The organism is Thalassotalea sp. PS06, from assembly GCF_007197775.1.
Classification (GTDB): Bacteria; Pseudomonadota; Gammaproteobacteria; order Enterobacterales; family Alteromonadaceae; genus Thalassotalea_A.
In genome coordinates this window covers 3,056,586-3,795,229 of the sequence record NZ_CP041638.1, presented here as the reverse complement: position 1 = coordinate 3,795,229, position 738,644 = coordinate 3,056,586, and the positions used below count along the sequence as shown (strand labels likewise).

Here is a 738,644-nt window from a genome sequence, read left to right as displayed (position 1 = left end):
TCAGTACTCCTGGAAATTAGGGGCTACTATCCGATGTATTAATGGGTAAAGAACAGAGAAGGTAGCAAGATTGTCCTGTGAATTTTTTTTGTTATCGAGCCATTATCACCTTGGTTATCCACAAGTGCAATACACCCGAAGGCTTTATCTTTAAAAAAAACGATCTTTTTTATTAAGCAAGCATTTTTAAAGGGTTTTGGTGATTTTAACAAGACAATATTCCACCTGAAATTCTGCAAAAATATGTTAAATTTTCCCGTTAAATTGCAATAACGGACAGAATTCCAGATTTTTTGTTATAAAACTGTGGATATAAATACTTTTTACTTATATAAAGCGGCAAAGATCCTCCAATACCGTTGGTTTGATCATCAAACCAATCTCAACGAATGATTTATCCAGGATTTTTACCTGAAATTAACGATTGAAACGACTTATTTAAAAGTTAAGGATCCCTCGACTATACTAATTCACGGACCTTGGGATTACCTGCCTATATAAAGGATCCACCTAAGGATCCTTTATAAACTCTTTTTATAAATATCGTTGACTTTATCGCCTAATCTATTTAGAATTCGGCCTCATTTTTTAACACAGTGCTCGAAAACGTTTGTTTTCGCATAGCAAACAAACTTAACGGGATAGCGTCATGAAAAGAACATTTCAACCTAGCGTATTAAAGCGTAAGCGTAACCACGGTTTCCGTGCTCGCATGGCAACTAAAAACGGTCGTGCTGTAATTGCACGTCGTCGTGCTAAAGGTCGTGCTAAGCTTAGCGCTTAATCCTTCTTAATAAGGATTATTACCCACATGGGTACCTACAGTTTTAATCGGGAGTCGCGTCTGCTGACTCCCGGTCAATTCCAACAAGTTTTTGACCACCCTTCTCGATACGGCTCAAGCCATTTCACCATATTAATAACTACCAATAAAAACGATGACAACCGTTTAGGCATGGCTATTGCCAAAAAACGGGTCAAACTTGCCGTACAAAGAAATCGAATAAAACGTCTGGTTCGAGAAAGTTTTCGCTTAAATCAGCATAAACTTCCTGCCGTTGATTTAGTTGTTATGGTAAAGTCAGGGATTGATCAGCTCGAGAATGAAGAGATTAATCAACAATTGGAAAAAATATGGCGAAAAATCAGACAGCGGCACAAACGTTAGTTATTGCCCCGATAAAAGCCTACCAGCGCTGGCTCAGTCCACTTCTGGGAAACAATTGTCGATTCAATCCAACCTGTTCCAGTTATGCAATCACGGCAATTAAACGCTTTGGAGCTGTAAAAGGTAGTTGGTTAGCAATTAAACGTATATTAAAATGCCATCCTTTAAACGAGGGTGGAGATGACCCCGTTCCTAAATCTAAACAAGAGAATTAACAAATTATGGAATCACAACGCGGTTTGCTATTTATAGCATTACTGGTAGTTAGTTTCTTACTGTTTCAACAGTGGCAAGTTGATAATGCGCCGCAACCTCCAGTAGAAACTCAAACTGCGAGCCAGTCCCCAGAGCAACAGTCTGGCGACGATGATTTTATTCCACAGGCCAATGAGCAAGCACCTACCGCTCAAAACGTTTCGGGCAAAGGTGGTATTATCACCATCGCTTCTGATGTTTTAGAGCTAAAAATCAATACCCGCGGCGGTGATATTGAAGGCGCTAAGCTTTTGCAATATGAGACGGAACAAGGTAGTGGCGAAGCCATGCCAATCCTGACCAATAGCGGTTTTACTTACGTTGCGCAATCTGGATTAGTTGGCGCTCAGGGAGATTCGAAAGGCAATAAGCGTGCGACTTATGTTGCTGAAAAAACCGAATACAAAATGTCAGGGGAATCTCTGGTTGTTGACTTAACCCATAGCAATAATGGCATCGACTACATCAAGCGCTTCACCTTAAAGCAAGGTAAATATGATGTCGACGTTGAATACATTGTTAAGAACAACAATGCCATCGATGCCAGTGTGACCTTATTCGGTCAGCTAAAACAGGACAGTTACATCGAAGATGATGGTTCTATGTTTATGCCAACCTACCGTGGTACGGCATACAACACCAGTGAAACACGCTACGAAAAGCTACCGTTTGATGATATCGAAGAAAGCAACCTAAATACTAAGACCAAAGCTGGTTGGGTTGCCATGCTTCAGCACTATTTTGTCAGTGCCTGGGTTCCAAATAAGACAACAACAAACGAAATTTACAGCAGTTACAATGCCAGTAAAGGCCAGGCGATTATTGGCTTTAAGCAACCAAGCGTAACCATTGCTCCAGGCAGCACAGAAACGGTATCAGCCGTATTCTATGTAGGCCCTAAAGATCAAAAAGCGTTGGAAGACATTGCTGAAGACCTGAACTTAACCGTTGATTACGGTCCGTTGTGGTTTATCAGTGAGGCGCTGTTTGCCCTATTGATTTTCATTCAATCTGGTTGGATTAACTTTCTTGGTTTAATTGAAATCGATTTAGGTTTTGGTGTTGGTAACTGGGGTATCGCCATTATCATCACGACCATCATCGTGAAGATGTTTTTATATCCACTGACGAAAGCGCAATACACCTCAATGGCAAAAATGCGTAAGGTCCAGCCGAAGATGCAGGCTCTGAAAGAGCGCTATGGCGATGACCGTCAGAAAATGTCTCAGGCGATGATGGAGCTATATAAGAAAGAGAAAGTAAACCCTGCTGGCGGTTGTCTACCGTTGTTGATTCAAATGCCGATATTCCTGGCATTGTACTGGGTATTTATGGAAAGTGTGGAACTACGTCACGCACCATTTGTTCTCTGGATCACCGACCTGTCTTCGATGGACCCATACTTTGTATTGCCATTATTGATGGGTGCATCTATGTGGTTAATGCAGAAGCTACAGCCAAATATGGCAACCGATCCAATGCAGCAAAAAATGATGCAATGGATGCCAGTATTCTTCACCTTCTTCTTCCTGTGGTTCCCATCAGGTCTGGTACTATACTGGTTAGCGTCTAACTTGATCACCATAGTTCAGATGCTGTGGATTTTCCGTGAAATTGAAAAATCCGAAGAGCAAGGAAAAGCGAAAGCTTCGAAGAAGTAATACGTTACTAAATTCCAAACAAAGGCCTGCAGTTGCAGGCCTTTTTATTTTTACGAAAACTCTGCCGCGATAAAGTCAATAAAGGTTGCAACTCTTTTGGATTGATAAACCAACTGTGGGTATAGCAAATACATATCATTTGGGCTCTGTTTAAATTGCTCCATTAAAGTAACCAAAGACCCCTTTTCGACTTCGTCACTAACAAAATAATCCGGTACTTTCACCACACCTTGCCCGGCCATAGCCTGATGCTTCAATAGCAAATTATCATTTACCTTTAGCCAGCCATTTATCTCAATATTAGTTCCAGCTAAATTCCAGTCGCCCTGCTCCAACCCTGTTAAACACTGATGACGTTGCAAATCCTCTATCGTTTTCGGCGTCCCTTTACGTTGCAAATAATCCGACGATGCCACTAGGCAGTGCTGGTAAGAAAACAGCTTCCGGGCAATCATATTTTCCGGCGGATTTTTGGTGGCGCGAAACGCCAAATCAAAATCTGAAGAGATTAAATCTCTGCGGTCATAACTGGAATCAATGGCGAATGAAACTTGTGGGTACTTTTGATTAAAAGCGGAGCAAAGGTTTACCAACACGCTTTGATTAAACTGCAACGGCGCGGTGATTTTAATGACACCGCTAATGTCCTGACTATCCTGCTCGGTGAGTCGTTCCATTTCTAACATAGTTTGTTGAATATGCTTTGCCGACTTCAGCACTTTCTCACCCGCCGCTGTCAAGCGCACACTGCGGGTGGAGCGAATTAACAGCTTATTGCCGAGCTGCTGCTCAAGGGCTCGCATTTGTGTAGATAAATACCCCCGGGACATTCCAAGCTTGTCGGCGGCACGGGTAAAACTTAACTGGCTAGCAACTTCAGCAAATAGCATCAGTCGCTCAAGCTTTTTATGTTCTTTCATTGAATAATCCAAGGTATCCAAAAAATCTAGCGTAAACTTCTCAATTGTATTTTATATCAATCAATGAATTCTTATTTATTTAATTTTAGTGAAACAAAATTTCTAGGATAATAAGCGTATTCATAAGTATTCCTTATCATGTCATGAATAAAACAATTCCCTTGAGTCGACACATCGACAATGTAAGTCCTTTGGTTATAGGTTGTATGGGCCTTGGCGGAGGTTGGAATCAAAACCCAATCAACGATGCTGATATTAAGCAGGCCCACCAATTAATTGATACCGGTCTGGAAGCCGGCATCAATGTGTTTGATCATGCTGATATCTATACCTTTGGCAAAGCCGAGCAAGTTTTTGGTAAAGTCCTACAGCAACGTCCTGAACTTCGCGAACAGCTGATTCTGCAATCAAAATGCGGGATTCGCTTTGAAGATGAAAATGGCCCTAAGCGTTTCGATTTTTCCAAAACCTGGATTCAGCAATCCGTTGATAACATCCTCAAACGGTTAAATACCGACAAGCTCGATATATTGATGCTGCATCGCCCGGATCCACTCATGGAAGTTGAAGAAGTTGCCGAGGCATTTTCCGAGTTACAACAAGCTGGAAAGGTAGCGAGCTTTGGTGTATCCAATATGCACTCGACTCAATTGGCGTTTTTGCAATCCGCGCTTGATGTTCCTTTGGTAAGTAACCAATTGGAGTTGAGTTTGAGTCGTCTTGACTGGCTTGAGCAAAATATTAATACCAATGTCTATGGACCACAAAATGGTAATTTTGATGCCTCAATGATGGCCTATTGCCAGCAACATAATATTCAGATTCAGGCCTGGGGAAGCTTGAGCCAAGGCTTATTCACCGGTCAGGATGTATCCCAACAACCTCAGCATATTCAGCAAACCGCAGATTTGGTTGCGCGCCTTGCTAATGATTATCAGGTTAGCCGCGAAGCTATTGTCATCGCATTTTTGTTGCGCCACCCTGCTAACATCCAACCGGTTCTTGGCACGACAAATCCTGCTCGTATTAGAGCTTGTGCCCAGGCCCTTAACATCCCCCTTAGTCGCGAACACTGGTACTCGCTCTATGTATCCGCTCGCGGCCAGGACTTACCTTAAGGTAATCAACATGACAAATCCATTAAACGAAAACTATTCATTACAAGATAAAGTCGCGATTGTGACTGGTGGCGGCAAAGGGTTAGGCAGAACCATAACCGAATACCTGCTAAACCAGGGCATGAAAGTCGCGATTTGTTCAAGAACGGAGTCAACAATTACGGCTACCGTTAACGAATTGAGTAAATCCTTTCCAGGAAAAATTATCGGCTCCGTTTGTGATGTTGCCGATAGTGCCCAGGTCAGTGAGTTTACCTCTATGGTTCAGCAGCAATTTGGTACCGTACATGTGCTTGTAAACAACAGTGGATTTGGTAAAGACACCTTAGTCTGGAAAACCAGCGAAGCGGACTGGGACAGTGTTATGGATACCAATGTGAAGGGCGCGTTCTTAATGTCAAAAGCGCTATTACCTGCCATGGTCGAAGGCAGGGAAGGCTATATCATTAACATTGCATCACAGGCGGCTTTAAATGGTTACGCTAATGCCGGTGTCTATTGTGCTTCTAAATTTGCCATGCTTGGCCTTGGTAAAGCCTTGCAAGAAGAAGTCCGGGAGTTTGATATCCATGTTCATACCCTTAACCCGGCATTAATCCAATCTCAGAAAACCGATCAGGAAGCAGTGAATAACAGCCTTATTCAAAATCAGGATCTCGCTTCTATGATTGTCTATCTGCTAAGCCAACCTAGGCGATTAAAAATCGATAATATTGGTATGTGGGGCTTTAAATAAGTTCAGACTCTGGATATATAATATTTCTAATTTCCCCTTCGGCAGCTATCAAGGCTGCCTTTTTTATCGTTTAAGCACTGAGCGTTAAGCTTTTTCGCTTACTCACCTTGGGTTATAATTCATCCCATATTTAAATGAGTTAACTTCTGTTTATGTCCGAAAAGAGTTTAAGCAATACCGAAACCATTGCCGCCCAGGCAACACCTCCAGGTCGAGGTGGCGTAGGTATTATTCGAGTATCCGGTCCACTAGCCGGCCAGGCTGCTAAAAAGCTGCTGGGTAAAGTACCGAAAACCCGTTACGCGGAATATCTGCCATTTTATGATCAAGACCAACAGGTGATTGACCAGGGAATCGCGTTATTTTTTAAGGGACCAAACTCTTTTACTGGTGAAGACGTGCTGGAACTGCAAGGTCATGGTGGTCCGGTTATTCTCGACATGTTGTTAAAGCACATTGTCAGCCTGGACAACATTCGCATGGCTAAGCCCGGTGAGTTTTCCGAGCAGGCTTTTTTAAACGACAAATTAGATCTGACCCAGGCTGAAGCCATTGCCGATTTGATCAACTCAAGTTCGGAGCAAGCGGCGCGAGCGGCTCTGCACTCCCTGCAAGGTGATTTTTCCAAGCTTGTGCATCAACTTGTTGATGATGTCATCCATCTGCGAATGTACGTTGAAGCGGCAATCGATTTTCCAGAAGAAGAAATTGATTTTCTCGCCGATGAAAAGGTCAGCTCTTCTCTTAAAGGATTAATTGAACAAGTTGCAGATGTCCTTGCCAAAGCCCAACAGGGGGCAATCATTCGTGAAGGTATGCGGGTTGTCATTGCTGGTCGCCCCAATGCCGGTAAATCGAGCCTGTTAAATGCATTAAGTGGCAAAGAGTCAGCCATTGTTACCGATATCGAAGGTACCACTCGCGATGTGTTATCCGAGCAGATACACATTGATGGTATGCCGCTACATATTATTGATACTGCAGGTCTTCGAGAAAGTCCGGATAAAGTTGAACAAATAGGTATCGAACGGGCCTGGAAAGAAATCAAGCAAGCCGACCGGGTATTGCTAATGATCGACTCGCAACAGGACGATAGCATTGATCCAACGAATTTTTGGCCGGAGTTTTTTAATCAGCTGCCAGAAAATATGGGACTGACTATTATTCGCAATAAAGCGGATATCAGCGGTCAAACTTGTGGTTTTCAAGTTTCCCATGACAAACCCACCATTACCCTGTCAGCAAAAACCGGTAATGGTATGGCGGCGTTAACGGATCACCTTAAACAATGTATGGGCTATGAAGGTAACGCCGAAGGCGGCTTTATGGCGCGTCGTCGCCATATACAAGCACTGGAAACCGCGCAGCAACACCTTATGACCGGCCAGGAGCAACTGCTTTCTTTTATGGCGGGCGAAATTCTTGCAGAAGAATTGCGTATCACCCAGCAAGCACTAAATGAGATCACCGGTGAATTCACCAGTGACGATTTGCTCGGGCAAATATTCTCCTCATTCTGTATAGGTAAGTGACGAGGCTCCCGCCGCGTCAGCTAGGGTGCCGAGTCATCCCGGCGTATGTCGGGATCTCCCTTCCCTCACAAGCCTTCACTAATATACCAAGCCAAAACCAAACCTCAGATTCCGTGTAGTATCACGGAATGACGTTTTGTATTGAGTCATCCTTGCGTTAGGAATCTGCGTCATCCCGGCGTCGGCCGGGATCTCCTTCGGTGTAGACCGGGATCTCCGACGGCGTGAGGAATCTGCGTCATCCCGGCGTATGCCGGGATCTCCCTCCCTTTACAGAGCCTCTATTTATATACCTAGCAAAACCCAAACCTGAGATTCCGTGTAGTATCACGGAATGACGCTTTTGTAAGTTTTCCGGGTATAAACCAGGAGCTCGCGCCATCACCGCTAGGAACTACGTGTGCCAGGAGTTGATGACATCAACGTGCCAGGAGCGATACTTTTATCGCATGCTCGTTGCTTTCAGTTCGAGCATATTCCTTTTATCGCGTGCTCTTTGCCCATACTGCATGCCACTTCCTTTACAGCATGCAGTTTGCTTTTATCCGTTTCTACTATTCCTGTTACAATAACCACCTTTATCCAAGCCAATCGAATATCAGGGAAAGGCTATGTCATCATTTCAAATCATTGTCGGCAGTATGTTGGGCGGAACCGAATACATTGCCGAAGCCGTAGAAGCGGTTTTAACCGAAGCAGATCATCAGTGTGAATTGCATTTCCAACCACAATTTTCAGAAATTGAGCAAAATCAGCAAACCTGGATTATCTGTACGTCTACACACGGTGCTGGCGATTACCCGGAAAACATTGAAAGTTTTGTGGAAGATCTCTGTGCATATGATCAATCGATGAGCGATCTTAAGTTTTTCGTGATCGCCGTCGGTGATAGCAACTACGACACTTTCTGTATGGCAGGAAAAAACATAAGAAACAATATGTTAGAGAAAAGTTCTAAAGAGTTAATAGAACTGTTTTGTATCGATATGGACGACGACATCGATCCAGAAGCGATCGCAGAACAGTGGATTCGCGATCATTTGGATCAGTTATAAATAACTTATTCACAGTTTACGATCTAAAAAAAGCCGATTGTGAATAAGTCAGTGATCAACCCCTTAATTATCCTTTATTATTCAGTGCACAATATTTTAAGAAAGATCCGCTGTGGATAAACAGGGCTTTTGATCAGAGGCAATACATGATCAGATCCAACCTTGATCACAGGATCTGATCTTATCCAATTCATTATAAACAAAGGCTTTTATTTAGTTATCAACAGAAAAGGCCTTCCTTAATAAAAGATAATAATAAGATCTATATATAGATCTTTATATATTATTAAGGATCCACCGTTCGATCTTTTAACATTTTGATCGTTTCCCTGCTTGGTAATTAAAGGTAGAATATACGACCTTATAAACTCACTTGATTTGACATATCAGCTTAAGGGTTTATTTCTTTATTCATTAACTGAGGTTTTTCTTTTATGTGGTATCAAGATTCCTTTGACGTCATTGTTGTTGGAGGTGGTCATGCTGGTACGGAAGCTAGTCTTGCGGCAGCTCGTATGGGTTGTAAAACATTATTGCTGACTCATAACATTGATACTCTGGGTGCTATGTCCTGTAACCCTGCCATTGGTGGTATTGGTAAAGGTCACCTGGTAAAAGAAATTGATGCCCTAGGGGGGTTGATGGCTGAGGCCATTGATCACGGCGGGATCCAGTTTCGTACGTTAAACTCTTCCAAAGGTCCTGCAGTACGTGCCACACGAGCTCAGGCTGATCGCCTTTTATATAAGGCTTATGTACGTAACTACTTGGAAAACCAAGAAAACCTAACGATATTCCAACAGCCATGTGATGATTTGATCCTTGAAAATGATCAAATCGTCGGTGTTTCCACACAAATGGGCCTGAAATTTAAAGGCAAAACCGTGGTTTTAACCGTTGGTACTTTCCTTGCCGGACAAATTCATATTGGCTTGAATAACTATCAAGGTGGCCGTGCAGGCGACCCGGCTTCAGTAAATCTGGCTAGCCGTTTACGTGATATGCCATTTCGTATCGAGCGTTTGAAAACCGGTACTCCACCGCGCCTGGACGCGCGGACGTTGGATTTCAGCGCTATGCAGGAGCAACCTGGCGATACCCCAGTACCGACCTTCTCGTTTATGGGGAAAGCGGAACATCATCCGCAGCAGATTCCGTGTTACATCACCCATACGAATGAGAAAACCCACGAAGTAATCCGTCAAGGTTTAGATCGATCACCGATGTATACCGGCGTGATCGAAGGTGTAGGTCCTCGTTATTGCCCATCGATTGAAGATAAAATTATGCGTTTTGCTGACAAAGCATCGCATCAGATTTTCGTTGAGCCTGAAGGCCTGACCACCCATGAGGTTTACCCGAACGGCATCTCAACCAGTTTGCCATTTGATGTGCAAATGGATTTAGTTCGCTCGATTAAAGGTTTTGAAAATGCGCATATTACCCGTCCAGGTTATGCGATTGAATACGATTACTTTGATCCTCGCGATCTAAAACAAACGCTGGAAAGCAAATTTATTCAGAATCTGTTCTTTGCCGGACAGATTAATGGTACTACAGGCTATGAAGAAGCCGGTGCCCAGGGCCTTGTTGCCGGTATGAATGCCGCTTGTCGTGTTCAGGACAAAGAAGGCTGGACACCAGGCCGTGAACAGGCATACATGGGCGTATTGATCGACGATCTTTCAACCTTAGGTACCAAAGAACCATATCGTATGTTTACTTCACGTGCGGAATACCGTTTGTTACTTCGTGAAGACAATGCCGATATTCGTTTAACGGAAAAAGGCCGTGAATTAGGCCTGGTAGGCGATGCGCGTTGGCAGCGTTTCTGCGAAAAAATGGAAAACATTGAAGTTGAGCGTCAACGTTTACGTGGTTTGTGGGTGCAAAAAGACCATGAAGCTACCGAAAAGCTTAACCCAATGTTAAAAAATCCAATTTCTCGTGAAGCTAATGTTGAAGATCTGCTACGTCGCCCGGAAACCCGCTATGAGGATCTGATGACGATCGAAGCCTTTGGCCCGGGACTTGAAGATAAGCAAGCGTCTGAGCAGGTAGAAATTCAGATTAAGTATGCCGGTTATATCGAACGTCAGTTAGATGAAATCGATAAAAAGAAACGTCATGAAGATACCTTGATTCCAGCAGATTTTGATTTCTCCCAAATTTCCGGATTATCGAACGAGGTAGTCGCAAAACTGACCGACGCACGCCCTGAAACCTTGGGAAAGGCATCGCGGATTTCTGGGATCACTCCGGCGGCAATATCGTTATTGCTGGTTTATCTGAAAAAACATGGTCTGTTGAGAAAAACTGCTTAACCTTAACAACGAGACCGGCGATAATAGCCGGTCTTTGTTTATCAGCCCCTGCCCTTTGGAACGCAACAACCGATGACGAACTTGAAATCTCGATTAACTGATTTAATTGCTCAGTCCGAATTATCCGTGACCGAGCATCAGATAGATTTGCTGGTGGCTTATGTTGAGCTTTTGCATAAATGGAACAAAGCCTACAATCTGACGTCGGTACGAGATCCCGAAGAAATGCTAGTTAAACACATTCTTGATAGTATCGCCAACGGACCTTTTCTACACGGCGAACGCTTTATCGATGTTGGTACCGGACCAGGTTTACCGGGTATTCCATTGGCTATTTTGTATCCGCAAAGAAATTTTGTATTATTGGATAGCTTAGGAAAACGCATTACGTTTTTACGTCAGGTTGTGTTCCAATTAAAACTTTCCAATGTAACACCAGTACTTAGCCGCGTTGAAGCATATCAGCCACAAGTCCCGTTTGACGGGGTGTTAAGTAGAGCCTTTGCTTCTCTGCTGGATATGATAAGCTTGTGTGAACATCTTATCGATGAAAACGGTCGTTTTTTTGCACTAAAAGGTGTTCTTCCTGAGCAAGAACTGCAACAATTGCCTGTTGGCATTGAGCTGGTGGAATCGCATCGGGTTCAGGTGCCGGAGCTTGAAGGGCAACGACATTTAATCGAACTAAAAAAATCTAACGCACTTTAATCGTCATATTCGAATTTTGCGGGGACGCTGTGGGAAAAATTATAGCAATCGCCAACCAGAAAGGTGGCGTCGGTAAAACTACAACATCGGTTAATTTAGCCGCTTCCCTGGCTGCGACTAAAAGAAAAGTATTGCTAATCGATTTGGATCCTCAAGGGAACGCTACTATGGGATCAGGCGTCGATAAATATGAAGTTCACGCTACCAGTTATGAATTATTGATTGATGAACAGCCTTTTGAACAGGTGATCGTCAAAGATACCATGGGGCAATATGATCTGATCGCTGCCAATACCGATGTAACTGCGGCCGAAATCAAATTGATGGAAGTGTTTGCCCGTGAGTTGCGTCTGCGCAATTCGTTAAAAGAAGCTCGCGAGTATTACGATTTTATCATCATCGATTGTCCACCTTCCCTGAACATGCTTACCGTCAACGCCATGGGCGCTGCCGATTCGGTATTGGTACCAATGCAATGTGAATACTATGCCCTGGAAGGTTTAACGGCATTGATGGACACCATTGCCAAGTTGTCGCAGGTGGTGAATAACAATCTGCATATCGAAGGCATTTTGCGTACCATGTACGATCCGCGTAATCGTTTAGCAAACGATGTATCGGAACAATTAAAGCGTCATTTTGGCGATAAAGTGTATCGCACTGTGATCCCACGTAATGTGCGTCTGGCAGAAGCGCCAAGCTTTGGTGCCCCGGCGATGTATTACGATAAGTCATCAACGGGTGCTAAAGCTTATTTGGCGTTAGCCGGTGAATTACTTAAAAAACAGCAAGTTGCTGTAAGCGAAGAATTAGTTTAGGCAGGAATATCAATGAGCCCTTCAAAACGCCGTGGTCTGGGTAGAGGCCTGGATGCATTATTAACTCAGGCACCGCGACCAGTAGCTACAAGCAATGACGCTGAACAAGCACCGGCTACTGAAAACGAATTGCGAACGCTTCCAGTTGATATCCTTCAGCCCGGTAAATACCAGCCTCGTAAAGACATGTCGGAAGAGGCGTTAGAAGAACTCAGCCATTCGATCAGAGCTCAGGGAATTATCCAACCAATCGTGGTTCGTCCTGTCGGTGCTGGTTGCTATGAAATTATTGCTGGTGAACGTCGCTGGCGCGCCGCACAGCTTGCTAAAGTCGATAACGTTCCGTGTATTGTCAAAGATGTGGCCGACGAATCGGCTGTCGCTATCGCCCTGATTGAAAATATTCAGCGCGAAGACTTAAATGCGATGGAAGAAGCTATCGCACTTGAACGCTTGCTAACCGAATTTGAATTAACCCACCAGGAAGTTGCAGAAGCGGTTGGTAAATCTCGCACTACTGTGACTAATTTACTACGTCTTAATAGTTTGAACACCGACGTTAAAACTTTCCTTGAAAACGGCGACATCGATATGGGCCACGCTCGCGCCCTACTTGCGTTAACTGGCGATGTACAAACCACAACAGCCAGAACTGTCGCTGCCAAAGAACTCACTGTTCGCGAAACCGAGGCTTTGGTGAAAAAAGTATTAGAACCAGTGGCACCGAAAGCGGCAAAAGAGAAGGATGCCAATACCCTGAAGCTCGAACAGGAATTGGCTGAACGCATCGGTTCATCGGTAGATATCCAGCATAACCGCAAGGGCAAAGGTAAAATGGTGATCAGCTATGCATCCCTTGATGAGCTTGACGGAATTTTATCGAAAATTCGCTAATTTTTTGTCGCTGAATCGCTAATTTTTCGGGTTTGTAAACCTGTGTTGAAAATTGCACACTTTTAGCGCTTGTTGTGCCTCATAAAGTTGCAAAAAAAACCTAATTCAGTATACTTGCGCTGGCTTTTGGCGAGAAAAAAATCAGAACCAATTTGAATTCATCTAGATTTAACGTGGAATCAAGGGTTTGGGGCGATTTCTTAGGAGTAACGGGTGCAAAATAAGCTAGCGAAACCCGGCAGAAAATATGCGTACAGACAAGTACTTCTGCAATTTATCATCACACTCTTAAGTTTTATAATTTGTTTTTTCGGTTGGGGATTAACTGCCGCAACATCAGCTTTGGTTGGTGGCATGGTCAGTGTAATCCCTAATTTTGTATTTGCACATAAGGCTTTTAAATTTGCCGGTGCACGCGCGGCCAGACAGGTGGTTGATTCTTTCTACGGTGGCGTGAAATTAAAATTGGTGTTGACTGCGATTCTTTTTGCCTTGTGTTTCAAGTATCTCGATTTAAACGTAGCCGCCTTTTTTATAACGTATTCAATAACAATGCTGGTTCCATGGTTGAATGCCATTGTTAACAAGTTTCATTTTAATCAACAAAAATTGGGATAAAAGATGGCTGCAGATACAGGCTCTTATATCAAACACCATTTGACTAACTGGACAATGTGTTCCGGGGACAGCGGCATCGCTTTTAACAAAGCATGCGCCGACGCTGGCTTCTGGACTCTCCACGTTGACACCTTAGGTTGGTCAATTGTTCTCGGTTTGATTTTTCTTCTTACCTTCCGCTCCGTTGCTAAAAAAGCATCGACGGGCGTTCCAGGGAAATTACAATGCGCGGTAGAAATGATTGTCGATTTTGTCGACAAGAGTGTGAAAGAAACCTTTCACGGTAAAAACCCGCTTATCGCTCCCCTTTCACTGACAATTTTTGTCTGGGTATTACTTATGAATGCCATGGACTGGGTACCAGTAGACTGGATCCCAACCGTTGCTGGTCTTATTGGTCAGTATGGCTTAGGTATGAACCCTGAAGATGTTTACATTAAATCCGTACCTACTACGGACATGAACATGACGTTCGCACTGAGTATTGGTGTGTTCTTCCTGATCATCTACTACTCAATCAAAGTAAAAGGACTTGGTGGTTTCATGAAGGAACTAACCCTTCAACCATTTAACCACTGGGCCTTTATTCCGGTTAACTTCATCCTTGAATCCGTTACCCTTATCGCCCGTCCAGTGTCATTGGCGCTGCGTCTGTTCGGTAACCTATATGCGGGTGAGTTGATCTTTATTTTGATCGCAACCATTGGTTTATTCCAGTTGCCTGTACATTTCTTATGGGCAGCTTTCCACTTACTAGTTATTCCGCTTCAGGCGTTTATCTTCATGATGTTGACCATCGTGTACTTAAGCCTGGCGCACGAAGATCACTAAGACTCAGGATGAGCACGGGTGAGTCAAACGATTTGCCCGTGAGTGACGGCAGGGATGTCGGGAATACAAATTTTACTTTTTAATTTTTAACTTTAACTAACTAAAAAATAACTGGAGATACACATGTTATATATTGCTGTTGCTCTACTAATCGGTTTAGGTGCATTAGGTACTGCGATTGGTTTCGGTCTACTAGGTGGCAAATTCCTTGAGTCTGCTGCTCGTCAACCAGAACTAGCTCCACAGCTTCAAGTAAAAATGTTCATCGTTGCTGGTCTTATCGATGCGATCGCGATGATCGGTGTTGGTATCGGTCTATATCTACTATTCGCTGTTGGTGCATAAGACATAACTTAACCCTTGCGAATTAATTAGATATAGGAGCTACGAATATGAACATGAATGCTACTTTAATCGGTGAATCGATAGCATTTATCGTATTTGTTATTTTCTGCATGAAGTTCGTATGGCCACCAATCATTGGTGCCATCGAAGAACGTCAAAAGACTATCGCTGATGGTCTTGCTGCCGGTGAGAAAGCTGAGAAAGACTTAGAGCTTGCTCGCGACAACATCAAAGCACAGCTTAAAGAAGCGAAAGCTCAAGCTGCTGAGATTGTTGATGCTGCGAAAAAGCGTGAAGCTCAGCTTATCGAAGAAGCCGCAGACAAAGCAAAAGCCGAGCGTGAGAAAATCATCGCTTCTGGCCATGCAGAAATCGAATCAGAGCGTAACCGCGCACGTGAAGAACTACGTCAACAAGTTGCCGTACTTGCCGTTGCCGGTGCCGAGAAAATTCTTGAGCGCTCTATCGATGCCGCTGAACACAGCGACATCTTAGACAAACTAGTTGCTGAACTTTAAGAGAGGATTGAGCTATGTCTGAATTGACAACCATTGCTCGTCCTTACGCGAAAGCAGCGTTCGAGTATGCCGTTGAGGCAAAATCTGTTGATGCCTGGTTAGAGATGCTTGTATTTGCATCTGAAGTTAGCCAGAACGAAACCGTTGCTGGCTACTTAGCCGGTGGTATGGGCGTTGAGCAGGTAACAGATTTGTTCCTTAAAGTATGTGGGGAACAGGTCAACGACAAAGGCCAGAATTTTATTAAGATTCTGGCAGAAAACGGACGCTTGTTGGTGCTACCACAGATCGTTTCTCAATTCGTTGAATTAAAAGCGGAATATGAGAAAGAAGTTTCTGTAGATGTAGCTTCTGCGGTTGAATTAAGCGCAGAACAAGTTACTTCATTGAGCGCCGCGCTTGAAAAGCGTCTGGCTCGTAAAGTTAAGCTAAATTGCACAGTAGATGCCAATGTGGTTTCTGGTCTTGTTATCAAGGCTGGTGATACAGTTATCGACGGTTCTGTCCGCGGTAAACTGGACCGTATGGCTAACTCATTGCAATCCTAATCGGGGAAAAGAGCATGCAATTGAATTCCACTGAAATCGCTGAGTTGATCAAATCTCGAATTGATCAATTCGACGTTGTTAGTGAAGCTCGTAACGAAGGTACTATCGTTTCTGTAACTGACGGTATCATTCGCATCCACGGTCTTGCAGATGTAATGCAAGGTGAGATGATTGAACTTCCTGGCAACCGTTACGCTATCGCGTTAAACCTTGACCGTGATTCGGTAGGTGCGGTAGTTATGGGTCCATACGCGGACCTTGCTGAAGGCGTAAAAGTTAAAGGTACTGGCCGTATTTTGGAAGTACCAGTAGGTCGCGGTCTTTTAGGCCGTGTTGTTAACACTCTAGGTGAGCCAATCGACGGTAAGGGTCCTATCGAAAGCGATGGTTTCTCTCCTGTTGAAGTTGTAGCACCAGGTGTTATCGATCGTAAATCAGTTGACCAGCCAGTTCAGACTGGTATCAAGTCAATTGACTCAATGATTCCAATCGGTCGTGGTCAGCGTGAGCTTATCATCGGTGACCGTCAGGTTGGTAAATCTGCGATCGCACTAGATGCAATCATCAACCAGAAAGACACTGGCATCAAGTCAATCTACGTAGCGGTAGGCCAGAAGGCTTCTACTGTTGCTAACGTAGTACGTTCTCTGGAAGAGCACGGTGCACTTGAAAACACTATCGTTGTTGTAGCGTCTGCTTCTGAAGCAGCGGCACTTCAATACTTAGCGCCATATTCTGGTTGTACTATGGGTGAATACTTCCGCGACCGCGGTGAAGATGCCCTAATCGTATACGATGATTTGTCTAAGCAAGCTGTTGCTTATCGTCAAATCTCACTACTACTTCGTCGTCCTCCTGGACGTGAAGCATTCCCAGGTGACGTTTTCTATCTTCACTCACGTCTACTAGAGCGTGCAGCTCGTGTAAACGAAGAGTATGTAGAGAAGTTCACTAACGGTGAAGTGAAAGGTAAGACTGGCTCATTAACAGCTCTACCTATCATTGAAACTCAAGCGGGTGACGTATCTGCGTTCGTTCCTACTAACGTAATTTCAATCACCGATGGTCAGATCTTCCTTGAGTCAAACCTATTCAACGCTGGTATCCGTCCTGCTGTTAACGCAGGTATCTCGGTATCTCGTGTTGGTGGTGCAGCTCAAACCAAGATCATCAAGAAGCTTGGTGGTGGTATCCGTCTAGCCCTTGCTCAATACGCTGAATTAGCAGCGTTCGCACAGTTCGCATCTGACCTTGATGATGCTACTCGTGCACAGCTTGAGCACGGTCAGCGTGTAACCGAACTTATGAAGCAGAAGCAATACAGCCCACTATCTGTGGCTGAAACTGCAATTTCTCTGTTCGCAGCTGAAAAAGGTTATTTAACCGACATCGAAATCAACAAAATTGGCGATTTCGAAGCTGCGTTATTAGCTTACGCTAGTAACGAACACGCTGAGCTTGTGGCTACCATCAACGAAACTGGTAACTACGATAAAGATATCGAATCGGGTCTAACTAAGTTGCTTGATACTTTCAAAGCAACTCAGACTTGGTAATTATTAGTTTCGGAGACAATAGTCATGGCCGGTGGTAAAGAAATTAAAGACAAGATCGGAAGTGTAAAAAATACACAGAAGATCACCAGCGCAATGGAAATGGTTGCAGCATCAAAAATGCGTCGTGCGCAAGATGCGATGGCTGCCACCCGTCCTTACGCTGAGAAAATCAGAAACGTGATCGGTCACATTGCATGCGGTCAACTTGAATATCGCCATCCTTATTTGGAAGAGCGTGAAGTTAAGCGTGTAGGCTATATCGTTATTTCTACCGACCGTGGTCTTTGTGGCGGCTTAAACGTCAATTTGTTCAAGTCTGTATTAAAAGACTCTGCCAAATGGCAGGAACAAGGCGCTGACGTGGAATTTGCATTAATCGGCTCGAAAGCAGCCGGTTTCTTTGCAAGTTTCGGTGCCAACGTAGTTGCCCAAAAATCCGGTTTAGGCGACCAACCTTCAGTAACTGATTTAATCGGTTCTGTTAAGGTGATGTTAGACGCCTATGACAAGGGTGATATCGACCGACTTTTCGTAGTGTACAACAAGTTTGAAAACACTATGAGTCAAAAGCCGACTATCGATCAATTGTTACCTTTGCCTAAGTCTGATGATGACGAAATTACCCATCGCTGGGATTACATCTACGAGCCTGATGCCCAAGCATTGCTTGACCAGTTAATGGTTCGTTTCGTTGAGTCCCAGGTATACCAAGGCGTGGTTGAAAACCTAGCCAGTGAGCAAGCTGCCCGTATGGTAGCGATGAAAGCAGCGACAGATAATGCTGGTAGCTTAATTGACGACTTACAATTGGTGTACAACAAGGCCCGTCAGGCAGCGATTACTCAAGAGCTGAGTGAAATCGTTGCAGGTGCGGCTGCGGTATAGGCAGAGATTAAATTAAAGTTTAGAGGAATAAACATGAGTGCAGGTAATATCGTGTCAGTTATTGGCGCAGTTGTGGACGTAGAGTTTCCACAAAATGCTGTACCTCAGGTATATGACGCATTAACTATCACCGAAGGTGATCTGGCTGGTCGCGTACTAGAAGTACAGCAACAGCTAGGTGGTGGCGTAGTTCGTACTATCGCCATGGGTTCATCTGACGGTTTGCGTCGTGGTCTGAATGTAGAGAACACAGGAAACCCTATCCAGGTACCAGTTGGTACTGCGACTCTAGGTCGTATCATGGATGTATTGGGCGACCCAATTGATGAAGCTGGTGACATCGCTACTGACGAGCGTTGGACAATTCACCGTGAAGCGCCTTCTTATGAAGAGCAAGCAGCATCTAACGAACTTTTAGAGACTGGTATCAAGGTTATCGACCTTGTATGTCCATTCGCTAAAGGTGGTAAAGTTGGTCTATTCGGTGGTGCCGGTGTTGGTAAAACCGTAAACATGATGGAACTTATCCGTAACATCGCAATCGAGCACAGCGGTTTCTCTGTATTCGCTGGTGTTGGTGAGCGTACTCGTGAGGGTAACGATTTCTATCACGAAATGAGCGAATCTAACGTACTTGATAAAGTAGCGCTAGTTTACGGTCAGATGAATGAGCCACCGGGTAACCGTCTTCGTGTTGCGATGACCGGTCTTACCATGGCTGAAAAATTCCGTGACGAAGGTCGTGACGTACTATTCTTCGTAGATAACATTTACCGTTATACCCTAGCGGGTACTGAGGTATCGGCACTTCTAGGTCGTATGCCATCTGCGGTAGGTTACCAGCCAACTCTTGCTGAAGAGATGGGTGTTCTACAGGAGCGTATTACGTCAACTAAGACTGGTTCAATCACTTCAATCCAAGCGGTATACGTACCTGCGGATGACTTGACTGACCCGTCTCCTGCGACAACCTTTGCTCACTTGGATGCAACGGTTGTACTTTCTCGTGACATCGCTGCACAGGGTATCTACCCGGCAATCGATCCACTAGATTCTACTTCTCGTCAGTTGGATCCACTAGTTGTTGGTAACGACCACTATGACGTGGCTCGTGGTGTTCAATCAACACTACAACGTTACAAAGAACTAAAAGATATCATTGCGATTCTGGGTATGGATGAGCTATCTGAAGAAGATAAGCAAACCGTTGCCCGTGCTCGTAAGATTGAGCGTTTCCTTTCTCAGCCGTTCTTCGTTGCAGAAGTATTCACCGGTTCTCCTGGTAAGTACGTTTCTCTGAAAGACACGATTGCTGGTTTTAAAGGAATCCTGGCTGGCGACTACGATGACCTTCCTGAACAAGCGTTCTACATGGTTGGTTCAATCGAAGAAGCCGTAGAAAAAGCTCAGAAAGCTTAATTGGCTTAGGAGAGAATATGGCTGCCATGACGGTTCATTTGGATGTAGTAAGCGCCGAAGAAAGCTTATTTTCAGGTCGCGTAGAATCATTGCAAATTACAGGTAGTGAAGGTGAGCTAGGTATTATGCCTGGTCACGCTCCTTTACTAACTGCGTTGAAACCAGGTATGGCGCGTATTGTTAAACAACATGGCGGCGAAGAGGTTATTTACCTTTCCGGTGGTATGTTGGAAGTTCAACCAGGTAACGTTACCGTATTGGCCGATGTGGCTGTACGCGGTGGCGAGCTGGATGAGCAAGCTGCTTTAGAAGCCAAGCAACGTGCTGAAGAGCACATTGCAAACGCATCTGCTGACGTTGATTACGCAGAAGTTGCTGCAGAGCTAGCCAGAGCGGTAGCGCAATTACGTGTTATCCAGGAAGCAAACAAATATAAGAAGTAATGTTTAATTACTTACTTAAATGAGAAAAGGCGCCATTTGGCGCCTTTTTTGTACATGGACGTACTTATCCTCCCGAACCATGGATGGTAGCAAGGGAGGGTTTATTACATGGATGTAAGTATGCCCTGATAGCAGGATGCGGTAAGTGTATGTACATGGATGTACTTAGTCGAGATATTGCCGTCCATGATATCTCGACATTCAATACGTCCATGTATCTTGTCAGGATATGACCTCCATGATATCCCGACATATCGTAAATCCCTTTACTAATCCTCCCGAACCATGGATGGTAGCAAGGGGGGGAATGTTTCTAAATTTTATGAAATTTTCAGGAATTATTCCCTGATTAGTTTTGCAACGGTACAAAAGCGATTAAACTAAAGGGAATAAAAATATATAGGGAATATTATGCCTCTTTCAGTCGTTATTCTTGCTGCGGGTAAAGGTACTCGTATGCGTTCTAAACTTCCCAAAGTTCTCCACCCTGTCGCACACAAGTCTATGGTAGAGCATGTTATCGATTCCGCTCGGGCGCTAGATGCCCAACAAATTAACCTTGTTTATGGTTTTGGCGGCGAATTACTAAAAGACGCTGTACAGGGCGATGATTTAACCTTTGTTGAACAAGCGGAACAATTGGGCACTGGCCATGCGGTAGATCAGGCTCGTGAGCACATCAAAGACGATGAAGATGTGCTGGTTCTATACGGTGATGTACCGTTAACACAGGTTTCTACCCTCGAGCGCCTGTTAGCGGCAAAACAAGAAGATTCAATGGCGTTGCTGACCGTAGAGCTTAATGACCCTACTGGTTACGGTAGAATCGTTCGTGATAACGGCACGGTTGTCGGTATTGTCGAGCAAAAAGATGCAAACCCCGAGCAGCTAAAAATTACTGAAGTAAATACCGGAATCCTGCTTGCCAATGGCGGCGACTTAAAGCGCTGGTTGGGTAACCTTTCTAACGATAATGCTCAAGGCGAATATTACCTTACCGATATAATTGCCATGGCCCATAGCGAAGGGAAAACCATTCATACCGCGCACCCAGAAACGGCGATTGAAGTAGAAGGTGCCAATAACCGTGTTCAGCTTGCTACTTTAGAGCGTGCGTACCAGGCTCGTCAGGCAGAACAATTGATGATTGCTGGTGCGAGTTTACGCGACCCTGCTCGTATTGATATCCGCGGTGAATTGAGCGTTGGTGAAGAAGTTGAAATTGATATTAACTGTATTTTTGAAGGCGATGTAACAGTTGGAAATAACGTTGAAATTGGCGCTAACTGTATCTTAACCAACTGTACGATCGGTGATGATGTGGTGGTAAAACCAAATACCATTATCGAAGATGCAGTATTGGAAAATAAATCCAGTGTTGGTCCATTTGCCCGTATTCGTCCGGGTTCGGTGTTAAAAGAAGATGCCCATGTCGGTAACTTCGTGGAAATGAAAAAGTCCACCTTAGGCCCTGGTTCCAAAGCCGGTCATTTAACTTATCTAGGTGATACTATTGTTGGTACAAAAGCCAATATTGGCGCCGGTACCATTACTTGTAATTATGATGGCGTAAATAAATCGCAGACTATTATCGGCGATAATGCGTTTATTGGCTCTAATGCTTCGCTAGTAGCGCCTGTTACGGTCGGTGATATGGCTACCACAGCTGCAGGTTCAGTTATTGTTAAAGACGTTGAAGATGATTCTTTAGCGGTAGCACGTGCTAAACAGCGCAATATTAGCGGCTGGAAGCGCCCCTCAAAAAAATAAGTGCAAAGTAAGAGCAAAATAAAAGCAAATTAATTAAAAAGCCATTAAAGAGAAAAGCCCATGTCAGAAGCGCGACTCATTTTATTACTGAAGATCGCTATCGGAATTGGGCTTTTTTTATTGGTGCTGGGTTACTCCCTACTCTACTGGTTTGATTTACCTGAAAAGCTAGGCGTTACCGGGATGATTATCAGCGCCGCCTGCATTGCCTTTGGCCTGATATTTTCCCTACCTACCAAAATGTATCTGACATTTTTACTGGTTAAGCGCGAGCAGGAACAGCGGCCCGATAACCATTCTAAAAAGTAAAAATCACTGTCAGCTCCCGAGTTTTCTGGGCTCTTGTTATTTGGTTTCTATAAAAACTAATAAACTCAGTATCTTATTTATCATCTTCGACTGCTCTGTTAGTATCTTTGTTACCTGAAAGTCAGGTATTTCTTATTCTACAAGGAGTAAATTATGATTAAGAAATTTGTAATATTGCTAGGGCTGGTGCTGACGGGATGTTCGACAGTAACCATGCAACCAGAGCAAACCTCTAAGTACGTAAACCCGCCGACCTATGAAGATTCAAAAAATTTCTTTTTTTGGGGACTTGTTGGTGAACATAGAGTCAATGTAACGGAAATTTGTGGTGACAAAGAAGTGATTCAAATGCAATCCCAACAAACCTTCCAGGAAGGTGTTTTTGCTTTGTTAACTCTCGGTATCTATTCGCCTCATTCTGTTAAAGTCTGGTGCTCAGAGGAAGGTTAATTATGAAAAAAACAATCACATTAATCTCGGCTCTAATGCTTTCCGCGTGCACTACCATCCACTTCGACAAAGAGCCAGCGGCAACTACCGCTGTGGTTAAGAAAGAAGAGTGGCATCATAATTTAGTGTTAGCACTTTATGAAGCATCAGATCCTGTGGCGCTTAACAACATTTGTGGTGAACAGGAATGGGTTACAGTGAAAACTGAAACATCGTTTCTTAATGGATTAGCATCCAGCGCAACCAGCGCTGTTGTAGGGCCGCTATGGACTCCTAAAACGGTAGAGATAAGCTGTAAATAATCAATTTTCAGCTAGTAAATCCTCCCTTGCTACCATCCATGGTTCGGGAGGATTAGTAAAAGGACTTCCGATATGTCGAGATATCATGGATGGCAATATCTCGACTAAGCACGTCCATGTACACACCCTAACCGCGTCCTGCTCAACGGGCATACATACATCCCTGTAATAATCCCCCCCTTGCTACCATCCATGGTTCGGGAGGGTAAGCACGTCCATGTGCAAAAAAAAACGCCCTTGCGGGCGTTTTTTCGGTTTAGTTAGCGGCTAGGGTTATTACATAACCTTAGTTACAGTCAGGGTTGAATTTAACGGATCCGGACCGGTTACCGTGAATAGGTAATCGCCAGCTTCGCTAATATCAATCTTGAAGTTGGATTGTGAATCCTGAACCAGTGCTTCAGCGGTATCAAGATAAACATCGGCATCGTCACCAGAGGTGGCACCTAAGTTTACCGTTGACCAGTCTTGAGAAGCCACTTTGAATTCATAACTTTGTGCTTCCAGAGACAAGGTAAGTGTGTAAGTGCTGTTGCCAATATAAGTCATGGCATCATTTTCAGACCAACCATTCATACTACCTTTTACATACACTGTAGTTTCACCAAACATTTTGGCACTGTATACAGTTAGAATCGGCTCTTGTTGGTTCGAAGCATCAAAGATAAAGGTGTATTCACCATCAGCGAAGACCATATGCAGGTTGTCATTTGAACCTGGAACAAGAAGCTGTTCTTCACGCTCTAGTACTTCAGTATCGTCAGCAGGTGCACCCATGTTAACGGTTGCCCAATCTGCTGAAGCCACTTTAAAGTACTTGTCGCCAGCTTCAATAGTAGTTGTCAACGAGTACTTGCCATCGCCGATATAAGTGAACGGGTTATCTTCAGACCAACCATTCATGTCACCACGCAAGAATACGGTGGTACCGTAGAACGGCTCTTCGTAAGTTACGTTCAGAATCGGTGCAGAGGTATTAGTCGCATCGATAGAGAAGGTGTAACGCGTTTCTTCTGTGATAGTGATCTTCAGGTTATCGTTGCTACCAGGTACTAATGCAAGATCTGTATTTAGCATAACAGGGTCGCCATTTGGCGCGCCAAGGTTAACCGTAGACCAATCACCTGAAGCCACTTTGAAGTAGTACTCACCAGCGGCTAAATCGATATCTACTGAGTAAACACCATTGCCCTGATACATCATTGCATCGGTTTCACCCCAGCCGTTCATGTCGCCACGAATCAATACTGTGGTATCACCGTATGGAACAACATCCGGAGCACCAGCAGTAGCAAATGCTGATAAACCTTCGCCCTGCATTTCGCCCTGCACTTTCACGAATACTGCAGTGCTTAGCGCTGGAACGGTAAAGGTACCTTCACCCTCGCCTTCACTGAAGCTTGCGCCGGCAACAACACCGTCAACAGAGTTTTGTTGAACAGTGTGTAAAGAGAAACCTGACGCCGTTGCAACGGTGTGTGAATGTTCCATGTTAGAGGTGTTAACAACAACTACTACCGCATCGTGCATTGGGTCTAGGTCAGCAAAACCTGTACCATCATCAATACTCATTACGATTAAGCCCTGAGTCTGACGCTTACCAATGTTGTGGAAACCTACGCGGTTGATGATGTCATCAGCTGTCGTTAAGCGGAATAGCTTACTAGACTGACGAATCTGTAGGAATTCATTGAACACATTGCTGGCGAAGCTGATCTCACTCATGCCTACTTGAGCCATTGGATTCGCCGCTAATGAAACCAAAGTATCATCATCGCGACCACCTTTATCTAAAGGCAGACCAACGTTGAAGTTGTTAGTGTAGAAATCGTAATCAACTTTGTTGAACCAATCGCCGGCATCATAAGTGTTACGGTCTAAAGATTTCGAACGTAAGAAATCGCCACCTAATTGCAGGAACGGAACACCCTGTGAAAGCATGATGATAGAGTGAGATACGTTTTGCGCACGTACACGCTCATCCATGCTCATTGAGAATGGCAATACAAACTGCAACTGATCCCATAGTGATTCATTATCGTGCTTAGAGATGTAGTTGATAACGTCGGCCGGGTCTTTCGCATACATACCTGGGTTGTAAGCACTACCAGTAGCGTCAACACCGTTGTAGCTCTTTAATACGTAGTCAGCCAGAGAACCAGCCATACCAAGCTTAACAATATCCTGCTTGATGAATGGACCATCTTCGTAATCAATGTTTGAGAAGATTTCACCAGTACGGATACCTTCGCGGATACGGTCGTTAAAGGTAGAGATTTCAGTACCAGCCATGTTGAACTGGTTAGCCTGTTCAAAACCACGATCGTCACGCGTCCAGCCTTCACCGTAGAAGTAGTTATCTTCGTCAACAGCACGAACAGCGTCGCGAGCGGCTAGCATTTGTTGCTTAGAACCATGGCTCATGATGTCGAAGCGGAAGCCGTCGTATTTATACTGTTCAGTCCATAGAAGTAGTGAATCCACCATGAACTTGTCCATCATACGATGCTCAAGAGCGGTATCGTTACAACAGGTAGACTGGATAACGGCACCAGAAACTACGTCACGGCTGTGGTAGTAACCCGGAACGATTTTATCGAATACTGAGTTATCCCAAAGGCCCGCTGAATTGGTGTGGTTATAAACAACATCAAGTACAACGCGAAGACCAACTTCATGCAATGACTGGATCATCGCACGCATTTCTTTGATACGCGCTACGCCGTCAGCGTCAGACGCATAAATACCATCTGGTACATTGAAGTGCTTAGGATCATAACCCCAGTTGAAGCTATCAAATTCACGAATTACGTTTACAAGATTTGCAGCATCATTGGTGTAAGGGCTGTAGCTTTCAAGTACAGATTGTAGCGTTGCGTTGTCGTCTTCAATTCCACATACTGGCGCGTCAGATTTCAATGCGCATAGATCAGCAACCGTATCGGTTAAATCAACAATACGCTCTGGATCTTCGTTGATAGAAGCAATGTCATTTGCCGGAAGAATATGGAAGTGCGTAAGACCACTTTCAGCAAGTTTCTTCAGGTGCATTACTGGTGCGCTGTCCATTTCTGAGAATGCCAGGTACTTACCACGGTTTTCTTCAGAAACTGACTGGTCCATCGCACTGAAGTCACGGATATGAGCTTCGTAGATTACTGCATCTTCAACATCCGAAACGGTAGGAATGGTTTGCTCCATCCAGCCATCAGGGTATAGATCAGAGTCTTCCAGATTTACAAACTGAGAGTATTCACCGTTAGTAGACAAGCTTACCGAGTAAGGATCAGTTACCAACAAGGTTTCAATCATCTGGCTTTGCGGGTGATAAACCGTAACTTCAAACTGGTAGAACGCACGATCCATGTCTAAATCAGCGCTGTAGCTCCAGATACCCGTCATGGTGTCTTCCATCATTGGGTAGCTGCCAGTCTCTGCTTTGTCGGCATCAAATACTTTCAATACTACGTTTTGAGCGGTTGGTGCCCAAAGTGCAACATCGATCATGCCGTTGTCATAGTTAAGACCTAACTGCGCTTCATCAGCATCCATATCACCCATGGTGTATAGGTAATCAAGAACTTTATCCGCCTGAACGTTACTTGCAGCAACCGTTTCACCATCGCTGTTGTAACCCACAACAACTAATTGGCTTTTTAATACAGATTTAGCATCTTCAGCGCTCCAGTTACCTTGATATGCAGGCCAGTCATTCACTTTCGGAGCAAACGCTTTTTGCTCTTCAGTTAAATCAACCATGCCTAGCTCAAGAGTAGAACCGTTGAACATGTCATTTTCGTCAGCTTCGATACCTGCACTCGCTGAGTAGTGAAGTTTAACGGTGGCGATATCGGCGTCAGAGTTCCAAACCAGGGTATTGGTATCAATCCAGTGAGCAGCAAAATCAGCGGCTTTAACTGGTTGCTTACCTAGAGAAACTACCGGGTATTCAAATACTGAAGGTTCACCGTTAAAGGTGAAGTTCATCCGTGCATAGGTAGGATCGTCCTGCTGTAATGGCATTTGGAAGTCGCCGCTACCCAGTGCTTTACCTGCATCGTCAGTACCGATATGAACGATAAAGTTACCACATTCTGTATAACCTTCTTTCAGGTTAAGAATGTAATAAGCACCATAAGTTGGATCAACACCAGCATATTCATGGCCATTTGCCCAGTCAGACGTATCGTGTGGTGGCGCGTACGCATCACACTGGTCAGTATTCCAGGTATGTAGACGATAACCTACATAGTCATCTGGATTATCTGTACCCAGATTAAAATAAAGTACCGCTTCATTTTCAGCTGGGAAATAAACTGGAATTGGCGCATTTGGATCAACACCAACTACACAGGTTTCGTTTAATGCATCCGGAACCGTAGGAGCCGGACACTGAATTGGCTCTGGAGCCACACAAGATGTACCGCTGGCATCAGGCACCATAGGTACATCACACGTTAACAGGGATTCTCCTGACTTAATATCACTGTCACCGCCACAGGCGGTAAGAAATAGTGATACTAAGGCGACAATCAGCAAATTTGCTAAGTTTTTTGTCGTTTTCATCATTATTATTCCTTATTCAGTCGTTACTTAGAGTTATCGATTTAGCCTGTGGCTAGAACGAGTAAGTAACACCTAAGTAAAATTGGCGACCGAAATACTGGGTCGTACCGGAAAACTGCTTACTACCGAAGTAACTTTGAGTAGGCTCGTCGGTCAGGTTATTAACCTGGAATAACGCTCCAAATTTCTCGGTAATGTTGTAAGAAGCTTGATAGTCAATAACCACTTCGTCATCGAAGTTAGCGATTTGCTGGTTAACACCCCATTGCTCAGATACGAACTCGTCACGATAACGAACACTCACACGTGTTTCGAAATCCTGGTATTCCCAGAATAACGTTGACGTTAATAAGTTCTCTGAAAGTCCAGGCAGTGATTGTTCTACAGAACCACCTGCGAGATCCGTAACTAGCTCAACATCACTCTTAGTGTGTGAGTAGCTCAGGCTAAGGCCTAAACCAGACCATAGTTCCGGCAGGAATGAGAATACCTGGGTGTAGGAAATCTCAAGACCTTTGATGTTACCGCCTTCTTCGTTATTGATAGCCGTGCTGTAGATACCTACCGGGTCTACTTCACTAACCACACCGGTGGTTTCGTTTTCGATAGTTTCCGGTACGTAGAAGCCTGCTTCTCTAAAGTCAAAGTTGCTGACCGTCAGGTTTTGAATGAAGGATTCAATGTCTTTGTAGAACAACGCAACCGCAACAGCACCATCGGTTTCGGTGAAGTAGTATTCGTATGAAAGGTCATACTGAGTAGCGTAAAACGGCTTCAGGAAAGGACTGTTGTTACTTGAACCTGATACTTTACCGTCATCGGCAACCGTAGCACTACGATCAGCAGCCAGGCGATTGATTGGTGGACGAGACATTACTTTCGCCGCAGCAAAACGCAATTGCGAATCGTCAGTCAAACGAGCGTTTAAGTTAATCGATGGCAGGTAGTCGGTATATTCAAGACCGATTACTTTTGGTGCGTAGTTAGAGTTAACCAGGCCAACTTCATCCATTACGTTCTGGGCACCAGCAGCTAATACGCCGCCTACATTATCCAGAGCCGTAGCACTTTGATCGGTATCGACCATACGAATACCGACATTACCGCTAATTGGAGTATCGAACAGCTCAAAGTCAAGGTTTGCCATGACATAAGCAGAGAAGATTTTTTCATAAACTTCACCACTTTGCAGTACTGACCAGGAGGTAGAATTGTTGATTACGCCATCTTCATCCGCCCCCCAGGTTTGTACTGGTTGTGGAATATCGTTACCGAACCAGGCATTTAGCGCTTTGTCTAAATCAATCGCCAGGTAGCTCGGGAAATAACCAAACTCACCCTCCCAATCAACCACTTCAACCATATCTTCGGTTAAACGTAGCGGTGGCTCGCTGCTTGAGAAGTTATTGTCAGCACCGTATTCGTATACTGAGCGATCACTGCTGTAATCACGATCTGAATAACGAACACCAAATTCAACAGACGAGATGAATTCGTTGTCTAAGGCGTAGTTAAAATCAAGGCGATAGGCTTTTAATTCATCGGTATTCTCATATGGGTAAATACCGTATTTACTGACCATAACGCGATCAATGTCAGTGAATGCATCTTCCTGACTAAAACCTACATCCGGTAGGTTAAGGCCGTTAAGCATATAAGAAATTGATACGTTCTGATCAAGAACCGGGTTGGCAACGGTGGCATCTTCAGCAACTAAAGACCAAAGCAGACCGTTACGGAATTCGCTTTCGGCACTTGAGTAGCTGATATCCATGCTGGCGTTTAACTGATCAGTAATTTGCCAGTCCAGGTTCAGACCATAACTTTGAACTTCATCGAAATCCTGGTTGTCATCATTGACTAGCTCAACACGAGTATTGTTACCTTTACTCTTACGGTTGATTGTACCGCCAATCATCGAGTTATCGACGATAACCGGGTTAGAAATAGCAGCGGTTTCTCCGTCGAACTTAACACGGAAGCCGCGGGCAAAGGATTCGCTGTCAAATTGCGAAACAAAGGCATCAGCGCGAACGATAAAGGTATCATTCGGTGCCCATTCGATAGCACCAACATAACCGTTACGGGTCTCTTCACCACCTAAGTGCTGAAGCTCAAAACCTTCACTGATGTATTCATTTTCAGGAGCGTCAGCCGGACCATCCATATCATTTGGCAGAAAATCCAGGTCTTTATCAGCGTTATAAGCAAAACCGATAAACTGAGTCGCAACACCTGGTTGGTAAAGACGCGCATAACCAAGAGAGACACCTAAGGTTTCTTCTAAAAATTGTCCTTGGTAAGAGAAGCTGAAGCGATGGCCAAATTCTTCGGCATCGGCAACTTCTGAAGCACGGTCGTTATACATACCACGAAGGTTAACATTGAACGTATGCTGTTCTTCGTTTGCTAGTGGACTTGCGGTTTTTAACTCAACGGTACCGGCAACACCACCTTCGATAAGCGAGGCTTTCGAAGATTTATAAACGGCAGCAGAAGAAATGAGTTCTGAAGGGTACTGATCGTATTCGATGGAACGACTACCAGAGGTAGATACCTGCTCGCGACCATTTAATGTGGATGATACGAATCCACCACCCAGACCACGAATGTTAATCTCTGCTGCCTGACCACCAGTACGCACGGCAGCAATACCCGGTAGTCGGGTTAAGGCATCGGCCATGGAAACATCAGGAAGACCGCCGAGGTCATCGGCTGAGATTTGCTCGGATACCGTATCGGCCCAGCGCTTTTGGTTAATGGATTTGATTAACGAGCTTTTAAAACCCGTAACCTCAATCACTTCAATGTCATCTTCATTTGACTCCTGGCTGGCGTTCTCAGCTTCCTGCGCATAGGTTTGCGCAGAAAAAGCCAGAGCACCACTTGCCATCAATGCAAGAGTGACTTTGCTTAAATTAAACATATTGTTTTCCCCAGATGTTCAATCCCTGAACCATCAATTTATTAATCAGCTGCCGTGCTAATGTTTTTTATTGTTTGTTTTATCCCAGGTTAGAGAATGGGACAGCTTTATCATAAAAATTGACAGCCTTAAGAACTATCCAATGCATACGTATTCATAAGTGCAGAGCAATCATCGTATTTTCTAGTAAGTGTTTCGTAACATTCTGAACTCATGGTGTTTTTTTTAGCTATCGTCGGAACAAGTCAATAAATTCAATGGGCTGCATCCAGTGTATAGCGATTATTCAATGCATTCGATTACAAGCTTGTGGTTATGACTTGATGTTATGAATACGTATGCATAAAAGAGCCTGAATACCATAGGTAGCATTGTTAACTTTGTCTCGCCTTGCTTGTTATCCGATAGAGCTGAACTATGATTGTAATGTTCGGCAACACCCTGTTTAATCAGGAAATGCCATTTCATCCTGGAGTAGTTATCATGTTCAAAAACGCCCCGTTAGTGACTCTTGGTGTAAGCGCCTCGCTTCTCGCATATTCCTCAGGTGCTCTGGCCAGCCCGGAAAATGAAGAATTGGCGAAGAAGTTATCGAATCCGGTAGCCTCATTAATAAGCGTTCCTTTTCAATTTAACTACGACCACAATATTGGCGGCCGCGATGACGGCGACCGTTACCTGGTTAATATTCAGCCGGTGATACCGATTAGTTTGAATGACGACTGGAATGTCATATCCAGAACTATTCTTCCGGTTATTTCTCAGGATGATATATTCCCCGGAGCTGGCAGTCAGTTTGGCATTGGCGATGTGGTACAAAGCTTTTTCTTCTCCCCGGTTCAACCAACCAAAAGCGGCTGGATATTAGGGGCAGGTCCGGTATTGCTATTACCGACAGGCTCCGATGATTTACTCACGGCTGATAAATGGGGCGCGGGACCAACTGCTGTCGCCCTACGTCAAGATGGACAATGGACGTATGGTGGTCTGTTCAATCATATCTGGAGCTTTGCTGGCGAAGATGACAGACCTGATGTGAACACAACATTTATGCAGCCATTCTTATCTTATACAACCAAAACTGCGATGTCTTATACGATCAATTCTGAGACCACTTACAACTGGGAAACAGAGGATTGGGCAGTGCCCGTAAACTTTATGGTAAGCCAAGTTGCTAAAATAGGTGACCAAACCGTTAGTATTGGTGGCGGACTCCGTTATCACATTGCCAGTTCTAATGGTGGTCCGGAAGGTTGGGGGGCGAGGTTAATCTTCACGCTGATTTTTCCTAAATAAAGCTAAAGCGAATTGTTCTAACGTATTTTTGCAACAGTTTAACGATAAGTGTCTATATATTTCTCGCTGAGTGGTTTACTCTGATGTTCTGTTAGTAATATTCACTTCGCTATGCAAGTTCTTGAAATCTTTGCGCGCTTTTTACTTTTGGGTTGTTATTCCTTTGGTGGGCCGGTGGCTCATATTGGTTACTTTCGTTATGCCTTCGTGGAAAAATTACAATGGGTTGATGATAAACATTATGCCCAACTGATTTCTCTGACCCAGTTTTTACCTGGTCCCGGCTCCAGTCAGATTGGATTTGCTATTGGCTTAGAACGTGCCGGATTGCTCGGTGGTCTGGCGGCATTTGTTGGTTTTACCCTACCCTCATTTATTCTCCTTTATGTGCTCTCTTCGGCTGCTTCTCAGTTTGAACAAAGCGCTTTATTTCAGGGCATTACCCATGGTCTTAAGCTTTTCGCCGTCGTTGTTGTCAGCGACGCGGTTTTGGGCATGTATAACAATTTTTGCAAACAGCGATTTCATGTGGGAATTGCCGTTGTTTGTGCGGCGGTTTTACTCACCATTCCGGGGCTGGGAATTCAGCTTCTGGTACTTATTGGCGCTGCGTTGATAGGTTGGCTTTATCGCGGCAAAATCAAAACAACCCATTCCACTGATGTTAAATCCGCAAACGGCAAAGGCGCGATTATCAAATGGCCATTGATTGGGTTTGTGGTATTGTTTATTGGCTTACCGTTAATGGCATCTTTTTCCGCCGCCTGGCAAACCTTCTCAGCTTTTTATCAATCCGGTGCGCTGGTGTTTGGTGGTGGACATGTGGTACTGCCATTATTGCAACAAACCCTCGAGGGTTTAATCAGTAACGATCAATTCTTAACCGGATATGCCGCTGCACAGGGCGTACCTGGGCCAATGTTCTCAGTGGCCGCCTACCTTGGCGTGCAAATTAACCCAGAACAGGGATTTTTATTTGCATTATTGGCAACGATAGCGATATTTTTACCGGGATTTTTATTAGTGATAGCGCTTAAAGATGCTTGGTTTGGCCTGGCAAGCAAGCCCGGCGTTAGCGCTTGTGTCGATGCCATCAATGCCGCTGTGGTTGGATTGCTGATCGCAGCACTTTACCAGCCTGTGTTTGTCAGTGCGGTACTAAATGGTCTGGATATGGCGATTGTCATTATCGGTCTGTTTTTACTGAAGAAAATGAAGTGGCCAGTTATTTATCTGGTCGCTCTGTTTATTGTTCTGGGCGCAGCGCTAAGCGTCCTACATTAAAACCTTAAAAAGAAGGGAAACATGAAAAACTTAAGTCTTATAGCAAGTGCACTGCTTTTGGTAGCTTGTGGTAGCGAACCGGAGAATACCGTGCAAAAGGAAACCGTTGAGGCGGCGACCGCCATTACTTATCCAGATACACGTAAAGATGACGTTGTTGATGAGTATTTTGGCACCAAAGTGGCAGACCCATATCGTTGGTTGGAAGATGATCGTAGCGAAGAAACCGCTGCCTGGGTTAAAGCGGAAAATGAGGTGACATTCGATTACCTGGATAATATCCCTTATCGCGATACCTTGAAAAAACGTCTGACCGAACTTTGGAATTATGAGAAGTATTCAGCACCGTTTAAAGAAGGTGAATATACCTATTTCTATAAAAATGACGGTTTGCAAAACCAATATGTGGTTTATCGACAAAAAGGCGATGGGGAAGCGGAAGTCTTCCTTGACCCGAATAAATTCAGCGAAGATGGCACCACCTCATTAGCGCAATTGAGCTTCTCGAAAGATGGCAGCATTGCCGCTTATGCCATTTCTGAAGGTGGTAGCGACTGGCGTAAGATTATTATTATCGACGCTGAAACCAAACAACAATTAGAGCCAGCTCTGGAAAACATCAAGTTCTCAGGCATTTCCTGGAAAGGTAAGGAAGGCTTCTTTTATTCCAGCTATGACAAACCTGAAGGTAGTGAGCTTAGTGCGAAAACGGATCAGCACAAGCTCTATTATCACCAAATCGGTACTGCTCAGGCTGACGACAAAGTCATTTTCGGTGCGACCGATGAGCAAAAACGTCGTTATGTTGGTGCTCAGGTTTCGGAAGATGATCGCTTCTTATTAATTTCTGGTGCGCAGTCAACATCGGGTAACGATTTGCATTTGCTAGACCTGACCAAAGACGATGCTCAGTTGCAAACCATTATGGCTGATCAGGGTGCTGATACTTATATGCTAGATAGTAAAGACGATACCTTGTATCTGGTCACTAACCTGGAAGCACCAAACCAGAAAGTTGTCGCCATGGATGTGAATAATCCAGAACCTGCAAACTGGAAACCCGTGATTGCTGAATCTGAAAACGTGCTTAAGGCTTCTGCTGGCGGTGGTTATCTGTATGCACACTACATGGTAGATGCAACCACTAAACTGATGCAGTTTGATCGTCAAGGTAAGAAACTTCGTGATATTCAGCTACCAGATGTCGGTACAGCTTCAGGCTTGAGCGGTAAGCCAGAAGATACGGTTTTATATTACAGCTTCACTAACTATAAAACCCCTGGCACGATTTACTCGTTTGATGTGAACAGCGGTGCATCTGACGTTTATTTTGCGTCAGGCGCTAAGTTCAACAGCGATGATTTTGTCTCTAAACAGGTTTTCTACACCTCAAAAGACGGTACTAAGGTACCTATGATCATCACCCACAAAAAAGGCGTTGAGTTAAACGGTAAAAACCCAACCATCCTATACGGTTATGGCGGTTTCAATATCAGCCTGACACCTTCTTTCAGCGTTGCTAACGGCGTTTGGATGGAGCAAGGCGGTGTTTATGCAGTAGCTAACTTACGTGGCGGTGGCGAATACGGTAAAGACTGGCACAAGGCCGGTACGCAGCAGCAAAAACAAAATGTTTTTGATGACTTTATTGCAGCTGCAGAGTACCTGATTGATAGCAAGTACACGTCGAGTGATCACTTGGCTATACGTGGTGGTTCCAACGGTGGTTTGCTGGTTGGTGCGGTTATGTTGCAACGTCCTGAGTTATTTAAAGTAGCCCTACCTGCGGTAGGTGTTCTCGACATGCTACGTTATCACAAGTTCACATCAGGTGCTGGTTGGGCGTACGATTACGGTACGTCAGATCAAAGCAAAGAAATGTTTGAATATCTGTATGGCTATTCGCCATTACATAACGTTAAAGAAGGCGTTGAGTACCCGGCTACCTTGATTACCACAGGTGATCATGATGACCGTGTAGTACCGGCTCACTCCTTTAAGTTTGCGGCGGAGCTTCAGGCTAAGCAGGCGGGTGACAACCCGGTATTGATTCGCATTGAAACCAATGCAGGCCATGGCGCGGGTACGCCAGTGTCGAAATCCATTGAACAATATGCCGATATTTTTGGTTTCACGCTTTATAACATGGACGTAAAAGCACTTTAATATCTTTCTGATAAGGGGAGGAGAGGAATTATTTTCCTTTCCTCCCTTTTTTTATTTTCCCTTTCTAAATCTTTCTCTAAGCTCTCTAGCCCTTGTTTAGTAAGGGTCTGAATCAAATAGATTTTTCATTAAAGCCTGGGTTTTTATGAAAAGTGTAAAAAAAACCAACATTTTTCTGTCGTTTTTCATTCTTTATCTATACTTAGGATTATAAAAAGTCTCTCAGGCTGTTTATGTTGTTGTCGTTGCCTTGAGGGAGCTCCGTGGAGCAAGGAAATAACAGGATAACAACTAATGACTTTTACCCCGGCAAATAACCTATCTAAAGGGCCCCCGTTTCAGACAATGGGTGTCTTGTTTTTCGTTGATTCAATGCAATTGCCCACACAAATATCGAGCTGCTGATTCCTGGCGCTACCAAATAAATAAATCTAAATACAGATTAAATGCACTGCAGTTCAGGTGTAGAGGATTTTTTGCGCAATTTTTTCGCGCGTAACAAGGACAGAAGTTATGGGAAAGTTTGCATCGCTGCTTTTGCTACTGTTTTCATCGACAGTAACTGCCATGGACTTTGAAGTAAAACTCGGGGGTTGGTCAGATCATCTTAAAAAGAATGACACGGAAGCTATCATCCAAGAGTTTATTGACCCGGATTTCGAGTACAACGAAAATCATAAGGGTTATGGGGTTAAATGGTACTTTTATGAGCCTGCACCAAAGTGGCAGGTTAATATCGAGCTTTGGAAAATGAAAGATTCCCACGAGATGGATTACAATTCTATCGGTATTGGCGTAACCCGGGACTTCCCATTGGAAGACTCTTTTTTGGACAAAATTTCGCTATCGATGCCAATCACCTATGTGGATCGCTCTGATATTCTTTATTCCGATACCAGCGCCGAATTCATCCGTAAAGATTTTATCCACTTTATGCCCTATTTAAGCTTTTACAAAAAAGGCTTTCACCTCGATTTCACTGTATTACCCCACGATACCAACACGGGTTTCTCTATTACTGCCTTTGCCAGGGTAGGATATCGCTTTTAAAGTGTCAGTTTATTTTACAAATACTGACAATCGCCATTTCCGTAAAACCATAAGCAAATTAAAAATCAACGGGTTACGACAATTGGAATATGCCTTGCATAGATATCCGTTTAGTTAATTCACATCAATAGCTGTAACACTGGGCTAGTTGAGCAGAGGTGCTCATCTGGCTGTCCTGTAGTTAATATTTGGCTGCGCGGTTAAAGCAATTTATTAAGGTATGTTGTATGAAAGTTAAGCAATGGCTATTACCTGCCCTGTTAATACTGTGTACTCCTTTTGCGAATGCAAATCTGTTGGTTAATGGCGACTTTGAAGACCCAGTTGTTGAAGAAGGTCGCTGGCAATGGTTTTCTGGTGAAGACGTTGATGGTTGGGATGGCGCCAGTATTGAGATCTGGCACATGGCTAACGGTACGATGGCATTTAGCGGTTTTCAGCATGCAGAGCTCAATGCTGCGGGCCCAGTAAACGGAGCCTGGACCATAGAGCAGACGTTTATGTCTGATGTCGGTTCATTCTATGAAGTTGGCTTTGCCTATAGCGCTCGTTTCGATGACGAAGCGTTTTTATTTGAAGTGCTTGCCGGCGACGACGTACTGTTTTCGCAGACGTTTGACGATCACGAATTCGGTACCTGGAGTGAGTTTTCCACGGTCTTTGAGGCTACCGGTACAGAGGCTACGGTTCGGTTTACCTCGGTGAATCCGGAAACGGGATTCTCTGGTAACTTCCTTGATGGCGTTTACGCTGTCGAAAGCGATGATCCATCACAGCAAATTCCGGAACCAAGCTCTATTTTAATATTTGCCATTTCATTGATTTTATTAGTTGGTGGAAGATCTTGGTTACGAAAATCTTAGGTGTCAAAAAGTCTTACAATCTGTTTGAAATATTTATTCTAAATTGAGTGAAGTCCTTTAAGAAGGTGCGTTTGGCGTTGATGGCAGGGTAATTGCTTGACCAACACCCGGTCGGTTAGCTGCTGGTAATATAACTAACCGACCTTTAGGAGCCGAAAGGCATTTAATAACAACTAAAAGGACATATTATGAAACACTTCACTCGGATTCTGGTAAGTATCTCTCTGTTAGTCTTTTCATTTGCCGCTAAAGCGGAACTTATTATCAATGGTGGGTTTGAAAAGCCAGAACTTGCGGAAAACTCATGGTCTTTCTTTCCTGAAGGAACGCCGGACTTAGGATGGCAGGGCAGTAATGTTGAAATTTGGCATAAATTAGGAGGTGTTCAGCCTAATAGTGGCAATCAACATGCAGAGCTTAATGCCCATCCCAATGCTGGCAGTTGGATGATTTATCAGACATTTAGCACTATTGCTGACGACAACTATGTATTGTCATTTGCCTACAGTGCGCGGGTTAATAACAATGAAGCTTTCAAGGTAGAAGTACTCGATGGCGATCATAACTCTGCTACGGTTTTAGCTTCTTTTGAAGTTAGTGGTACCGTTGGACAATGGGCAATCGACGGCGGTGTCTTTGCCGCTCTTGGGTCGACCACCACATTGAAAATATCGTCTATTAACCCTCTTGGCGGAACATTTGGCAACTTCATTGATGATGTTTCTGTAAAAAGCGAGAATGGCGGTCCATCAGAGGTGCCAGAGCCTTCTACGTTGGCTATTTTGGCGCTTTCATTGTTAGGGTTTAGCAGATTAAAACGTAATTAACTTGTCGAATTAAGGTTGCCATAGGGCAACCTTAACCTCTCTCATTAAACCTGAACATTCTGTAATAAGTCGCTGAATTTTTAATTCAACACAAAACCTTTACTTAAAAACGCTTAATGTTTGAATGTTGCTAACGAAGTACTGCCCGGCTGGCGCATATTCTCTACCATGCGTTGCGCCTGCTCGGGGGCTTTATCGCCCAGAGCTGTCACTAAAAATGCCACACCGAAGTTAACTAAAGCGCCAATGGCACCAAAGGCATTCGGTGATATGCCGAAGAACCAGTTTTCAGGCATAGCCCCCAGGAAGCTGGTGCCTGGAATAAACATTACGCCCTTGTGCTGAAATACGTATAACAGGGTGACACCGATACCGGCGCACATTCCGGCCACCGCCGCTTTGCCGGATATTGTCTTTGAAAATATTCCCATCATTAATGCCGGAAAAATAGATGAAGCCGCTAGGCCAAATGCCAGTGCTACCGTACCGGCGGCAAATCCAGGGGGATTTAGCCCCAGGTATCCTGCCAGTAATATCGACAGGGTCATGGTAATTCGCCCCGCCAGTAATTCCCGCTTTTCCGATAAGTTAGTGAAAAACAGGCCTTTCATTAGATCGTGGGAAACGGATGAGGATATGGCGAGCAGTAATCCTGCCGCTGTCGACAGTGCTGCCGCCAGCCCGCCTGCGGCTACCAAGGCAATTACCCAGTTTGGCAGGTTAGCGATTGCCGGGTTGGCAAGCACCATGATATCGCGATCCACTTTTACCAATTCGTTGATGTTCTCATCGGCATGGTACTGAATTTTGCCATCACCGTTCTTATCTTCAAATTGCAATAAACCGGTGGTTTCCCAGTCCTTAAACCATTGTGGGCGCTGTTCATATTCAATGTGCTGCCCTGGTTCTGGTTCAATAGTATTGGACAGATTTAATCGCGCCATGCCACCAACGGCTGGCGCTACGGTATAAAGTAAAGCGATAAAGACCAGAGCATAACCAGCACTGGAGCGCGCTGCTTTAACGCTTGGTACGGTGAAAAAGCGCATGATAACGTGTGGCAAACCAGCCGTACCTATCATTAGCGATAAGGTGTAGGCGAACATATCGAGGCGGTTTTCCATATTCGCCGTCGTATATTGATCAAATCCGAGATCGGTAACCACCTGATCCAACTTATCTAGCAAATAAGTACCGCTGCCATCGGCCAGTGTTGAACCCAGGCCTAGCTGCGGGATTGGATTACCGGTTAATTGCAGGGAAATAAAGATAGCAGGTACGGTGTAAGCGAATATCAATACGCAGTATTGGGCAATTTGCGTATAGGTAATGCCTTTCATACCGCCAAGTACCGCATAGAACCAAACCACCACCATGCCAATACCTAGCCCGAGACCGTAATCCACTTCCAGGAAACGGGAGAAGGCAACACCAACACCTTTCATCTGGCCAATGATATAGGTGAGTGACGCGATAATCAGGCAGATAACCGCAACAATACGCGCGGTACGTGACATAAACCGGTCGGCGATAAATTCAGGAACGGTAAACTTACCGTGTTTGCGCATGTATGGGGCGAGCAAGGTTGCCAGTAACACATAACCGCCGGTCCAGCCCATTAAAAACACCGAGCCACCATAGCCTAAAAAGGCAATTAATCCCGCCATCGAGATAAAAGAGGCGGCGCTCATCCAATCGGCGGCGATGGCCATACCGTTTTGCACCGGACCAATGTGACCGCTGGCAACATAAAAGTCGCTGGTGGATGCAGCGCGCGCCCACCAGGCGATCGCAAAATATAACGCAAAAGAGCCGAAAACGGCGATGTAGGTGTATAACTTCAACTCATCCATGGGCTCAGTCCTTAATGCCGAATTTCTTATCCAGCTTGTTCATCTGCCGGGTGTAATAAAAAATCAGAATCACAAAGGTATAAATAGAGCCTTGCTGGGCAAACCAGAAGCCGAGTTTGTAACCGCCGAGGCGAATTTCGTTCAGGGGTTCGACCAATAAGATGCCGCAGCCAAATGATACAAAAAACCAGATTGCCAGGCAGATTGCGATAAGTTTAAGATTTTCTCGCCAGTATTGTTCGCTGGTGAGAGTTTCAACAGGGTTTTCATCATGTTGTTGCTCAACAGACTGATTCATAGGTGCTTATTGTTGTTATTACATGCCTTCTTTTATGGCATGTTTTGGCGAAAAAATCACCTTTTTGTACTATCCACAGTAGATTTAATTAACGTTAGTCGAAACAAAAATATTAGGGTAGCGAAAACAGCTTGAGAGGGCTCGATGTATCAAAAAAAAACGGGCGTTAGCCCGTTTTGTTGGTGGTGTGGGTTTGAGCTATTCGCTGGCGCCGTTCAGATTCTGCTCAGCATTGTCTGCTGCTGGCGGAGTGGCGATTGGCCCTGGTTTAGTTACCGTAATCGCATCCTGAACCAGTGGGTGTTCGCCGGTAAGCAAGTCGCTTAAGCTACCATTTTCTTTATCTACGATACCTAACTCGCGCATCATGCTATCAACTAATGGCGCGTTTGCACGGTAGTTCAATGCGGCATTGGTGATTTGCTCGGAAAGACCGGCACTTTTTGCAGAACCTTCAGTGCCGGATGCAACTGTGTTGCCCTGGCCATAACCTTGTAAAATCTTAATGCCTTCGATGTTCTCAAGCGGCTTAACAGCGCTGGCAACAATAGAAGGAAGCGCTTGCAGGATCGCTAATGACTTTTGCAATTCAACCTGCTCGTCACGCAAGGTGTTTTCTGCTTCATAAAGCGCTTTCTTACCTTCCGCTTCTACCGCATACACTTTCTCATCCGCTTCCGCTTTAAGCTTCTTGGCATCCGCGTCGGCGCGAGCTTGGGTCAAAATTGCTTCGGCTTTATCTTCAGCGGCACGTTTATCGGCTTCTGCTTGAACCGTGATACCTACCGCTTCACGTTCGGCTTCTTTCTTAGCGTCGATAACTTCGATTTCTTTATGACGATTGGCGACGGCAATCTGCTTAGCTGTTATTACCGCTTCTTCTTTTTCTACTTTGGCTTTTTCAGCTTCTGCCGCTTTCGCTCGAGCTGCAGATTCTTCTTCCGATTTTTGCGCAACGGCAATCTGTTTTTCCTGCATCGAAACTTCTACGTCACGCTCTTGCTGAATGCGCGCCTGCTCAAGGGCTTTGCGCTTCTCGATTTCCTGGGCTTCGATATTCTTGGCTTTTTCAATCTCAGCAGCTTCAACGGCACGTTGTTTAGCAATTTCCGCTTCACGCTCTTCACGCTCTTTAACTTCGCGTTGCTTAACGATTTCCGCCTGTTGTTCAACACGCTTAAACTCAATCGCCTGCTGTTGAATTAACTGTGCTTCCTGTTGCTCTTTTTGAATATCAAGAGACTGCTTTTCCGCTTCCAGGTTACGCTGTTCGATAAGAATACGGTTTTCCTGTTCGATATCATTGGTTTCTTTACGTTTTTCTTCGATGATTTTCGCTAATCGTGCACGACCTTCGGCATCGAACGCGTTGTTTTCATTGAAGAACTGAAGGTCAGTCTGGTCAAAGCCGGTTAATGATACAGATTCCAGCTCAAGACCATTTTTTTCAAGGTCGGTCATTACGTTTTGCTGTACTTTTTGTACAAATTCACTGCGCTGCTCGTGCATTTCCGTCATAGTCATTTCCGCAGCAACGGCGCGTAAAACATCAACAAACTTTGATTCCATCAGCTTCTTTAGCTCTTCAACACGCATAGTACGGGTACCGAGGGTCTGGGCTGCCATGGAAATACCTTCAGTATTTGGCGCAACACGCAGATAGAAGTCAGCTTTTACATCTACACGCATACGATCTTTGGTGATCAGTGCGTCTTTTTGAGTCTTTTCAACTTCAATTCGAAGGGTGTTCATGTTTACTGGGATGGTTTCATGAACAACAGGCAGAACAATAGCCCCACCATCTTTAACGACACGTTCGCCGCCCATACCGGTGCGCACAAAAGCGATTTCTTTGGTAGCACGAATATAAAGCTTGGCAATGATTAAACCGATGGTCATCATCGAAATTAATGCTACACCAGCGATGATTAATATCATGGTGAAGTTATCACCTGTAGTAAACTGATCCATTTAGTTTCCTTTACTTTTTCTTTTAAGGGTTGAAAGGCGCAGCTATCCAGCTACTGTTGGTTTTCTCAATTAGCACAACCTTGGTGCCCTGGGGGAACTCTTCGTTGTCACTATCCGGCTCCACCATCACATAGTGTTTCTGATTATACTCATCAACCAGTGAGGCCTCGGCAGCATTGCCTTTACTGGCTTTACCCAAAGTTATGGTTGCTACTTTTCCTGAAAATTCATTGACAGAAACTGCCGATGTTTCGTTCTTAGGAACGATTTTAGCAATGGCACCGCCCATGGTGTGGGTGATGATTAACGCGGAAAACAGCGCTACAGGTTTGGCCAGCCAATAAAGAATTTCGATATTGAATGCGCTTAAAACAAAAGAGTTATAAAGCAGGCCTGTTATCCCAAAACTGGTTAACATTAAAATTAGCCAAACCAGTAAAGGCAGACGATCTAAGCATAACCAGCCAAGAACCGCGGTTAAGCCACCGGTACTGACATCAGCATCAACGTCGGCATCGATATCAAAGCCGGTAAGATCGTCGAGAAGAGTCATGACACTGGAACCAATAACCAGAGCAACCCCCTCTAATAGGGCCAACCCCAGAACTATGGTCAGGGCAACGGAGAACGCAAAATTGACGTCGTTGAGTAAAAAATCCAACAAACCAGATTCCTTTCTTTATTTTTGTTAATGCTCCAATCTACTGCATAAATAGCGTCCATGCCAAGAGCTTTCTGTTTAATTAACAAGCTGTTAACGCCTGTTTCTCTACATCCATGAACGTGGTTTGCACTCAACTTGATAAAGCACTGAATCGGCTATGGTTTTTGCTAAATCCTGGTTGATAAACGGTACCGTCAAGGAACCGCTGGCTAAAACAAATTGTATGGAAGCGAGCTGATGGCGCTTTTGCCAGATGCTTTGCTTTAACTGAATCTGTTGCAGTTTATAGGCTTCAAACACATGATAATCGACACCAAAACAGCCTTTGCGAATATAGACAAAGTGACCATCGAAATTGACCCCCCAACGACGATAGCGCATATAGAAAACCACAGATAAAAACCCGCTAAACGCCAAAGTTAAGGTAAATAACCCCCAATTGTTATTGAGTGCAAATAAAGCCATCAGCGGCGCAGCAATTATCCCAAGAACCAGGTAAAAGCGCAGCAGATAACGTTTACTGATGGAATGGAATTCTACCTGGTTCAATTGATTTTCAGGGTAGGCATCATCCAGTAAGGCCTGACGTTCTTCAATGGTCACCGAGGGTACGATAATTTTATTGGTGCCTTCACTTATCGATGGTTGTCCCTGCTGGGCATTATTGGCATTGGTTTGCTCAAACTTGATATTGATACGTTTGAATAATCTATCCAACCAGTCCTGCTGGCATGTCACCATTTGCAATCGTGAGTGGGGCATGGTGATTTCGTGGCGAGTAAATAATCCAGAACGGCGAATATACTTATTGTCGGCTTTGCTTAGGGTATAGCCGTAAAAGGTAATGATGGCACCGATAACGGAAATTAAAGACATTAATGCCATAACGACGAGAAATATTACCAGAACACCAAGACCCAATTGCCAAATCGGTGTCGAATCCGCATAAAAAATCTGCATCGCGTCGATGCCCTGGGCTTCAATATATTCCGGCAACCCTTCGGTCAGATTATCAATAAAAGGAGCCAGTGCACCGAGTACAATCCATACCCGATTATTGGCTATACCATGCAATACCAAATCCGACAAAGACCGAGTATTTAACAAGGTTTCCGAGTCAGAACTTGCTGGGCTTTGATGTCCGGTTGAAGCAAGGTCCGCATCTTCCCCTAAAGCTCCTGCGGATAGACCTTTCGAATTAGCTCCACTTTGCCGTTGGCTTAATATTTCCTGCTTAAGTTGTTGGGCAAAATCGGTTTCCAGGGCGGCAATATTTGCTTCCTGCTGCACAGAGCCTGCGCTATCAAGTTTTAACGTTGCATAACCAAATGGCCGATAATACCAGGGATGGCTTACTTCGACGTTTTGAATGCGATTAAACGGCAGGTTGACGTATTTCTTCGCAAATACACCGGAGCGAATCTCAAGATGATTTTCTGTGAGTCGATATTGGAAAAACCAGTAGCTTAGCACCGCGCTGACCAACACCAGGACACCTAAACCTAGTGCTAATGGTACCGCCGCCTCGGGATTATTCTGGATCTGGTTATAGCCGACTAAAAGCGCCGGCAACAAATAGGCAATATTACCGACAAAGCCACGGATAAACCTCAGAGCGTAAAAAATCACCGCAATCGGTGAGATCCGATGCCATTGTTTTGTCGACAACTCACCGCTGGAATCCGGCCCGCTCGGTGATGTGTTATCCGTCATTACTTCCGCCTTTATGGGAAAGAATAAACTGACGAATCGATTGCGCATTTTTCAATTCCAACCCGGGGATTTCAAACGTATGCATGGCACCACCGGCACTGAATACCTGTAACTTGGCTAATTCAAAGCGACGATCCAGCGGACCACGTTTTAACTCGACATGTTGAATGCGAGCAATGGGCTGGGTAATGACTTTGCGAAAAAACAATCCACTTTTATAGGATAAGTCTTGTTCTCTTAACGCGTAGGCTTTCATCGGTTCGGCAAACCACTGATAGACAAAGGACAGTAAAAACATCACCGACAAGATACTGAAAACAAACATTAAAATGTTATTAACCTTATAGGGAAGAAAATCCTCTGGCAGGAGGAAGACCACCAATAATAAGGTTGGAAAAAATAACGACCAAATGCCACTCAAAATTCGTGTCCATTTGATATGAATGGGAGAAATATCGGTAAACTCAATCGCATCGATACTGGGTAGCTGCGATTCTTGCAACTGCTGATTGGAAAAACCGGAAAAGTCGCTAGTCAATTTTTTGCTCCTGAAATCTGGAAAAGAGATAACCGATCATCAAATAACCCTCTGATCTTGTTTTAATTAACTCATGGGTTTAGGAAAAAATCAATCTGCCTAGGTAGTGATCCGCTTAAATGTGGATACCCAAAGCCGATTACTTTATACTCAGCCTTATGAGCACACATATCCGCACCTATATGGTATTGATTCTGGTTAGCTTGAGTATGGCACTTTCTATGGTAGCCAAAGCTCAGGTGCATGTGTGTGCGCCGATGGAAACCATGCAAATGGCGTCTGTGTCTGCCGACTCAAGCGGCCATCAAGGCCATAATGAGTATGATACGGATGACGAACATTCCAACCATCAGATGACAGCCGCGTCTGACATCAAACCGCATGATCATTCGAAAATGCCTTGTTGCGATGAAAATTCAGACACAGCGATGCAAGCTTCCATGCAAAATCATAGCCCATGTTCAGATTGCGACATGCAATCCTGTGGCTCCTCATCGGCAATGTTGACGGTGTCTGTGTTATCCATCGCGGCAATTGACGAAGTCTTCTATTTCGAACATTTATTCCAAAGCCCTTCTAAACCTGCCAAAGAGTGGCTAAAACCCCCCATCGCATAACTCTCAACTCTAGTTTATCCGGCAGCTTGTATGCATGTTGCCGCAGTTTTTATTGAATTCTTTCGAGGTTAGTTATGTTTTCGTTAAGGTCTTTATTGAGCCTTTTATTGCTTGGCTTAATGTTAGCCATTCCATCTTCTTTTGCTGCCCAAACTCCAGCACCTAGACCTGCACCTGACCCTGAATTAGGGCAGCAGAGTGTTTTCACCGAGGAACAGGTGCAATACATCTGCCCAATGCACTCTCATATTGTTAAAGACCACCCAGGTAAATGTCCGATTTGTGGGATGGATTTGGTCGCTAAAAGCGTTAAAGGTGCAGGTAATCAAGCCGAGGCAATAGAGGTGAATATCTCAGGTGCCATTCAACAGAATCTGGCATTAACCACACAAGTTGCCGACAAGAGCGTACTTTGGCGCTATATCGAAACCTTTGGCTCCATTGTCTATGACGAGCAAGGCCAACAACACCTGCACCCAAGAGCCAGTGGCTGGATTGAAAACCTGGCGGTAAATACGTTGGCACAGCCGGTGAAAAGAGGACAGTTGCTCTATGAAATATACTCTCCGGATTTACTGTTGGCGCAAGATGAATATTTAAGCCTGTATCGGGACAGAACCGTCTCTGATGCATTAAAACAACGTGGTCGTAATCGTCTGACTTTGCTTGGCATCGCCGATTCCCTAATCGATAAAATTGAAAAAGATAATCAGTCCCTTTATCGCGTGCCTTACTATTCTCCGGGCGATGGCATTGTTGCGAATCTCGATATTCGCCAGGGCATGTATGTAAACCCCGAAGATGAAATCATGATGCTGGCCGATCCCGGCAAACTTTGGGTGATCGCCGATGTGTTTGAACATCAGATAGACTGGGTGAAAACCGGAAAATGGGTGGAATTTGATTTGCCAGCGCTAGGTATCTTTGCGACTGAGGGCAAGATTGAATACATTTACCCGGAACTTGATGCTGCGACCCGTACCTTAAAAGTTCGCCTGTCATTAAACAATCCTGACGGTCTGTTTAAACCCAATATGATCGCCAATGTGCGCATCTATGGTGGTGCGACCGAGCCGGTATTAAATATCCCCTTACAAGCGTTAATCCAGACCGAAAAACAAAACCGGGTGGTGGTGCAACGGGATGACCTGACCTTTGCCATCATTAATGTCACCGTTGGCATCATTACTCAGGGACGCGCAGAAATTACCTCGGGCCTGAAACCCGGAGATCGTATTGTTACTTCGGGACAGTTTCTGATTGATTCGGAAGCGAATATTCAGGGCAGTATGTTGCGCCTGACCGGCGAGCAAGAGTCAGAAAAATCGCCGATGGCAAATCCGCATCAACATCATTAAGAGGCGCATATGAGTAAATTAATCGAACTCTCGCTGCGCTTTCGGGTGCTGGTGATAGTGCTGACAATTATTGCCGCGGTGTGGGGATTTCGGGCCATGCATACCCTGCCCCTGGACGCGCTACCGGATTTAAGTGATGTTCAGGTAATCGTGAAAACGCCATACCCTGGTCAGGCACCGGAATTGGTTGAACAGCAGGTGACCTATCCGTTATCGACGGTATTGTTATCGGTTCCTGGGGCCAAAGTGGTGCGCGGTTTTTCCTTTTTTGGTGACTCCTACCTGTACATTATTTTCGATGAAGGCACGGATCCCTATTGGGCGCGAAGCCGGGTGCTCGAATACCTGCAGCAAGCGAGCAGTATTCTCCCCCAGGGAGTCACACCTACCTTAGGGCCGGACGCTTCCGGGGTTGGTTGGATATATCAATATGTACTGACCGCAACGGGCAGTGATTATAACCTTGCCGATTTGAAGTCCCTACAGGATTGGTATCTAAAACTCGGGCTGCAGTCGATACCCGGTGTTAGTGAAGTTGCTACCGTCGGTGGCATGGAGCGTACCTATCAAATAATCGTCGAGCCTGCCCGTTTGCTTTATTACGGTTTAACCATTGAGCAGGTAAAAATGGCCATTCAGGCGGCAAACCTGGATACCGGTGGTTCAGTGCTAGAGCTTGGCGAAGCCGAATATATGATCCGCTCCAAAGGCTATCTACAGACCATCGAAGACATTGAAGAAACCTCCTTACCGATTCAATCTGAGCAATTCTCATCGTTACGTATCAAGCATATTGCCAGCGTCCGTGAAGGCCCGCAGATGCGTCGTGGTATTGCTGAATTAAATGGTGAAGGGGAAGTTGTCGGCGGTATTGTGGTGATGCGCCAGGGAGAAAATGCGCTGACGACCATAGATAAAGTCGAGGCAAGGCTTCAGGAATTAAAAGTCGGCCTGCCAGAAGGGGTTGAGCTAATCACCACCTACGATCGCTCGGCGCTTATTGAACGCTCGGTCGATAATCTTCAGGAAAAACTCCTGGAAGAAATCCTGATTGTGGTATTGGTTTGTTTTGCGTTTTTACTACACGCCCGCTCTACCCTGGTGGCGGTCATTTGTTTGCCACTATCGGTGCTGATTGGTTTTGTCGTGATGAATGCATTGCAAATCAACGCCAATATCATGAGCCTTGGCGGTATTGCTATTGCTATCGGAGCCTTAGTCGATGCCGCTATTGTGATGGTCGAAAACCAACACAAACATTTGCAGGCTTATCATCAACAACATCAGCAATATCCAAGCGGTCAGCAACACTGGAAACTCACTCTTGCTGCGGCCAGAGAAGTAGGCCCGGCTTTGGGTTTAACCTTATTGCTAATCACCATTAGTTTTTTGCCGGTATTTGCGTTGCAGGCCCAGGAAGGTCGCTTATTTACACCTCTGGCGATGACTAAAACCCTGGTGATGGCAGCAGCAGCCCTGTTGAGTGTTACTTTGGTACCGGTTTTGATGGGTTACTTTATTCGCGGCAAAGTACCGGATGAGAACCGTAACTGGCTAAATCGGGGGATCACCGCCTTGTATCGTCCCATGCTTAAAGCTGCTCTCAGCTTTCCAAAGATCACGATTGTATTGGCGGTGTTAACCGCCTTATCGAGTCTTTACCCGATCAGCAAGATGACCAGCGAGTTTATGCCGGAGCTGGAAGAGGGTGATTTGCTTTACATGCCGACCACCTTACCTGCGATTTCCATCAGCGAAGCCGGCGATATCCTGCAGCAAACCGATAGATTAATACGCACGGTTCCTGAAGTAGCTTCGGTGTTTGGTAAAGTTGGCCGGGCGGAAACCGCAACCGATCCAGCGCCGTTAACCATGCTGGAAACGACTATTGCCCTTAAACCTAAATCAGAATGGCGAAATGGTGTTGAACTGGATGACATCATCGCCGAACTTGAAGCGAAAGTGCAGTTTCCTGGGGTTAGTAATGCCTGGGTTCAACCGATTAAAACCCGCATTGATATGCTCACCACTGGGGTAAAAACGCCACTGGGTATCAAAATATCTGGTCCAGAGTTGGATACCCTGGAATCTTTAGGTCGGGAAATCGAAGGCATGCTGGCAGGTCTTGAGCAAACCGCTTCCGTATACGCCGAGCGCGCCGAGTCAGGACGCTATATCGATATAAAGCCGGATCGTCAGGCAGCCGCTAATTATGGGCTGACCATAGAAGATATTCAGCAGGTGATCACCTATGCCATTGGCGGCGCCAACATTAGCGAGATGGTATTAGGCCGCGAACGTTATCCGATTAACCTGCGCTATCCTCGTCGCTATCGTCAAAGTGTCGAGGACTTAAAGCAAATGCCTTTGGTAAGCCCGACGGGTGCCAGATTAACCCTTGGACAGGTAGCCTCTGTGGAGATCACCCAGGGGCCGGCATTGGTGAAGAGTGAAAATGGCCGGCCGATTGCCTGGGTATTTATCGATATCGATAGCCAAGTGTCTGTTGCCGAATATATAGAATTGGCGCGACCATTGCTGGCCGACTTGGGTCTGCCTGCAACCTATAGCTGGAGCTTTGCCGGAGAATATGAATATATGCAGCGGGTTAATCAGGATTTGATGTGGCTAGTGCCGCTGACGATATTGCTGATCTTTATGCTGTTGTATCTGATTTTCTCATCGATTCGCCAATCCTTATTAGTGTTGCTCACTTTACCAGTGGCTCTGGCAGGTTCAATATGGCTGGTGTTCTGGCTCGATTATGCGTTCTCGATAGCACTGGCCGTTGGCATGATAGCCCTTGCCGGCGTTGCCGCTGAGTTTGGGGTGATCATGCTGATTTATCTCAACCAGCAGTTTAACCGTATGCCAGAAGGTACCCATGCCAGTGCCAAAGATGCGGTGCAATCTGGAGCGTTGCTGCGCGTCCGGCCGAAAGCGATGACCGTACTTACCATTATCGCCGGCCTGCTACCCATAATGTTGGGCAGTGGCAGTGGTAATGAAGTCATGCAGCGTATTGCCGCACCCATGATAGGCGGCATGTTGCTTAGTCCGTTGGTGTCGATGTTCGTGATTCCGAGCTGCTATTTGCTGTTATATCGTCATCGATTCGGCAAGACTATGCAACAGGTTGTTGAAGCTCAGCCTGTGGTTGAGAATTAACGCGCTGAGTAACATTTAATTCGGCAAGGAATTAATTATTCTTAAAATTCTTTATTTTTAAGAATAATTGTTCCTTGTTTTTATGGCCGGTCCACGGTATAACCTAAGGCATCATATTTTTACCCGGGTTGGCCATTCAATGCCGCACAGCGCGCCGTCGAGCACTGAACACAGCAGTACCTACAAAACCTCAGAAATGGCGACTTTTATTGCCAAAGTCGCGGATGTCCTCGCGCCTACCCAAATCATTGATGATTACACTCGCCGCTACGCCTATGGCACCGATGCCTCATTTTATCGCCTGGTCCCACAATATATTTTGCAAATAGATTCGTTGTCGCAGATGCAGCAAGTGCTGGCGTTGGCCACGGAATATCAGGTTGCGGTCACTTTCAGGGCTGCAGGTACCAGCCTTTCTGGTCAGGCAATAACCGACTCGGTATTAATCATTCTCGGCGATAACTGGAGCGATTATCAGATCCTCGAACAAGGGGATAAAATTAAGCTCCAGCCCGGCCTAATCGGGAGTCAGGTGAATCAGATCTTAAAACCCTATGGCCGAAAAATTGGACCGGATCCCGCCTCTATCGATACCTGTAAAATCGGAGGAATCGCTGCCAATAACTCGTCGGGAATGTGCTGTGGTGTTAAACAAAACTCTTATCATACCCTAGCGGATGTCACCGCCGTTTTTGCCGATGGCACTTTACTGGATACCAGCGATAAACATAGCTGTGAAAACTTTGTCAGCCAAAAACCTGAGTTGTATCAGGGGCTGATTGATTTAGCCCAACAGGTGGCGAGTGACGATGAGCTGAGTGCGCATATTGCCCATAAATATCGGCTGAAAAACACCACCGGCTATGGCATCAATGCCTTGCTCGATTATCAGGACGGTATTGATATCATCAAGCATCTGTTAATTGGCTCTGAGGGAACCTTAGGTTTTATCGCCGACATTACCTATCACACGGTCGTCGACCATCAGTTAAAAAGTGCCGCCTTGTTAATCTTTAACGATATTCATAAGGCTTGTGAGCTGGTACCTAAACTTGCCGAATGCTCGGTAGAAGCGGTTGAACTCTTAGATAACAAAGCCTTATTGTCGGTGGACAAACACCCATTGCTGGCAGGAAAACTTGATGATTTACCGGATATCGGCGCGGCATTACTTATTGAAGTACAGGCAGACGATGATATAGGCCTGCAAGCTAAAGTTGATGAGATTACTCAGTTAGTTGCGGGTGCAGATTTAAATCTGTATCTGACGTTGGATTTTAGTACCGATAAAACCCGAAATGCCGAGTTGTGGAATATTCGCAAAGGCACATTCCCATCGGTTGGTGCTCACCGCGAGAATGGTACTACAGTCATTATTGAAGATGTCGCGTTTACCATTGCAGATCTCGCAGAAGCGGTGCTGGCGCTGCAAAAACTCTTCGTTGAGTTTGCTTATGATGAAGCGATTATTTTTGGTCATGCCTTAGATGGTAACCTTCACTTTGTCTTTACCCAGGCATTTGCAAGTGAGGAGCAGGTTAGTCGTTATCAGCAGTTTATGGATGCCGTTAGTAAGCTGGTAGTCGAACGATTTAATGGTTCATTAAAAGCGGAACATGGCACTGGCCGTAATATGGCCCCCTTTGTTCGCCAGGAATGGGGCGATAAAGCCTACGAGTTGATGCTGGGCATTAAAGGGTTATTCGATCCATTAAATATCTTAAACCCGGGAGTCATTATTAATGACGACCCGGCGGCTCATGTTAAGCATCTTAAATCCATGCCTCAGGCTGACGATATTATTGATAAATGTATTGAGTGTGGATTCTGCGAGCCAGTTTGCCCCTCCAATGGTCTTACCCTAACGCCGCGCCAGCGAATTACCGTCTGGCGTCGAATCGAAGAATTAAAAGCCCTGCTTGCCGATACTTCAGTGACAGGGCAATTACGCCAGCAATGGCAGCTGCAATTGCAAAAGCTGCAAAAAGACTATCAATACATGGCAATCGATACCTGTGCCGCCACCGGTCTTTGCGGTATGCGCTGTCCGGTGGATATCAACACCGGAGAGTTTGTTAAAGCTTATCGTCAGCAACGCCTTGAGAATTCATCGTTAAAGCGAAAGTTAAGCAAACATCTGGGCAATCAATTTGCCAGCACCCAAACCCTGGCTCGATGGTCGTTATCCGCTCTGGAGAAAACTCGTTCTCTGGTCGGTGATAAAGTGATATCAAGCGCTATGGCATTGGGAAATAGCCTTTCTAAGGGACTAATTCCTGAATTTCAGGGGGCGATGCCGGCGAGCGAAAAGGCCATAGATGCTGCCGAATTAAATAGCAGTGTTGTTAAACCGGGTTCAACCAAAGTAATTTATTTTCCGGCCTGTGCGGGTCGTGTTTTTGCAGCCGATAGTGATGCCGAAGACCAGCGGCCATTGCCTATCGTCTTTTCTGAGCTGTTAAAGAAAGCCGGCTTTGAGGTGTTGGTACCGGATTCGATGAATCAGTTGTGTTGCGGTATGCCATTTTCAAGCAAAGGCGATACCCTGCAAAGCCGCCAAAAAGCCGAACAAGTGATCGACACCTTGAACGAATTGGCACAAGGTGAAGACTACTACGTGGTTACCGATGCCAGCTCCTGCGCTCTGCACCTGACAGAACAGCAGCTATCAAACTCTGCAAAGGCATTGAAAGTGTTTGAAGCCGCGGAGTTTTTAAATCAATTTGTTGCCGACAAGCTGGAAATAAAACCGATTGCTGAGCCTGTGATGTTGCATATCACCTGCAGCAGCAGGCGACTGGGCCAGGAACAACATTTATTAGCGCTGGCGCAGCGCTGCGCTGACGAAGTCATCGTTCCTGCTGATATTCATTGCTGTGGGTTTGCTGGTGACAAGGGCTTTTTTACGCCAGAGTTAAATGCCAATGCCTTGAAGACCCTAAGCCGGCAAAAGCCTGAAAATTGTCATATTGGCGTATCGAATGCCCGTACCTGCGAAATCGGTTTATCGAAACACAGTCAAATACCCTATCAATCCATCGTTTACCTGCTGGACCGGGTCAGCGTTAACAAAAATAACTAAATCATTAAGAGAAGTTGCCATGAAGTATGTCGATTGTCGGAATATCCGCGCATTTATCACCGGATGCTTTGCCGTTCTGTTTTTGAGTGCCTGTCAGATGACCTGTGATTTGGATCAGCAGCCACAAGTTACTAACGTCGTAAATACGGGTGCTCATTACAACAGCGGTGACTTTAACAACTTAACCGAGATATTAAGCATACTCGATGATATCGATGTGCTTTTGGTGTCCGATCATACCTTGCCTGAGCATGTTAATATGGGTACCGGTGGCGCCCAGGGTAAAGAGCGGGTGTTTATCGACCCCTCTGCCGAGGTGCTTGCCAGTGAATTGAACAAGCTTGGTTTAAACAGCTTCACCTTAAATGTTGAAGATATGACCTTTGCTCAGGGGGGCTTAAACAATAAAGAAGCGGTCAATGCCGCTTATGCTGAATACGACAAGGTTTTGAAAAAAGCCGTCGCCAAAGACATTACCATTATCGCCCTGCATTTTGATGCTGATATTATGATTAGCGATGGTGAAACTGAAGCCAATTACATTGGTGGTACGCAGATAATCTTCGATCCTGAAAATTTTTCATCCGGCTCATACCGTCTTGGTTATTATCTGCTCCATGATTATCAGATTCTCGAATCACTGCTCGACGCCGGCTTTCGCCCGCGTCCTGGTTATCGCCATGAATTTCGGTTTCAGGCCAACCAGACGTTAAAGATTATTGGTGGCAGTGCCGGAGGTGGCTTGTTACTTGAATTAGCATCGCAGGAACAGGCGATGCGTTTGTACCGCAGTCCTGAGGCCGTCGTTGCAGCACTGCAACCGAGTTTGCAGTTGTTGGCGCAAGTGATCAGTGATTTTCGCTGGCAACTTTCCCAATCTGAAGAATAATTAATTTAATAACAATAAGTTAAATCATCATGAAATTGACCTTTTCCCATTCCCATCGTTCATTTGGGCAACGCCTTAGGCGCGGTGCCTGGTTATTAATGACAGCAGGCCTTGTAAGTGCCTGTTCGAGCACCGACAGTAACGTCAATACCGATTACCAATCAGAAAACTATTCATCACGGGTACGCTTTCTGGTGATGCATTACACCGTAAGCGATTGGCAAAGTTCGTTAACCACTTTAACCAAGCCTCCCGGTGGCGTTAGCTCCCATTACCTGATTCCCGAGCCGGATGATGAATCCTATGAGGAAGGAAAGCTTGAGGTTTATCAATTGGTTGATGAGACTCAGCGGGCGTGGCATGCCGGCAACAGCCAGTGGGAAGACCGCAATGCGATTAATGATCAGTCAATCGGTATTGAGCTGGTAAATCGCGCCGACTGCAACTATCAGTCGAATAATCCGCGCCTGGATTTTAGTAATGATTTTTTGTGTGACTACCGAGAATTTTCCGAAGAGCAATTACAACTATTGATTAAGCTTTCTAAAGATATTCTTGCCCGTCACCCGGAAATCACTCCAACCCGAGTCGTAGGGCATTCGGATATTCAGCCGGAATGGAAATCCGATCCGGGTCCAAAATTTCCATGGTATACCTTGTACTTGAACGGTATCGGCGCCTGGTACGAACAAGAGGATTTATTCCGCCATTGGCGACAATTAACCACCAAAGATTTACCGGACATAGGGCAAATTCAATGTGCCCTGAAACAATATGGCTATGGGGTCGAGCTAACCGGTGTTTATGACGAGCAAACCCATGACATTATCCGCGCCTTTCAATTACATTTTCGCCCACATCAAACCGATGGTGTTGCTGACTACAGAACCGTTGCCACCCTTTGGGCCTTGCTTGATAAGTATTTTCCCCAAGCGATAAATACCGATGGTGAATTTTTCTGTCATTTTCAGGATGAGTTTAAGGTGATAGAGGAATCCAATAATCCAGCCGATATATTTACACCGGGAACATCGGGTTAAATGATTTCAGATAAACGAGGTAGTGGGTTATGTATCGGTCAGACCTATACAAGCTCATTGTATTTATCGGTTTGTTCATAAGATTATTGCTGCAATTGAGTTTTTCTCCTGGGTATGCCCATGTCATTTGAATATTTTTCTGCAACTCAGTTGTTGTCTATGTTTCGCGATAAGACGTTATCTCCGGTTGAGGTTTTAACGTCCTATCAGCAGCAGATCGCAAAGGTCAACCACAAGGTTAACGCCTTTACGTCGACCGATTTTGACGACGCTGAAAAAAATGCGAAACAAGCTGAAGATACGTATGCAAATGGCTTATGGGCGCCTCTTTCTGGTCTGCAGTTAGCGATCAAAGACGAAACGTATATTCTCGGACAGCCAATGACTAATGGCTCTGTCCTTCTCAAAGATAATATATCGACGACCACAGATCCTGCGGCAGAACGTCTTCTTGCGGCAAATGCCAGCATTATTGGCCGCACCACTACACCTGAGTTTTCGGCTTCCAGCGTGACCTGGTCGCACCTATGGGGAGTGAGCCGCAACCCCTGGAATCTCGACATTACTTGTGGTGGTTCTTCCGGTGGCAGCGCAATAGCCGTCGCCAGTGGCATGTGTAGCTTTGCTAACGGCACCGATATTGGCGGCTCAATCCGCATTCCTGCGGCGATGTGCGGCGTATATGGTTACAAGCCTCCCCATGGCCGCATTGCCGAAATCAGTCCCTATAATATCGATCCCTACTGTCACCATGGCGTTTTAGCCCGAAGTGTCGATGATGTTTTGCTGGGGTATGGGCAAATGAAAGGTCCGCATATTCAGGATTCTCACTCCTATCTCCCGGATAACTTTTCGCAGATGACGGAGTTGCCCGATGTCAAAGGGTTGCGTATCGCGGTTTCGCTGAACCTCGGTTTTTATCAGGTTGAGCAGGACATTCTTGATAACTTGCTGGCGTCGGCAAAATTGCTGGAGCAAGCTGGCGCTATCGTCGATTTTATCGATATTGACTGGGATGAACAGGTGATTCAGACCGCGAAAGTTCATCAACGCTCTCTAATGGGCAAACTGATGCTGCGTGATTATGGCGCTGCCCACTTGCGTCAGCAATTAACGCCTTATGTGCAGCAATACCTCGACAAAGTCGAGCAAACCACGCTTGACGATGTCTTCGATGCCAATCAGCATTTGTGCGTAATGTGGGATAAAATTGCCCCAGTGTTTGCAACCTATGATGTACTCTTGTGCCCTACCGTTGCCACCACCAAAGTCCCTGCGGATTTTGATTATTCGAAAGATGACATTCGTATTAATTTGAAGCAAGTCGATGCCAATAAAGGCTGGTTTATGACTTACCCGTTTAACAGTCTTGGCCAGTGTCCGGTGTTAGCCATGCCCAATGGCATGTGTGACAACCAGGTGCCCAGCTCGTTGCAGATTGTTGGTGGCCCTTACCAGGAAGCTCCGGTTTTTGCGGTGGGTAAATATCTCGAATCTGCACAGCCGCTGCGTTGGTTTCAAGACCATTTTCCGGAATTTAACCGCCATAACCTATAGGGTTAAATCCATATACTAAAGATCAAGGGGTCAGAGTTGTTGAAAGTTCAACGACTCTGACCCCTTGATGGTTTACACCATGTTGGTGACCCTAGATTTAACTGCGATGCATTGATAATCTTAAATAAATTGAACAGGTTCAGATGCCGGCAACCCAGCTGAGTTTTGCTTTGCCCGGTGCAACTTTGTTTTCATCACAATAGTGCCAATAAGAAAACCGATACCATGAAAAAGTTATTAACCCAATTCAGCCTTATACTTTCCCTGATAATTTCCGGCGTTGCCTCATCCGAGACAACTGATAACCCTTGGCCTGAAATCCGAAAAAAACGCATTGAGCAGCTTCTTCCCAGTGCGTTAAAGGCTGCAAAAGTCGACGCCTGGCTGAGCATTTGCCGTGAAAATAATAATGATCCATTAGCCGATCATATTGGCTGTGAAAATGCCGGTTCAACCGCAGCCTTTATGTTTTACATCGACAACAAGGGTTTTCACTCCGTTGCTTTCTCGCCATCCAGCGAATCAACGGCTCTTGGCGAGCTGGGATTGCTTAACAAAGTGGTTTCCGTGCCTCGCGGTGAATCGGCGATTCAATATGCATCCGACTTTATCAAGCAAGCTAAATTTAAGCGCATCGCAATCAATTCTTCAGATAGCAATGCACAGGCAGATGGTTTGAGTTACAGCCAGAGAAAACTGATAGAAAAAGCCTTGGGCAAAGACTTTTCCGAACGTTTGGTATCCTCTGAAGAGGTTGTTTATGAATGGCTATCAATCAAACTGCCAGAAGAAGTTGAGATCATGACCAAAGCCGCCGAGTTAACCGCAAAATGGCAGATTGAAGCATACAACACCATTATTCCGGGTAAGACAACCGACGCTGATGTTGCCAGATTCCTAAAGGCAAAAATGGCAGAGCATGGGGTTGGTGATGCCTGGGCACCCGATCAAAACCCAAATGTAAACTCAGGCCCTGATCGTGGACATTCACATTCCACCGATAAAGTGATCATGCCTGGTGATGTTATTCAAACCGATTTTGGTATTAAGCTTCATGATCGTTGGGTCAGTGATATTCAACGGTTTGCCTATGTGCTCAAACCCGGAGAAACCGCAGCGCCTGAAAATATCCAATATTATTGGCAAAGTGGTCGGGATGCGGGCTTCGCAGCCTTTGCGGCGATGAAACCTGGAGTGCGTGGAATCGATGTTGATGCCGCGCAAAGCAAACTCATGAAAAAGCATGGCTCGGAACATGTGATGTGGAGCACCGGGCACCCGGTTGGCTATGTCGCCCACGATACTGGACCAAACCTGGGTGGTTCGCGAGGGGCAACGGCTCGCCCGGCGGCGTATAAAAAACTCAAGGAAGGTATGGTGTTCGCCTTTGATGGTTTCCATAGCTGGAAGCGTGACGATGGCACCTTTAAAACCATTTCCGTTGAAGAAATGGTGGTGATTGAAAAAGACGGTGCCCGTTACCTGATTCCGCCGCAGCAAGAATTAATTTTAGTGCCGGCAACTATCGAATAAACTGGAAGTTGAGATCAAGGGGGTCAGAGATGTTGAATTATCAACGACTCTGACCATGAAGGTTTAACTCTCATTCATCAACTCTTTACCAAGTTTGGTAAATTCATCAATCAACCAATTCAGAGCTATGCCCGTCGCCCCCTCGCTATGCAGGACCGAATGCCTCTGTCTGGCGTATTCATACGCCTGAGCTGGCGAAGGATATCGAGCAAATGGATTGGAACCAAAGCGAATATGTGGCCAATGACTGTAGTAATTGGGATCTTGAATAATCCAAGCTAGTCTAATCTAACAGATAGAATCTTAACTATTTGACTTTAAACAACATGGGTGGCATTTATGGTCACCCTTTTTGGTTAAAAACACTCGAAGAGATTGCCATGAAAAAGCTAATCACCTTATTCACACCCTTACTGTTTGTTATTGCTCCCATCCAGGCGGAAGAAAACTATCAACATTTTCCGGCTATAGCTGCACCGGGCACCCACGTGGCTTTATGTAACCTAAGGGCATTTAATGAAAAATTGAACGCAATCCTGAGTAAAGAAGATCTAACACCTGAAGATATGGTGAAGGTGCATGAGCTGACCTATACCTTAGAAAATGCGGTCATGCGGTTACAAAAAGATCTTGAGACGGTTGCTGCAGATCTTGAAGAAGTTCACCTGGCATCGGAGCGATTAGACTCAGAGACCATTAAAAATCGTGGTGATGCCTATTTATCGGCCACAGGTCTAATCCTTGATCCAAAAGGGTGCGAGTAATAGCGGTTATTAAACTTTAGATGGGGAGCTATTGTGGCTCCCTGAATTTCTATCCAGACTCATTTGCATAGCGCTTCATCAAGGCGTAATCCTGTCACAAACTTGTCTTTTGGAATATCCTGGTTCAGCATTAACGAGGTTCCATACTTCCTGGCCTTAGGTTTATAAAGCTACGGATACTCAGTTTCCCAGAGTTAAAGACAGGCTTCAATCTTTGCCTGAAAAATATTCATTTGTTGTTTAAATTCAATCATCTACCCTATTCCCTTGGCGGTACATATTAGTGTCCAGATAACCAATGCTTGTCGATTGACTCATCGTACCTGTTTGCCAACACGTAACCGCAAAAAATCTCCATGGAACCCGCAGGTTATGGGGTTTTTATGGGATAGTTTTGTTGAGATTTTGCATACGTATGCAACACTTAAATGCAATACATACGTATGCAGATGTTTGCTCCCAAAGCTTAAATTAACGACACTTACAGCCAGAATTATAAATTTGCCTAAAATTTAAGCAGTTGTTGCAATTGAATTTGTTATGACTGAATTATCGTCCTAACGCTGGACAGATTCGATTACCTAAAGAGAAAAGTTTTACTATGGCGACAGCAACGAAAAAACCGTTAACCGCAGCGCAATTCAAAACCAAGGTTCTTCATCACCTGAACTTCACCTCCAGTGAAGTTGATTTTCAGGACAATCCTACCGCCGTTCTACGCGCCGTTTGTCTGGCAGTGAACGAAGTGGTTTATGAGAAGCTAAAAGAAACCAATGCCGCTCATACTGATCAAAAAAGCCGCTCGGTAAACTATCTGTCCCTGGAATACCTGATGGGACGCATGCTTTCTAACAACCTGCACAACCTGAATCTTTTCGACGTAGCAAACAAAGCCGTTGCCGAGTTAGGTTTTGAGCTGGAAGATATTTTTGAAGAAGGTCACGACTTGGCACTAGGTAATGGCGGTCTTGGTCGTCTTGCAGCCTGTTTCTTAGATTCCTTAGCAACCATGGATTACAACGCCGTAGGTTACGGTATCCACTACCGTCACGGTTTGTTCGAGCAGCAATTCCACGAGTGTCGTCAAATCGAAACCCCGGATGAGTGGCGTGAATTCGGTAACCCATGGGAAGTTTGTCGCCCGGAAGCGGTGCAGGAAATTCCATTATTTGGTTCGGTAGAAACACAAACCCAGGTTGACGGCAGCGTTAAGAAAATCTGGCATCCTGGCCAGATCATCAAAGGGGTTCCATGGGATGTGCCAATCGTTGGTTACAACTCAAAAACCGTAAATGTTTTACGTTTGTGGGAATCTCGTGCATGTAGTCATTTTGACTGGGATCAGTTCAACGCAGGTTCTTATCAGGACGCGCACAGCGCTCAAAATCAGGCGGAGACTATCTCTAAAGTTCTATACCCGAACGATGAAACCGAAGCCGGTAAAGAGCTGCGTTTCATTCAGCAATACTTCTTTTGTGCCTGTTCTATTAAAGACATCATCAAGCGTTACCAGAAGCAGTACGGTGACGACTGGTCAGAATTTGCTAACCAAACCGTTATCCAATTAAACGATACGCACCCAACTATCGCCATTCTTGAGCTAATGCGCACCCTAATGGACGATTACGATTTTAGTTGGGACAACGCCTGGGCAATGTGCCGTCAGGTATTTGCCTACACCAACCACACCTTATTGCCAGAAGCATTAGAGAAGTGGGCGGTATCTATGTTCGAACGCGTATTGCCGCGTCACTTAGAAATCCTTTTCGCCATCAATGAGCAGTTCTTAAATAACGAAGTTGCTCGCATGTGGCCTGGCGACGTACAAATGCGAGCTCGCTTGTCATTGATTGAAGAAGGTCAGCAACAAATGGTTCGCATGGCGCACCTTTGTGTTGTTACTTCTTTCAAAGTTAACGGTGTTGCGCAGATTCACTCTGATCTTGTGCAATCGGACTTATTCCCAGAATTCAATGCACTTTACCCGGGCAAGCTAACTAACGTTACCAATGGTGTTACACCACGTCGTTGGTTGAAAGCCTGTAACCCTAAGCTTTCGAAGCTATTGGATACGGTTGTTAAGAATGACTGGGCCAAAGAGCTATCTAGCCTGGATGCGATTTCTGAGTATGCAGATGATGCTAAATTCCAGAAGAAATTCATGGATATCAAGCTAGAAAATAAAGTGAAGCTTGCAGAAGAAATCAAAAAGCTGACTGGCGTTGAAGTCAATCCAGAAGCAATCTTTGATGTCCAGATTAAGCGTCTGCACGAGTACAAGCGTCAGCACCTTAACTTCTTACATATTCTAGGTTTATACCGTCGTCTATTAGCAAACCCTGATTACGATATGCAGCCACGTGTATTCATCTTCGGCGCTAAAGCGGCTCCTGGTTACTACCTGGCGAAAGAAATCATTTATGCAATCAACAAGGTTGCTGAGCGCATCAATAACGACGCACGCATCAAAGACAAGCTTAAAGTTGTGTTTATGCCTAACTACCGCGTGACCTTAGCTGAGAAAATCATTCCAGCGGCTGACGTTTCAGAGCAGATTTCAACTGCCGGTAAAGAAGCATCAGGTACTGGTAACATGAAGCTTGCTCTTAACGGTGCTGTCACAATCGGTACATTAGATGGTGCTAACGTCGAGATTGCTGAAGAAGTTGGCGATGACAACATCTTTATCTTCGGTAACACCGTTGACCAAATCAAAGCGATGAAAGTAGAAGGTTATAACCCTTGGGACTTCTACCACGCTGATGCAGAGTTAAAAGAAGTAATCGACTGGTTACGTGGCGACTTTTTCACTCCTGGTAAGCCAGGCGAGCTAGCAGCAATTGCTCACAGCTTGCTAGAAGGTGGTGACCCGTACCGTGTAATGGCCGATTATGCCGATTACGCCCGAGCTCAGGAAGAGTTGGACGTTGCTTACAAAGACAGCAAACGTTGGGCGCGTATGGCTATCCTCAATACAGCGAAGATGGGTAAATTCACCTCAGATCGTTCGATTGAAGATTATGTAAACAATATTTGGAAATTAACGCCGATTAAATAATCGAAGTGTGTACCCGGCACTGAGTGTCGGGTAGCGATTGAATTTAAAGGTAATTTGCCAAAAGCCGTAGTATTTTTGTACTGGGGCTTTTGTCGTATCAGTCTGGTGCTAAAAGTCATCAATAAATATCGTCAAACTTAGTGACGGTCGCCATTAAGGTAACCGGGAATGAATGAAGGAACAGAGAATAATGCATGAACATATCCAGGCGCTGAACAATGCTCAGCACCCTAACCCGTTTGGTTTTCTTGGAATGCAAACCAATGAAAAAGGTTATCTTCAGTTCAATGTATATATTCCCTGGGCGAAGCGGGTTTCTGTGCTCGATAAAGCGTCCGGTAAAGTGATTGCCAAACTGGATAAAGTCGATGAACAGGGCTTGTTCAGTAAAACTACCCGTCGCAAAAAATCTGCTGCCTATCAGCTGCAGGTTACCAGTGGCGACAGCAAACGTCTGATTGACGATCCCTTTTCTTTTGGTTGTGTTTTGGGTGAGATCGACACCCACCTGTTTTTAGAAGGTAACCACAAGCATCTTTATAACAAACTGGGGGCTCATTGCATTGAGCACGAAGGCGTTGCTGGTGTGAACTTCGCGGTCTGGGCTCCAAATGCCAGCCATGTTGCGGTTGTCGGTGATTTCAACGACTGGGATGGTCGCTGCCATCCAATGCGCAAACTATTAAACTGCGGTATCTGGGAAATCTTCATCCCTCATCACAGTGCTCGTCACCCGCTGCAGGAAGGTTGTCATTACAAGTTTGAAGTCAAAGACGCCAACTCCAATCTATTGCCTTTAAAAGCTGACCCGATGGGCTCCCAGGCGCAGTATCGCCCGGACACTTCTTCGGTGGTTAATGCCGAGAACCCATTTGCCTGGGGCGATAAAAAATGGATGAGCAGCCGTGAGGCGATGAACAATCGCCATGCACCCATCAGTATTTATGAAGTGCACTTAGGTTCCTGGCAGCGCGATGAACATAACGAGTTTTTAAATTATCGCGACATTGCTGAGCGTTTGATCCCTTATGTTCAGGATCTCGGCTTTACCCATATTCAGTTGATGCCGGTAAGTGAATACCCGTTTGATGGTTCCTGGGGTTACCAGCCGGTAGGCTTGTTCGCGCCGACCGCGCGTTTTGGTAGTCCTAAAGACTTTAAATATTTCATCGACCAGTGCCACCAGGCCGGCCTTGGGGTATTGATCGACTGGGTACCGGGTCACTTCCCGGTAGACGACCACGGTCTGGTTCGTTTTGACGGCACTTGTCTTTACGAACATGAAGACCCGCGTAAAGGTTTCCACCCTGACTGGAATACCCTGATTTACAACTATGGCCGTACTGAAGTTGCAAACTTCCTGCGTGCCAGCGCTATGCATTGGCTCGAAAACTATCATGTTGATGGTGTCCGCGTTGATGCCGTAGCATCGATGCTTTACCTCGATTACTCCCGCAACGACGGCGAATGGGTTGCCAATAAATTTGGCGGTAACGAAAACCTTGAAGCGGTAGATTTCCTAAAAGGCTTTAACGAAGAATTATATGCCGATTATCCAGGCGCGTTCTCGGTCGCGGAAGAGTCGACTTCCTGGCCAGGGGTTTCCAAGCCAACCGATATGGGTGGCCTGGGCTTCGGTTTTAAATGGAACATGGGCTGGATGAATGACACCTTACAATACATGGGGCGTGATCCGGTTCATCGCAAATTCCATCACAATGAAATCAGCTTTGGCCTGGTTTATGCGTTTGACGAAAACTTTGTCTTGCCACTGAGCCATGATGAAGTGGTTCACGGTAAAGGTTCGATTCTTGCTCGTATGCCAGGTGATGACTGGCAACGTTTTGCCAACCTTCGCGCTTATTATGGTTTTATGTGGACTCACCCAGGCAAGAAATTGATGTTTATGGGGTGTGAATTCGCCCAGCAAAATGAGTGGAACTATCAACAGTCTTTAGATTGGCACTTATTGGAGCATCAGCCGCATCAAGGCGTACAGCGAATGATTCGCGATCTAAACAGCCTTTATAAAAATACCCCGGCTCTGCATCAGCAGGATTGTCAGAATGAAGGTTTTGACTGGATTGATTATCAAAATTCCGAACAGTCGGTATTCAGTTATGTGCGTTACGGCGAAGAAGGTACTAACCCGGTTTTAGTTGTCGTTAACTTTACCCCAAGTGTGCATCGTGATTTTCGCGTTGGTACGCCAATTGCCGGCGAGCACAGAGAAATCTTTAATTCCGATGCGGCCATTTATGGGGGCAGTGATGTTGGTAATTTTGGGTCTGTTAATGCAAGCGTAACTCCCTGGCAGGATCAGCCTAATTCGATCAGCATTACCGTCCCACCTCTAGCCACTGTTGTCTTTGAGATTGTTGGCTAATGCGTAAGTTTCGTTCCGGCAAGCCCTACCCTCTTGGTGCCACCTTCGACGGTAATGGCACCAACTTTGCCCTGTTTAGTGCTCATGCCACTAAGGTAGAGTTGTGCCTGTTTGATGAGAAAACCGAGCAGGAACTGGAGCGAATTGAGGTTGGCGAATACACCGATGAAATCTGGCATATTTATCTGCCGGGCATCAAACCAGGCTGTTTGTATGGTTATCGGGTACATGGCCCTTACGAGCCACATGCGGGACACAGATTTAACCCGGCAAAATTATTAATTGACCCTTATGCAAAACAGTTGAGCCGAGCCTTTACCTGGTCGCAGAAACATCATGGTTATGATCCCGAGAGCCGGCAACAGGATCTGATCATCGATTTGCGTGATAACAGCGATGTGATGCCAAAATGCGTGGTTAGTGAAGCATTAAAAGGCTTAGATAATCACGTTTACGTCGGCGAAAATGACACGATTGTTTACGAAGCGCACGTAAAAGGCTTTAGTAAAAACCATCCGCATATTGATGCTGAGATGCGCGGCACGTTCAAAGCTCTCGGTGAGCCTGAGTCGATTCAGTATTTCAAAGAGCTTGGTGTTACCAGCGTTGAGCTGTTACCGGTCCAGGGCTTTTTCGATGAAGCATTTTTACGGGAAAAAGGCCTGAAAAATTATTGGGGTTATAACTCCATTGCCTTTTTCGCCCCTGAGCCTCGCTATTGTTACCAAAACCAGCTGCAGGAATTTCAGCAGATGGTGGAAAACTTCCACCAGGCCGGATTACAGGTGATTCTCGATGTGGTTTATAACCACACCGCTGAGGGCAATCATCTTGGCCCAACCTATTGTTTTAAAGGCATTGATAACCTTAGTTACTACCGCTTAGAAGCCGAAGATAAACGTTTTTATGTTAACCATTCTGGCTGCGGTAATACCTTAAACCTGACGCATCCTAGGGTACTGCAACTGGTCATGGACAGTCTGCGTTACTGGGTGGATGTCATGGGTGTCGATGGTTTCCGTTTTGACTTAGCACCGATTCTTGGTCGCAAAGACTATCAGGGGAATGACAGCTTTTATCAACACGCGAGTTTCTTCGCGGCATTGCGCCAGGATCCGACCTTAGCGAAAGTAAAATTTATCGCCGAGCCTTGGGACATTGGCCATGGTGGCTATCAGCTTGGCCAGTTTCCTGGCGGCTGGTTGGAATGGAACGACAGATTCCGTGACTCCGTGCGTCGTTTCTGGCGCGGCGATGAGGGTATGATCCCGGAACTTGCCAGACGCCTTCACGGTAGTGCAGATATTTTCGAGCACCACGGTCGTCGACCTTATGCCAGTGTCAATATGATCACTAGCCATGATGGCTATACCCTGCATGATACGGTCACCTATGAAGAGCGTCACAACCATGCCAATGGTGAAGATAATCGTGACGGCCATGGCCATAACTACACCCGTAACTATGGCTTTGAAGGTGAAACCTCTGACATTGAAATCAATCAGCTGCGCCAGCAACAAAAGCGCAATATTCTCGCCACATTGTTTTTGAGCCAGGGTACGCCGATGCTACTTGGCGGTGATGAAGTCAACCACAGCCAGCACGGTAACAACAATGCATATTGTCAGGATAACGATATTACCTGGATGGACTGGCAGTATCTCGCCGATCCGGAATCGGATAAAGGCATTGCTGATAAAGAACAATTATTGTTTGTGCAAAAGCTGATTCAGTTGCGTAAACAACACCCGCTATTAAACCGATTAAATTACCAGCACGGACTAAAAATCTCGGCGAAGACCGGATTACAGGATTTGAGCTGGTTTAACTGCCATGGCGAAACCATGGCAGAGGACAACTGGCACAATAAAGCATTGAAATGCTTTGCCATGATGCTGGCGCAAACCCACAGGGTTGATGCCGATGAGGCTCAGGATCGAGTCCATGATGATGCGTTACTGATTATCTTTAACGCCCATAACCACATTAGCCGATTTCAGCTACCAAAATTACCTGGTCGCTGGACCCGCATAATTAATACCGCCGAGCCAGAGCACAGCCTTGCCTGCAAGCTCAACGTCGACAGTCAGCAGCCCATAGAGACCGCCTTGATCGACATCGCCGCATACAGTTGCTCGGTGCTAACTTACAGCCAATATGATACTCAGGAATTAAATTTATGACGCCTTTACAACAGTTAGCCGATGTTGTCGGTTTTCATCCTAGTTACAAGGATTGTTATGGCAACATGGTGCAAGCGAATCAGCAAGCGTTGCAATCGCTTCTGCAAGCCATGGGGTATGACTTAAACTCGGATGAGGCCATTTTGGCCAGCGCCCAGGAATTAAAAAACAAATCCTGGCTAACCTTGCTACCGGCCATGTCTATGGTGAAATCTGAAGCACCGCAACATACGGTAACCTTAAGTGTTGCCGCTCAGGATATCGCCCAGACGATTCAATGGCAGATCACCTTAGAAAGTGGTGAAGCGTTAACTGGCGAGCAGGCGTTAAGTGTGCTGAACAAAGTTGACGAACAGGATGTCGATGGTGTTTTGTATCAAAAACTTACTTTAGTATTGCCTCATATCGAAGAAGGTTACCATCAGCTTGCTATCGAATTAGATGGCTTGAACTCTACTGGTCACTTAATTGTCGCCCCGAAAACCTGTTATAGCCCGAACGAAGCTGCGGATTATCGCATGTGGGGCCTGGCGGCTCAGCTTTACTCTTTAAAATCTGATAACAGCTGGGGTATGGGTGATTTTGGCGATCTGAAATCTTTGGTTGAGCAGTCGGCTAAACGCGGCGTAACTGCAATCGGTCTTAACCCATTGCACCCGCTATATCCAAATAATCCGGGTCATATCAGCCCGTATTCTCCGACCAGCCGTTGTTTCCTAAACACTCTTTATATCGACGTAACGTCAGTGCCAAACTTTGCTAGCTGTCAGGCGGCACAGGATGTGGTAAGTAGTGACGACTTCAAACAGCAGGTTGAGCAGGCTAATAGCCAGGAATTTATCGACTACCCACATGCCGCGCACTTGAAGTATCAGGTTTTGGAATTACTGTATCAGGATTTTATCACTGAGCATCTGGACAAAAATACGGATGTTGCTAAGCAGTACCAGGCATTTTGTAATGAAATGGGTGATGACCTATTTGAACTGGCGACCTTTGATGCCTTATATGAGCATTTTAGAAAGATTGATTTTCACGCTTATGGCTGGAAAAAGTGGCCTGTTGAATATCAGGACCCGCACAGCCCGGAAGTTGAGCAGTTTAAACTAGAACACGCTGAGCGTATCGGTTACTTCCAGTTTCTACAATGGTTAGCGGATTCCCAAATCGCTGCGGCGGCAAGCTCTGCGAAAGCCAATGATATGCCAGTTGGCCTATACATGGACCTAGCGGTAGGTTGTGACGGCAGCGGTGCAGAAGTCTGGGCTGACAAGCACAGCTATGTTTCCGGTGCTGCGGTTGGCGCGCCACCTGATGCGATGAATACCTTAGGTCAGGATTGGGGCTTAACGCCGATCAATCCAGTGGCATTACAGGAGCAAGGCTACTTACCTCTGGTTAAAGCTCTTCGCTCTAACATGCGCCATGCAGGCGCTTTGCGTATTGACCACGTATTAGGTTTGATGCGTCAGTACTGGGTAGCACCGGGTATGGGTGCTGATGAAGGTATCTATATTACCTTCCCGCTCGATGAAATTTTCCGCATTATTGCCTTGGAATCACGTCGCAATAAGTGTGTGGTTATCGGAGAAGATTTAGGTAACGTACCAGACGGCTTTGGCGAGATCATGGCTGAAGCTGGTTTGTTGTCATACAAAGTATTGTTCTTTGAGCGTTGGGATTCAGGTTTGTTTTTCCGTCCTGAGATTTATCCTGAGCAATCTATGGTTACCGTATCGACTCACGATTTATCAACCATGGCCGGTTGGTGGACGGGCAACGATCTGAAATGGCGTCAGGAACTGAACCTTTACCCGAATGAGCAAATGGGTCAGGACGAACGCAACGGTCGTGTAACCGACCGAGAGCAGTTATTAGCCGCACTTGAGCACGAGGGAGTTTTACATAATGATGAATTCCCAAGTTTGTCACCAGCGACGATGAATAACGCGCTGTCTCGCGCTGTGCAGGCTTTCTTAGCGAAAGCACCAAGTCGTATTTTATTGGTACCGCTTGAAGATGCGCTAGGCTTACACGAGCAGGTGAATATTCCGGGTACGGTTGACGAGCATCCTAACTGGCGCCGTCGTATGCCGATTACCATTGAGGAATTCTGGCAACACATCGACATGAATAATCTGGTTGATGTGATGAATAAAGAACGTCCAAAAGGTTAATTGAAATTTGATTATGGGCCTGTGCATATGCACGGGCCTTTTAATACTTGGTGGTATTGCATTAAACTCGATGGGGAGAGTGAGAATGTTTAAAAGTAAATACAAAAACATGCGTAAAAACAAAAATCTATTAAGAAATTCAGTCAGTATTGCCCTGGCAACACTGGTAACCGCAGGCTTATCGGCCTGTTCTTCAGAAAAGAGCGAAACGGTTGATATTATCGAGTCGTCTCCGGCTGTTGAATGGCATAAAGTCTCGGCACAGAATTTAGCACCGTACCAACAACGTGATGTTCGTGATGAAGTGTTTTACTTCGTTATGCCAGATCGTTTTGAGAATGGCGATGTCAACAATGACAATGGTTCTGAAACTAAGCTCGAGTCACGTGGCGGTTTCGATCAAACGGATACCGGCTATTACCACGGCGGTGATTTAAAAGGTCTGCAAAACAAGCTACCTTACCTGCACGATATGGGTATTACTTCCATTTGGTTAACGCCAATTATGCGCAACCAGGCGGTGCAACACGACGGTAGTGGTTATCACGGCTACTGGGTTGTAGATTTCACCGAAATCGACCCGCATTTAGGTACCAATGAAGAATTGAAAACCTTTATCGACGAGGCTCATAAGCTGAATATTAAGGTATTCTTCGACATCATCGCTAACCACACTGCGGACGTTATCAAATACAAAGAATGTCATGGTGAAGATGGCAAGCAATGGTTGGGTGAAACTTACGGTCTTTGTGATTACAAAACCCTGGCGCAGGTTGCCGAAGGTGATAGTTACACACCATTCGTAATGAAAGGCAGCGAAGACATCAAGGTTCCGGCCTGGTTAAACGATACCAAGTATTATCACAATCAGGGCGATAGCACCTGGGAAGGTGAAAGTGCAGTTTATGGTGATTTTGCCGGTCTAGATGACATTGATACCGACAACCCATACGTGGTTCAGGGGATGATCGATATCTTCAAAGAAGTGATCACCGAATTTAAACCTGATGGTTTCCGTATCGATACGGTTAAGCACGTTAACATCGAATTCTGGCAGGAGTTTTCGCCCGCATTATTGGCCCATGCTAAGACAATTGGTATTCCGCAATTCTTTATGTTTGGTGAAGTGTATTCCGCCGATCCAGCTTACCTAAGTCAATTCACGACCACCGGCAAATTACAGTCGATTCTTGATTTTGGTTTCCAAAGTGCGGTTCAGGCGACCTTGGTTGATCAACAAGGTACCGATGTAATGGCGAAGTTATTTGAAGCCGATAAGCTGTACAAAGACGAAGATTCTGATGCCAGCATGCTGGTTAACTTCACCGGTAACCACGACATGGGCCGCTTTGCTTATCTTCTGAAGAATAAGCACCCTCAGATGAGTGAATCGGAAGCCTTAGCGCGCATTAAATTATCTAACGCTTTGATGTATTTCTCTCGTGGTATTCCAGTGGTTTACTACGGTGATGAGCAGGGTTTTGTTGGTGACGGTCATGACCGTGATTCACGCCAGGACATGATGCCTTCAAAAGTACCTTCGTATAACGATGATGACTTGTTAGGTACCACGGCGACTACGGCCGATGCAAACTTTGATCAGGAGCACATTCTTTACAAAGACCTGGCTTATTTAGCTAGCATTTATCAGCAGCACCCAGGCCTGCGTATCTCTGAGCAGGAAACCTTATATTCTCAGGATACTCCGGGTATTCTGGCATTTACCCGCACTACCGATACTGAGCAGTATCTGGTGGTATTTAACACGGCGATGGAAGATCAAAAACAAACGTTTGATATGCCGTTGGCAGGTTATGAGCCGGTAGTACTTGCTAAGGATAAAACGGAAGAAGACAGTAAGGTGATGATCAATCTTGCACCACTGAGCTTTGCTATCTACAAAGCAGAAGCTGGCGACAAGTAATTACGCCATTATCATGCACTTTCGCGAGTGGTTATCGCTTGCGAAAGTGCTGTTAAACATTCGCGCGTTTGCGTTGATGCCTCAGCACCCATCATCACCCTCTAACACCGTCGTCGGGATGCCTTCGGCACCTGCATAAAACACCACGATTTCTACCGGGCCTTCTATCGCCCGACCTCTATGGTAGGTATTCATTACTTCGATGGCAGATTCGCCCTCGCTCATTATGGTTTTATTGCCATCTTTGGTTTTTACTTCAATTTTGCCTGACAGCACATAACCGAAAGTGGGGATTGGGTGGCAATGGAAAGGGGTTTGTTGGCCGGGTTCTAAACGCAGTTTTATCGAGGTAATTTCCGCCTTGCCTTCCGGGTAGGAGATACTTTCACCATCCCGGAAGGGCAATTTTCAATGCGCTGGTATTCTTTTTACGTGCTGTAATTAGATAATACTCGAATTTAATTGGTGAAATTTTCTGTTTCGAAAATTGCTGAGTGACCATAAATTAAGGTTGATTGGTATAATTCCTCAGCCACCACAAATACGCTAAAAAGCGCACTGATAACTAATACAATCAATAGGATAGAAATTTGTTTTGTTATCTTCATTATTCCACCTGCTCGCATATTGAACTATGGAATAACTATTGCACAATTAGGCTTAGATTGTCGATATGGCGATCACTGCATGGCATAGCCAAACTTTAAAGCAACCGCTAAAGCCCTAGCTTTGCTAACCCTTTAACAATCAATTGATAACAGCTGTCAGGGCTTTCCAATGGCAACAAATGGCCATGCTCGGTATCTTCGAGGAATACCGCATTCGGTTGGCTTTTTTGCCAGCGCTGCCAGATCTCATCAGAAAAGAACAGGTTCGGCTTACCGCGGATGGCAACGGTTGGCACTGTTAATCGAGAGATTTCTTTGAGTAAATAGGGCGGACGCGAAAAATTATGAGCTTCCCATGCCTTAGGGAACCTTAGTGTTACACCGTCACCGTCTTCAACCACGGAATGCTCGACAAAGGCTTCAAAGCTTTTTGGGTGAAAGCGTTTGAAACTGCGACGTTGTTCACAGTACTCACGGTAACTTTGTCGACAGGCCCAACGGTCCTGTTTCTTCAGCGTCGTTTTAACCGGATCAATATGCTTTAAGATTGAATCTGGCATCCACTTAATTGCGGTGGCAATACTGCGTTTTAGCATCGCCGGCTCAATGAGCACTAACGCTGTAAATAAATCCGGACGCAGGATTGCCGCATAGGTGGTGCAGCTTGCTCCTAATGAATGGCCAACGGCGATAATCGGCTGATCATAGTGGGTTTCAATGAAAGCAATCAGGTCTTTGGCATACATCTGCCAATTACGATCTTTTGGCGGCTTACCTATGTTGGGCCACACCGCACGGGAGTCCAGTGCGGATACCGTGAATGATTGGGTTAGCGCGTCGATAAATGGTTGATAAGTGGCGCTGGAAAAGCCGTTAGCATGATAAAAATGTACATCCGGGCCATTGCCGCCATAAAACTTGAAGCTGGCATTCTCGGGTAAGGGATGAAATGTCGATTGCCCGGATTTGGAAGAAGTCATGACGCCGCCGATTCAAAAATTTTGCAAATGAGACGTCATGTTAACGGCAAACTGGTCGCGAATTCAACCTCTCATCCGACCTGTTAGGGCTCCTTGACTGGTGTTATTCTCGATAGTTAATACGGTCAATAAAACCAGCTTCCGATTATCGATAGGCCTGGGCATTGACAATAATGATTTGCTCGCTGTAACCAAAACTCCAGTCGGTTTTTTCGTCGATGGATATATCAGCGAGAAACCGGGTGCCTTTGATTTGCTGCTTAGCCTTGGTGATAGCTTCATGGGTTGAAGGTGGGTCGCCTATAGGAATTAAATACAATATCCAACGCTGTCTCGATTCACCTTGTACGTCGCCGAGATATTCTTCGTTAGAATCTACCGAGGGTTTGTAACTTGTATCGACAAATACCCCAGGATTTGATGTGGCACACCCTGCAATGCTGAAGATAAGGACGAAAGTAATGAGAAAGTGTCTGTTCACAATATAATACCAATCACATTAAATTATTACTCACCCGTAGGGAGTTTATCAGAGGCCCATTTACTGCCCTATATTTCATTCATATAGAATGACTATATCAATGAAATCTATGTTGTAACTGAACCTCGGCCCTAACTCTGAGTTGTGCACAAACTTATTGTGGTTGATATAACCACTATGCGTTATCCAGAATCGTGAGACGGCCCAGATGTGGTGATAATTATAGTTCGGTAGGTTTAGAGCGTGGGAATTTTTTAAAGCCAGCGGAATTGCAGCCGCTGGCTCATCTTTCCTAAGTCAGAGCTTTTGGTTTGATCTCTTCAACGCGCATCCAGGCGATGGCAGAGATTAACAGGCTCACGGCGCTAATCACGAAAATCAGGGCTTTGTCATCCGCTTGCGAAACCACAAGACCAACACCCAGGCTAACTACGAGCTGTGGAATCACAACCGAAAGGTTGAATAGTCCCATGTAGCTACCCATGCGAGACGGGTCGATTTTTTCCGACATAATTGCGAACGCCAGAGAGATCACTGCTGACCAACCTATGCCAAGAAATGCCATCAAGCCATAAAGCATGTACTCATTCTGGCCAAATAACACCACACCAAAGTAACCCAACGCCATGGTCGCGATACAGACAGTGTGAACGCGAACCAGGCCGTAAGACTTAGTAAGTGGCAATAGAATAAGCGCAGGCAACACGGCTGCAACGCCGTTTAAAACCAGAAAGCTTAGGTTGATGATCTTACCTAGCTCGTCATCACCAATGCCTGGCATCTTGTCTTTCAAGAAAAACAATATAAATACAAACATTGACTGAATGCCAATCCAGCTAAATGAGTGCGCTGCCAAAACTTTACGAAAGCCAATTAAGTTCGCTTGTTCTTCGTCTTTACCTTTTTCCGATGGGATCAGGGTTGTAATAACAAAATAGGCGGTGAGGATTAGACAGGCAATCTCCACCCAATAGTTGTCAACTTTAATGCCGGCTAATGTGAGAAATAAGGCATAGACATCGTAAATCAAAAAGCCCCAAAGCGGCTTAATATTGATAAGAATTTCTTTAAAGCTGATCGCGCCTTTATCCGAACCGTCTTCGTTTTCGGTTAGCTGTTTTGGCTCTTCAATGAAAAATGGTGGAATTATCGCTAGCAAAAATACCAGGGCCGCGCCCAGGTAAATCAGTACGTAGTTACCTAGTGTCGCACCAATGGCATAAGCCATCATCCCGAAAGTACCTGAGATTAACTGCATCCAGGTGTACCCTTTGGTGCGTTGTTCACCCTGCGGCGTTACATCAGCAATAATCGAACGAGTTGGATTCATACTGACATTAATCGATAAATCCAGAGTCAGAGCGATAACAATAGCGATACCCAAAAGGCCATCGATACCTAAGGAGGTGGAGATAATATCAATATTCGGCAATGCCAGTAGCATCATTCCGGCAAGCACACCGCCGACAATGATAAACGGACGACGACGCCCCCCCCAGAACCAGACATTATCACTGATAATACCGATAATTACCTGGCCAAGAATGCCGGCGATTGGACCTGCTGCCCAAACCAAACCGACTTCATGAATATCCAGTCCGTATTTGGTACTTAATAACCAGCTTAATGCCGCAATCTGAATCGACAGGGCAAATCCCATTGCCGTTGAGGGTAAGCTGAGCAGGACGTAAAACGACCGGCTTAGGTTTTTTTGCATGGCTAACATGGAGGGCTCACTTGTTGTTTTTATCTGTGCGATGTGGGCTTTTGTTAATTATTATTGGCGCGCCAACTCATATGATCACAGAAGGATGAATTTATACCAATTTCATTAAATGTTCACAGAGTAAAAAAAGCGCTTAGCGAGATTGGTATTTTTAATTTATAAGGGAGCAAAGTACGTGGTCAAGGCTGCGCTGACAAATTATTGCATACGTATTCATACTAAAGGGCTCGAAAGCTTGTCATATTTGCAGTTTGAAGCGGCCGTATCGCTATCAACGTCCGGAAAAAGTATCGCATTGAGTAATGTCACCACTTTCAAAGCCTCGCCTAAACCAGGCAACCCGCTGCTCGGAAGTACCATGGGTAAAACTATCCGGGGTTACCCTGCCGGTGGCCTCTTTTTGCAATCTGTCATCACCAATAGCAGAGGCGGCGACAAGCGCTTCTTCGAGATCGCCGGGATCCAGCATTTGCCGCTTAGTATTGGCATGATATCCCCAAACCCCAGCATAGCAATCAGCTTGTAATTCCAACTTAACCGACATCTTATTGCCTTCGACTTTTGATGACATTTGCTGGGCACGATGCACTTTATCGGATGTGCCTAATACATTTTGCACATGATGGCCGACTTCATGGGCTATCACGTATGCCTGGGCAAAGTCGCCAGGGGCGCCGTGACGATTTGCCAGATCCTGAAAAAAAGACAAATCGATATAAACCTGCTCATCGCCGGGACAGTAAAACGGACCAACCGCAGCACTGGCTAAACCGCAGGCTGAGTTTACCTGGCTGGTAAATAAGATAAGTTTGGGTTCACGGTAGGGAATGTCTCTAGGTTCAAGGATGCTGTGCCAGGTTTGTTCGGTATCGGCGAGGATAACCGAGACAAAATCGCCCATACGTTGCTGTTCTGGGGTTAATTGCGCCGGCTCTTGAGATCCACCACCTGATGATAACCCCGGTGCCATATCAATACCGAGAAAGCGGCTGCCAAAAAATACCACAACACCAAGGATCAATAAGGTTCTTCCGACCTTACTGCGAATCAAAAAGGGCAAAAAGCGAAATAGTAACGCACCGATACCAGCACCAGCCGCTACCTTCTGACCACGTCTGTCTTCAACATTACTGCTCTTACGTTTACCTTCCCAACGCATATGGATACCTCCAACACCTTTCCTAAAAATTTAGCAGTTGTAGCAGAGGGAGCAAGCAGGAGGGGCAAATTTGTCGCTATGTCGTAACCGGTATATAGACTGGAAATTTGGTTACTTGTCATCAGATTCTTTGTCTATACTCAACAAAGACGCCAAACAAATTATTTTCAGTTACTGTTTTATGCGGTACATATGAGATGTATTAAGAGGTCGTTGTACGTGGTTGTGTACCGCATCCCCTATTCGCCCTAATAACTCGGTTAACTCTAACCGGACTTTAACCAGGCCCAGGCCTCTTCCATTTCACTTTGATGAAAATGACTTTCTTCAATATTAACGATTTTAGCGAAGACGGCATCGACTTTGATCAACCATTCCCAGACTTTCGAGTCAGAAATGACCGCGACTTTTTCAATGTTTTTGATGTTGTGGAAAACCCATTTAATATCTTCCCAGCCTGCTTTAAAACCCCAGCCAGCACCATCATCCAGTTGCAATAACAGTCGAACCTTACCATGTTCTGCTACTCGGTTATCCAGCTCGGTCAGCCATTTTCGCTCTTCATCGAATTCAAGCTTGCCGGAAAGCTTTACCCCGAAATATTTACCTTCACTTTGTGGCAGTTCTTCAATCATAGCCATCTCCAAGTCCGAATTTTCACAGAAAAGTATAGCTACTCTCGAACGTTTCGGTATTGAGGTAATGAATCGTTAATTTCAAACCATTCTACCTTGGAAGATATATGCACATGGGCATCAGGTTGTGGGTGTTTATCTTCGAACGAATGCGATGAATCTAGTATTGCCAGAGCGATTTCCAGAGAATCATCACTGCTTGCCGATTGACAAGTAAGGCTTGAGCCGCAGGTTTTGCAAAATTGACGTTTGCTGCCATTTTCAGCGGTAAAGGTAGTACGTTGTGGCTCACCTTTTAACCAGCAAAGGTCGACCATGGCTGCCGGCACAAAGGTACTAATACCAATCACACTAAGTTTGTGCACAACTCAGAGTTAGGGCCTCTCACTAACTCCCTTCGGGTGAGTTTTAAAGGCGTTTATCCTGCGTTACTGATTTTGGCTAATTTTGAAAATGGAATAACCATTCTCTGCAATCAAAGCCTTGTCTAAAAGCCTTTAAATTCTCACTGAGTGAGCAATAATTTAATGTGATTGGTATAAAGGCGGCGCCATGGAATTTTCGACACGAATTTGTGACATATGGAACAGTGGCAATGGGCGATTTCGTTACCAAAATCAGAAAACTGATATTGAACAGCGCCGCAAATACCAAGTTGCGCAAAAATTTAATGGAATTGTTATTAACAACTTCCTGTGAATGCCATTTAGACATCTCCATTAATCAACTAACAGTATGATTTAATGGTAGCTGCTACCCGGTGCTAATGTCGTGCCCAGTAAGTTCCCTAGCCGCCGGGAGTTCTTAATGCCCACCAGGTTAATAGCAAACCAGCGGCAATACCCAGCATAAATAGACCCCATAGCGAGCCAACATTGGTTTCGTCGCCAAATTTATCAGAGATTTTCAAGGCCCGGATAAAGATAGCAATACCAGAAAACCCACCCAGCAGTAACAAACAGGCGCCAACGATTAGAACGATAATTTGAAAGCTAGTCATACCTCACCTCAATCCACATCAAATTCACGTACACCTTTGCGGGTTCGACATTCTTCCACATAGGTTCTGAGCATCTCGCGAATTTCTTCGCCATTATCAACGGCTCGAATGGTAACTTTAGGGTGAGTACGATCAGATGTTGCCATCTCGATATTGCTTTTTGAAAACATGCGCAGGAAAAATGGCTGATCAAGACGATAATCACGGATCCGATAAAGCTCCAACTCGTCGATTTCTTTATTGAATACGCCATGGTGGGTGCGAAGGCGTTGGGTGGTGAGTTCATATTTCATGTTTTTCACCTGCAGCCATTTCCACAGCATGATAAACAGTGGAATGACAAGCCAGAAAAACAGCCCTAATAGTATATAGGAGCCCATATTGATGACTTGCGAAGGTGTACCTCGCCAGACGTCTTTTTCATCAGCCATTATCTCTCTCCAACCCACGTTGACAAGTAGTCTGTCTGAGGTGGGTACTCAGACTCGATCTCCTGACCGGGTGTCAAAAACGTCTTGGATAGTGACTGCAACCATGCGGTGTGGCAAAGCTATGTTTTGCTACAAGTACTTAGTATTGTTGGCAATTAGTTATGACGCAAGGCAGATAAAATGAATTTTAAAAGAAAGATCTGCACTGTAGCGAGGATTGAGGTTTTGTAATTGTTGGTCGTGTAGTTTGCTTAGCAACAACAAGGCACAGATAGCGCCAATCAACCTTGATATCATTAAAGATGGTGTTTTTATTCGGAATTAAAGCTACTTCAAAACATACGTTAGAATAAATTATTCCCCATGGTTGGTTTTATCTGGAATATCCTCTTTGCTTATTGCATGATAGGTTAACCCTATTTATCTGGCTCTGAATAAGCATATAGTTATGAAGTTACTCTCCTCTGTTTTCCAACGTAATCCTTTCCTATCTTTACTCGCTGCCGCGACACTATTTTCTCTTGCTGGTTGTGCCTCAAAAATTGACAACCAAGCACCTTATCTGGCGATACCGAAAGCGGATCTCAATCTATTATCCGAACGTGCCTTAGCTCAGTTTTATGTACCAGGTGTGGCGGTGGGCATTGTCCATCGTGGTGAAGTCGTGCATCTGCAAGGCTATGGGGTGCGCGATTTTGAACAACCAGATACCGTTGATCAAGATACCTTATTTCGTTTGGCGTCCACGTCTAAAGCTTTTACCTCCGCGGCTCTGGCTATCTTAGTGGATGAAGGCAAAATCGATTGGGATGACAAGGTCACTGAGTATATTCCTGAGTTTCAGATGCAGCAGGATTGGGTGAGTGATGAATTTACCGTTAAGGATCTGTTGGTTCATCGCAGTGGTTTAGTGGGTGGTGCTGGCGACAGTTTGCTGTGGCCGGAGCCGAGTGGTTTTAGTCGTCAGGAAATTATCGATAGCCTTAAATACTTAACCCCTAAATATGGCTTTCGCAGCCAGTACGCCTACAGCAATGTGTTTTATATTACTGCTGGTGAGATTGTTGAGCGGGTGTCTGGTATGCCTTATGAAGACTTTGTTGACCTGCGCCTATTCGCGCCACTTGGGATGAATTGTTTTGCCGGCGATATGCCAGCTGACGCTATGAATAATATAGCCACGCCGCACGGCGATGTAGCCGGGGATTTGTTTGCCATCGACCGAAATGGCATACAGGGTAAGGCAACGGTTTCGGCCGCGGCGGGTGGATTGGTTTGCAATGTTTCGGGTATGGCTGAGTGGATGAAGCTACTGCTCAACGACGGTAAAACGGATTCAGGTGAGGCTTTATTCTCGAAAAAACAGTTAGCGCAGATGTGGCGCTCTGAGACCATTTTATCTATGTCTAAACGGGAAGCTGAGCGAACCCAGAGTCATTTCAAAACCTATGCTCTTGGCTGGCGCAAAAACGATATGTATGGCCATCAGGTTATCTCTCATACCGGTACCTTATCCGGTATGCAGGCGTATCTGGCGCTGGTGCCCGAGCAACAGCTGGGGGTTATTTTATTAAATAATGGCTCCAACGGCTCATTGCGCGGGGCGATGATGCAGGAAATTTTGAGTGCTTATTTGAAACCTGAGGATGAAACCGATTGGGTTGCTGATTACTACCAATATCAACAACAGGCAGAGCAGCGTTATCTGGCTAATTTATCGACACCGCAAGGCTCGAATACGGTTCTTTTCGAAGAAAACGCCTATGCTGGCGAGTATGCTGATGTCTGGTACGGTGGTGTGAATATCACTCAGGCGAAATCGGGTACCAAGGATTTAGAGCAGTCAGAGCTTAGAATTGAATTTGAAAAAATGGTGAATTTAAAGGGCAAGCTAACGCCGTTTGATCAGCATACCTTTGTGATTAATTTTGATGACCGGAATGCCGCCTCACCGGCATTTATCGAGTTTGTTGTCGATGCCGAACAACAGGTTACCGGCTTTACCCTGCGCCCGTTTAGTGACAAGGTTCGCGATAATCATGCTTATCGGGATATGGTGTTTAATCGCCTGTCGCTGGGCGGCGATTAGGAAGGACGGAAGTCGACAAAGAATCGCCTTTTGTTGGTCGTCGATTCAGTCAGACTGCCCTCAGCTGATCACCTTCACCCCCTAAACGTCATACCCACCTCAAACGTCATACCAGCACCAAACGTCATACCAACCCCAAACGTCATACCAACCCCAAACGTCATACCGGCGTAAGACTACATGGATGTGGGAGGTAGAGCAATGCATGGAGCAATTGCCGAGGCCGGTATCTCGTTTTTAGATTCCGGATCGGAGTCCGGAATGACGCTAGCTTGTCACTTGAATTGCAAAATACTAACCCCAACGTCATACCGGCGTACGACTACATGGATGTGGGAGGTAGAGCAATGCATGGAGCAATTGCCGAGGCCGGTATCTCGTTCTTAGATTCCGGATCGGAGTCCGGAATGACGCTAGTCTGTTGCTAGGGTTGCAGAATACCCCCCCACCTTCATACTACCCCAACGTCATACCGGCGGCGGCCGGTATCTGCTCTTGATTTTAGATTCCGGATCGGAGTCCGGAATGACGCTAGTCTGCTGCTAGGGTTGCAGAATACCACCCCCATCGTCATACGAATCCTTAACGTCATACCGGCGGCGGCCGGTATCTCGTTCTTAGATTCCGGATCGGAGTCCGGAATGACGCTAGTCTGCTGCTAGGGTTGCAGAATACCCCCCCACCTTCATACTACCCCAACGTCATACCGGCGGCGGCCGGTATCTGCTCTTGATTTTAGATTCCGGATCGGAGTCCGGAATGACGCTAGTTTGTTGCTAGAGTTGCAGAATACCACCCCCATCGTCATACCGGCGTATGCCGGTATCTAAAGTATCTCCGGATACAAATCTCGCCAATCGGGATTGTTTTTCTCGATAAGATTAACCTTCCATTGACGATGCCAGTCTTTCATTCTTTTCTCACGAGTTATCGCGTTTTCTAGATCGTCGAAGAGCTCAAAATAGACGAGCTTCGTTAGGTTGTATCTCTTACTGAAGCCCTCTACGAGTTTTTCTCTGTGCTGATAGATGCGTTGCGGTAAATTACTGGTTACTCCGATATACAACACGGAGTTTTTCTTATTTGTAAGTATGTATACGGCGGGCTGTTTCATGATGAAGTCCTTTTCAACATTGGTTCTATGAGTTTAGCTAGAGATTCCGGATCGGGGTCCGGAAAGACGCTGTTTTGTTGCTAGAGTTGCAAAGATTAGGTCGGATTTAACGTCTCGACACCATCTACCGAACCCAACGTCATGCCGGCGGCGGCCGGTATCTCGTTCTTAGATTCCGGATCGGGGTCCAGAAAGACGCTGTTTTGTTGCTAGAGTTGCAAAGATTAGGTCGGATTTAACGTCTCGACACCATCTACCAACCCCCAACGTCATACCGGCGGCGGCCGGTATCTCGTTCTTAGATTCCGGATCGGAGTCCGGAATGACGCTGTTTTGTTGCTAGAGTTGCAAATATTAGGTCGGATTTAACGTCTCGACACCATCTACCGACCCCCAACGTCATACCGGCGGCGGCCGGTATCTCGTTCTTAGATTCCGGTTCGGGGTCCGGAAAGACGCTATTTTGTTGCTAGAGTTGCAAAGATTAGGTCGGATTTAACGTCTAGACACCATCTACCGACCCCCAACGTCATACCGGGGGCGCCCGGTATCTCGTTCTTAGATTCCGGATCGGAGTCCGGAATGACGGTTGCGTTCACTTTAGTACAGGCATAAAAAAGGCGACTCATGTCGCCTTTCAATTCAAGTGTAGCGGGGAAAGTTATGGAGAATACTTCCACCGAAAATATGCTCCTCGATAATTGCTCCCCGATAACTGTTCCTGAGTTATTCTAACAACATACATCCATGTATTAGTGCGTTATTCTAACTACATACTTCCATGTATTAGTGCATTTTCGGCATACCGATCGTCCATGATCATAACCTCCCACCTTCTACTTCCACCTTAACGGCATTCCACCTTAGTAGTAACTATGCTCACCGCGCTGATGTTCAGTCATGTCGCGCACGCCTTTCAGCTCGTCGCCCATTTCTTCAAGAAGTTGCTTCTCGATACCTTCTTTCAAGGTGTAATCAACTTGCGCACAACCATTACAGCCGCCACCGAATTGTAGGATGGCATAACCATCGTCAGTGATTTCCATTAATGAACATTCACCGCCGTGGCCAGCAAGCTGTGGATTAACTTCGGCTTGCAGGAAGTAGTTTACGCGCTCGAATAACGGTGCATCATCGGCAACTTTACGCAATTTCGCGTTCGGAGCTTTCAGAGTTAATTGCGAGCCCATTTGGTCAGAAACGAAATCAATTTCCGCATCAACCAGGAATTTTTCGCTGTCTTTATCAACCAAGACTGCAAAGCCTTTGTATTCGATACGAATGTCATCAGGCTCAATGGCCTCAACCGGACAATATGAAACACCACATTCAGCCTGTGCAGTACCGGGGTTTACAACAAATACACGGATACAGGTGCCTTCTGCCTGTTGTGACAGTAACTTTACAAAATGCTCTTGTGCCGTATCGGAAATTTGGATCATAGTTAGCTTCTCTCGCGCCTGATTCGGTATATAGGTCAATAGACCCCCTAAAAATGGGATTATTTGCCCTATACCTGACTAATTAACTCAAGTATGGGGGTTATCATACTATTCTCAAGGGGTAAGAGCCAGTTTGGATACAAATTCGTGATGATTTTTGTGTTTAAAACCTCGTCTTCACTGATCCATCGCAAATTCCAGTCAGTTAATCTTCAGGGCTATACGAATTGGCCGAAGTTTTGTGTTAATCTTTGAACTACGGTATTTGCATGCTTATGGCTATACTACAGGCATAACGACGAGCATCTCGCTGTCCCCCGTAACATCTTGTTTTGCCGAAATTTACCGGCATTACAAAGGAAAAAATAATAAAGGCTGAATAGCCACAAGGAGACTTCAATTGGTTCAATTTTTTAAAGCGGTAGCATTAACTGGCCTGTTTGCATTGGCGCCAGCGTTTGCCGAGCCATTGTCCTACTATTTTGAACAACCTACTCAATATCGTAGCAAGGTGCCAACACCAAAAGCGGTATTAGGTTTTGATGTTGGCGACCGTCATGTGCGCCACGATCAACTGGTTCATTACTTCAAAGAGCTGGCGGATGCCAGTAATCATGTTCGCTTGTTATCTATGGGGTACAGCACCGAACGCCGTCAACAGGTACTGGCCACTATCTCCAGCCCGAAAAACCTTAATAACCTTGAGCAAATTCTGGAAAACCGTCAGGCGGGTAAAAACCAAAATGCTGACGATCCAGTGGTTGTCTGGTTAGGTTATTCCATCCATGGTAACGAAATTTCCGGCTCCCACGCCTCTATGCTTACCGCTTATTATCTGGCGGCGGCAGAAACCGAAGAGATGAAGCAGCTGCTTGATGACGTGATTGTCCTGATTGAGCCAAGCATGAACCCGGATGGCATGGATCGCTTTGTCACTTGGGTTAACACTAACCGTGGCACTAGCTTAAACACCGACCCTGAGCATCGTGAGCATCAGCTGCAATGGCCTTCTGGTCGTACTAACCACTTTATGTTCGACCTAAACCGCGACTGGTTACCGTTAACTCAGGTAGAAAGCCGCAACCGGGTCAAGTATTTCCACCAGTTTAAACCAAATGTTTTGGGTGACTTCCATGAGATGGGTAAAGACAGCACTTACTTTTTCCAGCCGGGTATTCCAAGCCGTACTAACCCGTTGACGCCGAAAGAGAATGTCGAACTAACGATGAACTTCGCCGAATATCACGCGGCGGCGTTAAATGCCGATCATCGCTTGTACTTTACCCGCGAAAGTTTTGATGATTTTTATTACGGTAAAGGTTCAACCTATCCAGACATCAATGGCGCGGTAGGTATCTTGTTTGAACAGGCAAGCTCCCGTGGAATGGCGACAACCTCGGAAAATGGGGTTCTGACTTTTGGTTTTGGTATCAAGAATCAGATGTTAACCTCGTTCTCAACCTTGCGCGCCGCACAGCAAAACAAAAAGAAATTGCATCAGTTCCGCACTAACTTTTATGCACAAAGCCTTGAAATGGCATCGGATGTTGGCTTTGCCGGCTATCTGATTCATGAGCCAGCGGATCGTCAGCGCCTGAAAGACTTTTTACACCTGTTAGAGCAGCATCAGATTGAAAGCTATGCGCTAACTGACACTTATGAATCTAACGATGTTAAGTACCGCCCGGGTAGCAGTTATTACGTACCTTTGGAGCAGCCGCAATATCGATTGATCAAAACCATCTTCGATAAAGTCACCGAATTTAAAGACAACAGTTTCTATGACGTATCCGGCTGGACTTTGCCATTGGCGTACAACCTGGAAGTGAAAAAGGTGAACCGCTCTCGTGATGTCGATATCGACTCCCAGCCATTTACCGCTGATCTTCTCACCGTGCCTGAGCAAAACATGCCATTAAAAGAAGGCGCTTATGCCTACGCATTTGCCTGGGATGATTACCTTGCGCCGAAACTACTTAACGAGCTGTTAAATCAGGGCATCAAAGCTAAAGTTGCGACCAAGGCATTTACATTAGCTGGTGAAAACAAAGATGAAGAGCAGGACTTTGCCGCGGGTACAATCCTGATCCTTTCTGGTTTACAGAACCGCACCGACTGGTTCGATAAACTGATGGATACGTATCAGAAATACCATATCGATATGGCGTCGTTAACCACAGGTTTAAGCATCAAAGGCATCGATTTAGGTAGTCGTTCTATGGTTACCTTAAACCCGGTACGGGTAATGATGATTGGTGGCCATTCGGTATCACAATATGAAGCCGGCCATATGCTGTATTACCTTGATGACACCATTGGCGTTCCGGTTTCAGTCATTGATGATTATCGTCTGAACAAAATCGACTTTAACCATTACACCCATGTGATCATGGTAGATGGTAGCTACAAAGGCATTAGTGAAGCGACGTTAGGCAAGTTAAAAGCCTGGGTTGAAAATGGCGGGGTGATTTACGCGCAAAAACGTGCCAGCAAATGGCTAGCAAGCAAGAATATTCTGCAAAGCAGTTTTGTTAGTGACAATGAGTTAGCGCGCCTGTTTAATACCGACGATTTAACCTATGCCGATAGACAGCAATTAGCGGCGAAAAAACGCATTGCCGGTACTATCTTCGCAACGAATATCGATGTCACCCACCCGTTGGCCTTTGGTTATCAGCAGGAAAGTTTACCTATCTTCAAAAACTCAACGGTTATCATTGAGAAAGCCTCTCGCCCGTTTGTCACTTTGGCTGAATTTACCGAAAAACCATTGTTGAGCGGATATAGCGATGATGCCTTAGTTGGTAAGGTTGCAGAGAACACGGCAATTACTGCCCATAATGTTGGTAAAGGCCGGGTTATTGCCAGTTCTGAGAACCTGGTATTTCGTGGCTATTGGCACGGTACCGCGAAGATTGTTGCTAACTCAATTTTCTTCTCAAAAGCCTTTAGCGTTCCGGCTAAACCTTAAGCAATAAAATACCAATCTCACTAAGTTTGTGCACAACTCAGAGTTAGGGCCGAGGTTCATTTGCAACATAGATTTTATTGATATAGTCATTCTATATTAATGAAATATAGGGCAGTAAATGGGCCTCTCACTAACTCCCTCCGGGTGAGTTTTAAAGGCGTTTGGACTGCATTACTGATTTTGGCTAATTTTGAGGGCGGAATAACCATTATCTGCAATCAAAGCCTTGCCTAAAAGCCTTTAAATTCTCACTGAGTGAGCAATAATTTAATGGGATTGGTATAGTGCTCAGCGGTGTACGCTGAGCGCTACACAATACACACTCACCTTTTTAACGCCCTGGCGCTTTAGCACCCTGGCGATTTCATTGACCGTCGAACCGGTAGTTATCACATCATCAATAATGCCTACATGCTCTGGCAATGACGCGCCTTTATTAATTGCAAATGCGCCACGCAGATTGCCACGACGTTTTTTGCCGCCTAAGCCTACCTGGGTTGCCGTCGCTTTTTTTCGCAGCAATGAAACGTAATCGATAGGTAGTTGGCATTGTTTGCTAACTTGCTTTGCTAGTAAATATGCCTGGTTATACTGGCGTATTTTCAATCGTCGCCAATGCAAAGGCACTGGCATTAATATCTCAGGTTTTTCATCATATTTCTGGAATAACTGCTGCAGGTGTTTTGCCAGTAACATTCCTAACAACCGAGCCAAGTCGGCGCGGCGCTGAAACTTTAGCGCCGTTATCCATTGATCCAATGGATGCTGATAGGGCGAAACAACGACCAAGTTATCGATATGCTGATGAGAGATATGATTGGCAATGGCGGGGTTAGCGAGTAAATTCCATATTTGCCCGGGTACATCAATTCGCGGCAGTGCGCATTCACAATCCATGCACAACATTTCGGTTTCCGTCTTTTTCTGCAAACACCAAAGACAAGGTCCCAGTGCTAAGCACTTGTTCTTTAACCTAATAACGAATTTGTTGATCCGTGGCAATTTTGTTCTTGCTGGTATGCTTTCCACTTTACGCATCCTTTCGTAAAATAAGATTATTTTCTACGGTTTCGATTTAAGCATGGCAGAGTTGTTAAAGATTCACAGGCAAGGTGAGGACACTCAACGTCCACCCATAGTATTTATTCATGGGTGGGGATTAAACAGCGCTATTTTTGCGCCGGTAAGCGAGCGCCTGGCAACGGATTTTCAGGTCATTGGCGTTGATTTGCCGGGCTTTGGATTAAATCATCAAAATAGCTTTTCAGATTATGCTCTGGAGACCGTTTCCGATAAAGTTGCTGACGTTTTGCAGCAAACCTTAACGAAACCGGCGATCATCATTGGCTGGTCGTTGGGTGGTTTAGTAGCTACACAACTTAGCCTGCACTATCCGCAACTCGTTGCCGGCTTGGTGAGCCTATGCTCAACACCAAAGTTTAGCGCTGAAGATAACTGGCCGGGTATCGAACCCGGGCTGTTAACCTCCTTTCATGCAGCCCTTGCCGATGACGCGCAAAAGACCATCAATAATTTTTTAAAACTGCAGGCCATGGGCTCAGAGCACGTGCGTCAGGATATTAAGACCATCCAGTCGCTTATCAATGAGTACCCCCATGCCAGCATTGAAACCTTAGATCATTCCTTAAACCTGCTTGAACGGGTCGATCTTCGCGCCAAGCTAACCCATATCGATATTCCTGTGCTGCGGATGTATGGCAGGCTTGATGCTTTAGTGCCAAAAAATGTGATTAATCAGATAGATAAGTTAATGCCTAAGAGCGATGTCTACACCTTTGAGCGCGCGTCCCATGCACCTTTTATTTCCCACGCAGATGAATTTTACACTGTGTTAATGGATTGGATTACTGGTAAGATAAGTACAGATAATAAGTAAAATAGAAAGTTATGAGTTCTCCTTTAGCACAATCTCTTACGCTTCCTTGTGGTGCCGAATTACCAAATCGGCTTGGTAAAAGTGCCATGACCGAGGGTCTGGCTGACCCTTGGGATCGTCCGACTCCGGCATTAAACAAGCTTTATGAAACCTGGTCCGAAGGCGGCACCGGTTTACATATTTCCGGCAATGTGATGATCGATCGACGTTATCTTGAGCGCGCTGGTAATGTGGTTTTAGAAGACAGTCGTGCGCTACCGAAATTCAAAGCCTGGGCCGCTGCTGGCACCAAAGGCGGTAACCATTTCTGGATGCAAATTTCCCATCCAGGTCGTCAGTGTCAGAACTTGGTAAATACCCAGCCAATTTCGCCATCGGAAGTGCAGCTAAAAATTCTTTCCTTCTTCTCTAAGCCGCGAGCAATGACGCAATTGGAAATTGAAGATGCGATTTATCGCTATGCCAATACCGCTCGTTTAGCCAAACAAGCGGGCTTTACCGGGGTACAGATTCACTGTGCTCACGGTTATCTGATTAGCCAGTTCCTATCACCGAAAACCAATTTACGTGAAGATCAGTGGGGCGGTAGTCTTGAGAATCGTGCCCGTTTTGCTCGTCGGGTGGTACAAGCGGTTCGTAAAGCCGTAGGTGATAGTTTCCCGGTTGCGGTTAAGCTAAATTCCGCCGATTTCCAAAAAGGCGGGTTTACCCAGGAAGACTGTATTCAGGTTGCCGGTTGGTTAGCCGAAGATGGTATCGATTTACTGGAGATTTCTGGCGGTACCTATGAACAATTATCGTTAATGGGCGTTGAAGCTACTGAGGTTCGAGAAAGTACCCGCCGTCGTGAAGCCTATTTTATTGAATACGCCGAATCGATTAAGGCTAATGCCAAGGTGCCATTGATGATCACTGGCGGCTTTCGCTCCCGTGAAGTGATGGAACGTGCGGTAGAAAGTGGTGAAGTGGATGTGGTTGGTTTGGCCAGGCCTTTGTGTTCACAACCTGACGTGAGTCGTTTATTGACGGAGCAGAAAGTTGATTCCATTGATGATTTCGAACACCAGTTAAAAATCGGTACGGGTTTTTGGGGTAATAATAGCCCGCTGGCGTTGATCAAAATGATGAATACCGTTGGCCAGGTAAGCTATTATTACAAACAAATCATACGCTTATCCCAGGGTTTGGTGCCTGATAGAGACTTTAATGTTTCGAAAGGCTTTTTCCGTCATCTATACACAGATTTCAAAAACAATCTGGCTCGAAACAAAGCTCAGGGCAAAAAGCTGTTTAGTAGTAATTAACAACCCATAGAGAACGCAATAAATTAGAAAGTAGTAGGTATTCGGACGCTCACTTTCCGGGCAATCAGCAGATCAGAATGTATGTGGTATCTTTCTGAGCCGGTTTCTTCGGTGAGTCAGAAGTGACTCTCAGTAACAAGGAAATTGATATGCAGCAACAATGGATAGAAACACTTAAACATTATCTGAGTGTAGTAACCGATTATCCGTTACTACATGCCTCTTTGATGGTATTGAGCTTTTGGATAGCAGCCTGGATAATCAATAAATTTTTTCTGGCCTGGGTTAAAAGGTTTACCGACAGCACTGAAGCTAAAATTGATGACCGACTGGTTGAGCTACTACATACCCCGGTTTTCTACAGTATCGTTATTGTCGGCCTTATTGTTGCGACCGGTGTGATCGACATTCCCGAAAGCGTCACCAATATACTCTTTCCTGCTTACTATACCCTGTTGTTAATGTTGTGGACGGTATTTCTTATTCGCTTTACCCGCATAGGGTTGCGACAAATTGCGAAGAATGATCGCTATTTCCACATTCTCCATCCGCAGACATTGCCTCTGTTTGAAAATCTGGCATTGCTGGTAATCCTAGGCGTTTCCATCTACTACATCTTATCTTCCTGGCACATTGATATGACCGCTTGGCTGGCCAGTGCGGGTATTATCGGTATTGCCGTCGGTTTTGCTGCTAAAGATACCCTGGCAAACCTCTTTTCCGGGGTATTTATTATGGCCGATGCCCCTTATAAAATTCATGATTACGTGGTGCTTGAAACCGGAGAACGTGGCGAAGTTACCAATATCGGCTTACGCAGTACCCGGTTATTAACCCGAGATAATATTGAAGTGACGATCCCTAACTCGGTAATGGGAAATACCAAAGTTATTAATGAATCTGGTGGCCCGAGTACTAACTATCGAATTCGCGCCCAGGTGAGTGTGGCTTATGGCAGTGATGTTGATCAGGTGCGTGAAGTGTTAACCGAAGTGGCTCAAGACGAGCCTGAAATTAATACCTTCCCGGAGCCTATAGTTCGCTTTCGTACCTTTGGCCCGTCCGGCCTTGAGTTTGAAGTCATGGGTTGGATTGAAGAACCGGCATTTCGTGGCCGAATTCTGGATCAGATCAATACCGCGATTTACAAGAAGTTTAACGAACTGGGTATCGAAATCCCATACTCCAAGCATGATGTTTATATTAAGTCGTTTCCAAACGCCGCTCTGCAGCGTCCGGAAACAGATGACGGACAACAGGCGGCAGACGACAGATAGCGGAGCGCAACGAAAATTATCACAAGACGGCAGACAGCAGGACGCAACGAAAATTAGTACAAGACGGCAGACAGCAGGACGCAACGAAAAACGTTGCTCGAAGAATGTAGTAACAGCGACTCTGTAACTAGTACGGTCATTCCGGACTCCGATCCGGAATCTCAAAATCAAGAGAAGATACCGGGCGACCCCGGTATGACGAGGTGAATTCAGCCTAAATACCGCCCCCTTATCACCGTCATTCCCTGCCACGACAGGGAATCAAAGCCAAATACATAGAAAAATAACCATTTTTCCTAACACTGATTATAATGTAGTATTGTAACTACAAACTAATCGCTTGGAGGCATTATGGCGATTCAAACAGTAACTAGCCGGGAGTTCAATCAGGATCCCACTGCAGCTAAAAGAGCTGCTCTCAGTTCGCCAGTTCAAATTACTGAGCGAGGTAAAGTTTCTCATGTATTAATTTCAATTGAGCAATACGAGGAAATGACAAAAACTGCGGAATCCATTGTTGATCTTCTATCGATGCCGAAGGGACAAGATATCGATTTTGAAGTTCCGAAACTTGATGCGTCATCGGTAAAAGCGGCGGATCTGGACTGATGTATTTGTTGGATACTAATGTGATCTCAGAATTACGTAAGGCCTCGGCCAATAAGGCTGACGTAAATTTAGTGAACTGGGCGACGAAACAATCTGTTGGTACATTATTTGTTTCGGCCGTTTCAATTTTAGAAATTGAAATGGGAGTTTTATTGAAAGAACGAAAAGATCCAGCGCAAGGAACAATGCTTCGCACTTGGCTAAATTCACATGTTCTTACTGCATTTTCAGATAGAATTTTACCACTAGATACCAGCGTTGCATTGCAGTGTGCGAAATTTCACGTACCAAATCCAAAATCAGAACGTGACGCTATGATTGGTGCAACAGCACAGGTACATGGAATGACATTAGTGACAAGAAATACAAAGGACTTCCAGCACATGGGAATAGAGTTATTAAACCCATGGCAGGCTCAATAATTGACTAACCTAGCCCGTCATTCCTGACTCCAATCCAGAACCTCAAATTCAACAGCAGATACCGGGCGTCCCCGGTATGACGAGGTGGTGATTTTAGCCTAAGCACCGAAACCAGCTTATCCCCGTCATTCCGGACTCCGATCCGGAATCTCAAAATTGAGAGCAGATACCGGGCGACCCCGGTATGACGAGGTGAAGAAAGACCAAAGCACCGAATTAGCGTCCTCTCCGTCATTCCGGACTCCGATCCGGAATCTCAAGCCAGAGATCCCCATTTTCATGAGGATGACGAGTGTGGATACCGGGCGTCCCCGGTATGACGAGGTGAAGAAAGGCCAAAACAAAAAAAGCTCCTGATAGGAGCTTTTTTTCAGAAACCTAAATTTAAGGCTTTTCGTTGTCACCGAAAATTGCTCCTTGCATTTTCGGCATACTGACCATCCATGGTCAAAACCTTGAACCTGACAGCGAGAAGGTTCTGTCAGCTGACGATATTCTCGACGAGTAACTCAGGTCAGACTATCGTCCCACCTTAGTTAGTATCAGCGCCTTATGCGATACCGTATTGCGCTCGATACGCTTTAACCCCTTCTAAATGCTCTTTCATTTCCGGCTTCTCAGCAAGGAAGCTGATAACATCCGTCAAGCTTACGATAGCCACTACAGCCGTGCCGAAATCACGCTCAACTTCCTGAATCGCACTTAGCTCACCTTTACCTTTTTCCTGACGATCCAATGCAATCAATACACCGCTTAGATCAGCGCCATTAGCCTTGATGATTTCCATCGATTCACGAATTGCAGTACCTGCAGTGATCACATCATCAACCAGCATAACTTTGCCTTTTAGCTCGCTACCTACCAGATTGCCGCCTTCGCCGTGGGTTTTTGCTTCCTTACGGTTAAAGCAATATGGCACGTCGATATCGTGATGGTCCGCTAAGGCTACCGCCGTAGTAGTGGCGATTGGGATACCTTTATAAGCCGGGCCAAAAAGTAAGTCGTAATCGATACCGCTATCTGCAAGTGCTGCTGCGTAAAAACGACCTAATCGCGCCAAATCACGACCGGTATTGAATAAACCAGCGTTAAAGAAATATGGGCTGGTGCGGCCTGATTTCAGAGTGAATTCGCCAAAGCGTAACACGTTTTTTTCCAGGGCAAATTCGATAAATTCGCGTTGATAATCTTTCATTGTCTATTCCAGTTTTTCGGAAATGGAGCAGGTTTCAGCGAGAAGGAACCTGCTCGGTAATACATATAGTCAGGTCTCGATTTTCGAGGCCAGATAACCCTAAATAATTTAGATAAGCGCGGTTTTCTGCGCTTCAAACAATTCCATAATGCTGGCTTTGGCCAATTGCATCATGTCGTTCATTTCATCAAAGCTGAACGGCTCTTCTTCGGCTGTGCCCTGCACTTCAATCAGCTTGCCCGTGTCAGTCATTACCACGTTCATATCGGTTTCCGCTTCCGAATCTTCTGGGTAATCCAAATCCGATACCGGTGTACCTTTGTAGATACCAACCGATACGGCGGCAATCATATGCTTAAGTGGATTGGTTTTGATTAAACCTTTGCTACGCAGATGGTTCAAAGCATCGACTAGTGCCACACAAGCACCGGTAATTGATGCGGTGCGGGTGCCACCATCGGCCTGGATAACATCACAATCAACGGTGATAGTGTTCTCACCCAGAGCGTTCAAATCAACCGCGGCACGTAATGCGCGAGCGATTAAGCGAGAGATTTCCAGGGTACGACCGCTTTGTTTGCCGCTAGCGGCTTCACGGCGCATTCTTGAATGGGTTGAACGTGGCAACATACCGTATTCAGCAGTAACCCAGCCTTTACCCTGACCTTTAAGGAAACGAGGCACACCCTCTTCAACCGTGGCCGTACAAATCACTTTGGTATCACCAAATTCAATCAACACTGAGCCTTCCGCATGACAGGTAAATTGACGGGTGATGGTCACAGGCCGGATTTGTCCGGCAGTTCTTCCGCTAGGGCGCATAATTCATTCCTAAATAGTGTGGGCAAAATTTGATGTGCATTATAGTCTCTTGAAGACAAAGATAATAGATTTTCAATGGCTTAATTGCCTTTTATGGCCATTCAAATGCGCTGAAGAAATGTTATAAATTCATTCTGTTAGCGGATTGTTACAGGCTTGTTAGTGAGATACCGTGAGGAAGTGGTATGGCATCCTATAATGAAATATAGTTAGAGTTAATGTGGTCTTCTACATAACCCTTTAATAACTAAACAGTTAGTAAATTCACTGCTCGCAATGGATAAGGCTGTTCAGTAACCGACGTTAAGAGAAAGTCTGCCAAGTGATGAATGTAAAAGCCGTGCCGGGATGGCAATTAGTAACCGCAACCTTGCTGCTGGCAAGCAGCACCCTGTTCAATGTCAGCATTGCCGAAGAAGCCGACTCTCAGGATTTAGAGAGCCAGAACACTCCTGGTATCGCTAATCCAGAAAAGAAAAGTGGCGGCACTGTCACCACGGTTGAACCCAAAGATCCGCAAACCGCACAGATTGCCGAAACCTTGCCTCTGTATTCAAAAATCTATGATGATCAACGCGACCCTTTCGCCGATGCGGTCGCGGCGATTGCACTGGCCGGACACACCCAACGCAATGTGTTAATTGAGATTGGCGGTAACTGGTGTACCTGGTGTCATAAACTGGACGCGTTTTTAGAAAACAACCCTGGCATCTACAAAGAGCTGCATGAAAACTTTGTACTGTTAAAAGTCAATGTCAGCGACAGTAATGAGAATGCGGACTTTATGGCGGGGTTACCTCCGGTGCTTGGTTATCCACATATGTATGTATCCACTGGCCAGGGCAAAGTGATTTTGTCTAAAGATACCGCGGAGTTTCTTGATGATGGCAACTATTCCCAAAAAGCATGGATGACGTTTATCGAGCGTTGGCAGTCGGCAAATAACGACGCCAATATCAGTCTGCAGGCAAACCAAGACACTGAAGCCGGCTCTTCTGGTCAAGGAAAGTAGGTCAACTATCTAAAAGGATACGAATTCATGGCGAACCAACACTTTTTGAATACGGACATTAAGGTGCCGCAAGCCATTCAGGCGCGCCTTTCCAGACGACAGTTTTTAAAGTCAGCGGCGCTGGCATCAGCCGCGGCATCCGCACCGGTATCATTGGCCATGGCTGCCGACGGCGAATCTGATCCCGACGCTTCTCCAAATTTAAACCAAGAACCCTGGCAAACCCTTAACAGCGTGCTTGAACATTTGTTGCCAAATTCGGAAAAAGGCCCTGGCGCCAAAGAGCTGAAGATTCTGGAATATTTGGTGAATGTGGTTGAACACCAACCAATTGATAAAGATGAGAAAACCTTTATCAATAACGGTGTTGGCTGGCTTAACGGTTATACCCAACAAACCTATCAACAGGATTTTGTCGCCTTAGGTTTTGACGACAAAGAAAAATCCCTGCGTACTATTGCCAAATCCCGAGCCGGTGAAAACTGGATCAATACCCTGTTAACTTACTTGATCGAAGGCATGCTGGCGCCAGCGGCCTATGGTGGTAATCCAGAAGGTTTAGGCTGGAAATGGCTGAGTCATCAGGCAGGATTCCCAATGCCTGATAAGGGCAAGCGTTACTACGAGCTTCCGGCTTATGCCCGCATTAATGTTAGCGAGACTAGCGCTGATACGGATACCAGTAAATCCGACAAAGCGGGCAGTACTAAAACCGCCAAGGTAGCGGATTCTAAATTGCAGAAAAAAGGAATGGCATAATGAAATATGATGCATGCATAGTTGGCTCCGGAGCGGGCGCTTCACCTGTGGCATATACATTGGCCAAAGCTGGTTACAAAGTGGTAGTGCTGGAAAAAGGCCCGTGGCTGGACGAGAAAGATTTCTACAAAGACGAACTTGCCTGCTGTCGTCGCACCACTTACTCGCCAAAACTTGAAGACGAACCCCATGTTATCGAAGAAGAATATGAGAACGATGCTGGGATAACCTATTGGCAGGGTGAATCGACCGCCGAATCCGGTTGGGATTTTTGGAATGGCTCTATGGTTGGCGGTTCATCCAATTTAATGAGCGGCTATTTTCATCGCTTAAAGCCAGTAGATTTCCGCCTCAAATCGGAATTCGGTGCCATCAAAGGCGCTAACGTAGAAGACTGGCCAATCAGTTATGAAGAGATGGAGCCCTTTTATGATCAGGTAGACCGGGAAGTTGGTGTATCTGGCAAAGTGGTAGAACATCCGCATTTGGAACCCCATAAATCCGATTATCCGTTTCCGCCAACGGCGGAGCACCCTATTTCCGCCTGGATAGATAAAGCAGCCACTGAGATTGGCTATCACCCGATTCCAGTACCAAGAGCAGTATTATCAAAACCTGCTATGGGTCGCAGAAGCTGTGAATATTCAGGCTTTTGCTCCAGCTATGGCTGTTCATCCGGTGCGAAAGGTTCAGGCCGCGCCGCCTTGCTTAACCATGCGGTAGCAACCGGTAATTGCAAAATCATTCCTAATGCCAAAGTGTTTAAGTTGGATTCCCAAATCCCAAAATCAGAATCGGGTTCAAGCACAGAACCCACTGTAACCGGCGTGCATTACTACGATCGTAATGGTCGCAAGAAAACCATCAATGCCCGTAAATACATCGTCGCCTGTCAGGCGATTGAAACTTCGCGCTTATTATTGGCCTCGAAATCCGAAGCCTTCCCTAACGGCCTTGCCAATAACCATGGCCAGGTCGGGAAAAACATCATCTTTTCTGCCGGCGGCACCGGCCGTGGCGATTTCATGTTTGATGAGGTTAGTAAAGAGCAAGAGCAGTTATTGCGGGTTCGTGGTCCGTTTATTAACCGCGCGGTGCAGGATTTTTACGAAATCGACGATAAGGATTTTGGTGACCGATCCAAAGGCGGAACCATAGATTTTCTGTTCCATCAAAATGCCATTGCCAAAGCCAGTGGCGAACAATGGGATGAAGATGACAATCTGGTTTGGGGCGATGCCCTAAAAGAACGGTTATTAAATGCCTTTAATTACGGCCAGACATTGCGCTTTGAAGTATTCAACGATTGGCTGCCAACCGATGATTGTTTTGTTGAGCTGGATAATGAGGTAACCGACAAATGGGGCGACCCGGTAGCTAAGGTTCGAATTGGTGCCCATCAACACGATCTCAAAGTGGGTGAATATCTGGCGGCAAAAGCCGAAAATGTATTAAAAGCTATGGGCGCTACCAATGTATATTCCTCGGTAAGCAGTTATCCACCGCCGAATTTGCAGGCCGGTGGTTGCCGCTTTGGTAACGATCCAAATACCTCAGTTTTAGATAAAAATTGTTGCGCCCACGAAGTGAAAAACCTTTATGTAACCGACGGTTCGTTCATGCCAACCGGAGGTAGCGTGCCATATACCTACACGATTTACGCTAATGCATTCCGTGTAGCAAAGCATATTGAAGAGGAATTAAGTAACGCCTGATGCTTTTTTACTTAATTCTTTCTTTTGAAAAAGTTAAGTAAAAATCCATCTTGTTAATTGGTAATTACGCCAGTGGCGGTGAGTTGTTACGGGTTTGATCAGGAAAGAGAAAATGCAGACCAGTGAAGTTGAAAATATCAGAAAAGAGCTTATTAAAGCGGAGCAAGGCGGTTTTAGTTCTCGCTCTCCCGAAGACATTATCAGTGCAGTAATCACTCGAAAACGAGCTAATGGCGAAGTTTAGGTAAAGCACTGCTGCCTCCCCGTCATTTCCAGCCACGACTGGAAATCAAAGCCAAGACCTCATGAATTAAGATCTTTATTAACCCGAATATGACGTGACGGTAGCTTTTGCTTTTAACTCGGAGCGACGTTGTTTGTCGCGTTCCCGGAATAATCTTTGATTATGTACTCGCAGTGACGTTTTGTGTCACATACCCGGAGTATCGTTTACGATACGTACCAATGCTTTTCGCTTTTTCTTCCACCTTAGCCCATCCTCCCCTTCTCCCACCTTTATACTTTCATCTTCGCCTTTCCTGTTGCATACTTTGCTCAGCAATTGGCACCACAATAGATAACAGTGCCGATTGTCCGAAACATAAACTAGCTAAATTTATTAAAGGACAGTCCATGATCCATAGTATGACCGCCTTTGCCCGTAATGAAATTAAGGGCGATTGGGGCAATGCCGTTTGGGAAATCCGCTCGGTAAACCAACGTTTTCTTGAAACCTTTTTCCGCATGCCTGAGCAGTTCCGCTCACTAGAACCGATTTTACGTGAGCGTTTTCGCAAACAGCTAAATCGCGGCAAAGTAGAATGTAGCCTGCGTTTTACCGCTAATCCGGCAGCAAAAAGCAATCTAACTTTAAATACCAAAATGGCCGAACAGCTCGTGGCGCACGCCAAAGCCCTAATGGATATGGCCGATGTAAAGCAGTTAAATCCCGTCGATATTATGAAATGGCCAGGGGTGATGGAAGCCGAAGAAACCGATATGGATACCATCTCGTCTGAGCTTTTAGCTGGTTTTGATAAAGCCCTGGAAGATTTTAAAGCCGCTCGGGCCAGCGAAGGTAAAAACATGGCAGCGCTTATCATCGAACGCCTGGAAGGTATTACCGCTCAGGCCGAATCTGTGAAAAAGCAAATGCCGGAAATCATCCAATGGCAACGCGATCGCATTATTGAAAAGTTTAACGACGCCAATATCGAACCCGATTCCGGCCGCGTAGAGCAAGAGCTGGTATTACTCGCTCAGAAAATGGATGTGGACGAAGAAATCGATCGCCTGTATTCCCACGTTAAAGAAACCAGCAAAATCCTCAAAAAAGGCGGCCCACAAGGCCGACGCCTGGATTTCATGATGCAGGAATTCAATCGCGAAGCGAACACCCTGGGCTCCAAATCCATCAACACCGATATCACCGCCGCCGCGGTTGAGCTTAAGGTTTTGATTGAGCAGATGAGAGAGCAGATCCAGAATATTGAATAGCTATATTTCCGCATGATGTTTAGCGATACCCGTCTTTGGGTGGCGGGTATCGTTGTCGGCTTTACAAGTGGCGGTAAATTCAACTTTTCATGCATTCCACAAGGAACGTATAGATTTTTAATTAATTTATACATTTAAGCCTGATATGTATAAATTATCCTGTTTTCTATACATATCAGCTTCATAACCGATTTAAGCAGAAGCTTAAATCCCTGCCTTACATTGATTGTCCAGAGATTATCTAAGAAAACCCAACTGCGGCGCGGTTACTTTTTATAGTCACTAAACCTTATTACGTTATCCGGTAGAGTAATTTTTTCATTAACTTTAATTGCTTGATTATCAATCGAGTTAGTGATTTTCTGACAATAATTGAAAAGCCTTTCTAAAGGGATAAACTTTTCTTTTCTCTGTTTAATACGCTTTTGTTGACTATTGAGATACATAGCTAAATCTTCAGCTAGCTCTGGTGGCATAGTATCAAGTTTTCGATCTGCCAGCGTTTGCGTTACCCACAGCGCGGCATCGGTAATATGGCCATTAATACTCAAGTCGGTATTTTTAGCCCAACGAATATCAAATGGCAGGTTATCCAATTTGCTCAGTAGCAAGATAGCATCACTACTAGGAAGTAAATGATTGGTTCTTATCATTTCTATTAGCAGCGGTTGCCATTGCAAAGATAGTTGTTGGTGAAGCTCAGATAAGCTAACTGGTTCGTAAACCGGAAGAAAACACGTAAAACGGCTATAGGCCTCTGTCGCTATAATGGTTTTCTGCGTTGATCTGTAGTGGTTCTCGATAATATGCAGTTGCCAACTCAACGTATTGGTATCCGATGTAATCGTATTCCTACCTTTTTGAGTACCCTCTAATGTTGGCAGATCCGCCTTAAGCCATTTATCCAGGGCTTTGCTTGTGGAATAGAATAATCGCATGAATTCAACGTTAGTGGTTTTTTGAATATGATGAACATTCTACCGAAAAAGTGCTGAACGTCGACAAAACATTGTGTGGTGGTTTTGTAGAGAAAATCTATATTTTCTTCTCTTATACAAGAGCAATATGTTAATTGAGCACATAACGGTTCAAGATTGTCTCTTTATTTTAATTGACCTGTTCAGATCTTGATTCGCTCAGCCGCTAGCTCTTAGCGATTTACCACTTAAGTTCAAATGAAAAGAAACTATAGTTTCATAAATCATATAAAAAGGTAATTTTAGTTTCATATTATTTTCGTGAATAACATTGATTTGCCACTTTACTTAACATCAAAAATGAAACTATAATTTCATCCAATAGAGATTAGAGAAAATATAATTTCACTATGAGTGTTATCGAATCAAAAACAAAGCGCACCGCTGTCGTTTTTCCAAAACACAGAAAGGTGTTAAGCATTCTGGGCGAAAACTTAACGCTAGCGATGAAGCGACGCAGCATTACCCAAGAAATGATGCATAGTAGAACAGGGCTGTCTAAACCTACGCTACGGAAAATATTAAAAGGTGATCCTTCTGTTTCACTCGGTCACTACGTTAATGTATTAGCAGTCCTCGGCTTGTTGGACGACCTAGCCAAAGTTGCCCTTGATGATGAGCTGGGAAGAAAGCTGCAAGACATCCAATTGCTGAATAAAAAATAAGAGCGTCGCATTATGGAAATCTACGTTTATGCTGATTGGACTGAATCAACGGATCCTTTATTGGTTGGCACATTGCGTTCATCTGAAGTTAGAAGCAAAGAGCATTTCAGCTTCAGTTATGACAAGGCATGGCTCGCCTCAGACTATGTTCGACAGATTGACCCATCTTTAAAGTTATTTGTTGGCGAGCAACATGCGCAGGGCGATAAGAATTTCAAAACATTTCTCGACTCGTGCCCTGATCGCTGGGGACGATTGTTGATGCAACGCAGAGAAGCGGTGATTGCCAGGCAGGAAAAGCGACGAGCAAGGAGCCTATACGAGACGGATTACTTACTGGGTGTTCATGATTCATTTCGTATGGGTGCACTGCGCTTTCGCACATCGCCAGCAGGTCCGTTTTTAGACGATAACCACGAGCTGTCAGCACCTGCAATAACCAGCCTACCCGAGCTACAACAAGCCGCCAACAAAATCGAAGAAGCCCCGGATTTTGATAATCCAGATTATCTGAAATGGCTCAATATGCTGATCTCACCGGGTTCATCATTAGGCGGAGCCAGACCAAAGGCATCAATAAGAAATCACGACAACAGTTTGTGGTTAGCTAAGTTCCCTAGCCGTCACGATGACTACGATATTGGCTTATGGGAGTTCATTGTTTATCAAATGGCAATTGAATCTGGCATCGAAATGGCTGAGTCCAAAGTTGAAGCCATTGGCAGGCATCATATTTTTTTAACAAAAAGGTTTGACCGTGTTGAACTAGGGAAGCGACTTCATTTTAGTTCTGCGATGACTCAACTAGAGTACTTTGACGGTCAGGATGATGGGGCAAGTTATTTAGAGTTAGCAGAGTTTTTAATACAGCACGGTTCCAATACCCAGTCAGATCTTGAACAACTTTGGACCAGAATGTTGTTTAACATAATGGTCTCAAATTGTGATGATCATCTTAGAAATCACGGATTCATTTTGGAGCCATCGGGCTGGCGGCTATCGCCCGCCTACGATATCAACCCAATGTTATACGCCACTGGCTTACACCTTAATATTGATGACGTGAGCAACGCACTTTCGCCTGACTTAGCGTTTGAGGTTGCGGAGTATTTTCACGTGAACGAGAGCAAAGCCAAGGCCATCCACCAAAGATTGTTAAAGGCCGTCTCAAAATGGGAAAGCCTTGCTCAACAAGCTGGTATCCGCAAAGAAGAAAGAGAGTTGTTGAGGGACTGTTTTATAGTCGACTAGAACGTTACAACATTTTTCTGTGCGTAAAAGTATGAGATTTAAATTGAGCCTCGACCATGCGCTTATTTATGCTAACGCTTGACACTTTTATGCGCATAAAAGTGTTTTTTGGCTTAACTTAGTGGCTGTTATCGAAAAAAGGGTTTTTAGAAAAAGATGGGCGAGTAGTGTAACGCAGAACTTCTTTTACGTATCACTAGGAAATGGATAAATTATCCTGTTTTCTATACATATCAGTTTCATAATCGATTTAAGCAGAAGCTTGAATCCCTGGCTTACATTGATTGCCCAGAAATTTTTCGTTAAGAATTAACTAACTGTGAACAGGGTATAGACAAAGCAAGATGCTCCATTCGTAAACGCATGGTTCAAGACTTGTCCCTTTATTTGCCCTTTATTTTAAGCTGATGATATCGACACACAGAAACAATATGTCGATAAAAGGTGAAAAAGTCGACATATTTGATTGATGTGTCGATTGAATCGACATACACTGACTCAATACAACGCTTATGTCGATATTATCTGGGAATTTAAACATGATTTGGAAAGCCGAGCAGCCCTACAACCAATTACCCACTTTGCCGCCAAATCTGGATGTCATAGAAACCCGAGCTGTGCTAAAAGCCTGCATTTCTGCGCGTGCCGCCTTAGCAGAGTTAAAAAAGGCTGGGGAACTCATCCCGAATCAAAGCATGTTAATTAACTTGCTGCCTTTGCTTGAAGCGAAAGATAGCTCGGAGATAGAAAATATTGTCACGACCACTGATAAGATTTTTCAGTATGCGCAGGGAGACAAAGGCGCCGATCATGCAACCAAGGAAGCATTACGTTACCGAACGGCGTTATATCAGGGCTTTATCCAACTTGAAAAAAAGCCGCTTTGCACAGCTACTGCCATTGAGGTGTGCAGTACGTTAAAGCATGCTGAAATGGAAATTCGTAAAGTAACAGGTACTTTTATCGGCAACCAAACGACAGGTGAAATTATCTATACTCCACCAGTTGGAGAGGATGTTATCCGTGACTTGTTAACCAACTGGGAGCGATTTCTGCATGATGAAGATGACCTGGATCCACTTTTAAAAATGGCTGTTAGTCATTATCAATTTGAAGCCATCCATCCTTTTTATGACGGCAATGGCCGTACAGGTCGTATCCTTAATGTTTTATATCTTATTGAGAGCGGTCTTTTAACGCTACCGATTCTATATTTGAGTCGTTTCATTGTTCATAACAAACAGGACTATTATCGTTTTTTGAATCAAGTAACCAAAGATCAGGATTGGGAAGCGTGGTTGGTATTCATATTAAAAGGTGTGGAGCAAACAGCAATATGGACCTGTGAAAAAATAACCGCGATTAGAATACTCATGGAAAGGACAATCGATCACATAAAGGCCCAGCTACCTAAAATTTATAGCTTTGAACTTGTTCAGCTTATTTTTGAACAACCCTATTGCCGAATCAGTAACCTGGTTGAGCGTGATATTGCAAAAAGACAAACCGCTTCCATTTATTTAAAACAATTGGCGGATATTGGTGTTCTTCAAGAAATTCATTCCGGGAAGGAAAAGCTATTTGTGCAGCCGCGTTTGATGACTCTAATGACAAAAGATAGCAATAGTATTATTGATTTTTAAGTTGGAAGCCCGTAGGCACTGGTCTGCATGAAACTCGCTTAATGCTAAGGAATTGCAGACTCGTCGACTGTGTTGAAGTTTCTGCCTCCGCCTTTATGATAGGATTACCATCGCTAATATTCATTTGAAGTCCAAGGAAGTAAACGTGAGATCTAAAGGGAAATTAATTAGCTGGGATGCTGGTAAGGGATTTGGCTTTATTGCGCCCACGACTACTGTGAGCGGCAAAAACGTATTTATCCACAAATCAGATTTCCAATCCGCAAATGCATGCCGCAAACGTACACCGCAAATTAACGATGTCATCACCTATACACTTTCTAGTGATAACAAAGGCAGAGCTTGCGCTATCGATGCTACGTTTTCCGGTGAAAAGCTCATCAAGAAACAGCCACAGCAGACGAGTAAGTTTAGTATTTACCTAGCCCTATTATTTCTAGCTTGTTTGTTCTTTTATTCCGTCTATGCTGGCATTTCTCTAACGCTGGTTTTTATCTACATTGGCCTAAGCATATTCACATTTTTGATGTACGGCTGGGATAAGCACAAAGCTCAACATGGTGGCTGGCGCACATCAGAGAGCACCTTGCACTTATTTGCATTATTTGGCGGCTGGCCCGGTGCTGCTATCGCTCAACAACTCATCAGGCACAAATCAAAAAAGAAAGAATTTAGGTTAGTTTTCTGGATGACGGTTATTTTAAATATCTTTGCTGTGTGTTGGTTGTTGAGTTCGGGGAGATTTGTAGCTATCGGGCTATCGCACTAAGGAATGATATTTTTCGTTAAGTTGCCCCCAGTCCGTTGTACGTGATAGTTCTTCTAGAGTGACTAGCTTTAATTTAAAGCTTGTGTCTGGATAGACGCTAACTATCTGTTTAATTTTTAGGGCTTTTCCTAATGTGAATAGCCAGTATATTTCATTAGGATTAGCGTAATTTTTGCAGCCAGATTGTTCTGTACTTATGTCTCTTCTTTTTACTTTTGTTGAGTTTAAAATCGGATAGATATACTCGATCTCTCTTGTTTCATTTTGGCTGTCTACAGCTACCGCCAAATAGCGTGCCTCTTGAATTATATGATGTTCAATACTTTGTCTTCGAAAGGCGAATTGCTTTGTATGATAAAATTCGGCGTTACCTGCTTTAAAATTGCTTTTATATTTCAGATCACGGTTCGGGCCCAGCTGGTTGGCAACTATAACTAGATCACTAAATCGCGAAACACCCGTTCCTAGGTAAGGGATTCTGGGGGCTTCCTCTACATAATATTTGTCCGTTATGGAGTTAATATATTCGGCAGGCTTTCTATTCAGCTTTTCTTTCAGAAAGTTTGTCAACCAAATGCTGCCACTATTATCTGGGGTTGGCAGTAGACTGAACGCACCAATACCAATTTCTTCAATCTCCGTGTCATAAGGGTTTAGTTCGAGTGATTGATCGTAGAACCCTGGGTACAATGCATAGCCACCAAAAATAGGCCTGGATTTTCGCACTATATCGTTATCTTTTTGTTTTTCAATGTGTATCAATGCATCCCGGTATCTGTGCATCTGGTTAATGGCATCATCCGGCACATAATCAGCACTGTTATCGGAATCATCAGGATTGTTGATGCGATACTTGGCATCGAATAGCCAGACAATTTTCTCCATGTTGGGAAATGTAGCTTCAAGATAGATATCTGGTTTTTGGGTTGTGGTCCAAGATTTAATCGTAGCCCCTGTTTTTCCGAAACGTGGTTCATGCGCAAGACGTATTTTTATGCCGTCATCTCGTTTCAGCAGGAGAGTACCTTGCAAACCATCTTTGAGTGAGACTTCAACTCCCGTGTTTATTAACGGGATATGTTTACGATCAACTTCAATAAATTCAAGATCCAATAGGATTCTGCGAATTTCAAGAAAACACCAGACCTCGTATAGCTCAGCAACACTTCTTAATGATAGGTTGTTATCCCCTTCGAGTAGTTCCAGATACCATTTTAATTGTTGCCAAACCTTATAAACTTTCGCATAGCCAGACTTCTGCTGCAAAACCAGAGATTCTCTTCTCAAGCCTCTAAAGCTCCCCACTTCCTTGAATAGAGGCTGTTGTAGGTATTCATGTATAGTATTTTGCCAATTATCTAACTTGCCAATAAAGCTGTCGGAAAGCCTTTGCTTTTCCGGCTCACTCTGGCTTTTAAAAGCCGCGGCTTTAATTTTTGTAAGTCTAGATACAGTAGTGGTAACAACTGACTTGATAAAACGGTTTTCAGGTGTATCAACACTTAAAATTTTCTTGTTTAGTGAAAAACGCTTGTCGGTTCGTTTATCCGCAATCGCTACCGCAATGTTTTCTTCCAACTTAGCTGACAGCTTGCCTTTAAGCCTATCTATTCGTACGCTTTTTTCAGTAGGTATTAGGCGGCTATGTGGCGCATTTATTATATGCTTAAGACCATAAGTCAGTTCACTAAACAGCTTTTCAAATTGCGCCAGCCAAAGTAATAGAAAATCAGGGTGGGGCTTTTTAGCAGCTTGCATTTTTTGTTCAGTTTTTTCGGCGAGAGAAAATCGCCATAACGGAAAAACTTCATCTATTGCAGTATTCATTACCCGCATATCAGAAGTCATATCCATTTTTGTTGGATGAATTTCAAAAGAGATTGATTGGCGTTTGTCCTTTCCGTCAAGTTGATAGACAAGATCAAATCTGAACCAACCAATGTCATTGCCGGTATTGATTGTAGCCCTGAGAGAATTGGTTCTCTCGCTGTAATGAAAAGAGTCTTCAACAGACCGCAATCGGTGTTCAACTCTCGGGGCGTTTATAGAGAAACCGTCCTTGAGTTTGTCATTGAAAACGAATTCGATATCATACTGTTTGTTTTCAAAAAATATGGGCTTTCCATCTTGGCATTTGAACTCTGTTTTCGCTTTTCCTGAACCCTTGCTAATAGCAGGAGAAACAATAACATCGGAGGCTGGTAATGGTTTTCCCCTGGCTAGCAATGTTTTGGCTAATCGTTTTCTACTACCGTCAATATTCTTTGACCAGACTATGAGATCAAAGTTGTCAGACTGAATAGAGATGAGCTCAGGCATGGATAAACTCTATCTTAGTTGAGTCAAAACTAAGGCCAATAACTGGTGAATGTATTAACATCGAGCCTGTTTCGCATCCAACTTATTTTCTTTCTCGAACGACAAAGAATATCATCAATCTCCAAGCCATTTTCATCAATTTGTAACAGGTCGATACGTTTTTTGTCTTCGCTCCAAATAAGGTTTAGTTTATCGGATAAAACCGTTTCAAGTTGATCGAGCAAATTCACAGGTTTATCGTTTAGAACGATCCGCAATTTGTCATCATCGCCATCGATGCGTGGCAGTACCTTAGTCATTAGAAAGTCATCCCAGACAGCTTGAAGTTTTTCTTCTGTGTCAGGTTTAAAAATATCAACGTGTAACAAGGCTTCGTTAAGAGCTCTGTAGGCAAGTTCAAATGGAGTATTGCGAAGTATATTATTTACTTCATCAAGAAACGTTGCTGTTTTGCTTCCATCAATATCAGCGCTGCACTCAAAAGTCGTTCTGGAAAAATGAGTTTTCGTGCTGTAGGTCATAGTTTTCGGTTTATTCTGTGTCCGCTCCATGTATTTTTTGTAATCATTTGGAAAGAATTCACCAAAATCTATGGATAAGGCGCGATCAATCACCTTGCGTGAAAAACCATGCGTTGTTTCATCCATATTGACCGTACCAGCAACAATCATATTGGGTGGTAAACTGATACCGTTATTATAAAAGTATTCCCACAGGTTTTGATCATCAACTAAGTTGAGATCTTTCTGTATATTCGCACCTTCTGTTTTTAGTACTGACTTGTCGAGTAGAGGATCGCAGCTATATTTGCCATCAATAAATTCTCTACTTTCAAGTACTGAAAGATAATCAGCAAAATACTGTTCGACTGGGGCGAGATTCATCTCATCCAAGCACAACCAGTATGGTGCACTATTTAAATTTAGTTCACCCATGCCATCATTGTTTGAATTTGGAGCAACAGCTTTCCACGCCTCGATAATAAACTGTAAAACCTTAGTTGATACATATTCCGGTTTGCCACCAACTCTCGATATATAGCCCAGAAGATCTGATGGCTCATGCCAGTCTGGTCTCACGGGAACAAGGCAGAAATTTTTACTATTAAGATTGTGCGAATTTGCTTGCTGTCTTACAAAACGGGTTTTGCCTGTACCTGAAATGCCCGCTAACAATAAAAAAGGTTTAGGAATGAATATGTGAGAGAGATTGTCATTTAGTTGCGATGTTATTCTTGGTTCTTGAGCTTCTTTGTCCTTTACAACAACTCTGGTAACCAGATTGTTATCACGACCTCTTGAGGGGAAATTTTTTAACAATTGATCGTATACTGTATCAGTCTGAGCTACAGAAAAATGCAAAACGTCATCTTTTCGATAAAAACAGCCAATAGCACCAGGGGTTATGTTTTTGTTCGAAGTTTCATCTCCAATATATTCACTAAAACCCGACAAGGATAATCTATGTTCGGTTTTTGAAGGAGGTTTAGAATATGTAGCGTTGCATGTTGTATTCACATCATGAAATAAAACTGTTACTTCTTCATTTATGTATGGGTTACTTTCAAAGTTAAATTCAGGAAAGAATATATTTCGAGCTTCCACTGGGACCAAGCAAAATGGGCCTCGATTTCCCAAGCCTAATTCATTTGCGTTAAAGCGGTGGATCCATACTAATTGAGACATAATGACCTCTATAAATTAACAGAGTTGGTTTTTAATCGTTTAAAACTATCTGTTGAATGAAATACAAGGAAGCCTCTAACAAGTTTTTCTGAAACTGAATTTGGAAAATAAACTTTTGAGCACATATAATTCCTTTTAACATTCATACGAGCATCTGGGTGAATTTGGCACTCCCCAGAATTTTTCTATTCTGAAATAATTACGATCACATAACCAATGAATATTTTTACTGATAGCGATGCCATTCATTGCACAACAAGATCTAACGGAAGAGAAAGCCTTTATCTGGACAGCGTCATGACAATAACGGTTCTTGTAAGAAAGATTATTATCTGTTAGTTCACATTTAGCCCCTCAGCGAGTGCCAAATAAATCATTGTTTTTATTAATATCATTATCAATGGAGTTAGTGTAAATTTTATATTAACTCGCATTTTTTAATTTGTAGCTATCCAAATCTGTCCGTTTTCTATTGTGCATTCTATCTCTAGCGTATTTTTCAGTATTTGCTCACTTACTCCATAACGTGGAACGAGATATTTATATTATCTTTTTGTTAGTTATTTTAAAAGTACGCGCTATTCCTGGAGAGATTTTGCTAAGGCCAGACTGATTTTTTTTGCGAAATTAGGTGGCACAGCATTGCCTATCATTTTGTACTTAGAGCCGTTTGAGCCGAGAAATTCGAAATCGTCTGGAAAGGACTGCAATCTTGCAGCTTCCCTAACGGTAATGCTTCTTGCTTGGCGTGAATCTGGATGTATATGCCGCAATCCATCCTTGTATAAGTGTGCAGGTATTGTATTGCTAGGAGAATCAGTTCTTAAAACGTGATACTTGTGAACTGAAGATGATTTTCCGGTTCTTTCCGTGTATAGCTGCTGAAGTGCTGTGGATGACGTATATTTATACTTTTTTGTTTCAATATCTTCTGCTAATAATCTAAATATTTCAATATCCCTTTGGTTGTGAAATCGAGGGTTGTGATCACTGACTATATTGTTAGTTGGTTTTACTTGTTGATGTGACTTACGCGTATCTGGCGAAGACAAAGGATATAACTTAGGTAGCCCTTTAAATGCTGATTCGACAGTCATGACTTTGTCAGATTTCTGTTCGTTTAAATATCTATAGAATAGATCAACCTTCTTCAGTGCATCAGAAAAAGACTTCTTTCTAAAAGCTGCGATTATTACTCTTTTTCTCTTTTGTGGAACTCCAAACTCTGATGTATCGAACAAAGCCTGCTCTTTAAGTTTGCCAGATATAATATAACCACTATTATTGAAGGTCTCTGTAATTCTATCTGTTATGGATATGCCTCCTGGCGCTGCGCTTAACATTCCAGGGACATTTTCAAATATAAAAGCGTCAGGTTGATAGTGATCTACGACTTTCATATATGATTCAAAAAGAAAATTTCTGTAATCATCATGCATCCCATTTGCATCACGAATGCGTCCTGCCACTGAATATGCCTGACATGGAGGGCCGCCAATTATTACGTCAACTTTTTGCTTTTTAATTATTCCATCAAGCCCAGGATGTACAGGGTAGCATTTAGACTTGATTCCATTGATTAGTTGCTGAGTTTCTCGTATGTCAAAAAGAATGCAACAATCTTCTGGGTTTTCATAACCATAAGCCGTTGCTAAACGGTTTTGCAGAGTACTGTGAGCATCTTTATCCCACTCCACAGCAGCTAGCATTTTATATCCGCCAGATTGTTTAAACCCTTCTGTCAAACCGCCACATCCGGCGAACAGGTCAATTGTATTAAGCATATTATTCTTCCAACAAATCTAAAATAACCTTTCCTAAATGAAACCCTAATAAAGGAGGAACAGCGTTTCCGACCTGCTTATATTGTTGTGTTTTCGAACCTAAAAATTGAAATTTATCAGGAAATGATTGCAGTCGAGCATTTTCCCGTACCGTTGGAACTCTGTCATATTTATAGTGGAAATGGTTACGATGGCCCGTATCAATCGTTCTTGACGGCTTTTTGCTATGATAGCGAGTCCAGGCCTCATTAAACTTTCTTGATTCCCCTACTCCTGGCGGAAGATCCTTGTGGTTTCCTCCTTCAGGAACTTGTTGGATAACTGATACTACATGATCCGTATGTTTAGTACCGACATGATTGAACAGTTCATTTGAACCGTCCCTCATTTGTTTCTGATAATCAGTTGTAGGCTTAGTTGTGTATTCTGCTATTTCGCTTCCTAAGTCTGATTTGAAGCATGGAAGGTCACCGATAGCTTGCTCACAAGAAACATAGCTCTTAGAATCGTGAGTTGGTTCAGGAAAACTGAAACTATAAGATCTCTTCACGCCAACATAGAACATCCGTTTTCTAATTTGAGGTATGCCATAATCCGGAGCATAGAGTAGCTTTTCGTGAGTTACATAATTTAGTTTTTCAAACTCTTCAATAATGGCGTTGCGTGCGCGACCACCGTAGAGATTGGCTATTCCCGGGACATTTTCAATTACTAAAAATTCAGGACTTAAACGTTTTGCCAGTTTGAATATCGAATAAAAAAGCTTGTTGCGTGAATCATCCTCATTGCGTGGTCCTGTCAAAGAAAAACCCTGGCAAGGGGGGCCGCCTACAATTAAGTTTATTTTTGTATTTCCTAAGGCCTTAACAATTTCTTTTATGCTGTCGTCTTCTGAAAGGTCGAGCTTCATTGGTATAGCGTGAGGATGATTGTGGCCAAAGGTTTCAAGAGCAGCTTCATCATGGTCAACACCAATTACGCAGTCAAATCCTGCCTGTTCAAAGCCATAAGATAATCCACCACATCCTGAAAAAAGGTCTATCATTAGGTGCTTCTTTCTCAATTTATACTCCTTCAATTGAATAACCATGTGAGACACGCAGTATATATTCATGCCCCGATAATTCTGGTATTAAATATCTAAACCCAGGCGACTGTGATTTTATACAGTTGTTGGTGTGGTGGTCAATTAAAATTACAAAACATGCCCATTAGGATTTCCGCGAGGTAGACATATTGTGTATCTTTCGGACCAGGGAGGAAAAACTATATTTAGTTCGTAAGCGTCTAGCGAACGGCGCCTAAGAGCGCTGGAAATTCCAGGGTAGAATGGCGTCGAGGTTGTCGGGACTTTGTGCCATGTGCTGCAGACAAGTTGAGATGTACTCATGCACGACTAAGTCGTTGGCCTTGGCGGTTTCCACCAGACTATAGAGGATAGCACTGGCTTCAGCGCCGCTTTTGGTGTTGGAGAACAGCCAAGCCTTACGACCAATCACAAACGGTTTTATCGCTCTTTCGGCGCGGTTGTTATCGATGTTTAATCTACCATCGTCCAGATATCGCTGGAACTTTTCAAACTGATTCAGGCTGTAGAGAATGGCTTTACCGAGTGCGGTTTTGGGCGGGATTTTATCTTTGTGGTCAAGTAGCCATTGATGGAGCTTATCTACAATCGGCTTGGCCAGTTGTTGCCGGCCTTGATATTTCTCTTCCGCGGTTTTGCCGGGTAGGCCTTGCTCAATACCATAGAGTTTACCGATTAGGCTTAATGCCACATCGGCTTTCCCGGCCTTTTTGTTATTGCCTTTCGCTTCGATGAATTTGCGACGCATGTGAGCAAGACAAGCCACTAAGGTGGCATCGGTTTGCGCATACGCTTGATAACCATCAACCTGCAGGTAACCGGCCAAGCCCTGTAAGAAGTCGACCGCACACTGACCCGCACGACTGTTTTGATAATCAAACAATACGATGTTGGGAAGGTCGGTGATACCCGGTTTATCTTCTCCAGTACAATACAGCCACATGTAGTTGGTCGCTTTCTCAGCGTTAATGACTTTCATCGGCGTTTCATCGGCATGTATTACTGGCTGTGATAGCAGGGTTTGCTGTAAGCGCTGATACAAGGGTTTAAGCAGCTGGGCACAACGTAACATCCAACTCGACATGGTTTGTCGACTTAACTCAATCTCAATATCCGCAAATAAGGTTTCCTGACGATACAACGGCAGACCAAACTGATATTTGCAGGTAATGATTTGGCTGAGTAAGCCTGGGGTTGCCATGCTTTTCGGGATTGGTGTGGCTGGCAATGGTGCGGTTTTAATGGTGCTTTGAATGCCTTGTTTGTCACAGACGCGACAGGCGTATTTTGGACGAACAGTGCGAATGACTTTGATATGGGCTAGCACAAACTCCAGCGCTTCACTGCTGCTTTCACCCATCTGATGCAGAGGGCCCTTGCAGCAATCACAGACTTTTTCTTTTTCGTCCAAGTCTATGGTTACCTCAACCCGAGGTAAGCTTTCTGGTAAGGGTCTTCGCTTCGGTGTTCTTTTGGCTTTTTCAGGAAGCTTCTCGGTCTTTAATAGCGCCTTGTCTTGCGCATCTAATTCCGCTTCCGCTTCATTGAACACTTCACCCGCGCCCGGCATTTTCTCCGATTTCTTACCATACTCTTTGGCAAGCTTGGCATTGTATCGGGCTAACAGCTCGTGAATTTGCGCGCTCTGCTCGGCAATGACATCATCTTTTTCAGCCAATTCATTATCTTTTTTGGCAACAACGTCTTGCAACTCAAGCAACATTTGCTTGAGTTGGTCTGGGTCATTGGGTAAGGAATGGGCATCAAATTTCATGCCCACAGAATAGCAAGGTTTGAACCGTAAATCTGCTCGCAAGGGCAGATGATACCTGGTGTTTCGTCAACGATCGTTGACTGGCGTAAAGGCGCAATTGCGATCGTGTTAAAGCATCGATTGATAACGCAATTCCTGATGCCCGAGCACATCGTATCCAGACAATAGCCAATGCAGTTCTTGCTCCGATAATACAAACTCGTTTTCGCTAATATTCGCCGGCCATTTAAAGCGCTGCTTTTCCAATCGCTTTTACCACAGGGCGAAGCCGGTTTTATCCCAGTACAATAGCTTGAGCTTATTCTTAGATTTGTTGCAAAACACAAACAGCGCCCCGGTATATGCATCACGGCCAAGTGATTGCTCGACAATCCCAACCAAACCATCGATGGATTTTCGAAAGTCCACCGCATCACGATGCAAGAATACCTGCTCAGGCTCAACAAACATCTTCATCACACAAGCGCTCGCAGTACTTGTCCCAGATAATCGGGAGGTGTCGCCGCTGGCAACTCGACCGTTGCACTGCCCACCTGGATTCGTATCGAACAGGCGTGCTCTATCACTTCCACTTGTTTGGTGATTTTTGCCTGCACAAAACCGCTCGGTTTAAGGCCAAACTTTTTCCGAACGGTATAAAAGGTCGTACTGGAAAGCTGATGTTCACGACAATACTGAGCTATCGTTAGTCCGCTGTCTTGCTGCTCTTTGATGATGTGTTGCCATTGCTCCTGGCTTCGAAATATTCTCATAGTTATCTCCAAAAATGTCTGGAGATAAGGTACAAAATGAAAATCAGGTTGGGGATGTGTGGTTTGCTAGACGCTTACTTTAGTTCGATGATACACTTCCTTCTAATAAAGGGATGGTTGGGGAATAGCATAAAAGCGGCTTTCACGAATTCCTATTATATGGATGATGTTTTCCCTAGATGGGGATGAACTAGAAACATGCGAGCCAAATAAAAAAGTACCATCCTCGTCTTGCTAGTTGGAAAAGACCTGTTAAATGGGGATTTCGTTCTTGTTTGTACAATCGAAAGATCTCAGTGAGGCCTGCTAGGGCATCGTTTGGGAAGTCGTAAATTTTTATATATGGTGTTTTTTGGCATAAGCCTAACGATGATTGTATTACGTTGTTGGCCACTAGAAAATCTTTGGGATATCGAGGCAGGCAACGTAACATTTTAGCTGCAACAATGATTGCTGATCAAAGTTGCAGAGTGAGTGCAATTGTGGATGGATGTTTAGGGATATTTCGCGACTATGCATTACATAACTTCAATCAAACAAAGAGGCACGTACATCCAATACTACACATGCCATGTTTAGTTTAAGAAGAGAAGTTAAAATGGTAGACTCCATGAACCTGAGTCACGCCGATAAATGTTCTACCATAATTGTTCAAGTCTTGTGTTGTTATCGGTTCACCCAGAGGTACACCTATGCGGGTACGAATATATTTCCCAAGAACGCTTTTATCTCCGACTACACTCATTTGTTTTGGATATGTAAGGTCGCCAATTGTTTGGGTACCTTCCAATAACATAGTCATCTCCGCTCCATCATCCCAAATTACACTGACTTCCTTGATGTGGTTGACTGGCGGAAACAGGTGAGGGTTAGCCCTGATTTCCGGAGCTCGGATGACTAAGCATGCATCATCAGGATTGGTATGGTTGTTCGGGTTTTGCCCCCAATTCAAGCCATGACAATCTTGAACACTTCCATCACGACCTAACAAGCTTAAATTATACATAATACAGAGGCCTAAAGTTATTTTATTGTTTATAAAGGGTTATTTTCCTATTAGTTGAAGGTGCGGTCAACTCTTTTTATCGACTTTTGGATTTGAGACTTACTCACGTAAAAAATAGATTTAATATCAAGGTAACGCGCAGCTAAACAGTTTTTTAAGTTTTACGGATAAATAAGAAATTTGTGATTTTAGAGAAACACCTTTTATTCTCACCTAAAGCATATTAGCCATCTCATGAAGGAGAAGTGCTCAGGCTACTAAGCGGCCAAATCGATTTTAGCGAGAGTGTATTCAAAGCAATTAGAGCTTGATTTTGATCATATAAAATATGAGCTAAAAAAACTGTCAGATGTATTTGCTCGTTTCCCCGGTCGCTACCAGACCAAAAGCAATAAAAACTCTGGATTGATGTTCAAGCTTACAACTAAGGCCAATCTCAATAAAGTTTAATGTTGTTTAGGAAGCAATAAGTTTTTTCACGATTCTTATTAGCTTCGATATTCTTTGGCAGATTGTTTTGGAAACCCACTCATAAGTTTTGTTTAAAATCCTTTCGTACAGAGGGATATGAGATCTGGAGGGCAAGGTGTAGCAGATAAAAATTCTGTCCGACAGCTCAGGAAACCCGACAGGGTTTTTATCTCGTTCTTCTGGAACAGTTTTTTGCGGTTTTAATGTTGTCATCTTTTATTCCCTTAAATCGTAAATCCTGAGGTTAGACTCTAACCGATTATATTTCTTTATTCAGCCAATTCTTCCCATAACTGGCTAAGTCAATTTCAATTTCTTTCAATAAAAGCACAAATCTGGACCCACACACAACCCCAATCCCATCACTATCATTCCCTCGAGTCTAATTGGCATAGCCACTGGTGCCATAAAGATTCAACAACTGGTTCTATGTGTAAAAAATGAGCAGGTTAGTATCAAAGTAGCCTTTATTTATTGCCCTTATATGGACATGTGGGGCATGCCGTTAAACGGCGTGTTTCTGGATGAGCGTTAGACATATTGGCGAGCGTAACTATCAAGTTGTTATGAGCATAGTTATTGATTTCATAGCAAAAATAATAAGTAAGGATCAAATATGGATTACTTAAATATAAGGTCAGTCGCGTTAGCGTTGGCTTTATCAACGGTTTCGATAGGTGCAGTCGCCGATGTTATTGAAGATTTTGAGGATGGTGACTTTGCCGGCTGGACTACATCTGGCACGGTTGCCATTAATACCACGAAAACCATTGGTAATTACTCGATGCGCCTTAAAGGTGGAGCAACTGCGGAGCGCAGTTTTGCCGCCGATGGCGATGTTACCGTGGCTCTGGCCGCTACCAGTTTAGAAACCGGTAACTTTTGTGATGTGTATGTATCAGAAGACGGGGTTAATTGGGGAAGCTCATTAATTACCTTAAACAAAGTTCAGGATGATGGCACATTCACTACCGCAACCACCTCAACCAATGGTGGCACCACCTATATTCGTTACGTGCAAACCGGCTCTGCCGCCGATTATTGTTATGCTGACGGTATTAGCATTGTTGGTGCCGGCGTGCCGACACCAAGTGTGGGTGCTTCTGGAAGTGGCAGTTTTGGCGATGTGTTAGTTGGCGATAGCGCCAACAATACGATTACCGTTAGCAATACCGGTAATGCCAATTTAGATGTCACTTCTATCAGCGGTGCAAGCGCGCCATTTAGTCTTGCCAACGATAGCTGTAGCAACAGTTCAGTTGCGCCGGATAGCAACTGTTCATTTGATGTGGTATTTACGCCAACAGCGGAAGCGTCATCTGCTGCAACTTTGACGATTGCCAACAACGATAGTAATCAAACGCTTGCATTGAGTGGCACCGGTACGGGCACGCCGCCTGAACCGCCTGAGCCTTCAGGTGATTTACATGTGTTTACCGGTAACGGTAATGTTGCGCGTACTGCCCTGACGATAAGTGAGCTTAACGGTTCAAGCTTAAGCGTGCTGGATTTTTCCCATTACAGCCATGGTGTTGCGGAAATTGATGCCGATAATTCCAATGCCCAGGAGCCAACCAATACCTTTGAGGGCCGACTGGTTCTTAATAGTGGCAACGCCACAGCATTGAATTTTGTTGAGAGAACGTCAGGCCGGGGGCAAGCAGGCAATTACAATAGCCCAGGTACCTTACCGGCATTTGATTTTGAGTTCGTACAAATTGGCTCGCACATTATTCCGAAAACTCGTGGTTTAATTGTCAGTGGTAATATTGGCTCGCCAGATTTTCAGGACTGGAACTATATTCTCGAACCAGGCCGGGTATGGAATGAAACCAATGATGGCGGTTATAGCCGGGTAGCTATCCCATTTGCCCTGCAGGAAAATCAGGCTAACTGTACGCACAACGGCATGATCACCTTCGCCTTTAAAGATGATGGTTCTATTACTAATGCCGCGGTGCAAATTGGTGGCGAGACCTGCTTATATTTTCAATATGATTTAACCGGCTTAGTACCTGCCAGTTATGTACAAGGCAATGTTTCTGGTGCGGCGACCATCATTGCTGATTATGAGGCAGAAGTGGCGAATCGTATTCCGATTAAACCGATTGCTGAACTAGCGAATGACTACCCTGCTGCCAACATCAATGTGGCAAATATTGGTTCCGAGCAATCGTCTGCACCTACCACCCATGGTGTCTTGTATAACGGCGTGCATTATGCGGCAGCCTGTAGCACCCGCCATGGTGATTATCCGTTCTGTGAAGTTATGAGCTTACCGTCTTATTCAACGGCGAAAACGGCAACCGCTAACTTTGCTTTCGCGTTACTTGTTAAGCAAAATAGCGCTGCCCGCAATATGATGGTTTCGCCAAATGTAAGCGAGTGTCAGGATGGCATTAATGGAACCAGTTCTATCTGGAGCGATGTTTCCGTAGAAAATGCGCTGGATATGGCAACGGGTAACTATCGTTTATCGTCTTATCAAGGAGATGAAGGCAGTACTGCCGTGGTTAATGAGTTTTTCCTAACCTTTACCCATGATGAAAAAATCGCCCACTCCTGTGAGCGTTATATTCGCAAGTCGTTACCAAAAACCCACTTCTCCTATCATTCATCTGACACCTACATAGCGGGTGTGGCGATGGATAATTACAGCAGCGGTGATTTGTTCGATAAGCTGGTTGATGAAGTATACAAACCATTAAACCTTAGTCCGGTAACCTACACCACAGTGCGAACGGAAGGCGCAGTAGCCGACCCATATTGGAGCCATGGTTTGACCTGGCATTCCGATGACATGATTAAGCTAGGTCAGTTTATTAATGACCGCGGTGTGATCAATGGTCAGCAAGTATTAGACCCGAGCATTATGGATGACATGTTGGTGAAAGGCGGCGATCTTGGTTTAGAAACTTATGGTACGGAATCTAATTACCTGAATGGGGTTTGGACATATGATATGGGGCAGCGCTCTACTCCGCTGTGTCCGGTAGGTTCCTGGGTGAGCTATATGTCAGGTTATGGTGGTATTGGTGTGGTGATGTTCCCGAATGGCGCGGTTTATTATTACGTAAGTGATAGTGACGCCTACGCGTTCGGTGGTGCCGAAGCGGAGCTGCATAAAATTAGCAATATCTGTGGTAATTAATTGCTAAACCTTTATAGCCCAAAGCCCCGTTGATGTTTAGTCAGCGGGGCTTTTTTAATAGTAGCTTCAAGCACGCATATGCTCCTAGCACACGATTGTAAATCGTACTTAAAACCGTTTTGGGCATGCAATCAAGTATTGTCCTAGCTTTTAGCAATTGTTTTTTCATTTGGCTTTGATTTCCAGTCGTGGCTGGAAATGACGGTTGGTGGCCATGTGCCATTACTCATCATAAAGCCGATTTTTCTCGTTATTGGCGAAGGCGGTTTCGATATCCACAAGTGGGGTTTCCAAGGCGGCGTGATCTTTAACCGCCTGGGCGTAAGTGGAAAGGCCGTCTACGGGTAAGGCTTTTTCTGGTTCCCATAACTTTGAACGGATCACCGATTTGCCGCAGTGGAAGAAGGCTTCTTCAACGGTAACGACGACAGCAAAATCCGGAACCTTGCCATTAACGGCCATACTTTCCCGTAATTCTTGGTCACGAACCACAACGGCGCTACCAGCAACGCGAACCACTTCGCGGCGGTTAGGTACCAGAAACATCAGGCTGATGCGGCCGGTTTCCAGGATATTTAAAAAACTGTCAAATCTGTGGTTGCCAGGTCTATCCGGCACTGCCAACGTCTTTTCATCCAGCACTTTCACGAAGCCCGCGGGATCACCTTTTGGAGAAACATCTACCCTGCCTTCTTTCGACACGGTCGCCATGGTAATAAACGGGGTGCGTTCAATCCAGGTTCTCAGGTGATCATCGATATGGTCGATTACTTTGCCGATTTGGCTGGCAAATTGATTCGGCACAATTTCACGAATTTCCGCCTCTGTGGTGACGATGTCGGTTGGTTTGTACATGAGTCTTCCCCGGATTTGTTCTTATGTTTAAAACCATACTAGCAGAAAAAAAAGCGCACAAAATCGTAGATTTAGCTTCAAGCACGCATAGGCTCCTGGCACACGATTGGGAATCGTTCCTAGCAAGCAATCAGAGATTGCGCCTAGCTAAGAGCTATGGCTTTGATTTCCAGTCGTGGCTGGAAATGACGTTTGGTAGCCTAGTCACTAGGAGCGTAAGCGCGCTAGGAACGAAGTGTGCTGCGATTAAAATGGGGTCACCCATTAGAAAGCTCCGGTCAAGAACGCAGCCGTGTTTTCTTACTCTTTTTAATGGCAAGTACAGGGTTAAAGCTTCAACTCATTGATATTAGTGAATATGCACCTAATTTATGACAATTATTTGGTGTAAATATGCACCAGTCACCCATCTGAATTTAGGCGATTTAGGCAAGCATCAATGATGTTTGCCTAAGGCCCTTAACTTGCGTTTCAGTCATCGTTTAGTACCAACCCCTGGTCCAGTTCCTGGCAAAGCCTTAAGCTCTGCTCAATAACAAATCTTTGGTTATGTAATGGCATCCAACCCTAAATGGCTCCCGGCGTTGGGCATATTTAACAAATCAATATTGAGCGGTTGATGCGAAGGCCTAATCAGATCTTATGGTTTTTCCAACCCCAGTATTAACTCAACGCATCAACCTAAATCATCATAATGTCATTAACTGAATGCTTTGTTATCCTCGAATGCTACGTTACTTTTAAGTACGTGGTAACAAGCTCTCGCGAGCTTATGAGCAACCGTTTTAAGGGCGATGTTGCGATTCGTTCTAGCCAGTTTTCGCTGATAGTACTTTTTTATTGCCGGGTTGTATCGCATAGCAAAATTGGCCGCTTCTATAAACGCCCACGCTAGATAACGGTTACCATTTTTTATATTCGTGGAGCCTTTTTTCTTACCGTTACTTGTCCTGCTGCCATTTACGCAGCGACAATACGAGGCGAAGTTACCCGCACTTGCAAACCGTTCTATCGTTCCTGTTTCTAACATGATGGTCAGCGCAAGCACCTTGCCGATACCATCAATGCTGGTCAGTAAACGAAATTCAGGAGACAGCGATACTTGCTTTAAAACCTGTGATTCTATGTGCTTAATCTGTTGCTGTGCACAGCGCAATAACGCTAGGTTTGAATAGACGGCAGTACTGGTATGTGCCGAAGAGAATGTTTGGTTGATATCATCGATATTCGTCTCTTCAAAGCACTGGGCCATTTGCTTAATTTTATTGCTGCTTGGTTTATAACCCAGGTGGCGCATATAGCAACTTTGGATGGATAACAAATTCTTTGTCGATTGCTGTACGATATCCATTCGCTTGCGCATCAGGTCTCGCACGCTTCGCATTTCTTTTGGGTATATATAGCCTTCAGGCAACACATCAAGCCGTAGCATTTCAGCAAGCCATCGGGCATCCGTTTTATCGTCAGCGTGCTTGAGTCCTGAATATTGTTGAATCGCACTGGGATTAGCTAAGTGCATTTGGAAACCATCTTCCATCAAAGCATCGACAAGCCAGTACCAGTTAAAGGTCGACTCCACAACGAGTCCGGTCAAATCATTTTTGTAGGGTTTTAAGAATGATTGAATAACCGTTAAATCGTTATCTAGCCTTTTGGTCAACAACTTTTCACCGTTACCATTTACAATAGCAATAACACAATTGTTTGAATGCAAATCAATTCCACCATATAGTTTCATCATAAGCTCCTCTCGATACTGTTTATGTTTTGGTCAACACAACTGTATCGATTACAAGAGGAGCTTTCTATATGATTATCAGATCTTGAATCGAAAATGTATATGTATCCGATTCATGCTCTGACCACATTTTCTAAAGCAGCACACTCCGTTCCTAGCACATTACATTCCTAGCACGCTGGCGCTCCTAGCTGCAAGCGTCATCTCCCACCTTCCTCTTCCACCAGCGCAGCTTACCCCTTCACCATTTTTCCTCAACCGCCATTTCCAGCCACGCCCCACGTATCCCCGTCATTTCCAGCTACGACTGGAAATCAAAGCCTATAACTTTTGCGAGAGATCTTCAGTTACCCGAATATGGTCACGGACGACCGGTATGCAGAAAATGCACGAGCAATTTTCTGTGATGACATCAGGTTGTGCTCTTAGCTAGGCGCAATCTCTGATTGCATGCTAGGAACGATTTCCAATCGTGTGCCAGGAGCCGTAGTTCGGCGTGCTAGTAGCTTACACTAGCTTGAATAACACACCCCTATGCATTATATTTTAAGCATTAAACACTAACCCTTAATATTTTATGCAGAAATCACAAACCCTTCTCAAAACCATTGGAAAGTTAGTGGTTGCGTCTCGCGCAGCAACGATGGATCAAACCGAACTTGGTCAACGTGTAGGTGTTGGCAGAAATACCATATCCTCAATTGAGAATGGCAAACCGGTAAATGCAGAAACCTTGTTTAAAGTACTTGAGCACTTAGAATTAATCGATGATCTGCAAATCGCGATAGAAAAAAAACTCGATGAGCAAAGTAATCCCCTTTCGCGAAAATCTCGAAAAGATACTCAGGAGTTAGACAATGACTTCTAAAGCCTATGTCTATCTCGACGGTCTCGAAGACAAACCTGTTATTTGCGGTGTGACAGAAGTCGATGAGCCAGGAAAGTTCGGTCGTTTTCGGTATGGTAAAAGCTACTTAGCACGAACCGACGCATTCCCCCTCGATCCGATACATTTGCCACTTAGCGAAAACCAATATCGAACAACATTCAACAAAGGACTATTTGGCGCGCTCTCAGACGCCGGTGCAGACTCGTGGGGTGAAAAAGTCATATTATCACTGCACAAAACCAAACCTAAAAACCGGCTGGAGTTTTTATTAGCCGGTTCCGGTATGGGCGTTGGCGCATTAGTATTTAGCTTATCTAGCTCTTCATCTAAGCCCAAATACAATAAAAACACCTTGGGCGATCTGCCCATGTTACTGAAGGCGAAAGATGCGATATTGGCAGATAAAGAGATACCCAGTGAAGCAAAAAGAGCGTTTGAATTTGGTTCATCAATGGGCGGTGCTCGGCCAAAAACTATCATTCAAGATGATCAGCTGTCATACCTGGCTAAATTCAATCGACCCGATGATCTATACAATGTCGTCAAAGTTGAAAATGCAGCTATGCATATGCTCGCTGAATTACCTTGTAATGTTGCCAACACCAAGGTTAAGAACACGCCCTCAGGAGATGTGTTATTAATTGAACGCTTCGACCTTAAAAATGGCAAACCAACTTGTCATTATTTAAGTGCAAACTCTATTTTTAGCGTTAATAAAGTCAGTAACTCAACAATGCGAGAGCAATACACCTACGGTTATTTGGCCGAATTCATAATGAAATATGTCTCCGATCCCACCGATGCACATGACCTGTATTATCGAATGGTTTTCAATGTCCTAATTGGTAATACCGACGATCATTCCCGCAATCATGCCATGGTTTATAACTTTGCGAGTCAAGATTGGCGCTTAAGTCCGGCGTATGATGTGCTCCCGATTAATTCATCCAAACAACATGGCATTGGCCTGGGAGCATATGGCAGAGAAGGCACGATAGCAAACCTACTGAGCCAATCTGACCGATTTGGCTTAAAACAGTTTAAAGCCAAAAAAATCATCGATCAGGTGATGGAGTTAGCCAGTGAGTGGGAGCACTATTTTAAGGCTCATAACGTTGGTGCCGGCGATATTGAACGCTTACGTGCGGTAATACCGACGTTTTAGCGAAGTGTAGCTCGGGGTCAGATCTTGAATCAACAACGTTTTTCGGGGTCGCCTCTTGAATCGAAAATAGCTATTTACCCGATTCATGCTCTGACCCCATTTTGCATCGCAGCACACTTCGTTCCTAGCACGCTGGCGCTCCTAGCTGCAAGCGTCATCTCCCACCTTCCTCTTCCACCAGCGCAGCTTACCCCTTCACCATTTTTCCTCACCCGTCATTTCCAGCCACGACTGGAAATCAAAGCCATAGCTCTTAGCTAGGCGCAATCTCTGATTGCTTGCTAGGAACGATTTCAAATCGTGTGCTAGGAGCCTATGCATGCTTTATAATGACTCGGCGTGCTAGGAGCGTAAGCGTGTTTAAAGCTAAATCTTCGATTTAGCTTCAACCAAAAACTGCTGCAATTTCAATCAGGTAAGCTATGATGGGTTTTGAACTAGAGCAATCGTTGCTCCTTTTTCAATCTACGTAACGGAGATACCATGAAATTGAAATGTTTATTTGTATCACTCGCGTTCTCAGCCACCTTAATCGGCTGTGGTAGCGCCAACGATACCCAAAACTCACAAACCGCTGACAAACAAGCACAACAAACAGCGGATTCTAGTACTAACGACGTTCAACTCGAATTAATCCCTCGCGAATTAATATTTGGCAACCCTACCTACAGCAGTGTGCAAATCAGCCCTAACGGCTCGATGATCAGCTACCTTGCTCCGGTTGATGGGGTAATGAATATTTGGGTCGCGCCAGCCGATGATTTTGCCAGCGCTAAACCAATCACCACCGACAAGGGCCGAGGCATTCGTGGCTACGGCTGGGTTGCTGGTATGGAGAAGCTTTTGTACGTTCAGGACAAAGGCGGAGATGAGAACTTTTTGCTCTACGGTGTTGATCCGAAAACTGGCGAAGAAACCCTATACACCCCATTTGAAAACACCCGCGTGCTGTTCTTAGCAAGTAGCTCAGACATCCCGGGCAAACAGATGATCGGTATTAACAATCGTGACCCGCGCTGGCACGATGTTTATGAGCTGGATGTAAATACCGGTGAACTTACCCTGGTATTTGAAAACACGGAAAACTTTGGTGGTTTCAGTTTCGACAACGATTTAACCATGCGCTTCGGACAAAAATCTACCAGCGCTGGTGGTTCTGAATACTACAAAAAGAATGATGATGCCTGGGAGCTATTTTTAGAAATCCCACCTGAAGATTTATACACTACAGGTCTTGCAGGTTTCAGCAAAGATAACAAAACCTTGTATCTGCAAGAGAGTAAAGGCAGAGATACCAGTGCACTTCTGGCTATGGATCTGGAAACCGGAGAGAAGACTCTGGTTGCAGAAGATGACCGCGCAGATATTGGCGGCACCTGGCGCGATAAAGACACCGGTGTACCGTATGTTTATTCCGTCAACTATGACAAAAACAGTTATGTTGCCTTAGACGATCGCGGTAAGGAGATTCTCGCTAAGCTGGAAGCTCAGTTTGACGGAGAATTTGCCAGAGTATCTGCAACTCAAGACGAAGAAACCTGGATTGTTTTAAATTCACAATCAAACAAGGTCGCCTCGTATTACAGCTGGGATTTGAAAACAAATACCTTCAGTCGACTATTTGCAACACGACCTGAGCTGGAAGACAAAACTCTGGCGTTGATGACACCAGAAATGATCAAGTCGCGTGATGGTTTAACCTTGGTTTCTTACTTAACCTTACCTCCTGGTGCAGACGCTGATGGCGACGGTCGCCCTGAACAAGCACTACCGCTGGTTCTAAACGTTCATGGTGGTCCATGGGCGCGCGATTCTTATGGTTATCGCTCAACCCCACAATGGTTAGCAAATCGCGGCTATGCGGTGTTACAAGTAAACTTCCGTGGTTCTACTGGTTTCGGTAAGAGCTTTGTTAATGCTGGCGACCTGGAATGGGGCCTGAAAATGCATGATGATCTAATCGATGCGATTGATTGGGCGGTAGCAGAGAAGATCACGACCAACGACAAGATTGCTATCATGGGTGGCTCATATGGTGGTTATGCAACACTTGCAGGCCTGACCATCACCCCTGATCGCTTTGCCTGTGGTGTAGATATCGTCGGTCCTTCGAATCTGGAAACCCTATTAGCGTCTATTCCTCCGTACTGGGAAAGCTTCCGCAAAGTACTAGAGAAACGCGTTGGCGATCCAAATACCGAAGAAGGTCTGGCAATACTGAAGAAAGCATCACCGCTAAACAGTGTGGACAATATCGTTAAGCCGCTATTAATCGGCCAGGGCGCAAATGACCCAAGAGTGAAACAGGCTGAGTCCGATCAAATCGTTGATGCCATGAAGGCCAAAAATATTCCAGTTACCTACGCATTATTCCCTGATGAAGGTCATGGATTTGCACGACCTGAGAATAGACTGGCGTTCTACGGTGTTGCTGAAGGCTTCCTGGCAAACTGCTTAGGCGGTAACGCTGAGCCTATCGGTGATGACTTAACCGGTTCCAGCTTAACCGTTCCAGCTGGCGCTGAAGACATCGAAGGTTTATCTGAAGCATTAAAAGGATTTACCTCTGAAAATCGCGGATAAGTCGCGATAAGGTTTTGGGGTCAGATCTTGAATTTCGCAGCAAGTGCGTAATTCAAGATCTGATAATCATATAGAAAGCTCCTCTTGTAATCGATACAGTTGTGTTGACCAAAACATAAACAGTATCGAGAGGAGCTTATGATGAAACTATATGGTGGAATTGATTTGCATTCAAACAATTGTGTTATTGCTATTGTAAATGGTAACGGTGAAAAGTTGTTGACCAAAAGGCTAGATAACGATTTAACGGTTATTCAATCATTCTTAAAACCCTACAAAAATGATTTGACCGGACTCGTTGTGGAGTCGACCTTTAACTGGTACTGGCTTGTCGATGCTTTGATGGAAGATGGTTTCCAAATGCACTTAGCTAATCCCAGTGCGATTCAACAATATTCAGGACTCAAGCACGCTGACGATAAAACGGATGCCCGATGGCTTGCTGAAATGCTACGGCTTGATGTGTTGCCTGAAGGCTATATATACCCAAAAGAAATGCGAAGCGTGCGAGACCTGATGCGCAAGCGAATGGATATCGTACAGCAATCGACAAAGAATTTGTTATCCATCCAAAGTTGCTATATGCGCCACCTGGGTTATAAACCAAGCAGCAATAAAATTAAGCAAATGGCCCAGTGCTTTGAAGAGACGAATATCGATGATATCAACCAAACATTCTCTTCGGCACATACCAGTACTGCCGTCTATTCAAACCTAGCGTTATTGCGCTGTGCACAGCAACAGATTAAGCACATAGAATCACAGGTTTTAAAGCAAGTATCGCTGTCTCCTGAATTTCGTTTACTGACCAGCATTGATGGTATCGGCAAGGTGCTTGCGCTGACCATCATGTTAGAAACAGGAACGATAGAACGGTTTGCAAGTGCGGGTAACTTCGCCTCGTATTGTCGCTGCGTAAATGGCAGCAGGACAAGTAACGGTAAGAAAAAAGGCTCCACGAATATAAAAAATGGTAACCGTTATCTAGCGTGGGCGTTTATAGAAGCGGCCAATTTTGCTATGCGATACAACCCGGCAATAAAAAAGTACTATCAGCGAAAACTGGCTAGAACGAATCGCAACATCGCCCTTAAAACGGTTGCTCATAAGCTCGCGAGAGCTTGTTACCACGTACTTAAAAGTAACGTAGCATTCGAGGATAACAAAGCATTCAGTTAATGACATTATGATGATTTAGGTTGATGCGTTGAGTTAATACTGGGGTTGGAAAAACCATAAGATCTGATTAGGCCTTCGCATCAACCGCTCAATATTGATTTGTTAAATATGCCCAACGCCGGGAGCCATTTAGGGTTGGATGCCATTACATAACCAAAGATTTGTTATTGAGCAGAGCTTAAGGCTTTGCCAGGAACTGGACCAGGGGTTGGTACTAAACGATGACTGAAACGCAAGTTAAGGGCCTTAGGCAAACATCATTGATGCTTGCCTAAATCGCCTAAATTCAGATGGGTGACTGGTGCATATTTACACCAAATAATTGTCATAAATTAGGTGCATATTCACTAATATCAATGAGTTGAAGCTTTAACCCTGTACTTGCCATTAAAAAGAGTAAGAAAACACGGCTGCGTTCTTGACCGGAGCTTTCTAATGGGTGACCCTAGTTAATCTGACCCCGGTTAGGCTTTACGCTAACATTGCCAGGAATTCATCATGGCTTGGCAAGCTGTCGACGATGCGGGAATAGGCATTTTCGATTTGCTGTAGCTCAGACATGATTTCCTGATTGCTGAATTGTTGGGTTAGCGGGTGTGTGGTTTTCGGTAACATGCCCTGCCCGTTCAATACGGATAACCAGTTTAGCTCGCTAAACAGCTCGTTGTTTTCGCGGAACAGGTTGCCGTTTTGCTGGTACATTTCCATCTTATTTTTCAATGAGTCCGGCACATCCATATTGCGACAATAGTTCCAAAACGGACTGTGATCGTTATCGGTTTGCTTGTAATGGAGGATCACAAAATCGCGGATTGATTTGATTTCGGCATTGGCAAAACGGTTGTAAGTATCGATATTCGACTGATTAAAGTTTTTATCCGGGAACAAGCTCAATAATCGGAATATCGCCGATTGAATCAGCTGCAGGCCGGTGGATTCCAGCGGTTCGATAAAGCCTGCGGAAAGGCCAATGGCCAGACAATTCTTTCTCCACGGCTCAGGGCGACAACCATTAACCCAACGCAAATGATTTGGCTCGGTAATCAGTTCTTCTTTCACCAAAGATTGCAGCTTTTCTACCGCCTCGTCTGCCGACATAAAACGGCTTGAATAAACCAGACCATTACCCATTCTGTTTTGCAATGGGATTTGCCAGCGCCAGCCATTTTCATGGGTGATGGCTTTGGTATAGGAGTTAATCTGTGGCTGGCTTTTCGACTGAATTGCAACGGCGCTATCGCATGGTAGCCAGTGACGCCAGTCTTCATAACAGGCATGTAAGGTTTTCTCGATAAGCAGGGCTTTAAAGCCGGAGCAATCGATAAAGAAGTCACCTGGAATTTCCCGGCCATCGGTAAGGGTTAAGGATTGAATAAAGCCATCGCTGTTTAAGCGCGCCTGCTCAAATTTTCCTTCAATGCGCTCAACGCCGCGTTGCTCGGCGTATTGACGCAGGTATTTGGCATAGGCCACTGCATCGAGGTGAAAGGCGTAGTTCAGGTGCTCGATAGGAAAGTTCGGGATATTCAGTTTAGGGCTAAACTTATTCTTCTGCGCTGCCATCCCTTCCATATTGTATTTCACTAACTCAGCAACATCTTCACCGGCAAGCTTGGCTTTTAACCACATTTGATGAAACGGAACGCCATTTTTATTCAGGCCATAAGGGCCGAATGGATGCACATATTTGCTACCTTTAGTCCAGCCTTCAAACTCAATGCCTAGTTTAAACGTGGCATTAGTGGCCTTGATCAACTCCTGCTCGTTAATGTTTAAAAAACGGTTGAAGTCGTGAATGCCGGGAATGGTTGCTTCGCCAACCGATACAGTACCAATCTGCTCGGATTCCACCAGACGGATGTTGAAATGATTGCTCGGCAGGGTATTGGCAAGCGCCGCTGCGGTCATCCAACCGGCGGAGCCGCCGCCTAAAATAACGATATTAAAGGGAGATGCTGATGGATTAGCTTGAGTCTGTGCTGTGGAATTTGTCTGCATGGTTATTGTTTTATTCTTGATATATGGCGATGAAAAAAGGGTCATGGGGTCAGAGCATGAATCGGATACATATACATTTTCGATTCAAGTTCTGACCCCCTTCCTGATATTAAAGCGCTTCAGAAAGTCCGGCAACCATATTCATCACATGCTGCATTTGTGCGCCATCGCGGGACTGGTATTCAGCACCGGTGTAACCCCACCAATCCCAACAAGCATTGGGGTTTAAAGGTGCAAAGCTGGATTTGGTTTGCGGGTAAAGCACGACGATATTATTGGTATCGGCCCAGGCGTTGTAGCCGGTATCCTTGATAAAGGCTTTATCAATAGCTTCTTCATTTTGCTTACATCCATGCAAGGCGATATGGATACGACACTCTTCTCCAGTAGCGCAACTAGTTGGTACATAGGCATAACCGGTCTCTGCCAGGGTATTACCCGCATCTCCGGTGACAAAATCGGCCTGATTGATTGCCACCAGTTCACCCGTTGCCGCCTCAGACTTGCTATTTAATTCGCCATATAAATGGGTTAACAAAGTGCCGGCGGCGTCATAACCACATTGGTTAATAAATGGTGCTTCGGTGCTGTCACATTGAACGCCATTAGTTTCGGTTGGAAAGCCATGCCCGGCCTTGATGTTAAATTCGGTTACTGGTGTTGCACCAAGTCGCGTATAAAGGTCCGCACTTGCCTGGGTAACCTTATCGTTCACCCGGTTATCGGTAGTACCATGAAATATCCATACAGGCTGCTCAGCTAAATTTTCCAGAGGTGCGATATCGCCCTTCTCCTGTGCTTGTTTAGCAAGCTCAACCAATGGCGCCACATCCATCGCATTTTCAATGGCCATGCACTCACCTAAAGCGGTATTGAGATCGCCTTTGGCACAGCCGTAGGGACCGCCGGCTAATAGCGCCGCACCTTTGATTTTATCGGAATAGGCAATGTGCAGTTGATGAGCCATATAAGCACCGGAAGATAACCCGGATACCGTAGTTTGCTCGAGTGTGAGATTAATTTTAGATTCTACCTGCTGCTGGCTACTGGCGGCAGTCGCTTGTTTTGTTGATTGTGCAGCTTGTTCGCTATCACTGCAGGCGCTGGTGGAAAGCACTAGTGTCAGTGCCATTATGCTGTTGGTAATGGTTTTTTCTTTTGCCATGGTTTTGTTTATTAATATCATTGGTTTTGTCTCGCGCTTTTGTTGTTTTATTTCGCAGATTATTGAATTTAGTGTACCGGGCGCCGGAGCATTTTGTATTGAATTTGCATTGAACAGGTCTAGTACTTTAGTACTGCAAAACCAAGGTCCATGGTTACTTTTCAAACTTAATAATTCAACATTTTTATGTTTTTAAACATGAGGTTAGGGTTTGTTAAGTATATGTTTCGTAGAATAAAAACTCCAATTCCGGTTACTGGATATTCGCCAAATTTGCTGTCCATAATGATTTCACTTAAATAGGGCAAAGGGGTCAGATCATGAATTGTGCAGATGACTGCAAAATTCATGATCTGACCCCAGCCCACCCTTAAGTCACAAACCAAATGAAACTTTAAAAAATAGAACACAACTAGGTAAGCATAATGATAAAAACAATAAAATCAGGTGCTTTGCTACTGGCAAGCACCAGCCTGTTGTTCGCAGCGGAATCGTCCGCGGGGAGTTGGCAACAAAACGTCAATATTGGCGGTTTTAGCAGCGTCAATATTTATACCCCGGATACTACGTCTGCGATTGGCGACGGAAAATCCTTACTGATTGTTCTACATGGATGTGTGCAGCCTATTAGTAACTACTTAACGGCAAATCTGGAAGATGCCGCTGAGCAACATGGTATGGTTGTCGCCGTACCCGATGCCGCCAATAAGGCCGGTTATAACTGCTGGTCTTACTGGCAGGGGGCGATTAACCGAACATCTGGCGATTATAAAAACTTAATCGACCTTGCTAATACCATGAGTGGCGATGCTAGTCGCAACATTGACCCGAACCAGGTATATCTGGCCGGTCTTTCTTCCGGTGGTGCTTTTGCCCAGCAAGCCGCCTGTGTGGCACCGGATATCTTTGCCGGGGTTGCCCCAAGTGCAGGACCTACCCTAGGGACCAGCTCGAATGGCGCGTTAAACAGCTGTGAAGTGGTTAGCACTAATACCTTTAAATCCCGCTGTGAATCCTATGCAGGTTCTTATTCGAGCCATCTTGATGATCAGATTGCGGTAGTTGGACATGGTACCGCCGATACCACGGTAGATACTTGCTACAACCAGCAAAACGCCAACGGCTTTGCCGCAGTTTATGGGGTTACTCAGTTATCGGGCACCAACACCATTGCTGATGACGCAACTCGCACGGCCTCGGAAACCCTATGGACCGATAACCGCGTTGCCATGTTGTGGTTTGATGGCTTAGATCATTCCTGGTCTGGTGGTGCAGGCGCTTCCGGTCAGTATGTTGCCGGAAACAGCATTAACTTTGCCACATATCTTGGCCAACATTTTGCCGACAATAACCTGCGTGTTGATCGCAATGCTGGCCCGATAATTTCCAATCATACGGCCGTTGATAACACCGGTAGCTTATTGGTTTCCGGTACTGCCGTGGATAGCGATGGTAGTGTGAGCAATGTTGCCGTTCGTATCTATGCCTTAGATACGGGCTCGCCGGTATTGATGGAAACCATTAATACCAGTGCGGCAGCGTCAGATGGCTATTACTCAGTAAGTTCAGCCAGCCTCGCGGATGGTTTGTATTTAGTGGAAGCCCAGGGCACGGATAACGAAGGCAAAACCGGCGATATTGCCTCAGTAACGGTGCGTGTTGGTCCAGAGCCAGCAGCAGAAGCGCCAGTGCTTAGTGGTATTAGTGTCGCGGTTGTTGGCCAGTGTGCCACGGTAACCGGCACTGTGGTTGATGCTAACCAAAATCTACAATCGGTAACGGCGGATTTTGCTAACGGTTCGAATACCGCAACGGTAAGTAATAACAGCTTTACCGTTGAGCAGTGTAATCTGCCAGGTGGCAATAACACAGTAACCATTACCGCCACAGATACCACCGCGTTGTCATCATCAGAAAGCGCTAGCTTTACCATTGATGCCGGTAAAACCGGTGATTACAACTATCACATCAACGAAGGCCACATTACCTGGGGCGATGGTTACTCGGCTTGTTACTTAGCCTTTGGTACCAGTGATTTCACCATGCGTGAATATCCGGCTGGCACCAATCAATGTAACTGGATTGCCGATGGTGAGCCAAGCTGTAAAGGTCCGAATCAGGCCTGTTCTGCGCCTTCCACGCCTGTGGATAGTGATGGCGATGGCGTCGCTGATACCCTGGATAATTGTCCGAATGCGGCGAACGCTGATCAAGCCGATAATGACAATGACGGTATTGGTAATGTTTGTGATTCAACCCCAGACGGCAATGTCCTTGATGCTGACAATGATGGCGTGAATGACTCTATCGATAATTGCCCAAATACGGCGAATGCCGATCAGGCGGACAATGATAACGATGGTATAGGAAATGTTTGTGATGCGACTCCGGACGGTGATGTTCAGGATGCCGACTCTGACGGTATTGAAGATGCGGTAGATAACTGCCCACTAATTGCTAATGCCGATCAAGCCGATGCGGATGCCGATGGTACCGGTGATGTGTGTGATTCAACACCAAATGGTGATTTCACTTGTGCTGAATACACAGATAACAACTATAACCATGTGGCGGCTGGCCGAGCGACCAATACTCTGGGAACTGCTTATGCGGTAGGTTCTGGCGACAACATGGGGCTATGGAACCTGTTTGTTACCACGACACTTGCTGAAACCAGTGACGGTTATTTTGAATTAGGTAGCTGTCCGGCTAACTAATCTTAAACTTTCATGTTTCTAGGAGAAAAATCCGATGTCGAAACTGGCATCGGATTTTTTGTTTTTAAGCCCCAAATCCTCCCACCAACCAGCAGGTGCTATAGTTAACGAGTCAAAATATTAAATCTAGTAACTTCAGCCCAAAAGCGGGCAAATAAGGGCGTAATGATGAAATTTGCCTGCTTTTATGTGGTGTTGATGAGTGTGCTTATCAATGTCTGTTTGGCCGAAGAACAGCAGCAAGTTAAGCACAATGACCACAAGCTTGCCGACGATCCCACCAAGGTTATTACCAAGTTTGGCATTTCCTATGCCGATAATTTCGATTTTGACGACAACAACGTTTCTTTTTCTGGCTCTTTTGCTTTTGATCCGGTTCGTAAAATTAACGGCCGGATCAATAGCGATGGCAGCGAATGGCGTATTGGCGGCTCCTGGCTTTTCCCCTTCAGTATCATCAATTTTAATTTTGGTAAAAATGAGTATGCCAATGGTGCGACGCAAACCAACTACAGCGTAGGTACCTTTGTTCCTTTGAGCCATTTTGATATTGAGCCGGCGGGCTTTCAGATTTTTCCAATGGCAGGTTATACCTACAATGATGGCGAAGCGCCGGTTTGTGTGGAGGGCCGCTGCGAAAGTGGCGATATCACCATCGAAGCAACGCCGGAAAATGGTTTTAAAATGGTGCAGTCAAAAGGTGGTAGCGGCTATCTCGGCGCTTTCGCCTTAAAGCCTTTGACGCCGACCTGGACCTTTATGACCGTAGTTAATTTCAGCTACGGCTCGGAGAATGCGCAAGGGGAGAATTACCAAGGTTGGTTTGGCGGCGCCGGATTGAGCTTTGCGCCAAATAAAACCCATTCGTTCAGCGTTCTCACTTTTGTGATGGATAACAATACTTATCTCGATGATGCCGATAAGCGTTTTGTTTTGTCTTACAAATACCAGTTTGGCCAGCGCAGCAAATCCGAGGAACCCTCCGGAAATTAGAGGATGGTTTTGATCAGACCACCCTCAGCGCGAATGCTGGCGCCGTTAATCGCTGCGCTCAATGGTGAAGCGACAAAAGTGACAACATCGGCAATCTCCTGTGGTTTGATAAAGCGTTGTAATAGTGAATCGGGTTCCGTCTCTTTGAAAAATTCAGCGACAAATTCCGTTTCAGTTTTGTTCTGTACCTGAGCACTTTCTTGCAGCCAGGCTTCAACCCCTTCGGTCAAAGTTGGCCCGGGCAATACCGTATTAATGGTCAGGTTTTTGCCGCTGCCTTTGGTGATATTGGCAAGGCCACGACCAATCACCATCTGCGCGCCCTTGGTAACTGAATAATGAATCATACTTTCTAAACCGCGAGCACCAGCCTCACTGGCAATATTGATAATTCGGCCAAATTCCCGCTGCTGCAGTTTCGGGAAAAAGTGACGACACAAACGCACCGTACTCATAATGTTGCAGTCAAAAAATTGCTGCCAGTCATTATCATCGATTTCCGCAAAGGGCTTGGGGCTGAATATGCCCATGTTATTAACTAACACGTCCAGTTCGCCAATCTCATCGATTTCCTGACATATACGATCACTATCTTCCACTTTCGATAAATCGCCTGTCACTCCATATACTTCGCCTTTGGCGGATAGCTCAGAGACTAACGCCGACAGGTCGCTGCGGCCATTGACGATCACTCGGGCACCTTCATTAAGCATGGTCTCGGCAATCGCCCGGCCAATACCCTGACTTGAGCCACTAATAAAAACGAGTTTGTTGGTGAGTTGAAGGTTCATGATGAAGCCTTGGTTCGCGACGATAAAAGTCAAAAGTATAGACGAATGCAAAATCAAGGGAGGTTGATTTTGCAAGGTGACAAGTCGAGCTAAAGCTCTCCTAGGGTGACAGAGCCGAATTTGAAAAACAAAATTCGCCTCGCTGACAGCATGAAATTAGGATTTCACGCTGGTGACAATGCCGCAAACAGCGCGGCATAGGTTAGAGCGAAGGGTGACAAGTCGAGCTAAAGCCCTCCTAGGGTGACAGAGCCGAATTTGAAAAACAAAATTCGCCTCGCTGACAGCATGAAATTAGGATTTCACGCTGGTGACAATGCTGCAAAAAAGCGCGGCATAGGTTAGAGCGAAGGGTGACAAGTCGAGCTAAAGCTCTCCTAGGGTGACAGAGCCGAATTTGAAAAACAAAATTCGACTCGCTGACAGCATGAAATTAGGATTTCACGCTGGTGACAATGCCGCAAACAGCGCGGGATAGGTTGCTCTTAACTGGCGTGAGCCTGTCACCTAAAATGCGACGCAGGGAGCATTTATCCAGCGACGTTAGTCTGTCGTCTAAAATGCGAATGCAATCGCATTTATCCACCCATTAAACCTAGCTTCAGCTAGGTTTAATGGTTAGGAGGTTTTGCTCATGACAAATATTTTTCATCGGGTTGGTATTGCTGTGAATATTTCCGATGTGTATCAAATGCTGGCCACCGAAGCCGGGATTCAGCAATGGTGGACAAGGTATACAGAATCCACCAATGGCGCCGGTAATCTCGGTTCGGTTATTCATTTTAAGTTTCCTGATGGTGGACCAAAATTTCGCGTGGCAGAACTTAAGGAAAACCAGAAAGTCGTTTGGGAACATGTTGAAGATATGCCCGAGCAGTGGCAAGGCACTAAAGTGATATTCGAGCTTATCCAGGAAGATGATCAGGTGATGGTTAACTTTACCCACGCTAACTGGCGACAGGTTGGCAACTTTATGGGGCACTGTTCTTTGAAGTGGGCAATATTTTTGATGAGCTTAAAAGCGGCTTTGGAAACGGGGAAAGGCAAGCCGTTTCCGGATGATGAGCACATAGATCACTTTTAGTCGCGCTCATTCTCGTTGTTAAAGGTGACAAGTCGAGCTAAAGCCATTTCTTTGATGGATTACAAGCCAATCGTCATTTCCTGCTGCGACAGGAAATCTAAGCCATTAATTTGAGATCCCCATTTTCATGGGGATGACGGTTAATTTTACGGTAGTCTACCGCTCAGGTTTTAGAAACATGGATATATCGATGTATTTTCTAGCGTTAGCGACTATTCCAAAATGCGATTGGTATAGCATTTTCTCCACTTAAAAATGAACACTTGAAGGGGGTATTCATTTTTATCCCTCCGCGCAGCTTACCTCTGCAACAGTAGCGAAACGTCCAGTTTCGCTACTTAACTCCTTTTATTCCCTAACTTTTCCTGTTAGTATCGCTGCCGAACCAAGGGGTGCGATGTGTTTACGCATTGCTGAGAATATAACCCTTATTACCTGAAACGGATAATGCCGGCGTAGGGATGGTTGAAGATTAAGCATATGGCTCGTACCGAAGAGGCCTGTCTTGATCTGCCGCTTTCATGCTCCGGTGATGATGTAGAGAAAAACATGAATTTCACTCAATCACCTATTACAGTTGCGATTTTATCGACCGCAATATCTTTTTCTTCTTTTGCCCAAGACCAAAATACCGAACAAGCCGCCAATGCCGATGAACAAGGCATTGAAGTGATTACTGTGCAGTCGGATTTTCGCGAAGAAACCTTACAAACCATTCCTTCATCGTTGACCATTTTGTCAGCGAGTGACATGGAAACCCGCAATGCAGAAAACCTGGAGGATGTACTTGGCGCAGTCGCTAATGTCAATTTCTCTTCCGGCTCACAACGCGCCCGTTATTACCAGGTGCGCGGTATTGGCGAGCGCAGCCAGTTTCAAGAAGCGATTAATCCATCGGTTGGTGTGGTTATGGATGAAATCGATCTTGCCGGTATCGGCGGTATTGCATCCACCTTCGATATTGGCCAGGTGGAATTCTTTAAAGGCCCGCAGGGAACGCGCTTTGGTGCCAATGCGTTAGCCGGCTTAGTTTATCTGCAATCGAATGCGCCAACCGAAAACTTCGAAGGCCGAGTTCGTTTATCAGCGGCAAACTACGATAGCTATAGCTCAGGTGTCGTATTATCCGGTCCGGCAACCGATGGCATTAACTATCGATTTGTTGCCGAGAAAAATGTCAGCGATGGCTTTATTGAAAACACCTATCTGAATCGCGAAGATACCAATAACCGTGATGAGCTAACTCTGCGGGGTAAGTTGGCGATTGCAGCCAGCGACAACCTTGATGTCGATATCACTCTCATTCATGCCGATTTTGACAATGGTTATGATGCGTTTTCTTTAGATAACACTCGCGAGACATTCTCGGATCAGCCGGGTTTTGATAAGCAAAAAACTACCGCAGCTAGCGTTAAATTTACCTATACCGGTCAGGACGCATTCGATGTTATCTCTATCCTTACCCATGCCGATTCTGATTTAGCTTATGGTTATGATGAAGACTGGAGTTTTGTTGGCCTGCATCCGTGGGAGTATTCGTCAACGGATCATTACCTTCGTGATCGTCAAAACACGACGTTAGAGCTTCGCTTGGTTTCCAACCCAGAGCATCGTATTTTTGCCGACACAACCGATTGGGTTGTTGGCGTTTATGGTAAAAATGATCAGGAAGATTTAACCCGCCAGTACACTTATTTAGAGTCAGATTTTACTTCCTCATTCGAAGCGCAAAACCTGGCGGTATTTGCTGAGTTGCAAACTCACCTATCTGAACAACTAACATTGACGTCCGGTCTTCGTTTAGAACAACGGGGCACGGATTATTCCAATTCTGACTCAGTTAAATTTAAGCCAGACGATTTCATGGTTGGCGGTAAGTTAGTTCTCGCCTATCAGTTAACTGATGCTGCAATGACCTATGCATCAATTAATCGCGGTTACAAAGCCGGTAGTGTAAATAGCGACGGCACTTTGTCGGATGAGCTACGCGTTTTCGACCCAGAATATACCTGGAACTATGAATTAGGTTTTAAGACCTCTCTTTTGGATAATAATGCTGTATTCCGTGCCGCCGTTTTCTACATGACCCGTGATGATATTCAGATTAGCAGTTATCATTTACTTGAACGTGAAGATGGTAGCAGCGAGTTTATCAGTTACTGGGATAATGCCGCTAAGGGCAGCAATACTGGTGTCGAAGTCGAATTTTTATGGGACATCACAGATTCGTTAAATGTATACAGCAGCCTGGGCCTTTTGGATACTGAATTTAAAGGCTTTACTTATGCCGATGGCACGTTGGAAACTGGTCGCGATCAGGCCCACGCGCCAAACTATCAATTCAATGCTGGTGCGAATTATTATCTGACCGATCGCTGGTTAGTGAACGTCAATGTCGAAGGCAAAGACGAGTTTTATTTCTCTGACAGCCATGACCAGAGATCTGACAGCGTTACTTTGTGGGCGGCATCCGTAAGTTATCTGGCTGATGAATGGAGTGTTAAACTTTGGGGGCGTAATGTCTTTGACGAGCAATATGCAACCCGAGGCTTCTACTTTGGTAATGACCCGCGTGATGGCTATGAGGCCAAACCTTATTATCAGTATGGTGAGCCAGCGCGCATCGGTCTTACTTTCGACTACAACTTTTAAGTAGCCGTCACAACATTGGGGCTCGGGATTTTAGGGCTCCAAATCATAATTCGGATAAGGAGTTACCATGCAAATTTCGATTGAAATTAGTTTGTATCCGCTGGCGGAGCAAACCTACAAATCACAAATCTGGGATTTTATCGATAATCTGAATGCCGTTGATGGTTTAAATGTTGTCACTAATGGCATGAGTACCCAGGTATTTGGTGATTATGACCTGGCGACAACAACGGTGATGGCTGAGATCAAAAAAGTCCATGAAAACCTTGGCGCGGCGGTATTTGTCGTCAAGTTTATCGGCGGCGACCGTTCGCATGTGGAAGCAAAAAGTTAATGTCAGGCATTGTTGAATATTTCACTGCCCTGCCATTTTGGGAGTTGATCGCGGTTTTCACCGCTTTGTTGTATGTCATTTTCGCAGCGCGAGTAAACATTTGGTGTTGGCCCGCAGCCTTGGTCAGCACGGCAATTTATACCGTCATATTTTATGACGTGTATCTGTGGATGGATGGCCTGTTGCAGGTCTATTACTTCGTCATGGCAATTTACGGCTGGTACTTGTGGCGCAATAAAATGCCGGATGCACAACCGGGTGACAGCATTATTCGCTGGCAGTTATCGACCCATGTATATGCCATTGCAGCACTTAGTTTATTATCCCTCGGGCTTGGCTGGTTTATGGATAATTACACCCCAACACATTTTCCTTATGTGGATTCGGCAACTACCGTATTCGCTGTGTTCGCAACGTATCTGGTTGCCCGAAAGGTCCTGGAAAACTGGCTTTACTGGGTGGTGATTGATTTGGTATCCATCTATATCTATATCGAAAAGTCACTGCAACCTACCGCATTTCTATTTGCGGTTTATGTGGTTATCGCGGTCTACGGATATCTGAACTGGCGTGCACAATATCAGTCGGCACACGTCGGTGCTGCAGACAATAAGCTTTCGGTGGAATAACCATGATGCACGCCGAACTGATTCAGCAAGTATTGGAACTGCCTTGTTTTGATGCGCTGGATTGTTCGGCCTTTCCCGTTACTGCCAATGATGGAACGGATAACAACCCTTGCTTTCAAGTGGTAGATAACGATACCCAGCGTATTTTCTTTGTCAAACAACATAATGCTTCAGACCTGTTCAAAGCCAAGCAATATGCCGAGATAAACCGAGCGTTGCGTAAGCTTTCCCCGGAAATTGTGTTTCAGAACGACAACTGGCAAGTTCAGGAATTTATCGAGGGCGTTACCCTGTTAAATTCAACTTTGGATATTGCTGAAAAACTCGATATCAGCGCTAAGTTGATGGCGGATTTACATCGAGCGAGTATTGTCGATTTGCTCGAACCGCTGCAGCTGAAAAAACAGTTTAAAAGATTGATTGCAGAACTCGCGATTGGTGCAAAGCCACTATCGGAATTGGTATCGAGAGTGGCAACTGATTTTGATATCGAGGTTGGATTTACTGATTTGGTGCCAATCCATGGTGATGTAAATTTTGCCAATATTTTGATTGATACAGATGATAAGGCCTGGTTGCTGGATCTTGAGTTTTTGTCTTTGGCACCCCGCGAATATGATATTGCCATGTGCTTCGCAATTAATCAGCTTGGTGATTCAGAGCAAGGCCGATTAATCGCTTCATATCAGGCTGATAATAATATTGAATTAAATCAACAACGTATGAAGGGATACCTTCCCGTCTGTTTATTGTTAAATGGCTTGTGGTTTTATCAGCGCAGCGCAAAAACCCCGGTGTTTTTGCAAAAAGCGCGCTGGCAGCTTAGCCAATTTGAGGCTTTAACGGGCCATCCCGTCCTGTCTTCATTGGACAATTGTTAACCGCTTCACTGATCTTTATCTACTTGCATGGCGTAAGCTTAAGCAGGTTTTTCACCATTCCTTGCAGGGGCACTGGGCTCCTTTTGAGGGTTTTTCGGATTCAGAGAGGTACGTTATGGACTTATTTATTGAATCGTTGGAAGGAAACTCGTATTTAGTTGAAATTAGCGATGGCAACAAACGCACATTGTTGAAAGATTCAAAGCAGCAGCCATTAAAATTTAATTGTCTCAGCGGTGTTAAAGACTATTTTAACCAACAACATTTTGATGAAGTCTGGTTGGAACAATCGACGCCTTATGAAGAAATGTGTGGCCTGCCTCCTACGAGCGATAAGTTGAGAATTCGTTTGAATTGGTAGTGTAATCCCTTCGCTCGTTATCAACTATGAGAAAAGCGGCCTAAGGTCGCTTTTCTGCTATTCGGCGGTGCCTTTGTTGTTACCTTGATGCCATAAATACCAGCTGTAAATGATCGGAATAAAGGCTGCTGGCAGGATAAGACCGAGCATTAACCAAACCAGCATGTGATGCGGCAAAGCAAAGGAAATTAGTGAACCGAAGATACCGGCAAGCATAAACAGACGGCCACCTAAATGGTGAGTTTTGCGCCAGTTTTCGTCACTGGACAAGGTCCATGGCGTGCGAATGCCAATAAAGAAATTGCTACGGGTTTTTGACAAAAAGTTACCAACTACAATAAACAGGACAAAGATTGCCACCATGATCAGGCGTAACATTGGCACGTCATAGCCCAAGCCCAGACCAAGGTTGGCGCCGGCAATCAGCGCCAGCATCAAACTTACCGCAAGACCAATCCAGCCTTTAGCTTTTTCCGACTCTGCGAGATTTTCCTTACGAGGCTCAAAGTGCTTTAAAAAAGAAAGCAGCAATAGAATACCGGCCATGACAACTGGCGGGTAAATTAAGGCAAATTTCAAAGAACCGAATCGGTCAGGCTCGCCATGAATATTCCAATGGTGAGGGATTTGCATGTCAGTTGGCAATAACCACAGTCCCGCCAGACATGCTAAAAATGTCAACAAAAACACACCCCAGGCACAACGCATCGCAGTCATAATTACTCCTTGGTATCCTTGGCAAATAATGAGTAGAGTTGATTGAGGACATCTTCAACCACGCTGGTTTTCAGGCTGTACATTATGGTGGTGCCCTGACGTTGGGTTGCCACTAGATCTGCAGACTTCAACACATTCAGGTGGCCAGATAGCGTTGAGCGTCCGACATCAAGCTGCTCAGCAATATCGCCTGCACTTAGGTCCTGCATTTTTAGTAACGCCAATATATCGCGGCGAACAGAACTGGATAATGCCTGATAAACGTCAGCCAACTTAAACCTCTTAACCCTGGTTATTTTTCAACTATTTCATAATTTAGTGAAATAACGAAATAAAAGCAAATTTACTATGAATATCGGGAGTTAGTTGCTGGTTAATTGAGTTTGCGAAGCGCCTCATTGAGTTCGTAATTTCGGTCGCACACTATGGTCTCCAGATGTTCGATACGTTGTTTTAACGCCGAAATCTCCTGATTTAATTCTTGCTCCTTGGCTGACGCGGCGGTTTGAGTGTTTGCTTGCGTTGGTGATGTGGCATTGGCTTTACTTTTGGTCTGCTCGAAACCAAATCCATCCATGGAGTTAAGAGATGCACTAATGTGCGCCAGTACCGGGTGTTTATCGGCATTTGCCTGCCAGTAACTGCATAGGCCAATGAACATAAACAGGCCAGTAAATAGCAAAATAAACTCAATCATAGTCTTTCCTCGTGTTGGTTCATTATCCCAATAGTATGTGGTTTTGAGAATTCATTACAAATTTTTCTTGAGACGTTATCTGAGCCGATAATGCACAAAAGAATCCTTGCAGTATTGAACTATTCTATAGTTAACTGGATGAAACTCTGGAGAAAATTATGCAAAAACAAGATGGAGCAAATGTTGCCGAGAAGGCAGCGGAAAAAGTAGATGTATCAAAGTTGACTGGGTTCATCGACAAATACTCTGAGATGCTTATCGATTTTGCCATTAGCTTTGTGATTGCGCTGATCGTCCTGCGCATCACCCTGTGGGTGGCAAATGCGATTGTGCGTTTTCTGGGGCGTGCCATGGAACGTCGCAATGTCGAAGTTACCCTGAAAAAATTCTTGTTGGATATTATCTCGGCAATATTGAAGCTTATCTGCGTCATTATTTTCGCGTCGATGATTGGTATCGAAACCACATCCTTAATCGCACTGCTCGGTGCAGCCGGTTTAGCAGTAGGTCTGGCATTGCAGGGCAGTCTGGCAAATTTTGCCGGTGGCATCCTGATCCTCTTTTACCGACCCTTTCGAGCGGGCGATTACATTGAAGCGCAGGGGCAAAGCGGCACGGTTGAGGAAATTCAGATTTTTAATACCGTGCTGAAAACCCCAGACAATAAACGTATATTTATTCCCAATGGCCTGTTATCCAATGGCAGTCTGGTGAATTATTCCGCGAAAGATACTCGCCGGGTCGACTTCGTAGTTGGCATTAGCTATGACGACTCGATAGCCAAGGCGAAACAGGTTATCAATGATGTTCTTGATAAAGATCAGCGCTTACTTTCGGATCCTGCCCGAACCGTGGTTGTCGGCCGGCATGGAGCAAGTAGTGTCGATATTTTTGTCCGTGTCTGGGTTAAAAGTGAAGATTACTGGGACGTGCATTTTGAATTCCTGGAAAATATCAAACTGGCATTTGACGATAACGACTTGTCTATTCCATACCCGCAACAGGATGTTCATATTCATCAGGTTGCCAGTTCGGATTAAATTCAGCACAGAGTAGTAATCGGTTAATCGCTCTCCTTAATTAGGTGGACAGGTAAGCTTTAGGTTAGACTGAGCGAAATTTGATATCTCGAAGTAAGTTATGGAAAATTTTTCGCCCTCCTGTGAACGCAACAAACAGGTAATTTGGCAGCAACTTGATGCGCTTTTAAAGCAGCAGGCAACAATTTTTGAAATTGGTAGCCTGTCCGGACAACACGCTTTGCACTTTACCCGCCAGCGGGATGACATTGTCTGGCATTGCAGTGATATTGAAGAGAATCTGCAACCGTTAATCCATAACATCAGCACCTATGGAATAAACAATGTTGCTCTTCCCAAGGTGTTGGATTTAACCAATACCGATAGTTGGCAGCACGGTGAGTTTGATTATCTGTTTAGTGCTAATACCTTACATATTGTTTCTAAGCCTCTGGTTGAAAACTTTTTCAAGGCCGCAGAGGTGTTAGTGAAGCAAGACGGTCAGCTGCTAATTTACGGGCCGTTTAAATATCAGGGCAACTACACCAGTGACAGTAACGCCGAGTTTCAACAATGGTTACTTGAGCGTGATCCAAAAAGTGGTATTCGTGATTTTGAATGGATTGAAGGTCTCGCTCACTCCGCCGGATTTGCTCTGAGTCAGGACATTGCTATGCCGGCTAACAACCAATTATTGGTGTTTCGTCGCGATTCATGTAAGTGATATCCTGTAACATTAGCGAGTTATTTTTTATAGAGGTTCTAACTTAATGCCCATTTCTCGAATCATCCTATCTCTGGTTTTTATCTCGGCGCCATTTTTGGTCGCCGCCGAAGAGGTGAATCCCAAAAGCCAGGAAGAGCTGGTGAAAAACTTTGCTGAAATTCACCAAAACCTGATGGCGAAAGTTGCCGTAGCCGATATGTATTACGGTTGTCATCTTGCTAAGCATGGCGATGATAAAGGCCTTGATGATATTGAAACCCTGATATTGAAAACCGATAAGGATACTCTCGGCCAAAAGTTAATTAACTGTCTGGGCGATGATAAGATTGGTTCAGAAAAGGCGCTGAATTTCGGGATTACCGGCTGTTTCACCGATCAAACCAAGCATATGGATGTAAAAGTGCAAAGCGAAAAAATGGCTCAGGTTGCAAAAGCCATTGATGCCCTTGGCAAAGAAGAAAAACAAAAAAGCTTTACCCAGTGCGTCAACAACCAGGCGCTGATTTACCTGCAATCTCAGGAATAAATAAGTTATTGAGTTCGCAAAATTAAATTTAAAAAGCCCAACTGAAACGTTGGGCTTTTTAGTAGTGTATGTAAGTGTTCACTACCGATATGTGCACTGAAAAAACTAATGTGAATGTGAATTGTTATCATTACTATCTATATGATTTTATTGTAAAAATACCGGTAATTCATGGCAGATAAACTATCCTTAGATAAGGTGTATCAAAGTGATAGAGGGATGTGATGAAAGGCAGCAAAAAGGTGATTGACGGCATGAATGCCCTGTTGGCAAACGAATTGGCGGCAATCGATCAGTATTTTATTCATTCGCGCATGTATGACGATTGGGGATTGAATCGTTTGTACCACCGTTTAGACCATGAACGTGAGGAAGAAACCGAGCATGCCGATTTTTTAATTAAACGTATTCTGTTTCTCGAAGGCACGCCAAATATGGTCAAGCGCCGTGACTTACTTATCGGCAATGACGTTAAAGAAATGATGGAAAATGATCTGGTACTGGAAATGGAAGTGGTGCAGTCGCTCAAAGACGTTATTGGTATTTGCGAGGAAGAACAGGATTATCAATCCCGGGAAATTCTTGAGAAGCTCCTGTATGACACCGAAGAAGATCATGTCTATTGGCTGGAAAAACAGTTGGGATTGATCGACAAGATAGGCATGAAAAACTACATTCAATCGCAAATAGGCGATCAGGATAATGAGCAGTAGGAGACCTAGATGAAGTCATCGAAAGAGTTAATTCAACAGCTCAACAATGTCCTGGCTAACGAGCTCATTGCCATTAACCAATATTTTCTGCATGCTCGCATGCATAAAAACTGGGGATTCAAACGATTAAACAAAGCTGACTATGATCGCTCGATCCGAGTGATGAAAAACGCAGACGATATCATTGAACGTATACTGTTTCTCGAGGGCTTGCCTAACCTGCAGCATCTTGGCCGGTTGCGAATTGGCGAGCACTGTGAAGAGATGATTGCCGCGAACCTGCGTTTTGAGATGGACTCACTGGCCACCCTGAAAGCCACCATTCAGTTTTGTGAACAGCACCAGGACTACGTCAGTCGCGATATGCTCGAAGAGATTCTTGAATATCAGGAAGAGCAGATTGATTGGCTGGAAGCTCAGCAGTATCTCATTGACAAAGCGGGCCTGAAAAATTATCTGCAACAAATGATGGGTGATGATTAGACAGCAGTTAATTGAGATCCAGTTTCACGCAAGCTATTTAATCAATAACATGTGAACCCAACCCGTCCGTCATTTCCTGCTACGACAGGAAATCTCAGTTTGTCGGTGAAAGAATTAGTTCTCCTCTTTAGTCCAGATGACCTGAAATAGAGGTATCAAGGCTCGGGTATCGTATTTGCAAGAGCGAGATCCCGGTCGACACTGGGATGATACCAATCACATTAAATATTTGCTGCGTGACCAGTAATTAATACGGATTGGTATTACATGAGGAGATATATCCCGCTTAGGCGACAGCTTGCGCTTCTTCTGCCAGATCATACAGGCTTTCATCCAACACCATTTTCGCAACTTGTGAGCATTTACCGCAGGTAGAAGCAACAGCAAGTTGAGTTTTCAGGCATTTCATTGAGCTCGCACCTTCGAGGGTGGACTCTTTTATTTGTTGTTCGGTAATACCGTGGCAAATACAAACGTACATTGGATAATCGGGAAATCAGTTAATCTGAGGGTAAGGTTAATCTAAATGATAATGATTATCAACTCTGTTTGTGTTGTAAAATTGTTAATTTTTTATACAAATCCAGCCTGTTTTATCCTTATTTACTCTTAATCAGATGTTCTACAATGATATCAATATCTTTATTGAACCTTGAGACGTTATGGAACTCATTGATAAAATGTTGGTTTTTGTACGTCTTTGGAGTAGTTGTGAACAAAAGTTATATCACCAACACCATCGCCCTGGGCCTGGCATTGGCCGGATATTTTTTATCGCAGGATATTCTGTTCTCGGTTGGCGTTTTCGCCCTGTCTGGTGCCATTACCAATGTTCTGGCCGTGCATATGCTGTTTGAAAAAGTACCACTGCTGTATGGTTCCGGTGTTATTCCGTTGCAATTTGATGCCTTTAAACGGGCGATTGCCAACATGATGATGACCCAATTCTTCACCGATCAGAATATCGATAAATTCTTATCGCAAAAATCCGGTGAGCCCGTGCATTTTGATTTTTCTAATGTCATTCACCAAGTCGACTTAGAACCCGCGTTTGATTCTTTGGTACAAACCATTGAAGAGTCATCTTTTGGTGGCATGCTGGCAATGTTTGGTGGCAATGAAGCGCTGCAGCCATTAAAGCAGCCCTTTATCGACAAGATGAAAGCATCCTTGGTTAACATCAGTGAGCAGGACGCATTTAATGAACTGGTTCGTGAACAGCTTGAGCAGCCGAACGTCATGGAAGGCATGCGCCAGAAGGTTGAGGCCATTATTGAACAGCGCCTTGATGAACTCACGCCAGAAATGGTCAAAGACATCATTCAGCAAATGATCCGCAAACATCTGGGTTGGTTAGTTGTCTGGGGTGGTGTGTTTGGCGGTGTTATCGGCCTGATTGTCGCCTTAATTGCCAACTTCGCTTGATAAAATCTCGGTCAAAAATTAAACGGGGGAAAAAATTGGCAAAATTTAACCAATTTCCCCATTTTTAACCTTAATTTTCAATGGCAACTGATGTATGCTTGCCGCGTAACCCATCTTACTTTTTTCACTCAACTACTAAAGAGAAGGTAGCATTAACCATGTTTGGTAATTTATCAGCGTTGCCAGCCGATCCTATTCTTGGGCTATTGGCAAAATATCGTCTTGACGAAAATCCTAATAAAATCGACCTTGGCGTCGGTGTGTACAAGAATGAGCATGGTGATACCACCATTCTGGATTGTGTAAAGACCGCTGAGAAATATCGTTATGATAACGAGCAAACCAAGGTTTATATCGGCCCTGCCGGTAGTGCACTTTTTAATGAGAAGATGACTGACCTGATTTTCGCTGATCATCAAGTGATTGCGCAAAATCGTGTTCGTACCGTATCTACTCCAGGTGGTACTGGTGCATTGCGTGTAGCGGCGGAATTTATTCGTTCCTGTAAGCCAGGCGCGACAATTTGGGTGAGCGATCCTACCTGGGCGAACCACACAGGTTTATTCCAGGCATCTGGTCTTACGGTTAAAACCTACCCGTATTACGACTACGAAAACAAGTCGTTGAAGTTTGAAGAAATGAAAGCGGCTCTTGCTCAAGTAAGCGCCGATGATGTTGTACTTCTGCATGCTTGTTGTCACAACCCAAGTGGTATGGACTTAAACCAACAGCAGTGGCAGGAAATTGTTGAGCTAACCAAAGAAGTAGGTTTTACCCCACTTATCGATATGGCTTATCAAGGTTTTGGCGATGGCCTGGACGAAGATGCTTACGGCGTTCGCTTAATGGCTGACAATGTTGAAGAAATGATCCTTTGTAGCTCTTGTTCGAAGAACTTTGGTTTATACCGTGAGCGTATTGGTGCCTGCAGTATTATCGGTAAAGACGCAGCGACAACTGACATTGCTCAGTCTGTATTGCTATCGGTCGTTCGTTGTATCTACTCTATGCCACCAGCACATGGTGCGGCTTTGGTTGAAACCATTTTATCTTCAACTGAGTTAACACAGCAGTGGCACGGTGAATTGGCAGAAATGCGTAATCGCATTAACGAAAACCGCCAGTTATTGGTGGACAACTTGAAAGCTCAGGGTGTTGACCGTGATTTCTCATTCATCACTCGTCAAAAAGGCATGTTCTCGTTCTTAGGTATTACTCCAGAGCAGGTTCAGCGTCTTCAGGATGAGTTCAGCATCTACATGGTTGGCTCTTCGCGTATGAGCATTGCCGGTATTTCCCGTAACAACGTTGAATATCTGGCACAATCTATCGCTAAGGTTTTATAACCAAAGAGCGACTTTCTATCAGCCGGCTCCATAGCCGGCTGAATTCTATACCAACTCCATCAAGTGTTTCCCCACTCAGTGAGAATGTCATGGCGTTGGTATCAACAACGAACAAAAATTCTCCAAAATAACTATTGCCTGCTCAACATTAACTCGCTAATTTAGTTACTAAATAAAAATAATAAACAGAGTTGTGTCATGAGTACTGGTAGTCATCATTCCAATGATGATGCTCGCAACGAGCATATTCAAATCAATATCAACGGCGAACTTTTCCTCCGCCACGAAGCTAAAATTTCTGTGTTTGATTCCGGATTTATCTTAGGCGATGGCGTATGGGAAGGACTGCGTTTGCATCATGGTAAATTGCCGTTTATCGACCAGCATTTAAAACGCCTGTATGAAGGTGCCAAAGCACTGGACTTGGATATTGGCCTGACACCTGAAGAACTTAAAACAAGGGTAATGGATACCTGCCGTGCCAACGGTATGGAAGATGATGTGCATATTCGCCTGATGGTTAGCCGTGGGGTGAAATCAACCCCTTATCAGGATCCAAGGGTTACCATTACGCCGGCAACTATCGTTATTATTCCAGAATACAAGATTCCTTCTCCGGATACCGCCAATCGCGGCTTAAATCTTTATACGGTTTATGTGCGCCGTGGTTATCCGGATGTTCAGGACCCAAAACTCAACAGTCATTCAAAACTTAACTGTATCTTTGGTTGTATTCAGGCCACCAAAGCCGGTGCCGATGAAGCTTTGATGTTAGATCCGCACGGTTTTGTTTCTACCTGCAATTCAACCCATTTCTTTATTGTTCGCGACGGTGAAGTTTGGACATCAACCGGTGATTATTGTCTTGCCGGTATTACCCGTTCCAACATCATCAAGCTATGTAAGCTCGCCCATATTCCTGTGTATGAGAAAAACTTCTCGTTAGCAGAAGTTTATGGCGCCGATGAGGCTTTCGTTACAGGTACTTTTGCCGGTGTGACACCAGTTAAAACCGTGGATGGCCGTGATATTGGTGATTACCCAACGCGAGAGAGTAAAGGCCCTATGGTGCATCGACTGCAGCAGCTATATACACAAATGATCGCCAACGAATGTCACTCCAGCCTGTTTGAAGCCTGACGTTTATTAGTAATGAGGTAAACCATGACAACACGATTTGCTATGTGGTCGGGGCCACGCAATATCTCAACGGCGATGATGCGAAGTTGGGAAAATCGCAGTGATACTCAGGTTGTTGATGAGCCTTTTTATGCCTATTACCTGCGTCAAAGCGGCAAGGTGCATCCGATGCAGGAGCAGATTCTTGCCAGTCAACCACAGCAGTGGCAACAAGTGGTTGATCAATTACTGGCTCCTAAAAGCTGTGATTTGTTTTATCAGAAAATGATGACACATCACATGCTAGAAGAAATCGATTTAAGCTTCTGCACTGAGCTCAAACATTGCTTTTTAATTCGCAATCCCGCCAATGTGGTTAATTCCTACGTGAAGAAAATCAGCCAGGTTAGGGATGAAGATATCGGTATTAAACGCCAATGGCAGTTATATCAGCAGATTGCTGATATCAGCGGTCAGGACATTCCGGTTATTGATAGTCAGGATGTCCTTAGAGACCCCGAGGGCATGTTAAGCGCTGTATGCGAACAATTTGATTTGGATTTTGATAAAGCCATGTTGTCATGGCCAGCCGGTAAAAGAGATTCAGACGGTGTCTGGGCCCCACACTGGTATCAGCGAGTAGAAGCCTCTACGGGTTTTGAACCCTATCGACCCGAGGCCATAGATCTTAGTGCAGCACTGCAAGCCGTTGCTGATGACAATATGGATGCGTATCAGCAGATGTATGCAAAGCGATTGCTACGCTAAATTTGATTATATAAGCCGTCATCCCGGCCTCTGAGCCGGGACCTCCTGATTGTTTACAGTGGTTTCGATATTTACCTGTTCTGAAAATAACTAAAGTAAAGATCAAGCCACTCAGGGTTAAATTTTTGAATGAGTTCTATCTTCCACTTTCTTCGCCATTTCTTAAGTTGCTTCTCTCGAGCTATTGCCGTCAGCATATCGTCAAACCATTCCACATAGACTAGTTTGGTTAAATTATAATTTTTACTGAAACCGTGTATTTGACGGTTTTTGTGTTGTGATATTCGACTAAGTAAGTTGCTTGTAACACCCACGTAGAATACCGTGTGATGTTGATTTGTGATGATGTAGATCACTGGTTGTTTCATTATTGAATTCCTTTTCAATGACAAACTTAAGAATAGCTAAAACGTTTCCGTATAAGTGTTATAGCTTGTGGTCAATATAATAGAATCTCAGCGCGCGAACGGAGGTCCCGTGTCGGAGCACGGGATGACGGAGTATTTTTTCGAGGTCTTCGGAGGAAGTTTCTTAGAGAAAACCCCAGTTTTGGTTTAGAATAGCCATTTTTGAAACTAGTCTAATTTGGAGTTCCAGTGTCGGTCCCCGGTAATTTGTTTATTTTGTCTGCCCCAAGTGGTGCGGGTAAATCCAGTCTTATTAAAGCTCTGCTGGCGCAGCAATCGGATCGTGCCATGCAAGTATCGGTTTCCCACACAACCCGCGATCCTCGTCCAGGCGAAAATAATGGTGAGCATTACCATTTTGTCAGCGTTGACGAATTCAAAGCGTTAATTGATGACAACGCTTTTTATGAGTGGGCGGAAGTGTTCGGCAACTACTACGGTACTTCAGAAGCGGCCATCGATGCGCAATTACAACAAGGTATCGATGTGTTCCTTGATATCGACTGGCAGGGCGCACAACAGGTTCGCCTGCGTCACCCGCAGGTAACCACCATCTTTATCTCGCCGCCAAGCAAAGAAGAGTTATTAAGTCGTTTGCAATCTCGTGGCCAGGACAGCGACGAAGTGATTGCTGAGCGTATGGCGCAGGCAAAATCAGAATGCTCGCACTTTGAAGAGTTTGACTACATTGTCGTTAATGATGATTTTGAGACGGCGCTTGCCGATTTAACCACGATTGTGAACAACCAGCGCCTGAAGCGCTCACAACAGGCAATTAAACATCAACAAATGTTTAACAAGCTGCTAGAAGATTAATGCCAATCCACATTAAATACTGATCACTCAGCAAATATTTGCCAGGGATATTTGATAACTCATTAATTGATTATTTTTAATAAGGAATAGGGGCATTTGAGTGGGGCGTCTATTCATATTTGCCCATACGGGAATGCCCGAGAGGCCATTCTACTGCGTACTCGCTATTTGAAATGGAATGGCCATTCCTAAATATCGACGCCTTGTAGAATTCCCTCGGCTGACAGTCTGACTTGAACACATATTTAAGGGGATTGGCATAGGAGTTAAACACGATAAGGATCGAAAAAGATCCTTTTCTTAGCTAGCATAAACTTTAAGCATTTAGTAAACTACACAATCTTGTATAAAAACCCTTTGCACTTGGAGTAAATAAATGGCTCGCGTTACTGTTGAAGATGCAGTTGATAAAGTTGGTAATCGTTTTGATTTGGTTTTGATCGCGTCTCGTCGTGCTCGTCAAATCGCAACTGGTGGTAAAGATGCCCTGGTTGAGATTGAAAATGATAAACCAACGGTACTGGCGCTTCGTGAAATCGAAGCAGAATTGATCAACACCGAAATTATGGACAATGCTGATCGCCAGGAACAAGTACAACAAGACTCTGCAGAGTTAGCAGCTGTTGCTGCCATCGTTGGCAACCAGATTTAGCGGATCCTCAGCCAGTGGTTAAGCCCTTAACCATTGGCTTTCTTATATTTTCCACGTATTCTTAGATCAGCCCCTTCTAATTTTCATCCAACTGTATTCCCTGGGAGATATGGGTGTACTTATTTGAACCATTAAAAAAACAAGCCGAGAGCTATTTGTCCGCTGAGCATGTTGAAATGCTTAAGCGTGCCTATGTCGTAGCCCATGAGGCTCACGATGGCCAAATGCGCTCAAGCGGAGATCCCTATATTACCCACCCTGTGGCGGTAGCTCGTAATCTTGCGGAAATGCATCTCGATCACGAAACCCTGATGGCTGCCCTGCTCCACGATGTAATCGAAGATACCGAAGTTACCAAAGATGAGTTGGCCGAGTTATTTGGTTCTACCGTTGCCGAATTGGTAGAAGGCGTTAGTAAGCTCGATAAATTAAGCTTTAGCTCAAAGCAGGAAGCGCAAGCGGAAAACTTCCGAAAAATGATCCTGGCGATGGTTCAGGACATTCGCGTTATCCTGATAAAGCTCGCTGATCGTACTCATAATATGCGCACTCTTGGCTCTTTACGTCCGGAAAAACGCCGTCGTATTGCCCGCGAAACCCTGGAAATCTACGCACCGATTGCTAACCGTCTTGGTATTCATGGCATTAAGAACGAACTGGAAGTACTGGGTTTCGAAGCCCTGTATCCGATGCGCTCACGTGCGCTGAAACAAGCGGTAAAACAAGCCCGTGGTAATCGTAAAGAGATTATCGCCAATATTCAGAGTGAAATTGAATCACGTCTGGAAGAATCTGGAATTGAAGCTCAGGTTATTGGCCGTGAAAAGCACTTGTATTCCATTTATCGCAAGATGCTTAATAAAGAGCTGATGTTCAATGAAGTCATGGACATCTATGCGTTTCGGATCATTGTCGATAACAAAATTGATACCTGCTATCGCGCCCTTGGCGCCGTTCATAACCTATTCAAACCGATTGAAACCCGCTTCAAGGATTACATCGCTATCCCGAAAAGTAATGGTTATCAATCATTACACACCTCGCTAATTGGGCCTCACGGTATTCCGGTCGAGATTCAAATTCGTACCACGGATATGGATCAGATGGCGGACCGTGGTGTTGCCGCCCACTGGCTATACAAACAAGATGGCGACGACGATAGTGGTACCACCGCTCAGGTTCGTGCCCGTAAGTGGATGCAAAGCCTGATGGAGCTTCAGCAAAGCGCTGGTAGCTCGTTCGAATTTATCGAAAACGTAAAAACCGATTTATTCCCGGAAGAAATCTATGTATTTACCCCGGAAGGTAAAATTATCGAATTACCGATGGGCGCAACTGCGGTTGATTTCGCCTATGCGGTGCACAGCGATGTGGGTAATAGCTGTGTTGGCGCTAAGGTCGAGCGCAAACCGTATCCGTTGAGACAGCCATTGTTGTCCGGACAAACCATTGAAATTATCACCGCCAGCGGTGCGCATCCGAATGCCACCTGGCTAAACTTTGTGGTTACCGCCAAAGCCCGTTTGCAAATTCGTCATTATCTGCGCTCGCAGGAGAAGAACCAATCACTGGCATTAGGTAAACGTTTGCTTACCCACGCCTTAGGACAAACCGATCTTGATGATATTCCCCAAGAGAAGATTGAACAGGTAGTTAACGATACCGGTTATCACTCGATGGAAGAATTACTGATCAATATTGGTTTAGGTAATGCATTGAGTATTGGTATTGCCCGTCGTCTAACTGGCGATTTCACCTCAGACAATGACGAACCGGTTTACGGTAAAGCTAAGATGCCTATCAAAGGTTCTGAAGGCATGCTGGTTACCTATGGTAAATGTTGTCACCCAATTCCTGGCGATGACATCGTTGCCTATATTTCTTCCGGTAAAGGTCTGATGGTGCATCAGCATGGCTGTCGTAATATCAGTGGTCGAGAAAAAGAATTAGGTAAATTCTTCCCGGTGAAATGGGATCCGGATGTCGATAATGAGTTTATCGCCCTATTGCGGGTTGAAATCATTAACCATCAGGGGGTTTTGGCAAAACTGACCTCGGTTATCTCTCAGTGTGAATCCAATATTCGCACCCTGAATACCGAAGAAAAAGACTCGAATCTGTATTTGATTTCGATTGAGCTTACCTGTCGTAATCGCGTACATATCGCCAATATTATTCGTAGAATCAAGATTATGCCGGATGTGCAAAAAGTCATCCGTCCAAGAAAATAACAAAGACAAGAACCTAGGAAACATCATGAAAACCATCATATCGACAGATGACGCACCAAGTGCAATCGGTACTTATTCACAAGCCGTGAAAGTAGGTAATACGGTATATTTATCCGGCCAAATTCCACTGGTTCCAGCAACCATGGAAGTCATTTCCGATGACTTTGCCGAGCAGACTGAACAGGTATTTAAAAACCTGAGTGCAGTGTGTGAAGCCGCTGGTGGTGAGATCAACGATATGGTGAAAGTGAACATTTTCTTAACCGATTTAAGTAACTTTGCCACGGTTAACGAAATCATGGCCCGTTATTTTAAACAACCTTATCCGGCACGCGCGGCTATTGGTGTCAATGAGCTGCCAAAAGGTGTAGCCATTGAAATCGATGGCATTATGAAAGTGCCAAGCGTAAATTAGTAAAGATTGAAAATATGACCCCGCAAAGACATCAGCGCATTCTTGACATGCTTAACAAACGTCAAGTGGATTTAACCGTTTGTATGGAAGGGGTTCATAAGCCTCATAACCTCGCCGCCGTGGTTCGTACCTGTGATGCCATTGGTATTCATGACGTTCACGCGGTCTGGAAAAATGAGCGTATGCGTGTTGGTGGTGGCAGTGCCGTTGGCTCCCAGAACTGGGTTAACGTGCATCATTATGACAGTACCAAAGATGCAATCATGGGTCTGAAGAATCAGGGCATGCAGGTATTGGTAACGAATCTTTCAGAAACCTCTGTAGATTATCGTGAAATCGACTATACCAAGCCGACTGCTATCATTCTCGGTCAGGAAAAATTTGGTGCCAGTGAAGAAGCATTAGCGTTAGCGGATCAGGATATCATCATTCCTATGGTTGGCATGGTGCAATCACTGAACGTTTCCGTTGCCTGTGCGGTTACCTTGTATGAAGCGCAGCGTCAGCGTCAGTTGGCAGGCATGTATGACACACCAAGTGAAATCTCCGAACAGGAACGCAACCGGGTGTTGTTTGAAGGTGGTCATCCAATATTTGCTAAAGCCTGCCAGCGTAAAGGTTTGCCGTATCCGCAAATCGATGAAGAAGGTCATATTGTTGCCAGCGATGACTGGTGGAAAAAAATGCAGATGAATCAGGAAGCCTGGGAAGATTTAGATTCCTGATTTAATGAATGACCACGTGTAGCGACTGAATTATTACAGAATGATTGAAGAGTTAATAAAGAGTTAGCAATGAGTAAGCGCCAGGGACAGGTACAGGTACAGGAAGGTCTGACAAAACTTGCTCAAACGCCGGTTACGGTATTAAAAGGTGTTGGTCCTGGTGTTGCTACCAAACTCGAAAAACTTGGTCTGTATACCCTTCAGGACGTTTTATTTCACCTTCCCCTTCGCTATGAAGACAGAACCCGGGTTTACGCCATTCGCGATCTTCTTCCCGGACTACATACCTCAATTGTCGGTGAAGTGGTTGATTGTCAAATCAGCTTTGGCCGCAAACGTATGCTGTTGTGCCGGGTTAATGATGGCACTGGGGAGATCACCTTACGATTCTTCCATTTCAGTGCAGCCCAGAAAAATAACTTAAGTGTTGGCACTAGCCTGCGTTGCTTTGGGGAAATTCATCGTGGCGCCCGGGGCTTTGAAATTATTCATCCAGAGTACAAAAAACTCGATCAGGATGAGCCCCATATTGCGGTTGAAGAAAACCTGACCCCGGTTTATCCAACCACAGATGGTTTGCGTCAGGTGAGTCTCAGAAACATCTGCGATCAGGCCTTAGAGCGCTTAAAGCGCGGCAGTGTCGAAGACCTTTTGCCTGCCGGCACTTTCAGTGAGTCCATATCTTTAGCACAAGCGATTCAAATTATTCATCGTCCACCTGCTGATGTGGCGATTACCGCTATTGAAGAAGGGCGACACCCGGCGCAGTTACGTCTGATCAAAGAAGAGTTACTTGCCCATAACCTGAGTATGCTGAAACTCAGACAGTCCAGTGACAAGCATGCAGCAATCCCTTTGCATATCGATACCAGCCTTGAAAAACAATTTCTCGATTCCCTGCCTTTCTCACCAACCAATGCGCAGCAGCGGGTAGTAAATGAATTAAGGGAAGATTTAGGCAAGAGTGTGCCGATGATGCGCTTGGTACAAGGTGATGTAGGCTCTGGAAAAACCCTTGTTGCCGCCCTAGCGGCGCTTACCGCCATTGGTCAGGGCTATCAGGTCGCGTTGATGGCACCTACGGAAATCCTTGCTGAACAACATGCGATAAACTTTGCGAACTGGTTTTCGCCGCTGGGTATTAATGTCGGTTGGCTTGCTTCCAAGAGTAAGGCGAAAGTCAAACAACATGCATTGCAGGCGATTGCCGATGGTAGCATGCAAATGGTGGTGGGTACCCATGCCCTGTTTCAGGAACAGGTACAGTTCGCGAAAATGTCACTGATCATTATCGATGAGCAGCACAGATTTGGTGTGCATCAGCGCCTTGAACTAAGAGAGAAAGGCAAAATTGATGATTGCTACCCACATCAGTTGATAATGACCGCAACCCCAATCCCAAGAACACTCGCCATGACCGCTTATGCGGATCTCGACACTTCCGTAATCGACGAATTACCGCCTGGTAGAACCCCGATTAAAACCGTCGCCATTGCCGATGTTCGCCGCGATGAAGTTATCGAGAGGGTACGTTTATCCTGCACCGAACAAAATCGTCAGGCCTATTGGGTATGTACTTTGATTGAAGAATCAGAGGTGCTGGAGTGTCAGGCCGCAGAAGATACGGCCGAATACCTGCAGCAACAGTTACCGGGTTTAAAAGTTGGCCTGGTCCATGGCCGCATGAAAGCGACCGAAAAGCAAGAGATTATGGACGCGTTTAAAGCTGGCGATATTCATCTTTTGGTCGCTACTACGGTTATTGAAGTTGGTGTTGATGTTCCTAACGCCAGTTTAATGATCATTGAAAACCCTGAGCGTCTGGGTCTTGCGCAATTGCATCAGCTACGTGGCCGGGTTGGCCGAGGCGGCGTCGCCTCTCATTGTGTATTGATGTATAAAAGCCCGTTATCGAAAACCGCGACCAAGCGATTATCGGTATTACGTGAGTCCAATGATGGCTTTTTAATTGCTCAGCGCGATCTGGAGATCCGTGGACCGGGGGAATTGCTTGGTACCCGCCAAACCGGTTTAGCCGAGCTAAAAATTGCCGATCTGGTTCGTGATGGTGACCTTATTCCCGATATCCTGCCTACCGCCAGTCAGTTATGGCAGCAAAACCCTGACGTTGCCCAGGCATTAATCCAACGCTGGCTTGGTAACAAAGAAAAATACTCGAACGCTTAACCATTCTTATTGGTTTTATCGGCTTACGGGTTTGCTCCTGCCGCAGCCTTTGCAGTAAACTACATATAATTACTTATTCGGAAATAGATTGATGACTATCGACAAAAATTCCACCACGGATTTTGGCTATAAACAGGTTAAAACCGAAGAGAAAGAACAGCTTGTTGCGGGTGTTTTTCATTCCGTTGCCCAGCAATACGACATCATGAATGATTTAATGTCGTTCGGTATTCACCGCCTGTGGAAGCGTTTCACTATCGATGCCAGTGGTGCTCGTCCGGGTAACAAAATTCTTGATCTTGCCGGTGGTACTGGTGATTTAACCGCTAAGTTTTCAAAAATCGTTGGCAAAGATGGGCAGGTGGTTCTCGCCGATATCAACAGCTCAATGTTAAACGTTGGCCGCGACAAGCTTCGTGACCTGGGCGTGGTTGGCAATGTCGATTACGTCCAGGCGAATGCCCAGGCCCTGCCTTTTGAAGATAATACGTTCGATGTGGTTACCATTGCATTTGGTCTTCGCAATGTTACGGACAAAGACGAAGCATTACGTTCGATTTATCGGGTATTAAAGCCAGGTGGCCGTTTGTTGGTGCTGGAATTTTCCAAACCTGAACACGAATTGTTGAATAAGGTCTATGATTTCTATTCATTCAATATCTTGCCGAAAATGGGCGATATCGTTGCTAAAGATGGCGACAGCTATGAATACCTGGCGGAGTCAATTCGTATGCACCCGGATCAGGAAACCTTAAAAGCGATGATGGAAAATGCCGGTTTCGATCAAACCAGTTATCACAACCTGACCGGTGGTATTGTCGCGCTGCACAAAGGATTTAAATTTTAATATGGTGTTCGCTGGCCTGATGCCGCAATTACTCTGTTCAACCTTAGAACAGGTTATTAATTCCACCTTGTCCCTCGATCCTAAGCAGGCTCAGGCATTACAACAAATGGAACAGCAGGCTTTAACCCTGCAGTTACAGGAATTACCCTTTGAGCTGGCATTTTTGGTGAGCCAGGGGCAAGTAACGGTGATGGCGGCGCGTATCGATCACAGCTGCTATCTGGCGACGGACCTTTCTACTTTGCCGAAATTAACCAAGCCGCAATTGCTGCCGGATTTGATTAAGCAGGGTGAAATAGAAATTGAAGGCGATATTCAGCAGGCGCAGCGATTTGCGCAGTTAGGGCAATCTCTGGATATCGACTGGCAACAGCAGTTAGCCAGGCATCTTGGCGATGTTCCAACCCATTATTTCACCCGTTTGATGCGCAGTGTTAAGCGCAAGGCCAGCTTCGCCAAGCAGCAGATTGAGCAGGATGCCAGTGAGTATTTGCTGTATGAGCAACCCGTGGTGGCCAATGCGGCTGTTGTTGCTGATTTTAATCACAAGGTGAATCAGCTTGCCAGTGATACCCAGGCACTTGAGCAACGTATAAAGACATTAACAACAATTTTCAACAGCAAGGATTAACGTGCGTAGCCAACGACTCTATCAAATCATTAAAACCTTTTTGCAGTATGGTTTAGATGAACTGTTACCTAAGGATAAGATCCCCTGGTACGGTAAGTTGTTGCGGATGAGTTTTTTCTGGTTGCGCAATCAGCACAAAGACAAATCCCTGGAACAGCGCTTTCGTCTGGCGATTGAATCCCTTGGTCCGGTCTATATCAAATTCGGACAGATGTTATCGACCCGTCGCGATTTATTATCCCCAGCGTTTGCCAATGAACTGGCGAGATTACAGGATGATGTTGTCGCCTTTGATGGCGCTTTGGCAAAGCAACGTATCATTGAAGCCATTGGCGAAGAGAAATTCTCCGAAGTGTTTCTGGATTTTGATCAACAACCTCTGGCTTCTGCATCCATTGCTCAGGTTCATGCCGCGAAAATGCAACGTCCTGAAGACAATGAACCGATGGAAGTGGTGATTAAGGTCATTCGACCGGGTATCGAGCCGGTGATTTTAGCGGACATTGAAGTAATGCAGGGCTTTGCCAAACTGGTGAGCCAGTATTATCACGAAGGCAAACGCCTGCGTCCGGTAGAAGTGGTTAATGAGTACCGTAAAACCATTATCGATGAATTGGATTTACTGCGTGAAGCGGCAAATTCGATTCAGCTTAAGCGTAACTTCAGTGCAGACAAAGTGCTGTATGTGCCGGAAGTTTATAGTGACTATTGCACCAAAGAAGTCATGGTCCTGGAGCGTATTTACGGCATTGGTGTTGGTGAAGTTGAAAAGTTAAAAGCGGCTAATGTTAACATGAAGTTGTTGGCTGAACGTGGCGTTGAAGTATTTTTCACTCAGGTATTTCGTGACAGCTTTTTCCATGCGGATATGCATCCGGGTAATGTTTTTGTTGATGTTACTAATCCGGATGATCCTACCTGGATAGCCATTGATTGTGGCATCGTCGGCACCTTGAACAAAGAAGATAAGCGTTATTTAGCCGAAAACTTCGTCGCCTTTTTCAATCGTGATTATCATCAGGTCGCACAACTTCACGTTGATTCCGGTTGGGTACCCGCAGATACCAATGTCGAAGAGTTTGAATTTGCGATTCGCACGGTTTGTGAACCAATCTTTGAAAAGCCGCTGGCGGAAATCTCTTTCGGCCAGGTATTAATCAACCTGTTTAATACGGCTCGCCGCTTCGACATGGAAGTACAGCCGCAGTTGGTATTGTTGCAAAAGACATTATTGTATATCGAAGGCTTAGGTCGCCAACTTTATCCGGAACTCGATTTATGGAAAACCGCAAAGCCTTACCTTGAGTCTTGGGTAAGAGAACAAATGGGGCCGAAAGCCCTGTTTAACCAGGTGAAAGAAAACCTGCCATTTTGGGGCGAGAAATTGCCAGAAATTCCAGATTTAGTTTATGACTATCTGAAAACCAGTCAGCAAAGTAAGATTAACCAGCTGACCCTGGTAAAACAGATGCATCAGCAACATCAGCAAAGCAAACGACTGCAACTTACGGTGGTTTCGGTGGGATTATTAATCGCATCAAGTGTGGTGGCAACTCAGGAATTCTTTCAATTAGCGGCTTTTGGTGGCGTCATTGCTGTGATCCTGATGCTGCGATCTTTGCGAGATTAGTATCTTTAAAGCTACTTGCCTTGCTTAGTAAAGTAGCCTTCTACCCGCAAAGCAAGACCCGGCGTGGTGTCATAATTGCGTACCTCTTCCCACAATAAAAACGGTTCTATTTCGAAAAAAAGCCAATCGCGAATCGCGTTTACCCGATAACGATAACCCAATCGATATTCTTCAATAATAAAACCACGCTCACCATTACGCTCCCCTTCGACAGTTAAGCTGGCTACGGTGGCACTGCGATGATCCAGTTGTTTGAAGTAGTATGCACCGTGGCGCCAGCGCGCACCTTTATATGACTCGGAACCACTAATTGAATAATTGATTTGCAGTTGTCTATCGAATTCTGGTGTGTAGGCGTATTGCAGATACAGGCGAGAGCCGAAACCATCGCCAAGGAAATAGTGAATCGAGGGTTCCATCTTAAAGGCATGGACTTTGGTATAGTCAGTTTGCAGCTTCAACCGTGCCCGGGTAAATAAGTCGCCACCGGAAATACCAATTCGGGTATCGACAAAACTGCTGTCGCTTTCCTTGTTGATGACTCTTAATGCCGCAGTAAATCTGTCATCTTCCAGATCCCGGGTAATAGGGATCTCGTTTTTGTAGTCTTCAATGCCCGTAGTTTGGCCATCATCTTCAGAAAAGATCAGATCCACTTTGTTTTCAAAGTGCGGCAGTCGTAATCGCACGCGAAAACGCTGGGTAAACTCTCCCCAGTCGGCAGCTCTCGGTTCCCAACCCAAACGAATGCGGGCCAGGGATTGGGGATTAGTCTGTTCTTCGTTATCATTAGCGAAAAAACTATCGAACCACAAAGCTGTATTGAAAAAGGTATCGCTCACCGCGCCATGAAACCCTCCTAGCCAATCCTCGTCTTCGCTGGTACTTTCGCGCTCTTTTTGTTGTTCAATGGCGGTGATTTCAATGATTTCCATTTCAATATCTGATGGCTCGTTTTGAGCATAAACAGCATCAGATAAAAGCATCAGCGGGATCAGAAGGCACCAACACCTTTTATTATTTTTGTTCACTATGACCGTTGTTATATGAGAATAGAATGTGTCCTTTTTGCACCACTGAGTATCATTTAAAGTTCCTTCGGATGATCAAACTTCAATGGCTATAGGTATAACTATAGCAACAATCGCTAATTTTTGAGGGGCTGTTCGAGGTTGTAGCAATCCCAATCTGCTGTCGCCAATTCGCGACTTATAAGAATTGGGATTAAAGGTATAATTAAACAATTAATGAACTTATAATAAGAACAATTTTTATAAAAGGAAACTGATTATGGCTGGAATAAGTCTTTGGCAATTGTTAATTGTCCTGGTAATCGTAATTTTATTATTTGGCACTAAGCGTTTACGTAACCTTGGTGGTGATTTAGGCTCTGCTTTTAAAGGCTTTAAAAAAGCCGTAAGTGAAGACGAAACCAACAAAGACGAGCCGGAAAAAGAGCAGATTGCGCAGAAGTCGAAAGCGGAATCTACGGAAGAAAAGGTCAAGGAAAAAGATCAGGCTTAAGGCTGAATTTTTTATGTTTGATATTGGTTTTTGGGAACTCATGGTGATAGCGGTAATGGGCCTGGTGATACTGGGACCCGATCGTTTACCTACAGCTATCCGCACAGTTCGCAACTGGATGCGTAATATTCAACGATTCAGTCAAACGGTTCAGACTGAAATCAAAGAAGAACTGCGTATCCATGAACTTCACAATAATCTTAAAGAAGCGGAAAAGCAGGGCTTTGAAAATCTCACCGCGGATGTCAAAGATTCCGTTGATAGCCTGAAAAAAGCCGCAGAAGAAGCAACCCGCCCTTACGAAGATTCGTTAAAAGACGAGAGTAAAAACAAAAATGACGGATGAACAAAGCCAAGGCTCATCCTTATTTGACCACCTGTTGGAATTGCGCAATCGCCTGTTGGCAATGGTCGGTTCTATCCTGGTCATCTTCGCCAGCCTGGCGTATTTTGCCAAAGATATATACCGAGCACTGGCGCAACCGTTAGTTGCGGTTATGCCGGAAGGCACGAATATGATTGCAACCCATGTTGCATCTCCCTTTATCGCACCCTTTAAACTTACCTTAGTGGTATCCATTTTCCTGGCGATGCCATACATGTTGTATCAACTATGGAAGTTTATTGCCCCGGGTCTGTATCAGAATGAAAAGCGATTAGTGGCGCCACTTTTATTCGGAAGTAGTTTTCTGTTCTACGCTGGTATTGCATTTGCGTACTTTATTGTCTTTCCGCTGGCCTTTGCATTTTTTAATTCGGTAACCCCAGACGGCGTTGTTATTGCCACGGATATCAGCAGCTACTTGGATTTCGTATTAAAAATCTTCTTTGCCTTTGGCCTTGCCTTTGAAATCCCCATCGCCATAATCCTGATGTGCTGGACCGGGTTCACTACACCTGCAAAGTTGCGCGAAAAACGCCCTTATGTCATTGTGTCTGTCTTTATTATTGGCATGTTGTTAACGCCGCCAGATGTAATTTCTCAAACACTGCTCGCGATCCCTATGTGGTTATTGTTTGAGTTGGGTATTATTTTGTCGTCGTTTTACCGTAAACGCGAGTCCGACGAGGAAGGGTTAGAAGAATGAAAAACTGGATAATGTTAATGTCTTTAGCCGTGTTGCCAGCTTCTGCTTTGGCAGCGGATGAGATCGATCCATTGTTATGGGGCTGTAGCGAAATCAAAGATAACGACAAACGTCTGGCTTGTTTTGACGCTTACGTACGCCAAAAAACACAGCAGCAATCAAAGTCGGTAAAACAACCGGGACCTTTGGTGCTGAACTCTAATGGCGATCAAGCGCAACAGACCAATGCGGTCGTTCCGAAAAAGCCTGTAGAACCGCAACAACCGGAGGTTACCGCAGCGCCTAATCCGGAAGTTCAGCAGCAATTTGGTCTTGAACATAAAAAGACCGAAGAAGAAAAGCAGGTTTCTGAAATTCTCTCTTCTATCACTAAGGCGTCGAAACAGGCCCATAACAAATGGGTATTCACGCTGGCCAATGGTCAGAAATGGCGCACCGTAGAGGCAACGTCTACTAGTTATAAATCCGGACAGGATGTTGTGATAAGCCGCGGTATGTTCAATTCATTTTCGTTGAAGAAAACCGACTCTAATCGCACGGTAAAAGTGAAACGCGTCAAATAACATGAACCATACTCTGGTCGATATTGGTGTTAACCTTACCAGTAATCGATTTGATAAAGACCGACAAGCGGTTATCGATAGAGCGCGGACAGCTAATGTTCGGGAAATGTTGATAACCGGTACCAATGTTCGAGAGAGTCAGCAGGCTCTGCAATTAGCGCAACAAGACCCGTATCTATACAGCACAGCAGGTGTCCATCCTCATGATGCCGATGGTGTGAGTGATGATTACCTGCAGCAATTACAGCTGTTATGCCAACAACAAAAAGTTAAAGCGGTTGGCGAGTGTGGCCTGGATTTTAATCGTAATTTTTCGACACCTGAGAACCAGCAAAGGGTATTTCAGGAACAGCTTGAGCTGGCGGTGGCGGTGCAAAAGCCGGTGTTTTTGCATCAACGTGATGCGTTTCCAACCTGGAAAGGCATTATCGATGAGCAGTTAAGCCAGTTATCGGGCGGCGTGTCCCATTGCTTCACCGGTAATCTTGAAGAGTTAAAGCAGGTGTTGGATATGGGCCTTTATGTTGGTGTCACTGGCTGGGTTTGTGATCCTAAGCGCGGCCAGGAACTGTACGATATTGTTCGCTATATTCCCCGGGATCGTTTATTAGTTGAAACCGATGCGCCTTATCTGACACCGAAAAATATCCGTCCTCGGCCGAAAAGCAGCCGTAATGAACCAGCATATTTACCTTTTGTTGTGCAAACATTATCAGCAGCCATGGGTATTGATGAACAAGAATTAATGACTTGCACCACTGCAAATGCGAAACGATTATTTCAGTGGGATCAGGAGAATTTATGAGTATTGAAAATTTTGGACAGTTTCCGGCTCGTCGCATGCGCCGGATGCGCAAAGATGACTTTTCACGTCGTTTAATGGCTGAGAATCAACTAACGGTAAACGATCTGATTTATCCGGTATTTGTCCTTGAAGGCGAAAATCAGCGTGAAGCCATTCCGTCAATGCCAGGCATTGAACGTAAGAGCATTGATTTATTGCTGGAAGAAGCTCAGGAGTTAGTCGACCTGGGTATTCCTGCCATCGCCATCTTTCCGGTGACACCGGCGGATAAAACATCTTTACTAGCTGAAGAAGCCTATAACCCTGAGGGGTTGGCACAGCGCACCGTTCGTGCGTTAAAAGCAAAGTTTCCTGAGCTTGGGGTGATAACCGACGTTGCCTTAGACCCATTCACCACTCATGGCCAGGATGGCATTATCGATGATGATGCCTATGTATTAAATGATGTGACTACTGAAATCCTGGTTAAACAAGCCTTGTCTCATGCTGATGCTGGTGCTGATGTTGTCGCTCCTTCAGATATGATGGATGGTCGCGTCGGTGCTATTCGTGAAGCATTAGAGCAGGCAGGACACAGTAATACTCGTATTCTCGCGTATTCGGCTAAATATGCCTCCAATTATTACGGACCTTTCCGTGATGCGGTCGGTTCTGCTGGCAATATTAAAGGTGGCAATAAATACTCTTATCAAATGGATCCCGCTAATTCTGATGAAGCCTTGCAGGAAATCGCACAGGATCTGGCAGAAGGTGCGGATATGGTGATGGTAAAACCCGGAATGCCATATTTAGACATTGTCCGTCGCGTCAAAGATGAGTTTAAAGTGCCAACCTATGCCTATCAGGTAAGCGGCGAATATGCGATGCATATGGCGGCGATTCAAAACGGCTGGCTTGCTGAACAACCTTGTATTATGGAAGGCCTGTTAGCGTTCAAACGTGCTGGTGCAGACGGCATTTTGACTTACTTTGCCAAGCAAGTGGGTTATTGGTTGCAGGAAGGTAAGTAGGCAGAATTTACTCTGTGCAATTCTGCCGGGTGTCAGGCGCAGTTGTGAAGTGCTGCGTCTGGTGTCTATGGGAAAATTGAAATTTCCCATGGTGGAAGGTGGGAGGTGGAAGTAAAGATCTCCCCCCGCGTTAGCTGTCACCGAAAATTGCTCCTCGATAACTGCTCCTGCGTTATCCTAACTACATACTTCCCTGTATTAGTGCATTTTCGGCATACCGACCATCCATGGTCATAACCCAAAATGCGCCGAGATAGCATTTATCCACCGACGTCAGTCTGTCTCCTGAGGCGCCTTGGCATTACAACTTAGCTCTCTTCTCCAAAGTAATACTGATATTCATCAATCATCTCTTTGAGCTTCTCATCACGGCGAACATCACGTAAAAACATCGGAACCGTGGACTTCACCCAGGCCTTAACTTCCGTACTAAGTTCCTGATCCGGACCTGCCCATAAAAAGCCAGCATCGGTAAAGTTCTTGCTGTAGGTAAATTCGCTGATGGTCGTTTGTTGTAAACGAATACGATAGTGGATTGTCAGATCATTGTTCGTCACAACCGGCACCAGGCCGAGCGTTGTCGCCGATAATAAACCTGTGGTGAATTGTGAAACCTGACCACCTTCGGTCGAACTATTCTGAATAAAGCTGGCAAACAAAAACGGACTGCCATGTAAGTCTTTTTCCAGGTTTTCCAACAACGGATCCTTAATCAATAAATCAAAGTTAATGTCATCATCGACGCCACTGATGTATTTCATTGCAGGAAAAGCTTCGGTAACCACGATACTTTTGCTTTCAAAGTCTTGTGTAGAATCAGCGTAAACATTTGCACTTAATGCCAGGGCTGAAGTCAACGCGAGAACTAATTTTTTCATCATCATTTCCTTATTGATAACAGGCAACCTGCGCTGTTGATGCTAATGTTTCTTCATTTACCGCAGCTACCATTTGCTCGGTTGGCTTAGTTTCATAACTGATGTTATGACGGTCTAAAAAGCGAGTGACATATTGACCATTAAGCGCAAAGTTAATGTTCTGCGGTACAATGCCTTCTTTGATAAGTTCTGCAACATTTAAGGTACTGGTAACAACACCAATGGTTTCACCCGTTTCAGACACGATGGCACCGCCGCTCGAACCTGGCTGAATTGGTGCGCTGAATTGAAACAGACCAAGGGAGCCCTTCAGAGCTTTATGGGATGTAACATTACCTAAGGTTAGGTTTGGAGAGCTGGCTAATAAACCTTTTAGTGGATAGCTTACAGAAACCACTTTTTCGCCGAGCTTGATACCGCCCTCGCCACGAATTGCCAGGAAGTCTTCGGATACGATATCGGTAGATAGGTGTGCTAAATCGAGTAATTGACTGGTGTTTAATACTTTGGCATCGTATACCTGATCGGCAAACTTAATCTTGGTCACCAGACAGTCACGAATCACATGCTCTGCCGTCAACAAATCGCCAGTACCATTAATGAGGAAAGCTGTACCGCTGCTACGTGGTTTTTCTTCGTCAATTAGCAAGTCGGTATCGACCTGATTCATCGCTAAAGTAGCTGGGAACAATTCAGCGGTTGGCTTATGTTTGTTTAGAATACGAGCAACCAATTGTTGCATCGCCTTGTAACTGGAGTTAAAAAATGCCGCATCGGTTTGTTGATAATTTAAGCCGGCTTTGTTTGCAACTTTGCCCTGACTCAATATTTGCCCTTGGGCGTCAAATAGCTTGTATTCAAACTTGGCCAATACATTGCCATACTCAAAATCCCATTCCGGTTTAACATCCAGTAACCAACCAATGGTTTTCTCATTGTTAATATCGAGGAAAGACACATCAGTGAAATATGGGGAGAATGCGGCTACCACGCCTTCTTTTAACGCTTTTCCTGGCTTATGCAAGCCATTGGCATAGAACTCGCTATCGAGCTCTGATTTGGCGATATAAATGCTCAAAACTGTATCGTTGGGGATAGTCACAGACTTGGCGATTTTAAACTTGTTTCTGGTGGGATCGGTGCTGACTCGGGAGGTATTGGCACAGCCAAAAACCAGTACTGCACAGCACACAGACAATATCAGATTCTGAACCTTCATAACTCTTCCTGTGTTGTTATTTTTCGGTGCCTGGATGTTTCTTTATGAATTGGCAACTGTTACTTTCTAAATATGCCAGTCCATTTTGTATAAATTTCATTCGCAGGTAAACAGTTAATTGATGCAGGTCGGTAAATCTGATTATTTTCAGCTGCATATCGCAGTCTTATTATTTTCTCTGTGTGCGTTATTTGCCTACTGGGTAAATACCGGCCCGATACATATCGTCTTTGGCCGAACCTTTTTTGCATCTCTTGGCCTGGCGGTCTTGCTAGCGGTGAACCCTTCCCTTACGTTTTCTTCGGGCACCATTAAGCGGCGCTTATTGATATTGTCATCGATATTACTGGTGTTGCACTGGCTGACATTTTTTTATGCAGTGCAACAGGCCAGCGTATCAGTCGCATTGATAACTTTTGCCAGTTATCCTCTTTGGGTGCTGTTTATTAGCTTGCTTCGGGGGGGCGTGGTGTCGCCTTGGACCATGTTAGGTCAGGCGTTACTGATTATACTGGGGGTGGCTCTGGTAACCTGGAATCAATCGATGACGGATTTAACTCTGACTACCAGCGGCGTGATAGCCGGTATTGTCTCGGCGATGCTCTTCGCCTGGTTAACGTTTTTGAATCAGACTCTATTGGTGCATAGCTCACCCCTGAGCCTGACCTTTTGGCAAAACGCCCTGGCATCCTTCTGGTTACTGCCCTTCGTTGTTTTTCTGCCATTTACTGGTGATGGATTAGATGTGGCAAAATTGCTGTTACTTGGCGTGGTATTTACTGCCCTTTCACACACTCTGCTACTCAACGCGATGCGCACGGTCCCGGCATTTTTGGTGAGTGTCAGTGTCTGCTTAGAACCTGCTTATGGGATATTGGCCGCCGCTATGTTGTTTTCGGAACCACTTACCTTGTTAGTGATCATTGGCATGGTGTTGGTTTTGATCAGTAATGTCTGGGCCCTGAAAGAACAGCAACAGCAGCCAAAGAGGCTGGTTAAATCCGAATAATACTAAGTTCGATATCGAGTTTGGCGATATCGATGATTTCCTGCTTCAGTTCTGCCGAAACCAGCGGATGTTGTTTTAACCAGGCGTCAGGTAAGGTGAGTTTCAAGGTTTTATCAACACCAGTGATGGAGAATTCGGGCATCACATCGTCTTTCCGGCGTTTCGATAAAATTACCGACAAGCGTAATATCGCCAGCAGTTGGCAAGCTGACCACAGCGGTGCAAAGGTTTGCCGATTAAGCAGCGTAACATCAACATCGGTTTTGTAATTACCAACTAACGCACAAAGTAACAGACGTTCGGGTGTTGAAAAACCGGCTAAATCCGCATGCTGAAGGATATAGACCGCGTGCTGTTTATTGCCCTTGTATTCGAGCTGTAAACCGATTTCATGCAACACACAGGCGGATTGCAAAATACTGCGATAATGCTGTGCAAACTGCCAGGTAGAAAGCAATTGCTGACAAGCCTGATCAGCGATGTCGGCAACGCGATAGGCTTGTCGCTCATCAATATTGAATCGAGCCATCAGGCCGTTTAATGTTCGCATGCGAATATTGACATTGCGCATATTCGGCAACAATTCGTACAACAAGCCTTCGCGAATCGCGCCACCAGCAAGTTGTAACTCGTCGATTTTCAGATTTTCAAATAAAGCGATTAGAATCGCTAAACCACTGGCGAATACCGGTTTTCGCTCGTTTACCAGACCGGTGATATCGAGTGAATTGAGGTTGCCACAAGCTAACACTTGTTGCTTTAACTCCTGCAGCTTTACGAGATTTATTATTGGTAAGCGACCCTGTGCGGTTAGCACTTCCATAATCGCTTGCAAGGTTCCAGAAACTCCCAGAGCACTTTCCCAGTTGGCATCACGGTAAGCGTGTTCAAAAGGCGTGAGAACCTTTTTGGCTTGGGCATTTGCAGCCTTAAACGCGGCTTCGCTGTATATGTTTTCGGGGAAGAACTGCTGATTAAAGGTTACACAACCCATATCCAGAGACTGCATTAGTTGTGGATCAAAACCCTGCCCGACAATCAGCTCTGTGCTGGCACCGCCAATATCAATAACCAGGCGATTATTCTGAGAAATGGTGGTGTGGGCAACGCCCAGGTAAATCAGCTTGGCTTCCTCATCACCACTGATAACAGTGATTTTATGGCCAAGGATTTGCTCTGCACGTTCCAGGAATGTTTTGGCATTTTTAGCAATGCGTAAGGTTGCTGTGGCGACTATTTGAATATTCTCTGCGGGAATATCCTGAAGGCGCTCGGCAAAAAAGCTTAAACATTCCCAGCCTCGGGCCATGGATTTGCTGTCTAGTTCACCCTGTTCATTTAACCCGGAAGCAAGGCGAACTTTGCGCTTCACTTTATCTACCACCTGGACGCTATCAGCGACCAGGCGGGAGATCATCATGTGGAAACTATTAGAACCTAGATCGATGACGGCATAAAGCGGTTGATTATGAGACGGTTTTTCTGCCATCAGCCATTGATCCTGATTCTCTAGTGTTTTGGACGACGCTGTGGAGGTCGGCTATTGCCTTGTTTACCACTCTTGCCACCGCGACCGCCGCGAGGTTGATGACGACGTTGCTTAGGTTTTGGTTTAGGTAAATCGGTTAACAGCGCGTCTGGGTCGTATTTACTGACCGGCAAACTGTGCTCAATATATTCTTCAATGGCCGGCAGGTTAAATACATAGTCCTCACAGGCAAAACTGATAGCATGACCGGTTGCACCAGCGCGGCCTGTACGACCTATTCGGTGCACATAATCTTCACAGTCGTCCGGTAAATCGTAATTGAATACATGGGTAACACTAGGAATATGCAGGCCTCGTGCAGCAACATCAGTAGCAACCAAGATATCAACATGTCCCTGAGTGAATTGTTCGAGGATCTTCAGACGCTTTTTCTGAACCACGTCGCCAGTCAGTAACCCCACTCGAAGATTGTCCGCGTGCAGATGAGCGTAGATGTTTTCGCAACCGTGCTTGGTATTAGCAAAGATGATGGCTTTATCTGGCCACTCTTCTTCAATCAGGGTTTGCAATAACGCCATTTTATCTTTATTTGAGGGGTAGAATAGCTCTTCAGAGATGCGCACATTGGTTTTTTGCTCAGGTTCAACCTCAACGCTTACCGGGTCGTTCATATGCTCGAATGCCAGTTCCTTCACTCTGAATGACAAGGTTGCTGAATAAAGCATATTCATACGTTCAGTTGCCGGTGGCATTTTACGGAACAAATAGCGAATGTCTTTGATAAAGCCCAAATCGAACATACGATCCGCTTCATCCAACACGACAGCTTCGATATGGTTAAGTTTGTATACACCTTGCTTGTAGTAATCAATCAGTCGGCCACAGGTGCCGATTAAAATATCCACACCATTTTGCAGTTCCTGGCGTTGACTTTCGTAACCCTCACCCCCATATACCACTCCAAGGCGCAATCCTGTTGATTTGGCCATGGCCAAAGCATCTCTATGGATTTGAATTGCCAATTCCCGGGTCGGGGCCATTAAGATGGCGCGAGGCTGATTATGGTCGGACTTTGGCTTTTGTAGCAAGTGATGAAAAGTCGCAGCCAGAAAGGCAATGGTTTTACCTTCACCAGTTTGTGCTTGTCCGGCAATATCCTTGCCCGACAAAAGAATAGGTAACGATTTAGCCTGAATCGTCGTGCAGTATTGAAAGCCCATCGACTCAAGGCCTGTCACTACTTGTGGTGCCAGTTCGAAGTCGGAAAACTTACTTTCGGTTAAATGTGTTTTTTTCATACGCAAAAGAATAACACTATCTAACTGATCAATTAAGTAATATCTGGTTAATAAATGCCTAATTGCACTTATCGTAGAGCGCAAAATCGGGATTGAGTAACTTATAACGCAATTTTCTATAAGAAAAGGCATGAAATTCGTTACTCTATTGTTACAAACATTGGTTAACTCTTGCATTAACGAGTTAGATCGATAAGATTATGCAACATTGTTGGCAGACAAAACCCTGCCTTTCTAACGGAGATAAAAATGAGCGAGAAAATTGTTCAGCTTACAGATGACAGCTTTGATGCTGATGTTATAAATGCTTCTGGTCCGGTTCTTGTGGACTTTTGGGCAGAGTGGTGTGGTCCTTGTAAAATGATCGCTCCAATCCTGTCAGAAGTTGCTGAAGAATACGAAGGTAAGGTAACGGTAGCAAAACTGAATATCGATCAGAATTCAGGTACGCCACCTAAGTACGGTATCCGTGGTATCCCTACCCTGTTATTGTTCAAAGACGGTGCAGTAGCAGATACAAAAGTAGGTGCACTATCTAAAAACCAACTAAAAGAGTTTTTAGACGCCAATCTATAATTGCTTGATGAAAAGGCCGGTTTCCCGGCCTTTTTGTATATGGATGCATGTCGTCGAGAAAAAGTCTCCATGGTATCTCGACATACCGTAAATCCGTTTACGTACCCTGTACGGGCTATGAATGGCGATTGTACCTGGCAGGTTTTGTTTCCTTTTCCACAAATTTTTTGTGGAATTGGCCGATAGCTTTACCTAAGCGTTTTTTAATGCTAACTTAAACAACATACATATCTTTTTAATCCATAAACCTTTTCGTTCTGACCGCTTCCCGGCGCGTTAAAACATTGCAAACACATACATAACAAGACCCATCCTATGAATCTAATTGAACTCAAAGATAAACCTATTGGCGATCTGATTAAGCTTGCTGAATCTATGAAGCTTGAACATTTAGCCAGAACCCGCAAACAAGATGTCATTTTCGCGATTCTTAAAGCCCACGCAAAAAGTGGTGAAGACATTTTTGGCGGCGGTGTTTTAGAAATTCTTCAAGACGGTTTTGGATTCTTACGATCGGCAGATTCATCTTACTTAGCAGGCCCGGATGATATCTATGTATCACCAAGCCAGATTCGACGCTTCAGTCTACGTACCGGTGATACCATTTTCGGTAAAATCCGACCACCAAAAGACGGCGAACGCTATTTTGCCCTGCTAAAAGTCAATGAAGTTAACTTCGACAAACCTGAAAACTCCCGCAACAAAATCCTTTTCGAAAACTTAACACCAATTCACGCTAATCATCGTTTAACCATGGAACGTGGTAACGGTTCTACGGAAGATATTACCGCCCGTGTACTGGATTTAGCATCGCCAATTGGTAAAGGTCAGCGTGGTTTGATTGTTGCACCACCGAAAGCGGGTAAAACCTTATTACTACAGAACATTGCCCAAAGTATTGCCCACAACCACCCAGAGTGTGAGTTGATGGTATTGCTGATTGACGAACGTCCGGAAGAAGTTACCGAGATGCAGCGCCTGGTAAAAGGTGAAGTGGTTGCATCAACCTTTGATGAGCCAGCGTCTCGTCACGTTCAGGTTGCAGAAATGGTTATCGAAAAAGCCAAGCGCTTAACAGAGCACAAAAAGGACGTGGTTATCCTGCTTGATTCCATTACTCGTCTGGCTCGCGCATACAACACCGTCATCCCTTCATCAGGTAAAATCCTAACCGGTGGTGTTGATGCCAATGCTTTACATCGTCCGAAGCGTTTCTTCGGTGCCGCCCGTAACATTGAAGAAGGTGGTAGCTTAACAATCATCGCAACCGCACTGGTAGAAACCGGTTCGAAGATGGATGAAGTTATCTACGAAGAATTTAAAGGTACCGGTAACATGGAATTACACTTGTCTCGCAAGATTGCCGAGAAGCGTGTATTCCCTGCGATTCACTTTAACCGCAGTGGTACTCGTCGTGAAGAGCTTCTTACGAAGCCAGATGAGCTACAGAAGATGTGGATTTTGCGTAAGATCGTTCACGAGATGGGCGAAATTGACGCCATGGAATTCATGATTGATAAACTGGCAATGACCAAGACCAATGATGAGTTCTTCAATTCCATGAAACGAAACTAATCGTTTCATCGCTTATTTTTTAAAGGGAAGCTTCGGCTTCCCTTTTTTAATTGTGTCGATATAGTGCAAACGCTTAGGCTATGAGCGATAATTGCCGCCATCAACCTTTATCTTGTAGAGCAAGTATTTGACGGAAGTAACGGGCAAGCGCCTGAATAAATTTATCAGCGAATCGGGATTTTGTTCTCGCCGTGAAGCGGATAAATTGATTGAAGAGCAGCGGGTAACCATTAATGGCAAGCTACCTGAGCTTGGCACTAAAGTGATGCCTGAAGATAAGGTTCAGGTTGATGGTAAAACCATAGCCGCCACTCCGGAAAATAAATCTGATCGTATCTATATCGCTTACAACAAGCCGATTGGCATCACCTGCACCACCGAACGACAGGTGAAAGGTAATATCATTGATGCCATTGGTCACCGCGAGCGGATTTTTCCAATTGGACGACTGGATAAACCATCGGAAGGTCTGATTTTTCTGACCAGCGATGGCGATATCGTCAATAAAATCCTGCGCGCTGAAAATGCTCATGATAAAGAGTACATCGTCACTGTCGATAAACCGTTATCGCCACGCTTTGCCGAACGTATGTCTCGCGGTGTGCCGATATTAGGTACGGTTACTAAGCCTTGCGAAGTGAACATTCTCAGCAAGTATGTGTTTAAAATTATTCTTACCCAGGGGCTTAATCGACAAATTCGTCGTATGTGCGAATACCTTGGCTATGAAGTGACAAAGCTTAAACGCACTCGGATTATGTCGGTTAGTTTGGATAAGTTAAAACCGGGGCAGTGGCGTAACCTGACCCATCGCGAGATGCGAGATATCAATGCGGCCGTAGCGACATCGAGTAAGACCGCGCCTGAGAGCGTGCAATCACAAACTGCACCGCAAAGATCTGTCACAGATAAAAAATTCGAAAACCGACCTGCAAACCGAACACAAACCCGACCATCAACCAGAACAGGGGATTCATCCGCATCGAATCGAAGACGTCGCTCAGACAATCGCGATAATCGAAATGACAAGGGCAGAGCTGGTAGAAAGCCTCAAAGCGATGGTGTCAGCCGTCGAGTAGAAAAGGATTCAAGAAATCAGGATAAGGCCAATGCTAAACGACCGGCAAAACCGCAATCCAATGAGCCCCAAAAACCGGCACCACATAACAAGCCCAATTCTAAAACACTAGCTCGGACTGACCGTGCTAAGTCCCGAAAAGGCACGCTAAGCCTGAAAAAATAACGACTAGATTCCGTGCAGTATCACGGAATGACGATTATCTTGCGTCATCCCGGCAACGGCCGGGATCTCTCTCACGCTGAGTTCTTATCGGCATTAAGTTAAAACTTTAACTTTAGATTCCGTGCAGTGTCACGGAATGACGCAAGGTTTTTTCTTACACTCCCACCTCCCACCAGCGAAGCTTACCTCACTCGAAGTGGCGTTTTTTTGCCACGTACCCGAAGCGATGCTGTCTATCGCGTACTCGAAGTGGCGTTTTTTTGCCACGTACCCGAAGCGATGCTGTCTATCGCGTACTCGAAGTGGCGTTTTCTGCCACGTACCCGAAGCGATGTTGTCTATCGCGTTCCCGGAGTATCGCCCCGCGATACGCCCTTAATGATCGCTTTAGCGCTCAATTTCATCTACAGTTAGAAAACACCTGCAAACACTAATTGTGGAGAATAACTCAATGAAATTAGGTGCTTTTTCGGTTTCTCTGGCGGTAAAGGATATTCAGGCTTCGAAGCAGTTTTATGAAAAGCTGGGGTTCAGTCAGATAGGTGGCGAGCTAGAGCAAAACTGGTGTATTTTGCAAAATGGTGACCACATCATTGGTTTATTTCAGGGCATGTTTGAGAAAAATATGCTGACCTTTAATCCCGGCTGGGACCAAAAAGCCACGAATCTCGATGAATTTGATGATGTCCGTGATATTCAGGCCTATTGCAAGCAACAGGGGTTAACCTTGTTATCTGAGGTCAATGGTGAACCTTCGGGCCCAGGCAGCTTTATGCTCGAAGATCCGGATGGTAATCCGATATTGATTGACCAACACCGCTGAGCACAGAATAAACAAATTTTGGGTATCAGTATCCAGTTTTCAGAAATGCACAAAGTATCGCCAGACGCTATTTTTTATTGTATGCCAGAAATGCAATGTACTCATAGAAATAAGCTAATTGCTAAGGCGCTCATTGATGGATTGCTTTTCCACCGCTCGATAACTGCTCACTTCCTGGTGTCTGTGCGTTATTCTGCCTGCCGATAATCGAAGACTGTAAGTGCTGTCTTCCACCTACCACCTCCTTCTTCCACCTCCGCCAATTCCCCAACCTTTTCAAAACCATTTCTTTAATAATATTCAATTTGTTATCGTATTTTCTTTAACTGTTGCCATACTCTGTATAAGGCTCGAAATCTTTTGTTTTTTCCCAATGATAATCGCCCCCTGAAAATGAGGTTTGTGTTGCATTTTTTGCCATGGATGATGCGAGAAAATCTTCCCCTAGTGATAATGACTACGAAATTTTGGTCAGGTTTTTGTGTATTTCTCATATTATGCTTGTTTAGTGGGAAGCTTGTTGCCGCCAACTTGCAGGTAAAACTCCCCGACGACTTACCACAAAAATTTAAACGCAATATTCGCGCTCACTTAGGTGAACTCCCCGACACTGAGACAAAAAGAGAAGGTTTTGTGTTTACTGCAGAAGATAAAACCACCACAGCTCTACAGGCGATGGGGTATTACCGCAGTGAAATCGATGTGCGCATTGACAAAGATGTGGTGAAAGATGATGAGAAAATCTGGCGATTACATATCGATGTGGTACTTAATGAGCCAACCCGTTATTCAGACATACTCATTGATATTCAGGGAGAAGCTGAGCTCGACAGTCAATTTGTAGAGTTAGTCACGGAAATCCAGACAAAGTTACTCAAATCCAACGATATTGTCGATCACAGTGTATATGAATCGGTAAAATCAAAAATTTCAAATTTGGCCTTGGATCGCGGTTATTTCGAAGGGCGATATTTGCGCTCTCGCCTGGCAATCCAGGAGGATTATACCAGTGCCGATGTTGAGCTGGTTTACTTAAGTGGCCGGCGCTACTATCTTGGCGAGGTGATATTTTCTGAATTCGATCTGGATCCTGAGCTGCTCGAAGTGCTCATCCCTTTCGATGTCGGCGAACCTTATACAAGCCAGAAATTATTACAGTTTCAAAGCTTGCTGCAACAAACTCAGTATTTCGGAAACTTACTTGTAGTCCCGGATTTAAAAAATCCGGTAAATCAGCTAATACCGGTTAACGTAACTCTTGGCGAGACGAAATCCCATTATGTCGATGTCGGTTTTGGCTTTGCAACTGACACTCTGTTTCGCGTCTCTACCAGTTGGCGCACGCCAAAGATAAATAGCAAGGGCCACAGTCAGGAAACCAGGTTTGAATATTCGCAAATCAATCCCACTGGGCGGTTCACTTACCGTATTCCTCTTTCTGATCCGCTCAAAGACCTGCTGCAGCTGCAGTTGACGTTTGAGGATGATGAGTACGGAGGACTGGTCGGAAAATACTTAGAAGGACGAATTGCAAATGTACGCATCTACGAGCGTTGGAGTGCCCAATATTACACTCGTTTTCTGGCAGAGCGCTGGCGCATCGAAGATCTACCTAAAGAGATAGCCGAGGATGAGGTGGAGAGTGGTAGCTATCTGATGCCCGGAGTGATTTTTTCCCGCACGTCCCGAAAAGGCCCTCAGCTTGATCCATCTTGGGGGTTCAGTCAGTACTACATGTTCGAGGGTGGTGCCGAAGGCGCAGGGTCGGATATCAGCATACTTCGCGCGATTGCTCGATGGCGTTTCATCACCACGCCGACGCGCCGTCATCGCCTGGTATTTCGGGCAGAGGTCGGAATTTCCGATATCTTCGATGCACCGAAATCGGAACTGGCGCCTTCGTTACGTTTTTTTGCTGGCGGCGATCTGAGTATTCGTGGCTTCGATTATCAGTCCCAGGGACCCACACAGATTATCAATGAAGGCGAGTTTGCCGGAGAAGAGGTGGTCGTTGGCGGTAAACGTATTGCCCTGGCCAGTGCTGAATATCAATACTATTTTACCGATAAAATACGGGGCGTAGTGTTTACCGATGCTGGTAATGCCACCGACGATATTCGCATTGATCCGGTTTATTCCGTCGGGTTTGGAGCGCACTATATTTCTCCGGTTGGCGCTATCCGGGTTGATTTTGGTTATGGTATTAGTGAGGACGATCCCAGCTGGAAGATACATATAAATCTGGGAGCGGAATTGTAATGTTAAAGCGATTGCTAAAGTGGGTTATCGCGCCGATCACATTATTGTTACTTTTGCTAACGTTACTGTTGTTTACCCAATGGGGTAATCGCCTATTACTGGCAGGTGTAAATACCTTATCTGTTGTCGATATTCAGTTCCGGCAAGGCCATCTGTTAGGACAGGCTGAATTTGATCAGATTCGAATCAATCTTGATGGTATCGACATCGAGCTTAACGACGTTGGTTATCAGTTAGAAGGTCGGTGTTTAGCGATGAAGCGACTTTGTATGCCCTGGCTGAAGGCAAAATCGATACTGGTCAACATGACGGTTACAGATACTGACAGTGAACCAGAGCCGGAGCCGCCTTCACATGCATTGATTAACCTGCCTATCGGTATCGATATCGGCTTAATTGCAGTGGATAAAATCCATTTTGTTAACCCAGGCGTCGACGTTCAGGTAACCGCGCTTAAAACGGCGATAACTGGTCAAAACAGCCGGATTAATATTGCCAACACCTCCCTGAGTCAAGTTGAGGTGGCAACCCTTTCATCGGCTGGTGAGGCTAACGACGTAGCAGCGAACAATCCATCTCAGTCATCGCCGGCAACGCCCGAACAGTGGCCGTTGGCAACGCTTCCAGATATTTTCATTCCTATTGATTTACGGGTTGCACAAATCGCAATCGCCGATATCGATCTTACCCTCGCGACTACCGACGAACCAAAACCCGTGGTTAATCTGAGAGATTTTTTATTGGCCCTCGATTGGTCAGGGTATCAATTGAATATTACCGAATTGGCTCTCGAGGCCAAGGACTATGGTAATGCTGAATTAACTGGCAATATCGATTGGCAAACGCCCTGGGCGATGAATCTTCAGGCGAATACGCAAATTTCTCATTTCCCATGGTATACGGAACTGGAACAAAGTGAACAGACCCTAAAGGTTGCCGGTAATTTGTCGGAATTGGAGCTGCAATTGGTGAACGCTGGCAAGGTGCCGGTATCGGTTGATGTACGTGGCGATCTTATTGACTCGACGTTGCCGTTTGTTGCCAATGTTCAGAGTCGTCGTATCGACCTGACAGCACTCGTTGGTGAGAAATTCATTGTTGAAAATAGTCAGTCACAGTTATTTGGTAACCTTGGCCAGCAACAAATCAATAGTGATATTCAGTTAACCGGCTTTGGTTACGAGCAGGCAAGCATTAATCTTACGGGAACTCACAGTGAGCAAGTTTTAGATATTTCGAAATTACGCTTTGCTGACAAGAGCAGCAATAGCGCATTGAACGGTCAGCTCAATCTTGATTACAGTGAAAATTTTCGCATTAAAACCGACCTCAATATTCCATCATTATCACTGCCGCGACTGCAATTTAACGGTCAGCCCCTTACCGGCAGGGTGAATGGGCAGCTGCACTTATTGGCAATGCTGGATCAAAACGATTTACCCGAAAGTCTGGAAAAACCGGGTAGTTGGCAGGTTTCTTCCTACAATTCAAGTTTACAGGGAGTTATCAATGAACATCCCTTGTCTTTGCTGGCAAATTTCTCAATCGATAACAATTTACGCCTCGACGATGGCAAATTCGAGGTTACCCTGGCGGATTCACAGCTTAATATCCAAGGTTACAGTGATGAAAACTGGCATCTACAGGGGCAATGGCAAGGAGCCAGGTTCCAACGTTGGTTTGAGGACATTAAGGGGCAACTAGCGGGGGATATCAGTGTCACCGGCGCAATTGATGATCCCAACATCGAATTACTGGCCAGATTACAGGCATTTTCGATGCAGACGATTCAGGTTCCAGAGGCGGTGCTTGCGCTCAATTATTTTCCAGTCAGGGAGCACAAAGCCAATATTGAAGTTACCTCCAGTACGCTAAAAATTCAGGATAAAAAAGTCACCGACATCAAGTTACAACTCGATGGTGACATTAATGCGCAAACACTACAGTTAAGCAGCAGCGGCGATATTTTTCTGGCGTTATCTTTAGAGAATAAGCTCGATTTGCAGGCACAACGCAGTCAGTTGCAAATCAGTGATGCCAGTATCGGCTTTGAGGGAATCGAATGGCAATTACAGCAAGCATTGCAGGCGAAGATTAATCTGAAAACTTCCGAGGCGCAGATTATGCCCCATTGCTGGAACCACGCCGATAATAACATCTGTGTGAGCAGGCAAAGTCAACTGGGTGCCGATGGTGATCTGCATCTGAACTGGTCACTGACTCTCGATGATTACGATGAGCTGATGTTGGGTAAAGTGCTTGAGCTAGAGACGGCGATTGATGGTGAAGCCCAGGCTTCATGGACAGCGGGGCAATTGGACGCGCTGGCATTGGTAAATCATTTGCAAAGTGGGCAATTAACCTTGATCAGTGAAAATAAAAGCGCCGAGCTGATTCGTTGGCAGCAAGGCAAGATTGAGGTAACTGCCAATGAACAACAAGCAAAGGTTAATCTGTTTATAGATAAAGATGAAAACAGCCAGTTTTTAGCCGGAGACATGACTGTTGATTTACAGCAATCACCGTATCCTATTTCCGGAAAACTCAATATCGAGCGATTTCGCATTCAGCTACTGGAAGAATTAGTACCGGGGATCAGCAAAGCCCGCGGAGACATTTCTTCTAAATTGGCTATTTCTGGTACCGTTGCAAAGCCTGCCATGAACGGGCGTCTGTCGCTGCATGATGGCGAGTTTCAGACCTATCAGAGTCCCAACAGCATCGATGACATCAATGTTGACGTAGAGTTTTCCGGACAACAGGCGGATGTAAATGGTGGTTTTAAAATTCGTAATTTTCCGGCTGAGCTAACTGCGACTGCCGAATGGCAACAGGGGGTGGAGGCAAATGCCAGGCTATTTTCCGAGAAATTGCCGCTGTTATTTCCCCCCAACCTGGATGCAGTGATCGCCACGGATATACGTTTTGCGTATGCCAAGCAAAAAGGGCTGGTGAGCGGTGAAGTTGAGGTTTTAGACGGGTTAATGGTACTGGAGAATCTTCCTGAAGGCAGCATAGATGTCAGTGACGATGCGGTTATCGTCGATGCATCCGGGAAACAGGTGAAGCAAGTCACTCAATTTGGTCTGGCCACGGATGTTGATTTACTCATTAAACCTGAATTTCGATTAAAGGGACAAGGATTTACTGGCAACCTTGGTGGCAAGCTAAAAATACGCCAAGAAGCCCGCCAACCATTGCAGTTATTTGGCTTATTGAAGATACTCAATGGCGAATATAAAGCTTATGGTCAGGATTTACAGGTTGAGAGTGGCGAGATTTCCTTTGCTGGCTCTCCGTCAAATCCGAATATTAATGTAAAAGCCATACGCGAGATCAAAGACGAAAATGTAGTGGTTGGGTTGTCAATTGTCGGGCCTACCGAGGCATTAAATCTTAGCTTTTTCTCCAATCCTGGCATGCCTCAGCCAGAGATCATGTCTTATCTTATCCGTGGTCGCGGCCTCGACGCGGATTCCGGGGGAGGCAGTGCAGTTGGTGTGGCACTAGCCAATGCATTGACCAAGACCACGCCCATTCAAAATGTGGTACAAAATTTACCATTATTAACCGATGTCACTATCGATGCCGAAGTTGAAGATGATGTAACGCAGGCTACCATTAGCGGCTATCTCGGCGAGCGGATATTTTTAAAATATGGTATCGGCGTCTATGAACCTGTTAATGAGCTGACGGTTCGTTTATATCTGATGTCTCGATTATGGCTGGAAACCGTTTCCGGGATCGAAAACTCGGCTGATATCTATTACTCCTTTGAAATAGATTAGGCAGAACCAGACCTGGCTGCCTGCAAGTCTGATTATGTCTAATTGCAAAAGCGTGTTGTCTTTTTTAGGGCACATCTCAAACAATTCGCTACAAAATTGACCTCGAAAAATAAACACCCTCTAATTCTTGAGCCTTGGATGATTTTCAATCGCGATAGGTTTAGCAAAGCTTGCCTGTGACGAAATGGTTGTCAGTTCTTCTAAGTGATTAAGGCGCTGCTGATCGGCTGACCACTGCTGTTTATCCTGCTCTTCCCCCTGGGCATTATATTGCCCAATCGACAGGGCTTGCGCAGATAATTCAACAAGCATAATGTTTTGAGTATCGATATCAATCGTCACTGGTTTAAAGCCTGGTAAATCCAGGATAAGCTGGCCATCGATGTCGTTAAAAGCAAGCTGATAATGTTCGATAGATTCGGATTTTTTGTAGCTCACCGTCATCGTTCCACTGCCAATACGTGACTGCCACTGTAAATCTTCAAGGGAGGAAGGCAAGCGCGGTGCAAACGTTACTTGCTTTTGAATTAGATCCGGGCGCACGCCAAGGAAATCTTGATACCAGGCACGAAGCTGCTCAGCATTCGACCATGCCTGTAGGTAAGTCCCGGTAATTTTCGCCACTGACTTACCCGGATGAGGGTAGGCATCGGCATTCTCCGCCAGACCACCAACCACACCGCGTGTCAGTGCCTGCTCATTCATATTGGTGAATAATTGGAACGCTAAATCTGTATTACCCGCCTCAATCATACGTTGCATGGCAATACCATTATTCCACAGCCAAACAGTACCATTGTGGTAAGCAGCGTCCTTGTGATACGCCTCTGTCAGATGGTAAGGATAGAAATCACTATCTCGATTATCCAGTGATGCCACGCCCCAGGGATATACCAGTTGCTGCCAGGCCAACGTCGTAGCTTTGGCAATCAGGGCCTTATCTTCGATCATATCAAAGGCGTAAAACTGATTAGGGCGCAATTGCGTATCGGCGCTATCGTCCTGATTTAGATGATCGGCGAGATAGCCTTTATCCGCCAGCACAAAGTCCTTGGAGAAGTTTTGTTGTAATTTGTCCAGAGCTTGTTGCCATTGGCTTTCCGATTCTATGTCGTTGACGACTTTGGCAAAATAAATCCCGGCTTTTAACTGCTCAAACCAAAGCGCCTGAATATCATTAGCACGGGTGCCTCTTGGTGAATAAGGGACTTTGTCAGGCTCGCGGCGGGCGTCCATCCAAGTCTCATTATCGGCGTGTAATAAATATCCTTTTTTATCTACCCAGTTTTTCAATGAGCCATTGATTGAGTCTTTTACATTCGGATAAAGCTGTTCGATTAGGCTATTATCACCGCTGTACTGCACATAATGACGCATCTCGATAACGAAACGCGGAGTGCCATCGGTGGTGTGGTAATCAATATCTTCGATACGAACCCGATTTGGTACCCGTCCGAAGAATTTTGAATCCGGATCTCTATCCTGGAACTTGGCAAAAGCTGTGATCATATCCCGGGCGAAATCAAACTGCCCGGTCACCAGAGTGGCTCCAGGCAATGAAATAAAGCTATCCCGGCCCCAATATTCGTTGAACCAGGGTAAGCCAGCATAAATACCTTTACCGTGCTGATTGGTCATCAATGAATCGAGATTGAGGATTTGCCATTGCAGGGCTTTAACCAGTTCGCTATCGCTGCTATGCATCCAGGTATTGTCGTTTAACAGACTTAACATTCGTTGCTGGCGCTGTTGTTGCCATTCGCTATCATGCTGACGAACCTGATTGAGCATATCAGTGGCTTTGGCAATGCTGTCAGCGATCAGAATGTAAAAGCCTTTCTCGGAATCAGCATCGTCAGTGGACGATTGAATTGACGCAACCGCGATGACTTTATCGGTATCTTCGCTTGAACGATAAGTGCTAAGTTCGCCAACCATCAGACTTTCTTTGACCTGCTCACCGAGGATTTTGATGGTGACATCATCGGATTCGGATGTAACAGAGATACGGACAATATCCTGATTATCAAATAGGGATAACTGTACTGTCGTACCTTCAGGGTAAACACGTTCTAACTTGTGTGGGTAAACATTGACCTTGGCTTGCTGGCGTTTTAACGGCGAGCCATCGATGGCAATCTCATAATCTTGAAACAAGCGTTTTTGTGCCAGATTAAAACCGCTAAACCAGCTGTGCTCTGGATGATCATTAACATGGGTTTGAGTGTAGTAATAGCCTGAACGTTTGTTGGTGAAGGATACCGGGCGGTTTTCTTCAGCAGTGACGCTCATGCCTAACGGCTCTAAGTTGGATACGGCAGTGGACTGAGTGTCCGGGGCGAGTTCGATATTCACTTGCTTTACATTTGATGTCGGCTGACAACCTGTGGCCACTAGAAAAATTAAGTATAGGGGGAAGAAACGGTAAGACACCAAGGGGGCTCCTGATTGTAAATTAGGGGTTACTACGATCTACTGTGACTCAAACGTAGTGGCTGAGACTGTACATGGGCGACTAGCATAACATGATAGCGCAGTAGCGATTGAATTCTTCGTTGGCTGTCTTTGGCATTATTTGCCGCTGCAAACGCTTTTAAAACCTTAACTCTCTGATAAGCTCGGTAAATTAGCTCTTCCGTTGATTGCTGCAAATATTGGTTGAATTCAGGAATGGCAGCTGTTGTGGTTTTATTAAGACTCTGCGGGTTTAATTGCTCAAATTCATAGCCTTGCTGGCAGTAATGGCGAAACGCCGTGTCTTCGAGGTTTGCTAACAAGGCAGCGCAAGATTCTGGATGCTGCAGCGCTTCTGCCATCAGCGAAAGATTGATTCGTATTTCCTGTATTAATGATCGACCGGCGCCTTTAGCAAGACGTTTTGATTGCAATTGCTGCTGGTATACATCGAAAAGCTCTTTCCAAAAACTCATCCTTGATTGTTCCTTTTTACGTAACTACTGGTTGTGGCTAAGGTACTGGATGGCCATTTCTGGCTTCTAGCAGGCGATACCAGTCTTCATGACGATAGTCTAAATCTAAGGCCTGTTTTGCCATGGTAATTCGTTCAGGGTTGGTAGAACCGATGATAGGGCAAATTTGCGCTGGATTTATTAACAACCAGGCCAGCGCGATAACCCATTGCTCGCAGCCATAAAAGTCAGCCTGACGCTGATATTCCTGTTGAATGCGCGCAACATCTTCATCGCTAAAGGTATTGCCCCAGGCTTCATAAGCGACGGTAGCAATCGGACACCAGGCCATGGGAGTGATGCCATATTGTTGGCACTGATCTAAGGTGCCATTGGAAAATGCGTCGATATTATGGATATTGATTTCAATTTGATTCACCAACAATGAATCGGTCATTTTTGACTGTAGTAATTCCAGCTGGCTGGCACTGAAGTTACTCACCCCAAAGTGTTTTACTTTGCCGGACTGGCGCAGTTCATTGAGGGTGTGGGCAACGTCTTCAGCATTAAACAAATAATCTGGACGGTGCAACAGAAACATATCTAAAGCATCAACATTAAGACGCTTTAATGAACCTTCGACCTGCTTAATCAGATAATTATGGGAAAAATCGTAACGACCGACCTCACCAGCCACCGGTGTGTTTGCAAAGCGAATTCCGGCTTTTGAGGTAATTAATACCTTATTGCGCAGGTGCGGCTGAGCTTTAAGAACTTCACCAAATATTGACTCACATTCACCACCGCCATAAATATCGGCATGATCAAAGTGGTTGTAACCTTCATCAATCGCAGCTTCGATGGCACGCTTACCTTTTTCCCGATCCTGTTGTGAATTGTCACCACTGATGCGCATACATCCATAGATTAGACGGGATGATGGCATTGGCAGTTGCGGTATGGTCAGTGTCTTCATAGTTGCTCTCAATGCTTAGCTATCTCAGGTGTTTTAGTTAACTTCACTTGCGTAAATTACTCTGGTGATCACTAAAGTTTAAACTACAGCCATGTAAAAATTGCTGAATCTTCTTTTCCTGATAAAGGTCGCCCTGACCAGGTTGATTCGGTGCCAACGGTGGAAACGTACCATAACCGGCGAGTAAACAATTCCAGGAAACCGCATCGAAATGGGTATCCAGATTCTGACGCTCAATTTCTTCGTTTAAATCGCCACGTTGATACCAACAGTCGAGAATACTTAACAGCGATTGCGACAGCTTGTTGTTGTCGCGATTTGCACGCCAGTATTCGCTGTCATCACGAGTATTCAGTTTGTAATGGGCAACGATGTAATCACGAACCCGCTCGAAGCGCTCGCTAATTTTCTTATTGTATTCCGGCGCATAATGGCTGGAAAAGTTACCCTTTTCCAATAGGCTGGCAAACAGTTCAATACTGACCTGAACCAGGTGCAGAGCCGTTGCTTCCAAAGGCTCAATAAACCCTTGCGATAATCCCAGGCCAAGGCAGTTATAGGACCAATGTTCGGTTAGCTGGCCGACCTGCATTTTTAGAAAACGACATTCCTGTTCCGAATCCAATGCGCCGATATGGCGGCGAAATTCGGTTTCCGCCTGATCATTGTCGATAAAGTCGCTACTGAAAACATAACCATTGCCATAGCGACTGGTAAGCGGAATTTTCCAGCACCAGCCAGCGCTCAATGCCGTTGCTTCGGTTTCAACGGGAATTATCGAGTCCATCGAGCTTGGCATCACCACGGCAGAATCATTGAAAAGGTTCGATTTAAAGCTTTTATAAGGCACGCGTAATGCTTTTTGCATTAACAGCGAGGAAAAACCGGTGCAATCGATAAAAAAGTCAGCGCTATAGGCTTCGCCCTGATCATCGATAATGGCTTCCAGTTCGCCCTGAGGTGAGCGTTTTGCCTGGGTGATATGTGCCTGCTTGTGCTCGACGCCGGCGGCAATAGCCTTGTCCTTTAAAAACTGGCCAAGCTTGCCAGAATCAAAGTGATAGCCATACTCCATGACAAAGGGAAAATTGTCAGGGGTTAGCGGGCCTTTACCTTGATTGGCCAGCACGCCATTTAATAAAAAATCATCAGGACGGGTATGGGTGTCTAAGCCCATTCTCCGGGTTCGGCCATTAACTAAAAACGCGCGCTTGGTGAAGGTATCCACTTGCGTGGTGAACGGATGAGAATAATCAGCGATACCCGATTGCGGGCTCCAGTCCTTGAATCGAATATTCACCTTATAGGTAGCATCACACGCTGGCATCCATTGTGATTCAGGAATATTTAAGTCTTCAAAGAAGCGCTTTAGGGTTGGCGTAGAGCCCTCCCCTACGCCTATGATGCCAACGTCTTTAGATTCAATCAGGGTAATTTTTACCGATTTCTGATTGTCACAATTGCGCCAGCGGTTGGCAAACAGGTTTGCTGCCATCCAGCCGGCGGTGCCGCCACCAAGGATGAGAATGTGAAAAGGTTTTTGCTCTGCCATGTTATTGTCCACAGTAGCGCTTTAGAAATTCATCATGGCTAGGGATAGCCGAAACCGGTTCCCGTTTGATGGCTTTGATTTTTTCAAGCATAGCTTTCAATTTCGATTCCGGCATGGCGTTAGCCATCGGATGATAACTGTTTGGCACCAGGCCTTGTCCCAGCATTACCTGTAGCCATGAGCTTTCCAGGAATAAATCATTTTGATCCCGGAATAAGCGACCATCTTGTTTAAACAACTCTATTTTGTGGGCTAGCGTCTCTGGAATCTTCATATCCCGCATCTCTTGCCAGAACAGGCTATCGGTGCGCTGGTTAACGTGATAGTGAAGAATGATAAAATCACGAATTTGTTCAAATTCCAATTTTGATTGCTTGTTATATTCATCAACCATGGCGTCGTTAATACCATGATGCGGGAATAAGTGAATTAAGCGAACGACCGCTGATTGAATCAAATGAATCGATGTTGATTCCAATGGTTCCAGGAAACCACTGGAAAGTCCGACGGCGATCACATTCTTATTCCATTGCTGATAACGGCGTCCGGTTTGGAACTTAATCACTTTTGGATCGGTGATTGCTTTGCTATCAAGGTTACCTAGCAGCAACTCAGTGGCTTCATCGTCAGAATAATAGCCGCTGTTGTAAACAAGGCCGTTACCATTGCGATGTTGTAAAGGTATACGCCACTGCCAACCGCCTTTATGGGCGATAGAACGCGTATATGGCAGGGTATGCTCAAATCGTTTTGAAGCCACCGCAACGGCTCGGTCACAACGCAGCCAATGGCTCCAGTCTTCATAGCCCGTTTGCAGAGTCTGCTGAATCAATAAGCCGCGAAAGCCGGAACAATCGAGGAATAGATCACCGCTAATCAGGCTACCGTCTTTTAACTGCAGAGATTCGATGTAACCATTTTGCGAGTTTTGATGGACTTTGGCCACCGTGCCTTCGGTGCGTTGAACGCCGATCTTTTCACAGAATTTACGCAAATACTGAGCATATAATCCAGCATCAAAGTGATAGGCGTAGGGCATTTCCAGAATCGGATCCTGGTGACGGATATGAGCATATTTGCCCTCTTCGGCACAAAGGGCATTTAAGTCGTAATCCCATAACTTACTGTCATCATCTAATTCACCCGCACGTTTTAAAAAATGGTGGAAATGACAGAACGCCATGCTTTTTCCGGCGGAACCAAACGTGTGGTAATAGCTATGATTCTCGTTCTTCCAATTTTCAAACTTAATAGCCAGTTTGATCGTGCCTTGAGTTTCTCGTAAAAACTCAGCCTCATTTAAGCCAAGTACATCATTTAATAATTTGATCGGTGGTATGGTGGCTTCACCAACACCGACGGTACCAATTTCACTGGATTCTACTAATTCAACTTCGATGGCATTGCCAAGAAGCTTTTTTGATAATGCAGCGGAAATCCAACCAGATGTACCACCGCCAAGAATAACTAATTTTTTTATAGGTTGTTGCATTGTCACGAGACCTTCAACAAAACGCTTTCAAGAAAAAGGTTAGATAAAAAAAAACCTGCTAGGAATTATCCTAACAGGTTTTTCGAACAGTTCAGAGTGTCTTAGAACTCGTAGTTGATACCAAGTAAGTAGTTAGCACCGTAGTACTGATACAAGGTAACGAAACGAGAGTCCGCAGCATCTGCCTGAACGTCGTCTTCTTTGGTAAGGTTTTGAACCTTGAAGGTAACACGCAGACCGTCTAGAGAGTCAATACCTGATTCGCTGAAGTCATAGCCGATTTGTGCATCCCAAAGTTCACCACCTAAGCTTTCGAATTCTTGTAGTGATAAGCTCAGACCGCGAGCTTCAGTTAAGAATTCATCACGCTTGGTGCCTGATAAACGGATTTCAAAACCACTGTTTTCATAGTAAGCCGTGAAAGAGTAGCTCTCTTCAGACAAACCAGGAATACGGCCACCGTCATCTAACTCACCGTCAAGGAACGTAGCACTACCTACTAAACCAAAGCCGTCAAGAGCATCGGCGAATAGATTGAACGGTACGCTTGCCTGGAATTCGTAACCACGTACAAAACCTTCAAAACCATCAGTCGTTGTGCCTACAAAACCTTCGAAGGTTTGCGGCGTAAGAATAGTTTCTTCTCCAGTAACTTCGTCAACAACTGTGACTTGGTGGTAACCCGGAATGTACTCGTCAGAGAAATCAGTTAGCACGCTACCAGAACGGTGCCAGTTAGTTAAGTCTTTGTAGAAGAAGGCTGCAGCGAAGTAACCTTCATCAGCAAAGTAGTTCTCGTAAGAGATATCAAACTGGTTTGCTTCAAGAGGTTTTAGCGTTGGGTTACCAGCGCTACCACTCCAAGGGCCATTTTCAGGATCTTCACTTCCTACCTGATTTGCGTTAAATGAGAAACCGAACTGATTGTTAGGCTTCATCTGGTCCATACGTGGACGAGATTGAACTTTACCAATCGCAGTACGGATAAACTGGTTCTCAGCAATCTCAAAGCTTAAGTTTAAGGTAGGAAGAACGTCAGTGTAGCTGTCGCCACCAGAAACTGCAGTTGCCAGGGTATTACCAGTGCCTTCTTCAGTCGTTGTTGAGAAACCTGTAGAGCTCTGGTCAACGTCAATAACCTGAACGCCGAAGTTACCGCTTACGTAGATACCAGCAAATTCAGTATCGATATCCAACTTACCGTAAAGGGTAGTGATTTCTTCATCAACCTCGTAAGTATCACCAAGACGATCGTTCTGAACCAATGAAGCTTCAGTTGCTGTGTAGTAACCGGATTTAAACAGACCTAGTGAATCGTACGCAAGAACGCCGTTGATACCAATGAAGCTAAGATCCGCTACGCCCAATACTTCAGGAATAGGAGCATCTCCAGGATAAGAAGGCGCTGTTAGGTAGTCACCTTCATTAAGTTTTGATTTGCTGCGGTCAGAGTACATGATTCCTGCTTCTACAGCAGAAATGAAGCCCCATTCAACAACACCGTTTACAGATAAACGGAAGCTGTCCAGGCTTTCTTCAAACTCAGGACGGTTAACGAACCCGTCTTGTGCGTCACCACCGATAATTGGCGCACCCCAAGCTTGAGGACCAGCAAGACGAATTAAACTTTCATCAGTGTAATCAACACCTGGTAAGGTTGGATGATCTGAGTACATAACACCAGTAGATGTCATTTCCCAGGAACGCGCAGCAGTAGGACGGTCAGCCATACCTGCACGGCCAACACCTGAGTAGCTCTCTACGTCAAATAGTAATTTATCAACTTTACCCGTCGAAAGATCGGCTTCTAAAGTCCAGTCATCAGTTAGAGAGTACTCAACGTTTAAGCCGAAAGTGGTAAGTTCCGCTTCCTGGCTTCGCGCATCGTTACGAATTACTGAGTGGAAACCATCCCAATAACCTGAAGTTACAAGGCCATTTTCAACTTCAGTAACAGTGTAGTTTACGCCACCCCATACTGGACCACCTTCTTCAAGACCACGACGTACGTCGTTTTCATTGAAGTCGATGTATAAAGCGTCTAGCTGAAGTTTTAAATTATCAGTTGGCGCCCATTCAACGATACCAGCGATTGAATCACGCTCTAGCATTGCAGAACGAACGAAAGAATCGTGACCGCCTAAGATTTTACCGTCGTCAGAGTCAGCATAACCCCATGCACGGAATTGCTCTTCCTGACGAGGAGTTTCCTGAGTCGCTACAGTAAGTGCCAGACCTAAAGTGTCGTCAGCAAATTGGTCAACCCAGTTGAATGAAAAACGATGACCGTTATTATCGTAGTCTGGGTTTGCTGCATCTTCGCCATTTTGCTCATAGTCAGCATTGATGGTGAAAGTAGAATCAGCATTTAATGGACTAACAGTTTGTAGATCGATTGTACCACCGATACCCTGAGACACTAGGCCAGCTTCAGGTGTTTTATATACAACGATAGTAGATACGATTTCGGTAGGGTATAAATCATATTCAACACCACGGTTGTCACCCATACCTAGTAATTCACGACCGTTTAGTGAAGTACCGACGTAGTTTTCGTTAAAACCACGAACAGATAGACCGCTAGTACGACCGTTACGACGCTCACCAGAAAGGCCTGGTAAACGAGAAAGAGATTCAGCGACTGAAGTATCAGGTAATTTACCGATATCTTCAGCAGATAGCACTTCAACGATTGAGTTGGTGCTCATTTTGATAGCTTGTGCTTTTTGAAGACTGCCACGGATACCCGTAACTTCAATGACTTCAACTTCTTGCTCTGCCGCTGTTTCTTCAGCAGCAAAAGACACAGAACTCATGGAAATCAGGCCAGTCGAAACCAGCGCCAACGCCACCTTGTTCGGCTTAAAATTTAACATATTGTTTCTCCCCGTATACATCCATGCATCATTATTGTCTTAATCATCCTGATTAAGTTATATGTGTTTTTTGTACAAAAATCACCCACTTTTTGCGGATTCTGACTATGTTAATGGCACTGGTCCGATAAAAGAATTCCCTGCATACGTATTCATAAAAGACGTGTGCGGGTGTAACAACTTTAACCAGTGATTAACAAGGGCGGATTAAAAAGCACTTAAAACAATAGGTTATTGGGTGAATATTGCAATATTGTGACACCCTCATTAATGCTTGAATACGTATGCATTTGCTAATTGCCAGAGGTTCGAGCATCCTAGCGAAAGTCAAAACCAAGTCCAGGACTCTGGTTTTAAACACTATTTTCTCAGGCTGCGCGCTAGCCTGTTAATGGTACGGAAAAGTATATGATTAAAGCCCCTTCCCTCAGGTTTGCTCAGATTTTGAAGACGTCTGCTTCCTTATTTCTTCCTATATCAATGATTGCCCTTTCAGGGTGTCAGGCTGACGAACAAGGTCAGCAGCCAGAGATTTCAGCAAAGCAAATACTCGCAGCTACCAAGTCGGCTCAGGCTCACTGGTTACAACAAAATCATATTGTTTTGGTTGACGGTCAAACCGATCCTTTGGCGGAAAAAGCCTACCTGACTTCAATCGACATGATTGGCCAGGTCAGCGAACTGCATCCATTGCAAGTCAATGAGATGTCTGAACAACTGGCAACAAAATATCCACATCTGGCGAGTTTTTCCGCTCGTCAGTCTTATCAGTTAACTTTGCCAGACGCAGATATCCGCAGTTTAGTAAAGGGACCTTTATATTTGATAAATGTTGATGAAAGTCAGCAGGTTACTTTTGCAACTGCTGTGCAGTTCGGGAATCTTTTAGATGCCTTATATACATCCGGTAGCAATGATGCCGATGAATATACTAGGTTCGGTAGCGCCACCTCAAAACAAGCTGGTGAATCCAATACTCAGTTCTCGCTTTGGGCACCAACGGCGAAATCCGTATCGGTAACTTTGTTTGAAAAACCTGGTGTGCCGGCAGAACCGGCCAAAGTTCAGCTTAGTGAAGATACTAGCACCGGAATTTGGTCCGGAGATCTTTCCGGGGACTATCAGGGTTATTACTATCAGTATATTCTCGAAATTTACCATCCTGATGCAGGTAAAGTCGTTAATATCACCACTACCGATCCTTATTCTTTATCATTGTCAACAAATAGTGAGTACTCACAACTAGTTAACCTTGATGGTGCCGAAACAATGCCTGCAGGCTGGCAACAGCATCAGGTTCCAGAAGTGCAGGATTTTGAGGACAATGTGTTTTACGAAACTCATATCCGTGATTTTTCCGCCCATGATAACGCTCTGAGCAACTCAGATTTTGTCGGCAAATATAAGGCTTTTAGTGAAAAAGCCAGCGACGGTATTCGTCACCTTAAACAGTTAAAACAAGCGGGCCTGAATAATATCCACCTATTACCTGCCTTTGATATCGGTACCGTAAACGAAGATCCGAAGCTGCGCGTTTCTTTGGATGATACGGTTGCTAAGCTATGTTCACTGAAAGCTGAACATGTCTGGTGTCAGGGCGAAAATAAGCTTGATGAAGAGCAATCGCAACAGACACTGCGCGCGGTATTAGAAACCTTCGACCCAATGAGTGACAAAGCCCAGCAAGCAGTAAGCCAATGGCGTGATATTGACGATTACAACTGGGGCTATGATCCTTTCCACTATACGGTTCCAGAAGGCAGTTATGCGACTGACGCGATGGGCATGGCGCGTATCGTCGAGTTTCGGGAAATGGTGCAAAGCCTGCACAATATGGGCTTTCGGGTGATTATGGATGTGGTTTATAACCACACCCACAAAGCAGGCCTGGAAACTACGTCTGTCCTCGATAAAATCGTGCCTGATTACTATCAGCGCCTTAACCCAATAACTGGTGATATCGAACAATCAACCTGCTGTGATAATACCGCAACAGAACGTTCGATGATGGCGAAATTGATGGTTGATTCTCTGGTTGTCTGGGCTCGTGATTACAAGATTGACGGCTTTCGTTTCGATTTAATGGGGCACCAGCCTAAAGATTTGATGCTTGAAGCAAGAAAAGCGGTTCACGCCGTTGATCCGGATAACTACTTCTACGGCGAAGGTTGGAACTTTGGCGAAGTGGCCAATAACCAACGATTTGTTCAAGCCAGCCAACTTGAGCTAGCTGGAACGGAAATTGGTACTTTTAGCGACCGCTTGCGAGATGCGGTTCGTGGCGGTGCGCTTAACGCAGCTGGCGATGATATCCGTAAAGCTCAGGGCATTGGTAATGGCCTGGGTACCTATGGAAATGAATTAACGACGTATGGCAACGAGCTGGTAGCAAATAAGCAATCTCAGTCTCTCAATGCTATGGATCAAATCCGTGTTGGTCTTGCCGGAAACCTGGCTACCTTCCCGCTTGAGAATAGTCAGGGGGAACAGGTGTTGGGTAAAGATATTCCTTACGGTGCTCAGCCGACCGGCTACGCTTTAGATCCTGCCGATACCGTTAACTATGTGTCCAAACACGATAATCAGACGTTATGGGATAACAACCAGTATCGTTTGCCTTATGACATGAGCACTGAAGACAGGGCCCGCGTACAAGTGTTGTCTTTGGCTTACCCATTGATGGCACAAGGTATTCCGTTTATTCACATGGGATCTGAATTACTGCGTTCTAAGGCGTATCTAAGGGATAGTTACGATTACGGCGACTGGTTCAATCAGGTCGATTTTGCGATGCAAACCAACAATTACAATGTTGGTCTGCCACCAGCGGAAAAAGATCAGCAAAACTGGCAATTGATTACCGATGTAATCAACAACAATGAAGGTCGTGATTTGGTTAAGCCTGAGCATATTGCCTGGACCAAACAGCGTTTTATCGAGTATCTGTCGATTCGCATGTCGTCGAAGTTGTTCCGTTTGCCAACCGCTGAAGACATTCAACAGCGAGTGACTTTCGAAAACACCGGTAAAGAACAGCAACCTGGCATTATCGCCATGAAGCTAGCAGACAACATCGACGGCAAGGCTGACCTAGATCCAAAATTTGCTGAGATTCTGGTGATATTTAACAACCAGGCTAAGACCAGTCGTTTTGCTTATAACGATATTGAAGGTTGGAAATTACATCCAACTCAACAGCAAAGTGATGATGCAATCATTAGTGCAAGTCGAGTTACAGACTCAGGCTTTGAAGTTGGCAAATTAACGGTAGCGGTATTCGTTCGTTAGCCAACAGGCCTGGCTGAGCGTAAACAAAAGGAAAGTTTATGGGTAAGTTAACACAAGTAAACAAGAGCTTTTGCTATCTCGTAGTCATCGCCAGTGCATTTAGTGCATCGGTTTTGGCCAAAGAAGTATCGGTATCGTCCCCTGATGGGAAAATTACCTTTACCGTCAGTGATGACGATAAAACGCCAAAATATCGCATTGATTTTAACGGTCAGGAAGTGATTGAACCTTCAGCGCTTGGCCTGGTATTTCGTGACAGCGATTATTTTGAATCTGGCTTTGAAATTAACTCGAGTAAGCGTAATCAGGTAAAACAAACCTGGCAGCAGCCCTGGGGTGAAAGCAAAGAAATCTTAGATCACCATAATGAATTAAGTGTCACATTCAAAGCGGATCGCGATAACGTCAACACTTATGGCTTAAGAGTTCGCGTATTTAACGATGGCGTTGGTTTTCGTTATGAGGTTCCAGAACAGGCAGGGTTAGACGAAATTAACATCACCAACGAGCTGACCGAATTCGTGATGGAGAAAAACGCCGATGCTGCTGCCTGGTGGATCCCAACGCGAGGCTGGAATCGTTATGAATACGTTTATAACACCACCTCGCTTCGCGATGTCGATCGTGCTCACACACCATTTACGATGAAATTAACCAATGGCGTACATGTCAGTATTCACGAGGCGGCGTTAGTTGATTATTCCGCGATGAGCTTAGATCAACGCCGTCATGGATTCCTGAAAGCAGATCTGGCCCCTTGGTCTGATGGTGTACTGGTGAAAAAGCAAGGCGCGTTTAATACCCCTTGGCGCACCGTGCAAATCAGTGAAGATGCCACGGGTCTGTTAAATTCTCACCTGATTCTAAATCTTAATGAGCCAAATAAACTCGGTGATGTGTCCTGGGTTGAACCGGGCAAATACATTGGTATTTGGTGGGGCATGCATATTAACGAAAACACCTGGGGCAGTGGTGATAAACACGGTGCAACAACCAGTGAAGTTAAGCGTTATATGGATTTTGCTGCCAAATATGGTTTTGATGGTGTTTTAGTTGAAGGCTGGAATATTGGCTGGGATGGCAACTGGTTCTTCAATGGTGATGTATTTAGCTTCACCGAAAGTTATCCCGATTTCGACATGGAAGCTATCCACAAATATGGTCAAGACAAAGGTGTGCGTCTGATTGGTCACCATGAAACCTCAGGTAATGTCACTAACTATCGCAACCAGATGGAAGATGCTTTTACGTTGTATGAAAAGCATGACGTGGCTCAGGTGAAGACCGGTTATGTTGCCGATGGCGGTAATATCAAACGCATCGATGAAAATGGTGTTGCCCGCAAAGAGTGGCACGATGGCCAGTTTATGGTGAATGAGTATTTGTACAATGTAAAGCTTGCTGCGAAACACAAGATTTCTATCAATACCCATGAACCAGTGAAAGATACGGGTTTGCGTCGTACTTATCCTAACTGGATTTCCCGTGAAGGCGCCCGTGGTCAGGAATTCAATGCCTGGGGTAATCCACCAAATCCTCCTGAGCATGCTGCGATTTTACCTTATACGCGTATGTTATCTGGACCTATGGATTTTACACCGGGTATTTTTGACATGACCTTTAATGGCCTGGGTGCGGATACCAACCGCCCGCAAACCACATTAGCGAAGCAATTAGCCTTGTATGTGGTCTTATATAGCCCAATCCAGATGGCTGCTGATTTGCCACGAAATTACGAAGCTAATTTACCGGCGTTCCAGTTTATTCGCGATGTACCGACCGATTGGGAGCAGAGTATTGCCCTTGATGGCGAAGTTGGCGATTTTGTTATCTTTGCCCGTCAGCAGCGCGATAGTCAGGATTGGTTCCTTGGTGGATTAACCGATGAAGATGCTCGTGATGTAAGTGTCGCGTTGACCTTCTTGAAGCCTGGCGTACAATACCGGGCACAGATTTACCGTGATTCAGAAAAAACCAACTGGGTCGATAATCCTGCAGAGATCACCATCGAAGAAAAAATGGTGACTGCTAAAGATACATTAAAACTAACTATGGCCAACAGCGGCGGATTCGCAATTCGTTTGCAGGCTCAATAGAGTCTGCTAGCCAGGGTATGAAAATTTGGGGATGGCGCTTGCGCCGATTAAAAGAAGTATGACAATGAAACAAAAGCCACAATTATCGTTTTGGCAGATCTGGAACGTTAGTTTCGGATTTTTAGGGGTGCAATTTGGTTTTGCCCTGCAAAATGCCAACGTTAGTCGCATTCTCTCCGATCTCGGAGCGGATTTGCATTCACTTTCACTGTTCTGGTTAGTTGCGCCGATCATGGGGTTGATCGTGCAGCCTATCGTCGGCTCTGCATCCGATAGAACCTGGAATCGCTTTGGGCGTCGCAAACCCTATATTCTCGCCGGTGCCATTCTGGCCGCTTTGGGTATGATTTTGATGCCTAACGCACCGCTATTTGTGGCGATTATGGCGCCGATGATATTTGGTGCCATCATTCTGGCATTTATGGACGCGTCATTTAACGTTAGTTTTCAGCCATTCCGTTCGCTCGTATCGGATATGGTACCAGCTTCACAACGCAACATCGGCTACTCGGTTCAATCCTTGTTGATAAACATCGGTGCCGTGGTAGGTTCAATTCTTCCGTTTGTGCTTACCAATGTGATTGGTCTGGAAAATACCGCAAAAGCGGGAGAAGTTGCGCCGTCGGTTACCTGGGCATTTTATATCGGTGCAACCGTATTATTAGGTTCGGTACTTTGGACGGTATTTCGTACTAAAGAGTATCCACCTGAAGAGTACTACGCATATCGTGGTGAAGATGCTGCGGCAATTGCCGCCGAGCATCAAAAGAAAACCTCTATTGGCCAGAGCTTACGTAACTTTTTTGGTTTGATGAAAACCATGCCAGATACCATGCGTCAGCTTGCGGTTGTGCAGTTTTTCTCATGGTTTGCGTTGTTCATTATGTGGGTTTACTCAATGCCAGCGATTTCCCAGCATATCTGGGGCGTTGAAGTGCAGTGGTTTGATCCAGCCTTTATTGAATCTGTTGGCGAAGTACCTCAATCCGTTCTGGACGCCAAAGGTGCTGCCGGTGACTGGGTAGGTATTATCTTTGCCGCTTACTCACTATTTGCGGCTATCTTCTCTGTATTTCTGGCGAAACTTGCTGATAAATTTGGTCGTAAGCTGGTTTACTCTCTATCTTTACTGGCCGGTGCATTAGGTTATTTCTCCTTCATGTTACTTGGTCCTTCGCAAGTGGTTGAAGTGAATTTGTTAATCACCTCAGTAGAAATCCCACAGGATGCGGTTTATCTATTGCTACCTATGATCGGTATTGGTATTTCCTGGGCGGCGATTCTGGCAATGCCTTATGCAATACTTGCCGGCTCATTACCGGTTAGTAAAACCGGGGTTTACATGGGCATCTTTAACTTTACAATTGCTGCGCCGCAAATCGTGTCGGGTATATTCTCTGGTTGGATCCTGAGTGCCGTGTTTGATAATCATGCAATATACATTGTTATGCTAGCAGGTGTATCAATGCTATTTGCGGCATTATCGGTAGGTCTGGTTAAAGACAGTGAATAGTTACAATCCTCGGTTAACTTATCTATATAACCGAGACTAAAGTTTAGTGCGCAGACGCCAGATTTCAGAGTTGGATTCTGCCTTCTGCAAGTGATTTAGATATTCACGTTCTGCGCACTGACTACTTCTCTTCTATACAAGCCGCTGAAGTTGGGGTAACATTTTCCTCATCGATTTGTAGCCAGACGTATTATTGTGAAAGCAACCTCATTTGATATTGCCTATCGTGCCGGTGTTTCTCAGTCCACGGTTTCCCGGGCATTGCGTAACAGTCCCTTGGTTAATGAAGAAACCAGAAAGAAGATTCAGGCGATCGCCAAAGAGCTGAATTACAAAGTCGATAAAAACGCCCGAAACCTGCGCTCACAACAAAGTAATACCCTTGCCTTACTGTTGTTTGAAGACAAAGGTGCCGATGAATCAAAAATCAATCCTTTTTTCCTGACCATGTTAGGTTCAATTACTCGAGCCTGTTCTAATTCGGGTTATGATTTGCTGGTTTCATTTCAGGAAATGGAAAATGACTGGCACGCTGAATACGCAGATAGTAATAAAGCCGACGGCATCATCCTGCTTGGCTATGGTGATTACACCGATTACCGGGACAAGCTTTTGCACTTGCATCAACAGGGTACGCACTTTGTTCGATTCGGAGCGGAAGTAACGGATATGCCGGTTACCAGTATCGGTGGTGATAATATTGGCGGCGGCAAGCGATTGACCGAACATCTGATATCTAAGGGCAGTAACAATATCGCTTTTATCGGTACAATTTCTGAAGCTGCACCTGAGTTCCTGGGTCGTTATAAAGGACATCAACAGGCTCTGGAAGCTGCCGGGTTAGCGGTAAATCCTGACCTTCAGGCAAATGCGATATCTTCAGAAGAAGCGGGATATCGGGCGACAAAATCTTTGCTGGATAAAGGCATTCCATTTGATGGTTTATTTGGTGCCAGTGATTTGATTGCCATAGGTGCTATGCGCGCGCTTCAGGAATCTGGTTTACAGGTTCCAGACGATGTCGCAGTTGTAGGCTTCGATGACATTCCAATGGCAAGCTTTACCAAGCCAACCTTAACGACGGCGAAACAGGATACCCTATTAGCAGGGCAACTTTTGGTGGATAATCTGTTGAGCATGATCGCCGGTTCGAAGCCAAAAACCGTATTAATGCCAACCCAGTTGATTACTCGAGAGTCATCAAACCGCACCAAATAACTATTGCCTGTGCAAGCCTTTCACTGGTAAGTTAACTCCATGTTAATTGCTAGCTTTGTGGTTGTACCGTGCAAAATCCTCTAATTTTTCTTCTCGCCTTCTCTGGTGGCTTTTCCATTATGGGTATTCAGTTACTGGGAGGTCGAATTCTCGCGCCCTACTTTGGTTCCAGCGTTCACGTCTGGGGCAGCATTATTACTGTGTTCATGTTGGCATTATCAATAGGCTACTTATATGGTGGTCGCTTATCAATGAAAAACCCATCACTGAAAAGATTTGGCATGATCTTTATGCTTGCAGGTGCCACCCTGTTACCCCTGATTTATTTCACCACCAATATTCTCGATTGGGTGTTTATCAATATTGAAGACAGTCGTTATGGCTCTCTGGTGGCATCAACCATCTTATTTCTGGTGCCGACGGTTATTTTGGGAATGATTTCGCCCTACTCGATTCGCTTGCTTGTAACGCACCAGGACGAGAGTGGACAAATTGCCGGGCTGCTTTATTTCGTTTCAACCATGGGGAGTGCGTTAGGAACCTTACTGACATCTTTTTACCTCGTACTGTGGTTTGAAGTGAATCAGATTTTGTTTTCATTTTGCGGTTTGCTTGTAGTTCTTGGCATGCTGGCCTGGGGATATCAGCACCTTGCCCAGAAAAAGGCGGCGGAGGTTATGGTTCATGGCTAATCTCAAGACATTTCATCAACCTTTTGTCTCTGCGACATTGGCCTGTTTGTTGTTACTTATTCCAAGTGTAGCTTCCGCGAAAGTCATCAAAGAACAGCGTTCCATGTATCGAAACATCTTTGTCGAAGACAAAAAGAATATTCGCTGCCTGAAGTTCTCCGTTAAACGTAAAGTATCCAGCCAATCCTGTATTGATAAAGAAGAGCCAAACCGATTGGTGTTTGACTACACCAAGTTTGTATTTGCTGGTCTTCTGGTTAACCCAAATCCAGAAAGTGTTTTGATCATTGGTCTTGGTGGCGGCACTTTGTCAAATAGTCTGCAATTGTTGTTTCCTGACATTAAGGTCGACAATGTGGAAATTGATCCGGCTGTTGTGTCAGTCGCCAAAGAGTATTTTGATTTCAAAGAATCGGACAATATTAGAACCTTTAATCAGGATGGCCGTATTTTTATCAAGCGGGCGGGCATTAAAAAGCAACAATACGACTTAATTATTCTTGATGCCTTTAATGGCGAGTATATTCCTGAGCATTTATTAACGCGCGAATTCCTTCAGGAAACGAAAGCATTGTTGAGTGAGGATGGCGTCGTGGTAGCTAATACCTTCTCAAGTTCATTGTTATATCATCATGAAACTGCAACCTACCATGATGTTTTTGGCGATTTCTATACTGTAACCAAAGCCAATAATTCCGGTAATCGTATTATCCTTGCTGCAACTAACTTGCCTGATGAAGGAACCTTGTTTAATCGAGTCAAAGATTGGCAACAGCCGTTAGAGCAATTAGATGTGGATATGAAATATACCGCATCCTTGATTGAACGTCAGGCACAAGAGGAATCCGACTACCGGGTGTTAACCGACCAATACTCGCCAGCGAACTTACTTCAATAACATTTGTAAGCTTCATAAATACTAAAAAGGGCAGATTTATCTGCCCTTTTCATTTGCTGATTAACGATAAGCCATTTTATTTAGCTAACTCCGCTGCCATCAGTAACAGTTGCGGATCTAATCGAACTCTGAAGTTTGGATTTACGTATTGAAAGTGAACCAAACCTTCGTCATCAATTACATATACAGCCGGAGCTGGCAGAACTAATCTTTCTTCACCCGCAGCATTTTTCTGTAACGGATTTTGCAGATCCATTTTATCTAAGTAACGATCGGTCACTTTTTGTGATGTGAAAAATGCTAAACCAAATGCCTGACTCATTTTTGAATCGAAATCTGAAACAAGCTGATAGCTTAATGCTTCCTTTGTGATACTTTTTTGCATATCCGCTGGTGAATCTGTGGAAACGCCTATTAATTGATAGCCAAGTTTGACCAAGTCTTGTTCAATGGCCTGTAGTTGTCCCATCTGTACGTTACAGAATGGACACCAGCCTCCACGGTAAAAGAAAAGAATCGTTGGCTTTCCATCAATTACAGATTGCAAAGAAACTTGTTTACCTTCTAATGTTGTTGTCTGAACTTCAGGTACTTCCTGACCGACTAATAACGGCGTGACTAAATCTGCGGATTCTGCGATTGGTTTGCTGAAACTTGAGGCGCTAAAGATTACGAGTGCACTAGCGATAATGGCGTTAACTAATTTCAAAATGGTTTCCTTTGTTATATTCATCGATTGTCATTGTAATTGGTATCATTACCCTGATGACTTTCTTTGACCGTATATAAGTTAAATTAATTACAATTTGATTTAGATAATTTGATTGAATTAGCAATCTTACTTCACCTAATCTAAACTCTATTTTCTGGGGTATGTTTAGGGAATCGCTCGACGATTAAACGGATCGTATCATTTTTAACCGAACGATCGTTTTTTTGCATTTTTTCTTTGATCAGGTGTTGACGCCGACGGGAAAATCCCTAAAATGCGCATCCACTTCCACGGGACATCCCAACGAAGTGTTTTGATACGATAACCTCAAGGGTTTAACCCGGTTATCACGACCGAAACTGAGAAATATTCGAAAACAACTTTTTCGAAATAATTATCAAAAAGCGGTTGACATCAAAACTGGATGGCGTAGAATGCGCATCCTGCTTCGGGCAAGGCCTGCAGCGAAACAACGAGATTAACGAATGCGATTAATTCTCGGCTTTTTTAAAAGCGCATCTTTAACAATTAGTTATCAAGCAATTTGTGTGGGCACTCAAGTTAAGACAGTTTTACCATATAGCTCGAAAGAGCAATATAAAAGTCTTAATGATTTGTGACACATGAGTCTTTATTAATTTATTTAATATACGTTTATATGTCAGTTACCTTAATTGGTAACAAGTGATTCATTGAGCATGGTCCGCAAGGACAACAACTTTTTAATTGAAGAGTTTGATCATGGCTCAGATTGAACGCTGGCGGCAGGCTTAACACATGCAAGTCGAGCGGAAACGAAGAAGAACTTGTTCTTCTGGCGTCGAGCGGCGGACGGGTGAGTAATGCTTGGGAATATGCCTTAAGGTGGGGGACAACAGTTGGAAACGACTGCTAATACCGCATAATGTCTACGGACCAAAGGAGGGGATCTTCGGACCTTTCGCCTTTTGATTAGCCCAAGTGAGATTAGCTAGTTGGTGGGGTAATGGCCTACCAAGGCGACGATCTCTAGCTGGTTTGAGAGGATGATCAGCCACACTGGGACTGAGACACGGCCCAGACTCCTACGGGAGGCAGCAGTGGGGAATATTGCACAATGGGGGAAACCCTGATGCAGCCATGCCGCGTGTGTGAAGAAGGCCTTCGGGTTGTAAAGCACTTTCAGCGAGGAGGAAAGGTTAGTAGTTAATACCTGCTAGCTGTGACGTTACTCGCAGAAGAAGCACCGGCTAACTCCGTGCCAGCAGCCGCGGTAATACGGAGGGTGCGAGCGTTAATCGGAATTACTGGGCGTAAAGCGTGCGTAGGCGGTTGTATAAGCGAGATGTGAAAGCCCCGGGCTTAACCTGGGAACTGCATTTCGAACTGTATGACTAGAGTTTTGTAGAGGGTGGTGGAATTTCCAGTGTAGCGGTGAAATGCGTAGAGATTGGAAGGAACATCAGTGGCGAAGGCGGCCACCTGGACAAAAACTGACGCTGAGGCACGAAAGCGTGGGGAGCAAACAGGATTAGATACCCTGGTAGTCCACGCCGTAAACGATGTCAACTAGCTGTCTGTGGACTTGATCCGTGGGTAGCGCAGCTAACGCACTAAGTTGACCGCCTGGGGAGTACGGCCGCAAGGTTAAAACTCAAATGAATTGACGGGGGCCCGCACAAGCGGTGGAGCATGTGGTTTAATTCGATGCAACGCGAAGAACCTTACCATCCCTTGACATCCAGAGAACTTTCTAGAGATAGATTGGTGCCTTCGGGAACTCTGAGACAGGTGCTGCATGGCTGTCGTCAGCTCGTGTTGTGAAATGTTGGGTTAAGTCCCGCAACGAGCGCAACCCCTATCCTTATTTGCCAGCGCGTTATGGCGGGAACTTTAAGGAGACTGCCGGTGATAAACCGGAGGAAGGTGGGGACGACGTCAAGTCATCATGGCCCTTACGGGATGGGCTACACACGTGCTACAATGGCAGATACAGAGGGCAGCAAGACCGCGAGGTGGAGCGAATCCCACAAAGTCTGTCGTAGTCCGGATTGGAGTCTGCAACTCGACTCCATGAAGTCGGAATCGCTAGTAATCGTGGATCAGAATGCCACGGTGAATACGTTCCCGGGCCTTGTACACACCGCCCGTCACACCATGGGAGTGGGTTGCAAAAGAAGTAGCTAGTTTAACCTTCGGGGGGACGGTTACCACTTTGTGATTCATGACTGGGGTGAAGTCGTAACAAGGTAACCCTAGGGGAACCTGGGGTTGGATCACCTCCTTACCTTAAGTAAAACAACTTTCTTGAGTGTTCACACAAATTGCTTTGATAACGAATAAAGACGATGACCCTGTACGTCAGAATTATGGGGCTATAGCTCAGCTGGGAGAGCGCCTGCCTTGCACGCAGGAGGTCAGCAGTTCGATCCTGCTTAGCTCCACCATTTCACGACTTGCAGTAGATAGTAGGTCTGTAGCTCAGCTGGTTAGCATCCCACGCTCTTATATGAGTGGTGAGGTCGGTCCGACCATCCTGATTTATTTACTTACGCATATAGTAGGTCTGTAGCTCAGCTGGTTAGAGCGCACCCCTGATAAGGGTGAGGTCGGTAGTTCAAGTCTACTCAGACCTACCAATTTCACGTTTATTCTGCGTTGTTTGTTGATTCGTTTATTGAAAAATAAACGTCATCACCAAACGCCTTGACTAAACGCGAAATGATAATGAGTCATCGAAAGAAAGGCCAAACCTAAGTTATGGATGAACTATGATTTACGTTTGGTTTTTTTAACCATGAATTTGCCGAATGTGTGCATCTTCAATGTTCTTTAACAATTTGGAAAGCTGATATTAAACCCGGTGTTTATATTCAACAACTCGTGTCGCGCGAGGTGTTGGTCAAATATAAATACCAAATCGGATAACGTAAGTTATCCGGCTAATAATCTTTATGATTATTAATTCTTACTCAAGTAATCTATTAGATTGCGTTACTTGTCAGACATACAAAACAAAGTTTTCTTTGGGTTGTATGGTTAAGTGACTAAGCGTATGTGGTGGATGCCTTGGCAGTTAGAGGCGATGAAGGACGTGTTAATCTGCGAAAAGCTGAGTTAAGCCGATAAAAGGCGTTATAGGCTCAGATGTCCGAATGGGGAAACCCACCCGTCATCAGGCGGGTATCGTTAAGTGAATTCATAGCTTAACGAGGCGAACCGGGAGAACTGAAACATCTAAGTACCCCGAGGAAAAGAAATCAACCGAGATTTCCTTAGTAGCGGCGAGCGAACGGGAATTAGCCCTTAAGCGGTTTGTAAGTTAGTGGAATGAGCTGGAAAGCTCAGCGATACAGGGTGATAGCCCCGTACACGAAAATGAACTTACCGTGAAATCGAGTAGGTCGGGACACGAGAAATCTTGACTGAATATGGGGGGACCATCCTCCAAGGCTAAATACTCCTAACTGACCGATAGTGAACCAGTACCGTGAGGGAAAGGCGAAAAGAACCCCTGTGAGGGGAGTGAAATAGAACCTGAAACCGCATACGTACAAGCAGTGGAAGCCCCATCATCAAATGGCTTTTATGGGTTCTTTCTGTGAGAAGCTTTGCTTGCTCACTCAAAGACACACCGAAGAAATAGAACCAATTCTGCAACCTAGCAGAGTTAAAGGTTTATTTCGAATAACTCTTTATGGGTTCTTTCTGTGAGAAGCTTTGCTTGCTCACTCAAAGACACACCGAAGAAATAGAACCGATGATGGTTCAAATGACAAGAGTCATTTGAGATGGGGTGACTGCGTACCTTTTGTATAATGGGTCAGCGACTTATGTTCTGTAGCTAGGTTAACCGAATAGGGGAGCCGTAGCGAAAGCGAGTGTTAACTGCGCGTTCAGTTGCAGGGCATAGACCCGAAACCCGGCGATCTACCCATGGGCAGGTTGAAGGTTGAGTAACATCAACTGGAGGACCGAACACACGTATGTTGAAAAATGCGGTGATGACCTGTGGGTCGGAGTGAAAGGCTAATCAAGCCGGGAGATAGCTGGTTCTCCCCGAAATCTATTTAGGTAGAGCCTCGGACGAACACCATTGGGGGTAGAGCACTGTTAAGGCTAGGGGGTCATCCCGACTTACCAACCCTTTGCAAACTCCGAATACCAATGAGTGCTATCCGGGAGACACACTATGGGTGCTAACGTCCATAGTGGAAAGGGAAACAACCCAGACCGCCAGCTAAGGTCCCAAAGTCATAGTTAAGTGGGAAACGATGTGGAAAGGCATAGACAGCTAGGAGGTTGGCTTAGAAGCAGCCACCCTTTAAAGAAAGCGTAATAGCTCACTAGTCGAGTCGGTCTGCGCGGAAGATGTAACGGGGCTAAACTATGCACCGAAGCTGCGGATTGGAGCATATCACTAAAGTTATTTAAGACTTCTGTGTTTTCTTCTTTTTGATAAATGAAGAGAAAACACTCAAGCGTCCCCAAACAGTCGATGGGCTGTGCGGATAGAGATGATTTTAGGATATGCTCCAGTGGTAGGGGAGCGTTCTGTAAGCCGTTGAAGGTGAACTGAGAAGTTTGCTGGAGGTATCAGAAGTGCGAATGCTGACATGAGTAACGATAATGGGGGTGAAAAACCCCCACGCCGAAAGACCAAGGTTTCCTGTCCCATGTTAATCAGGGCAGGGTAAGTCGGCCCCTAAGGCGAGGCGGAAACGCGTAGTCGATGGGAAACAGATTAATATTTCTGTACTTCTTATAATTGCGAAGGAGGGACGGAGCAGGCTAGGCAAGCATGGCGTTGGTTGTCCATGTGAAAGTATGTAGGCTGAAGAATTAGGTAAATCCGGTTCTTCTTAAGGCTGAGATACGAGACGAGGCTCTACGGAGCTGAAGTTGTTGATGCCCTACTTCCAGGAAAAGCTTCTAAGCATCAGATTATAAGGAACCGTACCCCAAACCGACACAGGTGGTTAGGTAGAGAATACTAAGGCGCTTGAGAGAACTCGGGTGAAGGAACTAGGCAAAATAGTACCGTAACTTCGGGAGAAGGTACGCCGGCTAGGGTGATGAGACTTGCTCTCTAAGCCTCGGTCGGTCGAAGTAACCAGGTGGCTGGAACTGTTTATTAAAAACACAGCACTGTGCAAAATCGAAAGATGACGTATACGGTGTGACGCCTGCCCGGTGCCGGAAGGTTAATTGATTGGGTTAGCGTAAGCGAAGCTCATGATCGAAGCCCCGGTAAACGGCGGCCGTAACTATAACGGTCCTAAGGTAGCGAAATTCCTTGTCGGGTAAGTTCCGACCTGCACGAATGGCGTAATCATGGCCACACTGTCTCCACCCGAGACTCAGTGAAATTGAATTTGCGGTTAAGATGCCGTATACCCGCGGCTAGACGGAAAGACCCCGTGAACCTTTACTATAGCTTGACAGTGAACATTGCTCCTACATGTGTAGGATAGGTGGGAGGCTTTGAAACTTTGTCGCCAGATAGAGTGGAGCCAATCTTGAAATACCACCCTTGTATGCGTGATGTTCTAACCTAGGCCCCTAATCGGGGCTGGGGACACTGTCTGGTGGGTAGTTTGACTGGGGCGGTCTCCTCCCAAAGCGTAACGGAGGAGCACGAAGGTTGGCTAAGTATGGTCGGACATCATACGGTTAGTGCAATGGCATAAGCCAGCTTAACTGCGAGACAGACACGTCGAGCAGGTACGAAAGTAGGTCATAGTGATCCGGTGGTTCTGTATGGAAGGGCCATCGCTCAACGGATAAAAGGTACTCCGGGGATAACAGGCTGATACCGCCCAAGAGTTCATATCGACGGCGGTGTTTGGCACCTCGATGTCGGCTCATCACATCCTGGGGCTGAAGTCGGTCCCAAGGGTATGGCTGTTCGCCATTTAAAGTGGTACGCGAGCTGGGTTTAGAACGTCGTGAGACAGTTCGGTCCCTATCTGCCGTGGGCGTTTGAGAATTGAAGAGGGCTGCTCCTAGTACGAGAGGACCGGAGTGGACGAACCTCTGGTGTTCCGGTTGTCACGCCAGTGGCATTGCCGGGTAGCTATGTTCGGAACTGATAACCGCTGAAAGCATCTAAGCGGGAAGCAGGCTTTGAGATGAGTTCTCACTGGAGCTTTAAGCTCCCTAAAGGGTCGTTGGAGACTACAACGTTGATAGGTCAGGTGTGTAAGTGCTGCGAGGCATTGAGCTAACTGATACTAATTGCCCGTGAGGCTTAACCATACAACACCAAAGAAAATTGTGTTGTTTGACATGCTACGCAGTCAAATAGATAGAGTAAGAATTGAAATTAATACAGCTTTTCGAATTAAAGTTAGAAGCGTCTTGATAGCGGAGTAAACAACACTCAGAACGCATCAGGAGGCCCCGTTCGCCAACGGGGCAAAAATCTTCTAGCGTACGATTTTTGTCTAGCGACAATAGCGTTGTGGAACCACCTGATCCCATGCCGAACTCAGAAGTGAAACGCAATAGCGCCGATGGTAGTGTGGGAGTTCCCATGTGAGAGTAGGTCATCGCTAGGCTTCTAATTAACGACAAAAGCCCGCTCAACTGAGCGGGCTTTTTGCGTTTGAGGGACGCTAGCGCAGGTGGATAAAATACTCCCTGCGTCGCATTTTGGGTGGAGTCTAACGAAGGTGGAGCAAAACAATCGACTTCCTCGTGTTTTGGGAAATCGGAAAGTTTTTCTCATTGCAGCTAGGCTGCAACTCCACCTTTAAAACGCTTTACGTTGTAACTCCACCCTCAAAATCTATTCGATTTTGAATCCCTCCCCTTTACCCCCATTTTCCTTTACACTTAGTTAACACTTTTTTATCTACCCTGAATATGAGTAATCTTGGCTTAGCGATAATCTTTCTTACCGCTGCGGTAATTGCCGTACCTTTTTTCACCCGCTTAAAACTCGGTTCCATCCTTGGCTATCTGGCCGCGGGTATTATTATCGGCCCATCGGTACTGGGTTTGATCAGTGAACCGGATCAAATACTCCATTTTGCTGAATATGGAGTGGTGTTTTTATTATTCATCATTGGCCTGGAGCTCGATCCGCAAAAACTCTGGCGGATGCGTAACGACATTTTATTCATTGGTGGCGGGCAATTACTCATCAGCACAGTGGTTATTTTCGCTGCGGTTTTCTGGCTACTTAACGACGGCTTTAAAGTACCACTTATTGTTGGTATGGCATTAGCCCTTTCGTCAACCGCTTTTGCCATTCAATTGATGACCGAAAAACGGATTCTAAATACCGAACTCGGCCAAAAAGGGTTTTCCATTTTACTTATGCAAGATATTGCGGTGATACCGATCCTACTGTTGGTTGAAGCTCTGGCCGGGCGTTCAAACCCAGATGCCCCCGCCTGGTGGGTATCGATTGCCGCTATAGTGTTGGTGTTATTGTCTGGCAAGTATTTTGTAAACCCATTTCTGCGTACTATGTCCAGATATGGTAGCAGTGAAGTGATTACCGCCTCGGCATTGCTGATTGTAATGGCAACCGCATTGCTGATGCACAATGTTGGTTTATCCATGGGCATGGGCGCATTTACCGCCGGTATTTTGTTGGCAAACTCCAGTTTTCGTCATCAAATGGAAGTAGAGATATCGCCATTTAAAGGCTTGTTGCTTGGCCTGTTTTTTATTGCGGTAGGAATGAAACTAGACTTAGCTTTACTGGTTTCTGATCCTTTTGTTATCGTCTCTGGGGCGCTTGCCCTGATGGCGGCAAAAATGGCGATTATTTATCTGTTGATCCGCAAAACTGCTGGCCTCAGGCGGAAGAAATTTAAACTCGCCCTGATGTTATCCCAGGGTGGTGAATTCGCCTTTGTGATCATGAGTTTTGCCCTCAGCCAGGGAGTGATAGAACGCGACATCAATAATATGGTTACCATCATCGTCAGTTTGTCGATGGCACTGACTTCGCCACTGATCCTCCTAGTCGATAAAGTGTTGCAACGAAGTGGCGTGGCACAAAACTATGATCAGGAGAACGTCAGCCATGAACCGGAAGTAATCATTGCCGGATTTGGACGCTTTGGCCAGATCACCGGCCGTATCCTTACCGCTAACCATATTCGCTTTACTGCCCTCGATTACAACGCCGAGCATATCGAGTTTGTTCGCCAGTTTGGTAACAAAGTCTTTTTTGGCGATGCTACCAATTTAAAACTACTCAGAGCCGCGGGGCTCGAACATGCCAAGGTTATGTTTATCGCCGCTGATAGTGATAAGCATGGCTTTGCTATCGCGAAAACGGTGCGCGAGCACTATCCAAATTTAAAAATTGTCGCCCGTGCCAAGAGCCGTCTCAGTGTTCTTAAATATCGGGAAATGGGGGTTGAAACCACCATTCGGGAAATGTTTGATGGCAGCTTAAAGGCAGCACAGATTGTACTTGAAGAATATGGCATTGATGAGGGGCGTGCGGAATTTTTGGTTAAAGTGTTCCGCCGTCACGACGAAGAAATGCTTGAACAGGCATATCGCGCCAATGACAGATATGACTTTGAAGAGGTTCTTAAGGTCAATAAGAAAGGTCGAGAAGAGCTAGAGTCTTTATTTAATAGCGATAAGCTGGACTGATTGGTATAAGCATGGAAAAAATTCTGATTAGCAGCTGCTTTCTTGGTAACAAGGTTCGCTACGATGGCGAAAGCAAAAGCTTGATGCATCCGCAATTGCAGACATGGAAAGACGAGGGTCGATTAGTAGTGATATGCCCTGAAGTTGCCGGTGGCTTATCCGTGCCACGGGCTCGTGCTGAGCAATCAAAGGATTTAGTCTTTGATGAATTCGGAAATAATGTAACTGAGCAATTTAAACGCGGTGCCAATGAGGCTCTGCGATTATGCCAGCAACATAATATCCGCTATGCATTGCTAAAAGAATTCTCACCATCCTGCGGCGGACGGATGATTTATGATGGCACCTTTTCGGGCACTAAAGTACGCGGAATGGGGGTAACAGCCAAGTTGCTGAGCCAGCATGGTATAGATGTATTTAGCGAAGAATCGGTTGAGCAACTGATCCTTCGGGTTAATCAATAAAAAGGTAAGCCTGTGAAGATAGCAAATTCTTTAATGATATTGGCGCTGACTATCAGTTTGACAGCGTGTAGCGTTAATCAAAATAAACATGATAATGAGCAGGAACATAGTGAAGCAGATAAACAGTTACAGCAACTCATTGATGATGAGCAGGAATATCAGGATAGCTTGAATCCGTTCAAAAAGGACAGTGAGAAACTTTACTATGATGTCTCACCACAGGCACTGAAATCACAGTATCAGGAGAATATTGCTTTAAGAGATCGACTCGCTGCGATTGATAGCGACGCATTGTCGTTAGATAACCGCATTAATCAGACTATTTTGCTGTACAAATTAAACAATGATATCGATAACTATCGATTCAAAGAGCACTACATTCCGCTAACTGCAGAGGCCGGTTTTCATGCCTATTTACCATACATGGTCGATCGTTCCGCATTCAAAACGGTCGAAGATTATCAGCTTTATCTGCAACGATTAAACTACATGCCGACCTATTTTGATCAGCAGATGTATTGGATGAAGCTTGGATTAGAAACTGGTCGAACCCAGCCACAGGTAGTGTTAAAAGGATTCGAAGACAGTATCAGTGCGTTTATCGTTGATGATGCAGCTCACAGCCCTTTTTATCGTCCGTTTAAACAATTCCCAGATCATTTCGATAAATCAACACGTGAGCGTCTTCAGGCAGATGCCGAAAAAACTATCACTGAAGTAATGAATCCTACCTATCAAGAATTTTATGACTTTATGGTCGGCGAATATATTCCCAATGCACGAAAGAATATTGCCGCTACATCATTGCCTGATGGTGACGCGTTCTATCAGAATCGCATTGAATACTACACCACGCTAAATTTAACCGCGGAGCAGATTCATCAGATTGGGCTGGAGGAAGTAGCCCGTATTCGAGCTGAAATGGAAGCGATTATTGAATCGGTAAAATTTGATGGAGACTTTGCCCAGTTCGTTGATTTTCTACGAACGGATCCGCAGTTCTACGCTACGTCTGCTGAAGAGCTTCTCAAAGAAGCATCTTATATAGCAAAAAAAATGGATGCTCAACTTCCGGCGTTATTTAAAACCCTACCCCGCACACCTTATGGTGTCGTGCCAGTACCGGCCAGCATTGCGCCCAAATATACGACCGGCAGATACTCCGGCCCAAGCCGTGATGATCAACCAGGCGAATATTGGGTCAATACTTATGCTTTAGACAGGCGCCCTTTATATGTATTAGAAGCTTTGACATTGCATGAGGCAGTACCTGGCCATCACTTGCAGGGTTCAATTGCCAGAGAAATGGAAAATGTTCCAAGCTTTCGTCAACAAACCTATATTTCCGCCTTTGGCGAGGGTTGGGGACTATATAGTGAATACCTGGGAATTGAAGCCGGGTTTTATCAAGACCCTTATTCAGATTTTGGTCGTCTGACTTATGAAATGTGGCGAGCGGCTAGATTGGTTGTCGATACCGGAATGCACAGCATGGGATGGTCGCGAGATAAAGCAATGGATTTCCTGGCGAGTAATACCGCATTGTCGTTACACAATGTCAGAACCGAAATTGACCGTTATATTTCATGGCCCGCACAGGCACTGTCTTATAAGCTGGGTGAAATCAAAATAAAAGAGCTTCGGACAAAAGCCGAGAATGAGTTAGGTGCTGATTTTGATATTCGTGAATTCCACGACGAAGTTCTAAAAAATGGTTCGGTGCCATTATCGTTATTAGAAGAGCTTATCGATGAGTACATCGTTTCTAAGAAAATTAACTAGTTTACCTACCATTGTATGCCCGGCGAGAAATCGTCGGGCATTTAGCTGCAAACAATAATACCAATCCCACTAAGTTTGTGCACAACTCAGAGTTAGGGCCGAGGTTCAGTTACAACATAGATTTCATTGATATAGTCATTCTATATTAATGTGATTGGTATAAACCTTCGTTCGACATAACCCAGCCCCTTGTTTGTGTGGGCAATGCACTTGTGCGTGTACTTTGTTTATAACGTCGGAACTTAGTCATCAATAGATCTGGAATAAATTACCACGCAAGATCGCTCAAAAAACGAACAAGTTTACAGAGAGTAAAAATATTTTATGAATTGGTTTGGAATAAAGAATTTTTTTAGAAGAGACAATGTTGAATTAAGATAAGACAAGGCGCGCAAAGTTACACAATCGATAGACAGGTTACGCTTTATAGGAAAAGCCCCCACTATTTCTTACTCGGCGGTCCCGCTGTCATAAATAACTAATTTATACCATGAACTTATATAAATTAATTACCCTTAGACCGGTAACTTTGCGTCCCTAGCTTTCACTAGGTTTGCCTTGGACGAGCTTGTCAGCTCTTGATTGTTATTATATGGATCGAATCTCTTGTGTAAACCCCTTTATGCAATTATTTTTTAACAAAGCTAATAAATAATTCTCAAGTACTTGAAATAACACGTGAAAAAATTTTAAAAAAATGTGTTTTTTTTGATCCAAAGCGCTCGTTTGTTGATAGGTTGTTAAAATTTGTAACCCAGATGTACACCTTTGTATCGCTATATCATGCAATTGATTGGGGGGACGTGTAGAATTTAACTGTTAAGAGCTGACCACATTAGGAAAGGTGAATGAGCAAAGTATTAACTGAGTTATTGGGATTACTAAGTTTAGAAAAACTGGATACCAATTTGTTTTTGGGTCAAAGCCAGGATTTAGGTTTCAAAGCAGTTTTTGGCGGTCAGGTGATTGGTCAGGCTCTATCTGCAGCTAAACAAACCATTAATGATGAAAGAAACCTGCATTCATTTCACTGCTATTTCCTCAGACCCGGGGATGCCAGCAAACCCATATCTTACATGGTTGATATTACCCGCGATGGTAAAAGCTTTAGCACCCGCAGAGTCCAAGCTATGCAAAACGGAAAAATCATTTATAACATGATGGCCTCGTTCCAAATTGAAGAAGAGGGCTTCGAACATCAGGATGAGATGCCTGATGTTGTGCAACCAGAAGAGTTGCAAGGTCTGCATGAGCTGCAGCTTAAATATAAGCCTTACATTCCAGAGCATCTGCATGCTACGGTTTTTGCTGAGCGACCAATAGAATTTAGGCCAGTAAAAGAGTATGACTGGCTAAATCCGGAAATTTCAGAAGGTCGCAATCAGGTCTGGATGCGAGCTAAGGGAGATTTAGGTGATGACCCAAGAATTCACCGATATGTGCTCGGTTATGCTTCCGATTACAATTTCCTGCCAACCTCGGTTCATCCCCATGGTAAGAACATCTGGTCGAAAGATTTTCAGATTGCCACCATTGACCATGCGATGTGGTTTCATCGCCCGTTTCGTTTTGACGACTGGTTACTATATGATATTGATAGCCCGTCAGCGAGTGGCGGCAGAGGCTTAGTGCGAGGAAAGATTTTTGATCGCCAAGGCCGATTAGTAGCCTCGACGATCCAAGAAGGGGTTATTCGCCAATATTAGAGCTGGTAATCGTTATGACTGGCGTAAAGCATGGTGCCAGTCATAACCGGTTGGGTTCTGGAAGATCCGTAATTCAAATAATGGCGCGATGGCAAACAAGTGATCAAACACATCGGCCTGAATCCCTTCATAGTTCACCCAGTTGGTGTCATTACTAAAGAAATAAAGTTCTAATGAAACGCCAGTCTCACTAGGTTTCAACTGCCTGACCATGCAGGTCATATCGGAATGTACTTTCGGATGATTTTGCAAATATGCGGTGATATAGGCTCTAAATGTTCCGATATTGGTCAACTTTCTTAAATTTGGATTGCTTTCACTTTGCTCGCCTTTTTGCTGATTATACGCCGAAACTTCATCATGTTTTTGTTTCAGATACGGTTGTAGTAGCTCCAGCTTTGATAGGTTGTCCAGTAAATCTGCCGAGCAAAAATGAATACTGTTTAAATCAATCTGGATACAACGTTTGATACGGCGGCCGCCAGATGCTGTCATTCCTCGCCAGTTTTTAAAGGATTCACTGATCAGCGCATAGGTTGGAATGGTAGTTACCGTATTGTCCCAGTTTTTTACCTTTACCGTATTTAAGGCAATTTCCTGTACGTCGCCATCTGCTCCATATTGAGGCATTTCAATCCAGTCTCCAGGCGCCACCATTTTATTGGCCGAGATCTGCACGCTGGCCACCAGGCCTTTGATAGTATCCTGAAACACCAATAGCAGTACGGCGGTTAATGCACCTAAACCGCTGAGAAGATAAATCGGTGATTTGTCAACGACCGTAGCAATCGCCAGAATAATGGCTACCAGATAAACCGCTAATTTAAGGACCTGAATGGTTGCATTCAACGGCAGATATTTTTGGTTACTGGATTTCTGAAACGCCGTATTAGTTACGTTGAGTAAGGAACTCACACTTCTTGCGATCTGCAGAGCCAAGGCTACTTTGGCAAAAACCTGTAAAAAATTCAGCAAGATAGGGTTTTGGCGAATAAATATAGGGCTTAGGATAAGTAAGATGGTAATTGGAACCAACCAGGCAATGCGACTGAATACCGCGTGCTGTATTAATAAATCGTCCCACTTATTGGCACTTTTACTGACCAGTTTATGGACAAAATTTAACACCTGATGGCGCGCGATATAAAAACCTATCCAACATAATGCTGCAAGAATGACAATGCCAACACCAAGGGATACAGGTTCTACATAAGTGGCCGGTAAGCCCTGCTCAACCAGCCAGGTTTGTACTTCATTAATCAAGAGTATCGTCCTTAAAATTATCCAGATGGGGTCATCATATTTAAATTCAACGACTTAAGCAAAAATAGGCGGAGTGTTTAAATCTCAATACCAGCTTGCTGTAATTGTTCCAATAACGGTGCCAGCTGTTTCTCATAGTTTCGCCACTTTGCCAGTGAATCTTTGTACAGCCCCTGTCGAACCTGACTGGCGCTGGCGGTTGTGCTGGCCTGATGGTTTTTTTCAAACGCCATACATTGTGGCTGAAAATCTAATCCGCAATAGGCTAACATGTTTTTGGTTTGCACTTGTGACGCCGCAAGTAAATCTTCATAGCGTACCTGGTATATTGCCTCCCCCATTTCCTGTATCCAGTGCTGCATTAATTTATGATGGGCAATGTAGTATTGGCCGAGCTCATTTAGACAATAAGAGAATGGATAGCCCTGGGTGAATAAATGTTTATAGATGGCGTAACAGGTATCCATAGGATGGCGCTGTACGAGAATCATTTTTGCTTGTGGTAATGCGCCTCTGATAAGGCCGGCATTGAGAGAGTTTAATGGCAATTTATCAATGAAATATCGTTGGTTCTTCCAAAATGGCCGCGTCGATTCTAAATAACCGTTTGCCAGTCCGGATAAATCAAGGCGTTTTGAGTATCCAATTGTGGCGGTTTTATTCTCTGGCTTGGTATTAAATTGCTTCGTTATCTGCTGCATAAATTGCCAGGAAAAATGGTTTAGCTCCCCGGCACTGGTCACCTCAGAGTGACCACTGAGGATCCGCTCTATTAACGTAGAACCGGTTCGGGGAAGTCCAAAAATGAATATAGGGGTGCAATCTGCAGGTTGTTCTAACTGAGCATTTTCCTTAGACTTTTGCTGAAAGTATTGACTATCAAATGTGTCTCTAATTGCTGCCAGGGCTTCGATATCGCCTTCTACCTGATAACGAAGTGTAGATCTTCTGCTGTCCGCACCCTTTGCCAGATAATCAAAGCTAGCATCATATTGCTGCAAGTCCTCTAACTCTTTCGCCAGGCTGTAGCAAAGTTGTGAAGTTTGCAATGGATTGAGTTTGTTGGTCGTCAATAAGCCCTGTAACGACGCCACATGATTACTATCGAGGGTTTGTTTTTTTAAACTTGAGCGAAGCAGAATCGCTTCAGTATCTAAAGTATTGAGTTCAATTGCCTGGTTCAGATTTTGTTCTGATTCGGAAAGTTTGCCAAGATACCTTTGCACCGAGGCCAGGTTGAAAAACAGTTGGGCTCTGGCTTGTGGTTGATTTTCGATGTTCAGAAGCGCCAGATAGGTTTTTTCTGCCATCGAATAGTCGCTGAGCTTATTACTGACGCTGGCAAGTTCTACTAATAGTTGTTTCGAGTCGGGGAGAGAAACTAGTTTCGCCAGCTCTTCTTGGCCTTCTTTAAGACGATTTTGCAACCACAATACATGGGCTCGATGGATACGCCAATCGCTGCATGTCGGTGACAAGGCGATGGCTTTATCAATACATTCTAACGACGACTCTGCTCTTTTTAACTGAAATAACAGAAAGCTGAATGCAAACCAACCGTGATCATAATCGGGATATTTGCTGGTATAGGTATTCAGGGATTGAAGGGCTGCATCTGCGGCTCTTTGATTGATCAAATGCCAGATATCGTCGAGCTGGTATTCTCGCTTAGCTTGGTCATTGCTGCAATTGGAATTGGCGTTAGCAGAAGTTGAAGTCATTTCGAAATCGCTGTTTTTTTAACTACTTTAACTAAGTAGCTTTAGCATGGGAATAGTTGCTTTCTTTGGATGATAAAAAAAGAGCCAGTAAAACTGGCTCTTTGATACCTTTCTACCGAATTTAGAAACGGTAGGTTGCTGACACACCGATAGTGCGCGGTAAGCTAATGTAGTCTTTCGAAGAATTCCCATAGAAGTTTTCACTCGGGTCGGTGCCCATATGGCCCTGGGTAATAACCCCGGTTACCCCTTCTTCATTGGTAATGTTCTTCACATACAAACTGATATCCCAGTTTTCTGTGCTTAGGCGCGTGCTGGCATTGAACAGGCTAAAGCTATCGATTTCTGTCTGGCGAGAGTTGGCGTTTGGACCACTTACATCGCCGTACCAGTTCAAAGAGTCCGACTGATAATACATATTCGCGTTGGTTATCCAGTACCAACCGTTATCCAGACTATAGGTGTAATCCAGACTAAAACTGAAGGTATGCTCCGGTGATAAAGGTAACCGTTCGCCGTCTTTTGCTGTTATCGATAATGGGTCTTCTACCCATACCGGCGATGGCGTTAAGAAATCTCCAGTGAGTTCGGCGTTGACGTAGGCATAACCAAACACATAACGCAGGTCATCACCTAGATAGCCCTGTAGTTCTAATTCCAGACCAGAAGTTTCGGCGGAATCGCCGTTGGCCACGGTGAAGAATCCCCAGGAAGACGCGGTATTGAGCTGTGGATCTTGCCAATCCATCAGGAATAACGAGGCGGTATAGCCATGGTTATTATCCCCTAAGAATCCTTTTAAACCCAATTCATAGTTGGTTGTTGAATCAGAGAAGTATTGCTGCCATTCCGGTCGTTCTTCAAGGCTACCATCAAGTGGCACAGCATTAGCACCACCACGGCGATAACCTTCGGCGATAGTGGCATAGACCATAGTGTCTTCGCCGAGATCCCAGGAAACGTTGGCTTTAAACAAGGTATCACTGTCGTCTTCACCAAAGCTTGGTTCATCGCCTAAAAATGGCCAGATTGGCAACGATAACACGGTGTCATTATCCGATTCATTTTTAAAGGTTCGCAGTCCAAATGTGGCACGAAAATCATCACTGAAATGATAAGTAAGCTCACCAAATAAAGCTGTGTCTTTAAAGCTTTCATCGCGGATATAATGGAAATCATTGTCGGTATAGACCATACCGAAATCTCCCATAATGCCCCACCAGTCAAATGCGGCGTTTGCCCACTGCTGATAGCCTGGCATAAAACTGTCTTGATAAACTTTACGATCCTGGTCCATGTAGTAGAGACCCACTACCCAGTCCATATTGGCGACACGTTCGTTAGAAACCAGGCGCAATTCCTGTACAAAGGCTTCTTCTTCATAACCGCGTGTTGCAATGGCAATGGGGCGAGGTGCACCATAATACAAGCCTGTGAACCATTTTTGCTGGGCATAAAAGCCCGAGTTATCGCTTAACGCTTCGCCGTCATGCTCGTACCCGGATGATGAAGAGGTAAGCGTTGCGAAACCAAGATCCCATTCAATTTCTAATGAGGTCAAGGATACATCCCTCTCGGATGGCTCCAACACTACCGCACCGTTTTCATATTCACCATATTCTGTGGCGACGCGTTCGCCATCAACTTCTTCGGTCCAGTGCACGCCACGTGTTACTTGTCGACGGCCGCCGATTTCGTCATTTTGATATTGATAGGAAAGTAAAAAGTTAAGGTTGTCTGTTGCTTCAAATGCTAAAGCCACCCGGCCATAATCGATATCAACCGTATCGGCGTCTTCTTTGCTGGTGAATACCGGATCGCCGGTTGCAATGTCGCCATTAGCAGGTACCGGTGTCATCTGGCCTTCGTCGCGGAAATACGGACTACCGCTGCCATAATCTACCGGTTGTAGTTCATAAAGAGTGGTGTAATCGATGATGCCATCATTATCGATTTTTCCGAAATTTGCGCGAAATGCGAGACTATCTCCAAGCGGTATATTCACGACAACATCACCACTTAAATTATCGCCTTCGGAACCATCGGTTTGGCTATAGGTAAAGTTGACGCTGCCACTAAACTCGTCGGTATCGGGGCGATTCATCCGGTATTTTACCGTACCTGCAAGGGATCCCGAACCGTATAACGTGCCCTGCGGGCCTCGTAAAACCTCAACCTGCTCAACATCTTTAAGAATGAAGTTGGCATAAATTGGCGTGTCATTAATATAGGTAGATACAGTTGGCACGGCAGATAATGGCACATCACCGTTGGCACCACTATCGACGTTAACACCGCGAATAACGATGGAATTTACCGTACCAGAATTGCGATAGCCGCGATCAACCACGGTAATACCTGCAACATTACGCATCAGTTCGCTGGCATCGATGATTTGGTTGTTCTCGAGCTCTTCCCCGGAAACTGCAGAGATATTGTAAGGTACCTCTTTGATGTTCTGGGTTCGGCGGTTAGCCGTAACTTCGATGACTTCCATGCCCGACTGCTGCGCACTTTCTTCGGCCATAGCTAACGGGGCACTACCAATAAATCCGGCGGAACTCACCGCAATGGCAATTTGCGAAAGTTTGAAACTGAGTTTTTTGTCGTTGTATTTCATGGGTTTTTCTCGCTCGTTTTTATAATACCAATGTATGTGCTTATCTTGTCCAGAGTTAGTACCAGAATTAATTTTCCGATGAGTCCAGAATTGAACTCCCTGGTTTTTGCAGTGGCCCGAGCTTACTCAGGGCGCTGGTTGATAAATTCTGATGGTACTGGGGAAACTGAATGTTTTTATCCCGAAAGCTTTTAAGTGGCTGTCCGAGTCCTTGCCAACCTTGTTCACGGACCCTACGGATATAATCAAAATCAATTTCAACCAGAATTAGTTCCTGATTGGTTCCTGCTTGATGAATGACCTCGCCTCCAGGCCCAACGACGATAGATTTACCAACGGCTAAATCACCGGTGGCGTTGATATCTATCATGTAACATTGATTCATCGCTGCATTTGCCCGACAGATAGACAATTCAACGTCGCGATCTATGGTGTTCGTTAATGTCGGGTGGATCACCACTTCGGCACCCTGATAAGAAAGAGCTCGTACTGTTTCTGGGAACCACATGTCGTAACAGATGGAAAGGCCGAAGCAACCAACACCCGGAATATTAAAAGTGGTAAAGTCGTTGCCACTGGTAATGCCGGTTTCATAGGGAAGAAATGGATAAATTTTCTGATAGCGGCATATGACTTCGCCATCCGGGGATATCACCGACGTGGTATTGTAAATCTGGTCATCAATGCGCTGATACAGGGAACCGGTCACCAGATAAATATTGTTTTCCAGCGCCAGCTGGCAAAAGCGATTTTCTGCATCACCCGGTAATGTCTGGGCGAAACGCGGAGCGCTACCAAATGTGGCTAATTCTGATAACACCACCATATCTAATTGTGCGAATCGCTTTTTTGCGAGCACAACCTGTTCGCGAATCCGGTAAAAATTATCTTCATTGTTGACCAGATTAAGTTGCAGCCCGGCAATCATAAAAGTCGACATATTGAAGCAGCTCCTTGTCGTTTGGGAGAAAAAGAGAAATCATCATGTCTGGCCAGAATCATTTCCGACCAGCAAATGCTTTAGATAACGTTATGAAATCGTGTGAAAAAGGGGTAGAACCAGTTATTGGTTTTTGATGAGGCCAGGCATATTTTCTGATGGTGCCACAGGTGGCTTTTGGGTATAGAACGCTGAATCTACCAGCTTGCCATCACGTAGCCAGAATATTTGCTTCCCTAAAACCGCAATGTTAAAGCCAAGTACTTCGCCATAAGACCAGTGTTGCCATTGTCGAAACCAGGTATCGCCTTCGAGCCACCACTGCCCCTGATCGGTTTTTTCATTATGGTGACCTTCCCAACCCTGCATTGAGCCATCGCTTTCAAGCTTGATGCGATAGGGCTCACCGAAAACGGTGCGGCCAATGAACTCACAATTGGCGATGAAATCAGCGAGTTGTTCGGTATTTAGTTTTTGCGCATTAGCCGGCAGTTGTTCTAATTCCGTTTCCTGATTTTGCCAGAAAATCTGCGCCAGTAATTCCACACCGGCACGAATTTTATCCACCTCGATACTGCTTACGCCTAAGCGAAAGTAATACTCAGGTTTGCGATCGTCACCATAATAACGGCTGACGGACTCAATCAGGATACCGTTTTTGGCAGCCTGAGCGGCAAATTGCTGGCTATTCAGATGTTTAGGCCCTTTTATCCAACAGGCACTGCCGCCGACACTATGGGACGTTACGATAGCGGTTGGTAGATAATGATTGAGCGCTTCACGCAGCTCCTGCCAACGTAATTGCAAGGTTTGGTTTAGTTTACGCATCACTGTGTCGTAGTAGCCAAGCGAGATAAACAGTGCCATGGTGCGCTGGTTATTGGCTGGTGGATGCCTGACCGAAAGCGAGCGCAATGAGCGCGCCGCTTTAATAAATTCTGCTGGCGCCACCATAAAGCCAATGCGTAAACCTGGTGCCAGTACTTTAGAGAAACTCGATAGATAGATAACCCGCCCCTGAGTATCAAGGCTCTTTATCGCCGGATGTGGGTTGGTAACAAAGTTCGCTTCACATTCGTAATCATCTTCGATGATGATGAAATCATGTTCGTTGGCTTTTTCTATCAGCTGTTCACGCCGGCTTTGGGAAAGAGTAACGGCGGTAGGTACCTGATGGCTGGGGGTGGTAAATACCGCATCAACATGATTGTTGATTTCATCCACCTGTATACCTTTATTATCCACTTTCACCAAATCTATCGCCGCACCACGATGTTCGGCTAATTGGCGCATACCTGGATAACCCGGCTCTTCCATCGCCAGTATGGTTTGCGGATTTAGTACCAGTTCGCTCAGCAGATACAGCCCTTGTTGCGAACCCACGGTGATCAATATTTCTTCGGGTTTGGCAAAAATGCCTCTTCGCGGTAACACCTTAGTGCGAATTTCCTCGATTAAAAACAAATCATCCTGAGAACCACTATCGCTGGCCCATGTAGAGATTTCGTTAATGTTCATGGTAAGCCTGGAGCACTCACGCCAGGGGTTTACCGGAAATAAGCTTAAGTCGAACTGGCCGGCAATAAATGGGTATGGGTATTCTTGCCAGTTATCGGGATATGGTGGCGGTAATTTCGATCTTGTTGGTGTTTTCAGTCGATTTTTCCAGTGGCATTTGTCTTCACTGGATTCGGCTGGCGGGTTTTGTTCGAAGTGAGATTGCAGGTTATCACTGACATAGATGCCGCTTCGCTCTTTCGATATCAGATAGCCTTCATCGGTTAGTTGTTGGTAGGCAAAAACGACGGTGTTACGGGCAACATCCAATTGTTCAGCGAGCTTTCTGGATGAGGGCATCTTACTACCCGCGGGAAAATAACCGTGGATAATTGCCTCAATAAGTTTTTGCTTTATTTGTTGCTGGAGGCTGATATTGGTATTCGCTTCCAACACTAACAGATGCTGCAGCATGATGTTTGTTCTAATTGTTGTTTATAAATTAGACTACTGAACTTCTTTGGTTGGTGCAACTTAGGAAAATTCAATCACTTGCACAAAGTGGGATAATCGCATCGATGGCAACAAGTGCCTGAGCCCATTGATGATTATGATTGTCAGCGAATACATAGTAGGTGATTTGTTTAGGTAGAAAGGCAACGGTTATACCGCCATAGCCGGACATAAATGGCACCCAGGTTGGTTTAGCGCAGTTGAGAACTTCAGCGATATCCTGAAACCAGAAGCCTTGTGCATAAGCGAAGTTAGGTGCAAAAATCGCGGGATGCGTTTCGTTGGTTAATTGCGCTTTGGTTGCCAGAATATGTTGCCAGGCTTTATGGGCGGATAAGGTATTTGCAGGCTTAGCGTAAGCGGCATCGGCTAAAGCCGCGATGTCCGCGGGTAATAAATTCAGGCCGTAGCCGGTAAATGGTTGTCCAATATCCCCCAGACTGCGCCTTGTTGTCCAGGTCGTCGGGCTCAGCGCCAACGGTTTGAAAAGTTGCTCAACCACAAAATCATAAAATAGATCCTGTGACGGTTCATGATGCCGTTTGTAAAATTTATTCAGGACTGTGCCTAAGATGTAAGTGTCTGATGTATGGTAAATAAATCGCTCGCCAGGTGATTGTTTTTTATTAAAAAAACTACAGGCTTGAGTGATTTTCTGCTGATGACTGCTGGCGTCAAAAAAGCCCTCCATTTTTTCTGAAAATTCATCGTCTGAATAACTTTCGGAATCATATAAACCGGTATTCATGTTGAGAAGGTTTGATGTCGATACCCCATGCCATTCCTTGCTGTTGCACTGCTCAACCCAGTCGGTTACCTGCAGGCTATCAATATCGGGGAATCTTTGCCTTAATGCATGCAGGGTGAGTGATGCAAACATGGATTTTGCCAGAGAATAAGAAGGAAGGGTCAGGCTTTGGCACAGGGGATGACGACCATGGCGTGTCATACACGGCGCCTGAAAATGGTTACCAGCAATGATAATGCCGGCGACAGATATAGCATTGGAATTGTTATCGGATTTACCGGCTAATGCTTCGAGATCAGCATTAGCAAATTGCTCTTTGAGGGCTTGAAGCTCGGTAACAGAATTAACGCTTTTTTGGTAAACGTCTGCTTGTTGTGAAATAGTATTCCCTGCTAATGAGGTATCAGCTATAAGGTTAGTTGCCAAATAGCCGGATGCATCAAATTGCAGGTAGGTGCAGGTTTCGCTGCTGATCTGATAAAAACCGTTACTGATCTTGCCTTTGTCATCAAACAGAAACGTTATCAGGCCATTATGCAGGCAATTAGCATTTTTTTCCTGAAGGGCAAAGGGGAGCAACGCTCGGTTAATTGATTTATCGCTGCCTTCGCGCCAAACCTTTCCCGGCTCAATTACATAATCCCAGTGCGGATGCGGCGTAGTTACGGTACCTCGAATTTTAGGGAATAAAGTGCCGTTGATAGAGATAAGCTCGATGTCGAAAACTGGTAATTCAGATAGTTGTAATTGTGAGTTTTGTTGGTAATTAAATTCGTCGGTCAGTATCTGAAAATAAGCATTCTCGAAAACCGGGGTGAAACTTATCTTGCCTTTAAGCTCGAGGCTAGCCGGCATTGCCTTGCTTGATGGTGACATTTTCGCCAATAATATTGGCTTAATGATGCTTTTGTCATTAAGTTGCTGGCTGCTGATTTTCCCTGCTGAATATGAGGTTAAATCTGACGTTGATTGGGCGCTGGCTGAAGCTGTGAGAATCAGCAAAAGCAGCATGGAGAGCTGCCATTTGCTGTTCAACATATGCAAACCCTTAGGATTCCTGGTCGAGTAAATTTGCCGGCCACCAAGCAGCAATCATTGAAAATATCAAAGCCACGACGGCGATATTGATAAGAAACCCATAGCTAAAGCCACTTACCATTAACGCTGCTGCTAATGGCCCCGATGCCAGTCCCATTTTTGAGGCAAATCCGCCAAGCGCTGCCATTTGCCCCTGGCGATCGAATTCGGAGCATAAACCCAGAATATAAGGAATGACAAAGGCCCAGGCAATGGCGATATTGATATTGGCCAGCCAGAATGCCCATTCTTGCGCGGCGTAATGAAGAATAAGAGTATTGATACCGGTGAAAATAATACCAATGGTTAATGGAATGCTGCGTCCAAATCGGGTTGATAACCAGACCACTAACATTGAACCCAGGATCCCAAACCAGGCTGAAACGCCGATGATGGTTGATATCATTTCAGTCTTTAACCCGGCAACCTGACCTAAATCAATGATGTATGCGTACAAGCCCATGTTGGCGGCCTGAAATAAAAACAATGCAAATAGCGCTGATAGCAAAGGCCATTTTTGTATCGATTGTTGCACGTCTTTTTGTGGATTCGCATTTTCTTGATACTGGGGGATAAACGGCAGCATTAATAAAGTGCAAACCGAGAATGCAATTAACGACGAGAATAAAATGGCGGTGCCATATTCCGGGACCAATGGCGGAATATATATAACGCCAACACCACCGAGTCCAAACTGCACTAATAACAATATACCAAAGGTTTTATCCGCTTCTTTGGTGCGGGCGATAATGGAAAAACCAACGCCAACAAGCAATCCGCCAATCGCACCATGTAAAAAGCGCATTGCCATTAACGCGTATGGATCATGGATAACGATAGAAATTAAGTCGGTCACTATCAGGGCCAGTAGCAATGCAACGGAGGTGGTTCGCCACGACCATATTTTGACTACAAAAACCGCAGCAAAGGCGCCGAGTGCAGCACCATAAACATTAAACGATGCTACCAATCCAGCATCTTTTTTACTAAACCCTAAAGCTTCTATCAGCCCGGAAACTAACGCTGGCATAATATTGACGTAAAACAGGCCGGCCGTTGCCAGAAAAGCCAACATGGTGCGGGCGACTAAACCATTGGGATCGATGTCGCGATACCAGACGTAGGCCGAATCAGTTGCGGGTTTATTTTCCACGGGAACTGGCTGTGATGGCTGCATATTACATCCCTATATAAGTTAGAGTCAGACAGGCTTTAGATATTGAATATATTGAGAATATCATTATCAGACGGACTTGTTAGTTCCAGATTTCAATCCTGAATGAGTCCAGTTTTCACTAAGGTAGTGAAAAGCCAGTAAAAACAAGGGATTTAAGCGATTTTACACTTGCTTAACATCTGTGTTTTTTTTATCCTGAATCGGTTGGATTTTTCTACTCGCGCCATTAGCTCTGGCAACTGAAATGTTGTCTGATTCAATCTTTTCAGCGAGAACTCTCAAACAAGGCATATTATTTCTGGGTGGCAAGGTAATGCAGTACAAACGAATTGTAGTAAAAGTAGGAAGCGCACTGGTTTCACCAGACGGGCAAGGTTGCTCCGGCAAGCATGTTCTGGCGATTGCTGGGTTCATCAGTGACTGTCACCAAAAAGATATCGAAGTCATCCTGGTTTCTTCCGGGAGTGTTGCTGCTGGCCGCGCTCTTATTACCCATGGTTCTAATAATCCCTCGATTGCTGCCAAGCAGGCGATGGCCGCCGTTGGCCAGATGCAGATGATGGCAAACTGGCAACGATTTTTTGATTTTTCTTGTTCGCAGTTATTGATAACCCATGGCGATCTTAAAGATAGAAAGCGCTATCTGAATATTAAAAACACGGTAAGGGTGTTATTAGAAAACCGAGCGTTGCCTATCATCAATGAAAATGACACGGTTGCCACCCAAGAGTTAAAAGTCGGCGACAATGACAATCTTGCCGCTTTAGTGGCCATGGTTGTTGAAGCCGATGCGTTGCTAATATTGAGTGATGTCGATGGCGTTTTTGATAAGGACCCGCGCAAATTTGCCGATGCTATTTTGCTTCCTAATATCGAAAAAATTACTCAGGACATTTATGACCTTGCTGGCGGTACCAGTAATCATTTGGCAACTGGCGGTATGGCTACCAAAATTCAGGCGGCGGACAAGGCCTGCGAACAGGGTATTGAAACCTTTATCGTCAATGGCACTAAACCTCGGGTATTTGAGCAATTGTTAAATGGCGAAAATCCGGGTACTCACTTTAGTGCCCAGGGTAATACCCTAACCGCGAAAAAACAGTGGCTAAAAAATACCCTGAAAAGTTCAGGCGCGGTGCATGTTGATCAAGGTGCGGTGCGCGCTTTGCAGGAAACTGGCGCGTCTTTATTGGCCATTGGAGTGAAAGGATTGACCGGAGATTTTGCCAAAGGCGCAGCTGTCGACATTATCTATTTTGACGAACAAGCACCGAAAATTATCGGCAAAGGCATCTCACAATATTCCAGTAGCGATCTTGCCCGGATTCAGGGGCAAGGCAGTCACAATATCGAAGCCATTCTTGGCTACTGCCCAAGCCAGGAAGTCATCCATCGCGATGATTTAGTATTAAGTAGTAAATAGTCACAAACCAGTGAGCACGATTATGAATGACGTTTCCCAATTTGATATCGCCAGTTTAGCCAAAAAAGCTCGTCAGGCGTGCCCGGTGGTTGCTCAGTTAACCACAACCCAGAAGAATAACATTTTAATGGCGATGGCCGCTAAAGTTCGTCATGAAAAAACCAAATTGATGGCTGAAAACCAGATAGATATCGACGCAGGTCGAGCCAAAGGTTTAACGGATGCCATGTTAGATCGCTTGTTATTGACCGATGCGCGTATTGAAGGTATCGCCAGTGCGATTGAAGAAATCGTCGCTTTAGCGGATCCGGTTGGTAGTGTTAGTGGCTTGAACAAGCGCCCAAATGGCATTGAAGTTGGCAAGATGCGTATCCCATTGGGGGTTATTGCGATGATCTATGAAGCGCGTCCAAACGTTACCGCCGAGGCTGCGGCGCTTTGTTTAAAATCTGGTAATGCGGTGATTTTACGTGGTGGCTCAGAAGCGGTGCACAGTAATCGGGCAATTTCCGACTTATGGCATCAGGTATTACAGGATTTTGCCATTCCGACGGAAATTATCACCATAGTGCCAAATACCGATCGCAGTGTTATCACTGAACTACTGACCCTCAATGAATATATTGATTTGGTGATTCCTCGCGGCGGCGAAGCGCTGATCCGTTATGTCAGTGACAATTCACGAATCCCTGTCATTCAACATTATAAAGGCGTCTGTCATCTGTACATCGATAATGAAGCGGATTTAGGACAAGCCGTTGAAATACTGGTGAACGGTAAAACCCAGCGTCCGAGTGCCTGTAATGCCATTGAAACCCTATTAGTGCACAGTGATATTGCCGATACGTTTTTACCGAATGCGGCACAGGCATTGGCACCATTTGCAGTAAAGATCCATAGTTGTGAGGCCAGCGCTAAGTATTTTGATAATAGCGAACTGGCAACAGAAGATGATTACCACGCTGAGTATCTGGCACAGGAAGTGGCGGTTCGGGTAGTTTCTGATTTTGATAGTGCCATCGCCCATATTCAGGAATATAGCTCAGATCATACGGAAGTTATTGTCACTCAAAATTATCAGCGTTCCCGGGAATTTATTCGTCGAATCAACTCGTCGGTGGTGATGGTGAATGCATCTTCGCGTTTCTCTGATGGTGGTGAGCTGGGCCTTGGCTCTGAAATTGGTATTTCCACATCAAAGCTTCATGCATTTGGCCCTATGGGTTTGCAAGCGCTAACTACGGAAAAGTTCATCGTCTATGGTGATGGTCAGGTACGCAGCTAACAAAGTCACAATTTTCTTATTTTGTTACCGGGCATGAAGCCAGCTTGGTAGATAATCGTAGGGATCTTTTTTGCCATCACCAGTCATGGTCTGGTTGTAAGAGATCCCGGCGCTATCTAACATCGGCTGCAATGAATCGTTTTTCACCTTATCGAAGATATCGGTACAGCCACCAACAAACTCGCCATTGACGAATATCTGTGGAAAGGTATTCCAGCCTGTTTTATGGCGGAGGGCGATTCGCAGTTTGCCACCATGATTTTGCTCAGCGAAGGCGACACTGTCGAGATCGACACTTTTAAACTCTATGTCATAGTGCTTCAGGGCATTGCGAACTGAATCGCAAAATTCACACCATTGCAGAGCGAACATCACCACCTTTTGCTCGGAATTGTTGATGTAGTCATCAATCTCTTTGACCATTTCTGGCTCGGCCTCAGGTAGTGGTGCTTCAGCAGCAGAACCACCACCGCTGCTATCAAAGCGATAATTGTCCGTTGACCTTGATATGGTTAATTCCGCTTCGTTCATATCGGCATTTACGTCGGCGAACAGCTGGGTCGAGAGATAGCGTTCGCCGGTATCTGGTAACATGCAAAGAATATTACTGCCTTTGGCGACTAACTTGGCCAGATTTAAGGCGCCGGACAAGGTTGCGCCTCCGGAAATACCAACAAAAATGCCTTCTTTTTGAGCCAGCTCTTTGGCACAGCGCAGCGAATCTTCACCATCAATGGGCATGAAATTATCGATGTGATCAGCCTGTAAGGCCTGATTGGCAAGATCGGGAATAAAATCCGGTGACCAGCCCTGCATCATATGGGGACGAAATTTGGGATGACTTTCATCTGCAGGTTGGCTGATACCGCTGGCGAGAATTTGTGAGTTGTCCGGCTCGCATACAATAATGCGGGTATTGGGACTGGCTTCTTTAAGTTTACGGGATACACCATTGAGAGTGCCGCCGGTACCAAAGCCGCTAACCCAGTAATCAAGATTGATTTCAGAAAAATCTTTGAGGATCTCTTCGGCAGTGGTTCGATAATGCATCTCTGCGTTAGCAGGGTTTTCAAATTGCCTGGCTAAAAACCATCCATGTTGTTCGGCAAGTTCCGCGGCTTTATTGACCATGCCGGTACCTTTTGCATGCGCTGGGGTAAGAACTACTTTGGCGCCAAGAAAGCGCATCATTTTTCGCCGCTCAACACTAAAGTTTTCCGCCATGGTAACCACAAGGGGATAGCCCTTTTGCGCACAAACCATAGCAAGGCCAATTCCGGTATTACCACTGGTGGCTTCAACGACCGTCTGCCCGGGCTTGAGCAGACCACGTCGTTCCGCATCTTCAATAACCCCCAGAGCCAATCGGTCTTTCACTGAGCCCATGGGATTAAAGGATTCCACTTTGACAAATACATTGACGCCAGGCGGGGCCATTTTATTGAGCTTTACAATGGGGGTATTGCCAACGGTTTGCAGAATATTATCGTAGATGCCAGACATGGTTTTTCCATAATTGATTGGTATGAGGAGCTTATGGAATTAATTGTAGACGTAAAAAAAGGATTAAATCCTGGTTGGATTTAACCCCTTTTTGAGTCAACAGACAGCGGATGGCAGATAGCAGCAAACCGCTGTTACTGAGCTCTGATTTCTGTAGCGACTTTTAGGTCGCGTTCTAAATCGATTAAAGCGCGATCTTCTTCATATCTGTCATGTAGCCACGAAGGGTTTTACCTACCTGCTCAACGCTGTGGTTGCGGATAGCTTCGTTTACTTCAATCAAACGAACATTGTCAACTTGATTACTGGAATCGCTTAAGCCCTCACCCAAATCTTCTAACGATAATTTGCTGGCGTAGTCTTGCAGTAACGGTACCGCAGCGTGAGAGAACAAGTAGTTACCGTATTCAGCGGTGTCTGAGATAACCACATTCATTTCGTAAAGTTTCTTACGGGCGATACAGTTGGCGATTAGTGGCGTTTCATGCAGCGACTCATAGTAAGCCGATTCTTCAATGATGCCTGCAGCAACCATGGTTTCAAAGGCAAGTTCAACACCGGCTTTTACCATAGCTACCAGGAAGATACCTTTGTCGTAGTATTCCTGTTCGCTGATTTCTACATCACATTCTGCCGCTTGTTCAAACGAGGTTTGTGATGTCTGTTCACGCCAGGTTAGCAGATTGTCATCACCATTTGCCCAGTCCTGCATCATGGTTTTTGAAAACTCACCTTCGATGATGTCATCCATGTGCTTTTCAAATAATGGACGCAGAATATCTTTTAATTCTTCCGCCATTTCAAAAGCGCGGACTTTTGCCGGATTCGACAATCTGTCCATCATGTTGGTGATACCACCATGTTTTAAGCCTTCGGTTACGGTTTCCCAACCGTACTGAATCAATTTCGCCGCGTAGGCACTGTTCATACCGTTGGCAACCATTTGCTGGTGACCCAAAATTGCCCCGGTCTGTAACATGCCGCAAAGGATAGTTTGCTCACCCATCAAGTCGGATTTAACTTCGGCTATAAACGATGACTCAAGTACACCGGCACGGTCACCACCAGTGGCGCTTGCATAAGCTTTGGCAACGGCAAGGCCCTGACCCTTAGGATCGTTTTCAGGGTGCACAGCAATAAGCGTTGGTACACCGAAACCGCGCTTGTATTCTTCGCGAACTTCAGTACCCGGGCACTTAGGTGCAACCATTACCACCGTGATGTCTTCACGAACCTGCATACCTTCTTCAACGATATTAAAACCATGAGAATAGGAGAGAGTTGCGCCCTGCTTCATCAATGGCATTACCGATTCAACAACATTGGTGTGCTGCTTATCTGGGGTCAGGTTTAATACCATATCCGCTTGTGGGATCAATTCTTCGTAGGTACCAACGGTAAAACCATTTTCCGTAGCCCACTGCCAGGACTGACGCTTTTCACTGATAGCCGACTCACGCAATGCGTAAGAGATATCAAGACCAGAATCACGCATGTTCAGGCCCTGGTTCAGACCTTGAGCACCACAGCCGACGATTACGATTTTCCAGCCTTTAATGGCGTTACAACCATCGCTGAATTCATCGCGTTTCATAAAACGACATTTGCCTAACTGCGCTAACTTATCGCGCAAACTCAAGGTATTAAAATAATTGGCCACCTGAAACTACTCCTGTATCGGTATCTGTATGAAATTTCTATCGAGTGAATCATAGTGGATAATCTTTGTTGCTTAAAATGATATATTTGCAATAATGTATTGCATTATTTGCAACAAAGAGAGCCTGTCTGATTTTCCAAATGATTATCAGCACGCTCATGATGACACTGAATGGATATTAAATCGTTACAGGTATTTGCTCATTTGGCAGAGCATCTGCATTTTTCTCAGACCGCCAGTATCTTTCATATGAGTCCTTCAACTCTGAGTCGCTTAGTGCAACGTCTGGAGTCGGAAGTCGACAGTCAGTTATTGTTTCGCGACAACCGCAGTGTTTCGCTAACGCCAGCGGGCGATGTGTTTCATCAATATTGCAAGGAGCAAATCCTTGAATGGCAGAATCTGCAGGCGCGTATTCAGCAACAGCAAGGACAGCTAAGAGGGAAGCTATCGCTTTACTGCTCGGTGACCGCCGCTTATTCCCATCTTCCCGCGATGTTGGATAAATTTCGGGAGAAATATCCCCAGGTAGAGATCAGCCTGGAAACCGGTAATGCCGCCGATGCTTTTCAAAAGGTGCAGAACAAAGACGTGGATCTAGCCATCGCTGCCCATGAAGACAGTTTGCCAGGCAGTTGTTTTTTTCATTCAGTTGCCAGTATTCCAGTAGCCATTATCGGCCCGACCATTAACTGTCATGTTTCCAGCCTGCTCGATCAGTATCAAAGCAATAATCAAATTGATTGGCAGACTTTACCTGTGATCCTGGCCGATCATGGACCGGTTCGTAGCCGATTCGATACCTGGTTCAGACAACAGACGGCAGGTGATTTAACGATTAAACCAAATATCTATGCCCGGGTGTCTGGTCACGAAGCTTTAGTATCTATGGTCGCCCTTGGTTGTGGTATCGGCATAGCACCTCAGGTAGTGATTGATAATAGTCCGGTGAAGGACAGGATCCGCACCATAAATACCGAACACCCCATATCGGAATTTTCCCTTGGGGTATGTGGCTTGAATAATCGTGCCAAGCAACCTTTGATACAGGCATTTATTCAGTGTCTTGAATAATCGCGAATTCATTATCAACACTGAACACAATCTTATTAAGACACCCATCATATTGGTTAGATATTAAAGGGCAAACTTGATCATAGAGTCTTATTAAGACACCCATCACACTGCTTAGATATTAAAGAGTGTGCTAGATCATAGTGGAGAATGAATATCTCGGTCCTCCTCCGAATTACTTGGTGGGATTTCTGTTTAAGGTTGTTATGAGTGCCTAAATAATAAGTTTGGTTGATTGTCGCGCTGAATTGTAAAGCATTTTAAATCAATAGCTTGTTACGTTTCATGACGCATCAGGAATGCTCTTGTTAAGACACCCACATTAAAACTAAACAAAACCAAAGAAGACACCCATATGAAATGCTCTTCCAGTTAGCTTTAAAAGAAGGCATCGAGGAGAAATTAAATCGCTTTCCTCCTCCTGAGTTTCATCAAGTTGCTGTCTATTTGTTATGGGTGTCTCAATAACTTCGTGTTAATAAATGCGCAAAGAATTTGTATCTATGGGTGTCTTAATAGGGAAGATAAGGGAGAACTTTAACATACTGTTCGGCGCAAGATTCAGGGTTGTGCAATGGTTAATTTTGGAAAGTTAAAACAAGTGGCAGAATTTAAGCAGGACGTGCTTCCGCGAGAGGGTAGCTGAAATAACAAGAAAGGATAGAGTAGGTGTCTGCGTGAAAATTAACGCTGTAAATTACTGGCCAGATAGCTGAGGATCCGATCCATGGCGCGATAGGACAAGGCTTCGGTGAGATGCAATTTATCGATTTGCTCAGCGCCTGACATATCGGCGATGGTACGGGCAATCTTTAACAGGTTGTGATGAACTCGGGTAGAAAGACCAAGTTTTTCGATGGCGAGCTCAAAGAATTCAAGATTGTCTTCCGATAAATGGCAATATTGATGTAACTCTGCGGCACTTAAGCGATGATTAGCTTTGCCCTGCCGACGAATCTGTCGTTGTCGGCATTCGATTACCCGCTCTCGAACCGTTTCACTGCTCTCACCCTGTTGCTGATACCCGTCCTTTCGCCAATAGCCTTTTGGCAATAAGGGCACTTCCAATTGCATATCGATACGTTCAAGTAAAGGACCTGACAAACGATTCAGGTAACGCATTACCTGCTCTGGTGTCGCTCGTTTGTCATTATAAAATCCCGTCGGCGAAGGGTTCATCGCGGCGATTAACTGGAACTTTGCTGGATACGTGGTCTTTTGTTTAACTCTGGATATGGTGACTTCGCCGCTCTCTATCGGTTCGCGTAATACTTCTAAAACCTTTCTGTCGAATTCAACTAACTCATCCAAAAATAAGACACCGTTGTGGGCAAGGGTAATTTCTCCAGGCTGTGGATGACTGCCACCGCCGACTAATGCCGCAGAAGAGGCATTATGATGTGGCGCTCGAAACGGACGCATTAGCCAGTTATCACAGGTAATTTCCTGTCCGCATATCGAGCGTATGGCGGCGGTTTGCAAAGCTTCATGTTGTTCCATATCCGGAAGCAAGGTGGCAAGTCTTGAGGCCAACATGGTTTTGCCGGTTCCTGGCGGGCCTATCAGTAGTAGGTTATGGCCACCACTAGCGGCAATTTCCAAGCCTCGTTTGGCACTGTCCTGGCCAATAATATCGCTCAGGCAAATCGCATGTTGGGCGCCGCTAATTTGTGGTTTGCTGGATTTTAGTGGTTCAATCGGCTGGATACGTTGTAAGTGCGGAAATAATTGCGCCAGATGCGTTAACGGATAGATAGTCACATCATCCACCCAGGATGCCTGAGCACTATTACCCTGGGGCAAAAACAGATCCCGTCCTTGCGCGGCACATGCCATGGCCATGGATATCTCGCCAAGAATTGGTCTTAGCTCACCGGATAGAGAAAGCTCTCCGGCAAATTCTAGAGTGTCAGTATTAAACTGTGGTAATTGCTCCGATGCTAATAAAATGCCAATAGCAATCGGTAAATCAAAGCGGCCACCTTCTTTGGGTAAATCTGCCGGCGCGAGGTTGACGGTAATACGGCGGCCCGGAAATTCATAGCCGCAGTTAATAATGGCAGAGCGCACCCGGTCTTTCGATTCTTTAACCGTGGTCTCTGGTAAACCAACGATATTGAACGCCGGAAGACCGTTGGCAATATGCACTTCGACAATAACCGTAGGTGCATCTAACCCGATTCTGGCCCGGGAGAAAATTTTTGCAATCGCCATGAAAATCCCTTTCAGGCTAAAAAAATAAACTTTTTCAGCTCGTTATAATGAAAAATTTACGCTTAGAACAAAAAATAGAGTAATTATTTTAGATTTCTGCAAGAAAACGGTTGTGAGCAGTGAATCCCTGTGTTAAAAATACGTTACAAATTTCAAAGTCGCCTATAATTAAGTCTTAGTTATGGGCTTGACAGATAAGTTTACTATAAGAATCAACAAGTAGATTTTAGTAATGAACAAATTATTTCTAATTCAAATTAACGTCCTCGTCGTGGTGATTATTAAATCATTGCGGGATTGTTGTTGAGTTAGAAAAACACTAACACCACCAACCCCCCGCTTCGAAAGAACCGGGGGGTTTATTTTTTTAGGGTGTAAACAATTAAACGGCTGTTTGAGTCTGGATCCGGAGTCATCAGCGCTAAAAATTGAACCGAGTCGGTAACGACTCTCAATCTGCAGACAAAATTTTGCAGAATTTCACAAAGGTGTCCCATGACAGGTGCAGAGTTACTGTTAAAAGCATTGCAACAACACGGCGTTGATAGTCTGTTCGGCTATCCGGGCGGTGCGATCATGCCTGTCTACGATGCCTTGTATGACAGCCCAATCAAGCATTTTCTCTGTCGTCATGAGCAAGGCGCTGGTTTTTCAGCCCTTGGTTACTCAAGAGCTAGTAACAAACTTGGTGTTTGTCTGGCTACATCAGGCCCTGGGGCGACAAACCTGATAACGGCCATTGCCGATGCCTTTTCCGATTCAATTCCTATGCTGGCAATCACTGGCCAGGTAGCGAAAAAAGCCATGGGTTCAGATGCATTCCAGGAAGTTGATATTCTTGGATTGAGCCTTGCCTGCACTAAGTATTGCGAGCAAGTGCAATGTGCCAGTGAAATCCCAGTCGCCGTTTCTAAAGCGGTTGAAATTGCCTATGAAGGGCGCCCAGGACCGGTGTTAATCGATATCCCAAAAGACGTACAAATTCAAAAGCTTGATTCAGAACGTGCAGAACGATTATTAGCGGAATTGGCTTCAAAACCACAAACTGTCGCGCCTTTAAATCCGGTAATCTCTCTGCCTAATCAGCAAAAGCTGCAGACGCTGATAGAAGAGTCACGCTCACCGATTTTTTATGTTGGTGGTGGTGTTGGTATGGCCGATGCGGTCGAGCACCTGCGTGACTTAATGGCAGCGGTAAATATCCCGAGTGTTACCACCTTAAAAGGTATTGGTGCCATCGACCCTGAGGCAGAATATTTTTTAGGTATGCTTGGCATGCATGGCAGCAAGCCGGCGAATCTGGCGGTCCAGGAATGCGATCTACTTATCGCATTGGGCGCGCGTTTTGATGACCGGGTTACTGGCAAGCTCGCCGAATTTGCACCCAAAGCCAAAGTTATTCAACTAGATATCGATAATTGTGAAGTCAATAAACGTCGCGGTGTGGATTTACCGATCGTTGCCGATTTAAAGCAATCTTTGCCGGTATTTAAACAGTTATTAATCGGTTTGCGACCGCATTTGCAAATTGACGCCTGGCAACAGCGTTGTCAGCAGCTATCAACGGATTTTCCCTGGCGTTATGACCATCCGGGCGAAGGTATCTATGCGCCGTCGGTATTATCTGAATTGGGTAAGATGTTATCCAAGGACGCAGTGACAACCACGGACGTTGGTCAACATCAGATGTGGGCGGCACAGCATATGATGATGCACGACCCGAAAAACTTTTTATCCAGTGGTGGTCTTGGCACCATGGGATTTGGTCTGCCTGCGGCAATCGGTGCTCAGGTGGCAAGGCCAAATGATACTGTCGTTGCGGTTTGTGGTGACGGTTCATTGATGATGAATATCCAGGAACTGTCGACATTAAAGCGTTACCAAATCCCGGTGAAAATTCTGCTGATTGATAATGCCAAACTTGGCATGGTGCGTCAGTGGCAGGAATTGTTCTTCCAGGAACGCTATAGCGAAACCGATTTAAGTGATAACCCGGATTTTGTATCGCTGGCAACAGCCTTTGATATCAAAGCAAAACTCATTACTACCAAGCAGCAGGTTAGCGCTGCACTTACTGAAATGCTCGCGCATCAAGGCCCTTATCTATTACAGGTACGCATAGATGAGATGGACAATGTCTGGCCTCTAGTACCACCTGAAACGGCCAATCATGGGATGTTGGAGGCTGGCAATGGCAATTAATTATCGATTATTCGTCAGCGCAATTACGCAATCAAACCCAGATTGGCGTGTTCAGGACCTATTTATTCCGTTAACCCAGGAGTACTCTTTATGACCTTACATCATTTGAAAATTACCGCATCCGATCACGTGATGGTTGTAGAACGATTACTTCAGGTAACCCGATACCGTGGATTTCGATTATGTGGATTATCCATGCTCCCCGGTGAGCAAAACGATCTTTTGGATATTCAACTGTCAGTAGAAAGTGACAGATCGATAGAAAATTTAACAAAGCAATTGCTGAAAATAATCGACATCGAGCAAATAAAAGTCGAAGATCAGGGCTTGCAGACATATCAAGTCAGTGAAGCATTAAACTGACTTCTCAATGAATACTTAGGAATAAAGAAATGGCAAAAGTAAACGCTGATCAAATTTGGTTTAATGGTGAGTTAATGCCTTGGGCAAATGCTACGGTTCATGTAATGAGCCACGGCTTGCACTACGGTACCAGTGTATTTGAAGGTATCCGTGCGTACAAAACTCATCGCGGTACCTGTATCTTCCGTTTGGAAGAGCACGTCGATCGTTTATTTGACTCTGCGAAAATCTATCGCTTGAATATTCCATTTACCCGCGAAGAAGTGATGCAGGCCTGTAAGGACTCTGTTGCACAAAATAATCTTGAATCTGCTTACTTACGCCCATTAGCTTTCTTAGGCGATGTAGGTATGGGTTTACGTCCACCGGTTGATGCCAATGCAGAACTGATGATTGCAGCATTTTCATGGGACGCGTACTTAGGTGCCGACGCTATGGAAAAAGGCGTAGATGTAGGGGTTTCTTCATGGAACCGTTTAGCACCAAACACTATGCCTACCGGCGCAAAAGCTGGTGGTAACTATCTGTCTTCACAGCTAATTTCTAACGAAGCGGCTCGTCACGGTTATACCGAAGGTATTGCCTTAGACGTAAACAACTATGTGAGTGAAGGCGCAGGTCAAAACCTGTTTTTAGTTCGTAACGGCGTGCTTTACACTCCACCTTCAACCTGTTCAATCTTACCTGGCTTAACGCGTGACACTATCATCACTCTAGCCAAGCAAATGGGTCTGGAAGTTCGTGAAGAGTTGATTGCTCGTGAAGCGCTTTACTTAGCGGATGAATTCTTTATGTGTGGTACCGCAACGGAAATCGTTCCGGTAAGCACCGTAGATGGTATTAAAGTTGGAACCGGAAGTCGCGGGGAAATCACCCGTAAGATCCAGGATGCGTTCTTTGGCATCTTCACCGGTGAAACTGAAGATAAATGGGGCTGGTTAGCTCCGGTAAAATAACTGGCGATAATATATCGAAGCTTCGCCTGTCTGATTGAGACAGGCAGGCTTTGGCATTAATAAATTCGATATAAGCCATCGGTTTTTAGCCGCTAGTTTAATTGGTATAAGCTGCTGACTTTTCTGCATCGTTGCAGAGGTTGGCGGTTATTTACTATTAGAAATTTTATGGTTTATTAAGGATGTATTATGCCTAAATTAAGGTCTGCAACTTCTACCCAAGGTCGTAACATGGCTGGTGCGCGTGCATTGTGGCGCGCCACCGGTATGACAGATAGCGACTTTGGCAAGCCTATCATTGCAGTCGTCAATTCATTTACCCAATTCGTACCAGGCCATGTCCATCTTAAGGACATGGGGCAACTGGTTGCCGGCGCTATCGAAGAAGCCGGTGGTGTTGCAAAAGAATTCAATTCCATTGCCGTTGATGATGGTATCGCCATGGGTCACTCGGGCATGCTCTATTCGCTTCCTTCCCGCGAGCTAATTGCCGATTCCGTGGAGTATATGATTAACGCTCACTGTGTCGATGCCATGGTCTGTATTTCCAACTGTGACAAGATCACCCCGGGTATGTTAATGGCGGCATTGCGCCTGAATATTCCTGTGGTTTTCGTTTCCGGTGGCCCGATGGAAGCGGGAAAAACCAAACTGTCTGATCAAATCATCAAACTGGACCTGGTCGATGCAATGATCCAGGGCGCTGATCCAAATGTTTCCGATGAGCAGGCGGCGCAAGTAGAACGTTCTGCATGTCCAACCTGTGGTAGTTGTTCGGGGATGTTTACCGCCAACTCGATGAACTGTCTGGCAGAAGCTCTTGGTCTGGCGCAACCTGGCAATGGCTCGATGCTGGCGACACATGCCGATCGTGAACAATTATTCTTGTCTGCGGGTAAGCGTGTGGTTGAGCTGGCCCGACGTTACTATCAGGAAGATGACGTAAACGCACTGCCGCGTTCCATTGCTACTAAAGCTGCGTTTGAAAATGCCATGTGTCTGGATATTGCTATGGGTGGTTCTACTAACACCGTATTGCATTTATTGGCCGCCGCTCAGGAAGGGGAAGTGGACTTTACCATGGCTGATATCGACCGCTTGTCTCGTCACGTGCCACACCTTTGTAAAGTGGCCCCATCGACTCAGAAATATCATATGGAAGATGTACATCGTGCAGGTGGAGTGATGGCGATTTTAGGGGAGTTGGCCCGAGCCGAGCTACTTGATACCAGGGTTACCAATGTCTTAGGTATGTCTTTGCAAGAATTGCTGGCGCAATACGATATTAAACAAACCGATGATCAAGCGGTAAAAGAGTTTTTCCGCGCCGGTCCTGCCGGTATTCGCACTACCAAAGCCTTTAGTCAGGATTGTCGATACCCAACCCTGGATGATGATCGTGAGAACGGCTGTATTCGCTCTAAAGAAAACGCTTTTTCCCAGGACGGCGGTCTCGCGGTATTGTTCGGAAATATTGCTGAGAACGGCTGTATTGTAAAGACCGCCGGTGTTGCTGAAGAAAACCTGGTGTTTAAAGGCAAGGCGCGAATTTTTGAATCTCAGGATGCGGCAGTAGAAGGCATTTTAGGTGGCAGTGTAGTTGAAGGCGATGTTGTGGTTATTCGCTATGAAGGCCCGAAAGGCGGTCCAGGAATGCAGGAAATGCTATACCCGACAACGTATCTGAAATCCATGGGGCTTGGCACTAAGTGTGCACTTATCACCGATGGTCGATTCTCTGGCGGTACCTCTGGTTTGTCGATTGGTCACGTTTCACCTGAGGCGGCTTCTGGTGGCGTAATTGCTCTTATTGAAGATGGTGATGGTATCGATATCGATATTCCTAACCGTAAGATTGAGCTGACGATTAGCGATGAAGAATTAGCGCATCGACGTGAGGCAATGCAGGGGCGTGGCGACAAAGCCTGGAAACCTGTGGATCGCGTGCGTCCAATCAGCTATGCGTTAAAAACCTATGCAATGTTGGCAACAAGTGCTGATAAAGGCGCAATCCGAAATACCGAATTACTCGACAAATTTCAGTCATAGAGGACGCTATGGTAACTCAGCAAACAAAGTCATCTGCAGAAAATAGGGAACAGGATTTAGCGCTAACTTACTTGCGCCGAATTATGATGGCGCCTGTCTATGACATCGCCAAGGAAACGGATTTAACGTATCTGCCGAAGATTTCTGCGCAGCTGAATAATCAAGTGTTTTTAAAGCGCGAAGACCAGCAGCCGGTGCATTCGTTTAAATTACGCGGTGCCTATAACAAGTTACAGCAATTGTCGTCTGAGCAACGCAGTAATGGTGTGATTGCCGCTTCTGCCGGTAATCATGCGCAAGGGCTGGCGCTTGCGGCTAAAAGCTTAGGGGTAAAGGCAACCATTGTGATGCCAATTACCACGCCTGAAATCAAAGTGAACAATGTGCGTCATTTTGGCGCCGAGGTACGCTTGATTGGTAAGAGCTTTAACGAAGCACAACAGGCGGCTATTGAGTTTGCTAAGAGCGAGCAAAAAACCTTTATTCCACCGTTTGATGATCCGGATGTTATCGTCGGTCAAGGTACCGTAGGTAAAGAAATCCTGCAGCAACTTGCGGATGTCGATGCTATTTTTGTTCCCTGCGGTGGCGGCGGATTACTTGCCGGTATTGCTGTTTATGTGAAACAAATTGCGCCACATGTGAAAGTCATTGGTGTTGAGGCAGAAGACTCAGCCTGCTTAAAAGCCGCGTTCGATGCAGGTAAGCCGGTAGATTTAGACAATGTTGGTTTATTTGCTGATGGCGTTGCGGTGAAACGTATCGGTGAGCACACCTTTGATTTAATTTACAAATATTGTGATCAGGTGATCACTGTCAGTTCCGATGAAATTTGTGCAGCGATCAAAGAAACCTTTGAGCAAACCCGGGTGATTGCCGAACCTGCTGGTGCTCTGTCATTAGCTGGTATCAACAAATATGTGAAAACCTCAAAAGGAAATGAAAAGCTGGTTGCCATCTTGTCCGGTGCCAACATGAATTTTCATAGCCTGCGTTATGTTTCGGAACGTTGTGAGTTGGGGGAGCAAAAAGAAGCGGTGTTCTCTGTGACTATCCCGGAACAAAAAGGCAGCTTTCGTCAGTTCTGCCAGACCTTAGGTGGCCGGGCGATTACTGAATTCAATTACCGGTATTCAGATGCTAACAAGGCCAATATCTTTGTCGGTATTCGCTTGTCTCATGGTGCAGAGGAACGTGAAGAGCTGGTCAATATCTTGGAATCCAGCGGCTATCAGGTGCAAGATCTAACCGATAATGAACTGGCTAAACTGCATGTTCGCTACATGATAGGTGGTGCCAGTAAACCTATGGTCAAAGAGAGGCTATTTCGATTTGAGTTCCCAGAATACCCGGGCGCTTTAGAAAAGTTTCTCAATACCTTAGGTGAGCTTTGGAATATTACCTTATTTCATTATCGTAATCATGGCGCCGCATTTGGTCAGGTATTGGCGGGGTTTGAAGTTGCTGATAGCGAACAACAGGATTTCTTTGCGCACCTACAGGATTTGGGTTACGAGTGGTTTGAAGAAACCGATAACCCGGCCTATCAGGCGTTTTTGAGTCAAAAAGGCGAGTAGAGTAACATCAGAAATGCCGGATAACGCCGGCATTCAAACTTCCATAAGCAACATGGAAAAGGTTCTTGAAGGTTATGAAAACCGACCGATGCTATTTGGGTTCAGGTTTATCGGCGAGCGCCGATTCTAATTCGGCAAGCTTCGCTTCCATCGCTTCGAGCTTGGCTCTGGTTTTTGCCAGAACCTGAGTTTGAACGTCGAATTCTTCCCTGGTCACCACATCTAGTTGCGCTAACTTACGCTGCAATACTTCTTTGGTTTTCGATTCTAAATCCGTGGCGACATTTTTTACGCCCGGTGGAATGGAATCGGTGATTTGCTTAGCAATTTCTTCGATTTTCTTCGGGTTAATCATAGAGCTCTTATTAATTGCGTTAATGTGTTCATATCCTAGCAGTTATGGACCGATTAACGTAGTGGTTAGGCTTTATTTCTTCATTTGATCCTTTCGACACAGATGTTAATTGGGTAAAATTGCCTGCATTCAACTTACCTTATCAAATAAGACATTAATGAAGCTCAACCCTGGTCAAAATGAAGCAAAAAACTATGTCAGTGGTCCGTGCCTGGTACTCGCCGGAGCGGGTTCTGGAAAGACGGGAGTGATCTGTCAGAAAATTTCCTATTTGATCCAGGAATGCGGATACAAAGCTCGCAATATCGCCGCCGTTACCTTTACCAATAAAGCGGCTCGGGAAATGAAAGAGCGAGTAGGCAAGATGCTAGGACGTGATCTTACTCGTGGCTTAATGGTTTCTACGTTTCACTCCCTTGGCTTGGATATTGTAAGACGCGAGCTTAAAACCTTAGGTTTCAAACCAGGGTTTACTCTATTTGATGATCAGGACACCTTAGCGCTGTTAAAAGAGCTTACGGAAAAACAGCTGGACGGTGATAAAGAGTTACTTTCCCGATTACAGAACCGTATTTCCAACTGGAAAAATGAATTGATGTTACCTGACGCTGCGATTAAGCATGCTAAAGGTGAAGAAGCCTCATTATTTGCGCATTTTTATAAAGAATATCATCAGCACATGCGGGCCTTTAACGCCCTGGATTTTGATGATCTGATTCTTATTCCAACCTTATTGCTGCGCAACTATGAAGAAGTGCGGCAGCGCTGGCAGAAGAAGATTCAATACCTATTGGTGGATGAGTATCAGGATACCAATGCCAGTCAGTATGAGATGGTGAAATTACTCGCTGGCGAGCGCGCCCGATTTACTGTGGTTGGGGATGACGATCAGTCGATATATTCCTGGCGCGGGGCAAAACCACAAAACCTGGTGCTTTTGGGTAAAGACTTCCCACAGTTAAAACTGATTAAGCTTGAACAAAATTATCGTTCATCCGGACGAATTCTAAAATGCGCGAATATTCTTATTGCCAATAATCCGCACGTATACGACAAACAACTTTTCTCTGAGCTGCAATATGGGCCTGAACTTCGAATTATTCGCACCAAGAGTGAAGATCATGAAGCCGAACGTGTGGCCGGTGAATTATTGGGGCATCGCTTTTTGAACAAAAGCCAGTTTAAAGACTATGCCATTTTGTATCGCGGTAATCATCAATCCAGGGTGATTGAAAAAGTATTAATGCAAAACCGCATTCCTTACAAAATCAGTGGCGGCACATCATTCTTTTCTCGTTCTGAAATCAAAGACATCATGGCATACCTGCGATTGTTGGTAAATCCGGATGATGACAATGCGTTTTTACGGGTGGTAAATGTACCACGTCGGGAAATTGGCCCGGCAACCCTGGAAAAGCTGGGCACTTACGCCAATATGCGCCAAATCAGTATGTTTGCCGCAAGTTTTGAGCTGGGCCTGGAACAGCATTTAACCGGTCGTGGTCTTGCCAATGTGCAACGATTTACCCGGATGATGGTGGAAACTGAAGACAATGCGATGCGTGGCGATACGCCAGCGGTGCTGAGAAAATTTATCCAAACCATCAATTATGAAGATTGGTTGTATGATACCTCCCCGAGTGCAAAAGCCGCAGAAATGCGGATGAAAAATGTGACTCAGTTATTCTCATGGGTGACTGATATGCTTGAAGGCACGGATATGGACGAGCCGATGACTTTACCTCAGGTGGTTACCCGCCTGACACTGCGTGACATGATGGAACGTAATGAGGAGGAAGAAGAATCGGATCAGGTGCAGTTGATGACTTTACATGCTTCCAAAGGCCTGGAATTCCCTTACGTCTATTTGATTGGCATGGAAGAAGGCATGTTGCCGCACCAGACCAGTATTGATGAAGATAATGTTGAGGAAGAGCGCCGTCTTGCCTATGTAGGCGTAACCCGAGCGCAACGTGAGCTTATCTTTACTTACGCCAAAGAACGTCGCCAGTTTGGTGAGCTGATTCAGACCGAGCCATCGAGATTTTTGTATGAAATGCCGCAGGATGATCTAATCTGGGAACAGGGCGGTGAAAAGCGGCAATCGGCAGAAGAAAAACAGCGTAAAGGTCAGGCAGGTGTCGCTGGGTTAAGGGCGATGCTGGCGGCAAAGAAAACGGATAAATAGAGACTCGAATTATTGATCGAGTCTCAAAGTGCACAGAATTCAGAGTGCAGAATGCAGAAGCTAAAGTAAACCTTGAACCAACGTTTAAGTTAGTATGATTCGTCTGCCGTCTGCCGTCTGCCTTTAGGCGCAATCAATGACATCGTCATCATTGTCGTCACTAACTTCCTTTTTGGAATCAGCCGCCTGCGGACGTGAAATGAAATAGCCTTGAGCATAATCACAGCCTGCTTTCTTAACCAGATCCAATTGTGCCTGGGTTTCTACCCCTTCTGCGACCAAACGGAAACCAAAACTATCTCCCAGCTCATGCAGGCTTTTTGCCAGTGTTAAATTCTTCTCATTGTTATTAAGAGATTTTACAAAGGACTGGTGTAGTTTGATAAAGGCAAATGGGTAGTTGCTCAGATAATTAAGTGATGACATACCATAACCGTAATCATCAAGTGCAAGTTTTACCCCAGCGGCTTTGAGCATTTTCAAAGCCTGCAGAGATTGTTCTGGATTTTGCACAAATGCCCGCTCGTTAAACTCTAAAATTAACCGTTCCGGCTCTGGGAAATGGCTGCTTATCACATCAATTAGTTGTTTAACCTGAGTCTTATGTTGAAGCTGTTTTGGAGACAAGTTGACACTAACAAAGGTGTTGATGTGACTGCCTTCACTGTCCCAGTGCTTGAGCTGTTCAGCGACGCTTGCCAACACCCAGCATTCAATATCAATAATTAATCCGGATTCTTCAGCTACCTCTAGGAAATCACCTGGATTTAGCAGGCCGCGTTTGGGATGTTGCCAACGCAATAAAGATTCAAACCCTAAAGTTTGTCCTTGCTCAGTATCCGCCTGACCCAAATTGGTAATTTTCTGGAAATGCAGGGTAAATTGCTTTTCCCGTAACGCTTTGCGTAATTCATGCTCGAGGTTCAAATTTGCCATTAATTGCTGGCGCATGGAATCATCAAAGAAGATAAAACGGCCTTTACCCAGCGCTTTCGCCTGATACATGGCAGCATCGGCATCACGAAGCACTTCTGCGGCATTTTGATAACGGCGATCACATACCGTAATCCCGATACTGGCGCTGGAATATAGCTCCTGGTTATCGATATAGAAGGGCTGTTCAATGGTTTCAATAATACGTTGGGCAATATCTTCAGCATCTTCGTGCTGAACCAGGGTATCGAGTAGGATAACAAACTCGTCACCACCGAGACGGGCAAGAATATCGTTACCACGAATGCAATCAGCAATACGCTCTGATATCTCCACCAACAGTAAATCACCGATATGGTGTCCTAAAGTATCGTTAATCACTTTGAAGCGATCTAAATCGATAAACAGCACCGCGAAGCGATGGTTAGGATGACGCTTAACATGTTTTAAAGAGTGTTCTAATCGGTCAGAAAACATCGCCCGATTCGGTAATTTAGTTAAAGTGTCGTGGTGCGCTGCGAAATATAACTGTTGTTCAATGGCACGGCGCTCTTCCACTTGCTTGCGCAAACGCAGGTTTTTTTGCTGTAAATCAGCGGTGCGTTCTCCAACTAACTGGTTAATGTCCTGCGAGTAGGTTTGCAGCTCGTTAATCGCTTGATGGCGTTGAATACAGGCAGATATCTGCGCCGCGATATATCGAATTAGCTGTAAATCTTCGAGGGTGTTGTCGGCTTCAGAGATAAACCCTTTGATTGCTACCAATCCATAGGCACTGTTATTCATGGTCAATGGTGCAATTAACCAGACATCCACCAGTTTGGTTTGATCATTGCGCAGTGGAAACGGGCGACTAACCAGATTTTGCTCGGCTTCTAGTATGACTACCTTGTCATGATTTAAGTAAACCGGTTTGGCAATAGAAGAGACGAAATCGACAATATCGCTATGGAGTTGTGGGCGTATAGGTGCGCAAAATAATTCGTCGATATAAAACGGACCATCGCTTTTGCTGTCGAAGCGTTCAATATAGAGATTTTCAGCGGGAAAGTATTTGCGAATGACTTTCTGAAGGTTGTTGTAAAGACAGACTATATCCGTCTCGGTACTGCACAGTTCCGATAATTTTAACAAGCCGGTTTGAATGTTTTTCGTCTGTTTATACTTTTTCAAAAGCGACCGCAGCTTTGGTACTGTTCGGGCCGGATCCTTTGTTGATCCTGCCTTGCCCTGATGTCTTCCCCTCGAATCCATGAAAGGTACCTTAAAAAAAACCATGTTAGATCAATTAGTTTAACAGAGTTTTTCGGCGTTGGCATAGAATAATGTCGGTTTTTTATACACTTAATCAGTCTGTTAAATATACTAATGGTGTCGTAGTTTTGTACGAATATCCTCGTGTGGATCGCTGATCGAATTGGCGGCTAAATTTCAAGGTGTAGAGGGTAGGAAAAGAAGGGTTATTGTTGCTATTAACTTTTCGGTTGCCAGAAACAAAAAAGCCAGAGTAAACTCTGGCTTTTTCAAGATAATTTCAGGTGCTTGCTTTAGATGTCGGCAATGCCAAGCTTAAGTTTGTTCAGTGCATTCTTCTCAAGCTGACGTACACGTTCTGCTGAGATTTGATAGGTCTGAGCCAAATCTTGCAGTGTTGCTTTGTCTTCATCTAACCAGCGAGCTTTGATGATGTGCTGGCTACGGTCATCCAATGCTGATAGTGCCTCAGTAAGCTGACCGTTAACGTGGTCGTCCCAGTTATCAGACTCGACTTGGGTTGAAAGATCTGAAGACTTGTCTTCCAGATACTGAGCCGGTGCAAAGCTAGCGCTGCTGCTGTCATCGTCTGCATCAGTTAAATCAAACGCCTGGTCGCTATTGGCCATGCGTGATTCCATTTCAACAACGTCTTTACTGCTTACGCCAAGCGTCTCTGCGACGGTATCAATCTCTTCCTGATTGAACCAGCCAAGACGCTTTTTGTTCTTGCGCAGGTTAAAGAACAGCTTGCGTTGTGCTTTGGTGGTGGCGATTTTAACAATACGCCAGTTCTTCAGCACAAACTCATGAATTTCTGCTTTGATCCAATGCACGGCAAAAGAAACCAGACGCACACCCACTTCCGGGTTGAAACGCTTAACCGCTTTCATCAGACCAACGTTACCTTCCTGAATCAGGTCAGCCTGATTCAAACCATATCCGGAGTAACCCTTAGCGATGTGAATTACGAAACGTAAATGAGACATGATCAATTCCTGAGCCGCATTCAAATCATCTTGATGATAAAGGCGCGACGCCAGTTCTTGCTCACGTTCGGCACTGAGCATAGGAATACTGTAAGCGGACTGGACGTACGCTTCTATGCTACCGCTTTGGGGAACTGTCAATGCCATTGATTGCATAGTATTACTCATTCAATACCTCGTTATTACATGGATCTGGGATACTATCACAGCTTTTTCCAGATCGCTAACCTAAAAAAGTGTGGATAATGTTTCAAAAAATCGAACGTTAAAGCGGGAAAAGTAACTATTTGATTAGTATAGCTTAATTAATAATTTTTCAAGGGTAGTTTATTTCATAGCCTGCCTTTGACCACTTAATCGGCGTTTGGTTCAATACTTCTGATATGTTTGCGAACGGAAATATAACTGCCCAATAATCCCAAAAACACCGCAATCCCCAACAGGATCCCAAGTTCCTGAAGATTAAGCCCCTGCATATTAAATTGGTTTTCATAAAGTTCAGCCAGGGAACTGATGGCAACGCCCAAATACGAGGCCAGCAGGCTTACTGTAAAGCTGGCAAGCAGGCCACCAAGTACGCCGTACCAAAAACCAGTATATAGATAAGGACGCTGGATAAAGCCGTCTGTGGCACCAACTAGCTTCATCACTGCAATGGCATCTTTTTGATTAAGGATAGCCAGACGAATGGTGTTACCTATGATAAGTACGACGGAAAAGCTTAATAACGCCGCCAGCGCAAAAACGATATCTTTAATCAATACCATTATCGCCTCTAAGCGAGTTAGCCACTCAACATCCAGCTTACCCTGCTGTACTTCTCTTTCTGCCTGAATTTTTTCCAGTAAAGCTTTCGCCGCCATTGGCTGTGAATGGCGCTGAGTCGGAGTCACCAATAAAGTGATAGGTAAGGGATTAGCATCCAAATAAGCCAGAGCATTGCCAAAACCAGAGAGTTGTTTAAATTGCTCCATGGCGTCATCGGCGGAAATATAGCGAACCTGTTGTACCTCCGGATACAGTTTTATCCGTTGCACCAGGTTTTGAGCACTGGCCTCATTCACTGACATTTTCAAAAATACCGATATCTCGGCGGCGGTCTGCCATTGCGCACTGACACGCTCAGCGTTCTTACTAAACAAATGCAATGTAGCGGGTAAGGCAAGGCTGATACCTAGCACTAAGATGGTCATCAATGAAGCCATTGGCGTGCGCCATAAATCATGGAACGAGGCAATTAATTGCTGTCCTTGCTGCACCGGTGCCAGTAAACGGGTGATCAGAGATGGAGAGGCTTTTTCGATATTGTTTTTCATTAGATAGCCTCGGCAATCGCTAATCCGTCAGTGATCATTTTACCCTGCTTGAGAGTAAGGTTGCGGTACTTCATACGAGCAATCAAGCCAAGGTCATGGGTGGCTATCAATACACATACGCCGACCGCGTTAAAATCTTCGAACAGGCGAATGATATCTAATGATAATTTTGGATCTAAGTTACCGGTTGGTTCATCGGCAAGGATAATCGGCGGTTTGTTAACGATGGCCCGGGCAATACCGACTCGTTGTTGTTCACCCCCGGATAACATGTAGGGATAACATTTAACTTTTGAACTGAGTCCGACTTTTTCTAGCGCAGCGTCTACCCGTTTACGGATCTCACGGGAACCTAAACCCTCAATAACCAGTGGCAGAGCCACATTATCAAACACAGTTCTGTCCATTAACAGGTTATGATTCTGAAAAATCATACCTATGTTGCGGCGAACATAAGGAACCTGAGAGTAAGTGACTTTATTTAGATCATTGTTGTCGATGATAACTTGCCCTGAGGTTGGTTTTTCCATCAGAGTGATTAATTTTAACAGGGTACTTTTACCGGCACCTGAATGACCGGTAAGAAAGGCCATCTCGCCAGCTTCCAAAGAAAAATTGATATTTTTCAGCGCCTGAAAGCCGCCGGGATATGTTTTGTTAACGTTCTTAAAATGTATCATCGACGATTATTGTTTTTGTTGTCGGACTGCAAGAATTATCACTAGCCTATCATCTAAGCTATTTCTCGAACAGTGCCTCGATAAAGTCTTTGGCATTAAATTGACGAAGGTCATCGATACCTTCACCAACACCAAGGTATTTGATTGGGATCTTAAATTTGTCGGCAACAGCAAAGATAACGCCGCCTTTGGCGGTACCATCAAGTTTGGTAACGGCCAGCGATGTCAGGCCAACAGCATCATTGAATAACTGCGTCTGACTTAAGGCATTCTGACCGGTGCCAGCATCGATGGTAAGCATGATTTCATGGGGGGCATCGGCATCGATTTTTTTCATTACCCGCACTACTTTTTTCAGCTCTTCCATCAGGTGTGCTTTGTTTTGCAATCGACCCGCGGTGTCTGCAATCAATACATCGACATTTCTACTCTTCGCCGAATTTAACGCATCGAAAATAACCGAAGCACTGTCAGCGCCAGTGTGTTGGGCAACTACAGGAATATCGTTACGCTCGCCCCAAACCTGAAGTTGTTCAACAGCAGCGGCACGGAATGTATCACCAGCGGCTAACATCACAGATTTGCCCTCAGCCTGAAACTGTTTAGCCAGCTTACCGATAGTTGTGGTTTTACCTACACCATTGACGCCAACCATCAGGATAACCTTTGGACCATCAATTGCTGGCGCTTCTACATCCTCGACACCATCGAGAATTTGTTGCAGTTCCTGTTTTAACAATTCATAAAGGGCTTCGGCGTCTTTTAACTGACTGCGACTTGCCGCCTGGGTCAGGGAATCAATGATTTTCGTGGTAGTTTCGACACCAACATCGGCCATCAATAACTGGGTTTCCAACTCTTCAAACAGCTCATCATCAATTTTCTTGTCGCGGAATAAATCGAATAATCCACTACCAATGTTCTGACGGGTTTTGCTCAAGCCTGATTTTAAACGCTGGAAAAATCCTGGTTTGTTGCTTGTATCCGCTTGCTCTGCAATGGCCTGTTCAACAACGACCTGTTCTTCGTCTTTCGACTCGTCTGCAGACTCCGATTCAGCAACGTCTTCGACTGTCTCAACGTCGGTAATTTCCTCTGCGGCTTCAGTTTCTAGCGCTGCATCGGTTTGTTTTTCTTCAACCTCTAGGTCGGCAACAGCGTTTTCTTCACTTTCGGTTGCGTCACTACTAGCTTCTGCAGAAACCGGTTCGGATGGGGATTCAGAATGTTCGGCAGTATCATTGCCCTGTGCGTCATCAACAACAGCCTCAGTTACCTCTTCCGTAACTTCAGTTTGTTGTTCAATTTGTGATTCTGTCGTCTCTTCAGACTTTTTAAACCAGGAAAATAACCCTTTCTTCTTAGCCATAATATGTAAGTTACGCTTGATGATATTCAATTAGATGGATGCAGGCATTGGTATTCACTTCAATCGAGGATAAAATTAGTGGCCGAAGACATGTACTGTTTTCGACGCTCCCCGCAAAAGCTGAGCCTGAAATTAAGCTCAGTATAGTAACATCTTAACGTTTGTATAAAAACCACAAGGGTGTAAAACGTACAGAGATAGAGCTATGGAGCGATGCAGACAGGCTGAATTTAAACTGAGAGTAGATTGAATATGGCACCGAGAAAGCCAGGCCGAAAAAATACTAACCGAGCAAATAAAACATCAGCAAAAAACGCTGCTTCTCAAGGAGCCGGACAGGTTCGTATTATTGCCGGTAAATATCGGGGTCGAAAATTACCGGTCCTTAACGCTGAAGGCTTGCGGCCAACGACTGACCGAGTGAAAGAAACGGTGTTTAACTGGTTGATGCCTTATGTCGCACAATCGGTATGCCTGGATAGTTGTGCAGGCTCTGGAAGTTTGGGGTTTGAGGCATTATCCCGAGGGGCTGAGCACGTTACTTTTGTTGAATTGGAAGGCGGTGCTGCAAAAAATATTGGTGATAACATTGCTCGCTTGAACGACAGCCACAGTGAAGTGCGCAATCAAAATATGTTGACGCTGACAAGTGATAAGCGCTTTGATCTGGTATTTATCGATCCGCCGTTCAACAAAGGCCTGGCGTCGCAAATTGCCGATTATCTCGAACAACAGCAACTACTAGCCGATGATGCCATTATTTATGTGGAAACGGAGCAGAACTTTGATGCCGCGCATCTACCTGAAAACTGGCAGCTGTTGAAAGAAAAAACTGCCGGCCAGGTGGTATCACGTCTGTATCAGCGTTAAGGCTTTGTATGTGTTAACGTGTATCAGCTGTACTGAATTCGAAAGCCTACTTTCAAGGTAACCTGATAGTGGGCAACCTTGCCATCAACAATATGCCCACGGGTTTCAACCACCTCAAACCAATTCATATTGCGAATCGTTTTTGATGCTTCTTCCAGGGCATTTTCGATAGCTTCTTCAATGCTGTTGGGCGAAGAGCCAACCAGTTCAACTTTCTTGTAGGTGTGATGAGAGGTCATGAGTCACCTTTTAAATTTTCGACCAGAGCTTTTTTGCAAGTATAGTCGTTCGTTTAAAAGGTGAGCACAGGAAGTGATAAAGGGTTAAATCTCAATCCCTAAATTGGACATACCTTCGCTCAGTGCCATGGATTTAAAGCGTTGGCATGATTCTTTATTTTCTTTAGCGTTAAGGGCGAAATCCAACAGTTCCTGCTGGGTTTCCATTTCCCATTGCATTAACGGGTGAGCTTCAACATCCGCTTGTTGAATCACAATCTGATCATCAGCATTTGGATTTTCCATGGCCTGCTCTTCAGCCAACATCAATTCCAGATAATAACTGACGCTGCCTTTTGATAGCAGAGCTACATTGTTGAGCGTTGCGAAATCTTTATCCTGCATCCCTTGTAATAGAGAACCAATTGCCATGCAGGTATCCAGTGCCGGATAGACGCCGAAAAAATCGAAGTCTTCGACGTTAGGTATGACTTCTTCAAGCTTTTCCAGCTGCACCGTAAAATTCAATTTGAACTGTGGCTGTGCCAGGCGTTGCCAAACCAAATCTAACTGATTGCGAAGTAATTTAGCATCGCCAAATTCAGAAGCTTCACTAAACATTTGATAATTAGGAAGCATACGTTCAATCAGGGCAGCACTATAGGCGGTTAATTGCCATAGTGTTAATTGCTTTGTTTTTTCAGGGTTTGGCACAACAGGAGTCCGTGAATTTATCTAGCCCAATTATAACTTAGTCCCAAGTGGAAGCCTACATGTGTTTTAGAATCAGATTTCAGTAATAAACGTATTGATTTCTAAGTTTCTGTGAGTTAATTTCATTTTGCGCTTTTCATGCGCTTTTCATGCGCTTTTCATGCGCTTTTCATGCGCTTTTCATTAAAATAAAAATCTTAATAATGGAGTAGTTTGTGAAGATTTTATCCTTTGGTTCATTAGTAGTTGGAGCCTTTTTCTCGTTGAGTGTTCAGGCTCAGACTATATTTACCCAATGTAATACATGTAACTATGATTACGAGTTCCAAGCTGTAGCGGAATATGAAGCTGATATTGATGGCGCTCCGACCGTTGAGGTGCTAATTTCCAATTTTGAAGATTCAGTTCTAAAAAAATATAGAGTTGTTACTATCAAATCGTTTGAACCTGGTGTTCCCGATATCAGAAATGTTTATCTTTTAACCCCTACATCGGAAGAATATGAAAAGTACGACAATATTATTGTTGCACGGGTTGCATTTACAAGTTCGTTGGAAAATTTTGAAGTTGACGAAAAAGTTTTGACGAGCGCCTACCACATGGTTGGCTCGAGCAGCAATAGAAATAAAGTTTCTGAACACATCACAGATAGTGCTAATTACGCTCAACGTATGGAAGTATTTGGGGCATCTCTAGGTCAAATTGCAGATAAAATATCATCTGTGCCGATTGTAATTAAAGTAACTTTTGATGATGGTTCCGCAGCTTATTTTCAAGCTATTCCATCTTTAGGAGCTGCATTACCTCTAAAATTAATAAAGGCTGTTGATAAAGACAAAAATGATATTCCTTTAACTGAAGAAGAGTTTTCTACTCCTGGTTCTCGTAATTGGACAGAACAAGGTAATGAGGGGTTGCAAAATTGGATTGATGCTGGTGCTCGATTGGGTATAACTATCAGTATTGATGGTTCCGTAGCTGATGCAATTGAAACTACATGCACTGTAACTCCTGAAGGTTTAGAGTGCAAACCTATCCCAAGTTCAGAACAATAACTACCTTAATTTAGGCCAAAAATTAGCTAAGTGTATCGGTCGCGGTCGAAATCGCTTAGCTACATTTTTAAAATCAAGCAATTGCCTTGCGCTTCACTCTCTTGAATATTGAATTTTTCCAGCATTTTTTCATGCATTCGATCTTGCTGTTAACTCTTGGCGCGGTGCCAGATGTTGAGGAAGTTTTATATCCCAGACCCATCCGGCCTTTTGCATCAGCATTAGCATCCACGAGCCGGGATCCAGTTGACCTTTTTCCAAGCCCAATTTAGCGGAACCAGGAAATGCATGGTGATTGTTATGCCAACTCTCACCCATGGTGATAAGGGCGGCAAATGGTACATTGTAACCCTGCACAAATGCCCCATTAATATGCCAACTTCGACCACCTTGATTGTGTGCAAAATAGCCGATCAGCCAGTGGCCGGTAATGGATATGGCAACGCGAGCGCAAATTCCCCAAATTACCCAGGCAACGCCTCCGAGCGCAAATAAAATCATTGCCCAGGGTAATTGCTGCCACTTCCAATAGCGCTCCATAAAGCTAAGTACCGGATCGTTTTTATAATTTTCTTCGATGATGATTTGCGGTGGTTGTTTTAGATGAATATCGCACAATAGTTGCCAATAACCGTCTTTGAAGAAGGATTGTCTATGGCCAAAATAATCATGGCAATGACGCTGGCGCTGCGCCCAGTCACGCATATCATGGGTTTTTATCATCGCAAAGGGGCCGCCTAAACCGGTAATAACACCCAGGTGAACAAGAAAATAGCCAAGCCATTTCGAACATTGAAAGCTTTGATGGATAAGGTATCGGTGCATACCTAAGGAGTGTCCAAAACAAAGTGTGAAACCGGTAAACGTAAGGAATAGCAATACAGTCTCAAGGGATGCGGTCATTGCGCCACCAATGGTTGCAACGAGACACATGGTGATAAACCATATCGTTTTGGTTAACGATAATTTGACCTCGCCTGTAGAAGCGTTGCCATTTCCTTTTTCCTTAATTCGGGCATTTTCATAGTGTGGATGTCTATTCATGTCCCTCTCCTTGTAATTACGGCGTGATGATTTCTTCGATCAAAAATTCACTGCTTCTGGCAATGGCGAATTCCTGTACCGGACCAAAGTACCAGGCGGGATCGAGTGTCCGTTGATAGTGAATTCGCAACGTTACCTTGGTTTGCGAGGCCGATATTGGCTCCAGGAAGATTTCAGTGCCATGTAAGTTTAGGTAGTTGGCAATATAGCTGTCGTTTTCAATAATCCTGGTACGAATGTAATTGTCGGTAACCTGAGTCAGCTGTAACTGCATAGCCCCCTCATGAGTGTTGGTGACAAACCAACGGTGGTACCGGTAGTAAATGGTATGTATATCGCCTTGCTCAAGGCTTTGTGCGTCGATTTGATAGGGCATTGGAAACAGAGATAATAACCAATGACGAGGTTTATTCAGATCGATAGGTTTTTGCAGTTGTTGATGAATTTCAGCAATAGAAGCTGCCACGATTTTAGATTCTTCGACAGCGTGTTCACGTTCAAAGCTCAATGAAGGGGCGACGCCTTCAAAGGCGCTGATCAGTATCAAAGCCGGGAGGATATGCATGTAGTGCGTGGATTGGTTTTTGCTTATTCGATATCGGCGAATGGCGTCGATGATAAATACCAACAGGATCACGGAAAAATAAATCGGCATGAACATGACAACACAAACAAAGCCCTCAAATAAGATGATAGAGCTACCAAGCATGACGATAAGCGAGGTTATGGTGAGCCGCAGATAAGTGGATTTCCAGTTCTCGGTTGCCGGTCGTATAAGAAAGGTTAAGGCAACGGCAATCGCAAAAGGAATGCCAACATACAATAAAGCACTCTCGTCAAAGTCATATTCCATCATCAATCGGATTGACAGAGAACAAACGCCAATGATGAGTATGATTAGCAGTGTTCGGTTTTCCCTGAATCGCTCAAAATTTTTTGTCATGGCACAAATCCCTTAAATTGATTACTATGACGATAAGAGTAATTTAGTTAATTAACTATTTAGTTAAATATATAATTCAATGAGTAATGTATTTCAAGCTTTATCATCATCGGTGAGACGAAAAATTTTGGCATATTTGTCAGAAGCCAGCCTAACGGCAGGAGAAATTGCTGAGCGATTTGAGATCAGTAAGCCGGCATTGTCTAAGCATTTGACGATTCTGCTAAACGCCGGACTAATTGCATCTGAAAAGAAGGGACAATATGTTCACTATTCTTTAGTGAAGGAAAATTTGTTTGCATCTATGAATGACTTTTTAGTGGATTTTTGTCCGGAAGGAAAACCTTTGAAGGTTGAGAGTGCGGCTATAGCCTCGAAGAAAAAGCAAAAGTCAGAGCAAGAATAGGAAATCTTATGAACTATTGGTTATTTAAAACTGAGCCTGATGAATTTAGCATCGATGATTTGGCCAAGGTTGGGCCTGAAGGCGAATGCTGGGAAGGTATTCGCAACTATCAGGCGCGAAACTTTATGCGAGATAAGGTTCGTGTTGGCGACAAAGTTTTTATTTACCATTCCAGTTGTAAAGATGTGGGGATTGCTGGCATTGGTGAAATCGTTAAAGAAGCGTTTCCGGACCCGTTTCAGTTTAATCCTACCAGTAAATATTTTGATGAAAAATCTACCGAGGAAATACCACGCTGGGTTGCGGTTCAGGTAGGCTTCATCGAAAAGTTCGACAAGCTTGTGCCATTATCGTTATTGAAACAGCAGCCGCAACTCGAAGATATGGTTTTAGTTAACCGAGGCCGGTTATCGATTCAACCGGTTGAAGAAAAGCATTGGCAATTTATTATCAACTTGAAAGAGCAATTGTAATTGATGAAAAGTGAGCCTTGTTCTCATTAAGGCTCACTTTTTCGATTCTCAGCTAAATTGCCGGTAAATCAAACCATAAAGCTTCGACATCACTGCTGGCGACAATTTCAGTAACCTCATCAGCAGTTACCATAAACGCGTCTCCAGCGCTAAAATCCGTGCCGTTAGCTGCTAACGAACCGCTGACAATATGCAGATAACCGACCCGGTTTGTGGTGTGGGTACTCACGTAAAGGGTGATTTGTTGCTGCTTTTCCAGCATCAATCGATACAGGTTGGCGTCTTGATTCATCGACAGTGAACCATCGGTACCGTTACTCGTGACTAATGGCGTCAATGGACCGTTCTGTTCAATGCGTTTTTGCTCGTAACTCGGTTCAATACCAAATACATTAGGCTGAATCCAAATCTGCAAAAAGTTAACCGCTTCTTTGTCTGAGGCATTATATTCCGAATGCATAACACCGCGGCCCGCACTCATCCGCTGGACTTCACCGGCGGGAACCGTGTAGATATTTCCGGTACTGTCTTTGTGCTCAAGCGCGCCGTCGATGACATAGGAGATAATTTCCATATCGCGGTGACCATGGGTATCAAAACCACGACCAGGTTGCACCACATCATCATTTATCACTCGCAGCACTGATACGCCCATGTGCTTTGGATCGTAATAGTGGCCAAAAGAAAAACTGTGTTTGCTGTTGAGCCAACCAAAATTGGCGCCACCGCGATCGTGACTTTTACGAATATATTTCATTAGTTATTCCCTATCTTTGAATTTGATGAATCCAGTGTAGGGTTCATTTAAATAGAATGATATTTGTTAATATTGATGAAATTATTCTATTTATTAGAACTTATTTCGGTTTGTTGCCGTCGCAAGTTGGCATTTGCATGGTTTGGTATCTGAGCTCGCCGATAAATTGCCGCGCCGCCGGGCCCAGACGATCGCCATCATTAAAGATCAGATACAACAAAGCGTTGCGTCGACCGCCCTGCTCTAATGGTAACTGCTGTAATTCGCCGCTATTCAAGTCATTGACGATAGCCGGGAATGGCAACCAGGCGAAACCCAGGCCAGAACGTATCATATCAATAGAGGTACGGATGTGGCTGACCGTCCATCGTTGATTCGCCCCTAACCAACCGGCGTCTTTTTGCGCGGAAATTGCCGAATCTCGAACCACGATTTGGCGGTGGTTTTTTAAATCTTCTAAAGTCAGCGCATCGGATTGTTGGAAAAGAGGATGCGAAGGAGCAGCTACGGCAACAAACTCTATCTGACACAACTCTTCACTAAATCCTTCCTTGATTGGATAGGGCGAAATTGCAATATCGACATCGGAGTTTGCTAATAATTCGCTGGCACCGGTAAGAACCGATTCCTGGAGCTCGATGCGCAGCAGAGGGTATTGCTGTGAGGTTTCATCGAGTACTCGATAAAGCAGCTTTTGTGGAAAGATTTCATCAACGGCAATCCGCAAGCGGGTTTCTATGCCATCACTAAGGCTTTGTGCCACGGCCTCGACTTTACCCGCTTCTTCAAGCAGGTAGTTGGCGCGACGCAACATCAATTCACCTGCATCGGTGAGCAAAGTTTTGCGCCCTTCTGTTTTTAGCAGTTTTACACCTAGCGATTGCTCAAGTTTATGCACTGCGTGGTGGATACTGGACTGACTTTTATGGATGGCACTGGCGGCCTGATTAAACCCACCATATTCGGCGACAGCAGATAACATTCGCCATTGTTCGAGAGTGACTTTTAACATGCAGAGATGCCCTTAGAGTTCAGCAATTTGCTATTTATTCTTGTATTTAGAACGAATGGTTCAGTTATTACTAATTTTATATCAAATTTTTAGAATTAATATAGAGGTAATCGTCAACTATTTAAAAGGTAAGGCAAATGACTAAGAAAGTTTTACTCCTGAATACCTCATTAAATGCCGAAAATGGCAATTCCAACTTACTGGCGCAGCAATTCGTGAAGGAACTACGAGATAGTTTTGCAATTGAGGTGACTGAAAGAGATTTGAATCAACAGGCCCTGGCGCACTTGTCTGCAGATGAAATGGCCGCCTGGATGACTCCTGAAGCCGATAGAAACGCGGAACAAACGGCACTTGCCAGGATATCAGACAATTTAATCGAGGAATTACAAAATAACGAGATGATCGTGATTGGCATGCCAATGTATAACTTTGGTGTTCCTTCCGTGTTCAAAGCCTGGATAGATAGAATTGCCCGGGCAGGAATCACCTTTAAATACTCGGAGCAAGGTCCTGTGGGCTTATTGGAAAATAAGAAAGTGGTGATCATTGCCGCTCGTGGAGGTGCCTATGCTGGCACACCGAAAGACACGCAGTCGGCTTATCTAAAGGATGTGTTTGCCTTTCTTGGGATTGAAGACGTTGAATTTATTTATGCTGAAGGGTTGGCTATGCCAGATAAAGATTTGCGATTGCAGGAGGCAAATATTGAGATAGCGAGGTTGGCGAAAAAGGTCGCCTGACTTAAATGCAGGCTGGACGATACCCGGTGCAAGTTACTTGCACCGTATGGGTACGAATAATCTAAAACTTAGAACAGTGTGTTGTATGGGGATAAATACCAGATAAAAATTCCTACATTACCGATAACGGTAAACCAGTACACGACTCTGAACGATAACTTTTGAGTTTTATGTCGCAATAATTGCTGCGCAAATGCAGCACCTGGCCAACCGCCTATGGTCGATAACAAGTGTAAAGAGCTTTCCTGAGTGCGTTTACCTCCGCGCTCGGATGATGTCTTATCCGTCGCATAGGCTAAGTAGGTAAAAAGGCTGATGCCCAAATAACCTAAAAAGAGTTCCCGCGGAATGAATCCCGGGACGTAGGCCAGCGTCAAAATCATCATAAAGATGCTGGCTGGAATCAGTCGAATTAACGTTCCTTGGCGCATACGATTACCTCTCCTGGAGTTCGAATGAGTAAGGGGGCTGTTTATTTTTTGAAATTTATTAATTGATGTCAGAGTCAATGAAACGTAATGTCATGCCTTCACTCTATTTGAATCAGGTACTGAAGATCAGTTTGTCGTGGCTTCTTGTTCTGACTCTGTATCTTCAAGAAATACCTGCCGATGTGCTCGGTTCATGATTTTATCGGCTTGCTGTTTAGTAAATATTCCCAATTCAATGCCCGCTTGCATATAACCTTCAAGGCGAAACTTCTGGCGGTCGGTATCCTTACTGTGTTTGGCTAATTCAAACATTTCCAACAGTTGTTGATTGCAGGAAATAAGGTATCGATCTTTTTCCATGAGTCACAATTCCTTGGGATATTTATTGATTTCAATTACAAGATAACCAAAAAAATTGGCCTTGGGTAGTGTTAATGTTATGTTATTTTTAAATTAATTGATTGAAAAGATATTGACTTTTGGTGATCGCTGAAAAAACCAAAAGGCTAGCAAATCAGCGAAATCTGCATTATTGACTACACTTGTGAACACGCTTGTTGAAGAGGTAGGGACGAGTGAAGTTTTATTATTTTCCCATTTCAACGTACTCTCAGAAAGTGCTGTTGGCACTGTATGAAAAACGCTGCATATTTGAACCTCGATTGGTGAATATTCTTGACCAACAGGAAGTTGATGAGTTTCGTTCGATTTACCCTCTCGGCAAAATTCCTTTACTGGTCGTATCCGACAATCAGCTGATTCCAGAATCGAGTATCATTATAGAGTACCTGGATGGTCACTATGACACCGGTACCCGTTTGATACCCGCAGGTAACGTCGATGAAATGCGGCAATTAAGATTCTTAGACCGCATGGCTGACTTGTATCTTAATAACTCGGTTGTGACCCTGATGTTTGCTCAAAATCGCAGGCAAGCAGAGTTAGCAGACGCCAGACGCTATCTTCTGTATTGTTACGATCAGCTAAACCATATCCTCGAGGGGAATCAGTGGGTAATGGGAGAGGGGTTTACTATGGTCGATTGTGCGGTGATCCCACCACTATTGTATGCTGAGCGATTTATGCCGTTCACCGAATATGCAAACTTGCTGAATTATTTTCAGCGCGCCCAGGAGCGTCCCTCCTATCAAAAAGTTTTGGCTGATGCTCTGCCTCTGCTCACATCTATGGGAGTTTGAGGTTGGAGATACCGTCAGGATTTGGTTTTCTTTCTTGGTTTTATCACGTCTAACAAAAGGGTTACTAAGGTAATCAAACCGTCGCCTGAAGAAAAGCCGGTGGGTGAAAATAGTTCCTTTACCTGTTGCCCATCAGCCTGAATTTCTGCAACCGCAAGGTCTCGGGCTTGCTCCAGTATCTTTTGTTCATTTGTTGGCGGTTTCTTTCTACCCAGCCATAACATGAACAAAGTCAGTATCAGGTTTACACCACCAAGGATAAAGGCTGCTAACCATGGGCCAAACTTTACTGCAAGTAATTGGTAACAGCCGATATTGAGAAAGATGAAGGTCAGTAGTAACAGAAATAACGCGATGACAATGAATATCAGTCGGCTGATAAGCTGCTGTAATGACAATTCCAGCAAGCCAGCTTGTGCTTTGTAGAGTAATTTAAACTTTAAGCGTTGCGAACTTAACATGGAATATTCACCTTATAATCCGCCCCAACAAAAAGCCAAGGGCAAAGGCGCCAAGGATGCTCGTTCCCTGATGATCACTAAGTTCATGCTTTAACTCATCCAATAAGTGCTCTAATTGCTCTCGCTCTGTCGCGGTTGGTGACGCCTTGGGAGGAACAGCTTTGGACTCGGTATCTGAATCTTTGTTGCAGTTTTCAGTGCTATCCTGCAGGTTTTCGGGGTTATCTTTGGCTTGCGCCTGTAACTGTTCGAGCTGCTGTTTGAGCAGCTCGATTTCCTCAAGAGCCAGATTCAGTTTGTCGGAATTAGTCATTGCCGAACTATCGGATTAATTGACCGGCTTTTCAATAGATTGGCTAAGCTGCTTGGTTGCCATTGACGTAAAAATGATCGAAAATCCCGAAAATAGCAGTCTGACGCCAACCAGAATACCAACCGCCCAGGCGCCAGAAACCGGCCAGCTTTTCCAGATCATCCAGGCAAGTAACAGGGTGATGAGTCCGCTGAAAAGCATCCATCCCCAGCCTTTTTGAGGTTTGTATTGAAACGCAACTATGATGGTAAAAATGCCTTCAACAATAAAGTAGGCAAGTAATACGATAGTGAGGGTCATCAATCCCATAGCGGGCATTACCATCATAAACAGGCCACCGAGTACGGAAATCCCACCAAACAGGAACTTCAATGCTCCACTGCCAAAACTCTGGGCTTTGAAGGCAAAAATAATCTGCACAATACCGGCAAATAACAGGATAAGTCCCACCATCACCGAAATGCTCATACCGGCGATCATTGGCGCTATCATCGCGAGGATACCGAGAATTACAATTAATATGCCAAAGGCCATGCCAACGCGGGAGGTGTCTTGAATTGCTTCAGATTCGATACTCATATCCTCTCTCCTATGTCGAGATTGAAAGTATGTAGATATCAGATAAATATGGGTAATAAGTGTAGTCGAGAGATTGGTAAATCTAAGGGTATATTGTTGTTGGATGAGAAAATCGCGGTTGGAAACCATAATAAAAGGCAGAAAGCGGTTACTTTCTGCCAGATAGTGGAGTTTACTAATGTTATTAGCCTAACGGAATTGGCATACCGTTAATGAGTGCCTGGCCATTAGCGAAAGAGAAGTTAAATAACAAGGTTTCCTCTTCCTGAACTAACATCCCCTGTTCTTTCAACATATCAACATTCTCTTGCATGCCAAGGTTGGTGAAGAATGCTGAAGGGGCAGAACCTTTGGCATCGGCCTGCAAAGCAAACATCATGCTCATTGGGTTGTTAGCATCGAATTTTTGCGGGTCTATGGTTACCAGTAAATCCGATACGATGTCGCCTTCATTGGTGGTAATACCTAGTTTATCGATTGCAATGCTAGGGTTATCTGCCAATAACTTGGGTAATTGCTGCTGCATTGCAACCATTAAAGTTTGTTGTTGCTGCGGATCTTCTGGATCCAGGTTTACCAGAAGGTTTTGAATTTCACTCAAAGCATCAACATTGAAATTATCCATGGTCATTGAATAATTGAAATCGGTGAACTGTTGAAAAGCTAATGCTACCTGGTCAGCGCTCACGGTTAAATTGCCGGCTAGCAGTCCAGCATTAACCTTGGAGTCACTGGCCATATGTAAATTGCGAATTGACATGCTGGCGTCTGGCGTTTCGCCATTGACGATAAATTCCGTCACCGAAAGTTTCGATGTACCAATGCCCAGTGACATCGGAGCAAACATATTTCCATTGATATAGGTTTGGTTTAATTCGATGTCCATTTTACCAACGACCAACGCAACTGTTTCGCCTTTAACAATCTTCATTCCCTGCCACTCTCCGCCCCCGGTAATATGACCCTGGGTGTCGGTAGTTGTATGAAACAGGCCAGGTAAAATTTCTAAATTCGCCTCATCAAGCTTGATTGTTGTCGGTTTAATTCTGGTGCTGGAATAGGTAGTGCCATTGAAGGATGTACGGGCAATTGTGCTCATACCGTCATCCTGCAATTGTTCAATGTTGATGATTTCTTCCTTGAATTCAGCCGGGAGTTTGGCGTTAAACTGGGAATCTAGCAGACCCAGACCAACACCATCGGTGGACCACAAAACCGGACCGTGTTGGATTATCTGTTCAATTTCAAAATTGAACATCTCAACGTTCCCCTCATCGTCAGTAACCGGCATGGTAAATTTGACGGTTGCATCTGAGTTAATCCAGCCGCGATTGTATTCCAGTAACTCTACTTCAAATGCTGGATTTGCAGATATTTGCTGATAAAGGGTTTGGGTATGTTCTTCGGCTTTAATACCTATGATGTATGGACTTGCCAGTGAAGCGCCAACGGCAACTGCGGCTAGTATCTTTTTCATTGTTCTTCCTTGGGGCATTCCCGTTTTATCGTTTTTAGGGGCAAGCCAGTCTAGCACAGGTGTAATCATTTATTGACCACAAAAAGGAAGCTGGCAGGGTAGTATGATGCTTGCAGATTATTCGGTTTGAGTTAAATACTGCTTATATTCTTTAACACCAAAGTAGCGAATGCTTTTCTTATGGGTGACCTTTTTGGCGATTAACTTGTCCTGGCAATATATTCTAACCACCTGTTTGTCACCATTTCGATCAGTATCATAGGCATGCTCAGGATTGAGTCGTAAATCATCGAATTCACTGCGCATTATTAATTTCATCAATTGTCCTTGGCCATTATGTTTTCGATAGAGTATCGAAAAACCGGGGTAGTTAGCAACGCTCGGCGATCTAGACCATTTACACTGTTATTGCCTTTCGCTAAAGTAACTTACTGATATTTAATACCAAACTTTTTAAGCGATGTTCGCACTGCTGATATTGAGCAACACCGCCAATGCTTGTTTGGGTAACCAATGAATATTGCTCGAATAAATTCCTTAGGAGACTCCCCCATCTCTTGAATAAGAATTTGTTCGTCTCATTCCACCAGAAGGATTTACCCCCATGAGGTATATTAACCGTGTAAAAACCTGGGCTTTTCAAGGTTTGGCGATAATGTCGCTAAGTGCTTTTGCCCTTAATACTGCCAGCGCATTTGAACAGGATGAAAATACCAATCACCTGACCCTTGAAGACGTATTTGATATTGAATATGTTGGCGGACTGGATGTTCACCCATCTAAAAACTACGTAATTTACGAGCGCCGGGCGATGGATATCATGGCCGACAGCACCCGCATTAATTTGTGGCAAATTAATAGTGATGGTAGTGACCATCGTCCGGTATTGTCCGGAAAAGCCAGCTATCGGATGCCTGTATTTTCTCCAGATGGGAGTCGTCTCGCTTATGTTTCGAGTTTCGAAGGTAACAATCAGCTATACATGCGTTGGTTAGATACCGGCCAAACTGCTCGAGTGACTAATCTGCAGCATTCCCCGTCAAGCATTAGTTTTTCACCGGATGGTAAGTGGATAGCATTTGTGATGTTTACACCGGGCAAACCTTCTTCGCTGCCAGTAAAAATGCCTAAACAGCCTAAAGGTGCTAAATGGGCTGGCAATGCGACCTATATTGACAGTTTTTCCTATCGCAGCGATGGCGCAGGGTTTGTGCCAGCAGGTTTTAATCAAATCTATGTTGTCCCGAGTGAGGGCGGAAGTGCCAGACAGATCACAGAGGGAGATTTTAACCACTCTGGTCAGCTATCCTGGAGTAAAGACAGCAAGCACATCATCTTTAGTGCAAATCGAACGGAAGATTGGCAACGCCAGCCGTTAGCCTCAGATATCTTTCAGGTAGACGTAATGTCTGGAGAAATCGCTAAATTACTTGAGCGCGAAGGTCCTGAGTTTTCGCCAATTATAAGCCCGGACGGCAAGAAAATTGCGTATCTACAAGTTAATGATAGAAAGCTTGCCAGTCAGAACGCCCTGGTTTATGTGATGAATCGTGATGGCAGCAATAGTAAAGGTTTGGTCAGCAAATTGGATCGCCCGATTGCCAATATTCAATGGGGACCGAAAAGTGATTCAGTGTATTTTAGTTACGATGACCACGGTAAGAAGAAACTGGCCTCGGTAAACCTGAGTGGAAAAATCACCCGCCACAAAGCGCAATTAGGGGGGCAGTCATTAGGGCGTCCTTATACCTCTGGTAGCTATGTGGTTGCCAATAGCTCTGATGTTTTTTATACCCAGGCAAACAGCCAGCGCCCCGCTGATTTAGGTGTCGAGACCAAAGATGGTGAGTTATTGCGTTTAACGCGATTGAACGAAGATGTTTTAGCGCCAAAAGAGCTGGCTAAAGTTCGTTCGTTAACGGTGAAGTCCTCGGTTGATGAGCGCCCAATTGAAGCTTGGTTAGCGCTACCGCCAAACTTTGATCCAGAGAAAAAATATCCATTAATCATGGAAATTCACGGTGGTCCACATACCGCCTATGGACCACAGTTTAGCCTGGAAATCCAGTTAATGGCGGCGCAGGGCTATGTCGTTGTATGGGCAAACCCGCGTGGTAGCACATCTTATGGTGAAGAGTTTGCCAACCTGATTCATCACAATTATCCGTCTGAAGATTACAATGATTTAATGGATGTGGTTGACGGTGTTATCGAAGAAGGATTCGTTGATGAAGAGCAGCTTTTCGTAACTGGTGGCAGTGGCGGCGGTACGCTAACGGCCTGGATAATCGGTAAAACCGATCGCTTTAAAGCCGCGGTGGTTGCTAAGCCAGTGATTAACTGGTTGAGCTTTAGTTTGACGGCCGATGCATACGCTTACTTTACCCAATATTGGATGCCAGGTATGCCGTGGGAGCAAGTTGACCATTTATGGAAACATTCACCGCTTAGTCTGGTGGGTAATGTTTCTACGCCAACCATGCTGTTAACTGGTGAGGTAGATTATCGGACACCGATGAGTGAAACCGAACAGTATTATCAGGCATTGCAATTACGTAATATTGACTCAGCCATGGTACGTATTCCTAAAGCCAGTCATGGCATTGCAGCCCGACCCAGTAATCTGGCTCAGAAAGTGGCTTATATCCTTGCATGGTTCGAAAAATATAATAAACAACAGGATTAATTAGCGGTTTGCGAAGGTGTTTCTGCAGCAGTTAAATTACGCAGAAATAAAATCAAATCATTGATATCCTGATCTGAAAGTTTGGTGTATAAGCCCGCCGGCATTGGCGGCAATACCATACTTCCATCTGGTCTTTGCCCTGTTCGGATTAATTTTGCTAATTCATTGTCGGTGTAATTGGGCAAATTGCCGGACGGTGTAAGATTGCTGCTATAGATGACCGCACCATCTTCCTGTTTAAAAGGGGTGCCACCAGCCCCAACTAAATGACTCATTTTTCCTCTCGGGTTATGGCAATGGGTACAATAAGTTAAATTGTAAATATATTGTCCTCGAGAGATTGGATCATCGAAATCAGGACCTATGACATGCTCAACCTTTTGGTCGTGCGCCTTGCGTGTTTTAATGGTCGTTTGGGTTGCTTTTACTGTCCGTTGAACTTGAGGAATGGAGCGTAAATACGCAACGATGGCGCGTAAATCACTGTCAGCCAAATTCCGGTAAATGTCAATTGGCATAGGCGCACCGATATTAGTGCCATCGGGTCTGATGCCATTGCGAATGGAAGATATGATTTCGTTATCACTCCAACTACCTAGCCCGGAATCTGCATCATTGGTTATGTTAGGGGCATTACTGATAAAGCCGCCTATTGTAATACCTTCCGCGCCACCAAGATCTTCGCCATGGCAATGGGTACAGGACAACATTTTTTGAACTAGGTAACTACCTCGTTCAAGGGAAGTTTGCTGGTCATTGGCGAATGTAAAAGGTATAGGTCCCAAACCAATTAAGCAAAAGAAGCATGCAAACTTTATCATATCTTACTCGTAATCTATTAAAAAATTGGCAATTATATCAACAGTATAGTTCAATAAATTAGGCTGGCAAGCAAAGTGTTTGGGAGGATATACATCAGAGATTATGAGCAGTGACAACGAAATTTCAGAGTTTCCAGCACTATAATACCTTGTGTAAAAAAGCCGAGAATATTCCAACTTCTCGGCTTGTTAGGATTGCGAGATTAATGTTATATCAATATTGAAGGAGCCCACCAGATACCAAGAATAGAAATTAGTATCAAACCGATAATATTCAGCATCACACCTGCTCGCACCATCTGTGGAATTGTCAGCTTTCCTGAGGCAAAAACAATGGCATTTGGTGGTGTTGCAACGGGAAGCATAAAGGCACAGCTTGCCGCGAGGGTTATAGGAACACATAACAATAGCGGGTTAATGTCACCCTGAATCGCAATAGCCCCCATTACCGGTAAAAAGGTTGCTGTTGTTGCCAGATTACTGGTTATTTCCGTCAGGAATATTACCAGAGCAGTTGCTGCTAGTATCAGGAACAAAATACCGAATGCGCTGATCGGTGTCAGGCTTTCTCCGAGCCATTGTGCTAACCCCGACGACGAGAATGCACTTGCTAAACTCAGACCACCACCAAATAGCACCAGTACACCCCAAGGTAGCTTATTAACATCGTGCCAGGTCATTAGTTGAGCCTGAGATTTACTGCCACTTGGTAGTATAAATAACAGCATTGCTGCTGCCATGACGATGCCAGTATCAGACAGCCCCTCGACGCCCAAATAGCTAGTTAAAGGACGACGAACCATCCACAGCAATATGACGATAGCAAATACGATCGCGACTCGCTTTTCCGGTTTAGTGATAGGGCCCAGCTCGTCCCGTAAATGCTGCAAATGTTGGCGAACTTTATCGCTTTCCGGGATATTAACTTTATACAGGAGTCGGGTCAGGGCAATCCATGCCAAAGGTAGCATAATGATCATCACAGGCACGCCCACTGCCATCCAGCTGGCAAAAGAAATTTCGATACCATAGTTTTCTTGCACAAACGCAGCCAAAAGAGCGTTAGGTGGTGTACCTACCAGGGTTGCGAGTCCACCAATAGTCGCCGCATACGCCAGACCCAATAGCATAGATATCTGGAATGAGGCTTTTTCTTTATCGGTCAGATTGGTGGCGTTTTCGGTAATAACAGACGCCACCGACAGGGCTATCGGCATCAACATCATGGTTGTTGATGTATTGGTCATCCACATTGATAACAGAGCTGCAACTACCATAAAACCAAGAATCAGTTTTCGTCCATCGGTACCGGTATGAGTGAGAATAAGCAACGCCAATCGTTTATGCAGGTTCCATCGCTCTACCGCAAGAGCAAGAACAAAAGCTCCTAAAAATAAATAGATGATCGGGTTTGAGTACGGCATCGCCGCTTCTTTTGCGGTGGAAATTCCCAGCAAATGAAAGGTTACTAATGGTAAGAATGCGGTGACAGGAACGGGGACGGCTTCGGTAGACCACCAAACCGCCATCCAAATTGCTACCGCAGCCGTTTTCCAAGCCACCGGATCCATCGTGGTTTGGTACTGGCTGAAAATCATCATTAGCGCAAACAGCGCAGGGCCGAGTATTAGGCCAATATCCTGGTAACTCGCTCGAGTAGCGGAATAAGAAGTATGTTCAGACATGAAAATTTATCATTATTATTTAGGAAGATACCCCCTTCAATTTAATTGAAGGGGGATAAGGTTACAACGACGCTTTCAGTTCAAGATAGAAGGATCTACCATAATCTGAGTGGGCATCGGCAAAGTAACCAAAGAAGCGATCCGCTAACGGTGCTCTCTCATCGGTTAAGTTTTTGACACCTAAGCGCACCTGAGAATTGCTACCCAAAACGTCAAACTTATAATCAAAACTCGCATTATAAGTTGTCATTGACGGGATTTCATAGCGAGTGCCATCTTCTAAGGTTAACGAGCTCTGGTAGAAACTACCCACTTTAAAGGCGCTAAGCGATGCACCGAAGGAGTCAGTATACCAACGGAATTTCGCCGAGTGACGCTCATCCTGGTTGCCATCCATATTTATCAGATCAGCAAATCCCGCAACCGGATAATTGGCAGGAATAGCACCGCTGTTCTGAGCTTCAACAAGAATAGCGGCATCACCGCCAGCATCTTGCTCATAGGTTTCCAGGAAAGAACCGTTGTACTTTATGTCAAAAGTACCAACAGATGTGTCAATGTTGTAGTAAATACCCACGTCAAATCCTTCAACAGTACGATCATCAAGGTTTGCGTACTGGTCATTGATAAATTTGATTGGGCCTGCCGGACAAATACCTGCATTTTGATAAACCGCCAACTCGTCAGCGTCTAAATCGGCATTTTCACGTTGTACGGCACCGTTAAACGTCATATCACAATTTGCAGTACCGGCATCAAGGCGATAAACCAGATCTAGCAAGGTATGGTTCTCTTCACCAAACAGACCAATGGTGTCTTCTTTTTTGATGGACCAGAAATCAACCGTTAGAGACAGGCTATCGGTCGGTGTCCAGGCCAAACCAATAGAAGTATTGGTGGATTTCTCTGGTTTTAGCTGATCGCTACCCTGAGCAATACGCTGCGTTGAATTGGTACAGTCAAGGATATCCTGATCCGGATCGCCGCCATTATCTGCAGCATACTCACAAGCCCAGTCGGTACGGGTATTGTTACGGGCAACAATATCTTCGTTAACCGTAATCAGGTTTGGCGCACGGAACGCCTCAGACCACGAACCACGAAGTAATAACTGTTCGAGCGGGCGCCAGCCAAAGGCCACTTTACCAACCGTGGTACTGTCGTCGATATCGTCAAAATCTTCATATCGCAACGCCAGCTGCACATCTAAATTTTCAAGAACCGGAATTTGAACTTCCGAAAATAGTGAGGTTACCTGACGTTCACCCTCGTTATCAGGCGTCGGACTGGAGTTAACTACATCAGAAACGAAAGGATAGGTATCACCTTCTTTGTCGGTAAACACTATCGTGCCATCCAAGCGATCATCGCGGTCGTCAACAAAACTTTCTTTGCGCCACTCAAATCCCGCCAAAAATGCTACCGGACCTGCCGGTAATTCAAATAAGTCGGCATTAGAAAACTTAATATCAAAAGTAGTGAGCTTGGTTTCACTGTTGCGGGTTACATCAATCAAAGCGCGTTCGATATTGGAATTTACACCGCCAGAGAATGGATTGTATGCCGCCGGCGTTGGATCATTAAGTGCTTCCTGCATCAGGGAATTTGATACACGATTTCTGGTAATGTCTTCTTTGTTCGCCTCGGAATGTGAGACTGCGGTTTCCCAATCCCAATCACCGACAACACCACGGAATCCTTGTAAAAAGCGATAGGTATCGCCATCGTTATCAACAATTCTTGGTAATTCCGCAAAGCGGTAATTATCAAGAACAATATCAAAACCCTCATCAGGGAAAGTACCAGTAATCGATTCATCAAGACGATTTGGTGAACCCAAGGCACCGAACGGGTTGTAGTAGTTATTGGCTGACAACACTAACTCTGAGGTAGAGAAGGATGCGGATGCATGACGCACCGTATTGGTTTCAGATTTGTAGAACGACAGTTCGGTAAAAGATTCTAAGCCACTGTCAAATTCGTGATTAACGAACACAAACACGTTATTGCGCTGCAATTCAGAGCGCAGGTCACGTCCTATGGCGTTAAAGTTATGGCGATAAAATCCAGCAATGTCATCGGAAATGCCGCAGGTGTATTGGTTTAGCTGATAGCCCTGGGCACATAGTGGGTCATTGATTGGATAAGCATGAAACTCACCACCTGAATCTACTAGGCCATTATTGTCCAGATCCCCCTCGTTACCGGGAACAATATCAAATTTACCAAAAAGCGAATTGGCGCTGTCATTTCGAAAATCGGTGCTATCGGCCCACAGAGAGCCTTCTGGAAGGCGGCTGCGAAAATCAGAATCTGACCAACGTTCATCGTCTAGCGAGCTGATGCGATCTCGATCGTAGAAGCTATAAAATACGCTGACATTGGTAGCGCCATCATTGAAATCTTTACCGGCTTCGATAGAGAAAGAGCGACTGCCGCGATCGAAATTATCAAATTCAGAAACCTTGCCGCGGAAGGTGAAACCTTCGTAATTACTCTTCAGCACATGGTTAACAACACCAGCTACCGCATCAGCACCATAAATCGCCGATGCGCCATCGCGTAATACTTCGACACGCTGTAAACCGACAACAGGGATGGTATTGGAGTTCACCGAATTTACCGGAACAAAGCTTCCGCCAACTTCTTCGGTCTGATAGGTCGCTGAGTTGACCATGCGACGACCGTTTAATAGAACCAGAGTATTACCGGTGCCCAGGTTGCGAAGGTTAAAAGCACCGACGTCGCCTCGAGCTGCATTTACGCCACCGCTGATGTTTTCGGCTTCATTAAAAAAGTTTTGGCCATTTTCCGGGATCAGGCTCATTAGCTCATCACCAGAATCAACCCCAAGCGTTTCGATGTCTTCGGCATTTACTACGGATACTGCTAGCGCTTCACTAATTGCACCACCGCGGATTTGCGTACCTACCACCGTAATGGTTTCAACCTCAGATTCATTCGCCTCAGTATTGTTGGCCTCTTCAGCGGCCATGGTTGGCATCGCAAATAATAGCGAACCAAGACATAGTGCTTTACGCACCGATAGATTTAAGAAAGAACGGTTAAACCCCGTTGTTTGTGTAGACTTCATTACACTCCCCTGATTTTTATGTGTTTTTATAGTTATCTATAATAAAACGCACCAGAGAAATGATTCCCCTATTGAAGTAGTAATTTATTTTTGCAAGCAATGAATTTAGAAAGCTGAAGCAATGAAGCCAATAGCGATAAAGGCGATTGCCCAACAGGAGTATTGTCCATATCGACTTTGCTCCGGATGTTGTGGGGCTGAAAGGGTATTGGTGACGAGATCCAGGGCCAAAGGTTGTTCCCCAGGTTGTGTGTCGAGAAAGTTGCTTTTCGCCCAGAATTCAGAGAGTTCTTCAAACGCCCACAAATGGGTTAGATCAGCACTCAACCAGGCCTGAAAAGCTTCCTGCTCGTGTTGATCCATTTCGCCGCTATCCAGCTTAGCTATCCATTGCATTGCTTCATCAGCGACTTTGTCAGGAACGCCAATGGCTAACCATTCTTCCAGAGACATTAAGCAACCTCTGAGGCAGAATTCTTTACTGACTTTTGAGGTTTAGCGCGCTGCTTGAACTCCTGCATTACGTATTCCCGACAAAGTTTCATCGCTTTGGTAATATGATTTTCAACAGTTTTTGTTGAGATATTTAGCTGCGAAGCAATCTCTTTATGGGATTGATGTTCGACTTTTCTCAGTAAGAATACCTGTCGACAGGTTTTCGGTAAATTTTCTACAGCGGCTGCTAACAGGCGTTTGTCATCTTCCTGCCTAATTCGCTCTTCGTTACTGATCTGTTTGAGTCGGTCATGATCGAGATCATATACGCTGCGTATCGATGAACGCACTACGTTATTGTGGCGCAGCTTACTAATGGTAAGATTTCTGGCGATTCGAAAAAGTAACGCCTGAGGGTTTTCAATCACTTTTTCCTGGCGAATTTCGAATAAACGCAAATAAGCTTCCTGAACTATGTCTTCAGCGTCATCCTGACTTACCAGCTTTAACAAAGACGCAGTTAATTTTGCTTTTGTCTGCCTGGAGAAATCAGAAAACCATTGGTTATTATCGTCCATAGATTTAATTAACTTATTGTTTTTATTTGATGTTAATGTGCCTTTGCTGACAAGGTATGGTTACCTGACAATCATGTCCATTTTTACAGCGCATACCCAATATAATGAATTTTCAACAGAATGTATAACCTAGGTTCAAGAGGTTGTGTTTGGATCTGTTTTCCGCATTTTCAGACAGTAATCTATAACTGCCAGGGTTTGCTCACGCGCCAGGCCCGTGTAGGTTGTGGGATCAAAAATTTCATCGATTTTCCTGTCGCTTAGAACCTTGCTTATTTCAGGCCTGGCGATAACGAATTCTTTGAGATCGCGATTTTCCTGCAAAGCCTGATTGGCGAGGGTATGAATTAAATCATTGGCGGTTGTTTTCCCCAGATGCGGGGCAAGTGCAAATACCAGACGTTGCGACATTACCAGGCCATTGGTTTTCATAACATTATTTTTCATGGTCTGGTCATTAATTTTTAACGCCGACAACAAGGCTTTCGCCGTGTGCAACATCTGCTCTGAGTTTATCGATATATCTTCAAGAACTCGATTTGGTCTTGAGGTATTGTCGCGTTCATAAAAATTGATCATATCGTCACTGATAACTTCCGCCAGTCGGGGAATGGAACGTGAATACTGGATAAGTGCTTCGGATTTACTCGGATTTTTCTTATGGGGCATGGTGCTGCTGCCTACGGCGGATTTTCTTCGAATTTCTTCAACTTCTCCAACATCGGTACTTTGTAAGAGAAAAATTTCCTGACCGATGCGGCCGTATGAACGACTGATCATTGCCAGTAGATATCCGTAGTGGGCAAAGATATCGCGACTACCGTGCCAGTCACTGATATAGGGTTGTGGTGATAACCCCAATTCGCGACTAAATATTTGCTCCAGTTCCATTCCCTGATCACTCAGTCCTAAATAACTGCCTACGGCTCCTTTTAAAATAGCTGCTCGGGATAAGTCTTGATGCATTCGTTTTAGACGTTCAATGTTTCTGCGATTCTCACCTAGCCAGGTGCTGACTTTTTTACCAAAAGTAATCGGCAGGGCATGTTGACCTAAGGTGCGACCTATCATCAGAGTATCGGCATGCTCTTTGGCAAGCTCAATTAGCACTTGTTCGTTGTCACGCATAGCAGTAATTAAATGTTCAGTGCTGGCTCTTAATTGCAACACCAGCAAGGTGTCATAGATGTCAACGGTAGTTGCGCCAAAATGCATGTATTGGTCTGCACCATGGTCGAGTTGTCGCTGCCAGACATTTAACAAAGCAACCATACGATGGCGCACGACTTGATATTCTTTTTTAAGGTCGTCGGCGGCAACATACTTGCTATCGGCTTTATTGGTGAGTTCTTCGGCTGCCCAGTCGGGAATGATACCCAATTCAGCCTGAGCTCTCGCCAGTGCGGCTTCAATGGATAAAATTTGTTGAGTTGCATAACGTTCGGTAAACACGCTTTCTACCGGTTTCTTGGCATAAGCTCCAGAGCATAAAAACAGCAGCAAAGCCAACCCAAGAAAGGATTTAGATATCATTATTAATTGCCAGATTTTTTCAGTAACGTCGTTAGGGTTATAAACGATTTACCGACCAAAAACCCCTATTTTTAAATTGCTTTACCAGATAGATTTGAATCTGCTAAGTTGAAAAACAAACGGTTTTTCTTCAGGTGAATGTTGGAATGAACAAATGAAACTGAAATCAAATGTTGCGATAGCGATGCTGATGTTGCTGATCTCCACCAGTACCTTGGCGACCGATTCTAAACAGCCGCAAAATCGAGATAGCACTGCTCAAGTTGTCGAACGGGCTTTGTTTGTCGGCAATAGTTTTAGTTATTTCAACAATGGTATTCATAATCATTATTCGAGCTTAATCAAGGCTGCAGGCGACTGGCAAAAAGGCGAGCATGGAAATCGATTGCTTACACTTTCTGGCGGTCGGTTGGTAGAACAGATGGATGCGGTTTCGGCCGTATTGGCGAGTCAGGGGGAAGAAACATTTGACGTCGTGGTATTGCAGGAACACTCCACAGGGGCAATTCGTCAATCAACGCAATTGAGCTTTTTCCAGTCGGTAGAAACGCTGTCAAAACAAGCCCGTGCAAGTGGCGCTGAGCCAATACTTTTTATGACCTGGGCATATCGCAATAAGCCCAATATGCTTAGTGGTATCGTCAAAGGCTATGAGCAGGCGGCAGGTGTTAATGGTTTGCGTATTGCACCGGTTGGATTGGCTTTTGATAAAGTTCGCGCAACTTACCCGAATATCAATCTCTACGTCGCTGATATCATTGGTTTTGATAAGCAAGGCAAAATTCGTTATTCAGAAAACCTTAAACATCCTAGCCTGGCGGGAACTTATTTAGCAGCGTGCGTGTTTTACGCGGTGTTGCAGGGCAAATCCCCTCAGGGTTTGAATTATAACCCTGGATTACCTCGAGCTGATGTGGAAAAACTGCAGGCTATCGCCTGGCAGGTAGTCAGTGAATTTAAACAAGTGGCAATGGAATAAAAGCAGGCAATATTAATGCAGATAAAATCATCTAACAAACATGCGAATCCATATATGGTATTGACTTCCCTGATATTTATCTTGTCGGGTTGTGGTGCCTCGATGGATGGCCAGACAGACACTAGTCTGCTCGAAAATGCTCAGTGCTCAGATGGTTCAACGGTAATAAGTAAGAACTTTGCAACCGGTCAGTTTCAGTATTGTCAGCTAAACAGCAATGGTACTTTCCTCGTTAAACTATCTCCAGAGTCAGAACCTATCAATCCTAGTCCCTGGTATGCGTTTAACGTTGCTGGAACCGATAAACAAGCAGTGGTCGTTGAACTGGATTTTGGCACATACGATTATCGCTACTGGCCGAAAATCAGTAGTGACAGAATTCACTGGAAGTCGCTGTCCCCAAAAAATGTAGAAGTGCAATCTGAGGGCAGACGTTTGCAACTGACGATTTCACAACCGGGTGATGTTTATATCGCAGCGCAGCCGGTTGTTGATAATCAAGATTATCAACGGTGGATTGGGCAATTGCAAAGTCAGTTTTCCGGGCTGATGGCTCCTTCGATTGGAAAATCAACATCTGGCAGACCATTACCTTCGATAACGCTTGTTAACCCGCAAGCAGAACACTCGATTGTTATTCTTGGACGACAGCATCCACCAGAAGTTACCGGGGCATTGGCGTTACAAAGCTTTATTGAAACCTTGTTGTCTGATCAAGTCGTTGCTAAAAACTTTCGGGAAAAATTTAACATACTTGTTCTGCCGAACTTAAATCCTGATGGGGTGGATAACGGATTTTGGCGATTAAATGAAAACTTTGTGGATTTAAACCGAGATTGGGGACCATTTAAACAACCAGAAACCAGTCAGGCGATAGCAGCGATTGAAGCGTTTATCGGTGATAACGACATGGTATCTATGCTTGATTTTCATTCCACCAAAAAAAATATTCTTTACACGCAAAAAGATGGTCAGAGTCGGTACCCGCTATTTGCTGATGGTTTCCATAAGGCGATAAATAGCCTGTTACAGAGTACTTCAGCTCCTGAATTAATGGCTAGAAAGGGGTCGCACAACCCGAATCTGAATACGGCGAAAAGATACTTTTATGAACGCTATGATATACCGTCGATAACCGTAGAATTGAATGATTATAATACTCAGGTGACGGCAAATAATCTGGGTGAAAGCATTGCCCTTGCTTATATGCAGCAGTTGTTAAGCACTGTGCAATAGTGTTAACAAAAAGCCGGGTCACCCCGGCTTTGCTAAAGTCTGCAATTAGTTAAAATCGAAAATTCTGTATTCATAGCTATCGCATTGTTCCGAAGAATAATCGATCGCAAAGTTTACTGGGTAACCTAATGTGCTATCAAACACCGGTGGACTATCATCATTGCTAGAGGCGGTCAGAGTAATTTCGTCATCGAGTAAAATCGCATAGAAGGCGAAAAACCAATCGCTAATCGTTAACGCATCTTCGAAATCGATATCCACACCTGTCTCGGTCATAAATGCATCGACGATCTCATTATCTTCCACTCGATAGGTTATTGCCGGTATCTCGTCGGTTACTGGGCAATCGGTGAATCTAACCTGCATGGTAAATTGATAGTCCATCAGCTCCTGGGATTGCCAAAGCTGCTGGTTCTCTGAGATAAGTTTTTGCAAATTGATTTCTGACTCTTCATCCTTGCTATCTCCGCCACACGCAGAGAGAAAAATTACAGCGGAAAATAATAGCGCTCGTTTCATAAACACAGATGTCCTTGTTGTTATTAATATTTATCCATTCTTGTATGGTGAGGGCACGAATGATTGTTGACCCTGATTTGCAGGGCAGAACCATACTAGCACACCTTTGGTTATTGTCATCCGCTGAATTCACCATGGTTTTATCCACTCATACAAAAAATTAGTCAGTTAACAAGCATGTAAGGCGGATGGATATTGGCGTAAAGCGGAAAGATAACGGTATTTTTGCAAAGATTAAGTGTTGAAAAATGCTACAAATTGCTACAAATCTCAGCTTTTCTCGTATTAAGTCCTGAACAAGAATTCAGTATGATTTTTCGTACTATAACGAATAATAATTACATCTTATGTCTGTGAAATCTTTTTGTGCCGCTGCGGTGTTGTCGGCCCTTTCCGTGGGAACGATGGCAAGCTCAAATCCACACACCTTGTCGACGTTTCAGAAAAATCGAATCGAGTACCTGCAAACTCAACAATTTTACCTGGTTAGCAGCAACAACCAAGCCTTGTTGAATCGGGTAAAAATCTCCTATCACAATCAGTTGGAAGGCTCGACAGAAGCGGGATTAATTTTGCAATTAAACGCAAAACAGATAGCTGACTTAACTGGCGCTGGTGTGCAGGTTAGTCCTGCCAGTCAATGGCAGGGGGAACAGATAAATCAGGTTAAGGGTTGGAGTTCACTGATCCCGGCCGGGCAGGCGATATTATATCAGGGTGATATCAATGCCGATGCAGATTCAGGTAGTGACACCATTGAGCATTTCCCTTGCTACAAGACGGTTGAAGCAACCTATCGTGCGGCGCAACAAATGGCCGAAGCTCATCCAAATCTGGTGCAATGGCAGGATATCGGCGATTCCTGGGAAAAAGTGAATGGTTTTGGCGGTTATGACCTGATGGTCTTAACACTGGGAGAAACCAGTGACGAAGATAAACCCATATTGTTTATTCATGCATCCATGCATGCCCGTGAATACGCGCCGGCCAAGCTCGCTTTGGACTTTGCTGAAGAGTTAGTGGATCAGTATGTAAATGATGGCGATCACGCCTGGGTGCTCAAGCGACATCAGGTGCAGTTGTTATTGATGATGAATCCAGACGCTCGTAAAAAAGCGGAAACTGGCTTGAGTTGGCGAAAGAATACCAATCAAAATTTTTGTGCCAGCGACGATGAATTGATAGGCGTAGATTTAAATCGAAACTTTACCCACACCTGGGGCAAAGGCGAAGGTTCAAGTGATGACGAGTGTAATCTCACTTATCATGGACCAATGCAGGCCTCTGAGCCAGAGACTCAGGCAGTTGAAGCCTATCTGCGTAACTTATTTTCTGACAATCGTGGACCGCTTGAAACTGATGCCGCACCAATCACTACCCAGGGTATGCATATCGACCTGCATAGCTATGGAGAATTAGTCCTTTATCCTTGGGGGCATACTTACAACAAAGCGCCAAATGCGGTTGAACTTGCAACATTAGCAAGAAAATTTGCCTTCAAGAATGACCATAGCCCAATGCAATCCATCGGTTTATATGCCACCGATGGCACCAGTGAAAGCATTAGTTACGGTGAATTGGGTGTTCCCCATTTTACCTTTGAACTTGGTGGCAGGTTCTTTGAAACTTGCGACCAATACGAGAACCAGATCCGCGATAAAAACATCGATGCGCTGCTTTATGCGAGTAAGGTGGTTCATGCACCTTATATTCTTCCTAAAGGTCCAGAAATAACTGACATTATCATCAATGGTGTCACTGATGCTCTGGTAACCAAGGGTACAGAATTAGAGATTTCAGTGGTGGCCGATGACAACATGTTCAAGGTTGAACAGGCCATGCAGCAAACCAGTTATGAGTCTTTTCAAAATATTGCCAAGGTGCAATATAGTTTGAATCAGCACCCAGATGATGAACATGCCGAAGTTCACGAGTTGACGGCAGTTGATGGTGGCTTTGATGCATCGCAGGAGTTCGCCAGCACCGTATTGGCGACCGACCAACTGGAAGCGGGTAAGCATGTTCTGTATTTTCGAAGTCAGGATGCCGATGGCAACTGGGGAACGGTCAGTGCCCGAGCTTTTGAAATCGGTGACAATGCGTCACCTGTGGCTGATTTTAGCGTGCAATGTCGGGACTTAGTCTGCGAATTTGATGCCGCGCCAAGTTACGACCCCGATGGCAATATTCAACGCTATTTTTGGGAAGTTTCCGGTGATGAGCCGGTAACGACAGCAAAAGTAGCAAAGACATTCTCTTTACCGGGAAGTTATGAGGTTAGGTTAACCGTATTAGACAATCAGGGAATGTCTGGCCAAAGCCGTGAAACGGTGACGGTCAATATTTCTAACCAGATGCCAATGGCAGTTGCAGACATTAGCTGTGAAGGCCTGAAATGTTCGTTTGATGCCAGTAATAGTGCCGATCCTGATGGCGAAATCGTCTCCTACTATTGGCAGCTTGGTGATGGCGCAACAGCGACTGGAGCCATAGTCGAACATGACTATCAACAACCGGGTGAATTTGCTGTCTCGCTTATGGTCGAAGATGATAAGGGCTTGACCCAGGTCGCTCAGCAAAATGTTTTGGTGGAAAAAAACAATGAAGTGCCAGTGGCGATATTTTCCGCCCAGTGTGAAAATCTCAGTTGTACCCTCGATGCTAGCGCAAGTCAGGATGTCGATGGAGAGATTACTGCATATACCTGGTATTTAAATGGTGAAGTGATTGGTCAGGCGCAAGTACTTAACTATACCTTCTCGGCCGCTGGAGGCTATGAGGTTACCCTTATGATTGCCGATAATGACGGCGCCGAAGCGCAATTTGCCAATCAGGTCATTGCCGAAACTAGCTCTCAAACGGGCGCTGAAAATAACCTTGATGATAACGGCGGTAAATCTTCGGGAAGTCTGAGTTGGTTATCACTATTGGCTTTGATGCTGTTACGTACAATGCGAACCCGACAATAGTTTGTTCCTTCAATATCATTAAAAAATCCCGGCACTGCCGGGATTTTTCTTAAAGCGGTTTAAGTGTTATTGCTGCAGAAAAATGGTCCCGCCGATTTCCATGGTTACAAAGGGGGCATCCAGCACACCTTGTTTCTTCTCTAACCACTGTTTTGGCTCCATTACCGGTTCTGCGGTTAGCGGAAACGTGCCCCAATGCATACCGACAGAAAAATCCGATTGAATATCCTTATGGATTTCCACCGCTTCATCGACATTAACGTGATAGAGTTTCATAAATGAACGGGGTGCGTAGGCACCAATTGGAATTAATGCCAAATCAAATCCACCAAAGCGTTTACCAATATCTTTAAAGTCATGGGGATTGTAGCCGGTATCTCCGGCAAACCAGACTTTCCTGTCACCTATGGTTATCGCCCAACTTGCCCAGTGCACGGTGTTGCGATCGAATAGGCTTCTTGCTGACCAGTGTTGGCTGGGTGTCGCGGTAAATGTCACGCCTTGATAGTTGGCCTGTTGCCACCACGGAAGTTCGCTTATTTTTTCACTGGCTACACCCAGATCCTCGAACAAAGCTTGCATCGCTTCGGGTACTAAAAACTTAACGTTTTTGTTAAGTGCCTTGATACTCTCTGTATCCAGATGATCATAGTGATTGTGGGAAATCACCACATAATCAATGTCCGGCAGGGCGTCGATGTTCAATGCGACTTCAGTGTAGCGCTTTGGTCCCGCAAAAGAGACTGGCGAGGCGCGATCCGAGAAAACCGGATCGGTGAGGATATTAATGCCCTGATATTGAATCAAGAAAGTCGAATGGCCAAGCCAAGAGACCTGCAGTTTATCTCCCGGGTTATTGATTTGTTCGATATCAATGTTGGTGACCGGAACCAAATCCGCCTGCTCGCTTGGATCTGCCCACTCTTCTTCACCAAAAAAACGCATCTTGGCAAACTCAAAAAAATTTTTATCCATGTGGGTCACATGGTTATTTTCAAAAATACGCTGTTCATCATCTGTCGTTTTACAGCCGCCAATTAATACACCGATAAGTAATATTATCGAGGTCATTGCAGGTAGTTTTAAGGCTGGGTGTTTGCAGTGTTTGATAATTGGTATCTCAGGTTTCGATAATGGCGGTAATGTTAAATACCAGCAGCTAAAGTTGGTGGATCAGTTTTTCGATACGTTATCCCGGTTTGTCGATAAATGTCAAATGAACATAACATCATGTAAAAAATGTTTGACATCTAATGCATGTCAAACTAACCTAACACCATGTCTAATATTTTTTACATCTATTTTGCACTCACAGGGCTCTAAAGCCTGGGGAATTGAACATGTCTTATAAAGAAAAAAGTGTCTGGGCGTCACTTCTACTGAATTTGGCCATTGCTAGTTATTATATTTTTCACTTGCAGGGCTTGCACGCAAACAGTCTTTTGACCGAGGAAACGTTGACAGATTTATTTGTTCGGATCGTACTGATGTTAGTCGTTTGGGAAATCATATTGCAGGCCACCCTGGCGTTGATTGATCACAAAGAGAGTGACAAAGGCGAAGATGAACGGGAGTCGATGTTTAAGCTAAGAGGCAATCGTAATGGCTATCACGTGCTTACCGCGGTAGTGTTTATGGCAATCTTCATTCTTTGGAAAGTAGACTTTAACGAGCATCGTCTGGCATTTAATGAGCTTTCAGCGGCGATGAATACCCTTAACATTCTGGTGGTAGGTGTGTTGGCAGCGGAAATCGTCAACTATGCCAGCCAGGTTTTTTATTACCGCCGAGGTTATTAATATGGCGAAAGTGATCAGCAATCATATTCGTCGTTTACGATTTGAGCATGATGAAATGACGCAACAGGCACTGGCAGATGCCATCAAAGTATCGAGACAAACGGTGGTTGCTATAGAGAAGGGTAAGTATTCGCCATCACTGGAAGTGGCGTTTAAGATCGCCGATGTATTCTCTACGCCGATTAATGAAGTATTTGAGTATCGACAGCAAGATTAATGGGTTGAACCTTGAGCGGGTTCAACCCAAAAGCGGTTAGCGACAGGTTGCAACCACTAAACGTTGATCGCCAATTCGAGTACGTTCATGTGGCTTATTGGTGACATTCCAGTCTGCTTCCCGGCGAATATTCTCGCGAATCGCTTTACCTTCACAGCGCTCTTCACTGGTATGGACGCTGTCGATGGTATTATCTGAATTGTACACCACATGCATTTGTGAGTTATTTTGTTGATTAACTGCGCTACAGGCGCTTAGAAAAACCGCCATTAGGCAGACAATAACTTTGTTCATGTGCATTCCCCCGTTTCGTCGTTCATTTTTAAAGTTAATATAAAAATCCTTTAAAATCAATAGATAAAGTAAAAGATACACGGTCTTTCGTAGTTTATCCTTAGTAATCAATGCTAACGAATACACAATTACCCGGCGTGAGTTAATTCCGCCGGTTTGTGATGAATAGTGAGACCATAAGGTTTTGGGGAAGGAGCGAATGGGAATGATAACGCTTTGCTGGCACGCCCATTCCCAGATTTCTGTATTTGGTTTTTGCTAGTGTTCTATTTTCGTGCTTTGCTATCGGAAAATGAACTTGGCAGGATATCAACCCCGACCCATTGACCGACTTTAATAACCACGGGAATGGTGATGGGTGCAAAAGGCAGGACCGCAAATACGCCAAGACCAATGCCTTTAAGCACATCAAGAAATTGCTCGTTAGCCTGAGCCAGCTGTTCCTTCGATGCCTGCCCTTTGGTGTATTGCCGATAAATGATCAGCATTTCCCGGGTTTCATCCTTTTCCTGATTTAACGCTGCCTTTAATAGTAGCATCTGCCTTTTCAGACTGATGCTACTGCGTTTGCGTTTAATTTTTATGGTACGAGCTGGCGCTTTTAGAATGAAATATCTGGCTTTAAACATTAACGCCAGATATTACTTTTTAGCAGTGCGTCGAAAACGTGCAAAGATACCTAATGCCAATAAGCCCCATAATGAGAAACTACCGCCACCGGATGAACTGTTGCTTTCACGCTCAGAGCGTGTAGGGTCTAGCGGGTAGGCGTCATTAACGTCAGCAACGCCGTCATTGTCATCATCGGTGTCTGCGTTGTTACCAATACCATCGTTGTCAGAATCTAACCATTCAGTTTCATCTTCTGGAAACGCATCTTCATCGTTTGGATAACCGTCGTGGTCAGTATCAGTGGTTGCAGGCGGTAATAACTCCAGATTGGTGTCGGTATTACTGTTCGTTACCGTAATCGAATCAATGATAACCAGATGCTCATTGGTAATATCTTCGCCTTCGGCCGGCAGACTGATCAAAGGCGCACTATCAAATGCACCGCCAAGGTTATAGCGTTCCAATGCATTGATAGCATCAACCACTTCCATGCCTTCAGCCATCACTACACCAAATACGGTAAAACCACCATTTTGAATATCGAGATTGGCGCTGTTGTCTTCGATATTAAAAAACCACTGGCTGGTGGCGCTATCTGGGTCGCCGCCTAACTTAGCCATGGCAATTGTGCCGCGGACATTAGAAAATACCGGTTCGTTGATGACAGGATCAAAGGCCGGTGTTACATCAACAGTGTTGTCTTCAACAAAGTAAGTAAATCCACCACCCTGGGTAACGAAATCAGGCACTGAACGGTGCACAATACTATTGTTGTAGCTACCAGCTTCTACGTAACTAAGGAAATTTGCTACGGTTTCAGGCGTTGAAGAATCAAACAGGTTTACATCGAAGTCACCCATGTTGGTTTTAAAGTGGACAACGGTTGCCTGGGCATTGGTGACAAATGCGGCTGCGGTTAATGCAAGTGCATTACACAAGAGTTTAGTTTTTGAAAATTTCATTAGCTTTTCCCAAAAATGGTTATTCTTTTAGGGCTGATGAGCCACCTTGTTTTGGTCGTTAATTACCCATCAGCGAGTACGAAGTTTTTATTATTTTGGCAAGAGTAATCGAAAAAGATGAAAAATTCATCAAGAATTCTCTGTAGCCCTTGATTTGTTTGTTTGCCCGGAGGGTTCAGGTGCTGGCAATCTTCCCAGATAAGCGATGTAAAATGCTAATACAAAAGGAATTATCCGCTCCGGATAATCTCCTGGTGGCGAATCAAATAAACTCAACAGAACAGCACCAAAAAATCCGACAAACATCGAAGTAAACGCCGCTTTGCCTGATATGGGTTTTCCCAGCAAGCGTACAATTAAAACCGGACCGAATGCTGCTCCGAGGGCGTTCCAGGCAAAGAGCACCCGGGAAAAAATATCTTCTGGAGCGAACAATGCGATTCCAACTGACAGGACACACATAATAGCCACAGTCAATCGTGAACCAAATAATGAGTGAGCCGCTTGTTCTTCACTGTGGCGGTTTTTCATATCATAGGAAATGGCGGATGCACTCACTAATAGCTGGCTATCTGCAGTGGACATGATTGCCGACAATATCGCCGCTATCATGATGCCAGCCACGACTGGTGGAAACAGTTGGTTGGTGAAATCTAGTAACGCCTGTTCACCGTTACTCACCGGTTCAATAATGACTTTTGCACACCAGCCAAGAGTCAACATGCCGGTAATGACCACCATTGACCAGCCAATGGCGATGACTTTTGCCTGTTGTACGGCGCGTTTGTCCCGCAGAGCCATCATCCGATTAACCACATGCGGCTGACCCGGATTACCCAGACCTATCCCCAATAAACCAATAACAAATGCCAGGCCGACCAAGCCAGAATGTGGACCGGTAAGGCGCATCTGCTCACTGCTAAAGGCTAGTGACATTTGTTGCCATAACTCACCCGGACCGCCAAGCGTTATTAAACCCGCCACTGGCAGGATCACTGCCGCACATGCCATTAATAATCCTTGCAAGGTGTCGGTAATACTCACCGCCCAGAAGCCGCCTAACAAGGTATAAATCAGAATGATAATGGCACCGGTAATGATGCTACCTTGCATGGACACATCGAAAGTGCTGGCGAAGGTGTTTCCCGCTGCTTGAAATTGCGCAGCGATATAAAAGGTGAATGAAAAGACGATACAGAATGTGGCCAGATACAGAATCGGTTTGCGCCATTGTCCGGTCTGATGAGCAATGAGCTCGGACAGAGTTATTGCCTGTTGTTCAGCCGCCAGTTTCTGCAGTCGCGGTGCTAGCCATATCCAGTTAAAGCAATAACCAAGCACCACAGCAGGGACTATCCAAATTGCTGAGACACCCATAGTATAAGCTGCACCGCTCATCCCCAATAATGTCCAGGCAGAAGACGCACTAGCCGCAGAACTCACTGCCGCTACCCAAGGTCCAAGAGTGCGACCACCAATAAAGTAATCCTCACTGCTTTTGGTGCGTTTCTGACTCCAAAAACCAATGGCGATAAGAATGAGTTTATAACCGATTAGGGTAATTAAGACGGTGGTCGAGTAGTCCATGCTGCTGCATTATTGTTATTTTTTAATCATCTAACCACAGTATCAGGGAAAACTCGAGCGAATAACTCTCAGGTGATGACATATGGCAGTATTGCGGAATAAAAACTCATTAAGCCACCCATACTTGATTCATTTTCATAAATCTAATTGTGACACCCATACTTGATTCATTTTCATAAATCCAATTGTGACACCCATACAAAATTCATTTTTTTTGATTAAATTGAGGGTTAATATTTTTGCAAAGCATTTTACGAGTGGCGCTGCTAGTCAGTCAGAGCACCCCAAGTTTACTTCAGGAAGAAGAACGCTTTCGACCGTTTCCAGGCGGAGGGAACTGAAAGCGCTTTGCTAGCTATTTAGAAGAAATAAAAAACTGAAACGATATTCGCTATCCAAGTAGCCTTTTACTTATTCCGATGTTCAATCTTCGCATCCTTTTTTGAATTTCAGAATGTTTGGTGAGTGAATCGATTGTCCCGACAGCACCTTTGAAGTAGGTATTAAATTTAGTGCTTAAAAGAAACCAGTTGAGTGGTGTCAGGTTCAAACTTTTAAGAGCATTTGGTGGCTTATATGAAATGACTTGATGATTTTCATTTACAATCGCAGATGCTGAAATTTCTAGTAAATCGATGTAATCATCCATCCGTAATGGAAGATAGGTTTCCGAATTTGACCCTAATTGCCCTTTAAAAGGTAGCAATGGTTTAATGCTCGAACGATTCAATGCTGCCTTGACGCGGCGTTTTATACTTGTATATTCGGAGTTGCTTGGCTTGTCAGATATGCCAGCACGTACAGGATTTAAATCCACATAGGCCATACAGGCTATCAACGCAGATTCATCCAGAAGAGCCTGACTGATAAATCGGCCCTCCCAAAAGCGACCAGTACATTCGTCTTCAGCATTTGCCATTCTTGCTATAGGTTCGTTTAATAGCCGCATGAACCAACTAATATCAGATAATCGCTTTCGATATGTGGCAATAGTTTTCTCCAAAGAATCACGTGCATATTCAGCAACAGGTTCGTTCTTTACGTATGATTGAGTGATCAAAGTTCCTTTACAAAGTTTATGCCATCGCTCAACCACTTCTAAATCAGATAACTTGGCTGATTTATCTTCATCGACATGAAGAACCACGTGACAATGATTACTCATGACGGCATAAGCGCAAACATCTATACAAAATACCTTTGCAAGAAAAAGCAATCTTTTCTCAATCCAGCCACGTCGGTGTTCATAGGACCGGTCCGATGCAATATCTTGACCGCATAAGTATGCGCGACGAACACATCGACTGATGCAGTGATAATACGGAGTGGCTTTCAGACATATTTGCTTATTGCGTGGTGTTGGCAAATCGAATCTCCTTGTTGTAACTATTTTCAGCGTAGCCAATCAGCGGAGATTGCTTTCTTGCGTACATATTTTTTACCGTATAGGTTCAAAGTATAATTTGCTATTAACAAAACTTCATTGCAAAGTTTCAGAGCGACTTGATATGGGTGTCTCAAGAAAAAAGATTACTAAATGATGAGAGAGAATTAAGCGATCACTAGTCATAAATGGGGATATAGAGGGATTGATATTGGGAGTGACTTTAATTCAATTGGATTTAATAACTGAATATTGGATGGCTTAGCAACCTTAAGTACAGCGTTGATTTCCTGTCCTAATGTGGGTGTCTTAGTTTGGGAAATATTAGTGATAAGGGTTGGTCACCGGATACTCATTTGGCGGTTTAAAGAAAAAGGGCCTGATAGAAAACACATTGTCAGGCCCTGGAATATCACCTTTAAAAGTGTATCGATTTATTCAATTGCGGTCCGAGGAAGTAGACAGAAATTGATTAAGTAAGTATTCCGTTTTTATGGCTGTCTTACTTAGAGGTTTATAAACTGCAAACACGACTTATAAAGATGGCTTTCCTAAAACAAAAAAGACAAATTAGCGACGCATTAGCACGCTGTAATCAATATCCAGCACCACATCCGGGTGATAGCGGGTGCGGCCATTATCTTGTTTGCTTAAATACTCCATGTTATCCGGCGTATTATTTTTAATACCAAGACTCTGAATGCGTACCAGTGCCATATCATCGCGGCGATTAAATTGCTTGACCTCAAGTATCTTCGACTGACAGTAAATGGTGTCTCCGGCATAGCTTGGATTGGCATGGGTGCCACCGTGAATCGCGCTTAACCAGATACCATTGCCCAGGCCGTTGTATGACAGAGCCCGGCATAAAGAAATAATGTGGCCACCATAAACTAAACGTTTACCCGCTGGGGTGTTGTCCATCATGTGCTGATCAAAATGTACCCGAGCGTTATTTTGGTAAAGACGCGTCGCCATCGAGTGCTCGCTGTCATTTAAAGTAATACCGTCGCGATGAAACAGGGTATCGCCTGGTTTAAAATCATCGGCCTTCAGCTGATGGTCACTGTAATGATCTTTCCAAAGCTTTAAGTCGAGATTTTTTGGAACCACCTGCTCTTCGCTATCGACCGCGGCTAGCAATTTTGGGATCACTGGGTTGTCGATATGCGAGTTAAAATTGCGTTTATGTACCATTACCCAGCGTTTAAAAGACAGCACCACCTGATGGTGTTGATTGGTCGCCACGGAATGTACGTAAACGATGCCGGTTTTACCGTTAGAGTTTTCCTTCAAACCGATAACCGTACTGGTTACCTCTAAGGTGTCGCCAGTAAATACCGGGGTATTAAACAATACTTCGGCATAGCCAAGGTTGGCGACAGCATTCAAGGAAATATCATTTACGGTTTTACCAAAGGCGATATGAAACACCAGAAGGTTGTCCACCGGCGTCCGGTAAAAACCGGCGCTGCGGGCCACGGTTTCGGCACAGTTTAAAGCGAAACGAGAACCGGTAAGGGCGATATATAAACTGACATCACCTTCACTGATGGTGCGCGGCACGCCATGAACCAGATTTTGATGCAGACTAAAATCTTCAAAGAATAAACCGCTGGGGGTGGCCAGATAGTTATCCTGATTGCTTTGGGTGTCTTGAATCATCGCTTTTTCTCCGGACCTAACAATTCACTTTGGCCAATTTTATTTACCATATCGCAAAGACACAGAACTCGATTTGCCCAGTGTTCCAAACAAGGTTCGATGATTCTATCTTCAATTACGGCTACCGACTGGCCTTGTTCATTGGCCTGATTAATGGCTGCAATAATGGCTTTGGCTTTAGCGACATCTTCGCGCTTTGGTGTCATCGCATCATTGGTATAGGTAAGCTGTACCGGGTGAATTACCGCTTTACCATCAAAGCCTAAGTCACGGGCCTGACGACAGCTGTATTCACAGGCAACCACGTCTTTAAGATTAAAATGCGGTCCGTCAATAATGCTTTTATGATGAGCACGGGCGGCAAGTAAACACATCGACAGGTAAGTAATAAGCCCTTGTCTGTCTAGCGTCAGGTTAACGCGCAGGGAATTGGCTAAGTCACTGGTTCCCATGACAATCGTGGTTAAGCGTTCGCTACAACCGGCGATTTCTTCGGCGCGTAAAACCCCCATAGGGGATTCGATATTGGCCATCACTGATTTGCCACTACCACCGGCTTGATCCAGAGCATCGATAGCTCGCAGCAACTCATCTTTTGATTCAATATTCGGAAACAATACGGCATCGATATCCAAAGAAGCGATGGCTTTTAAATCATCCATGCCCCAGGGAGAATCGAGTTTATTGACACGAACGATACGCTCCGAGTACCCGAAGTTGCTGTCGGTAAGCTCTTGTGCCAATAATGCACGGGCATCATCTTTCCCCGCTGGTGGTACCGATTCCTGTAAATCGAAGATGATACAATCGGCATTCAGTCGACGGGCTTTTTCGATAAATCGACGTTGATGTCCTGGTACATACAAAGCACTGCGACGTGGGCGATAATCGTTTAATAGGTTACTGTTCATGCTTGGGCCTCCGTCTGCTCGCGACTTTGTTGTTCTCGTTTATTGGATAAATCTGCCAGTAGTTGTTTGCGTAGGACTTTGCCGTTCTTAGTGCGCGGGAAATCCTGATAAAAATGCACTTGCTTTGGAGCCTTGTAACGAGCCAGATGCTCATTACCAAAATCCAATAATGACGCTTCATCAATATTGTCGGACCCGGCGGGAATCACGCAGATGCTGACAATCGTTTTGTCTTTGGCAATGGTGTCGCCAAGCGCCACACAATCGGCAACCTGAGGATGAGTTTTGATCACCCGTTCTATTTCATGGGGTGATACTCGATAACCAAAGGTGTTGATAATGTCGTCTTTTCGACCAATGAACCAAATGTAGCCATCCTCATCTTGGCGAGCGTAGTCGCCGGTAAGAAAATATCCATCACGTCGGCTTTCCTGGGTTTCCTCCGGCAGCTGCCAGTATTGTAAGAACAATCCAGGATCATCGGTACGAATGGCAATCATTCCTTCTTGACCCGGCGGCACCGGATTCAACGCTTCATCGACCAGCTGTACCTGATGCCCAGGCTGAATAAAACCAGCGGCTCCCGGACGAATATCTGCACCAGTATGTTGGGAAATATAATAAGAAAATTCCGACATGCCGATGGCTTCATAGACGTCCATGGCAAAACGTTCACGCCAGGCTAACAGCATCTCATCGCTCAGGTGCTCACCAGCGCTCATACAGTGACGTAAGGTCGGTACATCTTTCGCTGAGAAATCAGTTTTTTGAATGATCTGCCGATAAATAGTCGGTACTCCGATAAAAATGGTGCAGCCATGTTTGGCGATCAACTGTGGCCAGGTGTTGGCGTCATTTTTACCTTCATGAACAATTACCGTATGGCCATGGAATAACGGGTCCATCAGTGCAGAACCCAATACATAAGTCCAGTTGAATTTACCAGAATGTAGGATGCGATCGCCCGATTGAAAGTTAAACCAGTAACGGCTTGCTGGAATGCGTCCTATTAAAGAGCGATGTCCGTGCAGCACGCCTTTCGGAAAACCAGTGGTACCCGAGGTGTAAACCAGGTAAGCCGGATCATCGGGGCGAGTCGCGACGATGCTATCGTCAACAGGACTATCTGCAAGCGCTTTGGCCAGATCGATTACTTTTATGCCTTCTGGATTTTCCGCATCAGGAATTTCTCCAGGACCTGCCAGTAAAACCGTTTCCAGGTCATCGTGCTTGCCAAGCGTACTGCTCAGCTCTGGCCACATGCTTTTATCGGTAACCAGTACCTTGGCACCGGAGTCCTTAGCCAGATAAGCCACTTCGTGTGCCGATAATAAGGTCGACGTTGGCACGGCTACAGCACCATGTTTCAGACAACCGAAGAAGCTAATTGGGTAGCTAGTGGCGTTTGGCAGGCGAATCAAAACCCGCTCGCCTTCACCGACATTCAATGACTTTAACAGGTAATTAAACTGGCCACTGGCTTTATCCAACTGGCTGTAAGACAGTTCAGTTGTACCGAGAAACTGGTCTTCGACAATCATTGCCAGTTTATTACCATTGCCTTGCTCGACATGCTGGCGCACACAGGCATAAGCGATATTAAAGTGACGAGGTAGCTGCCATTGCCAGCCCGATTCATTCTGTGTTAGTAGGTTTTCAAAATTCAACATTAGATACGTCCGTACGGCCAGTTTTCGCGAATAACAGTAATAGGAAGCTTCTTCAAAACGTCCATGGCAAACTGTTTGTCTTTGTCATCCAGAGACTTCAGTGCATAGGCGCGCAGCAAACACTGCAGCGCTTTACCGAACATCGGAGGATCAAGCATTTCACCTTCAAACTTAATTGCACCGCCAAGAAGAGCATCGGCGTCGATCGCAGCCTGTAATATCTCGACATTCCGCTTGATTTCCTTTGGAGATGGGGTGAAGGCAACCTTACACAGATGAATGTGATAAGGATGAATCAATTGCTTACCGGTTAAACCCATTTGTGCTTCGATTACAGCGTGACTATGCACCACGTGCGATTCATGATCGCCATGCAAATCCAACCAGCGGCGAACATCATCGGGCTCGATATTTTTCTCTGGCATTGGCGTGTCATTAATAAGTACTTCGACACCACCAATTACTCCTTTACCGGCGATGCGTGCTTCCAATAACAAGGTGCGAAGATAGGTTAGTAACTCATCAATCCAACCTTCTGGCGTTAAGTGGATAGCCATTGCTTTCGAGAAATCGTGAATACCGAACACCACATGCTTAACCGCGGGAAATGCCATCAGCTCAGCAGCAATTTTCAATGAACGTGGATGCTCGATAATCGGCTGAATTTCGATGTCAGGATTTACCCCGACCAACCAGGCACTTAAGTCACGGATCTCCGCAGCGCCATACAATTCGCCGGCTTTTGCTAGCACGATGACATCGATGTGTTCAGCAACCTGCATGATCATTTGCAGATCTTTTTCGTATTCATCGGTACGGAATGGATTTATCCGAACCGCGATCTGAAAGTTTCTTTCAGGAAACTTAGGTAGCTCGTTAATTAACAGTTCGCGAGACAGGGCTTTTTGACGACACCCATCTTCCAAATCAAACAACAAGGTGTGCGCCTGGCAATGGTGCGCATGTTTACGCATCCGCTCGGTCGCCTGCTCGATGTTTTCGTATTCTCCATCTTTTGGTGAGTACTTGACTGGTGGGTAATACAGCTGGATACCGGGCCAAAATCCGCCCAGGACATCTTGTTCATTAACCTGGTCCAAAAATTCGTTGTGATAATTCAAAGTATCCTCCAGCTTTTTCTATTGACGACGTTGTAATTGTTATGACCCAACGCAATTTGCCTCTGAGGCGTTTATGCGTTGATGAAATGTCGCTATTTATGTAAGTGAAATGAAAGTTTTCATTTTGGCTTTTATTTATACTTACAGCATTAGAGTATTTATTTCAAACTTTTGTTTAAAAAAGTGTTTGAATGTTGTCTACAATCTAAGGTAGTTTAGTAAACAACTAGTTTATAAACCTTATTAAAATGGCTGTATCTAGTGCTTTAGTGGTATTGATAACTTTCTGATGTTGCGTAAGATTATTGTTAATGTTTGGCAACTGCCACGGATTGTGAATGTTGAATTAGCGCAACGCGTCACGGCCATATTAGTAATTTTAGGCAAGATATTGCTATTGGTTACAAAAATTAGAGTAATTTTGAAATATTACCTGTCGGCTTTCATCGCTGCGGCAGGCTAAAATGATCCGATTAATAATTAAAATCCGGCGCAGAAATCCATTTTTGATATTTGTGTAGCTCGGACTAAGAAATCGATACCAGGAGGAATAATGTCGTTACCTGTACACCCGAATAAAGCCCTATTTGAGGGCGAAAAGCCGTTTCCGGTTTTACCAAGTTGTGAGCACTTTGCTGGTAGCGAAAAGCTGATCGGTAAAGCAATGCAAATGCAACAAAAGCTTGGTCCAGTCTTTGATATTACCTGTGATTGTGAAGACGGTGCTGCTGCTGGTACTGAAGCTGAACATGCGCAAATGGTTGCGGATATGATTGGCAGCGATGAAAACAAATTTAATATGCTCGGAGTGCGCATCCACGATTATACCCATTCGCACTGGCGCAAAGACGTCGATATTCTGGTACCGCAAATCGGTGAAAAAGTCGCGTATATCACTTTGCCAAAATGCACAGCTGCGACACAAATCAAAGAAATGGTGGATTACATCAAGTCTGTTGCTAAGGCTAATAACATCAGTCGTGAAATTCCAGTGCATGTGCTGATCGAAACCCATGGTGCATTGCGGGATGTCTGGGATCTGGCAGCAATCGATTGGGTGCAGGTATTGGATTTTGGGATGATGGACTTTGTCTCTGGCCACAATGGTGCAATTCCAGCATCCTGCATGCGTTCACCAGGGCAGTTTGACCATGCACTCTTGTATCGCGCCAAAAGCGAGATGGTTGCCGCGGCCCTTGCCAATGGTGTGGTGCCAGCCCATAACGTGACGTTGGATTTGAAAAATGTGCAGCAGACGCTTGATGATGCCAGTCGTGCACGTAAAGAATTTGGCTTTTTGCGAATGTGGAGTATTTATCCAACTCAAATCCAGGCAATTGTTGATGCGATGAAGCCGGATTATCAAGAAGTGGAAGATGCGGAAGCGATTTTGTTGGCGGCACAAGCTAATGATTGGGGTCCAATTCAGCACAAAGGTGAGTTACACGATCGCGCTACCTATCGCTATTACTGGCAATTACTGCAACGGGCTCATGTTAGCGGTATCGTTATTGGCGAGCAGGCGAAAACGGCATTCTTTTAACGAAAAGCCAAATTGGTGGTAGCTCTACATACTGATTTTCGTAACAAAATTTGGAAAAGCACAGCAACGCCCGCTATTATTGCGGGTGTTGTTTTTTCCACAAAATAAGGTTTTTTTGTGACTCAATCTACTACTGCATCGGTTTCTGGAAACAATATCCCAAAAACCAACAAAGGCATTGCCCTGAAGTTTAATCCCAGCGCAGATATCCCCTTCAATGAACGTATTGAATTAACCGAAAAACCGATTCCGGAATTAGAAACGGGGCAGGTGTTAATTAAGATGCTGGCTTCACCGATTAACCCTTCAGATCTGGTCTATCTCATGGGTAAATATGGTTTACCGCCGCAAGACGGTGCTTATGCTGGCTTTGAGGGAGCGGGTATCGTAGTGGCAGCAAATGCGGGTATGTATGGTCGCTGGCTCATTGGTAAGCGAGTAGCGATTTCTGCAGAGCCGGGTCGTGATGGCGCTTGGGCGCAATACGCCATTACCCGGGCGAATTTGTGTTTGCCGGTTCGTAAGGAACTAACCGATGCCCAGGCGGCGACTTTGATTGTTAACCCTTGTACTTCGGTTTGCCTGGTAGACAGGGCTAAGCAGTTAGGCGCAAAAGCGATCGTTCTTAACGCGGCAGCTTCGCAGGTGGGTAAAGGCGTTATCCGTTATGCAAAAATGCATAACATCAAAACTATCGCCACCGTGCGTTCACAAAAAAATGTTGAAGCACTGGAAAAACTTGGTGCCGATGCAGTATTGCTTACCTCAGATGATGATTATCTGAAAAAACTCAAAGATACATGCCATCAGTTAAAAGCCAGAGTGTTGTTAGATGCGGTGGCGGATATCGATACGCCAACCGTGATGAGCTGTATGCCGAAACACTCAACGGCGATTGTTTATGGACGTTTGACGGAAACTCAGCATCCAATTGGTGGGCAATTCTCGGTAGCCGATGTCATCTTCAGAAACCATAAAGTGGAAGGCTTTTGGTTAGCCACGTATTTTGGTAGTGCCAAACCCTGGCAGGTTTTGAGTTTAAGCAGAAAAGTGCAGCAGTTATTTGCCGAGGGCATCTTTGATACCGACATTTTTGGCGAGTATGATTTTCATAATTTCACCGAAGGTCTGGAACACTATGCCATCAATAAAAGCGACGGCAAGGTGATTTTGCATCCTAATGCAGTAAGTCTTTAGATCCCTTTAAACGCTCAATTGCTTGAAGAGCTCGGCAATGCCGGGCTCACTAAACTCATCTTCTGCTTCAATCCAGCAGGCATTACTGTAGGTCTCAAACTGCAGCAAAAAATGATGATTATTACAACGAAATCTCAGGTATTCGCGGTCGGCGCCGGTTACGTGTTCTGCAACATTGGCGTTAGCAATGCGTTCGAATATCCTGGTTATCATTTCACTGATGTCTTCCTGATCCCAGTCGTTGCCAAAGCGCAATAAAATAATATTATCTGCCGATAACGAAATGGGTGTGTCTGCTGCAAACTCGATCATGATAAATAAATCCTACACTCACGTTCCACAAAAGGTTCGATAACCTTGATCTTTATCTTGTGCAGCATCCTGATATTTCGTTGTGTGTTCGGTGATAGCGTACGGCGAGCGCAACACCTGTAAAAACTGCGATAATTCATCGGCCGCTTCTTCCTGTTTTTCACCGGTGAGCATAGCCTCTTGATAAAGCGCCAGAATTCTTTCCACGTGATGATTCCGAGGGATGACTAATGGGTTGGCATTTTGCATGTTCGCCAATGCATCGGTTAGCGGCTTATGCTTTTTAATCAAAGCTGAAATGTCGCTATCTGTCGTCGTTTCCTCTATTCCTAAACGTTGCAACCAGGTTGGTAACCAAGCTTTCAAGGAAGTAGCAAGTTGACTGGATATCTCGCCTGTTTCGATAAATTGAGTCAATTCGGCAAAGGTTAAGGTGTAATCAAGCTCTTGTGCCTGCATTTGGTTTAATAAGGTTTCAATGAGTAGCCAGTCATTATCATCTTTGAAATCAAAGCCAAGTTTATTACCAAGCATGGATTTATAGGCGAGGGTAATATCTGCCACCAATTGTTTGATAACGGATTCGGCCTTAGCTATCGCTGTCTGTTGTTCATCGTCAAGAAATGGCAGCAGACTCTCTGCAAGGCGTGCCATATTCCAGATGGCAATATTAATTTGATTGCCAAACGCATAGCGTCCCTGACTATCAATTGAGCTGTAGACAGTACCAGGATGATAATCGCCCATCATCGCACAGGGACCAAAATCAATGGTTTCACCACTGATAGCGGTATTATCGGTATTCATTACACCGTGAATAAATCCGACTCGCAGCCAATGACAAATTAAGGTTATTTGTCTTTCTCCGACCGCCTCGATAAAGGCTGACGCTTTGCCAGCTCGATCGGTTTGAAGGGTTGCTATGTCTGGGTAATGACGTTCAATGGCAAAATCTAGTAGGGCTTCTAACGCATCGAAGTCTTTGCGGCTGGCAAAATGCTGGAAGGTACCAACGCGCAAATGGCTGCTGGCGACGCGGGTAACAATGGCCCCAGGTTGTGGCGTTTCCCGATACACGGTTTCGCCAGTGGCGACCACAGCCAGGCAACGGCTGGTAGGCACGTTCAATGCGTGCATCGCTTCACTCATGATAAATTCTCTGAGTGCTGGCTTTAACGCACAACGACCATCGCCCTGACGGGAGAAGCGGGTTGGTCCTGAGCCTTTTAACTGAACATCTACTCTCTGGCTATTTTGATCAATGAGTTCACCCAATAAATGCGCCCTGCCATCACCAAGTTGCGGATTAAAATGGCCAAATTGATGTCCCGAGTATGCAAGAGCAATAGGTGTCGAACTCTCTTCCACTTGGTTGCCGCTAAATATCTGAGCTTTTTGATGCTCGTCAATAACGCTATCTTCAAGTTGTAATAGGCTAGCTAACGAGGCGTTCCATAACAGTAGATGTGGAGCCGCGACCGGTATTGGCAGTGTTTGCTGATAAAAACTGCTTCCAAGTGATAAATAGGAGTTTTGAAAATTCACTAAGTCTCTCGCAAAGAAATTGAGGCTAGGCCAGTATTCATGGGAATTGGTTTTATTGTAACGCTGTTTGGTTACTGTCGTCGATTATATGTAATAAATGCTACTAAGATCATATCGACATTGGTTTTTGCGAAGATTGTTTGCTGAATACATCATTAAGCTTTACCTATTCGTTGTATGTTAGGTCTTTATTGGCATTGCTATCAATACAAGCTTTTGAAATATATTTGGAATCGAATAAGATTAGAAAGATGGATAGTTTTTGTTGGATTAATCAACAATCGGTGTTGGGTTTTTATCCGTATAATCGCTAGTAAACAAGACATTATTGAAAAAAACCGCAGACACTTAGAGGATTTTTTCATATAATCGTTTTCAGTTAAATTAATAATTATTAGGCATATTAAGAGAAGTCATTATGAAAAAACTAACTTTAGCTCTTGCAGCATCAGTAGTTTTCGCAGCTCCTACTATGGCAGCTGATATTGAAGCTGGTAAAGCAAAATCTGCCGTATGTGCAGCCTGTCACGGTGCTAAAGGTATTTCTGCAGTACCTATGTATCCTAACCTAGCTGGCCAGAAAGAAGCATACATCGCCAAGCAGTTGAAAGATTTCAAATCCGGTACTCGTAAAGATCCGGTAATGGCGCCGATGGCAATGCCATTAACTGACGAAGATATTGCGAATCTTTCTGCTTACTACGCTAGCTTGAAGTAATTCAGTATCGAATAAAAAGCGCATTTATTGCGCTTTTTTTGTACATGGACGTACTTATCCTTACGAGCCATGGATGGTGTTAGTAAGGGTTTTTGCTTACAGGGATGTAAGTATCCTGCATCACAGGAAGGATTGATGCATGGGGTAATGGACGTATTTCGTCGAGATATTGTCATCCATGATATCTCGACATTCCGTAAATCCCTTTACATCTCCTAACGAGCCATGGATGGTGTTAGTAAGGGTTGTTTTCAGGAAACTTATCCTCAAAAAAATAATCAAAAAGGGTTCTTAACCCATCTCAAAGGATATCCAATGATTGCCCCCACCATTGGCATGAAGCAATGCGCGATTTTCGCCTTGCTTGTGTTCTTGTTAAGTGGTTTTACTACCTCTTCAGCCTTCGCCAACAGCGACAGTGGAGACATTAATACCAGTTCGGTAGTTGATGTTGAAAGTGCGTTAGATTTGACTGATGGTGATAATGACACTGACAACCAAGAAGCGATTGCAGACATTATTGAACCGCTTCCGAAATTGACCGCCGCTGAGCAATTGCGAATGCAACGACGCCTCGACTCACAAGTACAATTTTGTTCTCCCTGCCACGGTGTTAATGGTGTCGCAAGACAAGCACTTTATCCCGATTTAGCCGGAAAATCTCAGCAATATTTAATGGATAAACTTATCTCTTATAAGCAAAAAAATTCAGCGAATAAAATAATGCAGGGCATGGTAGCGCCATTGAATGAAGAAGATTTGCTGGCGTTATCGCAATATTATGCTGAGCAAATGCCTGTTCATAATCAGTTACTAGCCGCCGAGTCTCCAGCAAAACAGGATGATTCAGCGTTGCAAAGTGAAACCTACATTGGCAACGATAATGAAGAGGAGATAAATCCATGATCATCAGTCAGCTTAAACCGGCTGTCGGCACCTTCGTGATGCTTTTCGTGTTATTTATTTTTGGTTGTGGTGAACAACCTCAAGTGGCGGAGCAACCGGTGCAGCAGGAGAACACTATGAATGACTTGGCGGAGCGTTACGTAAAGCTGACCTTAGCTGTTGGTCACCATCACGATTATTACATCGATGCTTATTATGGCCCACAAGCGTGGAAATCAGAAAAGCAGCCATTAGCCAATTTATTGCTTGAAGGGCAGCAACTGCTAGCCAATATTGAAGCGCTTGATGTTAGCAATACAGAAAAATTACGACATGACTTTTTATCCATGCAAACGGAGTCCGTGCTGTTTTTTATCAAACAGCTTCAGGGCGAACAGTTCAGCTTTGATGAAGAATCACAAGCCCTCTATGACGCCGTATCGCCTAATGTCAGTGAAGCAGAGTTTGATCAGGCACTGGCCGAATTAGAACAGTTGTTACCGGGTGACGGACCATTGCATCAGCGTATGGCCGAGTTCACAAAGCAGTTTGAAATCCCCAAAGACAAGTTGGACGCGGTATTTCGTGCCGCTATTGATGAATCACGTGAGCGCACCAAACAGTTTATAGAATTGCCCGAACAGGAAAGTTTTACCCTGGAGTATGTCACCGATAAAGTATGGTCAGGATATAACTGGTATAAAGGCAACAGCTTCAGCCTGATTCAAATGAACACCGATTTTCCTATCACGATTGATCGAGCGATAGACCTTGCCAGTCATGAAGGTTATCCCGGTCACCATGTCTTTAATTCGCTGATGGAAAAGCACCTTGTAAATGCCAATGGCTGGATGGAATATTCGGTTTACCCGCTGTTTTCACCCATGTCTTTATTAGCTGAGGGAAGTGCCAATTATGGTATCGATGTGGCATTTCCTGAAAAGGAACGCATCGCCTTTGAGAAACAGGTATTGTTCCCGTTAGCTGGGCTGGATAGCAGTAAAGTGGATTTGTATTATGCGGTACAAGCAGTGCGTAGCAAATTGTCATACATCGATAATGTTGTTGCCAAACGCTATCTTGATGGCCAGATTGATAAAGCGACTGCTCAGCAGATGCTGATGAAATATGCGCTAAGCTCTGAGAAAAAAGCATTGCAGCGCATTGGCTTTATCGAACAAAATCGTGCTTATGTGATTAACTACAACTTAGGTCAGGACATTGTCCGCGCTTATGTAGAAAAGTTAAGTGAAGGTAATAGTCAAAAGCGCTGGCAGGTATTCTCGCAGCTATTGGCAAATCCGATGACAGCGTCAATGATGAAATAATTTGTGCACAATTGTTACTGTTAACCACGAGACTTTTAATTCAGGCGTTCCCTTAAACTATTAAAAGTTTCGTATATTTTCTCGAACCGTTTGATTTTGATATTAAAACAAGACATATTAAATCTGCCTTTATTATAAAAAATGGACAAGAAGAGAAGGAACACAAATGGTCATGAACGCCAAAATATCATTAGTCATTTCTGCAGCTCTGGCTTTAACCGCCTGTACTTCAGCGACTCAGGAAGTCGTAAATCAACCTATTGAAACCACTCCTCAAGTAAGCAAAACGATTGCTGAACCCATGGAGATGTCATTAAAACGCGTCGTCGCGATTTCACGTTTCAGCGATGAAACCAAGCGCGGTAATAGTTTTTTAGTCGATCAAAACAATGATCGCATTGGTAAACAAGCCGCCGATATTCTGTCAGCCAGATTAACCGATAGTGGCAAATTCATTATGCTGGAACGTTCGGATATTGCCGCCGTTGCCCGTGAAAATGAAATCGAAAATACCGTGGCGAATGTCGCAGCCGCAGACTTTCTGATTATCGGCTCGGTATCAGAATATGGCCGCTCAAATGTCAGTGATGTGGGAATATTTTCTCGCAATAAAAAACAAAAAGCATTTGTGACCGTTAATGTACGCTTAGTAAATACTAAAACCTCACAAGTTGTTTTTTCCGAAGAAGCAACGGGTGAAGCGACTGCCGAAGCCAATAAGGTTTTTGGTGTCGGTAATACCGCCAGTTACGACAGTTCTTTGGATGATAAAGCGTTAAGCGCAGCTGTATCCAAATTAGTTTCCGATATCATGGAAAACCTTTTAGATTCTCCTTGGCAGGCCTATCTGTTGAGCAAAGAGAATGATGGATTTTATATGTCCGGTGGTGAAAACCAGGGCATTAAGAAACAAGATAAATTTGCTGTGATTAGCAAAGGTAAATTGATCAAAAATCCGCAGACTGGAATGATGGTTGAAATGCCGGGTAAAGAAGTTGCGCAGATTGAAGTGATAGAATTTATCGGTGAAGGAAATAACTCATTGTCATTTGCTAAGGTTGTTAGCGGCGATATTGATGAGGCAAGACTCGATGACTATGTCGTTCGTGAATTATAAGGATATATCAGATGAAACATATTTTATTAGTATGCTTTGTAGCGCTGTTAGCCGGTTGTGCGGCAACTTTTGATACCGTTCAACAAGTTGACGAATCCGCATATTTGCAATTACAGGGAAATTTTTCCAATACTCAGCTAACCGTAGATAATGCGACTCCGGTTAATTTGAGCACAGTAGAAACCTTTGAGTTCGAAGGTAAAACGGTAGCTAAATTTCCAATTTCAACCGGTTCTCACACCATCAAAATCACCCGCGGTGAAGACGTGTTGGTGATGCGAAAAATCTATGTCACCAACGGCAATGCTTTTGAGGTGACAGTACCATGATCAAAAAATTACTGATTGTTGTGTTAGTCGCAGCCGTAACCGGTTGTGCGGCTCCGTCTATTTATTACTGGGGCGACTATTCCGATACTTTGTATCAGTACACGAAAGAACCGAGTGAACAAACGCTGGCAGCACATCGTGCTGAATTAATGGATATTATCGAGACCGCTGAGAAAAAGCGCAAAAAGGTTCCACCAGGAATTTATTTTGAGCTGGGCATGATTGAAGCGAAAAGTGGTAATCACAGAATGGCTACCGAATATCTGTTGAAAGAGCAGTCATTATTTCCAGAATCGGAAACTTATGTAGCGTTGGCTCTAAAGGAAATAGAGGTTATTTAATATGTTTAAGAAGGGTTTAATGCTTTTAGCTGCTGTTGTTTTGGCGGGTTGTCAACATACCACGGTTACCAAGGAACAGGCGTTTCCTAACATGTACAAGGAAAAACCAGCGGCGATCTTAGTTGTGCCAGCCATTAATGAAACAACGGCCGCTGATGCTGCGGATTTGTATTCTACAACCATTGCTAAACCCCTTGCTGAAGCGGGTTACTATGTATTATCGATTCCCTACACCAAACAATTTTTGTTCCGGGAAGGTGTCGTCGATGGTAAGCAATTAGAAGGCGTACCAATGAACAAGTATCAACAGATGTTTGGTGCTGATGCGGTTCTGTTTGTCACCATTAAAAGCTGGGATACTAATTATTATATCACCGGCGGCAATGTCACTGTGGCGGCAAATTTTGAACTTAAATCGACGGTAACATCAGATACTATCTGGCAATATGACGGCATTGTTGTTCACAACACCAGTGGTAATTCCGGTAATCTGGTAGCCGATCTCATTGCTACTGCCATTACCACTGCCATGGTCGATTATGTGCCAGTTGCTGATCAGGTAAACACCAGGATTGTGAATACGCTGCCGGTTGGTAAGTATCATCAGCGTCATAACACCGATGGCAATGATAAGAGTGTACTATTGCCAACAGGTTCGGGCTCCTGATCCTGACGCAATATTTGACAAGCCACTGGATTTACAGTGGCTTTTTTATGAACGGTGGTACAAATCAGTCAGAATAACAAGGGGTTGGCGTGAGAATCTACTCGGACATCTCCGTTGGCGGACGCAGGAATCGCTCGGTAACCATTAGCTGAATTTAATCAGCACTTTGCCTGCTTTTCCTGATTTAATACTGCTTTGCAAAGCTTGATGGATCTCATCGATTGCATAAATGGAATCAATGGTCGTTTCAAAACAGCCCGCGAGAGCCATTTTTTTCATGCCGCGAAGCAGATATATTTTTTGTAGCAAGGTCTTTTGTGCCAGCCAGTTACCAGCAAAAAAGCCGTGAATACTGGCGCATGGCATCATTAAATCCCGCGAAAATACCTGCGCATCGGCTTTCGCGAGTGTGCCGTATACCAGCATTTTCCCGTTTAACGTTAAACATGGGAGCATGGCTTCGAGCATTGCTCCACCAATACAATCCAGACCATAATCGACGCCTTTGCCTGCGGTGATTTGATGTACCTGTTGTTGGACATGTGAATACAGGTTGTTGTCTTCACATCCTTGCAACGAAATCACTTCGTTGGCGCCGATCTCTCGAAGCTCAGCAATCTGATCATCTCTCCTGACGATACTGATGGTGTTGACCCCGAATTGCAGACACATCTTTATAATCATTTTGCCAAGTGCTGATGCTCCGCCGCTTTGTAACAGCCAGCGGCCTTTCTTAACCTTTAAAACATCGGTCAACATGCCATAAGAAGACAGTGGATTGATAAGTAACATTGCCGCCTGTTCATCACTGATCGCAGTGGGAACGGCGACCGCCTTTTTAGCATCAACGACCGTGTATTCCTGCCAGGTTCCCATAGGCGGACCTGCAGATATGGCGACACGTTTGCCTTGCAATTGTCTGGCAAGCAGACCACCGCCATTTGCTACCACTATTCCAACACCTTCCCCCCCTGGAGTGTATGGCAACTGTGGATGTGGATGTTGATTCCCAGGCTGGAAGAACGGCATGGCTAAATCATTGTCGCGATTCCAAATCAGGCGATTCAGCGCACTTTGGTAATCACCGCGAATGTAATTTAGATCACTGGGATTAATGGCGCTAAACAGCATTTTAACCAGCACCTGACCTTTTCCGGGGGTGGGAATATCAGTATCAATCACCGCTAACTCATCGAGGTTTGTTGTGAATTGATTAAGTTGAATCGCTTTCATCAAAATATTTTTCCGCCATCACTATGAAAAATGTTTTCTAATATTATCAATTAGTTTCAATTTCATCTTGTCCTAAAGATACGGTAATAGCAAAAATCCAGAGAGATTTTTATTGCCTGCAGCCTTGATTGAGGCTGGAAAAATTGGCGTTCTCTTCTAGCTTTAAAAGTCTGGTCACTCTGATTTTTCTGGGGTGGCACTTGTTAAGTGAAAGTGAGACGTACTTATGATGCAATATAAAAATGGACTTGTTTTTCTGCTTTTCTTCTCTTCCCTTTTAATCTTTTCCGCCAATTCTCTTGCCGCTAAACGCTCGATTTTATATCAGGTTCTCTATCAGGATTCAGACTTTTATGATGATAATGCGTTTGCTAATAAATCTATTAAAGTGATTCGCGATTGGAATAGCTATGCGGACGAAGTTATCAAACACACCCAGGATGCCATTATCGATGTCGATTTTTCTCAATCCCAGGTAGTAGTGATCGATATGGGAAACCGCCCCAATACCGGATATGGCTTGAAGATAAGTAGTGTCCTGGAATTTGAAGATCACATTGTGGTTTACAGCAAATTTAGCGTGCTTGATAGCAGTTCTGGCGATTGTTTGCCGGGGGAGGCGATCAATAATCCGATTATCATTCTGAAAGTTGACTCACAAAAAGAAATCATCGTACGTGAAAAATACAAAACTACGACTTGCTAGACACCTTATTCAGATAGTCAGATAGCACTTATTAAAAGACCGATTGCGCAGATTGCCACGAATAACAGGGCGATCTGCCAGGCAGAAAATTTAGTTGTCGTCGGAATGTCATTTGGCTTTTCTGAAGGCTGAGGTACTGGTGCTGGCTCGGGAACCTCTACATGTTCAGTTTCCTGTTCAGGTTCCTGGTCGGTAGCCGCGCTCTTTGGTGCAACTTTTTCCGGTTGTGGGTCTTTTGCTGGCTCAGACTCTGTCGCCGGATCTGTGTCGGCAGATATAGCCTCGCTATCGGCTGATACATCTGAATGTTTCTCGAGGAGCTGAGCATCTTGCTCAGAACCAGAGCCTGAAACAGCAACATCATCATCGGCCGTTACGGCGAACTCTGGACGGTTGTCCGACAGTTGCATCACGAGTTGCCCGGATGTGACTGACGCACCGGCTTCAATCATCATCTGGCTAATGGTTCCGGTTTCCGGGGCAGTTACTTCCAGCACAACTTTATCGGTTTCCACATTAAACAGAATGTCTTCTTTTTTGACCTGCATGCCCTGATTTACATAGATATCGAGAACCACCGCTGATTCATTTTTATCGCCAAATTCAGGTATTTTGATATCTATATTCATTGTTATTTCCTTATATGGTCTTTTTTCAGAATACTCTTCAACTGATTAAATGCAAACTAAAGTAATTTATAATTATTTGTTGTGATTTTTAAGACTTTGAATATTCGAGCGACTCAGAAGGGCGCCTGAGTGAGAACCAGATGACTAGAATCATTGAAGAACGAGTCATGTTGTTTAACCACAAGCCGCTCGATTGGTAGAAGAGTATTGATCAGATTAGGAGAATTAAAACCGACAAAGCCAGAGCATTGTCGGTTGAAGATATAGAATCCGCGAAAAGAGAAACAATATTAGTTATGAGGCACTGTTGCGCTCAGCTTTTGCAATAACGCACTCATTGCTCAGATTTGACGCTTCTTCTTTGGGTAAAACAACGAACCATTGGCGAAGGTTTTTGATTACCTGGTGGTTGCAGGTTTCTTCAACAAGCACACCGCGAATCACTTTTTTGTTATCGCTTTCTTTCAGGAAAAAGGTTTTGGATGCACCTTGTACATCTTTATATTGTCCTGTCAGTTCAGCTTTGGCGATATCAAGGGAAGTTTGTAGCATCGATTGCAATTGTTGTTTCAACGCATCTGAATCACCATTTTGAAATTGCTGGCGTTGCTCTTCACTTAATAGATTACTGTGAACATGAATAAGATTGCTGTAACGATAAGCGTGCTTGAGTCTGTTTTTTTTCTTGCGAAGTTCTTCCGGCCACTCAATCCAAACTAGTGTTTTTAACGAAAGCTTGGAGTGATCCGTTTGTCCAAAAAATATCGGCTTTATATGAATGACCGACTCGAGGGCAAAATCTCCTTCTGCGATATCTGAGGTATGTTCGCCGGCGATGTCCGTTAAAGAAAATGACTTACTGGCATTGATGGCAGCAGAAATAGATTCATTCGCCTGCTGTTGTTGCTTTGAAAGTTTATCTTCCCGTCCACTTTGCACCATAGCTGAATGAATCCCGACCTGAAGCGCTAAACCCACAAGGCCGGCTCCACCGTGATACATCATGGGCGTAGCTGCGGTATCAGTATTTGACGAATAGACTCCGCGCAGATCAATTTCTTCACCAGTTGCAAAGGTGAACAGGTACTGTTCGGACTGTATGTAGTTACCTCGCAACTGATTTGTGTGCTTCGCATAATCATCACGATAAGGTGTCGATTGACACCCCATCATGAATAATGCGGATATTATTAAAATTATACGCATACAGATTCAGTTAACCTTTAGATAGCTTTAGTAATGGCTTGCTTGGTGTTTTCTACAGCCTGGTAATATGAAGTGGTTACGCTTGGGAACGTCGGTGGCTCATCCCACTCACCGCTTGGCTGGATAGTCTCGTTGAACTTCATATATTGAATATATGCATTGGTTTCAAGATCGATACCGTACAGTAATCCTGAAACGTGACCTTGTGGATCGCCATTTGGAATGTAGTTGCTGAAGCTGCGGTATGCGCCGTGTTCAGTGATTTCTAAAACCACTAACACATCAATGTCTAGCTTTTCCTTTAGAGAACGAAAATCTTTAGTTGCATAACCAAGCTCACCTTTGAACTTTTTCATTTTGTTAACTGGAACTGGTAACTCTACCAAGCTCACATTTTGAGTCTTCAGCTTGTAGCGCTCCAAAACCAGGTTTTTGATATTTTCCAACTCGCCATTATCGACGTTACTTTTCAAATGAGTATCTAATTTAGCGGTAAGCGAGCTTGCAACGCCGTAGCACAGTAAACAACCAGCACCATAAATATGAGTTGTAGCCTGAGAAGCAGGTTGGATATAAGCAACACCAACTTTTAAGTCAGGTTTTGCAAAAACGTTGGTGCTTAGCGCTACGGTCGGCTGAGGTGTGCTTCCACATGCGGTTAGGGTGATTGCCAAAATGGCAACGACAAAGTATTTAAACTTAGCGAATAGAGGTTTCATTTTAGGTCCTTTTTGTTATTTTATTCGGTCAATGAATGGTTAACTGCCGAAAAGTTAAGCTCCTGATTTGAACATTTTTAAGGTTGAATTGTAAAGAATTGTAAAATACTGAAAACTCAGCCCTATATTCCAATAAATTATAAAGCTGAGTTTTTAATAAAGAAATATGAATATTATGTAAATTTATGGTTAGCTTTTGATAAACGCAAAAGCATCGGCATACATATGCTCGACTATGGCGCCCTTTTTAATAAATTCTTCACGTAAAAAACCGACCATATCAAAGCGACCAGCCAGATAAATATCGTATGGCTCCAGCGAGAAGATATCCTCCATTAACGGCTCATGAACTTTACCGATACGACCTTTCCAGTTAGCGGTTGCAGTTTCTACGATGGGGAAAAATTTCGCTCGTGGTAACTGATTAACTAAAGCTTTAGTTTCGGCTAGCTGATAACAAGCGGATTCATCACGAAGTCCCCAGTAAACCCAAACTGGACGCTTAGTTTGCGACTTAACCAGTTGTCCTAAAATCGATTTGATGTAAGAAAAACCTGTGCCACCGGCTAGCAAAATAACCGGACGATGACTGTCTTCACGCAGGTGCGCACTACCTGCTGGCATTTCGATAGTAACGGTTTTATTGGCCTTAACGTGATCGATTACCTGCATGGCCCAGCCGTCTGCGGCGAAAGCACCAATTTGCAATTCAATCAGCTCATCACCCGGGCTGCTGGCGATGGAAAACGGGCGCTTGTCATCGTCACTCATAACAAAATTCAGATACTGACCCGCTTTGAAGTCGCAGGCTTGTTCTGGCTTTAACAGAATTTGATAGACGTGTGCCGTTAATGGCGTAATGGATTGAACGTTACAGCTAATGGTGTTCATTTCTAATTTGCTTCTCATTTTATGGGTTCTGGCCAGGCTCTTTAAGCCTAGCCCAGATCAATATACATGCAGTGCTACAAAGGTTGAGTAAGATAGCATATCTCTACGCGTTTCTTCTTTACCTCAACGTTTCTATTTAATGTCTAACTCATCCCAGAGGGCATCGACTTCTTCGATAACGGCCTGATCCATAATAATCGGCGTCCCCCACTCACGATCGGTCTCGCCCGGCCATTTATTGGTGGCGTCCATCCCCATTTTTGAACCTAAACCAGATACTGGCGAGGCAAAATCGAGGTAATCGATTGGGGTGTTTTCCACTAGGGTTGTATCACGGGCTGGATCCATGCGGGTAGTCATCGCCCACACCACATCTTCCCAGTTGCGCGCATCTACGTCATCGTCGCAGACAATCACAAACTTGGTGTACATGAACTGACGCAGGAATGACCAGACACCCATCATCACCCGTTTGGCATGACCTGGATATTGCTTTTTCATCGTCACCACCGCCATACGGTATGAACACCCTTCAGGGGGTAGATAGAAATCGACAATTTCCGGGAACTGTTTTTGAATCAAGGGCACAAACACTTCGTTCAATGCCACTCCTAAAATTGCTGGCTCATCTGGCGGACGGCCCGTGTAGGTGCTGTGATAAATTGGCTCTTTACGATGAGTCACATGGGTTACGGTGAAAACCGGGAAATCATCCACTTCATTGTAATAACCCGTATGATCGCCGTACGGGCCTTCAGGCGCCATTTCTTCAGGGTCGATATAACCTTCGAGAACAATCTCCGCGGATGCCGGGACTTCCAAGTCATTGCTGAGACATTTCACCACTTCGGTCTTACTGCCACGTAGTAAACCGGCAAACGCATATTCGGACAAGGAATCAGGCACTGGCGTAACCGCGCCCAAAATGGTTGCCGGATCCGCGCCCAGAGCCACGGAAACCGGAAACTTTTCGCCTGGATGGCGTTGTTTGAATTCCTGAAAATCCAGAGCCCCGCCACGATGCGATAGCCAACGCATAATGACCTTGTTAGGGCCCAATAGTTGCTGGCGATAGATACCCAGATTCTGACGTTCTTTTTCTGGACCGCGAGTTACGGTTAAGCCCCAGGTAATTAGTGGCGCAACATCTCCCGGCCAGCAACGCTGAATCGGTAACTTGGTTAAGTCGACGTCATCACCTGTCATCACAAATTCCTGACATGGTGCTTTTTTCAGTCGTTTAGCTGGCATATTCAATACTTGTTTGAATATTGGCATTTTGTCGATGGCGTCTTTGAAACCTTTTGGTGGTTCTGGTTCTTTGAGCATTGCCAGAAGTTTGCCTACTTCACGCAAAGCTTCGACATTCTCCTGACCCATCGCCATAGCCACACGCTCTGGAGTACCAAACAGGTTTGTCAGTACTGGCATATCGTGACCAATTGGGTTTTCAAATAACAGCGCCGGCCCCTTGGCTTTCAAGGTTCGGTCACTGATTTCCGTCATCACCAAATCCGTGGATATCGGTTGGCGAATGCGCTTTAACTGGCCCTGCTGCTCCAGTTTCTCAATAAAGTCGCGTAAATCTTTGTATTTCATAAAGTCCGCTAAACGCTGTGTTCACACAAATGCTGGCTATTATAACGGCTGGCGAAGAGAAAGCCTAACAAAGCAGCGGTTTAGTCAGAAAATTGAATCTTGATCGCGAAGAACCTAATCTGATATTGATAATGTATTGTTTTATATTAGTTAATTGAGGTCAGTATGAGAATGATTAAACCAATCCGCCTCTTGGCACTAATCTTTACTGGTTTTGCCTGGCCGGCAATGGCAAATAGCAACTGTACGGATCCAGGCTATAGTCAGTTCGATTTCTGGTTGGGGGAATGGCAGGTCATTAACGAAACACCCGGTAATCGCAATAACGGCAATGCTCCGTCGAGTAGCAAAATCAGTAAAATTTTAGGGGATTGTAGCATTCTCGAAGAGTATCAAACGCCAACAGGCTTTGCCGGAAAGAGCCTGAACATTTTTAATAAACAGAATGATAGCTGGCATCAAACCTGGGTAGATAATTCTGGCTTGTTGTTACAACTCGATGGCCAGTTCAGCGAAGGCGTTATGACAATGACCGGCACGATTAAAGACAAGGACGGCAAGGACGTTGAGCAGAAAATAAGTTGGCGAGCACTTGATAATGGTGATGTTCGACAAATTTGGGAGCAACGGGATGCTGAAGGTAATTGGCAGGTTTTATTTAATGGCCGGTATGTAAAGGCTGCTGATTAGCACCTTAAAAGCACCTTAAAAGCAGCTTATATTAAACCTGTCAGAATGAATTTAGCGAATTTGAATCCTTGAACCTTCCACTTTCGTTTATTGATACGCCGTCATCCTGCACTTGATGCGGGACCTCCTAACGCATGCGGTGATCCTATTTATTTCAACTTCTTAGCTTAAGAGCTAAATAAACAAATCTCAGTATACCGAAGGAAGATCCCGTGTCGGAGCACGGGATGACGCAGTAAATAAAGGGAATAGCGTATGAGTCTAATCCGATCATTCAAGTTTGGCCAGGATTCCCTGTCGTGGCAGGGAATGACTCTAGGGTTTTTGTTTTTAACTCGGAGCGACGTTTTTTAGCGGGTACAGAATTTCAGTTCCCGACAAATTCTGCACACCAACGTCCTTGTCGGCAACCCGGAACGATCTTTGATTGTGTACTTGAAGTGACGTTTTTCGTCACGTACCCTGAGTATCGCTCGCGATACGTACCTAGCGAGTTACCAGCTCTCGACGCAGTCTCCCTCGACAGCGTCCTCACCGAAAATTGCTCCTCGATAACTGCTCCTCGATAACTGCTCCTGCGTTATTCTACCTACATACATCCGTGTATTAGTGCGTTATTCTAACTACATACTTCCATGTATTAGTGCATTTTCGGCATATAGGCCAATCCATGGCCAAAACCGACGCAGTATTCTCCGACAGCGTCCAGCCTTCGCTCCCGTCCAACACCCTGCTTTTCCGGTTTAATTACCATGACAACTTAACAGCGCCTTGATAGCATTGTTAAGCTAACCTTATAACTATTTTAATAATGTAAGAGAAACTATGATTAACAAAACGCTCAACAAGGCGTTGTTCACAGGTGTCTCTTTACTTGCACTTGCAACCCTTGCCGGTTGTGGAGAGCAGGAAAAGAAAGACACTAAGGAACAGGACGCCCTGGTCGAAATTAATAAAAATCCTTTCCCTAGTACCTATGAACCCCTTCCGTCTGAGGCTACATTGATCACCAATGTTACCTTGCTTGATGGTATTGGCGGGCAAATGGAAAATGCCTCGATTTTGCTTGAAAACGGCAAAATCAAAGCCGTCGGAACCGACATTACCGCCCCGGATGGTGTTAAAACCATTGATGGTAAAGGCAAGTGGGTTACTCCAGGTATTGTTGATGCGCACTCACACTTAGGTGTATATGCGACGCCTGACGCTCATGCACATGCTGATGGTAATGAAATGACTAAACCGGTAACTGCAGCAGTTTGGGCTGAGCACTCTATCTGGCCACAGGATCCCGGCTTTCGTCGCGCTCTAGCCGGTGGTGTAACGTCCATGCAAATTCTTCCGGGTTCTGCGAACCTGGTTGGTGGTCGCAGTGTCACCGTTAAAAACTTACCAGATCGTACTATCCAGGATATGAAATTCCCGGATGCACCATACGGCCTGAAAATGGCCTGTGGTGAAAACCCTAAACGTGTTTACGGTAAAAAAGGCGGCCCAATGACCCGTATGGGTAATGTCGCAGGTTATCGTCAGGCGTGGATTGATGCCAAAGCTTATAAAGAGCAATGGGAAAAATACTACGACGATTATGAAGCGGGAGAGAATCCGAAAGCGCCAAAACGCGATCTTGCAAAAGATACCTTAGCGGGTGTGCTTGATGGTGATATCTTAGTTCACATGCATTGTTATCGTGCCGATGAAATGGTGGTGATGATTGATGTAATGAAGGAGTTTGATTATCAAATTACCAGTTTCCAGCACGGTGTTGAGGCATACAAGATAGCCGACAAACTTGCGGAAAATAACATCTGTTCAGCGATGTGGGCTGATTGGTGGGGCTTTAAAATGGAAGCCTATGATGGTATTCGCGAGAATATTCCAATGGTTGAGCAGGCTGGAGCTTGCGCCATCGTTCACTCTGATTCCGATCAGGGTATTCAACGCCTGAATCAGGAAGCGGCGAAAGCCTTATCTGATGGACAACGCGCTGGTATCGACATTTCAAAAGCACAGGCATGGACCTGGTTATCTGCTAATCCAGCGAAATCACTGGGCATCTTTGAAAAAACCGGTTCTTTAGAAGTTGGCAAAAACGCCGATGTGGTTTTATGGTCTGCGGATCCTTTCTCAACTTATGCACAGGCCGAATTAGTATACATTGATGGCGGTCTGGCATTTGATAGAAACAACCCTGAAAGCTGGGCAATCAGCGATTTCGAGCTAGGACAAGCAGGCGAAGGAGATCACAAATGAACAAGACGTTAATTGCTTCAATTGTTGCTGCTGGTGTAACCGTGAGTGCTGGCGCAGCTGCAGAAAATATCGCCATTGTTGGCGGTAAAGTACATACCATGACTTCAACCGGTACCCTGGAAAAAGCAACGATACTGATTGAAGATAACAAAATTACAAAAGTCGGCAAGGACATCACGGTTTCTGGCGAATATCGTGTGATTGATGCTACCGGCAAAGTGGTAACCCCTGGGTTAATGGGGGCGTTTACGTCGTTAGGCCTGGTGGAAGTTCCTTCTTACGGCTCAGGCGTTGATGCCAATGCTGGAAAGGCAGCCATCAGTGCAGGACTTGATGCCTCCTATGCGATTACGCCAGACACAAGCTTGCGTGATATTACCCGTATCGAGGGTTTCACCAGTGTTGCTAGCGCGGTTTCTCAGTCTGCGACTATGTTCAAAGGCCAGGGTGCGATTGTTACGTTAGGTAATGATGAAACGCCTGTAACCAAGGCGCGTGCTTTTATGGTAGTGGATGTTAGCGAAAGTGGTGCTCATAAGGCTGGCGGCAGTCGCGCCGCACTTTGGGTTGAGCTTCGCGATGCATTGAAACAAGCGGAATATGCTCAGAATATTCGTTTTACGCCGCAAACTGAATGGCATGGTATGCCGGTTGCTGATGTCAAAGCCTTAGTCCCTGTGGTTAAAGGTGATACACCATTATTGGTGATTGCACATCGTGCTACTGACATTCGTCAGGTTATTGCGTTAAAAGAAGAGTTTTCGTCTTTAAACATTACCTTGGTTGGCGCCGCTGAAGGTTGGCGTGTTGCCGATGAAATTGGTGCCGTGGGCTTTTCGGTAATTCTTAATCCGGAATCTAACCTGCCATATAGCTTCCAGCAAAACGCCGCGACACTGGCTAATGCGGGTCGTTTAAACGAAGCCGGTGTAAATGTGGCGATCGGTATGAATACTCATAATATCCGTTTAGCCTCACAAAATGCTGGTAATGCGGTAGCTAATGGTTTGCCTTATCAGGCAGGCCTGGCGTCATTGACCTCTTCTGTAGCCAAAATCTATGGCCTTGAAGACACTCATGGCAGCTTGAAAGCAGGCATGACAGCCGATGTTGTGGTTTGGTCTGGTGACCCTCTTGAGGTTATGCATGCACCAACCAATGTCATTATCAATGGTGAAGAGGTAAAACTGGAATCACGCCAGACAAAACTGCGTGATCGTTACCTGAGCTTAGAATCCGATAAGCCAGTACAGTACACCCGCCCATAAGCATTCAAAGCTTTATTAAGCACCCTAAAGAAACCGGCTACCGCCGGTTTCTTTGCATCCTATGGGGTCAGAGTCAATTTTCATTCAATCAAAGCTAAATTAATCAATAAGTTAACCTCGTTATCTTGATGACTCTGTCCCCATTAACTAACTTTACGCTTCATTGACAGACAGCTAGTTGTTTTCCATGTAAGCTGAACCGGATATCAAAAAAATGGGATTACGGAATGATGAAACAACAAGGTACCTTGCTAGCTGTGACAATGGCCATTGCATTGATTCTTATTGGCTGCACCAGTAAACCACAGGTACTGACGCAAAATTTTGTCACCGACATAACCAATGATGGCTCGAAACGGTTTGAGCTTTCCCTTGAGCTGTCAAAGCAAAAACCGGCAAAAAATGAGGGGGAAAATGGAAAGTCGGTAAAGCGTGGCCCAGGAAAAGGTAGGAGTTCTGGGGCGGCAATGGGAAATGATCGTCAGACCGAAAGTCTGGCCGAGTTACTCGAAGAACGTCTGCAATTGGTGATGGCTGAAACGGGGTTTTGCGAACAGGGATACATGGTGTTTGAGCGCAATCTTAGCCGCGAGTTTTTAAGTGTTCGCGGCGAATGCAATGAAGGCGTTGAGTCTTAATGAAGGGGACAGAGTCGTTGACTTAACCATCCTAAGGCTATGTTTTAAAACATTATTTAATTTTGGTAATTGACTCTGACCCCATAGGGTAAGAGCGTTCACGACGATATTGGATGATACTTATCACCAGCATGATGGCCACAAATGGAGAGGCGATCATGATCAAGGTGTTCCAGTTGCTGGAAAACAGCAGGTAGCCGGCCAATAAGGAGCCTAAGGCCTGGACGGTAAAGATGGTAAAGTCATTCACGGCCTGCACCTTGAATCTTTCATTGTGCTGATAACTTTGCGGCAAAATTACGGTGCCGGTAATGAACAGAAAATTCCAACCAATGCCCAGCAATACCAACGCCCACCAATAATGAACCACCTGATGCCCACCTAAAGCGATGACTAAAACCAAAAACATCACGATAGAGCCAGCAATCAGAATATTGGCGGCGCCAAAGCGTTTGATTAGGCTGCCGGTAATAAGTGAAGGCAGGAACATGGCGGCAATATGACTTTGAATCACCCATTTGGTGTCGTCGAGACTGTGGCCATGCACGCCATGCATGCTCAAAGGCGTTGCTGTCATTAATAAACTCATCACCCCATAGCCAATAGCTGCCGAGCAGACAGCAATGATAAATACCGGTTGTTTAACGATTTCATTAAGTGGTCTGCCGGGGCTGTCGTGTGTTTCAACCTGAGCGATTTTAGGATTACTAAACCATTGAAAGATTGCCATGCTGGCGATAATTAAGCAGGCAAGGGCCACAAAAGAGCCAACGTAAGTTCCTTGCGAGGGCAGCCAGTCTTTGCTCATTAACGCTACTTCCGGGCCAATCATTGCGGCCGCAATACCAGAAAGCATTAATGTCGAGATCACCCGAGGCCCTTCTTTCTCGGAAACACTTTCAAGGGCGGCAAATCTTAGTTGCTGAGAGAAAGCCAGACTGGAACCGAAACAAATACTGGCGGCAATCAACACATAGAAGTTTTGATACTTTGCAGCGAATGTCGCCAATAAAGCGCCGATTAAGGCGATAGCGTAACCCATGTTCGTGGCTTTTTTGCGGCCTGACAGGGCGCTCAATCTTGCGGCAAGTAACGTAGACGCCGCAAGTCCGACAATCATCATGGTCAGCGGTAGTGTCGCAAGCGTTGCATCTGGCGCGATTTCTCTGGCGAGGATACCGCTAATAAAGGTCATGGTCGGAGAAATACAAAGTAACAGAGGTTGTGAAACTACCAGTACCCAGATATTTCTCGGATATCGATAAACATTATTTAATACCCAGACGCCGGCCATCATGGCGAGAGAAACCACAAGCAGGGTAGGATTAATCCAGGATACGATAGATTCCATCAGCGATATTGCTCTTGTTATACGAATTTATGATGATTTTTATAGTAATGCAGACCAAGGGTCACACCGCGGCTGGCCATGAATATACAAAATGCTGCCCAAAGCCCATGATTGCCATATCCCTGCAGCAACCACCAGGCCGGGAAAAAACAGCCAAAGGTGGCAATGACCATAGAATTACGCATCGCTTTAGCCTGGGTAAGGCCTATATATATGCCATCGAACAGGTAACACCAACAGGCAATGATTGGCAGTGCTACCATCCAGGGTAAAAATTCACCGGCATAATTTATCACCGAATCGATATTGGTTAACAAGGTGATAAACCAATGGCCTAAAAATAAAAACAACAGACTGTAGAAAACGGCAAATAAGCCGTTAAAGATCAATGCGATATTTACCGAAAGTGCCAAGGCTTTTTTATTGTGTGCGCCTTTAGCGCGGCCAACTCTGGCCTCTGCGCCATAAGCGATGCCATCGAGACCAAAAGAAATCAACAACAGGAAATTTAACAGGATTGCATTGGCTGCAACTACAGTATCACCAAGTCGGGCACCTTGAAAGGTAATAAATACGAAGCAGATCTCCAGGCATAAGGTACGAATCACGATATCACGATTGAGTTTCACAAAAGGAATTAACTGCGCTTTATCTAAGAGATGCTGTTTGAGGCCAGCCCAGATTTCCTGTCTCTGACGCTTATTTAACCCTATGGTTTTATGCACAAAGTAAAGGCCAAGAGCAAAACTTGAATACTCGGCAATGATGGTGGCCCAGGCGATACCAAGGATCTGCCACTCAAAGCCAATAACAAACAATAAATCAAGCACAAGATTGGTGAGGTTGGTGATGATCAGCAACCACATCGCATATTTCGCCTTGTGCATACCAAGCAGCCAACCAAGTATCACCAGGTTACATAAGGATGCGGGAAAGCCCCAGATCCGCACACTGGCATATTGATGGGCGTAGAACTGCACCTGTTCACTGCCTCCTGCCAGGGCGAGTGAAAAGTTTATATAGGGCACCTGCAAGATAATCATCAAAATGCCAATTACCAGTGCCACTAATAGTCCTCGGCTCAACACCAAAAACATCTGGGTCTGGTCTTCACTACCGAAAGCCTGAGCTACCAAACCCGTAGTCGACATTCTTAAGAATCCACAAAACCAGGTAACAAAGGTAATGATCATCGCACCGACAGCAGTCGCACCGAGAAAGTAGGCTTCAGGTAAGTGACCAATCACTCCGGTGTCGACCAACCCTAATAATGGCACGGTAATATTGGACAAAATCATCGGTATCGCGAGCGCGAAAAGGGCTTTGCGTTCCGTCTGGGGAGTGATTCTGGATGCGTCTGAATTCGACATGAGAGTCAAAGAGTTGCCTTTGCCTGGATGAGATTAACTTCTTGAATAATAACACGTGTTAAGCGATCATCAGCATTAAATTAGTATTTGGCTTGAGAGATTTATATGCTGTTGCTGAAGTTATTAATTCGTCGTCTTAGCGTCGCAATTCTGATGTTTTTGCCATTAACAGGCACCCACGCTGCGGTCATTCTCGCCTATCATCATGTCAGTGAGGACACTCCGCCGAGCACTTCATTATCGCCAGCACAATTTACCAAGCATCTGGTTTATTTACGTGATAATGGATTTACCGTTATTCCTCTAAATGAATTAATTGACAGCTTAAAGGCCGGTAAAAAAATTGCCGATAGAACTGTGGTCATTACCTTTGACGATGGTTATACCGATATTTTTGAGAAAGCCCATCCGATCCTCAAAGCCTTCGATTACCCTTACACCTTATTTATTAATCCAGGCAAAGTGGCGAAGAACAAATCCGGATACCTTACCTGGGAGCAACTCAAGGCTATGTCCGATGATGGTGTGTTAATTGCTAATCACGGTCTGCATCATGACTCACTTATTAAAACACCCAAAGGGATGAGCGATAAAGACTGGGTTAAAGAAAAGCTCAGCCAGTTACAGGAATCGGAGCAGGTTCTAAAGGAAAAACTAGGCCAATCCTGGAAGTATTTTGCCCTGCCTTATGGTGAATATAATGCCGATATTCAGCAACAATTAGAGGCCTTAGACTACGTGGTGTTTACCCAACAATCTGGCGCTGTGGGAGAGCATACCGATCTAACCGCAGTACCCAGATTTCCAGCCTCGCAACCCTATGACAAACTTAAACCGCTGTCGACAAAACTAAAATCTCTACCGTTTAAGGTCTCTGATGACAGCCAACGCAGTGAGACGATAGTTGCTGCTAATACGCCGCCGGAACAGCTGGATAAGACCATCAGCTTGAACGTTGATGACTTTTATAGCTCCCAGTTAAACTGCTTTGTATCTGGACAAGGCCGGGTTGACGTTAAATGGGCAGAAGATAAATCCGGTTTTGAATTATTGATACAGGAGCCTCTTGCCACAGGCCGGGTGCGGGCAAATTGCACAGCGCCGAGTATTAGTAATCCCGGACGATTTTACTGGTATTCCCGTCCCTGGTTTGTGAAAAAAGCTGATGGCAGCTGGTATAAGGATTAAACCTCTTCATCGACAATCTTATTTTGTAGGGCTAGCTTTAAGGTCTATAGAGTCCAAATGGCATAAATGAGGCAATTATGAAAACCGCACTAGTTACCGGCGCCAATCGAGGTATTGGCTTAGAGATCGCCAAAGGCTTGGTAAGTATAGGCTACAGGGTGTTTGTTGGTGCCAGGGATTTATCTTTAGGTAAGAAGGCCGCTAATGAGATTGGCGCTGAAGCGATAGAGTTAGATGTGGGTGATGAAGAAAGCATTAAACGTGCCGTAGCAATCTTAGGAAGTGTCGATGTGCTGGTGAATAATGCCGGGATTTTAGGCGAAGGACACGTGTTAGATGATATCGACGAATTCGATAACTCGATGGCAGTGATGGTTCGAGGTCCGTTTTTGCTGATGCATTATTTATTGCCCTCAATGATTGCCAATAACTTTGGCAGGGTGGTTAATGTGTCCTCGGGTTGGGGCGCGTTTTCATCAGGGTTAGAAGGCCCTGGAGGCTATGGTGTGGCGAAGGCATCGCTCAATGCATTAACCTTTTCCGCAGCTCGTGATATGCCCGATAATGTGAAAATAAATGCCATGTGTCCCGGCTGGGTTCGTACCCGCATGGGAGGTCAAGAAGCGGACCGTTCCATTGAAGAGGGCGCAGATACCGGTATCTGGTTAGCAACTCTACCTGATGATGGTCCAAGTGGTGGATTTTTTCGCGACAGAACTCCTGTGGATTGGTAAAAAAAACAAACTCATTAATTTTGAGATTGAAATTCCAGGCGTTAGCCCAATATCTTTTTCTATGTAACCTTCACTTACTAGACAGAGAAAGATATATCCCATGAGTCAAAACTTAGCTTTATTTGGTGCGCCAATTTCCCCTTTTGTTCGTAAAGTTCGTCTGGTATTGGCATACAAAGGCCTGGATTATGAACAAGTTAACGTGGTGCCGTTCGGCCCTGATAAGCCTGTAGAGTTTGAAGAAAATAGTCCTCTTGGCAAAATTCCTTTATTTCGAACCGGTGATCAATACATCAGCGATTCTGAAGTTATCTGTGCATACTTAGAGAAAGCTTTCCCGGAAAATCCGTTACTGCCTGAAGACCCAATCCTTGCAGCTCGCGCCTTATGGTTTAGCCAATACGCGAGCACAGTCATGATCACCGCCATAGGCGCGCACCTTTTTGCCGAGCGGGTGTTAGCGCCTTTTGTTTTTAAACGCGAGCCAATCGAAGCCGATATCAAACTTGCTGTTGAGACCGAGATCCCGGCGATTTTAGATTACCTGGAAGGTGAGTTGACGGATGATTTTCTGGTGGGTAACAGCATGACATTTGCAGACATCATGGTTGGTGGCATGTTTATGACCCTACATTATTGTAATGAGCGCGTTGACGCTGCTACCCACCCTAAGGTTGCAGCTTACGTGGAACGCTTATTAAGTGAGCCGGTATTTGCAAAAACAATCGCTGAAGAAAAAACCATGATGCAGGCATTTATTGGTTAGTGGCTTTGTTGTTATAAACCAACCTAGTGGTAGGCGTATAACACCAATACCGCAAAGGCCACGGTAACCAGACCTACCACCACATGCACTAACGGTGTCAGCCGAGCCACCCAGGCTATCAGGCGAATAAATCGATTGCGGCCGATAAGCATTAACACTATGCCGGCGGCAATCGATATGTATCCCAATATCTGCACAACCTCGGGCAATTTTGTTTGGCTAGCGGTATAAAGGAGTGCGGCGCCAAATAAAAACCTCACCGCGACGGCGAGAAAGTGAAACAGAAAAAGGTGTTTAAAACGCCCTAGAAAGCCAAATATTGGTGATGGTAGAATGGTGATGACAACGCCAAAAGCACCAATGAACATGGCAAACCAACGGATAAACTCCAGAGCCCAGGTAGTGATTGTTGCTTCCATTGACGCCTCTTCTATTTTTCAGTCAGTTTAATGACATTAGCAGAAAAACACCGAAAGCAAAGGCGGCGAGTCCAGCCAGATGATGAAATTCATACCAATCACACTAAGTTTGTGCACTACTCAGAGTTTGAGCAGAGGTTCATTTGCAACATAGATTTTATTGATATAGTCATTCTATATTAATGAAATATAGGGCAGTAAATGGGCCTCTCACAAACTCCCTACGGGTGAGTTTTAAAGGCGTTTATCCTGCGTTACTGATTTTGACAATGGAGCGACCATTCTCTGCAATCCAAGCCTTGTCTAAAAGCCTTTAAATTCTCACTGAGTGAGCAATAATTTAATGTGATTGGTATTAGGCCCGATGGAGAGCGCCCAGCTAAGCAGCTGTTGAAATCGCTTTCTGCCAATTAATAAAAATACCGCCGCGGCAGCAATTGATAAACCACCGAGAACCTTAAAGGTCAGGGGAAAACTCGATTGACTGGCTGCCAGAATTAGTGCGGCGCCGAGAATTACCCGAACAACGACGGCGAGAACATGGGTGGAAAGATCCTGGCGTTTGCGTTCGATGTAGCCATAAACCGGCTCTGGACGGAATAAAATCCAAATACCCATAATCATCATTAACGCCGCAAATACATCAATAAAATAAACAGCTGAATTATTCATAACGCCTCCAGTACTGATATTCAGTAGCAATAAGCTATCCGTTAATTATAGCAATCTGCTAATAAATCGCGTTCGCTGTTGGTCAAATGAATGGATCAAAAAGGCTAGTATTAATAGTGAGTTAGAGCGCTGTAAAAGACATTTTGTTTATGGTGCGGACAATAAAAAAGCCAGCATGAGAGCTGGCTTTTGAATATCTAGATATTCGCGATTAGCTTTCTAATTCAGCATTGTGATAAATGTTTTGCACATCATCACTATCATTTAGCATATTGATGAACTTTTCAAAGTTCGCTAAATCTTCTTCACCACTGATGGTGGTGTAAGTTTGTGGAACCCAGGTAATTTCTTCCATTTCAAAATTGATTTCTGGGAACGCTTCAGTTAATGCCGTTTTCGCTTTGAAGAATTCAGTGTGTGGGGCAAAAACCGTCATCATACCGTCGTCGTTTTCGATATCAGTTACATCGACATCGGCCATCATCAGCGCTTCAAGCACCGCTTCTTCGTCATCATTTTCAAATGAGAATAATGCCTGGTGGTCAAACATGTGTGCCGCAGAGCCCGGGCCACCAATTTTCGAATCGGTTTTAGTAAATGCCTGACGGACGTCTTTGATGGTACGGTTGGTATTGTCGGTTAGACAGTCAACGATAACCATGCAGCCGCCTGGGCCGAAACCTTCGTAACGAGCGCTTTCATAGTTCTCGCCACCGCCACCTTTGGCTTTATCAATCGCTTTTTCGATTACGTGGGTTGGAACCTGATCTTTTTTCGCTTTTTCGATCAAACGACGAAGTGCCAGGTTACCATCGGGGTCTACACCACCATTCTTGGCGCAAACATAAATTTCTTTACCGTACTTTGAGTAAACCTTAGTTTTTTGGCCCTGAGTTTTAGCCATAGACTCTTTACGGTTTTGGAACGCTCTGCCCATATCTCTCTACTCGTTCTTTTATCAGTCAATATTGCTGCTAATTTTATCAGGACTCGCACAAAAAGTGCCAGTAAAAATCCCAGGTTGGCGGTTATTCGACCGATTTCTCCGGCCAATAACGGTAACGTCCGGTGATTTCAAAGGAAAACAGCATATCGCTGATTTCAGGTCCTGAACCTATGTTATGAATGATTAACGGGTTGCCGGAAATTGCTGAGCGCTGGTCACTGACGATACCAATATGGGGTAAATTTCCTGGTAACATCCAGGTTACTAATTCTCCTGGCTGGTAATCACTGGCTTGATTGGAAATGGTAAGGGTTTCACCATGACGGCGGAAAAATGCCTGCAGATTGGGAACTCGACGGTGATCGATATTGGTATCGGGACGGGTTAATCCCCAAATCCTTTTGGAAGGATAAGCGCTGAAATTCTCGCGAATATCCTCGTGAACCAGTTGTTGTAAATCTATGCCTAAGGTCCGATATGAGCGAATTACCACATCGGTGCATACACCGATATTGGCAGGGACATCGCCGTTAGGATAAGCAATGGCAAGATAACGACCATCATAAGTTACTGACGCTTGCGTGCGAAGCAAGGCTGCATCGGTTAGCTTGTCGGAAAATGATTCCGCCATTGAGCTCAAAGGCAAGGCGAGTGTACTTGCGCAAAGAATCGAGAGCAGAGCATGTTTAATAACCATAGAGACTTCCTTATCGAGCCAGGACATAAAATTATTATTGGCAGAAATCCCTTATGATTGCGAATAAAGCGTAATATCAAACCGTTACCGGATGTTTCTAATCTCTTTTAGGGCAATAAAAAAGGCGATGCAGTGCATCGCCTTTAACCATAATGAGTGATTTATTTGAATTAAGACGTGGCTTCTTCAGCTTTTGGTTTTCTTGAGAAAACTTTTTTCAATAGCGCCCCAATCCCAATCAGGATAAAGATACCGAATTTTTTCAAAAACATAATAGCTGCAGCCAGAAATCCGGTTTTCGCCAGTACTTTGCCGGCAACAAGCGCGCCGACACCGTATGCGGCAACTTCGTCAATCTCCGGATCGAAATCCGCGTAACGTGAACCCGCATCGAACTCGGCAATTGCCAAAACGCTATCAAGGTTGTCATCGATGATATCTTTTTGGTCCATGCCGGCGATGAAATTAAGAACCAAAACCCCTTTACGGCCGAGAACGCGGATATTGTAATTCAGGGTATTGGTCTCATGACCGGCAAAATTGATTTCCTTTGCCCAGTGCAACTTATTACTTTGCTGATCATAAAAAGGCTGGCTTACCCAACCGACTAATTGCATCGCTGGATAACCTGCCTCTTCACGCTCGGCATTGGCGGCAAGGGTATCTTTCTGCATTTGTAGCAGTAATTCGCTGTAGTCGATATCAGCGGCATCTTCATCAGAAACATAACCATCTTCTGAAAATTCAATGGTCACTGCCCAGGATTCCATATCAAATGGCGTTAAACCGGTTGGTAATAACATTCCCAGAACCGTTTCGCTCGGTGGGTTACCCCAGATATCTTCCAATACGACCTTAGAATCTTGCTGATTTAGAAAGTAATATTGTTCCGGAATGTTTAAGGTGGCGCCAACACCGTCGATTTCAACCACACCATTAATAGGTGTTAATGACTCCAGCGTTTGTTGTACCCAAAGTTGGTATTGTTGTTCTTCTGTCAGTTCAGCAAAGTCGGTATGCTCATCAACTGCCACCGTAGCTTCTGCAATTTCACTTGCCGTTTCCTGCTCATTTTCGTTTGCATAGCTTTTAGTAGTATATGCACAAAGAAATGCAGCTAATGTAATTGAACTGAGTAAATTAAGTTTCATTGTCTTCCCTGTATCGTGCTTCGCAGCCGATATTTTTATTGTTATTTAAGAGGTTTGTTTGACGATTTTAGCAAAATCGCTCAATAGTATTTTTGCGTCCACGCTTGGTACCTGACCAACTTGAACCGCGGGTTTGAATATTGCCTGAATTTTCCCTTGAGGATTAATCAAAACAATCGAAGCACTATGATTTACCAAATAATTTTCTTTACTCATATCGTCGGTGATTGAATACATCAACCCCAGATTCCTGGAAAACGGAAACAATACATCGTGTTCTGCGCGAAGGGCAATAAATTCTTTGTTGAAGTAGTTAATATAACTGTTTAAGCGCTGTGTCGTATCGCGTTGCGGGTCAGCACTGACCAACAAAACCTGTACCGGATCTTCGGCTGCTTTGTTGAGATCAGCATAAACATAGTTCAGCTCTTGCAGGGTAACCGGGCATACGTCCGGGCATGAGGTATAGCCGAAAAATACCAAAGACCACTTGCCAGCAAGACGGTCATTGGCAAATTCATCGCCGTTGTGATCGGTCAGCGCAAATGGCAATACACTGCGTGGTTGCTGATATACCAGAGCCTGTTCAACTTGCTGACTTTGCTGATAGGTTTGATACAAAATCAAACCTATGGCCGCGGAGAGAATGGCCAGAATAATAAGAATAAATTTTTGCATAAGAGACATCCTGACAAACAAAAGAGCGCCAACTTATCGGCGCTCAAGTCATAGACTCTGCCTAAATTTTACGGCAGAGGTAATAAGTAATGATCCGCTAACAGAATCACAAACAATAACATTAAATGAATGATCGAGAAACGGAAGGTTTGCATCGCCGTATCTTTTTCAGCATTGAATTTTAACTTCCAGGCATAGGCGAGAAAAATCGCATTCAAGGCTACTGCACCGATCAGATATAACCAATTACTCATCTCCACTAAATAAGGGATAAGACCGACAATAAATAGCAATACTGTGTACAACAGGATTTGCGTTTTGGTGAAGTTGATGCCATGGGTTACCGGCAGCATAGGGATATTTACCTTGGCATAATCATCACGGCGATGAATAGCCAAAGCCCAGAAATGCGGCGGTGTCCAGGTAAACACTAACAATACCAATAGCAGCGCGTGAGGGTGAATCTCATTGGTCACTGAGGTCCAGCCTAACAGTGGCGGTATGGCGCCGGCTAATCCGCCAATAGTGATATTTTGTGGTGTCGCACGTTTTAAATACATGGTGTAGATAACGGAATAGCCGACCAGACCCGATAGGGTTAACCAGGCGGTGAGAGGATTTACTAACGCATAAAGCAAGACAAACCCAATCAGACTCAACGCGGTGGCAAACACAATGGCTTTAGTCGTGGTAATGCGGCCATTGGGTAAAGGGCGATTGCTGGTTCTTGCCATTTTCGCGTCAATTTGCTGATCAACAATGTGATTGATTGCCGCAGAAGCTGAGGAAAGTAACCAGATACCGGCAATGCTCGGTAGCATTATTTGCCAAGGAATGGCGCCAGGAATTGCCATGCACATCCCAACCAATGCGGTCAGCACCAATAAAGCCACAACCCTGGGTTTGGTGATTTCATAATATTCGCGCCACAGTGGAGTTGTGAATGTTTTTACTTCAGATTTGACGACAACACCTTTGGCGTTGGTTTCAGTAACGATTTCAGACATAAGCATTCTCCGGGCGAGGCTTGAGGGTATAGGTGATGGTGATAAGCGCCAACATTAATATTGCAGCCACCACGTTATGGGCAACCGCAACCGCTAGCGGTAGTGAAAACACGACGTTTGATACGCCAAGTGCAACTTGAATTAGTAAAATGCCACCCATAATCAGTGAAGCTTTTTTCATGGTTGCAGACTGCGCTTTGAAAAACAGGGTGAGTGCTAACCAGGCAAGGTAGAAGAAGGTTATCATCGCGCCGATGCGATGCATGGCATGAATGGTGACACGCTCAGCCGCGCCTAAATAACCAAACTCATAAGTCTCTCTCTCTGGTGGTATCAATTGGAAAGATTCGCTGAAGGTCAGCTGCTCCATCCAGCCATCATGACAAACCGGCAGTTCCTGGCATACCAGTGCCGCATAATTTGATGATGTCCAGCCGCCAAGAGCAATCTGTAGACCAAGAATAACAATGCCAATAAACGCAAACGGAGTGTATTTCGCTAACGCTGCATCATTACTGCTGCCCCTGACTTTACTTATCCTGAGCAACAGCAGGTACAACAGGCATAAGGTTAAAAAGCCGCCTAACAAATGCCCCATGACAATGATTGGCATCAATTTTAAGGTTACGGTCCAGGCACCCAAAGCCGCTTGAAAGATAACCACCCCTAGCATGATTAATGGCAAATATAAGGGGCCACCCTGCTCGCGGTTTTTAAATGACAGAATAAAAATCAAACCAATTAACAAGCCCAGGGTACCGGCGAAATAACGATGAATCATTTCGTTCCAGGCTTTATGAGGCTCAACCGGGCGTTCAGGAAACGCCATTTCCGCTTTGATTATTTGCTCCTGAGTTTTTGGAACGTCAATCAAACCATAACAGCCTGGCCAGTCTGGACAACCCAGGCCGGCGTCAGTAAGACGTGTATATGCACCAAGAGAAATCACCCCAAGGGCTAATATCAGGGTCAGGATAAGCAAAGGTTTATTATTATTCATACGTCTTTCCTTTGTTGTATTGGTTACGGTTTGTTCTGGTGGTTTTCGTTATCCGATTCGTGAGTACTTCAATAATTTGCGCATATCGGACAATAAATCTTTAGAGAATTGTTTAAATTCTTCTTCGCTTTCCGGGCGCTTGTAAATCATCATCACATTACCCAAAGGATCGGCAATATAAACCTGACTAGGCAACACCCTCAGGGTTGCTTGCGCTGAGGAGGGTTGCACCTGCCAGTGATTGCTATTCAGTTTGCCGAGTAATTCCTGATGAGTACCAACGGGATCCATCACTAAAGGTGTGACTCTGGGCGTTTCTTTACCGAGCGCCAGATACGTTTGATTAATGGAAAATAAAGTTTTGTCGCATTTTTCGTCGCAATACTGTGGCAGGCCATAGATAATCAGCCATTGCTTATCGACGCTATCGGTTGCTACACCAAGTTCTTTTAGATCTAACGGATGTTCCAGCAACGAACCTTGATTGGTTACGCCCTCATTGAACCAATGATTATTCAGGGCAAGCTTGGCAATGATCACTGGGATGACGAATACACCGATGACCATAATGAGACTTAGACGAGACTTAAGCTTTGACGGAGATTGCTGAGGTTCAGTCATGAGTTTTACTTCCTTTGTTATTCTTATATGCGGCCCAAATCATTAACGATAAAAAAGCAGCTGCCAGGCTAAACCATTGCCAGGCATACCCGCGGTGTTTTTCGGGTGGCATTACGATGGGATGCCAGTTCTTTTTATAACCAATTGTGACATCGCGGTCGAGATAAATCGCAACCGGTGCAAGATTAAATTTCAGGTGCTCGGCAATGGCTTCGGGACTGATATGTTGTACGCGTTGCGGCCAGTTATCGTGCAATGCCTGAGCATATTGAAATACTGGGTCTTCGATAACCCGAACTCGTCCGGTAAATTGATAAGCTTGTTGCAGCGCATCGATTTTCGGTAACACTGAGCGGTCGAGGCTACCGGCAATCCAACCCAGGTTAACTAATATACTCTGACCGCTAGATTCATCTTGAAACGGGATGAATACCCGGTAGCCGGTTTTGCCATTATCGGTCTGGTTATCGAGTAGGAAAACGAAATCGTTGAGGAATGTTCCGGTAAGCTTTACCGGTAAATCATTAAGCTGGTCTGGTTGTTGTTGATAGTCAATATCACTAAGGGATAATGGTTGTGTAGCGGTTAATTCCTGCATCCGCGCCAGGCGTTCAAACTTTTCATCGGCGCGTTGCCATTGCCATAATCCAAGCTTGATTAATGATGAAAATACCAGCAAGGTAAACAATATCCATGGCCATCGCCATTCACTGATGATGGTGATAAACATGTGATTGGATGAGTGTTTGTGTTTTGATTTAACTGACTCTGCCATTACAACTTCTAATAAAAACAACGAACAATGGAGGTATCTTGGATACGTTATTTAAAATTCTGATCGTGGTTTTACTTGCCACGATGATCTACAACTTGTTTCGTGCCATGCGCCTGATGGTTAAAAAACCTCAAGGGCAGGAAAAAATGTCCAAATTTATTGGTCGACGCGTACTTATTTCAGCGCTGATTATTGTGTTAATTCTTATCGGTATGGCGACGGGCATTATCACCCCAAACCCCAGACCGGTTTAAAGGTTGGGGTTCAAGCCCCAACCTCTACTTTTTGTTTATAGGATGTATACGAATACGAAAAGTAGTACCCACACCACATCAACAAAGTGCCAGTACCAACTGGTTGCCTGGAAAGCAAAATGGTTATCCGGGGTAAAATGACCGCGATTAATTCTTAAGAACATCACGATTAACATGATGGTACCTAAGGTTACGTGCATACCGTGGAAACCGGTTAACAGGTAGAAGGTGTTACCGTAAATACCACTGGTCAGGGTTAAATCCATATCCGCGTATGCGTGCTGATATTCCAGTACCTGTAGCACCAGGAATACGGAACCTAATAAAATCGTTGTTCCTAACCAGAACTTCAATGACGCACGTTTATCCTGCTCTAATGCCATGTGGGCAAAATGCGCAGTAAACGACGAGGTCAATAGTAAAATGGTGTTAATCAGCGGCAACCCATACCAGCCCATCGCTTCAGTTGTGGTGCCATCTGGGGTTTTAATTAACGGCCAGGTAGCCTGAAACTCAGGCCACAATACGTTCCAGGTTTCAAAGTTATTGCCTTCACCGCCAAGCCAGGGCACGGACAGCATACGGGCATAAAACAAGGCACCGAAAAATGCGGCGAAGAACATTACTTCTGAGAAAATAAACCAACTCATTCCCTGGCGAAATGACGCGTCCATTTGTGCGGAGTACTTACCGGCCATGGATTCATTGATGACATTACTAAACCAACCAAACATCATGTAAATGATCATGGCAATACCAGCAAGTAGGATGTAACCCCCTAAACCCTCACCAGTATCAAGGTTTGCAACATAGCTACCGGCACCGATAGCAATTAAAAACAGTGCTACTGCACCAACAATGGGCCAGTGACTTTGCTCTGGCACATAATAATTTTCGTAATCTTTACTCGACATAAGATTTCCTTCATTCCCCAATGTTTTATGCATTACCTGATAAAGTCTATGAACCCTCGCTCGCGGTTATGTCATACAAGGTGTAGGACAAGGTAAGCTCGGTCATATCTTCAGGTAAGTCCGGATCGACATAAAACTGCAATGGCATCCAGATATCTTCATTAGCCTGTAATGGCTGCTGGTTAAAACAGAAACATTCTATTTTCTGAAAGTAATTCGCAGCCTGGCCCGGTGAAACACTTGGTACCGCTTGCGCTACCGCATGATCGCCGGTGTTATTTTTGGCATAAAACTTCACAAATTTCATTTCACCCGGGTGAACCTGGATGGAATTCATTTCTGGTTCAAACTGCCAGGCGGCATTTTTAGCAGTGCGACTGATAAACTGCACCGTAATGGTTCGACTTTCGTCTACGCCATCCGCCTGATAGGTTGTCGCCTCAGTGGCGGTCTTGCCGTTTAAACCGGTTATTTCACAAAACACGTCATAGAGAGGTACCAAAGCAAAACCAAACCCGAACATAGCAACGACTGTGATACATAACTTAACAACAGATTTTTTTATCTGTGGTTGGTTTTGATCCGACACCTGTTCTGGTGATTGTTCTGGTTTTTGCTCTGGTGTTTTCTCTGACATGGCTACCTCACTAAATTAATCGACTTTCGGTGGTGTAGAGAAGGTGTGGTATGGTGCCGGTGAAGCCACCGTCCATTCCAGGCCTTGGGCGCCTTCCCAGGATTTCGCTTCTGCTTGTTTACCGGCGCGAATACACTTGATAACCAGTACCAGGAATATCAACTGCGACAAACCGAACGCGAAACCACCAATACTTACCCACTTGTTAAAGTCAGCAAATTGCAATGCATAATCCGGAATACGACGTGGCATACCGGCCAGACCAAGGAAGTGCATTGGGAAGAACAGCACGTTTACTGAAACCATCGAACACCAGAAATGCCATTTGCCCAGTCTTTCGCTATACATATGACCAGTCCATTTCGGTAGCCAGTAATAAACCGCTGCAAAAATCGAGAATAATGAACCGGTTACCAGAACATAATGGAAATGGGCAACGACGAAATAGGTATCATGATATTGGAAATCCACCGGTGTCATTGCCAGCATCAACCCTGAGAAACCACCGATAGTAAACAAAATCACAAAGGCGATAGAGAAAAGCATTGGGGTTTCGAAAGTAATGGCGCCGCGCCACATGGTTGCTACCCAGTTAAATACCTTAACCCCGGTAGGGACGGCGATTAACATGGTGCAGTACATGAAGAACAATTCTCCCGCTAGCGGCATACCCGTAGTAAACATATGGTGAGCCCATACGATAAATGACAGGAATGCGATTGAGGCGGTAGCGTAAACCATTGAGCTGTAACCAAATAATGGTTTTCTAGAAAATGCAGGAATGGTTGTCGATACGATACCAAATGCCGGCAATATCATGATGTAAACTTCGGGATGACCGAAGAACCAGAAGATATGCTGGAATAAAACCGGGTCACCACCACCAGCGGCATCAAAGAAAGATGTACCGAAATAGGTGTCAGTTAATACCATAGTTACGGTACCTGCCAGTACCGGCATAACGGCGATTAACAGGTAAGCGGTAATGAAGAAGGTCCATACGAACAATGGCATTTTCATGTAAGTCATGCCAGGCGCACGCATATTCATGATAGTAACGATAATGTTGATCGCACCCATGATTGAGGATATCCCCATAATATGGACAGCGAATACAAAGAATGCGGTACTACCATTTGAATAGGTTGTAGATAATGGCGCGTAGAAGGTCCATCCGAAGTTAGGACCACCACCTTCCATAAATAGCGAAGCTAAAAGAATCGCGAACGCGAAAGGTAAAATCCAGAAGCTCCAGTTATTCAAGCGTGGTAGCGCCATATCCGGCGCTCCAATCATCATCGGGATCATCCAGTTCGCCAAACCTGTAAAGGCCGGCATGATGGCACCAAATACCATGATCAGACCATGTACTGTGGTCATCTGGTTAAAAAAGTCTGGTTCTACAATTTGCAGACCCGGCTGGAATAATTCTGCCCGGATGACCATAGCCATGGCACCACCGGTTAACAGCATTATGAAAGAGAACCACAGATATAAAGAACCAATGTCTTTATGGTTGGTTGTTAAAAGCCAACGTTTGATGCCAGTCATTTTGTGATCGGCATGATGATCATGATGCTCATCCACGTTTTCAATTGTGTCTGTTACAGTCGTCATGTCTTACCTCTTATTCTTGCTTGGCATCGATATCGCTTGCTTGCACAAGCTCACCGGTGTCATTACCCCAGGCGTTTCGCTCATAAGTAATAACAGCCGCCATCTCACGGGCATTTAACTGATCTTTAAAGCCCATCATTGCCGTTCCAGGTTTGCCGTTTTTCACCATTTCGATGTGAGCCGGGATATCCTGGGTAACCATTGGACTGCCTTTAAGAGCCGGGAATGCCGGTGGTAAACCCGCACCATTGGCTTGGTGACAAGCAGCACATTTGGCGATGTAGACTTTTTCACCTTCGGCCATCAGTTGTTCCATGGTCGCAGGTTCACTGATGCTAGCGGTATCTTCTGATGCTTCTGATTTCTCAGAAACCAGTGCGACAGTTTCAACACTCTTTTCAGCAGATTCTTTGCTGTCTTCTGCTTTAACTTCCGCAGATTGAGCAGGAGCTGCAAGGGCATTAACGTCGGCAGGCTGAACCATTTCACCGGTATTGTTACCCCAGGCATTACGCTCGTAAGTCACAACAGCAGCTAGTTGTTTAAGGTTTAATTGCTTACCAAAACCAGCCATCGAAGTACCCGCTTTACCGTTAAGAACGATGTCAATGTGTGCGGCTTTATCTTCGGTAACCATTGGGCTGCCTTTCAATGCTGGGAACGCCGGTGGTAAACCCATACCATTGGTTTGGTGACAGGCTGCACAGTAGGCTACGTAGGTTTCTTCACCTAAGCTCATCAACTCTTCCATCGACATGGTAGATGCCAGAGATTCTTGCTCAGCAAGCTTAGCTTCTTCGATAGCCAGCTTTTGCTCTTCAATCCACATGGCGTAATCGGCTTCAGATTTCACCTCAACAACCACTGGCATATAGCCATGGTCTTTACCGCACAGCTCAGCACATTGACCGCGATAGATACCCGGTTCATTTACCTTGGTCCAGGCTTCATTAATAAAGCCCGGGTTGGCATCTTGCTTAACGGCAAAATCCGGAACCCACCAGGAGTGAATAACGTCATCAGAGGTAATAAGGAAACGTACTTTCTTGTTAACCGGGATAACCAGGTGTTTATCTACCTCTAGTAGGTAGTTCTCACCTTTGGTCACATAGTTACCATCACGGTTATCAAATTGATCTTTCGGCGTAGTGAGTACGGAATAGAACTCAATATCGGAATCAAAATACTTGTAATGCCATTTCCATTGCGAACCAGTCACCTGAATGGTGATGTCGGAATTGTCATTATTTTCCATGGCGATTAGGGTCTTAGTAGCAGGCCAGGCCATACCAATAAGAATAATAATGGGAATAGCAGTCCAAAGTATTTCAACTTTAGTGCTTTCGTGGAAGGTGGCGGGTTTAACACCTTTAGATTTGCGATGAAAAATCATCGACCAGAACATGGCGCCGAACACCACAATACCGATGGCAGTACAAATCCACATTACCAACATATGCAGCCCGAACACTTCCTGACTGATATCGGTGACACCTTTGGTCATGTTTAACTGCATGTCTGCCCAAGCTGCGCTGGAAAACAAACTCCCCAACATCAGCCAACCCAGGTTACGTCTCTTCACTAGACATCTCCTCTGCTTTAGCGAACAAAGACAGAAACAAGTGACAGGATACAACTGAATTCGATGTCTCAAATTTCCGTAAAATTTATATTTGTTATAGAGAGTTGCTTAAACCTTCAGGTAATTGATTGTCATTCTGAATGTAACTAACTCTCACTTTCTTACGTACCGCATTCCTACATCGAAGAAGTGGTAGGATTTAGCGTAATTATTATGATTATGACTAATTCAGGTTCTAGGATTACTCAATTTTTCATCAAGGTCTAGTGCTTTAAAGGGTTAATTTGCACTTTTTTTGAACGAAATCTGTAGAGTAATTGCTCATATCGTGAGCGCAGGAATTGATTTGGCAGGGAATAAGAAAAATATGAGTGCAATTTCTAGTGGTGTAAATAACACATTTATGTGCTTTACAAGTGGTTAAAAAGTATTCGTTAATTTAAGGGGGTTGGAGAAATAAACAAAGATAGGAAAAACTACCTGAAAAGGGACCGGCCAAGTATCCCTGGATGTGATTCAGGTAGTTGAAAAAATAATCGACGACAGACGACAGACTACTGAACACACTCTAAATCGTCATTCCCTGCCACGACAGGGAATCAAAGAAAGGACATTAGCACATTGCATATTCGCAAGATTGCTCTTACTGCATTCTGCCACCTTTACACTTTACTCTTCTTTTTTACATCCAATCGGCATTACGAATAACACCAACGGCAATACCTTCAATATTAAAATGTTGGCTGGTTAAATCGACTTTAATTGGATCAAAGTCTTCATTTTCTGCGTGCAGATAAACCACATTACCTTCGCGCTTGTAACGCTTGACCGTAACATCTTCTTCTACACGGGCAACAACTACCTGGCCATTGTGGATATCCGTGGTTTGATGAACCGCTAGTAAATCACCATCGAGAATACCAATATCTTTCATACTTTCGCCGTTAACGCGCAGCAGGTAATCTGCGGCAGGGTGAAACAGGTTGCCATCTATCTGGTATCTATCTTCAACATGTTCCTGAGCAAGAATCGGTTCACCCGCAGCAACGCGACCAATTAATGGTAATCCAAGCTCTTCGTTATGCTCGTCCGCTAAGCGAATACCACGAGAAGTACCTGGTAACATTTCGATAAAACCTTTCTTGGCGAGCGCCTTTAAATGCTCCTCCGCAGCATTCGCTGATTTAAAGCCGAAAAAATCGGCAATCTCCGCTCGTGTTGGCGGCATACCAGTGTCTGCGATCTTTTCTTTTATTAAATCAAAAATTTGTGATTGGCGTGGGGTTAACGGACGCATAACATTCCTGTCTATCTGTACAGTACATTGTACTGTCAGTATATACAGTTGATTATCAAAAGCAAATCAAAACTGGTTTAAGGTGATTTTTGAATAATCCTTAAACTGATTCCCTAATTGCCATGTCTGGAAGATGTTTATATAGTGAACGAAAAGCATTGATGAGGTGTGTGGTATCAAGGCATTTAATTTCACAAGGAAGATACCATGCAACAAGATGATAACTATAAGCGCGTATATCTTTGGTTAATGATCCCCTTGGTGATCACCCTATGCGGTTTTTCATTAAGCTATTTTTTACGGTTTGCGCAAATGAGCTGGGAACAGCATGCCCATGGCTTGTCGGCCATGTTGTGGATGTTGCTGTTAATCGTGCAACCATACATTGCGGTCAATAAGAATAACCGCTCGCTGCATAGAAACCTCGGAAAATTAGGCATACTGCTGGCCGGTATTGTTGCAGGTACAGCGATATCGGCGATTGACAATAATATTGCTTTCGCATTAAAAGACGGCACCCCAGAGCCATTTAAGGTATTCATGTATGGCGTCAGTATTGTTGATTTGTTTCTGGTTTCGGGGTTTATTTATCTGGTCGCGAAAGCCATTCTCAACACCAAGGATACCCGTGAACACAGCACTTACATGATAGCGACAGCCCTATTGCTGTTATCTCCAGGATTAACCCGGTTACTGGTTTACATTGGGGCATTGGGTTTTGATCTGAAAATTATTCCCCTGCACACCTTACCCATTGCAACCGCCACGGTATTACTGGCTTCTAGCTGGTTTATGTATCGTTATAATCGTCTTAATCATCCCGCCTACTATGTGATTTTATTGGTGTCTGTTTCGGCATTTGCGGTGCCGATAATGGGAGAAAGCGAATCAGTCAGAGAACTGATGGATAGAGTTTTTGCTTAAAAGAATGCAGGTGTTTATATTTATTTTTATCTAATCAAGTGTTAGAAAACATCTATTTTTATCTATGTAAAAAATGATCCATCCTTTTTAAAGAGTTTATTAGAAGGGGTTGATTATGAAATGTTTTATTCGAGCAAATAATATCAAAATGACGTCCCGCTACCGGGCTTTCATACAACGCGAAGTTGAGCACGCCTTTGCCCGTGTTGATGAAAGAATCCGTTATGTGGTGGTAAGCTTTCGAGATATCAATGGCACCCGGGGTGGACGTGATAAACAGTGTTCGGTGAGGGTTGCCGGCGATCGGGTCTTTGATGTTCATATCATGGCCGCCCAGGACAGTGTGCATCTGGCATTTTCCAACGCATTGGGCAGGGCTCAGCAAACCTTTATCCGCCGGGTGAAAAAAGTTCTGTGTCGTTTCAAACGACGTAACGCCTTGTATCGCAATCGCGATATTCGTCTGTTAACCGCATTGCATTAATTGTTATTAGAATGACTTCCTAGGTGGATTGTTTGTCGACCTCCCAACGATGAGCAATTCCTTTCGCTGTACCTTGAGTGCCTGCAAAGGCACTCTTTTTTGTATAGGGACATACTTATCCTCCCGCACCATGGATGGTAGCAAGGGAGGGTTTGTATCTCTCCTAACGAGTAGTAGCAAGGGAGGGTTTGCACATGGACATACTAATCCTCCCGTACCATGGATGGTTACCTACATGGATCTAGATATATCGATTGTGTCTGTCGTTACACGGATGTAACGTATTAGAGCAATGCATGGAGCAATTGCCGAGAACTGACAATCGATTCACGGGAGCGTTTGTATATGGGAGGTGCTAGTAAGGGTTTATTTGCTCGACATAAATATTATAACTTCACCGCTTTAACCATCATTTCCCGACCTTCAGTTTCGACATAATTCAGAAACACTTTAGCGATGGGCGACAGGCTCTGAGCCTTTAACCATGAAAATGACCATTTCGACTGGATCGGCAGAGATTCTACATTGATGACTTTGACATCATAAATTTCACCAAAGGCTAAGGTATGAGCGGACAATATTGAAACGCCGAGATTGGAGAGCACAGAATGGATAATGGCTTCATTACTGGCAATGGTCATTTTAACATTCGGTTTTATCTGTTGTTTATCAAAAAATGCTTCCGTGGCAAATCGAGTACCAGAGCCATTTTCACGGATGAGAAAGTCTTCCTGACAAAACTCTTCCAGCGTTACCCGTTTCTTTTTCGTCAGCGGGTGATTGGCTTCGGCAATGGCAACCAAATCGTTAGGCATAAACTCAATAACATCGATATCCAACCCTTCCGGTAGGTGACTGAAAACATAAAAATCGTCCAGGCCTTGCTCGAGTCTCTCAATTACCTGGCGACGGTTGGCAACCGTAAACTGGATATCAATACCTGGATAGCGCTTGCAAAATGGACCAAGCAGGTGCGGGATAAAATATTTCGCTGTGGTTGCGCAGGCAAGGCGCAATGTACCGGTTTTCAGGCCTCTTAGATTCGATAATTGCATATCTAACTTTTCACAGCTTTGCAGAATATTTTTTGCCGTTTCTACCGTCGCCAATCCGGCATCGGTGAACTTGAGTTTCTTTCCAACCTGCTGGTAGAGCGGCAGGCCAATGGCCTCACTAAGTTTTTTTAGTTGCATCGAAACCGTAGGTTGCGTCAGGAACAGGGTTTCTGAAGCGGCCTTTACACTACCTCCCTGAAAGACAGCGAGGAGAATCTCCAGTTGTCGGAATGTGCCTATATGAGCATGTAATCGGGACGCCATGTTGTCTCCTTTTCGCATTTTCTGTTGATCTTAGATGAATATCTATGGATTGATTAGTTTATATCTATTTTTATCTAATTTTTGGCAAAGGTACAATCCTGCAGATTTTTACCGGAGGTGCTATGAATAAACAAACCTGGCTATTTGCTCTAATTACCAGCTCTACGTTGTTGCTGTTTTATTTGATCAGTTCCCATATCGGTCATCAGGCGCCGGGCTTTGCGCTAGCGGCAGGGGGAATCCTTGCGGTAACTGTGTTTAATGTTGGCAAGCTTTGGGTGGCAAAAGGTCGTTCTCAACTGTGTGCGAAAAGAGAAGGTCTGTTTTCGGAGATAAACCAACATGGTAATTGATGCTGTCGTTGCGTTTTTTATCCTTGGGGTTATCTGCCAACTGTCGGGTGCCAAATTAACTTTTAGTGATGGTTTGTATAAATCCATCAGTATGTTTTTGATGATCGCCATAGGCTTAAAAGGCGGTATCGCCCTACAACAGCACGTCGATATCGCTCTACTGAAAATGTCGGTGTTGGTACTGATATTCGGCGCAATCTTGCCGTTAGTCGCCTATCCATTGCTTCGCTATTTCGGTGGTATCAGTAAGATAGATGCAGGCGCTGTTGCAGCCCATTACGGTTCAGTCAGTGTCGCAACCTATGCAGTGGCAATCGCGCTGCTAGAATCTCAAAACATACAATACGAAGCCTACTTCCCGTTATTCGTGGTACTGCTGGAAATGCCTGCAATTATTACCGGCCTGGTATTGGCAAAAGGCAGTTTTGCCAGTGTAAACGGTGCGTTTATCAAAAAGGAATTATTGGCTAATCAAAGTATTTTATTGATGGTTGGTAGTTTATTAATCGGTTATTTTGGTGGTCAGAGTGTTGAAAAGCTAAGCCCATTTTTCCTTGATTTATTCACCGGCATTTTAGCCTTATTCTTGCTGAAAATGGGGTTGGTTGCGGCGGAGCAATTGAGCTCACTTAGAAAAAACAGTCTGTTTTTAATCTGTTTCGCCATACTCATGCCGCTATTGGGTGGCATCGCAGGCACCGGCCTTGGGGTTTATCTGCAGTTTAGTGCTGGCGGCATAGCGCTGATGGCAATATTAGGGGCTAGCGCATCATACATAGCGGTGCCTGCCGCGATGAAGCAGAGCCTGCCTGAAGCGAATGCGGGTATGTCGATCACCGCGTCACTGGGTATCACCTTTCCATTTAACGTGATGATTGGCGTGCCGTTTTTCATTGCTCTGGGTCAGTATCTATCGGTATAGGTTTTCGATTTCGGGTGCTAAAGTCAGGGATAGTTCTTTAGCACTGAGGCCTGCTGGTATAAACTTAAGGGCAATATTCCGTACAAATAAAGTCGTTATGGCATCGCAGCAACCCAACAACCCCTTACACGGTATCACTTTGGAACACATCGTCGTGACACTGCAGCAAAAATTCGGTTGGCAGACCCTTGGTGAACACGTCAAAATCAACTGCTTTCGTAATGATCCATCGGTAAAATCATCTTTAAAGTTTCTACGACGCACGCCATGGGCAAGAGCTCAGGTTGAGCAGCTTTACATTGAAACCATAGTTCACGGTGAAGCCATATCATCGGATGTGGTTCAGGATCCCGATCCCTGGGCTGATTTCCAGTCAAAGCAAGACTGATCAACAATGCCCGTCCTGAGGTTGAAATCGCATAAAACCGATTAGTGCCAAAAGGGCGATGATGATGGCAATCATGGCACCGATGGAAGCGTACTGGAAACTGCTGAACTGGGCAATCAAACCTGTCAGACTCGTTCCCATCATCATGCCTATTTTCAGAGAATTGGAATAGCTCGCAGAAGTAAAGCCTATCCTCTCGGGGATCTGCTCCTGCATTAATGTCAGTCCGACACCGGCAAACAACCCATAAAACAGCGCATTAATGGTCTGCAAGGCAATGAAGTGCCAGATTTGCGTGGCGTTAAAGATGCCAAGATAAAAAATCAACGCAAAGATAAAAGCCATTATCAGTACCCATTCTTTCGAAATCCGGCGAGCTAAATTTGCACTAAAGAGCATCACGGGTATTTCTAAGCAGGCCACTAGCCCCATGAACACGCCTGGCCAATGAGTGGCGAAACCTAGCTCTCGGGAAACATACAAGGGCAAGGACGATGAGTACATTAGATTCGCGGCCATGCCTGCAGCCATAGCAGCGGCTAATAACCAGAAACTGAAATGTGGGTGGGCAATTTCCTGAGATGTTTTAACCGCCTGTTGTTGGTTGGAGTCTGGAACCCCAAAACGCAGATAAAGTAAGGCAATCAGCGCACAGGCACCTGCGGCATAAAAGGATGTCTGGTAGCTAAATGCCGAGGCCAGAGCAAACGCCAGCGGAGGGCCCGTCATCCAGGCAAAGGAAATCGCCGCCCTGACCCTGGCATTAAAAACTGTGGTATCCACCCGGTTTGCATTGGCCCATTGCCGTCCCAGAGTCAGCATTTGCGGTGTCGCTGAATTTCCTAAAGCCATAAAGACGATACCAGTAAGCCAAACCAGGAAGAAGGTTTCGGTATTGGCATATATGAATACCGCGACCATAAAGCTGCAAATGGCAATGGAGAATAGCTGTCTGGGATTGCTGCCGCGATCTGCTTTGTTACCAAGCCATTGACTGATAATCAGGCCGGACAGGGTAACGGATACAGTATACACACCTATCATCATAGGTTCGGTGCCAAGGCCGTCAACCAAAAATAAACTCATTAATGGATAGATCAATGAGCTCGCCAGGCCCGCAAATGCGCTGAGCAGATAAAAGCGAAAACTTACGCGTTGTTTGCTGGTTTCAGACATGGCCAACTCAGGGAAAGGAATTGGCGGCTAGTATAGGCGATGTGGATAACAATCAAGAAGCGTTTATGGCGCTTTGCGTTGATTTCGTGGTCTCCATTCGCTTTTTCGTGAATTTAATTAATGGCGATACAATTAAGCATAAATTGAAACAACTAACTTGATCGGATTGGTTGGCTTGCCATCGATGATAATGTCATTTCCAACGTAGTTTTTTCGACTTTAAGTCGAGCGAGAACAAAAATTTATCAACTAATCAAAGTAACTCTCTAATTAATCGGCTAAAATTTGTTCATTGTGGAATACCACATGGCAAAAGTGATATCATTGCTGGATAATTTTTTGTAGGTTTTTTAAATTAAGTTCCGTATGCGCTCATTGTTTTATTTTCTCCTTTCCTGGCCAATTAAAATGTTGGTTAGATGTAAAATCTTACCGGATAACCCCCAGGAATCTCTGGAACTGGAAAACGATAAATCTGTTTTCTATATTACCCGTCATCAGTCTGCGAGTGATCTACTGACCCTGCAAATGACCTGTAAAAAGCTGAACCTACCTGACCCGTTGCAAGTGGTAGAAATCAACGGTAAACAGTTTAATCGCTGTCTGTGTCTGGATAAGCCTTCCTCGGTATTGCCGTGGCGTAAAGTCGGAGATACCCTGGCAATCGAGCAGGGGCAGGCACTGTTAAAACATCATCAGGAAAACCTCGAAGAAGACGCCAAGTTGGTGCCGGTGAACATTATGTGGGGGAGAGCGCCTCATAAAGAAAAAGCTAATGTCGGTACGGTTATCGCTGATCAGGAATCGCCAAGCTGGTTCCGTAAGTTCTGGATTGTTTTGTTTTCAGGTCGTGACACCCTTGTCCGTTATTCAAAAGCCGTTTCGTTCCGCGAAATGGTGGAGCAGCATGGTAGTGATGAAGTTGCGGCGCACAAATTAATCCGTATCGCCCGATTCCATTTTCATCGTCAAACCATTGCCGCCACCGGTCCTCGTTTATTAGGCCGACAGCAAAAGTTTACGGCTTTGTTCGCAAATCCTTCGATTAAGCGGGTGATTGCCGATGAAGCTAAAGCTAAGGGCCTTAGTGAAGACGAAGTGAAAAAGCAGGCGCTCGGTATGATGAACGAGATTGCCGCTGATTATCGTGACAGCACGATTCGTTTAGGTCAGCGTATTCTAAAATGGCTTTGGAATCGTTTATACGACGATATCGAAGTAAAACATGGCGACCGCTTAAGAGAATTATCGCAGGCCGGACATGAGATTATTTATGTGCCATGTCACCGCTCGCATATGGATTATTTGTTGCTGACTTACGTTATTTATCAGCAAGGCCTGGCAACACCGCGCATTGCCGCTGGAATCAACCTGGATTTCTGGCCAGCAGGTCCTATCTTCCGCCGTGCCGGTGCTTTCTTTATCCGCCGCAGCTTTAAAGGCAACCGTTTATATTCAACCATTTTCCGTGAATATCTTGGGTTGTTATTCTCCCGTGGTTATCCGGTTAAGTACTACACCGAAGGCGGTCGCAGCCGGACCGGTCGTTTGTTACAACCGAAAACGGGTATGCTGGCGATGACTATCCAGAGTATGCTTAAAGGTATCGACCGTCCATTGACCCTGGTGCCGGTTTATATCGGTTATGAGCACGTGATGGAAGTTGCAAGCTATCACAAAGAATTAAAAGGCAGCTCGAAACAAAAAGAATCAGCATTCGGCATCGTCAAAGCGATTCGCAAATTACGTAATTATGGTAACGGTTATGTGAACTTTGGTGAGCCAATCAATATCAATGAATTTTTAAATAATCAGGTTCCTGATTGGAAGCAAAGCATCGATCCCATCGACCCGCCGAAACCAAGTTGGATGACACCTGCGGTAAATAGTATGGCTAATGACGTCATGCGGGAAATAAACAAGGCGGTGGCTTTAAACTCAGTAACGCTTACGGCCCTGGTACTGCTGACGTCTGAACGTCACGCGATGACGCGTGAAGAATTGGTTGAGCATTTAAATTTCTTTCTTGATGTACAGCGCAATGCGCCATATAGCGAAGAGATGTCAATTCCTGAGGAAGATGGTGAAGCGTTAGTTGAACAGGTTATCAAGCTAAATAAAGTCGATATAAAAGACGATAAGCTTGGACAAATTTTGTCCCTCGATGAAAACGCATCATTGGAGATGGGCTATTACCGTAATAACATTATTCATGCATTTATGCTGCCTTCGTTGTTGTGCCGCCTGTTAAAATCTTATGAAAAATCTACCACCGAAGATTTAGTTGCGAACTTATCTACCCTGGTGAATTTATTTAAAGCGGAATTGTTCTTATGGCAGGACAAGCAGGAAATTACTGCACAAGTAGAAGGTTTACTTGCGCTATTTGCTGAACAGAACCTGGTTAAGCAAAGCAAGGCTGGATATTGGTCGATCATCGATGAGCATGAGCAAGGCTATAAGTTAACCTTGTTAGCGAGTTGCGTCAGCGAGACTGTGCAGCGTTACGCGATAGTGATGAAACTGATTGGTCAGCTACAACCAGTAAGTCGCTCAACACTAGAAAGCGATGCCACGGCATTGGCAAGCCGGATGTCGACGTTACACAACATCAATGCCCCTGAATTTATTGATAAGAAAGCGCAAAGTGCGATTATCAACGCACTTCGTGAACATGAATTTATTTATTCAGACGATAATGGCAGTTTTGTTGCTACCGCGAGTTTTGCCGATCTCGATCAGTTAATACGTGATCTGACAGATGACGATGTACTGCAAAGTATTTTGCATTCTTAAATTGGATTAAACCGGTGATTACGCTAACCAAAATAAATCGGTTAAAGGCGACTGCACTGGCGTTGATGCTGGTTGCATCCCGTACTGTTTTTGCTGGTGATCATCTTAATATCCCGCCATTACCGGAACCGGTCGCTAACAATGCGGTTGCCAAAGTTATTAACAGTGATGGTGAGTATTTGCTCAGTTTTATGGGGCTTGGTGCTGGAAAAACCTATAAGGATGTCCACAATAAAGCGTTTGCATTAAAACTTGGCGACTCAAAGTGGAAGCAAATATCTTCGGTACCGGCGACGCTCAAACTTCCCGGACGTCTAGCCAGTGTCGCCGTTGGCGTAAATGAATACGCTTATATCTTCGGCGGTTATACAGTTGCCGAAGATCATCAGGAAATTTCTAGTCCAGATGTTTTCCGTTATGATATTAGCAATGACAGATACGAAAGATTGGCACCAATGCCAGTGCCCGTTGATGACAGCGTCGCCCTGGTTTACAAGCAAAGATATATTTATCTGATCAGCGGCTGGCACAACGCTGGTAATGTTAATCTGGTGCAAATTTACGATATCGTTACCGATACCTGGCAACAGGGCTCACCGTTTTTGGGCCAGGCAGTTTTTGGTCAGGCCGGGGCTATTTCGGGTGAGCAGATGATTATTTGCGATGGCGTTAAAGTCGTACCCCGAGAGATGCAACGACGGGTATACGCGGCCGTAGCCCAGTGCCTGATTGGAAAAATTGACGCTAATGATCCCTTGAAAATAGACTGGCGTTTATTGCCACACCCAACGTCGATAGCCCGTTATCGTATGGCAGCTGCGTCATTGAACGGAGACTTTGTTTTTATTGGTGGCTCAGATAACCCTTATAACTATAACGGCATTGGCTATGATGGTAACCCTTCGAAAGCCAGCAGTGATATCTGGGTATATTCATTACAGAAAAACGCCTGGCAAGTTATCGGCGCAGGGGATACTGATTCGGTAAAAGCAACCATGGATCATCGTGGATTGTTAACTGTTGGTAGGCACTTGCTTACTATTGGAGGCATGAACAGTGAACAGCAGGTGTTATCGGATGTGGTTATTCGAGACATTGGCAAGCATTAACTTTTCTTAACATTACTCCCAACCTATCGTTTTCTTTACTTAATGTTTTTGTTAGAGTTTTTAACAAACATTATTTACTCGTTTGAATCCTCCAATTCGATTACCTGAAAAGGAACTTTGTCCCATGTTGAATGTTTCTACCCGATTTTTAAGCAGCTTTATTGCTGTTATTCTGCTGAGCTTGTTAAGTGCTGAAGCTCGGAGCGAGCTGGTTCGGCATCAAATCGACTCGGATAAAGAATTTAAATTAGAGGGCACGACGTATCAGGCAATTAGTGGTCAGTTTTATTTCGAATTTGATCCAAAGCATAGCGCTAACAAGGCGATAGCTGATATTGAGCTGGCGCCAACCAATGCCAAAGGCAATGTCGAAGCGAGCGCCAACTTCTTTATTATCCAGGCAAAAGATCCTAAGCAACGAAAAGGTGCTTTGGTCGAAGTGAGTAATCGTGGTTCGAAAGCGGCATTGCGATACTTTAACGATGCGACAAGCAATAAAAAGCCCGACGCGGCAAAATGGCTCGGCGATAATTACATTCAAAAACTTGGTTTATCTCTGGTTTGGGTTGGCTGGCAAGGTGATGTCAGTCCGGGGGCAAATGTCATGCTGGCACAATTGCCGGTGTTGCAGGGCGTCGAGGGATACGCACGTGCTGACTGGACACTGGATTCTCCCCACTCAAAACTGTCGGTGGCTCACCGTCCGGGTATCGAAGCCATCTACCCCATTGATTTAAGTATGAAAGACCGAGCCTGGTTAACCCGAAGAACGGGACGAGATAATCTAAAGGTAGTCGTAAGCAAAGATCGTTGGCAGCTAACCAAGGATGGCAAAATCATCATTGGCGATTTCCAACCGGGCATTTATGAATTGGTTTATCCGACCAAAAATCCACAGGTGGCCGGGGTAGGCTTAGGTATTATTCGTGATACGGGTGAATTCTTAAAGCATGGTGAAAGCCAGTTTCGGGTGCCAAAAACTATCGCTTTTGGTGTTTCGCAAACCGGTCGATTCCTGCGTCAGTTTTTATATCAGGGATTCAATGAAAGCGAACAGGGTGCTCTCGCTTTTGATGGTATGCTTGTGCACACTGCCGGCGCAGGTCGAGGGAGTTTTAACCACAGGTTTGCTCAACCTTCCAGAGATGGGCACAGAATGTCGGCGTTCTTCTATCCAACCGATATTTTTCCTTTTACCAGCTCGCCAATGCGCTCGCAGATCACCCGCAAAAAGGACGGTTTGCTAAAGCGCTATCATGAAGCTTATTACCCGAAAATCTTCTACACCAATACCGGATATGAATATTGGGGCCGCGCGGCTGGATTGATTCACAGTCATGGCGTCTATGATGTGAAGCCTTTGGCCAACGAGCGTATATATCACCTGTCATCAACCCAGCATTTTGTGCAATCGGCTAAAGATATGACGGTAGTGGATAAAGATGCCGGCCTGTATCGCGGCAATCCATTAAATTTTTTCCCACAGCTTAGAGCATTGTTGGGACATTTATCTTCATGGGTACTTAATGATGAGCAACCGCCTGCCAGTCAATACCCGACTTATGCAGCACAAACGCTAACAAATTTTTCTCATTACCAGCTTCCAGAATGGCTGACCATCGACAAACCTTACAAGCCGCATACGGCTTATGAAGTCGATTATGGAAAGGATTTTAAGCAAGGACTTATCGATAATAACCCGCCGTTAATTCTTGCAGAAATTGTTCCTCCGGTCCCGAAAGTAGATAGCTTTGGACATGAGTTAGGAGGAATTCGACATCCATTGGTTGAAGCGCCAATTGGCACGTTCCTGCCCTGGTCTCTGCGCTCTGGTAAATTTGCCAGCAATGAAATGGAAGATTTCCGTGGCAGTGTATATAAATGGCCGAAACAGCAAATTTTAAAACGCTATCCGAATAAACAGCATTATTTGCGCCATATCAATGAAATGATCGACAAATCGGTCAAACAAGGATTCTTATTGCAACAGGATAAAAATAAAATTCGTCAGCAGGCTCGCGAATTTTGGGACTGGAATATGTCGTAGTCGCTCAATGCTGCGACTGCAGATAAATGACCCGATTACGACAAGTCACTGTAAAGGCTGACTAACGTACTAAATAATCTACGAAAAATTTCTCAATTTTTCGATTCAGGAGATGACATTTTGATATCTTCGACTAGACTTTTTTAAGTCTGTTTCTCTTTCAAGGATGATGAAATGGTTTAGCCTGACATCATCCTCGACGCTCAGCTAATACTCATCTCATTCTCGAAGGGTAAATGGTTCTTAAAATATCAACGGGTTTTTGAGGGTCATACATATGCCGAATAAATGGTTACCTAAACTGGCAGCAACTGCTGCTTTATCACTCTCATCCTTTCTAACATTTGCCGCGGATAAGCCCAATATCCTGGTAATTTGGGGTGATGATGTGGGGATATGGAATATCAGTGCATACTCTGACGGGATGATGGGCTATGAAACGCCGAATATTGATAAAATCGCTAATGAAGGAATGCGATTCACTGACTATTATGGGGAGCAATCCTGTACCGCTGGACGTTCATCATTTATCACCGGAATGAGCGTATTCCGAACCGGTTTGTCTAAAGTCGGATTGCCGGGTGCTGAATTAGGGATGAACGAGAAAGACATCACTATCGCAGCAGCTCTCAAAGAAGAAGGTTATATGACCGGGCAATTTGGCAAAAACCATCTAGGTGATCGAGACGAACATTTACCGACCAATCATGGCTTTGATGAGTTTTTCGGAAATCTGTATCACCTCAATGCTGAAGAAGAGCCGGAAAATCGTGACTATCCGAAAGATCCAGAGTTTCGCAAGAAATTTGGTCCGCGTGGAGTCATCAAGTCAAGTGCCGATGGCAAAATAGAAGATACCGGTCCATTGACCAAAAAACGTATGGAAACCGTGGATGAAGAAACAGCCGCTGAGGCGATGAAATTTATGGAGAAAGCGGTGAAAGCCGATAAACCTTTCTTTGTATGGTGGAGCGGTACCCGGATGCATTTCAGAACTCATGTAAAAGATGAGCTGATGAACGATCCCAAAAACGCCAAATATGATGAATATCAGGTTGGGATGATGGAGCACGACTCTCATATTGGTTTATTCTTGGACAAACTTGATGAGTTAGATATTGTCGACAATACCATCGTATTTTATTCTACCGATAATGGTCCACATATGAATACCTGGCCAGACGCAGCCATGACCCCATTCCGTGGTGAGAAAAATACCAACTGGGAAGGTGGCTGGCGCGTACCGGCCATGGTTCGCTGGCCCGGAAAAATAAAGCCAGGAACCGTCACTAATGAGATCGTTCATCATATGGACTGGTTCCCAACGTTTTTGGCTGCGGCGGGAAATGATGAGATTAAAGAGGATTTAATGGATGGTTATAAAGCCATCGGTCGTAACTACAAAAATCATCTTGATGGTTACAACCTTATGGATCTTCTCACGGGAAAAAGTGATGAATCTCCACGCAAGGAAATTTTCTACTTCTCTGATGATGGTGACTTAACCGCACTTCGCTATGCAGATTGGAAAATCATCTTTATGGAGCAGCGTGTTGAAGAAACATTAGAAATCTGGGCCAACCCCTTTACCCCATTGCGGGCTCCACTGGTTTTCAATCTGCGCCGTGATCCATTTGAACGAGCTCAGAAAACCTCGAATACTTATTATGACTGGTGGCTTGATAGAGCATACCTGTTGGTACCCGCTCAGGCTTATGTAGGCAAATTTCTGGAAACATTTGAGGAATACCCTCCTAGTCAGAAAGCGGCAAGCTTCAGCCTTGACCAGGTTATGGAAAAACTGCAAACCGGTGGTAGCAGTAAATAACCTCTACCAATATCAAATTGAAAAAGTGAACTTCGGTTCACTTTTTTATTTGTTCGTTGATTAACTATCAGGTCAATTTATGAAAGCAACTTATTTATTTTTACGATGTCTGGTGCTAGTTAGTACGATGTTTGCCACCGGCATCTGGGCGCAAACCGATTTACCCTCCTGGTCGGATACCGAGTCGAAACAACGATTAGTGGATTTTGTTCAATCCGTAACAACTCAGGGTTCAGATTTTGTAGAAACACAACAACGGGTCGCGGTATTCGATAACGATGGTACCTTGTGGGCCGAACAGCCGATGTATTTTCAGCTCTTGTTTGCCTTAGACAGACTCAAGGTAATGCAATCGGATCATCCTGAATGGAAAACCGAAGAACCTTTTAAATCCGCATTAGCCGGTGACTTAAAAACCGCACTAGCCAGTCACGAAGATTTAGCAAAATTATTGTTTGCGTCGCATGCGAGCATGACTCAGGAAGAATTTATGCAAGCGGCCAGAGATTGGTTGTCCACGGCAAAACATCCAACAACAGGGCGAAAATACACCGATATGGTGTATCAGCCTATGCTCGAAGTACTCGATTATCTGCGCGCCAATGGCTTTAAAACCTATATTGTCAGTGGTGGAGGTATCGATTTTTTACGAGTCTGGGCCGAAGACGTTTATGGCATACCGCCAGAGCAGGTGATTGGTTCGAGCATAGAGAAAACGTTTGTATTCAATGACGATGGCAGTACGCATATTGCCCGCTTAGCAGAAGTTGATTTTATTAATGATAAAGAAGGCAAGCCTGTTGGTATTGACGCTCATATTGGTCGCCGACCACTGATCGCTTTTGGTAATTCCGATGGTGATCTGGCGATGATGCAATATACCATGGCCGGCGAAGGCAAGCGCTTAGCGGTATATATCCATCATACCGATAAAGAGCGAGAGTGGGCCTATGACAGAGACTCGCATATCGGTTCCCTAGACAAAGGTCTGGATTACGCCACTGAGCACAAGAAAGAAGGTTGGATATTGGTGGATATGAAGAACGATTGGAAATCAGTTTTCCCAAACAACTGATTTCCAAGAGTACAGCCTACAGAATTCAGAGTTCAGAAAAAGCGTTTTTGTTAAGCGTGCCGTTGCTGCTGTCTGCCATCTGTGCACTGCAATCTTTCTAGAACGCGACTTTATGTCGCTGCAGAATTCAGAATTCAGAAAAGGCGTTTTGTTTAGTGTGCTGTTACTGCTGTCTGTCGTCTGTGCACCGCTGTCTTAGACTCGATCTTCAGATCGAGTCTGTCACCTTCAGATTATGGCGCTTGCTACGCTTGTGCCATTATTTCTTGATAAACCCTATTCGCCTGTTCATGCTCGCCAAGGGTTTGCAGCACTTTCGCATAGGCATGCAAATCGTCCGGTAGCTGACGAACCTTAAGTAAAGATACAAAGGCTTTGCGAGCCTTTTCCCAATCTCTGCTGGCAACACAGGCATAAGCAAAGGCGCTTAACCACAGCGGATCTTCCGGGGTTTTTTGTAGATGTTTTTGAATGGCTGCCATCACCTTAGGACTGTGCGGCATAGAAATGTCTTTCAGACCATTGATAAACTTCTGGCTCGGATCTTTCTTTATCAAAGGCAATACTAAATCTTCGAGCTTATCGGTTAGACCGTGATCACCGAGTACCTGCGCATAAGCGAGAATAATACTTTCGCGATTGCGCTCTTTGCGGCTAAGACCGTTGTAAAACTGCTCGACATCCTGCACGCTTTGCTCGGCAATTAATTGCTGGAAATAACCGGCGAAGGCCTGAGTTTCCCATTGCTCGATTTGCTGGTTGTCGATGTTTTTATCTTTGCGGGCATCGCGAAGATATTCAATTGCCTGCTGATAACGTTTTTCATGCAAACAGACTTCAATATCCAGGCTCAGCATTCGGCCTTTGTGACCTACTCGATCTTTATTTTTATCAATCAGGGCTCTGGCCTGACTAAATTCAGCGTCATCGAGGTTCAATTTACCCGCCACTAATAAGGCTTCGTAATTTAGCTTCTCTTCACTGTCTTCGTTTTCGGCAATATGTCGTAAATACTGTTTAGCCGATTCGGTCATGTTTTGTTTATTGGCGGCGCTGGCGGCAAATAGCCAGGCAGTGTTAGTCATTGCACATTTAGGTGCACTCTTTGCCAGCAGCTTTTCCGCTTTTGGATAATCCTCTACCAAATAGGCGGCAAGCCCCTGCTCATACAAACGCATCGCTTTGGTTTCACTGCCATGGGCGACATATCGCCAGGCTTTGCCTGATGCCCGAAAAGTGAATCGTAAAACCAGGTAAAGGCCATATAACAGGATCAAAGCCAGAATAAGTAAGGTAACAAACCCAAATACGGTCGCTTCATATATCCAGTCACCCATAGTGATCAGGATATAGCCCTTTTGATCAATCAGTAGGTAACTAAAAGCGGTAACTGCCAGTACTAAAACTAAGGTCAGGAAAAAGCGAATCATAGTTCACCTTCCTGATTTCCAGGTGACTCATTTTCTACCTGTGGCTTTTTGTTATCGTCTTCTTCAGGCGATGATTCTGATTGTTGCTCGGGAGCCTGTCCAGGCTCGTCTGATGCTTTGGAATTCCGCGATTGGGTCATCGCACGTGTTGATGCGGAAAAATTCTGATCAAGCATTTCACGAAGGGCTTGCTGCGATTTCAAATCCTGTGGATATTCGATGGCGATATTTTGTTTCTTTAAAGAAGCAATTTCTTCTTTAAAAGCTTTGTTCGCATCATTGTTATCGTCAAAGTAAGTGTCTAACCATTGTTCTACGTCAGCCAAGCTTTTCTGGTAAAGTTCAGGTTGTTGCTGAGTCACAGCATATTGGCTAACCTGCAGCTTTAATTGCAGATTTTGTAATAGATGCTGCTGATATTGAGGCTCCATTAACGGCTCATCTTTGTCGTACTTATTTCGCACGGTAATGAAGTCTGCTACGAAACGTTGCCAACTGACTCTTAGGTTTGATTCCCAATCAGAGATGTCATCACTGAGTTCCATTTCCTCAGGTGGCACTTCGACTTTTTTATCAGCACCTTTAATAACCAGGGAATCGGTACTGTCGTTCAACGCCAATAATGCCAACAGAACATCTTGGGTATTATCTTCAGGTAACTGCCGTAACATTTGTTTGTCTTCGCGGATCATTTTGCGAATCGGCATAAATCGGGTTTGCTTCATTGATGCCAATCGGGCGTCGGCGTCATCTAATAATGAGATCGCGGTATTTACATCGTGTTCCAGCCAGATAACCCTGGATGCCATTCTTAACAAATATTCGGCTTCAAATACCCGCCAGTTGCTGGGTTGCTGTGCAGTGAGTCGGGAAATCTTACCGTTAAGTTGTTCAACCTCAGCAAGCAACTCTTGCTGTTGTTGTTCATTCTTATCGGAGAGCTCATTCGCCAGATTACGATTACTTTGCTGGCTTGATTGTTTCAGGCTATTGATTTGCTCGGTTACCTGGCGAGACAGTTGCTGGTTGTTACTGTCCTGTTCACTTTGAAATTGCTGATTCAGCTGTTCAGTTAAAGATTGTAATTCTTGCTGTTGTTGTTGATATAGATAACCAACACCACCAGCCGCGGCGATGGCAATCAACAGTGCAAGAACTCCTGTTTTAGAAACCCCAGGTGATTTTTCAACCTGCGCTCGAGCAGGTGGCTTTGTTGGTGGTTTTTTATTACCTGAAGCAGCTGAGCTTGACGTGCTTTTACTGGCTGCTGAAGCTTCAGGTCTTTTGCCTTTGCTGGTCGCTTGTTCCGGCTTCGCCTGAGCCTTTGCCTGGGCGGCAATTTTTGCGGCATCAGCAGCACTCACTTTCTCACTGGCTTTTTCGCTGGTTTTAATATTGTTGTTTCCTGAGTTTTTTTCAGGAGCCGGTTTTGCTGGCGCTGAAGATTTGTCGTTGGCTTGCGTGTCGTTGCCCTTAGTTGCAGACGAGGACGTCGTATCTTGCTCTGGATTTGCTGGAGTTTTCTTGTCTTTATCGGTCATAAATTACATCCAAGGACGAATTGGGCTCGCATTTTATCTGCCCTATAAGTTTTTAAGGGCCTGGAAAATAAGTTGGTTACTGGCTCCACCAGCGTTTACCACCTTTTGCAGTTGGTAGTGTTTTGCTTTTTCCGCAATACGTTCACTGGCGACGATCCATTGCAATTGCTGCTTGAAATCCTCATCAGCTTTGGTGATGAGTTCAACCGCTTTATCAAGCAATGCCTCGCTGGTAACTACCATACAATTAATTTTAAGTTTTCGCCATTTTTCAATGAGTTGCTCTACATTAAAACTCTGCCATTGGCGGCGGTATACTTCATTATAGGCAACAATTGCCTGTCTTTGTCGTAGTGTTTGAGCCAAAAGCTCACGACCGCCATTGCCGCGAATAATCAGAACCTGCTGATTTTCGATATTCTGCAATTGCTGCAAAGCCAATAACCCTTCACTATCAAAGCGCTCCCCCATCAATATGGTTTGGTTTAGTGGCGATAAGGCGTCAGCGGTTGCCGGACCGACGGCATAGTAGTGACTGGTCTTTGGCCAGCTGCTTAAAGGGCATTGCTCAAGGGCAAAGCGTGCAGCAGCTTCACTGACAAAGATTATATGTTCAGGAGCGAGTTTTAATGCCTGAGACAAGGTTGGATTATCGGAATTTTCCTCATAGGTAAACAAAGGCTGAATTTCGATATGTTGGGCGAGGGGGGTTAATTCCCTCGCCAATGACTGGGATTTTTGTATGGGACGGGTGAGCAGAATATTAAGTTCAGTCTTGCTCATATAGCTCTTTAAGTATGGTTTTCGCGCCGCTTGCTAAAAGCGTATCAGCAAGAGCTTGGCCAAGTTTTTCAGCGTCCTGAATGTCACCTTGAATTTCCGCTTCAATCATTTCGCTGCCATCTGGACGACCAACCAGACCACGCAAATAAACCTGGTCATTATTGAGTGTCGCAAAACCGCCGATTGGAACCTGACAGCCGCCCTGTAATTGCGTATTCATTGCCCGTTCCGCCAATACGCGAATTCGGGTTTCCTGATGCTCTAGTGGTGCCAGTAAAGCTTTCACTCGTTTATCGTCGGTGCGACATTCTATGCCTACAGCGCCCTGACCGTTTGCTGGCAACATGATTTCAGGTTCAATGTACTGACGAATACGCTCGGGCATCTCCAGACGAATAAGACCTGCTGCGGCAAGAATAATGGCATCGTAGTCACCGTTATCCAGTTTCGCCAAACGAGTATTCACATTACCGCGAAGATCTTTAATGATTAAATCCGGACGCATGGCTTTTAACTGGCATTGACGACGTAAGCTGGAGGTTCCGACAATCGCGCCTTCTGGCAGTTCATCGATAGTCTGGTATTGATTAGATACAAACGCATCACGAGGATCTTCGCGCTCACAAATGATTTCCAATCCCAGGCCTTTTGGGAAGTCTACCGGTACATCTTTCATCGAATGCACGGCAATATCTGCGCGGCCTTCGAGCATCGCAACTTCCAACTCTTTTACGAATAAGCCTTTACCACCGACTTTCGCCAGTGGTGAATCAAGAATGATATCGCCTTTAGTGACCATAGGAAGTAATTCCACCGTCAATGTTGGGTGAAAGTGCTCAAGTCGAGCTTTTACATATTCTGCCTGCCACATTGCCAATGCACTTTTGCGGGTGGCAATGCGTAAAACTTGTTCAGACGCTAATTCTGTCATGGGAATTCCAATTACTCACCGGCTAAGGTGATTTGTGTTTCTGCCTGGGTGCTCACGGCCTGAGATAGAAATGACCAGAATTCATCACCAGAGCGTTTGTCACGCCATTGATCTTCGGTGAACTCAAAATGATGGCCGTTAAACTTAGTCGCAACCCAGATTTCGTGAAGAGGAGGCTGTTTGTTAATAATGATTTTCGAGCCATTAGGAAATGCCAGAGTCAGCAGACCACCAACACCTTCGTAATCAATATCCACTGGACAATCTTCAATCGCATCTTCGATGGCCAGCAGCATATCATCGGCCATTATATTGTATTGGCTGTCATTCATTTTTAACTATTCACCTATCACTGTGTTATTGAGCCACCAAAAATCTGAATAATTTCTCATTTTTGGAGGGCGAAAATTGTTGCTTGGGCTTGTATTTACCGCTATGCATGCGATTATAAAGCGACTAATCCATTATTGCGACATTAAACCTCTATCTTATCAATATTATGTTTAAGAAAATGCTGAATAAAAAATCGACTTTTGTTATCTTAACCGGCCTTGCGCTGCTCGTTGGCGGCTGTGGTCAGAAAGGGGCGTTATATCAAACCCCGAAAGATTCTCAGAACAATACTGAAAAGTCATCAACGCAATCGAAACCACAAGCCGAGAAGCAGACTAAAAAGCAAGAGCAACCCTAAGTTTTAACATCACGATTGGAAACGTTTTATTCAGGAATTAAACATGGACTTTTTTCAACGTCAGCAACAACATCTTTATGCCGAACAATGCCAGGTTTCACAATTGGCAAAGCAGTACGGTACGCCTCTTTACGTGTATTCAAAAGCGACGATTGAACGTCATTATCAGGCGTTTGCTGATGCCAATAAAAAAGCCGGTTTAGACCACCTGATCTGTTATGCAGTAAAAGCGAGTTCTAATTTAGGTATTTTGAACGTACTGGCACGTCAGGGCAGTGGCTTTGATATCGTTTCTGGTGGTGAGTTAGCCCGAGTATTGAAAGCTGGCGGTGATGCCAAAAAAGTGGTGTTTTCCGGTGTTGGTAAAACCAGCGACGAAATCCGTTATGCACTTGAGCAAGGTATTCATTGTTTTAATGTGGAATCGGAAGCGGAAATTGCCCGTATCCATGCCGTTGCAGAATCGATGCAGGTGAAAGCGCCTATTTCGTTGCGCGTTAACCCAGACGTTGATGCCGGGACCCATCCCTATATTTCAACCGGATTGAAAGACAATAAATTTGGAGTGCCCATTAAAGAGGCGCTGCGCATTTATCAATTAGCCGCTGAATTACCTTATTTAGATATTCAGGGCGTCGATTGTCATATCGGTTCGCAATTAACGGAAATTCAACCATTTATGGACGCATTAGATCGCGTCTTGTTATTGGTCGATGAATTGGCAGAAATTGGTATTAAGCTATCCCATATTGATGTTGGTGGTGGTTTAGGGGTCGCCTATCAGGGGGAGCAACCGCCAAGCCCGGAAAGTTACGTATCAGCGCTAGCGACGAAATTAAAAGGTCGTGATGTCAAAGTGGTTTATGAGCCAGGCCGCGCTATTATGGCCAATGCCGGTATCCTGGTTACCGAAGTTGAATTTCTGAAAACCAATGAAGACAAGCACTTTGCCATTATTGATGCGGCAATGAATGACTTGATTCGTCCGTCTCTATATCAGGCATGGCAGGAAATTGTCGAAGTCGAGCTGAATGACAATGTTGAAAAGAAAACCTTTGATGTCGTCGGCCCGGTTTGTGAAACCGGCGATTTTCTTGGTAAAGATAGAGAACTGGCCATTACAGCCGGTGATTTACTTGCGGTTCGCAGTGCTGGCGCATACGGTTTTACCATGAGCTCTAACTACAACTCTCGTCCTCGCGCGGCCGAAATCATGGTCGATGGCGATCAGAGCTTCGTGATTCGCGAACGGGAAACGTTTGCTGATTTAATCAAAGGCGAGCACTGTCTGCCTTAAATCCGCAATATTTTAAGGTCGCTATGAAAGGAACTGACGTTGAGACATAACAAACAAAACATGGTGAATTTTTCTAAGATGCATGGTCTGGGTAACGACTTCATGGTGTTAGATAACGTCACTCAAAACGTATTTCTTTCTAATGAGCAAATTCGGCAGTTTGCGGATCGAAATTTTGGCATAGGCTTTGACCAGCTATTGGTGGTTGAACCTCCTTATGATCCGGATCTGGATTTTCATTACCGGATATTTAATGCCGATGGTAGTGAGGTTAGCCAATGTGGTAACGGCGCCCGCTGTTTTGCCCGCTTCGTGCGAATGAAAGGCCTAACCAATAAAAACAAAATTAAGGTTTCCACCGCATCCGGGAAGATGACCCTGCATGTTGAGCGCGATGGCCTGATTACCGTAACTATGCCAGTGCCAAACCTGGAACCGGCGAAAATACCTTTTACTGCGCAAAAACAGGAAGGTACCTACATTATGCGTACTGACGATCAGACTGTGTTTTGCGGTGCTGTCTCGATGGGTAACCCCCACTGTGTATTGGAAGTGGATTCCGTAGCAGATGCGCCAGTCGATACCTTAGGCAAAGCACTGTCTTTGCATGAACGTTTTCCTGAACATGCCAATGTTGGCTTCATGGAAATCCAGTCACCGAAATACATTAAACTTCGTGTTTACGAGCGTGGCGCGGCGGAAACGCTGGCTTGTGGTAGTGGTGCCTGTGCGGCGGTTGTGGTTGGCATTATTCAGGAAAAGCTTGCTAATAATGTCACCGTAGAACTACCCGGTGGTAAGTTGAAAATATACTGGAAAGGTCCCGGTCACCCAGTGAAAATGACTGGACCTGCGAAACACGTATTTGATGGAACCTTATCGATATGAGCCAGAACCCAACGGAGTTTGATATTCAGCATCTGGATGATGAACTGGTACTTGAATATCTGCAGTCGGATCAGGAATTTTTTAGTCGCCACCCGCAGCTATTAACAACCCTGCAACTACAGGATAATCGCCGCGGCACAATCTCGTTAGTTGAACGGCAACAGCAACTATTGCGAGATAAGGTGAATCTGCTGGAAGAAGAAATTACCCAGTTACTGACAGTCGCCAATCAAAATGACCGGCTGCTAACCATATTCAACGATCTGTATCTGAATTTAATCGCTTGCGATAGTTTCCCTGTGTTTTGCGATTATTTACAGGAAACGACCAAGCGCTTATTGGAATTAAGTGATGTGCGTCTGGTATTGCATCATGGCAACGATGCCCTTGACCACCCTATCCTGATTGACACGATTCCTGCAGTACAGTTTGCCAACCGATTCGGCAAAGAAAACTACTATTTTGGGCGCTTAACGGCGGCCGAACAATCGTTATTGTTCCCGAATGAAGAAACCGGATCCAGTTGCCTGGTAAGGCTTCAGCACGATGGTGAAGATATCGGATTTATCGCCTTTTTTGCTAAAGATGTTGAACATTTTTATCCGGGTATCGATACTCTGTTGCTCGAACAATTTCGTCACTTAGTTGCTAAACTATTAGTGACGAAATTTCTGACCGCGAATTAATCCTGATTCACTGAGCAACCACTGAGTAATAACTGAGCAACCACTGAGCAATCATTGTGCGATTCTATCGACGCTTAAAACCGTTTAAAGCCTTGAGTTTTGATCTGGATGATACCCTTTATGATAATCATCCGGTGATCACCCGTGCAGAAGCTGCTCTGAAGCAGCATTTGCAGACCCTGATACCAGCAACTCAGGAAGTGACTGCAAACTTCTGGTGGCAACAACGCAGATATTGTTTGCAACAGAACCCGGCTTTATCCCACGATGTAACTGCACTTAGGCTAGCGACATTAACGTTAGGTTTGGTCAAGTTAGGTTATGAAGAGGCTGAAGCAAAGCAAAAAGCGGAGAATGCTTTCGCGTTTTTTCTAAGGCACAGAAACAATCTTACCGTTTCTGATGAGGTTATTAAGCTGCTGGAAAACCTTGCTGAGAAATTCCCTCTGGTTGCCATATCCAATGGTAATGTCAGCGTCGATGATATCGGTATTCGCCACTGTTTTGTCGATACCTATTTTGCCGGCAATGGCAATTTACAAAAGCCAGAAAATGATATGTTTCATCAGGCCTGCGAGTTTATCAACATTACACCTTCGCAATTGCTTCACGTTGGCGATTGTACCCATGCCGATATTTTTGGCGCAATGCGAGCTGGGTGTCAGACTGCCTGGGTGAATAATCAAAGCTTCGCTATTGTGAAAAAGCCATTAAAAACCCTGCCTACAATGCAGTTAGATAAAGTCGAGCAATTACAAACTTTCCTGTAAGTATCTCTGGTTATTGTTGTTGGTAATACCCTGGCGATAAATTTCACTCGAATATTGTCAATTATCCTTTCAAAACGGCAATTCAACACACAACGCTGGTATTAATTAAAAAATCGTGATTACACTTAGGGTCATCTTTCATTAAGTTAATAATAGTTATGCGTTTACCTTCTTTATTGCTGGCAATTGTCAGCCTTGCAGTTGCTATCCCCGCTTCCGCTTATGTATCAAAAACCTCGTCGACGTTACCTCGTGCTCAGCAAGCCGATCATCAGGTGGTCACTAAACATGAAACCAAGATAAATGGTGAGCGAGTTAAGTACACAGCGACAACCGGTACCCAGCCGCTTTGGAACGAGCAGGACGAAAAGATTGCCGCCATCCATTACACCTACTACAAGCGTAGCGATGTAAAAAATTCAGGTACTCGCCCGCTTTTGATTTCTTTTAATGGTGGCCCGGGTTCGGCTTCGGTCTGGATGCATATCGCTTATACAGGTCCAAAAGTTATCCATATCGATGATGAGGGTTATCCATTACAACCTTATGGGGTGAAAACTAATCCTTATTCGGTACTTGATGTTGCCGATATCGTTTTCGTAAACCCGGTAAATACTGGCTACTCACGAATGCTAAAAGACAAAGACGGAAAATTGCCGAGCAAAGATCAGCAGCAAAAAATGTTCTTTGGTGTTAACGCAGACGTGAAATATCTTGCCGAGTGGTTAAATACCTTTGTGACTCGCAACGAGCGCTGGCGCTCTCCTAAGTTTTTAATCGGTGAGAGTTATGGCACGACTCGTGTCTCGGCATTGTCTTTAGCGCTTCAGAATCAGCAGTGGATGTACTTAAACGGTGTGGTTCTGGTATCTCCGACTGACATTGGCATCGAGCGTGACGGTCCGGTAAAAGCTGCAAACCGTTTACCTTATTTCGCCGCAACCGCCTGGTATCACAAAGCCTTGAGCGAAGATTTGCAGGCGATGGATCTACTGGAAGTATTAGAACTTGCAGAGAACTATGCGATTAATGATTATCTGCCAGCATTGGCTCAGGGCGCATTTTTAAATGCTGATAAGCGCTCTGAAGTAGCAGAAAAAGTGGCGTATTTTTCCGGCTTAAGCAAGCAACAGGTATTACAGAATAACCTGGATATCGATACTGCCTATTTCTGGAAAATGGTGTTAAATGATCGCGGTCAAACCGTTGGTCGTCTGGATTCCCGTTACTTAGGTATTGATAAGAAAGAATCTGGTGCACGCCCGGATTACTGGCCTGAACTAACTTCATGGTTGCACTCATTTACGCCAGCGATTAACTACTACTTTAGTGAAGAGTTAAACTATAAGACTGACGTTAAATACAATATGTTCGGCCCGGTTCATCCTTGGGATCGCAGCAATAATAACGCCGGTGAAAACCTGCGTTTAGCGATGGCACAAAACCCTTATCTGAATGTGATGATTCAAAGCGGCTACTATGACGGTGCCACCAATTATTTCGACGGTAAATATAATATGTGGCAGCTGGACCCAAGCGGTAAGATGCGTGACCGTTTAAGCTTTAAAGGCTACCGCTCTGGTCACATGATGTATCTGCGTCATGAAGATTTAAAACTTTCCAATGAAGATTTACGGGAATTTATCCTGGAGTCGATTCCTGCGGCTGATGAAGCGGCGAAATACTAACGAGGAAATCTTATTGTTGTCAGATTTCCGAGAGACAGACGAATGTCGAGAGAGAAAACCTTATCGTTAACAGGTTTTCGGGTGACAGACTTCGTCGGTGGATAAATGCTCCCGATGTCGCATTTTGGAAGACAGTTAACGCGGTTATGGCCATGGTCACTGACAACAAAGGCTTCATATTTTTAATTAACGGTGCTTCGGCACCGTTTTTTGTTTTTGACGTAGGCCGTTATTGAAAATAACAAGCTTGTGGCGATAGTACGCGTTGCGGTGGTCAACTCAATTAAGGAGGAGTTGTAATTCCATAACCATCTGTTTTTAATGCTTTAATTAATTTTTATAAGTAAGTAATATGGTGTACTTCTTTGCAGGAGTTTTCATGGATTATTAAAGGGAATTGCAATGAATATCAGTGCCAATCTGTCATCATACACTTACTTTTCACCACTGCTGTTGCCACACCATTGACTCTCGGAGTCACTAAAAACAGAATCGAATTGACGAGCTTATTAGGAGTTTAACGTGAGCTTAATTAGCAAAGGACCGCTACTGGCTGTGGCACTATCCATGTCTGGAACCTTGTCGGCGCAAGAGCATACCGCTGCATCTTTAGCGCAGATGGCACAGCCTCTTTATGATTGGGAAGCAAAGATACAATATCGCACTTTGGCTAACGGCTTGCAGTTGCGCTTGTTGTCGTTACCCGATTCGCAGAGTGTTTCCATCGCTAGCCAGTTTGAAGTTGGATCACGGGATGAAGGTTCCAACGAGCGAGGTTATGCGCACTTATTTGAGCATATGCTGTTTAAAGGCAGTGAGCACGCACCGGGTGATACCTATATACAAACCATTGGTGCTTATGCAGGACGTTTTAATGCCACAACGTCATTTGATTACACCAACTATTTCCTGACCTTGCCAGCAGAAGCGTTGGAATTAGGGCTGGTGTTGGATGCAGATCGCTTTCAACGACCGGTGCTGACTGACGCAAGTGTGAGCAGCGAAATCGACACAGTACTGCAGGAGATGGCACAAACAGTTGATATGCAACCCTATGTGCGCTCAGCTATGGAACACTTACTTGCACTCGTGGCGGGAACCCCATATGGTCACCCTGTGATTGGTGTACGAGAAGATCTGTTGGCCGCTACCCCGGATAGCCTTACCGAGTTTCATCGCCAGCATTACCGCCCTGAGAGCATGCAACTCAGTCTGGTGGGGGCGCTGCAAACGGATACCTTAACCATAGTGGAACGTGAGTTTGCTTCCTGGAACAACGATACGCCAGCGCCGCTTAGAGACGATCAACCCCTTACCATCGAACGTGGTGATTATCATGATTCAATTACCGATGCCCGCGGTCCCTGGCCAGTGTTATTACTTGGCTGGCATACGGTACCCAGCAATCACCCGGATGCAGCAGCCATCACTTTACTGGAGCGTTACCTGGTGCAAGATTATGCCAGCCTGATACAGCAGACTCGGTTGTCTGATCCTGATCAACTGCTGGCATATTCCATATCTCAGAGTCTGGAATTGCATGGTGTGACCGCTATAGCGCTAGTGCCGCGCGCTCGAGCGTCATTGGATCGTCTGGCGACTAACGTAAAAGTGTTGATAGACGATATGGCGCAAGCACCAATAGATGAAACACAGCTTAATCAACTCAAGAATAACTGGCTACAAGGGCAACTTAGTCGTCTGAATGACCCTCAGAATTTAGCTATTTTTCTATCAGCCACCTCAAAGCAGGACGCTTTGACACCTTTAACGGGTCCCTGGGCTCGGATTGAAAAGGTGACGCCAGAGCAAATTCAACGAGTTGCCCAGGAATATTTTATGGCTGGGACTTTGCGGCTGGACTTACAGCCGCCCTGGTACACACGCTGGGGTAAGCATGTCCTCGAGTGGTTGCCCGACTCCTGGGCCGATAGTTTGGAGGCCAAAATCCTATGAAGACTTTGAAGACTTTGAAGACTTTGAAGACTCGTTTGATTACCGCGTTATTGGTCGCGTTGAGCTTAGGGCTAAGTGGTTGCCAACACACAAACATTAATTTTACTGAGGTACAGGCTCCAACCTTACCTGAGTTTAAACCTAACAACCTGCCTGAAGTGGCTCCACTGGCGCCAACATTAGTGCCTAACCCTGAGGTTACAATGCTTGCCTCCGGTCACCCCTGGCATCGTTTTGCGGCAAACAATGATGGTCAGCAGCAATGGGTTTTGGTTGGACTTAGCCCGAATAAACCTTTAAATGAGAAGGCGCTGATATCCGAGCTAATTCTTCTTCGCGAGTTAGCCTTGCAAGCTGAAGGAGCTATGCCTTGTGGCGATGGTATGCAGACGCGTTTGACTCTGCACAGCATAAAGTTGAGCATGAATTGCCCAACTTCTGTTCCCCCTCAAGAGATTATCGCTAGTTTATTGGGTTTTTTGCGGGCAGAGGGGTATGCCGATTTAGATCTTCGCGAAGTGCAGCGCCGGCAAGGGCTTCAACGTCAGTTTGAGGCTGTATCTGGCAGCGAAATTGATCGGGTTTGGGAAAAAACTGTGCTAGGGGAACATCACCCTTATTTGACTAGCCAAGAGGATCCTGAACTTATTAAAGGACTGGATCAAACGGTTGTGGCACAACTTCTGGAAGAACTGGTGGCAGAGAATCAATGGTTATTGATTAGCTATGGTGGTTCGGAAGAAACTCAGGTGCTGGCAGATGCCATGTCATGGTTGCCGAAGCCGCAGCAACAATCCACGAGCACAGTTATGAGTGAACCTGAATCTGATGGTGGAGAAATCTTGTTAATCGATGCACCGGGTGCCGTGCAGACTCAGGTACGAATCGGCTATCGGTTACTACAAGGTGAAACGCCAAGTACAGAGGCTTGCCGGAGTTTTGCCAGTTGGCTAGGGAGAGGTTTTAGCGGTCGCTTGTATTACGATCTTCGGGTCGTTAGAGGTCTGACTTATGGGGTTCATGGATACTGTGCGAACGAACCTCTTTCGACAACTTTGCAGTTTTATGCCAATACCGGCGTTGAGCATACCGGCGCATTCGTCAAAGGTGTGTTGGATCATCTGGAACTGGCGCGGCAGTTACCGATGCCAGAGGCCGAGTTTGATACATTGAAGCAATATCTTCAAAGTCAGGAACGTCTTCTCTATGCTTCAGCCTATTTAGCTCAACGGACGTATGTGCAGGATTTACTCAACAAGAAAATTCCCCTTAGCCAGTGGTTGGCGGCGCAGAGCCCGAATAGTCTGCAAGACGAAGCTCAAGCATTGTTTTCCCGTAAACCGGTAATCGTATTGCGCGGTGATCGCTCGGTGATTCTATCGGATTTGCAGGAGAAATTGCCAGATTGGCCGATACGTGAAGTCAGCCTGTGATGGAACCATGGCAAGCTCATTGATTTTATTAATCTCTGTTCTGATAACAAAGTGGTAATCATGGAATGATGAAAATAAAAAAAACGACTGCCCTAGTTATGCTAGGAATGGCAGTTTACATTTCAATATTGAATATCTTTTTGATTGAAAAGTCACTCACATCCGGATTTTATTATCTCGTTTGGTGGGCCGCAATGGCGGTAGTTTTAGGTGTAGGGCAAGAAGGCTCGTTGCATGAATCACCATGGGAAATGAGCGAATATCCACTTCTATTTAATCATTTCAGTTTGCTACTTCTTTCAATATCGACTGTGCTTTACGACTTATCTGGTGATAATTTACTGCAAAATCGTTTGAGTGGTCTGATATTAATTATATCTTCTATTCCAGTAGTTCTTTTGATTAATATGGGTGCACTCCTTCAAGAAAAAGAAGAAGTGAAAAATTACTGCCGGAACCACCCCTGGCGTTTCAGGTTTTCTTTAATTATGGGGGCAGTATTCTTTCTGGCCGGTAGCATGTCTTTAATTGCTGGAGAGTGGCCATGGAATTTATTTTAATTGGTTCTGAGTCTTGTTATCGGCTGGTTTAAATTTGTGCACATTGTTTGGGGCAGCGTAAACCGGTAAATTAACAATGTGACTAGGGACCGTGATGAGCGAACGACAGTCATTCAGCGCAAGTAGTTATTGCCAGCAAAGGAAAGTATGGATTTAATTTTAGCTAATTTGATTGTGATTTTTTTCTATGTCGTATTCATCACAATTGTTGAGAAAAGTAATGTTATTTCAGCTAAAGAAAATACGCTGAAAGCTATTGGTATTGTTGGCATGGTTTTGCTCACTCTATTAGTTAGTAGCGTGTTATTTGCGTTGCTAATTGGTTGGCTGCTTCCAGAGTTTTATCCCAAAGTTTTCTTTTACAAAGCGCTGTTTGTTTGTATGTTTTTATTCATATATTGGCCGTGTAAAATGTTCAACGCACATGTTAAAGCCTGAACTAAAATGACGGCTTTGAGCGATTTAGAGTCAGTGAACCTCTCACTTTCTTTTTATTATGCGCCGTCATCCCACTATGTCTTTGAGTGGGATCTCATGTGGCGTACTGTGGTTTCATTTATTTCAACTTTTCAAAAAGGTAAGTAAACAAATCTCTGGAAGTCGAAGGGAGATCCCAGCCAACATCATGCTGGGATGACGGAGTATAAAAACGAAATTGCGTATGACTCTGGCTGGCACACTAGAGACATTCGGCCCTAGCTAAGATTCCCGGTAGTATCAGGGAATGACTCTAGGGTTTTGCTTTTTACTCGAAGCGACGTTGTTTGTCGCGTACCCGGAACAATCTTTGATTGTGTACTCGAAGTGGCGCTTTCTGCCACGCTCTCGGAGTATCGTTTGCGATACGTACTCAGGGAGTTTTAACTCCCGCTTGTGGCACACTAGAGTCATTCAGCCACTTTGAAATACCATCCCGAAAAACGAGATTACGGCCTACGCCGCAAAGACGAATTTAAACCTTTTCGACAGCGTCTTCACAGAAAATTGCTCCTGCATTTTCTGCATATAAGCCATCCATGGCCAAAACAGAAAATTGCTCCTGCATTTTCTGCATATAAGCCATCCATGGCCAAAACAGAAAATTGCTCCTGCATTTTCTGCATATAAGCCATCCATGGCCAAAACCGACGCAGTCCTCTTCTAAAGAAAGTGGTAACTTCAGCTATTGACTCAAGGTTTTTGCTTTTCACTCGAAGCGACGTTTTTTGTCGCGTACCCGGAACAATCTTTGATTGTGTACCCGAAGTGACGTTTTCCGTCACGTACCCGGAGCATCGCTCACGATGCGTACTAAGGGAGTTGTAACTCCCGCTTGTTGCACACTAGAGCCATTCAGCCATTCAGCCATTTTAGAGTTTTAGCGCGAAGAGCAAGATTACGGCCTACGCCGCAATGACGAAGTTCGAACTTTCGACAGCGTCTTCACAGAAAATTGCTCCTGCATTTTCTGCATACAAGCCATCCATGACTAAAACCGACAACGTCCTCAGCGATGAAATCTTCACCCAGTGAAAAGCTAATTTCAGTTCCCGACAAATTCTGCATACCAACGTCCATGTTCGCTACTCGAAACAGCGTGTACTCGGAGCTGATGACATCAGCGTGCTAGGAACAATCTTTGATTGTGTACTCGAAGTGACGTTTTCCGTCACGTACTCGAAGCATCGCCTGCGATACGTTCCAAGAACAATTGATCGGCGATCAATTGTTCTGTGTTTATATACAGTAGTTAAAATACTGGTATACTGTCCCTCATTATTAATCCCACACCTCATGCTTTTCCATGAGAGCGGATACACGCATTAATCAGCTTGCAGGCAAAAAATTCACTATGGATGTTTCTGAATTACTCGATTCGTTAAATGATAAACAACGGGAAGCAGTAGCGGCCCCGGCACAGAATATGTTGGTTCTGGCTGGCGCTGGTAGTGGTAAAACCCGGGTTCTGGTGCATCGAATTGCCTGGTTAATGCGAGTCGAGAATGTCTCTCCCCATAGTATTTTGGCGGTAACTTTTACCAACAAAGCAGCGGCGGAAATGCGTGCCAGGGTTGAGCAAGCGGTGGGTAGTAATATTCATGGTATGTGGATAGGTACCTTCCATGGTCTTGCCCATCGATTATTGCGCATGCATTTTCAGGAAGCCAAGTTGCCGCAAAGTTTTCAGGTGCTCGATTCCGATGACCAGCTGCGTCTGTTAAAACGGGTGATTCGTTCAATGCAGCTGGATGAGAAGAAATGGCCAGCAAAGCAGGCGATGTGGTACATCAATGGCAAAAAGGATGAAGGCCTACGTCCTAAACATATCGATGCTCAATACGATCCTACCGAAGAAACTTTTAAAAAGATTTATCAAATTTATCAGGACACCTGTGACCGCGCAGGCCTGGTAGATTTTGCTGAGCTGTTATTGCGTGCCCATGAATTATGGCTCAACAATCCAGTGCTTCTTGAGCACTATCAACGCCGGTTCTCACGCATTTTGGTGGACGAATTTCAGGATACCAATGCCATTCAATATGCCTGGTTAAACTTGCTGGGTCGCGAGCACGGTAATGTGATGATTGTTGGCGATGATGATCAGTCCATTTACGGCTGGCGTGGTGCCAAGATTGAAAATATTCAGCGTTTTTTACGAGATTTTGATGGCGCTGAAACCATTCGTCTTGAGCAAAATTATCGTTCTACTGGCAATATACTTAATGCTGCCAATGCTTTGATTAGCAATAACAATAATCGCCTTGGTAAAGATCTCTGGACAAAAGATTCAGACGGTGAAGCAATCTCTGTTTATACCGCCTTTAATGATTTGGATGAGTCACGCTTTGTCAGTAGCCGTATCAAACAATGGCTGGACGAAGGTAATAGTCTCGATGATGTGGCTATCTTGTATCGCTCTAATGCCCAGTCACGTTTGCTCGAGGAAGCGTTACTGCAGGCGCAGTTGCCCTATCGCATCTATGGTGGTTTACGATTCTTCGAACGTCAGGAAATTAAAGACGCGTTGGCATATATGCGATTGATGAATAATCGTAATGATGATGCGTCATTTGAGCGAATTATTAATACCCCAGCCCGAGGCATAGGTAACCAAACCCTTTCGTTAGTTCGGGATGCCGCCAGAAGCCATGGCTCGACTTTATGGGAAGCCTGTATTCGCATGATCGAAGGCGAGCAACTTTCAGCTCGTCCGGCCAAATCGATTAAAGCGTTTATCGATTTAGTCGATCAGTTAGAAGATGACACTTTAAACCTCAACCTCGACCAGCAAGCCAATCATGTGATTCAACACTCAGGTTTGAAAGCCATGTATCAAGCGGAAAAAGGTGAACGCGCTGCGGCTCGAATTGAGAACTTAAATGAATTGGTAACCGCATGTCAGACGTTTGAAGTAGATCCGGAAGTGGAAGATGAAATGACGCCACTGACGGCATTTCTAACTCATGCATCATTGGAAGCGGGTGAATCTCAGGCTGATGAATATGAAGCAGCAGTGCAGTTAATGACCTTGCATTCCGCCAAAGGTCTGGAGTTCCCTCTGGTATTTATGGTGGGTATGGAAGAAGGCATGTTCCCATCACAACAATCCGGTGATGATATCTCGCGATTGGAAGAAGAACGTCGCCTTTGTTATGTGGGGATGACCCGTGCCATGGAAAAACTGTATTTGTGTCACGCCGAATCCCGTCGTTTATACGGACAGGAAAAATACCATCGTCCGAGTCGATTCCTACGGGAAATTCCAGACCAGTACCTGGAAGAAATCCGGATGAAAAATCAGGCCGCAAAGCCGAAAACCACAGGTCGATTCTCGAATACGATTTCTCTGGAAACCTTTGCTGATTCCGGGTTTAAACTCGGGCAGCAGGTTCGTCATGCGAAATTTGGCGACGGTGTAGTGCTGAACTTTGAAGGTAGTGGAGCGCAAGGTCGCGTGCAGGTTAATTTCGCTGACCACGGCAGCAAGTGGTTGATGGTGGAGTTTGCGAATTTGGAAGCAATTTAGAATTTTAAATTTCGAATTTAAAATTCAGACGGCAGACGGCAGACGGCAGAAATATGATTTGAACCTATTGCTAAGTGTTAAGAAAAGAATGGGGAGCGTTGCTCCCCATTTTTATTAGAAGGAGTATTTCGCCTGTAAGTAAGCGAAGCGTCCCTGACCACTATGAACGTTTACAACAAAGCCCATAAAGTCATGATAGGTGAACGGCGGCTCTTCATTGAATAGATTCGTCGCACCTAAAGTCAGTACCGTATTTTTAATACCATAGAAGTTAATCGCAGTATCAACTGTGGTAAATGAATCGATATTTGGCATACCATCAGCTTGTACTGCAGCATCCTGTTCAAATTCATCGATATAGTTGATGGCGACATTTACGCCAAGGTTTTCATCAAAGCCAACCCAGTCAGCCGAAGCCGTCCAACGGAATTCTGGTTGCTCGAAATCACCTACTTCTGTGTCAATACGTTGACCACCCATACCATCCGGGCGACGATCTTCGTACTCAAGCACATAGTTGAGGATATAAGCGAGTTTGATATCACCAAAACCGGTTTCAAGATCCCAACGGAAATCTAAATCGATACCCGAAGTGTCTAAGTCACCAATGTTTTGGAATGAATCAAAAATCGTGACTACTTCACCCGGATCGCCAGGAATGTTCGAAGGTAAACGTTCAACAACATTTGGATCATCACCAAAGTTAGAGAATACGAACTGAGTATCGGAATCGATAATATCTTCGATTTCGTAGTTGTAGTAATCCAGCGAGAAGTTGATGTTGTCGGTAATGTTGTAAATTACACCAAGGTTATAAGATGTAGACTCTTCAGGTCCCAGATCTGGGTTACCTTCAAACACCGCGGTGTATTCCTGAGGCTCACAAGCCTTATTGATGTTACCTACTGCGGCACAACGAATATCATCTACCAGGTTTGGAGATTCATCGGTACGGCCAAGACCAATCTGGTGCAGTGATGGTGCTCTGAACGCGGTACCGTATGAGCCACGGAAGCTCAGGTTATCGGTCGGTGTCCAAAGGAATGATACTTTCGGATCGGTAGTCGTACCAAAATCACTGTAGTCTTCGTATCGAAGTGCGAATTGCAATTCTAAACTGTCGAAAACCGGGACAATCAATTCACCAAAAATTGAGGTGTTATCGCGGCTGGCATTGGCTTGAGTTGCCTCGGTACCAAAAACATTGCCACGTAAGAACTGATCATCTGGGTTATCACTGATCGATTGCTCGCGATACTCAGCACCCAAACCTAGCATTAAATCACCTGCTGGTAGGGAAAATACCGGACCAGAGATTTTCGCATCAATAGATTTGTTGGTTGATTTACCGGTACGAGTGGTAAATGTCTCGATAAAAGCCAGCGCTTCTTCGGTATTGGTTGATGGTTCAAATGGATTCCAAAGTTCGGTATCAATGGCTTGTTGAATACGCTCGGAATTCGGGAAACCGTCCACACCCATTTCCGTGGATTCACTTTTGATATAGCTATATGCCGCTTCCCAGTTCCATTCTCCGATATCACCACGAGCACCTAAAATTACCCGGTAGTAATCACTATCAACATTCTTCTGACGGTTACCGATATCAACGGTACGACGACGCATGGTCAGATCCTGTTGGTAATAAAGAGAGCTCGGATCATCGGCGAACGGATGATTGGCATTATCACCTGACATGAACAATTCATTAAATGAAGGAGAGCCTGCACCGCGAACAATAGATTTAGAGTTCTGGCCGTTTAGCTCAGCAAAGGCTTCGATTGAGTCGCTAACTTCATATTTACCCATGTAGTTATAGCTGAATCGTTCGGTTGCCGGGAACATCGACATATGTGGCGCATAGTCGTAACGACACAAGTTGTTTGCTGCATCAATATCTTCTGGCGCACAGACGTCATTACCAAAGGTGTCCGGAACTCGTACCGTCGGGTCAGAGGCTAGTGCAATCGTACCCGGGATACCGGAAGATGAACGAAAATCTGTTGCAAATGGATCGTTTGGTCGAGCCGCAGCCTGGTTTGCTGACTTGGAGTAATCACGGTCTGCATAAAGGACTTCTTCGCGCTTGAAGTAGTCTAAGACAAATGTGTGGCTGCTTTTTTCGCCAGTACTACCCCAGACAAGGCTGACGTTTTGCTCTTCACCGCCGCCATCGGCAGTATCACCGTATTTAACGCTGACTTCGGCACCGTCCATGTCATCACGAAGAATGATATTGATTACACCGGCGATAGCGTCAGAACCATAGGTTGCTGATGCACCATCTTTCAGAATATCAACACGTTTGATCGCTGAAAGCGGAATATTATTGATATCGACGAACGCCGTATCGATGGATTTCGCGAATGGACTCACTGAAACACGACGTCCATTTACCAGGATCAGAGTAGAATCTGCACCCAGTCCTCGCAATGAAACACTAGAACCACCATTTGCCGTATCATCGGAACTATTCGCCTGAGTTGAGAATGTTCCCTGGCCTGAGATAGGTAGCTTGGCGAATAGACCGATCAAATCTGTTACGCCTGATTTTGAAATGTCTTCAGAAGAAAGGCTGGTTACGGGGGAAGGGCCTTCCATATCGGTTCGTTTAATATGAGAACCGGTTACTTCAATACGTTCGATGTCTTCTTCTTCCGCGGCATTCGCTGCCAGAGAAGGAATTGCCAACATCGCCGTACCGGCTAACATGGTTATGGTTCGTTGTAGTAATGTTCGTTTAAACATTTTCCCTGATCCTTTTTATTCTTAGTGATGCAATTATTCGATAATTGCGTTTGGCTCTTAGCTATGTTGGTAGCGATAAAAGCAACTAAAACAGTTAAGAACGCGCTAGCTTTCGAGACAACAATGACCAATTTCTGGAGATTGTTCTGTCAACTCGTAGGATGAAAATTCGTCTGAATAAAGTACGAAAGATCATCAAGCCGATGACTAGTATTAGCAGATCAGAATCTAGGTTTAAAGTGATATAAATTAACTTAAATAGCTAAAATGTAAGTAAAAATTTCCTATTGTTACATTTTTACTGGGCTCTGCGGCAGTTTTCGTTATTGGTTTTTTTAGTATTTGAAAACCGAATAAGAGCCCATCTCAGATGTCTAAGAAAGTGTCTTTTTATTGGCGCGGTGTTTTCGGTAAGAGTCGAGGCTGTAAATCACCAGAGCCGACCAGATAAATGCGAAGGTGATAAGTTTTTCAAACACTAATGGCTCGTGATAAACGCTGATGGCGATGATGAACATGATGCTTGGGCCGATATACTGGAAGAACCCTAGTGTGGCTAAGGTTAGCCGTTTTGCAGCTCCGGTGAAAAATAGTAGCGGCGCTGTGGTTACCAGCCCTGCCGCAATTAACAGCAGATTCAGATTGGTGTCATTTTCCATCAGATTACTGGTAGGCGTGTCTAAAAACAGCATCCAGTAAATCAGGGCCGCAGGCATTAACCAGGCGGATTCAATAAATAGCCCGGAGACAGAATCAACCATAAGCTTTTTACGCAGTAATCCATAGATACCGAAAGAGGCTGCCAAAGCAAGGGCAATGTAAGGAATCGTACCCAGGCTAACTAATTGGATCAGTACGCCAACAAAGGCAAGTAAGACGGCGATTCCCTGCCATTTCGAAAGTCTTTCGCCGAGAAATATCATTCCCAAAGCAACATTGAGTAACGGGTTGATGTAATACCCCAGGCTGGCTTCAAGAATATGGTTATTATTTACTGCCCAGATAAAAATCAACCAGTTGGTGGCGAGAATAACCGCGGTAATTCCCAGCCATATCATGGTTTTGGGTTGCTGAATCACCGCTTTCATTTTTGGCCAATTACCCATGGCGAGGATAATTGCTATCAGCAGCACAAAGGACCATACCACCCGATGCATCAAAATTTCGGTGGCAGGCACCTGTTGCAACAATTTGAAGTAGATTGGTGCTAACCCCCAAATGGTGTAAGCACAGATAGCATTGATAACGCCTGATTTGGTTTGATCTTGTTGTGGCATAAGGAAAAAACAGCGAGCTAAACAGGCGGCGATTTTACCACAGGCGCAGGTGGCTGCGAAACCACAAAGCTAACTTGGCTTGCAATTAGATTCAGGGTTACTAGGCTTAATTTAGTGAGCTTTTTCCCCGCATTCCCTCAAGCTGGAGGTATTATGGCAAATTGCAATCAACCCCATGTCGAACACTCCCATCAGCATGGCAAAGGCTGTGGTCACACAGCTATCAAACATGGTGATCATGTAGATTACATTCACGATGGTCATCTACATTGCCCACATGGCGATCATTACGACGAACACACTTTAGATGTCAGTGACAAAAACCCTGATGGTTGCCATCCTATGGAATGTGAGTGCGGGCCTGATCATGTCCACGGTCCTGGCTGTGGCCACGAAGCGGTTCCCCATGGTGATCATATCGACTATGTGGTCAATGGGCGTCTGCATCATGTACACAATGGTCATTGCGATGATCATGGCCCAGTAGAGATATTACACTCTTAAGCCCTGGTAACTGAGCCTCAACTCATGGGGCTCAGCATTAAATTTCTACACATGTATATGTAATCCCATACACCCTTCTTCATTACCATTTTTGATACTACCCTGACTCACTTCAGCTTTCGGTTGAGGGTTGAGAGCGTCTTTATTACGGCTCCTAGAGATAGGGCATAAGTAGGTCCGGTAACTAAAGAGGAAGCAGAAGTGTTTAAAGAAATGGTGCTTGTTCAGGGGGCAACAGGGGTTGTGTTCAATGCCCGAGTAGATATGATAAATGTCAGTTAGGATAACTTGGCGGCAGAAAATTTTATGACGGAAAAAACAACCTTAAGACTCTTGCTCACTATGGTTTGGATAAACCTGATTGCCGCCGTCTTCTCCAACATTGTCTTTACCGACACCCTGCCGCAACCATTGCAGTTGTATCTGATCGAGCAAGACCGCCAGGAACTTAACCTGGTAGAAATGATTTCGGCGCTATCGGTACTATTGGCGATGATAATCGCAACCATTGGCGTATGGATTTTTAAACCCTGGGGTCGAACGCTCTGGCTGCTGACGATTATTGCCGGCTACCTGATCCCACCCTATCTGACGCCCACACTATACAATGGCATCGAAAGTTATTTCATGGACTTTACGATGATGCTCGATGGAGCCATTTTGGCCATGCTGTATTTGAGCAGCGCCAGATCATTGTTTGATCGGAACGAAACAAATTCTCTTGAATAATCGGCGTTACCCGACGATATAAGTTCCGGTGCCAAAGGCTATATGAGTACCTTTTTCGTTGTGCAGCTCCATCCGAGCCACGGCCACTTTACTGCCCTTACGGATAATTCTTGCCGTTGCAATAAACTGCTCGCCTCGCCCCGGTCTCAAAAAATCGGTGCGCAAATCTATGGTGCTCATTCGCGAAAGCTTTTCATGAATTATTGATTCTTTCATCTCAGGCAAATTATCAATAATGTTGGCCGCGGCCACCACTCCACCGACCATATCTAAGACCGATGCAATAACGCCGCCATGGAGTATTTTCTGAACGGGATTACCCATCAATTCATTTTTCCATTGGAACTGAATTTCTGATTCCTGTGGATCCATTTTAATGATGTTGAAACCGAGTAGTTGATTAAAGGGAATATGGGCGTTCCAAAGCTGAGTAACTTGCTCCAGTACCTGGGTCTTTTCCATTGAGAAACCTTTTGAATGATGAGAATCCTGACACATTTTATAACGGTCAGGTTAATTAAAAAAACTAAAGCCCTTGTTGTCACCGAAAATTGCTCCTCGATAACTGCTCCTCGATAACTGCTCCTCGATAACTGCTCCTGCGTTATTCTACCTACATACATCCGTGTATTAGTGCGTTATTCTACCTACATACATCCGTGTATTAGTGCGTTATTCTAACTACATACTTCCATGTATTAGTGCATTTTCGGCATACCGACCATCCATGGTCATAACCGCGTCAGCTGTCACAGAAAAATTGCTCCTCGATAACTGCTCCTCGATAACTGCTCCTCGATAACTGCTCCTGCGTTATTCTACCTACATACATCCGTGTATTAGTGCGTTATTCTACCTACATACATCCGTGTATTAGTGCGTTATTCTACCTACATACATCCGTGTATTAGTGCGTTATTCTAACTACATACTTCCATGTATTAGTGCATTTTCTGCATATAGGCCTTCCCTGGCCAAAACCTGAAAACCTGTCAACGACTAGGTTTTCTATCCGACGCAGTCTCCCTCGACAGCAGAAACAGTGCGTTAGTAGTGTTTCAGACTTATGTAATTTCAATAGCTTAAAGATTTCCCGATAAATGTCTATGGAGAAGCCTGCGCTCTGGGGTAAAATGCCAAAAAAATAAATCAGAAATATAAAACTTGTCCACCGCTAATACCATTCAGCAAGCCCCGGATTTACTGCACTCATTGAAACATCATTTTGGTTATGAGCAATTTCGCTCGGGCCAAAAACAGGTGATTGAGCAACTGATGGAACAACGGGATTGTCTGGTGTTAATGCCTACCGGCGGTGGTAAATCATTATGTTATCAACTGCCGGCAACCTTGATGCCGGGGCTAACCGTGGTCGTTTCCCCGTTAATCGCATTGATGAAAGACCAGGTAGATGGTTTATTGCGTCAGGGCATCAGCGCCGCTTATGTGAATGGCACTATGGATACCGCGGATATTAATCAGACCATGCAAAGGGTAGGACGGGGTGAAGTTCGGATTCTTTATGTGGCTCCGGAGCGTTTGTTATCGCACTATTTTCTGCAAAGTCTGACGCAAATGCAGATCAGTTTTTTCGCCATCGATGAAGCTCACTGTATTTCCCAGTGGGGACATGATTTTCGACCCTCTTATACGCAATTAGGTCGCCTGAAAGAGTACTTTCCCTATACGCCAATTATGGCACTAACGGCTACCGCGGATGTGACCACCCGAAAAGACATATTGCAGCAACTGAACCTACAAAATCCGTTTGTATTATTGGATAGTTTTGACCGACCCAATATTCGTTATACCTTAACGGAAAAGTACAATGGCCAACGGCAATTGCTGGATTATCTTCGAGACAACAGTGAAGACAGTGGCATTATTTACTGTAACTCTCGCTGGCAGGTGGACAAACTCACCAAAGAATTGGCAGAAAAAGGTGTCAATTGTGCCGCATACCATGCTGGTATGGACGCCGATATCCGTAATGTCGTTCAGGATGGGTTTACCAAAGACAATATCCGTATTGTGATTGCCACCATTGCCTTTGGTCTTGGTATTAACAAACCGAATATACGGTTTGTGGTGCACTATGAGTTGCCTCGCTCGCTCGAATCCTATTATCAGGAAACCGGCCGGGCGGGTCGTGATGGATTAGAAGCGGAAGCGTTGCTTTTATATGATCATCAGGATATAGATCGTATTAAAAAGCGTATAAATGATAGTGATAATGAGCAGCGAGCGGCGGTTGAGTTACAGCGCTTTAGTGCCATGGCAGGTTTTGCCGAAGCGCAGACCTGTCGGCGTCAGGTACTATTAAACTATTTTGCCGAGTATACTCATGCTGGATGCGGAAACTGTGATATCTGCCTGGACCCGCCAAGCCGTTATGAAGCGACAGTTGATGCTCAGAAAGTTTTATCCTGTGTTTATCGAATCAACCAGGTTGGTGATATCCACTATGTCATCGATGTGCTGCGCGGCCGCGATACCGATAAACTGAAAAAAGCCGGGCATACGGCGGTCAGTACCTTTGGTATTGGTCAGGATAAAACCCGCGGCTATTGGTTTTCGGTAATCCGCCAACTCATTCATCTTGGATTATTACAGCAGGACATTGAGCAACAATCGGCATTGCAGTTAACCGAAGCTTCACGGCCCATTCTTAGTGCCAAAGAACCCTTGATGCTGGCGCGACCACGATTACAACATGCCAGTTACTGGCAACAAAATAAACCGAAAAATCAATATGATAAAGGGCTGTTTCGAAAACTTCGAGAGCTTCGTAAAGTGCTCGCCGATCAAGAGGATATCGCCCCATTTATCGTCTTTAACGATGCATCACTGATGGAAATGGCACGGTTAAAGCCCACCAACAGCAATGAGTTTTTAAGTATCTCTGGCGTCGGTGATACTAAGCTACACCGCTATGGCAAAGCATTCATGGATCTTATTAAAGAGTTTGAATAGAGATAATCATAGTAGATATCTTTGAACGCTTTTTTCGAAATCGTAAAATGGTTTGCGTGCTCACCGGCATATTGCTGCTCATTGCATTTATCATCGCGTTGGTCCCAACCAATTGCGCCAATTAGTTCTAAGCCTTTTTCTCTGTAGTTTGACGCTTAGTAAAACTCGTGGTATTGCAATAAGATACCAACCAGCATAAACATCAGACCGTGATGATTATCAAGGAAGGCGCGAAAACATTTGTCGCGATTACGGGTTTTAATTAACTGCTGTTGATGGATAAAAGAAGCCGCGGTGAAAGCCACAGATACGTAATAGAACATATTAAACTGCAATCTCAACCCGACCCAGATTAACAATATGAGAACGACTAACTGCATCAGGGCAATGATTAGCTTGTCGAAACGCCCAAACAGCACGGCTGTGGATTTAACGCCAATTTTTATATCATCATCTCTGTCTACCATGGCATACATAGTGTCATAGGCAACTGTCCATACTAAATTTGCAGCAAACAGTAACCAGGCTTCCAGCGGAATGTAACCTCGAATTTCCATAAACGCCATGATCATGCCCCAGCTAAAAGCAGCGCCTAATACGACTTGTGGAAAGTGGGTGTAGCGCTTCATAAAGGGATAGCTGCTGGCCAATAGTAATGCTACGACAGATAAGGCGATGGTTTGCCAAGACAGGGTAAGTACCAAAGCAAAGGCAATGGCGATAAGCAGGAAAAACAGATTTTTCGCCTGTTGTTCGCTCATTAAGCCTGACACCAATGGCCGCTGACTGGTACGCTTCACTTTGCCATCGACGTTGCGATCGGCATAATCGTTGATTACACAGCCGGCGCTGCGCATGATAAATACACCTAAGGTGAACACGATAAAATAATGCCAACCGGGAAACTCTTCAGCAGCAACCCAAAGCGCCCAAAGGGTAGGCCACATCAGCAGATAAGTACCAATGGGCTTATCCATGCGGGTGATTTGCTTTATGCCTTCAAAAGAGCCAAACCAGTTTGTTACCACGTCTACTAATCTCACTTTGTTGTTATTTATCTGCTGTACGCGCCAGTAAAGTTTTGATGCGCTTACATACGTATGAGCCGGGAGTTTTCCTTCCTAAAGTGGGGAATAATGATAAACTTGCCGCCTTTTACACCAATATAGATTGCCGACAAAGGATACGAAACTCCGAATGCGGACTATATTCTAACAGCCATTTTTTCACGAAACACTTAAAATTAGCCCATGCCATTCTTAAATATGCAGTCTGTCAAAGCCAGTATTAAACTCGCCTGGCCAATCTCTTTACAACAAACCCTGGTCACCATGCTAGGGATGATTGATGTCATGATGGTCAGTCATTTAGGGGATGCTGCGGTCGCTGCAGTAGGGCTGGGAAATCGCATTCAATTTGTGGTTTTGGTATTAGTCAATGGCGGCGCTTGGGCGGTGGGGATTTTAGCCTCTCAGTATTTTGGTGCAGGCAATATGATGAAAGTCCGTCGAGCGATATTGATGGGCGTCAGTGTCACGGTGTTTGCCCTAATCCCAGTCGTTTTGCTTAATTTTGCCTATGCCGATCAACTGATTGAATTAGGGAGTACTGATAACCAAGTGATAGCTTTGGGTGAAAGCTATCTTTGGATCACGATGCCGAGCTTATTATTTGTCGCCGGCATTATGGTGATTGAAAACGCCCTTCGTAGTCTCAATCAGGTCAAGCTGCCAATGGTATTAAGCTCCATTGCGATTGGCCTGAACGTTATTTTGAATTATTGGCTGATCAATGGTGGCTTAGGTATTGAGCCACTTGGAGTTGATGGTGCGGCCATTGCCACAACTGTGTCCAGATTACTGCATTTGATAATCTTGGTTTGGTTTCTGGTCGCGATGCGCCATCCGGTTAAGCCCTCAAGACACGATTTCGCCAGTTTAAATGACACCCAAGCCTGGCGCAAATTAGTAGCCTTGGTATGGCCAATGATGTTCAGCTTTGGAGTGTGGTCGCTTGGAACCTTAGTGTATCAATTGATCTATGGCAGAATTGGTACCCAGGAATTAGCGGTGATGAGCATATTAGCCCCAGTAGAAGGGATGTTTATCTCCTTGTTTTTTGGTTTTGCATCCGCCTGTGCCATTATGGTTGGCCAGCGCCTTGGCGCTGATAAGTTTGACGAAGCCTGGTCAATCGCGCGGACTTTTTCGCTGTTAGCGCCTGTGGTGGCAGTGATTGCTGGCGGGTTGCTGTATGGGATCAAAAGCTGGGTATTTATTCCTTTTGCCGATTTGCCGTCTTCGACGCTAGATTTAGCGGGCGACATTTTTTTGATTATTGCTCTTGGTGGTAGCCTTAAAATTACCAATATGACAATGGCGATGGGTGTACTTCGTGCCGGAGGAGAGACTAAGGCCTGCCTTTACATCGACACGACGGGGATGTGGATTGTTAGTATTCCACTTACAATTCTGGCGGCTTTTTATTTCCAGTTGCCGCTATTTTGGGTGGTAGTCGTTTCCTATTCGGAAGAGATTTGTAAGTTGATATTGTTTGGTTGGCGGGTTGCATCTAAGAAGTGGCTAAATAACCTCGCAACTACCTAACTCGATCAAGGGGCAGAGTTGTTGAAACACTTTCAAAAACTTTGACTCCTTGATTACATCCATTTATAGGTGAAAAAAATTAAGTGGAATTAACCTGCTGTTTTTGATAGAAATACTCGTCCTGTCCAAACCCCTTTGAACGTATTTTCATTGTTCGAAGTCTTGTCACACTGATGTGTTAAGTGCCTATTTATGGAGAAGTATATGCACAAGAAATTATCCCTAATCATACTTTTATTTTTACCTGCAGTAGCTCAAGCGAAAATTGATTTGGCCGGAGAATTATCTGTCGGAAGGTCGCAAAAAAAAGACGATACGTCATTCAGTGTTAAAGGTGTCTATAACTATAATCAATATTTTGGCGTAGAGGTGTCTTACATTGATTTTGGCAATCTTGCAGAGACTGAAAAAGGTGATCATGGATTCTATTATTACGATGTAGAAGCAGATTCAGTCAACTTGGGTGTAAAAATAGGGAATTATTTACACAAGGATTTATATGTCGTAGCTCGGTTTGGGTTATCTCTCTGGGGCGGCAGCCTCGGGACACTATATGAGAGCACATTACCACCTGTAGAGGATAGGTTTACGGACTACCCTACTCTGAGTGACGAAGGAAAAGGCTATTATTTTTCTTTCGGTTTCAGAAAACATTTAACTGACAATGTATATGTGGGTGGTGAACTGACCCAATATAATTGGGACTCACAGAAAATTTTCTATTTTGAAAACTACAAGCTGAATAATATTTCTCTCCTGGTAGGATATGATTTTTAGTCAATACCATGTCTATCTTTAATTAGAATATCAACAATTCTCGCCCGTTGATTTCTATTATTGATACGCCAGGGCGCCGGGAAGAAAGACCTCTGCGACCATAAGTGGCTTTTCTTCGATATGAAACAATGAGCGGCGTCCCCATAACGAATGCGTTACTTCCAAGTCCGCCATTTTTGCCAGTTCGCAAAGACGCAAAGATGGCGCGATTTCGGCGACCTGCAAAACCTTTCTGGTTAGCTTTGGATTGTTGAAAAGAACTTGGCCCAGGGGTTGTTCACCGAGCTCTGCCAGAGCTTTCTGTTCACCAGTAAGAGAACCTGAAGGTAACAGTGAGCGGGCAAAAACCACTGGCACGTTATCGCAATAGAGTAAGACTTCTCGGACCAACACTTCCTCACCTTCGCTGATCCCCTTGCTGGCGCTGCCGTCATCATTTTGCAGCGCTTCATGGGCAGGGCAGGGTTGTAATTGCTGTCCTAAAAGCAATACCCGAAACTCCTGACAGTGGCGCTTTAATCGAGCGGTAAGCGATGTTGGGTCCAACAACCAGTCATTAATCGTTGATTGTTTGGGTGCCAATGATGCCGATACCCAGTTAACGTCTAAACCAATGGGGAATTGCTGTTTTAATTGATGTAACTCAGTGTTCAATGGACTTCTCAAGTTTTAGCCTATGGGTAACGAAGAACGCGAAGGCGATACCAGATAATAAGCCGACCAGGTGCGCCGTGTTGGCAACATTGATTGGCATTAGGTCGGTAAAACCTAACACCAACCAAAATAAAAGAAAACCAACAATGGGTTTTTCTAAATGAATTTTGTGTCCGGGATTGAGGTAGCCGAACCACCAGACGAATCCGACTGTGGCATAAACAACGCCAGACAAGCCGCCAAAGTTAGGGCCGGATACATAAAATTGCGCACTATTAGAAAGTAACGCAGAGCCGAGGAACAAAAAGATTAACCGCCAACTTCCTAAGTTTTGTTCTATCTGACCGCCAAGCTGCCACCACCAAAGGGTGTTAAAGGCGATATGTAGAAAAGAGAAATGGAATATCGCGGGTGTTAACCATCGCCATGGTTCGTCCATGGTTTGCGTTAAGTCACCGAATTGATTGAACTTAAGAGCATCAAATGACGCATTAAACGCCACTAGCGAATATAGGTATACCAACCAACACAATGCGAAGATGGTGAGGGTGAACCAACCGGCTTTCGCTTTTAAACTGCTGGTGATTTCTTTTGAAAGGCGCTGGCCTGAACGAATATTGATGCTAGAGCCACTTTGCCAGGCGGAATCCTGAAATTTACTTTGGTTTGGATGACGAACAAATTCTGCGAACTCCGCTTTGGCCTGTTCGATTTTGTCTTCCTGACAATAAATCACGTGTGGAAACGGCTCAGCATTTTCGGTACTACTCTCCGCTGGCCTGCTTGCCGCTTCGATCCCCTGGCTTTGCAAATAACTGACGAATATCTTGGCCATACCCGACTGCTTTACTTTTACCAGTGGAACCAGTTCGCTCATAACCTATCCTTAGCGCTCTATTTTATCTGGGTAAAGCATTGCCCACTGCTCGAAACCACCATCTAAGGAATATACGTCGGTAAAGTCCTGGCTGATCAGAAATTGCGCCGCCTGTTGCGAAGAAATTCCATGATAACAACACACTATGGTAGGTACATCATAGTCCGCCTGATGCAAAAAGTCTGTCAAATTATCATTGGTTAAATGCACGGCGCCGGGAATATGACTGTTGCCATATGAATTCGCATCACGGATATCAACAATGACATAGTCGTTGTTATCCAGGCCTTCAGCGACTTGCTGAGCATTAATGTGTTTAAAGGTTACATCGTTATTTTGCACGGGAATTGTCTCTGCACAATTGGGGTTAATAATGGCCCTGATCCTAGCAAACCTAATTTCAGAAGTTAATATGATAAAAAACCGCTAACGCGAAAGCGCGTTAGCGGTTTACAAAGTTGCATCGTTTCTGCAGGTATTCGGAATTGGTTAATCCCAGTGCAGTATCACCTTGCCAGAGTTACCTGACAACATGGCATCAAAACCTTGCTGAAAATCATCAATAGGGAAGTGATGGGTAATGATGGGTGACAAGTCCAGACCCGATTGAATCAGGGACGCCATCTTATACCAGGTTTCAAACATTTCACGGCCATAAATACCTTTGATGGTTAAGCCTTTGAAAATCACTTTACTCCAGTCGATAGCCATATCCTGACCTGGAATACCTAGCATCGCAATCTTGCCGCCATTATTCATGTTTTCCAGCATGTCGCGGAAGGCAACTGGCACCCCAGACATTTCCAGACCAACATCGAAACCTTCGGTCATGCCAAGGTCCTTCATTACATCGGTAAGGCTTTCTTTGCTGACATTAACGGCGCGGGTTGCCCCCATTTTGCGGGCTAAATCCAAACGGTATTCATTGATGTCGGTAATCACGACGTGACGAGCGCCAACGTGCTTAGCAACCGCAGCTGCCATAATGCCGATGGGACCGGCACCAGTGATCAGTACATCTTCACCCACTAAATCAAACGATAATGCGGTATGCACGGCGTTACCAAATGGGTCAAAGATTGCCGCTAATTCGTCGCTGATTTCATCTGGTAATTTAAAGGCGTTATAGGCTGGAATTACCAAATATTCAGCGAAGCTTCCCGGGCGATCAACACCAACACCAAAGGTGTTGTTACACAGATGACGGCGACCGGCACGACAGTTACGACAGTGACCACAGGTGATATGACCTTCGCCAGATACTCTGTCGCCGATACTAAAACCGCGAACTTCCTGGCCAATATCCACCACTTCGCCCGCATATTCATGACCGACAACCATAGGTACCGGGATGGTTTTTTGTGACCACTCATCCCAGTTGTAGATATGAATATCAGTACCACAAATAGCGGTTTTTTTGATCTTGATTAACAGATCATTTGGACCTAATTCTGGCTTTGGAGAATCGGTCATCCAAATGCCGGGTTCGGCCTTTAATTTTGCTAAGGATTTCATCATTTACTTCCTGAACCTAGACCTAGATGATGCCCATCTCTTTACCGATACGAATAAAGGCTTCGATGGCTTTATCCAATTGTGCGCGAGTATGCGCCGCGGAAATCTGGGTACGAATTCGCGCCTGGCCTTTTGGCACAACCGGGAATGAAAAGCCGATAACATAAATGCCTTCGGCTAACAGTTTATCGGCCATATCGGCGGCAACTTTAGCATCACCTAACATGACTGGCACAATGGCGTGATCAGCGCCCGCGCAAGTAAATCCAGCGGCTTCCATTTGCTCGCGGAAATAGGAGGCATTGGCTTTTAAGGTTTGACGTAATTCGCCGCCTTCAGCCAACATATCCAGAACTTTAATTGACGCACTGACAATGGCTGGTGCTAATGAATTTGAGAATAGGTATGGACGAGAACGTTGACGTAACCATTCTACGATTTCTTTTTTACCAGAGGTATAGCCACCTGACGCACCACCCATTGCTTTACCTAGCGTACCGGTAATAATGTCTACGCGATCCATCACTTGACAATACTCGTGTGAACCACGGCCGTCTTCACCGACAAAACCGACCGCATGGGAATCATCAACCATGACTAACGCATTGTATTTATCGGCAAGATCACAAACGCCTTTTAGATTGGCGATAACGCCATCCATTGAGAATACACCGTCGGTGGCAATTAGCTTGTAACGAGCACCGGCCTCATCGGCGGCAATTAATTGCGCTTCCAGCTCTGCCATATCGTTGTTGGCATAACGAAAACGTTTGGCTTTGCACAGGCGCACACCGTCGATAATGGAAGCATGGTTAAGGGCGTCGGAGATGATCGCATCTTCTGGGCCTAAGATGGTTTCAAATAAACCGGCATTGGCATCAAAACAGGAAGAGTAAAGAATGGTATCTTCCATGCCTAAAAAGTTACTTAGTTTTTGCTCTAAGGTTTTGTGAATGTCTTGGGTACCGCAGATAAAACGCACCGAAGCCATACCAAAACCATGATCATCAAGGCCGGCTTTTGCGGCGGCGATGAGATCAGGATGGTTTGCTAAACCCAGATAGTTATTGGCGCAAAAGTTTACGACTTCCTCGCCACTGCTTACCGCAATTTCGGCTTGCTGTGCTGAGGTTATGACTCGCTCTGCTTTGTAAAGACCTTCGTCTTTAACCTGGTCAATTTGTTGTTGAAGGTGTTGTAAAAAGTCTGATGACATATGCGCCTCAAGAAACATGTTGGAACAGCCTGAAAAATTGGCGGCTATTGTACTCTCCCGCACTGTAAAATAAAGGGGCGGGGCCGCTTAATTCGCTGTTCCGGCTAAAAAAACATCATTGTACTGTAACTGCTGATGTTATTGCTGTTATGGCGCAGTGGTCCGGCTTTTGCCGATGTGTTAATTGTTCATAAATATTTACGATGAAATCGCAAATGTTCTTCGATAAAGCTGGCGATAAAGAAGTAGCTATGGTCGAAACCTTCTACACCTTGATAATCGAGCTCTTTACCTCTCGTTTCACAGGCATCGACTAACGCCTGAGGTTTTAACTGTTCCTCGAGGAAATTGTCGGCAAGCCCCTGGGTAACTTTCAAAGGTAGTTCAAGGAACGGATCGCCACCTTCCAATACTTTGATCATCTCGACACTATCCCATGCAAACCAATCGCCTCGATTCGAGCCTAAGTAACCGGTTAATGCTTTTTCGCCCCAAGGGCAATTACTAGGATTGCTAATCGGCGCAAAGGCGCTGACCGATTGATACATTCCCGGATTTTTCAGGGCACAGATAATCGCGCCATGGCCGCCCATTGAGTGACCGGTAATGGACTTTTTATCCGTTACATTAAAGTTCTCTTCAATTATCGACGGTAGCTCTTTGGTGATGTAATCGTACATCTGATAATTTTTCTTATAAGGTTCCTGAGTCGCATTAACATAAAACCCCGCGCCCAGACCAAAATCGTAGGCACCTTCGCTGTCATCGGGAATATCGTCGCCGCGGGGGCTGGTGTCCGGCATTACCAAAACCATACCAAGTTCGTCGGCAACGCGCTGGGCTCCAGCTTTGGTACTGAAGTTTTCATCATTACAGGTTAAACCCGATAACCAATACAAAACCGGTAACGCCTGATCTTTAACTGAGTCTGGTTGATAAATGGCGAAGGTCATCTGACATTGATTGACGTCGCTGTGATGGCTGAATCTCTGGTGATTACCAGCAAACATGCGATTGTGGCTGATTCGATTTAACGCTGTGGTCATAAATTTTTCTAAACAATATTTTTTAAATGGAAGGGCCAAACAATGAATGGCCCCGTTACGATGATTGAGGTTAGAGGTCAAAGTGAATCACAGAGCGAATACTTTTACCTTCATGCATAAGCTCAAAGGCGTGATTAATATCTTTAAGCCCCATGGTATGAGTAATAAAGTCATCGAGACGGAACTTACCTGCCAGGTAGTCTTCCACATAACCTGGCAATTGCGAGCGACCTTTGACACCACCGAAGGCGGTGCCGCGCCATACTCGGCCAGTAACTAACTGAAATGGTCTGGTACTGATTTCCTGGCCAGCCCCGGCAACACCGATAATCACCGACTCGCCCCAGCCTTTGTGACAGCATTCCAGAGCCGAGCGCATAGTGTGGACGTTACCGATACATTCGAACGAGTAATCGACACCACCATCGGTTAATTCGACAATAACGTCCTGAATCGGCGCATCATAGTCTTTGGGGTTGATGCAATCGGTAGCGCCGAGCTTGGTTGCCAACTCAAATTTATCGGTATTAATATCAATAGCAATGATACGTTCGGCTCCCGCCATAACTGCGCCAATGACTACGGATAAGCCGATGCCACCGAGGCCGAATACCGCGACCGTATCACCTGGTTTTACCTTGGCGGCATTAACCACTGCACCCATGCCAGTAGTTACCCCACAACCGAGCAGGCAGACTTCTTTCAATGGCGCTTTTTTATTAATTTTCGCTAACGCGATTTCCGGAAGGACTGTGTATTCAGAAAATGTCGACGTGCCCATGTAATGGAAAATGTCATTATCATGAAGGGAAAAGCGAGTGGTGCCATCAGGCATTAACCCTTGCCCTTGAGTTGCACGGATTTTCTGACAGAGGTTGGTTTTGCCGGATAAACAGAATTTACAGGTGCCACATTCTGGGGTGTATAGAGGGATAACATGATCGCCCACCGCGACACTGGTAACCCCTTCGCCAATTTCTTCAACGATACCGCCACCTTCATGGCCAAGAATACTTGGAAAGATACCTTCCGGGTCGTCACCGCTGAGGGTAAAAGCATCGGTATGGCAAACGCCGCTGGCAACGATTCGAACCAACACTTCACCAGCTTTGGGTGGCTGGACGGTGACTTCTTCAATGCTTAGAGGTTGGCCTGGGCCCCAGGCAACAGCGGCGCGCGATTTGATCATAATATGCTCCCGGTTGATCTAACAAAAAAGTATAGTTCACTTACTACCGGGAGCGGTTATTGGGTTAAAAGCCTCTGATTAAGGTGCCTGTTCAGAGGTTTGTTGCTTAGCTACGGTAGTAAATAACTTATCAAACAATACCTTATTATCCATGGTTAGGATCTGCAAGCGCCAATCTCCTTCAATGAGTTCATAATCGCGATTAATCTCCCAGCGAAAATTAATGTCCTCATCAAGCCGAACGATGCTTGTGTACTCCTCGGAGTATTCACGTATGCTTTCTGGTGTCGTCCATTTGAATTTGACCATAGTTCGTGGCCACTTAACATCCATATCGTCGTTTGAATCAAAACTGATTTTGGCTCCGAAAACGGATCCGTGTTGCATTGGAATCTCAGTTACTTTCGGGTCGGTTGATCTTTTGCGCGTAGTTGTTACCGGTTTTCGGTTGGTTGCGGCGAATAACCCAAATTCGATATCGTCTACATATACGTTCAGCGTATCGAGGTTGTAAGTGTCTACGAGCAGGTCGTTAAACTCACCTAGTTCTTGTGGATTAAAGTCGTGATCGTGGCTGACACTGGTAACCAGATTCCTACGCTCATCAAAAAAATCTTTATCCAGTGCGTTCTTTTCTTTATCGGTTTTGTCAGTTAAAAATAAGCCTTTGATACATCCCGGAAAATCTTTATCAGTGCCTGCTCCCAGACATTTCGCATGAGCGATTCCCAGCTCAGAATATTCATGCTCTTGTTGTTGAGCTATTTGGAAATATTCGAAAGATTTATCGTCATCGTGAGCTACGATTAAGCCTTCGTGGTATAGCTTTCCGAGTCGATAACTTGCGCCAGCGTACCCTTTATCGGAAGATTTCTGATACCAGGAGATGGCTTCAGGGTAGCTTTTTACTACTTCCAACCCTCGATGATAATAGCTTGCCAGGTTAAACATCGCTCTATTTTCACCGGCTTCAGCCGCTTTCTGGTAATATTTGGCTGCTTTTGCATGGTCGTTTTCGACGGAATCTTTGAAATTAAATGCATCGGCAATAGCCACTAAATCTTCGGCATGACTCGCCATCCCATTTTCGTCACTGGCGTAAGGTAAGTCGAGTTTTCTGCGGATGAAATCGTCAACATAAGCGAACATATGCCGATCCCCATACCAGCTCGTGTGACCGTGTCCTACACCATCATAAAATAGGAAATCAACATCTTTACCAAGTTGATTGAGTCGGTACTTCATGCGATTGGCTTGCTCAAAATCGGAAGTTTTATCTTCCTTGCCTGCCATCAATAGAATTGGAGCGTTAAGCTTTTCGGCAAAATAAAATGGCGAATACTCTTTCAGCGATTCATCCAGTTCACCAACAACTTCGCGTATTCCTTTGCGGCTTTCTTCAAGGGTACGGTAATTACTGGCATTAAAAAGTAAAGGTAAGTCATAAATACCAAATAAGGATACAACGCATTCATATTGTTGAGGGTGGTAAATGGCAAGCATAACGGCAGAATAACCGCCGTAACTGGCCCCAATGGAGCACATCCGCTGAAAATTATGCTCCGCTTGAACCTGCTTTACGACCGCAGTAATGTCTTCTTCGATAACTTTACCAAACTGGCCTTTACCACTTTCTAAAAACTCCTTGCCAAATCCCGCCGAACCGCGGAAGTTTACATTGAGAATTGAATATCCCCGGCTCGCTAAATATTGAATTTCTGGATTATAAAGTGCGGTATCACGGATGCCGACAGGGCCCCCGTGGGGGAAAACCAGTAGCACACCGTTCGCATTCACTGCTGGCTTGGTTAATATGCCCTCTACGGAAACACCCTGAGTGGTTTCGACAGTGAAGGTTTGTGCGGCCGTCAAAGTCAGCTCGTCTAAATCAAGATACTCACTCTGTAAATACTTAACCTGATTTTTCTGTTTGTCGTAATAGTAGTAGTGGCCTGGGTCATCGGCTGCAAAAGTGCCAACTATCTGGTAATTATTATCTCTTGAGGTTTCAAGAATATATGTATTCTGGCCGTTGAAGTTTTCGTTAAGTTTTTCGATGTGTTTTTGCTGATCTAAGACCTGGTATTCAATTTTGGCGACACCATGATCCAGATAGGAAATTGACCGCACTCCCTGACCTTTCTCGTTGAGTGTCGCCGACGTTAAATCATACATTGAATGCTGATATAATACTTCGCCGAGTTCCTGAGTGTGGATATCAAAAGCTACCAGCGAAACTCGAGACAGGTTTTGATCAGTCAGTACAGCCAACCTATTGTCGTCGAGAAAACCAATCGGACGAAAATTAATCTTTTTATCCAAAGTCAGGTATGAATGCCACGTTTTTTCATCCGGTTTCAGGTACCAGAATTTTAAATCTTCGTTTTCAAGGCTAACAGATAGCAGTGTTCTACTTGGCTCATCATAGGAGTAGACCAGGCCATCATCCAATGGTTTGGCAAAAATGATACTGCCTTCGACGTTATTATCGATTAATTTCTGGGGCGAGGTCTTTATTAGCATTACCTCTCTATCAACTTCTCTGGTATAGGCAAAAAGTAGTTGGTCATCCTGTTCAGGTAATGAAGCTATCAGGTATCCCTTGGCTTTGGCTTTTTTCCATTTTCCTTCCGGTTTGTCGCCGGAAAAATCAATTTCAACGAAGCCCCACATTTTCTTCAATGAAACAAATATGGTGTCATCATCTACCCAGGCATAATGGTTTATATGAAGGTTTGGTTTATTTTTTTTAAATTTTACTAATGGCAGACGTTCCCCTGTTTGCGGATCGATGAGGTCCAAAACTCGGAACTCATCTCTTACGTCGTAAGTGAGAACATATTTGCCGTCTGGACTCAATTGCATTGAAATTTGATCTGGGCTGCGGAAAAGTTTGCTGCCGGCGATAGGAGATACTGCCCAGCAAACATTGGTTATAGCCAGCATGAATAGAGTCAAAGTGAGCTGTTGCATTACGACGCCTCCTTTGTTTTGTTAAAGCCGACTATTTTGAAAAATTCGTCATCTCCCGGACCGTGATATTTTAGATTTCGGTTAGCCAGAATTGACGAAAACTCTTCCTGCATAAACTCCAGAGCCATTGAAGACTTATTTAAAAGTTCTACTTCGGAATAACGGGACCACCAGCCTCCGGTCTGAATATCGAGGTGACCCACATAACTAATCACATCTTTTTCGACTTTAAAGCTCCACAGTTCGTCTTCAAAATGATCTATGTAATACCAGTCGTTTAGTTTGATGCGCTGAATTTCGTACTCACCTTCGGGTAGGTTGATAAGAATATAATTGGTGCCACTGCGAAGGTCTTGGGCGGTAAGCTTAATGTAGTTTTCACCCGAAATTAAGATTTCGTTAAGACCGACATTGGTATCAACGGCAATCAACAGATAACCTTCGGTTTCCTGAAGCTTGTCATCTACATCGTCTTTGATGCTGGTAACTTTCGAGGCACAGCTGGCCGTGAGGCTGATTGCGAACACAATCAAAATATTACGAATTAAACTCATAGATTATTACTCCACTAAAGAAGCAACAATCCCTTGGTATATTACTTCCTTGTAAAAACACAATTGCCATTATATGAATATTGAAATTTAAAAGTAAAACCTAAATAACTGGTGGCAGCTTCTCGTATTTGTTGAATCCTTCGGGTCAACGTATAATTCTTTAACAACATCAATCAGTTTTTGGATAGCCGTTTGATTTCTTTACTGATATATCAACTAATTTCATTGTTGCTCCTGCCTGTTTTGTTGCTGGCGTTATTGATTCGCTCGCGTAAGCAAATTGCTTATCGACAGCGACTATCTGAGCGGTTGGGCTGGGTTGTTGATATGCGCAAAGGTGGCATCATTCTTCATGCCGCAAGCGTTGGTGAAGTCATGGCGATAAAGCCCGTGGTTGAAGGGATTTTGTCCTCTTATCCGCAGATGCCGCTGACGATTACCACCTTCACACCGACCGGTTCTGCACAGGTTAAAAAGCAATTTGGCGAGCGTGTCCAGCATTGTTACATTCCGCTGGATAACTTGCTTAGCGTAAACCTCTTCCTGTCTCGCCTTAAACCCAAGTTACTTATCCTGATGGAAACAGAATTGTGGCCGCAACTGATTCATAGTAGCCAGCGCCGAAAAATTCCTTTACTGTTGATAAATGCCCGTTTGTCCCAGAAATCTCTGGGTAGTTACCAAAAGCTGAGGTGGTTAATCAGCCCCGCATTGAAAAAATTCCATCGAGTTCTGGCGCAAAGTGAAGAAAATCGCGATCGGTTTATCTCGCTTGGGGCGATCCCCGAGCGCGTCAGTCACAGTGGTAATTTGAAATATGACATTCATTTAACCGAAGCACTTGAAAATAAAGTCGATGAGTTACGTAAATTGCATATTGCCAACCATAGAGTGATTGTTGCCGGTAGCACCCATCAAGGGGAAGAATCTCTGATTCTTAAAGCTTTTATGGAAGTAAAAGAGCTATATCCTGATTTGCTGCTTGCGATTGTGCCAAGGCATCCTGAACGTTTCGATAAAGTTCAGGATTTATGTCAACAACAAGGGCTTTCGGTTGCCCGGCGTTCTCAAAATGATGAAATCAATGAGCAGACCGATGTTTGGCTGGTGGATACCTTAGGAGAGTTATTGGCTTTCTACGGTATTGCTGATATCTGTGTGGTTGCAGGAAGCTTTTTTGACGTTGGTGGTCATAACCCGTTAGAGCCAGCACTGTTTAGCAAACCTATTATTGTTGGCCCTAATATGGTGAACTTTACAGATGTCTGTGAGCAGTTGTTGCGCGCCGAGGGCATTGTTCAGCTTGAAAGTAATCAGCAGCTGCAGCACCAGTTGCAACACTTATTGGGTGCCAGAGACGAAGCTAAATCATTAGGGCAAAATGCGCAGCTGCTATTGGCAAAAAATCAGGGCGCGGCGAAACGCACTCAGGCTGAAATCGAACAACTAATTAATCTGTAACAGTTTATCGATTTGAGCTTTTACCATATCAAAAGAGATCAAATGCATTAGCTCGCCTTTTGCTCGGGTACCGAATGGGATCTGCGCCAACGGTTTCCCCTGTTGTTGCTCTATTGCCTGTTGGTAAACACTTACTACATTGTCGCGATACAAATATGGACCTGTTCGCTGTGGATTAGAGTGTGCATACAGACCAATTACGGGCGTATTTACCGTTACCGCCATGTGTGCAGGGCCAGTGTCCGGAGCAACCACTAATTCCGCGTTTTCCAGAACAGCTAACATTTCTTTCAGCGATGTTTTGCCAACCAGATTTAGCGGCGGTTGTTTACAATGCTTTGTAATTGCTTTGGCCAATTCGATTTCCAGCGGCGCCGGTCCACCACATAGAACCACCTGGTATCCCAGGGTTGTGAGATAGTCTGCTACCTGCGCATAGCCTTGCTCAGTCCAGTTACGTTCGGCTTTACTGGCTGCTGGTGAGATGACGGCATATTTCTCGTTGCCGATATGTTCAGCGACAAAAGCTTGATCCTGTTCTCCATGGGGCATCAGCCAATGGGGAGCTTCGGTTTCGATGCCAAGCGCTCTGGCAAATGCCAGGAATCCATCAAGTACATGTGGTTGTTGTTGCACTTCTACGGTTTTATTAGTGAACAGCCACTGACCTTCTTTGGCGCGAACTTTGTCAAAGCCGATTCTGGTGGTTGCTGGGATAAACAGGCTGGCGATACTGGCGCGAAGGGCGACCTGCATATGCAATAACACGTCAAATGCCCGGTCTCGCATTTGCGTTCGTAACTCCTGATAACCTCGCCATCCCTTCGATTTATCGAAAATGATAAACTCAACGCCGGGCAAATCCTGAAGCAGTCGATGTTCGACTTTACCCAGAACCCAGGTGATTTTTATTTCTGGATAGTGTTTTTGGATTTGTTGTACCATAGCTACGGCGTGACAGACGTCACCGATAGCGGATAACCTCAGAATACAAAGAGATTTTAGATTGGGAAACTGCTCTGCCATAATTGAAATCCGCTAACAAAGACCGCATGGTCTACATACAAAATGAAGGCTTATTATCTTGAACCTGCAGACATTTGTAAAACAATCCTCATTAAATCTTTATCAACAAGGCGCAGTTACGTGTGTCTATCATCAAGACATTTTAGTGGATTTTGACCCAGATATGTTTTCAGGTAGTCATTGGCAGGATAAAAACGCAGTGACCGGAACGGCCACCGGGCGTGGTACCACTTATTTTGTAAAGCACCATGATCAAAACTTAGTATTGCGGCATTATTATCGAGGCGGTCTGGTGGGTAAGCTTATCCATGACAGTTATTTCTATACCTCGGTTATGAAAACCCGGGCGGCTCAGGAGTTTCAGCTACTCGAACATTTACAGGGGCTGCAATTACCAGCTCCTAAACCCGTAGGTTTTCGTATTACCAGAAGCGGGTTGAGTTATCGCGCCGATATCCTTACCGGATTAATTGCTAATGCCAAAGATTTGGTTGCTTGTTTGTTACAAGGCCCGTTGAGGGCTGAACAGTGGCAAGAGATTGGCGCGGTAATATTTTCCTTTCACCAGCAGGGCATTTTCCATCACGATTTAAACTGTCACAACATTATGTTGGATGATCAGGGAAAAGTATGGGTTATCGATTTTGACCAGGGCAAAATTAAAGACCCGATGGGAACCTGGTGTCAGCAGAATCTTGAAAGACTATTGCGCTCGTTTCGTAAAGAGCTTGGTCGCCTTGATGGCTTTCAATGGCAGGAAAGTGATTGGCAGGCGCTGATTAAGGGATATCAGCGCGCTAAAACCGTTTAGGCTCCTATCAGGCAGGTACAGCCGCTTCTGCAGCTTGTTGTTCTAATTGCTGATAATGGCCGCGAGCTTTCTCAAATTCTTCGCGGGCATGGTCAGTCACGTATGGACTTAACAAGGCAAAGATCTTTAACAGACCCTGATACAAGGCCGCATCGTCGATTTTTGGTTCATCATGCTGAGTTTGCAGGTAACTCAACCAGAAGGTGGTGGTGATTCGTAGCAAGCAGGTTAAGTCGTCCAGCTCGTCTTCCTTGATGCTTAACATATCGGCTTCATTTAATGATACCAACATGCTGGACACTTTCTTGATGATTTCTCGCTGAATTTCCGAGTAGCGCTTTTTAAGAGACGGGTTTTTGCTAAGCAGAACAGGCAAATTTGAGTAGAAGAAACGGAACTTAGAGATCAACTGAAATACAATATCCATGTATTTAAGAATTGAATCCAGAGGGTTCTCGGTGTCGGATAAGCGTTCGAATTGAGAGATTAGGTCATCGGCATATTCGGCGTAGATGGCAGAGATAATGTCCTCTTTATTACGAAAATGATAATAAAGGTTGCCGGGACTTATACCCAGATGTGCCGCAATATGATTGGTCGTGATATTACGCTCGCCTTGCTCATTGAACAGTTCAATGCTGGCGTGGATGATTTTGTCTCTTGTTTTCATTCCCTTCAAAATCCTGCTGATGCCGCTTGCTATACTCAAATTGTTCGAATTTTGACATCATACACCTTAATTCCGACAAAAGTGAAATTTTTTGAGTATTTACTTTAAGCGAGTTTTAAGATTACTTTGCTTTGCGTAAATCCACAGTTACAATGAGCTTAATATTCCTGTTGAATCAGTGTCATGAAAAATAAAGCAATTTATCCGGGTACCTTTGATCCGGTAACCAATGGTCACTTGGACTTAATCGAACGAGCGGCTGATTTGTTTGAACATGTTGTGGTGGGCGTTGCGGCATCACCGAGTAAGAAGCCTAGATTCGAATTACAACAACGTGTCGCCATGATCGAAAAGATTACCGAGCACCTGGATAACGTCACTGTCGAAGGGTTTAGCGGATTGTTAGTCGATTTTGCAAAAAAGGTCGATGCTAAAGTCTTGATTCGAGGCTTACGCGCGGTATCTGATTTTGAGTACGAGTTCCAGCTGGCCAATATGAATCGCCGTTTGTTACCAGACTTGGAAAGTGTGTTTTTGACACCGGCAGAAGAAAACTCCTTTATCTCTTCAACATTAGTCAAAGAAGTTTCATTACATGGTGGTGATGTTAGTGGCTTTGTACATCCGCATGTTAAAGAAGCGCTCGATAAAACCCTGTTTAACAAAGCTGGCAAGGTTTAACTAAGCCAATCCCAGGCCAATCCCAACCCAATAATCACATCAAGAGGTCAGAGTTGTTGATATTTCAACGACTCTGACCTCTTGATTGTTTAATCTATCTCGCCTGGCATTTTGGGCAATAAACCGTCGCCCTGCCACCTTGCTTAATCTCTTTTAAGGTGCTGCCGCAGACTACACAGTCTTCGCCGCCGCGGCCATAAACCTGTAATTCCTGGGCAAAATATCCGGGCTTGCCATCAGACTGAGTAAAGTCTTTTAGAGTGGTTCCACCTTGTTTAATGGCTTTCGCTAATACATCTTTGATTATCAGCGTTAATGCATCATATCGTTTGCGGCTGATTTTTCCGGCAGGTGTTGTCGGTCGAATGCCTGCCTGGAACAGGGATTCATTGGCATAAATATTACCAACCCCGACAACGACGTGGTTATTCATGATAAAGGTTTTTACCGGCACCGATTTATTGCGTGATTTTTCAAACAGGTGTCCCTGAGGAAAATCATCGGTCAAAGGTTCTGGACCAAGTTCAGACAGCAAGGGATGCTCTGCCACTGTTTCTGTGAGCCACAATATCGCTCCAAAGCGTCTTGGGTCGTTTAGGCGCAATGCTTTCCCGGAATCGAGCACTAGATCAAAGTGGTCATGTTTTTTCAGCGGCAACGTTGCATCGATTACCCGAATGGTACCTGACATACCTAAGTGCAGTAACAAAGTCCCTTTCGCCGTTTTCAGTAACAGGTATTTAGCTCGACGCTCGACGGCGACTATCTTTTCGCCTTCAATATCCTCGATATCGTCGGATACTGGCCAGCGCATTTGTCTATTGCGCACGATAACTTTGCTAACGTTTTGATTTAACACGTGTGGTTTAATGCCTTGACGGCAAACTTCGACTTCAGGTAATTCAGGCATAATTTTATTTAGATACTAGATACTAGATACAGTTTATTTGTCTTCCGAGTTCGTTTCAGACTTGTTTGCGCTTTCTATTTCAGAATTATCTTCCTCTGACGTGGTATTTTCTACCCGACTTTTGGACTGCTTCTCTTCGAATTGCTCATAACCAACGCCAACTTCAGGCTCGACATTGACGCGATCTAATTTGGCGATATCTTCAATACGAAACACTAACTCACCGGCGTTTTCGATGTCTTTATAATCATGAATGACGTCGCCGTTTCCCCAATATTTTACATTTTCCAAAAGAATAAAGCCGGAGTTAAGTTGGTTTTGACTAATTTGCTGATAAATAGCCCGGCTGATTTGCGCATAATAGTAGTAGGATTCCAGTTCGTCACCTTCCTCAACGACGTTAAACTGGGCAAATACCCATACTTTCGGTTGTTCGCCATTTGCCGCTAAGGCGGAGGCTTCTTCATCCAGGGAACAGGCGCTTAATAACAGGGCAATAGCTAATAGGGTAATCTTTTTAAACATATTCATGAGTTTTTATTATTGGAATGTGGCAAAACCATATGCGTTTTTAGCAGCATTTGCAAAGTTGATAGGCAAATTACGGCCGTCTTTTAACTGGCCAGGTTAGGGAATGATCATCAGATAACACGATGAGGTTGAGAATTAGATAATAAAAAACCCGGCATTGCCGGGTTTTTTTAAATGAAGTATCAATTACTTGATTTTAGCTTCTTTGTAGATCACATGCTTGCGAGCTTTAGGATCAAACTTTTTGATTTCCATCTTCTCTGGCATGGTCTTTTTATTCTTGTCAGTTGTATAAAAATGACCAGTACCTGCAGATGAAACTAAACGGATTTTATCACGCATGGTTCAGTTCCTTAGATTTTTTCGCCACGGGCACGGATGTCTGCTAATACAGAATCGATACCATTTTTATCGATAATACGCATACCTTTAGGTGTTACGCGTAATTTAACAAAGCGGTTTTCGCTTTCAACCCAGAAACGGTGAGTTTGTAGGTTTGGTAAAAAACGACGACGAGTAGCATTCATCGCGTGAGAGCGGTTGTTACCTACCATCGGTTTTTTGCCGGTTACTTGGCAAACTTTAGACATTTGAGTCACTCCAAAAAATATTTCAGCTCGAGCTATGTTTCTCCCCAGGCCGTCGCCTACGGGATCCTGAAAAAGGCCGCAGATTATACAGGCGCGATTTCTAATATTCAAGCTTTATCGCCTATAAAATAGACGTTTGTTGCTGGTGGCGCGATTATACTGATCTTTTTCGGAAACCAAAACCAAAATCCTTAGTTTTGAACAATTATTAGCGAATTAGTGCGGATTCTTCCGTTTGCTGTAAACCTATTGTAAATCTTTGCTGCAAAAGCTCGCTAGAGATCGCCACATTCTGCAAATGAATAGGTTAAATGTCCGGCTACAATAATATGATCCAGAACTCTGATGTCGATTAACCCCAGAGCTTTAATCAATCGTTGGGTGATTTGTTTATCCGCAAGGCTGGGTTTTACGATTCCGGAAGGGTGGTTATGGCTTAATATTACAGCGCAACTTCCGAGGTTAAGGGCATGTTCAACAATAACCCGGGGATAAACCGTTGCTGCATCTATGGTGCCGTAAAACATTTTCTCAAAGCGAATGATTCGATGCTGGTTATCAAGAAACAGAACCGCGAACACCTCATGGGGTTCGAGTTTTAAAGCGCTAATTAAAAAATGTTTGGTTTGAGTGGAGCTTTGCAGCGCCTGTCGCTGAGTTAATGGTTCTTGAAGCAATCGCTGTATCAATGTCAGGCAGGCTTGTAATTGTGCATATTTTGCGGGTCCCGCTCCAGACGTTTGGCAAAATTGCTGCTTGTCGGCAGCAAATAGTGCCTGTAAGCAACCAAAGCGCTTAATTAGGTTTTGCGAAAGTGTCATTACATCGGTGTGACGACTGCCAGTTTGAAAGATTAGCGCCAATAACTCACTGTCAGTAAGGATGTCCGTGCCTCTCATCAGCAGTTTTTCACGTGGCCGTTCGGCATCCGGAAGCTGTTTAATCATCTGCGTGAATATCCATTTCTCGTTAAAAATATTTACCTGGTTGCTTTTTCACCGTGGGTTGGTACTTGCTAACATCTCAAGGACAGGATTAAAATAACCTATTACACAGGAACCTGAAGGGTTCCTTTTTAAGCTAAAACTAGCAGGTTGCAATGCAATTAACCGATAAAAATATTGTCGTTGGCGTTAGTGGCGGGATCGCTGCTTATAAAAGTGCGGATTTGATCCGTAGACTGAAAGAGCAGGGAGCTAACGTCCGAGTAGTCATGAGCGAAGGCGGCAAGGCGTTTATCACCCCTCTTACGCTGCAAGCCGTGTCTGGTAATCCGGTATCCGATAGTTTGTTGGATCCGGAGGCTGAAGCTGGCATGGGACACATTGAGCTGGCTAAATGGGCAGACCTGATTTTAATTGCCCCAGCCAGTGCCGACATCATTGCCCGCCTTAATGCGGGCATGGCCAATGATTTACTTACCACTATCTGTTTAGCCACCGCGGCGCCAATTGCCATTGCGCCAGCGATGAATCAACAAATGTGGCATACCCAGGTTACCCAGAACAATGTCGATTCATTGCAATCCCGAGGATATCTGGTGTGGGGACCGGGCCAGGGTGAACAGGCTTGTGGCGATGTAGGTTTCGGCCGTATGCTTGAACCTACCGAGCTGTGTAGTTACTGCGTCAACTATTTCGCGGGCGCCAATAAACCCGGTGAACTCGATGGACAAACCTGGGTTATCACCGCAGGTCCAACCCGGGAACCAATGGACCCGGTACGCTATATTTCCAATCACAGCTCTGGAAAAATGGGCTTTGCAATTGCCCTGGCTGCACAATTGGCTGGCGCCAAGGTATATTTAATCGCCGGACCGGTAAAATTAGCGACGCCAACGGGTGTCGAAAGAATTGATGTTGAAACCGCATTGCAAATGCAGGAACAATCTATGGCACACGCAGAACACGCTGATGTATTCGTGGCTTGTGCTGCTGTCGCTGATTATCGAGTCGCAGAAGTTGCCAGTCAGAAAATTAAGAAGTCCACAGAACAGTTGCAATTAGTTCTGGAGAAAAATCCGGATATCGTGGCAGGTGTTGCCGCTCTGGAAAACGCGCCATTTACCGTTGGCTTTGCGGCGGAAACGGAAAACGTCGAAGAGTATGCTCTTGGCAAACTAAAAAAGAAGAATTTACAAATGATTTGCGCCAACAATGTATCTGCGCCGGGTCATGGATTTAACAGTGATACCAATGCATTGACCATATTCTGGTCAGGCGGGAGTCTGGTGTTGCCATTAACCAGTAAACAGGAATTGGCTCGACAGCTCGTCGGGCAAATTGCGAAAAAGTTCAATCAAAGCCCCCTGGATGCATCTTAAAACGATGCGCTGTGTTTAACTAACCTAAATAAGAATAATTATGTCGGAAAACCCAAAATCGAATCGCAGGCAACAAATCCTTGAATGTCTTGCGCATATGCTTGAAACCAGTCCAGGGCAACGAATCACTACTGCTAAATTGGCCGCCGAAGTCGGCTTTTCAGAAGCGGCTTTATATCGTCACTTTCCATCGAAAGCGAGAATGTTCGAAGGCTTGATTGAATATATCGAAGAGTCTATTTTTTCTCGTATCAATCTGATTATGACTGAGCAAAAAGAAACGCTGACCCGCTGTCATCATATTATGCATGTGGTGTTGGTATTTGCTGAGCGCAACCCTGGAATGTGTCGTATTCTTGCTGGTGATGCACTAGTGGGTGAAAATGAACGCCTACGTGTTCGGGTGCATCAGTTTTTCGAAAAACTGGAGACTCAGTTTAAACAGATTATTCGCGAACGTAAGCTACGAGAAGGCAAAGCATTTACTATCAGCGAATCGGCATTGGCGAATATTCTACTGGCGTATTGCGAAGGTAAAATTAACCAATACGTGCGCTCAGGTTTTGAGAAAAAGCCAAGCGATAGCTTTGCCGAGCAATGGCAGTTTTTAATGCAGGATAGATAGGAACTGTTGACTTTAAAAGGTCATTAGATCCTGGAAATATTCTTCTTTTAATCAATCTATTGGAACCAATCATGAAGACATTAGCGCAGTTGTCTCCGCAACCTCTTTGGCAAATATTTGAAAATATTTGTGCCATTCCTCACCCTTCTAAGCACGAACAGAAGATCTCCGCATGGATCCAGCAATGGGCCAAAGAACAGGGGCTAGAGGTAAAAGAAGACGAGGTTGGTAACCTGTTTATCAAAAAACCAGCCACGCAAGGCATGGAAGACCGCCCTGGGGTTATTCTACAGGCACATATGGATATGGTGCCGCAAAAAAATGCCGACAATGATCATGATTTTTTAACCGATCCAATTGAAGCCTATGTTGATGGTGAATGGGTAACCGCGAAGGGCACAACCCTTGGTGCTGACAATGGTATTGGCCTGGCATCGGCGATGGCGGTGATGGCGAGCAATGATGTTCCCCATGGACCATTAGAATTACTTATTACCATCGATGAAGAAGCCGGCATGTCGGGTGCTTTTGGCCTTAAAGCGGGTTGGCTTGAAGGTGACATTCTGATTAATACCGATTCCGAACAAGATGGTGAAATCTACATGGGCTGTGCCGGTGGTGTTGACGCCAGCGCGACATTCCCGTTAACGATGGAGCCGGTACCTGCAGGATATCAGTCTTTTAACTTATCGGTTTCAGGCCTTAAAGGCGGACATTCAGGTGTTGATATTCATACCGGTCGAGCCAACGCCAATAAGTTGCTAGTGCGCTTGTTGAACCTTGCGGTGAATCAATTTGATATTCAATTAACGGAATTAAACGGTGGCTCTCTTCGCAATGCGATCCCACGTGAAGCCAATACTAGCCTGGTTATTCCGACCGCACAGGTTGAAGCATTTAAAGCTTTCATCGACGCCCACCAACAGCAAATTAAAAGCAATTTAGCGCTTGTTGAGCCGGATATCTGTTTGCTGTTGATTTCACCTGAAACTTTCGAACAGATGTGGACCAAAGATTGTCAGCAAACCATCCTGAACGCATTGAATGCCAGCCCTAATGGTGTGTTGCGTATGTCTGACGATGTGCCTGGTGTGGTTGAAACCTCAATCAACCTTGGTGTGGTACGTATGAAAGGCAACAAACTTGTGGTGTTATCTTTGATTCGTAGTTTGCATGAGGATGGCCGTTCGCAGGTGGAAGAGATTTTATCATCGGTTTACAATCTGGCTGGCGTTGAAGTGACGTTTTCTGGCGCTTATCCTGGCTGGAAACCAAGCACGGATTCGCAAATCATGAACACGGTTCGTGATGTATTTGTTGAGCGTTTCGAGTATGAGCCAAAAATCATGGTGATCCATGCAGGGCTGGAGTGTGGATTATTTAAAACCGAATATCCGCATTTGGATATGGTATCGATTGGCCCGACGATTAAATTCCCGCATTCTCCTGATGAGAAAGTCGATATCGCCAGTGTTGGTCGTTACTGGCAATTGCTCGTCGATGTATTGGCGGCAATTCCGGCTAAATAACAAGGATTAACCGGCGTTTAGGTTGCTACGAAAACCGTTGCGCCAATTCCTTAGCCCCTGTTTGACGGCCTGTATACGGCCGTTAAACAGGCATTTGTCGGCATCGCGCATTAATTTTCGGCGTTCGAAGTCGGCTTGAATTTTCTTTAAGGCTTTGACCAAAACCTTATCTTTTATCCGTTCAGCCTGCTCAATATTCTCAATCAAAAACTGATAATCATGAATATCGTAGAGCTTGAATTTTGCTAGTTGGTTCAGCGCCATGTCATCGGTCAATTCTGGAAAAGTATCAACCTTTAAACCAAGGGCTCTGAGACTTGCCATGGTACGCAGACACTTTTCACACTTACCGCAGTTATATCCATCGTCGTGCCAACACACTCTGAGAATATCCAGACAATCTTTATCTTCGGCGAGCATGCGGATTTTATCGAGGCGCGAAGTTTGTGCACCATCATGGACGATTGCCGTTTGACCATTACTCCATAAATGATCGCTAATATAATTGGTTCCTGAGGGATAGATATAATCATAACTTGAACCTGAGGCAATCAGGCATTTTCGGGCGCCAATGGCCAGAGCAATCGCGCTCAGACCACCGCCACAGCAGGCTCCCCATTTAACCCCGAAGTGATGACCAAGAAAACGGACATTAGAGACAATCGTCAGTAGTGGCTTATCGTACTTTTGTAAAAATACCCGGTTAACCTCGGACGTTTGCGCAAATAAGGCATCATTATCGAGTTGCATATCAATACCTTTGACAAATAACAGCGCATCGATTTCATCTTTATTGGTTAAAAACGTGTGCGAGCCATCAACACCACCGGAAAAGAAACTAACGGTTTTATCAAAATCACTGGGTACCTCACCTAATTGACCACCAGTAATGCGAATCTTGTGGAGTCTGTAGCCAAGATATTGCTCCCAGCGACTGAATATGTCCTGAATTCTATTCAGGTTCTTCAACAGTTGTTCCGAGATGTACCATGGCTCCTCGATTTCAATATCCTGATTTAAATACATAGCGCTGAGTAAGCTAGCGGCTACGAAGGGATCTGCACAAAGACGGGGTCTAATGGATTTTGGAAAGTCGAAATAGAGCTCGAAGTCATCGCACATGCCCTTGAGCCTGAAGCCCGATAAGGTTTCCTGTCGTGTCAGCGAAGCAATGCGCATCGGCCATGTTGCCCTATTGATTAGCTTGCCCTATTGATTAGCAGCGAGTTAGTATCGAATAAAGACTAAGTATATGACAGCAAATCGGATTTAGCCGAATAAACAGGGTTAGTGAATATCGTCGATAATTTCCTGGTAATGCTCTATCGAATTAAATTCGTCAATTTGATTGCTGGGAAGTTTGCTATCTGGGTTTGCTATCGCCAGGAGATTGGCAATACCGAACGTTTGCGCGCTTTTTAGTATTGGCAAGCTATCGTCGACAAATAGGGTTCTGGCTTTATCGAATTGCAGGTGCGTTTGTAACCGTTGCCAAAGTAGTTGTGATTCTTTGGTAACACCAAACTGATGGGTGGAAATCAGCAAATCAAAGTATTTATCCAGTCCCGTGCGCTCGACTTTTAACTGTAGCGCATCTGGATGGGCGTTGGTTACCAGGATAACCTGTTTGTTGGCTCGTTTTAACGCCACCAGAAAATCATGGGCGTCATCACGCATCTGGATTAAGTGCTGAACTTCTTTTTTTAGTTCGACAATGGGCAGTTGAGTTTTCTCGGCCCAGTAATCGAGACAATACCAGTTAATGGTGCCGGCGACGCCTTCATATCCTTCTGATAACAGCTGATGGGCGTCATCATGACTGATCCCATGATGCTCGGCATAGCGCACAGGAAGGTGGGATCTCCAGAAATGATTGTCGAAATGTAAATCCAGTAACGTACCGTCCATATCTAACAGCACGGTATCAATATTTCCCCAATCGAACATCGACTTTTCCCTATAAAAACCTGTACGGGCAGTATACTATAGCAATTCCAATTAGTAAGTGAGTAATGCGTATCGTTCACTTATGTTACAGAATTGGTATGATGGTCTTTAACCCTATCGCTCCGTTTCCCTGAGTCTGGTATCGGCAACTGATAAAGAATTAAGTGCTCATTATGGATAAAGCAAAGCAAAAAACCTTACCTGAAATCGTCTCGCGCAGTGAAGTTGCCAGCAGTCGATTAGTCACCATTGAACAGGTGGATTTGAAATTCAGTAATGGCGCCGAACGTACCTTTGAAAAAATTAAAGGAAGCGGCCGCGGCGCGGTAATGGTGTTGCCCCTTATCGATGATGAAACTTTACTGTTGATTCGTGAATATTGTGCGGGTACTCATAACTATCAACTTGGCTTTCCGAAAGGGTTGATAGACCCCGGTGAAGAGCCTCAGCATGCCGCCAATCGTGAATTGCAGGAAGAAGTTGGGTTCGCCGCTCATCACTGGCGTCACCTGCATCAGGTTTGCATTGCGCCGGCGTTCTTTAACGCTAAGATGGAAATTTTTATCGCCCGCGACCTCTATGAAAGTCAGCTAGAGGGTGATGAACCAGAGCCTCTTGAGGTTGTGTATTGGCCATTGAGTGACTATAAGTCATTATTAGCACAGCCGGATTTTACCGAAGCACGCAGTATTGCGGCGTTGATGTTGTTGAAGGATTTCTTAGAGGTAACCGATGACCAGTGAGTTGTTGCAAATAGCAATTGATATCGCAGTACAAGCTGGTGAAAAAGTCATGGAAATCTATCAACAGGGGGATTTCCAGGAATATCAGAAAGATGATCTAAGCCCAGTTACTTCCGCCGATATTGCTGCCAATCAGGTAATGACTTCGCAATTGCAGCGCTTAACACCTGACATCCCCATAATTTCCGAAGAAAGTGAAATTAAAAGCCTGGCTGAACGGGAGCATTGGCTGCGTTACTGGTTATTAGATCCTATTGATGGCACTGGCGAATTTATTGCAGCTAGCGGCGATTTTGCGGTCAATATTGCTTTAGTTGAAAATGGTTGGCCACGCATCGGCGTTATCCATGCGCCAGCCCATAATACCTTGTATTTTGCCGAAAAAAATAAAGGTTGTTTTAAGCGCGATGAACATGGCAATACCACGTCGATTCAAGTTGCGAAGTATGATGGTAACCGGCCGTTAAATATTGCCGTTAGTCGTCGTCAGGCATTAGCCAATGTTACCCAGTATCTTTACGATGAATTCTCCTATTCTCACATTCCTTTTGGCAGCTGCTCATTGAAAAGTTGTTTAATTGCCGAGGGCACTGCTGACTTTTATATCCGCACCGGACCCACCGGAGAGTGGGATACCGGTGCCAGCCAGATAATTTTAGAAGAGGCCGGTGGCACCATCCTAGACAGCGAATTTAATGCACTTAGCTACAATAAACGGGAAAGCCTGATGAATCCGGATTTCATAGCCCTGGGTAATCAGCAGATCCCCTGGCAGCAGGTTATTAAACCGTACCGGTGCAAGCGAGACTATTAAAAAGGCAAGTAATACCAATCCCATTAAATTATTGCTCACTCAGTGAGAATTTAAAGGCTTTTAGACAAGGCTTTGATTGCAGAGAATGGTTATTCCATTGTCAAAATCAGTAACGCAGGATAAACGCCTTTAAAACTCACCCGTAGGGAGTTTATCAGAGGCCCATTTACGGCCCTAAATTTCAATAATATAGAATGACTATACCAATGAAATCTATGTTGTAACTGAACCTCTGCCCTAACTCTGAGTTGTGCACAAACTTAGTGTGATTGGTATTATTGGCCAATGAATCAAAATGGAGAAAGTTATGTCGACTCTACGTATTAAATCCACGATCCTTTCAACCTTTATTGCGGTCTTTGCTCTGCCAACTTACGCCGCCTGGCAATCGGTTGATCACAGCTCATCGTTGAGCTTCATCAGTATTAAAAAGAATGCGATTGCAGAAACCCATGAATTCAAAACCTTCAATGCCACATTGAGTGATGAAGGAGAGGTTGAGGTCGAAATTGATTTAACGTCAGTGGCGACCGGCATAGATATTCGCGACAAACGTATGCGGGAAATGTTGTTCGAAACTGAGAAATTTCCAAAAGCGACGTTAACGGCGAAGCTTCCAAATGGTTTACTGGCATCTTTAACGCCAGGGGAAATGGGACAATTTACTCTGGATGGCAAACTGGAATTACATGGACAGACGCGTGTGGTATCGATCTCCTGTGCGGTATTTATGGAAGCCAAGGATAAGCTGGTTGTAACGTCAACCAAACCAACCATTGTTCAGGCTGCTGAATTTTCGTTACTTGATGGTATTAATCAACTTCGTGAAGTTGCGGGTTTAGACACTATTGCTAGTGCAATTCCAGTGTCGTTTGTTCTTAGTATGGAAGAAGTGAAGTAGTTGACGTAACTTTTTGCGGGGAAGTTATTCTTCCCCGGAATCTTCAAGCGATTGTTGTTGAAACTGTTCTGCCAGCATAATGTTTACGGTTTCATAAGCTTCAGAAAAAACAATCACCAATTGTCCTGATTTTAACTGTTCCTGGATCTGCTCTACCTTCTGGCTATGTGAACATTCTTCCAGCCCATAATCCGTCCCTTCACGAAGAATAAATTCGTCGATAATGGCAACTAAGGTGCCGGAATCGAGTCGATCAATTGGGATAATCATAGAGTCAATCCTGGTTATTATTGGTTAAAGTGATCGCCGATGTGATCAAGCACCCTTTCTTCCAACCAGTACATGGGTTTAAATGGGTTGGTGCCGGCTATAAAGCCTACGTGGCCGCCATACTGGCTTACTTCAAAGGTGATATCCGGGTTGTTGATATCCATTGCCATGATGTGATCATTGCATAGGAATGGGTCATCCTGAGCATGCAGGATTAATGTTGGACGGTTTATGTGCTCAAGCACATAAATGCCGCTAGCCTTTTCGTAGTAATCATTCGCATCTCTAAAGCCATTTAACGGCGCCGTTACTTTTTCATCAAAGTCATATAACGACGTAATAGCTTTTAATTCCTCGTGATCAATATGCTGAATTAACTGCATTGATACTTTCTCAGAGGTGCTGTCTTTAAGCATGTCAACAAGATATTTTTGATAGACTTTCGAAAAGCCTTTATTAATTTGCTGAGCACAACTTGCTAAATGCAAAGGTGCACAAATAACCACAGCGCTTTGATAAATCGGGTTGTCATCTTCTGCTAAGTATTTAGCAAGCACGTTACCGCCTAATGAAAACCCCAGAATGCCAAGCTGTCGTTGCTGAAATCGTTGTTTTAATAACTGTGTCAGAAAGTGCACATCTTCGGTGGCGCCGGAATGATAGGATTGGGCGTGTCGATTTGGACGACCACTACAGCCGCGAAAATGCATCAATAAGCCAATCCAGCCGCGCTCGGCAATAGCATTCATCATGCCTTTAGCATAATGGCTATCAATTGAACCTTCTAATCCATGCAACACCAACACGATAGGCTTTTCGGGAGAGGCTTCGGGTGCTTCGGTCCAGACTAAATCGAGAAAATCACCATCTTCCAGCTCTATGGTTTCCTGGATAGTGTGGATGGTTTCGTTTCGTCTTAATACTTTTGCCGCCATGGTTTGCAAGTGGCGATTCTTTAGCCACCAGGCGGGTTTGAAATTACTGGATTTACTCATGAATTACCTAAATTTTAACCGCCGGGAATTATAGCGGGATTAATTCAATTCGTATAGTTACGCAATTCTCGTATCTCTAAACCGGTCTATTGCTGGGTGAAAGAGGGGGAGCATTGTTTCTCACTTGTTGATAGAGTGTAAAATTTCTGGCGGTTGAACAAATTCTTCCGCTGTTGCGTAAAATGACTGCCCATATGAAAGTGAACTAGCCCCTTATATTTGAGGCTCGTTGAAATGTACCAAAGGATTAATTAATGACTGATAACATTTACCAACCACCAAAAGTTTGGACCTGGGATACGGCCAGCGGCGGCAAGTTTGCCAATATTAATCGCCCGATAGCCGGGGCTACCCATGAAAAGGATTTGCCGGTGGGCAAGCACCCGTTTCAGCTCTACTCTTTGGCTACACCAAATGGTGTGAAGGTAACCATAATGTTTGAAGAGTTGCTGGCTAAGGGCATTGCTGAGGCCGATTACGATGCCCATCTGATTGAGATATCTGAGGGTGACCAGTTTAGCTCTGGCTTTGTTGAGGTTAATCCGAATTCGAAAATCCCGGCACTGCTAGATAAAAGCGGTGATAAGGATGTGCGAATTTTTGAATCCGTTGCGATATTAATGCATCTGGCAGAAAAGTTTGGTGAATTTCTCCCGAGTAAAGGTGCAGCGCGCGCAGAGTGCCTGTCCTGGTTATTCTGGCAAGTTGGAAGTGGACCATTTTTAGGGGGCGGCTTCGGCCATTTTTACGCGTACGCGCCAGAGAAATACGAATACCCAATCAACCGTTTTGCGATGGAAGCAAAACGTCAACTTAGCGTGCTAGACATTCATCTGGCAGAGAATACCTATATGTGTGGCGATGATTATACCATTGCCGATATGGCTATCTGGCCGTGGTATGGTGCATTGGTGTTAGGTCGTTTATACGATGCTGCAGAGTTTTTATCGGTAGATGAATATAAAAACGTGCAGCGTTGGGCAAAAGCGATTGATGAGCGACCAGCGGTGATCCGTGGCCGTAAAGTGAATCGCACCTGGGGCGAAGCCCATGAGCAGTTACCAAACCGCCATGATGCCGCTGATTTGGATAAGCTCGAAGTTAGTGCCGATTAGGTTTATTGGTATTTGAGTCTTTGAACCTCTCACTTTCTTTTTATCATGCGCCGTCATCCCGCACTTGATGCGGGACCTCCTAACGCATGCTGTGACCCTTTTTATTTCAACTTTTTAGCTTAACAACTAAGTAAACAAGTCTCAGGAAAACGAAGGGAGTTCCCCTGTCGGAGCAGGGGATGACGGAGTATATAAGCGGGATAGCGTATGTCCCTGGCTGGCACAACTCGGTCATTCCAGTTTGGCCAAGATTCCCTGTCGTGGCAGGGAATGACTAAAAGGTTTGTGCTTTTTGCTCGGAACAGCGTGTGCTAGGAGCTGATGACATCAGCGTGCTCGAAGTGGCGTTTTCTGCCACGTGCTTGGAGTATCGCTTGCGATACGTTCTAAGGGAGTTGGGAGTTTCAACTCCCGCTACTCGCTAATCCCCTCAATCTGTTCCAGCAACTCCATCCACTCTTCTTCTGCAGTTTCTATTTGCGGTTTAAGTTTGCCCTGTTCTTGCAGTAACTCAGCCAGACGGGCTTTGTTTTCAGCGTCATAGGTCTCGCTTAACGCCAGCTCCTGTTCTATGGTATCGAGCTGCGATTGCCAGCTTTCGATTTGCTGCTCTAGTTTATCGGCTTTTTTCTTAAACGGTGCTGCTTTTTTACGAAGTTCTGCCTGCTGGCGTCGTTGCTCTTTCTTATCGACTTTCGGCTGCTCAGGCTCGGTTTTGCCTTCCTGCTTCGCGGCCTTTTTATCGTCATCGAGCCAACGTTGGTAATCATCAATATCACCACTAAATGGCTCAACTTTACCATTACCAACCAGATAAAATTCATCGACACAGGATTCCAATAAGAACCTGTCATGGGCAATAAGAATAATTGCCCCGTTAAATTCCTGCAACGCCATAACTAATGCCTGACGCATTTCGATATCCAGGTGGTTGGTTGGCTCATCGAGTAGCAGCAATTGCGGTTTTTGTAATACGATTAATGCCAGAACCAGACGCGCTTTTTCGCCGCCGGACATAGTATTGATTTGCCCGAGTGCCTGATCACCGCTAAAACCAAAACGGCCTAGATGATTTCGACCTTCTAAATCCGACATTTCTGGGTGCGCCAGCAATAACTGATTTAATGGTGTCGAATCCAACGATAATTGCTCTAACTGGTGTTGAGAGAAATAACCTATGGTTAATTCCTGAGCGCAGAAGCGGGTACCACTATTGAGCGCAAGTTCACCGGCAAGGGATTTGATCAATGTCGATTTACCCGCACCGTTTCGACCCAGCAAGCCAATTCGAGAACCCGGAACCAGATTGATTTTCACCTGACTTAAAATGTTATGTTCAGCGCCATAGCCGCAATCACTTTCTTCTAATGTCAGCAATGGGTAAGGCATGTGTTCTGGATTAATAAAGTTAAATTGAAACTGACTATCTACGTGAGCTGGCATTAAGTCAGGAAGTTTTTGCAAACGCTTTAATCGGCTCTGTGCTTGTTTGGCTTTACTGGCTTTGGCACGGAAACGGTCAACGAAAGAGGTTAAATGTTTAATCTCCCGTTGTTGTTTTTGATACATGGCTTCCTGTTGCGCCAATTGTTCCGCACGTTGGCGCTCAAAGCTGGTGTAATTGCCGCTATATAAACGTGCTTTTTTATGTTCGATGTGTAAGGTTTGTTCGATGACGTTGTCGAGAAAATCACGATCGTGAGAAATTAATACTAAGGTGCCCTCATAACGTTTTAACCAGCGCTGCAACCAAAGTACCGCGTCTAAGTCCAAATGGTTAGTAGGCTCATCGAGCAATAACAAATCGGCGCGGCTGATCAGTGCCTGGGCCAGGTTCAGGCGCATCCGCCACCCCCCGGAAAAACTGCTGACACTGTCTTGCAGTTGATCTTGCATGAACCCCAAGCCGTGTAACAATTCTCCAGCGCGTGCCTCGAGGCTATAACCTTGTATCACGTCAATTTGATTAAGAATCTCCGCTTCAAGATTGCCATTATCGTTATTTCTGGCTTGTTCGAGTTTGGCTTCAAGGGCTCTGAATTCGGTATCCCCGTCTATCACGTACGATAGTGCGGATTGCGATAGTGCCGGCGTTTCCTGTTTTACCGATGATATCTGCCAACCGGAAGGCATTTCTAAAACACCCTGATCAATCCCCAGATTACCGGTTAAGGCAGCAAAGAAAGATGATTTCCCACAACCATTTGCACCAACCAGACCGACTTTATGACCGGGGTGAATTCGAAAGCTTGCATCTTCAAACAGTGGATTGACTCCACGGGCAAGGGTGAGGTTGCTGGCATTGATCAAGGTTTGGTTCCTTATCTAAGGCTAAAATTAAAGCTGAACCCAGATTTAAATGAGAGTAAAATAGGTTGCAGTGAAGTTTACCTTTGAATGTTAAATGAAGAAACGATTTATTGCGGGTGCGGTTTGCCCTGAATGTAAAAGCCAGGACACCATGGCATTAACCAAACAAGATGGTGTTGAAAAAGTGACTTGTGTGAGTTGTGGTATGGAAATGACGCAACCTGAAGAGCAGGTTGCCGCAGATGTTCGTGTGCAAGAACAGGTCATCGGTGTATTCAAACCCGAATAACCGCCGAGAATTGTGATTGATTCGGCGGTCACTCTAACCTTAACAGCGATTTAATAATGTGGAGGAGGTGTCTCATCTTCTTGACGAGCAACCGCTGACGTATTCATATCCCGCACTTTCTGACCTATCAGATTTAATTGCTCTTTTAATTCTTTAATGTGTTGCTGATGTACGCTGATCTCGTGATTTAGCTGCTCAATGACATCGTCCTGGAATGCCAGCCTGGTTTCCAGGTTATCCAGTCGATAGGTTAATTCAGCGTTGTCGTTGCCTTGTTTCATAATTGGGCCATATAAAGATGAGATGGTTAAGCTGTCTATTATCGCCAAAGATATTGTCGCAAACAACTAAGACTCAACTATATTAAGTGACTGGCGCTATCTGGCCGACCCACAGAAATATTTTGTCGTTTAAGTATCTTATTTCCTGGGGCTTTCCTATTTGTTTTTTTAGCGCTAGTATTAGGGACCTTTATTATCCCAAGATAATAATAATAACTAACCTGAATATATTGGGGACTTCTCCGATATGTAGTTTCTTTTTGGAGAAAGATATGAAACAACTATTCAAACCGACTCTGGTAGCCGTTGCAGTTCTGGCAATGATGGGCTGTCAGGAGAATAAACAAGAAGCTGAACAAGCACCAGCGACTAAGTTAGAGACTCCGGCTCAGAAGCAGGCATATGCTATTGGTTCATCTATGGGTGGCTATTTAAGTAAGACTCTTGAAGAGCAAAAAAATTATGGCTTCGAATTAGATAAAGAACTAATTATTTTGGGTTTGACTGAAAGTCTTGCGGACAAGAGTCAATTGACTCAGGAAGAAGTTGAGCAGACGTTGATGGCGTTTGAGCAGGAAGTACGTGCCAAGCAAGAAGAAATGGCAAAAGCTGACGCAGAAAAGAACTTAACCGAAGGTCAGGCGTTCATGGCTGAGAATGCCAAAGTTGAAGGCGTTGAGGTTACTGAATCTGGTCTTCAGTATCAGGTGCTAACTGAAGGTGAAGGTGAAAAGCCAGCGGCTACTGATACTGTTAAAGTTCACTACAAAGGCACATTAATTAATGGTGAAGAGTTCGATAGCTCATATTCTCGTGGTGAACCAATTGAATTCCCATTAAACCGCGTGATCAAAGGTTGGACTGAAGGTGTTCAACTGATGAGCGTAGGCTCAAAATACAAGTTCGTTATTCCTGCTGATTTAGCATACGGTGCTAACGGTACTGGTCCAATTCCAGCTAACTCTACGCTTGTCTTTGAGGTTGAGCTTTTGGACATCGTTAAGCCAGAAGCTGCAGCTGAATCTGAAAAGTAAAAGTTTAACGTTTTTAAGGCCTCGGCCTTTAATCGTTTAGGGTCGCCCGTCGTTGTTTCAACGACGGGCTTTTTATTATATGGATGTAAGTATACCCGGACAGCAGGATGCGGAGAGGGTGTTGTATATGGACATACTTATCCTCCCGGACCAGGGATGGTAGCAAGGGAGGGTTATTACGCATATGGATGTAAGTATACCCGGACAGCAGGATGCGGAGAGGGTGTTGTATATGGACATACTTAGTCGATGTATTGCCTCCATGATAAATCGACATTCCATAAATCCCTTTATATCGTCGATGTATTGCCTCCATGATAAATCGACATTCCATAAATCCCTTTATATCGTCGATGTATTGCCTCCATGATAAATCGACATTCCATAAATCCCTTTATATCGTCGATGTATTGCCTCCATGATAAATCGACATTCCATAAATCCCTTTATATCGTCGATGTATTGCCTCCATGATAAATCGACATTCCATAAATCCCTTTATATCGTCGATGTATTGCCTCCATGATAAATCGACATCCCATAAATCCCTTTATATCGTCGAGATATTGTCATCCACGATATCTCGACATCCCGTAATTCCCTTTACGTCTCCTTACTTGCCATGGAGGGTGCTAGTAAGGGTTATTTCCTGCATGGATGTGGGAACACTGCATCATAGGATGGATTGATGCATGTGTACATGGATGTAAACATACCCGGTTTTTGCCATGGATGGTGTGCATAGAAAAAAATGTACCCGGAATAAGCGCGAATGCTCACGAAGTCTTCATTATTTTGAGGGCTGAAACGAAAACTGCGACCTTATGGTCGCAGTATCAGGAAGTTTTTAAGCGCTGGTTTTATATAAGGCTTCGATTAACTGGTCCTCTAAATCAAAGCGTTCTTCTAAAAATTGTCCTAATGCGGAAAGACTGTCATCAAATCCTTCTAACTCACTACCATCGCCAAGATCGGCGTACCTATCGTTAAAAGTGAGGGCAATATCGGTTGAGCGTGATATTTGCGGGTATATTCGTTGTGCAAGGGCCAGACTATCGGGGCCGTTTTCTTTGCACTTGGAAACTATCTGGTCGAAAACTTCAAAGTGACCTGCCGAAATGTAATCCATTAGTACCTGGCAGAAAGCTTGGATATCAGAACTTTTCGGTAGCGCACGGTCGGTTTTATCAAAAGGCGGCAGACCCGCAAGACGACAATAATTGACTAATACATCCTGTCTTTCCGTTAACCAATTGTCGATAGCGTTTAAGGAGCCACCCCATTGTTGTTGTGCTTGTTCCAGACGTGTCAGCATTTTTCCCTCCGACTTCAAAAAATCGCAATGATGAGTGAAATATCACTGAATACTACCAGAAAATGCAACGAATTTTTAACATTTGCGTTGCCGAAGACGTTTATAATCATGAACGCTTTTTCTGATCTTCAGTAACTATTTATTTTGATTATAAAAATAAGTATAGATGCTAATTATGAAAATCAACCGAAAAAATTATTACGGTAGGTTGTTGGTCAAATAAACCCCTAATCGTGAGGCTGCACGAAGCATTTGTCGCTTTAAAACTGGACTATTTTGCTGGATATAATAGTCATTATATTGGATGGCTTCGGTGCCCGGTTCACATCTTGAGTTGCCCGCATAGTGACAATAAGCCATGATTTTAGAACGGGTAATAGCCAAAGATTCATTACTCCATTGGAGAATATTCTCAGTAGAAACAACACCATTAAACTGTGCGCGTTCCTGAGCCTGAACCTGCGTAAATGCCTGACGCCAACCCTCTTGGTTCATCTTTAAGTCTCGAAGTAGGCAGTTATCCCAAACCTGATGTAAGTTTTTGCAGCGTTTATCTCTGGATTGAACCTGGGTATCGTTACCACCCCGATCCGATTCAAAGCTGACATGTAAGGGTTGATGGATATCTGCAAACCAGTGACTGATAAATAACAATGCCTCGAGTTGCTCTGCAACGTTTTCTGCGTTCTTAAATTGCCAATCATGAACCACCATTGCTGACAAAATGTCAGGCCGTTTGTCTTCGATTGCGACAATTTTCTCGCTATCCCTGACGACATTGACATAGTGCCAGGTTGAGTATTTACCATAAGATTCCAGCTCGCGTATTGCATCGGCCCAAATACAGCTTTGCGAGAATGTCAGTGATGCGTCTTGCGGACGATTTAAACGTTTATTAATCAACGCTCGTTGAGAAGTGGGAAGTTGGTCAATCAGGTTATTAATCGTATGTTGCTGCGGTTTAGACAGGGATGAATAAGCTAACTCACAAACAATTAGGTGGCCTTGCTGTCCCAATGCATGTGCTTCAGGGGTTGAAAAGGCTAAAAATATATACAGAGAAAAGATCAATAAACAGGGATGGAAAGGCCGCATTTGTGTGCTCTAAGAGGTTTTTATCGGTAGCTTTTTTAGGATTTTAGCAGTTAACGTTAAAAAATGGTGGTTGTATGAAAATTAAGCAGGTAAATGAGTGTGATGGGTCAGAAAATAAAAAGGCCTTATCAAAAGATAAGGCCGGAAATGCTCGCTGTATGGTCTAGTTAAAACTAGCTTCTTATTAGTTATTCTGTAAAGCGTGTGAAATTTATAACAAAGCTATTTTGTCAGCGCAACACTTTTTTACAAATATTTTTTGAACGATTTCCTCGGACATTTGTACGAAAAATCTCGTTTGTGGCTCTGGTGTTACCGAAAACATATATCAAAAAATCGCCAATCTATTGATATTAAAAGAAACTCCTTAATTGCTGAATAGGTCGTGGTATCGGAGCATAACTTTGGGTAAAATGGCCGCAACTTTTTTCTCGGAAACCAAGATGACTGAATTAAAAAACGACAATTATCTTCGCGCTTTACTAAAGCAACCTGTAGATTACACACCAATCTGGATGATGCGTCAGGCTGGACGATATTTGCCAGAGTATAAAGCCACGCGTAAAGATGCTGGCGATTTTATGGCGTTATGTCGAAATACAGAGTTAGCTACGGAAGTAACCCTGCAACCTTTGCGACGCTATCCATTGGATGCGGCAATTTTATTCAGCGATATCTTAACTATTCCTGATGCCATGGGGCTGGGCCTGTATTTTGAGACCGGTGAAGGTCCTAAGTTTGAGCGTCCTATCACCTGCAAAGCAGATGTCGAGAAAATCGGTCACCCGGATCCAGAAGGCGAACTGCAGTATGTTATGAACGCAGTGCGTTCTATTCGTAAAGCGCTTAATGGCGACGTACCTTTAATTGGTTTCTCCGGCAGTCCCTGGACACTCTCTACCTATATGGTTGAAGGCGGTAGTTCGAAGGCCTTCACCAAGATTAAGAAGATGATGTTTGCTGAGCCGCAAACCTTACATCTGTTATTGGATAAACTAGCTGATTCAGTTATTAGTTATCTGAATGCGCAAATCGCTGCTGGCGCCCAATCGGTAATGGTATTTGATACCTGGGGTGGGGTGTTATCTCCAGCCATGTATAAAGAGTTCTCTTTGCAGTACATGCACAAAATCGTTGATGGCCTGACCCGTGAAAACGACGGTCGAAAAGTGCCGGTAACTTTGTTTACTAAAAACGGTGGTATGTGGTTAGAGTCAATCGCAGCGACAGGTTGTGATGCGCTTGGTCTGGATTGGACTATTAATATCGAAGACGCTAAAGCGCGAGTAGGCGACAAGGTTGCACTGCAAGGCAACATGGATCCTTCAATGTTGTATGCTCCGAAAGAAAGAATTGAGCAGGAAGTTGCGACAATTCTTAAGGGCTTTGGTCATGAAAACACCGGTCACGTATTTAATCTTGGCCATGGTATTCACCCAGACGTGAACCCAGAGCATGCCGGTTACTTTATTGATGCGGTGCATCGTTTGAGTAAGCCTTATCACCAAAAATAAAGCTTATACCAATCCCAATAAATTATTGCTCACTCGTAGGGAGTTAGTGAGAGGCCCATTTACTGCCCTATATTTCATTAATATAGAATGACTATATCAATAAAATCTATGTTGTAACTGAACCTCGGCCCTAACTCTGAGTTGTGCACAAACTTAGTGGGATTGGTATTATTCTCCGGCGCTTTGAATTTTCTCAGAGCGCCATTATCTTCACCCTTCTGCATTCCCTCCAGGCTAGTTCGTCGATTTAAGGTTTAACCCTTACTGCTTCTGGTTTATTATCCCAGTTAATTTCCATCGAATTACATTGTTAATGGTTTCACAAAAACACTCATTACAGTCATTAAGTACATTTGCATTACCTTCTTATGCGGCAAATTTGTTGCATCTGTTTGCCCCTGAACAATTGCAAGCTATCGACTTTCCGAACCTCGGTCCGTTTTATATTTTGGGTGGAGGCAGCAACACGATTTTCCTTGAAGATTACGCTGGCACGATTATTCAGCCGGATTTTAAGGGAATCGAAGTACAAGAGCATTCAGATAATTGGGCATTACATATTTGTGCTGGCGAGAATTGGCACCAATTAGTGTGCTTTTGTCTTGAGAATAATATACCGGGGTTGGAAAACCTGGCACTTATCCCGGGAAACTGTGGTGCCGCACCGATTCAGAATATCGGCGCCTATGGCATCGAGTTCGCGAATTTTTGCGAATATGTAGACTGGTACAATTTTGAAACTTGTGAGCAGCAACGACTGACTCGTGATGAATGTAATTTTGGTTATCGAGACAGTATTTTTAAAGGTAAATTAAAAGGCAAGGGAGTGATCGTTGCCGTTGGTGTCTCTATCCCTAAACTGTGGCAACCTAAGCTGTCTTACCCTGGTTTACAGGAGTTGCAGCTACCGACACCTAAGCAGGTCTTCGATACGGTTGTTGCCATTCGCCAGAGCAAATTACCAGATCCTGAGCAAATCCCAAATGTTGGTAGTTTCTTCAAAAACCCAGTTGTCGATAACGAACAATATCAGCAACTGAGTAGCGAGTATGAATCGATGCCGGCTTTTCCACAGGCAAATGGCAAAGTGAAACTCGCGGCTGGTTGGTTGATTGACCAGTGTGGGCTTAAAGGTAAACAAATCGGCGGTACTGCCGTACATAAAAAGCAGGCTTTAGTGTTAACAAATATCGCCAACGGCAGTGGTAAAGACCTGGTTGCTCTGGCTACTTATGTAAGGCAACAGGTCAAGGATAAGTTTGCGATCCTGTTAGAGCCTGAAGTGAGATTAATTGGTGCTTCGGGCGAAACAACGTTGGAAACCGCGAAATAATGGCTAAAGTAGTTCGTGAAGAACTGATTCGCCGTCTTGCTTCTGGCGAGTTTGTTTCCGGTCAGTTGCTAGCAGATGCACTTGGCGTGAGTCGCACTGCCATATCCAAACACATAAAAGCGCTCAGTGACATGGGGTTAGATGTATTCAAGGTGCATGGCAAAGGTTATCGCTTGGCCGAGCCCATCTATTTATTGAATGCAGAGCGAATTCAGGAAATTCTCCTAAGCTTGGGTGCCAGTAATCCCATCGAAGTACACACCATTATTGATTCGACCAACTCTTACTTGCTAAGACGCCTTCCTAATCAGGTTATTGACGGGCAAACCTGCGTTGCTGAATACCAATCTGCGGGTCGAGGCCGACGCGGAAAGAATTGGGTATCGCCGTTTGCTTCGCACTTATATGTCTCTATGTACCATAGCCTGGAACAAGGGGTTGCCGCGGCGATGGGATTGTCGGTGGTCATTGGTTTAGCCGTTGCTGATGTCCTCGAGCAATATTACAAACTTGATGTGCAGCTAAAGTGGCCAAATGATATTTATATTGATGGCAGGAAGCTGGCTGGAATATTAGTGGAACTTGAAGGTCAGCCCACGGAAGCCGGGCACAGCGTAATAGGGCTTGGGTTGAATATTCAAATGCCGGAAGCCCAGGGACAGGTTATTGACCAACCCTGGACCGACATTGCATCGCAATTAGGGCAATCGGTTGACCGAAACATATTGGTGGCCAGATTAATTTCCCAGTTTAATCGTAGATTGCAGCAACATAAGCTTTATGGTTTGACGCCTATGCTGGCGGATTGGCAGCGACGCGATATATTCATTAATCAGGCGGTCGAAATTATCAGTGCCAACCAGTTGACCCGAGGTATATGTCGGGGAATCAATGCAAACGGGGCGCTGTTGATCGAAATAAATGGCAAGGTAAAACCCATCTATGGTGGCGAGGTAAGCTTGAGGAAACAAAGTTGATCGTTTTGCTCGATGTTGGAAATACTCAGATAAAGTTTTGTCAGGTGCTGGATAATAGCCTGTCGGAGCCAATGTCATTAGATGAGTCCCAGGTCATCGAGCAAATTCAGCGATTATCTCCCGACAAGGTATTAGTGTGTGCTGTCTCCAATGAAGCATTTTGTCAACGCCTTGAAGAGTCCTGCCTTGAGTCCGGTTGCGCATATAAACGATTACTTACACCAGATTGTTTGACGCAAATAAAGGTTGGCTATCAACAGCCAGAGCAGCTTGGTATCGACAGGTGGATGGCGGTTGTCGGTGCGGCTCAGGTTGCCCCCCGGGAAAATGTTTTGGTCGTTGATGCAGGAACGGCAACCACGATTGATTTGTTGAGTAAAGAAAACAAACACCTGGGCGGCTGGATAGTTCCCGGCGTTGATATGATGATAAATGCGCTTTATCAAAATACCGATAAAGTAAAAGGCGATTTTTCCAGACCTGCTGATTTAGGGTTTGCTGGTAACACCAGTGACAATGTCAATCGCGGTTGTTGGGCGATGACTGTAGCATTAATCGAATACGCAGTACGACAGGCCGCAATTAACAATGTCCCAGTGAGTAAGATCTTATTAACGGGAGGCAATGGCAAAGTTTTACAGGCTAATTTGCAAGACGATACGCTCCTGTGCCCGGAATTAGTGTTTATTGGAATGCGCCAGTTTATTGACCTTTAAAAGCATAAAATATCAGTAAAGGCGCCTTTTACTGTTGGCCATTAATGTTTTTCTTACATATCCGGGTAAAAAAACAGCAAACAGTCAAAAAGCCATAGTTTTTTTTGTTTTTGCTATTGCATGGCGTAAAACATTGCTCTAGAATTCGCACCACTTAATGCAGTGCCGACTTAGCTCAGTTGGTAGAGCAACTGACTTGTAATCAGTAGGTCGCCAGTTCGACTCCGGCAGTCGGCACCATTAATACAAAATTTGGAGGGGTTCCCGAGTGGCCAAAGGGATCAGACTGTAAATCTGACGGCTCTGCCTTCGGTGGTTCGAATCCACCTCCCTCCACCATTTTTTGTCGCAAAGATAGCTTGATAGATATGCGGGTGTCGTATACTGGCTATTACCCCAGCCTTCCAAGCTGGAGAAGCGGGTTCGATTCCCGCCACCCGCTCCATATTAGGAGTGCTGATATAGCTCAGTTGGTAGAGCGCACCCTTGGTAAGGGTGAGGTCGGCAGTTCGAATCTGCCTATTAGCACCACTCCTTCTCAATTCTGAGGAGGTTCTTAAGAAAACCATCTATCATTTATCTTTACCGTAAAAAATTAGAAATTTGTACTTTAAAGGTAATTGAAGATGGCTAAAGAAAAATTTGAACGTTCCAAACCGCACGTTAACGTAGGTACAATCGGCCACGTTGACCACGGTAAGACAACACTTACAGCTGCGATTTCAGCAGTATTGACTAAGACTCACGGTGGTGAAGTTCGTGATTTCGCACAAATCGATAACGCTCCAGAAGAGCGCGAGCGTGGTATCACTATCAACACTTCTCACATTGAGTATGACACAGCGACTCGTCACTACGCGCACGTAGACTGTCCAGGTCACGCGGATTATGTTAAAAACATGATCACTGGTGCTGCCCAGATGGACGGCGCTATCTTAGTAGTAGCGGCGACTGATGGTCCTATGCCACAGACCCGTGAGCACATCCTACTTTCTCGTCAGGTTGGTGTACCTTACATCATCGTATTCATGAACAAATGTGACATGGTTGACGACGAAGAGCTTCTAGAGCTAGTAGAGATGGAAGTCCGTGAACTTCTTTCTGAGTATGAATTCCCAGGTGATGACTTACCAGTAGTTCAAGGTTCAGCACTAGGTGCATTGAACGGTGAAGCGCAGTGGGAAGAGAAAGTACTAGAGCTTGCAGAGCACTTAGATACTTACATCCCAGAGCCAGAGCGTGCGATTGACGGTGACTTCATTCTTCCAATCGAAGATGTATTCTCAATCCAGGGTCGTGGTACGGTTGTAACGGGTCGTGTTGAGCGCGGTATCATCCGTGTAGGTGACGACGTAGAAATCGTTGGTATCAAAGAGACTACGACGACTACCTGTACTGGTGTAGAGATGTTCCGTAAGCTTCTTGACGAAGGTCGTGCGGGTGAGAACTGTGGTGTTCTTCTTCGTGGTACTAAGCGTGATGAAGTCCAACGTGGTCAGGTACTTGCTAAGCCAGGTTCCATCACTCCTCACACTAAGTTCGAGTCAGAAGTCTACGTATTGACGAAAGATGAAGGTGGTCGTCACACGCCATTCTTCAAAGGCTACCGTCCACAGTTCTACTTCCGTACGACTGACATCACTGGTGCTGTAGAGCTTCCAGAAGGTGTAGAAATGGTAATGCCAGGCGACAACTTGAAGTTTGTTGTTGAGCTAATCAACCCAATCGCGATGGACGAAGGTTTACGCTTCGCTATCCGCGAAGGTGGTCGTACTGTTGGTGCTGGTGTTGTATCAAAAATCATCGAATAATCGATTGATTTTTTAACCACCAAATCAAAAAAGAGCAGCCAATGGCTGCTCTTTTTGTATGTGCACCAACAGACTAACCACCGAGCGGTGTTCCGTGATGACGATTCGCTTTTTAATTTGTCCTAATGGCCAAATTATCGCGAATCGCCAAATGTCTCTGGCATTTACAAAAGTACTTGGTTATTTTCTTATCCCCAAGTATTCGCTTTTGACATTCTTTGTTTGCTTACCTTCACCGATCTTTCCTTATAGTCATACAGCATTAAAGCCTTAATGTTCGGTACCTAAAGCTTACAGAAAATGTCCAGAATTTGTATGTCTTCGCTTATTCGGCTATAAAATAACCTACTGAATACAATGCAAATGTTCATGTGAACATGGCGTTTAAAGGGGTGGGGCGAACTTGCTCCTAAAGGGAATTTAAATGAAAGGAATCTTGTTTAGCGTTCTGCTACTGCTATTGAGCGCATGTAATAGCTCCGATGACAATGGCAATGTTTTCAACGAACCTGAAGGTCCCCTGGCGGAACATTACTATGGGGTCTGGGCTTTAGGTGATCTGTATTTAATTATCTCAAAACAATCTCTAACGCTTTTTTCGATATCTGAAACGGATTATTGCTTTGAAGCGGAAGTAGCACAGATCTTAGAAACGACGGAAAACAGTGTTCAAACTTACGATCCTTATGAAGACCTTTATGAACAACTAGCATTGGAATATGACGTTGACAACGATCAGTTAATTCTGAAATTTGAAAGCGATGCTATCGCTTTGTCTCGCTCACAACTCGATCTTTTTGAACTTGGTAATGCATGTGATCGCGGATTGGGAGTTAATTCCGTTCGTGCCAGCCTTGAAGTTGAGTATCTTCCTAGTCAGTTTTTAATCAATCGCATCGCCATGGAGACTGGTCGGGTTGAAATTGAATACAGGATTGAATTTGATATTAATGAAAACGGTTTGAATGACCCTGGTGATATCATGATTAAAATGATTCATTATAAGGGTAGGGGCGATTACCCTAGTAATTATCTAATCCGTAGTTCTGAAATAGGTGCGCAAATCTGGCACTATACGCAGCGGGATGCTTCTGAAAACTTTGCATTTAGTTCCATTGATTCCTGGCAAATCCCAATTGGTCAATCTGAAGCAACACTCAATTTTGAGTTTCAGGTAAACCGCCATCCACTGCTTGCATTGGTTACCGACAACACGCCTGTCCAGGTTTTTGCATATCTGCATTATCCATCCCCGACTTTCGATGAATTAACGAGTGAGCAGGATGGGCCGTGGAACTGGAGCAGTGATATCCATGAGGACAGATTACCGGATTCAGGTTATTACATCCCTAATCAGCATAACCAACTGTCTGACGGACAGGGAGATTTAATTAAAGGCGAATCTTTGTGGGTCGACATTAAATCCCTAACGTTAACATTCACGAAATAAAACAGGGTGCATACACCTATCCAGTGGCGTGACCGTTGCCTTGTTAAGGTAAAGCCTTTGTACGCTTTCGAATTAAAGTGATTGTTATTAGCGGGCCGGAGTTGGTGATTTCTCTTTTTATAGCGCAAGGAATTTTGACTTGTCTGTAACATCAATGTTAATACTTATCCCGTCCAGGCAGTTTTTTTAAAATTTTGCGCAACTAGTAATCGCAATTTTATTTTAACGCCTTTATAATGTCCCTCTTTTGAAGGGGTGTAGTTCCAATTGGTAGAACGGCGGTCTCCAAAACCGACGGTTGGGAGTTCGAGTCTCTCCACCCCTGCCAATTTTCAAACCCATGACAGGTGTCGGGGTTTTTTATCTGAATGACGGGAACAGGTCAAAGTTATGAATGCTAGTACAGAAAACCAATCAGGTGGTTCTCTAGATACGCTAAAGTGGGGATTGGTATTCCTTATCTTAGCAGGTATCGTTGTTGCTAATTATATGTATGGTGAAGTATCAGTACTGATTCGTGCCGTTGCAGCAGTTGTTGCAGTTGTTGTTGCAGGTTTAATTGCCTCGCAAACAGAAAAAGGTCGCACTGCGATTGTTTTTGCAAAAGAATCACGCACTGAAGTACGTAAAGTTGTATGGCCAACGCGAGAAGAGGCATTAAAAACAACGGGTTTAGTAATCGTTGCTACCGTGTTTATGGCTTTCCTACTGTGGATCTTTGATACTGTGCTGTATTGGATCGTCAACTATATTACTTCATTACAGGTTTAATCTATGTCTGAAGATATTAAATTAAGATGGTACGTGGTTCAGGCCTTTTCTGGCTATGAAGCGCGTGTGCAAAAGACCTTGCAGGAACATATTGAAATCCACGGTCTTCAGGACAAGTTTGGTCAAATCTTAGTGCCAACTGAAGAAGTCGTTGAAATGCGTGCCGGTCAGAAACGTAAAAGTGCACGTAAGTTCTTTCCTGGCTACGTATTAGTCGAGATGGCGATGGACGAAGAAGCATGGCACTTGGTTAAGAGTGTACCTCGTGTTCTAGGTTTCATCGGTGGTACCAGTGATCGCCCTGCGCCAATCAGTCAGCGCGAAGCAGACCGAATTTTGCAACGTCTTGAAGATTCTACAGACAAGCCAAGACCGAAGACATTATTTGAACCAGGTGAAGTGGTTCGTGTTATCGACGGTCCATTTGCTGACTTTAATGGTGTTGTTGAGGAGCTGGATTATGAGAAGAGCCGCATTAAGGTTTCTGTATCCATCTTTGGTCGTGCAACGCCAGTTGAACTTGAATTTAGCCAGGTCGAAAAAGGCTAATTCGAGCGTGAATTGTTACTATAAAAACCCTGCCTCGGCAGGGTTTTTTTATTCAAGGATGTATTTATCCTGAACGAACCATGGATGGTTGTCTGCAGGGATGTTGGTATATCGATTGTGTCGGGAACATTCAATCGATTCTAGTCAGGGCTTATATATGGACATTCCATAGTGTCATTTAAATCCTGAATCCCAAAGACGATATCCTCATTGTTAACCTTGTGTGTCAATATCGTAATACAGACTTAAATGGGGACAATTATTATTCACTAACTCTTGCTCATCGGTGCACGGTAGGGTAATTTGAGCAAAAAATCTAATGCCTTAACCATGTCAGTCTCTTCCGTTAATACCTCAAATGCAGAAATCCAGGTAACTGAACGAATAAATCGTCCGGTGTTCTGGTGCATGTTTGTGTTTGCTCTGTTAAGCGTTTGGCTCATATGTCTGATGAGTTTCGAAAGCCCACTGGAAACGATAAAAGAATACTTTGGCTTTTTGTTTCTTGGCATTGGTGGGGCGATAGCCGCTAATTCAACCGGTGCTGGTGGGGGTATCGTTTTTGTTCCAAGCTTTAGCGCACTGGGGATGGAAATCGAACAGGTCATCGCCACCAGTGTTGCTATTCAATGCTTCGGCATGACCGTCGGTAGCTTAACCTGGCTCTATTGGTTCCATCGCAAAAATACAGTATCTAACGATCAAACAACAATCGCAGCAGCCCCCGAGTCACTTTCCTTAATATTTCGCGCGCTACTATATTGTGCACCTGCCTCAATCTTAGGAATGTGGCTTGTCCAGTATTTACCATTGCCACCTATTGGTGATGTAAACCTAATCTTTAGTATTTTCTCTTTAGTGTTTGGTGTGTTGGTTCTGGCGCAGGTAGTAATGATAGGTGACAAGGTTCGCCATACCGAGCAATCATTTAGTAATGCAAATGTTGTGTTATTGGTCATTGCGAGTTTAATCGGAGGCATCATTACCGCCTGGATAAGTGTTGGCGTTGGCGAAATTATCGCTGTGGTGCTATTGCTGCTCGGTTTTTCGGTTATGTATTCCGTTGCGGTTGGCGTTGTCGTTTCCGCCATTACTGTGATTGCCGGTATTGCTGATTTTGCGTTACAGGGTTTAGTTGTCAGCGAAGTACTTTTATTCGCTGCTCCCGGCGCAATGATTGGCGGCTTTATCGCCCGCTTTATCGCCCAGGCCCTTGGTGGCATGCGTTTGAAAATCTTTTTGGGTAGCTGGATTTTATTGGTCGGTATTGCTGGTATTTTTTAAAGCCCGATAGTAAACAATTCCTACTCGTTGTCATTCTATTTTTTATTTGATAGCTTGGCGCCCTCTTTTTGCCCGTTGCTTTTAAAAGGATTAATTATGTATTGTGGGTATCTCTTAAGAACCATTGGTCGATTAAGCTTTTCTGTTTTCCGAAAATATACCTGGTTTACGAACTCCGATTTTCGCTACTCAGCTATTTATTTGACTTTTGCTTTGGCCTTCATTGCTACAAAAGCTCAAGCAATAAATGGGGTCTATCCAGTTGACCTTAATACAAACTTCTCCCTCAGTGGAAGTCATACTGCTGACGGTATGTTTCGTCCGCTTATCTTAAGCGACGCTGTCATCATGCCAACGTTAGTTAATGGCTTCTTACAGCCAGTTGCTGTAAATAGGAAGTCTGATAAAGCCATTTACTTTATGTCCGAGTTGTTCGTAGCTGGCACTGACCGACTGGAAGGCATTAAACGATGGAATGAAAGCAATGCGTTGATCACCGTTAGTAGAGGAACTAATAAATTACATTTTATTTCTGATGGGACTGCCTCAGGAACGCGTAGATGGCTGCAACCTGAAGCGTTGGAATTTATACTAGATCCACGTTCGATATTTTCTTTTTCGGAAGATTCGATTTATTTTGTTAAACATGATGCTGTTTATAAATTTGATCTAGCTCTTAACGAGCTAAAAACAATTGATCAAGAATCGATGACATCGATCTACTCATCTTCAAAGTATTGGATTGGTTTAAAGGATGGCATCGTCAAAATAATAGACAAAACCGATGATTCTGTTGAGCAATATAGTGTTTCGAGCGTTGATTATACTGATTATGTCCATGGAGGAAATGCTCCACGTGATGAGTTTCTGTTTATCGCCAATATAGATGATGAAGACACTCTAGTTTCCATCTCTGATCAGCAAGGTTTTGAAAAACTTCTACCTCTTAGCGAGAGTGAGCTTTGCGGCCACTCAGATAGTGAGATATCGCTCGGCAGTATTGTTTCAACCAATGAGTATATATACTTCAAATCATCTCATGACGACGGTAGTTGTATCAGCCGATTTTCTAAATCCGACAAGTCTATAGACTCGGTTTCAGATGTTCAAATGTCGGTTTCTCGACACTTCACCATACAAGGGGCCGGAGAATCAGGAGTTTTATTGAAAGTAAACCAAGATCCTGATGACTATTTTGCAGAATACAATATTTATTTGATTGATTTTGATGAGAAAAAGTATACCCCCCTGTTGGATGGTTTTACCTTTAAAAGGCAAGTTAATATTATCGCCAAAAATGAAGACTATCTTTACGCCTTAGATAGTTGGGGCTGCAAAGATGATGATTACTGTTCAAAGAATCGACTATACCGCATCGATATAAATGAGTTTCAAAAAGAGTTTATAGGATATCGTTTGTCACACGATTTTGTTGGGCGTGGTGTAAAATCAGCAGAATCTAGTTATTCTGCTGGTGCGTTCATCAGTAACGGACGTTTATATCTGCGAAATTACCAATCAATTCCGGGGTTGCATGTGGTATCACCACAAGATAAGGCGTTCACACCCATTTTTGAGGAAGCACTATATACCGGTACAGATAAGGCAGAGATAGAAGAAATTATTTATATCGATGGGCATTGGTTCGTGCAAGAGCGGCGCATATTTGACGATGTATTTTATGCAATTCGAGATTCTGGTGAAGTCAATCAAATAGATGTTGAGAATCAACGCAATCAGAGTATAAAGCGTTTCGATGATTCCATTTATATAGTGCCGGACAGTTCTTATTGGGATATAAACGAATCTTTGAAAAAGATCGATTTACATAACTACACCCAGGTACCTGTTTGGACTAGGACGTCTGAAAATGAAAAATTCGTAACAGTACGGAATGATGTTGTCTATTACTCGATAGATGGGGTTTTACATTCTGTTTCTTTCGAGGGTCATGACAAGGTGAATCATGGTACTCAAGTACCTCAACTAAATCTCTATACTTGCTCCAATGAAGCCTTTTTTTCCAGCCCCGAGGGGTTAATATTCATCGATAATATTACTGAAACGATAAAGTTTAATGATGCCCTTTTTAACTATGAGTACTCTGAACAGGGATATTTGATAGTAAGTCAGCAGCATGAAGTAATTCTATTTGACTGTAATTCGAAAACCAAAATAGTCTTTAGGGAAATAGAAGATAAGGCTTCTACGATGTCGCTGCAACACGGCAAGTATTACTTCGATACGGTCGCTAAAAAAATATATTTTAATGAATCTACCGGGTTTGACAGGCAATTAGTCGAATTTGATATCGAGACACTAAATGCGAATCATATCTCCTTCAATATGACACAATACTTCGACCAAATTGCATTTGGTGAGTTTGGAATATATGAGTACACAAATAAAGGGATAGTTAAAAAACTAGAGCATTCCAGAACCGACATCCTAAAGCTGGAAGATGAGTCGGAGAGGTTTAATATCTCGTTTCTAAAAGAGTCTTTTGGGAATCGCTATCTGTTAGGTTTCTACTCTCATTGCAGAAAAGACCAAGTTTGCGAGGTAAAAAATGAATTATTTTATATCGATAGCTTAACCGATGAATTTCATAAAATACCTGAAATTGGCGGAAATAACAGCCGTGTGTTAAAGCACTCTAAAGCGGGATGGGTGGTATTGTCAGAACAGAATACCCCAAAAAGCTCTGATATGGTTTTGATTGATGTAGCATGTTTAATCGAAGGCGTTTGCGAGCAGGAAATGATTGATCAACCTGGCGTGTTTGGCCCCGCGATGTCCTACCACTTCCAAATTGCCGATAGTGTAAATTTGCCTATTGTATTTTCTGACGTTGATAGTGAATTGGTTCAGTTCTCGTTAGATGGCGCACCAGAGTGGCTGCGCATAGAAAATTCCAATGTATTAAAAATCGCAGGCTCTGTCCCCGATAATATTAAAAACCAATCAATATTTACATTTCATATTAACTCTTTTGATGGCAGCAATAGTGTTCAAAGTGAGGAGATTGAATTTAACATAGAATCACGAAATACGACGCCTTATGCGTCTGACGCCTACCTTGAAGACGTCGACGTAACGATACAGGGGTCTTTTGATCTTAAGCGTCACGTTAAGGATTTTGAGTGGAATGAGCTGACCTTTCGTCTATTAGATGCGCCAGAAGGCTTTTCAATTCTCGATGAACATTTTTTATATATTGATACTCCTAATGCTGGAGACTACACAATCACGGTGGAATTTTCTGACGGTGTAAGCCCTGCAGCTACAATATTGGTTCATATATCGGTAATCGATTCAGCGAAGGTCAATGAAGAATACCAGGAAAAGCATGCGGGAGGTGGGGGAACATTTTCATTTTACCTGCTGATGTTTTTAGCGCTTGCGATGAGTATGAAATTCTTTCGAGAAAGCAAAAGCCGCTATATCTAGAAGAAATCCACTTAATTAATGTCGTACACTTGCGCTACGGTAGTTGGTTAATATATAATCCGCTGCCGATTTTGTTTGAGGCTCGCTAGGCGCTTAAATAAAGTCCTAATTTCAACGGGGAGCTATTTCGTTAAATAGCGTTTGTACCCATACCAAAGGTATTAAATCATGGCTAAAAAAGTCCAAGCTTTAATCAAGCTACAGGTTGCTGCTGGTGCAGCTAACCCTTCACCACCAGTTGGTCCTGCGCTAGGTCAACACGGTGTGAACATCATGGAATTCTGTAAAGCGTTCAACGCCAAAACTGATTCTCTTGAAAAAGGTGCTCCAGTACCAGTAGTTATTACTGTATACAATGACCGCTCTTTCACGTTCGAAACGAAAACTCCACCTGCTTCTTTCCTATTGAAAAAAGCTGCTGGTATCAAGAGTGGTTCTGGTCGTCCTAACACTGAAAAAGTTGGTACTGTTACTCGTGCTCAACTTGAAGAAATCGTTAAGACTAAAGAGCCAGATTTAACTGCAGCGGACATGGATGCTGCGGTACGTACAATCGCGGGTTCAGCTCGTTCTATGGGTTTAGTGGTAGAGGATTAATCAATGGCTAAATTATCAAAACGTGCTCGTCTAATCCGTGAAAAAGTAGACGTATTAAAAGAATACGAAATCAATGAAGCGTTAGCTTTATTGAAAGAGTTAGCGACTGCTAACTTCAAAGAAAGTGTTGATGTTGCTGTTAAGCTTGGCATCGATGCTCGTAAATCAGATCAAAACGTTCGTGGAGCTACTGTTCTTCCAAACGGTACTGGCCGTGACGTACGTGTTGCTGTATTTACTCAAGGTGCAAACGTTGACGTTGCAAAAGAAGCAGGTGCTGACATCGTAGGTATGGAAGATCTTGCTGAACAGGTTAAGAAAGGCGAAATGAACTTTGACGTTGTTATCGCTACTCCTGATGCAATGCGTGTTGTTGGTCAACTAGGTCAGGTACTAGGTCCACGTGGTCTTATGCCTAACCCGAAAGTTGGTACTGTAACTCCAGACGTAGCTACTGCGGTTAAAAACGCTAAAGCTGGTCAGGTTCGTTACCGTAACGACAAGAATGGTATTGTTCATTCTACAATCGGTAAAGTTGACTTTGAAAACGGTCAGTTGGAAGAAAACCTTGTTGCTTTGCTTGCGGCGCTTAAGAAAGCTAAGCCAGCTCAAGCGAAAGGTGCTTACTTCAAGAAGATCAGTCTTTCTACAACCATGGGTGCTGGTGTTGCCATCGCTCAAGGTTCTTTGAGTGACATCTAATACGTTTTTAACGTTTACACAGGGGTGAGATTAGTCTATAATTTCGCCCCTCTAATTTTGGTAGGTGCTCAAATTATTCGTTTTGAGCTCCCGTCCAAGACCGTAGGTGCGTTAAATATCCACGTTGTGGGTTGACCGCTTAATTTCCTACGTAGATGGTGATTACCCAGATTTTTTCCTAAATTTCTGGCTCTCGCCGTAATGGCCCGGGACGGCGAAGCTTTGTATTACAAAGTGAACTGACTCGGGAGTTTTAAATACCGGTTTATACCGGTGGAACCAGGAGTTAAAGCCAATGGCTATCAATCTTGATGACAAAAAAGCAATTGTTGCTGAAGTTCAAGAAGCTGCCACTGGCGCTCAGTCAGCTGTAATCGCGGATTCACGTGGTATTACAGTTGAAGCGATTACTGCATTGCGTAAGCAAGCACGTGAAAACGGTGTATGGATGAAAGTTGTTCGTAACACCCTAGCACGTCGCGCAGTTGAAGGTACTGACTTCGAATGTCTTAAAGACACTTTCGTTGGTCCTTCACTAATCGCATTTTCAAGCGAGCACCCAGGTGCTGCTGCACGTATTTTCTCTGACTTCGCTAAAGAAAACGAAGTTTTTGAATTAAAAGCAGCTGCATACGAAGGCGAAGTTGTTGACGTAGCATTACTAGCTAAGCTACCTACATACGACGAAGCTGTTGCACGTTTAATGAGCGCTATGAAAGAAGCATCTGCAGGCAAGCTTGCCCGCACTATTGCTGCAATTCGCGATCAGAAAGAGCAAGAAGCAGCTTAAGTTTAGCTGTTGACTTGCACAATATAGTTATTTCAAACAGCAGATTAGCTGTTTACCAAAATAGGAAAGATTACAATGTCTGTATCTAAAGACGATATCTTAAACGCTATTGCAGAAATGTCTGTAATGGAAGTTGTTGAACTAGTAGAAGCTATGGAAGAGAAATTCGGTGTATCTGCCGCTGCAGCTGTTGCTGTTGCTGGTGGTGACGCAGGCGGCGCTGCTGCTGAGCAAACTGAATTCGACGTAATCCTAGAAAGCTTCGGTGGCAACAAAGTTGCTGTAATCAAAGCAGTACGTGGCGCTACAGGTCTTGGTCTTAAAGAAGCTAAAGAAGTTGTTGAGTCAGCTCCTAAAGCTCTTAAAGAAGGTGTTGAAAAAGCTGAAGCTGAAGCACTTAAGAAAGAACTTGAAGAAGCCGGTGCTACGGTTGCTATCAAGTAATCTGTATATATACAGATTAGCTGCCTAATTAGGCAATGGCTGGTGATTTAAACGTCACCGGCCTTTTTGCGCTAAAGAATATGGTTTTTTTTTAAACCAAAACAGTGCATTATTAAATCTTGAATTCTGAAAAGGGATCAGGATTTAGTTTTACTCCTGTCTGCATAGACAGATTCGGCCATAACCAGCAAGCTGAGGAACCCCATGGTTTACTCTTATTCTGAGAAGAAACGAATTAGAAAGGACTTTGGTAAGAGCGCTCAGGTAATGGACTATCCATTCCTGTTGTCTATCCAACTCGAATCTTTCCGCAAGTTTATTGATATCGACCCGACCGGTGAGTATGGCTTAGAAGCCGCTTTCCGTTCCGTATTCCCAATCAAAAGTTATTCTGGAAATTCAGAATTACAATATGTTAGTTATCGTTTAGGCGAGCCATTATTTGACGTTAAAGAATGTCAAATCCGTGGTTTGACCTTCTCTGCTGCATTGCGCGTAAAATTACGTATGGTAATTTACGATAAAGAAGCTGCAGCAGGCACAGTTAAAGATATCAAAGAACAAGAAGTCTACATGGGTGAAATCCCGTTAATGACGGAAAATGGTACCTTTGTAATTAATGGTACAGAGCGTGTTATTGTTTCTCAATTACACCGTTCACCTGGTGTTTTCTTTGATCACGATAAAGGTAAAACTCACTCCTCTGGTAAAGTGTTATATAACGCTCGCGTTATCCCTTACCGTGGTTCATGGTTGGATTTCGAATTTGATCCAAAAGATAACTTATTCGTACGTATCGACCGCCGTCGTAAGCTACCTGCCTCGATCATTCTTCGCGCGCTTGAATTCAGCACTGAAGAAATCCTGGCAATGTTCTACGAGACGACCCGTTTCGATCTGAAAAAGAACAAGTTAATCATGGAATTAATCCCTGATCGCTTACGTGGTGAAACGGCAATTTTTGATATCAAAATGCCTAACGGCGATGTATTAGTCGAGCAAGGGCGCCGTATCACTGCTCGTCACATCCGTGCATTATCAAAAGAAAATGTCGATACCTTAGAAGTTCCGGCAGATTACATCGTTGGTCGCGTATTGGCTAAGCCTTATGTGAACAAATCTACCGGTGAAATCGTCGCTGAAGCTAACGCTGAGATCACCCTAGAGCTTCTAGCCGAGCTTACCGAGGCTGGCTATAAGTCATTTGAAACACTTTACATGAATGAATTCGATTGTGGTTCATACATGTCTGATACCCTTCGTATCGATAGCACAACTAACCGCCTTGAAGCCTTAGTTGAAATCTATCGTATGATGCGTCCGGGTGAGCCACCAACAAAAGATGCTGCAGAAGCCTTGTTTGATAACTTGTTCTTCTCTGATGAGCGTTATGACTTATCTACCGTTGGTCGCATGAAGTTTAACCGTCGCGTGGGTCGCTCTGAGAGCACCGGCGAAGGCGTACTGTCCAATGATGACATCATCTCGGTAATGAAGACCTTAATCGCGATTCGCGATGGTAAAGGTGAAGTAGATGATATCGATCACTTAGGTAACCGTCGGATCCGTAGTGTTGGTGAAATGGCCGAAAACCAATTCCGCGTGGGTCTTGTTCGTGTTGAACGTGCTGTTCGCGAGCGTTTGAGCCTAGGTGATTTGGATGCGGTAATGCCGCAGGACTTAATCAATGCCAAGCCAATATCTGCTGCTGTTAAAGAATTCTTTGGTTCTTCACAGTTGTCTCAGTTTATGGATCAGAATAACCCGCTTTCAGAGGTAACTCACAAGCGTCGTATCTCTGCTTTAGGCCCGGGTGGTCTGACGCGTGAACGTGCTGGTTTCGAAGTTCGAGACGTACACCCGACTCACTATGGTCGTGTTTGTCCAATTGAAACGCCGGAAGGTCCAAACATCGGTTTGATCAACTCATTGTCTTGCTACGCTCGTACTAACGATTACGGTTTCCTTGAAACCCCTTATCGTAAAGTTGTCGACGGCTTAGTAACTGATGAAATTGAATACTTATCTGCAATCGAAGAAGGTAACTTCGTGGTTGCACAGGCAAACGCTGAAGTAGACGCTGACAAGAAACTTGTTGAAGGTCTGGTTCCGTGTCGTCACAAAAACGAATCTACCCTGATGTCTGCTGAACTTGTTCAGTATATGGATGTATCTCCACAACAGATTATTTCTGTAGCGGCATCACTTATCCCATTCCTTGAGCACGATGATGCAAACCGTGCATTGATGGGTGCGAACATGCAACGTCAAGCCGTTCCAACATTAAAAGCAGATAAGCCGCTTGTTGGTACTGGTATGGAGAAAACCATCGCCGTTGACTCTGGTGTAACAGCCGTTGCTAAGCGTGGTGGTGTAGTAGATTACGTTGATGCTTCTCGTATCGTTGTACGTGTAAACGAAAACGAAATGGTACCGGGCGAAGCTGGTATCGATATTTACAACCTGACGAAATACACGCGTTCTAACCAGAACACCTGTATTAACCAACGTCCTACCTGTCACATCGGTGACCCGGTACAACGCGGTGACGTGTTAGCTGATGGTCCATCTACTGACCTTGGTGAATTAGCACTTGGTCAGAATATGCGTATCGCATTTATGCCTTGGAATGGTTACAACTTCGAGGATTCGATGTTGATTTCCGAGCGTGTAACTAAAGAAGATCGCTTTACTACCATCCACATCCAGGAATTAAGCTGTATCGCTCGTGATACTAAGCTAGGTTCTGAAGAAATTACTTCAGATATCCCGAATGTTGGTGAGTCTGCCCTATCTAAGCTTGATGAATCTGGTGTTGTATACATCGGTGCTGAAGTTAATGGTGGCGACATCTTAGTAGGTAAAGTAACTCCGAAAGGCGAAACTCAGTTAACACCGGAAGAAAAACTTTTACGTGCTATCTTCGGTGAGAAAGCTGCTGACGTTAAAGACAGCTCATTACGTGTACCTAACTCAGTATCTGGTACCGTTATCGACGTACAAATCTTCACCCGTGATGGTGTAGAAAAAGACGCTCGTGCTTTAGAAATCGAAGAAATGCAACTTAAGCAGGTTAAGAAAGACCTTGGCGATGAGTTCAGCATTTTAGAAGACGGTATCTATGCCCGTGCTAAGAAGCTGCTATTAGCTTCTGGTATGAGCGAGTCTGATTTGACTTCTATGTCGCGTGACAAGTGGTTGACTCAGGTACTTGCTGATGAAGATCAGCAAACCGACCTGGAGCAAATCGCCGAGCAGTACGATGCCATTAAAGAAGACTTCGACAAAAAGTTCGAAGCTAAGCGTCGTAAGATCACTCAAGGTGATGACTTACAACCTGGCGTACTTAAAGTGGTTAAAGTTTACCTTGCGGTTAAGCGTCAGCTTCAACCAGGTGACAAGATGGCGGGTCGTCACGGTAACAAGGGTGTTATTTCATCTATTGTTCCAATCGAAGATATGCCTTATGACCAAAACGGTGAGCCGGTCGATATCGTGCTTAACCCGCTAGGTGTACCATCGCGTATGAACATCGGTCAGATCCTTGAAACTCACTTGGGTATGGCTGCTCGCGGTATCGGTGAGAAGATTGACCGCATGGTTAAAGCTCAGCAGGAAGTTGCGAAAATGCGCGAATTCCTGAAGGACGTATACAACGTTGGTGAGTCTCGTCAGGAAGTTGATTTAGATACCTTCTCTGATGATGAGATCATGCGCCTTGCTGATAACCTTCGCGCTGGTCTTCCTATTGCTACACCAGCATTCGATGGTGCGGCTGAGAAAGAAATTAAAGAACTATTCCGTTTAGCGGATATGCCTGAAAGTGGTCAGTTCACCCTTATTGATGGTCGTACTGGTCGTGAATTTGAGCGTCCTGTAACTGTTGGTTACATGTACATGCTGAAGCTTAACCACTTGGTTGATGACAAGATGCACGCTCGTTCTACAGGTTCATATTCACTGGTTACTCAACAACCGCTGGGTGGTAAAGCTCAGTTCGGTGGCCAGCGTTTCGGTGAGATGGAGGTATGGGCACTTGAAGCATACGGTGCTGCCTACACCCTACAGGAAATGCTTACGGTCAAATCCGATGATGTTAACGGTCGTACTAAGATGTACAAAAACCTTGTTGATGGTGATCACCGTATGGAACCAGGTATGCCTGAATCGTTCAACGTATTGTTGAAGGAAATCCGTTCGTTAGGTATCAATATCGAGTTGGACCAGGAATAACCGGGTACTGAATCTATTCAGTAAAAGTTACTACATGGAGAGGGGGAACCCTCTCCCGATGTTAACTCCGACAGGAGACAGAGTGTGAAAGATTTACTTAAGTTTCTTAAGCAACAAAATCAAACAGAAGAATTCGATGGTATTCGAATTGGTCTAGCATCACCAGACATGATCCGTTCATGGTCTTTCGGTGAAGTTAAGAAGCCAGAAACCATCAACTACCGTACTTTTAAGCCAGAACGCGATGGTCTGTTCTGTGCTCGTATTTTCGGCCCGGTTAAAGACTATGAGTGTTTGTGTGGTAAGTACAAGCGCCTTAAGCACCGTGGTGTAATTTGTGAAAAATGTGGCGTTGAAGTAACCCTGACTAAAGTTCGTCGTGATCGTATGGGTCACATTGAACTTGCTAGCCCGGTTGCTCACATCTGGTTCTTAAAATCACTACCTTCCCGTATTGGTTTGTTACTGGATATGACGTTGCGCGATATTGAACGTGTTCTTTATTTCGAATCTTATGTTGTTACCGAAGCTGGTATGACAACGTTAGAGCGTGGACAGATCCTTACTGAAGAAGAGTATCTTGATTCGCTTGAAGAGCACGGCGATGAGTTCGATGCGAAAATGGGTGCCGAAGCGGTACTTGCATTGCTTAAAGATATCGATCTGGAAGGTGAAATTGCGCAGATGCGTGAGGAACTGCCTGAAACCGGTAGTGAAACCAAGCGTAAGAAAATCACCAAACGTTTGAAATTAATGGAAGCATTTGCCCAGTCTGGTAACAAGCCAGAGTGGATGATCATGTCGGTACTGCCGATCCTTCCACCAGATCTACGTCCTCTTGTACCACTAGATGGTGGTCGTTTTGCGACGTCAGATCTGAACGATCTATATCGTCGTGTTATCAACCGTAACAACCGTCTTAAGCGTCTTCTAGATCTGGTTGCACCAGATATCATCGTTCGTAACGAAAAGCGTATGCTTCAGGAATCTGTTGATGCGCTATTAGATAACGGTCGTCGTGGTCGTGCAATTACAGGTTCTAACAAGCGTCCTCTGAAATCTCTTGCGGATATGATCAAGGGTAAGCAAGGTCGTTTCCGTCAGAACTTGCTTGGTAAACGTGTAGACTACTCAGGTCGTTCTGTAATCACTGTTGGTCCAACCCTTCGTTTGCACCAGTGTGGTCTTCCTAAGAAGATGGCGCTAGAGCTATTCAAGCCATTTATCTACGGTAAGCTTGAAGCACGTGGTCTGGCAACAACCATCAAAGCCGCTAAGAAATTAGTTGAGCGCGAAGGTGGTGAAGTTTGGGACGTACTTGATGAAGTAATCCGTGAGCACCCGGTTATGCTTAACCGTGCACCGACACTTCACAGACTTGGTATCCAGGCATTCGAACCCGTACTAATCGAAGGTAAAGCGATTCACTTACACCCACTAGTTTGTGCGGCGTATAACGCTGACTTCGATGGTGACCAAATGGCGGTACACGTACCATTAACGCTAGAAGCTCAGCTTGAAGCTCGCGCGCTAATGATGTCTACCAACAACGTACTATCTCCAGCGAACGGTGACCCTATCATCGTACCTTCTCAGGACGTTGTATTAGGTCTTTATTATCTGACTCGTGATCGTGTAAACGGTAAGGGTGAAGGCATGGTATTTGCCTCTCCGAAAGAAGCAGAAAAAGCATACCGCACAGAAACAGCGGAATTGCATGCGCGCGTTAAAATCCGTATCACTGAGCACAAAAAAGATGAGGAAGGTAACCTGGTACCGGAAACTAAGATTGTCGACACCACTGTAGGTCGTGCAATTTTATGGATGGTGTGTCCAGATGGTATGCCTTATGAGATCATCAACCAGACATTAGGTAAGAAGCAAATCTCTAACCTTATCAACCATGCGTATCGTAACCTTGGTTTGAAAGAAACGGTTATTTTTGCTGACCACATCATGTACACCGGTTTCCACTATGCGATGGTAGCGGGTGCATCTGTTGGTATCGATGATATGGTTATCCCTGATGAGAAATACACGATTATCGACGCCGCGGAAGAAGAAGTTAAAGAGATTCAGCAACAGTTCGAATCTGGTCTTGTAACCGCAGGTGAGAAATACAATAAAGTTATCGATATCTGGTCATCTGCGAACGAAAAAGTTTCGAAAGCAATGATGGATAACTTATCGAAAGAATCTGTCGAAAACCGTGACGGTGACATGGAAGAGCAGGACTCTTTCAACTCTATCTTCATGATGGCCGACTCAGGTGCTCGTGGTAGTGCCGCACAGATTCGTCAGCTTGCTGGTATGCGTGGTCTGATGGCGAAGCCGGATGGCTCTATCATTGAAACGCCAATCACCGCAAACTTCCGTGAAGGTTTGAACGTACTTCAGTACTTCATCTCGACTCACGGTGCTCGTAAAGGTTTGGCAGATACCGCGTTGAAAACAGCGAACTCTGGTTATCTGACTCGTCGTCTTGTAGACGTTGCACAGGATTTGGTTGTTACTGAAAACGATTGTGGTACCGAAAAAGGCCTATTGATGACACCGCTCATTGAAGGAGGTGACGTTGTAGAACCATTGCGCGAGCGCGTTCTAGGTCGTGTTGTTGCCCAAGATGTATTAATCCCAGGCACAGAAGACGTTCTGTTTGAGCGTAACACGTTACTAGATGAGCAGAAATGTGACACCTTAGAAGAGCACTCTGTGGACCAGGTATGGGTTCGTTCAATCATTACCTGTGAAACTGATTTTGGCATCTGTGCCCAGTGTTACGGTCGTGACCTTGCCCGCGGTCACCTTATTAACGAAGGTGAAGCTATCGGTGTTGTTGCGGCACAATCAATTGGTGAGCCGGGTACACAGCTTACCATGCGTACCTTCCACATCGGTGGTGCGGCATCTCGAGCGTCTGCAGAAAACAGCGTGCAGGTGAAGAACACTGGTACTTTGAAACTTCAAAGTGCGAAATTCGTAACCGATTCAGAAGGCAAGTTGGTAATCACCTCTCGTTCTTCAGAGCTTACCGTTATCGATGAGCTTGGTCGTGAGAAAGAGCGTTATAAAGTTCCTTACGGTGCGGTATTAAACAAAGCTGATGGCCAGGCCATCGAAGCTGGTGAAACCATCGCTAACTGGGACCCGCACACTCACCCAATCATTACTGAAGTAGCGGGTAAGATTAAATTTGTTGATTTAATCGAGTCGGTAACGATGACGCGTCAAACTGATGAATTAACTGGTTTGTCTAGCATCGTAATCACAGATCCAGCACAACGTAGCTCAGCGGGTAAAGAAATGCGCCCAATGGTTAAGCTAGTTGATGCCAAAGGTAATGACGTAATGATTGCTGGTACTGAAATCCCAGCTCAATACTTCTTACCAGGTAACGCGATTGTAAACCTTGAAGATGGTGTAGAAGTTAACATCGGTGACGCTCTGGCACGTATTCCTCAAGAGAGTTCGAAGACTCGTGATATTACCGGTGGTCTGCCACGTGTTGCTGACCTATTCGAAGCTCGTAAACCGAAAGAACCTGCGATTCTAGCCGAAACTACCGGTATCATCGGCTTCGGTAAAGAAACCAAAGGTAAGCGTCGTCTTCTAATTACTCAGCCAAGCGGTGAAGTTTACGAAGAAATGATTCCTAAGTGGCGTCAGCTTAACGTGTTCGAAGGTGAGCAGGTCGCTAAAGGTGAAGTAATCGCTGACGGTCCAGAGTCTCCACACGATATCCTGCGCTTGCGTGGTGTTGAGCACGTTGCTAACTACATCGTTAACGAAGTACAAGACGTTTACCGTCTACAAGGTGTAAAAATTAACGATAAGCACATTGAAGTTATTGTTCGTCAAATGCTTCGCAAGTGTGAAATCATGGATGCCGGTGACAGTGAATTCCTTAAAGGTGAGCAAGCAGAAGTTTCCCGCGTACGCGTTGCTAACCGTGAACTTGAAGCTCAAGGCAAGCAACCAGCACAGTATCAGATTTTGATGCTGGGTATCACCAAAGCTTCACTGGCTACTGAGTCATTCATCTCAGCAGCATCGTTCCAGGAAACCACTCGCGTTCTTACTGAAGCGGCGGTTGCTGGTAAAAAAGATGGTCTGCGTGGTCTGAAAGAAAACGTAATCGTTGGTCGCTTGATTCCAGCGGGTACGGGTTATGCTTACCACAAAGAGCGTCAAAGCAAACGCGATACTGAGCAGGTTGAAGAACCGACAGTTTCTGCAATGGATGCAGAGCAAGCATTAACAGATGCGCTTAACGCTGACCTTTCTGGTGATATGCCAGAAGGTTTAGGTGAAGAGTAACTCTAGATCTACTAATTGACCTATCAATGAGTAGAATTGTTAAAAAGATCGCAGAGATCGCCTCTGTGACTTGACAGGTTAAAGCTTGACCTATAGAATTCCGCGACCCTATGTTTAGGGTCGCGGTTTTTCACGTTTATAAGCGTGCACAATTAACAGAAAATAACTGTTACTTTGCACATGTTTTAACTAATCAGGAGCCCATTAATGGCAACTATTAACCAATTGGTACGTAAACCACGTGTCAAGCAGGTAACAAAAAGTAACGTTCCAGCGTTACAAGCTTGCCCGCAGCGCCGTGGCGTATGTACTCGCGTATATACTACTACGCCTAAAAAACCTAACTCAGCACTACGTAAAGTAGCTCGTGTTCGTTTAACTAACGGCTTCGAAGTTACTTCTTACATCGGTGGTGAAGGTCATAACTTACAAGAGCACAGCGTAATTCTAATTCGCGGTGGTCGTGTTAAAGATCTACCTGGTGTGCGTTATCACACCGTTCGTGGTGCACTAGATTGTTCTGGTGTAAACGACAGACGACAAGGCCGTTCTAAGTACGGTGCTAAGCGCCCTAAATCTTAACGGAACTCCGTCAAGTAAGGCCAAACATTTAGAAACAACAATTGTTTTGGGAAATTCCTGAAATATTATCGGAGTATTGAGAAATGCCAAGAAGACGTGTTGTAGGTCAGCGTAAAATTTTACCTGATCCTAAGTTCAAATCTGAACTACTTGCAAAATTCATCAACATCCTAATGGTTGATGGTAAAAAATCTACAGCTGAAAAAATCGTATACGGTGCACTAGACATCTTAGCTGAGAAACAATCTGAAAAAGAACACTTAGATCTTTTCGAAACTGCACTAGAGAACATCCGCCCACAAGTGGAAGTTAAATCTCGTCGTGTAGGTGGTTCTACTTATCAGGTTCCAGTTGAAGTTCGTCCAGTTCGTCGTAACGCGCTAGCTATGCGCTGGTTAGTTGAAGCTGCTCGTAAACGTGGTGAAAAATCAATGGCTCAGCGCCTGGCAAACGAAATGCTAGATGCGTCTGACAACAAAGGCTCTGCGGTTAAGAAACGTGAAGACGTTCACCGTATGGCTGAAGCGAACAAAGCGTTCGCACATTACCGTTGGTAATAACTCTAGGGTAGTCACTTTTGTGACTACCCTTTTCTGCAATCTAAGGTTTCACACCTTGGGAAGAGGATACTATTGTGGCTCGTACAACTCCTATTGAGCGCTACCGTAACATCGGTATCTGTGCTCACGTAGATGCTGGTAAAACCACAACCACCGAACGTGTACTGTTCTATACCGGTTTGTCACATAAAATCGGTGAGGTACATGATGGTGCCGCTACCATGGACTGGATGGAGCAGGAACAGGAACGTGGTATTACTATCACCTCTGCTGCTACCACTTGTTTTTGGAAGGGTATGGAAGGTCAATTTCCTGACCACCGAATCAATATCATCGATACTCCAGGTCACGTAGACTTTACGATTGAGGTAGAGCGTTCTTTACGTGTTTTAGATGGTGCCGTACTTGTATTATGTGCATCCTCTGGAGTCCAGCCGCAAACAGAAACTGTTTGGCGGCAGATGGAAAAATATTCCGTTCCACGTATGGTTTTCGTCAACAAGATGGACCGTGCAGGAGCAAGCTTTTTAAATGTCGTTGAACAAATGAAAGATCGCCTCGGCGCGAATCCAGTGCCTATGCAATTAGCCATTGGTGCGGAAGAGGAGTTCACCGGCGTTGTTGATCTTATCAAGATGAAAGCCATTAACTGGAATGAAGCAGACCAGGGAATGACTTTTAACTACGAAGAGATCCCTGCCGATATGCAGGACCTTGCTGAAGAATGGCGCGAGCATCTTATTGAATCCGCTGCCGAAGCAAGTGACGAGCTAATGGATAAATACCTGGAAGAGGGTGATTTATCAGAAGCGGATATTAAAGCCGGTCTTCGAGCTCGTACGTTAAACAACGAAATTATTTTATGTACCTGTGGCTCAGCCTTTAAAAACAAGGGCGTTCAGGCGGTATTGGATGGTGTTATTGAATATATGCCATCGCCAACTGAAGTTGAGGCTATCAAGGGTATTAATGACGATAAGGACGAGACCGAAGGTACTCGTGAAGCGGACGATAATGCGCCGTTTGCATCTCTGGCATTTAAAATTGCCACCGATCCTTTCGTCGGTACGTTAACCTTTATTCGTGTATACAGTGGTATCGTGAATTCAGGTGACGCGGTATATAACCCGGTTAAAGGGAAAAAAGAGCGTATCGGTCGTATCGTACAGATGCACTCCAATAACCGCGAAGAAATTAAAGAAGTTCGAGCAGGCGACATTGCAGCGTTAATCGGCCTTAAAGATGTCACTACTGGTGACACTTTATGTGATCCAAACAATGTAATTACCCTGGAACGTATGGAATTCCCGGAGCCGGTTATCTCGGTTGCGGTAGAGCCAAAAACCAAAGCTGACCAGGAAAAAATGGGCATTGCTTTGGGTAAACTGGCTGCAGAAGATCCATCGTTCAGAGTAGAAACCGATGAAGAAACCGGACAAACCATTATCTCCGGTATGGGTGAACTACACCTGGATATCATCGTTGACCGTATGAAGCGTGAGTTTAAAGTCGACTGTAATGTTGGTAAACCTCAGGTTTCTTATCGCGAAACGATCCGTAAGTCGGTTGAAGCTGAAGGTAAGTTTGTACGTCAGTCTGGTGGTCGTGGTCAGTTTGGTCACGTCTGGCTCAAGATGGAGCCTCTTGAAGAAGGTTCAGGCTTCCAGTTTGAAAGCGAGATTGTTGGTGGCGCCGTTCCTAGAGAATATTGGGGTGCTGTCGAGAAAGGCTGTGAAGAACAAATGGATAATGGTGTACTTGCTGGTTTCCCTATGTTGGATATCAAGGTCACCTTATTTGACGGTTCTTTCCATGACGTAGATTCGAATGAAATGGCGTTTAAAGTTGCCGCTTCTCTGGGCTTTAAGCAGGGTGCTCTCGATGCAAACCCAGTATTGCTTGAGCCAATGATGCAAGTGGAAGTTACGACGCCAGAAGAAAATATGGGTGATGTTGTTGGTGACTTAAACCGTCGTCGCGGCATGATCGAGGGAATGGAAGAAGGCCCTGCCGGCATGAAGCTGGTAAACGCTTTGGTTCCGTTAGCTGAAATGTTCGGCTACGCAACCGACTTAAGAAGTGCTACGCAAGGGCGTGCTTCTTATTCCATGGAGTTTAAACAATACAATGAAGCTCCAAAGGCTGTTGCAGACGCAATATGTCAGGCTCGTGTGGGCTAGGATTTCTGGTAAGGGGGTAACCCTTACCTTTAATAACTTTAAGGTATAGCAAAATGGCTAAAGAAAAATTTGAACGTTCCAAACCGCACGTTAACGTAGGTACAATCGGCCACGTTGACCACGGTAAGACAACACTTACAGCTGCGATTTCAGCAGTATTGACTAAGACTCACGGTGGTGAAGTTCGTGATTTCGCACAAATCGATAACGCTCCAGAAGAGCGCGAGCGTGGTATCACCATCAACACTTCTCACATTGAGTATGACACAGCGACTCGTCACTACGCGCACGTAGACTGTCCAGGTCACGCGGATTATGTTAAAAACATGATCACTGGTGCAGCCCAGATGGACGGCGCTATCTTAGTAGTAGCGGCGACTGATGGTCCTATGCCACAGACCCGTGAGCACATCCTACTTTCTCGTCAGGTTGGTGTACCTTACATCATCGTATTCATGAACAAATGTGACATGGTTGACGACGAAGAGCTTCTAGAGCTAGTAGAGATGGAAGTCCGTGAACTTCTTTCTGAGTATGAATTCCCAGGTGATGACTTACCAGTAGTTCAAGGTTCAGCACTAGGTGCATTGAACGGTGAAGCGCAGTGGGAAGAGAAAGTACTAGAGCTTGCAGAGCACTTAGATACTTACATCCCAGAGCCAGAGCGTGCGATTGACGGTGACTTCATTCTTCCAATCGAAGATGTATTCTCAATCCAGGGTCGTGGTACGGTTGTAACGGGTCGTGTTGAGCGCGGTATCATCCGTGTAGGTGACGACGTAGAAATCGTAGGTATCAAAGAGACTACGACGACTACCTGTACTGGTGTAGAGATGTTCCGTAAGCTTCTTGACGAAGGTCGTGCGGGTGAGAACTGTGGTGTTCTTCTTCGTGGTACTAAGCGTGATGAAGTGCAACGTGGTCAGGTACTTGCTAAGCCAGGTTCCATCACTCCTCACACTAAGTTCGAGTCAGAAGTCTACGTATTGACGAAAGATGAAGGTGGTCGTCACACGCCATTCTTCAAAGGCTACCGTCCACAGTTCTACTTCCGTACGACTGACATCACTGGTGCTGTAGAGCTTCCAGAAGGTGTAGAAATGGTAATGCCAGGCGACAACTTGAAGTTTGTTGTTGAGCTAATCAACCCAATCGCGATGGACGAAGGTTTACGCTTCGCTATCCGCGAAGGTGGTCGTACTGTTGGTGCTGGTGTTGTATCAAAAATCATCGAATAATCGATTGATTTTTTAACCACCAAATCAAAAAAGAGCAGCCAATGGCTGCTCTTTTTGTATGTGCACCAACAGACTAACCACCGAGCGGTGTTCCGTGATGACGATTCGCTTTTTAATTTGTCCTAATGGCCAAATTATCGCGAATCGCCAAATGTCTCTGGCATTTGGAAAAATCATCTTATGATTTTCCAGAGTCGTACTGGCAGATGATTGCTCCTGCATTAATTGCATTTCCACCGTCCATGGTGGTCATCGATTGATTTTTTAACCACCAAATCAAAAAAGAGCAGCCAATGGCTGCTCTTTTTGTTTGTGCACCAACAGACTAACCGCCTCACGGTGTTCCGCGATGAAAAATTCGTTAAGAAAAATGTGCCGATGTACATTTTTTAGAATTTTCGATAATGCTCCGAATTATCGTAAAATCACTTGGTGATTTTTTTATCCCCATATATTCACTTACGACTTTCCCTCTTTACTTACTGTTAAAAACGAATCGCCAAATGACTCTGGCATTTGGAAAAATCATTTCATGATTTTCTTGAGTCGTACTGCCTGCATCCCCAAGCAGGAAAATCTTGTCTCACACAACCAGCAAGATCTCGAATCATCCCAACTATCTCTTTAACCTCAATCTTCCTCTGAAATACTACCAACTAACACCTAGCACTATCTTTCCAGTCCCCTTGCCAACCAAAATCACACAACTAGCTTTTACCTACAGAAACCTTTAACCTTGACTAAGTTAACGCGTAAGGGAATGGACTTTGGAAAAGCTATATAGTCACCAACATCTTTTTTTTGTTGAACATATGCAAAATCTATTAGCACTGGAAGGGATCGAGACGAAGATAAAAAATCAGTTTCTATCCGGAGCCAGTGGTGATGTCCCTGTATTTGAAACGTGGCCCGAGCTTTGGGTCGTTAATCCTAAACAAATTCCTAAGGCAAAAGAATTGATTGCCAACGCTGACGCTCCTCAAGGCGAAGAGTGGTGTTGTCCTTCCTGTAAAGAGTTTAACGCCCCTTCTTTTGAAATTTGCTGGCAATGTCAGCATCCCAGAGATTAATCTCCATTATCTAAAATAATAATAAGGACTCTATTGATGAGAGCTTCAAATATCCTGTCTGCCATATTCGCTTTAATCACTTTGGTCATCATATTTAGTAGTTGGTTTATTATCGATACGGGCCATGTAGCCGTTAAGAAAACACTCGGTAATGTAGACTTGGAAGAGGTGTCAGCCGGTTTGAACTGGAAACTTCCGATTTTCACTCAAGCTTATGAGTTTTCTGCGAAAGAGATAGCTATAGATTTTAACGATTTGCGACCTAAGGCGCGTGATAATTTAAGGTTACAGGATTTAGATATTAGTGTTTTTTATAAAGTTCAGGCCGATAAAATTGCTGAGACTATGGTGAAGTACGCGGCCTCTTACCAAAAAGGAGCGGATGCGTTATTACCAGCATACAATATCGTCTATAGAGAGGGCCGGGATGTAATCTATGAAGAAGTTACTAAAATCGACTCATTGGATTTGCATCGAAATCGGGATGAATTGAGAGCTGGAATAACAGCAGAGCTGCAGACCAAGCTGGACGATAAAGATCCTGGAATTTTTACCATAACTCGTGTGGCGATTAGAGCGCTTAATACCGATCCAACCATAGAAGCTGCGATCCAAAAAGCGGTACAGGCCCAAAAAACGCTTGAGGCAAAGAAAGTAGAAGTAGAAATCGCGGGTAAAGATGCCGAAATAGAAATTGCCAGGGCCAGAGGGATTGCCGAAGCTAACGCGATCATTAATTCATCGCTAACTCCGGAATACTTGCAACATGAGCTCAATGAAGCCTTGAAACAATTTGCTCAAAATGAAGGGCAGGTTGTAGTCGTGCCGGCAAATATGCAGAGTATGAGTATGATACTCGACCCTAAATCAAGATAATAAAAAGCCGGGATTTACCCGGCTTTTTTCTGGGTTAGATTTTTTAAGTTATTTTTTGAAGCGAGCGAAACCCAGTGCACTTAGAGCTAACAATAAGATTGTTGAAGGCTCCGGTACGTTCGCTGGAGGCTCTGTAACGTCAACTAATTGTACAAAAACAATTAAGTCATCAAAGTCTACGTCAGGACCCGCACCTGTGTCGTTCAGGAACAAGTAGAATGAAGTCTCATCGCCAGATATCATAATCTCAGATACTGCGAAGTTGGCGTTAGAGGAGCTTTCACTGTCGGTGTTCATGCCGTTAGCGACATCGGTGCAACCCATGAAGGTAGCATCACAATTTGCGCCAAAGCTAAAGGTCAGATAATCGCCTGCGCCAACGCTGAAAGTGCCACTTATCATGGTATTTGCCGCGGCGTCGGTGTCCAGGGTTTGACCATCAGGAGCTCTGAATACGTTTTCAAATCCAGCTTGCTTATATAAGAAAGTGATTGTGAATTCATAATCTGAGTTTGAGTCTGACATGATATTCGCACCGCTAAAAAAGCTTAGTAGCTCTGGCGGTGTTCCCTCAGATGAAGGTCCTTTACCGTATTTATCGACATCAGCAACCATAACTTCAACGCCGCCGACATTCATTAATGCCGCATTCGCGTTAATCGCAACGAACGATAAAGTCGTGAAAATAAGTCCGGTAATTACTTTTTTAAAAGACATTATACATTCCTTATCTATTTGATTTACCTCATTACCTGCAACTAAGACTAGTCACTGTAAGAGAGCTTTATTTAGCATCCCGCCTGAAAAGGCCAATTGACTCCTTTCTGGCCCGAGAGCTACTCCAATCAGTTAATTAATTGAATAATCCAATCCTGATAAGAGGGTGCTGAACTTTTCAACCTAAAAAACGATCAATGACGCAGATGAAAACAACCGCGTAATTAACTTTGTCCAGGTTATGATTAGGTATATTCATAGATAGCGAGTAGTCATTTTTTTATTTGAATGGCTAAAAGCTAATTAGAAATTAACAAGACATCAAGTAATGCCTGTCAACGAACTGAAGGTGACGTTTCTTTTTGTTAATTTACCTTATCGAAGTAGCAGACTGTGGCTTGCAAAGCTTGTGCCAGAATTTGTTGGGTAATTAAAACAACATGTTAAGGCGGTTAACTCTTTACAGAGTTAAGAAAGATGACAACAAAGAATTCAAACGATTGTCGATAAGCATTGAATGGTTTTAGGGTTCAAAGTTAGACCAACGTCTTTAAGTTATTGCTTGGAAGTGCAGAAGAATAAAGGTTGTTAGAGAATTTGACAATTAACCTGTTGGTTTGTCTTTTATTTTAGTTAATCCTTTTTTAAACAGGATAAATAAAAAATATAGCATCAACTCTAAGTCACTATTTTTAATAGACAGAGTGCTTTCGTTCTATCCTGGTTTTTAAAGTTGAGGCATTTGATATTAAAAGCGTTAAAAACTCTGACAGTTCATCAAGTTAACCATCGACATTAAAAATATTGCGTATACTGATGAAATACTCTGCTTAATGAACCTGGCTCGATGATATTCATAATAACCTTATTCGCGACCTGCGTGCTTGTCATTAGCATTATTGGCGTCATCAAGCCGTTAATTATTGCTGATGCGATTGAACGGCACTATCGTCGTCCGGGCCTGCATTATGTGTCGATTCTTGTCAGGGTTATTTTAGGTGCAGGTTTGCTTCTTCTTGCTGAGGATACCCGTACCCCGTTAGTAGTAAAAACCCTGGCAGTTATTTTGCTGTTGACTGCAATGTTTGAGGCGATTAAAGGTCGCTATGTTTTTAAAAAAACGGTTAGGTGGCTGCTCAAGTATCAACATCTCTTATTGCGATCACTGGCGATATTTGGGGTGCTTTTTGCGACCTTCTTATTAAGGACCTTGTATTGACGAATTATTTAGCTTATCGATGATTTGGTCGGTGCCGAATATCAAAATAGTATGGTTGATTTACAGAAATAAAAAAGCCCCTCAGTGAGGGGCTTTTTCAAACGAATTGATGTCTCAATTACTTCTTAGCGTTACGCTCTTTAACTTCAGCGATAACTTCTTCAGCTACGTTGTTAGGACACGGGTTGTAGTGGCTGAACTCCATAGAGAACTGACCACGACCTGAAGTCATAGTACGCAGGTGTCCGATATAACCGAACATTTCTGATAGAGGAACGTCTGCTTTAATGCGAACGCCAGTAGTACCAGCTTCCTGATCTTTGATCATACCGCGACGACGGTTCAAGTCACCGATTACGTCACCAACGTGATCTTCAGGAGTGAATACGTCCACCTTCATGATTGGCTCAATTAACTGAGGACCAGCTTTCGGGATAGACTGACGGAACGCACCTTTAGCTGCGATTTCGAACGCTACTGCAGATGAGTCAACGGCGTGGAAACCACCATCGTATAGCTCAACTTCAACATCTAGTACTGGGAAGCCTGCTAGAACACCTTCGTCCATCATTCCTTTGAAACCCTTCTCGATAGCCGGGAAGAATTCTTTCGGTACGTTACCACCAACAACAGTTGAGGTGAAAGTGAAGCCAGAGTTAGGCTCGCCTGGCTTGATGCGGTAATCAATCTTACCGAACTGACCAGAACCACCAGATTGTTTCTTGTGCGTGTAAGAATCTTCTACAGGCTGAGTGATAGTCTCACGGTATGCTACCTGAGGCTTACCAACTTCTAGTTCAACGCCGTAAGTACGCTTCAAGATATCTACTTTGATATCAAGGTGTAATTCACCCATACCCTTAAGGATGGTTTCACCAGAATCTTCGTCAGTTTCAACCTGGAACGTTGGATCTTCAGCAACCATCTTACCGATAGCGATACCCATTTTCTCAGTTGAACCTTTATCTTTTGGTGCAACCGCGATTGAGATTACCGGCTCTGGGAATACCATAGCTTCAAGTGTACATGGCTGTTTAACATCACATAACGTGTGACCAGTCTGTACATTCTTCATACCAACGATTGCAAGGATGTCACCGGCCTGTGCTTCAGTTAGCTCAGTACGGTCTTCTGCCTGCATTTCAACCATACGGCCGATACGTTCAGTTTTACCAGTGAAAGAGTTAAGAACGGTATCACCTTTCTTAATACGACCTGAGTAGATACGTACGAAAGTAAGAGCACCGAAACGGTCATCCATAATTTTGAATGCAAGCGCACGGAACGGCTCATCAGCGTCAACCAGAGCGAATTCGCCAGTTGGCTCACCTTCTTCGTCAGTAAGAGGCTGCGGTGGAACTTCTGTTGGAGCTGGTAAGTAATCAACAACAGCATCAAGAAGAAGTTGCATACCTTTGTTTTTGAAAGCAGAACCACAGTAAGTAGGGAAGAACAACAATTCGTTAGTACCTTTACGGATACATGCTTTGATTTGCTCTTCAGTAGGCTCAACACCTTCCATGTATTCCATTAGTAGGTCGTCGTCTGCTTCTAAAGCAGTTTCAACAAGCATTTCACGGTATTCAGCAGCTTGCTCAACCATGTCTGCAGGAATGTCAGTGATTTCGTAGTTTTCAGGTTGACCTGAATCGTCCCATACGTAAGCTTTTTGAGAAAGTACGTCGACAACACCAACGAAGTTATCTTCTTCACCAATTGGAAGCGTCATAACTAGTGGGTTTGCACCAAGAACGTTTTTAACTTGATCTTTAACGCGGAAGAAGTTTGCACCCAGACGGTCGAGCTTGTTTACGAAAATCAAACGAGCAACTTTTGACTCGTTCGCATAACGCCAGTTAGTTTCTGATTGAGGCTCAACACCACCAGAACCACAGAATACACCGATACCACCGTCAAGTACTTTAAGTGAACGATATACTTCTACAGTAAAGTCAACGTGACCAGGGGTGTCGATTACGTTGAAGCGATGTTTTTTCCACTCACATGTAACCGCCGCGGACTGGATAGTAATACCACGCTCGGCTTCCTGTTCCATGAAATCGGTAGTTGATTCACCATCGTGAACTTCACCGATTTTGTGGATCATACCTGTTAGTTTTAGGATACGTTCAGTTGTTGTGGTTTTACCCGCATCAACGTGAGCGAAAATACCAATATTTCTGTATTTTGATAAATCAGCCATTGTATTACTCTATTGAAATAAAAGTTACGTTAAAAATTTTTGCGCGGATTATACATTAGTTGTAGCCAACAAACATCTTAAAATTGATAAAAATTAATCAACTTTAGGTTTTGTGGGCAATTTTATCGGGGTGATTAACCGTTTATTTACGTGAAAGTGAATTGTTTAAGCTGATTTCATTGAAAAAAGCCTAAAGTTTAGACATTTTACTGGGAGTTTGGTAAATTGTGCCCCGTAAAAAAATGGCTCGGCTTTTTTGGCGCCCTCGAATAGTATTTTCGTGGGGTTCAAACTAATTTGGGCCAGTGCGTAAAAGCGATATTACAATTGTATCGGGTGCCACCCGAGTGTTTAAAACTTTAAGGTATAGCAGAATGGCTAAAGAAAAATTTGAACGTTCCAAACCGCACGTTAACGTAGGTACAATCGGCCACGTTGACCACGGTAAGACAACACTTACAGCTGCGATTTCCGCAGTATTGACTAAGACTCACGGTGGTGAAGTTCGTGATTTCGCACAAATCGATAACGCTCCAGAAGAGCGCGAGCGTGGTATCACCATCAACACTTCTCACATTGAGTATGACACAGCGACTCGTCACTACGCGCACGTAGACTGTCCAGGTCACGCGGATTATGTTAAAAACATGATCACTGGTGCAGCCCAGATGGACGGCGCTATCTTAGTAGTAGCGGCGACTGATGGTCCTATGCCACAGACCCGTGAGCACATCCTACTTTCTCGTCAGGTTGGTGTACCTTACATCATCGTATTCATGAACAAATGTGACATGGTTGACGACGAAGAGCTTCTAGAGCTAGTAGAGATGGAAGTCCGTGAACTTCTTTCTGAGTATGAATTCCCAGGTGATGACTTACCAGTAGTTCAAGGTTCAGCACTAGGTGCATTGAACGGCGAAGCGCAGTGGGAAGAGAAAGTACTAGAGCTTGCTGAGCACTTAGACACTTACATCCCAGAGCCAGAGCGTGCGATTGACGGTGACTTCATTCTTCCAATCGAAGATGTATTCTCAATCCAGGGTCGTGGTACGGTTGTAACGGGTCGTGTTGAGCGCGGTATCATCCGTGTAGGTGACGACGTAGAAATCGTAGGTATCAAAGAGACTACGACGACTACCTGTACTGGTGTAGAGATGTTCCGTAAGCTTCTTGACGAAGGTCGTGCGGGTGAGAACTGTGGTGTTCTTCTTCGTGGTACTAAGCGTGATGAAGTGCAACGTGGTCAGGTACTTGCTAAGCCAGGTTCCATCACTCCTCACACTAAGTTCGAGTCAGAAGTCTACGTATTGACGAAAGATGAAGGTGGTCGTCACACGCCATTCTTCAAAGGCTACCGTCCACAGTTCTACTTCCGTACGACTGACATCACTGGTGCTGTAGAGCTTCCAGAAGGTGTAGAAATGGTAATGCCAGGCGACAACTTGAAGTTTGTTGTTGAGCTAATCAACCCAATCGCGATGGACGAAGGTTTACGCTTCGCTATCCGCGAAGGTGGTCGTACTGTTGGTGCTGGTGTTGTATCAAAAATCATCGAATAATCGATTGATTTTTTAACCACCAAATCAAAAAAGAGCAGCCAATGGCTGCTCTTTTTGTATGTGCACCAACAGACTAACCACCGAGCGGTGTTCCGTGATGACGATTCGCTTTTTAATTTGTCCTAATGGCCAAATTAAAAAGCGAATCGCCAAATGTCTCTGGCATTTGGAAAAATCATCTTATGATTTTCCAGAGTCGTACTGGCAGATAACTGCTCCTCGATAACTGCTCCTGCGTTATTCTTACCACATACATCCATGTATTAGTGCGTTATTCTACCTACATACATCCATGTTTTAGTGCATTTTCGGCATACTCCACGTCCATGTGGAAATATCAAAAATCATCGAATAACAATTAATTGCTCCTGCATTAATTGCATTTCCACCGTCCATGGTGGTCATCGATTGATTTTTTAACCACCAAATCAAAAAAGAGCAGCCAATGGCTGCTCTTTTTGTATGTGCACCAACAGACTAACCACCGAGCGGTGTTCCGTGATGACGATTCGCTTTTTAATTTGTCCTAATGGCCAAATTTTCGCGAATCGCCAAATGTCTCCGGTATTTGGAAAAATCATCTTATGATTTTCTTGAGTCGTACTGTTGGCATCCCCAAGCAGCACAACCTTGTCTCACACAACCAGCAAGACTCAGAATCATCCAAACCTTTACACTTTTTAGCTAAGCGTTACTTAATGTTACGCAATCCTAGTTGTATGAACTAAGTGCCTTTGCTAGTGTCTAGATTATTGGATCCTATCCATAATGCCAAAAGAGGAGTGCACTATGAATAAATCTATAATTGCCTCATTAGCCGTTGCTGGTGTGTTGGTAACTGGCTTGCTTTATTCCACGTCAGACGTGGAAGCAAAGAATGAGCTGAAAAAAGCAGAAGTCGCTTATTCCGATAACAAGCCACCTGTTCAAGACATCAAGAATCCGGAGAAGCCGATGCAAAAATGGTATGAAGGTACTTTGAATTATTATGATATCGAAGGCGGATTCTTTGGTTTTACCAGTAAAAACGGTGAAAACCTTCTGCCCATGGGATTGGCTAAAAAGTATCAGAAAGCGGGCGCTAAATTAAAGTTGTATGGATATGTTGATAATGATGTCGCGACCATTCAAATGTGGGGTAAGCCATTTAAAGTGCTTAAAGTGGAAGTCATTGAGGAAGGTGGTGCTACCCATCCTTCACAACTTTAATCTGGTATCAATCTTTCCGATGTTCGAGGGGGCAGGTAAATTCCTGTCTGGTCAGGGTGAGAATACTCTGACCTCCCTTAATTTCAACCCGGTAAATTCGGTCATACTCAGACTCCGAAAATTCACTAAGTTCTTGTCCTGATAGCATCCCTGCTAAAACCGCTGTTGTATTACTATGTCCCACCACCAACGCCGTTTGTTCTTGCTTAATTAACTGTTCACTAAATGTTTTTAGTTGCCTAGGATCGTAGTGGGTTATTGCCAATTCCTTAGATTCAGCAACAGGCTTAGCGGTATTCACAGTACGCTTGTAATCGCTGCTGTATATCGCGTTGAAGCTAACATCGTTAAAATCCATCGCATACTGTCTGGCTCTGGAGTGCCCGCATCGAGTCAGGTCGGGGTTGGTTTTGTCCGTTTTTTTCTCAGCGTGGCGAATTAAATAGATAGAATATTCATTCTCATTGTTTGCTTTATCGTTAAACGCCAGAGATGTATGAATGGGCAGATAGATAGCAAGAAGGCCGGCAAGCATGGTTGCCGGCTTGAGAAGTTTTAGGCTAGGCATATTGAGCAGTAAAGCTATGCCATTGTTTACGTTGTTCAGCAAAGGCCGCTTTTAGTTCCTGATATTGATTAATGAGCGCAGCTTTCTCCACTTCAATCAGGTTGCTTTTCTTGGCAAGTAGTTTTTTCTTGGCCTCAAAATATAGTGCCATCTTTTCAAGCAAAGCATCGTATTCGTGTTGTAGCTTAACCAACAGTTCTTCGGCGTTTACCTTATTTTCCAGCTTAACCTTGGATACTGTAAGTTGCATTTTAGCTTTTGCTAAGGCGATCTTATCTTCAGGTGTTTTACGCAAATTGTTGGTCAGATTCAGATAGCTGCAGCCCTTTATCAGCCATTTTGTCGGGTCAAATTGATACCAGCGAATGCCATTGCGGTAGTCATTTTCAAATATATGATGAAAGTTATGATAGCCCTCACCAAAGGTAAAGAATGCCAGGACACCGTTATCGCGAGCGGTATTTTTATCTGTGTACGTTTGCTTGCCCCAAATATGTGCCAATGAATTAATGAAAAAGGTTGTATGGTGGCTCAGTACCAGTCGAAGTACACCAGCTAACAGCAAACTTGAAATAATGTCGCCATGGAACCAACCGAGAGCCATTGGGATACCAAAGTTTGTCGCTATCGCTAGCGGAATATAGTACTTATGCTGCCATACGACGATCTTTTCTTTTTGCAGGTCTCGGGCGTTATCGTAATTAGAATATTTATCGCCTTGATAGTCGCGGATCATCCAGCCGATATGAGAAAACCAAAAACCGCGTTTAGCGCTGTATGGGTCAACGTCATTGTTGTCTACGTGTTTATGATGTACACGGTGATCAGAACACCAATGCAAGATACTGTTTTGTAGAGCAAAGGCGCCACCGATTGCGTAAATGAAACGCAGTGATGCGTGGGCTTTGTAGGTGCGGTGTGACCACAAACGATGATAACCGGCGGTAATAGACATACCACAGAAACTAAAACAGATAATAGCTGCCCAAATTTCAAATGCGTCAAAACCATGAGTGATGGCACGATAAGGAACAACAATCAGTGCGATTAGAAATGTGGCGGCGAAAATAATAATATTGAGCCAGATTAATGGTGGTTTTGTCATAGGAAATTCTTCATTCGATAATTCGGTGTACAAGTGTTCGCTATTTTAGCCGTAACATCTACCTAGTCAAGCAAAGCAGTAAAAACTTGTGTTACTATTTGTAGATTGAATACAGGGAATACATTTTATGTCCGGGATCCGCGCACAACAAAAAGAAAAAACCCGTCGCTTGCTGATTGATGCCGCATTAAATCAGTTGAGTGCAGAACGGAGTTTTTCTAACCTTAGCCTTCGCGAAGTCACCAAAGAAGCAGGTCTTGCAGCGACGTCATTTTACCGCCACTTTCGGGATATGGATGAACTTGGTCTGACCCTGGTCGATGAGGCTGGCCTGACGTTAAGACAGTTGATGCGTCAGGCTCGTCAGCGGATTGAAAAGGGCGGTTCGGTAATCCAGATTTCGGTAAAGACGTTTATGGAATTTATCGAAGCCAATCCCAATGTTTTTCGCTTGTTGCTGCGAGAGCGTTCGGGCACATCAAAGGAATTCCGTGCAGCGGTTAATCGGGAAATTCGCTACTTTACGATGGAACTGTGTGACTATCTGCAACAGGCCAATAAGCTCGATGCCGACACCAGTTTTTTACAGGCCCATGCGGCGGTTACTATCGTATTTAGCGCTGGTGCTGAAGCGCTTGATGTCGATCCTAACGAAATAGATGAACTGACCGAGCGAACCATTAAACAACTACGTTTTATCGCCCGTGGTGCGATGGATTTGCATTTAAGAAAAATTGGTGAAATCAGCTGACATTAAGCCAGCTGATTGGTTTTTGCGTTCTGGCAATATTACTTGCGACGCTTTAATACCACGCCGCATTCGATATGGTCGGTATACGGAAACTGGTCAAATAACGCGAACGATTCAACCTCATGGGTTTTAATCAGTGTTTTTAAGTTATCTCGCAGAGTATTCGGATTACAGGAGATATATAAGATCTGATCAAAGCGACTCGCCAGTTCCACGGAATCCGGATCCAGGCCTGCGCGTGGTGGGTCGACTAACACGGTTTGATAACCATATTGCTTCAAATCCAGCCCCTCAAGGCGGCGGAACGTGCGTTCGCCATTCATTGCCTGGCTAAACTCTTCACTCGACATGCGAATAATTTTCAGGTTCTCAATGCCGTTATCTTCAATGTTTATTTGTGCCGACGCGACCGAGCTTTTGGATATTTCCGTGGCCAAAACCTTGTCAAAATTCTCTGCCAAAGCGATGCTGAAATTGCCGTTTCCACAGTAAAGCTCGACTAAATCGCCACCAATATCTTTGGTTGCCGCACGAGCCCAGCTCAGCATTTTTTCATTCACTCCACCATTAGGTTGAGTAAAACTATTTTCAACCTGATGATAGCGAAACTGTTTGCCGTCAACTTTTAACTCTTCGGTGACAAAATCTTTGCCGATAATCTCTTTTTGCTTGCGAGCCCGACCGATAATGGAAATGTTTGCCAGCTTATTTAACCGCTCGTTCAGCAATTTGGCTTGAGATTGCCACTCTTCATCGAGTGGCTTGTGATACAACATACTGATCAGTAGCTCGCCGCTTAAGGTAGATAAGAAATCAACCTGGAACAGTTTTCGGCGCAGAATGTCTTTATCACGAATATCATCAAGTAATGCCGGCATTGCTTCATTGATGATTTCACTGGCAGGTAGGAATTGATCAACGCGAAATTTCTGTTTGCTTTGTTGATCAAACATAATGTAGTAAAGATCATCGCCCTCATGCCAGACCCGAAACTCTGCCCGTAAACGATAATGTAGAGGCTGAGATTCAAAGATTTGCGGTTGAGGAACAGAAAACTCCGCAAATAGCGCTTGCATCGCTGCTTTTTTCTTTTCAAGTTGTGCGTCGTAATTGTCTGGATGAATGTGGCTTAACATAACCGTACCTGCTGCAAATTTGGGGGCGAATTTTAGCCAAACTTAAAAGAAATTGGAACTTAAGTTAAGGTTAAGTTTAACTTGTGAATGAAAGCATTGGTAAAGTTTGCGAGAAAACCTCGGTCGAGAATAGTACAGTTATTTTCAAACAAGTGTTTTAAAGTGAATATTTATCTGGTTTAATGAGGTCCATAACTGGTCCGATGTTAGGTGTATAATGACAACTTCAACTCCTTATCCAAATTTACTTGCCCCGTTAGACCTGGGCTTCACTACCCTACAAAACCGTGTTTTGATGGGGTCAATGCATACTGGTCTTGAGGAGGAGTCTAATGGTTTTGAAAAGCTGGCTGCGTTTTATGAAGCCAGGGCCAAAGGCGGCGTCGGATTAATTGTTACCGGTGGTATTAGCCCTAACTTTCGCGGGCGGGTAGCACCAATGGGGTCCGAACTCAGTAAGTTCTGGCATGTAAAGAAACACAAAGCCATTACCGACGCTGTTCATAAATATCCAACTAAAATTTGTTTACAGCTGCTGCATACAGGCCGTTATGCCTATCATCCATTTTCTGTATCGGCCAGCCCGATAAAAGCCCCCATAAATCCATTCAAACCTAAGCAATTATCTGAACGCAAAATACATTCGACCATTAAAGACTTTGCCAAATCATCGAAATTAGCCAAGGAAGCGGGATACGATGGTGTGGAAATTATGGGCTCGGAAGGCTATCTGATTAATCAATTCAGCTGTAAGCGCACCAATCACCGAACCGATAAATGGGGTGGTGGTATCGAGAATCGTATGCGACTTGGTGTTGAAATTGTCAACGCGGTGCGTGAAAAGGTTGGTAAAGATTTCATTATTATTTTCCGCTTATCGTTATTAGATTTAGTCGAAGGTGGTAACACCTGGGAAGAAATCGTAACGATGGCTAAGGCTATTGAGGCGGCAGGGGCAACCATCATTAATACCGGCATTGGCTGGCATGAAGCCAGGGTCCCGACCATAGCTACCAGTGTTCCCAGAGCCGCATTTACCTGGGTCACCAAGCGTTTGATGGGGGAGGTTAGTGTGCCGTTGGTAGCGACAAATCGTATCAATATGCCAGATGTTGCCGAGCGCGTGTTGGCAGAAGGACATTCAGACATGGTATCGATGGCAAGACCATTTTTAGCCGATGCTGATTTTGTCAATAAAGCTGCCCAAGGGCGCCCTGAAGATATTAATACCTGCATCGGCTGTAACCAGGCCTGTCTGGATCATGTATTTGAGCAAAAACGAGCCACTTGCCTGGTAAATCCTCAAGCCTGTTACGAAACCGAGCTGACTTTTGAAAGAACCACTACCGAAAAGAATATTGCGGTGATTGGCGCTGGACCTGCGGGCTTAGCATTCAGTTGCTATGCCGCTCAGCGCGGTCATAAGGTTACCTTGTTTGACGGGGCCAGCGAAATTGGTGGCCAGTTTAATTACGCCAAACAGGTACCAGGAAAAGAAGAGTTTTATGAGACCTTGCGTTACTACCAGAGGCAGCTTGAAAAGCATAATGTAGAACTACACCTTAATAGCTTCCAGGATGTCGAATCGTTGCGCACTCGAGGCTATGATGACATTGTCTTTGCCACAGGTATTAATCCAAGAACGCCGAATATTCCGGGTGTTAACCATCCGAAAGTAATGAGCTATCTGGACGTATTGAAACATCATCAGCCGGTTGGCAAGAAAGTGGCCATTATCGGCGCTGGCGGCATTGGCTTTGATGTCGCAACTTATTTGGTTGAAGAAGAATCTTTGACCACCAACCAGGAACGCTGGTTGAAAGCCTGGGGCATTGATACCGAATATACCAACCCAGGAGCCTTGCTTCCTATCGATCACGATTTAAAACATGACCGGGAAATTTATTTGATGCAGCGTAAGGAAACCAAAGTGGGGGCCAACCTTGGTAAAACCACTGGCTGGATCCACCGCAACACCCTGAAAAACCATCATGTGAATATGGTTCCGGGGGTTCAGTATGAGCAAATCAACGATCAGGGTTTGGTGTATTCAATACAAGGTGAGCAACACTTACTGGAAGTCGACAACATCATTATCTGTGCAGGTCAGGAGTCCAATGACAGCCTTTATAAACAGCTCAATGACCTTGGTGAGAGGTGTCACCTGATTGGTGGTGCTGATGTTGCCGCTGAGCTCGATGCCAAACGCGCCATTAGGCAAGGTGCGGAATTGGCTGCAAGGATATAAATTTATTTCATTTTTACCGGAAACTTCATTTTAATTTCAGCATATTAGACTAGTATAAATTGAGTACTGATTGATGAATGAATATAAAGAAGTTATTCGGTTAACTGGCTTTTAACCGCAGGGAGCATCAGACCAGACCATTAACTTGCGTTCTTATATTGCACTCACCGTGTTCGATTAAGAATTCAGGAGTTTGTCCATGCGGTTTTGTTTTGGTGTCCCAATAGTGGTGTTGTCTCTATTGTTGTTATCTGCTTGTGAGAAAAAACAACAGGAGGCAAAAGCCCCCCCTCCACCTGAAGTCGGTATTCTCGAAATCAATGTCGAGAAACTCAATGTATCCCATCGCTATGCTGCAAAAACTGCGGCGCTGTCATCTGTCGAAATTTATCCCGAAGTCTCTGGCCGTGTTGTTGAGCGTATGGTTGTTGAAGGCGAAGAAGTTAAACGTGGCGATCCCTTATTTAAGATTGATGATCAACCCTTTAAAGCGGAAGTCGCAAAACAAAAAGGCGCGGTTGCACGGGCTCTTGCTGCCGTTGAATTAGCAAAAACCCGTTACGACATGTCGGTCGCCCTGGCTGAAGAAGAGGTACTCAGTAAGCTTGATACTAAGCGCGTAAAAGTTGAGTACGACGAGGCCAAAGCGGCACTGGCAACCGCTAACGCGGCACTACAGGCTGCTGAAGTACAGTTATTAAAAACCGAAGTGGTTTCGCCAATCGATGGTATTGCCGGGATTACCAAAGTGAAACGTGGGGATATGGTTGACCCGGATCTTGGCTGGATGATTGAAATTATTGCCAATGACTCCATCGAAGTATACAGCCAGGTTGGTGCACAACGACACTTTGATATCGTCGCCAAACTCAAAGGTACCAAAGCCGAGAAAATATCGGTTATCGAGCTGGAGTTACCCAATGGCGATATCTATGAACATCCTGGCAAACTCGACTACATCGGTCATAAGGTTTCCGAGCGAAGTAACACCGTAACCTATCGAGTAGTATTTCCAAATCCAGATGGCGTATTACTTGGCGGACAAAATGTCACCTTAATAGCCACCGATAAAAAATCGACGAAAAGCATTATGGTGCCGCAAAAAGCGGTGCAGGAAGACCAGGTTGGTCGCTATGTGATGACCATAGATAAAGACAATATTGCCAGCAAACGCCACCTTAAATTTGGTTCTCGGGTGGGGACTGATTGGGTCGTAGAAGAAGGACTTAAACCCGGAGACAGAGTCATTGTTTCAGGAATATTGCGGGCTAAGGAAGGCCTGCCCGTTACTCCCGTGGTTGAATAGGGAGTATCAGGATGATTGAGTTTTTCATAAATCGCCCTAAATTTGCGATTGTAGTCTCTATTATAATGACCTTGGCCGGAGTATTAACGTTTTTAAATATGCCGGTTTCCCTTTATCCCAGTGTTGCCCCGCCGCAGGTGCAAATTACCGCTTTTTATCCGGGTGCGGATCACAATACTATTCGCGATACGGTTGCTTCCGTACTCGAGCAAGAGGTAAATGGGGTAGAGCGAATGTTGTACATCGACTCCAAATCCTCAAATGATGGCTCTTACCTATGTCGAATATCTTTTGAAATTGGCACTGATCCCGATTTAGCGCAAACCTTAGTGCAAAACCGAGTGAACAAAGCGATGAGTAAACTTCCAATGGAAGTTAAACAGCTCGGGGTGACCGTCGCGAAAGTTTCGCCCTCGATGTTACTGTCAATAAACCTGTTTTCACCAAAGGGTACCTACGACGGCCTATTCCTGTCCAATTATATGTCGTTAAACCTTCGGGACTCATTGGCCAGAGTAAACGGCATTGGTGAGCTAAAAATTATTGGCGAGAAAAACTACTCAGTTCGCGTCTGGGTCGATAACGAGATTATGGCTGGCTTGGGTATTAATGAACAGGATGTTACGGCGGCAATCGCCAGCCAGAATACAACAATATCGGCAGGTAAAATCGGTGAAAACCCGGCACCTCAAGGTCAAGTGTTTCAATACACCATTAAAACCCGAGGGCGTTTAAAGTCCATTAATGATTTTGCCAACATTGTCGTTAGGGCTGAGGAAGACGGCAGTCTGGTTCGTATCAAGGATTTTGCCAGAGTAGAGCTTGGCGCGGAAAAATATAATTCGATGTCGAAACTCGGCGATATGGAAAGTCCGTTGATGATTGCCTATCTGGCACCTGGTGCCAATTCGTTGCAAGTGGCTAATGATCTGCATGCGCAAATGGAAATTATCAGCCAGGGTTTTCCTGAAGATATTGAATACGAAATTGCTTACGACTCTACTTTATTCATTAAAACGTCGATGGCCGAAGTTTATGACACCCTATTTGAAGCTGTCGGCTTGGTGGTAATCATATCCTTCCTGTTTTTACAGAATCTTCGCGCAACCCTAATCCCAGCTATCGCCATACCTGTTTCGTTAGTTGCAACCTTTGTCGTGATGCAGATGTTTGGGATGGATATCAATACCATTACTATGTTTGGCCTGATCCTAGCGATAGGGGTGGTGGTTGATGCCGCCATTGTGGTTATTGAAAATGTCGAACGCATCATGCATGAGGAGCACTTGCCGCCGAAAGAAGCCACATCTAAAGCAATGAAAGAAGTGACCGCGCCATTAATTGCATCGGCTCTGGTACTCATGGCAGTATTTGTGCCCGTTTCCTTAGCGCCAGGAATGGTTGGTATTTTGTATCAACAATTTGGAGTGACCATTGTTGCTTCTACCATTATCTCCACGATTGTTGCTTTGTCTCTGACACCAGCGCTATGCTCCATTATGTTAAAACCAACCGCCTTACCCACTAAAGGTCCTTTGGGTTGGTTCAATGCTTTTATCAATAAAATGATGGGGGGTTATGGAGCAACGGTTGCTTTGCTGTCCAGGCACCTAATCGTCACCTTAATCTTGTTTGGCTCGTTGATGGCGTATATCGCTTATTTGGGCTCGAACATGCCTGGCGGATTCATTCCTGAAGAAGATAAAGGCAACTTCTTGGTAGATATTTCGTTACCCGAGGCATCGACCTTAGATAGAACCATTACCGAAATCGATAAACTGACTAATCAGATAAAAGAAATTCCTGGCGTGCAAAGCATCGTTACTGCTAATGGCTTTAGTATGATCAAAGGGGCATTAGCGACCAATGCCGGGATGTTAATAATTACTCTGGACGATTGGGAACAGAGGCAAACCGAAGAGTTGTCGCAGGCGAGTATTATGGCGCAAACCACGCAAATCATGCAGAGTAACCGGGAAATTAAAAGCCTGGTTATGTCGACGCCAGCGATTCCGGGATTGGGTGCCACTTCAGGTGTAACCATGATTCTCGAAGACAGGCTCGGGCGTTCAACGGAATCACTTGGGCCTGTGTATATGCAACTTGTTGGCGAGTTAATGCAACGACCAGAAATTGCCGTCGCGTTTTCTACTTATACTGCCAATGTGCCACAATTGAGTCTTAATATCGATTATGAGAAAGCTATGTTGCTAGGGCTCGACCCGGGAGCGATTAATACTGCTATCGGTAGTTTATTCGGTAAACGTTACGTTAATGATTACACCCGCTTTGGTAAGAACTATCAGGTGAATATTATGTCCGAGGCGCGTTATCGGAATGATGAAGGGGATCTCAATAGTCTGTATGTCAGAGCGGCGGATGGCGAGATGGTGCGTTTTTCGAGTTTTTCCAATTTTGAGCCGACAATCGGAGCCGACGTATCAGCGCGTTTCAACCTTTACAATGCTACGCAAATAATTGTCATGCCGGCGCCGGGTTACAGCTCTGGTGAGGCTATCGCGGCAATTAATGCGGTCACCGAGACTTTGCCTGATGGTTATGCCCATGAATGGACCGGCCAAACTTATCAGGAGGTTAAAACCTCCGGTGGTATGGTTACTCTGTTTTTACTGGCGGTACTGTTTACCTTCCTATTTTTGGTGGCGCAATACGAAAGTTGGCTCACGCCATTTGCCATCATGCTATGTGTTCCAATCGGATTGTTAGGCTCATTATTGTTCGTGACCCTGATGAATGGCACCTTGAATCTTTATGTGCAAATTGGTCTGGTGTTGATGATAGGTATGGCTTGCCGTAACGCAATTTTGATTGTCGAGTTTGCCAAAGTATTGAGAGAAGAGAAAGGCATGTCGATCATCGGCGCCGCGGTTGAAGCGGCGAAACTGAGGATGCGGGCAGTATTGATGACGGCTCTGTCGTTTATTCTCGGGGTTACGCCACTGGTTCTTGCCTCAGGCGCAGGTGCTGCAAGTCGAAATACCATGGGTCATGCCGTATGGGGTGGAATGGTTTCGGCAACATTTTTAGGATGTATTTTCGTGCCGGTATTTTTTGTGTTGTTCCAGATAATCCGCGAAAAACTCGGCTCAAAAACTGAAGCGGCAGACGTTGCCGACAAAGCCAGGCGTGCGGAACAACAGAAAACCTAGTTCAAACGGTCAACCTATTGTGAGTCTGGTTGACCGTTTTCTTTGCATAGCTATCGACATTAGTTGTTTAACATTGGTGCCAGGAATCTGCCAGTGTGAGAGTCCTTGTGTTTGGCCACGGTTTCCGGCGTTCCACTTACCAATATCTCGCCACCGCCAGAACCACCTTCTGGACCGAGGTCTACTAACCAATCAGCAGTTTTGATAACATCCAGATTGTGCTCAATGATCACGACGGTATTACCATGGTCTCGTAGGCGATGCAGAACCTGTAATAACTGACGAATATCATGAAAGTGCAGACCTGTGGTCGGCTCATCCAGGATATACAAGGTCTTTCCCGTATCACGCTTAGATAGCTCTTTTGATAACTTCACCCGCTGGGCTTCACCACCAGATAGCGTCGTCGCAGATTGACCAAGTTTAATGTAGGACAAGCCAACATCCATCAGGGTTTGCAATTTGCGTTTAACCGCAGGAATTGGTGCGAAGAACTCGAACGCATCTTCAATGGTCATATCCAGTACTTCGTGAATGTTTTTGCCTTTATATCGGATCTCGAGCGTTTCGCGATTGTAGCGTTTGCCTTTACAGACATCACAAGGGACATAAACATCAGGTAAAAAGTGCATTTCTACTTTGATAACACCGTCGCCCTGACAGGCTTCACAGCGTCCACCTTTGACATTAAAGCTAAAGCGACCCGGTTTATATCCGCGTGAACGGGACTCTTGAGTAGCGGCAAAGATATCGCGAATGGCGGTAAAAATACCGGTGTAAGTAGCTGGGTTGGAACGAGGCGTGCGACCTATCGGGCTTTGGTCGATATCGATAACTTTGTCGAGATGCTCCAGGCCGGTAATGGTTTTATAGGGCGAAGGCTCATCCAAAGTGGCGCGGTTTAGCTCGATATGGGCAATCTTATACAAGGTATCGTTAATCAAGGTAGACTTACCTGAGCCGGAAACACCGGTAATACAGGTCATCAATCCGATTGGAATCTCCAGTTCGACTTCTTTAAGATTGTTGCCAGTGGCGCCGGTAAGATGGATCATTTCATCTTTTTTGACCTTGTGTCGTTTCGCCGGTACATCAATACCCTCTTTGCCACTTAAATACTTACCAGTAAGTGAGTCTTTACTATTGATGATTGCGTGATAGTCGCCCTGTGCGATTACCTGACCACCATGAACACCAGCACCAGGACCAATATCGATAATGTGATCGGCTTCGCGAATAGCATCTTCATCATGTTCAACTACGATCACGGTATTACCAAGATCGCGAAGATGAATCAGAGTTTTCAATAAGCGCTCGTTATCGCGTTGGTGCAAACCAATTGATGGCTCATCCAGTACATACATAACACCGACAAGACCTGCACCGATTTGCGAGGCCAGACGGATACGTTGCGCTTCACCACCTGACAGGGTTTCGGCACTGCGCGACATGGTTAGATAGTTCAAACCAACATTTACCAGAAAACCGAGACGGTCGTTGATCTCTTTAAGTATTTTCTCGGCAATCTGCCCTTTTTGTCCTTCCATGGTTAATTCACGAAAGAATTGTTCTGCATCAGCGATGGAGTATTCGGTAACATGCTGAATCGGAGTATCGCCGACAAATACGTTTCGGGCTTCCAATCTCAATCGCGAACCTTCGCAGGACGGACAAGGCTGCGAGTTGAGATATTTACTGAGCTCTTCCCTGACCGCATTCGATTCCGTTTCACGATAACGGCGATCCATATTAACCAGAATACCTTCGAAAGGATGTTTGCGAACCACGATATCACCGCGGTCGTTCATGTAACGAAACTCAATCTCCTGCTTGCCTGAACCGTTAAGAATAATTTGCTGCACCTCAGTACTTAGTTCTTTAAATGGCTTATCCAGGGCAAAACCATAATGCTCAGATAACGAAGTTAGCATCTGAAAGTAATAAAAATTGCGCTTATCCCAGCCGCGAATCGCGCCACCGGCCAGGCTTAAATCTTCATTAGTAACGACACGGTGTGGATCAAAGAACTGTTTGATACCCAAACCATCACAGCTTTGACAGGCGCCAGCCGGGTTATTAAAGGAAAATAATCTTGGTTCTGGTTTTGCCATGCTGTAGCCGCATATCGGACAGGCAAAGTTTGCGGAAAACAATAACGGCGCACGATCCGGTTCATCCATGAAGCTAACCGTCGCCACACCGTCCGATAAAGCAAGGGCGGTTTCAAAGGATTCTGACAGGCGCAATTGAATGTCATCACGCACTTTTAAGCGGTCAACCACGACTTCAATGGTATGTTTCTTATGCAGGTCTAACGGTGGAGGATCGCTTAAATCACATACCTCGCCATCGATTCTTGCGCGGATATAACCCTGGCCCGCAAGGTTTTCCAATAGTTTAATGTGTTCACCTTTTCGGTCTTGCACAACCGGCGCAAGCAACATGACTTTGGTGCCTTCTGGCAATTCAAGTACCTTATCGACCATCTGGCTAACGGTTTGCGCTGATAAAGGCTCATGATGGTCTGGACATCGTGGCTCACCAACACGCGCATATAAAAGGCGGAGGTAATCGTATATCTCAGTAATGGTACCAACTGTGGAGCGTGGGTTATGAGATGTGGATTTTTGTTCAATGGATATGGCCGGCGATAACCCTTCAATATGATCAACATCCGGCTTTTCCATTAATGATAGAAACTGTCTGGCATAGGCCGATAATGATTCAACATAACGGCGCTGTCCTTCAGCATACAAGGTATCGAACGCTAAGGAAGATTTACCGGAACCAGATAAACCGGTAATGACGATAAGTTTGTCGCGAGGGATAGTAAGATCAATATTCTTCAAGTTATGAGTGCGGGCGCCCCGTACTTCGATTTCCTGCATAACCACTTCCACTAAAATAACCCCCGATGAATTCGGGGGCGGATTAACAATCCTTCATTATGACACAATAAACAAACAATTAGCATCTCTGAGCGCTTTATCTGAAAAGAAATTGTTAGAGATTAAAGGTTTATATAATGGATAAAATTGGGTTTCGATGAGTTTCGGTTCGACGCCCGCAAATAAAGGTCTGCAAGCTTGATGTAATACCAATCACATTAAATTATTGCTCAGCCGCTGGGAGTGAGTGTGATTGGTATAAGAGATGGTGTTTTTTTAATCATTAGCCTTGCGTTTAAAGTTTGCTTCTGTATAATACGCGCACTTGTCTGAGTGATCAGGCAGGTATTTTGTTAGCTCGGTTGGTTCATCCACCGACTTGTTCTTTGGATAAGCTAAGCGATTGCTAGCCACAGCAACCCCGATTTGGGGTTGAATGATAATATAAGCGGTACACTCCCCTTCTCAATAAGAAGGTGATGAGTTGTGCTTTGTTCGTTCTTTTTAATTGGGGATTTGATTCCATGTCAAATCAAAGAATTCGCATTCGTTTGAAAGCGTTCGATCATCGTCTGATTGATCAATCAACCGCAGAAATCGTAGATACTGCAAAGCGCACTGGTGCTCAGGTTCGTGGTCCTATTCCACTTCCTACTCGCAAAGAGCGTTTCACTGTTCTGATTTCTCCACACGTAAACAAAGACGCTCGTGACCAGTACGAAATCCGTACTCACAAGCGTATGATTGATATCGTTGAGCCTACCGAGAAAACTGTTGATGCTCTTATGCGTCTAGACTTGGCTGCTGGTGTCGACGTACAGATCAGCTTGGGTTAATAGAGGAGTTTTGACTATGACTATTGGTTTAGTCGGACGTAAAGTGGGCATGACTCGTATCTTCACTGAAGATGGCGTATCAGTTCCAGTTACAGTCGTAGAAGTTGAAGCGAACCGCGTTGCTCAAGTTAAAACTCTTGAAAACGATGGTTATCGCGCATTACAAGTAACAACTGGTAGCAAGAAAGCTAACCGTGTTACTAAGCCGTTAGCAGGTCACTTTGCTAAAGCAGGTATCGAAGCAGGCCGTGGTCTGTGGGAATTCCGTTTAGCAGACGGTGAAGGTGAAGGCGTTGAAACTGGCAGTGAACTAACTGTTGACGTTTTAAATGAAACCAAACTGGTAGATGTTACTGGTACCTCTAAAGGTAAAGGTTTCCAAGGTGGTATCAAGCGTTGGAACTTCTCTATGCAAGATGCTACTCACGGTAACTCTATCTCTCACCGTTCAAACGGTTCTATCGGTCAGTGTCAAACACCAGGCCGTGTATTTAAAGGCAAAAAAATGTCTGGTCACATGGGTGCTGAGAAAGTTACTACTCAGAACCTTGAATTAGTTCGCGTTGACGCTGAGCGCAATCTGCTTCTTATCAAAGGTGCAGTACCTGGCGCTACTAACAGCAACGTGATTGTTAAACCAGCTGTTAAAGCCTAACGTCTGAGGAGATTTGTGATGGAATTAGCATTAAAAGACGCATCAGGCGCTCTTGAAGTTTCCGAAGCAACCTTTGGACGTGAGTTTAATGAAGCTCTGGTACATCAGGTAGTTGTTGCTTATGCAGCAGGTGCTCGTCAAGGTACTCGTGCTCAAAAGACTCGTTCAGAAGTTAGCGGCGGTGGTAAGAAGCCATGGCGTCAAAAAGGTACTGGCCGTGCTCGTGCTGGTACAACTCGTGGTCCAATCTGGCGTACTGGTGGCGTAACATTCGCTGCTAAGCCACAAGATCACAGCCAAAAAGTTAACCGTAAAATGTACCGTGGTGCGATCAAAAGCATCCTATCTGAACTAGTACGTCAAGAGCGTCTAGTTGTAGTAAACAACTTTGCGGTAGAAACACCAAAAACTAAAGAATTGGTAGCTAAGTTAAAAGATCTGGAGTTAAAAGACGTATTAATCGTAACTTCAGAAGTTGATGAGAACTTGTTCTTGTCTGCTCGTAACTTATACAAAGTTGATGTTCGTGACGTAGCTGGTATCGATCCTGTTAGCCTGGTTGGTTTCGAGAAAGTATTGGTAACTGCTGATGCAGTTAAGCAAATTGAGGAGATGTTAGCATGATCAACGAAGAACGTTTGTTGAAGGTGTTAATGGCACCAAACATTTCTGAAAAAGCAACCCTATCTGCTGAAGCAAACAACACGATTGTTTTCAAAGTAGCTACGGATGCCAATAAAGCTGAAATCAAAGCAGCTGTTGAAAAACTTTTCGAAGTTGAAGTGACAGGTGTTCGCACTTTGAATGTTAAGGGTAAGGCTAAGCGCACTGGTATGCGTATGGGCCGTCGTAGCGATTGGAAAAAAGCTTACGTAACTCTTAAAGAAGGTAGCGACATCGACTTCGTCGGCGGCGCAGAGTAATAGGAGAGGTTACTAAAATGGCTATTGTTAAATGTAAGCCTACTTCTCCGGGTCGTCGCCACGTCGTTAAAGTGGTAAACCCGGATCTGTACAAAGGCAAGCCTTACGCTCCATTGTTAGAGAAAAACTCTAAGTCTGGTGGTCGTAACAATACTGGTCGCATTACAGTTCGTCACGTTGGTGGTGGTCACAAGCATCACTATCGCGTTATCGACTTTAAACGTAACAAAGACGGTATCCCGGCTAAAGTAGAGCGTTTGGAGTATGATCCAAACCGTAGTGCAAACATCGCACTAGTACTTTATGCAGATGGTGAGCGTAAATACATCCTGGCTCCAAAAGGCCTGAAAGCTGGTGATTCTATCCAGTCTGGTGTTGATGCTCCTATTGCTACTGGTAACACATTGCCACTTCGCAATGTACCACTAGGTAGTGTTATTCACGCGATCGAGCTTAAGCCTGGTAAAGGTGCTCAAATCGCTCGTGCTGCTGGTACCTATGCACAATTAGTTGCTAAAGACGGCGCTTATGTAACTCTACGTCTTCGCTCTGGCGAAATGCGTAAAGTTGAAGCGGAATGTCGTGCGACTCTTGGTGAAATTGGTAACGCTGAACACATGCTTCGCTCTCTGGGTAAAGCAGGTGCTTCACGCTGGCGCGGTGTTCGCCCAACCGTTCGTGGTGTTGCTATGAACCCGGTTGATCACCCGCACGGTGGTGGTGAAGGTAAAACTTCAGGTGGCCGTCATCCAGTATCACCTTGGGGTGTACCTACTAAAGGTTACAAAACCCGTAAAAACAAGCGCACTGACAAGTTTATTGTCCGTCGTCGTACTAAGTAATTATAAAGAGGAATTACCATGCCACGTTCTCTCAAGAAAGGTCCATTTATTGACCTACACTTGTTGACGAAGGTAGAGAAAGCTTTGGAAAGCGGGAATAAAAAACCAATTAAGACTTGGTCCCGTCGTTCAATGATCATCCCTAACATGATCGGATTGACCATCGCTGTCCATAATGGCCGTCAACACGTTCCTGTGTTTGTTACCGATGAAATGATTGGTCACAAACTAGGTGAATTTGCACCAACTCGTACTTATCGCGGCCATGCTGCTGATAAGAAAGCGAAGAAAAGATAAGGGGAAATTAAATGGAAGCTATTGCTAAACATAAATTTGCCCGTGGTTCAGCTCAGAAAGCTCGTTTGGTCGTTGACCAAATCCGCGGTTTGCAAGTTGAGAAAGCACTTGAAATTCTAGAGTACAGCAACAAGTCAGCTGCTGTTCTGGTGAAGAAAGTTCTTAACTCAGCGATTGCTAACGCTGAACACAACGAAGGTGCAGACATTGATGAACTATTCGTTAAAACCATCATGGTTGACGACGGTCCAACGATGAAGCGTATTAAGCCTCGTGCGAAAGGTCGCGCGGATCGTATCCTTAAGCGTACTAGCCACATTACTGTGGTTGTATCTGATAACTAGGAGAGTATTAGTATGGGTCAAAAAGTACATCCTACCGGTATTCGATTAGGTATCACTAAACCTTTTGCGTCTACTTGGTTTGCAAGCAGCAAAGACTATGCAAATAACTTGAAAGGTGACCACGAAGTTCGTGCTTACTTAACTCAAGAATTAAAGCGTGCGTCTTTATCAAAAATCGTAATTGAGCGTCCAGCTAAGTCTATTCGCGTTACTATCCACACAGCCCGTCCAGGTGTTGTGATTGGTAAGAAAGGTGAAGACGTTGAAAAACTTCGTAAGAAAGTTTCTCAAATTGCCGGCGTTCCAGCTCAAATCAACATTGCTGAAGTTCGTAAGCCTGAAACTGATGCAGCACTAGTTGCGGAAAGCATCACTAGCCAACTAGAGCGTCGTGTTATGTTCCGTCGTGCTATGAAGCGCGCTGTGCAAAACGCTATGCGTCTAGGTGCTAAAGGTATCAAGGTTGAAGTTAGCGGTCGTTTAGGCGGTGCAGAGATTGCTCGTTCTGAATGGTATCGTGAAGGTCGTGTACCACTTCACACATTACGTGCTGATATCGATTATGCAACAGCTGAAGCGAATACCACTTACGGTATTATCGGTGTTAAAGTCTGGATCTTTAAAGGTGAAGTTATTGGTGGTATGCCTGCACAGGTAGAAGCACCAGCTAAGCCTAAAAGAAAAGGCAAAGGCAAGAGCAGTAAGTAGGGGAATCAGTAATGTTACAACCAAAACGTACTAAATTCCGTAAGCAGTTTAAACTGCGTAACCGTGGTCTTGCAGACACTGGTAACACAGTTAGCTTCGGTACTTATGGTTTGAAATCGGTAGCTCGTGGTCGTATGACTGCTCGCCAAATCGAAGCGGCTCGTCGTGCAATGACGCGTCACATCAAACGTCAAGGTAAAATTTGGATTCGAGTTTTCCCTGACAAGCCTATTACCAAGAAGCCTCTAGAGGTTCGTATGGGTAAAGGTAAAGGTTCTGTTGAATATTGGGTTTGCCAAATTCAACCAGGTCGTGTTCTTTATGAAATGGAAGGTGTTTCAGAAGAATTAGCGCGCGAAGCATTTGCTCTTGCTGCTGCTAAACTTCCGTTCAAAACAACTTTCGTAACTCGGACGGTAATGTAATGAAAGCTAGCGAACTTAAAGATAAAAGCATTGAAGAGCTTAATGCTGAATTACTAAGCTTATTGCGCGAACAGTTTAACTATCGCATGCAAGCAAGCACAGGTCAGCTAGCTCAAACTCACTTGCTACGTAATGTACGTCGCGATATCGCACGTGTTAAGACTATCATTTCACAGAAGGCAGCATCATAATGAGCGAAACTATTCGTACTCTACAAGGTCGCGTTGTCAGTGACAAAATGGATAAGTCTATCACTGTCCTGATTGAGCGTCGTGTTAAGCACCCGATCTACGGTAAATTCATGATCCGTTCAACTAAGTTGAAAGCGCATGATGAAAACAACGTATGTAATGAAGGTGACTTAGTAACAATTCGCGAATGTGCGCCAATCTCTAAGAGCAAATCTTGGACTTTGGTTGACGTTGTGACTAAAGCTTAAATTTTAGCTTTATTGTTATCGTAAAAAACCCTGCTTCGGCAGGGTTTTTTTTGATTAAGTCTATTGGTTCAAGGGATAAATCCATAGACTATTATACCAATCCCATTAAATTATTGCTCACTCAGTGAGAATTTAAAGGCTTTTAGACAAGGCTTTGATTGCAGAGAATGGTTATTCCATTGTCAAAATCAGTAACGCAGGATAAACGCCTTTAAAACTCACCCGTAGGGAGTTAGTGAGAGGCCCATTTACTGCCCTATATTTCATTAATATAGAATGACTATATCAATAAAATCTATGTTGTAACTGAACCTCTGCCCTAACTCTGAGTTGTGCACAAACTTAGTGTGATTGGTATTAAATCTAGCACCTATTCAACTGCAAATCTCATTACTTTCTATTTAACCCATTAATTCTACCGGTTTAAGCAACAAACTACCGGTTTAAGCAACAAATTCTGCAAAGTAACCTTTTTGTAACATCTGCTGCTTGGTTTATCCGCAAACGGTACAATATATAGGTTAACTAAACTTGGGTTTGATATATATCGTTAACGTATTATTTCTATACATTTTTCGAGTGTTAATCAACCATTTTAGCAGTCAAAAACTTAACGTTTTTTGATAATAAAATGTAATCAGTTTATCTATGGAATCTGGTGATTTTTCTGAGGGTTAATGATTATGTTTAGGGTCGAAGACTGGGGCATGCAGATGAACCGTTTTTTTTTGCTTAAATAAAGTACCACTTTTAGTTATCTAGTGTTATAATCTCGCGCCCGTTGATTCCAGGTGGTACCTAGGATTAACGGAATTAAGGCAGTGATGGGCTAGAAATAGCCTTGAATTTTAACAAAAGCGGAGCACATAAAATGATCCAAATGCAATCACAGCTAGACGTTGCTGATAACAGCGGCGCTCGACGCGTGCAATGTATAAAGGTTCTAGGTGGCTCGCACCGTCGCTATGCTGGCATCGGCGACATCATCAAAGTTTCTGTTAAAGAAGCGATTCCTCGCGGTAAAGTGAAGAAAGGTGATGTACTGAATGCAGTAGTGGTGCGCACTAGAAAGGGCGTTCGTCGTCAGGATGGCTCAGCCATTCGTTTCGATGGCAACGCGGCTGTAATGCTAAATGCAAATTTACAGCCAATTGGTACTCGTATTTTCGGGCCAGTGACACGTGAATTACGAACTGAAAAGTTCATGAAGATCGTTTCATTAGCTCCAGAAGTACTATAAGGAGTCTGATAATGGCCTCTAAAATTCATCAAAATGATGAAGTAGTAATCCTAGCTGGTAAAGATAAGGGCAAAAGTGGCAAGGTCACCAAAGTTCTTCCAGCAGAAGGTAAAGTTTTCGTTGAAGGCATCAACTTAGTTAAGAAACACCAGAAAGCTGTTCCACAGCTTGAACAAGCTGGTGGCATCATTACTAAAGAAGCTGCTATCGACGTATCAAACGTTGCGATCAAAAACCCTGCTACTGGCAAGGCTGATCGCGTTGGTTTTAGATTTGAAGACGGTAAAAAAGTACGTTTCTTCAAGTCTAATAACGAATTAGTTTAATTTGGAGTAAACGATGGCGAAACTGCATGATTTATACAAAGATACAGTTGTTGCTGAACTGACCAAAGAGTTCGGATACAAAAGTGTCATGCAAGTCCCTCGGATTGAAAAGATCACCCTTAACATGGGTGTTGGTGAAGCGATTTCTGATAAGAAAGTATTAGATAACGCAACCAATGATCTTGCTGCAATCTCAGGTCAAAAGCCTATGGTAACTAAAGCTCGCAAATCTGTTGCTGGTTTTAAGATCCGTGAAGGCTACCCTATTGGTGCAAAAGTAACTCTACGCGGTGAGCGCATGTGGGACTTCTTTGAGCGTTTAATTTCAATCTCAGTTCCTCGTATCCGTGATTTCCGTGGCTTGAACCCTAAATCGTTCGATGGCCGTGGTAACTACAGCATGGGCGTGCGTGAGCAAATCATATTTCCTGAAATCGACTACGATAAAGTCGACAAGATTCGCGGTATGGATATTACTATCACTACTACTGCGAAGACTGATGCGGAAGGTCGTGCTTTGCTGACTGCCTTTAACTTCCCGTTTAAGAAATAAGGTGTAGAGTTATGGCTAAATCATCTATGAAAGCACGTGAAGCAAAACGTGCGAAATTAGTCGCAAAATACGCTGAAAAGCGTCGCGAACTAAAAGAGATCATCTCTAGCGTAAACTCTTCGGAAGAAGAGCGTTGGGATGCAGTACTAAAACTACAGTCTTTACCTCGTGATTCGAGCAGCAGCCGTCAACGTAATCGTTGTAACGTAACTGGTCGTCCACACGGTTACTTGCGTAAGTTCGGCCTAAGCCGTATCAAACTACGTGAAGCAACCATGCGTGGTGAAGTTCCTGGTCTTAAGAAAGCAAGTTGGTAAGGGAGTAAGCGATTATGATGACTGATCCTATCGCGGATATGTTTACACGCATCCGTAACGGTCAATCTGCACATAAAGTTGCAGTATCTATGCCGTCTTCCAAGCTAAAAGTTGCAATTGCTAACTTGCTTAAAGAAGAAGGCTACATTAACGGTTTTGAAGTATCTACTGAAGCTAAGCCTCAGTTAGAAGTAACTTTGAAATATTTCGAAGGTAAAGAAGTAATCGAAACAATCAAGCGTGTTTCTCGTCCTGGTCTACGTGTATACAAGGGTCGTGATGAGCTTCCGCAAGTTCTAGCTGGTCTAGGTATTGCTATTGTTTCTACTTCTAAAGGTTTGATGACTGACCGCGCCGCTCGCAATGCGGGTCTTGGCGGTGAAATCATCGGTATCGTAGCGTAAGGAGCAGAAATATGTCTCGTGTTGCAAAAGCACCTGTGAATGTACCTGCTGGCGTTACTGTTACGTTATCTGGTCAAGACATCACAGTTAAAGGCCCTGTAGGCGAATTATCTCGTACTATCCACAGTGACGTTGCGGTTTCTCAAGAAGAAAACGCTATCGTAACTACGGTTGCTAACGAAGATAAAGGCGCTTGGGCTCAAGCTGGTACTGCTCGTGCACTAATCAACAACATGGTTGTTGGTGTAAGTACTGGTTTTGAAAAGCGTTTAATCTTAAACGGTGTTGGTTACCGTGCAAAAGCTGCTGGTAAGAACTTAAACCTATCTTTAGGTTTCTCTCACCCGGTTGACCACGCAATTCCTGAAGGAATTACCGTTGAAACTCCTAGTCAAACTGAAATCGTACTGAAAGGTGCTGATAAGCAGTTGATAGGTCAGGTGGCTGCCAATATTCGTGCTTACCGTAAGCCAGAGCCTTATAAAGGTAAAGGTATTCGTTACAGCGATGAAGTGGTACGTCGTAAAGAAGCTAAGAAGAAGTAGGGTAATACGATGGATAAGAAAACATCTCGTTTACGCCGTGCAAAACGTACACGTGCAAAGATCAGCGAGCTGGGTGCGAATCGTTTAGTCGTTCACCGTACTCCTCGCCACATTTACGCGCAACTGATCGCTGCTAATGGTTCTGAAGTAATTGCTGCTGCATCTACTTTAGACAAAGCAGTTCGTGAAGAAGTGAAAGGCACTGGTAATAAAGACGCAGCTGCAGCAGTTGGTAAAGCAATCGCTGAGCGTGCGGCAGCCAAAGGCATCACTGACGTTGCATTCGATCGTTCAGGTTTCCTATACCACGGTCGTGTACAAGCGTTAGCAGAAGCAGCTCGTGAAGCTGGCCTTAAATTCTAGGAGTAGATAATGGCTAATGTAGAAAACACACAACAAAGTGAATTCGCTGAAAAGCTAATCGCTGTTAACCGCGTATCAAAAGTGGTTAAAGGTGGTCGTATCTTCAGCTTCACTGCACTAACTGTAGTTGGTGACGGCAACGGTCGTGTTGGTTTTGGTTACGGTAAGGCACGTGAAGTTCCTGCTGCTATCCAAAAAGCAATGGAAAAGGCTCGCCGTAATATCGTAAACATCGACCTTAAAGGCACTACCTTACAGCACGCTGTTAAAGGTAAGCACTCTGGTTCTAAAGTTTACATGCAACCTGCTTCTGAAGGTACAGGTATTATCGCCGGTGGTGCGATGCGTGCAGTACTAGAAGTTGCTGGCGTTCAGAACGTATTGTCAAAAGCATACGGTTCTACTAACCCAATTAACGTTGTTCGCGCTACAATCGGCGCCCTGGCTGACATGAAGTCTCCAGAATCGGTTGCTGCTAAGCGTGGCTTAAACGTTACTGACATTCTGGGGTAATAGACAATGGCTAAGACTGTTAAAGTAACTCAAATGAAAAGTTCTATCGGTCGTTTACCGGCTCATAGAGCAACTTTAAAAGGCCTGGGTTTACGTCGTATCCGTCATACGGTAGAGTTAGAAGATACTCCATCAGTACGCGGTATGATTAACAAGGTTGCATACATGGTTAAGGTGGAGGACTAAACAATGCATTTAAACACATTATCTCCTGCACCTGGCGCAAAATCAGCCAAGAAGCGTGTTGGTCGTGGTATTGGTTCTGGTCTAGGCAAAACTGGTGGTCGCGGTCATAAAGGCCAAAAATCACGTTCAGGCGGCGGTGTTCGTCCTGGTTTTGAAGGCGGTCAGATGCCACTTAAGCAACGTCTACCTAAGTTTGGTTTCACGTCGCGTAAATCTTTAGTTCGCGCTGAAGTTCGTTTACACGAATTAAACCAAATCAACGGCGATGTTGTTGATATTCACGCGCTTAAAGACGCAGGCATTATCACTCGTAACATTGAATCTGCAAAGATCATGTTGTCTGGTGAAATTAACCGTAAGATCACGGTTCGTGGCCTAGCAGTAACAAAAGGTGCACGCGCAGCGATTGAAGCTGCCGGTGGTACAATAGAGGAATAGTACACTTATGGCTACACCAGGAATGGAAAGTAAAGTTCAAGGCGGTACGTCTGAACTGACACAAAGATTATTGTTTGTACTCGGAGCGATTATCGTTTTCCGTTTAGGATCATTTGTACCAATCCCTGGTATTGACGCCGCTGTACTTGCTCAGTTGTTTGAACAACAAAAGGGCACCATCGCAGAAATGTTTAACATGTTCTCTGGTGGTGCACTTGAGCGGGCCTCTGTACTGGCACTAGGTATTATGCCGTACATCTCAGCTTCGATTATCATGCAGATCAGCACACACATCGTGCCGAGTATGCAAGAGTTAAAGAAAGAAGGTGAGGCTGGACGTCGTAAGATCAGTCAGTACACCCGTTACGGCACTTTGCTACTAGCAACGGTTCAGTCATTTGCAATTGCAAATGGTCTACCAGGTATGATGCCTGGCCTGGTTTTAAACCCAGGTCCTGGTTTTATCTTTACCGCAATGGTTTCTTTGGTTACCGGTACCATGTTCTTAATGTGGTTAGGTGAGCAAATTACTGAGCGTGGTATTGGTAATGGTATCTCAATCCTGATTTTCGCTGGTATCGTTGCTGGCTTGCCATCTGCCGTTGGTCAAACAGCGGAAATGGCGCGTCAAGGTGATTTGCACCTGTTAGCATTACTATTGATTGGAGCTATCGTCTTCCTTGTAACTTACTTTGTAGTATTTGTAGAGCGCGGCCAACGCCGCATCGTTGTAAACTACGCCAAGCGCCAACAAGGTCGCAAGGTGTTTGCAGCGCAAAGCACTCACTTACCATTGAAAGTTAACATGGCTGGTGTTATTCCTCCGATTTTCGCCTCAAGTATCATTCTGTTCCCTGGTACGATTGCCAGTTGGTTTGGTCAAGGTGAAGGTGGTGTGGCTGACGTTTTACAAGAGGTTTCTCTTGCGATGTCTCCAGGTCAACCACTGTATGTAATGCTTTATGCAGCAGCAATAATCTTTTTCTGCTTTTTCTACACGGCATTGGTTTTCAATCCGCGTGAAACGGCAGATAACTTGAAGAAGTCTGGTGCGTTTATCCCGGGTATTCGTCCTGGTGAACAAACCTCCAGATATATTGATAAGGTAATGACTCGCCTGACACTGGCAGGTGCTTTATACATTACTATTATTTGTTTGGTTCCTGAGTTTATGATGATGTTTATGAACGTTCAGTTCTATTTCGGCGGTACATCACTATTGATTATCGTTGTCGTTATCATGGATTTCATGGCACAAGTACAGACTCATATGATGCAGAGTCAATATGACAATGTGCTGAAAAAAGCAAACCTAAAAGGCCTAGGCCGATAGGTAACGGAGTATAAGATGAAAGTTCGTGCATCCGTGAAAAAGATTTGTCGTAACTGTAAAGTTGTTAAGCGTGCTGGTGTAGTACGTGTAATTTGCAGTGAGCCAAAGCACAAGCAAAGGCAGGGCTAATCTTGGAAAGTGTCATTAATTGTTAATTGATGGCACTTTAATTTGCAAAAATAATGCTGGTTGAGTATCCTAACGGGCTTTTCAACCGGTTTCTTTTAACCTTAATATAGGAGATGTGTTAGTGGCCCGTATCGCTGGCATTAACATCCCTGATCGCAAACATGCAGTAATCGCTATTACTGCGATTTACGGTATCGGTCAAACTCGTGCAAAAGAAATTTGCGCGAACGCTGGTATCGCAGAATCTACAAAGATCAGTGAATTAGACGAAGCACAAATAGATTTGCTTCGTACAGAAGTGGCGAAATTCACCGTAGAAGGTGACTTACGTCGTGAAGTTTCAATGAACATCAAGCGTCTGATGGACCTTGGCTGTTATCGTGGTTTACGCCATCGTCGCAGTCTACCTCTACGTGGTCAACGCACTAAGACTAATGCGCGCACCCGTAAAGGTCCTCGTAAGCCGATTAAAAAGTAACGGGGTAATTAGACATGGCTAAAACACCAACTCGCGCTCGTAAGCGCGTTAAAAAGCAAGTTGCTGATGGCATGGCGCATATCCATGCATCTTTCAACAACACAATCGTAACTCTGACTGACCGTCAAGGTAATGCATTGTCTTGGGCGACTGCAGGTGGTTCTGGTTTCCGTGGTTCACGTAAATCTACTCCATTTGCTGCTCAGGTAGCTGCAGACCGTGCGGGTAAAGCTGCTCAAGAGTTTGGTTTGAAGAATATTGAAGTGTTCGTTAAAGGCCCGGGACCTGGACGTGAGTCTGCAATCCGTGCTTTAAATGCTGCTGGTTTTAAAATCACCAACATTACTGACGTGACACCTATTCCTCATAATGGTTGTCGTCCTCCTAAAAAGCGTCGCGTATAACGCTTTTAGGATAGTTGGAGAAAGAACATGGCAAGATATTTAGGTCCTAAGCTAAAACTTAGCCGCCGCGAAGGAACAGATTTGTTCCTTAAAAGTGGTGTTAGGGCAATTGATACGAAATGTAAAATCGAAACTATTCCAGGTCAGCACGGCGCCCGTCGCGGTCGTCTTTCTGACTATGGTGTACAGCTTCGTGAGAAGCAGAAAGTTCGTCGTATTTACGGTGTGTTGGAAAAGCAGTTCCGTAACTACTACAAAGAAGCTGCTCGTCTAAAAGGCAATACAGGTGAGAACTTGTTACAACTTTTAGAGAAGCGTTTGGACAACGTTGTCTACCGTATGGGTTATGCATCTACTCGTGCAGAAGCTCGTCAGCTAGTTAGCCACAAGGCTATCGTTGTAAACGGTAAAGTTGTTAACATTCCATCTTTCGCTGTTAAACCAGAAGATGTTGTATCTATACGTGAAAAAGCAAAAGCTCAGGCGCGCATCGTCGCTGCTCTTGAGTTAGCTGAACAACGTGAGAAACCAGTCTGGGTTGAAGTTGATAATAAGAAAATGGAAGGTGTATTTAAACGTACTCCTGATCGTTCTGACTTATCAGCAGAAATTAATGAACAGTTGATTGTCGAGCTTTACTCGAAATAAAGCTGAACTTTAAGAGAGGACAATAATGCAGGGTTCTGTAACCGAATTCCTTAAGCCGAAACTAGTGGGCATCGAGAACGTTAGCACCACTCGCGCTAAGGTAACTTTAGAGCCACTTGAACGTGGTTTTGGTCACACTTTAGGTAATGCGTTACGCCGCATCTTACTTTCGTCAATGCCAGGATGCGCAGTGACTGAAGTTGAAATAGACGGTGTTTTGCACGAATACAGCAGTAAAGAAGGTGTCCAAGAGGACATCATCGAAATCTTGTTGAACCTTAAAGGTCTGGCTGTTGGTTTAGAAGGCAAAACTGAAGCAGTTTTAACTTTAACTAAGTCAGGCCAGGGCCCTGTACTGGCTGCTGATATTCAGCATGATGGTGATGTAACTATCGCCAACCCTGAGCATGTTATCTGTCATTTGACAGGTGACGGCGAAGTCAGTATGCGCATCAAGGTAGAAATGGGTCGTGGTTATGTACCTGCTTCTGCTCGTCGCAATGCCGAAGAAGAAGACCGTGCAATTGGCCGCTTGCTAGTTGACGCTTCATTCAGTCCTGTTGAAAGAATTGCTTATGATGTTGACTCGGCTCGTGTTGAGCAACGTACAGACTTAGATAAGCTAGTTATCGATATGGAAACTAACGGTACGCTAGATCCAGAAGAAGCGATTCGTCGTGCTTCTACCATCTTAGCTGAACAGCTAGATGCGTTTGTTGATCTACGTGACGTTAAAGAAGAAGAAGTTAAAGAAGAGAAACCAGCTTTCGATCCTATCCTTCTTCGTCCAGTAGATGATTTAGAACTAACTGTACGTTCAGCCAACTGTTTGAAAGCAGAAGCGATTCAGTACATTGGTGATTTAGTACAGCGTGCAGAAGTCGAACTTCTTAAAACACCTAACTTAGGTAAGAAGTCTCTGACTGAAATCAAAGACGTGTTAGCGTCTCGTGGTTTGTCTCTAGGTATGCGCCTTGAGAACTGGCCACCAGAAAGCATCGCTGATAACGACTAAATCGATCATCGTTTTAATAGTTTAAGAGATAAGGATTAACTTATGCGCCATCGTAAAAGCGGTCGCCAGTTAAACCGTAATAGCAGTCATCGCCAGGCGATGTTCCGCAATATGGCTAGCTCTTTAGTAAAGCACGGCGTCATCAAGACTACTGTGCCTAAAGCTAAAGAATTGCGTCGCGTTATTGAGCCACTAATCACTTTGGCCAAGAACGACAGTGTAGCAAATCGCCGTTTGGCTTTTGCCCGCACTCGCGACCAGGAAGTAGTAGGTATTTTATTCAGCGAACTTGGTCCTCGTTACCAAGAGCGTCCAGGTGGTTACACTCGCATTCTGAAATGCGGTTACCGTACTGGTGATAAAGCGCCTATGGCTTACGTTGAACTTGTTGATCGTCCAGCAGTTGAAGAAACTGTTGAAGAGACTCAAGAAGTTTCAGCAGAAGCATAATCGAATTTATTCGAATCGAAAAAAGGAGCCAATTGGCTCCTTTTTTTATACACGGATGTATTTACCCTCCCGCACCATTGATGGTGTGTATGTCGAAAATGTCTGGAACGATTTTCGGTGAGCAGGATGCGCAGAGGGTATTTTGCACATGGATGTGCTTATCCTCCCGAACCATGGATGGTAGCAAGGGAGGGTTTGTAAGGCGTGCAAGTATGCCCGGATTTCGCCATGGATGGTGGTTATATCGAAAATGCAAGAGCAATTATCGTATAGCGCCCCGTTTCAAAACGCTACCATTTTTCCTCAACATCGATCACTGTTGTAACGCAGCTTCGGCGATACCAACATGTTTCGAAAACTTGAATTTACCTAACCAACTGAAGTATAACTTCATATAACTTAAGTTATTGATAACCCCCTTTATGTCCCTACGTAACCCAATCATCGCGGTAACTGGTTCTTCCGGTGCCGGAACCTCTACAACTTCTGAAGCTTTCGATCATATATTTAGGGCATTGGGGATAAAAGCTACTGTGGTCGAAGGAGATAGCTTTCATCGTTATACTCGCCCGGAAATGGATTTGTTAAAACGCAAGGCAAGTGAAGAGGGAAAAACCTTCAGCTATTTTGGTGAGCAAGCTAATGATTTTCAGTCATTGGCAAAACTATTTAGCGATTTTAGTGAGAAAGGCGAAGGTACAATGCGCCGATATCTTCACACTTTCGACGAGGCAGTGCCATACAATCAAATGCCCGGTACATTTACGCCATGGCAGTCGCTGGGTAAGGATTCGGATTTACTCTTCTATGAGGGGCTTCACGGCGGCGTAGTCACTGAAGATGCTGATGTTGCGCGTCACGTAGACCTGCTGATAGGCATGGTGCCGATAGTTAACCTTGAGTGGATCCAAAAGATTTTCAGAGATACCAATCAACGAGGTCACTCAAAAGAAGCAGTGCGCGATAGCATAGTTCGCAGTATGGATGATTATTTTAAATATATTACGCCGCAGTTCTCTCGGACTCATATTAATTTTCAACGCGTACCAACGGTAGATACCTCAAACCCTTTCAGTGCTAAAGCGATACCGTCGCAGGACGAAAGTTTCGTGGTTATTCGTTTTCGCGATGCGAGAAACGTCGATTTTCCTTTTTACCTAAGGATGATAGATGGCTCTTTCATGTCACGAGTAAGTACATTGGTTGTACCTGGTGGCAAGATGGGTCTGGCGATGGAGTTGATTTTAAAGCCGCTCATTGAAGATATCATGGAAAAGCGCAGTGCTGCGGGACAGCAGATAGATTGGACGAGAGATAAATAACACGCTTTAAAACGACTTAATAAAAAAGGCCGGTATTAAACCGGCTTTTTAATTTTGAAATCGTGAGTGATATTCACAGCTTTGTTGAGCATTAATGCTACCGAGCAGTATTTATCTGCTGATAGCGCCACTGCACGTTCTACGTGTTTTTCAGCAACGTCGGTGCCAGTGATAACAAAGTGCAAATGGATGTCAGTAAACAAACGTGGAACAGAATCCGCGCGTTTTGCTTCAATCTCAACCACACAGTCGTGCACGTCCTGGCGTGCTTTTTGTAAAATACTAACGACGTCAACGGAGGAACAGCCACCCAATGACAATAAAACGTTTTCCAGAGGGCTAGGGCCAAGTTGTCCGCCATTAGCATCCATTACGATACTATGACCACTTTCTGAAATGCCCATAAACATTTCTTCGCCTACCCATTTTACTTGTGCTTTCATAGATTTTCTCAATTTTTAAAATCGTTCGAATAGTAGCAGAATTACCAATATCATAAAATAAAAAGCCCGCAATTTAGCGGGCTTCGATTGTTCTTGGGGCCTGATTAAAGCGGGTTAATCCTGGTTTGTGCTTTCAAAGATTTTATCGGCAGAAGCCGCAACAAAACCTGTATAAAGATTACCACAATCCATAGGATAGCGTTTAGCAAACTCGTAGAAACAACTTGGAATTTCTTCGGTTCTGTCACTGAATGCAACTGGATGAACATCAGCCATGGTTGATGACTGCTCCAGTTTTACTTCTGGACCACCCTTGACTTCACCACCGGAGGTGTTCAGGCGGAAACCTCCTTCTCTTACAATGTCGTTCACTTTATTGATGCAATCAATGCCTTCAAGGTGATTGATACTCACTGTGAAATGATTAGCTCGGTAACCCCAGGCAGCTAACCAGGCCGCATATTCGCTTTCTGCTAACAAGGTTTGGTAATCACTGTAGCTGATTTGCCAATGGGTTCCTGAGTACAGGAAGTTATCAGCTGTCACCACTTGCTCATCCATTTTTGCGATAAGCTTGTGAATAATTTCCTGAACCTCGCCACTCATTTTCTCTACCAGCAATTCACTGATAAATACTTTAGGGAGGGCAGGATCGGCATGCTCATAGTGGCGCGCATACAGTTTTTTCGCTTCGAAGTGATATTCACCTTTTGCTTCATAGCCTAACGCCAACAGATGAGCAGCTAATTTGTCGATGCCAACCTTATCGATATTGAATGTACGATAGGCGACATGATCGTTAATTAATTCTGCACCGGCGCCTAGTAATTCGTGAACACGAATTGCAGAAGGCGTTACCGCGAGATAGTTTTTCCAGATATTTTCAAATAATTCTGTTACAGCCAAAGACATAAAATTCCCCAAATATTAACGTTTAATTTTAGAAACTCAGACCAGGGCTGAGGTTTTCAGGAAGTACAACGGATTCACTTTCTACCGATGCTACCGGGTATGCACAGTAATCAGCAGCGTAGTAAGCACTTGCCCTGTGGTTGCCGCTGGCGCCAATTCCACCAAATGGAGCGGCACTGCTGGCACCCGTGATTGGACGGTTCCAATTCACAATACCGGCACGAATGCGCTTAAAGAAGTGGTGATAATCGCTCTCATTATCTGCTAACAGACCTGCGGATAAACCAAACGAGGTATTGTTTGCTTCATCGATTGCCTGATCGAAATCCTGATAACGATAAATCTTAACTAGTGGCCCAAAGTGTTCTTCATCTTTGATGCCTTCAACTCTGGTAACATCAATGATGCCTGGCGTAACAAAGCCTGTGCCAGGAGTTAAATGACGCATTTCAAGCAGGACTTTAGCACCCATATCAATTAGCTTTTGCTGAGCGTTCAGCATGCCAAGTGCCGCCTTTTCCGAGATCATCGACCCCATGAATGGCTGGTCTTGGTCGTCGTAAAAACCAACCTTGATGCGACTACTTACTTCGATAAAGCGTTTTAAAATAGCATCACCTTGCTCAGTGTTTTCGATAAACACACGACGCGAACAGGTGCAACGCTGTCCTGACGTTACAAATGCGGATTGCACCATATCATGAACGGCAGCATCAACCTGCGCCACGTCTTTGATAATAAGTGGGTTGTTACCACCCATCTCTAACGCCAGAATCTTACCAGGCTGACCGGCAAACTGTTGATGCAAAAGGTGACCAGTGTTAGAACTACCGGTGAAGAACAAACCATCGATACCCGGGTGTGAAGCCAGAGCTTTACCGGTTTCAATTTCACCCTGAACCAGGTTAATCACGCCCGCAGGTAAACCTGCTTGCTCCCAAAGTTTGATAGTTTCTTCAGCCACTTTTGGGGTTAATTCACTTGGCTTAAATACAATCGTATTACCCGCAAGTAAAGCAGGAACGATGTGGCCATTTGGTAAGTGACCCGGGAAGTTGTAAGGGCCAAATACGGCGACAACACCGTGCGGCTTGTGACGAATAAACGCTTTCGCACCAGGCATTGGATTTTCAACGGTACCCGTTCTTTCCTGGTATGCTTTTACAGAAATCGCAATTTTACCAACCATGGCACCCACTTCAGTGCGGGTTTCCCATAATGGCTTGCCAGTTTCTTCAGCGATAGTGATTGCCAGAGCTTCTTTGTTATCAGTAAGAGCCTGGGCAAAGCGCTCTACCAAATCAAGACGTTGCTGATAATCAGTAATTGCCCAGTCTTCGTATGCTTTGCGAGCACTTTTAACCGCAGTATCTACCTGCGCCGGACTGGCAGCAGTACCGGACCAGATAGTCTCATTTTTCGCTGGGTTAAGAGAGGACATTGCGGCGCCTTCACCAAGGTGCCATTGTCCATTAATAAATTGTACAGGGTGAGTCATATAAACCTCTTAATTCTGGGATACCCGGATCCAGTCGCCTTCTTCAACAAGAAGTGCCTGGGCAGTGTCAATATCGATGATTGCATGGTTTTGTTGTTCGTCAACGTCGATTGGCATCTGAGTCGCACGGAACTCGGCGACCTGGGTATTACAGATGATGTATTTTTTAGTGCTCGATACCGAACCGATTTTTACTTGTAAACGTTTTGAGTTGCGCACGGTTTTGATGCCATTAAGCTCTGACTCTACGGTCGGGCCTGCATCAAAAATATCAACGTAACCGCGATTCACAAACCCTTCACTCTCTAATAAGCGAAGAGCCGGAACGGTTTTATCATGCACTTTGCCAATAACTTCCTGAGCTTCTTTTGATAGTAAGCTCACATAAATTGGATATTTGGGCATTAGTTCCGCAATAAAGGCTTTGTTACCAATACCTGACAAATAATCAGCGGTTGGAAAATCCATCGAGAAAAAGTGTTCTTCCAGCCATTGCCAGAATGGCGAGCGACCATTGGCATCGGATACGCCACGCATTTCCGCAATAACGGTATTGTTGAAACGCTCTGGATGTTCCGCCATAAATAGGAAGCGGAACTTCGACAGAAAACGACCGTTATTATTGACGCGATAAGAGGCCTTCAGGAACAATGTGCAAATCTCAGTTGCCCCTGTGTAATCATTATTCAGAGACAGAATATCGACGTTATTGTAAATGTTTAGTTCCCTTGAAGAGTGCACCACTTTGCCAAGATGGTAATGGTAAAACGCATCATGCAGACCTACAGCCGCTTCAATACCACTGGTTCCAACCACTTCACCAGTTTCGGTATTCTCCATGACAAATAGATAACCTTCGTCTCCCGGCTCCAGTGGTGTGGAATGGAAAGAGCGAGTAGCGCGATTGATGCGATTAGTTAACAGCTCTTCATTGACGGGCAATGACGTAAAGCCATGCCCGGATTCAACGGCAATCTGATGTAAAACTTCATAATCACTGCTACGAATGGGTCGTACGATAATCATTATGTTTCTCTTTTGAAAGGGACAGATTAGCCGTTGACGATAGTTTCAACAGCGCGTTCAAAACGAGCCAAACCTTCAGCAATATCCTCTTCTGGAATTACCAACGAAGGGGTAAAGCGAATAATGCTGGCACCAGCAACCAGACTCATTAGGCCTTGATCCATAGCCGCATTTAAGAAATCTTTAGCTCGGCCTTGATAAGCGTCAGTTAATACCGCACCTACCAATAAACCTTTACCACGGATTTGCGAGAATACCTGATACTTCTCGTTGATTTTCTCAAGGCCTGATTTCAACAATTGCTCGCGGTGTTTTACACCATCCAGAACTGCTTGATCATTTACCGTATCGAAAGCCGCTTCTGCTACTGCGCAAGCTAGCGGGTTTCCACCGTAGGTAGAGCCATGAGTACCGATTTTGAGGTGTTTGGCGATCTCGGTAGTAGTCAGCATCGCGCCGATAGGGAAACCGCCGCCCAATGCTTTTGCGGTGGTTAAGATATCTGGTGTAACGTCTAAGCCCATGTAAGCATATAAATCACCAGTACGGCCAACACCAGTTTGAACTTCATCGTAAATAAGTAGAGCGTTATGCTGGTCACAAAGTTCCCGAACGCCTTTAGCAAAATCATCGGTTGGTGAAACAATACCGCCTTCACCCTGCAGAGGTTCCATAACCACGGCACAAGTGTTGTCGCTGATTAATGCTTTTACAGAATCAAGGTTGTTGTATTCAGCGTGAACAATGTCGCCCGGCTTTGGACCAAAACCGTCGGAATATGCAGCCTGGCCGCCAACAGTTACGGTGAAGAAAGTACGACCGTGGAAACCTTGTTTAAATGCAATAATCTGGCTCTTGTGCTCACCAAAGTTGTCTATCGCCCAACGACGAGCAAGCTTTAGTGCTGCTTCGTTAGATTCTGCGCCGGAGTTAGCGAAATATACTTTCTCTGCGAACGTGTTATCTACCAGCTTTTTAGCAAGACGTAATGCAGGTTCATTAGTCATTACATTTGATAAGTGCCAGATCTTCTCACCTTGATCTTTTAACGCACCAACCAGAGCAGGATGACAATGACCCAGGCAACTTACTGCAATACCACCAGCGAAATCGATAAGCTCATTAGCATTTTGGTCCCATACTCTTGACCCCTTCCCACGTACCGGGATCACAGCTGAAGGTGAATAATTAGGCACCATTACATCATCAAATAACTCACGATTTGCTGAAATTTGCTCGGTCATTCTCTATTTCCTCAATATCTAATTTGTATTTTTAGGATCGCTTGGCGCTATATTTGCCATAGCTTCACCGCGAAATTGGCCAATATTATGCCAGAATTTAACCAGTTTGTCTTTGCTAAATCGACGCGCAGGCCAGTAAAACCAAAGGCTTAGCGGGTTTTATTCAAGTTAAATGAATAAATATATATTCCCTTGCAGTATTATGTAAAGAATATTTTATTCTTTGTTAAGCCATCGTAAAAATAAACGCTGCAGTAATTATGCGCGGTTGAGAAGGTTTTGCAGAGATTCTTGGTGGGTTGTCGATAACGCCCGGAATTTCAGGCCGATCAAATACTCATCACTGGACATACGGCGATTGATAATGATTCGAGCCGGATATTGCAAAGGCTCTGAATCATCGCTTTCGTCATTGTCAGCGACGATGGAAACGGTTAATTCCTGAGGGATAGAGCAATAGCGCTTTATTGCATCGGTAACATATTGAGGAACTGCCAGTTGCATACCCGAAAGGGACACATTTAAACTGTTGGCCTTATACAATTCGTCACTACCAGGAAGTTTTAGCTTAACTGGTAATTGCATGATATATCTTGGATGAAAACGTCTTTCTACGACCATTTTAAAACCCTGAACTGGAAATTTTTCCAGAATTAGAACTAATTCAAGCAGTTAGCAATTGCTGGAGTCAGGGGGGAGTCTCCAAGACTGGGGGGATCTTTTAACGGTTGCTAAGCGTTGAAATAAATCTTTCAAACTAATTGGTAAATATAGACCCACACTAGCCCAGAGCCGTGGTCAAAGTCAATAATCACTAACTTAATTAGCGGTTAATACCAATCACACGAAGTTTGTGCACAACTCAGAGTTAGGGCAGAGGTTCAGTTACAACATAGATTTTATTGATATAGTCATTCTATATTCATGAAATATAGGGCCGTAAATGGGCCTTAAGATAAACTCCCTACGGGTGAGTTTTAAAGGCGTTTGTGCTGCATTACTGATTTTGGCTAATTTTGAAAATGGAATAACCATTCTCTGCAATCAAAGCCTTGTCTAAAAGCCTTTAAATTCTCACGGAGTGAGCAATATTTTAATGTGATTGGTATAAGAAATTTTTAATTAGCGCCAGGCCCTGTTCGGTTAATACCGACTCCGGATGAAACTGAACACCGAAAACGGGGAGCGATTTATGCTCAATCCCCATAATTTCCTCAATCTGGCCATCGTCTGATTCAATCCAGGCAGTAACTTGCAAGGCATCAGGCAGGTTATCCGGATCGACGATAAGCGAATGATAACGAGTGACGGTCAATGGATTATTTAGATCTTTGAACAGTCCCTGCTGATTGTGAGCGACGGTCGATGTTTTTCCATGCATGACTTTTACCGCACGTTTTACCTTACCGCCATAACATTGGGCGATAGATTGATGTCCAAGGCAAACACCTAATAAAGGGATCTTACCGGCAAAGGTGCGAATAATTTCCAGTGTCAGACCGGCACCATCAGGATCTCCCGGACCAGGCGAGATGACGATATAGTCGGGTTTCATGGTGTGTATCTGGGTAATCGAAATTTCATCATTACGAATTGTGATGACCTCTTCCCCTAGTTGGCGAAAATAATGAACCAGGTTAAAAGTAAAAGAATCGTAATTGTCGATCATTAACAGCATGGTGGATTTCGGTACCTGATGAAACTGGCGGCGATTATTTCATTTGCACAGGATAAACTCAATTTTCGAGCTCGATTTTTCAAAACAAAGGCGGTTGGCTGGAGAGGATTTCAACCTGATCGCCAATATTGATGTGTCCTGAATTTAACGGAATAAGGTTTTGGCCAAAATAAATCTGCCCATCATCGCCGCACCGGTATTGATTAAGCGTTGCTAATGGCTCTTTGGTTTCACTGCGTTTGCCAGTTATTGGGTCGACGGTAGTAAACACGCATCGCGAGCATGGCTTGCTCACTAAAAATTCGACATCACCAATTCGAATTTTATGCCAGGTATCCTCTGCATAAGGACTGCATCTGTCGACAACGATATTTGGTCGAAACTGTTCCATTACGATAGGTTGTGTGGCGCGTTGATTCAGATCGCGCAATGACGCCTGCGACAATAAAAGAATCGGGTAGCCATCGGCAAAACTTACTGGGTGGGTGGTATCGGTAACGTGGCGCACCGAATTGGGTCCAAAATAATACAGTCTGCAATCTACGCCCAGGTATTGAGACAACCATTTGTCAGCCGATTCGGAGCAGTGTTGACCTTTAAATTTATCATTCCAAACCTGTACCTGATCGTAGGTATCGGTAAAATCCAGATGTTGTAAAACCAACCTGCCCATACCGGGAGCTTCAAGCAGAATGCCATTGGCATGCAGATGCGTTTCTATCAGCACCATTTTCGCTTTGCTGCGGCCGGTAATAAATTTACCCTGGGTATCGGTAACCAGAAAATGACGATCAAACGCTAATCCGCACTCTTGCACATTACTGTGCTCAATACGAACGCCTTTCGCGGATTTTATCGGATAAACAAAAAGATCTCTTACAAAGCTACGCATATTCAGGTCCAATTTAGGTGGCCTTTAAAATTATATTCAAAAACAGCGAAATTAACTAACCTTATAATTAATCATGTAATTTATTTATGTAATGACGCTTAAGGCGTATAATTTCGCCTTCTCTTTGTCCCGCTGTTATGGCTGCCATTAATGTCTGAATCCACAAATATTGAAACTCGGTCAGCAGCACCTATAAATCTGCTGACATTGATTAGTTTGTTGGCTGCAATTGTCGCAATCACGCCTCTTGCTATCGATCTTTATTTACCAGCCATGTTACTGATCGCCAAGCAGCTAGGGACAACAATGGCCAGCGTACAAAATACCTTGAGTATCTATCTTGCTGGTTACGCTCTAGGTCTGTTGCTGTTTGGACCGCTTGCGGATATGTTTGGCCGTCGACGACTGGTTATGATCGGATTAACCGGGTTTGTCGTTTGTTGCTTATTATTACCACTGCAGACCTCTATCGAAGGATTTATGGCGCTGCGAGCGGTGCAGGCTTTTTTAGGTAGTGCCGCCACCGTGGTCGTACCCGGCACCATTCGTCAGTTTTATGGCAAAGATACTGCTAAGGGCATGTCCTATGTCAGCATGATCATGATGTTTGCGCCGATGCTGGCACCGACAATAGGTAGTTTTATTCTGGTATTTGGCAGCTGGCAGTGGATGTTTTATCTATTGGCCATTTATGGCATCGCCTTGATCTTTTTCGCTGCCCGCTATTTACCTGAGATGTCGAGTACCACCGATGCCGCAAATTTTAGCCAGTTCTTAAAGAATTACTACATTGTATTGGGCGATAAGCAGGCTCGAAAGAATGTTGCCAGCAGCATGTTGGCAGCCTTTGCCTTCTTTTGTTATCTCACTGCTATCCCCAGTGTTTACCTGGATGTGTACCAAACCTCTGAGTTTTTATTTAGTTTTCTTTTCGCCCTGAACGTACTGGCGTTAATGCTGGCGCAGTTTATTAATACCCGGCTGGTGGGCCGCAGAGGTTCGTTGTGGATATTAAAACGAGCAATAATTCTCGGAATTGTTTTTGCCGCAGCTCTGTTTACCGCCAATTGGTTATACCTGCCTTTACTATATACGGTTTTAACCCTGCTGCCTTTAATGAGCTGTCTGTCTTTAATTGCGGTGAGCGCTGACTCATTAATATTGATCCGCTTTAGTGAGCAAACCGGCACGGCCACAGCTGTTATCGGAACCGCTAAATTTGGTATTGGTTCTCTGGCTGGACCGATATTGGCATTATTTGCAACCAATACCGCCGTCCCTTTTACGTTGCTGATGCTGCTGGCGGTTGTGTTTATTGCCGTCATCCAGCTGCCATCAATTGCTCGTAATGCGACCGGGTAATACTTCTTAAATTTATCAATTGGCTTTTATTTTCATATCTGACCAATTGTAAAAGCGGTTCTCGTTGCTCTATTGGGAGCTTTTACTTTTCCTAAGCCTTGGAAGTTCGAAATTCATATCCGTTACATGGCCATTTAATTAACTTTGTTACAATGGCTCTTTTTATTATATTTAATGTGAACAAATGGTAAGTTTACTTTAATTCCTATCTTAATTGCATAAAATTACGTTTTATTTACATTCTGTACATTTTTGCCTCTTCAGTATTAGTTAATGTCTGACGGGGCAATAAACAGTTAACGGCATATGAGGTAGTTTTTCTTAACCCACATTCGGGTATTGGCCGATGTCATGAGTTTCATGTAGAAAATCCACACTGTAATAAATTATGTTGAGATTATTTATTTAGGTCATTGATAAATAGGTATATATTTCGTTTTTCTTGGTTCGTACAAGCATCCAGGAAACTTCAAATCAAACCCGTAGTGGTCATCAGTTGTATATTTTAGCCCTGATTTAGGCTGCCGATAACAAATTGTTTACGAATGATCAAACGTTAACAACAAATTCCCTCCAATCTGGTAACAGACAGTACCTTTTATTTCGCTATAGTAAGAAAACTTTTGGTTTTAGGTTGTTTATTAATCTCCTGTGTTAAACAAATGTAACATTGATATTAATAATTAGTTTAAAGCTCTAAAATAACAACTATTGAAATTGAGCAAGCGAAGAAAAGAAATTTCCCGCTTATAAATTCATCACTCGAAGGCGACTTCGGGTATCGAACCTGGGTTCGATTATTTTCCTCGGTACGTCATCGAGGATCGGGTCACCCCAATAAAATGCGCAGCCATAAACGGTAGCCAGGGTTGACTCGGTAGTTTTTAGGAGGTCTTAGGACATGTTGTTCGAAAAAACACTACTAAATAAACAAATCGTTAAAGTACTATCTGGCGCAGTATTAATGGGTGCGGTAGCCGCCCCAGCTTCTGCTAATTACCAACTTCCTGATGAGGTTGGCGAAGGTGAGATTATTATCGTACCTAAAGCAGGTTTATCAGATGCAGATTTGCAAAACATCCTTGAAAAGCATGACGCTGAAGTCGATGTAGCGCCTCAAAAGGCACGTGGTGCCAAACAAATGAAGCAGGCTTTACGTGCGAATTTGGTAAAGGTTCCTAAGAAAAAGCGCGATAAAATAGCTAAAGAATTGAATGCTAACCCGCATATTGAATATGCCGAGGTTAACCGATTGGTTGAATTAGAATCGATCACTGCCAATGACCCTAAGCAGTCATGGCACTTAAAGAAAATGAATCTTCCTGAAGCCTGGACTAAGTCAAAAGGTAATGGTGTTGTTGTTGCGGTACTTGATACTGGTGTAAACAAGAACCACGAAGATTTAAAAGCTAACCTATTACCGGGTTACAACGTTGTTAGTAAAAATACTGACGTTACTGACTCAAATGGTCACGGTACTAAAGTTGCTGGTGTTGTCGCAGCGGTAAGTAACAACAACAAAGGTGTTACATCTATCGCCTGGGATGCGAAAGTACTACCGGTTAAGATTTCTAACCGTAGTGATGGTGTTGCATCTCTGTTTGATATCGCTCGTGCGTTAACCTGGGCTGCCGATAATGGTGCTGATATTGCAAACGTAAGTTACATGATCTCAGATAGTTCAACGGTTAAAGGTGCAGCTAAGTATTTCCATGACAAGGGTGGCTTGGTTGTTGCGGCAGCGGGTAACCAGGGTAAGAGCCTGACCTGTACTGATAATCCATATGTGATTACGGTTGGCGCGACTACCTCAAGTGACGGTAAAGCAAGCTTTTCAAACTATGGTAAATGTCTTGACGTTTCAGCCCCAGGTCAGGGTCTGGCAACGACGACAAAAAGTGGCTACGGTAGTGGTACTGGTACCTCTTTCGCAGCCCCGGCTACGGCAGGTGTGTTAGCTCTGTTGAAAGCTGCTAACCCGAAAATGAGTAACAAGGAGCTTGAAAGCTTGTTGGAAAACAATGCGGATAACTCAATGTTCTCAGGTAGCTACAGTACTAAGTTTGGTTATGGTCGAATTGATGCGGCTGCGGCATTACGTGATAGCGTATATGTACCAGACCCTGAGCCGGAACTTGATCAGACTGCGCCAGAAGTGAGTATCACTTCTCCTAAGCAGGATAGCGAAGTTAAAGGTTTGTTTAGCGTAAACGTTAACGCTACCGATAATGAGGCTGTGAAAAAGGTAGAGCTATACTTTGCTGGTCAGCGTATTGGTGCTGATTTTAGTTCACCTTATTCATTTAGTGTGGATTCTAAAACGGTGGCTGATGGTGAACATGCATTAACCGCTATCGCTACTGATACGGCAGGTAATGTTACAGAAACTTCGAACCACTATGTAATGGTTAAAAATGCAGAGATCGAGGTAACGCCGGATCCAGAACCTGAAGTACCAGGTGATGGTAACGCACCAACGGTGAGCTTTCTTTCACCTGACGTGACGGTAACTCAGAGTCAGCAACTAAACGTTAAGATTGATGCGAAGGATTCTGATGGTATTGAAAAAGTAGAGTTATATTTCCGTGGTCGTTTGGTGAAAACATTAACATCATCACCATATAGCCATACGATTAATATCTCGAAAATGGGTGCAGGTTATAAAACACTGCAGGCTATCGCTTACGATACCAAAGGTAATTCAACTGCGACTGAAGTGTTCAATGTAATGGTAGATAATACCGCTCCTGAACCAGAGCTTCCTACTGAACCAGAAGTACCGACGGAGCCGGAAGTACCAACTGAACCAGAAGTTCCAACGGAGCCAGAAGTACCAACGGATCCAGAAGTACCGGGTGTTGATACTGAAGCACCTTATGTACAAATAATGAGTCCGTCGGCTGGTAGTAAAAACGGTGGTGTTCTGAATGTTGATGTAGATGCACAGGATAACGTAGCGGTAACTAAAGTTGAGCTTTACTTCCGTGGCCGTAAGGTACAAACCAAAGAGGCATACCCGTTTGAGTTTAGTATTAACATTTCTAAACTGGGTGAAGGTGAAAAAACACTACGCGCTGTTGCTTATGATGCCGCAGGTAACGTAGCAGATACAGGTGACCATAAAATCTATGTAGACAATTCGATTGATGGTACTGAACCAGGTGAACCAACGGAACCAGAAGTTCCTACTGAACCTGAAGTTCCAACGGAGCCAGAAGTTCCGACTGAACCTGAAGTACCAACTGTGCCAGATGATGGCGTGAATCCAACGGTAGAAATCTTATCTCCGTATGCTGATTCAACTCATAGTGGTGAATTGTTTATCGATGTAATGGCTGAAGATAGCGACGGTATTGAAAAAGTAGAAATCTACTTCCGTGGCCGCCTGGTGAAGACAAAAACTGAATATCCGTATACCCATACGATTAATATTTCAAAATTGTCTGACGGTGCGAAAACTCTGAAAGCTGTCGCTTATGACAAACAGGGTAACGTTACTGAAACACCTGAAATGACAATTCGCACTGAACGCTAATCAGAGCGAAAATTGAAAAAGCCCCGAAAGGGGCTTTTTTGTGTCTGGACGGAAGTTGGAAGCTCCAACTTCCTTGGGACGTATCGCAAGCGATACTTCGAGAACGCGACGGAAAACGTCGCTTCGGGTACGTGGCAGAAAAAGCCACTTCGGGTACACAATCAGAGATTGTTCCGAGTACGCGACATAAAACGTCGCTTCGAGTGAGGTAAGCTTCGCTGGTGGAAGGTGGAAGGTTTTGGCCAGGGATTGGCCTATATGCCGAAAATGCAGGAGCAATTTTCGGTGGAAGAAAAAGCAAAAACCCTTGAGTCATTCCCTGCCACGACAGGGAATCTTGGCCAAGCTTGTATAACCGAATTGTGCCACAAGCGGGAGTTGGAACTCCCTGATTACGTATCGTAAACGATACTCCGAGTTACCGACATGGATGTTGGTACGCAGAATTTGTCTGGAACTGAAATTCTGTGCCCGTGACGGAAAACGTCACTTCGGGTACACAATCAAAGATTGTTCCGGGTACGCGACACAAAACGTCGCTTCGAGTGAGGTAAGCTTCGCTGGTGGAAGGTGGAAGGTGGAAGTAAAAACCCTTGCGTCATTCCCTGCCACGACAGGGAATCTTGGCTTGGGCCGAATGACTCTTCAGTGCCACAAGCGGGAGTTAAAACTCCCTGAGTACGTATCGTAAACGATACTCCGAGCACGTGACGTAAAACGTCGCTTCGGGTACACGATCATAGATTGTTCCGGGTACGCGACACAAAACGTCGCTTCGAGTTAAAAACAAAAAGCCTTGCGTCATTCCCTGATACTACAGGGAATCTTGGCTTGGGCCGAATGACTCTTCAGTGCCACAAGCGGGAGTTAAAACTCCCTGAGTACGTATCGCAAACGATACTCCGGGTACGTGGCAGAAAATGCCACTCCGAGCACACAATCAAAGATTGTTCCGGGTACGCGACAAAAAACGTCGCTTCGAGTGAAAAGCAAAAACCTTGAGTCAATAGCTGAAGTTACCACTTTCTTTAGAAGAGGACTGCGTCGGTTTTGGCCATGGATGGCTTATATGCAGAAAATGCAGGAGCAATTTTCTGTGAGGACGCTGTCGAAAAGGTTTAAATTCGTCTTTGCGGCGTAGGCCGTAATCTCGTTTTTCGGGATGGTATTTCAAAGTGGCTGAACGATTTAATGAGTGTGTTGCGTCCATCGGTTGAACTCACAGCTCTCAACGGCCGTTGGCCGCTTATTTAAATTACATCATTGAGCTGACTGAAACAACGTGCTGTCCCTTTGATTCAGATCGCTTCCCATGCCGGACCTTTTTTGATTGCGAATCATAATGTTTAGAAATGCTAGAAGCCCCAAATTTCAGGGTAACCTAAAGTTAACTATAAGGCTCTATTCTTAAGGTTTTTCTGTGCAAAGCGGTGCGATATTTTCTTCATCGAGGCGCTATCGCTACGTGTTATGGCGGCAATGAACCTATCATCCTGTTTATTGGCCTGAATCCATCGGCAGCGGACGAGAAGCGCAATGATCCCACCATTACTAGATGCATTAATATCGCCAAAGATTGGGGGTATGGAGGGGTATTGATGACGAACCTGTTTGCCTATTGCGCAGTTAGGCCTAGCGAGATGAAAGCGGCCAAAAAGCCAATTGGCGAATACAATGACTATTGGCTTCAGCACTACATTTCCAAGGCGCATAGAACTTTGTTGGCATAGGGCAGTGATGGGGAGTATTTAACTCGCGATAAAGAGGTGTTGGCGTTGATAAACTAGCCTTATTGTCTGGCAAAAAAACAAAACGGGCAGCCTAGTCACCCCTTGTACTTGAAAAAGAATTTAATACCAATCCCATTAAATTATTGCTCACTCAGTGAGAATTTAAAGGCTTTTAGACAAGGCTTTAATTGCAGAGAATGGTTATTCCATTGTCAAAATCAGTGGTATAAAACTGAGATTGTACAATTAGCTACGCACCGAAACGATTTACTTAGCGTCCTGTTGCTCGGCATTAAGCTCGCTTTGCTTAATGCGCCACTGTTGCAGTTCTTTATAGTAAAAATCCCATACGCACGGATCGCATACACCACTTTCGCAGCATTCGCCGTCGCCTGGAGGGGTAGGTTTTTCTAATTGAATTGGATTGTTATCTGTCATTTCTAAATGTTATTGGCGGCTTTGATGTTGTCATCGCCGGGCCAATGGAATTCTATTAACGCTTGGCGCGAGTGTATCATAGCTAGTAGGATTTTTGCTCGCCCAGATAAAAGAAAACCCTGCAAAGCAGGGTTTTCATTACAAAGTCTTAACGTTATTTACGTCGAAAGCGTTCGATATCCGCTTTATTCGATATCTGCGAGTTTCTTCTCGAGATAATGAATATTAGCGCCACCACGGGCAAAGCCAACATCGTTCATGATGTCTTCCTGCAAAGTGATGTTAGTCTTGATGCCATCGATAACGATTTCATTCAACGCATTCTTCATGCGGGCGATTGCCACTTCACGACTTTCACCATAAGTGATCAATTTACCAATCATCGAATCGTAATGAGGTGGTACAGAGTAATCTGTGTAGACATGAGAATCCCAACGCACACCTAAACCACCTGGTGGGTGGAAACGCGTCACTTTACCCGGTGAAGGGATAAAGGTGCGCGGGTCTTCCGCGTTAATACGACATTCAATGGCGTGGCCCTGAACTTTGATGTCTTCCTGCTTGATGGTAAGTTTTTGACCGCTGGCAATACGTAATTGCTCTTTGATCAAATCCACACCAGTGATCATCTCAGTAACCGGATGCTCAACCTGAATACGGGTGTTCATCTCGATAAAGTAGAATTCACCGTTTTCGTATAGGAATTCAAAAGTACCGGCTCCGCGATAATTAATCTCGATACAGGCATTACAACAACGAGCACCAATTTCAGCTCGTAGCTCTTCAGAAATTCCCGGCGCTGGCGCTTCTTCCACAACTTTCTGGTGACGGCGCTGCATTGAACAGTCACGCTCACCTAAGTGGATAGCATTACCCTGACCATCGGCCAGGACCTGAATTTCAACGTGACGAGGGTTTTCCAGGAATTTCTCCATGTAAACCATGTCATTGTTAAATGCTGCACGGGCTTCTGCCTGAGTTAGCTGAATAGCTTCCAGAAGGTCAGATTCTTCACGGACAACACGCATACCGCGACCACCGCCACCACCAGAAGCTTTGATGATTACCGGGTAACCAATACGACGACCATGGGCAAGGTTTAGCTCATTATCATCGGTAAGAGGGCCGTCTGAACCAGGTACACAAGGAACGCCTGCTTCTTTCATCGCTTGAATCGCAGAAACTTTATCACCCATAAGGCGGATAGAGTCTGCTAAAGGACCAATAAAGCTGAAGCCTGAATCTTCTACCTGCTCAGCAAAATCAGCATTTTCCGCAAGGAAACCATAACCTGGATGAATACCATCGGCATTGGTGACTTCCGCAGCGGTGATAATACGTGGAATGTTTAAGTAACTTTCCGTTGCCGCTGGCTTACCTATACAAATGGTTTCGTCAGCCAATAAAACGTGTTTCAGGTTTTTGTCGGCAGTGGAATGCACGGCAACGGTTTCGATACCCAGTTCTTTACATGCTCGCAATATACGCAGAGCAATTTCGCCTCGGTTGGCGATAACTACTTTTTTCAACATGGAATCAGTCTTCCTTTGCCTGCTTATTCAATGACGAATAATGGTTGGTCGAACTCAATAGTATCTTCGTTTTTCGCCAGGATTTGCTTGATAACGCCTGACTTATCCGCTTCGATTTGGTTCATCATTTTCATCGCTTCAACGATACATAGGGTATCGCCAGCGTTAACGTGCTGACCAACTTCAACAAAATCTGGTGCGTCTGGAGATGGCGCACCGTAGAAAGTGCCAACCATAGGTGAACGTACAACGTGACCGCTCAGCTCTGCGCTTGCTGGCGCTGCTTCTGCTGCTGGAGCCGCAGGTGCTGCCGGAGCTGCTGGCGCAGGTGCTGCAACATAGGTTTGTGGCACAGCGACCGAGCTTGCACGGCTAATACGTACAGACTCTTCACCTTCGGAAATTTCTAACTCGCTGATACCTGATTCTTCAACAAGTTCGATCAATTTTTTAATTTTACGAATATCCATTACAGTACCTTAACTCTCTTTATTTATTCTGTGCTAACAATTGTGCGGCGGCGCCAAGCGCCATGGCGTATCCTTGGGGGCCAAATCCACAAATTACCCCTTCGGCAATATCCGAAAGGTAGGAATGATGTCTAAATGGTTCGCGACTATGAATATTGGATAAGTGCACTTCATAAAACGGTACATCAATACTAAGCAGGGCATCTCTTATTGCCACACTGGTGTGGGTATATGCCGCTGGATTAATGATGATAAAATCCGCTTGCTGATAGGCTTGATGAATACGTTCAATCAGTTCGTGTTCCGCATTCGATTGAAAATGATTCAGCTCAATATTCAGTTTTTCAGCATCCGCTGTCAGAGATTCAATGATATCGTTTAAGGTTTGTGAGCCGTAAATTTCCGGCTGACGTAACCCAAGACGATTTAAATTGGGACCATTGATTACAAGCACATTATGTTTTGCTGTCATTATTCTCTAACTTCCTGAAATTCAAAGCTCTTCGTTGAGCTTACCTAGCCTTTACTGCCATTCAACATTAAAAATGACGAAAAAACCATCAGAATTTGCAATTAATTGCACATTATAGAGAGTTCGAAGAATATAGCACCAAAATACTGGTCTAATCACCGACGTTCGCGGGAAATTCGCCTTTGATTTCGGGGGGTTGGCTGCGGTTGGGAAGGTTCGGGAAAATCCGAAAACGGCCATCAAAATGACCGTTTTCGAGGAATATGGCTACGTTTAATTGAAAATTTCGTTGATGTGCTTGGAGAACTCGTCAGCACCCATAAAGCCCGTTACCCGGTTTTTATCCAGTTCTTTACCCGATTCATCAAAGAACAGAATCGAAGGCAGGCCAAAGACATCATATTCTTCCATAAATGCCAGGCTTTCCGGTTTGCCCAAGTCGGTTAGGTCCGCTTGTAGCATTACTGTATTGTGCAAGGCTTTTTGCACCGAGGCTTCTGGGAAAGTGTATTTCTCAAATTCCTTACAGGCGATACACCAGTCGGCATATAAATCCAACATTACCGTTTGGCCATTGGCATTGGCCTTAGCAATCTCAATGTTTAGCTCTTCAATCGTTGCCACTTTCACAAACTCTTGGTGCGCTGCTGCCTGCTGATGTTGGGTGGTATCAAACAGCGTTTGAAAAGCCAGTTGACCACCGGCAAACATCATCAGGAATATGACAAGTGAACGTAAACCATAACCAAAGGTACCCGGCGATTTGCGATTATCGTTATTAACCACGTAGAAGTATGTGGCACTACCTAATAGCAATAACGCCCAAAGCAGGTTGGTAATGTTCTCTGGGATCATCCGCTCTAACAGGAAGATAGGAACGGCTAGTAGTAATAAACCGAAGACCGTCTTGATGACATTCATCCAGTTGCCGGCTTTTGGCAGTAACTTACCACCAGAACTGCCCAGTACCAGCAGTGGCAGACCCATACCCATACTCAGGGCATATAAAGCCGTTGCACCAAGCACGATATCACCGGATTGGGCGATATAAATTAAAATACCGGTAAGCGGAGCGGTAGTGCAAGGAGATGCCACTAACCCTGAAATTGCACCCATGATAAATACCGATACTAGTGAGCCACCTTTTTGTGAGCTGCTCAGCTGATTCAATTTTTGCTGCCAGGATGACGGCATTGACAGGTTGAACACGCCAAACATTGAAAGCGCTAAAACGATGAACAGAATGCTCAACCCGATAAGGATGGCAGGGTGTTGGAATGCCGCCTGGAACTGAGCACCGGCAAGGGCAACGACAACACCGAGAATGGTATAGGTAATTGCCATACCCTGAACATACGCCATGGAAAGCGAGAACGCTTTGCCCGTGGATAGCTTATCGCCCTGACCAACAATAATACCGGTTAAAATCGGATACATCGGGAATACACATGGCGTGAACGATAGTAAGATACCTAAGCCAAAGAAAGTCAGGAGGATCAAAGCCAGGCTCTCACTGGTAAGTAAAGAGGCTAGTTCAAATTGTTCACTGTCGGAAGAAGCAGTGCCTTGAGGTGCTGCATCTGAGTCATTGCTCGCTGCACCATTATCAGCGCTGTCGGCACCGATAGCACCTAAAATCGCAGCACTGTTATTATCATCTGATTGCTCGCCAACGGCAGATAAATAGATAACCTTTTTCGTCGGTGGGTAACACAGGCCTTTTTCAGCGCAACCCTGATAGGTTAACTCAATACTGCTATCGTTACTTGCTTCATCAACCGGGATATTGAATTTCAGTTTCTTGTAGTAAACCTGCTGGACACCAAAAAATTCATCCTCGTGCTCGACCCCTTCCGGAAGTGTTGGCAGTTGAAATTTGGCATTGTCACTTTTGAAAACTAATTTTTCTTTGTAGAGGTAGTAGCCTTCGGCAATGTTGAAATAAACCTCAACATCCTTGCCTTGTTGATTGAAATCAAATTGAAAAGCCTGATCAACTTTTAAAAATTCATCCTGATTAGAGAATAGGGAGTCCATCGACGTGTCGAATGGAGACTGTTGTGCCTGTACTGATGTGCCGATGACACATAAGAGCAATACAAATAATTGAAGGAAAGCGCGCATTATTGTTTTATCACCGTTGAATCTATCCAGCTTAAATATTCCTCATTGCCTTGCTGAATATTCAGGGCAATGATTTCTGCCACATCGTAAGGATGCAGGGCAATGATTTTTTGTTCCAGTGCTGAAAACCGTTCGCACCTTGATTTAATTATCATCAGCACTTCCTGATCCTGCTGCCGTTCTCCCTGCCATTGGTAAATGGAGGTTATCGATTCCTGAATGTTTACACAGGCGGCAAGTTGCTCATCAACCAGGGCATTAGCTATGGTGATGGCACTGCTTTTATCGGGGCAGGTACACAGAATCACTTGATGCATGCAGTCACTAGAGTTTCGTTTCATCATGGCTATAGTTTATCCCAGAAGAAACTTGGTTGAAATAGACCAGAAAACCCCCATATATGTTTCACATCGAAAATAAATTGTTTTCACAGACATGTTTAGAATCTTATTTTTACTTTTTATCGCTGTCCCAATTTTAGAAATCATGGTGCTTATCAATGTGGGCGGCGTACTTGGTGCTCTGCCAACCATCTGTCTGGTCATTATTACTGCTTGGTTAGGCGCAACCCTGGTAAAGCAGCAAGGAGTAGCGACGATGCAGTCGATGCAGGAAAAAATGGCTAGCGGCCAGATGCCATCCGATGAAATTATTGCCTCCGTACTATTGCTGGTCGCTGGTGTTACCTTGTTAACGCCAGGCTTTATTACCGATACCTTTGGCCTGTTGTTATTATGGCCGGTTTCGAGGCAATGGATTGTCAATAAAGTAAAACCGTATATCGTTGCAAAACAAGGGCAGAGTTTTGGCTTTGGTCAGGGCTTTCAATCCTACCATCAATCGTCTTCAGGGTTTAAACAGGATCCTTTTTCAAATCAATCGTTCGATCAAGAACCTTTCGATAAGCAAACTAAACCCAGAGAACCTTCGGCATTGGAAGGTGAGTTTGAACGCAAAGACTGACCGCCTATAATCAAGGGCAAAATTTTTAAAAAAATCGGGGATTTTTTTAACTTTCACCTTGAGAGTTAATTTTTCATCCCCATTTGAAACTTAAACATCTTTTTATTTAATTATTAAAAACCAAATCAGGAGAGATTAATGAGCATTCGTCCTCTACATGACCGTGTGATCATCAAACGCCAGGAAGTTGAATCAAAATCAGCTGGCGGCATCGTGTTAACTGGCAGTGCCGCAGAAAAATCTACTCGCGGTGAAGTTATCGCTGTAGGTAATGGCCGCATTCTGGAAAATGGCGAAGTTCGTGCCCTTGACGTTAAGGTTGGCGACAAAGTGATCTTCAACGAAGGCTACGGTGTTAAAACTGAAAAGCTGGACGGCGAAGACGTATTGATTTTGAGTGAAAGCGACATTCTGGCAATCGTTGAGTAATTGCCTACTCGTTTTCAAGCACTGAACAGAATATGAATGCGCGAAACGCGCGACAAATAATTAAAGGAATCAATCATGGCAGCTAAAGACGTATTATTCGGAAATGATGCTCGCGTAAAAATGTTAAATGGTGTCAACATCCTTGCTGACGCTGTAAAAGTTACTCTGGGTCCTAAAGGCCGCAACGTTGTACTGGACAAAAGCTTCGGCGGTCCAACTATCACTAAAGATGGTGTTAGTGTTGCTAAAGAAATCGAACTTGCAGATAAGTTTGAAAACATGGGCGCACAAATGGTTAAAGAAGTTGCTTCTAAAGCCAATGACGAAGCTGGTGACGGTACAACGACTGCAACCGTTCTAGCCCAGGCTATCGTAACTGAAGGTTTGAAGTCTATCGCGGCGGGTATGAACCCAATGGATCTGAAGCGTGGTATTGATCAGGCAGTGATTGCAGCGGTTGAAGAGCTTAAAGGTTTGTCACAAAAATGTGCTGACAACAAAGCTATCGAGCAGGTTGGTACTATCTCAGCGAACTCTGACAAAACCGTTGGTGAAATCATTGCCACGGCAATGGATAAAGTAGGTACTGAGGGTGTTATCACTGTTGAAGAAGGCCAGGCGTTAACTGACGAGCTTGACGTTGTTGAAGGTATGCAGTTCGACCGTGGTTACCTGTCTCCTTACTTCATTAACAACCAGGAAAGTGGTGCAGTTGAACTAGACAACCCATTCATCCTTTTGGTTGACAAAAAAGTTTCAAATATCCGTGAATTGCTAACCACACTAGAAGCGGTAGCAAAAGCGGGTAAGCCACTTCTTATCATCGCTGAAGATGTAGAAGGTGAAGCGCTAGCAACACTCGTTGTTAATAACATGCGCGGTATCGTTAAAGTTGCTGCCGTTAAAGCCCCTGGTTTTGGTGACCGTCGTAAAGCTATGCTTCAGGACATTGCTACTCTAACTGCAGGTACCGTAATCTCTGAAGAAATCGGTATGGAGCTTGAGAAAGCATCATTAGAAGATTTAGGTCAGGCCAAACGTGTTGTTATCTCTAAAGACAACACAACTATCATCGATGGTATCGGTGATGAAGCGGAAATTCAGGCACGTGTTGCACAAATCCGTGGTCAAATCGAAGAATCTACTTCTGATTATGACAAAGAAAAACTTCAGGAACGTCTGGCGAAACTTGCTGGTGGGGTTGCGGTAATCAAAGTTGGTGCAGCTACTGAAGTGGAAATGAAAGAGAAGAAAGCTCGCGTAGAAGATGCATTGCACGCAACTCGCGCTGCGGTTGAAGAAGGTGTTGTTGCCGGCGGTGGCGTTGCTCTTGTTCGTGTTGCTGACAAGATCAAATCTCTTGAAGGTGCAAACGAAGACCAGACTCACGGTATCAATGTAGCGCTTCGCGCAATGGAAGCTCCGCTTCGTCAAATCGTTTCTAACTGTGGTGACGAAGCCTCTGTGGTACTTAACGAAGTACGTAACGGTGAAGGTAACTTCGGTTACAACGCAGGCAACAGTACTTACGGCGATATGTTAGAAATGGGTATTTTGGATCCAACTAAAGTAACCCGTAGCGCGTTACAATTTGCAGCTTCTGTTGCGGGTTTAATGCTAACTACTGAAGCTATGGTTACCGAAGTGAAAGAAGATGCGCCATCTGCGCCAATGCCTGATATGGGCGGCATGGGTGGTATGGGCGGTATGGGTGGCATGATGTAATCCACCTGGATTACCAAGCCCTAAATACTCGCCTCATTTAAGCATTTAATTTGCTTAACACCGAAAATATTAAGGCCAATTCAACATCTGTTGACTTGGCCTTTTTTGTGCCCGTATAAAACGGATCGATTTTCAAAATGACAGGGACTTTGCTGCTTTCTCATCAATCAGCTTAGCATCGTACTCGCCCTCACTATGCTCATTAACCGGATTGATAAACGTTCGCGGATTATCGCTATTCAGTGGAAATCTGGCATTGGGAATGTGGGTGACATTAAAGCGCACCAGATAGGTTTCATCGGCGAGACTATTTAGCCAGTGAATATTGTCCTTATATTCGGAATTGGTGGTGAAACTTCCCGCCGTTAACGTCGTGTCGATAGATTTTTTGATGCGAGCACTTTCCCTTGAAAGTGAGACCTGGTCATAATGGCGAATCGCCACCTTACCTTCTAATACATAAAACCCAGAAACTACACCACTGTGCATGTATGGTGGTATTTGTGCGTATTTATTGAGCCTGACGATATCCAGGCGGATATTTTTATGGCGCACCAGCTTAATAAACCTTTTTTGAATGTTGTTAAAAAAGCCAATGCGATACTGAGTTATATCAAACAAATCCATTTTGTAGTTATCACCGAGTACTTTTTTGTTATGACTGAAATTAATTAATTGTTTAAGCGCTGCATCATCAAATTTTTGATAGAAATCCGCTAGCTCCTTTCTAATATCTTCCTGGGAACATTTGCCTTCGGCGGTCAACAACGCTTGGTTTAATAATTGATTGAAGGGCTTAGAACTGAATCGAAGGTATTGACGATAACCACGAATCAATACGTTTTTGATGTTATTTTTAAAAACTATTTTCACAGCAACCTCTACCTCTAATGCATCCACGACAAAAATCGGCAAGAAGATTAAATTGAATCTTCTAACTTAAGCCTTGTGCAGGGCTGTTTTCTCGTCAACTTTGTAGTAATCAGTTAGTTCGCTTTTCGTTGATTTTTACCTGATAGCAACAGTGTTCAGGACTAGGGCGATTGTGTCGGCATAGGGAAATAAAAAAGCGATGCTTTTGCATCGCTTATTGTGAGGGAGCACGGAGTTCCTGCTACTAATCCGTGCTAATCGCTTAACGCTTGTAGCTTTTCATCGAGAGCAGTGCAATAACGTTTGATTTCCTGTTTAGCCACAATCGGAGTAACGGAATTTCGCGCGAGATTCTTAAAGCGACCATCGGCAATATTAACCACTTTTTGCACGTTATCCGCACCGACTAAATTGGCGAGTAAAACGACGTATTTATCGGTTTCCCGGTTTTTATACATGTCGCTGTGGCTGCTTTCGTGTGCTACATAACAGCGTGAAACCTGCGTGGCCAATTCACTTTTTTGAGTTTCGTTGGTACCTTTCGCCAACGTCACCGGCGAAGCCAGGATTGCCGCAATAACTAGCAGTGTTTTCATTCTGTTCATTGCTGTTCTGTTTTTCACCTGTTTATGATTTAACTTTTTTGTAAAGCTCCTATAAGTCAGGCGCTTAACGGTTATCTTGATTAGAGTTATGAGATTCTTCATGCCTAAGGTTAGTGTCGGGCCTTTACTATGTAAAGGTTTCGTAATTGCCTGTAATGGCGTAAACTTTTTTAATGTGCGCGGGTCATATTTACTGTGATATCACTATAAATATGAATGAATTGAAATTTACGGGAGTCGGTATGAAACGCTTATCATTACTAGTTGCAAGTATTGTCACCTTGTCAGTACCTATGGGTATTGCCAATGCAGGGACCGCAGAAACTGAATGGATTGAGCCTGAGCATTTTACCGATGTGGATCCTGCCAATGAACCCCGCGCCAGATTCCGTGAGCGCGTGTTTGCGCAATTGGAAAAACATTTTCAAAAACGCGCCGATGAACTACCAGCGGATCAAATCCTGAAATTAACATTTACCGATGTCGATTTGGCTGGAAACGTTAAGTATATGGTGGGGCCCGGCGCCAACACCTATCGAGTTGTCGAAGATTTGTATTTTCCAAGGCTGGAATTTAAGTATGAGTTGCTTGATGGCAATAAACAGATGCTAAAAAGCGGCGAAGAAAATATCAAAGATATGAACTTTATGAATCGGGTCCGAAATAACCGCAGCAGTGATTCATTTATTTATGAAAAGAACCTGTTTGACGACTGGTTTTACAGTACCATTAAAACCAAAGATTAAGCCGACTACAGGCGATAAGTCCAGGATATTGTCGCGGCATCAGTATCATTGCCCAGTCGGGTGGTGATACCTTTGTTTAAAATCAGCTTAAGACTGTTGTTCGCATTGAATGAGTATCGATAGGAAATGCCGCCGCGATAATTGCCTTTCTTAATCCCAAAGGGTTCGCCGTTGAGAAAACCATCTCCACCATCAAAATAGTTTAGATCCAGGCCAATCCAGTGTGCTGGGCCAATATCATAGATGAAGTGCACCTGAAAATTGTAAACCGGGTCTTGTGAATACACATTATCGCCAAAGTATTCATCATTATCTTCAAAGAATAATCCGGATATGGCGGCATCAATTTCAAACCTGCCAATCGGAAAACTGCCGCCAATTTCCGTTTCAATCGCCCAACGATTGCTGCCGATATTAAATATTTCATCTTTGTTGTAGTGACCATTGGGTACCGTTACTTGTACGGTAAAACCTATAACAGCTTGCGATTCTTTGGTAAGAAACTGTTTTGGTGATAACGCCGGAGCACCGTAAAAATTGTAATTAAACTTCACTTTGCTATCGGCCATGCCACAAAACTTTTTGGTTCGAAATTCGCCCCTGAATATGGCTTCGCCATCGCCGCAGGCGGTTGCGAACAATACGTCGAACTTGGCAAGTTTATTGTCTAACTCAAAGGTGCGAGCAAATTGTCCTCCCCAGGTGGTTGTCGTTAATTGAAAGTCATCAATCGGTAAATCCGACGAGGTATAGACATCACCGGTGCTGTATATGTAGATGGCTGAGAAAAAGGTTTGATCGACAGGGATATTTAAATAGGAGCGAGGCTCAAGATCCTGCGCCTGAGCCTTGAGAGATAATAATAAGATTAACCAGTACCAATTGCGAAAATGCATTAAGTTTTGTTCCTGCTGTGGTCGAAAACAGGCTTTGGATACTACGTTAGCCCTTGTTGGTGTAATGACTTTCGAATTCGGTCAACACTTTGAAAAGCTGCTCAATTTTTTTAACCAGCTTGATTAATAATGGCTTAGATTTGCTTTGTTGCCAAATTAGCAAATCATCTGCAATTTCTTCGATATAAGGTTGAAAGGTATTTGCTTTACGCTCAAACGGTGAGTCGTTGCTAAAAACTTGACTGAACTTGGCTTTGTCTTCTGCGCGAAGTTGTTGCAAAGCACTATCGGCGACGATGGAGCGCTTCAATAATTGTGAGATATTATCAATAAGTTGTTGTTCAACAGGATCGGCCATGGGTTGCGTTTCACTTGCTTAAATTTGTCGGGATTATACCTGTTCTGTTTTTATTGATCGATTTGAATATTCGCTGAATGATTAATCTTCTGTCGTAATTGGTATCATTGTTTTGTTAGGTTCGCCTGCGATTTCACGAACCAGTTTCGGCATTAAAAATCCTGGGAGATTTGCCATCATCTCCCGGGCAATGGCTCTTGCTAGTTCATCATTTACGTCAAAATGGGCTGCGCCCTGAACAGGGTCAAAGGCGTGCAGGTAATATGGCTGAATACCAATATCAAACAGGTCTTCACTTAACTGACAAAGCACCGCTGCATCGTCGTTTACGTCTTTTAGCAACACGCTTTGATTAAATAGCGGAATGAATGCTTCTCGCAAAGGTTCTATCGCCTCAGTAAAGGTTTGATCAATTTCATTCGGGTGATTGATATGAAACACCATTACCGCCTTTAAACGAGAGTTCGCTAATAGCTCCACTAGTGCCGGGGTAATGCGCTGTGGGATCACCACAGGTAAGCGACTATGAATTCGCAATCGTTTGATGTGATTTATCTCTTCAAGCTGTTTTACCAACCAAGTTAAATGGTCATCGGATGCCATTAACGGGTCGCCGCCACTGAAGATAACTTCCTGAATTTCCGGATGAGCACTAATGTAATCAAGAGCCTTTTGCCAACGGCGTTTGTTTGGGCTGTTGTCTTCGTAGGGAAAATGGCGGCGAAAACAGTACCGGCAATTAACCGCGCATCCAGCTTTGACAATCATCAGTACCCGATTGCGGTATTTGTGCAGTAACCCTTCGGCAACGGTGTCATGCTCCTCTAACGGGTCGGTGCTGTAACCTTGGATCTGCTCAAATTCGAGATCCTGAACCATAACCTGCTTCAATAAGGGGTCATTGATATTACCTTTTTCCATCCGCTTGATGAATGGTCTGGGGACTCGTAAAGGAAATAACTGCCGCGCTGAAAAGTGTTTCTCCTGGTCGCCAATGTCGATATTTAGCATTTGCAGAAGTTGTCTGGTATCGGTAACCACATTGGCTAATTCTTTTTGCCAACAAGCATGTAATTGCGAGTCATTTAGGTGTATTATTTGCGGCATTAATAATCTCTGCTTGGCGTTCTTAGTATTTATCGAACGTTAAGGGATAACTTCTACAAAGCACCGTTTAAAAGAGAACCCTATGGCTAACTTTAGTACAAACGAATTTAAAGCCGGTCTGAAGCTAATGATTGATGGCGAGCCGTGCAACATCCTAGAAAACGAATTAGTAAAACCAGGTAAAGGTCAGGCTTTTAACCGGGTTAAAATCCGTAAACTTATCTCAGGTAAGGTTTTAGAAAAAACTTTCAAGTCCGGAGAGTCAGTTGAAGGCGCCGACGTCATGGAAACAGACTTGGCGTATTTATACAATGACGGTGAATTCTGGCATTTTATGAATAATGACACGTTTGAGCAACTGGCAGCTGACGCAAAAGCGGTTGGTGACAATGAAAAGTGGCTTAAAGAAGGCGATTTGTGTGTATTAACACTGTGGAACGGTAGCCCGATTACGGTAACTCCACCGAACTTTGTTGAGCTGGAAGTGACTGAAACTGACCCTGGCCTGAAAGGTGATACTGCCGGTACTGGTGGTAAGCCAGCAACCCTGGCTACAGGTGCTGTTGTTCGTGTACCGCTATTTATTCAAATTGGTGAGATTGTTAAAGTCGATACCCGTAGCGGCGAATACGTATCCCGCGCTGGTAAGTAACGAGCTTAGCCGAATGTTTTGAAAAGGGAGCTTTGGCTCCCTTTGTTTTTTGGGCAAGGGTTTTTTTGAGGCAATCGCAAATGTGGCAACCATCGGCGACAATTGAAACGCTTCGTGCGCGGGCAAAATTTATCAGTGCCATTCGCCAGTTTTTTGCTGAGCGACAAGTGCTGGAAGTAGAAACGCCAAGTTTAAGTCAGGCAACGGTTACGGATATTCATCTGCAAAGCTTTGCTACAGAGCTCGATGCCGCAGTGAGCTCAAATAACGATAGCTGTGAATTGTTTCTGCAGACCTCGCCGGAATTTGCCATGAAACGTCTGTTGGCGGCCGGCAGCGGAGCAATTTATCAGTTGTGTAAAGCGTTTCGAAATGAGCAACAGGGCAGACATCATAATCCAGAATTTACCATGTTGGAGTGGTACCGACCGGGATTTGATGACAAAGATCTAATGACCGAAATTGATCAACTCATGCAATGCCTTTTAGATACCGAACCTGCCGACAAAATCAGTTACCAGCAGGCCTTTATTGAAACCATTGCCATTGATCCTTTAACGGCTTCGGTAGAAGAATTAAAGCAATTGATCGCAAAGCGAGAGATGCTGGCAGACTGGCTAGTGAAAGAAACCAATAAAGATACCTTGTTGCAGTTTATGTTCTCGCAAATGATAGAGCCGAATATTGGCCAGAATCGTCCTTGCTTCGTTTATCATTTCCCTGCAACCCAGGCCGCGCTTGCCAGGCTTGAACCTACTGATAAACGCGTTGCCAGGCGCTTCGAGTTATATTATCGCAGTATGGAACTGGCCAATGGCTTTGATGAACTAACCGATGTATCAGAACAGCGACAACGCTTTGCAAAGGACAATGAGTTGCGACGTGAAAACGGGTTACCTGAAAAAATTATTGATGAACGTTTTCTAGCCGCGTTAGAAGCCGGTTTGCCGCAGTGTTCCGGCGTTGCCGTTGGCGTCGATCGTTTACTCATGTTGAAGCTTGGAAAACAGCAAATTAGCGATGTTATTAGCTTTGACTTACATCGCTGTTAAACAATTAGGTTACAATATTTAAGTGTGACTTGAGTATTTATGTGATATTATCACTGTTTATTCATTCACCTTTGACTGCAATAAGTCTGGCCTGAGTTGGCTTGACAAATCTATTCGTCAGAACCAGCAAGCAGGACCTAAGTAAGCTTTATGATGTTAGATCGTTTGGGCATAACCGCTACGTCTTTATGCGCATTGCACTGTATCTTTTTGCCAGTATTATTGCCATCCCTGTCATTGCTGGGATTAGGCTTTATCGGCGATCATGAAGCGGAACACTGGTTTTTACTCGCCACCCTGATTCTCGGTTCCATTGCCCTGTTCTCAGGTTTTAAACGTTATCATCGTAAGATATATCCGTTCTATCTGCTGTTTTTGGGCGGCTTTATTTATTGGCACAAGCATAGTGTCGAAGAATCCTTGCAACCTCTGATGGTTATCACCGGCGCAGCGTTATTAGTGGCGGCGCATCTGGTGAATTTGAAGCTGTGTAATAGCTGCCGTACCTGTCAGGAACAGGGCTGCGATTCATAATCAGAGCCGCAGCTTATCCGTGTTACATACCAATCAATTAAACGTTAGTGTAAGTCTTTTAACTTTCTGGTTAAGGTGTTTCTTCCCCAGCCCAGTTTTTTCGCCGCTTCCTGTTTGTGGCCGTGGGTGAAATGCAATGCCCTGTCCAGACAGATGCGTTCAAATTCAGGCAAAGCTTCCGACAAAATATCATTATTTCCCTGACTTAGCTGCTCATCCATCCACAGGGAAAGCTGACTTTGCCAATTACTGGTGCTACTCGCTCCGGCACTGGAAATCGTGGTTAACTCTTCTGGCAAATCGCTTAATAAGATTGCTTTACCCGAAGCCATTACCGTTAAATAGCGGCAGATATTTTCCAGTTGGCGAACATTACCAGGCCAGTCGCATTGCTGCATAAACTTTAATGCCTGGGTATCGATACTTTTACATTCAACGCCCAACTCATCAGCGGCTTTTGACAGGAAGTGCAATGCCAATTGTTCGATATCTTCCTTGCGCTCCTTTAGGCTCGGCAATTGAATGCGTATAACATTAAGACGATGAAATAAATCTTCCCGAAAATCGCCACTGTGAACCAATTCTTCAAGATTTTGATGGGTTGCGGCAATAATGCGAACATCTACCTGGATCGGGCTGTGGCCACCGACCCGATAAAATTGTCCATCGGCAAGTACCCGTAGTAGTCGGGTTTGGATTTCTAGGGGCATATCGCCAATTTCATCTAAGAAAAGCGTGCCACCGTGAGCTTGTTCAAACCGTCCCTGACGAACCGAGTTTGCGCCGGTAAAAGCGCCTTTTTCATGGCCAAATAACTCGGACTCGATCAGATCTTTTGGAATTGCCGCCATATTTAATGGAATAAATGGCGCGTCTTTACGTGGGCTGTGTAAATGCAGGGCATTTGCCACCAGCTCTTTACCGGTGCCGGATTCACCATTGATCAACACACTGATGCTGGAACGAGATAAACGTCCTATCGCCCGAAACACTTCCTGCATTGCCGGTGCTTCACCAATAATGCCCACATCGGTGCCGCGTTGGTTATTCTTGGCTTTTTTCGCTGATTGCTCCTGAGAGTGGGTAAGGGCGCGTTTAATTAGAGCCTGGGCTTCATCAATATCAAACGGTTTTGGTAGGTATTCAAAAGCACCGCCTTGGTAGGCATTTACGGCACTATCCAAGTCGGAGTGGGCAGTCATGATAATGACGGGTATATCAGGGGCTTGCTCATTGATACGATTAAGCAAAGTCATGCCATCCATTTGTGGCATGCGAATATCGGAAATGATGACCTGCGGTTGGCTGATCTCCAGCGCCGTTAGCACGTCGATAGCATTGCTGAACGTAGCGGCAGAGATATTGGCGCCTTTTAAAGCTTTTTCCAGTACCCAGCGAATTGAGCTGTCGTCATCGACTATCCATACTTGTTCTGCGTTCATTAATTAGGTCTCTTTGGTAAAGGCAATATAATTGAAAATTCGGTACGACCAGGATAGCTGTGGCATGCGAGTTTACCATGATGTTGGTGTACCAGAGTTTGCGCAATAGAAAGCCCAAGGCCAGTGCCGTTAGCGCGACCGGATACCATGGGGTAAAAAATCTTATCCTGCAATGCCGGCGGGATCCCGGGGCCGTTATCGATAACCGAGATTTTTATCGCCAGCTTAACCTTTTCCCCATTAATGGTTTGGTTAGTGGCAATCCGGGTTTTTAAGGTGATTTCGCCATTTTCATCCAACACCTGAATGGCATTGCCGATAATATTTAATAGCGTTTGCTGCAGTTTCTCGGGATCAATATCAATGTCAGGTATTGAAGGGTCGTAATCGCGGATAAATTTGATGCCTTTAGCATTATCAAACCTCTTTAATTGATATACGGTTTCCAATACCTGGTGAATATTCATCTGGGTGACATTAGGTAGCTGGTTTGGACCTAACAAGCGATCGACAAGATTAGTCAGGCGATCAGCCTGCTCAATAATTAATGAGGTAAATTCCCGTTGTTCCGGGGTTAACTCCCGATCCAATAATTGCGCGGCACCTCGCAATCCTCCGAGTGGGTTTTTGATTTCATGGGCGAGGCCACGAATCAAATCGCGCGCTGCTTGCCATTGCTGCTCCTGAAACATCTCGGTATTGATTTGTTTCTGCTTATCGATTTGCTTACATTCCAGCAATACCCTGGTTTTGCCATCAATCATGATCACTGAAGCCGATACTTCGAGGGTAATCCGCGAGTTATCAATAAACTCGAGAATAACGTCAGCGTCGGTAAAATCCTGACCGGTACGCACCACTTGTTCAAGTCTTTCGACATCCAAAGAACAGTGGATAAAGCTTTCCACAAATGGTTTGTCTAGTAGGCGGTTTAAACTTTTATTGAATATCGCTTCGGCGGAAGGGTTGAGGTATTTAATTTCCAGGCGATTGTTTAATACCACGACAGCGGTGCCCAGCTGAGACACTAACTGCTGTTGGTAATATCGACGTATGTCTTTTAATTGGGTTGAACTGTGCAATCGCATCTCCGGATGCACCAATATGGTGCGAACTTAGATTTAGTCTAATAAAACGCGATTTAAATTGCACGTATTTAGTGAGTTGTGCCTTAGTTTATCCGAGCACGGTGCAAATAAATCGTCCTTTCTTTGGACGATGCAATAACCTTGCCTTGATTGTCGATTAGATCCAATTTTATTTTGTGCTCGCCACGATCAACGTTTCTGAGGATAAATACAGAGCGTGTCTGTGGCTCACCATGAGGCTCGCCGTTGAAAAACAATTGAACTTTAAGACCACGCTTGAACACCGGTGAAACCTGACCGGAGATGTAGATAGAGCCAGAATTATCACGGATAGTCGCGTGATCTTCTGGTTGGGTGATACTGACCTGAAATTCCTCGACTTTAGCTCTCGGGGTTACATCCAGGATTGAGGTGTCGACGGAGCTGATGATAGTTTGCTGCTCATCCACTTCGATAAGCTCAGCGCCGGGTTTTGGGGTGTCGGAAAAGACGACGTTACCATTTTCATCGGTCCAGGCGTATATTCTGGACTTTGCCTGTACCGCCAATGTACAGAGCAAAATCATGCCTATCGTAACGAGTTTCATCCATTTCATTATTTGGGTTCCATAGACCTAACGAATATCCGTTCTTTATCGTTGCCAATAGTTTCTAGAGACAGCGAATAAAGAATAATAGTTATACCAATCACACTGAGTTTGTGCACAACTCAGAGTTTAGGCAGAGGTTCAGTTACAACATAGATTTCATTGATATGGTCATTCTATCTATATGAAATATAGGTATTATTATGTATCAATCAGCGATTAAAAACCAATCTATGCTTACCCTCTGAATTTAAACATAAAAAAGCCCGCTTATGCGGGCTTTTCAGAGTAATCAGTAATTGCTGATTAAACGCTGTAGTACATTTCGAACTCAACTGGATGAGTTGTCATGTTCAGCTTCTCGATGTCAGCACGCTTAAGTTCAATGTATGCATCGATCATGTCTTGAGTGAATACACCACCTTCAGTCAGGAAGTCCATGTCAGCTTCAAGACAATCCAGAGCTTCTTCTAATGAACTCGCAACTTGTGGGATAGCAGCAGCTTCTTCCGCTGGTAGATCATATAGATCTTTATCCATTGCATCGCCTGGGTGAATCTTGTTTTTGATACCGTCAAGGCCAGCCATAAGCATTGCTGCGAATGCTAAGTATGGGTTAGCTGTTGGATCAGGGAAACGTACTTCGATACGACGTGCTTTCGGGCTAGGTACTACTGGAATACGGATAGAAGCAGAACGGTTACGTGCAGAGTAAGCAAGCATAACTGGCGCTTCGAAACCAGGAACTAGACGCTTGTAAGAGTTAGTAGAAGCGTTAGTGAAAGCATTTAGTGCTTTAGCGTGCTTGATGATACCGCCGATGTAGTAAAGAGCAGTTTCAGAAAGACCACCGTACTGATCACCAGAGAAAAGGTTAACACCGTCTTTCGCCAGAGATTGGTGACAGTGCATACCAGTGCCGTTATCACCAACAACTGGCTTAGGCATAAAAGTAGCCGTTTTGCCGTATGCGTGTGCAACGTTATGAACAACATACTTGTAGATTTGAATCTCGTCAGCTTTGTTAACCATAGTGTTGAAACGAGTCGCGATTTCGTTCTGACCCGCAGTTGCAACTTCGTGGTGATGCGCTTCAACAACAAGTCCCATCTCTTCCATTACCAGACACATTGCGCTACGAAGATCTTGTGAAGAATCAACTGGAGCTACCGGGAAGTAACCGCCTTTAACGTTAGGACGGTGACCGGTGTTACCATCTTCATAAGAAGTAGAAGAGTTCCAGATAGCTTCTTTGTCGTCGATCTTGTACATAGAACCACTCATATCCGTGTGGTACTTAACGTCGTCAAATAAGAAGAATTCCGGCTCTGGGCCGAATAGAACTGTATCAGCGATACCAGTGCTGCGCATGTAATCTTCAGCGCGCTTAGCAACAGAACGCGGGTCACGCTCGTAACCTTGCATAGTAGCAGGCTCAACGATGTCACAGCGGATGTTTAAAGTTGTTTCTTCTGTGAATGGGTCAAGTACCGCAGTTTCAGCGTCAGGCATAAGAATCATGTCTGATTCGTTGATACCTTTCCAACCAGAGATAGAAGAACCATCGAACATTTTACCTTCTTCAAAAAAATCTTCATCGATTTGGTGAAAAGGAAGTGAAACATGCTGCTCTTTACCTTTGGAATCAGTGAAGCGCAAATCAACGAACTTAACGTCGCTTTCTTTAATCAAATTTAAAACTGCTTGTGACATGAACGTCTCCGAAATTATTCTGCAGGTTAAAATAAAAATGTACTAACATTTGCTATGCAATGCATAAGCGATAATCGTGCCAACTTTGTAACCGTTGTTTTATCAAGGAATGGGCATTTAATATCGGCTTGGTTTGCACCTGCTTGGTGCAACTGTGGATCTTAATGGTGCATAGATGACAGGGGATCCTGAAAATTTCAGTTACTACTCTTTCATTGTACCATTTTAGTGAGAATTCACAGGATTTTTTCCAAAATAAGGCAAAACACTAATATCTAAATCAAATCCTAGTCAGGGCGCACTTCTCCTGCGACCTATCGGTTTTATTAATCGTACAATTTTAATTTTCCTTGTGCACTGCTCTGCTGTACAATACGCGCCCAAATATAGTTAAGGGCTAATACAGTGTTAGACAAATTACGCAATATTGCGATTATCGCGCACGTTGACCATGGTAAAACCACCCTGGTTGATAAACTGTTACAACAATCAGGTACATTAGACGCACGCGCAGATCTTGATGATCGTGTGATGGATTCTAATGACATCGAAAAAGAGCGTGGTATTACCATCCTCGCTAAAAACACCGCTATCGACTGGAACGATTATCGCGTAAATATCGTAGATACTCCGGGCCACGCTGACTTTGGTGGTGAAGTAGAGCGAGTAATGTCAATGGTTGACTCAGTACTGCTAATTGTTGACGCACAAGAAGGCCCAATGCCGCAAACTCGCTTCGTAACCCAAAAAGCATTCGCACAAGGGTTGAAGCCTATCGTAGTTATCAACAAAATCGATAAGCCAGGCGCTCGTCCTGATTGGGTAATGGATCAGGTATTTGATCTATTTGATAACTTAGGCGCAACTGACGAACAGTTGGACTTTAAAGTGGTTTACGCTTCAGCTATCAATGGCTGGGCATCTCACGAAGAAGGTGCAGAAGGCACTGATATGACACCGTTGTTCGAAACCATTGTTGAAGAAGTTCCGGCACCGGATGCGGATATCGAAGGCCCGTTCCAGATGCAAATCTCTCAGCTTGATTACAACTCTTATGTTGGTGTAATCGGTGTAGGTCGCGTTACTCGGGGTACCGTTAAGCCAGGTCAGCAGGTTACCGTTCATGGTGCTAATGGTCGTATCCACAACGGTAAAGTGGGTACGGTTTTAGGTTACCTTGGTCTAGAGCGTTATGAAGCCGAATCTGCCAAAGCGGGTGATATTATCGCGATTACCGGTTTGGGCGAGCTGAAAATCTCCGATACCATTTGTTGCCCAACAGAAGTTGAGCCACTACCGGCACTTTCTGTTGATGAACCAACCGTTACTATGACCTTCCAGGTAAACACTTCGCCATTTTCTGGTTTAGAAGGCAAGTATGTAACCTCACGAAACATTCTTGATCGCCTGCAGAAAGAATTGGTTCACAACGTTGCCCTTCGTGTTGAAGAAACAGACGATCCGGACAAGTTCCGTGTGTCAGGGCGTGGTGAATTGCACTTAGGTATCCTAATTGAAAACATGCGTCGTGAAGGCTTCGAGTTAGCGGTATCTCGTCCCGAAGTTATCATGATCGAAAAAGATGGTGAGACTCAAGAGCCATACGAAACCGTAACCGTTGATGTTGAAGAAGAGCATCAGGGTTCAATCATGGAGAAAATGGGTCTGCGTAAAGCCGAACTTACTGATATGGCGCCAGATGGCAAAGGTCGTATCCGTATGGACTTCATCATGCCGTCTCGTGGTTTGATTGGCTTCCAGACCGAGTTCATGACTTTAACTTCAGGTAGTGGTCTTATCTATCACACTTTCCTGCAGTACGGTCCTCACAAAGGTGGTGAAATCGGTCAGCGTATCAATGGTGTATTGATTGCTAATGCTACCGGTAAAGCTTTGACTAATGCTCTGTTTAACCTACAAGAGCGCGGTCGTCTTATGATTGGTCATGGTGTTGAAGTTTATGAAGGTATGGTTATCGGTATCCATAGCCGTGATAATGACCTTACAGTAAATGCTTTGAAAGGTAAGCAGCTAACCAACGTACGAGCTTCTGGTACAGACGATGCGCAGGTACTAACGCCGCCAATCGAGATGACCTTAGAGCAAGCGTTAGAATTTATCGATGACGATGAATTAGTAGAAGTAACGCCAGAAAACATCCGTATTCGTAAGAAGTTCTTAAAAGAGTCGGATCGTAAGCGTGAATCTCGTAACGCCAAAAAAGCATAAATGCCAGCTTAATCGCAATCGAACATAAGCTTAATTGATTTGCAAACGCCGGCTGATGCCGGCGTTTTTGTTTCTGAACTCGTCCTTGCTAACAAGATTATCCTCAATTCTGCACCTGGCAGAAAATTATTAACTAGGGGGTATATTCTTATCATTCTGTAGGGGTGGCCAAGAATATTTGTTTTATTCAATAGGTTGTGTCAATTTTTTGGGCGGGAATGATTATGGCTTTAGGTGCTGTAATAAAACAAACACGACAGGATAAGTAAACCAACCACAACTTAGTGAACTTGCGGGCATAGAACAGTCCTATTTATCTAAGCTGGTAAATGATAAATCGGTGCCATCTGATGAGATTTTATCAGCCATATTAACGTCTTTAGATTTAGCTTTGACCCAGGTACTACATTCTATTTCTTCTACTGCTGAGCTCAGACGTTTATAACAAGTGCCAATGATCTCTCAGCAGCTATCCCTTTCAAAACAACAATCCATCAAGCAGCGGCGCATCTATCTGTCACTATGTGCGATTGTCTGTGCCCTCGCTGTCGCTATGTTTTACGCCGGGTACAAAGGCAATGTTTTTTCCGAAACGGGCTATTAATACGTGTCCCATGGCACCTTAGTAGACGGCGAAAATCCGAGTGTATTCACCAAAGCGCCGTTTAATATGTATAGCCGAAATATCCGGATTATGAGCGTAAGGTGGAAGAGATGCGTCTTTCGATAGAGCAGCGCCGATTTCGTGTTTATCTCTACCTTGATGAGTTTGTCGGTGACTTGATTATTTACGATGCTGATGATGGCCGACGCGTTTACCATTACCGCGGTGTTGCAGAACAAGAGCGCAATATCAAGGTTGGTTGCAGGCAATAGGTGTGTTGTTGTTGTTTGTGTTGTTACTGATTGGTTTTTTTCTCGACCCAAGCATTGCCAGACATTAATTATTAAATACTGATTTGTCACCTCTGAACGGGTAATCAGTAAAATTGTCTTTCAGACAAAAGCTGATGTTATTCAGATGGTAAGGCGTTTACTTCTTTCCTCGATACTGGCACGATAAGCTTGCTTATTTGTAGTACAGGGAAAAAGTAAAATGAGAAAATTAATCGTACTCATATCATTATTGAGCCTTGCAGGATGCCTCACCACCTATCGCCTACCTGCTGACGCTGAAATGCAACCATTGAAGCCTGATGAGGGCTATTTCGGGTTAGTGTTTAATTCGCTAGACCCGTTGAAAAACATTCAGTTTAAAAACATGGAAACCGGCAGTGAATTTTATGAAGGTCGCCTGGAACGCGGCGTTCATCAAATGACATTGAAAGTGCCTGCCGGTGAATACTGTCTGGTAGGGTTTGACGTTTACGATTTTCGCGTAGATTACCAGGACAAAGGTTTTTGTACTTATGTAGAAGCCGGGGAAATGAATTACTTCGGTGAATTCATTGTTCGCGATCCAGTCACTGTAGCCAGTATTAACTTCAATCGCTATGTTGCATTATTATCCAAAGATCACCCTGAGGTGTGTAAAGAATACATTGGAATAGGATGTTAGAGATGAAATATTTAATCAGTATTTGTTTGCTAGCTTTTGCTTCTAACAGCTATGCCGATGAAGAGAATGGTTGTCGGGAATTACCTGGTTTCTTTCCTTATAAAGCGGGTATTGAAGCGCAAAAAGTTGATAAGCACGAAGAAGCTTTCGATATTTTCTGCAATTTGGCAATGCAAGGCGATTATCGTTCGCAATTTCAGTTAGCCAAATATTTTGATAACGGCATCGAAAATTACATTGATGTTGATCCGGTATTTGCGTTGCTTTGGGCGGATTTGTCCAATTACCAAGTGAAAAGTAAAAAGCGCACTAGCTATTTAGAAAATGCGAAAAATAATCTGAATGAGGAAGAACTAAGAGAATTCATCAGAGTAAGAAGTAAATTCTTAGCCAGGATGCCTACTGGTAATCGCATTGATATGCAATTTGAACCGCTGAACTTACAGGAGCTGTACAAAGAGTATCAAAAGTCGCGAGAGCCTGTTGAATATACGGGGTCACGCATCAAACGAGACAAGCCTCCGTTAAATATTTCCTCAGTTGCTCTTTAGGTGTTTTAAAGTCGATGCCGCTGTTGTCATTGCAATATGCCCGTGCCGCGTCCTGCTATCCGGGTATACTTACATCCATATAATAAAAAAGCGACCTTCAGGTCGCTTTTTAAACGAAATAACGTTAGCGATTAAGCGTTGAAGTTATCGTTTGCAAATTCCCAGTTAGCCAACGCCCAGAAAGCCTGCATGTAGGAAGGACGTAGGTTACGGTAATCGATGTAGTAGGCGTGTTCCCACAAATCAACAGTTAGAAGTGGAGTTACACCGTCTTCTGTCAGCGGTGTTGCCGCATTTGAGGTGTTAACGATAGCAAGGCTGCCGTCAGCATTTTTCACTAACCAGGTCCAGCTTGAACCGAAGTTGTTAACAGCACTGTCATTGAACTTCTCTTGGAACGCTTCGAAAGAACCGAATTGTGCATCGATAGCAGCAGCTAATTCACCAACTGGTTTGCCAGCACCGTTTGGCGTTAGTGAGTTCCAGTAAAAAGTGTGGTTCCAGATTTGCGCAGCGTTGTTGAATACACCACCAGAAGACTTCTTAACGATTTCTTCTAAAGAAGCATCAGCAAATTCAGTACCTTCGATAAGGCCGTTTAGCTTAACAACATAAGTGTTGTGGTGCTTACCGTAGTGGTACTCAAGGGTTTCAGCAGAAATGTGTGGTGCAAGGGCATCTTGTGCGTAAGGCAACGCAGGTAAGGTAATTGCCATGTTGAAGTCTCCGAGTTGAAAAAGTAAAACAATCAGATAAAAGAAAGGGTATGCCACTATGTCCATATGGGCAAAGCTAAGCATACGCCGCAAGAGCTGACTTTGATCAGTTGTCGGTGTTAACCAACCGATATTCCACAGCCCTGTAAAAAAATCGGGAATAGTTTACTGAAAAATCCCGTTATTACTAGCTTTATCGCACAAAAATCCTGCAAATTACTGATTTTATGCCATTTCGAGCATAACCTTAGCGTCTTAGTCGTGGTCGAATTTGCTTAATCCGGTCGAAGAGGGTATGTTGGAAGCGATTCTTTCACCCGCAAAGCCGTTAATAACTTTGCGAATAATAATAACAACATAGGGGGATTTATGTCGGCTATGGACATGATCAACATGCTGTTCCGCTGGAGCCATGTACTTTTCGGTATTACCTGGATTGGTTTACTGTATTATTTTAATTTTATTCAGGGTGGCTATTTCAAGAAGGCGACTCCGGAAGCATTAGCGGATGCTAAAAAACACTTAGCGCCTGAAGCCTTGTGGTGGTTCCGTTGGGGCGCTATGTTCACTTTTATCACCGGACTATTGTTGCTCGTTGGCGTGCACAAGCTAAATGTAATGAATGATTATATCGTGCTTGGTGCAACCTTAGGTACGTTAATGTTCTTAAACGTATGGTTAGTAATCTGGCCGAATCAGAAAATCGCTTTAGGTATGGTTGAAGGGGATGCCCCAACCGCTGCCGGTAAAGCGTTACTGGCTTCCCGAACCAACACCTTGTTTTCAGGTCCCATGGCGTTTTTTATGTTGGCCGGCCCTCATTATGCAGGATATGGTATGGGAGTTGGGTCGATGGCACTTTGGGTTTCGCTGGCGATCGCAGTCTTGCTTGAAATCAATGCTCTTGCCGGTAAGCAAGGGCCAATGACGACAGTGAAGGGGGTTATTGTCTCCAGTATTATCCTAACGGCTGTGTTTCTCGGCATATTTTACGCTCTGTAAAATACGTTACCCTCACCGTTGACAAAAATTTAGAGATAGCGAGGCTAGCCATTGTGCTAGCCTTTTTTATGTTGCAAAGATAAATCTATTCAACTTGCTGAGGTTCTCCGCGGTAACGAGCCGCATCTACAATGGCCCAAATATGGACTATGGCGCCAATAAACCAGGCGACCACTGTCGCATACAAACCGGCGGTCGCAATAAAAAATATGATAGCGGGCAATATGCGTCCCTGAACCAGTTGCCCCAGACCGGGAATGAAAAAGCTACAAATTGCTGCCAGAACATTCCCACCTGAACCTTGTTGCGACATTTTTATTCTCCTTTGGCTACTGATACTCAATATTGTAGATTAGTCTAAATTTGTTAATAATCAGAAGTATAGTTGGGATTTTTTCAATTATACTTGTCCCTGTTCCAAATAGTCAGGATAACTATGCTCAACATTAATCAGGAATCGCTAGTCGCTCACTGGCACACCGTCAAGCAATTTGCCGTACACTTTTATCAGCGGGCCAAGGAAGATCAGATAAAGATAAATTCTGGTTACCTTTCTTATGTTACTTTGATGTCTCTGGTACCACTGGTCATGGTAATGTTTTCAATTTTTTCTGCATTCCCATTGTTTTCTGAAATTTATGAGAAAATTGAAGAGTTTACGTTTAACCACTTCATGCCTACTGCATCTGAGGTGGTGCGAGAACACATTGATGGTTTTGTCGACAATGCCTCGAAAATGTCGGCGATTTCTGTAACCGTGTTATTTGCATTGGCATTACTGCTAATTTCCAATATTGATGCGTCATTAAATCGAATCTGGCGTGTTCAGCGTCCGCGACGACCAGTAATATCGTTCGCTTTGTATTGGATGATACTAACCCTGGGACCTTTACTTATTGGTATCAGTATTACGGCAACTTCATACGTTGTCGCTCTGGTTAACTCATCGGGTGTGGATTTTGGAGGCTTTAGCAGCATCCTGTTGCGACTGATCCCTTACCTTGCATCTCTGGCGGGTTTTATGGGGCTTTATTTGGTCGTACCAAATCTTAATGTGCGTTTAAAGCATGCCTTTTGGGGAGGGCTTGTTGCTGCCTTGTTGTTTGAATTGGGTAAGAAAGGGTTTGCTCTGTATGTTACTCACCTCCCCTCCTATGAAGCAATTTATGGGGCGATGGCGGCGATACCAATCCTGTTTGTCTGGGTATATTTGTCTTGGTTGATCGTGTTTATTGGTGCGGAATTCACAGTATGTTTGCAAGAATTCTCATCGCAGCAAAATGAACCGACTAAAATAAATGATTAATCGGCGCTTCGGACTAATCAATAATTATGCCTCGGCCACTATTTCCTAAATTATCGCCCTATGATCAGCAGGTACTTGATGTTGGAGAGCATCAAGTCTACGTTGAACAAAGTGGTAATCGTCGCGGTATACCCGTGCTGTATTTACATGGTGGTCCAGGAGCTGGCAGCAGTGAAGATCATCGCCGCTATTTTGATCCACAAAAGTATCGAATCATTATTTTCGACCAGCGAGGTTGTGGTCGTTCTACCCCCCATGCTTCCATTGCCGACAATACCACCTGGGATTTGGTTGACGATATCGAAGAGATTCGCCAGGCCCTGGCGGTAAAACAGTGGATCGTTGCTGGTGGTTCCTGGGGAACAACCTTGGCAATGGTTTATGGAATCAAACATGCCGAGCAGGTATTGGGCTTTATTTTAAGAGGTATTTTTTTAGGAACACCAGCAGAGGTTCAATGGCTTTATTCTCACCATGGAGCTGCAGCTATTTACCCTGATTATTATCAGGATTTTCTGGCCCCCTTGCAGCCGCATATTCATCAGGAGCCGGTTAAGGCCTATGAGCAGTTATTGCAAAGCGACAATGAACTTGCGCGGTTTCAGGCCGCGAAAGCCTGGACCCTGTGGGAAGATCGCATCTCAACCCTACATCCTAATCATCATGCCATTGAAACCCCTGAGCAGGTGCATAGCGCCGTAGCCATGGCTAATATCGAGAACCACTACTTTATCAATCATTGCTTTTTAGAAGCCGATTACATTCTCAATCATTTAGATAACATCAGTCATATTCCCGCCATTATTATTCATGGTCGTTACGACATGGTGTGCCAGCTGCAAAAGGCCTATCAATTAAAGCAACGTTGGCAAAATGCGACCTTAAATATAATCCCCGATGCCGGGCATAGCGGCTTTGAAACAGGAATAATTAATGCCTTCTGTCAGGCTTCTGATAAGATGGCTGCATTTTTAAAAGAACAATCCACTGATAAGTAAATATGAAAGCATTATTGCAGCGTGTCAGTCATGCCAACGTTGTTGTTGACGGGCAAACGGTTGGCGAAATTGGCTCAGGAATTCTCGTTTTTATTGCCATCGAACATCAAGATACCCCGCAAATGGTTAAGCGCATGGCTGATAAAATCAGTAAATATCGCATGTTTAGCGATGAAAACGGTAAGATGAACCTTAATGTTGCTCAAGCGGGTGGTGAGGTTTTAGTCGTATCTCAATTTACCCTGGCGGCAGATACCAACAAAGGATTGCGCCCAAGTTTTAGCCGCAGTGCCGACCCCGCATTGGGTGAAACGCTTTACCTGCAGCTTGCTGATGAAATTGCAGCAAATGGGGTTGGTGTTGCCAAAGGTCAGTTTGCCGCTGATATGAAGGTGTCATTACTCAACGATGGCCCAGTAACCTTTATGTTAGAAATGTAAGGGGGCAGGATGTCTATAGAATTACCGGCAGGGTTTCGCCTGATTCAACCGAAAACTCCAGCTGAATTTAATCAATATCACGATTTACGTTATCGCTTGCTTAGGGAGCCTTGGCAACAGCCCAAGGGTTCGGAAACTGATGATTTGGAAAAGCAAAGTGTGCATCGAATGATGATCGATAGCGATGGCAATCCTGCTGCCGTTGGTCGATACCATAAATCTTCGCAAAACCAGGGGCAAATACGCTACATGGCAGTGGACCCAAGCTATCAGGGTAAGGGTCTTGGCCGAATCATGTTAATGGCTCTGGAACATCAAGCACTGCATGACGGGGTAGAATCTATTAGTCTCAATGCCAGAGAAGTGGCATTAAAATTTTATCAGGCTTGTGATTATCAGTTACTGGACGAAGCCCATACCTTGTATGGTGAAGTGAAACACTTTGCTATGGAAAAATTACTAAAAAATGAGACTGATTATCAAAAGCCATTACAAGTCTTATCTGGTTTGTGGCATTCAACCATACCCATTACTCAATCGTTAAAATTCACCCCGTGCTTTTATGATGGCAATGAGTTTGTGGTAAGTGCCGATCGCAACGCTAATGTAAATCTGCATCAAACCATGTTCGCAGGTAGCATCTATTCATTGGCAACACTGACTGGTTGGGGCTGGGTTTATATGCAGTTGCAGCAGCAACAACTTGATGGCGACATTGTATTGGCTGATGCCAATATTCGCTATCATCGTCCGGTTAACGGCTACGGTATCGGCCGTACGTTTACTAAAAACAATCAGGGTGATTTATCATCATTGAATGAAACCGGAAAGGCGCGATTTAATGTTTCGGTCGAAGTATTTGATGGCGATCAAATCTGTGCAACCTTTGAAGGACTATTTGCAATCAGGCAAGCGACTCATGACAAATAAAACGGTTACCATCATAGGCGCAGGTTGGCTCGGCTTGCCGCTGGCGGAACATTTAACGACGTTAGGTCATCAGGTGTTGGTGACAGCAACAAGTCCGGAAAAAGTATCATCACTCAGAGATACCGGCTTGAATGCGGTTGAATTCAAAGCCAGTGATGCCGGTGATATCTCTGGATTACTCTCTGCCGAAGCAGTTTATGCCAGTGAGGTAATGATCATTTGCATACCGCCGAGAATTCGCCATGGTGAAGACAATTATCCGCAAATCATCACCCAGCTTGTTAGCGCTGCTGAATCTCAATCAATCCAGCTCGAACATATTATTATGTGCAGCTCTACCGCGGTTTATAATGGCTTGTCAGGCCGCGTCGATGAACAAAGCGAATTGAACTTGCAAGCTCCGAAGGTCGCGATCATGGCAAAAGCAGAACAAGCAATTCTTAATAGTCAAATTAACGATAAACAGGTCCTTCGTCTTGGCGGGCTGATCGGACCGAATCGCCATCCCGGGCGCTTTTTTCGCGAAGGCAGGGTGATCCCAAATCCAGATTCGGTCATAAACTTTATTCATCAGCAGGATGTGATTGAGATTATTAGCGAAATGATTAACAAGCCAGGGTTAAAATCTCAGCCTGTTATCAACGGTGTCAGCCCGAATCATCCATCCCGCCAGACGTTTTATGAGAAAGCTCATCAGGTGTTAGGTAGAGAGATGCCGGCGTTTTCGCCGCAGGCAGAGGATGAAGGAAAACAGGTGATACCTAAGGTGCTCGAGGCAAACAATCATCGTTTTCATTACCCTGAATTGATGACCTGGCTGGAAACCAGCACAGATTTACCGGAATGAAAGAGCCGTAATGAAAATATTGCAGATAGAAAAATATCGCTGGCCACTTCTAACCGCAATTCTCTGGCTGCACATCAGTCTCATTGATCTGATGCTGTTAACGGTCAATGGTACCCGATTATTGTGGCAGCAGAATCTAACCTTCAAGGCGTTTGCGGTGCATCTGAGTATCGCTTTGGTTTCAACACTGGTTATCTGGCTAACGTATCGTTTACAATTAAGAATCAGACAGAACATTAAGTAGGTTTTATGTTGAATAAATATGGTTTAACACTTATCACCGCGGCGTTATTGGCATCGCCAATGCTATCAACGATTGCTAATGCCGATTCTGGCCCAGAAATCGCAGATTCTAAACTGCAGGCAGGCTTTAAGGCGACATTGGTAACCGAAGGTATTGATATTCCCTGGGGAATGACGCAGTTACCTAATGGCGATTTGCTGGTTACCGAACGTGAAGGTGAAATTAAAGTTGTTCGTGATGGCAAATTACTGGATCAGACGATTTCAGGGTTACCGGATATTCACGATTATGGCCAGGGCGGTTTATTAGATATCGTTGTTGATCCTGATTATGCCAACAATGGCTGGTTATATTTCACCTATTCCACCGAAGAAGGTGAGGGCAGTAATACGGCGCTAATGCGTGCCAAGTTAGATGGCATGCAGCTGGTTGAACAGCAGGTACTTTACAAGGCTGAAGGTGAAAGTGAAAAACGCCAGCACTATGGTAGCCGCATCGTATTTGATCAAAATGGCGATTTGTTTTTCTCAATCGGCGATCGTGGTATGCGCGATGAAAATCCGCAAAATCTGGCATTGGATAGCGGTAAAATTTACCGAATTAAAGCCGATGGCAGCATTCCTGATGACAACCCGTTTGTGGGTGACAAAGACGCGAAACCTGCGGTTTTTAGCTATGGCCACCGTAACCCTCAGGGTATGGCAATGGACCCGACAACTGGCAATATCTGGGCGACCGAGCATGGGCCAAAAGGTGGCGATGAAGTTAACCTGATTCAAAAAGGTCTTAACTACGGCTGGCCGGTTATCAGTTACGGTGTTAATTACAGCGGAACGTCGTTCACGGATCTGACCGAAAAAGACGGCATGGAACAGCCGAAAATCAACTGGACACCGTCTCTGGCGCCTTCCGGATTAACCTTTGTTACCTCCGATAAATACCCAGAGTGGAAAGGCAAAATGCTTGCCGGTTCAATGAAATTCAATTACCTGGTGTTACTGACAGTTGATGGCGATAAGGTTGTTTCGCAAGAAAAAATCTTTAAAGACGTTGGCCGGGTTCGTAATGTTTACCAGGCTCCTGACGGCTTTATCTACTTAGGTATTGACGGTCAGGGCATTAAGAAAATTGTTTCTGAGAATTAAGCGAAGTAGCTATAGATGTCTGAGAAACAAGAATTCACTGTAAGCTTTGAATTGGATAAAAAATACCTAGGCGAGTGTTTTGAGCAATCGCGTATCGAGGTAAAGCAATCTTTCCTGCAAAAGTATGCGAAGGCTTTCATCTTATTGATGATTGCCGGGTTAATTATTCAACTTAACGTGGAAGGGATGAGTAAACACCTGGGAGCTTTCTTTATTATCCTTGCGGTGATTGAAATTTTAAGCCAGATTTATGCCCGAGGTTGGTGGGTGACACGGCAGATGTTATCGAGAAATTATGGTCATCAAATCGAGATGACCATGAGCCAGGAATCTATTTCCTGGCAAGGTGGCAAGCAGACGCTGAGTTATCAATGGTCGCAGATAAAAGCTCATCAGCAAACACCGCTTGGGTTGGTTCTAACCACGGACGATGGTGCGCGTCATTACTTCTCAAAATCGCATTTTGAGGATGACAGCTGGCAATTTCTATTGCAACATTTGCCGCTAAGCTAATCGTGACTATGTTGTTGATAGAGCAAGAAAAAAGCGCCTTAAAGGCGCTTTTTTAATGTCTGGTTAAATTTATCGATTAGACATTAACCTGTTTGCTTTGTGCTGTTTAAGCCAATCGAATCCATCCATTGCTGATAATCCATCAGGTTGGCTGGAAGGATAACCTTGTTGTTCGCCTTACTTAGTCCCTTAAACTGGGCAAGGTATTGCTCACTAAGTTGCATTTCCAATGCCTGCTGGCCGCCTTCCTGGTTAATTACCTGGGCAACCTTAGTAATGGATTCACTGGTTGCTCGGGCAAGCGCCATAATTTCTGAGGCTTTACCTTCGGCGGCATTGATGCGACGTTGTTTTTCACCTTCAGAAACGTTGATGGTTTCGCGCATAATACCTTCAGAACGATTGATCAGACTCTGCTTATCACCTTCACTTTTGGCCAAAATTGCCCGGCGCTCACGTTCAGCATTAACCTGCATCTCCATGGCATTTTTTACCGTTTGCGGTGGCGAAATATTCTTAATTTCATAACGGTGAACTCTAATACCCCAGCTTTCTCCGGCAGAATCTAACACTTCTACCACTTTTGCACTGATAAGGTCACGTTCCTCAAAGGTGCGATCCAGCTCCAACGTGCCGATCACCGAACGAGTGGTGGTTTGTGCTAACTGCATGGCGGCGAATCGATAATCGGTAATCCCATAACTGGCTTTAACCGGATCGGTAACCGAGATATAGATAACACCGTCGACTTCAACATTGACCTCATCTTTAGAGAAGCACTCCTGCGGTGGTACATCGATGGTTTCTTCTTTTAAATCCTGAATGTAGGCAACACGGTCAATAAACGGTAGCAGGGCGTGAAAGCCGGCTTCCAGCGTGCAATGATATTTACCTAAACGCTCAACAATATACGCGGATTTTGTAGGTACCAGGCGAATTGACTGAAAAAACTTGATGATTAAAATGAGGAACAACACGCCCCAGATAATCATTACCAGACCATCCATAGGTGCAATATTTTGAATATCCATTATTTACCTCCCTGCACGTTAGCCGTGACGTTATCCATGCCTTTGAAGAAACCCTCAAGTTTGGCGATTTCTGTTGGCATGATAGAAACATCGGCTTCATTAATGATGTCGCCAGTTTGTTGGATAAAGGCCTGCATAAGTCGCATTTTGATCGCTTCGTCACCACAAGGTTGCTTAGCGGCCTGAGCAATTAACCCCATACCATTAGCTGTAGCGTCTGCAATGATTTCAATCTCCTGAGCCCGACCTTCAGCTTCGTTAATCTGCTTTTGTTTGTCACCTTCCGATAAGTTTATCGCGTGCTGGCGCTGTCCTTCAGAAAGGTTAATAACCGAATCTCTCTCCGCATTGGCCAGGGTAATTTCCGCACGCTTTTTACGCTCTGCTTCCATTTGTTTTTCAAGCGTATGAATCACGTTTAACGACGGGGTAATATTACGAACCTCATAACGTAATACTTTAATGCCCCACGGATCCGATGCTTTGTCAATCTCACGAACAATGGTCTCGTTTAGGGTGTCACGCTCGCTGAATGTCTGGCTTAAATTAAGTTTACCGATTTCCGAGCGCATCGTGGTTTGTGCCAGATTTACGCTGGCGCGACGATAATCTTCGATACCGTAACTGGCTTTAGCGCCGTCCATGACTTTGATGTAAACCAATCCATCTACATCAATTTGAATATTGTCTTTAGAAATACAGCTTTGCGCTGGGATGTCTAAAACCTGTTCACGGGTTTCGTGGCGATAGGCAACACGATCAAAAAAAGGAATTAGGAAATGGATGCCTGGTTGCATCACCGCGCGGAACTTTCCGAGGCGTTCGATAACGCAGACTTCGCGCATTTCTACTATCAGGATGAGTTTAAATAATATAAACAGCACCGCTAACAGGGTAAAAGTAAAAATTGCTAACACTAGATACTCCTTGTACTAATTAATTTGAATTAGCGATTAAGATTCCACTCGCTCAACGACCAGGGAAATGTTCTCCCGGCAGATAACTTTGGCGGCTTCGCCTGGTTTGATTTCGCTACCGTCGCCCAGAGCCGTCCAGCTTGAGCCTTGAAACATGACCCGGCCTTTACGATTGCCAGGACCTATGGTTTCCACTACTTCTACTTCGGCACCGAACATATCCAATTCTTCATCCGTGTTGTCGATGCGGGTATCGCCACCCACCATTTTTTGAGTGACGTTGCGAAACAGTAATAGCAGTAATAAAGATAAGATGAACCACATGGTAAACGCATGAACCCAATGGTCGATTAAACCAAACTGCAGGGATAGAGCAACAATAACGGCAGAGATGCCAAGAAATATGACAACCCCACCTGGAATGATAATTTCCAGTAACATCATTAACAGTCCAAGACCACCCCAGACCAAGACATTATTTTCCATCAATGCTTACCTCCTTATGCGTAATCATTCCGGTAGTTTGCGGCATAAATCGGGTTTAATTTAGCCATCCCTTGTAACCAGAATGTTAACCACTATAGCAGGGATAAATTTAAAATGCGACATATTATGTCAGTGCGTGATTCCCGAATGGGGTATAAATATTGGCATATATCGACCACGTTCCCTAATTAAATGCTCGATAAAACAGGGACTAACCATTTACTGGTAACTTTGTTTATACTGGTTGAGGACTTTTTATTTCAAGGATGAAAACAATGAATGAAGAATTTACAACGAATGCGGACGAGCCATTGATGGAAAAGCAAACATTCACACATCAAGAACCTGAGGATTCTGCCAATACTCAACTCCTGACAAAAGGCAAATATGTGTTTACCACCTTTGGCTGGATGCTGGTTTTTTACGTGCCTTCGCTTATTTTATCGCTGTTTGTGGGTATTTACGCGGGTGCGTTTTTAGAAATACCTGATATTGAAACCTGGATTGTCGATGGTGATGTTACCGCCATGCTAGGCATTGGTGTGGCGATAGTGACTCTCCCTGTGGTTTATTGGGCGATAAATCTGACTCCGGTGACCGATAAATTAGCCTTGATAGGACTGCGTTCTTCAACAGGGGCTTCACAGCTATTAACTTGGGGAATAGTTACCGCGGTATTTATCGGAATTTGGTGGGTGATAAATGCAACGATAGAGATTGAAACGCCGCAGTTTATGGTTGGCCTGAAAGAGACAACCGACAATATTTGGTTATTGTTTTTCGCAATATGTATTGTTGCGCCGATTTTTGAAGAAATTGTATTTCGCGGTTTTATGTTTGGCAGACTTGAAAATACCCCGATAGGTAAGTGGGGGACATTGCTGATTACGTCTTTAGTATTCACTCTTATTCATGGGCAATACAATGCCATTGAACTGACCATGGTGTTTTCTCTGGCATTGTTGCTGGGTTATTCAAGAATGAAAACCGGGAATCTATACGTACCTACCTTTATTCATATGTTCAACAACACGGTTTCCATGGTCACTTTGTATATGTTTGAAGTTGTATAATTTTGATCTGATAGGGATGCTCGATGGTTAATCATGAATGGCGAATTCTCGGGCATTTCGCTCTAAATCTGGATCATCTATCGCATTAGTATTGGAAATTTTCCTGTCGACATAAGAGGCTGGCAGATTGGCCTCTCTAGCGCCAACTAACACATGATTTCGATACCAAAAGTATGGGAGCATAGTTGCATCAATATCCGTTGCCACATAGGTGAATGCGGATTGTTTCTGTCCCGAACTGTCGGTGATCACGACCTCTTTAATGTCGTAACCTTTGCCAACCCCTTCAACCCAGTCTAAATCCGGTTTTTCAGCTGGGTTTATATCAAACAGAACACCATAAATTTTATCGTCGTCCTCACCGGTATAATGGGCATCACATTTCCCCGAACCATCATGACTGGCTTTATGAAAGCGCAAATCATGTTGTGCAAGAGTGCAGGTACCGATGACTTTGGCACTTGGTACTCTGGCACTTAAACGGGCGATGGACATATTTGAGCCGTATGCGAAGTAATACATATAACTTCGCCTATGTCGAAACGGCTGCAGAAACTTGTTCAGTACCCTGCCATTGAATTTTGAGTTTTTGTAATTTCATCACGTAAGGAATAAGGGCCGCAAGCTCCAATCGAATCAAGGTTTCCGAGCCGGTAAACATAGTAAAAATACAGATAGCAATACTTAGGTAAGCTAATGGGATACAGGCATTAATTCCCCAGGATTTTCCAAATAACAGGCCATAGGCACAAATACTATGGGCGACATACAAAGCAAGAACTACCAGAGCTAATGATGAATAAATAGCTCCTACCGCTTCTAGTCCATAAAGAGAAAAAGACCCTACTCGCTGGGTAACCAAAGCAAAAATACCGACCAATGGCACCAAGACGCCCATGACAATAAAGAGCCAGCCAAAGACTTTAATCCACTTAGGAATTAGGTTTTTGCGGTATTGTTCAAGAGATAAGCTCTGTGGAGTGGAATTTAGATCACTTTCAGGCGCGTGGTATACATTGTCGTCTTTCATTATGTTCCTTACATCTATTCTTGGATCGGAAACCCGGCCATTTCCTCTGCCCAAGTTAACAACTCTTTTTCGATCTCTTTATAAACGATAGTTACCCTAACAAGATTAAAATAACGCCACAAGATTAAATGAATTTGGACACCCACAGATTTTCAATTCGGGACACCCATGTATTGATTTAACCGGCCTTGATTAATATTCCTCACGAGATGAATGATGCAGATTTGTGGGTGTCCTTAAAATAGGTCATTATGTCTGCAATAGGAACCAAAGAGTTGAAGGTAATGATCCGCGAAGCAAAACCCGATGATTATCCAGAAATGGATGAGCTTTTTCGCCTATCTGCAACAAGGTTGTGCCGCAACGCTTATACCGAAGAGCAGCTTGAAGGTTGGGCTGGATGTCCGAGGCCAGAACGATTTATGGAAAATCAAAGTAACGGCTATCAGCAATATGTTTTGGCACGTGAGAAACAGATTATCGCCTTTGGAATTTTAGACATCGCCAACAGCAAACTAATGGCGTTGTTTGTGCACCCTGATTTTTCGGGGCAAAAGGTTGGTGAAAAAATGATGCATTTTTTGCTGCAGCAAGCCAAAGATAAAAACCTTGATGTTTTGGCTTTAGATTCGTCATTAAATGCTGTCAATTTTTACAAACGACATGGCTTTTCTGAAATTGGTCGAAGTGTGTTTACCACTCAAAATGGCACGACTCTGGAATCGGTACAAATGACAAATATCCTCCGCTGATTATCAATATCTGAATTGAGGACACCCAACTTTATTGTGGCAAAGAATGTGGGTGTCCCAAACCTGACCTCAAATTTTATCTAAGCTCTCCAATTTTTGAATTCGTGATTTTGTGTGGGTCCCTAATTTCGATCAAGTAGAATATTTCGTTTGAAGGAGGAGGGTAGTAGTCGCTCTTCTTACACTCATACAAAAAAGCCCGGCATAAAACCGGGCTTCTTCAATCTTGATGCAACCTTTACACGCTAGGCAGGGTATTGGTTGGCATTAAATCGTGAGCAAAGGCGCTTGCCAATAACTGACTCGCCGCTTCGATATCAGGTGCGAAGTAGCGATCTTTATCGTAGTAGGCAACTTTTTCTCGCAACGTTGCCTTGGCTTTCTCGACATTATCAGACGCTTTCAGTGGCTTTCTGAAATCCAGGCCTTGTGCCGCCGCTAAAAACTCAACGGCGATAACACCTAAGGTGTTATTTGCCATATCGGCCAGACGACGACCTGCAAATGCTGCCATCGATACGTGATCTTCCTGGTTCGCTGAGGTTGGCATGCTATCAACGGAAGCAGGATGCGCCAGGGTTTTATTTTCAGAGGCAAGAGCCGCTGATGTAACCTGCGCAATCATAAAACCGGAGTTTACACCGCCATTTTCTACCAAGAATGCTGGAAGCTTACTTAAGCTGGCGTCGATTAGAAGCGCCATACGACGCTCAGATAGTGCGCCGATTTCACTGATCGCAATCGCCAGATTATCCGCGGCCATCGCTACAGGCTCTGCGTGGAAGTTACCACCTGAGATGAAATCGCCATCATCAGCGAATACCAGAGGGTTATCGGTAACACCGTTGGCTTCTACCAACAATACTTGCGCGGCCTGGCGGATTTGCGTCAAACATGCGCCCATAACCTGAGGCTGACAGCGAAGCGAATAAGGGTCTTGTACCTTTTCACAATCAATATGCGATTGGGCAATTTCTGAGGTTTCACCTAACATGGCGCGGTAAGCCTCTGCCGCATCGATTTGACCTTTCTGACCGCGTATTGCATGGACGCGGTGATCAAATGGCGCACGCGAGCCCATCGCCGCTTCAACACTCATCGCACCAACCATAGTGCTTGAAGCGTATAAATCTTCCGCAAGGAATAAACCTTCAAGAGCAAATGCGGTTGACGCCTGCGTACCATTAAGCAGCGCCAGACCTTCTTTTGCCGCCAGAGTAACCGGTGTTAAACCAGCAATTTTCAGGCCTTTAGCAGCGCTGATCACCTGGCCTTTGTGAATGACTTCACCTTCGCCAAGTAACGGTAGTACCATATGCGATAACGGTGCTAAATCGCCTGACGCGCCAACACTACCTTGCTTAGGCACATAGGGGTAAACCTCAGCATTGATTAGGCTAATCAAGGCTTCAATAACCGATAATCGAATACCAGAAAAGCCACGTGATAGGGAATTGATTTTCAATACCATCATCAAGCGAACGGTAGCTTCGTCCATTGGCTCGCCAAAACCAGCCGCATGGCTCAACACGATAGAGCGCTGAAGCAATTCCAACTCTTCGGTCTTGATGCGGGTGTTGGCTAACAAACCAAAACCGGTGTTAATCCCATAAACCACTTTGTCTTCACGGATAACTTTTTGAACGGCTTCGGCACTCTTGTTGATTGCATCAAAGCAGCTTGCATCAAGCTTAATTTTCACCGCTTCACGGCTAACTCGACGCAAATCGGCAAGTGATAATTGTCCGGAAACGATATTTAATTCAGACATGTCCTCGCTCCCTTATTTGTTGGTGATCATTGGCAGGTCAAGACCCTGCTCTTTTGCACAGTTAATGGCGATATCGTAACCAGCATCCGCATGGCGCATAACACCAGTTGCCGGGTCATTCCAAAGGACACGGGATAAACGCGCTTCTGCTTCATCGGTACCATCGGCGACGATAACAACACCAGCATGTTGGCTAAAACCCATACCAACACCACCACCGTGGTGTAAGCTAACCCAGGTCGCGCCACCAGAAGTAGACAACAGGGCGTTTAATAGTGGCCAGTCAGAAACCGCATCTGAACCATCAAGCATGCTTTCGGTTTCGCGGTTAGGCGATGCAACTGAGCCTGAATCTAAGTGGTCACGACCGATAACGATTGGAGCTTTTAGCTCACCGTTTTTCACCATTTCATTGAATGCACGGGCAAGACGAGCACGATCTTTTAGACCAACCCAGCAAATACGAGCCGGAAGACCCTGGAACGCGATGCGCTCTTTGGCCATATCGAGCCAGTTGTGCAGGTGTGGATTATCAGGAATGAGCTCTTTAACTTTGGCGTCGGTTTTGTAAATATCTTCCGGATCGCCAGATAATGCTACCCAACGGAATGGACCAATACCTTCACAGAAAAGTGGGCGAATATAAGCAGGAACGAAACCCGGGAAATCAAAGGCATTGCTAACGCCTTCTTCTAATGCCATCTGACGGATGTTATTACCGTAATCGGTAGTAGCGGCGCCCATTGCTTGCAAATCTAGCATTGCCTGAACCTGAACCGCCATCGATTGCTTCGCAGCTTTGACTACCGCCGCTTCATCTTTCAGGCGCATTTCAGCAGCATGTTCCATGGTCCAGCCTTGCGGCAGGTAACCATTCAAAGGATCGTGAGCTGAAGTTTGGTCAGTTACCACATCCGGGGTGATGCCACGTTTTACTAACTCTGGGAATACGTCTGCAGCATTACCTAATAGGCCAACTGAAATCGCTTTGCCATCAGCAATCGCTTCGTCAATCATGCTTAACGCTTCGTCCAGGCTAGTCGCTTTCTTATCGACATAACGGGTTTTCAAACGAAAATCGATACGGGTTTCATCACATTCAACAACCAAAGCACAGAAACCTGCCATCGTTGCAGCAAGTGGCTGAGCCCCACCCATTCCACCAAGGCCGCCAGTAAGTACCCACTTACCCTTGGCGTTGCCATCAAAGTGCTGGTTTGCCATTGCCGCAAACGTTTCGTAGGTACCCTGAACGATACCTTGGGATCCGATATAGATCCAAGAACCAGCGGTCATCTGGCCGTACATCATCAGACCTTTTTTATCTAACTCATTGAAGTGTTCCCAGTTACCCCAGGTAGGAACCAGGTTAGAATTAGCGATTAATACGCGAGGCGCATCTTTATGAGTTTTGAACACACCAACCGGCTTACCCGATTGAATAAGCAGAGATTCATCATCTTCAAGACGATTCAATACTTCAATGATCTTGTCGTAACATTCCCAGTTACGGGCCGCACGGCCGATACCACCGTAAACAACCAAAGATTGTGGATGCTCGGCTACTTCGGGGTCGAGGTTGTTCATTAACATACGCTTGGCCGCTTCCGTCAGCCAGCTTTTCGCGGTGATTTCGCTACCACGGTCGGCGCGAATAACGCGTGATTTGTCGAGACGAGGGTCTAAAGACATGATCTCTCCTACTACTTAATTGAAAACAGAATGCCCGCCCAGGCGATAACGATCACCCGGCGAGGTTAAAATTGCGAAAGAAACGACACCGGTTCGAGACCAGGTGCGGCGTTTTATTTGTAAACAAGCGGTGTGTTCTTGGGTTTGCAGGTACTCACAAACCTCGCCTTTGGCAACAACCGCAGATATTTCCTGGCTGGCTTCCGTTAGCGGTGCCACCCGGGATAAATATTCATGAGGGGTAATAAACTGGAAATCCTGCTCAGCATATTCTGGTAATAAGCTGGCATTGACATAGCGCTGCTCCAGTTGCACTGGTAAGCCGTTATTGCAGTGCAAAATAACCGATTGAAACACTTTGCTGCCTACGGAGATTTGCAAATTTTGGCCAATCTCCTCACTGGCTTCGATAGCATCGAGTTGCAGCAATTTGGCAGAATAGTCGCCGCCATTTTCATTGATTTCATCTTTAATACTGCGAATCTCTAGCACTGAAGACTGAGATTTAAAACTGGAAACAAAGGTGCCGGCACCTTTAGAACGACTTAATACACCTTCTTCGGTTAGTTCCTGTAAAGCCCGACGTGCAGTCATTCGTGAAACCTGAAACTGCTCTGCCAATTCATTTTCCGAGGCGACTTTTGCAAGCTCCGGTAACTCACCAGATTCAATCTGCCCACGGATATGATCTTTAATTTGGGTAAATTTTGGAGTGCTCATCTTGTCTGCTAACTGCCCGGCTTTATTGAACCTTGAAAATCAAAATGCTCAGGGTTCATTGAATTATATAGCATGGAGGAAATTTCCCACGCCGCTAACTTGTATATACATCTTAATGGGGAGGATCATAGACGATCTTTGTTGTATATACAAGTTGTGTGCAATTAGCGTTAACGACCAGATGTTTGGTATTTCAATTTTAGCGCTTCGATTTCTTTAAGCAGCGTAGCTGAAGGCTCTGATTGATATTGATTCTCAAGGGTTTTGATTTGTTTAAGCAGAACAACTTTCGGTGGCACAAAGCCTGCATCGCCGGACCTCTCGAGCTTCTTCAAACTTCTGGCAATGCAATCTTCAATATATTGTATGGTACACACCCTAGAATCGAATCGTGATGAGTTGATTGAGTTTTAACCGACTTCAACGGCTGAAACTGTTGCTTTGTGTAGTGAAGACAATGGTCTGAAACATATTTTCTTACACAGAATACCTGGCACTTGGCCGCTCCCTGCAATCTTTTGTGAGAGTTTATGTTAGATTGATGAGAAACAAAAAATAAGAAGCAAAACTATGCTGACAGTCCTACACATTTTTACCGGAACCCTGGCTTTGATATCGGGCATCATCGCTTTTTCAGCCAGTAAAGGTGGCCCACTGCACCGCAAAAGCGGACTAGTTTTTGTTATTACTATGTTGGTCATGGCAGCTACTGGCGCAATCCTCGCCGCGATGAATCAAGAACGTTTAAATACCTTGGCAGGCAGCGTCACTTTCTATCTGGTACTTACCGCACTCTTGGCGGTTCGCCGCTTTAAAACGCTTAATATGTGGCCGGATTATCTGGCAACTCTATTAGGGTTCAGTGCTGGCGTTATCGGTATTGAAATTGGATTGACCGGGATGGCGAGCGAAACAGGCAAGATTGACGGCCAGCCTGCTCAAGTAGCTTTGGTCTTCGCTTTTGTCGCTTTGGCGGCGAGTTTGTTCGATATTCGCTTTATCGTGAAAAAAGCCAAGCTGGGTAAGGGCAGGTTGATGCGACATGTCTGGCGAATGGGAATTGCCATGTTTATCGCCACGGCGTCGCTGTTTCTTGGTCAGTCGCAGGTGTTCCCAGAAGCATTTCGACACATTCAATATCTCGGGGTGCCGGTTATTCTGGTTATATTGCTTACTCTATATTGGCTGGTCAAATTACCGATATGGGGCCTGAAAAGTGTAAGCCCTAAAACTGCCAGAAACGGATAATGCTATGTTTTTAATAATAATTTAGCCGTTTCGAAAAGAATCAGGCGTTTAGAAAAACGCCTGTAAGCCAGTTTGTGCCCGACCTAAAATCAGCGCATGGATATCGTGAGTACCTTCATAGGTATTGACGGTTTCCAGGTTGATCATATGACGAATCACGTGAAATTCATCGGCAATACCATTACCGCCATGCATGTCCCGAGACATGCGGGCAATCTCGAGCGCTTTGCCGCAGTTGTTGCGTTTTACCATTGATATCATCGTTGGATCAAAATCCTTCTCATCAATCAAACGCCCAACCCGAAGCGATGCCTGCAAGCCTAAGGTTATCTCTGTTTGCATGTCTGCGAGTTTTTTCTGGAATAGCTGAGTCTGAGCTAAAGGCTTATTAAACTGATGACGATCCAAACCATACTGACGTGCGCGATGCCAACAGTCTTCAGCAGCGCCCATAGCGCCCCAGGAAATCCCATAACGAGCCATATTCAAACAGCTAAATGGACCGCGTAATCCGCGAACTTCCGGGAACATGTTTTCTTCTGGAACAAACACATTATCCATAACAATCTCACCGGTAATCGAGGCTTTCAAGCTCATCTTTCCTTCAATTTTCGGTGCCGACAGACCTTGCATGCCTTTTTCCAGAACGAAACCGCAAATCTGATTATCATCGGCTTCACTTTTCGCCCAGACAACGAATACATCGGCAATCGGTGAGTTAGTTATCCACATTTTGCTGCCGGTTAGCTGATAGCCACCGGGTACTTTTTTCGCCCGGGTTTTCATGCCTGCAGGATCGGAACCAGCATCGGGTTCGGTCAGGCCGAAACAGCCAATCCATTCACCCGTGGCAAGTTTAGGTAGGTATTTCTCTTTTTGAGCTTCACTACCCCAGGTATAAATTGGGTGCATAACCAAAGATGACTGCACACTCATCGCACTGCGGTAACCGGAATCGACCCGTTCCACTTCACGGGCAACCAAACCATACGAAACATAGGAAACACCCGGACAACCATAGCCATCAATGGTGGCGCCGAGTAAACCCAGTTCACCGAATTGACGCATAATATTGGCATCGAAATGCTCTTCACGATTGGCCATTAAAATACCAGGTTGTAATTGCTCCTGACAAAAATCCCGAGCCATATCGCGGATCATCCGCTCTTCGTCATGCAATTGCCTGTCTAAAAGCAGGATATCTTGCCAATTCGATTTATTGTTAGCCATGTCTTAGTGCCCTATTAAAAGATGTTCATTTCATTATGTGATGAAATTTATTTGTTTGCATCTTGAATATATAACTTACAGAAAATTGCTGGTAAACCTCGCCTTTTACATGATATGAATAGTGAAAATTTCCGAATAGGGCAAAGAGATGAGAGCTTTAGGTACCTTTGATATTAACCTGGAACCGCAACGTGACGAAGTCGCGCCGGTTGGTCGAATGACAATCGATAAGACTTATCAGGGTGATCTTAACGGTTCAGGCATTGGTCAAATGATAAGTAAACGTACCCCTGATGGTCATGCCGCTTATGCCGCAATTGAAGAGTTCGATGGCGAGGTCAATGGTAAGTCCGGTGGTTTTACATTATTGCATCAAGGATTGATGTCTGCGGATTCTCAGCAGTTACATATTCAAATTATCGAAGGCTCAGGCCATGGTGAGTTGGCTGGGATAAGCGGCACATTAGATATCATTCAATCTGAACAAGGCCACAGCTATGAGTTGCGGTTTGAATTGAGCGAAGACTAACCCCGATTCTCCCTATCCTCCTAGTTTGCCTCTAACAGCTATTGCGGTTAGAGGTTTTTTAATGAGCAAACTCCAAATCCCGATTTTTTATAAGAAAGTAATAATTCGGGACACCCACGTAAAGAATGTTTTCGGAATTTTGGCACAGCCATTAAATTTATCTAAACCGTTTTAGTAAAAATCAATTCAAATCATTAGGTTAGTTTGATTTCGTTCTGTAATTACGCAGAAATTATGCGAGTCTCCTAAATTAATCACTTCAAATTGAGGGGGGCCAGAGTTGATTAAAATTTACAGACGAGTGCGCAAGTGCACCGTGGATGGAACAGGTACCCATTTCACGGTAGGTCGCAGCGTTTATGACTGAGGAGCAACGAAGGTTTGGGGCTTATCTATAAAATTAGCAGGCGTTGTACCAACCAGACACTGGCAACCGTACCAATGGCATAAGCCGGTATTAGCTTGCTCCAGTTGGATGTTTTTAATGGTATTTTTCTTATTATTTTTCTTGTTAATGCAATAGTAGCGAGCACTAGCAATATGAAAAATATCTGGCCCAACTCCACGCCAATATTAAATGCCAGCAGTGCCAAAATGATCTCATTTTCGGGAATACCGATTTCACCTAATGCGCCAGCGAATCCCATCCCATGCAATAGGCCAAAGCTTAACGAAACCAACCATGGATATTGAGCCGTAATGCTTGGTTTGCCACGATGAATGGCAACCATTTCTCTGGCCAGAAATACAATAGACAGGGCGATAATCGCCTCTACAGCCCTTGAAGGAAGGCTAAACCAGTTTAAGGTAACGGCGGCAAGGGTAATACTGTGAGCTAGCGTAAAAAAGGTAATGGTCCATATCAGCTTACGAATGCTTTTAATAATGATTATTAGGGCTAGGACAAACAATAGATGATCAAGGCCAATAAGGATATGTTCAAAACCAAGCAACAGATAATTTATCGCAACATCCACAGCTGATGGTTCTAATGTTTGCGGAACCTGATAATTGATGGTTTCGGTATTTAATAAGCCATTGTGAAGGGATCCGGAAGGAGTAATAAAACGCAGAATTAAATCGTAATTCGAACCCTGAAGCCCTTCTACGGTGAGTGACATACCTGCAAGCCCGCCGGCTCTGGAAATTTGCCAGTTTTGTAGGTGAGAAGCCCCCTGAACCCGGTGCGCCGGTTGACCCAGTACTTTGGTTTTATCATCAAATATGACTTGTAAAACTGGCATGGCTTGCTGTTTTACCGGGACTTTTAAACTGACCTGGTAGGTATCATCTTGCTGCCAGGCAACGGTTAATGAGGCGGGACGAAAATCATCGGCGAGAGTATTTTCGCTGAAAAATAATCCAATAATTACCAGAACCAGATGAAAGCTGAAGGTAAATGCTTTCATTACGAGCCATCTCCCCGAGCTTCGGGCCATTGAACTTCTATTTCATATTGCTGCAACATGGTTTGTTCATACGCTTTTTTGAAAACCTGAGCCTGTTGATATTGCCAGTCTAACGTCACTTTTCGCTTGATTTGAGATAGCGGGATTGCCGTTTGTGGTTGTCGTTGTTGAATTTTTACGAAGTGCTGGCCATAACTTGACGTAACTGGTCCACTCCAGGTATCTATTGGTAGCTGTTTAAGCTGGTCTGCGAAATAAAGCCCAAACTCTTTGCCAATAAAGTCAATGGGCGCATCCTGATAATCGGAAGGCAGAAGGATGGGGTCACCTTGGGGGGCTTCGCCTTGTTCAATACGAGTTTTCTGGGTAGCTAAAAGTTGGGTGAACTCGGCTTCAGGCCGGTCATCGGAGATATAGACCTGGGCAAAGGTTACTTGAGCTTTGTTTTGATAACGTTCAATGTTTTGTTGATAGAAAAGACTAAGTTGTTCTTCCGTTGGCGTTGACAGGGTTGCCATTTCATCAAGCAGATATTCCATCTTTTGACGAAGACGCCGCTCGACAACCTTATCGTTTTGATCCAATCCCAGCTTACGGGCCTGATGCAGATACACTTGGTTAAGTGCAAAGCTTTCAATGGAAATTTCTAACTCTTCCATCGTTGGTTGTCTTTCATTGCGCCTGGCAAAGTCATTGCGCAATTGCTCGATTCGACCTTCCGATACAAGAATATTTTGAGTCTCTGGCTGAGCTTCCTCTTTGGCGATCATCACGATCACAATAGCTAGCACTAAGAAGTGAGTTAACGGCTCTGTTACTATTTTCCTGAGCATGGTTGGCATATTGTTAGCATTTCTTATTTTGTAAATTGTAGGAGGTCGTGGTCGACCTCTGCCGACCACCGTATAAAAACTGAATTACTGCGGGCTATACCAAATTGGCGACGTATAAGCGCGCTCCTGGCCAACTAATTCAGCTTCTTCAGGTATTTCTGCGCCAAGGCGAACTTTGTCGTATAACACCCAACGAGGTGTTGGTATTTCGAGTACACGAACGTAGTAAAATGCCGATTCTTCGGCATCGAAATCTGGATCTGTCCAGATTGCGGTTAACTGTGCATCACCTATGCTGTTGCTCCATGTTGCTGTTTCAACATCCACGGTATTGCCCACAGGCTCTTTACAACGGCCATCTGAGTCAATCTTGCGGTCGTCAGAAACGGCTACATCATAAATACGCTCGTGTAACTTACCGTCTCTATCCAGCCAGCCTTTGATAATTTGTACTCTGTCTAGGTTGCCGCTCAATGGGTCTTTCATTGCCGAAACCATAAAGCTGGGCGCTTTTCCGCCATCGGCATCTTTGAGATCGCCGCCCATGGGTACGCCTTTTTCATAACCTATAGCCACTGCATTACTGCCATGTAAATCGTCTTCTGAATAATCCCAGCCGCCAAAAAAACGGACAATCATTCTTGGACCAGTCGTAGCGTAGGTTTCTTTACGCTCAATTGCATCGTAGATAGAGTGGCGAGTATTTTCAGCGGCCCAAACGCCGGTGTAACCTGAAGATACGATTTTGTAGCCTTCAATTTTACCAGCTTTTGATTCAACAAATGGATGTGCTACCCGTTCTTTGCTTGGCTCGGCGCTAACGGATTTGCCGAAAAAGTTATCCTCATCGGCGGTAGCCAGTGATGTGTGGCTATCGGTTGCTCCGCCAACACCAAATTTGTATGGGTTAATGCCTAATTGCTTTTCCAGGAGCAGCCCCTGCTTTAACGCTTCTCGGCCATATTCACCTTTGAGCATCTCAGGTTCTTTTAACTCTGATAAATCTAAATTACCCACGTCCCAGTTTTCATAATCAGCGAACTCATCATCTGGGGATAAGTATGGGTGTGCTTCACCATCACCTTTGATTTGAGTAACCTCATAGTGGGGCTCCCATTTCGCTCGTTCGGTCACGTACTGTTTATCAACCTTGCCACCATGATAGGTGTCGGTTGTCGGAAACATCCAGCCATTGGATAGATTGCCGTTGTGGGCGAATGCGAACGCTTTACCGCCAGTTTTGCTTTGATAGTCTTCTAGCCACTTATACAATGATTTGGGGTTTGTATCACCTGATGGTAGCTGCGTCGTTGCGGGAACAACTTGCAGCGCCCTGTCGGCGTTATCGCGAAAGATAACATTGCGGTGCAAATTAAAACCTTTGGGCACTGAGGTCCACTCAAAACCAATAAATGCGGTAAATAGACCCGGTTCGTTGTGTTTTTCTGCGGCTTCGACAATTTCCTTCCAGACGCTATTAAAGACATCTGAACCTGGACTGTAATCTCTGACAAACTCCTCAGGCAGCGTCATCTGCGAGAAGTTTTGAATTAAATCAAAGGCGGCTTTCCCCGCTTCCTGTCCGCCTTTCTTAAAGGCCTCATGGTATTCGCGGCCTTTATCAACTTCTAAAATGTTCTCACTGCCGTTTTTAATATCATCGGCGATCCCCATCAGATCGGTGTGATCTGTGATGATCATCCAATCAAGTGGTCGTGCGAGACGAACCGGCAACCCCGTTGATGAAGTAACTTCCTCACCTTTGGCAAATCGGTATGCCTCATCAAGCCCAACGGTGTTACCAAATAAGCCTGCATCCAGAGATAAGCCGGTGTGGACATGAGTGTCACCCCAGTAAACTATGGTGGGCATATTATTTGTTGCTGGCGGTGAATAGTTTTTATCTGTTTCAGAAGATTCAGAGGAAGATGCGTGGGTAATGGGTATTATCGAGCTTAAAATGCCGGCAAGTATTAAGCTGTATTTAAATTTCATCGTCTACTCCCAAGAACAGTTCATGAATAGAAAGCCTAGTACAAATGCTAAATCTGTAAATTGAAATATAAATAAATCAGTAAATTAAGATAATGGTCCTGGGAGTCGTGTGAGGTATTCAAAGATTAAAGCAGAAGAAAGTTTAGTTTATCTTGCCGTTTAGGCGATAATTGAGTGCTAATAACAATAACGTCAACGAAGTCGGTACTGCATTAGCGCGCTTCTATAACCTTTAAATCTGCCGGAACTTTCTCTGGTGGAACTTTGGTGGAGTGAAACTGCTGCAGCTTCCAACCCTGATCAGTTTTGACAACCACAACGCTTTCCAACCAGGTGATTACGCTTGGGTTATCACCTTCTCCAATTTTTGATTGCGTCCAGTAGTTGTAAAGGGCTAAGTCATCTCGAATATCACTGGAGATAATATTAAAACCATTGGTGCGAGGAATTGGCCCTTTAACAATGCTCAAGGTGATTTCCAGATCCCAGACTTCACCTTGTTCCAGCAAAATAAAATCGTCAGTTACTGAGTTTTTTACTTTGTCTTTATCCCCATCAGAAAGCCCGGAGAAAATATCAATCACAGGTTGAAACGATGGCGGGAATTCTGCTTCGGCGTTCGCCTGAAGTGATAGGGTTAATAAAGTAAAAGCGATAAAAAATGAACGCAATACGCGCACAGGAGTTACTCCTGAATCGTTACAGTAATGGATTAGAGTGTAGGTTTATACCAATTACATTGTGCACAAACTTAGTGTAATTGGTATCAATTAGCCAACAATAAGTGTTCGGCGCTGAAATAAAGGCTGACCTTATCGCCGGGCTCTAAAGGTTGTTGGCTGTCAACGTAAAATGAAATGATGTCACCATAACAGCGAGCACTGGCGGTAACCTGCTTGCCATAGAATGTGGTGGACTCAACAACAGCTTGTAGTTCAATATCTTGTCCTTCACTCTGCGGCGAAAGCGACAGATTTTCCGGGCGCACTAAAAGCCTGTCGTTGTTTGCTAGCTGAATGCCTTGCTGGCCAAGTATTTTTGTTACCTCTGGCGGTAGCTGATTGCTCAGGATTTCATTAAGTGGCCCCATAAAGCGGGCGACAAATGCCGAGTTTGGTTGTTGGTATAAGGCCTTAGGTGTACCGGTTTGCTGGATTTTGCCTTCATCCATCAAAGCGATGGTATCGGCAAAACCGAAGGCTTCATCTTTGCTGTGCGATACAAAAATCGCCGCAACTCCGGATTGTTTGATGATATCGCGAATTTGCGCAATTAATTCAAATTTCACCTTGGTATCGATATTAGAAAATGGCTCATCCAGTAACAGCAGATCCGGTTGATAAGCTAAAGCACGGGCGAGTGCTACCCGTTGTTGTTGGCCACCAGAAAGCTGGTTGGGGTATTTGTCACTGATATCCGGTAACTGCACTAAGGCCAGCATTTCCTGCACTCTTGCCTGGCGCTGAGCCTTATCGAGTTTGCGAAGGCCATAAGCAATGTTTTCAGCAACGCTTAGGTGTGGAAATAACGCGTAGTCCTGAAAGAGCATACCAAGATTTCGTTTTTCCGGAGCGACTGCCAAACCGTCGGAATTGACCGTATTGCCATTTATCTCGATATCGCCTTTATCCACATTGATAAGGCCGGCAATGGTTTTTAATAGCGTGGTTTTGCCGCAGCCGCTGGAGCCAAGTAAACAGACAATTTCACCCTGGGCAACGTTCAAATCAACACCATGCAAAATGGTTTGCTGCTGATAACTGACTTGTAGTTGGTTAATGGCCAATACCATGAACGACTCCGCTATTATTTTTGTGTGGCAACATCACTGTCATGTGATGGCGTATTGCTTGGATTTACCTTATCATCCGAATCAGGCTTTTTCTGTAGAGAACCTTCTGACATTCGGTTGACGATAAGTAATGGTATCAGACCCAGAATAACAATGCTTAGCGCCGCCAATGAAGCGAGCTCTAGTTGCTCGTCACTGACATACTGATACACATAGGTGGCCAGGGTTTCGAATCCAAAAGGTCGAAGTAGTAACGCCGCTGGTAATTCTTTCATCGCTTCAATGAAAACTAACAAACCACTGGTTAATAAAATGCGTTTTAACAACGGCAAGTGAATGCGAAACGCCGTTTTAGTAAAACCTCTGCCCATAGAACGACTGGCCTGATCTAGGTGAGGTGAAATTTTACTCATACTTTCCTGCACAGAGCCAATGGGAATGGCACAGAAACGAACCACATAGGCAAAGATAATGGCAAATATCGTTCCGGTTAAGAACAGGCCAGGTTGCCAGTTGAACCACTCAACAAGCAGATCATTGCTCCAGAATTCCAGTGCGGTCATCGGAATTATGATACCTATGGCTAATACCGTGCCGGGTAGGGCATAGCCCATGCTGGCCATTTGCCCGGGGATTGGCTGCATCCAGGCACGTTTTGATTGCCCGGATTGTTGAGATTGGCGCAGGCCAAAGTTAACGACTAAGGCGACAATAACCGCGAATACTGCCGCGATTAGGGCGATAAACAGGCTCTTGGTACCATATTCAATGAATTCCTGGCTCCACACCTGATCGTAATAATCAAAGATAAAGCCGCACAAGACTAGGGTTGGCAAAATGAATCCTGCGAATAACACCGCAGCGGCAAAACTGGTGGCAAGCCAGGCTTTTACACCAGTTAACTGATACATTTCACTGTTATCAAAACTGTCATTGCGTGAGTAATTTTGTTTGTCGATACGCTGTCTTTTTTCGATAGCAAGCAGCAAAAATATCATTGCTAACATCAACACCGATAATTTGGCCGCAGCAGCAAGGTTGTAGTAGCCAAGCCAGGTGTCGTAGACCGCAGTGGTCATGGTATTGATGGCAAAATAATGCATGGTGGCAAAATCTGCGAGGGTTTCCATACCAACCAGGGCTAAAGATGCGATGATAATGCCGCGAGCCTGGGGAACACTTATGCGCCAGAAACTTTGCCAAGGGGTATCGCCGAGTAAACGACTGGCCTGCATCTGTACCAGGTTATTTTGGGAAAAGGCACTTCGTAAAAACAAATAAACATAGGGGTATAACACCAGGGCCAGGATAACACTGGCGCCGGGAATCGAACGAATATCAAAAAACCAGTAATCTCCAGGGCTTTGCCAGCCAAAGGTGTTTCTCAGCCAGATTTGTACCGGACCTGCGTAATCGAAAAAATCACTGTAGATATAGGCAACGATATAAGCTGGCATCGCAAGAGGCAGGACTAATGCCCAGGAGAAAAAGCGTTTGCCCGGGAATTTACACATGGCGACCAGCCAGGCTAAGGGCAGGCCGATTAATAAACTGAGCAGGCAGACACCGATAACCATCAATATCGAATTGCTGATGTAATCAAATAAAACCGTATCTGCAAGCTGCGCAAAAATCCCCTCAGAGCTTTCCATGGCGGTAAATACCAAAGCCAGAGTCGGTGCAAATAAGACAGCGACCAATAAAAAGCTGCCAATTTGCCAGGGACGTTTTACGATTGTTGTTATCGCCAAAAGGGTTATCCGTTGTGTTTATTCATTTTGTTTATTCGATGCTATCGGTAAAACAAAAAAGGATGACGTAATCGCCATCCTTTTTCTAATACCAATTACATTCATTAATTGGTATTGTCTCGATTAAGCCTGTGAATTATAAATCAAACTTAACCTGATCGAGAAGACGTAATGCATCGGCGCGGTATTTTGCCGCTTCGCTGATGGCAATACTGTCAACTTTAAAATCGCCCCAGGAAGCAACAAGCTCTGATAACTCAACACCTTCTTTTACCGGGTATTCATAGTTCACGGATGCATACATACCCTGGGCTGTATCCTGAGTTAAAAACTCGATTAATTTCAGCGCACTATCTTGGTTTTTGCTGTGCTTGGTCAGCACAACACCACTAACGTTTACGTGAGTGCCACGGTTGTTCTGGTTCGGGAAGTTGATGTTTACCGCATCCGCCCAGGCTTTCTGATTCTCGTCGGTGATCATTTTACCAAGGTAGTAGCTATTGCCTAAAGAAACCGTACAAAGACCTTCTTTGATGGCTTTAACCTGGCCACGGTCATTACCTTGCGGGCGACGGGCTAGGTTGTCTTTAACACCTTGTAACCACTCAAGCGTTTTCTCTTCACCGTGATGAGCAATCATCGAAGAAACCAGGCCAAGGTTATAAGGGTGCTTACCACTGCGGGTACAGATTTGACCTTTGTATTCAGCCGTAGCTAAATCTTCGTAGTTAATATCAGATTTATCGCCTAAGGTTTTGGCGCTGTAGATCGCACGAGCACGTTTGGTAAGCGCTACCCAGTTTTCATCACGAAATTGTGCAGGAACGTTTTTGTTCACTTCTTCGCTGTTGATGGTTTGGGTTAGACCCGCTTCTTCAAGTTGCAATAACACCGCAAAGTTTGATGTTAAAACGATATCTGCCGGAGAAAGTTTACCTTCACGCTGCAGACGCTCAACGATACCGCTTTTCGCGAAAACAACATTGGTTTTGATACCAGTTTGCTCGGTGAATTTTTCTAAGATTGGTTCAATCAGGAAAGGTTGACGGTAAGAGTAAATGTTTACTTGCTCAGCCAGTGCACCGAATGCACTACCCATTAAAGCCGCAGCCAGAATAATCTTTTTCATAATCGACAGTTTTATTGTTAGTTAATGAGAATAATTATCATTAGCATAGCAATTATGCTTTACCAACTCTAGCACTAATTTAGCAAAAATCTGAATATTTGCGATAAGTCTCTAATTTGTTGGGATTAGTTGCCGCTTAATTGAGACCTGTGAGAATTGATGCTTTGACGATAAAAAATACGATAAAAAGGACACCCACTCTATCCGCGCTTTTGAAACCAAATGAGAGATCATCAAAGTGGATGTCCTGAAAGTGATGCTTCCTAGCGTAGTGAGTGGGTTAAGGGAAACTGGAGAAAACGGGACTCCCACTATATCCGGGAACTGAGATCATGAAAGTGGATGCCCCAAAATCGTCGCTATTATCCTTGCCAATCTTGTCGAAACAATCGACTAAGGGTTTTGGTTGGTAAAAGTCATTCGATAACCGCTACCGCTGGTCTCGTCGCTTTCCAGCAAAACAAACTGATTGAGACTGGTTTCATCTAAGACTAATAACTCCGATGCCAGAATAATGTCACTACTGTCATCTTGAGCAACCGCGTAAACTTCATAGGTGTTATTACTCATGTTAATTTCTGTTGGTGTCGCAAACCAGGCAGTCCGCCAGTGTTGCGCCGTTTCAATGAGCTCATCGCTACGCACGAAATACAGGCGAATACTGGGGTAGTCATCATCATTCACCAGGTTCAGTAACTGCATGTTGTGCTGATATAGGGATTCATTAAGGTTGTTTTCAACTACCATGGATTGAATTTTGACTTCCACTTCATCAACAAAACCGTCACCGTCTTCATCCACATCACCGTCACCATCGTGATCGACATTCTCCTCACTCAGATAGAAAAATACGGTCTTAAATACGTTTTCACTCAAGGTAACCAGGTGATTACTCAATAGCGGTTGCTCGGTTTCGCTGGCGGTTAGATTAATGCTGTAATCGCCGCGCTGCGCCGCGTAGGCGTCGCTGAATTCACCAATAGCTAATGAATCGACCGATATTTCATCGCCGATGGTGGTGAACATAGTGCTGATCTGACCAATGTAATCAGGCAGCAAATCATGGGTTTCGATACCGTTATAAACGCGAAACTTTCCAGACTCGCCGTAATTTTCCAGATTCAAATAACTAGACCATGACAGGATATCCAAACTGAAGGCCGACTCACCAACACCATTGCTCGGTTTAATCATCAGCAGGTACTGGTTCGCATAAGGGAAATTTACCGAATCGGATTTAAATAAAACCTCATCGTCGCCCGGCAAGGTCAGATAAAAGATGTATTCTTCCTGATCCAGTTTCTGGTTATCGCTAAGTTGCTGATATTCAAATTGCGTTACCGGCATTGCTTCATTAAAGGTTTCATTGGCAAGGGATACGTGCAATTGCAAAGAATCAAACTGGTTGTGAAGATTTAGTATCGAGAAGTTGAACAGCTCTTCATCGTCATCATTGTCGTCATCGATAATAGGCAAGTTGTATTGAATTAAGGAAGAGTTACTGATGTCGCCATTCAAAACGAACAGGGAAAGCTGATCTTTTTCAATGCTAACTTCAGTTTCATGGACAATGGTCAGATCATCACGTGAAGATGAATCGTCACTTTGCCATGCAACTTCGAGGAAGTAATCGATGTTATCGAGATCTCGGGTTGCCGTCGCTTCTCCGTAGCCGATGTATGAATAGGTTGCTTCTAATGCGTCGTCATCTTCATCGTCTAAATCTTCATCGATGGTGAAGAACATCTGTGGGGAGTTGCTCGAAGCGTTGTAAAACTTGATCGCTCCATAATCTGCTTCCGAATCACTTTCACTGCCACCACAGGCGGAAAGTAATCCCATCAAAGCACTGAGAAATAGCAATTCAAACGTCCTGGATTTGGTCGGTCGAATCAATTTATCGCGCATAATTTGTCTCCATTGAATTGTTGTTATGGTTGCTGGCAAATAACTTTATTAAAAATTGTCAGCGTTCAATGGAGTTTATTTTTATCCATCTGGTTCCTTTGAAGCATCCTCCTTTACCTAACTTTACACACCCTCATATGACGTTGACGGAATCTTGACAAAACTGTGCTTTCGGCAGGAGCAAATTGGGGACACCCACAAATCTATTGGTTTTTATAATTGGGGACACCCACAAACATTCATGCCCTAAGCAATTATTGAGCGCTGCAGGAGGAGGAACATCCTAGAAACACCCTCTGCTATTCACATCATGTTTCTCCATCATGAGAAGCTTTAGCTTGTGGGTATCCTGAATTGGGAATTATGTGGGTGTCTCGAATTGGGGATTAGGTGGGTGTCCCGAAGTTGCCGGAACTTTGCGGAAGTGGCGATGGTGAACTTTACTTAGGTAATTGGTTTTAGGCAGTAATTTATTTGCAAAACAGCGAGATAACGTCGGGTGGAACTATGATTAAGTTTACTCTCAATGATAAAGCAGTCAGTAGTAATGCCGCGGAAGATACCCCATTGCTTTGGGTGATCCGCGACGAGTTAAAATTAAAGGGCACCAAGTTTGGTTGTGGTATTGCCCAGTGCGGCGCCTGTACGGTGCATTTAAATGGTGCAGCTGTTCGCTCCTGTGCTACGCCGGTGTCGGCGGTAAATGGTGCAAAAGTAACGACAATTGAGGGACTTAAAGGCGAACATCCTTTGCAAAAAGCCTGGCTTGAGGCTCAGGTTCCGCAATGTGGTTATTGTCAGTCGGGACAAATCATGCAGGCGGCCAGCTTATTGTCGCAAAATCCCAATCCGACGGAAGATGAAATCATTGCGGCGATGAACGGTAACCTTTGCCGCTGTATGTCTTACACCCGGATCACCAATGCCATTATGTCAGTTGCCGGCAGTAATGCGGTGCAGATGTACGATCCGGAAGATGATAATTCTGAAAATGATACAACGGCATAGGAGGACGGGTTATGAAATCGATTAAAGACGCTAAACAAGGTATCAGCAACTACTCACGTCGTCGTTTTTTAATTGGCAGTGCCGGTACTTCGTTGTTGATGGCCTTTGCGCCATTATCCCTGGCAAAAGTATCCACTCGAGAAATGGCTGAAGGTGTTTCCACTAATAAGTTTTCCCCAACCGTTTGGTTTGAGATTGCCGGCGATGGCCAGATAAATATCAATATTCCACGAGCAGAAATGGGGCAACACGTGGGCACCGCATTGGCGCGAATTGTCGCCGATGAACTGGGAGCAAACTGGGACGATGTCAGCATTACTCACGTCGATACTGATCCGAAATGGGGATATATGGTCACTGGTGGTTCCTGGTCAGTGCATCAGTCGTTCACGCCATTTTCGCAGGCGGGCGCGGCTGGTCGCATGGCATTAATTGAAGCCGCCGCGAAGATTCTCCGTACCGATGCAGGTCAGTGTAAAGTCAAAGATTCAAAAGTTATCTGTGGCAGTAAAGCCATTACTTTTGCTGATATTGTTTCTAAATCAACACTGGATAAAACTTACACCCCAGAAGAGCTAGCGGCACTGCCGGTGAAATCGGCGAAGCATCGCAAACTTATCGGTAAACCTGCAAAGGCCCTGGATATCCCGGCGAAAATCGACGGTAGCGCAACTTATGGCCTGGACGTTGAGTTGGACGATATGGTTTATGCCAGGCCGGTAATGCCGCCAACGGCTTACGGCTCGAAAGTGAATAATGTCGATGATTCTGAAGCCAAAAAAATCGATGGTTACCTTGGCTTTGAAATACTCAAAGACCCCAGTAATTTAATTCAGGGTTGGGTCGTGGTGCTGGCTACTAATTACGTCAGTGCCATCAAAGCGGGTAATGCGTTAAAAGTAGATTTCGCTCCAGGTGAGATGGTGAATGTCAGTGAAGCCGATATTCTCGGGCAAGGGCAAAAGCTGGTTAAAGATCTGGATAAAGGCGCCTGGTTTGTCAACGAAGGTGATGTTGATAGTGCCAAAGCCAGTAGTGAAACCACGGTCGAAAGCGTTTACCAAACCAATACGGTATTGCACTTTGCACTCGAACCGTTAAATGCGACTGTCTATGAAAAGGACGGTATTTGGCACGTTCACGGTGGTAATCAGTGGCAATCTCTAACGTTGCCGGCAATCGCCAAAGCGCTGGAAGTTGGTGAAGATAAGGTGATAATTCATACCTATTATCTTGGTGGCGGATTTGGCCGCAGACTGTTTGGCGATTACATGATCCCTGCAGCCCTGACCGCTAAACAATCCGGTAAAACGGTGAAGTTTATTTTTACCCGGGAAGATGACAGCAAATTTGATCAACCTCGTTCCGCCTCAGTTTCCAAATTCCAATCCTACTTTGATAAAGATAATAACTTTCTGGGCATGACCCATGGTTTTTGTGCCGGTTGGCCAACCTTGGCGATGGCAGCGGATTTCATGCCTGAAGGGGCAAACAATACAGGTAAACTGGATCCATTTTCTGCCGCTGGCGCCGATCACTGGTACACCATGGCAAATCATCGCGCTTTGGCTGTGAATAATGATCTGGCCCAGAAAACCTTCAAACCCGGCTGGCTTCGTTCAGTTGGCCAGGGCTGGATAGTCTGGGGCTTGGAATCCTTTATTGATGAAACAGCAATACAGGCAAAAATGAATCCAATTGATTTTCGCCTGTCGCTACTGGATGCTAAAGGCAAGCAGAAGGGAACCTGCCCTAACAGTACGGGCGGCGCGAAGCGCCTGCACAATGTACTGTCTCGATTAAAGGAAAAGCTGGGAGATACCGGTGACTTGGCTGAAGGTGAAGGTATCGGCGTATCTGTCAGCTCAGGTCAAGAGCGCAACATGCCTGCCTGGCTAGCTGTCGCAGCCCATGTCGACGTCGACAAGGCTTCTGGCAAAGTAAATGTTAAAAAGCTAACACTAGTGATGGATTCTGGCACTGTTGTGCATCCCGATGGCGCACTAGCGCAATTAGAAGGCGGCGCATTATGGGGATTAAGTATGGCCTTGTATGAGTCGACAGAATTTAAAGATGGGCAGGTGAAGGATTTGAACCTAAATACCTACACGCCATTGCGCCATAGCCAGGTTCCTGAGTTAGATATTGAATTTATCGACAGTACTGAAATGCCTGTCGGGCTTGGTGAGCCTGGTGTTATTGGTATCGCCCCGGCCATTGGTAACGCTATATATCAGGCGGTTGGTGTGCGGGTGAAAGATTTACCGATTCGACCTGAGCATGTGAAGAAGCTTTTAGGGTAGAACCTACTGAGCTGTATTGATAAAAACCGGGCTTAGTCGCCCAGTTTTTGTCTCTAGGAAAATTCTTTAACCATCAAGATATCTCGTTGCTCATCACTCCCCAGCCAAAAGCTGGTAGTGCCGCATTCAATAAAGCCAAATTTTTGATAAAAACGAATTGCTCTTGGGTTATCTTCCCAGACACCCAACCAGACCCCATCGCACTCGAGATCCTTTGCCTGTTGCAGTGCATCTTCGAATAATATTTTTCCAACACCTGTGCCCAAAAAATCTTTACCAACATAGATTCGATCCAGATGCAGTGGTTGTTTTAGCGGACAGCTATCGAAACTATTGCCGGGTCTGACTTGGGTGAAACCGGCTAGCACATCGTCGACAAATACCAGCTTAGTGACAATATCTGAGTTTAAAATCTCCGAACATTGCTTTTCTTCGCTGTAATTTTTCAGGCAATAAGCGTCCATGTCATCGGGCGCGTTAAACTCACTAAAGGTATCGCGAAATGATTTCTCCATCAGGGTGGAGAGCGCTTTTGCGTCATTGGCGGTGGCTAGCTGGACTTGCATGGGCATAAATACTGGGCTTGATAATGGATTTAGATAGTTTATCCAGATGGTAAAAGATTAGAAAGGCTGGTTAATAATAACCCTTAGCTGTGTTCCCTCACTGGATTTAGCGTAGTCGATACGGGTAATGATCCCTTCGATGTTCATGCGAATTCCGCCGCCAAAGCTAAATTTCATATCTTCATGAAGGTCACTTAAATTGAATTGGTCGGAAATCTGCCCGGCATCGACAAACGCCACCCACTGCCACCAGGGAAAGCGATAGTTTTCGATAATCGGTAATTCAGGAAGCGGGTGCCATCCTGGAATCGCTCGATATTCAAGGCCATAGCTCACTGCCGAACGGCCATAAAAACGATTGGTATCATAGCCGCGAAGACTATCCCAGCCACCTAAGGTTACGCCGTCAAAATTTGGCGGGCGTTGATACTCGCCATTGCGTCTACTATTCCAACTCGGGGTATCAGCGAGGAGCATATTAAAGGCGATGGTCTGTTGCTGGAAAATCTTGTTGGAACCGAGAGATAAAAACTGTGAATATTCTGCCTCCACCTGAGTATATCCGGCGCGTCTGGAGTCGCCAAAATCTCTGATATAACGGGTCTGAACCTGAAAACCCTGGGATGGCATAGTGGTGGAGTTTCGATTGTCGTAATTTAGCTCTAGCTCAATACCGGCGCTGATTTCGGTGATCTGCGCATCGGTAGCCAGCTGCTCGTCATATTTGAGGTAACGGCGAAAAGGCATGAAGGTGAGGGTGGTAAAGCCGCTTTCATCGGGTAACCATTCTTCGATGTCTTTTAAATCCTTCGGTGATGAAGGTTGCCGCAACGTTGCAATCGCTCCTTTTTTACCGGCACCAATTGGCAAAACATAATCCAGGGTTATTCGTGAAAATCCCTGGCGGGCGCTTAACAATTGACGCTCAGGCAGATTAAAAGTTGGCTCATCGACATCGTTTACAAAGCGATAAAACCCCTGGGTGTAATGGGCGCGCATGATATCAGCGCTGATTAACCATTGTGATGCGGAGAGCGGCTGGTAATTATAAGCACCGCCATAGATAGCCCAGGAGTCATTTTGGCTATAAAAGCCGCCCGAAAAAAGCGTTGCCTGGGGTTGCCAGGCGTGTTTTAACACACCTGCTGCACCCACTGTGGTTTGCAGCATTTCGGTATGAAACGCAAACGGCAGGCCTTTAAATTCCGGCTTGTCGGGTAATTCTTGTTCGAGTGTGGGCTCAATAAACTTCTTCGCCTGACCGGGCAGGCTGATTAAGATAAGCAAAAATGTAAGAAGTCTGAGCATTGCGCCTGCGTTAACGGTTACGGTTTAGGTATTGCCGATACCGCATAGGCTGATGCGCCCAAAGGCAAGAAATTTAAGTGGCTTGCTATTAAATTAAACTATAGGTTAAATCACCCAACTTGTTGAATATTTACGAATTCTGTAAAACGTTATATTCTGCTGCTTTGCCTTTCCTCATTCACCTTAGTTTGCTGGAGTAATTTCATGAGCAACGAATTAAAGTCCGTCACCTTAACCAATGGCAATGGTATGGAAGTCACGTTGTTAAACCTCGGGGCTCGCCTGGCGTCAATTAAGTTCGCCGGTAAAGAGATGTTGGTCACTTATGCAGATTTAAACGGCTTTTTAAACGACGATTTGTATTTGGGGGCAACGTGCGGCCGGGTTTGCAATCGGATTAGTGATGGGCGCTTTATCCTTGATGGTGAAAACTATACGCTTGCTCAAAACAATGGCGGTAACTGTTTGCACGGTGGTGATGATAATTTCTCTTATCGATTTTGGGATATCCAGGAAGAGGGGTTAACTGAGCAGAGTGTGACCATGACCTTACATTCTGAAGATGGTGATCAAGGATTTCCTGGCAATCTCGATGTCTCGGTTAGCTATCGATTAACTGGCGACAACCAGCTTCATATCGATTTTCAGGCAAAAACCGATAAGGCGACGCCGGTAAACCTGACCAATCACGCTTACTTTAATCTCGGTGAGAAATCTGGGCAAGCGCTGCAGCTGCAGCTTATGGCCAGTACTTGCTTAAATCGCGCTGATAACGAGATGCCAGATGGTACCTTTCGAAGCGTGTTGAACACCGACTTTAATTTCAGAGAATTAACGTCGGTGGGCGAGCGTCAGCAACATACCCAGGATCCAGAGCTAGTCGCCATGGGGGGATTTGATCATTGTTTTATTCTCGATAACTCACCATTTGCAACGCCTAAAGCTCGTTTGGTAGCCGAGTCGCAGGGTATTGAAATGCGTCTATATACCGACCAAACTGCGGTGCAGTTTTATACCGGCAAGTACCTGGATGGAGAGTTTGAATCGTATCAGGGGCTTTGCCTGGAAGCGCAAAACTACACCGATGCGGTTAATCAAGCGCATTTTCCAAATAGTGTGTTGCGCCCTGAACAAACCTACCAACAAACGATCGTTTATGAGTTTTTTAATCTTTAACTCTTTAAATCGAATCGGCTTTTATCTCGTCGTCAGCGGGATTATCTGTCGATTTTTTAAGTTGCCAGCGTTGTTGTATCTGAAATACCAAGGATAAGAAAGCTGGCAATATCAACAAGGTCACCAGGCTAGAAAATAACAGGCCGAATAACACAATTACCCCAAGGCCGCGATACAGCTCGGTACCTTCACCTGGGATAAAGACTAAAGGCGATAAACCAAAGATGGTGGTAATCGTCGACATCATTACCGGACGTAAACGTACCGATAGTGCTTCCACAATTGCCTCTTTAATTGCCATCGATTGTTGCTGCAAATTGGCAATGGAACGCTCAACAATCAGAATAGGGTTATTAACCACGGTGCCTATCAATACCAAAAAGCCAAGCATGGTAATCACATCAAATGGTTGGTGATAAGCACTTAAGCCAAATGCTGGCAAGGTACTGCCCAGCAGATTAAACAAACCTAAGCCGATAATGCCGCCACTAATACCAATTGGCACGGTAGTCATGATCAATAATGGATATCCCCAGTTGGAAAAGACTGCAACCATGAGTAGGTAGGCGATGATTATGGCCAGCAAGAAGTTGCCCTGCATTGCTTCGCGGGTTTGCGCCAGTTCACTGGCGGCGCCGCTGATGGTGTGAGTGATATTCTCTTCTGCCAACGTCGAAGATAAGGGCGCTAATAAATCATTTTCGACAATTTTCAGGGCCTGCTCAAGCGCCATATTGCGAGGTGGCACAATTTGCAGGGTTACCGTCCGCATGCCATCAACCCGGCTAATGGTGGCGGTATCAACGGTTTCATTCAAACTAACTAAAGCAGATAGCGGCACTTGCTGGCCGTTCGGGCCATAAAACATCAGGTGCTCTAATTCTCTTGGACTATTTACCGTGCCTTGTTTCGCAAACAGCAACATATCAATCTTTTCATCATCGATATAAAACTCATCGACGAAAGCACCGTCGGAATAGGCCCAGATACTGTAACCTAAATCGGTCTGAGAAATGCCCAGCTCTGCGGCACGCTGCCAATCAGGAATTACTTCAACCATGGGTTGTGACATGCTCAAGGTCGGAGGGGATGGATTGGCATTTAATTGAGCACCGTCAATTAACTTGCCGGCGGTAGCCATTAACTGCAGTGCGCGATTGTAAAGAACACCGAGATCTCGGCCTTTTAATTCAATATTCAGGCTTCGGGTTCCACCCTGGTTGCCACTAAAAATAGAACCTCGGGATGCAAAGGAGCGCATGCCGGGAATGGCGTTAAATCGCTCGCTGATAGCATCAACCAATTGTGGCGTATCATGGCGGCTGATAGGTTCGGTAATAAAGGTCAGGGTACCTGGTGACATAAAACTGATATGCATGGCCAGAGGCGGTACATCGGTTTTAAACTCATCGCTGATTTCAACCGCGGCACCGGAGCTAGCGCTTTCATCAGATTGTCTGTTAGCCAGCGCCTGACGCTGCTCCTCATTGAGCCAAGATACGTTTGTACGGTCTACATTCTCGGTAAAGTCGCTATCTACCTGGCGCCATAAATCTTTCATGGTTTCCATGTTGTAGCCCGGTGGTGCCATCAATCGGGCAAACACCTTGGCTTCCTCCCCTTCAGGCAGGTATTCGGCATCGGGCACCAGTGCAAAGAGAGTGAACAGAGTAATTGCCAGGGTGATGGCAACGGCGCCAACCTGACGGCTGGTGCGTTTTAATATCCATCGACTAAACCCGAGAATGCGTTTTGCCATTGACTCACCCCAATTGGTGGTAACGTGCAACGCTTTATCTAGTTTACCTTTATGCTCAACCATCTCACGCACATTCAATATGCGCTGACTGGCTACAGGGATTAGGGTTATTGCCACCAACATCGACATGATAATCGAGGCGGCAATGGCAATGGCGATATCGCCATATAACTGACCGGCCTCCTGCTCAAGAAACACAATAGGTAGAAACACCATCACTGTGGTTAAGGTGGATGCCAAAATGGCGGGCCAGACTTCCCGGATACCATCGATGGCGGCATCTCGTCGACGCTTACCCATGGCGACATGACGAGTAATATTTTCCAGGGCAACGATGGCGTTATCCAGCGTCATACCAATGGCAAAGGCAACACCGGCGAGGGATACCACATTGATGGAGCGTCCTGAAAGGGATAACCCTAAAAATGCCGCGAGAATACAAATCGGAATGCCGAGGGCGCCAATCAAGGTTGCGCTGACGGAACGCAAAAAAAGTAATAACACTAAGGTTGCCAGCATGGTACCGATAATCAGATTCTGGATAACTGTGCTGGCAGAATTTTCTACATAACGCACATCTTCTGAATTAAGGGTCATTACCAGGCCCTGATCGGCGAGTAAGGTGCGGTTTAGCTCCGCAACCTGGTCCATGACCAGCTTTTTCAGGGAGATAACATTAGCATCCACCTGACGAGCGATGGAAATCCCCATGGTTTGCTGGCCTATGGTGGTTCGAAAAGAGCGCATTTCTTCATAACTCATTTCCGCCAGGCCGACATCTTTTAAACGTACATAGTAGCCATTTTGCTCGCTGATAATCAGATTGTTGAGGTCGTTTAAATCTTCAAATTTACCTAAGGTGCGGATCAAGTATCGGCGTTTACCAAAGTCCATATCGCCGCCAGATACGTCCCGGTTTCGGGTGCGAATGGCATTGCGAACATCGGCGACGGTTAACCCACGAGATGATAATTCAGCAGGTTTTAAACGAATATGGATTTGTTTTTGCGCGCCGCCGGAAACATTAGCCCTGGCAATACCCGGGATACGCTCTAACCGGGTTTTGATATTGTCTTCTATCCAGTCCTGCTGGTGAGTAATGTCGCGACTATCTTCTCCTTTAAACTGAATGGAGAAATACATAAACGAATTACCGGAGAAAGAACTGGCAATAACCGCTGGTTCATCGACATTCTCTGGGTAAGATGGCACTTGTGACAAGGCATTGTTGACCAGAATTAATGCTTCATTAATTTCCATGCCAAACGGAAATTCCAGTTCAATTTCCGCACTTCCAAATGATGCAGAGCTGACCATCCGCTGCAGGCCATTGATGTTTTTCAGGTATTCTTCCTGCTCGAGAAGAATTTCGGTTTCTATATCCTGAGGGGTAGCGCCAGGCCATCGGGTTTCGACGGTAATTATCCTGGGGTCTAAATCCGGGATCATTTGAATTGGCACACGAAACGCAGCAGCCAGGCCAAACAGACAAATGATTAAGATGGCGACCAACAAGACGATGGGCTTTTTCAATATCATATCGAGCATGTCAGCGGTCCCTATTTTTGATCTTTCGTCATCGCGGTTTTGGTTAGCTCCGGGATCACCGCATCACCATCGCGCAAGGATTCATTGCCATAAATAACCACCTGGTCGCCTACCTTTAAGCTACTGCTGGTTACAGCAATGCCTTGCCCTTGTTGCGCGCCAGTAACAACCGAAACCGATTTTGCCTGAGTACCCTGACCGGCATTGACGATTTTAAACACTTTGACACTACCGTCGATTTTTCTTACCAAAGCATCTTTGGGAAGAAATAAGCTCGCCTGTCCCTGATTTTGCTCAATCAGAAAACGGCTTCTGACATTCATGCCTGGTAGCCAACGACCGTCTTTATTATCGAGGCGAAGACGCACCAGAAAACTTCTCAATGCGGCATCAGCCTGGGGCACGATCCTATCGACTTTAGTGGTAATCGCGCCTTGAGAATTGTTGCTGCTATCTACCAATACCTGAGTCTGGTTATTGATGTCGCCGTAATGGCGAATTGGTACCTGAATTTGCACATAAATGGGGTCTAATTTCGTCAGGATGAAAACCGGCGTGTCATTACCAACGGATTCGCCAACTTCGGTAAGCTTGGCAGTAATAACACCAGCGAAAGGCGCTTTTAAGGTATGGCGGGAGAGCTCTTCATTGGCAAGATTTAATTGCGCTTCAATTTGTTTTACCTGTGAACGGGCCGCTTGTTGTTCGGTAATTCGGGTTAGATATTCAGAATTAGAGATATTGTGATCTTTGCGAAGTTTTTCGCCTTCCGTGGCAAGACGATTGGCTTCATCGAGTCTTACTTTGGCTTCCTGTAACGATGCTTTTAATTGTTCTAGGGAAGTTTTTGCCTGAACCGCATCAAGGGTTAGCAGTCTTTGGCCTTTATTTACCGTATCGCCGATATCAACATGCATTTTTTCGACATAGCCAGATACTTTGACCGATAGCTGAGATTCTTTAAACGGAACCAGATTCCCGAAAATCGGTATTTGCGCCTGAAAAGATTTTTCCTCTACTTTGGCGACAAGGACTTTTCTCGCTTCGTCTTCCGCTTTTGCCTGCAGAGGCAGGTTGGTCGCTAATGTAACGGCAAGGGTGAGGCTTAAGTATCGGATGAAATTTTGCATATTTTTGGTTTTATTAAGCTTTATGTCTCTAGATATAACGTTAAATTAATTTGCCGCACTTCTCAATGATTTGCCGCTGGCGTTTATTGAGTATAGAAACTTTACAAGTGTTACATGACATTTTGTGCAAGTGGATCACATTTCAAACTTAGTTTGAGTATAATTAGCGAAATTTGTATCCGTGTCTGAAAAAGACCAAAACTTCGGAAAAATCTCATGTCATCGACTATTTCTCAGCCTTCTCCACAAAATTGGCAGACGGTTTTTATCAACGCCAATATCGCTACCATGAAGTCAGGAAGCGAATCCTATAGTGCTATTGAAAATGGTGCGTTGGCGGTAAATGCCGGCAAGATTGTCTGGATTGGTGCGATGGATGATTTATCAGAGATAAATTTACAAGATGTCGTCGGAATTGACGTTGTCGATATTGCTGGGCAGTGGTTATTACCAGGGCTGGTCGATTGCCACACCCATATTGTTTATGGTGGTCATCGTGCTAATGAATTTGAATTACGGTTGCAAGGTGCAAGTTACGAAGAAGTCGCCAAAGCTGGTGGCGGTATCGTCTCAACCGTAAAAGCCACGCGAGCGGCGAGTGAACAGCAATTATTTGATTCCGCACTGCCAAGGTTAAAAGCCTTGCAATCAGAGGGCGTTACTACCATCGAAGTAAAATCTGGTTATGGCCTGGATACCGAAACAGAATTAAAAATGTTGCGTGTCGCAAAACGCTTGGGTGAGCAACCTGGTGTTGAGGTCCGTAAAACTTTCCTCGGCGCCCATGCGTTACCGGTAGAGTTTGCGGATAATGCCGATGGATATATCGATCTAGTGTGCAATGAGATGCTGCCAGCGGTTGCAGACGCTAAATTAGCAGACGCTGTTGATGTGTTTTGTGAAGGCATTGGTTTCGATATCGCTCAGACCGAGCGGGTGTTTCAGGCGGCAAAACAACATGATATTGCCATTAAAGTCCATGCGGAACAGTTATCGGATCTTGGTGGTACAGAGTTAGCGGCAAAATACCAGGCGCTTTCCAGTGATCACCTGGAGTATTTATCAGAAGATGGCATTAAGGCGATGCATCAGGCTGATATGGCCGCAGTATTGTTACCGGGTGCATTCTACTTTTTACGGGAAACTAAATTACCGCCGATTGATCAGTTACGTGAGCAGGGTGTTGCGATGGCACTGGCAACCGATGCTAACCCGGGCTCTTCGCCAATCCACTCGATTCAATTAATGCTGAATATGGCATGTACATTGTTCCGATTAACACCGGTTGAGGCAATTGCTGGCGTGACTATTCACGGTGCTAAAGCATTGGGTGTTGATGATAAAGTAGGTTCCCTAGAGGTAGGTAAACAAGCGGATATCACAGTATTTAATATCGAACAGGTGGCGCAGCTTTGCTATCAATATGGGGTAAACCCATTAACCGCGGTTTATAAAGCCGGTGAGAAAGTCGCTTAATTGGCTTACTAGCTTGAGCTGTAAAAAGCTATCTTGAGATCCCGGGTCGTGGCCCGGGATGACGATTAGTTATATGCCACGTCATACCGGCGAACGACTGCACGGATGTAGGAGGTAGAGCAATGCAGGGAGCGATTGCCGAAGCCGGTATCTATCGGCTTCTAAGTTCGAATCCAGATTATATTGAGATTGCGGATCCTGGTCCGCAATGACGCTTCATTTTATTACGTCATACCGGCAAAATGCCACGTCATACCGGCGAACGACTGCACGGATGTAGGAGGTAGAGCAATGCAGGGAGCGATTGCCGAAGCCGGTATCTATCGGTTTCTAAGTTCGAATCCAGATTATATTGAGATTGCGGATCCTGGTCCGCAATGACGCTTCATTTTATTACGTCATACCGGCAAAATGCCACGTCATACCGGCGAACGACTGCACGGATGTAGGAGGTAGAGCAATGCAGGGAGCGATTGCCGAAGCCGGTATCTATCGGCTTCTAAGTTCGAATCCAGATTATATTGAGATTGCGGATCCTGGTCCGCAATGACGCGATATTTAAGTGCAGAACCGGATTGTCTTAAAATTGCCGATCTTAGCCCGGGATGACGTTTAAATTTGCAACTGGGCTAAAGCGACAATTTACCTGTGAGTTACCTATAAGCTGGGCTCGAGTAAATCCCAAAGGTTGCCGTACAAATCTTCGAATATCGCTACCGTCCCATAAGCCTCGTGGCGGGGCGTTTCCTTAAAAACCACTCCAGATTCGAGCATGGTTTTATAATCTCGTTGAAAATCGTCGGTCTGTAAAATCATCAGCACCGCATCTCCGGCTTGTTTACCAATCGCCTGGCGTTGTATTGGTGTTTCAGCCAGCGCAAGGGCTAAGGCAAATTCTTTTGCGCCTTTCGGCTGCAGTTGCACCCAACGCTTACCTTCACCAAGGTCAAAATCGCTTAACAGATTAAACCCCAGCTTTTCGGTGAAAAACGCAATGGTTTCATCGTAATCGTTAACCAGATAAGAAAAGCTTCTTATGTGTTGGCTCATTTTTATCTCAATACAGCGTCTCAATGTAGTCAAAATATAAAGGATATTGGGTTTAGTTATAATTAAGCCCATGGCTTAGATCAATCCTTTATCTTGCCAGACTCGTAGATTTGTTTATATGCTGAGAGAAACATTGCGGAGATTACCATGCAAGAAGCGATTGATGTCAAACAAGCCCTAAGGGTCTGTAATAAGATTATGAGCCATGGGCAGCGACTAGATGGTGCCTACAAACTAGGCGATTTAACAGCACAGAGTGATTATGATGGTTACACCTTAACCCTGGCCGATCACGCAGTGACGCTAAGTATTTTTTTTCACAATAAGCATCAACTGGACTGCAAACGCGCGATTGAGCTGGATGCATTTTTGCAAAAAGTAGAAAAGCTCGATAAGAAAAACTTTAGTTAATCAGAGCGTTTATACGCGTTGGCGTCTTAATGACGGTGGATTGTCGGAAAAATATCGTGGTTTTGTCATAACTCAGGCGGTATATTCATCTCAATCCAAAATTCAAAGGCAAGTTGGAACGCCAATGCATAACAATAAAATCAGCGAGCTTCGAAATCAGCGTGGATGGTCGCAGGAAAAGCTGGCGGAGATTTCCGGATTAAGTGAGCGCACCATTCAACGAGTCGAAAAACAAGGGCGCTTTTCCCCTTCTACCAAACTTGCATTAGCCAATGCTTTTGACCTAGATGCTAAAGAATTATACGCCGAACAATTAGATGCCAATGATCTAGAATGCAATGATTCAAATTCGTTGGCGCCATCCGATTCCATTCAATGTGCCAAAGCATCAAACTCGCCTGAGTCCAATACGGCTATTACTTATCGCTACGACTGGGCGGGTGCATTAGGTTTGCTAGTGCTGGGGTTATGTATTCCTGCAATAATTTTGCTGACCGGCACCAATGGCAAGTGGGAGCTGGCAAGTTTTGCCTTGGTAATCGTCTTAACCATTACCTTAACCCTGATGAACTATGGTTTTAAGGCTACTCATAAACTATTCGATAAAACTTCCTGGATTGTGCGTTACCCCAGTTATGTTGAAGACCTTGATATCATGATAAGGCAAGGGAGATATGTTATTCGCACCGCCTATGGTGTCGGCGCTATGGTATCATTTGTCGCGGCAATTACGCTGTCGGTGCATCAGCCGGATGTGTTCTCATCTCTGTCATATGGAGCTGCGCTTGTTATCAAGCCGCTTATTTATGCTTTGTTATTTGTCGAGTTTTGGTTTCGACCCTACGTAAATAAAATAAAGAAGATGCTGGCGGCGCAGCAAAACTAAGAATATTGGAAGCAGGGGCAGAGAAATTGATTTTCAACGACTCTGATAATCCCCTTGATTTTGAAATAGCTCGTATTAAAGGTTAATTTGAGATCCAAACCGTCTGATAAGGCGCCAAAGTGATACATTCGCGAACGTTTGTGTATTGAGTACCAGTGATCAAATCGCCCCATTCATCAAGGTCAATCAAATTCAAATCTGCCAAAGACAATTCCTGCGGTTCACAAGTAACGTTCGAGATGCAAAAAACACTCTGGCGTCTGTCCAGACTTTGTCGCCAGAAACCAAACAATTGCACCCCTAAATGTAGGGTAAATTGGGTGGCGTTAGGGTGAAATGCTTTTTGTTGTTTGCGCAGTTTGATCAGCGCCGTCATTTCATCAAACACCTGTGAGTGATGACTAAAAGAATTACTTAAATGTCCCTGCAAGGTTGGGTAATCCCATTTATGACGATTGATACAACGATTCTGATTGCTCAGGTTTACCCGCTCTATATCATTTTGAGTACCCATGAAACTATGGATATAAATCGCCGGTATCCCTTCAATACCAAGCATTATGGTATGAGCGCAAATAAAGCGTTGCTTTTGCAGACCATCAAGGCCATCAACGGTACCAGATAAGGCATCGTATAGGCTGATATTCATTTCATAGGGTTGGTTACGTCCACCTTTTAACGCCCGCCAGGAAACCCGACCGCCGAAACTGACCATGGTATTGATAAGCAGGTCGGTTTCTTCTTCACTTAGCAGGCCTTCAACCGGTCTTAAGCCAACCCCGTCATGGGAGGCAATAAAGTTAAAATAAGCGGTACCATTTTGTGCTGGCGGTAATGACATCAACCAGGTTTTTAAATGGGTACAATCGCCGGTAACCAGTGTATTAATTAATAAAGGCGGTAATGAGAAGTTATAAATGGCATGGGCTTCATTGGCATTACCGAAATACATAAGATTCTGACGATTAGGTATATTGGTTTCGGTAATAATTACCGCTTCTGGGTTTTTATGCTCAACCAACAGACGCAATAATCGAACAATTTCATGGGTTTGCGGGAGGTTCAGACAGGTGGTGCCAGCTTCTTTCCATAAAAATGCCACGGCATCAAAACGAAAGATGGACACGCCTTGTTCCAGGTAATAGTTAAGAACGCTGACAAATTCATTGAGTACGACCGGGTTACGAAAATCAAAATCTACCTGATCGTGACTAAACGTGCACCAGACATGCTTGGTACCATCGGCGGTAACGACCTCTTTTAATAAATCATGAGTACGCGGGCGAACCACCATGGATGTATCTTCCGTAGGCGGGGCTTCGAAAAAGTAATCCTTACCCGGATGTTTACCTTGTTTGAAGTTTTCAAACCAACCGCTTCGTGCCGAACAATGATTGATAACCACATCGGCCATCACTTTTACGTCTTTACTGAGTGCCTGAATATCCGGCCAGTCTCCCAAAGATTCATTTACCTGATAGTAGTCTATTACCGCAAAGCCATCGTCTGAACTGTAGGGATAGAAAGGCAAAATGTGCACCGCACTCACCACATCGTTTAGGTAGTTATTGACAAAATGATGAAGATTTTTAATCGGTTTTTGTGGCGGTGATTTTGATTCATCAAGCAGGCTGTCGCCATAGGTGATGAGGTAAATATCACTTTCGTCCCACAGGTTGGTAAAAGGTGCCGGCGGCTGCGCATCTTCGGGAATATCCATGGTGTTGATTAATTGTTGAGCCAGCTGCTGGCAATTTTCCGCTGGATAAATCACATTCAGATGGGCTTCAACTCGTTGCATCAGTTCTGTGGTCATAGGGCACTCTTTAGGTCTGCTGCTTACTCGTTGTTATTAAATCAGGCGGACTTTTTCTGTAAATGCGCAGAAAATTCCTGGTTGTCAGCTTCAACCGCGGCTTTTAAGCGCTCGAAAATATCCGGCTTGGCATTAATCACCCGGTTCCAGCTTGGAATAAATGGTGTTTCCATCGGATCTTCTAAAAACTTATTACCGGCTTTGATAATGTTTTCAGCGAACAGCTCAACGGCTTGTTCTTCTTTGTGAACATCGAGCTCAAGGCCATTGATCATCGCATCGTTTCGGTAGGTTTCAATGAAATCGAGAGCGATTCTGTAGTAGGTTGCTTTCAGGGTCCTGAAGGTACCATTGTTAAATACTGTGCCTTGAATCGCCAGTTTACGGAACAATGCTTTGGCAATATCGATAGACATTTTCGACAGGCCACCGCAATCGTCATGTTGTGACAGGTCCTGATGTTTGTGATCATAAACATCGGCAATATCCACTTGACACAAACGGTTGGTGGCATAGTTGCGTTTCATTTCCGCCAGTACGCCAATTTCTAAACCCCAGTCGCTGGGGATTCGTAAGTCGTTAAGTACATCGATTCGAAAAGAAAATTCGCCCGCCAAAGCGTAGCGATAGCTATCGAGGTAATCGAGATATTCGGTATCATCCACCAGTTTTTTCAATGCCCGAATCAGTGGAGTTACAAGCAAGCGACTAACGCGGCCATTCAAGGTGCCGTTAGCAATGCGTGAGTAAAAGCCCTTACAGAATTCATAGTTAAATTTCGGGTTGGCGACCGGATAAATTAAGCGGGCGAGTAAGTTGCGATCATAGGTCAGAATATCGCAATCATGTAAAGCAACAGATTCCACCTGATTACAGGCAAGGACATAGCCAAAGCAATACCAGACATTACGGCCTTTACCCATATGCTCTGGCGCCAGACCCAACTCCTGCAACTCTTTATCGAGAGCTTTTAAGCGAGGACCATCATTCCATAACACCTGATGTGGTTGCGGTAGTTTTGAGAAAAACTCGAGCGCGTGTCGGTATTGGTCTTCATCGGCCCTATCCAGGCCGATAACAATCTGCGAGAGATAGGGAACCTTGGTGAGTTCATTGATAATATTCGGTAAGGCTTTGGTTTCCAGCTCTGAATACAGAGAGGGTAAAACTAAACCCATAGGCCGTACCTGACTGAACTCTTTTAGCTCTTCTTCCATATCTTCAACTGGACGGCGGGACAGGTTATGCAAGGTAGTAATAATACCGTTTTGATAAAAGTCACCCATAAAAGATCTCCTTAGTCTCGTTAGCTAGTTACGCGTTTTCCTGAAGCAGGGTAAGGATGGAATCGTTCCAACCATCTGGACCCTGATAGCGTGAGCGGATCAGGTGCGGATGTTTTTCTATTACTGGATTTTCATGTACCGGAGAGGCAATGACGACGGCAATATCAGCGCAGCTGAGCATATCGCGGTCATTGTCACTGTCGCCAAGGGCGATCAAGGTTTGCTGGTTATCGCTGTTTAGCTCATACATTTCTTTAAGAAATGTTAACGGCTTAGCCTTATTACTCTGGCCAAGCACATGCACGAACCGGCCGCCTTTAATGACGTTTAGGCCATAAAGCTGCAGATGTTTTACAAAGCTTTTGAGGTTGTCTTCCTTGTCTTGCCAATATAATGGCTCGGAAAATTGTCTCTCCTGTGCACTTGCTGCCTGGTCCAGGTTGAGGCCAGTTACCTGACATAATTCGCGTGCCGACATGGCGTTAAAACCACGATATTTGAATGAATGCTGGGCGTTAAAGGTGGTTAAACGGGAGAGAATTTCTGAACGGTTTAATCCGAATTTGTATAACCAGTAGGCACCAGCATCAAAGCGAAGAACCTTGCATTCCGCTTCTTTGGCAAAATAGTCTTTGGGAATATACAAAGCCGATCCATTTTCAATAATGAAAGGGTGGTTGTTATTCAGGGTTTTGCATAGGCGTTCGGTTTCGATAAAGGTTTTACTGGTATTGAAGATGATCGGAACCTGAGCGTTGTCACAATATTCAAGTGCCGGCATGGCTTTGTTAAAACGATAGGTGTGATGGTCAAGAAGGGTGCCGTCGAGATCGGTAGAAATTATGTATTGGTTTTCCAAAATGCCAGCCTTTTATTATCGATGTTGCAAGGGATTCATCGAGATGAATCTCGTGGGGTATATTACTGGGAGCAACAAGCGTACCAAGATGCTATCGCGCGCAATGAGCCATATTCGGGCAATGGTTAGAGTGTAAGTTGGCATTTTTTGAACGATATTTGTGCGCCTGCACTTTTTTGGTGCGTTCGATCTTTGTGCAATTCGAGTGTTGGCTTCGGTCAAGGTGTTGTTGCTTACACTGGTAAGGTTTCCTAACCTTGATAGACAACCGCAACGTTCAACGGTTAAAACGGAACGCAGGTGGTATGAGTAAAGATGAATGATCGGATGCTAACGCTTAAATTTAGCCACCAACGCGCGAAGCCGACATAAATATGCGTGATGGCGATATATTATTGCGATTCGCTACTGTGTATACAGTGACAATTCATTATAATTGCTAGCAAACCGAATCCCTCCCAAAAAACGCATGATTGCGGAGACCCGTTAATGGAAATCAAAGTTAATTTTCTTGAAAACCTCAGACTGGAAGCCAAGTTTGATGATTTCACTGTCGTAACCGACCAACCTATTCGTTACAAAGGGGATGGTTCAGCGCCCAGCCCGTTTGATTATTTCCTGGCATCTTCTGCACTTTGTGCGGGCTATTTTGTCCGTGTTTATTGTAATGCTCGCAATATCCCGACGGACAATATCCGGTTATCGCAAAACAACATTGTCGACCCGGAAGATCGTTACAACCAGATTTTCCAGATTCAGGTGGAATTACCGGAGAGTATTTCAGAAAAAGATCGGCAAGGGATTTTACGCTCGATTGACCGTTGTACGGTTAAAAAAGTCATTCAAACTGAGCCTGAATTTAAAGTGGAAATGGTAGATAGTCTGGATGAGGACGCCAATGCCATGCTTACCGAGTTCCCGGAAGATGACAGCACCTATATTCTGGGTAAGGATTTACCGCTCGAGAAAACCATCGCCAATATGACCAAAATGCTGGCAGATTTGGGAATGAAGATTGAAGTGTCTTCTTGGCGCAACATTGTGCCGAATGTTTGGTCATTGCATATTCGCGATGCTGCATCGCCAATGTGTTTTACCAATGGTAAAGGAGCGACTAAAGAAAGTGCTTTGTGCTCAGCCTTAGGAGAGTTTATTGAGCGCTTAAATTGTAATTTCTTCTACAACGATCAGTTCTTTGGTGAGGAAATTGCCAATGCTGAATTCGTTCATTATCCCAATGAGAAATGGTTTAAGCTTGAGGACGATGATGCCCTGCCGCCAGGTATTTTGGATGAATACACCCGGGAAATTTATGACCCAACAGGCGAGCTTGGTGGTTCCAACCTAATTGATACTAACTCTGGCAATGCCGAGCGCGGTATCTGTTCCATTCCTTACGTGCGCCAATCCGATGGCGAGACCGTTTATTTTCCTTCAAATCTTATTGAAAACCTGTTTTTAAGTAATGGTATGAGTGCTGGTAATAATGCCCATGAAGCCCATGTGCAGTGTTTGTCGGAGATTTTTGAACGGGCAGTAAAACGCCAGATCATCGAACAGGAAATTGTTCTTCCTGATGTGCCAGAGGAAGTGTTAGCAAGATTCCCGGGCATTGTTGCTGGTATCGAAGGTCTGGAAGCCCAGGGTTTTCCTGTTGTCGTTAAAGATGCCTCTTTAGGCGGTCAGTTCCCAGTAATGTGTGTCACTCTGATGAACCCGAAGACTGGTGGTGTATTTGCATCTTTTGGCGCCCATCCAAGCTTTGAAGTGGCATTAGAGCGAAGCCTGACCGAATTGTTGCAGGGCCGCAGTTTTGAAGGATTAAACGATGTACCGAAACCTACGTTTAACAGTATGGCGGTGAGTGAGCCAGAAAACTTTGTTGAACACTTTATTGATTCAACTGGCGTTATCTCATGGCGTTTTTTCAGTGCTAAGCACGACTATGAGTTCGTTGAATGGGACTTCACCGGTAGCAATGAAGAAGAAAGCGCCTATCTGTTTGGTATTCTCGAGAATATGGGCAAGGAAGTTTATGTCGCAGAATTTGATCAACTTGGCGCTTCTGCCTGTCGTATCCTGGTTCCAGATTATTCTGAAATCTATCCGGTAGAAGATTTGATCTGGGATAACACCAACAAAGCGTTGGATTATCGTGAAGATATCCTGAATATTCATAAGCTTGATGATGAGCAGTTAACCGCACTGGTTGAACGTTTAGAAGCGAGCCAGCAGGATAATTACATTGATATCATTACCTTGATTGGTATTGAATTCGATGAGAATACGGTTTGGGGGCAATTGACGATTCTTGAGCTTAAGATCCTGATTTACCTTGCCATTGGTGAGGCCGAAGCGGCTCAGGAACTGGTGGAAGAATTCCTTCAATACAACGACAACACGGTAGAGCGTGGCCTGTTTTATCAGGCGGTGCATGCGGTACTGGAAATTGCCCTGGAAGAAGACTTAGAGCTGGACGATTACATTCATAATCTAAGCCGTATGTTTGGTGAAGAAGTCATGGAAACTGTTGTTGGCACCGTTTACGGAGAAATCCGTTTCCCGGGCCTGACACCAACCAGCATGAAGCTGGAAGGCTTAGACAAGCACCTGCGTTTGATTGATAGCTATAAGAAATTGCATCAGGCTCGCGCTGCCGCCGCTAAAGCCTAATTTCAAACGATAGGCCCTATGCGCAAGATTATACCAATCATACTAAGTTTGTGCACAACTCAGAGTTAGGGCCGAGGTTCATTTATAACATAGATTTTATGGATATAGTCATTCTATATTAATGAAATATAGGGCCGTAAATGGGCCTCTCACTAACTCCCTTCGGGTGAGTTTTAAAGGCGTTTGGACTACGTTACTGATTTTGGCTAATTTTGAAAATGGAATAACCATTCTCTGCAATCAAAGCCTTGTCTAAAAGCCTTTAAATTCTCACTGAGTGAGTAATAATTTAATGTGATTGGTATTATTTACCGCGCAGTAGGGCTTGGATGCTTTTGGCTTTTTTCATACCCATCATCCGCATCGTAGTGATCACACCGCCCATAGCGGCACCACCCACACCTGCGGTGATCACATCGGCGCCGGTTAAATAGAAGTTTTTAATCGGAGTTTCGGTATGAACCGGTGAGCTTTTAAAACGCTCCAGGCTATGCTCTAAACCGTAAATTTCACCATTGTCATTAAGCTGATAAAACTCCGTCGATAACGGTGTCGACAGCTCATAATAATCAAGCGCGTCTTTTAATTGTGGGCGATGTTTGAATAACACATTTAACAAGCGCTGAGATAACTTCTCTTTCAATGCTTCGTATTCTTCACCACGCTTATTCCACTCGGTACCTGACCACTGTTCAAACCATTTCATGTTGGAAAGGGTAACAATCTCAACCGTTGATTTATCTGGGAAACGCTGATCCCATTGTGGATCTTTGCTCGATGGAAAACTGATATAGACGATAGGGAAATTATCTTCACCGGCAGATTTTTCATATTCGCTCACCGTAAAGTCATGGTCAGCGGTGGGGTAAATCCAGAGGTTGGTGCTATCTAAACCAAGGTCTTTAGCACTGCCTTTAAAGCCCGCGTACAAGCACAAGGAGCCGCCTGACGATTTCATCTTGTCTGCTTGTTGTCTTAGCTTAAACTGACTTTGCACCGATTCCGGTAGTAGTTTGCGGACGGTATTGTGATAACCAATATTACTGACTACCTGCGCCGCTTTTATTTCTAATCCACAGGTAAGCTTGACTCCAACCGCGCGATTGTTTTCTACCAATAGTTGTTCAACTTTGGCATCGGTAAACACATCACCACCGGTTTGGGTAATGGTGGGGATGATTTCCCGGGCAATAGAGGAAGCGCCACCAACGGGATAAGCCGCGCCATTGAGGTAATGTTTGACTAACAGCGCATGCATTAAAAAGCTCGACTTTTTCGGCGGCAGACCATAATCACCCCATTGGCCGGCAAGTACGCCAATCAACTGCTGATTGTCGGTAAGGCTGCTTAGAACCTCATGGGTTGTTTGAAAATATTCTTTACGAACGACTTTCGGGCGGACTTTGTTGTAAGCCTTGGCTAGCCATTTTGGCATCGCTTGCGCAGCAAAGTACTTGTTGGAGCGATAGCTGACGTCTCTCACCAGATTCACATAATCAATGATGGCCTGTTTTTCTTCAGGAAATTTCGCCACCAGAGATTCAATAAAGTTTTCAATGCCGGCAACTAAGTCATAGGACTCATCACCGATAAAGATGCGATCGTATACCGGATCCATGGCTTGCCATTTCAGGCGATTTTCGCTGACGACATCGAAGATGCGTCTAAGTGGCGTATGCTCTCTATGTACTTCACCAATGTAGTGAACGCCTACGTCCCACTCATAACCTTTACGTTGATAAGCATGGGTAAAACCACCGGCGGTATAATGTTGTTCAAGGACACAGACTTTTTTGCCGGAAAGGGATAAAAGCGCGGCGTTTACCAATCCGCCGATGCCAGAGCCAATAACAATAACGTCGTAATCGTCTTTTACATTCTTTTTCTGTAATCGCCGCCCGGTACGAACCGCTACTTTTTTCACCCGACGTTCGGTGGATTCAGGATCCGCAGGAAATTCTTGCTGGTTGCTTTCTGACGCTTGATTTACTTCGGTCATTGTATCGACTCTTATTATGAAAACGTGAGCAGTCAGGTTAGCAAAAATAACGCTAAGAAACAGGATTTATTAAAGGCGGAAGGTGGAAGGTGGAAGGTGGAAGGTGGACACCCTAGGAATTAGAAACTCGTCGAGTGCCCCCTATATGCAAATATTAGGCAGATTGAATTTGTATCAGTTCTTCGGATAGGACAAAGTCGAGGATACCTAATGCGGCTTTTCGGCCTTCATCGATAGCCGTTACGACCAAATCTGAACCGCGCACCATATCGCCACCAGCAAAGATATTTTGCTTGGTAGTTTGCAGCGCAAATGCTGATTTTTCAGTGGCAATGACACGGCCTTTCGCATCCACTTCTACACCAGCATCTTTCATCCACTGTGGCGGGCTTGGCAGGAAACCAAAGGCGATAACAACCGCATCCGCTTCCATTGTAAATTCACTACCTTCGATAGGCTCCGGTGAGCGACGACCATTGGCGTCTGGCTGACCTAACTGAGTGCGTACAAAGGTAACGCCATTAGCAACGCCATTTTCATCAACACTGATGTCTAAAGGCTGAAGGTTAAACTGAAAGTTAACCCCTTCTTCTTTCGCGTTTTGTACTTCGCGCGGAGAGCCCGGCATGTTTGCTTCATCACGACGATACGCACAGGTTACTTCGGCGCCACCCTGACGAACCGCGGTACGAACGCAATCCATGGCGGTATCACCACCACCTAAAACAATCACTTTTTTGTTTTTAAAACTGGTGTACGGCTTGGCATTTTCAGTAATGCCCATCACGTGTTGGGTATTACCGATCAGGTAATCCAAGGCGTTATAAACGCCGGTTGCGCCTTCGTTAGCAAATCCACCTGTCATATCGGTGTAGGTACCTAACCCTAAGAACACCGCATCGTACTCATCACACAGGGTAGAGAATTCAACGTCAACGCCAACATTGGTGTTTAATACAAATTCGATGCCCATGCCTTCGAAGATTTCGCGACGACGCTGAATGACATCTTTTTCCAGCTTGAATGATGGGATACCGAAGGTCAGCAATCCACCGATTTGCGCTTGCTTGTCATACACTACTGCTTTTACGCCGTGGCGAGTTAACACATCGGCGCAGGCAAGGCCTGCAGGTCCGGCACCGATAACTGCCACTTTTTTACCGGTCGGCACAACGTGGGATAAGTCCGGTTTCCAACCCTGGGCAAAGGCGGTATCGGTTATGTATTTTTCGATATTGCCTATGGTTACCGCACCGAATTCATCGTTCAGGGTACATGCGGATTCACACAATCTGTCCTGAGGACAAACGCGACCACACATTTCAGGTAAGCTGTTGGTCTGGTGACACAAGTCTGCGGCTTCGAAAATTTTGCCATCAGTGACTAACTCCAGCCATTGTGGAATGTAGTTGTGTACCGGGCATTTCCATTCACAATACGGGTTACCACAATCTAAGCAGCGATCAGCCTGACCACTACTTTGTTCGGCGCTTAACGGGTTATAAATCTCAACAAAAGCTTCTTTTCTTTGTTCGATGGCTTTTTTCGGTGGATCAATTCTTTTTACATCCACAAATTGATAAACATTTTTACTCATAACTGCCTCTATTGCGCCTGTACTCGTAATTCAGCGGAAGAGCGGCTGCGGTGTCCTAGCAGCGTCTGTACATCCACAGCTTTCGGCTTAATTAGCTTAAATTTCTGACTAAACTCAGCAAAATTATCCAGGATCTCGCAAGCGCGCTCACTACCCGTTAATTCCATGTGGTGTGTGATGATGCCGCGCAGGTGCTCCTGATGAATGACTAGCTCATCCAGCGACACAATCTCAATAGACTCGCCATTGATACGTTTTTCCAGGTCGTTTGCTTCATCTAAGACATAGGCAAAACCACCTGTCATACCGGCACCAAAGTTTAATCCGGTCTCGCCAAGAATCGTGACGATACCACCGGTCATGTATTCACAGGCGTGATCACCGGTACCTTCGATTACTGCGTTACAACCTGAGTTACGTACCCCGAAACGCTCACCCGCACGACCTGCGGCATATAAACGACCACCAGTTGCGCCATATAAACAGGTATTACCCATAATTGGTGTTAGGTGTGGCTGGTACGTGACGCCTTTCGGTGGATGAATCACTACTTGACCACCGGCCATACCTTTACCCACGTAATCGTTGGCATCGCCAACAAGAGTAATGTTGAGGCCACCGGCATTCCAACAGGCAAAACTCTGGCCGACGGTACCGGTTAGTTTGATATTGATTGGATTAGCACTCATACCCTGATCGCCATGCTGACGGGCGATCTCACCAGAGATTAAGGCACCAACACTGCGGTCGGTATTTTGCGCGGTAAAGTTAAACTCACCACCCGTTTTATTGGTAATAGCATCTTCTACCTGAGCCAGAATTGCCTGGTTCAAAGCGCCTTTATCAAACGGCGTATTCGCTTCTGTTTGATACAAAGCGGTGTGCTTGCTGGCAACAACTGGCGCAATGATTGGGCTAATATCCAGCTTTTGTTGCTTAGCAGTGAGGCCTTGCAGAGGCACTAACAGGTCGGTGCGACCGATTAATTCGGTTAATGATGCAACGCCAAGCTGCGCCAGAATTTCACGAACTTCCTGGGCCACAAAGCGGAAGTAGTTCATTACCTGTTCCGGTAAGCCTTTGAAGTACTCTTCACGTAATAGCGCATCCTGAGTGGCAACACCGGTGGCACAGTTATTCAAATGGCAGATACGTAGGAACTTACAACCCAAAGCAACCATAGGCGCGGTACCAAAACCAAAGCTTTCCGCTCCCAAAATTGCTGCTTTGACGATATCCAGTCCAGTTTTCAGACCACCATCAACCTGCAGGCGAACCTTATGGCGTAGGCCGTTTTCTACTAACGACTGATGGGCTTCAGCAAGACCTAGCTCCCATGGACAACCGGCATATTTAACCGAGGTTAATGGGCTGGCACCCGTACCACCATCGTAACCTGAGATGGTGATGAAATCGGCGTAAGCCTTAGCAACACCAGAGGCGATAGTACCAACACCCGGGCCCGAAACCAGTTTCACCGAAACGATACATTTCGGGTTAACCTGTTTCAGGTCGAAAATTAGCTGGGCTAAATCTTCGATGGAGTAAATATCATGATGCGGCGGTGGTGAAATCAAGGTCACACCCGGCACAGAGAAACGTAGTTTAGCGATAAGCGGCGTGACTTTGTCGCCCGGTAGTTGCCCACCTTCACCCGGTTTTGCACCTTGGGCAACTTTGATCTGCAGTACATCGGCATTGACCAGATAGTGAGGGGTTACACCGAAACGACCGGAAGCGATTTGTTTGATTCGAGAATTTCTTACCGTACCAAAGCGGGCAGCATCTTCACCACCTTCACCAGAGTTCGAGAAACCACCTAAGCGGTTCATCGCAATCGCTAACGATTCATGGGCTTCAGGTGACAACGCGCCGATAGACATGGCGGCACTGTCAAAGCGCTTATACATTTCCGTATCGGCTTCAACGTCGTTGATATCGATAGCTTCGGTATCTTCCTTTAATCCCATTAAATCACGCAGGGTAGCCACGGGGCGGTTATTTACCGCATCGGCGAATACTTTGTAGTCATCGTAGTTGCCGCTTTGTACGGAATCTTGCAAAGATTTCACCACGTCCGGGTTAAAGCAATGATACTCACCATCGTGAACATACTTTAATAATCCACCATGCTGAACTTTTTGGTGCGGTAACCAGGCACGGCGGGCAAGATTAATATTATCTTGCTGAATATCGGTGAAATCGGCGCCCTGAATGCGGCTAGGGATACCAGGGAAACATAGCTCCATGATGGATTGGTTAAGACCAATCACTTCATATAAACCTGAGCAGCGGTAACTGGCAATGGTAGAAATCCCCATTTTTGAGAGGATTTTTAACAAGCCTTTGTTTATGGCATTACGATAATTTTGTAAGGCGGTGCGAGCTGGCATATCAATCTTGCCCTGCTCAACCATTTGTTCAATGGTTTCAAATGCCAGGAATGGATAGATAGCCGTTGCCCCTAAACCGAATAATACCGCGAAGTGGTGCGGGTCGCGAACCGATGCGGTTTCAACAACAATATTGGACTCACAACGCAATTGCTCGTCTACCAGGCGCTGTTGTACGGCACCAACAGCCATAGCTGCTGGGATAGGTAACTTGTCTTTGCTGACCTTACGGTCCGATAAGATCAGGATAACCGTGTCATTACGAACCAGCTCTACCGCTTCATCACATACACGGCGAATAGCATTTTCCAGGCCTTCTTCTGGCGAGTAGTTCAGACAGATAGTGTGTGAACGATAATGCTCAGCTTCTAATTCCCGTAGCTGCTTGATACCGGTGTACATCAATACCGGGGTTTCAAACTGAATGCGGTCTGCATGGCCTGTGGTTTCGTTAAAGACGTTGTGCTCACGACCAATACAGGTGGCAAGAGACATCACGTAACGTTCACGCAGTGGATCGATTGGTGGATTGGTTACTTGAGCAAACTGCTGACGGAAATAATCAAACAGGGTTCTTGGGCGGCTTGAAAGTACCGCCATTGGTGTGTCATCACCCATGGAGCCGGTCGCTTCCTGACCATTTTCGGCCATTACCTTGATGACCTGCTGGATCTCTTCATAGGAATAGTTAAACAGCTTGTGCATCTCACTCATTTGCTGGTCGGTAAATACACGCTTACCCACTAATTCGGCAGCAAGTTGATCGAATGGAACCAGCTGACGAATGTTGTTACTCAACCATTCACGATACGGATGACGGGTTTTCAAATCATCATCAATATCAGAAGATTTTAATAACTTACCGGTGTAGGTATCCACTGATAACATCTCGCCTGGACCAACACGGCCTTTTTCAACGACTTCATCTTCGCCGTAATCCCAGATACCAATCTCAGAAGCAAGGGTGATAAAACCATCTCGGGTTCTTACATAACGAGCCGGACGCAGACCATTGCGGTCAAGGTTACAGGCAACGTGACGACCGTTAGTCATGACGATACCGGCAGGGCCATCCCAAGGCTCCATATGCATCGAGTTAAACTCATAGAATGCTTTTAGCTCGTCATCCATGGATGGGTTGTTTTGCCATGCTGGGGGCATCAACAAACGCATCGCGCGATATAAATCCATACCGCCGGCCATGAATAGCTCAAGCATGTTATCTAGCGATGATGAATCTGAACCGCTTTCATTAACAAATGGCGCAGCATCCTGCATATCCGGCATTAATGGACTTTTGAACTTGTAAGTACGGGCCTTACTCCACTGACGGTTACCCTGAATGGTGTTGATTTCACCATTGTGGGCAAGGTAGCGGAATGGTTGAGCCAAATGCCACTGTGGTGAGGTATTGGTTGAGAAACGCTGGTGGAATACACAAATAGCTGACTGCATGCGGATATCGGCAAGATCGAGATAAAAGCGCGGTAAATCCGCAGGCATTACCAGACCTTTATAAATATTCACCAGGCATGACATGCTGGCAACATAGAACACAGAATCCTGAACCCGCTTTTCGGCACGGCGACGCGCCATGTACAGGCGGCGCTCTAAGTCTTTACTGCGCCAGCCTCGCGGACCATTAATAAATATCTGCTCAATGGTTGGCAGGTTGTTTTTCGCGATTGGGCCTAGCACATTTGGGTCGGTTGGAACTACACGCCAGCCAACAACTTCAAGAGTTTCCTGATTTAACTCTTGCTCGAGAATTTTTTTGGTTTCGTTAGCGATAACCGGATCAGGGTTAAGGAAAATCGTACCTACCGCGTATTTACTGCTCAGGTACCAGCCATTCTCTTCGGCGATGGCACGAAAGAAACTATCCGGTTTTTGCATTAGCAAGCCACAGCCGTCTCCGGTTTTACCGTCGGCCGCAATACCACCACGATGCTGCATTCTGTCTAATGCAGAAATGGCGGTTTTAATCAACTTATGACTGGTTTCACCTTCTTGATGGGCGATTAACCCGAAACCACAGTTGTCTTTTTGTTGACTGTGATCATAAAGTTGCATGGCTATTTCTCCTTCTAAAACTTGCTGGCGGTGACATTAGTTATAGCGAATAAACATCGTGATTTTTTGAATAAGTACCGCAAATCCAGCCGGGGGAACCTATCACCATATAACCAGTTTTAGGTGAGGTCAATAAAAAATAGAGTTATTACTCTTACTAAGGATAGGCTAATTATTGCCTGATATGTAGGCGACTTAAGAATAAAAAATCAGCGAGGGCTTATTGGGTAAGGGCAGCAGCAAAGTATGAAATTCGAACTGAAAGTTTTACAGTTGAATTAAATTGAAGTTAAAAAAATTTTAATATAAATGCAAAATTGCGGCAGTTTTATGAGAAATCACCAGATTCTTCCCGTTTTTTGGTGGTCTGCAGGATTCGAATGACGTGCTTGCACTAAAGCGCTCGCAAGGGTGGCAACTTCGAGCTTAAGCTCTGGTAGGGTGACGTGCTTGCACTAAAGTGCTCGCAAGGGTGACAACTTCGAGCTTAAGCTCTGGTAGGGTGACGTGCTTGCACTAAAGTGCTCGCAAGGGTGACAACTTCGAGCTCAAGCTCTGGTAGGGTGACGTGCTTGCACTAAAGTGCTCGCAAGGGTGACAACTTCGAGCTCAAGCTCTGGTAGGGTGACGTGCTTGCACTAAAGTGCTCGCAAGGGTGACAACTTCGAGCTCAAGCTCTGGTAGAATGACGTGCTAGCTACTAAAGCGCTCGCAAGGGTAACAACGGCGAGCTTAAGCTCTCGAAAGGTGACATGCGATCGCAAGACAAACTCAACCCTTTGCGTCATATCCTGCTAAAACCGATAACGTCATATCCTGCTACGACAGGATATCAAGGTAAAAAATTATCGATGTTGGCGAGTCAGGTCTGGCGACGCCTCGTGACTTTAATCTAACCGTTTAGAAAACTGAGCGGAATGACGAGCCGCCACTGCGTCGGCTTGATCGTCGGTGGCGCATCCGGGAATGTAATTCGCGGCGCTTGGCATCGAGCCAGTCGTCCTTAGTAATAGTTTCCGACGAGCGGTCCTTTTCCCGCTCCCGATAGCTGCAAAACTCCAGGAATGCTTCAATGTCATCATTTAAATCAGAAGCAACAAGCTCAATCATAATGGCATCATCAAGAAACCCTAAGGCTGGGATATCATCGGGAACCAAATCTTCAGGATCACTGAAATAGGCCAGGGCGCTTAACACATCCTGCTTTTCTTCCTCTGGGATTTGCCATTCGGTATCTTCAATCATCTGAATGAGAGTTTTTAGTTTCTCAATACGCTCCTTGACGAAATCAGGCACGTTTTGATGAACATCCTCAATTAAGCTTTTGGCGTTATCTAATATCGCCTGCTCACCATGATGTCTTGCATTACTTTGCGCTCGCTCCATGACCGCGCGAAAGTGTTCGAGATCGGACTCTGATAACTGAAACGTTACGTTAAACGCCATTTTTTTGCTCCTGACTCATCGTAAAAGATGAGATTTTCGATTCTTAGTTATTAAATTTAACAAAGAATTTATTTTTCACCATTTACTACGAGTAATAGTTGCGGTTTAGAGCCTTTAAATTTTCACCTGTTTTATTATGCACTGCCTTTCCATGTGTCTGAGCGTTGGATCTCTTGTGCTGTGATTCTGCTATTTCAACCTCTGAGCTTAAGAACTACGTAAACAAGTCTCAGCAAACAAAAGGGATATCCGGTATCGGAGCGCGGGATGACGGAGTAAATAAATGGAATAGCGTATGCTTCTGCCGCGCACTTTAGGGACACCGAGCTCCAGCTAAGATTCCCTGTAATATCAGGGAATGACTCAAGGGATTTTGCTTTTTTCTTCCACCGAAAATTGCTCCTGCATTTTCGGCATATAGTCCATCCCTGGCCAAAACCGAAAATTGCTCCTCGATAACTGCTCCTCGATAACTGCTCCTCGATAACTGCTCCTGCGTTATTCTACCTACATACATCCTCGTATTAGTGCGTTATTCTACCTACATAAATCCTCGTATTAGTGCGTTATTCTACCTGCGCACATCCATGTCCTTGTGCATTTTCGGCATATAGGCCAATCCCTGGCCAAAACCGCCCGCCTTCCTCAGCGAAGCTTACCTCACACGGAGCGACGTTTTCTGTCGCCTACTTAACAATTTTCAACTGACAAAAAACTTTGCAAAAAAAAGAGGCTGCCGAAGCAACCTCTTATTGAATTGTTGATCAAACCGGTTTGATCATTCCGGCTGGTAACCGCCCTCGATACCTTTGGTGGTAACGGCAACAGCATCATGGGCATGTAGCGATTCCAGGTGATTAATCTTCACCCAATAATCGTCATAACCACTGACTTGATTCATTACGTGTTGTACGCGACGGGCAGCATCTTCACAGAACATTAGGTTCTGACCATTCAAGCGGGCAAATTCCTGCTCATCTTCACGTTTAACAGCCGCCTGCACTGGTGTTTGCAGCGCATTTTCCACGGTATCAACGATATCGGTGATTGGGAAATTGTTTACCTGACTGTTCAGCTTCACTTTGATCTCTGCAATTGAGCGCTGACTGTGAGGTGTGGCAACAATACCCTGAGTGGTACCAAGCCATTGATGAACGTCTTCCGCAGCAACCTGGTCTTGATCGGCAAAGGATTCAGTGAAAGATTTTTGGATCAACTGGCGAGCTAATGCTGCAGAGCATGGACAGGTAGATGAATAAGCGATATCAACGCCTAATTCAATATCAAAGCGACCCTGTTCCAGTTTGCCGGTAATGGTTACTGGATATACGCGCCAGCCCAACTTACCACTGATAAGTGCTTCGCGGCGCATTGGGTAATCAAACTGGAATTTAACTAAAGCGGTATCACTTAAATCGTGATGAGAGCTAATAAATTCATCCAGCAAAGTAACCAAAGACTGATAGTTTAAGGTGTTGTTACTGGCAAGTTCATCCAATAACAAGTAAAGGCGAGACATATGAATGCCTTTCGCTTTTGGTTCTTTTAAATTAACAAATGCGTCAATGTGAGCCGATATCATGCGTTCTGCTTCGTCTTTTGCAGCCAGCATGATTGGCATTTCAATATTCCCCATACCAACACGATCCAGCGTACCCTCGGTTTGGGCCTTAGTGTGGTTGGCGATATCAGGCATTGATGTTGGCATTACTTCTCCGCGTATTGTCATCAGTTTTGGTGCCTTTCCAGTGCAAAAAATTTCTGCAATCAAAGGCTTGATTATTCTTTAAGGCATTTAATCTGTAATTACATTATATGCCCTAGTAAAAAGGTCGGGTATTCTGGATCATATGTCGATTAAAATCAATATTTCCGGGCGTTTCGCTTGGTTAAAAACTGTAAAACTGACCGTTCCGTGCCAAGGAAATGAATAAAGTCCTCGCCTCTTTCCAGATAACTGCTAGATTTTTACTAGTAAGTCACAAAATTCCAATGCTATGGACATATTAGATAAAACCTTAATTAGTCAGTATCGTGATGTCCTTGGGCATGAAGCTTTCATGCAAAATGTCGATCTCTATAAAGAACAGGCAGTAAAATATTTTCAAAAGCTGGAGCAGGCGATTGAGCTGCAGAGCTACACCCAATGGCAGGAGAACTGCCATATACTCAAATCTGCCTCAGGAAATACTGGCCTTAAGGAAGTATATCAACTCTCCAGTGATTTGGAGTATTCGCAAGCTGACTTTGAGGAACTGCAAGAACAGCTAATGAATTTAATCGTTAAAAATGACCAGGCCTTAAAGGCACTGGAGCAGTGGCTGAATTAAATCTGCCGCTACTCCAGTAAGTCTCCCCAGACCCTTTCTAATTTCTTGCAGCTATTTATTTAGCTGTCTAAGTTACCGACAAAGCGATAACCTTCACCGTGAATGGTGTTGATAAATTCCGGGCTCTGCTCATCACTTTCAAAATGCTTACGCAGGCGTCGAATGGTTACGTCAACGGTACGGTCGTTCTCGCGTAGCTCGCGACCAGTCATACGACGGATCAACTCCTGGCGGGAAACGATCTTGCCACGATTTTCCATTAACAGGCGCAATGCCCGGTACTCACCACGAGGGATAGCAATTTTCTCACCTCGTGGAGAAATCATCTGACGCGAGTTCGGATCCAGCTTCCAGTTATCGAACTGAATGACTGAAGTATCTTCTTGAGCTGTCGTTGTATGATTTTCACTACGGCTTAAGCGATTAAGTAGATTGCGCACGCGAATAGTTAATTCACGCGGGTTGAACGGTTTAGTGATGTAATCATCGGCACCGATCTCAAGACCTAAAACTTTATCTACTTCACTGTCACGACTGGTAACAAACATCAAACCAATCTGATGTCTCTGCAATACTTCACGCGCCAGAATCAAACCGTTTTTACCTGGAAGATTAATATCCATTAACACCAGGTCGATGTTGTGTGACTCGATCACCGATAGGATCTCTTCACCATTGGTGGCGAGGTGGGTTCGGTAACCTTCACCTTCAAACAAGTTTTGTAGACTCAACCGAGTCACGTCTTCATCTTCAATAATTAAAATGTTGGCTTCTTTAATCATTTCCACCTCTAACAATGTGTAATAGGGTTGAGCCACGCCAGCCCAGATGTTTATCCATTTATTAGCGCATTTTCCCGCTGAGCCTTTGGTTTTGGCGTGGCTGCTAATTCGTTGGGTGTATGATATCGGATTGAAGCGCGGTGACAATGGTGAAATTGTTGTAAAAATGTACACCAAAAAAGCAACATGTTTGTCACCTATGTAGTGATAACTCACTGATTAGGTTAATGATATGTAGTGATTAAAGAAAACAAGATGTTAAAAGTGAGTTAATCAAATTGAAACTAAGTGTAACTAGAGCCGTGAAACGCTACTTTTGAACACTTTTACCCGCCAAAAATTAGCACTTTTTCCGGTTGATTTTGATCATTTACAATAATGGATGCTAAAGCCCTGTGCATTGGCAATAAGCTCATATTTTGAAAAATGTTGTTTTAATATTGGCGCGTACTTTAAGAAACTATTTGCCACTATCGTCAATTGCCCATTAACCGTCATAAAGCGACGGACGTCAGTGAGGAATGTTTCCGTGGTCGTATAGTGGGTTTTGATACCTTGGTGAAATGGTGGGTTAGAAACCACATATTGATATTTCCCAGATACGTTCGATAAACCATCGGAAGCAAATACGTTGCCGCTGAGGTTGTTTGCATCGAGGGTTAACCTGGCACTGGCAATGGCCATGGCATTGACATCAAGCATATCAATTTCTGTGTGCTTAAAGCGCTTTTTAATAACAGCGCCAATCACACCAGCGCCACACCCGAAATCCAACACCTTACCTTTTATATCGTGAGGTAGGTTGTTCAGCAGTAAAGCAGTACCTTTATCCAGTTCACCGCGGCTAAATACCCCTGGCAAGTGGCAAATGGTTAGCGATTTACCGCCGCTTTCAATGGTAAATGATTCAACCCAGGATTTGATATTAAATGCGGGGATATCATCCTGAAAGGTAAATGAGAACAGACTGCAATGTCTGGCAGAGTCGAGCTTTTGATATGCCTGGGTAATATTGCTGGCAAGTTTTTGTGACGACTTCACCCCACCTTTATTATCGCCAACTACTAACACTAAGCCATCTTTATGCAACACTGGGGCTAGCATGTTCAGTAAATACTGAAACTCATGTTTGGACTTTGGAAAATATAAGATGATCAAATCGTGCTTGGTTTCGCGCTGATAGTACTCGGAGAAATGGGCGTGGATGTTTGCCACTTTCGATAATTTCCGGTGCTCGGCAAAATTGACGTTATAAGCACTTATGCTGGCATCGGGGTTTATTGCCTGTAGTTCCCGGCAAAATTCAGGATCCGGGCAATTAACCAATAATGGTGAATTTGCCTCTAGCAAATCGTCATTTCGCAACAGTAATTGTGAAGGGTTAGATAAAGCCATGCCGAATGTCCTGAATGAATATGCCGGGTATTTTCTTTAGTTTGCTGTGCAGAGTAAAGAGTTTAGAGCAAATATGTCGGTTATATGGCTGTATTTTCGGGGCTTTAACGGTTGAATTGTTACCTATCTAGTGCTTTAATAGCCCTTATATACACTTAGATGTGTATTCGCCCTTCTTACAGAGGGCCAGAAGAGGAGCGTTAACCAGGTAATTATCCGGAGGAGATCAAACTCCGACGAAGGGTGATGAGGGGGATTAACGCCGAGGTGGCAATACTTGCAACGTACGTTGAAGTGATTTTTGATGATCATGCTACCGGCTGACCAGGCTGAATCCTGGCAGCTGTCACCTGAAATGGTGGAGAGCTTCTGGTCTTTGCGTGACCCTTTGTCATGCAAACACCCAGAGCTTCCCTTTGATTGAATTTAGACTTGCTGACTGCACCGTCGTAAACTTTTGCGGTCAGTAATGTACCGAGCGTGTAAAAACGTTTGAAACCAGGAAGCATTATAAGAGTTTATTATGACCAACAATTTTAATTTGGCTGACTACTCGACATGGACTGCACTTGTCACGCCTTTTGATGAGCTGGGAGCAATTGATTTTGACAGCCTGACCAATTTAGTGCGTCAGCAGGCAAAAGCTGGTAACGGCATCCTGTTGCTCGGCAGCACCGGGGAAGGTCTGGCTATTGCTCCGGAAGATCAACTTACTATCGTAGATTTTGTCTGCAAACTGCAACCTGGCGTGCCTCTGATGGTTGCTGTCGGTGGCGCCGATTTGCCAGCGCAACTGAATTGGATCAAGCACTGCAATCGTCTTGATATTCACGCCTACTTGTTAGGCACACCATTTTACGCAAAACCGGGTGTGGCCGGTCAGACCCACTGGTTTAAAAATTTACTGGATGCTGCGGCTCATCCTTGCATGATTTACAATGTGCCTTCCAGAAGTGGTGTAAATATTCCTGAGCAGACCGTTGCTAATCTGGCGGAACACAAGAATTTATGGGCAATGAAAGAAGCCAGTGGCGATATTCATCAGTTTTTAGCGTATCGGCAAGTCGCGCCTAACCTTGCCATGTATAGTGGTGAAGATGCACTAATGCCTTATCTTGCCGCAGCAGGGGCTGTCGGTCTGGTATCGGTTTGTTCAAACGTGTGGCCGCAAGAGACAAACCTGTATGTGAAAAAGTCTGTTGCCGGTGACAACCAATCCTTGTTCCCAGTCTGGTATAACGCCACGAATGCGTTATTCAGTGCTGCCAACCCAATTCCGGTCAAGGTCTTGATGCATCTTCGCGATATGATTGCCTCGCCAATGCTACGCGCGCCGTTGACGCATCTGGAGCTAACCGAACATCAAGGTATTGTTGATGCCGATAAGAGCGTATGTAATTGGTATGCTGCGCAGCGAAAACAAGCCGCCTTAGCTGATATTTCCTGATATTAGTTAAGGCCTCTCTTCCCTATTCAATCTAAATAAAGACTCTCTTCATCGTGGTAGAAAAACAAATCTTAAATGTCGGTGAAATGGCCAGCGGCGTAGAGCTGACCGTTCCTGTATATCGGATAAAAGGTCGGGGCACAGGCCCGAGTGTTTATATCCAAGCCAATATTCACGGCGCTGAAGTTCAGGGAAATGCGGTTATTTATCAGCTGCTCGAGCTATTACAAAAGCAAACCCTGCTCGGTGACATCACACTGGTTCCCTATGCCAACCCGGTTGGCTGCAATCATAAAAATGGCGAGTACACCCTTGGGCGCTTTGACCCGATTACCGGTGTTAACTGGAATCGGATGTATCACTTCAATGACGAACTTGCTAAGCAGTTTGTAGAGCAATATCCGGATACCGATGTCGATACTATTCGAAGCGAATTTCGGCGCTGGATGCTAGATGACATTGATGAGCAGTTAGACCACAATATTTTTGGGTTAACAACCGGACGAAGAATTGCTTATCAACTGCAACGCATGGCATTGCAGGCGGATTTAGTTCTCGACCTGCATACCGGTCCTATCTCTTCGAAACATTTATATTGCCCGGAATACGCAAAAAATAGCGCCAGTTATTTTAATATTCCACACACCATATTAATCCCCAATGATTTTGCCGGCGCCCTTGATGAAGCGACGTTTTGCCCGTGGTGGGATTTAACCCAAGCCTATCAGGCGATTGGTCGAAAGCTGGATTTCAATAAAGAAAGCTTTACTGTTGAGCTTGGCTCACAGGAGCTGATCGACTTAGATGAAGCCTTGGTGGATGCGAAAAGTATTCTGGGCTATTTACAGGCCAAAGGTGCAATTGCTGCGAATGGTTTTGCTCCAGACGCCATGGTGCGCTACGGGTGCATGCTTAAAGACTACAAGGTGTTTTACTCACCGATGGGCGGCATGGTGGATTATCTGGCAGAATTTGGCGAGCCACTTCCCGCAGGTCAGCCGCTGGCGCGTATCTTAAGAATGGACAATTATAGTGAAGCAGATTCCGATCCTTTACATTACCTAACACTGGATCAAACCGTGATCCCGATTTTGCACTTTGCTTCGGCAAGCGTAAATCAGGGCACCGAACTTTATAAGCTGTTTAGCAACTACTTCGAACTATAAATTCCTGAACCTAACTCTCAGGCATCTGGATGTTTAACGTGCTGAGCAGTTGGTAGTAAGCGAAAACCGTCAGGACGCCGAGTCCAAGAATTAAAATGATGCGGTATTTTATACCGTGTTGGTGATGTTTTTCTCGCTGGTGATGATGGGTAATACCAATCCCATTAAATTATTGCTCACTCAGTGAGAATTTAAAGGCTTTTAGACAAGGCTTTGATTGCAGAGAATGGTTATTCCATTGTCAAAATCAGTAACGTAGGATAAATGCCTTTAAAACTCACCCGTAGGGAGTTAGTGAGAGGCCCATTTACTGCCCTATATTTCATTAATATAGAATGACTATATCAATAAAATCTATGTTGTAAATGAACCTCGGCCCTAACTCTGAGTTGTGCACAAACTTAATGGGATTGGTATAACATCCATCATTTCATCACCAAAGTAAATCGACAGGAATGTTCCCATCGCACTGATTATTTATATACTCCAGTACGGGTAAGGCTGGGTCAGGATTTGCTTGAGCAGGTTGGTTAAAAAGGTCAGCTCGTAGGTTTTGGCATTAAACGATAAAAAGTAAAGATTAATGGCGATTGCCACAAACCATATGACCACCTGAGTGGTTGCCATTTTAATAACCGTATCGGAAAGGCAAGAATGAAGCCACCATCGGCGACTGGGGTACATAATACGAAAAAACTCCAGCTTAAAATTGCCAGGCCAAATCCGGTGGAAGCATCGTATTTCATACTCATGTAAATGAAATACCCGACTAAGAGGGCAACAAGCGCCAGAAACTTTAACAGGGTTTCTTTATGGGTAGGGTTTTTATGATGAAAATCAGGAGCTGATGCATTCGCTTGGGTCACAATTAAAAGCCCGTCTGTTTAACGTACATCTAACTATAGCAGTTAGAAAACACAGGCTTTTACAGTGAATTAGATGCCAAGTGAAGGAATGATTTTTCGTAGGTTACCAGCGGCCTCTGGGAAAGTATGGCTTAGCATTTTCAGGATCCAGTTGCTGTTTTACCGCGCGGCGCTGATTTTCACCTAAGATAATTTTAATTTGATACCAGGTTTCCATCATCAGCATTTTCCTGTCAGGGCTTTGCCAGTTGCGGGTATAAAGACGTTTTATCGCCCCCAACGCATCCGGAGACTTGGCTTTTAGCTCAGCGAGCAACACTTCTGCATCCTGCAAAGGATCTTCAGATACTTGCGTAACCAGGTTCATCTTCATCGCTTCATCGGCAGAAATTGGATCCGCGGTTAGCGCCAGGCGTAAGGCCTGATCTTTTGGAAGGATTTCTCGAAGCACCATATTGCCGGCCATATCAGGGATCAATCCCCATTTGCTTTCCATCACTGCCAGAGTGGCGTCCGGGGTAACAAAGCGAAAATCGGCGCCGAGTGCAATTTGCAAACCACCGCCCCAACAACGGCCTTGGATAACGGCAATTACCGGTACCGGCACTTTTCGCCAATTACTGCTGACCTGTTGGGCGAGATTCGAAGAACCGGGTAATAGTTTTTTAAGCAGAGTCACCATCGCGCTTTTGTCTTTCATCATCGACTTCACATCAAGGCCACTGCAAAAGTCCTGACCAACACCTTGCAGGATAACACCACGAATGAAGCGATCTTTTCGCAACGTTCGAGCAATACCTGCCAATGATTTAAACGTCGCTAAATCCAGGGCATTCAACTTTTCCGGACGATTGAGGGTGACATAGGCAATATCATCTTTAATGGTTAGATCTACCGGCGATCTAAGATTACTTTTGATTTGGTCTATATTTTCCGTTGCGCTCATAATTAACCTGCTAACTGGAAGTATTTCGTAATTAAAATAAACCTATCACGACTGGACCGATGAGTATAGGCAGGAAAACTTTAGCAAATATCTGGCTTGGGCTTGTTATTAACCGCAAATAAGTGTGATAATGTAACACGAATATGTATTAAGCTGTTTTCTAGGTGCCTCAAAGGGGCGATAAATCAAGTGCCAGCTATCAAAACGAGATAAACGTGACTGCGATAATAACGCAAAAATTCAATTTACAAGCCTCTACTCATAAGGGTAAGGGCTATGTGCTTATTGGTTTGTTTTTATTTGCTTTATTGTTTATTACCCAGCATCAGGCCAGCCATGATGCTCAGTCTAATCACATGCACTGTCATATATGCTGGCAGTTCGCGATGGACGATGACGAGCCTGGCAATCCGCGCCTCGAGCAAACGGGCACCGCGATAACGCCACAACTGATTGCTGTGCATCAAACCTTCTACAATTCTGCTATTTGCCGTACTGGTACCTGTCGGGGTCCCCCAGCTCAATCCTGATTATCGTTAATCGGGTTCGTCATAATTTTGTCTCAAACAATAAAAGTTAATTGTGCTAATTGCTGCAGGTTTTCTGCAGTCGATGATCGCTGACGATACCTAAGACCTCATTTTTCTATTTCAGGATTTATTATGCGTTTAAATCGCTTATATACGGCCACAGCGTTGGCCTTGTCAGTTGCTACTCCGGCATGGGCTGCAACAATTTCAGGTAAAGTTGTAGATAGCACGGGCAATGGTATTGCAAATGCGGAAGTCAGTATTCGACAAAACCGCGTTGTTACCGACGCTAATGGGATGTTCAGTCTCAATGATGTAGCCGACGGTGCCGCAGAGTTGCATGTGGAAGCTCCATATTTTGTCCATAAAAATCAAAGCATTAATGTTGGCGATAGTGACGTTGGCAATGTTGTCGTTACTTTGACTCCTTCTGTAATGGATGTTGTAGATGTTTATGCGACACCATTACACACATCAACTATCGAGTCAGCTTTACCTGTTAACGTGTTGAGTGCTGACGAATTGCGACTAAAGCAGGCGTCTACTTTGGGTGAAACTCTGAAATATGAGGTGGGTGTTCACTCTACATACTTTGGACCGGTTTCCAGTAGCCCAATCATTCGTGGTCTCGATGGTCCAAGAGTATTGATTACCCAAAACGGTCTCGATGCAGGCGATGCATCACGTGTTGGACCTGACCATATTGTTTCAACAGAAACAACAACCGCTACGCAAATAGAAGTGTTACGAGGCCCAGCGACCTTATTTTATGGCAGTGGTGCTATCGGCGGTGTTGTCAACGTAGTAGATCAGCGTGTTCCAACTCAGTTAGAACAGAGCGTCGGTTTCTCTTTGCAGCACAATACGGTTGCCGACGAAGATTTAGCGACGATTGATATCAACACTGGTACTGATTCTTTTGCGATTCACTTCGATGGTTTCTGGCGTGAAGCAAATGACTATAAAATTCCGGGTCCGGCAGAGCTTGAACATGACGAGCATGAAGAACACGCTGAAGAAGGTCATGAAGAACATGAAGAAAGTGGTCGTCTTACAAATAGCTCCAACGATGCCAAAGGTTTCACTTTAGGTGCAAGCTATCTTCTCGATAATGGTTTTGTTGGCTTTTCATACGGTCGTACCGACCGCATCTATGGCATCCCGGGGCATTCCCATGGTCACGAAGAACATGCAGAGCATGAAGAAGAGGTGGGCATGGAAGCAGGTCATGAAGAGCACGAAGAGGAATCGGTATTTGGTGATTTAACTCAGGATCGCTTCCAGATGCTAAGTGACCTTCGTTTTGACGATAATTTCCTTAACCGTGTTGCTTCAAAAGTCTCTTACACGGATTATCAGCATCAGGAAATAGAGGACGGTGAAGTCGGTACAACTTTTAAAAACCAACTTTGGGAAGCTAAAGTCGATTTATATCACCGGGAGTACAACGGTTTTAAAGGTGCCTGGACGTTGCATTATAAGCAATCAGATTTTGAGGCATTGGGTGCAGAAGCATTCACACCACCATCAAAAACCGACACTCTGGCATTTGCCTGGTTAGAAGAAAAACACTTTGGTGATGTTTTATTGCAGTTGGGAGCTCGTATTGAACATGTAACGCTTGAGCCTGTCCACGGCCATGACGAGCATGTCGAACACGAGCATGAGATGGAAGGGCTCTCTGAGCATGAAGAGCACGAGGAGTTTGAACTTGCCAAGCAAGATTTCATGCCGATTAGTGCTTCGGTTGGCTTGGTATGGGATTACCAGCCAGGTTATAACCTGGGCCTTTCATTTGCATTTTCACAACGTGCACCTTCAGCCGCAGAGCTATTTTCTAACGGCCCACACATCGGCACCAACAGCTTTGAGTTAGGTGCGCTTTATGAATTACACGAAGAAGCTGACGGCTATCATATTGAATTGTCCGATCAGGATGTAAATGTTGAAACCTCTTACAATCTTGACTTAACCTGGCGCAAGTTCTCGGGCGATTTCGGTTTTGTTGCAAGCGTATTTTACAACCATTCTGAAGATTTCTATTATCAACAGGATACAGGCTTGCTGTTTGAAGATAGTGGTATTCATGACCATGGCCACGAAGAGCATGAGGAACATGAATCAGAAGAGCACGCAGAAGCGGAAATGGAAGAGCACGACCATGACGAAGAAGGCCTGCCTATCTTTGTATACCGTCAGGACGACGTGGATATGTATGGTTTCGAAGCGGAAATGGTTTATCAGGTCAGTGAACCGTTAAAAGTGAACGTCTTTACCGACTATATTCGCGCCAAGCTTGCTGATGGTGGTAATCTGCCCCGTATTCCTCCAATGCGTATCGGTGGTGGTTTACAATATCAGGCGAGCAATTTTGAAACCGGTGTGAACGTAACCCATTATTTTGAGCAGGATCAGCTTGCCTCACTTGAGACCGAAACCGATAGTTATACCATGGTAGATTTGCATGCAAACTATTACTTAGATGGTATTGGTGATGATACGGTGCTGTTTTTGAAGGTCGACAATGTGTTTGATACCGAAGCTCGAGTGCATTCATCCTTCTTAAAAGACATTGCACCACTCCCTGGCCGTGGTATCACATTAGGGGTAAGAGCGCGCTTTTAACCTCTAAACCTCTCTTTTCAAAGGCACCTCTGGGTGCCTTTGTTGTTTTATAGTTATAAAGAAATTGAGTATCTCTATATTGAATTGCGATAACTAATTGAAGAGGCTAAGGTATTTATTAACCACACTAATGCTTAGGGAAGAATTAAAATGGATAAGGCAGCTGGCTACACTTTTATACTCGGATCAATTTTGATGGTGGTCTTGATGTTAATCCCTTATGAAGAAGCAAATGCAACCTCCCTAGATTGGGATATTCGATTGGAAGCATTGATGTCAAACTGGAATTTCGTTGCGACTATTTGGAGATTTGAGCTCACAGCAGCAATTGCCTTAGCCTGGTCGTCTTTTCATTTTGCAAAAGAGAATAGTTCTTGGTACTTAGTAGCAATTGCTCATGTCATTTATATTGTTATGTATGGGGTGATGCTGGCCGGGTATCCCGAAGCGAGAACTCAGGAAGGGTATAATACGCTTTTTCAGATAGCTCTGTGGATATTTAGCGTCGCTAATTTACTGTGGGTGCTTGGAATTGGTCTGATTGTTAGCCAATATTCGGGATGGCTGAAATATGTCGGTTTTATCACGACATCAATCCTAAGCCTGGTTATGATCGGAGTCTTTTTCAGGTTGCTCACTTTCGAAGATGTCTACTACGTAATGCCATTAGTCATCGTAGTTTATCTACTAAATATAATTATAGGAGTTAAATACGTTAAGGTATTAAACGTGCGGAGCACAAGCTAACGGTTTAAACAAAAGGGGGGTTAATTGGGATCATTTTTCTCGAGGCTTTTCAGCTCACTGGTATCCACGTTTTCCAGCCCTTTTAGAGCTTCATGTTCAATATTGTCTTTGTGGCTGTCTTCCATATTTTGCCATTCAATCGCCATCCGTTGTTGACGCAATTCAGCTTCTTCTTTTAATTCACATTGGCGAAACGCGTCAGACCAACCTTGCGCATATTCCTGCTCTGCATTGAATCGATTGATGTCTTTTTGAAATTCGTCGAAGTAGCTGCCACCTGCTTGCTTGCCGCTTTCACAACCGTCGGCAAACCCATCAGCGTAGCTATTACTGTAGCCCTTGGAACGCATTTTTTCACGAGTCTGATCAGCGGTTGACTGACAACCGGCACTGAGCAGTAACACACTGAAACCAAGAATAAGTTTTTTCATGTCTGGACCTGATTAATGTTATTAGGTCTTTTTAGTATAGAAGAGCGATTTGTGTATGTCTGACTTAAGCACAAACTCTATTGATGGGGGGTAAATGTTGGCGCCAATATCGGGCCTAATGTCTCAAATAAGGCCTTGAAAATAGCAAGGCCTTGGTGCCGGTTATATCCTTACTTATTGCCTTTATCGGTTAGGCGAAATCCTTGTTCGAGTAACTCTACTTTTTTATGTTTGAGTAAGTTTCCTAAGGTCGATTTAAACGTTTTTTTACTGACACCAAATGCCCGTTTAATCTCTTCAGGACTGCTTTTGTCATGAAGGTTGCAGTAGCCTTTGTGCGCTTTTAAATACGCGATTAATGCCGGGGCGAAATCATTGACTTTGGCGATACCACCGCGGGTTAAAATCAAATCGATAGCGCCGTCGCTTCGCACGTTTTTAATGTAGCCTTTAATTTTCTGACCCGTGCGTAAATGCTGAAAGACTTCATTGTCGTACAACAAACCCCAATGCCGGTTGTTGACTATCGCTTTAAAACCGAGATCGGTTTTGGTGGCAATGATCAAATCAACTTGTTCACCGATTTCATATTGCGCGGGCCAGATATCGAGAAATTTATCCAGCTTACTGGAAGCGGCAATGCGGTCAGTGTAATGATCGCGATAGATTTTCACCAGATAAGATTTACCGACAACCATGCGAGTTTTTTGCTGGTTGTAAGGAACCAGCAAATCTTTTGGTAATCCCCAATCGAGAAACGCCCCCATCTTGTTAACCTGAACCACTTTTAAATAGGCAAAGTCTTCAAGCTGGGCCTTAGGCATTTCTGTGGTTGCCACTAAACGGTCTTTAGAGTCGTAATAAATAAATACCTGTAAATCCTGACCTTCTTGTGCAGATTCAGTAAGGTAGCGAGTCGGTAACAGGATCTCCCCGGTTTCAGCGCCGTCGAGATAGGCGCCAATTTCAGTGAGTTTAATGATTCTCAGGGTGTTAATTTTGCCGACTTCAGCCATGTTTAGTACTCAGAGGATATAGGATAGGTTTAAAGGCGCACATTTTAGCAGCCATAACACAGCGTGCCTACCAAAGAACCATAAAAACATTGCTAGCACCTAGCTAGCATTTTGCACTGTAAGCTTAGTTTGAATGTATTCCTGATGGTTTAAATGCAATAAATCGGCAATTTTGCGAATAGTATGTTCTTCAATGGCATCCAATTTGCCGTCACTGTAGGCCAGTTGCCAAAGCTTTTCGACAATTTCGATGCGTTGCCCCAGGGTAAAATGTTTGTTCACCAAACTGGTATAGCGATAGTAGTCAGTGGCGTGAAAAGCTTCATCTTCTGCAGCGGCAAGAATGGCATCAACTTCATCACGCCCCAGGCCAAATTGTGCCATTAGCATTTTCTGGCAGTATTTCTTTTCTTCATCGGTATACTCTTCATCGGCACGGATGACTTCGAACAGCAGTACTGCTGTCGCGACTTCCAGAGAAAGTACCTGATTAACGACACTGTCCTGATTAAGACTTTTTAAAAATACACGTACCCGAGTAAGCATGATTCCCCATATTGCGCAAAATAGATCCGAATAAGTTAAATCTAGCACTTTTTATACCAATCCCATTAAATTATTGCTCACTCAGTGAGAATTTAAAGGCTTTTAGACAAGGCTTTGATTGCAGAGAATGGTTATTCCATTAACTCAAAATTAGCCAAAATCAGTAACGCGGGATAAACGCCTATAAAACTCACCCGTAGGGAGTTAGTGAGAGGCCCATTTACTGCCCTATATTTCATCAATATAGAATGACTATATCAATAAAATCTATGTTGCAAATGAACCTCGGCCCTAACTCTGAGTTGTGCACAAACTTAGTGGGATTGGTATTACCGGAACAGGAAATCAATTTCCTCGGGGGCAATTGAAAGATATTGGGATTATCATGAGTTTGATTGAGAAATTTATCGAACTTGGCTGATAAACGATTTTAATCGGCTTTTTTCCAAAATTGAGCGAATTTTAACGTTCAATATGAAATCTTAATACAATTTAATTGTTTATTGTTTTCCCTTTAAAACCAGCTTGTTACCTAATTTCCACACAAACTGTAATGACTTGTTACAAGTGTTTACACAATTGTCGGTTACATTTGACTACAAATAAGTAACATAGTGCGCAGAAAATTGCCCGAATACCGAGGTTTTATCGTGAAAATCAAAAGAATTATGCTTCCAATTGTGATCATTGTCGCTGGGGTTGGCTCATTGATGGGGCTTTCCAGTATGCGTGAGCCACCGGAAGAGAAACCACAGGAAGAGGTGGTTCCTATTGTCGCCGTCAAGGATGTGACACTTGGCTCTCTGTCTTTAGATGTTTCTTCATATGGCGTCATGTTGCCTAAATATGAAACCCAGCTTATCGCTCAGGTGAGTGGCCAGATAGTTGAACTATCCGATACTTTCGTGCGCGGTGGATTTGTTGAAAAAGGCCAGTTACTGGCGCAAATCGACCCAAGTGACTACGAAGCCGCATTAGTGGATGCAGAAGCTAACTTAGCCTCAGCGCAGGCGGCTCTGGAGCTGGAAAAAGCACAGGGTAAAGTTGCCGAGCGCGAATGGCAGCGTATTAAAGATACTTCGCCTACAGAATTGAGCTTACGTAAACCTCAGTTGGCTCAGGAGATGGCACGAGTAAAAGCCGCGGAAGCTGCGGTTAAACGTGCTCGTCGTAATCTTGATCGCACGAAGATTATTGCCCCTTATCATGCCTTGATTTCTGATCGTACGGTTGGGCTTGGTGCAGTTGTTGGTATGGGTAACCCAATGGGGACCATCATGTCGGTAGATACCGGTGAGATACGGCTTCCTGTGGCTAACAACCAATTACGTTTTCTCAATGAACAGGGCGTTGGTAGCACAGTAAATTTGATGTCAGATCAAGTTGGGAAAGACTCAAGCTGGCAAGGCACGATAGTTCGTTCAGAAGGTGTTATCGATAATCAGTCTCGTATGTCGTATTTGGTCGTCGAGGTGAACGACCCTTATGGCTTAAAGGAAGACAAGACACCGCTCAAATTTGGCACGTATCTTAATGCCACCATTGAAGGCATTAAAATTAGTGATGCGGCAATCATACCGCGCCACCTGGTACAGGATAAAAAAATCGCGATAATGAACAATAATGATGAGCTCGAATATCGTGCTATCAAAATTATGCGTCAACAAGGAAAATCAGTTGTTGTCAATCAAGGCCTACACAATGGCGATCGCATAATTACGTCGGCGATGGATTACCCGCTTCCGGGCATGAAGTTAGCCTTATTATCCGATGAACCTTCCCAGCCACTAGAGAGCGAAACTGATGATAGTGAAACTCAAGTCGCTTTGGGAGCTAACTAATGGATGATACCAAAAACGGTTTAATTGCCTGGTTTGCACGTAACCCGGTTGCGGCGAATCTATTAATGGCGGTGATCATCATCGGTGGTCTGCTTACCATGGGCACCATCCGCAAACAAATATTCCCGCAAATTGAAATAAATTGGTTACGTTATCAGGCTGTGTATCCAGGCGCTGCGCCACAAGAAGTGGAAGAAGGGATCACCATTAAAGTCGAAGAGGCGCTTGAATCTGTGCCAGGGCTGGAAAGAACAATTACGTATTCTGGCCGTAACTTATCCAATGGTTGGTTTCGGGTAGACGATAGTTATGATGCCCAGGTTGTACTTGAAGAAGTTAAGTCGCAGATAGACTCTATTTCCACTTTCCCTGCTGGCATGGAACGGCCAACAGTCGAACGGATAAAAATGGAACAGGAAGTTCTCAATATAAGCTTATATGGGGATTTAACTCAGGTTCAATTAAAGGAGTTAGGCCGTAAAATTCATGATGAAATCCGGCAATTACCTTTAGTTAACATTACTGAATTTAACAGTGGTTTAAATTATGAAATTGCCATCGAAGTTTCTAAAGACAAACTTCGAGCTTACAACCTGAGCTTTTCTGATGTTGCTAATGCGGTTCGCAACTGGTCGCGTAATATGTCTGCGGGTCAGATCCGTGCTGAGAATGGTTACATCAACTTGCGAGTTGAAAATCAGGCTTATGTTGGACAGGAATTTGAAAGCTTACCGCTGATCACGCTTGAAGATGGTTCTAAGATCTTATTGGGTGACATTGCAACGGTAATCGATGGTTTTGAACAAGGCATTCAATATTCCAGGTTCAACGGTAAAAACGCGGTGTCGTTTGAAGTGAAAGCCGCGCATGACCAATCGATTACGGATATCGCGGATGTGGTTAATAATTATATCGCCGCGAAGCAAAAAACCTTGCCTGCAGGTGTTAACCTGGAAAGTTGGGTGGATCTGACGGAATATCTGGAAGAGCGTCTTGATATGATGATCTCCAACCTGGCCAGTGGTGCCATATTGGTATTCATCATGCTGGCTTTGTTTTTACGCATTCGCTTGGCATTTTGGGTGATGATGGGCTTACCGGTTTGCTTTTTGGGCACACTGCTGTTCATGCCAATGTCATTCATTAATGTCACCATCAGTTTAACCAGTTTGTTTGCGTTTATTATGGTGTTAGGGATTGTCGTCGATGATGCCATAGTGATGGGGGAAAGTGCTCACAGTGAAGTTGAAAAAAGTGGCAATAGTATTGAGAGCGTGATCCGTGGCGTTAAACGGGTGGCGATGCCGGCAACCTTTGGTGTTTTAACAACGATTGCTGCCTTTATGCCCTTTGTTATTGCCGATGGTCCGCAAGCCGCCTGGGGACAAGCCATTGGTATGGTTGTCGTGCTCTGTTTGATCTTCTCGTTAATCGAATCGAAACTCATTTTGCCGTCGCATTTAGCGTCAATGAAAACCAAAGTCCATAATCCTCGCAATCCATTTGACGTAATACGATTGAAAATTGATACGGGATTGAAGAGCTTTATTACCAATATTTACCGACCTATGTTGGTGAAAACCGTGGAATATCGATATGCCTTGGTTTGTTTGTTTATCGCCTTCATTATGGTTTGTGTCGGGTTATTTAATGGTGGTCTTGTTCGCTCTACGGGGATGCCGAAAATTCCTCATGATTTTCCACGAGTGAATCTTGAAATGAATCTTGATGCATCAGAACAAGCCACGTTGAATGCTGCTCGAGCAATCGAACAGTCGTTACTGGAAGTCGATCGTCAGTTAGAGCAGGAATATGGCTCTAAAATGATTGATGTGATGCTGGTTTATTTAAGAGACAGAACTCGGGCGGGGATCACAGTTAAATTAGTCAGACCTGAAGAGCGACCGTTGACAACGTTTGAAGTTGCTGAACGCTGGCGTGCGAACTTGCCAGTGATCCCTGGGGTGAAAGAGCTCGACATTCAGGACACCTTGTTTGGCTCGGATATGGACGACGGTGATATTAGCTTCAGACTTGAATCTCAGGACGATCAGCAATTGCTCGGAGCCTCCAAAGCACTTAAAGATAAGTTAAACACGTTAGTGGGCGTCAGTGATGTCAATGATTCACGTATGGACAGCGCGAAAGAAGTGCAATTTGACTTAAAACCGTTAGCGTATTCTCTGGGATTAACGCTAGCCGATGTGGCGCAGCAGGTTGGCTACAGTTTTTATGGTCTGGAAGCGCAACGTATTTTGCGTAACGGTGAAGAAATTAAAGTCATGGTGCGTTACCCGTTAGAGCAACGCAGTTCCATTGGTCATGTCGATGATGTAATGATTAAAGCGCCTAATGGGGCAGAAGTGCCATTGTCGGAAATCGCCGATATACGCATTGTCGATGGGGTTAATCAAATTCGTCGCGAGAATGGTAACCGAACCATTAATGTTTGGGCGAAAGTAGATTCATTTCAGGCTGAACCATTTCAAATCGCCAAGGATATACGTGAAAACTTTATTCCTGAATTACGCAAAAGATACCCAGGTTTAAAAAGCGAACTTGGTGGTCAGATTCAAGAGGAAATTGACAGTCGCAGATCCTTGATGCGAGACACCGGCATTACTCTATTGATTATATTTAGTTTGTTGGCCATTCCTTTGCGCTCATACAGTCAGCCAATTATCATCATGTCAGTGATCCCTTTTGGTTTCATTGGTGCTGTGATTGGTCATATGATTCACGGCCTGGATTTGAGCACCTTCTCTTTCTTCGGCCTGATTGCCGCTGCAGGGGTTGTTGTTAACGATTCTTTGGTGATGATTGATTATGTGAATAAGGCACGAGCCGCAGGATTTAGCGCCGCGAAAGCGGTGGTGGAAGCCGGTTGTAAGCGTTTCAGGGCGATTCTATTGACCTCGTTAACGACGTTTATTGGTCTGGTGCCAATTATGCTCGAAACCAGTATGCAGGCGAAAATGGTTGTGCCTATGGCCATCTCTCTGGCTTACGGTGTACTGTTTGCTACCGTGGTTACCCTGATACTTATCCCATGCCTTTATATCGTATTTGAAGATATTGGTCGCTTGTTCAAAGGTATGATTGCCTGGTTTAAAGGCGAAGATGGGAAATCAGCTGATGCGGTTGAACCTGAGCGGGAAGCCGTTTCCGAGACAGGCTCGAGCAATTACGAACCTAGTGCAAAGGACTGGCAGTAAAGGCAAAGCAGTACCTTTTAGGTACTGCTTGCTTTAAAAATTGAAAAGCCAGAGACGGATATCCGTCTCTGGCTTTTTTGTTTAGCTGACCCTGTGGATTAGTCTTTAACGCCGAGCTCGCGTAGGCGTTCAAGCAGGTAAGATGCCTGGGTGTGGCGTTCGGATAGTACGACTTCGGATCTTGGGTGCAGGAACAACGGTAGGGATATCCGTGATTTTCTCATATCCGTACCTTCTGGGTTAATAACCCGGTGGCTGGTTGATGGGAAATAGCCACCACTGGCCTCTTGCAGCATGTCACCGATATTAATGATCAGGTTACCGAAATCTGACGGTACGTCCATCCATGCACCAGATTGTAATTGCACCTGTAATCCCGGTTCATTGGCTGCGGGCAATATGGTTAACAGGTTAATGTCCTCGTGGGCCGCGGCGCGAATCGCACCTGGCTCTTCATCACCTTGTAACGGCGGGTAATGTAGTACTCGCAATAAGGTATTTGGGGTGTCCTTGATCATGTTTGATAACGGCTCATGATAAAGCTTAGACACGTCTTCTGGACTGTGTTGCTCAACCCAGTCTAAAAGTTCTTCAGCCAAAGATGAGGCTTTTTGATAATAATCGAGAATTTCTTCTTTCAGTTGCGCTGGAATGCGACCCCATGGGTAAACGTGAAAGTATTCTTTAATATCTTTTTCTTTGTGGCCTTTTGCTGTCTCGGAGATTTGCGGGCTGAAATAGCCATCCTGCTTTTGCGGATCGAAAGCAAATTGATGTTTTTCTTCGGAATCAAAAAATTCCTGCCAGTTGCTGTAAATGGATTCTACCAGTTGTTGTTGAATCGGATGATTTTTCAAAACGCCAAAACCTGTTTCGCGTAATGAAGCGACAAACTGCTCTGCCGCATCGGGGTGTTGATAGTCAACTACCTGCATCATAATAACTTACTCCTGTTTTGCTACACATTTTAGCTGAACATTGCGTGGATGAATATTGCCTGTGCGAATGGTTACTGCTATGTTGGATATTACCTGTCCGAATGAATATGCGTTATTTGCTTCAGCGAATTGAAATATAAGCGGTTAGTAATATGCTGGAAGGTAACTTGTCAGGGCTGGTTTGGGCACTTTAAGTGACGGAAAATTCCTATAATAAAGGGGACCATCATGAGGCAATTCCTGTTATCTATCTCTGTAAGCCTGTTTCTGGCCGCTTGCTCTTCATCAAATAATGAAAATTGTGATGATATTCGCATTAGCGCAGAGCAGCAAAATGAATGTATTAATTTGAAAAAGCAGATTGATAACGCTCGCGGCCAACCGATATTACGAACTGAACTGGAACGTCGCTACGAACAGGATTGCCTGAACCTTCGTTACTATCGTGATGATCAGGTCGTTGAGCGATGCCAGAACCAACAGGAAGTGGATGAAGTTCGCAAAGAAGCCGAACAAGAGGCAACTCAGAACAAAAAACAATTGTCCTCATGGTAAATCGGTAAGTTCGTGAAACCATAAACTAGTGAGTTAAGAAGTATATGTCTAAGACGTTTTCGATGCTGTTGTTTAGCGCCGTGCTGCTATGCGGAATTGGTCTGTATAGTATTCTGGGACAAGCCCAGGATGAACCCGTCACCTCAACAAATATCGCTGAACAGCAACTAGCGCAGATGCTGGAAAAATATAAAGGTGATGTCATTTATCTGGATTTCTGGGCCTCCTGGTGTGTACCTTGCCGAAAATCCTTCCCCTGGATGAATGCGATGCAGGAAAAATATCAGGATCAGGGGTTTCGTGTTATCACTATAAATCTGGATGTTGATAAAGCTTTTGCCAAAGACTTTTTAAAAGATCATCCCGCAGAATTCCCGATTATTTATGATCCTTCCGGTAAACTGGGTGAGCAATATCAGTTAAAAGGCATGCCAAGTAGCTTTGTGATTGGTCGTGACGGCTCGGTTGTTGAAAATCAGGTTGGCTTTTTTGAAGATAAAGTTGATGAGTACGAGCAAAAAATCGTCGAAATCCTGTCTCTTGAAGCAACAAATTGATCGTCAGATTTATCGTTAACAAGCGCTTGTCATAAAACATTCTCAAAAGCTTCATATTTGTAATGGTTAGACTTTTTTCAATATTTACAAAGGGTAATCATCAAGCAATCGGTCTATCTAATCGAAATATGCCGCAATTATGGCTCCTAAGCCGTAAAATATTTGTTGATTAGCGGCTTTTAAACTACCTTTTCAACGTTCTTTGTCAAAAATTCAGGGATTGTCATGATGTCCCCCCAAGTCCAATCAAGTATTAAATTTATTTCCTGCTCCCTTGCTGCATTCGCCATAACTTCCATGCCTTGTGCGGCGGAAGAAGAGAAAAGTGCATTTGAATCGGCATGGGATGTCGCCGATATCTGGGAAAATGAAGAGGGAGATTACTTTAAATTGTCCGGACGATTACACCAGGATGCCGCCTGGTTTGATGCCGATCAAGGTGAGTATGAAGATTTACTATGGCGCCGTTTTCGGTTTGGATTTAAGAGTTCATTCTACGGCGCTACCATATCACTCGAAGGAGATTTTGATCTCAATGAGTCACTGTCCGATAGTTACAATCGACTGACTGATGCCAACATAGCCTGGACCTTCGACAACGGTGCGACGTTAAAATTATTGAAGCAGTCAGCGGGTTTTACCCTGGACGGCAAAACGTCCTCAAAAAAGCTCCTGACCCCGCAACGTAACAATCTCACCAATAACCTTTGGTTTACTGCCGAGTATTTTACCGGTATCAGCATTACTAATGATTTCGCTGAGGACTGGACTTATTACGCCGGGGTGTTTTCCAGCGACCCGGAAGAAGAAATTGGGTTTACCGAAGCCGCTTACTTTACGCTTTTGGCGCTTGGTAGGGAGTTTTCTGCTAATGACTGGTTTGATGAAGGCGTGGTTCGCCTTGACTATGTCTACAACAAAGAAGATGAGGATGCAGGCACCCGTGATTTTGGCCATGTGACCAGTTTATCGGGACAGTTTCAGAAGGGCCAATGGGGGTTAAGAACCGATTTGGCCTATGGTAGCGGTTACTTTGATCAAGCCGATTTATTCGGTGTGGTTTTAATGCCTTACTATGATCAAAATGAAATCGTGCAATATGTGATGCGTTACACCTATCTCAATAGCGATGGTGATAATGGTGTGCGTCTGGGACGCTATGAAAATCGTATTGTTGGCGATCGCGGTGACCAATATCATGAATTATTTGCCGGCGTTAACTTCTTTTTAAATGAGCATAAATTCAAAATACACCTGGGTGCCCAATACGCGAGCATGGACGATGATGCCAATGATGGTGGTGAATACGATGGCTGGGGTGTTACCGGGGCGTTGAGGGTGTATTGGTAAAGCAAAACTGCGTTTTACTTTACCGGTTATGGCCAGGGGTTGGCCTGTATGCAGAAAATGCATGGAGCAATTGACTGCGACAAGCTTGCGCCGGTGACAACAAACAGCTTTCAGATAGCAAACTTGACGTGGCGTTTTTTGCCACGTCTGTCAGCAACGAAAAATCTCTGATTTTCTGTTGTCAGCAGTCCGGTATTCTCACCGGACTGTCACCCTATCGCATGCCTTTTCAATGCGATTGTCACCGTTTATCGCTTACGCATCTTCCATCGTCATCAGAGACGCGTTACCACCTGCCGCCGTAGTATCAATCGTAATGGTTTTCTCCGTCACTAAACGATGCAGCAGAGCGTCGTATTGCTCTGGGCTAATTACCGGTAAAATCGCGCCGGTTCTTGCCGCTAATTGCTCAGCTAAATAAGCAACTAAAGCGCTTTGTGGACCACAGATAGCACCAGCTAAAGACGGGTGCATAGTAACTTCAGGCAATTGTCCGAGGCTAACTACCTGGAAAATGCCTTTCACTAATCCAAGCTTTTGCAGTGCACTTTCAATGGCAATCGCTTCATTCAGGTATTCATCGGAAACGGCAGAAACTACCGTATTACCCGCAACCAAGGACGAAACAATACTTACCAACCAATATTCAAAGCTGGTTTGGCTATCACGCACAGCAACCAAAGTACCTCGGGATTCGAGATAAAGCTTATTCGATTCTCCCGTTGGACCCGGCAAGGTAATTGGATTGCTCAGCGCAGTTTCAAATATATTTAATTGCTTGCGAGCCGCTTGCAATGCTGTATTTAAATCATCTTCCTGACCCTGAACAATTTTATTGCTGGATAAGGTTGCTAACAACTGGCGAACAATGGATGAACGTAATTGCACATCTGTCATCGACCATTTGTTTTCATCGGCTTTCGCCTGATTCATGATTTCATCTACTGATGCCTTGTTGCTGTTTGCTGATGCATTAAGCAGCTCTTTGACGTTAACGCTCGCCTGAGGCCGTTCCTGACTAACCACTTCCTTAACCAAGCGGCTTAAATACATAGGGCCACCGGCCTTAGGACCAGTCCCCGATAGACCTCGACCACCAAACGGCTGTACACCTACTACCGCACCAATCATATTACGGTTGACATAGATGTTACCGGCGCGAGAACGCTTAGCCAGATATTCGCTCTTCTCTTCGATACGAGTGTGAATACCCATGGTTAATCCAAAACCCGTACCATTTACCTGGTCAATAACCTTTTCCAGATCTTTTTCTTTATAGCGAATTACGTGCACGCAAGGACCAAAGACTTCTTTGGTTAATACCGATAAATCTGCAATTTCGTATAAACGTGGTGCAAAGAAATAGTGACCGCTGTCACCTAAATCCGGAGTCTCACACTGATAATGCAAGGTCGCTTTATCTTTTAAATATTCGACGTGATTGTTTAAAGCGGTGAACGCCTTGTTATCGATCACCGGGCCTACGTCGGTTGCTAGCATGGCTGGATCGCCAACGTGCAACTCCTGCATTGCGCCTTTGATCATATTGATCACTTTATCGGCGATATCTTCTTGCAGGAATAGCACTCGCAGCGCAGAGCAACGTTGACCGGCACTTTGGAAACCAGAGCTAACAACATCATCGACAACTTGCTCAGGCAGTGCGGTTGAATCAACGATCATACAGTTTTGACCGCCGGTTTCGGCAATTAATGGCACCTGATGCCCCTGGCGCTCTGCTAGTTTTTGCGAAATCCAGGTACCGGTCTCAGTAGAACCGGTAAACATCACCGCCTGTACTCTCTCATCAGGAACCACATGAGCACCAACCTGAGAACCACGGGCAATTATCGGAACTACAACATTGTCCGGCATACCCACTTCTTTCATCAGCTCAATGGTGCGAAGGGCAATCAGGCTGGTTTGTTCGGCCGGTTTTGCAACAACGGTATTACCAGTAACAACCGCTGCGGCTACCTGACCTAAGAATATGGCTAGTGGGAAATTCCATGGACTGATACAAAGGACAACACCGCGGGACTGCAATGCTGGCGATGGCAACATATCTTCGGCGCGGGCGGCATAATAGCGACAAAAGTCTACGGCTTCGCGAACTTCGGCAACACCATCGACCGGAATTTTACCGGCTTCTTTGATACACAGGGCAATGAGCTCATCGCGATTGGCTTCTAATGCATCAGCGGTTTTGCGCAACAAAGTAGCACGTTCGCTAACCGGGGTTTCTGACCAGCTTTCGAACGCCGCCTGGGCACTGTCAACCGCGGCTGTCATTTGCTCAGGTTGTAAATGCGAAAGGTAACCAATCACTTCATCGTGATTCGCCGGATTGACCACAGGCTCTGCACCTTGAACTTTTTCCGCCGCATTGGAAGTTGCAGAACTGAACCAGTTATCCAGGTTTTCGCGCATCACACTTACCTGATCAACATTGGTTAAATCGATACCTTTTGAGTTAGCGCGTTCGCTGCCATAGATGTCGATAGACTGAGGAATTTGCGGATTGTATTTGTTAACCCATGACTGCACTTGTTCTACCGGGTCCTGTAACAAGCTTTCTACCGGAATGTCTTCATCAACAATATTGTTTACGAATGAGCTGTTGGCACCGTTTTCCAGTAGGCGACGAACCAGATAAGCAAGCAAGTCGGCATGTTCACCGACTGGCGCGTAAACACGACAGGAAACCTTGTCATTAGTTACAACCTGATCATACAAAGATTCACCCATGCCATGCAGGCGTTGGAATTCAAATCCAGTGTGATCATCGGTCATTTCCATGATGGTCGCTACCGTATATGCATTATGGGTCGCAAATTGCGGATAAATGCTATCGCGATAGCTAAGCAGGCGTTTGGCACAGGCTTGGTAGGAAACGTCGGTTGAAGGCTTGCGTGAGAATACCGGGAAGTCTTCATAGCCTTCAACTTGGGAGATTTTGATTTCAGAATCCCAGTAAGCTCCTTTTACCAGGCGCACCATCATTTGACGGTTGGCTTTTTGGGTTTGTTGGCGCACCCATTCAATGACATATAGGGCACGCTTTTGATAGGCCTGGACGGCAATACCAAAACCATCCCAACCATTAAGGTCGGTATCGGCAAACACGGCGCCAATAACATCTAAAGAAATATCTAAACGATCCGCTTCTTCGGCATCAACAGTAAAGCCGATGTCATAAGATTTTGCTGCAAGCGCGAGCTGTTTCAGGCGCGGAATCAATTCGTCCAATACGCGTTCGCGGTGAGTGAAGTCGTAACGAGGGTGAATCGCCGATAACTTAATAGAAATCCCCGGACTATTTTGCGGACCTTTACCTTTTGCAGCTTTACCAATAGCATCAATTGCCGTCATGTAGCTTTGGAAGTAACGGTCGGCATCGCTCATGGTGCGAGCGCCTTCTCCTAACATATCGTATGAATAGGTATAGCCTTTGACCTCAGTTTTCTTGGCACGTTCAACGGCAGCGTCAATCTGGCGACCCATAACAAATTGGGTGCCCATTACCTGCATTGCATAACGCACGGCTTTGCGGATCACCGGCTCCCCAAGACGGCCTATGGTTTTTTTCAACAGGCCAAACTGTTCTTTCTTCTTCTTATCGGTGTAGTTCACCATTTTACCGGTTAGTAATAAGCCCCAGGAAGAAGCATTGACGAAGATCGATTCAGAATTACCAATGTGAGCGCTCCAGTCGCCTTCAGCCAGCTTGTCGCGGATCAGACTGTCAGCAGTCTTTTTATCCGGTACGCGCAACAAGGCTTCAGCCAGGCACATAAGTACCACACCTTCGTCGGTTGATAGGGCAAACTCATTCAATAGAGCGTCAACGCCGCCTTTGCCTACTTGCTCTTTACGAATTTCTACAACAAGTTGTCTGGCGCGTTCCCAGGCACGGGATTTTGCCGCCGAACTAATTTCTGCAACAGGTAAAAGGTTGGCAAGAACCTGGTTTTCATCGGCGCGATAATGATCACGAATTTGTTGGCGAATCGGGTCGTCGGTAATTAGATTTCCATTAAATAACATGGCAAGGGCCTATCGATTATGCTGATTACAATTTTGCATGATTTTAGAGAACTTGCGCCAAAATATGCTAGTGATATTCGGCTTTCTTCAGTGTAATATTTGGTTTAATTTTAAATTAACCAAATAATATAGTGTTTACTGGGGTGGCGTCATGAGCGGCAAACAACGTACATTGGATCGGATTGATCTTACTATTCTAGACACTCTGCAAAAAGACGGCAGAATTTCCAACGTCGAATTGGCGAAAAAAGTAAATTTGAGCCCTAGCCCTTGTCTCGACCGGGTTAAACGACTGGAATCCGAGGGCTATGTTAAACGTTATGGCGCCATATTAAATGCGGAAAAACTCAATATCCCGATGTCGGCGTTTATTCAGGTAACGCTGGATAGAACCACCGCCGATGTCTTCAATGATTTTCGTGATGAAGTGGTAAATATTAAGGAAGTAGCAGAATGTCATATGGTCGCGGGCGGCTTTGATTACCTGCTTAAACTGAGAGTAACCAGTATGAGCAATTACCGCGATGTTCTTGGGAAAATCGTTGAACTTCCTGGTGTGAGTCAAACTCATACTTACGTGGTTATCGAAAAGGTCAAAGAAGATTTAGGACTGCCAATAATTTAGCTCTCGGAGTCCGTAATTTGGGAAATCGCTTTTTTCCATATTTGTTCAAGTTCATCACTAAATAGAAAAAATTGAATGCGTATATTGGTATATTTTTCCCGACTGCAAACTTTCACTGCTATCTCGGCCGCTTCTTCTAACGGGTAGCCATAAGCGCCGCAGGATATTGCCGGAAAGGCGATAGACTGGCATTGGTGCTCCAAGGCTAATTCGAGACAATTTCGATAACAGCAAGCCAATACCTGCTGGGGGTGATCCTCATTTCGGTAGATTGGTCCTGCAGTATGTATGACGTATTTGGCGTTTAGGATGCCGGCGGATGTGATTCTCGCTTCGCCGAATGGACAGCGAATGCCGTTTATCGCTTTCACTTTCCGACATTCCTGCAAAAGTGCAGGACCCGCTGCACGATGAATAGCGCCATCGACACCACCGCCGCCTAACATCATCGGGTTGGCGGCGTTAACAATGGCATCGGTGTCAGCCTTGGTGATATCACCCTGAACAATTTCAATATTTCCCGACATTCTATGTTCTCCAAAATCAAGGGGGGGCAGAGTCGTTGAACAAGGTATTCAACGACTCTGCCCCCTTGATTGTTCTTAGTAAATTCTTCAAAAAAAACAAGCGTTTTTGCTTAATTGTGCTATATTGCGAAATGAAATTGATTGCTTTTTGACCAGGAACGGCCACGAAGTGGTTGTATTTAATTGTTGTTTAATTTTGGAGTAGCTAGATGAAAAACAAGATGATGACACTTGCAGGGATGGTGATTGCTCTCGGTCTTGCAGGTTGTTCAAGTAACGAGATGTTGGAGAAAAATGTCGCTGACCTGACCATGAAAGTGGATAACCTTTCATCTCAGGTGGATAGCCTAAGCAGTGAAGTGGCTGACCTTAAGGTCCAGCAACAGCAAGCAACTGCGGATGCGATGGCGGCTAAAGAAATGGCTGCAGAAGCTAATGAACGTGTTGATAACGTTGTAGAATCTTATAAGAAATAAATACTTATCGACATACGAACAGAAAAACCGAGTTTAACCACTCGGTTTTTTTATTGAGAATTCAGACGGCAGACGGCAGATAGCAGATATCTGTTACAGGGTTTCTGCTTCCGGAACTTCAGGCGGCTCCTGCTCGTTGGCATAGCTGCCCGGAGAAATCTGCATTGGAATGCCTTTCGGCGCTTTAATATAATCTTCCAGTAATTCTAACAGGTGTGGATCGTTACCCAGGAAGTTTCTGACACCATCGGGAAACGGTAACAGACTCGGTTGCTGGTGATTTTCCAATGATAATGGCGAGTGCACTTCAATAAGGCGCATATCGGGTTTTTGATAAGCCATTTTTATCGGCTGGTCGATAATTTTTACCTGAGTGCCAATATCCACCTCATTAAACAGCCATTCAATGTCTTTCGGGTACATACGAATACAGCCTGAGCTGACCCGCATGCCTATGCCAAAGCGCTGGTTGGTACCGTGAATTAAGTACACGCTTTGACCAAGGCGCAAGGCGTGGTCGCCAAGAGGGTTATCGGGCCCTGCGGGAATGACTTTTGCCATGGGCTCACCGTGTTCTTCGAAATATTCTTCGCGTTTGTCTTTGGTAGGGTACCAGTCAGGCTTATGACGCTTTTCGCTGATGGTAGAAATTAGCGTCGGGGTTGAATCGCCGATTTTGCCGATGCCCACCGGAAATACATGTACCTTGTTACTATCCTCGGGAAAATAGTACAAACGTAATTCTGACAGATTAATGACAATACCTTTGCGCTCCGCATAAGGCAGAATCATCTGAGAAGGAATGGTCAAAACCATGCCGGGCTTAAGACGAGTCGGATCAATGCCAGGATTTGATTCCATCAAAGCCAGAAATCCAATATCATATTGCTCGGCAATCTTTTGAAAATAATCGCCTTTTTTCACTGTATGGTAGGTTAAACTACCAATCAAACGACTCTTCTCCGCATCCAGAGTATATTCTTTGGCGAAGGAAGAAAGTGTGGGGGAAAGAAGTAACAGCGAAACAAGAAAAAGTACTGCGCGTTTCAATAGTTGCTATCCATAGTACGACAAAACCTGAATCGCTAGTGTACTCTGACCAATGTTTAATTTCCAGTCAGTGATTCGTACCGCCCTAACGGGGGTAAACTGTCGAATTAAATTATATACTTATGTTAGCTTTTGAGGATACCTGGTGTTTGATTTACCAAATAGAAATTTAAAAGGGCAGGTGAGTGATGCCGAATGGCAGACCCGTGTTGATTTGGCTGCCTGTTATCAGCTTGTCGCTCATTTTGGTTGGGATGATTTGATTTACACCCATATATCGGCTCGCATACCCGATACCGAACATTATCTAATTAATGCATTCGGTGTTGCCTTTGATGAAGTCTGTGCCTCAAACCTGGTCAAGATAGATATCGACGGTAATATTCTCGACGGTGGGCCATTTGCCATTAATCCTGCCGGATTTACTATCCACAGTGCCATCCACGAAGTGCGCCATGACGCCGGTTGTGTTTTACACCTGCATACCATTCCCACTATCGCGGTTGCCAGTCAACCTGAAGGATTACTGCCTCTGAGTCAGTATTCGATGTTTTCCATCGCTTCTATGGCTTATCACGAATATGAAGGATTAGCGGTAAATCCTGCAGAGAAAAAACGCTTGCAGGAAAACCTTGGCGAGAATAACCACCTACTGTTGAGAAACCATGGCGCATTAACCTTAGGCCCGACTATCGGTGATGCCTTTATGCGTATGTATGATTTAAATCGTGCCTGTGAAATTCAACTGCAAATGCAGGCCTGCGGCATCGACAGTATTAAAGTTGGTCAGGACATTATTGATAACATTTATGCCCAGGCAAAAGTGGTTCACACCGGTACTACCGGTGGACAAAAGGCTTGGCCGGCGATGTTGCGTAAGGCTTACCGAATTAATCCAGATTTTGTGAAGTAGTATTTACCATCACCCATATATTTATCAGGAACAATAATGAAAATTACCCGAGTCGAAATATTTGATATCCATTGCCCAAAACGTAACGTCTGGAATCCGGTGTTTGTCCGCATTCACACCGATGAAGGTATCAGTGGTGTTGGTGAAGCTGGCCTTGCCTATGATCTTGGTCACAGTGCGGCAGCGCATATGATCAAAGAAATTGCCGAAGCAATGCTCATTGGTTTCGACCCGTTTCAGACTGAGCTACTTTGGTCGCGAATGCTTCGCGAAAGCTTCTGGGGCCTAGGTGGCGGTCCGGTAATTTATGCGGCAATGAGTGCCATCGATACCGCGCTTTGGGATATCAAGGGTAAAGCACTGAACGTTCCGGTTTATCAGTTACTGGGTGGCAAGGTAAATGACAAGCTGCGCACCTATGCCAGCCAGCTGCAGTTTGACTGGGATAGTGAAGTAAACCGCTTAAACGATCCTGCCGATTATGCCCGTGCCACGGAGAAAGCTTTGAAAGAAGGTTATGACGCGGTGAAAGTCGATCCAATCATGTATGACATGCATGGCGTTACTCATTTTGATCGCACTAAGTTGTTTACCAATCCTGAGATGAAATTATTCCGTGCTCGCCTGGCCGCGATTCGAGATGCCATGGGGGAAGATGGCGATATTATCTTTGAATGTCACAGCTTGCTCGGCGCAACCACAGCGATCCAGCTTGGCGATATGGTCGAAGAATTCCGTTGTATGTATTACGAAGAGCCGGTCAATTACCTAAATTCCGACTTACACAAGAAAGTTGCCGATAAAGTGAATGTACCGATTGCCGGTGGTGAGCGTCTGTATAATCGTTGGGGTATTAAACCTTATATGCAGGATCAGTCCATCGATGTTCTGCAACCGGATGTTGGTTTATGCGGTGGGTTTACCGAAACTAAAAAGGTATGTGATTATGCCGACACCTTTGATGTGCGCATCCAGGCGCATGTATGTGGTGGTCCTGTAGCAACGGCGGCGTCATTGCACTTAGAAACGGCATTACCGAATTTCCTTATCCACGAACACCACACTTATGCAATTAAAGACTGGAACCGAGAGCTTTGTGTGCAGGACTTACAACCGGTAAATGGTTATTTTCAGGTGAGTGAAGAACCTGGTCTTGGTATCGAGTTAAACGATGAAGTGGTTTACCGCTCGCCGAATATGGAAGTGAAGTAGGAGGAAGAGGACTTCGTCGTAGAGGACGTTGTCGTAGAGGACGTTGTCGTAGAGGACGTTGTCGTAGAGGGTTGCGCCGAATATGGACATAGGTATTTTGGAATTATCGGGAACTTGAGTCCTATGCAATTTTTTGTGAGGACTGCGTCGAGATTGGCTTTGAGTTAAGTTGATGCGCAATACACAAATCATGGCAGGCCGCTCGGAGCCGGGGACGGTCACTAAAGTATCGGAATAAAAATGGATATTAGTAAACGTATATATGTGATTTCTCTCTTGTCAGCTTTTGGCTTTGGAATATTGGTTTCGACCGTGATATTTGCAATCCAAAAAAAAGAATATGCATCGCTAGTAAGCTCGTTAATCGATTCTGATAAAATCGAAGAACGATACTACGTTCATAGGGATTTGTTAATAGCCACAAAGTTACGAGAAAGTGATAGAGAGCAAGCGCTAACGATTTTGGAAAATAGTATCGGTGTTGGAGTTGAGTCCATAACCGATATGGGCAGAAACTTTAAGTACCTAACCGACGAAGAATTGAAGGTTTACAATGCGGTAAAAAATTATTGGCTAACCCAATGTAACCAGAAGTGCCTGAGCCAACTTGAGTACATATTGGAAGATAAATATGGTTACCAGGCTAAATCAAATAAGCAGATTCGTTTAGTCTCAAATGAGCTACAGTCATTCGCATACCTGATTTGTTAACCAGTCTGTCATGTAACATTGAGGCCAGACAACCCAAATTTTAGTTTAAATCAAAGCTACTTCACATAAGGATTAATTAATGAAGGAATTTTTGGACAATCGCAAATAGTTGCTCTGGGCTTTCCTTTCTCCCACCTTCGATCCATGCAGTTAATATGCTAATTGTTTCACCAGTTTTCATAGCTATGAAGTATCTTCGTTCGGTTTCGGATAAATGTGGGTTGGGATTGAACTTAGTTTCTATAATCCTTGAGCCTTGCAAATGACTTTTATAGATAATATCGATCCTGTTAGCTTTAACAATATTATCGAGAACTTTCCAGTTTGAAATCCAGTAACTGATGTAATATCGGAGCAGGTTTATTTTATTAAAGGAACGAAAACCATTTTGCTGTACAAATCCCGCAAGTACCTCCTTGAAGCAAAGATCACACTTCATAGCTAAAACATCAGTGACAATGTCGAAATTACGATAAAAAGTTGTCCTCCCAACTCCCGAGACTTTACACACTTCACTAACCGTAATCTCGCTTAATTTCTTGGATTGAAGAAGCTCATTTAACCCCTGATAGATTTTTTCCGCAGAACGTTCAGAGCGCTTGTCCTGTTTGATGTGATACATATTTAATCCTATTTGTTCCCTAAAATATGAAACTAATGTACCACAATAAAATAGTTGTTTAAGTTGAACTTAATCTCTTCCTAGTGGATTGAGGTTTATTTTAAAAACATAAAAATAATAACGATAGGTTCATAAATACCATGGGGATTCAAAGTAAAATATTATTGTCAGGGCTACTTGGAGCGATGTTGTCGCTGGAGGCATTAGCACTCGATCGAGGCGTTCTTGCTTCAGATTTTCTTTATGAAAAAGGTAGCTTTTTCGAAGCTTCTACAATTACTGTAGACCCAGATGTAACGGGAATTGTCACCAGTTCCCCTAAAGCATTTCTTATCAACTCAGGGATACCAGCGTTTCAACCCATAGCCGAAATTCTGCCCGACGTTGGTCAAAGTACAGGATCTGTTGTCAACGAGCACTCTCGCTATACCTTTTCATTTAAAACTGATATCAGTGATACCTTAGTGTTTGGCTACCGTTTCTCGGAGCCTTCTGGTAACGACATAAACTACGCCGATGAAGTACTTGGATACAATATCGATATCGAAGCAAATGCCCATGATTTTTTATTAAAATATAAGTTTAATGATGAGATCAGTATTTTTGGAGGTATCCGTGCTCAACATACTGGCAGTGGAACTTTGGGATATAACATCGCAGGGCAATTTAATGTCGGAGCAGACGATAAATTTGGTCATATTTTGGGTTTTGGGATCCAGAATCCGGAGATAAAAACGCGAATTCTTTTCACTTTCACGTCGGGTATCGATCACATTATGAAAGGTCAGGGCGTCGAGGGGACGGGGATTGCTGTTCGCGGTGAGCCTGTATCTTTGGCGACGGCAACCAAAAATGCAGAATTATATTATAGTACACCTGATCACATCCACTTTTCCCTAAGACAGCCTATTAGTTTAACGTCTGCAATTTTTGCGAGTTACCGCTTTTCTAACTGGAAAGATTCTCAGCTTAAGTCGAACATTTCCGGATTTGAAACCATTACGAAAATGATAAACATTGAGCAGTTCACTGTAGGTTATGGCAGAAAACTGAATGACCACTTTAGCCTTAGCGCCGGATTCTCGCACCAAACAGGGAGAGCGTCTTTGTACAACCCAGTCAATGACCGATTCGCGTTGAATATTGGTGCACGAGTTAGTTTTGGCGATTTAAAAGTCAACTTAAATTACGTTCATGTTGAACTCGAAGATGGTGAAACTGAGATATCTTTAGGTGGATTAGGGGCCATTGGCATGGAGTTTAAAGGCAATTCTGCGCGGGTTTTATCCGCACGAATGAGCTATTCATTCTGACTTTAGGGCGTTCGCCAAACTGGGGCCCTTACTAGCTAAGGGTCTTTTACCAGATAGCTCGATTCAGATGAGGAGGAATTGTGAATAAAATAAACTTTCAAAATGCCCTTTTGCTGGCTCCTCTCGCATATGCAATTCACCATGCGGAGGAACATTTTCTATTCAACTTTAGAGAGTGGCGACTGCAATATTTTGCAGATAATAATCCATTGCCGACAGAACTCGTATTCATGATTTTGACTGCAATTACGTTAATATATCTGTTCATCCACTCAGTAGCACAAAGCAAAGCAAGCGCTTGCTCAGTTATCCTATTTCTGATGGCGACACAGGTTGTAAATGCATTTTTTCATTTGGGAAGTAGTATAATTTTCTGGCACTTCAGTCCGGGGATGATAACCGGATTACTGCTTTACCTTCCCGTTAATATTTTAATCGCCATTCACGCATTAAAAGAAAATTGGCTAACCCCACGCTTATTAGGTGTCTTATTTATTGCTGGAATCTGTATTTTCGGATTATTTGAGTTACTTGGGCCGGCCCCTATGCTTTTTGTTTTAATCGCAACTTTTATTTGGATAGCTCTTGCTAATAACAGAAAAACTGGGCGAGAAACGCATGGTTAAGATACTATCTTCCCTGAATTTATGCTTACAGCTTATAATTTTGGTTTTGGTCACACTAATTTCAGCGTGCAGTTCTGACAATGCTAGCAAACTGAATACGGTAAGCCTGAACCTCCAACAGAATCCGGTGGAGTTAAACCCTGTAAACGATTTGCTCGGCAAAGTTATTATTGAGCGGGATGTCGGCATATATACTCGGGATAATACTCGATTGTCAGCCAAAATTTACCGTCCCAATAAGAAGGGAAAATTCCCAGTAATAATGAGCTTTACAGCTTATGGCAAAGATTTTGGGCCGGAAGACTACCCCTCGGTGCTTGATCACAATGCTAAACCGGACTTTGATCTCGGGCCGATTAAAGTAAGTAAGTGGACCGCTTGGGAAGCTCCGGATCCAGCGTTTTGGGTACTCAATGACTACATTGTTATGTACGTAGATAGCCGTGGATATTTTGGTTCAGAGGGTAAACCTTCTATTTTAAGTGACAAAGACAGTCTTGATTTTTATGATGCGATAAGATGGGCTGGCCAGCAAAGCTGGAGCAATGGAAACGTAGGTTTGAATGGAGTGTCCTACTTAGCTATATCCCAGTGGCTTGCAGCAACTTCACGGCCGCCAAATTTGAAGGCGATTATTCCCTGGGAAGGACAGACGGATCCCTATCGTGAAACCTTATACCATGGAGGAATACCAGAAACTGCGTTCACCAATTTTTGGGTACAAAAGATAAATACCGGTGCGAGTGCAAACGTCGGCCCTCCTCCATTTTTATTTAAATTCGTTCATAAAAGACCCTGGCTATTCAAACTGATCCAAGATACATCAGCGCTTGATCTGACGATGATTAATATACCTGTATTGATTGCGGCTAGCTGGTCAGATCATGGATTACACAGCCGTGGTTCATTTGAAGCATTTAAACGCATTTCATCAATCGATAAGTGGTTGTTTACCCATGGTCGACCTAAGTGGTCAACCTATTACAGCGATGAAGCACTGGCGTTTCAAAAGCAATTTTTTGATCATTATTTAAAAGGAAAAGAAAACAAGCTAAATAGCAAAAAACCAGTAAGATTAGAAGTCAGGCACTCATTAACCCAGTACCATGTCAGGTTTGAGGAAAGTTGGCCGATTCCTCGAACAGAGTACCGACGGTTATTTTTAGATGCTGATAATCGAATTCTGCGACCTTCGCCGATAACAAAAAGTGGAAAAGTTGATTATCCAGCGCAGACAGGAAGTGCTATTTTTTCAATAGTCTTTGACCGTGACACAGAAATATCGGGGAATATGAAGCTAAAACTTTGGTTGTCGACAGACCAGGGGACAGACATGGACATCTTTGTTGCTGTCAAAAAGTCCGACGTACATGGCGATGATGTCCCGTTTTATGCTAAAACTGGTTATAACAAGGGGCCGGTTGCTCTGGGGTGGCTGCGAGTGTCGCAACGAGAGTTAGATCGAAAAAAATCTACCCCTTGGCAACCAATATTAACCCATGAGAACCCACAAACGTTATCTGAAAACGAAATTGTTGCAGTGGAAATAGAAATTCTTCCCAGTAGTACCTTATTTAAAAAGGGAGAAACGCTAAACCTTGTTATACAGGGCCATGATATTTTTTCTCATCCAACTCTTGCGCATGCTTATAACGAGAATAAAGGCATTCATTCCATATATACAGGAAAGCAGTACGACTCACACTTATTGATACCTGTAATCCCCCCCGACGCAATGTAAATTGCGGAAGAGAGATTTACATTTTTGCTTGGCTTGAAATTGTATTAACGATTCTTTATAGGTACTTATCTTTTAGGTAAACATTCAATTGTTCCTAATATTAGCAATTGCAAACGTCCGAGTTTGGAAAACTTTAGATAGTCGTCTCATACCAGAGATACCGTGTATTATCACGGTATGCCCCAAGCTTTTTGCTCTTTCTTCCACCTTCCACCAGCGAAGCTTACCTCGCTCGGAGCGCCGCCTTGATGACGAATTTCAAACTTTCGACAACGTCCTTTACGATGAAATCCTCACCGACGAAGTCTCCCTCGACGAAGTCCTCTACGACAGCGTCCTCTCTCAAGACTTTAGGTTAACAACCTAAAGTCTGTAAATCCGTTTCGCATTATCATGGGACAAAGCCTGGAAGCTCGCATCGCTTAAGCCTAGCTCATCTCGATAACCTAGCCACAGAGCATCGTAAGGCATGGATAACAGGTTGATTGGGAAGTTGCTGGCGAACATCAATCTGTCTTCGCTATATAAATTGCCGAGCTTGTGAACCAGCCATCTGGCATGATTCCAGTTCCACCTGGGATTTTGCATCTCCATCCCGGAAATTTTCAGGGCAAAATTCTCTTCATCGGAAAAGTAGTGCATCGAAGCACGCCAATGCGCATACTCGGGGATCGCTGGCCAACTGCTGTAATCACGAAGAATTCCGCAATGGTTTATGCAAATCTGTAGTTGTGAATATTTGTGGCCCAGTTGCGCGAGCCGCTTTGCACTCTCTGAATCGCAACAATCCAGTTGCGCTTCAAATATCAGTTCGCGCTCTGCCAGCAATGCCAGGTTTTTTTCGAAAGTCGAATCGAAGAGAAGATTGGCACCCTGGTCATCGATGATGTGACGAACCCCGATGAAATGTTTAAAGTTTTCCAGCTTAGTAAGGGATTTTTCAAAGTCTGGTTTCGTTAAATCGGCGCAGGCGATGGATTTAAAATTGGCTAATGGCTGGGTGTCGAGAAAGGCCAGCTCCTTTTCTGGGTTTTTGTTATCGTAACCCGCCTCAATATGCACCAGGCCAGCCACTTCAATAGATTTGCCCACTTTAATATCCTGGAAAAGATAACTGCGGCGCAATTGTTGTTTGTTAGGCCAGTGTGGAGCGTCGTCAGATTTTAACCAACCATATTCCCCACCCTCAAAATCGAAGAAGTGCAGATGAGGGTCAATAATTTTCATCTTTGCATTCACAACGTAGGCTCCGGGTCTGGTTAAATTTACTGGGTGGTGTAGCCACCATCGATAACCTGCAGCGAGCCTGTAATAAAGCTGGCTTTGTCACTCGCTAAAAACAGCGCAAAGTCGGCAACTTCATCAGGTTGACCAAGGCGTCCTAAAGGTTGTAACGCCGCTTCCTCCGCATGAATCTCGTTTTTATCTGCACCTGAACGCTGACAATAGGCATCAATCGCATGATGATAGAGAGGCGTTTCTACCGTGCCAGGACAAAGGGCATTTGCACGTATGTTGAATTGAGCATAATCCAGGGCGGTTGTTTTGGCCATCGACGCAAGGGCGTGTTTACTCAGGTTATAAGCAAAAGAATTGTGCTTAGCAATTAATGCCTGATCAGAGGCGATATAAATAATAGCGCCGCCTTGATGCTTCATTGCCGGCAGAACCGCCTGAGTAGCAGCAAAAGCGCCTTTTACATTTAAATCTATTAACTTATCGAATACATCTTCTTCGGTATTTTCAATATTCGCTGACAGGTGGCGGCCAGCGTTAGAAATTAAAACATCAACGTTTCCAGTCTTGCGAATAATCCTTTCAATGGCGGCTTTTACGGCGGCAAAGTCACTAACATCACAATGGATGTAATGTGCGGTTGTCTGGTTTTCATTGACTTGAATATCCAGGTTGAACACCCGGTAGCCATTTTCACAAAAGCGGGCAACAATGGCGGCGCCAATACCTGAGGAACCACCGGTAACGATGCAAACTTTAGCGTCATTATTCATTTTATAATTGCCCTTTTGTAAATTGAAATCGATTTAATCGAATTGAAACTCTTGTTTTGAAACCGCTTGGCCAGATTGATCATACGTTAATTCGTAAAGGCTCGCACCGCCTCGCTTGTGAGTAAACAACAAGGTCGTAGAGCGAGTCCCATAATCTTCAGATTGGATAAAAATACTCGATAATCGTCGCTCCCATTCTATACCTACGCCAGTATCTGGCAGCAATTCATCCGGTGCCTGAGATTGATCCTGCATGATTGCAAATAAGGCATCAGGATCCAACGGTTGATGTTGATTTACTATCGCTTCCAAGGCTCTCTCGCCCTTAGCCATTTTCGGCCATTTATCATTTAAACTGCCATTGCATATGGCATGGAATCCATCGGTCAGGCGCTGTTGTTGCTGTTCTCGAGAGTTAAAACAGAACATGGCTGGATCGTCGATATCGCGACGTTGGTATATTAAATTAAATGGCTTGTAATCCTGAGCGTTTACCAACAGCCAATCAAAATCAATATCATTGCCTGGGGTCAACGCCATGCTCACTAATTCGCCTCTGGAGCGCATTTCTCGTTCTGTGTTTGCAGCAATGGCCTGGCGATCACGAATGTTGGTTAAGGCACTAAAGTGTATTCCATGATTAATCTTATTATCGCTGCGGGCAATACCAAGCCAGGTGCCACCGGCTTTTAGATCTTTGCCGGCGGTTAGCTGCCAGTCGTTCGTTGTCGGCCAGCTGTGCATTGCCTGAGTCGGGCGTTGATAAAATTCATCGCGATTGGCACAAACAATTAATGGATGATCCGGATGTTGGTTAATAGCGATAAATAAGATGCACATAGGATCTTTCTCCTGTTAGAGGGAGGAGCGTGGCCGTACCGCAACATTAGCGAAAATTAACCCCGCCACCAGAGCCATAAAGATCAGGAAAGTCTCCGAGCCAATTTGGTTGATTTTGACGATTTCGTTGCCAGTTACCAAAGAGTTCAATCCAATGTAAACTTTAGAGCCTGGAACCAGTACCACTAAGCCTTGCAACATTACTATGGTGGCAGGAGCCTTCGCAAAACGAGCGAAAAGATTTGAATAAACGCCAACGGCAAAGGCACCTACAAAGGCTCCCAATGCGACACCTACATGCAATCCAGCCCAGCGACTTGCTGCAAACGCGATGAATCCCGCCAGAATTCCCCAAAATGCATGCCGCGGGCGAGCACGAAATATAACAACAAGCGATAAAGACAATATTAATACTGCTAACCACGCCGTCCAGTCTGGTACAGTTGGGCTGCTTATATATTCTGTAGGACCCCAAATTAAATTTGCCAGGGTCATACCTAAAACCCCTCCGAAGTAAAGTTTAAACAAGATCATGATTGCATGCATAATCTTCGCAGTGCCGGAGATCAGATCTTTTTCTGACAGCTCTGCTAAGCCTGTAGTTAGAGAAAGGCCGGGAATAAAAATGATGATCGAAGATAATATTACCAAGGTGATATTAATTCCCGGGTCAAATTGCGCTATCGCGCTTGCGCTAAAGGCGACGGTAATGGCGGTTATAGGCTCTAGCGCATTCGCCACACTTTTTGAGCGCTCAGACCACCAGACTAAAAAATAAACTAAAAACCCTAATAACGTTGACCAGAACACATCGTGCCAGCTGGTATGCATCAGCAATGCAAATGCGCCTGGTGAAGCACCGTATGCGAGAAAAATTAAAAAGCGATTATAGGGAGACGGACTTTGCGCAATGTCGTTCAGGGTTTCGATAGCTTCGGCCAGTGTTTTTTCACCTGTGCTCAATTGTTCGACCAGATCATTCGCACGAGATAAAGCACTTAAATCAATATCACCGGGATTAACACGGACCACATAATTGTACTCTTGCTGATCCTCAATATTGTATAACACAAAGGTAAGAGCAGTCGGCGTGATGATAAAAGAGCCCGGTACATCCAGGAATTCGGACACACTTTTTAAGTGATTCTCCAAACGGTATGCAGTAGCACCAAATTTATGAAGAGATTTGCCCAAGGCAACAATAAAGTGACGTTTTTGTGTGAATGAATCGGGTTTCATGCATCTTCCTGAAAACATAAATTAATACCAATTACACTAAGTTTGTGCACAACTCAGAGTTAGGGCAGAGGTTCAGTTACAACATAGATTTCATTGATATAGTCATTCTATATTAATGAAATCTATGGCCGTAAACGGGCCTCTGGTAAACTCCCTACGGGTGAGTTTTAAAGGCGTTTGGACTACGTTACTGATTTTGGCTAATTTTGAGAGCGGAGTAACCATTCTCTGCAATCAAAGCCTTGTCTTAAAACCTTTAAATTCTCACTGAGTGAGCAATAATTTAATGTGATTGGTATAACCTGAGAGTTACACTAATTTTACCCTGATTTCTTAAAAGAAGCGATAAACGACTCAAATGAGCCTTTGCCGTAACTCTGAACGGTGCATAATTTAATGGAATTGGTGAGAGTGCCAGCAACCCTAAACCTATTGGAAATAGAGCGGCTGGCGAGGGGGCTTTTGGGGTAATGCAAAGGTTATGATTTAGCGGGTCAAACCTTTACTGAACCTGCTTGAAATTTCAACACGCGTTTGCCATGTTTTGACTGGCTTTATCTGCGGCAGCCCACATTGCATTGGCAATCACTTTTTGAAAGTTATCGTCTTTAAGAGAATTGATTGCCTGTTCAGTTGTACCGTTTGGCGATGTGACACGGGCGCGTAATTCCTCAAAAGCTTGATCGGAATCAGCGGCCATCAAGCAGGCGCCTAACCCAGATTGTAACGCGGCCTGCGCTGAATGCCCCTGCGACAGGCCCATTTGCACTCCCACTTGTTCCATCGCCTCGAGGAACATAAAGAAGTAGGCCGGAGCACTACCAGCCATTGCCACAATCGCTGGTAAATTTTTCTCGTCGGCTAGCCACAAAACTTCTCCGATTCGTTCAAAAATTTGTAAAGCCATCGAGCGTTCCCGAGCGATTACATATTTGTTAGGAACGATTCCCGTCAACCCCTGAGTCACGGAGCTGGGAAGATTTGGCATCGCCTGAAAAATAGGCCAGTTGACGAAATAATTCTCTAGCTGACTGAAAGAGGTTCCTGCAGCCAGAGAAATAATTGGCGTTTTCAAACCTAAGGTTCTCAGGGTAAACGCTATTTCTCTGCTGACCTGAGGTATCAGAGCGGGCTTAACCGCCAAAATTATGATGTCAGCAAAGTACGCTGCCACATTATTTTTTTCGGCAATATTGATGTTATAGGTTGTCGCAAGATGGCTGCGTGTACCCTTACTGGGAGCGGAAGCTAAGATTCGCGACTGGTCATAACCAGACTTGATGAGCCCTTCAATAATGGCGGATGCCATATTGCCGCCACCGATAAATGCGATTTTAGGTTGATTCTTTACCGTCATATTAACCTCGCACCTGACCATTACCGTTAACCAGAAACTTCTCTGTGGTTAACGACTCGATCCCCATTGGACCGTAAGCATGTAATTTTGTTGTAGCAATACCTATTTCAGCCCCTAACCCTAATTCACTGCCATCTGAAAAACGAGAAGACGCATTAACCATGACAACGGAAGCGTCAACCATGTGCTGAAACAGTTCGGCATTGTTCTGATCTTCAGTACAGATAACTTCCGTATGGTGACTTCCGAACTCGGAAATATGAACCATCGCCTGATCAATATCTTCAACGACTCGCACGGCAATCTCTAAACTCAAATACTCCTCCCCATATTCTGCTTCAGAGAGTAAACTGGCATTTTTAACCAGCTGTTGAGTTTGCGCACAGCCATTTATTTTCACGTTTCTGTCAAACAATGCTTTAGCCGCAATAGGCAGAAACTCAGCGGCGATTGAACGGTGAACCAGCAAGCCTTCCAAAGCGTTACAGACGCCAGGACGCTGAGTTTTGCCGTTGATAAGGATGTCCAACGCTTTGTCTAAATCGGCCGACTGATCAACGTATAAGTGACATACGCCTTTAAAATGCTGGATCACTGGAATCTGACTGTTTTCGGTGACATATTTGATTAACCCTTCTCCGCCTCTTGGGATGATGAGGTCAATCCAGTTATTCAGGGTCAGCATTTCACTGACAATTTCTCTGTCAGCAACTGGTACAACCGAAATTGCTGCCTGCGGTAAATTGTGATCCGCCAGAACTTGCTGCAGCACTGCGGCGATGGCTAAACTGGAATTCAGGCACTCTTTACCGCCGCGCAATATAACCGCATTTCCAGATTTAAAACACAAGCCTGCGGCATCTGCAGTAACGTTAGGACGAGCTTCATAAATCATGCCGATAACACCGAGAGGGATGGTTTTCTTTAAAATCTCTAACCCGTTTGGTCTGTGCCCGATAAGGCGCTCTCGACCCACAACTTCCGGTAAGTTGGCGACCTGGTCAAGGCCTGCTGCCATATCATTGATGCGAGCAGATGTGAGCTGAAGCCGGTCAATCATTGCTTCACTGAGCTTATTGGCTTTTGCCTGCTCCACATCGATTTCATTGGCGGCCAGTATCGCTGGTGTTTGCTCTACCAATCGTTCTGCCATCTCTTTTAAGATGTCAGACTTTTGTTCCGCGGATAGCTTCAGTAACGCTTTAGCGGCGGTCGCTGCTTGTTGTGCTATTTCGGAAATGTTAATCATTGGGCCTCCATAATTGCTGAAAATTTGTTAGATAATATAGGTTTAGGCGTGCCATCGATTTTTTGGTTGAGACTGGCATCACCTTGTTGTGCGACAAAATCGAGTAAACAACTGCTATAGTTGGTCTTTGCTTTGGCGATTTTTTCGCCGCTATCGGTTCTAAGGAGAACAACGTCTCCTACCGAGAACTCACCAACGACATCAATTAGGTCGCTACTTGATAAGCTATCTACGCTTTGTTTTGGGCTCAGCGAAAACTCGTCATCGACGACAATTTCACCAAGGGCTTTGGTTGTATGTCTGACCCAATGTTTGGATTCTTGTAACGGCGTTTGGTGAGGATGAAACAAGGTTCCGGGATTTTTTCCCTGGATAAGCATGTCAAAACTTCTCTGGTCAAAGCCGTTAACAATGTACGTTGTAACCCCATGAGACACAGCCTTTTCGGCCGCTTCAATTTTAGTTCTCATCCCTCCGGTGCCAACTGCACTTGTCGCGCCGCCGGCCATCGCATAAACCTGCTCATTGATATCTCTGACTTCACTGATGAGTGACGCATTGGCATTGAGCTGCGGATTTGAATCAAACAAACCGTCAATATCTGAGCAGATTATTAACGTATCTGCCTGCACGGAAGTCGCAACCATGGCTGATAAGTTATCGTTATCACCGACTTTGACTCGATCCGTGGTTATCGTATCGTTCTCATTGACGATCGGTAAAATATCGTTCTCAAGCAATGAGTCTATGGTATTTCGGATATTGACAAAGCGCTCACGATCCCTGAGATCCTCATCGGTCAACAGAATCTGTGCCGAGGAGAAGTCGAATAAACGATCCCATGTCGCCATCATTTCTGTCTGACCGGCAGCAGCCATTGCTTTTTTATCGTGCCCTGAGGTGTTTTTCGACTTCCTGAACAGGTGCGAACCCGCGGCAACTGAGCCAGAAGATACCAGGACTACCTGAATACCCTGGCGACGGCACCGTACAATAAAGCTAGCGACGGACAATAAATAATGGCTACTACAACCGTTACGCTCTGGTGCTATCAATGCACTACCGACTTTTATAACAATCCGGTTCCAGTTTGGACTTTTCATTAACATCTCCAATACATTGATTAATACTATTTTTCGTTTTTAACGAGTTGTTCGGTTTGTTCTAACCATTCAATCGCTTTGGCTTTCGGTTTAGTTGTGTTGAGACTTACCCAAACCATTGTCAACATACTCAGGGTAAATCCGGGCAGCAGTTCATAAAACACAGAACTTAACGCTTTACCGTCGGCGAGAACTGGCATATGCCCCCAGACTAAAACGGTAGATGCTCCGACAAGGATGCCTGCCATGGCACCGGTATGAGTTAGCTTTTTCCACCAAAGGCTCAGTAATACCAGGGGACCAAATGCGGCGCCGAATCCGGCCCAGGCATTGGATACCAGCCCCAACACACTGCTATTGGCGTCCAAAGCTATAGCAGATGCGATAACCGCTACCACCAATACGCAGGCACGGCTTACAAACAGTAACTGTTTTGTTGAAGGAGCGGTTTTTGTGCAGTGTTTGTAAACGTCTTCGACAAGCGAACTCGATGAAACCAACAATTGCGATGAAATGGTGCTCATAATTGCCGCCAATATGGCAGCTAAGAACCAGCCTGCAATAAATGGATGGAACAGATATTGCGACAAATAAATGAATATGGTTTCGGGATCGTTGATTGATTGCGGACTTTGGGCAATAAATTTCGCACCAATGATGCCCGTTAACACTGCGCCAATAATCGAAATGGTCATCCACGACATACCGATATTCTTAGCTTTAGGGATATTTCTGTGGTGATTAATTGCCATAAAGCGAACAATGATGTGAGGTTGACCGAAGTAACCTAATCCCCAGGTAAATAAACTGAAAGCTGCTAGCCACTGTACATAAGGCAACTCAATAGCCTGGGCGAGTGACGAAAAATCCCAGGTGGAAGCAGGTTCAAGTTGTGAAAAGGTAAACGCAGGCACTGCTACCAAGGCGATTAACATCATTATACCCTGCACAAAATCGCTGACGCTGACCGCCAGGAAACCGCCAAGAATGGTGTAAATGACAACGACCGCAACGGTGATAATCACCCCATAGTGATAATCAATCGCAAATGCTGATTGGAACAGCTTGCCCCCGGCCACGAGGCCAGAAGCCGTATAAAGGGTAAAAAATACAATGATTACCGCAGAGGCGATAAACCGTACCCGAGCCGCCTCTTTTGCGAACCGCTTGGAGAAAAACTCAGGAATGGTTAGCGCGTCATCGGCCAATTCGGTAAACACTCGCAGTTTTGGCGCGACGATTTGATAATTTACATAAGCGCCAACGAGTAAACCCAGCGCAAGCCAGATGCTATCGATTCCGCTGACAAACGCTGCGCCAGGAAGTCCCATAAGCATCCAGCCACTCATATCCGACGCACCCGCTGAAAGCGCGGTTACTTTGGCGCTGACTCGACGACCGCCTAATAAATATTCACTGTTATCTGCTGTAGAGGTTTTTAGCGCATAGACACCAATAGCAATTAACATTAAAAAATACAAAGCAACAGAAACTGTTGCAGATTCGATTACGAACATATGGTTACTGAACTAATTATTTTTTCTGTAAGTGGATTACGGGATAGAAATACCGGCGACGAAAAACAGTCGAACGGTCTTTAGTCGATGAGGTGGGCGGTTTTTTGATCGATGAAGTTCAGACCTTTCTTTATCGCACGATACGCAATGGCCGGGACATAGTAGGAGCCTATAATGGTGTAGAAGCAAACGCGTTCGGTGATGTTGTCAACTGTACGATTAAATGGGGTGTTTTGAGTGTCCATTTGTTCTCCTTTTATCTATTTGCTTAGTACTATAATGATTACTGCACTAATTGTCTAGTGATGATCGAATTTAGATCGTGTTCTAATTAAAAATAGTATCTCGTAATAAATAAAACTTGCTGGTTAGTAAGGCTTAAACCTCTGCAGTAATTGTTGAGCTTGGTGGTTGAGAACAAATTAATTTCTTTGCGAATTTTTAAGTGCGAGTTATTATCAGAAAAATTTAATCGTGTGCGAATTAAATCACTGCATTTGTGATGGCGTTGGCCTGTATGAGAGAGTTAAAAACGTGGAAAAATATGAAGAGTTATTTGTTTCAATAAGGAAAATCATTCGGGCCATTGATATTCGTTCCAGAAAATTAGGAAAAGAGGCTGGTATAACTGGGCCACAATTAATCATTATGCAAGAAATTGGACGGGTCAAAGGACTGAGTTCGAAAGAAGTCTCTAACAATGTAAATTTAAGTCAGGCTACTGTTACCAATATACTTGATCGACTTGAAGCCAAAGATCTGATTAAAAGAATTCGGAGCCAAAGTGATAGGCGCAAAGTTGCATTATTTTTAACCGATCAGGGAAAGGAAACCTTGCTCAATGCGCCTCAGGCTATCGAAGAAAACTTTATTGAAAAATTCAGTGCGTTAAAAGAGTGGGAGCAATATCAGCTTATTTCCTCGGTAGAGCGTATCGCAGATATGATGGGGGCTCGTGAGCTGGACGCTGCACCGGTATTGAATTTGGGAGAACTCTCTGCCTCAGAGCAGGAAAAGTAGAGGCATTTTTTCTTCAGTTAGTTACGGCTCATCGCTATTATGGTGACAATCAGGGTTATCCTGATCAACCATTGCTTAAACAACATCGTGCAAAGGCGCACATTTAACTGATAAGAAGAATAATAACAATGAAAACGATTAACAAAACCATGCATTGGATATTACTCGGCTCGGCCCTCTCATTATCCATCACAACTCATGCGTTCGAAAATTCCTACCTCTGTCAGATTGAGCATCAAACTGGTTTCATTTATCACATTGACCAAAAAAGTTGGCAAATAAATGCGTCGGATGAAATTCGCGTGGCTTATAAAATTACTGTCAATCAAACCGGAGCAAACCTTGATAAGTATCCTTACCAGTGGGTTAACGCTGAAGATAATGCATTTTTGGGTTTCTGCACCGATTTTGATTTGGATGCCCAGATGAGTTGCAAAGGACTAGGCAAACTGGAATTTCACAAAGATACCAAACGGTTTTTGTTCGTAAATGACAAGGGCTATGTGCCTTACAATTCACCACGACCAAAATATTACATTGCGGATAGTCAGAGTCCGGCGCCAACGATGGAAATTGGTACCTGCAAGCAGATCTGAGGTAATTAATAAGCGATTACTATTGGCTGTATTTGCTGTGCTGATGAGCTCAATGGTTTGGGCTGGTGGTCAAGGTACCGTGATGGACGGAGCCGGGGATGCAATGAAAGATACCAGTGAGGTCAATGTCAGCGACAAGTGGAATTACATTCGCTTGCGACCTCAAGGCTCGGTTATAACCAAAGATGTTTGGGTAGTCCTCTTTATAAATAAGTGACGTCAAAAGTGGAATGATCAAAAATAAAAAGCCCGCGATGCGGGCTTTTAAAGAGGGATACTCTAACAATGATTCGAGTTACTATTCCGCTAATTCGGCCAGCATCATCTCACGGATTATTGGCACCGGGGAGCTACCATAACTTAAGAATTTGTTATGGAAATCGGTAAGATTAAAGTCATCGCCCATTTTTCCCTTTAACTCTTCGCGCAAATCATAGATTTCTGAGTAACCAGTGAAATAGCTGGTTAACTGCACTTGTGACAAGGTCGCACGGCGCCATTTGCCGCGAGCTTCTGCTTCTTCCTGGAAGGCTTCATTCATCATCATGTCCAGGGCTTCCTGCTCGCCAATACCGTTAACCTGAATGGCGTAGTCGATTATGGAGTTCATGATAACGCGAAGGTTCCACTTGTAATACATTAACCAAAGTTCTGGCTCGTTGTCGCCATAACCTTGTTCCAGCATCATACGTTCCGTGTATACCGCCCAACCTTCAATCATCGCGTCATTGCCAAAGATGGATTTCACTAAAGATTTTGACTTGTTGCTGTGTACCAGCTGGGTGTAATGACCTGGTACCGCTTCGTGAATATTAAGGATTTGTAAAATCCAGTGGTTGTACTCACGCAAATAACTTTCTGCCTGCTCATCGTTAAAGTTATCCAGTGGCGTGACGTTATAGTAAGTATTGGCTTGCGGATCATAAGGGCCTGGCGCATTGATAGATGCTCCGGCAAAGCCGCGCTGGTATTCTGGTGTTTCGCGTACCACCAACGGCTTGTTTTTATCCATTTCAATCAGGTTGTTCTCCATCACGAACTTTTCAAGTTCTGGGATCTGAGCGCGAATGGCGTCAACAAATTCGTCACGTTTTACGTGTTTTACCGACAGGTGATCAATTAACTGCTTAGTGGCTACCAGCATGTCTTCCGGCATTTCAGTGTCACTAAAGTAGGTTGGCCATAATTGCTTGGTAATTTTCGCCATTTCAGCGTGAACCCGCTGTTTTTCGCTTACTGCTTTATCAAACAGCTGCTTGGCACTTAAGCTGGAATAAATATCCAGAGCAAACTTTTGTTCATAAAGTTCGCCGCCGATACGAAAGTCTTTAGCGTTATTATTTTCTTTAAGTTCAGCCGCTTTTTCCTGTAACCAGCCAATGTAGCCTTCAATTGCCGCCGTTGCTTCTTCGATGCGGGCGGTAAAATCGGTTTTTTCCTGTCCACTTAAACCAGAATCGGCAACCGCTTGAGCGATTGCACCGGAGAATAATCCTGCTGCCCCCTGGTTCCGCTGAATCGCTAATTCGGTATGAGGTAAGGCTGGGGTTGTGATGTTTGCTTTTGCCGCTTCATAATAGGCTGGGATATTTTCCATGCGACGATAGATAGTGCGCAAACGCTCATCTTTAGCTTTGTAGTCGGTATTGAGAATAACGCCGAAAACGCCAGCGACATTATAGGTTGCTGGATTCCACTGATAAGACTTTAACTGCTCCATGCTGAAAATTTGTGATTCCAGCTGGTTTTTCAAAATGTAGTAATCACTGGCATGATCGGCATCAAGCTTTTTCGGGTCAAAGCCATTTAACGCCGCCAGCTTTTCTTTTACGATTGCCAGATCGTTAGCCTTGTTGTTTGCATCCGGTACCGGCAGTTGGTCATCATACTTGTAGTAACCAACATATACCGCGTATCCAGGTTTTAGTTTCCAAAATTCATTGATAAGATTTTCACTAAATTCCTGAAATTGCTGGTTTACATCCGCTTGTTCAACCTGTGGCACCGGAGCTGGTTTTTCAGCCTGGGTATTTTTCTGAGTATTGCTGTTCTCTCCACATGCCGACAAGCCGGACGTTAATGCTGTGGCTATGGTTAATGCAAGTAAATGCTTTTTCATGGTTTTCTCTACATTTGTTGTAATTCACAACAACATAGTACGATATCTGAGTTGCATGCAAGCTTAAATACGATAATTGCGGTAAATGACGAATAAAATCCGGCAATTGTGTGGATGCTAATATTCACCTAATGATCAGACTTAGAGGCGGATTGCTGTGATATACTTGCCAACATTAATATGTTGAGGACTGCCAATGAAAGTTTGTGGTGTAGAAATTAAAGGCGATGATGCGGTTATCTGTGTTATGAGCTTTGAAAATCAATTATTTGATTTACCCCATGTTAGGGTACCTAAAGTCGCGTTGCAGCGCGGTAGCGACAGCGAAAATATTCGCAAATTCCAGTTTGCCTTTGCCAAGTTAATGTCTGACTATGGCGTTGACACGGTGGTGATCAAAGAGCGGATGACCAAGGGCAAATTCGCCGGCGGTTCACAGGGCTTTAAAATGGAAGCGGCAATACAGCTAATCGAAGGGTTAACGGTAGAAATGGCTCGACCTGCGGATATCAAAGAAAAGTTGAAGAAAACCCAGATTGAGATTGATTATCGCGATACCGGTTTAAAGCAATTCCAACAGGGTGCATTTGAAACCGCCTTTACATTTTTTGATGTGAAGTAATCGCTATTGCTTACATTCAGAAAATAACAAAGCAGGCTAAAAGCCTGCTTTTTTGTAGCTGTGATAAACGCTTATTTTTGCGTTTCAACCCAAGCCATAATTTTCTTTTCAAGAATTGGCATTGGCAGGGCGCCATCAATCAATACTTGTGTGTGGAACTTACGAACATCAAAGTTCTCACCAAGTTCGGCGCTGGCTTGATTGCGAAGATCGCGAATCGCGCGTTGTCCGGTTTTATAGGATAACGCCTGACCCGGAATCGAGATATAACGCTCAACTTCCGCTTCAATATCTGACATAGCCAGAGAGGAGTTTTGCGCCATAAAGTCAATAGCCTGCTCACGAGTCCAGCCAAAGGCGTGCAAGCCAGTGTCGACAACCAAACGCATCGCACGTAACTGCTCATCGGACAGACGACCGTACCATTGGTAAGGGTCGGTAAATAGTCCTAGCTCTTTACCTAAACTTTCCGCATAAAGTGCCCAACCTTCGGAAAAAACCGTGTAACCGCCGAACTTACGGAACATAGGTAAGTCTTTTACTTCCTGCTGAATGGTGATCTGGAAGTGATGACCTGGTGATGCTTCGTGAATACTCAAAGTTTCCAAAATAAACTTAGGCTGAGCTTTTAGGTTGTGAGTGTTGATATAGAAGATACCTGGACGCGAACCGTCTGGAGCTGGAGACTGGTAGCTTGCACCAGCGCTGGACGCTGCCCGGAACGCTTCAACCGCACGTACTTCGTAATCGGCTTTTGGAAACACTTCAAAAAGCTTAGGCAGGCGCTTGTTGATATCTTCTTTGATATCGGTGTAAGCGGCGACAACTTCTTCTTCGCTGTTCCAGTAAAACTGCTCATCTTCCTGAAGGAATTTGAAGAAAGCTTTTAAGTCGCCATCAAATTCGACTTGTGCTTTAACCTTGTTCATTTCCGCAAGAATACGCGCCACTTCCTGCTGACCAAATTCATGTAATTCCTCTGCGGTTAACGGCAAGGTGGTGTTGGTTTCGATTTGATACTCATACCAGGCTTTACCATTAGGTAAATCTGACAGGCCAACGCTTTGGCGTGCCTTTGGCAGATACTCGGTTTCAATAAACTGATAGAACTTATCGTAAGTTGGAACCAGCACATCCATGATCATCGCTTGGTATTGTTCCGTTACTTGCTGCTTTTGCTCATCAGTTAATTCGCTGTTGCCTTCAAGCATGGTTACCGGGCCGTAAAATACGCTGTCTTTGGCGTCTTTTACCACATGTACAGAAAGCTGCGGCAGGATTTTCTCAACGATTGGTTCAGGCAATACCACACCTTTTTCCATACCTTCGCGCATTGCTACAACGACGCTGTCCATATAGGTAGCAAAGCCATTAGTACGGGCGATAAAGTTTTGATAATCCAGGTAGGTATTAAAAGGCTGCGCACTTTGGCCAGAGCCTAAAGTGGCGTAGATGTTGTGAACACCATACATCTGGTTCAAAGGCATTAAGTATGATGGGAAATCGAAGCCTTTAATGGCCATTTCACGATCGCGTTTAAAGATTTGATAACTGAGTAAGTCCTGACCAGATAAGCTCGACTCGTCGATAGCATTGATTTTATCCAGGTACTTTTGCTCAAGTGCCAGGCTTTGCGCCAGACTCTCTTCACTAATTGGTGCATTGAACTGGTCGTTGTATTCGCTCATACCGACAAAGGTGGCATAAAGCGGTGACATCGCCATCGATTCATCAAAGTAAGATTGAAACAGTTCCTGTGCCTGTTGCTGTGGATTCGCTGTTTCGGCAACCTGAGTTTGCGGTTGCTCCGGAGCCTGTGTTTCCTTGGCTGGTTGATTACAACCAACGAGTGCGGCGCTCATCGCCAATGCTAATAGTGTTTTGTTCATCATAATTTATCTTTTCAGTAAACCAGAGTTTGCTGGCTTTAATATCAATGAGATACCGGCATTGTAACGCAATCAATAAAATTTGTTAGGGGGTGATTAGCTTTCCAAGTTTTCACTTGTAAATAATTATTTCAGCTTAAGGCTAACAAGATACTAATTAGCGCCGGACTGGAAATCGTAATTGCCGTGTTTGCCGCAAGGTAGTTAGTGTGTTGACCTAACGCTTTGCCATATTTTTTGGCGCCGAGTAAGCAGTAAATCGAAGCCGATATTGGCAGTAACGATAGCAACACTGACTGGGGAAGGGCACCAGTTAATACCGGGAACAATAAGCTTATTATGCTAAAGATGGCGAAAAAGCCGTAAATATTGCTTGCGGTTTCCACACCATAGCGAATTGCAAGGTGGTTTCTGCCCACCTTTTTATCGGCTTCGATATCGGGAAACTGATTTAACAGCAATAAATTGTTGACCAGAAAAAACACCATTAGACCCAGGCAAATCGAGGCAATGGTGTGGGTGCCAGATAAAGCGAAATGACCACCAGTGACCATCACGGTACCAAAACCTAACCCCGGAGCTATCAGACAGGCAAGAGGAAATCGATTAAGCCATCGGGTATAAGCGAGCACCAGAAACACACCAAGAAAACCATAAACGAAAATCATCGGGCCGCGAAAATATGAGAAAAATAGGCCGATGGTAATGGTGACTAGTAAGGTTAATAGCGAGGTAAATAACACCCAGTTTTTCATTTGTGGGGTTTCAATCAAGGCGCCACTGCCGCCACTAAACGGGGTGCGTTTGGTCATTGCGTCCAGGCCGCTGGTGAAATCCAGGTACTCATTAAATGCATTGACACTGATATGGGCAAAAAGGGCAGCCACTAAGGCGAGAAATAGCACCATAAAATCAACATTGATTTGTTCATAGCTGACAAGGCTGGCGGCAAGAAAAATACATACAGGTGTAAGGAGCAAAAACGGCAATCGCATAGTTTTAAGTAATGTGGAAATCATGGTTGATACCAACCATTTTCGCGCGAAGATTTTGGCATATTTAGCCTTGATTTTGCACTCGCTGATGCAAACATAAATACAGATTGCTGTGCAAAGGTTTTAGCCAGTAGAGTCATTTAACTAAATGAATTTGTTCGTCTTTGGTTATTTAAAGGTAGCAAAGGGCACCTGGAGATCAAAGCAGGGCGGATAAGCTGTTAGTTTATTCCTCCACGTTTGTATCCACCCAAATCTCCGATAAAGTGAGTGGAATTCTTCACTTTCGTAAGAGCTAAACGTTTGCCGAATCATAGCGGACGTTGCGAATAACCTAATGATTTATTGCCTTAAGCTAAAGTACCGAAGGGGTATTATGCTCGCAAGATAGGGGAGTCATTTCCAGTGTTTGAGGGTCTACACTTTCTGATGCTAATGCATTGAGTGGGGTAAATACCAGCGTATTGTTGTTTAATACCAATCACATTAAATTATTGCTCACTCAGTGAGAATTTAAAGGCTTTTAGACAAGGCTTTGATTGCAGAGAATGGTCGTTCCATTGTCAAAATCTTTAACGCAGGATAAACGCCTTTAAAACTCACCCGGAGGGAGTTAGTGAGAGGCCCATTTACTGCCCTATATTTCATTAATATAGAATGACTATATCAATAAAATCTATGTTGTGACTGAACCTCTGCCCTAACTCTGAGTTGTGCACAAACTTAGTGTGATTGGTATAAATCCAGGCTAAATTCCCGCATCCAGTTTAAGCGACCGATAGTGTGAAGTGCATAGCGATTGAATGGCAATGGGCACTTTAAATACACATAGTGATACGCTTTCGCCATCGCACCGGGATCGGCGGTGTGAATATAGATGGTGTGTTCGTCAACGCTTTGTTCCTGATGGATGTAACGTAAATCGGAATCAGACGCAGTAAGGAACAAAATACCTAAGGTAAGCATGATAATTTGTAGGGTGGCGACCACTTAACAGCAGGCTAAAACCAGATTGCGGGCAGCGCTCGACTTTATAACCGTTTTAATGGCATTTGATTTTCGCAACAACAGGAACACACCGGCGCAAACCAGCACGATTTTGAACACCCGCAATTGATCAGAAATTGCATCCATATGTGCGGGAGAGTATAGGTTTAGCCCCCATAAGCTAGTGCCATACCAACTCTCCCAAAATGGGATAAAAATTAACAGAATCACCAGGGCCAAAATCCCTATCCCAGGTTTGCTTAATTCGGTATCTTTCATTTCGTCCCTGATTTTCATCACCTAGCTCGTGGTTACGGTGACTTCATAAGAAGTGAATTTACGCAGGTTGATAACCCCGGTATCGAAAATTAAATACTGGCCTTTGATACCGTGTAACATGCCGGATACTTCCGGGGTTTTATCGAAGTTGAACGAGCTGATCTTGGTTGGGTATAAATCTACCGGATAGTCGATTTCGATAACGTCTTCATCAAGTTGTGCGATGGCGTCGCTACCAAAACGAAGTCTTAATTCATCCAGGCGTTGATTGATCTCAGGGATAAGCTCCTGCGCTCGTAATTTTAAATCAATGGCATCGGCTTTGCCTTTTAGCATATTGCGCCAGTTGGTTTTATCGCTGATCAATTCTGCTAATGCCGTTTCTACTAATCCAGATTGTAAGCGTGAATCGACTTTGAAAATCGGCAGCGCCTGATTTGCGCCCTGATCGATCCAACGGGTTGGAATTTGCGTGTGGCGGGTAATGCCCACTTTAATGGCTGTGGTATTGGCAAGATACACATAGTGAGGCACAAAACAATTGGCTTCTCCCCACTCCGGTTCACGACAGGTACCCTGTTCAAAGTGACATTTTTCCGGTTTTAAAATACACATGTCGCATTGGGCCAGCTTCATCATGCATGGATAGCAAAACCCCTGAGAGTAACTCTTTTTAGTTTTTTTACCGCAGCTTTGACAATTGATTTGCCCGGTATGAGTAAGCGTTAATTGACGGCCAATAAGATCATTAAGTGGCAGGCGATGATCACCAGCTTTTAAGGTGTAATGGGCCACGCCGTCGATAAGTTCGGTCGCCATCTTGGATAAATGGCCGGTGAAATTGGTTTCTGTCATCCTGTTAATACTCTACATTCGGATTTTTGCTCGATTGGCTTTAAGGTTACCGCGCTGGCTCTTTTTGTCCATGCGTTTCGCCCGTGCCGCTTTACTTGGCTTTGTTGGTCTGCGTTTTTTAACCACTTTGGTGGCGGGCAATAGGACTTCGATTAAGCGCTCAATAGCTGTCGCTTTATTCATTTCCTGGGTGCGATGTTCCTGGGATTTGATTACCACTACACCTTCTTTAGTGATGCGATGATCGGTAAGAGCAAGTAGTTTCTCACGATATTTGTCGGGTAGGTTTGCCGTTTTTATGTCATAACGCAGGTGAATAGCGGTCGCTACTTTATTGACGTTCTGGCCGCCGGCTCCTTGTGAACGAATCGCAGTAAATTGCAGATCGTTTTCATCGATAACGAAGTCGGGGTGGTTTTTACTGACAGGGATCATCTTGTTGCCTTTTATGCACTTATACCAACCATTTAATGTGATTGGTATTACCTATATAATGATGGATTCTTAATTTCGGTTCAATGTTAAAACACGCTTATGTCGTCTTCCTGGTACGTTTATATTCTTCGCTGCGCTGATAAAAGTCTGTATACAGGCATCACCATTGATGTGGAAAAGCGATTGCAAGAACACAACAGTGATAACGCAAAAGGCGCGAAATACACCCGGGCGCGTCGTCCGGTAGAACTTGTGTATCAGGAAACCCTGTCTGATAGAAGCGGTGCAACAAAACGTGAAATTGAAATAAAGAAGTTGTCTCGTAAGCAAAAAATCTGCCTGATTGAGTCTGAAACGGGTGTGTGCGTATAAGTACTTACTTACCTTTCCGCCTTTTTAAAATAGTTCAGTGTACAGGTGTACAGAGGTCTGATTAGTATAAATTCCATCGACTTGCTGTTTTTTGCTCGGTAAACTAGCCGCCAATTTAACGTTAGATTTGATTAGGCAGAGCATGTTTATTCGCCAGTATTATCAAAACAAAAATGACAAAGTAAGTTTCAGCCGTCAGCAGGCAAGCGATTTTGCCAAAAATATCGCCGACGATTTTAATCCTTTGCACGACATTGATGCTAAGCGTTTTTGTGTACCCGGTGATTTACTGTTTTCAGTAATTTTAGATAAGTCCGGTCTGAATCAGGAAATGGCATTTACCTTTTCTGGCATGGTTACCGACGCCAATGAACTTAACTTTCCGGCAACCATAGACGCTGCAGCTGCGGTTACCGATGACAATGACAAAACCTATCTGTCGGTAGAAGTTAGCGGTGAAAACAGCCGTTGTGAAACCCTGACCGAATCTTTGGTACGTTCATACGTTGCCTTTTCCGGTGATACTTTTCCGTATATTCTTGGCGATTTAATGCGCGAAAATTCAGTAATGATCAATCCGTCCCGCCCAATGGTGATGTACGAGAGCATGAAGATCCATTTAAATACGGTAAACGTCAAAGAGGTATCATTGAAGTTTAACAAACAGCAAACCGAATTAACCGTTGACGGCAAACGCGGTAAAGCTCGTTTGGTGTTCGACTTCATCTCAAATGGCGAAACCATAGGTTATGGAGAAAAACACATGGTGTTGAGTGGGCTTCGCGAATACGACCATGATGTGATGGATGCGGTTAATGCTGAATACATGGCGATGAAAGAAGATTATCGTCAGCAGCAGGTTGTAAACGGCTAAACCACAACTAAAAAATTCAGAATCTCTGAACCAGATGTTTAGGGAGCAAAGAGCGCAGTAGGCAGCGCATTTCCTACTGCGCTTTTTTATGAGCGTTGATTTTCTACTAAGGAAAATCAAAGGTGTCAGCTTGAAATGGACAACTTTCAAGCGGTGTCAAACGAGAAATCTATTTCTCGTTAGGGTGTCAGCGGTGTCAACGAAGCGCCTTTGCTCGATTTGTCTTCGCTAAGGCGAGGTGACAGCTTGAAATGGACGGCTTTCAAGCGGTGTCAAACGAGAAATAGATTTCTCGTTAGGGTGTCAGCGGTGTCAACGAAGCGCCTTTATTCAAGTCGTCACCGTCACAAAATTGTTTTTTGAGTTTGTGACGACACCAGACTTCGCGTTGTTTGCGAAGGCTGTCACCTTAGCGTAATTGCATTCCAAATTAATTGCGCGCCACTTGTCACCGTCACAACATTGTTTTTTGAGTTTGTGACGACACCAGACTTCGCGTTGTTTGCGAAGGCTGTCACCTTAGCGTAATTGCATTCCAAATTAATTGCGCGCCACTTGTCACCGTCACAACATTGTTTTTTGAGTTTGTGACGACACCAGACTTCGCGTTGTTTGCGAAGGCTGTCACCTTAGCGTAATTGCATTCCAAATTAATTGCGCGCCACTTGTCACCGTCACAAAATTGTTTTCTGATTTTGTGACGACACCAGACTTCGCGTTTTCTGCGAAGTCTGACACCTTAGCGTAATTGCATTCCAAATTAATTGCGCGCCACTTGTCACCGTCACAAAATTGTTTTCTGATTTTGTGATGACACCAGACTTCGCGTTTTCTGCGAAGTCTGACACCTTAGCGTCATTGTATGCGACGTAAATTACGCGCCCTTTGTCACCCCAGAGGAATTGTTCTCAATACTCAATTCCTCGCCACTTGTCACCTAAGCGAATTTTAACCCGTGGCTTGTTGTTACTAGCCGCGTCTGAAAATTCGCTTAAAACGTTCTCTCGTAAACCAGTCATCCATTCTACGAGCGGCATCTGAAGAATATCGTTGATACTTACGTAACCAGCGTTTTGCAAATGCATATTCCAGACTTAATATTCCAAGGCCTACGGGAATAAACAGAATTGCCGGACCGGGTAATAAAATAAATAGCACGCCGATGGCCAGCATTACCCAGCCAAATACCATAAGTAAATGTGTTTTAATCCTTGTTGGTAACATTTTTCTGCTCTTTTAAAACGTGTTTAACACTGTAATAAAAAACAAAGCAATAATTGAACCAAATTCTTAAGCTGTTGAATTTACTGGGCTATGGCAATTAATGGCGAATCGCTACAAATGAAAATTTGTGAATAACCCTAATATTTAGCGTATCTAGCTAACTGTGGTTTTGAACCCTTCGACAAGCGTTGACGATTCGATTTAAGTCGTTGCGGCGCTGTTGATATTCCTGCTGTTGAATTTGATGACGCTGGCGCGCCATCTCATGTTGCTGACGCTCTGCTTCACTTTGCGGCATATTGCGCTGGTCGTGACGTTGCCTTTGATTATTGTTGTAGCGGTTATTGGCTTGGCGGATATCATTTTCCAACTGGCGCAGTTCTTTCGAGGCGATTTGACAGTCTTGATTTGCGGATGCCTGTTGACTTGAAATAAACAACAGGCCAGGAATTAGCAGCGAGTATAGAGCTGGGATTAGTTTGCGATTCATAAAAATATCTCCACAAAACGGTTAAGCCACTAATCCCTGGCGAATGAGTTTTAAGTGTAGTTTATGTTGCCCTCTTGGTATGATGAGTGCTTTGTTTTTAGTGGATAAGAAAAATGGCAATTGAACTTTGGTTATCGTTACTCGTGGTATGTATTCTTGGCGCCTTGTCACCTGGCCCAAGCCTGGCGCTGGTTGTCAGAAATACCATGTTAGGTGGGCAAAGTGCGGGTCTGGCAACAGCGATTAGCCACGGTTTTGGTGTTGCTCTTTATGCCGCCATCGCAGTAACGGGTATCGGTCTTGTGATTGTTCAATCGCCAACCATCTATAGTGTGATTCAATATGCAGGTGCCGCCTTTCTGGTATACCTGGCGATTAATGCTTTAAGAAGCAAAGGCAGTAATATTGAGTTCGAACATGAAAATGCAGGCGCGGTTCAAAAGGTCCACGGCTGGCGTGATGGTTTTCTTATCGCCTTTTTAAACCCCAAGCTCGCTTTATTCTTTCTGGCGTTATTTAGTCAGTTTGTCGATGCAAATGCGACATTGGAACAGCAGTTAATCATGATTGCCACGGTAGGTGCTATCGATACCCTTTGGTATTGCCTGGTTGCTTACGGCTTGTCACGAGGGCCGGTATTAAATCGTTTGAAGAAAAATAGCGCTATCGTCGATAAAATCACTGGCGTGGTATTGATCGCTCTTGCGGTGCGAGTGGTGATTTAATCCGAGTCCTGTTGAAAGATAACCTAAGCTTAACCCACGTGTTTTAAATTTATCGATTATGCCAGAAGTCATATTTCTAGCCATTGCTCTGAGTATGGATGCCTTTGCCGTTTCTATCGGCTTAGGCTCTAAAACCGTGCCCTCAAAAAAGAAGTTGGCGTTATTATCGGCATCAATGTTTGGCTTGTTTCAGGGAGTAATGCCGTTATTGGGTTATCTTGGTGGTAAAGGCATGCTCGATTGGGTGGACACCTATGCGCCCTGGCTGGCCTTTATGTTGCTGGTTCTGGTTGGCTTAAAAATGATTTATGAAGGCTTTGTCGAGGGCATTGAAGATGATATCTCACAGGTCACCTTCAAGGTAATGTTGATACTTTCCCTGGCTACCAGTATCGATGCCATGGCTGCTGGGTTTAGTTTGACATTGCTATCTGTGCAGCCACTATTAGCCTGTGCCATTATCGCATTAATCACTGCAGCATTTAGCGCCATCGGCGTTTACGTTGGTCATCGCAGTGGCACCTGGCTTGAGGGTAAAGCGGAAATCTTTGGCGGTGTGATCCTGATCCTCATCGGTCTTAAAATCCTGCTAGCGACCTAGCGGTTTTTTATTTGCTCCGATAGCGATATATCAAGATTTTCAACCCTTTGCCGGGAACCGCGTCGATAAATACCTCTGGTGGCAGTAGCTCTTCCACAAACTCACATTCTGGGCATTCTTTTTCCACTGTGTCTTTAAGAAATTTCTGGTCTAAATCCGGAGAATTCAGGCATAACATCACCAAGCCATTGTCTGCCATTAACTGTGGTAAGCGGCGAATAATTTTGCCGTAATCACGCTGAATATTTACGCTGCCTTTTTGAAAAGAGGGTGGATCGCAAATCAACAAGTCATAGGGACCATATTTACGCAAACGTGCGTAGGATTTAAAGATATCAACGCCTTCAAACTTTACCTTTTCAAGCTGATGCTGGTTCAAGCGATGATTGTCTCTGCCTCTGGCCAACGGTGCCTTGGCAATATCAATATTTACCACTTGTCGGGCGCCACCTTCGATAGCGGCAATCGAAAACGCACAGGTATAGGCAAACAGGTTCAATACATTTTTATTTTGAGCGTGTTCTTTTACCCAGTTGCGGCCATTTCGCATGTCAAAGAACAAGCCATGGTTTTGCGACTTACCTAAGCTTAAGCCGTATTTAAGACCTGATTCTGCCACTTCCAAGGTTTCTATTGGTTCGCCAACTAATAATCGATATGGTGCCAGAGGGAAAAATCTTTCCTGGAGCTGTACCGAGGCACAGCCATCAATATTGCTTTGTAGGTATTTCGCGAGTTCGCCGAGTGCCTGCTCGTCATCCTCTTTAAATAAAGAAATAACCGCCACCGGTGGTATCCAGTCGATACAGATATGCTCAAACCCTGGGTATTGATGACCACGGCCGTGAAACAGGCGCTGGGCGTCGGTAGCTGGGATATCTTCGTTATTGCCGGGTAGTCGAATAAGAGACAGGATTTCTTGCATCACGTTGGCGTTAGTTGCTTTGCTGGGATTGGGGCGCTAGTGTAGCGAAAAAGCCGGTGGGACGCCAATATACAAGGGGCCAGAGTTATTGATAATCAACGAATCAAACCTTGATAAGGAAGTAAAAAAACGGGGCATATTGCCCCGCTTTCCAGTTTAATTCTTTGCTTGGCTAGCCAATCAAATCGACGCCGAAGAATATCTTCGCCACGGTATTGATAAAGATTACTGCCAGGATAAACGGGATAAAAGTACCTAGCGAGAAGTCTACATATTTGGCCATCAATGACTGGCCAAAGCCCGGGTTACCTTCACTTAACTCGGCGTTAAGGTTGTGCTTCTTCCAGCGGTAGCTTACGAACAAACAAATAAGCAGACCATTTAACGGTAAGATAGTGTCGTAGAAGATGTCATAAATCACATCAAACAGAGATTTTGATTTACCGCCGTAGCTGGTAAGGCTGGTAAGGAAATCCACCATGCCAAAGGATAAAGTTGCTAGCGCTGCCAGAATACCACCGAAAATAAAGATGTTTCTTAATGCCGTTTTACGAGGTTGCTTGCGCTCATCAATCAGGTAAGAAACCGGTACTTCGATGATGGAAACCAAAGAGGTCAAGGCCGCAAAGAATACCAACAGGAAGAAAATCGAGGCGATAACACTCGCGAAGAAGTAACCAACGGTTGCCTGTAATGCTAAGAAAATTTTCGGTAAGAATACGAAAATCATTGATACCGAACTGTCGCTTAGCTTGTCGGTATTCACATCTGGGTTAAACGAAAAAATTGCAGGAAGTACCATCAAACCAGCAATGAATGCCACTGAGGTATCTGTGATTGCAACGAGTTTTGCAGAGCCTGAGATATCGGTTTTTCTCGAGATGTAAGAACCGTAAGTAATCAGGATACCCATACCCAAGGAAAGCGAGAAGAATGCCTGGGACATGGCACCATTAATCACCTGTGGAGTGATTTTTGAAAAATCCGGGATCAGGTAAAACTCGATACCGGCCATGGCGTTATCTAAGGTTAATACGAAAATAACCAGACAGATCAGCATGATAAATAACGCTGGCATCATTACTTTCGCCGCTTTTTCGATACCGTCTTTAACACCCAGTGACAGGATTGAACCGACTAAACCACCAACGGCAATCATCGAAAGGAACAAATACGGGCTGTTAATGATGGTGCCAAAGCCATCGGCGCTGGCAAGATAATCGAGGTTTCCGGTCACCGTCATCACCAGATAGATAAATATCCAGATGGTGAGTACCGTATAGAAAACCGCAATCATAAATGGGGTGATAATACCAAGCAGGCCGGCAAAGTGCCATGGGCCAGATTTGCCACCTAACGAATGATACGCACCGACAGGGTTTTTCGCGGTTTTGCGACCCACTGCCATTTCCGCCATCATTACCGGCAGGCAAATCATAAATACAAATATGGCGTACATAACCAGAAACGCACCGCCACCATTTTTGGCGGCGTTAACTGGAAAGCCAACAATATTTCCAATACCTACCGCAGAGCCTGCAGCGGCCAGTATAAAGCCCAGCTTAGAGCTGAAATGCTCACGAGAAACACTCATATAAAGTCCCGAAGATAATTATTATATTTTTAGCTAATGCCCGATGCTAACAAGGATTAGGCAAGATGTCATGATGAGAATTAAAGAACTTCTTAAAACCCATGAAAATAACGGATAATAAAAAAGCCAGCGATAAACGCTGGCTTTTGAATGAGGTTATCACCTCAGTAAATCATAGAATGATTAGGCGCGGCGGCGAACCATTGCACCAGCAAGAATTAGTAATAACCAATACATTGCACCACCAGATTTTTTCTTCTCTTGTCCCGGAGGTTCAGGATATTCACAGCTACCATCATCTTCGTTAGCATTGCTGTCGAAGTTTGTAGCGTTGCTGTCTGTACAACCTTTTTCAATACCATCGGAAATTACCGTAAGCATAAAGGATGTAGATGCAGCATCAGACGCATGCTCGTTATCACGAACCGTTACTGTAACCATGGTTTCGCCATGGAAGTCAGCATTCGGGATAAGGTTGAACATATCGCCATCAACTTCTGCACTTATGCCTTCACCGGTTACTTCGATAGTGTTAGGTACCTTGTTGCCATCCACATAGTAGACTTCGATACCATCAATGCGACCATTCTCGTCAACCGTCATGTCGGTAAACTCAGCAATCTTCAGATTGCTGCTAACGCTTAGGTCGTGAGTAAGGGCAATAGTGTCCTGGCCTTCAAGATCATAATCGAAGTTAATCGTTAAATCCTGACCGGTTGACTGAGGCTGAACCGCAACTTTGAATGATAGCTCAATGGCACTTTGCTCGGGGCCTACGTAATCGAAACAAACTACCAGGTCATCTACCAGAACTTCGTCAAGGTTATCAAAACCCAGTACTTCATACAGGTAGCCATTCTTAGGACCTGCATTACGAGAGAATGGTGAATCAAAGCCTTCAATCATTACCACGCCTTTGGCAACATCAGCGCCTAAGTTGTCATAAGCGTAAATAATTTCGTGCTTACCTTCTCTTTCATCGATACCGCTGCGAAGAATCATCTGGAAATCAAACTCATCGCCCGTGTATTTATCGGTTACGTTATCGAATTCAAGGAATAACAGGTCGCCTAAATCCGGACGCTCATCTGCATATTGACTAGCGATAGTCAGACCGCGAGGGTTTTCCCAATGACGCAGGTAATCCATGGTGAAACTACCACGCCAGAAAGGCGCCAGAGACTCATAAAGGAATCCAGGACCACGATGCTGGCTCATAATCCAGTAGGTTTGGTTAAACTGCATCGCACCAACAGCATGCATACGCATGTAACCGCCATTTTCCTGGTTGTACACTTTGAAGTTGGCATCCTGATTCCAGAATAACCAGTCAATTGGTACATCAAAGTAACTGCGATTATCACCAACCATCCATTCAGCATTTGGCTGCATACCGAACTCACCTTGCAGGTCGATATATCCACCTTCAGAGAATTCATCGATTAACGGCGTATGACACATTGCATCAGTCAAGTTTGTGGTCATTACATAATCACGCATGATATCGCGTGTTGAAGCCTGGGTTCCGGATAGCACTAATCCATTTTCCGTCGCTTCAATCGCTTCCATGATATCTGGGCGATTAGCAGTTAGCGTATCTGGCGCAAGACGCAACCCTTCAGGCAATGTAATCGCAAAATTATAATCACGATCATTGGATTCAAGGTTTGGTTTTACCTTCATGGTAATATCAAGCACATCCATCGATTTAGCTTTGTCCTGGCTGACTTCCCAGCTAACGGCATCGCCGGCGCGAGTAATGTTCAGTGCAGTAAAACCTAGTGTGCCTTCAGCACCTTCAAGATTACCCAAATCAAAACCGCCATAGTATTTATCACCTGGCATTGAATCTGCGATATCCCAGCTAATGGTTAGAGGGTAGTCGCCATTGCCATCGTGAGACTCTGGACCAGTGATAGACAGATTACCGTTGTCACTGTCTTCGCCAATCATAGCAATACCAGTTTCAACCTGCATTTCTGTGCCTGTAGCACCACCCGTGGCAATAGTTGCAATCCAGTATGTGCCTGGCTGCGGGTTGCTCAGACTACAGAAGTTAGTTTCCACTTCCGAGCTGGACAAACAAAGAATTTCAGAATGATATTCTTCGCGAAAATCTGAGCCTTCTGCTGCCTGCTCTTCAGTAGGAATAAAGCTGGCGTTGCCATTAGCATCGAAACCTACAGCTACCATTGGCTTAACCGTTACTAAACGAGGGTTCATATCGATAAAGTCGTTATCTACGCTTGCTGACTGAATTTCTACCATCAGGCGTTTCGTGCCTTCTGGTACTTCAATCGCGCGAATGTCCCAGCCTTTTTCAATGTTATTGTTAGTTAAGTAAGGGCTTACCGTCAGTAACTCTGCCGGATATACCTCAGGTTTAACCAAACCATAAAAGCGAGGGGTCAGTTCTGAATAGTTGTCGGTATTTACAATCAGCGTATCAGAACCTTGATCACGGGTAATTTCGATGTCATGGGAAAGTGGTAACTGGTCAACGACGTTGGCAGCTACAATTGGCATATGTACGTCCGGAGACATGCCATTTACTTCGCTCAAAACAACTTTACCGTTAAAGAAGGTGAAGTTATTGATTTGTGCATCCCATGGCGCACCCGGTTCGCTCGGGTTAACCTTAGTTTCAATCACACTTGGCAAAGACGCTTTAATGATAATTGCCTGGGTTTCACCGGCTTTTAGATCAAAGCTACTTGGTGAAACACTGATTTCAACGCCGTCTTCTTTGCCAATACCCGCTACCGTCCAGCTACCATCTTTAGTCGCTTTTACGGTACGCATCCAGGTACAGGTGCTTTCACATTCCATTTCAACCATGGATGGGATGTTTAACCAGTTGTCGAAACCACCATTGCGTGGATTTGCATCCAGGTAGTTGTCGATAGTTTCATCCATAACCAGACCGGTATTGTTTGCACGTTCTACGTTGATAGAACCTGCACCGGCCATAAAGTTAAAGTAAGGTTCTACAGACTGGTAACCGTTATTCAACCAGACATCGCCGGCAGTTAACATTAATGCAGACTGTATTTCTGCTGGTGTCCAGTCAGGGTGTAACTGAGTTAACAAGGTCATTGCACCGGTAACATGTGGTGTTGCCATTGATGTACCACTCATGAATGTCCAGTCAGAAGCGGCTGGGTACATAGTGAATGGTTGATCATCGGCATTGGCCGCATAGATTTGCACGCCTGGTGCTACCAGGTCAGGTACCAGAGTATTGTTGGTTTTACTTGGTCCCATTGAACTGAAGCTTGCAAGGTTGTTTGCCAGCGCATCGTCAAAATAGTACTCATTAGTAGCAAGATTGATGGTTGCACGAGCAGTGCCTGGAGTTGAGTTGTTGATCCAGCCCTCTAGCTTGTACTTGGTATTTGAAGCTACGTTAATGCCTGGAATCACAAACTTGTCGGCTACGGTAGGTTGGCTGTAACTGGTATTTACCAGTACCAGACCACCGGCGCCACCAGCGGCAACGTTTTTGGCTTTATCAACCCGGGCAATATCACCACGCTCACAAACGACGATTTGATCGGCGGTAAAGGTATCTGCCGGGAATGGCACGTTACAGGAATAAGGGGAATATGCATCGCTATCGTCTGGATCCGGATAATTCTTCGCCAGAACAAATTCACCGCTCAATTCGTCAGTAAAACCTTTACCTTCGATTGGTGACCTTGGGATACGCCAGCTAGGTGCATCACCTTCAAAGCCGGAAATGGATGTTTTACCAGCTTCAAGAACACGATCATGGCTGGTTGCACCTACGGTAGTTACCCAAGGAGAGGCGTGATCGGCCGACCAGTAGTAAGGACCAGAGTTACCAGCCGCTGCGGCAACGGAAATACCCGCTTCACGGGCAGAAAGGAAAGCAAGTTCCATTGGATCTTCCCAAGGGAAAGATTCCGCACCACCAATAGAGAAGTTGATTGTGTCGACGCCATCGGCAATAGCATCTTCAAATGCCGATAAAATTGCTGATTCCGGACAGCCTGCGTAGTAATCGCCAGGGCCACCTGGCCAACAAACCTGATAAGAGATTACGTGGGCACGCGGCGCAACACCTGAGGTCTTTGCAAAGTTAAATGGTAAATCGATACCATCACTGGTGTCGGTACCATCAAATGACTGAAGCGGCACGTTTTCAACCATGTTACCGGCCGTAGTGCTAGCAACGTGAGAACCGTGACCATTGTAGTCTTCACCATTATCCGGACGGATCATATTGGTGTGCCAAGGACGTTCCTGAAACTCCGGAGCAGAATAAACTTCAGTAATCTCCGGGTATGAGCGAACACCAATTAGCTTGTCGTTACATAAGCTTGGCTCATCGACACAGTCGCCAATGAATTCGCCGGCGCCTAACGGGTTAGCATCGCTAAATTGTTCGTCACTGGCGAAAGCAATGTGGTCGGTATTGATACCGGTATCAATGATACCAACCACCATTCCTTCACCTTTCGCACCGATACCATCTTCGGTTGCGGTTCCCGTCCAGATAGGCTCGGCACCAATGAACTCAGGCCCACGATCGGTCTGAAGTTCGAAGATACGATTTGGTGTAATGCGTTTTACCCCAGATTGCTGGGCCATTAATATCGCATCCTGCTGGGTCATTTCCACCAACATGGCGTTATTGGCAAGAGTGTAGCGCTGTTCTACTTTTACGTTAGCGCCTTTACCTTTCACCCGGCTGATGAATTGATCTTGTTGTTCATGCAGGTAGTTCTTGTAACTTACCGCAGCGGATGAATTTACGTTTACTCTGCCTTTGGCCATTAACGAGCGATTTTTAGGTGCTGCCGTTGCCCTAAGGCCAGAAACATCCCCGTGATACGTTGCTAAAGGTTCGTCAGTTAATTGCACAATGTATTTGCGCTTACCACTGACATTTGGTTCAGGCTGAAAAATATCTTCAGGGGTAGGTTTTTGGAATACGCGGTTTACTTTGCCTCGACCACCGATGAACATGTCACCTTGCAGATAATGTTGTCGTTGTTCCTGGATTGCGGCAATATCTTCCGCAGTAAAAGTGGGTTCATAGAAACTCGTACCCGGGACCTTTTTAACCCCTGGTTCCGCCACTGCTACACCGGACGCACCGACATACATGGCAGTAAGAGTTGCTATTAAACTTTGTTTAAATAGCTGCTTATTATTCATAAATCGACTTCTATTGTTATTTTAATTTGCCCTTGGATAAACCTTTAGATTTATTCCTTCAAGGGTCAGAAATTCCTTTCTGACTAACCAACATTAAATTGCATAGATATCCACCATCAACCATTGCTTTGTAGCATTTTGTAGCATTTGCAGAGTGCAAAAATTGGGTGAAAATCGCTCGTTTTCCATCCTTTTGATATTTATCGATATTTTTAAATGCCTAACTATGTATACGGTTTTGTTGTGGTTTTTTGTGTTAATTAGCTGTTGATGAGGGTGATTGTCGTTGAGTAGATAGTGAACGGAAGAAGCACGCTACCGTACACCACCATAAAATGTGGGAAATTGAATAATTATGCGGGAAAAGAGCGCGAACTAGCCGCGTTCTTTCTCGAAAAACAGGGTTACTGTCGCAACCGTAATGCCAAATTTTTTAATTTTGGCGATGTTCATCATGTGGTCTTCGTCGATTAGCATCATTTGATCGTCAAAGGTAACCTCGTATTCGCTATCGTCGACTTTCAGATTCATTTTGTACTTCCAGCGAATGTAAGCTCCTGATCTTTCACCCGTTGCCGTACCAATGATGTCATCAGCCTTGCCTTGATAGGTACTATCGTTAATGCGCTCGATTTCCCAACGGCGAAATTGCTTTTCGCCATCATCGTAGACGAAGTATTCATCCAAAACGCCTTTGTTACCTTCCCAACTGGCATCGATATCGACGGTGAATCGGCGCACGAAATCGTCATTGAAATTAGAAACCAGTCCCCAGGCTTTAACGTTGCCATCGAAAAATTCTTCTAAAGTGAATGCAGGCGAAGTCGCTTTATATTCCTGAACAGATTGCGAGCAACTTGAAAGCAAAGTCACAAACGCAAGTGCAAAGACGGAAATTTTCCATTGGTTGATGCGGGGTAGCTTAAATATCATTGAGCTTGTCCTGTAAGCTGTTTCATAAGTTTCGGCCGAGTCGACCTATCCGACAGCCAGATTGCCAAAAATTGGTCCACCTGAACGCTAGGCGCAAATTCGTAAATCAACTCCTGGTTGTGAAAAAGTCTCGCTTCCCCTTTCGAGCTGGTTTCAATGGCAAGCGAATCCTGTTCCTCTAGGTCGGGAAAAACTGCGGACAATTTCTCGATGAAGTCAGCATTCTCTGGATGTTCAAAATCCATTTTCCGCCATTGTTTCTCAGTTTCTTCGGCCAGCTTTTCTCCCTCAATATCAAGGAAGTAGGTTAAGTGTAGACGTAAAGGATGCTCAATACCTGCCGATGCACTTTCAAAATCGCCATCCGGGGTAAACAGTTTTGCCAGGTAAACGTCCCAGAACAATACTTTCAGCTGTGCCTCGCCGACTTTCTGCCATTGCCCGTTAGTGCTAGAGCCTGTGCTGGTGACCGTCATAATTTCAGCGTTGTTGGCGCTTGCTGCATCGGGAATGTCATTGCGGCTCTGCTTGTCGATTTGATTGCCGCTAGCTGGCAATGCTGTAAACAGAGATACAGCGGTTGCGAATGCAACCAGATGCGAAGAACGTAGGGAAGTGATCATGAGAATTTCCTCCAGCTGTAGAGAGCAAGGGGCAGTACGCATGCCCAAAACAGAACGAATAAAATTGCCTGAGGTAATAACTGCAATTGGATAATGACCGCCTGATTAAGGTGACCAACGAAATAACTGAAAGGGCCTGAAATTGCTGAAATCAGCGACAGCTGCCAGTAAGGGAGGGGCCAGTGCTGCAAGAAAACAAATGCAAAGCGAGCAAATGAAACCCAAAGAACGCCAAGCCAAAGTGGGTTGATGGTAGTGTCGTTGAACACCATTAGATTTGCGTTGATAAAGGTGAAGTCGGCAATGATTCCAATGCTGGCCAGGCTAACGATCAATTTAAGAGTGTTTGAGCGAGGCGGGGTGCAGGCAAACCAGATTAAGGCTACGAGAGCCGCGGCTGCGCCCCACTGCATGATGACGATCAGAAACCAAATAATGTTGAAAACGATACCATGCAAAAGCAATGAGGGCGGCTGAGTGCGCTCAATATTGGCATCATTAGCGTGGCTGGTGTTCATATTCATCACGTGGTCTCGTCGAGTGTTTACGAATATACGAAATGAACGGACAAACGGTTTAGTGTGCGCCTGCTTACGATAGAAAGATTATTCTAGATTGAACGCAAGCGACATCCAAAGGGTGCATGCCGCTTTATTCAGGGGTAAGTCTTTAACTAAATTACCGACTTTACGGTATCAATGAAGTGCTCAATATCCGCCTTGTCATTGAATATATGAGGCGATACGCGAATTCCCAAAGCGCGGCTGTCGACAGCGATTTGCTGAGCCGCAAGTTTGTCTAAAACAGCTTGCTGCTTTTGTGCAAACTGCAATATTGCAGTGCCTGAGCGCAAGGCCGAATGTTCAGGAGAGACAATAAAATCGGCGAGATGCTGCCAGAGATGGTTTAGCATGTTCTGATTATGCTCGCGCAACTTGTCTGAGGTCAACTGATTGAAATACGTTAAAGTATGGGCGGCGATAGCATAGGGTGCGATTGATGGTGTGCCGCCCCAAAAGCGCCTAGCCGTTGGGTGATATTTAAAGTGATGAATATCAAATTCAAACGGGTTTTCGTGGGAGAACCAGCCGACATCTATGGGGTCGCATTGTTCGATGTGTTCTTGGTTAATCCATAAATAGGCAGCCCCGGATCCTGAACATAACCACTTCACGCTCGAACCAATCATAAAGTCCGGTTGCAGGGTTTGCAGATCCAGCGGGATAACTCCAGCGGATTGAGCAATATCCAATATCGAAAGAGCATTCACTTTTGTAGCCAGGGTAATGACGTCGGAAATTGGTGCTAGTTGGCCAGTATTAGAGTAGGCGTGGGAGACAAACACTAAATCAATATCAGCAGTTAAGTACTGCGCCCAGACATTCGCATCAGTGATGTCATGATCTTTTGGGATAAAACGAATATCTGCGCTCGGCAGACTTTTTTGTACGGCGAACCCCATACTTGGGAAATCCTGTTCCGCCATGAGTATTACCACGCCCTGTTTGTTTAACTGCGGTAAGGATTGCAAAAGCTTGGTCAGCGCCGACGATAGATTTACCTGCGGACAAAACTGACTGGCGTTGGAGTTAAATAAATCCGCTAGTTGATTAACAAAATCGTCGATGATGCCTAACCATTGGCCCCAGGGCTCAGTATTACCCTGTTGCCAGGGCGCGAGAAAACTCTGGGCAAAGCCCTGTTGTAAACTTTTTAACGGTCTGCCAACGCTATGATTTAGCAGATAGGTACCTTGCGGTAAATGAAAGTCCTGTTTGCTCATCGGCTATCCCTTTAGCTGTTATCCAGAGTTGATTTCAGGAATTCGATATCCTGAAAGCGGGTACGAATATCACTGCGTTTTGCTGCACATCGTTTGTCGCGAAGCTTTTCCAAACCATCTAACAATACCGGCAATGGTGGTCCCGATGCGGTAACTTTCTCCATATGTTGCTGCACCATAGATTGCGAAGGAATGCGAATGTATTTTTCCACCAATTGATTGTGATGGGCAATTGCCGTTTCGCCGTGCAATTTACAAACGTCAAGGAACAGCGCAAGGTTTTCCTGATACCAGGACTGCTGGTGACTGTTTTTTGCCTCAAGAAAATCGTCCATCAAACTTGGACGTCGCATACAGTCACGCAGAATTATCTGATCTTCCGGCATCATATATAGAAACTTGTCGACAAGCATTTGCGAATAAGAAGGCTCATTGGCAAAACAAAGCCCAAGTTGCATATCGATAACATTGATACCGGCAAAATCGCCAGCATTGGCGCCGCGGTATACTTCTTTACCGACTCGATAAGGTTTGTAGTAAGGACGAACACAATAGAAAAAGCGATCGGTATCGAGTTGTTCGAATAATATCTGGTTGGAGTCGAGCACATCCTGTAACGCCTGTTTCGCCACTTTTAACAAATCGGCGGTAATTGGATGACTGATTCCTAAAGGCTGAATTTTCAACAACGCATCGGCAGCGCGTTTATAAGCCAAAATACCTTTGGTGTTGTAATCGAGAAACAACGCTTCATCGTGTAAATCGGTAAATCGCTTATAAGTGCCATCGACGGCACTGTTGTGGGTTGTCAGGTGAGCAGTGGCGAATCTTGGTGTTACCCCGATAGACGCACCAATGTGCATCGCCAGCGCCGATGCTTCGGTAAGCGGCGATACGGTTTCCCGTGACGGTTCGGTAATTTCATGACGACGACAGGCGGCCATGTAAAGCCCGACATTGCCGAGCAGGTTAAAGGCGTTATCAAAGCCTTCATCGGTATTACCTTCCGCTAATAGGGTGGCAATCAGTTCCTGACCCTGATTTTTCAAACTGTGTTTTAATTCTTCGCCAATGTTTTCGACATTGGCTCTGTCATCCTGTTGCCAGTAAAGCGTTTCCAGGTCGGAATTGAGTTGGCAAAATTCATTTCGTATCCAACGATCGAAGGCGCGGGTATTCGCAGTCACAGTGGGAGATCCTTAAATGTTGTAATTACAGGCATGCTAACAAAGCTTTGCCAGTGAAATGCAACAAAATTAGATTGATGTATGCGTCTTTTGTGATAAATATAGTTATAAATCTATTTAGTTGTAGTGAAATTCACTACAGTTGTATTTTTTGTAAGGTGATGAGCGTTGGATATTAAAGATCGACAGATTTTAGCCGCATTGCAACAGGATGGCCGCATGGCAATTTCTGAGCTTGCGGAACAGGTTAGCCTGTCAGATACCCCGTGTTTACGGCGGGTAAAGAAAATGGAGACCAGTGGGATTATCCAAGGGTATCGAGCAACGCTGGATCCGCAGTCGTTGGGTTATACGGTGTTGATCTATGCGCAGGTGCGATTAACCGAAAACTCGTTCGACCGCGCTCAGGAATTTGAGCAGGCAATGCACTCTTTGCCGCAGATTTTAGAGTGCTCGGTAGTCACCGGAAGCTATGATTATTTGCTAAAAATCCTTGCCAAAGATCTTGCCCACTATGAGCACTTCTTAAAGACATCGCTGGGCAGAATATCCGCCATCGATAGCATTGAATCTACGGTTGTACTCAAACAAACCTTCTCTCGAGATACGATTCCGTTATTCGATTAGTCGCCAATGTAAAATGGGGTCAGAGTCATTTCAATGACTCTGACCCCATTTTATTAAGGAGCTTATTGCTGAGTATCTTCTGAGGTTTCCTCAGCTGCTTCCTCGTTATCCTCGGTCTCAGTTTCACCGTCTTGAACATCGGAATTGTCTTTACTTTTTTCTGGATGCCATTCATGGATGCGGGTGATGATGCAGCTATCTACCATACCACCATTGATATCGGTAACCACTTTATCGCCTCGGGATAAACAACTGGAGCCCATACGTTGCACCGTAGCGATGCGTGTGAAAGCCCACTGAGGGTCGCAAGTGCCTGATAATGTGAGCTTATAGGCTTTGTTTGATCGCGGATATATCAGCAGCGCCTTGCGTTCACTGTCCAAGGTACTCCAGCGATCTAACGAGCTGGCATAGCAAACCTGAGACACTTCTTTACCCTGGCGAGGATCGACCGGCTTTTCTTCGGCACTTTCATTACTACTGGTGCTACACCCTGACAAGGTGAATAGAATTGCCAGAGCACTTAGAAAACTTTTGCTGATTAATGGTAAATGTCTCATATGCTTACCTTTTTATCGAACTGCTTGTGAGCAAGTACAACACATAATAATAAGTATAGTCTGCACAGAATGGCGAGATTTGGCAAAGACTATGATCACTACTAAGTTAATAGTAGTGGCAGGAAAATTAATTCCGGCCCAGCTATGCGCGAGTAGAGATGTAAAGTACTTGTGCAGACAATCCAGTTAACAAGGCAAGATGATACGAAACAAGCTATGCAACCAGTCGATAATGCAAACCCCAGTCACGGCGCGGCTATCGCAGCAAATCGCTTTGGCATCGGTGCCAAATCCGGAGAGTTGGAAGCCGCTTCAGCCAACCCGCAAGGGTGGGTGATGAATAATCTTAAACCGATAAGCTTTGAGGCGAGTTGCTCACCCAACTCTTCTGAAATCCTTATAGAACTCGCTAACATCCGCCAGTTGCGGAAAAAGCGACAAGCATTGCTCGATGCAGGAAAACGGCAAGAGGATGGCGAAATTCCTGATGATTTAATGGATCCTGCTGGTAACTATTTCCAAGCCACCTATCGGCAAATTGCTACTGATAGCTTTAATCAGGCCTTAGCCACCGATCATGGTGTAAGCTGGCGCCTTCTTGATTTCTTTTCCAATCATTTCAGCGTATCAGCGAGCTCCCAGGGCATGACAGCACTTGCGGCAACACTGGAAAGAGAAGCCATTGCCCCATATTTACTCGGTTCTTTTACCGACATGCTGATCGCTGTATGCCAGCATCCGGCGATGTTGATATATCTGAATAATGAAAAGTCTTTTGGTCCGAATTCCATTTTTGTTCAACACGGTCGCCTAGGACTTAATGAAAATCTCGCCCGGGAAATCCTTGAACTGCATACCCTTGGCGTTGACGGTGGCTACACCCAGGCGGATGTTATTGAACTGGCTAAAGGTATCACCGGCTGGAGTGTGAAAAAGCCGCTCGATAAAGATACCACCGGATTTAAATATCGAAGTTATGGGCATGAGCCGGGCGCTCGTACCTTATTAGGGAAAACCTATTCACAAAAAGGCATTGAACAAGGCGAGGCGATGCTCAAAGATTTAGCAGCCCACCCAAACACGGCTAAATTCATTACCCGCAAATTAGCGGTTCACTTCGTAAGTGATGAACCATCCACTGAATTGCTGCAAGCACTGGAAAAACGTTGGATGGAATCGAGCGGCAATATTGCCCAGGTTATGGATGCACTGATTCATCATCCAGAGAGTTGGCAGCATAAAAGCGTAAAATTCAAAAGCCCCAGAGATTTTGTGTATTCATCGTTACGTGGGCTTGGGGTGGAATCGGTTAAGCAGGGGCAGTATTTCTCGACCATGCGATCACTCGGGCAGGCACCTTTTAAAGCGGGCTCTCCCGCGGGATTTGGCGATGTCCAACAGACCTGGGATGGCGCCAGTGCGTTGATGGCAAGAATTGAATGGTCCAGTGAGATGGCGCGTCGGGCGAAAGATATCGACCCGGTGTCACTAATGGCTACCACGTTAGGGAGTACCATAAGCCATGATACCTACGCCCATGTCAGTCGCGCTGAAAGTCGTGATGTAGCAATGACGCTGCTGCTCATGAGCCCGGAATTTCAAAGGAGATAACGATGCGCCGTAGACAATTTATCAAAGCGTTAACTGCATCTCTGGCAACCATACATACGCCGTTACTGGCGGCGAATAATCTGGCACTGAATTCTAATTCCAGTAACAAACCGGCGAAACTGGTTTGGGTGATTATGCGTGGCGCTCTGGATTCATTGCATACTGTGGTGCCCACTTTTGAGCCTGAATTAGCTAAGATGCGGCCGAACCTTTATCCGGCGGTGAAAGATGAACTGCTGGCAATTGATGATGGCTTTGGGTTTCATCCTGCCATGCAATACATGCATCAACTGTATAAACAAAAGCAACTCTTGGTCATTAATGCGGTTTCATCCGGGTTTGGAGAGCGTTCGCATTTTGATGGTCAGGATTTCTTAGAAAGTGGTCTGGCTCACATTGATGCCGATACCGGTTGGCTCGGTCGCGCTGCGGCCTCAAGAGTCAATAAAGCTATTGCCGTTGCCAATTCGGTGCCTATCAGTCTTCGCGGTTATGAGAAGGTCACTACCTGGTATCCATCTCGGTTTCATAGCGCTGATGCCAGTGTGTTTGATGCGCTTCAGGATTTATATCAGTCAGATAAGCTGCTCAGTAAACGTCTGGCGCAAGGTATGGAATTGAGGCAGTTAACCAATGAAGGAAGTAGTGGTTATAACCGTGGCAGATTTGTGGATTTAGCTAAGTCATGTGGCCGCATTCTTGCCAATGATCAGGGAACCGATTGCGCGATGCTCGAAGTCGGCGGTTGGGATACCCACAACTATGAAATTCGCCGTCAGCATAAGCACCTGGTTGAGTTAAATGAAGGCATAGCTGCATTACAACAAAGCCTGGGTGATTACTGGGAAAATACTGTGGTGATAATGGCGACGGAATTTGGTCGCACCGTCAGAGAAAACGGCACTTTAGGTACAGACCATGGCACCGCGAGCTGTATGTTTATGGCGGGTGGTGCAGTAGATGGTGGCAAGGTGCTGGGTAAATGGCCGGGACTCGCGAAACAGCAGCAGTTTCAGGGCCGGGATCTAGCGCCTACGTCTAACACCTTTTCCTGGATAGCTTCTATGCTGGCCCAACATTGGCAATTAGACGGTCAGCAACTTGCTGATGTCTTTCCTCAGGCTAGCCCGTACAAAGGATCGTTAATCGCCCGAGTGAGCAGGCCATTCCTTAGCTAACAATCCGTAAACCAGTTCATCATGCCACACTCCGCCTAAGGTGGAGTGCTGGCGTAAACAACCTTCCTGTTGCATCCCCAATTTTTCCATCAAACGATAAGAAGCAATATTGTCTTTTACGCAGTAGGCGAGAACTTTTTGCGCCCGGCACTGATTAAATATCCAATCGACTAAGCCTTTAACCGCTTCAATCGCAAAGCCTTTGCCATGATGATCGGGATGGAACCGATAACCGATTTCCACGCGGCCAAACTCCAGTGACTCGAACCTCAGACATACCATGCCAATGAACTCAGCCTGATCTTCAACACAAACCGCTAAGCCAAGCCAGTTACCATCTTCACATTGCCAGGGGTTAAGAAAATCTTTTACTTTTTGCTCAAGCGCAGCATCGTCTTCAATATCGGCGATATACTGCATAATTCGCGGATCTTTATTATGCGCCAGCTCTGTAGCGAGATCCGAGCCAATGAAATTACGAATAACCAATCGCTCTGTTTGCCAGTGACATTGGTTCAATTGGGTTTGAATTTGCGATTGTGTCAGCATGAAAGTTGCTATTACGCCCGTGCTTTTCGATAGCGCTGATGCAGGATTTGCACCCGTTCAACGTAGTTTTTCGTTTCGGTAAACGGTGGAATACCGCCGTACTTTTTAACGTTGCCTTCACCAGCATTGTAGGCAGCCGTTGCCAGTTTAATATCGCCGCGGTATTTCTTCAGTAACCGTGCCAGATGCTGAACCCCACCATCAATATTTTGCTTAGCAATAAACGCGTTGTTAACGCCAAGTGATTCAGCCGTTGCCGGCATTAATTGCATTAAGCCTTGAGCACCTTGTTTGGAAATGGCTTTGTGATCAAAATGAGATTCCGCATGAATTACGGCTCTGATCAGGGCTGTGTCAACACGGTACTTGGCACTGGCCGAGATGATTTCCTGGCTGTAATCTTTGGTGTTTAAACGGGTGCTATACCAGTTAACTTGAGATTGAGTACTGCAGGCGTAGCACTCAGAGCGATACAAGGTGTAAGGGCCGCTCGGCGGCTCTTTGTCGGAATAAGTAACCACGCCATCTTTCGACGTATATTTGTAAATATTGCCGGAATTGGCAAAACAGATAGCTGGGATAAAGATAAGGAATAGTCTTAGTCCATTAAGCCAGGTCTTCATGAGTCCGCCAGATTATTATTGTTAACTTGTTATAACATACCCAATTATTGGCTGAATTGGTATGGCATTAGTGATCGGATTGTGAATCCAGTTTATGTTGATAATCCGCTTTGACTAACTCCAACGCGTCTAACACGGTTTGTGGTGAAACCTGATTTTCTTCCAGCAACTGAATTAAATCCACCGCCAATTGAACATGTTGAGGGGCGTTCTCCAGGGACATAACAATGTTTCCGATGTGTTTATCTTTACTAAGTATTTAGTTTGACACAAATGCTAGCCAAACCGATAGGGTTGAGAGAGGTGGGGGCTATTTATTACGGGATTTTTTATTAACTGCTGATGAGCATGATGAGTTCAAACATCTGAAACATGATTAATGCTATGCCAATATATTTGAACCAGCGCATCGGACCGCTACCAGTCTCCAGGCCCATCGAGGTCAAATCGATTAACTTACCTCTGGATATTGATATCAAGGCTAATCCGATTAACAAAAAAATAATAAAATCAATCCAGTAACCTAATGTCATAGTCATCCTCCTTTTTCTCCAGTGTCACTGAAGGGGAATATAATCGCAAGTGAATTCATTCTCATTAAGATTTTCTCTTTGGCTGCGGGCATTCCCACCTGACTAAAAACTCTGGTGGTAGTCACACCTTTTGCCTTTTTGATGCTGGATGTGTTGTCTTGGTGGCTCACCAAAATTAATCCACTGTTTGCCTGGCTCACCATTATCGGTGGTATCGGTTATACCCTGGCATCTGCCTATATGTGGTTTGTCAGCGTTATCCAGATGTGGTGGTACCCATGGCGCGGCAAAGTTATGGACGAAAATTGCTGGCGCTAGATTGAATCACTAGAGCGTGTTTATCTTTCGAGGTCAATTTTGCAGCGAATTGTTTGGGATATGGGCAAGGCTTTTTCTAATTAGCGTACTTATTGTACGGTAACTAGAAAAAACGCAGGTCAGGTTCAAAACAAACGCTGTTCGAAGAATTCAATTCTACATTTCTTAAAATAATTGTGGTTTTGGGTTCTAGAATTTTACTATAGATGACTTTTATTGAACAAAGTTCGGCCTGCAAAGGTCAACACGCTCTATTTAGTCCATACCTAACTGAGATTTGGCCCATTGCACCATGTCAGGATCAATGGGAGGCGGGGAAGTATCCACGCCTCTTTCCAGTAACAACACCAGCCCTTTCAGGGCAGAAACCCGGGCATACCACTTGTGGTTACCGTTGACCAAATGCCAAGGTGCGTGTTCGGTGGAAGTTCGAGCGAACATCTCATTGATCGCTTGTTCATAAATCGGCCATTTTTCGCGGTTACGAATATCTTCTTCGGTGAGTTTCCAGCGTTTCACCGGATTTTGTAATCGCTCTTTAAACCGCTGCAATTGCTCTTCCGGGCTAATGTGGATAAAGGCCTTGATAATACGAACACCATCATCAATTAACATCCGCTCAAATTCATTGATTTCCTGATAAGCACGCTGCCATTCTTGCACTGAAGCAAAACCTTCAACCCGCTCAACCAAAACCCGACCAAAATAAGAGCGGTCGAAAATGGCGATGCGGCCAGGCGGTGGCAGGGCTTTTTGAAAGCGATACAAATAATGCCGTCCCTGTTCTTCTTTGCTCGGTGCGGCAATCGGGTAGACTCTAAAGCCTCGAGGATCGAGGCGTTCGGTAATGCGACGAATCAATCCTCCCTTACCGCTGGCATCCCAACCTTCAAGGACAATTATCACCCGTCGGCCTTGATGAAAATACGCTTGTTGCACGGCCAGTAAGCGTTTTTGCCAGTGACTTAATTCGTGTTGATATTCTTTTTTACTTTCAATAATACCTTTGCTGAAGTCGACATCGCTAAGTTTTGGGGTCGGCTCGTTCAAAATAATAGGGGAGGGTTGATGCATCTTTAATGGCCTTTGAATTAACACTATTTCAGTGTTGGAGAGAATTTTGAAAAACTCAAGAAAATCAATGGCTCGATATAGCATTGACAACTAACATTTAAAATAGTTTTTGCGTTCAAGGGGCACGCTTTGCCGATCAGCGACATTCGCAATCTTATTCCCAACTGGGCAAAAATATTGTCCTCAGGATTGTTGCTGGCTGCGGTATTTATTCTTTGCCTGGAGATCATGGTGATATATTCTCAGGAAGAAGAGCGCCTACCGAAATGGATTAGCTATATTGTCTCTGGTTTATTTTACGGGGTGTTGCTGATTTGGATTGTCAGGCTGATATATATCTTCGTTTACCTGTTTCAGCAAAATGTTAAAAACCGGGTATTAGGTGACTTGGCAGCGACGTACCTTTCAACCATTATTGTCTTTAGTGCTGGCTATTACCTGATAAGCTCACTGGCGGACTATCGCCACTACATGAATGAATATCATCATTATCAAAACCTGCCAGAGCAATATAAAAACATCGCCTACCCGAATGATACCCGCGGTTTTAATGGTACCAAACACTCCATTTTTGAAAGCATCGATGGGTTAGTCGAGGATGTCGCGGTGAGCTATGGAAAGCCGGTGACTCCTGCCCTTAAATGGCAGGCTGTGCAAACGACAGAGAGTGTGTTTTTTCCCCGCTATCTGACTCAAAAACGAAGATTGTATTTTCTTGAATGCTTTTACTTTAGTGTGGTAACCGTTACTACCCTAGGGTATGGTGACATTACACCGAATTTTTGGTTTGTGAAGCTGGCGGCTTCAATACAAAGTTTATTAGGGGTAGCGATAATTGCTATTGGTTTTGGATTAATTGTTAATCGCCTTCACCAGAAACGATTACTCGATGACAATGAGTCAACGTGATGAAAAAATTAAAGAACGAAAAAGAACTACTGAAAAAAGCTTTGGTTGTTGGCCAGGCCTATGCCAATAATCGAGGCTATAAAAGCTTTGGGCCGACCGACTCTTTTGATCAAAAAGTCGAGTGCATTTATCGCTTGCTGGTAAACGATAAACTGGTGATCCCCTTACCTGCCGAACAGGAAAATGGCGTTCATATGAAAAAGCGCTTGGTTAAATGGATAAGCCATCAATTGCCTGCGGATCATCCGTTGTTGAAATGAGACGGGAGTTGAAACTCCCGTAGTACGTATCGCAAGCGATACTCCGAGTACACAATCAAAGATTGTTCCGAGTACGTGGCAGAAAACGCCACTTCGAGTACGCTGATGTCATCAGCTCCGAGTACACGCTGTTCCTAGCAAAAAGCAAAAAGCAAAAAGCAAAAACAAAAGCATCTAGACTCCAGTCATGCCGTGATACTGCACGGTATCTCGGGATAGAGACGAGTGTCTCAAAGGTGTAGAACGGGAGTTGAAACTCCCTTAGTAGGTATCGCAAGCGATACTCCGAGTACGTGGCAGAAAACGCCACTTCGAGTACGCTGATGTCATCAGCTCCGAGTACACGCTGTTCCTAGCAAAAAGCAAAAAGCAAAAACAAAAGCATCTAGACTCCAGTCATGCCGTGATACTGCACGGTATCTCTGGATAGAGACGAGTGTCTCAAAGGTGTAGAACGGGAGTTGAAACTCCCTTAGTAGGTATCGCAAGCGATACTCCGAGTACACAATCAAAGATTGTTCCTAGCACGTGGCAGAAAACGCCACTTCGAGTACGCTGATGTCATCAGCTCCGAGTACACGCTGTTCCTAGCAAAAAGCAAAAACCCTCAAGTCATTCCCTGATACTACAGGGAATCCTGGCGAGAGCCGAATGTCTCTAAAGTGCGACAAGTGGGAGTTGAAACTCCCTTAACACGCGACAAAAAAACGTCGCTCCTAATGAGGTAAGCTGCACTGGTGGAAGAAACAGCAAAAAACCTCAAGTCATTCCCTGATACTACAGGGAATCTGGGACGTAAATAAGCGAAACCAACCCGGTAAAAAGCGCCAGAAGCGATTTCTCTGGCTAGTTTCCAGAAGCATAGAGTGACCAAAACGCTTCGAATTCGGAGCGGCATTTGCATTTTATGTAGTCCACGGCTGTGTCTTGCATCTGTGTGTTTTTTAGCGCATTATTTTCGGCTCAGGAAAATAATAACGATGTAAAATGCAGTATCAAGGAATTGATAATCTAATCTACCAAAGGCTACCCGAAGGCGTAAGTATCAACTTAGAGCCGGCAGGTCTTGCTGTCAGAGCATATGCCTATATGTGGGACTTTATGTTCCGCGCCATCATACTTTTTGTTTTAGGAATGATATTCGCTTTCCTCGGTGATGCCGGGCAAGGTCTGTTGTTGATCGCCTTTTTTGTGGTCAGCTGGGGCTACTATATCTATTTCGAAGCCAAAAATGGTCAGACGCCAGGTAAAAAACGCTATAAATTACAAGTCGTTCAGGACAATGGCCTGCCGCCTAGAATCGAACAAATCATCCTCAGGAACCTTCTCAGACCCGCCGACGCTTTTCCTTTTGCCTATGCTCTTGGCATGTTAGTGATGGTCTTTGGCAAAGAATTTAAACGCATTGGAGACTGGGCATCCGGCACTATGGTGATATTTTCAGAGCAGAACAAATTAGGGCTGTTCAGTGAAAAAATTGAGCCTCTGGCACCAACTAAAGCGCTCAGTACCGAAGAACAAAAGCTTATCATCAGTTTCGCCGAGCGCTGCGAAGACCTTTCCGCGGCGCGTCAGCAGGAGCTGGCAAATGTATTGGCACCAATTCTTGGCTGTAGTGATCAGCAGGCAGTCGATATGTTGAAAGGTTATGCGCAATATTTTATGGGGCAGGAAGCATGAAGCAAAATCACTTTGTGCGAATAAATGAAGCGCGCTGGCAGCAATTTTCCGAGTTTAATATTGAAAACGCCAATCAGGTTAAAGATTACCCCGAGCAGTTTCGCCAAATTTGTGCCGATTTGGCGCTAGCGAGAAGCCGACAATATTCTCCAGCGCTGATTGAACGTTTAAATCACCTGGTACAACAAGGTCAGCAGCATCTCTATCAGAGTAACGGCTTTAGTCTTAAACAAATTCTGCGGATTTTTACTCAGGACTTCCCGAGATCTTTATATGATAACCGCCTGTTCATTCTTGGCAGCACGCTGGCTTTCTGGGGATTAGGGTTAATCGCCTTCTTTTGGGTGTTACTGGCTCCGGATCATATTTATTGGTTTGTTGATCCTATGCAGGTCAACGAACTTGAAGCCATGTATGACCCGTCAGGGGATGTGCAAACCGGTGAACGCGGCGCCGGAACCGATGTGATGATGTTCGGATTCTATGTATACAACAATATCGGTATCGCTTTTCAAATGTTCGGTGGCGGAGCGCTGCTTGGCATTGGCGCCATTGTTCCTTTGCTTTTCAACAGTTTTTTCTTTGGCGCTATTAGCGCCCATATCGTTAATGTCGGCTATACCGAACCGTTTTTCTCATTCGTTATAGGTCATGGCTCGTTTGAGCTGATGGCGATTGTTATCGCTGGGGCGGCTGGATGTAAAATAGGTTTCTCGATCCTGAATCCCGGTGCACTGGCACGAAAAGAGGCGATCAAAATCGCCGGAGCCTCGGTATTGCCACTGATCTGTGGCGCCTTTGTAATGCTATTGATTGCTGCATTTGTCGAGGCGTTCTGGTCAAGCAGCGAACTCCCTGTAGAAGTGAAATTTATCGTCGGCACCATTGGCTGGTTCTGGGTGTTATATCGATTGTATCGGGGGTGTCGTTATGCAGATTAATCGCCTCGCATTTGTTCCCCGATTACGAAATCCCTGGCAGGTTTTCGACCTGTCATTGCAGTTTTATCGTGGCAACTTCTGGCCCCTGTGGAAAATATATTTATGCCAGGCTGTGCCGCTAGCGCTGATCTTATTTCTGGTATTTGATCCGACCTGGGCAAGCCTTATCTTTTGGTGGCTAAAGCCGCTGATGGAGCGTCCGCTTCTGGATTCTTTAAGTAAGCGGGCATTTTCTCAGCCGACGTCAACCAAAGAGAATTTAGGCGTCTTAAGGCGTCTTCGTTTCATCGATATTATTGGTATGCTTACCTGGTTGCGCCTGAGTCCAAATCGCGCCTACCTTGCAAGTGTCGAACAGTTGGAGTTATTAACCGGTGACACCCGACAAAAACGTAAAACCTTGTTGTTGGCTCGGACAGAGAATAATCAGGTAGCCTGGATCCTATTCGCGGTGCATCTGGAAATGATCCTGCTGTTCGCGTTATTCACCTTAGTGTTTTATTTTGTGCCATCCAGTGACCCATTTGCAGATATGTTTGGTTCAGGTACTGAGAGCAATATTATCTATGAGCAGATTTATTATTGGATGTATGTTTTTTCGGTATCGGTAATCGCTCCCTGGTTTGTCTGTGGCGGATTTATGATGTATCTCAATAGCCGAATTAAACTGGAAGCCTGGGATATCGAACTTGGCTTTAAACAGTTAGTTCATCGGTTATCACAAGTTATTGTGACCATTTTCGTGGCAAGCCTGATGTGGGTGCCTACGCCAACGACTGTAATGGCTGCTGAGACGCAATCAACCGAGGTTGAAGCATCGACCGTTGCTGCAGAAAATACCGATAGCAGCAGTGAGGATAGCGCCAAGGCCACAGAAACCCGAGCCTTAGTTCTGAAGATTTATGAAGATAATGAACTGATTCAGCGCGAGACAACTTATGTACTTGATGAAGAAGAAAAATCTGACGACTCCGGCCCTCCAGATTGGCTGATAGCATTTTTGTCGATGTTTTCATGGCTGGAAATATTCGCTCCCGCGGTGCAGTGGTTGTTATATGGGTTAGTTCTTTGGCTCATTCTTTGGGTCGTGTATCGCTTATATCAGATGTATCAGAAACAGGATAATGCACGGGTTACACCGTATAAGGCTGTGAAACCTAAAAAGCCCGAAGTGGTAGTTCCGGATTTTTTTGAGGATATCGAAACCAAGCACTGGCCCGAGGATTTACTTGCGGCCGCCAAGCTGGAAGCAGAGCAAGGTAGGCAGCGTCAGTCGTTAATTTATCTGCTTAAGCACGCGTTGAATTATGTCAGTCACTTCGCCCCTGAGTTGTTGTCGCAATCGATGACCGAACCAGAGTGTCAGTCGGCTATTAAGGGGCATTTTCCGAAAGAAATCTGGCTGCCGATGCAAAATCTGTTTTCTTTGTGGATGGCTAAGGCCTGGGCGCACCGGGAAATTGAACCATCGCAACTGCTGCAATTAATTCAATCTCTCGAGCAATTGCCAGAGCTGGAGGGTGCTTATGAAAACTAATTTTATTATCGGCTTATTGGTCGTCCTGTCGGTTCTTGTTGGCCTGTATATTTACTCCTTAGACTGGAAAGAACAGGAAGTGATTGTCGGCTTCAATAGCGAAGCGCAAAAAGACCCGATGCTGGCAGCCCGATTGTTTTTAGAAAGCAAAGGTAAATCGTTAACCAAGCTTGATGCGAAAGACAAATTTATTGATGATCGCGGCATTATGCTGGTTCCAGATTCAACCTTAATCATTAATGAAAACAGTATATTGGAGTACCCGTCGGTAGATAAGTATTTACTGGTCTGGGTGCGGGAAGGTGGGCATCTGGTCTATGAAGTGTCGCCCAGCCGAGACAGTGAGCAGCTACAATACAATGCGTTATTGTGGGAGCCGGAAGTAGGCATTAGCCATTCCGAAGACCCGGATTTTACCAATCGCTTAAACATCTATAACGAACCCGAAGCCAATATGACGATGTCATTGGAGAACTATCCAATGTCATTAGCATTATATTCCAGTTTTGAAATCACCGATTGTGGCGGCGATGCATTTTCCCGTGATGAAAAAGAAGGTGTGGTGCTTTGTGATTTACCCTGGGGCGATGGCTACATCACTTATGTCACTAACCTGGATATGATTAAAAACCATGGGTTATTGCACTTGGACCACGGGTTGTTTTTGGATTGGCTGACGGCGAGTAACGAGCGTATTTTCTACTTACCGAGTCTGTATTCACCAGGTTGGTTTGAGCGTCTCTGGAAGTTGTCCTGGTTAACCGTGATCGTGATGTTATTGACCCTGATATTTATTGTATGGCGAGGACTGGTGAGGTTTGGCTCGATTGAAATCAGTGGCAAAGGACAGGATTCGTTGTTTAACAAACACCTGCAGGCGATGAGCCGATTTTTAATCAAACACCAACAAGCGGAAATTTTACATCAGGCCCTGGTTGCCGATATCGATTCGATAATGGAGCCGAGAATGCCCGGTTTTAGCCAGCTTGAAATTACAGAAAAAACAAGGATTTTACAGGAAATCACGGGGATCAATGCCGAGCAAATAGAGCAATTGATTACCCAAACCGTACCGGAAGACGATATTTCCCGGTTACGTTATACCCAGGAATTTAAAGCATTGAAGGAAAAACTATGAGTGAAGTTATCAGCGAAGAGCTAAGTGTAGAACAAGCTCACCAGTCAATTGTGGCGGTGAAACAACAAATTTCCAAAGTTCTGATTGGTCAGGATCTGGTAATTGAAAATGTGTTAACCGCATTGTTCGCTGGTGGTCATATTTTATTAGAAGGTGTTCCGGGACTTGGAAAAACCTTACTAGTGCGCGCCATCGCTCAATGTCTTGATGTTGACTTTGCCAGGGTACAGTTTACTCCGGATTTAATGCCTTCTGATGTGCTTGGACATGCCTTGTATGATATGAAACAAGGTGAGTTCACCACCAAAAAAGGGCCTGCCTTTACCAACGTATTGTTAGCCGATGAAATCAACCGTGCTCCGGCAAAAACCCAATCTGCACTGCTTGAGGTGATGCAGGAACAACAAATTACCTTAGATGGTGAAAGTCTGAAAATCGACTCACCATTTATTGTCCTAGCCACTCAGAACCCGCTCGACCAAGAGGGAACTTATCCGCTGCCAGAAGCAGAATTAGACCGTTTTATGATGAAAATCGAAGTCGACTTTCCTGCCCTTGAAGATGAAGTGGCTTTGCTGAAACTTAATACCTTAGTAAAGAGTAATGAGCAAAAAGTCACATCTTTGGAGCGGGTTATAACACCTGCACAGATTGAGCAGATAAAGACCATGGTCAGTAATGTTCTGGTTGATGAGCAGCTATATGATTATGCAGTAGAAATTGTTCGTAAATCCCGAAGCTGGCATGGTGTCTTGCATGGCGCTGGTTTGCGCGGAAGCATCAACCTTGTGAAAGCTGCGAAAGTTAATGCCTTGATGAATAATCGCGATTATGTGGTTCCTCATGATATCAAGGTTGTAGCACCGAACGTATTACGTCATCGACTGATCCTGTCAGCCGAATTGGAACTCGAGGGCGTTGATAAGAATCAGGTCATTGAAGAGATCCTGGCAAGCGTGGAAGCGCCTCGGGTATGAAATTAACCGGTGTACGCCCAGAACCTAAGCTGATTAAGTTCTTTGCCTTAATCAGCGCAGTTTTGGTTGCGGCTTTAATCCTGTTGCCAGAGCCTGAAGTTCTCGGAGCATACTATGTGGGTGCGGCACTGGTATTGGCTATCCTCGTTGGTTTTGATTTTTGGGTGAGTTACCGGGCGCCGGATCTGACCATTGCCAGGACGTTACCGAATAATCTGAGCTTTCAACGTTGGTACGATATCGAGCTTAGTGTCGCTAATAACTCGGCAAGCGGATTAACCTTGCAGGTCAGGGATCATTTAGATCCCAGTATCAGTGGTGAGCACAAGAACGACAGCTTTTATTTAAAAGGTAATCAACGTACTAAATTGAAATATAGGATTAAGCCAAATGAACGCGGCGATCATAATGTTGGCGGCACTGAGTTGTGTGTTCGTTCGGTATTTGGTTTATGGCAGTGTTTATGGCTTCAGGATACGGTTGAAACGGTAAAAGTTTATCCTGATTTTCGTCGCGTCAATCAACAGCATAGCTTAAAAGGTGTAAGCAACCTGCCAATCGATGGCCTGAAGATCATGCGTAAACGTGGGCAGGGTACTGAGTTTAATCACCTTCGCGAATATCGTCAGGGCGATTCCATTCGTCAGATTGACTGGAAGTCGTCGAGTAAGCTGCAAAAGTTAATTGCCAGAGAGTATCAGGAAGAGCAAAACCAACACATTATTGTGATGCTGGACGCGGGCCAGCAAATGAGTGTTGAAACCAGTACCGGCAGTCATTTCGATGCCGCGTTAAATGCCTTGCTTATGCTGGGCCATACCGTCCTCAAACAGGGCGACTGGTTCAGTATGCAAAGCTTTAACCAGCAGGAACGCTGGTTGGAAGCGGTAAAAGGCGAGCAAAATGTTTCCCGGGTAATGAATCATTTTTATGATTTGTATCCAGACCAGAGCTATGGCGATTACCAGCAGGCGGTTAATCAGCTACTAAAGAAAAATACTAAGCGTTCGTTAGTGCTTATGGTGACCACCATTGATGATCAAAATGCTAAGGATTTATTGCCGGCTTTGAAGCGTTTGCAGCGCCACCATCTTGTGGCATTGGTGAATATAGAAAACCAGGCGTTACGGGAAGCCCTAGACAGTGAGATTCGTCATATCTCTGATGCTGACAGTTATTGTTCGGCGATTGAAATTAAAAATCGCTACCAGGCTCATATTAAGCGTATGACGAAAGAGGGGATTATCTGTGTGGAGTGCTCTCCAGAGCGGTTATTGCCTTACGTGATAAATACCTATCTGAGCGTCAAACACAGCGGTATGCTATAAAAAGAGCTCCGATGGAGCTCTTTTGCTGTTTAGATTTGAAAATCAATCGCCTCATGGGCGTTATTTATTTTCTACTGCAAAGATACAAGCCCAATAGAAAAGTCAGTATTGCCCTGGCAACACTTTTCTTGATCTTTTGGATGTTGCAGATGTGAATCACGAAGACAAATTAATAGAGAGGGGACCAGGGGTTTAAGGCCTAAATCGCCCCTCTTCAAAAGTGGATTAAGACTGGTTGTCTATCGCTTCATTGATTTTGTATTGAATATAAATCGCGCTGAAGAAGAATGTCAGGATACCGTTTAGGTAAACGGGCTCTGCATCTTCACCGCTCATATTGATAATTTCTGCAATCGCACTTCTCAGTGAAAAGATTGCGACAATCCAAGCGATAAAATATACAAGGTTTATTATGCCTTCTGCATTTGCAATTGTTTGTTGGTCGACAAACACAAATGGAAGTGAGATAAGGCCTATCAAACACGCGATTACGATGTAAATCGAGATAAGACTCGCTTTCTTGTTTTGGCTCAGGGCGTTAGTTTTTTGTGAGCGATTGTATACCCAGTAGATGTAGTATAAGCCTAACGTAACAATACCTAGTAGGAATACTCCCCACGCAGAGAATCTCTTAAATTCCAAAATGGGCTTGTTACCAGAATGAACACCCAAATCTGCCTGCGGTGCTTCAAATACGTTTTCTTCATTTGCTTGTGTGACTTCAGTTGTCATAACTTCTCCTTTTTGTATATAAACGACTTATCCTATCAGTGATCTATTTTAAAACCTAGTATTTGCTGTTGCTTTTATCGCCGATATTAATCCTGAAAATAATTGTTTACTTGTGCAATTATCTGATTTTTAATGAGCTTTCCATAGAATTAAGTTTTACAAGGAATTAAGGATGACATACTTAAAAGCAGGAAGCGCTACGCTGTTAGTCTTCTCATTATTTTTCAGTCTCAAGCTACAGGCGATGACCGATGACAAACCCTATTCCCTGGGTATTGGTAGTTACGCTCTAACCATAAGTGCCGATGACTCAGGTTACGAGGATGACGATTTTTCAGGGTTACTACTTAACGCGACTTATGCGTTTAACGATAATGTCGGAGCTCGTTTCAACTATTACACGCTAGAACACGATGATTGGTCTGATCTGGAAAATGACGGATTCGATATCCTTGGTTATTACGGCACCGGTTTATTAAGCGAAGGTTTTAAAGCCTATATTGGCGGCGGTGTGTATCGGGAAACCTGGGAAGTCAGTGGCACTGACTTTGACGAATCTTTTTCGGGTTTCCAGTTAAATGGTGGTATCGGTTATCACTGGCCTGCGGTTACAATCGATTTAACTCTGGCGCTGCGCTCAACCGGAGATTATGAAGATTTTGCAGAAATCGATACCAGCGCAATTGCTTCGGCATTGTCTATTGGTTTTCGATTTTAGTTATTGTTAGCATCATTAAAAAAGTTTTAAAAAAGGGCGCCTCATAACTTGAGTTGCCCTTTTTTATTATCTTTAGCGATGGCTGGAACTAGAAGCTATAGCGAACGCCAATGGCAGTGCTAAGACCGAACTGTAATTCATCGTCATCGTTGCGATGGTCATCATCGTGCATTTCTAACTGCGGTGCCAGTTGACCATAGAGATGCCAGCCTTTGGCGAAATGCAATTTAATACCGAAAGGAACCCGCAGACCATAGTCATGCTCTCCGGCATAGGCGCCAGCGGCAATGTACCAGGAAAACGGCGCATTTTGCTTGAATGTCCCTTGCTCAAATTTGTAATCCAGGCTTACACCGTCATTGCCGGCAAAAAGTTGTACATTATCGATTTGAGCACTAATGCCAAGCCCCTTATCGATACCTAAACCAAGTTGAACATTGGCGTTAGCCGTTAGAGGTAAGCACAGAGATAAAGCCGCTACCAGGCTCATTGAGAACTTCTTCATAGGAATATTCCGAGTTTTTGAAAACGAATCTTTGAGTTCTGGCAGTGACGCCAGTATTTATAAGGGGGGCTGAACGGTAGATACCGTCAATGGGAGCATCTTAGATAAGTCGGGTAGCGCTGGCAAGGTTTTGCCAGCGATGTCACATTGATTGCTGAAATTTTCTACGATTTACCAGCGGTTTTAGAGGTAACGGTGGGAGTAGCTCTAAAAAACATAGTGAATGCCAACATTCACACCATAAATGTTTTCAGTTTCGGTTTCGTATAATTCGTGCTCGATAAAAACACTCAGGCGATCTCTTCTTCCTTCAACGCCAATAGCGTAATGGCCATCGGTTCCGCTATCGGAAACAGATTCTCTGCGGTCAATATCTTCTATTTCAGGATCAAAATAATTAACCGTCAAAACCGTGTCATGATCGGAATTCCAACGAAACAATCCAGCCTTAGCGTAAAGACTAAAATGGCGATTTATTGGCAGAGACCCTTTCAGGTTAAGGCGAAAGCCGTCAACACTTATGGTTGAGTCGCGATACAGTTCGACATTGCGATCTGTAGTGCCCGCAAATTCCTGCTCGATGGTTTCTTCAAGTTCACTTAAAACGGCATAACCCGCCTCAATGGCGAAATATTCGTTGAAACTGTAGCCGGCAAATAATTGATAATAAAAACCAGATTTGTCGACGCTTCTGGATTCAAGGTCATTGTTGGGGTAATCGTAACTGCTGGAACCCAGGCCAACACCGGCGTAAAAAGGGATGGGCGAGCGGGGGATTTCAGCATTGGAGGCGAACGGACACAACAACAAAGCAACCACGGTTACTTTGCGACATATCCCTATGATTTTCCTGTTAATCATTAACACTACACCAAACGTTATTGTTGTTACTTTTAATCTAGCACGTGACCTCAATAAGACAAATTTATGTCGGATTTTTTTACAGAAAAACAGGAATGGGAGAGAGATTGTAAAGGGGAGAAGCGATAAGCTTCTCCCACAGAAATACGCTAACGATTAGCTTTTGTATTTAACAGAACAGCCGTAAGGTGGTGTTAGTTTGTTTTCCACTTCGCCACCAGCCATCAGTGAGGTCAAGCCGGTATCGACGTAATTTGTCGCTTTCTCAATATCTGCTGGGTCTGCCGATTTGATGCTGTCGATAGCACCCGCGTATTTAAGCTCGCCTTCCGGATTGATGATGTACATATGTGGTGTAGTTTTGGCGCCATAAAGCTTACCTACATCACCTTCAGGATCGAACAATACGTGTGAAGGAGCTGCTTGACGCTCTTTGTTTAAAGCCACGGCTTCTTCGGCTTCAACATAACCTTGCTTACCTTCGGCAGAGGAAATGACCTGCAACCAGACCACATCTTTGTCGGTATACTTGCTTTGTAGATTTGGCATATTGCCACTTTCATAGTGCTTTTTAACGTATGGACACAGATGATTGGTCCACTCTAAAACTACATATTTACCTTGGTAGTCACTGAGTTTAACGGTTTTGCCCGCTTCGTTTACTAACTCAAAATCCGGCGCTGCCTCGTCAACTTTAACCCCGGCTTGCACCGACAGGGATAATGCGAATGAGAAAAACAAAGTTAGTATGGCGCTATGTTTAACCATGATTGATTTCCTTTTTAGCTTGATTAATGGCCTCAATAACAATGTCGGCCGTAAGTATTTGTGGCAATACCTGCTCATAACTATCCCCTGCGTATATGACATACAAGGGCACGCCAGAGCGTTGGTACTGTTGTAAAAATTCAAGAATTTCGGTGTTTTTATTAGTCCAGTCTCCAACCATATAGTTCACTGTAGAAGACTGGAGAACGCTTTGCACTTGCTGATCGGCAAAGGCGACTTGTTCATTCACTTTGCAGGTAATACACCAATCTGCGGTCATGTTAACCAGCACAACCTGATTGTTCTGTTTTAACTCAGCAAGCGCTGCAGGACTATAGGCTTGCTCAAAGCTCGCCGTATTGTCAGTCGCATTATCATTTGGGGTCACAGATGCACTTATGTAGGTAGCAAATACCACAAAGCCAAGTGCGCTTACCTGCATTACGTTTTGCCACCAGCCTCTGCTTACCGACGCTATCCATAGAAGCAGTGCGAATAACAACAACGCCATCATCAGTACAAATTGAGCACTGCCATTGCTTTGTCCAAGGAATACCCATACTAGCCAAACTACAGTTGCCAGCATTGGAAAGGCCAGGAACACTTTAAAGGTATTCATCCAGGGGCCAGGCTTGGGAAGTCGGTTACGAAACGTTTTCGATACTATTAATAAGGTCATTGGCAAGGCAAAGCCGATGGCCAGAGCGTTAAAAATAACGAATGCGGAGATATTGTCGCTTAAAAGCGCCACACCCAGTGCTGCTGCCATAAACGGCGCAGTACAGGGCGAGGCGACAATCGCCGCCAGTACGCCGGTGAAAAACTGGCTGATAAAACTATCGCCCTTGATAAGGGACTGGCCGACGCCTGCAAACTTAGCACCTGTTGGGCCAATGTCGAGAAGGGTAAGAGTGATATAAACAAACAGAAAACACAGCGCCACGATGACCGCAGGTTCCTGCATATGAAAACCCCAGCCAACGGCATTGCCCGATTCCTTCAGGGCAATGATAAGAACGGCGAAGACATTAAAGCTAAATAGCACACCAATCAGGTAGCCGAGTTTTTTACTCAAGGACATTGTTTGCTCGGATAACGACAGGGCTTTAAAAGACAGCACAGGCAATACGCAAGGCATGATATTGAGAATTAAACCACCAACAAAGGCCATCACTACCAGTAACCAGAGACTGCTGGTTTCGGAGGTTTCGATTGTGGCGGGTACCATGCTATTGGCTTGAGTTGTCAGGTAATAGCCAGTTTCGCCATCACTCACCAGAAACTGTAACGCATCGTCGGATTTTACAAAGTAGTCGGACAGCGGAATAACACTGGTAAATTGGGTACCGTCAGCGATAGCTTGTTGTATCTGGTTATGCTGAATAACATCAGAGCGAATTGGAAATACGGTCCAGTTTGAAGCAACAGGTGCGGTGAAGGCGATGGAAATATGTTCTTCGGTTATTTCGTACTTACCTTCAAGTGCCTGGCTTTGGGGCAGAGACTGGCGCTGATCATCAAACAAAGGCTTAGAAGTGGACGGTTGACTTTGTTGTTGCACCGGTAATGTCAGGGATAAGTCTGCCCATCCAGGGATACAGTCTTCTTTACAAACCAACCAGGATAAAGAGGCATCTATAGTGATGTTGTCTTGGTTAAGGTTTTCAGGCACCTGAACCGGTACCATTAACAGGTTGGCGCCTTCATAGCCATAGTTTACCAGATGGGCCACCGGGATAGCTTTGGGGATTGGCCATTGAATGTGACCAAATTGCAGTTCGGCGTCACTGCTCCAGTTAATAGTTGGCGCCTCGCCGGAATCCCCGGGGTTTTGCCAATAAGTGTGCCATTCATCTTCCGGTTCTAACAGGATCCCTATCCACTGTTCACTGCCGGGTTGCCAGCTTTGATTTTCGCTATGGATGGATACTTCAATATGCGGCCCTGTCGCAGAGGTATTAGCTGATGCTAAGTTCATTCCAATAAATAGGAGTGAGCTCAAAACTATTTGAGCAAACAGCTTAAAATCATTTTTTCTTAATTTATTGATAATGCCATACATTTTTAGGTTATCTTTGTTGGGTATTGTTAACACGCTCGAAAGATAGGAGCGAGATTACTTATACGCACTTTGTTAAGAATTTGTTTAATTGTTTTAAGTGTTAGGACCGGGGGAGTCAAGAAATTACCTTCCCGCATCGTTAATTTGCGATAACCACCCAGAAAATCAAGGTAGAGTTTCGATTTGAGATAACTTTTATCTAAAAACTTGCAAATCTAAATGATAATGATTATCGTTTAGTGGTGTTTTTGCTTCTTGAAGGTTATCCAATATGCAACAAGTTCAGCAACCCGATTCACCGAAAAAACTGCTTTGGCGCACGCTTTTAAAACAAGGGAATGATTTCTACAGTAAAGAGCAGTGGCTCAATGCCGAGCTTGTTTATTTTCAGGCTTATGAGGTTTTATCAAAGGAATGCCAAAACTATCCCAACGATACGGATACCCTAATGGCCTGGATTTGTACCTGCCACAACCTCTCGACCCTGTTCGAAGCTCAGGGGGAATTGCGAACCTCACTTCATTATCTGTTATTACCTCAAGATTATTGTCGCGCCTTGTTGGAAAAAAATGAGAGCTGTGAAGAGGTGCGCCTGCTAGCCATTCAGGCTTTATCTGTAACCTGGACGCCGATTGTCGAATTTTCCAAAAAGTATCCAAATATTCAACACTGTGGGCAGAATGCGATGAAGCATACAACCAGCCCCGTTAATCGTGGTTCGAAAGCAGCTTCTCAATCGATGCTTCACTAATACTTGGAGAGTTTTGCGGAGGAAGGAATGTTTAAATTGATGATGTTACTCGATCAGTTATTTGGATTTGCGTCAGTAAACGCTAAAGAGATGAATGGAAAAGACGCTTATCAAAGATTAGTGAAAAAATTTAAAACCATTCGCAATCGATACCGGCTTACGAGAATTGAAGAAGATTTTGCTCGTGCTGCGGATGATTTATTTGGTCGTGAGGCCAATGTGAATATTGAGGCGGAATTGATCCCTTGTTCTAATACCAATTTAGAAGCCAAATTGGGCTTAATGGCTCAGGCCGAACTGTTTGAATTTAACCAAGATAGGATGCTTAAAAAAGACAAATTATTTGCGAGTAATCGTCTTATCGAGAAGCTTCGCACGCGCTTTTCATGTGGTAATAAAAGCCGTTCTGATCCTGGTGATTATTCCAGCGTGTTAAAAAGCCACGGGAATCTGACTTACCCTCTTATGCCAATCTCACTAACAGAATAGGGCGTAATGATGATTGGTTTTAATGTCTTAAAGGTGCAGGGAGAGGCGATGGAACCCTTACTGCCTGATTCGAGTTATCTATTGTGTACCAGTTTGCTTAATTTTTTGCCAATTAAACCTGAGCAGCAATTGGTCATTAATCACCCTGAACATGGCGTTAATGTCAAAACCGTTGCCATGGTGGATAAGAATGGGCTGATCTGGAGTCGCAGTGAGAATACTCAGAGCCTATCTGTTGAACAATTCGGCCCAGTGAGTAAATCTCAGGTGCTGGGCCGGGTTCTTTGCGTTATTAGTGCTCCAAATTAATTTTTCATACATTTGAAACTCAATTTTTTATTCGCCATTGGCCAATATATCTTTGAATCTTTGCAGGCTTTAATGCTGCAATAATCGCAAATAGTAATAGCAATATCCAAGCCGCGGGCTCCGAAGCATCAGTTTCATTCTCGAATTCCAAACCACTATGATTATTTAACGACTGCTTTTCTTTGCGTTTTAACATTTCCCACTGTGAGGCACTTTCGACAACAATTAACGATGTTGTAGGAAGCACAAGGCCATGGTTTTTGCTTTCGTTTAGAAAATACGTTCTTTTCGATTCCAGTAGAGAAGGATTGGTACTTGCTCTTTCCCATTCTAACCATAAGCTCGCATATTTCTGCCAATCATCAGTTGCCGGATATTCTTTATTTGTTTGTTGAACAAAAACAAAGCGCTTTGTTGCTGGTGAATAAAATTCTGGCGTTAGGGACATGTCACCGACCAGACTTGATGTATCCGTTGCAACGGCCTTTAAGCCATCTTGGGTTGTTAGTATCAATACCCTTTTGAGTCCAGTTAGCGGATAGATCAAAGATAGCTCTTGATTCACCGAGGCATTGATAGGGCTTAGTGGGTGAGCCTGAACCTTGTCAGGGGTCGCTTCATACCACTTATCGAAATCGGGGATTAACGATTGCCAGGCACTCAAATCGATGTTTTTGAGTTTCGTGGGTTTATCGGAAATGCTGATAAAAACGGGTACTTGATTGAGGTTTTCGGGCTTTAGATTTTTATCAAAATCAATAAACAATTTTGCTAACGCCTGTTGCTGCCAAAAGCCGCCAGCTCTGGCAAGAGAGATAGACTTTATTTCTTGCGCTAATTGCTCGGTGGTCAAAGCGCTTAGTTCACTGATCTCGACTGTGCTGGAAAGACTGATATTGGCGGCAGATATTTTGGCTGAATCGATATCAAATTGTTGCTGAATTTCAAAAATACGTTTGGCGAAATCAGACGCTGTAAATGCATTGCTGGCGCCATAATCCAGAATAAAATGCAGATAAGGTTTTCGAAGAAACGCAAATTGGGAAACCTGCTCCATAGAAATCGCATTATTGTTTGTGTCGACAATGGAGCCGGAAAGATTAGATGAGGTTAACGCTAATTCCTGGTCGCCCAGTGTTATCGTAGCCGCAGAGGCCGGGTGATAGGTAAAATCAACTTCAACTTCGCGAATTCCCTGTTTTGGAAATGGGTAAACCCTAAAGTCCAATGTCTCAGGTGATGAATAGTAGATTAAGGCTGGGTCTCTGCGAACCTCAGTGATTTTTTCAAATACCCAAATAGCTGTCTTTTTATCGAAGATCTGGCCATCCTCCCAGGTATCTCCGATTTTCAATCGCAAGCCACTTACAAATACACCTTTTGGGATGGTGATGGATTCACGATACAGCGAATGGGTATCATCGCTGTGGTTACGCAAGGTGAGCTTTAATGTCTTTTTAGTCGTTCCTTTGTCGATAACAGCCATAGATTGAACGCTGGTATCCGTGCTCGGTGGTGTCAGCCATGTTCGCCTTGAAGAGTTTTGACGTGAAGTTATTGAGTTTGGTGCTTCGGCTATTTTCTCCCCGGTAAGAAGCTGATACATAGATTCTATTTTTTTATCGGTCAGAACCATATCGCCAAATACGATTTTATTGTAGCTACCTGATATGTAGGGAAGTTGTGCGTTTTGTTTGCGGTTTCTAAGCTGCACAAGAGCGTTTGCAGCCCGTTCCATTTCTGATGCCGATAATGCATCAGACTGCATGTCATGGGAGTAAAAATAATCAAGACTGGTATGCAAGGCCTTCTTATCCAGGTTTGCTTGAACCAGCAGATATCCAGGGATGATCAAAAAGCCACAAACAGCGATGATAGCTGTTTTCATACTTCCGATTTTTGTTCGACATGTAGTGAATTCGCTGTAAGTAACTCGCGCTTGAAATATCCCGAGTGCTAACGGTGTCAGCATTAAAAAGCCTGCGCCCATAGCGATAATGGCAAGCAGGGATAAAGGCAAAAACGGCAAAAATACCAAGAAGAAATAGACAGTAAAGGGCAAACACAAGAATCTTAAAAACAACACCTGAGGGGTAAATCTATCCATCCCCGGCTTTAATAAAAGAATTGCTCCGTTACCGATAGCTAACACGTAAATTATCGGAGTTTGGAGATCCGCGGGGAATGGAATCTGGATGTTTAATGCAAGCCCCAGTATTGGCATGATTAACCCAAAAATCGTGGCGACTGCGTAATGATTTTTGTATAACACGCCCGATTCGTTACCTATCAGGATTTTGTCGCAAAGACGAATGATTGCGCCCAGGAACAAGGTAACCATGATGACAGATAAGGTTATGGTGATAACAACGGATAACTGCCCCAGCCAAGCCGGTTGGGTTATCACTACGAATGCATACCACAATAGGGGCATTGCGAGGCTTAAAACAATGAGCGAGCCCGCGCCACCGGTAGTTTTAATTTTCGAGAATGTTGCCCGAGTAAGCGCATAAAGTGAGATAAACGCGCCGGGCATGAGCAATGTAATGGTCCATCGTCCAACATTGCCTTCATTAAGAATCCAGGGCTGGATGCTATTGGGGATAATGTCACTGAGTGTCGCTACAAAGAAAATCATGTAGCTCACATGTGCAGCGAGGGATACCAATTGAATTTTCCAGCCTATCGTGACTTTATTGATGAGTTGCAATGCCATGGCGACTAGAGTGCCGGTTAATAACCCAATTTGCAGACAAAGGACTACTAACGCCCAACGACGTTCTTCCATGTTTGCCTCTTCGCCGATAAGCTGCCAGCTGTACAGATTGAGACCTATCAAGCTGAGTTGCGGCAGTACCATTGCCCACAAAATGACATGAAACAATACATGTGAGATGGTTTTAGGTTTCATTTTTGTTTACCTGCATATCAAGCTTGAGCGTAATTAATAAAAATGCGACGAGAAACGTTATGCTTCCGATAGCAACATGGAGTATTTCCTGAAGGTTGTCGGCGTTGAAAAATGACAATGTCTGGAATAGATAAATGGCTGAAAGCACTCGCATTGTGTTGGCAAAAATGACAATAGGGAAGGCGAGAAGTAACCAAGATATCGAAATATTCTGAAGATGTTTTTTGTAGATAAGAAATGACATCAGTAAGCAGAAAAACGTTGTGCCACTGCATGATTCATTGACAACAAAACTGGTGGAATGAATCAAAAAATTCCATTGCTCACCATCGTAGGAACCGAAGCCATAGAACCATTCAACTAAATAACCGGTACTAAAAATGAATACGGATTTAGCTTCTGGTAGCTGCTGGAAAAACAGTCGCAGGATAAAGTAGGAAATGAGTAGTAGAGAGATAGAAAACAGCTTGTTTTTATCATTTTCAACTAGGGCTTTTATACGGCTAAGAGATGACATTAATTCCATTTAAATCTGTAGGTTATGCTAATGCTAACTTGTTGATTTCGATAATTTGGTTTTTCTTGAAATCAACAATCTGAGTAATTATTTGGCGCAATTTACAATAAATTAAATCAACTTTTGACACAAGGTAAGAGCTCGTTTTGCATATAGCTCAAAGTCGTCGTGATGGCTTAATCTTCAAAAGTTAGCAAAGGTCTTTCCACTCGGATACATACTCCATTGCGCAATGGCCTTATCGGAGTAATATAGAGGCACAAAAATAAATCAAAATTTCAGAGGTTTAATATGACAATCGAACTTTGGTGTCTGTTTATCGCAGGCTTGCTGCACACCCTTTCAAAACTGCCATTGGTAAAAGCGCAGGCGAAAATGAAGGGCGGTTATGACAATAACAATCCTCGTGAGCAACAGGCATCCCTGTCTGGATGGGGTAAGCGCGCCCATGCTGCTCACAACAATCAAATCGAAAGCTTTCCGTTATTTGCCGCTGGTGTGTTAGTGGCGATGGTTACCGATGTGACATCGAGCGCAGTCGGCTATCTGGCAATTGCTTATGTTATTTCCCGAGTTCTATATATCATTTTTTATGTGAAAGACATTTCGAAATGGCGTTCACTGGTTTGGGTTGTTGGCTACTTCGCTTCTTTGGCACTGCTTTGCAGCCCGGCTTGGGGTTAACAAAAACTTGGAATATTAGAACCGGTTTGCCATTGGGATTAGATCCGAGTGTACTTCTGCTCGGACATTTTCGGTTTAACCATATCCTTGTTCGAGTGAAGAGTTAATTGAGCCAATTAGTAATTTTCTCAAGCATAGCGCAAACTTAGAAGACGACTCAGACTTTTGCTATTGGTTAATTTAGTTTGAGGGAGATTGCTACTGCATCTAAGCTAAAACTAAGTTACCAACAGGAGAATACAGTGAAAAAGCTATTCGTTTTGATATTCATCGTGCTGCAGGCATCGTGCTCCAGCACTGAAGAAAAGCCAGAAACCATTGTTGCCCAGGATAGAATGGTAACGGTTACCTTGATTCATCCTGATGAATTTACCGATATCGAAGCGGGTAATATGGGGGTGCAGTCCCGGTTTGAGCAGAATGTCGCAGACAAGCTGGCTGAAGCACTGGCAGATGAATTTGAAGATAAAAACGCCACCATAGATATAAAATTCACCGACATCGATTTAGCGGGCGATACTCGTTTTAATACCCAGGAAATACGGGTTATCAAAGACCTATACATTCCTCGTATGGCATTTGAATACACCATCAAAGATGCTTCTGGCAATGTGGTGAAAGAGGGCAGCGACGACATCAAAGATATGGGGTATTTGGACCGCAGACTGTTTGGGATGGAAGCTGACGACCTCATCGGTTACGACAAGCGGATGCTGGTGGAGTATTTTGAGAAGATCTTGAAGTAGATTTACGCCAAGTTTAAAAATTTAAAAGATAAAAAAAGCCAACTAATGTTGGCTTTTTTTATGTGGTTCATTTCTACGTGAAATCAAAAGCCCACAAAATACTAGGCTTAGCAAAACTATGGATTGCGGTTCTGGTATGAGCGCTGGACGTGCATTGAAGTCGCCTGTAGCTGTAAGTGTAGCCCGAGCGAGATTCAATGAACCCATATACATTGAAAATTGAAACTCTTGATATCCATCAAGAAAAAACGCTAGCTCCGGATGACCTGTAACTAGACCACTAATTCTAACTTCTAAAGAGGTTTCAGAAGAGTTTCTTGCTCCAAATCCAGGTCCATTTTCATCAGGGAAGCCTAAGACGATATATTCATCATTCTTATCAAAAAGGTCACCTTCAAAATAAAAGGTGAACAGTAGAGAGCTAATCGAATTGAATGTGCCATCGAAGTCGGCAATTAAATCAACTTTAGTATCTCCTGATACTTCAATTGGAGTATCACTATCGATTAATTCGACTGTGATTACATCAGCTTTAGATTGGCTAAAAACAAAAAACAGCATTAAGGATAAAACTACTTTAAAAGGAGTTTTCATTTTATTTCCTCGTGCGTGAAAATTGCTGAATTACTCAGCAATAACTAAGCCATTGCTGCAACTTGTTGATAAGTCTTGTTTTTAGTTTTTGTGTTAAGTGAGTTTAGTCCGTTTTGTAAATTTCTTGGGCAGTACGGCAAGGTTTCTTGATGATTAATTATGTGATTTGTTCCGAAGAGATTCTCTTAAAAATTTGAGCAAGGTAATTAGCTCGAGTTATCGAGATTGAACTGTATTTAATTGTTTTTTATTTGGTATTTTGTACGCATAATTCGGACAGGGGATCTACCGATTATGTTACCAAGCAAGCGCCAATAAATTATCTTCAGCCGTTATGAAATGCTTGTGCAGGCTCGAGTAAAAAAGAGCCGAATAATTCGGCTCTTATGGATTTGCTTTATTCAAAGCATTCTTCTGCATTTCCCATTATTTGAATGGCTCGTTGCTCTAAAAACGTTTCAATGGCTGAACGACCACCACTAAGGGTGGTATGAATGTCATTAGGGTCATTGGGATCTAGCCCATTTTCTTGTTCGAACGTATTTAACATACCATCGTTATCGCTGTCTTCGGAATCGATATCGCGAGATGTTGATCCCCAAAACAGGTCTGGATCTTTATTACCGTTATACTTGCCGGTTCTATCCATAACATCGTTTATTGCTTTGGTATCTATGGCATCTCTTGGGAACGCCCCCGCACACTTCAACACTCTTTGATAGGCTACGGTTGAGCTATCGGTGGTGATTGGCTCATAACCCGCTTTTTTACTGAAATCTATAGGCTGTTCGTTATCAAACATATCTGCCGTTACTACGCCTTTTAAATAAAAATTGTAATTCGTCAATTCCAGGAAAGGGTTGCTGAACGTACCTGTGTAGGGCTTGTTCGGGTCATCAACATAATTATCAAAGGAATAATAAGTTAACTGCGGGTTTGAATTTTCAGGGTCTAACCAAATTGGCAATAAGGTTTCACTTGGACCATCAATGTAATAGTTACCAATGATGTTGAATTCACCATCTGCAGGGTTGTGGTGCACGGTCGCTTCCTTACTATTGTAAACAACGTTATTACGGATATCTGCTGGCCCGTAAGCAATGGCTGGCGCTCGTCTTCTGTTGTGTGCAAATAAGTTATGGTGTACGGCAATTAGACCGCCACCCGGACCATTAAGTAAGCCATTGCCTTTTTTGTGGGTTTGTGTCTCTCTAGGGAAACTGATAATCGACCACTGCACCGTGATGTTTTTGGCACCACTATAGAAATCAATATTTTCATCACTCGCGTGCGATGTACTCACGTGATCAAGGATAACGTGGTTATTCGATGAAAACTGAATGGCATCATGATCTTTTTGAGACCTTCTCCCAAGTGGCGGGCGTACTCTAATATGTTGGACAATAATATTCCCAAAGCTATTATCCGGATCACGAATATAGCGCGTATAAAGGTGACCATGGAGCGTAACCCCTTCGGTGCCTGGCGCCGTTTGCCCTGCAATCGTTAAATCACCATGGTTAATGGTGATGTCGCCATCGATAACGCCGGAAACATCGAACACGACAATACGCGCACCAGGTTGGTCAATTGCATCTTGTAAGCTTCCCGGGCCGCTAGTATTTAAGTTGGTAACTTTAATTACCTTTCCGCCTGCGCCGCCAGTAGTATTTCCGACAAACCCCTGAAATGGAAGGCTGGCAACTTGTTTTTCTTCATCGCCAGTTGTAGATCTAAATTCAGCGCTGACATCGCCAATGAATAGGGTGGCTGCAACCGTAGAATTAAAATCTGTGGAGTTCTGTACTCGCACTTTTACTGTATCACCATTATTTACCGTGCCCTTTGATGATACAAATGCACCGCCATTAACCTTATATTCACCGCCAACAATCCGGATTGGTGTCGCGGTATTGATACCGGTAACTGTGATGGTATTTGAAGTGGTTTGTGAAGATGGGGTTTGTTCAGTGGCGTTGTTAAAGCTAAAAGGTTCAGGGACGGAATCTAGCGACTCGTTTTCAGTGGTCACCTCAAAGCTCGCTTCTACGCCGCCAACATTAACCGTTGCTGAGGTTGTTTCACCGTAGTTGTTTGAGCTTAATACTCGTAAGGCTAATGTATCGCCGTTTTCAATGAATCCTTTATCCTTGGTAAATGCTGCTTGGTTAATCGAATACTCGCCATTATTAACATTCACTTCAGCTTTAGATGTTATGCCGGATATTGTAATGCTCTCGGAGGAAATGAGAGTATTTCTAGGCTGGTCGTTTTTCGCCGCGAATGAAAATGCGTCCGGTTTTTGAACGATAGCGCTACTGTTTTCATCAGTGCTAACTTCATCATCATTTGAGCACGCGGTGAGAAATGAAACTAAAAACAATATTATTATTGGTTGTTTAAATTTATTACGCATAAACCACCTGTAAAAGGAATTATCAAAATTATTTTATCGATTTAAAAAACAGAAAAAGGCTGGTTTCTCGCAGTGCAGCAGTATGAATAAATAGTTCCATTTAGCTTTGCTTGATGCGCTTAGAGGCGTCTAGGTACGCTTAGCGGGAGTATCAGAGCAAACAAAAACAACGGATATACTGGCAACGGGGGTAAGCATTTTTCGAAAAAAGTATTTCTTAGTTCGGCGAGCCAATCTGTAACAATTTGCAAAGCTTTGTACCGTTGTGATCTATGGTTCAACTATTTTTCAGTGAATTCAGGTGGCTACATGTTTTGTTGGGAGCGAGTCGGTTGTTGCTTTCTTTTTAGATTTGAAATTGATTAAAAGAATGGTGCCCTCCTAGACTTGCGCTGAGGATCTACCAATTCAGCGTCATTAACGTCTAGAGCTTATAATGTTCACGTTAACAGTAAAGCGTTTAACGACTTGAATTCGGTTGCTTTTCTACTAAGTTTAGGAATTAAACGCAGGCGTAATTAGAGCGGAGTCAATCTCTAAGTAGGCGTTTTATATTGATGAAACTAAATTAACACAAGGAGACAGTTATGCGAGTTTCAGTATTAATATCGGTTGTAATTTTAATGTTCTCGCCGTTGAGCATGGCAGGTGAAGGTGAAGCAGTAGATAAAGAGAAGTTGAAGCACATTGTTGATGGTTGGACTACAGGAACCTGGGAACCTTTAGTGATAAGAGTTCGTGGTGAAGGTGGCTGGAATATCAGCGATGATGAGGAAAAGCCCGCAGTAGCGAAAAAAAATGATGACTATAGCCTGACCTTTTATGAGGCTGGCGGTGAGCCGATGTGGGTTCTTGATTTTAGCTCAGGGTATTACGATGTTAAGAGTTATGATAAGGAAAAAAAGAAGTTTGGTGAAACTTATCGAGCATCGTTTGTAAGCTATGAATTAAATGGTCCAGATGATTTTTCCTTTCTGATCATGTGGGATGAACCGGCTAAAGATGGCAGTAAAAGGTATTCTGAGGGGACAAGTTTAGGTGCTTATAAAAGCTGGTCAGGCTTTAAATTAGACAGTAAAGGGGGCCGAAATTACAATTTTTCAAATATTTTCACTATCAAAGCAACGTCAGCTACACCTTAAATTCGATTTGCTGCTTTAAATCAAAAAGCAATCAAGTTAGCGATCTTCAATTTGGTTTGTTAGCCGATTGACGGTCGCTTTCTTATTGCTAACCTAAAGCATTATGTAGTTACCGTGGTAGCCAATTTTACTTGACCACCACATACAGAAAGGGGTTAACCTTGCGAAAAAATTAAGATAGCGAATCTTTTACTGAGCACCAATTGTTCAGAATTTCTGTTCTACTGACATCACCTTGGGGATCTCAGTAATATGGCGAAGATCGCTTCCACAACAACCACCGAAAACATTCAGCCAGGGCATTCGATTTTTAAGTACGGAATACTGTGCTGCCAATTCAACAGGGTTACCATCATCAAGGACGTCGCATTCGTCAAGCTCAGAATGGCTTAATCTTGAGGCGTTACAACGAAGACCGCGTATGCGCCTTGCCCATGGAGCATCATCAATCACATTTGAGAAATGATCGGGGTGAGCACAATTAATCATAAAATAAGCTGGTCCGTTATCTGTAGCAGTATCCACTTGTCGGATAGCGCTCTCTAGTGACTGACCTGTTGGGAGCTTTCCATTGGTTTCGACGGTGAAAGAAACAACAATTGGCAAACCGGCGCTCATCGCTGCACGCACAGCGCCTATAGCCTCTTCGGCCTGAGTGAAAGTGAGAGCGGTAACCATGTCTACATCAGTTTCAGCAAGCCAGCCAATTTGCTGAGCATGGTATTTCTCGGCATCGTCAGCCGAAATCATCTCTTCCGGGGAGTATGCATCTCCTTTGGGACCAATCAATGCATTAAGGACAATAGGTTGCTCATTTTCTGAGAACTCATTTCGCAGCCTGGCAGCAAATAAAACCGAATCAGTATTTGCTTTTCTAATTTCATTTTCGCTAGCGACCAGGTCCTCAGCCCAGTGCATATGGGCTTTCCATGTTGGGCAGTCCAAAATGAAACCCGCTTTTGATTTCTTAGCAAGTGATAACATATCTTTGAAGTAATGTGAGAGAACCTCTCGCCCTTCATTATTTTCTAATAATGTATGTGCCGCAAACTCTCGAATATCGACTCCCTTATTAAAAATGATGTCCGTCTCAAGTACTGCGTCATTTAAGAAAAGTTCGCCAGAAAGTTGAGGGAGAGGTTTTCTGTTTTGTCTCATTCTTCAATTCTCCTTTGCCTGAGGCGGATTAGCTCTGCCTTTAACCGTTAGTGTTGGTGACTTATGTTACTGAATAATAGACGGTTTGGCTGGTGTTCGCTTATTTTATCCTTACTTGTTTACCCGAATTGCTGTCTGTTTAATGGGATGTAAATTTGCACTTAAAGCTGATCCACGAATTGCATCGAAAAGAGAGCCATTATCATCAATATATTTTGCTGTATCGTCAGAAGATTAGCACTCCGCCATCTGGCTCATTTGGGAATGCAATTTCGCTGGTTTTTCGGCTCAATCTTGAATGCAAATTAATAGGTTTGTTCAAAACTCTAACTCCATTGACCAGTTAAATGCGGTTGTTTGGGCAAATCTTCAGTTTGTCGTGGTCGGTAATAACGGAACAATCATAACGTCTTTTGATGGTGTTTATTGGGAGCCTCAGCAATCCGGTACCACCCAGGATCTCATATCGGTTGAATGGGTTGACGGAATTTTTACCGTTCGTTCAGAAACTGGTGAAGTTCTGCAGTCAGAAGATGGAATTCATTGGTCTACTGTTGACTGCTGCTCCTTATGATGTGGCTAGCTCATCTCGATTAAGATGTTTTCTTCAAGCGCTTGAGAGAATGGTGGCCCGTCCCTGACTTGAACAGGGGACCTACCGATTATGAGACCAAGCGAACGCCAAAATCGAACCAGTAACCCACTGAAAAAGATGGGTTTTTAGGCTACACTTATGCATTCCTGACCGGTTCCGACCCTATACCGAACTATGATTTCGCCCCGAAGCTGACCTTTATAGTAACTCCAAGATTTTTATAGGAAAAATGTTCCGAACTCCGAGCATTCACCGAACTGAAACCCGTGGGGTGGGTGGGGAGCAGGAGTGGTAGAGGTTTTTTAAACTCGTCGGAAATCGAAGTAACTGTCTGACTTTTTTTACACCAACAAAAGATGGCTGTTTAAATTTTTATTTAAATCAAGAGGTTGGGTGGTTGGAACGCTAATTGTCTAAGGTTTTTTGAGTATTTAGATATACGGAGGCAGTAATACACTAGGGAGCATCCAAACTAACCCAAAAGGCCTCAACCATGAAACCTTTCAAAAGCTTTTCAATAACTGATTTTTGCACGAAGAAGGGAATTGAATTTTTCCATGAGTAATTTCCATTCAATATAAACCAGTTATTGCTTAAGTTTAATTGTTTTTTATTGATTTTTAAGCATAATTTATCCTTTGTACTAGTATAGAGAAGTGCAGGGATGAATTGAATTTCGCGAGGGTGTATTCGGTAGAGTGTAATTCTTAGATGTACTGCATAGCTTCTAAGTAAGCCTGTTATATCAATATAATTTACATGGATGACCTCATGCTTTACACAACACTATTTCACAATTTTTTTTCTTTAAGGCCTAAAAAGTTAATAGCAATCATTACTCGATGTAAAGATGAGTATTTTGTTGGGGAATTTGTTGACTATTATCGAAGGGAAGGAATAGATGATATTTTCATAATTGATGATGACAGCAATGATAAATCTATCTACGAAAATATCCTAAAAAAGGAAAGTGCTAGTGTAATTTTTGAAAAAAATATTATTGAAAAAAATTACGCATCAAAATTATATAAATGTTTGCGTCGAAAATACGATTGGGTGCTTTATATTGATGTTGATGAATTTATTCGCACTAATTCAGAAAAAACTATTCGAGAAATTTTACTAGAGAAATTTTTGCATGCTGATTGTATTAAAATCCCATGGGTCATGATGTCTTCTAACGGTAGAGATAAATCACCAGTCAGCATTTTAAAGGCTAATACTTGGCGGTGGAATCATGATAAAAAGCACCTTCACCATATAGAAAAATTTAGGTGCCGCTATGAACAAATCGAAGTCAAATGTTTGTTCAAGACCTCTGTATTTAAGGATATTTGGGATCATCATCCCAAGCTTCCTACCAGTGAACCATACATAGTAGATTCCATTTATGGGAATAAGCAAGAGCTCAATCCATTTCATTCGCGTTTACGGGAATCCGATATTAAAAACGGATTGTTGCTCTGTTACCACTACCGCATCATATCCAAAGAAAACAACAGAGCGAAATTGAAGACTAATTACTGGTATAAACGAAATGGCTATTCATTAAGTGATTTAGAGTCAAGCGATTATGCTGAAGTTTTTGACAGCTCAATTGCTAACAGAAATGCCGCTCAATTGCACTTGTAGTAGGATAATACAGGTAACTAAAAATATAAGACCAAACTATGTTGGAGTTCAACATTCATGGATATTGCAAATTTGGGTAACCGAATTACTTCTGAAGGAAGAGTTTTTCTTAGGCAATTTAGTAAGGTGAGTCTAGGCAGAGCAAGTAGATTTTATAAAGCATTTAGTAAACAAAAGGGTTATGAAAACTTAACATATGTCCATGTTGGGAAATGCGGTGGTTCATATATTACATCTAATTTGCCTAATTTACGCAGTATTCATATGCAAAAACCTATATTTGATATTAACCAAAGGTACATTTTTTGGCTGAGAGATCCCATTAAACGATTTGTTTCGGCTTTTAACCATTCCTTAAGCATTATTGAGTTTGATATTTCTGGATATGATGAAAATAGCCTTTATCATGCCTCCGATACTCCTTATTACAAGTTGCCGAATAAAATTCACAGTAAATTAGCTACTGGTCACCCATTTGCTGAGTGGCCAAGTGGGAAGCGTTACGAAAAATTAATTAAGTTATTTGGAACTGCAAATGATTTGGCAGAGTCTTTAACGTCTACCAATCCTGTTTTGAAAACGCAAGCGGAATGGTTAATGAGAAATACCGAAGTAGAGCATATAGGTAGGGGGCTGGGATGGTATACAGATAATGGAAATTTTATAGCGCAACATTATAAAAATATTTTATTCGTTGGTACTCAAGAAAATATGCAAGAAGACATGCGGAGGTTGTGTGTCTTGTTGAATGTAAATTGTCCGCACAAACAGCAAAGGATCAGAGCGCAAGCACACGTAAATAATAGATATTTATCAAAGCGAGCGATTTGTAATATAAAGGAGTTTTATAAATACTCTGACTATGCCGCTTTAAATGTACTAAAAGAACACAACTTGATAACAGAAGAGACTTATCTAAATTATTTGAATTAGTTTCGAACAGGGGGTGACGAAGAATAGAGAAGTATGTTTATAGGTAACTTAACTTTTTAATCTGAATTAGTTCCGACTAGATCTGACATATCTTCTTGAAAAGTTGAGAGTTACCCATTTTGATTAAAGGTGTCGAATCTTTGAATCAAAACAAAAGAGGTAACTCTCATGTTATATACTAACAACCCAATCATTAAACACAAAGCTGGCTTATTAAATTTAGCGGAAGAGCTCGGTAATGTGTCGAAAGCCTGCAAGGTGATGGGTGTATCGCGAGACACGTTTTATCGCTATCAAGAGCTCGTTGAAGATGGTGGTATTGATGCCTTAATCAACCAAAGCCGCCGCGAACCTAACCTCAAGAACCGTGTCGATGAAAGCACCGAGCAAGCGGTCCTTGATTACGCCATAGAACAACCTGCTCACGGCCAGCATCGAACCAGCAATGAATTACGCAAGAACGGTGTATTTATCTCAGGCAGCGGAGTTCGCTCTGTATGGCTTAGGCATAACCTGGAAAACTTCAAGAAACGCTTAAAAGCGCTTGAAGAGAAAGTCGCCAACGAAGGCATCATCCTTTCTGATGCACAGGTTGCCGCGCTGGAAAAGAAAAAGCATGACGACGAAGCTTGTGGCGAGATAGAAACGGCACATCCAGGCTATCTTGGCTCTCAAGATACGTTTTATGTTGGGAACCTAAAAGGTGTTGGCCGGATATATCAGCAGACCTTCGTGGATACCTTCAGCAAGACGGCGTTTGCCAAGCTCTATACCACCAAAACGCCCATCACAGCGGCCGATATTCTCAATGATAAGGTGTTGCCATTCTTCCAGGATAATGAGCTTCCAATGCTACGTATTCTCACTGACCGCGGGACGGAGTATTGCGGTAAAGTTGAGAAGCATGATTACCAGCTATATCTGGCAATTAATGATATCGATCATACAAAAACCAAGGCGATGTCACCCCAGACGAACGGTATCTGCGAACGCTTCCACAAAACAATTCTGAACGAATTCTATCAAGTTACATTCCGGAAAAAGCTCTACAGCAGCTTAGAGGAATTACAGAAAGATCTGGACGATTGGATGGATTACTACAACACTGAACGGACGCATCAAGGAAAAATGTGCTGTGGCAGAACGCCAATGGAAACGCTTAAGGATGGCAAACAGATTTGGGCGGAAAAGAATTTAGCTCAAATCTAAACTGACAGATACCTTATCTAAAAATGGGTAACTGTCAGATCAGGTCTGAGCTACTACATTTTAATCCTTCTTAAACTGGTACAGCTACAGCACTATTTAATATATCTTGGTGAGAGCTTAATAAGGCGCTTCCCCAAAGCCAGGCCAACGTTTCGCTAGTTCTCGAGATTGAACCGTCAACTCTTCACTTACCGTCTTTTCATTTTGACCTTCCCGAACAAGCTCACGGTACAGACCCTCGATTACATAGAATTTCTCGTACCACCATTTAGACTTCTCTTCAAAACGAAAGAGGCGATTGGCAACGTATAAAATCCCAGGCAAACCGGCTAAAGCGGCATTACCTGCTGGACTTAAATAACCAAGAGCAATGGACAAGGCCGCAGCTGCACTGCTAACCGTCGCCAGAATAAGAAAAAGATAGGCTAGTACATAGTTCAGCTTGCCCAGACTTCTGCAAGCCAAATAACGTCCTTTTAGGTCTTCTGAAAAGCTTTCAATGTCCATTATTATTCCTTTTATAAAGGCAAATAAAGCTATAAAGGATTTACAAAAAACCTTATTAACTTATTGCTTCATTTAAATATTAGTAAATAAAAAAAGTAATTACTAAAAAAGGGGCAGGGGGTAGGGAGGGGAGCAAAAATGAAAAAGAAAATTAGAGAGGCTAGAAGAAGGGAATAGCTCAAGCTGAGTGATAGCTGAAAATTTTAATTTCCCCTAGTCCCTCCCACCCCCACCATTCGGGCGGGGGGTTGTCGGTCGGGGAAATTTCCCTCTTAGCTGCCTCTTTACCCTGTTCGCCAGATTGTCCCGCTTCGGGGCCGTTGGGTACCTTAAGTAGGGGGCCAGAGGCGAACCTAACGCAAGTGTCCTTTTGGAAATTCTCACTTCTCCAGAGGCCCCTTGTACTGAAGCTATTTAGCGAACAGTTAGTCTTTTTCGTTTTTAACGGCAATAAAGCCTGGATTAGGAATTCCATTTGGTGGTGAGGCACTCCGAAATCCAGTAGTCGCACAAGGGTTATTGTCTATACCTGGATCATAAATTCCGTGTCTTGTGTCAATGTCTTCTCTGGCTTCTTTGGGCGTATGAATAGTCTCGCCAGAGAGAAAATTAACGACGTATGCGTCGCTGAATCGAAACCTATTATCAGCCCCGTAATTACGAGTTGAACACGCAAAGATTAAGTCTGAAAAAATTGAAGTTGGATTGACAGCGAAAGACGTTGAACTCCAATAATAAACATCCACACCGGTAAGAGGAATCGTCGTGGGTAGTGAACGATTTCCACCGATATCCGCTGTTCGGTAGTCAAGTAAACTTTGTAGCTCCCTCACATTCGGAACTCGCCAATCTCCTGGTTGGCTACCGTCTGCCAACCCGCAAATAGAAGTTATTTCATGGCCTTCTAAATTTTCCGCAGCTTCCAATGCACCATGCCAATCAATACCCGGGTAGCAGTCTCCCTTTTTTAACCAGGTTAATTTGGTAAAGTTGTCGGTAAAGGTACCGTCTTGATTATCGATAAACCTTATCATTGGCAAAGGCAATCCGCTTTTATATTCCGCGTCTTGCCCAGATCCTGAACAACTGTTACTTACGTGCGGATCATCTGGGTCAAGCGATTCGCTAAACCAACATTCCTTTTGTCCGGTAGCGGGGATCCGATATAAATTCTGTTCTTTTTCAAGGGATGCACTTAACTGACCTACTTCATTTTCAACTTTCAGTAATTCAGTATTCAAACTTTCTATATCAGACTCTTTTTTCTTGAGTAGGGCTGTCGCTTCGGACAGCTGCTGATTTGTGGCTTCCAGCTCAGATTCTAGCTGTTGAATTTGATACTTCAGGAAAGGGATACCATTATTTCCCTCTTTCGCTGGTGGGGTATCTGCAGCAAGCCCAGCACCGGATATGATGATTAAAGTAATAGACAATAAACAACAATTCCATTGGTATTTCATTAGTTTTATTCGCTTTTGGAGGTGACTCGTTTAAAAAGCATAGGTCAATAGGCTTGAGTTCGCCATGCAAAAGGATACACGTAAAACTTGTTAACCTATTGAAATTCTTTTGCTTAGCTCCACACCCTCACCCTCTCATATTCTTGTGGAAACAGCCTCAGGGGAAAAACCCGAGGCTAGTCAGGTATGCTGCAAGCAAGAAAGTTAGCCACTAGTATGGGAGTTGCTACTGACGACGCTAGTGGGTAACTTCCGACTTATTTTTAGGAGCCCAAAAAGGCATTAACCTTTGCGTTTATATCTTGGCTCTCAGTCTTAGGAGGGCAAATAAAGGAATAACAAGTAAAAGTAAACTACCTGGCTCTGGCACTGGCTCTGGCTCTCTTATAAAGTCCATGTCATCACGAAACACCTCCCAATATCCACCTGCGCGAGTTACAGCTCCTTCGACGTGAAATGTAAATGTAGTGCCGCCTGATGGAGGTTCAATTTCCCAAACCCTGTCAAACGGGTCATCATAAATGCTATTTCCGTTCGGGAAGTTTGGAAATTCTGTTATCGCAATCAGGTACCTTCCGGCTTCCAAAAATATATGGATCGCTGAATCCCAAACGCTTCCACCATACTCACTCGGGTAATCGTACAGATAATCGTCATCATTATATGTAATTAAGTCACCTTCATAATCGAATAGCGTTAGAATTGGATCGAAATTACCGCGTCCCCACGAGGTTGTGAAGAATATATAGTCACCACTAACGGGTAAATTCAGCTCGATATAAGCAACATCATTGTTAGTCTCAAAATTCCCTTCAATAGTCAACAAGGCTGCCTGTGATACGCTAGAAAGCATCAGACAGAACAACAATGCGACAAGCTTTCTCATCGATAGTTCTCCTCTGTAATGGAATGAATTCAGTCAGATAGAGCAAGTTTCAGTCCATGCCGTATTTATTGTTTTAAATCAGTTGGTTATTATTTCGTGTCTTTGTGTGGGTTTAATGCTGTGTAAGTTTTGTTGTCGACAAATCGGCCGCGGCAAATAATTTTTGATAGTCGCCTTTTCCAATTTTCGTCAGAGGAACTCAAGTCGAGCCTTTCTTGAGTTGCAGTGTAGTGGTATAGAGATTTTGGCTCTTTTGCTAGGTGCGTTGTGTTCATATAAGATGTTGCTTTTTAAGCAGTGTAGTGACGGGCTAAACAAGGCTCATCCGTGAGCTTGTATTCTCCGACCAATTTAGTTTGAATAATTGACCATAGCCAATCGAGACTTCTTAAGTTTGGGGAGATTTAGGGTATTGTTAACTTTTGCTTTTTAGTCTTTTCGCCATAAACCCAACCATGCCGCTTAGTATAAGCAGGATCGTGCCTGGCAAAGGTACATCTCTGGGTTCTTGCAACCTATCAACAATGAAATTTATCTCCAACGACGCGGGCCCAGCCGATTCGCCGAGTCGGAATAAAGCAGGTAGTCCAAGTACGGGAAAGAGGTCCATTCCTACAGTCGCTAATGTTACATCATAAATCTGCAAAGGAAACGCACTACAGTCGACGCCAGCATTGCATGCATCGAATGCTGTTGATGAATTGTTATTCCCTGGAGCATAAGCGATAACTACTATCTGTGAAAGCGTTAAGTCAGCTGACAGTGAAAGGCTAAAGTAATCGCTATAGTCAGTTGTGATATTTCCGACTTGACTGAGTAATAAATTATCTCCGGCTTGTAATACCAGTTGAGTCGGATTCATGAAATCATCACTTAAATCGCCATCAACACTTTCGTCCCATATTATACCGGCTTGAGCAAAAGAAGTGATACCCATTAAAGCTATACAACCAAGAATTTTTTTAATGTAATCATGTTGTTTCCTATGTAGGTTATTGTTAAAGCTCAACGTACCTAGGCAAAAAACAAGCCATGTAAAATAGTCAATTAATTCATGCTGTTATTGAGGGGCTTTCCTCGGTAGTAAAATATTTAGACAATGAATCGAACAACTTTTAATGGCAACGAGGGGCTGATTGATGAACCTTATGATGGCGAACCTAGAGTTGTTCATAAAACCGTTTTGAGTGCTCATGTGTTAATTTGCATACAGAATTGATCCGAAAAGACTACAAAGTTGCGTTCAAAAGGGAGCCAGAATATGAATGCTAACTATATGAATGAACGACACAAGTTTTTGATAAGAACGGATCATTATTGAATGCAAATCGTGGGTCAGTTTTAAGTGCAAATTAACAGTTTTCCATCATTGTTTGGGCTGGCAGCTATGCAATGCAGCGATAGTAAAAGCAGTGTTAGAAATGCTATAGCTTTCAATTTTTGACCTTTTTATGTAAGCATTCTTCATTGTGTGTATGGTATCGAAAACCTCGATGTAAGTTAATTAATTTACAACGCTTTGTTTTTATTAATTGTTCGCTTATCTTTAGAGTCCTTAAATGACAAGGAGGTTATTTATGAACATCTATATGGAGCAACAAAGGTTGTTAGTTCTGCAAGTTTCTGGCGGGTTGGGCGTGGGGGATTTGAGAGCTTTGAACGAAGCCGATAATTTGATCGATTATGAACATTTATATCCCGATGGCAGACAAGAAAAATTTATCCCAGTTAAAGGTTATTACCAATTTTACGAAGATCTCTAAGACGTTTTGCTTACTCCAAGTTATTTTATTGAAAATAAAAACAAATTCATGAAGGTGGAATAAAGGTAATGAAGCGAATTGAACAACATGAACATAACGAAAATGTCATCGAAGAACTGAAAGTTTTAATCGCTCCATACATGCACCCACCGTCGTATAGATTGATAGTAGATAATTTGAATTATAGAAATATCAAAACTAGCGTGGGCAATGTATGGACAGCCAAAAGCTTATTCAGAATGTTACAGCGGCACGGCTTTTCGGGGTTACATGGTTTGAAGAAGTCTTCGAATTAAATGCTTTGCTTCGCTTTCAAGCTGTAAACTCTGTTTAAATAGAATCAGCGAAAAAGGGTATTTTTCCCCACTAGAAAAAAGGGTGTTTTCCGCAGCCATAAAAAAGGGTATTTTCGCACGTTATAAAAAGAGTTAATTTCCCCTTAGTACAGGCATAACTACAGTCAAAATCGAGTCTTATACTGTTATGTCAGTGATAGCTTACTGTGTAGGCATTAAAAAGAATGGTGGCCCCTCCCAGACTTGAACTGGGGACCTACCGATTATGAGTCGGGTGCTCTAACCAACTGAGCTAAAGGGCCATTCAGAGAAGTTGAACCTAAGTTCTACATCAGGACTTTGCTAATGACATTAGCAAAAAGTGGCGGCAAGTATAAGCATTTTTTATTTTAATGTCACCATTGGAAATGGAAAAAGTGGAAGCTTTCAGGATTGATTGGCGAAATGTTGTTCAGTTGAATTCTGGCCGCTTTTAAAACTTAAAAACGACACCGGCGCTAACATCGGCCTGATACCAGAAATTTGAAGAACCATTGATAACACACTCACCGGTATCACAGAACATTTCATCATTGCCCTCATAGAAGGTGGCAATCACCCGGGTTTCAAACTTCACATTTATGGCTTTGTTAACCGGTATTTCTGCAGCAAGACCAACGTTCGCAGAAGGGCGGGTAGAGCTACCTAACTCATTAGTGTTGGTTTCGATGTGAGAAACACCGAGACCACCGAGGAGGTATAAAGGAACCCGGCCTTCATTTAATCGTAAGTTACCACCGATATGGACATAACTGGTTTGTACATCGGTTTGTATCGGGCCGTCAATCGGTAAGATTTCCCCTTGATTCTGGCTTACGAAGATTTCCCCTTTGTGCTTGTTTTTGGTGTCCCAGGCGAGGATACCATTGATCGGATTAGCAGGCTCTAGATAGCTATCAAGCAACTGGGTATCTGAAATTACAGGACTACCGGCAGGAGCCGATGTCAGAGATATCTGCCACTGATCAGTCTTATCTTCGTCAGGTAACGCCTGTACAGCAACAGGACAAAACAACAGGGCGATCCAGATGGAAACGTAGCGTTTATTATTCATGTTTCTATGCAAAGGGTTGGATAACTTAAGCATAGCCATGAATGGTTAAAAGAAAACTCGGGAGGCAAATTATTTTTCAAAAAATTTGAGGTGGAAGGTGGGAGAAAAAAGCAAGAGTTGAGGTGGGAGGTGGAAGAGGAAGGTGGAAGTAAGAACGCTTCTCCGAAGCCTGGAAATGCTCTTCCCTCGAGATGTTTTCTAGTTATATTCCAGTAACGGCATGACGCTATTTGTCTTGATTTCCAGTCGTAGCTGGAAATGACGGTGTGCGCATGTTCTGCGTAAATTAGGCAAGCGAATTGCGGTGGAAGGTGGAAGAAAATAGGACGAATTGAGGTGGAAGAGGAAGGTGGGAGAAACCTGCTTCCTCGAGATGTTTTCTAGTTATATTCCAGTAACGGTATGACGCTATTTGCCTTGATTTCCAGTCGTAGCTGGAAATGACGGTTAGCACTTGTTTTGCGCAGATTAAAGCGAGTTGAGGTGGGAGGTGGAAGAAGATAGGACGAATTGAGGTGGAAGAAGAAGGTGGGAGAAACCTGTATTTTTGAGATGTTTTCTAGTTATATTCCAGTAACGGTATGACGCTATTTGCCTTGATTTCCAGTCGTAGCTGTAAATGACGGTTAGCACTTGTTTTGCGCAGATTAAAGCGAGTTGAGGTGGGAGGTGGAAGAAGATAGGACGAATTGAAGTGGAAGAAGAAGGTGGGAGAAACCTGTATTTTTGAGATGTTTTCTAGTTATATTCCAGTAACGGCATGACGCTATTTGCCTTGATTTCCAGTCGTAGCTGGAAATGACGGTGTGCGTATGTTCTGCGTAAATTAGGCAAGCGAATTGAGGTGGGAGGTGGAAGAAAATAGGACGAATTGAGGTGGAAAAGGAAGGTGGGAGAAACCTGTTTCCTCGAGATGTTTTCTATCTCGATTCCACCATTTCAATTTTATTGAAACTCCACCGACAATTGCTCCATGCATTTTCGGCATATAGACCATCCCTGGCCAAAACCCGCGCAGCATCCCTCTAAAACAAAAAAGCCCGCGTTAGCGGGCTTTTTTTAACTCGATTTACTCGCCGTCTAAGAAGCTTTTCAGCTGCTCAGAGCGGGAAGGGTGGCGTAGCTTGCGAAGCGCTTTTGCTTCGATTTGACGGATACGCTCACGGGTAACGTCAAACTGCTTACCAACTTCTTCTAAGGTGTGGTCGGTGTTCATATCGATACCGAAACGCATACGAAGAACTTTTGCTTCACGAGCGGTAAGACCGGCCAGGACTTCGTGAGTCGCATTCTTAAGGTTCTCGGTCGTTGCCGCATCCACTGGTAACTCACCACTGCCATCTTCGATGAAATCACCTAAGTGCGAATCTTCATCATCACCAATTGGTGTTTCCATTGAGATTGGCTCTTTGGCAATTTTCAGTACCTTACGGATCTTATCTTCCGGCATTATCATACGTTCAGCCAATTCTTCAGGCGTAGGTTCTCGACCCATTTCCTGAAGCATCTGACGAGAGATACGGTTTAGCTTATTGATGGTCTCAATCATGTGAACCGGAATACGTATGGTACGTGCCTGATCCGCAATCGAGCGAGTGATCGCCTGACGAATCCACCAGGTAGCATAGGTTGAAAACTTATAACCGCGACGATATTCAAATTTGTCTACCGCTTTCATCAAACCAATATTACCTTCCTGGATAAGATCCAGAAATTGTAAACCACGGTTGGTATATTTCTTGGCAATTGAGATAACCAATCGCAAGTTGGCTTCGACCATTTCTTTCTTCGCACGGCGAGCTTTTGCTTCACCGATAGACATACGACGGTTGATGTCTTTAATGCTTTGAACGCTCAGGTAAGTTTCTTCTTCCAATGCGTTTAACTTGTAAACACAACGCTCGACATCAAACTTAATAAGCTTCAATTTGTCAGAATAAGCATGACCAGCAGCGATCTCTTTTTCCAACCAATCTAATTTTGTTTCGTTACCAGGGAAAACCTTAATGAAGGTGGTTTTTGGCATGCCTGCGCCAACCACACAGTGTTTCATGATAAGACGTTCCTGAACACGAACTCGATCCATTACATCACGCATGTTTTTCACTAAGCGATCAAATAGCTTAGGTACTAAACGGAATTCTTTAAATACTTCAGCGATTTCATCGATAACCGCTACCGCGTCTTTGTGATTACGGCCTTTGCTGTCGATGATCTTATTGGCTTTTTCGTAAAGGTTACGAAGTTCAGTGAAACGCTCACGAGCCAATTCAGGATCAGGACCTGTGTCCTCTTCCTCTTCGTCGTCGTCATCGCTATCTGCGCCATCGTTATCTTCGTCTTCCAATTCTTCTTCAGACAGTTCAGAACCAATGTGAGTAGCCGTTGGTGCGGCTTCTTCTTCCGCGTCTGGGTCAAGGAAACCAAGAATGATATCGCTTAAGCGAATTTCTTCGGCTTCAAAATTATCCCATTGCTCTAGAAGGTAGTTAATGGCTGGTGGGTATTCTGAAACACTGCGTTGTACTTCACGAATACCTTCTTCGATACGTTTGGCGATAACAATTTCGCCTTTACGGGTAAGGAGTTCAACCGTACCCATTTCACGCATGTACATGCGCACTGGATCTGTGGTGCGACCGATTTCGCTTTCTACCGTGGCTAGTGCCTGAGCCGCCGCTTCTGCTGCGTCTTCATCGGTATTCGCTTCGCTCATCATCAATGTATCGGCATCCGGCGCATTTTCAAATACCTGAATACCCATATCGTTAATCATGCGGATGATATCTTCCACTTGATCAGAATCGATAATGTCCTGCGGCAGGTGATCGTTCACTTCGGCAAAGGTTAAGTAACCTTGCTCTTTACCTTTAGTGATGAGTTCTTTGAGTCTAGATTGCGGGGCTTGGTCCATCGACGATTGTCCACCTATTTGGCTATCAAAATACGAACAGTAAAGGCCGAAATTATAGCAAGTCGAATTGAGAAATACCAGTAGCCGAAAACCCTAGCTTTGGGCGTTCAACAGCGACTGAAGTTCCTGTTTTTCTTGCGGATTCAATTGGCCTAAACGTGCCTTTTGTAAAAGTGTTTCTGTACGTTGCTCAACAAAAGTGTTGAGAATTTTATCCAGGGTATCGATAAATACGCCTTCGGCGGCATCTTTGTCGATATGATGTTCCCAGATTAATAACTTGGCCAGTACCGGACCAATTTCCGTGTTACGCCAGTTTTCTACCAGCTGCGCACCAGAGCATTCCGGGTTGGCGCGACATTGCTGCAATAACTGACGCAGAATGTTGATACCGGGAAGTTCGATGTTATCCAGTACTGAAAAATCTTCTAATACTCCCTCTAAATGGGGATGCTCGAGCAATAATGCAATAGCAAGACGCACTGGCGTCACCTTATTTTTTGCATCATTTTTCGCCGGCTTAGAAGTGTTTGATTTTGTTTGAGTTAATCGCGCCAGTTGTTGTTCACTACCATGACCAAAGTTGTTGGCAAGCTCAGTCATCAGGGAATCTTTCAGTACACTGTCAGGCATTTTCGCTAAGTAAGGTTGGAATTTATCCACCAGCGCGGCTTTACCTTCAAGGGAATTAATATCCACTTCCGATAACAAATGCTCAAAGATAAATTTCGATAATGGCTTAGCGTTATCTAAGATTTTTTCAAAGGCTTCTTTACCTTGATCCCTAACCAAGGTATCCGGGTCTTCGCCATCTGGCAGGAATACAAATTTCAGGGAATAACCATCACGAATTAATGGCAAAGCATTTTCCATCGCGCGCCAGGCGGCATCGCGACCAGCACGGTCGCCGTCATAACAGCAAATAACTTCTTTAACGGTGCGAAACAGGGTTTGTAACTGCTCTACCGTGGTTGATGTGCCAAGCGATGCAACCGCATAAGGAATGTCGTGTTGGGCAAGAGCCACCACATCCATATAGCCTTCAACAACCACAAGGCGCTGTAAATCTTTGGCGTATTTCTTCGCTTCATAAAGACCATATAACTCCTGACCTTTATGATAAATGCGGGTTTCCGGCGAGTTGAGATACTTTGGGGTACCATCGGATAACACCCGGCCACCAAAACCTATCACCCGGCCGCGCTTATCGGTAATCGGGAACATTACCCGGCCACGGAACCGGTCATACGGGCGATTTTTATCGCCCTGAATTGCCATCCCAAGCTCAACAAGCTGACTAGAGAGTTGCTGACTTTGACCAAACTGACCCATGACGCCATCCCAGGAGTCGGCGGAATAACCAATACCGAATTTTTTAACGATTTCACCGCTTAAACCCCGGCCTTTGAGGTATTCGATAACGTCTTTGGAATCGTTATGGTGTTTTAGGTTGTGCTGATAAAAGCGAGCGATATTACCCATTAACTGGTAATCGTCCTGCTTTTGTTTATGAACCTGAGCTTGTTTACGCTGTTGCTCTGGGCTGATATTTTGCTCGCGTTCCACCTCGACGCCAGCAAGGCCCGCTAGCTCTTCAATGGCATCAACAAATTCCAGGCGCTCATATTCCATGATAAAGGAGATGGCATTGCCATGAGCACCGCAACCAAAGCAGTGATAAAACTGTTTGTCTCGGCTAACGGTAAATGACGGGCTTTTTTCGCTGTGGAATGGACAACAGGCCTGATAGTTCTTACCGGCTTTTTTTAAACTGACTTTGGAATCGATTAAATCGACAATGTCGGTTCTGGCGAGCAGGTCGTCAATAAATTGTCGTGGGATTAATCCAGCCATAGCCTATTCGAATTGCGCTTATTATCTTGGGAGCGAGTGATCATATAACTTACACTAACGGTGAGTCAGTTGTCAGCTAAATCATACCAATTCCATTAAAATCTCACTAGGTGGGAAAACACTTAGTGGACTTGGTATCCGTATTAGTTAAATTTCAAGGATAAAAAAACCGCGCTAATTGATCATCAGCACGGTTCTGTTAAATACATTGAAGGTCTTAGCTGTTAAGTGCTGCTCGCACCTGTCCGCTAACCTTGCCTAAGTCGGCACGTCCTTGCATTTGTGGCTTTAAGATTGCCATTACCTTACCCATATCAGCCATGGATGCGGCACCTGAATCGGCAATCGCCTGAGTGATTAATTGCTGCACTTCGTCAGCGGTTAATGCCTGTGGCAAAAACTCTTCAATCACTGCAATTTCAGCTTGTTCTGCAGCAGCCATTTCTTCACGTCCACCTTCGGTGTACATGGCAACCGATTCTTTGCGCTGTTTTATCATTTTGGTAAACAGTGCCAAAATGTCATCATCGGACATTTCTTTTTGATTATCGATTTTTGCCTGCTTAATAGCTGACAACGCCATGCGAATAACGCCAAGACGATTTTTGTCTTTGGCACGCATGGCGTTTTTCATCTCGTCGTTGAGTTGACTTAGCAAACTCATAACTTCAGGAGATTCCTTAAAGTATTAATATAAACGGATACGACGAGCGTTTTCGCGAGCAACTTTCTTCGCGTGACGCTTAACAGCAGCAGCTTTCTTGCGCTTACGTTCCCAGGTAGGCTTCTCGAAAGATTCGCGACGGCGAACTTCAGAAAGGATACCTGCTTTTTCACATGAACGTTTGAAACGACGAAGAGCTACATCAAACGGCTCGTTTTCTCTTACTTTAATTACTGGCATTGTGCCTCTCACCTCTAGTGAATACTTTGACCCGGAAAACAAAAATATCCGGGCTGTTTAAAAATGGTGCGGTATTTTAATCCGATCGATCCTTGGATGTAAAGTTTTAATCGAGTTTTATTTAAAACAACTGGTGAAATCTTGTAACGGGCGCTAAGATCGCCTGCAAATCTTTGATCATTTCGGGATCCTTCAGACGAAAGTGTCTGAAAATGTTAATTTTAGGTAAATAAACATGCGTATTTTAGGTATTGAAACCTCTTGTGATGAAACCGGTATTGCGATTTTTGATGAGGAGCAGGGAATTCTTGCTCACCGATTGTATTCGCAAATTGATGTACACGCCGATTATGGTGGTGTTGTCCCGGAATTAGCATCGAGAGATCATGTTCGAAAAACCCTGCCTTTAATTAATGAAGCGCTAAAAGATGCGAATATGACACCGGAAGATCTCGATGGTGTTGCCTATACTGCAGGCCCTGGCTTAGTAGGGGCATTACTAGTGGGTTGCTCTATTGGTCGATCCTTAGCCTATGGCTGGGGGATCCCAGCAGTACCTGTGCATCATATGGAAGGTCACTTGTTGGCACCAATGCTGGAAGAAGATGTTCCCGAGTTTCCATTCATTGCCCTGTTAGTATCCGGTGGTCACACATTACTCGTGCGAGTCGATGGTATTGGCGAGTATGAAGTATTGGGTGAATCCATTGATGATGCTGCCGGTGAAGCATTTGATAAAACCGCTAAGCTTTTAGGCCTGGATTATCCAGGAGGTCCGGTATTGGCGAAAATGGCAGAAAGTGGCACCCCAGGGCGCTTTAAATTTCCGCGTCCGATGACCGACCGTCCAGGTCTTGATTTTAGCTTTTCAGGTCTAAAAACCTTTGCTGCTAATACTATTTACAAAGAAGACGATAGTGACCAGACAAAGGCAGATATCGCTTATGCATTCCAGGATGCGGTAATCGATACCCTAACTATTAAATGTAAGCGTGCCTTGCAGCAATGTGGTTTGAATCGATTGGTGATTGCCGGTGGCGTGAGTGCCAACAAAGAGCTTCGAGCGAAACTTGCTGCGGTAATGAAGAAGTTAAACGGTAACGTTTATTACCCTCGTCCCGAGTATTGTACCGACAATGGCGCGATGATTGCGTTTGCCGGGATGCAGCGATTAAAAGCTGGTGTGGATGCTGAACTTACCTTTCAGGCAACCCCAAGATGGCCGCTGGATACCTTACCGCCTGTATAGGAATTAACGCTTCAAAATCGGGGGGCAGAGTCGTTGAAACGTTCAACGATTCTGCCCCCTTGATCGAATGCATACAAAAAAGGGCCGATGTGAAAACCGGCCCTTTTTTATTTGGGTTTGTGCATTGCAATTGCTAATTGGGTTTAGCGGCTCAGTTGCTGCCAATGATCCATTGAGCTTTCATTCCATTTATCAACGATATGGCAAACGTTGATAGCATCAACATTGGCATCCGGGATTAATTCCAGCATCTCTTTTGGCGAAATACGCCTTTCGCTGTCACTGATAATACGAATCTTCACCATCAATAACGCATGCACGCCACGTTTTGATTTGAAGGTGTGCTCAACGTAGAAAAACTTATCGTCCCAACCACTAAAGCGGGTAACGATTTCATAGCGCTGAAAAGGTAATAATGGCTTGCGAAACTGAGCCATTTCACCGGCGATAACCGGATAAAACTTTTCTTTGCGAATGGCCTGCCAAAGACCTGCGCGGATCATCATCTCGACCCGAACATTATCGGTAATGGTAAAGTAGCGGCCGTTATTGATATGTCCCAGCAAATCTAAATCCGTCGGCCAGACGATATGCTTGGAAGTAAATGGTTCGAAAACATCAACAGCAGATTTAAACCACGATGTCAGCATCATGGTGAAAAAACGAAAATAAAGATTCATGATTTGGGAATTTAGATAGTAAACTGGTTAGACCAGGTATGGTAGCAATACCGCCCGAGCCAATCAAGAAGTGAATGGGTAAGGGGTTACTTGGTACCGTGCTTTGACCTCATCTTGCCTTCTTCACCCTGCCACAAACGTACAAGGTTGTCGCGATGACGGAATATGATTAATAGTGACAACATGGTTACTTCCTGAACATAAAGAGGTTTCAGGAAAAAGGTATATAAAGGTGCCAGGGAAACGGTAACAATTGCCGCTAGTGATGAGTATTTTGTCGCTCTAAAAACCGCAAGCCAGGTGATGATAAGAGCGAGTGAGAATGTCCAACCGATGGCGGATAGGGCGCCAAATGCGGTTGCTACGGCTTTACCACCCTGAAAACGGAAAAAAATAGGGTACATATGACCAAGGCAGGCGGCGATTGCGATTAAGCCGAGATAGATTGGCTCAACGCCGAGCAAGAATGCACCATAAACCGGGACTGCACCTTTCAACACATCAAGGAACAATACCGCAGCGGCGGTGGCTTTATTGGATATGCGCAGGACGTTGGTGGCGCCGGGGTTGTGCGAACCCTGGGTACGGGGATCCGGTAGACCACGCAAACGACAAATCAGAATGGCACTAGAGATAGAGCCTAACAGATAAGCCATAATAATGATGCCAATCGAAATCCAAACCATAATCTTAAGTCGGAGCCCCTGTTTTGTTAGTTTCATTACCTGAAGTTTCAGGTGTTGGAAATTTAAACAAAATTCAATGAAATCCCATTCTAACAAGGTATTTAGTGGTTTTTCTAGCGTCGAATGGGTAATATTTGCGGGTATTTATATTTGCTTACAACTATTAATTTTAATACTTCTAATCAAATATATGGGGAGTTTGGAGACATTTAACTCAGTTAACGATTTATCCGCTCCAATTCGATACTTTTCATCGCATAATTTATTTTAACTACCGGTCATTCCGTCACTATGGACATTATTTTTATTGAAGGCCTGAAGGTGCATACCACCATTGGCTATTACGAGTGGGAAAAGAAGATTAAACAGCTTCTTGTATTTGATATCGATATCGCCACCGATGTGCGACCTGCTGCAAGTAATGATGAATTAGCGAAAACCATAGACTATGCTGAAGTATCTGAATTTGTTGAGCAATTTTGCCAGGAAAATCCCGTTGATTTACTCGAAACCCTGGGCCAGCGCCTGGTGGATTCATTGATAAGCAAGTATCAGATTGACTGGATCCGGATCAAAATCGCTAAACCTGGTGCCGTTGAACAGGCAAATGCCGTGGGCATTATCATTGAACGGGGCGAGCGCAGTTAATGGCCAGAGTGTTTATATCTATCGGCAGTAATATTGATCGGGAAGCTCAGATCATTGCCGGGGTTAGGGCATTGCGTGAACTGTATGGTGACGTCTTGTTATCCTCTGTTTATGAATGTGAACCGGTTGGCTTTGTTGGCGATCACTTCTTCAATCTGGTTGCTGAAGTGCAAACAGATGTGAGTCCAGGGCAGGTTGGCCAGGATCTCAAGCTACTTGAGAAAGAGCAGGGTCGTATCGATTTTTCCAAGAAATTTAGTGCCCGGAAAATGGATTTGGATATCCTGTTATACGATGATCAGGTGATGGAAACGCCGGTACAAATCCCAAGAGATGAGATCCCGGAAAATGCCTACGTGTTATGGCCGTTGTCCGAGCTTGCACCAAATTTAGTGCATCCAGTGTTGAAGAAAACCTATCAACAACTTTGGAATGAATACGATAAAAATAAACAAATCATAAGGAAAGTGCCATTTAACTGGCCTGAATGAACCTATGTCTACCGTTGAAATTATTGTTCTGGCGCTAATCCAGGGCCTTACCGAATTTTTGCCAATATCCAGCTCAGCACATTTGATTTTGCCTTCGCAGTTATTAGGTTGGGTGGATCAGGGATTGGCATTCGACGTCGCCGTTCATGTCGGAACCTTGTTGGCGGTAATGATTTATTTTCGTCAGGAAGTCGGCGATATGCTGTTTGCCTGGGGTAACTCTATCGCTAAGAAAGAGCACACGGCAGATAGCCAACTTGCCTGGTGGATTCTTTTTGCGACGATTCCTGCTGGCCTGTTTGGTCTGTTAGGTAAAGACTTTATTGAAGAGCACCTGCGAAGCGCAGCGGTTATTGCTCTTACTACGATCGTTTTTGGTTTGCTCTTAGGCTTTGTAGATATTAAGGCTAAACAGAATAAAGAGATTAGTGCCCTTGGTTTTAAAGGTGCAATGATGATTGGTCTGGCGCAGGCAATCGCTCTAATACCGGGTACCTCGAGAAGTGGTATCACTATGACCATGGGCTTGATGCTGGGCTTAACCCGCACTGCTGCGGCGCGTTTTTCTTTTCTTTTATCAATACCTGCCATTGCCATGGCGGGTAGCTATTTAACCTTCAAGTTGGTAACCAGCTCAGAAGCAGTAGACTGGCAGGCGATTGCGTTAGGAAGCGGTATCGCTTTTGTCAGCGCTTATGCCTGTATCCACTATTTCCTGATCCTTGTCGATAAACTTGGAATGATGCCATTTGTCATTTATCGGTTATTACTGGGCGGTTTCCTGGTGTGGTTTATTAGTTAAAAGGTCCTTTCAGGACCTTTTTGCTTAAAGAGGTAAGCTTCGCTGGTGGAGTCAAAATAGACGACATTTTGAAGGTGGAGTTTCAGCAAAGCTGAAAGGGGGGATTCGAGATAACAAACATCTCGATGAAAGAGCCCTAATAATGCTTGCTTCACAGCTGCCTGGCCAACTTAACCCGTCATTTCCAGCTTTGACTGGAAATCAAAGCCAGCCGGGAACCGAAGACATATTCATGGACGCGCTTACTTCTACCGTCCACCATTGGGCTAAACAGAGCTTTAGGCAGGATATGACGAACGATAAAACGCACTTCCGCCGAAAATTGCTCCTGCATTTTCGGCATATAGATCATCCATGATCAAAACCTTCCACCTCCGACTTCCACTTACTCCCCAATACGTTTTTTCTTCATGTCTGCGATAATCGCGCCGCGTTGTTTAACAATCGCTTCGCTAATGGCTTTGCCTTGCAAGCCTTGTTCGACAAACGGTCGGGCGACCACTTTCTTACATTCGCTGGCAACTTCCAGAAGAAACTCCCCCTGAGGGTAGGGGCTATCTTCTTTGCCTAACCTGCCGCTGCTATCGGCGTGACAGGCAAGTACGAAGTTTTCAAGCATTTCCAAATTGCGCCAGGGATCGAGCGCGTTTAATAGCTTTAAAATGGTCTTGGGCTTGAGCTCTTTAATGCGATGGCAGTGTAAATGATATTCACACACTCGCAATGCCAGATTGGTTATTTGTTTCGGTACCCGAAAACGGTCACATACATCCTCAACCAAAGGTAAGCCGGATTTTTCATGGCCGTGATGGGATGGCCAGTATTGTTCCTCCGTTAATCCCTTACCCAAATCATGGCACAGAGCGGCAAAGCGCACGCCGATATCGTCAGTCAGCTTCACTGCTTCTTTCAGTACCATTAATGTATGAATCCCACTATCCACTTCACCGTGATGGGCAACAGGGTTAGGTACGCCCCACAAAGCATCCAGCTCTGGCCAGATAACCTTCAATGCACCACAGTGTCGCAGTACTTCGATAAACTGCTCGGGGTTTGGTTCGGTCAGGGCTCGGGAAACTTCTTTGAAGATACGATCGCCACTTAAGTTTTCCAACTCACCAGACGCTGCCATGGACTCAAGTAAGGCCTGGGTGTCAGGGTGAATGGTAAATCCATATTCAAAGTATCTTGCGGCAAATCTGGCGAGTCTCAATACCCGAAGCGGGTCTTCGCTAAATGCGTCGGAGACATGGCGAAATACCCGGTTATCCAAATCGTCCTTACCATGATAAGGGTCGAACAGGTTACCGTCTGCGTCCATTGCCATGGCATTGATGGTTAAGTCGCGGCGCAATAAATCCTGTTCAAGAGTAACATCTGGATCGGCGTGGCAGACAAAGCCCGTGTAACCGCTGCCTTGTTTGCGCTCGGTGCGGGCTAATGCAAATTCTTCCTTGGTGTCGGGGTGCAGAAAAACCGGGAAGTCTTTACCAACCGGTGTAAAACCATAATCCAGCATTTGCTCAAAGCTGGCACCAACAACAACCCAGTCACGGTCGTACACCTCTCTGCCTAATAGCTGGTCTCGTACTGCACCACCTACCAGGTATATTTGTAACTTGTTGTCTTTTATCGGATTCATATCAAAGTTTCTGGCTATACTGTTATTGAAGTCAAGGATTCAAATATTCTGAATGTACGCTGGATATCACCCTTAATTTATTAGTTATGGCTGCGTTAACCTGTAAAGTAAATCAATAAATTTACGTAAAATCAGAATGCTATTGTAAAGCTCGTGGATTACATCCGCCAGTCTGATCAAAAAAGTTACCTTTCAGCGGCTCGAATTTTTGACATACGTATGACTTCAGGGTAATTTCATCGGCTCTATATTAAACAAAAATAACGGACACCAACCCCCATGTTCTCAGGGTATACCGGCTTTTTTGGCCTGACAGACGTGCCATTTTCAATCGCCCCAAATCCTCATTACCTATTTATGAGCGATCGCCATCGTGAGGCGCTTGCGCATTTAAGTTATGGATTGGGAGAAACCGGCGGTTTTGCATTGCTTACCGGAGAGGTGGGTACGGGTAAAACAACGGTGTCACGTTGTCTGCTTGAGCAACTCCCCGAAAACGCTCAGGTCGCATACATCATCAACCCAACATTATCGGCGATGGAGCTTTTAGCCAGTGTATGCGATGAATTAAATATTTCTTACCCGGAAAACAACTTAAGCCTGAAAGTTCTTACCGACCTGATATCAGCACGTTTATTGGACAACCACCAACAAGGTTTATCGACCTTATTGATCATCGATGAAGCCCAGCATTTGCAGGCTGAAGTGCTTGAGCAGTTGCGATTACTCACTAACCTTGAAACTAACGCTAAAAAGCTGCTGCAGGTCATTTTGATTGGTCAGCCGGAACTGCAGCAATTACTTAAACGTCAGGATTTACGCCAGTTGGCGCAGCGAATCACCGCACGCTATCACTTAATGCCGCTAACGGTTGAGGAAGTTGGCCAATACATCAAACACCGGTTAAAAGTGGCGGGATGTGAGCAACCATTATTTTCAGCTTCTGCCATTCGTTTGATTCACCGATATACCCAAGGCGTTCCTCGACTGATCAATTTGTTGTGCGACCGCGCATTACTAGCGGCCTATACCCAGGAAAAAACTCAGGTTGATAACAAGCTGATAAAAGATGCAGCGATAGAAACCCTTGGTGATGTAAAACCGACGGGAATCGATTGGCGTCCATGGATAAACCGCGGGGCCATTGCCGGCTTTCTGTTGGTCTGTATTTTTGCCGGTAAAATGCTTGGTAATTGGCAAAATCAATCATTACAAACTCAGCAAATCATCCAGGCAAGTAACAGTGTATCCAATATCGATATTAATCAGTCTCGAGAGCTTCAGGGAGCCTTGATGTCACTGTTCGAAACCTGGCATCTGGAGCTTGGTGCAGATAATTCAAATGCCTGCCAACTAGCTTTGGATTTTTCGTTAAGTTGCCATTGGCTAGATGTTTCGACACAGCAACTATTAGCCTTTGGTTATCCGGCGGTTGTAGAGCTTAGTGATGAACTCGGCCAGTCATTTTACGGATTACTCAGCACTGGCCAGCTCGGTCAGGATATCGACGGTTCCGCCATTCAGGATTACCCCATTGTCATAAGCCTTGCGGGAGTTACTCGCCAAGTTAGCCTCGAATGGTTTGAGCAACATTATCGTGGAACTGCGCTTATTCTCTGGCAACCACCAATAGGTTTTATTGAACGCATTGATCCTCAATCTGAACCACAGCTTATCCAGTGGCTTGAAAATCGCCTGAGTATTTATCAGGGGCGACCACAGAGAAACGTCACAGAATTTGATCAGCGACTTGCCAACCAACTACAGCAATTTCAGCGCACGGTCGGCCTGACCATTCAGGATCACGCCGATCTAATGACGGTGATTATGCTGGCAAATCCTGGCAGCTTTGCTGAGATTCAACCTTATTCGATTCAGGCAAACAAGATGCGTTATGAGCGTAATAATGCGACTGTTGTCAGCAGACAAGGAGGGCTGGGCTAATGTCATATATTCTCGACGCCCTTAAAAAAGATCCGAAAAGTCAGCAACAGTTGCATATTGACCCTCTGCGCCAATATCACCAATCTGGCAAAACGCACCGATCTTCGGCTCGGATTGCAATAATAACCCTATTGAGTATTTCTGGTTTTTGCGCGAGCTACTGGTTTTTCGGGGGTGGTAACTGGGTAAAACAGACCTGGTTTGCTAACGATGTGCAAATTCAACAACAGGAACCGTTGCGTACCAGTTTTCATTCTGCGCATCCGCTGGCGCAATATTTTGCAGACGGCCAAACCTACAATCAGCAGCTGGTCACTTTGCGTAAGGAGCAACGTGAATTAGAGAACCAACAGCTATTGGCAAGGGAAAAAGCCAGGCAACAGGAAAGTGAGCAACGTCAGAGTCAATTGATTGCCGAGCAAGTAGATTCAGCCATTGCTAAACACAGTTTTCAGGCTCAGAACGCGAGTATAAGAGATGCCCAGGCAGCAGATAATACTGACAGTAATAAACCCAGGATTGCACTAACGGCGCAGGAGCAAGAGCAGATTTCTCCTGAGCTATTGGCCGCTTTTAATCAGGCGGTTGATGAAGCCTATGCTGACGAACAGGAAACGGAGCGGGTGGAATCGTTAATCGCTAAGGCCAAAGCTGATATTGCTGGTGCTAAAGCGAATCAGGAAGCGGCTCAAGCAAATCAGGGGCAGCCGGTTCGGGAAGTTCCATTGCTTGCGCAATTGCCCGACAGTTTCCGCAATTCGGTACCGCCTATTCAGTTTTCCTTGCATATGTACTCCTCCGATATCGACAGCCGTTGGATCCGCATGAATGGTCAGGATTACTTCGAGGGAGGCATTAGTCCTGAAGGTATTGAAGTGGAACAAATCGATCCGCAATTTGTGGTGCTTAACTATCGCGGGAAATCGTTCCGGTTACCGGCGTTATCGAGTTGGTAGAAAAAAGCCCGCTGCGCGGGCTTTTTTGTTTTGAGAGGGAATCAAAATATAAAGCATTTTGAAGTGGGAGTTTCAGAAACGCTGAAAAGGTGGAGTTTCAGCAAAGCTGAAATGGTGGAGTCGAGATAGAAAATATCTCGAAGTAAGAGCACTTAAATTGCTTGTTTCACTGCTACCTGGTCAACTAAACCCGTCATTTCCAGCTTCGACTGGAAATCAAAGCCAGCCGGGAATCGAAGACATCTTCATGACGCGCTTACTTCTACCGTCCACCATTGGGCTAAACAGAGCTTTAGGCCAGGATATCCTGTCGTGGCAGGATATGACGAACGATAAAACCCACTTCCTCTCCCTCCGAAAAAAAGCTCCGTGCATTTTCGGAATATAGATCATCCATGATCAAAACTTTCCACTTCCACCTTCCTTGCTATTGCCAGGCTGGTAACGACGCGGCGTATTCGTCGATTTTATCCTGACTTTGCAATGTCCAGCCAACACTGTCGATACCATTTTTCAAACAGTATTGCTGAAATTCCGTCAATGAAAACGGGAAGCTTTTGTCACCATAATTCAATGTCATGGTCTCAAGACTTGCGGTTAATTCTAATGGCTTTTGCAACGCATGCTCAAATAGCTCATCAATGGCCTCTTCGCTAATAACGATAGGTAAGACACCGATATTGATGCAGTTACCATAGAAAATATCGGCAAAGCTTGGTGCTACGACTACCTTAAAACCGTATTCCTGAATGGCCCAGGGCGCATGCTCCCTGGAAGATCCACAACCAAAGTTTTCCCGTGCTAACAGAATGCTGGCACCCTGGTATTGGTCTTCATTTAAAATAAAGCTTGGATCTGGCTGCAAACCATCGTCGTCAAGAAAACGCCAGTCATGGAATAAATGCTGAGCAAATCCGGTGCGCGTGGTCTTTTGTAAAAACTGTTTTGGGATAATTTGATCGGTATCGACGTTGGCACGATCCAATGGCACGACTTTACCTGTGTGGGTAATAAACTTTTCCATCATTAAGCTCCTGCAAATTGGTTAACGTCGACAAAGTGTCCGGCAATAGCTGCCGCAGCTGCCATCGCTGGGCTTACCAAGTGAGTGCGACTTCCTCGACCCTGGCGACCCTCAAAGTTTCGGTTTGAGGTAGAAGCACAACGATCACCGGCAACTAGCTTGTCGTCATTCATGCCAAGGCACATAGAACAACCTGGTAAGCGCCATTCAAAACCGGCCTGTTTGAAAATTTCATCAAGACCTTCGGCTTCCGCCTGCTCTTTGACTCGATAAGAGCCTGGAACCACAATGGCGGTTACATTTTCTGAAACGCTTTTGCCTTTAATAACCGAGGCGGCAATGCGCAAATCTTCAATACGTGAGTTGGTGCAAGAGCCAATAAACACATTGTTAATGTTGATATCGGTAATCTTGGTACCTGGTTCTAAATCCATATATTTCAATGCATTGATACAGGACTCACGCTCAACCGCATCACTGAAATCTTCCGGTGATGGTACGACCGAATTAATGGCAGTAACCTGACCCGGGTTTGTGCCCCAGGTAACCTGAGGTTTAATATCTTCAGCGGCAATAGTTACCACCGTATCAAATTCAGCACCTTCGTCACTGACAAGGGTTTGCCAGTCGTTAACCGCATATAACCAGGTATCACCTTTTGGAGAGAACTCTTTATCCTGAAGATAGGTGAAGGTTTTATGATCGGGAGCGATAATTCCGGCTTTGGCACCAAATTCGATGCTCATATTACAAACCGTCATACGCTCTTCCATGGTTAACTCACGGATAGTTTCACCGCAGTATTCTACTACATAACCGGTTGCACCTGCGGTACCAACTTTACCGATAACTGCCAGGATAATATCTTTAGCGCTGATACCCAGTGGGCGTTTGCCCTGAATATCAATTTTCATGGTTTTGGCTTTGTTTTGGCGTAACGTCTGGGTGGCCAACACATGTTCAACCTCTGAGGTACCAATACCAAATGCTAATGAGCCAAAGGCACCATGAGTCGCCGTGTGAGAATCACCACAAACGATGACCTGGCCTGGAAGTGTTAAACCAAGCTCTGGACCCATAACATGGACAATACCCTGATTCTTATGACCCATACCATAAAGCTTTACGCCGAATTCTTCACAGTTCTTTTCCAGGGTTTTTAACTGATTCGCGGCACTTTCACCGGCGGCATTAATATCCGCAGAGCGGGTAGAAATGTTGTGATCCATGGTGGCGATAGTGCGCTCTGGACAATGGACTTTACGGCCATGAAACTTCAGGTTTGCAAATGCCTGAGGTGAAGTTACTTCATGAATCAAATGACGATCAACAAAAATTAATGGGGTTTCACCACTTTTATCTTCGACTAAATGGCGTTGCCATAATTTTTCATACAAGGTACTAGGCATAACGGGTTTCCTTTGCATTTTCTTTGATGTGGGCACAGATAAAGTCGCCCATTTCCCGGGTACTTTTCGCTAAGTGTGCTTGTTCTTCGGTAAGCAAATCTCGAGTAATGAATTGCTCATCTAAGGCAGCGCTGACCGCTTGTTCAATGGCATCGGCTGCTGCACCTTGGTTCAGGCTGTATTTTAACAACAGAGCGGCACTCAATATCTGAGCAATCGGATTGGCTACACCAAGACCGGCAATATCCGGTGCTGAGCCACCAGCTGGTTCATATAAGCCAAAGCCCTGCTCGTTAAGGCTGGCACTTGGCAATAAGCCCATTGAGCCGGTTACCATGGCACAGATATCTGACAAAATATCACCAAATAAGTTTGACGTAAGAATGACATCAAACTGGGCCGGGTTTTTCACCAACTGCATGGCTGCGTTATCCACGTACATGTGGTCTAACTCGACGTCCGGATACTCAGGAGCTACTTCTTCCACCACCTGACGCCATAACTGACTGGTTGCCAGAACATTGGCTTTATCAACAGAGGTCACTTTACTACGACGCTTTTGTGCCGCTTTAAAAGCCAGGTGGGTAATGCGTTTGATTTCCGCACGGCTGTATAACATGGTATCAAAACCGGTTTCCTGCTCGCCTTCACCGCGGCGTCCCTTAGGGTCACCAAAATAAATACCACCGGTAAGCTCACGCATTACCAGAATATCAAAACCGGTATCGGCAATATCGGCACGCAATGTAGAAAGATGCGACAGGGCGCTTTGTAATGAAGCTGGGCGCATATTACAGAACAAACCAAAATGACCTCGCAGGCCTAACAACGCAGCACGCTCTGGTTGTTCGGTTGGTGGTAGTGTTGACCATTTAGGTCCACCTACTGAGCCAAATAGCACCGCATCCGCCTGCTCACAACCGGCGAGTGTCTCAGCTGGTAGTGCCTGACCATGTTTATCGATAGCGCAGCCACCAACATCATAATGGGATAAATTTAAGTTAAGGGAATAACTAGTCGCCACTTGCATCAGGACTTTTTCCGCTTCCTGCATGACTTCCGGACCGATGCCGTCACCGGCCAAAATTGCTATATTTGCCATCGTAGTTCCTGCTTAGATTTGTTTACTGATTTGTTGTAATTGCGCGTCGCGCTTTAGTTCAGCAACCCGTTGTGCACGGTGAATGCTATTTAATGTGTGTACCAGAGCGTTGGCGGAAGCTTCGATAATATCAGTTTCCAGGCCATAGCCATGAAACTTGCGGCCTTCCCAGCTAACAACCAGGTTGGCAACGCCAAGACCGTCTTCCCCTTCACCTTTATTGGAAATACTGTAATCGGCCACCTCAAAGTCGATATCGACAGCTTGTTTAATTGCTTGATATAACGCATCTACCGGACCATTACCGGTAGCTGAGGAAATCTGTTCGTTATCACCAATCGCTAATTTAACGCTGGCTGTGGCGAAATCACCGGTCCCCGAGTGCACTGAGCAATAACCAATTTTATAAAAGTCATCGACTACTTTTTGCTGGGAGTCGAACAATATCGCTTCCAAATCATCATCGAATACCTGACCTTTTTTGTCGGCAAGTTTTAAAAACTTGTCGTACAGGTAATTCAAATCGTAATCATCTTCTTGGTAACCCAAAGATTCCATCCGATGTTTGATCACATGGCGGCCACTTCGTGAGGTAAGGTTTAACTTGGTTTTGCTGATACCGACACTTTCTGGTGTCATGATTTCGTAGGTATTGCTGGCTTTTAACATGCCATCCTGATGGATGCCGGAGGAGTGGGAGAAGGCATTGGCGCCGACAATGGCTTTATTCGGTTGCACCGGCATATTGCACAACTGGCTGACCAATTTTGAGGTTCTGGCAATTTCCTGATGCTTAATACCGGTGGTAACATTTAAATATTGCTCACGGGTCTTCATGATCATTGCCACTTCTTCTAAAGAGCAATTCCCGGCGCGCTCGCCGATGCCATTAATTGTGCATTCCACCTGTCTGGCGCCAGCTTGAACCGCAGCCATGGAATTTGCCACCGCTAAGCCCAAATCATTGTGACAATGCACTGAGATAATCGCCTTATCGATATTTGGTACGCGGTTAAACAATTGGGTGATAATGCCGCCAAACTCGTCTGGCATGGTATAACCAACGGTATCAGGGATATTCACTGTGGTCGCACCAGCATTAATTGCCGATTCCACCATCCGACAAAGGTTATCGATTGGTGTACGGCCTGCATCTTCACAGGAAAACTCAACATCATCGGTAAACTGGCGAGCATATTTGACCGCATGAATCGCCATGGCCTCTACATCACTAAATTCCTTACGCAACTTTTGTTGTACATGGACATCAGAGGTTGAAATAAAGGTATGGATACGGAAGTGATCGGCAACCTTTAACGCATCGGCACAGGCTTTGATATCCGCCTCAACCGCACGGGATAAACCACAGACGGTGGCATTCTTTACCGTCTTAGCAATCTCCTGAACGGAATGGAAATCGCCCGGTGAAGACACTGGGAAGCCGGCTTCAATAATATCTACACCTAGACGCTCGAGAGCCAGGGCAATCTGAATCTTTTCATGAAACGATAAGCTTGCGGTCAATGCCTGCTCGCCATCCCGTAACGTGGTATCAAATATAATTACCTGGTCTGTCATGGTGTTACCTTATTTTCTAATCAAAAGTGTTGTGGTTAAAAACGAAAAAACCCGCAGGGTAAGTGCGGGTTTTTGTTAATCTTTTCGTTTATTTAAACAATAGAAAAACGCCCGCGTGCGTTGAGCAGCAGGAGTACCAGTAAAGCTTCTTTGTTTAAATAAGTATGCATTATTGTCGAGAATTTATGCCGTAACAATTAGTTAACTATAAATGTATGTGTTCAAAAAGTGAGTGTCAATAGAAAATAGAATAAATACTTAAATAAATTTATGAATATTAAATAACCAAAAGCGCTGGTTTTTGCCACAATTTCTGGATAGTCGGAGCAAATTGTTTTACTTTTGTGGCAATTGTATGAAGTAGTGACAGATTATGCGCGTAATTACCTTTGGAACATTTGATGTTTTTCACGTTGGTCATGTGAATATTTTAGAGCGGGCCAGGTTGCATGGTGACCACCTGATTGTCGGTGTTTCTTCTGATGCGCTAAACATGTCAAAGAAACAGCGATATCCGATTTACAGTCAGCAAGACAGAATGCATATCATCCGTTCAATGCGCTGCGTTGATGAAGTGTTCGTGGAAGAATCGCTGGAATTAAAGGCCGAATATATTAAGTATTACAATGCCGATATTCTGGTGATGGGGGATGACTGGCAAGGAAAATTCGATCACCTGAAAGATATCTGTGAAGTAATATACCTACCAAGAACCCCTTCGGTTTCAACCACGGAAATTATTGAAATTGTAAGAACGGATCACAACCCTTGACCTGATGAAATGCGAGCCGTTTTAGAACTTCCAGTAGTTAAGCTGACGGCGCATTTTCAGTTGCCGCATCCAGTTCGCGGGCTTTGCTTTTAACGGATGCTTGCCGCTTGCCATCTCATCGATAGCATCTAACACTCTTACCGACGAGTTACCATCCTGATTCGGGTGTGTCGCCTCGATATATGCCTGAAGTTCTGCCAGCAATTCTGGCGCAGGCGCTAATGCCTGTTCAATTGCCGATTCTAAACGCTCAGGGTCTTTAATATTGATTAAATGCGGCTGCGGGTTGATATTTTTAAAGGTAACGACAGGTTTACCCTGCAAAGCGAACATAATCAGAACCGAGGACGTATCACAAACCATTACATCGGCTTGTTGCAGTAAAGGGATCACATTGTCGGTCTCAACAAAGGTTAGATTTTCATTTTCTAAACCTTTGTACATATCAACAATGCTTTTATCCATTTTCGGATGAAATTGAATTAGCCATTGCCAACGGTCATTTTGACTAAGTTCTCTTACTTTGTCGTAAAGATGCGGGGCGCAAGTTAAATTTCTGGAAAACGTTGAGCACATCAAAATAGTGGGGCGATTTGCTTCACTTTCAGTTTTACCGTTACTAAACAAAGGATCGAGTGCCGGCCAACCAGTTTCAATGACTTTGAAATGACCTAATTGCTGTTCCAAGGCTTTAAAACGATTGGTGGTATTTGGCCCTTGAGTACAATACAAATCAAAGCAATTTCGGATCTGGAAATGATCGTTGCTACCGCGTCGGTTTAATTTTCCGGCGTCAAATCCATGAAATACAGCTACCTTGATACCGGGAATAAAATTTGGCACGACATTTCCGGGTAATAAGGTGGCCATAGGGTTGTAATCGATAACATCCTGAACGGTCAAAAGCCTTTGTTCATCATGACGCAAATAATCAGGATTCACCGGGCCGTGCAAAAACCATTTTACCTGATCGCCGCGACGCCTGATTTCTTCCTGAACCGGGCGCAAAATAGCGTAACTATAGTTTTGCGATACATAGAATAAATACTTTTTACAAGCCATTTTAACCTTAATTGAATTGATTACCTTTGGGCGCGGATAGTTTAACCGATGAACCTCGACTCAACCAAGTTTTAGAAAGGATGTGAGGGGGCGCACTTCAGACATATGCCGTTAAAATGCGCGTTTACGGTATCAGTCTAGGAATGAGAAAGTATGTAATCGACGACTCGATCGGTGGCTTTGCCGTCAAGGCGACCGGCGAGCTTTTCTGCTAACTGCAGGCGGATTGGTTCAAGCAGTTTAGGTTGTTGATACTGCTCAATCACTAAACCTCGCAAGTCCTTATAGCTTTTCGCATGCACGGCAATATTGGCATATTCGCCAAAATCTTCATCCATACGCTTTTTAAAGCGATAGGAGAAAATCCCCCGGTAGCTCCAGCGTAATTTCAGAAAATCACACCAGATAACTGGCTTATTCAGAGCTGCAAATTCAAATAATGCTGATGAAGCATCGCTGATCAAAATATCGGCACTGGCCATGAAAGGCACCAGGTTGTAATCCGTTGATTTAGCAAGATAAACATTCTCAAAGGTTGCCCAATGCTCTAATAAAGCTTTTTGCTTGTGGTATTTTTCTTTAGCGATTGAGAAATAGTGAGGTTTGAGGAGAATATTGAAATCAACAAAATCTGCGGGCCAGTCTTTTGCGAAACATTCAATCGAACTTGGGTAAAAGGTTGGCGCATAAATAAGCGTTGGTTTATTGGCATCTAATCCCAATTGCTGCAAATCAAAGCCAGGCTCTTGCTGATTGATAATACTGTCGAGCTTACTATAGCCAACATCGACAAATTCGTTTTCAGGGTAAAGTGCGCGCAGGCGTTGGCAACGATAATCTCCCTCTACAAACCTGACCGTCATCGCTGAGTCTGAGGCTGTGTAATAACAGGATTTAGGGCCGATACCGTGGCCTATTTGTGCGGATTTACTCACTTGATGCAATTTATCCAGGTGGTCAAAACCGTTGGCAAAGAATACCCAGTCGGCGTTTTCCTGAGTGTAGTAATCGCTGGCCTGACTTTCGTTTTCCACCCAAACGTATTCCAGTTGATGCTCTGCGGCGATTTGCTCGAGAATATCGTCCTGGACACTTCGGTAGAAAACGAATGCCGTTTTTACATTGTGCTCAGCCAGCTTTTTTTGGACTGGTAAATATTGTGGTAAGTAGTACAGATGCAGAACATCAAACAACACGTACATCAAGCGATTTCCAATTACCAGCTAGATTTCTTGCGAGGCATTAGCTTCGGTAGAATCAGACCAAGAAACAAACCTGCGAAAAGAACACCACCACCGTATAGGAAATAAGTCTTCATCACTTCCATACTGGCACTATCAATTTTTTTCTGAGCGACAGCATAGTCTTTGGTTAGCTTGTCGTGGTCACTTTGCAGCTGCTTATAATTGCGGCTCAATTCACCCAGTTCTTGACGGGTTTCAGTCAGGCGGTTTTGCAGATCTTCCGTTTGCACTTTATTGTCTGCCAACTCTGCATTCAATTGACCAACGGTATTGCGAAGACCAGGATTATTCGACAGGAATTTTTGCTCAATCCAGCCAGTACGACCTCGGCTATCTTTGATTTGTACATAGTCATTTTGTGGACCCGCTAAAAATTCCACTTCGTCACCAGCGTTAATGCTGCCTAAGATGCGGTATTGATTGCCAGCACCAGAGTGAAAAAATACAAATAAGTTGTCACTAATGTAGCCCTTAGCTCCAGGGGTGACGCTTACCGGCGCCGTTTGCGCTTCTTCCTGAGCAATCGTTAAGGTGCTGAATGCCAGCAGGCTTGCCAACAGGATATTAGAAATTGTTTTCATGTAAACCGTTACAACAGATGGGTTTAAGGTGTAAAGATATTAGGTGTTTGTGACTGTTAAGGCAAGCAGTACAAAAGTAAAAAAGTGTAATTTAATGGTCACCAATTTGTAGAGCAATATGTTAATAGTATGTTGTTTTCGCGTACATTTTCAAAAAAGTGCAATTTTGTTTGCCTACATCTTTGAGCTTTTGTAAGGTTATATAGTTTATTGTTTAAAAATGAGGCAGAACGTTCCAAAAGATGGACACTGAGATAGAACTCAAATATCTGATTTGTGATGATCTTGAGAATACCCAACTGATTCAAAAGCTTTCCAATCTGCTCAATGAGTTAGATGCCAATACAAGTCATAAGCAGAAGTACCTCAACAACATATATTTCGATACGGCGGACAAAGCCTTACGGCACCTGGATATCGGCCTGCGAATTCGCCGCAACCAAGATGGTGAATCGGAACAGACGATAAAGACATCAGGTACTGTCGTTGCAGGACTGCATCAACGGCCGGAATATAACTTACCTGTCGACGGAAGCTTTCCGACCCTTAATCAATTCCCTGAACATATCTGGCCTCAAGGTGAAGATATTGAACAACTTCAGTCGGCATTAATGCCTATTTTTAGCACCGATTTTACGCGTCATGCCTGGCATATCGTATTTGCTGATGGTAGCGAGGTAGAACTGGCGTTAGATGTTGGTGAGATTAGTGCAAACGGCGCATTCGAAGCAATCAAGGAAATTGAAATCGAGTTGCTAAAGGGAGACAAGGCCCACCTTTTCTCTTTGGCAGAGCGCTTGTTCTCGCAGATGCAGCTAAGGCCAGGGCAGAGCAGTAAAGCCGCCCGAGGTTATGGTCTGGCGTTCGGTCAGGAAGCCATTATCCCAAGTTTTCACAGCGCCGTTATTCAGCTGTCGCCATCATTAACCATTATTGAATCGTTTATTAGCGGCTTCTCTCAGGCGTTAACGTTGAAACAGCAACTTGTCGCCGCCTATATCAAAGAACCCAAGCTAGAGCTTATTAAGCAAATTGCCGATGTGCTGGCGTTGTCGCGTCATGGTCTGTGGTTATATGAGAGTTATTTACCGCAAGTTCAGGCACAGGATCTGCGCAGCCAATTTGGTGAGGTGATGCAGGACTTAACCTGGGTGGAAAGCGCTTTACAACTTCAGGAATTAACGACAGTAACCGGTAATTACCGCAAAAAGATTGAATATAGCCAGAACCTACTGAGTGAGTTAAAAGGTAAAATGCAGCACTTCCCAAGTGACGCAGAGATGCAGGCATATTTTACTTCGGCAAAATTTAATCAGCTGCAGTTATCGCAATTGGCTCTGGTTATGGCACTGAGTGAGAGTGAGGATAGCACCGTAAACTTGTTAAGTTTTGCCAGTGAGTGGCTCGATGATGGTCTGGTGCGATTACAGGAAGCGATTTCTTTGGAACAAAGCATGCAGGAGAGGCAGTACTTGCAAAGCCATGCCTTATTGATTCGTAGTTTACTGACTGGTTATTGGTTTGGTCAGTTGTTTGCAGGGGAAGAGCGCAGTCACTTTCGTCGTCCCTGGTTAGATATGCATTCCGGCATTGATGAGCTAGAGAATCTTTGTTTGTTGCGTGCAACCTTGCAACAACAAAAGGAACTACCGAAAAAGCTAGTTAACTGGCTTGAGAATAAAGTAGATAATTTGATTCAGGCTTTGGAACACTGTCGCCAGGTTGCCTTAACGATTCCTCCATACTGGCACTAGCGATCATATCTTCTTCGGCCTTTGTTGTTTACTTGTCCTCGACAAAGGCCACTAACTCGTCCATCAGTTTGCGCTTTATTTCCAATTGATCATCGGCGTCAAGATTATATTTCTCGGCAAGAATTTGATAATCCTGAGGGTTTAGAGAAACCGTAAGGCGCGGTCTTTTGGGACGTTTGTTGACAGGCAGGCCTAGTATCAGGCGGATTTGATCAGAAGGGCTAAGGCCGGCATCGACCGCGGTTTTGCGAATAGTCTTTTGAACCTTTTCGTCCATATCAAAGGCGACTTGCACCGCTTTTAACGCTTTTACATTAGATTGCCACTTTTGCGGTATTTTACGTTCGCTCATAATATCCTTTCATGCTCGACTATGGACAATAAAAAAGGGCGCTGGAAACCCAGCACCCTAAGGTGTTTTAAGACTGCTTTGCTTTGATTCTATCAAGAACCGAAGACGCATCTTTATCTGCTTTACCAATGCCCGCAGCTTTCAGTTGCGATTGCAATGATGCATCAGAATCTTCTGACTCAAGCAATTCTGCTGCTTTCATCTGGTCATCAAATTTCTGCTGCTTAGCTTTAATGCGCTCCAAAGAGTCTTTGGCGTTGAGCAATTTAGAATTGCTCGATGAAAAGTTGTCGGTAATTGCTGACGTGGCTTTTTGCACGTTCTCAGTGGTTTTCACCATGGATAACTGACGCTTGAATTCTGCTACCTGACGTTCACTTTTCTTAACCAGCTCTTTTAAGCGGTCAACGTTAGTGGAGAAGCTATCCAACGCTTGCTGTTGCGTTTCCTGTTCGTTTTCCATGCCGGCAATTTTCTCGGCAACCTGCAATGCTAATGCTTCATTTTCCTGAGCCAGGGCCTGCTGTGCGTAGCCTTCATGCTCGGCAATATCACGTTTGATGCGCTCGACTTCGCGAGTCGCTGACATTTGCTGCGCCATTACGCTGGTCAAATCACGTTTAGCTTTGGTTAAGTGATTTTGTGCATCACGAATTTCTTGTTCAAAGATTCGAGTGGCGTTGGCATCAACAATGCTCTCGCCCATTTCACTGGCGCCACCACGAATTGCGGTCATAATTTTCTTAAAAATACTCATCTTCGTCTTTCCTTGCCGGTTAAATTAAAAACTCGCTCATGTCATCAATTACTTCGAGGGCATTGTTACTCAAAACAGCCAGCTCATGTTCGATATCGTCAAAGCTTGAATTGATCGATAGAGCGCCAAAAATGGCATACTTGTCGCCGATTTTAGAAAAAGAGGAAAGTGGCATTGGAATGCTCATTTCCAGCATAGCTTCCAGCATGGCAACACGTTTTTCCTTAACGATTTCCTGTTCACCCCACAGGTAGGTAATACAAATAATTTGATCATCGGTTACCGAAAGGAATACCGGTAACTCTTCTCTTCCCTGCACACTGATCTGCAAAACATCGACGTCACCAGAAATCGGCTGACAGTCAAAAACCATCCCTGTACTGGTATCGTCAGCCAGTTCATTCAAGTGAGCTGCAATGCTGTGAATATTCATAATCATCCTCTTAAAAGTGATAGTTAACCTTATTATCTTGTCGTTAACTACATCCGTGACATAATATGTCGATAGCTACACCTTAGCATCTAGACATAATATGTCAATCGGTTTTTTGGTAATTTTTCAAACTCAAAGTTGATTTGTAGGTTAAGCCAGCAATGTAGTTATCATTAGAGCGATACCAATACTGATCGCCATTTCAATGCTGGCGACACCAATATTGTGCTGATGATCGACTTCGGCGGCGAGATCAATGCCCCTTAGTATGATGGCTTTGGCGATAGTAGTAAGTACCCACATGGACAAGGTCATCAAAAATCCGAAGATTAACCAGCCAATCAGGTTCTGCACTATGGTGTCTGGGTGGTATTCAAGAAAGTAGCTGGCGGCCGTTACTGCAAGCGCCGCGGAAATTATTTGACCACTGTAGCGCAGTGCCAGGGCAATTTGCCCTTCGGCAAAGGCAGCTTGCATAGAATCCAGTTGATTGTGTTTGGCGAAGTGGCGTTCTCGAATTCGGGTTACCATGGTTAACAGGCTTTGAGCGACGGCAAAAGCGCTGATCATGGCAATGATGGCAAAGGCATTTAAACCTTCAACCCACAACAACATCTCCCGAATGATAATCGCCGTGGCAATGACCGATGCAGCGTCAACGATACCCATGGTAATGTTCTTGTTTTTGATTTGTTCCTGCTTATCAACCAGATGCAATGCCCAGCGGTCATGGACAGAGCGGCCCAGATATAGAAGCACCAATCCGAGTAGACCATAGCTAAACATATTCACTAATTCGCTACCCATACCGGCATTATATTTAGGAGTTATGGCGCCAGTTAAGACGATGCCAAGACCGCCAATTGATCCTGCCATACTGATACCAAAGGCAAAATTATCGACTTTCGATAATTCCTTAGTTGTGCTCAACCCTAACGACCAGCCGTACAAATAGCGCATCAACGCGAGTAGCATAATAGCAATGATAATTTCAGCGGCGAGAATCATCAGCACCTGACTGTCGATGTGACCAAAAGAAAAGATTTTTTCCATAATGTTAAGTAGTTATTACTTTATTCCCGATGATATGTACCTTTTAACACTAAACTGACCGCAGATAAATCGTTATCGCCTCTACGTTGTTCAGCGAATGCGCCATCCTCACCCAACAACAACTCAGCTTGTTGCTGTTCAGCCCTGATAAATACCGAAGTCATTAACGCCCGACCAATATCTGCGTAAAAACTGTAATCGCGATTTTTTGCCCAATCACGGTAAGAGATAGATGCGGGTGTAATGCTTTTTGCAAGCATTTTACTGTGCTCAAACCATTGCCACTGATACTGATTCTTGCCAGCTTGTTGCCAACTACCAAAACCGGGATGACCGATTAGTAGGGCAGCGTAGCCAAAATCCTGCGCCTGATTTTCTGCCAGGGTTTGCGGTTTGCTATCGGCATTAATCCTGTCTAATTCGCCAGCGGATAAATCGGCGAGCACATTTAATGGGTCACTCAGGGCATCGGAAAAAAATTTCGGGTCCGCTGCCTGATAAATATCGAGCAATTCCTGATAACGAACTTCCTGCGACGGAAACAGATGAGATCGGTCGGTTACGGTTTGCAATCTCTGCACAAGCACCTGGTAAATCTGACCCTGAGCACTAGCGTTTAACCGCAGCAGCTCGATCAATTGTTGATGTTGTGAATCATTCTTCAACAGTTTTTTAGCATAGCTTTCGATGTGGCGGGCATTGTCGATTTGGTTGTTATCTAAATCGCTTTTGAGCTCAGCCAGGCGTCGCTCGGTGAGAGGCAGTTTATGGTCGATTTGTTCTTCGACAGGGTCCATACATCCGCTAAGAACAAACGTAACGATGAGTAAAAGAAAGCGAAATAGTCTCATTAGTCTGCGCAAATTACTGGTAAACTGTTAAATTAATGTGAATTATCTCAGGTCTATTGGCACCTGAGATAATCATCGATAACTCAGCGATAACGTGTTGGTTTTACACCGTCAAAATAAACTTTGACGATAATAGTATGGCTCAAGGTTGGTAAAAACCAACAGAACCAGAAAAGGATAGGGTAGTGTCAAATTCTGAAGTTTTTCGAACCGTCTATATGCAGGAACAGCAACAATTATTTTGGAGTCACTGCCAGAATGCGTTTGCACCATACCTGCCAGAGCTTTCCGCCGAGCAATTAACCCATTTGCAACGCAGTATCAGCTTATCTGATTTTGTACGGGAAACCCTGGTTTCAACTCCACAATTGTTGCCACAAGTGTTTGCCGAGCCTCTGGAACATGAGTTTTCCGCGCTGGAACTTACCCAACAGTTACAATCCTTGTTACATGATTGCCAGGAAGAAGAGCAGTTACACCGGATATTAAGACAGTTTCGCAATCGTTATATGGTGCGATTTGCAATCAATGACTTTTGTTCGGCGTTGCCCATACAGATCAGTCTTCGACACTTAACAGATTTAGCGGAAGTGTTAATCACCCAAGCGTTACAATGGCTGACGGAATATTGTCAGCAGCGTTGGGGGCAGCCGGTTGATGCCGAAGGTAATATCCAACCGCTGTTGGTTTATGGGATGGGAAAGCTCGGTGGTGGTGAACTCAACTTCTCGTCAGATATCGACCTTATTTTCGCCTACCCTCACAGTGGGGAAACCCAGGGGGCTCGCAAAAGTATCGATAACCAGCAGTTTTTTACTCGATTAGGGCAAAAGTTAATTGCCGCGTTAAACCAGGTTACGGTGGATGGATTTGTTTATCGTGTCGATATGCGATTGCGTCCATTTGGCGAAAGCGGTCCTCTGGTACTGAGCTTTTCGGCACTGGAAAACTATTACCAGGATCAGGGGCGTGACTGGGAACGCTACGCCATGTTAAAGGCCAGATTGATTGGCAATACTGAATACAATAAGCGTTTGTCATCGATGCTAAGACCGTTTGTATATCGCCGCTATATCGATTTTTCGGTGATTGAAAGCTTTCGTAAAATGAAGCTGATGATAGCCCAGGAAGCACGCCGCAAATCGGTTCAGAACAATATTAAACTGGGCCAGGGCGGGATCCGTGAAATTGAGTTTATTGTTCAGGTTTTTCAGTTAATTCGAGGCGGTCGCAATCCCGAATTGCAGGAACGTAATATTTATAAAGCCCTGGATTTGCTGACCGACCATGGTTCTATTAACCCTGAAACCCGGCAAACCTTGCTTAACTCATACAATTTCTTACGTCGCAGTGAAAATGCGATTCAGGCCTTTGCCGATAAACAGACGCAATTATTGCCTCAGGATGAGTTAAATCGCACCCGGCTGATGGAAATGATGGGGGGAGATAGTTGGGAGGACTATCACCAACAATGCCGTCAGCATATGGCACAGGTACATCACGAATTTAATCTACTGATTGGTGAAGATAATCCCAATGAATTGCCTTTGAGTGATAAGTGGGTAACCTACTGGCTGGCGAACTGGGAACAGGATGAATCGATCAGCTGGCTTGAAAACCTGCAGCCGCAGTGGCCAGCAGACGACATCCACCAGACCCTGGTAAATTTTAAGAAAGACATTCATAAACGCCCTATTGGTCGTCGAGGGCAGATCATTCTCGATAAACTTATTCCGTTATTGCTGAGCTTAATCGATAAAGAATCACCACTAATCACCCTAAACCGGTGTCTGCATGTATTACTGAAAATCGTTAGCCGCACCGCGTATCTTGAATTACTTTATGAAAATCAGGGCGCCCTGAAGCAGCTAATTAAGCTCTGCCGGGAAAGCGAATGGATCAGTGAAACCCTGGCCAAGTTCCCAATATTGCTGGACGAGCTAATCGATCCGAAATTATTGATGTCTTTGCCTGAACTTGAAGACTATCAGACGCTGTTAAGAGAGAGCCTGTTGCGGGTACCAAATGACGATTTGGAAGAACAAATGGAAACCCTGCGACGATTTAAACAGTCGCATCAATTGAAAATCGCTGCGGCGGATGTCAGTGATGTGTTGCCAGTGATGAAGGTCAGTGATCAATTAACCGGATTAGCTCAGGGTATAGTGGCGGAAGTGATAGATTTGGCCTGGCAACAAATGTGTGCCCGCTATGGCCAACCCGCTCATACCTTAGGAACCGATAACAAAGGCTTTGCGGTGTTAGGTTATGGCAAACTTGGCGGCATTGAGCTGGGTTACAGTTCAGATTTAGATATGGTGTTTGTCCATAACTGCGAACCTAATGATATGACTACCGGTGATAAGCAGGTGCCAGCCAGTCAGTTTTATTTGAAAATGGCGCAACGGATCTTACATCTATTCAATACCCGAACGGCGAGCGGTACCTTGTATGAAGCCGATATGCGATTACGACCCTCGGGTAATTCCGGGCTTATGGTTGTACACATCAATACCTACCATCAATATCTGAAAAAAGACGCCTGGACCTGGGAACATCAGGCGCTTGTTCGCGCCAGAGCGGTAGCCGGGGATAGTGATTTAGTCAGCCAATTTAGCCTGATCCGCAAGGATATTTTAAGCAGCAATCGTGAACGCACCAAGTTACGTGGCGACGTGATTAATATGCGTGAGAAAATGCGGAAACACCTGGATAAAAGCGACGCCAATTTATTTGACATCAAACAAGGCGAGGGTGGTTTAGCGGATATCGAATTTATGGCGCAGTATTTTGTTCTCAGCTTTAGCCACGAGCATGAATCCTTGGGTGAGTATTCCGATAATGTGCGCATATTTGAGCGCCTTGGAGAATTTGGCCTGATCGAAGCGCAAACTGCCAAACAGCTGGCTTCGTCATATTGCGCGCTTCGGGATTTAGGGCATGAGCTGGTATTGCAAAACCGGCCGAAGATGTCTGACCGGGGTTTAATTGAATCTCATACCGAGTTAGTCTGGCGCTGCTGGAGCAATTATTTACTCAATGCCGAAGAGTAAATCATCGGCATCCTTTATTTTTTATAGAAAGGTTCCGCATCTGGATCCGGGCGGGTCTTGAATCGGCGGTGTAACCACATGTATTGTTCCGGGTTGGCGGCAATGGCTTTTTCAAGCTCCTGATTAATTTTCGTCAGATCCTGAATATCGTCGCCACTTGGTATCTCTTCGAACACCGGTTTGATTTCCACCAGGTATTGGCCGGTCTTATCGTCACGACTCGGATCAACCAACAGGGTTTTGACATTGTCCTGCTTAGCAAAAATCATCGTACCTGTGGTGGTTGCCGTATCTGGTACATTAAAGAACGGGATAAATACCGAACGATTCCTGCCATAGTCCTGATCCGGTAAATAAATACAGCTTTCCTGGTCATGTAAGGCGGAAATTAAGCCTTTCACATCCCGTTTGCCCAGCATGTATTTATTCGAACGACCACGGCCTTTGTACTGGAAATATTCCATTAATGGATTATTGTGTGGACGGTAAAACACCACGCTTTTGTTATGCAGCCCAAAGCCTCGACAATGTAACTCTAACGCCAGGTTATGGAACGCCAGTAATAATACGCCCTGGCCATTTTCCTGTGCCTGTTTGATATGCTCCAGACCTTTAAGGGTGAACTTACGTTTTACACGCCAGTCTGGCCACCACCAGCCCATGCCGGTTTCTAACAGGGCGATACCGGTATTTTCAAAGTTTTTACGAATGAGTTTGGCTCGATCTGCTTCGTTAAGATGTGGAAAACACACTTCAATATTCTTCTCAGCAACACGCTGTCGCGAACCACCGATTTTTTGCAGTAAGCGACCAATTCCGCGCCCCAGGTGGAATTGCACCCGATAAGGAAGAAGGGAAATGGTGAACAGAACAAGAACCCCAAGCCAGGTGAACCAATATTTAGGTAGCAGGAAACTGGTTTTGAATTTGGTTTGTAATACTTTGTTTTTACTCAAGGCAACGTCAACTCATGAAAAAGCTTATGGTACACTATACCGATATTTCGTCATTAACGAGCACCTACCAGTTGCTTAATGCAATGCCCAGGACCCTGTTAACGGCACAATTGTGAAATTATATCCAAAACGGAAAGCGGTATGAAAGTAGATATTCCAAATTTTAGCGATGCCCGAGTTATGGTCGTCGGCGATATTATGCTCGATCGATACTGGTTAGGACCAACATCACGGATCTCTCCGGAAGCGCCAGTTCCTGTCGTTAAAATTGATAATAATGAGGACCGCCCGGGTGGCGCGGCAAACGTTGCTTTGAATATTGCCAGCTTAGGTGGCCAGGTAACGTTATCGGGGATAACCGGTGAAGATGAGGCCAGCGATGCTCTCGATTCGTCGCTTTCGTCTTTAGATGTTATTTGTCAGTTCACCCGCTACCCGGATATCCCGACCATTACCAAACTTAGGGTGATGAGTCGTAATCAACAGCTGATTCGTCTGGATTTTGAAGACTCTTTAGATGATTTAGACAAGCAGGACTTATATCGTCAGGTAGAGCAACACATCGACCAACACCATCTGTTGTTATTGTCGGACTATGCTAAGGGAACATTGAGTGAAGTTCAAAATCTTATCCGCCTGGCGAAATCACATAATGTGCCGGTACTTGTCGACCCCAAAGGTGACGATTTTAGCAAGTATCGTGGCGCTGATTTGATTACCCCGAACATGTCAGAATTCGAAGCAGTTGTAGGCCCTTGTAAGGACGAGCAGGATATCCTCGATAAGGGGCAGAAACTGCTGGCAGAGCTTGAATTAAAAGCCTTGTTAGTTACTCGTTCTGAGCATGGTATGACACTGATTCGTGCCAATGAAGAAGAGTTGCATTTACCTACTCATGCCAAAGAAGTATTTGATGTTACCGGTGCTGGCGATACGGTTATTGCCACCCTGGCATTAGCGATTGCCGCTGGTTCTTCGTTTGGTCAGGCAAGTGCGCTTGCCAATATCGCCGCCGGCATTGTTGTTGGCAAGCTAGGTACATCGACGGTCAGTGAAGTGGAAATTGCTCAGGCGATTCGCTCTGGTCAGGAAAGTGGTTCTGGTGTGGTAACCGAGCAACAATTGAAACTCATCATGGAGCAGGCCCGCGATCGTGGTGAAAAGATTGTGATGACCAATGGTTGTTTCGACATTCTTCATGCTGGCCATGTGTCTTACCTGACCCATGCAAGCGATCTTGGCGATCGCTTAATTGTCGCCGTTAATGACGATGATTCGGTTAAACGATTAAAAGGTACTGGTCGTCCGATCAATCCGGTTGATCGTCGTATGGCAGTACTTGCAGGCCTTGGCGCCGTCGATTGGGTGGTTAGCTTTTCTGAAGACACACCACAGCGATTAATTTCCGGCTTATTACCCGATATTTTGGTTAAAGGCGGCGATTACAAAGTCGAAGACATTGCCGGTGGCAAAGAAGTGATCGCCAACGGTGGTGAAGTTCAGGTGTTAAATTTCGAAGATGGTATTTCCACCACTGAGATTATTAACACGATTCGCTTAGAAGATTAACGCGAATCTTAGAGGGAAACTTCGTAGAGGGATAAAACATTCTCGTTGTGATGTTTTGGGTGGAGTCAAAACTTAATCGTTTTGATGGTGGAGAAAATGCTCTTCAAATCGCATTTTGGTAGTTAGAATTTAGCTTTCATCGATATGTCCATCATCTCGACTCCACCGAAAATTGCTTCATGCATTTTCGGCATACTGATCATCCCTGATCATAACCATCAAAATAATCTCTATTTTATCTGTGATGTTTGATAGTGAGAATTTAGCTTTCATCGAGATGTCTATCATCTCGACTCCACCTTTTCAATTTTATTGAAACTCCACCTTCAAAATTCTGTACATTTTGATTCCCTCTGCGTAGCTTCCCTCTAAAACAAAAAAGCCCGCAAAGCGGGCTTTTTTCGGTTTAGACGTTATCCGGATCAATAGGTCTTGCCTCTTGCAAACCAGCATTGATGGTATTGATGTCTTCTTCGGTAATGGTACCGGCTGCTTCTTTTAGCAGTAACATATTGATGATGTACTGATAGCGGGTGGTAGAAAGGTTACGCTTGGCGTTGTACAAATTACGAGTACTATCTAATACGTCGACGATGGTACGGGTACCTACTTCAAAACCGGCTTCTGTTGCTTTCAATGCACTTTCAGCTGAAATTACCGATTGTTCAAATGCTTTCACACCTGAGATGGTAGCAACGATGGTGTTATATGCACTACGTGATTCACGTACAACCGCGCGGTAAGTAATTTGCAGGTCCTGATTGGCAGAAACATACAGGTGTTTCGCTTCATCTACTTCAGCGCTGGTGCGAAGACCAGAGAAGATAGGAACGTTTAATTGCACGCCAATTGAATTCGTATCCGTTTCACTACCACTTAGGGTCTGTCCTGTTGAGATATCGGTGCCCGGGAATACGGTTGGATCATTATCTTGATCCGTTGAAGAGAATCCGTAGCTTCCTGACAAGCTCAACGTTGGTAAGTGACCAGAAAAAGCTAAATCGATGTTTTCTTTAGCGATATCAACAGCAACTTTTTGATTGATTAGCTGTAGGTTTTTCGCTTCAGCTAATTGTTGCCAGCTATCGGCAGAACCAGGGGTTGGCATAACCGCACTGAAACGCTCAGTATTGAGGGTATCCAATTCACGTGGGTACTTACCGGTAATCTCACGAAGGATTTCTTCCGCCTGATAAACCGCATTTTGCGCACGAATTTCTTCAGCTACGGAGTTATCGTATTGGGCTTGTGCTTCGTGCACATCGGTAATTGCTGTCAAACCAACAGAGAAACGCTGCTTAGTTTGCTCTAATTGACGCTCAATCGCATTTTTCTCTGCAATTGCGAATTCTAAACCATCTTGCGCTGCCAATACATCAAAGTATGCGGTAGTCACTCGAGTGATGAGTTGTTGTTTGGCAAACTGGTAGTTCAGGTCAAACTGGTGCGCGGCTTTTTTTGATGTTTCTAAGGTTATCCAGCTGTTGTGATGATAAAGCTGCATACTAAGGCTCAAGCCATAATCGAATACATCTCGATCTGTGGTAACTCGAAACTCTTCTTCAACACCAGCAATGGTGGATAAAATTGACGGACTTTCTTGTGAACTTGATGTGTAACCAGCCGAGCCATTAACTTGAGGCAATAATACGGAGCGAGCCTGAGTAATGCGCTCTTCACTGGCCAAGTATTGTGCTTTTGCTTTCTGAACAGTTGGATCATTGGCTAATGCCAACTGATAAATTTCCTTTAAATCTTCGGCAGCGACAACGGAGCTCGTACACGCCAGCACCACGCCGACAAATAAAGAATTCAGTTTATTTGTCATGAGTTTTTCCTGTTAATACTCAAACTTTAGTTATTTTCAGCCATTGTATCGATTAATAATGGTATGCTGAAGAGATATTAGTCTCACTTATCGACTAAAGTGTAACAGAATTTATTTCTAAAGCCTTGTATTGATTAATAAGTATCCACTATGAGTTCAGATAATCACGATAACACTACAAATCCGGCGAAAGTTCAGGTAAATGACAAGAAGACTGTATTTCAGGGCTTTTTCCGGGTAGATGAGTGGCATATCCAACATGAGTTATTTGCTGGCGGTATGTCCGGGGAATTTACCCGGGAAATTTTTGAGCGCGGTGATGCGGCGATTTTGCTGCCTTATGATGTCAAACAGGATAAGGTATTACTGGTGGAGCAATTTCGTGCCGGGGCGGTTCGCGAGAACCAACAAGCCTGGTTACTCGAGCCAGTTGCCGGCATGATTGAAGAAGGTGAAACCCCAGAGTCGGTGGCAATCAGAGAAGCCGAAGAGGAATCTGGGTTAGATCTAACACCGGAAAACCTCATCTACATCATGGAGTACTTTTCCAGTCCGGGTGGCACCAGCGAGAAGTTGTATCTGTATCTGGGGCTTTGTTCTTTATCCGAAGAGTTAGGCGGAAAACTTCATGGTCTTGATTATGAAAATGAGGATATTCGTACCCACGTGGTATCTCGTCAACAGGCTTTAGAATGGTTGCAACAGGGTCGTATCACCAATGCATCAACTATAATAGCCTTACAGTGGTTGGCTCTGAATTATCAAAAGTTGTCGGCGTAATGTTAACTCATGGAAAAGGTCGTGTCTCAATCGCAACGTTATCATCCTAATCTTAAACAGCTATTAAATAGCTGTGAGATCAACTATGTTTTGCTGCTTAGGTTACTAGGCGGCATTTCAGAAGTGGGTGAGCAGCGTGAATTTTCCATTGATGAACGCCATGCTTTTCAGCTTCGGGTGACGGAACAATCCAAGTACACCAATGTGGTTGAGTTCCGCCAATTGAGTGCCAGTGATAATGACTGTCAGGTCATCGGCAAATTACTGAGTAAACCTTTTATGGTGATTCGTCTTTACCATGACGCCAGAGTCGCCGAAGTGATAGAATCTGCGCAGACTCGCCGTATCAAGCCAAGATATGATTACCCTAATCAATCAATGATGCAGCCAGACGAAAAACAACAAACCCATCAATTCCTGACGGAGTGGTTGCAAACCTGCTTACGTCTGGGGCAAACTGCAGTTAAGTAAGTCGTAAAGTATTAGTACCGTGTCCATTCTCGTTTTTGCCCAGTTTAGCGATTGTCATTTATATGCCGATAAAGAAGCTATCCATTATGGTCACAATGTTTACCAGAATTTACTTGCTGTATTGAAAGATATTGAAACGAATGACGACATTCAATTTGCCGTGTTTACCGGCGATTTGAGCCAGGATCATAGCGATGAATCTTATGTGAATTTCGTTGCAGCGATAGATGAAAGTGAGATTTCAAAGCCGGTGTATTGGCTGCCAGGGAATCATGATTCTGTCGAACAGATGACGAAATTACTCAATCATCGCAATATTTATGCGGATAAGAGCTTAGAGTTTGAAGAGCTGGAATGTCTGTTCCTAAGTTCTAAGTCCGAGACACCAGCGGGTCGGGTTTCGGCAGAAGAGCTGACACGTATAGAAAATGCCGATACGCAAAAATCGACGCTGATATTTATGCATCATCATCCGCGACCGGTTGGTTATTTTATTGACCGTCATGGTTTGCAGGAAGCCGACTCTTTCTGGCATGTGGTAAATCAAAAGTCTAATATTTTGGCAATTGCCTGCGGTCACGTGCACCGGGCAATGTCTATTGAGAAAGATACATTAAATAAAGCCCCCTTATATACCTGTCCGGCAACGTCTATTCAGTTTGATCCTGAGTTTGATGGTGTCAAAGCCTTACCCTCTGGACCGGCATATCGACAGTTCAGCTTTGAAAACAAGCAATTAAAAACCAGGGTTAAGCAGTTACCGCTCGCGCCGTTATCGGTTGGTTAGTGTTTAGATGGTTCGTTTTATGAAGGATTTATCGGTGAGCAATTCACAAATATTATTTATTCACGGTTTCAATAGTTCCCCTAAGTCATTAAAGGCGGAAAAAGCCCGGGAATTTTTTCAGCGCAACTACCCGCAAATTGGTTTTCATTGCCCACAGTTGCAAAATACCCCGGTTGAAGCGATGGCGCAATTGCTGGAAATTGTCAACAGCCAGCCGGATAGCCAGTGGTATTTTATCGGCAGCTCCCTGGGCGGTTACTTTGCGACGTATCTGGCCGATAAGTTCTCGAGCAAGGCGGTATTAGTAAATCCTGCGGTAAAACCTTTTGAATTGTTGCAAGGGGTCTTAGGTGAGCACACCAACCCCTATACGGCGCAGACCTACCAGGTAACTTCAGAGCATTTACAATCCCTGCGCGAGTTCTTTGTCAGCATTAATCAGCCAGAAAATTTTTTAGTGATGGTACAAACCGGTGATGAAGTGTTAGATTATCGTCAGGCGGTGGAAAAATATAAGCAATGTCAGATGATTGTCCAACAAGGAGGCGATCACAGCTTTGTTGGTTTTGCCAATATGCTTGACGATATTGTAAACTTTTTCCAGTTCCATATGAGCAATGTAAATAACAATTCTAATAACTCAACAGCCAGATTAAGCAGATGACCGAGCAATATAATTCTGAATCAATCGAAGTATTAAGTGGTCTGGACCCGGTTCGCCGACGTCCGGGCATGTACACTGACACCAACCGTCCTAATCACCTAGGCCAGGAAGTCATCGATAACTCTGTCGATGAGGCATTGGCAGGCCATGCCAGTAACATCCAGGTAATTCTCCATGAAGACCAGTCATTAGAGGTTATCGATGATGGTCGTGGTATGCCGACTGATGTGCATCCAGAAGAGGGGGTACCGGGTGTTGAGTTAATTTTCACTAAGCTGCATGCCGGTGGTAAGTTCTCTAATAAAAACTATCAGTTCTCTGGTGGTTTGCACGGGGTAGGTATTTCTGTTGTAAATGCGCTATCAACACGAGTAGAAGTGACCGTAAAGCGAAACGCAAAAGTGTTCGAAATGGCCTTTGAAAATGGTGAAAAGGCGCAGGATCTGGTGGAAACAGGCACGGTTGGAAAGCGCAATACCGGAACCCGGGTGCGCTTTTGGCCAGATGCCGGCTACTTCGATTCTGCTAAATTTTCGGTGAATAAACTTTGTCATATTCTCAAGGCGAAAGCGGTATTGTGCCCAGGCCTGAGTATTAAATTTCATGACAAAGTGAAGAACGAAAAACATCACTGGTGTTATGAAAATGGTCTTCAGGATTATTTAAAAGACGCGGTCAATAATTGGACCAGCTTGCCGGAAGAGCCATTCATTGGTTCCTTTTCCTCACAGCATGAAGCGGTTGACTGGGCAGTTAACTGGCTTGTTGAAGGTGGTGAAACCATCGGTGAAAGTTACGTAAACCTGATCCCTACGATTCAGGGTGGTACCCATGTAAACGGCTTGCGACAAGGCCTGTTAGACTCAATGCGTGAGTTTTGTGAGTTCCGTAACCTGATTCCTCGCGGCGTTAAACTGACCCCGGATGATATCTGGGATAAGTGTTGTTTCATCCTGTCGGTGAAAATTCAGGATCCACAATTTGCCGGACAAACCAAAGAACGCTTGTCGTCAAGACAATGTTCAGCCTTTGTTTCTGGAGTGGTGAAAGATGCGTTTAGCTTGTGGTTAAACGAGCATACCGATGTAGCTGAAGCGCTCGCTGAATTTTGTATCAGCAATGCCCAACGCCGTATGCGCGCCAGTAAAAAAGTCGTTCGTAAAAAGGTCACTCAAGGTCCAGCCTTGCCAGGTAAGTTAACTGACTGTGGTTCCCAAGAGCCTGAAAGATCAGAATTATTTCTGGTAGAGGGTGATTCTGCCGGCGGAAGTGCTAAACAAGCACGGGATCGTGATTTTCAGGCTATAATGCCTTTACGAGGTAAAATTTTAAACTCCTGGGAAGTGGAATCGGGACAGATTCTGGCCTCGCAGGAGATCCACGATATTTCCGTGGCCTTGGGTATCGATCCGGACAGCTCAGATCTTTCGTCGTTGCGGTACGGCAAAATTTGTATCCTTGCCGATGCTGATTCGGATGGTTTGCATATTGCAACCTTGCTTTGTGCGTTGTTCACCCAACATTTTTTACCTCTGGTTCAGGCCGGTCATGTTTATGTGGCAATGCCGCCGTTGTATCGTATCGACGTCGGTAAAGAAGTATTTTATGCCTTGGATGAACAGGAAAAAGAAGGGATATTGGATCGGATTGAAGCTGAAAAGAAACGTGGCAAGGTTAACGTACAGCGGTTTAAAGGCTTGGGTGAAATGAATCCCTTGCAATTGCGTGAAACCACCATGGATCCGAACACACGGCGCCTGGTGCAACTAACAGTAGACGACTACGACATTACCATGGAAATCATGGATATGTTGCTCTCCAAAAAACGTGCCGGTGATCGGAAGGAATGGCTTCAGGAAAAAGGAAATTTGGTAAGCCTCTAATACACTAAATTTCGATCCTAGTGAGGCAATGTAATGAAAAAACTTCTCTGTTTAGTAGCAGTTTTTATGTTCGTCGGCTGTTCGGCCGACGGCGATACCCCTGAAGAACAGCGCGCGGCCATTCTCTCAATGAGTGAAGAAGTTGTCGCTGATGTTGAACAAGCCAGTCCAGGCGCCAAAGACGTCATCATGAAAGCACCCGGCTATGCAGTGTTTTCAAATGCTCAAGTGAATCTACTCATCGTCGCTGCGGGCACCGGTTACGGTGTTGTGCATGATAACGCCAGCGGTGAAAATACCTATATGGATATGTACGAAGCAGGCGTTGGTATTGGTTTAGGTGCCAAAGATTTCCGTGCCGTGTTTGTATTTAAAACCAAAGAAGCCATGGATAAGTTTGTGGAAGATGGCTGGGCCTTTGGTGGTGAAGCGGATGCAGCCGCAAAAGCTGGTGATAAGGGCGGCCAAGCCAGTGGTGGTGTAACCATTGGTGATATCATTATTTATCAGTTAACTGAAAATGGTCTTGCTCTCCAGGCAACCGTAAAAGGTACTAAATACGTCAAGAATGACGAGCTGAATTAGAATAGAATTGTTATCGATGAAAAAGGCAGGTTCTCCTGCCTTTTTTGTTTTTAGAGGCAAAGATAGTTGCCTCCATGGTACTGCAAATTTGATTATCTCAAGTCGATAACTTGGGAAAACTCAGAGTTTTAATAATATACGTATTTGCATATATATGATTTTTCATATATCTTGTTTTGCAATATTCGGACTATCTTTTGAGATGAAAAGAGGTTTGCCGTATGAGCCAAGATAATTTCCCCCTGGTATTTTTCAAATCCCTCGCAGACGATACGCGATTAAAAATTTTACTGCTGTTACTGAGCGAACAGGAATTATGTGTGTGTGAATTCACATCAGCACTAGACC

At 44.5% G+C, this 738,644-nt stretch carries 653 protein-coding genes, 8 tRNA genes, 3 rRNA genes, 2 pseudogenes and 3 riboswitches (1 of these 669 only partly in view); of the genes and pseudogenes, 361 read left to right on the top strand and 305 right to left on the bottom strand.

From position 1 onward, the window contains the following. Window positions 1–649 precede the first annotated feature (649 nt). Genes rpmH through yidC form a run of 4 tightly spaced genes read left to right on the top strand, consistent with a single transcriptional unit; the run spans window position 650 to window position 3,084 of the window. Complete coding sequence (rpmH, locus tag FNC98_RS16745) at window positions 650–784, top strand: 50S ribosomal protein L34 (protein ID WP_068547039.1); 135 nt, start codon at window positions 650–652, stop codon at window positions 782–784. A 27-nt stretch (window positions 785–811) separates the two neighbouring features. Continuing rightward, window positions 812–1,168: a ribonuclease P protein component gene (gene rnpA, locus FNC98_RS16740; RefSeq protein ID WP_144035391.1), complete on the top strand. Its 357-nt coding sequence runs from the start codon at window positions 812–814 to the stop codon at window positions 1,166–1,168. Beyond that, the gene (gene yidD, locus FNC98_RS16735; protein WP_144035390.1) at window positions 1,135–1,383 is read left to right on the top strand and encodes a membrane protein insertion efficiency factor YidD; all 249 of its coding nucleotides are present in this window, start codon (window positions 1,135–1,137) and stop codon (window positions 1,381–1,383) included. Before rnpA ends, yidD begins: the two co-directional genes overlap by 34 nt. A 6-nt stretch (window positions 1,384–1,389) precedes the next feature. Further along, window positions 1,390–3,084: a membrane protein insertase YidC gene (gene yidC / locus FNC98_RS16730; protein WP_144035389.1), complete on the top strand. Its 1,695-nt coding sequence runs from the start codon at window positions 1,390–1,392 to the stop codon at window positions 3,082–3,084. Window positions 3,085–3,134: 50 nt separating this feature from the next. Here yidC and FNC98_RS16725 read toward each other — a convergent pair whose 3' ends face one another. Then, window positions 3,135–4,004, bottom strand: coding sequence for a LysR family transcriptional regulator (locus tag FNC98_RS16725; RefSeq protein ID WP_144035388.1), 870 nt, complete (start codon window positions 4,002–4,004; stop codon window positions 3,135–3,137). Window positions 4,005–4,147: 143 nt separating this feature from the next. Here FNC98_RS16725 and FNC98_RS16720 point away from each other — a divergent pair, with 143 nt between their 5' ends. The 21 genes from FNC98_RS16720 to FNC98_RS16620 all read left to right on the top strand — a co-directional run bounded on the left by FNC98_RS16720 (window position 4,148) and on the right by FNC98_RS16620 (window position 23,183). After that, window positions 4,148–5,122 (top strand): aldo/keto reductase family oxidoreductase, encoded by a 975-nt coding sequence (locus FNC98_RS16720; protein ID WP_144035387.1) that lies wholly within the window; start codon window positions 4,148–4,150, stop codon window positions 5,120–5,122. 10 nt (window positions 5,123–5,132) lie between these two features. Then, complete coding sequence (locus FNC98_RS16715; protein WP_144035386.1) at window positions 5,133–5,858, top strand: SDR family oxidoreductase; 726 nt, start codon at window positions 5,133–5,135, stop codon at window positions 5,856–5,858. 152 nt (window positions 5,859–6,010) lie between these two features. Next, entirely contained in the window at window positions 6,011–7,390 is a 1,380-nt protein-coding gene (gene mnmE / locus FNC98_RS16710; RefSeq protein WP_144035385.1) for a tRNA uridine-5-carboxymethylaminomethyl(34) synthesis GTPase MnmE, read from the top strand. 611 nt (window positions 7,391–8,001) lie between these two features. Continuing rightward, window positions 8,002–8,445, top strand: a complete 444-nt coding sequence (locus FNC98_RS16705; RefSeq protein WP_144035384.1) for a flavodoxin domain-containing protein — start codon at window positions 8,002–8,004, stop codon at window positions 8,443–8,445. 434 nt (window positions 8,446–8,879) lie between these two features. Beyond that, on the top strand, window positions 8,880–10,769 hold the full coding sequence (mnmG, locus tag FNC98_RS16700) for a tRNA uridine-5-carboxymethylaminomethyl(34) synthesis enzyme MnmG (RefSeq protein WP_144035383.1): 1,890 nt from the start codon (window positions 8,880–8,882) through the stop codon (window positions 10,767–10,769). Between the two features lie 72 nt (window positions 10,770–10,841). Next, window positions 10,842–11,477: a 16S rRNA (guanine(527)-N(7))-methyltransferase RsmG gene (rsmG, locus tag FNC98_RS16695; RefSeq protein WP_144035382.1), complete on the top strand. Its 636-nt coding sequence runs from the start codon at window positions 10,842–10,844 to the stop codon at window positions 11,475–11,477. 29 nt (window positions 11,478–11,506) lie between these two features. Continuing rightward, on the top strand, window positions 11,507–12,295 hold the full coding sequence (locus FNC98_RS16690; RefSeq protein WP_144035381.1) for a ParA family protein: 789 nt from the start codon (window positions 11,507–11,509) through the stop codon (window positions 12,293–12,295). A 12-nt stretch (window positions 12,296–12,307) separates the two neighbouring features. Next, window positions 12,308–13,189, top strand: a complete 882-nt coding sequence (locus FNC98_RS16685) for a ParB/RepB/Spo0J family partition protein (protein WP_144035380.1) — start codon at window positions 12,308–12,310, stop codon at window positions 13,187–13,189. 213 nt (window positions 13,190–13,402) lie between these two features. Continuing rightward, window positions 13,403–13,807, top strand: a complete 405-nt coding sequence (locus FNC98_RS16680) for a F0F1 ATP synthase subunit I (RefSeq protein WP_144035379.1) — start codon at window positions 13,403–13,405, stop codon at window positions 13,805–13,807. A 3-nt stretch (window positions 13,808–13,810) separates the two neighbouring features. Further along, entirely contained in the window at window positions 13,811–14,638 is an 828-nt protein-coding gene (gene atpB, locus FNC98_RS16675; RefSeq protein WP_144035378.1) for a F0F1 ATP synthase subunit A, read from the top strand. 123 nt (window positions 14,639–14,761) lie between these two features. Next, on the top strand, window positions 14,762–14,983 hold the full coding sequence (gene atpE / locus FNC98_RS16670) for a F0F1 ATP synthase subunit C (protein ID WP_089153031.1): 222 nt from the start codon (window positions 14,762–14,764) through the stop codon (window positions 14,981–14,983). 47 nt (window positions 14,984–15,030) lie between these two features. After that, entirely contained in the window at window positions 15,031–15,501 is a 471-nt protein-coding gene (gene atpF / locus FNC98_RS16665) for a F0F1 ATP synthase subunit B (protein WP_144035377.1), read from the top strand. Between the two features lie 14 nt (window positions 15,502–15,515). After that, window positions 15,516–16,049 (top strand): F0F1 ATP synthase subunit delta, encoded by a 534-nt coding sequence (atpH, locus tag FNC98_RS16660; protein ID WP_144035376.1) that lies wholly within the window; start codon window positions 15,516–15,518, stop codon window positions 16,047–16,049. A gap of 14 nt (window positions 16,050–16,063) precedes the next feature. Then, window positions 16,064–17,605 (top strand): F0F1 ATP synthase subunit alpha, encoded by a 1,542-nt coding sequence (gene atpA / locus FNC98_RS16655; protein WP_144035375.1) that lies wholly within the window; start codon window positions 16,064–16,066, stop codon window positions 17,603–17,605. A gap of 24 nt (window positions 17,606–17,629) precedes the next feature. Further along, window positions 17,630–18,490, top strand: coding sequence for a F0F1 ATP synthase subunit gamma (atpG, locus tag FNC98_RS16650; RefSeq protein WP_144035374.1), 861 nt, complete (start codon window positions 17,630–17,632; stop codon window positions 18,488–18,490). 33 nt (window positions 18,491–18,523) lie between these two features. Next, the gene (gene atpD, locus FNC98_RS16645) at window positions 18,524–19,909 is read left to right on the top strand and encodes a F0F1 ATP synthase subunit beta (RefSeq protein WP_144035373.1); all 1,386 of its coding nucleotides are present in this window, start codon (window positions 18,524–18,526) and stop codon (window positions 19,907–19,909) included. 17 nt (window positions 19,910–19,926) lie between these two features. Then, on the top strand, window positions 19,927–20,352 hold the full coding sequence (locus tag FNC98_RS16640; RefSeq protein ID WP_144035372.1) for a F0F1 ATP synthase subunit epsilon: 426 nt from the start codon (window positions 19,927–19,929) through the stop codon (window positions 20,350–20,352). 411 nt (window positions 20,353–20,763) lie between these two features. After that, window positions 20,764–22,122, top strand: coding sequence for a bifunctional UDP-N-acetylglucosamine diphosphorylase/glucosamine-1-phosphate N-acetyltransferase GlmU (glmU, locus tag FNC98_RS16635; RefSeq protein ID WP_144035371.1), 1,359 nt, complete (start codon window positions 20,764–20,766; stop codon window positions 22,120–22,122). A gap of 60 nt (window positions 22,123–22,182) precedes the next feature. Next, a complete protein-coding gene (locus FNC98_RS16630; RefSeq protein ID WP_144035370.1) occupies window positions 22,183–22,431 on the top strand; it encodes a hypothetical protein in 249 nt (82 codons plus the stop codon). A 153-nt stretch (window positions 22,432–22,584) separates the two neighbouring features. After that, window positions 22,585–22,881 carry a Bor family protein gene (locus FNC98_RS16625; RefSeq protein ID WP_313904109.1) on the top strand — a complete coding sequence of 99 codons (297 nt, stop codon included), beginning with the start codon at window positions 22,585–22,587 and terminating at the stop codon, window positions 22,879–22,881. Between the two features lie 2 nt (window positions 22,882–22,883). Beyond that, window positions 22,884–23,183 carry a Bor/Iss family lipoprotein gene (locus tag FNC98_RS16620; RefSeq protein WP_144035369.1) on the top strand — a complete coding sequence of 100 codons (300 nt, stop codon included), beginning with the start codon at window positions 22,884–22,886 and terminating at the stop codon, window positions 23,181–23,183. A gap of 276 nt (window positions 23,184–23,459) precedes the next feature. On the opposite strand, the gene FNC98_RS16615 is transcribed toward FNC98_RS16620, so the two are convergent. Next, window positions 23,460–27,749 (bottom strand): alpha-1,6-glucosidase domain-containing protein, encoded by a 4,290-nt coding sequence (locus FNC98_RS16615; RefSeq protein ID WP_185968117.1) that lies wholly within the window; start codon window positions 27,747–27,749, stop codon window positions 23,460–23,462. Between the two features lie 52 nt (window positions 27,750–27,801). Continuing rightward, window positions 27,802–30,675, bottom strand: coding sequence for a TonB-dependent receptor (locus FNC98_RS16610; protein ID WP_144035367.1), 2,874 nt, complete (start codon window positions 30,673–30,675; stop codon window positions 27,802–27,804). A 417-nt stretch (window positions 30,676–31,092) separates the two neighbouring features. Here FNC98_RS16610 and FNC98_RS16605 point away from each other — a divergent pair, with 417 nt between their 5' ends. The 6 genes from FNC98_RS16605 (at window position 31,093) to FNC98_RS16580 (ending at window position 38,161) form a co-directional block, all read left to right on the top strand. Then, complete coding sequence (locus tag FNC98_RS16605) at window positions 31,093–31,971, top strand: transporter (protein WP_260680394.1); 879 nt, start codon at window positions 31,093–31,095, stop codon at window positions 31,969–31,971. A gap of 111 nt (window positions 31,972–32,082) precedes the next feature. Then, on the top strand, window positions 32,083–33,255 hold the full coding sequence (gene chrA, locus FNC98_RS16600; RefSeq protein ID WP_144035366.1) for a chromate efflux transporter: 1,173 nt from the start codon (window positions 32,083–32,085) through the stop codon (window positions 33,253–33,255). Window positions 33,256–33,276: 21 nt separating this feature from the next. Further along, window positions 33,277–35,421, top strand: coding sequence for a prolyl oligopeptidase family serine peptidase (locus FNC98_RS16595; protein WP_144035365.1), 2,145 nt, complete (start codon window positions 33,277–33,279; stop codon window positions 35,419–35,421). 513 nt (window positions 35,422–35,934) lie between these two features. Beyond that, window positions 35,935–36,471, top strand: a complete 537-nt coding sequence (locus FNC98_RS16590; protein ID WP_144035364.1) for a hypothetical protein — start codon at window positions 35,935–35,937, stop codon at window positions 36,469–36,471. A gap of 227 nt (window positions 36,472–36,698) precedes the next feature. After that, on the top strand, window positions 36,699–37,334 hold the full coding sequence (locus FNC98_RS16585) for a DUF642 domain-containing protein (RefSeq protein WP_144035363.1): 636 nt from the start codon (window positions 36,699–36,701) through the stop codon (window positions 37,332–37,334). Between the two features lie 188 nt (window positions 37,335–37,522). Further along, complete coding sequence (locus FNC98_RS16580; protein ID WP_144035626.1) at window positions 37,523–38,161, top strand: DUF642 domain-containing protein; 639 nt, start codon at window positions 37,523–37,525, stop codon at window positions 38,159–38,161. Window positions 38,162–38,274: 113 nt separating this feature from the next. On the opposite strand, the gene FNC98_RS16575 is transcribed toward FNC98_RS16580, so the two are convergent. From FNC98_RS16575 to FNC98_RS17010, 6 genes are all read right to left on the bottom strand, one after another. Beyond that, window positions 38,275–40,014, bottom strand: a complete 1,740-nt coding sequence (locus FNC98_RS16575; RefSeq protein ID WP_144035362.1) for a sodium:solute symporter family protein — start codon at window positions 40,012–40,014, stop codon at window positions 38,275–38,277. Between the two features lie 4 nt (window positions 40,015–40,018). Next, complete coding sequence (locus FNC98_RS16570) at window positions 40,019–40,312, bottom strand: DUF4212 domain-containing protein (RefSeq protein WP_144035361.1); 294 nt, start codon at window positions 40,310–40,312, stop codon at window positions 40,019–40,021. A gap of 198 nt (window positions 40,313–40,510) precedes the next feature. After that, a complete protein-coding gene (locus FNC98_RS16565) occupies window positions 40,511–42,283 on the bottom strand; it encodes a flotillin family protein (RefSeq protein ID WP_144035360.1) in 1,773 nt (590 codons plus the stop codon). A gap of 22 nt (window positions 42,284–42,305) precedes the next feature. After that, entirely contained in the window at window positions 42,306–42,947 is a 642-nt protein-coding gene (locus FNC98_RS16560) for a YqiJ family protein (protein ID WP_260680393.1), read from the bottom strand. A gap of 105 nt (window positions 42,948–43,052) precedes the next feature. Further along, window positions 43,053–44,660, bottom strand: a complete 1,608-nt coding sequence (locus FNC98_RS16555; RefSeq protein ID WP_185968012.1) for a PH domain-containing protein — start codon at window positions 44,658–44,660, stop codon at window positions 43,053–43,055. Next, a complete protein-coding gene (locus FNC98_RS17010; RefSeq protein ID WP_260680392.1) occupies window positions 44,650–45,198 on the bottom strand; it encodes a PH domain-containing protein in 549 nt (182 codons plus the stop codon). The genes FNC98_RS16555 and FNC98_RS17010 overlap by 11 nt, the downstream gene beginning before the upstream one ends. A gap of 158 nt (window positions 45,199–45,356) precedes the next feature. Between FNC98_RS17010 and FNC98_RS16545 the strand changes: the two genes are divergently transcribed. The 14 genes from FNC98_RS16545 (at window position 45,357) to FNC98_RS16480 (ending at window position 70,934) form a co-directional block, all read left to right on the top strand. After that, window positions 45,357–45,815 carry a hypothetical protein gene (locus tag FNC98_RS16545; RefSeq protein WP_144035358.1) on the top strand — a complete coding sequence of 153 codons (459 nt, stop codon included), beginning with the start codon at window positions 45,357–45,359 and terminating at the stop codon, window positions 45,813–45,815. A 74-nt stretch (window positions 45,816–45,889) separates the two neighbouring features. After that, window positions 45,890–47,173 carry an efflux RND transporter periplasmic adaptor subunit gene (locus tag FNC98_RS16540; RefSeq protein WP_260680391.1) on the top strand — a complete coding sequence of 428 codons (1,284 nt, stop codon included), beginning with the start codon at window positions 45,890–45,892 and terminating at the stop codon, window positions 47,171–47,173. A gap of 9 nt (window positions 47,174–47,182) precedes the next feature. Next, the gene (locus tag FNC98_RS16535; protein WP_144035357.1) at window positions 47,183–50,341 is read left to right on the top strand and encodes an efflux RND transporter permease subunit; all 3,159 of its coding nucleotides are present in this window, start codon (window positions 47,183–47,185) and stop codon (window positions 50,339–50,341) included. A 139-nt stretch (window positions 50,342–50,480) separates the two neighbouring features. Then, entirely contained in the window at window positions 50,481–53,423 is a 2,943-nt protein-coding gene (locus FNC98_RS16530; protein ID WP_260680390.1) for an FAD-binding and (Fe-S)-binding domain-containing protein, read from the top strand. Between the two features lie 19 nt (window positions 53,424–53,442). After that, a complete protein-coding gene (locus FNC98_RS16525) occupies window positions 53,443–54,312 on the top strand; it encodes a hypothetical protein (RefSeq protein ID WP_144035356.1) in 870 nt (289 codons plus the stop codon). A gap of 29 nt (window positions 54,313–54,341) precedes the next feature. Beyond that, window positions 54,342–55,352: an N-acetylmuramoyl-L-alanine amidase gene (locus FNC98_RS16520; RefSeq protein WP_221932904.1), complete on the top strand. Its 1,011-nt coding sequence runs from the start codon at window positions 54,342–54,344 to the stop codon at window positions 55,350–55,352. 120 nt (window positions 55,353–55,472) lie between these two features. Next, window positions 55,473–56,909, top strand: coding sequence for an amidase (locus FNC98_RS16515; protein ID WP_221932903.1), 1,437 nt, complete (start codon window positions 55,473–55,475; stop codon window positions 56,907–56,909). A 225-nt stretch (window positions 56,910–57,134) separates the two neighbouring features. Further along, window positions 57,135–58,442, top strand: a complete 1,308-nt coding sequence (locus FNC98_RS16510) for a M24 family metallopeptidase (RefSeq protein WP_144035354.1) — start codon at window positions 57,135–57,137, stop codon at window positions 58,440–58,442. Window positions 58,443–58,822: 380 nt separating this feature from the next. Continuing rightward, entirely contained in the window at window positions 58,823–59,206 is a 384-nt protein-coding gene (locus tag FNC98_RS16505; RefSeq protein WP_144035353.1) for a DUF6746 family protein, read from the top strand. 601 nt (window positions 59,207–59,807) lie between these two features. Then, the gene (locus FNC98_RS16500; RefSeq protein ID WP_144035352.1) at window positions 59,808–62,264 is read left to right on the top strand and encodes a glycogen/starch/alpha-glucan phosphorylase; all 2,457 of its coding nucleotides are present in this window, start codon (window positions 59,808–59,810) and stop codon (window positions 62,262–62,264) included. 190 nt (window positions 62,265–62,454) lie between these two features. Then, window positions 62,455–64,650 (top strand): 1,4-alpha-glucan branching protein GlgB, encoded by a 2,196-nt coding sequence (gene glgB, locus FNC98_RS16495; RefSeq protein ID WP_260680389.1) that lies wholly within the window; start codon window positions 62,455–62,457, stop codon window positions 64,648–64,650. Then, window positions 64,650–66,833, top strand: a complete 2,184-nt coding sequence (gene glgX, locus FNC98_RS16490) for a glycogen debranching protein GlgX (protein ID WP_144035350.1) — start codon at window positions 64,650–64,652, stop codon at window positions 66,831–66,833. The genes glgB and glgX overlap by 1 nt, the downstream gene beginning before the upstream one ends. Next, window positions 66,830–69,010 (top strand): 4-alpha-glucanotransferase, encoded by a 2,181-nt coding sequence (malQ, locus tag FNC98_RS16485; protein ID WP_144035349.1) that lies wholly within the window; start codon window positions 66,830–66,832, stop codon window positions 69,008–69,010. The genes glgX and malQ overlap by 4 nt, the downstream gene beginning before the upstream one ends. Window positions 69,011–69,095: 85 nt before the next feature. Then, window positions 69,096–70,934, top strand: coding sequence for an alpha-amylase family glycosyl hydrolase (locus FNC98_RS16480; RefSeq protein WP_260680388.1), 1,839 nt, complete (start codon window positions 69,096–69,098; stop codon window positions 70,932–70,934). Between the two features lie 81 nt (window positions 70,935–71,015). On the opposite strand, the gene FNC98_RS16475 is transcribed toward FNC98_RS16480, so the two are convergent. The 9 genes from FNC98_RS16475 to FNC98_RS16435 all read right to left on the bottom strand — a co-directional run bounded on the left by FNC98_RS16475 (window position 71,016) and on the right by FNC98_RS16435 (window position 77,954). Then, entirely contained in the window at window positions 71,016–71,339 is a 324-nt protein-coding gene (locus FNC98_RS16475) for a cupin domain-containing protein (protein WP_144035348.1), read from the bottom strand. Window positions 71,340–71,649: 310 nt separating this feature from the next. After that, the gene (locus FNC98_RS16470) at window positions 71,650–72,522 is read right to left on the bottom strand and encodes an alpha/beta fold hydrolase (RefSeq protein ID WP_144035347.1); all 873 of its coding nucleotides are present in this window, start codon (window positions 72,520–72,522) and stop codon (window positions 71,650–71,652) included. Window positions 72,523–72,667: 145 nt separating this feature from the next. After that, entirely contained in the window at window positions 72,668–73,003 is a 336-nt protein-coding gene (locus FNC98_RS16465; RefSeq protein WP_144035346.1) for a hypothetical protein, read from the bottom strand. 292 nt (window positions 73,004–73,295) lie between these two features. After that, the gene (locus FNC98_RS16460) at window positions 73,296–74,729 is read right to left on the bottom strand and encodes an MFS transporter (RefSeq protein ID WP_144035345.1); all 1,434 of its coding nucleotides are present in this window, start codon (window positions 74,727–74,729) and stop codon (window positions 73,296–73,298) included. 271 nt (window positions 74,730–75,000) lie between these two features. Next, on the bottom strand, window positions 75,001–75,888 hold the full coding sequence (locus FNC98_RS16455) for a neutral zinc metallopeptidase (protein WP_144035344.1): 888 nt from the start codon (window positions 75,886–75,888) through the stop codon (window positions 75,001–75,003). A 266-nt stretch (window positions 75,889–76,154) separates the two neighbouring features. Continuing rightward, window positions 76,155–76,523 carry an STAS/SEC14 domain-containing protein gene (locus tag FNC98_RS16450; RefSeq protein WP_185968011.1) on the bottom strand — a complete coding sequence of 123 codons (369 nt, stop codon included), beginning with the start codon at window positions 76,521–76,523 and terminating at the stop codon, window positions 76,155–76,157. Window positions 76,524–76,561: 38 nt separating this feature from the next. After that, window positions 76,562–76,873, bottom strand: a complete 312-nt coding sequence (locus FNC98_RS16445; RefSeq protein ID WP_221932902.1) for a GFA family protein — start codon at window positions 76,871–76,873, stop codon at window positions 76,562–76,564. A 437-nt stretch (window positions 76,874–77,310) separates the two neighbouring features. Then, window positions 77,311–77,523: a hypothetical protein gene (locus tag FNC98_RS16440; protein ID WP_144035341.1), complete on the bottom strand. Its 213-nt coding sequence runs from the start codon at window positions 77,521–77,523 to the stop codon at window positions 77,311–77,313. Window positions 77,524–77,531: 8 nt separating this feature from the next. Beyond that, on the bottom strand, window positions 77,532–77,954 hold the full coding sequence (locus FNC98_RS16435; protein ID WP_144035340.1) for a PH domain-containing protein: 423 nt from the start codon (window positions 77,952–77,954) through the stop codon (window positions 77,532–77,534). Between the two features lie 448 nt (window positions 77,955–78,402). On the opposite strand from FNC98_RS16435, the gene FNC98_RS16430 reads away from it, so the two are divergent. Continuing rightward, window positions 78,403–80,043 (top strand): serine hydrolase, encoded by a 1,641-nt coding sequence (locus FNC98_RS16430; protein WP_144035339.1) that lies wholly within the window; start codon window positions 78,403–78,405, stop codon window positions 80,041–80,043. Between the two features lie 826 nt (window positions 80,044–80,869). On the opposite strand, the gene FNC98_RS16425 is transcribed toward FNC98_RS16430, so the two are convergent. Both FNC98_RS16425 and nfuA read right to left on the bottom strand, forming a co-directional pair. Then, window positions 80,870–81,157: a GIY-YIG nuclease family protein gene (locus tag FNC98_RS16425; protein ID WP_144035338.1), complete on the bottom strand. Its 288-nt coding sequence runs from the start codon at window positions 81,155–81,157 to the stop codon at window positions 80,870–80,872. 863 nt (window positions 81,158–82,020) lie between these two features. After that, on the bottom strand, window positions 82,021–82,599 hold the full coding sequence (gene nfuA, locus FNC98_RS16420; RefSeq protein ID WP_144035337.1) for a Fe-S biogenesis protein NfuA: 579 nt from the start codon (window positions 82,597–82,599) through the stop codon (window positions 82,021–82,023). 400 nt (window positions 82,600–82,999) lie between these two features. Here nfuA and FNC98_RS16415 point away from each other — a divergent pair, with 400 nt between their 5' ends. Beyond that, window positions 83,000–85,570, top strand: coding sequence for a M14 family metallopeptidase (locus tag FNC98_RS16415; protein ID WP_185968010.1), 2,571 nt, complete (start codon window positions 83,000–83,002; stop codon window positions 85,568–85,570). 288 nt (window positions 85,571–85,858) lie between these two features. On the opposite strand, the gene FNC98_RS16410 is transcribed toward FNC98_RS16415, so the two are convergent. Continuing rightward, a complete protein-coding gene (locus FNC98_RS16410; RefSeq protein WP_185968009.1) occupies window positions 85,859–86,476 on the bottom strand; it encodes a ComF family protein in 618 nt (205 codons plus the stop codon). A gap of 175 nt (window positions 86,477–86,651) precedes the next feature. Here FNC98_RS16410 and bioH point away from each other — a divergent pair, with 175 nt between their 5' ends. The 5 genes from bioH to FNC98_RS16385 all read left to right on the top strand — a co-directional run bounded on the left by bioH (window position 86,652) and on the right by FNC98_RS16385 (window position 91,079). Further along, entirely contained in the window at window positions 86,652–87,467 is an 816-nt protein-coding gene (gene bioH / locus FNC98_RS16405) for a pimeloyl-ACP methyl ester esterase BioH (RefSeq protein WP_144035334.1), read from the top strand. Window positions 87,468–87,478: 11 nt separating this feature from the next. Further along, window positions 87,479–88,771, top strand: coding sequence for an NADH:flavin oxidoreductase/NADH oxidase family protein (locus tag FNC98_RS16400; RefSeq protein ID WP_144035333.1), 1,293 nt, complete (start codon window positions 87,479–87,481; stop codon window positions 88,769–88,771). Window positions 88,772–88,920: 149 nt separating this feature from the next. Further along, on the top strand, window positions 88,921–90,048 hold the full coding sequence (locus tag FNC98_RS16395) for a mechanosensitive ion channel family protein (protein ID WP_144035332.1): 1,128 nt from the start codon (window positions 88,921–88,923) through the stop codon (window positions 90,046–90,048). Between the two features lie 351 nt (window positions 90,049–90,399). Beyond that, window positions 90,400–90,657, top strand: a complete 258-nt coding sequence (locus FNC98_RS16390; RefSeq protein ID WP_185968008.1) for a type II toxin-antitoxin system Phd/YefM family antitoxin — start codon at window positions 90,400–90,402, stop codon at window positions 90,655–90,657. Then, window positions 90,657–91,079: a type II toxin-antitoxin system VapC family toxin gene (locus tag FNC98_RS16385; protein ID WP_144035330.1), complete on the top strand. Its 423-nt coding sequence runs from the start codon at window positions 90,657–90,659 to the stop codon at window positions 91,077–91,079. Before FNC98_RS16390 ends, FNC98_RS16385 begins: the two co-directional genes overlap by 1 nt. 550 nt (window positions 91,080–91,629) lie before the next feature. On the opposite strand, the gene pyrE is transcribed toward FNC98_RS16385, so the two are convergent. Together pyrE and rph are read right to left on the bottom strand one after the other, a co-directional pair. Next, on the bottom strand, window positions 91,630–92,274 hold the full coding sequence (gene pyrE, locus FNC98_RS16380) for an orotate phosphoribosyltransferase (RefSeq protein ID WP_144035329.1): 645 nt from the start codon (window positions 92,272–92,274) through the stop codon (window positions 91,630–91,632). Between the two features lie 108 nt (window positions 92,275–92,382). After that, window positions 92,383–93,096 carry a ribonuclease PH gene (gene rph / locus FNC98_RS16375; RefSeq protein WP_144035328.1) on the bottom strand — a complete coding sequence of 238 codons (714 nt, stop codon included), beginning with the start codon at window positions 93,094–93,096 and terminating at the stop codon, window positions 92,383–92,385. 325 nt (window positions 93,097–93,421) lie between these two features. Here rph and FNC98_RS16370 point away from each other — a divergent pair, with 325 nt between their 5' ends. The 5 genes from FNC98_RS16370 (at window position 93,422) to FNC98_RS16350 (ending at window position 98,079) form a co-directional block, all read left to right on the top strand. Beyond that, window positions 93,422–94,108: a thioredoxin family protein gene (locus FNC98_RS16370; protein WP_144035619.1), complete on the top strand. Its 687-nt coding sequence runs from the start codon at window positions 93,422–93,424 to the stop codon at window positions 94,106–94,108. Between the two features lie 27 nt (window positions 94,109–94,135). Beyond that, window positions 94,136–94,867, top strand: a complete 732-nt coding sequence (locus FNC98_RS16365; RefSeq protein ID WP_144035327.1) for a gluconate 2-dehydrogenase subunit 3 family protein — start codon at window positions 94,136–94,138, stop codon at window positions 94,865–94,867. Then, entirely contained in the window at window positions 94,867–96,582 is a 1,716-nt protein-coding gene (locus FNC98_RS16360) for a GMC family oxidoreductase (protein ID WP_144035326.1), read from the top strand. Before FNC98_RS16365 ends, FNC98_RS16360 begins: the two co-directional genes overlap by 1 nt. Before the next feature lie 112 nt (window positions 96,583–96,694). Continuing rightward, on the top strand, window positions 96,695–96,826 hold the full coding sequence (locus FNC98_RS16355; RefSeq protein WP_260680386.1) for a hypothetical protein: 132 nt from the start codon (window positions 96,695–96,697) through the stop codon (window positions 96,824–96,826). Window positions 96,827–97,215: 389 nt separating this feature from the next. Then, window positions 97,216–98,079, top strand: coding sequence for a YicC/YloC family endoribonuclease (locus tag FNC98_RS16350; RefSeq protein ID WP_144035325.1), 864 nt, complete (start codon window positions 97,216–97,218; stop codon window positions 98,077–98,079). Between the two features lie 266 nt (window positions 98,080–98,345). Here the strand turns inward: FNC98_RS16350 and FNC98_RS16345 are convergent, their stop codons facing one another. Beyond that, window positions 98,346–99,017 carry an amino acid adenylation gene (locus tag FNC98_RS16345; RefSeq protein WP_144035324.1) on the bottom strand — a complete coding sequence of 224 codons (672 nt, stop codon included), beginning with the start codon at window positions 99,015–99,017 and terminating at the stop codon, window positions 98,346–98,348. A gap of 449 nt (window positions 99,018–99,466) precedes the next feature. Here FNC98_RS16345 and FNC98_RS16340 point away from each other — a divergent pair, with 449 nt between their 5' ends. The 4 genes from FNC98_RS16340 to FNC98_RS16325 all read left to right on the top strand — a co-directional run bounded on the left by FNC98_RS16340 (window position 99,467) and on the right by FNC98_RS16325 (window position 103,384). Continuing rightward, a complete protein-coding gene (locus FNC98_RS16340) occupies window positions 99,467–99,721 on the top strand; it encodes a helix-turn-helix domain-containing protein (RefSeq protein ID WP_409574587.1) in 255 nt (84 codons plus the stop codon). A gap of 12 nt (window positions 99,722–99,733) precedes the next feature. Next, window positions 99,734–100,972: a type II toxin-antitoxin system HipA family toxin gene (locus FNC98_RS16335; RefSeq protein ID WP_144035322.1), complete on the top strand. Its 1,239-nt coding sequence runs from the start codon at window positions 99,734–99,736 to the stop codon at window positions 100,970–100,972. 539 nt (window positions 100,973–101,511) lie between these two features. Then, window positions 101,512–102,615 carry a protein adenylyltransferase Fic gene (gene fic, locus FNC98_RS16330; protein ID WP_144035321.1) on the top strand — a complete coding sequence of 368 codons (1,104 nt, stop codon included), beginning with the start codon at window positions 101,512–101,514 and terminating at the stop codon, window positions 102,613–102,615. Window positions 102,616–102,760: 145 nt separating this feature from the next. Next, complete coding sequence (locus tag FNC98_RS16325; RefSeq protein ID WP_144035320.1) at window positions 102,761–103,384, top strand: DUF1294 domain-containing protein; 624 nt, start codon at window positions 102,761–102,763, stop codon at window positions 103,382–103,384. Here the strand turns inward: FNC98_RS16325 and FNC98_RS16320 are convergent. From FNC98_RS16320 to FNC98_RS16280, 8 genes and pseudogenes are all read right to left on the bottom strand, one after another. Further along, a complete protein-coding gene (locus FNC98_RS16320) occupies window positions 103,373–105,703 on the bottom strand; it encodes a DUF2357 domain-containing protein (protein ID WP_144035319.1) in 2,331 nt (776 codons plus the stop codon). The genes FNC98_RS16325 and FNC98_RS16320 overlap by 12 nt on opposite strands. Window positions 105,704–105,732: 29 nt before the next feature. Continuing rightward, complete coding sequence (locus FNC98_RS16315; protein WP_221932901.1) at window positions 105,733–107,388, bottom strand: McrB family protein; 1,656 nt, start codon at window positions 107,386–107,388, stop codon at window positions 105,733–105,735. A gap of 578 nt (window positions 107,389–107,966) precedes the next feature. Next, complete coding sequence (locus FNC98_RS16310; protein WP_144035318.1) at window positions 107,967–109,172, bottom strand: DNA cytosine methyltransferase; 1,206 nt, start codon at window positions 109,170–109,172, stop codon at window positions 107,967–107,969. A 1-nt stretch (window position 109,173) separates the two neighbouring features. Further along, entirely contained in the window at window positions 109,174–110,235 is a 1,062-nt protein-coding gene (locus tag FNC98_RS16305; RefSeq protein ID WP_221932900.1) for a DNA cytosine methyltransferase, read from the bottom strand. Window positions 110,236–110,473: 238 nt separating this feature from the next. Then, window positions 110,474–112,033, bottom strand: coding sequence for an IS66 family transposase (gene tnpC / locus FNC98_RS16300; protein WP_144035316.1), 1,560 nt, complete (start codon window positions 112,031–112,033; stop codon window positions 110,474–110,476). 108 nt (window positions 112,034–112,141) lie between these two features. Beyond that, window positions 112,142–112,483, bottom strand: a pseudogene (gene tnpB / locus FNC98_RS17005) (IS66 family insertion sequence element accessory protein TnpB). 5 nt (window positions 112,484–112,488) lie between these two features. Continuing rightward, window positions 112,489–112,785, bottom strand: coding sequence for an IS66 family insertion sequence element accessory protein TnpA (tnpA, locus tag FNC98_RS16285; RefSeq protein WP_144035313.1), 297 nt, complete (start codon window positions 112,783–112,785; stop codon window positions 112,489–112,491). Window positions 112,786–113,365: 580 nt separating this feature from the next. Beyond that, window positions 113,366–113,791, bottom strand: coding sequence for a restriction endonuclease PLD domain-containing protein (locus tag FNC98_RS16280; protein ID WP_144035312.1), 426 nt, complete (start codon window positions 113,789–113,791; stop codon window positions 113,366–113,368). Window positions 113,792–114,878: 1,087 nt separating this feature from the next. On the opposite strand from FNC98_RS16280, the gene FNC98_RS16275 reads away from it, so the two are divergent. Beyond that, window positions 114,879–117,413: a choice-of-anchor D domain-containing protein gene (locus tag FNC98_RS16275; protein ID WP_144035311.1), complete on the top strand. Its 2,535-nt coding sequence runs from the start codon at window positions 114,879–114,881 to the stop codon at window positions 117,411–117,413. 222 nt (window positions 117,414–117,635) lie between these two features. Here FNC98_RS16275 and FNC98_RS16270 read toward each other — a convergent pair whose 3' ends face one another. Next, on the bottom strand, window positions 117,636–118,268 hold the full coding sequence (locus FNC98_RS16270; RefSeq protein WP_144035310.1) for an MSMEG_1061 family FMN-dependent PPOX-type flavoprotein: 633 nt from the start codon (window positions 118,266–118,268) through the stop codon (window positions 117,636–117,638). A 700-nt stretch (window positions 118,269–118,968) separates the two neighbouring features. Next, the gene (locus tag FNC98_RS16265; RefSeq protein ID WP_260680384.1) at window positions 118,969–120,009 is read right to left on the bottom strand and encodes an IS110 family transposase; all 1,041 of its coding nucleotides are present in this window, start codon (window positions 120,007–120,009) and stop codon (window positions 118,969–118,971) included. Window positions 120,010–120,583: 574 nt separating this feature from the next. Between FNC98_RS16265 and FNC98_RS16260 the strand changes: the two genes are divergently transcribed. From FNC98_RS16260 to FNC98_RS16245, 4 genes are all read left to right on the top strand, one after another. Then, window positions 120,584–120,874 carry a helix-turn-helix transcriptional regulator gene (locus FNC98_RS16260; RefSeq protein ID WP_260680385.1) on the top strand — a complete coding sequence of 97 codons (291 nt, stop codon included), beginning with the start codon at window positions 120,584–120,586 and terminating at the stop codon, window positions 120,872–120,874. Then, complete coding sequence (locus tag FNC98_RS16255) at window positions 120,864–122,060, top strand: type II toxin-antitoxin system HipA family toxin (RefSeq protein WP_144035309.1); 1,197 nt, start codon at window positions 120,864–120,866, stop codon at window positions 122,058–122,060. The genes FNC98_RS16260 and FNC98_RS16255 overlap by 11 nt, the downstream gene beginning before the upstream one ends. Window positions 122,061–122,543: 483 nt before the next feature. Continuing rightward, a complete protein-coding gene (locus FNC98_RS16250; RefSeq protein ID WP_144035308.1) occupies window positions 122,544–124,643 on the top strand; it encodes an alpha/beta hydrolase family protein in 2,100 nt (699 codons plus the stop codon). A 138-nt stretch (window positions 124,644–124,781) separates the two neighbouring features. Then, window positions 124,782–125,822: an IS110 family transposase gene (locus FNC98_RS16245; RefSeq protein WP_260680384.1), complete on the top strand. Its 1,041-nt coding sequence runs from the start codon at window positions 124,782–124,784 to the stop codon at window positions 125,820–125,822. A 471-nt stretch (window positions 125,823–126,293) separates the two neighbouring features. Here FNC98_RS16245 and FNC98_RS16240 read toward each other — a convergent pair whose 3' ends face one another. Next, window positions 126,294–127,820 carry a tryptophan halogenase family protein gene (locus tag FNC98_RS16240; protein WP_144035307.1) on the bottom strand — a complete coding sequence of 509 codons (1,527 nt, stop codon included), beginning with the start codon at window positions 127,818–127,820 and terminating at the stop codon, window positions 126,294–126,296. A 109-nt stretch (window positions 127,821–127,929) separates the two neighbouring features. Continuing rightward, window positions 127,930–129,006: a PHB depolymerase family esterase gene (locus FNC98_RS16235; protein ID WP_144035306.1), complete on the bottom strand. Its 1,077-nt coding sequence runs from the start codon at window positions 129,004–129,006 to the stop codon at window positions 127,930–127,932. 404 nt (window positions 129,007–129,410) lie between these two features. Between FNC98_RS16235 and FNC98_RS16230 the strand changes: the two genes are divergently transcribed. Beyond that, window positions 129,411–131,702, top strand: coding sequence for a PHB depolymerase family esterase (locus tag FNC98_RS16230; RefSeq protein WP_144035305.1), 2,292 nt, complete (start codon window positions 129,411–129,413; stop codon window positions 131,700–131,702). Between the two features lie 165 nt (window positions 131,703–131,867). Continuing rightward, window positions 131,868–132,695 (top strand): hypothetical protein, encoded by an 828-nt coding sequence (locus tag FNC98_RS16225; RefSeq protein WP_221932899.1) that lies wholly within the window; start codon window positions 131,868–131,870, stop codon window positions 132,693–132,695. On the opposite strand, the gene FNC98_RS16220 is transcribed toward FNC98_RS16225, so the two are convergent. After that, window positions 132,692–133,486, bottom strand: a complete 795-nt coding sequence (locus FNC98_RS16220; protein WP_144035304.1) for an SDR family NAD(P)-dependent oxidoreductase — start codon at window positions 133,484–133,486, stop codon at window positions 132,692–132,694. The genes FNC98_RS16225 and FNC98_RS16220 overlap by 4 nt on opposite strands. A gap of 634 nt (window positions 133,487–134,120) precedes the next feature. Here FNC98_RS16220 and FNC98_RS16215 point away from each other — a divergent pair. The 6 genes from FNC98_RS16215 to FNC98_RS16190 all read left to right on the top strand — a co-directional run bounded on the left by FNC98_RS16215 (window position 134,121) and on the right by FNC98_RS16190 (window position 139,427). Next, entirely contained in the window at window positions 134,121–134,570 is a 450-nt protein-coding gene (locus tag FNC98_RS16215; RefSeq protein WP_144035303.1) for an SRPBCC family protein, read from the top strand. A gap of 378 nt (window positions 134,571–134,948) precedes the next feature. Then, window positions 134,949–135,049: riboswitch (TPP riboswitch) on the top strand. Window position 135,050: 1 nt separating this feature from the next. Continuing rightward, on the top strand, window positions 135,051–137,222 hold the full coding sequence (locus tag FNC98_RS16210) for a TonB-dependent receptor (RefSeq protein ID WP_260680383.1): 2,172 nt from the start codon (window positions 135,051–135,053) through the stop codon (window positions 137,220–137,222). A 67-nt stretch (window positions 137,223–137,289) separates the two neighbouring features. Continuing rightward, window positions 137,290–137,556: a hypothetical protein gene (locus tag FNC98_RS16205; RefSeq protein ID WP_144035302.1), complete on the top strand. Its 267-nt coding sequence runs from the start codon at window positions 137,290–137,292 to the stop codon at window positions 137,554–137,556. Next, complete coding sequence (gene pnuC, locus FNC98_RS16200) at window positions 137,556–138,185, top strand: nicotinamide riboside transporter PnuC (protein WP_144035301.1); 630 nt, start codon at window positions 137,556–137,558, stop codon at window positions 138,183–138,185. The genes FNC98_RS16205 and pnuC overlap by 1 nt, the downstream gene beginning before the upstream one ends. Before the next feature lie 2 nt (window positions 138,186–138,187). Further along, window positions 138,188–139,066: a phosphotransferase gene (locus FNC98_RS16195; RefSeq protein WP_144035300.1), complete on the top strand. Its 879-nt coding sequence runs from the start codon at window positions 138,188–138,190 to the stop codon at window positions 139,064–139,066. Window positions 139,067–139,181: 115 nt separating this feature from the next. Then, the gene (locus FNC98_RS16190) at window positions 139,182–139,427 is read left to right on the top strand and encodes a DUF6482 family protein (RefSeq protein WP_144035299.1); all 246 of its coding nucleotides are present in this window, start codon (window positions 139,182–139,184) and stop codon (window positions 139,425–139,427) included. A 57-nt stretch (window positions 139,428–139,484) separates the two neighbouring features. Here the strand turns inward: FNC98_RS16190 and FNC98_RS16185 are convergent, their stop codons facing one another. The 3 genes from FNC98_RS16185 to FNC98_RS16175 all read right to left on the bottom strand — a co-directional run bounded on the left by FNC98_RS16185 (window position 139,485) and on the right by FNC98_RS16175 (window position 140,841). Further along, window positions 139,485–140,144, bottom strand: coding sequence for an SdpI family protein (locus FNC98_RS16185; protein WP_144035298.1), 660 nt, complete (start codon window positions 140,142–140,144; stop codon window positions 139,485–139,487). Between the two features lie 2 nt (window positions 140,145–140,146). After that, window positions 140,147–140,416, bottom strand: coding sequence for a metalloregulator ArsR/SmtB family transcription factor (locus tag FNC98_RS16180; protein ID WP_144035297.1), 270 nt, complete (start codon window positions 140,414–140,416; stop codon window positions 140,147–140,149). A gap of 101 nt (window positions 140,417–140,517) precedes the next feature. Continuing rightward, complete coding sequence (locus FNC98_RS16175) at window positions 140,518–140,841, bottom strand: hypothetical protein (protein WP_144035296.1); 324 nt, start codon at window positions 140,839–140,841, stop codon at window positions 140,518–140,520. Window positions 140,842–140,999: 158 nt separating this feature from the next. Here FNC98_RS16175 and FNC98_RS16170 point away from each other — a divergent pair, with 158 nt between their 5' ends. The 5 genes from FNC98_RS16170 (at window position 141,000) to bfr (FNC98_RS16150) (ending at window position 144,309) form a co-directional block, all read left to right on the top strand. Next, window positions 141,000–141,881: a mechanosensitive ion channel family protein gene (locus tag FNC98_RS16170; protein ID WP_144035295.1), complete on the top strand. Its 882-nt coding sequence runs from the start codon at window positions 141,000–141,002 to the stop codon at window positions 141,879–141,881. Between the two features lie 100 nt (window positions 141,882–141,981). Next, window positions 141,982–142,584, top strand: coding sequence for a DUF938 domain-containing protein (locus tag FNC98_RS16165; RefSeq protein ID WP_144035294.1), 603 nt, complete (start codon window positions 141,982–141,984; stop codon window positions 142,582–142,584). Between the two features lie 46 nt (window positions 142,585–142,630). Further along, window positions 142,631–143,113, top strand: a complete 483-nt coding sequence (locus FNC98_RS16160; protein WP_144035293.1) for a hypothetical protein — start codon at window positions 142,631–142,633, stop codon at window positions 143,111–143,113. Between the two features lie 224 nt (window positions 143,114–143,337). Continuing rightward, window positions 143,338–143,826: a bacterioferritin gene (bfr, locus tag FNC98_RS16155; protein WP_144035292.1), complete on the top strand. Its 489-nt coding sequence runs from the start codon at window positions 143,338–143,340 to the stop codon at window positions 143,824–143,826. Window positions 143,827–143,835: 9 nt separating this feature from the next. Continuing rightward, entirely contained in the window at window positions 143,836–144,309 is a 474-nt protein-coding gene (gene bfr, locus FNC98_RS16150) for a bacterioferritin (RefSeq protein ID WP_144035291.1), read from the top strand. 286 nt (window positions 144,310–144,595) lie between these two features. Here bfr (FNC98_RS16150) and FNC98_RS16145 read toward each other — a convergent pair whose 3' ends face one another. Continuing rightward, the gene (locus tag FNC98_RS16145) at window positions 144,596–144,790 is read right to left on the bottom strand and encodes a (2Fe-2S)-binding protein (RefSeq protein WP_144035290.1); all 195 of its coding nucleotides are present in this window, start codon (window positions 144,788–144,790) and stop codon (window positions 144,596–144,598) included. A gap of 230 nt (window positions 144,791–145,020) precedes the next feature. Here FNC98_RS16145 and FNC98_RS16140 point away from each other — a divergent pair, with 230 nt between their 5' ends. The 4 genes from FNC98_RS16140 (at window position 145,021) to FNC98_RS16125 (ending at window position 148,967) form a co-directional block, all read left to right on the top strand. Next, a complete protein-coding gene (locus FNC98_RS16140) occupies window positions 145,021–145,734 on the top strand; it encodes a DUF445 family protein (protein WP_144035289.1) in 714 nt (237 codons plus the stop codon). Between the two features lie 158 nt (window positions 145,735–145,892). Further along, window positions 145,893–147,080, top strand: a complete 1,188-nt coding sequence (locus FNC98_RS16135) for an amino acid aminotransferase (RefSeq protein WP_144035288.1) — start codon at window positions 145,893–145,895, stop codon at window positions 147,078–147,080. A gap of 198 nt (window positions 147,081–147,278) precedes the next feature. After that, entirely contained in the window at window positions 147,279–148,220 is a 942-nt protein-coding gene (locus tag FNC98_RS16130; RefSeq protein ID WP_144035287.1) for an aminotransferase class IV, read from the top strand. A gap of 24 nt (window positions 148,221–148,244) precedes the next feature. Further along, window positions 148,245–148,967 (top strand): hypothetical protein, encoded by a 723-nt coding sequence (locus tag FNC98_RS16125; protein ID WP_144035286.1) that lies wholly within the window; start codon window positions 148,245–148,247, stop codon window positions 148,965–148,967. Between the two features lie 71 nt (window positions 148,968–149,038). Here FNC98_RS16125 and FNC98_RS16120 read toward each other — a convergent pair whose 3' ends face one another. Continuing rightward, window positions 149,039–149,335, bottom strand: a complete 297-nt coding sequence (locus FNC98_RS16120; protein WP_144035285.1) for a GIY-YIG nuclease family protein — start codon at window positions 149,333–149,335, stop codon at window positions 149,039–149,041. 228 nt (window positions 149,336–149,563) lie between these two features. On the opposite strand from FNC98_RS16120, the gene gmk reads away from it, so the two are divergent. From gmk to ubiB, 9 genes are all read left to right on the top strand, one after another. Further along, window positions 149,564–150,190 carry a guanylate kinase gene (gene gmk / locus FNC98_RS16115; RefSeq protein WP_144035284.1) on the top strand — a complete coding sequence of 209 codons (627 nt, stop codon included), beginning with the start codon at window positions 149,564–149,566 and terminating at the stop codon, window positions 150,188–150,190. Between the two features lie 376 nt (window positions 150,191–150,566). Then, window positions 150,567–150,842, top strand: a complete 276-nt coding sequence (gene rpoZ, locus FNC98_RS16110) for a DNA-directed RNA polymerase subunit omega (RefSeq protein WP_138319568.1) — start codon at window positions 150,567–150,569, stop codon at window positions 150,840–150,842. A gap of 113 nt (window positions 150,843–150,955) precedes the next feature. After that, window positions 150,956–153,073, top strand: coding sequence for a bifunctional GTP diphosphokinase/guanosine-3',5'-bis pyrophosphate 3'-pyrophosphohydrolase (spoT, locus tag FNC98_RS16105; RefSeq protein WP_144035283.1), 2,118 nt, complete (start codon window positions 150,956–150,958; stop codon window positions 153,071–153,073). A 22-nt stretch (window positions 153,074–153,095) separates the two neighbouring features. After that, window positions 153,096–153,488, top strand: coding sequence for a RidA family protein (locus tag FNC98_RS16100; protein ID WP_144035614.1), 393 nt, complete (start codon window positions 153,096–153,098; stop codon window positions 153,486–153,488). Between the two features lie 14 nt (window positions 153,489–153,502). Next, window positions 153,503–154,213, top strand: coding sequence for a tRNA (guanosine(18)-2'-O)-methyltransferase TrmH (gene trmH, locus FNC98_RS16095; protein WP_144035282.1), 711 nt, complete (start codon window positions 153,503–153,505; stop codon window positions 154,211–154,213). Window positions 154,214–154,282: 69 nt separating this feature from the next. Continuing rightward, window positions 154,283–156,400, top strand: coding sequence for an ATP-dependent DNA helicase RecG (gene recG / locus FNC98_RS16090; protein WP_144035281.1), 2,118 nt, complete (start codon window positions 154,283–154,285; stop codon window positions 156,398–156,400). Window positions 156,401–156,491: 91 nt separating this feature from the next. Further along, entirely contained in the window at window positions 156,492–157,247 is a 756-nt protein-coding gene (ubiE, locus tag FNC98_RS16085) for a bifunctional demethylmenaquinone methyltransferase/2-methoxy-6-polyprenyl-1,4-benzoquinol methylase UbiE (protein WP_144035280.1), read from the top strand. A gap of 1 nt (window position 157,248) precedes the next feature. Next, the gene (locus FNC98_RS16080) at window positions 157,249–157,878 is read left to right on the top strand and encodes an SCP2 domain-containing protein (RefSeq protein ID WP_144035279.1); all 630 of its coding nucleotides are present in this window, start codon (window positions 157,249–157,251) and stop codon (window positions 157,876–157,878) included. 1 nt (window position 157,879) lies between these two features. After that, the gene (gene ubiB / locus FNC98_RS16075; protein WP_144035278.1) at window positions 157,880–159,508 is read left to right on the top strand and encodes a ubiquinone biosynthesis regulatory protein kinase UbiB; all 1,629 of its coding nucleotides are present in this window, start codon (window positions 157,880–157,882) and stop codon (window positions 159,506–159,508) included. A gap of 11 nt (window positions 159,509–159,519) precedes the next feature. Here the strand turns inward: ubiB and FNC98_RS16070 are convergent, their stop codons facing one another. Further along, window positions 159,520–160,443 carry a hypothetical protein gene (locus FNC98_RS16070; protein ID WP_144035277.1) on the bottom strand — a complete coding sequence of 308 codons (924 nt, stop codon included), beginning with the start codon at window positions 160,441–160,443 and terminating at the stop codon, window positions 159,520–159,522. A gap of 355 nt (window positions 160,444–160,798) precedes the next feature. On the opposite strand from FNC98_RS16070, the gene tatA reads away from it, so the two are divergent. The 6 genes from tatA to hemB are packed head-to-tail and all read left to right on the top strand — an operon-like array spanning window position 160,799 to window position 164,498. Beyond that, window positions 160,799–161,032: a Sec-independent protein translocase subunit TatA gene (gene tatA / locus FNC98_RS16065; protein ID WP_144035276.1), complete on the top strand. Its 234-nt coding sequence runs from the start codon at window positions 160,799–160,801 to the stop codon at window positions 161,030–161,032. A gap of 13 nt (window positions 161,033–161,045) precedes the next feature. Beyond that, complete coding sequence (tatB, locus tag FNC98_RS16060) at window positions 161,046–161,378, top strand: Sec-independent protein translocase protein TatB (protein WP_144035275.1); 333 nt, start codon at window positions 161,046–161,048, stop codon at window positions 161,376–161,378. After that, the gene (gene tatC / locus FNC98_RS16055; RefSeq protein WP_144035274.1) at window positions 161,368–162,120 is read left to right on the top strand and encodes a twin-arginine translocase subunit TatC; all 753 of its coding nucleotides are present in this window, start codon (window positions 161,368–161,370) and stop codon (window positions 162,118–162,120) included. Before tatB ends, tatC begins: the two co-directional genes overlap by 11 nt. Further along, on the top strand, window positions 162,117–162,683 hold the full coding sequence (locus FNC98_RS16050) for a hypothetical protein (protein WP_144035273.1): 567 nt from the start codon (window positions 162,117–162,119) through the stop codon (window positions 162,681–162,683). Before tatC ends, FNC98_RS16050 begins: the two co-directional genes overlap by 4 nt. A gap of 1 nt (window position 162,684) precedes the next feature. Next, window positions 162,685–163,488: a TatD family hydrolase gene (locus tag FNC98_RS16045; protein ID WP_221932898.1), complete on the top strand. Its 804-nt coding sequence runs from the start codon at window positions 162,685–162,687 to the stop codon at window positions 163,486–163,488. Then, window positions 163,485–164,498, top strand: coding sequence for a porphobilinogen synthase (hemB, locus tag FNC98_RS16040; protein ID WP_144035272.1), 1,014 nt, complete (start codon window positions 163,485–163,487; stop codon window positions 164,496–164,498). Before FNC98_RS16045 ends, hemB begins: the two co-directional genes overlap by 4 nt. 308 nt (window positions 164,499–164,806) lie before the next feature. Here hemB and FNC98_RS16035 read toward each other — a convergent pair whose 3' ends face one another. Together FNC98_RS16035 and FNC98_RS16030 are read right to left on the bottom strand one after the other, a co-directional pair. After that, entirely contained in the window at window positions 164,807–165,376 is a 570-nt protein-coding gene (locus FNC98_RS16035) for a hypothetical protein (RefSeq protein WP_144035271.1), read from the bottom strand. A gap of 10 nt (window positions 165,377–165,386) precedes the next feature. Continuing rightward, window positions 165,387–166,595 (bottom strand): trypsin-like peptidase domain-containing protein, encoded by a 1,209-nt coding sequence (locus tag FNC98_RS16030; protein ID WP_144035270.1) that lies wholly within the window; start codon window positions 166,593–166,595, stop codon window positions 165,387–165,389. A 121-nt stretch (window positions 166,596–166,716) separates the two neighbouring features. On the opposite strand from FNC98_RS16030, the gene FNC98_RS16025 reads away from it, so the two are divergent. Continuing rightward, window positions 166,717–167,604: a DMT family transporter gene (locus tag FNC98_RS16025; protein ID WP_144035269.1), complete on the top strand. Its 888-nt coding sequence runs from the start codon at window positions 166,717–166,719 to the stop codon at window positions 167,602–167,604. On the opposite strand, the gene FNC98_RS16020 is transcribed toward FNC98_RS16025, so the two are convergent. After that, window positions 167,591–169,093 (bottom strand): guanosine-5'-triphosphate,3'-diphosphate pyrophosphatase, encoded by a 1,503-nt coding sequence (locus tag FNC98_RS16020; protein ID WP_144035268.1) that lies wholly within the window; start codon window positions 169,091–169,093, stop codon window positions 167,591–167,593. The two genes, FNC98_RS16025 and FNC98_RS16020, sit on opposite strands and share 14 nt — an antisense overlap. 20 nt (window positions 169,094–169,113) lie before the next feature. Then, a complete protein-coding gene (gene rhlB, locus FNC98_RS16015) occupies window positions 169,114–170,391 on the bottom strand; it encodes an ATP-dependent RNA helicase RhlB (protein ID WP_144035267.1) in 1,278 nt (425 codons plus the stop codon). A gap of 249 nt (window positions 170,392–170,640) precedes the next feature. Between rhlB and trxA the strand changes: the two genes are divergently transcribed. The 6 genes from trxA to FNC98_RS15985 all read left to right on the top strand — a co-directional run bounded on the left by trxA (window position 170,641) and on the right by FNC98_RS15985 (window position 180,655). After that, window positions 170,641–170,967: a thioredoxin TrxA gene (trxA, locus tag FNC98_RS16010; protein WP_144035266.1), complete on the top strand. Its 327-nt coding sequence runs from the start codon at window positions 170,641–170,643 to the stop codon at window positions 170,965–170,967. A 315-nt stretch (window positions 170,968–171,282) separates the two neighbouring features. After that, window positions 171,283–172,542, top strand: coding sequence for a transcription termination factor Rho (gene rho / locus FNC98_RS16005; RefSeq protein ID WP_144035265.1), 1,260 nt, complete (start codon window positions 171,283–171,285; stop codon window positions 172,540–172,542). Between the two features lie 127 nt (window positions 172,543–172,669). Further along, window positions 172,670–173,785, top strand: coding sequence for a 23S rRNA pseudouridine(2604) synthase RluF (rluF, locus tag FNC98_RS16000; protein WP_221932897.1), 1,116 nt, complete (start codon window positions 172,670–172,672; stop codon window positions 173,783–173,785). Window positions 173,786–174,236: 451 nt separating this feature from the next. Further along, a complete protein-coding gene (locus FNC98_RS15995; RefSeq protein WP_144035264.1) occupies window positions 174,237–174,608 on the top strand; it encodes a VOC family protein in 372 nt (123 codons plus the stop codon). Between the two features lie 501 nt (window positions 174,609–175,109). Continuing rightward, window positions 175,110–176,867, top strand: a complete 1,758-nt coding sequence (locus FNC98_RS15990) for an autotransporter assembly complex family protein (RefSeq protein WP_185968007.1) — start codon at window positions 175,110–175,112, stop codon at window positions 176,865–176,867. Then, on the top strand, window positions 176,867–180,655 hold the full coding sequence (locus FNC98_RS15985; protein WP_144035262.1) for a translocation/assembly module TamB domain-containing protein: 3,789 nt from the start codon (window positions 176,867–176,869) through the stop codon (window positions 180,653–180,655). Before FNC98_RS15990 ends, FNC98_RS15985 begins: the two co-directional genes overlap by 1 nt. Window positions 180,656–180,775: 120 nt before the next feature. On the opposite strand, the gene FNC98_RS15980 is transcribed toward FNC98_RS15985, so the two are convergent. The 6 genes from FNC98_RS15980 to FNC98_RS15955 all read right to left on the bottom strand — a co-directional run bounded on the left by FNC98_RS15980 (window position 180,776) and on the right by FNC98_RS15955 (window position 190,460). Then, a complete protein-coding gene (locus FNC98_RS15980; protein WP_144035261.1) occupies window positions 180,776–183,010 on the bottom strand; it encodes an amylo-alpha-1,6-glucosidase in 2,235 nt (744 codons plus the stop codon). Window positions 183,011–183,120: 110 nt separating this feature from the next. Then, window positions 183,121–183,585 carry a hypothetical protein gene (locus FNC98_RS15975; RefSeq protein ID WP_144035260.1) on the bottom strand — a complete coding sequence of 155 codons (465 nt, stop codon included), beginning with the start codon at window positions 183,583–183,585 and terminating at the stop codon, window positions 183,121–183,123. 37 nt (window positions 183,586–183,622) lie between these two features. Then, complete coding sequence (locus FNC98_RS15970; RefSeq protein ID WP_144035259.1) at window positions 183,623–184,540, bottom strand: aldo/keto reductase family oxidoreductase; 918 nt, start codon at window positions 184,538–184,540, stop codon at window positions 183,623–183,625. A gap of 43 nt (window positions 184,541–184,583) precedes the next feature. Continuing rightward, complete coding sequence (locus FNC98_RS15965; RefSeq protein ID WP_144035258.1) at window positions 184,584–186,092, bottom strand: tryptophan halogenase family protein; 1,509 nt, start codon at window positions 186,090–186,092, stop codon at window positions 184,584–184,586. A 1-nt stretch (window position 186,093) separates the two neighbouring features. Further along, window positions 186,094–187,584: a tryptophan halogenase family protein gene (locus FNC98_RS15960; protein WP_144035257.1), complete on the bottom strand. Its 1,491-nt coding sequence runs from the start codon at window positions 187,582–187,584 to the stop codon at window positions 186,094–186,096. A 101-nt stretch (window positions 187,585–187,685) separates the two neighbouring features. Continuing rightward, the gene (locus FNC98_RS15955; RefSeq protein WP_144035256.1) at window positions 187,686–190,460 is read right to left on the bottom strand and encodes a TonB-dependent receptor; all 2,775 of its coding nucleotides are present in this window, start codon (window positions 190,458–190,460) and stop codon (window positions 187,686–187,688) included. A 408-nt stretch (window positions 190,461–190,868) separates the two neighbouring features. Here FNC98_RS15955 and pulA point away from each other — a divergent pair, with 408 nt between their 5' ends. The 6 genes from pulA to FNC98_RS15925 all read left to right on the top strand — a co-directional run bounded on the left by pulA (window position 190,869) and on the right by FNC98_RS15925 (window position 200,165). Continuing rightward, entirely contained in the window at window positions 190,869–193,748 is a 2,880-nt protein-coding gene (pulA, locus tag FNC98_RS15950; RefSeq protein WP_260680382.1) for a pullulanase-type alpha-1,6-glucosidase, read from the top strand. 38 nt (window positions 193,749–193,786) lie between these two features. After that, window positions 193,787–195,844 carry a glycoside hydrolase family 97 protein gene (locus FNC98_RS15945; protein WP_144035255.1) on the top strand — a complete coding sequence of 686 codons (2,058 nt, stop codon included), beginning with the start codon at window positions 193,787–193,789 and terminating at the stop codon, window positions 195,842–195,844. Between the two features lie 64 nt (window positions 195,845–195,908). Continuing rightward, window positions 195,909–197,357, top strand: coding sequence for an MFS transporter (locus FNC98_RS15940; RefSeq protein WP_144035254.1), 1,449 nt, complete (start codon window positions 195,909–195,911; stop codon window positions 197,355–197,357). A 189-nt stretch (window positions 197,358–197,546) separates the two neighbouring features. Continuing rightward, window positions 197,547–198,575: a LacI family DNA-binding transcriptional regulator gene (locus FNC98_RS15935; protein WP_144035253.1), complete on the top strand. Its 1,029-nt coding sequence runs from the start codon at window positions 197,547–197,549 to the stop codon at window positions 198,573–198,575. 119 nt (window positions 198,576–198,694) lie between these two features. After that, a complete protein-coding gene (locus FNC98_RS15930) occupies window positions 198,695–199,267 on the top strand; it encodes a fused MFS/spermidine synthase (protein ID WP_144035611.1) in 573 nt (190 codons plus the stop codon). Next, complete coding sequence (locus FNC98_RS15925; protein ID WP_144035252.1) at window positions 199,260–200,165, top strand: spermidine synthase; 906 nt, start codon at window positions 199,260–199,262, stop codon at window positions 200,163–200,165. The genes FNC98_RS15930 and FNC98_RS15925 overlap by 8 nt, the downstream gene beginning before the upstream one ends. Window positions 200,166–200,241: 76 nt before the next feature. On the opposite strand, the gene FNC98_RS15920 is transcribed toward FNC98_RS15925, so the two are convergent. After that, window positions 200,242–200,874, bottom strand: a complete 633-nt coding sequence (locus tag FNC98_RS15920; RefSeq protein ID WP_260680381.1) for a peroxiredoxin-like family protein — start codon at window positions 200,872–200,874, stop codon at window positions 200,242–200,244. Window positions 200,875–201,600: 726 nt separating this feature from the next. Between FNC98_RS15920 and FNC98_RS15915 the strand changes: the two genes are divergently transcribed. The 9 genes from FNC98_RS15915 (at window position 201,601) to tesB (ending at window position 213,433) form a co-directional block, all read left to right on the top strand. Beyond that, window positions 201,601–203,143, top strand: a 16S ribosomal RNA gene (locus FNC98_RS15915). Window positions 203,144–203,227: 84 nt separating this feature from the next. Beyond that, window positions 203,228–203,303 (top strand) — tRNA-Ala (locus tag FNC98_RS15910). A gap of 115 nt (window positions 203,304–203,418) precedes the next feature. Then, window positions 203,419–203,495: transfer RNA gene (locus tag FNC98_RS15905), tRNA-Ile, on the top strand. 398 nt (window positions 203,496–203,893) lie between these two features. Further along, window positions 203,894–207,114: ribosomal RNA gene (locus FNC98_RS15900) — 23S ribosomal RNA — on the top strand. Window positions 207,115–207,301: 187 nt separating this feature from the next. Next, window positions 207,302–207,416 (top strand): 5S ribosomal RNA (rrf, locus tag FNC98_RS15895). The 16S, 23S and 5S rRNA genes sit together here with 2 tRNA genes alongside, the layout of an rRNA operon. A 307-nt stretch (window positions 207,417–207,723) precedes the next feature. Then, window positions 207,724–209,481, top strand: coding sequence for a monovalent cation:proton antiporter-2 (CPA2) family protein (locus FNC98_RS15890; RefSeq protein WP_144035250.1), 1,758 nt, complete (start codon window positions 207,724–207,726; stop codon window positions 209,479–209,481). Window positions 209,482–209,492: 11 nt separating this feature from the next. Beyond that, window positions 209,493–209,945, top strand: a complete 453-nt coding sequence (locus FNC98_RS15885) for a DUF523 domain-containing protein (RefSeq protein ID WP_144035249.1) — start codon at window positions 209,493–209,495, stop codon at window positions 209,943–209,945. Window positions 209,946–209,978: 33 nt separating this feature from the next. After that, entirely contained in the window at window positions 209,979–211,727 is a 1,749-nt protein-coding gene (locus FNC98_RS15880; RefSeq protein ID WP_144035610.1) for a DUF885 domain-containing protein, read from the top strand. A 452-nt stretch (window positions 211,728–212,179) separates the two neighbouring features. Then, window positions 212,180–212,295: riboswitch (cyclic di-GMP riboswitch) on the bottom strand. 280 nt (window positions 212,296–212,575) lie between these two features. Continuing rightward, entirely contained in the window at window positions 212,576–213,433 is an 858-nt protein-coding gene (gene tesB, locus FNC98_RS15875) for an acyl-CoA thioesterase II (protein ID WP_144035248.1), read from the top strand. Window positions 213,434–213,445: 12 nt separating this feature from the next. Here the strand turns inward: tesB and FNC98_RS15870 are convergent, their stop codons facing one another. The 7 genes from FNC98_RS15870 to FNC98_RS15840 all read right to left on the bottom strand — a co-directional run bounded on the left by FNC98_RS15870 (window position 213,446) and on the right by FNC98_RS15840 (window position 224,989). Then, window positions 213,446–214,696: a mechanosensitive ion channel family protein gene (locus tag FNC98_RS15870; RefSeq protein ID WP_260680380.1), complete on the bottom strand. Its 1,251-nt coding sequence runs from the start codon at window positions 214,694–214,696 to the stop codon at window positions 213,446–213,448. Between the two features lie 77 nt (window positions 214,697–214,773). Continuing rightward, a complete protein-coding gene (locus FNC98_RS15865; RefSeq protein ID WP_144035247.1) occupies window positions 214,774–216,417 on the bottom strand; it encodes a tetratricopeptide repeat-containing sulfotransferase family protein in 1,644 nt (547 codons plus the stop codon). Between the two features lie 121 nt (window positions 216,418–216,538). Beyond that, window positions 216,539–219,037 (bottom strand): TonB-dependent receptor, encoded by a 2,499-nt coding sequence (locus tag FNC98_RS15860; RefSeq protein WP_144035246.1) that lies wholly within the window; start codon window positions 219,035–219,037, stop codon window positions 216,539–216,541. Between the two features lie 67 nt (window positions 219,038–219,104). Then, window positions 219,105–219,977 carry a carbon-nitrogen hydrolase family protein gene (locus FNC98_RS15855; protein ID WP_144035245.1) on the bottom strand — a complete coding sequence of 291 codons (873 nt, stop codon included), beginning with the start codon at window positions 219,975–219,977 and terminating at the stop codon, window positions 219,105–219,107. A 123-nt stretch (window positions 219,978–220,100) separates the two neighbouring features. Continuing rightward, window positions 220,101–221,948, bottom strand: a complete 1,848-nt coding sequence (locus tag FNC98_RS15850; protein WP_144035244.1) for a PLP-dependent aminotransferase family protein — start codon at window positions 221,946–221,948, stop codon at window positions 220,101–220,103. A gap of 70 nt (window positions 221,949–222,018) precedes the next feature. After that, on the bottom strand, window positions 222,019–223,773 hold the full coding sequence (locus FNC98_RS15845) for a serine hydrolase (protein WP_144035243.1): 1,755 nt from the start codon (window positions 223,771–223,773) through the stop codon (window positions 222,019–222,021). Between the two features lie 10 nt (window positions 223,774–223,783). Continuing rightward, window positions 223,784–224,989 (bottom strand): MFS transporter, encoded by a 1,206-nt coding sequence (locus FNC98_RS15840; RefSeq protein WP_144035242.1) that lies wholly within the window; start codon window positions 224,987–224,989, stop codon window positions 223,784–223,786. 313 nt (window positions 224,990–225,302) lie between these two features. Here FNC98_RS15840 and proB (FNC98_RS15835) point away from each other — a divergent pair, with 313 nt between their 5' ends. Both proB (FNC98_RS15835) and FNC98_RS15830 read left to right on the top strand, forming a co-directional pair. After that, window positions 225,303–226,412 carry a glutamate 5-kinase gene (gene proB / locus FNC98_RS15835; RefSeq protein WP_144035241.1) on the top strand — a complete coding sequence of 370 codons (1,110 nt, stop codon included), beginning with the start codon at window positions 225,303–225,305 and terminating at the stop codon, window positions 226,410–226,412. Between the two features lie 22 nt (window positions 226,413–226,434). After that, window positions 226,435–227,697 (top strand): glutamate-5-semialdehyde dehydrogenase, encoded by a 1,263-nt coding sequence (locus FNC98_RS15830; protein ID WP_144035240.1) that lies wholly within the window; start codon window positions 226,435–226,437, stop codon window positions 227,695–227,697. A 24-nt stretch (window positions 227,698–227,721) separates the two neighbouring features. Here FNC98_RS15830 and cysK read toward each other — a convergent pair whose 3' ends face one another. Further along, complete coding sequence (cysK, locus tag FNC98_RS15825) at window positions 227,722–229,200, bottom strand: cysteine synthase A (protein WP_144035239.1); 1,479 nt, start codon at window positions 229,198–229,200, stop codon at window positions 227,722–227,724. Between the two features lie 184 nt (window positions 229,201–229,384). Further along, window positions 229,385–230,860 (bottom strand): ketol-acid reductoisomerase, encoded by a 1,476-nt coding sequence (ilvC, locus tag FNC98_RS15820; protein ID WP_144035238.1) that lies wholly within the window; start codon window positions 230,858–230,860, stop codon window positions 229,385–229,387. A 171-nt stretch (window positions 230,861–231,031) separates the two neighbouring features. Here ilvC and ilvY point away from each other — a divergent pair, with 171 nt between their 5' ends. Beyond that, the gene (gene ilvY, locus FNC98_RS15815; RefSeq protein ID WP_144035237.1) at window positions 231,032–231,934 is read left to right on the top strand and encodes an HTH-type transcriptional activator IlvY; all 903 of its coding nucleotides are present in this window, start codon (window positions 231,032–231,034) and stop codon (window positions 231,932–231,934) included. 684 nt (window positions 231,935–232,618) lie between these two features. Here the strand turns inward: ilvY and FNC98_RS15810 are convergent. Beyond that, window positions 232,619–234,148: a YifB family Mg chelatase-like AAA ATPase gene (locus tag FNC98_RS15810; RefSeq protein WP_144035236.1), complete on the bottom strand. Its 1,530-nt coding sequence runs from the start codon at window positions 234,146–234,148 to the stop codon at window positions 232,619–232,621. A 495-nt stretch (window positions 234,149–234,643) separates the two neighbouring features. On the opposite strand from FNC98_RS15810, the gene ilvG reads away from it, so the two are divergent. From ilvG to ilvA, 5 genes are all read left to right on the top strand, one after another. Beyond that, window positions 234,644–236,350, top strand: a complete 1,707-nt coding sequence (gene ilvG, locus FNC98_RS15805; protein WP_144035235.1) for an acetolactate synthase 2 catalytic subunit — start codon at window positions 234,644–234,646, stop codon at window positions 236,348–236,350. Window positions 236,351–236,440: 90 nt separating this feature from the next. Beyond that, the gene (ilvM, locus tag FNC98_RS15800) at window positions 236,441–236,713 is read left to right on the top strand and encodes an acetolactate synthase 2 small subunit (RefSeq protein WP_144035234.1); all 273 of its coding nucleotides are present in this window, start codon (window positions 236,441–236,443) and stop codon (window positions 236,711–236,713) included. Window positions 236,714–236,742: 29 nt separating this feature from the next. Next, window positions 236,743–237,669: a branched-chain amino acid transaminase gene (locus tag FNC98_RS15795; RefSeq protein WP_144035233.1), complete on the top strand. Its 927-nt coding sequence runs from the start codon at window positions 236,743–236,745 to the stop codon at window positions 237,667–237,669. Between the two features lie 189 nt (window positions 237,670–237,858). Continuing rightward, on the top strand, window positions 237,859–239,718 hold the full coding sequence (gene ilvD, locus FNC98_RS15790; protein WP_144035232.1) for a dihydroxy-acid dehydratase: 1,860 nt from the start codon (window positions 237,859–237,861) through the stop codon (window positions 239,716–239,718). A gap of 8 nt (window positions 239,719–239,726) precedes the next feature. Beyond that, window positions 239,727–241,295, top strand: a complete 1,569-nt coding sequence (gene ilvA / locus FNC98_RS15785) for a threonine ammonia-lyase, biosynthetic (protein WP_144035231.1) — start codon at window positions 239,727–239,729, stop codon at window positions 241,293–241,295. Window positions 241,296–241,386: 91 nt separating this feature from the next. On the opposite strand, the gene ubiK is transcribed toward ilvA, so the two are convergent. After that, the gene (gene ubiK, locus FNC98_RS15780; protein WP_144035230.1) at window positions 241,387–241,650 is read right to left on the bottom strand and encodes a ubiquinone biosynthesis accessory factor UbiK; all 264 of its coding nucleotides are present in this window, start codon (window positions 241,648–241,650) and stop codon (window positions 241,387–241,389) included. Between the two features lie 157 nt (window positions 241,651–241,807). Between ubiK and rep the strand changes: the two genes are divergently transcribed. Then, the gene (rep, locus tag FNC98_RS15775) at window positions 241,808–243,838 is read left to right on the top strand and encodes a DNA helicase Rep (RefSeq protein WP_144035229.1); all 2,031 of its coding nucleotides are present in this window, start codon (window positions 241,808–241,810) and stop codon (window positions 243,836–243,838) included. Window positions 243,839–243,961: 123 nt separating this feature from the next. Here rep and FNC98_RS15770 read toward each other — a convergent pair whose 3' ends face one another. From FNC98_RS15770 to ftsY, 5 genes are all read right to left on the bottom strand, one after another. Further along, window positions 243,962–245,944, bottom strand: a complete 1,983-nt coding sequence (locus FNC98_RS15770; protein WP_185968006.1) for a putative bifunctional diguanylate cyclase/phosphodiesterase — start codon at window positions 245,942–245,944, stop codon at window positions 243,962–243,964. Window positions 245,945–246,318: 374 nt separating this feature from the next. Then, on the bottom strand, window positions 246,319–247,182 hold the full coding sequence (gene rpoH / locus FNC98_RS15765; protein WP_144035227.1) for an RNA polymerase sigma factor RpoH: 864 nt from the start codon (window positions 247,180–247,182) through the stop codon (window positions 246,319–246,321). A gap of 185 nt (window positions 247,183–247,367) precedes the next feature. Beyond that, window positions 247,368–248,330, bottom strand: a complete 963-nt coding sequence (gene ftsX / locus FNC98_RS15760; RefSeq protein WP_144035226.1) for a permease-like cell division protein FtsX — start codon at window positions 248,328–248,330, stop codon at window positions 247,368–247,370. Then, window positions 248,330–249,010 (bottom strand): cell division ATP-binding protein FtsE, encoded by a 681-nt coding sequence (gene ftsE / locus FNC98_RS15755; protein WP_144035225.1) that lies wholly within the window; start codon window positions 249,008–249,010, stop codon window positions 248,330–248,332. The genes ftsX and ftsE overlap by 1 nt, the downstream gene beginning before the upstream one ends. A gap of 58 nt (window positions 249,011–249,068) precedes the next feature. Then, window positions 249,069–250,379, bottom strand: a complete 1,311-nt coding sequence (ftsY, locus tag FNC98_RS15750) for a signal recognition particle-docking protein FtsY (protein WP_144035224.1) — start codon at window positions 250,377–250,379, stop codon at window positions 249,069–249,071. A 252-nt stretch (window positions 250,380–250,631) separates the two neighbouring features. Here ftsY and rsmD point away from each other — a divergent pair, with 252 nt between their 5' ends. Next, entirely contained in the window at window positions 250,632–251,249 is a 618-nt protein-coding gene (gene rsmD, locus FNC98_RS15745) for a 16S rRNA (guanine(966)-N(2))-methyltransferase RsmD (RefSeq protein ID WP_144035223.1), read from the top strand. A gap of 23 nt (window positions 251,250–251,272) precedes the next feature. Here rsmD and FNC98_RS15740 read toward each other — a convergent pair whose 3' ends face one another. Both FNC98_RS15740 and FNC98_RS15735 read right to left on the bottom strand, forming a co-directional pair. Continuing rightward, window positions 251,273–251,488 (bottom strand): dodecin, encoded by a 216-nt coding sequence (locus tag FNC98_RS15740; RefSeq protein ID WP_144035222.1) that lies wholly within the window; start codon window positions 251,486–251,488, stop codon window positions 251,273–251,275. 84 nt (window positions 251,489–251,572) lie between these two features. Beyond that, window positions 251,573–252,181, bottom strand: coding sequence for a YjaG family protein (locus FNC98_RS15735; RefSeq protein WP_144035221.1), 609 nt, complete (start codon window positions 252,179–252,181; stop codon window positions 251,573–251,575). A gap of 215 nt (window positions 252,182–252,396) precedes the next feature. Here FNC98_RS15735 and FNC98_RS15730 point away from each other — a divergent pair, with 215 nt between their 5' ends. Then, window positions 252,397–253,236 carry a hypothetical protein gene (locus tag FNC98_RS15730; protein WP_144035220.1) on the top strand — a complete coding sequence of 280 codons (840 nt, stop codon included), beginning with the start codon at window positions 252,397–252,399 and terminating at the stop codon, window positions 253,234–253,236. Between the two features lie 129 nt (window positions 253,237–253,365). Here FNC98_RS15730 and FNC98_RS15725 read toward each other — a convergent pair whose 3' ends face one another. Beyond that, window positions 253,366–254,280 carry an acyl-CoA desaturase gene (locus tag FNC98_RS15725; RefSeq protein WP_144035219.1) on the bottom strand — a complete coding sequence of 305 codons (915 nt, stop codon included), beginning with the start codon at window positions 254,278–254,280 and terminating at the stop codon, window positions 253,366–253,368. Window positions 254,281–254,296: 16 nt separating this feature from the next. After that, window positions 254,297–255,223: a hypothetical protein gene (locus FNC98_RS15720; protein WP_144035218.1), complete on the bottom strand. Its 927-nt coding sequence runs from the start codon at window positions 255,221–255,223 to the stop codon at window positions 254,297–254,299. Between the two features lie 79 nt (window positions 255,224–255,302). Here FNC98_RS15720 and FNC98_RS15715 point away from each other — a divergent pair, with 79 nt between their 5' ends. After that, window positions 255,303–255,629, top strand: a complete 327-nt coding sequence (locus FNC98_RS15715; protein WP_144035217.1) for a metalloregulator ArsR/SmtB family transcription factor — start codon at window positions 255,303–255,305, stop codon at window positions 255,627–255,629. Between the two features lie 8 nt (window positions 255,630–255,637). Beyond that, window positions 255,638–256,102 (top strand): EVE domain-containing protein, encoded by a 465-nt coding sequence (locus FNC98_RS15710; RefSeq protein WP_144035216.1) that lies wholly within the window; start codon window positions 255,638–255,640, stop codon window positions 256,100–256,102. A 52-nt stretch (window positions 256,103–256,154) separates the two neighbouring features. Here FNC98_RS15710 and FNC98_RS15705 read toward each other — a convergent pair whose 3' ends face one another. Continuing rightward, window positions 256,155–256,859 carry a pirin family protein gene (locus tag FNC98_RS15705; protein ID WP_144035215.1) on the bottom strand — a complete coding sequence of 235 codons (705 nt, stop codon included), beginning with the start codon at window positions 256,857–256,859 and terminating at the stop codon, window positions 256,155–256,157. A gap of 100 nt (window positions 256,860–256,959) precedes the next feature. After that, on the bottom strand, window positions 256,960–257,871 hold the full coding sequence (locus FNC98_RS15700) for a LysR family transcriptional regulator (protein WP_144035214.1): 912 nt from the start codon (window positions 257,869–257,871) through the stop codon (window positions 256,960–256,962). Between the two features lie 137 nt (window positions 257,872–258,008). Between FNC98_RS15700 and FNC98_RS15695 the strand changes: the two genes are divergently transcribed. Further along, window positions 258,009–258,614 (top strand): FMN-dependent NADH-azoreductase, encoded by a 606-nt coding sequence (locus FNC98_RS15695; RefSeq protein ID WP_144035213.1) that lies wholly within the window; start codon window positions 258,009–258,011, stop codon window positions 258,612–258,614. Between the two features lie 68 nt (window positions 258,615–258,682). Here FNC98_RS15695 and FNC98_RS15690 read toward each other — a convergent pair whose 3' ends face one another. Both FNC98_RS15690 and FNC98_RS15685 read right to left on the bottom strand, forming a co-directional pair. Further along, on the bottom strand, window positions 258,683–259,045 hold the full coding sequence (locus tag FNC98_RS15690; protein WP_260680379.1) for a DUF1294 domain-containing protein: 363 nt from the start codon (window positions 259,043–259,045) through the stop codon (window positions 258,683–258,685). A 126-nt stretch (window positions 259,046–259,171) separates the two neighbouring features. Beyond that, the gene (locus FNC98_RS15685; RefSeq protein ID WP_144035212.1) at window positions 259,172–259,405 is read right to left on the bottom strand and encodes a hypothetical protein; all 234 of its coding nucleotides are present in this window, start codon (window positions 259,403–259,405) and stop codon (window positions 259,172–259,174) included. 215 nt (window positions 259,406–259,620) lie between these two features. Between FNC98_RS15685 and FNC98_RS15680 the strand changes: the two genes are divergently transcribed. Beyond that, window positions 259,621–260,244, top strand: a complete 624-nt coding sequence (locus tag FNC98_RS15680; protein WP_144035211.1) for a glutathione S-transferase family protein — start codon at window positions 259,621–259,623, stop codon at window positions 260,242–260,244. Between the two features lie 14 nt (window positions 260,245–260,258). Here the strand turns inward: FNC98_RS15680 and FNC98_RS15675 are convergent, their stop codons facing one another. The 5 genes from FNC98_RS15675 to FNC98_RS15655 form a co-directional block, all read right to left on the bottom strand. Further along, a complete protein-coding gene (locus FNC98_RS15675; RefSeq protein WP_144035210.1) occupies window positions 260,259–260,705 on the bottom strand; it encodes a phage holin family protein in 447 nt (148 codons plus the stop codon). Window positions 260,706–260,712: 7 nt separating this feature from the next. Then, the gene (locus FNC98_RS15670; RefSeq protein WP_144035209.1) at window positions 260,713–261,018 is read right to left on the bottom strand and encodes a hypothetical protein; all 306 of its coding nucleotides are present in this window, start codon (window positions 261,016–261,018) and stop codon (window positions 260,713–260,715) included. Between the two features lie 15 nt (window positions 261,019–261,033). After that, window positions 261,034–261,597 carry an HdeD family acid-resistance protein gene (locus FNC98_RS15665; protein ID WP_185968005.1) on the bottom strand — a complete coding sequence of 188 codons (564 nt, stop codon included), beginning with the start codon at window positions 261,595–261,597 and terminating at the stop codon, window positions 261,034–261,036. Between the two features lie 184 nt (window positions 261,598–261,781). Then, on the bottom strand, window positions 261,782–263,074 hold the full coding sequence (locus tag FNC98_RS15660; protein ID WP_185968004.1) for a DUF945 family protein: 1,293 nt from the start codon (window positions 263,072–263,074) through the stop codon (window positions 261,782–261,784). Between the two features lie 117 nt (window positions 263,075–263,191). Next, the gene (locus FNC98_RS15655) at window positions 263,192–263,392 is read right to left on the bottom strand and encodes a hypothetical protein (protein WP_144035206.1); all 201 of its coding nucleotides are present in this window, start codon (window positions 263,390–263,392) and stop codon (window positions 263,192–263,194) included. Between the two features lie 286 nt (window positions 263,393–263,678). Between FNC98_RS15655 and FNC98_RS15650 the strand changes: the two genes are divergently transcribed. Beyond that, window positions 263,679–265,760 carry a S9 family peptidase gene (locus FNC98_RS15650; protein WP_260680378.1) on the top strand — a complete coding sequence of 694 codons (2,082 nt, stop codon included), beginning with the start codon at window positions 263,679–263,681 and terminating at the stop codon, window positions 265,758–265,760. On the opposite strand, the gene FNC98_RS15645 is transcribed toward FNC98_RS15650, so the two are convergent. The 6 genes from FNC98_RS15645 to FNC98_RS15620 form a co-directional block, all read right to left on the bottom strand. Beyond that, on the bottom strand, window positions 265,757–266,581 hold the full coding sequence (locus tag FNC98_RS15645; protein WP_144035205.1) for a c-type cytochrome: 825 nt from the start codon (window positions 266,579–266,581) through the stop codon (window positions 265,757–265,759). The genes FNC98_RS15650 and FNC98_RS15645 overlap by 4 nt on opposite strands. 209 nt (window positions 266,582–266,790) lie before the next feature. Then, on the bottom strand, window positions 266,791–268,266 hold the full coding sequence (locus FNC98_RS15640) for an SLC13 family permease (RefSeq protein WP_144035204.1): 1,476 nt from the start codon (window positions 268,264–268,266) through the stop codon (window positions 266,791–266,793). A 61-nt stretch (window positions 268,267–268,327) separates the two neighbouring features. Further along, window positions 268,328–271,360, bottom strand: coding sequence for a TonB-dependent receptor domain-containing protein (locus FNC98_RS15635; protein WP_313904108.1), 3,033 nt, complete (start codon window positions 271,358–271,360; stop codon window positions 268,328–268,330). Between the two features lie 105 nt (window positions 271,361–271,465). After that, window positions 271,466–271,813, bottom strand: coding sequence for a FecR/PupR family sigma factor regulator (locus FNC98_RS15630; RefSeq protein WP_144035203.1), 348 nt, complete (start codon window positions 271,811–271,813; stop codon window positions 271,466–271,468). Further along, a complete protein-coding gene (locus FNC98_RS15625) occupies window positions 271,813–272,373 on the bottom strand; it encodes a sigma-70 family RNA polymerase sigma factor (RefSeq protein WP_144035202.1) in 561 nt (186 codons plus the stop codon). Before FNC98_RS15625 ends, FNC98_RS15630 begins: the two co-directional genes overlap by 1 nt. A 135-nt stretch (window positions 272,374–272,508) precedes the next feature. Continuing rightward, window positions 272,509–273,906 (bottom strand): lyase family protein, encoded by a 1,398-nt coding sequence (locus tag FNC98_RS15620; RefSeq protein WP_144035201.1) that lies wholly within the window; start codon window positions 273,904–273,906, stop codon window positions 272,509–272,511. Window positions 273,907–274,060: 154 nt separating this feature from the next. On the opposite strand from FNC98_RS15620, the gene FNC98_RS15615 reads away from it, so the two are divergent. Both FNC98_RS15615 and FNC98_RS15610 read left to right on the top strand, forming a co-directional pair. Then, window positions 274,061–274,885: a DUF4886 domain-containing protein gene (locus FNC98_RS15615; RefSeq protein WP_144035200.1), complete on the top strand. Its 825-nt coding sequence runs from the start codon at window positions 274,061–274,063 to the stop codon at window positions 274,883–274,885. Window positions 274,886–274,900: 15 nt separating this feature from the next. Continuing rightward, entirely contained in the window at window positions 274,901–276,121 is a 1,221-nt protein-coding gene (locus FNC98_RS15610; RefSeq protein WP_144035199.1) for a M14 family metallopeptidase, read from the top strand. 45 nt (window positions 276,122–276,166) lie between these two features. Here the strand turns inward: FNC98_RS15610 and FNC98_RS15605 are convergent, their stop codons facing one another. Next, window positions 276,167–276,640, bottom strand: a complete 474-nt coding sequence (locus FNC98_RS15605) for a DUF6174 domain-containing protein (RefSeq protein ID WP_144035198.1) — start codon at window positions 276,638–276,640, stop codon at window positions 276,167–276,169. A gap of 347 nt (window positions 276,641–276,987) precedes the next feature. On the opposite strand from FNC98_RS15605, the gene FNC98_RS15600 reads away from it, so the two are divergent. Beyond that, window positions 276,988–279,609, top strand: a complete 2,622-nt coding sequence (locus FNC98_RS15600) for a PKD domain-containing protein (RefSeq protein WP_144035197.1) — start codon at window positions 276,988–276,990, stop codon at window positions 279,607–279,609. A 66-nt stretch (window positions 279,610–279,675) separates the two neighbouring features. Here the strand turns inward: FNC98_RS15600 and FNC98_RS15595 are convergent, their stop codons facing one another. Continuing rightward, the gene (locus tag FNC98_RS15595; protein ID WP_144035196.1) at window positions 279,676–280,680 is read right to left on the bottom strand and encodes an MBL fold metallo-hydrolase; all 1,005 of its coding nucleotides are present in this window, start codon (window positions 280,678–280,680) and stop codon (window positions 279,676–279,678) included. A 269-nt stretch (window positions 280,681–280,949) separates the two neighbouring features. Between FNC98_RS15595 and FNC98_RS15590 the strand changes: the two genes are divergently transcribed. Continuing rightward, window positions 280,950–281,408: a hypothetical protein gene (locus tag FNC98_RS15590; protein ID WP_144035195.1), complete on the top strand. Its 459-nt coding sequence runs from the start codon at window positions 280,950–280,952 to the stop codon at window positions 281,406–281,408. Beyond that, the gene (locus tag FNC98_RS15585; protein WP_409574560.1) at window positions 281,371–281,625 is read left to right on the top strand and encodes a helix-turn-helix transcriptional regulator; all 255 of its coding nucleotides are present in this window, start codon (window positions 281,371–281,373) and stop codon (window positions 281,623–281,625) included. The genes FNC98_RS15590 and FNC98_RS15585 overlap by 38 nt, the downstream gene beginning before the upstream one ends. Before the next feature lie 36 nt (window positions 281,626–281,661). Here the strand turns inward: FNC98_RS15585 and FNC98_RS15580 are convergent, their stop codons facing one another. The 9 genes from FNC98_RS15580 to FNC98_RS15540 all read right to left on the bottom strand — a co-directional run bounded on the left by FNC98_RS15580 (window position 281,662) and on the right by FNC98_RS15540 (window position 291,831). Then, complete coding sequence (locus FNC98_RS15580) at window positions 281,662–281,919, bottom strand: hypothetical protein (protein WP_144035194.1); 258 nt, start codon at window positions 281,917–281,919, stop codon at window positions 281,662–281,664. A gap of 266 nt (window positions 281,920–282,185) precedes the next feature. Next, window positions 282,186–282,548 (bottom strand): hypothetical protein, encoded by a 363-nt coding sequence (locus tag FNC98_RS15575; protein WP_144035193.1) that lies wholly within the window; start codon window positions 282,546–282,548, stop codon window positions 282,186–282,188. A 12-nt stretch (window positions 282,549–282,560) separates the two neighbouring features. After that, a complete protein-coding gene (locus tag FNC98_RS15570; RefSeq protein ID WP_144035192.1) occupies window positions 282,561–283,493 on the bottom strand; it encodes a peptidylprolyl isomerase in 933 nt (310 codons plus the stop codon). 129 nt (window positions 283,494–283,622) lie between these two features. Then, window positions 283,623–285,080, bottom strand: a complete 1,458-nt coding sequence (locus FNC98_RS15565) for a sodium/proline symporter (RefSeq protein ID WP_144035191.1) — start codon at window positions 285,078–285,080, stop codon at window positions 283,623–283,625. Between the two features lie 391 nt (window positions 285,081–285,471). After that, the gene (locus FNC98_RS15560) at window positions 285,472–286,446 is read right to left on the bottom strand and encodes a transposase (RefSeq protein WP_144035190.1); all 975 of its coding nucleotides are present in this window, start codon (window positions 286,444–286,446) and stop codon (window positions 285,472–285,474) included. 588 nt (window positions 286,447–287,034) lie between these two features. Then, window positions 287,035–288,129 carry a MaoC family dehydratase gene (locus FNC98_RS15555; protein ID WP_144035189.1) on the bottom strand — a complete coding sequence of 365 codons (1,095 nt, stop codon included), beginning with the start codon at window positions 288,127–288,129 and terminating at the stop codon, window positions 287,035–287,037. Continuing rightward, entirely contained in the window at window positions 288,126–289,040 is a 915-nt protein-coding gene (locus FNC98_RS15550) for an HpcH/HpaI aldolase/citrate lyase family protein (protein WP_144035188.1), read from the bottom strand. The genes FNC98_RS15555 and FNC98_RS15550 overlap by 4 nt, the downstream gene beginning before the upstream one ends. Next, on the bottom strand, window positions 289,037–290,710 hold the full coding sequence (locus FNC98_RS15545) for an acyl-CoA synthetase (RefSeq protein ID WP_144035187.1): 1,674 nt from the start codon (window positions 290,708–290,710) through the stop codon (window positions 289,037–289,039). Before FNC98_RS15545 ends, FNC98_RS15550 begins: the two co-directional genes overlap by 4 nt. Then, entirely contained in the window at window positions 290,710–291,831 is a 1,122-nt protein-coding gene (locus FNC98_RS15540; RefSeq protein ID WP_144035186.1) for an HpcH/HpaI aldolase/citrate lyase family protein, read from the bottom strand. The genes FNC98_RS15545 and FNC98_RS15540 overlap by 1 nt, the downstream gene beginning before the upstream one ends. A gap of 553 nt (window positions 291,832–292,384) precedes the next feature. Between FNC98_RS15540 and FNC98_RS15535 the strand changes: the two genes are divergently transcribed. Then, on the top strand, window positions 292,385–293,374 hold the full coding sequence (locus tag FNC98_RS15535; protein WP_144035185.1) for an HpcH/HpaI aldolase/citrate lyase family protein: 990 nt from the start codon (window positions 292,385–292,387) through the stop codon (window positions 293,372–293,374). A gap of 117 nt (window positions 293,375–293,491) precedes the next feature. After that, a complete protein-coding gene (locus tag FNC98_RS15530; protein WP_144035184.1) occupies window positions 293,492–294,571 on the top strand; it encodes a zinc-binding dehydrogenase in 1,080 nt (359 codons plus the stop codon). A gap of 6 nt (window positions 294,572–294,577) precedes the next feature. Here FNC98_RS15530 and FNC98_RS15525 read toward each other — a convergent pair whose 3' ends face one another. Both FNC98_RS15525 and FNC98_RS15520 read right to left on the bottom strand, forming a co-directional pair. Next, window positions 294,578–294,883, bottom strand: coding sequence for a DUF3630 family protein (locus FNC98_RS15525; RefSeq protein WP_144035183.1), 306 nt, complete (start codon window positions 294,881–294,883; stop codon window positions 294,578–294,580). 18 nt (window positions 294,884–294,901) lie between these two features. Further along, on the bottom strand, window positions 294,902–296,428 hold the full coding sequence (locus FNC98_RS15520; RefSeq protein ID WP_144035182.1) for a protein adenylyltransferase SelO: 1,527 nt from the start codon (window positions 296,426–296,428) through the stop codon (window positions 294,902–294,904). Window positions 296,429–296,846: 418 nt separating this feature from the next. Between FNC98_RS15520 and FNC98_RS15515 the strand changes: the two genes are divergently transcribed. From FNC98_RS15515 to FNC98_RS15485, 7 genes are all read left to right on the top strand, one after another. After that, window positions 296,847–297,146: a c-type cytochrome gene (locus FNC98_RS15515; RefSeq protein WP_144035181.1), complete on the top strand. Its 300-nt coding sequence runs from the start codon at window positions 296,847–296,849 to the stop codon at window positions 297,144–297,146. A gap of 315 nt (window positions 297,147–297,461) precedes the next feature. Continuing rightward, on the top strand, window positions 297,462–298,052 hold the full coding sequence (locus tag FNC98_RS15510; RefSeq protein ID WP_144035180.1) for a c-type cytochrome: 591 nt from the start codon (window positions 297,462–297,464) through the stop codon (window positions 298,050–298,052). Next, window positions 298,049–299,359: a hypothetical protein gene (locus FNC98_RS15505; protein ID WP_260680377.1), complete on the top strand. Its 1,311-nt coding sequence runs from the start codon at window positions 298,049–298,051 to the stop codon at window positions 299,357–299,359. Before FNC98_RS15510 ends, FNC98_RS15505 begins: the two co-directional genes overlap by 4 nt. Before the next feature lie 172 nt (window positions 299,360–299,531). Beyond that, window positions 299,532–300,476, top strand: coding sequence for a CsgG/HfaB family protein (locus FNC98_RS15500; protein WP_144035179.1), 945 nt, complete (start codon window positions 299,532–299,534; stop codon window positions 300,474–300,476). Between the two features lie 11 nt (window positions 300,477–300,487). Then, complete coding sequence (locus FNC98_RS15495; protein ID WP_144035178.1) at window positions 300,488–300,805, top strand: hypothetical protein; 318 nt, start codon at window positions 300,488–300,490, stop codon at window positions 300,803–300,805. Beyond that, on the top strand, window positions 300,802–301,146 hold the full coding sequence (locus FNC98_RS15490; protein ID WP_144035177.1) for a DUF4810 domain-containing protein: 345 nt from the start codon (window positions 300,802–300,804) through the stop codon (window positions 301,144–301,146). The genes FNC98_RS15495 and FNC98_RS15490 overlap by 4 nt, the downstream gene beginning before the upstream one ends. A 19-nt stretch (window positions 301,147–301,165) precedes the next feature. Continuing rightward, window positions 301,166–301,813 carry a DUF799 domain-containing protein gene (locus FNC98_RS15485; RefSeq protein ID WP_260680376.1) on the top strand — a complete coding sequence of 216 codons (648 nt, stop codon included), beginning with the start codon at window positions 301,166–301,168 and terminating at the stop codon, window positions 301,811–301,813. Between the two features lie 144 nt (window positions 301,814–301,957). On the opposite strand, the gene FNC98_RS15480 is transcribed toward FNC98_RS15485, so the two are convergent. Beyond that, window positions 301,958–303,046, bottom strand: a complete 1,089-nt coding sequence (locus tag FNC98_RS15480) for a zinc-dependent alcohol dehydrogenase family protein (protein WP_144035175.1) — start codon at window positions 303,044–303,046, stop codon at window positions 301,958–301,960. Between the two features lie 226 nt (window positions 303,047–303,272). On the opposite strand from FNC98_RS15480, the gene FNC98_RS15475 reads away from it, so the two are divergent. Further along, entirely contained in the window at window positions 303,273–303,752 is a 480-nt protein-coding gene (locus FNC98_RS15475; RefSeq protein ID WP_144035174.1) for a protease complex subunit PrcB family protein, read from the top strand. A gap of 17 nt (window positions 303,753–303,769) precedes the next feature. Here FNC98_RS15475 and FNC98_RS15470 read toward each other — a convergent pair whose 3' ends face one another. The 5 genes from FNC98_RS15470 to ubiD form a co-directional block, all read right to left on the bottom strand. Beyond that, a complete protein-coding gene (locus tag FNC98_RS15470) occupies window positions 303,770–304,381 on the bottom strand; it encodes a biotin/lipoyl-containing protein (RefSeq protein ID WP_144035173.1) in 612 nt (203 codons plus the stop codon). A 294-nt stretch (window positions 304,382–304,675) separates the two neighbouring features. Further along, window positions 304,676–305,587, bottom strand: coding sequence for a hypothetical protein (locus FNC98_RS15465; protein WP_144035172.1), 912 nt, complete (start codon window positions 305,585–305,587; stop codon window positions 304,676–304,678). Window positions 305,588–305,604: 17 nt separating this feature from the next. Next, window positions 305,605–306,306 (bottom strand): hypothetical protein, encoded by a 702-nt coding sequence (locus FNC98_RS15460; RefSeq protein WP_144035171.1) that lies wholly within the window; start codon window positions 306,304–306,306, stop codon window positions 305,605–305,607. A gap of 189 nt (window positions 306,307–306,495) precedes the next feature. Further along, window positions 306,496–307,197 (bottom strand): NAD(P)H-flavin reductase, encoded by a 702-nt coding sequence (gene fre, locus FNC98_RS15455; protein ID WP_144035603.1) that lies wholly within the window; start codon window positions 307,195–307,197, stop codon window positions 306,496–306,498. Between the two features lie 132 nt (window positions 307,198–307,329). Then, a complete protein-coding gene (gene ubiD / locus FNC98_RS15450; protein ID WP_144035170.1) occupies window positions 307,330–308,796 on the bottom strand; it encodes a 4-hydroxy-3-polyprenylbenzoate decarboxylase in 1,467 nt (488 codons plus the stop codon). A 165-nt stretch (window positions 308,797–308,961) separates the two neighbouring features. Between ubiD and FNC98_RS15445 the strand changes: the two genes are divergently transcribed. The 4 genes from FNC98_RS15445 to FNC98_RS15430 all read left to right on the top strand — a co-directional run bounded on the left by FNC98_RS15445 (window position 308,962) and on the right by FNC98_RS15430 (window position 313,645). After that, on the top strand, window positions 308,962–309,486 hold the full coding sequence (locus tag FNC98_RS15445) for a hypothetical protein (RefSeq protein ID WP_221932896.1): 525 nt from the start codon (window positions 308,962–308,964) through the stop codon (window positions 309,484–309,486). Window positions 309,487–310,311: 825 nt separating this feature from the next. Next, on the top strand, window positions 310,312–311,739 hold the full coding sequence (locus tag FNC98_RS15440) for an amidohydrolase (RefSeq protein WP_144035168.1): 1,428 nt from the start codon (window positions 310,312–310,314) through the stop codon (window positions 311,737–311,739). Then, window positions 311,736–313,007, top strand: coding sequence for an amidohydrolase family protein (locus tag FNC98_RS15435; protein WP_144035167.1), 1,272 nt, complete (start codon window positions 311,736–311,738; stop codon window positions 313,005–313,007). Before FNC98_RS15440 ends, FNC98_RS15435 begins: the two co-directional genes overlap by 4 nt. 227 nt (window positions 313,008–313,234) lie before the next feature. Then, a complete protein-coding gene (locus tag FNC98_RS15430) occupies window positions 313,235–313,645 on the top strand; it encodes a hypothetical protein (RefSeq protein WP_144035166.1) in 411 nt (136 codons plus the stop codon). Between the two features lie 52 nt (window positions 313,646–313,697). Here the strand turns inward: FNC98_RS15430 and FNC98_RS15425 are convergent, their stop codons facing one another. Both FNC98_RS15425 and FNC98_RS15420 read right to left on the bottom strand, forming a co-directional pair. Beyond that, entirely contained in the window at window positions 313,698–314,996 is a 1,299-nt protein-coding gene (locus tag FNC98_RS15425; protein WP_144035165.1) for an MFS transporter, read from the bottom strand. A gap of 17 nt (window positions 314,997–315,013) precedes the next feature. Then, window positions 315,014–316,366, bottom strand: coding sequence for an MATE family efflux transporter (locus tag FNC98_RS15420; protein WP_144035164.1), 1,353 nt, complete (start codon window positions 316,364–316,366; stop codon window positions 315,014–315,016). Between the two features lie 105 nt (window positions 316,367–316,471). On the opposite strand from FNC98_RS15420, the gene FNC98_RS15415 reads away from it, so the two are divergent. From FNC98_RS15415 to FNC98_RS15405, 3 genes are all read left to right on the top strand, one after another. After that, window positions 316,472–317,554: a polysaccharide deacetylase family protein gene (locus tag FNC98_RS15415; protein WP_260680375.1), complete on the top strand. Its 1,083-nt coding sequence runs from the start codon at window positions 316,472–316,474 to the stop codon at window positions 317,552–317,554. 77 nt (window positions 317,555–317,631) lie between these two features. Further along, a complete protein-coding gene (locus FNC98_RS15410; protein WP_185968003.1) occupies window positions 317,632–318,288 on the top strand; it encodes an SDR family NAD(P)-dependent oxidoreductase in 657 nt (218 codons plus the stop codon). Window positions 318,289–318,388: 100 nt separating this feature from the next. Next, complete coding sequence (locus FNC98_RS15405; RefSeq protein WP_144035162.1) at window positions 318,389–319,054, top strand: glutathione S-transferase family protein; 666 nt, start codon at window positions 318,389–318,391, stop codon at window positions 319,052–319,054. A gap of 23 nt (window positions 319,055–319,077) precedes the next feature. Here the strand turns inward: FNC98_RS15405 and FNC98_RS15400 are convergent, their stop codons facing one another. The 10 genes from FNC98_RS15400 to FNC98_RS15355 form a co-directional block, all read right to left on the bottom strand. After that, window positions 319,078–319,473 (bottom strand): hypothetical protein, encoded by a 396-nt coding sequence (locus FNC98_RS15400; RefSeq protein WP_144035161.1) that lies wholly within the window; start codon window positions 319,471–319,473, stop codon window positions 319,078–319,080. Window positions 319,474–319,794: 321 nt separating this feature from the next. Next, a complete protein-coding gene (locus FNC98_RS15395; protein ID WP_144035160.1) occupies window positions 319,795–320,145 on the bottom strand; it encodes a hypothetical protein in 351 nt (116 codons plus the stop codon). A gap of 211 nt (window positions 320,146–320,356) precedes the next feature. Then, window positions 320,357–321,082, bottom strand: a complete 726-nt coding sequence (locus FNC98_RS15390; protein WP_144035159.1) for a YebC/PmpR family DNA-binding transcriptional regulator — start codon at window positions 321,080–321,082, stop codon at window positions 320,357–320,359. 91 nt (window positions 321,083–321,173) lie between these two features. Beyond that, window positions 321,174–321,788, bottom strand: a complete 615-nt coding sequence (locus FNC98_RS15385; protein ID WP_144035158.1) for a DUF1287 domain-containing protein — start codon at window positions 321,786–321,788, stop codon at window positions 321,174–321,176. A 170-nt stretch (window positions 321,789–321,958) separates the two neighbouring features. After that, window positions 321,959–322,939: a DUF2167 domain-containing protein gene (locus tag FNC98_RS15380; RefSeq protein WP_144035157.1), complete on the bottom strand. Its 981-nt coding sequence runs from the start codon at window positions 322,937–322,939 to the stop codon at window positions 321,959–321,961. 45 nt (window positions 322,940–322,984) lie between these two features. Then, window positions 322,985–323,617 carry an SCO family protein gene (locus tag FNC98_RS15375; protein ID WP_144035156.1) on the bottom strand — a complete coding sequence of 211 codons (633 nt, stop codon included), beginning with the start codon at window positions 323,615–323,617 and terminating at the stop codon, window positions 322,985–322,987. A 68-nt stretch (window positions 323,618–323,685) separates the two neighbouring features. Next, window positions 323,686–324,624 (bottom strand): heme o synthase, encoded by a 939-nt coding sequence (cyoE, locus tag FNC98_RS15370; RefSeq protein WP_144035155.1) that lies wholly within the window; start codon window positions 324,622–324,624, stop codon window positions 323,686–323,688. After that, window positions 324,617–325,624 (bottom strand): COX15/CtaA family protein, encoded by a 1,008-nt coding sequence (locus FNC98_RS15365; protein WP_144035154.1) that lies wholly within the window; start codon window positions 325,622–325,624, stop codon window positions 324,617–324,619. Before FNC98_RS15365 ends, cyoE begins: the two co-directional genes overlap by 8 nt. Before the next feature lie 48 nt (window positions 325,625–325,672). After that, entirely contained in the window at window positions 325,673–326,245 is a 573-nt protein-coding gene (locus FNC98_RS15360; RefSeq protein ID WP_144035153.1) for a hypothetical protein, read from the bottom strand. Further along, window positions 326,238–327,020, bottom strand: a complete 783-nt coding sequence (locus FNC98_RS15355) for an SURF1 family protein (RefSeq protein WP_144035152.1) — start codon at window positions 327,018–327,020, stop codon at window positions 326,238–326,240. Before FNC98_RS15355 ends, FNC98_RS15360 begins: the two co-directional genes overlap by 8 nt. Window positions 327,021–327,058: 38 nt before the next feature. Between FNC98_RS15355 and FNC98_RS15350 the strand changes: the two genes are divergently transcribed. Then, window positions 327,059–327,274 carry a DUF2909 domain-containing protein gene (locus FNC98_RS15350; protein ID WP_409574559.1) on the top strand — a complete coding sequence of 72 codons (216 nt, stop codon included), beginning with the start codon at window positions 327,059–327,061 and terminating at the stop codon, window positions 327,272–327,274. A gap of 35 nt (window positions 327,275–327,309) precedes the next feature. Here FNC98_RS15350 and FNC98_RS15345 read toward each other — a convergent pair whose 3' ends face one another. The 5 genes from FNC98_RS15345 to lexA form a co-directional block, all read right to left on the bottom strand. Further along, window positions 327,310–328,188 (bottom strand): cytochrome c oxidase subunit 3, encoded by an 879-nt coding sequence (locus tag FNC98_RS15345; RefSeq protein ID WP_144035151.1) that lies wholly within the window; start codon window positions 328,186–328,188, stop codon window positions 327,310–327,312. A gap of 46 nt (window positions 328,189–328,234) precedes the next feature. Next, on the bottom strand, window positions 328,235–328,825 hold the full coding sequence (locus FNC98_RS15340) for a cytochrome c oxidase assembly protein (RefSeq protein WP_144035150.1): 591 nt from the start codon (window positions 328,823–328,825) through the stop codon (window positions 328,235–328,237). Window positions 328,826–328,840: 15 nt separating this feature from the next. Then, window positions 328,841–330,442 carry a cytochrome c oxidase subunit I gene (gene ctaD, locus FNC98_RS15335; RefSeq protein ID WP_144035149.1) on the bottom strand — a complete coding sequence of 534 codons (1,602 nt, stop codon included), beginning with the start codon at window positions 330,440–330,442 and terminating at the stop codon, window positions 328,841–328,843. Window positions 330,443–330,452: 10 nt separating this feature from the next. Beyond that, the gene (gene coxB / locus FNC98_RS15330) at window positions 330,453–331,997 is read right to left on the bottom strand and encodes a cytochrome c oxidase subunit II (protein ID WP_144035600.1); all 1,545 of its coding nucleotides are present in this window, start codon (window positions 331,995–331,997) and stop codon (window positions 330,453–330,455) included. 709 nt (window positions 331,998–332,706) lie between these two features. Beyond that, window positions 332,707–333,321 (bottom strand): transcriptional repressor LexA, encoded by a 615-nt coding sequence (gene lexA / locus FNC98_RS15325; RefSeq protein ID WP_144035148.1) that lies wholly within the window; start codon window positions 333,319–333,321, stop codon window positions 332,707–332,709. A 207-nt stretch (window positions 333,322–333,528) separates the two neighbouring features. Between lexA and FNC98_RS15320 the strand changes: the two genes are divergently transcribed. After that, window positions 333,529–334,245, top strand: a complete 717-nt coding sequence (locus FNC98_RS15320) for a hypothetical protein (RefSeq protein ID WP_144035147.1) — start codon at window positions 333,529–333,531, stop codon at window positions 334,243–334,245. Window positions 334,246–334,360: 115 nt separating this feature from the next. Next, window positions 334,361–334,729, top strand: coding sequence for a hypothetical protein (locus FNC98_RS15315; protein ID WP_144035146.1), 369 nt, complete (start codon window positions 334,361–334,363; stop codon window positions 334,727–334,729). A 386-nt stretch (window positions 334,730–335,115) separates the two neighbouring features. Here FNC98_RS15315 and FNC98_RS15310 read toward each other — a convergent pair whose 3' ends face one another. Continuing rightward, window positions 335,116–336,048, bottom strand: a complete 933-nt coding sequence (locus FNC98_RS15310; RefSeq protein ID WP_144035145.1) for a LysR family transcriptional regulator — start codon at window positions 336,046–336,048, stop codon at window positions 335,116–335,118. Between the two features lie 122 nt (window positions 336,049–336,170). Between FNC98_RS15310 and FNC98_RS15305 the strand changes: the two genes are divergently transcribed. The 3 genes from FNC98_RS15305 to FNC98_RS15295 all read left to right on the top strand — a co-directional run bounded on the left by FNC98_RS15305 (window position 336,171) and on the right by FNC98_RS15295 (window position 337,711). Continuing rightward, window positions 336,171–336,401, top strand: coding sequence for a hypothetical protein (locus FNC98_RS15305; protein WP_144035144.1), 231 nt, complete (start codon window positions 336,171–336,173; stop codon window positions 336,399–336,401). Continuing rightward, window positions 336,391–337,323, top strand: a complete 933-nt coding sequence (locus FNC98_RS15300; RefSeq protein WP_144035143.1) for a sodium-dependent bicarbonate transport family permease — start codon at window positions 336,391–336,393, stop codon at window positions 337,321–337,323. Before FNC98_RS15305 ends, FNC98_RS15300 begins: the two co-directional genes overlap by 11 nt. A gap of 97 nt (window positions 337,324–337,420) precedes the next feature. Beyond that, a complete protein-coding gene (locus FNC98_RS15295; protein ID WP_144035142.1) occupies window positions 337,421–337,711 on the top strand; it encodes a VF530 family DNA-binding protein in 291 nt (96 codons plus the stop codon). On the opposite strand, the gene FNC98_RS15290 is transcribed toward FNC98_RS15295, so the two are convergent. After that, window positions 337,712–338,887, bottom strand: a complete 1,176-nt coding sequence (locus tag FNC98_RS15290; protein ID WP_144035141.1) for a sugar efflux transporter — start codon at window positions 338,885–338,887, stop codon at window positions 337,712–337,714. A gap of 366 nt (window positions 338,888–339,253) precedes the next feature. Between FNC98_RS15290 and plsB the strand changes: the two genes are divergently transcribed. From plsB to FNC98_RS15265, 5 genes are all read left to right on the top strand, one after another. Continuing rightward, window positions 339,254–341,683 (top strand): glycerol-3-phosphate 1-O-acyltransferase PlsB, encoded by a 2,430-nt coding sequence (plsB, locus tag FNC98_RS15285; RefSeq protein WP_144035140.1) that lies wholly within the window; start codon window positions 339,254–339,256, stop codon window positions 341,681–341,683. A gap of 65 nt (window positions 341,684–341,748) precedes the next feature. After that, window positions 341,749–342,792 carry a Kelch repeat-containing protein gene (locus FNC98_RS15280; protein ID WP_144035599.1) on the top strand — a complete coding sequence of 348 codons (1,044 nt, stop codon included), beginning with the start codon at window positions 341,749–341,751 and terminating at the stop codon, window positions 342,790–342,792. A gap of 124 nt (window positions 342,793–342,916) precedes the next feature. Beyond that, window positions 342,917–344,839: an alpha/beta hydrolase domain-containing protein gene (locus FNC98_RS15275; RefSeq protein ID WP_144035139.1), complete on the top strand. Its 1,923-nt coding sequence runs from the start codon at window positions 342,917–342,919 to the stop codon at window positions 344,837–344,839. Window positions 344,840–345,116: 277 nt separating this feature from the next. Then, window positions 345,117–346,667 (top strand): arylsulfatase, encoded by a 1,551-nt coding sequence (locus tag FNC98_RS15270; protein WP_144035138.1) that lies wholly within the window; start codon window positions 345,117–345,119, stop codon window positions 346,665–346,667. 79 nt (window positions 346,668–346,746) lie between these two features. After that, complete coding sequence (locus tag FNC98_RS15265; RefSeq protein ID WP_144035137.1) at window positions 346,747–347,742, top strand: HAD family hydrolase; 996 nt, start codon at window positions 346,747–346,749, stop codon at window positions 347,740–347,742. 245 nt (window positions 347,743–347,987) lie between these two features. On the opposite strand, the gene FNC98_RS15260 is transcribed toward FNC98_RS15265, so the two are convergent. From FNC98_RS15260 to cyaY, 5 genes are read right to left on the bottom strand one after another with little or no spacing between them, the layout of a single operon-like run. Next, complete coding sequence (locus FNC98_RS15260) at window positions 347,988–349,172, bottom strand: heme biosynthesis HemY N-terminal domain-containing protein (protein ID WP_144035136.1); 1,185 nt, start codon at window positions 349,170–349,172, stop codon at window positions 347,988–347,990. Then, window positions 349,169–350,713 carry a uroporphyrinogen-III C-methyltransferase gene (locus FNC98_RS15255; RefSeq protein ID WP_144035135.1) on the bottom strand — a complete coding sequence of 515 codons (1,545 nt, stop codon included), beginning with the start codon at window positions 350,711–350,713 and terminating at the stop codon, window positions 349,169–349,171. The genes FNC98_RS15260 and FNC98_RS15255 overlap by 4 nt, the downstream gene beginning before the upstream one ends. A 42-nt stretch (window positions 350,714–350,755) precedes the next feature. Beyond that, window positions 350,756–351,496 (bottom strand): uroporphyrinogen-III synthase, encoded by a 741-nt coding sequence (locus tag FNC98_RS15250; RefSeq protein ID WP_144035134.1) that lies wholly within the window; start codon window positions 351,494–351,496, stop codon window positions 350,756–350,758. Beyond that, window positions 351,483–352,427, bottom strand: coding sequence for a hydroxymethylbilane synthase (gene hemC, locus FNC98_RS15245; RefSeq protein WP_144035133.1), 945 nt, complete (start codon window positions 352,425–352,427; stop codon window positions 351,483–351,485). Before hemC ends, FNC98_RS15250 begins: the two co-directional genes overlap by 14 nt. 11 nt (window positions 352,428–352,438) lie before the next feature. Next, window positions 352,439–352,759: an iron donor protein CyaY gene (cyaY, locus tag FNC98_RS15240; RefSeq protein ID WP_144035132.1), complete on the bottom strand. Its 321-nt coding sequence runs from the start codon at window positions 352,757–352,759 to the stop codon at window positions 352,439–352,441. Between the two features lie 179 nt (window positions 352,760–352,938). On the opposite strand from cyaY, the gene lptM reads away from it, so the two are divergent. The 11 genes from lptM (at window position 352,939) to uvrD (ending at window position 366,402) form a co-directional block, all read left to right on the top strand. Further along, a complete protein-coding gene (gene lptM, locus FNC98_RS15235; protein WP_144035131.1) occupies window positions 352,939–353,118 on the top strand; it encodes an LPS translocon maturation chaperone LptM in 180 nt (59 codons plus the stop codon). Between the two features lie 43 nt (window positions 353,119–353,161). Next, a complete protein-coding gene (gene lysA, locus FNC98_RS15230) occupies window positions 353,162–354,415 on the top strand; it encodes a diaminopimelate decarboxylase (protein WP_144035130.1) in 1,254 nt (417 codons plus the stop codon). 60 nt (window positions 354,416–354,475) lie between these two features. Beyond that, window positions 354,476–355,303 carry a diaminopimelate epimerase gene (gene dapF / locus FNC98_RS15225; protein WP_144035598.1) on the top strand — a complete coding sequence of 276 codons (828 nt, stop codon included), beginning with the start codon at window positions 354,476–354,478 and terminating at the stop codon, window positions 355,301–355,303. Next, complete coding sequence (locus tag FNC98_RS15220; RefSeq protein ID WP_144035129.1) at window positions 355,300–355,989, top strand: DUF484 family protein; 690 nt, start codon at window positions 355,300–355,302, stop codon at window positions 355,987–355,989. Before dapF ends, FNC98_RS15220 begins: the two co-directional genes overlap by 4 nt. A gap of 56 nt (window positions 355,990–356,045) precedes the next feature. Beyond that, complete coding sequence (locus FNC98_RS15215) at window positions 356,046–356,759, top strand: HAD-IA family hydrolase (RefSeq protein WP_185968002.1); 714 nt, start codon at window positions 356,046–356,048, stop codon at window positions 356,757–356,759. Between the two features lie 158 nt (window positions 356,760–356,917). Next, window positions 356,918–358,447, top strand: coding sequence for a S10 family peptidase (locus tag FNC98_RS15210; RefSeq protein WP_144035127.1), 1,530 nt, complete (start codon window positions 356,918–356,920; stop codon window positions 358,445–358,447). 522 nt (window positions 358,448–358,969) lie between these two features. Beyond that, entirely contained in the window at window positions 358,970–360,403 is a 1,434-nt protein-coding gene (locus FNC98_RS15205) for a M16 family metallopeptidase (RefSeq protein WP_260680373.1), read from the top strand. Beyond that, on the top strand, window positions 360,400–361,836 hold the full coding sequence (locus FNC98_RS15200) for an insulinase family protein (RefSeq protein ID WP_144035126.1): 1,437 nt from the start codon (window positions 360,400–360,402) through the stop codon (window positions 361,834–361,836). Before FNC98_RS15205 ends, FNC98_RS15200 begins: the two co-directional genes overlap by 4 nt. A 65-nt stretch (window positions 361,837–361,901) precedes the next feature. Further along, the gene (locus FNC98_RS15195) at window positions 361,902–362,396 is read left to right on the top strand and encodes a hypothetical protein (protein ID WP_144035125.1); all 495 of its coding nucleotides are present in this window, start codon (window positions 361,902–361,904) and stop codon (window positions 362,394–362,396) included. A 147-nt stretch (window positions 362,397–362,543) separates the two neighbouring features. After that, window positions 362,544–362,834: a hypothetical protein gene (locus tag FNC98_RS15190; protein WP_144035124.1), complete on the top strand. Its 291-nt coding sequence runs from the start codon at window positions 362,544–362,546 to the stop codon at window positions 362,832–362,834. Window positions 362,835–364,227: 1,393 nt separating this feature from the next. After that, entirely contained in the window at window positions 364,228–366,402 is a 2,175-nt protein-coding gene (gene uvrD, locus FNC98_RS15185; RefSeq protein WP_144035596.1) for a DNA helicase II, read from the top strand. Window positions 366,403–366,516: 114 nt separating this feature from the next. On the opposite strand, the gene FNC98_RS15180 is transcribed toward uvrD, so the two are convergent. Next, on the bottom strand, window positions 366,517–369,096 hold the full coding sequence (locus FNC98_RS15180; protein WP_260680683.1) for a TonB-dependent receptor plug domain-containing protein: 2,580 nt from the start codon (window positions 369,094–369,096) through the stop codon (window positions 366,517–366,519). Window positions 369,097–369,524: 428 nt separating this feature from the next. After that, window positions 369,525–370,427 carry an EamA family transporter RarD gene (gene rarD, locus FNC98_RS15175; protein WP_144035123.1) on the bottom strand — a complete coding sequence of 301 codons (903 nt, stop codon included), beginning with the start codon at window positions 370,425–370,427 and terminating at the stop codon, window positions 369,525–369,527. 153 nt (window positions 370,428–370,580) lie between these two features. Here rarD and FNC98_RS15170 point away from each other — a divergent pair, with 153 nt between their 5' ends. Next, window positions 370,581–370,931 (top strand): hypothetical protein, encoded by a 351-nt coding sequence (locus FNC98_RS15170; protein WP_144035122.1) that lies wholly within the window; start codon window positions 370,581–370,583, stop codon window positions 370,929–370,931. A gap of 306 nt (window positions 370,932–371,237) precedes the next feature. Beyond that, window positions 371,238–371,660 (top strand): hypothetical protein, encoded by a 423-nt coding sequence (locus FNC98_RS15165; RefSeq protein WP_144035121.1) that lies wholly within the window; start codon window positions 371,238–371,240, stop codon window positions 371,658–371,660. A 6-nt stretch (window positions 371,661–371,666) separates the two neighbouring features. Here FNC98_RS15165 and FNC98_RS15160 read toward each other — a convergent pair whose 3' ends face one another. Beyond that, window positions 371,667–372,122 carry a thioesterase family protein gene (locus FNC98_RS15160; protein WP_144035120.1) on the bottom strand — a complete coding sequence of 152 codons (456 nt, stop codon included), beginning with the start codon at window positions 372,120–372,122 and terminating at the stop codon, window positions 371,667–371,669. A gap of 702 nt (window positions 372,123–372,824) precedes the next feature. Between FNC98_RS15160 and recQ the strand changes: the two genes are divergently transcribed. Next, window positions 372,825–374,633 (top strand): DNA helicase RecQ, encoded by a 1,809-nt coding sequence (gene recQ / locus FNC98_RS15155; RefSeq protein WP_260680372.1) that lies wholly within the window; start codon window positions 372,825–372,827, stop codon window positions 374,631–374,633. Between the two features lie 155 nt (window positions 374,634–374,788). On the opposite strand, the gene ubiA is transcribed toward recQ, so the two are convergent. Continuing rightward, the gene (gene ubiA, locus FNC98_RS15150; RefSeq protein WP_409574558.1) at window positions 374,789–375,676 is read right to left on the bottom strand and encodes a 4-hydroxybenzoate octaprenyltransferase; all 888 of its coding nucleotides are present in this window, start codon (window positions 375,674–375,676) and stop codon (window positions 374,789–374,791) included. 207 nt (window positions 375,677–375,883) lie between these two features. On the opposite strand from ubiA, the gene FNC98_RS15145 reads away from it, so the two are divergent. Both FNC98_RS15145 and FNC98_RS15140 read left to right on the top strand, forming a co-directional pair. Then, window positions 375,884–377,239: an MATE family efflux transporter gene (locus tag FNC98_RS15145; protein ID WP_185968001.1), complete on the top strand. Its 1,356-nt coding sequence runs from the start codon at window positions 375,884–375,886 to the stop codon at window positions 377,237–377,239. A gap of 204 nt (window positions 377,240–377,443) precedes the next feature. Beyond that, window positions 377,444–378,016, top strand: a complete 573-nt coding sequence (locus tag FNC98_RS15140) for an outer membrane beta-barrel protein (RefSeq protein ID WP_185968000.1) — start codon at window positions 377,444–377,446, stop codon at window positions 378,014–378,016. Window positions 378,017–378,073: 57 nt separating this feature from the next. On the opposite strand, the gene FNC98_RS15135 is transcribed toward FNC98_RS15140, so the two are convergent. The 9 genes from FNC98_RS15135 to FNC98_RS15095 form a co-directional block, all read right to left on the bottom strand. Then, window positions 378,074–378,670, bottom strand: coding sequence for a chorismate lyase (locus FNC98_RS15135; RefSeq protein ID WP_260680371.1), 597 nt, complete (start codon window positions 378,668–378,670; stop codon window positions 378,074–378,076). After that, the gene (glpG, locus tag FNC98_RS15130; protein ID WP_144035118.1) at window positions 378,660–379,547 is read right to left on the bottom strand and encodes a rhomboid family intramembrane serine protease GlpG; all 888 of its coding nucleotides are present in this window, start codon (window positions 379,545–379,547) and stop codon (window positions 378,660–378,662) included. The genes FNC98_RS15135 and glpG overlap by 11 nt, the downstream gene beginning before the upstream one ends. Window positions 379,548–379,556: 9 nt before the next feature. Continuing rightward, window positions 379,557–379,889: a thiosulfate sulfurtransferase GlpE gene (gene glpE / locus FNC98_RS15125; protein WP_144035117.1), complete on the bottom strand. Its 333-nt coding sequence runs from the start codon at window positions 379,887–379,889 to the stop codon at window positions 379,557–379,559. Window positions 379,890–380,036: 147 nt separating this feature from the next. Further along, complete coding sequence (gene tdh / locus FNC98_RS15120; RefSeq protein ID WP_144035590.1) at window positions 380,037–381,062, bottom strand: L-threonine 3-dehydrogenase; 1,026 nt, start codon at window positions 381,060–381,062, stop codon at window positions 380,037–380,039. A gap of 22 nt (window positions 381,063–381,084) precedes the next feature. Continuing rightward, window positions 381,085–382,278 (bottom strand): glycine C-acetyltransferase, encoded by a 1,194-nt coding sequence (locus FNC98_RS15115; RefSeq protein WP_144035116.1) that lies wholly within the window; start codon window positions 382,276–382,278, stop codon window positions 381,085–381,087. A gap of 188 nt (window positions 382,279–382,466) precedes the next feature. Then, window positions 382,467–383,324, bottom strand: a complete 858-nt coding sequence (gene fghA, locus FNC98_RS15110) for an S-formylglutathione hydrolase (RefSeq protein WP_144035115.1) — start codon at window positions 383,322–383,324, stop codon at window positions 382,467–382,469. A gap of 70 nt (window positions 383,325–383,394) precedes the next feature. Next, a complete protein-coding gene (locus tag FNC98_RS15105) occupies window positions 383,395–384,513 on the bottom strand; it encodes an S-(hydroxymethyl)glutathione dehydrogenase/class III alcohol dehydrogenase (RefSeq protein ID WP_144035114.1) in 1,119 nt (372 codons plus the stop codon). Between the two features lie 78 nt (window positions 384,514–384,591). Further along, a complete protein-coding gene (locus tag FNC98_RS15100) occupies window positions 384,592–387,486 on the bottom strand; it encodes a prolyl oligopeptidase family serine peptidase (protein WP_144035113.1) in 2,895 nt (964 codons plus the stop codon). After that, complete coding sequence (locus FNC98_RS15095; RefSeq protein ID WP_144035112.1) at window positions 387,486–388,040, bottom strand: hypothetical protein; 555 nt, start codon at window positions 388,038–388,040, stop codon at window positions 387,486–387,488. Before FNC98_RS15095 ends, FNC98_RS15100 begins: the two co-directional genes overlap by 1 nt. A gap of 192 nt (window positions 388,041–388,232) precedes the next feature. On the opposite strand from FNC98_RS15095, the gene waaA reads away from it, so the two are divergent. Then, a complete protein-coding gene (waaA, locus tag FNC98_RS15090; RefSeq protein ID WP_144035111.1) occupies window positions 388,233–389,501 on the top strand; it encodes a lipid IV(A) 3-deoxy-D-manno-octulosonic acid transferase in 1,269 nt (422 codons plus the stop codon). On the opposite strand, the gene FNC98_RS15085 is transcribed toward waaA, so the two are convergent. After that, window positions 389,487–390,527, bottom strand: coding sequence for a glycosyltransferase family 9 protein (locus FNC98_RS15085; RefSeq protein ID WP_144035110.1), 1,041 nt, complete (start codon window positions 390,525–390,527; stop codon window positions 389,487–389,489). The genes waaA and FNC98_RS15085 overlap by 15 nt on opposite strands. A gap of 58 nt (window positions 390,528–390,585) precedes the next feature. Here FNC98_RS15085 and FNC98_RS15080 point away from each other — a divergent pair, with 58 nt between their 5' ends. Then, complete coding sequence (locus tag FNC98_RS15080; protein ID WP_260680370.1) at window positions 390,586–391,338, top strand: 3-deoxy-D-manno-octulosonic acid kinase; 753 nt, start codon at window positions 390,586–390,588, stop codon at window positions 391,336–391,338. 7 nt (window positions 391,339–391,345) lie between these two features. On the opposite strand, the gene FNC98_RS15075 is transcribed toward FNC98_RS15080, so the two are convergent. Next, window positions 391,346–392,008 (bottom strand): TetR/AcrR family transcriptional regulator, encoded by a 663-nt coding sequence (locus FNC98_RS15075; protein ID WP_144035109.1) that lies wholly within the window; start codon window positions 392,006–392,008, stop codon window positions 391,346–391,348. A 183-nt stretch (window positions 392,009–392,191) separates the two neighbouring features. Between FNC98_RS15075 and coaD the strand changes: the two genes are divergently transcribed. Then, window positions 392,192–392,689, top strand: coding sequence for a pantetheine-phosphate adenylyltransferase (coaD, locus tag FNC98_RS15070; RefSeq protein ID WP_144035108.1), 498 nt, complete (start codon window positions 392,192–392,194; stop codon window positions 392,687–392,689). Between the two features lie 94 nt (window positions 392,690–392,783). Here coaD and mutM read toward each other — a convergent pair whose 3' ends face one another. The 5 genes from mutM to radC form a co-directional block, all read right to left on the bottom strand. Continuing rightward, window positions 392,784–393,599 carry a bifunctional DNA-formamidopyrimidine glycosylase/DNA-(apurinic or apyrimidinic site) lyase gene (gene mutM, locus FNC98_RS15065; protein WP_144035107.1) on the bottom strand — a complete coding sequence of 272 codons (816 nt, stop codon included), beginning with the start codon at window positions 393,597–393,599 and terminating at the stop codon, window positions 392,784–392,786. Window positions 393,600–393,632: 33 nt separating this feature from the next. Then, a complete protein-coding gene (locus FNC98_RS15060; RefSeq protein WP_144035106.1) occupies window positions 393,633–394,130 on the bottom strand; it encodes a hypothetical protein in 498 nt (165 codons plus the stop codon). A 186-nt stretch (window positions 394,131–394,316) separates the two neighbouring features. Further along, complete coding sequence (rpmG, locus tag FNC98_RS15055; protein WP_033078277.1) at window positions 394,317–394,472, bottom strand: 50S ribosomal protein L33; 156 nt, start codon at window positions 394,470–394,472, stop codon at window positions 394,317–394,319. Between the two features lie 11 nt (window positions 394,473–394,483). Next, window positions 394,484–394,720: a 50S ribosomal protein L28 gene (rpmB, locus tag FNC98_RS15050; RefSeq protein ID WP_144035105.1), complete on the bottom strand. Its 237-nt coding sequence runs from the start codon at window positions 394,718–394,720 to the stop codon at window positions 394,484–394,486. 275 nt (window positions 394,721–394,995) lie between these two features. Beyond that, a complete protein-coding gene (gene radC / locus FNC98_RS15045; protein ID WP_144035104.1) occupies window positions 394,996–395,667 on the bottom strand; it encodes a RadC family protein in 672 nt (223 codons plus the stop codon). A 152-nt stretch (window positions 395,668–395,819) separates the two neighbouring features. Between radC and coaBC the strand changes: the two genes are divergently transcribed. From coaBC to FNC98_RS15030, 3 genes are all read left to right on the top strand, one after another. Continuing rightward, window positions 395,820–397,043: a bifunctional phosphopantothenoylcysteine decarboxylase/phosphopantothenate--cysteine ligase CoaBC gene (gene coaBC, locus FNC98_RS15040; protein ID WP_144035103.1), complete on the top strand. Its 1,224-nt coding sequence runs from the start codon at window positions 395,820–395,822 to the stop codon at window positions 397,041–397,043. Between the two features lie 40 nt (window positions 397,044–397,083). After that, a complete protein-coding gene (slmA, locus tag FNC98_RS15035) occupies window positions 397,084–397,668 on the top strand; it encodes a nucleoid occlusion factor SlmA (RefSeq protein ID WP_144035102.1) in 585 nt (194 codons plus the stop codon). A gap of 71 nt (window positions 397,669–397,739) precedes the next feature. Further along, window positions 397,740–399,197, top strand: coding sequence for an aminoacyl-histidine dipeptidase (locus FNC98_RS15030; protein ID WP_144035101.1), 1,458 nt, complete (start codon window positions 397,740–397,742; stop codon window positions 399,195–399,197). A gap of 6 nt (window positions 399,198–399,203) precedes the next feature. On the opposite strand, the gene FNC98_RS15025 is transcribed toward FNC98_RS15030, so the two are convergent. Continuing rightward, entirely contained in the window at window positions 399,204–400,376 is a 1,173-nt protein-coding gene (locus FNC98_RS15025) for a hypothetical protein (protein WP_144035100.1), read from the bottom strand. Between the two features lie 108 nt (window positions 400,377–400,484). Further along, a complete protein-coding gene (yrfG, locus tag FNC98_RS15020; RefSeq protein ID WP_144035099.1) occupies window positions 400,485–401,144 on the bottom strand; it encodes a GMP/IMP nucleotidase in 660 nt (219 codons plus the stop codon). Window positions 401,145–401,317: 173 nt separating this feature from the next. Here yrfG and nudE point away from each other — a divergent pair, with 173 nt between their 5' ends. The 3 genes from nudE (at window position 401,318) to FNC98_RS15005 (ending at window position 403,602) form a co-directional block, all read left to right on the top strand. Then, window positions 401,318–401,887, top strand: coding sequence for an ADP compounds hydrolase NudE (nudE, locus tag FNC98_RS15015; protein ID WP_144035098.1), 570 nt, complete (start codon window positions 401,318–401,320; stop codon window positions 401,885–401,887). After that, on the top strand, window positions 401,877–402,701 hold the full coding sequence (gene cysQ / locus FNC98_RS15010) for a 3'(2'),5'-bisphosphate nucleotidase CysQ (RefSeq protein WP_144035097.1): 825 nt from the start codon (window positions 401,877–401,879) through the stop codon (window positions 402,699–402,701). Before nudE ends, cysQ begins: the two co-directional genes overlap by 11 nt. Window positions 402,702–403,008: 307 nt before the next feature. After that, window positions 403,009–403,602 carry a YceI family protein gene (locus FNC98_RS15005; RefSeq protein ID WP_185967999.1) on the top strand — a complete coding sequence of 198 codons (594 nt, stop codon included), beginning with the start codon at window positions 403,009–403,011 and terminating at the stop codon, window positions 403,600–403,602. Window positions 403,603–403,626: 24 nt separating this feature from the next. On the opposite strand, the gene FNC98_RS15000 is transcribed toward FNC98_RS15005, so the two are convergent. Both FNC98_RS15000 and FNC98_RS14995 read right to left on the bottom strand, forming a co-directional pair. Next, window positions 403,627–403,872 carry a YheU family protein gene (locus FNC98_RS15000; protein ID WP_144035095.1) on the bottom strand — a complete coding sequence of 82 codons (246 nt, stop codon included), beginning with the start codon at window positions 403,870–403,872 and terminating at the stop codon, window positions 403,627–403,629. Between the two features lie 17 nt (window positions 403,873–403,889). Further along, the gene (locus FNC98_RS14995; RefSeq protein ID WP_144035094.1) at window positions 403,890–404,867 is read right to left on the bottom strand and encodes a hydrolase; all 978 of its coding nucleotides are present in this window, start codon (window positions 404,865–404,867) and stop codon (window positions 403,890–403,892) included. Window positions 404,868–405,121: 254 nt separating this feature from the next. On the opposite strand from FNC98_RS14995, the gene yghU reads away from it, so the two are divergent. Continuing rightward, window positions 405,122–405,982, top strand: a complete 861-nt coding sequence (yghU, locus tag FNC98_RS14990; RefSeq protein ID WP_144035093.1) for a glutathione-dependent disulfide-bond oxidoreductase — start codon at window positions 405,122–405,124, stop codon at window positions 405,980–405,982. A 414-nt stretch (window positions 405,983–406,396) separates the two neighbouring features. Here yghU and FNC98_RS14985 read toward each other — a convergent pair whose 3' ends face one another. Continuing rightward, window positions 406,397–408,292, bottom strand: a complete 1,896-nt coding sequence (locus tag FNC98_RS14985) for an ATP-binding cassette domain-containing protein (RefSeq protein ID WP_144035092.1) — start codon at window positions 408,290–408,292, stop codon at window positions 406,397–406,399. Between the two features lie 94 nt (window positions 408,293–408,386). Between FNC98_RS14985 and FNC98_RS14980 the strand changes: the two genes are divergently transcribed. Then, window positions 408,387–408,581 carry a YheV family putative zinc ribbon protein gene (locus FNC98_RS14980; RefSeq protein WP_144035091.1) on the top strand — a complete coding sequence of 65 codons (195 nt, stop codon included), beginning with the start codon at window positions 408,387–408,389 and terminating at the stop codon, window positions 408,579–408,581. Window positions 408,582–408,631: 50 nt separating this feature from the next. Here FNC98_RS14980 and FNC98_RS14975 read toward each other — a convergent pair whose 3' ends face one another. Next, window positions 408,632–408,862, bottom strand: coding sequence for a SlyX family protein (locus FNC98_RS14975; protein WP_144035090.1), 231 nt, complete (start codon window positions 408,860–408,862; stop codon window positions 408,632–408,634). 272 nt (window positions 408,863–409,134) lie between these two features. Here FNC98_RS14975 and fkpA point away from each other — a divergent pair, with 272 nt between their 5' ends. Next, the gene (gene fkpA / locus FNC98_RS14970; protein WP_144035089.1) at window positions 409,135–409,896 is read left to right on the top strand and encodes an FKBP-type peptidyl-prolyl cis-trans isomerase; all 762 of its coding nucleotides are present in this window, start codon (window positions 409,135–409,137) and stop codon (window positions 409,894–409,896) included. A gap of 847 nt (window positions 409,897–410,743) precedes the next feature. Here the strand turns inward: fkpA and rsd are convergent. Together rsd and FNC98_RS14960 are read right to left on the bottom strand one after the other, a co-directional pair. Next, window positions 410,744–411,211, bottom strand: coding sequence for a sigma D regulator (gene rsd, locus FNC98_RS14965; RefSeq protein ID WP_144035088.1), 468 nt, complete (start codon window positions 411,209–411,211; stop codon window positions 410,744–410,746). Window positions 411,212–411,409: 198 nt separating this feature from the next. Continuing rightward, window positions 411,410–412,228: a S1/P1 nuclease gene (locus FNC98_RS14960; protein WP_185967998.1), complete on the bottom strand. Its 819-nt coding sequence runs from the start codon at window positions 412,226–412,228 to the stop codon at window positions 411,410–411,412. 521 nt (window positions 412,229–412,749) lie between these two features. Here FNC98_RS14960 and hemE point away from each other — a divergent pair. The 25 genes from hemE to tuf (FNC98_RS14835) all read left to right on the top strand — a co-directional run bounded on the left by hemE (window position 412,750) and on the right by tuf (FNC98_RS14835) (window position 441,804). Then, a complete protein-coding gene (gene hemE / locus FNC98_RS14955) occupies window positions 412,750–413,820 on the top strand; it encodes a uroporphyrinogen decarboxylase (RefSeq protein WP_144035086.1) in 1,071 nt (356 codons plus the stop codon). Between the two features lie 313 nt (window positions 413,821–414,133). Next, window positions 414,134–415,153: a UDP-N-acetylmuramate dehydrogenase gene (gene murB / locus FNC98_RS14950; protein WP_144035085.1), complete on the top strand. Its 1,020-nt coding sequence runs from the start codon at window positions 414,134–414,136 to the stop codon at window positions 415,151–415,153. Beyond that, window positions 415,153–416,130: a bifunctional biotin--[acetyl-CoA-carboxylase] ligase/biotin operon repressor BirA gene (birA, locus tag FNC98_RS14945; RefSeq protein ID WP_144035084.1), complete on the top strand. Its 978-nt coding sequence runs from the start codon at window positions 415,153–415,155 to the stop codon at window positions 416,128–416,130. The genes murB and birA overlap by 1 nt, the downstream gene beginning before the upstream one ends. Next, window positions 416,127–416,846 carry a type III pantothenate kinase gene (locus FNC98_RS14940; RefSeq protein ID WP_185967997.1) on the top strand — a complete coding sequence of 240 codons (720 nt, stop codon included), beginning with the start codon at window positions 416,127–416,129 and terminating at the stop codon, window positions 416,844–416,846. The genes birA and FNC98_RS14940 overlap by 4 nt, the downstream gene beginning before the upstream one ends. A gap of 164 nt (window positions 416,847–417,010) precedes the next feature. After that, window positions 417,011–417,086: transfer RNA gene (locus tag FNC98_RS14935), tRNA-Thr, on the top strand. Between the two features lie 14 nt (window positions 417,087–417,100). Further along, window positions 417,101–417,185, top strand: a tRNA-Tyr gene (locus FNC98_RS14930). 31 nt (window positions 417,186–417,216) lie between these two features. Continuing rightward, window positions 417,217–417,291: transfer RNA gene (locus FNC98_RS14925), tRNA-Gly, on the top strand. A 10-nt stretch (window positions 417,292–417,301) separates the two neighbouring features. Continuing rightward, a tRNA-Thr gene (locus FNC98_RS14920) sits at window positions 417,302–417,377 on the top strand. 95 nt (window positions 417,378–417,472) lie between these two features. Next, window positions 417,473–418,657, top strand: coding sequence for an elongation factor Tu (tuf, locus tag FNC98_RS14915; protein ID WP_144035064.1), 1,185 nt, complete (start codon window positions 417,473–417,475; stop codon window positions 418,655–418,657). Window positions 418,658–419,081: 424 nt separating this feature from the next. Next, window positions 419,082–420,107 carry a hypothetical protein gene (locus FNC98_RS14910; RefSeq protein ID WP_144035082.1) on the top strand — a complete coding sequence of 342 codons (1,026 nt, stop codon included), beginning with the start codon at window positions 419,082–419,084 and terminating at the stop codon, window positions 420,105–420,107. Window positions 420,108–420,358: 251 nt separating this feature from the next. After that, window positions 420,359–420,435, top strand: a tRNA-Trp gene (locus FNC98_RS14905). A gap of 62 nt (window positions 420,436–420,497) precedes the next feature. Continuing rightward, the gene (gene secE, locus FNC98_RS14900; protein ID WP_144035081.1) at window positions 420,498–420,878 is read left to right on the top strand and encodes a preprotein translocase subunit SecE; all 381 of its coding nucleotides are present in this window, start codon (window positions 420,498–420,500) and stop codon (window positions 420,876–420,878) included. Window positions 420,879–420,881: 3 nt separating this feature from the next. Continuing rightward, window positions 420,882–421,427 carry a transcription termination/antitermination protein NusG gene (nusG, locus tag FNC98_RS14895; RefSeq protein ID WP_144035080.1) on the top strand — a complete coding sequence of 182 codons (546 nt, stop codon included), beginning with the start codon at window positions 420,882–420,884 and terminating at the stop codon, window positions 421,425–421,427. Window positions 421,428–421,730: 303 nt separating this feature from the next. Then, complete coding sequence (locus tag FNC98_RS14890) at window positions 421,731–422,711, top strand: sulfite exporter TauE/SafE family protein (protein WP_144035079.1); 981 nt, start codon at window positions 421,731–421,733, stop codon at window positions 422,709–422,711. 96 nt (window positions 422,712–422,807) lie between these two features. Continuing rightward, window positions 422,808–426,161, top strand: a complete 3,354-nt coding sequence (locus FNC98_RS14885) for a hypothetical protein (protein WP_144035078.1) — start codon at window positions 422,808–422,810, stop codon at window positions 426,159–426,161. Between the two features lie 168 nt (window positions 426,162–426,329). After that, window positions 426,330–426,758 carry a 50S ribosomal protein L11 gene (rplK, locus tag FNC98_RS14880; RefSeq protein WP_136737257.1) on the top strand — a complete coding sequence of 143 codons (429 nt, stop codon included), beginning with the start codon at window positions 426,330–426,332 and terminating at the stop codon, window positions 426,756–426,758. A gap of 3 nt (window positions 426,759–426,761) precedes the next feature. Beyond that, entirely contained in the window at window positions 426,762–427,460 is a 699-nt protein-coding gene (gene rplA, locus FNC98_RS14875) for a 50S ribosomal protein L1 (RefSeq protein ID WP_144035077.1), read from the top strand. 295 nt (window positions 427,461–427,755) lie between these two features. After that, window positions 427,756–428,250 carry a 50S ribosomal protein L10 gene (gene rplJ, locus FNC98_RS14870; RefSeq protein ID WP_144035076.1) on the top strand — a complete coding sequence of 165 codons (495 nt, stop codon included), beginning with the start codon at window positions 427,756–427,758 and terminating at the stop codon, window positions 428,248–428,250. A gap of 75 nt (window positions 428,251–428,325) precedes the next feature. After that, on the top strand, window positions 428,326–428,694 hold the full coding sequence (gene rplL, locus FNC98_RS14865; RefSeq protein WP_144035075.1) for a 50S ribosomal protein L7/L12: 369 nt from the start codon (window positions 428,326–428,328) through the stop codon (window positions 428,692–428,694). Window positions 428,695–428,898: 204 nt separating this feature from the next. Then, the gene (rpoB, locus tag FNC98_RS14860; protein ID WP_144035074.1) at window positions 428,899–432,927 is read left to right on the top strand and encodes a DNA-directed RNA polymerase subunit beta; all 4,029 of its coding nucleotides are present in this window, start codon (window positions 428,899–428,901) and stop codon (window positions 432,925–432,927) included. An 84-nt stretch (window positions 432,928–433,011) separates the two neighbouring features. Then, on the top strand, window positions 433,012–437,244 hold the full coding sequence (rpoC, locus tag FNC98_RS14855; protein ID WP_144035073.1) for a DNA-directed RNA polymerase subunit beta': 4,233 nt from the start codon (window positions 433,012–433,014) through the stop codon (window positions 437,242–437,244). A gap of 207 nt (window positions 437,245–437,451) precedes the next feature. Then, a complete protein-coding gene (rpsL, locus tag FNC98_RS14850) occupies window positions 437,452–437,826 on the top strand; it encodes a 30S ribosomal protein S12 (protein WP_033078695.1) in 375 nt (124 codons plus the stop codon). A gap of 83 nt (window positions 437,827–437,909) precedes the next feature. Further along, window positions 437,910–438,383 (top strand): 30S ribosomal protein S7, encoded by a 474-nt coding sequence (rpsG, locus tag FNC98_RS14845; protein ID WP_144035072.1) that lies wholly within the window; start codon window positions 437,910–437,912, stop codon window positions 438,381–438,383. A gap of 77 nt (window positions 438,384–438,460) precedes the next feature. Next, window positions 438,461–440,566, top strand: a complete 2,106-nt coding sequence (gene fusA / locus FNC98_RS14840; RefSeq protein WP_144035071.1) for an elongation factor G — start codon at window positions 438,461–438,463, stop codon at window positions 440,564–440,566. A gap of 53 nt (window positions 440,567–440,619) precedes the next feature. After that, entirely contained in the window at window positions 440,620–441,804 is a 1,185-nt protein-coding gene (gene tuf, locus FNC98_RS14835; RefSeq protein ID WP_144035064.1) for an elongation factor Tu, read from the top strand. A 24-nt stretch (window positions 441,805–441,828) separates the two neighbouring features. Here tuf (FNC98_RS14835) and FNC98_RS14830 read toward each other — a convergent pair whose 3' ends face one another. Beyond that, entirely contained in the window at window positions 441,829–442,035 is a 207-nt protein-coding gene (locus FNC98_RS14830; protein WP_144035070.1) for a hypothetical protein, read from the bottom strand. Window positions 442,036–442,571: 536 nt separating this feature from the next. Between FNC98_RS14830 and FNC98_RS14825 the strand changes: the two genes are divergently transcribed. Beyond that, a complete protein-coding gene (locus FNC98_RS14825; protein WP_144035069.1) occupies window positions 442,572–442,874 on the top strand; it encodes a DUF2007 domain-containing protein in 303 nt (100 codons plus the stop codon). A 36-nt stretch (window positions 442,875–442,910) separates the two neighbouring features. Further along, on the top strand, window positions 442,911–443,750 hold the full coding sequence (locus FNC98_RS14820; RefSeq protein WP_144035068.1) for an SPFH domain-containing protein: 840 nt from the start codon (window positions 442,911–442,913) through the stop codon (window positions 443,748–443,750). A gap of 48 nt (window positions 443,751–443,798) precedes the next feature. Here the strand turns inward: FNC98_RS14820 and FNC98_RS14815 are convergent, their stop codons facing one another. Next, on the bottom strand, window positions 443,799–444,467 hold the full coding sequence (locus tag FNC98_RS14815) for a PEP-CTERM sorting domain-containing protein (protein ID WP_144035067.1): 669 nt from the start codon (window positions 444,465–444,467) through the stop codon (window positions 443,799–443,801). A gap of 847 nt (window positions 444,468–445,314) precedes the next feature. On the opposite strand from FNC98_RS14815, the gene FNC98_RS14810 reads away from it, so the two are divergent. After that, entirely contained in the window at window positions 445,315–445,686 is a 372-nt protein-coding gene (locus tag FNC98_RS14810) for a hypothetical protein (protein ID WP_144035066.1), read from the top strand. A gap of 118 nt (window positions 445,687–445,804) precedes the next feature. Here FNC98_RS14810 and fusA (FNC98_RS14805) read toward each other — a convergent pair whose 3' ends face one another. Beyond that, entirely contained in the window at window positions 445,805–447,889 is a 2,085-nt protein-coding gene (fusA, locus tag FNC98_RS14805) for an elongation factor G (protein ID WP_144035065.1), read from the bottom strand. Between the two features lie 374 nt (window positions 447,890–448,263). On the opposite strand from fusA (FNC98_RS14805), the gene tuf (FNC98_RS14800) reads away from it, so the two are divergent. Continuing rightward, window positions 448,264–449,448 carry an elongation factor Tu gene (gene tuf, locus FNC98_RS14800; protein WP_144035064.1) on the top strand — a complete coding sequence of 395 codons (1,185 nt, stop codon included), beginning with the start codon at window positions 448,264–448,266 and terminating at the stop codon, window positions 449,446–449,448. Window positions 449,449–450,237: 789 nt separating this feature from the next. Further along, window positions 450,238–450,657: a hypothetical protein gene (locus tag FNC98_RS14795; RefSeq protein ID WP_144035063.1), complete on the top strand. Its 420-nt coding sequence runs from the start codon at window positions 450,238–450,240 to the stop codon at window positions 450,655–450,657. Window positions 450,658–450,664: 7 nt separating this feature from the next. Here FNC98_RS14795 and FNC98_RS14790 read toward each other — a convergent pair whose 3' ends face one another. Together FNC98_RS14790 and FNC98_RS14785 are read right to left on the bottom strand one after the other, a co-directional pair. After that, a complete protein-coding gene (locus tag FNC98_RS14790; RefSeq protein WP_144035062.1) occupies window positions 450,665–451,225 on the bottom strand; it encodes a phosphoglycerate mutase family protein in 561 nt (186 codons plus the stop codon). Beyond that, window positions 451,218–452,330 carry an acyl-CoA desaturase gene (locus FNC98_RS14785; protein ID WP_144035061.1) on the bottom strand — a complete coding sequence of 371 codons (1,113 nt, stop codon included), beginning with the start codon at window positions 452,328–452,330 and terminating at the stop codon, window positions 451,218–451,220. Before FNC98_RS14785 ends, FNC98_RS14790 begins: the two co-directional genes overlap by 8 nt. A gap of 127 nt (window positions 452,331–452,457) precedes the next feature. On the opposite strand from FNC98_RS14785, the gene fabR reads away from it, so the two are divergent. Further along, window positions 452,458–453,081 (top strand): HTH-type transcriptional repressor FabR, encoded by a 624-nt coding sequence (gene fabR, locus FNC98_RS14780; protein WP_144035060.1) that lies wholly within the window; start codon window positions 452,458–452,460, stop codon window positions 453,079–453,081. Between the two features lie 38 nt (window positions 453,082–453,119). Here fabR and trmA read toward each other — a convergent pair whose 3' ends face one another. Further along, a complete protein-coding gene (gene trmA, locus FNC98_RS14775) occupies window positions 453,120–454,217 on the bottom strand; it encodes a tRNA (uridine(54)-C5)-methyltransferase TrmA (RefSeq protein WP_144035059.1) in 1,098 nt (365 codons plus the stop codon). A 217-nt stretch (window positions 454,218–454,434) separates the two neighbouring features. On the opposite strand from trmA, the gene FNC98_RS14770 reads away from it, so the two are divergent. The 3 genes from FNC98_RS14770 (at window position 454,435) to FNC98_RS14760 (ending at window position 460,941) form a co-directional block, all read left to right on the top strand. Beyond that, window positions 454,435–456,465 (top strand): NADPH-dependent 2,4-dienoyl-CoA reductase, encoded by a 2,031-nt coding sequence (locus tag FNC98_RS14770; RefSeq protein WP_144035058.1) that lies wholly within the window; start codon window positions 454,435–454,437, stop codon window positions 456,463–456,465. 199 nt (window positions 456,466–456,664) lie between these two features. Continuing rightward, window positions 456,665–457,771, top strand: a complete 1,107-nt coding sequence (locus FNC98_RS14765; RefSeq protein ID WP_144035057.1) for an efflux RND transporter periplasmic adaptor subunit — start codon at window positions 456,665–456,667, stop codon at window positions 457,769–457,771. Between the two features lie 11 nt (window positions 457,772–457,782). Further along, entirely contained in the window at window positions 457,783–460,941 is a 3,159-nt protein-coding gene (locus FNC98_RS14760) for an efflux RND transporter permease subunit (protein WP_144035056.1), read from the top strand. A gap of 59 nt (window positions 460,942–461,000) precedes the next feature. Here FNC98_RS14760 and uvrA read toward each other — a convergent pair whose 3' ends face one another. Then, on the bottom strand, window positions 461,001–463,829 hold the full coding sequence (uvrA, locus tag FNC98_RS14755) for an excinuclease ABC subunit UvrA (RefSeq protein ID WP_144035055.1): 2,829 nt from the start codon (window positions 463,827–463,829) through the stop codon (window positions 461,001–461,003). A gap of 524 nt (window positions 463,830–464,353) precedes the next feature. Between uvrA and rpsJ the strand changes: the two genes are divergently transcribed. The 29 genes from rpsJ (at window position 464,354) to FNC98_RS14610 (ending at window position 479,962) form a co-directional block, all read left to right on the top strand. Beyond that, a complete protein-coding gene (rpsJ, locus tag FNC98_RS14750) occupies window positions 464,354–464,665 on the top strand; it encodes a 30S ribosomal protein S10 (RefSeq protein ID WP_044833274.1) in 312 nt (103 codons plus the stop codon). 16 nt (window positions 464,666–464,681) lie between these two features. Further along, window positions 464,682–465,320 carry a 50S ribosomal protein L3 gene (gene rplC, locus FNC98_RS14745; RefSeq protein WP_144035054.1) on the top strand — a complete coding sequence of 213 codons (639 nt, stop codon included), beginning with the start codon at window positions 464,682–464,684 and terminating at the stop codon, window positions 465,318–465,320. Between the two features lie 18 nt (window positions 465,321–465,338). Then, the gene (gene rplD, locus FNC98_RS14740; protein WP_144035053.1) at window positions 465,339–465,944 is read left to right on the top strand and encodes a 50S ribosomal protein L4; all 606 of its coding nucleotides are present in this window, start codon (window positions 465,339–465,341) and stop codon (window positions 465,942–465,944) included. Then, window positions 465,941–466,243 carry a 50S ribosomal protein L23 gene (gene rplW, locus FNC98_RS14735; RefSeq protein ID WP_144035052.1) on the top strand — a complete coding sequence of 101 codons (303 nt, stop codon included), beginning with the start codon at window positions 465,941–465,943 and terminating at the stop codon, window positions 466,241–466,243. Before rplD ends, rplW begins: the two co-directional genes overlap by 4 nt. A gap of 17 nt (window positions 466,244–466,260) precedes the next feature. Next, a complete protein-coding gene (gene rplB / locus FNC98_RS14730) occupies window positions 466,261–467,085 on the top strand; it encodes a 50S ribosomal protein L2 (protein ID WP_144035051.1) in 825 nt (274 codons plus the stop codon). Between the two features lie 18 nt (window positions 467,086–467,103). Next, window positions 467,104–467,382, top strand: coding sequence for a 30S ribosomal protein S19 (gene rpsS / locus FNC98_RS14725; protein WP_135438210.1), 279 nt, complete (start codon window positions 467,104–467,106; stop codon window positions 467,380–467,382). 11 nt (window positions 467,383–467,393) lie between these two features. Then, complete coding sequence (rplV, locus tag FNC98_RS14720; protein ID WP_144035050.1) at window positions 467,394–467,726, top strand: 50S ribosomal protein L22; 333 nt, start codon at window positions 467,394–467,396, stop codon at window positions 467,724–467,726. Window positions 467,727–467,738: 12 nt separating this feature from the next. Then, window positions 467,739–468,434, top strand: coding sequence for a 30S ribosomal protein S3 (gene rpsC, locus FNC98_RS14715; RefSeq protein WP_144035049.1), 696 nt, complete (start codon window positions 467,739–467,741; stop codon window positions 468,432–468,434). A gap of 11 nt (window positions 468,435–468,445) precedes the next feature. Further along, the gene (rplP, locus tag FNC98_RS14710; RefSeq protein WP_144035048.1) at window positions 468,446–468,859 is read left to right on the top strand and encodes a 50S ribosomal protein L16; all 414 of its coding nucleotides are present in this window, start codon (window positions 468,446–468,448) and stop codon (window positions 468,857–468,859) included. Next, entirely contained in the window at window positions 468,859–469,050 is a 192-nt protein-coding gene (gene rpmC / locus FNC98_RS14705; RefSeq protein WP_136736735.1) for a 50S ribosomal protein L29, read from the top strand. The genes rplP and rpmC overlap by 1 nt, the downstream gene beginning before the upstream one ends. Continuing rightward, window positions 469,050–469,298: a 30S ribosomal protein S17 gene (gene rpsQ, locus FNC98_RS14700; protein WP_144035047.1), complete on the top strand. Its 249-nt coding sequence runs from the start codon at window positions 469,050–469,052 to the stop codon at window positions 469,296–469,298. The genes rpmC and rpsQ overlap by 1 nt, the downstream gene beginning before the upstream one ends. An 871-nt stretch (window positions 469,299–470,169) precedes the next feature. After that, window positions 470,170–470,538 carry a 50S ribosomal protein L14 gene (gene rplN / locus FNC98_RS14695; RefSeq protein ID WP_136736739.1) on the top strand — a complete coding sequence of 123 codons (369 nt, stop codon included), beginning with the start codon at window positions 470,170–470,172 and terminating at the stop codon, window positions 470,536–470,538. Between the two features lie 11 nt (window positions 470,539–470,549). Then, window positions 470,550–470,864, top strand: coding sequence for a 50S ribosomal protein L24 (rplX, locus tag FNC98_RS14690; RefSeq protein WP_144035046.1), 315 nt, complete (start codon window positions 470,550–470,552; stop codon window positions 470,862–470,864). A gap of 13 nt (window positions 470,865–470,877) precedes the next feature. Next, window positions 470,878–471,417: a 50S ribosomal protein L5 gene (gene rplE, locus FNC98_RS14685; protein ID WP_144035045.1), complete on the top strand. Its 540-nt coding sequence runs from the start codon at window positions 470,878–470,880 to the stop codon at window positions 471,415–471,417. Between the two features lie 11 nt (window positions 471,418–471,428). Beyond that, complete coding sequence (gene rpsN, locus FNC98_RS14680; RefSeq protein ID WP_144035044.1) at window positions 471,429–471,734, top strand: 30S ribosomal protein S14; 306 nt, start codon at window positions 471,429–471,431, stop codon at window positions 471,732–471,734. A gap of 11 nt (window positions 471,735–471,745) precedes the next feature. Next, window positions 471,746–472,138 (top strand): 30S ribosomal protein S8, encoded by a 393-nt coding sequence (rpsH, locus tag FNC98_RS14675; RefSeq protein ID WP_144035043.1) that lies wholly within the window; start codon window positions 471,746–471,748, stop codon window positions 472,136–472,138. 11 nt (window positions 472,139–472,149) lie between these two features. Continuing rightward, the gene (gene rplF, locus FNC98_RS14670) at window positions 472,150–472,683 is read left to right on the top strand and encodes a 50S ribosomal protein L6 (RefSeq protein WP_144035042.1); all 534 of its coding nucleotides are present in this window, start codon (window positions 472,150–472,152) and stop codon (window positions 472,681–472,683) included. A 9-nt stretch (window positions 472,684–472,692) separates the two neighbouring features. Continuing rightward, window positions 472,693–473,046, top strand: a complete 354-nt coding sequence (gene rplR, locus FNC98_RS14665; protein ID WP_144035041.1) for a 50S ribosomal protein L18 — start codon at window positions 472,693–472,695, stop codon at window positions 473,044–473,046. A gap of 9 nt (window positions 473,047–473,055) precedes the next feature. Next, window positions 473,056–473,559 carry a 30S ribosomal protein S5 gene (rpsE, locus tag FNC98_RS14660; protein ID WP_144035040.1) on the top strand — a complete coding sequence of 168 codons (504 nt, stop codon included), beginning with the start codon at window positions 473,056–473,058 and terminating at the stop codon, window positions 473,557–473,559. A gap of 6 nt (window positions 473,560–473,565) precedes the next feature. After that, window positions 473,566–473,745, top strand: coding sequence for a 50S ribosomal protein L30 (gene rpmD / locus FNC98_RS14655; RefSeq protein ID WP_144035039.1), 180 nt, complete (start codon window positions 473,566–473,568; stop codon window positions 473,743–473,745). Window positions 473,746–473,748: 3 nt separating this feature from the next. Continuing rightward, window positions 473,749–474,183 (top strand): 50S ribosomal protein L15, encoded by a 435-nt coding sequence (rplO, locus tag FNC98_RS14650; protein ID WP_144035038.1) that lies wholly within the window; start codon window positions 473,749–473,751, stop codon window positions 474,181–474,183. A 7-nt stretch (window positions 474,184–474,190) separates the two neighbouring features. Continuing rightward, window positions 474,191–475,516, top strand: a complete 1,326-nt coding sequence (secY, locus tag FNC98_RS14645) for a preprotein translocase subunit SecY (protein ID WP_144035037.1) — start codon at window positions 474,191–474,193, stop codon at window positions 475,514–475,516. 15 nt (window positions 475,517–475,531) lie between these two features. Beyond that, complete coding sequence (rpmJ, locus tag FNC98_RS14640; protein ID WP_009839384.1) at window positions 475,532–475,645, top strand: 50S ribosomal protein L36; 114 nt, start codon at window positions 475,532–475,534, stop codon at window positions 475,643–475,645. Between the two features lie 121 nt (window positions 475,646–475,766). After that, on the top strand, window positions 475,767–476,123 hold the full coding sequence (gene rpsM / locus FNC98_RS14635) for a 30S ribosomal protein S13 (protein ID WP_144035036.1): 357 nt from the start codon (window positions 475,767–475,769) through the stop codon (window positions 476,121–476,123). Between the two features lie 14 nt (window positions 476,124–476,137). Beyond that, window positions 476,138–476,527, top strand: a complete 390-nt coding sequence (gene rpsK / locus FNC98_RS14630; RefSeq protein ID WP_136736752.1) for a 30S ribosomal protein S11 — start codon at window positions 476,138–476,140, stop codon at window positions 476,525–476,527. Between the two features lie 27 nt (window positions 476,528–476,554). Next, window positions 476,555–477,175, top strand: coding sequence for a 30S ribosomal protein S4 (gene rpsD / locus FNC98_RS14625; RefSeq protein ID WP_144035035.1), 621 nt, complete (start codon window positions 476,555–476,557; stop codon window positions 477,173–477,175). 25 nt (window positions 477,176–477,200) lie between these two features. Beyond that, on the top strand, window positions 477,201–478,190 hold the full coding sequence (locus FNC98_RS14620; protein ID WP_144035034.1) for a DNA-directed RNA polymerase subunit alpha: 990 nt from the start codon (window positions 477,201–477,203) through the stop codon (window positions 478,188–478,190). A gap of 42 nt (window positions 478,191–478,232) precedes the next feature. After that, window positions 478,233–478,640 carry a 50S ribosomal protein L17 gene (rplQ, locus tag FNC98_RS14615; RefSeq protein WP_136736755.1) on the top strand — a complete coding sequence of 136 codons (408 nt, stop codon included), beginning with the start codon at window positions 478,233–478,235 and terminating at the stop codon, window positions 478,638–478,640. Between the two features lie 422 nt (window positions 478,641–479,062). Beyond that, entirely contained in the window at window positions 479,063–479,962 is a 900-nt protein-coding gene (locus FNC98_RS14610) for a phosphoribulokinase (RefSeq protein ID WP_144035033.1), read from the top strand. 35 nt (window positions 479,963–479,997) lie between these two features. Here FNC98_RS14610 and FNC98_RS14605 read toward each other — a convergent pair whose 3' ends face one another. The 8 genes from FNC98_RS14605 to FNC98_RS14570 form a co-directional block, all read right to left on the bottom strand. Continuing rightward, complete coding sequence (locus FNC98_RS14605; protein WP_144035032.1) at window positions 479,998–480,405, bottom strand: OsmC family protein; 408 nt, start codon at window positions 480,403–480,405, stop codon at window positions 479,998–480,000. A 114-nt stretch (window positions 480,406–480,519) separates the two neighbouring features. Continuing rightward, window positions 480,520–481,317: a DUF1338 domain-containing protein gene (locus FNC98_RS14600; protein WP_144035031.1), complete on the bottom strand. Its 798-nt coding sequence runs from the start codon at window positions 481,315–481,317 to the stop codon at window positions 480,520–480,522. A gap of 28 nt (window positions 481,318–481,345) precedes the next feature. Then, a complete protein-coding gene (gene astD / locus FNC98_RS14595) occupies window positions 481,346–482,815 on the bottom strand; it encodes a succinylglutamate-semialdehyde dehydrogenase (protein ID WP_144035030.1) in 1,470 nt (489 codons plus the stop codon). 9 nt (window positions 482,816–482,824) lie between these two features. After that, window positions 482,825–483,841 carry an arginine N-succinyltransferase gene (gene astA / locus FNC98_RS14590; protein WP_144035029.1) on the bottom strand — a complete coding sequence of 339 codons (1,017 nt, stop codon included), beginning with the start codon at window positions 483,839–483,841 and terminating at the stop codon, window positions 482,825–482,827. A 26-nt stretch (window positions 483,842–483,867) separates the two neighbouring features. Next, window positions 483,868–485,073, bottom strand: coding sequence for an aspartate aminotransferase family protein (locus FNC98_RS14585; RefSeq protein WP_144035588.1), 1,206 nt, complete (start codon window positions 485,071–485,073; stop codon window positions 483,868–483,870). Window positions 485,074–485,343: 270 nt separating this feature from the next. Beyond that, window positions 485,344–485,706: a PilZ domain-containing protein gene (locus FNC98_RS14580; protein ID WP_144035028.1), complete on the bottom strand. Its 363-nt coding sequence runs from the start codon at window positions 485,704–485,706 to the stop codon at window positions 485,344–485,346. Between the two features lie 472 nt (window positions 485,707–486,178). After that, entirely contained in the window at window positions 486,179–486,763 is a 585-nt protein-coding gene (locus tag FNC98_RS14575; RefSeq protein WP_144035027.1) for an anthranilate synthase component II, read from the bottom strand. A gap of 79 nt (window positions 486,764–486,842) precedes the next feature. Further along, complete coding sequence (locus FNC98_RS14570; RefSeq protein WP_144035026.1) at window positions 486,843–487,655, bottom strand: MOSC domain-containing protein; 813 nt, start codon at window positions 487,653–487,655, stop codon at window positions 486,843–486,845. A gap of 150 nt (window positions 487,656–487,805) precedes the next feature. On the opposite strand from FNC98_RS14570, the gene FNC98_RS14565 reads away from it, so the two are divergent. From FNC98_RS14565 to FNC98_RS16860, 3 genes are all read left to right on the top strand, one after another. After that, entirely contained in the window at window positions 487,806–489,017 is a 1,212-nt protein-coding gene (locus tag FNC98_RS14565) for a Bcr/CflA family efflux MFS transporter (RefSeq protein WP_144035025.1), read from the top strand. A gap of 901 nt (window positions 489,018–489,918) precedes the next feature. Further along, window positions 489,919–492,552 (top strand): Ig-like domain-containing protein, encoded by a 2,634-nt coding sequence (locus FNC98_RS14560; protein ID WP_144035024.1) that lies wholly within the window; start codon window positions 489,919–489,921, stop codon window positions 492,550–492,552. A gap of 1,430 nt (window positions 492,553–493,982) precedes the next feature. Next, window positions 493,983–494,282 (top strand): DUF1643 domain-containing protein, encoded by a 300-nt coding sequence (locus FNC98_RS16860; RefSeq protein ID WP_185968118.1) that lies wholly within the window; start codon window positions 493,983–493,985, stop codon window positions 494,280–494,282. A 267-nt stretch (window positions 494,283–494,549) separates the two neighbouring features. Here FNC98_RS16860 and FNC98_RS16855 read toward each other — a convergent pair whose 3' ends face one another. The 6 genes from FNC98_RS16855 to cutA form a co-directional block, all read right to left on the bottom strand. Beyond that, the gene (locus FNC98_RS16855) at window positions 494,550–494,720 is read right to left on the bottom strand and encodes an oxidoreductase-like domain-containing protein (RefSeq protein ID WP_185967995.1); all 171 of its coding nucleotides are present in this window, start codon (window positions 494,718–494,720) and stop codon (window positions 494,550–494,552) included. 185 nt (window positions 494,721–494,905) lie between these two features. Beyond that, window positions 494,906–496,252, bottom strand: a complete 1,347-nt coding sequence (accC, locus tag FNC98_RS14550; RefSeq protein ID WP_144035023.1) for an acetyl-CoA carboxylase biotin carboxylase subunit — start codon at window positions 496,250–496,252, stop codon at window positions 494,906–494,908. Window positions 496,253–496,275: 23 nt separating this feature from the next. Continuing rightward, window positions 496,276–496,722: an acetyl-CoA carboxylase biotin carboxyl carrier protein gene (gene accB / locus FNC98_RS14545; RefSeq protein WP_144035022.1), complete on the bottom strand. Its 447-nt coding sequence runs from the start codon at window positions 496,720–496,722 to the stop codon at window positions 496,276–496,278. Between the two features lie 19 nt (window positions 496,723–496,741). Beyond that, window positions 496,742–497,194 carry a type II 3-dehydroquinate dehydratase gene (aroQ, locus tag FNC98_RS14540; RefSeq protein ID WP_144035021.1) on the bottom strand — a complete coding sequence of 151 codons (453 nt, stop codon included), beginning with the start codon at window positions 497,192–497,194 and terminating at the stop codon, window positions 496,742–496,744. Between the two features lie 273 nt (window positions 497,195–497,467). After that, window positions 497,468–499,318 carry a protein-disulfide reductase DsbD gene (locus tag FNC98_RS14535; protein ID WP_144035020.1) on the bottom strand — a complete coding sequence of 617 codons (1,851 nt, stop codon included), beginning with the start codon at window positions 499,316–499,318 and terminating at the stop codon, window positions 497,468–497,470. Continuing rightward, a complete protein-coding gene (gene cutA / locus FNC98_RS14530; protein WP_260680369.1) occupies window positions 499,318–499,662 on the bottom strand; it encodes a divalent-cation tolerance protein CutA in 345 nt (114 codons plus the stop codon). The genes FNC98_RS14535 and cutA overlap by 1 nt, the downstream gene beginning before the upstream one ends. A 91-nt stretch (window positions 499,663–499,753) precedes the next feature. On the opposite strand from cutA, the gene FNC98_RS14525 reads away from it, so the two are divergent. From FNC98_RS14525 to groL, 3 genes are all read left to right on the top strand, one after another. Continuing rightward, the gene (locus tag FNC98_RS14525; protein ID WP_144035019.1) at window positions 499,754–500,281 is read left to right on the top strand and encodes an FxsA family protein; all 528 of its coding nucleotides are present in this window, start codon (window positions 499,754–499,756) and stop codon (window positions 500,279–500,281) included. 138 nt (window positions 500,282–500,419) lie between these two features. Next, window positions 500,420–500,710 (top strand): co-chaperone GroES, encoded by a 291-nt coding sequence (locus tag FNC98_RS14520; RefSeq protein WP_144035018.1) that lies wholly within the window; start codon window positions 500,420–500,422, stop codon window positions 500,708–500,710. Between the two features lie 75 nt (window positions 500,711–500,785). Further along, a complete protein-coding gene (groL, locus tag FNC98_RS14515) occupies window positions 500,786–502,435 on the top strand; it encodes a chaperonin GroEL (RefSeq protein WP_144035017.1) in 1,650 nt (549 codons plus the stop codon). Window positions 502,436–502,567: 132 nt separating this feature from the next. On the opposite strand, the gene FNC98_RS14510 is transcribed toward groL, so the two are convergent. Beyond that, window positions 502,568–503,308 carry a hypothetical protein gene (locus tag FNC98_RS14510; protein ID WP_144035016.1) on the bottom strand — a complete coding sequence of 247 codons (741 nt, stop codon included), beginning with the start codon at window positions 503,306–503,308 and terminating at the stop codon, window positions 502,568–502,570. A gap of 254 nt (window positions 503,309–503,562) precedes the next feature. Further along, window positions 503,563–503,913 (bottom strand): hypothetical protein, encoded by a 351-nt coding sequence (locus FNC98_RS14505; protein WP_144035015.1) that lies wholly within the window; start codon window positions 503,911–503,913, stop codon window positions 503,563–503,565. A gap of 242 nt (window positions 503,914–504,155) precedes the next feature. On the opposite strand from FNC98_RS14505, the gene FNC98_RS14500 reads away from it, so the two are divergent. Continuing rightward, window positions 504,156–504,659 carry a DUF3016 domain-containing protein gene (locus FNC98_RS14500; RefSeq protein WP_185967993.1) on the top strand — a complete coding sequence of 168 codons (504 nt, stop codon included), beginning with the start codon at window positions 504,156–504,158 and terminating at the stop codon, window positions 504,657–504,659. A gap of 5 nt (window positions 504,660–504,664) precedes the next feature. Here FNC98_RS14500 and FNC98_RS14495 read toward each other — a convergent pair whose 3' ends face one another. The 3 genes from FNC98_RS14495 to epmB form a co-directional block, all read right to left on the bottom strand. Further along, entirely contained in the window at window positions 504,665–505,555 is an 891-nt protein-coding gene (locus tag FNC98_RS14495) for a transporter (RefSeq protein ID WP_144035013.1), read from the bottom strand. 46 nt (window positions 505,556–505,601) lie between these two features. Next, complete coding sequence (locus FNC98_RS14490; protein ID WP_144035012.1) at window positions 505,602–505,913, bottom strand: hypothetical protein; 312 nt, start codon at window positions 505,911–505,913, stop codon at window positions 505,602–505,604. 81 nt (window positions 505,914–505,994) lie between these two features. Then, window positions 505,995–507,020 carry an EF-P beta-lysylation protein EpmB gene (gene epmB / locus FNC98_RS14485; protein ID WP_144035011.1) on the bottom strand — a complete coding sequence of 342 codons (1,026 nt, stop codon included), beginning with the start codon at window positions 507,018–507,020 and terminating at the stop codon, window positions 505,995–505,997. Between the two features lie 82 nt (window positions 507,021–507,102). On the opposite strand from epmB, the gene efp reads away from it, so the two are divergent. The 3 genes from efp to FNC98_RS14470 all read left to right on the top strand — a co-directional run bounded on the left by efp (window position 507,103) and on the right by FNC98_RS14470 (window position 509,258). Next, window positions 507,103–507,672, top strand: a complete 570-nt coding sequence (gene efp, locus FNC98_RS14480) for an elongation factor P (protein ID WP_144035010.1) — start codon at window positions 507,103–507,105, stop codon at window positions 507,670–507,672. Between the two features lie 80 nt (window positions 507,673–507,752). Further along, window positions 507,753–508,724 carry an elongation factor P--(R)-beta-lysine ligase gene (epmA, locus tag FNC98_RS14475; RefSeq protein ID WP_144035009.1) on the top strand — a complete coding sequence of 324 codons (972 nt, stop codon included), beginning with the start codon at window positions 507,753–507,755 and terminating at the stop codon, window positions 508,722–508,724. Window positions 508,725–508,874: 150 nt separating this feature from the next. Then, on the top strand, window positions 508,875–509,258 hold the full coding sequence (locus FNC98_RS14470) for a MerC domain-containing protein (protein WP_313904107.1): 384 nt from the start codon (window positions 508,875–508,877) through the stop codon (window positions 509,256–509,258). A 44-nt stretch (window positions 509,259–509,302) separates the two neighbouring features. Here the strand turns inward: FNC98_RS14470 and glnG are convergent, their stop codons facing one another. From glnG to glnA, 4 genes are all read right to left on the bottom strand, one after another. Continuing rightward, on the bottom strand, window positions 509,303–510,700 hold the full coding sequence (gene glnG, locus FNC98_RS14465; protein ID WP_144035008.1) for a nitrogen regulation protein NR(I): 1,398 nt from the start codon (window positions 510,698–510,700) through the stop codon (window positions 509,303–509,305). Further along, on the bottom strand, window positions 510,700–511,788 hold the full coding sequence (gene glnL / locus FNC98_RS14460) for a nitrogen regulation protein NR(II) (RefSeq protein WP_144035007.1): 1,089 nt from the start codon (window positions 511,786–511,788) through the stop codon (window positions 510,700–510,702). Before glnL ends, glnG begins: the two co-directional genes overlap by 1 nt. Before the next feature lie 83 nt (window positions 511,789–511,871). After that, complete coding sequence (locus tag FNC98_RS14455) at window positions 511,872–512,384, bottom strand: DUF4124 domain-containing protein (protein WP_144035006.1); 513 nt, start codon at window positions 512,382–512,384, stop codon at window positions 511,872–511,874. A gap of 297 nt (window positions 512,385–512,681) precedes the next feature. Continuing rightward, window positions 512,682–514,088 carry a glutamate--ammonia ligase gene (gene glnA, locus FNC98_RS14450; RefSeq protein ID WP_144035005.1) on the bottom strand — a complete coding sequence of 469 codons (1,407 nt, stop codon included), beginning with the start codon at window positions 514,086–514,088 and terminating at the stop codon, window positions 512,682–512,684. Window positions 514,089–514,493: 405 nt separating this feature from the next. On the opposite strand from glnA, the gene typA reads away from it, so the two are divergent. The 5 genes and pseudogenes from typA to FNC98_RS14430 all read left to right on the top strand — a co-directional run bounded on the left by typA (window position 514,494) and on the right by FNC98_RS14430 (window position 518,426). Next, entirely contained in the window at window positions 514,494–516,317 is a 1,824-nt protein-coding gene (typA, locus tag FNC98_RS14445) for a translational GTPase TypA (RefSeq protein ID WP_144035004.1), read from the top strand. Window positions 516,318–516,606: 289 nt separating this feature from the next. Next, window positions 516,607–516,762 (top strand): annotated as a pseudogene (locus FNC98_RS17115) (transcriptional regulator); the annotation flags it as partial. Window positions 516,763–517,031: 269 nt separating this feature from the next. Beyond that, a complete protein-coding gene (locus tag FNC98_RS16850) occupies window positions 517,032–517,193 on the top strand; it encodes a hypothetical protein (RefSeq protein WP_185967992.1) in 162 nt (53 codons plus the stop codon). 220 nt (window positions 517,194–517,413) lie between these two features. Further along, complete coding sequence (locus FNC98_RS14435; protein WP_144035003.1) at window positions 517,414–517,875, top strand: hypothetical protein; 462 nt, start codon at window positions 517,414–517,416, stop codon at window positions 517,873–517,875. A 2-nt stretch (window positions 517,876–517,877) separates the two neighbouring features. After that, window positions 517,878–518,426: a hypothetical protein gene (locus FNC98_RS14430; RefSeq protein WP_144035002.1), complete on the top strand. Its 549-nt coding sequence runs from the start codon at window positions 517,878–517,880 to the stop codon at window positions 518,424–518,426. Window positions 518,427–518,557: 131 nt separating this feature from the next. Here FNC98_RS14430 and FNC98_RS14425 read toward each other — a convergent pair whose 3' ends face one another. Continuing rightward, complete coding sequence (locus tag FNC98_RS14425) at window positions 518,558–519,142, bottom strand: superoxide dismutase (protein ID WP_144035001.1); 585 nt, start codon at window positions 519,140–519,142, stop codon at window positions 518,558–518,560. Window positions 519,143–519,511: 369 nt separating this feature from the next. Here FNC98_RS14425 and FNC98_RS14420 point away from each other — a divergent pair, with 369 nt between their 5' ends. Further along, window positions 519,512–520,144, top strand: a complete 633-nt coding sequence (locus FNC98_RS14420) for a urate hydroxylase PuuD (RefSeq protein WP_260680367.1) — start codon at window positions 519,512–519,514, stop codon at window positions 520,142–520,144. An 85-nt stretch (window positions 520,145–520,229) separates the two neighbouring features. Here FNC98_RS14420 and FNC98_RS14415 read toward each other — a convergent pair whose 3' ends face one another. After that, window positions 520,230–520,457 carry a hypothetical protein gene (locus tag FNC98_RS14415; protein WP_144035000.1) on the bottom strand — a complete coding sequence of 76 codons (228 nt, stop codon included), beginning with the start codon at window positions 520,455–520,457 and terminating at the stop codon, window positions 520,230–520,232. Between the two features lie 123 nt (window positions 520,458–520,580). On the opposite strand from FNC98_RS14415, the gene FNC98_RS14410 reads away from it, so the two are divergent. The 8 genes from FNC98_RS14410 to FNC98_RS14375 are packed head-to-tail and all read left to right on the top strand — an operon-like array spanning window position 520,581 to window position 526,567. Further along, window positions 520,581–521,450: a virulence factor BrkB family protein gene (locus FNC98_RS14410; RefSeq protein WP_144034999.1), complete on the top strand. Its 870-nt coding sequence runs from the start codon at window positions 520,581–520,583 to the stop codon at window positions 521,448–521,450. Between the two features lie 26 nt (window positions 521,451–521,476). Next, a complete protein-coding gene (gene pip, locus FNC98_RS14405; protein ID WP_144034998.1) occupies window positions 521,477–522,448 on the top strand; it encodes a prolyl aminopeptidase in 972 nt (323 codons plus the stop codon). 2 nt (window positions 522,449–522,450) lie between these two features. After that, window positions 522,451–522,888 carry a D-aminoacyl-tRNA deacylase gene (dtd, locus tag FNC98_RS14400; RefSeq protein WP_144034997.1) on the top strand — a complete coding sequence of 146 codons (438 nt, stop codon included), beginning with the start codon at window positions 522,451–522,453 and terminating at the stop codon, window positions 522,886–522,888. 9 nt (window positions 522,889–522,897) lie between these two features. Beyond that, window positions 522,898–523,818 carry a bifunctional GNAT family N-acetyltransferase/hotdog fold thioesterase gene (locus tag FNC98_RS14395; RefSeq protein WP_144034996.1) on the top strand — a complete coding sequence of 307 codons (921 nt, stop codon included), beginning with the start codon at window positions 522,898–522,900 and terminating at the stop codon, window positions 523,816–523,818. Further along, a complete protein-coding gene (locus FNC98_RS14390; RefSeq protein WP_185967991.1) occupies window positions 523,808–524,665 on the top strand; it encodes an NAD(P)-binding domain-containing protein in 858 nt (285 codons plus the stop codon). The genes FNC98_RS14395 and FNC98_RS14390 overlap by 11 nt, the downstream gene beginning before the upstream one ends. Window positions 524,666–524,675: 10 nt before the next feature. Beyond that, complete coding sequence (locus FNC98_RS14385) at window positions 524,676–524,909, top strand: hypothetical protein (protein ID WP_144034994.1); 234 nt, start codon at window positions 524,676–524,678, stop codon at window positions 524,907–524,909. 5 nt (window positions 524,910–524,914) lie between these two features. Continuing rightward, the gene (locus FNC98_RS14380) at window positions 524,915–526,054 is read left to right on the top strand and encodes a PQQ-dependent sugar dehydrogenase (protein WP_144034993.1); all 1,140 of its coding nucleotides are present in this window, start codon (window positions 524,915–524,917) and stop codon (window positions 526,052–526,054) included. A 15-nt stretch (window positions 526,055–526,069) separates the two neighbouring features. Continuing rightward, on the top strand, window positions 526,070–526,567 hold the full coding sequence (locus tag FNC98_RS14375; protein ID WP_144034992.1) for a YcxB family protein: 498 nt from the start codon (window positions 526,070–526,072) through the stop codon (window positions 526,565–526,567). A gap of 83 nt (window positions 526,568–526,650) precedes the next feature. Here FNC98_RS14375 and FNC98_RS14370 read toward each other — a convergent pair whose 3' ends face one another. The 3 genes from FNC98_RS14370 to FNC98_RS14360 are packed head-to-tail and all read right to left on the bottom strand — an operon-like array spanning window position 526,651 to window position 529,001. Further along, the gene (locus FNC98_RS14370) at window positions 526,651–527,598 is read right to left on the bottom strand and encodes an SPFH domain-containing protein (RefSeq protein ID WP_185967990.1); all 948 of its coding nucleotides are present in this window, start codon (window positions 527,596–527,598) and stop codon (window positions 526,651–526,653) included. Next, complete coding sequence (locus FNC98_RS14365; protein WP_409574586.1) at window positions 527,598–528,506, bottom strand: SPFH domain-containing protein; 909 nt, start codon at window positions 528,504–528,506, stop codon at window positions 527,598–527,600. Before FNC98_RS14365 ends, FNC98_RS14370 begins: the two co-directional genes overlap by 1 nt. A 45-nt stretch (window positions 528,507–528,551) precedes the next feature. Next, a complete protein-coding gene (locus tag FNC98_RS14360; protein WP_144034991.1) occupies window positions 528,552–529,001 on the bottom strand; it encodes an NfeD family protein in 450 nt (149 codons plus the stop codon). A gap of 275 nt (window positions 529,002–529,276) precedes the next feature. On the opposite strand from FNC98_RS14360, the gene FNC98_RS14355 reads away from it, so the two are divergent. After that, a complete protein-coding gene (locus FNC98_RS14355) occupies window positions 529,277–530,074 on the top strand; it encodes a CPBP family intramembrane glutamic endopeptidase (protein ID WP_185967989.1) in 798 nt (265 codons plus the stop codon). 27 nt (window positions 530,075–530,101) lie between these two features. On the opposite strand, the gene FNC98_RS14350 is transcribed toward FNC98_RS14355, so the two are convergent. Then, window positions 530,102–530,596, bottom strand: a complete 495-nt coding sequence (locus FNC98_RS14350; RefSeq protein ID WP_144034989.1) for a gamma-glutamylcyclotransferase family protein — start codon at window positions 530,594–530,596, stop codon at window positions 530,102–530,104. Window positions 530,597–530,606: 10 nt separating this feature from the next. Next, window positions 530,607–531,104, bottom strand: coding sequence for a hypothetical protein (locus FNC98_RS14345; protein ID WP_144034988.1), 498 nt, complete (start codon window positions 531,102–531,104; stop codon window positions 530,607–530,609). Window positions 531,105–531,355: 251 nt separating this feature from the next. Here FNC98_RS14345 and FNC98_RS14340 point away from each other — a divergent pair, with 251 nt between their 5' ends. After that, window positions 531,356–531,856, top strand: coding sequence for a GNAT family N-acetyltransferase (locus tag FNC98_RS14340; protein ID WP_144034987.1), 501 nt, complete (start codon window positions 531,356–531,358; stop codon window positions 531,854–531,856). Window positions 531,857–532,094: 238 nt separating this feature from the next. On the opposite strand, the gene hutH is transcribed toward FNC98_RS14340, so the two are convergent. The 4 genes from hutH to FNC98_RS14320 form a co-directional block, all read right to left on the bottom strand. Continuing rightward, the gene (gene hutH / locus FNC98_RS14335) at window positions 532,095–533,627 is read right to left on the bottom strand and encodes a histidine ammonia-lyase (protein ID WP_144034986.1); all 1,533 of its coding nucleotides are present in this window, start codon (window positions 533,625–533,627) and stop codon (window positions 532,095–532,097) included. A gap of 12 nt (window positions 533,628–533,639) precedes the next feature. After that, window positions 533,640–535,319, bottom strand: a complete 1,680-nt coding sequence (hutU, locus tag FNC98_RS14330; protein ID WP_144034985.1) for a urocanate hydratase — start codon at window positions 535,317–535,319, stop codon at window positions 533,640–533,642. 15 nt (window positions 535,320–535,334) lie between these two features. Then, window positions 535,335–536,039: a histidine utilization repressor gene (hutC, locus tag FNC98_RS14325; RefSeq protein ID WP_144034984.1), complete on the bottom strand. Its 705-nt coding sequence runs from the start codon at window positions 536,037–536,039 to the stop codon at window positions 535,335–535,337. A gap of 170 nt (window positions 536,040–536,209) precedes the next feature. Then, the gene (locus FNC98_RS14320; protein ID WP_144034983.1) at window positions 536,210–536,416 is read right to left on the bottom strand and encodes a hypothetical protein; all 207 of its coding nucleotides are present in this window, start codon (window positions 536,414–536,416) and stop codon (window positions 536,210–536,212) included. A gap of 193 nt (window positions 536,417–536,609) precedes the next feature. Between FNC98_RS14320 and FNC98_RS14315 the strand changes: the two genes are divergently transcribed. Next, entirely contained in the window at window positions 536,610–537,287 is a 678-nt protein-coding gene (locus FNC98_RS14315; protein WP_144034982.1) for a hypothetical protein, read from the top strand. Window positions 537,288–537,335: 48 nt separating this feature from the next. Here the strand turns inward: FNC98_RS14315 and FNC98_RS14310 are convergent, their stop codons facing one another. Further along, window positions 537,336–538,517: an acyl-CoA dehydrogenase gene (locus FNC98_RS14310; protein WP_144034981.1), complete on the bottom strand. Its 1,182-nt coding sequence runs from the start codon at window positions 538,515–538,517 to the stop codon at window positions 537,336–537,338. 148 nt (window positions 538,518–538,665) lie between these two features. Here FNC98_RS14310 and FNC98_RS14305 point away from each other — a divergent pair, with 148 nt between their 5' ends. After that, window positions 538,666–539,046: a DUF3224 domain-containing protein gene (locus tag FNC98_RS14305; RefSeq protein WP_144034980.1), complete on the top strand. Its 381-nt coding sequence runs from the start codon at window positions 538,666–538,668 to the stop codon at window positions 539,044–539,046. Between the two features lie 392 nt (window positions 539,047–539,438). Here the strand turns inward: FNC98_RS14305 and FNC98_RS14300 are convergent, their stop codons facing one another. The 8 genes from FNC98_RS14300 to FNC98_RS14265 form a co-directional block, all read right to left on the bottom strand. Beyond that, window positions 539,439–540,455: a HupE/UreJ family protein gene (locus FNC98_RS14300; RefSeq protein WP_185967988.1), complete on the bottom strand. Its 1,017-nt coding sequence runs from the start codon at window positions 540,453–540,455 to the stop codon at window positions 539,439–539,441. Beyond that, window positions 540,455–541,297, bottom strand: a complete 843-nt coding sequence (locus FNC98_RS14295) for a peptidyl-prolyl cis-trans isomerase (protein ID WP_144034978.1) — start codon at window positions 541,295–541,297, stop codon at window positions 540,455–540,457. The genes FNC98_RS14300 and FNC98_RS14295 overlap by 1 nt, the downstream gene beginning before the upstream one ends. A gap of 75 nt (window positions 541,298–541,372) precedes the next feature. After that, the gene (locus FNC98_RS14290) at window positions 541,373–543,283 is read right to left on the bottom strand and encodes a DUF3604 domain-containing protein (protein WP_144034977.1); all 1,911 of its coding nucleotides are present in this window, start codon (window positions 543,281–543,283) and stop codon (window positions 541,373–541,375) included. 212 nt (window positions 543,284–543,495) lie between these two features. Then, window positions 543,496–543,963 carry a hypothetical protein gene (locus FNC98_RS14285; protein ID WP_144034976.1) on the bottom strand — a complete coding sequence of 156 codons (468 nt, stop codon included), beginning with the start codon at window positions 543,961–543,963 and terminating at the stop codon, window positions 543,496–543,498. An 86-nt stretch (window positions 543,964–544,049) separates the two neighbouring features. Then, the gene (locus FNC98_RS14280) at window positions 544,050–545,075 is read right to left on the bottom strand and encodes an ABC transporter ATP-binding protein (protein ID WP_185967987.1); all 1,026 of its coding nucleotides are present in this window, start codon (window positions 545,073–545,075) and stop codon (window positions 544,050–544,052) included. A 14-nt stretch (window positions 545,076–545,089) separates the two neighbouring features. After that, the gene (locus FNC98_RS14275) at window positions 545,090–546,826 is read right to left on the bottom strand and encodes an ABC transporter permease (RefSeq protein ID WP_144034975.1); all 1,737 of its coding nucleotides are present in this window, start codon (window positions 546,824–546,826) and stop codon (window positions 545,090–545,092) included. 136 nt (window positions 546,827–546,962) lie between these two features. Then, window positions 546,963–547,955, bottom strand: coding sequence for an extracellular solute-binding protein (locus FNC98_RS14270; protein ID WP_144034974.1), 993 nt, complete (start codon window positions 547,953–547,955; stop codon window positions 546,963–546,965). Between the two features lie 393 nt (window positions 547,956–548,348). Beyond that, window positions 548,349–549,863 (bottom strand): hypothetical protein, encoded by a 1,515-nt coding sequence (locus FNC98_RS14265; RefSeq protein WP_144034973.1) that lies wholly within the window; start codon window positions 549,861–549,863, stop codon window positions 548,349–548,351. 507 nt (window positions 549,864–550,370) lie between these two features. Here FNC98_RS14265 and FNC98_RS14260 point away from each other — a divergent pair. Both FNC98_RS14260 and FNC98_RS14255 read left to right on the top strand, forming a co-directional pair. Continuing rightward, entirely contained in the window at window positions 550,371–550,871 is a 501-nt protein-coding gene (locus tag FNC98_RS14260; protein WP_144034972.1) for a (2Fe-2S)-binding protein, read from the top strand. 11 nt (window positions 550,872–550,882) lie between these two features. Further along, window positions 550,883–553,174, top strand: a complete 2,292-nt coding sequence (locus tag FNC98_RS14255; protein ID WP_144034971.1) for a xanthine dehydrogenase family protein molybdopterin-binding subunit — start codon at window positions 550,883–550,885, stop codon at window positions 553,172–553,174. A 53-nt stretch (window positions 553,175–553,227) separates the two neighbouring features. Here FNC98_RS14255 and FNC98_RS14250 read toward each other — a convergent pair whose 3' ends face one another. Together FNC98_RS14250 and FNC98_RS14245 are read right to left on the bottom strand one after the other, a co-directional pair. Beyond that, complete coding sequence (locus tag FNC98_RS14250; RefSeq protein ID WP_144034970.1) at window positions 553,228–553,746, bottom strand: GNAT family N-acetyltransferase; 519 nt, start codon at window positions 553,744–553,746, stop codon at window positions 553,228–553,230. Window positions 553,747–553,797: 51 nt separating this feature from the next. Continuing rightward, on the bottom strand, window positions 553,798–555,048 hold the full coding sequence (locus tag FNC98_RS14245) for a BamA/TamA family outer membrane protein (RefSeq protein ID WP_144034969.1): 1,251 nt from the start codon (window positions 555,046–555,048) through the stop codon (window positions 553,798–553,800). A 204-nt stretch (window positions 555,049–555,252) separates the two neighbouring features. Between FNC98_RS14245 and FNC98_RS14240 the strand changes: the two genes are divergently transcribed. Continuing rightward, the gene (locus tag FNC98_RS14240; RefSeq protein ID WP_144034968.1) at window positions 555,253–556,224 is read left to right on the top strand and encodes an aldose epimerase family protein; all 972 of its coding nucleotides are present in this window, start codon (window positions 555,253–555,255) and stop codon (window positions 556,222–556,224) included. Between the two features lie 4 nt (window positions 556,225–556,228). Here FNC98_RS14240 and FNC98_RS14235 read toward each other — a convergent pair whose 3' ends face one another. Beyond that, complete coding sequence (locus FNC98_RS14235) at window positions 556,229–559,531, bottom strand: efflux RND transporter permease subunit (RefSeq protein ID WP_144034967.1); 3,303 nt, start codon at window positions 559,529–559,531, stop codon at window positions 556,229–556,231. A gap of 11 nt (window positions 559,532–559,542) precedes the next feature. Beyond that, window positions 559,543–560,661, bottom strand: coding sequence for an efflux RND transporter periplasmic adaptor subunit (locus FNC98_RS14230; RefSeq protein ID WP_144034966.1), 1,119 nt, complete (start codon window positions 560,659–560,661; stop codon window positions 559,543–559,545). A gap of 216 nt (window positions 560,662–560,877) precedes the next feature. Between FNC98_RS14230 and hutI the strand changes: the two genes are divergently transcribed. Next, complete coding sequence (gene hutI / locus FNC98_RS14225) at window positions 560,878–562,137, top strand: imidazolonepropionase (protein WP_144034965.1); 1,260 nt, start codon at window positions 560,878–560,880, stop codon at window positions 562,135–562,137. Window positions 562,138–562,794: 657 nt separating this feature from the next. On the opposite strand, the gene FNC98_RS14220 is transcribed toward hutI, so the two are convergent. Beyond that, window positions 562,795–563,187, bottom strand: a complete 393-nt coding sequence (locus FNC98_RS14220; protein WP_144034964.1) for a VOC family protein — start codon at window positions 563,185–563,187, stop codon at window positions 562,795–562,797. 147 nt (window positions 563,188–563,334) lie between these two features. On the opposite strand from FNC98_RS14220, the gene FNC98_RS14215 reads away from it, so the two are divergent. Then, a complete protein-coding gene (locus FNC98_RS14215; RefSeq protein WP_144034963.1) occupies window positions 563,335–563,598 on the top strand; it encodes a DUF3081 family protein in 264 nt (87 codons plus the stop codon). 124 nt (window positions 563,599–563,722) lie between these two features. Then, window positions 563,723–564,484: a helix-turn-helix transcriptional regulator gene (locus FNC98_RS14210; protein ID WP_144034962.1), complete on the top strand. Its 762-nt coding sequence runs from the start codon at window positions 563,723–563,725 to the stop codon at window positions 564,482–564,484. 82 nt (window positions 564,485–564,566) lie between these two features. On the opposite strand, the gene FNC98_RS14205 is transcribed toward FNC98_RS14210, so the two are convergent. Genes FNC98_RS14205 through FNC98_RS14195 form a run of 3 tightly spaced genes read right to left on the bottom strand, consistent with a single transcriptional unit; the run spans window position 564,567 to window position 568,445 of the window. Then, a complete protein-coding gene (locus tag FNC98_RS14205; RefSeq protein WP_144034961.1) occupies window positions 564,567–566,300 on the bottom strand; it encodes a sugar phosphorylase in 1,734 nt (577 codons plus the stop codon). A gap of 41 nt (window positions 566,301–566,341) precedes the next feature. Next, entirely contained in the window at window positions 566,342–567,586 is a 1,245-nt protein-coding gene (locus FNC98_RS14200) for a glycosyl transferase (RefSeq protein WP_144034960.1), read from the bottom strand. Window positions 567,587–567,614: 28 nt separating this feature from the next. Next, window positions 567,615–568,445, bottom strand: a complete 831-nt coding sequence (locus FNC98_RS14195; protein ID WP_185967986.1) for an HAD-IIB family hydrolase — start codon at window positions 568,443–568,445, stop codon at window positions 567,615–567,617. Between the two features lie 489 nt (window positions 568,446–568,934). Between FNC98_RS14195 and FNC98_RS14190 the strand changes: the two genes are divergently transcribed. Further along, a complete protein-coding gene (locus tag FNC98_RS14190; protein WP_144034958.1) occupies window positions 568,935–571,118 on the top strand; it encodes an OsmC domain/YcaO domain-containing protein in 2,184 nt (727 codons plus the stop codon). Between the two features lie 304 nt (window positions 571,119–571,422). On the opposite strand, the gene FNC98_RS14185 is transcribed toward FNC98_RS14190, so the two are convergent. The 5 genes from FNC98_RS14185 to folE2 all read right to left on the bottom strand — a co-directional run bounded on the left by FNC98_RS14185 (window position 571,423) and on the right by folE2 (window position 582,334). Next, entirely contained in the window at window positions 571,423–573,117 is a 1,695-nt protein-coding gene (locus FNC98_RS14185) for a phytoene desaturase family protein (protein WP_144034957.1), read from the bottom strand. 154 nt (window positions 573,118–573,271) lie between these two features. After that, the gene (locus tag FNC98_RS14180) at window positions 573,272–574,714 is read right to left on the bottom strand and encodes an FAD-dependent oxidoreductase (protein ID WP_144034956.1); all 1,443 of its coding nucleotides are present in this window, start codon (window positions 574,712–574,714) and stop codon (window positions 573,272–573,274) included. A gap of 8 nt (window positions 574,715–574,722) precedes the next feature. After that, window positions 574,723–579,180 (bottom strand): glutamate synthase large subunit, encoded by a 4,458-nt coding sequence (gene gltB, locus FNC98_RS14175; protein WP_144034955.1) that lies wholly within the window; start codon window positions 579,178–579,180, stop codon window positions 574,723–574,725. A 900-nt stretch (window positions 579,181–580,080) separates the two neighbouring features. After that, window positions 580,081–580,626, bottom strand: a complete 546-nt coding sequence (locus FNC98_RS14170; protein ID WP_144034954.1) for a YkvA family protein — start codon at window positions 580,624–580,626, stop codon at window positions 580,081–580,083. Between the two features lie 778 nt (window positions 580,627–581,404). Continuing rightward, window positions 581,405–582,334, bottom strand: a complete 930-nt coding sequence (gene folE2, locus FNC98_RS14165) for a GTP cyclohydrolase FolE2 (RefSeq protein ID WP_144034953.1) — start codon at window positions 582,332–582,334, stop codon at window positions 581,405–581,407. A 289-nt stretch (window positions 582,335–582,623) separates the two neighbouring features. Between folE2 and FNC98_RS14160 the strand changes: the two genes are divergently transcribed. Beyond that, window positions 582,624–582,956 carry an Hpt domain-containing protein gene (locus FNC98_RS14160; protein WP_144034952.1) on the top strand — a complete coding sequence of 111 codons (333 nt, stop codon included), beginning with the start codon at window positions 582,624–582,626 and terminating at the stop codon, window positions 582,954–582,956. Window positions 582,957–583,015: 59 nt separating this feature from the next. Here FNC98_RS14160 and arcA read toward each other — a convergent pair whose 3' ends face one another. Together arcA and FNC98_RS14150 are read right to left on the bottom strand one after the other, a co-directional pair. Next, window positions 583,016–583,735: a two-component system response regulator ArcA gene (gene arcA, locus FNC98_RS14155; RefSeq protein WP_144035581.1), complete on the bottom strand. Its 720-nt coding sequence runs from the start codon at window positions 583,733–583,735 to the stop codon at window positions 583,016–583,018. A gap of 369 nt (window positions 583,736–584,104) precedes the next feature. Further along, window positions 584,105–585,133, bottom strand: coding sequence for a methyltransferase (locus FNC98_RS14150; protein ID WP_144034951.1), 1,029 nt, complete (start codon window positions 585,131–585,133; stop codon window positions 584,105–584,107). A 182-nt stretch (window positions 585,134–585,315) separates the two neighbouring features. Next, a riboswitch (Lysine riboswitch) is annotated at window positions 585,316–585,510 on the top strand. 146 nt (window positions 585,511–585,656) lie between these two features. On the opposite strand from FNC98_RS14150, the gene dapA reads away from it, so the two are divergent. Together dapA and FNC98_RS14140 are read left to right on the top strand one after the other, a co-directional pair. Beyond that, complete coding sequence (gene dapA, locus FNC98_RS14145; protein WP_144034950.1) at window positions 585,657–586,580, top strand: 4-hydroxy-tetrahydrodipicolinate synthase; 924 nt, start codon at window positions 585,657–585,659, stop codon at window positions 586,578–586,580. An 86-nt stretch (window positions 586,581–586,666) separates the two neighbouring features. Further along, window positions 586,667–587,746 (top strand): succinylglutamate desuccinylase/aspartoacylase family protein, encoded by a 1,080-nt coding sequence (locus tag FNC98_RS14140; protein ID WP_144035580.1) that lies wholly within the window; start codon window positions 586,667–586,669, stop codon window positions 587,744–587,746. Between the two features lie 539 nt (window positions 587,747–588,285). On the opposite strand, the gene FNC98_RS14135 is transcribed toward FNC98_RS14140, so the two are convergent. Both FNC98_RS14135 and FNC98_RS14130 read right to left on the bottom strand, forming a co-directional pair. Continuing rightward, complete coding sequence (locus tag FNC98_RS14135) at window positions 588,286–588,612, bottom strand: hypothetical protein (RefSeq protein ID WP_221932895.1); 327 nt, start codon at window positions 588,610–588,612, stop codon at window positions 588,286–588,288. 103 nt (window positions 588,613–588,715) lie between these two features. Further along, window positions 588,716–589,558: a crotonase/enoyl-CoA hydratase family protein gene (locus tag FNC98_RS14130; protein ID WP_144034949.1), complete on the bottom strand. Its 843-nt coding sequence runs from the start codon at window positions 589,556–589,558 to the stop codon at window positions 588,716–588,718. Window positions 589,559–589,773: 215 nt separating this feature from the next. On the opposite strand from FNC98_RS14130, the gene FNC98_RS14125 reads away from it, so the two are divergent. From FNC98_RS14125 to FNC98_RS14115, 3 genes are all read left to right on the top strand, one after another. Further along, entirely contained in the window at window positions 589,774–590,088 is a 315-nt protein-coding gene (locus FNC98_RS14125; RefSeq protein ID WP_144034948.1) for a hypothetical protein, read from the top strand. 132 nt (window positions 590,089–590,220) lie between these two features. Then, a complete protein-coding gene (locus tag FNC98_RS14120; RefSeq protein ID WP_144034947.1) occupies window positions 590,221–592,713 on the top strand; it encodes a TonB-dependent receptor in 2,493 nt (830 codons plus the stop codon). Window positions 592,714–592,863: 150 nt separating this feature from the next. Further along, window positions 592,864–593,460, top strand: a complete 597-nt coding sequence (locus tag FNC98_RS14115) for a hypothetical protein (RefSeq protein WP_144034946.1) — start codon at window positions 592,864–592,866, stop codon at window positions 593,458–593,460. 20 nt (window positions 593,461–593,480) lie between these two features. Here the strand turns inward: FNC98_RS14115 and FNC98_RS14110 are convergent, their stop codons facing one another. From FNC98_RS14110 to FNC98_RS14100, 3 genes are all read right to left on the bottom strand, one after another. Further along, on the bottom strand, window positions 593,481–593,891 hold the full coding sequence (locus FNC98_RS14110) for a hypothetical protein (RefSeq protein WP_144034945.1): 411 nt from the start codon (window positions 593,889–593,891) through the stop codon (window positions 593,481–593,483). A 170-nt stretch (window positions 593,892–594,061) separates the two neighbouring features. Further along, complete coding sequence (locus FNC98_RS14105; RefSeq protein ID WP_144034944.1) at window positions 594,062–594,907, bottom strand: S1 RNA-binding domain-containing protein; 846 nt, start codon at window positions 594,905–594,907, stop codon at window positions 594,062–594,064. A 99-nt stretch (window positions 594,908–595,006) separates the two neighbouring features. Continuing rightward, window positions 595,007–595,501 (bottom strand): TerB family tellurite resistance protein, encoded by a 495-nt coding sequence (locus tag FNC98_RS14100; protein ID WP_144034943.1) that lies wholly within the window; start codon window positions 595,499–595,501, stop codon window positions 595,007–595,009. 602 nt (window positions 595,502–596,103) lie between these two features. On the opposite strand from FNC98_RS14100, the gene FNC98_RS14095 reads away from it, so the two are divergent. Together FNC98_RS14095 and FNC98_RS14090 are read left to right on the top strand one after the other, a co-directional pair. Then, window positions 596,104–597,294: an efflux RND transporter periplasmic adaptor subunit gene (locus FNC98_RS14095; protein WP_313904106.1), complete on the top strand. Its 1,191-nt coding sequence runs from the start codon at window positions 596,104–596,106 to the stop codon at window positions 597,292–597,294. Further along, the gene (locus FNC98_RS14090) at window positions 597,294–600,509 is read left to right on the top strand and encodes an efflux RND transporter permease subunit (RefSeq protein ID WP_144034942.1); all 3,216 of its coding nucleotides are present in this window, start codon (window positions 597,294–597,296) and stop codon (window positions 600,507–600,509) included. Before FNC98_RS14095 ends, FNC98_RS14090 begins: the two co-directional genes overlap by 1 nt. 98 nt (window positions 600,510–600,607) lie before the next feature. Here the strand turns inward: FNC98_RS14090 and FNC98_RS14085 are convergent, their stop codons facing one another. Next, window positions 600,608–601,450: an isopenicillin N synthase family dioxygenase gene (locus tag FNC98_RS14085; RefSeq protein WP_144034941.1), complete on the bottom strand. Its 843-nt coding sequence runs from the start codon at window positions 601,448–601,450 to the stop codon at window positions 600,608–600,610. A gap of 225 nt (window positions 601,451–601,675) precedes the next feature. On the opposite strand from FNC98_RS14085, the gene FNC98_RS14080 reads away from it, so the two are divergent. From FNC98_RS14080 to FNC98_RS14070, 3 genes are all read left to right on the top strand, one after another. Next, window positions 601,676–602,002: a hypothetical protein gene (locus FNC98_RS14080; protein ID WP_144034940.1), complete on the top strand. Its 327-nt coding sequence runs from the start codon at window positions 601,676–601,678 to the stop codon at window positions 602,000–602,002. 44 nt (window positions 602,003–602,046) lie between these two features. Next, window positions 602,047–602,559 (top strand): TlpA disulfide reductase family protein, encoded by a 513-nt coding sequence (locus FNC98_RS14075; protein WP_144034939.1) that lies wholly within the window; start codon window positions 602,047–602,049, stop codon window positions 602,557–602,559. Window positions 602,560–602,784: 225 nt separating this feature from the next. Continuing rightward, the gene (locus FNC98_RS14070) at window positions 602,785–603,909 is read left to right on the top strand and encodes a porin (protein WP_144034938.1); all 1,125 of its coding nucleotides are present in this window, start codon (window positions 602,785–602,787) and stop codon (window positions 603,907–603,909) included. 255 nt (window positions 603,910–604,164) lie between these two features. Here the strand turns inward: FNC98_RS14070 and putA are convergent, their stop codons facing one another. Continuing rightward, entirely contained in the window at window positions 604,165–607,956 is a 3,792-nt protein-coding gene (gene putA / locus FNC98_RS14065) for a bifunctional proline dehydrogenase/L-glutamate gamma-semialdehyde dehydrogenase PutA (protein WP_144034937.1), read from the bottom strand. Window positions 607,957–608,107: 151 nt separating this feature from the next. Between putA and FNC98_RS14060 the strand changes: the two genes are divergently transcribed. Continuing rightward, window positions 608,108–608,581, top strand: coding sequence for a winged helix-turn-helix transcriptional regulator (locus FNC98_RS14060; protein ID WP_144034936.1), 474 nt, complete (start codon window positions 608,108–608,110; stop codon window positions 608,579–608,581). Here FNC98_RS14060 and FNC98_RS14055 read toward each other — a convergent pair. Further along, window positions 608,578–609,108, bottom strand: coding sequence for an O-acetyl-ADP-ribose deacetylase (locus FNC98_RS14055; protein WP_144034935.1), 531 nt, complete (start codon window positions 609,106–609,108; stop codon window positions 608,578–608,580). The two genes, FNC98_RS14060 and FNC98_RS14055, sit on opposite strands and share 4 nt — an antisense overlap. A gap of 209 nt (window positions 609,109–609,317) precedes the next feature. Here FNC98_RS14055 and FNC98_RS14050 point away from each other — a divergent pair, with 209 nt between their 5' ends. Next, window positions 609,318–609,584, top strand: a complete 267-nt coding sequence (locus FNC98_RS14050; RefSeq protein WP_144034934.1) for an Lpp/OprI family alanine-zipper lipoprotein — start codon at window positions 609,318–609,320, stop codon at window positions 609,582–609,584. A 93-nt stretch (window positions 609,585–609,677) separates the two neighbouring features. Here the strand turns inward: FNC98_RS14050 and FNC98_RS14045 are convergent, their stop codons facing one another. Then, the gene (locus FNC98_RS14045) at window positions 609,678–610,634 is read right to left on the bottom strand and encodes a L,D-transpeptidase family protein (RefSeq protein WP_144034933.1); all 957 of its coding nucleotides are present in this window, start codon (window positions 610,632–610,634) and stop codon (window positions 609,678–609,680) included. A 145-nt stretch (window positions 610,635–610,779) separates the two neighbouring features. Between FNC98_RS14045 and FNC98_RS14040 the strand changes: the two genes are divergently transcribed. From FNC98_RS14040 to FNC98_RS14030, 3 genes are all read left to right on the top strand, one after another. Continuing rightward, window positions 610,780–611,547 (top strand): class II aldolase/adducin family protein, encoded by a 768-nt coding sequence (locus FNC98_RS14040; RefSeq protein ID WP_144034932.1) that lies wholly within the window; start codon window positions 610,780–610,782, stop codon window positions 611,545–611,547. Window positions 611,548–611,583: 36 nt separating this feature from the next. Further along, on the top strand, window positions 611,584–612,759 hold the full coding sequence (locus FNC98_RS14035) for a mandelate racemase/muconate lactonizing enzyme family protein (protein WP_144034931.1): 1,176 nt from the start codon (window positions 611,584–611,586) through the stop codon (window positions 612,757–612,759). Between the two features lie 240 nt (window positions 612,760–612,999). After that, window positions 613,000–613,470 carry a hypothetical protein gene (locus FNC98_RS14030; protein ID WP_144034930.1) on the top strand — a complete coding sequence of 157 codons (471 nt, stop codon included), beginning with the start codon at window positions 613,000–613,002 and terminating at the stop codon, window positions 613,468–613,470. A gap of 76 nt (window positions 613,471–613,546) precedes the next feature. Here the strand turns inward: FNC98_RS14030 and FNC98_RS14025 are convergent, their stop codons facing one another. Next, entirely contained in the window at window positions 613,547–614,092 is a 546-nt protein-coding gene (locus FNC98_RS14025) for a TetR/AcrR family transcriptional regulator (RefSeq protein ID WP_144034929.1), read from the bottom strand. 164 nt (window positions 614,093–614,256) lie between these two features. On the opposite strand from FNC98_RS14025, the gene FNC98_RS14020 reads away from it, so the two are divergent. The 3 genes from FNC98_RS14020 (at window position 614,257) to FNC98_RS14010 (ending at window position 617,772) form a co-directional block, all read left to right on the top strand. Continuing rightward, a complete protein-coding gene (locus FNC98_RS14020) occupies window positions 614,257–615,405 on the top strand; it encodes a hypothetical protein (protein ID WP_221932894.1) in 1,149 nt (382 codons plus the stop codon). Window positions 615,406–615,485: 80 nt separating this feature from the next. Next, window positions 615,486–616,031 (top strand): HXXEE domain-containing protein, encoded by a 546-nt coding sequence (locus tag FNC98_RS14015; protein WP_185967985.1) that lies wholly within the window; start codon window positions 615,486–615,488, stop codon window positions 616,029–616,031. Next, the gene (locus FNC98_RS14010; protein ID WP_144034926.1) at window positions 615,991–617,772 is read left to right on the top strand and encodes a CocE/NonD family hydrolase; all 1,782 of its coding nucleotides are present in this window, start codon (window positions 615,991–615,993) and stop codon (window positions 617,770–617,772) included. Before FNC98_RS14015 ends, FNC98_RS14010 begins: the two co-directional genes overlap by 41 nt. A gap of 363 nt (window positions 617,773–618,135) precedes the next feature. Here the strand turns inward: FNC98_RS14010 and FNC98_RS14005 are convergent, their stop codons facing one another. The 9 genes from FNC98_RS14005 to FNC98_RS16845 form a co-directional block, all read right to left on the bottom strand. Beyond that, window positions 618,136–618,999: an amidohydrolase family protein gene (locus FNC98_RS14005; protein ID WP_144034925.1), complete on the bottom strand. Its 864-nt coding sequence runs from the start codon at window positions 618,997–618,999 to the stop codon at window positions 618,136–618,138. Window positions 619,000–619,037: 38 nt separating this feature from the next. After that, window positions 619,038–619,781, bottom strand: coding sequence for an SDR family NAD(P)-dependent oxidoreductase (locus FNC98_RS14000; RefSeq protein ID WP_144034924.1), 744 nt, complete (start codon window positions 619,779–619,781; stop codon window positions 619,038–619,040). A 33-nt stretch (window positions 619,782–619,814) separates the two neighbouring features. After that, window positions 619,815–620,621 (bottom strand): NRDE family protein, encoded by an 807-nt coding sequence (locus FNC98_RS13995; RefSeq protein ID WP_144034923.1) that lies wholly within the window; start codon window positions 620,619–620,621, stop codon window positions 619,815–619,817. 15 nt (window positions 620,622–620,636) lie between these two features. After that, window positions 620,637–621,860 (bottom strand): threonine/serine exporter ThrE family protein, encoded by a 1,224-nt coding sequence (locus FNC98_RS13990; RefSeq protein WP_144034922.1) that lies wholly within the window; start codon window positions 621,858–621,860, stop codon window positions 620,637–620,639. A 523-nt stretch (window positions 621,861–622,383) separates the two neighbouring features. Next, window positions 622,384–623,217, bottom strand: coding sequence for a pyrroline-5-carboxylate reductase (gene proC, locus FNC98_RS13985; protein WP_185967984.1), 834 nt, complete (start codon window positions 623,215–623,217; stop codon window positions 622,384–622,386). A gap of 1 nt (window position 623,218) precedes the next feature. Beyond that, entirely contained in the window at window positions 623,219–624,466 is a 1,248-nt protein-coding gene (locus FNC98_RS13980) for a glutamate-5-semialdehyde dehydrogenase (protein ID WP_144034920.1), read from the bottom strand. Then, a complete protein-coding gene (gene proB / locus FNC98_RS13975) occupies window positions 624,463–625,569 on the bottom strand; it encodes a glutamate 5-kinase (protein ID WP_144034919.1) in 1,107 nt (368 codons plus the stop codon). The genes FNC98_RS13980 and proB (FNC98_RS13975) overlap by 4 nt, the downstream gene beginning before the upstream one ends. Window positions 625,570–625,595: 26 nt before the next feature. Beyond that, entirely contained in the window at window positions 625,596–627,086 is a 1,491-nt protein-coding gene (putP, locus tag FNC98_RS13970; RefSeq protein WP_144034918.1) for a sodium/proline symporter PutP, read from the bottom strand. 80 nt (window positions 627,087–627,166) lie between these two features. Then, window positions 627,167–627,331 carry a hypothetical protein gene (locus FNC98_RS16845; RefSeq protein WP_185967983.1) on the bottom strand — a complete coding sequence of 55 codons (165 nt, stop codon included), beginning with the start codon at window positions 627,329–627,331 and terminating at the stop codon, window positions 627,167–627,169. 289 nt (window positions 627,332–627,620) lie between these two features. Between FNC98_RS16845 and FNC98_RS13965 the strand changes: the two genes are divergently transcribed. Together FNC98_RS13965 and FNC98_RS13960 are read left to right on the top strand one after the other, a co-directional pair. Further along, the gene (locus FNC98_RS13965) at window positions 627,621–628,106 is read left to right on the top strand and encodes a MarR family winged helix-turn-helix transcriptional regulator (RefSeq protein ID WP_144034917.1); all 486 of its coding nucleotides are present in this window, start codon (window positions 627,621–627,623) and stop codon (window positions 628,104–628,106) included. A gap of 128 nt (window positions 628,107–628,234) precedes the next feature. Then, the gene (locus FNC98_RS13960) at window positions 628,235–628,702 is read left to right on the top strand and encodes a hypothetical protein (protein WP_144034916.1); all 468 of its coding nucleotides are present in this window, start codon (window positions 628,235–628,237) and stop codon (window positions 628,700–628,702) included. Between the two features lie 298 nt (window positions 628,703–629,000). Here the strand turns inward: FNC98_RS13960 and FNC98_RS13955 are convergent, their stop codons facing one another. Then, complete coding sequence (locus tag FNC98_RS13955) at window positions 629,001–630,821, bottom strand: DUF885 domain-containing protein (RefSeq protein ID WP_144034915.1); 1,821 nt, start codon at window positions 630,819–630,821, stop codon at window positions 629,001–629,003. A gap of 196 nt (window positions 630,822–631,017) precedes the next feature. Here FNC98_RS13955 and FNC98_RS13950 point away from each other — a divergent pair, with 196 nt between their 5' ends. Further along, window positions 631,018–631,443 carry a DUF3010 family protein gene (locus FNC98_RS13950; RefSeq protein WP_144034914.1) on the top strand — a complete coding sequence of 142 codons (426 nt, stop codon included), beginning with the start codon at window positions 631,018–631,020 and terminating at the stop codon, window positions 631,441–631,443. A 71-nt stretch (window positions 631,444–631,514) separates the two neighbouring features. Here FNC98_RS13950 and FNC98_RS13945 read toward each other — a convergent pair whose 3' ends face one another. The 6 genes from FNC98_RS13945 to arfB all read right to left on the bottom strand — a co-directional run bounded on the left by FNC98_RS13945 (window position 631,515) and on the right by arfB (window position 636,883). After that, a complete protein-coding gene (locus FNC98_RS13945) occupies window positions 631,515–633,332 on the bottom strand; it encodes a DUF885 domain-containing protein (RefSeq protein ID WP_144035578.1) in 1,818 nt (605 codons plus the stop codon). Between the two features lie 131 nt (window positions 633,333–633,463). After that, on the bottom strand, window positions 633,464–634,351 hold the full coding sequence (locus tag FNC98_RS13940; RefSeq protein WP_144034913.1) for a prenyltransferase: 888 nt from the start codon (window positions 634,349–634,351) through the stop codon (window positions 633,464–633,466). Window positions 634,352–635,050: 699 nt separating this feature from the next. After that, window positions 635,051–635,293 carry a hypothetical protein gene (locus FNC98_RS13935; RefSeq protein WP_221932893.1) on the bottom strand — a complete coding sequence of 81 codons (243 nt, stop codon included), beginning with the start codon at window positions 635,291–635,293 and terminating at the stop codon, window positions 635,051–635,053. A 24-nt stretch (window positions 635,294–635,317) separates the two neighbouring features. Further along, window positions 635,318–635,593: a hypothetical protein gene (locus tag FNC98_RS13930; protein WP_221932892.1), complete on the bottom strand. Its 276-nt coding sequence runs from the start codon at window positions 635,591–635,593 to the stop codon at window positions 635,318–635,320. Between the two features lie 21 nt (window positions 635,594–635,614). Beyond that, window positions 635,615–636,448 (bottom strand): DUF2797 domain-containing protein, encoded by an 834-nt coding sequence (locus FNC98_RS13925; protein WP_144034910.1) that lies wholly within the window; start codon window positions 636,446–636,448, stop codon window positions 635,615–635,617. 12 nt (window positions 636,449–636,460) lie between these two features. Beyond that, window positions 636,461–636,883 carry an alternative ribosome rescue aminoacyl-tRNA hydrolase ArfB gene (arfB, locus tag FNC98_RS13920; protein WP_144034909.1) on the bottom strand — a complete coding sequence of 141 codons (423 nt, stop codon included), beginning with the start codon at window positions 636,881–636,883 and terminating at the stop codon, window positions 636,461–636,463. Window positions 636,884–636,982: 99 nt separating this feature from the next. Between arfB and FNC98_RS13915 the strand changes: the two genes are divergently transcribed. Both FNC98_RS13915 and FNC98_RS13910 read left to right on the top strand, forming a co-directional pair. Next, window positions 636,983–637,255, top strand: a complete 273-nt coding sequence (locus FNC98_RS13915; protein ID WP_144034908.1) for a GIY-YIG nuclease family protein — start codon at window positions 636,983–636,985, stop codon at window positions 637,253–637,255. 142 nt (window positions 637,256–637,397) lie between these two features. Then, the gene (locus tag FNC98_RS13910; RefSeq protein WP_144034907.1) at window positions 637,398–638,129 is read left to right on the top strand and encodes a DUF3581 family protein; all 732 of its coding nucleotides are present in this window, start codon (window positions 637,398–637,400) and stop codon (window positions 638,127–638,129) included. Between the two features lie 969 nt (window positions 638,130–639,098). On the opposite strand, the gene FNC98_RS13905 is transcribed toward FNC98_RS13910, so the two are convergent. Both FNC98_RS13905 and FNC98_RS13900 read right to left on the bottom strand, forming a co-directional pair. Then, window positions 639,099–639,353 (bottom strand): PGPGW domain-containing protein, encoded by a 255-nt coding sequence (locus FNC98_RS13905; RefSeq protein ID WP_260680365.1) that lies wholly within the window; start codon window positions 639,351–639,353, stop codon window positions 639,099–639,101. A gap of 157 nt (window positions 639,354–639,510) precedes the next feature. Continuing rightward, window positions 639,511–639,843, bottom strand: coding sequence for a hypothetical protein (locus tag FNC98_RS13900; protein ID WP_144034906.1), 333 nt, complete (start codon window positions 639,841–639,843; stop codon window positions 639,511–639,513). Window positions 639,844–639,956: 113 nt separating this feature from the next. On the opposite strand from FNC98_RS13900, the gene FNC98_RS13895 reads away from it, so the two are divergent. Both FNC98_RS13895 and FNC98_RS13890 read left to right on the top strand, forming a co-directional pair. Continuing rightward, window positions 639,957–640,568: a LysE family translocator gene (locus FNC98_RS13895; protein WP_144034905.1), complete on the top strand. Its 612-nt coding sequence runs from the start codon at window positions 639,957–639,959 to the stop codon at window positions 640,566–640,568. Window positions 640,569–640,626: 58 nt separating this feature from the next. Next, complete coding sequence (locus FNC98_RS13890; protein WP_144034904.1) at window positions 640,627–641,169, top strand: manganese efflux pump MntP family protein; 543 nt, start codon at window positions 640,627–640,629, stop codon at window positions 641,167–641,169. 7 nt (window positions 641,170–641,176) lie between these two features. Here FNC98_RS13890 and FNC98_RS13885 read toward each other — a convergent pair whose 3' ends face one another. From FNC98_RS13885 to FNC98_RS13850, 8 genes are all read right to left on the bottom strand, one after another. Continuing rightward, entirely contained in the window at window positions 641,177–642,094 is a 918-nt protein-coding gene (locus FNC98_RS13885) for a class I SAM-dependent methyltransferase (RefSeq protein WP_144035576.1), read from the bottom strand. Between the two features lie 172 nt (window positions 642,095–642,266). Next, window positions 642,267–643,688: a sodium-dependent transporter gene (locus tag FNC98_RS13880; RefSeq protein WP_144034903.1), complete on the bottom strand. Its 1,422-nt coding sequence runs from the start codon at window positions 643,686–643,688 to the stop codon at window positions 642,267–642,269. Between the two features lie 183 nt (window positions 643,689–643,871). Further along, on the bottom strand, window positions 643,872–648,872 hold the full coding sequence (locus tag FNC98_RS13875) for a S8 family serine peptidase (protein WP_144034902.1): 5,001 nt from the start codon (window positions 648,870–648,872) through the stop codon (window positions 643,872–643,874). Window positions 648,873–649,247: 375 nt separating this feature from the next. After that, a complete protein-coding gene (locus FNC98_RS13870; protein WP_144034901.1) occupies window positions 649,248–649,805 on the bottom strand; it encodes a DUF3833 domain-containing protein in 558 nt (185 codons plus the stop codon). Continuing rightward, window positions 649,802–650,428 carry a chalcone isomerase family protein gene (locus tag FNC98_RS13865; protein WP_185967982.1) on the bottom strand — a complete coding sequence of 209 codons (627 nt, stop codon included), beginning with the start codon at window positions 650,426–650,428 and terminating at the stop codon, window positions 649,802–649,804. Before FNC98_RS13865 ends, FNC98_RS13870 begins: the two co-directional genes overlap by 4 nt. Next, entirely contained in the window at window positions 650,425–650,952 is a 528-nt protein-coding gene (locus tag FNC98_RS13860) for a DUF2878 domain-containing protein (RefSeq protein WP_185967981.1), read from the bottom strand. The genes FNC98_RS13865 and FNC98_RS13860 overlap by 4 nt, the downstream gene beginning before the upstream one ends. A 149-nt stretch (window positions 650,953–651,101) precedes the next feature. Continuing rightward, on the bottom strand, window positions 651,102–652,211 hold the full coding sequence (locus FNC98_RS13855) for an aminotransferase class V-fold PLP-dependent enzyme (RefSeq protein WP_144034898.1): 1,110 nt from the start codon (window positions 652,209–652,211) through the stop codon (window positions 651,102–651,104). Window positions 652,212–652,222: 11 nt separating this feature from the next. Continuing rightward, window positions 652,223–653,398 carry a PrnB family protein gene (locus FNC98_RS13850; RefSeq protein ID WP_144034897.1) on the bottom strand — a complete coding sequence of 392 codons (1,176 nt, stop codon included), beginning with the start codon at window positions 653,396–653,398 and terminating at the stop codon, window positions 652,223–652,225. Between the two features lie 168 nt (window positions 653,399–653,566). Between FNC98_RS13850 and FNC98_RS13845 the strand changes: the two genes are divergently transcribed. Next, a complete protein-coding gene (locus FNC98_RS13845; protein WP_144034896.1) occupies window positions 653,567–654,025 on the top strand; it encodes an Lrp/AsnC family transcriptional regulator in 459 nt (152 codons plus the stop codon). Window positions 654,026–654,087: 62 nt separating this feature from the next. Here FNC98_RS13845 and FNC98_RS13840 read toward each other — a convergent pair whose 3' ends face one another. After that, window positions 654,088–654,585 carry a DUF6491 family protein gene (locus FNC98_RS13840; protein ID WP_144034895.1) on the bottom strand — a complete coding sequence of 166 codons (498 nt, stop codon included), beginning with the start codon at window positions 654,583–654,585 and terminating at the stop codon, window positions 654,088–654,090. Window positions 654,586–654,801: 216 nt separating this feature from the next. Between FNC98_RS13840 and FNC98_RS13835 the strand changes: the two genes are divergently transcribed. Continuing rightward, window positions 654,802–656,196 (top strand): DUF1800 family protein, encoded by a 1,395-nt coding sequence (locus FNC98_RS13835; protein ID WP_144034894.1) that lies wholly within the window; start codon window positions 654,802–654,804, stop codon window positions 656,194–656,196. A gap of 2 nt (window positions 656,197–656,198) precedes the next feature. Then, window positions 656,199–657,374 carry a DUF1501 domain-containing protein gene (locus FNC98_RS13830; RefSeq protein WP_144034893.1) on the top strand — a complete coding sequence of 392 codons (1,176 nt, stop codon included), beginning with the start codon at window positions 656,199–656,201 and terminating at the stop codon, window positions 657,372–657,374. Here the strand turns inward: FNC98_RS13830 and FNC98_RS13825 are convergent. The 4 genes from FNC98_RS13825 to FNC98_RS13810 all read right to left on the bottom strand — a co-directional run bounded on the left by FNC98_RS13825 (window position 657,339) and on the right by FNC98_RS13810 (window position 659,079). Then, window positions 657,339–657,923, bottom strand: coding sequence for a GNAT family N-acetyltransferase (locus tag FNC98_RS13825; protein WP_144034892.1), 585 nt, complete (start codon window positions 657,921–657,923; stop codon window positions 657,339–657,341). The genes FNC98_RS13830 and FNC98_RS13825 overlap by 36 nt on opposite strands. Window positions 657,924–657,934: 11 nt before the next feature. Continuing rightward, window positions 657,935–658,546 (bottom strand): lytic transglycosylase domain-containing protein, encoded by a 612-nt coding sequence (locus tag FNC98_RS13820; RefSeq protein WP_144034891.1) that lies wholly within the window; start codon window positions 658,544–658,546, stop codon window positions 657,935–657,937. Window positions 658,547–658,613: 67 nt separating this feature from the next. Then, a complete protein-coding gene (gene rsmS, locus FNC98_RS13815; RefSeq protein ID WP_144034890.1) occupies window positions 658,614–658,769 on the bottom strand; it encodes a pleiotropic regulatory protein RsmS in 156 nt (51 codons plus the stop codon). A gap of 109 nt (window positions 658,770–658,878) precedes the next feature. Beyond that, entirely contained in the window at window positions 658,879–659,079 is a 201-nt protein-coding gene (locus FNC98_RS13810) for a hypothetical protein (RefSeq protein WP_144034889.1), read from the bottom strand. 114 nt (window positions 659,080–659,193) lie between these two features. Between FNC98_RS13810 and FNC98_RS13805 the strand changes: the two genes are divergently transcribed. After that, window positions 659,194–659,397: a hypothetical protein gene (locus FNC98_RS13805; RefSeq protein WP_221932891.1), complete on the top strand. Its 204-nt coding sequence runs from the start codon at window positions 659,194–659,196 to the stop codon at window positions 659,395–659,397. 255 nt (window positions 659,398–659,652) lie between these two features. Here the strand turns inward: FNC98_RS13805 and FNC98_RS13800 are convergent, their stop codons facing one another. Then, window positions 659,653–660,471, bottom strand: a complete 819-nt coding sequence (locus FNC98_RS13800; protein ID WP_144034888.1) for a polyphosphate kinase 2 family protein — start codon at window positions 660,469–660,471, stop codon at window positions 659,653–659,655. A 129-nt stretch (window positions 660,472–660,600) separates the two neighbouring features. Here FNC98_RS13800 and FNC98_RS13795 point away from each other — a divergent pair, with 129 nt between their 5' ends. The 8 genes from FNC98_RS13795 to FNC98_RS13760 all read left to right on the top strand — a co-directional run bounded on the left by FNC98_RS13795 (window position 660,601) and on the right by FNC98_RS13760 (window position 669,241). Further along, window positions 660,601–661,380: a potassium channel family protein gene (locus FNC98_RS13795; protein WP_144034887.1), complete on the top strand. Its 780-nt coding sequence runs from the start codon at window positions 660,601–660,603 to the stop codon at window positions 661,378–661,380. Continuing rightward, on the top strand, window positions 661,380–661,640 hold the full coding sequence (locus tag FNC98_RS13790) for a DUF5062 family protein (RefSeq protein ID WP_144034886.1): 261 nt from the start codon (window positions 661,380–661,382) through the stop codon (window positions 661,638–661,640). Before FNC98_RS13795 ends, FNC98_RS13790 begins: the two co-directional genes overlap by 1 nt. Before the next feature lie 987 nt (window positions 661,641–662,627). Then, window positions 662,628–663,320, top strand: coding sequence for an RDD family protein (locus tag FNC98_RS13785; protein ID WP_144034885.1), 693 nt, complete (start codon window positions 662,628–662,630; stop codon window positions 663,318–663,320). Then, window positions 663,317–664,261, top strand: a complete 945-nt coding sequence (locus tag FNC98_RS13780; RefSeq protein ID WP_144034884.1) for a stage II sporulation protein M — start codon at window positions 663,317–663,319, stop codon at window positions 664,259–664,261. Before FNC98_RS13785 ends, FNC98_RS13780 begins: the two co-directional genes overlap by 4 nt. Next, entirely contained in the window at window positions 664,251–665,798 is a 1,548-nt protein-coding gene (locus tag FNC98_RS13775) for a hypothetical protein (RefSeq protein ID WP_144034883.1), read from the top strand. Before FNC98_RS13780 ends, FNC98_RS13775 begins: the two co-directional genes overlap by 11 nt. Then, window positions 665,788–666,936, top strand: a complete 1,149-nt coding sequence (locus FNC98_RS13770; protein WP_144034882.1) for a DUF4350 domain-containing protein — start codon at window positions 665,788–665,790, stop codon at window positions 666,934–666,936. Before FNC98_RS13775 ends, FNC98_RS13770 begins: the two co-directional genes overlap by 11 nt. Then, window positions 666,933–667,913 carry an AAA family ATPase gene (locus FNC98_RS13765; protein WP_144034881.1) on the top strand — a complete coding sequence of 327 codons (981 nt, stop codon included), beginning with the start codon at window positions 666,933–666,935 and terminating at the stop codon, window positions 667,911–667,913. The genes FNC98_RS13770 and FNC98_RS13765 overlap by 4 nt, the downstream gene beginning before the upstream one ends. Next, on the top strand, window positions 667,910–669,241 hold the full coding sequence (locus FNC98_RS13760; RefSeq protein ID WP_144034880.1) for a DUF58 domain-containing protein: 1,332 nt from the start codon (window positions 667,910–667,912) through the stop codon (window positions 669,239–669,241). Before FNC98_RS13765 ends, FNC98_RS13760 begins: the two co-directional genes overlap by 4 nt. A gap of 225 nt (window positions 669,242–669,466) precedes the next feature. On the opposite strand, the gene FNC98_RS13755 is transcribed toward FNC98_RS13760, so the two are convergent. After that, window positions 669,467–669,973, bottom strand: coding sequence for a DUF4234 domain-containing protein (locus tag FNC98_RS13755; RefSeq protein ID WP_144034879.1), 507 nt, complete (start codon window positions 669,971–669,973; stop codon window positions 669,467–669,469). A 172-nt stretch (window positions 669,974–670,145) separates the two neighbouring features. On the opposite strand from FNC98_RS13755, the gene FNC98_RS13750 reads away from it, so the two are divergent. After that, complete coding sequence (locus tag FNC98_RS13750; protein ID WP_144034878.1) at window positions 670,146–670,691, top strand: outer membrane beta-barrel protein; 546 nt, start codon at window positions 670,146–670,148, stop codon at window positions 670,689–670,691. A gap of 88 nt (window positions 670,692–670,779) precedes the next feature. On the opposite strand, the gene FNC98_RS13745 is transcribed toward FNC98_RS13750, so the two are convergent. The 4 genes from FNC98_RS13745 to FNC98_RS13730 all read right to left on the bottom strand — a co-directional run bounded on the left by FNC98_RS13745 (window position 670,780) and on the right by FNC98_RS13730 (window position 674,803). Then, complete coding sequence (locus FNC98_RS13745) at window positions 670,780–671,196, bottom strand: hypothetical protein (RefSeq protein ID WP_144034877.1); 417 nt, start codon at window positions 671,194–671,196, stop codon at window positions 670,780–670,782. Window positions 671,197–671,403: 207 nt separating this feature from the next. Then, a complete protein-coding gene (locus tag FNC98_RS13740) occupies window positions 671,404–672,057 on the bottom strand; it encodes an outer membrane beta-barrel protein (protein ID WP_144034876.1) in 654 nt (217 codons plus the stop codon). Window positions 672,058–672,213: 156 nt separating this feature from the next. After that, complete coding sequence (locus tag FNC98_RS13735; RefSeq protein ID WP_144034875.1) at window positions 672,214–672,825, bottom strand: redoxin domain-containing protein; 612 nt, start codon at window positions 672,823–672,825, stop codon at window positions 672,214–672,216. Next, the gene (locus FNC98_RS13730; RefSeq protein ID WP_260680364.1) at window positions 672,818–674,803 is read right to left on the bottom strand and encodes a protein-disulfide reductase DsbD; all 1,986 of its coding nucleotides are present in this window, start codon (window positions 674,801–674,803) and stop codon (window positions 672,818–672,820) included. The genes FNC98_RS13735 and FNC98_RS13730 overlap by 8 nt, the downstream gene beginning before the upstream one ends. 355 nt (window positions 674,804–675,158) lie before the next feature. Here FNC98_RS13730 and FNC98_RS13725 point away from each other — a divergent pair, with 355 nt between their 5' ends. Genes FNC98_RS13725 through FNC98_RS13715 form a run of 3 tightly spaced genes read left to right on the top strand, consistent with a single transcriptional unit; the run spans window position 675,159 to window position 676,436 of the window. Next, window positions 675,159–675,638, top strand: coding sequence for a hypothetical protein (locus FNC98_RS13725; protein WP_144034873.1), 480 nt, complete (start codon window positions 675,159–675,161; stop codon window positions 675,636–675,638). Between the two features lie 27 nt (window positions 675,639–675,665). Beyond that, on the top strand, window positions 675,666–676,127 hold the full coding sequence (locus FNC98_RS13720) for a hypothetical protein (protein WP_144034872.1): 462 nt from the start codon (window positions 675,666–675,668) through the stop codon (window positions 676,125–676,127). A 48-nt stretch (window positions 676,128–676,175) separates the two neighbouring features. Next, window positions 676,176–676,436 carry a nickel-type superoxide dismutase maturation protease gene (locus FNC98_RS13715; RefSeq protein WP_144034871.1) on the top strand — a complete coding sequence of 87 codons (261 nt, stop codon included), beginning with the start codon at window positions 676,176–676,178 and terminating at the stop codon, window positions 676,434–676,436. A 19-nt stretch (window positions 676,437–676,455) separates the two neighbouring features. Here FNC98_RS13715 and FNC98_RS13710 read toward each other — a convergent pair whose 3' ends face one another. Further along, window positions 676,456–679,347 (bottom strand): MSEP-CTERM sorting domain-containing protein, encoded by a 2,892-nt coding sequence (locus FNC98_RS13710; protein WP_144034870.1) that lies wholly within the window; start codon window positions 679,345–679,347, stop codon window positions 676,456–676,458. Further along, on the bottom strand, window positions 679,337–679,873 hold the full coding sequence (locus tag FNC98_RS13705; RefSeq protein ID WP_144034869.1) for an archaeosortase/exosortase family protein: 537 nt from the start codon (window positions 679,871–679,873) through the stop codon (window positions 679,337–679,339). The genes FNC98_RS13710 and FNC98_RS13705 overlap by 11 nt, the downstream gene beginning before the upstream one ends. A 282-nt stretch (window positions 679,874–680,155) precedes the next feature. Between FNC98_RS13705 and FNC98_RS13700 the strand changes: the two genes are divergently transcribed. Both FNC98_RS13700 and FNC98_RS13695 read left to right on the top strand, forming a co-directional pair. Then, the gene (locus FNC98_RS13700; RefSeq protein WP_144034868.1) at window positions 680,156–680,548 is read left to right on the top strand and encodes an MAPEG family protein; all 393 of its coding nucleotides are present in this window, start codon (window positions 680,156–680,158) and stop codon (window positions 680,546–680,548) included. 242 nt (window positions 680,549–680,790) lie between these two features. Then, entirely contained in the window at window positions 680,791–681,294 is a 504-nt protein-coding gene (locus FNC98_RS13695; protein WP_144034867.1) for a DUF3016 domain-containing protein, read from the top strand. A gap of 42 nt (window positions 681,295–681,336) precedes the next feature. Here FNC98_RS13695 and FNC98_RS13690 read toward each other — a convergent pair whose 3' ends face one another. Together FNC98_RS13690 and FNC98_RS13685 are read right to left on the bottom strand one after the other, a co-directional pair. Beyond that, window positions 681,337–681,888: a hypothetical protein gene (locus tag FNC98_RS13690; RefSeq protein WP_144034866.1), complete on the bottom strand. Its 552-nt coding sequence runs from the start codon at window positions 681,886–681,888 to the stop codon at window positions 681,337–681,339. 397 nt (window positions 681,889–682,285) lie between these two features. Beyond that, a complete protein-coding gene (locus FNC98_RS13685; protein ID WP_144034865.1) occupies window positions 682,286–684,304 on the bottom strand; it encodes a polysaccharide lyase family 1 protein in 2,019 nt (672 codons plus the stop codon). A gap of 587 nt (window positions 684,305–684,891) precedes the next feature. On the opposite strand from FNC98_RS13685, the gene FNC98_RS13680 reads away from it, so the two are divergent. Then, the gene (locus FNC98_RS13680; protein WP_144034864.1) at window positions 684,892–685,446 is read left to right on the top strand and encodes a hypothetical protein; all 555 of its coding nucleotides are present in this window, start codon (window positions 684,892–684,894) and stop codon (window positions 685,444–685,446) included. A 207-nt stretch (window positions 685,447–685,653) separates the two neighbouring features. Here FNC98_RS13680 and FNC98_RS13675 read toward each other — a convergent pair whose 3' ends face one another. After that, a complete protein-coding gene (locus FNC98_RS13675) occupies window positions 685,654–686,604 on the bottom strand; it encodes a homocysteine S-methyltransferase family protein (RefSeq protein ID WP_144034863.1) in 951 nt (316 codons plus the stop codon). Window positions 686,605–687,970: 1,366 nt separating this feature from the next. On the opposite strand from FNC98_RS13675, the gene FNC98_RS13670 reads away from it, so the two are divergent. From FNC98_RS13670 to FNC98_RS13660, 3 genes are all read left to right on the top strand, one after another. Further along, a complete protein-coding gene (locus FNC98_RS13670) occupies window positions 687,971–688,831 on the top strand; it encodes a glycosyltransferase family 2 protein (RefSeq protein ID WP_185967979.1) in 861 nt (286 codons plus the stop codon). A gap of 57 nt (window positions 688,832–688,888) precedes the next feature. Beyond that, entirely contained in the window at window positions 688,889–689,764 is an 876-nt protein-coding gene (locus FNC98_RS13665; protein WP_144034861.1) for a hypothetical protein, read from the top strand. A 168-nt stretch (window positions 689,765–689,932) separates the two neighbouring features. Then, window positions 689,933–690,973: an IS481 family transposase gene (locus FNC98_RS13660; RefSeq protein WP_144034860.1), complete on the top strand. Its 1,041-nt coding sequence runs from the start codon at window positions 689,933–689,935 to the stop codon at window positions 690,971–690,973. A gap of 117 nt (window positions 690,974–691,090) precedes the next feature. Here FNC98_RS13660 and FNC98_RS13655 read toward each other — a convergent pair whose 3' ends face one another. From FNC98_RS13655 to FNC98_RS13640, 4 genes are all read right to left on the bottom strand, one after another. Next, window positions 691,091–691,480 (bottom strand): hypothetical protein, encoded by a 390-nt coding sequence (locus FNC98_RS13655; protein WP_144034859.1) that lies wholly within the window; start codon window positions 691,478–691,480, stop codon window positions 691,091–691,093. 425 nt (window positions 691,481–691,905) lie between these two features. Continuing rightward, window positions 691,906–692,940 (bottom strand): DUF1566 domain-containing protein, encoded by a 1,035-nt coding sequence (locus FNC98_RS13650; protein WP_144034858.1) that lies wholly within the window; start codon window positions 692,938–692,940, stop codon window positions 691,906–691,908. Window positions 692,941–693,235: 295 nt separating this feature from the next. Further along, on the bottom strand, window positions 693,236–693,826 hold the full coding sequence (locus FNC98_RS13645; RefSeq protein ID WP_144034857.1) for a DVUA0089 family protein: 591 nt from the start codon (window positions 693,824–693,826) through the stop codon (window positions 693,236–693,238). Between the two features lie 415 nt (window positions 693,827–694,241). Then, a complete protein-coding gene (locus FNC98_RS13640) occupies window positions 694,242–694,763 on the bottom strand; it encodes a hypothetical protein (RefSeq protein WP_144034856.1) in 522 nt (173 codons plus the stop codon). Between the two features lie 640 nt (window positions 694,764–695,403). Here FNC98_RS13640 and FNC98_RS13635 point away from each other — a divergent pair. Continuing rightward, a complete protein-coding gene (locus tag FNC98_RS13635; protein ID WP_144034855.1) occupies window positions 695,404–695,589 on the top strand; it encodes a hypothetical protein in 186 nt (61 codons plus the stop codon). A 521-nt stretch (window positions 695,590–696,110) separates the two neighbouring features. Here the strand turns inward: FNC98_RS13635 and FNC98_RS13630 are convergent. The 6 genes from FNC98_RS13630 to rpsU all read right to left on the bottom strand — a co-directional run bounded on the left by FNC98_RS13630 (window position 696,111) and on the right by rpsU (window position 702,650). Then, window positions 696,111–696,187 (bottom strand) — tRNA-Ile (locus FNC98_RS13630). 170 nt (window positions 696,188–696,357) lie between these two features. Beyond that, entirely contained in the window at window positions 696,358–696,978 is a 621-nt protein-coding gene (locus FNC98_RS13625) for a hypothetical protein (RefSeq protein WP_144034854.1), read from the bottom strand. A 1,069-nt stretch (window positions 696,979–698,047) separates the two neighbouring features. Beyond that, complete coding sequence (gene rpoD, locus FNC98_RS13620) at window positions 698,048–699,892, bottom strand: RNA polymerase sigma factor RpoD (RefSeq protein ID WP_144034853.1); 1,845 nt, start codon at window positions 699,890–699,892, stop codon at window positions 698,048–698,050. A gap of 93 nt (window positions 699,893–699,985) precedes the next feature. After that, window positions 699,986–701,746 (bottom strand): DNA primase, encoded by a 1,761-nt coding sequence (gene dnaG / locus FNC98_RS13615; RefSeq protein WP_144034852.1) that lies wholly within the window; start codon window positions 701,744–701,746, stop codon window positions 699,986–699,988. 217 nt (window positions 701,747–701,963) lie between these two features. Continuing rightward, on the bottom strand, window positions 701,964–702,410 hold the full coding sequence (locus FNC98_RS13610) for a GatB/YqeY domain-containing protein (RefSeq protein ID WP_144034851.1): 447 nt from the start codon (window positions 702,408–702,410) through the stop codon (window positions 701,964–701,966). Between the two features lie 24 nt (window positions 702,411–702,434). After that, complete coding sequence (gene rpsU, locus FNC98_RS13605) at window positions 702,435–702,650, bottom strand: 30S ribosomal protein S21 (protein ID WP_136734521.1); 216 nt, start codon at window positions 702,648–702,650, stop codon at window positions 702,435–702,437. Between the two features lie 235 nt (window positions 702,651–702,885). On the opposite strand from rpsU, the gene tsaD reads away from it, so the two are divergent. Beyond that, complete coding sequence (gene tsaD / locus FNC98_RS13600; protein WP_144034850.1) at window positions 702,886–703,899, top strand: tRNA (adenosine(37)-N6)-threonylcarbamoyltransferase complex transferase subunit TsaD; 1,014 nt, start codon at window positions 702,886–702,888, stop codon at window positions 703,897–703,899. A 143-nt stretch (window positions 703,900–704,042) separates the two neighbouring features. On the opposite strand, the gene FNC98_RS13595 is transcribed toward tsaD, so the two are convergent. Together FNC98_RS13595 and plsY are read right to left on the bottom strand one after the other, a co-directional pair. Beyond that, window positions 704,043–704,579, bottom strand: coding sequence for an acyl-CoA thioesterase (locus FNC98_RS13595; protein ID WP_144034849.1), 537 nt, complete (start codon window positions 704,577–704,579; stop codon window positions 704,043–704,045). An 86-nt stretch (window positions 704,580–704,665) separates the two neighbouring features. Beyond that, window positions 704,666–705,301, bottom strand: coding sequence for a glycerol-3-phosphate 1-O-acyltransferase PlsY (gene plsY / locus FNC98_RS13590; protein ID WP_260680363.1), 636 nt, complete (start codon window positions 705,299–705,301; stop codon window positions 704,666–704,668). 255 nt (window positions 705,302–705,556) lie between these two features. On the opposite strand from plsY, the gene folB reads away from it, so the two are divergent. Genes folB through FNC98_RS13575 form a run of 3 tightly spaced genes read left to right on the top strand, consistent with a single transcriptional unit; the run spans window position 705,557 to window position 707,206 of the window. Beyond that, window positions 705,557–705,913 carry a dihydroneopterin aldolase gene (gene folB / locus FNC98_RS13585; protein WP_144034848.1) on the top strand — a complete coding sequence of 119 codons (357 nt, stop codon included), beginning with the start codon at window positions 705,557–705,559 and terminating at the stop codon, window positions 705,911–705,913. Next, window positions 705,913–706,404, top strand: coding sequence for a 2-amino-4-hydroxy-6-hydroxymethyldihydropteridine diphosphokinase (gene folK, locus FNC98_RS13580; RefSeq protein WP_144034847.1), 492 nt, complete (start codon window positions 705,913–705,915; stop codon window positions 706,402–706,404). The genes folB and folK overlap by 1 nt, the downstream gene beginning before the upstream one ends. A 4-nt stretch (window positions 706,405–706,408) precedes the next feature. Next, window positions 706,409–707,206, top strand: a complete 798-nt coding sequence (locus tag FNC98_RS13575; RefSeq protein WP_144034846.1) for an undecaprenyl-diphosphate phosphatase — start codon at window positions 706,409–706,411, stop codon at window positions 707,204–707,206. Between the two features lie 178 nt (window positions 707,207–707,384). On the opposite strand, the gene FNC98_RS16840 is transcribed toward FNC98_RS13575, so the two are convergent. Both FNC98_RS16840 and FNC98_RS13570 read right to left on the bottom strand, forming a co-directional pair. Then, a complete protein-coding gene (locus FNC98_RS16840) occupies window positions 707,385–707,549 on the bottom strand; it encodes a hypothetical protein (RefSeq protein ID WP_185967977.1) in 165 nt (54 codons plus the stop codon). Between the two features lie 42 nt (window positions 707,550–707,591). Then, complete coding sequence (locus tag FNC98_RS13570; RefSeq protein WP_144034845.1) at window positions 707,592–708,848, bottom strand: multifunctional CCA addition/repair protein; 1,257 nt, start codon at window positions 708,846–708,848, stop codon at window positions 707,592–707,594. Window positions 708,849–709,127: 279 nt separating this feature from the next. On the opposite strand from FNC98_RS13570, the gene FNC98_RS13565 reads away from it, so the two are divergent. Beyond that, window positions 709,128–710,792, top strand: coding sequence for an ExeA family protein (locus FNC98_RS13565; RefSeq protein WP_144034844.1), 1,665 nt, complete (start codon window positions 709,128–709,130; stop codon window positions 710,790–710,792). After that, a complete protein-coding gene (locus tag FNC98_RS13560) occupies window positions 710,792–711,748 on the top strand; it encodes a general secretion pathway protein GspB (RefSeq protein WP_144034843.1) in 957 nt (318 codons plus the stop codon). The genes FNC98_RS13565 and FNC98_RS13560 overlap by 1 nt, the downstream gene beginning before the upstream one ends. 427 nt (window positions 711,749–712,175) lie before the next feature. Here FNC98_RS13560 and leuD read toward each other — a convergent pair whose 3' ends face one another. The 4 genes from leuD to leuA are packed head-to-tail and all read right to left on the bottom strand — an operon-like array spanning window position 712,176 to window position 716,861. Continuing rightward, on the bottom strand, window positions 712,176–712,775 hold the full coding sequence (gene leuD, locus FNC98_RS13555; protein ID WP_144034842.1) for a 3-isopropylmalate dehydratase small subunit: 600 nt from the start codon (window positions 712,773–712,775) through the stop codon (window positions 712,176–712,178). Then, a complete protein-coding gene (gene leuC, locus FNC98_RS13550; RefSeq protein ID WP_144034841.1) occupies window positions 712,775–714,181 on the bottom strand; it encodes a 3-isopropylmalate dehydratase large subunit in 1,407 nt (468 codons plus the stop codon). Before leuC ends, leuD begins: the two co-directional genes overlap by 1 nt. Then, window positions 714,174–715,283, bottom strand: a complete 1,110-nt coding sequence (leuB, locus tag FNC98_RS13545; RefSeq protein ID WP_144034840.1) for a 3-isopropylmalate dehydrogenase — start codon at window positions 715,281–715,283, stop codon at window positions 714,174–714,176. Before leuB ends, leuC begins: the two co-directional genes overlap by 8 nt. A 12-nt stretch (window positions 715,284–715,295) precedes the next feature. Further along, a complete protein-coding gene (leuA, locus tag FNC98_RS13540; protein WP_144034839.1) occupies window positions 715,296–716,861 on the bottom strand; it encodes a 2-isopropylmalate synthase in 1,566 nt (521 codons plus the stop codon). 370 nt (window positions 716,862–717,231) lie between these two features. Between leuA and FNC98_RS13535 the strand changes: the two genes are divergently transcribed. Then, complete coding sequence (locus FNC98_RS13535; RefSeq protein WP_221932962.1) at window positions 717,232–717,633, top strand: adenylyltransferase/cytidyltransferase family protein; 402 nt, start codon at window positions 717,232–717,234, stop codon at window positions 717,631–717,633. 21 nt (window positions 717,634–717,654) lie between these two features. Here the strand turns inward: FNC98_RS13535 and FNC98_RS13530 are convergent, their stop codons facing one another. The 3 genes from FNC98_RS13530 to FNC98_RS13520 all read right to left on the bottom strand — a co-directional run bounded on the left by FNC98_RS13530 (window position 717,655) and on the right by FNC98_RS13520 (window position 720,520). After that, entirely contained in the window at window positions 717,655–718,695 is a 1,041-nt protein-coding gene (locus FNC98_RS13530; RefSeq protein ID WP_144034837.1) for a CDP-glycerol glycerophosphotransferase family protein, read from the bottom strand. Between the two features lie 137 nt (window positions 718,696–718,832). Next, entirely contained in the window at window positions 718,833–719,897 is a 1,065-nt protein-coding gene (locus tag FNC98_RS13525) for a CDP-glycerol glycerophosphotransferase family protein (protein ID WP_144035574.1), read from the bottom strand. A 14-nt stretch (window positions 719,898–719,911) separates the two neighbouring features. Beyond that, window positions 719,912–720,520, bottom strand: a complete 609-nt coding sequence (locus FNC98_RS13520) for a TIGR04211 family SH3 domain-containing protein (RefSeq protein WP_144034836.1) — start codon at window positions 720,518–720,520, stop codon at window positions 719,912–719,914. A gap of 242 nt (window positions 720,521–720,762) precedes the next feature. Here FNC98_RS13520 and FNC98_RS13515 point away from each other — a divergent pair, with 242 nt between their 5' ends. Continuing rightward, entirely contained in the window at window positions 720,763–722,274 is a 1,512-nt protein-coding gene (locus FNC98_RS13515; protein WP_144034835.1) for an inorganic triphosphatase, read from the top strand. A 28-nt stretch (window positions 722,275–722,302) separates the two neighbouring features. Here FNC98_RS13515 and FNC98_RS13510 read toward each other — a convergent pair whose 3' ends face one another. The 5 genes from FNC98_RS13510 to FNC98_RS13490 form a co-directional block, all read right to left on the bottom strand. Continuing rightward, complete coding sequence (locus FNC98_RS13510; protein ID WP_185967976.1) at window positions 722,303–722,626, bottom strand: hypothetical protein; 324 nt, start codon at window positions 722,624–722,626, stop codon at window positions 722,303–722,305. A gap of 67 nt (window positions 722,627–722,693) precedes the next feature. Continuing rightward, on the bottom strand, window positions 722,694–723,383 hold the full coding sequence (locus tag FNC98_RS13505) for a PspA/IM30 family protein (RefSeq protein WP_144034833.1): 690 nt from the start codon (window positions 723,381–723,383) through the stop codon (window positions 722,694–722,696). A gap of 19 nt (window positions 723,384–723,402) precedes the next feature. Beyond that, window positions 723,403–723,816, bottom strand: a complete 414-nt coding sequence (locus FNC98_RS13500) for a YjfI family protein (protein ID WP_144034832.1) — start codon at window positions 723,814–723,816, stop codon at window positions 723,403–723,405. Between the two features lie 150 nt (window positions 723,817–723,966). Continuing rightward, window positions 723,967–724,869 carry a DUF350 domain-containing protein gene (locus tag FNC98_RS13495; RefSeq protein ID WP_144034831.1) on the bottom strand — a complete coding sequence of 301 codons (903 nt, stop codon included), beginning with the start codon at window positions 724,867–724,869 and terminating at the stop codon, window positions 723,967–723,969. 20 nt (window positions 724,870–724,889) lie between these two features. Continuing rightward, window positions 724,890–725,666, bottom strand: coding sequence for a hypothetical protein (locus FNC98_RS13490; protein WP_144034830.1), 777 nt, complete (start codon window positions 725,664–725,666; stop codon window positions 724,890–724,892). Window positions 725,667–725,905: 239 nt separating this feature from the next. Between FNC98_RS13490 and glnE the strand changes: the two genes are divergently transcribed. Beyond that, the gene (glnE, locus tag FNC98_RS13485) at window positions 725,906–728,773 is read left to right on the top strand and encodes a bifunctional [glutamate--ammonia ligase]-adenylyl-L-tyrosine phosphorylase/[glutamate--ammonia-ligase] adenylyltransferase (protein WP_144034829.1); all 2,868 of its coding nucleotides are present in this window, start codon (window positions 725,906–725,908) and stop codon (window positions 728,771–728,773) included. Between the two features lie 14 nt (window positions 728,774–728,787). On the opposite strand, the gene lpxL is transcribed toward glnE, so the two are convergent. Continuing rightward, window positions 728,788–729,729, bottom strand: coding sequence for an LpxL/LpxP family Kdo(2)-lipid IV(A) lauroyl/palmitoleoyl acyltransferase (lpxL, locus tag FNC98_RS13480; RefSeq protein WP_144034828.1), 942 nt, complete (start codon window positions 729,727–729,729; stop codon window positions 728,788–728,790). A gap of 141 nt (window positions 729,730–729,870) precedes the next feature. Between lpxL and hldE the strand changes: the two genes are divergently transcribed. Continuing rightward, complete coding sequence (gene hldE, locus FNC98_RS13475; RefSeq protein WP_144034827.1) at window positions 729,871–731,298, top strand: bifunctional D-glycero-beta-D-manno-heptose-7-phosphate kinase/D-glycero-beta-D-manno-heptose 1-phosphate adenylyltransferase HldE; 1,428 nt, start codon at window positions 729,871–729,873, stop codon at window positions 731,296–731,298. Between the two features lie 406 nt (window positions 731,299–731,704). Here hldE and tolC read toward each other — a convergent pair whose 3' ends face one another. Continuing rightward, a complete protein-coding gene (gene tolC, locus FNC98_RS13470; RefSeq protein WP_144034826.1) occupies window positions 731,705–733,126 on the bottom strand; it encodes an outer membrane channel protein TolC in 1,422 nt (473 codons plus the stop codon). A 150-nt stretch (window positions 733,127–733,276) separates the two neighbouring features. On the opposite strand from tolC, the gene FNC98_RS13465 reads away from it, so the two are divergent. The 7 genes from FNC98_RS13465 to FNC98_RS13435 form a co-directional block, all read left to right on the top strand. Further along, window positions 733,277–733,906 (top strand): NUDIX domain-containing protein, encoded by a 630-nt coding sequence (locus FNC98_RS13465; RefSeq protein WP_144034825.1) that lies wholly within the window; start codon window positions 733,277–733,279, stop codon window positions 733,904–733,906. A 21-nt stretch (window positions 733,907–733,927) separates the two neighbouring features. Further along, window positions 733,928–734,377, top strand: coding sequence for a DUF1249 domain-containing protein (locus FNC98_RS13460; protein WP_185967975.1), 450 nt, complete (start codon window positions 733,928–733,930; stop codon window positions 734,375–734,377). A 19-nt stretch (window positions 734,378–734,396) separates the two neighbouring features. Next, window positions 734,397–735,164 carry a metallophosphoesterase gene (locus FNC98_RS13455; protein ID WP_185967974.1) on the top strand — a complete coding sequence of 256 codons (768 nt, stop codon included), beginning with the start codon at window positions 734,397–734,399 and terminating at the stop codon, window positions 735,162–735,164. Window positions 735,165–735,198: 34 nt separating this feature from the next. Further along, window positions 735,199–735,828 carry a YqiA/YcfP family alpha/beta fold hydrolase gene (locus FNC98_RS13450; RefSeq protein ID WP_260680362.1) on the top strand — a complete coding sequence of 210 codons (630 nt, stop codon included), beginning with the start codon at window positions 735,199–735,201 and terminating at the stop codon, window positions 735,826–735,828. After that, the gene (parE, locus tag FNC98_RS13445; RefSeq protein ID WP_144034821.1) at window positions 735,825–737,711 is read left to right on the top strand and encodes a DNA topoisomerase IV subunit B; all 1,887 of its coding nucleotides are present in this window, start codon (window positions 735,825–735,827) and stop codon (window positions 737,709–737,711) included. Before FNC98_RS13450 ends, parE begins: the two co-directional genes overlap by 4 nt. 33 nt (window positions 737,712–737,744) lie before the next feature. Continuing rightward, window positions 737,745–738,296: a YSC84-related protein gene (locus tag FNC98_RS13440; RefSeq protein WP_144034820.1), complete on the top strand. Its 552-nt coding sequence runs from the start codon at window positions 737,745–737,747 to the stop codon at window positions 738,294–738,296. A 221-nt stretch (window positions 738,297–738,517) separates the two neighbouring features. Further along, on the top strand, window positions 738,518–738,644 hold the beginning of the coding sequence (locus FNC98_RS13435; RefSeq protein WP_144034819.1) for an ArsR/SmtB family transcription factor. It continues 212 nt past the right edge of the window; 127 of the gene's 339 nt are visible here — the first part of the coding sequence; the start codon lies at window positions 738,518–738,520; its stop codon lies beyond the right edge, outside the window.

Excerpts from the sequence above, each read along its gene's own strand:
- FNC98_RS13895 (WP_144034905.1), top strand. The coding sequence starts at position 639,957 with ATGGCAATTGAACTTTGGTTATCGTTACTCGTGGTATGTATTCTTGGC.
- uvrD (WP_144035596.1), top strand. The coding sequence starts at position 364,228 with ATGGATGTTTCTGAATTACTCGATTCGTTAAATGATAAACAACGGGAA.
- FNC98_RS14390 (WP_185967991.1), top strand. The coding sequence starts at position 523,808 with ATGACAAATAAAACGGTTACCATCATAGGCGCAGGTTGGCTCGGCTTG.
- FNC98_RS15720 (WP_144035218.1), bottom strand. The coding sequence starts at position 255,223 with ATGACAAAAAATTTTGAGCGATTCAGGGAAAACCGAACACTGCTAATC.
- FNC98_RS15705 (WP_144035215.1), bottom strand. The coding sequence starts at position 256,859 with ATGAAATATATTCGTAAAAGTCACGATCGCGGTGGCGCCAATTTTGGT.
- accB (WP_144035022.1), bottom strand. The coding sequence starts at position 496,722 with ATGGATATTCGTAAAATTAAAAAATTGATCGAACTTGTTGAAGAATCA.
- fre (WP_144035603.1), bottom strand. The coding sequence starts at position 307,197 with ATGAACACCATTAGCTGTAACGTTCAATCCATTACGCCATTAACGGCA.
- FNC98_RS14790 (WP_144035062.1), bottom strand. The coding sequence starts at position 451,225 with ATGCCTAGCCTAAAACTTCTCAAGCCGGCAACCATGCTTGCCGGCCTT.
- FNC98_RS13700 (WP_144034868.1), top strand. The coding sequence starts at position 680,156 with ATGACAATCGAACTTTGGTGTCTGTTTATCGCAGGCTTGCTGCACACC.
- FNC98_RS16410 (WP_185968009.1), bottom strand. The coding sequence starts at position 86,476 with ATGTTGTGCATGGATTGTGAATGCGCACTGCCGCGAATTGATGTACCC.
- FNC98_RS13955 (WP_144034915.1), bottom strand. The coding sequence starts at position 630,821 with ATGAAAAAGCATTTACTTGCATTAACCATAGCCACAGCATTAACGTCC.
- rarD (WP_144035123.1), bottom strand. The coding sequence starts at position 370,427 with ATGCCACAACAAGATCAAACCAAATCAGGCGTTATCAATGCTATCTGT.
- FNC98_RS15385 (WP_144035158.1), bottom strand. The coding sequence starts at position 321,788 with ATGGTTATTAAACATGCTCTGCTCTCGATTCTTTGCGCAAGTACACTC.
- rnpA (WP_144035391.1), top strand. The coding sequence starts at position 812 with ATGGGTACCTACAGTTTTAATCGGGAGTCGCGTCTGCTGACTCCCGGT.
- FNC98_RS16575 (WP_144035362.1), bottom strand. The coding sequence starts at position 40,014 with ATGGATGAGTTGAAGTTATACACCTACATCGCCGTTTTCGGCTCTTTT.
- FNC98_RS16195 (WP_144035300.1), top strand. The coding sequence starts at position 138,188 with ATGATGCACGCCGAACTGATTCAGCAAGTATTGGAACTGCCTTGTTTT.
- FNC98_RS16135 (WP_144035288.1), top strand. The coding sequence starts at position 145,893 with ATGTTTGGTAATTTATCAGCGTTGCCAGCCGATCCTATTCTTGGGCTA.
- FNC98_RS15480 (WP_144035175.1), bottom strand. The coding sequence starts at position 303,046 with ATGAAAGCGATTCAACTTAATCAATTCACAACAAACCTCGATGAGTTA.
- FNC98_RS15845 (WP_144035243.1), bottom strand. The coding sequence starts at position 223,773 with ATGTTGAACAGCAAATGGCAGCTCTCCATGCTGCTTTTGCTGATTCTC.
- FNC98_RS15715 (WP_144035217.1), top strand. The coding sequence starts at position 255,303 with ATGAGTAATGTATTTCAAGCTTTATCATCATCGGTGAGACGAAAAATT.
- FNC98_RS16225 (WP_221932899.1), top strand. The coding sequence starts at position 131,868 with ATGATGAAATTTGCCTGCTTTTATGTGGTGTTGATGAGTGTGCTTATC.
- rplX (WP_144035046.1), top strand. The coding sequence starts at position 470,550 with ATGGCCTCTAAAATTCATCAAAATGATGAAGTAGTAATCCTAGCTGGT.
- FNC98_RS15250 (WP_144035134.1), bottom strand. The coding sequence starts at position 351,496 with ATGAGCAAGACTGAACTTAATATTCTGCTCACCCGTCCCATACAAAAA.
- rpsE (WP_144035040.1), top strand. The coding sequence starts at position 473,056 with ATGGCTAATGTAGAAAACACACAACAAAGTGAATTCGCTGAAAAGCTA.
- FNC98_RS15420 (WP_144035164.1), bottom strand. The coding sequence starts at position 316,366 with ATGTCGAATTCAGACGCATCCAGAATCACTCCCCAGACGGAACGCAAA.
- tuf (WP_144035064.1), top strand. The coding sequence starts at position 417,473 with ATGGCTAAAGAAAAATTTGAACGTTCCAAACCGCACGTTAACGTAGGT.
- leuA (WP_144034839.1), bottom strand. The coding sequence starts at position 716,861 with ATGACAGACCAGGTAATTATATTTGATACCACGTTACGGGATGGCGAG.
- FNC98_RS16360 (WP_144035326.1), top strand. The coding sequence starts at position 94,867 with ATGAAATATGATGCATGCATAGTTGGCTCCGGAGCGGGCGCTTCACCT.
- arfB (WP_144034909.1), bottom strand. The coding sequence starts at position 636,883 with ATGATCCCTGTCAGTAAAAACCACCCCGACTTCGTTATCGATGAAAAC.
- FNC98_RS13885 (WP_144035576.1), bottom strand. The coding sequence starts at position 642,094 with ATGCAAGAAATCCTGTCTCTTATTCGACTACCCGGCAATAACGAAGAT.
- FNC98_RS14255 (WP_144034971.1), top strand. The coding sequence starts at position 550,883 with ATGAAATCGATTAAAGACGCTAAACAAGGTATCAGCAACTACTCACGT.
- FNC98_RS16045 (WP_221932898.1), top strand. The coding sequence starts at position 162,685 with ATGAACCATACTCTGGTCGATATTGGTGTTAACCTTACCAGTAATCGA.
- recG (WP_144035281.1), top strand. The coding sequence starts at position 154,283 with ATGAGTAAGCGCCAGGGACAGGTACAGGTACAGGAAGGTCTGACAAAA.
- FNC98_RS16545 (WP_144035358.1), top strand. The coding sequence starts at position 45,357 with ATGAGCACACATATCCGCACCTATATGGTATTGATTCTGGTTAGCTTG.
- dnaG (WP_144034852.1), bottom strand. The coding sequence starts at position 701,746 with ATGGCTGGATTAATCCCACGACAATTTATTGACGACCTGCTCGCCAGA.
- FNC98_RS16620 (WP_144035369.1), top strand. The coding sequence starts at position 22,884 with ATGAAAAAAACAATCACATTAATCTCGGCTCTAATGCTTTCCGCGTGC.
- FNC98_RS13575 (WP_144034846.1), top strand. The coding sequence starts at position 706,409 with ATGTCTACCGTTGAAATTATTGTTCTGGCGCTAATCCAGGGCCTTACC.
- FNC98_RS16355 (WP_260680386.1), top strand. The coding sequence starts at position 96,695 with ATGCAGACCAGTGAAGTTGAAAATATCAGAAAAGAGCTTATTAAAGCG.
- FNC98_RS15280 (WP_144035599.1), top strand. The coding sequence starts at position 341,749 with ATGCTGGTTGCATCCCGTACTGTTTTTGCTGGTGATCATCTTAATATC.
- FNC98_RS15700 (WP_144035214.1), bottom strand. The coding sequence starts at position 257,871 with ATGTTAAAAGTCACTCTCGAACAATGGCGAATGTTATCTGCTGTCGCC.
- FNC98_RS16625 (WP_313904109.1), top strand. The coding sequence starts at position 22,585 with ATGATTAAGAAATTTGTAATATTGCTAGGGCTGGTGCTGACGGGATGT.
- FNC98_RS14260 (WP_144034972.1), top strand. The coding sequence starts at position 550,371 with ATGATTAAGTTTACTCTCAATGATAAAGCAGTCAGTAGTAATGCCGCG.
- FNC98_RS15315 (WP_144035146.1), top strand. The coding sequence starts at position 334,361 with ATGAAATGTTTTATTCGAGCAAATAATATCAAAATGACGTCCCGCTAC.
- FNC98_RS13640 (WP_144034856.1), bottom strand. The coding sequence starts at position 694,763 with ATGGGTATCACTTCTTTTGCTCAAGCCGGTATAATATGGGACGAAAGT.
- FNC98_RS15060 (WP_144035106.1), bottom strand. The coding sequence starts at position 394,130 with ATGAATATGTTTAAAAAGATTACCCTATTAGCTATTGCCCTGTTATTA.
- FNC98_RS14270 (WP_144034974.1), bottom strand. The coding sequence starts at position 547,955 with ATGAAAAAGATTATTCTGGCTGCGGCTTTAATGGGTAGTGCATTCGGT.
- FNC98_RS13760 (WP_144034880.1), top strand. The coding sequence starts at position 667,910 with ATGAAATTAACCGGTGTACGCCCAGAACCTAAGCTGATTAAGTTCTTT.
- FNC98_RS14230 (WP_144034966.1), bottom strand. The coding sequence starts at position 560,661 with ATGCAAAATTTCATCCGATACTTAAGCCTCACCCTTGCCGTTACATTA.
- FNC98_RS16455 (WP_144035344.1), bottom strand. The coding sequence starts at position 75,888 with ATGCGTTGGGAAGGTAAACGTAAGAGCAGTAATGTTGAAGACAGACGT.
- folK (WP_144034847.1), top strand. The coding sequence starts at position 705,913 with ATGGCCAGAGTGTTTATATCTATCGGCAGTAATATTGATCGGGAAGCT.
- FNC98_RS15685 (WP_144035212.1), bottom strand. The coding sequence starts at position 259,405 with ATGGAAAAAGATCGATACCTTATTTCCTGCAATCAACAACTGTTGGAA.
- tesB (WP_144035248.1), top strand. The coding sequence starts at position 212,576 with ATGAGCAAAGTATTAACTGAGTTATTGGGATTACTAAGTTTAGAAAAA.
- FNC98_RS14995 (WP_144035094.1), bottom strand. The coding sequence starts at position 404,867 with ATGAGTAAATCCAGTAATTTCAAACCCGCCTGGTGGCTAAAGAATCGC.
- FNC98_RS15860 (WP_144035246.1), bottom strand. The coding sequence starts at position 219,037 with ATGAAATACAACGACAAAAAACTCAGTTTCAAACTTTCGCAAATTGCC.
- FNC98_RS16350 (WP_144035325.1), top strand. The coding sequence starts at position 97,216 with ATGATCCATAGTATGACCGCCTTTGCCCGTAATGAAATTAAGGGCGAT.
- FNC98_RS13890 (WP_144034904.1), top strand. The coding sequence starts at position 640,627 with ATGCCAGAAGTCATATTTCTAGCCATTGCTCTGAGTATGGATGCCTTT.
- FNC98_RS14110 (WP_144034945.1), bottom strand. The coding sequence starts at position 593,891 with ATGAAAAAACTTATTCTTGGTTTCAGTGTGTTACTGCTCAGTGCCGGT.
- yghU (WP_144035093.1), top strand. The coding sequence starts at position 405,122 with ATGACTGATAACATTTACCAACCACCAAAAGTTTGGACCTGGGATACG.
- dapF (WP_144035598.1), top strand. The coding sequence starts at position 354,476 with ATGGTGAATTTTTCTAAGATGCATGGTCTGGGTAACGACTTCATGGTG.
- FNC98_RS13830 (WP_144034893.1), top strand. The coding sequence starts at position 656,199 with ATGCGCCGTAGACAATTTATCAAAGCGTTAACTGCATCTCTGGCAACC.
- FNC98_RS14410 (WP_144034999.1), top strand. The coding sequence starts at position 520,581 with ATGCTCAACATTAATCAGGAATCGCTAGTCGCTCACTGGCACACCGTC.
- FNC98_RS13980 (WP_144034920.1), bottom strand. The coding sequence starts at position 624,466 with ATGATTAACATTTCCGAAATAGCACAACAAGCAGCGACCGCCGCTAAA.
- FNC98_RS15865 (WP_144035247.1), bottom strand. The coding sequence starts at position 216,417 with ATGACTTCAACTTCTGCTAACGCCAATTCCAATTGCAGCAATGACCAA.
- FNC98_RS16315 (WP_221932901.1), bottom strand. The coding sequence starts at position 107,388 with ATGTCTCAATTAGTATGGATCCACCGCTTTAACGCAAATGAATTAGGC.
- lptM (WP_144035131.1), top strand. The coding sequence starts at position 352,939 with ATGCTGAATAAAAAATCGACTTTTGTTATCTTAACCGGCCTTGCGCTG.
- FNC98_RS14050 (WP_144034934.1), top strand. The coding sequence starts at position 609,318 with ATGAAAAACAAGATGATGACACTTGCAGGGATGGTGATTGCTCTCGGT.
- FNC98_RS15810 (WP_144035236.1), bottom strand. The coding sequence starts at position 234,148 with ATGGCGATTGCAAAAATTTTCTCCCGGGCCAGAATCGGGTTAGATGCA.
- lysA (WP_144035130.1), top strand. The coding sequence starts at position 353,162 with ATGGACTTTTTTCAACGTCAGCAACAACATCTTTATGCCGAACAATGC.
- FNC98_RS13935 (WP_221932893.1), bottom strand. The coding sequence starts at position 635,293 with ATGCTTACCTTAGGTATTTTGTTCCTTACTGCGTCTGATTCCGATTTA.
- lexA (WP_144035148.1), bottom strand. The coding sequence starts at position 333,321 with ATGCGTCCGTTAACCCCACGCCAATCACAAATTTTTGATTTAATAAAA.
- FNC98_RS16390 (WP_185968008.1), top strand. The coding sequence starts at position 90,400 with ATGGCGATTCAAACAGTAACTAGCCGGGAGTTCAATCAGGATCCCACT.
- leuC (WP_144034841.1), bottom strand. The coding sequence starts at position 714,181 with ATGCCTAGTACCTTGTATGAAAAATTATGGCAACGCCATTTAGTCGAA.
- FNC98_RS14580 (WP_144035028.1), bottom strand. The coding sequence starts at position 485,706 with ATGGTCGTAGAAAGACGTTTTCATCCAAGATATATCATGCAATTACCA.
- FNC98_RS15320 (WP_144035147.1), top strand. The coding sequence starts at position 333,529 with ATGCAACAAGATGATAACTATAAGCGCGTATATCTTTGGTTAATGATC.
- tnpC (WP_144035316.1), bottom strand. The coding sequence starts at position 112,033 with ATGAAATTTGATGCCCATTCCTTACCCAATGACCCAGACCAACTCAAG.
- FNC98_RS14505 (WP_144035015.1), bottom strand. The coding sequence starts at position 503,913 with ATGAACAGAATGAAAACACTGCTAGTTATTGCGGCAATCCTGGCTTCG.
- FNC98_RS15740 (WP_144035222.1), bottom strand. The coding sequence starts at position 251,488 with ATGACCTCTCATCACACCTACAAGAAAGTTGAACTGGTTGGCTCTTCG.
- FNC98_RS15655 (WP_144035206.1), bottom strand. The coding sequence starts at position 263,392 with ATGAAATTAATAATGCGCAGTGAATTCGATGATTTACGACTCAATCCT.
- FNC98_RS14385 (WP_144034994.1), top strand. The coding sequence starts at position 524,676 with ATGAAAATATTGCAGATAGAAAAATATCGCTGGCCACTTCTAACCGCA.
- FNC98_RS14090 (WP_144034942.1), top strand. The coding sequence starts at position 597,294 with ATGGATGATACCAAAAACGGTTTAATTGCCTGGTTTGCACGTAACCCG.
- FNC98_RS14375 (WP_144034992.1), top strand. The coding sequence starts at position 526,070 with ATGTCTGAGAAACAAGAATTCACTGTAAGCTTTGAATTGGATAAAAAA.
- FNC98_RS14235 (WP_144034967.1), bottom strand. The coding sequence starts at position 559,531 with ATGCTCGATATGATATTGAAAAAGCCCATCGTCTTGTTGGTCGCCATC.
- FNC98_RS15515 (WP_144035181.1), top strand. The coding sequence starts at position 296,847 with ATGAAAAAACTAACTTTAGCTCTTGCAGCATCAGTAGTTTTCGCAGCT.
- FNC98_RS16240 (WP_144035307.1), bottom strand. The coding sequence starts at position 127,820 with ATGCAGACAAATTCCACAGCACAGACTCAAGCTAATCCATCAGCATCT.
- rpmC (WP_136736735.1), top strand. The coding sequence starts at position 468,859 with ATGAAAGCTAGCGAACTTAAAGATAAAAGCATTGAAGAGCTTAATGCT.
- FNC98_RS13950 (WP_144034914.1), top strand. The coding sequence starts at position 631,018 with ATGAAAGTTTGTGGTGTAGAAATTAAAGGCGATGATGCGGTTATCTGT.
- FNC98_RS15550 (WP_144035188.1), bottom strand. The coding sequence starts at position 289,040 with ATGAACAGTAACCTATTAAACGATTATCGCCCACGTCGCAGTGCTTTG.
- FNC98_RS15210 (WP_144035127.1), top strand. The coding sequence starts at position 356,918 with ATGCGTTTACCTTCTTTATTGCTGGCAATTGTCAGCCTTGCAGTTGCT.
- FNC98_RS13595 (WP_144034849.1), bottom strand. The coding sequence starts at position 704,579 with ATGAATCTTTATTTTCGTTTTTTCACCATGATGCTGACATCGTGGTTT.
- FNC98_RS16480 (WP_260680388.1), top strand. The coding sequence starts at position 69,096 with ATGTTTAAAAGTAAATACAAAAACATGCGTAAAAACAAAAATCTATTA.
- FNC98_RS15355 (WP_144035152.1), bottom strand. The coding sequence starts at position 327,020 with ATGGCAGAGTCAGTTAAATCAAAACACAAACACTCATCCAATCACATG.
- FNC98_RS14345 (WP_144034988.1), bottom strand. The coding sequence starts at position 531,104 with ATGAAAGACGACAATGTATACCACGCGCCTGAAAGTGATCTAAATTCC.
- FNC98_RS15630 (WP_144035203.1), bottom strand. The coding sequence starts at position 271,813 with ATGTCTCTGGAAGAATGGTTAGCCATTGGCGTTCCTGACAAAGTCGCT.
- FNC98_RS16245 (WP_260680384.1), top strand. The coding sequence starts at position 124,782 with ATGATGAAACTATATGGTGGAATTGATTTGCATTCAAACAATTGTGTT.
- FNC98_RS15405 (WP_144035162.1), top strand. The coding sequence starts at position 318,389 with ATGAGTCAAAACTTAGCTTTATTTGGTGCGCCAATTTCCCCTTTTGTT.
- FNC98_RS15795 (WP_144035233.1), top strand. The coding sequence starts at position 236,743 with ATGGCAAAAGTAAACGCTGATCAAATTTGGTTTAATGGTGAGTTAATG.
- hutC (WP_144034984.1), bottom strand. The coding sequence starts at position 536,039 with ATGAGCACTCCAAAATTTACCCAAATTAAAGATCATATCCGTGGGCAG.
- FNC98_RS15400 (WP_144035161.1), bottom strand. The coding sequence starts at position 319,473 with ATGGAAGCAACAATCACTACCTGGGCTCTGGAGTTTATCCGTTGGTTT.
- rsmS (WP_144034890.1), bottom strand. The coding sequence starts at position 658,769 with ATGTCCCTGGAGAACGCCCCTCAACATGTTCAATTGGCGGTGGATTTA.
- FNC98_RS16275 (WP_144035311.1), top strand. The coding sequence starts at position 114,879 with ATGGATTACTTAAATATAAGGTCAGTCGCGTTAGCGTTGGCTTTATCA.
- rho (WP_144035265.1), top strand. The coding sequence starts at position 171,283 with ATGAATCTAATTGAACTCAAAGATAAACCTATTGGCGATCTGATTAAG.
- groL (WP_144035017.1), top strand. The coding sequence starts at position 500,786 with ATGGCAGCTAAAGACGTATTATTCGGAAATGATGCTCGCGTAAAAATG.
- FNC98_RS14220 (WP_144034964.1), bottom strand. The coding sequence starts at position 563,187 with ATGAGCCAACACATAAGAAGCTTTTCTTATCTGGTTAACGATTACGAT.
- FNC98_RS15220 (WP_144035129.1), top strand. The coding sequence starts at position 355,300 with ATGAGCCAGAACCCAACGGAGTTTGATATTCAGCATCTGGATGATGAA.
- FNC98_RS16230 (WP_144035305.1), top strand. The coding sequence starts at position 129,411 with ATGATAAAAACAATAAAATCAGGTGCTTTGCTACTGGCAAGCACCAGC.
- plsB (WP_144035140.1), top strand. The coding sequence starts at position 339,254 with ATGCGCTCATTGTTTTATTTTCTCCTTTCCTGGCCAATTAAAATGTTG.
- FNC98_RS15885 (WP_144035249.1), top strand. The coding sequence starts at position 209,493 with ATGGAAAAAATTCTGATTAGCAGCTGCTTTCTTGGTAACAAGGTTCGC.
- epmB (WP_144035011.1), bottom strand. The coding sequence starts at position 507,020 with ATGCCGCAAATAATACACCTAAATGACTCGCAATTACATGCTTGTTGG.
- rpoZ (WP_138319568.1), top strand. The coding sequence starts at position 150,567 with ATGGCTCGCGTTACTGTTGAAGATGCAGTTGATAAAGTTGGTAATCGT.
- FNC98_RS14160 (WP_144034952.1), top strand. The coding sequence starts at position 582,624 with ATGGACATATTAGATAAAACCTTAATTAGTCAGTATCGTGATGTCCTT.
- FNC98_RS13990 (WP_144034922.1), bottom strand. The coding sequence starts at position 621,860 with ATGAAACCCGATTCATTCACACAAAAACGTCACTTTATTGTTGCCTTG.
- FNC98_RS16165 (WP_144035294.1), top strand. The coding sequence starts at position 141,982 with ATGGAAAATTTTTCGCCCTCCTGTGAACGCAACAAACAGGTAATTTGG.
- FNC98_RS15535 (WP_144035185.1), top strand. The coding sequence starts at position 292,385 with ATGTCGTTACCTGTACACCCGAATAAAGCCCTATTTGAGGGCGAAAAG.
- rpoD (WP_144034853.1), bottom strand. The coding sequence starts at position 699,892 with ATGGACCAAGCCCCGCAATCTAGACTCAAAGAACTCATCACTAAAGGT.
- FNC98_RS16280 (WP_144035312.1), bottom strand. The coding sequence starts at position 113,791 with ATGTATAATTTAAGCTTGTTAGGTCGTGATGGAAGTGTTCAAGATTGT.
- secY (WP_144035037.1), top strand. The coding sequence starts at position 474,191 with ATGGCTACACCAGGAATGGAAAGTAAAGTTCAAGGCGGTACGTCTGAA.
- glnA (WP_144035005.1), bottom strand. The coding sequence starts at position 514,088 with ATGTCACAAGCAGTTTTAAATTTGATTAAAGAAAGCGACGTTAAGTTC.
- FNC98_RS14005 (WP_144034925.1), bottom strand. The coding sequence starts at position 618,999 with ATGAAAATTATTGACCCTCATCTGCACTTCTTCGATTTTGAGGGTGGG.
- FNC98_RS13495 (WP_144034831.1), bottom strand. The coding sequence starts at position 724,869 with ATGGAAAAAATCTTTTCTTTTGGTCACATCGACAGTCAGGTGCTGATG.
- hemC (WP_144035133.1), bottom strand. The coding sequence starts at position 352,427 with ATGACAGAATTAGCGTCTGAACAAGTTTTACGCATTGCCACCCGCAAA.
- FNC98_RS14215 (WP_144034963.1), top strand. The coding sequence starts at position 563,335 with ATGCAAGAAGCGATTGATGTCAAACAAGCCCTAAGGGTCTGTAATAAG.
- FNC98_RS14395 (WP_144034996.1), top strand. The coding sequence starts at position 522,898 with ATGTCTATAGAATTACCGGCAGGGTTTCGCCTGATTCAACCGAAAACT.
- ftsY (WP_144035224.1), bottom strand. The coding sequence starts at position 250,379 with ATGGCTAAGAAGAAAGGGTTATTTTCCTGGTTTAAAAAGTCTGAAGAG.
- FNC98_RS14560 (WP_144035024.1), top strand. The coding sequence starts at position 489,919 with ATGTTGTTCGAAAAAACACTACTAAATAAACAAATCGTTAAAGTACTA.
- FNC98_RS15620 (WP_144035201.1), bottom strand. The coding sequence starts at position 273,906 with ATGATATCTAAATCCTTTCTTGGGTTGGCTTTGCTGCTGTTTTTATGC.
- FNC98_RS16335 (WP_144035322.1), top strand. The coding sequence starts at position 99,734 with ATGGAAATCTACGTTTATGCTGATTGGACTGAATCAACGGATCCTTTA.
- ubiE (WP_144035280.1), top strand. The coding sequence starts at position 156,492 with ATGACTATCGACAAAAATTCCACCACGGATTTTGGCTATAAACAGGTT.
- ilvD (WP_144035232.1), top strand. The coding sequence starts at position 237,859 with ATGCCTAAATTAAGGTCTGCAACTTCTACCCAAGGTCGTAACATGGCT.
- pip (WP_144034998.1), top strand. The coding sequence starts at position 521,477 with ATGCCTCGGCCACTATTTCCTAAATTATCGCCCTATGATCAGCAGGTA.
- FNC98_RS15295 (WP_144035142.1), top strand. The coding sequence starts at position 337,421 with ATGGCATCGCAGCAACCCAACAACCCCTTACACGGTATCACTTTGGAA.
- FNC98_RS14495 (WP_144035013.1), bottom strand. The coding sequence starts at position 505,555 with ATGCATTTTCGCAATTGGTACTGGTTAATCTTATTATTATCTCTCAAG.
- FNC98_RS15490 (WP_144035177.1), top strand. The coding sequence starts at position 300,802 with ATGATCAAAAAATTACTGATTGTTGTGTTAGTCGCAGCCGTAACCGGT.
- FNC98_RS13960 (WP_144034916.1), top strand. The coding sequence starts at position 628,235 with ATGAAAACGATTAACAAAACCATGCATTGGATATTACTCGGCTCGGCC.
- rplE (WP_144035045.1), top strand. The coding sequence starts at position 470,878 with ATGGCGAAACTGCATGATTTATACAAAGATACAGTTGTTGCTGAACTG.
- uvrA (WP_144035055.1), bottom strand. The coding sequence starts at position 463,829 with ATGCAGGAAATCGAAGTACGGGGCGCCCGCACTCATAACTTGAAGAAT.
- FNC98_RS13680 (WP_144034864.1), top strand. The coding sequence starts at position 684,892 with ATGCGAGTTTCAGTATTAATATCGGTTGTAATTTTAATGTTCTCGCCG.
- FNC98_RS14075 (WP_144034939.1), top strand. The coding sequence starts at position 602,047 with ATGTCTAAGACGTTTTCGATGCTGTTGTTTAGCGCCGTGCTGCTATGC.
- FNC98_RS16220 (WP_144035304.1), bottom strand. The coding sequence starts at position 133,486 with ATGAACCTTCAACTCACCAACAAACTCGTTTTTATTAGTGGCTCAAGT.
- putA (WP_144034937.1), bottom strand. The coding sequence starts at position 607,956 with ATGTTATTTAATGGAAATCTAATTACCGACGACCCGATTCGCCAACAA.
- FNC98_RS13825 (WP_144034892.1), bottom strand. The coding sequence starts at position 657,923 with ATGCTGACACAATCGCAAATTCAAACCCAATTGAACCAATGTCACTGG.
- glnL (WP_144035007.1), bottom strand. The coding sequence starts at position 511,788 with ATGCGATTGCACAGTTCAACCCAATTAAAAGACATACGTCGATATTAC.
- FNC98_RS13610 (WP_144034851.1), bottom strand. The coding sequence starts at position 702,410 with ATGAGTTTGCTAAGTCAACTCAACGACGAGATGAAAAACGCCATGCGT.
- FNC98_RS13765 (WP_144034881.1), top strand. The coding sequence starts at position 666,933 with ATGAGTGAAGTTATCAGCGAAGAGCTAAGTGTAGAACAAGCTCACCAG.
- FNC98_RS16190 (WP_144035299.1), top strand. The coding sequence starts at position 139,182 with ATGGACTTATTTATTGAATCGTTGGAAGGAAACTCGTATTTAGTTGAA.
- FNC98_RS16540 (WP_260680391.1), top strand. The coding sequence starts at position 45,890 with ATGTTTTCGTTAAGGTCTTTATTGAGCCTTTTATTGCTTGGCTTAATG.
- FNC98_RS16255 (WP_144035309.1), top strand. The coding sequence starts at position 120,864 with ATGACTTCTAAAGCCTATGTCTATCTCGACGGTCTCGAAGACAAACCT.
- rplK (WP_136737257.1), top strand. The coding sequence starts at position 426,330 with ATGGCTAAAAAAGTCCAAGCTTTAATCAAGCTACAGGTTGCTGCTGGT.
- FNC98_RS16595 (WP_144035365.1), top strand. The coding sequence starts at position 33,277 with ATGAAAAACTTAAGTCTTATAGCAAGTGCACTGCTTTTGGTAGCTTGT.
- gltB (WP_144034955.1), bottom strand. The coding sequence starts at position 579,180 with ATGCAACTTTATGATCACAGTCAACAAAAAGACAACTGTGGTTTCGGG.
- FNC98_RS15850 (WP_144035244.1), bottom strand. The coding sequence starts at position 221,948 with ATGCTGCAGCATCTGTTAGTGTTGGAAGCGAATACCAATATCAGCCTC.
- FNC98_RS15610 (WP_144035199.1), top strand. The coding sequence starts at position 274,901 with ATGCAGATAAAATCATCTAACAAACATGCGAATCCATATATGGTATTG.
- FNC98_RS15415 (WP_260680375.1), top strand. The coding sequence starts at position 316,472 with ATGCTGTTGCTGAAGTTATTAATTCGTCGTCTTAGCGTCGCAATTCTG.
- FNC98_RS16370 (WP_144035619.1), top strand. The coding sequence starts at position 93,422 with ATGAATGTAAAAGCCGTGCCGGGATGGCAATTAGTAACCGCAACCTTG.
- plsY (WP_260680363.1), bottom strand. The coding sequence starts at position 705,301 with ATGAAACTAACAAAACAGGGGCTCCGACTTAAGATTATGGTTTGGATT.
- FNC98_RS16050 (WP_144035273.1), top strand. The coding sequence starts at position 162,117 with ATGAAAAACTGGATAATGTTAATGTCTTTAGCCGTGTTGCCAGCTTCT.
- FNC98_RS13690 (WP_144034866.1), bottom strand. The coding sequence starts at position 681,888 with ATGAAAACTCCTTTTAAAGTAGTTTTATCCTTAATGCTGTTTTTTGTT.
- FNC98_RS13905 (WP_260680365.1), bottom strand. The coding sequence starts at position 639,353 with ATGTTACCAACAAGGATTAAAACACATTTACTTATGGTATTTGGCTGG.
- FNC98_RS14430 (WP_144035002.1), top strand. The coding sequence starts at position 517,878 with ATGAAATATTTAATCAGTATTTGTTTGCTAGCTTTTGCTTCTAACAGC.
- FNC98_RS16400 (WP_144035333.1), top strand. The coding sequence starts at position 87,479 with ATGAGTTCTCCTTTAGCACAATCTCTTACGCTTCCTTGTGGTGCCGAA.
- yrfG (WP_144035099.1), bottom strand. The coding sequence starts at position 401,144 with ATGTTCGATTGGGGAAATATTGATACCGTGCTGTTAGATATGGACGGT.
- FNC98_RS15890 (WP_144035250.1), top strand. The coding sequence starts at position 207,724 with ATGAGTAATCTTGGCTTAGCGATAATCTTTCTTACCGCTGCGGTAATT.
- proB (WP_144035241.1), top strand. The coding sequence starts at position 225,303 with ATGCAGTACAAACGAATTGTAGTAAAAGTAGGAAGCGCACTGGTTTCA.
- FNC98_RS13505 (WP_144034833.1), bottom strand. The coding sequence starts at position 723,383 with ATGAGTATTTTTAAGAAAATTATGACCGCAATTCGTGGTGGCGCCAGT.
- FNC98_RS16385 (WP_144035330.1), top strand. The coding sequence starts at position 90,657 with ATGTATTTGTTGGATACTAATGTGATCTCAGAATTACGTAAGGCCTCG.
- FNC98_RS16130 (WP_144035287.1), top strand. The coding sequence starts at position 147,279 with ATGAGTACTGGTAGTCATCATTCCAATGATGATGCTCGCAACGAGCAT.
- FNC98_RS16030 (WP_144035270.1), bottom strand. The coding sequence starts at position 166,595 with ATGAAGGTTCAGAATCTGATATTGTCTGTGTGCTGTGCAGTACTGGTT.
- atpA (WP_144035375.1), top strand. The coding sequence starts at position 16,064 with ATGCAATTGAATTCCACTGAAATCGCTGAGTTGATCAAATCTCGAATT.
- atpF (WP_144035377.1), top strand. The coding sequence starts at position 15,031 with ATGAACATGAATGCTACTTTAATCGGTGAATCGATAGCATTTATCGTA.
- FNC98_RS16395 (WP_144035332.1), top strand. The coding sequence starts at position 88,921 with ATGCAGCAACAATGGATAGAAACACTTAAACATTATCTGAGTGTAGTA.
- atpG (WP_144035374.1), top strand. The coding sequence starts at position 17,630 with ATGGCCGGTGGTAAAGAAATTAAAGACAAGATCGGAAGTGTAAAAAAT.
- FNC98_RS15585 (WP_409574560.1), top strand. The coding sequence starts at position 281,371 with ATGCCAGCCAGGTTTTTTATTACCGCCGAGGTTATTAATATGGCGAAA.
- FNC98_RS14525 (WP_144035019.1), top strand. The coding sequence starts at position 499,754 with ATGTTTAGAATCTTATTTTTACTTTTTATCGCTGTCCCAATTTTAGAA.
- cysK (WP_144035239.1), bottom strand. The coding sequence starts at position 229,200 with ATGTCTGGCATCTACGATAATATTCTGCAAACCGTTGGCAATACCCCC.
- rpoB (WP_144035074.1), top strand. The coding sequence starts at position 428,899 with ATGGTTTACTCTTATTCTGAGAAGAAACGAATTAGAAAGGACTTTGGT.
- mnmE (WP_144035385.1), top strand. The coding sequence starts at position 6,011 with ATGTCCGAAAAGAGTTTAAGCAATACCGAAACCATTGCCGCCCAGGCA.
- FNC98_RS15115 (WP_144035116.1), bottom strand. The coding sequence starts at position 382,278 with ATGTCATCAGACTTTTTACAACACCTTCAACAACAAATTGACCAGGTT.
- leuD (WP_144034842.1), bottom strand. The coding sequence starts at position 712,775 with ATGATGGAAAAGTTTATTACCCACACAGGTAAAGTCGTGCCATTGGAT.
- FNC98_RS16265 (WP_260680384.1), bottom strand. The coding sequence starts at position 120,009 with ATGATGAAACTATATGGTGGAATTGATTTGCATTCAAACAATTGTGTT.
- cyoE (WP_144035155.1), bottom strand. The coding sequence starts at position 324,624 with ATGTCTGAAATCGTTACTGAAACCAACGCCAAAGGTGTTGTCGTCAAA.
- rplJ (WP_144035076.1), top strand. The coding sequence starts at position 427,756 with ATGGCTATCAATCTTGATGACAAAAAAGCAATTGTTGCTGAAGTTCAA.
- pulA (WP_260680382.1), top strand. The coding sequence starts at position 190,869 with ATGATTAAAGCCCCTTCCCTCAGGTTTGCTCAGATTTTGAAGACGTCT.
- FNC98_RS15625 (WP_144035202.1), bottom strand. The coding sequence starts at position 272,373 with ATGGACGATAATAACCAATGGTTTTCTGATTTCTCCAGGCAGACAAAA.
- FNC98_RS13655 (WP_144034859.1), bottom strand. The coding sequence starts at position 691,480 with ATGGACATTGAAAGCTTTTCAGAAGACCTAAAAGGACGTTATTTGGCT.
- FNC98_RS16425 (WP_144035338.1), bottom strand. The coding sequence starts at position 81,157 with ATGAAACAGCCCGCCGTATACATACTTACAAATAAGAAAAACTCCGTG.
- FNC98_RS15395 (WP_144035160.1), bottom strand. The coding sequence starts at position 320,145 with ATGAATAATTCAGCTGTTTATTTTATTGATGTATTTGCGGCGTTAATG.
- FNC98_RS15930 (WP_144035611.1), top strand. The coding sequence starts at position 198,695 with ATGGGTATTCAGTTACTGGGAGGTCGAATTCTCGCGCCCTACTTTGGT.
- rpmG (WP_033078277.1), bottom strand. The coding sequence starts at position 394,472 with ATGCGTGATAAAATCCGTTTAGTTTCATCTGCAGGTACTGGTCATTTT.
- ftsX (WP_144035226.1), bottom strand. The coding sequence starts at position 248,330 with ATGAAAAACAATATCGAAAAAGCCTCTCCATCTCTGATCACCCGTTTA.
- FNC98_RS15725 (WP_144035219.1), bottom strand. The coding sequence starts at position 254,280 with ATGAATAGACATCCACACTATGAAAATGCCCGAATTAAGGAAAAAGGA.
- FNC98_RS15525 (WP_144035183.1), bottom strand. The coding sequence starts at position 294,883 with ATGATCGAGTTTGCAGCAGACACACCCATTTCGTTATCGGCAGATAAT.
- FNC98_RS15660 (WP_185968004.1), bottom strand. The coding sequence starts at position 263,074 with ATGAAAAAGATACTAGCCGCAGTTGCCGTTGGCGCTTCACTGGCAAGT.
- astD (WP_144035030.1), bottom strand. The coding sequence starts at position 482,815 with ATGACTCACCCTGTACAATTTATTAATGGACAATGGCACCTTGGTGAA.
- rpmJ (WP_009839384.1), top strand. The coding sequence starts at position 475,532 with ATGAAAGTTCGTGCATCCGTGAAAAAGATTTGTCGTAACTGTAAAGTT.
- FNC98_RS15195 (WP_144035125.1), top strand. The coding sequence starts at position 361,902 with ATGATGAAAATAAAAAAAACGACTGCCCTAGTTATGCTAGGAATGGCA.
- FNC98_RS13860 (WP_185967981.1), bottom strand. The coding sequence starts at position 650,952 with ATGAATATGAACACCAGCCACGCTAATGATGCCAATATTGAGCGCACT.
- FNC98_RS14245 (WP_144034969.1), bottom strand. The coding sequence starts at position 555,048 with ATGCTCAGACTTCTTACATTTTTGCTTATCTTAATCAGCCTGCCCGGT.
- cysQ (WP_144035097.1), top strand. The coding sequence starts at position 401,877 with ATGACCAGTGAGTTGTTGCAAATAGCAATTGATATCGCAGTACAAGCT.
- FNC98_RS15265 (WP_144035137.1), top strand. The coding sequence starts at position 346,747 with ATGAAAGCAACTTATTTATTTTTACGATGTCTGGTGCTAGTTAGTACG.
- FNC98_RS13515 (WP_144034835.1), top strand. The coding sequence starts at position 720,763 with ATGGACACTGAGATAGAACTCAAATATCTGATTTGTGATGATCTTGAG.
- FNC98_RS16615 (WP_185968117.1), bottom strand. The coding sequence starts at position 27,749 with ATGAAAACGACAAAAAACTTAGCAAATTTGCTGATTGTCGCCTTAGTA.
- FNC98_RS13560 (WP_144034843.1), top strand. The coding sequence starts at position 710,792 with ATGTCATATATTCTCGACGCCCTTAAAAAAGATCCGAAAAGTCAGCAA.
- FNC98_RS16610 (WP_144035367.1), bottom strand. The coding sequence starts at position 30,675 with ATGTTTAATTTAAGCAAAGTCACTCTTGCATTGATGGCAAGTGGTGCT.
- FNC98_RS13840 (WP_144034895.1), bottom strand. The coding sequence starts at position 654,585 with ATGAGACATTTACCATTAATCAGCAAAAGTTTTCTAAGTGCTCTGGCA.
- FNC98_RS16720 (WP_144035387.1), top strand. The coding sequence starts at position 4,148 with ATGAATAAAACAATTCCCTTGAGTCGACACATCGACAATGTAAGTCCT.
- FNC98_RS16170 (WP_144035295.1), top strand. The coding sequence starts at position 141,000 with ATGCAAAAACAAGATGGAGCAAATGTTGCCGAGAAGGCAGCGGAAAAA.
- FNC98_RS14300 (WP_185967988.1), bottom strand. The coding sequence starts at position 540,455 with ATGAAAGCATTTACCTTCAGCTTTCATCTGGTTCTGGTAATTATTGGA.
- rpoH (WP_144035227.1), bottom strand. The coding sequence starts at position 247,182 with ATGAGTAATACTATGCAATCAATGGCATTGACAGTTCCCCAAAGCGGT.
- FNC98_RS15580 (WP_144035194.1), bottom strand. The coding sequence starts at position 281,919 with ATGAACAAAGTTATTGTCTGCCTAATGGCGGTTTTTCTAAGCGCCTGT.
- glpG (WP_144035118.1), bottom strand. The coding sequence starts at position 379,547 with ATGAGCGAACTGGTTCCACTGGTAAAAGTAAAGCAGTCGGGTATGGCC.
- coxB (WP_144035600.1), bottom strand. The coding sequence starts at position 331,997 with ATGTTGGGGAGTTTGTTTTCCAGCGCAGCTTGGGCAGACATGCAGTTA.
- FNC98_RS14620 (WP_144035034.1), top strand. The coding sequence starts at position 477,201 with ATGCAGGGTTCTGTAACCGAATTCCTTAAGCCGAAACTAGTGGGCATC.
- FNC98_RS16605 (WP_260680394.1), top strand. The coding sequence starts at position 31,093 with ATGATTGTAATGTTCGGCAACACCCTGTTTAATCAGGAAATGCCATTT.
- FNC98_RS14355 (WP_185967989.1), top strand. The coding sequence starts at position 529,277 with ATGAATGAAGAATTTACAACGAATGCGGACGAGCCATTGATGGAAAAG.
- FNC98_RS15960 (WP_144035257.1), bottom strand. The coding sequence starts at position 187,584 with ATGCAACAACCTATAAAAAAATTAGTTATTCTTGGCGGTGGTACATCT.
- atpB (WP_144035378.1), top strand. The coding sequence starts at position 13,811 with ATGGCTGCAGATACAGGCTCTTATATCAAACACCATTTGACTAACTGG.
- FNC98_RS13810 (WP_144034889.1), bottom strand. The coding sequence starts at position 659,079 with ATGACATTAGGTTACTGGATTGATTTTATTATTTTTTTGTTAATCGGA.
- ftsE (WP_144035225.1), bottom strand. The coding sequence starts at position 249,010 with ATGATACATTTTAAGAACGTTAACAAAACATATCCCGGCGGCTTTCAG.
- FNC98_RS13465 (WP_144034825.1), top strand. The coding sequence starts at position 733,277 with ATGAGTTCAGATAATCACGATAACACTACAAATCCGGCGAAAGTTCAG.
- FNC98_RS15360 (WP_144035153.1), bottom strand. The coding sequence starts at position 326,245 with ATGACTGAACCTCAGCAATCTCCGTCAAAGCTTAAGTCTCGTCTAAGT.
- FNC98_RS16565 (WP_144035360.1), bottom strand. The coding sequence starts at position 42,283 with ATGGATCAGTTTACTACAGGTGATAACTTCACCATGATATTAATCATC.
- hutU (WP_144034985.1), bottom strand. The coding sequence starts at position 535,319 with ATGTCTTTAGACCCTCGTCTCGACAAATCACGCGTTATTCGCGCCGAC.
- proC (WP_185967984.1), bottom strand. The coding sequence starts at position 623,217 with ATGACGGTAAAGAATCAACCTAAAATCGCATTTATCGGTGGCGGCAAT.
- rplD (WP_144035053.1), top strand. The coding sequence starts at position 465,339 with ATGGAATTAGCATTAAAAGACGCATCAGGCGCTCTTGAAGTTTCCGAA.
- coaBC (WP_144035103.1), top strand. The coding sequence starts at position 395,820 with ATGCAATTAACCGATAAAAATATTGTCGTTGGCGTTAGTGGCGGGATC.
- FNC98_RS16520 (WP_221932904.1), top strand. The coding sequence starts at position 54,342 with ATGAAATTGACCTTTTCCCATTCCCATCGTTCATTTGGGCAACGCCTT.
- rplC (WP_144035054.1), top strand. The coding sequence starts at position 464,682 with ATGACTATTGGTTTAGTCGGACGTAAAGTGGGCATGACTCGTATCTTC.
- FNC98_RS15640 (WP_144035204.1), bottom strand. The coding sequence starts at position 268,266 with ATGTCTGAACATACTTCTTATTCCGCTACTCGAGCGAGTTACCAGGAT.
- FNC98_RS14490 (WP_144035012.1), bottom strand. The coding sequence starts at position 505,913 with ATGGCCGATCCTGTTGAACAACAACTTATTGATAATATCTCACAATTA.
- rpsG (WP_144035072.1), top strand. The coding sequence starts at position 437,910 with ATGCCAAGAAGACGTGTTGTAGGTCAGCGTAAAATTTTACCTGATCCT.
- FNC98_RS13800 (WP_144034888.1), bottom strand. The coding sequence starts at position 660,471 with ATGCATCAACCCTCCCCTATTATTTTGAACGAGCCGACCCCAAAACTT.
- FNC98_RS13755 (WP_144034879.1), bottom strand. The coding sequence starts at position 669,973 with ATGACAACTGAAGTCACACAAGCAAATGAAGAAAACGTATTTGAAGCA.
- FNC98_RS15460 (WP_144035171.1), bottom strand. The coding sequence starts at position 306,306 with ATGAAACCTCTATTCGCTAAGTTTAAATACTTTGTCGTTGCCATTTTG.
- FNC98_RS13785 (WP_144034885.1), top strand. The coding sequence starts at position 662,628 with ATGCAGTATCAAGGAATTGATAATCTAATCTACCAAAGGCTACCCGAA.
- FNC98_RS15615 (WP_144035200.1), top strand. The coding sequence starts at position 274,061 with ATGAAACTGAAATCAAATGTTGCGATAGCGATGCTGATGTTGCTGATC.
- FNC98_RS13855 (WP_144034898.1), bottom strand. The coding sequence starts at position 652,211 with ATGAGCAAACAGGACTTTCATTTACCGCAAGGTACCTATCTGCTAAAT.
- rplW (WP_144035052.1), top strand. The coding sequence starts at position 465,941 with ATGATCAACGAAGAACGTTTGTTGAAGGTGTTAATGGCACCAAACATT.
- FNC98_RS15565 (WP_144035191.1), bottom strand. The coding sequence starts at position 285,080 with ATGGACTACTCGACCACCGTCTTAATTACCCTAATCGGTTATAAACTC.
- FNC98_RS15965 (WP_144035258.1), bottom strand. The coding sequence starts at position 186,092 with ATGGCAGAGCAAAAACCTTTTCACATTCTCATCCTTGGTGGCGGCACC.
- FNC98_RS16630 (WP_144035370.1), top strand. The coding sequence starts at position 22,183 with ATGTCAGAAGCGCGACTCATTTTATTACTGAAGATCGCTATCGGAATT.
- FNC98_RS15600 (WP_144035197.1), top strand. The coding sequence starts at position 276,988 with ATGTCTGTGAAATCTTTTTGTGCCGCTGCGGTGTTGTCGGCCCTTTCC.
- FNC98_RS14250 (WP_144034970.1), bottom strand. The coding sequence starts at position 553,746 with ATGCCCATGCAAGTCCAGCTAGCCACCGCCAATGACGCAAAAGCGCTC.
- fghA (WP_144035115.1), bottom strand. The coding sequence starts at position 383,324 with ATGACCACAGCGTTAAATCGAATCAGCCACAATCGCATGTTTGCTGGT.
- mutM (WP_144035107.1), bottom strand. The coding sequence starts at position 393,599 with ATGCCTGAATTACCTGAAGTCGAAGTTTGCCGTCAAGGCATTAAACCA.
- FNC98_RS14350 (WP_144034989.1), bottom strand. The coding sequence starts at position 530,596 with ATGTATTACTTCGCATACGGCTCAAATATGTCCATCGCCCGTTTAAGT.
- FNC98_RS13780 (WP_144034884.1), top strand. The coding sequence starts at position 663,317 with ATGAAGCAAAATCACTTTGTGCGAATAAATGAAGCGCGCTGGCAGCAA.
- FNC98_RS15645 (WP_144035205.1), bottom strand. The coding sequence starts at position 266,581 with ATGATAAAGTTTGCATGCTTCTTTTGCTTAATTGGTTTGGGACCTATA.
- FNC98_RS14885 (WP_144035078.1), top strand. The coding sequence starts at position 422,808 with ATGTATTGTGGGTATCTCTTAAGAACCATTGGTCGATTAAGCTTTTCT.
- tdh (WP_144035590.1), bottom strand. The coding sequence starts at position 381,062 with ATGAAATCCTTAGCAAAATTAAAGGCCGAACCCGGCATTTGGATGACC.
- FNC98_RS15955 (WP_144035256.1), bottom strand. The coding sequence starts at position 190,460 with ATGTTAAATTTTAAGCCGAACAAGGTGGCGTTGGCGCTGGTTTCGACT.
- FNC98_RS15485 (WP_260680376.1), top strand. The coding sequence starts at position 301,166 with ATGCTTTTAGCTGCTGTTGTTTTGGCGGGTTGTCAACATACCACGGTT.
- FNC98_RS14190 (WP_144034958.1), top strand. The coding sequence starts at position 568,935 with ATGGAAATCAAAGTTAATTTTCTTGAAAACCTCAGACTGGAAGCCAAG.
- FNC98_RS15830 (WP_144035240.1), top strand. The coding sequence starts at position 226,435 with ATGAATGACGTTTCCCAATTTGATATCGCCAGTTTAGCCAAAAAAGCT.
- hldE (WP_144034827.1), top strand. The coding sequence starts at position 729,871 with ATGAAAGTAGATATTCCAAATTTTAGCGATGCCCGAGTTATGGTCGTC.
- FNC98_RS14420 (WP_260680367.1), top strand. The coding sequence starts at position 519,512 with ATGTCGGCTATGGACATGATCAACATGCTGTTCCGCTGGAGCCATGTA.
- FNC98_RS13945 (WP_144035578.1), bottom strand. The coding sequence starts at position 633,332 with ATGAACAAAACACTATTAGCATTGGCGATGAGCGCCGCACTCGTTGGT.
- FNC98_RS14205 (WP_144034961.1), bottom strand. The coding sequence starts at position 566,300 with ATGACCACAGAACTGATGCAACGAGTTGAAGCCCATCTGAATGTGATT.
- FNC98_RS16515 (WP_221932903.1), top strand. The coding sequence starts at position 55,473 with ATGTCATTTGAATATTTTTCTGCAACTCAGTTGTTGTCTATGTTTCGC.
- trxA (WP_144035266.1), top strand. The coding sequence starts at position 170,641 with ATGAGCGAGAAAATTGTTCAGCTTACAGATGACAGCTTTGATGCTGAT.
- FNC98_RS14070 (WP_144034938.1), top strand. The coding sequence starts at position 602,785 with ATGATGTCCCCCCAAGTCCAATCAAGTATTAAATTTATTTCCTGCTCC.
- FNC98_RS15545 (WP_144035187.1), bottom strand. The coding sequence starts at position 290,710 with ATGTTGAATTTTGAAAACCTACTAACACAGAATGAATCGGGCTGGCAA.
- FNC98_RS16705 (WP_144035384.1), top strand. The coding sequence starts at position 8,002 with ATGTCATCATTTCAAATCATTGTCGGCAGTATGTTGGGCGGAACCGAA.
- epmA (WP_144035009.1), top strand. The coding sequence starts at position 507,753 with ATGTGGCAACCATCGGCGACAATTGAAACGCTTCGTGCGCGGGCAAAA.
- FNC98_RS16080 (WP_144035279.1), top strand. The coding sequence starts at position 157,249 with ATGGTGTTCGCTGGCCTGATGCCGCAATTACTCTGTTCAACCTTAGAA.
- FNC98_RS16260 (WP_260680385.1), top strand. The coding sequence starts at position 120,584 with ATGCAGAAATCACAAACCCTTCTCAAAACCATTGGAAAGTTAGTGGTT.
- nusG (WP_144035080.1), top strand. The coding sequence starts at position 420,882 with ATGTCTGAAGATATTAAATTAAGATGGTACGTGGTTCAGGCCTTTTCT.
- slmA (WP_144035102.1), top strand. The coding sequence starts at position 397,084 with ATGTCGGAAAACCCAAAATCGAATCGCAGGCAACAAATCCTTGAATGT.
- FNC98_RS13510 (WP_185967976.1), bottom strand. The coding sequence starts at position 722,626 with ATGAGCGAACGTAAAATACCGCAAAAGTGGCAATCTAATGTAAAAGCG.
- rplA (WP_144035077.1), top strand. The coding sequence starts at position 426,762 with ATGGCTAAATTATCAAAACGTGCTCGTCTAATCCGTGAAAAAGTAGAC.
- FNC98_RS15260 (WP_144035136.1), bottom strand. The coding sequence starts at position 349,172 with ATGATTCGCTTTTTCCTGACCTTAGTTTTAGTACTGGCAGTTACCGCT.
- FNC98_RS15340 (WP_144035150.1), bottom strand. The coding sequence starts at position 328,825 with ATGTCAGAGAAAACACCAGAGCAAAAACCAGAACAATCACCAGAACAG.
- FNC98_RS13440 (WP_144034820.1), top strand. The coding sequence starts at position 737,745 with ATGAAAAAACTTCTCTGTTTAGTAGCAGTTTTTATGTTCGTCGGCTGT.
- FNC98_RS15710 (WP_144035216.1), top strand. The coding sequence starts at position 255,638 with ATGAACTATTGGTTATTTAAAACTGAGCCTGATGAATTTAGCATCGAT.
- FNC98_RS15430 (WP_144035166.1), top strand. The coding sequence starts at position 313,235 with ATGATGAAACAACAAGGTACCTTGCTAGCTGTGACAATGGCCATTGCA.
- rpsS (WP_135438210.1), top strand. The coding sequence starts at position 467,104 with ATGCCACGTTCTCTCAAGAAAGGTCCATTTATTGACCTACACTTGTTG.
- FNC98_RS15435 (WP_144035167.1), top strand. The coding sequence starts at position 311,736 with ATGAACAAGACGTTAATTGCTTCAATTGTTGCTGCTGGTGTAACCGTG.
- FNC98_RS14435 (WP_144035003.1), top strand. The coding sequence starts at position 517,414 with ATGAGAAAATTAATCGTACTCATATCATTATTGAGCCTTGCAGGATGC.
- FNC98_RS15675 (WP_144035210.1), bottom strand. The coding sequence starts at position 260,705 with ATGTTAAGTTCGCAACGCTTAAAGTTTAAATTACTCTACAAAGCACAA.
- FNC98_RS14060 (WP_144034936.1), top strand. The coding sequence starts at position 608,108 with ATGAGCGGCAAACAACGTACATTGGATCGGATTGATCTTACTATTCTA.
- FNC98_RS15500 (WP_144035179.1), top strand. The coding sequence starts at position 299,532 with ATGAACGCCAAAATATCATTAGTCATTTCTGCAGCTCTGGCTTTAACC.
- yidC (WP_144035389.1), top strand. The coding sequence starts at position 1,390 with ATGGAATCACAACGCGGTTTGCTATTTATAGCATTACTGGTAGTTAGT.
- FNC98_RS13570 (WP_144034845.1), bottom strand. The coding sequence starts at position 708,848 with ATGAATCCGATAAAAGACAACAAGTTACAAATATACCTGGTAGGTGGT.
- tatA (WP_144035276.1), top strand. The coding sequence starts at position 160,799 with ATGGCTGGAATAAGTCTTTGGCAATTGTTAATTGTCCTGGTAATCGTA.
- FNC98_RS15275 (WP_144035139.1), top strand. The coding sequence starts at position 342,917 with ATGTTGAATGTTTCTACCCGATTTTTAAGCAGCTTTATTGCTGTTATT.
- FNC98_RS15495 (WP_144035178.1), top strand. The coding sequence starts at position 300,488 with ATGAAACATATTTTATTAGTATGCTTTGTAGCGCTGTTAGCCGGTTGT.
- FNC98_RS13635 (WP_144034855.1), top strand. The coding sequence starts at position 695,404 with ATGAACATCTATATGGAGCAACAAAGGTTGTTAGTTCTGCAAGTTTCT.
- atpH (WP_144035376.1), top strand. The coding sequence starts at position 15,516 with ATGTCTGAATTGACAACCATTGCTCGTCCTTACGCGAAAGCAGCGTTC.
- FNC98_RS15200 (WP_144035126.1), top strand. The coding sequence starts at position 360,400 with ATGAAGACTTTGAAGACTTTGAAGACTTTGAAGACTCGTTTGATTACC.
- rpmD (WP_144035039.1), top strand. The coding sequence starts at position 473,566 with ATGGCTAAGACTGTTAAAGTAACTCAAATGAAAAGTTCTATCGGTCGT.
- rsmD (WP_144035223.1), top strand. The coding sequence starts at position 250,632 with ATGGCACCGAGAAAGCCAGGCCGAAAAAATACTAACCGAGCAAATAAA.
- tnpA (WP_144035313.1), bottom strand. The coding sequence starts at position 112,785 with ATGAGAATATTTCGAAGCCAGGAGCAATGGCAACACATCATCAAAGAG.
- folB (WP_144034848.1), top strand. The coding sequence starts at position 705,557 with ATGGACATTATTTTTATTGAAGGCCTGAAGGTGCATACCACCATTGGC.
- FNC98_RS14605 (WP_144035032.1), bottom strand. The coding sequence starts at position 480,405 with ATGAAAGCACAAGTAAAATGGGTAGGCGAAGAAATGTTTATGGGCATT.
- FNC98_RS16215 (WP_144035303.1), top strand. The coding sequence starts at position 134,121 with ATGACAAATATTTTTCATCGGGTTGGTATTGCTGTGAATATTTCCGAT.
- coaD (WP_144035108.1), top strand. The coding sequence starts at position 392,192 with ATGAAAAATAAAGCAATTTATCCGGGTACCTTTGATCCGGTAACCAAT.
- FNC98_RS16430 (WP_144035339.1), top strand. The coding sequence starts at position 78,403 with ATGAAGTTACTCTCCTCTGTTTTCCAACGTAATCCTTTCCTATCTTTA.
- FNC98_RS16580 (WP_144035626.1), top strand. The coding sequence starts at position 37,523 with ATGAAACACTTCACTCGGATTCTGGTAAGTATCTCTCTGTTAGTCTTT.
- FNC98_RS15855 (WP_144035245.1), bottom strand. The coding sequence starts at position 219,977 with ATGTCGACTTTTATGATTGCCGGGCTGCAACTTAATCTGGTCAACAAT.
- FNC98_RS16845 (WP_185967983.1), bottom strand. The coding sequence starts at position 627,331 with ATGGACACTCAAAACACCCCATTTAATCGTACAGTTGACAACATCACC.
- FNC98_RS14535 (WP_144035020.1), bottom strand. The coding sequence starts at position 499,318 with ATGCGCGCTTTCCTTCAATTATTTGTATTGCTCTTATGTGTCATCGGC.
- FNC98_RS15380 (WP_144035157.1), bottom strand. The coding sequence starts at position 322,939 with ATGAAACTTAATTTACTCAGTTCAATTACATTAGCTGCATTTCTTTGT.
- trmA (WP_144035059.1), bottom strand. The coding sequence starts at position 454,217 with ATGTTAAGCCACATTCATCCAGACAATTACGACGCACAACTTGAAAAG.
- hutH (WP_144034986.1), bottom strand. The coding sequence starts at position 533,627 with ATGTCTGAATTAAATATCGTTTCCGGACAATTATCACTTGCCGATTTG.
- FNC98_RS14080 (WP_144034940.1), top strand. The coding sequence starts at position 601,676 with ATGAGGCAATTCCTGTTATCTATCTCTGTAAGCCTGTTTCTGGCCGCT.
- tolC (WP_144034826.1), bottom strand. The coding sequence starts at position 733,126 with ATGACAAATAAACTGAATTCTTTATTTGTCGGCGTGGTGCTGGCGTGT.
- FNC98_RS13865 (WP_185967982.1), bottom strand. The coding sequence starts at position 650,428 with ATGATCACTTCCCTACGTTCTTCGCATCTGGTTGCATTCGCAACCGCT.
- tatB (WP_144035275.1), top strand. The coding sequence starts at position 161,046 with ATGTTTGATATTGGTTTTTGGGAACTCATGGTGATAGCGGTAATGGGC.
- FNC98_RS14315 (WP_144034982.1), top strand. The coding sequence starts at position 536,610 with ATGCTGACAGTCCTACACATTTTTACCGGAACCCTGGCTTTGATATCG.
- FNC98_RS16525 (WP_144035356.1), top strand. The coding sequence starts at position 53,443 with ATGAAGTATGTCGATTGTCGGAATATCCGCGCATTTATCACCGGATGC.
- FNC98_RS16570 (WP_144035361.1), bottom strand. The coding sequence starts at position 40,312 with ATGAATCAGTCTGTTGAGCAACAACATGATGAAAACCCTGTTGAAACT.
- cyaY (WP_144035132.1), bottom strand. The coding sequence starts at position 352,759 with ATGAATGACAGCCAATACAATATAATGGCCGATGATATGCTGCTGGCC.
- FNC98_RS14425 (WP_144035001.1), bottom strand. The coding sequence starts at position 519,142 with ATGGCAATTACCTTACCTGCGTTGCCTTACGCACAAGATGCCCTTGCA.
- FNC98_RS14120 (WP_144034947.1), top strand. The coding sequence starts at position 590,221 with ATGCGTTTAAATCGCTTATATACGGCCACAGCGTTGGCCTTGTCAGTT.
- FNC98_RS16585 (WP_144035363.1), top strand. The coding sequence starts at position 36,699 with ATGAAAGTTAAGCAATGGCTATTACCTGCCCTGTTAATACTGTGTACT.
- FNC98_RS15470 (WP_144035173.1), bottom strand. The coding sequence starts at position 304,381 with ATGAATATAGATATCAAAATACCTGAATTTGGCGATAAAAATGAATCA.
- FNC98_RS16510 (WP_144035354.1), top strand. The coding sequence starts at position 57,135 with ATGAAAAAGTTATTAACCCAATTCAGCCTTATACTTTCCCTGATAATT.
- FNC98_RS16270 (WP_144035310.1), bottom strand. The coding sequence starts at position 118,268 with ATGTACAAACCAACCGACATCGTCACCACAGAGGCGGAAATTCGTGAA.
- FNC98_RS14210 (WP_144034962.1), top strand. The coding sequence starts at position 563,723 with ATGCATAACAATAAAATCAGCGAGCTTCGAAATCAGCGTGGATGGTCG.
- FNC98_RS13625 (WP_144034854.1), bottom strand. The coding sequence starts at position 696,978 with ATGAATAATAAACGCTACGTTTCCATCTGGATCGCCCTGTTGTTTTGT.
- FNC98_RS13740 (WP_144034876.1), bottom strand. The coding sequence starts at position 672,057 with ATGATTAACAGGAAAATCATAGGGATATGTCGCAAAGTAACCGTGGTT.
- FNC98_RS15345 (WP_144035151.1), bottom strand. The coding sequence starts at position 328,188 with ATGTCGAGTAAAGATTACGAAAATTATTATGTGCCAGAGCAAAGTCAC.
- FNC98_RS14470 (WP_313904107.1), top strand. The coding sequence starts at position 508,875 with ATGATGTTAGATCGTTTGGGCATAACCGCTACGTCTTTATGCGCATTG.
- FNC98_RS15300 (WP_144035143.1), top strand. The coding sequence starts at position 336,391 with ATGGTAATTGATGCTGTCGTTGCGTTTTTTATCCTTGGGGTTATCTGC.
- pnuC (WP_144035301.1), top strand. The coding sequence starts at position 137,556 with ATGTCAGGCATTGTTGAATATTTCACTGCCCTGCCATTTTGGGAGTTG.
- rplQ (WP_136736755.1), top strand. The coding sequence starts at position 478,233 with ATGCGCCATCGTAAAAGCGGTCGCCAGTTAAACCGTAATAGCAGTCAT.
- FNC98_RS14290 (WP_144034977.1), bottom strand. The coding sequence starts at position 543,283 with ATGAAATTTAAATACAGCTTAATACTTGCCGGCATTTTAAGCTCGATA.
- FNC98_RS14570 (WP_144035026.1), bottom strand. The coding sequence starts at position 487,655 with ATGCGTAGCTTTGTAAGAGATCTTTTTGTTTATCCGATAAAATCCGCG.
- FNC98_RS15510 (WP_144035180.1), top strand. The coding sequence starts at position 297,462 with ATGATTGCCCCCACCATTGGCATGAAGCAATGCGCGATTTTCGCCTTG.
- FNC98_RS16035 (WP_144035271.1), bottom strand. The coding sequence starts at position 165,376 with ATGAAAAAATTAGTTCTCGCGTTGACTTCAGCCCTGGCATTAAGTGCA.
- rep (WP_144035229.1), top strand. The coding sequence starts at position 241,808 with ATGAAGCTCAACCCTGGTCAAAATGAAGCAAAAAACTATGTCAGTGGT.
- FNC98_RS13910 (WP_144034907.1), top strand. The coding sequence starts at position 637,398 with ATGTTTATTCGCCAGTATTATCAAAACAAAAATGACAAAGTAAGTTTC.
- FNC98_RS13650 (WP_144034858.1), bottom strand. The coding sequence starts at position 692,940 with ATGAAATACCAATGGAATTGTTGTTTATTGTCTATTACTTTAATCATC.
- FNC98_RS14455 (WP_144035006.1), bottom strand. The coding sequence starts at position 512,384 with ATGAAATGGATGAAACTCGTTACGATAGGCATGATTTTGCTCTGTACA.
- leuB (WP_144034840.1), bottom strand. The coding sequence starts at position 715,283 with ATGGCAAATATAGCAATTTTGGCCGGTGACGGCATCGGTCCGGAAGTC.
- ubiK (WP_144035230.1), bottom strand. The coding sequence starts at position 241,650 with ATGATTAACCCGAAGAAAATCGAAGAAATTGCTAAGCAAATCACCGAT.
- FNC98_RS15375 (WP_144035156.1), bottom strand. The coding sequence starts at position 323,617 with ATGCAAAAATTTATTCTTATTATTCTGGCCATTCTCTCCGCGGCCATA.
- rplP (WP_144035048.1), top strand. The coding sequence starts at position 468,446 with ATGTTACAACCAAAACGTACTAAATTCCGTAAGCAGTTTAAACTGCGT.
- FNC98_RS14765 (WP_144035057.1), top strand. The coding sequence starts at position 456,665 with ATGCGGTTTTGTTTTGGTGTCCCAATAGTGGTGTTGTCTCTATTGTTG.
- FNC98_RS16850 (WP_185967992.1), top strand. The coding sequence starts at position 517,032 with ATGCGTCTTTCGATAGAGCAGCGCCGATTTCGTGTTTATCTCTACCTT.
- FNC98_RS16365 (WP_144035327.1), top strand. The coding sequence starts at position 94,136 with ATGGCGAACCAACACTTTTTGAATACGGACATTAAGGTGCCGCAAGCC.
- FNC98_RS16210 (WP_260680383.1), top strand. The coding sequence starts at position 135,051 with ATGGCTCGTACCGAAGAGGCCTGTCTTGATCTGCCGCTTTCATGCTCC.
- FNC98_RS15025 (WP_144035100.1), bottom strand. The coding sequence starts at position 400,376 with ATGCGCATTGCTTCGCTGACACGACAGGAAACCTTATCGGGCTTCAGG.
- FNC98_RS14770 (WP_144035058.1), top strand. The coding sequence starts at position 454,435 with ATGACAACTTCAACTCCTTATCCAAATTTACTTGCCCCGTTAGACCTG.
- FNC98_RS14180 (WP_144034956.1), bottom strand. The coding sequence starts at position 574,714 with ATGAGTAAAAATGTTTATCAATTTGTGGATGTAAAAAGAATTGATCCA.
- FNC98_RS16470 (WP_144035347.1), bottom strand. The coding sequence starts at position 72,522 with ATGACTTCTTCCAAATCCGGGCAATCGACATTTCATCCCTTACCCGAG.
- FNC98_RS15690 (WP_260680379.1), bottom strand. The coding sequence starts at position 259,045 with ATGCGCCAAGGAACGTTAATTCGACTGATTCCAGCCAGCATCTTTATG.
- FNC98_RS15085 (WP_144035110.1), bottom strand. The coding sequence starts at position 390,527 with ATGGCAGAGCAGTTTCCCAATCTAAAATCTCTTTGTATTCTGAGGTTA.
- nfuA (WP_144035337.1), bottom strand. The coding sequence starts at position 82,599 with ATGATCCAAATTTCCGATACGGCACAAGAGCATTTTGTAAAGTTACTG.
- FNC98_RS15670 (WP_144035209.1), bottom strand. The coding sequence starts at position 261,018 with ATGACTAATTCCGACAAACTGAATCTGGCTCTTGAGGAAATCGAGCTG.
- ctaD (WP_144035149.1), bottom strand. The coding sequence starts at position 330,442 with ATGACGACTGTAACAGACACAATTGAAAACGTGGATGAGCATCATGAT.
- FNC98_RS15145 (WP_185968001.1), top strand. The coding sequence starts at position 375,884 with ATGCCATTCTTAAATATGCAGTCTGTCAAAGCCAGTATTAAACTCGCC.
- FNC98_RS15075 (WP_144035109.1), bottom strand. The coding sequence starts at position 392,008 with ATGAAAACAAGAGACAAAATCATCCACGCCAGCATTGAACTGTTCAAT.
- FNC98_RS14030 (WP_144034930.1), top strand. The coding sequence starts at position 613,000 with ATGGATATTAGTAAACGTATATATGTGATTTCTCTCTTGTCAGCTTTT.
- tatC (WP_144035274.1), top strand. The coding sequence starts at position 161,368 with ATGACGGATGAACAAAGCCAAGGCTCATCCTTATTTGACCACCTGTTG.
- ilvA (WP_144035231.1), top strand. The coding sequence starts at position 239,727 with ATGGTAACTCAGCAAACAAAGTCATCTGCAGAAAATAGGGAACAGGAT.
- FNC98_RS13675 (WP_144034863.1), bottom strand. The coding sequence starts at position 686,604 with ATGAGACAAAACAGAAAACCTCTCCCTCAACTTTCTGGCGAACTTTTC.
- fusA (WP_144035065.1), bottom strand. The coding sequence starts at position 447,889 with ATGGCTGATTTATCAAAATACAGAAATATTGGTATTTTCGCTCACGTT.
- FNC98_RS15390 (WP_144035159.1), bottom strand. The coding sequence starts at position 321,082 with ATGGGCAGAGCGTTCCAAAACCGTAAAGAGTCTATGGCTAAAACTCAG.
- FNC98_RS13940 (WP_144034913.1), bottom strand. The coding sequence starts at position 634,351 with ATGATTTCCACATTACTTAAAACTATGCGATTGCCGTTTTTGCTCCTT.
- FNC98_RS16725 (WP_144035388.1), bottom strand. The coding sequence starts at position 4,004 with ATGAAAGAACATAAAAAGCTTGAGCGACTGATGCTATTTGCTGAAGTT.
- ubiD (WP_144035170.1), bottom strand. The coding sequence starts at position 308,796 with ATGAAATACAAAGATTTACGCGACTTTATTGAGAAACTGGAGCAGCAG.
- malQ (WP_144035349.1), top strand. The coding sequence starts at position 66,830 with ATGACGCCTTTACAACAGTTAGCCGATGTTGTCGGTTTTCATCCTAGT.
- FNC98_RS15975 (WP_144035260.1), bottom strand. The coding sequence starts at position 183,585 with ATGAGTTTTTGGAAAGAGCTTTTCGATGTATACCAGCAGCAATTGCAA.
- FNC98_RS14830 (WP_144035070.1), bottom strand. The coding sequence starts at position 442,035 with ATGCAATTAATGCAGGAGCAATCATCTGCCAGTACGACTCTGGAAAAT.
- accC (WP_144035023.1), bottom strand. The coding sequence starts at position 496,252 with ATGTTGAAAAAAGTAGTTATCGCCAACCGAGGCGAAATTGCTCTGCGT.
- FNC98_RS16025 (WP_144035269.1), top strand. The coding sequence starts at position 166,717 with ATGCAGGTCGGTAAATCTGATTATTTTCAGCTGCATATCGCAGTCTTA.
- FNC98_RS15985 (WP_144035262.1), top strand. The coding sequence starts at position 176,867 with ATGTTAAAGCGATTGCTAAAGTGGGTTATCGCGCCGATCACATTATTG.
- FNC98_RS14170 (WP_144034954.1), bottom strand. The coding sequence starts at position 580,626 with ATGGCGTTTAACGTAACGTTTCAGTTATCAGAGTCCGATCTCGAACAC.
- FNC98_RS15410 (WP_185968003.1), top strand. The coding sequence starts at position 317,632 with ATGAAAACCGCACTAGTTACCGGCGCCAATCGAGGTATTGGCTTAGAG.
- FNC98_RS15605 (WP_144035198.1), bottom strand. The coding sequence starts at position 276,640 with ATGAAACGAGCGCTATTATTTTCCGCTGTAATTTTTCTCTCTGCGTGT.
- FNC98_RS16530 (WP_260680390.1), top strand. The coding sequence starts at position 50,481 with ATGCCGCACAGCGCGCCGTCGAGCACTGAACACAGCAGTACCTACAAA.
- rpsK (WP_136736752.1), top strand. The coding sequence starts at position 476,138 with ATGGCTAAAACACCAACTCGCGCTCGTAAGCGCGTTAAAAAGCAAGTT.
- FNC98_RS14415 (WP_144035000.1), bottom strand. The coding sequence starts at position 520,457 with ATGTCGCAACAAGGTTCAGGTGGGAATGTTCTGGCAGCAATTTGTAGC.
- FNC98_RS14240 (WP_144034968.1), top strand. The coding sequence starts at position 555,253 with ATGAGCAACGAATTAAAGTCCGTCACCTTAACCAATGGCAATGGTATG.
- FNC98_RS16535 (WP_144035357.1), top strand. The coding sequence starts at position 47,183 with ATGAGTAAATTAATCGAACTCTCGCTGCGCTTTCGGGTGCTGGTGATA.
- FNC98_RS15555 (WP_144035189.1), bottom strand. The coding sequence starts at position 288,129 with ATGATTCAAGACACCCAAAGCAATCAGGATAACTATCTGGCCACCCCC.
- FNC98_RS15290 (WP_144035141.1), bottom strand. The coding sequence starts at position 338,887 with ATGTCTGAAACCAGCAAACAACGCGTAAGTTTTCGCTTTTATCTGCTC.
- FNC98_RS16855 (WP_185967995.1), bottom strand. The coding sequence starts at position 494,720 with ATGACAGATAACAATCCAATTCAATTAGAAAAACCTACCCCTCCAGGC.
- FNC98_RS16500 (WP_144035352.1), top strand. The coding sequence starts at position 59,808 with ATGGCGACAGCAACGAAAAAACCGTTAACCGCAGCGCAATTCAAAACC.
- FNC98_RS13710 (WP_144034870.1), bottom strand. The coding sequence starts at position 679,347 with ATGAAACCTAAAACCATCTCACATGTATTGTTTCATGTCATTTTGTGG.
- FNC98_RS14035 (WP_144034931.1), top strand. The coding sequence starts at position 611,584 with ATGAAAATTACCCGAGTCGAAATATTTGATATCCATTGCCCAAAACGT.
- rplF (WP_144035042.1), top strand. The coding sequence starts at position 472,150 with ATGTCTCGTGTTGCAAAAGCACCTGTGAATGTACCTGCTGGCGTTACT.
- FNC98_RS16440 (WP_144035341.1), bottom strand. The coding sequence starts at position 77,523 with ATGACTAGCTTTCAAATTATCGTTCTAATCGTTGGCGCCTGTTTGTTA.
- bioH (WP_144035334.1), top strand. The coding sequence starts at position 86,652 with ATGGCAGAGTTGTTAAAGATTCACAGGCAAGGTGAGGACACTCAACGT.
- FNC98_RS16185 (WP_144035298.1), bottom strand. The coding sequence starts at position 140,144 with ATGACTGCGATGCGTTGTGCCTGGGGTGTGTTTTTGTTGACATTTTTA.
- FNC98_RS13725 (WP_144034873.1), top strand. The coding sequence starts at position 675,159 with ATGCAACAAGTTCAGCAACCCGATTCACCGAAAAAACTGCTTTGGCGC.
- radC (WP_144035104.1), bottom strand. The coding sequence starts at position 395,667 with ATGATTAAACAGCTTCCGGATGCCGAACGGCCACGTGAAAAACTGCTG.
- FNC98_RS13500 (WP_144034832.1), bottom strand. The coding sequence starts at position 723,816 with ATGAATATTCACAGCATTGCAGCTCACTTGAATGAACTGGCTGACGAT.
- chrA (WP_144035366.1), top strand. The coding sequence starts at position 32,083 with ATGCAAGTTCTTGAAATCTTTGCGCGCTTTTTACTTTTGGGTTGTTAT.
- FNC98_RS16590 (WP_144035364.1), top strand. The coding sequence starts at position 35,935 with ATGGGAAAGTTTGCATCGCTGCTTTTGCTACTGTTTTCATCGACAGTA.
- FNC98_RS13645 (WP_144034857.1), bottom strand. The coding sequence starts at position 693,826 with ATGAGAAAGCTTGTCGCATTGTTGTTCTGTCTGATGCTTTCTAGCGTA.
- rhlB (WP_144035267.1), bottom strand. The coding sequence starts at position 170,391 with ATGAAAAAAACACATTTAACCGAAAGTAAGTTTTCCGACTTCGAACTG.
- fkpA (WP_144035089.1), top strand. The coding sequence starts at position 409,135 with ATGAAACAACTATTCAAACCGACTCTGGTAGCCGTTGCAGTTCTGGCA.
- FNC98_RS13900 (WP_144034906.1), bottom strand. The coding sequence starts at position 639,843 with ATGAATCGCAAACTAATCCCAGCTCTATACTCGCTGCTAATTCCTGGC.
- FNC98_RS15995 (WP_144035264.1), top strand. The coding sequence starts at position 174,237 with ATGAAATTAGGTGCTTTTTCGGTTTCTCTGGCGGTAAAGGATATTCAG.
- FNC98_RS13525 (WP_144035574.1), bottom strand. The coding sequence starts at position 719,897 with ATGTACGTGTTGTTTGATGTTCTGCATCTGTACTACTTACCACAATAT.
- FNC98_RS15270 (WP_144035138.1), top strand. The coding sequence starts at position 345,117 with ATGCCGAATAAATGGTTACCTAAACTGGCAGCAACTGCTGCTTTATCA.
- putP (WP_144034918.1), bottom strand. The coding sequence starts at position 627,086 with ATGTTCGTAATCGAATCTGCAACAGTTTCTGTTGCTTTGTATTTTTTA.
- rpmB (WP_144035105.1), bottom strand. The coding sequence starts at position 394,720 with ATGTCTAAAGTTTGCCAAGTAACCGGCAAAAAACCGATGGTAGGTAAC.
- FNC98_RS15505 (WP_260680377.1), top strand. The coding sequence starts at position 298,049 with ATGATCATCAGTCAGCTTAAACCGGCTGTCGGCACCTTCGTGATGCTT.
- FNC98_RS16205 (WP_144035302.1), top strand. The coding sequence starts at position 137,290 with ATGCAAATTTCGATTGAAATTAGTTTGTATCCGCTGGCGGAGCAAACC.
- FNC98_RS15695 (WP_144035213.1), top strand. The coding sequence starts at position 258,009 with ATGACTAAGAAAGTTTTACTCCTGAATACCTCATTAAATGCCGAAAAT.
- pyrE (WP_144035329.1), bottom strand. The coding sequence starts at position 92,274 with ATGAAAGATTATCAACGCGAATTTATCGAATTTGCCCTGGAAAAAAAC.
- FNC98_RS14000 (WP_144034924.1), bottom strand. The coding sequence starts at position 619,781 with ATGAATAATGACGCTAAAGTTTGCATCGTTACCGGTGGTTCCTCAGGT.
- murB (WP_144035085.1), top strand. The coding sequence starts at position 414,134 with ATGGTTTCACAAAAACACTCATTACAGTCATTAAGTACATTTGCATTA.
- FNC98_RS13880 (WP_144034903.1), bottom strand. The coding sequence starts at position 643,688 with ATGAGTGTTTCTCGTGAGCATTTCAGCTCTAAGCTGGGCTTTATACTG.
- FNC98_RS15945 (WP_144035255.1), top strand. The coding sequence starts at position 193,787 with ATGGGTAAGTTAACACAAGTAAACAAGAGCTTTTGCTATCTCGTAGTC.
- FNC98_RS16685 (WP_144035380.1), top strand. The coding sequence starts at position 12,308 with ATGAGCCCTTCAAAACGCCGTGGTCTGGGTAGAGGCCTGGATGCATTA.
- FNC98_RS14565 (WP_144035025.1), top strand. The coding sequence starts at position 487,806 with ATGTCTGAATCCACAAATATTGAAACTCGGTCAGCAGCACCTATAAAT.
- FNC98_RS14910 (WP_144035082.1), top strand. The coding sequence starts at position 419,082 with ATGAAAGGAATCTTGTTTAGCGTTCTGCTACTGCTATTGAGCGCATGT.
- FNC98_RS15255 (WP_144035135.1), bottom strand. The coding sequence starts at position 350,713 with ATGACCGATAAAGACAAGAAAACTCCAGCAAATCCAGAGCAAGATACG.
- FNC98_RS13835 (WP_144034894.1), top strand. The coding sequence starts at position 654,802 with ATGCAACCAGTCGATAATGCAAACCCCAGTCACGGCGCGGCTATCGCA.
- FNC98_RS14055 (WP_144034935.1), bottom strand. The coding sequence starts at position 609,108 with ATGTCGGGAAATATTGAAATTGTTCAGGGTGATATCACCAAGGCTGAC.
- FNC98_RS15105 (WP_144035114.1), bottom strand. The coding sequence starts at position 384,513 with ATGATCAAATCGCGCGCCGCTGTTGCCTGGGGCCCAGGCCAACCTCTA.
- FNC98_RS14815 (WP_144035067.1), bottom strand. The coding sequence starts at position 444,467 with ATGTCTTTTAAAAAAGTAATTACCGGACTTATTTTCACGACTTTATCG.
- FNC98_RS14310 (WP_144034981.1), bottom strand. The coding sequence starts at position 538,517 with ATGGCTAACAATAAATCGAATTGGCAAGATATCCTGCTTTTAGACAGG.
- FNC98_RS13660 (WP_144034860.1), top strand. The coding sequence starts at position 689,933 with ATGTTATATACTAACAACCCAATCATTAAACACAAAGCTGGCTTATTA.
- hemE (WP_144035086.1), top strand. The coding sequence starts at position 412,750 with ATGACTGAATTAAAAAACGACAATTATCTTCGCGCTTTACTAAAGCAA.
- FNC98_RS15445 (WP_221932896.1), top strand. The coding sequence starts at position 308,962 with ATGAGAATGATTAAACCAATCCGCCTCTTGGCACTAATCTTTACTGGT.
- glmU (WP_144035371.1), top strand. The coding sequence starts at position 20,764 with ATGCCTCTTTCAGTCGTTATTCTTGCTGCGGGTAAAGGTACTCGTATG.
- FNC98_RS14785 (WP_144035061.1), bottom strand. The coding sequence starts at position 452,330 with ATGACAAAACCACCATTAATCTGGCTCAATATTATTATTTTCGCCGCC.
- proB (WP_144034919.1), bottom strand. The coding sequence starts at position 625,569 with ATGAAAAGTCCAAACTGGAACCGGATTGTTATAAAAGTCGGTAGTGCA.
- FNC98_RS14140 (WP_144035580.1), top strand. The coding sequence starts at position 586,667 with ATGGCCAGCGGCGTAGAGCTGACCGTTCCTGTATATCGGATAAAAGGT.
- FNC98_RS15590 (WP_144035195.1), top strand. The coding sequence starts at position 280,950 with ATGTCTTATAAAGAAAAAAGTGTCTGGGCGTCACTTCTACTGAATTTG.
- glgX (WP_144035350.1), top strand. The coding sequence starts at position 64,650 with ATGCGTAAGTTTCGTTCCGGCAAGCCCTACCCTCTTGGTGCCACCTTC.
- FNC98_RS16120 (WP_144035285.1), bottom strand. The coding sequence starts at position 149,335 with ATGAAACAACCAGTGATCTACATCATCACAAATCAACATCACACGGTA.
- FNC98_RS13685 (WP_144034865.1), bottom strand. The coding sequence starts at position 684,304 with ATGCGTAATAAATTTAAACAACCAATAATAATATTGTTTTTAGTTTCA.
- FNC98_RS15030 (WP_144035101.1), top strand. The coding sequence starts at position 397,740 with ATGAAGACATTAGCGCAGTTGTCTCCGCAACCTCTTTGGCAAATATTT.
- FNC98_RS15635 (WP_313904108.1), bottom strand. The coding sequence starts at position 271,360 with ATGAAGTCTACACAAACAACGGGGTTTAACCGTTCTTTCTTAAATCTA.
- FNC98_RS16435 (WP_144035340.1), bottom strand. The coding sequence starts at position 77,954 with ATGGCTGATGAAAAAGACGTCTGGCGAGGTACACCTTCGCAAGTCATC.
- trmH (WP_144035282.1), top strand. The coding sequence starts at position 153,503 with ATGACCCCGCAAAGACATCAGCGCATTCTTGACATGCTTAACAAACGT.
- FNC98_RS15840 (WP_144035242.1), bottom strand. The coding sequence starts at position 224,989 with ATGCAGCCATCACAGCCAGTTCCCGTGGAAAATAAACCCGCAACTGAT.
- FNC98_RS16070 (WP_144035277.1), bottom strand. The coding sequence starts at position 160,443 with ATGGAAATCATTGAAATCACCGCCATTGAACAACAAAAAGAGCGCGAA.
- FNC98_RS13820 (WP_144034891.1), bottom strand. The coding sequence starts at position 658,546 with ATGAAGACCTGGCTTAATGGACTAAGACTATTCCTTATCTTTATCCCA.
- FNC98_RS13565 (WP_144034844.1), top strand. The coding sequence starts at position 709,128 with ATGTTCTCAGGGTATACCGGCTTTTTTGGCCTGACAGACGTGCCATTT.
- glnG (WP_144035008.1), bottom strand. The coding sequence starts at position 510,700 with ATGAACGCAGAACAAGTATGGATAGTCGATGACGACAGCTCAATTCGC.
- FNC98_RS14340 (WP_144034987.1), top strand. The coding sequence starts at position 531,356 with ATGTCTGCAATAGGAACCAAAGAGTTGAAGGTAATGATCCGCGAAGCA.
- FNC98_RS14265 (WP_144034973.1), bottom strand. The coding sequence starts at position 549,863 with ATGCGCGATAAATTGATTCGACCGACCAAATCCAGGACGTTTGAATTG.
- hutI (WP_144034965.1), top strand. The coding sequence starts at position 560,878 with ATGTCATCGACTATTTCTCAGCCTTCTCCACAAAATTGGCAGACGGTT.
- FNC98_RS15475 (WP_144035174.1), top strand. The coding sequence starts at position 303,273 with ATGATGCAATATAAAAATGGACTTGTTTTTCTGCTTTTCTTCTCTTCC.
- FNC98_RS14305 (WP_144034980.1), top strand. The coding sequence starts at position 538,666 with ATGAGAGCTTTAGGTACCTTTGATATTAACCTGGAACCGCAACGTGAC.
- astA (WP_144035029.1), bottom strand. The coding sequence starts at position 483,841 with ATGATTATCGTACGACCCATTCGTAGCAGTGATTATGAAGTTTTACAT.
- FNC98_RS14975 (WP_144035090.1), bottom strand. The coding sequence starts at position 408,862 with ATGAAACAAGGCAACGACAACGCTGAATTAACCTATCGACTGGATAAC.
- FNC98_RS13715 (WP_144034871.1), top strand. The coding sequence starts at position 676,176 with ATGGAACCCTTACTGCCTGATTCGAGTTATCTATTGTGTACCAGTTTG.
- FNC98_RS16345 (WP_144035324.1), bottom strand. The coding sequence starts at position 99,017 with ATGCGATTATTCTATTCCACAAGCAAAGCCCTGGATAAATGGCTTAAG.
- FNC98_RS15190 (WP_144035124.1), top strand. The coding sequence starts at position 362,544 with ATGGATTTAATTTTAGCTAATTTGATTGTGATTTTTTTCTATGTCGTA.
- FNC98_RS16145 (WP_144035290.1), bottom strand. The coding sequence starts at position 144,790 with ATGTACGTTTGTATTTGCCACGGTATTACCGAACAACAAATAAAAGAG.
- FNC98_RS14610 (WP_144035033.1), top strand. The coding sequence starts at position 479,063 with ATGTCCCTACGTAACCCAATCATCGCGGTAACTGGTTCTTCCGGTGCC.
- FNC98_RS14200 (WP_144034960.1), bottom strand. The coding sequence starts at position 567,586 with ATGGGTGACTTTTATCAAAACGGTATTATTACTACCTTGCATAACCTG.
- FNC98_RS15005 (WP_185967999.1), top strand. The coding sequence starts at position 403,009 with ATGTCGACTCTACGTATTAAATCCACGATCCTTTCAACCTTTATTGCG.
- FNC98_RS14130 (WP_144034949.1), bottom strand. The coding sequence starts at position 589,558 with ATGAGCGCAACGGAAAATATAGACCAAATCAAAAGTAATCTTAGATCG.
- rsmG (WP_144035382.1), top strand. The coding sequence starts at position 10,842 with ATGACGAACTTGAAATCTCGATTAACTGATTTAATTGCTCAGTCCGAA.
- FNC98_RS16250 (WP_144035308.1), top strand. The coding sequence starts at position 122,544 with ATGAAATTGAAATGTTTATTTGTATCACTCGCGTTCTCAGCCACCTTA.
- FNC98_RS16320 (WP_144035319.1), bottom strand. The coding sequence starts at position 105,703 with ATGCCTGAGCTCATCTCTATTCAGTCTGACAACTTTGATCTCATAGTC.
- FNC98_RS15425 (WP_144035165.1), bottom strand. The coding sequence starts at position 314,996 with ATGGAATCTATCGTATCCTGGATTAATCCTACCCTGCTTGTGGTTTCT.
- FNC98_RS13915 (WP_144034908.1), top strand. The coding sequence starts at position 636,983 with ATGTCGTCTTCCTGGTACGTTTATATTCTTCGCTGCGCTGATAAAAGT.
- FNC98_RS14500 (WP_185967993.1), top strand. The coding sequence starts at position 504,156 with ATGAAACGCTTATCATTACTAGTTGCAAGTATTGTCACCTTGTCAGTA.
- FNC98_RS15465 (WP_144035172.1), bottom strand. The coding sequence starts at position 305,587 with ATGCGTATAATTTTAATAATATCCGCATTATTCATGATGGGGTGTCAA.
- FNC98_RS14295 (WP_144034978.1), bottom strand. The coding sequence starts at position 541,297 with ATGCCAACCATGCTCAGGAAAATAGTAACAGAGCCGTTAACTCACTTC.
- tuf (WP_144035064.1), top strand. The coding sequence starts at position 440,620 with ATGGCTAAAGAAAAATTTGAACGTTCCAAACCGCACGTTAACGTAGGT.
- dtd (WP_144034997.1), top strand. The coding sequence starts at position 522,451 with ATGAAAGCATTATTGCAGCGTGTCAGTCATGCCAACGTTGTTGTTGAC.
- ilvY (WP_144035237.1), top strand. The coding sequence starts at position 231,032 with ATGGATATTAAATCGTTACAGGTATTTGCTCATTTGGCAGAGCATCTG.
- FNC98_RS15160 (WP_144035120.1), bottom strand. The coding sequence starts at position 372,122 with ATGGAAAAGACCCAGGTACTGGAGCAAGTTACTCAGCTTTGGAACGCC.
- FNC98_RS16460 (WP_144035345.1), bottom strand. The coding sequence starts at position 74,729 with ATGTTAGCCATGCAAAAAAACCTAAGCCGGTCGTTTTACGTCCTGCTC.
- FNC98_RS13665 (WP_144034861.1), top strand. The coding sequence starts at position 688,889 with ATGGATATTGCAAATTTGGGTAACCGAATTACTTCTGAAGGAAGAGTT.
- FNC98_RS15180 (WP_260680683.1), bottom strand. The coding sequence starts at position 369,096 with ATGTTGGCAATTCCTTCTCTGGCAGCGAATGCCGCGGAAGAAGAAGAC.
- FNC98_RS13790 (WP_144034886.1), top strand. The coding sequence starts at position 661,380 with ATGAAAAAATTAAAGAACGAAAAAGAACTACTGAAAAAAGCTTTGGTT.
- FNC98_RS16555 (WP_185968012.1), bottom strand. The coding sequence starts at position 44,660 with ATGACGGATAACACATCACCGAGCGGGCCGGATTCCAGCGGTGAGTTG.
- FNC98_RS13930 (WP_221932892.1), bottom strand. The coding sequence starts at position 635,593 with ATGAAAGATACCGAATTAAGCAAACCTGGGATAGGGATTTTGGCCCTG.
- FNC98_RS13670 (WP_185967979.1), top strand. The coding sequence starts at position 687,971 with ATGCTTTACACAACACTATTTCACAATTTTTTTTCTTTAAGGCCTAAA.
- FNC98_RS14980 (WP_144035091.1), top strand. The coding sequence starts at position 408,387 with ATGAAGAAACGATTTATTGCGGGTGCGGTTTGCCCTGAATGTAAAAGC.
- FNC98_RS15880 (WP_144035610.1), top strand. The coding sequence starts at position 209,979 with ATGATATTGGCGCTGACTATCAGTTTGACAGCGTGTAGCGTTAATCAA.
- aroQ (WP_144035021.1), bottom strand. The coding sequence starts at position 497,194 with ATGACAGCAAAACATAATGTGCTTGTAATCAATGGTCCCAATTTAAAT.
- FNC98_RS14115 (WP_144034946.1), top strand. The coding sequence starts at position 592,864 with ATGGATAAGGCAGCTGGCTACACTTTTATACTCGGATCAATTTTGATG.
- cutA (WP_260680369.1), bottom strand. The coding sequence starts at position 499,662 with ATGATGAAACGAAACTCTAGTGACTGCATGCATCAAGTGATTCTGTGT.
- rplL (WP_144035075.1), top strand. The coding sequence starts at position 428,326 with ATGTCTGTATCTAAAGACGATATCTTAAACGCTATTGCAGAAATGTCT.
- FNC98_RS15595 (WP_144035196.1), bottom strand. The coding sequence starts at position 280,680 with ATGACCTCGATAATATTACTTATCGGTGTATTAATTGGCGGCTGTAAA.
- bfr (WP_144035291.1), top strand. The coding sequence starts at position 143,836 with ATGAAGTCATCGAAAGAGTTAATTCAACAGCTCAACAATGTCCTGGCT.
- rpsN (WP_144035044.1), top strand. The coding sequence starts at position 471,429 with ATGGCTAAATCATCTATGAAAGCACGTGAAGCAAAACGTGCGAAATTA.
- rph (WP_144035328.1), bottom strand. The coding sequence starts at position 93,096 with ATGCGCCCTAGCGGAAGAACTGCCGGACAAATCCGGCCTGTGACCATC.
- FNC98_RS15100 (WP_144035113.1), bottom strand. The coding sequence starts at position 387,486 with ATGCAACAGCTCACTTTGACTCTATTCATGCTGGCTATAACCAATGTT.
- rpsQ (WP_144035047.1), top strand. The coding sequence starts at position 469,050 with ATGAGCGAAACTATTCGTACTCTACAAGGTCGCGTTGTCAGTGACAAA.
- FNC98_RS14380 (WP_144034993.1), top strand. The coding sequence starts at position 524,915 with ATGTTGAATAAATATGGTTTAACACTTATCACCGCGGCGTTATTGGCA.
- secE (WP_144035081.1), top strand. The coding sequence starts at position 420,498 with ATGAATGCTAGTACAGAAAACCAATCAGGTGGTTCTCTAGATACGCTA.
- FNC98_RS14185 (WP_144034957.1), bottom strand. The coding sequence starts at position 573,117 with ATGACCGAAGTAAATCAAGCGTCAGAAAGCAACCAGCAAGAATTTCCT.
- efp (WP_144035010.1), top strand. The coding sequence starts at position 507,103 with ATGGCTAACTTTAGTACAAACGAATTTAAAGCCGGTCTGAAGCTAATG.
- glgB (WP_260680389.1), top strand. The coding sequence starts at position 62,455 with ATGCATGAACATATCCAGGCGCTGAACAATGCTCAGCACCCTAACCCG.
- FNC98_RS15970 (WP_144035259.1), bottom strand. The coding sequence starts at position 184,540 with ATGAAGACACTGACCATACCGCAACTGCCAATGCCATCATCCCGTCTA.
- FNC98_RS16125 (WP_144035286.1), top strand. The coding sequence starts at position 148,245 with ATGACAACACGATTTGCTATGTGGTCGGGGCCACGCAATATCTCAACG.
- FNC98_RS13730 (WP_260680364.1), bottom strand. The coding sequence starts at position 674,803 with ATGAACTTAGCATCAGCTAATACCTCTGCGACAGGGCCGCATATTGAA.
- rpsU (WP_136734521.1), bottom strand. The coding sequence starts at position 702,650 with ATGCCAGTAATTAAAGTAAGAGAAAACGAGCCGTTTGATGTAGCTCTT.
- rplN (WP_136736739.1), top strand. The coding sequence starts at position 470,170 with ATGATCCAAATGCAATCACAGCTAGACGTTGCTGATAACAGCGGCGCT.
- FNC98_RS15925 (WP_144035252.1), top strand. The coding sequence starts at position 199,260 with ATGGCTAATCTCAAGACATTTCATCAACCTTTTGTCTCTGCGACATTG.
- rpsL (WP_033078695.1), top strand. The coding sequence starts at position 437,452 with ATGGCAACTATTAACCAATTGGTACGTAAACCACGTGTCAAGCAGGTA.
- FNC98_RS15095 (WP_144035112.1), bottom strand. The coding sequence starts at position 388,040 with ATGAGTTTAATTCGTAATATTTTGATTGTGTTCGCAATCAGCCTCACG.
- FNC98_RS16020 (WP_144035268.1), bottom strand. The coding sequence starts at position 169,093 with ATGGCAGAAAAACCGTCTCATAATCAACCGCTTTATGCCGTCATCGAT.
- tuf (WP_144035064.1), top strand. The coding sequence starts at position 448,264 with ATGGCTAAAGAAAAATTTGAACGTTCCAAACCGCACGTTAACGTAGGT.
- FNC98_RS13490 (WP_144034830.1), bottom strand. The coding sequence starts at position 725,666 with ATGGACCCTGTCGAAGAACAAATCGACCATAAACTGCCTCTCACCGAG.
- FNC98_RS14280 (WP_185967987.1), bottom strand. The coding sequence starts at position 545,075 with ATGGTATTGGCCATTAACCAACTACAAGTCAGTTATCAGCAGCAAACC.
- FNC98_RS13705 (WP_144034869.1), bottom strand. The coding sequence starts at position 679,873 with ATGGAATTAATGTCATCTCTTAGCCGTATAAAAGCCCTAGTTGAAAAT.
- rpsJ (WP_044833274.1), top strand. The coding sequence starts at position 464,354 with ATGTCAAATCAAAGAATTCGCATTCGTTTGAAAGCGTTCGATCATCGT.
- yidD (WP_144035390.1), top strand. The coding sequence starts at position 1,135 with ATGGCGAAAAATCAGACAGCGGCACAAACGTTAGTTATTGCCCCGATA.
- parE (WP_144034821.1), top strand. The coding sequence starts at position 735,825 with ATGACCGAGCAATATAATTCTGAATCAATCGAAGTATTAAGTGGTCTG.
- FNC98_RS13530 (WP_144034837.1), bottom strand. The coding sequence starts at position 718,695 with ATGGCTTGTAAAAAGTATTTATTCTATGTATCGCAAAACTATAGTTAC.
- rpsC (WP_144035049.1), top strand. The coding sequence starts at position 467,739 with ATGGGTCAAAAAGTACATCCTACCGGTATTCGATTAGGTATCACTAAA.
- FNC98_RS14760 (WP_144035056.1), top strand. The coding sequence starts at position 457,783 with ATGATTGAGTTTTTCATAAATCGCCCTAAATTTGCGATTGTAGTCTCT.
- FNC98_RS13770 (WP_144034882.1), top strand. The coding sequence starts at position 665,788 with ATGAAAACTAATTTTATTATCGGCTTATTGGTCGTCCTGTCGGTTCTT.
- FNC98_RS14370 (WP_185967990.1), bottom strand. The coding sequence starts at position 527,598 with ATGGATATTCAAAATATTGCACCTATGGATGGTCTGGTAATGATTATC.
- FNC98_RS14360 (WP_144034991.1), bottom strand. The coding sequence starts at position 529,001 with ATGGAAAATAATGTCTTGGTCTGGGGTGGTCTTGGACTGTTAATGATG.
- FNC98_RS15650 (WP_260680378.1), top strand. The coding sequence starts at position 263,679 with ATGAGGTATATTAACCGTGTAAAAACCTGGGCTTTTCAAGGTTTGGCG.
- FNC98_RS14820 (WP_144035068.1), top strand. The coding sequence starts at position 442,911 with ATGAGAGCTTCAAATATCCTGTCTGCCATATTCGCTTTAATCACTTTG.
- FNC98_RS13995 (WP_144034923.1), bottom strand. The coding sequence starts at position 620,621 with ATGTGCATCTTATTTATCGCTATTAACCAACATCCGGATCATCCATTA.
- FNC98_RS14150 (WP_144034951.1), bottom strand. The coding sequence starts at position 585,133 with ATGGCTTTATCTAACCCTTCACAATTACTGTTGCGAAATGACGATTTG.
- dapA (WP_144034950.1), top strand. The coding sequence starts at position 585,657 with ATGACCAACAATTTTAATTTGGCTGACTACTCGACATGGACTGCACTT.
- FNC98_RS16505 (WP_144035353.1), top strand. The coding sequence starts at position 58,823 with ATGAAAAAGCTAATCACCTTATTCACACCCTTACTGTTTGTTATTGCT.
- fabR (WP_144035060.1), top strand. The coding sequence starts at position 452,458 with ATGTCCGGGATCCGCGCACAACAAAAAGAAAAAACCCGTCGCTTGCTG.
- FNC98_RS16175 (WP_144035296.1), bottom strand. The coding sequence starts at position 140,841 with ATGATTGAGTTTATTTTGCTATTTACTGGCCTGTTTATGTTCATTGGC.
- FNC98_RS15305 (WP_144035144.1), top strand. The coding sequence starts at position 336,171 with ATGAATAAACAAACCTGGCTATTTGCTCTAATTACCAGCTCTACGTTG.
- FNC98_RS15665 (WP_185968005.1), bottom strand. The coding sequence starts at position 261,597 with ATGAGTATCGAATCTGAAGCAATTCAAGACACCTCCCGCGTTGGCATG.
- bfr (WP_144035292.1), top strand. The coding sequence starts at position 143,338 with ATGAAAGGCAGCAAAAAGGTGATTGACGGCATGAATGCCCTGTTGGCA.
- rplV (WP_144035050.1), top strand. The coding sequence starts at position 467,394 with ATGGAAGCTATTGCTAAACATAAATTTGCCCGTGGTTCAGCTCAGAAA.
- FNC98_RS16840 (WP_185967977.1), bottom strand. The coding sequence starts at position 707,549 with ATGCCGAAAATGCAGGAGCAATTTTCGGCGGAAGTGCGTTTTATCGTT.
- FNC98_RS16640 (WP_144035372.1), top strand. The coding sequence starts at position 19,927 with ATGGCTGCCATGACGGTTCATTTGGATGTAGTAAGCGCCGAAGAAAGC.
- FNC98_RS15575 (WP_144035193.1), bottom strand. The coding sequence starts at position 282,548 with ATGTTTAAAGCCAGATATTTCATTCTAAAAGCGCCAGCTCGTACCATA.
- FNC98_RS13925 (WP_144034910.1), bottom strand. The coding sequence starts at position 636,448 with ATGACAGAAACCAATTTCACCGGCCATTTATCCAAGATGGCGACCGAA.
- FNC98_RS13720 (WP_144034872.1), top strand. The coding sequence starts at position 675,666 with ATGTTTAAATTGATGATGTTACTCGATCAGTTATTTGGATTTGCGTCA.
- hemB (WP_144035272.1), top strand. The coding sequence starts at position 163,485 with ATGAGTATTGAAAATTTTGGACAGTTTCCGGCTCGTCGCATGCGCCGG.
- FNC98_RS15170 (WP_144035122.1), top strand. The coding sequence starts at position 370,581 with ATGGCAAATTGCAATCAACCCCATGTCGAACACTCCCATCAGCATGGC.
- FNC98_RS15165 (WP_144035121.1), top strand. The coding sequence starts at position 371,238 with ATGACGGAAAAAACAACCTTAAGACTCTTGCTCACTATGGTTTGGATA.
- FNC98_RS13875 (WP_144034902.1), bottom strand. The coding sequence starts at position 648,872 with ATGAATAATAAGCAGCTATTTAAACAAAGTTTAATAGCAACTCTTACT.
- rpmH (WP_068547039.1), top strand. The coding sequence starts at position 650 with ATGAAAAGAACATTTCAACCTAGCGTATTAAAGCGTAAGCGTAACCAC.
- FNC98_RS15365 (WP_144035154.1), bottom strand. The coding sequence starts at position 325,624 with ATGAATAATAATAAACCTTTGCTTATCCTGACCCTGATATTAGCCCTT.
- FNC98_RS14810 (WP_144035066.1), top strand. The coding sequence starts at position 445,315 with ATGATATTCATAATAACCTTATTCGCGACCTGCGTGCTTGTCATTAGC.
- rpsD (WP_144035035.1), top strand. The coding sequence starts at position 476,555 with ATGGCAAGATATTTAGGTCCTAAGCTAAAACTTAGCCGCCGCGAAGGA.
- rplO (WP_144035038.1), top strand. The coding sequence starts at position 473,749 with ATGCATTTAAACACATTATCTCCTGCACCTGGCGCAAAATCAGCCAAG.
- FNC98_RS15940 (WP_144035254.1), top strand. The coding sequence starts at position 195,909 with ATGAAACAAAAGCCACAATTATCGTTTTGGCAGATCTGGAACGTTAGT.
- FNC98_RS16160 (WP_144035293.1), top strand. The coding sequence starts at position 142,631 with ATGCCCATTTCTCGAATCATCCTATCTCTGGTTTTTATCTCGGCGCCA.
- FNC98_RS15000 (WP_144035095.1), bottom strand. The coding sequence starts at position 403,872 with ATGATTATCCCAATTGATCGACTCGATTCCGGCACCTTAGTTGCCATT.
- FNC98_RS15570 (WP_144035192.1), bottom strand. The coding sequence starts at position 283,493 with ATGAAATTTTCAAAAACTAAACTCTTGTGTAATGCACTTGCATTAACC.
- FNC98_RS15140 (WP_185968000.1), top strand. The coding sequence starts at position 377,444 with ATGCACAAGAAATTATCCCTAATCATACTTTTATTTTTACCTGCAGTA.
- FNC98_RS16450 (WP_185968011.1), bottom strand. The coding sequence starts at position 76,523 with ATGATTGAAGAACTGCCACAAAGTGAAGGTAAATATTTCGGGGTAAAG.
- FNC98_RS14520 (WP_144035018.1), top strand. The coding sequence starts at position 500,420 with ATGAGCATTCGTCCTCTACATGACCGTGTGATCATCAAACGCCAGGAA.
- fic (WP_144035321.1), top strand. The coding sequence starts at position 101,512 with ATGATTTGGAAAGCCGAGCAGCCCTACAACCAATTACCCACTTTGCCG.
- mnmG (WP_144035383.1), top strand. The coding sequence starts at position 8,880 with ATGTGGTATCAAGATTCCTTTGACGTCATTGTTGTTGGAGGTGGTCAT.
- FNC98_RS14795 (WP_144035063.1), top strand. The coding sequence starts at position 450,238 with ATGAATAAATCTATAATTGCCTCATTAGCCGTTGCTGGTGTGTTGGTA.
- atpE (WP_089153031.1), top strand. The coding sequence starts at position 14,762 with ATGTTATATATTGCTGTTGCTCTACTAATCGGTTTAGGTGCATTAGGT.
- FNC98_RS16715 (WP_144035386.1), top strand. The coding sequence starts at position 5,133 with ATGACAAATCCATTAAACGAAAACTATTCATTACAAGATAAAGTCGCG.
- tsaD (WP_144034850.1), top strand. The coding sequence starts at position 702,886 with ATGCGTATTTTAGGTATTGAAACCTCTTGTGATGAAACCGGTATTGCG.
- FNC98_RS13520 (WP_144034836.1), bottom strand. The coding sequence starts at position 720,520 with ATGAAAACAATTTCTAATATCCTGTTGGCAAGCCTGCTGGCATTCAGC.
- FNC98_RS13750 (WP_144034878.1), top strand. The coding sequence starts at position 670,146 with ATGACATACTTAAAAGCAGGAAGCGCTACGCTGTTAGTCTTCTCATTA.
- FNC98_RS14025 (WP_144034929.1), bottom strand. The coding sequence starts at position 614,092 with ATGTATCACATCAAACAGGACAAGCGCTCTGAACGTTCTGCGGAAAAA.
- FNC98_RS14105 (WP_144034944.1), bottom strand. The coding sequence starts at position 594,907 with ATGGCTGAAGTCGGCAAAATTAACACCCTGAGAATCATTAAACTCACT.
- nudE (WP_144035098.1), top strand. The coding sequence starts at position 401,318 with ATGGATAAAGCAAAGCAAAAAACCTTACCTGAAATCGTCTCGCGCAGT.
- birA (WP_144035084.1), top strand. The coding sequence starts at position 415,153 with ATGGCTAAAGTAGTTCGTGAAGAACTGATTCGCCGTCTTGCTTCTGGC.
- FNC98_RS13775 (WP_144034883.1), top strand. The coding sequence starts at position 664,251 with ATGCAGATTAATCGCCTCGCATTTGTTCCCCGATTACGAAATCCCTGG.
- atpD (WP_144035373.1), top strand. The coding sequence starts at position 18,524 with ATGAGTGCAGGTAATATCGTGTCAGTTATTGGCGCAGTTGTGGACGTA.
- FNC98_RS14600 (WP_144035031.1), bottom strand. The coding sequence starts at position 481,317 with ATGTCTTTGGCTGTAACAGAATTATTTGAAAATATCTGGAAAAACTAT.
- FNC98_RS13735 (WP_144034875.1), bottom strand. The coding sequence starts at position 672,825 with ATGGTTAAACATAGCGCCATACTAACTTTGTTTTTCTCATTCGCATTA.
- rplR (WP_144035041.1), top strand. The coding sequence starts at position 472,693 with ATGGATAAGAAAACATCTCGTTTACGCCGTGCAAAACGTACACGTGCA.
- FNC98_RS13870 (WP_144034901.1), bottom strand. The coding sequence starts at position 649,805 with ATGATATTTAAGCTACCCCGCATCAACCAATGGAAAATTTCCGTCTTT.
- FNC98_RS15440 (WP_144035168.1), top strand. The coding sequence starts at position 310,312 with ATGATTAACAAAACGCTCAACAAGGCGTTGTTCACAGGTGTCTCTTTA.
- FNC98_RS16235 (WP_144035306.1), bottom strand. The coding sequence starts at position 129,006 with ATGATATTAATAAACAAAACCATGGCAAAAGAAAAAACCATTACCAAC.
- FNC98_RS14575 (WP_144035027.1), bottom strand. The coding sequence starts at position 486,763 with ATGCTGTTAATGATCGACAATTACGATTCTTTTACTTTTAACCTGGTT.
- FNC98_RS16310 (WP_144035318.1), bottom strand. The coding sequence starts at position 109,172 with ATGCTTAATACAATTGACCTGTTCGCCGGATGTGGCGGTTTGACAGAA.
- folE2 (WP_144034953.1), bottom strand. The coding sequence starts at position 582,334 with ATGCCAACATCAATGCCTGATATCGCCAACCACACTAAGGCCCAAACC.
- FNC98_RS13745 (WP_144034877.1), bottom strand. The coding sequence starts at position 671,196 with ATGAAGAAGTTCTCAATGAGCCTGGTAGCGGCTTTATCTCTGTGCTTA.
- FNC98_RS15310 (WP_144035145.1), bottom strand. The coding sequence starts at position 336,048 with ATGGCGTCCCGATTACATGCTCATATAGGCACATTCCGACAACTGGAG.
- ilvG (WP_144035235.1), top strand. The coding sequence starts at position 234,644 with ATGACAGGTGCAGAGTTACTGTTAAAAGCATTGCAACAACACGGCGTT.
- rsd (WP_144035088.1), bottom strand. The coding sequence starts at position 411,211 with ATGCTGACACGTCTGGAACAAGCACAACAACAATGGGGTGGCTCCTTA.
- rplB (WP_144035051.1), top strand. The coding sequence starts at position 466,261 with ATGGCTATTGTTAAATGTAAGCCTACTTCTCCGGGTCGTCGCCACGTC.
- ilvM (WP_144035234.1), top strand. The coding sequence starts at position 236,441 with ATGACCTTACATCATTTGAAAATTACCGCATCCGATCACGTGATGGTT.